The sequence below is a fragment of the Microbulbifer sp. ABM4_008 genome (genome assembly GCF_056311705.1).
This window is the reverse complement of record NZ_CM149970.1, coordinates 4,515,344-5,190,000: the sequence shown is the minus strand read 5'-3', so window position 1 is coordinate 5,190,000 and position 674,657 is coordinate 4,515,344. Positions and strand designations below refer to the sequence as shown.

Sequence of the window (674,657 nt, the reverse complement as noted above, 5' to 3'; positions counted from 1 at the left end):
CGCAATAATAGTTATCGCAATAACTTTATCTGGCGTCCAAGCTGACGCGCTGTTTAGAAGCTGACTTAGAAATCCGGACTACTACCCCCAGCTCAATAAATCCAGCGGGAAAAGGACTGGACTCCATTCCAGGCGGCTTCTGACAGACAAACACACATCAATGAGGACAGGTTAATGCAAACAGTTTACACCGCAGTAGCAACCGCAAATGGCGGCCGTGATGGCGAAGCTCAATCATCAGATGGAAAGTTAAGCGTCAAGCTCAGTATTCCCAAAGAGCTTGGCGGCCCCGGTGGCGATGGCACCAACCCAGAGCAACTGTTTGCTGCGGGTTACTCTGCCTGCTTTATTGGCGCTCTTAAGTTTGTCGCCGGTAAAGAGAAAGTAAAAGTCCCGGAAGAAACCACTGTGCGCGCTGAAGTTGGAATCGGTCCCCAGGGTAAGGGGTTCGGTCTGGATATTGACCTCTACATCGATCTTCCTGGCCTGGATCAGGCGACGGCAGAAAAAATTGCCAACACCGCTCACGATGAGGTTTGCCCTTATTCCAATGCAACCCGAGGCAATGTTGATGTGCGCCTGCACATATCCGCTTAAGCAACCGGTAGAGAATTGAAGGTATCCGTTATGAATGGCTTAAAAATTTCCAAGCTGGCACTACCCCTTTTCTTTACTCTTGGTATGACTTCTGCGTCCGCTTCTATTTCCCCAGGTGTTGAGAGAAATACCCAGGGGTTCCTTCAAGCACTGGCGCAAGGTGGCGGCAAACCCATTGAGCAACTATCACCAAAAGATGCCCGCGCCGTCCTGGTCGGAGCCCAAGAGGGTGCGCAACTGCCGCCCGCTGAAGTCAGCAAGAAAACCATTACGGTTAATGGCGAAAAGCTGGAACTGACTATCGTTAAACCGAAAAACACCCGGGGCCAGATTCCCGCCTTTATGTATTTCCACGGCGGAGGCTGGGTCTTGGGTGACTACTCAACTCACGAACGCTTGATCCGCGATCTGGTTCAACGCTCCGGCGCCGCTGCAGTGTATGTAGATTACACCCCATCTCCAGAGGCCAAGTACCCGACTGCAATTAACCAGGCTTATGCGGCTACCCTGTGGGTCGCGGAGAATGGCGAAAAGATCGGTGTCGACGGCTCCCGTCTTGCCGTGGCCGGTAACAGTGTCGGTGGCAATATGGCAGCCGTGGTTGCCTTGATGGCGAAAGAGAAAGGAACACCGGATCTGCAATTCCAACTGCTGCTCTGGCCGGTTACCGATGCCAACTTCAACAACGCTTCTTATAAGCAGTTCGCCCAGGATCACTTCCTGACACGGGATATGATGAAGTGGTTCTGGGATAACTACACTACCGACCCCAAACAGCGCAACGAGATCTATGCTTCACCTCTGCGCGCAAGCAAATCCCAGTTGGTCGGCTTGCCTCCCGCTCTGGTGCAGACTGCTGAGATGGATGTGCTGAGAGATGAAGGCGAAGCTTACGCCCGCAAACTTAACGAAGCTGGTGTGACCGTAACCGCTGTTCGCTATAACGGCATGATTCACGACTACGGCCTACTAAATGCCCTGAATGATGTGCCCGCAGTGCAGGATGCTCTTGATCAAGCAGGCTCCGAGCTTAGGGAACACCTCAAGTAAAACTTAAAAGCCCTGCAGTGCGGGGCTTTTTTATTCAGGTACTTAAAGCAGCGTTTTAGCCACTGCCTCAATTTCTATCAATGTCTCTGGCGACGCCAAGGATGTGACTCCCACTCCTGTGATTGCCGGGCGAGTAGTGCCCAAATATTTAGATAGCACGGGGACTATTTCCCCCAGATGCTCACTAACTTCTCCAAGCACATAGATACGTAACTGCAAAAGATTCTCTACCGACGATCCGGCCTCATCCAATACTGTCAATAAGTTTTGCATGGCGCTTTCTGCCTGAGCACCAACCCCTATGTTTTTAACTTCACAATTACTATCCCAATCCACCTGACCCGATACAAATACCAAGCCTGTTTTGGTATCGACTCGGGCGTGGGATAGGCAGGAAGAGCTGCCATCGTAAAGTGAAGAAGGATTAATATTCAGAATACTCATAACAGACCTGTACGCTTTCTAGCTTTTGAAAAAATCATAGTAGAAAGGCTGCTTTGCCAAAGCTATGGAGTAAAGCTTGTTACGGATACAATCAGGAAGCCATTGACTTAGAAAACCGTTGGTGCAGATCATTGAGAATCCAACTTACCAATGGATCATTTTCCACTCGGGGATGAAAGGCGGCTACAACTTCGTAGCCAGGTGGATACTTGTCCAAGGTAATTTCAACCAAGCCCTCACAAGGCATCAACCTAGAGGGAATAAAGGCCAGGGTATTCTTCCTTTTCAAGAACTCCTGGGCTATATAAAAAGAGGGCGCCGAAACAACAATCTCTCTTTTTAGACCTTGCCCCTCTAGCCAACGATCGGCTGAACCGCGCAAGCCTCCAACCCCTGGCGATGTAATCACAAAATCAGATTGCATCAACTGATCAATAGGGACCAACTCATCTAAACTATACATAGGATTAGCCGATACACAGACATAACGCTCATTAAAGAGCACCTGTGTATTAATTCCATCAGGCACATACCCCGTTGATGTGAAAGCTAAGTCAATTTCTCCCTGATGCATTTTCTGGGTGAGCGAGACGCTTTCAATATTAGTGACAATAAATTTCACTTTCGGCGCATATTGCCTGACCCTTTGGATCAACTCGGCAACAACCACTTTTTGCGCGTAATCTGTAGCAGAGATCACCAGGGTCCGGGAAGTCTGGCTTGAATCAAGAGAACCCGGAGCGGGAATTTCACTGAGTAACATCAGCACCTGTCGAATCTGTGGCTCTATAAATTTTGCATAACTGGTGGGAGCCATCCCATGCCCAGTGCGCACAAATAGATCATCCCCAACTATTTTTCTAATCTTCTTCAGCTGCAAACTGACAGCTTGCTGCGAAACCTGCAGATGCTCTGCGGCAAGGGAGATACTTTCAACCCTGAATAGTATTTCCAGGGTTTTTAAGTGATTAATTTCAAGATCTTTGATCATATCAACTACAAACGCGGAGCTTTCTGCCAGTCACTTACGGCTGTAGATAAAGATTAAAATAGTGGTTTCTAATACTGAAGTTAACGCGACCTCCAAAGCCATAGTGGCCGCGCTGTATTATTAAAAATACTCAGGGGATTTTTCTGGCCGCACGATTTGCAATTTGAAATCCCAGGCGGGCCGCGGTACGCGCACCATGATCCTCAATATCAAAATAGGGATTAAATTCAGCGATATCCGCCAAACAAACTTTATTGGATTCCAAAACGGTATCCAGCAAGACTTCCAGAAACTCCATGGAAACCCCCCTGCCAGAGGGGGCACTCACCGCTGGCATAACTGCTGCCGGCAATACATCCAGACATACCGTCAGATAGACAAAATCCACCTTCTCAATAAAGTCGCGGATTCGCGCCTGAACCGTATTCAGATTCCAGCTACTGATTTCACGATCCCGAATAACCTGGGCACCCAGCTCATCAGCTCTCTGGTAGAGAGCAGGTGTGTTGGCGTTATCCGCCGCACCCACACAGAGATAATTAAATTCGCGACCATTTATCCTGCACTGCTCCGCAATCTGGAAAAATGGCGTACCCGATGACCCCTTTGGCGCAGGTGTGCGTAAATCCAAATGCGCATCAAAATTGATAATACCCAGGCTGCTCTCGCGGTGATGCTCGCGCATCCAGCGGGCAATCCCCTGATAACTGCCAAAAGCAATTTCATGGCCGCCTCCCAATACCAGTGGAAAGTGACCGGCACCGAGCAACTCATTGATACGGGCACCCAATAGCGATTGGGCAGACTCCAAGTCTTCCCGCTCTACTCTGACATTGCCCGCATCGTATAAGGGCGCATCGAAAGTGGCCGGCAGGTTAGCCATGGCCAAACGCAATATTCTCGGTCCCTTGGCCGCGCCAATTCGCCCTTTATTTCGACGCACACCCTCATCAGAAGCGAAGCCTAGAATAGTCAGGCCGGGAGGGTCATCCAATTGCAAAGGAGAAATCCGCTGGTGCCAGCGCTCACCTGCACGTCCATCCTCAGAGTCGGTGCGACCACTCCATAACTGCATATCAGCAAGTTGTAACATCAATACCTCCGAGGAAGATCTTTATTGGCTTCAAGCCCCCACTTTGTAGGCAAGTTGAACCGGAATATCCATTGGCCGTGCGCAATATGCGCGCGCAAACCTTCGCACAGTGGGCTGTGGGAACTGTAAAGCCCCAACGCGAGAGCTGCCGATACTTTTGGAAGTAGACGATCAAGCAATGCCCTCTGCGAGTACCTTAAAATATGTCACGAAAAAGAAGCATTTAAGTTGCGCTTCTACAACACTAACGTGCCGCATTTTTCAACAGCACGTGTTGCATGTCGGTACTATACCGCAGACGCTGCAGGCTGCTCCATAGCTTTCCCTTTATGGGAACGGAAATTAACCCAAGCTCGAGTCCCAAAATGAGAAAGCAGGAGTACGATAAACATTGCTATTAACGTACTGGCCATACCAAGCTGCTGGGAACCAACTAACATTAATCCCCATCCAATTATCAACCACTGAGCGATATAGAACGGAGTTATGTTTTTACCCCAAAACACCATTACGTCAATGAGCCTTCTGTTCTTTACTTTGTTTAAGAGGAAATTACTAATCCAAAGCCAAAGGAAAGTATAGCCAATAAGCAGAATAATTAGACCTGGGCCACCTCTCATGTTTTCGGCAAAAAAGTATTGCGTATTCAACATGATTAAAAGGCCACCTATGCTCATTAGGGCTAAGCCAATCCATATGCTGTGTGAGAACAATGCATCTATATTTTTTGTATTTTTAAACCAGCAGCCAACTGCCATGCCTGCGAGGGGATAGGCAAGCCAGGAAAATAACGGGAACATTACCCCTTCGCGCTTATTGCCAAAAAACAACTGTAAAATTTCGTCAATAACAACGGAGTTACTGCCGATATCCCAGACGAGTGAGGAGCCGAATGCTACGATAGCTGCCGCAGCTAGCCAGTATATAGGATGAGGCAAGAAGTGCCTGACTAGTGCACAAATAGCGAGCGCAAGGCCAGCAAACTGAAAAATATCTACCATAAGAAATTCACTCAGCGGTGTGTATTCTCCCAGTTGTTCTTGTGTGACAAGCCCAAACTGTAAAGAAAGCCACATAGGCACTGTGCCACGGGCAAAATTAAGTAAATACCCTATTGCAAAAAGACCAGCAGCACGAAACAAATCCTGTTTCAGGCTCGGCTTCGAACTATAGCCAATGAAAATACCCATAATCAGCATAAATGCTGAAGCAGCCGGAGTTCCCGCAGATACCTGGATAGCAATACCAATAGCACTGTCTGCCACGTCTGTTCGTCCATAATGATATAAGACGTGAATAGCAATCATAAATAGTACGGCAATGCCTCGGGTCAGATCAAAGGCCAAAATACGAGGATTTTCTTGCGGGAGCACCACTGCTCCTGAAAGACTGGAATTACTCATTTTCAAGAGTTCCTAGCTTTAGAGTAATGAATTTAGTGTGCATTAACTGATATAGAGATATTGCAAAGGCAAGATGCACTTCCTGTGAAAATGTAAGGTATACAAAAATCCTTATTACTTATTTATCGGTTACAGCCCCCTGATCATTAATATTAAGAGGGGACCGTTTATTTATTCCGATTGTAAATACAAAGCGGCACTCATGAACTAAAAATAAAGCCCACGATAGATGCTAAACAAAGATCAACATTCCAATTCTCAGATAATAATGGGCGCAAAAACCTTATAAAAATTGTTGATAATATTGTTGCTCATTTAGCACCAACTTATCCTTATTTCCGATGTACATCCACCCTAAGAATCAACTTACCCGATTCTCAGTTGCATATCAGCAAGCTGTAACATCGCGCCCCTCCAGGAAAATTCTTGCAGGCTTTAAAGCGCCAACTTCATAAGCGAGCTGATCCGGGGTATCCAGCGGCCAAAGAACAATATCTGCTCGCAGCCCCTCGCGCAGTACACCGCGAGAACAGCACAAACCCAATGCCCGAGCGGCTGCACGGGTAACACCTGCGAGAGCTTCTGCCGGAGTTAAGCCAAACAGCTGACAACCCATATTCATCATCAAACGTAGGGAAGCGATTGGACAACTCCCGGGATTAAGGTCTGTAGCCAATGCCATACAAACCCCCACCTCGCGTAATTTTTCAATGGGCGGAACCTGGGTTTCGTGCAGCGTATAAAAAGCACCCGGCAGGAGGACGGCCACGGTGCCGCTTTCCGCCATGACCCGGACATCCGCATCGCTGATGTATTCAATATGATCTACCGATAATGCCCCGGACTTTGCCGCCATTTCAGTAGCTCCTGTACGCGCCAACTGCTCGGCGTGCACTTTTACTGGCAGGTCCAGTTTTTTCGCTGCATCGATAACTCTCTGGCACTGATCGACAGTAAATCCAATCGTCTCGCAAAACATATCCACGGCATCGGCCAACTGCTCGCGGGCTACAGCGGGCAATATCTGCTCGCAGATAAGGTCGATATATTCATCGGCACGACCGTCGTATTCCGGTGGCAGAGCGTGAGCTGCCAGACAGGTCGTTACTATTTCCACTGAGTTGTGTTGCGCCAGGCGTCTCGCGGTGCGCAGTTGCTTTAGTTCAGTATCCAGGTCCAGGCCATAACCGGATTTAATTTCCACGGTTGTAACGCCTTCGGCCATCAGGGCATGCAGACGGGGCTCAGCCAACTTATACAGGTTCTCGGCACTGGCACCCCGTGTCGCCCGCACGGTAGAAATAATACCCCCGCCAGAGCGAGCCACTTCTTCGTAACTCTCTCCCCCCAGGCGACGGGCAAACTCCCCTGCGCGATGGCCTCCATATACGAGATGCGTGTGGCAATCGATCAGGCCCGGAGTTGCCCATTGACCTTCGCCATCAACAATGCGGTCTGGGGTGCACTCGGGCAGATCCCGGCGGGGACCAATCCAAACGATCCGACCTTTGGTTACCGCAATTGCAGCATCCTCGATAACACCGTAACCACCGGCAATGGATGGGTCCATTGTGGCGGCATTCAAATTGGTAATCAGCAAATCACAGCGTTCTGACATAAGCTTTTAGCGGCACGCTTTTCCTTTTAAACCATAGATGCTCGGCCCGATGACCGACAAACCAGTAACGGGCAGGATACAGCTCCCCTCTTCGACTTGACAGCCCGCAGCAGGGAAACCATAGTAGCCGTAACTACTCTTGTATATACAACAATATACAAGCCACGGAAGCACTGTACCTGAGTCTATGAATACTGCAAGTGAACCCCGATACGCGGCCATCAAGCGCCATATCCGCCAACAAATTGAGTCTGGCGAGTGGCCAATTCACTCCCAGGTGCCCTCGGAGAACCAACTGGCACAGCAATTCAGTGTGAGCCGGATGACCGCGAGGCGGGCACTCACCGAGTTAACCGATGAACGCGTTCTGATGCGCTCCCAGGGGCTGGGTACTTTTGTCGCCGAGCCGGTGCCCGCCAGCTCACTGTTGGAAGTGCGCAATATCGCCGACGAGATCTCGGCCCGGGGGCACAGTTACAGCAACCGCATTCTGTTAGCTCAGCCCTGTGTCGCCAGCGCCGATGTAGCCCTGGCACTGGAAGTGCCCGAACAGGCAAAAGTGTTTCACTCCATTATTGTGCACTGTGACAACGGCTTGCCGGTGCAGTGGGAAGAGCGGTTTACCAATCCAGCCTTGGCTCCAGATTACCTGGACCAGGACTTCGCCCACACCACCCCCAACGCCTATCTTTCCAAAGTCGCACCGCTGACCGAGGCCGATACAACCGTCGAGGCCATAGCTGCGGAAGCCGCTATCGCCCACGCTCTGGAAATTGCCCCCGGAGATGCGTGCCTCCAGGTTTGGCGGCGCACTAAATGCAGTGCCGGCACCGTGAGCTTCGCGCGCCTGGTTCACCCAGGCAATCGATACCGCCTCGGTGCACAACTGAGATTCTAGTTATTGATTTATCCCGCGCGCCCTGGGAAAAGAAACAATCAAATCCGGGACGTGTGAATTTTTTTACGAGAAAAATTGACGAGGAAGCTATGTCTACCGACAAACGCCACGATCCCAGCCGCAAAATCCGCGCGCCTCGCGGCAGTGAGCTCAATGCCAAAAGCTGGCTCACCGAAGCTCCCCTGCGCATGTTGATGAACAACCTGGACGCCGAGGTAGCTGAACGCCCGGAGGACCTGGTAGTGTACGGTGGTATCGGCCGCGCCGCGCGGGATTGGGAGTGCTACGACAAGATTGTCGAGGTACTGAAGCGCCTGGAAGACGACGAAACCCTGCTGGTGCAGTCCGGCAAGCCTGTCGGAGTCTTTAAAACCCACGCCGATGCACCCCGGGTATTAATTGCCAACTCCAACCTGGTACCCCACTGGGCCAACTGGGAACACTTTAACGAGCTGGATAAAAAAGGCCTGGCCATGTACGGCCAGATGACTGCCGGCTCTTGGATTTATATCGGCTCCCAAGGCATCGTCCAGGGTACCTATGAAACCTTTGCCGCCGTCGCACGCAAACACTTTAATGGCGAAGCGAAAGGCAAATGGATTCTTACCGGTGGCCTCGGCGGCATGGGTGGGGCTCAGCCACTGGCGGCGACCATGGCCGGTTTCAGCATGATCGCAGTAGAGTGCGACGAAACCCGTATCGATTTCCGTCTGCGCACTGGCTATGTAGACAAAAAAGCCACCAGCCTCGACGAAGCCCTGCAAATGATTGAAGCCGCAATGGAAAAAGGCGAAGCCATTTCCGTTGGCCTGCTGGGCAACGCAGCAGATATTTTCCCGGAAATTGTAAAACGCAATATTCTGCCAGATTCGGTTACCGACCAGACTTCCGCTCACGATCCTTTAAATGGCTACCTGCCCCAGGGCTGGACCATGGAATACGCAGCGGAGATGCGCAAGAAAGATGAAGCCGCAGTAGTAAAGGCAGCCAAACAGTCTATGGCGGTTCAGGTTGAAGCCATGCTGGAGCTGCAAAAGCGCGGAGCCGCAACCCTCGACTACGGCAACAATATTCGTCAGATGGCTCTCGAGGAAGGTGTGGAAAATGCCTTCGATTTCCCCGGCTTTGTACCCGCTTATATTCGCCCGCTGTTCTGCGAAGGTGTCGGTCCTTTCCGCTGGGCGGCCCTGTCCGGCAACCCGGAAGATATCTACAAGACCGATGCCAAGGTTAAGGAACTGATTCCCGACAATCCGCAGCTGCACAACTGGCTCGATATGGCCCGCGAGCGGATTCACTTCCAGGGACTGCCCGCACGTATCTGCTGGGTGGGCCTGAAAGATCGCGCGCGTCTGGCACTGGCATTTAACGAAATGGTAGCCAACGGTGAATTGGAAGCACCGGTAGTGATCGGCCGCGACCACCTCGACAGCGGCTCTGTAGCCAGCCCCAACCGCGAAACTGAAGCCATGATAGATGGTTCCGACGCTGTCTCCGACTGGCCGCTGATGAATGCCCTGCTGAACACTGCCTCCGGCGCTACCTGGGTATCCCTGCATCACGGTGGTGGCGTAGGCATGGGCTTCTCCCAGCACTCTGGTGTGGTCATTGTCTGTGACGGTACCGAAGCTGCGCGCAAACGTATTGAGCGGGTTCTCTGGAATGATCCCGCCACCGGCGTAATGCGCCACGCCGATGCCGGTTACGAGATTGCAAAAAAATGTGCAAAAGAGCAGGGCCTGGACCTGCCCATGCTGAACGACTGATTTTTTACCGCAATAAAAATACCGCCGGCGGAAATCTTTTACAGCCCGAATAACTTTGATCGGGCTGCGCCGCCGGCGCCTAACAGGGTGTTGAAAAAGCCAACAAGCAACTTTTTCAAGCCACCTTTGCGGCAGGCGCTTTCGCACCGCCCGCGCAGGCTGTTTTTCAACAGCCTGCTAAGCAGTAAATATTTTTTGGTGAATGAATTTATGTATCAATTGGAAATCGATCCCGGTCAATTGAGCCTTGCGCAACTGCGCCGCGTAGCCCGCGAGTCGGTGCAGCTGTCCCTGGCGAAAAGCGCCTATCCCGCTATTGAAGCCTCTGCCCACACCGTTGCCCAAGTTATTACCGAAGGGCGAACGGTATACGGAATTAATACCGGTTTTGGTTTATTGGCCAACACCCGTATTGAAAAGCACGACCTGGAAAACCTGCAACGCGCTATCGTACTGAGCCATGCCGCCGGTACCGGCAACTTTATGAGTGAAGCCACCGTGCGTCTGCTGATGGTGTTGAAAATCAACTCGCTCGCGCGCGGCTTCTCCGGCGTGCGCCCGCAGGTTATCGAAGCTTTAATGCAACTGGTCAATGCCGGTGTCTACCCCGCTATCCCTGAGAAAGGCTCTGTCGGCGCTTCTGGCGATTTGGCGCCGCTGGCTCATATGAGCGTGGTACTTCTCGGTGAAGGGGAAGTATTTATCAAGGGCGAGCGCAAGAGTGCTCACGAAGGCCTCAAAGCTGCGGGGCTAGAGCCCATTACCCTGGCCCCCAAAGAGGGCCTCGCCCTGCTAAATGGCACCCAGGCTTCTACCGCCTTTGCCCTGCTCGGCCTGTTCGCCAGTGAAGACCTGTTCGCTGGCGCCCTGGTAACCGGTGCCATTACCCTGGAAGCCGCCAAGGGCTCACGCCGCCCCTTCGATGATCGTATTCACAACGCCCGCGGCCAACAGGCTCAGCGCGACGTAGCGGCAATTTATCGGGACCTGCTCGGTGAAACCAGCCAGATCGGTGATTCCCACCAGTTCTGTGAAAAAGTGCAGGACCCCTACTCCCTGCGCTGTCAGCCCCAGGTCATGGGTGCCTGTTTGCAGCAGATGCGCTTCGCTGCCGAAGTATTGTTGGCCGAGGCAAATGGTGTTTCCGATAACCCGCTGGTATTTACCGATGAGGAAAATCCGGATAACTCCGACATTATTTCCGGTGGTAACTTCCACGCAGAGCCTGTTGCTATGGTCGCCGACAACCTGGCGCTGGCATTGGCAGAAATCGGCTCTCTATCCGAGCGTCGCATGGCGCTGCTGATCGACAGTAACCTATCGGGCCTGCCTCCCTTCCTGGTGGAAAATGGCGGGGTGAACTCCGGCTTTATGATCGCCCAGGTCACCTCAGCGGCGCTTGCCAGTGAGAACAAATCCATGGCGCACCCAGCCTGCGTGGACTCACTGCCCACCTCCGCCAATCAGGAAGACCATGTATCCATGGCCACCTTTGCCGGCCGTCGCCTGCGGGATATGGCCGACAATACCTGTGGCATCCTGGCGGTGGAGATACTCGCTGCCTGCCAGGGACTGGATTTCCGCGCGCCATTAAAATCCACGGAAAAACTGGAGGCCGCCAAGGCAAAACTGCGCGCCCGAGTACCTTTCTATGACAAGGACCGCTACTTTGCCCCGGATATTGAAGAGGCGAAACAATTACTGAGCAGCGGCGCCTACTTAGAGTCAATAAACCCCAATCTCCTGCCCAGCAGTCACTAGGTTAAAAAACCTTCATGGCTTGATTCGCGCATTGCGAGAGAACCATTTTTCTCACAATGTGCGAATTTTTAGTGGTTTCACCCGCCTGCCGACCTTACCTTTTTTGACTCCGAACAAGTGGGTCTATCAAATTGAAACTGAAGAGTTTCCATCAACCAACACAGACCTGCCTCGGTATTCAGCTTTGCTAGAACATTTACTCTGCCCCGTGATGATTCACGCGCCAAAAATGCTAGGCTGAATGTAGAAGTGTTACCCGCCAATAGGTGTGGAGGTCTTGATGAAACCGCTGCCCACTAGATTGCTGCGAGGCTCAGGTTGTGCGCTCGCCATCGCAGCAGGACTGGCTCTATCGGCCTGTAATGGAACATCCGGCTATCCCTGCGGAGGCAACGATTGTTCCGCCAGTTATTACGGATACAGCCCTTATTACAACAAGACGTATTACAACCTGCGTGGCCGCTATGCCCACTGCCACCCGGATGGCACCTGTCACAATATGCAGCACTGTAACTTCTACTGGGACGGCAACTTTTATCGCCTGAGACCGCCTGCGGTTGTAAATACCCAGTATCAAATTGTCGATCCACCGCCGCGCGCAAGACCTTACTAAACCTGAGATTCTGTGCTCGCCTAGTTGGCGCGCCTAGGGGCTTGGCCCCTGCCGGGCCTCTCCGGGGGGAAATTCCACTTACCGGAGAAAGCACTATGAATAGAGCTGTTAAAACGGTGATTCTCACCGCCACGGTGTGCACAGCCCTAGCCCTGGGTGCCTGTGCCACCGATGGTTACTACACCACCTACACCAGTTACGGTGGCCCAAGTGGAGGGCAAGTCGCTTACACCTCCTCCTACGCTTATCCCTATGCCACGCCCAACTATTACGCTTCGAGTAATGTCTATTTAACTTCCTACAGGACACCGGTTTACCAAACCGTTGGTTTCACACCGGTGAATACCTATTATTACCGCGGTGGCTACGCCAGTTACCGATCCGCATCATTCCGCGGCCACCCTCGCTACCGGGCTCGCTATTACTATCGCGGAATGCCCTACTACAACCGTTTCTATTACCCTCGGTCGCCCCATGCCCGCTACCGGGCCCATCACCGAGGCTATAGAAGTTATCACCGCGGCGGTTATCGCGGCTACCGGGGCCATAGAGGCCACTATCGTGTTCGCGGTGGACACCATCGCGGTAGACGCTAACTCCAAGCTTTATTAGGTAACTAACCCCGCTGTAGCAAACCATCAAAAGACGCAGCGGGGTAAGTTAATCGCCAACCTCAGTGCAACCGCCCACTTAAATAGCCTCACCATCCAAGCTCACTGTCGCCACTTTTAACAAATTGGCGCGTTATACATCTCAATGACAGCTATTACCTCTACCCTGAATAAACAAGTTATTCGGGGATGCGTCACTCACACTACTCAAAGAGGTAACTGCGGTGCAGAAAATACTACTTATTCTGCTTGCCGTGGCCCTGGCGACAGGAGTTGCCGGTTGTTCGACAACCGCGCCCCAGGGAAGCCCAAAGTCATTAACCCTTGACGGTCAGAAGTTTCGCTGTGTTGAGCAGGAATTGGAGACCAAGGTACTGGTTAGATGTGTTCGTGCGGGGTAAGTTATTTGCACTGTGAGAATTTGTAATTTAATCGTTTGTATCAGGGCACGCGGACAATACGCAGGGTATCGGTGTGACCACCAATATCCTGTTGATAGCCCCGGGATATCAAAACGAAGTCCCCTGAAATTAGCAGTTCCTGATCCAGCAAATAAGAAATTGCTTTTTGATCTCGCCGCGGGCCGTCCATATTGGAGACATCCATTAATACAGGGTCAACGCCACTGTAGAGGGCTACACGATTGCAGCACTTCTGGTGCCGACAAAAAGCGTAAATAGGAATTAATGCACATACTCTCGACATCAATAACGCAGTATTTCCAGTTTCAGTCTGGCAAATAATGGCTTTAATTTCTCGGCAATGATTCGCGATGATCATGGCGGCCATGGCGATACACGCATCACCCGCAGGGTAATCGCCGCGAAGGCTTTCCGGCGTGGAATAAATTTTACGGTGTTTTTCTGCCCCAAGAATCACTTCAGCCATATGCTTAACGGTTTCAATAGGATATTCACCTGCCGCTGTCTCAGCAGATAACATTACCGCATCAGTACCATCCAGTACTGCATTGGCCACATCGCAGACTTCTGCTCGAGTAGGTACCGGACTCGAAATCATCGACTCCATCATTTGTGTCGCAGTAATAACGACCCGATTGAGATAGCGGGCATAGCTGATTAAATGTTTTTGTACTCCCATTAATTCTGCATCACCAATCTCCACGGCGAGATCACCGCGCGCTACCATAATGGCATCACTGGCCAAGATGAGCTTCTCAAGGCGAGCATCATTGGATACCGCCTCAGCCCTTTCGATTTTGGCAATAATATGTGCGGTGCCACCCGCCTCTCTGAGTAACTTTCTCGCTTTGTGAATATCGCGAGCATCGCGAGGGAAAGAAACGGCTAAATAATCTACCTGTAACTCGGCGGCAACTTTGATATCCCGATGGTCTTTTTCTGTCAGTGCCGGCGCAGTCAGGCCACCTCCCTGCTTATTTATTCCCTTTCTATCAGATAACCAGCCACCATTTTCAACCTCGGTTTTTAATGACAGACCAATAATTTTTTTGATGCGCAAACTCAATCGGCCGTCATCCAGTAACAGGCAGTCTCCCTCATTACAGTCTTCTGCGAGTGCTTCATAATCAACCCAAACACCTTCAGGACTGCCACTTTCTTTATCCCAATCAGGGTCCAAAATAAATTCTTCACCTTTGCGCAGATATATACGCCCATCAGTGAATTTTCCGACACGAATTTTGGGCCCCTGTAAATCTCCCAGCAGGGCAATATGTCTGCACTGACGCTCGGCTTCTTCACGGACAAATTTTGCCCGGCGCCGGTGATCATCAATTTTTCCATGAGAGAAGTTAAGGCGAACCATATCCACACCGGCCTTGATTAATTGCCGAAGTGTTTCTTCTTTATCGGTAGCTGGACCCAGGGTGGCAACAATTTTGGTGCGCCTGATCATATCGACGACCGTCCTTTAATCGATGGCCAAGTACTATTTTTTTACATCAGTGCAAGCATAGCTTGTCACTGCTGTCGTCTCGTCACGGCAGCCAACAACTAAGCTTTTGTGAAAGCCGAAAAGTGGCTGGCTTGGGTGTGGGCTGGAGAAGGGTTTGTGTTTGGGAGTTATTCGTCGATGAGTAGGTTGGTACAAATATGGCTTCTGGGAGCCCTATTAGTTGTCGGCGGATGTCTAACAAACCGAATAGAAGAAGCCCAAGTTGTTCAATCCTCAGGCAGTATGGGAGCAGTCTGTGGTAAGAAGTGGCAGCTGGTGCGCCTGCGCGTCAATGGTGGGGTGGTCGACATCCAGAGGCCTGCGGACTTTACCTTTGTCTGTAATCTCCAAGGCAATGTCATGGGGAGAAGTGGCATAAACACCTATCGGGGAGAGGTGCAGGTAACCGATAACGGGCAGTTACTTTGGGATACCTCCAGCTTTGTCTCTACCAAGATGGGCGGCCCCGAACCCTTGCTGCGGCAAGAGCATGCCTACCTCGGTGCCCTCGCCGCCACTCGCCAGGCATTTACCAAATCGCGCGGGAATCGTTTGATACTTCGTGACCCCTCCGGTGATATCTATATAGAATACGTAAAGGCCGGACCTTGAACGCCGCCACAGAAGACCTGTAAATTTTTAGGTTAAATGTCGCAAAATCAATGAGAACGACATCATGCCACGTCGTGCTTTTTACTTACTACTGACTATTATCGTATGCAACCTGGTGCTTGCAGGCTGCAGCACCCCCAGTCCCCCTATTCCCCAACTCCAACGATCGGCTTGGTCTGCCTGCGAGCACGAGTGGGTGCTATCGAGCTTGTATTACTCCGGGCGCACTTATGACTCAACCCTGAGCTGGAGCAGGTTTTGGCGGGATAGACCCTTTTTCAAATGCGATCAATTTGGTTACGTTAGGGGCAACAGTGGCACCAATCCGTACCTGGGGCGATTTTCTCTCACTAGCAGCGGTGCTTTCACCTGGGAGCGGATTCCCGCTATTGCGCGCATGGGGGGAGCACACCCCAGCGATGAACTGGAGATCGATTACCTCAATGCCCTGAGAAAGTCTGATTTGATTGTTATCGTGGGTAACAAGATGATGATCAGCAATACCGATGGCAGTGCCTATATTGAGTTTGAACAAGTAGACCGCAGCTACCGCCAGGCCCAACCCTATAAAAAAGGCGACCCATTGGGTCGCCAGAATGACAATCAAGAAGAATCAAAAAGATGAGCTTTAGGAGTCTAAAAAAGCACTCTTGAGGGGAAAGCCTCAGCGGCGCATCTTAATTTGCATAAGTGACAGAAAAGTTACAAAAGAACCTTAACGGCGTCTTTGATGTATCTCCAGATTCTCCTGCCGCTTGCGTTCACTCTTTCTCAGCAGCAGATAAGTCGCTCCCAAGCCCCCGTGTTGGGGTTGCGCACTGTGAAAAGCCAGTACTTCATGCAGCTGCGGCAACCAGTGATTGATACAGCTTTTCAATAACGCCGGCTGCTTACGCCCCTCACCCTTACCGTGGGTAATCAGGGCACAGCGCACATCCGCTTCAACACAATCACGGATAAATTCCATCACGGCCCTGCGCGCCATCTCCACAGAGTGGCGATGTAAATCCAGGCGCGCATCTATGCTGTATTTGCCCAGGCGCAAATTGCGATAGACCCCGTTTTGCACACCATCGCGCTTGAATTCCAACGGATCCCATGGCTCTACCAGATCAATATATTCACCGGACAGGGGGTTCATTTCCCGCTCTGTCAGGCGCGTGGCAGCGGCGCGGCGCTCCCGCAACATAGACTCAGATTGCTTCGGCTCCTTGCGCAAATTGACGCGGCGCTCCTGCGCCAGCGGTTTAACGTCTCCCATTTCACCGAGAGCGTCTTTAAATAATTTGCTGTCGCTGCTCACAAATACCCCCTGCCAGCGTCAGTCGAGAAATAAATCCTTGGTTAAATTGTCTGCATTGGCTGGATTGTGGGCATAACCGGTGAAATCCTTCACACCGCGCTCTGCCAACAGCTCTTCATCGATTAGCTGGCGACCGCTCAAGGCGACATCTTTAGTCGTCAGTATCTCGTAGGCCGCATCGGCCATAATTGAGGGCTTGCGGCTCTGCTCAAACATATCACGACTACCCACCGCAAACTCAATCGCAGCGGTGGCCACCAGCGTGCGCGGCCACAAGGTGTTCACGCTGATCCCCGCCTCACGCAGCTCTTCCGCCAAGCCCAGGCTGAGAATGGTCATACCAAATTTTGACAGGGCGTAAGGAGCGAAGGGCCCCAACCACTTGGGCTGGATATTCAGCGGTGGGCACAGGCTGAGGATATGGGCGTTGTCAGCTTTTTTCAGGTAGGGAGTCGCCAAGTGGGCGGTGAGATACACCGCGCGACTGTTGATACTCTGCATCAGGTCGTAGCGCTTGGGTGGTGTCGACTCAACATTGGTCAGGTTGATCGCGCCCGCATTATTAATCACAGCGTCGATGCCGCCAAATTTTTCGGCAGCCTCCGACATAGCCTGCTCTACTCGCTGCTCATCGCGCACATCCACCTGTAGGGCCAGGGCATTGCCGCCGGCTTTCTCCACTTCCTCCGCCACCGAGAAGATGGTTCCCGGAAGCTTGGGATGTGGTTCTGCCGACTTAGCGGCAATCACAATATTGGCACCATCCGCCGCGCATTTGAGGGCAATCGCCCGGCCGATGCCACGACTGGCACCAGTGATAAAGATAGTCTTGTCCTTAAGCGCCCCTGAATTGTTGGTCAGGGATACAAACTCTTCACTCATTTTTTTCAGCCTCCGGGGCAGTCACTGCCGGACTGTAAATTTCCTTGAAGATCGCCGGCATACGTTTTGGCTTGCCAGTGGAAAGCTCAATGCACACCATCCGCCATTCGGCCCGCAATACCAATGCCTTATCGGCGGCGCGAAACACCTGAAAGCGGCGAGTCATATTCAGACGCCCGTCCACCTCAGTGAGCCAGGTGCCAAACAGCAATTCCTCCCCCTCTCTGGCCGCCAGTATATAGTCATACTCGCCATGACGAATTGCCATTCCCCGGTCAAGCTGCTGATAATTCGTGACATCCAAACCCAGGGCTGCGCTGTGCGCCCAGGCGGTGGCCTCACACCAGCGCACATATTCCGCATTGTTGGCATGACTCAGACCATCCACATGTTCGGCGCCAACCGTCACTTTGGTGATAAATGGGTTTGGCAGATCCCACTGCATAAGCGGCTCCAGGTTTGTGCTGCGGTTGCGGAGGGATAGTCAGTAAAATGGACGCTATCCCCGGGGAGATTACAGATATAAAAAAAGGCCCCGCTAAGGGACCTTTTTATCGTGCCAGCTGGGCTAAAACGAATTAAGCGTTCGCTTGAGCGCCCTCTGCTTCTTTCTGTGCCTTATCGAGGGCAGCAGCGAACAGAGCGTCGAAGTTCACCGGCGGCAACATCAGTGCCGGGAAAGAACCTTTAACTACAGCGTTATCGATCACTTCGCGAGCGTAGGGGAACAGAATTTGCGGGCAGGCAGTATTCAGGGCCTGGGCCAGCTGTTGACCTTCAAGGCCTTTGATACCGAACAGGCCAGCTTGTTTTACTTCCACCAGGAAAGCGGTGTCTTCTTCCAGCTTTACGGTGATAGTCAGGGTCAGAGCCACTTCGTACAGATCGTCCTCGATCTTCGCAGTCTTGGTGTTCAGCTCCTGATTAACCTGGGGCTTCCACTGCTTTTTGAAGACCTCGGCACCCATCGGGGTTTCGAAGGAGAGGTCTTTCAGGTAGATGCGTTGCATCGCAAATTGTACTTGTGGAGCCTCTGCGTTTGCCGCTGCGCCATTTAATTCTTCAGCCATGTTACAGCCTGTTCATTATAAAAAGTTTATTGATGCCTTCCGTGAGAAAGACTCCGGTAATAACTCAACAGTTGGGGCCTCGATAAAACGTTTCAAGGCCCAGACCGGATAAATAGCAAAAACTGGGGACCGCATGTTGGCGGCCGCGTCAGTTTTCCGCTTATCCCGCTGCTTTCAGCAATTTGTCGAGTCGGCCACCGCGCTCCAACGCCATCAGGTCGTCGCAACCACCTACATGCTTATCGCCAATCCAAATCTGCGGCACAGAGCGGCGCCCCGCCTTGTCAGCCATTTCTGCGCGCAAGCCGGGATTATTGTCCACAGGGATTTCGCGATAAGCGACACCCTTGCTATCCAGTAGCTGCTTGGCGCGAATACAGTAGGGGCAGAAACGGGTGGTATAAATGACAACATTCTGCATGACAAAACTCCGTCAAACTTATACTTCAGGTTAACCTTTGCCTTTAACGACAGGCAGGTTCTGGTTAGCCCACTCGCTCATTCCGCCCTGCAGGCGACGCACTTGGAAACCTTTCTGTTTCAGCATGCGCCCCACCGGACCTGCGTGCTGCCCCATCTTGTCAGCGACAATAATGGTCTTGTCTTTAAACGGTTCCAGCTCGGCAATGCGCTCAGCCACATCCCCGTGGGGAATATGCAGGGAGTCGACAATATGACCGGCAGTGAACTCGCTGCGATCGCGAATATCCAGCACCTTGGCCCCGTCGCTATTGATCAGCTTGGTCACTTCATGAAGTGATGCCGGCTCGCCAGACTTGAATCGCTCAGTCAAAACAAATGCGTAAAGCAATGCCACAAGCAGGCCGACCAACAGCCACTGCTCAGCTAAAAAGTCGAGAAAATCCACTTCGCCCCCAAAATCCTCAAGTGGTAATCAATAGGGCGCTACGGCGCCCAATGCCGGCGGGAGTATACACGATCATGGCGAAATTCTAATCAACCAAATCCCTCCGCCCCAGCCTCTTTGTAATCCGGCTTAAGCTAAATAACATGGTGAAATACCAGCCCCACAGGTTAAAATCCGCGTCCGCAATTTAACCCTTGGAAGAGGAATACTGTCGCTATGGCCGCTACGCAAGCCCCGCAAAAACGCCCCCTGGTCCTGCTGATTCTGGACGGCTTCGGCCACAGCGACAATCCCGAGCACAATGCGATTCACGCAGCCAAGTCTCCGGTTTGGGACAATATCTGGTCGACCCGCCCAAAAACCCTGATCCAGACGTCCGGGATGGCGGTGGGCCTGCCCGATGGACAAATGGGCAACTCGGAAGTCGGCCATATGACACTGGGTGCCGGTCGAGTGGTCTACCAGAACTTTACCCGGATCAACAAAGCCATCCAGGACGGCGACTTCTTCCGCAATACCGCTTACACCACTGCGGTCGATAAGGCTATCGCCAATAACGGCGCCGTCCATATTATGGGACTCCTATCCGAAGGCGGCGTACACAGCCACGAAGACCATATTGTCGCCATGATAACCCTGGCGGCACAGCGCGGCGCCCGCGCTATTTATGTACACGCATTTCTCGATGGCCGCGACACCCCACCGCGCAGTGCCGAACCATCCCTGGCGCGCCTGATGCAGGTGTGTGACTCCGTCGGCAATGCCCATATGGCTACCCTGGCCGGGCGCTACTTCGCCATGGATCGCGACCAGCGCTGGGAGCGCACCGAGTCCGTTTACGACATGCTGACCCTGGGTACAGCAGAGCACAGTGCCAGTGACGCCCTGGCAGGACTGGCCTCGGCCTATGAGCGCGGTGAAAACGATGAATTTGTCGCGCCAACGGTGATTGGCGAGCCCGCTCCGATCCAGGACGGCGATGCCCTTATCTTTATGAATTTCCGCCCGGATCGCGCGCGCCAGTTAACCCGCGCTTTTACCGAGCAGGACTTCAGCGGCTTCGAGCGCAAAGCCAAGCCGCAGCTGGCGGACTTTGTCATGACGACCGAATACGCTGCCGATATCCACGCCAGCTGTGCCTTCCCGCCAGAAAACCTAGTCAACTCCCTCGGCGAGTACTTGTCTGCAGAGGGCAAAACCCAGCTGCGCATCGCCGAGACAGAGAAGTATGCCCACGTTACCTTCTTCTTTAGCGGCGGCCGCGAAGAGCCCTACAACGGCGAAACCCGTGAATTGATCAAGTCACCGGATGTGGCCACCTACGACCTGCAACCGGAAATGAATGCGCCAATCGTCACTGACAAACTGGTAGCGGCGATTGAGAGCGGCGAGTACGACGCCATTATCTGCAACTACGCCAACGGCGATATGGTCGGCCATACCGGTGTTTTCGAGGCGGCGGTAAAAGCCGTCGAAGCCCTGGACCAGTGTGTAGAGCGCGTCGTAAACGCCGCTCTGACTGCCGGCGGCGAGGTGCTGATTACTGCCGACCACGGCAATGTGGAAGAGATGTTCGACGCCAACTCCGGCCAAGTCAGCACCCAGCACTCCACTCTGCCGGTGCCTTTTGTTTATATCGGCGAGCGCAATGTGCAAATGTGTGACGGAGGTAGTCTGGCGGATGTAGCACCAACCATGTTAGCGTTGATGGATCTGCCACAACCGGCGGAAATGACCGGCCAAAGTTTGGTAAAAATGGACTGATGAAAACTCTCGTACTCTTCCTGATCGCCCTGATTTCCCTGCCCGCCTGGAGCCAGGCAGAGGGAGATGAGCAGGCGCGCCTGGCGCAAATCAAGCAACGCATTGAGTCCCTGCAACAGGAACTCAACCAGGTGCGGGGCCAGCGCGACCAATTGCTCAAGGATTTGGAAGAGAACGAGAAAGATATTTCTGGGCTGCACCAGCGCATAGACAAGATCAAACAGGATATGCGCAGCCGCTCGGACAAGCTGCGCGAACTCCAGCAGGAACAACAGCAACTGCAAGAGTCGCGACGAAGTATGCAGCGGCGGGTCGAGCAGGAGATCGCCGCCGCATACCGACTAGGCCGACAGGAGCAGATCAAGCTCCTGCTCAACCAGCAAGATCCACAGAACGTCGCCCGCCATCTCCGCTACCACGATTACTTCCTCCAAGAACGCAGCCGCATCATAGACACTTACCTTGAAACCCTCACCTCACTGGAAACCGTATCCGCCTCCATTGAGCGCGAGCGCGAGACCCTGAAAGCGGAGCGAGAGCAACTGCAGAAACGCCAGAGCAAACTGCGCGTCGCACAGCAGAATCGCAAGGACACGCTGGATAAACTTGCGGCGCGGCTCTCCGATGGCAGCGGTGAACTCAAGCAGCTCCAAGGGGATCGCACACGCCTGCAAAAATTGATCGACGAAGTAGGCCGCGCCATCGCCTCACTGGTAAACCCCAGCGAGCAAAAACCCTTTGCGCGCCAGCGGGGCAAGATGCAGTGGCCTGTTGATGGCCGCCGCGCCAATGCCTATGGACAGCGCCGCGCCAATGGCATCACTTGGAAAGGTGTCACCTTGCGCGCCAATGAAGGGGAGCCGGTGCGGGCGATCCACCGCGGCCGCGTGGTTTTCTCCGATTACCTGCGCGGCCACGGCATGCTGGTTATCCTGGATCATGGAGAGGAGTACATGAGTCTCTACGCCCACAACCAGTCCCTCACCCGCAATATTGGCGAGTGGGTGGAAAGTGGTGACACCATCGCTCGGGTTGGCAATAGCGGTGGACTCAGCCATAGCGGTGTTTACTTCGAAATTCGCCACCGGGGTAAAGCGCAGGACCCTACAGTTTGGTGCCGCTCCTGATCGGAGCTGGCACAGAGGGCATAATACGAGGCGTAAAATCCCGGGCATTTTCCACGCACCCGTTATAGAGCCCCCTCGCAAATCACAGCGATCGGGATTACACACCCGCCTAATGCTCTCCACTTCATCTCACGACTCCCGCCGCTGTGCTAATTAAATGAGAAAGCACCACGACGAAAAGCTGCGGAGTAGCGGCTTTTTTATCGCCAAAAGAGAATAAGAGCGGGAGCCAACCCAGGTGTAAGACCCCTGGGCTTATGACGACTAAGATCGTGACACTGTAGAATTTGGCGTCCGCTTAGAATCCCTGCCAATCTCTGCGGTCTACACTTTCGCAAAGCAGCGAAGAAATAAGGCAGAGGTCACAACAACATGTTTATCCCCAAGGCGCTGACAACCTTGATCGGCGCAGCCGCTCTGACAGCCCTGCCTTTAATGGGTTTGACCGACGGCGATAGCCATTCCCAGGTGGCTGCAGACACTGAAGCCCGCCTGCCGCTGGAAGATCTGCGCAGCTTTGCCAAAGTTTTCGAGCAAATTCGCCAGGGCTATATCGAGGAAGTGGACGACCGCACCCTGCTGGAATACGCCATCAAGGGCATGCTGCAAGGCCTAGACCCGCACTCCTCCTACCTTGATCGCCGATCCTTTGACGATTTACAAGCCAACACCACCGGTGAGTTTGCCGGCCTCGGGATCGAGGTGGGCATCGAAAACGACCATATCACCGTCGTCACCCCCATGGACGACACCCCCGCCTCCCGCGCTGGCCTCAAGGCCGGCGATGTCATACTGCGCTTGTCGGGCAAATCCATGAAGGGCGTGAGCCTGGATGAAGCGGTGGAGTGGATGCGTGGGCCCAAGGGCAGCAGTGTCACCCTGACCATCGCTCGCAAAGGTTTTAAAGAACCTTTCGATGTAACTCTCAAGCGGGACACCGTGCGCGTGCGCAGTGTGCGCAGCAAAGTCCTCGATGATGGCTACGGTTATCTGCGCATCAGCCAGTTCCAGCTGGACACCGGCGCCGATGTGGCCGACGAGCTGATCAAGTTGCAGAAGAAAGGCGCACTGAAAGGGCTAGTTATCGACCTGCGCAACAACCCCGGTGGCGTGCTGCAATCCTCGGTGGAAGTAGCGGATGCATTTTTGGAAGAGGGCCTGGTGGTCTACACCGAAGGTCGCAATGAAGCCGCCAACCTGAGCTATTCCGCCGAGCCGGGCGATTTAACCGAAGGCGCTCCGCTGGTTGTATTAATCAACGCGGGCTCCGCCTCTGCAGCGGAAATTGTCGCCGGCGCCCTACAGGACCACCGCCGCGCAGTGGTGATGGGCACCGACAGCTTCGGCAAGGGCTCGGTCCAAACGGTGATCCCTATCAATAATGAGCGCGCCATCAAGCTGACAACTGCGCTCTACTTCACTCCCAATGGCCGCTCAATACAGGCCCAGGGCATCACACCAGATATCGTGGTAGAGCGGGTGAAAGTTACCCGCTTGGACGACTCTCCCAGACCCACTGAAGCGGATTTGGCCGGGCATCTGGACAACGGTAACGGTGGTGCCGACCGGACTTCTGAAGACCGCTCGAGAGAACAGGAAGAACGGGAAGACTGGATGGATCGCGACAACCAAATCTTCGAAGCCCTCAATGTACTCAAGGGCCTCAATCTCTACGCTCACAGGGACAGGGGTTTGCGCGAGCGCCTTGCCCGCGCAGACGAACAGCAGTAAGCAGAGTGCGGCGGGCCCTGGGCCCGCCGTGCAAGACCTACACCTACCTACAAGCGCATTTCAATCCCTGCGCTGTGCATAAACGCTTTCGCTTCGGCAATGGTGTATTCGCCGAAGTGAAAAATACTCGCAGCCAATACCGCATCCGCACCGCCGTGCAATACGCCATCCGCCAGGTGCTGTAGATCTCCCACACCACCGGAAGCAATGACTGGCACTTGAACCGCCTCAGTAACTGCCCGGGTCAGGGCCAGGTCAAAACCGTTCTTGGTGCCGTCGCGATCCATACTGGTCAGCAGGATTTCGCCGGCACCGTATTCGGCCATCTGCCGGGCCCAGGCCACAGCATCGATGCCAGTGGGCTGGCGCCCGCCATGGGTGAAGATCTCCCAGCGGCCCTCTCCCACCTGCTTGGCATCAATGGCCACCACAATACACTGGCTGCCAAAGCGCTCGGCGGCCTCGCGTACAAACTCGGGATTTTTCACCGCCGCTGAATTGATTGCAGTCTTGTCCGCACCGGCATTCAGCAGATTGCGGATATCTTGCAAGGTGCGCACACCGCCGCCGACAGTGAGGGGGATAAACACCTCATGGGCCATTTTCTCCACCGTGTGCAGGATGGTATCGCGCTGCTCATGGGTGGCGGTGATATCGAGGAAAGTGACTTCATCCGCGCCCGCTTCGTTGTAGCGGCGGGCAATTTCCACCGGGTCGCCGGCATCGCGGATATCGACAAAGTTAACGCCCTTCACCACGCGGCCGTTGTCCACATCCAGACAGGGAATAATACGTTTCGCCAGAGCCATTATTTGTTCCGTTGGTCGCAAAGCTGCTGCGCTTCGCGCAGGTTCAACTTGTCTTCATAGATCGCCCGGCCGGTAATCGCACCGTAGATTTCACCGGCATCCAACAGCTGTTCAATGTCCTCAATGCTGCTGACACCGCCGGAGGCAATAATAGGCACCTGCACTGCGCGGGCCATTTCCAGAGTCGCCTCAATATTGACGCCTTGCATCATCCCGTCGTGGGCAATATCTGTATAAACAATAGAGCTGACGCCACAATCGGCAAAGCGCTTGGCCAGTTCTGTCGCCTTCAGCTCGGAGACCTCAGCCCAGCCCTCAGTAGCCACCAAGCCATCTTTGGCATCGAGCCCGACAATAATATGGCCCTCAAACTCGCGACACGCCTCTTCCACCAGCTTGGGATTTTTTACCGCCGCAGTGCCGATAATCCCCCACTGCACACCGGCATCCAGATAGCGCTCGATAGTGTGCAAATCGCGAATGCCTCCGCCAATTTGCACCGGTAAATCGGGAAACTGTTTGGCGATAGCAGTTACCGCTTCACCGTTCACCGGGTTGCCGGCGAAGGCGCCGTTCAAGTCCACCAGGTGCAGGCGCTTAGCCCCCTCGTTCACCCAGTGCTGGGCTGTCGCCAGGGGATCATCGGAAAATACAGTGGCGTCATCCATCTCGCCCTGGCGCAGGCGCACGCATTGGCCGTCTTTTAAATCTATCGCGGGAATTACAATCATGTCTTTTCTTACGTCGGCAGTAATTTCAGTGTGATCGGTGAGCTGGGTCTATTGAGCCCGGCCGTTCCAGTGGACAAAGTTCTTTAACAGCTGCAAGCCAGCCTCGGCACTCTTCTCCGGGTGGAACTGGGTGGCGAAGATATTCTCCCTGGCAACTGCGGCAGCCAGAGGGACACCGTATTCAGTTTGCCCGGCAATATCCGGGTTTTCAGCAGCCGGCACATAGTAACTGTGGACAAAGTAGAAACGGCTGCCATCGGCAATATCGGCCCACAGGGGGTGCGGCTGCCGCTGCTGAACACTGTTCCAGCCCATATGGGGCACCTTGAGCCGTTCAGCACTCTGCGCCGGGGGAATGTTGTCGCCGAAGAATTTCACCGGCTCCGGGAAAATCCCCAGGCAATCAACGCCATTATTCTCCTCGCTGTGGTGCATCATGATCTGCATACCCACACAGATACCCAGCACCGGGGTACCCACACTGATGGCCTCGCGAAGCAGCGGCGAAAAACCCGCATCGACAAACCCTGCCATACAATCCCGAATGGCACCCACACCGGGCACCACCAGGCGCTCTGCGCCCTCGGCCTGCTCCGGAGTTTGTGCCAGCTCCACCTCGGCCTCCGGCGCCACCTTGTTCAGGGCGCTGGCCACCGAGTGCAGGTTGCCCATACCGTAATCGAGTACCGCAATCTTACCCATCACAAGACTCCTTTGGTGGAGGGCATGGTGCCGGCCATACGGGGGTCCGGGGTCAACGCCATACGCAGGGCGCGGCCAAAGGCTTTAAATACAGTTTCCACCTGATGGTGAGCGTTGTGGCCACGCAGGCAGTCAATATGTACTGTTACCAGCGCGTGATTGACGAAGCCCTGGAAGAACTCAAAAAACAGTTCGGTATCAAAGTTGCCGATCCGCTTCTGGGTGAAAGGCACATCCATAACCAGGCCGGGCCGCCCGGAGAAGTCGATTACGACCCGGGAAAGCGCCTCATCCAATGGGACATAGCTGTGGCCGTAACGGGTCATCCCCTTTTTATCTCCCAGCGCTTCGGTAATGGCTTTGCCCAGGGTAATGCCGATATCTTCCACCGTATGATGGTCATCGATATGAATATCGCCATCGCAGCTAATGTCCATGTCGATCATGCCGTGGCGGGCAATTTGATCGAGCATATGCTCCAGGAAAGGAACCCCAGTCGCGAACTTGCCATGACCTTGGCCGTCCAGGTTAACGCTGACTTGAATCTTGGTTTCCAGGGTGTCACGGGTGACGCTAGCTGTACGCATCGAAAGCGATCCTTATTTGCACGATAAGACAGAGGGCGCAAATTATAGGATGAATGACATCCCCTGTGGCTCTCTAGTGTCAGATGAAACTTGATTCGTAATTGTTTAGCCCTATCATGCTCCGCATGGTTACTCTAAAGCGCCGAAAATCCCATTACTGGGCCAGCCTGTTCCTGTTACTCGCCGTAGTAGCAGCTCAGCCGCTGTGGGCGGAGCACTTTCACCTGGGCAATACCCAGGTAGAGATGTGTGACCTGTGTTGCATGCATTCACCTGCAGCACTCGGCAGCGAGCCATTGCTCGTACAGGCTGAGCCCCAAAGTCACTATGAACGGCCCTCTGCGCCAACCGCGCGCGATCGCCAGCCAGAGCGCCAGAGTGCGCGCGCCCCTCCCTTCTTCCTGTCACTCAGCTAACACCCAAAAACCGATATTTTTTAGTGAATGCCCGCGCTGGAGCGCGTATGGCATTGTCCGCCTGTGACAGGAATTAAAAACAATGACTAAGTTCAATACTTTGGCCCTGGCTATTGCCAGCTTGGCCGTGTCCGCTATTTGCGCCGCAGAAGACAGCAACAAACTGGAAGAAGTTAACGTCACCGTATCTCCCCTGGATAAGCCCGCCGACGCAGTAGCTGCGCCGGTATCGGTGCTCTCCGGCGAGACCCTGCGCAAAGCCGCTTCCGCCACCCTGGGCGAAACCCTGAAGAACCAGCCGGGAGTGGCCAACGCCTCCTTTGGCAGTGGCGTGGGCCTACCGGTTATTCGCGGCCAGAGCGCCAACCGGGTGAAGATCCTGAACGACAATCTGGATGTCTCTGACGCCTCCAACACCAGCGCCGATCACGCCGCCAGTATCGAACCTCTACTGGCGGAGCGCATCGAGATACTGCGCGGACCGGCGGCACTACGCTACGGCAGCGGCGCTATCGGTGGGGTGGTAAATATTATCGACGGTCGCATCCCCACTGACGTACCCGAGAAAGTTGAAGGCGCGGTTGAGATGCGCCACGACACTGCCAACAACCAGGATGCCTCGGTATTCCGCTTTACCGGCGGTGCCGGGCAGCTGGCCTGGTACTTCGACGGTGTCTACCGCGAAAATGACGACACGGAAATTCCCGGCCTCGCTATTGTCGAGCACGAGGAACACGAAGAACACGACGAGGACGAAGGCGAGCACGAGGAAGAATTCAACACCGACGGCTACGTCGGCAACACCAACGCCCGCGCCCACAGCTACAGCGGTGGAGTTTCCTGGATTACTGAAAGTGGCTATATCGGTCTGTCAGTAAACAAGCTTGAGAACAACTACGGCATTCCTCTCGGCACTCACGAGCACCACCACGATGATGAGGAGCACGACGAGGACGATCACGAGGAACACGAAGAGCATGAGGAGGAGAGCGAAGTCGAAGCTGTGCGTATCGATATGGCGCAGACTCGCTACGACCTCAAAGGCGAGCACCGCTTCAACAGCAACTATTGGGACAAGTTACGCCTGCGTATCGGCTATAACGACTACGAGCACGTAGAGTTGGAAGAGGACGCAGCCGGTACCCGCTATGCCAACGAAGCCTGGGAAGGGCGCTTGGAAATCACCCACGACAGCGGTAGCGAGTGGCGTGGCGCCTATGGCCTGCAGTTATCCGATAAAGACTTTACCTCTGACGAAGGGGCATTTATCCAGCCCTCCCGCACCCGCAGCGCCGGCCTCTTCACCATGAAGGAACGCGAATGGGGCAACTGGCACCTGGACCTGGGCGCGCGTATTGAGCGTGTCGATGTCGATCCTGAGTACGAAGAAGACCGTGACTTCAACCTGTTCAGCACCAGCGCTACCCTGCAGTACTTCCTGCAAGAGCACCAGCATATCAGCGTCGGTGCCACCCGCTCCGAACGCGCCCCGGTAGCCGAAGAGCTGTTTGCCGACGGCGAGCACCTAGCCGAGGGCACATACTTAATTGGCAACAGTGAACTGGACAAAGAGCGATCCATTAATCTGGAGTTGGGCTATCACCACCACAACGAAGCGGCCAGTGGCTGGCATGCAGCGCAGATTGAAGCCAGCGTCTTCTACAACCGCATCGGCGATTACATCTACGCGCAAAACACCAATGAGTTGTTTGAAGAAGAGCTGCCCATCTACGCCTATGGCAACCGCGATGCCACCTTCTACGGTGCTGAAGCCTCGGTGAAATTTCCCCTGCGCAGCAACTTCTACCTGACTCTGTTTGGCGATGTTGTGCGCGCGAGCTTCGACGAAGATATCGCCGGTGAGAGTTCCGATGTGCCGCGCATGCCTCCCCTGCGCCTGGGTCTCGCCCTGGGAGCAGAGTACGACCAGTGGGGTTGGGAATGGCGCACAGTCGAAGCTGCGGACCAGGATCGCGCCGGCGCCTACGAAGAAGAAACCGACGGCTATACCCGTATGGACCTGAGTGCCCACTACAACTTCAACATCGGCAGCAGCGACGCGGTGATCTTCGCCAGCGCCCGCAACCTGCTCGACGAAGAAATTCGCAACTCCACCTCACTACTGCGCGACTACGCTCCTGAAGCTGGTCGCAGCGTCGAAGCCGGTGTGCGGTTTATTTTCTAATAAACACCTGCTTCAATGGCCCCGCAGTGCTTTCCCAGCCTCGCGGGGCTGCATCTCCTACAATTCCGGCATAACCTATTTGTAGAAGTGCGCGGGAACATCGAGCCGCGCTGCGGCGTCATATGCGTGACACCACACGACAAATACACAGGGACAATGCTCTCCATGGCCTGGATAAAGCGCACTTTTATCGCACTTTTAATCGTTTTCCTGCTACTCGCTGGCGCCGTCGCCTGGCTGTTAGCAGGACTCGACATCAACCAATACAAACCCCAGTTAGAAAAACTCGCTGCCAAACAGGGCATCTCCCTGCAACTGGAAGGTGATATCGGCTGGCAGCTGTGGCCCAAGCTCGGCCTGCAACTTGAAGATGTACAGCTGGCACCATTAAAGCTGCCAAAACAAACTCTGGTGAAAGCAGAAAAAATTGCCATTGGCGTGGCCCTCAAGCCACTACTGCAACGCAAAGTAGAGGCTGAGGAGATAGTCCTGGTAGCTCCGCAAATTGAGCTCACCGTCGACAAAGAAGGGCGCGGCAACTGGGAGCTGATTAGCGAGGCCCTGGAAGCTCAGAGCAAGCAACCTCCCAAACTCTCTATCCCCAAGGAACAGGAAGAGCCATCACAACAACAGGTCGACCTGAGCCTGCAAAAGCTGCGTATCGAGAAGGGCGTGGTGCTCTACAGCGATGCCCAGACTAACAAAGAGTACAAAGTCCAAGACCTGCAGGTAAGCGTTATTAACCTGGTACCGGGTGGCGAACCGGGCAAACTCACTGCCGCAGCAGACCTTACCGGCAGCGACCTCAAACACCCGCTGAAGCTAAAAATTGATAGTACCCTCGCCCTGGACGAGGGCCTCAATGGGCTGCGCCTGCAACCGCTACAAGTAGACCTCACCTCTGAGAACAGCGCCAAGGCCAGCCTGCATATGCGCGGCTACCTGCGCAGGGACAGCAACACCCAACCCTGGCGTATACAACTAAACGTTAACGCCAATGCCGACCCTCTGCGCCCCTGGTTTGAACTGACGGGCACGGAAATCGATACCCGCGATAAAGCGGCACTGCAAAAGCTGAGTATCGAAGCGAGCGTGGAAGGTACCGAGCAAAAACTCGACCTGACACCACTGCAATTGAAACTGGACGACGTCACCTTTAGCGGCAACGCCCAGTTGCGCAACGCAGAAATGCCCGGGCTGGACCTGAACCTGCGCGGCGGCGCCTTTAACCTGGATAACTACCTGCCCCCTTCGAACGAAGATGAGGCTGGAGCCGCTTCGGCGGAACAAACCGAGGGAGTGGAAGCACAGAGTGCGCAGGCTCCCGCCGCTGAAAGCAAAAAGCAGGGAGAGCAGGCGGCACAGAGCGATCAAACTGAAACCGCAGAAAAACCAAAGAGAACAGTAGCTGCCAAACCGCCCGCAGCAGAACCCCTGCCACTGAGCGACCTGCGCGGCTTCAATGCCAATATCAACCTGGCACTGGACCAACTGCAAGCCGCTGACCTGCAAATGGACAGCCCAGAAATCCAACTCACTGTGGATAACGGCCTCTACCGACTGCAAAAATTGAGCGCCGATATCTATGGTGGCCAGCTGAACACGAATGGCCAGCTCAACGCTCGCGCCCAGTCCGCCGAGGCGCAGATGCGCGGCGGTCTCACCAATGTGGATATCGGCAAGGTCCAAGCTGCCCTCTTCCCCAGTGAAGAAGTCCAGCTGGCTGGGGAAGCCAGCGTTAACTGGAGTGCCAGCACCAAAGGTAAAACATCCACAGCTTTAGAGAAAAACCTGCGCGCCTCCGTTGAGGTTTCCAGCAAGGAAATGTCGATTTCTCCATTCAATCTGGAGAAAAACATGTGCCAGCTGTTCAGCTACGCGGAAAATACCGAAATGCCCACCCGGGACTGGCCCAACAGCACCGGACTGCAGGACCTTCGCGCCACCATCGCGGTGAAAGGCGACCAGGTGGATGTGAGCGAAATTCTCGCCGGTATCGAAAATATCGCCCTGACCGGTGACGGAGAGGTGGACCTGAAGAAACAGGACTTCGACTTCAAGCTCGGCCTGGCCCTGGTGGGCGAGAGCACCTCCGCCGACGGCTGTACCGTGCGCAACAAGCGCTGGCGCAACCGCCCGCTGCCGCTGCGCTGCAAGGGCGACTTCGACGATGTGAACATCAGCACTTGTAAACCCGACAGCCGCCGCCTCGACGACTTGCTGCGGGAAGAACTGAAGCACAAAGCCGAAAAGAAATATGGCGATAAAGTTGAAGAAAAGGTCGACGAACTGAAAGAAAAATTGAAAAATCTCTTCGGCCGCTAAGGCCCCGCTAAAGTGCACCGGGGCCCGCCCGGTGCACAACTCCAGCGTTCAACCACAGATTCCAGCCCGCAGTATCCCCATGACCCCAAAGCAGTTCCAAAATGCCGTCCTGAAATGGTTCGACAAACACGGGCGCAAAGACCTGCCCTGGCAGCAAGACATCAACCCCTATCGGGTTTGGGTGTCCGAAATCATGCTGCAACAGACCCAGGTCACCACGGTTATTCCCTACTTTGAGCGCTTTATGCAGAGCTTCCCCACCCTAGAAAGTCTCGCCCGCGCTCCCCAGGACAAAGTCCTGGCTCACTGGAGCGGCCTCGGCTACTACGCCCGCGCCCGCAACCTGCACAAATGCGCCCAGACGGTGCTGGAGGAATATGGCGGGGAGTTTCCCCAGGACGTAGAGGAACTGACCGAATTGAGTGGCATAGGCCGCTCCACCGCTGGCGCTATTGCCAGTATCAGTATGGGACTCAGGGCGCCGATCCTCGACGGCAACGTCAAACGGGTGCTGGCCCGTTTTCACGCAGTGGAGGGCTGGCCCGGACAGACCGCAGTTGCCAATCAACTGTGGCAACTGGCCGAGACCTATACCCCAAACCAACGCGTTAACAACTACACCCAGGTGATGATGGACCTGGGTGCCACCCTGTGCACCCGCTCGAAACCACGCTGCGAGGAGTGCCCGGTGAAAAAATCCTGTGTGGCTCACTCCCAGGGCAACCCACAGGATTACCCCGGCAAGAAACCGCGCAAGGAAAAGCCGGTGCGCAGTGCCACCCTGCTCTTGCTTGAACACAAAGGTGAAATCTATCTGGAACAGCGTCCGCCCAGCGGTATCTGGGGAGGACTCTGGAGCCCACCTGAAGCCGACAATACCAGCGACTGGCTCAAGGCAAAGCGCTGGCGTGCCAGTGACGTCCAAACCCTGCCGACCCTGCGACACACCTTCACTCACTTTCACCTGGATATTTCCCCGGTGTGGGTACAACTGAGCAAAGTCCCAGCACAGGTGGCGGAGAGCGGCGCTGGCTGGTATAAACTGCGGCGTTTAAACCGCCCTCGTGCGGCCCAGGAACTGGGGCTACCCGCCCCTATCGTCAAGCTGGCAAAACAACTACTGGCGCTGCAGGCTCCCCTGCTCACGCCGACCACTGCCGACTAAAACCAGGAGGAGTCCATGTCCAGAACCGTATTCTGCCGCAAGTACCAAGAGGAATTGGAAGGTCTGGATGCACCGCCCTTTCCCGGCCCCAAAGGCATGGATATCTTCGAGAACGTTTCCAAAAAAGCCTGGCTGGAGTGGATGTCCCACCAGACCATGCTGATTAACGAAAAGCACCTGAACATGATGGAACCCTCAAGCCGCGCCTACTTGAGCGAGCAGATGATGAAGTTCTTGAGCGGCGAGGAATACGACGCAGCCGACGGTTACGTTCCGCCGGAACAGCAGTAACACAAGGCCCCGAAGCTTCCCCGGCAAAGAAAAAAAACTTTTTTATAATCAAGGGGTTGACTCTGACCCGGGGAAGGGCTTTAATACGCGCCTCGCGACGCAGGGGAAGCCCAGCAAGATCGCAAAGCCCGGATAGCTCAGTCGGTAGAGCAGGGGATTGAAAATCCCCGTGTCGGTGGTTCGATTCCGCCTCCGGGCACCATATTAAAAAGCCTCATCCGCAAGGATGGGGCTTTTTTTATGCCTTTAAACTGCCTCCCCATCACCGCCACAGCGGTGCAACTGCCACTAGCAAAGCTCACAGATAAAACTCACGGTAGGGGCCAGCAGAAAAAGTAGGTCAATAATCAGAGCAACTTAAAAACACTAAAAGAAAGCGGTTCCCTGAATACAGTTTTGAATAGTACTTCCCCAGCTAGCGCCCTTGCCTTCAAATCACATTAGCGGCAACTTTCCGGCAATCAATTCCAGACAAATTTATTCTTTGCATTCAAGGATTTTGAGCAACAAAAAACATACCTGGCTTGAGCGGCCCAGGGAGGATCGAGGAGATAACATTGAAAACCCTCCTTTTATCATTTTTAATGAGGACGTTTTTTTTTGAATGATCTGAAAACCTATAATCAAAATGGTTTTCATATCTAAACTTTAGTAGATTAAAGCCGGCCCCCACCAAATAAGAACTTAACTCTTTTTTGGTATATTCGCGAATATGTCCTGGCCTATTATAATTCTCTCGAATCAACTCATATGGATTTCTACCAAATATAACCTGTAGCCTTTTATGTAAAGCTACGGCATTAGGTGTTTGAATTATAATAACCCCTCCCTTATTTAGCCGAGTCTTGAGAAAACTCAAAACCTGACTTGGAGAAGTACATAAATGCTCAATAACCTCAGAAAATATTATTATATCATATTTAGGAATGTCTGTTCTCCATAAAGATCTATCCCTACAATCATTTAAATTAAAATTAAAATGACGGGAAGTAGAGTTGGCATTTTCTCGCTCAAAACCCAATGTATCCACATTTTGAAATTTACTTTTCAGAGCTTCAGTAAAGCCAGACCTACCAATATCTAAGATACGAAATCCATCTTTATGATAATGGCTGACTGTATCAAATAGAATTTCAAACCTGGGAAAATGATACTTAAAATACCCACTATTAGCCCTCTTTTCGAGAAGGCTACTTAATTCTTTAGCCATAAAGATCCATTTTAATTTCAATACAACAATTGACATAGTACCAGATTACTGACATCAAAAAAGCTAACACTTCTTTATTGGTGAGAGTTTTTATTGATTACAAGTGGTGCTATCGTTTCACTTGACGGCATATCCCTACCACTTTCTCTACCCCACGATTGAGGCTTTCTTTAATCTATACTATCGAGCTCAATGCTACTCCATCTTCTATATGATCACAGTCAAACAAAAGCACAGTGGAGAATAACCTACGTCGATTACAGAAGACCTATCCCAGCATTCAAACCAGAAACTGGTAGATATATTTATTCAGATTTAAACGACGAAAATAATATTATACACTCCAAAAAAATAGAACTAATATAAAGTAAATTTTATAGGCTAGTCTTCTTCTGCACCTAATCAATAAAACTAATGGACACATTATTTTCAACTTGGATTTACAATACACCAATCAATCTTGACTCCAAAAATAATAATCACCTACATCTGACAAGTTAAAATTACACATCTATACTTACACACATTAAATATCAAGCCAATTTAAAAAAATGACATATCATAAAGCAATTCTTAACATATTTATTTGAACCAAAATAAAAATTTAAAATAAAGTTACTTACCTAAAAATTTGTTTTTAAGAAAAGTCAGCATCCTCTGGTAAACATTGCCGAATTAGATCCTTAGAATTTCTATTGATCCTCATATCCAAGAGAAGAATGCAGGTGAAAAATTCCAAATTCTAAGATCCGTAAATTTATGCTTACCCAGGACTACCCCCTAAAAGTCAGTATTGCGTTGCAACTCTCAACTGATTGTTGAGGGATGCCGCCCCAACAATTATGTTATTTTTCTGAGAATATTCGGGTTTTTTGAGGTTATAAATTTTGTATTACTAGCTTTACGCAGTTGATAACAGATCCCCCCTTTTGGTCGATAGGAACTCCGGTCCTACCAGCTGTAGTCTTCCCTTACTAATTACGCTTATTAACCAAACTCAAGAAAAACAAATAAATAAATATCTACATCAAGACAGTTGAATTTTTATGTTTCTTACAATTACTGCCAGCCTGTACTTAAAACAGATGCAATACTCAAAGGAACGTCCTTACTCGACATTTTTTTAATTTTTAATACATCCAATGCCTGGCCAACTGGAAGCTGTGAACTTCCCCAAAATTGTCTTGACACATCATTAACATCGAAGGTTTTTAATAATCTATATAAAACCCCATCACGTGCCTCAACATAATAGTGCATCCAAAAATCAAACTTGTTCCCTGTTGGAGCAAATATCCCAATCACATTTACATCCAATTCACATAAATTGCTATTTTCTGGGTCAGCTGAATTTGGCTTGAAATTTCCATAATATATTTTATCCAGTTCCCACAACATACATGCTGTCATAACCGCATTAAATGTATTCACCGTTTCAAATCCAACATAAACTCCACACCAAGGGATTGTGAAGGCACCTTCCGGTTCAATAATGAAGGTAACATCATCATGGAATGTGCTTCTCCATCCATCATGATCTTTAGCGAGCCAAGTCTCGTAGTTCTTCGTCATGACTTGTCGTGCAACTGAGTCGTACTCGGACTTTGTCATCTCATATTTCTCCTTTGAGGTAATTTGCAGAAAATCCATTCATAAACACAAATAGACTTTCCTCAATTACAAATATTTCTTCATTTTACCTTCACTTTCCTTGGAATAAATTAATAGCTGTTTTGTAAAATTATTCCATCAAAAAACTAGGTGCAAAAATATAGACTGAGCACTCTCCAGGTAATGCCACCTTAATAAAGGTACGTTATATTTATAATACTGTTATTACTTATTTTCCTTATAGCACAGAAGTATCCATTGACTTCCGTCGCAATTTTCGTCTGTGTGCTTACTGATCCTGCCCTTGCTGAGATTATGATGAATATCCATTAATTGGTGGAAGTTCAGCCGTCAGGCAGTTCATCCTCTCGCATTCATCCTTATTACTGCTAACCTTGAGCCTGCTAAGGAATAAGAATAAGGAGATTCAAAACATGGCCCAACCATTTCACCTTGAGCGTTTTGTGACGGCGCAAGAAAGCTCTTATGAAAGTGCCCTGAGTGAGTTGCATAGCGGCCTTAAGCGCTCCCACTGGATGTGGTATATATTCCCCCAGATCTCCGGCCTGGGGCACAGCGCGACATCCGAACATTTTGCAATTAAAAACCTGGATGAAGCCCGGGCTTACCTGGAGCACCCTGTGCTCGGCCCCAGGCTCAAAGAGTGCTGCAAGGAGTTATTGCAACTGAATAATTACTCCGCTTACCAGATATTCGGCTCACCGGATGATGTAAAACTTAAGTCATCCATGACGCTATTTTCTATCGCCGATCCCAAAGACAAGCTATTTGAAGAGGTGCTGGAAAAATACTATGAAGGACAGAAGGACCTTCGTACTTTCGAGATACTGAAAGTTCCTGTCCAACATTAGTTACCCGCAAGGGTGGAGCTTTTTTATGATCGGAAGGCTGGATGGCAATCATAATCTGAACCATTATATTGGCGTACAAACTGTAGTATCCATACTCACAGAATCTACCACTCTACCCGTATTAAATTTTCCCCACCATTTTAAGCCAAGCCGATCAGCACCTCTTCCCCCCTCCAAAGAAACTGTAAATCTACAGCCCACCTTAGAACTCTCTCCATTCGATTTCTAATTGTTTTTTAACAAGGCTATTCCTACTCCAGCCTTGGACTCTCAACTTTTCGAAATCAAGATTTGATACTAATGCATACAACTTGGACCTAGTCGATGTCTATAATGGTAACGGTAAATAAAATCCAAAGTTCAGCCAAATTAGTGACTTTCTATGGCACGAAGAGTCCCCAAAAAAATTGTCTTTATTGGCTCCAGTTCTATCTATGGAAAAGGTGATACAGAACTAGGCGGATTTGTTCAACGATTCCGGTTTCGGTTCGAAACTTTAGATCCCCATAATATAGTTTACGCTCTGGGAATATTCGGAGAGAACGCGAACTCTTTAGCCATAAGACTTTCCCGAGAACTGCCTCCAAGAAGGCCACACTTAATCGGGATATATCCTGGTTTCAATGATATTTGCCGTATCGGGGGACCAAAGGCTGAGAACTCTGTATCGCTGGACTCTTTCCGTCAAACAGTGCGACAGCTGTTACAAACGTCTAAAACCATCGCGCCGTCCTTCCTAATGACAGGCATTCCGTTCGATGAGCAACGAACTACTCCCTTTCGGAATAGTGATAGCTATTTCTATCAGGCTGATGCGGACCTTTATAACCAAGCTATGAGAGAATCTGCCACTACCGAAATGATCCCCATACTGGAGTTTGGCAATTTATGGCGAGCTCAGGAATTTATTACCCTTCTCTCAGAGGATGGCCTCCATGCAAATCCCAAGGGACATCAATTACTGTATGAACAGATTTGGGATTTTATCTCTAAAAATTACTTTTAGTATTTATACATATTTTTCAATCAAATATATTATAAAAATATAAAGACTGGAACGATATTAAATAATTTATATTTGTTTTTTCATATTATAAAGATCACCCATACTTTACATATGCCACTTTTTTCTATTTCAAGCTTCCTTTAGATACACTATAAGTAATTAAGATTTTAAGATGCAATCTTCTATGGCCTTATTCCCATTGGTAGAAGAGGGCAGAACTTTATTTGATGCAGTCCTGGAGAAATACTACGAAGGTCAAAAAGACCCTCGTACTCTGGAAATTCTAGTTATGCCGCAATAGAAACCGGGAACCCTCATTCAAGCCATCACTTTGACAGTCAGGCCGTTTGGGCAGCTTCCTCCTCCAGGTTGTCGCTGCCCAACAAGCGGTCCATCACCAGACAGGCTGTCAGATCCCCGGTCACATTGACTGCTGTACGACACATATCGAGAATCCGATCCACCCCCAGAATCAACGCAATACCTTCCGGCGGTACTCCAATACCGGCCAGAATTGTCGCCAGGATTACGATACCGACGCCCGGCGTACTGGGAGAGCCAATTGAAGCGCCAACGGTAGTTACGGTCAGCCCCACTAGCTGCGCGGTTGTCAGGTCAATGCCATATACCTGGGTTAGGAACACCGCAGCGATTACCTGATAGAGCGCCGTGCCATCCATATTCACAGTAGCGCCCAGGGGCACAATAAATTTGGCGATGGGTGGTTTTACTCCCAGGGGACTTTCTGCAACTTTCATTGACAGCGGCATTACCGCGGCAGAGCTGGATGTGGAGAATGCCAGCAGCTGCACTCCGCTAATTCTCTGCAAAAATGTGATCGGGCCGACGGAGGTCACCAGGGAAACAATTATCAGGTAAAAACTGAGAAGAATAAGTAGTCCCAAAATCACGGTGCCCACATACACAGACATTCCCAGAATTGCAGTGAGACCCACGCGAATAGCAATATCTGCCAGGAGGCCAAATACGGCCAGGGGCGCAAACAGCATGGCCCAGCCAACCACTTTAAGTGCCACCTCCTGAATAATGCCAAAAGCGTATACCGCGGTTTCCCGCTGCTTTTGCGGCAACAGCATCACTGCAACACCAATAAAAATCGCGTAGACCACCAGCTGCAACATATTGCGCATGGCGATACTTTCGTTGAGGTTGGCGGGAATCAATTCAGCAATACGCTCGGGAAGCGGTTTGGACTCCATCACCTGGGGGGCGCTCGCAACCTGTAACTCAGTGGCGGCGCTGAGCAGGGACTCATCGATATAGTCACCGGGTTGGATCAACTGGACCAGGATAATGCCGATAATCACCGCAACAGTGGTAGTGCCGACAAAGTAGGGAGCGATGCGCAGTCCGACACGTTTAAGCTGACTGACGTTCCCGCTGCCACTGAGCCCCAGGATGATTGAGGACATAATCAGCGGTATCACCACCATCTGGATCATATTCAGAAAGATGGAGCCCGGCAGCTTAAACCAGCTGGCCAATGCCGTACTGAGATCCTGGCTCACCAGCGCGGCCCCTTCAGGAGATAGCAGCAGGCCGACAGTTAGCCCCAGGATCATGGCGACCACTATCTGCATCCACAGGCGAGTGCGCACCAGCACACCGAGGGATTCCACCATTCGGATCAGATAGAAATTTGTACCATTGCTCATTGTTGGTATTCCGGATTACCTGAAATAGTTAGAGGCATTATCTCCCAGGGCCATTAAGGAAACCTGACGGTCAGATCAAGTCCTGGGCTTATAAGACAGTTATTCGACGCCATTTATTGATATCAATACCAAAAAGAGCGCTGAGGCTCTCTTCGTCTTTCACTATTTGAAGCAGCAATCGGGCCTGAGTTAACGCCTGGGTGGTCCGGGAGGTCCCCGATGGGAGAAATCGCACTGGCTTTGATTGCCGGCCAGGGCACAACCTCTCTCCCCTTTTAGGCAATGCAGAATATCGTTTTCTGCAGCGAGGTTGGCGTGGTAGTGGTAGCCCAGGTCGGCAAACTCATGGCCACGGCATTCGTCCAGGTCATCGGGCTCGCGGCCATCGGCATTCTCCCGCGCATAGATCAGGTAGCCATCTATGGCGACACCGACAATCGCTGCATGGCTTGCGGCAGACGGGTAGGCTTGGCTGCAACCCAGGGCAGCGTGGTAGTGATAGCCCACATGGGGGTTTACATGACCACCACAGGCATCCACTGGCGCTAAGGTGTGTGCACCTAAAATTGCGCCGATAGGCGCGGCGATATCAAATTTAACCCCATTAAAAGCGACTCCATAACCGGAAAAACCATCGGGATTCTGCTTTGACTTGGCCTTCTCAGGCTGTACGGGGATCAGGTAGCGGGTATGAAAATCCGGGCCCATATAGCTGGCCAGGCACTCCACGCAGTAATTGTTGTATTGCGGTGCCACATCAGGCCGCGCGGCCATCTCGCAGGCTTGCTTCGAATCGGTAACCTTTATCGCCCCGGTTTTGGGATCGTATAGGCTCCATTTTGGATCAGAGAAAAAGGTCGCGGCATTTTTAACGAAAGGTCCATCAATCGGCACTATCTGCTGCTTGATAAACATCATGCCGCCAGACGTAATTGGGTCGACAACATTGCGTGGACACCAGGGCCCCATTTTATGTTTGGGTTCTGCCTTTACCACAATCATCCAGCATTGGGTCTTGCGTCCCTCGGAGAGGGTGCAATCCACCTTTTTAATTTCCTCAACCAGTGCGTCCTTGGCAAATAAGTGGGGGATGCCCATTTGCTCGGTAAAATCGGAATGAGCGTAAACAGAAGAGTTCAAAAATATCAGCAGAAAAAATGCTACACGCATGGCGACCACTACCTGAACACTTGGAATGCTCAAGTTTAGCAGCGCTACCTCCCTCGCTAAGGAGCCTCTGAACAACTCCGTAATGCCTCTGCGGGTCTTGAAGGCTGCAGATGTTAGGCGCAGCTTGCTGCGAATGGCTCTAGCCCTTTGCAAGGGCTGCAACGCAGCAGCTGTGGCCTTCAAGGCTCGCCCTTCGGGGCTTGCAGAGCGATTCACACTCCGCGTTGCGACTTCTTGAAAGGTCTAGACATTCCTGCGAAGCCGCGCCTTGATTGTGAACCGCTCTGCATGCCAGAGGTATCACGAAGTTATTCAGAGGCTCCTTAATTACTGGGAAATTGTTGTGCTAACAGGGCGCGAATCCACTTGTGCAAAGGGTCCTGACTGCTGCGGGTATGCCAGGCGGCAATCACATCAAACCCCGGGGGCTGTTCGACAATAGGCAGTGTTTTTAGTCGGGGATCAGGCAACAGTCGCGAGGGCAAAAAGGCAACGGTATTGGTAGAGGCAATGCACTCGGCTGCAGCAGCAAAAGAGGGGACAGACAGCACCACATTGCGCTCCAAACCAAACTGCTCAAACCAACTATCCGCCATGCCCCGCAGATCTCCCCTGGAAGGTGATACCACCAGCTGTGGCAAAGCCGCCAACTCTTCCATTTCCAAAGGCTGATTGGCGCTGTGCAGCATATCGGTGTGCTGACAACATACACAGACGTAGTGCTCTCGATACAACAACATGCTGGGACTGTTATCCGGCACAAATCCCGGCGTGCTAAACACCAGATCCACTTCACCGGTTTGCAGTTGCTGGGCCATGCGATCAATTTCCAGCTTAAGCACCACGACTTTTATATCTGGAGCCTGCTGACGCAATTGCTTGAGGAGAACCGGCAGTACCACCCGCTGCTCAAAGTCCGTTGCACTAATGGTAAAGATGCCCCGATGCTGTGCCGGATCAAATTCATCCGTACGCAGCAGCGCCGCGACATTATTCAGGATCTCATCCAATTTGGGAGCCAGGCGCTCGGCCAGGGGGGTGGGAATAACACCGTTGCTGGTGCGAATAAACAGCCGGTCATCGAAGATTTCCCGCAGGCGTTTCAATTGTTCACTGACCGTTTGCTGGCTCACACCCAGCTGGTCAGCCACCCGGGATAAGTTCAGTTCCCGCAAGATAGCGTTCATTAAGCGAAGTTGACGTAACTCCAGCCTCTCCAGTGGGTTCGCCCGATGATTTCTGCTCAAACCTGTATCACTCACAACTGTTACTTGGTTTTCATTGTATCCACGTAACCCTAGCATTGTGAGTAGATTGGCCCGTATGGCATCCACTTCGGTGGGGGGAGAGTTCACTATGCAAACCGCAGCCCGATCCTCCTTTCAGGATCAATTAGTTACAGCAATTATTCACTACGCTGATCCCAGTAGCGATCTGGTGTACGACAAGCGTTCAGAGGGCCCCGGGCCCGCCAATCTGGTCGAGAATGTTATTTCCCAGCAGGTTCACATCTACGATGGTCGCGCCCTGAAAACCGCCGGGGAGCGTTTTCGTCTCGATACCCAGGGATTTGAGCTTGTACGCCCTATGCTCGGCATAAACCTGCGCCAGCTGGATGATGCGCTACACGCGCTGGACCAACCCTCAGGGAGTAGCCCCAGCCCTGAGGAGCGCGACCAGTTGATTCGCACCCAATGGTATCCAGCTATTGAATCCTGGATAGGCGCTCACCTGGGTGCAGCAAAGGTACTGACCTTTGACCACACGTTACGAGCCCAACCATCGACTGATGCGGCACCGGAGCTGAGTCGCAGTCGCCGATCCCCGGTGAAATTGGTGCACAACGACTACACACCCTGGTCCGCAGAGCGCCAGCTAAAGGAAACCCTGGAGGCCCGGGGGTACAAGCCATCAGATTATCCGCGCTACCAGTTTATTAATCTCTGGCTGCCCCTATTGCGCCCGGTGCAGGAGTCACCGTTGGCAATGGTGGACCTGCGCACTGTCGCCGCCAGTGATTTCCACAATATGCGATTAATTTACCCAGAGCGAAAAGGGCAGATTTCGGTGTTGAGTTTCAACCCGGTTCACCGCTGGATTTGGTTTAGCGATATGCAGCCCGGCGAAGGCATTTTACTGCGGGTCTTCGATAGCCAGCACCGAGGCGATGTAACTGGTGTTCCCCACTGCGCTTTCGACCTGCCGGGAAGTGCAGGGGCACCACGCAGAACCAGCCTGGAAATTCGCACTATTGTCCTGTTTGACCAATAACACCAACGCTTTTAAGAAAACACCCGGCCACTCAATAAAGTGGCCGGATTGAGTGGGACCTCATTATGGAAAATATACTTCAATCGATTGATCCACTAACCGGAGAGGCCATCGGATCGCTACCTGTCAGCAAGCCCCAAGATATTCAGGACATGGTGGAGAAAGCCCACAAAGCGCAGCGAGTGTGGTCGAGTAAATCTCTTCAGGAGCGGGTACAACTACTTCAGCAGGCTTACACAAAACTGAATGCGGAAGAGAGAGAGCTGACACAACTTATCAGCCGTGAAATGGGCAAAGATGCCCGGCGTGCACAGTATGAAGCCGGCGGCGTAGTCCAAGGCGGTGCCTGGTTAGCGGGGGATGCCGGAGAGGCCCTGCGGGCAAAACGCAGTGGCGGTAGCGAAATTCAATATCGACCACTGGGCGTTGTTGCGGTTATCTCCCCCTGGAATTATCCACTTGCCATGGCCAATAACCTGGTTGTTCCCGCCCTGGTCGCCGGCAACGCTGTGATTTTAAAACCTTCAGAAGAATCGCCATTGGTCGCTGACTTATTGGTGAAAACACTCAATCAAACCTTGCCCCAGGACATTTTACAAATTGCTCACGGCGATGGCGCAACCGGTGAAGCCCTGGTGAAATCCCCCATCAATATGGTCGCCTTTACTGGATCGCGAACAACGGGCCAAAAAATTATGGCCAATGCCGCTCCGGCATTGAAACGCCTGGTTATGGAGTTGGGTGGCAATGACCCAATGATCGTGTTGCAGAGCGCCAATATTCCCCAGGCGGCACAATTTGCCGTTGGCTCCAGTTTTGAGAATTCAGGCCAGATGTGTACCTCCACAGAGCGTATTTATGTGGACGAAAAAATTGCCGATAAATTCGAGAATGCCGTGGTGGCATTGGCGAAGCAGTATCGTGTCGGCGGGTGGCAGGAGCCACAGGTGGATATCGGCCCCTTGGTTAATCACCGCCAACATCAAAAGGTAGTGGAGCATATCCACGATGCCCTGAATAAAGGCGCAAAGCTTCTTCTAGGGGAGCACGATCCACAGGTGCCGTTTATTCCGCCCACAGTTATCAGCGGTATTCGACCGGGCATGCTGGTGGAAGATGATGAGACTTTTGGGCCTATCGTAGCCATCGACCGCTTTAGCTCAGTAGACGATGTGGTCGAGCGGGCCAATAACTCTGTTTACGGTCTTGGTGCGGTTGTGTTTGGTGAAAGCAAACAGGCCGAGCAAGTCGCCAGCCAGCTGCAAGCGGGAATGATTGGCATCAACCAGGGCGCCGGCGGCTCACCTTGGGTGGGCGCCAAGCAAAGTGGCTTTGGCTTCCACGGTGGAGCTGAAGGGCACCGGCAGTTTGCCCAAATTACCGTTTTAAACCGCTAAGTTTTTGAAAAATTTTCCAATAGAAGTACAGCAGATGTCCACGACTGAAAGTATTGATACTGTCACCCACTTGGATGACTTCTTTGTTATCGCTCGCGAACCCGGAGCAGAACACCCGGCTCTACCCACCTGGGCTACACGCAGTAAAAACCCGGCGGCCCTGGCCGAACAAGCACCGCAACCGGTTTCACGACGAGATATCGCCGAGGTACCCGGAGCCTTCCAATTGCTCAATGTCTTTTCCAAAGACGAATGCCAAGGGCTGATTGATATCACTGAAGCGGTGGGTTATTTACCGGATGCAGCCGTCTCCCTGCCCCGGGAGGTCCGCCATAACGACAACCTGACCTGGGTGGTTGACGAGGTTACAGAGCGGCAGATCTGGCAGCGATGCCGAGACCTGGCGCAGGACTTAAATGGTTACTTTGGTGGAAGAGAGGCTGTTGGCATAAATCGGCGTTTTCGCTTTTATCGCTATGGTGAGGGAGATTTCTTCCAGTTCCACACCGATGGCGCCTGGCCCGGTAGCCGCATTGACAACAACCAGTTGATCACCAATGGCTACCCCGATCGCTATAGTGAAATGACGTTTTTAGTACTGCTGAGTGAAGATTTTGAAGGTGGTGCAACCCGATTCAGGGTGAATGCAGATGACCCCCTAAAACAACCCAGTCGGGACTCTTTATTAGACATCGATGTCCGCACACCTGCCGGAGCCGTACTGTGCTTCCCCCATGGAATGCATCCCTTACACAGAATTCACAGCTCTACTCCAATCACCCGAGGAATCAAATATATTATTAGAACGGATATTCTCTTCCTGCAGGAATAAATTCTCCAAGACTTGTTAAAAGGGAAAAGATGCTTCGGCTCACATCGAAGTATTAAGTGCTCCAGGCGCTAGAATTCCATTCGATTTCTACCTTGGAGCACATTCAGTGAAATTGCTTAATTATCTGGATAAACACTTCCTGACCAAAGAACAGCTTATTCAGGCTACTCAAATCAGCGAACTACAATTGCAGCGCTACCAGGATGAGGGTGTTATGCCAAAGCCCTCTTATAAGCTTAATATTCAATGGGACTGTGAATCCTTTTTTGGACCCCACTCCGAAAAACAGGCAGTTGAGTACTTTGCAAAAGGCTACGCCAGCTGGATTGGTATCATAGAGGCTAAGCAAGACTTTAACTCTATTTATCAATGCTTTGCTAATCGATATATGGCTAAAATAGCTCAATTGCAAAATTTAAGATACGAATCAAGAAACCCAAAATTTTCATCCGGAATTTCTCAACATATCGAAGAGGAATGGCAACACTTTATTGAGGGGACTTATGGATTATGTACTCGCAGTGGCCTGCCAGAAGATATAGCAGCAAAGGAGCTGGCTAGCACAGAAATCAATGCACTTCTTGCTCAAGATAATTTAAACCAAAAACAAATACATCGGCTTAATCGCTTTGTAGATCTTCTAGATGAAACCAGCGCATATTTTGCACCTCACGAAAGAAGTACAAGCTCAAGAACGAAGCTAATTGATATACCACACCAGGAGTACAATTTAGGTTGTGCAATATAAATTTTTCTATACACCAATATCCCAGGGCAAATAATTATTCAATTACGGGGATAGGGTCCCCGATATACTCCGTAGAAGTTGCCCTCAGCAAAGGATGAGCTGTAAGTATTTTCCCCGAATACTCAACGGACGGTTTCAGGAATGGGCCAAAATCTTCTGTCAACTCCGTACAATTTAACCAGGACTCTACAAAATCTGGGCGATTGGGCGCAATCATGGGAAGTGACTTTTCATGGTAGCGCTTAGTGGCTGGGTGGGAGTCCAAAGTAATGATTGAGCAACTGAGTAAATTTCCCCAGATTTTATACAAACCACAAAAGAAAAAAGGTTCACCATAACTGAATTCTACCGGGTACTTGCCACCTTGGCTTTCCACCCAGGCGGTAGCGGGTATTAAGCAACGGGACTTGCGATATTCCGGTCTGGAGTCCAGTTTCTTCCAATTACTGTTGATGGACCAGTATTTTTTATGGGGCCGCCAAGTATCACCATGCCTTTCAAGATAGAGATGCCAAATGGCATTTTCTATTTCAGCAGAACCCTTCCGAGTAGTTACAATAGACACCTGCTGGGTGGGCCTCCGGCGTCTACCGTAAATCATATGTCCGGCACCCCGAATGTCATAGGTATCGAGAAAACGCTCCATACCCGCATGATCACTGACATCAAAGACACTACACACCCAGAGCCTCCCACTTATCCCGCTGAACTGGTTTTTTCAGTATATTCGGACAGCCACCTTAAATTACTCTCGATCCCTCTCATCTGGCACAAGGTTAACTCCAATTCCTTGCGCAAATCCACTCCCACAGCAACAGAAAACCGACGTACGTACTTTTCATAGTTCAAAATACTAATCGCGTACATAGGGCGATTGTCATAACTGGACCTATAGCGGCAGATACGAATCGGTTCACTATCAAAAACTATAACTCTGGGGCGCATAATTAAACACCTACAATACTGTACAAAAATACAGTATATCTTCATTTGACGTGAACCTGTCAAGGAAACAGAAGACTGAAGTCACTGTCACCATTACACGAACGCAATACTTTCCTTAGGAATTCGACATAAATAATTGGCGCGCCAGCCACCAAACAAAAAAATAAATAAATCTAAAATTCTGATATAAAACAGAAAATAGATTCCAATTATATATTACAAAATTGGGATTAATTCCTATAAATTCGCAATTGGAACATAACGAATGTCATAGGAATACTCTCCACTTAAAAGGTACACATAATGAAAATACGTAACATTTACGCAACAGTTTTATTTTCAGGATTATTGAGTCCATTTTCTGTTTGGGCTATTGACTGTGGAGATATTATTACAACACCAACCACTCTGGATAGGGATTTGCTCTGTGTGATAACGGAACAAAATGAAGTCGCTTTAACCATAGAGGGTCCTAGTGGAAGCCTGAATATGGACGGCTTTCAGCTTACCTGTGATGATGAAGAGGCAACGGGGCAGGCCGGAATACTGTTAACTGGTATTGGAGCCCAGGTATATGGTGGGATCATTGCGGCCTGTCGAGACGGGGTCAATGCGGAAGGGGAAGGCTCACACAGTATTTATTCTATGGAAATCATTGATACGATATTCGATGCCATCTACATAGAATCCAATAACAGTATTGCCAGGGATAATATTATCACCAACAGCGATCGCGGCGATGGCATAGAATTAAATGGTAACACTAATACCGTAACTCGAAATACCATAACGGGTATTGATAACTCGGGCATTGAATTAAGAGGATCCTTTAACAATATTAGTTTTAATGAGATAAGTGGAAGTGGCAATCAGGGAATCGAAGTAAATGGGCAATTTACCAATGTCTTCTCTAATATAGTGACCAACGGATTAAATGATGGTATTGCCGTAGGGGAAGGAGATGAATCTGACAATGCTGATTTTTCTACCATCTCACTAAATAACGTCTCAGGAAATTCTGGTTTAGGTATTCCGATTAGGCTTTCCTCAAATACTCTAGTAACTCAAAATACCGTAGAGAGTAATGGCGAAGGAGGTATCGGTATCTTTGTTGAGGGTAGTGAATTTAACAAGATTGTTCGAAATACCTCTCTCAATAACTCACCTTACGATTTGGAAGATGATACCGATCCGGGCGATTGCAGCGGCACCAATACTTGGGTCTTTAACACGTTTACCGCAGCAGAACCTGCATGCCTGGATTAAAATATCTATTGAAAACAGTGGGTAGCGAAAATGTAAAGTGTCTCGCTACCCATTGCTATCTACCTAACGATCACTAATTGGCCGCTATTTAATCTTAGAAGATCGCTCTTCATCCCTAAGCGTTAACACTTCATAGCCGTCACCGGTTACCAAAATCGTATGCTCCCATTGAGCCGATAGCTTTTTATCCTTAGTTACTACAGTCCAGCCATCTTTCTTAAGTTTAGTTTTACGATTTCCCTGATTGATCATGGGCTCAATGGTAAATGTCATTCCCTCCTGCAAAACTTCACCGGAACCAGGCCGCCCAAAGTGAAGAACCTGCGGGGCCTCGTGCATTTCCCGGCCAATACCATGACCACAATATTCCCGTACGACACTGAATCCGTTGCGCTCGGTATGGCGCTGGATTGCATTGCCGATATCACCAAAAGTAACTCCCGGCTTTACCGTGGCAATACCGGCCCACATAGCTTCATAGCAGGTGGTTACCAGTTTTCTGGCAATAGGGGTCACGGTACCGATGCTATACATTTTGCTGGAATCCGCAATATAGCCAGATTTCTCCAGGGTAATATCCACATTGATGATATCTCCCTCCCGCAGTAGCTGCTTATCGCTCGGCATGCCGTGACAGACTACTTCATTGACTGAGGTGTTCAGGGCGTAGGGATAATCATATTGCCCCTTGCTGGCGGGGCGAGCATTGAGTTCATTGACAATAAATTCTTCTACCCGCTCATTAATTTGCATTGTCGAGACCCCCGGTTCAATAAAGGAGTCCAGCATGGCAAATACACGGCTCAACAATTGACCCGATTGGCGCATTAACTCCTGCTCATCAGGAGTCTTTATTTTTATTTCACTCACGTGTCAGCTCTTCCAGGGTTAATGCCTGATTGCGCAGCAACTTCTTACACAAGTCGCTGTAGCTTAATTCCGGGTTCAGCTCCGCCAGCATCCCAATCTTGATCCAGTACTCCGCCTGGGAATTAATTGAACGGGCCATCACCGTACTGGCCTTGCGAATCTCATCGTGTAGCTCATCGGATATCTTGACGATGCCCATAACTATTACCTTGATATGCTTTATATGCAAATTGTATACGCGATATATAAAGGTGCACAATAGATATACAGAATATTAATATGCAACTTATTGCATAGCTCGATAGGGGGCGCTATGGTTGAGGAATAAAAACAATAGTGGCGAGGCCATCATGACAGAGACCCCTGAGAAGAAGCGCAGTGCCCCAAAACCAAGCCGGCTGCGTATTGGTCGGCGCTATCGCCCGAGCCGCCTAGAAGGCAATTACGACGCCATTATCATTGGCTCAGGCATTGGCGGTCTGACTTGTGCTGCGATGCTCAGTGCCATGGGCAAGAAAGCACTTGTCCTTGAGCAACACTACACTGCCGGGGGATACACCCACGCCTATGACCGCAATGGTTATGAGTGGGATGTCGGCGTCCACTATATCGGCGATGTGGGCGAACACCCCACCATGACCCGCAAGATCTTCGACTTTATTTCCAATAACCAGTTGCACTGGGCGCCAATGGACAGCACCTATGACCGCATCTGTATTGGCGATAAACAATACGACCTGAAAGCCGGCCGCCAGCAATTTATCGATGAGTTGGTCAGCCACTTCCCCGATGAGCGCGCGAATATCGAGGAGTACCTGCAACGGCTGAATGTGGTTGCCAAAGCCATGCAGCGACTGGCAATGGAAAAAATGCTGCCCTCCTGGTGTGGGCCTTTTATTCGCCTGTGGAGAAAGCTGCGCGAACCCGCCTGGCTCAATAAAACCACCCGCGAAGTTCTCAGTGGAATCACCAGCAATGAAAAGCTGATCTCTGTACTGACAGGGCAGTGGGGTGATAATGGCATGACCCCATCCGAGGGCAGCTTTATTATTCACGCCCTGATCGCCAAGCATTATCTCTATGGCGGTTACTATCCTGTCGGCGGCGCCAGCAAAATCTCCGAAACGATTATTCCCCAAATCCAGGCCAGTGGTGGAGATGTATTTACCTATGCCAAGGTGGAAACCATCCTGATGAATGGGGATCAGGTTCGCGGTGTAAGAATGTCCGACGGACATGAAATCGAAGCGCCATTAGTTGTCTCCGGCGCAGGGGTATTTAATACCTTCGAGAAGCTGTTACCGCGCAGCACCAGTGAGCGCATGGGATATATCCGCGACCTGGACACCGTCAACCGCTCCATGTCTCACCTGTGTCTGTATATTGGCTTGGAAAAAACTGCGGAAGAATTAAACCTGCCCAAGACTAATTACTGGATCTATTCCAGCGATCAGTACGAAGAGGATATGCAGGCCTTTATCGACGATCAGGATAAGGAAATACCGTTAGTCTATATTTCGTTCCCGTCTGCGAAAGACCCCACCTTTACCCAGCGCTACCCGGGCCGCGCCACTATCGAAATTGTGGCACCGGCCAACTACGATTGGTTTGCCCAGTGGCACGACAAGCCTTGGGGCAAGCGGGGAGATGATTACGAGGACCTGAAGGAGGCATTTAGCCAGCGCCTGCTGGAGCATTTGTATAAGCACATGCCGCAGTTGCGTGGGGAAATCGATTACTACGAGCTTTCAACCCCGTTATCCACGGATTATTTCTGCTTCTATCCACGGGGAGAGATCTACGGACTGGATCACGATCCCAACCGCTTTGAGCAATCCTGGCTGAGACCCAAAAGCCGGGTCAAAGGGCTCTACCTTACCGGGCAGGATGTGATGAGCTGCGGCGTAGCCGGTGCAATGATCTCCGGTATGCTCACAGCGCAGAGTATTATTGGATTGCGTCAAACTGGAAAATTAATGAAGAAAATATTTTCCAACCAAGCCCCAAAGGCGCCGGTAAATTCCAGTGAGGAATTGGGTAATGCCTCTAGCTGAGACACTATCCTAAGCTAGCTCTTCACCTGCAAGCTGTTCGGGGTTAGCGCCTCGGCAGTTTGCTGGGTACACGATCAAAATTTAGTACCCGGATCATCAGGCGGCGGTTCTCCCGCTTGCCTTTCTCTGTCTCATTATCCGCAATCGGATCGGTATCGCCGTAGCCCTGGGCTTCCATACGGTCAGCGGAGACGCCCCGCTCTATCAGGAAATGCTTTACCCAATCCGCTCTGCGCTGGGACAGGCTGAGATTCTTCTTCGCATCGCCGCCACTGTCTGTATGCCCCTCAATGGAGATTCGCATCTCTGAAAAATCGCGCATGATCACCAGCAAGGCTTCCAGATCGGCAATAGTTTCTATGCGGGGGGCAAAACCGCCGGGATCGAACTCCAGGCGCAGGCGGAACGTGTCTCCGATGGACCGGTTATTTCCCCGTAAAAACCTCACCAGCTCATCGGCAAAGGGGGCCGCTTCTCGGGCAGTCTTCTCACTGTCACCTGACTGTATTCCATCGACAGGCTCGAGCGTATATTTCTTTGGGGATTCGGACTGGTCACAGCCCACCAGAGTAAAGGCCAATAAGAATAGGCAACTGGCAGACAAGAATTTACCCGCCATAGGTACAGCTTCCGGTTTCTCGACGTCAAATTCAGTGTAGAACAGCGAAAGCGCTGATCAACCGGAAGTCTCGGCCACTGAGGCCATTAAATAAAATTTAGAACTGCCATCATGTCAGTGACTACCCGGGCACCCTGCTGTTCCAGCTGGGGGCCCCGCACTGGGTGAGCGCTGTAGCCAACCACGCGCATACCTGCAGAGACCGCCGCAGAGACACCGGCAATGGAGTCCTCCACTACCAGACAGCGCTCCGGCGCCACCCCCATAGCATCTGCCGCGTGCAGGAACAGCTCTGGCCAGGGCTTGCCCCGGGATACATCGTCGGCACTAAAAATCCGCCCGTCGAAATAATCGTACAAACCGGTCTTATTCAGTGTCAGCTGCATTTTCTGGTGAGAGCCCGAGGAGGCCACGCAGCTGCGCAGACCCAGCTGTTGCAGTTGGTCGAGCAGGCCTTCAATACCCACAACCGGCTGTAATTCCTGCTGGAACGCCTCGCGGATACGCCGCTCCGTATTGCCAAAATAATTATCCGGTAGTGGTCCGCCAAAGCGCTTCTCGATTTCCACCAAGCAGTCCCTGGCCGGGCGACCGCTGAATTGCTCGTCCAGTTCCTCGGCGGTGGTCTGCAAGCCCAGGCGATTCATTTCCTCTGCCAATATGCGACAGACGATGCTCTCGCTGTCTACCAGCACACCATCACAGTCAAAAATAATTAAATCGGTAGAAGACATGGGAACCTACATCGTTAACGCGCAGAGAGCAGCATCAGGCCGAGGATGACACCGATGACGCCGCTAATACGCAGGAAATTTTCATTGCCACGGGAAATTTTAACCGCTAATTCTTTGCCCCGCTCAAAACCAATTTGCAGCATATAGGCACCACTCAATAGCACCAGTACGCCGAGGGCATTGAACAAAATATACCAGTGGCGAGTGTCTGCAATTAGTAAAAGGATCAGGCCAATAATAATTCGCGCCCAGGCGGAGAGGGCATAGCCGGTTTCGTTAAGCCGTTCGCTGAGGCTTTGTGCCAGTTTCGGCTTGGCAATAATCGCCAGTGATAACACAACGATGACAATGCCCAACAACCAGATAAATGCTTTTATCATGCTCTTCTCTCCCTGAATACTCTCGAGTCCAATCCTTCAGTGACTTACAAATCACCCCATTGAAATTGCAATACCGACAATGCCGCTATCGGCGCTGTCTCAGTACGCATCACCCTTGGTCCCAAACGCAGAGGCATAAAATCCTGCGCCAGTGCCGCATCGATTTCCACCTGCGATAGCCCGCCTTCTGGACCTACCAGTAGCAGGGCGGATTCCGGTGTACCGCGCTCCGCCTGCCATTGGCGCAGATCCAGCTCGGTGCGGTGATGCAGTACCAACTTGGCTTGGGGCTCAGCTTCAGCAGATTCATTCTGTAAATACTGCGCCAGCTTTATTGGTTCGGCAATCTCCGGCACCCGGTTGCGCTCACACTGCTCACAGGCACTGATAGCAATCTGGCGCCAGTGACCCAGTTTTTTCTGTAAGCGGTCCCCGGACAGCTTCACTTCACAACGTTCGGTAAACAGCGGCTGTATCGCCGCCACTCCCAGCTCAGTAGCTTTCTGTATCACCCAATCGAAGCGATCGCCACGGGAAATACCGATCGCCAGAGTCAGTGCCAACGGTGACTGGCGATCCCCTGCACAGTACTCTCCCGTGTGCGCGCGCGCCCGTTTGCCGGTCTCGATCAACTCCGCCGTGTACTCACCGCCATTGCCGTCAAAAAGAACTAAAGGGTGGCCCGCATTCAAGCGAAGTACTTTTACCAGGTGACGGGAAGCCAGCTCATCCAGGTCTACTTCTTGATCGGAAGCCAGAGGCTGCTTGGAAAAAATACGCGGGATGCGCATGGGAGAATCCTATTCAAACACCATAAAAAAGCCGACAGGAATGTCGGCATTTTGCTGGCAGTTAGTTTAGGCATTTATACCCCAAAGGCGCAATGGTGAAGGCGATCCACCATTGCGCCCGGATACCTGCTCTACACAGTCTCCAATGAGACTGGGGTATCGTCTTCTACTGCAACTTTGTGCTTCGGGCGTAACCTCTCAATAACTTTGTACAGGTTGGGGACCAAGATCAAAGTCACTGCCGTTGCAAACAGAACGCCGAATGCCAGGCTGATTACCATCGGGATCAGGAACTGGGCCTGGATTGAACGCTCGAACATAATCGGTACCAGACCGATAAAGGTAGTAATCGAGGTCAGGATAATCGGGCGGAAACGATCCCGGCCCGCGTGTACTACCGCATCCATCACCGCCATACCCTGAGCGCGCAGCTGATTAATGCGATCCATCAATACCAGGTTGTCGTTCACAACCACACCCGCCGCTGCGAGGAAGCCGAGCATCGACATAATGCTGATGTTGTGCCCCATCAACAGGTGGCCAACTAGGGCACCGAAGAACCCAAACGGCACAGCAGTAAGGATCAGCAACGGCTGAGAGTAGGAGCGGAAAGCAATCGCCAGCAGCGCATAAATGCCGAACAGGGACAATACGAAGAAGGCCAGGATAGCACCGTTAAACTCTTCCTCTTCCTGCATTTCCCCAGCGGTTCTCAGGGAGAAACCGGGGAACTGGCGCTCCAGCTCAGGTACCAGGGTCTCGCGCATATCCTTAAGGATATCCTGCGCGCTGGAAGTATTCGGCGTTATTTCGGCAAATACCCGCACGGTGCGCTCGCGATCGTTGCGGCGAATCGTGGTATAGCCCGGCACGTAAACTGCCTCGGCCACCGCTGAGAAAGGTACTTCCCCGTCGTTGGTGCGAATGCGGATGCGGTCCATCTGCTCTTCGCTGGCGCGCTCCTCCATGGGGTAGCGAACCATTACGCGAACATCCTCACGACCACGTGGGATACGTTGAACCTCCTCACCGTAGAAACCCTGACGAACCTGCCTGGCCACGTCTGCCAAGTTAATACCCATCGTAGTGGCATAGGGTTTCAGCTGGATCTCAATATCGCGACGGGCACTGGTCAGGTTATCCCGCACATCATAAACACCGACATAACTATCCAGTTTTTCCTTAACCAAATCAGCAGCAGCGCGCAGTTCACCCATATCCCCTGAGGCAGTGCTCAGGTTCAGGCTCATACCATTACTGCTATTGTTGATGCTCGCATCAATATTCATGTCCTCGACGCTAGCCGGCAGCTCGCCAATCAATTCGCGCCAACGCAACGCTAAAGACTCGGAGGTGACATCACGCATCTCTCCATCGGTAAGCTGCAAGGTTACATAAATATTGCCACGCCAATTGAAAACCAGGGAGTTCTGCAAGAAAGACTCGCCCTTGTTCTGCTCCAGCATTCCCTCATCGGTTTCCAACTTATCAGCGGCGGTGAGTACCTGCTCCATTACCCGTTCAGCTTCACTGAAGGGTTCACCTGAGGCCATAGAAATTCGCAATTGCAATAAATCGGAGGGGACCTGGGGTGAGAATGAAGAGCCCACATAACCACTCTGGAAAACAGCGATCGACAAACCCAGTGCCAACATAAAGCTCATCACTGTGGTGCGGCTATTGCTAAGGGACTTTTCCAGCAAAGGTAGGTAGTACTTATCTCCGGCCGTCTTCATCGCACCGGCAAAACTTCTACGTACGTTTTGTAATTTAATTCCCAAAGTCGATCTGGCAGGTTTCTCTGGCTTCATGCCCACCAAGTGAGCCGGCAGGATCAACAGGGATTCCACCAGGGAGAAGACCAGACACAGCAGTACCACCACCGGCAAGGCCAGCATCATCTGTGCAGTAATGCCGGGTAGAAACAGCATGGGGATAAAGAACACCATGGTGGAGGTCACGGCGAAAATTACCGGGGAAGCTACCTGCTTCACCCCTTGCTCAGCTGCAGCTAAGCCAGATTCACCTCTATCGTGGGCAGCATGCACTGCCTCCCCCACAATGATGGCATCGTCCACCACAATCCCGAGTATTAACAGGAAGGCGAACAATGACAGCATATTTAGGCTGACGCCGGTCACCGGCAACAGCCAGAAAGCACCCAGGAAAGCGACAACAATGCCCACGGTTACCCACATGGCCAGAGCCGGGCGCAGGAACAGCATCAGCATGACAAACACCATGGCAAAACCGCTCAGGGCATTGGTAGTCAGCAGATTCATGCGGCCTTCAAATGCCTTGGAGAAGTCGAACCAGACATCCAGTTCCATGCCCGGTGGCAATTGCTCGCGAGTCTCCTCCAGGAACGCTTTTATTCGCTCAGCGGTTTTCACCACATCCAGGGGCTCGCCCTGAATAATGCGAAGGTTCATGGCGGGATTGCCATTAAAGCGAATAACGTTGTTGTATTCCTCAAAGCCATCGCGCACTGTCGCTACATCGCGCAGCAACAATACAGAGCCATCGGCACGGCTAACTACGGGGATACGCTCGAAGTCTTCAGCGGTATAGGCCTGGCCACGAGTTTGCACCTGTATATCACCGCGATCCGAGCGCACCATGCCGGCAGGCAAATCCAGGGAGGAGCGGCGCACTGCGTCGGCAACCTGGTTAAAGCTCAAGTTGTAACGGCGTAAATCCAGCTCGGAAACTTCAATGGATAACTCGTCTGGTCGATCACCCCAAACATCAACTCTGCGCACACCGGAAATCAGGTTGAGTTTATCGCGCAAATCCAGGGTGGTTTCCTTGAGCTGACGCTCAGAAACTGGCCCACCAATGGCGATCATCATTAACTCGGCGTTGGCTTCAATCAAGCGAATAACGGGACGCTCAATACCGTCGGGAAAGGTGTTGATACTATCCACCTGAACCTTAATATCGTTGAGCAATCGCAGCTCGTCGTAGCCATCCATCGCCTGGATTTCAATAGAGGCACTACCCCGTCGGGAAGCAGAATTTACCTCCTTAATACCCTTTACTTCGGAGATAGCCTCCTCAACCCGAACGGTTACCTGCTGCTCCACCTCTGCCGGACCGGCGCCGGGGTAAGAGATATTAACCTCTACAATCCCCAGCTGCAGCGTGGGAAACACCTCCCGGTCGATACTCATAAGGCCAAAGATTCCGCCGATGATTATCATAATCATCAGCAGGTTTGCGGCTTTGCTATTGCGCGCAAACCACGGGATGATTCCGCTCATCACTTGCCTCCCTGGGAAGCATTGCTAACACCACCGGCATCACCAGCAGCGGATACTGTAGAGGGATCTGCTGAATCCTCAGGAAGACTCCCCAGGCCCGCTGGCCGCTCATTGAGGGGGTTAGCGGTAAGTACCATACCCTCACGGGAGTAGCCCAAGCTTGAAACAATCACTCGGTCACCCATAGCAATATCCCCGCGGAGCCAGATTCTGTCACCGATGGTTTGTAACAGCTCAACAGTTTTGTAGATCAGCTGGCTCTCGTCATTCAGAACCAACAAGTGATCTCCTTCATGTAGTGCCTGACGGGGCAGCTCCACAACATCATCAAAGGTTCTACCGGCAATATCTGCCTCAACAAACAGGCCATTCATCAGCGGTACATCCCCTGCATAGGGCTTCTGCACCTGGGCAACAGCAAAAATAAAGCGGCTGTTAGGATCAATACTCGCTTCGGTTCGCACCAATTGCGCACGCCACTCGTGTTCACGTCCAGCCACAACAGCTTTCAGACGCACAGCGGGGCCATTCTCAATAGTTTTACCCAGGGGAAGATCGAGCAACGCCAGTTGCTGGTCGGTCAGAGGGAGGCGGACTTCAGCGATACCGGTGCTGTGAATTTTTGCCAGAGGGGTGCCGGGGGTAATGTACTGTCCCAGGTCGACAAAAGTCTCAACTACACGACCTGCAAAGGGGGCTTTGAGTGATGTGCGCTCCAAATCCAGCTTTGCCTGGTCGCGGTCAGCTCTCGCGGCTTCCACTGCAGCCTGGGCAGCTTCGAGATGGGGTTTGCGCAGGAACAGTGCATTGGCCGCTTCAGACCCCAGGTCACGCCACTCGCGCTTAGCTTGCTTGGCATGGCCCTGCTCCTGAGCCAGGGCGGACTTGGCATTTGCCAGTTGCGATTCTGCGCGAGTGACCTGGTAGCGATAGTCTGCTTGCTCAAGCTGTAATAAACGGGCGTCTTTATTGAAGAAGCCACCGGGAACAAATGCCTCATCCACGCTTTCGATCACACCGCCGACTCGCGCGATCACATCAATTTCATGGCGGGCATGAACGGTTCCCTGGCTGGGTACCAATAGTGTCTGGCGACGGGGTTCTATATAGAGAACATCGGCCATTGGCGGTACCACCACCTCTGGCGGTTTTTCCTCCGGCTTCGGTTTCAATACAACCACCGCAGCAATAACAGCCACCCCGACTAACAATACAATGAATAACAGCTTGTTTTTACTCGAGACTTTCACAGGTACCCTCTACCCCGTTCCCTGACCTGAATTGGTCAAATTTTAGTTAGTACGCATTCTACTGGAGTTCGACGCACATAAGAGGCAATTTGGATGCAGACTGCCGCACAAGTTTGTGCCCTGCCGCAAACCTTCCTCGCTGCGCTCGGGTAACGCATAATGCCGACCCAAAATTACTCCTGTAAGGGCCCTCTCGTTTACCCGCCAAATACCACGGAAACTGAAAGGCTACTTACTGGTCCAACATCGCCCTTAACGGTACGAAATTTCCCGGAAAACGGATGTAAACATCAAATGCTGGATATCAACGTTCGCATCGCCGAAGAACTCAATGTCAGACCACAACAGGTTACCGCCGCAGTATCCCTGCTCGATGAAGGAGCCACAGTCCCATTTATTGCGCGCTACCGGAAAGAGGTGACAGGGGCCCTGGACGACACCCAGCTGCGCACCCTGGAAGATCGGCTGCGCTATCTGCGTGAACTGGAAGAGCGCCGCGCTGCCATCCTGAAAAGTATCGATGAGCAGGGCAAGCTTACTCCGGAGTTGTCACAACAAATCAACAGTGCTGACACCAAGAACCGCCTCGAAGACCTCTACCTCCCCTACAAACCCAAGCGCCGCACCAAAGGACAAATCGCCATCGAGGCTGGACTGGAGCCACTGGCCGATGCACTGACCAACAACCCCTCCCTCGACCCTGCAGCTGAAGCAGAGCAATACCTCAATACCGACAACGAAGACGCCTCCCTTCACATCAAAGACATCAAAGCCGCTCTGGATGGAGCCAAATTTATCCTGATGGAACGTTTTGCCGAAGACGCCGAGCTGCTGGGCAAGCTGCGTGAATTCCTCAAGCGCGACGGACAGGTGAAATCCAAACTGCTCGAAGGCAAAGAAGAGGAAGGGGCCAAGTTCCGCGACTATTTTGAATACGCCGAAGACTGGTCCAAGGTGCCCTCCCACCGCGCCCTGGCTATTTTCCGCGGCCGCAACGAAGGCGTACTCGCCATCAGCGTGGGCCTCGCCGAAGAAGAAGGGGCTTCCCCAACCGCCAGCCACCCCTGCGAAGCCATGATTGCCCGCCATGTGGATATCACCGATGAAGGTCGTCCTGCAGACAAATGGCTCGGCGAAGTGGTGCGCTGGACCTGGCGAATCAAGCTGCTGACCGCACTGGAAACTGACCTGATGGGTGAGCTGCGCGAGAAAGCAGAAGAGGAGGCCATCAAGGTATTCTCCCGCAACCTGAAAGACCTGCTGCTAGCAGCTCCGGCCGGGCAAAAAGCCACCATCGGCCTGGACCCGGGCCTGCGCACCGGGGTCAAGGTCGCCGTGGTCGATGCCACTGGCAAGATACTCGATCACACCGCCATATTCCCCAACCCGCCACAGAATCGTCACCAGGAGTCTGCAGCAGTTATTGCCGCCCTGTGTAATAAATACAATGTGGGCCTGATCGCCATCGGTAACGGCACCGCCAGCCGTGAGACCGACAAATTTGTCGGGGAAACCATTAAACAATACAAGCTGACGGCTCAAAAAGTTGTGGTTAACGAAGCCGGTGCTTCCGTTTACTCCGCCTCTGAATTTGCTGCGCGGGAATTCCCAGATCTTGACGTGACTATCCGTGGAGCTATCTCCATCGCCCGCCGTCTGCAGGACCCGTTGGCAGAATTGGTGAAAATCGAGCCCAAATCCATTGGTGTTGGCCAGTATCAGCACGACGTTTCCCAGACTCAACTGGCTCGCTCATTGGATGCCGTGGTTGAGGACTGTGTAAACGGTGTCGGCGCTGAGCTGAACTCCGCCTCTGCACCGCTGCTGGCTCGGGTTTCCGGCCTGACTGCATCTATTGCCAACAATATTGTCAGCTACCGCGACCAGAACGGCGCTTTCAAAAATCGCAAGCAACTGATGGAAGTTCCGCGTTTAGGACCCAAGGCATTTGAACAGGCCGCCGGCTTCCTGCGTATTAATAACGGTGAAAATCCGCTGGACAAATCCGGTGTACACCCCGAGTCCTATATCGTGGTTAAACGCATTGCCGAAAAAAATAGCCGTGAAATTAACAGCCTTATCGGCGACTCCGGCTTTCTGCGCCGGCTGAATCCGGCAGACTATACCGACGAAAAATTCGGTGTACCTACCGTTACCGATATTATCGCCGAACTGGAAAAACCTGGCCGAGACCCGCGCCCGGAATTCCGCACGGCAAAATTTGAAGAGGGCGTAGAAGAAATAAAAGACCTACGCCCAGCAATGGTACTCGAGGGGACTGTCACCAACGTCACCAACTTCGGTGCTTTTGTGGATATCGGTGTTCACCAGGATGGCTTGGTACATATCTCTGCACTTTCAGAGAAGTTCGTTAAAGACCCTCACGAAGTCGTAAAAGCCGGTGATATTGTCAAAGTTAAAGTGATGGAAGTGGACGTTGCCCGCAAACGTATCGGCCTTTCCATGCGTTTATCTGACGAGCCCGGTGAGCAGGGTAGTGGCGGTATTAAAAAGGGTGACCAGCGCGAAAACCGCCAAGCCCAGCGCTACAACAAGCAGCAGGGCAACCGCTCCCAGAAAGGGGGCCAAGGCAATGGCCGTGGCAGCATGGGTGATATTTTGATGGCGGCGATGAAGAATAAAAAATAACCGATAGAAAGGGCGGCCAAATGGCCGCCCTTTTTATATCTCTCTGACAGCCCCTCTTGCCATATTATTCAATTAAAAACTCTCCGGGCAACTCGCTAGTAAAATACAAAGCTTCTCCACTTACAGGGTGAGAAAATTTCAGCTCGCTAGCATGTAACAGTAGCCTCGAAGCCCCCTTCAACGCACCAGGGTGGGCATAAAAGGGGTCCCCCAATATTGGATGTCCTATTGCCTGCATATGCACCCGGAGTTGGTGAGAGCGCCCAGTAACTGGCATAAGTCGAATCAAGCTACTGTTTTCAGAGCTGGAGACTTTCTCCCAGCGGGTTAGAGATGGCTTGCCCTCGGCAAAATCTACTTTTTGCCTCGGCCTATTTGGCCAGTCACAAATAAGCGGCAAATCCACTTCACCACTTACATTTTCAGGCACACCCCATACCCGCGCATAGTAGGCTTTCTCGACTTCACGATTTTGAAATAAAGTACTCAGTGCCTTATGTACCTCAACACTGCGTGCCATTACGATTAGTCCTGAAGTATCCATATCCAATCGATGGACAGTTAATGCATCTGGATATAGTGATTGCGCTCGACCAGCTAAACTGTCTTTATGATCAGCGCTTCTTCCCGGAACACTAAGAAGCCCACTGGGTTTTTCTAAGATGAGTAGTGCTTCATCCTCATATAGTATTGAGAGGAATGGTTTCAGGGGGGGATTATAATTCCGCACTTATACCAACCTACCGGAATTTAAAAATATTTCAGATGGCCCAGAAAAGATACTAAATTTCCAGCCAGTAAACTCTGAACAAACGATATGAAAATTTCAGTCAATGTTTCATAAACAGAAAACTCGAAAGCAATAGCTTTCGAGTTTTCAATTAAAGCTTGAGGTTTTTCAAAATCTTAGTAACGATTGCATCCTGATTCATTGTGTAAAAATGTAAACCTGGTGCCCCCCCTTCTAATAAGGTCTCGCAGAGGTCGGTAACAACCTCTAATCCAAGCTTTCGAACGTCTTCAGGATTACGGAAGCTTTCCATGCGTTTAACCAACCACCTCGGAATTTCTGCACCACAATTGCGAGAGAAACGCACAAGGTTGGCAAAATTAGCTATCGGCATAATGCCTGGATAAATGGGCGCATCGATACCCGCCTTTTCACACTGATCAATAAAGTAGAAATAGGAATCCGGGTTATAGAAATATTGAGTCAGAGCGCTATTAGCACCTGCCTCAAATTTACCTTTTAAATAGCGAATATCATCATCATAGCTGTTCGACTCCGGGTGGATCTCTGGATAAGCAGCTACTTCAAGATGAAATTGATCACCGGTATGTCGGCGAATAAAGGCGACTAATTCATTCGCATAAACCAGTTGCGCCACTGCACCCATGCCCGACGGCATATCACCACGCAGTGCAACTATTCGATTAATTCCCGCCTCTTTATAATCATTTAACAAACCCAGTATTGTCTCTTCATTATCACCACCAAACGACAAATGAGGAGCAATTGAAATACCATCTCGCCGCATATTGGTCACAATACTCGACGTTGTCTCTCTTGTGGTACCACCGGCACCATAAGTTACAGAGAAGAATTCAGGGTTAAATGCCTGCAGCGCTTCACGAGTTTTGTATAGTTTCTCGCGACCCTCTGGCGTTTTGGGAGGGAAAAATTCGAAACTTATGCGAATGGAGTCTTTCATTATATTTCTCCAACCCCGCACAATTCAGGTGCCGGCGATACCGGCACCTTTTAGTTAGGGGTGATTAGTACTTATAACTTTCAGGTTTGAACGGACCTTCAACTGAAACACCGATATAGTTAGCTTGTTGCTCGGTCATACGGGTAATAACACCACTAAAACCCTCAACCATATAGCGTGCAACTTCTTCATCCAGGTGCTTGGGCAGTACTTTTACATACAGCGCTGAAGTTTTTTGATCTGCCGGTAAGTCGGCAAACTTTTCTTTGAACAAATGGATCTGGGCGAGAACCTGGTTGGCAAAAGAGCCATCCATGATGCGACTCGGATGGCCAGTAGCGTTGCCAAGGTTTACCAGGCGGCCTTCAGACAGCAGCAGCAAGTGATCATTGGTTTCGCTATTGCGAACCACCTTATGTACCTGAGGCTTAACTTCCTGCCACTCCCAGTTTTCACGCATAAAGGCGGTGTCGATTTCATTATCGAAGTGACCAATATTACAAACCACCGCACCACTCTTCAGGGCGGAAAGCATGTGGGCATCGCAAACGTTTACGTTGCCAGTTGTAGTAACAATCAGGTCTGTATTGGCCAGCAGCTGCTTGTTAATCCCCTCAGCGGTACCGGTATTAACGCCGTCGATGTAGGGGGAAACCAGCTCAAAGCCGTCCATACAAGCCTGCATTGCACAGATCGGGTCCACTTCAGAAACCCGTACGATCATGCCTTCCTGGCGCAGGGATGCTGCGGAACCTTTACCTACGTCGCCGTAACCAATAACCAGCGCTCGCTTACCAGAGAGCAAGTGGTCAGTGGCGCGCTTGATGGCGTCGTTGAGACTGTGGCGACAGCCATATTTGTTGTCGTTCTTGCTCTTGGTCACAGCGTCATTGACGTTGATCGCAGGAATCTTCAAGGTGCCTTCGCGCAGCATATCCTGCAGGCGGTGTACGCCAGTGGTGGTCTCTTCACTCACACCGTGGCAAGCATCGAGAAGTTGCGGGTATTCGCGGTGCAGCAACTCAGTGAGGTCGCCACCGTCATCCAAAATAATATTGGGTTGCCAGCCGGCAACATCGGCACCAATAGTGCGCTCAAGGCACCACTCATACTCTTCTTCAGTTTCACCTTTCCACGCAAATACGGGGATTCCGCGCGCAGCAATGGCAGCAGCAGCGTGGTCCTGGGTGGAGAAAATATTACAAGAGGACCAGCGAACTTCAGCGCCCAGCGCGACCAGAGTTTCGATCAGCACTGCAGTCTGGATTGTCATGTGGATACAGCCCATGATACGGGCACCCGCCAGCGGCTGCTCTGCGCGGTATTTCTCACGCAGGGTCATCAGTGCCGGCATTTCACCTTCTGCAATTTCAATTTCACGGCGCCCCCACTCGGCCAGGGAAATGTCCGCGATTTTGTAATCTTTAAATTCAGTGCTCATTTGATTCATCGTTTTTGAGTCCAAAAATTATCTGCTTGCCGAGTGGTACCCAGCATATTTTGTGTGCCCGCGCTTTTGGCGCAGGCATGAATATTTATTTCTGAAACTTAGAGGCCGGCTTGGGAGCGAAGCGCATCCGCCTTGTCGGTTTTTTCCCATGGGAAAGCAGTAAAGCTCTCACTGCGTTCCTGGCCATTGCTGTCAATCCAATTGTAAGTGTGGGTAAACGGATCGCGACCAAAGTGACCATAAGCTGCGGTCAACTGATACATCGGGTGCAGCAGGTCGAGGGATTTGGAGATGGCGTAAGGGCGCAGGTCAAAGTTTTCGCGCACCAGCTCTACCAGCTTATCCTCTGCTACCAAACCGGTTCCAAAAGTATTAATTGCTACGGAAGTCGGCTCGGCGACACCGATGGCGTAGGAAACCTGAATCTCACAGCGCTTGGCCAAGCCTGCAGCGACAATGTTCTTAGCCACATAGCGACCTGCGTAAGCGGCAGAGCGGTCAACCTTGGAGGGGTCCTTACCGGAAAACGCACCGCCGCCATGGCGAGCGGAGCCACCGTAAGTATCGACGATAATCTTGCGCCCGGTGAGACCGCAGTCCCCAACTGGCCCGCCAATAACAAAGTTACCCGTCGGGTTGATATGGAACTTGGTGTCTTTATGCAGCCATTCCAGCGGCAAGGTGTTGTGAACAATCAGCTCCATCACTGCATCGCGCAGATCTTTTTGGCTGACATCCGGGTTGTGCTGGGTTGAAAGAACAACCGCATCAATCGCGCAGGGGCGGCCCTGTTCGTCGTAACGGAAGGTCAGCTGGCTTTTTGCATCAGGACGCAACCAAGGGAGCAGACCGGATTTACGCACTTCAGCCTGGCGCTCAACCAGACGGTGGGAATAGTAGATCGGCGCAGGCATAAAGGTGGGGGTTTCGTTGGTCGCATAACCAAACATTAACCCCTGGTCCCCAGCACCCTGGTCTTCCGGCTTAGCGCGGTCTACACCCTGTGCGATATCCACAGATTGTTTACCGATCACATTGATAACACCACAGGTCTCACCGTCATAACCCACGTCAGAGGAGGTGTAGCCGATATCGGTGATAACTTTACGCACCAGCTCTTCCAGGTCTACCCAGGCAGAAGTGGAAATCTCACCGGCAATAACAGCAATACCGGTTTTCACCAGGGTTTCACAGGCAACCCGCGCCTGCTTGTCACGGGCCAGTAGAGCATCCAATACAGCATCGGAAATCTGATCGGCAATTTTATCCGGGTGCCCCTCAGATACGGATTCTGAGGTAAACAGTCTGTATTCACTCATTTTGAGGTCTCCATTGTCCCGCCGCAGCGGTTGAATATCTTTTAACTTCAGGCTGTGCCTGACAAACCCCCGTCAGGGCTTAATAAACTCTCTTATCTGGATCTGAAAGCCATTGCGCAGGGCGCTATAAATACTGCGCCCATCTTGCAAGCCGGCAGTCGCGGCCCAGTCACTCAACTGCTCTGGAGCAAAGCCCAGCCATAAATCTCCGCAGGCCTCTCTGGCCCAGTCCTGGCTGTGTTCTTGCAATTCTGCAATTAAAAGCTGCCCGCCCTTTTTTAGGGCGCCGTGCAAATCGTGAAATATCTGTGCCGGGTCAGGAGTGTGGTGCAGCACCATGTTCACCACGATGGTATCGGCACTGGCCGGCCGTGCCGCAGCAGCGCGAGTATCGCTACAGACAAACTCGATATTTTTAATACCCTGTTCATCGGCAAAAGATTGGGCCCGCTCCAACATTGCAGAAGACAGATCCAGTGCTGTCACTGTCGCGAAACGCTGAGCCAACTCCTGTAGAAATTCACCTTCTCCAGGCCCAACTTCCAAGGCATGGCGACCAGGTTTGAGCAGCTGAGCCACTTGTGGTCCGTATACGTCATAGCTGGCGATCAATTCCTGCTGCTCGCGAAAGCGGTTGCCGTAATCGGCAAAGAAACGTCGCGATGCTTCCGCTCTCTCCTCAGAAATCCGGGATACCGCCTGCACCCGCACATCGGCCAGAGGCAAATGATCCAGGTTTGTAAATAGCTGTGCCAGCAGTGGAGTAGCTGCAGTGCGCCGGTAGAAAAGGTTATTACCTTCGCGGTGCTTGTTTACCAGACCTGCCTGAGCGAGCACTTTCAAGTGATGACTCAGGGCCGGTTGGCGCAAATCAAAGATTCGGCACAGCTCTAACACACTGTAAGAATCCTGGCTAAGCAGGCGCAAAATTTCGAGCCGCAGGGGATCTCCGGCGGCTTTCAGGGTCAAGGCCAGCTGAGGAATTGCCTCGGCTGGGCTCAGTTCGGGTGCTGGCTCATTTTCAGACATGGAGCGAAGTCTAGCAGGGGAGCACATCTATATCAAAATGTTTTGATATAGCTTCATTAAATATTTTTGATATAGATGTTAATGGCGCCGCCTGATGCATAGAATTGGAAGTTTGTTGCTGCACTCAACAACAAATCCCCCACCAAGGCTTTGCGCAGGGCCGCCCTTTACGGGAAAATACGCCACCATTTTCGTTGTTGCGGGAATCTGCCGGCAGAGCAGCGCCGCACCCTAGCTAAGAAACCAGAGAGCTCTTCTTATGTCTTCTACTCCCTCTCGCACTGAAAAGGCCAACGCCATTCGCGCCCTGTCTATGGACGCGGTCCAAAAAGCCAAAAGCGGCCACCCCGGTGCGCCCATGGGTATGGCGGATATCGCCGAGGTGCTGTGGAATGACTACTTAAAGCACAACCCGGCCAACCCCAGCTGGGCCGATCGCGACCGCTTTGTACTGTCCAACGGTCACGGCTCCATGCTGCTTTATTCCCTGCTGCACCTGTCCGGCTATGACCTGCCGATAGAAGAGCTGCAGAACTTCCGCCAACTGCATTCCAAAACTCCGGGCCATCCCGAATACGGTTATGCCCCTGGTGTAGAAACCACCACCGGCCCACTGGGCCAGGGCATCACCAACGCTGTTGGTATGGCAATGGCAGAAAAGATCATGGGTGCCCAGTTCAATCGCCCCGGCTACGAGCTGGTAGACCATCACACCTATGTATTCCTGGGCGATGGCTGCCTGATGGAAGGTATCTCCCACGAAGCCTGCTCCCTGGCCGGCACTCTGGGCCTGGGTAAGCTGGTCGCCTTCTATGACGACAACGGCATCTCCATCGATGGTGAAGTGGAAGGCTGGTTCACCGACGACACGCCCAAGCGCTTTGAATCCTACGGCTGGCACGTAATCCCCAATGTGGATGGCCACGATTCCGCCGCTATCAAAGCCGCTATTGAAGAAGCTCGCTCTGTTACCGATAAGCCCACCATTATTTGCTGCAAAACCGTGATCGGCTTCGGCTCCCCGAACAAACAAGGGCGCGAAGAGTGTCACGGAGCACCGCTGGGTGACGAAGAGATCGCCCTGGTTCGCGAAACCCTCGGTTGGGCCCACGGCCCATTTGAAATCCCCGAAGATATCTACGCTGGCTGGGATGCCAAAGCCAAAGGTGAAGCCCAGGAAGACGAGTGGAAAGATATCCTCGCCGATTACCGCGAAGAATTCCCGGAGCTGGCAGCCGAATTTGAGCGCCGCATGAGCGGTGAACTGCCCGCAGACTTCCTCAGCAAAGCAGATGAGTACATCAAAGCCTGCCAGGAAAGTGCAGAAAAGATTGCCTCTCGTAAAGCCAGCCAAAACGCTCTGAACGCCTACGGCCCGCTGCTGCCGGAATTCCTCGGCGGCTCCGCCGACCTGGCCGGCTCTAACCTCACTATCTGGTCAGGCTCCAAAGGCGTCAGCGCCGAAGATGCCTCCGGCAACTACATCTATTACGGTGTGCGCGAATTCGGTATGAGCGCCATTATGAATGGTATCGCTCTGCACGGTGGTTTCGTGCCCTACGGCGCTACCTTCCTGATGTTTATGGAATACGCCCGCAACGCTGTGCGCATGGCCGCACTGATGAAGCAACGTGTGGTCTTTGTCTATACCCATGACTCTATTGGCCTGGGCGAAGACGGCCCGACTCACCAGCCGGTAGAACAGCTCAGCGCCTTGCGCGCCACTCCGAACCTGCACACTTGGCGCCCCTGTGACGCCACTGAATCCGCAGTGAGCTGGAAAATGGCAATAGCGCGCAAAGAAGGCCCCAGCACCATGGTATTTAGTCGCCAGGGCCTGGCCCCTCAAGATCGCGACAGCGCACAGCTGGCTCAGATTGAGCGCGGTGGGTACGTACTGTCCGACTGCGAGGGTACTCCTGAAGCCATTATTATTGCCACTGGCTCCGAGGTAGAGCTGGCAATGGCGGCCCAGGAAAAACTGGTCGGCAAGAAAGTTCGCGTTGTTTCCATGCCCTGTGCCGAGTTGTTTATGGAGCAGGAAGAAGCTTATCGCGAATCCGTACTGCCTTCTTCTGTACGTGCGCGAGTAGCGGTAGAAGCGAGCCACAAAGACTACTGGTATAAGTTTGTCGGTTTCGATGGCGCTATTATCGGTATGGAAACCTTTGGCGAATCGGCCCCTGCCGGCGACTTGATGCGCTACTTTGGTTTCACTGTGGACAATGTGGCTGAAGCGGTAGAAAAACTGCTGAAATAATACTGTTCTCTCCACTGAATATCATTTAGGTATCAACCCCGCGCGGCACTGCCTCAGCGCCGCGCGGGGACGCTGAGCTGACATTTTTTCTCCTGCCTAAAGTTGTGCTATGACCACTAGAATTGCCATCAATGGCTACGGCCGTATCGGCCGCTCCGTTTTACGCGCACTCTATGAGTCTGGCGCCCGCGATAGCTTACAAATAGTCGCCATCAATGAACTGGCTGACTGCGACACCATTGCACATCTGACAAAGTACGACTCTGTCCACGGCCGCTTCTCAGGCGAAGTTTCCGTGCATGAGGATATCCTTGTAGTTAATGGAGATTCTATTGCCGTTACTCATTGCGAACGGTTAGAAGATCTGAATTGGCGACGGGACCGGGTAGATATCGTACTGGAATGTACCGGTAGCTTTAAGCAGCGACAAGGCGCGGAGTTGCACCTTGCCGCAGGAGCCAAGAAAGTACTATTTTCCCAACCTGCCAGCCGGGATGTCGATGCCACGATTGTTTACGGGGTGAACGACCATATTTTGATGGGCAAGGAACGGGTAATTTCGGCAGCCTCCTGCACAACTAATTGCAGTGTTCCAGTTATCGCCGCCCTGGATAAAGCCTTCGGCATTGAGGCCGGGGTCATTACCACTATTCATTCTGCGATGAACGATCAACCGGTAAGTGATGCCTATCACCATACTGATTTGAGAAAAACGCGTTCGGCGATAACCTCTGTTATCCCGGTTGATACCGCTTTGGCACGCGGTATTGAGAGAATACTACCCAATCTGGCAGGTAAATTTGAAGCCCAGGCCCTACGCGTTCCCACAGTCAATGTTTCTGCTATCGACTTATCAGTCTCACTACAAAGAGAAGTAAGTCGGGAAGATATTAATGCTTTATTAAAATCAGCTTCTGAGTCTGAGTTTAATGGTGTACTTGGCTTCACCCAAGAACCCCTCGCATCCTGTGATTTTAATCACGACCCGCGTTCGGGGATTATTGATGCAGGCCAAACTCGTGTAGCAGGGAATCGCTTAGCCAAGATTTTGATTTGGTTTGATAATGAGTGGGGATTTGCGAATCGGATGCTGGATTTAGTAAAAATAATCTAAAAAACATCTATACCTCATCATCTGGAAAGTTACTGATACAACATTTTAAGCTGGAAATATATTCCGGGAGTAATGTTTATGGCGCAAACTTAACAACTAGATAAATAACGATAAATAACGATAAATAACGATAAATAGTATGGCGTTTGAACTCATACATCAGGTGTCGGCCGCACCTCTAAGCGATTTATAATCTGCGAATTTAAATATCAGTCTAATCTGAGACAATTAAAGCTTATGCTACAGCATAAACTCTGGCAATATCAAAGCAACCTCCTCAAAATAGAATATTCGATAAAAAGATATACAGTAAACTACCTATCTAATTTTTGGATCAACACAAAAAATGGCGACACAAGGTGTCGCCAGAAAATAAAAATTCAGTTAAATCTGGAAACCATATCTTTAGAATTTAAAATGGTCTTTCAGACAATTTAATCAAGCCAGAATGGTAAACTCTATTAGTACCTAAAACATGTTCATCCGCATCTATATCTTCACCATAAAGGCTAAGATAAACATCTTGAAAATATTTTACATTGTATTGAAACCAATACTTATCATCACTGTCTACTTGATGAATATCCCATTCACGCTCCTGGAATAAAGCACACTCTGCATCAACCTCTGGGTCCCAAGAATCTGATATACAGGGCTCAGCCACAGACTCAGACTCAGACCTGTAAAATCTGATAGACAGATTACCATTGGCCTTTAATTCCCATAGCCCAGAAAGCTCCTGACGTTCACTATCTTCAATGGTACCATCATTATCTAAATCATTGAGAGATACCGTTGAAATAGTACCATCTGCAGAAATATCAAAATAGAATCTATGAAGTGGCTCGAAGAAATTTTTTGGATAAATATAAACACCTTCAATTTCGTTATCAGCCCAGCTTTCAATATCCTTTGAAAAAATAGTTGATATTGCAGAGGAGTGCAGCCCATCTGGAGACACTCTTTCTACAAACGAAGTAAGAATTTCTCCATTCTGCAAACTTAAAAGAGAGAAATATAATTTCTCATTATCAGAAAAGCTAACTACGAGGCGATCTAAATCATCGACAATCCAGGTAGCAGAAGCATCACTCTCAATTATCTCTCCATTTCCGGAAGCAACTGGAATTTTAACATTCACATTGCCACCACTCTCGAAATCACCTAAGAAACTCATTTTTAATGAATTAAGTGTAGAAATAGGCTGGAAATTCTCAATATAGTTCACTACCTCTCCATCTCTATCAGGAGTCGGCATACTATATGAATTACCAATAACTAGTATATCTTTCGGACTCAAAAGATCAGATTGGCGAGCACTGTTTGCAGCAATATAATTTGTCTCAAATATATCATCCACCTCAGCCCAATCAGGGAATTTAAGAGTATCGGAAGTTTCTAAAACTACCATTCCTTGATTTTTAGAATCCAACATCCAGAACAATCGGTCGAACTGTCTTTCCCTCACAGCGGAAAGATAATACTCACCAACTTCCATAGGAATACGCTCTACAAGGGGCTCTACAGACTCCAAAGATATCCCTTCAGGCCCTTGAGTCCAAGTCAATTCAACTAACCCACTGCCATTGAGATATTCACCTGTTCCATTTGTATTTAATGTAATTCTTCCGCCTTCAGATGGAAGGTAATATGTTCCCTCAATAGGGTTTAAATTATTGCTAGAAGTGCCTAACAGGCCAGGTTCTTGGGCCATAGCAACCTTAACTTCTTTAAATAAACCCTCCATCTGATTCATAAACATAGATACATATTGAGATGAAAGATCAAAATCTGAAGCAAACTGATAGGTATCTTCTACTTCTTCAGGTATTGATATACCTCTCTCTGAGTAATCTATAAATATTTTTATTGCTGCAGCGACAGAAAAGGCTCTTTCAGCATCAACTTTTTTAAATACCTCATCCCACTCATCAGAAGACTCAATAACTGAGTCACTTTTCGATTCTAATATTGCTGAAATAGCGGTAGATACGCTGCTAATATTTACAGCATGACTTTCCGATTGTTCAAGAACACCATCATCTCCAGCGATTTCGACTAAATAACTAAAAGTTCCTAGAGTGCTCGCAAATTTAATCTTGCTGTCTTCTTGAGAAGTGGCAAAAATTTTAACAACTTCATCTGATTCAGATTCATCCAACTCGATTTCAGCCGTATAGCCACCATCGCTACTGGAAAGTGAGGAAACTAATGAATCACCTATGAATATTTCAATATCAGCGTTTGTAGTTGGCCCATCTATCAAGGTGCCATGAATAGAAAGCGAAACTCCCTCCTCACCACTTCCACCACTTCCACCACTTCCACCACTTCCACCACTTCCACCACTTCCACCACTTCCACCACTGCAGCCTACTATTAAGCTAACAACGCAAGCCCCTAAAAGCTTCGATAATCCGTATCTGTTCATTCTACCAAACTCTTCCTTTACACAACTTAACAAAGAGCAGCACTATAATTTTTCTAGCAGGGAAAATCTATCGACAAAAAGTCAATCCTGACAAAACCTAATCTGTACGAAAGTGCAGCAACATTGGAAGGGAGATTCTTAAGTACTTACTATAAGCATAGATAGTTAATTGGACTGAATGGATAGCCCTAAAAAATAATAACTATGTAAACATCTATTAACCTATCACATCAAATAAGATCAGATAAATATATCCAAAGCTTGAACAAAGACGCTTACAAAAATATAAAAGTGTATAACTTAAAAATATGGAGTGACTCCTTGAAATGATGGCCCGGCAACTAGTGTTATTCTCCAAAGATAAAATTAAACATGGCTATTTTTTTACTAAATAAAGCGTATCGACAATCATGCATTTGCCATTTCGCGACACCCAAAATTCAACATGGAGATAAAAATACAGATTGTTATATAATGGAAATACTCAGCCCCATTTAAGAAATCAATTCCCATTATGAATACAGGCTATTACATCACTATCAATACTCTGCTTTGATATATTATTTTCTCGTTTGTACTCGCTAGCCAGCTGCAACAAACTCTGCTCTCTATCTTCCTTATCGAGCTCACCCAATCTTTCAGCTGCATTATAAAAATCCTCCCAACCATTACTATCAATATAAAGCTGACGAAAAGCTGGAACCAAAGATTCATATTCTGCCGCCAACGCCAAAGTAGCATTATTGGTTTTCTCTATATAAGCCTGGTAGCGCGCGGGGTAAGACCACTCTGCTGCCATACGCCAATAGCAACGCCTCAATCGACTCAGAATTTCCTCCTTTTCTTGGCGCTTTTCCTCGTCTGGCAAGTTGGATTGGTAAACTGGTTGAAGCTCTTTACGCGTCGCTGTCATTAACTGTCGTACCGCCAGTGCCTGAGCCTTAGTCTCCTCAGCAGAACTCGAGAGACCTTGGCTACGAAGCCAATCAGGTAGGGCAATTTCGGACACTGCTGTAGCAAAGCTCTCATTAAAGCGGGTATCACCCGGCACATAAACTCTTCTGTGGGCCAACTCATGAAATAAGAGTCCGGCTAGTCTCTCCGGTGTCCAATTCACAAAGCTTGATAACACAGGGTCATTAAACCAACCCAGGGTGCTGTAGGCCGGCACGGCTCCCAGGTAGACATCGTAACCCTGGTTCCGCAGGCTATTTGCTTTGGCCATAGCCGCTGATTTGCGGAAGTAGCCCCTATAGCTAGCGCAACCAGCTATGGGGTAACACCATCGTTTGGGGCTCAGGGAAAACTCTGGTGCGGCCAATACATTCCATATGGGGTACTCATCATCGAGCTGAACATAGGAGCTATAGGCTTGCCCCACTGGTAGTTTTAACTCCTGTGCTGCATAGGCACGGATTTCCTGAACGAGCTGTAATTGCTTCTGGAGTTGATCACTGGCATTGCCGTCTTGAACCAGCTCTTCAATCGGCTGCCGGGCAGAGAGTATCCGCAATTGACCGCTTGCAGCCTGAAAGTAATAGCCCGCAGTCTCGCACCCGTAGAGCCCTAACAATACTAATACGAGCAGCCAAACTCTGGGGCGCGCTAAAAACCTAAGATCAGAAATACTGATATACACTCTTTTTCCTATTAGTATTTTTCTTAGAGAAACCCACCAGTCAAACGATTCCATGTGCAAAAGGTTATTCCATGTCACCAGTGGCAGCCGTCTTAACAGTATTTGCCCTGGTTTTAGGTGCTGTTGCCTGGTTGCGACTGCTATTTATTGGTTTTAGTCGCGACCCCTTGTCGGGGCTGATAGCACTATTTATGCCACCTTTGGCGCTTTTGCTGCTTCTGCCTGACAGGCGAGAAAATAGCGATCTTTATTCTTTATGTGGCACGTCCTTACTCTGCCTGCTAGCAGCCCTGACCCTGCGTTGACCAACCCGTCGTTCTTACAATAAGTCGATCCAGCTTGATTTAGGTCAAGAGATTTCCATTACAGCTCCCTAGACTGCATAGGTGAAGCATTAGCCTATTTGGAGAGAAAAATGGATGCTTTAATTGACCTGTTTACCAGCTTTTCTGGCCTTCTCAGCTTGGCCGTTATTGCCTTTATATTCCTGATGGCAGCGTTTTTCGTTCGCTTGGTTCGCAACAATGTTGAAAAAGCTGTTGCCGAGCAAGAACGCATCGCAGCACAAGCAACCGGTTCCAATAAATAGCTAGGCTTCCATCGTTGTTGTAGGCAACCAAGCACAAGGTAGTTTAGCGTTTATCTCTCGGTCTGGTATCTAATAGCGGGCTTTCTACAGCCGGTAGGGTGGTCAATCTCCCTGCAGCTGGGAAATAACCGTGTAATCAAGCTTCTTGTCATGGAAGAGGTGGAGTTGATGCTACTGAGAAGAGAGTGCGGCGTTGTGCCTGTATAGCTAGCGCTCTCAGGTGAGTAACCCTATCGAGAGCGCAATTGCAACACCTCAAGCGCTGCGCTTGTGAAGCTAACCGCTGAAAGCCCAGTGGTGACTTTTTTATATCTCAGGTAGCAGGCTTATCTTTGGGTGAAGACTTCATCCAACGCCCAAATAAAATGCCAATCTCAAACAATAGCCACATGGGGAAGGCCAATAAGGATTGGGAAATTATATCCGGCGGTGTCAGTAGCATCCCAATTAAAAAGCATCCCACAATCACATAAGGGCGCTTACTTGCCAGGGTCTTGGCATCCACTACCCCACTCCAGATCAGTAGGACTGTCGCGATAGGGATTTCAAAAGCAAAACCAAAAGCAAAGAAAAGCTTCAGCACCAGATCCAGATAACTGCGCATATCTGGCATTACCTTAATATCTTCTGGAGCAGTTCCAACAAAGAAATCAAACAGAAGGGGAAAGACCACAAAATACGCAAATGCAATGCCGATATAAAAAAGTGCGACGCTACTAATTAATAATGGAATAGCAATACGTTTTTCATTTTTATATAACCCCGGGGCAATAAATGACCAAACTTGGTAAAGCACAAATGGGATTGCAATAAAAAAAGAAACTATAAAAGTCGTTTTGAACGGGGTAAGGAACGTGGAAGTCACCTCTGTAGCGATCATTCCAACATCACCCGCCAAACGCTCCTGTAGTGGGTGGGCAATAAAATTATAAATTTCAGACGCAAACGGCATCAAGCAGACAAATAAGACCAATACGACTAAGAGGATTCGCAATAGGCGATCACGCAGTTCGATCAGGTGGTCGATAAAAGGCTGATGTTTATCTTGGGACTGATCGCTCATGACTGGCTATCTTTTTTCTGTTGCGATGTTTTCTTCTCGCCTTGTTTTTCTTCTTCATCTTCATCGATGTTTTCAGGATGGTCCGGGTTTAAATCCGGGTCCCCAAAGTCATGCCAATGCTCCGGGTATTCCGGATCCTGTAACTCCTCGGCAGTTTCATCCTGTTCTGGCAAATAATCCTCCTGCTCTGCACGAGGATGAGCAGGTTCCTCTATCGCCTTTTCAGGCTTTGGTGCCTCAGGATGGTTGACTCCAGCTGCCTGTTTTTCTACTGGTGTCCCTGCAACTTGTGGTTTTTCAGGCTGATTAAGTGCGTCGTGAACTTCCTTATTGGCTTCGCTAAAGGTTTGCTCCATCTCACGACGACTCTCCTCAATCTCACGCATAATGCGCTCGTTGTGAAGTTCACGCCGTATATCATCGGCTCCAACCTCTCGCTCCAATTCTTCGCGAGCACTATGTAAGGTCCGCTTCAAACCAGACCACCAGCGGGAAGTGGTACGCACCGCATCGGGCAGTCGCTCAGGGCCAACCACCAACAGGGCCACGGCAGCAACTACCAATAGTTCTAAAAAGCCGATATCAAACACAGAGTGACACTCGCCTTAGTCGTTGCCGATTATTTGTCCTGAGACTGTTTATCTTTATTTTTGACAGTACTGTCTTGGCCTGGCTTCTCTTCCTCATCGTGCTTGAGACGCTCGACATCTTTGTCTTCATCAGCATCCTTGGATTTGTCTTCATCCTTAACCGCTTTTCGGAAACCCTTAATTGCGCCACCCAGATCGCCTCCGAGGTTTTTCAAACGCTTGGTTCCGAACAGTAGTAAGACTATGACCAGGACAATCAACAACTGCCAGATACTAATTCCACCGAATCCCATAATTGTCTCCATTACATTCAATAGGATGGCTTGAGTTTCTTACCGGGCACTCCCGCCATCAGGGGTGGTGCCACAAGTGATTCAAATTTTACTTAGTTCGCGCAGCTTTCTCTTCCAGGCCAGAAAGACCAAATCGGCGCCCAAGCTCTCGAACCACGTCCTGAGAATCAGCGCCCAAGTGAGATAGCATGACCAGCGAGTGAAACCATAGGTCCGCTGTCTCGGCAACCAGGTCTCGATTATCGCCACTACTCTGTGCGTCTTTTGCTGCAAGAATAGCTTCAGTGGCTTCTTCACCGACTTTTTCCAAAATCTTGTTCAGGCCTTTGCTATGTAGACTGGCCACATAGGATTCAGAAGCATCACTGCTATTTTTACGGCTTTCCAACACCGCATCGAGCTGTTGCAGCACATCTTTCATAATTGTTTCACTTATAAATGGACTTCGGGTCCTGAATCACCGGCTGATTCACCTGCCACTCTTCATCTTGAAGGAGGTGATAGAAACAACTACTGCGTCCGGTATGACAGGCGATTCCACCTTCCTGCTCGACCAACATTAATACGGTGTCCCCGTCACAATCCAGACGCAATTCACGCACCTTCTGCAGGAAGCCGGAGGTTTCTCCTTTGCGCCACAGGCCCTTGCGGGATCGGGACCAATAGACTGCGTAACCCTCACTGGCAGTGAGCGCCAGCGATTCCCGGTTCATCCAGGCCATCATCAACACCCGCCCGGTTTTGAAATCCTGCGCAATCGCAGGAACCAGGCCATCACTGTTCCAGCTGACTTTATCGAGAAAACCGGCCTTTGCTTGAATTTGAGTCAATGTCTAACAATCCTTGGAAGTTCCAGTGTAGGCCGAAGCGCCCTAGGGCCACAGCAGTAGCACTAGTGCAGCAACGCCCAGTACCCAACCAGTCGGCGGCAACTGAGCCAGCCATTCCGGCTTACTGACAGCGATGGCGCCAATGCCCAACACAACTCCGGCGACCCGCCGAATATATTGGCGCAAGCCTCGGCGTTGCGAGCCCGCCAACTGCTCGCCAATTACCTCTAACTGGGGCGCCAGTTCCCGCGACTGCTCCAGAGCTGAGTACACCAGCTGTGGCATCTGCGGGAATTTCTCAAGCCACTCTGGACCGTAGCGCTTTATCTCACCCACAATTGTTTTGGGGTGGATTCGATCGCGCATCCAACGCTCTAAAAATGGATGAGCAGTCTTCCACAGATCCAGCTGCGGATAAAGCTGTCGACCCAAACCTTCGATATTCAACAGGGTCTTTTGTAACAGTACCAGCTGCGGCTGTACCGCCATATCGAATCGGCGCGCAGTCTGGAACAGACTGATCAACACCCGAGCGAAGGAAATCTCTCCCAGGGGTTTTTCAAAAATGGGCTCACAGACCGAGCGAATAGCGGACTCAAAGGCATTGATCGGCGTGTCGGAGCGAACCCAACCACTTTGCACGTGCAGCTCCGCCACCATACGGTAATCGCGGCGGAACATCGCCAGGAGATTGCGCGCCAAATAGTACTGGTCTTCCCGTGTCAGGCTACCGACGATTGCGGTATCAATCGCAATATATTGCGGGCGTTGCGGGTGCTCCCTGGAAACGAAAATGTTGCCCGGGTGCATATCCGCATGGAAGAAGTTGTACTCGAATACCTGCTTAAAGAAGATCTCAACACCGCGCTCAGCTAGCAGCTGCATATTGGTGTCCTGGGCGCGAAGCTGGGCCAGGTCGGTGACGGGGATACCGTCGATACGCTCCAACACCAGGACATTTTCGCGGGTGTAATCCCAGTGCACTTCGGGGATATACAACAGCGGGGAGTTGGTAAAGTTGCGGCGGAGCTGGGTGCCGTTGGCCGCTTCACGAGTTAGGTCCAATTCACCTTCAATCGTGTGCCGATAGTCCTCAACCACCTCCACCGGGCGCATGCGGCGCCCTTCGGGCACAAAGCGTTCAATTCCACGGGCGATCACCCCCAGGAGTTTCAAATCTTCCTGGATTACCTCATCAATGCCCGGGCGCAGTACTTTGACAACCACTGATTCGCCGCTCTTTAATTCAGCCGCATGCACCTGTGCAACTGAAGCCGCTGCCAGTGGCTGCTGATCAAATTTAGCGAAGACCTCATCCACCTTGGCACCAAGGGCTTCTTCGATCAGAGCCGTGCACTGGTCACTGGGGAAGGGCGGCACCTTGTCCTGTAAATAATCTAATTGCTCGACAATATCTGGTGGTAGCAGGTCGGGACGAGTGGAGAGAAGTTGGCCGAATTTAACGAAAATGGGCCCCAGCTCTTCCAAGGCTCGGCGCAGCCTTTCGCCCCGTGGCATCTTGGACTGCGGCAGCAACTTCACTGGAAGTAGCAACCCCCGCAACCACAGTGGGCGCTCCTCGGCTGGCAATAATTGATCGAGACGATAGCGCAGAAAAACCCGCGCAATTGTGAGACTTCGACGAACTGGCAAAACTACTCGGCCTCCCTGCGGGAAAATTGTTCTTCCAACAAGCGTACGCGCGCCTCGAGCCGTTCAGCAGCTAGAGAGGCCTCGGCCAGGTCTTCGACAAATGCTTCGAACTGGGCCTGGGGTGGAGTCAGCTGCCACTCCTCACTAATAGCCTCCACCGCCACTTCAGGCGCTCGATTCAGGTTGCCTCCCAACCAGCGGGCAACATCGCGCAGGACATTGCCAATTGAGTGGGCGGGAATATCGCCAACCACTTGCGCCAACGGCGCTTCCCAATCGATATCCAGGTCACTCAAGATCCATTGCAGTTCTGCCAGCAGGGCACTTGAGCCGCTCACAGACACCCCCAGTCCGGCAGGAGTTGCATCCGGGTCTTTGATCAGGCGTACAAAAGACAGCGCTGAGCCGCTCAATTGGGTGGTAACTTCCCCCTCCCAGTGCTGGCGCACCCGCACCTGGTCACCCTCGATACACAGGCAAAACTGTAGCTGCGGGGCGGTTAAATCCAGCGCCATGGTCTTTCCATCCAGTGCGGAAAGGCGCTCGCGTGTCGCCGGGTCATACTGGAGGGCAGCATTAATTGTGGTTTCCAGCGCGGCATCAAAGCCCGCGCGAAAAGTGGGGTCGCTCATGGCGGTTTACGGCCTCGTGCCTGCGCTCAGAGAAAAAATAGGCTTATGCAGTTTTTCAGGGCTTGATGCCCCGGTGCAAAGCGACAATTCCGCCGGTCATATTGTGGAATTCACAATCGACAAAACCGGCATCCGCCATCATCCCCTTGAGGGTTTCCTGATCTGGATGCATGCGGATACTCTCCGCCAGGTAGCGATAGCTGTCCGCATCATTGGCAACCAGTTTGCCCATAAATGGCAACAGGCGGAAAGAGTACTGATCGTAGACTTTCTCCAACAGCTTCGACTGGGGCTTGGAAAACTCCAGCACTAACAATCGGCCACCGGGTTTCAACACGCGCAACATGGAGCGCAGTGCCAGGTCCTTATCGGTGACATTGCGCAGGCCGAAAGCGATCGTGATGCAATCAAAGGTATTGTCCGGGAAGGGCAGGTACTGGGCATCCGCCTGCACCGGCACCACGTTGCCGGCGATTCCCCGGTCGAGCAGGCGATCGCGACCCACTCGCAACATCGATTCATTGATGTCCGCCAATACTACCTGGCCGCTGGCACCCACAATACGGGAGAAGCGCGCGGTGAGGTCACCGGTACCCCCGGCGATATCGAGAATACTTTGGCCCCGTCGGGCCCCGGACAATTCGATGGTGAAGCGCTTCCAGAGGCGGTGAACACCTCCAGACATCAAGTCGTTCATTACATCGTAACGGGCTGCTACAGAGTGGAACACTTCTGCCACACGACCGGCCTTTTCTTCCACCGGCACTTCCTGGTAGCCGAAGTGGGTGGTCTTGCGATCCTTCATGCTATGCCTGCTGAGCGAAAACTTTAAAAGGCCATTGTACATTGCCGGAGCCAGTGGGGCACCGCTTGAAATCAAGCAGAGCGGAAACCACTAAAATTTAGTGGGATCACCCGGGACTGTTCTATGAGCTATCAATTCCAATGTGACTCTCCTTTTCCCGAGCAAATCAAATCTATCGCCCAGGCAGAAGTAACGGCGGCAAACGGATACTTGCTCCGCAACGGAGGGGAAACTGCCGTCCACGAACTGCGCAAACGCTGCAAGAAAATTCGCGCGCTACTGCGCCTGGTCCGCCCACAAATCAGTAGCACTTTTCAGCGTGAAAATACCCACTACAGAAAATTGGCAAACACTCTCGCCCACACCCGCGACCTCACAGCACTGCGCATCGCTTTACTGGGATTGGCACCGCCACATCACTTTCACCGGTTACACCATCTCCTCGACGAACTGATCCAGGCAGAGCAAAACCACTCAGCGGTTCAAGCGGCATTGAAACTCCTCGATAAAGGTCAAATAAGAATTCCATCGTGGCCGCTTGAACAGCTCGGCTGGCACGATGCGGAAGCCGGTTACCTGCACGGCTACCGAAAAGCCGCAAGCGCATGGCGTAAAGTGCGCAGGCACAAAAATGCAAACCGCCTGCATCTATTGCGTAAAAGAGCCAAGGATCACTGGTACCAGAGCCGCTTATTGAGGAAGCGTTATCCGCTCACTGTGGGCGAGCGCTGTAAGTCACTAAAGGAGTTGGGAGAAGTTCTGGGTGACTGGCGTGATCTCCATTTGCTGGCACGGCTGGTAATCACTCAGGGAGACAAGCTGCAAAGTGAGTTTGGCACGGTGCTAAAAATTATCCGGCACCGACAAAGCCTACTCATGAAAAAGACCGAAGCACTCTGTGGGGCGCTTTTCTCCAAGCCTCAATTCAAGATCTGACCGGGGAAAGTGTCGGTGTGGATGAACATGTCTTCCACACCGACAGCTGATGGAATTACTGTTCCAATAATCCGCCAGCGCGCGCCATTACGTGAAACAGGAAGTTTTGTTCGTTGGTGCCGCTCACCAGGTGCGCACCCGGTCCGCGCGCCCAAACACCCACATCCTCACCCGCGTGGGATTCACTGCTCATGGGAATCAGGGCATCCTGCTGGTAATCCAGGGCAGCAGTATCTGTGCTGACCAGGCTCGGACGCGCTCCGCTATCACCGGCACTGTAGCCCGGGCCATTGGCATAGCTCAGAGTCGTGTAGGGCAGGCCATCTTCCGCCAGGGCATGAGAGGTTTCCGCTTCGCCATGGCCGTCATTGCCAATCACTTTACCGAGAATCGGGTTACCGCGAGTGGGGTAGCCGGCGATAGTCATCACGTGGCTGTGGTCCGCAGTAACAACAATCAGGGTGTCTTCTGCACTGGTATTCTCCATGGCGTACTGAATCGCCTCGGCAAATTCCACCGCATCGGTCAGGGCGCGATAGGCGTTGCCGGCGTGGTGACCGTGGTCGATACGACCGGATTCCACCATCAGGAAGTAGCCGTCCTCATTTTTCTGCAGCATCTCGAGACCTTTGGCGGTCATCTCTGACAGGGAGGGCTCACCGGCTTTATCGTCCTCGCGAACGGCTTCATATTCCATGTGTGAGGAATTAAACAGACCGAACAGCTTGTCGGTTGCGGAGGCATCTACGGCTTCAAAAGCAGTGGTGTCTTCAACGTAGGCAATATTGTTTACACCATCGTCGTAACGGGCCTTCCATTCATCCACCAGGTTGCGCCCATCTTCACGGCGCCCCGCTTCACCTTCGATATCGGTAATATCACTGGGCAGGAAGTTGCGACGACCTCCGCCCATTACCACATCGATACCATCACCGGCCTCAAACTCAATCAGTTGAGCGGCGATATCGGTGCAGCCATCCGGGGCTGCTTCTTCCCAGCCGCGCTCAGGTACCTTGGCATAAGTAGCCGCCGGAGTGGCGTGGGTGATACGCGCGGTGCTGATAATACCGGTGCTCTTGCCCAGGTCTTCGGCCAGTTCAATAGCCGTCGTCAGCGGGTACTCGAGGCTGGCGGCACAATCGCCGCGCGCAACATTTTCAGCAACACTCAATACACCGGCCTTGGTTTTAACACCGGTTACCAGTGCGGTCATGGTGCCGGCAGAATCCGGGGTCTGCTGGTTGGTGTTGTAGGTTTTGACCAGGCCGGCAAACGGCATTTTCTCAAAGCTCAGCTGGTGTTCCTCACCATCGAGGCCCTGCTGCTGACCTGCCAGGATACGGGCGGCGGTCACTGTGGAGATACCCATACCATCGCCAACGAACAGGATAATGTTCTTGGCGGCACCGGGGGTGTTGTTGATTTCTACAGCGCTCGCTTCTTCGATCGCCTGCTGGGCTTCCTGGAACCAGCTGCTGTTGCTCTGCGCAGAGGAAACACCGACATGCTCCTCTTCGGGTAATTCCACTACGTCGTCAGAGTTTGAGTTGTCGTCGCTACAGGCGGTGGCCAGTAGGGCGACAGAGAAAGCCAGTACTGTTTTCTTAAAATGTCTCATGGTGAATTACCCCCAGTTATTCTTCTGTCAGCGACAGGTCGGTCGCAGCAGTCATCACGTGGAAGACTGCGCTCTGCTCCAGGCTACCTTGTACCCGCTCGGCGCCGGCACCGATAGCGTGCAAGCTGATGTCCTCGCCCGCATGGCTCTCAGACTCCAGGTGCACCATTGCTTCCTGGTGGAAGCCCGGCGCTTCGGTATCCACGCCGGAGAGATCCTTGCGTCCGGTATCGGCGGCGATATCGTAGCGCTCATCCGCGTCGGTATTTTCACCTAAATCGGCATAACCCAGGCCATTGGCATAGCTCAGGGTGGTGTAAGGTTTACCGTCCGCAGCAAGACCTTCTTCCGCTTCTGCGGCACCGCTGCTGTCATTCTCGACCACTTTACCGAGTATCGGGTTACCGCGAGTCGGATAGCCGGCGATAGTCATCACATGGCTGTGGTCGGCGGTCACCAGGATCAAGGTGTCTTCAAGATCCACTTTATCCAAAGCAACCTGTACCGCATCCGCAAAGGCGATGGCATCGTGCAAGGCGTTATAGGCATTACCGGCATGGTGGCCGTGGTCGATACGCCCGGACTCTACCATCAGGAAGTAGCCATCGCTGTCTTTTTCCAACAGCTCGATGGCGGTATCGGTCATCTCGGCAATGCTCGGCTCATCGCTGTCCTTGGCGATGCGGTCCGCATCGTAACTCATGTGGCTGCTGGTGAAGAGCCCCAATAACTTATCGGTGGAGGCAATATCGACGCCTTCCAGCTCGGAGCCACTCTCCACGTACACAGCAGTCTGCTCACCGTCATAGCGCTCCAGCCATTCACTGGTCAGGTCGCGGCCGTCTTCACGCCTACCGTCGTTGTCGGTGGTAACAAAGTTGCGGCGGCCACCACCGAGCATGACATCGATACCGTCGCCGGCAGACACCTCAACCATCTGCGAGGCGATATCGGAACAATCACCCTCGGCGGAATACTCCCAGTTGCGCTCCGGGCTGCGCGAGTAAGTGGCTGCGGGCGTGGCGTGGGTCAGGCGCGCAGTGGAAACAATGCCGGTGGCCTTGCCACGGCTCTCCACCATTTCCAGGAAGGTGTTTAATTCCTTACCCTCAGTGCTGGCGCAATCAGCTCGCAGTGCATCGCCGTCGATATTAATTACACCGGCGCGGGTTTTTACACCGGTCATCATGGCGGTCATGGTACCGGCAGAATCCGGAGTCTGCTGATTGGTGTTGTAGGTTTTGATCAGTGCGGTATACGGAAACTCTTCGAAGGAGAGCGCATTTTCTTCGCCGCTCTCACCGACTAGCTGGCCTTCAAGGATACGGGCGGCGGTTAGTGTGGAAATGCCCATTCCATCGCCGACGAACAGAATTACATTCTTCGCAGTTTTTGCCTCTCGGGAAAGCGAAGCGCGCTCTTCCAATCGGTCAGCACTTTCCGTGTACCAGGCACTATTGGTTTGGTAGTCGGGCAGGGTTGCCGCTGAAACAGCGGAAGCGAGAGGAATCAGACAAAAGGCGCTCAGTGCGCGGACAATTGTTTTTGCCATGGGGGCCTCCGAAACTCGTTAATTTGGCGAGCATTAGAGTTCCAAAATGTGACAAAAGAATTACGCGCCGGTTACGTTGTTAATATCTTTGCTCTGAAAATCAATGAATATCAGAGAATTACGTAAACTTGGTAATATTTGGCAAAGACGTACCAAAAATTAATTATTTCGGTAATAAATTATTGAGAAGAGTGGGGAGATATTGAGAGAGAGAAGGGGGAACCGCCCCCTGGGGAGCGGTTGTCATTACCGATCAATTTGCCACTAGCCGATAAACTTCACCACACTCTCATCCGGGTCGCGGCCCTGGCCGGCATCGCGCAGACGCTGTAGGTAAGCCTCCCAGTTGGACGAATAGTTTTCAGCTAGTTCATGCAAATACTCCCAGGTAAAAATACCGGTGTCGTGGCCATCGTCGAAATCGATTTTTAGCGCATAGCGGCCAGCCGCCTCCACCGTGTCGATACCCACATGCATTTTGCCACTGACCAGCACCGGTTCGCTGGCACCGTGGCCACGCACCTCGGCGCTGGGGGAGTAGACGCGTAGGTACTCTGCCGGCAAGGTAAATTCAGCATCGCCAAATACCAGGTGCAGGCTTTTCTCTACGCGATTTAATCGGATTTTTTGCGGTTTCATTGGCTTACAAAATAAAACGCAACAGGTCTTCGTTCTGGCTCAACTCGCCCAGATGGCTGTCCACATAGGCGGCATCAATGTTCAGCGAAGTATTGCCATCGCCCGCATCAAAGGAAATTTCCTCCAGCAAGCGCTCCAATACCGTATGCAGACGACGTGCACCGATATTCTCGGTGCGCTCATTCACCTCGAAGGCCACTTCCGCGATGCGGCGAATACCGTCTTCACTAAATTGCAGTTCCAGCCCCTCAGTGGCCAGCAATGCTTTTTGCTGCTCGGTAAGGGAAGCGGACGGCTCGGTGAGGATGCGCTCGAAATCTGCGGAGCTCAGCGAATTCAATTCCACGCGAATGGGCAGACGACCCTGCAACTCGGGAATCAGGTCCGAGGGCTTGGACAGGTGGAAGGCGCCAGAGGCTATAAACAGGATGTGATCGGTTTTGATCATGCCGTACTTGGTATTAACCGTGCTGCCTTCAATCAGTGGCAGCAGGTCGCGCTGTACCCCTTCGCGGGAAACATCCGCACCGCCGCTCTCCTGACGCTTGGCGACTTTATCGATCTCATCGATAAATACGATGCCATTCTGTTCGGCAGCGCGGATCGCACGGGTCTTAACATCTTCGTCATTGACCAGCTTGGCCGCTTCCTCGTCGGTGAGCTGCTTGAGGGCCTGTTTCACCGGCAGCTTGCTCTTGCGGGTCTTGCCCTGGGACATATTGGAGAACATGCCCTGGAGCTGGTTGGTCATCTCCTCCATACCGGGAGGAGCCATAATTTCTACGCCCATGGGCGCAGCGGCCAGATCCACCTCAACCTCTTTGTCATCGAGATCACCTTCGCGCAACTTCTTGCGGAACAGCTGGCGAGTACTGGAATCCTTATCGGTGGGCTCGGTGGAGCGCGCCGGCGGCAGCAGGGCATCGAGGATACGCTCTTCTGCGGCGTCCATGGCGCGCTGCTCAACACCAGCCATGGCTTGCTCGCGTTCCTGCTTCACCGCCATCTCAACAAGATCGCGGACAATCGACTCTACATCCCGACCGACATAGCCCACTTCGGTAAATTTAGTCGCCTCTACCTTGATAAAGGGCGCGTTCGCCAGTTTGGCCAGGCGGCGGGCAATTTCCGTCTTGCCCACGCCGGTAGGGCCGATCATCAAAATATTTTTCGGCGTGATCTCGGCGCGCAGGTCTTCACTAACCTGCATACGGCGCCAGCGGTTGCGCAGCGCAATGGCTACCGCACGCTTGGCCTCCTGCTGGCCGACAATATGGCGGTCGAGTTCGTGGACAATTTCTCTGGGTGTCATCTGGGACATACAAATTCCTGCAAAAATTCTTACGGGGGCCTAAACAGCCCGCCAGCCGGTCACTCTAGGGTGTACCCGGTAATCAATAAGCCAGTTCTTCGATGGTGTGGTTCTGGTTGGTGTAAACACAGATATCGCCGGCGATCTTCAGCCCCTGCTCCACAATAGAGCGGGCATCCATATCGGTATTGTCCAGCAGCGCGCGGGCCGCCGACTGGGCGAAGGGGCCACCGGAACCGATAGCAATCAGGTCGTCTTCCGGCTGAATCACGTCGCCATTACCGGTCACAATCAAACTGGCAGTGGAATCAGCAACCGCCAGCAGGGCCTCCAAGCGGCGCAGGGCGCGGTCGGTACGCCAATCTTTGGCCAACTCCACAGCGGCGCGGGTCAGCTGGCCACCGTGGGCCTCAAGCTTGGCTTCAAAACGTTCGAACAGGGTGAAAGCGTCTGCAGTACCACCGGCAAAACCGGCAATAACCTTATCTTTGTACAGGCGACGCACCTTGCGCGCATTGCCTTTCATGACGGTGTTGCCCATGGACACCTGGCCGTCGCCGCCAATCACAACTTTGCCGTTGCGGCGACAGGATAAAATAGTAGTTCCGCGATACTGTTCCAATGGAGACCTCTCGGATTGCGCGTGTACTCTGGCAGCGGGCATCGAAGTGCCCGCGCCGGGGAATTATCTTCAGACTAGGTAAGTGAGGACGGTTCGCGCCGATTTCAATAAGAGAGGTCACAATTACTGAGTGGGGCAACATACCTTAATAAACGGAATTGATGGTCACTGGGTCGCCGGGCGTTTTAGCACCAGCGGCATCAGGCGATGCTCAGCCAGTGTCTGGCGCGCTTTGGCCATCCGAGAGCGATTGCTGTAAGGGCCCACCAATACCCGGTGCCAGGTACCCCGGTTATCGGTGGCCGATTCCACTTTGACATCCAGGTTGGCCAGGGTCAGCTCAACGCGCAGGCGCTCCGCTTCAGAAGCATCGCGAAACGACGCCGCCTGCAGGATATATACCTGTGCCGGGGTGCTGCGATCGGGTTCCGATGAGCTACTGCTCTGGGAATTGTTGGTGGAGTCACTGCGGCGCGCCGGTTGTGCCACTTTGGGCGGGGGTACCGTGACTTCGTTTTCTTTTAATTTTGTATAAAAATCAAAACGCGGTTGAGGCGATGTTTCCTCTCGCTGCTGCACCGCCTTTGGCTTAATGCTGCTTATTCCCCGGCTGTCCTTGTCCATGCCCTGAAGAAACAGTACGGCCACCGCAAAGCCACCGACAAAATTCCCCAGGACAAACCAAACCCATGCGGGTTTGCCTGCGGCTTTTTTACTGCGGCGATTACTGGTGCGACGGCTCATCGAAAATTTCTTCCCTGCAAAGTTTTAGCGGTTTGTGAATTGTACCGCCAATTTAGTGCCGGGCGCGTAACCCAGCGCATATTCACGATAATTCTTGCGCATCCATATCCACAGCCCAGCGCAGGCGGCGATTTTTATTGCCCTCCGCCCAGGCACACACTCGCGCCAGCAGCGGCTGTAAGTGGGCTCGGTTTTGTGCGGTGACCTGAATATAAAATCGGAAGCGCCCGGATTTGCGTTCCAGTAGTGCCGGCACCGGCCCCAGATATTGGATCTGCGGCGAGGGGGGTGCCAGGGACTGCATAAAGAGTCGCGCATTTTGTAGAAACTCTTCGGCCCAACCAGGCTCTTCACACTCCGCTCTCACCAGTGCCATAGCACTCGCGGGAGGCAACTGTGCAACCGTGCGATCCCTCAGCAACTGGCGCGCAAAAGCGCCATAGCCTTTTTCCAGCAGCAATTGTAAAAGCGGGTGCTCGGGGAAGCGGCTCTGAACCAATACCCGCCCACTGAGACTGCCGCGCCCCGCACGACCCGCCACCTGTTCCAATAACTGGCCGGTACGCTCTGGCGCGCGGAAATCTGCGCTGAACAGGCCGCCATCGGCATCTTGGATCACTACCAAAGTGACCTTGGGCAAATGGTGCCCCTTGGCCAGCATCTGGGTTCCTAACAACAGGCAGGGCTCGCCCTCTCGCGCCGGTGCTAACAATTTATCCAGCGCCTGTTTGCTCGCCGTGGTATCCCGGTCCACACGTATCACCGGGTAGTCGGCAAAGCGACGGGCCAACAGTTCCTCGCTGCGTTCCGTGCCGGCACCCAGGGCCGAAATCGAACGGCTGTGACATTGTGGGCAGCTATCAACCAGCGGGCGGCGGTAATCGCAGTGGTGGCAGCGCAACTGGCGTTGCCGCCGGTGCATAGTCAGCTTGCTCGAGCAGTGTGGGCAATCCGCCAGCCAGCCGCAATCATCACAAGTCAGCGCGGGGGCAAAGCCGCGCCGATTGATAAACACCAGGGCCTGCTCACCCCGCGCGAGCGTATCGCCGATATGGCGCAGCACCTGGGAAGAAAACCCCTCTTCCAGAGGCTCCCGCAGTGTCGGCACTACGTGAATTTGCGGTGGCTTGGCATCACCGGCGCGATAGCGCATATGCAGGTGTTGATAGCGCCCATTCAAAGCGTTGTGCAAGGTCTCCAGAGAGGGCGTGGCCGAACCCAAAACCACCGGCACATTATTATTGCGCCCCAAAACCACGGCCAAGTCCCGGGCCGAATAGCGCACCCCGTCCTGCTGTTTAAAAGAGGCATCGTGCTCTTCATCGACAATCACAACGCCGAGCCTGGGCAGGGGGGTCATAATGGCTGAGCGGGTGCCGATCACAATATCTGCCTGCCCACCCGCTGCCGCCAACCAGGATTGAGCGCGCTCGCCGTCAGCCAAGCCTGAGTGCAACGCCGCAATACTGTGCTTGGGAAATCGTGCAGCAATACGCCTCAACGTTTGCGGCGTAAGCCCAATCTCCGGCACCAGTAACAATGCCTGGCGGCCGCTATCCAGGACCCGCTGCATCAGGCGCAGATAAACTTCGGTCTTGCCACTGCCGGTGGTGCCCTCCAGCAGTGAGGCAGAGAAGCGGCTGCAATCGATACTGTCGAGCACCTGTTGCTGTTCGCTATTCAGCTCCGGAGCCGATGTGCTCTCTGCTGCGGGTAGCGGCGCAGGTACGGTAGGGCCTGGAATCCACTCCACCAGGCCGCGATCCTGCAGGGCGCGGATCACGGGGGTATTGTGGCCGAGGGTCTTAAGGTGGGTTCGGCTCTGCTTGCCATCACTCAACAGCAACTGGAACAGAGCCTGCTGCTTGGGGGCGCGCGCCAGTGCAGTTTTCGGCAAGCCCTTTCCCTCTGTCGTGAGCTGAAGCCACTGCTCCGCCCAATGATCAGACGGCTTACCTTTGCGCAGTGCCACGGGCAGGGCAGCGGCGTAGACCTCGCCGAGGGGCGCCTGGTAATAGTCGGCAATCCAGGCCAGCAGCTTGCGGCTGCCATCACCAAACAGAACCTCCGAATCCACCAGTTCCAGCGCTGGCTTCAAACTGCTGTGTGGCGACTCCTGCACGATATCCAACAGTACTGCCACTAACTTGCGCCCGGCAAAGGGCACCCAGAGGCGCTGGCCGGGCCGCAGTGACTCCGGCGACAGCCCCTCTGGCGGCAAATAGTCAAACAAGCGCCTCAGGGGCACGGGCACTGCCAGCCTTAAAATGACTCTTTGTTGGACTGACTCCTGCACCTGGCCCCCACTCACTCAAACAAAAGGCGCTAGTGTAATGGCAGATGTGGCAAGTTGCAGGGCTTCGTCGGGGATAATGACTGTTAAGGCCGAATTGGCGACTTAGGCGTCACAGAGGAATTAATGAGGTCAATTGTTATCAAAGCTGTTGTGCAATGCTAACAAGTGGCCATCCTCAGTTATTTCGCCACCCAATTGTGCTTGAACCGCGACATTAATCTGATAGTATGCGCCGACTTTTTAAACAGCCTGGAACCATACTGGTTCCTGCACCAATGACGATGCCGTGCTCGGCAAAAGATCGAGTGGCGGTTTCGAAAAGAGGCAATCATGAAAGCAGATATCCATCCTAACTACACCGACATCTCCGCTACCTGTTCCTGCGGCAATGTTGTAAAAACCCGTTCCACTCTGGGCAAAGACCTGCAAATCGACGTTTGCTCCCAGTGCCACCCTTTCTACACTGGCAAGCAAAAGCAGGCTACCACTGGTGGTCGTGTTGACCGTTTCAAGAAGCGTTTCGGCAGCCGTATCGGCAAATAATCCGGGCTCTTCGCTCGAGTGGGCCCGCCGCTTGCGGCAGGGTCCATTCCAAAAAGGCACCTCGCACTGCGATGGTGCCTTTTTTGTATCTATTCATTCCCCATCATACCCAACAGCCGTAAGCGTCTGTGTACAAAATCAAAATCGACTTGAATCGCTTAACCTTACCGCTATTGGCGACCATTTTATCCTTATAAATCAAAATATTGCGGCTATTTATCCCGAAAATCGTCGACAAGCACGATAAAAATAGAAGTCCGTACCATATATTGCAGATTTTCACGCTTGTAGCGCCAAGCTTCCCTCGGTTATTCTCTGGCCCCCGCAGTAACCGGGATAACACTTAAGTGTTGTCCACAGTATTCGAGAGAAAAGCCCCCAAATGACGGATTCATTGCGCCAGGCAGCGCTCGATTACCACGCGCTCCCCAGTCCCGGCAAACTTTCAGTAGAACTGACGACCCCTGCCGAAACCCAGGAAGACCTGTCCCTGGCTTACAGTCCCGGCGTCGCCGAACCGGTGCGAGAAATCGCCAAGGACCCAGAAGCAGCCTATCGATACACCGGCAAAGGTAATCTGGTAGCAGTCATTTCCAATGGCAGTGCCATTCTCGGTCTCGGCAATCTGGGCCCGCTGGCCTCAAAACCCGTGATGGAAGGCAAGTCACTGCTGTTTAAACGCTTTGCCGATATCAACTCAGTAGATATCGAAGTTGATGCCAGCAGCCCGGAGCAGTTTATTCAGACCGTGGCCTCAATCGCCAACACCTTCGGCGGTATCAACCTCGAAGATATTAAGGCGCCAGAGTGTTTCCATATTGAAGAGACCCTGATCGAGCGCTGCCCGGTACCGGTTTTTCACGACGATCAGCACGGCACCGCCATTGTGACCGTTGCCGGTATGCTCAATGCTCTGGAGATTCAGGGTAAGAAAATCAGTGAAGTGCATATGGTCTGCCTGGGCGCAGGTGCCGCTGCGACCGCCTGCTGCAAACTGCTGCTGGCTGCCGGAGCGCGCAAAGAGCAGATCACCATGCTCGACAGCCGTGGGGTTATCCACTCGGGTCGAACGGATATCAACGCCTACAAAGGTGAGTGGGCACGGGATACCGATATGCGCACCCTCGACGATGCCATCGCCGGTGCGGATGTATTCCTCGGGGTATCCGGCCCGGACCTGCTCTCCGCCGAGCAGCTACAGCGCATGGCCCCAAAACCGGTGGTCTTCGCCTGCTCTAACCCCACCCCGGAGATTAAGCCCGAGTTGGCTCACAGTGTGCGCGACGACCTGATTATGGCCACAGGCCGTTCCGACTACCCAAACCAGGTTAACAACGTCCTCTGCTTCCCGTTTATTTTCCGGGGTGCCCTGGATGTTCGTGCTGCGCGCATTAATGAAGAGATGAAGCTGGCAGCGATCGAGGCGATCCGCAAAATTGCCCACCTGCCGGTACCGGATTCAGTGCGCGAAGGTTATGGCGGTATCGAACTCAGCTTCGGGCCCAACTATATCCTGCCCAAGCCAACCGACCCGCGTTTACTGCCTGAGGTGGCTTCGGCCGTAGCTCGAGCCGCCGTAGACAGTGGCTGTGCGCGCCTGCCCTACCCGGACAACTATCCCCTGGAAACCCTGTAAAGATCACAGATTTCCTCACTTAACCCGTTAGAGCAGGCATTTACCGCTTTCGCTCTAACGGAGTTCTTGAGCCATAAAGCCCCCGTCGCTAAACTGCCTTTCTGTCACAGCATCAAAGTTGCCCAACATAATGAGTCATGTGTACGTGCTGACCAATCAGCACCAGCAGTTCCTGAGTAAAAGCGGCGAATGGACCGATGGCCGCGAGCCGAACAAACTGTTTCGCAGCGAGCATAAAGACGTCGCTATCAACCAGATGTTCGAGGCTAACACTCGCAATGTGAGCCTACGCATTGAATTGCTACTGTGCGAACTCAGCATTAAGGGGCACCCCCAGATCCCCGAGGAAGCTCTGGCACCGGTATCCAGTGATGTGAGTCAGGGTGACCCTGAAATCACCCCCTCAACACCTGAGGAACTGCCAGAGCAGGCCAACCCGGAGATAGAACCCCAGCCTGCGCCTGAAGCCGCACCGGAAGAAGCGCCTGAGGTTGCCCCGGAACCAGCGCCCGCTGAAACGCCCGCACAGCCTGACGAAAACAAATCTGAATCCGCCGCCTGAGCGCCAGAACATTCAGCACCGGCACAGAGAGTCGCCCGAGATGGCAGCGATAAAGAAGCGTTCCGGTAGTACCAAGGAGATTCGAGTGCCCATTTCCCACCTGGCCGCGCTATCGCAAGCCAAACCAGCCCAACTGCTCAAAGGCATCCTCCGCGGTGTCGAGAAAGAGAGCCTGCGTGTCGCTCCCGATGGCGCCCTTGCGCAAACGCCGCATACCACAGCACTGGGCTCCGCACTTACCCATGAAAGTATTACTACCGACTTCTCTGAGGCCCTACTGGAATTTATTACGCCGCCAGTAGCGACCCCAGAGGAAGCGTTACAGGTCTTGGACCGTATCCACCGCTACACCTACAACCAGATCGGTGACGAGCGCCTGTGGGTTAACAGCATGCCCTGTGCGATTGGCGAAGATAAAGATATTCCCGTTGCCCGCTACGGCAGCTCTCACAGCGGCACAATGAAAACTATTTACCGGCTAGGCCTGGGGTTGCGCTACGGCCGCGCCATGCAGACTATCGCCGGTATCCACTACAACTTTTCGCTTCCTGAAGAGTTCTGGCTGTGGCTGCATGAAATCGAAGGCAGCAGTGAGGATTTAAAAAGTTTTAAAACCCGTCGCTACTTCGATCTAATTCGTAATTTCCGCCGCAATTACTGGTTGCTGATTTACCTGTTTGGCGCCGCACCTGCGGTATGCGCTTCTTTTGTCGATGGCCGCGAGCACAGTCTTGAGCCCTTCAATGGGGATGACCACACTCTGCACGTGCCCCACGCTACGTCCCTGCGTATGGGCGACCTGGGCTACAACAGCAACGTGCAGCAGTCACTGGTGGTTTGCTACAACGACCTGCGCAGCTATTTATCCACGCTCTGTTCAGCGATCAGCAGTTCCTACGGCCCCTACCAGGAAATGGGGGTTAAAAATAAAGGCGGCGACTACCAGCAATTGTCCACAGGCATACTGCAAATCGAGAATGAGTTTTACTCACCGATCCGTCCCAAAAACCCCGCCAAACGCGGCGAAACAGCGCTGTCTGCCCTGGATAATCGCGGTGTTGAATATGTTGAAGTGCGCTGTCTCGACCTGAACCCCTTCGCCCCCCTGGGAATTGACGCCCAGCAGATGCGCTTTCTCGATAGCTTCCTGCTGCACTGCCTGCTCACTGACAGCCCCAAAACCAGTGATGCCGATTACCGCAGTACCCAGGAGAACCAACAGCGTATCGTCTACCGGGGTCACGAACCGGAACTAACACTGCTGGATAACGGTGGCGAGCGTAAACTGAGCGACTGGGCCACCCAATTATTGGAAGAGGTCGACTCAGTGGCAGAACTGCTGGATAACGCCTGGGGCGGCTCGCAATACCGCGGCTCAGTGGGCGTGCAGAAGGCCAAGGTGAAAGGGGATATCCTCACACCGGCACAGCAGATACTGGCAGAGATGCGCGAACAAAACATTACCTTTTCCCAGTGGGCTATGGATAAAGCCGAACAGCACCGCCGCTACTTCCTGGAGCGCCCTCTGGACAGCGACTATCTGCAAGACTTCTTACAACAGGCAGAAACCTCACTGCTCAAGCAAAAAGAAATTGAAGCGCAGGATAGCGGTACTTTTGAAACATTCCTGAGCCGTTACTATGCCCAATACAACTGCTGCCAGGACTAGCGGCTGATACAGTGCCGCAGCCTGAGCGAGGCTTATGAACTATCTGGCACACCTGTTACTGTCCGGGCCCAATCCGCGCTGGCGACTGGGCGGGCTCCTGGGGGACTTTGTTAAAGGTCCCCTGGATGACAGTTGGCCAACGGATATTGAGCATGGTATTCGCCTGCACCGTCGCATCGATGCCATCACCGATGCTCACCCGGCCTACCGGGATGCCCTGTCACAACTGGACCCGCGCTGGCGTCGCTATGCCGGTATCGCACTGGATATATGGTTTGATCACCTGTTGGCAGAAAACTGGCAGCAGTGGCACTCTGAAGCGCTGGATGAGTTTTGCCGGCGCTGTTGGAGAGACTTTCATTTCGACAGCCGGTATATTCCGCCACGCGCAATGGCATTTATTGAGCGCGCCGAGCAAATTAAACTGCTGCAAAGTTACCGCGAGGAGCGGGTAATCGAGCTGACCCTGGAGCGGGTTGGACAGCGGTTGCGCCGCCCGGTAGCACTGCAGGAGCTACTGCCTGAACTTATCGCCGGGCGGAACAAACTGGAAAGCAATTTCAATAAACTATTAACCGACTTGAATCTCGAAGCGAACCGCTTTCGACAGCACTATTCAGGACCCGAATTATCATGACCTTACCCAACCCGCGCATCACTTTTCTTCTGGTCTTCCTAATGGTGGCCTTTTTACTCGGCTCCGCCTTTTATCTCGAGTACGTGCAGGGGCTGGAGCCTTGCAAATTGTGTATTACCCAGCGGGTAATGCTATTGGGTGTTGGTGTAGTTTCGTTGATCGCATTCCTGCACAACCCTGCCACCATTGGCCGTCGTGTCTACGGCCTGCTGGTATCCCTGTGGGCAATGGGCGGTCTCTACTTTGCCGGTCGCCAACTGTGGCTGCAAAGCCTGCCGGAAGACCAAGTGCCGGCCTGTGGTCCAAGCGTCAGCTATATGATTGAAGTTTTCCCGATGGCCGATGTGCTCAAGGCGCTGCTGAGCGGCGATGGCAATTGTGCTGAAGTACAGTGGACCATGATGGGCCTGAGTATCCCCGGTTGGGCCGCTATCGGTTTTGCCGGTCTGATCCTGTTCGGTGGCTGGCAAGCATTCCGCAGAGCTTAACAATCTCCGGCGGCTTTACCGGCCGCCATCTCCTACATGTCAAAATCCACGCTGCACAACATACTCCGCTGGCTGGGGGGAGCTGCCATTCTGGTTGCCTGTACCTGGCTGGGCAATTTCACCAGCTCAAGCCTGTCACTACCCATTCCGGGATCTGTCATAGGGATGCTGATGCTACTGGTGATTCTCGTGTTCAATGGTGGGGCTCCCGCAGGCCTTGCCAAAGTCAGCTCACAACTGCTTTACCTATTGCCGCTGTTATTGCTACCGGCGGCTGTCGGGGTATTTTTTTTCCAGGGCCTGACTCTATCCGACTGGCTAGCCTTAATCGCCGCTATTGTGATTGGCACACTGATCAGTATCGCTATTTGCGCACAGCTACTAAAGAAATTGCTGATTCGCTCTGGGGGTAATAGAGAGTGAATGAATTTCTGGCGAGCCCAATCTTTGTATTGCCCTTGAATGTCATCGCTTTTCTTGCCGGCGTTACCCTTTACCGGCGCTACAAGACTGTTCTGCTGCACCCTATCATCAGCGCTAGCATTTTGACCGCAATAACATTGAGTGTTTTCCATATCCCCTATGAGAGTTACCAGGGCTCCAGTGCATTACTGTACAGCTTGTTAGGGCCAGCAGTTGTTGCCCTGGCTGTCCCTCTCAAACAAAATCTAGTGATTATCCGCAGAGCCGGCTGGCCGCTACTTGTCACTATTTTTGTGGGCGCGATTTTGGCCCCGGTTATAGCGGTATTAATCGCCTTGGTATTCGGCGCGGGCAAGTCAGTACTACTGGCGTTGAGCGGCAAATCTATTACCACACCCATCGCATTGGCCCTGGCGGAAACAATCCACGCTTCTCTCAGCCTCACTGCAGCTATTGTGGTCTTGACCGGGGTGGTCGGTGCTATCGCTGGTCCAGCTCTAATGAGCAGGCTCAATATTCACGATGAGCGCATTGTCGGTATCGTACTCGGCATCAATGCCCACGCGGTGGGGACCGCGCGGGCATTAGAAATCAGCGCCCTGTGCGGCGCCTGTGCAGCGTTGGCGATGGGTACCTGCGGTGCGCTCACAGCGCTGATTTTGCCGCTCATTATCAGTGGATAAAACACCCTAGATTTGCTCCACCGAAGATCGCCGCAGGCATCGTTGTATTCTGGCGTAGATCACACTCTGCGCCTTGCCGTCGGCGGGGGAATCTCCTATCTTCTTAGGGCCTTCGGGATCAGCAATAAAGCTGGCTATCACGGCAACAGTAACCAAAGGATTCTTGGAGATGCTGGAAAATTGTAAATCTGCGCGCGAGCGCTGGGGTGGCGTCAGTGAAATCATTGACCGCTGGCTACAGTCCCGACAAATCCTGCTGGTAAGTTACTACCATCTATCTGAGAAGAAAGAGTTTAACGATGGGGATTCGGAGACCGAGAACGGTGTTCGTCATCTTTGCCAGTTGCTGGTGGACTACGTCTCTGCGGGACACTTTGAGGTATACGAACAGCTCATACTGGAAGGCCAGGCTTTTGATGATAAACAGGGGCTGCAACAAGCGCGGGAACTCTATCGGGATATTGATGTGACCACTGATGTCGCTGTCGATTTCAATGATAAGTACCAGGAAACCGACGATCTATCCAGCCTGAACCCAGATTTGTCACAGCTGGGGGAAGCACTGGAAACCCGCTTTAGTTCCGAGGATCGAATGATCGCACTTTTGCACACAGCCCATAAAAACCAGCTGGTCTAAAAAACTGAATTCATCGCTGTAAAGGCGATGGGAAGCCGGCGCCTTTAATCGAATATTTTTGCTGTTGATTTTTCAAGGTAAAAAATAAAGGCGCCCATTGGGCGCCTTTATTGAATCCAAAGTAGTAAATTTAATTACTCGCTTTTGGGCTCTTCTTTTTTCTCTTCTTTTTTCTCGGCGCCATCTTCCTTGCCAACATTGGCTTTGTGCAGCTCCACTTCAAAAATCAGCGTTGCGTTAGGGCCGATTTTACCGCCTGCACCACCCGGGCCATATGCCAGCTCGGAGGGGATGTAAAGCTCCCACTTGGAGCCCTCTTTCATCAGTTGCAACGCTTCGGTCCAACCCTTGATAACACCATTAACCGGGAACTGGACAGGCTCACCACGGGCGTAAGAGCTATCAAACTCTTCACCATTAATCAGGGTACCCTTGTAGTCCACTTCAACAGTGCTGTTCTCACTGGGCTGGCCGCCGGAACCCTCAGTAATCACTTTGTACTGCAGGCCGGAATCAGTGGTAACAACACCATCTTTCTTGGCATTCTCTTCGAGGAAAGCCTTTCCTTCCTGCAGGTTTTTATCAGCAGTCTCTTTGAATTCTTTCTCTTGCTGAGCCAGCATTTCCTGCTGCTTCTTCTGCATTTGCTCTTGGAAGGCAGCGATAGTTTGCTGCTTTTCTTCTTCAGTCAAACGGGATTCATGGCCGCTGGAAACATCCTTAAGAGCCATCATCACCACTTGGGGATCTAATTTCACATCCTGAGCTTCAAGGCGCTTCGCCATATCTTCGGCAATGATGTAGCTGACCTTCTTCTCCTGGGTGTCCAGGGCAACTTCTTTTTCCTGCTTAGATCCCTGTTCGTTACAGCCGGTCAGCGCCAGGCCAAGGGCAATTGCTGCAGCCAAAGGGTATTTATTCATGGGTGTTGTCTCTTTGTCCGTATTGCGTTGAATGATTCGCGCTTGACCCTGGGTCAATGCCTGCGGCGGCTTATCAAGTAATCCTGATTCGGCCCTTAGCCTCCAGGCGCACCTTTTCCGCCAGTCCGCTCAAGTCTAACCTAAGGCGACTGCAAGTGCATACCGATGACGCGCACACTGTGCAGGACACCACATTCCACCTCAAGGTTCCAGGGACCAGCGAGAAAAAAATACATTTACAGCACTATTTTCGCTGCTTACGGCATACATTTTTTTTAAAAACAGCGCTATTATCGACCAGTCGCCGGTTATTGTTCCGGACTGTTTGAGGTGCTTTTCAGTTTCAGAACAATTTACAGTGTTCAGATCCCCGATTTAAATATGTCTATTTCATATAGATCTGATCCGTACACTGTCCGGATGTTCCAATTGATAATAAACGTCAGGACATTTACTCATGGCTGCCAAACAAAGAGCTGTCAATTCAGTCGCAGAACTGGAAGCACAAATTTCCAAGCTAACCGTCAAGCTGGACAAAGCCCGCAACAAGAAAGTTACCGATGCCGGCAAAAGTGTTTTAAAAGCCGGAAAAGCACTGACTTCCGCAAAAGAAAAATTAGCTAAAGCGAAAACCAAACTAGTAGACGCTAGAACTGCAGCCAAGACACGAAAGACAGCTGCCACACAAAAGCGTGTAGAAACCGCCAAGGCCAATGTAGAAAAGCATAACGAAGTACTCCAGCAAGCAAAGGCATCACACGCCGAAGCAAAGGGTACTGAGTCCCAGGCAAAAGCCGAGCTGAAAGCTGCCGAAGCTGTACGTAAGGCCGGTGTAAAAGCAGAAAAACTGCTGAACAAATCCAAGCCAAAAGCCCGTAAAGCTACCACCTCAAAAAAAGTAGCCGCTCCTAAAGCAACCGCAGCAAAGAGCCGCACTAAAGCAAGCACTACCAGCACCACCAAAACAGCGAAAAAGACAGTGGCAAAAAAAGCCACAGAAAAGAAAACTAGTGCCAAGAAAGCGCCGGCAAAAACCGCCGCTGCCACTAAAGCGGTAAAGAAAACTCCCGCAAAGAAAGCCTCCACTACTGCGAAAAAAGCGCCAGCCAAGAAAGCTTCTACTGCCGAGAAAAAAACTCCAGCGAAGAAAGCTCCAGCTAAAACTGCTGCTGCCAAAAAACCATCGGCGAGCAAACCCTCTACGGAAGCCAAGCCTGCAACAGTCAAGCCAAGCGCAGAAACTCCGAAGGTGAAGACTGCCAGCAAGCCAGAAACCGTAGAGAAGCCCAAAGACGATTCAAAAACCATGGCTCCAGCTGAGCAGCAGAAACCGGTGGATACTCCGCGCCCAGCAGCAACGATTACTCCTAGCACTCCGGCAAACAGCCTGTTTTCTTCAGAGCAACCCAGCGGCGAGTAGTCTTGGGACTCCTCGCAGCCAAATATAGTGCTGCTTAATTGAGCACTGTACTTTTCACGACTGTATTACCGGCGACCCCAGAAAAGTACAGTGCCCAGAGGGGTGTAACAGTGGTTTAACCCGCTGCCCCCCTGTGAGCCAAGTAGCTTTCGATCAGGCCCGCCCAGCGGGCCTGATCTTTTTGCTGCAAACCATATTGCTGGGATGCTAGCTCCAGTGCAGAACGATCCCCCGGCCAGTCCTCAACATAAATTTTCCACAGCGCAGCCAACTGTAACTGCTCCAGCTTCAATTCATAGCGTTTACACAGTGCGTAGGCCCGCTGGGAATGGGGGCGCAAACTCCCCAACCAACGACGCAGGTGTCGCACACTGCGAATCATTCGCCTGCGCGGCGCAACGCCTCGATCTGCGACTCTCCATCCCTCTTCACTGATTTCCTTGCCACAAACGGCTGTATAGCTCGCCCACAGCAGAAGACACACGTCAGCGCCATTTCTGTCTTGGCAGTCGAGTAGGAACTTCTCAACATCCTGATAGGCATAAAAGTCCAAGCTGAACTGCCAGAGGGGGTTTTCCTTGGGGGAAGATGGAGGTGAAGTATTTGTCACGTTAAAATCCCGACCCTTTGCTGATCGGCATAGTGCCCCAGTCTCTGTGGAGTCCGGGTCTGTTCAATAGCCTAGCATTCATCGGCCTATTCATATGAGGTTTTTCCAGTGATCAATTTACAAGGGGTTTCTCTGCACCGAGGTGAGCGCGACTTGCTTGACAGCGCAGATTGCAGAATCTTCCCCGGCCACAAAGTCGGAATTATCGGTGCCAACGGCTGTGGCAAGTCAACTCTGTTCAAACTGCTGCTTGGACAACTGGAAACCGATGCAGGGCGGGTAGACCTCCCCAGCACCTGGCGTATCTCCCATATGGCTCAAGAGGTAGAAGCTAGTGAGCAGTCAGCACTGGATTACGTTTTAGACGGCGATAGCGAGTTGCGGCTATTGCAAAAGCAACTGGCAGAGGCCGAAGCGAGCGGCGATACCGACGGTCACAAACTGGCAGAACTGCACGAGCGCATGGCCAGTATTGATGGCTATAGTGGCCCGGCGCGCGCCGCGCAACTTCTCGACGGGCTCGGCTTTTCCCACGAAGAGCAACAGCGCCCCGTTCGCAGCTTCTCAGGTGGCTGGCGTATTCGCCTCAATTTGGGCCGTGCCCTGATGTGCCCCGCAGATCTTATGCTATTGGACGAGCCCACCAACCACTTGGATCTGGATGCCACCCTTTGGCTGGAACAGTGGCTGCAACGCTTCCCCGGTACCCTGCTGATTATTTCCCACGACCGCGACTTTCTCGATGCAGTGGTCGACGGCATTGTCAGTTTTGAACAGCAAAAACTGGTCTTGTACAGCGGCAATTACAGTGCCTTCGAGCGCGCTCGCGCTGAGCGCCTGGCCCAGCAGCAAATACAGTTTGAAAAACAGCAAGCCGAACGCGCACATATGGAAGACTTTGTGCGGCGCTTTCGCGCCAAAGCGAGCAAGGCCAAGCAGGCACAAAGCCGCCTGAAAGCCCTGGACCGGATGGCTCTGATTGCCCCAGCCCATGTGGATTCCCCTTTTCATTTTACTTTGCCATCCTCAGAGAAAACCTCTAATCCGTTAATCGACCTGCGCGAGGCGGATATTGGCTATGCCGAAAAAATAGTGGTGAAGAACGTTCAGCTGGGCATTCAACCGGGACGCCGTATCGGCCTGCTCGGCCCCAATGGTGCGGGCAAGTCCTCTCTAATCAAAACCCTGGCTGGCACACTCGCCCCCCTCAGAGGCGAGCGCCAATGTGGCGAACACTTGGCCATCGGCTACTTCGCCCAGCATCAGCTGGAAGCACTGGATAGCAACGGTTCCCCGTTGCTGCACCTGCAAAGGCTGAGCCCCGATGCCTCGGAGCAATCGCTGCGGGATTTTCTCGGCGGCTACGGTTTTATCGGCGATCGGGTTTTCGAAACGGTAGGGGGCTTTTCCGGCGGTGAAAAAGCCCGTTTAGCCCTGGCACTACTGGCCTGGCAAAAACCTAACCTGTTGCTTCTCGATGAACCGACAAACCACCTTGATTTGGAAATGCGCCACGCCCTGACCCTGGCGCTGGCGGAGTTTCCCGGTGCCGTCATATTGGTTTCCCACGATCGTCATCTACTGGCCAATACTGCCGACGAATTTATTCTGGTGGCCAATGGCCGCGCCGAACCCTATAGCGGTGACCTTGATGACTACAAACAGTGGCTGCTCGGCTTTAACCGGGAAAAGAAACGCAAAGAAGAGAGCGCCTCCACTGTTACAAGCACAGAGGAAAAAGCCCCTGAGGATAAGAAGGCCCAAAGGCGCGCCGCCGCCGCTCTACGCGAACAACTGAAACCCCTGACCAACAAACTCAAGAATATTGAGCGACAGATGGCTTCGGCAGAAAAGGCATTGGTCGCAGTACAGGAAAAACTTGCCGATGAAGCGCTATATAGCGGTGGCCAGCAGGAGGAAATAGCTCGACTTAATAAAGAGCAGTCGGAGCAGCAGGAATTAATGGAAGAACTGGAAATGGAATGGCTGGAAATTTCTGAGAAGCTCGAAGAAATTCGCAGCGAGTAATTTTATAGAAAATCATTTTAAACAATATCTTCAGCGGGCTTCAGAACTTTTCTGCCGCCCGCTGAAGAAATCGATTTTAGTTGCCCTTAACGAATACAACCGTATTCATTCACTGCAATACCAATCGGTGTATTTGGGCATTGATCGATATAGCTGGGTACACCATCAAAATCTGTATCCAGCGGGCAGCCATCTAATTGCACATCGATTCCCACTGGGGTCTGCGGACATTGATCAGTGGCATCAATAACACCATCGGCATCTTCGTCATACCAAAAATCCGGATATTCAAGCCATTGATAGCCGACCGCCAAGCTGGCAAAACCATCGACACCACCTTCTTCGACCCCCTGGAAAAGACGTATATCTGCGCGGGCCTGCCAACGGGGCCCCAGGTGATATTTAATTCCCATTCCCACATTCACCATATTTTGCCGGTCATGCCAGTCACAATGGTAAGGCGGGTAGGGATAATGGTGGCCGTCTGGCCGATCCTCAGGGACATAGAATTTCTTACGACAATCCCAAGGATAGGGATAGTATGGGTCGTAGGGATGATCCGGATCATAGACATACTTTGGGTCATCTGGATGCCAGTGTTTTTTACGGTAACGCCGGTCGTAATTAATACGCATTTCACCCAGGCCAAACGCGACATAGGGCTGCCAACAAAAATTACCGCAGAACTGCCCTCCAAATTGATATAGGAGATCTATGCGGTAGTTATACACATCTACTTTCTCGGGCGTATCCGCAACACTCACGACGAAATAGTCGACAACCCCTTCCATCGCCCAATGATTTGTCATGTTAAAGCCAAAACCGGCACCGACACCTGAGGTATCTCGCATTTCAAAACCGCGAAATGGTGTGCCTTGTAGGCGGTCGCCATCAAACCAATGCTTACCCCCATTAACATAGAGGTTTAAAGTTCCAACAAAATCAGCACGGACTTCAGAAACTGTAAAGAGTAAGATAAACGGCAGGCTATAGAGAAATGAAAGCAGAGGGTCACGCCTTCTCATTAGAAACACCAAGATTCCTTCCTTGATCAACCCCCCAAATTATTATTAACATCAATATCCACTAATAAAAATAATTCGATTTTGTTTTCGCGATGCTTCCTGAATCCGGTTCTTATTGGAAATAAAATTCGATAATCACAGCACCACTAGAAGCATAGACGGCTAGTGGCGAAAAACAGTAATAAAGACAGGAGAGTTAACCCTTGCTGGCACCCAATATCGATAACTATGTTAGGAACTTGGTTCACCCACAAAACATACAAACCACCTGCTATGTCCCCAAAAGTATCCGTGAGTACGCACAGGACTTCCAAAATAATTCCAATAGCAACAGTAAGTGGTATCACAAGCGCAGTAGTGATGGACTAACCCGGATCGACCAATTAGTAAGCCAGGCAGTACAAATTCAAACAAATGATTATGGAAGGATTACCCGTGTCGCCAAAGTACTAGTGGAAACCCTATATACCTGGCTTACTGGATTTGATCCCTCCACACCCACCAAGCTACTCGATAGCGATGGAATAACACGCCGTAAAGATGCCGTTTTGGCTTTACTCGGTGGAGCCTACTGCTGGTATCGACAAGCCAGTGAAGCTTTCAGCTCTGAGAGGAGAGCAATATCCAACATCGAAGCCCATTTGGACGTCCCTTTCTCACTATTTAATTACCGATTTAGCCGCAGTGGTTTTAATCTACACACAGTGACAACGCTGTTATACCGTGGCGATACCCGTCCACCACAGAAGCTGTGGCAAGCCGGGGGATTCTTTCCCTGGATGAATCAAAATGGCCGCTTTGATCCGCACCTGGGTACCGGAGCATCTAACCAAGTCATCTCAACCACTACCAATGCAAATATTGTTGCGCGCTTTGCCTGGCACAACAAAACTTATTGCCCAAAAAGGTATTATTTTGTGCATGGAACAAATGAGGGTGACTTAGCCACTACCGGTTTTATCTATGAGCTCGATAAAAGAAACCACCAATGCGTAGAGGTTTCCACTGTCACCCAGGGACGTGAAGTTGCCTTTATGGCTATTCCCAACCAATTTATTCGCCGCTTTCGCATGCGTTATTTTGCGGGCACCCAAAATAATATTGAACTGTCGGACTGGATGTCCTATGACAGTAACACCATCCGCAACCTGAATGTTGTCGAAGACAAGCGCCGATGGGAAGCGGCCAAGAAAAACTGGAATGAGTTTTTCTAACAATAGAGGTGGGCTGTTGCATGCCACTGGTGCCATGTTAGCACCGGTGGCAAACATCGATCGTCAGTGCGAATTATTCGCCTTTGGACTCTTCAACAGTTGACGCATCTACGTCAGTGGTAGTTAGCGGCGGCGCTTCACCAGGTAACCTGCGGTATACCAGATCCCAAACACCGTGCCCCAGTCTCTGCCCTCGACGCTCAAACTTGGTCTCTGGGCGCCATTCTGGCCGGGCAACATAATCACCCTCACCGGCGGTATTTTCTAGCAGGTTTTCACCCTGCAATACTTCCAGCATATGCTCGGCATAATTCTCCCAATCTGTCGCCATATGCATAAGGCCGCCGGTTTTTAACTTGCTGCAAATCAGGCGAACAAATTCCGGCTGCACTATCCGGCGCTTGTGGTGCTTCTTCTTGTGCCAGGGGTCAGGGAAGTACAGCTGGAAACGATCCAGGCTCCCATCGGCAATACAATCGTTTAGGACATCGACCGCATCGGCCATGTAAACACGCAGGTTTTTGATACCTGCCTTGCCGGCATTATTGATCAACCGGCCAACCCCCGGCGGGTGTACTTCAATACCAATAAAATCCTTATCTGGTTCGGCTTCAGCCATGGCCAACAGGGAATCCCCCATACCGAAACCGATCTCTAACGCCAGTGGCGCCTCGCGGCCAAAGACCTGTTGGCGATCCAGAGGTCCATCAAATAGGGAGAGTCCATACTGCCCCCAATAATTGTCAAAGGCATTGCGCTGCCCCTCTGTCATTCGCCCCGCGCGAATCACATAGCTGCGGATAGATTTCTTCTTAAATTCTGTGCGGTAGGGAAAATCTTCCGCAGATTCGTCTTGCATTATTCGCGACCTCTTATGCGAAACGGTTTATATCTTGATGTTTTGTTCGGGCTCGGTATCTGAGTGTAAGCCCAGTAAAAGTGGCTACTTAGAGAAATTAAATGCGGCAAAAAACAGGGCTACCCAACCGGCAATCATCATCAGCCCACCGAGAGGAGTGATTGGACCTAACCATCGGGGGCCTCCCAGTGCCAAGACATAGAGACTGCCGGAGAAGAAGATAATACCGAAAGTAAAAAGAGCACCGCTCAGGGTCAGCGATAATCGGTTTCCCCAGTTTTGCATTAGCAGTACCACACCAAACAGCGCCAGGGCATGGATCATCTGGTACTGGACTCCGGTTTTATAGGCCTCTAACAGGTTCTCTGCCACTTTACCGCGCAGGCCGTGAGCCCCAAACGCCCCCAGAGCCACACCACTAGCGCCAAAGAATGCACACAGCAGCAGATAGAGTTTGGCCATTACCTTCCCTTTTTGTTTTACCCAGTGGTGACAGGTATGCCTGTAACAGGCGGGACAAAAAAAACCGCGCTACTGCGCGGTTTTTTACCCGTGTACCAGAATGCCGATTTAGGCTTCCATAGCAGCACGCACTTTCTTCATGGCATTTTTTTCCAGCTGGCGAATTCGCTCAGCGGAAACACCATACTTATCAGCCAACTCATGCAATGTGGATTTCTCCTCACTGAGCCAGCGGGCCTGAATAATATCGCGGCTGCGATCATCCAGTTGTGCCATAGCACTGGCGAGGCTGGTCAAGTTGGTTTCCTGCCAGTTATCCCGCTCAAGCTGGGCGGCCGGATCAAAACTGCGGTCTTCCAGGTAGTGAGCCGGTGCCTGCCAGGCGGTATCGTCATCGTCATCGACACCCGCATCAAAAGCCGCATCGTGTGCAGCCAGGCGGCCTTCCATTTCATGGACCTGGGTAACATCCACATTCAGGTCTTTGGCGACGGCTTTAGCTTCTGCATTGGTCAACCAGGCGAGTTTTTTCTTCTGACCGCGCAGGTTGAAGAATAATTTGCGCTGCGCCTTGGTGGTGGCAATTTTGACAATACGCCAGTTGCGCAGGATAAATTCGTGGATTTCAGCTTTAATCCAATGTACCGCAAAGGATACCAGGCGCACTCCCTTTTCGGGATTGAAGCGTTTGACGGCCTTCATCAAACCGACATTACCTTCCTGAATCAGGTCGGCTTCATTGAGCCCGTAGCCGGAATAAGATTTGGCGATATGCACTACAAAGCGCAGGTGTGACATGACCAGCTGGCGTGCAGCATCGAGATTTTCGCGGTAATAGAGGTCTTCTGCCAGGTGCTTTTCCTGTTCAGCGGTCAGTACGTCAAAACCACTGACGGTCTGGATATAAGCTCCCAGGTTGGCGCCCGGAGACAGCGTATGCACTGGCTGTAGGCTGGTTCCCATTCAGGTCTCTCCTGTCATTATTAGTCGGCCGATCTTACCGGCCGCTGCCGGCGGATACTGTATCCGGCGACAAGCTGGACTCAGTGTAGCACTTGCACGGGCAGATAAGAAAGCCCGCCAACAACTACCGTATTCTGTTGTATTTCGCGGAATTAGAGGGGCTTTTTACGCCTCAGGTTCCCTTTGCCAGAACACTTTACCCTTCTTGATCAGACTCGCTGGTCAGCGGGGTTCTATCTTGCGAGTGTGTCGCGCTACCGCAAGCCAAGCCCCTAATAGGCCCAGCGAGGAGGCCCCCAAAGTTAATTGAAAGAAGTAACTGGCGCCTGGCCCTCTCAGTTCGAAGCTGCTGCCATAACTTGATGACAGACTCTCAACTGGCCCAGACAACATAGCCACACCACCTGCAAGCAACAGCCACGCCAACAGCCCGCCAAATAATCCATAGCAAATGCCACTGTAAAGGAACGGCCGCCGCACAAACGCGTTAGTGCCGCCGACGAGCTTTACTACCAGGATCTCCTCCCGGCGACTTTCGATATGCAGCCGTATCGTATTGGTCACCACCAATACCACCCCCAGCGCCAATAACAGGGCTAGACCTGCGGAGAGACGCTGTCCCAGTTCGGTGATCTGGGCGAGGCGCTGGACCCAGGCAAGATCCAAGACCACTGAATCCGTCAGTGCCTGGGCTCTCAGATTCTCCACCAAAGCCTGAAGTTTATCGCCGTCCTTCGCATCCCTTGGCCGCAGCAACAGCACTGCCGGCAGGGGGTTGGCATCCAGGCCAACCAATACATCCCCAAGCCCCGAGGCCTGTTCAAACTCTGCCAGGGCATCTTCCGGGGAGACATAAGTTACCTCCGCGATAGCGGGGTCACTGCGCAATTTGTCGGCCAGGGAATTAACTGCAGCCTGTCTCGCATCTTTGTGTAGAAAAACAGAAATTTGTGGCTGCCCATCCCAACCGGCCACCGCGCGCTGGAAATTCAACAATCCCAATTGCAATGCCGCCGGCAGGGCCAGGGCAATAGCAATCACCAGCGCCGTCATTGCACTGGCCATGGGTGCGCTAAAAAATCGACTGACTGAGTCGGCAGCCATCTCACGGTGGTGCCCCAACCAGCTATTCCATCGATCGCCCAGCCCTGTTTGCGCAACAACAGCGCCGGTGCTGCGCACACGCTTGTCTGCGACAGGGTTGGCCTGCCGTTGCGCTTTAGCTTGGGTGTACTTCACGGCTCGGAACTCCGTCGTAAATCAATTGGCCAGCCTGTAGGGTCAATACCCGTCGGCGCATCCGTGCAATCAGCTCCAAGTCGTGGCTCGCCACCAGCACCGTAACTCCCACTGCGTTAAAGTCGGCGAATAACTGCATGATTTCCTGCGAGAGTGTTGGGTCCAGGTTGCCGGTGGGCTCATCGGCAACCAATATCGCGGGCTTGTTAACGACTGCGCGGGCAATCCCAACCCGCTGCTGCTCACCACCAGACAACATAATGGGATTTTGCTTTTCCTTGTGCAGCAAGCCGACCTTATCCAGGGCTGCGCGAACCCGACGCCCCACCTCGCGCTTATTGCAACCAGCAACAGACAAGGGCAGGGCAATATTGTCAAAAACGCTGCGGTCAAATAGCAGCTGGTGATTCTGGAAGACAATACCCAGATTGCGGCGGTAGTAGGGGATCTGGCCATTGCGCAGGCGGTTGAGATTCTGTCCGGCGACAAGAATACTGCCCTTAGTAGGGCGCTCAATCGCGGTCAGGAGTCTCAGTAAAGTACTTTTACCCGCACCGGAGTGACCGGTGAGAAATACCATATCGCCACGGGGGATTTCCAGGCTGACTCGCACCAGGGCATCCTGCCCCGATACGTAACGCTTGTTCACATTATCGAAAGTGATCACGGCTTCTGTTGTTCTTGTTATTTCCTAGGCGAATTATCAGGCCTTATCGCGGCCAAACAGGGCGGATACGAACTCACGAGCGCGGAATGGCTGTAGATCTTCCGCCTGCTCACCCACACCGATAAAACGCACCGGGATACCGAAACGACGAGCCAGGGCAAAGATAACGCCGCCTTTGGCAGTACCATCCAATTTGGTCAGCACCAAGCCAGTAACGCCGGCCGCCTCACGGAACTGAGAGGCCTGGTTAATCGCATTTTGGCCAGTGCCAGCATCCAGTACCAACAGCACCTCGTGGGGCGCACTGGGGTCCAATTTGCCCATCACCCGGCGCACCTTGGACAACTCCTCCATCAAGTTGGATTTGGTGTGCAGGCGCCCGGCGGTATCGGCAATTACCACATCGACGCCGCGCGCCTGGGCAGACTGAACCGCATCGAAAATAACTGACGCACTGTCAGCACCGGTATGCTGCGCTACAACCGGTACATCGTGGCGCTGCCCCCAAACCTGCAGCTGCTCAACTGCTGCGGCACGGAATGTATCACCGGCAGCCAACATCACCGACTTGCCTTCACCGAGAAAGCGGTGGGCCAGCTTGCCGATTGTTGTGGTTTTACCCACACCGTTTACGCCCACTACCAGAATGACGTAAGGCTTCTTGCTGATATCGATTTCCAGGGGAGCATCAACACTATCGAGTAAGTCAGCCAGCTCCTGCTGCAGTGCCTTGTAAAGTGCATCGCCATCGGCCAATTCCCGACGGGATACCCGTTCGGTCAGGCGCTCGACGATCTCGCTGGTGGCCTCAACTCCTACATCTGCCATTAACAGCTGTGTTTCAAGTTCTTCCAGCAGATCTTCATCGATTTCCTTGGCCCCGAGGAACAGGTTTCCCATCCCCTCGACAAACTGGTTGCTGGTGCGGCTGAGGCCGCGACGAATACGCGCAAAGAAACCCTCTTTCTTTTTGGCTTCCGGTTTCGGCTGCTCTTTGGCTCTGGGTTTTGGAGCTGGCTCGGGCTGAATCGGGGCTGGCTTTTCGGCTTCCTCTTTTACAGGCTCTGCTGCTACAGCCACCTGGGGGGCTTCGACAACGGCCTCCGGCTCGCCCGCCGCATCAGCATGCTGCGCCCAGCCGGCACTTTCCTCTTGGGGGACAGAAGCTGGGGCAGTGGGTTCATCGATAGGGGCCTTTGCCTCCTCCAGAGCGGAGGTTTCTCCCTGGGCAGACGACTTTTCCTCTATGTCTGAGGGCATTTTGTCCAGCGCCGAGGGCTCTTTATCTAGAGCTGAAGGCTCTTTCTCTAGCGCTGAAGGCTCTGGGCTCTGCGCCGATGATTCCTCTTCAGACGCAGCAGTGACCTCCGCCTGGGATTGCTGGGGCTCACTTTGTTCGGGCTTGCGCTTCTTCTTTTTGCGCAGGAAGTCAAAAATCATTCGTATGTCCGGATGTACCGCTTGCAGAAAGACGCTAATCTTAGCATCGCTAAGCCCCCAGTAGAGAGTTACCTTGGCCAGAAGTTCATCCCGAAAGCAAAGCCCGCAAAACCTTTCACAGTTACGCATCATTGGCGGACAGTGGCGCGGGCGAAAATTACAGTTTGCCCCAGTGGAGGGCTTGAGACCTACCGGCGACCGACTGCGGGAGGTTCTGTTTAACTGGCTGCAGTTCTACCTGCCCGACGCCCGCTGCCTGGACCTCTTTGCCGGTTCAGGAGCCCTGGGTCTGGAGGCGCTATCCCGAGGCGCCGGTTCGGTAGATTTTGTCGAGCTGAATACTCGCGCTGCGCGAACCCTGGCGGAACAGTTAAAACAGTTAAACGCCCGGGAAGCCAAAGTCCATAACTGTAGTGCAGAAGAGTTCCTCGGAAGTAATGGAAGTAAATACGACCTCGTATTTATCGATCCCCCTTTTGCTGACAATCTTTGGCAGGCAACTCTAGGCGCCCTGTCCGGCCATCTTTCGCAGGATGCATTAATCTATGTGGAAACACCGCGAGACACAGTGGTTGCATCCGTACCTGGCTGGGAACAGGAAAAAGAAAAACGTGCAGGACAGGTGTGTATGCGCTTGTTTCGCCGCGCCGGCCCATCGGTTTAGGGAAGAATAAAAAGATTCGGTTTTGACCTTAGCCGTAAATTGTTTACCATTCGCATCCCATTCGGCCCGCATTTAAGCCCTGGCGTATGAAAAAAGTCGTCTATCCCGGAACCTTCGATCCCATCACCAATGGTCACTTGGACTTGGTGGAGCGCGCATGCCGCTTGTTTGACCACGTTATCGTGGCTGTGGCTGCCAGCAACCGCAAAAACCCCCTGTTCACCTTAGAGGAGCGGGTAGAACTTTCACAAAAAGTTCTCGGCCACCTGCCCAATGTCGAAGTCATTGGATTCGATATCCTGCTCGCCGACCTGGTGCGCCAGGTAGATGCTTATGGCGTACTGCGCGGTCTGCGCGCGGTGTCCGACTTTGAATACGAGTTCCAGCTGGCCAATATGAACCGCCAGTTAGCGCCCAATATGGAAAGCCTGTTTCTGACACCGGCAGAACATTTGTCCTACATTTCATCCTCTTTAGTGCGTGAAATTGCCTCCCTGGGCGGCGATGTCACCAAGTTTGTTCCGGCTGCTGTACAGAGCGCGCTGGAAGAGAAATTTCGTTAAGCCGGAATCTGGCTATTTCTGATACACTCGAGCGGATTTATCCACAATCCGCGGAGTGTTACGTGCGCAACTTTCTCGCCGCCTTTGCACTGGTTCTGAGTCCCGCTTTCGCTTTTGCCGATGAACCTCAACCAGAGTTTGATACCGGTCGCACAGCCGTTAAGTCCTCAACGGCCAACTTCTATATGGCAGTCACTGCCAACCCCCACGCCAGCCGGGCTGCCGAGCAGATTCTCGCCCGGGGCGGCAGCGCTGTGGATGCCGCCATTGCCGCTCAGATGGTATTGGGATTGGTAGAACCACAATCCTCCGGGATTGGTGGCGGAGCATTTATGCTCAGCTATGACGCTGCGGCAAAGAAGCTCAAGTACTACGACGGGCGCGAGACAGCCCCCTCTCAGGTAGACGAAAATTACTTTATCCGCGACAACAAGCCGCGTTCATTTTTTGAGTCTGTAATCGGCGGCTACTCGGTCGGCGTTCCCGGTGTTGTGCGAATGCTGGAAATGGCTCACGAGCGCGATGGCAAGTTACCCTGGGAGCAGTTATTTCAGCCGGCCATACACCTGGCCAAATCCGGCTTTCAGATATCACCGCGCCTTCACCAGCTGTTACTGCGCATGCCGAAGGTGGCTGCTCGACCGGAAATTGCCAGCTACTTCTTCAACAGTAACGGCAAGCCCCTTCCGGTGGGTCACAACTTGAAGAATCCAGCTTACGCGGAAACCCTGGAGGCCATTGCCCAGGGCGGTGCGGATGCCTTCTATCACGGCGACATTGCCAAGGCTATCGTCAAAGCTGTGCGCTATGACAGTGCCAACCCAGGGCTCCTGAGCCTCGAAGATATGGTTAGCTACCGGGCCAAGGAGCGCCAGCCCCTGTGTTCGGAGTTTCTCGAATATCGTGTGTGCGGTGCGGATGCCCCGTCGTCCGGAGGTACCACAGTAGGCGGCATTCTGGGCATGCTGCAACAATTTCCACTGGAGCGCTTCGAGCCTGGCAGTGATCTGCTCACCCACTTATTTATCGAAGCTTCGGAACTGGCATTTGCCGATCGCAACACCTACTCCGGTGATTCCGACTTTGTCCAAGTACCCAGTAAATCACTGGTGTCCAGGGATTATTTGGCTCGCCGCGCGCAGTTAATCGACCCGGACTCCGCCACAGCTGCGACTCCGGGTACCCCAGCCGAACTCGGGGTGAAGCGGGTGATGGCCCAGTCGCCAGAGTTGCCCAACACCAGTCATTTAGTGATTGTCGACCGCTACGGTAATGGTGTCAGTATGACGACCAGTATTGAAACCGGCTTCGGGTCGCGCCTGATGGTGAAGGGCTTCCTGCTCAACAACCAGCTCACCGATTTTTCCTTCACTCCAAAAAACAGTAGTGGGGAGCGGGTGGCCAACCGCATTCAAGCGCGCAAGAGACCACGCTCTTCCATGTCCCCCACCATCGTTTTCAACAAAGATGGCAGCATGCGCCTTCTGGTGGGTTCCCCCGGCGGTTCACGAATTATTGACTACACCGCGCGCACCATTCTCTACCATCTGGGCTTGAATATGCCGATTGCCGAAGCGATTTCTGCGGGAAATATCGGCGCTATCGGTAAGAGGGTCGAATTGGAGCCCGGCTTTTTCAGCCCCGATACTATCGAGAAACTCGAAGCCCGTGGACACGAGGTTGTCGAAAGGGGCCTCAACAGTGGTATCCATGCCATCGCTTTGCAAAATAACAAGCTGTATGGGGGAGCCGACCCCCGCCGCGAGGGCAGCGCAGTGGGCCGCTAAATGGCCCACCCTCGTGGTGATTAGCCTGCCCACTCACGCTCTCAAGCAAAAACCATTGATCCCCCGCCATTAACCGAGCTCACCTTAGTCCATACTTCTTTTGGCTTAATCGAGTAAGGGAGCTTGGCAAGTGAAAAAACCAAAAACCGAGTTGGGGGGACTCAGACTCCTACACAACCCGATAACCAACAAAGGCACAGCCTTTACTGCAGCAGAACGACAAAAATTTGGTCTCACAGGCTTAATTCCAGATGCGGTTGAAACCATAGAAACCCAAGTAGAACGGGTAATGATGCAGCTGAGTCACAAGCATTCAGACATTGATCGCTTTGTTTACCTCACTGGGCTATTGGACACCAATGAAACGCTTTTCTACCGCGTGGTTATGTCCGACCCAGAGCGCTTTTTACCTATTATTTATGACCCTACCATCGGTGAAGCTTGCGTTAAATTTAGCCATATCATACGCCGGGTTAGGGGCGTTTACCTTTGCACCAACCACCGGGGCAAAGTCGCCGAATACCTGCACCATTGGCCGGATCAGGAAATCCGTTTTATCTGCGTAACTAACGGTGGACGAATTCTAGGACTGGGCGATATCGGAGCCAATGGCATGGCCATTCCCATTGGAAAATTACAGCTATATACCGTGGCGGCAGCTATACCACCAGAACATTTACTGCCGCTCTTTTTAGATGCGGGGACGAATAACGAGGCTATTCTCAGTGACCCCTTATATATCGGCTTACGAGAAAAACGTCCCACCAGTGAAGTCCTATATCCCTTTGTCGATGAGTTTGTTGCTGCTGTTCAGGAGCAATATCCCAACTGTTGTTTGCACTTCGAGGACTGGACTGGCAGTGATGCTGTACACCTGCTGAAACGCTACCGGGACAAAGCTTGCTGTTATAACGATGATATTCAGGGAACCGCCGGAATAGTTCTCGCAGGCATGCTCAATGCACTGAAAATCAAAGGTAGTACGCTAAAAAATGAGCGAATATTTTTTGCCGGAGCAGGGTCGGCAGGCATAGGTATAGCTGACTTACTCGTCAGTAAAATGATCGAGGATGGGCTAAATGAAAAAGATGCCCGAGCTAGAATTATTATGTTTGACCAAAATGGCCTATTGGTTAAAGGTCGGACAGATTTATATGATTTTCAGCAACCCTATGCCCATGATTTACCCCCTACCAATGACCTGTTTACCGCTGTAAATACACATAAACCAACTACTCTTATCGGCGTCAGTACTGTTGGGCAGCTATTTACGCGACAAGTAGTAGAGACTATGGCAAAACTTAATCAAAAACCAATAATTTTTGCCTTATCCAATCCAACCGAGCACGCTGAATGTACAGCGGAGCAAGCTTATCAGTGGTCTCAAGGCACAGCTATTTACGCTGCTGGAGTTCAGTTTCCAAATTACAACTTTAATGGGAAAAATTATTTACCTGGACAGGCAAATAATTTCTACATCTTCCCTGCAGTTGCTCTTGCAATCTATGCGACCAAAGCAAAAAGAATCCCAGATGAGCTATTTATAGAGGCGGCTATTGGTGTTGCAGAACAGGTCGCAAACGAACTTCTTGATCAAGGCTGCTTATTTCCACCACAAGCGCACATACTTAAAGTGTCATTGCACACTGCTGTCAGGGTAAGTGAAAAAATATTCAAGCTTGGTCTGGCCGAAATACAAGAGCCCAAGAATCTATATAAATTCATTGAAGAGTTAAGTTATAAAGCAGAATATAGGACACTCACATAAGCTTCATATTTTACTCTAAAGTGCAACCACCAATTTATTAATGGATTTTTTAGTATACCAGCCTACCTTTATAGTAGGTATTTAACACTCTAACTTTATCAATTTCGGCTGATTTTATTTTCAATAAATTTCCATCCAGAACGATAAAATCAGCCCACTTTCCCACCTCTAAACTTCCTACTTCATTCTCCAGATGAATAGCATAAGCCCCCCTAATTGTGAGCAACCTTATCATAAGGTCAACTGGAACCTTATGCTTAGCTCCTGTGTGTATAATGGAAATCGGATCTCGTATCACATTTAGGCTATTCATCTGCCCTTCTAGCTTCCCATCACCTGCAAAAAATAAAATTTTACCCCCCATATAAGAACCTGTGCCTTCTGTTAATTTATCGACATTAAAGGTTGGCAACTTACCCTCATAAACAATTGCTGCCGCATTATTTTTCTCCAACAAATCAACCAGTAAGAATTCTGGAATATTTGATACGATATTACGGACCCCCTGATACTCCGCATTAATTAACTTTTCAACTTGGCCCCTTAATATGCCACTTTCATAACTCCCTTCAGGAAGGCTAAAATGCACCTGAAACTTATATAAATTTGCCTGATGAAAAAGATCGACAAGCCATGCAGAAGTATCTTTTACACTTTCTCCCAGCTCGTCTTGAATTAGATAATTATAATTTGAAATAGAGTCTGGAATTACGAAACTAATAGCAATCACTTTAAAATCATCTGAAGAAATTTTATCCGCATAATTCCTAAGGGATATAAATCGATCAGAAGGCATGTTCATAGGAACCGTTAAAAACGCTCTAATACGAACATCACGTTTTTCCAAAGAATTTGATTTTTTAAATTTTTCAGCTTTATTTTCACTTTCAAAAAAAGGAATATGAAATGAATGTAAAGTTGTGACCCCCATGGAAAGGGCTACATCCTTTAGCTCACTGAGATTATGAAACTCTTTGCTCACCTTGCCTTCAGGAATTAGACTACTAAAAACACTTACTGCTCCCCTACCTTGAAATAGGCCAATAGGAATTCCATCATCACTTCTTTTAATAAAATTCTCAGTCGAACTTTTGGTGCTCATATCTATTCCAGCCGCCGCTATAGCTTCAGAATTAGTCCACACATATGAATGATCCGCTGAGAACATAATAATTGGTACTAGATCATTAATCTGATCAAGCATTGCTTTATGGGGCTCGTCGTCACCAAATACTTCCATTTTCCAGCCACGGCCGACGACAATTTGGGCCTCAGGATTATTGAGAATGTAATCTTGAATCTTATTTTGATAGGCTTCAACTGATTGAAACAGAGACAAATCCAGACCGCTATAATCGGTATTGTTTGAAATTGACTGGATGAAACCGGGAAGTACTAACCTTCCTTTCAAATCATTAACCTGAGTGTGAACTCCGACATACCTATTCACTCCATTTTCATTCCCCAAATAGACTATGCGCCCATCGCGAATTGCCATTGCCGAGGCAATACTACGGGCCGGGTCGACGGTATAGATATACGCATTCCTTAAAACGTGCTGGGCGGGTTCAACACCGGCGGCCGGCAAGGGGGATTCAGCTCGTTCACAAGCAATTAACAATAGTGAAATGAGCAGGCAGGCCAGACGCATAGGGACTCCTCACAGTTTTCCGTAATTCCCCGGGACTCGGGTCTTATCAGGAAAAGTGTAGAAAGCTCGGACACATTTGTGTGCCTAACCTCGAGACCACAACCAGTGATACCCAAATGACCCACTGGTGCAGGGACCCAGACCGCACTCGAGGAGAACCGCGACTAAATTGGCCAACACGACAGTGAAGAAAGAGATGGCAATGCACTTTTCAATCAAAGTTAACTCTCTAGTGGCAAAACTTCGTCGCTTAAAGCCAAACATTAATGCAACGCCACAGTAGATCAGTAAGACAAAGAAAATCAGTGCAGACCAAGTGTATAAATGCAAGCCCAAGACTGGGCTGCCAAACCCTGGATCGCCAGGGGTGATATGCAGCAATACCTGCCTTACAGCAGCAGCCAGACCGGCTAGACACGAAAGAATAACAACGCCGTAATGCTCTGCACGAATACTAAAGCGCAGGTTCAACATCAATCCCATGCCAATCATGGCAAAGGCAACACGTTGTAAGAGACAGAGAGGGCAGGGGTGTTGGTGGGATGCCAACTCCATGATCAAGGCAATCCATAGGATTATGCTTACCGCTAACAGCGCCAAGCTATCCAGCCTTCTGACCATAAACACCATCATGGGCACGGCCCCTAGAAAGACAGCGACAGTGCTCGCGTCATATGATATCCACACCACATAATGAAGATCAGCAAGGTCAACAACCACCAGCCCATTGCAGAGCGGCGACGACCATTCCAAACGGCCCAAATCGACAGGGTGACCGTAAGAAAAGGCAATATCATGACCACTAAGCAGCTCCTTATCGACAATACGATGATATTAGTATTGTCTAAAGCTGCCAGAAGGATGCGATTTAACGTTGGCAGCTAGAGCAGAAAAAGGTATTTCTCTGGCCCAAAACCATATCTTTGACTGCTCGGCCGCAAGAGGGACAGGACTCACCCGCACGGCCATAAACATTTAGCTGTTGGGCGAAATAGCCAGGTTTTCCATCACCGCCAATAAAGTCCCGCAAGGTAGTCCCACCTTGGGCGATTGCCTGACTGAGAACCTGCTTTATGGACTCAGCCAAGCGCTGGTGTCGGGCTTTGGAAATAGAACCGGCCTGTCGATCTGGGCGAATGCCCGCCAGAAAAAGAGATTCACTGGCGTAAATATTACCCACCCCCACAACGATACGGCCATCCATGATGAAGGTTTTGACCGATTGCTTACGTTTGCGCGAGGTTTCAAACAGATACTCACCACTAAATTCTTCCGAGAGAGGCTCTGGGCCCAGATGGCTGAGTAAGTCGTGGGCCAGTGGGTCCGCCACTGTCCACAGTAGGGCACCAAAGCGGCGCGGGTCGCGGTAACGCAGTGTGAGACCACTATCCAGGCGCCAGTCGATATGATCATGCTTTTCCGGTGCCTGTGCAGCCTCGACCATACGCAGGCTGCCAGACATTCCCAGGTGCCAAATAGCGCAGCCCTTGTCAGTATGTACCAGTAGGTATTTAGCCCGACGCTCCAGTTTCAGTATCCGGGCATTGCGGACACGGCGCTCAAAGTCTGCTTCCACGGGCCAGCGCAACTGATGCTGGCGCACTTTTGCGGAGCGAATTTTATGCCCCTCCAGGTGAGGTTGCAGGCCTCTGAGAGTGGTTTCTACTTCTGGGAGCTCTGGCATCGTCTGGAGTTACCCTGTGTAAACTGGCTGCTCAATTTCCAATACGCACAAAAAAGCCCGGTTAAAACCGGGCTTTCTGTACAGTAGCGGTAGGCAATTACTTAATTTTGCCTTCCTTGTACATTACATGCTTGCGTACAACGGGATCGTACTTTTTGATCTCCATTTTCTCAGGCATGTTGCGCTTGTTTTTGGTAGTGGTGTAGAAGTGGCCAGTACCGGCGCTGGAATTCAGACGAATCTTCTCACGCATTGCTCTATCTCCAATCTATTAGCTGGGCTACAGCCGTTACACTTTTTCGCCGCGGGCGCGCAGCTCAGTCAGGACAGCGTCGATACCTTTCTTATCGATAACGCGCATGCCTTTCGCGGAAACACGCAGCTTCACAAAACGCTTCTCGGATTCAACCCAGAAACGGTGGCTGTGCAGGTTCGGCACGAAGCGACGCTTGGTGCGGTTCTTAGCGTGGGATACATTGTTTCCGGTGACCGGACGCTTACCGGTTACCTGACATACCTTGGACATCTGTTGGCCTCTTCAAAACGCTTGTGCCCGCATGGCGCCAATCCTGAAGAGGAAAAGGTAGTGCGGGAACATAAAAATCGGGATTCTAATCCGGTTCCTGGATGGCGGCGGAACCTGTGCAGAATCTGGCCCGGCCGCAAAGAGCGGCGTTTTATACCAAAAGAGCCCGTAGGGAGCAAGTTTTGTACAACATTTCAACGCCGGGAACGACACCTTTACATCAATCCCTGCTCTGCAAAGGATAGCGCCTTGCCCTCACCGACGATCAAATGGTCCAGAACCTTGATATCCACCAGCTCTAGTGCCTGGGTCAACCGCTCGGTAATCCAGATATCTGCCTGGCTGGGCTCACTGACACCAGAAGGGTGGTTGTGCGCCAAAATAACCGCCGCAGCCCCCTTCAACAGCGCTTGCTGTACTACTTCGCGCGGGTAGACATTCGCTGCATTCAGAGTCCCCTCGAACAGCTCCTCAAAAGCGATCACCCGGTGTTGATTATCCAGGTAGAGGCAGCAGAACACTTCCCTGCGCCGGTGCCTGAGCTGGATTGCCAGGTAATCCCTGACCGCCCCGGGACTGCACAGTGCGCTGCCGTGCTGTATCGTCTCCGCCAAGTGCCGCTTGGCCATTTCCAGCGCCGCTTGCAACTGAGCAAACTTGGCGTCGCCGAGCCCTCGCGCGCGGCAAAAGTCATCTCGCTCGGCCTCTAATAGGGGGCGCAAGCCACCAAAGTCATTGAGTAGTCCCCTGGCCAGATCCACTGCTGAGAGGCCAGGTAGCCCCACGCGCAGAAAAATTGCCAACAACTCTGCATCCGACAGGGCTTCAGCCCCTCTCTCCAACAGCTTTTCCCGAGGCCTCTCACCTGCCGGCCAGTCCTTTATTTTCATTTGTAGCCCAGTTAGTCAGTGTCTTATCTATCGCACATCTACTGAACACCTTTTCCATGCTGCCCTTGTGAGGCGCTACTGCAGTCTTATAAGAAACGACACAGAAATGCTAATCTTACCGGCTCGCACCAAATCGGAAACAGCATTTATGTCCTCTCTGGCCGACAAACGCATACTTTTAGGTATCAGCGGTGGAATTGCCGCCTATAAGAGTGCCGACCTGGTTCGCCGGCTCAAAGAGCGCGGTGCCGATGTCCGAGTGGTAATGAGCGCCGGAGCACAGGAGTTTGTGCAGCCACTGACCTTTCAGGCGCTATCCGGTAATCCGGTGCATACAGACTTGCTGGATCCCTCGGCAGAAGCCGCCATGGGTCATATCGAACTGGCGAAATGGGCTGACCTTATCCTGATTGCTCCAGCCAGTGCCCAGGTAATGGCAAAGTTGGCTGCCGGTATGGCTGATGACCTCCTAACTACCCTTTGTTTGGCCAGCGAAGCCCCCCTGGCCCTGGCACCAGCCATGAACCAGGCCATGTGGCGCCACGCAGCTACCTCAGCCAATGCTCAGACCCTAAAGGAGCACGGAGTCATATTCTGGGGCCCGGGCGCTGGTAGCCAGGCCTGTGGCGACGTGGGCCCCGGCCGTATGTTGGAACCAGAAAACCTGGCGGAACACACTGAGTCCCTGTTTCGCACAAGCCACTCACTGCAGGGCCGCAAAGTAGTAATCACTGCCGGCCCTACCAGGGAAGCCATCGACCCGGTGAGATTCCTCAGCAACCACAGCTCTGGAAAAATGGGCTTCGCCCTGGCCGCGGCGGCGCAGAGTGCCGGTGCCGAAGTGACGTTGATTGCCGGCCCCGTAAATTTGGATACGCCGCCAAAGGTCAATCGTATCGATGTTATCAGCGCCCAGGATATGTATGAGGCCGCCAAAAGTGCCGCCGATCACTGCGATATCTTTATCAGTGCAGCAGCCGTTGCTGATTTCCGTCCGGCCCAAGTCGCTGAGCAGAAAATCAAAAAGAAAGACGGGCAAGATGATGATGCAATTGCCCTCATCAAAAATCCCGATATTGTTGCAGCCATAGCCACGCGTACTGAGCTGCGGCCGTTCACTATCGGGTTCGCCGCAGAGACAGAACAGGTTCTCGCCCACGCCCAGAGCAAGCTGCAGCGGAAAAACCTCGATATGATCATTGCCAACGATGTGAGCCAACCGGACTCGGGATTTAACAGCGATCACAACGCTGTCACTGTGATAGATGCGGATGGTCAGAGCCGACTGGCTCCCGCATTGAAGACCGACCTAGCCCGACAACTCATTGAACTCATCGCCTCCAAGGCTCAGTGACAAAATTTACGCTCAAATCAGGGATATCTGTGGGCTCCAACAACAAAAAGAAACCAGGCGGTACCATGCAGAAAGGGTTATTTTTACCGTTATTATTAGTAGTTGTCGCTTGGCTGGGCGGTGCCTATCTGTTAATCCAGTATCTTGTAATACCCCACAATTACTCGCAGATTGAGCTAGCCGCCAAGCAAAAAACTGCCGAACTAGCTGAAGTCGTGCAGTCTTACGTCGCAGACTATTCGAAGCGCCTGCAGGCCCTTGGATCAAGGAAGCTCCCTGCAGCAACACTGATTGAATCTACCAAATTACCTGAGCAGGTATCCCTCCAGGCCTTTTCTTCCGAACAGGTTCGAGTGGGCTCAGGGCAAAATCCCTCCCTGAACTTTGCCTTGGTCGATCTCTTAAAGCGCAGTCAGGAAACACCTGAGCAACCGATGGAAGTACTGCGTACAGGTGTGGAAAATAGCTGGCAACTTCATAGTGTTATCAACCTGGAAAATGAACAACTACTGGCTACCCAACCCTTTTCCGTGCTGGAAAACATTTTAAAAAGTCTGGGCGGTGGTCATGGACAAGTTCAGTTAATGCAGAAGTTTCCCGATGCCCACCGACAAACTCTGTGGCGCGCAGGCACAGGAAAAGGCCACAACACTATAGAGCAACTTGAGGACAGCTATTTAAGCCTCCACTTCAGTCCCTCCGAAACCTTTGTCGAACAGCACAGTCTGCCCACATCCTGGATTTATATCGGAGCCGGCATTGGAATATTGGTGAGCCTATTCGCCCTACTGAAATTCCTACCTCGCGATTCGAGAGCCCCATGGGAAAGAAGTAAGGATGCTAGTGGCAGCGAGCTTAATAAGGCGCACCCACAAGCCTCTGATGGAGGAACTACACAGGCTCCCAATACAGATTTTCTGCCGCAGAGCTTGGCCTCAGCACCCAGTATCTCGGACTCTGATTCAGAGAACTCAGAGTCCGAAGAAAAAGAAAATAGTTCAAAGGACTTGCCAGAAAGTGACGATGACAAGCCCGAGCTGCCTCTGACCTCTGAGTATCCCCAGCATGTTTTCCGCGCCTACGATATCCGTGGAATCGCCGGGCAGGAAATCAACGAACCTTTTGCCTATCAACTAGGCAGAGCGCTCGGCACCCTGGCACAGCACGCTGGAGAACATCTCTTACTAGTTGGCCGAGATGGACGCAATAGCAGTGAGACACTTAGCCAGTGCCTGATTGAGGGAATTCTAGATAGTGGCTGCAACTCTATTAATCTCGGCCTGATTCCATCACCACTTCTCTATTACGCTTGTGCGAAAGGAAAAAATACCAGTAGTGGGGTCATTGTTACCGCAAGCCACAACCCTGCGGAATACAACGGCTTTAAGATCGTACTGAAAGGTCGCGCCCTGGCGGAAGACAAACTGCAGGGGCTCTACCAGTTGATGAAAAAAGGCCCATTCAAAAGTGGGGAAGGCGCCAATCGGGAGCAAGAAATCACCGATAAATATATCGATGAAGTTTTCAATAATGTCGCCCTCGCCGGGCAACCGCACTTGGTTATCGATGCTGGCAATGGCGCCACCTCTAACCTGGCTCCCCGCCTCTTTGAGCAGCTCGGCTGTGCTGTAACACCGATCTATTGTGAGGTGGATGGCAACTTCCCCAATCACGCACCGGACCCCTCCAGACCAGAAAACCTCGAAGCCTTGACTGAAAAGGTTCTGGCTACAGGAGCAGATCTGGGCGTGGCCCTGGATGGTGATGGTGATCGTGTTACCCTGATTTCAAGCAGCGGCCGTATCGCTTGGGCAGACCAACTGGTTATGTTGCTGGCAAGGGATATCCTTGCGCGCAATCCAGGAGAAAATATTGTCTTCGACGTTAAGAGCAGTCGCAGTTTATCCCAGCTAATCAGCCAGTATGGGGGCCGCCCCATTATGTGGAAGACCGGACACTCGCCCATGAAAGCCAAGATGTTGGAGACCAAAGCCATTTTGGGCGGCGAGCTTTCTGGACATATCTTTATTAAGGACCGCTGGTTTGGTTTCGACGATGGTATCTACGCTGCTGCGCGGGTACTAGAAATTATGGCACTACGCGAACAAAGTCTTGATGAACTCCTCGACACCTTGCCGAAAATGCACAGCACCCCTGAGATCCTGCTCCCAGTAGAAGAAGCTGAGAAGTTTTCACTGATAGACCAGCTGCGCGATAAGGGAAATTTTGGCAATGCCGATATCAATACTATCGACGGCCTGCGCATAGAGTTTCCCGATGGCTGGGGGCTTGTACGTGCCTCCAATACCACTAGCGCACTAACCCTGCGCTTTGAGGCTGAAAATGAACAGGCCCTGGAGCGCATCCGTAATGAGGTGATGGGACAGCTCAGAAAGATTGCTCCCACAATTACTGTACCCGATTGGCAACTGCTCAATTAAGATAAGATGGCGGAATAGACTGCGCCGCCATCGGGCCACTGCCCCTATTGCTTAGAAAACAATCCACCACATTTGCTTTAAATCGTTGGCGACTCAAATCAGGACCCCAAACCTGATTCCCTTTCGCCCTGTGTAAGGAACTGCCCATGTCCCTAGATCTAAACTCTGCGCTGAAAAGTGCTCAGGTCCTCAATGAAGCACTGCCCTATATCCAGCGCTTTACGGGCAAAACTATTGTGGTCAAGTTCGGTGGCAACGCCATGGTGGATGAGCAACTACAAAACAGTTTCGCGCGAGACATTATCCTGATGAAGCTGGTAGGTATGAACCCAGTGGTGGTGCACGGTGGCGGACCTCAAATCGGGCAGCTGCTAAACAAGCTCAGTATTGAGTCCCGCTTCGTAGACGGAATGAGAGTCACCGATAGCGAAACCATGGATGTTGTGGAGATGGTGTTAGGGGGCACCGTCAACAAACAGATCGTCAATTTGATTAACAAAAATGGGGGCCGCGCGGTAGGTATCACCGGTAAAGACGGATTACTGGTTAAAGCGCGAAAGTTGACCCGAAAAAATGAGAGCGCGGGACTACATGCCTCTGAAATCATTGATATTGGCCAGGTTGGGGAAGTCGAGAAAGTTAATATTGATGTGATCAATATGCTGGTCCACAGTGACTTTATCCCGGTTATCGCGCCGATCGGAGTCGACGGCAATGGGGTTTCTTACAATATTAATGCCGATCTCGTCGCTGGGAAAATCGCCGAAGAATTGAAAGCAGAAAAACTGATGTTACTCACCAATGTCGCCGGCCTGCAGGATAAGGAGGGAGAGGTTCTCACCGGACTGACTACCAATGAAGTAGAGGGCTTAATTCAGGATGGCACCATCTATGGCGGCATGCTGCCAAAAATCACCTGCGCTCTGGACGCTGTTCAGGATGGGGTAAATTCCGCTCACATCATCGACGGCCGTGTGCCCCACGCCATATTGCTCGAAATATTTACAGATCGAGGCGTGGGTACCCTGATTACCAACATCGAAGCGCAAACTGTGGACCACTAGCCCCTTGGCAATTGAAGACAGCCCGGCGAATCGGTAGGATTCCGCCGCCGTCAAAATAAGACGACAAGAGCAAAACTAAATTCCGCCCCCCAAGCGGACCAAAGGCAGTCAATGAGCAGCGAAAAAATCAATCGGCGTCAACAAATCCTGGAAGCTCTAGCACATATGCTGGAAGTCAGTCCCGGCGCACGTATTACAACAGCAGCACTGGCCAAGGAAGTTGGTTTCTCTGAAGCCGCGCTATATCGTCACTTCCCCAGTAAATCCAAGATGTTTGAAGGGCTGATCGAATTTATTGAGGAGACCATTTTCAGCCGTATCGCAATGATCCTGCAGGAGGAGCCCTCGGCTCTCAATCGCTGCCAGAAAATTCTGCAGCTCCTGCTAGCTTTCTGTGAGCGCAACCCAGGAATCACTCGCCTACTCACAGGCGACGCGCTTACCGGTGAAACTGAAAGGCTACATGGACGAATCCTGCAGTTGTTTGATCGACTGGAAACTCAAATTAGACAGATCTTGCGCGAAGCCGAGTTGCGCGAACACCTGCGCCCGACTCTTCCTCTCGGTGGTGCTGCCAACCTGCTTTTGGCGAGCGCGGAGGGGCGTATCGTCCAATACGTGCGCAGCGGTTTTAAGCGTAAGCCTACAGAGTACTGGGCAGAACAGTGGCCCGTATTAACGGCTGGTTTCTTCCGTGAGACAGTGGCTGCAGCCAGATAACCATTTCCTCATGAGGGCTGTTTAGCGGTAGCCCTCCGAAATTATTCAGGCATTGAGAAATTAGCTAGCTCTCAGCATTAAGTTCGGTATAGCGGGCTACCGCCTTATCAAAATCAACCCCTATGGTATCCGCTTCAGCCGCACGCCGGCTGAGGCGCTCCTCAAGCACTTCCATTTCTTTTTGTAGATCTGCAATTCTCTGCAACAATTCGGGAGCCACCTCACGGCCGCCCCGCTGCGTGCGCGCAGCAGAGGCTTCTTCCTGGGCAATTTGCCGGCGTAGACTGCTGATATTTGACCGCATGATAGCCATATCCTGCTCTACGACAGCCAACTTGCGCGACCGAGCACTCTCAATATCCGCAATACTGTTATAGCGCTTGAGCAACTTACGATCCGCCTCACGCTGGGCCTCCAACTTAAGCTGGGCCTGGTACTCTTCAGGACTGAGCTGCGGTGCGATTACTTCAACTACACGACCGGTAAGAGTGAGAATCTCATATCCATTTGGAACAAATTCCGGTGGAATAGCATCGTTGATCACCAGGACTCCCTGGTGATCAGTGTATCGATACAAAACCCGGCTATTGTTACCATAAGCCTCTACAGCCAACATCAAAAGGGTGCTGACCAATAGAGGTACTAAAGGGGCGATTCGCATCGCTCTTCTCTCTGAATTAACCGGCCCACAGCTAGGGGGGGCAATATTTATTGACCCGCGACACCGTAGCGCTGCCGGTAGTCCACAATTTTCTGCAGAGTATCGCTATCATTCGACTCCTGCTCGAGAAAGCTGATCACATCGTCTAACTGCACGATGCCGACCACAGGAATATTGTACTGTCTCTCAACTTGCTGAATAGCGGAGAATTCACAATCTTCACTAGCCTTTTCCTGGCGGTTGAGACCAATCACAACTCCCGCCGCTTCTGCGCCATGAGATTCGATAATTTGCATCACTTCGCGCACGGCTGTGCCCGCAGTAATAACATCATCGATAATCAAAACCTTGCCATTAAGCGGCGCACCCACTAAGGTTCCGCCTTCACCGTGATCCTTGGCTTCTTTTCGGTTGTAACAGAAAGGCTTATCGATCCCCTTTTGGGCTAGAGCCACAGCAGTCACCGCACCCAGCGGGATACCTTTGTAGGCCGGCCCAAAAATGACATCGAACTCCACTCCCGAAGCGATTATCGCCTCGGCATAGGCCTGCCCCAGCGCTGCCAGTGCAGCACCGGTGTGGAAACGGCCGGCATTGAAAAAGTAGGGGCTTTGACGGCCCGACTTCAATGTGAAGTCGCCGAAACACAAAACCTGATGATCCAGGGCAAGTTGGATAAAATCGCGCTGATATTGCTGCATGGAAAATTGTTAACTATTGGCTAAGGTGAAGGGAGACCTCCCCGTAGCATTCCCGGGGGTAGGCATGCATATAATGTTTCTAATGATACACAGTCCGCTGGTAAGGGGCTAATAATGCGAATAGTAAGCTTGTCGGTAGACGGCGTTCATCAGGCCGCCCAACGCGGTCTCTACGATTGGTTGGCGGAGCAGGACGCAGATATTATCTGCCTTCAGGATCTGCGCTCTCTCGAGCCTGAATTGGACCACCCAATATTTCACCCCGACGGTTATTACAGTTACTTTTTCGACTCGGGAACCCCCCACGAAAATGGTGTGGCTATCTACACCCGCAGCCAGCCCAAAGCCATCATATTCGGCATGGGCTTCGCCAATGGTGAAGATATGTACGGCCGCTATCTACAGGCGGATTTCGAGCGACTGAGCGTTGGCTCTCTGCTCGCGCCAGTCGCCTCCGATGAGACGTCGTTAGAGAAAAAAGTCCAATTCTTTGAGGACATGCAGGCGCACTTGCTAAAAATAAGCCGCAAACGCCGCGACTTTATTTTCTGTGGTAACTGGGGCATGGCTCACCGTCGTGCAGACGTACAGAATTGGCAGGATCATCAGGATTCTCCCGGCTTTATGCGTCACGAACAGCGCTGGCTGGACCAACTGTTTAATGATGTTGGCTATGTCGATGCTTTTCGCCGTGTAGTAAAAGATACCGACGAATTTAGCTGGTGGCCCAGCGGTACTGTCGGAGAAGGAGATGGCTGGCGTACTGATATGCAGATCGTCTCTCACGGTCTAAAAAATCGCATTGAGTACGGTGCAATCAATAAGAATGTGAAATTCTCCAGCCACTTGCCGGTCATCATGGACTACGAAATCGAAGTCTGAATCACACGGAGTTCCGGCCCCTTCCCTATTGAGAGAGGGCCGGATACAAACCAAGGGGCGGCAGCTTTACTCGTCCAGCGCCCGCTTTTGCAAAGCGATCAATTCATCGATACCCGCCTTGCCCAACCCCAGCATCTGCGCAAACTGCTTTTCAGTAAATGGCTCACCCTCTGCAGTGCCTTGAACCTCGATCATGCCGCCATCTTCGGCCATCACCAAATTCATATCGGTATCCGCTGAACTGTCTTCCGGGTAATCCAGGTCCAGTAGCGGCTCCCCCTCATAAATTCCCACTGATACCGCTGCTACCATATTCTTGAGCGGATCATCGGCAATGATTTTTTCTCTCTGCATATGACGTAAGGCATCAACCAACGCCACACAGGCACCTGTGATTGCTGCGGTCCGGGTACCGCCATCGGCCTGGATAACATCGCAATCGACGGTGATTTGATTCTCACCTAGCTTCTCCAAGTCTACCGCTGCCCGCAGTGAGCGCCCGATCAAGCGCTGAATTTCCACGGTGCGCCCACTCTGCTTGCCCTTGGCCGCTTCCCTGGGCATACGAGAGCCTGTGGAGCGTGGCAGCATGCCGTACTCTGCAGTAATCCAACCGCTGCCCTGGCCGCGTAAAAACCTTGGGACTTCACTGGAGAGAGAGGCATTACACAAAACCTTAGTATCACCAAACTCCACCAACACAGACCCCTCCGCATGACGGGTATAGTTGCGGGTAATTTTTACCGGGCGCAATTGCGCAGGGGCGCGGCCACTGGGACGCTGCATAGTCCACCTCAAATATTGAATGAAAGCCCCGCATTATATACCCCAGCATGGCGATCCAAACGCTGTGTTATTATGCCGGGCCGATTAATACGCCTGTAGGGGATCAGCTATGGCCAGTCAACGGGAACAGAACAAAGTGCGCAGCATGACAGCCTTTGGACGCGCCGAGGCCAATTACGCAAACGGCACTGCTATCTGGGAACTGCGCTCGGTCAACCATCGCTACCTGGAACCACATTTCCGTTTGCCCGAAGCGGCTCGCGCCATGGAAACACAACTGCGTGATACGCTGCGCAAGACGCTGTCCCGCGGCAAAATTGAACTGACCCTGAGCCTGAAGACCAATAGCGCCGAAGATACTGGGCTGGAAATCAATCAACCCCTCGCCCAGGCGCTGATTCAAGCAGCAAAACAAGTAGCGGGTGGCGAGGATGTTCAACCACTCAATCCCTTGCAAATTCTCCAGTGGCCCGGTGTTATCAGTGAACCTGAAGCAGATACCGATAAACAGACGGCAACGATATTAGAGGCTTTTCGCGAGGCACTGGGACAGCTGCGCGCAAACCGTGAACGCGAAGGCGCTGAGCTAGCCAAGTTTATTGAGGCCCGACTCAAGGGAATCGAAGAGCAGGTAGCCAATGTTCGAGAACTGCTTCCCCAGATTCTTGAAGCACAGCGAGACAAGCTGCGCAGCCGCCTGGAAGAATTGCAAGTGGAGCTGGACAAGGACCGGCTCGAACAGGAGATCGTCCTGTTGGCCCAGAAAGCAGATGTGGATGAAGAGCTCGACCGCCTCAGTGCGCACACTTCTGAAACACGTCGGGTTTTAGCCGGCGGTGGATCAATCGGCCGTCGGCTTGATTTCCTGATGCAGGAATTTAACCGTGAAGCCAACACCCTTTCCTCAAAGTCTGTGGTTACTGACACAACCCAGGCTGCGGTAGAGCTCAAAGTATTGATCGAGCAGATGCGCGAGCAAGTACAAAACATCGAATAACCCTCTGGGGCATTCTCACCGAGACTGTGGATGCCCCTTTGCCACCAGAGAGGGGGATTTGTGATAGCTCACCCTTTAAGGAATATTTATGCGACACAACCTGAAGTGGGTCGGCGCTATTTTTTTAGTGCTTGCTGCAATTGAGATTATTAATATTCTGAGCGGCCGATCGCTTAATTACTTTGGTATTGTTCCCCGCTCAATCAACCACCTCCCCCATATTTTTTCTGCACCATTACTGCATGGAAATAGCTGGCATTTCTTCTCGAACATATTCACTCTGTGCATCTTCAGTTTTTTAGTGTTGCAGTACGGGGTAAAAACTTACCTTAAAGTGACCCTATTCGTTGTGATCACCACCGGACTGGCCGTTTGGCTTTTTGCAGGCAGGGGCAATCATTTGGGAGCTAGCTCAGTTATCTATGGCTATTTCGGCTTTTTGCTTCTTGCGGGATTTATCAGCAGGAAATTTAGCCGTTTATTAATATCTATTGTGGTAGCCATCCTTTATGGAGGGCTTATTTTCGGTGTCTTGCCACGGGGTGGTTTTATCTCCTGGGAGTCCCACCTATTTGGATTTATCTTTGGATTGCTGGCTGCAAAGCTGTGGGCCAAAGTTCCCAGTTATAGCAAGGCCAGATAAACACAAGTCCTAACACCAACCTTTCAACCTCAAACCCCAGTGGTAGCCAGCAAAGGTTTTCATTACTGGGGTACCCTCAGGAAACAGGCCCCAAAGCCAAGCTACGTAAATGCTACGTACACGTCACTAAGAAGCGTTTAGCGATTCATCTTTTCTACGCACGATAATTCTTTTATCTGAAAATATTCGCTTATTATCCAGTTTCCCCCCTGTGAACCCCTCCACATCTCTCCCGTAGATAAATTCTCACTATCAGATTTTTTTCCCAAAATTTATAAATTTGTCGCCAAAAGCCACACAAATTTAAAGGCTTAAGCTGAGGATAATAATTTCACGAACGTTATAAAGAAGTACCATTTTGAAACTTTGGTACCAATTTTGGTCAAACTGACTTACCGACTGTGAGAAAGACAGTTTCAAGGCCTATCCGTTAAGCAAATTTATTTTGTTAGTGCGGAGTTTTTCAGGAGTCTCCGGCCTATCGGAATACTGATAGCCGGATTTAAAATATCTCGGAGATATAACAATAATGAAATCATCATTGAAAAGTCTTTTGCAAAAGACGACTCTGGCGAGTGCGTTTTCGTTACTGTGTGCTACCTCTTTCGCTACTCACGCAGCGGACGCGGAAAAAACACTGCTAACCGACCGCATCATCGTAAAGTACAAGGAGAGCGCTAAAGTTGGGAAGGCGGCCACCATGGCCACAGAGACGGTCGAAAAAGCTTCCCGTCGCGCCGGCCACAAGATGCGCCACCTCCGCCGTATGGCCACTGGCGCCCAGGTAATGCGCCTGGAAGGCCGTAAAAGTAGAGCTGAAGTAAACGCGATCATCGATCGCCTGAAACAGGATCCGGATGTGGAATACGCAGAGCCGGACCTGATTATGAAAGCGATGGCCGAGCCCAATGACCCGAGCTATCTCAGCCAGTGGCATTACTACGAGTCCACCGGCGGCTTGAACCTGCCCTCAGCTTGGGACGTTACCCAGGGCGATGGCGTAGTGGTTGCCGTACTCGATACCGGTTATCTCCCCCACGCCGATCTGGTAGACAATATCCTGCCGGGCTACGATATGATTTCTGACACTTTCGTCTCCGTAGATGGAGATGGACGTGATGACGATCCCACTGACCCAGGGGATTGGTATACAGATAAAGCCTGCGGTGACGATCCGAGCATCCCCTCCGAGAGCGATAGCAGCTGGCACGGCACCCATGTAGCCGGCACCATTGCCGGGGTTACTAACAACAACATGGGTATCGCCGGTGTAGCCTATGATGCGAAGATAGTGCCCGTTCGTGTGCTTGGACGCTGTGGTGGCTATACCTCTGATATTGCCGACGGCATTATCTGGGGTGCCGGTGGTTCTGTCAGCGGATTACCAAGCAACCAAAACCCAGCCCAAGTATTGAACCTGAGCCTCGGCGGTGGCGGTAGCTGTGACACTACCACGCAAAGCGCTATCGACACTGCGCGCAGCCTCGGCGCTACCGTGGTTGTCGCCGCTGGTAACAGTGGTGCCAACGCAAGCCAATACTCGCCTGCCAGCTGTGATGGGGTTATTACCGTTGCGGCAACTGACCGTACCGGCGGCCGCTCTTATTACTCCAACTATGGCAATGTGGTTGATGTCGCTGCACCCGGTGGCGCACAGAGCTTCGCAAACGATTCCGACGGTATCCTTTCCACCTACAACAACGGCTCTACCGATGCGGGCAGCGATAGCTACTATTACAGCCAGGGCACCAGTATGGCAGCCCCCCATGTCGCCGGCGCAGCAGCGCTGATTTATTCGGTTAACCCCGACGTTACTCCGGATGAAGTTGAGTCGATCCTCACCAGCACCGCTCGCAGCTTCCCCTCTTCTTGCAACAACTGCGGCTCCGGTATTGTGGACGCGGCAGCAGCTGTAGCTATGGCGAGCGGCGACGATAGTGGTAATGGCGACGACGATGACGACAGTGGCAGCAATGGTTCAGGTTGGACCGAAACTAACCTTTCTGGCAGCCAGGGCAGCTGGAATGACTTCACCATTGATGTTGAGTCTGGGACTTCCACCCTTACTATAGAGATGTCCGGTGGCTCCGGCGAAGTTGATCTCTACGTGCGCCACGGTAACTATCCTACTCTGCGTCGATATGACTGTCGTCCATACCTCTGGGGTAACGAGGAGAGCTGCACCATTAGTAACCCGGATTCCGGCACCTGGTACATCAGTGTCTATGGGTATGAATCCTACAGCGGTGTGACTTTGGAAGCGGAAGCTAGCGAGTAAATAGCGACCCGTTCAGAGTAAAAAAAGACCGGCATTTGCCGGTCTTTCTATTTATAAACTCCAAAGAAAATCCTTTCACGAAGAAAACCATGACTAAACATCGAAAGTCGCACCTAGCCGTGGTACCAATTCGACGTATCGCATGCTCTTGCCAATCTTTTGGTTAGTGCCAATCAGGCACCACTTTTGTAAACCTGAAAGTTAATTACGTCAAAATCCCTTCAGCGAATACTGACTGATTTCAGAATCCATACATCACTGGCATATGCGGCCCAGTAGCCGTGTGGCAGAGTTCAATAGATACGCTATCTAATAATAAAAATATGGGGTTTCTGTGGACCTGCTTACTTTCTCTATTCCATTTTTTCTGACCGCCATGCTTATGGAGTTCGCCCTGGATCGCTGGAAAGGCTGGGGGCTCTACAGGCTGAATGACACTATTGGCAATCTCAGCACGGGGATTCTCAATCGTATTATCGGGCTTACCTATAAAAGCTTATTCCTCGTTATCTATATCCCGCTGTTTACGTTGCTACAACCCTACTATCAATGGGTTGGTTTCAACTGGTCTATCGACAATGTCTGGCACCTGGCCCTGGCGGTTCTCGCATACGACTTCTGCTACTACTGGAAGCACCGTATCTGTCACGAGGTAAACATCTTTTGGGCAGAACACCTGGTGCACCACCAGAGTGAGGACTACAACCTGAGCACAGCATTGCGCCAGTCTTCGGGGGGGCTACAGCTGGATTGGATATTTTATCTACCACTTCTATTGATTGGTTTGCCGGCAGAAATTGTTATTGTCGCCGGCGCAATTGATCTTATTTACCAGTTTTGGGTTCACACACAAAAAATACCCAAGATCCGCTGGTTGGAGTGGTTTGTCATTACCCCCTCGAATCACCGGGTACACCACGCCCAGAACGCTGTCTACGTAGATAAAAACTACGGCGGAATATTAATACTTTGGGATCGCTTATTTGGCACCTACCAGCAGGAACTCGAAACTGAGCCCTGTCTTTACGGTGTGCGTAAGCCCCTGAATACCTTTGATCCTGTAGCAGCCAATTTACAACACTTAAAGCGCATGGCAATTGATGCCTGGCATACGAAAAGCTGGTGGGACAAGTGCACTCTTTGGTTCCGCCCCACCGGCTACAGGCCCGCAGATGTAGAAAAATCCATGCCAGTAGCCTCTACCGATCTGACAAACTTTAAACGTTTCAACCCTGAAATTAGCCCTGGTTTGCGCAACTACGCATTCGCACAACACCTCTGTTACACCGCCACAACCTTATCTCTCCTCTGGTTCACCAGCGTATTGAGTTTCTGGCAACTTATGGGCTCGGTTATTGCCTTGATTATTTGCCTGGCAATTAATGGTAGGATACTGGATGGTCATCCTATTTCAGGGCGCCTCGAAACTTTGAGACTCGCAGCACTCATCTGCGCTATTCCGCTACTAAACAATACATATGTACCACTCTTCATATCCTACTTGCTCGCAAGCTCTTTGGTATGGTGGTGGTTGGCAACCCGGCGCAAAGAGGATAGAGTCACTTTCGTTAGCGATTAACAACAGGGAGGTCCCCTTAATCACAGGTGGTTGGCGGTGATTGAGAAACTCCCGCGAGGCTATCCCGGCCGGGCCCAGGCGCGCAGGTGGTAACGCGCCCTGAATCTCCCAACAGATACCCCCACTCCGGTCGGGGGCTAGCCTTGTCCCTTCATGACACTCTTTCATCTCCAGACGCAAGCTTCGGTTATAATGGGCTCTTTGCTCGCGAACAGGATCAGTTGTGCAAACAGGAACCCTCTACACCGTCTCCGCTCCCTCCGGTGCAGGAAAAACCAGCTTGGTCAAAGCGCTGGTAGACAGCGACAGCCAGGTTACCGTATCGGTTTCCCATACCACTCGTGCCATGCGCCCAGGCGAAACTCACGGCGTTGACTATCACTTTGTCGAGCGAGAAGAATTTTTGGCAATGTTGGAGCGTGATGCTTTTTTTGAGCACGCCCAAGTTTATGGCGATAATTATTACGGCACCGCCAAAGCTGAGATCGAAGAGACTCTTGCCAGTGGTCGCGATGTTATCCTGGAAATCGATTGGCAGGGGGCCGAACAGGTTCGTCGCCTGCGCCCTGATGCAGTGGGTATTTTTATTTTGCCTCCGTCCCAGGAAGCCCTGCGCGAGCGCCTCACCGGACGCGGTCAGGACGATCAAGCGGTCATTGATCGCCGTATGGACCAGGCCATCGACGAAATGACCCATTATGTCGCCGCAGATTACCTGGTAATCAACGATAACTTCGAGCAAGCGTTAACAGAGCTGCGTGCGATTATCGTTGCCCAGCGACAGCGCTTAGAGCTGCAGCAACTGCGCCACGGCGATCTACTTCAGGCACTGTTGCGCCACTGAACCAATTGATCGAATTGCATACATTTCCCGGTCCGGTAAAATAGCCGGTCCCCTGTACAGAATTTGCCTTCGGGCACAGCAAATGGAAACGAAAGTTTATGGCACGTATTACCGTTGAAGATTGCCTTGAGCATGTGGACAACCGCTTCGAGCTCGTTATCGTCGGCAGCAAACGCGCCCGTCAGATCGCTACAGGCGGCAGGGATCCATTGGTTCCCGAAGAAAACGATAAGCCCACGGTAATTGCCCTGCGCGAAATCGAAGAGGGCCTGGTGGATGCCGCCATCCTCGACGAGCCGGAACGCGAAGAGGCACCTGCTCCTATCGTTGCCCCCAACTACCTAACAGATCAGCAAGTCTGATCAGGTCTCTTACTAGGTACTTTTTGAGTTTTACGAGAGGCGCGCGCGGCATTGCACACCATAGATAGTTTGGCCCACCGCCTCTCCTCATACCTTCCTCCCGACCAGATCCAAATCGTCCGCCGCGCCTATTTTTACGCGGAGCAGGCTCACGATGGTCAGCAGCGCCGTTCCGGCGAGCCCTATGTCACCCACCCGCTGGCAGTTGCAACTATTCTCGCGGGCATGCATATGGATCACGAGAGCCTGGCGGCAGCCATGTTGCACGATGTGATCGAGGATACGGGTATCCCCAAGGCAGCTCTGGCTGAGCAGTTTGGTGGAGAGGTTGCCGACCTGGTCGATGGGGTCTCGAAACTAACCCAGTTCGAGACCGACAGCCCGGCAGAGAAGCAGGCGGAAAACTTCCAGAAGATGGCGCTAGCCATGGCCCGCGATATCCGCGTGATTCTGGTCAAACTGGCCGACCGCCTGCACAACATGCGCACTCTCGGCGCACTGAAACCGCAGAAGCGTGCCCGTATTGCCCGCGAGACGCTGGAGATCTACGCACCCATCGCCCACCGACTGGGTATGAACGACGTTCGTATCGAGTTCGAGGATCGCGCTTTTTTTGCCATCTACCCACTGCGTGCCAGCCGCTTGCGCGCCGCCCTGGTCGCCGCCCGCGGCAATCGCAAAGAGCTGCTGGAACAAATTCAGAATGCTATAGAACTGCGCTTGCAGCGGGAGGGCATCAGCTCTCTGGTGATTGGCCGGGAAAAGCACCTATTTAGCATCTACCAAAAGATGCGCACCAAGAAGAAGTCCTTCAAGGAGATAATGGATGTCTACGCTTTCCGCATCATTGTGGACAGTGTGGATACCTGTTACCGGGTTCTAGGTGTTATGCACAGCCTGTACAAACCGGTAATCTCCGAGTTTAAAGATTACGTCGCTATCCCCAAATCCAATGGCTACCAGTCACTGCACACAGTACTGCTGGGTATGCACGGGGTGCCCATTGAAGTTCAGGTCCGCACCAAGGAAATGGATGAAATGGCCAACAGTGGCATTGCCGCCCACTGGCTGTACAAAGCCTCCGGCGATGAGGTGATCAATACCGGTGGCACCAGCCAAGTGCGTGCACGGCGCTGGGTCCAGGGACTGCTGGAGATGCAGCAGCGCGCCGGCGACTCGTTAGAGTTTATTGAAAACGTAAAAATTGACCTATTCCCGGATGAAGTTTACGTCTTTACCCCTAAAGGGCAGATCGTCGACCTCCCCGCAGGAGCCACTGCCGTGGACTTCGCCTATTCCGTACACACGGATATCGGCAACTCCTGTGTTGCCGTGCGTATCAATCAGCGCCTGGCCCCTTTGTCCCAACCTCTGGAAAGCGGGCAAAAAGTCGAGATTCTCACGCGCAAAACTGCACAGCCAAACCCTAACTGGCTCAATTTTGTAGTAACCGCCAAAGCGCGCAGTGCTATCCGTCACTTCCTCAAGCACCAGCGTCACCACGATTCCATTACCCTGGGCCGGCGCCTACTGGAAAAAGCACTCAGTAAGTTCGACACGAGCCTAGACGCGCTATCACCAGAGCAATTAGAAGCGGGCCTCAAAGAAGCGAAATGCGCAACTTTGGACAAGCTGCTGGAAGAGATAGGTATGGGCAGTAAAGTGGCCTTCTCTGCCGCTAAATTACTCGCGCCCGTCACCAGTGAAGAGACTGAAGCCAGCAATATCTCTTCTCCCTTAACGATCGATGCCCAAGAGGGCATGATGATCAGTTTTGCCCGCTGTTGCCGTCCTATTCCCGGGGATGCCATTATCGGCCATATCAGCTCGGGCAAAGGCGTAGTAGTACACCGCGACACCTGCCGCAATACCGGTGATTTTCGCGAGCATCCGGAAAACATCATGCTGGTGAACTGGTCGCCGGATGTGACAGGGGAGTTCCTTGGTGATGTGCGGGTAGAAGTCGAGTCAGAGAGAGGGATTATTGCCCGACTGGCTACTCGTATTACGGAAGAGGGCGCCAGCATCGAGCAGATCAATGTGGATGAGAAGGATGCTCACAACAGCGTGATCTCCCTGACCCTGGAAGTCAGTGGCCGTGTACATTTGGCACGGGTTATGAAGCGCCTGCGCAACCTCCCTTCTGTCATACGCATCGCCCGCCCTTGAGGAACACAAGGGAATCCCATTGGGAACTGCCATTAGGCTTCAAAGCGCGATATATTTAACCGACTTCTGAAAGCCCCGCAAATAAGTAAGGGATTAATCGGAAGTTCCGTATAGGTCTTCCTTTTCAACAATATTGATAAGTAATGGAGTACCCCATGCCCAATCGAGCCGTTATTAAAACCGACCGGGCACCCGCCGCAGCTGGTACCTATTCCCAGGCAGTAAAAGTGGATAATACTGTTTACCTGTCGGGACAAATCGCTCTGGACCCAGAGACACAACAGATGATTAGCGGAGGTTTTAGCGATGAAGTCCACCAGGTCTTTCGCAACCTCAGCGCAGTCTGTGAGGCCTCTGACGGATCGCTTCAGCATATTGTGAAACTCAATCTCTACATTACCGACAGCAGCAACTTTGCCGCTGTAAATGAGATAATGGCAAAGTTTTTCGAAGAGCCTTATCCCGCCAGGGCAACCGTCGTCGTCAAGGAGTTGCCGCGGGGAGCCCTTTTTGAAGCCGAAGCGATTATGGTGACCTGAGGCAAGAAGTTCTCGCCGATGCTGTGGCAATAATTGAGGAGGGCAGCTCAGCCCTCCGACTCCAACAGAGCGCTATAGCCCACCTTGTAATCTGGATATTTCAATTCGTAACCACTGGACAGCATCAACTGATTGCTGAGCTTTTTCGAGCGGCGCTCGCTCGTTTGCACAATCTCGCGTAGGTGGGCACTGGTATATCCCATCGCTTTTACCAACCACTGTTGCAGCTCGTACATCGGCACAGGCTGGCTATCGGCGCCTATATAAAGAGGCTCCGGGACCCACCCATGTTTGTGCCTTTCAATAAGGTGCAATAAAAAACCAATACAATCATCGACATGGATGCGATTGCTATATTGCGGTGGCTGGGGAGGAGCGCAGCGACCAGCGCGAACCTGCGACAACAAGCGATCTCGACCAGGCCCATAAATTCCCGCAAAGCGCACAATGCAACTGTTGGGAATTGCGTTGCGAATGATCTCTTCAGCTGCCAGCAAACTATCTCCCTGAAAACCACTGGGCAGGGGTAAGGTTTGCTCATCGATAAAGTCATCACCGCTTTGGCCATAAACACGAGTAGATGAAACCCAAATAACCAAGCGCGGTGGGGATGGAAGGTGCGGAACAACTTCAGCGACTGCCTTTGCCGTTTCCACATAAGCGCGGTGATAGCCGGTTGGTGTGTGCTCAGTGGGGGTAAATGTCGCGAGAATGACATCCGCCCCCGTAGACAACAAGCGTTCAATATCCTCTTTCTTAGTGGCATCCCCCCGGCGCCAATTCACCACATCTGCCCTGCGCTTACTCGCCAGAGCTACCAGGGGATTGCGCCGCATTCCATAAACCGCGTATTGCTTTCGGTCTATATGCAGTGCCAGTCTCGCCCCGAGGTCACCACACCCAAGGATCCAAAGCTTTTCTTGTTGTGTCATATAGTTCCCGGTGAACAATCTTTGCTGTCCACCTTATTCCCTTGATTCAGTGCTATTCAGTCCTAAGGTGCTGGGGTCATTTGGGCAAATATCAAATTCGGAATGCTTATAGTTCGCCGCCGAGGCTCTCCCCAAAGGCGGACTAGTTGCCACGCCTTTTGAACATGCGATAGATCGCAAGAAAAATTATTGCACCAATCGTAGCCGTTATTATGTCGCCTATTCCGAAACCAGTCACTGGGCCACCGAACCCGATCAGGGCACCGAGCCAGCCTCCAATAAAGGCACCGACAATGCCGATGACCATAGTGACTATCCAACCACCAGGATCTCTCCCGGGCATAATCCACTTTGCCAAAGCGCCGGCAATCAACCCGAGAATGACCCAGGACAGAACTCCCATGACGTATCTCCGTTCGGTGTGCCCCTTACAGATATAGCAAAATTTTGCGCCTCAATCCCACCTGAATTCCCAAAACTAGTAAATTTTCCCAATATTCGCTCTCAGCTTACAGATTGAGACAGGGTATTGGCTAGCGGCGATTATTTATGAATAATTACTATTACTAATGGCCATCTAATTGCCTCGACCATGACTCTCAATGAACTGCGCTATATCGTAACTCTCGCCCAGGAACAGCATTTTGGCCGTGCCGCCGAGCGCTGTTACGTCAGCCAACCGACACTCTCTATCGCAGTAAAGAAACTGGAGAAAGAGCTCGGTGTCGCCCTGTTTGAGCGCTCAAAAACTCGAGTGCAGGCAACACCATTGGGCGAGAGAATTGTCGCCCAGGCCCAGCTGGTTCTGGAACAATCAGCAGCCATCAAAGACATTGCCAGCGCCGGCAAGGACCAGCTGGCTAGCCCCCTGTCTGTTGGCGCCATCTTTACTATTGGGCCCTACCTGTTCCCACACTTTATTCCCCAACTACAGCATTTGGCACCAGAAATGCCACTCTATGTTGAGGAGGGATATACCGCCACGCTGAGACAGAGGCTGCGCAAGGGCGAGCTGGATGCCATCATTATTGCTCTCCCCTTTACCGAGCCCGACGTTGTCACCCAACCCCTGTACGACGAGCCATTTGTTGTATTGATGCCCGCAGGCCATCCACTTACAAAGCAGGAGGTTATCTCCCCGGATCAACTCACTGAAGACAATGTGCTTCTGCTGGGTGAGGGCCACTGCTTCCGTGATCAGGTACTGGAAGCTTGTCCGCACCTGCAACTAACCATGGAAAAAGAAGCGGGCGGCGGCAGCATACGCACAGCCGCAGATGGCAGCTCACTGGAAACACTCCGCCATATGGTGGCCTCAGGGCTTGGAATTACCGTATTGCCACTCTCAGCCGCCACCGCATCACAGTACGCCAGTGGCCTGCTGGAGACCCGCCCCTTTACCGCACCGGGCCCACGCCGCACCGTAGCACTGGCCTGGCGGGCAAGCTTCCCCCGACACCGCGCAATCGACATACTGCGAGAGGCCATCAGCCAGTGTCACCTGACCGTGGGATAGATAACAACCTGGCCGAGCTGCCCGTTACCACCCTCAAAGGCGTGGGGGATAAATTTGCCCAGGTGTTGGCCAAACTCCATATCAACTCCCTACAGGATTTGGTTTTCCACTTGCCCCTACGCTATCAAGACCGCACCCGGGTGGTGCCTATTGCCGGCCTCACCGCCGGTATGGATGTGGTAATCGAAGGAGAGGTCAGTGCCGCCGATGTCGTATTCGGCCGCCGCCGCAGCCTGGTGGTCAGATTACAGGATGGCAGCGGCACCTTAACCCTGCGCTTTTTTCATTTTTCTGCCGCACAGAAAAGCCGCTTTGCCCGAGGAACCCGAATACGCTGCTTTGGGGAGGCCCGTCGCGGAGCCAACGGCCTGGAGCTCTACCACCCGGAAACGGAAATCGTCGGTATCGAAAACGCGGAGACCGCAGATACCCTTACGCCGGTTTACCCGCTAACAGAAGGTGTGAGCCAGGCCCGCATGCGAGGATTGGTGGAACAGGCACTGGTTCTACTGAAAAACGGCGCTGTTACCGAGTTCTTGCCGGCAGAGCTGTTACCCAAATCTCTGCGCTACCCCCTCAGAGACGCCTTGCTTTATTTGCACGCCCCTCCGGCTGGCACCCAGCTAGATCAACTGGCATCAGGTACTCACCCCGCCCAGCAGCGTCTGGCCCTGGAAGAGTTACTGGCACACCATCTGAGTCTGCTGGAGTTGAGGCGCAATAGCGCTAGGGTAGCGGCACCACCTCTGTCCGTTAACCGATCCCTGGAGCGAGACTTTTTATCGCGCCTGCCATTTTCCCTCACCGGCGCACAGCAGAGAGTTTGCGAGGAAATCGCTGAGGATCTGGCTCAGCAAACCCCGATGATGCGCTTATTGCAGGGAGATGTGGGCGCGGGAAAAACCCTGGTCGCCGCTATGGCTGCCCTAAAGGGCATTGGGACCGGTGCTCAAGTAGCAGTCATGGCACCGACAGAAATCCTGGCAGAGCAGCACCGGATCAATTTTTGTAATTGGCTGGAACCTTTGGGTATTGAAGTTGCTCAGCTAACGGGCAGCTTAAAGGCTGCCGAGCGGCGTAAACAGCTGGGCAAGATCGCCAGTGGCGATGCCCAGTTAGTAGTGGGCACCCACGCACTTTTTCAGGAAGAGGTGGCTTTCCACAACCTGGTGTTAGTGATTATCGACGAGCAACACCGCTTTGGCGTACAGCAACGTCTGGAGCTGCGTGAGAAAGGGGCGGCAAGTGGAGCTACCGGCAGGCTGCAACCCCACCAGCTGATTATGACCGCTACACCGATTCCCCGCACCTTGGCGATGTCCGCCTTCGCTGACCTGGATTGCTCGATCATCGATGAGCTGCCGCCGGGGCGCCAACCCATCAACACCGTTGCCATTGCCAATGATCGGCGCGACCAGGTTATGGAACGGGTGCAAAGCGCCATCGCCGAGGGTCGCCAGGCCTACTGGGTTTGCACCCTTATCGAGGAGTCGGAGAGCCTGCAGGCCCAGGCGGCAGAATCCACCGCCGAAGAGCTCGCCGAAATGCTCGAAGGCGTTCGCGTAGCCTTGGTACACGGCCGCCTGAAGCCAGAGCAAAAAGAGCAGGTGATGAGCGCCTTCAAGGCCGGGGAAGTGGATTTGCTGGTAGCCACCACGGTCATTGAAGTGGGCGTCGACGTGCCCAATGCCAGCCTGATGATTATCGAAAACCCCGAACGCCTGGGCCTGGCCCAATTGCACCAGTTGCGCGGCAGGGTCGGTCGCGGCTCTATTGCCAGCCACTGCGTGCTGCTGTACGGCACACCGCTATCGCAGAATGGCCGCGCCCGCTTGCAAGCGCTGCGTCAACACAGCGATGGTTTTGCTATTGCAGAGGAAAACCTGCGTCTGCGAGGTCCCGGGGAAATCCTCGGCACCCGCCAGACAGGGGAGATCCAGCACCGTATCGCAGACTTGCAGAGGGATGCTGAGCTGCTGCCGCAAGTGCAAAAAATTGCTATTTCCCCTCAATTGACAGAGGGCATGCGACAACAGCTGATTAAACGCTGGTTACAGAACAAGCCCCGATTTGCCGAGGCTTGAGGAAAGCGCCCTAGTGGGCTCCTACTGTGTTGTTGTCGTTAATGCTGACACTTTTGTAATTGGCATCGTAGTAAGTCTCTTCGTCCAGGGCACCTTCACTCTTCGCCACCACACTACTTACTACCGCATCACCGGTAATATTGACCGCCGTGCGCACCATATCTAGCAGGCGGTCTACGCCGATCACAATGGCAATCCCCTCGAGCGGCAGACCCACCTGCTGCAATACCATACCCAACATAATCAGGCCGACGCCGGGCACCCCAGCAGTACCGATAGACGCCAGGGTCGCAGTCAGGATCACTGTCAGAAAGCCAGTCAGGCCGATCTCAATACCAAAGAATTGGGCAATAAAGACCGTAGCCACACCCTGCATAATCGCAGTGCCATCCATATTGATAGTCGCGCCTAAGGGAACTGTGAATGCAGCAATTTTATTATCCACACCCAGGCGCTTCTCTACCGTCGACAAAGTCACCGGGATAGTGGCAGCAGAGGAAGCGGTACTGAAGGCGAAAACCATGGTCGACCACATTTTCTTCAGTAGCTCTAAGGGATTGAGCCCACTCAGCAGCTTCAGAATCACCGAGTAAGTCCCCAATGCATGCAGAAGTAGGGCACAGAGCACGACCAGGAAATACTTTCCGAGTTGTACCAAACCTCCGAACCCAAGGTCGGCAAAGGTTTTCGCCAATAGCGCAAAAACGCCATAGGGGGCAAATACCATCAATACACCAACCATGCGCAATACAACGGAATTGAGGTCATTAAAGAAAGCGGCGATACGCTGGCCCGGTTCGCCACAGCGGGAAATCGCATAGCCCATCAACAGGGCAAATACGATAATCTGCAGCATATTTCCCTCAGCCATAGCGGCTACAGGATTGGTCGGGAATATATTAACCAGCACCTCGGAAAGCGGTGGGGACTCCTTCGGCACAAATGTTGAAGCGGCTTCAGCTGCAGTCTCATTAACACCAACTCCGGGCTGGAAGATCAATGCCAGACACAGTGCCAGAGTAATGGCGATGGCCGTTGTCACCATATAAAGAAGGACGGTTTTACCCGCCAGCGGCCCAATTCGGCTGCCTTCCGACAGGGCACAGGCTCCGCTGATCAGCGATACCAGCACCAGAGGTACCACCATCAACTTCAGCGAAGCGATAAAGATACGGCCGATAACATCGAACAGGCCTTCAGTCAGATAGAGATTAATAGCACTGTTCACACCAGCACCGAACAGCTGGCTCATATTCAAGTAATTAAATAAACACCCCACGGCAATGCCCGCAAGCATTCCCACTAAGATTTTGGTAGTAAGCCCCATAACAAGCTTCTCTTTATGAATCGTTGTTTTCATTGCAGTGAGCACTATATCCATTGCCGTGCTGGGGAGCAAAAATGCAACAGGGAGAGACCTGCTGCACCGGCCGGGATACAATGGGGCCTTTATCCAGACTGCGGAGTTATCGTTGCACCAATCACCATTTGTGCCCTCTGGCGATTGGCAGAGTTTGCCTCTTGAAACCCAGCAGCAACCACCCAAAAATCTGGTGCCCTGGCTGACCTATTCCGGATCACTCACCGCCGCTCTCAAGCAGCAAAGTGACGGGGACTTTTATGTTCGCGTGCTGTATCAGGGTTGGCAGACACCCCGCCCTGAAGAATGCCTTGTACTGGGATTGCACAATGGTAACCGGGCCCTGATTCGGGAAGTTTTGCTCTACGGTTGCGGACAGCCCTGGGTGTATGCCCGCAGCGTTTTACCCGAGCGCAGCCTGCAAGGAAAATCTCGCAATCTGCGCAGCCTGGATACCCGCCCGCTGGGGGAGTTGCTGTTTAGTGAGCCGGGCATTCGCAGGGGGGAGATCGCCCTAAATTTGCTGCAGAAATCCCCTGGCTGCGCCGATCGTGAACTTGGGGAAAAGGATTCTGAAGTCTGGGGTCGCCGCTCGGTATTCTGGCTGCGGGACAAGCCTTTACTGGTGTCAGAGGCTTTTCTTCCCAACTTCACACCGACAGGTGACCCCATAGCGCAAGAAGCAGCCAAAACTATCGCAACTGAGGATTCACTGTGATCAGCCAACAGATCGCACAACGCTGGCCCACCGCGCTGCCCTACTGGCAATTAGCGAGGATGGACAAACCCATAGGTTCACTGCTGTTACTCTGGCCCACTTGGTGCGCACTATGGCTAGCCGCTGAGGGGTGGCCGGGCTTCCACTTGTTTATCGTATTTACACTCGGTGTGATCCTGATGCGAGCGGCTGGCTGCGCAGTCAATGATTTCGCCGATCGCAAAATTGACGCCCATGTAAAGCGCACTGCGGAGCGTCCTCTGGCCACCGGCGCACTGACGCCAAAGTCTGCATTGGCGCTTTTCGCCGGCCTCAGCGCTGCCGCCTTCCTTCTGGTACTCACCACCAACACACTCACGATTCTCCTCTCGTTTTTAGCTCTGGCTCTGGCATTCGGCTATCCCTTTGCAAAGCGCCACACACACCTACCCCAGATGGTCCTGGGCGCCGCCTTTAGTATGGGAATCCCCATGTCTTTTGCAGCGTTTACAGGAGAAGTACCAGCAGAGGCCTGGTTGCTCTATACCGCCAACCTGGTTTGGACCCTGTGCTATGACACTTTCTATGCGATGGTGGACCGCGATGACGATCTTCAGATCGGCGTTAAATCCACCGCCATTTTGTTTGGGGAAATGGACAAGGTGGTCACCGGAACCTTACAACTTTTAGTTCTAATTGCCCTACTGCTTATTGGATCAAGGTTCTCACTCGGTATTTTTTACTACTTGGCGCTATTGCCGGTTTGCAGTTTATTCGTTTATCAGCAGTGGCTAATTCGGGACCGAGGGCGAGAGGGCTGTTTTCAGGCTTTTATCAACAATAATTGGGTAGGGTTTGCCATTTTCGCCGGCATATCGCTGCATTTTCTGCTGAATTGAAAGATGAGTGGGCCCCAGAAGTGGAGCGTCATATATTTGTCATATAAATCCCGTTTAATCCTCGGCCATAACTGGGGAAACCCTGACAACAGAGCGGGTATGGCAGGCAAATGCACAGTAAAACGATCCTGATTGTCGATGACGAATCCGCAGTGCGCGATATGCTGCGGGTCGCACTGGAAATGGCAGATTACCGCTGCCTTGAGGCGGAAAACGCCCAGGAAGCTCACGCCTTGATTATCGACGAGAAGCCCGACTTAGTGCTGCTCGACTGGATGCTGCCGGATGTTTCCGGGGTAGAGCTGGCAAGGCGCCTCAAGCGCGATGAACTCACCACCTCGTTGCCGATCATCATGCTCACGGCAAAAGGTGAAGAAGACAATAAAATCAAAGGGTTAGAGACCGGGGCCGACGATTACATCACCAAGCCTTTCTCCCCCCGGGAGCTGGTTGCTCGCTTAAAGGCCGTACTGCGCCGCGCGGGCCCGGCGACCCCAGAGGAACCCCTCAGCGCCGGCGCACTGATATTGGACCCATTGAGTCACCGGGTCACTATCAAAGGGCAGCCAGTGGATATGGGGCCAACAGAATTTCGCCTGCTCACCTTCTTCCTCTCCCACCAGGAGCGCGCCTATACACGCACCCAACTCCTCGATCATGTATGGGGCGGGAATGTCTATGTGGAGGAACGCACCGTGGATGTCCATATCCGCCGTCTGCGCAAAGCCTTGGCCATTGATGGCCACGACCGCTATATCCAGACAGTTCGCGGCACCGGGTATCGGTTTTCTGTGCAAACCGCAGAAAAAGTGTGACAATCCTCTCTGGATCGGTACCGATCCCTGCAGAATCAAACCTCCGCACTTAACGGGTGCGGGCCTGGTTCCATGAGGTATTGAATGCGGGCGGAAGAGGCTGTGCCACTGCCGCCATCTATCAGGCAACACGGCAACTCTATGTTGGATCGCAGTATTGGCGAGTTCTCGCGTTTCGTAATTATCGCCCTGGGGTGCACCATTCTCGGTGTCACCTCCGGCAGCTGGTCTCTCGCCCTGATTGCGGGATTGGCCAGCTACCTGATCTCAGTGCTGTGGCAACAGCAACGTTTCAACCGCTGGCTGGCAAACGGCAGACGCGGCCCAGCCCCAACCGCCTTTGGTATTTGGGGTGAAATCTACGACGACTTTTACCGTATGCAGCGGCGCCACCGCCGCGAAAAGCAGAAGCTGCACGTGATGTTGCGCCGGGTACAGGACAGTACCAGCGCATTGCGCGAAGGAATTGTTGCCCTGGAAGACGGCGATAACCTGGCCTGGTGGAACCCTGCTGCCGGTGAACTGCTCGGATTACAGGCCAGTGACTCCGGCCAGTCATTAGTCAACTTTGTCCGCGATCCTGGCTTTGTCAGCTATATGCACGGTGACAACAACGGGGAACCCCTCACTCTGCCCGCACCTGGCAATGAAGCCCGTATGTTACAGCTGGAAGTCACCCGCTACGGTAAAGATGAGGCTTTGGTCATTGTTCGCGACATCACCCGTTTACATAATCTCGAGCAGATGCGCCGAGATTTTGTCGCCAATGTTTCCCATGAGCTGCGCACCCCCCTCACGGTAATTGCCGGCTACCTGGAAACACTGCAAAGCAGTGATATGGCACCGCCTCCCTGGAGGAAACCCCTGGCTCAAATGGAGGAGCAGACTGGCCGCATGAGTACGCTGGTCAATGACCTGCTGCTATTGGCTCGCTTGGAGACCTCAGAACGCAAAAGCGGGGATATGGCTGTAGCCGTACCAGAACTGATTGAGAGGGTGGCCCAGGAAGCGCGCAGCTTCAGTGGCGATCGGCATCATCATATCGAAGTTGATTGCAAAGGGGATTGCTACCTCAATGGAGACCCCGGCGAATTACACAGTGCTTTTGCCAACTTAGTTTTAAATGCCGTGAAATACACTCCCGAAGAAGGCGAGATTCAATTGCGCTGGTGGCAGGATGACAAAGGCGGGCACTTTTCCGTAGAGGACAACGGTATCGGTATCGATTCGATCCATATTCCCCGCCTGACTGAGCGCTTCTATCGAGTTGATCCAGGCCGCTCACGGGATAGTGGCGGCACAGGTCTCGGACTGGCGATCGTTAAGCATGTGTTGCTGCGACACAATGGAGAAATGAGTGTAGAAAGTACGCCCGGGCAGGGCAGTCTCTTCACGCTTCACTTTCCGCCAGCAAAGCTGGCTCAAAAACCAGCATCCAGGTTGAGTTCTGAAGCCGCTAATTAAAGCGGCTTTCGATTACTCCAGTTCCTGCAGTTCTACTTCTTTACCGTCTTTGACATAGCTGGCCGTGGCCTCTTTACCCAGAGCGTTTGCTTCCCGGCGCAAAACCAAATGGTGCAACTGCAAATCCCCATCGCGCAGCAGTAGGTGCTCATTGCCCTCATCATCGGTAGGCAGGGCCTTAACACCAATGAGGGCATCTCGCAGAGCGCGCAGCTTGGGCACATCGCGATAGCGATTCAAGTCATTCGACAAACGGGCTTTCATGCGCTCACTCTCATGCAGTGCCGCCGCTGTCTCTCGGTATTTGGCAAAAAAGAATACCGCTCCAATGGCAAAAGCCACGATCACCACTATTTCCAACCACTCGGGCATGGTTACTCCTTATTATCGCTTTTGCGCCAGACCATTAATTGGTTATTGGCTGGCAAGTAATTTAGTTCTACGCGACTGAACCCCGCACTCTCCGCCAGCTGATCGAGCCATTCGAGATCGCGAATCCCCCGCTTGGGGTCACGCTCCTTCAACTCAATATCAAAATCAGCATTAGTAGGGCCAAGAAACTCTCCTGCAATTTTCACGGGACCATAAACGATCAACAAACCTTCCGGCTCCAAAACATCGGCACTATGCAGAAAGAACTTTTGTACCAGTTCAGTCGACATAATATGCAAGGTGTTTGCAGTGAAAATAGCATCAGCCGAAATCTCGGGCCAAGAATCACCAACATCGAGCGCCAGCGGTTGCGGCAGGTTGCTATTGGGTATCTCCGCCAGCCAGGACTTTACTGCCTCCAGCTGTTGCGATCGCTCTGAAGTTTGCCATTCAAGATGCGGTAAATGCGGAGCAAAATATACTGCGTGCTGACCGGTACCACTGCCAACCTCAAGCACTTTACGACTTGAAGCCAGCAGGCGAGTCAGTTGCTGGATAATCGGCTCGCGATTGCGCCCGCAGGAGGGCGCATTGGGCAATTCAGTGCTGCTCACTGCGGCTCATCCCGGGTAAATACCCAATCCCACTCAGTGGACAATCCTGGGTTATAACCATAACCAGCCACATCAAAACCTTTCAGCTCTTCCGCCTTCTTTACCCTCTGATCAATCGCCCAGCGACTCATCATGCCTCTGGCTTTCTTAGCAAAGAAACTAATCATCTTATACTGACCATTTTTCAGGTCCTTAAAATGCGGGGTGATCACCTGAGCATCAAGCTGCTTGGTTTTGACTGATTTGAAATATTCATTGGATGCCAGGTTTACCAACTCGCGATCCTTCACGCCCTGCAACTGCGCATTCAATGCTTCGGTAATCTTATCTCCCCAAAATTCATAGAGATTCTTACCCTTGGCATTTTCAAATTTAGTGCCCATCTCGAGGCGATAGGGTTGCATCAAGTCCAAAGGGCGCAGCAAACCATAAAGGCCAGAGAGCATACGTAAGTGCTTTTGCGCATAGGCAAAGTCCCGCTTACCCATAGTCTCCGCCTCCAATCCAGTATAAACATCACCTTTAAAGGCGAGCAGGGCGGGGCGGGCGTTGTTATCGGTAAACGGGCGCTTCCAAGTGTGGAAGCGATCGTAATTTAAGACTCCCAACTTATCTGAAATCTTCATCAGGCTGGAAACCTGCTGCGGGCTCAGTTCACGCAACTCTTTGATCAGGGCTGCTGACTCTTTCAAAAAGTCCGGCTGGGTGGTTTCCAGTGAGGGAATATCACTTTCATAGTCCAGGGTTTTCGCCGGTGAAATAACTATTAACATCGGGTGCCTTCTCAATTCGCTATCGCCTCAACCACACACTACCAAGCTATTGTGGCTGGCCCAAATATATCGCGGATGTTTACTCCGGCTTTAGGACGTCCTGCCACCAATTGAGTGGGGTCTGCCCGTCTTTAGGGTCATAAACATTGCCGTAATACCAAACGCTATTAGCCCCATCGCAAGCACTGTTGAGGATCTCCTCAATCTTATCGAACCCACAGCTGACATGAATGCTGTAGACCAATACGCGCGGTGCCTCCAGATCCAACTCGCCCCCGAGCTTCTCCAGCTGTGGGGTCAACTTATCAGACAGTTCCGTGCTATCGCCGCGACAAAAAATACGCACTGCCAAATTGCCCGAGCGCTTTACCAACTCAAATTGCTGGGTGTCTTTATCGACCTTAACGTAATCCCCACTGGCGATTCCCTTAATAAAGACAGGGGATCGCACCAATTGGCAGCTATCATCCTCGCTCACACGAACCTGTAGCCGTTCCACCACGGGCTCACCTTCGGGGTTGTTGCCCGCAAATAACTCAATGACTTGAAGTGCCGTCATAAACCTCAGTTCCCGTACTGTGTACAATGAGTAACCATTCTAATGACTCAACATTATACAGGGAGGGAGGCAATGATCTCGCGTACCCAAGCGCTTACGGCATGTGTCGCGTTTTGGACGACCACGATTCTCGGAGGATGCGTTGTCAATCCAGTCACCGGTGAGAAACAGGTTTCGCTGATATCTCCGCAGCAGGAAATTCAACTGGGGCAACAGCACTACACTGCCAACCAACAACAGCAGGGCGGCCAATACACCATTGATCCGGCCCTGCAAAACTACGTCAGCCAGGTTGGCCAAAAGCTGGCACGGGTCTCTGACCGCCCCCAGCTACCTTACGAGTTTGTGGTTCTGAACAACTCGGTTCCCAACGCCTGGGCCCTGCCCGGCGGCAAAATCGCCATCAATCGAGGCCTACTGGTGTTACTCGATGACGAAGCTGAGCTCGCCGCCGTACTGAGCCATGAGATAGTTCACGCCGCTGCGCGCCACTCCGCAACTGCGATGTCCCAACAACAATTATTGGGCGCAGGCCTGGCAATCGTGGGAGCTGCCACCCAAGACTCTGGGTACTCTGACTTGATCGCCACCGGGACTCAACTGGGGGGCTCCGCCTATATTGCCCGCTACAGTCGCGGCAATGAGTTAGAGTCAGATCAGTACGGCATGAAATATATGGCCGCTGCGGGATATGATCCCCAGGGGGCCGTACGCCTACAAAGAAAATTTGTTGAACTGTCGGAGGGGCGGCAAACTGGTGGACTGGAAGCGCTCTTTGCCAGCCATCCCCCTTCCCAATCTCGTGTCAGCGCTAATATCAAGCACAGTCAATCTCTACCCAAAGGGGGAATCACCAACCGGGCCTCTTACCAAAAAGCCATAGCGCAATTAAAGCGCGATGCCGATGCTTACAAGAATTACGACAATGCGGTTGCCGCAGCCAATAATAAAAAGTTTGACTCTGCACTAAAGCTGGTGAGAAAAGCTCAAAAACAGCAACCCAAAGAAGCTGCCTTTTTTGCGCTAGAAGGCGATTTATTCAGTCAAAAGAAACAATATAAAAATGCTCGAAAGGCATACGATAGCGCCATTCAAAAGAATCCGGCGCTATTTTCGTATTGGCTAAAGCGGGGAATCACTAATATCCAATTAAAAAATTATAGCTCTGCAGAGGGCGACCTAACCAGATCACTACGCTATCTGGATACCGCTTACGCTCACTACTACCTCGGCCAGACCTATGAGAGACAGGGAAATAAGCAAAGTGCTTACAAGCACTATCAGGAAGCTGCTGGGGCTGGAGGGGAAATTGGCACCATGGCACAAAACCGAATAAAAGCCATCACCAACAAAGGGTAAATAAATTCGATTTATAAATAAAAAGGGCCGTCTCAGACAGCCCTTTTTTAATTTTGCTTATAACTGAAAAATTACGCTAAGTTCGAACTTCTCTACATCAAGTTCAATAAAGGGAGTCAAAAAGCTAAGCACGGTATCATTTTCAAGATCCGGTATAACATCAAGCGTTGAGGTAGATCCTGCACGATAGGTATCACTACCAAAGCTGCGAATATTAATATTATCATCTGCCTCCATAGTGCTATAAGCAGCTTCTAAGGCAATATTCCGACTAAAGAAGTGGGTGAAAGCCAGCTTCATATCGTCTTTCTCGTCCAGTTTCATACCAAACGAACTGCGTTGGGTAAAGAAATATTCTGCACCGATCTGCCAATAATCGTCATCACCTTCATAGTCGGCATAGGAAAGTTCAGTGGTCAAATACCTTCCCCCTCCCAGGTTTGTGAAATATTTGGAGGAAAAGACAGCCACATCGAATCCATCGTCACTGACAAAATCAAAACCAATATAATCAGCACCGCTCAACAGATGATTGTATCGAAACTCAACATAAGTCTCTTCATCAGACTCAAAATCAGTATGGGAAAGTTCTAATAAAAAGTTCGAGGTGAATAAATAGCCAAGAGCAACCGTGTCAATATTGCGATCATTAACTTCGGTCAAATCTAAACCAAAAATCAAACCATTTTGAGAAAAATATTCTCCGGTCACAGCGTAATTATCGGCATTATTACTATCTACCTCATTGTGGAAAAAGGCAGCCGACACATTGCTTACTTTGTTAATATATTCAAACTCTTTTAAGGGGCCTAGAGTTTCTTTTCCAGAAAAGTAATAAGTAGTTTCAGCCAAAAACTGATTACCATCTAAATCGAACTCACCACCCAAAACATCTAGATCATAATCCAAGCTAGAATAGCCAGCTGTAGTAATTGAATTATATTTCTCAGCGTCAGCTGTTACAGAGAGAAGTAACAGGGGAAGAATAGCGAGACTGAATCTCATTTCCAAAACCTTTCGTTAACGTAATGACGTAAATTGTGGTGCGAATTCTAGCAAGAATTTTTTACTGCGCAACAAATACTATTTGTATGAGATAAAAGCAGAATCCACATATAAATGGACTATTCGGTAAATATGCTATTATCACCAAACCTTGATAATTCAATTCACACAACAGATTCTTTGTGCTTCCAATGCTCATATAGCTCTACCGAACTGACAAGCAACCTTTCGCCTGGAAATATCTATCGATGAAAGTTATTCACCCACAGGTTTTTACGAAACATTCGAATCGACAAGCTTTCATTTAGTAAGCCCGCACAAGAATTAAGCTAAATTTCGGAAGGATTATTTCGCAATAGCAAGAGATTTAGAAAGGTTTCAGACTTATTTAGAGGTCGGATATAAAAAGAAAAATCAGCAAAGTACTCCAACCATTACATAAAACAGCTGGATATAAAAGAAAATTGGCACTAGGGTGCCAAACAGGATTGAAGCAGTGCAGCTAAGTTGCTTTGAACTTAGCTGCGCTTATAAAGTAAAGGGCTATCATTGATAGCCCTTTATTTAAGCTAGCTTACAATTGAACAGTTAAGCCCAGCTGATAGATATCAAGGTCACCCTCAATATCATTGTTAGAGAGATAAGCTGCTTCAACAGCAATATTGCGGTTAAAGAAGTGGGTCATCCCCAGCTTATAATCTTCTTGTTCGTTATAATCAAACTCAACAGAAGTGCGCTGATTGAAGAAAAATTCAGTACCCAGCGTCCAGAAGTCATCGTATTCGTTGATGCTATTGTAAGCTAACTCTGCGGTTAGGTACTGCTCTCCACTCAGATGAACGAAATACTTAGAAGACAGGATGCGATTATCAGACTCCTCATCCACATAAATATTAAAACCAACATAATCAGTTGAATTTAACTGGTGGTTATAGCGAGCTTCAACCGAAAACTCATTATCACTATCGTTATCAACATGGTTCAACTTAACCAGAAAATCTGGAGAAAAGAGATATCCGATAGACTGATAATCTACATTAGACTCCCAAAGGTCATATATACCGGCACCGATAACCAACCCATTGGATGCAAAGTATTCACCACCCAAATTGAAAGTATCTATATCTTCACTACCGAAATTAGAGTGAGAGAAACCGGCAGAAACATTACTTACCTTATTGATATATTCGAACTCTTTCAATGGACCAAGAGTTTCTTTACCACCAAAAAAGTAAGTAGTACCAAGGTCAAAATCATCTTCATCAGAGCTAAAACTAAAACCATCACCCTTATAATCATACTCAGTATTAAAGTATGTAGCATTAGTAAAAGAATTATATTCCTCAGCACCGGCAGTTGCGGCAACGAGCATTAGGGGCAGAGCAGCAAGCTTGAATCTCATTTGATAAATCCTTCGTTAACGTAGCGATCCAAATTGGGCTGCGGATTGTAGCAAAAGTTTTTTGGCGCGCAACAACAGCAAATTACACGATAAGCAATTTGAGCCAAATTTGCGGTAAAGCGAATATTTTTTTTCGATAAAAAAACATATCAACCAGAAAAAACAAACGCTGTAATTAGCTGTAATGCACCAAACAAATAAATTCCAGCTAAAAATAATAAAATAAAAAGTTTTATTTTGTTATTCGCACACATATTTATTCAGGCTGTGTTCAGGTTCAATTGATTAACATCAATCGCTATTAATATTTACAACCCATTGCGGGTCATAAAACTCCCCTATTAGATTAATTTTTACAAAAGGGGCCACACTGGCAATGATTTCATCAATTTCTTTACTGTGCTCAGTTTGCATAGCATCCCGATCTTTTTTACATCGCCAGCTAGCAATGGCTATCAACACATTGGGGTCATCAATTTTTCGATGAAGCTCTGTGCCCATCGCTCCCGGGGAGCGCTGGATAATCTCAGAAGCGCGCATCCAGGCATCGGCATAATCCTCAGCTTTAAACCCATTTTGTAGATGAACTTCGAAGATAAATTTCATGCTCTGTATTACCTAACGACTAACAAATAGTTTTCCGTAAAAAAAAAGGCCGCACTAGGCGACCTTTTTAAGTTAGCAAAGCCCTTTAGGACTTGCGTAGATTTTCCTGGTGTCCGTGCCGGATATCAGCACCCTCCACCAAGTAAACAACCTGCTCACAAATATTCTTCGCATGGTCACCGATCCGCTCCAGTGAGCGCAGGGTCCACAACACATTAATGACCCGGGAAATACTGCGCGGGTCCTCCATCATGTAAGTTACCAGTTCACGTACGGCCGTACGATAATCCATATCAACCTGCTGGTCCTCAGCAAGAGTTTGCAGAGCCGACTGCACATCGAAACGAGTATAGGCATCCAGCGCGTCATTGAGCATTTTGCGCACAGCATTGGCAATATGACGGATTTCGGTATACCCGCGCGGCAACGTACCTTCATCTGTCAGTGCTATGGCCATCTTGGCAATCTTGCTCGCCTCATCCCCAATGCGCTCCAGGTCGCGGGCAATTCGAATGACAGACAGCACCATACGGAGGTCGGATGCTGCCGGTTGGCGCTTGGCAATAATTAGCGTGGCATGCTCATCCAGGGCCATCTCACTTTTATCGATGACTTCTTCAATACGCAGCACTTCCTCGGCCAGCTCACTGTCCGCATTGGCCAGGGCATCAACCGCATCGGCAACCTGGCGGGCGACCATACCGCCCATTTCCAGCATCTCTGTCTTTAAGCTTTCCAGGTCTTCATTAAATTGGCGTGAGATATGTTGATCGAAATGCATTTCCATAGTTTTCCCTCCGAGCAGGAACCTTAGCCGAAGCGGCCGGTGATATAGGCTTCAGTGAGTTCGTGCTCGGGGTTGGTGAACACCGTTTCAGTATCGTTAACTTCCACCAAATGCCCCAAATGGAAGTAAGCCGTACGCTGACTCACCCGCGCAGCCTGCTGCATCGAGTGAGTAACGATTGCGATAGTGTAGTTCTGGCGCAGCTCATCGATCAGCTCTTCGATTCGCGCCGTTGCAATCGGGTCCAGGGCAGAGCAGGGCTCATCCATTAGGATTACTTCCGGACTCACCGCAATAGCGCGGGCGATACACAGACGCTGCTGCTGACCACCGGACAGACCCGTGCCCGGCTTGTCCAAACGATCTTTAACCTCATTCCACAGACCGGCGCGGCGCAGGCTGTTCTCTACGATCTCATCCAGATCGGCACGGCGGCTGGCAATGCCGTGGATTTTTGGGCCGTAGGCCACATTCTCGTATATGGACTTGGGAAAAGGGTTTGGTTTCTGGAATACCATACCGACGCGGGCGCGCAGGGGTACCACATCCACTTTGGGGCCATAGATGGGGTCACCATCCAGACTTAACTCGCCCTCGACGCGACAACCTTCAATGGTGTCATTCATGCGGTTGAGGCAACGCAAAAACGTCGACTTGCCACAGCCCGAAGGGCCGATCATGGCAACCACTTCATTTTTTCCAATATCGAGGCCGACCGAGTGGATCGCCTGGGTTTCACCATAGAAAACATTCACATTGCGCATACGCAACTTGGCGGTGTCACAGAAGGGTTGGCCAACTGTTTCTCTAACATCAGCCCGATCATTCATCATTTGCCTACCCGCAACATCGGATTGCGCCGCATCAGTTTGGCTGGCGGCATCCAGGGTCATGGTACTCATATAATATCCCGCTTTCTGATAATCCGCGCTCTGTTACCAGCGGCGCTCAAGTTTCTTGCGCAGCAATACCGCGCTGGTATTCATCACAATCAACACACTCAGCAACACCATAATGGCTGCGGAGGTGCGCTCGACAAAGGCGCGCTCCGGGCTGTCTGCCCACAGGAAAATCTGCACAGGCAGCACGGTGGCCGGGTCGGTTACCCCAGCAGGTACGTCGACAATAAAAGCGACCATACCAATCATCAATAGGGGCGCCGTCTCACCGAGGGCCTGGGCCATACCGATAATCGCGCCGGTCAACATACCCGGCATCGCCAGGGGCAGCACATGGTGGAAAACCACCTGCATACGCGAAGCCCCCATACCCATTGCCGCCTCGCGAATTGAGGGTGGCACCGCCTTCAAAGCCGCGCGGCTGGAAATAATAATCGTGGGCAAGGTCATCAGTGTCAGTACCAAGCCCCCTACCAGGGGTGCCGAACGCGGCAACTCAAAGAAATTAATAAATATCGCCAGGCCCAAAAGACCGAAAACAATAGAAGGCACTGCCGCGAGGTTGTTTATATTCACCTCAATCAAATCGGTCCAACGGTTTTTGGGCGCATACTCTTCCAAGTAAATCGCCGCCGCCACACCGATAGGGAATGACAGTGCCAGAGTTACCAACAGGGTAAACAGGGAGCCCATCAAGGCTGCGCGGATGCCCGCCTGCTCTGGTTCACGGGAGTCGCCATTGGTAAAGAAGATGGTATTGAATCGCTTCTTCAGTTCACCGCTGTCCAGCAGCTGTTCAATCCAACCGGCCTTCTGGTCCGAGGTGCGACCACGGAATCCCTCTTTGGAGTCCTTCAGGCTTTTGACGAAAGTATCCACATCGTCATCGACTGACAGCCAGACTTTCTCGGATTTACCCAACAGTTCCGGATTCGCAGCTAAGCGATCGCGCAGGGTAAACGGTGCTCCGGAGGAGACCAGGCTGTAGAGCTCGCGCTTGTCACTGCGACCAGTCACAGTGGGAAAGCGTTCGCGCAGGGACTGACGAATAACACCGGTGAAGTTTGCCCAGGTCAGACTTTCATCATCGACCTTATCGATGCCCAGAACCTGCTCGTCGTAGTGCACCTCCAGTTGGATAGCTGTCTGCACAAAGGCACCACTGCCTTTGCTGATAATGTCAGTGAACAAAATCAGTACGGCGAGTACACCAAAGGCAATACTGCCGATACCCAACCCACGAAACAGCTTTTCTTTGCGATGACGGCTGGCGAGGCTTTTTTCTATGCGCTCGCGAACCTGCGCCTGAGTAAGATCAGTCATACTGCTCCCGGTATTTTTTCACTACGTGCAAGGCAATAAAGTTCAGCACCAAAGTGGAGATAAACAACATCAGGCCCAAAGCAAAAGCGGCGAGGGTCTTGGGACTGTCAAATTCCTGGTCGCCAACCAACAGAGTCACAATCTGCACCGTCACAGTCGTGACCGATTCGAGCGGGTTTGCGGTGAGGTTCGCCGCGAGTCCGGCGGCCATCACCACAATCATGGTTTCACCAATTGCGCGGGAAACCGCCAGTAATACACCGCCGACGATGCCAGGCAGTGCCGCAGGAATCACAACTTTGCGCACCGTCTCGGACTGGGTGGAACCCAAACCCAGGGCGCCATCGCGCAGGGACTGGGGCACCGCGTTGATCACGTCATCGGACAGAGAGGAAACAAAGGGAATGATCATGATTCCCATCACCAGGCCAGCGGCCAGTGCACTTTCACTGGAGGCCTGTAGGCCCATAGAAGTGGCCAACTCGCGAATAAATGGAGCAACGGTTAAGGCAGCAAAAAATCCGTATACCACGGTGGGTACACCGGCGAGAATTTCGAGTACCGGCTTGGCCAGAGAACGCACGCGCTTACTGGCGTACTCGGCCAGATAAATAGCCGCCATCAATCCCACAGGTACCGCCACAAACATGGCGATCGCGGACACCATCAGGGTTCCGGTAAACAGCGGGACAGCACCAAAAGCACCGCTCGATCCCACCTGGTCTGCGCGCAGGGCCATCTGTGGGCTCCAGTGCAATCCAAACAGGAATTCACTCACCGGCACGGACTGGAAGAAACGCAGGGATTCAAACAATACCGATAACAAAATACCGACAGTGGTTAGAATCGCGGCGCTGGCACAGGCAATCAGCACCGTGCGCAGCACTTTTTCAACTTTTTCGCGAGCGCGCAGCTTGGGAGAAAAGCGCAGCAGTGCAAAAGCGGCAAGGCCGCTGGCCAACACCAAACTCAGGAAAGCCTGTAAATTATTGGAGCTGGAACGCAACTGACTGAGGTAGTCCGCAGCACTCTGCAATTGTGGCGACTTTTCACCTATCAGGTGGCCCGCCGCGAGATTCTGGATCTGCGCGTAGAGAAGGTTCTGCCCGGAGATGCTCTCCGGCTTATCGGCAATACTATTCATGACCATCGCACGGATGATCGAATCGTCAAACACCAACCAGCCACAGAGTAATATCAGTGCTGGCAAACCACACCAAAGGGCGGTGAGTAATCCGTAGTAACTGGGCAGGGCGGCCAGATTGCGAACGCCGCCAAGACTGCGAGCAGCGTTCACTGCACGGCGAAAGCCAGTGCCGTAGGCCACTAATATCAGGAGCAGCAAAAGTGCGAACAGTGTGGGGGTTTGCATTGAATTACCGTACTAAAAATATCGTCGCTGGCATTATCCAGACTTTATCCCCGCGTTCCATCACAGGGGGGCGACAATTTGTGAGTCTTCTTATAAAGAACGGCCAAGCCCTTTCGAGCTTGGCCGTCAATTCCCTTTGACAGTACAACTCCAGAATTTTTTTACTTGGCTGCGAGATTACTCAGTGCGTTCAGCTTGCGCACATCAGTAGCAATCTTTTGACGCTTCTCGGTGGGCAGAGGAATCATACCTTTGTCAGCCAGGTAGCCATCTTCACCCCAAGCGCGCTCATTGGTGAATTCAGCCAGGAACTGCTTAACACCAGGAACCACGTCAGCGTGCTGCTTCTTGACGTAGATAAACAGCGGACGGGAAACCGGGTAGCTCTGGTCAGCGATGGAGTCGAAAGTAGGGGCCTGATCTTCGATCAGGGAGCCCTGTACCTTGTCAGCATTCTGGTCGAGGAAACTAAAGCCGAAGATACCTAGGGCGTTGGGGTTGGCAACCAGCTTGTTCACGATCAGGTTGTCGTTCTCACCGGCTTCAACATAAGCACCGTCTTCGCGAACGTTGTGACAGATCGCTTTATAAGCGCTTTTGTCTGTTTTCTTCATGGCTTTGATCCAGCCAAACTTCTTACAGCCACCTTCCATTGCCAGCTCGGCAAAAGCATCGCGAGTACCGGAAGTGGGGGGCGGACCCAAAACTTCGATTTTGGTGTTGGGCAGAGCTGGGTTTACGTCCTTCCAGGTCTTGTAGGGGTTGGCTACCAGAGTTTCAGAACCGTCTGGGTTAGGTACTTCCTTAGCCAGGGCCAGGAAGATGTCCTTACGAGTCAGCTTAAAGGGAGCTGCTTTCTTAGCATTCGCAAGAACGATGCCGTCGTAACCGATTTGCACTTCAACAACATCAACACCGTTGCTGTTACACATTTCCAATTCGGATTGCTTGATGCGACGGGAGGCACCGGTGATATCCGCAGTGCTTTCTCCAACACCCTGGCAGAACAACTTCATGCCACCACCAGTACCAGTGGACTCAACGACTGGAGTTTTAAACTGGGTTGCGCGGCTAAAACGCTCCGCCACAGTCGTAGTAAACGGGTAAACAGTAGAGGAACCTACAACACTAATGTAATCGCGCGCTGCCATAGCAACCTGTGAAGTTGCCAGGGTCAGGGCTGCCAGAGAAGTCGCCAGAATTTGCTTGTTCATTGTGTAACTCCGATGAGTGTTTTTATTTCACGCGGCGATGCTAGGAACAACGGGTGACGATTCTATGAATAAAAGATTACAAAAAGGTTACAGCTGTATTTTTACCCTGCTGGCATGAGAGCGGGCAAAGGGTTAACCTTCGAGCAACATAAATAACAATAAGATGTAAAGAGAGAAGCCCCCATGCGTTTTCTGCTGTGCAGCGCGCAGGCACTCGAGCGCCTGACCAGTCATACCGGGCAACTGCTGTCCTGGTTCACCTGGGCCATGGTTCTGTTACAAAGCTGTGTTGTGGTGATGCGCCACGGCTTCAATACCGGTTCTATCGCCCTACAGGAATCCGTGATTTACCTGCACGGTGCCGCCTTTATGCTGGGGCTGGCCTATGCGTTGCAGACCGATGCCCATGTGCGAGTGGATGTCTTCTACCGCAGGATGAGCGCCAGGGCCAAAGCCTGGATCAATGCAATTGGCTATCTGATATTCCTCTTACCGCTTTGCGTCTTTCTATTTGTAAGCAGCTGGCACTTTGTACTGAATAGCTGGTCAGTTTTTGAAGACAGTGCGAACGCCGGCGGCCTGCCTGGGGTATTTTTACTGAAGAGCCTGATTCCTCTGTCTGCGGTCACCTTGGCTCTGGCGGGGCTGGCTCAGTTTATTCGCGCGCTGGTGCAATTGATGCTGCCCCAACAACAATCCATTCCAATGTCGTCGTCAAAAGCAGTACTGAAGCAGGTAGAAGGGGCCGAAGTGTGATTGAGCTAATCCCCTTTCTGATGTTTGCAGCCGTCTGCGCTCTGCTTATGTTCGGCTACCCAGTAGCTTTTACCCTCGCGGGTACCGCCCTGCTATCAGCGGGCCTGGGTATTGTGTATGGCGTATTTGATGCTGAGTTGCTGCGCGCCTTCCCCGATCGCCTCTACGGCATTATGCAAAACGGCACTCTGGTTGCCGTTCCGCTATTTGTGCTGATGGGGGTAATACTGGAGCGAGCCAAGATTGCCGAAGATTTGCTGGTTAATCTGAGCAAAGCCTTTATGGGGGCTCCCTCAGGACTCGCCATTTCCGTGGTAGTAGTGGGCGCGCTGCTCGCCGCCAGCACTGGTATTGTCGGTGCAACTGTAGTCACCATGGGGTTGATGTCACTGCCCACCATGCTAAAAAATGGCTACTCCCCCAAACTGGCCACCGGCACTATCTGCGCCACCGGTACCCTCGGGCAAATTATCCCTCCCTCTATTGCCTTGGTTCTGTTGGGTGACACCCTCTCCAATGCCTATCAACAGGCACAACTATCTGCAGGCATTTTCAATCCCAAGCCAGTCAGCGTAGGGGATCTGTTTGTAGGGGCAATTATTCCCGGCTTACTGCTGGTGGCCGCCTATATCATTTATCTATTATTTATTGCCCGTCGCCCCAAACCCACAGAGAGCAGCGAGCCTCCAGAAGTGGATAAGGCCCAGCTGCTTCGCAGTCTTTTACCCCCGATTGCCTTAATGCTGATTGTGCTCGGATCAATCACCGTTGGCGCTGCCACCCCTACAGAAGCGGCCGCCGTCGGCGCACTGGGGGCGGCGTTACTGGCGTCCAGTCGCGGAGCACTGAGCTTTAAGCGCGCCGGGGAAATAGGCCGCAGTACACTTCAGGTCTCGGCCATGGTTTTCGCCATATTGATTGGCGCCTCATTGTTTTCTCTGGTATTTCGCGGTTACAACGGCGAAGAGCTGGTGACAGGATTTTTCCACAGCCTGCCCGGAGGGGTAATCGGCGCGACCCTGTTGGTGATGCTGGTAATATTCCTGCTGGGCTTTATCCTCGACTTTATCGAGATCACCTTTGTAGTGATACCAATTGTGGGCCCGGTACTGCTGGCAATGGGCGTCGATCCGGTGTGGCTCGGCATTATGATTGCCATCAATTTGCAAACCTCTTTCCTAACGCCTCCTTTTGGGTTTGCCCTCTTTTACCTGCGCGGGGTGGCCCCCAGTTCTGTGGCCACATCGGCCATCTATCGCGGGGTAGCACCTTTTATTGCCATTCAACTTTTACTGCTCTGCCTGCTGGCGATATTGCCGGCCCTGGCCACTTGGTTGCCGGGGGTGGTTCAGCAATAGTGATCTGCGTCATGTAGAGAGCCGTCCAGGCTGAGAGGCATCACCAACGGCCAAAAACGCGTCTACGGTCGACTAAAGGCCGAAATTTATTCTGGTCAATTACTGGCCAAATTGTGCTAGAATGCGCCACCATTCCAGTAGTGGAAACCAATAACTCTAACAATCTGTGAGTACCCGATGTCCGCACTGTCAGCTCTCGATGAAGATCCACAACCCACAGGCACGCTAACTCTGCAAACCCTGGCTATGCCCCGCGATACCAATCCGCAGGGGGATGTTTTTGCCGGTTGGCTGATGTCGCAGATGGACCTCGCTGGCGCCATTCTCGCGCAAACCATGGCGCGCGGCCGTGTCACAACCGTTGCGGTGGGCAGCATGGTTTTCCTGCGCCCGGTTCCGGTTGGCTCAACAGTCAGCTGCTATGCGGAAGCCATTGAAGAAGGGCGCTCCTCAATTCGTACCATGGTTGAGGTTTGGCTGACCCGGGTGGATTCAGGTGAGCAGGTCAAGGTCACCGAGGGTGAGTTTGTATTTGTCGCTATCGACGACGCCGGCCGTACCAGGCCGTTGCCCTGATTGTAGGTTTCGAGTTCGCCGGCTGTAGAGCAACACAGCCGGCAATATCATCGGCCCAGTAGTTGGGCGCTAATCTTCCTTTAACTCTCTCGCCTGGTAGTAAGCCTCTTCACTGATCTCGTGGTAGGGCTTCACATCCCGTTCAAATTCTTTAAAGGCTTTGTAAACACGGGCAAACTCCGGGTCCTGCTGCGCCGTCTCCTGCATAATTTCGTTATTGATCTTCTTCAGGTGAGACAGAACATCCTCCGGCAAGCGCTCCACTTTTACCCCGTGCTCTTCTACCAGCTCCTTGAGGGCCCGGTTATTGCGTGCCGTGTATTCGTCCAGCATATCCTGGTTAGCTTCACGGGCGGCAACTCGCACTATTTCCTGCAAATCAGCAGGCAGTTTTTCGAACGCTTTTTTATTAACGATAAATTCCAGGATAGAGCCCGGCTCATGCCACCCGGGGTAGTAGTAATACTCAGCGACCTGGTGGAAACCAAATGCGAGATCGTTGTAGGGCCCCACCCATTCGGTAGCATCGATCACTCCAGTCTGGAGGGCGGTGTAGAGTTCTCCACCGGGAATGGTCACCGCAGTGCCGCCTGCGCGGTTTAAAACCTCACCACCCAGGCCGGGAATACGCATCTTTAGGCCCTTTAAATCCTTCACCGACTCAATCGGTTTGTTAAACCAGCCCGCCATCTGCACGCCGGTGGAGCCCCCCGCAAGTGGAATCAGGTTAAAGGGCTCGTAGATCTCCTCCCAGAGTTCGAGACCACCGCCGTGATGCAACCAGCCATTCATTTCCTGGGCATTCAAGCCAAAAGGCACCGCAGTAAAAAACTGGGCAGCGGGCACCTTGCCTTTCCAGTAATAGGCAGCACCGTGTCCCATCTGCGCGGCGCCTTCCGATACAGCACCAAATACGCCCAGGGCAGGTACCAACTCACCGGCACCGTACACTTTGATCCTGAGACGCCCGGCTGACATCGCCTCGACTTTCTTGGCAAAACGCTCCGGCGCACTGCCGAGGCCAGGGAAATTCTTGGGCCAGGTAGTAACTAATTTCCACTCGAACAGCTCTTTATTGCCCTCTGTGGAAAAGTGTTGGGCAGGGCCCATTGCTGCACGGGAAGCTACCAGGGCGGCGAAGGTAATGGCGAGCAGGGCTAAGAGCCCGAGAATGATGGCCGGGTACCAATTGAGTTTTTTCATTGCTACTAATTTATCGTTATTTTTGTATTGTACAAATTATCGGCAGACGCTTTGGTCGCCAACTTAGGTCTTCAGGGGAAGTCCTCTGTGATCTGCCCCTGGTATTTTGGATGGATTCCCGCTATCGCTGGAATCCATTCACCACTATCTAACTTTCAATTCTGCATGCCTCGCAGTACCGATATGCTCCGGCACTCAGTATTTAATGCTTAGTCCCAGCTCAAGCCATCACTTAAAGCGGCTGCAACTTGGCCATTGAAAGTATCAGCCTCTTGTCGCCAACATCGTCAAAATTAACCAACACCCGCATTCGAGGACCCGTTCCCTCAAACTCAATGACAGTTCCTTCACCAAACTTGGCATGGTCCACTCGCCCGCCCAGGACCAGCGGGGGCAAATCATCGAAGTCTGGCGCCGGGTCGGAAAACTGGCCTACCTTACCGTAGTCCGCCTGATAGAGAGGACGGGAAATTTCGGTCTTCAGGCGCACTTCTTGCACCAAATTAGGTGGAATTTCGCCGATAAAGCGGGAAGGGCTGTTATAGGTTTCGCTGCCAAACAGACGCCGGTTTTCCGCGTAGGTAATGTATAGCTTGCGCATGGCGCGGGTGATACCCACGTAGCAGAGGCGTCTCTCCTCCTCCATGCGGCCGGGCTCCTGCGCCGACATCTTGTGGGGGAACAGGTTTTCCTCCACACCCGCCATAAATACCAGGGGAAACTCCAAGCCTTTGGCGGAGTGCAGGGTCATCAGCTGGACGGCATCCTCAAACTCATCCGCCTGACCTTCACCGGCATCGAGGGCAGCGCTGTCGAGGAACTGGTTAAGAAGCGGGATTTCCTCCTCATCTTCCTCTCCCTCGGGCAGGCCTGCACCGGTAAAGCCGCGACAGGCAGTGACCAGTTCCTGCAAGTTCTCCACCCGTGTTTGGCCTTTCTCGCCTTTCTCTTTGCCGTGAAACTCCAACAAACCGCTGTTTTCAATCACATCCTCAGCAATAGCATCCAACTCTTTATCTTCTGCATTCGCTGCCAGCTGGTTAATCAGGTCCAGGAAGCTCTGCAGGGCATTGCCGGCGCGAGCAGCCAATACCCGTTGCTGCAACATCAGCTTGGCCGCCTGCCACAGGGAGCAACCCTGCTCCCGGGCATAAGAACGCACCATCTCTACAGTGCGCGCACCGATGCCACGGGTGGGCGTATTCACTACCCGTTCAAACGCGGTGTCATCATCGCGGTTGGTAATCAGGCGTAAATAAGACAGGGCGTTCTTGATTTCCAGGCGCTCGTAGAAGCGCTGGCCGCCATAGATACGGTAGGGAACCAGCTCGCGCAAAAGCCCCTCTTCAAGTACCCGGGATTGGGCATTGGAGCGGTAGAGGATGGCGATGCTGTCGCGGCGATTGCCGTCGCGCACCCAGTCATTGATACGTTCGACAATAAAGCGCGATTCATCCTGTTCGTTGTAGGCCGCGTAGACGGCGATGGGCTCACCCTCTTCACCCTTGGTCCACAACTCCTTACCCAAGCGACCACTGTTATTAGCGATCACCGCATTAGCCGCGTTCAGAATGGTGGAGGTGGATCTGTAGTTCTGCTCCAGTCGCACCGTCTGCACTTCTCGTAAGTCTGTGGAAAAGTGCTGGATATTCTCGATCTTAGCACCCCGCCAACCGTAGATAGACTGGTCATCGTCACCCACGGCGGTGATATGGCACTGCTCACCGGCAAGTAAGCGCAACCAGGCATATTGAATCGTGTTGGTGTCCTGGAACTCATCCACCAGGATATGGGGGAAGCGCCGGCGGTAGTGGGCCAGAATAGCATCGTTATTCAGCCAGAGCTCGTGGGCGCGCAACAGCAGCTCGCCGAAATCAACCAATCCACCGCGCTGACAGGCCTCTTCATAGGCGAAGTCGATTCGCACCATGGTCTGCAACCAGGGATCGGCGCCGGCATTGATATATTGCGGGCGCAGGCCTTCATCTTTCTGCGCGCCAATCCACCACTGGGTTTCACGCGGTGACCACTTTTTATCATCCAGACCCAGATCTGCCTGTACCCGCTTGATTAGGCGAAGCTGGTCGTCGGAATCCAGGATCTGGAAGTTCTGCGGCAACTTGGCTTCTTGCCAGTGAGCCTTGAGCAGGCGGTGAGCCAGGCCGTGGAAGGTGCCCACCCACATGCCAAAAGTGTTCACCCCCAGCAGCTCTTCGATACGGGCGCGCATCTCGCGGGCCGCCTTGTTGGTAAAGGTTACCGCCATAATGGAGTAGGGCGAGGCGCCCTCCACCTGCATCAGCCAGGCGATGCGGTGTACCAGCACCCGGGTCTTGCCCGAGCCGGCACCGGCCAGAACCAATTGATTGCCGGGCGCGGCAGCTACTGCTTCGCGCTGGGCCTCGTTGAGGGGGTCTAAAATCTGAGATACGTCCATGGGCGAAGATTGTACCAGAGCTGATGCACAAGACCTGTGTAAATAAACAGGATTTTGTCCCGCCTGACAATGTAATGTGATGTCGCTCGCCAGCGGAGGGCACAGCGGCTAAACTGCGCCATCTGGCATAGAGAAGGAAGTCCTGTGAAACCGGCGGAAGTAACGCAACGAATCAGTGAACAACTGTCATCCATGCGCAAATCAGAGCGCAAGGTGGCGGAGTATATTCTCGCCAACCCCGATGAAATCATTCATATGCGCATCGTCGACCTGGCCACTGAAGCCCAGGTTAGTGAACCGACCGTGGTACGCTTTTGCCGCGCCGTGGGCTGCTCCGGATTCCAGGAGTTCAAGCTGAACCTGGCGCAGCAGCTGGCATCCAGCCCCAGCTTCGGCCAGATTGCGGTTACGGAAACGGATACCATTGCCGAGTACAAGCGCAAGGTTTTCGACTCCACGGTGGATACCCTGCTGAAAGTCCGCGATAGAATTGACGACCGTGCCCTCGAGGCCGCTGTCACTGCGATGGCCGCTTCCAAGCGGGTGGAATTCTTCGGTTTTGGTGCCTCCGGTGCCGTCGCCGCCGATGCCCAGCACAAGTTCTTCCGCCTACAGTTGGCCACCGCTGCTCACTCAGACCACCACATCCAGAATATGTCGGCCATGTCCATGCAAGCGGGGGATGTAGTAGTAGCTATCTCCCAGAGCGGTCGCACCAAGGCGTTACTTCGCTCCATGAGCATGGCAAAAGAGCAGGGCGCTCTGGTGGTTGGTTTGGCACCCAGCGGCTCGCCGGTGGCACAACAAGCCAGCATCCCACTGGAAGTGGATGTGGAAGAGGATATTGAGATCTATACGCCGCTGTCCTCGCGCATCGCCCACCTGGTGGTAATCGATGTCCTCGCTATCGGCGTAGCCCAGCGCAAAGGTCCTCAGCTACAGGAGCACCTGTTGAAACTGAAACAGGGACTGTACACATTGCGGGAAGACAAGCACTAAACTCCCTGATATCCAAAGCGGGCAAGGGACAATGTGCCCGCCCGTTTCTACCAAAGCCATTTCCCGCCAATTGGGCTTTGCCGGGAAGATCCTTCCAGGCTGTACCTGAGCAACATAATGACATCCATCGCTTCTAACCCGGACGAGAAAGCCCCGCGCTGGCTAGTGGTGTGGCTGGCCGCACTCGTTTCCCTGACACCTTTTTCCATCGACAGCTACCTGCCGGCCATTCCGGCGATGGCGGCGGCCCTGGATACAGAAGTCGAGCGGATGCAGTACTCAGTGTCCAGTTTTCTGCTGGGCTTTGCCCTCGGGCAGCTGTTTGGCGGACCATTATCAGATCGCTGGGGACGGCGCCTTGTAGGAACTATCGGCCTCAGTATCTATATAGCCAGCTCCCTGTTAGTCCTGTTTACCGACCATGTAGACCAACTGATTATCCTGCGCTTCTGCCAGGCAGTTGGCGGCGGCTTTGCCACAGTAATCTGTGCTGCAATTGTGCGCGACCTACACAGTGGCCGTGAGGCGGCAAAAATTATTTCCCTGATTAGCACCATCATGCTGATTGCACCGCTGATCGCCCCGGTGATCGGCTCCGCACTGCTAGCCGTAGGCGGCTGGCAGAGTATTTTCGTCTTTTTGTTACTGTACGCTCTTGCAATGCTCGTACTAGTACAGCTGCTGCTACCGGAGACTGTCTCCCGCTTTACCCGCGCACGCCGCCAGATGATGCCGCTGAAGTCTCTCGTGGGCAGCTACGGCCAGGTTTTGCGCAATCCCCGCGCTATTGGGTTCCTGATTGCACAGGCCTGTGTCAGCGGTTCGATGTTTATCTACATCACCACCGCGCCCTTTGTGTTTATGGATTACTTCGGTGTTAGCGCGAATCAGTTCCCACTGTTTTTTGGTATCTGCGTGCTCGGGCTAATTTGCATGGTTCAGGTGAATATCCGCTTACTGAACTTTTTTGAGCCGCGCAATATCCTGCTGGCGGGTATTGTGTTGCAGCTATTGGGTTGCGGCCTGCTGCTGCTGGGAACTATGACAGGTGTCAAAGAACTGACCCTGTGGATGATTCCCCTGGTACTGGTGATGAGCTGTATCGGTATTACCGGCCCCAATGCCGCCGCCTGTTATTTGGAGTTCTTCCCCAAAATCAGCGGTAGTGCCAACGCGCTATACGGCGCCGCTCTGTTTATTACCGGGGGGATACTGGGTGGACTGGCGAGCAGCCTGCACACCGGAACCCTGACACCTATTGCAGGATCTATGGCGGGCTGTGCTTTTGTGGCACTACTCTCTGCACTATTTGTCGCGAAGGTTCGCCAACCGATCGAGTCCGATATCCCTGCGACCCGGCGCTTTACCCCGCGTTAACGACAGCTCTTTACACCGGCTCTAAACTTTCCTCCTGAAGCGCCCGCTGCACTGCGGGCCTTTCTTCCATTCTCTTTTGGAATGCTTGAAGCCGGGGCCACCGGGGCATATCAAACTGCTGATGTTTCAGCCAGCGAGAGAGAACATACAGGTAGGCATCGGCAACCGTGAAACCGTCTCCCATTAAGTAGTCTTTATCAAGCTGTCCTTCGATATAGTCAAACCAGCGGATAAGCCTAACCCGGGAATCCTCCTGTTCTTCTTCTGTACCATGCCAAAACAGTGGTTTGAATAGCTTGTGGACTTCAGCACTGAGGAAGTTGAGCCATTCGAGAAGCCGGTAATGGGCCAGGGTGCCAACTGGTGGCGCCAGTTGCGCGTCGGGCTTTTGCTCCGCCAAAAACTGGACGATTGCCGGACCTTCTGTCAGTACTTCTCCGCCTTCCAGTTGCAGTGCCGGCACGTACCCCTTTGGGTTAATCCTTGTAAAATCATCGCCGTTTTCCAGCTCGTGGGTTTTCAGATTAACCTTATGCAGGCCCAGGTTGATCCCGGCTTCACAAGCGACAATATGAGGTGAGAGAGAGCAAACACCCGGAGCATAAAAAAGCTTCATGGTAATCCTGTAGAGTCATTACCTATATCCCAGCAGTATAGGCCCGGCTTATTTCTCCCCAATGAAGCACGATTGAAACTGGCTTGAATTCCTCTCTACAACTGTTGCTGAAATCTACTTACCGCGTATCCACTGGTCCAGGCTAAAGCGACCGGCACCGGCACAGGTCAGAATCAGGAAGCCACCGGCAATCGTGATATTTTTCATAAAGCTGGTCATTTCTGTTGCATCACCAGGGGACAGGTGTACCAGGAAGGCCGAAGCGAGACAGAACAGGAAAAGGACAAAAGCAGAAATTCGAGTGAATATCCCCAGTAACACCGCGAGTCCTCCCACCAACTCTATAACGATGACCAGGGGCAAAATGAAGCCGGGTATCCCCATGGAAACCATAAAGGCCTCTGTCATTTCGTAGCCGCCAATTTTATTCCAGCCGGCAAATATAAAGATCAGCGACATCAGCACCCGACCGATCAGCTTTGAGGTGTCGCACAACATCGAATGCTTCACTACTACTTCCTCAATTGCGCATTTATGGGTATGGACTATCTACCAGTGTAGACACTGTCGTGAAAATTCATGAGATAGTCGGTAGCTGCCTTTACTCAAGAGGGATAAAAACCACTAGATTGGCGTGACAATCATCCTTTTTATTTTCAATAGCCAGTAGGAATCTACTAATTGGCAGTTAGAAAGTAATGAAGTAATGTTTAAAAAGCTAAGGCATTAATGAATTTTAGTGGGTAAGGGAAGTCGATCCGTTTGAGCGCAAAACTGAAAAATGCAGTTGTGTGGCGCCCTAGAGCCGCTACAATTGCGCGCCCATATAAAAGGGAGTTGGCCGCTTGTGCCTGCGCGGCCCGCCCCGGTGTAATCCTGTTGCCCTAGATCCACTCCAAGGGAAATCGAGCAGCCTCTGCACGACTACAATAACGGCACACTCACCATCATATAAATTGCCGCCGGGGCGCTCCCCAAAATGGCATTAAACCATCCGAGAATATTTCAGCGCTGGAGTCCACACACGGCATGGAAGTTTATTACACCTTTTGTTTTCTTGCCGCCGTATCAGTTTTTCTGGGCTTCTTGAACCAATACGTATTGCGCGCCCAAACCACAATCGCTATTACCGCCGGTGCCCTGGCTCTATCACTATTGGTCACGGCCCTGGGCAAGTTGGGGGTGGTGGAGTTGCGCACCTGGGCAGATCAGCTTCTGCCGCTGCTCAACCTTGAGGATATTCTGCTCAAGGGAATGCTCGGGTTTCTGCTTTTTGCCGGCAGTTTGCATATCGATCTGTTGGAGCTGCGCAACCAGAAACTGGAGATCGGTCTTCTCGCCATTGTCGGTACCCTCATTTCCACCTTTGTGGTCGGGGCCCTTCTTTACTGGTTCCTGATGCTGATCAATATGCCGGTGGCTTTTGTTTACTGCCTGTTATTTGGTGCATTGATCTCTCCCACCGACCCTATCGCCGTACTGGCAATTATGAAAAACCTGAAGGCCCCGGAGCAGGTTTCCATTCAGGTGGAAGGTGAGTCCCTGTTCAACGATGGCTTCGGTATCGTGATCTTCGCGGTGATTTATGCACTCGCTTTCGAAGGCGGCCAACCTACAGTACCGGCAGTGGCAGAGCTATTCGCCATCGAGGCACTGGGGGGCATATTGCTGGGACTGATCATTGGTGGCGTTTTCCACTGGGCTATTTGTTGTACCAATGATCACAGCCTGGAATTGATGCTAACCATGGTTATTCCCACTGCCGGTTTTTCCCTGGCCAATGTACTCGGGGTCTCCGGCGCCCTGGCAATGGTGGTGAGTGGCATTATTATTGGCAACTTTACCCGAGAGCGCGGCTTTTCCCGGGTGAGCCAACACGAGCTGGATAATTTCTGGAGTATCACCGAGGACTTCCTCAACGGTTTGCTCTTCCTGCTGGTGGGCCTATTCCTGATTACAATCGACCTGCGCCCCTCCGACTACCTGCTGATGGCAGTGGGCATTGTCATTGTTCTTACCGCCCGGGTTTTCGCTGTCGGCATCCCCTTCCTGTATTTAAAAAGTCGTCGCAAGTACCACCCCTATACCAACCGGATTTTGATCTGGGGAGGGCTGAAAGGTGGTCTGGCATTAGCGCTGGCGATGTCTATTCCCGCCGGCAGTGCCTTCGTCCAGGGACAGGACCTTCGCTACCTGTGGGTGGTCATGACCTATGGAGTGGTGCTCTTTTCTATCGTCGTACAGGGCTCTACCATAGCGCCATTGATTCGTCGCAGCCGGGAGTTTTCTGAGCCCGAACGCGACGAGCCCCAGCAACCGACAGCCAAATAGCGATAACGATTAAATGGAACACTCCGGCTTCCTTATTGAGGCAGTAATTTTCATGGCTGCTGCAGTGATTGCGGTACCCATTGCCACCCGCCTGGGCCTGGGCTCAGTCCTCGGTTACTTACTCGCCGGTGTGGCCATTGGCCCAAGTGCCCTAGGCCTGGTCGGCGATGCCAGCGATGAAATGCACGTTGCCGAGTTTGGTGTTGCACTCATGCTGTTCCTGATCGGCCTGGAACTGCAGCCGAAGAAGTTGTGGAAAATGCGCGGTGCTATCCTAGGCACCGGTAGTGCCCAACTACTGTTTTCCGCTGCGGCCATCGCTGGGTTGGTTCTCGCCTTTTCCGAGATGGATTGGCGCTCTTCGGTGGCTATCGGGCTGATCCTGGCACTGTCCTCAACTGCGATCGTATTGCAATCCCTCAGTGAAAAGGGCCTGCTGAAAAGCCAGGGCGGGCGCGCTGCATTTGCGGTACTTTTGTTCCAGGATATCGCTGTTATTCCCATCCTCGCGCTATTGCCACTGCTGGCAGGTACCGCTGCCAGCCCCCATGAAAGTGGCTTGAGTGGTTGGTATTACGCATCGGCGGTTATCGGCACCATGCTGGCTTTTATTTTCGCCGGACGTTACCTGCTCGGTCCCTTACTGCGTCTAATGGCAGGCAGCCAAGTTCGCGAACTGTTTACCGTGAGCGCGCTACTGATCGTATTTGCCGCAGCTGCGGTAATGACCTGGCTGGACCTATCGCCGGCACTGGGTACTTTCCTCGCCGGGGTACTGCTGGCCGAGAGCGAGTTCCGCCATGAGCTGGAAGCGGATATACAGCCTTTTAAGGGCCTGCTGTTGGGTCTCTTCTTTATCGCCGTGGGTGCCAGCCTGAATTTCTCCCTGATCGCGGACAACCCGCTGGTGCTAATCGGATTAGCATTGGCGTTGGTGCTAGTAAAATTTACCGTGCTGTTTGCCCTGGCGCGCACCTTGCGAATGTCAAAGGGCGAGGATTGGTTGTTCGCTCTGTCATTGGCGCAAGCCGGTGAATTCGGTTTTGTATTGGTAGCGTTCTCTACCCAGCTTCAGGTCCTGAGTGCGGACATCGGCAATCTGTTAGTAGCTCAAATTGCTCTGACCATGGCCCTGACACCAGTGCTGCTGCTGATCTACGAACAGTTTATCCAGCCGCGGTTTGTCACCGGCCCAGAGGTTCCCGCCAACATAGATACATCACCGCCTGTGGATTCCGGCTCACCGGTAATCATTATTGGCTACGGGCGCTTCGGGCAGATCGCCGGGCGACTTCTAAATGCCTGCGGTTTCAATACCACTTTACTCGAACGCAATGCAGAACAACTGGATCTGGTGCGCCGCTATGGTATCAAGGCTTACTACGGGGATGCCTCGCGAGAGGATCTGCTGCGCGCCGCCGGAGCCCAAAATGCAAAGCTGGTTATCCTGACCTTGAGCGACCAGGCCGCCTGTTTAGAAATTGTGGCCCAGCTGCAAAAACACTTCCCCAATGTGACCATCCTCGCCCGGGCCCGCAACCGTATGCACCAATATGCTTTGATGGAAGCCGGGGTCCGCTATATCTTCCGCGAGACTGTGGACTCGGCCCTGACCATCGGCGAAAAGGCGCTGGAACTATTGGGACTCAGTCCCATACAGGCGCGCCGCGCCGCCTTGAAATTCAAGCAGCACGACCAACGTATGCTGGAGGCACTTTTCCCCTACTGGCGCGATGAGTCCCAGCATATTGCGCAAAGCCGAATCTATCGCGAGCAGCTTTTGCAGGCGTTACAACAAGACCGCCGCGATAAGGACCTGCATCTGGATCATTACTGGGAAGAAGCCAGGCCCGAGATGGAAAAACAGTAAGCCGGTTATTGGCCCTAGGGGTTGTCATTAAGCACGACAATGGCAGCCCTGCCCGGACTCAGACTCTCGCTGATATGCCCCTCTCCGTGTACATCATTGGCTAATAAGATATCTCCGGGAGCAAAGGTATATTGTTCACCGGAGCTGGTTGTGAGCTTCACCCTGCCTTCAAGATAAAGAATAAACTGCGCCTGCGGGGCACAGTGCCAATCAAAACGCTGCCCCTCGCTAAACTCCCGGAACTGCACCTGCTTAGCGGGATAGGGGATTGAGTAATTACCCAGGGGCTCGCGCTGGGGACTGTCTATTTTTCTTTTCTGAAAAAGGGAAACCCCATTAACTGAACACAGCTCTACAAACTCCATATCAAGTTTTCACCAATTTAAGCGTGTCTATTACAAAAGAAAATTTATTCTTTGTTAATTAAGCTCGCCTCTACCAGATCGACCTCCAAAACCAATTTTCGGTGGAGTTCATCATCAATCTTCCTGGAGACACGCAATTCCAACAGCTGTTCACGCTCAGCAGAAAGTGCGGCAAGGTGGTAATGACGCTCAACCCTGGAACGCATCCAGATAATATCCTCGCTTTCATCTTCTCCTAGGGTTATGCGCCGCCGATAAATAGCCAAAAGGTGATCCACCGCCTCAAAAGCAAGATCGCGATCTTTTTCGCCTCGATCAATATCATGACGCATATTCATTAGCTGATTCACTGCCGCTGTGGCAGCAGATATTCGCGCACCTTTTTCATCACCGATAGCGGCAAAATTGGGGGCTTCGGGTAAACGGCGCAGTAGAACAGGCAATAAAAAACTTGCCAGCAATAAGGAAAGCAAGATAACGCCCATTGCAATAATCAGGGCTAAATCACGGCCGGGCAAAGGCTTTCCATCTGTCATAGCGAGGGGAAGGGAAAAGGCTCCCGCCAATGTAATCGCCCCTCTTACCCCGGCGATGGTCAACACGCTAACCAATAAAAAATGGGTACCAAAAGATTCTACTTTCTGCCCAAAACGTGAGAGATATAGGGAGACCCATACCCACACAAATCTCAGGAGAAGTAGTACAACAAATATTGCCAGGACATAAAAAATAATTGTTAAGTCACCAGTGTGGCGCGCGCCGGAGAAATCCGCTCCGGTAATTCGAACCAATTGCTCTCCCAACAAAACAAAAATAATACCGTCAAGAACGGCTTGTACTGTTTTCCATACTGCACGGCGGTCCATCCGTGTAGTCGACATTTCCGCGCCGTGTAAGGTGGTATAGTGAGTCGCAATTCCAGCACTGGCAGCTGCCAAAATACCCGATACCTGTAAAGTATGGGCAGCGATATATGCCGCAAAGGGCACTAATAAGCTCACTAGAACTTGTACAGTAGTGTCCTCACCGCCAATTCTGACCAGCAGACGCAAAATATATCCACAGGCAAATGCCGCTCCAGCACCAATAACCACACCGCCGATAGCGACCCAGAAAAAACCAGCCAGTGCGTGGGGAAATGAAAAGGTCCCGGTGAGGGCAGCAATCACTGCAAAACGGAAAATATCCAATCCCGAGGCATCATTAAACAGGGACTCTCCGGCGAGGATATGCTCCAGCCGTGGTGGCATAGACGTTCCACCGTGGACCACCGATACCGCCACGGGATCGGTCGGTGCCAAAATTGCCGCTACTGCAAAAGCCACCGCCAGTGGCATGACAGGCACCAACCAGGAAATAAAATATCCCATACCCACAACGGTAAAAAGCACCAAGCCAATAGCCAAGGTAACAATGGCACCGATATCACGAAACAGGGCGCCTTTCGGTATTCGCCAACCGGCAATAAACAATAAGGGCGGAACAAACAGCAGGAAAAAAATTTCTGGCTCGAGGGGTATTTCTATTCCCAAAAAGCTACCCAGTATTGCTCCCGCAGCAATTTGCAATAGAGGCAGTGGAATAGGTAAAGGCAACAGGCGCGCAATAACCAGGGTAATGGCCACAACTAACAACAGCACCAGCGCAATAACCAGATAGTGCATTACTCGCTACAGTTCCCTGTGACGCCTTATTGAAATAGATCTCTATCGAGCAACTATTGCTGCTCACTCAATATCAGGAAGTTTATGCGAGAATAGAAAACAGGGAATAAATTCTGAGAAAAAGTGCCGGCGCTTTGCAGCGCTCCAAAAAATTACTCTGCAAATTTGGCAGAGTTTTTGGAGTTTCTTTACTCAAACATATCCGGCTGTTCTTTTGCAATTACATTGTAAAGAGGCTGAAAGCTAAATAATCCCGCCAGTTCAGTTCCCACAACCGCCCGGGTTCGTATTGCCACCTCTGGATCGATCAAAATAGGCTGCCCAGCTGCTTCCGCCAGTAACTGAGCCTGGCAGCTTTTTTCCATAGTGATATACCACCAGGCAGCTTCATCGACGGATTTACCCACCGTTAGTAATCCGTGATTCTGCAATATCAGTGCTTTGTGGTTACCCAAGGCTTTAGCAAGGGCTGCGCCTTCTCCCATTTCCAATACCACGCCGGAAAAAGTATCCAGCAAACCGTGATCCCGATAAAAGGCACAAGCATCCTGGGTAATGGGATCTAGAAGGCGTCCGAGAGTAGACCAACTTTTCCCATAAAGGGAATGAGCGTGCGCAGCGGCTACCACATCCGGGCGGGTTTTATGGATGTGAGAATGAATAGTAAAGGCTGCGCCATTAAGGTAACCATCCCCCTCAACCACCTCTCCTTGATGATTGACCAGCAATAGTTGTGACATCGTCATCTGTTTAAAGGAAACCCCCATGGGGTTGACCCAAAAATGATCGTCATATTCCGGGTCACGGACAGTGATATGACCGGCTACACCTTCATCAAATCCAAATTTTCCAAACAGGCGAAAAGCCGCCGTCAGCTTCCTCTTGCGCTCTTCACGAACTTGTTCTGGCGGCTGGGTTGGCTCGCCAAGCAACATATTGATGTCGCCATTCATAACAGCAGCATCAATACCGGTTTTTGTTTTATTTTTTTCTGTTGTAGCCACCTAGCGGCCCTCTCATCTTTGGAAAATGCCGAGGCATGGTTATAGCATGACTTTTATTTTCTATGCGAGGATTAATAACTTAATAAAATGGTGACTGTTTAATGCGGAAAAATATAAAAGTGACTTTGATGTCTTTTCTATCAGTTTATTTTCGCCCGGTAGAAATATAAGCAAAAATTTACTGCCAAATAATGAAAAATAAGTATCTTGCACTTAGTTTTTTTTATCAAATAGTTAGGACTGCTTACTCAAAGTAAATTCCCACCCAGATGTCATAGATATGACTCTGAGTAGGAGAGAGTTTACTCTATCAAAAACCTTCCAGAACTATCTTTCCTTTTGCAGCCTGGGATTCGATAAGCTGATGCGCTTTTAAAAGGTTATTTGCATTTATTTTCCCAAAATTCTGCCCCATAGTGGTTTTAATTAATCCCTGGTCAATTAATTCCGCAAGTTCATTCAACAAAACATGCTGGGCAACCATATCCTCGGTAGAAAACAGCGCGCGAGTAAACATAAACTCCCAGTGAAGAGACACACTCTTCTGCTTCAGTGCCATAACATCCAAGGAGGCGGGGTCGTCAATCAAACCAAACTTCCCTTGAGGTCTGATACTTTTGATAATTTCCGCCAAGTGCTCTTCGGTATTAGTGAGGCTAACGACATAGTCGACGCCATCGATGCCTTCGCGGCTTAACTGCTCGCTAAGAGACTCACGATGATTGATCACATGGTGGCTTCCAAGCTCCTCAAGCCAGCTTTTGGTTTCGGGGCGGGAGGCAGTACCTATCACAGTCAAATTGGTCAGACGACGGGCCAACTGGACCATAATCGAACCCACGCCACCAGCGGCACCAATGATCAGCAGTGTCTTGTTGTTTGCCCCTTTACCCACCGCAACTTGCAGGCGGTCGAAAAGCATTTCCCAAGCGGTAATCGCAGTGAGAGGCAGCGCCGCCGCCTCGGCACAGCCAACCGTCTTGGGGGCAGTACCAACGATTCTCTCATCCACCAGCTGGTACTGGGCATTGCTGCCGGAACGGGAGATATCGCCCGCATACCAAACCCGATCGCCAACCTTAAAGAGTCCCGCTTCCGAGCCTACCGCTTTCACTATGCCCACAGCATCCCAGCCAAGTACCTTCCACTGACCGGTATCCGGGCTGGCCCGCTGCCTCACTTTAGTATCTACCGGGTTAACTGAAATGGCCTGTACTTCTACCAGCAGATCCCGGCCGGAGACTTGCGGTATGGGGAGGGTTATATCCTGTAGCGCTTCTTTATCACTGCTTGGCAGAGACTGTTGATAACCGACGGCCTTCATCATCAGTTTTATCCTTTTCCAATGGGGTAACTAGTGTGAAGGTATCTTAAAAAGGAATATCCACAGGAAAAAATGCCTTCTCGCAGAAGCTGTTTCAATTATTTTTTTAAATACCAGTAACTATGAATAACTCTATCCACAGTTATCCACAAAGCTAAACTAGGGCACGGGGAAATGGCTACCTGTGGAAAACTTGAGAAGAAATTTACTCACCAAGGCATTAAATCTTTGCGCTGCTTCCAGAAACAGGAAATGGCTTCCTCCTTCCGCCACATCAAAGATCTCAAGCCTGGAACCCGCAACTTGCTGGTGAATCCACTGCTGGCACTCTATTGGGTGTGGACTGGCACGACCGAAAGCCACTAGCGTCGGCTTATCAATCCTGGGGATAAAATCCCGCCAGTCCTTTGTTACGTTATCCACAAAAAGCTTTGCAGCCCAGCGACGGGGACACTGCAGATTAACCGCAACCAGCTCATCCCGTTGGGTTTTCCCCATTAAAGGCGTGACCATAGACATAAGAATTTGGCGGGTGGCCTCAACACCTTTTTTTCCAACCAAGTTATCCACAAACTGGAAGAGGCTCTCCGGGGTCAGTATGCCTCCAGCGGCCAATCGCTCCGCTTCACTCCAGGCGGGATCAGCCAGTAGACAGGGGGGTTCATCGATTAGCACTAGTGCACTGACCCTATCCCCACCAAACATTTCCAGGTAGCTCCATATCACCGAGCAACCGGCGGAGTGGCCGAGTAAATGAAGGGGTTCCTGTTGCAGACTTGAGATCAGCTCCTGCAAGTCCTTGGCGAGGCGGGAAATTCGATAGCCATGATTGGGCTTGTCAGACTGACCGTGACCACGCATATCCAGCGCGATCACACGAAACTGATCGCTGAGCCCAGCGAGCTGATGTTTATACAACACCGCCCCCTGGGACCAGCCGTGTAGCATCAATAATATGGGGCCATTGCCGGCCTCCAGATAGCGCAGGGTGACGCTATCAGAGGTAGTAAATTCACACAGCTTTGCTCGCTTGTGCATAAACTTTTTGCGTCAGGTAAACGGTTATTCAACCGTGACTGATTTAGCCAGGTTTCTGGGTTGGTCCACATCAGTACCTTTTAGCAGCGCCACATGGTAGCTCAATAGCTGCAGCGGCACGGTGTAGAGAATCGGCGCCAGACTCTCTGGGGAATCTGGAACTTCCACCACGGTAACACCTTCTTCACTGGTAAATCCGGCCTTGGGGCTAGCGAAAACAAACAGTTGCCCACCCCGCGCACGCACTTCCTGTAAATTGGATTTGAGTTTTTCCAGCAGCTCATCATTGGGGGCAACGACAACCACGGGCATATCGCCGTCCACCAGTGCCAGGGGGCCGTGCTTCAATTCACCGGCAGGATAGGCCTCTGCGTGGATATAGGAAATTTCCTTCAATTTTAGAGCGCCTTCCAGAGCAATGGGGAATTCGACACCACGCCCCAAGAAAAGCGCGTGGTTCTTCTCTGCAAAGGCCTTGCTGGTGTTTTTAACCACCTTATCCAGACCGGTAAAACTCTCCATTAGCTCAGGTAACTGGTGCAAGGCGCTGACCAGTTCAGCTTCACGCTCCGCCGACAGGCCGTTGACCTTGGCGAGGGCGATACAGAACAGTTGTAATGCTACCAATTGGGTCGTAAAGGCCTTGGTTGAGGCCACACCAATCTCAGGGCCCGCCTCAGTCATTAGCGATAGCTCAGATTCTCGCACCAATGAGCTATTGGGCACATTGCAGATGGTCATGGAGGCCAGGTAGCCCAGGTCCTTGCCCTGGCGCAGGGCGGCGAGGGTATCGGCCGTTTCCCCGGATTGGGAAATACTCACAAACAGGGTTCCCGGGCGCACCACTTTCTTGCGGTAGCGCAGTTCACTGGCCACCTCCACCGAGCAGGGAATACCGGCCCAGTCCTCCAGCCAATAGCGGGCTACCATTCCCGCATGGTAACTGGTGCCACAGGCTACTATCTGTACCTGCTGCACCTTGGGCAAAATCTCCTGGGCGCGGGCACCAAGGGCCTGGGCCAACACCGAGCGCTCACCGATACGGCCCGCCAGAGTGGCTGCGACCACCTGGGGCTGCTCGAAAATCTCTTTCTGCATAAAGTGGCGGTAGCGCCCTTTATCGGTAGCTTCATGACCGCCGGTCAGCTTGTGCACCGGGCGACTGACTTCCTCTCCCAACTTGTCTCGAACTGCGATGCCACCGCGATGCACTTCCGCCACATCGCCCTCTTCGAGGAATATAAAGCGATCAGTCACCTGGCGCAGGGCCATAGGGTCAGAGGCAATAAAGTTCTCTTCAATACCCACCCCCAGGACCAGGGGACTACCAGAGCGGGCACAGGCCAAAACTTCTGGCTCTTCATGACTAACAACCGCGAGGGCGTAAGCACCTTCCAGAATATGCGTGGCTTCAGTCACAGAGTCGACCAAGCTGCGGCCCTCAGAACTTAATGAGTGAATAAGGTGAACCACAACTTCAGTATCGGTTTCAGACTCAAACTCATAGCCTTTTCCCTGAAGCTCTGAACGCAATTCCTGATGGTTTTCGATAATGCCGTTGTGAACCAGAGCGATATGGCCTGACAGATGGGGATGAGCATTTTCATCGGAGGGAACACCGTGGGTAGCCCAACGGGTATGGGCAATGCCAATATGGCCCTCGGCGCTTTCCTCACTTAATTTGGCTTCCAAATCTGCGACCTTGCCCAGGCTTTTGCGCAATTGCAGCTGGCCATCTCCACTACTTAAGCAGACTCCGGCTGAGTCGTAACCGCGGTACTCCAAGCGGCGCAGCCCTTCCAGAAGAATCCCCGTCACATTGCGCTGTGCCAGCGCACCTACGATTCCGCACATAATTATTTCCTCATTAACCCGGGAGTCTCGCCGCCCATTAACATTTCAGGCTGAGCGCCTCCGCTCCTGTCTTCAGCGGCACAAATGAGCTGGATACCCAGCTGCTCCAGTTTTTGGCCCACGGCGTCCGCCAGGCCATCATCAGTTACCAGGATATCGATCTGCTCCCATGACAATTCCAGATTGGGAATCCGCTTCCCCACTTTACTGGACTCCGCCAGTACAACCACTTCCCGCGCAACTTCCGCCATTACGCGGGAGAGGCCAATTTGCTCATTAAATGTACAGGTACCGCGTTGCAAATCGATTCCATCGGCACCAATAAAAGCGCGATCGAAGTCGTATCCCCTCAGTACCTGTTCTGCAACCTGCCCCTGGAAGGCCTCAAAGTGTGGGTCCCAGGTGCCTCCGGTCATCAACAGCGTCGGTTCGTTTTCAAGTTCGCGCAGTGCATTGGCCACATGCAGCGAGTTAGTCATCACCACTAGGCCGCGCTTGCTTTCAAGCTCAGGAATCATTGCCGCCGTGGTGCGACCGTAATCGATCACAATTCGATGGTGATCCGGTATCAGCTCAGCAGCGGCTCGGCCAATGGCCCGCTTGCTCCCTGAGGGCCCTTCTTCATTGACCAACTCCCTCGGCACTGGGATAGCACCACCGTGGCGACGCAGCAACAAGCCGTGATTTTCCATTGCCGTCAGATCCTTTCGAATCGTAACTTCCGAAGTTCCGAACTGCCGCGCCAATTGCTCGACAGTGGTCTCTCCTACTTCATTTAGCAAGTGGAGAATACCGTGGCGGCGCTGTTGGGTGTTGCGTTTGGACATAGGCAGATAACTTTCATTTCGAAACTTAAAGATAGCAAAACGAAACTAAAGTTCCCACAACTTTTATCAACAACCACTACTCAACAGATTAGATACCGGTATAGGACTCACTCAGACTGTCTGCTAGAGAGACAAAGTTTCCAACATTGTCTGAAGAAAGCGCGCCAACTCTCCACCGGTAACGGCCCGGTGATCGGCACTGATAGAGAGAGGGAGTAGGGGACGAAGTGCCGGCCATCGATTGACCACCACAACTCCCTGGCACACCCGCCCGGCACCGACAATGGCAACAGTGGGCGGCATGACTACCGGAGTGGCATAACGACCGGCTATGGAGCCGAAGTTGGAGAGAAGTATGCTTGCCCCCTGGAGGTCTCGCTGGGCGATCCCGGTCTCGCGGGCCTGGTGTTTAAAGTCCGCCACCTGCTGGAGCAGATCTTCATCAGTACGCTGGGCAACATCCCTGAGTACCGGCACATAGAGCCCTCGCGGAGAGTCCACTGCCAAGCCAATATTGATACTGCCCTGCGGCGCCAGCTTATCATCCTGATACAGGGCATTGAGGGTAGGTTCCGCCTCACAAGCTTCCTGTACTGCACGAATCAATCGCAGCAGCGCCGGAGCACTACCCCACCAGTTGGAAATATCCGCATCGTCACACAGCGTTATCTGCTTTACCTCATCCCGCGCTCGGCTCATGGACAAACCCATTGCGCGACGTGCAGGCGTCATGACTTCAGACTCAGAGTCGAATTGGGGTGCAACGGCTGTAGTTTGTTCGGCAGAAGCGCGGGCAGGTGATGGATGCTGCCCCTTCGCCACAGTTTTGGCCTTTGCTCCCGGCCCCGCCGCAGTGCGTACCTGAGCCTCCGTTACCATTGCACCCGCAGGTGATATTGACTGTAAATCTACCCCCAAACGCCTGGCCAGGGCCCGTACTCTCGGGGTGGCCAGTCGCTTCAAGCCCACCTCCGGCCCCCGCTCAGCCCCCAACACACCTTGCCCTTGCTCTATTTTTCCCACCACCGTGCCGCTGTCAGCCCGAGGACTAATCTCTTGTTCCGATTCTTCAGCTTTAGTGGGCGGGCTTTCAACTGCGACTTCTCCCTCGGCCATAAATCCCACCAGGGGATCGCCAACATTCACAGTCTCATCCACTGCCGCAAATAGCTTCTCAATAGTGCCACCCCAAGGAGCCGGCACTTCCACCAAGGCCTTAGCGGTTTCCACTGTCACCAGAGTTTCATGGGCGGCTATGGTGTCTCCCTCTTTGACATGCCACTCCCGCACTACCGCATCGGGCAGACCTTCGCCGAGATCCGGAAGGGTAAAAGTCTTCATTGTGGCCCTCCGTTGGCGTAGTCCAGCACTTCCTGTACGGCCGACAAAATACGCGGCACTCCGGGTAGATACTCATCCTCCAGTTGATAGTAGGGCATCACCGTATCGAAACCGGTCACCCTCTGTACCGGTGCCTTTAAAAGATCGAAGGCATACTCATTAATCTGTGCGACCAACTCGGCACCCAGGCCACAGAACCTGGCCGCCTCGTGCACAACGACACAGCACCCGGTTTTCTCCAGGGAGTCTATTACCGTGTGGATATCCAGGGGTTTCAGAGTGGCCGGGTCGATAACCTCAGCCTCTACCCCTTCCTCTGCGAGCTGCTCTGCGGCTTGCAGGGTCTCTTTGAGGGAAGCGCCCCAGGCAATAAGCGTAATATCGCAGCCCTCCCGCAACACAAAGGCGCGATCCAGCGGTAGAGCTTCACCAGAGTCGGGCACTTCCTGACGAACTGCTCGGTAAATACGTTTAGGCTCCAGGAAAATTACCGGGTCTGGGTCTCTAATCGCCGCCAATAGTAAACCGTAGGCCCGTGCAGGAGAGGAGGGCACCACAAGGCGCAGACCTGGAATATGGGCGAACAGGGCCTCGGTGCTCTCAGAGTGATGCTCCGGTGCATGGATTCCACCTCCATAGGGGGCCCGGTAGACAATCGGACAGGAGAGGCGGCCGCGAGTGCGATTGCGATAGCGCGAGGCGTGGCTGAGGATCTGATCGAGACCGGGATAGATAAAACCCATAAACTGGAATTCGGCCACCGGTCGCAGGCCCTGCACCGCCATACCGACAGCCATTCCGGCAATCATGGTCTCGGCTAAGGGGGTATCCATCACCCGGTCCCGGCCAAACCTGGCCTGCAACCCCTCGGTAGAGCGAAATACGCCACCGTTCAGACCAACATCTTCACCAAATAGAACCACCATCGGGTCTGCTTGCATCTCGTAAGCCAGAGCCTGGGTGACAGCTTCGACCAAAGTTATCTCAGCCATTAGCTATCTCCCTGCAACTGTTGATACTGCTCCAGAAAAGGCTCCGGCAACTTTGCATAGAGGTGATCGAATATTGCCGTGGCGGCATCTCTGGGGGTTTCCCGGTAGATATGGACCGCTCTCTCCAGCTTCTGGGTCAGCTCCCGTTGCAGCTCTTCTTCCTGCGCATCATCCCAGGCACCGCAGTTTTCCAGGTAGGATCGCAGGCGCCGCAGAGGCTCTCGGGACCAGGCTTCACTGACATCTTTTTTGGGCTGGTAGCGACTGGCATCATCGGCGGTGGTGTGGTCACACAGGCGATAGCTGATCGCTTCGATCAGAGCTGGGCCAGCACCACTGCGCGCCCGCTCCACGGCATCACCCACCGCCTCACGAACGGCAATCACATCGTTGCCGTCTACCTGCAAGCCGGGTATTCCGGCGGCAATAGCCTTCTGTGCCAAGGTCTTACAGGCAGTTTGCTCATCTCGCGGTAGGGAAATAGCCCATTGATTGTTGTTGATAACGATCACCAAAGGCAGGTGCCAATCCCCAGCCAGGTTTATCGCCTCGTAAAAGTCTCCCCGCGAAGTAGATCCATCGCCCCCGGTCGAGACAGCGACGCGCATGGGTTCACCGAAATGCTCATGTTTATATTTCAGGGCAAAGGCTACACCGGCACCGTGCAGCATCTGGGTGGCTATAGGCACACTCAAGGGCAAGTCTTCGCGGCTATGGCGAAAGTTCTGCCCCCGCTCATCGCCCCCCCAGATTGCGTAGATCTCCTCGATAGTGACGCCTCGCTCCAGAAGAGCACCTGTCTCTCGGTAATTGGGGCAGTAGATATCCTCTTTGGCCATGGCGGCTGCGAGACCAACACCAATAGCTTCCTGGCCGAGGCTGGAGGGATAGGTGCCAAGTTGACCGGTACGCTGCATTTTTACCGCGCGATCATCCACCATACGAGCCAACGTCATCTGGCGGTAGTAAGCAATCAGGGTATCCGGGGTGGCAAATTCCGGTAGGGCTTGGGTCGTCTGTCCCTGTTCATCCAAATATTGCAGCGAAGCAATATCAAAACTGGCAAGCAGCTGTAATCTGGGCTTGTGCATCGGGCCATTCCTTTTGTTCCCGAAGCGCAAGTTTAATGGATAGGGTGGCTATCAACAGTTGTAGAGAGGGAATGCCCGCCGGAATTATAGTTTCCGAAGGGCAACCCAATTACGGTAAGGGTTATTTAGCTTTTCTTGGTCGGACGCTGCCAGCCGTTAATATTGCGCTGCTTGCTACGCGCTACCGCCAACTCTTTGCTCCCCACAGCCTGGGTAATGGTGGAGCCAGCACCCACTGTGGCTCCGGCGCCCACAGTTACCGGGGCTACCAGAGCTGTGTTAGAACCTATAAAGGCATTGTCGCCGATCTCGGTCAGGGACTTGTTCACACCGTCGTAATTACAGGTAATGGTGCCAGCACCGATATTGACCGCTTCGCCCACCAGGGCATCACCGACATAAGAGAGATGATTAACCTTACTGCCCTCACCAATTTTGGCTTTTTTGGTTTCGACAAAGTTACCCACCTTGGCACCAGTGGCCAGCTCTGTGCCCGGACGCAAACGTGCAAAGGGACCAATAGTGCAAGCCTCACCAATCTCAGCGCCTTCGATAATGGAATTGGCCTCTACCTTGGTGCCATCTGCCAGGCGACAGTTTTTTAGCAGGCAATTAGGTCCAATTTGTACCCCCTTACCCAGTGAAACTGTCCCTTCGAAAATGCAGTTAATATCGATAGAGACATCGGTATCGCACTCCAGGCTGCCGCGAACATCTATACGCATGGGGTCCAATAAAGTCACCCCCGCATTCATAAGACTGGTCGCATGGTTATGCTGCAAAGCGCGCTCCATCTGTGCCTGCTGCGCACGGCTATTTACTCCCGCCACTTCCAGCGGATCACTGGCAATTACTCCCGTTACAGGAATCCCCTCACTGACCGAACGACCGATAATATCGGTCAGGTAGTATTCACCTTGAGCATTGTCACAGGACAACTCCGGTAACCAGCGAGCCAACAGTGCTCCAGGAGTCGCCAAAATGCCGGTATTGACCTCACGGATAGCCAGGGTATCCGCATCGGCATCCTTTTCCTCAACGATCGACTGCACACAGCCGCTGTTATCCCTCACAATACGCCCGTAACCGGCGGGATTGGCCATTTCAACTGACAGCAGGGCAGGTCCGTGATCCGCTGCCGATAGCAGTGATTGCAAACTGCCGGCCCTGACCAGAGGCACATCACCATAGAGCACCAAAACGGTGGCTCCTTCGCGGAAATAGGGCACCGCCTGGGCCACGGCATGCCCGGTACCCAATTGCTGTTCCTGCTCCACAAACCTGACACCACGATCAGCAAAGCGGTCACGTATCAGGTCTGCGCCATGCCCGATTACCACGGTAATCTGTACCTCTCCCAACAACATGGCGGTATCAATTACCCGCTCAAGCATGGGAATACCGCCAATAGGATGCAGCACTTTAGGTAGGTCAGAGTGCATGCGGGTGCCTTTTCCAGCGGCCAAAATCACAACATCGATAGTCATAACGGGTCGATATTCCAATCGTCTACAAAATTTGAGTGCATTGTGGCCACTAGACCCGGTTTACTCAAGCGAACAACAGTTCGCCCCGGGGCCCTGGTATTCAACGCATTAAGATTGCTGCGCCGCTTTGATCCCGGTAATTTACCCCCTGTGAAATCAACCGGTTACTCAACCCAACAAAACAAATATAGCCGCCAAACACAGAATCGGGCGGAGGGATATTTCAATGAACACCACCAAGCAGAACAAGCCGCGCCACCATTTGTTGGCTCTGGCTGTCCTGGCACTGACCCTGCCGATGGGTGCTGCGGCAGAAGCCGAAAGCGCTCTCGAAGCTACCAAAGAAAAGGAAGTAGAAAAGGCGGAAGCCCAATCCTGGGATATCAACAAGCCACCCTACGAATTCAAACCGATCCAGTTGGACACCCGCGAGACCACCTGGAGCAACCTGGATATCAGCCCAGATGGCAAAACCATCCTGTTCGATATGCTCGGCGATATCTACACAGTGCCGGTAGCAGGCGGCGAGGCGGTAGCCCTGACCAATGAAATCGCCTGGAATATGCAGCCGCGCTTCAGCCCGGATGGCAAGACCATCGTGTTTATCAGCGACCGTGACGGCGCCGACAACATTTGGTTGATGGATCGCAATGGCGACAACCTTCGCCAGCTCACGACAGAGAAGGAAAACTTGCTGCACTCGCCCAACTGGAGCCCCGATGGCCAGTACCTGGTAGCGCGTAAAGGCTTTATGTCTGGCCGCAGTATCCCCGCCGGTGAAATCTGGATGTATCACTACGGTGGGGGTGAAGGTCGCCAACTGAAAGAGCGCATCGGTGGCGATATCGCCCAGAAAAATATTGCCGATCCAGCTTTCTCCCCAGATGGACGCTATGTCTATTACTCCATCGATACCACCCCCGGCACCGTGTGGAAGTACAACAAAAACTCCACCCAGGAAATTTTTGCCATCAACCGCTATGACCTCCAGGATGGTGAAGAGGAGACCTTTGTCTCCGGTCCCGGTGGCGCAGTAGCACCTGTACCCTCCCCGGATGGCAGTAAACTGGCCTTTATTCGCCGCCAGGACAACCAGACCTCCCTGTTCCTGAAAGATTTGGATACAGGACTGGAAACACCGGTTTACTCCGGCCTCGAACGCGACCTGCAGGAAATCTTTGGCCCTCATGGCAACTACGTTCAATACGACTGGATGCCCGATGGCGAGTCATTGGTCGTTTGGACTGGCGGTAAATTCCTGCGCATCTCCATCAACGGCGACAGCGTCGCACCGATTGCGGCCCATGTGAAAGTTGAGAAACAGGTAGCGGATGCGGTGCGCTTCCCGGTAGACGTAGCGCCGGAAACCTTCGATGTGAAGATGATTCGCTGGGCGCAGAAATCCCCCAACGGCAAACAGGTCGCTTTCCAGGCATTGGGCAAGATTTATATTCAGGATATCGCCAGTGGTGAGCGCCGTCGTCTGACCCGCCAGGACGACTACTTTGAGTTCTATCCCAGCTGGTCCCGCGATGGTCGCGAGATCACCTATGTCTCTTGGGACGACCAAAACCTGGGCCATGTGAGGGTAGTTTCCGCTCGCAACGGTCGCGGTAAAAACATCACCAAGCAGCCGGGCCTATACGTTGAGCCAAGCTTTTCTCCAAGCGGTGACACAGTAGCCTACCGCCGCTTTACCGGCGGCTATCTGCTCAGCCCCGAGTACTCCCTGGAACCGGGCATTTACCTGGCAGACGCCGACGGCGACTGGCAGCGCCGGGTCGTGAAGTCTGGCTATGAGCCTCATTTCGGCGCCAGCGAAGATCGTATCTACTTCTCCGAGTACCAAAACGCAGACGGCGGAAAGCGCGTGCTGAAGAGCACCAACCTGGAAGGCAAAGATGAGCGCGAGCACCTGCACGGCGCTGAGATTACTTCCTTCCGCCTGTCTCCAGACGGCAAGTGGGTTGCCTTCACCCAGGACTTCAAAGCCTTTGTCGCGCCCTTTATGCATACTGGCAAATCCGAGGTTATCGGCCCCGATAGCAAAGCAGTCAAAGTCACCCAGGTATCCAAGCGCGCCGGTGAAAACCTGCATTGGTCTGCCGATAGCAATACTTTGGGCTGGGCACACGGCCCCAAACTGTTCGAGCGTGAACTGAAGGACGCCTTCGAATTTGTCGCCGGTGCTCCGGAGGAACTGCCAGAGCCAGTTTCTGAAGGCATCGACCTCAGCTTTGAACAGTCCTTCGACAATCGTGCAGGTCTCGTTGCCCTCACCGGCGGCAAGGTTGTCACTATGCGCGATGCGGAAAACACCCGTGAAATTATCGACAATGGTGTGGTTCTGTTCCGGGGCAACCGCATTGTCGCCGTGGGACCCGCAGCGGAAGTGGAGATTCCCACCGAAGCGAAGCGTATCGATATCACCGGCAAAACCGTTTTACCGGGGCTTATTGACGCTCATGCCCACGGTGCTCAGGGTCGCGAAGAAATTATCCCGCAGCAGAACTGGAACCTGTTCTCCAGCCTGGCATTTGGAGTGACTACTATTCACGACCCCTCCAATGACAGCAGCGAGATCTTCTCCGCCGCTGAAATGCAAAAGGCCGGCCTGATTACTGGGCCGCGTATTTTCTCCACCGGCACCATCCTCTATGGCGCCAAAGGTCCAGGCTACAAAGCCAAGATCAACTCCCTGGAGGACGCTCAGTTCCACGTGAACCGCCTCAAGGAAATGGGGGCCATCTCGGTGAAGAGCTACAACCAGCCCCGCCGCGACCAGCGCCAGCAAGTGCTACAGGCAGCCCGCGAAGCCGGCATTATGGTAGTACCCGAGGGCGGCGGTAAGTACCAGCACAATATGAACATGATTGTGGACGGGCACACCGGTATCGAACACTCACTGCCGATCGCCAATGTCTACGGCGATGTGGAGCAACTGTGGAGCCAAACCCAAGTGGGTTATACACCGACCTTCGTCGTGGCCTACGGCGGTCTATGGGGTGAAGAGTACTGGTATGACCGCACCGAGGTATGGAAGAACGAGCGCCTGACCCGCTTTACCCCCGATTTTATCGTTAACCCCCGCTCTATCCGTCGCCCCACTGCGCCGGATGCCCACTACAACCACTTTAATGTGGCCCGTCAGGCCAAGCAGCTGCGCGACGAAGGTGTCACCGTACATATCGGCGCCCACGGCCAGCGCGAAGGGCTTGGAGCCCACTGGGAAATGTGGATGATGGAGCAGGGCGGCTTTACTCCCTGGGAAGCCTTCCGCGCCGGTACCATCGATGGTGCCCGCTACCTGGGTATGGACGGTGATATCGGCAGCATTGAGGCTGGTAAGCTGGCTGACCTGATCGTGGTTGACGGCAACCCCTTGGATAACCTGCGCCTGTCAGAGAACATTACCTACACGGTAATTAATGGCCGTGTGTTTGAGGCGGAAACCATGAACGAAGTAGGGGCTGGCGAACGCTTGGCATTCTTCCACGAACGCCTGCCTATCAGTGCTATGCCCGCTCCTACGGCGGAAGCGGTACAGGAGAAGATGGAACGACACCACTGGGTACACTAACCTCAGGCACAAACTGAGATGCAAACAAAAGGCCGGGGACAAACCTCCCCGGCCTTTTTTGTATAAAGCCCTACCTGGTCCGGCGACGTCCTCCCAGCTTATGCCAGAGAATGGCGCGATAGATTGCGACAGGCAGTCTAAAGATTCCCGTAACCAGCCACCAAAATGACTCATAGATGGCAATCGTCTGATCCACTAATGGATGATCCTGGTCGAGCCTTTCTGGATAGTGATCGTGTCGCAATATGCCCCGATGAAACAGAAATCTGCGTAAAGGCCGGCTCAGTCGCCAACTAAAAGACTTGGTTATACGGTTTAAGTTATCGGCGAGAAAGCTCTCCGAGGCTATCTTTTGCTGTGTGAGCAGTTCGAAATAGTGGCTTTTGGACTTATTTTCATTCTGCCAATCAGTATCAAAATCCATCTTTGTTAGCCAATCGCTTTCCCCGAATCCATCTATCTTGCGCAGATCCGATGTGTATTGCGGGATAGTTATCTGATTTTTAATGATGGCCTTGGAAATGCGATATACATCAGCATTCATCCGGTCAGGGTTCTGCAATTCCCGACTAAGCCTTTGCTGAAAGCCGGACCGGAATTTGAAATGGAGAAGATGAGCGCAATTTTTACTGAGAGGAACCGGCGTACATGAGTGGGTTGAACGTAAATATTGAAAACCCGTCCGCCAATAAACCAACGGAATTTTATAAGATTTAACAAAATAATCAGAAATGCCAGATATTTGCGCTCTGGCTTTGGAGCGAATTTCAAAAAAAGGAAAAGCTAATATGCTTTTTTTCTTAAAGTTTTTATAAGATACATAGTTAGGCGTTGATTCCATTAACTCAGAAAGATTTCTTATGTCATATGCATTCCCTTGAAGGTTGTCACTAAAGAAATCTATTAGTGGAGTATATAGAGCAAAAGCTAATTCACTCTGCATAAGTTGAGTCGTAACCTTCAGTGAAGCTTTACCTAAAATTTCAGGTAACCAGAGAAATTCATCAGCATCTACCACAAGAGTCCATTTTCCCTGACAGTAGTCCCGGGCAACTCTGTTAACCCAATCTACACCTGCGTTTGCCTGGGGGTAGCCACAATCAACTTCGTATAGCTGGACATCATTCTGCTTCAGTAGATAGCTTACCGAGTTATCGCTACTTCCCGTATCCACCAGGTGGAAACATGTCACACCTAAAGACCGGTAGTGGTCGAGAAAAGCCGGGAGAATATCCAATTCATCACGGAAGATACAAATAAGGGGGAAGCGTGTTTCACTAGCACTTTCAATGTACTTAACTACTTTCAAACTTTCACCCTAGCGAATTTACGCAGCTTTCGAATCGTTCGCTTTAAAAACCCTGGCTTATATTTTTCCCCTTTATTTTTTTTGGCATCTTTTTGCTGTTTTCTTAGTAGTAGAAGGCTTTTCTCTTCCGAGTCGAGCCCTTCAAGGTAAGGACTTATTTGCCTGAAATCCCCTTCTTCTTGAAGGTGATTTCTGGATTTCATAGAGTTGTCACCGGTGCGATAGTAATATAAAGGATCAGGATAATAGGATACATTTTCCTTTGCTAAAATTAGCTTGCTATAGAATTCAATATCATCCTTACCTGTTCTATATCTCTCTGTATAACCTCCGTGATCTCTAAACTTAGAAGCTTTTATCAGACACGTCGCATCACCGACTATATTTACTTTCGTTGCCCAAGCTCTAGCTGGCCCCATAAAACGAATTTGAGTTCCGAGCTTACCTTCTGGAGTATTAGGTGCCCCCTTGCCGCTGAATCGGATAGAGCTACAAGTCAGGCAATCAATATCTGCAAAAGTTGCCGCGCTTACCAACTTATCTACCATTTCCGGCATCATGACATTGTCATCGTCAAAAAAAAGTAGATAATCTCCACTTGCATTTTGTGCTGCAGTATTTCTAGCAGCCCCTACATATCGGTTTTCCTGGTATACAAACTGCCATCCATTCTTCTGATAGTGACTTTCTATAATTTCCAGCGCGTGTAGCGCTTCTTGTGAATGGCTACCATCATCAACCACAATAACTTCTATGTTCTTATAAGTCTGATCTTTAATGCTTTTTAACGCTTGATAGAGAAAGTCTGGACGCTCAAAATGAGTTACGCATATAGAAACCAAGGGATCATGTCTATTGGAAGATCGGGCGTTTTTAATAATTGAATGCTCTTGGCCATGCCATTTATTCCATACATCTAACGACTTCTTAAGCCTCTGGTGTTTTATACCCGGCGCAGGCAGTTTCTTTGCATGTAATTCTAACTTTCTCGCTAAAGCAATATGATTTGGCTTAAAGAGGATTTTTTTTCCATTTTCGTCATCAAGTAACTCTCGAGTACCACCAGTATCAGCAGCAATAAATGGTACTTTAGTTGCAAGGCATTCGTAGACAGAAATCGGGGAATTCTCTAACAAAGCTGGGATCACAGCCAAACGTCCTTCTCCACTCAAATACTCTACAGCCTGTATAGCATTACAATCACTTATAAATGAGACTTCTGTACTCCAATGCTTCTGGTTTTCCTCTATGAATTTTCGCGCATCAAATCGATAAGAGTGTCCTCCCAAAAAAGTAATCGATGGTAATCTAACCCCTCTTTTAGCAAGAGTGTTTAATGCATTCACAAAAAGAATAATCCCCTTACGAGGTTCAAGACGCCCGAAAAACACCCATTCTTTTGTCTCTAAGTTACTATTTTTTATGGCTTCATTATCAGGTAATAGATCGTCCAAAAATACATTTGGCCAATAGTAACTGCGCTCAGGCAGGCGGTATTTATTATTTTTCATCCAGCAGACTAAATGCTGACTCCCACAGATCAGAGTATCTGCCATCTCAGCACTTCTACGCTCCATAAATACCCACCCCAATTGCCGTTCCTCTTTAAGGAATTGTTGATTACCTTCGGCAGACCAGAGTGTTGGGGAAGAACCTTTAACAGCAAAATGTATATCTTGGAATGCAATACCAAGACTCTTGGCAAGTAATGCTATATAACCCATTCCACGCCATTCTGAAACATGGACAATATCAAAGCGATCATTTCTCTTGAGCCACTCATAGGCTGCATAGGGCATTGCCATAGTGCGAGCCATTGTCGTTTTAGCTAGTGCCTGCGGTGCAACACCATGAAATTCAACATTAAGTTTTGCAAAAAAATTTTTTGTGATTTTCATTTTCACAGGATTTTTTGCTAGACCATTAACGAAACAGATGGTGACTTTGTGACCAGATCTCTGTAGAAAAACAGCCAAATGAAAGTAAGCCGTTCCAATGCCACCATTTTTTATTGGACCAAACATATCCTCCGTTAGGATGCATATACGTTTAGGTTTCTGAACAGCTTCAAGGCGTAAATCCTCGTGAAGCTCTTTCATTATTCAAGCCACCTTAGATCGCAACTAGCATTTGTTTAAGATAACGCAATCGACCATTTCGTAAGACAAGTCCATTTTCCTTAACACGTACGGTAATCTCTGAGTTTTCCTGCTTTATTTCAGGTGTTAATGAGAACCGGAATCCATACCAAGCTAGTTTCGGGTTTCGAGTACCGAAACGTTCCACATAACGATTCGCCGTGGCTTCAGCTACAATGTTTCCGTTTACCTCTAAGACAATCACTAAATTTTTAGCTATATTGCTTCTATCCCATGCCCATCCCTCAAGAACCCGTGGATCGAGTGCAAAAAGCTCTCGTGGTGGAATTGACCCCTTAATAGGTGAGCCAGTATATCCCTTAAATATACGTTGCAAGGTAGTACCTGATTTTTGAATCACAGCCTGAAAACTAAACTTGGGTTTAAATTCAGTTTCATTGATTTTTCCCTGCTCATGGATAATTTTTGAAATATCATGTTCAGGCTCATCCTTACCTTCTACTGTATAATCCTTGTCTACAAACTCTCCTACCTCTGCGTGATCTTGCCCATATAAAGTGGTATCTTCGGTATCTATCCCTTGAATGTTTTCAGGTGTGTTATTTTCTGTTTTAGAGAAGAAACTCCAGGTATATTTTTGGTTAAATATCTCCTCAACAGCTACCTCATTAAGTATTGGACTTCCAGAGATAGCTGCAAATACATTTTTAGATAGTTTTATAACCCGTATAAAACGGGTGTAAGTAATTTCTTGATCTTCTAACAGAAACTTAATATTAAATTTTTCACCTTCTTCCCATTTATCTGGAATTGGGAATCTATGTAAAGTAAGTTCATTATCTTGTAGCTCCAAAGAAATTGATTGGGGCTCGCCATTAACAATTAATTGCCTATTTCCCGGACCTTTGGCTACACAGAGCAAATGGGAATTTCTCTCGTCCAAACCAACAACTACCCTCGGATTACGATTTTTCATTTTACGAGGCCGGTCGGCATGTAAAAGCCACACAGGTTCCTCATCCAAACGATTCTTATCCCGATAAAGTGCTGGTCTTAATTTAGCTCCAATAGGCTGAGCTGAAGGAAGAAGGGCTAGTTTACGATAGGCAATATTATCATTTTCAATCAACGACATTGAGCGAAGGTAGACAGAGTTAGCGTTATTTCGAGATTCTTCCAATTCCTCTAAATAGTAATCACTACGAAGATGGCACTCAGGAATAACCATCAATTCAAACCCAAATTCTTTGTTCGCCCTTAAAATATATTCTTGTACCAAACCGTAGCGAATATCATAAGGGAGTATTGACCCCACCTTGCTTGATACCAGTTTTGGGATACAAATAATATTTGTGCCTATTGCATTTCCAAAGCTGATCTCAGAGACGATATCTCCACCTATCGGCATTACCACCTTGTTTTCAGGTAGAGATAAAAAGCTAGTGATTATGAATTCATGATTTATTTGAAGAGTTTTGCGTAACTCACCACAAAATTTTCCACCTAATCGAGAGGATGTACCATCACAGAGAATGCAAGCATCTAGAGTACTTTCAGAAAGACTTTTTGCCAGTGCAATCCCTGCTGGAAATCCAATAAAATCCACCAAACTACAATCGAGACCGGCTTCCAATAGAAAGTTAGAAGCTCTCTCAGCAATATTTTCAAGATAGGGATCAATTAATAAAAATTTGATGGAGTCGGGTCTATCAACTAAAAGTGCCTCAGAAAACTCCATAACACTCTCAGTATCCCGCAATAGAACAACCACTTCTAGGGTCGGTAGCTCCATCTCATTAGAAGCTGTTAAGGTGGGAGAGCCTGTAATCTTGGTGATCGCTTCAGCGCCACTATACTGCTTAAAAAGATCTGCTAAGTAGGCATGAAAACCATACCAAACTTGAAGGTTATAATTGTTATCAAAACTGGAATGCGCAATCTTATGCCCATTCTTCAGTACCTCTGCTAGCCTTTTCGCAAGCTCAAATGCGTAGGGTGCGATAAGACAACTTTCATGGTCTTCTTTTGCGATAAGCTCTGGAGTTCCCCCTACTCGCGTTGCAATAAAAGGAATATTATTCTCTAGTGTTTCATATACTGCCATGGTGGAGTTTTCAATCAGGGAGGGCATTACCGCTATCATATCCCTGGAACATAAAAACGAGAGAGCTTCCGGCTGGTTATAATCTGTGATGCAATTGACTTCAAAACTCCAAGTAGATGCTTTTCGCTCAATATAGTCCGCAACCTTCTCATTGTTTTGATTAGGTAAGGCTTCACCATATTTACCTAGGAAATTAACTCTGGTAGGACAAGTCCCCGTCCGCTCAAGTAAATCCAGAGCGGTACAAAAGAGCTCCAATCCCTTCCGCATTTCCAAACGACCAAAGAAGGTCAATTCGTTAGTGCGAACTACATCACCAGGCTGTCGATTAATGCGTTTATCATCAACGGGAACTTCAGAAAAATCGAGAATATTTGGCTGAACATAAGTTGATGTTGGCAGCTTATAGCCGACATAGCGCATAAAGCAAAGTAGATGTGCGCTACCACCAATTACCATATCGGCAAATTCAACACATTTCTGCTCAGCAAAACTCGCTGGTAACAGCTCCCTTTTTACCAATGGCTGCATTTGATAATGGCGATTCCAGAGGTGCGGGGACGATGTCTTTACAATAAATAATGTATCTTTAAACGCCAATCCCAACTTCTTAACCATCAACGCATAAATTAATCCACCTCGCCATTCGGAAGTGTGGATAACATCAAAACGTCTCTGTTCAATTAACCAGCGGTATGCCGCACTATATCGTCGCTGCCAACCCTGTGAGGGGCCAATTATTGTTTCATCCGTGTGCACCAAATAGTGCAGTGAAACACCAAAATTGGAATATTCCTCAACCCAATACTCAGGTGTTTCATTCTCAACTGTTTCACCTTTTAAGTAGAGCACATGTACTTCATGCCCATGTGCTGCCAGTCCTTTCGCTAGGTGATAGTAGGTTGAAGCAATCCCTCCATTTCTCACCGGACCTAGGATTTCTTCTGTGGCTATACAAACTCTGAGCTTCTGGTCCGACTCAAAACCTGCATAAGCATTTAAATCAGGGAATGATTCTACTGAAAATTTGTCAATCTGCATTCTGTAGGGCCCTCTGCGAGAGGCTAGGCTTCAGAACATCCTCCTTATTGACAAAGTAATCCCATGTAATTTGAATACCGTCCCTTAATGATACCTCCGGCCTAAAGCCCAAGTACTGTTTTGCTTTAGTAATATCCGTATAGTTATGGCGCACTTCACCTGCCCTGAAAGGGTGGTTAGCTATTTCAAGATCTTCATGGCAGCCCGAGACATCCCTTAGTAAACTAATTACTTCGTTAATTGACGTCGGCTGGCCGCTACCCAGCTGAAATACCCCATTTTCTCTCTTTTCCAGAGCCCTAATTATTCCCTGGCAGAGATCGCCTACAAAAATAAAGTCTCTAGTCTGATAGCCATCTCCGTAGACATCACAGACCTGTCCTTTCAGAATATTTTTAATAAAGGCTGTTATCACACTTCCTTTGTGAAAGGAAAGCGGACCATAAACATTAGAGAATCGTAAAGAAGTTATTGATAATCCATAACTTTGAGAATATGCAGAACAGTAGGCCTCTGCTGCAGCCTTAGACGCACCATAAGCCGATGCGGGATTCACTGGCATTAATTCGTGTACTGGTGGATCAGCTTCTCCAATGATCGCCCCACCTGTAGAAGCATTAATGAGATGTTTAACCTCATACCTTCGCATCGCTTCCAGAAGATTGACTGTCCCTTGTACATTTACTTCAAAGTTATAGACTGGATTATTTATTGAATTAATAACACGTGTATCTGCAGCTAAGTGTATAACAGCATCAGCATGCTTTACTGCCTCATCTACATCCCGCTGATTTCTAACATCTCCTCTGATAAATTGATGAGGTATTCCGGCTAATGCTGCAGTAGTGCCAGTGACCTCATTATCTAAAACTAAAATTTCGTCATATAAACTCAAAGCATTGAGATATTTGACTAAATTTGAACCTATAAATCCACATCCACCAGTAATAAGGATTCGCGTAGACATAGCTAAAGCTACCCACTAAGAAATGGTTTCTGTAACTTCACTAGTTTTTTCCCGATAGGAAATATCGGCTAGTTTATTACCTTGTGTCCAATAGGAAACGCAAGGTATTTTTGTATGATCAGCCCGATCTTGATATTGCATTGTTATATCTGTAATTTCTTGCAGAAGGCTATCTTTAATAAGAATCGGCTGCCATCCAAATGAACGAAGTAAATCATTTTTTACATTGAGATCATTTCTCTCTGCCTCCTTCCTAGGGTTTGGCAGATAACTTATTTCACAGTCTGTCAGTGATTGAACTAATTGTGCAAGATCGGAAAGTGTTTGCGTTTCCGCCATCTGATTGAGAATCAGTGGCCGTTCACCGAGTTCCGGTGGATGTAAAAGTGCCCGCTCAATACATTTGCAAGTATCAGAGATATGGATAAATGCACGAGTTTGACCACCTGTGCCATGAACAGTCAGTGGGAAACCGACAGTCGCTTGCATTAGAAATCTATTTAGGACTGTGCCGTAGTCCCCGTCATAATCAAAACGATTTATCAGACGCTCATCCAGACTAGAGAGTTCAGTCTGCGTTCCCCAAACAATCCCCTGGTGAAGATCGGTAATACGAAGCCTGTCATTTTTCGCATAATACTGGAACATCTGCGAATCCATCGTCTTGGTCATATGGTAAATGGAGCCGGGATTAGGCGGGTAAACGATGGAGTCTGAAATTTGACGATTATCAACTGTCTCTATTTTTACATCCAAGTAACCTTCAGGTATTGGTATGGGCTCCTCATGGCCGTAACCATACACTCCCATTGTACCGAGGTGAACCAAGTGAATATCAAGCTGCGTCTCTACAATCGCATTGAGAATATTATGAGTACCACAAATATTATTAGCGATCGTATAATTTTTAGTAGCGCTGCTTTTCATCGAATAGGGCGCAGCGCGCTGCTCACCAAAATGAACTATACTATCTGGCTTTTCCTCCTCTAGGAGATTTACAAGATCGTTAAATTTCTGGGAAACATCCAACTCGACAAAGCGAATAGCCTTTCCCGTTAATTCAAACCAGGTATCAATACGCTCTTTCAGTTCTCGAATCGGTGTCAATGATTCTACATTGAGCTCACTATCAATTTTTCTTCTAGAAAAATTGTCAATAATAATAATTTCATGACCTAAATTACTCAGATGTAATGAGGTTGGCCATCCACAAAAGCCATCGCCACCGACTATTATCAGTTTCAAAGAGCCACCTCCACAAGTTTTGCCAACCAGGCCGTTGGCAGATCAATTTATTCAGGATTGAGGTGTTATCGTCTGCTGCTTAATTGGATAACGTGAATCTTACAAAATCCAATTTATAACACAGGCTTTCCAGCTTTACCGATTATACGAGTTAGCATCCGCGCCAACTTTTATAGATTGCACCTTGAATAGTTTTCTCAGAGAAAATAAATTTATTATTTGACAGCTCCAACTTTCACATTTATGAATATTTTCATAGCTTAAGAAAATCAGTGCTAGCTGCGAGCATGTACTCAATAATAAGCAATCTTATTATATTTGATTTAAATCGAGCGCAACTGCACCTATTTGCAGCATGCAAGTCAATATCCACGCCAAAAAACCTGGTTACCATTACTTGGAAAATTAAATGTCTACTTTAGAAATCAATCAGCTGGATAACTTTGAACAAGGGAAGCAAGCTGCATTAGCTGGAGAAATAGACCTGGCGAGAGAGTTATTGCGTCCAATTGCCGATCTCAACCCTTTTCATCCGGCTACTTATTTTCTGTGCTATGCCGAATCAAAAAATGGTTCGATTCTAAATTGTGATAAGTATGCGCTGACCTTCATCTCAAGACATCCACACCATGTAGGCATGAGAATAATCTCCGCTATGCTAAATATAGCTAAAGGAGACATAGATCAAGCTGAAAAAGATATTAAAATAGCAATCAAGTGCAACCCAGAACATAAACGAGCTCTGAAAGTCTTTGACCAAGTCAAACTGATACGAATCGAAAATAACGCCAGGGAAGCGATTGAAATTTTAGACACTTCCCGTTCTCACCCTGCATTTTCAAAACTTTCCCGCTCAAAGGCAGCAAAACAACTGAAGAAAATAGAACCTTTAGAAGATTGGGACAATCATGAATTACAGGCTAAAATCGCATTTTTCCACAACTGCACTAATATACGCCACGCACTGAAGAATTTTGATTCGGATCTCATCACTAGTGCCGTTGAACTCGGCTACTGCTCATGGCCAAGAAAATTACATAAATATGTACAAGGGTGCAATGTTTTAGATGTCGGTTGTGGTTTTGGCGGCTATGCCATGGGCTACCTCTGTGCTGGAGCAAACAGTTATACCGGTGTAGACCCAGCAATGTCTTTAGACTCCAGGAGGGTTCGCAATAAAAGGATAAGAAAGTGGGTTAACGCTCCAATGTCCGGCCAGGACATCATGGATTTGATCCCGGATATTGATCTACGCCAGTGCTCTACCCGCGATCTCGTCGGTATAAAGACCTTTGATACGGTTTGCCTTCACAATGTCACTGAGCACCTATTGGAAATTGAGGGTGTATTCGAGGATATTGCGGGGCTGTTAACCAAAGGAGGGAAAATTATATTTCTGCATCACAACTTTTATGGCTGGAGTGGGCACCATATGCCTCCTCATAATCCATCAGTTTTGGATGAAGGGAATCCAGATCATCTTAAGTTTTGTGATTGGAACCATATTAATATTGTCCGCCATTTGCCACATGACCACTATTTACACACACATCTAAATCGCATTCGAATCGATGAATTACGCGCATTAACACGTAAGTATTTTAATATCGAAACCTGGGAACTACAGCCTTCCCATAGTAATGTTTTAGAGCGTTTAACTCCGGAAATAGAGACCAGGGTAAGAGAAGAAATTCCTGATATTACACTGGATGAAATGAAGACAAATGTTGTTTTTTGTGTAGCTTACGCTAAGTAATCAATTATTTCCGGAGCAAAATAATGTACGAAATTGATGATGCGGAAATTGCAAGGGGTTGTTATGTACACCCAGAAATTTCATTCTCTAAAACTGAAGTCCCCCAGAGCGTATTTGAGACACCAGGGATGGTTTCGATTGCGGAACGTAAATTACTCTATTCATTGGCGTCAAAAAACTTTCAGCAAAAAGGGTATATTGTTGATGCCGGAAGCTTTATGGGAGCATCTGTGGTTTCTCTCGCACATGGGTTGATGAGTAACTCAGATTTTTCAAACAACAGAAACTCAAATATATTGGATAGTAAACCTATTAGTAGTTATGAATTGGGTTTTCTACCTAAACCTGCAAATGGTTCGGATCGTGTTTGGGAGTGTGACTCACTAACCTATAAGTTTGGTGAATCTTTTGTTCCAATACTAGAAAATAGTATTTCTCCATTTCAATCATTGATTGAACTAAATATCGGTGATTTTAATGAGTTTTCCTGGCCTGATAATCCAATTGAAATTTGTTTTATTGATGTATGTAAAACTCAGGACCTAAATAAACATGTTTCAGCAGAGTTTATGCCAAAGCTTATTGAGGGCGAATCATTTTTCATTAATCAAGATTTTTTCTTTGATCGTTTACCATGGATTAAAGTAACCATGGGATATCTTGAAGATTATTTCGACTGGTATGGGCAAGTATTCTCAAGTTCAATCTATAAGTGTAAAAAACCAATTCCTAAGGAAGTAGCTGAATACGACCCATTCACCGAAGCTAGCCTAGAGGAATGCTTGAAGCTCCACGATAATCATCCTAAAGAACATCTAACAGATGCTCACAAATTAAGAATGTGCTTGTCTCGCTCATATCTTATTGCAATGAAGGGGGATAAAGATGAAGCACTAGATTATCTCAAAGTAGTTGAAAGTGATTATGAGCATATGATGGATGAAAATACTTCTATAGACAGAAATGATCGTTTTCGATTCAACAGAGCTGTTCGGCAAATAAAAAGCGGAATTTTTAGTTGAAAACTAGTATTTGGGATAAATTAGAAAGGTCAGAAGTATAATTTCTGACCTTTTAGTTCAAACTATACTTAAATTTAAGCGGGACTTATATTCATGTCTTTTTCCAAAGCTGCATCAAGTTCATGAGCTCGTTGAAATGCTTTACGCTGAGATAAACGAGTTACATACTCCTGATACTCTTCACGCTTATCTATAGTTCCAAACTGTAACCCCCACCCCAGCTGTGCACCAATATATACATCTGCTGCTGTAAAACGTTCTCCAACAATATACGGGTTTGATTTAATTGCACTAGAAAGCGTATCTAGTGCCAATTTATAATTACCGTAACCCAACATTTTCTGTTTATCTTTAGCCACATCTTCATCAAAGATATATTTATTCACAATGGCGGACTCCAGAGGTCCAGCCGAATAAAACATCCATCGGTAATAATTGGCACGCTCTTCGTTATTTATCGGAGACAAACCTGAATCGGAAAATACATCTGCCAAGTAGACACATATTGCTGCTGCTTCAGTTATTATTTTGTTGTCGTGCACTAGTGTTGGAACTTTCCCCATGGGATTCAAAGCAAGATACTCTTGCGATTTCATGTCTTCGCCATATTCAAGTACTTTGGTTTGATAGGGTACTGATATCTCCTCTAACATCCATCGAACAATACAGCCTCTCGACTGAGGATTCGTATAAAAGATGATTTCATTTGCCATGTCAATATCTCGAAATTATGTGGAGACATAAATTTTAGCTAGGCAAGTATCATTTCTTCGAGAGATTTACATGTCAAGTTATTAAGTAAAAGTACTATCTATTTACTTGGATAATTCACTCGGCTAATTCAACAGTTATATTCTCAGGCCCCAAGAGAAAAGCTAATTTTTTATCTTGATACTCCAATATTCCGCTTCTTGTACTAATTCCTTGCTTCGATAAATACTCTAAAGCTTCATTCAAATTATCTACCTTTAAACACAGATGGTTATAACCGGGCCTTGCCAAGTCAATTAGTGATGGATTAGTTTTAACCACTGGATTTCGGTAGTGAAGTAGCTGTATCTCAAATTTCGGAGATGACTGCTTTAGTACCATCGTAAAGTGATCTGCTTCTACATTATCCACCTGGAGATACCGTGACGCTTTCTCGCCAGTTAGATAATTTTTGAGTAGAAGCTCAAAACCCAGCAATTCAAAAAAACTGACACTTTCCTCTAATTTCGTAACAACTACTGTTACGTGATCTGGATGTTTAAACATGGATTGAGAGCCTTCAATCTGGATTTAAGTACAAGTTTAGATGTAATTACTTAAGTTTTTTCCAAATACAAAATATACAAATCAAATTTTTGTATTTTCAAGCAGGTTATTACTCAATATATAAGTTAATTTGTTGTTTTGTATTCCAGTTCTTCTAGAGAGTACCGAAATAAATTTGTCACATTATCTTTCAAATGCTAAATATATAGGTTTGCTTATTGTTTTAACGGAGTGAAATGGTGGTCGAAACTTTATCCCTAAGCAGCAGTATAAAGTCCAACATAGTTAAATTATTTTTATTACTCTCAGCTTCTAGCAACTTTGTTTATGCAGAGACAACTATATTTCAAGGTGACATACTTCATTTTACAGCCGACCCGGCGAAGACCAATAAAGCTTATGAATATATTGAGGATGGCGGATTAATTGTCAAAGATGGAATAATTGCAGGGATAATTTCTGAACAACAAATTTCGGAAAAACAAAAAGAAGCAGAGATTGTAGATTATCGCGGCAAGTTAATACTTCCCGGTTTTATTGATTCTCATATTCACTATCCACAGACGGGGATGATTGCGGCTCATGGCGAGCAATTATTAGAGTGGCTTAAAGAATACACCTTTCCAACTGAAAGTAAATTTTCCGACAAAGAACACGCGAAGGAAGTTGCAGAGTTCTTTATTAGTCAGTTACTAAAGAATGGCACAACATCAGCACTTGTCTTTGGTACCGTTCATCCAGAGTCTGTAGATGCTCTCTTTGAAGTTGCTCAACGGGAGAACATGCGACTAATTGCAGGTAAGGTGCTGATGGATCGCAATGCGCCAGAATACCTGCAAGATACACCTGAAAGTGCCTATTCCGATAGCAAGAAGCTGATCGAACGTTGGCATAATAAGGATCGATTGAGCTATGCCATTACTCCAAGATTTGCCCCAACAAGTACTCCAGAACAGCTTAAGCAGGCAGCTAAGTTACTAGATGAATATCCCGATGTGTATATGCATACCCATGTTTCCGAAAATAAGGATGAAATTAATTGGGTAAAATCATTGTTTCCAGAAGCAAATAGTTATCTTGATGTTTATAACATATATGGATTAAATCGCGACCACTCAGTGTTTGCTCATGGTATATACCTGGATGACCAAGAGATGGAAAGTATGGCTTCAGTCGGCAGCGCTATTGCTTTTTGCCCAACGTCTAATCTTTTTCTGGGGAGCGGATTATTCCCGCTTAATAGAGCTGAAGAAATCAATGTTAGCCTCGGCCTGGGAACTGATGTGGGAGCCGGCACCAGTTTCTCGATGTTAGAGACTATGGATGAGGCCTATAAGGTAGTTCAGCTACAGAAGTCGATTGAAGATGCCAGTGGTATAAAGACACTCTCTCCACTTAAAGCTTTCTATCTTGCGACCTTAGGATCTGCACAAGCACTGGATATCGATGAAAGAGTTGGAAATTTTGAAAAAGGAAAGGAGGCAGATTTTATTGTTATTGATTTAGAGTCAACTGATTTAATGAAGTTTAGAATGAAGTCTGTAAAGACACTTGAAGAAAAGCTATTTGCTCTTCAGGTTCTTGGTGATGACAGATCTATATACAGCACTTATATAATGGGTGATAAAAAATAGTTTATCTGGAATTTGATATCGCATGACCTATTTTTCGATATTCATCTTGCACTCGATTTAAGTTATCAACCCCAAGGTAGTACTCTTCACCATCGCCAAACATACTTTCCCAAACAAAAGGATAAATAGCGATAACCTTGGGGTTTGCTATCGCAAAATTGTAGGCTTGCTTTGCCTGATTAATTAATTGTGATTCTGAAATGCTACCGAAAGCTCTATTCGATGTTTTAAATGCCCTTGGTATTAAGTAATATTCAACATCTAAATGTGATGTTTTGGCCATTAGCTTTTCTACCAGTTGTCGTTGAAAACTCTCTCCTACATAGTAATTTACAGCAAACAAATTATATTTTTTTGGGATGATTTTTTTGAAGCTTGACTTCCTAACTGTTTCATTCATAAATGTAATTGCTCTTTTTGCTTTAGGAAAGCTTTCTTTTACTAATTGAGCAATCTCTTCAAGATATAGCTTTAGCGTTTGATTAGTTAATTTTGATCGATGGAAGGGTTCATCTAATGGGTCAAACGCTATAATTATATCACTAAATGGTTCTAATCGTTTCTTTGCTAGCTCCCACCGCTCCAAATAATCAGCTCGCTTCCTATAGGTCGGATAACCATCAAAAAATATCGGAGCTATTTGTATCCATACCTTTAGTCCATGGCTCCTTGCAGCCTTCATAATATCTATTTCATTGTAATAGACGTCAACAAAAGTTGTAAATTGCGACACCTCACTGATTTCATCTATGGTCCACCCAGAGTGAAAGAACCCAAATTCTGTTAAATGCTCTGGAACTTTAATGTCATTATATATTAACGAGGGAGTAACAATATTTCCATGTAAGAAAACGTGTCTCGGATGTTTTAAATCTTCAGCTAATGTGGCTTTACTACTGGATTTTATAATACCAATGGCGTAAGAGTTTTCAGGCAAGAAAATTAGAGTAATAAAAAAGGAGATCAATACGCCAGCCACTAAACACTTCATCGTATAAAACTTCTTAAACAAAGAAATAAGTCATCTCTAGTGATTATTGTAGCAACCGCCATTATTAAGTAGTAACTTATTCAATTGTCTAAAATAGATTCATGGCAGTGAAGTTGCCAATTCATACAATTAGGTATCGGCTTTCAAGGCCGATACCTAATTGAGATATTACTGTGATATCATCAAATATTGTTTTGTTTCGACATCAAAAATAGCTACACCACGATTGGGCATCGATATATAGAGAAGATCATTAGCCTGATCCACTGCAGGCGTAAGGGCCATCTGTTCATACTCCTGCTCAAATAAACTCAAGAGCTGGATCCTATTACCCGTTTCTATGTCTACAACCAACAGCTCAACGTTAATTGGATCATCTTCATTAGCTCTATCATTATAATCCTCTACAAAAAGTCGATTATTTTTTCTATCGACCGCAATATGGGTAGGTTCGTTTAGCTCTGGTCCACTACCCACTTCATCGCTGGATACAATTCTCGCTACTTCTGTCTCTAAATCAAACTCTACGATGCCTTTAAAAAGGTCGACAATGTAGACTTTTGAAGATTCGTTATTTATTGTGGTATAAGTAGCTAATGATAAAGATCCAATATCTGGGAATGAAGTAATTGTATTTCGGTCTCCAGACTGTAAATTTACTGAGATTAACGAACTACTAGAGATAGCTAGTATCCTATCTTTCATGGTATCTACAGAGAGTCCACTTAAGCCGTTAAAATCATCTCCTGTGCCCGTACAATCACCAGACACAATAGTTCTATTTCCCGTTATAGGGTCAATTCTAATTATCGTATCCGATTCAAGCTCTTTAACATAGATATGTCCATCACGGTTATCAATCGCCATATAGCGCAAGTACCCTTGCACTATACCCCCTCCGTTATTGGGCCCGGATATAATTTCTCGATCTCCACTTACTGGATCTATTGCTATTATTTGATGGACTTTATCAAACTCAGAGTTATAGTCTCTAGAATCTGTATAGATATCATTAAGTATAACTGTTTGTTTGCGGAATTCATCATATACTAATTCGGAAGTGGTCGAGAGTAGGGGACCTTTTCCTCTTGTTTTCTTTGATATTAGTGCTCGACTACCATCTCTTTTATTGATTAATAATGTATGCCCAGTTAAAAAAGACGAGTTCACAATTAGCGACTCACCCACGTCGATAATTCCACTTAGTGCAGTGGAAAAAATCAAATTTTCATTATCGGATTCTAATCCTGACGATATTGATTTTCGATCACCACTTACCAAGTTGATCTCAAACACCTTACTATGAATATCAGTGGTATAAGCTAAATTATTAATTAAATCGATACTCAGCCCCGCTAAGCGTATAAAATCATCTCCTGAGCCGATGTTACTTCCCGATATTTCTGTTGCAAGCCATGTGTCTGGATTTAACTCGAGTAATCCGTCATCACTTACTAGAAAAAAGCGCCCATCAACAATTTCAATTCCTCCAATAAAATTCCCTACGGAACTTCCATCTTCATAGGTAATTGAGGATATTTTTTCTCGTTCTCCAGTAGCGGGATCGACCTTAATCAGATAATTTTTGTAGTAGCTTTGAACATAGATATCTCTCGTCCCATAATCTATCGAAATATGGGGTCGACGTCCAAAAGAAAGGGATTGATCCTCTGTTGCGGAAATTACCTCTATGGTATTAAATTCACGATCTACTGAGAGTAATTCATCATTTTTGATTAAATAAAAATTACCAGAACCCTGATCAAATTTAGCTCCTTCCACGTCGGATAGTTCAGAATCTACATGACGTTCCTGCATCGTCTCAAGATTTAACTCTCTGGTGGGATTAAAGGTGTAGGCCAAGTTTCTGTCGGAATCGAATGCCAACGGAGTGTAGAGTCTATAACTATAGAAATCGTCATAGCTGTTAACGCCGATTGAGGCTGCATTTGCAGACGTATTTCCATTTACATCAGTAACCTCAACATTTATTGCGGTCGTGCTACCCTCCTCAAGGGTAATTTTAGCCTGCCATGTTTCGAAATCGTTGTCCGACGACGCCTCAATCCCATTAACCCGGACACTTACAACCTTAATATTGTCACTTGCGCTACCGCGTACAGTGAGCTGCTCTTTGTCGCTCCATAGCCCGTTACTCGAAGGAAAGGTTATATTTGCGGTGGGAAATTCATTATCGATTTCCTCCTCAGTTGTTGGAGCATCATCGCTCCCTGAAGATGCCCCACCTCCACATCCGGTCAGTAAACACAGCAGGATAAGTAGTAATAAATAGTTTCTAGATGGGGTTTTCAATGTAATTACCTCTTACACGGGATGGGGTGGGCTGTACTGATATGCTCGTAAGACGTTTTCAACTATATGGGTAAGGGCGGCTTTAGAAATGGTATAAAAAAAGCAGCCGAAGCTGCTTTTTTGTCGCCTGGAAACAGGCCTTACGAAGGCAAGAACTGTTTACTTACCGGCCGCCTTACGAATTGCCTGCAGGGTACGCAGGCGCGCTTCGGCTTCGGCCAGCTGGGCTGAGATGCGCGCGTAGTCGACTTCAGACGGTGCCTTGTGCAGGGCGTGTTCCGCTTCTTCGCGGGCCTTCTGCGCGGCGTCTTCATCGATCTCACGTTCGGCTACATCAGCGAGGATAGTCACCATATTAGGTTGTACCTCGGCGTAGCCACCGCTGACGAACAGTACTTCCTCTTCACCACCGGGCTTGATGATGCGCACCGGACCGGCTTTCAGAGCGGTGAGCAACTGGGCGTGACCGTAGGAGAGCCCCAGCTCACCTTCGATACCGCTCACAATCACCATCTCTACCAGCCCGGAGAAGAGAGACTGCTCGGCGCTGACAATGTCACAATGTACTGTCATGGCCATAGTATATGCCTCTCTCGATTAGCCCTTGGCTTTGTTGGCTTTTTCCACAGCTTCGTCGATGGTTCCCACCATGTAGAAGGCCTGTTCCGGCATGTGGTCATATTCACCGTTCAGGATGCCCTGGAAGCCACGGATGGTTTCTTTCAGGGAAACGTATTTACCTGGTGCACCGGTGAAGATTTCCGCAACGTGGAACGGCTGGGACAGGAAGCGCTCGATCTTACGGGCGCGGGCTACGGTCTGCTTGTCTTCTTCAGACAGCTCGTCCATACCCAGGATCGCGATGATGTCCTTCAGCTCTTTGTAGCGCTGCAGTACAGACTGTACGCCGCGAGCCACTTCGTAGTGCTCCTGACCAATCACCTGTGGGTCCAGCTGACGAGAGGTGGAGTCCAGCGGATCAACAGCCGGGTAGATACCTTTAGCGGCGATATCACGGCTCAGTACTACAGTGGAGTCCAAGTGCGCGAAGGTGGTCGCCGGAGATGGGTCAGTCAAGTCATCCGCCGGTACGTATACCGCCTGGATAGAGGTGATAGAGCCAGTCTTGGTGGAGGTAATACGCTCCTGCAGAACGCCCATCTCTTCCGCCAGGGTCGGCTGGTAACCTACCGCAGAAGGCATACGGCCCAGCAGTGCGGATACTTCGGTACCGGCCAGGGTGTAGCGGTAGATGTTGTCGACGAACAACAGTACGTCTTTGCCTTCATCACGGAATTTCTCCGCCATGGTCAGACCGGTCAGGGCTACACGCAGACGGTTGCCGGGCGGCTCATTCATCTGGCCGTAAACCATCGCCACTTTGGAGTTGGCTTTGTTTTCCAGGTCAACAACGCCGGATTCAGCCATCTCGTAGTAGAAGTCGTTACCTTCACGGGTACGCTCACCAACACCTGCGAACACGGACAGACCGGAGTGCTCGGTAGCGATGTTGTTGATCAGTTCCATCATGTTTACGGTTTTACCTACACCGGCACCACCGAACAGACCAACCTTACCACCCTTGGCGAACGGGCAAACCAGGTCGATTACCTTGATGCCGGTTTCCAGCAGCTCGGTAGAGCTGGACTGCTCTTCGTAGGTCGGTGCAGCGCGGTGGATAGAGGAGCGCTCTTTCTCACCGATAGGGCCACACTCGTCAATCGGGTTGCCGAGCACGTCCATGATGCGACCGAGGGTTTCCAGGCCAACCGGTACAGAAACCGGAGCGCCGGTATTGCGCACGGACAGACCGCGGCTGACACCTTCGGATGAACCCATGGCAATAGCGCGTACCACGCCGTCACCCAACTGCTGCTGCACTTCCATGGTGAGGTTCTTGTCCTCAACCACCAGTGCGTCGTATACATTCGGAACAGAATCGCGTGGGAATTCCACGTCGATGACCGCTCCGATCACTTGCACAATTTGCCCGTTACTCATTTCCGGATCCTCAGCTTTAAATTCTTTCTAGGCTGACCATTACTGGCAGCGGATTAAACCGCCGCCGCACCGCCGACAATTTCGGACAGTTCCTGGGTAATGGCCGCCTGGCGCGCCTTGTTGTAGACAAGCTGCAACTGATCGATCAGCTCACCGGCGTTATCGGTGGCGCTCTTCATCGCGATCATACGCGCTGCCTGTTCACAGGCTTTGTTTTCAACTACTGCCTGGTATACCTGGGACTCGATGTAGCGAGCCAGCAATCCATCCAGCAATTCAACCGGATCCGGCTCGTAGAGGTAGTCCCACTCGTGCATGAGTTTTTCATCTTCGTCCTTCGGCAGCGGCAGCAATTGCTCAACCTGCGGCTTCTGGGACATGGTGTTGATAAACTCATTGGATACCAGGAACAGGCGATCGATATCGCCTTCTGCGTAACGGTCCAGCATTACCTTAACTGAGCCAATCAGCTGGTTGGCCTGGGGCGCATCGCCCAGATCGCGTACCGCTGCGACAACCTTGCTGCCGATGGCATTAAAGAAACTGGCCGCCTTGTTACCTACCGCACAGACTTCGACGTCGACACCCTTCTCGGACCACGCCTGCATCTCGCGAATAGCGGCTTTGAACATATTGACGTTCAAGCCACCACAGAGTCCGCGGTCAGTGGATACCAGGATAAAACCGACCCGCTTGGCCTCGCGCTCTTGCAGGTAAATATGCTGGTACTCGGCCGAAGCGTTGGCGACGTGGCCGATCACTGCGCGTATGCGCTGGGCGTAGGGACGCCCCAGTGCCATGCGATCCTGAGCTCTGCGCATCTTACTGGCTGCAACCATTTCCATTGCGGCAGTAATTTTCTGCGTGCTCTTGATGCTGGCAATTTTTGTGCGTACTTCTTTTCCGCCTGCCATAGTGATTTACCTTGTTCGCTGGAAGTTAGATTCCGAAAGAGCGGACACGCCGCTCTCTCGCGCTCTCCAGGGAGTTCTTACCAGCTGCTAGTAGCGACGAACTTCTCGATAGCGGCTTTGAAAGCTGCGTCGATTTCGTCGTTGTAGTTACCAGTGCTGTTCACTTTCTCCATCAGCTCTGCGTGTTCGCTGTTCATATAAGCGAGCAGGGCGGCTTCGAAATCGAGAACCTTGGCAACTTCTACTTCTTTCAGGTAACCCTTGTCGGCGGCATAAACGGAAACAGCCATGTCCGCAATAGACAGCGGAGAGTACTGTTTCTGCTTCATCAGCTCGGTTACGCGCTCACCGTGATCCAGCTGGGCTTTGGTAGCTTCGTCCAGGTCAGAGGCAAACTGGGAGAATGCCGCCAGTTCGCGGTACTGAGCCAGAGCGGTACGGATACCACCGGACAGCTTCTTGATCACCTTGGTCTGCGCCGCACCACCTACACGGGATACAGAGATACCCGGGTTGATCGCTGGGCGGATACCGGAGTTGAACAGATCCGTCTCGAGGAAGATCTGGCCGTCGGTAATGGAAATCACATTGGTCGGTACGAACGCGGATACGTCACCGGCCTGGGTTTCGATGATCGGCAGGGCGGTCAGAGAGCCGGTCTTGCCTTTCACTTCACCATTGGTGAACTTCTCTACGTAGTCGGCGTTAACACGCGCGGCGCGCTCCAGCAGACGGGAGTGCAAGTAGAAAACGTCACCGGGGTAGGCTTCACGTCCAGGCGGACGCTTCAGCAACAGGGAGATCTGACGGTAGGCCCAAGCCTGCTTGGTCAGGTCATCGTATACGATCAGGGCGTCTTCACCGCGGTCGCGGAAGTACTCACCCATGGTACAGCCGACGTAGGGAGCCAGGAACTGCATCGCTGCCGGATCGGCGGCGCCAGCGGCTACTACGATGGTGTGATCCATAGCGCCGTGCTCTTCGAGCTTGCGCACTACGTTGGCAATAGAGGACTGCTTCTGGCCCACGGCAACGTAGACACACTTAACGCCGGTGCCTTTCTGGTTGATGATGGCGTCGATCGCCACAGCAGTCTTACCGATCTGACGGTCACCGATGATCAGCTCGCGCTGGCCACGGCCAATCGGGATCATGGTATCAACCGCTTTCAAACCGGTTTGTACAGGCTGGTCAACGGACTGACGAGCAATAACGCCAGGCGCTACTTTTTCTACCGCGTCGGTCAGCTTGTTGTTCAGCGGGCCCTTGCCGTCAATCGGGTTACCCAGCGCGTCTACAACGCGGCCGAGCAGTTCCGGACCAACCGGGGTTTCCAGGATACGGCCGGTGCAACGGCACTTCTGGCCTTCAGCCAGCGCCTTGTAGTCGCCCAGGATTACAGCACCAACGGAGTCGCGCTCCAGGTTCAGCGCCATACCGTAAACGCCGCCTTCGAACTCGATCATCTCGCCGTACATCACATCGGCCAGGCCGTGGATGCGGATGATGCCGTCGGATACGGAAACAATGGTGCCCTCATTTTGGGCTTCAGTGCTCACATCGAGATTTTCGATGCGGCTCTTGATGATTTCACTGATCTCAGAGGGATTCAGTTGCTGCATGCTCTGTTCCTCAAGTCCCCGCCGGCTAACGCCAACGGGGAGAGTAATTTAGGAGTTCATCGCCTCGGCGAGCTTGGCCAGACGGCCGCGTACGGTACCGTCGATGACTGTATCACCGGCGCGGATGATCGCGCCGCCCAGCAGGCTCTCGTCCACCGAGCTGTGCAGATGTATTTCGCGTTCAAACTTCGCGCTGAGCTTTTGGCCCAGTGCTTGCGCCTGTGCATCGCTCAAGGCGTGCGCGGAAACAACTTCCACCTCAAGGGTGGCTTCCGCTTGCGCTTTCAGCTCTTCGAACAGTTCGGAAATTTCCGGCAGCAGCTGCAGGCGGTTGTTTTCCGCCAGCAACCGGATGAAGTTCCTTCCGTGCTCGCCGAGTTCGTCTGAACAGATCGACAGGAATTTATCTGCGCGCTCTTCACTGGTGAGCTGGGGATTATCCAGCAGCTCACGCACTTTTTCGTTCTGGCTGACCGCTGCCGCAGTGCTCAGCGCAGTGCTCCAACCACCTAAGTGGGAGGCTTCCTGCGCATAAGAGAATGCAGCTTTAGCGTAGGGCCGGGCCAGTGTGCTGAGTTCCGCCATTGGGTTCCTCGCTTACAGCTCGGCTGCCAGTTTATCGATCAGGTCGTCGTGCGCCTTAGCGTCGATATTGACCGCGAGAATCTTCTCCGCACCCAGGACAGACAGGTCTGCCACACGGCTGCGCAGTTGCTCTTTAGCGCGATTCACTTCCTGGTCGATCTCAGCTTTGGCCGCAGTTTTCAGGCGATCGCCTTCAGACTGAGCCGCTTGCTTGGCTTCATCGAGAATCTGGTTGGCGCGCTTGTTGGCACCATCAATAATCTCGTTAGCCTGATCTTTGGCTTCCTTCAACTGCTCGGCAGCTTTGCGCTTGGCCAGTTCCAGATCTTTCTGTGCGTGTTCAGCGTCAGCGAGACCATCTGCGATCTTCTGCTCACGCTCTTTCATCACGCCCAAAAGCGGCGGCCAAACAAACTTCCAGCAAAACCAGACGAAAAACAGGAAAGTAATCGACTGGCCGATTAGAGTCAGGTTGATATTCACTCCGACACCTCTTGCTCTTTAAATAGGGTTAAGGGCAATTGGAACGGCGTAATTAAACCAGACCAGGAGCTACGGCGAAGATCAGGTACATAGCGATACCAACACCGATCATCGGAACCGCGTCAAGCAGACCAGCCATCAGGAACATCTTGCCCTGCAGAGCCGGAGCCTGTTCAGGCTGACGAGCGGAACCTTCCAGCAGCTTGCCACCCAGAGTACCGAAACCGATTGCGGTGCCCAGGGCGCCCAGACCGATCAGCAGTGCACTTGCGATGTAAACCAGACCTAATGCTTCCATTGTGTTCTCCAAATCAAAGTTAAAGAGTTGTTGTAAAGGTCGAAAAAAGGGTTAAAAACTTATTGATCGTGCTCGTGCTCATCGTCGCGATGGTGTGCCATCGCCATGTACACGGTGCTCAATACCATAAATACGAACGCCTGCAGCACGATTACCAGTACGTGGAAGATCGCCCAGCCCATGTGCAGGAGGCCCGCACCAATAAAGCCGAGAACGCCAACGCCAAAGACAATTGCGATCAGGATAAAGATCATTTCACCGGCGTAGAGGTTTCCGAACAGACGCAGGCCCAGGGAGATCGGCTTGGCGATCAGGGATACTGCTTCCAGCAGGAAGTTCACCGGGATCAGCAGGATGTCAAAGAACAACTTGCCGGTATGGAAAGGGTGCAGAGTCAGCTCTTTAAGGAAGCCGATGGCACCTTTTTCGCGAATACTGAAGAAAATCATCAGCGCAAACACCGCCAGGGCCATACCCAGAGTGGCGTTCGGGTCGGTGGTTGGGACCACTTTAAAGAAGAGGTGATCGTTGCCGGAGATCTTGGCGGCAGCCATCGGCAGCCAGTCCACCGGTACCAGGTCCATCAGGTTCATCAGGAACACCCACACAAAGATGGTCAGAGCCATCGGGGCAACCATAGTGTTGCGGTGGGGGAAGGTTTCCTTAACCAGCTTGTCGATAAAGTCGGTAACCAGCTCCACAAAGCTCTGGAAGCCTGTGGGCTTGTCCACACTGGCCTTCTTGGCTGCGCGGGCAAACAGGAAGCAAAAAATCAGACCGAGGCCGATAGACCAGCCCAGGGTATCTACGTGCAGGGCCCAAAAGCCCATATCCGCAGCTTCCTGGGAGGAATGCGCCATAGTCCAAGTAGACTCATTCAGCACAGTACCGTCGGCGCGGGTATACCCGGCCGGCAGCTTGCCATAAGTCATGTTTTGCAGGTGGTGTTGGATATACCCCGTCGCGGTTTGAGCTTCGCCTGCCATAGTTCCTCAACAATCGTAAAAGTAAGAATTCTTTTTTCTTATCCACCGGCTAGCGGACCATGCGCGCTACCAAGATCCACTGCACGATTACACAGAGGACGTAGCTGATAAAAAGCGCCGCGGCATTCAGTGGCTTGACGGTGGCAAACACCGCTGCAAAACCTGCCATGGTCAATATAAATTTGCCGGTTTCCGCGCGGTAGAAATTGCCTACCACGCGATGGGCCGCGCGCGCACCGCTATCGCGAAAGGCGCGCCTGCCAAAATATGCTCCGGGCAGTGCACACAGGGCACCGCCGATAAATACGGAGAGCGCAGTCACCGGTTTACCGCTCAAGTGCAGTGCCGCACTGGCCACCGATATCAGCAGAAGCTGTACCGCGGCTATTCGTAATACCGGGGGTTTTGTCATAGACGGGATAAGCCGACTTTTTTTGCGCTGTCCGCCCAAAATTTGGGCGTGCGAATTATGCGGCAACAGCATCGCCGATTCAACCGGCAAATGTCGTCAACTTATTTGATTTTCAGGAGGTTTTGCACGGAATTACTCGCCGCAGTGAGTATTTGCCAACAGTTATTGCGCGCGCCACTAGGACGCGCATTTCCCTGTGGCCTCAGTCCTCGGCGTAACCCAGGTGGGCCAGGATTCCATCCAGCTCTTCCAGAGTGGTGTATTTGAGTACCAGGCGGCCATTGCCTTTATCGTTGTGATCGATAGATACGGGCACTCCGACTTTTTCTGCCAGGCGCTCAGTCAGGCGACGGATATTGGGGTCGAGCTTCGGTTTTTCCGGTGCGGGGGCAGCCGGCTGTTGTAAACGGCGCACCAGCGCCTCTGTCTGGCGCACGGTAAGGCTGCGCTCGACCACTTGGCGCGCAGCAGAGCGCTGGGTGGCACCGGATAGACCGAGTAGGGCTTTGGCGTGCCCCAACTCCAGATCGCCACGCTCCAGGAAAGTCCGTACCTCTTCACTCAGACTCAACAGTCGCAAAAGGTTGGTTACTGCGGTACGGGATTTGCCCACCGCATCGGCCACTTCCTGCTGGGTCAGCTTGAACTCATCCTGTAAACGCTTGAGGGCTACAGCTTCCTCTACCGGATTCAGGTCTTCACGCTGGATATTTTCAATCAGCGCCATAGCGATGGCAGCTTCATCGGAAACGCTGCGCACCAGTGCCGGCACTTTCTCCAGTCCCGCCAATTGGGCCGCGCGCCAGCGCCGTTCACCGGCGATGATTTCATAGCTCTGCTCACCGATACCGCGCACGACGATCGGCTGCATAATGCCCTGGGCGCGTATCGAGTCCGCCAGCTCCTGCAAGGATTCCTGTGGAAAATCCCGGCGTGGCTGGTAGCGGCCGCGCTGCAAAAACTCTATCGGCAACTCCTTCAGCTCACCGTCGACCACGGCGGTTTCGGTTTCAGCTTCACCGGTAGCCTCGGCGATCGCGGTGCTGCTTTTATTGCTGATCAGGTGGGATAAACCCCGGCCCAGTCCTTTGCGTTTGGCGGCCATAGTAATTACCCCTTATACGGCTTCCGCCACAGGGCGGCTTTTCTTATTGGAAGATTGATTGGCGGGATGGCGGCGATTGATTTCGCAAGCCAGTGCCAGATAGGCAATAGCCCCTTTCGAATGGCGGTCGTAATCCAGCGCCGGCTTGCCGAAGCTGGGAGCCTCTGCCAAACGGACATTGCGCGGGATACAGGTTCGATACAGGCGATCGCCGAAAAACTCCTGCAACTGCGCCGACACTTCGCTGGTGAGGCTGTTGCGCGGATCGTACATGGTGCGCAAGATACCCTCGATTTTCAGGTCCGGATTGGCGGCCTGCTGGATCTGGGTGATGGTGTCCACCAGTGCTGACAACCCCTCCAGGGCATAGTATTCACACTGCATGGGAATCAATACGCCGTGAGCTGCACAGAGGGCGTTTACGGTCAGCATATTCAACGATGGCGGACAGTCGATAATCACGTAGTCGTAACGATTACTCACCGCAGCCAGGGCGCGGCGCAGGCGGGATTCGCGGCCCTCCAGATTCAGCAACTCCACCTCTGCCGCAGACAGGTCACCGTTGCCCGGGATCAAATCAAAACCGCTCTCTGTGGATACAATGGCCTGCTCAACGGGTAATTCAGCGGCCAGCACATCGTAACCGGACACCTCAAGGTCACTTTTATCCACACCGCTGCCCATGGTGGCATTGCCCTGGGGGTCCAGATCGATCAGCAATACGCGCCGCTTGTTGGCAACCAAAGATGCGGCCAGGTTGACGCAGGTAGTGGTCTTGCCAACCCCGCCTTTCTGGTTGGCCACAGCAAATATCTTGCTCAAGATTCTTGTCCTTTGTTGTTTCCGGGTGCGTTTGCCCCGACGCCGGCTCGGCTTCGGGCGGCGGCTGTTGTGCCCCACGATAGGGGAGCAGGATTGGGCGGGCGACAAACCCGCCAAACTATCATCTTACTCTGTGCGACAGAGCTGAATCATATGTCGCTCACCGTCGCAGCCGGGCACCGACAACCGGTGCACCTGCTCGACCTTAATGCCTTTTGGCAGAGCGCTCAACTCATCCTCAGGCAGCTTGCCCTTCATGGCATAAAAACGACCCCAGGGTGCCAACATGTGCTCACTGCCATTGACCATATCTTCGATGGAGGCAAAGGCGCGGGACACCACACCGGCAAAAGGCTGTTCTGGCACAAAGGCTTCTACCCGCTCATTGACTACCGTGATATTGGGCAGGGGCAGGGTGCTGGCGACTTGGAACAGGAAGCGGGTCTTCTTGCCATTGCTGTCGAGCAGGGTGATGGCGCGCTCCGGATGCACAATTGCCAGGGGAATCCCTGGCAGGCCGCCACCGCTACCCACATCGATTAAAGAACCTTCGCCACAGAGATTTACCACACTGAGGCTGTCGATAATATGGCGCTCCAGCATCTGCTCCGGGTCGCGTATGGCGGACAGGTTGTAGGCACTGTTCCAGCGGGCGAAAAGCGCCAGGTATTCCAGTAGCTGATCCTGCTGCCGGTCACTGAGTACCACCGACATCTGTGCCGCCGCCTCTAACAGGCGCGGACGAAACTGTTCCATTGAGTGAGAAATGGGTCTATCCCCCAGTAGTCCCGCGAAATTCAAACCCCGCAGGGCCTCGCGGGATACCCTGTGGAAAACCGATTTATACCGCTTTTTTGCGCTTCAGCAGCCCGCGCTTTTTCAACTGGATCAACAGCAGGGATATGGATGCGGGCGTCACGCCCGGTATTCGCGAGGCCCGCGCCAGGGTATCTGGGCGGGTCTCTCCCAGCTTTTGCTTAACCTCATTGGACAGACCAGAAATATCGCTGTAGTCGAAGTCCGCCGGGATCGGGGTATCTTCGTAGGCCTGCAAACGCTCAATTTCCTCGCGCTGGCGATCGATATAACCGGCGTACTTGGCCGAAATTTCCACCTGTTCGGCAACCTGCTCGTCGGTTACCGCTTCCCCTTTGAGGCCCGCCACATCCTGATAGCCCAGTTCCGGACGGCGCAACAGGTCCATCAGGCTATATTCCCGCGCCAATGGCTGCGGCAATTTGGTTTCTACAGAGGCGGCCTGGGGCGTCTTTGGGTGCACCCAGGTATCTTGTAGTCGCTGGGTCTCCCGAGCGATCTCCTCGCGCTTTTCACTGAACGCTGCCCAGCGGGTATCGTCGACCAGGCCCAATTCGCGACCTTTTTCGGTCAGGCGCAGGTCAGCATTGTCCTCACGGAGCAGCAAGCGATATTCCGCGCGGCTGGTAAACATGCGGTAGGGCTCTTTAGTGCCGCTGGTGATCAAATCATCCACAAGCACGCCCAGGTAGGCTTCATCCCGACGCGGGGCCCAGGCTTCGCGCTCCTGGGCCTGTAGGGCGGCATTGGCGCCAGCCAGGAGTCCCTGGGCAGCCGCTTCCTCGTAGCCGGTGGTGCCATTGATCTGGCCGGCAAAGTAGAGCCCCTGGATAAATTTGGTTTGCAGGGACGGCAAAAGGTCGCGCGGGTCGAAGAAATCGTACTCAATTGCATAGCCAGGGCGGGTGATATGCGCCTTTTCAAAGCCTTTGATGGAGTGCACCAGCTCAATCTGTACATCGAAGGGCAGGCTGGTGGAAATACCATTGGGGTACAGCTCGTTGGTGGTCAACCCTTCAGGCTCGATAAACACCTGGTGGCTATCTTTGTCCGCAAAGCGGTGCACCTTGTCTTCGATGGAGGGACAGTAGCGCGGGCCAATCCCTTCAATCACGCCGGAATACATGGGCGAGCGATCGAGCCCCCCCTGGATAATTTCATGGGTGCGGGCATTGGTGTGGGTAATCCAGCAGCAGACCTGGCGCGGGTGCTGATCGCGGCTGCCCAAATAGGACATCACCGGTGTGGGGCTATCTCCCCACTGTTCCTCCAGCTCGCTGAAATCTACCGAGCGGGCATCAATACGGGGAGGGGTGCCAGTTTTGAGGCGATCGACGCGGAAAGGCAGTTCGCGCAGACGATCTGCAAGGGCAATCGAGGGCGGGTCTCCAGCGCGGCCGCCGGCGTGGTTATCCAAGCCGATATGTATACGCCCACCGAGGAAAGTCCCGGCGGTCAGTACCACTGTCTTGGCGCGAAAGCGCACCCCCGCATTGGTGACAACGCCCACAACCTGTTCACCTTCGACAATCAGGTCATCCGCCGCTTGTTGGAAGATCTCCAGGTTTTCCTGTGCTTCCAGGATTGAACGGATAGCGGCGCGATACAGGGCTCTATCGGCCTGGGCACGAGTTGCCCTTACTGCGGGGCCTTTGCGGGCATTGAGGACCCGGAACTGAATTCCGCCCAAGTCTGTTGCCGTTGCCATAGCGCCACCGAGGGCATCGACTTCCTTCACGAGATGACTCTTGCCGATACCGCCGATCGCCGGGTTGCAGGACATTTGTCCAAGGGTCTCGATATTGTGGGTCAGCAGCAGAGTGGAAGCTCCCATACGTGCCGCTGCCAGTGAGGCTTCGGTACCTGCGTGGCCTCCGCCGATCACGATCACATCATAGGTCTTAGGGAATTCCATAGTGGCTGCTACTGGTTACAACTGGGGGCGCACATTTTATAGGCAGTAGGTGTGAGTCAGCAATTGGCTACAAGCATATTCCTGCACTCTAGTTGGTAGACGCTTGTAGAGCTGTAAAAACTGAGACTATCCAGTTCCATGCTATTGGGACTCTCTCTCCAATGAAACTTTCTAGAGCTAGCTTTAGAGCAAATTATTTTTTGGCTCTCTTAAGTTTATATAAATGAATAAATGTATTTCTTAGAGGGAGGTTTTTGATTTAGTTGTTTTTATTAGTGTCCGGCAAATCATGTATAAGCAAAAAAAAGTCTTATAAATCAACAGGTTACACTGATGAAAACATGGGCAATAACCCCTTGGCTGAAGGGGGAGCAACCCCGGTAGACGATTGTGGAAAGCCGGGACAACTTTGCGCGCCTCGTGCTGGCGGGAAAGTTATCATCATAGCATTCGTTGCTTACGCAGGTGTTTATCCCCTTTTTTACTCACACCTGGCAATTTCAGGTTTTAGCTTGTGCGTAGAGGGTGATAAGACTTGGGGGTTAATTGTGCGTAAGAGTGAATATTGTATAAGTCTGTGAGTTTTGTTGCTGTATCTATGTGATTTATAGGTGATTGAAGCAAGTGAAAAGATATCCACGGGAAATCCCCGTGGACATGTATAACTCGATCGGCGCCATATCTTATTTTGCAGAGTTTTTTGCCAGATTTTTTCGCGAATCTATTTAATAAGATCGGGAAAAATTGGGGATTTAATTTACCCGCCCTGAAAGTCGGGGTTAAGCCTGTGTAAAAGAAGTGAGAAATATGTTGGGAAGCTGGAAGTAGAGAAGCGGGGGAGGATAAAGTAGCCTCCCCCTTGGGATAACTTGGAAGTTGGGATGGGGCGTTTACTTACCGATACAAAAACTGCCGAAGATCTTGCCGAGTAATTCATCGGCACTGACGGTGCCAGTAATTTCTCCCAGAGCCTGCTGGGCTTGGCGTAAGTCTTCGGCGAGCAGTTCGCCTGCACCGCTAGTGTGAAGTTGCCGCTGGCCCTGATGTATAAAAGCTTGTGCCCGGCCCAGTGCGTCCAGGTGTCGGCGCCTGGCACTGAATGTTCCCTCTCCAGCGCCGCTGAAACCAATACTCTGTTTTAAATGTTCTTTTAACGCATCGAGCCCGGCACCTGTTTTTGCACTGATGGCAATCACTGGCACGCCTTCAGTGTGTGCCTGAAGGCCAGCGCTGTAGTCGGTGAGGTCAATCTTATTCAGTACTAATGTCAGTTTGTTGAGATCTTTTAGCTGACTGGTAAATTCTGGCCAAACTTGTGTGGGGTCCAGGGAGTGGAGCTGCTCTGCATCCATGACAAGAAGTACCCTATCTGCGCCGTGGATTTCCTCCCAGGCGCGTTCGATACCAATTTGCTCGACTCTATCCGGGGCATCCCTTAATCCCGCAGTATCGGCAAACTGGAGGGGCATACCGTCGATATGAATATGTTCGCGCAGGATATCCCGAGTGGTACCGGCGATATCGGTGACAATAGCGGCGTCGTGTCCGGCCAGTGTGTTGAGCAGGCTGGATTTCCCTGCATTGGGGCGTCCTGCGATAGCAACTCGCATTCCTTCGCGCATTATCGCGCCCTGACGCGCCTGGGTTTCCACACCCACCATTTGTGCCAGTAGGGTTTCTATATCAGCTGCCACTTTGCCATCGGCGAGGAAGTCGATTTCCTCTTCGGGGAAATCAATGGCGGCCTCCACGTAGATACGCAGATGGGTAAGGTTTTCCACCAAGTCTTCGATTTTCTCGGAAAACGCGCCCTGCAGTGAACGCATGGCATTACGCGCTGCCTGGGCACTGCCGGCGTCGATTAAATCGGCGATCGCTTCGGCCTGAGTTAAATCCATTTTGTCGTTGAGGAAAGCCCTCTCGGAAAATTCTCCGGGTCGGGCTTGTCGAGCGCCCAACTCGATAGTTGCTTGAAGTAACTGATCGAGAATCACTGGGCCGCCGTGTCCCTGGAGTTCCACCACATCCTCCCCGGTAAAGGAGTTGGGGGCGGGGAAAAAGAGTGCCAATCCCTGATCGATTAACTGCTCTTTGTGGGTAAAGTTCCGGTAGTGGGCAGAACGGGGCTGGAGGGAATTTTCCCCGCAGATTTGTTGGGCAATTTGCAGGGCTCTTGCGCCCGACAGTCGGATAACGCCGATGCCGCCGCGCCCGGGCGCGGTGGCAACAGCGGCAATAGTGTCGCGATTGAGGCTTTCTTGTGTCATCGGCTGAGTTTACTCGACAGAACGGAAAAGGGCCGCATTAGCGGCCCTTGTTTATTGTGTTGCTGCAGATCGGTACTGGTTAGTACTTACCGGCATCCACCTGTTTATTGATATACCAGGTTTGCGCAATGGTAATCAGGTTGTTGGCGATCCAGTACAGAACCAGACCCGCTGGGAACCACAGGAAGAACACTGTCATCATTACCGGCATCAGCTGCATGATGCGGGCTTGGGTTGGATCGGTGGGAGCCGGGTTAAGCTTTTGCATAAACCACATAGACAGGCCCATCAGTACCGGCAGGATAAAGTAGGGGTCCTTCGCCGACAGATCGTGAATCCAGAAGATCCAGGGCGCGTGGCGCAGCTCAACGGTTTCGGTGAGCATCCAGTAGAGCGCGATAAATACCGGCATCTGCAGCAGGATCGGCAGGCAGCCACCCATCGGATTGATCTTCTCGCGGCGGTAGAGCTTCATGGTCTCTTCCGCCAGCTTTTGCCGGTTATCCTTGTACTGCTCCTGCAGCTTTTTCATCTGCGGCGCAAACTTGCGCATACGCGCCATGGACTTGGTGCCAGCGGCGGACAGTGGCAGAAGCAGCGTCTTGATAAATACGGTGAGCAGGATGATCGCCCAGCCCCAGTTGCTGACAATATGCTCCTGGATAAAGTGCAGGACACCGAACAGCGGTTTGGCGATCCACCAGAGCCAGCCGTAGTCGACGGTCAGGTCGAGGCCGGGGGAGATTTCTTCCAGACGGTAGACATCTTTCGGGCCAGCGTAGAAAGATGCGCTCAGCTCGCCTTGGGTGGCAGCGGGGATTTGCACTTGAGGTGCGGTAAAGCCCATACGGAAGAGGCCGTTGGATAGCTCCTTCAATTCAAAAGTATTGCGCTCGTTCTGGGGGGGAATCCAGGCACTGATAAAGTAGTGCTGAACCATAGCTACCCAACCACCTTCGATGGTTTCGCGGGTGGGGCTTTCAGCAATCTCCTCGAAGTCCTGCTTGAAGTAGTTCTTTTCGTTGGTGCGGATGGCAGCGCCGAGGAAAGGCGACATGCCGAAACCGGTGTCGGTTGCGGGTTCACTAGCATCGCGCTTAATCTGACCAAACATGGCCGCGGACCAGGGTTTGTCACTGGTGTTATCCACCAGGTAGGCCACTTGGATCAGGTAGTCTCCACGCTTGAAGGTGAAGCGCTTGGTGATATTGGCGCCTTCCTGTTGCAGAGTCAGGTCTACTATCAGGGTATCGTCGCCCTCAACCATCGCATATTCGGTTTTTGCCACCTTGAAAACCGGGCGGCCAGCGGCGCTGTCGGTCCCGTTTTTACCGATAAGGCCACTTTGGGCAATATAGGTATGGTTGCGGGTCTGGTTCAACAGGATCAGGGGTTGGTCCGGGGTATCCAACTTCTCTTGTTGTTTGCGCAGCGCCACTTTGACGATATCGCCGCCACGAGGATTGATGAGCAGATCAAAAACGTCGGTGGTGACACTGATCAGCTTGCTCTCAGTACTGCTGCCCTCATCGGAAGCGGGCACCTGGGAGCGAAGTTGGGGAACATCACTGTCGCCGGTGCTCGCGGGTGTTTCGGCGGGTATTTGGCTGACAGTGTCGCCGCCAGTCTGCACGACGGTTTCGCGGTCGAGTTCAGGAGTGTGTTGCTCTTGAAATGCGTTCCACTGGAAGATAAGTGCCAGGAGAACCGCGAGAATTCCGCCGAGCAGCGTATAGCGTTGCCAATCCATCTTGTTACCTAGAGCGTGTTCTTGTGTCTGGTGGGGGGAACCGGGTCCAATCCACCAGGGTGCCAGGGGTGGCATTTTATAAGGCGGCGCAGAGTTAAATAACCCCCTTTTATCGCTCCATGAGTTTCAATGGCCTCTTCAGAGTACCGGGAGCAGGTTGGGTAGAAGCGACATTGGTTGCCTACCCAGGGGCTGGCCAGGTAGCGGTATACATGGATCAGCTTGATCAGTATCCACTTCATGGTCGGGGTTGCGGCTGTCGAGCCCGCTTGGCCAGTTTACGCCAGAGTTTATTCAGTAGTTTCGCCAACTCGGCCTTATCCAGATCTGCGACCCCAGGGCGCGCGAGCACCACGGCATCCAGCGGCGGCAAATCGTATTGCTGCAGACGGAAGGTTTCCCGGGTTATACGCTTGATTTGGTTGCGGTCGGAGGCGTTGCGTACATGCTTTTTAGCAATAACAAGACCGAGACGCGGGTGTTCCAAGGAGTTTGGACGGGCGAGGATCAACAGATGAGGGTGTGCGGCGCGCACCTGGTTTTCATTGAATACCAAGCGATACTGCGCCGCATTGAGCAGGCGCAGCGTCTTGGCAAATCCGAAGCTGCTGCGCACCTGCTGCATAAAGAGATATCTCTAAAAGGGAAGAGATCTTATGCAGACAGTACTTTGCGGCCTTTAGCGCGACGGCGGGCCAGAATCTTACGGCCGTTTTTGGTTGCCATGCGAGCGCGGAAACCGTGAGTGCGCTTGCGCTTCAAGTTGCTTGGTTGAAATGTGCGTTTCATAGTCTTGCTACCTGAGACTTTGTGTTCAAAATTTCTCGGGACCTTTCCCGGCCGCGGCCTGGACTCCGGTCCGGCACAAAGCCGGTGCAGACGGAGCTACGCGCTGCGAAGGCCGCGGATTGTATAGAAAGCCAGCAGCGAAAGCAACGCGCTAATCAGGGAAATTCTTTTTATTGGTGCGCGAGTTTACTGTAATTTTTTACGCCAACTAGACAAGTCGTTGAGTCATCAGGGGTATCTCTGAATGCCCACTGATTGACCCCAAGATACCCACAGCCTTCTGTGGATAACTTTCGAAGGGTTTCCACATCAATTGTCTAATTGTTGTGCAAATCCTTGATTGTGTGGATCTTTTTGCGCAGTTTTTTCAACAGATGCAGTCTTTCTTGTGGATAACCTAAAGGTGGAAAGGTATACTGCGCCGATCTTATTTGATGGCCCCGGGTGATTCCTAATCCGGCCTTGCCGTCTCTCCTTGGTCTTACCATTTTGGGGTTTTTTGGGGGGTTTCTTGACTGAATCCGTATGGAAGCAGTGCGCGAGCTGTTTACAGGACGAGCTGCCGTCTCAGCAGTTCAATACCTGGATCAGACCGTTGCGCGTCAATCCCGTCAGTGCGGAGGGCGAGTTGCGCCTGATCGCACCGAACCGCTTTGTACTGGACTGGGTTGGCAATAAATTCCTGAACCGCATTCGCGAGTTGGTGCAACAGTTTGCACCGGGACGCCCTCTGCAAGTGGCGCTCGAGATTACCGCTCGCCGGCCGGCTCGCTTCCAGCGCGGCCATGTAACAAATAATGCCCCTCCGACACCGGTACCGACACCCGCGCCATCGGCGCCAACTCCGCCACCACCTCCAGTCCAGCCGGCAGTAGTACCGCCACAGGTATCTGTACCACCTGTTGCCACTGCGCCACCTCCGGTGACTTCACCGCTGGGGTCTGGGTTTGGTGCCAGCAGGCCGGTGCCTCATCCCGCGATGGCTGAGGAGGTTACTGCCGAGCAAATGACGACAGGCGAACTGGCCCTGACAGATCTGCGACCACCGGCTATGAATGGTATGGCTCGCCCCGTACCGGAGCAGCCGGCCAGGCAGGTTGAGGTGGAGGGGGCCATCAAGCACGGTAGCTCACTCAATCGCAACTTTACTTTCAAATCCTTTGTTGAAGGTAAGTCCAACCAGCTGGGCCTCGCTGCGGCACAACAGATTTCTGACAATCCGGGCGGCGCCTACAATCCCCTCTTTATATATGGGGGCGTGGGTCTGGGGAAAACTCACTTGATGCACGCGGTTGGCAACGCACTGCTGGAGCGCAACCCCAATGCTAAGGTGGTGTATTTGCACTCCGAGCGCTTTGTTGCAGATATGGTGAAAGCGCTACAGCTGAATGCCATCAGCGACTTTAAGCGCTATTACCGGTCTGTTGACGCCCTTTTGATTGATGATATCCAGTTTTTTGCCGGTAAGGAGCGCTCTCAGGAGGAGTTTTTCCATACCTTCAATGCCCTGCTGGAGGGTGGTCAACAGATTATCCTAACCTGTGATCGCTATCCGAAAGAGATCGACGGCTTGGAAGAGCGCTTGAAATCCCGCTTTGGCTGGGGATTAACGGTGGCTGTAGAGCCTCCGGAGCTCGAGACCCGGGTAGCTATTTTGATGAAGAAGGCCGAGCAGGTGGGTGTGGATTTACCTCACGACTCCGCTTTCTTTATTGCGCAGCGTATTCGCTCCAATGTGCGGGAGCTCGAGGGTGCACTGCGCCGCGTAATTGCCAATTCGCAATTTACCGGCCGCGCTATTGACGATGTCCTTGTGCGCGAAGCACTAAAAGACCTGTTGGCCCTACAGGATCGACTGGTCAGTGTGGATAATATCCAGCGGGTTGTCGCTGAATATTACAAAATTAAGGTGGCGGATTTGCTCTCCAAGCGGCGCAGTCGCTCGGTGGCCCGTCCCCGCCAAGTCGCTATGTCCCTGGCCAAGGAGCTGACCAATCACAGCTTGCCGGAGATCGGCGATGCCTTCGGTGGTCGCGACCACACAACAGTACTGCATGCCTGCCGCAAAATACGTGAGTTGCAGGAGTCCGACGCGGATATTCGCGAGGACGTTAAGTTGCTGACACGGTCGCTGACCACTTAATCGAATAACTGACAAAACAAGGCGAAACTACCGATGAAATTCAATGTGAGCCGGGACGCCCTTCTGAAGCCGTTACAACTGGTGGCCGGTGTTGTTGAGAAACGCCAAACACTGCCAGTCCTGGCCAATGTGTTGATGCAGTTACAGGGCCAGGAACTCTCCCTGACCGGTACTGACCTGGAAGTGGAAATTGTCGGCCGTCTCGGTGTAGACGGTGTAGAAATGGAAGGTGAGGTGACCGTTCCCGCACGCAAGCTGCTGGATATCTGTCGCTCTCTGCCCGATGGTGCTGAACTAAAGTTTGAGCGCGATGGTGAGCGCCTGATACTGCGCAGTGGCCGCAGCCGTTTTCAGCTGTCGACTCTGCCCGCAGCGGACTTCCCGAATCAGGAAGAGGCCAGTGCACAGACCCGTTTCGATATCTCCCAGCGCGAGATCCGCCGCCTGATAGAAGCCACTAGTTTTGCTATGGCTCAGCAGGATGTGCGCTATTACCTGAATGGTTTACTGCTTGAATGCCGCCCGCAGCAGCTGCGCGCGGTTGCTACTGATGGCCACCGCTTGGCACTCTGCGATCGCGATGCCCCCGGCCTGGATGTCTCCACGCCTATCCAGGCTATTGTGCCGCGCAAAGGCGTACTCGAGCTGGGTCGTTTGCTTGAGGACAGCGATGCACAGGCACAGGTGGTGCTGGGTAACAACCATATTCGTGTGGTTAGTGGTCAGTTTACTTTCACCTCTAAATTGGTAGACGGCAAATTCCCTGACTATGAGCGCGTGTTGCCGCGAGGCGCGGGCAATGTGGTTTATGCGGATCGCCAGGGATTGCGCCAGGCCTTCTCCCGAGCGGCGATTCTCTCCAACGAGAAATACCGCGGGGTGCGTCTTCAGGTTTCTGAGGGGCTGCTGCAGATTGTTGCCAACAACCCGGAGCAAGAAGAGGCGGAAGAGCAGATGATGGTGGATTACGTGGGTGAGCCAATGGAGATTGGCTTTAACGTTTCCTATCTGCTGGATGTCACTGGTGCTATTCACAGTGACCAGATCCGTATCAGTCTGGCGGATGCCAATAGCAGTGCTCTGCTGCAGCAACCTGAAGAAGGTGATGCACTGTACGTGATTATGCCTATGCGCCTGTAAGGCAGCCCACCCATTGCTCTTTTCTGAATGGATTGAGGCTACCTCCCCGCTCGGTGGGGTAGCCGATAAACAAACCGATGCCTGTGCATCGCGCTCTTCACTCTGGGGGAGGTGTCTGTGGCGCTGACACGTCTTCTGTTATCTAATTTTCGAAATATCTGCTCTGCGGATCTCAAGCTGGGTCCTGGCGTTAATGTGTTTTGTGGTGCGAATGGCAGTGGCAAGACTTCACTGTTAGAGGCGGTACATATGCTGGCAACCGGTCGTTCCTTTCGCTCTCGCCTGCATAAGTCGGTTATTCAGCATGATACTGGTGGGCTTACGGTTTTTGCCCAGCTCGATACAGGTTTTAACTTGGGGGTAGAGCGCCTCGCAGATGGCTCTGGCAGAATCAGGGTAAACCAGGCTCCAGCGGAATCCAGCTCACAGCTTGCTAGTTGCCTGCCCCTTCAACTGATAAACAGTGAAAGTTTTTCTGCACTTGATGGTGGCCCCGGCGTTCGGCGTCGGTTACTGGATTGGACAGTGTTCCACGTGGAACATTTATTTGCCCAAGAGTGGAAAAATTATCAAATCGCACTGCGGCAGCGAAATGCTCTCCTGCGTCGTGGTAAAATCGATGAGGCCAGCATCGGCGTATGGGAAGAGCAGTTGGCCCTTAGTGGCGAGCGTGTAAACGATCTGCGATTAGCTCAGTTTTCTCAATTACAGACCGCTGTTTCACAACTTCTCGATGAGTTACCACAGAGCTTATTGAGCCGTGTTGATATGAGTTACCGTCGTGGCTGGCGTAAAGAAGTTGACCTGCGTGGTGCTCTATCTGAATCACGGGAATCAGATGTTTCACAGGGGCATACGCGTATTGGTCCCCATAGGGCGGATATTCGTTTTACCGTAGCCGGTGAGTCGGCCCACAATATCCTATCTCGAGGCCAACAGAAGATGTTGGTGTGTGCGGTGCGCACGGCCATGGCGGAGGTAGTCTGTAGGCAGGGGGATATGCCAGTATTCCTGGTAGATGACTTGCCGGCAGAGCTGGATGACAGTAACCAACAGATTTTTGCGCATTGGGTTGGGCGTTGTGCCAGCCAGGTGCTTGTAACCGGAATTGAGGAGGGCACTACAAGCCGCCCCTGGCGGCAACTAGATGCCCCTTGGAATTGCCCGAAAGTGTTCCACGTGGAACATGGGAAGATCAGTGCCGAAGCTTCGGCCGCACAATAAGTTTAATGGAGCGAATAAATGTCAGAGCAGCAAAGCTATGACTCAAGCAGTATCAAGGTATTAAAAGGCCTGGATGCGGTGCGCAAGCGCCCCGGAATGTATATTGGTGATACCGACGATGGCACCGGTCTGCACCACATGGTATTCGAGGTGGTCGACAACTCCATCGATGAAGCGCTGGCCGGCCACTGTGATGAGATCCGTGTAACCATCCACCCGGATGAGTCCATTTCCGTATCGGACAATGGCCGTGGTATCCCTACAGAGATTCACCCGGAAGAGGGGGTTTCTGCAGCAGAAGTGATTATGACCGTCCTTCACGCGGGCGGTAAATTTGATGACAACACCTACAAGGTCTCCGGCGGTCTGCACGGGGTAGGGGTATCGGTGGTAAACGCTCTGTCCAAGGAGCTGAAGCTGACTATCCGTCGCGGTGGCAAGATCCACGAGCAGACCTACCACCACGGTGTGCCCCAGGCACCCCTGGAAGTTGTGGGTGACAGCGATACCACCGGCACCACAGTGCACTTCAAACCCTCAGAGGACACCTTCAACAATATCGAATTCCATTTCGATGTGCTGGCCAAGCGCCTGCGCGAGCTGTCCTTCCTGAACTCCGGTGTGCGTATTGTCTTGAAGGACGAGCGCAGTGGTAAAGAAGAGGTCTATGAATACGAAGGTGGTTTGAGTGCCTTTGTGGAGTTCCTCAACCAGAACAAAACCCCGATTAATAAGGTTCTGCACTTCCAGAGCCAGCGCGAAGATGGCATTGCAGTAGAGGTGGCATTACAGTGGAACGATAGCTTCCAGGAAAGCATCTTCTGCTACACCAACAATATTCCCCAGCGCGACGGCGGCACCCACCTGGCGGGCTTCCGTGCAGCCCTGACCCGTGGCCTGAACAGCTATATCGAACGGGAAGGCCTGGGCAAGAAAGATAAGGTGAACACCACTGGCGATGACGCCAGGGAAGGTCTCACCGCGATTATCTCTGTGAAGGTTCCGGACCCGAAATTCTCTTCCCAGACCAAGGACAAGCTGGTTTCATCCGAAGTGAAACCAGCTGTAGAGCAGGAGATGGGCCACCACTTCACAGACTATCTGATGGAGAACCCACAGGAAGCCAAATCTGTCGTCACCAAGATGATCGACGCGGCCAAAGCTCGTGAGGCAGCCCGCAAAGCCCGTGAAATGACTCGCCGCAAGGGTGCACTGGATATTGCCGGCCTGCCTGGAAAACTAGCTGATTGCCAGCAAAAAGATCCGGCGCTATCTGAAATTTACCTAGTGGAGGGTGACTCCGCCGGTGGTTCTGCCAAGCAGGGACGTGATCGCCGCACCCAGGCGATCCTGCCGTTGAAAGGTAAGATCCTCAATGTGGAAAAAGCGCGCTTCGACAAAATGCTCTCCAGTGCCGAAGTGGGTACCCTGATTACCGCACTGGGCTGTGGCATCGGCAAGAGCGAGTTCAACCCGGACAAACTGCGTTACCACAGCATCATCATCATGACCGATGCTGACGTGGATGGAGCCCATATCCGTACCCTGTTGCTCACCTTCTTCTTCCGTCAGATGCCGGAGCTGATCGAGCGGGGTCACATCTACATCGCCCAGCCGCCGCTGTATAAGATCTCCAAAGGCAAACAGGAACAGTACCTGAAGGATGAGGGCGCTCTAACCCAGTTTCTCACCAACGCCGCCCTGGAAGGCGCCACTCTGTTTGTGAACCCGGATGCCCCTGGGCTTTCTGGTGCCTCCCTGGAGAGCCTGGTAGGCGAATACCGCAGCGTACTGGCGACAATCGACCGCCTTTCGCGTCTGTACCCCGAGGAAGTGCTGCGCAGCATGATCTACCTGCCCAACTTGTCTCAGGAAGACCTGCAGTCCCAGGAGAAAGTCGCAGCTTGGAGTGAGAAGCTTCAGGAGAAACTCGGTGACGAAGAGAGTGGTGGAACCCGTCGCCACGAAGTGACGGTTCAGGAGAACACCGAGCGCGGCCTATTCCTGCCCCATATCCATATCGTGGCCCACGGTGTCGGCAGTGACTACCTGATTAACCACGAGTTCTTCGACTCTGCGGAGTATGCGTCTATCTGCGCTCTGGGCGAGAAGATGGTGGGTTTGTTAGAAGAGGGCGCCTTTATTCAGCGCGGTGAGAAGCAGCACCCTGTTGGCAGCTTCCCTGAAGTGATGGACTGGCTGATGGGCGAGAGCCGCAGAGGCTACGGTATCCAGCGCTATAAAGGACTGGGAGAAATGAACCCTGAGCAGCTTTGGGAAACCACCATGGACCCGGAGAGTCGCCGTATGCTGCAGGTAACCGTTGAAGATGCCATTGCCGCGGACCAGATCTTTACAACTCTGATGGGTGATCAGGTAGAGCCACGCCGTGACTTTATCGAGAGCAACGCCTTGGCAGTAGAAAACCTCGACGTCTAATTGCCATTTTTCTGAAAATCCCACAGTAATTCCCCAAAAGGGGAATTACTGTGGATATTTTTTCCGCTTAAAAATAACTTGCAACAAATTCGGTCTTTTTTCTCCCCTATCAAAAGCGTCACGCCGATTGGGCACCTACCCTTCCTTTAAAGCTTAAAATTACTGACAAACCATTAAAGTAAACAGTAAAATTTTTAGTAAATTCTGGCCAAGCAATAATTTTGTTGTATTTTTAAAAAGAAAAAAATTATAGGTAACCTTTCTACTTATCTATTTCTACGAAAAAATAAAACTAAACGGACCATAAGGCTTATGGGGAACCTAATCTCTTCTATTCTCGGCGATGCTCGTCGTTTGATAGTTACTAGTGGTGTGATTGCACTGGCTTTATACGGTTGCACAAGCACGCAGAAATTAGTGAATTCCGAATGGTATGAGATCGAAACCGAGCATTTTCGGATCGTTACCAATGACAACCCCAAGCAAGTTGAAAAGCTGGCAATAGACTTGGAACGATTTCGAATTTTCGCAAAACGATACATCAGGTATTCAGCAGATCAACAAAAGTTGACGATATACGCCCTGGATGATCGGCTCAGCTTTAAAGGAGTCAGCGGTAGTGAGTCGTCTAGAACTGTCATTGGACAATTCCATAATACTGCGTATGGGAGTTTTGCATTATTAAACCTAAACGGAAATCGCGTCCTTCCTGATAACCCGGCCCGTCAGACGTTGTTTCATGAATATACGCATTTTCTGACCTACAGCGGAAGCCAGCATCTCTACCCCTACTGGTTTAGTGAAGGTATTGCTGAAGTATTTTCTACGGTAGATTTTGAGGAAAATAAAAAGTACAGCTTCGGAAAAATACCTGTTGATCGAGCGATTAGTCTTACTCGAGCGAGAGAGTTACCACTGGATAAGCTGCTTTCAGCCACTCCTGGTTCACTGAATTCAAGGGATACCGGGGCACTTTATGCCAGTGGATGGATGTTAGCTCACTGGATGATTTTCGATAAAGGTAGAAATAAAGCCTTAAATGAATATTTGGAGGCTTTCAACGCCGGCGATGATCCAATTGCGGGCCTACCTGAAGCTCTGGGAATGACTTTTGACGAGCTCAATGAGCAGTATAAGAAATTGCCGAAAAGTCATTTCAATTATTACGAGGGAGAGCTTTCCGGTAATGGTGTTGTTGAGTCCCCCACCGTTAACCTGATGGAAAGTAGTACCGCAGTCGCAGAACTGGCCTACTTTATGGCAATTTCAGAGCAGGGTTCCGAAGCACTAGAGAGATATATTGCCTATGCAGATAAAAAGCAGGCTTCTAGCCCACCGTTAAAGTCCGCACTGGCCATTGCTTTGACAGGTGAAGGAAACTATTCCCGCGCTGAGGAAGTCTTGAACTCTATTCCGGCGCAGTACCAGGGAGAAACCTGGTATCTTGAAGCCCAGGCAAAAAATGATTTATCGGCAGCCTTGGCGGAGGAGGGACACCCCAGTCCCAGAAACATGAAACGTATCCGGGATAAATATGTTCAATTGGTAAATGCCAATGGGGAAGTACCGGCGTACTGGCATGAACTGGCGATCACAATGCAAGTTTTGGGGTATCCCCGCCAGAAGTATACGGAAATGTTGGAGCAGGCGTATCTACGCGCACCGAGAGAAACAGGAATTGCTTGGTGGTATGTGCTGGAGCTTTATCTGGACCGAAATAAAGATCTTTTCGCAAAAGTCTCCCAACCGCTATTCATGCAAATTGCAGAAGAGGGCTCGCGGGCACAGTTGCAGTCGATGCTGAATGAGTTGGAGGAGGAAGAGGGATTGGAGTTCGAGCCTGAGATCAGTGGTTTGGGCCAACTAATGTCAACTTACAGGAAGTACTCAGGAAACAAGGCCCTGGCAATGGCTGTGGACTATCGTGGCGCATTTGTGGCCGGTTTTAACGAAGATGGTGGAAGCACCCAAGCTGAGGCGAGTCAAAGTGCTCTTCAGGCCTGTGAGGAACAGCGAAAGCAGTACCAGATAAGGGATCGCTGTGAACTCTACGCGGAAGGTGAAGTATTGGTGAATTCAACTACGAGGATGTAATTATCCAGTGGGCGTTAGGTAAGGCGCAAAGTAGGCTGTAATAGAGCTTGCTTTGCGACAATATTAAGCTTGGTGATGAGAGTGGATGAGCCGATTACCCCATTACCCCATTACCCCATTACCCCATTACCCCATTACCCCATTACCAAGTATCCACTCTGACAATCAGCTCCCAGAAAATTGGGTATTGGTCGGCAAAAATTATGGCCAAAAAGCGTGTAAATCAGTATTGAGTTATCACTAAAGTCACAATACATCCCATCACTTTTAGAAAAATATCAGTCGATGCAGTTAAGCCTTGCCTATTAACTTATCATTCAGGCGGCTAAACAACTCCACGATAAACTCCCTAAAAACCTTAAAACGCAAAACATTGCGGTGCTCTGGGTTGGAGACTAGCCACAGTTCATGCAGGCTGGATGGGGCTGCCCCAGGGACCCGAATGACTCCTTCAGCACCATCTGCAAGAAAGCAGGGCAGCCTGGCCAGCCCCAGTCCACTCTTAACTGCCTCTAGCTGTATCAAGCCGTGATTAATCTGGTGCTGATAAGGCATCTGTGGATAGGGCGTGTCTTTGGCCCAATTCAATGTGGCGTCATCGCCACTCCAGCCGAGCCAGTGGCCATCGTCAGGTACAGATTTCTCGATATACCTCAGAGAACCGTAACAGCAACTGGGTAGGTCGGCGAGCTTGCGAGCAACAAGTCGATCCGAAATATCGACGTCGCCTTTGGGGAGAATACGAAGTGCTATGTCGGCTTGGTGACTTTCCAAATCGAGAACGTGGCTAGTAACCAGTAGCTGTACGTTGATCTCTGGATACGTACGTGAGAAGTCATTTAGGTAGGGGATAATTAAGTGCGATGCGACTACATCCGGCATAGTGATGCGAACTTCCCCGGACAGCTGGTTACTCCCCCCCTGTAAATGCTTCTGCGCGGCATTTAGATACTGCTCTGCCGATTGGGCGTAGTCGAGCATCGCCTTGCCATCCTCCGTCAGCTGATAGCCTTTGGAGCTGCGATAAAACAGCTTGGCCTGGAGTTTTTCCTCCAGGGCATCAATACGGCGAGAAACTGTGGAATGGCTGACTTTAAAGTCGTCAGCAACGCTGCGAGCGCTCTTACTCCTGGCTACCGCGATAAAGAACTGGATATCTCCCCAATCGATGGACTCTTTATGCAACACATTGTCCTATTTTGCTGTATTCCGTTGCATATAGTGTCCAGTTAATCTGTCTCCCGTCAATAGTACTCCGTAGAGAAACCCAGGAGATCAGAGATGAAAGAAGCCCAAGTAAACCGAGAAATCGCAATTAACCGCCCAATTGATGAGGTCTGGAAAGTCCTCGCCGTTGATTTTGATACAGCTTACGAGTGGATGACGTTAATCCCTCACTCCTTCGCTAAGGAGGGAAAACCTGTTGAAAATGCGAGTGTAGAAGGCCGGGTTTGTGTGCTGACAAATAAGGGACCGTCGGGTCTTGTCGCAGATGAAACTATTACAAGGTTTGATGAGAAAAACTATGAACTGGATGTCTCGGTTGAAACAAAAAATTCGCCACCGGGATTCCCCGTTAAAAAGAGTTTATCTCAATTTAAATTAAGCCCCTCTGTTGGTGGAGGCACAACAGTGAATTTCACTGCAAATATGGAGTTAAATGCTTTAGGAGGCGTGTTGAGTCCTGTGGTGAAGAAGATGACTGGCTCTCAATTTGAGCAAATGCTGAAGGACCTGAAAATTTACATGGAAAAAGGAGGTCATCTTGCAAAAGGGGCAGTTGCCTAGCCTATCGCATGATAAGTAATTTAAAGACTCTTCTGGATTTACGCGGAAGTAAATAGAAGAGTCTCCTTTTTGAAAAAATACAGCGAGTCGAGGCTCGCCTTTTGTAATAGATTTTATTATTCGGTAAATACGCAAAAAATATTCACTTTATAAACGGCTGGGATAGAAGGCCTTGTTAAAGAAATAGGCGAAGTACGCTAGTCCTCGCCGAGTATTCCACTCTATTTTTCCAACAGCAATCCGCACTCCCGGTGCTCCTCACCTTTAGTTGGATCAAAGTAAATATCGTTATCGGGGAGGTCATTCTCATAAACATACTCTTCCACATCGATTTCCTTGAGGTGGAACATCGGTGCCACTCGAATAGTACCGTGGTTGCCCTGGGTGAAAATATCCAGGTTTTTGCGGTGCGAATTCTGATCGTGGCGGATACCGTTTAGCCATACATCCGGTTGCAATTCCTGCATAGCGCGGTTAAACGGCTCCAATTTAACGGTCCTGGAGAAGAAGTCATGCTCAGGGGTATCCAGCTGTGGGATTCCCCCGTATACAGCGTTGTAGTGGGCCGCGGACATCTTCGGTGAGTAGGTGCGCAGGTTCAAATCGAGAGATTTGACCACGTTTTCAATATGGCGATAGGTTTCCGGGGTGTTATAGCCGTGATCCACCCAAATTACCGGGATATCCGGTTTGGCGCGCGTAACCAAGTGAAGAAAAGCTATCGCCAATGGGCGGAAATTAGTAAAAACCACCGGGTTCTGAGCGTGTTCCATGGTGAACTGCATAATTTCGCTTGGCTTGGCGCCAGCGAAACGCAGGTTCATGGACTCCAGATCCGCATCGTGATGAAAGGTGCGTTTTGGAATAGGCTGTAAAGTTTGGCTGGAAGCGTTGCGTCCCATAAAAATTCAGCGCTCAGGAAAATTATGATGGGAGGCATGCTACCCGGTTCAAGAGTCGCGTAGAAACAATAAAAAGAAGTGATTCAATAAGCTTCAGTTATAAGGGAAAGACTATTCAATGGGCATAGTGCGGCAAATTTTATCTTGCAGATGCCCTGGGGCACTGCATGGAGATTGAATGCTGGCCATACTCCACGTTATAGCTGCGCTCCACCTCCACAAAACCATGCTTTTGTAGAAAGTATCGAGTGCGAAGATTCTCACGAAGTACTTCAGCCTTTAGTGGGTAACGCCGGTCACGAATTGAAGAAATGAGGTTAGTGCCGATTCCACAACCGCTAAATAAAGGACTGACACAGAGGTGGGTGACGATACCGTCACCAAGCAGTGTGATAAAGGCTTCCGCGACAGCATTGTTGCGATCGGTATAAACCAGGCATTGAGTGGCATTACGGCAGTCTCTACGAAATTGAGCTATACGGTCCACCCAAAACTGGCGGGGTATGGAGGGGTGGGAGTTCGCTGATGCATGTAGCCAAAGTTGCTCCAACCTGTCCAGCTCTTTGAGTTTTGCCTTTCTAATCATGGGCACACCCGAAGCGGATACGTGAGCCCAATGCTAGTCAGATCGAAGAGTAGATCCTAGAAAACATCTGCTTATAAGCAAAACCTTAAAGTTGCAGGCACACCAGCGAAGTTCGTGACGCTAAACAGCAAAAAGAAGAGTGTAAATAAAGTGTAATGGGAATGTTAAAATACAATCATTCGTATTTATAAAAACAATGACTCAAGGTTACTAATAATCCTTGGAGGGTTCATGAAGCACATTCCATTTACACCCCTGGCCTTTACGATAGCCACTCTTATTGCTGCGCCGGCTTTAGCCGAGCAACAGCTGGAGAGCGTAACAGTAATCGGCGACTCCTCATCTATTTCCAAATTGCCTGGCTCTGCACACTTGGTTGATGCTGATGAGTTAGCCGAGTTCGAGTTTGTAGATATCAATCGTATGATGCGCTCAGTTCCTGGGGTCTACATTCTTGAAGAAGATGGCTACGGATTGCGTCCGAATATCGGGATTCGCGGTGCCCAAGGGGGACGCTCCGCCAAAATTTCCTTGATGGAAGATGGAGTGTTAGTGGCTCCGGCTCCTTACTCTGCACCAGAAGCTTATTATTTCCCCAGTGCGGGCCGTATGAATGCAATTGAGGTGTTGAAAGGCCCCGGATCTCTGCAATATGGCCCATTCACCGTGGGTGGTGCAGTCAATATGTTGAGCACACCTATTCCCACTGCCAGTGAAGGTATGGTGCAACTAGAGGCTGGAGAATTCGGTGAGACCCGTTTGCATGCTCATTATGGCGCCAGTACAGAAAATACTGGCTGGTTGTTGGAAACACAGCAGCAGTATGCAGATGGATTCAGACAAATCGATAGTGCCGGCAGCGCAGATATTGCTAAAGAAGACTATCTATTAAAGGGTCGTATCAGTTCCGATAGAGACGCAACTAATCGCCAGCAGTTGGATATCAAGCTTCAGTACTCCGAAGAGGAGTCTGGCATGAGTTATCTGGGCCTAACGGATGCCGACTTTAAGAAAGATCCGAACCGTCGATACGGTATCAGCGCCCTGGATGAAATGCAGAATCGCCACAGCACTATCCAGCTGAACCACAGTATCGAACTGAGTGACAGTTTTACCCTGCACACCCAGGTTTACTACAACAAGTTTAAACGCGACTGGTTTAAGGTCAGCGAGGGTGACTTGATAGATGCTGTTAATACCGGCGGCAGTGTTGATGGAGTTTTAGACCCTCAAGCGGTTTTGGATGGCACTGAAGATTACACCTTCGGTGTTAAGCACAACAATCGTGAGTACGAGGCTAAGGGCCTGCAGATCAGTGCCGATTGGCGCTTTAATACTGCTTCTGTTAGTCATGAGCTGTCCTTTGGAGTGCGCCAGCATCAAGACGAAGTGGATAGATTCCAGCCTGTGGAAAACTATGAGCAGGTTGATGGCAAATTGGTGTATCTGAGCACAGATATTCCCGATACCGCTGAAGAAAGCAGCAATAACCGTGTTGAAGAAGCGGATGCAACTTCGTTCTTTATCTACGACGATATCCAGCTGAACGATAAGCTGACTCTCACCGCTGTTCTTCGCTACGAGGATATAGAGACCGAGCAGCAGCGTTATAACGACGCTGAGCGTACAGAGAAGGGCAGCTATCGCTCCAATCAGGTGGATGAATGGCTGCCAGGCTTGGGACTTGTTTACCAGGCAAGCGAACAGTGGAGCCTGCTGGCAGGTGTGCACCGTGGCTTCGCCCCTCCCGGCGCAGGTGCAGCCGATGGCCAGGGGCCGGAGTTATCCACAAACTATGAATGGGGTGCTCGCTTCGATAACGGAAGCCTGAATGCTGAATTGATCGCCTTCTACAGTGACTATGAAAATGCTGTGCAAAACTGCTCGGTGGCGGTGAAATGTCCCAATGGTGCCGAGAGTGGTACCTACCAGTTGGGTGAAGCAGAAATCAAAGGGCTGGAAGCTACGCTTGTAAGTGAGTGGGTGCTCACAAACGGTTGGATACTACCGGTGCGGGCAACCTATACCTTTACTGATGCAGAAATCAGTGAAGATAGTGATGGTAATGACCTGCTTGCCGGCGACAACCTCGAATACCTCCCAGAAAATGTCTTTGCGATATCTGCGGGTCTGGATAGCGGCGCTGCTTGGCGTTTGAACCTGACTGCAGCCTATCAGGACGAGATGTGTGTTAATACCCAATGCAACCGGGGAGATACCGACCAATTTGATTATACCGAGTCACTTTGGGTTGTAGATGCTGCTGCGCATTATGATTTCATGGCTGACCTGACCGGTTACCTGAAAGTGGATAATCTGTTGGATGAGCAGGTTATTATTAGTCGCAGTCCAGATGGCGCCCGAGCAAACAGACCCCGCACTGCCACTTTAGGCATGAAGTATGTCTTTTGACCTGAAGTAGGCTCATCGATCTGAGAACAAGGCCCCGGTCATTACCGGGGCCTTGTGGGGTTCATGAGCACCTACTTATTGGTGTTTCCCCCGAGATGTACAAAATGAGCTTTTAGGTAGTTGGTTTCCGGAATTGCTGGATGCACAGGGTGATCAGCCCCTTGACCACCACTGGCCAGAATTGAGGCTGGGCGCCCCAAGCGGTGAGCGGCGCCACGGATACAGTCGAGAAGCTCATCAGATTGCAGATGCATAGAGCAGGAAGCGCTTACTAACAGCCCATCCTTCGCCAACAAACGCATTGCGAGTTCATTGATATGGCGATAGGCCGCCAAGCCGGCTTTATGATCTTTCCTCCGCTTAATAAAAGCGGGTGGGTCGAGCACAATCGCATCAAACCTCTCCCCCTCTGCGACCAACCCTTTGAGGACATCCAGTGCTTTACCCTGGATGGTTTTGAGCTTGTCGGCGAATCCATTGTGATCCGCATTGAGCAAACACCAGTCCAAGGCCTGCTGAGAGGCGTCTACGCACACTACCTCTGCCGCACCATTGGCCAGTGCCTGAATACCCCAACCGCCCGCGCAGGAAAACAGATCTAATACTTTTTTGCCGTTGACCCAGCGATTCAACAGCCTGCGGTTTTCCCGGTGATCGTAAAACCAACCGGTTTTCTGCCCCTGGTGTACCGGGGCCAGAAGTGGAACGCCGTTCTCCTCGAACGGGACCATCTCGGGTACATCTCCAAAGGCTACGGTGTGTACCAGCGGCATATCTTCAACTGCGCGACCCTGATGATCATTGCGCAGCAGGATGCCTTTGGGGTTAACCATCTCCACCAACTTATCCACAATCGTTTGTTGGTAGCGCTCCATTCCCCAATTGCTGACCTGGACTACTAAATAATCCCCAAACCTATCCACTACCAAGCCCGGAAGCCAGTCAGAGTCCCCGTATACCATCCGGTAGCTGGGGTGGGAAAAGTACCGTTGGCGCTGTTCAAATGCAGTTTGTATGCGCTCACAAACAGTATCTGTGGAAAAGTCAGAATTACGGCTGACTATTCGTCCACAAATAAGTTGGCTCGGATTTACAAAGGCTGTGCCGAGCAGCTTGCCCTGGCTATCGTGAACTTGGCACTGACTACCCGCATCAATTCCCTTTAATGGAGAGCGCTTAGTGTCCACCTCATTGCTGTAAATCCATAGGTGGCCACGCTTGAGTCGGCGCTCTGCGCCTCGATTCAGTATTAACTCCACCAAAAGGGGATCTCCGTTGATGTGTACAAATTAGGGGCCAATTGTGCGGACAGCTAAGTGAAGGTCAAGCCTCAAGCTGATGTATGGCTCGTTCGGAGCTTTAAGAACCAATAGTCACCCGAGGGTTACTCATATCCGTCAAAGTTTATACGTCAGTACCGGAGAAAATGACTATCAATTTGGGGTAACAGGGTGTCTAAGCTGGTTATAACTGGCAGAATCTGGCGCCTGTAAATCATTCTTATCCCCAGCCGTTGTGGAAAACTGCCGAGATGAATAAGCACCAACAAACACAAAATGGAGCTAGGAAAGTCGCCATGGTGGTCTGCCCGGGTGCAACTAGCCTGGATATCACAGGTCCCCTAGAGGTTTTTGCCTTGGCAAATGATCAGTTGCGCAAACAAGGGCGTTCCAACCAGGATTTCTATGATATTCAGTTGGTGGGACTTGAGTCTGGTCCGGTTACGACTTCGACAGGGGTTAAGGTTTTTATAGACCTCCCGTTTCATGAAGCTGAGGGGATTCATACCCTGTTAGTGAGCGGCATGCCACCGGACTCCTGTCAGCGAGCTTGTGCCAATAGTTCTGTTCTGGAGTGGCTGGCTGAGCAGCAGAAAAAAGTTGCTCGTATTGGTTCAATCTGTAGTGGGGCCTTGATGCTCGCCAACGCAGGCATTCTCAATGGGCGGCGTGCTACGACGCATTGGGCGGATGTTCCTGAGTTGCAGGGATTCTCCCAGGTAGAAGTGGATCCGGATGCCATCTTTGTCCGCGACGGTAATGTTTATACGTCGGCCGGAATTACTGCTGGAATTGATTTGGCTCTATCGATGATTGAGGAGGACCATGGGAGGGGCTTGGCACTCAACCTGGCTCGAATTCTTGTTCTCTACTTAAAGAGAGATGGAGGACAGCAGCAATTTAGTGTGCGATTGGAAAATCAGATAAACAGCGATCGTTTTGCAACTTTAATTGAATGGATGTACCAGAATATTAGGAAACCTTTAACGGTGGAGAGGCTGGCTCAGGAAGCCGCTATGAGCCCACGGAATTTTGCCCGGAGCTTTGTGCGAGAACTTGGTGTAACACCTGCTCGTTTTCTAGAGCAGATAAGAGTGGAACGAGCTTGCCAATTATTTTCCGAACAAAATCAGTCACAGGATAAAGTGGCAAAACTCTGTGGCTTTCAATCCCAAGAGCAATTGAGAAGAGCCTTTAAAAAGCACAAGGGTATTTTGCCGAGTGAATATCGAAAGCGTTTTCACTAAAAATATAATTATTAATTACTTGCAGCCAATTGTTAATATTTAAATTGGAAGATTTATATTTAGCCTAGTTAAAAAGTAAATGATTCTTTAAATCTCTCCCAAACGGCATTTTTAATAATTGTTTATTGAAGGTTAGTTTTCAACTTTAGAGAAAATTTACTGAGTTGGAGGTAAACCTATGAATACCCTAATGGCGCTAGAGTTTATTAGTTTGCGAATAAAATACTTCTTTATGGAAAAATCTAAAAATAAATTTCGATATTGTTCACCGCTTAGGAAACGTGGGAATAGAATAAAACTTGAGACCTAGGGCCGATCTAAAATCGTGTCGGAATTGGTCGTAAATGTGTCTCCTGCGACACTTTTAATTGTGTCAAGCTTGCTTTTAAATCGGGCAACAGACCTAAAGCTTAATTCGGAGGGGGTATGAGACGTAAGCTCATATTGATGAGCGTGGCCACACTTCTGTGTGGTTTTACTTATATGTTGTGGCCAGTTTATCAATTCTATGCCTGGTCACTAAATACAGTGCCGTTAAGTCCATTGGGGTGGCAGGCTCTACCTACAAAGGCGCCGTCCACTCAAGAGCTCTCCGATAGTGGATTGCAGCTTGCCGCAGGGCAATCGCTTAAAGCAATTGAAAATCATCGTGAGAAAATCGGTGCTCCGGCAATTTCTGCGGCAGTATCTGCTTGTGGTGCAGTAGTTTGGGCTGGGGCTGCCGGCTGGGCTGATTTAGAGGAGCAAGTACCTGTTTCTACAGAGACACGCTTTCGTATTGGTAGCACCTCTAAGGCTTTAACAGGAACTGCATTGGCGCGTTTGGTACAGAGGGGGGCTATTGATCTGGATAAACCTATCTCAAATTATCTGGAACCCTTACCAAACCCCGATTGGGCGTCAATGACCCCGCGCCAATTGGCTTCCCATATGTCTGGCTTGCCACATTATAAAAAGAACTCCGATTGGCTGGGGTTGTATCAAACTCTGGCACTGGATGTTCATTACGAGGATATGTATCGGGCTCTGGGAATTTTTGATGCTAGTGAATTACTTTTCGAACCGGGTACCGATTTTTATTACAGTACTTTGGGCACAGTTCTTCTGGGAGCCGTTTTGGCTGGTGCTGAGGACAAACCTTATCTGGAAGTGATGCATGATGAGGTATTTACGCTTAGCGGAATGAACAGCACAGAGGTATCGCCACTGAATGGTGATATAGAACGTAATATTGCTCGTTTCTACAAAAGTAATGGCTTGTCTGGCAGTGCCCTTCGCCTGCGGGAATGGCGTCCAGTGGATTTAAGTCATCGCCTGCCGGGGGGAGGCTTTATTTCCACACCCAGTGACTTGGTGAGACTGGGTGCTCAGTTCCTGAAAGCAGACTACTTGTCCCCAGGAGTCCGGGAGATATTTTGGGCGCCACAAAAATTGGCCAATGGTGAAGTGAATGAACAAAACTATGCCTTGGGTTGGCGGGTGACTGAAGTAGAAATCCCTGAGGTAGGATTAACAAAAGTGGCCAATCACGGCGGAGTTAGTCGTGGCAGTCAGAGTTGGTTAATGATATTACCGGAATATCAGCTTTCTGTTGCTGTGAATATCAATCGAAAGACAAAAGATTTTTGGGACTTTGGTCGAGTATCCCTAGACATAGCGAGCGCTTTTATTCATCAGCAGAATACACTCAATTGCGAATAAAAAACCGGCCAAACTCCGGCCGGTTTTGACTTTCACTTCTTACCATCAATTATTAGCGTGTGAGGCCTATTGAGTATTAATCATGACCTGAGTTTCGGAAAATTCTTTTTCTCCGTCACCATGAGCCAAAATACCAAGATGGCGGGTATTGGGAGTAATGTTCATCCACTCCAAAGAAACTACCCCAGTTCCGCCAATCTGTGCTTGAGCCGGCGCATCCACTGCGGTATTTCCATTGTCCCCGTTCAGATTAAAATTGAATAAGCTGAAATTGGTGGGGCCGGCGGATGTCGCATAATCGACAACAACGGCTGCATATTGACCGGGAGAGGGGTTAGCCAGGGAAACTGACTCTGCGGAAGTGGCGCTGCCGCTGGTACCGACTTCGGGGTAGTTTGGCGCTGGGCCATAAACTTCCAGGTCCAGGTCGTCACTTCCGCTACCGTCGCCCACATCGGCATCATACATAGCGATATGCGCAAGCTCTGTTCCTTCAGGTATATCAAAGAAAATTACTTGAACATCGCCATCTTCAACAGTGGTTGTAGTGGCCTCACCCTCCGCTAGGCCAGTGACATTCACCTGGAAATCACCGTTGTAGCCGAAGCCCACATTGAGTTCGAGGTTGCCATCGGTGCCGCTGCCAGTTAATTGCTGTGGTGCAGCTAGAGGAACAGGCCGAATAGCAATTGGGCTGCGCACACTGATCTGGGAGCCTACGGATTGCCAGGTGAGGTCACCAAAGACCCAAGTATTCATTTCGGCGGACTCTGTGGCGGTGAAGGTCACCTCAAACTCAGCACTCTCTCCCTCCCTGAGGCGTAGCACTTTCGGGTTGATATCTACATCGATACCGAGTGGCGCGTTGATGGATGCCCAATACCAACGCTGGCCGGGGGCGACGCTAGTAACCCGGCGTTTGATGGTCTGGCTGCCGAGGAGGTCGGCGACCCCCATAGAAGCGAGGTTCAGGTCGCTGGAATCGCTAGAGTATCCCAGGGACGTCAAAGCATCACAGGTTGTGCTATCGACCATCTCGGGCTGGAGTTCAGCGCCACATAGGAAGGCGAGATAATCATTGAAGCCCGCATCGTAAACCAGCCCCGGTTTAAAGGCGTCACGGGGCACTATGGCACCGGCACCAATATCAAATGGTGTTGCATCCGCTAGTCCGTAAGACTTGCGCAGGTCATTGCGTGCACTCGTCATCAATGCGGACTTGGCCATTGCCGGGCTCCAGTGGGGGTTGGCCTGTTTCAGCATGGCCATTACACCGGCGACATGAGGACTGGCCATAGAAGTTCCACTGAGGGCTCCGAATAGTTCTCCTCCGCTTAACACTGGAGAAATCCCCGCGATAATGCCAACCCCCGGGGCACTGATATCCGGCTTGATAATATCCGGAGCTCCGCCGTTCTGGCCGCGAGATGAAAAGTTTGCGACGCGGTCTTCCCTGGGGATCAATTGAGATGGATCGATAACCCCAGAAACTTCGCTACTGGCTGCGAGAGTTTCGCCCTCGTAGTACGAGATCATCATTCCGGGGATACGGGTATCAGGGGCTGACATGGAAATCGGGTTGATGCGATCGTCTGCAGTACCATCGTTGTAAACGACGATAGCCAAGGCTCCGGCATCGGCAGCATTGTTATATTTATCGGTAAAGGAGCAACCCCCACGTCTTACCAGAGCAATACCGCCCTCCAAAGACTCGCTATTAGTGACTTCGCTACAAGCTTCTAACGGCTCGCTGAGAACAACCTCAGCAGAGACTGCACCAACCTCTTCCAGACTTACTGTGCCGTTACCCTCGCGCCCTTCGTATGTGCCGGAAACCGACTCCGGTGAGGATACTTGTAGGGCTAAGCCGAAACTCTGGTCATCTTCAGAGGCGCCGACCGCAGTTATCCAAGGAACCCCTGAAGGGGTTCCCATGGTCTCTGGGCCTGGCCCGTTATTACCGGCAGATGTGGCGACGAAAACGCCGGCATCGGCGGCAAATAAAAATGCGATGTCATCGGCACCACTAAAGGTGGTGCTGGCGCCACCTATCGAGAAGTTAATAACATCCACACCATCGGCCACGGCTTCATCAATAGCCGCCATGGAGTCGGCGGACGAGCAACCACTATCATCGGGGTCTGGAGCATCCCAGCACACTTTATACACCGCGATGCGGGCTCGTGGCGCCATGCCGGTAAGGGTTTTTCCATCCGGGGTGGTAACGCCATAGTTACCGGCGGCAGTAGTCGCCGTGTGGGTACCGTGCCCGTCTGCATCCCTGGCTGACAGGAATTCGTAATCTGCCAATTCGTTGTTGGTCAGGAAGGCATCGGAAAATGACTTGGCCTTAATCAGCTTATTGTTACAAGTAAACGCAGCGTCGTTGGGGTTGTGGTCGCTGTTGCCGAAATCACAGCCGTCGCCGGTAAAGGATTCTGGAATAGAGCCGTAGGGCACATGGGGTCCCAGGTTGCCCTGAAAAGGTGTAGCTATGTCGGCGACACTCTGGTGCTCTGGATGGATTCCCGAGTCGATAATGCCCACCACTATATCCTCACCGGTAATTCCCCAGAGCCAAGGGCTGGGCATATCTGTGATGCCGAGGAAGTTCGCTGTGGAATCGGTATGGGGCTTCAGTAATTCATCTTCCCAAACACCTTTAACGTCGGCGCGACCGCGCAGAGCAGCCGCCTCTTTTTCGCTCATTACGGCCGCGAAGCCATTAAAAGCGGTGTCGTATTCATGAACTGCGCGTGCGCTGGGAACTGTGGATAGAACTTGTTCACGACGCGACCTAAGGAAATCGGAGTAGTGACGATAGCTGCTGCTTTGGGGATCAAGTTTGCCACGGCTGGTCGGTTTGGTGGCTGACAAGCCGGGGATGGTACCGCTGTAGGAAGACAGAGGTTCGCTATCTAATTGAACAATATAAACTTTCTTTTGTTTTTCTTGACTGGGGGCGAACTTTTCCGCTGCTGACGCAGAAAATACGATGCTCGATAGCAACACTCCCGCTGTCAGGGCAGAAAAAATTTTTCTTTTCATTGGAATATCCCTTTTGTTATTTTGCGCAGGCGGCAACAAAAGGCCTAAAAGAGCTCGTCTCTCAGGGGCAATACTCCGTTTCCCCAGTAGAACTTCTCAGAGCTTCATTCAAGTCTTACCCATCCATGGCCTAGCACGAATCATTAATACAACAATGGGCTCACCTTCCCGCTAGTTGCTTTTATAGGAATGTGTCGTGCAACTCAATAACTTGGCGTGTAGCTAAACGTGTTGTGTCGAATATAGTGCGTGAAGCTCGGGATATGACGTCTTTTTGATTTTGTGGGGCTACATCTAAGAGTTGACTACTGGGTGAGAAAAAAATTAGAAAAGTGTGCCAGATCTGTGAAAACTGAAGTGGCGGTTAGGCGAGGATCCGGCTGCTCGATTAGGTGCTGCAAAGTCTGATCACCTGCACCAGTTTTTACTAGAACGGGTTTACACCCCTTCTCCAACGCCAGATAAAGGTCTGCCAGCTTGTCTCCGACCAAATAACAGTCGTGCAGGCTGGTATCAAATTCAGCCTCGATGGCATCCAGCAGACCCGCCAGGGGTTTGCGGCAGCGGCAATTATCTTCAGGGCCGTGGGGACAGTAGAAAATAGCGGCGATTTCGCCACCGGCATCTTCCACCTGAGCACGCATTTTAGCGTGCATTTCTTCCAGGTCATCCAGATCAAATTGGCCCAGCGCCAGGCCGCTCTGATTGGTGGCTATCACCAGTTGATGGCCGGCCTGACTGAGCGCTGCCAGCGCTTCAATACTGCCGGGCAGGGGTTGCCATTCGTCGGCGGATTTGACGAATTTATCGGGATTTTCGTTGATCACCCCGTCGCGGCCGAGAATGATAATTGCCATATTCGTATCTCCCTGATTTGCGAGGCGGGGGTTTAACACCCCGCCTCTGCAAGTCATTACTTGGCAGGAACCAGCAGGGAAATATCGGCAACTTCGAGGAACAGTGCGCGCAGCTGGGCTAATAGGGCCAGGCGGTTGTTGCGCAGTTGCTCGTCGTCACTCATTACCATTACATGGTCGAAGAAGCTGTCTACGGTTTCACGCAGGCCAGCCAGACCGGCGAGGCCCTCGGCGAAGAGCGCATCGCTATACAGGGGCTCGACTTCTGTGCGGGCAACCTGTACTGCGACGAAGAGAGCCTTTTCCGCCTCTTCCTGCAACAGAGCTTCATCAACACTGCTGGGTACAGCACTGTCTAACTTGGCGAGGATATTGGAAACGCGCTTGTTGGCGGCGGCCAAAGCACCGGACTCCGGCAGCTGGCTAAACGCGTTGACCGCGTGCACGCGGTTGTCGATATCCAGCGGGCGCGACAGCTTGCGCGCGGCAACGGACATAAATACTTCGGTGGCGATACCCTGATCTTCGTAACGGGCGCGGAAGCGCTCCAGTACATACTGCAGAGTTTGCTCCACCACCTTGTCATATTCACCCAGGGCGGTGCGCGGGTAGTTGTCGCGGGCCAATTCCAGCAATTCGCGCAGGTCCAGGTCGAGACGCTTCTCTACGAGAATACGGATGATCCCCAGGCTGGCGCGGCGCAGGGCGAAGGGGTCGCGAGAGCCGCTGGGGGGTTGGCCTATGCCGAAGATGCCGACCAAAGTATCCAGGCGATCCGCCAGGGCGATTACAGTGCCGGTGTCGCTGGCGGGCAGCTCGTCACCGGCAAACTTGGGCATATACTGCTCGTACATGGCCTTGGCCACATCCAACGGCTCGCCGTCATTTTCGGCGTAGTAGTAGCCGGCGATGCCCTGCATATCGGCAAACTCGAACACCATCTCGGTAACCAGGTCCGACTTGCACAGGCGGCCGGCGCGCTCGGCCCAGTCGCCGTTGCTTCCGGTTTTCTCAGCGATGGTGCGGGCGAGGGCGGCTACCCGTTCAGTCTTGTCGTAGACGCTACCCAGGTGCTGCTGGAACACGATTTGGCGCAGTTTCTCGCGGCGTGATTCCAGGCTGGTCTTTTTGTCGGTCTCAAAGAAGAAGGCGGCATCCGCCAGGCGCGGACGGATTACGCGCTCATTGCCGTGGATAACCTGAGCGGCATCCTGGCTCTCGATATTGGACACGGTGATAAAGAAAGGCAGCAATTGGCCATCTTCATCTACCACATGGAAATATTTCTGGTGCTCCTTCATGGAGGAGATCAGGGCTTCAGCGGGTACTTCCAGGAAGCGCTCTTCGAAGCGACCGGTGAGGGCTACAGGCCATTCAACCAGTGCAGTCACTTCGTCGAGCAGATCGTCATCGATGACCGCTTCACCATTGACGTTGTTGGCTTCGGCGATCACCTGGGCGCGAATAGCTTCGCGGCGCTCGGCGAAGTCAGCCATTACGTATCCGGGTTCGCGCAGAACCTGTGCATAGTCGTAGGCGGAGTGGATCTCCAGCTCGCGATTGCAGTGGAAGCGATGACCACGGCTGGTGTTACCGGCTTTTAAGCCGAGTACTTCACCGTTGACTACCTTGTTGCCAAACAGCATGACGAGCCAGTGCACCGGGCGCACGAACTCCTCGCGGCGTGCCCCCCAGCGCATACGCTTGGGAATTGGCAGTTGAGCCAATGCTTTCTCGACAATGCCCGCTAACAGGGATTCGGTTTCAGCGCCTTTTTGCTCGCTGATAAAGGCCAGGCGCTCACCTTTGTCGGTCTCTTTGCGTCCCAGCTCTTCAACAGTTACACCGTTGCTGCGGGCGAACCCCTCAGCGGCTTTACTGGGCTTACCCTCTTTATCAAAAGCGGCTTTGACAGCCGGGCCCAGCTTTTCAATTTGTTTGTCTTGCTGCTTATCTGCCAAACCGAATACTGCTACGGCCAGGCGACGGGGGGCTGCGTAGGCTTTAACTTCGCCAAAAGACAACTCGGCGCCTTTGAGGCCCTGGGTAATACCATCGGCGAAAGCGCTCATTAATTTGTGTAACGCCTTGGGCGGCAGCTCTTCGGTGCCCAGCTCTACCAGAAAATCCTGAGCCATTACTGCTTCTCCTCTTGCTCGATGTCTTCCGCCAAAATATCTGCCCGCAGTGCTTCATCTGCCATGGGGAAGCCTAAGGCGCGGCGCGCATCGTAGTAAGCCTGTGCCACGGCGCGGGCCAGGGTTCGTACGCGCAGGATATAGCGCTGGCGCTCAGTCACTGAGATGGCGTGGCGCGCATCCAGAAGGTTGAAGGCGTGGGAGGCCTTCATAACTTGCTCGTAAGCGGGGAGCGGCAGGCCCAGCTCAATCAGGCGTGTGCTCTCGCGCTCGCAGTGATCGAAGGTCGCGAACAGGAACTCCACATCGGCGTGTTCAAAGTTGTAGTGGGACATTTCCACTTCGTTCTGATGGAAAACGTCGCCGTAGGTGACGGGGCTGCCATCCGGGTTGCGGGTCCACACTAAATCGTAGATAGACTCGACACCTTGCAGATACATGGCGATACGCTCAAGACCGTAGGTGATCTCGCCGGTAACTGGGTAGCACTCGAGGCCGCCAACCTGCTGGAAGTAGGTGAACTGGGTAACTTCCATACCATTCAGCCAAACTTCCCAGCCGAGGCCCCAGGCGCCCAGGGTTGGGGATTCCCAGTTGTCCTCAACAAAGCGAATATCGTGGACAGCGGGATCTACGCCCATGGCGCGAAGGCTATCGAGGTACAATTCCTGGATATTGTCCGGGGATGGTTTCATTACTACCTGGTATTGGTAGTAGTGCTGAAGGCGGTTGGGGTTCTCACCGTAGCGGCCATCGGTAGGGCGGCGGCAGGGCTGTACATAGGCCGCATTCCAGTTTTCCGGGCCTATGGCACGGAGGAAGGTCGCTGGATGAAAGGTGCCGGCGCCCACTTCCATATCCAGAGGCTGTAGAATGACGCACCCTTGGCGCGCCCAATAATCCTGCAGGGCAAAAATGAGTCCCTGAAAGGTACTGAGATCGTATTGCTTGGACACCGCTATCTCCGGATCAGTATCTGCTGTGGGCAAAGGGACGCAATTATAGCGGCAGCGGCTCCTGTGCTTAAAGCGCTATAGCCGCTTCGGAGGTGTCAATGTTCATTCTCGAACTAGATAGCCGTCTCAAAATGGCTTTTGTGGATAGGAAGTAATTCAGTGGATATTAAAGGGCGCCTTGCAGTAGGGGCACTGAAAATCATTGGCAAACTGCCGTTGTCTTGGTCGCGACGCCTCGGTTTACTCGTTGGCAAAATTGCTGTGTGGACGCGCTCTGAGGGGCTGCGTCTGAGCCGTATAAACCTGGAGTTGTGCTATCCGGCCATGGACCCAAAGCAGCGCGAACGGCTCGCCAGAGAGAGCGTGATCAGTACTGCAATGACCGGCTTTGAGATGGCGGCCCTATGGAACACCCCCTGGGCCAAAAGTAAGAATGCGATTGTGGGAGTGCGCAACCAGCACTTGCTCGACGGGAGTGAAGAAGGCAGGACCGGCACAATTGTACTGATGCCGCATACGGGCAATTGGGAAATTTTTGGCTTGCATGTAGGCACCCTGGCTCCCTGCACAGTGCTATACCAGCCTCCCAAAATTGAAGCCTTGGACCCGGTTATTCGCAATGGGCGGGAAGTGACCGGTGGCAAGATGGTTCCCACCAACGTACATGGGGTTCGCTCGCTACTTAAGGCTCTCAAAGCCGGTAATTTTGCCCTGATACTTCCCGATCAGGAGCCGGATATGGGCGGTGATTTTGCTCCTTTCTTTGGCCGCCCGGCCCTGACGATGACCCTCGCCCACAACTTGATTCAGCGCACCAACTGCCATGTGGTGTTTGGTTTCGGCAAGCGCGTTGAAGGTGGATTTGAGCTGGTATTTGTTCCTGCGGAAAAGGCCATTTATAGCGATGAGCAGAAAGTTTCCCTGGCGGCGATGAATCGGGGAGTGGAGGCCTGTATTGCCCAGGCACCAGAGCAGTATCAGTGGGAATACAAGCGCTTCAGGAAACAGCCGGAAGGCAAGAGTAAAATTTACCGCAAGAAAAAGTAGGGGCTCTTCATAGAAGCCCCCCCATAAAATTATTTAAGTCGCGTGCCGGAAAGCGACCACAACCGGCATGCGTGCCGCGCGCCAGGCTGGGAAGAAGCCGCTGATAAAACCGATCACCAGCGCCAATACGGCGCCCTGCACAAACAGGTCTGGGGACATCTCAAAACTGAACACCACCTGGGTAAAACTGCCTCCCAGAGTTGAGGTGTTGAGACCGTCGAAAAACAGGTAAGCAGCTAGGGAACCCAAAAGCCCGCCGGCAACGGCTAAAACCATTGCCTCAGCAATAGTGCCGCAGAACGCGGAGAAGTTGCTGAATCCCAACGCGCGCAGCGTGGCGATTTCACGAGCCCGGTCCGCTACCGAGGTATACATGGTGTTGAGAGCTCCGGCCAGTGCGCCTAGCGCCATCACAGAGCTGATGATCCAGCCAAAAGTAGCGATATATTGCAGCTGTTTACCCTGGCTGGCGAAGTACTCCTGTTCGGTTTGCGCTTCCAGGTTTAGGCGGGGCTCGCGTTTGATGGTTTCCTGAATGGGCTTGAGATCGCCGTCATTCTCCAATTGCAAACGGATTGACTGGTAGCTGTTGCCGCGGTTGTAGTGACTTTGGATAATTTTGATATCTGCCCACAGCTCGCTCTCAAATATATTACCCCCTGTGGAAAAGACCCCAACAACTGTCCACAGGTTTTTGCCAAAGCGCACTTCTTTACCGATTTCGAAACCATTAAATTCACGCAATACCCCTTCACCAACAATCATTTCGTTAGTGCCGGGAGTAAACATACGCCCCTCCACCATACGCATGTTATTGCGCATGGCCATGCCGGTTTCATTGAGGCCGCGCAAGGGGATATTGGCTTCGGTGCCGGTGGATTTCTTCAGGCCATCGACAATAACGTAGAGCTCCGGTGATACCAGCGGGCCGTTCGTATCCCTGGCAACACCGGCCGATTCCGCAATCAGGTTGACCTGGTCCTGCAGGATTACAGAGTTGATTTCACTGGCAGACCCCTCTCGCATCAGGATTGCGATCTGGCTGGAGCCGGCCCCACTCATGGTCGCCTCAAATCCCTTGGCCATAGCGAGAAACGCCAGCAGGATTGCGACGACAACTGCCGAGGCAAATACCATGGCCAGTGACATCCACAGGCGCCGGCGCAGGCTGCCCAGATTCATCAGGGTTACCGAAACAATTTGTGCAATAAGAGAACCCATAATTTCTTCTCCTTTAAGGTTTCCCCAGTGAAAACCATTGTGTAGTTTCAGTGGGGCACCAGTTTATTGTTGTCGGTTAAATGCAGTTACTATGTTAAGTCGCAGAGCCTGAAAGGCTGGCATCAGCCCGGTAATCAGACCCAACAACAACATAAATAGAATGGCTTGCAGGGCGATATCCCCATCCAAAATCAAGTTGGGCAAAAAGCGGGCAAGGAAGGTTTTTACCCCTTCGACCAGCAGCCAGGCTGCGGCCAGGCCGGAAAGGCCGCCGACAAAGGCAATTAACAGGGACTCCGACAGCACCATTCGGAAAATACGAGTGCTGGAAAAACCCAAGGTTTTTAATACGGCGATCTCCCCGGTGCGCTCGCGAATAGCCAGTGCCATAGTGTTGCCAACCACTACCAATATGGTGAAAAAGGCAGTAAACACCACAGAAAAAATAATTAAGCCAATATTTCCGATTTGTTCAATAAAGGCTTTATTAAAGGCTTTCTCGGTACTGGTATCGGTTTCATTTTGCGAGTTGGCAAAATTGTCATCGATAGTTTTTGCGACGTTTTCATTGATGGCAGGGTCATCGGTTGTTAGTGCCATCCAGCCAATCCAGTCACCACCGAAAGTCTGTGTCTCCATAAAATATTTATAATGAAACAATAATTGGCGTGTATCGTACTGTTCCGTATCCCCTTTAAAAATCCCGGAAATCACAAATTCCCAGGTGTAGCCACCATCTTTATGCGAAAAAATATTGGAGGATAAAGGAATCCTATCGCCCACTTTCCAGCCGTAAATCTGCGCGAGTTTTTCCCCAACCAAGGCCCCTTGCCTATTGTTAAACCAAGCCTGCTTTTGTTCCTCGGGAATAACAATTTCTTCATAGACTTTTAAATAGGATTCTGGATCTACAGCCATTGAAACGACCTGCCGGCTGGGTTCCTGAAAATAACCGCCAAACCAGTTGAGATGAGTTACATGTTTCACTCCCTCGACGGCTGCAACCTTTTGCACATAGGCAATGGGTAGTGACTGGGTAAAGTTAATTCTATTGAATACCACCAGACGATTATCAGCGGATAATTCCACGCTGGAATTTAATGCGGACTTGAGGCTGGTAACCGAACCGAAAATCAAGAAGGCGATAAAAATAGCAAAGCAGGTAAGGAATAGCCGCAAGGGCTTCCTTGTCATATTTTTAAAAACCAAATAAAAATCACTCATGCCACTATTTCCCTCTGCACAAATTGTCCTTTATCCAGATGTAGGGTGCGCTTGGCGTATCTTGCAGCCGCGGGATCATGGGTAACCATCACGATGGTTTTGCCGTGGTCGCGGTTTAACAATTGCAGCATTTCCAGTATTTCATCTGCTGTGGCCCGATCCAGGTCACCAGTGGGCTCATCACACAGAATCAGTTTTGGATCGGAAACGATGGCGCGAGCGATGGCAACACGCTGTTGTTGCCCGCCGGACATTTCACTGGGCATATGTTTTGCCCGATCACTTAATCCTACCAGGGCCAGTGCGGTTTCCACATTGTGGCGGCGTTGAGATTTGGAGAGATTTGTCAGCAGTAGCGGCAGCTCTACATTGCGCTGGGCATTGAGCATCGGCATTAAATTGTAAAATTGGAAAATGAAACCAATATTTCTCGCTCGCCAGCGGGTTAGGGCGCCTTCATTGAGGGAGTCAATGCGCTCGCTGTCAAACCATATCTCTCCACCGCTGGGTTGATCGACGCCGCCCAACATATTTAACAGCGTTGTTTTACCGGAGCCCGAAGGCCCCATAATGGCAACGAAATCACCGCGATCAATTTCCATATTCAGGGATTCAAAAATGGAAATGGTCTCTTTGCCCTTGGTAAAACTTTTGCTGACATCCTTCAGCTGAAACAACACTTCCTCTGACATCTCAAATTCCCTCTTATAAATACTGTTGTGTTTTTATTGGTGTTTGCTAAGGAGCTGCGGCCTCGCCTGCGAGGAAGCCCACCTTAACGCCCATATCCGGCAGGATTCGAGCATCTTTGTCGTCGATAGCTATTCGCACTCGAACAGTTGCCTTGGCTCGATCGGCCGTTGGAATGATAGCGATAACGGTAGCTGGAATGTCCCAGTTCGGGTAGGCATCCAGGTTGGCGTTAACTTTCTGTCCCTTGGCAACCCGGCCGATAAAGGCTTCGTTCACATCCACTTCGATTTCGAGTGAATTCATATCCACGATGGTACAGATTCCAGTGCGGGTAAAACCTCCGCCGGCAGAGCTCGGGGCAACTATCTCGCCAGGTTGTGCATTTTTTGTCGTGACTACGCCGGCAAAAGGCGCGCGGATAATATGATCTGCCAGGCGTTCTCGCTGCCTCTCAGCTTCAAGAATGGCGACTTGAATATTGGCGCGGGCACTTTTTAAGTCTGCCCGTAACCCCTCTACCGAGGATTCACTTTGGGTGAGCTGCGCTTTGCTGGAATAATTTTTGTCTCGAAGTCCGGCAAAACGCCGATATTGGCGTTCAGCCTCTTTTAACTTCGCGTGAATACTCGCTTCCTTGGCTTGAAGCACTTGAATTTGTGCCTGGGCAAAATCCAGCGCGACCCGCGCTTTGGCATCATCCAAGCGGGCCAGAACCTGTCCCTCCTCGACCTGCATTCCCTCTTCGACATCCACACTACTGATCAGGCCCATTACTTCAGCAGAGACTGTAGCCATGCGCCTCGGTGTGATATAGCCGGAAGCATTAAGAATGGTCTCGTGAAATTTTTCCTCCCTGGGAATCAAGCTGAGAGTCTTGGCTTGAGGTTCGCTACTTTGGGGGAGCACTGGTGTACTGTCTTCTGCAAATAGAGAAGCGCCGGCAAGGCCTATAACTATGCCAGTAACTAGGCCGACAGATGCCGCCAATATAACTTTGCGCGATGGGGAACTGGGTTCGGGCGCTGTTTCCCGATCAATTTTGAGTTGACCGAGCAGCGCACTAGTATCTCTGCTCATACAGCCTGTTTTTATTAGTTACTTCCTGTAAACAGCAACTGTGGCAGAAATTAAAAAATATTGCCACGCGTTAGCGTGGCCATGACATTTTGTGTCGTTAGTGGCGCCAAAAAGCTGGGGTAAGTAGTACTAGCAGGGTAAATATTTCCAAGCGTCCCATCAGCATCGCCAGGATAAGAAACCATTTGGCGACTTCATTAACCGCGCCATAGTGGGCAGCGGCTTCGCCGAGGGCGGGGCCGATATTACTCAGGCAGGAGGCTACTGTCGTAACGGAGGTGACAAAGTCCTCACCGGTGGCGATGACGATAATGGCGAGGATAAAAAAGGATGAAACATAGACCGCAAAGAAGCCCCACACAGCGTCGGTAACTCGATCGGGGACAATTTTGCGGTTGATCTTGATAGGGATAACTGCATTGGGGTGTACCAGGCGATTCAGCTCGCGCATACCGGACTTCATAATCAGCATACCGCGCACCGCCTTAATGCCCCCCGAGGTTGAGCCGGCGCAGGCACCGAGAATACCTAACAGCAAGAGGACGTAGGGTAAGAATACTGGCCAGGCTGAGAAATTTTCCGAGGCGAAGCCGGCAGTGGTGCTGATCGAGACCACCTGGAAGAAACCGTGTAGCAGGCTGTTACCGGGGGAGAAGATATTCAATATCCACAGGTAACAGCTGATCAACAGGCCGGCACCGAGAATCAGCATAACGTAGAAGCGGAATTCTGAGTCGCGCCAATAGTGGCTGAGGGTCCTGTTGCGAAATGCGAAGAAATGCAGACCGAAGTTAATGGCAGCAGTAAACATAAACACGATACAAATAATCATGATCGCGCGGTTGTGGGCGTAGAACCCCATACTGGCATCGTGGGTGGAGAAGCCTCCATTGGCCACAGTGGAAAACGCATGGCCAACGGCGTCGAATACCGTCATGCCGGCCCACCAATAGCCGATGCCGCAGAGGATTGTAAGAATTACATAAATAACAATTAGTGCCCGCGCTGTCTCGGCAATACGCGGAGTCAATTTGGTATCTTTTACCGGGCCGGGAATTTCTGCTTTATACAGCTGCATACCACCGATACCCAGCATCGGCAGGATGGCCAGGGCGATAACAATTACGCCGATACCGCCAAACCACTGCAACTGCTGGCGGTAGTAGAGAATGGCAGGAGGCAGTGAGTCCAACCCGGTAATCACCGTGGCGCCGGTGGTTGTTAGCCCTGAGATGGATTCAAAAATAGAGTCGGTGATACTCAAGTCAGGCTGTGGGCTGATAATAAAGGGCAGGGCACCGAAGCTGCCCAGTACCAGCCAGAACAAAGATGTCACTACGAACCCGTCCCGGGTGCGCAGGTCTTCGCGCAAATCGTGCACTGGCAGCCACATGAACAGGCCGGTGATCAGAGTGATGATGAAAGCTGCGACAAATGCGCTGTGAGTACCATCTTCATACCAAAGGGATACGCCAATCGGCGGCAGCAGAGTCAGGCTGAACACCGTCAAGAGAATTCCAAAAACTCGCGCAATTACCGCAATTCGCATTGGCGCCTATCAGCCTATCGTTATTTGTTGCAATGTTATCTGGACGGCGGAGACCGTTATCGCCGGAAAACGAAAATATTATTTGCTCAGAAAAAGCCAAAACCAACTTGGAACAGTTGTTCAACATGGCGAGTCTGGCGGCGGTCGATAAGGAAGACAATCACGTGGTCATCGCTCTGCACAATGACATCATCGTGTGCCATCAAAACTTCGCTGCCATTTTCCGTTTCCCGTACTATGGCGCCAATCGAGGCGCCCTCGGGTAAGTCGATATCTTCGATCTTGCGCCCCACCACCTTGGAAGTGCGCTCGTCACCGTGGGCGATAACTTCAATGGCTTCAGCTGCACCTCGACGCAGGGAGTGGACGTTGACCATATCTCCTCGGCGCACATGGGTGAGCAGGCTGCCAATCGTATTTTGCTGCGGTGAAATAGCAATATCGATTTCACCGCCCTGTACTAGGTCCACATAAGCGCGGTTATTGATCAGGGTCATCACTTTGCGTGCGCCCAGACGTTTGGCCAATAGTGACGACATGATATTAGCCTCGTCGTCATTGGTAAGGGCAAGAAAAACATCGGTATCTTCGATGCTCTCTTCCAGCAGCAACTCCTGATCGGAGGCGCTGCCGTGCAGGATAATGGTGTGAGACAGCTCCTCGGATAAAAATACACAGCGCTCGTGGCTCTGCTCAATAATTTTTACCGAATAGCGATTCTCAAGCCGAGTGGCCAGGCGCAAACCAATATTGCCACCGCCGGCGATCACTACTCGTTTATAACCGTGTTCCAGTCGACGCAGTTCGCTCATTACCGCGCGAATATCTGCTCGCGCGGCGATAAAGAACACTTCATCGCCGGCTTCAATCACCGTATCACCCTGGGGAATAATTGGCCGGTTGCGACGATAAATCGCAGCAACCCGGGTATCTACCTTGGGCATATGCTCGCGCAAATAGCGCAGTTGGTGCCCAACAAGAGGCCCGCCCTGAACGGCTAAAACCGTTACCAGCTGTACGCGACCGCCGGCAAAATCTAACACCTGCAAGGCACCGGGATGTTCCATCAGGCGGGAGATATACTCTGAAACCAGTTGCTCCGGGCTGATCAGTACATCGATAGGGATGGCCTGGGTATCGAATAATTCCGGGTATTGCAGGTAGGAGGAGGCCCGTACCCGGGCGATTTTGGTGGGTACGCGAAACAGAGAGTGCGCAATTTGGCAGGCCGCCATATTGGTCTCATCGTTATTGGTGACTGCAACCAGGATATCCGCATCCTCAATCCCGGCTTCCATCAGAATATCCGGGTGAGAGGCGTGGCCCAGTACCACGCCGATATCGATGCGGTCGCGCAGTTCGCGCAGGGTTTTCTCGTCGCTGTCCACCAGGACAATATCATTGCGCTCGGAGGCCAGGGCCTCCGCCAGAGAGCCGCCCACCTGGCCGGCGCCGAGAATGACAATTTTCATATCGGATGAGACTCGCGACTAGCGACGCCGTTATTCAGCTTTGCTCAGCAGAGCGTAGTAGAAACCGTCACCGCCGCCGGTTTGGGGTAGAAGCTGCATACCGGCAACTTGTTTCTCACCCCAGGGCTTATCGTTTAGCAGTTCGGGGGTATTGTCGCTCGCATCCTCAGTCTCCGCAATGAACGCTGCGACGACTTCACTGTTTTCCGCCGGAAGGCTGGAACAGGTGGCGTAGAGCAACTGCCCGCCCGGTTTAACCAGGGGCCACAGAGCGCGCAGGATCTTGCCCTGCAAAGCGACTAACTCGGCAATGTCTTCTTCCCGGCGCAATAGTTTGATATCTGGGTTGCGGCGAATGACCCCGGTTGCCGAACAGGGGGCGTCCAGAAGTATCTGGTCGTACTGCTGCCCGTCCCACCACTCATTCGGAGACGTGGCATCGGCACAGATAAGCTCGGCACTCTGCCCGTTGCGCTCGAGGTTTTCCTCGACCCGCACCAGGCGGTCCTCCTCAATATCCAGCGCGCTCAACTGAATGCTGGGTTCCTGCTCCAATAAATGGCAACTCTTGCCGCCGGGTGCCGCACACGCGTCCAACACCCGGGCATTTTCCTGTGGCTGTAACAGCAGAGCCGCTAGTTGCGCGGATTCATCTTGCACACTGGCCAAGCCCTCGGCAAAGCCCGGGAGCACTGTGACTGAAACCGGCTCAACCAGGGTGATACCGACCGGGGAAATAGTACAGGGCTCGGCGGAGAGGCCGGTTTCATCGAGCTGTTGTAAATAGTCCGCGCGCGAGGTCTTGGCAGTATTTACCCGCAAGGTCATGGGTGGGTTGGCATTGTTGGCGCGGAAGATGTCTGACGCCTTCTCAGGCCAGGCGGCTTTAATCCGCTGCTGTAACCAGGCCGGGTGTATAGAGCTGAACTGTGGATTGCCGGACAGTTTGCGCTGGAGCTGCTCACTGTTGCGCAGGGCATTGCGCAGCACCCCGTTGATCAGCCCGGTCGCTCTGTCCAGACCGAGGCTGCGCGCGGCATTGACGGTTGCAGATATGGCGGCATGATCGGGGATGCGAGTGTACTCGAGCTGGTAGATGCCCAGCAGGATTAGTGCATTGATCTCAATATCCGAGACTTTTTTACGCAGTAACTTAGCGGCGATCAATTGCAGGCGCGGTGCCGTGCGGGCACTGCCGTAACAGAGCTCCCGTAACAGGGGGCGGTCACGCTCCTCGACTTTGTCCTCGGCGGCAGGCAGAAGTCTTGCCAACGAGCCACGTTCTTCCAGCAGTGAGGCGATAACTCGGGCGGCCTCGGCGCGTACATCTCTGCTCATAATTATCCCAGTTTGGTACCCGGGGCGAACTGCTCCCGGTAGCCTTTCAAAATTTCTGCTGCGGGAAGCGCTTTTTTACCCGGTAGCTGTATTAATTGGAGGCGCAGGGCCTCGCGGCCGCAGGCCACTAAAATACCTTCGTCGTCACTGGAGAGAATGGTACCGGGCTGATTACTGTGGCAGCCCTGTTCGATGGCGGCGCTATAGATGCGCAGGCGCTGCTCGCCCTTCTTGTCCTGATAAGTGCTCCAGCACACCGGGAAGGGGTTAAAAGCGCGTATCAATCGATGCAGTTCAGCAGCGGTGCGCTGCCAGTCGATCTGCGCCTCTTCCTTGGTGATTTTGTTGGCGTAGTTAGCCTGGGTATCGTCTTGTACCTGAGGGTTGGCACTGCCACTTTCCAGTAGAGCCAAGGCCTGGAGGAGGGATGGGCCGCCGAGTTCCACCAGCTTGTCGTGCAAACTGCCACCGGTATCGGATTCGGTAATGGCACAGCGGTTTTCCACCAAAACTGGGCCGGTATCCAGGCCCGCCTCCATTTGCATAATGGCGACGCCACTTTCATTGTCACCCGCTTCCACCGCGCGTTGGATCGGTGCGGCACCGCGCCAGCGCGGCAACAGGGAGGCGTGCACATTGATACAGCCCAAACGTGGGGTATCCAGCACCACTTGCGGCAGTATCAGGCCGTAGGCCACCACCACCATAATGTCCGCTTCAAGAGCTGCGAGCTCTGCCTGGGCCGTCTCATCGCGCAGGCTCAGGGGTTGGTACACCGGGATATTGTGGGAGAGTGCCAGCTGTTTCACCGGGCTGGCGAGCAATCTCTTACCGCGCCCAGCCGGCCTGTCCGGTTGGGTGTAAACGGCAATGACATTGTGCTCGCTGTCGAGCAGCGCTTGCAGGTGCACAGTGGCAAAGTCCGGCGTGCCGGCAAAAATAATATTCACTGACTTGCTCTCAGGTAATGGGGGTGGGAGAGCTGCCGTAAGGCGGCAGCTCCAGGCTCCTGCGGCTGGCGCAGATCAGGCGCGGCGGCGCTGGGATTTTTCCAGCTTGGAGCGGATGCGGTTGCGCTTCAGCGGGGAGATATAATCCACGAACAGCTTACCATCCAAATGATCGACTTCATGTTGGATACAGACCGCCAGCAATCCCTCGGCCTCCAGGGCAAAAGGTTCGCCATTGCGGTCTAGGGCCTTTACACGCACTTTGCGCGGGCGCTCCACCGTTTCGTAGAAACCGGGCACTGACAAGCAGCCCTCGTCGTACTGGTGGATCTCCGGGTCCAGCACTTCGATTTCGGGATTGATAAACCCGTAAGGTTCATTGCCGTCTTCGGATATATCCACTACCACAATACGCTCTTGCGCATTGACTTGGATAGCGGCGAGGCCGATACCGGGCGCGGCGTACATGGTTTCAAACATGTCGTCGAGCAATTGGCGGTGGGCGTCGGTCACTTCAGCGACGGGTTTAGCGATCTCGCGCAGGCGCGGATCGGGAAATTCCAGTATCTCGAGTTTAGCCATAACACCTGTGACAAACTTCTAGTATTCGTTGAACGTGCGCTGATAACATTATGATCGCGCTCAAAATTTACCGAGTGGACCCCTGTTTTTGCTGGCGCTATGCGCCCGGGTCCGGTATCGCTCCCTTCACGGGAGTGGCCCGGCGCTGAGAATTATAGCGATAAAGAGCATAGGAATGCTTCCATGAAAAAAATTATCCTGGCCGCGATCTCGATGTTAGCGGTTGCCCTTGGTGTCGAAGCACAGGACCAGGTTCGCCTGAACCCCAGTCACCCCGACGCTTATGTGGTGCAAAAGGGCGATACGCTCTGGGATATTTCCAGTCAGTTCCTGGTGCAACCCTGGTACTGGCCGGAGATTTGGCAAGTGAACCCACAGGTGGAAAACCCCCACTTGATTTATCCGGGAGATAGCCTGCGCCTCGTTTATGTCGACGGTCAACCACAGCTACAGCTGCAACGCGGCCCTCGAGCCTATCAACTGTCCCCGGGCGTTGATGGCAACCGCCTGTCGCCCTCGATCCGCCGCCAGGCAGTTGAGGATGCAATTCCGGCGATTCCGCTGGATGCAATTAATGCCTTTTTATCGCGTACTCGTATAGTCGAGCCCGTTGCTTTTGAAGGTACTCCTTATGTGGTTTCTGGCTCAGATAATCACATCTTGATGGGAGCTGGGGACATTCTCTACGCTCGCGGTGACTTTGCTGCGCCATTACCTTCGTACGGGCTTTATCGTCCCGGCCCCGTTTATACCGACCCAGTATCTGGTGAAATCCTTGGGCGCCAGGCACTTGGCATAGGTACTCTAGATCTGTTACAGCTGGACCCAGATAGCAACCCGGATAACAACTTAAACTTGTCTATAGCGACAATGGGCGTGCGTAACACTTCCCGTGAGATTCGCCTTGAAGACCGCTTGATGCCCGTAGAAGAGCGCTCAATTGATGCGCTGTTTCATCCCAGCGCACCGAGTGTCACGGTTGATGGGTTGATAGTAGGTGTTGATGAAGGGGTAAGCCAAATTGGTAAATTTGACGTTGTAATCTTGAACTCAGGAGATAGAGACGGTTTACAGCCCGGTAATGTACTGGCGATATACAAAACTGGTTCAGCAGTACGCGACCGTATTGCCGGTGACGTGGTGAAGCTTCCAAATACTCGCGCTGGTGAGTTGATGGTATTCCGCACCTTTGAAAAAATGAGCCTCGCTCTGGTACTGGACGCCCGTCGTCCGCTGGCAGTGATGGATATGGTGCGCAACCCCTAAGCCGCTCCAGGAAATCTCGCGGCAGGTGTTGCTGTTTGCCCTGCTGCACAACCTTCAAAACAGAAAATGGTAAGTCGCATGGATGCATTGACCGCTACTATGGCGTTGCTGCGTCTCGAGGGAATTGGCCCGGCTCGCTACTGGCAATTACTGGAGCACTTTGCCACTGCCGAAGAGGCTCTCCAGCAGTTTCCTCAATCTCTTCTGCAAAAGTTATCACCGCGGGCCCAAAACCAGTGGCGGGAATTTTCCAGCCGATCTGCCGCCAGTGAGCTCGCTGATTGGGTTGAGCGGGAGCGAGTCCGCTGCGCAGACCTGGGCGTGCAGCTGATTTGTCATAGCGATCCCGGTTATCCCGCCCTGTTATCGGAGACTTCACGCCCCCCGCCTGTGCTCTATATTCGTGGTGAAAGAAGCGCTTTGAATCTACCGCAGGTAGCGATGGTGGGTGCCCGTCGGGCCACTGTGGCGGGCCTGGATAATGCCCGGGCCTTCGCCGCGGAATTGGCAGGTTCCGGATTTGCTATCACTTCCGGGCTGGCTCTGGGCGTAGATGCCGCAGCTCACCGAGGGGCGCTGCAGGGAGCCGGCTCCACGATCGCAGTTTTGGGTAGTGGAGTTGACCGTATTTATCCAAAACACAATCGCCCCCTAGCGGAGGACATTCTCTCTGCAGGCGGTGCTCTAATAAGCGAATTGCCTCTTGGCAGCAGTGCTGAGGCAAAGAATTTTCCTCGGAGGAACCGGATTATCAGTGGCCTTTCAATGGGGGTATTACTGGTAGAAGCAGCGATGCGCTCAGGTTCTCTGATTACGGCGCGTTTGGCACTGGAGCAGAATCGTGAGGTTTTTGCGATTCCAGGTTCTATCCACAACCCAATGGCCAGGGGTTGCCACCACTTGATTAAGGAAGGTGCGACACTGGTCGAAACCAGTGCAGATGTAGCTAGCCAGCTTGGCGGTTTACTGGCAGAGCCCACACCCACTGATCTTCCTCCCGCTAAACCACTGCCAGAGCTTCAGCAACAAGTCATCAGGGCGCTTGCCGGTGGGCCTCGAAGTATCGAACTTTTGTCGCGGGATACCGGAGTTGAGCCGGGTGATTTAATGGCTGTATTGATGGAATTGGAGTTAGAGGACTTGGTGGAGCAACTCACAGGGTCTTACCAGCTAACTCTGAAGGGCAGCCGTTACACGAATGGGGAAAAACTGGCTAAAACTTGTGAGGAGTTAGTGAGTCTCTAAAGGTCTTACTGGGAAGTTACGAAGAGAATTAATCAGAAACTCCTTGTTGATGGTGTAGCCGCCGATCAATTCGCGCAGTTCCGGGGCAGCGTTAATACTCAGTGGATTCCAAAAGTGGAGTCTTATTATGGCGGATAAACCCAAACTCACCACTGATGCCGGCGCTCCGGTTCCCGATAATCAAAACAGCCTTACAGCGGGGCCAGATGGCCCACTATTGATTCAAGATTATCAGCTTATCGAAAAACTGGCGCATCAAAATCGTGAGCGTATACCCGAGCGGGCGGTACATGCCAAAGGTTGGGGCGCCTATGGGGTTTTGAGGGTAACCGGTGATATTTCTAACTACACCTGTGCCCGGGTGCTGCAGCCTGGAGCAGAGACCCCACTGTTGGCTCGATTTTCAACTGTGGCCGGCGAGTTAGGTGCAGCTGATGCGGAACGGGATGTTCGTGGTTTTGCACTGAAGTTTTATACGGAGGAGGGCAATTGGGATTTGGTCGGCAACAATACGCCGGTCTTTTTTGTACGAGACCCCTACAAGTTCCCGGATTTTATCCACACACAAAAACGCCACCCCCGCACTCACTTGCGCTCCCCTACGGCCATGTGGGATTTCTGGTCGCTGAGCCCCGAGAGTCTTCACCAGGTGACCATACTGTTCTCCGATCGCGGTTTGCCCATATCCCCGTTGCATATGAATGGTTATGGCTCCCATACCTTCTCACTGTGGAATCACAATGGAGAGCGCTTCTGGGTCAAATTTCATTTTAAGACTCAGCAGGGACATAGGTACTTCACCAATACGGAAGCTGAAGCTGTGATTGGATGCTCGAGGGAGAGTTACCAGGAGGCGATGTACAGCGCGATAGAAAATGGGGAATGTCCGAAGTGGACATTCCAAATTCAGGTCATGCCCGAGGCAGACCTTGGCAAAACAAGCTACAACCCCTTTGACCTCACCAAGGTTTGGCCCCACGGTGATTACCCACCTATCGAGGTGGGAACCATGGAGTTGAATCGCAACCCGCAAGACTATTTTGCAGAAATCGAGCAGGCAGCTTTCTCTCCATCCAATATCGTACCGGGTATCAGTTTCTCGCCGGATAAGATGCTGCAGGCGCGTATATTCTCTTATGCCGATGCACATCGTCACCGCTTGGGAACTCACTATGAGAGTCTTCCAGTGAATGCACCGCGTTGTCCTGTCCATAATTATTATCGGGATGGTGAAATGAATAGTACGGGTATCCGCAGTGGCAATCCGGATGCCTTTTATGAGCCCAATAGTTTTTCTGGGCCAGAGGAGGACCCAAAAGCGAAAGAACCCCCGTTACCAATATCCGATGCTGCAGATAGATATGACCACCGCAAAGGTAATGACGATTACAGTCAGGTTCGAGCGCTCTTTGATTTGTTCGACGATGAACAAAAACAGCGCTTATATAACAATATTGCAGAAGCGATGGCGGGTGTACCGGATGAAATAATTCAGCGACAATTGGCACACTTTTCCAAGGTGCACCCGGACTATGCCGCGGGCGTCAAGTTAGCGATGGTCAGCAACTGAATCTGGTGTTTTGATACGTAATTCATTTGCTTGCCTTTTGTGTTAAAAATATATCCTGCTGGATTGGTATTTAATACTGTATTAAAGGCATGCTTATGAAAAAGATCAAAGTAGCTTTATTCCTTATTTTTCTAGTTTTGGGAGGCTGCTCTACACAAATAAAAAAAACAGATATATCTATTTCTCAAGAATTTTCAGATGAACAGTTGCTTAGTGGTATATATTTTTGGAGTTCCCCTATAAATAACTCTGATTTGCCTGATATTGATATCCTGGCATTGAATAATGATATGAGGTTGTTTTTAAAATCGATAAGTACCAGAAAAAAAAGTGATAGGTTGGATGCTCTGATAAATAAATTGCAGAGCCAATATTTTTCAATTCTTTACGATGCAGATGCCACTCTTAATGCTGCGCAGGTATTTGAACAGCATAGAGGGAATTGTATGGCCTTTAGTGCCTTTTTAGTTGCAATGAGCCGTGAACTTGGGGTCGATGCCAAGTTTAATGAGGTTTTTGTTCCAGAAATAAGGTATTTGGAGAACCAGCAGACATTTGTTTATCAACACATTAATGTTGTTGCTGATATTGGCAGTGGACAGCGTATATTGGATTTTAATTTCATTGATTACATCCCTGAATATCGACAGGAAGTACTAGAAGATAACGAGGCTTTTGCAAAATTCTATAGTAACTTGGCAATGGATTTTCTTGCAGATCGAAATTTTAAGAAGGCATTTCTTTATATTCGAAAGTCGCTATTGCTGGCTCCGAAGGACGCAGATCTTTGGAATAATTTAGGGGCTATTTATCGTTCAGCTGGTTTTGTGAAACAAGCAATTAGTACTTACGCTATTGCACTGAAGCTTGATGGAACAAACTTAGTTACATTGAGCAATTTGGAGAAAGTTCTTCGAGCCCATGGAGATGTTCAAATGGCAGATGCTCTGTCAGCGCAACTACATGATTACAGAGAGAAAGATCCTTACTACTGGTACGGCCAGGCGCTTACGGCTTACGAAGGTGAACTCTATGAGCTGGCGGCTAATAGGGTTGAAGATGCAATTTCTATAAAGAAAGAAGATCACCGTTTTCATTTTTTACTGGGGATGGCGCTTCTAAAGTCTGGGGCTAAAAGTTATCAGCGTAGTTTTCAGAGGGCTTTGGCGCTATCTGAGAATAGTCGCGATCAAGCCCAATACCAGAAGAAGCTAAAATCTTTAGGTATACCTCAGTTGGAGAGGGCACGACTCCCAGAGCGACGGCCTTTAATCATGCAGGGAAACTGGTGGTGGTCGAACTGAAGATTAAGCGTCAATACCCCATTAAGAGCAATGAAATGCTTACACTTAGAATCGGCCGTTTGGAGATTTTTTGAGCAATTTGTCTAGGTCATGGGGCAATATCTTGTGCCCGGCTGTGCAATCCGCTAGATTGCCGCGTTCCCCGCTTTAAGAGCAATGAGAGTTGAAATGAGTAAGCCTTTTAGCGACTCTGATGGGCTCCGACTCCGGCCCGTCAGTAATGGAAGCCGCAGACTCTCAGTTGCAGCGAGACCTGCAACAGTGTAAAGCTCAATAAGGTCAGTGTTGCAATGAAGTACTCACCGCTTTCCGTAAGACAGGCTGCCCGCGCCCTGGCAGCGGGTGGTGTTATTGCCCATCCCACTGAATCTGTATGGGGCCTGGCTTGCGACCCCAATAACCTGCAGGCTGTCAGGCGCCTGCTACAACTCAAGCATCGCCCGCTTGAGAAGGGTTTGATCCTGGTCTCTGGTGATAGAAAGCATTTTGACCCGCTCCTTAGAAACCTTAGTGATCAGCAGCAGGAACAGCTGGATTGCAGCTGGCCGGGACCGGTGACATGGCTCGTACCCCATCGGGGCTTAATTCCTGCCTGGGTCTGTGGAGTACATAAATCTGTGGCCCTGCGCTGCACCGATCACCCGTTTACAGCTGCGTTAACACGCGCCTTTGGCGGTGCTATCGTATCCACGTCAGCAAACCCGGCCGGGTCTCAGCCCGCCCGTAATAAATACCAGGTACTGCGCTATTTCGGCCGCGATCTCGACTTTGTCGGCGGCGGCTCGACCGGCGGCCGCAGCGCCCCCAGTGAAATTCGCGATCTGCAAAGCGGCCGTGTGCTGAGGGCGGGTGCCTAACCTCAAACAGAGACGTAGTTTTCGCCTATGAGTGATATCGATACCAAGGAAGTAAAGGCCTATCTACTCGGCCTACAAGACCGTATTTGCAATGCCCTGAGCGAAGAAGACGGCCAGTCATTTCGTGAGGACAACTGGGACAGGCCCGGTGGTGGCGGTGGTCGAACTCGAGTGCTGGAAGAGGGGAATCTGATCGAAAAAGGCGGAGTGAACTTTTCCCATGTTTATGGGGATGGACTCCCGCCTTCGGCCACGGCTAATCGCCCCGAACTGGCCGGTTGTTCTTTTGAAGCAATGGGCGTCTCCTTGGTCATTCACCCGCGCAACCCTTACGTACCCACTAGCCATGCAAACGTGCGTCTATTTGTGGCGAAAAAGCCAGGAGCTGAGCCCATCTGGTGGTTTGGTGGTGGCTATGATTTGACCCCGTATTACGGCTATCACGAGGATGTCGTACATTGGCACCAAACGGCCAAGCAGGCCTGTGAGCCCTTTGGCAGGGAGGTATACCCTCGCTTTAAGCAGTGGTGTGACAAATATTTCTACTTGAAGCATCGGGATGAAGCTCGGGGAGTCGGCGGACTCTTTTTCGATGATTTTAACGAAGGTGGCTACGACAATGCTTTTGCGCTTATGCGCGCTGTTGGCGATAGTTACTTGGAGGCTTATCTACCCATTGTGCAGAAGCGCAAAGAGGCTGCTTACGGTGAGCGCGAGCGTGAATTCCAACTCTACCGCCGTGGGCGCTATGTGGAATTCAACCTGGTCTTTGATCGTGGCACTCTGTTCGGATTGCAAAGTGGTGGGCGTACAGAATCCATTCTGATGTCCTTGCCGTCACTGGTGAGCTGGAAGTATGACTGGCAACCAGAGCCGGGATCTGCAGAAGAGAAGCTATACACTGATTTTCTGCCACACAGAGACTGGGTATAGCCAAGCAATTTGTCACAATGGAGGTTTGTTGTGCACCCATCGCGATTGGAAGGAATCAACTCCCTGTTTCTCGATTACAGGCGGCATTTTGAAACGGGAGATGTTGAGCAGATTGCTGACTTTTATCGTTTCCCACTGCACTACTACCGGGAAGATGGCGTAAAGCTCACCGTAGAACGGGATGAGTTTATCCAGCAGGTGGTTAAGCTCCTCAATGCTTATCGACGCCTTGGTGTCTGTCAGATTCTCGGCACTGTTACCGAGGTGATAGAGCTGAATAATTACAGCACCCTTGCGAGCTTGCGCTGGACCTTGTTACACCCGCAGGGGGAAGAAAAGGCGGTAGAGCTGTACAGCTCACAAACCCGCTATTTAGTCACCGAAGCTGCCGACGGCCTCAAAATTGACGGTTTAATAATTGTCGATGAAAGTGCCAAGATTCGTGAGGCAGCGAGAGAGCGCAAAAGGGCGGAATCATGAGTGACCGCTATGCGGTGGTGGGTAACCCTATAGAGCACTCCCTCTCACCGGAGATACACCGAGCCTTTGTCACGCAAACAGGCGAGGATATCGATTATAGTAAACTGCTTGCCCCCCTGGATGGCTTTGTTAATTACGCGCGAACTTTTTTTGCTGAGGGTGGTTGTGGCCTTAATGTGACGGTGCCCTTCAAGCTGCAAGCATTTGAGATGGCGGATAACCTGACCGAGCGGGCTGCGTCAGTGGGAGCGGTGAATACCTTGGCACTGACTGAAGGTGGAAAGATTCTCGGCGATAACACCGACGGGGCCGGCCTAGTATTTGATATTTGCACCAACTTGGGCTGGAAAATCAAGGATCGGAAAGTTCTCTTGCTGGGAGCTGGCGGAGCCGCCCGGGGAGCATTGCTGCCAATCCTTGCGGAAAAACCAGCACATTTACATATTGCCAACCGCACCGCAGAAAAAGCGGTACAGCTTGCGGCAGAATTTTCCCAGTTGGGAGAATTAAGTGGTGGCGGCCTGGAGGAATTGAGAGGCTGCTACGACCTGATTATCAATGCGAGTTCCGCAAGCCTTGGCGGTGTGCTGCCGCCGCTTCCTGAAGGCTGTGTCGCCAGTCATGGTAAAGCTTACGACATGATGTACGCCGCTGAGCCAACGCCTTTTTTACAATGGGCGCGTGGACAGGGCGCAGAGAGTGCTGATGGCCTTGGGATGTTGGTAGAGCAGGCCGCTGAGTCATTTTTACTGTGGCGCGGTGTACGTCCTGAAACAGCGCCGATCATGGCCAAGTTGCGCAGGAACCTCAATCAGACAACCGAAAATTAAAAGAGAGAAAGCGTTGTGCGTGACATTGTGCGAAACCTGTCGATTTGTTTTGCTGTGGGGTGTTTCGGTGGGCTCTGCTATGCCGTGGGGCTATGGGCCATGGGGCGGTATGGCTTCACCCAGTTTCTAGGGGTAGATTTGGCGCCATCCCTGAGCAATGCCTACCTGTACCAGCGCGTAGTTTGGGGTGGAGTTTTCGGGTTGCTGTTTTTGTTGCCTTTGCGCAACGCCTGGTTAATACGGGGCTTCCTCTTATCCCTGGTGCCGGCAGGGTTGATGTTGTTGTATCTTCTGCCGCAGAGAGGTTATGACTACGGTGCTCTGGTACTGGGACAAATGACGCCCCTGGTTATCGTTTTGGCTTGTGCCATTGGCGGCATAGGTGCATCGGCACTGCTGCGTCTACAGGGTAAATAGTGAGGAGGCCTTGGTTGCCAAGGCCTACCACATCACTGTTTAAATTCGATCTCAACCAAGCTGCAGCTTTGGGTATATCCCATAGCCCGCTTGATCGTGGGGAAGACCGACGCGGTAGCGACGCTGACCCCCAGCTCGATTCTCTGTCGGTTATCCAGTTGTGCACCTATCCGTTCATTGAGAACAGGATCGATCGTTTTGTAGCTGGCCACGGCTGTTGCAAAATCAAAAATGTCCTGCAAGTTCTCAGGCAGGCCGCTGCCGCCTTGGATACAAGCTTTCACCAAGTGGGGTTCAACACCAGCCTCTAGGGCCATACGCACATTCAGTTGCAGGCACATGCCGCAATCAGCTACTTGCATTGCCGCTATCTTACTCACCCAAAAAACATCAATAGGTAAAAACTCCCTGTGCATGGCTAGGGGCTGAAAATTTCTAAATTTTTCAAAGCCTTCAGGGGAGCCCTGAAGAAACTCGCGCAAGTAGTCCATGTCATAGCGGTACTTTTGGGAGAAGGCCTCCATTTCTTGGAGATATTGCTGTTTGGACATAGTTTGGCTCCTAATCAAGTCGGATTGAGTCACAGACCATCGGCCTACAACGCCAAGTCTTATGTAAAAGCCTGATAGGTAAAAATTAGTTTCTATCGGATATTTCGATAGGTGGGCTGTAAAAGTTACCGTAGAGTCGCCGGGCCTCTCGGGCAAACCATTGCGCAGCTAAGCCTTGTGGCGTCTGCTTGGACCAGAGCAGATCCACACCGAGGCTCCAGGTATTGAGAGAACCGGTTAAGTTGAGCTCAACCAACCTGCCGCTTTTTAAAAAGGGCCGGGCCAGTTCGTAGGGCGCATTGACCCACCCAACCCCCTTACATGCCAGATCCAGGGCCTGTAGCAGAGAATCACTCCGCCAAGTCTGTGCAGAGAGCTGCCAACGGTACCTTTGGGATTCTGGTGCTGTGGTGATCTGTCGGTGCTGGGCCGCTTCATTCAATGAGGATTGTTTTTTCTGGGCAAGGGGATGTTCCGGGCAGGCCAGGCTAAGTACCCGCTGTTGTCCCAGGTTACTGGTATCCAGCGAGCTGGGATAGGAATCCCTTGAGGTGACAAAGGCAAAATCGGCTTCACCCAGTGTCACCTGCTGGACTGCTTCCTCCCCAGTAACACTGCCGAGCTGAAGCTCAGTATGCGGAAAGCGCTCGCTGAAAGTTACCAGCATATCGTTGAGTCGATCTGGCATTACCAGCTCTTCAAATAATATATTGAGCTGGGGCTCCTCTCCCCGCTGGAAGGAAATTGCCGCCTGTTGGAAGCGCTGCAACTGCCCCAACGATTGACGTGCTAATGGTAGTAATGCCAAAGCGGCGGCGGTGGGTTGGGGATATTTCCCTTCGCGGTTAAAGAGAGTCAGCCCCAGGTCGAGTTCAAGATTTTGAATCAAGCTGCTTACAGAAGACTGAGCCCGGCCCACTTCGCGAGCAACCGCCGAAAAAGATCCGACTTCACAGGAGCGCACAAAAATATGCAGCTGGTCCATATTCAGGTTAAGCATAGCGGGGAGCCGGCTGTGACTATGGTTGCTGCTTAAGGAGATACTGATCTTTCAGTTTCACGTAGTTTTCAGCGGAATACTTAAAGAAAGCCTTTTCCTTGTCAGACAGGGGGCGCGCCTTTTTGCAGGGGGCGCCTACGTAGAGATAACCACTCTCCAGGGTTTTACCGGGCGGAACCAGTGCTCCGGCTGCCAGTACGACATAGTCCTCAATAATGGCTCCGTCGAGAACAATAGATCCGATACCAATTAAGATCCGGTTGCCGATGGTACAACCGTGCAGGCAGGCTTTATGACCGATAGTGACATCTTCGCCAATGGTCAGCGGCCAACCGTCGGCGTTGAATGGTCCCGCATGGGTGATATGGAGAACAGCCCCATCCTGTACACTGGTTCGCGCGCCGATGCGGATCTTATGCATATCACCGCGCACAACGGCCATGGGCCATACGGAGCAATCATCCCCCAGGGTAACGTCACCAATGACTGCGGATTGCGGATCGATATATACGCTGTCGCCAAGTTCTGGAAACTTCTCGCCGTGGGAATCATCGTGGCTGCGCAGTGGGGACATAAATAAGCTCCTGTACAATGAATCCTCTATCATAGCTTTATCCTAATTCGAGCACAGAGTCTTATATGTCCAATCCACTGTTGAATATCCCGCTGCTGCCGCCTTTTGATAATCTCGAGCCCGAGCAGGTGGAACCCGCCATCGCCGAACTGATTAAAACGTGTGAGCAAACCCTTCAACAGGGATTGGAGACCCCCAGCTGGGATAATACGCTGGTGCCTCTGGAGCAGGCGGAAGACCAGCTAAATCGAGCCTTCTCCCCAGTCAGTCACCTGAATAGCGTTCTAAGTGGCCCCTGGCGGGCGCCCTATGAGGCCGCTTTAGCCAAAGTGACGGCTTACTGGACAAAGCAGGGGCAAAATCGTGAACTTTACGACCTATACCTCCAATTAATGCAGTCGCCCGAGTTTGTAAACTGGCCACAGGCACGCAAGAAGTCTTTGGAGCTGGGAGTCAGAGACTTTGAACTCGGTGGTGTAGGCCTTGAAGGAGAGGCCCGTGAAAAGTTTGCCGTTAACAGTCAGCGTTTGGCGGAGTTATCCAGCCAATTTGCCAACAATGTCCTCGATGCAACCAATGCCTGGACCTGGCATACAAATGATGAAGCTCAGCTTCAGGGGCTTCCTCAAACTGCTCTCGCCGCTGCACGGAATGCAGCTGAGGCAAAAGGCCTCGATGGGTGGCTGATTACCTTAGAGGGGCCCAGCTTTCTCGCTGTTATGACCCACGCTGAAAATAGATCTCTGCGTCGGGATGTCCATTTGGCTTTTGTTAGTCGCGCATCCGAAGTTGGTCCCCAGGCAGGCGAATACGATAACTCCGAAGTGATGGAGGCAATTCTCGCATTGCGCGCTGAACAGGCCAGTTTACTGGGAATGAACAGCTATGCGGAGTTGTCATTGGCCAGCAAAATGGCTCCAAATACAGAGCGGGTTTTGGAATTTCTACAGGATCTGGCAGAACGAGCCAGGCCAGCTGCCCAACGAGAAATGGCTGAGCTGAAAGCGTTTGCTGCAGACCAACTCAGTATTGAAGAGTTGCAACCATGGGATGTGGCCTGGGCCGCAGAAAAGCTCAAACAGCAGCGATACGCCATCAGCCAAGAGGAATTGAGGCCCTATTTCCCTTACGCCAAAGTCGTTGACGGCCTCTTTACTGTGGTGGATAAATTATTCGGAATCACAGTTGAAGAAGATACCAGCGTTGCTACTTGGCATGCCGACGTGCAGTTCTTTTGGCTGCTGAGAGATGGCGAAAAGATAGCTGGTTTCTATTTGGATGCGTTCGCGCGTGAGAAAAAGCGTGGCGGGGCCTGGATGGATACAGTAAGTAGTCGTCGCCACACGCTCAACGGACTCCAGTTGCCTATAGCTTATCTAGTATGTAATTTCAGTCCGGCTGCAGGTGATATCCCCTCACTTTTAACCCACACGGAAGTAACCACTTTATTCCATGAATTCGGCCATGGCCTCCACCATATGCTGACACAGATTGATGTGGCAGCAGTTTCTGGTATTAATGGTGTTGCTTGGGATGCGGTGGAAATGCCCAGCCAATTTCTGGAAAATTGGTGTTGGCAACCCCAGGCTATTTCCATAATTTCTGCACATTTCGAAACTGGAGAGGCCCTTCCCGAAGCTTTACTGAATAAAATGCTGGCAGCGAAAAATTTCCAGTCTGCCATGTTTACAGTACGCCAGTTGGAGTTTGCACTTTTTGATTTTCGCCTCCATGCCAGCGAAGAGGCATTGACCGCCGATAAAGTTCAGGTTTTACTGGATCAGGTACGAGCAGAGATTGCTGTTGTGCCTATCGCCGCAGAAAACCGCTTCCAAAATGCTTTTAGCCATATTTTTGCTGGTGGTTATGCCGCAGGATATTACAGCTATAAATGGGCAGAAGTGCTTTCGGCAGATGCTTTTTCTCTATTTGAGGAAGATGGTATCTTTAATAGAGAGACGGGAAATAAATTTCTGCACAGTATTTTGGAACAGGGTGGTAGCCGTGATGCGTTGGAGCTGTTTGTTCAATTCCGTGGACGAGAGCCGCAAATTGATGCCCTATTGCGTCACTCTGGTATCGAGCAGCAAGAGCTGAATATCAGTCCTGTGTAACGGATAAGTCAGTCATGAAATATTGAGTAGTAGTCATGATGAAGAAAGAAGATTCGGCTGAGTCTGGTAAGATCGTTAAAAAACGCTTTATTGCAGGGGCTGTGTGCCCCCGCTGTAGCGAAATGGATAAAATTATTAACTATCACAAGGATGGGAAAAATTATAGGGAATGTGTTGCCTGTGGGTTTAAGGATGAAATTCGATTGCAGTCAGCGCCAACAGAACTGTCTACTCGTGTTAACCAAGATACAGAGAAAGATATTCACGAGGAGCCAGTGAAACTTATCCAACCCACAAGTAGCCGTAAAAAGTGAAAAAAATATTTTTTATACTGGTGGTTTTTATTACGGTTGCGATCATAGGTCTCTATGGCCTTGATCGCCATCGAAAAAATACAGAACGGCAGAGAGAACAAGTTGCCTATCTACTAACGAGCTGTGTGAATCAGGGGATACTTACGTTATTCCGTTTACAGGCTAATGACTGGAAAGCCCATCCAGATTTTTACATTGAAGAGGAAAATAGGTTGGGAGTGGCTGTAAAAGCTTTACCTGATCAAATCCTTAAAGGAGAATCTTTTGAAAAGTGGAGACATGCAATAAAGATTTGTGACAAGCTCACAAGGAATAGCAATTTGCAACATGTCACTATTTTTCGCCCCCTGGGCGATTTCTCCGAAAAGGAAATCTCCAATATATATACCTTGAAAGATCGCGGTGCTCTGCGGAAGCGGGAAAAGACTATTCACGCACTATATGAATCAGCAGAAGCTGCTGCTCGCTATATGAAAGACCTAAAGCGTGATATCAACACGCAATTAAAAGCCTTTCGTTTTTCAGATAAAGAGCGCGAATTAACTCTTCAAAGAATCAGTTCTCAGGTTTTAGATAATTACCAACAAGGTAATTTTTCCAAAAAGCAGGCAGATACCTATCTGGAAAGGGTATCCCTTTTTTACAAAACCATGGCCGAGAACCCAAAGTCCTACAGTGTCCGAAACGGCAGCCTATATTTTTATAGCCAAGAATTAAAGCAGAAGGTTGAAGACTTATATAATGCTGTCATCCAGGGAGAAGGAGCGTTTTATGGAAATTTTAAGCAAATTTTAGTGCAAAAACAGGTGCGGTCTTCAAGCTATTAAAAATGTGAGCGGGCTTTATTATTTGTTGCTTTGCCCGCTCATTATTTACCAACCTGAGATTATAGCTTTAAATGTGTTTGTAGCATCATAAGAGATTTACTATTTTGATAGTGAGTAATCCTGACTGAAATAGTTAATTTCTCAATCTCAAAATTTGTCATATTCTGTTATTTATACATTAAAAAATAACTCTAAATATCCTGCCACAGTTTTACTGTAATTTACGTATCCAGGAATTGGTTACAGTGTAGTATTGAAAATATACTATGAGTCCTAAAGATCGTGCTCCGATCCACAAAAACAAGCTGAACCATATGCCTGTATTCCCCCAATCCCTTGTAAACCACCAGGCGGGAAAGAAAACCAGTACTGAGGCTATAAACATAGTATTACGCATATCGCGACTTTTCCCAGCACCGATAAAAACACCATCGAGCTGATAACTCCAAACCGCTAATAAAGGTAGTGCACAGAGCCACCAATATACCTGTTCCGCTTGGTGGATTACTGGTTTGATATCTGTAAATAAGGATAGAATCAAGGGTTTCCCTGAAACTAGTACCAGCGTAATCAGGACAGCGCTTCCCAGGGCCCACAAACCTGCACTGCGAACGGTATTTCTGAATAGAGCCGTTGATCTCTTTGCCATGGATTCCCCAACCAAGGCCTCGGTAGCATGAGCAAAACCATCCAGGGCATAGGAAGTCATCATTAATAACTGTATAAGAATAGCATTTGCAGCAAGTACATTATCACCTTGGGCTGCCCCTTGTGCAGTAAAAAAAGTGAGTGTTAGCAAGAGCAAACAGGTTCTTATAAATAAGTCTGTATTTATCTTTAAAAGATTGATCCATGGGGATGAATCGATCCAGGGGAGAAGTTTCTTCTGCCCAATTTCTTTGTGTACATAAGACCAGATATCAACATGAACCCTGGTAAGAAGATATAGACCCAGTAGAAATGCAAAAATATCAGCGAGTACGGTTGCCGCTGCTGCACCTTTTGCCCCTAGGCCCAGGCCAAGAATAAATAGGAAATCGAGGGCTATGTTCAGTAGATTGGCAGCGAAAAGTATATATAGAGGCGCACGGCTATCTTGTCGACCAATAAAAAAACCCAGAATGGCAAAGTTTGCCAGAGCCAGTGGGGCAGATAACAGACGTATTTGTAGGTAGGCCAGTGCGTGGGGTTGTGCTTCCTGACTGGCATTCATCCACTCAACGATATAGTAGATTAAAGGAGAGGCAACAATAAACAGAATGATTCCCAACCCCATGGCTAATACTAGTGCACGTACTAACCATTGAATCCCAAGATCTGTACTCCGAGCCACCAGTCCGGTAGTACCCATGCGCAGAAACCCAAATGCCCATAAAAGCATCGACATTACGCTAGCCCCGATAGCTACACCGGATAGGTACTCTGCAGATGGGAGGTGACCAAGAATTGCGGTATCTACTATCCCGAGTAAGGGCACTGAAATATTACTCAGTATCATTGGCCAAGCCAGATTCCAGACGCGAGACATGGGTTGGGATTCAAGTTTTGTAGAAGAAGGCATAAGTCATAACAACTAACGGATAGATTGGCTTCTAGCCGAAATCGGAAAAAGAAAAGCTGTGCAGGCGGATTCTACCAATGGTAACAGTACAGAGCTGATAAGATCCTTTTCCTAAATCGGTCTCCAAATACTGCTATTAGCAATTCATTTGGTAACGCTTACAAAATCGAAACGAAATATTTGGCGGAAAAATCATTTTGATTGAGTGTAGATAGTACAGGATTCTGTATTGATCTGCCTGATAATCCTCAAGCTTATTGAAACTAATCTGCCTTGGTTGTGTGAAGCAGTCAGAATTTAGTATTAGAGATTAAAAATCGTTGTCAACCTGTGTAAAAGCAATCAGGGGCACTTGAACCCGAGGATTTATACTTCTCTTGGCAGCATTATTAATGCTTGATTAGTTGTCATCTTTCACCAAATAAATTGCCATGTCTCTATTTGGAGCGACTTTTTTCTGCTTGTGAAAAAGTATCCTATCAAAGTGGTTAAATTTATTTGTTAATCACCGAATTTTTTCACAAAGCGACAACGTTATTCAAAAATGATCCCGATTGACTTTTTCGTGTCGATGTGTTCCTTTTGTACCTGCAGTAGTTGCGACAAATAAAGAAACTGGTTGTTGGTTGTACCTTTCCGGACGACGGCATCTGGAGTAAAAAATCTTTTACTAAGAATAACAAGTTGCACTGACGGCAGTAACGCGAGGTGGTCTCCTCGCCCAGTGTATGTAGTCTTGTGTTACTACAGTATGTCCACAAATTTTGTGTGGAATTAATCCTGTTAGGCAGTTGATACAGGTAAAATTCGCTTATCCGTGAAGGCCAGTGGCCAAAATAAAAATTACGGGTTTCCCTGAGAGACCCGCAACCACGGAGATCTGTAGGCGATGTTGAAAGGCTTTGATCGGCTGTTCGCCTTGCTGGCTACTTCGCTATCTGCACAAGCGGTGTTAGCGAATGAGCAGGACGTTGAGCGCTGGGGGGTTAATATGCCCCAGGGGGTGACAGAAGTCGCCCAGACCACCTACGAGTTACACATGCTGATCTTTTGGATTTGTGTGGCTATAGGGGCATTGGTGTTCAGCATCATGTTCTACAGCATGTGGCGTCACCGCAAAAGTAAGGGATACCAAGCGGCCCAATTTCATGAGAGCACGGTTGTGGAATTGGTGTGGACTATTATTCCCACCGTCATCCTGATTCTGATGGCGATACCGGCCACCAAAACGCTCTATGATATTTACGATACTGAGGAAGAAGATCTCAATATCGTAATCACCGGTTATCAGTGGAAGTGGAAATATGAATATCGGGGCACTGATGTTTCATTCTTTTCCAGCTTGTCCACTCCCAAAGCTCAAATTGATAACCTCCAGCCTAAGGGTGCTAACTACCTCCTAGAAGTCGATGAGCCCCTGGTTGTTCCTATCAAGAAAAAAATCCGCTTCCTGATTACTGCCAATGATGTGATACATGCGTGGTGGGTCCCAGATCTAGCCGTTAAAAAAGATGCTATCCCCGGTTTTATCAATGATGCCTGGACGCGTATTGAGGAGCCGGGAATATATCGCGGGCAGTGTGCTGAATTGTGCGGAAAAGACCATGGATTTATGCCTATTGTTGTGAAAGCAGTACCACAGGCTGAATACGATGCCTGGTTGAGTTCTCGTGCAGCAGAAGCCATAAAAATGCGTGAACTTACAGCGAAGACATTTACCTTCGAAGAGCTTTTTGCTCAGGGTGAAAAAGTCTATACACGCACATGTGCCGCCTGCCACCAGCCGAACGGGCAGGGAGTACCCGGAGTATTCCCGGCAATTGCTGGCTCAAAAATTGCTACCGGTCCCCTCAATGGCCACTTAGATATCGTTATCGATGGTTCTACGGTAAACCCCGCAATGCAGGCTTTTGGTGAGCAGCTATCAGAAGTGGATCTGGCTGCGGTAATTACTTACCAGCGAAACGCTTTCGGCAATGAGATGGGTGATACCGTCCAACCCGTAGATATCCTCAACTTTAAGAATAAGCAGTAAGCGCCCGGAGGAATTTAAGAATGGCACATGGTCCTCAGCCCGGTATAAAGCGTTGGCTCTATACGACCAACCACAAAGATATAGGCTCTATGTATTTGTGGTTTAGTTTTGCGATGTTCCTGCTCGGCGGATGTATGGCATTGGTTATACGCGCTGAATTATTCGAGCCCGGTTTGCAAATTGTACAGCCGGAATTTTTCAATCAAATGACCACTATGCATGGTCTGATCATGGTATTTGGTGCCGTAATGCCGGCTTTTGTGGGGTTGGCTAATTGGATGATACCAATGATGATTGGTGCGCCAGATATGGCACTGCCAAGAATGAATAACTGGAGTTTTTGGATTTTGCCCTTTGCTTTCGCAATGTTGGCATCGACCTTATTTATGGAAGGGGGAGCGCCTAATTTCGGTTGGACATTTTATGCACCACTTTCAACGGAATATGCGCCACCCAGCGTAACCTTCTTCATTTTTGCCATTCATATTATGGGTGCCTCGTCCATCATGGGTGCGATCAACATTATCGCTACCATTTTGAATATGCGTGCTCCTGGTATGACCTTGATGAAAATGCCGTTGTTTGTATGGACCTGGCTGATCACTGCTTACCTTTTGATTGCTGTAATGCCGGTGTTAGCCGGAGTAGTGACCATGATGTTGATGGACATTCATTTTGGCACAAGTTTCTTCAGTGCAGCCGGTGGCGGTGATCCGGTGCTATTCCAGCATGTGTTCTGGTTCTTCGGACACCCGGAAGTTTACATCATGATTTTGCCGGCCTTTGGCATTATCTCTGCAATTATCCCCACCTTCGCTCGTAAGCCTCTTTTTGGATACAGCTCCATGGTATATGCCACCGCAGCAATTGCATTCCTGAGCTTTATCGTATGGGCGCACCATATGTTTACTGTGGGAATGCCGATTGCAGGTGAACTGTTCTTTATGTACGCCACAATGCTGATCGCTGTACCTACAGGAGTGAAAATCTTTAACTGGGTTTCCACCATGTTCCGGGGATCCATGACATTTGAAACCCCGATGCTTTTTGCAATTGCATTCATCATCCTTTTCGCCATCGGTGGATTCTCTGGTCTGATGCTAGCGATTGCGCCTGCAGACTTCCAATATCACGATACATACTTTGTGGTTGCCCATTTCCACTATGTGCTGGTTCCTGGTGCAATCTTCTCAATTACTGCTGGTGTTTACTATTGGTTGCCCAAATGGACTGGCCATATGTATAGCGAAGTTATGGGCAAGGTACATTTCTGGCTGGCATTTATTGGTCTCAATGTAACTTTCTTCCCAATGCACTTTGTTGGCCTGGCTGGTATGCCACGTCGGATACCTGATTACGCACTGCAATTTGCGGATTTCAATCAAATATCCAGTATCGGTGCCTTCCTGTTTGGCGCCGCACAAATAGTATTTTTGTTTAATGTGGTACGAACTGTAATGGGCGGGAAACAAGCATCCGATCAGGTTTGGGATGATCCTGAGGGACTGGAATGGACGGTTGCTTCCCCGGCCCCATATCACACGTTTAGTACGCCACCGGTTGTACGTTGACCTATGAAAGTTGGAGCAAATGCAAAGGTAACTATCAAGCTGCTGGCCGTGGCGACCAGCATGCTGGTATTTGCAATCTTCATTATGCCGCCTATTTACGATGTCTTCTGTGAAATCACAGGACTTAATGGTAAAACCGGTGGTCGTTATGAAGCTGTGCCAGCTGCGGTTGATAAAAATAGGCTGGTCACGGTGCAATTTGTGGCAAACAATAATGAAAATATGCCATGGGAATTTCGCCCGAGTGTAATGTCTTTGAAAGTACACCCTGGAGAAATTAAAGATACTGTTTTTATTGCAGAAAATAAGACATCTAGGGATATGGTTGGTCAGGCAATTCCCAGTATGGTTCCTTTCAAGGCTGCTGAGTACTTTCATAAAACAGAGTGTTTTTGCTTCAACCAGCAAGAATTAAAAGCGGGAGAGAGTGCAGAATTACCACTACGTTTTATTGTGGATCCAGATCTTCCCGCAAGTGTGAATACTGTAACGCTTTCCTATACGTTGTTTGATGTAACGGAAAGGTTTGCCAATAAAACCGATAAGAATGATATCGACCCCGAGCGAGAGGGATAAAAATTATGGCTAGTGAAAGCAGTTATTACGTGCCCGAACAATCCAGGCTGCCAATTTTTGCGACGATAGGTCTATTCCTAATAGCGTTCGGCGCAGCAAATTGGATTAATGGAGGAGGCTCCTATATTTTCTTCACCGGTGCGTTAGCGATGGCCGCAGTTTTGTGGTTTTGGTTTGCTGCCGTAATCAAGGAGAATATGGCAGGGCTCAATAGTGAACAGTTAAAGAGATCATATGTTTGGGGGATGGGCTGGTTTATATTTTCTGAGGTGATGTTTTTTGCTGCATTCTTTGGAGCACTATATTACATACGCAATTTTACAGTTCCCTGGCTAGGTGGTGAAGGTGATCGTGGAATTTCCAATATGCTTTGGGAGGGATTCGAAAGTAGCTGGCCCCTATATGTGACTCCTGACGCGGCAGCAAACGGAGAAACGGCAAAATTTATGGGGCCTAAAGATGTAATAGACCCATGGCACTTGCCACTATGGAACACCATCATACTTCTCACTTCCAGTGTAACTGTACACTTCGCACATGTTTTCCTGAAAAAGAATCAAAGAAAAAATTTCAATATATTACTGGCAATCACTGTGGCATTGGGTGGGGCGTTTATTTTTTTACAAGGTAAAGAATACTACGAAGCCTATCAACACTTGGGGTTAACACTTGAGTCAGGAATCTATGGTACAACATTCTTTATGCTGACCGGATTTCATGGTGCCCATGTCACACTCGGTACAATTATGTTGTTGATCATGTTGTTAAGGTCTGTGATAGCCAATCATTTTAGACCTGATGATCATTTTGGCTTTGAAGCAGCAAGTTGGTATTGGCATTTTGTCGATGTAGTTTGGGTCGGGCTGTTTATATTTGTATATGTTCTAGGTGCTTAATGTGGGCAAGGCTTTCTATCGTATTAATAGAAAGCCTTTGTTTTCTTAATATTTATCAGCCCAAGGTGCCGTTTTTGCCAAAATGCCACTTTCAAAGCCGTACCAAATGGCAAGAAGTAAGAGTGACGCTAGGAGTATTCTAATACCTAATGCGTAGAGTGTGCGCTTGGATTGAGGTGTTCCCATATCTCTAAGTAGAAAAAAAAGTGCACTTGAAAGACTTGCAAGTACGGAAAGGAATAGGACAACAATAACAATCTTTAGCCACATTTTATTATTTTCCATTATTTATGTAGTTGCGCATGATAGTAGATATTCCATCAGCTTCTGCGAAAGATATCAGTTTACCACTGATTCGCAATTGGCCCATCACGATATTTTCTCTGGGTGCATTCATCCTTTTTATCTTTTTAGGATTGTGGCAGCTTGATAGGGCAAAGCAGAAAGTCGAACTTATACAAAAGGTAGAGAGTAGGCTCTCTCTGCAACCGCAGGAAATCTCAAATCTAAGTTCTTATCAAGAGTATGCGTCTGTAACTTTAGTGGGAGTTTTCCAGAAGGAAATATATTTTCTGGATAACAGAACAAGAAACGGTCGTGTTGGCTATGAAGTACTACAAGTATTCTCAACAGAAAGTACTGATTGGCTTATCAATAGAGGTTGGATTCCCTCTACTGGCGACCGAGATAGCTTACCTGAAGTAACAGCTTCACTTGATGTGAAATCACTTCAGGGCTACTTATACCCTATCGATACTGAAACCTCCTCGAGTGTTAGTCTAGACCCGGTTTTTAATAATAGAATTCAACAAATAAATTCAAATTTCATTGAGACTATAGGCTTAGTTAACAATGGATGGTCGATCCGTTTGTTTGCAGATTCAGGTGCAGCTTTAATTACTGATTGGAATTTTTTCAATAGTGGCCCTGAAAAACATCAAGCGTATGCTTTCCAGTGGTTCACGATGGCAATAGCTGTCTGGCTTTTATGGGCTTATTCAGCCACAAATATTATTTTTAGATTACGTCGTAGATTGAGTAGAAGTTTGAAAAAGGAGTTTTAAAATGAAATCAAATAGTCAGCCAGTTTCACCTGAAAGAAATATGAGCAAAAGGAAGCCAGCGAATAAAATCATTCAAGGACTCTCAGTGCTAGCATCCGTCGTACTCCCAATTACAGCTGCCTATGTCGTTTACTATACGGGCTTAGGCATGCCTAAAGAGACAATTAATCAAGGTGAATTATTGCAGCCCCCATTTGATATCACTGAAATAAAAATCACCTTTCAAGGACAACAGCAATCCCTGGCACAAGAGGGAGAATCAAAATGGCGCTATCTAATATTAAGTGACAGTGATTGTGGTAAAGATTGTGAAGATCTCTTGTATATAAGTAGGCAGGTTCATATTCGGCTGGGGGAAAAAGCTCATAGGGTTGAGAGGCTACTGGTGGTTGGTGATAGTTTGGATGAAAAACGACAAGAACAAATACAAACTGAGCATCCGAAACTAAAAATAGTTAATTTGGATGATGAAAACTTTAAGCAGTTGGTACAGAAAACTGATCATGACGGTGTGACTTCAACCAAGGCATTGCTGGTTGATCAGGAGGGTTATGCAATGATGGCCTATGATCGGCAGCATAGCGGAAACCAATTACTTAAAGATATAAAAAGATTATTGAAGTACTCCTACGAGCAATAAGATTAGTATTCGGAGATTTTCAGTAGTGTCTAAACAAGAAACCCCTAAGAATTGGCGACATATCATTACCTGGGCGGCCTGTATTCTAGCTGTCGTAGTTGTTGTTCTAGGTGCATTTACTAGGTTGGTGGATGCCGGTTTGGGCTGTCCAGACTGGCCTGGTTGTTATGGTCATCTCACCTGGCCGAATGATATAAAAGAAATTAAAACGGCCAATATGATTTTTCCGGACTCTCCGGTAGATGTTAGTAAAACTTGGCCGGAAATGGTTCATCGATACTTTGCAGGAACTTTACTTTTATTCGTTGTATTACTCACTTATCTTGCTTGGAGAGATCGGCAAGCCCCAACCTTTAAGCAAACACATATTCTTTTAATTATTATTATACTGCAAGCTGCTTTTGGGATGTGGACGGTAACCTTGAAGCTTTGGCCGCAGGTAGTTACTGCTCATCTATTAGGTGGAATGGCAACATTATCTATGTTGTGGATTCTCTGTGAAAGGTTGGCTGATAAACCTAGACAATTACATGGGAGGTATTTGCCGGGAATAAGGCGATTACGGCTACTTGCTCTGACTGCAGTTGCAATAGTAATTCTACAGATTGGACTCGGTGGTTGGACCAGCTCTAATTACGCAGCTTTAGCTTGTCCAGATTTTCCAACTTGTCATAACCAATGGTGGCCACAGGCAAACTTTGTAGAAGGCTTTAATATTTTTCAACAAATTGGCCCAAATTATTTAGGTGGTGCATTAGAGAGTGATGCACGTACGGCAATACATCTTGCCCATCGTATTGGAGCACTGATTACAACAGCAATTGTACTCATTCTTTCAGTTTTAGCTTGGAGGTCTGGGTTGAGAGGTTGGTCATTATGGCTTAACGGGGTACTACTTCTTCAAGTCAGCTTGGGAATAGCAAATGTTGTTATGTCTCTACCATTAGGGATTGCTGTGGCACACAATGCTGGTGCAGCTCTTCTACTTCTTAGTCTGCTAACTTTTTGTTACCGAATATACACAATGAATGCTGTCATTATAAATAAACAAGAGGTAGTCGATGTGGAAGTAATAGAGCGGGGAGAAGGTTTAACTACCGTATCCAATCTTAATTAGATATTAAGCGTATATAAATATAAAAATAGGTGCGAATATGGCCATAAATTCCACGGGAATGCATCAAATTCAATGGCGGGACTACTATGAGCTTACTAAGCCTCGAGTAGTTATGCTTATGCTGTTAACTTCTGTTATTGGAATGTTTTTAGCTGTTCCAGGAATGGTGCCGCTAGATATTTTAGTATTTGGTAATTTGGGAATTGCATTTTGTGCGGGTAGTGCTGCGGCAGTAAATCATTTAGTTGATCGTCATATTGATACAAAAATGACTCGTACTAGCAATCGCCCGATTGCGAAAGGACGGGTTGAGCCAACTAAAGCTATTGCTTTTGCTCTTAGCTTGGGCGTGACGGGGATGTTTATCCTATTGGTTTTTGTAAATGCCCTTACCGCTTGGCTAACCTTAATATCTCTTCTCGGATATGCGGTGATTTACACCATGTTTCTGAAACGCGCCACACCACAAAACATTGTTATAGGTGGGCTTGCAGGAGCCGCTCCGCCCTTACTGGGATGGACTGCGGTTACTGGGGAAGTGCATGGGCATGCATTGTTGTTAGTATTGATTATTTTTGCTTGGACTCCTCCACATTTTTGGGCCCTTGCCGTACATAGAAAAGAAGAGTATGCAAAAGCTGATATTCCTATGTTGCCGGTTACGCATGGAATACCCTATACAAACCTAAATATAGTTTTGTATACCTTTATTTTACTGGCCGTTAGCCTATTGCCCTTTGCTACCGCGATGTTTGGGTGGTTATATTTACTGGGTGCTGTCGTACTTGGGTTTGGTTTTGTTTATTGGAGCTTTGTAATGCTCATTGGAAAAAACCCCAATGCTGGTATGGAGACTTTCAAATATTCGATAATTTATTTAATGGCACTATTTTTTATCATGCTATTAGATCATTATTTAATTGAAGTGTGAGGGAAAAGTGGAAAATCAATATTCTGCCATCGATAAACAGAAACGTGGAATTAGAATTACCGTTATTGTTCTTTTAGTATTGATTCTTGCTGTGCTTGCAGGATTCATACATAAGCTCGGACAGCCTCGTATTATTACTGATGAGGAGCTTAGAATTAATGGCACTGTAAAACTGCAGAGACCAAGAATCATAGAAGATATACAATTATTGTCTGATGACAGTAGAGATTTCTATACCAAAGACTTTCAAGGTAAGTGGACTCTGATATTTTTTGGGTTTACCCACTGTCCAGATATCTGTCCAACAACTCTATCTACACTTAATAATTTTTATAAAACTTTAGACGAAAGTACCAGAGCATCTACAGACGTAGTACTCGTATCGGTTGACCCAAGCAGGGACAAGCCGGAGCAGTTAGGGCAGTATGTCCGTTATTTTAATTCTGAATTCCGTGGTATTACCGGTGATTTTTTTAAGCTGAAGAAATTTGCCACTCAGCTAAATGTACCTTTTAATAAAGTTTCTCTTGCTGAGGGCGGTTATACTATCGATCATGGGTCTCAAGTTGTATTAATTAATCCTAGAGGGCATTATCACGCTTTTTTTAAGGCACCTTTAGATCCTGCAAAAATGAAGTTGACCTATCGTTCAATACGAGCGACCTTTAATGGATAGTGAAGGAATCGCATGAGCTATTGTTATCAAATAATATATTAATTCTGGGTCAATCGATGCAAAATGAAGTTGCTGCCTTAAGGAGAAGAGGAGATCAGACACCATCTGGTATGGTGAGTCCTTGGGCTGCACCTATCTTGCTATCACTTTGTATAATTCCTTTTGGCTGGAGTGGGCTTATAGCCCCTTTAATCTGGATTTTCCTGCGAGCAATTGAGTCTACCAGCAGTTGGCCGAGAGCGCTGTCTTTTCTTTCTGTAGCAGTTTTAATGCTGGTATCGGGGTTAAATTTGCTTCCCGGTAGTGAACATATCCAGGTGTTGCCACCCTATACAGATGCAAGTGGTAATCTTATCTATGCCAGCATAAACAGCGGTAAAGCAGTTATTGCTATTGCTTTATTGGCTTTTATGTTGCGCATGAAGCAGACCTTCCGTTTTACGGACTTACCCTATCTTTTATTGGCTATATTTACTCCCGTTGCATTGGGTCTACTCCTATGTACGCCTTCGATAAAATTTACTGGCACTATCGCCGTTGCGGTAATGATAAACTTAGTAATTGTTTGCATTTCTGAAGAGGGGTTCTTCCGGTGGATATTACAGCGGGGTACCGAAGAACTATTAGGGCGCTGGCGCTGGTTATCCGTACCAGTTGTAGCTACGGTGTTTGTGCTTCTACATGGAGGGTGGTCAACAGATATCTCCGCAGTTCTATTATTGATAGTTGCCTCAATCTGTTATGCATTGATTTGGACATTGCGGCAGAATTTTTGGATATGCGTAATGACGCATTGGGGGGTAAATCTTTTGCATATGATCTTGTTGCCTTACCCGTTACCCGGCTAGGCCATATATCAACTGCTTTGGATCATTGTTTTATTGTTACCCCTAAGATTCAGCCAATCTGCAGTTAAAAGAAAGACAACGATTTAATCTTTGTAGATTAACAAATCAAAGTAATGTATTTAAGAAATGTGGTTCTAGATGAGCACCATCTACGGTAAATTTTCTAGATTTATTCATATAAATAGGGAGATTGTCATTTGAAAAATTATTTTTTAGTTGGGACATTATGTGCACTAACTTGCACCCCTGTATTTGCAGATGAAGGTAAAAGTCTGGCCCAAGAGCTGGTTCAAGAGTATTTGATTGTTGATGGACATGTAGATGTTCCCTATCGTCTCGAACAAGGTGAAGAAGATGTTGGACTTAGCACGGATAAGGGAGACTTTGATTACCCTCGAGCTAAAGCAGGTGGACTAAATGCGCCCTTTATGTCTATTTATGTCCCTGCAGAAAAGGAGGACCAGGGTATTGCCAAATCGTATGCAGATACTTTGATTGATAAAGTGGAGGCAATGGTCAAACAGCACCCGGATAAATTTGCAATACCTAAGTCAATAAATGATCTACAAAAGCAAGTCGATGCCGGCTTAATTTCCTTACCTTTGGGTATAGAGAACGGAGCTCCTATTGAGGGAGATCTTGCCAATTTAAAGTATTTCTCTGATAGAGGGGTGAAGTACATTACCTTAGCCCACTCAAAGAGCAATCATATCTCTGATTCCTCGTATGATAAAAACAGGCCCTGGGAAGGCTTGAGTGCATTCGGAAAGCGCTTGGTACGAGAGATGAATCGGATGGGAATAATGATCGATATTTCCCACGTATCAGATGCAGCTTTTTGGCAAGTTGTTGATTTATCTGCTGTTCCTGTTATCGCTTCACATTCTTCGGCAAGGCATTTTACGCCGGGATTTGAACGAAATATGAATGATGAAATGATAAATGCGTTGGCTGACAATGGCGGCATTATCATGGTGAATTTTGGCTCTACTTTTATTAGTGGTGAATCACTGAATTCATATCGTGAAATAACTGATCAGGTTGAGAAATTTGCTAAAAAAAAGGATTTACCCAAAGATAGTAAGGAAGTTGAGGAGTACTCCGATAAGCTTTCAACTGAGAAGTTCATTTTTGCAGATTTGGAAGATGTTCTTGATCATTTCGACCATATTCGTGATTTAGTGGGAGTGGATCATATAGGCATTGGATCGGATTTTGACGGTGTCGGAGATAGCTTGCCCGTCGGCTTAAAAGACGTCTCTCAATATCCTAATTTGGTTGAAGGCCTGCTGAAGCGTGGGTATAGCAAGCAGGATATTAAAAAAATTCTAGGCGGAAATTTAGTTAGAGTTTGGCAAGCTAATGAAGATTACGCCAAGCGCAATAAAGGATGAGACTCACACTCCTCTAACCATCTGAGGCTGCACTATTCTGTCAATAATGTTAAAACGGGCAAAGCCCGTTTGTTTTGTATTATTAATGCAGAAAATACTTTTGGCCGGTTATTTTCGATCTAAGAAAGTACGATTGATAGTGGGTTGGACTGGACTGTCGATTGCCGGTATTTTCTTTTTATGGGGAATTTTAGGATTTCTTTCATTTATTCCCTCAATGCTGGACGTTTTTGGCGTATTGTGGATGCGGATTCCAGCTGGTATTACAGTTTTTGGTTTGCTGATGGCGGCAATTGGATTCTGGGAATTTGATGAAGATTAGAGGATATGGTGCGTGCTCAAAGTATCAGATTTCTTTATCTTACTGGCAGTTTTAATCTCTTTGATATTATCCGCGAGTTTGTGGTTTAGCGGTTATAAGGAGCAAGGAATTTTTACCGCACTTTGGGTTCCCACTATTCTGACACTGGGCATCTATTTCAAAGTGACGGCTTTGCTAGCTCGCAGGAGATAGTTGTGCCTGAAATTTATCTGTTATTGATTGGAGTGGCGGTTTCGCTTTTTGAGTTAATAGGAATTCTACTGGGCATTCGTGAGTTTCGAAAGGCAGGGCAAGAATTGACTAAACAGCGTATTTCTTTGGAGTCGGCAGCAATAAGAGTGCGGAAGAATGGCGTAGAAAAATGATTGTCGTCCTTAACTACTCTTAGTTAGGAATTACAAAGGGGAAGCCTAATGCTTCCCCTTTGTAATTTTTATGGTTTACAAAAAACTTAGAAGCTATAAGTCATCTTGCCGTAGATAAAGCGACCACGGGGATCGTGTTGTGACTGTACATAACCATAGAGGTCTCCGTCGCCATCCCCGATAGCGAAGGGCGGTTCTTCATCGAAGACATTATCCGCACCCAGGCTCAACACCATATTCTCGAAGCCGGTATAACGGGCCTGCATATTCATGGTCAGGAAAGAGTCTACGGTGCGGGAGTTATTGCTGTCATAGTCGAGTGTCCCGTCGAAATCGATATCCGGAGTATCCTCGAACTCACCAATGTAGCTGAGCCCGGCACTAAATCCGAAGGTGTCAAAGGTCCAGTCAGCGGTAGCGTTCCAACGGTGTTGTGGATACTCATATTCACCGGCCAGATCGCGGGTGATAAATGCGTCGCCGCTGGAATTCAGTTCAACACGCTCAAATTCTGCCAGGTAAGAGTAATCCAGGCGCAGGCCAAGCTCTCCGCCCACTAGCTCAAATCCGCTGTAGACAATACTTAGGTCGACGCCCGATACGTCCTGTTCACCAATATTGGTGAAGCTGCTGTCGATAGATTGCAGGGCGCCAAGGGTTTCACCATCAATCGGGGTATCGCGGCGGCACACGGTGCTGTCTTGATCCCAGCAATAGAGACTGTAGATATAGCCGAAGGGGACCTCGTCAATCTTACCTTCCTGGGTGATATTCCAATAATCCAGAGATAGTCGCAGGTCTTCTATGGGCTCGTAAACAGCGCCGATGTTGAAGGATTCTGACTCCTCTGCATCCAGATCCGGGTTGCCGGAGAAGACAATGGTGTAGTCGGTCTTTGCACAGTAGGCATCGTTAACTTCACAGCCATAGGTATCAGCGAAGAATAAGGACTCTTGTGACGGGCCTAAGCCGACCTGCGCCAGGGAAGGCGCGCGGAAACCGGTACCCCAAGAGGTTCGGAAGGATAGCTGGTCGGTTACTGTCCACAGCAGATTTGCCATTGGATTGGTGGTGCTGCCAAAGTCGCTGTAATCATCGTAACGGGCGGCCACAGTCAGATCGAACCTGGCAGGAAGGGGGATAGCAACTTCCACATAAGCTGAGGAGATATCCCGGCTGGCACTGGCGGATACGGATTCGGTACCGAAGATCAAACCGCGCTGGAACTGGTCATCAGGGATATCGGAAGCCTTTTCCTCCCGGTATTCCAGGCCTGCGGCCATAGCGATGGTGCCACTGGCGGTATCGACTAAATCTCCATTGACTGAGAAGTTATAGCTGGTGAGGTCGGACTTACCTTGGCGGACCAGGCTGGTGGTGATGGCATCAATGACCGAGTCCGGGTTCTGAACCCCGCCAAACGGATTGTAGTTACCGGCATTAATCTGCTCCTGTAACAGGTCCGTACGCACCCAGCCCTGGGAGCGGTCACCGGTCTGGGTGGTTTCACTGCGGGAGCGCTGCACAGAAGCCTCCCAGTCCCAGTCGGCGACAGAGCCGCGCAGGCCGAAGACACCGCGCAAGTTATCGGTTTCGATATCCCACTGGCGGGCGCCTGCATCCACGGTGCGATAGCGGTAAATATCCACATCTTCGCCGAATGGGTTATTTGGATGATCTGCCAGTACATAGAGACCCGCGTCGCCATCGAGGGGGGTGGGTGCACCCTGGGCTACGGAGGTATTGTGCTGAACAGCGACCTCGCTAAAGAACTCCACGCCTTCGGCCAACTGGGTATGGCCAAGCATTAATAGGCCAGTGCGTTCGGCTTCGGGTGTGATCAAAGTCCAGGGGCCGTAATCATAGACACAGACTTCACCGGTATCGCGCTCTTCGGGACAGTTGGGGTCGGAAACAAAGGTACCGCCCACATTGAAGCTACCGGGATAGCCCCTGGAGGAGCGGAAGTCCATACCGCCACGGCTGGATTGGTTAGCGGTATCCAAACCACTGCGTTCGGTGCTGGATAGGCGGCTGTTTTTATGGTGGTCAAAAATAACAGTCAGGTTTGAGTCATCCCCATTGATGCCCCAGACGGCGGACATGGATTGCTCGTCATAGCCATCGGCACCGCCGTAATCTACGGATACCTCAGTACCTTCAAAGTCTCTACGCAATACCAGATTGACTACACCAGCAACGGCATCGGAACCGTAAATTGCGGAGGCGCCATCCTTTAGGACTTCGACCCGCTCAATCGCCGCAAGGGGCACACTGTTGATATCCACAAAGTTGGTAGTAATGCTCTCGGCAAATGCGCTGATAGCCACCCGGCGACCATTTACCAATACTAGAGTGGCGTCGGCACCCATACCGCGCAGGCTCACAGCGGCAGCCCCGTTTGCGGTAGAGTCCTGGTTGTTACCCCGGGTTGAGAAGGTGCCATTACCTGCGGCGGGGTTTTTCTCAAAAAGTTGCTGCAGATTGGTGTAACCGGACTTTTCGATGGCATCGCGATCCATTACCTGGATCGGGGTAGCTGTTTCAAATTCAGCGTTTCGACTAATACGGGAACCCACAACTGCAACTTCTTCCATCGCCTGATCCTCGGCGGCAAAGAGTGTTTGTGGGCTAGTGGCAGCGGTTGCCGCCACTATGGCTGTAGTTAATACCTTGCGACGAAGAGAGAACTTTTCCATATCGTTGTGAGTCCATTTTTTTGTCATTATTGGTGACCGGCCTAATACGGCTGGTCGTCGGGCAACACTAGCAACGACGGAAAATTGACACAATTAGCTAGCGGCTAACCATCTGCTTATTGCGATAAACGGTGACAGGTATCTCACCAATGGGTAGATTTAGGCGACAATGTGCGACAAATAACGAAATAAAATAAGAAATTAGGATGAGATTAACCGGCAGGCCACCTTTAGCTGGCTCGCAGTTGTGAAGTGAGGAAAAACAGTGCTGCGGCCAGAACAATGGAGGGGCCCGCCGGTGTATTCCACAGGATGGAGGCAAGAAGGCCGAGTACTACAGCTAAGCATCCCATCAATGAGGCCAGCACCGCCATACGCTCTGGAGTGTGCGACAGTTTTCGCGCGGTAGCTGCGGGAATAATCAGCAGGGCGGTAATTAACAGAACCCCGACAACTTTCATTGCGATCGCGATCAGTATTGCCAGCATCAACATCAGAGCGATTCGCAATCGCTCGATGGGGACACCTTCTACTGAAGCCAATTCCTCGTGCAGGGTGAAAGCCAGTAACTGTTCCCACAGGAAATAAAGCAGTCCCAGGATTGTGGCGGCGGCAATGGCCATTAGTACCAGATCCTGGCCACTGACTGCGAGTAAATCTCCCAGCAACAGAGATAAGAGGTCCACCTTTATCTTGAAGAAACTGACGGTGACAATCCCCAGTGCCAGCATGGAGTGGGACAATATGCCCAGCAGGGTATCTACGGCGAGCTTTTGGCGTTGCTGTAAATACATCAGTAGCAGTGCCAGTACACAGCAAGTAATGCCGACGGCCACCGTTGGCATAATTTGAAGTACAAAACCCAGCGTCACTCCGAGAAGGGCTGAGTGAGCCAGGGTGTCGCCGAAATAGGCCATACGTCTCCACACGGCGAAGCAGCCCAAAGGACCGCTGACAACAGCGACCATAAGGCCGGCGGCGAGGGCGTACCAGAGAAATTGGCTATGCAGTAATTCGCCGAAATCGACCACTTATTTTTGCTCTTTGTTTTTTGTATTTGTGTGAGTGTGTTGATGATTGCAGCTGCTTGCGGGCGCAATATCTCCACTTAATTTATGTTGGTGGTTATGTTGATGGGTATAGGGGGCGACCTTGTCCCCAAATAATTCCAGATAGGCAGGGTGGCGACTTACTTGCTCCGGATGTCCGTGACAGCAGATATGCTGGTTCAAACAAAGGACCCGGTCGGTTGCAGCCATAACTAAATGAAGGTCGTGGGAAACCAGTAACACACCGCAGCCGAGCTCGTCGCGCAGAGTGGCAATTAACTGGTACAACTCACTTTGACCACCGATATCGACTCCCTGCGTGGGTTCATCCAGGACAAGCAGCTGAGGTTTGCGCGATGCGGCACGGGCGAGTAAGACCCGCTGCATTTCTCCACCGGATAGATTTGCCAGAGAGGCGCCTCTAAGCTGCCCTGCGCCCACCCTGTCCAATGCCGACTGCGCTTGCTCGGGCTTCATGGCCGGTTGGCCAAGCTGCAAGAAGCGTTCAACTGACATGGGCATTGAGCTATCGATATGAAGCCGTTGGGGCATATAGCCAATACGCAACCCAGTTTGTCGCCACACGCGGCCCTGGGTCGGCTGGCTGAGCCCCAGCAGAAGGCGAAGGAGAGTGGTTTTGCCGGCTCCATTAGGGCCTATTAAGGTGACAATCTCCCCCTGGGACAATTCGACTGTAATATCTTTAAGTAACTGCCTGCCGCCCACTTGAAGGGCGATATTGTCAGCTGTGATAAGCGGCTGGGGTGGATTCAGAATTCAATCTCCGCAGGGAAGTCTTTAAGATGTTTGCTTCCATACCTTCTTTACCGGATATGGACAACCAGGCTGGCAGCTTGGCGCTGGTTGTGATTATATCGCAATTTTTCGCCGCCTAATGTCTCTGATGTATCCCTTCAAACGTCTTTTTACAATCTCCACGGTGCTTCTATTCGGGCTCTTTCTCCCGGCTTGTAGCAAACCGGAATCCGACAGTGGTGGAGAGCTGGTCGTCAGCGTGCGCCCTTTAGCCCTGATCGCCCGGGAAATAACCGGTGAGGATATTCCTGTTCGGGTGCTGGTTGAGGGAGCAGATCCTCACCATTATGCCCCTACGGTTTCCGATCGGGCTGCACTTGAGCGCGCCTTACTATTGGTGTGGCTGGGGCCGCAAATGGAGGGGGTGTTGGCAAAACAGGCAGCGCTGTTACCAGCGGGCCGGCAAATGCAGCTGCTGGATATAGAGACCCTTGAATATGAGGGAGCCAGTGCTACCGACCCCCACCTCTGGTTGCGTCCCCGCAATGCGGCAATAGCTGCGGCGCAGATCGCTGAGCGCCTGGCGCAATTACAGCCACAGCAGGCGGAATTGTTTATGGGGCGTGCACGGCAGTTTTCCAGTTCGATGGCCAACTTGCAGAAAGTGCTCGATCGGGCCTTGTACGGGTATCGTGAAGTTCCCATCGTTGTTACGCACGATGCCTATGGTCACTTTTTTGGTTCTGCAGGAGTTAAAACCCACGCCCTGGGCGACGGCAGTGGCGGGGGCTATGGTGCCAAGGCAATGCTGGATTTGTCACAGATTGGCGACGGCTGTCTATTTGGAGATATGCCGGCTAATGAACGAGATCAACAGTTGGCAGAAAATTTGGGGTTGCGTTACGCCGCTTTGGATCTGCTGGGAGATCAGTTGAATGAAAATGCTGATTACAGGGAATTAATAGAGTCCCTCTTGTCTCAAGCCCGCACTTGCTTGAGTCAGGTTCCCGACCGCAGCAAGGATAAATCAGAGGCTCCTTGAGGGCACCAAGTATCCCGCCTTCCCAGGGAGGGCGGCGGGACTTGGTAGGGTGGTTTCTAGGAACGATTGGTTATTTGCTGTAGTTTCTCTACCCGGGCAGCATCTCTTTCCGCTTGTTTTTGCAGTTTCTCCAGCTGCTGTTTTTGTCTCTCCAGCAAATCATTTTCTCTCTCTCGGATAGCCTGCCTGAGTATTAACTCATGGCCTTCTACCTCAGACTGCTGTGAGTGTATTTCATCAGTCGCCTCGGCTTCAGCGGTATGCTCTCCACTGCAATCCGAGCCGGCACTTGCCGAAATGGCAAAAATACTTGCGGCAAACAACAGGGTGGCACGCATCACTCCTCTCATCTTTCGAATCCTTCCTTCAACATCGGGTGGCACAGTTTTTTGGAAATAAAAGATCCCTGACTGCCTGGGGGCAGCCTGTGACAATTTGATTTCCGGGGAGTAGCGAACGCATAAGGTCGCTACCGGCAAGACTAGCCAAGCCTGGAGATTTGGTGAGATCGATGCGCCGATAGTTTTAATCGGCGGGGTAAGTCGAGTGGGCTTTTGTGCAGAGGTTACCTACGGTGTCTGGCGGGAAAGAATCAGTAAGCGGAAAAACAGAGCGAAGGGCGTTATCCTATCGGCCTGCCGCGCGTCCTGAACGCCAAACTAAGCAAGCAAGAATTCATCGTCTATGAGTAAACAAAACACCTCAGCCGCCCCGTTGATTTTGGTGGATGGTTCCTCCTACCTTTATCGCGCTTTTCACGCGCTGCCGCCATTGACCACCAGCCAGGGTAAGCCTACTGGTGCGGTGCGCGGTGTAATCAGTATGCTGCGTCGCCACCTCAAGGAGCACCCAGGCAGTCCTGTAGTGGTTGTTTTTGATGCCAAGGGCAAGACTTTTCGCGATGAGATGTTTGCCGAATACAAATCCCATCGCCCTCCTATGCCAGATGACTTGCGTGAGCAGATTCAGCCCATTCACGACATCATCGACGCTATGGGATTGCCGCGCTTGGTGGTCGACGGTGTTGAAGCTGATGATGTGATTGGCACCCTGGCGCTGGAGGCCCAGAGTCAGGGGCAGCAAGTCATAATCTCCACCGGCGACAAAGACATGGCACAGCTGGTGCGTCCGGGCGTTACCTTGGTTAACACCATGTCCAATACCGAAATGGACAGCGAGGGCGTGACTAAGAAATTTGGTGTAGGTCCAGAACTGATTATCGATTTTCTCGCCCTGATGGGAGATAAATCAGACAATATCCCCGGAGTTCCTGGTGTGGGCGAGAAAACCGCTCTGGCACTGTTACAGAATCTGGGAGGCTTGGAGACCATTTATTCCGACCTGGATGCCATTGCACCGCTGGGGTTCCGTGGCTCAAAAACCCTCGGCAAAAAGATGGCTGAGCACCGCGAGGCGGCAGAACTCTCCTATAAGCTCGCCACTATCAAAACCGACGTGGAGATGCCTTATCACCCCCAGGAACTGCACAATTCAGAGCCCAATACAGAGGCACTGGTTGAGCTATTCACGCAGAATGAATTTCGCGGCTGGTTAGAAGAGCTAACCAGTGAAGAGGCTGAAGAAGCCATGGCGGAAGCCGTTGAGCGCGATTACGTCATCGTCACAGAAATGGCGGAGTTCGATGCCTGGCTGGAACAACTGAAGAGTTCAGACATCTTTGCCTTCGACACGGAAACCACCAGCCTCAATTATATGCAGGCAAAATTAGTGGGGGTGTCCTTCGCGGTGGAGCTCTATCGTGCAGCCTATGTTCCCCTGGCCCACGACTATATGGGTGCACCAGAGCAGCTGCCGTTTGACGAGGTGCTGGCCAAACTCAAACCCCTGCTGGAAGATCCACAGCACAAGAAGGTGGGGCAGAACCTAAAGTACGACAGTCATATCCTGGCCAACTACGATATTGAATTGCGCGGCATCGCACGGGATACCATGTTGGAGTCCTATGTTCTGGACAGCACTGGCAGCCGTCACGATATGGACAGTCTCGCACTCAAGTACCTGGGGGAGAACACGGTTCACTTCGAGGATATTGCCGGTAAAGGCGCCAAACAGCTGACGTTTAACCAGATCGAGCTGGACAAAGCGGGCCCCTATGCGGCTGAAGATGCAGATATCACCCTGCGTCTTCACAATGAGTTGAGTGCGCGTCTGGAGCGAGAGCCAACTCTGGTAAAGGTACTCGATGAAATTGAGATGCCCCTGCTACCAGTTTTGGCACGTATGGAGCGTAACGGTGCTTATATCGATGCCAAGATGTTGGCGGAGCAGAGTGCTGAACTTGAGCAGCGAATGCGAGAGCTGGAACAGCAGGCTTACGAAGTAGCCGGCGAAGAGTTCAATCTGGGCTCCACCAAACAGCTGGGAGTGATCCTATTTGAAAAGCTGCAGATTCCAGTGATCAAGAAGACCCCCAAAGGTGCGCCCTCTACCGCTGAAGCTGTATTGCAGGAATTGGCCCACAACCACGAGCTGCCCGCACTGATAATGCAGTATCGCGGCCTGGCCAAACTGAAGAATACCTACACCGATAAACTGCCAAAGATGATCGACCCGGGGAGCGGTCGTGTACATACTTCTTATCACCAGGCAGTAGCGGCTACCGGGCGCCTGTCCTCCAGTGACCCTAACTTACAGAACATTCCGATTCGTACAGAGGAGGGGCGCCGTATTCGTCGGGCCTTCACCGTTGACCCAAGAATCAATGGTGGCAGTGAGATCATCGCTGCGGACTACTCCCAAATTGAGCTGCGTATTATGGCTCACCTGTCTGGGGACAAAGGGTTGGTGGATGCATTTGCTCAAGGCGCAGATATTCACCGCGCGACGGCGGCAGAAGTCTTTGAAGTAGCTCAGGATAAGGTGACTGATGAGCAGCGCCGGCGGGCCAAAGCGATCAACTTTGGTTTGATTTACGGCATGTCGGCTTTTGGCCTGGCCAAGCAGCTGGATATCCCCCGGGCTGACGCCCAAACTTATATCGACCGTTACTTTGAGCGCTACCCGGGTGTATTGCGCTATATGGAAGATACCCGTGCACAGGCCGCAGAAAAGGGCTATGTGGAAACCCTGTTTGGACGCCGTCTCTATCTGCCGGAAATTAACTCACGCAATGGCATGCAGCGCCAAGCAGCAGAGCGGACCGCAATTAATGCGCCAATGCAGGGTACTGCCGCCGATATTATCAAGCGGGCCATGATCGCTGTAGACAGCTGGCTCAGGGAGAAGAAGCTGGCGACCCGGATGATTATGCAAGTACACGATGAATTGGTTCTTGAAGTACCCAAGGATGAGGTCGAAGTTGTGGCCGATGGCATTATTGAATTGATGCAAGGCGCGGCAGAACTCCACGTTCCCCTGATTGTGGATCTGGGACAGGGCCGAGATTGGGATCAGGCGCACTAATTTGACTGAAGAAACCATCTAAGAATTGAGGGTAGGGCGCGCTGCTCGGAATGATTTGGCGCGCTCTTGTTGGTATGGATGAATAAAATGCCAATTTTTGTGTTTTGTTAGGCGTTTTTACAATCTTTTTGAAATTCCGTGGAACTGTTCCGGCGACAGCCCCTCTAAAAAGGCAAGATCGTTGGAATGCGTCATCATCCCCCAAGGAAGTCAGATGTTTGCCCCGGTACTCCCCCAAGTCCGGGGCATTTTTTTGCCTGTTTTTTAGCCCTGACTCTCCCTATCTACGCAAGCCGCAACAACTGCAACACCCGCAATACTCCAGATCCTAAATTCCACTGTCCATACTTCAATTAAAACGTGGGCAAGGCGCCTAGCGAGTGAGAGGCGCCAGGCAGGGTACTGAGCTTATGAGCCGCATTAAGTTATTCAGTCTCGATGTGGGAGCAGACTTCGCTGGACGTGTCGCCGCGAGTCTCGGTGAACCGGTATCTCGCCATGAAGAGCGTCAATTCGATGATGGCGAACACAAAGTTCGGCCACTGGATGATGTGGAAGGGGCGGATGTTTTTCTGGTCCAATCCCTTTACACCGATACCAGCAGCTGTGTTGACCAGAAACTTATGCGCTGCCTGTTTTTCATTGGGGCGCTTCGCGATGCCGGTGCCGCGAGAGTGACTGCGGTCATCCCCTACCTTTGCTATGCACGAAAAGAGCGGCGAACCAAATTGCGCGACCCCCTGCCGAGTCGCTATCTGGCCAGTTTTCTGGAAGCCGCCGGAGTGGATGTAGTCGTGACTATGGATGTTCACTCCCTGGCGGCCTTTGAGAACGCATTCCGCTGTCGCACCGTTCACCTGGTTTCCAACCCCCTGTTGATTGAAGTGGCGCGAATGCGTCTGTCCGGAGACCCCGGTCCCCTGGTTGTTTTGTCTCCAGATGAAGGAGGGATAAAGCGTGCGGAAAAATTCCGTTTGGCCCTTGGGGATCAGTTGGGGGTGCCGGTGTCTAGCGCATTTGTGGAGAAGTATCGCAGCGGTGCTCTGTTGAGTGGGGGAACTTTGATTGGGGAAGTTAAGGATGCCACGGTCATTATCGTCGATGACTTACTTGCTACTGGCCACACAGTTACACGGGCAGTGGACGCGGTGATAAAAGCGGGAGCGAGGCGGATTTTGGTGTTTTGTGTCCACGGACAATTTAGTCGCGATGCCCATACAGCAATGGCGCGCTTGCCGGTGGAATCAATTGTGGTGACTAATTCTCTTCCCCAGTCGCAGCTGCGAGGAAACTGTGAGTGGATAGATTGTGCGCCGTTGATTGCAGATTGTATTCGCCGCCTGCACAGCAATGGGCCAGTGGCTGAGTTATCAATTTGATAAAAATTGACCGCCTTTACTTAGAAGAACGTATGAGGCGCCAAAACACGTATTTTGTTTACACTTATTTACCAAAGGAGCGGGAACCATCGGGCTTGAGAGCCTATCCAAGTAATCAGTTCATTGTTGCTCCCTAACCCCAAAGCGTTTAGCTTTTTCTACCCCGGATGGTCCCCAACTCCGGGGTTTTTTTATGTCTTTCGTGAATTTCTGTAATTTCATTCATCGGGGCACCTGTCCTTTCCTTTTTGAATTAAGCGCTTAAATCGTTTGGTGAGCCGCTCAGCCACTTTTAGTTTTCGTATGTGGCGAGCAGGCCCTTAGATTGGCTTTCCCCAAGACTCCCGCAGAGGTTTTTCACAGTTACCTCTAGGTCCCACGGTTACATTGCCTGTTATCCACTTCCGGCATAATCGATTTTGGGGGCATGGCGTAGGGCTAACCCAAAGGCTCAAACATGCGCTTGGGAAGCATGAAATTTCAGCCTAATATCGAAATAGGTAAAGAAATATTGGGATGAAAAGAACCCTCAGGCGTACCCGTCCCCCTGGGTGCGTCTGACAAGTGCCCCACCCCAAGGGCACTGTCCCCTAGCCGGCAGCCCCCATCTGCCGGCTTTTTTTATTTCAGTAAATGACGCCATCACAGCAGAAAGCAAAAGTTGCTCGTGAATGCGCTTGCAAATGATAATAGTTCGCATTATCTTTAAGTTAAATCAAATATGGGGGGTTATCGGTGAATTTACGTTACTTGTGTGCCAACCATCGCCAATGGTTGACCGCTGACACGGATCGTGCGGAAAAGGCGTGGCTCGATTGGATCGAGCGCGGCAAGCTTTTGCTCGAAGAGTGCAATTACGCCGAAGCAATCCCTTATTTGGGATGCGCCTTCGATCTGGCCAGCTTTCTTCTGGAAAAGCAGTGGCCAACTTATGCCATTTCGGCAACGCGTTTTAGTGAAAGCGCTATCTGGTTAATGGCTGCCTACCGGGAGCTGGGTGATGAAAAACTTCGAAACTACATACTTGCCGGCGCCAGCTCAGTACTCGCCCGCGAGTTGGGCGATAGCCATAAGCAAAGGGTTGCGGCGGATTGCATCAGCTCACTCTACCCCGGAGAGACACAGCAGCAGGTACGCGAGTTCTCCACAGCCAGAATATCCGCCTGTATCAATGGCGGAAACAGAGTGCACTGAGGGGAATGAAAAGATGAATGCCGATGGCAATTCCCGTCTGCTGACGATTGCCATACACGAAGAAACCCTTGCCGCTCTTCTCGCGCAGAGGTACTTACATGCAGAGGAATTGCATTGTTTAACTCCGGGGGCACGCCGACGGCTGCACCGGGTACTGCTTCGCTCCCTGATCCCCGAACAGAAGCGCAAAGCAGCGGCAACTGGTGTGCCCGGAGTTCACTTTTAGGAATTTTCTCCGGTGTGAGATAAATTGAAGTGCTTGTGTTGCTCGGGGGGCGCTGCCCCCGGGCTCCCAGCTCGTTCAATCTTCAGTGGGGGCGGCTTCCTCTGGGATTTCCAGCCACTCATTGAGCTTGCGCTCGAGTTTGTCCAGGCCTGTTTTTTTGGTTGATGAGAAGATCTGCAGAGTGACCCCGTGATTGAGTCCCTGCTCCTTGAGGGTCTTCTCTACTGCAAAGCGAGTGTTGTTGGCTGGACCGTTCTTCAACTTGTCGGCCTTGGTTAGCAGGATGTGCACTGGGAGCTCGGCCTCTACTGCCCAGGTGAGCATATGCAGATCGAACTCCTTGAGGGGTTGGCGAATGTCCATTAGTAATACGAGTCCACGCAGGCAATCTCGCTTCTCAAGGTAGGTGGCCAGATGGCGCTGCCACTCATCTTTCATACTTCGGGCGACCTTGGCAAAGCCATAGCCGGGCAGATCCACCAGGCGCTGCTGGTCGGAGAGGCGAAAGAAGTTGATCAACTGGGTGCGTCCCGGTGTTTTAGAGGTACGCGCCAACTTGTTGTTTTCCGTGAGCGCATTGATGGCACTGGACTTCCCCGCATTGGAGCGACCGGCAAAGGCCACCTCGGCACCAAAGTCCTCCGGACACTCAGTCAGGGTGGGGGCACTGGTGAGAAATTGTATGGAACGGTAGTTCAGTTTTGGTGGTTGGGCTTTAAATTCTGAATTTGACATCGTATAAGTCTGTTTATTCGGTACACTCGCTTGGCGCGCAAGTATATAATGCCGCCGTTTTCGCGTCGCAGGACTATCGGGGGCGGTGCGAAACGCCATCTCTCAGCGCGCAACGGGACGACGTATGAACAGCATTATCAAGAACACTGCTCTGGCACTCGGTTTAGTTTTCGGCTTGGGCGCCGTGCCCTTGGCGCTGGCTGCGGGTGACGCTGCTGCGGGCAAGGCAAAGGCCGCTCAATGTGCAGCCTGCCACGGTGCAGACGGTAACAGTATTGCTCCGGCTTTTCCAAAGATTGCCGGACTCGGTGAAAAATACCTGTTTAAGCAGTTACAGGATATCCAAAGCAAAACCCGCGATGTGCCGCAAATGATCGGTCAGTTGGACAGCTTCAACGATCAGGACCTGCAGGATATCGCCGCTTACTTTGCCTCGCAGCCAATGCAGCTGACCGGATCTGAGGCTATTTCCGTGATGCTAAACAACGGTGAGAACGTCGACGGCCTGAAGCTTGGACGTAAAATCTACCGTGGTGGCAATATGGAGACTGGTGTTCCCGCATGTATGGGATGCCACTCACCTGCTGGACTGGGCAATGCACCGGCCGGTTACCCTCGTCTGGGCGGTCAGTATCCAGAGTATATCGAAGCCCAGCTGAAAGCATTCCGTGCGGGTACCCGCAACAATGACGGTGAAGTTCGCACTATGCGCACCGTGGCCAAGCAACTCTCCGATGCAGAGATCAAGGCGCTGGCCAACTATATCGCAGGCCTGACTGACTAATAGTCACAGGGTTTGAGTACACTGAGGCCGGTCTGCAACCGGCCTTTTTTGTGCCTGTCGCCTGAGCATAAAGCCGCTTTCCATAGACGTACTAGGCAGTTTTTGCAGTGTTTCCTTGCACGAGGGTCCGGGAACTTAAATAATCTGCGTTGTCTATTGTGTCCTCAGTGGCTCGACAGCCCGCCGCTAGATGGCGTTCGCACCACTAAATAAAAGTTGGAGAAGACTTATGAGAGCATTTCTCGCCCCGATCACGATGGTTTTTGCTGTAATGTTCAGCCTCGTTGCCTGCGCCCAGGAAAGTGGCGAGTTCAAAGCGGGCCAGCACTATGAAGTATTGCCGCAGGCTGTACCACAAAAGAGCAACGACAAGATCGAAGTGACTGAGATGTTCTGGTACGGCTGTGCCCACTGCTTCACTTTTGAGCCAACTCTGGAGCGCTGGAAAGAAAAGATGCCCAGCGATGTTGCGCTGCTGAAATTGCCAGCAATTTGGCAGCCGGTTATGGATGTACACGCTCGTCTTTACTACGTAGCAGATTCCATGGGTGTTCTGGAAAAGATGCACACGCCTATCTTTAACACCATCTACACTCAGCGCCAGATGCTGGCTGTCCGCGAAGGTCGCAACTGGGTGCCTGACTTAAAGGCTATCGAGGCTCTGTTTAACAAGCATGGTGAAGATGGTGCCAAAGCTGCGAAGCTGATGAATTCCTTCGCTATCAACAGCAAAGTTAAGCAAGGTATGGCCAATCAGCGCGCTTACAAAATGACTGGTACCCCGGAAGTTGTTGTTGCGGGCAAATACCGCATCAGTTCCTCTTTCCCCGGATATAAAGGTAAGAGCAATGGCCAGGAGCTGATGCTGCAAGTGGCGGATTACCTGATTGCCAAAGAGCGAGCGGATCGCGGCTAAGCTTTCCGATTGAAGAAACCCCGCCTCGAGCGGGGTTTTTTATTTCTACCCTAAGAAAGGTGCCCCGCAATCTGTCGAGAGGCTCCTAACATCGATCAACCTTGCCCGATCCGGAAGCCACTAATGGGATTCAAATGGATTTTACTGTTTACCCTCCTAGCTGGCTTAATCGCACCTGTTTCAGCCCAGGATACTTCAAGCAGCAATACTGTGGCCGCTCAGGCCAGCAATCTTCTCTCCTATATAGCGGTAGACTACGACGATGCTGTAGAGAACGGGCAGCGACTGGACACTCCTCTGTATGAACTACAGAAGCAACAGGTAGAAGAAGTACTGCGCCTGGTCACTCAGCTCCCCGATCGGCCTGGTCGGCAGGGGTTGCAGAAAAGCCTCTCGGACTTGCGTAAGGCGATTGAGAATAAGGATTCCGGCGCAGAGGTGCGCCGTCGAGCCAATGCAATCGCCGACCGCCTTGCTGCTTTGTATCAGCTGCAGCGGTCACCCAGTTACTCTTTGCCCTCGCCGGGTTTTATGATGCCTGTTTATCAGCAGCGGTGTGCCATCTGCCACGGTGTCGACGGTGAGGGTAGTAATGAAGGCCCAGCCCTCAATGATCTCGAGAGAATGGCGGGGTTCAGTCTCTATGATCTTCATAACACCCTGGACCCAGAAACTGACTCTATTCACACAGTCGACATTGATGGAGACTTGACCGGCCTACAGCGCTGGGCATTAGCGGTGACTGTCGCTGCTTTTCCAGTGGCAAATCAGTTGCCACCCTCTTCCGACTTGGCGACCCGTTACCCCGGCTTACTGGGACTGCCGGGAATGGCGACCACTAAACCGGCGGAACTTGATCCAACTCTGCAACAAGCATTGATGTGGTGGCGCGGAAACCCCCACCTTGTACGCACTCTGATCCCCCCTCTTATCAGCGCAATTGGCTTGCTGCAGCTGGCGGAGACGGACTATCGAGGAGGAGATATAACAGCGGCATACGGTAAGTTAATGCTGGCTTATCGTGATGGGTATAGGCCGTTACGACAGGAGCTGCTGATTCGTGACAGGGTACTGGTGGAGCAGCTTCAGGTCCAATGGCAGCAATTACGGGGTGGCTTGATTGGTGGTGCCAGTTCTACAGAAGTTATTGCCGCGTTTCAAAATCTGCGGGCGGATCTCAATCTGGCCCACTCCAAGTTGGAGCCACCTGCGATGGGGGAGGAGCGATACCTATGGACTGCCGCTCTGTTTGCTTTGGCAATTGGTTTGGGGGCGCTGCTCTGGTGGGGACTGCGAAGACAAAAGCGAACTAGACTTTAAAAAGTTTTGTCCGCCATTTCCCGGCGCAGTAGTGAGGCCATACCATGTCAAAATTAGTTGCCACTGCCTTCATGTTGTTACTGGCCCTGGATTGCCACGGTTCTGAGCCTCTGGATGCATTTCCAGAGGAGGTTGATGGCAAGTTACGTCACGTTATCAAGCTGCCCAAGGTTGTCGATGAAAGTCGCTTTAGGGTTGAGTTGATACCGGGAAAAAGCCAAGTCGCGGAATGCAACTTGCAAAGCTTTAGCGCCCCATTGCGTAAGGACATACTCCCAGGCTGGGGTTACCCCTTCTATGTCCTGTCCGACTTGACCCCGACCACAGATACGCAAAAGGTCTGTGCCCAAGGCAGTGAATCCCGGCGATTTATCACCGTGCGCGGTGATGGCTTGATGCTGCCTTATAGCAGTAAGTTGCCAATGGTTATATATCTGCCACAGGGCGTGCAGTTAAAGTATCGGGTGTGGAGAGCAGACAAGAATTTTTCCGAAGCAAAATCCAGATAGTTGGACTACCGGTAAAAATGACTTGGCATTCTTTTTGTGAATTTGTCGTAAATTTGAATATTTTTAACGTTTAACCTGCCACCGTTGTAAATTGCGTCTAGCCTTACTTTTCGAGGGATGTGAAAAATAGCGCCGAAGCGTTTTTTCATGCCGATAAGTGAGGCTTTAGCCCCGTAATCGGAAAGGAAAATTGGCGACTTCCCCAGTCGTCTTTTGAATAACCCGCCCCCTGTAATGCACTGGGGCCGATACCGTAGGGCAGCGCATGAAGTTTTTGCGTCTTTTACCAAAGCGGCATTTTATCAAGCCGGTTGTTCCATTTGTCACAGCAATTTTCCTAGCGATACCAATGTGGGCCTCGGCGGAGTCCGCCCAGCAAAAGTGGGCGGGAAATTGGCTGGTTGTGAGTGAAGGCGATGATCAATTAGTGTGGCAACTGCATGCCGATGGCTCCGGATATGCCTATGGATTTAATGCCAAAGGCCTATTGACCCATGGTTTTGCCATTAACTGGCAATTGGATGGTGACCGGGTGCGAGTTAAAACTGGAACCTCGGTGCGCTGTAAGGGCGGGGTTGTATCTGTCGCATTTCGAGATTGGAGCCGTGCCACCCTCCTATTTGCAGTGATTGATGGCCGTCATTGGCTGCAGGCGGGCGGCGGACTTCTGAGCTTTCAGCGTCGGTTAGCTGATTGGCGAACCCCCAAGGCCGGTGCAAGTTGCCCGGATATTGTCAGTCGCTAGCAGCTTACTTCCGTGCGAACGCTATTTAATCCGTGCGTGGAAAAGATGAGTAGTGGGTGGGAATGGATAAAATTCTATCTCTTCCTGCCACTGCTAATTTTTGTCGTAAGTGCAAATGCCAGTGAAGGGAAACGAAAAACACTCAATGAAGGCTGGCATGCAAAATCACGCTACGATGCCAGTCAATGGGTTGGGGCCTGGCTGATTTCCCGCGATGGTGAAGCGCGGCATGTCTGGAGTCTCAAGCCCGATGGCACTGGGAGATCCTACGCTTTTTTAAGGCAAAATGGAGAGATGCAATTCGTATTTGGATACGATATTAATTGGTATTTTGATCCATTTACTCAAATGGCCAATATAAAGACCGGACGCAGAATTATTTGTAAGCGAGGGAAGATTTATCCTTATTTTCTCACTTTAAAATCCTACGAAAGCGACTATGCGGTGAGGGGAAAGTTTGCCTGGCAAACAACATGGACAGAAGTGAGTATTGGACGAAATCGCCTGCATAAATCCTATGTAGTTTTTGTAGCCCCCCTATCTGCATGGCATGATCCAGATAGAGATTCACCCTGCCCCAAATTTCCCCGTGTGCGCCTGGAAAAGGATATTGACGCGGTGCTGAAGAGCTGGGAGGTTGAACAGGATTCGTCGGAAGTGGATACAACTCCCGCGCCCAATGAACCGGAATTTGATGGTGAAGAGCTGAGAAATCCGTAACTTCTCACAGTCATTGGGTCAACTTCTCTCAATAAGAATTAACCCCATCAATATATTTTTAACTTTCCACCAGCTAAAACCCGACTTCTCGAAGCTTCAGGAAAATTCTTAAAAATATTTAGTTATTAAACTGCCAGCTCTGTTAGGAAAATAATTCTAAAAAAATGCGTGATCTTATTTTTTCCAAATTAAAATATGCTGCCGGGTAATAGAGAGCCCACAAAAAGTAGTTTTAGAGTTGGACTATTTTCACCTGAAGACAGGTATTAATCAGAAAGATTGATCCAAAAGCAGTGCGACCGTGTAGAAACCGGTCGTATTAATCAGGTTGGAGAAAACTTCCAGACGGCAAAGAAAGCATGAAAGCTGATCTATCCGTAGTGAGAGCATTGAGAACTTTGTATCCCAAGCTGCACGATGAAATCTATGTGTTTTGTCAGGTTTCAGATAGTCGGTTTACAGATATTTTGTCAGAGAGTTTGTGTTTCTTCCGAGAAGGTGAGGGAATGAGTGTGATACTGCCTCAACGTTCGGCTCGGCAATTAGATATTGCCGCAAGCGCCCCCTTTCGCCAAATCACTTTGCAGATCCTGGCTGGTCTTGATGCGGTGCGGGTTATTCCTGTGGTCGCCCAGGAATTAATGGAGGCTGGAATAGATACCAGCGTGGTATCCACACTACACCGTGACCACATTTTTGTCCCTGATGAGCGCGCGGAATTTGCAGTAAAAATTCTGCGCGGTATTCGAAATCGAGTTCAATATAGCTGATATGTAGCCTGCCAGTGCGTATCAACTATCCCCCCACAGAGCCCCACGGCGAGATTCGCCAACTGTTGCCTAATTTTTTTTATGTTCCCGGAACTATCAAACTAGCGCCGGGGGTCACTATCAATCGCAATATGGGAATCGCTCGCTGGCAGGATCACCTTACCTTGATTAATCCCATCAGATTGCGTCCACAGCAGGAGGAAAAGTTAAAAGATCTCGGGCGTGTGAGTCACGCGATACGGCTCGGCTATCACCATGGGCGTGATGATCTCTACTACAGAGACCACTTTGATCTTACCTTTTGGACACAGCGCGGCTCCGATTTTTATCCGCCAAAAGCAGATAAGGTGTTGCGACAGGAGGATGTTTGTCCAATACCGGGGGGGCGCTTTATTGTCTTTTCCCAAAGTCAGTTTCCAGAGGCCGTATTGTGGCTCCCGTTTAGTGGCGGACTACTGGTCAGTTGTGATGCCCTGCAGTACTGGCAGTCATGGAATGGATGTACCTGGTTTGGGAAAAACCTGCTGAGGTTTTCTGGTATCCGCCGAGGTATGCAGATTGCTCCCTCCTGGAGGGCAAGGGTGACACCAAGTGATAAAAATCCCGGGCTGTGGTTGAAGTACGACTTCGAACAAATCCTAAGGCAGCCGTTTTTGCACTTTCTTGCGGCTCATGGAGATTTTTGTGCGGATAATGCCTACGAGAAAGTAGCTTATGCGGTTGGACAAGCGTTCCCCGGTTTGGGGAAGGCTGCATAGATGAGTTTAGCGAGCACAGTCAGGGCGCAGCTCACTGGGCCTCAGCTTAGATTGCCCTAAATCGTGGTAAGATGGGCAATTGCTCGACGGTCCACAAGCACCTGTAGTGGTGCGATTTCAAATGACCTGTCCGTATCAACAATCACGCTTTGTATTCCTGAGAAGTAGCACTCCCCATGAGAGTTAAAAGTCTATTGGGTGCCCTGGCTATGGCACTATTGGTGGCTTGTACCACCTCCAGCATTAACAGCACTGGCCCCATTGCAGATAGTGATTACATCCGTAGAGATATCAATTTCCTCGCATCAGCGGAACTAGAGGGTCGCGATACCGGTAGCGAGGGTTATCGCCAAGCGGCACAGTATGTGGCTGGCCAATTTAAAAAGATGGGGCTGATTCCAGCAGGGGAGCAAGGTTACTTCCAGGAAGTGCCTTTTCGCAGTGCCAGTTGGGATGGGAGTGATCCTGAATTTGTCTTAGAGGGCCAGAACGATGAAATCGCCATGCAATTTGGCGAGGACTTTCTAGCATCGCCCTCCGCACTGAGTGAGCGCTCGCAGATCAATGCCGAGTTGGTATTTGTCGGTTACGGTATTGAGGCTCCGGATTTTGGCATTAATGACTATCACGGCCTGGATGTACAGGGAAAGATTGTCGTTGTGTTAGCAGGCCGGCCGCAGAGCTTGCCCAGTGAAGTGGGGGCTCACCACTCCTCTCCTCGCACCAAACGCCAGGTTGCCGCAAAACATGGCGCTGTGGGTTTTGTTCGCCTGTATACGCCTGAGCGGGAGAAACGCCGCCCATTTGACTACTATGCGAAGCACCGTTTTGACGACACTTTTGACTGGGTGAAAAAGACTGGTATGCCCGGTAGTGCAATCCCGGGGATGCACCCGGGAGTTATGTTGAGCATCACTGCAGGCGGCAAGCTGTTTGATGGCGCTGAGCGCAGTCTTGAAAGTATTTTTGCCGATATCGAGCAGGGAAAAACTCCAGAAGGCTTCCCCCTTAGTTACCGTGCAAAAATGAGCAGCAGCTCTAACCACAAGCGCGTAACCAGCCCGAATGTAGTGGCCGTTTTACCGGGAAGTGATCCACTCCTGAAAGCTGAATATGTTGTTTTTTCCGCACACCTGGATCATGTTGGAAAGAAAGAGGACGGCGAGATTTACTACGGAGCCCAGGATAACGCTGCCGGTATCGCGGTGATGTTGGAAACCGCACGTCTTTTTGTTGAATCTGGGCAAAATCCTCGAAGATCACTGCTGTTCGTTGCTGTTACCGCAGAGGAAAAAGGTTTGCTGGGATCGGATTATTTTGCCGAGTACCCCACGGTGCCACTGGAATCGATCGTAGCCAATATCAACCTTGATATGCCCATGCTGCTCTATCCATTCCGCGATATTATTGCTTTCGGTGCTGAACATTCATCTTTGGGGCGAGTTGCGGAGGAGGCTGCAAACCGTTCCGGGCTTAAACTCAGTCCCGATCCTATGCCGGAGGAAGTTATCTTCGTGCGCAGTGACCACTACAATTTTGTCCGTCGCGGAGTGCCCTCAATCTACTTGATTACCGGAAGGGAGGCAAAAGACCCCAGTGTGGATGGTACTGCTGCACAGATGGCTTTCTTCCGCGAGCGCTACCACAAGCCAGGGGATGCTGCGGACGAGCAGATTAATTATGAGGCGGCTGAGCAATTTACCCAGGTAAATTACCTGATTGCCCGGCAAGTTGCCGATGCCGACAGTCAACCATATTGGTACGAAGGTGATTTCTTTGGGGATTTATTTTCCAGGGATTGAGCGGTTTGAACACCCTGGGAGCAACCCTAACTGAAACCATTGATTGGCTTCAGGATAGTACTATCGCTTGTTCTCCCGCAGTGGCTAGCTCTAAATGTGCCTATTGGGTTTACGACAGAGGTGGCTTGATTGTGTTTAACCGCAAGGCTTAGGTAGGCTCCAGGCTTCGGCTGTCCTGTCCACAATAGGTAATTCTTGTACGGATGGTTCAATTGCTGAGGTCGGTTAATTACAGGAGCTGAGGCCAGCAGCTGCCCCAAATCGACACCAGAACATTTAGCTAATGCTTCTTTGGCGGTCCATTTAGTGAGGAAACAAGCAGCTACTTGCGATGTTGGGAGCGAGTTTAGTTCGGTTATCTCCGCCTTGTGGAAGTATTGCTTAGCCATGGCCAACCAATTCCTTTGGTGGGACTCATTTTCGCAATCAATACCTACTGGAGTTTCCGCTATTGCTACGGCAACAAAGTCATCGGAATGGCTTATGGAAATATGACAAAGGGGTTTTCCTCTAACCATAGCAATGGTCGGTGCTTCAGCCTCAACTGTAATTTCCCAAGGTGAATACTCGTATTGCTCCGCAATTAAAGTGCGCAGTAATATTCGCCCGGCCAGGAACTGGGCTCGGCGTTTAATACTGTGTATTTTCTCCAGCCGTGAGAGCTCAGTGCTTCCCAGCAGGTGAATGGAATCTCCCTGCCAGTTTCCTGACCAGCTATTGAAGGAAGAGCAGGTAAAGTAAGGCATTTGATAACCCCTAAGAATTTGTTCCCTTTGGAAGCGATGGAATCTGGTCGACTTAAAAAACCTTCACTTTAACGGCTGGGGGGCTGTGCAATACAAGTTTCCCATGGCAAATGTGTACCATAGTACGAGAGAATAAGTGGCCGGAAAAGCCCGTGTATTTCACTGTAATCTAAGGCCGCGCATCGACCTATAATTCAGCGCTTTTACTGGCGGCTATTGGTCATTTTGTGTACCATTCCCGCCCTGTCTCTGGTCGCGCAATACCTATTAGCCAACTAAAAATAATGGTGGGAAAGGCCAGCTTCAGCTTTTTGATTTTGGGGGATGGAGCTCTGCTCCAGAATTAATGTTTGGTTATGGAATTTGTTGTCAGTAATTGGCGAGCATGGTGCTCGGGAATATCAGATCAATCGGATTGGCAGGGTTGGCGTAGAGGAGAAAAGCAGCTTGGTGGAAATAGCCAGGCGGATGTGTCTTTTCTTCCTGCAATGCAGCGCCGTCGGTTGAGTCCGCTGGCTAAAGCCGTTTTTAATACCGCTTTTCCGCTATTAGAGCAGGAAGATATTCCTTTACTGCTTTGCTCAGTGCATGGCGAAGCAATGAGGACTTATTCCTTGTTACAAGGCGTTGCAGCAAGTGAAGACCTATCGCCAACTGCATTTGGACTTTCTGTACACAACGCAATTGCAGGACAGTTCTCTATTGCCTGTAAAACCAGGTCTCCAGCACTTGCTTTAGCTGGGGGGGATTTTCCTATGCAGTCGGGTTTTATAGAGGCTGCTGGTCTACTCCAAGAGGGTGCTGAGGAATTGCTTTTAGTGTTCTGTGAAGAAACACTACCTGAGATTTACTATCCCAGCGCTGAGAGCTCAACATATATTTGCGCAACGGCTATGCGCTTGGCGAAACATAAATCTAGTGATACAGATATAAAACTATCGTTAACTGCCAGTGAATGTGCGGGAGCTGAGTCAGTATTTGCAGAGCCTGATTACCAGCTTCCGTTGATTAGATCTTTGATTGATCGCGAGGGGCGTATACCTGTTTCAGAGAGATGGGAGCTACAGATCAATGCCAGTTAACTTATTGCCGGCAAAGAAAAAAGACAAGTATTGGCTAAGGTTGGTCGCTACGGCGATAGCATTTAGCCTGTTCGGTATCGGTGGATTGATACTGCGGTTTGTTCTGTTCCCACCATTAAAGGTGATCTATCGGGACGCAGAAGTTCGAAAATGCAAGGCTCGTTTGTGTATCCACAACGCTTTTCGATTGTTTATTGGCTTTATGCATATCACGGGAATCTACACCTATCAATTTCGTGATGAACAAAAGTTAGCTAAACCAGGCCAATTGATATTGGCAAATCATCCATCGCTTATTGATGTGGTATTTCTAATATCCCGAATACCGAATGCCAACTGTATTGTAAAAGCCAGTTTATTTAGAAACCCGTTTATGCGCGGCGCAGTAATGACTGCAGGCTATATACCTAATGATGACCCGGAACAGATTATCGAACTGGCTTCGAAATCACTACAAAAAGGGGAATCAGTAGTTCTCTTTCCAGAGGGAACTCGCTCTGTACCAGGACAACCGTTTAGGTTTCAGCGTGGGGCAGCCTACATGGCGTTACGCTCCGGGGTGACCCCAACTCTGGTAACAATACGGTGTAATCCACCGATGCTGATGAAAAATATTCCTTGGTACAGTATTCCTCTGAGTCGACCACATTTTCAATTCGATGTGAATGAATCAGAGAGTTTTATTCAAGTAAAAGAAAAAGATGAAACACCACAAGTAGCCCGAGAGGTTACTCAAGAATTAAAAGCATTTTTTACCGAGGAGTGTGCTGCGTGAAAGAGTTAGTTGAAGAGCTTAAAGTTCTGATTATTGATGTATTAAATCTGGAAGATATTACTCCAGAAGAAATCGTAGCAGATGAGCCCCTTTTTGGAGAGGGCTTGGGGCTGGATTCTATTGATGCACTAGAGTTAGGTCTTGCTCTGCAAAAAAAATACAACATATCAATAGATGCAGAAAGCGAAGATACAAAATCGCATTTTGCTAATGTGAATAGCCTGGCAAATTTTGTCAGCAGCCGCCGCGCATAATAGAGGTATTTATGTTGAATAGCAGAGAAGAAATTTTACCAAAATTGACCGAAATTCTGGTTGAGATGTTTGAGGTCGATGAGGCAGATGTAAAAGAAGAAGCCCACCTCTCTGATGATCTTGATATAGATAGTATTGATGCTGTGGACCTAATTGTTCGCTTGAAAGAAGTAACAGGAAAGAAAATTGCACCTGAAGAGTTCAAAAGTGTAAGAACTGTTGGAGATGTAGTTGGTGCAATTGAAAAGGTAATGGCAGAGAAGTGAGTCGATTCGCGCAGCTAATATTGGTCATTATTCTGACACTGTACCCTATGGCAATTTACTTTGGCATAGAATACTTGTCTTTAAGTAGTATTCTGTTACTGCTGTTGATAGTTGCGGTTTTAAGGGTATTGTTTGGCGGCGCGAATAAGGCGATTGGCACCAAGTTAATGGCTGTGGCCTTGGCTTTTGTTGTTGGGGTTTCCTGGTTAAGGGGCGACTCAAACGGACTTCTTTGGTATCCAGTACTTTGTAATCTGATTCTATTTTCACTGTTTTTTTACAGTTTGAGTCAACCGCAAACATTAGTAGAACGGCTTGCTCGCCTTACGACTCCAGATTTACCAGCTGAAGGTGTCCTATATACACGAAAGGTTACCAAGGCATGGTGTCTATTCTTTTTAATTAATGGAAGCCTCGCACTGGCAACTGTTTTAAACGGCGATATGAAAGTCTGGACTCTTTACAATGGCCTTGTTTCATATGTGCTAATGGGAATTATGATGGGTGGTGAATGGCTACTGCGTCGTCGCGTCCAAAATAAGGTGTGAGTTAAGGTCGTGGACAAAGTACAGTTTGAACAGGTATTTGGTTACTCGAATGACCAAGCAGTAGTTAGCTATTCAAGTCGTGGGGAAATTTCATTCGCACAATTTAAGCGTGAATTGGCATTTGTTGAGCGAAAGCTAAAAAAATCCCTAAACGAAGCTGGGATCAAAAAAGCTGCCATTTTCTGTGAAGATAGTTACGAGTTTAGTTTACTTTTTTTTGCCGCTATGTCTTGTTGTGAAGTTGTTGTTATTCCGGCAAATAACAAGCGATTTACTCAGCAAAAACTGGGTGAGCAAACCCTATTACTGGGCAGCTGGGAAGACAGCTCGGCATTTACTATAAATATTCCGGATCAATATAGCGAAGAGCTATCTGTTCCCAGTTATTTTGATGCTGGTATTCAATTATTCACATCAGGAACCAGTGGTGAACCACAAACCGTTGATAAAACCTTATATCAATTGCTCAATGAGGTTAAGGCCCATAATCTGAAGTGGTCATCCCGGGTGGTTAATACAACTACTTTGGCAACAGTAAGCCACCAGCATATATATGGCTTACTGTTTAAATTACTGTGGCCGCTAGCCAGCGGGCGTCGATTCGTTAGTAAGACTTATGTGGATATTGTGGGATTACTCCAAGACGCCCAGAAATGGGGGCCTGCCGTGTGGGTTGCAAGCCCTGCACAGTTAAGCCGCCGTATTTCTTCCTGGCCATGGGAGTTAGGAAAGTCCTTAGTGGATATCTTTTCTTCTGGGGGGCCTTTACTGGAAGGAGATGCAAAGGCGATTGATCAGTTGTGTGGAATCCAGCCCATAGAGGTCTATGGAAGCACTGAAACCGGGGGGATTGCCTGGCGTAATCAATTGCGTCAGAAAAGTTGGAGTCCACTAAAAGGAGTGAACATTGCAAAAAACAGCGATGGGTTACTCAAAGTCTCTTCTCCGTGGTTACCCAAGGAGTTTATTTGTCAGGACAAAGTACAAATAAATACAAACGGTATGTTCGAACTTAAGGGGCGGGCTGATCGCATTATTAAGATTGAAGAGAAAAGAATTTCTCTTACACAAGTTGAGTCCCTACTAGTTGGTAGCTCATATATTGTAAAAGCCAATGCACTTGTCCTGGAGCGTAAAAGAAAAATAGTTGCCGCTGTTGCCACACTAACGGAATCCGGGAAAGAACTATTGCAAAAGAAAGGAAAGGCTTCTCTTGTTCGTAAACTTAGAGAAACCCTGGCCAAGGATCTTGATGGCGTGGCTGTGCCACGTTCTTGGCGTTTTGTTGATGAAATTCCCACTAACTTACAGGGAAAAATAACGAGAGACCTGCTAATGCAACTTTTTGATGAAATTCCGGCAGCAATGGTGCCACAGATTATTAGCAGCGAAATATTAGATAATACTTGTCAAGTGAATTTTACGGTTAATGACGATTTGCCTTGCTTGGATGGTCATTTTGAAGGCTCACCGGTAGTGCCGGGGGTGGTACAGCTGGATTGGGCTATGCATTTTGGCCGCCCACTTGTAAAAGCCGGCAGTACGTTTACCCAAATGGAAGTGATTAAATTTAAGCAGTTAATGATGCCCGGTGATGCTGTCACTTTATCTTTGGAGTTCAGCCAGGAAAAGAACAAATTAAATTATTCTTTTCGGAACACTCAAGATGGCAATATAGAATATAGCAGTGGTAGGTTGTGCTTCAGCCATGTCTAACTTTTGTTTTGTAATACCCGTTTATAATCATGAGGGGGCGATCGCAGAGACGCTGGCATCTCTGGATGACTTTAACCTGCCTTACATTCTGGTAGATGATGGCTGTGATGAACCCTGTAGAAATGAACTACAACGCTTAGAGCAGAGCTACGGTTCCCGGGTTCACTTGGTTGTTCGCCAGGCTAATGGTGGAAAAGGTGCCGCGGTAAAAAGTGGTCTGCGAGCTGCGAAAGAGCTTGGATATAGTCATGGAATTCAAGTCGATGCCGATGGTCAACACAGCCCCGCTGACATACCTCAATTCCTAGAGAAAAGCAGAAAGTGCCCTGATTCACTGATTTGTGGCTATCCGCAATACGATAAATCAGTACCTAAAGTTCGTTTGTGGGGACGCTATCTAACTCATGTATGGATCTGGATTAATACTCTTTCTCTGGAGATTAAGGATTCCATGTGTGGGCTGCGTTGTTATCCCTTATCTCGAACTGTAGATTTGTTAGATAACGAATATACCGGTGATCGTATGGATTTTGATCCAGAGATCTTGGTACGGTGGTATTGGAGCAAAGGCGGTCTCTGCCAGGTACCTGTTAATGTGAGCTACCCAATAGATGGCGTTTCCCATTTCCGGGGATTTGAGGATAACTTCCTTATATCGGCAATGCACACCCGTCTATTTTTTGGCATGTTAGCCAGAACTCTGCGTATTTCGACAGTAGGGCGAAAAGCGTGAGTAATTTACACTGGTCAAAATACCGGGAACAAGGCTTTTTCCTGGGTATCAAGTTCTTATTCTGGTTGCATCACTGGTTGGGTCCGATTGCCTTTAAAGTTGCGGTATACCCGGTAGTTTTATGCTATTACCTAAAAAATCAGAGTGGCCGCAATTCGATCCGTGAGTACTTGGAATTATTCGCCAAACGCTACCCATCTAGCGGTATAGAACCGAATTGGAAAACCGGATTTAGAATTTTCCTTAATTTTGCTAACAGCGCTAGAGAAAAGCTTGAAGCCTGGTTTGTGGGTATCCCGGATAGTCAGGTAAATTTCCCAAAAAGAGCGGGTCTTCACCAGTTGGCGGCTAGTGGCCAAGGTGGATTAATAATTGGCTCTCATCTCGGGAACCTGGAGGTTTGCAGAGCGCTTGGCAGCCTGACAAAGGTACGGGTAAACGTGTTAGTGCATACAAAGCATGCGGTGAAATTTAATCGCATGATGAAGATGCTCAATCCCTTGAGTCAAGTACGGCTTATCCAGGTAACAGAAGTGACTCCCGCTCTAGCGATGCGACTCTCCGAGGCTGTTGAGGCTGGGGAGCTGGTTGTTATTGTCGGTGATAGAACACCTATTAACTCTATGGGGCGCACCTGCGAGGCAGAATTCCTAGGGCGAAAAGCGCCTTTTCCCCAGGGGCCATATATTCTTGCTGCGCTGCTCAAATGCCCGGTGTACACGCTTTTCTGTCTGCGCAGTACTTCCGGATACGATATTTATATGGAAAAACTCTGCGATCGCGTTGTGATGAAACGCGGTGACAGAGAGGGGCATATTCGCTCTCTTGTCGAGGAGTTTGCACGACGGTTGGAACGCTATTGTCATATAGCACCCTTGCAATGGTATAACTTTTACCCGTTCTGGGATCAGCAAAAATGAATTCAGCAGTACTACAACGAACCCAAATAGTCTTTGATGGCACAGATCTATCTATTGATCAGGTAAACACCATTGCAGCTGGCCGTGGCGATATCTCTCTATCTGATGAAGACGGCTTTGTCGCAAGGATAAATCGCGGTGCCGAGTTCCTGGATAGCCTTTGGCAGAAGGAAGGTGTGATCTACGGAGTAACCACTGGATATGGTGATTCCTGTACCGAAAGTATTCCAGCAGACCTGGTGGAAGAGTTACCTCATCGATTATTTACCTTCCATGGTTGTGGAATGGGGGAAGTCTTTACTCTTGAGCAGAGTAGAGCGATTGTTGCTGCCCGGATTGCCAGCCTCGCAAAGGGCAGTTCAGGGGTCCGATATCGGCTGTTGCAGCAATTGGTTCTGTTACTTCAGAAAGACATTATTCCGGTAATTCCCCAAGAGGGTTCTGTGGGAGCCAGTGGCGACTTGACCCCACTGTCTTATGTTGCTGCGGTTTTGTGCGGGGAGCGCAAAGTTTGGTACCGAGGCCACCAGAGAGATACTGCTGAGGTATTCGATGAATTGCAGATTGAGCCATTAAAGCTATACCCAAAAGAGGGTTTGGCGATAATGAATGGCACCGCCGCAATGACTGGCTTGGCGTGCTTAGCCTACAAACGGGCAGAGTATCTAGCACAGCTGAGTGCTCGTATTACCTCCATGATGAGCGTTGCGTTGGATGGCAATGCCTATCATTTTGATAGCGCGCTTTTTGCTGTGAAGCCTCACCCCGGTCAAAACCAGATTGCAAAGTGGATTCATGACGATCTCAATGTTGGTGCCGCTCCAAGACAAAATAGCCGATTGCAGGATCGCTATTCACTTCGGTGCGCTCCCCATGTAGTGGGTGTATTACAGGACTCTCTGCCCTGGCTCCAGCAGTTTATTCATAGCGAACTAAACAGTGCCAATGATAACCCGATCATCGATGGTGAAAACGAGAGGGTACTTCATGGTGGGCACTTCTATGGTGGGCATATAGCCTTCGCCATGGATAGCCTGAAGAATGCGGTAGCAAACCTCTCTGACTTACTGGATCGACAAATAGCCCAACTGGTAGACGTTAAGTTCAATAATGGACTCCCGGCAAACCTATCAGGTGTAACCGGGCCTCGAAGATCGATTAACCATGGCTTTAAGGCTGTTCAAATTGGTGCGAGTGCCTGGACTGCTGAAGCACTAAAGCAGACCATGCCCGCAAGTGTTTTTTCCAGATCAACGGAGTGTCATAACCAGGATAAGGTCAGTATGGGCACCATTGCTGCCAGGGACTGTATTAGGGTATTACAGTTAACGGAGCAAACAACCGCAGCGGCACTGATGGTTGCTTGGCAGGGTATTCAGCTTCGAGTTCGTAGTGGAGGAGTGGATTTGGAAAAATTATCTACCGCTCTTAATACCACAATCAGGCAGATAGGAGATGAATTTTCTTTTCTGGAGGAAGATAGAGAGCTTGAACAGCCATTGAGAAAATTCGTTTCGTTAATTCAGCAAAGACATTGGCGCTTATATGAAAACTAATAAACCTATGCGCCCTGAAAAATGGACGGCACAAGTTGAACTACAAATTCCTTTCCACGATGTGGATATGATGGAGATAGCTTGGCATGGGCATTATGCAAAGTACTTTGAAATAGCCCGATGTGCATTGTTTGATCAGTTGGAATATAACTTCCAACAAATGAAGGAATCAGGTTTTGCCTGGCCGGTCATAGATTTGCGCGTACGATATGCAAAGCCTTTACGATTTCAGCAGTGGATTGTTATTCGCGCTGAGGTTTCAGAATATGAAAATCGATTTAAGATCAATTATACAATAACAGATAGAGATACCGGTGTACGCTTAACAAAAGGACATACCGTACAGGTAGCTGTCGAAATAAGCAGTGCCGAAATGCTGTTTGCATCGCCTCCAATTTTGCTGGAAAAATTGGGGGTAAATTAGTGATGACTGCCAAGCGTTTGGTTTTATTTTTTATTTGCTTTCTATTTTCCACAGTAACTTCTGCTTTGACTTCAGAGCAGCAGGCAGTTTTGCGGGAGATAGAGAAAAATATTGTGTCATCTCCACAGATGCTTGGCACTTTTTCCCAGACAAAGAGGCTGCCCCAGTTGCCCAGGCCTCTGGTTTCTTCAGGCATCCTGGCTATTTCTGAAGAGTTAGGATTAAGCTGGCGAATAGAGAATCCAATAGAATCCCATCGAATATTTAAGCTAGATGATGCTGATTCTGGGAATCGGGTCAATAGCAATATTGTAGGAAATCATGTGGCTGATCCTCTATTAAAGATTATCAGTGGTGATTTTAGCGAACTGGATCAGACTTTTACGGTGGGACCACAGATTGTAGAAGAGCAATGGAGAATTAACTTAATTCCCAAGCAAGAGGCTTTTAGAAAGGTTATTGAATCGATAGAGGTCGTGGGAGACAAAAAGATTCGGAAAATAGTACTAGCTGAAGCCAACATGGCAATTACTGAAATAGATATTTTAAATTTACATTCAGTTGAAGCTAATAACAGTCAACTGCTGAGTGAATTCTCAGAAGATAACCAGAAATAATCTCATGTCACGTCGAGTTGTTATTTGGCTTTCCTTTGTTAGTGTAATTATTGGGATAACTGTATTACGCTATCAATCCAGCTGGCTACAAACAGATATTTTGTTATTAGCTGATAATAACTCCGACTCGGTAAGTAGTGCTGGCATCCAGAAAAAAGTCAGTCAGCAATTACAGGGAAGTTTAATTTGGGTTTTAGTTTCTGAAGGAAAAGAATCACAACGTCTGGCCATGCATACCCAAGAGTTGGCGCAGAAACTAAAGGCCGCTAAATCTTTAGAGTCTGTTGAATATCGTTGGGCCGATTCTGAAAGCTATAAAGAGGAGTGGGAGCTGCTCTTTCCTCTGCGCCAACAGCTACTCAGCCCTGAAGATAGGGCGTTATTAGACGTTACGCCAGAGGAACTTATACAGCGTCAATTGAGTAAATTATACGGGCCTGACGGCGCTGGAATTGATTTGGAGAAAGATACTTTCTCAACTTTTCGCAATTACTTTACCGCAGATATTGGAATTACTCCACAAGTCTTTGATGGAATTCCGGTACATACAGAAGGACATAAAGTTTTTACCCTGCTTTATACGCTGGCCGCACCAGTTGATTTGACTGGAGAGAGCGATATATCACTTCTTTCTTTACAGTCAGAATTAAAGCAATGGGCTCAAAAAAATGGTTATTCGCTGCTGGTAGCTGGAGCCCCCCTGCATACAGAGTATGCTGCTGCTATGGCACAGGATGAAATACGCCTGATTGGCTCCCTTTCGATCCTTGCTATTTGCTGTCTATGTATTGTTGTCTTTCGCTCATTAAAACCTCTACTAGCCTGTACATTCGCAATTCTATGTGGCGTGGCCAGTGGTATATCTGGTGTTATTATTATTTTGGGCCAAATTCATATACTGGCTTTTGTATTTGGTACAACGGTTTCTGGATTGGCGATTGACTACGCATTTCACTTTATTTGTAATAGATTGAGGCTGGGCAAGCCAAAAGATAAGGATATATTACCTGGGCTATTGCTGGGCTTGATATCAAGCTGCTTGGCATTTTTCTCTCTTGCATTAACACCTTTTCCGCTTTTACAACAAATAGGGGTTTTTGTCGGCTGTGGTTTAATAGGGGCTTGGTTGACTGTGATCCTGCTATTCCCACGCTGGATTAATATTAAGCATAGGCCTTTATCGTTTTCCAGTCAGTTTCCTAAACTCAATATTAGGTACTACCTGTTTCCATTGGTTGGGCTGTTGATGTTTGGATCTGCGGCGCTTCAGAAAATTCAATTTAATGATGACCTAAAACTGTTTTACCAGCCTCCAGAATTTCTTACACAAGATGAAATAGAGCTAAATTCTCTGATTAAATCCCGGCCAGACTCCCGTTATTTTTTGGTTTTTGGTGAAGATGAACAACAGGTATTAACACGAGAATGGGAACTTAGAAATCAACTAGGCTATTTAGTAGAAAAGGAAATTATTAGTGGTTTTCAGGGGGTAACTAACCGGATACCTCCAAAAGAGGTTCAAGAAGCTGACTGGAAGTTATTGTCGAAGTTTTACAGTGGGGATGCTGTCAGGTCTTTTTATCAGCAATTGGGTTATCCTGAACAAGATATTAACCAGCAGTTAAGTTCTAAAATACAGCCATTCAATACCTTTAATTTCTCTGAATGGTTGCCAGTTGCAGGTCGGCAATATAAAGGATTATGGCTGGGTTGTGAAAATAATCACTGCTATTCTGTGGTACGTATTTATGGCTTAAAAGAAGATTTGTCATCTTTAGAGTTACTGCCTGGAGTAACCTATGTTGATACTACCAGAAGTATCTCTAATGTTATGTCACAACAGCGTGATCTGTTGCTGCAATTACTGCCATTAATATTCATTGTTGTATTTCTGGTAACTGCAACTAAAACAGGAATAAAACAAGCCTTAAGTATAGTTGCACTTCCATCCAGCGCAGTACTAGGCACCCTGGCGATAGTGATTTTACAGGGATCAGCAATTAATTTATTTCATGTTGCGGCTTTATTACTTGTCTTTGGTATTGGTATAGATTACGCAATATTTAGCCATACAAGCAGGAAAGCTGAGCAGCATTATACCCTGCTGGCGATAGCTATGGCTGGGTTAACAACTTTTTTAGGGTTTGGTTTGTTAGCATTGTCTGGCACACCGGCGATAGCAAATTTTGGGTTAGTCCTGGCTGTGGGCACAGTATTAACTTTGTTGTTGGCATTTTTATTTTTTTGTACACGGGGTAAGGGATATTAGCCAATGAAAGAAATTAAGTCTGACGTTGTTATTATTGGTGCCGGTCCTGCCGGAGCTATCGCAGGTGCGTTATTGGCTAAAAAAGGTTGGCAAGTTTCGATAGTTGAGCGGGAAGAATTTCCTCGCTTTTCTATTGGTGAAAGCCTACTGGCTCAATGTATCGAGTATCTTGAAAAAGCAGATATGTTAGAAGCTGTGAAATCAGCGGGCTTTCAATATAAAAATGGTGCTGCTTTTGAGTGGGATGGTGCTCGTACATCATTTGATTTCCGGGAGAAGTTCTCCCCTGGGCATGGCACCACCTTCCAGGTACAGCGAGCTAAGTTTGATAAAATCCTGGCTGATGAAGCAGAGCGCCAGGGTGTTAAGGTCTATTATCGCCATTCTGTAGTGTCAGTTGATATTGCTGAGAATAACGCAAAGTTAATTGCCGAGAATGACGGCGAAAACCTGGTTTTCCAGGCGCGCTTTGTATTGGATGCCAGTGGCTTTGGCAGAGTTTTACCGCGATTACTTGATCTCGATCGTCCGTCAGAGTTTCCTGTTCGAGAATCCGTATTTACACATGTTGAAGACAATATTGATGATAGCCATTTTGACCGGGATAAAATCTTAATCACTGTGCATCCCAGTGAGCGGGATATTTGGTACTGGTTGATTCCCTTTGCAGATGGAAGAGCTTCTATTGGGGTTGTAGGTGAGAAAGAAAAGATTTCGACCTGGGGGCAGGATCCGGAACAGATATTGAAAGGGGCTATTGCCTCCGCCCCCGAGTTGGCAAAAACTCTGCGCAATGCCAAATTCGATACAGAAATACAACGTATTCGCGGATATTCCAGTGATGTGACCAAACTGGCCGGCCCTGGTTTTGCGCTTTTGGGGAATGCCGGTGAATTTCTAGACCCGGTATTTTCATCCGGTGTTACCATTGCAATGAAATCTTCAGAGTTAGCAGTTGAGTGCCTGCATCGCCAGCTCTCAGGGGAAGCGGTTGATTGGGATGAAGAGTTTATTGAACCCCTGAAGCACGGTGTGGAAGTTTTTAAAACCTATGTCAAAGCTTGGTATGACGGTCGTTTCCAGGATGTAATTTTTTATCAAACCGACCAAAAAGAAATAAAAGGCATGATTTGCTCAATCTTGGCTGGTTATGCATGGGATAAAAAAAATCCGTTTGTTGCCGCTGCTGAGCGTCGATTGAATACGCTGGTAGAAATATGTTCCGCCAAGTAATACTGTTTTTGAGCTTTCTTACTCTGGTGGGGTGTATGTCCACAGGGGGGAGGAAAGAAGAGCTGCAAAGTTGGCCTTTGGCCCCGTTATTGAGCGAGGGACCGCGCCAGCTCAATCAACATTTACGCATTGTCTATCAAGGCGATGAGTATGAATTGATGGCGGCTACTTTCCACACTATGGAGAGTTTAAAGCTATCTCTTCTCAGCCCTGAAGGGATAAGCCTGCTGGATGTTACATACGATGGTAATGAGGTCAGCACCCATTACCACATGAGTAGAGCAGAGAGAGTGCCACCAGAGAAATTGCTGGCAGATATCCAGTTTGTATACTGGCCAATTGCCCAGCTTCGTGAAGTATTGCCCGTAGGCTGGAATTTGGACGAGGCTATTGTCGAGGGAATTTACACGCGAAAACTCTCACGCAATGGTGAAGTGAATTCAGTGGCTCGCTATAGCAGTAAAGATATTTGGAGGGCCCAAATTGAGCTGGAGCACAAACTACTGGGTTATAGGTTAAGCATTAGGAATTTCTAAGTATGAAAAATTTCTATCTTAATCATATGGGGATCATCTGCACCCTGGGAAATACTGCTGAGGCAGTAGCTAATTCCTTGTTCGGTGATGAGAGTTCTCATATGCAGGTCGATGAAACCTATTTGCCACAATACAGAGGGAATCTGGGTATTGTACAGGGGAAGCTGCCTGATTTACCGAGTTCGTTGCAAGATTACCACTGCCGCAATAACCAGCTGGCTATGGCTGTGCTGACTCAAATTGAAAGTGCAGTCGCTGAACTAATAGAAAAACATGGTGCGGGCCGAATTGGCGTTGTGATGGGAACCTCAACCTCGGGAATAGACTCAGGTGAGGCCTACTTAAGTGGTGAGAAAGAGACCGGATATAATTATCGGCTTCAACAGCAAATGGCTGGTTTAAGTACCTTTGTTGCGAAGTACCTGGGAATCCAAGGCGTTCAGCTCACCGTCTCCACAGCTTGCTCGTCCAGTGCCAATGCTTTTGCCTGTGCCCGGCGCCTTATCTCAACCGGTACTTGTGATGCCGTTGTTGTTGGCGGTGTGGACTCCCTCTGTGGCATGACAGTCCGGGGTTTTCATAGCCTGGGGGCACTTAGTGCCGGCCAGACCAATCCTTTCAGCGTTAATCGGGATGGTATTAACCTCGGTGAAGCTGGAGCAATGTTTGTGCTTAGCAAAGAGCCTGGTCCTGTGGTTCTATCCGGTGTTGCTGCCACGTCTGATGCCCACCATATGTCGGCCCCAGACCCAGAAGGACGTGGTGCGGAAGCCTGTATGCGCGGGGCTCTGGAGAATGCTGGCTTGGATACCGCCGACATTGATTACCTGAATCTTCATGGTACGGGAACGCCACATAACGACTCTATGGAGGCTCTAGCCGTTGAAAGAGTGTTTGGAAGCAAGCTACCGTGTTCTTCCACAAAACCTCTCACCGGGCACACACTCGGTGCTGCAGGCGCTCTTGAAGCGGCTTTTTGTTGGCTTGCCTTACAATATGATCAATTTCCCCGCCATCAGTATGATGGCCACTATGATCCGGAGATAGTGCGACTGAACCTGTATCAAGGCCACGAGGCTCCTGGAAAATTGCGCTATGTAATGAGTAACTCTTTTGCCTTTGGTGGGAGTAATTGCTCGGTAATCTTGGGCAGTCAGAGGTAAAATAGATGCACAAATATACTGCTGAAGAACTGGTTCCACACAGTGGAAATATGTCACTCCTCGATGAAGTGATCTCTGTAGGCGAGGAGCAGCTACAGGCAAAGTTGCGAGTTCGTGATGATGGAATATTTTCCCGCAACGGTCGTGTTCCCGCTTACGTGGGCATTGAATATATGGCCCAATCCATCGCAGCCTTCTCCGGATATCATGCAAAAGAACAGGGTAAAGACGTTCGCCTGGGTTTTTTACTGGGTACTCGCAAGTTCCTGTCAAATATCGAGAGTTATCGCTGCGGGGAAGAATTAACAATTGATGTCCAGCGCATTCTCCAGGCTGAAAATGGCATGGCGACATTTGAGTGTGTGATAACCGGCTCATCTATCGAGCAGAGCGCGCGGCTTAATGTTTATCAGCCGGATAACGTAGAACAGTATTTGAAGGAAAGAAACTAAATGTCAGAGTGGGTTTTAGTTACCGGTTCCAGTCGTGGTATTGGCCGGGCGATTGCACTTCAGTTAGCTGAAGATGGCTACGATATTGTTTTACATTGCCGCAGCCGCCGTGATCAAGCAGAGGAAACAGCAGAAGAGATTGCTAAGTTAGGGCGAAAAAGCAGAATTTTGCAGTTTGATATTGCCGACCGGGAGCAAGCACGGGATGTCTTATTGGAAGATGTCGAGAGTAATGGCTGCTACTACGGCATTGTGTGCAATGCTGGTGTTACTGCTGACAATGCTTTCCCTGCGATGCCTGCAGAAGATTGGGATTCTGTTGTACACACCAATCTGGATGGTTTCTACAATGTTTTACACCCCTTAACCATGCCAATGGTCAGGCGCCGTGCGCCCGGCCGTATTGTCGTGATGACTTCTGTATCCGGCATTGCTGGAAATCGCGGCCAGGTAAATTACTCCGCATCCAAAGCGGGTTTGATCGGTGCGAGTAAGGCATTGGCGTTGGAGTTAGCCAAGCGAAAGATTACCGTGAATTGTGTTGCTCCGGGCCTCATTGACACCGATATGTTGGATGAAGACTTGCCCGTTGAAGAAATTTTAAAAATGGTGCCTGCCCGCAGAATGGGTAAACCAGAAGAAGTGGCGGCAACTGTAGCGTTCCTGATGCACGAACGTGCCGCTTACATCACCCGTCAAGTTATCTCAGTAAATGGTGGTCTCTGCTAATGAAGCGCGTGGTTGTTACAGGAATGGCCGGAATATCCCCTATCGGCCAGGGTTGGGACTCGGTTAGTCAGGCTTTACAGAGCGGTCTTTCAGGCATTTCCTACATGGAAGACTGGGATAAGTATGAGGGGCTTGAAACCCGACTGGGCGCGCCGGTAAAGGACTTCGAAAAACCGGCGCACTACAACCGTAAACGTGTGCGTAGCATGGGGCGCGTTTCATTAATGGCGGTTCGCGCCAGTGAGATTGCGCTTGAGGATGCGGGATTGTTGGATGACCCCATTCTCAAAAGTGGTGCTGTCGGAGTCTCCTATGGCTCGTCAGCAGGCACTCCGTCAGCAGTGGCTGATTTCGGCAATATGTTGATAAATCACCGCACCGACGGCCTCAATGCGACCAGTTATATAAAAATGATGTCCCATACGGCGGCGGTCAATATTGGGGTATTTTTCGGTTTGTGTGGACGGGTTTATACCACAAGTTCCGCTTGTACCTCTGGAAGCCAGGGGATTGGGTATGCCTATGAGGCAATTCGCAATGGTAGCCAAACCATTATGGTGGCCGGTGGTGCAGAGGAGTTGTGTGCAACTGAGGCTGCGGTCTTTGACACCTTATATGCGACTTCAACAAAGAACGACACCCCTGAATTGTCTCCTCGTCCCTTCGACCGCAACCGGGATGGATTAGTTATCGGCGAGGGCGCCGGTACACTTATCTTGGAAGAGTATGAGCACGCGATTGCCCGTGGAGCCAGGATTTATGCAGAGGTCGTAGGGTTTGGAACCAACTCTGATGGCAGCCACGTTACCCAACCTCAATCGGCAACTATGCAGGTGGCATTGCAGCAGGCAATAGCACAGGCTGGGGTAGAGACTAGCGAAATAGGTTATGTCAGTGCGCATGGCACAGCTACGGACCGAGGCGATATTGCGGAAAGCCACGCAACCCGTAATGCATTTGGGCGTGCAGTACCCATAAGCTCACTTAAGAGCTATACCGGTCATACATTGGGTGCCTGTGGCGCATTGGAGGCTTGGATAAGCATTCAGATGATGCGTAACGGTTGGTTCCATCCCACGATTAATTTGGCAGAGGTTGATTCTGACTGTGCGGAATTGGATTATATCCAGGGCAGTGGAAAGCACATCGATACTGAGTATGTGATGAGTAATAATTTTGCCTTTGGCGGAATCAATACATCTTTAATATTTAAAAGACGTATTTAATTTTTCTCTTAGAGAGCTTTAACCTAGGGATAGCATATGAAGTGGGTACTGGCTGTAGTTTCGACAATTCTTTTGGCTCAGCCAGTTACTGCTGATGAACTCTTAGTGAGTTTTGGCGGTGGCCCGCAACCTGATTCAAGTCAGAATAATAAAACCTACGGGATAGATTATTCCTTTAAAACATTTAAAAAGAGTTACCGTCAGCATATTGATATAGGTGTTAGCTATACTGAGCTAACTACTGATGCTGATGAAAATAAACGTATAAGAGCGTTTTCCATCTATCCTCAATTGAATCTATATCCCAGGCAAAGAAGTTGGGGGCAACCTTATTTCTTTGTTAGAGCGTTGGGTCCTAGCTATATTTCCAGCAACCAATTGGGAAACCGTCGTCAGGATAATAACTTTTCTTTCCAGGCACAGGTTGGATATGCTGCGCGAATTAACTGGAGAGGGAAAGAAGATCTGGTGCTAATGGTTTCCTGGAAACACTTCTCCAACGCCAACCTGTTCAGTGACAATGATGGAATAGATATTCCGTTTGTTATTAATTTGGGCATGAAAATCTGATTTCCAGTTAAGATAGTTCCCCAGTAGTCACAGCTACTGGGGATATAAAAGCTATCAAATGGACAGTTCTTTTATAATTGCGTCATTCAAATTTCTAACCCAGCGATTGTAGTTTCTGTGAATGGTGTAATATTTTTCACTATAGTCAAGCATATCGCTGTCTTTATAGGTGATACTATAACTATTAAGGTTATATATAATATCTGCTTCAGCATGATGCTTGCGAACGTTAATGGTGGCTAATATTTTCCCAGGAGCAACTTGTTGACAAGTCCAGTTTCTCGCGATACATCCTGCAATAATTGATGTTTTAATTGAATCTTGAGTTTGAGCTGACCCGTCAAGACGATCGGGAATTAATCTACTTTCAATATTCATAACCGGATTACTTGTACAGCCAGATACTATTAATGCAAAGGCTGCAATAGATATAAATTTAATAATATAATTCATGAAATTTCCTTATTGGGGTGAAGCTAAATTTTATGGTTTCTAGAGATCCACTTGGCTACATCATTACCAAGGGTGTGAACACAACGTTCGAGAACACTGCAGGAGCTTTTGAATTTATAAAATAAACCTCCACTTGAATTTCTGGTGGTCTTGAGAGTATCTATTAAGTCGCCGTTTTTGTAGAGTTCAGCCTCAATTGAGACTGATTTTTGATGGCTACCTGAAATATATCTTCCGCTATATGCATTGAGAATTGTTAATTTAAGACTGTATCCCTCTGATTGAATATCCAACTCTGGGTCTAGTGAACTGGCAACTCCATGTTTACCAAGAAATTTCTTGGTTGAGCTAGAAAATTGATAACCAAGGTTATTACACTCTTTAACTATATTGGATGCAATTAATTCTTCGTCGTGATATTCGGCTTTTTTATTGATGGAAATCAGGCCATTTCCGTAAGCGGATAGTGAGAGGCCGAAAACAGCACCAAACAATAAAATTCCTTTAATCTTCATATAATCTCTTTGTAAGTAAGGAGCAGACCACTTAAATAATCATAGATAAAACTATAAGTTGGGGAGGTCGTCTTAGGTTGCGTAATTTACCAAAATAAGTAGATGGGTAGTAGATCTTGAATTGATGATGGACATGGATGAGAACTCATCATATGCAAAATTCAGGGTTAGCCCATATGGCTTATAGGCTGAAATGGTGTAATTCTACTGATTTTAAGCAAGCTAGATAACTCTATGATTTAAATACAAATTTTCTCAAATAATTAATCTTTTTTTATCCTGCTGAGTCACATAATTCCATCCATCGCTTAATTCCCGCGCTTCTGTATTTTTGTCGATGCAGGACAAAATAAAACTCTCGATGAAAGTCTCTATGTGGTACGGGTAGCTCAATAAGTGAGCCGCGCTTTAAAGCATCAGTTAATGAAACACGGGAAAGGCAGCTGATTCCCAATCCCGCTTCTACGGCTCGCTTGATCGCTTCTGTATGCTGCAATTCCAATAGGATATGTAGTTGTGGCAATAGCCCTGCCATGGCTCTTTCAAAAGTCTGTCGCGTTCCAGAGCCCGATTCCCGGGTGATCCAGGTCGCACCGATCAGGTCTTTATCGGCGAGGCGCTTGCGGCCTGCCAAAGGGTGGTTTGGTGCACAGAAAACAACCAGCTCATCATGGCGCCAGGGGATGATTTCCAGATCCGGGTGATTGATCTCTCCTTCAATTAATCCCAGGTCCAATTCAAAATTGAGCACCCTCTCGGCAATCGCTGCGGTATTGGCAACTTCCAGTTGTACTTGAGTACCGGGCTGCTCTTCCATATAACGAGCCATCACGCTGGCAGTCAGGTAGTTGCCAATGGTCAGGGTGGCTCCGATCTTCAGGCTTCCCAGTTCCCGGTGAGTAGCCAGTGTCTGCTCAAGTTCCTGGGCTCGCTCCAGGAGTTCTTCCGCCCTTGGCCACAATTGCCGTCCCAGTTCATTGAGGCGCAATCGCTTACCGGTGCGCTCGAACAGGCGCAACTCAAACTGCTGTTCAAACTCTTTCAGCGCTGTGGAGGCTGCGGACTGGGACATACTCAGGCTCTCCGCAGCACGACTGACATTTTCGTGATGGGCACAGGCAAGGAACACCTCTAACTGGCGGAGCGTGTAGCGCAAAGGGATATCTCCAGTTGATCGTTAAAATAGATAAGGAATATCGAAATATCCCACTTTGCCAATAGATCTTCTAGGGCTAAAATTCAACTATCAAGAGACTCGTGGAATAACCGGTTTTAAGTTTATGTCCAAATTGAATATAGAGAAGGTGTTGGAAGTCCATCACTGGAACGACACACTGTTTAGCTTCAAGACCACCCGGGATTCGGGTTTTCGCTTTGAGAACGGACATTTCACGATGATCGGTTTGCAGCAGGACAATGGCCGTCCACTGCTGCGCGCCTACTCTATTGCTAGTGCCAACTACGAAGACGAGTTGGAATTCTTCAGTATCAAGGTTCCCGATGGCCCCCTGACCTCCCGCCTGCAGAAGATTGTGCCGGGCGATGAGATCTACGTGAGCCAAAAACCCACCGGTACTCTGGTGGCGGACCACCTGCTGCCGGGCAAACGCCTGTGGTTGCTGTCCACGGGTACTGGCTTGGCACCTTTCATGAGCATCATCAAAGATCCCACGGTCTACGAGCGTTTTGACCAGGTAATCCTTACTCACGGTGTTCGCTATGTTTCTGAGCTGGCTTACCAGGAGCAGATCGAGAACGAATTGCCGGAACACGAGTACTTTGGCGAGATGGTACGCGAGCAACTGCTTTACTACCCAACCGTCACCCGTGAGCCCTATCGGAATACTGGCCGCCTGACTGATCTCATGCTGTCCGGAAAGCTTTTCACCGATCTGGGTGTGCCCAAGCCGAGTGTTGAGGAAGATCGCTTTATGCTGTGCGGCAGCCCGGCAATGCTGAAGGATCTCACCAATATCCTCGATGACTGGGGATTCAAGGAGACCCGCGCAGGTGTACCTCACGAGTATGTGATTGAGCGCGCTTTCGTCGAAAAATAAGTTGGCCAGTCCAGCGATAAAAAAACCACCCTCGCGGTGGTTTTTTTATGGGTGAAATACAGATTCCCGAAACTATCCTGATCTTGTGAAACCCCTGCCTTCTATTCTGACTTGAGGGGAGCTTGCTGGGAGTGGCTAGATGAAGCTGTTTTCACTGGGTGTATTACTGATTTCCTTTTTCTGGCTGGGTGCCTGTACCCGGGTGCCGGAGGGGGTTGAGCCTGTCCAAAACTTCCAGCTTCAGCGATATTTAGGTCACTGGTATGAGATTGCTCGATTGGATCACTCATTCGAGCGCGGCCTGACCCAGGTAACTGCCGACTACAGTCTCAACCATGATGGTTCTGTCGCGGTGATTAATACCGGCTATTCAAAAGCGCGTGATGCCTGGCAAATGGCGGAGGGGAGGGCCGAGTTTGTCGGCCCGAAAAATGTGGGCCATTTGAAAGTCTCTTTTCTTGGCCCCTTTTACTCATCCTATATCGTGATTGCTCTATCGGATGACTACCAATACGCGATGGTATCTGGCTACGATAAATCCTATCTGTGGATATTGTCCCGCACCCCAACCATGCCCAAGGATGTGTTGGAGCAGTTTTTACAGAAGGCCAAAGCTTTGGGGTATCCCGTCGACCAGATGATATTTCCCAAGCAAGAGGCTAAGCCCGGAAATAAGCCCTCGGTGCAGCCCTCAGGGTCGTGATCTGTTCAAAAGCCTGCGTTCCCGCCACCAGCTTATACACACTAGCAACAGCAATATAAGGGCCGGCCATTGGCGCCCCAACAAAACCCTGTTTGCCTGATTATTTGCTTCTGGCCCCAAACGTGCGGCAGCCATTAGTTGGGTTTCCCTGGCATTCAGGGACTGCTGCCATAGAGGCCAGTCCTCTTTGGCAAAGATATAGAAGTCTAGTACCGACTCCCCTTCCAATTCAGTCCAAAGCTGGTGCCAACCTGAATTTTGGGGCCAGAAGCTGTAGCACTGACCCTGGGAACTTCTGCTTGCGGCGATTCCTTTGGTAGAGCGGGAGCTATCTTGAAACTCTGATAAGAATGGACTCTGATCAGAAAAAAGTGGGCTGCATAGGGTGATGCGTTCTTGTGTACGCGGTAACTCATTGGAGAGGATTACTGGCTGCTGACTACCCAAATGCTTGAGTTGGTAATCAATAATGGACTTCCACAGGCTGGCGAATTCAGTAGTAAAGCCACTGGTTAGCCAGCGATGGCTGTCACTAAATAGGATAAACCCCAGGTGTTGTGTCTCAGTCGAACGCCCCCAGAAATGTGGGGACTCTCCATTGCCCAGTAAAAAGTCGTAGGAGCCGGGCTGTGTGACTTTGAAGCCAAGATTACGCAGTGGGGGAATCTCTGGATTGTCCGCTTTTTGGTAGCCAAAGCCGGAATGTAAGTGGGTGGCTTCTTCCTTTTGTAGAGGCATGGATTGGGCAGCAGCGTACTGGAGAAACTCTTCAGAGCTATCGCTAGTGACTAACCACAACAGTGACTTTGTAGTGGCCAGCTCGTTGAGCTGACGCTTTTGCAGAGCAGAAAATTGTGGCCACAAACTGCTGTCGAGTATCACTAAATCGAAGGGACTTTCATTCGTGAATAAATCTGCAGACCCGGTAAGTGGAAGGCCGTTGAGAGTTTCTTTTCTTATGATTTCAGGTGCCAACTGGGTCATCACTTGTGCTGTTACACCGGATTGGCGCAGCCAGCGAGAGAGGGCTGCCGTCTCAAAAGAGGGGCGTGCCAGCCACAGTAATAATTTGGGTTGGAGCGGTTCTCGCACCAGGATGGGTAAAGGATCTGTATGGGTTTCGCCGGCTTCGCTTTCCGTCCGTACCCGGTATAGCTGGGGGCCCGCGAGTTTTGGAGTGGCAGTGAGTTGTGCCTGAATTGTTTCTCCCACTTTCAGCTCAAGACTGTCTTCAATATGGCCGTAGGGATTGAGCAGGCTAATTTTTACGTTTTCAGTCAGTGGCTGGTTGTTGTGAACCTTTAACTTTAAAGAATCACCAAAGGTAATTTGCCGCTGCCAGTCCAATTCCCAGCGGCCATCAGATTCCAGGATCTTCGATAACTCCAGACGCACCGGTGCCAGGTCCCGAAGTTTGTCGCGGCCGAGTGGCTCCCCATTGAGAGAGATATTTTCCACACCATTGAGATTTATTGGATGTGAGCTCGCCAGCTGTTTGCTGTTGATAGAGATATTGCGCTCGGTGGGAATGATCGCCGGCGGCTGCCAGAGCATCCAGGCACTCAGCCAAATCGCCAATTGCAAGCCATAGTCGAACGGCTTGGTACCTCGGCGGCGCAACAGTACGAGTGATGTTAAACAGGCCAACAGGCACAGGCCGGGTATCAAGAAATCAATCACAATGATTTCTCCCCTTGCTGGTGTAGCCAACGGCTGAAATGGCCGTCGGCCTCAGTTTGCAAAGGCAGTGAAGGCGCAGACTCCGGTGCTGGCAGTAGCTGATAGAGCAGCTGATTCAGGGAGTTCGTGCAATCGATGCAATTCGGTTGCTGGTGGCGCTGCTGGTATAAACGCAGCTGTTTGGACAGTTCCAGGCCGAGATCTATTGATTGCTCTGCAGCTAGCTCATTTATCTGCACCAGCAGATCGGTATCGAGTTCGGCGCCAGAGTCTACTTGGGCCATTAGGGCGAGTACCTGTGCTCTTTGTTTTTGTTCAAAGGCACTGTCGACAGTTCCTGGCGTTACGTCTTCCCGTTCACCGCTAAGCCGGCGGCTTTCGTCTATGGGGGGCGCCTCGAACCCGACTCTTTGTAAGTAAATACGCGAAGCCTGCTGTACCTCCTTGATAAAGCGCAGAGCCCGGTGCTGGTGGGGCAGGGAGGCTTGGGGCTCTATAACCGACAGGTCGCGCCAGGAACTCCACATGGCATTCAGCGCGTTGCGCAGTAGCTCCTTGGTTTGGGGATCGAACAGGGTGGCATGCTCTGAGCTGTCATGCCGGTGTCCGGCAGAAGCAGCTATGCGCTCTGCCTGTTGGAAATGGGAGTCTCGCTGTGCAAAGGGAGTGGCATTTTCTTCGCCATGTGATTGGTGCTCACCTTGTTCTGTATGATCGTGGCTATGGCCGTGTTCGGATTCTTCTTTATCATCGTGCTTCTCGCTCTCTGCGCCAGAATGCTCCGCTTCCGAATCCTCTTTGCCGAGAAAGCGGCCGTAGCGCATGCGCAGCAAATTCTGTTCATAGGCTAAACCCTCGGAGCGTTTGCGAAACTCCTGTGGATGCAGCTGCTCTCGCTCGGCTAGTAGGGCCTCGGTGTCAATAATCAGCTGGCGTTGGCTGCGGAAGTACTCCGGTAATATCTTAATCGCCATCCCCTCGCTGTCACTCAGCCCGAAAATCTCTTCTTGCGGCCAGCGCAAGATAAAGTGTTGGCTCTTGGCAACGTTGGCGCTGGGCTCGCGGTTATCCCTGGCCTCCAAATACCAGTAAAGTTCATCTCCCGCTTCCATGGAAAACTGGTGGATGGGCAGGAGGAAATCGTAGCGAGCTGCTTTCTTATCTTCCGAGGAGTTTGTTAATAAAGCAGTGGGTTGCAAACTGGTGAGAGCAATACGCTCTTCGCGAAAGCGTAAATTTTCCCCGGTGCCGCTGGCGAGGGTGACCAATAAATCCGCAGAACTCACCTGGTAATCATCATTAATGATTACTTTCACGGGAATACTTTGAGCGCTGCCTTGAATCGTATCGACGCGCAAGCTGGGTGCCTCAAAGGTAAACTCCGGAGCATTGTCTTTTTGCACCCGAATATTATGAATTTCCGGCAATAGCATTTGGCTCTCCGCGAGTTGCACTGAGAGCTGGTAAAAGTCTGCTTTAGCGATTGTGCGTTGTAATTGCCATTTTTTACTGGGTAGATCACCTAGTGGAGAAAAGGCGAAGCGCTCAGTTTCGGCCAGCATTTCCAGCCCTTGCACCGGTTGATTCAATTCAAGTTGCCACTCGACCGCAGACTGCTCCGGCACGTCGACTTGTAGGGATTGGCTGTCGGCTGCGAGCCCAGTGTAGGCGGGCGGCTGGATATGGGTTGCCGCGCGGGTTATGGCGAGCTTTTCGGCAACGGGAATAGCCGTATTTTGTTGCGTGGTCTCAGTTTTATCCCCGGTGAAGTGAGAATCGCTCAGTACAAATAACAATAGTCCCAGGCAGGCACCAAAAGCATTTGTCAGGGTACTGCGGAGTTTTTTTGGACCGAAAAACGACCGGTCGCCACTTTCCAGCAGTTGTTGCAGCTCTGTTTCGATACGCGTGCGCTGTAATTGCTGCAATGGACTTAGGTTGGTTTTCTGTTGGCTAAGCAACTGGCTGCTGTCTTGCAGCTGTGGATATTGTCCATCCAATTGTCGACATAGGCTTTCAGGGCTTGGGCGCCAGCTGCGATCCAATAGAATTGCTACAACAATAATTCCGAGCCAGGCGAGCAATAGCCACTGTGGCCAGCCGAATACAAAAATGCCCAAGCCCGCCAGAAGGCTGAGGCCAGTGGCAAGCCAGAGATAGGGCCACAGGGCTGTCAGTTGCCAGCGCCTGCGCACAGCGTTAAGGGTGGACTGGTGCTTATGCATGGTCGGCCTCCCTATTACTATCGATTGCCATGATGGCTGGGGGACGAGATAGGGCAATTAGGCGTTCAAAAGCCAGAAGTAACAGTAGGGCGGCTATTAACCAGGGTTGCAGTTGTTCAATACGGCGGTTTTCTACCTCGCTGTCTTCTACAGGAAGGCCTGCCCCAGCTATGTCTGCCACTACTTTATTGGCAGACCAGTGGCCACGATTTTGGTGTTGCAGAGCCCAGTCTTGCCCAGACCAGTGCTGCCATAAATGTTCAGGTAAATCTGCGCGGCGATAAAAGGCCTCGCTGTACCAGTCACTTTCGTAGCGCAGCCAACTTCCCCGTCCCACTGAGGCCGCTTGAGCTGACTGGCTGTTATCCACAGCAACGAAGTTGAGATTATCGGCAGGGGGGATGCTGTTGTCGGTGATTAACAGGCTGCCATCTGAAACAAATTCCAGCACGGCTTGTGGCAGGGGAGCGGGGCCCGTGTAGATCAACCAATCTGCCTGCTCGGCATTGGGTGTCTCTTCTTGTTTCTGAATATGCACCGATAGTCCCGGCATATTGCTTTGCCAGTCTTCCAGCACTGGCGCCCACCAGCTGGGTGGTTTGCCCATTAAAGCGATACTCGGTAATGCCGGGCTCGGAGCTGTGGATATTTTGTCGAGGCCGTGCCACTGCCAATGGGGGCTGACTCTTAGTGCCTGGTGGGATGCTGGAACCCCGTTGTTTATCAACAGGATATGAGCCCTGAGCAAATCCGCCCGGCGTGATAGTACTGATAGAGTTTTCCACAGGTCCACATTTTGTGGTGGGGGTGAGGTTACGGAAGGTGTTTCTGGGGATAACCACAGTACTTTATAACCTTCCCCGACAACCTGCGGCAGTGAATTGTGGATAAATGTATTCGCTTCGCCCGCCCCAATTCTGGGGTCTACCAGTATCACGTCCTCTTGGGGATAAATTTCCGGTTTAATCAGCGGCTGTGCCAATAAACCTGCCAGCAGGGCGACGATTAGCAGGCGCAATAGCAGCAACCACTTGTTATCCACAATAGGGCGGCGCGCGCGACTCTGTGAATATCTTTGTACCCATTGCAGCGCAGCAAAGGAGATCTGCTGTGGATTACTTCGGCGCAGCAAATGAATGGCGACAGGGATAATCAGGGCTGTGAATAGCCATAGCCATTGTGGGGATTGAAATAAGTTATTTATCCACAACATCTCAGCACAACCTGCCGTGCAGACGAATAAATTGCCGCAGTGACTTTTCCACAGGCTGCTCGATAAGGTCGGTCTGTAGTGAACACTCCTGTGTGGCAAAGCGTGCTTTTAACTCCCTCTGTGCTTGAGCAAAAGCATCCAGGTAAGACTGGCGTTGCCGCTCGGCGTCCACTTCTAAAGTAGCGGGAGTACTGGCGCTTACTTCTGGATTGAGCAGCTTTAGCTCTCCGACAAAAGGAAAAGTCTGCTCGGCTTCAACTAACAACTGCAGTGGCAGGCAGGGGCGGCCGGCGGCATGCAAGCGTGCGGCAAAATCGCCGATCTCATTGCCCTGTTGAAAAAAATCACTCAGCAACACCACCTGACAAGGGCGTTCAAAGTATTGCCACAGCGGCGCCAGTAGAGTGTGACCTGGCCAGTGGTCGCTGGCGTCGAGTTGTTGTAACTGAAGAGCGATTTGACGCTGGTGGCTCTCGCCCTGGCCTTCGGGCACATAAACCGTTCTGCTACTGTTAAACGCCAATAGGGAAAAGCTGTCTCCCTGGGCGTTGAGCAGCCAGCACAGGCTGGCGATCCAGCACTTGGCGTAATGCAGTTTATTCAGGCTGGGCTCGATAAAACTTGCCTGGCCCAGGGAGGCGCTGCTATCGAGTACAAAGCACACGTGCATACGGCTCTCCTGCTCGGTCTCGCGCACATAGTAGCGATCGCTGCGGGCGAACAGTTTCCAGTCGATATGGCGGATGGAATCACCCGCTTGATAACCTCGGTATTGGTGAAATTCCAGGCCGGTGCCACGGCGCTGGCTGTGTTGCACACCGAGCATTACGCCCTCGGCGATATGCCGCGACAGCCATACCAGATCGCGACAACTGGCCAGGGTTTTGGGGGACAGGTATTCCACGCTGATCAGTCCCGGCCCGGTTCCGGCACCGCCGTCAGTAATTCATCAATCAGCTGTGGCATCTGCACGCCATCGGCCTGGGCCTGGAAGCTGAGCAGCACCCGGTGGCGCAGCACTGGCAGTAACAGGCTGCGGATATCCTCGCGGGTGATGGCGAGGCGTCGTTGCAAAAGGGCGCGGGCCTTGGCGGCGAGAATCAGAGCCTGCCCCGCGCGGGGGCCGGCGCCCCACTTGATCCACTGTTGCAGGGTATCGCTGCCGCTGGTTTCCATACGGGTAGCGCGCACTAGTGCCGCCACGTAGCAGTACAAATCGTCGCTAACATGAATTTCCCGCACCAGTTGCTGCATTTCGCGCAATTGCTCTGCATCCAGGCTGGGGCTGGGTTTGACCCTGCTGGCACCGGTGGTGGAGCGCAGGATTTCAACTTCATCCCGCTCATCGGGATAGTCGATATGAATATTTAACAGAAAGCGGTCCAGCTGAGCTTCCGGCAGTGGATAGGTACCAGCCTGCTCGATGGGATTTTGTGTGGCCAGTACGAAATAGGGATCGGGCAACTTCAATGTTTTACCGCCCACCGTTACCGAGCCTTCCTGCATGGACTCCAATAGGGCTGCCTGGGTTTTCGGCGGCGTGCGGTTAATTTCATCGGCGAGCAGGATATTGGTGAAAACCGGGCCCTGCTGGAATTTAAAAAAGCGCTTGCCGGTGCTGTGATCCTCCTCGAGGATCTCACTGCCGAGAATATCTCCGGGCATTAAATCCGGGGTGAACTGTACCCGCTTAAAATCCAGCGCACTGGCATCGGCGAGGGTTTTTACCAGCAGGGTCTTACCCAGCCCCGGCACCCCTTCGAGTAGGGCGTGGCCGCCGGCCAATAGGCAGATCAACATCTGCTCCACCACGGGTTTCTGGCCGACAATCACTCGCGCAATCTCTTGTTGGAGATTGTCGAGGCTGTGCAGTTGTTCTTCGATACTATTTTCCAGGGTGGTCAGCATAATCAGCTCGTCAGTGCGTAAATAACAATGTTCACCGCAAATTTTGTGTTATCGATGGCGAGCCAGCGTTTGTTGCGGTAGTCGTAGTCCCATTCGCAGCCGAAATCTTTGTTGCTGTAGAGCACGGCGATACGGCCGTTTACAACAATGGCTTTCAGGTAGTCGTGTACCAGATCATCACCCCAGCCATTTAATTCAAAGCTGGTTACCGGCAATTCATCGAATTGAAAGAAACAGCGGTAGAGGTCGTGATTGTCCGGGAGTTTTTGCAGGCAGTCTTCGCCAAACAGCTCGGCCATTTGCGCTTCGAAGGATTTGGCAAAGAGACCGTCGATATCGTGGTTGCAGTCGTCGACAAATACAAAGCCACCGCGATTGACGTAATCGCGAAAATTCTTTGCCTCTTCCGTAGTGAATTGCACCAGCTTGTGTCCGGCCAGGTAGCAGAAAGGCGCCAGCAGCATTTTCTTATCGGCCAGCGGCACTATGTGCTCTTTGGGATCAACCCTGAGATTGGTGTATTCCACCAGTGAATTGAGCAGGTTGGAAGGCATGCGCTGATCCACATCCCAGTCACCGGATTCGTACATCAAGCGGGTGAAATAAAAATCGTAGTGCTCCTGTGCACTACCCGGTGCTGTATTTTGTGCGCGTGTGCCCAGAGGCAGCGCTGCGGCGCAGCTACCCAGGATCAGGCGCTGAAGAAAAGCCTTGCGGGTGAGGGACACGAGATAACTCTGTTACTGCGTTGGTTTTTATTGTTGAGAGCAAAGGAAAGAAGGTGCTCCGTTCGAGACATGCTGTAAATACATCCCTGTACGCTCGTAATCGGCATCCATGCCTCATTCGGTCTCGAACGGAGCACCTTCTTTCCTTCTACCCATTTATTTTCAATGCTGGGAGCTGACTGGTTTGCTGGCCAGCTCCCGCCTGGATCAATGGCTAGCCCAGCTTGCGCTTGGTGTTAATCACATTGATACCGTCGAAGCGCGCAGTGGAACTACCGTGGGATACCGCACTGGTTTGCATCGGCTGTCCCTTACCGTCAAAGAAGGAACCACCCAGGCGGTAATCATTCTGGTCGCAGACCTGCGAACAGGCATTCCAGAATTCCTGGGTGTTGGACTGGTAGGCGACATCCTCCACCATGCCGGTAATCTTGCCGTCTTCAATCTCGTAGAACAGCTGTCCACCAAACTGGAAGTTGTAGCGCTGCTGGTCGATGGAGAAGGAACCGGCACCCACAATATAAATGCCTTTCTCCACATCCTTGATCATATCGTCGACGCTCAGCTCCTCCTTGCCAGGCAACAGCGAAACGTTGGACATGCGCTGGAATTGCACGCTGGACCAGCTGTCGGCGTAGCAGCAGCCGTGGGATTCCTTTTGCCCCAGCATATGTACCTGGTCGCGGGTGGCCTGGTAGTTCACCAGCACACCGTCTTTTACCAGATCCCAGTTGCGGGTCTTCACGCCTTCATCGTCGTAGCCGACGGCGCCGAGAGAGCCGGGCTGTACCTTATCGGCAAACAGGTTGACCTTGTCGCTGCCGTATTGGAATTTGCCGCTGCGCCATTTATCGATAGTGGCGAAAGAGGTACCGGCAAAATTGGCCTCGTAGCCGAGCACGCGGTCCAGCTCCAGTGGGTGGCCGACGGATTCGTGGATGGTGAGCCAGAGGTGGCTTGGGTCCAGCACCAGGTCGTACTTGCCCGGTTTGACCGATTTAGCCGTGAGCTTTTCCTTGGCTTGTTGCGCCGCCAGGCGTGCGTCTTCGGCCATATCGTAGGAGTCGCGGTAGAGCACTGTCTGCGCTTGGATCTTGTCTTCGGCGCGGCCATCCAGGTATTCAAAGCCGCGTCCTACCGGCTGGCTGAGGCCCTGGCGGGTACGGAAGCCGCCAGTTTTCTTGTCCACTGCGGTGACCGAGAAGGGCGCCCACAAACGGTGGACATCCTGGTCGATATAGGAGCCGTCGGTAGAGGCAAAATACTTTTGTTCATTCACCAGGTACAACATGGAATTGATATAGCTGGCGCCGGCATCCATAGCGGACTTGTTCACGTCCATTAACAGGTCCACCTTGTCGGCCAGGGGGATCTGCATAGCGTTTTTCTGGATCGGTGTCTGCCAGCTCACCTCGCCGTGGCCTTTTACCGGAGCCAGCTGTACTGGCTCCTGCTGGTACTTGGAGTTGGCCTTGGCGGTAGCTACTGCCTGGCGGGTGGCGCGAGCGACGCCATCGGCTGTCAGGTCATTGGTGGCAGCAAAGCCCCAGGTGCCGTTGGCAATAACCCGAATCCCCATGCCGATAGATTCGGTGTTCACCACGTCCTGCACTTTCATCTCGCGGGTGATCACGTATTGGTTCAGGTAGCGACCAATACGCACATCGGCATAAGTGGCGCCGAGTTTAGTGGCGGTATTCAGGGCGACATCGACAAATTCTTTTTTTACAGAGAGATCAATACCGCTTTGTGTCAGTTTGCTCTCGGCGACCAGATTGCCGGACAGCGGCAACATGGAAACACCCAGGCCGGCACCGCTGAGCTGGAGAAATTTTCTTCTTTCCATTTCGTTATCCTCGATGGGTGCTGGCTGTTATACGGCGTCGGAAAGGCTGCTGAAGGTGAAGTCGCGCACTTTCAACGCGGGAATCATGGCGGACATGCCCCACATACCCACTCGCTGGGGGACGCCCATATCTTCGATATTGTTGAGCATGATTACCGGGCTCTCGTTGAAGCGGAAGTTCTTCACCGGGTATTTGATCTTGCCGTTTTCGATATAGAAGGTGCCGTCGCGGGTGAGGCCGGTGAGCAGCATGGACTGTGGATCGACCATACGGATATACCAGGTGCGGGATACCAAAATACCGCGGCGGGTATTTTTGATCAGTTCTTCGGTGGTTTTATCGCCGCCGATCATAATCAGGTTGTTGGGCTCGGGGACCACTTCGCCTTTGCTTTGCTCGGCCCAGTAGCGGCTGCGCGCCAGGTTTTTCACTACGCCGTCTTTCACCCATTCGGTGCGTCCCAGCTGCATAAAGTCACCGTCGGTCCAGGGTTGAGCCGGCACATCGAGACTGGTGGGGTCGGAGTAGAAATTTACGCGCTTGTCGAACATCTTCTCGCCGGTCCGGTTGCCGCCGCCCTTTTTGCTCATAAAGCTGCGGCCCTCGTCGGCACTGCGCGCATCGAAGCCGCTCATCATGTAACCCACCAGGCCGGACACCGCATTGGGCTCCAGGATCACGGTGTACTTGCCCGGTTCCAGGGCACGGGCTTCCTGGGACAGGACCGCTTTGTCGATGGCGACAGAGGAGGTGCTGCCGGTATTCATTGCACCGAAATCGGTAACGTCACTTTCGGCCCAACCAGAACCCAGGCCATTCTCGGTGCGCATAGTTACAGTGAAATTGGCAGAGGTAGAAGCGTGGTAGCCGAACAAGCGTTTACTGGTGGCGACTGCAGCAAAAGAGCGCTGGTCTTCCAGGTAACCTGCGGCAACCACTTTCTTTTCCTTGGCTGCAATAATGGAATCTGCCGCAGCCTTGGCGCGCTGGTCTGGAGTGATATCTGCAGTGGACTTGGCGAAGCCGTCTACGCTGACATATTTCTGCGGTCCCAGCATCGGCATGGCTTCCGGGTTTTCCGGAGATAGCTTGGCCAACTCTTCGGCGCGACGCATCACTTTTTCCAGGGAGGCATCACTGAATTCATTGATAGTGGCCACACCGGATTTCTTGCCGAAACGGGCTTCTACGGCCAGCTCGATATCATTGACGATACCACTGGTGGAAACGCTGTTGCGCGCGTAGCGAATATTGCCGGTTTCGCTGCCGGCCAGCTGCGCGCTGGCTTCATCAGCGCGGCTGTATTTTAAAACCTTGTCGAGAATACGCTTTGCTTCACTTCTACTCAGAATGGCCATTGCCTTTTCTCCAATTACTTATTCTTGTGCGCCGCTCAGGAAATCTTGCGCTTGGTATTGATTACATTAATTTGGTCAAAACGAGTGGTGGAACAGCCGTGGGAGACTGCACTCACCTGGCTCGGCTGGCCCTTGCCATCGAAGAAGGTTCCGCCCAAGCGGTAATCGCTGCTGTCGCAAATCGCCGAGCAGGAATTCCAGAATTCCTGGGTATTGGACTGGTAGGCGACGTCCTCAACCTGGCCGACGATCTCGCCGTTTTTGATCTCGTAGAACAGCTGCCCGCCGAATTGGAAGTTGTAGCGCTGCTGATCGATGGAATAAGAGCCGCGTCCGACAATGTAAATGCCTTTTTCCACATCGCGGATCATGGATTTTGCCGAGTATTCTTTTTCGCTTGGCGCCAAAGAGACATTGGGCATGCGCTGGAACTGCACACTGGACCAGCTATCGCCATAGCTACAACCGTGGGATTCCTTTTGGTCGATCATATGCACCTGATCGCGGGTAGCCTGGTAGTTCACCAGGATGCCATCTTTTACCAAGTCCCAACGCTTGGTTTTTACCCCCTCGTCGTCATAGGCGACGGCACCGAGGGAGCCCGGTTGCACCTTGTCGGCAAACAGGGTGACCTTATCGCTGCCGTACTGGAATTTACCGCTGCGCCACTTATCCAGGGTGGCGAAGGAAGTTCCCGCATAGTTGGCCTCGTAACCCAGCACGCGGTCCAGCTCAAGAGGATGGCCCACAGATTCGTGGATGGTCAGGCACAGATGTGAGGGTTCCAGTACCAAATCGTACTTGCCCGGATCGATGGACTTGGCTGACAGCTTGGCTTGGGCTTGCTCGGCTGCGAGCACTGCATCCTCGGCCATATCATAGGAAGCTTTGTAGAGCGTGGTCTGACCGCGAATCTTGTCTTTGTCGTGACCGGCCAGGTATTCATAGCCTCTCCCCACTGGGTCACTGAGACCGTTGCGAGTCTTGAAAGCACCGCTCTGCTTATCAACAGCGGTCACCTGCATAGGTGCCCATAGGCGATGGACATCCTGGTCAATATAGGAGCCGTCGCTAGAAGCAAAGTACTTTTGCTCATTCACCAAATACAGGGAAGAGCGGATATAGCTGGCCCCAGCTTTGAGTGCCCCATTGTTAACATCCATCAGGAAATCGACTTTTTCACTGATGGGGACCTGCAGGGCATTTTGTTCGATGGGTGTCTGCCAGGAAACCTCGCCCACGCCTTTTACCGGTGCCAAACGCACGGGCTCGGTTTGGTACTTGGCATTGGCCTTAGCTACGGCAACTGCTTGGCGCGCGGCAAGGGCGACGCCATCCGCTGTAAGGTCGTTGGTGGCGGCGAAGCCCCAGGTACCATTGGCGATCACACGAATACCAGCGCCAAGGGATTCTGTGTTGACGATATTCTCCACGTTGGTTTCGCGGGTCATAACGTACTGGTTCAGATAGCGGCCGATACGCACATCGGTATAACTGGCCCCGGCTTTGCGCGCGGTATTCAGGACTACATCAGCCAGGTGTCTTTTATGGGAGCTGTGCATGCCCTCATTGAGCAGCTGCTCCGCGCTGACCTGAATGCCCTGTAGAGGCAACAAAATACCACTGGAGCCGACGCCGGCGATCTTGAGGAATTTTCTTCTTTCCATTGGCTACCTTTACCCCACGAGAGCACGAGCACTCTCTCGGGTACTTATTGTTATTACGACTGACGCTGGAGGCCTTGTGTGCACGGAGGTCAGACTTTGGATACGCACAACTAACAGGACCAACCTAAAGTTGTAAAGTACTCGCTCGGTAAAGTGAAGTTTCGTAGGGGTAAGACGTTGTGAGGGTGGAACGGGAATCAGAGGGCAGCATTTCTTCGAACTTTGTCGAAAGTAATGTCCTTAAGCAGAATACCGTTGCGGTAAACCGGCCTCAGCAGGTTAGCTTCTGATTTTAGATCGCTCTGTGCAATAGTTCGAAGTGCACCATCATCGCCGCGAATCAAGGCAAGGCGGCCACCCTTGGACCTTTTCTCGGGCCCGGTTCTCGGATTCTTAAAAATATCGTACCAACTGCCATTGATACAGATAGCGCTGGCCTTCATTGCAAACCCCATCATATCGCGGTCAACTTTTTGTAGTAATCCTCCACCCATACCAAAGGTCAGATTTTCTGTGCTTTGATTGTTTTCTTTCATTGCTTGGAGAATTTTCGGGATTACAAAGCGGGTGATACCATCTCCTTGTATAACTCGAATAAAGGGGGGTAGTAATCGATACCCTTTTTTATTCTTCTGCGAGCCAAATATTCGCATCAACCTTTCTATTGCTTCTATCACGACTTTCTCTGGGTTGCCGGAGTCAGGCCTTATTACTAATGTGCCGCCACTTTGAGTAACTTTATCCTTTAATTTTTTCCCCCAGATATTCTCTATAGCATTCCACAAATCGTAGCTATCGCTGACAACAGCCACAGTTTTTCCTTCCCCAGAAAATTGCTCAAGTATATTACGGTAAGCATCTTCCTCATGCTGCTGTCCCCAAGCGATAATTGTGCTGTGTTCAGCGGCGGGAATGGAAGCTCCAGGTACAGCGGCGTTGTAAAATCTTTTTGCGGCTAATATTCCGGATATCGTATCAGTCCCCTTAAAATTAACTAAGTGAGCCATGCCTCCCAGCATGGCTGTTTCGAGACTGCTGGCTCCCCGAGCCCCGAAATCATGTAAACGAAATTCCAGCGTATCCAGATTTTCCGCTGTTTCAAATAAATACTGTGAGATAATTTTCTTTATTTCGCGGCTCTGGGTAGCTACGGTTGATGGATACCAGATACTCCGTAAAAGTGCAGTTTCAATATAAGTGGTGAGCCAAAAGCAGGAGGGGCAGGTATTAACAACCTGAGCTAAAACATTGGTTACTGGAATAACTTGTCCTTCTTCTATCGCTGTAATTTCAAGGGGCATTAAACCATTGTGGTCGTTTAAAATATGATTCCATCCATCACGGTTAAATGGCAGTCCATGGGGTTTTAAAATATTTTCAGCTTCATTAATTTGATGAAAACTGATGGGGGTGTTTAGGTATTGCTTGATAAACGCCTGCAAGCCAAAGAATACCGTCGACGCAAATTCACCGCCACGACACTCTACATAACTACTAATATGTGATGTTCCTGGGGGGTACTGCAGATAATGACTAGTTTTATAGCTATCGACATTGAGAATAGGATTTCCCAAGCACTTAAAGGATGAATTAGAGCCGGGCGCGTTCATATTTTCAAAACCATAAGTTGGCGTTGATTTTATGTCACTATTTGCCTGCTGTTATAGCGTGTAATTGATTTTTGAATTGTATACCAACCACAATGTTCAGTTTTACAGCGCTAATAGCTGCTACTTAAGCAAAGCATAAAAGCAAGCGACCCACGTTTAAAAACTTGTCATCCACTCATTTTACCTCCTATTGATTGACCTACTCTATTGGTATGTGTACATTTATATGCATGTGAGGCAAAGGAACGTCATGCTCAATGAACTCCAGTAAATTTCGGCGTGTTTACCGGCGGATGACTATGCCTACCATGGTGTCGATCGATCACAGTAGCGCTGTCACACAAAGTAAAAAATGCGTAAATTGGTTGCTGTAGAGAGAGGTTCGGCAGAGCAAAAAAATCTGCCCGGTCATAACTTTCCTGTGTAGAAGCGTTCCTTCCATTAATGACTTATTGTTTGGGAAAAAGTCATCGCAGTTTACTAATTTGAATGATATTGGAATTGCTCGTAGAGAATACGGCATTGATATAATTTAGTATTGATTCCAATCCTATTGCGCTACTTATAAAAACTCTGCTGCAGACTCGTAATACTTTGCGGAAAAATTGTCTTGCCATCATAGCAGGAAAGCATAAACAGTATCTTTGGTGAGAGATTGGACACTGTTTCGACATCATTTGAAGTTTGTAGCCAATAATAAGGTGGATTTTTCTATTTGGGAGCAGGAGATAAGTTATGAGTGAAGGGTTTATAAAGCGCATATCACGTTTAATCTCCGTGTCCGCCAATGCCGTCGTGGACTCGGTTGAAGCCGCTGCACCAGAGTCAGTGATGGAGCAGGCAATTCGGGAGGTGGATGATGCAATTGCAGATGTGCGAGATCAGCTAGGGAAGGTGGAGGCATCCAAGTATCTAAACAGTAGAGCGTTAAGCGATGAAAATGCTCGTCATAAGCGTTTAGCTGAACAAATTGATATTGCTATAAATGAAGGTCGTGATGATTTGGCTGAAGTCGCCATTGCCAAACAAATGGATATTGAGGCGCAACTTCCAATTTTAGAAAAAGCGATCAATGAAAATGAGATAGAAATAAAGGAACTAGGTTCCTATATTCTTGCCCTGCAAGGTAAGAAACGTGAAATGCGTGAACAGTTACAAGATTTTATTGCAGTCAATAAAAAGGTAAGTAGTAGAGTTACTGCGGATGAATATGGCAGGGATAGAAAGCCAAAAGCCCAGGTAGAACAAGCTACCGATGCATTTAATCGAGCAGTAGGTAATACAGCTATATCGACATTTGACTCTGGGATAGATGCCAGCAAATTAGCAGAACTTGAGGAGTTCGCGCGAAATAATCGTGTGAAAGAACGTTTAGCCAAGATTAAATCGGGGGGCTGATGATATTTTTATTGCAAGACCAAAACCTGATCTTTACCGGTGCGCTGATTTTAATGTTTATGATAGCGCTTCTTGAAGGCATCATGACATTGATTGGTGTTGGTATTTCAGATTTACTGGATAATTTATTACCAGATTTTGATGTTGACGTGCCAGATACAGGGTTGTCTGGGGGGATGACTAAGCTGCTTGGGTGGTTGCGCTTCGGTGAAGTTCCTGCACTTATACTGTTAGTAACTTTTCTGGTTAGCTTTGGAGTGACCGGCCTAGTAGCCCAAATGCTCATAGAGTCTCTTGTTGGATATTTATTGCCAGGCGGTTTACTTGCTGTGGCAGTCTTTTTTCTTGCGCTACCTCAGGTACGTTTTGTTGGCAACATTATGCGGCGCTTTGCTGTGGGTGATGAATCCGAGGCAGTTGAGAGAAATTCCTTTATTGGCCGTGTAGCTATTATTACGATCGGTAAAGCAGAAATCGGTTCACCAGCAGAAGCACGTTTTAGTGATGAATACGGAACCACACACTATGTAATGGTGGAACCGGATGAAAGTGAAACATTTAATCAGGGGGATAAGGTGTTACTGGTTGAAGAGCTGGGAGCACATTTTCGAGTAACACGCCCCAGCAGTATACATCTTATGGAGAATAACTAAATGGAGAATCTAGAAGTGATAGGAAACCTACCGGTTATGGTATTTATTGCCGGGGCTGTACTAGTGGCCTTAATTGTTATTGGAACTATTTTTGCGCGCCTGTATACAAGAGCCTCAAAAGAGCGCTCATTTGTGCGTACTGGTATGGGTGGTCAAAAAGTCATAATGAATGGAGGTGCATTGGTACTACCGGTTCTACATGAAATTATTCCTGTAAACATGAATACTTTGCGCCTGGCGGTTTCCCGTAAAGAGCACCAAGCACTTATTACCAAGGATCGTATGCGTGTTGATGTACTTGCTGAATTTTATCTGCGTGTAAAACCGGATGTAGATGCGATAGCCAATGCTGCACAGACTTTGGGGCTGCGTACTTTAGACCCCGAAGCATTAAAAGAAATGATCGAGGGTAAATTTGTTGATGCGTTACGCTCGGTAGCAGCTGAAATGGAAATGGCTGAATTGCATGAGCAGCGCAGTCAATTTGTACAAAAAGTTCAGCAGGTAGTTTCCGAAGATCTATTAAAAAATGGATTGGAACTCGAGGCTGTATCTTTGACCGGTTTGGATCAAACCCATAAAGAATTCTTCAATCAGGATAATGTGTTTGATGCTGAGGGCCTCGCCAGCATGACCCGCTCTATTGAGACGCGTCGTAAAGAGGTCAATGATGTCGAGCAAGAAACTATGGTACAGATCGAGAAGAAAAACCTCGAAGCTGAACGCCAAAAGTTAGAAATTGATAAAGAAAAACGTTACGCACATCTGGAGCAGCAGCGCGAGCTGGAAAATCGTGAAGCTGCTCAGAAGGCGGATATTGCCCGTGAACAAGCAGAGCAGGAACGCGCAGCACGCAAGGCTGAAATTGAAGCCCAGCGTGAAGTGAGTCAATCCCAAATTGCTGCGGAACAGGCAACTAAGTTGCTGGAAATCGAGAAAGAGCGTCGCTTGAAAGAACAAGAGATTGAAGGTGAGCGTATTCTTGATGAGCAGCGTATTTCCAAAGAGAAATCAGTGGAAATTGCCAAGCAGGAACGTGCAATTGCTGTTGCAGAAAAGTCCAAAGAGCAATCTCTTGCGGACCAACAGGCCAACGTAGCTCGAGCTGAAGCAGTAAAAGCCGAAGAGCAAGTTCGCACGGCTCAGGATGTTGAAGTTGCAGAGCGTGATAAGCGCATTGAAATTATCGAAGCTCAAAAAGTAGCGGAGCGTCAGGCCACGGGTATTAAGGTAATGGCCGATGCAGAGAAAGCAGCTGCAGAGGATAAGGCTGAAGCATTGCGCTTGCAGGCTGCAGCTGAAGCTGAGGCTATTCGTATTAAAGTTGAAGCTGATCGTGAAAAATATGCGGTGGATGCTGAGGGGCAGCGCCTGATGAATGAGGCTTTCAATAGCCTTAATGAGGCCCAGATCGCACTTAAGAAGGTGCTCAGTCTGCACGAAAATCTTCCCAATATTATCCGTGAAAGCGTTAAGCCGATGGAAAGTATTGAGGGAATGAAAATTATCTCTGTTGAAGGCTTAAATGGTGTTGATGGTAGAGCAAGCAGCGGCATTTTAGATGGCGAGACTGAATCCAAAGGACAAAGCTTGCCTGAGGCTCTGGTGGGTAGTGCTCTAAAACATCGGGCTATGGCGCCACTAGTCGATTCGTTGTTAAAAGAAGCTGGTGTAGCTGATTTCAGTGCTTCAAGAGAGATAGAAGCTTAATAACTTGGTCAATCTTTAATTAAATAATAAAGAGAGAGTATTCTCTCTTTATTATTCTAAGTATTAGCTAAATTGTGATTAGCCTTTGAGCCACATTTTTGTGACATAGTTATCATCACTGTCCTTTATCCTATCTATTAATAAAAACTCTTTTTATAATTATACCTTGCATAGATTTTAATTGCGGAAACTATAGGTACATTTATGAAAAGGAAGTTATATATTATTCTTTCTGTTCTTTATTTTTTTTCATGTTCTGTAAATATTTCAGCCAATGATTTTTCTGATAATAGAACTAAAGTACTTGATGTATCCCTCGCAAGGGTAGATTATTTTGAAGCAGAAATTACTCTGGATATATGGGTAAGTGAAAATATAGGGCATGCAAATTTAGGCTACGACATCTCTGAAATAACTGGGGGGTATGCGCCTCTGAGAGTTAATCCAGGATTTAATAGATTAAAGTTGTATATACAGCGACAAAGGAATAAGTTTTCTGCTATAAAAACCGCTCAAATCGAATTGCATATATATAGTCAAGAGGAAACTTTTTTGAAGGAAATTGCTCCTCTGCAGATTACGTGGCCTGGTCCAGAATATGCTGACAAGATTCTAAAATCTAGAATTGTCAATAAGTTAGAATATGCAGGCGTGGAAAAATTAAATGTAAATAGAAACCTCTCATATTCTGAAAGTTTAATAGATAATTTGTTGCTTAACGGGTTCCCAATTGAAAAACTTTATACATTTAGGCCTGCACATAATTTTTCTAAAAATAATTTAACATTAAGCCGTTTTTTGGATGTCAATACGATTAAAAACATAAGTAGAGTTTTTGCGATATCTACAAACGGTACACCTTTAATTAAAGTGAAAAATAATGAGGTGAAAGCTGGGGAAGTTTATATAGGGTCTGGCGAGTATATATCAGACGATAACTTAATTAAAACTGAAGAATTAACCGCGCTAAAGCAAAATAATTTAACTGTCGATAGTCTTTCTCGAATTCTTAATTTTGACGTTCCAAACGGTAGTGACGTCGAAGATAGAATGTACAAGGAAGCATATAATTTAATTAATACAGGTTATAGGGATAACATATATAGAGCTAAAGCAATTTTGGATGAATTATTAAGTTTGAATTCAGAGTACTATAGGGCGTACTTAGAGTTGGCTAGATTTCATATGAAAACGAACTGGCCAGCTGGTGTAAAAAAAGCTGAAAAATTAATTCTTATTGCCAATGATCTTGAACCTGAATTTGCTGATACTCATGTCCTATTGGGATATGTATATACACATCAGGGAAAATATTCTGCTGCAAATGATGAATATATCCTTGCTGAAAAACTTGGAACTGATAATTTATGGTTGTATGCAAATTGGGGTTTGAACTATGAAATGCAAGGCGAAAAAACTAAATCTATTAATCAATATTTGATGGCAATTGATAAGTCTTCAGATGTATCTCGTAATCAGAGGCCAATTTATTGGATTCTAAGAAATAGCAAGTTATTTGAATTCTTAATTTCCGAAGGTGAATTAAAAAAAGCTGATGATTTGTACTCATTTTCTGCTGATAAAATTCACTCTGAAAAATGTTTTTTACAGCAGCAGGCAAAGCTAAGGCTTCATTATATGCAATGGTATGATGGGGCAATAGATAGTTCCATTAAAGCTAAAAAAGCCGGCTGTAAAGTGAATAGTCCAGTTCTGGCTGTTTCGTATTATATGAAGTGGGTACATCAGCTAGACAATAATTTTAACAGAAAACAAGCAGAATCAAATTTAAGACGGGCGGAGGCTGCTGCTGATTCAGACGGCTATCTATTTTTTGAACTTTCTGATAGTGATCAAGCATCAAAAATAATTCCTAAGATAATTGATTTAGGGAAAGATATAGATCATGAACTTGATGGTGGTAAAACAGCTTTATTGTTGGCGATAGAGAGCGGTGATATAAATAGGGTAAGTCGCCTTTTAACTAATGGTGCCAATGTAAACAAGAGCACTATAAATAATTATTATCGCCCGTTAACATACGCGGTTTACTTAAAAGATTTTGAAATGGTTAGCCTGTTGTTAAGTTTTGGAGCAAATGCAAATTTCTATGTAGAAGAAGGCATTTCCCTTTATGACTTCTCTAAGGAAGTAGGGGGGGAGAAAATTTCTAATATGTTAAGTGCTGATTTGAAAACCTAAAACAACATCTATTGAACTTGAAAGGGCCGTCCTGGCGGCCTTCCTTATAAAGCACATAGAAGCTGAGTATTAAATAGGAAGTTAAATTAAGTGTGTTTAATCTCAGTTGATTAAATTGTCTGTAAGATGGTTTAGTTTGTGTGATATTTATTCTTAATTAGGAAATTATATTTTAGAGTTTAATATGCATAATTGTACCAGCTGTAAAGATGGCGTTCTTAAACCAGGATCTATCGAAGAGTTATTTCGTGGATATACTTGTTCTTCCTGTGAGGGTAACTGGATTCTTATTGAAGATTACTTAAGCTGGAAAAGACAAAATCCTGAATACAAATTTCCAGAAGATATTAGTAATCTGAATGATGTGGTCGCCGAAGATACTAAACGAGCTATCTTGTGCCCGGTGTCTGGCTCCATAATGCAAAAGATAAAAATTATTGCTAGTAGTGAGCACCGTATTGATTACAGCACTGTTGTCGGTGGAGTTTGGTTAGATAAAGGCGAGTGGGATTTACTAAAAGCTGAAGGGCTTGCTGGGTCACTTAACTTTTTAGTTACTCATGAATGGCAGAAAAAGATCAGGGAAAACAAGGCCCAAGAGACTTTTTCTGAAATGTATCGGAGTAAATTTGGCGATGACTTATATGATCAAGCTAAAGAAGTTCGCAAGTGGCTGAATTCAACCGAACAGAAAGCAGATGTTTTGGCCTATTTAAATGCGGAAGATCCCTACTCTGCTGAACGTTAACGCCATAATCAATATGGCCTGTTTCAGGGGGCTGACTAACGAGGCTTCCCTGAAATATTAGCTCCATTGTACTCTCATGTAAAAACAGATTTATTTTCAATCGATCATATCCGTAAAAATTACAGATTTAATTTGATTACATTGCTTTTTTGAATTAATGAAATTTAATTGTCTTGATTTGATAACTGGTTAGCTTATTTTTCTGGCGTATTTTTGGGGTCGTATAGGAAGCCCAACTATTCAATGATAACCTCAATTTCGTTGTTTACTTAAAAAAATAATAGAGACATTTAAATTTAAGGTTAGGTATATGGATATCAAAAAATTATTACTGGCAAGTTTACTATTAGTGGGTGCATCTATTTCTTTGCCTGCGCTATCTGCTAATCTTGTGTGTCAGCTCAATGTAAAGTCTGGAGGTCAAGTTTTTGGCAATGGCACCTCTAGCTGCACGGGGATAGACTTTAGTTTTGGAAATTCCACCTCTGGTAAATGGACTATTACGAATATAACCAAGTCTATTGATCGAATAAATTGGATAAAAGGTTGTAGTTCAGGCCTTTCATGCAATGTGACAGTAAGAGCCTATTCAACAAATCAAGGCCAAGCATATATTCACTATGTTGATGGCAGTATTGAGTATGTGAGTGCTGATATGTGGTATGAAACAGGTCATTAATCTGTGGTATTTGGCGCCGAATTTAATTCGGCGTCAAATATAATATATGTATTGCGGTATGCCTGCTGGACTTAAAGTATAAATGCGCCATATTGAAGTTTAATAATTATCCTCAGTGTCTTCACCTAAATGCTGTTTGTTCCGCATCCTAATAACTCTTAAATTAGGTTGGCAGATTCACTCATCACTGACATATTCTTCTGCTAATTAATTAAATTATGCATGGCAAAATGCACTATCTTTGGCTTTTATTAAAGCCATGGAATACAAGGACTATTACAAAATACTCGGCCTGGATCGAAGTGCGGATCAGGCACAGATTAAGCGTGCCTATCGAAAATTAGCACGTAAATATCATCCGGATGTCAGTAAAGAGGAGGGCGCCGAAGAACACTTTAAGGAAGTAAATGAGGCCTATGAAGTATTGAAGGACCCAGAGAAGCGAGCTGCTTACGATCAGCTCGGCAGTGGTTTTCAGTCTGGCCAGGATTTCCGACCACCCCCCAATTGGGACCAGGGTTTTGAGTTTCACGGTGGTGGATATACCGAAGCTGATCCTGAAGCTTTTAGTGACTTCTTTGAAAGCTTGTTTGGCCGCGACGGGTTTCGTCAGGCTTATGGGCAAGGGCAGCGCCGCTCTTACAGTGCCCAGGGTGAAAATACCTATGCCCGCATCACAGTAGATCTCGAAGATAGTTATCGTGGCGGTACACGCCAAGTAACCTTAAAGCACTCGGTATTGGGTGCAGATGGGCGACCGCAACTGCGTGAGCGCACTCTTAATATAAAAATTCCCAAGGGGATCACTGAAGGGCAACAGATTCGCTTGGCTGGACAGGGTGAGCCTGGCATTGGAGAAGGTAAGCCTGGTGATCTCTACCTGGAAATTGCTTTCAACTCTCATCCCCTTTTCCATACAGAAGGTAAAACGGTTTACCTGGATTTGCCTTTGGCTCCCTGGGAGATAACGCTTGGAGCCAAGGTTCAGGTACCCACTCCCGATGGTCACATTAAAGTGACCATTCCAGCAAACAGCACCAATGGTAAAAAACTGCGCCTCAAGGGCCGCGGTATCCCGGCAAAGCAGCCGGGGGATATGTATATAGTGATGCAAACTGTTACGCCGCCAGCCACTACTGATAATGAACGCGAGGCATACCGTCAGTTTGGCGACGCATTCAACTTCAATCCCCGCCAGTCCATGGGAGGATAATTGTGATGCCTAAAAAGGTTGAGCAGCTTAGCGGTGTTCTCCTGGATGAAGAGAGTGAGTTAACTTTGAGTGAACTGTGTCGGGCTTGTGGTGTACCGGCGGAGCGCATTATTGCCTTGGTTGAGGAGGGAATTATTGAGCCGCGTAGCAGGGAAGTGCAGTGGCGCTTTAGCGGAATTTGTGTGCGCCGTGTGCGCCGGGTTTACAGCCTGGAGCGAGATCTGGGGGTAAATCTTGCCGGCGCTGCATTAGCGATAGAGCTGCTGGAAGAAATAGAGCGTCTTCAGGCGCATCTGGCACGGCTGGAGAAAGGTCGAAAACGCTAAGGTTATCTATTGTCTTGATTTTAGATATGGGCCAATCAGCTCGATCTTCTCAATCCAAATAGCTCCGCTATATCCCTCGGGTAGAAAACTGAGCTCTTCCGGTGTGTAAATACCGGGCAAGCCCCGCTTGCCATTTTTATGGTCCACTGCCATCACCAAGCTATTGGCTTTAGCCACTCGTTCAAAGTAGCGATTGGGCCAACCCCACAAAGCCCATCGCCAGGTATTGGGTGCAACAACAATACTGTTCCGGCAAGACTCGGGAAAGTAGCCACTCCAACCGAACAGTGCATATTGCAAAGCACATTGTTTGGCGCTTGTCTTGCTGAAGGCCAATGCATTTGACCGCAACTGCCGTATCCTTTTAATTGGGCGATCGCCACCGTAGACCATGAGCCGGGAATTAATAGGCAATTGGTGTTGCCGAAGATAGTTATCCAATCGTTCTGCTTCTGTTGGATCATTACTCTTAATATTGATCAGAAACTGCTTGCCGGGAAAGTGCAGCAAGACCTCTTTTAAAGTGGGAAGTAAACCCACCCCCTGGCCACGAAAGGGAAATGTCTTGCCGCCATCAAAGGTATAGCCGTAACCAATATCCAGCTTCTTTAAGCCCTTTATGGACTGTTCCCGGGTGACACCTGTTCCATCCGTGCGGCAGTCTATGGTCCAGTCGTGAAATACCGCGAAGTCGCCATCAGTGGTGGGATGGATATCGATTTCGACAATGTCCGCGCCATGAGAAAAGGCAGCTTCCATAGAGGGAATAGTGTTTTCCAGATAGCGGTGTTCCGGGGTATAGATACGGACTGCGGTGCATTCGTCACGGGTCAAATTATCCCGGTTGTAAGTTTGGTAGACGCCGCGATGGGCAATCAGGATCGGTTCCCCTTGCTGGGCTGTCGCCAGCCAAGAGGCATTGAGTAGGTAAATTGCACCGAGTCCAAATAGGGCTGTTAGCGCTACGGTTTTGCCAATGGTGCTTCTCTTCATCAAGCTGCTCTGCACTTTTCCTTGGTAGGTGTTGCAGATATTAGTCAGTTTTTGGGAAGAGAAATGGGCGCAGAGGTGGCGAATTATGGTGAATTCAGGCAGTAACTATGGGGTGGTGCGGCACCACCCCGAATATTATCAGAGTGCAGCTTTGGTAATGGTTCCTACCAGGTAGCCGGTATATACGAGGTAAGCCATTAGCAGCGCGGAGCCTTCCCAGCGATTGATCCGGCCCTGGCCTTTGAAGCCGTAGGCAAAAATAAACAGGGCAATTGTGAGGCCGAGAACCATCGGCCAGTCCCGGGACAGCACCTCGTGGGGTACGTTGTTCATGGGAGCAATGGTGCCGGCAATGCCAACCACCGCCAGCAGATTGAACATATTGGAGCCGACAACGTTACCGATGGCGATATCGTGCTCACCTTTTCGTGCGGCCACTAAAGTTGCGGCCAGTTCCGGCAGTGAGGTTCCCAGGGCAACAATAGTCAGGCCTATCACCAGGTCACTGACCCCCAAAGATTCGGCAATGGTTACTGCTCCCCATACGAGGATTCGGGAACTGACAATCAATAGCACCAGTCCTGCTACCAACCAAAATATGGCAGTTCCGAGTGGCATAGGGTTGTCTTCCAGCTCAGTTTCTACTTCTCCCTCAAGCTGGTCACCTTTATTGCGCATGGCAGAAAAGATACTCCAGCCGATCAAGGCGAAGAAACCGAATAACAGAACAATACCCTCCCAGCGCTCCAAGCGATCATTCCACAGGAAGGCACCACTGAGCAGGGTGATTGCCAGCAGCAGTGGCAGCTCTTTACGCACAATCTTTGAGTGTACCGATAGTGGGATCAGCAGGGCACTGAAGCCGAGAATCAAACCGGTATTGGCAATATTGGAACCGTAGGCATTACCCAGGGCGAGTCCGGGGTTGCCATTCAAGGCGGCAATGGCTGAGACCACCATCTCCGGAGCGGAAGTACCGAAGCCGACAATCACCATGCCTATTAACAGTGTGGGCATGCCGCAATGTTTAGCAGTGGCGGCAGCTCCATCCACAAAACGATCGGCACTCCAGACCAGCACAATAAAGCCAGCAATGATGGCAGCAGCGGCGAGAAGCATAGGGGGTCCTCAATAAATACATTCAGGCGGGGTTTTTACCCGACAAACGGGGGCCGATTGTACCGGCTCTGGCAAATACAAAAAGGTATTCAGTTATTTGGATGGGCTGTCAGGGGCAAATTAACGTAAATGTCCTGTCAGTCAGATGGTTTCGCTGCCAGTGTGGGCTACAGTCAATGCATGGCCCGGTAAATCTGCAGGGTAATAATGGGATGGCGCGCCTAATCGCAAAATCCCTGAGCTGGTGGAGATGTCGGGTAAATCTACGCGGGTCGCACAAAGCAATGCGCGGCAGATTCCGCGATATCCATGTCACCGGCCGCTAAGCCGGGTATTTAGGAGGCCTTTATGAGACTCAAAGCTTCAATTGGGATACTGGCCGCGGCGATGGTTTTGACCCTGTCTGCCTGCGAACAGCGCAAGAAAGATGAAGGGATGGACGGCAATAAAGGAATGGGCACCGCTGAAACCGGTTGCTGCCAGCATGCCGAAAATGCCTGTGCTGGAGATGTGAGCAAATCCCAGTGCGACCAGATGACCGGCAAGTTTCACAAGGATCATATGTGTCGTACCGATACCGGTAAATGCACGCGTAAGTAAGGTCGGCTGTGCACGGGTGTGGCGCAACCACTGTGTCGCACCCGGCTCCCGATTACTCTCCCGATCCTGTCCAAGGACCCGTTGCCAGCTGGTTATTCTCCCAGGCGCTAGCTTTGGAGGCTGGTGACTAAAAACACTCTTCTAGTACTCATTTTTTAGCTGATCCAGAGTTCCTTGACATTAGTTACATCTGCAACTAACTTCGTTTGCGCTTTAAATCCACAATCCGCAGCCCCGCTTTGAAGTGCTGCGATGATAAGAAATGGAGGACCGCATGGCCGACTTATTTGAAAACCCGATGGGACTTAACGGCTTCGAATTCGTAGAGTTTACAGCGCCGGAAAAAGGCATCCTTGAAACCGTTTTTACCGCCATGGGCTTTGAGAAAATCGCCCGTCACCGCTCCAAGGCAGTGGAGTTGTGGCGCCAGGGTGATATCAACTTCATCACCAACTACGAGCCCGACAGCCACGCCTATTACTACGCCCAGGAGCACGGTCCCTCCGCTTGTGGCCTTGCCTTCCGCGTAAAAGATGCCAAGTTCGCCTACGAAGAGGCCCTGCGCAAAGGTGCACAGCCTATTCATGTGAATACTGGCCCGATGGAACTGCACCTGCCGGCAATCAAAGGTATTGGCGGTGCGACCCTGTACATGATTGATCGCTACGAAGATGGTGAGTCCATCTACGATATCGACTTTATCTGGGAAGAGGGCGTAGAGCGTCGCCCTGAAGGTTGTGGTTTCCACACTCTGGATCATCTTACCCACAACGTGTATCGCGGCCGTATGGATTACTGGGCCAAGTATTACGAAGACCTGTTCAACTTCCGCGAGATTCGTTACTTCGATATCAAAGGCGAATACACCGGCCTGCTGTCCAAGGCGATGACTGCACCGGATGGCAAGATCCGTATTCCGCTGAACGAAGAAGCAGCTGGTGGCGGCGGCCAGATCGAAGAGTTCCTGATGAAGTACAACGGCGAAGGTATCCAGCATATCGCCTTTGCTTGTGATGACTTAATTGCCTGTTGGGATCGCCTGAAAGAGCGCGGCATGGAGTTTATGACCCCGCCGCCGGACACCTACTACGAAATGCTGGAAGAGCGCCTGCCTGGGCACGGTGAACCTACTGAAGAATTCCAGAGCCGTGGCATCCTGCTGGATGGCACCACCGAGGGCGGCCAACCGCGCCTGCTGTTGCAGATTTTCTCCGCTAATATGCTCGGCCCGGTATTCTTTGAGTTTATCCAGCGCAAGGAAGATGAAGGGTTTGGTGAGGGTAACTTTAAGGCCCTGTTCGAATCCATTGAGCGCGACCAGCTCAAGCGTGGCGTCATTAAAGAAAAGGAATAATAACGGAGGCTTCAATGGGCATTAAGCGCATTCACCACGTGGCGTATCGCTGTAGGGACGCCAAGGAGACAGTGGAATTCTACCGCGATCTTCTCGGCATGGACTTCCAGCTGGCCATTGCCGAAAACGAGGTACCCTCAACCGGTGAGCCGGACCCTTACATGCACGTCTTTATGGATGCGGGTATGGGGAATGTGCTTGCCTTCTTCGAAATCCCCAACTCCCCGGAGATGGGGCGCGATGAGAACACACCCAAATGGGTACAGCATATCGCTTTCGAAGTGGAGTCCATGGAAGAAATGCTTGAGACCAAAGCGCGACTGGAAGCGGCCGGGGTCGACGTACTCGGCCCTACCAATCACACTATCTTCCAGTCGATCTACTTCTTCGACCCCAACGGCCATCGTATCGAGCTGGCTGCCAATACCGCCAAGCCCGGTATGCATAAAGAGCTGAAGCGGGTTGCTGAGGATATGTTGGAAGAGTGGTCACGTACTAAAAAAGCCCCAAGGCACGCCGCCTGGATGCATGGGGAAGAAGAATTTGTGGAAAAAACTGAAGGGGAGGCACAGTGAAGTTAGCCAGCCTTAAATCCGGCCGCGATGGCCAATTGGTTGTTGTTAGCGACGATCTTACCCGTATGGTGCCAGCTGGGGATATTGCCCCCACCATGCAGAGTGCGTTGGACAATTGGGCATCGGTCAGCAGCGAGTTGGAGAAGCTACACGAGCGCCTGCAAAATGGTGAGATTCAAGGGGAAGCCTTTGACCAAACTCTGTGTGCTTCGCCTTTACCGCGCGCATATCACTGGGCCGACGGTAGTGCTTACGTGAATCATGTTGAGCTGGTGCGCAAAGCCCGCGGTGCTGAGGTGCCGGAGAGCTTCTACAGCGATCCGCTCATGTATCAAGGTGGTTCCGATACCTTCCTGGATCCACGCGAGCCGGTAAAGATGCCGCAAAGCAATGGCTTTGGCATCGACTTCGAGGCAGAAATTGCCGTGATCACCGACGATGTTCCTATGGGGGTGTCCGCTGAGGATGCACTGTCCCATATCAAGTTGGTAATGTTGGTCAATGATGTATCCCTGCGCGGATTGATACCTGCGGAACTGGCCAAAGGATTTGGTTTCTACCAGTCCAAACCCTCTAGTGCTTTCTCCCCTGTTTGCGTAACCCCTGAACAATTGGGTGAAAACTGGAGCGAGGGTAAATTGCATCTGCCACTGGTTTCCCATTTGAATGGTGAGAAGTTTGGAGAGCCCAATGCCGGTGTGGATATGACCTTCCACTTCGGGCAACTGGTCGCCCACGCGGCCAGAACTCGTCCACTTTGCGCAGGCACCATTATTGGCTCTGGAACGGTGTCCAATAAGTTGGATGGCGGCCCCGGTAAGCCTGTAGCTGAAGGCGGTGTTGGTTACAGCTGTATTGCCGAGATTCGCATGATTGAGACCATCCAGAATGGCTCTGCAAGCACGCCATTTATGGACTTTGGAAATACCATTTCCATTGAAATGCTCGATGATCAAGGGCAATCTATCTTTGGACGTATTGAGCAGACTGTAGAGCAGGTTTAACACCGTTTAGCCAAACCTCGACCGAATTTTATCCCCTGGAGTTAACGACCTAGGGACAGAATTTGGTCGAGGCATCTTACTTACCACTTTGCTGTTGAATCATTCCTGCCTAAATATTTCACAACCAACTTAGTAGTGCTGTATTGAGTGGCTAAAAGTGTGCTGGCAAAGAGACCTGCACAGGCGTTGTTGCTTAGTTTTTTATGCAATTTATTGCATAGCTTTTTACTTGCACACCTACTCTAGCAGTTTGATGTTACAAGCCACTTTTTTAAACTGATGAGTTTTGTAAAAGTGTACTTTCTATAAATTGCTATGTGTCCTATTTGAGATTAAGAATGATAAATATTTATAAGTAAAAATATCTTCTTATCTCTATTTTGTCTTCGTAGTTAGAAACGTCTAAATATTGTCTGTTGCCAGATTATTTTTGGCTAATAGATTTCAGCAAAGTAGGATTCAGGCAAGATTAACGCTAGATGAAAAAATAGTGCCAGAGTCGATTTAAAAAGCGCTTTTATACTCTGTTGGCCCTGGAACTTTTCTGGTTCAATGCCCGCCCAATTCACAGGCGCTACAAATTTTCAGTTTTTAAAAAAGGATTTGTGCAGCGTTTTTATCTCATAAAATGAGGGATCGAATATGCCTATTTGGGTCGATAAAACCGTTCTCGCTGTAACTGGAACACGCGTAAACCCCGTACAACAATCTGTAGCCAATCATCGGGGTCAACTGACATACAACTTCAGCCAGTGTAAGGATCCGGTAAAAGCACAAATCACTATTCACGAAGATACTTCCGGTGGTGTTTGTGAAGCGCTTTCCGCTTTTTGGATCAAGTATCACTCTGATGGAGGGAGCTTGTGGGATTGGTTAATGCCGGCGGGTGCACTGGATGAACAGCACTTATTTCACGTAATGACCCTGCAACAGGCGGGCACACAGAATAACCAAGACGCAACTACAGAAGCCTGGCTCAGCACACAGAATATTTTTCCCACCAGTCAAAATGTATTTGGTGGTGCTTTCCCGAATGGCCGGGGAGGAAATACTATTCGGGGTATTCATCATTCCCGTAGAGCGCAAGGCCAGAGTGGCGTTTTCTCTCCCAATGCTTTGGCAAGGGAGATTATTTTGGATCAGACGGGCGGTGCTGGTTGCTATAAGAAGATAGGTCTTGATGGCACTTTTGCAGGTCATGCAATGGCTGCCTGGGTTGCGCAGGACATTACTTTTTTTGACCCCAACTTTGGTGAATTCTGGTTCGAATCCAGAAATTCATTCTTCAATTGGTTTACCCAATCATTTTGGCATAACTCTATGTATTCAGTAGGGCTAAGCGGTGGCTATGAAGTTCGCTCTTACGCTCGCCGCACATAAATTGGGAGTAACTGTTTTAAGTGGTTCCATTAGTAGTAGCAATCCACTACCAATTTTTTCCTCTTAGCCCTTCCCCCATGGGCGCTCGGCAGCCGGGTTCACCCGGCTGCCTTTTTTAGTTATTACCACTTCTACCTATTTCACTTCTTATCATTGACTCATTTTCAAGTCGTAATTATCTGGAGGTAATAAGCTCTATCTCTGGAAAGATAAAATCAATTGTCGCCAACTACAAAAAAATATTTCCATTTAGATAGTTTCCATGTCATAGGTCAATTTTTTTGCACCAAAAATAGTACCAGAGTCGAATTAAAGGACCTGTGTAATCTGACTGGCAAGTGTAGTTGGGTCTGTTCTAGCATGGAATTAATCGTAAATAGCCGTGATATTCTTACCCATAAAAAATAGTGCCAGAGTCAAATAAATACTTGCGCCTCAATCTATTTCGAACTGCTATCTTTGGCCTGAGAAAAGAGTGCCAGAGTCGATTTTAAAAAAAAATGGACACCTATCTGCCCTGTAATTTTTCTGTTTCAATCTAATGCATATACCGGAAAGCACTTCTCAGAAGTAGTTAACTAATCGCTGAATAAGTGTTTCTACATTGTGAATACAGGGGAGATGGACATGCCGATTTGGTTTGATAAAACAGTACTTGCACTTACCGGGACAAGGGTTGGTCCTGTTCAGAGATCTGTGGCCCAGCACGGTGGCACACTTCAATATAATTTCAGTCAATGTTTGGATCCGGTGAAGGCACAGATCACCATACACCAGGATACTGCTGGCGGAGTCTGTGAATCCCTGAGTGCCCACTGGATCAAATTTCACGCAGAGGATGGAAGCCTTTGGAATTGGCTCTTCCCCAATAATACATTGAGTGAGCAGCATCTTTTCCATGTGATGACCTTGCACCAGATTGGTGGAAATGCACCAAACCAGGATCAGGTCTCAGAGACGTGGCTGCAATCTCACAATATTCTGCCTCTTCAGAATAATGGCGGTGTGGGTATCGCTGGGCCAAATGGTCAGCGCCAAATTCACGTGGTCACAGGCCCTCGGTTAGATCGTGGACAAACTACTATGCGCAACTCTGCAGCGCTTGCTGATGAAATTATTAGGGAGCCGACGAGAAGCGCCGGCTCTTACAAGAAAATCGGTATTTCAGGTAAGGTGGGTGCCCACGCCATGGCAGCTTGGGTTGCGGAAGATGTGTTGTTTTTCGACCCAAATTTTGGAGAATTCTGGTTCCCAACCAAGAACGCATTCCGCAACTGGTTTGTAAACTCTTTCTGGAATACATCTATGTATGCCATTGGTCTGAGTGGGAGCTATGACGTGCGCTGTTATGCGCATGCCACCTAAGTTACCAGCCAACTGTTTGACCACTTGGTGGAGGAAATTATACTCCTCCACCTCACTTGTGGCGGTATGTTTATTCCGCTGAGTCACTATTATCCATCCTTCGTGTATAGTGCTGGTACAAGCTTGCCACGCCTACTCTGTAGGGTAACTAAAAGAGCAAGCTCTGTTGTTCTTTTTAGATACCAACAGCACTACGGAGCCAAGGGTGAAATTCAAGAAATCACTTACTTACTACCTCAAGTCCCTAACAGGACCGCTTATTGCCACTAGCCTATTGATGCCCTCAGCCTGGGCAGCAACTGCTACAGAAGAACTTCAAAGTGTTCTTAAGGATCACTGGCAATACACGCTGAGGGAAGACCCGATTACTGCAGGGCGAGTTGGCGTTTCCGATTACAATCGAGAATTGCCCGGGGTGACTGCAGAGGATCGTCAACGTCGGATAAAGGCTGAGCAGGCCTTTATCCGGCGCCTTGAGGCTATCGATCAAAGTAAGTTAAGTGCTTCAGACCGCGTCAATAGTGAGCTTCTCTCTTGGGTTCTTGCCAGCTCAGTTGAGGAAGAGGAACTGTTTCTCGACCGAATTCCCCTAAACACCTTCTCAAGTTTTTACGCAAGTGCGCTTGAGGCAAATAGTGGTTTGGCGATGAGGGATATCGCCGATTACGAGGACTATATTGCCCGTATCGGTGAATTTGGTCGCTACTTCGATGAGAACATTGCCAATATGCGCGAAGGTATTCGCTCTGGCTTTGTGTTGCCCAAAATCGTTGTAGAAGGTATAGCGCCAACGGTACGCGCTCAAGTATATAAAGATCCCAGTAAAAGCAGCTTGTATAAGCCTTTTGCTGAGATGCCGCAAACCATCGCGCCCGATGAGCAGAAGCGTCTGCGAGAGCAGGGTTTAGCTGTGATTAAGCAAGTAGCTATTCCCGCATTTGGACGGGTAGCGGATTTCCTTGAGGGCGACTACCTAAAGGCGGCCACAAAGACTTTGGGTGCTGAACAGATGCCTGGTGGTAGCGACTACTATCGCCACAACATTCGCTACTACGTGACCCTGGATCTGGACCCTGCGGAGATTCATCGCACGGGCCTTGCCGAAGTGAAGAGAATCCGCGCGGAAATGAAAGCTCTGATCAAGGAGTCAGGCTTTAAGGGCAGCTTTACAGAATTCACCCAATTCCTGCGCACAGACCCACAGTTTTACGCTAAAACGCCGGAACAGCTGCTCAAGGAAACGGCCTATATATCCAAGCGGATTGACTATGTATTGCCGGAGTTCTTTAATTTATTGCCGCGTACTCCCTATGGCGTGGTACCAGTTCCCAGTGAAATAGCTCCTAACTACACTACGGCCTCCTATAATCCAGCCGCCATTGGCGGTACTCGCGGTGGTGCCTACTGGTTGAATACTCACGGGCTGGACCAGCGTCCCTTGTATGAGCTACCTGCTCTTACCTTGCATGAAGCAGTACCGGGGCATCATTTACAAAATGCTCTCTCGCAAGAGCTTGAGAATGTACCGGACTTTCGTCGCAACCTTTACTTGAGCGCTTATGGAGAAGGTTGGGCCCTTTATTCTGAACGACTGGGTAAAGAGATGGGACTGTACACCACTCCCTACGAACACTTTGGGCGACTCAGCTATGAAATGTGGCGTGCCGCACGCCTTGTGATTGATACTGGAATTCATTCTCAGGGGTGGTCACGACAGCAAGCATTAAACTTTCTTTCCAATAATACATCCCTCTCTCCGGCTAATGTACGTGCAGAAGTAGATCGCTATATATCCTGGCCGGGGCAGGCGCTATCTTACAAGATGGGGGAAATTAAAATTCGACAGCTGCGAGCTCTTGCGGAAAAAGAGCTTGGCGATAAGTTTGATTTGCGATCGTTTCACGATGCACTGCTAAGTAATGGTGCTTTGCCTCTTTCGATGCTGGAAGAGCAGATGCAGCGGTTTATTGAAGAGCAGAAGTCTGCCTAAGTCTACCTGAATCCCATTCACAACCTGTGGGTGGGATTTAATCTTTTTAAGATATCCTCTGTCGTAAGCAAAACTTTCTTTTAGACAGCTGAAAACACAAGTCGCTTTGTTGGCATAAAATGCATTGTTTTTGTCTCATATTCGGAGTGGAGGTTGTGTAGGTAATAAAGGTCTAATAATCACACAATAAGCATTCTTTTTAGATTAAATACCTGATTATTCTTTTCTTTTACATTTTTGCGAGAGGTAAGATGAATATCTTTAAGTGGGTGATTTTTTTAGGCTTGTCATTGATAAGCCTTACGGCTTTTTCCTCAGCGAAAGTAACAGATAAAATAACAATTGATTTTGAGAGTGCTGATAGATTGGTTGATATTTTATCTGGAGACAAAGTATCTGATGATCAATTAGATAAGCTGATGAGTTTGCAGGGTATACAAGCAACGATCCATCAAACCTCAAGATTTGACAATACAGCCAATGCAGAGTCATTTCGGTCTAGTTTGATCGATGTTGTTGAAGGTAATCCAGTTAAAAATGATCCATTTAGGTTTCAACAATTAAATGAACGGTTGTCCGAAGTTGAAGATATACTCAAGATAATAAAGAGCAATCCTCAGCAATACTTAAATAGTGTAAAGAGGGGAATTGGTGATTATTCTCCTAAAGATATTTTCTTTGATACCAATATTTTTATGGTAGTCGGGGGAACTTCTGACGGTTGGGCCAAAGATGATAACTTTTATATTGCGCTGCAGTATTTTAAAGGAGATTATGAAGGTTTACTGACACTTTCAACGCATGAGTTATATCATGTTGCTCAGTCCAATTTTTATGGAAAGGGAGAAAATCCAGATTCTAATTGTGAGAAAATCTTAAATCAAACCCGTCTGGAGGGGATAGCCTCTATTGTGGGTTCTCCATTAAGTGTTACAGAGGGAAAAGAGTACACAGAATGGTTTAAGAAAAAATTTAAAAGAAATTTACAACGAATAGATAGTAACTTTGTATTATTTGAAGCAATGCTTTTTCGTGCATGCCGTGATTCAAGTTTAGACTTCGACAAAATCTATCATTTGGGTTTTTCTGCAGTATGGGATAGTCCGTTGTATTTTGTAGGTTTCTATATCGGCAATAGAATCGAAGAGTTAAAGGGTAGGGATTATCTGATTTCACTTTTGCAGGAATCACCTTCAGCTATGTATAAAGCTTATATCAAGCTTTATAAGGATGAGAAAAATAAAGATTTAATAAAATTTGATAAGCCGATTGAAGACATTATTCTTGCCATATAGCACCTAATCAAAACTCTAAGAATTGGTTCTGGTAAATCTAGGCGCCTTGAGTAGGCGTCTAATTCTTTTACTGTATACCTTAGCCTTCCCGAAATCATCTAGCTTAAGCAAATCATCGATCAATAAGTTTGAAAAAAGGTGTATAGCTGTCTACTTTAAGTGGTACAGCCTTTATCAGACTTGATTATATTCAAATTAATTTACTTATTGAATTTACATTTAACTCTGCTGCTTTGGGATAATTGAGAGAATTATAAAGAGAATTTGTATGCCTAACAGTAAAGTTGGGGTGGTGATACCAACATATAATGAAAACAATAATATTGTTAATACGTTGAACTCTATTGTTCATAATAATTCGACTGATGTAAAAATTTATTTATCTGACGATAATTCCTCAGATACCACGGTTGGGTTGGCCGCTGATTTTCTTCAGAAAAATAGAATTCCATATAAAATTATTTTAAACGATGGTAACAATGGGGCAGGCTATTGTAGGAATAGTGCTCTCGATCAAATAGCTGAGCCACTGACTTTATTTTTTGATGCCGATGATTTAATCCTCCCAAATATGTTGGATCGAGCTGTTTCAATTGCTACAAAAGTTAATAGTGATATTTTGTTGATGGCCTATCAGTGTAGATTTCCAGGAAGCACTATTAATCTTGGTATGGCAGGTGATGACAATTCCATTTTCTACAGAGCGCTTAGAGCCTTTGGTAACAGGACTTTCTCCGCTTTTGATCTTGATAGCATTCTATGTTTAACACCCTTTCCTTGGAATAGATTGATTAAAACCAGTTATGCTAAAAGAGTTTCCCTTAGATTTTCACAAACGCCTGTACATAATGATGTATTAGCACATTGGAATTTGCTCACAAATGCTAAAGATATTGCATTATTTGAATCCCCTTTCTGTATTCATAATGTCGACTCCACAGGAAATAGGTTGTCAAATATATCAGATGCACGGCGTATATCTGTATTACAGGTTTTTGATGAGATTGAAGACTTCTTTAATAAGAATATTAATCTTAGAGATAGGTTTTACCACTTGTATGTCAAAAGCAAGTTAGCATTGTTTAACTGGTGCTGGCGTAATCTTGACGAAGAGTATAGGGGGAGCTTTCAATCTCAGTTTACAAGATCTTTTCTATCATTGAGTAATGCGGATTTGAGAATACTCTTTGATAAAGATCCAGATACTGCTAATTCAGTATTAGATTACCGAACTTCAGTGGTATGCGCATGATTTCGATTGTCGTTATTTCAAAGTCTAGCGGTGTCTATCTCAATACCTGTCTGCAGAGTATTATTCGACAGCAATACAAGGACATAGAGATTCTTGTTCTTCATTTTTGCGAAAATGATGAGCGCAATCGAATTAATAAATTTACAGGTTCAATGCCCAGAATTCGAAGTATTCATATTCCGAGTACTTCACAGATTGATGACCAGCTAATTTTTGAATTTGGGATAAAAAATACTTTTGGCGAGTATGTTGGATTTATCGATGAGGGAGATTGTTGGTACCCTACCTTGATCCCTAAATTACAGGATATAGTCAATAGCGATAATCCGGATATAGTATTTTTTAGCCATAATAAACCCTTACAAAAATTTTCAGAATCAATTGATGATAAATTCAGGTTTGTTTTAAAAATAAATTCTATAAATGTCAGGAGGTTTTATCGCAGGGACTTTGTTTGTGGAAATAAAATATCCGAATTTATTTTGGGTTCCTGCGTTAATGGTCACTCTCTACATTGGATAACAACCGTCAAGGCTAAATCAATATTAGTTTTGCCAGAAATTGGGTCGTATAGTTTAGTCAATATGGATGAAAAGGAAAGTGATCTAATGGTTCAGCGATTGTTAAATCAATATCATTTTGTATTTGACTACTTAGCAAAAAATTCTAGTGATACGGATTATAAGAATGATCTTCTTGGGTGTTGGTTGCTGCATTTGATAGAATTACGACCGCTTTATGGTGATAAAAAAGTAATTTCTCTATTAATTAAGTCAAAATTAATAGAGAAATATACAGAAAGAGAATTTAATGAAGCTTTAGGCGCTCTGAAGTTAGACAGAGATAAGCAGAGTTTGGTGAGAGAGTGGTATTCCGATTGCAATAAGTTGGATAAATATTTAAATCTATTTTATAGGTTACTACCATCAAAGCTATCTAGCTATATACGACATAATGGTATTAGATACTCCATAAGCAGAGGGTTTCAAAATACTTATTATCGACTGCCTGACTGGGTAAAGTCACTGATAAAATTTACCAGGAAAAGAGCCAAGAGAAGAGTTTCCAATGATGAATTACTAGAGAGATTAGAATATCTAATAAAACAGAGCCGGTTTGAGCAGTATATGTCGATAATCAATGAAGATTTTGAGAGCAAGCTATCGAATCAAATCACCGAGATCAAGAAGGAGTTGATGGAGCTTAAAAAAGAAGTTCATTAAAGATCTTTTTAGATACTCCATAAAACAATCCAAAGTCTTAATATTTAATCTGATTTTTCTGAGTTCCAGCCACCTCCATACCTTTCAGAAGATATAATCTATCCATCCCATAGAGTGGATATATTTTATTAACATTCCACCACACATAAGAACTACCATTCCCCGTAAATAACCAGGATTAATTTTAAATAGAAAATGAGATCCCAGCCAGGCACCTATAACTTGTCCAATCATCATTAAGATTCCAGCAGCCCATAAAATTTGACCGGCAAATAAGAATACGATTAAAGATGCGATATTAGTGGAAAAATTGAGAGGTTTTGCATTGGCCGTGGAGGTTAGTAAATCCTGTCCCCTACAGGCAACGCCTGATAAGGCAAAAAATGATCCAGTTCCGGGGCCAAACATACCATCATAGTAACCAATAAATGGGATTACGCCATATTGGTATTTCTTTCTTGAGACCTTGGGTTTAGTACTACTATGAGTAAGGGATGGAGAAACTATAAAATAAATAGCGATAAATAAAAGAATAGCAGGAATAATAAATGACAAAACATCAGTATTGATGAACTGTACTGCTATTGTGCCCATGGCTGCGCCAATAAAGGCAAATAGCATTAGATTTTTAATCCCATCCCAACTGATCCTGTTATTTCTAAGCATCATGTAGGTAGCAGTTGCAGTACCAATACTGCCTTGTAGTTTATTGGTGCCCAAGGCAGCTAGTGGTGGGACGCCACTAAGAATAAGGGCCGGTACAGTTATCAGGCCGCCCCCACCTGCTAGTGTATCAAGTAGGCCCGCAATAACGGCGACGAAAAACAAAATAAACAATAACTCTACAGAGAGGCTAGCGAACTCCAAGAAGGTATCTCCTTTCGCTTGGTATTATGGTAGATAGTGATTAGTACCAAAAATAATTTTTTAGTCGGTTTGTACCGGAATTCCAAAATTAATAAATCGATTTTTTTCCATGCCACCACATTAGGAAATTCTCTCCCACTGAATATTGGGGCAGGGAGTGGCGGCTTCTTTTAATCCCCTGTTCCTGTTCCATCTCGGTTACTTTTAACTTGGCGGCTTCAAACCATGTCTCAGGATTATTCACTCCCTGATTGAGGGCTTCACCGTAAAGTGCGGAACTAAACCAGGTGCGCTCGGAATCATCGCTACATCCAAAGGAGCTGCGATCCGCAGCGGCCGAAGTAAAGATGACCCGATTGGGGCTATGTAGGGCTTCTACCCATTGACCGGAAAAGCAGGCTGAAACAACGATCCACTGGTACTGGGCGTTAATATTGTCCAGCAATCGTTGCCCATCTTTCAGTGAGAAGTCATTTAGGGGAATCTCCCCCTCGGCAATTTTGAAATCTCCATTTCGAGCACCATGGCTGACCAGGTGTATGAGAAGTAAATCTTCTTTGGGGTCCATTAATTGATCAATAGCATTGAGGCTTTCCTGGATACTGGTGCGGGTAGCCAGGGGGAAACCATATCCACCGCCGTTACTGAGGCGCAGCATACGTTGGTCAATGTTAAAGGCTTCGTCGAGGCGCTCTGCCACCCAGTCCAGCTCCCTTGCGAATACCGGAGAGGTGCCATCACCACCTATCAGTAGGGCGTAAGTATCGCGTACGCCAGGTCTCTGTGAGGGGAGGGCTTCTATAGCATTATGTAAACGCTCACTTTCGCTATAGAGGCGGGTTTCTGCCTGGGCACCGGGAATATCCGTCTGTGCGCGCCAGGCGTCTTCGCTGGGGTAATAGGTACCCCCGGAGAAATAGGCAGACTCCTCGACAGTGTTTCCTTCAGCATTCGTACTTATTCGTACGCCTTCTCCTTCTGCTTCTCCATAGCGAAAAGTGGCACGGATAATCGTGCCGTCAGGCTGGGTGAGTTCACCTTCGCCGGAATAGGAGCCGTACTCGAAGCTGCCGGTATAGCGATAGCCATCGCTATCCGAGTAGCTACCTTGTATTAAAAAACCGTTTTCAAAGCTGCCATGATAAAAGCTGCCATCTTCTGCAGTGAGTTTGCCTTCGCCGTGGGGATCAAAGTTTAAAAACTCACCATGATAACTCCCACCTTCATCCCAATTTAAAGTACCGCTTTGCAGCTCCCCTTTATGGAATTCTCCCGCCCACTCAGTTTCATCGCAGCTATAGCGACCTTTGCCGTGGGGCTCTCCGTTGAGGAATTCCCCTTCATAGCTACAGCCATCACTTCCAGTTAACTCACCTTCACCTGTCATGCGACCTTTTCGAAAGTCGCCACGATAAAGGCTGCCATTGGGCCATTCGAGCTGACCCTGCCCATGAAACAGACCGTTAAGCATCTCGCCTTTGTAAACAGAGCCATCTGGCAAGGCGGTACCACCTGCGAACTGGGTTGGCTCACAGGCGCTGAGTAAGAAAATAAACGGCGTTAAATAGGTGTATCTCATTCCATGATCCAGTGTCCGGCTTTTGGAATCAGACTAACAAAAAAAGCTGCCAGAGGGCCTCTATGTTTTATTCAACTGGTCGAATTTAAGACCGTATTTATCTAAAAGTTGGCGTACCCGGTGTGAGTCGTTGTTGGATTTTTTTGAGGTGCGGCTCACTTGAAATAATTTGCGTCCGGCCTCTGCCATCGAATTGGACTCTGCACAAACCTGAATTAGCCCAGCTAGTTTGATTTGCTCGTAGTAATCCATCTGCTCGATGTGGTCTAGCGCCAACAGTGTTTCGATACGGGCAAGGGGTAGCGATGAATCTGTTAGTGGGTTTTGCCATTTAATTCGCAACCTATGGATTTCCTCTTCCACTACCTGAGTCGTGATACGCCCACCGTCGGCGAGGGTACCCATACGCAGGATACTGGCGTTAAGGTCGCGAAAGTTCGCAGACCAGCTGGCCTCGCGGGAGCGCCCAAAACTCAGGTACTTTTCCCGTGCTGATCTATTAAAGCTGACAAGATGCCCGGATTTCCTGGAGAAAGCCTCCAGCTCAAAATCTATATTGGGTTCCAGGTCTTCAATACGCTCTCGTAGAGAGGGCAGTCGGTAGGTCCACAGATCGATACGGGCGAGCAGGTCCGCGCGAAATTTACCTTCTTGGCAGAGCTGTACGAGATCCCGGTTGGTACCGGCGATCAGCTGGAAGTGACTGCTTACCTCCTTATCAGAGCCGAAAGGCATAAAGCGTTTGTGCTCAATCGCACGCAATAACATGGCCTGCTCATCCAATCCCAACTCACCGATTTCATCGAGAAACAGCAGGCCCTTATCTGCTTCCATTAGCAAGCCTGGCCGGTGGGTGGTGGCACCGGTATAGGCGCCTTTACGGTGGCCGAACAGGGCGGACATGGCATTCTCGCCGCGCAGGGTGGCGCAGTTAACGGCTACCAGGCCACCCTCCAGCTTGCCCCGCTGCTTGCGTAGTTCAAAGACACGCTGGGCCAGCTGGGATTTACCTGCCCCTGTGGGACCGGTAATTAGTATGGGGGCGTCGGAGCGAATCGATACCTGCTCCAGCTGCTCGATCATCTGGTTAAAAGCGAGATTGTTGGTCTCGATTCCCCCCTTCAGATAGGTGGTGCCCTCCTGGTGTTCCCTCTGGAAGCGCGAGGCAATCTGGTCGTATTTGGACAGGTCCAAATCGATGATTTGGTATTCGCCCGGCAAGCTACTGTTCTTTCGCGCCGGGGAAGTTTGCAGCAGACGTCCGGGGAAATACCCCGCCTCTGTTAACAGGTACAAGCAGATCTGCGCTACATGAGTACCGGTGGTGATATGCACCAGGTACTGCTCGTCATCCGGCTTGAAGCTATAGGCGCGGGCGAAATCCAGCAGATTGCTATACACGCTCTCGAAATCCCAAGGGTCATTGAAGTTCACCCGGTGGTGGACCACTTCGGTCTCTGGAGACACCCGCGCAATATCTTCTGTGACCTGGTCAGCCAGGTTTTTTGAGTGGTTGTCGAAAAGGAGCTCCAGCCTATCGATCAATAAGTCATCGTGCTGGCACATGGAAATGTTTGGGCGCCACTTATCCCAGCGCTTGTCGCCTTTGCCGCGCCGGTCCTTACTAGTACCGAGAATACTGATAGCGATTGTCTTCATGCTATCTAAAATATGATTTAACTATCAAAAAAGATAGATATTTATGAATCCCTTGTCTCAAGAAATCTAGTAAAAAACCCTGAGATAAAAAATAAATCGTTAAAAAACAATAGGTTACAAGTATTTTTCAGTTGTCTGCAAAAGTTGGCACCCAATTCGCTATATCAATAACTAAATGAAATACATGAATACCAAGCGCGGTTTCAAAAGGAGTGGAAGATGAAACCAATGCCATATGAAGTAATGCAGGCAGGTGGGGTACCGATTAAGTCCTGGACCCTGGGTGTGCCTTTTGAAGATGAAGCCAAAGCGCAGCTCAAAAATATCTCGCAGATGCCATTCATCCATAAATGGGTCGCGGCGATGCCTGATGTACATCTGGGCAAAGGCGCCACTATTGGAAGTGTGGTCCCAACTCTGGGGGCAGTAATTCCCGCTGCCGTAGGGGTGGATATTGGTTGCGGCATGATGGCGGTTCGCACCAGCCTGACGGCGGCGCAACTGCCGGACAACCTGGCTGGAGTGCGCAGCGCCATCGAACGCGCCGTGCCCCACGGCCGTACTGGCCGGCACCGGGGGAGAGGGCGGGACAAGGGGGCCTGGGAGAATCCACCGGACGATGCACTTGCCGGTTGGGCGCCTCTAGCCGCCCAGTTTGAACTGCTCAAAGAGAGGCATCCGGTATTAAAGAATACTAATAATATCAATCACTTGGGAACACTTGGTACAGGCAATCACTTTATCGAGATGTGCCTGGATGAACAGGGTAGCGTGTGGTTGATGTTGCATAGTGGCTCTCGGGGAGTGGGAAATCGAATAGGCACTTACTTTATTGAGAAAGCCAAGCGGGATATGGAGCGCTGGCATATCCACTTACCGGACAGTGACCTGGCCTATTTCCCGGAAGGTACAGAGCACTTTGATGACTATGTGCAGGCGGTGGAGTGGGCGCAGGAGTTTGCCCGTATCAATCGTGAAGTAATGATGGTGCGAACTATTAGCGCGGTGAAGCAGGCCCTGGGGATGGATTTTGAGGCACGGATGGAAGCGGTGAATTGTCACCACAATTACGTTTCCCGCGAGCATCATTACGGCAAAGATGTATTGGTGACCCGGAAAGGCGCTGTAAGAGCGCGTGCCGGCGAAATGGGCATTATTCCCGGTAGTATGGGGGCCAAGTCTTTTATTGTGCGGGGGCTGGGTAATGAAGAAAGCTTCTGTAGCTGTAGCCATGGGGCCGGACGAGTGATGTCCCGTACCAAGGCCAAAAAGCTGGTCTCCCTGGAAGAGCATCGCGCGGCCACCGCCGATGTGGAATGTCGAAAAGACGAGGGCGTGATCGATGAAACCCCATCGGCCTACAAACCTATAGAAAAGGTTATGGCAGCACAGAAAGACCTGGTGGAAATCGTCTACACCCTCAAGCAAGTGGTTTGCGTCAAAGGCTGACGCGTTTTAGGCCAGGGATCGGCCGAACTAAGGCAATTGCTAAAGTATGCAGGCCGCCGGGCGAATTCGCCGGGTTGCCGCAACCGAGTTTGAGGCCTTTAGCCCGTCAGCGGAGCCGGTTCTGAATCCCGGCCCGGCACCACCGCCTATGGCGGCAGGTGTACCTACGGGATAGAAGTTCAAACGCCTACTTTGTAGCTCATTTGGTAGAGCAGTCGATAACTTATCGATTTGTAGCAGGTTCGATTCCTGCCAAAGTCCTATCGTTATCCAAACGACCTGGAAAGAGGCGAGAGCCTGGGGTTCGACTCCCCATTAAAAATCTACCTGGGGTCCGATAGCCTCTCGATACGGTAAATAGGGTTTAGCGATTTACTGCGGAGGCACTCTGGCAACCGTGTCGTTAATTGTGGGTCTGCCCTGTGCGATCCAGCGGCAAGATTTACGGTTGTGTCTCCTGGCCAAGGATTTTGGCTGCAGGCTCAGGGGGAGCCATGTGGGGAAAATCGTAATTCCTCTGCCGCTGGGCCCCGCTCGGCACAAACGGTTTACCACCTGTCGCTGGACGGGCCCCACCCTTGCGGCCCATTGGGGTAGCGCAGTATGAAAATGGAATAAAAGATAAGAACCATGATATCTCTGTTCAAAATATGGAAGAACGTGGATGTTGCGGATAGCGAGCGAGTGTTGCTATTTCGCCGCAACCGTTTTGAAGGGGTGCTGCCACCTGGCAGCCATCGTATATCCCTATTGTCCGGTGATGTACGGGCAGAAACTTATGATATTACCGATGTGGTATTCGGTGAAATCAAAGCCAAATTTTTGTTAAACACCTATGGTGAGATCCTTGGTGAATACCTGCAATCCTATGAATTGTCAGACCATCAGGTGGGATTGTTTTACCGGGATAATCATTTGATCGATATTTTGCCACCGGGTACTTTTCGCGCTGTGTGGAAGGGCGGTGAATCCGTGCGGGTGGAAATCGTGGATATCTCTGAGGAATACGCCATCGATAAAAAAGTCCTGGGCTTACTGGGGCGAGGTGTACGTGCTGGTCAAATGCGCACCGCCCTTCAGGCGGTAAGCTACAACGAAATTCCCGATGAGCACGTGGGCCTGTTAATGGTCAACGGTAAGTTGGAAAAGGTGTTACAGCCCGGCTGTTATGGCTACTGGAAATACAACCGCTCTATCGAGGTTAAGGTACTGGACTTGCGGTTGAAAACCATCGAAGTCAGTGGTCAGGAAATTCTGACCAAGGATAGGGTCAGCCTGCGTATCAACTTGACTGGTGCTTACAAAATTGCCGATGCAAAAAAAGTAGCGCTAAAGCTCAGCGATAGTACAGGCTTTATTTATCGCGAATTGCAGCTGCACTTGCGCGAGGCCGTGGGTACTCAAACCCTGGATAGCCTTCTGGCTGATAAGGACAGGTTGAATATTGTGATTGCGACCGGCATCCGCGACAAGCTGGCGAAATATGGTATCGAGCTTACCAGTGTCGGGGTCAAGGATATTATTTTGCCCGGCGATATGAAGATGATCCTCAATCAGGTTGTAGAAGCGCAGAAGGAATCTGAGGCAAACCTGATTAAGCGCCGGGAAGAAACCCAAGCTATGCGATCTCTGCACAATACCGCCAAGCTGATGGATAACAACCCGGTACTGTTGCGCTTGAAAGAACTGGAAGCTTTGGAGCGGGTCAGCACCCGCATCGATAAGATTTCCGTATATGGCGGTCTCGATGGGGTGATGAACGAGTTGGTGAAGTTGCGCCCTACGGCTTAAAGACGCCACTCACCAAAAAAAGATGTAAATTTTAAGGAATTAAACAGTGATTGAGATAGACGGCGCCCAGGGGGAGGGCGGCGGACAGATTTTGCGGACATCCCTCACCTTGTCTGTTTGTTTGGGAGTACCGGTTCGAATTAAGAATATTCGAGCAGGTCGTAAAAAACCCGGTTTGTTGCGTCAGCACCTAGCCTGCTTGCGAGCAGCTAAAGCGATTAGCCATGCCGAAGTCAGCGGCGAACAATTGGGTGCTTCGGAAATAACTTTTGCACCGGGAAAAGTGCGTCCCGGTAAATACCACTTTCCTATTGGCTCGGCCGGTAGTACCAGTTTGGTGTTTCAAACCGTGTTGCTACCGCTGTTATTGGCCGATGGGGACAGTCAGCTGTGCTTTGAAGGCGGCACTCACAATACAAGTGCTCCCAGTTTTGATTTTATTGCTCAGGCCTATTTGCCTCTATTGGCTCGTATGGGCGCCGGTATAGAGTTGGCTCTGGATAATCATGGCTTCTATCCAGCCGGAGGCGGCTCCTGGAGGGCTAGAGTTCAGCCCGCCTCGCAATTGTCAAAACTGGAGCTGACAGAGCGTGGTGAAATAGTGGATTGCGAAGCAGTGGCTACCTTTGCCCATATTCCCGCCCATGTAGCCCAGCGGGAGTTAGCGCAGGTGCGCAAGAAGTGCGATTGGCAACCGGATCGCCTGTACCAAAAGCGGGTGAAATCTCAGGGGCCGGGTAATTTATTGTCGTTGCGGTTGCAATTTGAAAATGTCACAGAAGTTTTTGAGTCTGTGGGGGAGCTTGGGCTGAGTGCCGAGCGGGTTGCTCAGCGCGGAATCTCACAGATGCAGGGATATTTAAATTCTGGTGTGCCGGTTGGTGAATATCTGGCTGATCAGTTGTTGCTACCGATGGTCCTCGGGGCGGGTGGCCGTTTTCGAACATTAAATCCTAGCCAACACCTGCTGACCAATATTCAGGTAATCCGAAATATCACCGGTACGGAAATACAAATAATGGAATTTGGTGACAATGACTGGGAGGTTTTAGTTGATTGTAATTAAGGGGTTTCAAAGAAAAAATTAAGTTATCAAATAAAAATATACTTAGGTTATTATAGCCCCCCTTCATAGAAGCTTTTGCTTACTCATATTACAAGGAAAATAAAGGAGATTTCTGCAAGTTGTAGTGGTGCTTCGGTACTAACTTTGGCGTCAATACTCAGGCTTGCGAATATCTTTTTTGATTTCTCTTTCTGCAACATTTTTTCTTGATGAACTTTTAATAAACTTATAAAAGGAATTTATAGGAATGAGTACTAATCTCCTAAAGCTAGCAGTTCCACTGCTAGCCCTGATAACAACGGCATGTGGTGGTGGCGGATCATCAACATCTGAAGCGAATCAGGCACCAGTAGCCAGCTTTACTTTATCTCCTGAGTCTGGGCTCTCGCCGGCGGTTGTTACATTTGATGCGTCTGCGTCCAGTGATAATGATGGCAGTATTAATAGCTACCACTGGGATTTTGGCGATGGCAGTAGCGCGAGCGGGAAGGATGTCGAGCATACTTTCTATGCAGATGACGATACCGATCAGGAGTACACAATTAAGCTGACTGTAACTGATAATGATGGAGCTACGGATTCAGCCGAGAAAACGTTTACAGCACTAAAAAATTCACGGCCTGTTGCAAAGTTTTCGTACAGTCAACCAGATGCAAAATCTCGTTCAATTAAGTTTGACGCATCAGATAGTACAGATGTGGAAAGTAGCGAATTACTTTACACGTGGGATTTTGGTGATGGTAACACAGGTGAGGGTGTACAGGCCGAGCATGAATATCAGGAAAACGGAGAATATGAAGTTCATCTTCTGGTGGACGATCAAACAGGATTGACTGATGAACAGTCTATTAGCGTAATCGTCAGCAATGGAGAATTTCTTATCTCAGGCCAGCTGTCGCTTTTGCAGGGTGTATTTGTTGATAGCGATACCAATGATTCAAACACCGAGCACGTGTCTAATAACTACATGAAAGATGCACAGGCGATTTCAAGTATTAGCGAAGTGTCTGGTTTTGTAAGCCGATTAGATAGTAGCTCCGAGGAAAATCGATACGATTTTTATCTCGCTACCCTAAAACAGAATCAGGAAGTATTCCTCCACATGCAGGAGTGGGATGACGGTAGAGCAGATATTGACCTGTCTCTCATCGATGAATCTGGAAATTGGGTAGATGGTTCATATGGTGTTGAAGATGAGGAGTCTGTGCTGGTACCTGAAGACGGTACTTATTACGTAGTTGCGTATGCTTTCGGGGGTGCCTCAGCATACCGAATGCGATTGTCTTCAGTTCCGACGGTTGCCGGTGCAAGAAAAGGAATCCGGGCTAGTGACAATTTTGTGGCCAATCAGCTAGTAGCTCGTCTTAAGCCCAGTGTTAAAGCTGCTGGTATTCAAGCGCTGGACTCAGTGGGTGCGATTAAGGGAAGTTCTGGAGCGCATCGACCGATGCTATTAGATGCTAATCAGGCTGCAATCGGGTTTGGTAAGGCTAAGGCAACTGGCACTGTTACAGATTTAAGCCGCACTGGAATAAAAGTTCCTAGTGAAGTGCAGTTCAAGTTGGAGACCATTGATGCACTTAAGGGCCTTCATGCCAGCGGTCAGTTTGAGTATGTGGAATTAAACCGTATTCGCAAAAATCAGTCAGTTGACGACCCACTTTACCCCAGAATGTGGCACTACTCGCAAATTGCTGTATCAGATGCATGGACAACTTCTACGGGTGAAGGGGCAATTGTCGCGGTATTGGATACGGGTATTTTATCCGGGCACCCGGATATGCAGGGGCAACTGGTTGCTGGTTACGATATGATCAGTGACAGTAATATGGCGGTGGACGGGGATGGTATTGACCCTAATCCAGAAGATCCGGGAGATGATCCATATGGTACTTCTGACTCCTGGCATGGGACCCATGTGGCGGGCACTATCGCAGCAGCGACCAATAACGGCGTCGGTATTGCAGGGGTTGCTTATAACGCCAAGATTATGCCTGTGCGGGTACTCGGCTACGGCGGCGGGAGTGATTATGATATCGCACAAGGCATATATTTTGCGGCTGGCATTGCGAATGATTCCGGTACAGTCCCTGATCGCAAAGCAGATGTCATCAATATGAGCCTCGGTGGGTGGGGCTATTCCCAGACTATGCAGGATGCGGTAAGTGCAGCTCGTGCAGCTGGTGTCATAGTGGTTGCGGCAGCGGGAAATGCTGGGTCTGATGCCACTAACTATTCTCCAGCTGGTCTGGACGGGGTTGTGACGGTAGCTGCGACTCGAGAGGGGGGCGAGTCTGCGTGGTACTCCAATTACGGGTCCGTTGTTGATTTGACTGCGCCGGGGGGAGAAACAGGACAGTTCAATGCCGACGGTGGTGTGATTAGCACGGTCGGGCAAGAAACCGAAAGTGGGGAAATAGAATTTACCTATACAGGGATGCAGGGCACTTCCATGGCCGCACCTCATGTGGCTGGTGTTATTGCTCTTATGAAAGAGGAGTGGGAGTCAATGACTCCCGACGACTTTGATGGGTTAGTCACAGACTTCAAGGTTTCATACGGCGAGACACCGGATGCCTTTTACGGATATGGTGAAATTGATGCGGAGCTCGCTGTTGCCTCGGCAAGAGCCCAGGCCACTGGCTCGGCTATGGCTGGTCGCCTTTATGTCGAGAATGGCCACCAGCGAGAGTTGTGGACCCAGACCGAGCTGGATATTGAGCTGCTCGCCGATACATCGGGAGTTTCGGTGGCTGAAGTTAGCGTGTCAGACTCTTGGTTAAGTGCCACTTACCTGGATGAGGAATCAAGCGGACTTGGTAGTTATCGAGTTACTGTAGATACCGATTCCATGCAAGCCGGACGCTATACCGGCACCGTGAGTTTTACAGCATCTACAGATACCCGATTTGATCTGTGGGTGTCGGTACAGGTTGTCAGTGAGGAGGTTGCTTCAGATTCATATGCTGGTGCTATATATGTGGAGTTTGTAGATGTTGAAACGGGCGAAGCTGTTGGTCGGGTGATGGCAACTTATGATCCTGAACTGGGAAGCTATAGCTACACGTCGCCACCATTAGATGCGACCTCGGAATCTGGCTTTGGAGTGATGGCTGGTACTGATGTCGATAATGATGGTGTTATTTGTGAGATAGATGAACTCTGCCAGCGATTAGAAGGTGAGGATGGCTGGGATCCGGTGATTGCGGGACCATCTCATATGGACGTGAAAAACGTAGATATGGAGTTGGGTGTGCTGTCGGAAACCCTTGAGGAGTTATAAGCTCAGGTATGCTTGATTAAGTTTGGCAATCCCCATCCTTGATGGGGATTGCTGCAAGTTTAAGCACTTATCTACTTAATAATGCATAGCATGGATTTGTAAATACCGTTTAAGTTGTCAAATCCGTGTAAAATTCCATAGTTTTTACAATTGTCAAAATCAATAACTGACTATTGGATTTCGTAGTTATTGATCTCTTCTTTTGTTACGGTCAGGTTAGCTCAGATATCAATACGTAAACGGCGTCACGTATTCAGCCCCGCAATATCAATAACTATTTGGCCTGCCATCACCACTTTCCAGGAAGTCCCTCAAGCTGCCGAGTAGATAGTGGTCCCAACCACTCTTACACATATCCCAGCATTTAATGTCAGGGGATAGGCCAATGTGAGTGAATATGATTTCGGTTCCATTGTTGGCACTGCTAAATTCAAAACGTAGTGTGGTTCCTTCCCACTCTTTGGGATCATCAACATATTCTGAGATCATAAAAGACTGTATACATTCGAGCTCTATCAGCTGCATAGGTATTAATCTTTTGGCGCGAAATATCCAATATGATTTCCCTTTAAACCCAGTTTTGGCGACATCATCAACGGCCAAGAATGGAGCGCTTGTGGGAGTCCACCACTTGGGCATTTGTTCAGTTACTGCCAGATAAGCTCTTTCTTGTGTAACTGGGCTTAAGAAAGATACGGTGTAGTCAGACATAACTCTCTCCCACTTGGGTTTTTTCTTTGGATAGATTTTCAATATTAGTTTTAGCTTTGAATACTATTCTTGCAAGTGCTCAAGTTGAAATTATTTGGTTTATTGAGTCGGCCTAATGGTATTACTCTTTTATTTTACTCATAGTAAATGTCGTTTATTATGATTTTTTAATGCCTATATTAGTTAAATTTATTCAAAATGTTCCATTAAGCTGTTTTTTCCTGTTTTATTTAGCTATGGAAAATCTTATTTCAAGTGGTTGATGTGTCTCAGTTAAATTAAATTTTAAAAGAGCTGAATATATTTAGAAGAAGACAATTTCACTGATTTATATCAATAGCTAAGTTGCTACTTGAACTGCATAATGCCCTCGCACCTGGGATGGCTGCTGAATATTGGAATTATTTTATGGAATGAATCCTGTTTCAGCGGTTGCCTTCTACTTAATCTTTTGCAAAGGAACGGCGAATGAAACAACAGAAATTATCCACCGTAATCGCGGCCATCATCCTTGGCATTTCCGGCTCTCAGGGAATTGCAGCAGAGAATGAAAGCGCCACACTCACTGATGCCCTGACTTCAGGGCAGGCGGGGGTAAATCTTCGCTACCGGATAGAAAATGTTGATCAGGACAATATGGACGATGTTGCTATCGCCTCAACCTTGAGAACCCGCCTGAATTGGACCAGTGGCAGTTACCGTGGTTTTGATGCGTTTTTTGAAGTGGATAACATTAGTGAAATTGGCAACGACAATTACAATTCCACCGTGAATGGCAATACCGAGCACCCCGTGGTTGCCGACCCCCAGGGCACAGAGGTTAATCAAGCTTACTTAAAGTACAGTGGTTTTAACTCTATGGTGATTGCTGGTCGACAGCGAATTAACCTGGATGATCAGCGCTTTATCGGTGGCGTGGGTTGGCGCCAGAATGAACAGACGTATGACGGCCTGCGTTACCAATTTGGCGGGGAAGGGGAGTTACAGCTGGATTACAGCTATATCTACAACGTAAACCGTATTTTTGGTGAAGACAGTGACTTATCGGACCTGGATGGGGATATTCAACTGTTTCATGCCAGCTATCCATTGGTAGAAGCGCATAAGTTAACTGCCTTCTTCTACAACTTGGACCTGGATAACGCTGAGAGCTTCTCATCCCGTACTTTCGGTGCCGCTTACCGGGGAGATTTTGGCCTGTTTGAAACTCAGCTGAGTTATGCCCGCCAGGAGGATATCGGCAATAATCCCAGTAATTTTGCAGCCGACTATTACCTTGCTGAAGTTGCCGCTCCATTAGGGCCAGTAAAAGGCAAATTGGGTTATGAAGTTCTGGGTTCTGACGACGGTGTGGGTTTTAGCACACCACTGGCGACACTACACAAATTCCAAGGCTACACAGATAGGTTCATTGAAACTCCAGCAGATGGTGTTGAAGATTTATATCTCGGTGCCAGCCTGGCGCTTTCCGGGGGAGATTTGGGAATTACTTACCACAGTTTTGAGGCCAATGAAGGTTCAGCAGATTACGGGACTGAATGGAATATCAGTTATGGTCATGAGTTTAATGAATATTTCTCAGCGTTAATAAAATACGCCGCTTACGATGCAGATGACTACAGTGAGGATACCGATAAGCTCTGGTTGATGCTTACAGCAAAATTCTGATTTTTGTTAATTAACAATTTTCAGGTAGATATAAAAAAGCTGGGTTCCATAAATAAGGAAGCCCAGCTTTTTCTTGTCTCAGCAGTAAATTTGCAATCTACTTATCCATTGTTAGCAGGCCGGAAACCTCACCTTTGGGGTCCAGCTGGGTATGCAAGTTAACAAAGACCTTCCCATCCATTAGCGCCTTGCGATAGGGCTCCTCCACCATCCACTTGCCCATGATATATCCACTGGTGCCTTCAGCACATTTTTTTGCCAGGCCGTGCTTGCCCTTGTCAGTTTTAGTCTCGGGCCAGTCGGGAACCATTCCCGGGTGATTGGGCATTCCGCAGATAGTTTGAATAATTGGGCCACTGGGTTTACCCGGCTTGCAAATAGGAGGCTCTTTGCCATCGCCTGCACATTGCATATGGAAGTGCGACATTGCCACCCCGCCCTTTGATAGATCGCTGTAGCCCACCATAAAGTGCAGCATATGTGACTGTTTGTCGTAGGCGCCAATAAAGAAGCCATCGGCATCTTTGGGGGTTTGCGGATTCACCTTCTTGCCGAGCATATTCTCATTAGCGGTGGTTAAGTCAGATTTAAAGATGGTGAACATCTTGTCATTGCCCGCTTTGGACCAGGCTTTCTCACCACCAGCCCCATGCTTGGCAGCTGATGGATCTTTCTCTTTTTTGTTATGGCTATCGGAAACCGTGAATGCAGAATAAGCCAGCAGAAATACTGCCAACATTAAGAAAGTGGCTCTGGGCAATGAACTCAGTTTCATAAACCTCTCCTCTCTATTAAATCGATATAGTCATTGCTTAATGGAATGGTTGGGTGCCAGGCCATCGAGGGGGCTGATATTCACCAATGTAATTGGTGTGAATCACGGGATAGGCTAGCGATAAGTACTTGTAGCATATGGGCTCGCTATTGGCCCTTGGGGGTCAATTTAAGAGTCAGTATTTTTGACGATAGCTACTTGGGTGTCGGAGAAGCTTCAGGATGGGAGAGCGCTTGGATAGGTAATAAGGTCGTTGAAGATAGTTACTACTGGGGTGGAAGGAAAGAATACACCGCACTCGAGACACGCAGTGAATACATCCCTGCAAGCTCCTAATCGGCATCCCTGCAAGCTCCTAATCGGCATCCATGCCTCATAGGGTCCCGAGCGCGGTGTATTCTCTCCTTCTCCCTTTTTAGTAATAAAGATACTGGCGGATTTCGAATGATAGGGGCGGCACTAATGTGTTCGTTCCGAGTGACCTTTCATAAAGGTAGAGAGTTATCACCCCACGTCTTTCCACACCAATTCCCGCTCGCGGGCGTAGAGGGGAATAAAGTTGAAGCGCACTTCGGTGCCCCCTTCGTCGCGGCGGCGGATATTCAGATTGCCATTCAGGTTGCTGGCGCGCTCTTGCATGATCGACATACCGAAGTGATTGCGTTTCTCCGGCGCGTTGCTGATACCGATGCCGTTGTCGAGGATGCGTACATTGAGGGAGTGGTTGTCGGCTTGGGTCAGGCTGATCTGCACCATATCGCCCTGGGAGTGGTACACAGCATTTTGCGAGGCCTCGCGCACCAGTTGTAACAGGTGAATTTCCTCGTGGGGAGTTAGGGGTACCTCGTCCAGATGGTAGTCCAGCAGGACGTTAATCTGCGGGTGCTGCTCCCGGTAAGCGAGGATAGATTGCTCCAGGATACTGCGCAGGCCGCCGGGACCTATTTGCAGTCGGAAGGTGGTGAGCAGTTCGCGCAGCTGGCGGTAAGAGGAATCCAGGCCCTCTTTCAGCTCGGTAATAATCTCCTCTACCTTGGACTTGTCCACCTGCTCACTGCGATTGGCGCGGTTGAGTCGGGTAACCTGAATTTTCAGATAGGACAGGGATTGGGCCAGGGAATCGTGTAGCTCCCGGGCGATGATCGCGCGCTCGTCCAGTAGGGCAACACGGCGCTCCTGAGCCTCTCGCTCATTAATGGCGATGGCCGCAGTGACACTGTCGGCAAAGGTAGCCAAGCGTTGCTGCTGTTCTTCATCAAGGCTCTCACCTCGGGGTAGGGTGCAGGTGAGTACACCGTAATTGCGTTTGTCCACTTCCAGTGGGAATCGGTACACGCGCTGTTGGTCTTCATCAGAGGGGCCGCAGGTGTTTACGCAGATATGGCATTCACTGCCTGTGCACTGGGCATTACCGAGTCCTTGAACCAAATGTTCATAGGGCGCCTCCCCCTCCGGTGTCATCAGACATAGGTCGAGGTTATTCAAGCTGGCGACATTGGCGAACTCTCCCAGCCACTGGCCCAATTCTGCTCCCGAGAGCGGCCCCTCGCTTATCCGTCGAGCCAGGCGGTACTGGAAGTCCAATGCCTCATGGCTCTTCTGTAACTGTGAGGTTTTCAACTCCACGCGATGGGCAAGATCCCGGTGAGTCGCGTGAATTTCATCGCTCATATAATTAATGGTGCGCGCTAAAACCCCCAGCTCGTCCTCGCTGTTAATCTCCAGGCGGTTTTGGTTGAAGTCTCCCTGGGCGATGCTCAGGGAGCGGTTGGTCAGCTGCTTGAGAGGCTGCTCCACAGAGCGGTGAAGAATGCACAAAGAGAGATAAACCAGGGTCACAATGGCAAATAGTGACCCCACCTGCACCAAACGCAGCAGGCTTATTTTTTCCTCGGCGATGGTCTGATAATCAAACACCAGTGTGTCCACATCACTGATAAAGGGCTCCAGACGGTTGGCTAACTGCAAGGAGTCCATAGAAGTGCGCCCGGCGGCAATGGACTCCAGCAGTGGGCGGATTTCTCCCTCCCAGCTTTCGATTACCTTGCGGTAATTGCGCGCTGCGGGCAGGTTATCGCTGGCAGTGAAGTCGGAGATGCTGAGCACCCGGGTCAGGCGTGCGGTCACCTCGTCTGCCAACTCAGCTGTGGCCTCGACATCCCCAGAGGGTGCGGTGGCCGCAAGTCGGTAGCTCATAGCCCGCAATGAGCCGGCCAGGTTAACGGCGGCGGCATCGTTTTCGGCGGCATCGGAGATAATATAGGACGCCACCATAGAGCTCAGTGCTACTAGCACAGTGAGCAGCATCAGGGTCCCGATGCGGTAGACGATGGACTGTCGAATTCGGTTCAGCATATCGGATTCACTTCGCCCTGGGGCGGTTGTGGATGGCTGATCTCTATTGTGCCGTCCATTGGCGCACAAAGTTGTGGGTACCACTAAAGATCGCCAGTTTTGCACATAATTTAACCTGGCGCCTGTTTTTTACACAGAGGCCCTGTTATTGCTGGGATAGGGCTCCACCATAACGGCCCACTGATGCCGTTTCCCTACCTATTCGGGGGTATTTCGTCCCTTTTCTACCCCTTTTTGGTCAGGTGATCCTGCCGTCCCTCCCTTTTATATTCCCGTTAAACCGATGCTTTAACCGCATGCCGATGCCCTGGGAGTACCGCATGAGCCATTTCCTGGACCGACTGAAATATCTGAAGAAACAAAAAGAGCCCTTTTCCGGAGGACACGGGGAAAAGACGAATGACGACCGCAGCTGGGAAGATGGCTACCGTCGTCGCTGGCAGTTCGACAAGATTGTGCGCTCCACCCACGGGGTGAACTGTACCGGCTCTTGCAGCTGGAAGATCTACGTCAAAGACGGCCTGGTCACATGGGAAACCCAGCAGACCGACTACCCGCGCACCCGCCCGGACCTGCCCAACCACGAGCCTCGTGGCTGCCCCCGTGGTGCCAGCTACTCCTGGTATATGTACTCGGCTAACCGCCTCAAGTACCCGAAAATCCGCAAACGTCTGGTAAAACTCTGGCGCGAAGCCAAGTTGAGACACAGTGATCCGGTGGAGGCCTGGGCCAGTATTGTCGAAGACCCGGCCAAGGCGCAGTCCTACAAAGAGCGTCGCGGTATGGGCGGCTTTGTGCGGATCAAGTGGGATGAAGTTAACGAGCTGATTGCCGCTTCCAACGTCTACACCACCAAGAAATACGGTCCCGACCGGGTGACCGGCTTCTCGCCGATTCCCGCCATGTCCATGGTTTCCTACGCCGCTGGTGCTCGTTATCTGTCTCTGATCGGCGGCAACTGTCTGAGTTTCTACGATTGGTATTGTGACCTGCCGCCCGCCTCACCGCAGGTCTGGGGTGAGCAAACCGACGTGCCGGAGTCCGCCGACTGGTACAACTCCAACTACCTGATCGTATGGGGCTCCAATGTGCCTCAAACCCGTACTCCGGATGCGCATTTCCTCAGTGAAGTGCGTTACAAGGGCGCCAAAACCTGTGTGGTCACCCCTGATTACTCAGAGTGCTCCAAGTTTGGCGACACCTGGCTGGCACCGCGCCAGGGTACCGATGCGGCCCTGGCGATGGCCTTTGGCCATGTGATCCTGAAAGAATTCCACGTCGACAAACCCAGCGCCTACTTCACCGAGTATGTGCGCACCACCACCGATATGCCGATGTTGGTGACCCTGGAAGAGCGCGACGGCAAGCTGGTACAGGGCCGATTCCTTCGCGCTTCTGACCTGGCGGACAACCTCGGCCAGGATAACAACCCGGAATGGAAAACTATCGGTGTTAATCACGATGGCCAGCTGGTTTCCCCTCAAGGCTCCATGGGTTATCGCTGGGGAGAGCCCTCAGCGAAAGAAGGCCGTGGCAAGTGGAATATTGAACAGCGCGATGGTCGCAGTGGCGAAGAGTTGGAGCTGAAGCTCAGCCTCAAAGACTGCGCCGATGAAATCGCCCAGGTCGCCTTCCCCTATTTCGGTGGCCAGACCCACGAGCACAACTACTTCCAGCATACCGAACACGATGAAGTGATCGACTACAAGGTGCCGGTGAAGCTTGTTCAAAACAAAGATGGCGAGATTCTAAAAGTAGCCAGCGTCTACGACCTGACCCTGGCGAACTACGGTGTCGAGCACGGCCTCGACGACCCCAACTGTGCTCAGAGCTACGACGAAGACAAGCCCTACACACCCGCCTGGCAGGAAAAGGTGACCGGTTGTCGTCGTGAGAATGTCATCCAGGTTGCCCGTGAGTTTGCCAACACCGCCGACAAGACCCGTGGACGCTCCATGGTAATTCTGGGTGCCGGACTCAACCACTGGTACCACATGGATATGAACTACCGCGGGATCATCAATATGCTGATGATGTGCGGTTGTATCGGCCAGAGCGGCGGTGGTTGGGCCCACTATGTGGGGCAGGAAAAACTGCGTCCGCAGACCGGCTGGACCCCACTCGCGTTCGGTCTCGACTGGCAGCGTCCACCGCGCCATATGAACGGTACCTCCTTCTTCTATAACCACGCCAGCCAATGGCGCTATGAGAAGCTGGAGATGGATGAAGTGGTTTCGCCGCTGGCCGACAAGAGCAAGTGGCAGGCTTCCATCATCGACTACAACAGCCGCGCCGAGCGCATGGGCTGGTTGCCCTCCGCGCCGCAGCTGGGGATCAACCCCCTGCAACTGACTAAAGATGCCGCCGCCGCCGGTATGTCTGCCAAAGACTACACGGTGCAGCAGCTCAAGCGCGGTGCGCTCAAATTCGCCAACCAGGACCCGGATAACCCGCAGAACTTCCCGCGCAATATGTTTATCTGGCGCTCCAACCTGCTCGGCTCCTCAGGTAAGGGCCACGAGTACATGTTGCGCCATCTGCTCGGTACCAAGCATGGTTTGATGGGCAAAGACCTGGGTGAAGAAGGCGGCAAAAAACCAGAAGACGTGGCCTGGCATGACGCCCCCAGCGAGGGCAAAGTGGATCTGCTGGTGACACTGGACTTCCGTATGTCTACCACCTGTCTTTACTCCGACATCGTATTGCCGACGGCCACCTGGTATGAGAAGGACGACCTCAACACCTCAGACATGCACCCCTTTATTCACCCGCTCACCAAGGCGGTGGACCCGGCCTGGGAAGCGCGAAGTGACTGGGAAATTTTCAAAGGCATAGCGAAGGAATTCTCCAACCTGACCGATGGCCACCTGGGGGTGGAAAAGGATCTGGTGACTCTGCCGATCCACCATGATACCCCCGGAGAAATCGCCCAGCCGTTCGGTGTACAGGCTTGGTGGAAAGGCGAGTGCGACCTGATCCCCGGCGTTACCGCGCCGAGCATGATTGAGGTGGAGCGCGACTACCCCAATACCTACAACCGCTTTACCTCTATCGGCCCATTGCTGGAAAAACTCGGCAACGGCGGTAAGGGCATCAGCTGGAATACTGATGACGAGGTGGACTTCCTCAAAAAGCTCAATCGCACTTGGAAGGACGAAACTGCTCGCGATGGCCGCGCTCGTATCGACAGTGCGGTAGATGCTGCGGAGATGATCCTGTCACTGGCCCCTGAAACCAACGGCCAGGTAGCCGTGAAGGCCTGGGAAGCCCTCGGTGAGATTACCGGTCGCGATCACACCCATTTGGCCAAGCCCAAGGAAGACGAAAAAATTCGCTTCGCCGATATCGTGGCGCAGCCCCGCAAGATTATCTCCTCGCCCACCTGGTCTGGCCTGGAAGATGAGCATGTGAGCTACAACGCCGGCTACACCAATGTGCACGAGTTGATCCCCTGGCGCACCATCACCGGCCGCCAGCAGTTCTACCAGGATCACGAGTGGATGCGTGACTTCGGCGAGAACATGTGTGTGTACAAGCCGCCCATCAACCTGAAAACCGTGCAACCGGTGTTGAACCAGAAGCCGAACGGTAACAAGGAGATCCTGCTGAACTGGATCACCCCGCACCAAAAGTGGGGCATTCACAGCACCTACTCCGACAACCTGCTGATGCTCACCCTGTCCCGTGGTGGACCCATCGTGTGGATGAGTGAGTACGACGCCAAGTTGGCAGGTATTGAAGACAACGACTGGATCGAAATCTTCAACGTCAACGGCGCCATTGCTGCCCGCGCAGTGGTATCTCAACGAGTGCCCGACGGTATGGCCATGATGTATCACGCCCAGGAGCGCATCGTGAATACACCGGGAGCGGAAACTACCGGCACCCGGGGCGGTATCCACAACTCCGTAACCCGCGCGGTGATGAAACCCACCCATATGATCGGTGGCTACGCCCAGCAGTCCTACGGCTTCAACTACTACGGCACTGTGGGCTGTAACCGGGATGAATTTGTGGTGGTCAGGAAAATGAACAAGGTCGATTGGCTGGATGGCGAAGACGTCAAAGAGCCGACGCGAGAGGAGGTGTAGCAATGAAAGTTAGAGCCCAGATAGGCATGGTGCTGAACCTCGATAAATGTATCGGCTGTCACACCTGCTCGGTGACCTGTAAAAATGTGTGGACCTCCCGCGAGGGGGTTGAATACGCCTGGTTCAATAACGTCGAAACCAAACCCGGTGTTGGCTACCCCAAAGAGTGGGAGAACCAGGACAAATGGAACGGCGGCTGGACCCGCAAGAAGAACGGTAAATTGCAGCCGAAGATTGGTGGCAAGCACCGCGTACTAGCCAACCTGTTTGGCAACCCGGATATGCCGGAGATCGACGACTACTACGAGCCGTTCGACTTCGACTATCAGAACCTGCACAAGGCACCGGAGCAGAAACACCAACCGGTAGCCCGTCCGCGCTCGCTGATTACTGGCGAGCGCATGGAAAAAATCGAATGGGGCCCCAACTGGGAAGAGATTCTCGGCACCGAATTCGAGAAGCGTAAAAAGGACAAAAACTTCGAGCAGGTGCAGGCCGACATTTACGGTGAATTTGAAAACACCTTCATGATGTACCTGCCGCGCCTGTGCGAACACTGCCTCAACCCGGCCTGTGTTTCTGCATGCCCCAGCGGCGCCATCTACAAGCGCGAAGAGGACGGCATTGTTCTGATCGATCAGGATAAATGTCGCGGCTGGCGCATGTGCGTATCCGCCTGCCCCTACAAGAAGATTTACTACAACTGGAAAACCGGTAAATCTGAGAAGTGTATCTTCTGTTACCCACGTATCGAGGCGGGTCAGCCAACCATCTGCTCCGAGACCTGTGTGGGCCGTATCCGCTACCTGGGCGTACTGCTCTATGACGCAGACCGTATCGAGGAAGCCGCTTCTGTAGAAGACGAAAAAGCGCTCTACCAGGCCCAGTGCGATATCTTCCTCGACCCCAGCGATCCCAAGGTCCAGGAAGCTGCCCGCGCCGAAGGTATCCCCGAAGCCTGGCTCGAAGCTGCGCAGAAATCCCCGGTGTACAAGATGGCTATCGACTGGCAGATCGCACTGCCGCTGCACCCGGAATACCGCACCTTGCCCATGGTTTGGTACGTGCCACCCCTGTCTCCGATCCAGAACGCAGTACAGGCCGGCCAAGTGGAAACTGTCACCGTGGGTCGCGGCGCCGAGATCCCCGATCTCTCCACCCTGCGTATCCCGCTGCAATACCTGGCCAACCTGCTCACCGCCGGCGACGAGAAGCCAGTGGCCCGTGCCCTGGAACGCATGATTGTGATGCGCGCCTATATGCGTGGCATCCATGTGGACGGCATTCAGGAGCGCGAATTGCTGGAAGAGGCTGGCCTGACCGTAGCCCAGGTAGAAGAGATGTATCGCTACATGGCACTGGCCAATTACGAGGATCGCTTCGTGGTTCCCTCAAGCCATAAGGCCTACGCCGAAAACGCCTACGACATGAAGTCCTCTTGTGGTTTCAGCTTCGGCAACGGCTGTAGCACCGGCAACGACAGCACCAATATTTTCGGTGGCAAGCAACAAGCGGTGCGCGAAGTAATACCCGCCAAAGTAGTCGACTAAGGTCGAGCGGAGAATACCGATGAAAGTACTAAACCTGATCGCCCGCCTGCTGGATTACCCGTCCGATGAGCTGGTGGCGCACCTGGATGAGCTGACCAGCTGGTTGGCTGAATCCGAGGATCTGGATGCTCCGTTGCGCGACAAGCTGCTGGCATTTATCTCCCATTACGAGCGTATGGATGCGCTCGATTGGCAGAGCGAATACGACGGTCTGTTCGAGCGCGGCCGCGCTGTATCCCTGCATATCTTCGAGCATATCCACGGCGAATCCCGTGATCGTGGCCAAGCCATGGTAGACCTGACCGCGCGCTATCGCAGCGCCGGCCTTGAGCTGAATGAGCGCGAACTACCGGATTACCTGCCCACCTACTTAGAGTTCTGTGCCACCCAGGGGGAAGCAGCCTACGGCTGGGTTCACGATATTACCCATGTGATTGCCCTGTTGAGCGCGCGCCTGTCCAAGCGTGAGAGTCCCTACCACCTGTTGATGGATGCGCTCTTGCAGATGGCAGGGGTATATGTCGATCTGACAGCACTCAAGGAAGAAGTCGCCAACGAAGAACGTGACGATACCCCCGAGGCGCTGGACAAGATCTGGGAGGAAGAGGCCGTTAGCTTTAGCGGCGCCAACAATTGCGACCAGTCAATAACGCGGCCCAGCAATGCGCAGCTGCGCGACGGCCAGCCCCTCAACTGGGCCAACGCCGCGCAGAATTCTGCCCAGCCCGCACCACAGGAGTAACAAGATGAACTATCTGAATACGCTGCTCTTCGCCATTTATCCCTTTGTCGCCCTCACGGTATTTCTGGTGGGTAGCCTGATCCGCTACGACCGGGATCAGTACACCTGGCGTACCGGCTCCAGTCAGTTGTTGGAGCGCAAGCAATTGCGCATCGGCAGTTACCTGTTCCATATCGGGGTGATCGCCATTCTCGCGGGCCACTTTGTCGGCCTACTCACACCCAAAGCGGTGTGGCACTTCCTCGGCATTGAAGCTTCCACCAAGCAGATGATGGCAATGGGGATCGGTGGTTTCTTCGGGGTGATCTGTTTTATCGGTCTCACTATTCTGGTTAAGCGCCGCCTCACCAACAAGCGCGTACGCGCCACCACTTCCAAAATGGACTTGGCCATACTGCTGATGCTCTACGCGCAATTGATCCTCGGCCTGATCAGTATTGTGGTATCTGCTGGCCATATGGACGGTGCTGAAATGCTCAAACTGATGGCTTGGGCTCAGTCCATTGTCACGCTAGATGGTGCCGGTGCAGCTGCTGCAATCAGCGGAGTGAACATCATTTACAAGCTGCATATTTTCCTCGGCATGACCCTGTTCCTGCTGTTCCCCTTCAGCCGCCTGGTACACGTATGGAGTGTTCCGGTGCAGTACTTCCGCCGCAATTACCAGGTAGTTCGCGCCAAAGCCGCGCGCTAATCCCTGTAACTATTAAATGGCCCGCCATGAGCGGGCCCAGTGTGGAGTTGAGTCATGAATACATTACTGGCCACTGATGCTGCAGGCGGCGAATTTGAGATGGCCGAGGTAGTGGCCGTTAACGGAACTGAAATCCCCGCCGACCTGATCTACCAAGAAATGCAGTACCAGCCTGCCGATTCTCCGCGTCAGGCGATCTACTGCGCCGCACGTGCTCTGGTTATCGGCTGGCTGTTACGAGATCGAGCTGCAGAGCAGGGTCTCTGCGCTGCCGACGAAGACTTGCACAGTGAGGCTTTCGATCGCGCAGTCTCAGATCTATTAAAAGGCGAGCTACAGGTGAACCCGGCAACCGACGCTGAGTGCCGCGCTTACTTCGAAGCCCACCCGTATAAGTTCCGCTCCGATCCCCTCGCAGAAGTACGCCATATCCTGATCCCGGCCGCACCGGATGACTCCGAGGCCTGCGCCAAGGCTCGCACCGCTGCCGAGAATATGCTGGAACAGATTCGCGCCGACTCCAATCCGCTGCAATCTTTCGCTCGTTTGGCCCAATCCCACTCAGCCTGCTCCTCCTCCGAAGCCGGTGGTAGCCTCGGCCAAGTAGGGCGCGGTGATACCGTCGCCTCCTTTGAGCGCGCAGTGTTCGAGCAGGGCACCGGATTGGTAGCGGAACCCGTGGAGACTCCATACGGTGTGCACCTGATTTATGTGGAGCAATGCGAACCGGGCCGCCCACTGGAATACGAATATGTCTCGGAGCGTATCGAGGAATACCTGACCGAAAAACGCCGCCGCCAAATGACCAGCGACTACCTGCAAAAAATGGTGCAGGCCGCGCAAATATCCGGTCTGGACTTATCGGGGGAGGCCCACTGAGGTGGCAGAGATTCGCCAACTGTTCGCGCATAATCGCGCTTGGGCGGAAGATAGGACGGCACAGGACCCGGAGTTTTTCCAACGCCTGAGCCGCCTGCAAGTACCCAAGTATTTATGGATCGGCTGCTCCGATTCCCGCGTGCCCGCCAACGAGATTGTGGGCATGGCACCGGGGGAGCTGTTCGTTCACCGCAGTATCGCCAACGTGGTGGTACACACAGACTTTAATTGCCTCTCGGTACTGCAATACGCCGTAGAAGTACTCAAGGTGGAACACGTGGTGGTGTGTGGCCATTACGGTTGTGGCGGCGTACAGGCCGCCATGGGCCACAGCGAATGTGGCCTGGTGGATAACTGGTTGCGCCATATCAAGGATGTCTACGCCCGCCACAGGCAAGAGCTGGAATCCCTCGATAAAGAATCACGCTCAGCGCGCCTTTGTGAATTAAATGTGATGGCACAGGTACAAAACCTGGCCATGACCAAAATAGTCCAGCATGCCTGGGACCGGGGCCAGCGCCTCAGCTTGCATGGCTGGATATACGATATTCGTGACGGTCTGATTCGGGACCTGGGTATGCGGATGGATGATCGAGGCCAGGTGCCGGAGATTTATCATGTTTATGGTGAGGTTCAGGAGGAGGGATAAGGTTATAGTTTTTGCTTCATCCCATTAACTTTAAAGAGGTTTCAAGTTTAACGACTCCCCCGGTAAGTTATTTCTCCCTCGTTTATACCTAGATCTGTGCGCATTGCATTCAACAGTTTGTCTGCCATGTTGCGCATTCCGGCCCAGTTCAAGTCATTAAGCTTACCTTCATACACAATTGGCATTAGGTAGTCGACTAACTCATTGTACTTATCCATTACTTCTTGATTGGATACAAGAGAAAGATATCCATATGCTTTATGTCTATTTGTTGAGAAACAACGTTCAGCATCATTGTTGACTGATTTTTGTATCCCCAATGCAACTCCTTCGAGTTCTTTCAAAATTTCAGAAACTATCTGTATCACCTCTCGATAGACATTCAATTTGTCATTATGGCGAGTTACTCCCTTGTGTTTTATTAACTCAAGTTCTGACTTTATGCTTTCTAGTTTTTCCGAATGAAGTGCTCTCTCATCTTGCAGCATCCGAGTGGCCCAGATACCACCTAACCAACTTGAAAACTTAGCGACAATCAATGCTCCGCCGCCTATAGAGCCTATTACTGAGGCAGCAAATACAGCAATTTCAGAGTAATTCATAAAGCTCCATGCAAAAAAATAAACCTATATAGAAGCCTTTTCTATAAAAAGCCGCTTCAGGATCTCATATTTCTATTGAGGATATAAAGTAATTTTCCTCAAAATTTTTCGGTAGGGCAGAATAGTTGCAACCTATAACTTATGAAAGAAAGAGTTCCTGATAAATATAATCAAGTTAGTGTCCAGTTTGGTTGAGCTTGTTATCCGTTAAAGCAGTGTCGAAATTAAATGTGGTTGTTTATACAACGGTATTTAAAATCCCAAACTTTATTAGATTAGTGGGCTAGCAGTGAGTATGGTCTTGTCTAAAGTAAATAGATAATGTCGAAATAACACTAACACTCTAATAATTAAAACTTTTTGAGTTTAAATTCTGGCGTTTGTTTTTACTCTGACAGATATTTTTCCAGGTAATCTTGTTCTATAAAAAAGCATATCGGTCTATTTGGTGAATTTTAATACATGTTCTATATGGCTGTATGTATTGCTCATTAAATAATTTTTTGGGGAAATTATATCTGCTTAATTGTTTAGCGCCATTCAGGTTTTGGATTCTTATGCTCTGATTTGGTGCATATTTTCATTACTTATTCATCATTAAGGTATTAATCTAATCTTTTTAAGGAAATTTAATACAGTAATTTCTTGACTCCTGGAGGATTAATCTGAATTAAAAGTACTTTTATACCATCGTCAACCAATAGAGACAGAACAATGAAATTTATCACCACATTAATTGCTGCGGTAATTTATATATTACAGGCAACTATCCAAGATTATAAAATCAGAGAGCGAGAGTATTCCGTCCCACTTTCAACTATGCCAGATAACGTACAGGCACTTGCAGATGAAATGTTTGAAGAAGCAACTAAAGATAAGCAGCTTACTGCAGAGCAAGCTCAACAGATTGAAGCTGGTATTTGGAAGATGTTAGGTGAGGGCGCTGTACTTCAGAGAAATCATGAGCTGAAAAAAACAAGAGAAAAAATATCTTACTTAGGGCAGCTCTTATCTTGGTTTATGAAGGCAAAAGGGCTGACCTATGCACAGATTGAAGAAAAATATAGAAGCGAATTTACTGAATCTGAAAAGGAGCTACATAGAGCAATTGTAGAATCTGCCTCTCGTTCCAATCAGGATCTAGTCGGCAAACTTTGGAAGTCAATCTGCAAAACCTTTTGGGGGCAGGCAAAGCTATAATCAGAAATTTGCCATGTAAATTTACTTAACTGACAATCTTATTAAGTCCCTAAAATATTAGGGGCTTTACCGGTCAAGCACTTTTAATCTGACTAAACTATGGCTCTTATAAAGAGCGACAATACCAGAGAAATTAGATTCTTATTCTATTTGGTAATTGCGAGCCAAAATGTTGACCTCTTTCGGTGCGCTGAACGGTACGCACACTGAGCCATGTAATCTGTGCTAATCGCTCCTGAGTCATGTCATGTTGCAACCTTAACTTTCGTATCAGCAATACATTGTACTTTTATCTCAAGTGCTCTGTAGAACCGTATGACATAAAAAATTCAGTGTACTTGAGGGCCATTAATGAAGTGTTGATGAATTTATCTATAACAATTAGATCTCTCTATCTATGGATAGAGGATACCGGCCTTTTATAAAAAAGACCGTAACCTAAACCGCTAGTGGTTCCAAAAAGGAGGCCTACTGTAAGTACATGCTTTAGGTAAATTAACCAACCCCAAAGCGTTGGATAGCCATTAATTGCTTTGATCACATCTATGCCCATTAAAGTATCTTCAACCTTACCAATGTAACTTCCATCAGGATACGGCCAAGCATTAACTCCAGGGTATAGTGAGCCAACAATTAGGCCTAGACAAATACATTTGAATAGATTTAACCCAAAGTATCTTTCTATGATTAATGCAAGTGGTACATAAATAATCATGTGTGCTAGTGATATAGAGATTGAAAAAATAAAAATAAATGCTGGGCCGGCTGAATTTATTTTAGAAAATCCTAACGTTCCGGCCATTAACAAAAGTACTATCGAAGGAATAAGAATTGCAGCAATTATTGATGGTATATGTCGCACAGGAATTAAATTTTAAATAAATTATAAACTACTATTGTGTGCTGAAGCTATGTCGTTTATTGGTGCACTATATCCATATAACATTTTCGTGCCAATGGGTCGAATGATACCTATATGCGTTAGTGTGACTGTCTTCGCAAAGACCACAGAGAAGCAATTATTACTAATCCACAAAAACCCAAATATATTATTTTACCGCTTAAATCTTCAACATTAACACATTTCCAGTTTTCACACTGACGGACTATGAAAACATTTCTCTGATCAATCCAGAAAATTATACTTGCCGTTAGTGCGGAAAATATAACTGGATAGGATCTTACTTTGGGGATAACTTCTACCAAGAAGGCCGCAAGCCAAAAAGCGAAGAGTGTGGCTAAGTATAGCTTTAAGTAGCTCTCACCAGAGAAAATCAAGCTGGCGATTGTACTGAAAAAAGTACATAGCCCGATAAAGAAGCGGAGTCCACTCAATCTAGATAGCCCGCCATCATCTTTGGCGAATTTGTAGCCGTATCTTTTCATAATTTATATAACTTACTTGTAAGTGACTTAATCATAAAATGGTCAGCCACTAAATACGAAGCTAATCTTAGTCTTATACTTACACCAGCTACCCGACCAGTCGAACTTCCAACTTCTTACAGCTTTTAAAACAGATCTATCAAAAAAATTATCTGGCACTGATTCTACAATGTCGATCTCTTCTAACCCCCCATCCGGATTAAGGCGAGCGGTTAGAACTACCCAGCCATCTACAGGTTGTCGGCTCTCTCGGATTGGATAACTCGGGTCATATCCTTCAATTCGTTGAAGTTGTGGGGGGCAATTGGTAATCTCTTCAGAATAGCTAAATGTAGCGAAAAAAAGCAATATAAATAATGTGGCTATTCTCATAACGTATTGATTCCTTCTTGCCTTATCGGAATGAAACCGTCCTGCTTCAGTATGGCGAAAAGAGTGTACACAATCGGATACAGGAACTCGCTATGCTACCGAACTTCGAAAATATATGGTTTTTTAGGCTCGCCTTCAATTGGGACCCAAATTTCTTTCACGCCCTTAAAATCCAATACTAAATCTGCTTCTTCTAGAATCTTTTGAGCATATAGGGAATCGTCCCAGTAAACTCCACCGCATGCATAGTAATTGGGTGCTTCTTTTTCCGGTATATTTACGCTGAATTCGCCACTATTTGGCCTGCTAATTTCTAATTCATACTCTTTAAATACATTTGCAGAAATGAAATTTTTACCTTCAATATTCATGATCTTCGGTAACAAAATTTCTCTCGGCTCTTGAGAAGCACAGCCGCAAATGGTAAGAAAGATAAGAATCAGGAGTAGATATTTCAATTTTCTTCTTCTTTAGTTTAAGGCTGATGTTACTAATTGATTAATATCGCCACGTTCAGCTGCGGACAGTTTTGGACGCTTTATGCACGATAATGGGAGCGCAGCGACTGGGTAAAAATGCACAAAATTGGCCTTTGCTATACAGCGCATTGTTATGCATTAGAGCCTGCTATATAGATAACTGCTGGGGTATATGTTGCCACTGTAAGAACCCAAAAAATCAAAAAATTGGTTTTACTAACCCTATTGGGAGTTTCTACGCGATAGCATGTATACGTGATATACCAGTAGGCCATAGGACAAATCATCATCAAGCCAATCAATGTAAACCCTACTGTATTAGAAACATTATCAGCTGACACAATAAAGTTAAAAGGAATGACTAAGAATATCAGCACCGACCACAAGAACGTATGAACAGATAGGCGGTACCAAATACTTAAAATGTATTCAAAACCACAATCTGGGCAGCGCGACTTAGAAAAACTAAAGGGGAATACTTCATCTACATTTTTCGACTTGCACTCAGGGCATTTTATTGCCATTCATTTCTTCCTACTTGATACATAACTAGCTGTTCAATAGTGCCAGTTTTTTGGAATTTCTATTAATCGCGTTCATTGAAGTCCCACCATGTCACTTTAGTGCCGGCGACAACAACAAACTTTATGTGTTGATTGTCTGATCTATAAAGAAAACTTGCTTGGCAACTGTTATCAGGATTATCCATTGGAATCAGATATTTTATTGGCCAACCTTTAGATTCAATATGTTTTACAACAAGGGACTTTTGAAACTCGTAATCTGTGCTGCAAGCTATGGGGGGTGAAAAGAGAAACGCCCCTCCAGCTGACAAAACTGTAAAGCAACTAACAAACGTTGATATTTTAAGCAGCTTTTTCATTGATACATATGACCTTTTACTTGCCTGCCCCTAGTAAGGAGCAACTCTCTTATAGCTTAGCGAAAAGGGCAAAGCAAGCAGGAATGTAAACTGTCAGATATCAGATCAGCATGCTACCTACGAACTAGCGTATTAAGCTGGATAGCAAACTAGAAAAGATATTGTGCTCCAAGAGCGGCTGAGTAGGATGAATCAGCGGGGTCATTTAGAAGTCCTTTTATCATAAATCGTGTAGAAGTATTTTTGCTGAGATTGTATTATCGATTTATAAACTGTAAGTAAATTAACAATATTTTTACCTTGGTGATCTTATTCATCTCCCTGTGATATTCAAAATCATCTCTCCTACTTACTGTGATATAAATTTTGTATTTCTTCTATTTCTGACCAAATTTTGTCACAGAGGTTTGGCCGATAGGCTGATCGACGAAAGACTTCATATTCTCCTCGATACATATTAAGAAAAGCTTTATCACCTGATCGAAGACAAGCTCTCATGTTGGCTAGGCGGTCAGCGGCCTTTACTAGTAAAGCAAGCTCTTCTGATCCCGATACCTTGGCCATTTTTTGATATGTTGCAGATTTTCTTATTTTCCTGGTTTCTCCCGGCTCATCACTGAGTATGCACACACACCTGGATACCAGCTCGCCAAATATATCTTCAATCTCTTTAGCTGTTACATCGGTATCCTCAATTACATCGTGAAGATATGCTACCACTTCGGCCTCTTCACCATACTCGCTAGCGATTTTAGCTACTTCATCAAGGTGAACCGAGTATGGGAAGCTACCATACCGCTGGTCCCCATGTGCCTGAATAGCAAAACTACGCGCTTTATTTCTCATATTCACCTTATCGCTCAATGAAATATATCTCCTAAAACTGGTTACGTTAAAATCAAATTTACAGAAGATTCTGATGATTCTGTCTTATCTCTTGGATAATGTACCCAACCATTAGAAACTTGTGATGGTCTAGAAATAGAGCTGATCTTAAATCGGAGGAATATAGTCTGGCTATGACGAATAGAGTAGCTATCCAAATTCCATAGAAAGTAGTAATGCAAACGACAAATCTATGGGGCTCTGGGTTGCTACTCTAAATTATATAGCTATTTATTTTCATTGCTTAGGTCGATAACTTCTATTCTTACCCCTTTATCAACCATCTCGGATAAATGGAATTTGCCATTAGGTTGTTTCACTATGGATTTTTCAATATCACCAGATACAAATTCCCATAGCTCAGGGTTCAGTGCATTTGGCTTTGGTTTGTAAACTTCCGCAGTGAAACCACGTTTTGGCTCATTTTCACGTAAAATAACGATATCACCCTTGTAATCTGGAGCTGTTATTATCGTTAATGTAGTTGTTTCAATCTTATCGCCGAATCCTTTTTTGTTCCACTCTCGTAAAACAACATCAACCTGAGCTTTGTCCAGTTTAACATAATCCGTTTCCGTGCTGGCACAGGTGAAGGATGATAATGTCATTAAAAATAGTAGTAGGATTTTTATAGGTTTTAGCATAAATATAATTACTTACAGTTGGTGGAAGTAATAGTTAAAAGGTTGTGCGTGTCTGGCGGTACGACAATAATTCCTGAGAGCCAGGGAAACATTTTTAATTGTGTCTTAGTATATAATCCATCGCCAGCTTCTTTTTCCCAGTGTGATTCGTACACAAACTCCTTTGAATAAAGCCATACATGCCTACCGCCACTTGACATTCCCAGTCCAAATGGAATATTTGAAAATGTGTTGTAATCTGCGTCTTGTTTCTTGGTTAAATCCAAATAGGTGGTCACTTTATTTTTGCTCGGCTTATAGTTTATAACAGTATTGCTGATCGGCACACGACCAACACTATAAGTACAGTTTTTCTTTACCTGATTGTAGTAGCTCGCAATATGTTCACCAAGACCATCACTAGGGTGCTTAACGTCAGGATTATAATATACGCCTTTCCAGTTATGAGTATTAATCAAGTATTTTGCTAACTCGGTACCTTTTTCTCCAAGTCCACCCACTCGCTTGCTGGAATTAAGCTTTCCAAGCTTCTCAAAACTATATTTAAGAACCCAAATTGCCATTGTTATACAATCGCTAGAAATATGATTTTTATATTTTGTGGGGTTACCTATTTTAAGCTGGCTACCAACATGATTGCTGTGATCATTCATAATAGAATTAATCTTTTCTACAGCATGCTGTGAAAATGTCTTTGCCATATATAACTTCCCAGTTGTTATTATTGTGGAATTTCCTTATCGAGAACGATTTGATTAGATGACAATAGCCAATTAGGGTCAAGGAAGTGAAAATAGAGATCCTGTACTTCTGAGTTTGTTATAGTGTATTTTTGGCTGATAATATCGCTCTAAAAACGGAGCTATTTCACATCTTCTATTTTTGATATTTATCAATCACAGACATAAATCATTAAGAATCAGAAAGTTAGTACGGTGTATAGTAGGTATGCACTTGGAAGCCTTTGAACCTTGATGCTACTAACGCAAGAAATAACATAGCATTACACTGAGTATAAGAAATAAAAAAATGGGGTGTGATAGATAATCTTCGCCCAAAGTTTTCTGTTAAATCAGAGCGCGTTATCCATATTTGGAGCTTCATTTCAGAAAAGCGGACTATCGTACCGGGTATGCCTGGTATTAAGTGTTGGAGTAAACAGTCCTGCTATCTAAACCTTGTAATATAATCTTGATGGCTTGCTGGATACTTAGATAATTAAATAATCTATGGGTGTTGTGTTGAAGAGAATTGTTCCGTAATTGCAGGGGCTTTAATACCTTCAGACTCCAATCTTATGCTCAATAATTTCTTTGCTAATGGATGTAAACTTGCTGTATCAATCTCTTTGAGTCTGCGCTTACCTAAACGCTTATCCAGTGTGGCTAGGGATTGAATCAATGGGTTCTCGGAGTTTAGAGCTTCATCAATTTTGAGGGTATGAACGAATTCCCAGCAGGCTTGATAGGCATCTTGCCGAGATAACTCTCCATATTCCATCTCACCATAGGATAGTTTCTGCTTTTCACTTATATGCTCAGGTACATTGGAATCAGTAACCCAGCGATTATCTTTTCTATAGCAATTACCACTCGCTCTATTCCAAAAGGCCCTTGTACAGAAGTTTGCTATGACCTCCCTATCAAAAGTCAACCAGGCATGTCCACATGAACAGTTTCCATAACTGGTACTGTTGATAGAGATACGGCCATCCAAGGATGGAGAAAATTTTTCTTCAACTAGAGATTTAAGCTTGCTCCATTTCATTGAGGGGTATTCCTAATTACACATAATTCTATTAGTTCACTGTATTTATTTTTGCTGTAAACAATATTCAAAGTTAAAAATACTTATTATACAAGGTAGGTTATAGCCTTGGTAAATCGTCTTCACCCCACGCCTCGCCAGTCGGATCACCAGCACCTCCACCTTCAGAAGTAAGGTGGTCATAAGGGAGCTCGTCTCCCGTGCCCCTCTCTTAAGCATCATTGGCCATGTGCATGAAACCCTCGGCTTCGGAGCCTTATATTTTTGGATACCACTAACACTTAAATTAGTAACTATCCTTAGTCCTTCAGCTTATGAGGATCAAAGATTACATCAGATTCTCCGTATACCCCATTTTAATTTTAAAATTACTTCTCACATGATAAAGCAGGTCAGACATTAAAAATCTCTATGAAAGCAGGGGTAGAGGTTGATTTATTTTCTAATAAAACCTATGAAGTATTAAGTCAAAACCTTTTATTGAAAATTTTGCTCTTTCCATGTCCTCTGTATATTTGCCGAGGTTATTTCCATCAAGATCCCAGACATTTTCTTTAGCTAACCACGTATTTAATTCGTGGTCATGACATCTGAACTGGCTTTGTGGGACTACCTTACCGTTTTTCATGGTCGGCCCAAAATTCCTACATTCTGTGCCCCACCTCCACCACTTTATATCTGGCATATTTACCATGCCTTCTCTGAGGGGAACACTAAAAACTGTGATTTCGGATTCATAGTTTTTATAAATTATGTATCTATAGCCCCACTTCCCTCCCCCCTCATAATTTACATCCTGAGTAAGTAATTCACCCGGCTCTAGATCAGCTATATCAATACTAGAAGATTGCTCACCAGCATTTGCTGGAGGCTTAAGAGCGCTGCCAAACATACCAAGTATGAATCCGACTCCAATTAAAGAGACAGTAAGAAGGCTGAACCAAAGTAATTTCTTGCGCTTTTTCATTTGAAGTTCACAGAGTATTCAAACTAAGCATATCATATCACTTACTAGCAAATATCAAGAGTTTAGAAGCTGCCTGAATAGTGCGATATTGATTGTCATACTAGATAATTTGTACCAAATATAAGAGGTATTCATGTAGCTAAGCATTTACTGGTATATGGTTATCCAGTAATGTTTCCATACTTGGAAGATATTTGTATAATCGAGCAGTCTATGAGTGTACTAGATTGTTCTCAAATCTGTGTGCTAACTTACTTCTTGAAATTTTAAACCTGTAAAAGAGTTCGCCTCATATGCAGTTTTAAATTCTTCAGTTACAAAACTAAAAGTCAGTTTATTTGTATAAGATTTAAATATACAGTGCCCCTCTAATTCTGAGTCAATGAACTTAACAGAATCTTGCCCCATGTGAATTCCTGAGTTCACTACTTCATTAGTATTAGTTGAGTCAACATACTTCTCTGGAATCACATATAGTGTATTAAATATGTAATATGTTTCATCACCAATTAGAAGTGGTAAGAACTCACCAGATGAATTTAGAATATCTTTTAGGGCTGAAAATGCTCTGGGGTTTAGAACTATATTTCCTAAAGCCCATGTAGTAATGTCTGGTATAGATTCTTCTTTACCTGTGTAATTATCACTAGCGTAGAAGTGCGCTTTGGGAGCTATCCATTTATCTAGCCTCGGTTTTGCACGAAATCGCTGACTATAGGATGGCATTTTCTCTGCAAGGTCTGAGACATCTAGCGCAAGTGAATAATACTTTTCAAAATCACTATCAACTAAATGACTCATAACTCATAACTCATAACTCATAACTCATAACTCATAACTCATAACTCATAACTCATAACTCATAACTCATAACTCATAACTCATAACTCATAACTAATGACTAATGACTAATGACTCCATTTTGAAAGTGTATTATCTATGCGGTACAAGCGTGCAAGAATCAGCCTGATTTTTTCACCGAATTCTATACATATCTGATACTTCTAGTTTCACACTATTCTAATAATGATATTTTTGATAATTGGGTCTCATATCGAGCTTACTAAGCTATTAAGTCCCTGGAATCACTTGTCGTGTCCATCGACAATTTAGCCATAGTTAAAACCACCTTACCGAGAAGACTGATGGAATACGACCACGGTAGACGTGTGACTCCCCATGTTTGGGAGCTCTCCCCACTAGACCTTTGCATTCAACAATATGAGAATCGTTGTAAGAACTATCACTATCGTAAGCTGAAAGTGGCGGGTGAAACCGAAGAGCAGCGGAGGGAGCGCTTGGCAAGTCTCAAGGTGGAAATGGAACAATTAAAGCATGAACGCCGAACCATCATGTCAATGGTTTCGGTTCAGAGTCAGCTTCAGCAGTACCGAGACGAGTTTCGGGGTATAGAGGACGATGAAGAGCGTATAGAAGCCTATGAGCAGGAGAGGCACCACCCTACTGAAGTTCTTGAAACAAACCTACGTCTAGTTGGTAGGGCCAAGCCTAGTAAAGAGTACACAGCTCACCATATTGTTGAAGGGAAAGGCAAGCTACCTGCTACCGCCGATGTCCGACTGACACTTTTCATGCACGATGTTAGGATAAATGATCCTGATAACGGTGTGTGGATGCCGCGCTCAAGCGAGCAGAACGGTCATTGGGCAATGCCTAAAGCAACTCCTCATAGTAAGATCCACACGCACAATTATGAACGTTGGGTTACGGCCAAATCAATAACCTTAATAGTGAATCTGAAATACGCGCTAAGTTGACCATTATTCGTACACACCTGAAGAATGGTACTCAACCGGAGAAGGTGACAGCGCCTTCTGATAAGAATTGGAATGGGCAATGACTTATAGGATCAGTTTTAACCACGAAGACTTTTTGAATCTCAGTATTGACCTCAAGAAGCTAATGTTCACCGTGGGTAAACGTATGGGCGGTATGAAAGCCTTTAAGAATTATCCTTGGGACAATAAGTCTATCAAGGATATTTGGGAGGATCATGGAGGGGCTTTTATCCAGGTAGAAGGTTTAGATCAGAGCGTTAAACCTGATATCACTACTTGGAATGGAGCACACTTGGTGCTCTCATCCAAAGCCCACTCGGTGCTTTCTAAAGAGCTTGCGCCGTACGGGGAGTTCCTGCCTATTACCCTGGATGGTGAGCCCTATGTAATCTTTAACTGCTTGAATGCGGTTTCCGCCGACAAGTCCGTAAGTGAGGCTGATATTCAAGATGATCTTTGGATGGGAATTAAAAATATCGGCTTCACCGATGAAGATGTTGCTTCAAATTTAATTTTCAAGACTCGATTTGACCGCTGTGCGAATCTCTATTGTGGAGACCGCTTCAAGTCTCTTGTAGAAGAGGCTGAGCTGAAAGGGTTGAACTTCTCGGAGAATCTCGTAGCAGCATTCTAACTTAGGTTAAAACGACGTTTCTCTTTTATAGCAATATAACCTAGTGGGGCTAATAAGAAGCCCCACAATATCTTTGGTTACAGGGAGTCTCCTAAATTTGGGAAGTCTTATAATTAACGCTTTATCCCGAAGGTGTTTCTATTAGAATAGAAGAGTGCTAAATAAGTGTTAGTAAATACTAGTTTTTGGAGCTAAAATTTGGCTTCATACTTTTATTAAGTTTTTGTGATTTCAATGTTAAACGAACCATTATCATAATCCAGCCATTGCCCATTTATAAACCTAATTGACCACTCAGGATACTTCTTATCTGTCATAAATGTCAGTAACCAAAGGTCTTTGCTCAAGGATATTTCTAACTCGGGTATTCGGCCAAAGAGTTTAATCGTTTCTATCTTTCTCCCGACTAATAATGCTGGAAGCTGGTTAATTTCAGTCTGATCACTCCAACTCCCCAGTACTATTGATTGCTTGTCTTCTAGTCTCCATGACCATTCGATCATTATTGTTTGTTCACCGGAAGGGTTATTCCCTCGTTTCGGTGGTGTGAGCTCTCCCAATTCTAAAAAGATCGCACTTCCATGTCCTATCCAGGCATGAGATATCTTTGCTTCCTGAAGTTCTGCTAACCTTGCTTTTGCTTGCTGTTCAGATATCGGGATGATTTTCTTCATTTAATTACTTCTATGGTTGATTCGAGAGGATCATGCTTACCCTACAACCAATTCAGTTGAAGCTTGTTACAGAAAGGGAGATTGGGTAGTGAAGCGCCCCATTTATAAGTCTTGTATGCGTTTGGTTTAAACCTTTTTGTATGAATTGCATATTTCGTATACTAATTCAGGCTCAACAGGTGTGTTGGGGTGCCTTAACTTTTTCCAGTCACTTATGCCAAACACTGGATTATCATAGTAGCGTGTAGTAACTACCTTTCCAGTATCTTTTTCACAGTTAATCCATAGCTCGTTTATTTGGCCATAAAACCCATTTTGGTCGGGATCAACAAAAATTACTTTCAACCAGGTGGAAATTTGAGGCCAGTTAATGTTGCTGTGCTGAAAACTTATACTTGTTGTACTGTCTTGGACTAGGCTTTCTATAGCTTCCCACTTAATTTCATCTTCTTTTGTCTCAAACAAGTTCAGAATCAATTCCAATATACCGTTTGATTCTAGTGAGTCGGTATAATAGTAATCATGAAATGATACCGTGTAGAATTTACTGCCCAGATGTATTCCTTTGCTATATAGCCTCATTTCATTCTTTAGGTCTATACCATCAAGCTCGTAATAAGCATTGCCGTTTTTTTCATAACTCTGCTCTTTTTGAAAGTCAAAAAGATACCCCGGCCTTGAATATTTTCCAGACTTAAGATGCTTAATCTCTTCGTTGCCCCAGGTTATGCCGGGTGCAGATGCTGAGGCGGTATAAACCGTGATATAGAGCGCATATTGACCTTCTGGAGATGTGGCGATGATCATCCCCTCACTATCCTCATGGCTCCACTTGCCTGGCAGTGAGACGCTCCAGTATTCATGATCAAGGTGTGTTCTTGCTTCTAAACCACTTAATTTTTCTACCGGTATATTTGTAGCGCAGGCAGATACAAATATTAACGCTAATAACCCGAAGTACTTATACACTTTTACACCCTACCGAAGGTAAATCAGAATACTCAAAAGAAATTGCATCATATCATTTGGTCCACTGATTCCAAAAATCGGAAGCTTTTCTATCCAGAAAAAACTATCTACCGAAAGGATCGTCCGGGTTGGAAAAATTACTTATGAGTAGAAAGGGACTAACTTACCGGGTATTCAGCCTTGAAGTACTTAATGGATAGGGCATCGCCATTAAAAATATAGGCACAAAAATGATCTTATTGGATTTTATTCAGTTTGTTTTAGTGTCAAAGCTGCGTAAAATCGATTGATATTTATTGGTATTTTGGCCGGAATTGAGTGGCCTTATGAAGGCCGATGACCAAGGGCCAAAGGGATTCGAGAGAATCAAGACCTCTAAGAGTTTTCTAAAGAACCATCTTTTCACAGGAGAACGGTAGCGTGACGTAAGAGACATTAAAAGGCGCTGACCCAAGGTGCAGCAACACCAGGGGCCAGCTAACCAAATTGATACACAGACTATCAAAGTGGCTACATGCATAGTACGCTAGAAACCCGCTCGTCTTCAATAAACTGGAGAACATTCAGCGGCTTGGAGCGATTCCCCAAGCTCCGGGAGCGTTGTGCCTGCCTTTTCTTCTTCTATGCCTACCGTTCCCGCGCACCTCCCCGTATTTACTCAAAGCGTTACTTTCTCAGTCTTCCATCAAGGAAGGTCTAACTATGGTTTGAGTATCAGTAGGAATTTATTATGTTGATCTTAAAGCGCCGGACTGGTGAAAACTTAAGGATTGGGGCTAATGTTTCAGTCACTGTATTGGAAGTTAAGGGAAATCAGGTGAAGATCGGAATACGTGCCCCAAAATCTCTATCGATCCACCGTGAAGAAATATATATACGTATTAAAAAAGAACGGACCACTGGAAAGTAGACGCCTTTGAGATAAGTTTCAAATTTAAAATTTTTAAAATAGCGACGCGTGTCAGCGCGTCCAGTCTGGAGGAAAGAACTGCGTTTATTTACTGACAGATTAACTTCGTAAAGTTACTAATGGCAATTGGTTAGTTTTAAGTCTAGATCACATAATTTAACTTTTTCCTATATCTTTTGTATCCACATTCTGGGTTGATTGCCACGCAATAAACAAGTTTGCCTTGTGTGCCAGTTGCCCTACATGTAATACTTTCCACTGTGCTTTAGCATCTATCTCCAAAATTAAGGAAATAGTCAATTCTTTTTCCGAATTGATGGGCTACGACTAATAAAGACAGCTTTCGCAAGTATTAAAAAGTTCACTATTGGCGATTAAATAACTTATAAATACTGAATTAATGACTGTAGGAGCTATACATATTGCAATGTCCAATAATATTTCTATCGACTGAAACGTGGGATCAGTTCAGTTCCTAAGAAACTGAGATTAGAATGGCTAAACATAAATACAAAAGAAATTTATTAATAAGGCCTGATAGAATGTAACTAAGTTTAGTGACTTGCTAGCTATTACTCGACTACTGCGAGAGAGTCTATTCTTTCTCGGATTTTTTCGCAGCAATTGTCAATCGCATTTAGAATTTTTTCATTATTCTCTCTACTATTCTCCCAATATTCCTTGCTCCAGTTTGGGTCTTTATACTGATATTCAATAGACTCTTCATAACATAGGCCAAAAACACAGTTAAGAGCTTCATAAACAACATGGGTATAAAATGGTTTGTTATTTTCGATGCTGTCCCGAAATGCATAAAATGATACACCGAACTCTTTAAGACGCCGCTTAATTCTTTCATCTTCACTTTCATTTGGATCAAAACTATCCATAACAGGACGAAGTGATAAGGTTTTGGATCGCAACTCTACAAGTAAAATCCATATTTCTTGATAAATAGTAAATTCTTTGTCAAATTGTATTTTTGATATATGAGCAGATGTATCTGTGAGGCTTTTTATTATTGTATTTGCCGACTGTAAGTCAGACTTATATTTCTCTAATCTCAAGTTTCCAAAATATGCAAAAAGTCCAGTTAAGACTGCAGATACACCTCCCAGTGACCCCATTATTACTGCGAAAACTTCCATATATTTTCCTTTATAGTTTTATTAAAGTGGTTATCACTGCTTATTGGTGGCAGTTTTTGCTAAATATCTATTTCAACAAATAAGAACACCAGTCTATAATGGTTTAAAATTATTGAATAAACAATTCGTGGAAAAAGGTTAGGTTTTAAGCGAATATAATTGATAGAAATATTGCGAACTTAAATTTTTCCTCTAAATCGATTATATCATTTAACTCATTAAAAACTTGCGCAGCTTTGCTGCGCTAGAGTAATTTACTTGTCAATATTCTTTTTGCAAAGAAGATAACCTGTTAATAAACCTATCTAATGCCTCTTTGCGAACACCACGTAATTCTAATTTTGCCAATGATATAGCCTTGCCGCAATCACCTGACATGGCGATATATATTGATTTAAATCTAATATAGCTTCTATATGTTTGCGAATTTTTAGATTCTTGAGCATCTAGCAGAGAAATCGCCTGTTTAAGCCTATCAATATTCTTAAATTGTATAGCCAGACTTGCTAAGGTCAAGATAGGGTAAGTCACTTCTGGAAAGTTATGTATTGTTTTTTCAAGAAGCTCATATGCACCGTCAACATTATGATCAAAATGAGCAAGTATTTTTGCTCGCGCACTGTTATACATTTCCTGAGCCCTATCTGAAGGATCTGATTCCAGCCTTCCTACAATCTCTTCTATTAAGGATCTTTCAGCTTGGGCTTTATCTTTATGTAAAATACATGAAAGGTAATTATTTGCATTTATTGGGTTGTTAGGAGCTCGTTTATAGATTTGCTTTGCCAGTTCATAAGCTAGTTCATGATCGTCGCTTTGCATATAAATAAGAACTAATTCACTTTTAGCTCTCAAATCATTTGGTCGCTTTTTTAGTACTCGGTTGTAGCTACTAATAGCTCTTTCTTGGTCACCTTGAATTCGATAGTAAAACCCGTGTAAGAATGAGCTTTCCGGCTCAGAAACCAGCTTCACAACACCAAAAAAATCTGGGTTTCTGAGGCGGGCAAGTGCCTGGCATTTTAAGAAGTAAATATTTGCGAGAACATTCTCATGTAAATACGCGGAATTAAGCAAAACTCTATCGGAAAGTCTTAATACTTCCTTGTAGTTAGTATTACCTCCTTTTTCATATATAGTTCTTATTGTTTTAATAAAATACGAAGGTATTAAAAGCCTATCTGAAATATCCTCTCCTGAAATTAAGGCCTGCTGAATAGAGAAGATATAATCAGAAATGTCTCTATTGTCATCTGACCCGCTGTTAATAAATTCCTTTACGTGGCTTTTAAGCTTTTCTTTAAATACCATAGGAAGGCCAAAGCGGCTTCGATCAATATAATCCTTTATAACCTCGTTAACTCTAATATAGTCTCCGGTTGCACCTAGTCGCTCACAAACTGAACGTAATAAAAAGTCACTTAATATAGGAAAATATGTGTTCTCATCTACTAGCTGAAATAGAAAGTCAAAACTTATAAACTCAAATTTTGATAAAAAGTATAGAAAATTAAGTGATTTTTGATCATCTTTTAACGAGTCAACAACTAGTTTTGCTTTATCAGTTGCATATTCCTGAATAAGATGAGAATTTTTTTTAACTTCAAAAACGCTACTTTCAGCAATCATATCCACAGCATGAATAACTTGCTCAGGATAACCGGTAAGGATATCTGAAAAAAAACTGAGTTCGTCACGAGATAGATCTAAATTGCGAAATTTGGAGTATCGAGATAATAGCCCATTACGTTCGGATCTTTCTAGTTCAGGGATTTCTTCCATATAGAATGCTGGATTTTGGTATTTTATATATCTTTTGGCTCTAAATTTACTAGAAATGCAGAATGTTAGGTGCTCTCTATCTTTTATTTTACTTATGATATTTGAAAACCAATCAACTATTTCACCATCGAATTGAATAATTGAGCCTTTATCTTCTATTAGTACACGTTCTTTCTCAGATACCATGTCGTTAACAAGGGTTGATGCGATTGCAACCTTTTCTTCCAAGCTGGTTTTAAGGAAGTCTTCGGTTTGTATTTCATCTGTAAATCCAAGATCATTTATTTTTAAAATAAAGTCCTCTATGCTATCGCTTTCTTCCATCGATATCTGAGGGAATTCATATGAATCTCTAATTATGTTTGATTTCTTAAGTGAATGTTTGATGAATGACTTTCTTCCTATCGAATTGAGGCCTGACGCAATAAATACTATCGGGCTATCATTTTCGTAATCATCAAATCTTTCTTCCACTTGTTGGATTTTTGCATTTCTTCCTACAAATATTTTTTCTCTTTCTCTTAATGTCGGATGATTTTTCCAGGCTAGCTCACGTAATCGAGAATTTATCTTTCGTGCAGCAACTTTTGGCTGGCGAATATGCTGAATATTAAATCCTTCTCTCATCCAGTTAGGTATTCTGCTATCTTCGAAAGTTATCCCTTCATCTATAATTATTGGATATATTCTGTCAATTTTGCCTTCGTCAACCTTCTCTTTTGCCATTAACACTTCATTTTTGACCCACTTCGATTCTAAGGCTGATTCAGATATAAAAATCACAAAAAGAGAGGTTTTATCCAATCCATTTATAATTTCTTCACTTGGAGACATGCCGGCTTCGAAGGTATCTTCGTCATAGATTGTCGATTCCTTTCTAAGCAAGTTTCTAACAATTGCCACATATTGTTTTTTATCGCTAGAGCTATGAGATAAAAAGCATTTAATCATCTAATTCCCTTTAACTTGTTATTTTGACACTGGCAATCTATTTAAAAGAATTTTGCATCATGTCAATTATAAACTTGCAAGCCGCTTAATCAACAAAAGCATTCAGCATGTTATGCAATATCAGAAAAATATTTTTATGTAGATATTGCGGTTGCTCATAATTTTCGGTTATGACAGCATAAGTAATTATCAAATGCCGCTTTGTATATGAAATAGAAAGAAAGTATTGTAAATAATATCGGCCAAACACTCAGTAAAGCCAGAGGTTTTATAAATATTTTAGGTCTGATTATTAGTAAATGAACACTACCGTTCCAGGTGGATTAAATCTTAGGCGCTAGACGAAAACAACGCCGCCACCGCCAACAAAGTAGCCACCCAAATCCCACAAAGAATCTTCCAAAAAAGGGAAGCATCCCCTTTCTCAGTAGGATCTTCCCTTAGGTAATCCGGGTTAGGGTTGGCCAGGTCGCGCATAAATTCCGTTAGGGTGGAGTAGCGCTGTTCCAGGTCGATACTACATCCGCGCTCCAGGGCGCGGTCGAACCAGATGGGGACTACCGGGTTGAACTGGCTGGCGGTGCGGTAGCGCAGGCGTTCGAAGTCGGCGTGGGAGCGGCAGTTTTCAATTTCCTCGCCGTAGGGCAGTTCTCCGGTAAACATTTCGTAGGCAATGGTGGCGAGAGCATAGACATCGCCGCGAATACCGCTGTTGTGCCCGAGGATATAGTGGGGGTCGGAGTAGCTGGCGGTGCCCAGCGCTTCCGGGTGCTCCAGGGGGCGGAAAATCTCGGCACTGCCGGCTACATACACTGAACCGAAGTCGATAATTTTTACCCGCCCGTTGCCGTCGATCATGATATTGGCTGGGCGCAAATCCTGATGGATGGTTTCCTGATCGTGGAAGGCCTGTAGTCCGATGGCAATCTCCTTCAGGATACGAAACGCTTCCGTCGGTTTGGGAAAGCGGTTGTTGGTGATCCACTGCTCCAGGGTGCTGCCCTGCACATACTCCATCAGGTAATAGAGCGCGGTGCGCGGGCGGGTCTGGCGGTGCAGGCGCACTACTTGGGGGCTGCGAATACGCAGGCCTATCCACTCCTCTTGAATAAAGCGGTCGATATAGTGGATATCGTCCTCGTAATTTACCGAGGGAGTTTTCATTACCAGGATTTCCCCGGTGGCACTGTCGCGCACCAGGTACAGCTGGCTGCGCTGGGAGGAGAACAGCTCCCGCTCCACCTGGTAACCATCCAATACCATGCCCGGTTCCAACTCCGGCGGGAAGGGCAGGCGGGTAAGCTGGCGGCTGTAGTCGTCCAGGGTGGTTTGTGGCAATGCTTTTACCTTTACCACTAATGCGGAGAGGTTATCGTCACTGCCGTTTTCCTCGGCGAGGCGCACCAGGGTTTCTGCTGTTTCCTGTTCGCTTGTTTGGGTATCTGCCAGCAGCTCCCGCAGCAGATCCTGATTGATAAAGTCGTGCACGCCGTCGCTGGTAATCAGCAGCACATCGTCTTTAGCCAGGCTGAGCTGGCCGTAATCCACTTGCAGGCCGGTATCCATGCCCAGCGCGCGGGATAGCATCTGCTGGCGGTGGGCCAGGGTGATGTTGTGGTCCCGGGTGAGGCATTTAAGGTTGTCACCGCGCAGGTGATAGATACGGCTGTCGCCAATATGGAAATAGTGGGCAGTGCGGGATTTAAAAATCAGGGCAGAGAAGGTGCAGAGGAAGCCCTTTTCCTGTTGGGGAAAGTCGTGGCTCTTGCGGTATAGCTTGCTGTTAATGGAGGCGAGGATTTTCTGTCCGGCGTGGGCCACAGACCAGGTATCCGGCACCTTGTAATAGTCCCGCACAAACTGCTCGGTGGCGGTGTGGCTGGCTTGGGCGCCAGCTTCGGCAGAGCTGACTCCATCGGCCAGTGCGGCGACTGCGCCCAGGTATTCCTGTAAGTGCGGGCTGGCTGGCCAGTGATAGATTGCCGCGTCTTCGTTCTGCGGTTTGATGCCGGCACTGGTGCAGAGGCCGTGGCTCAATCGCGGTGTCTGGGCTTCGGGGTTTGCCTCGGTTTCTGTTTGCACCCCGGAATTGGTTTCGCTCACAGCTTTCTCCTATCTCGTTTCGTCCCCTCAGACCAACGGCGAAAAACAAAGAAGGGCCATTGGCCCTCCTTTGCGTTTGTTGCTGGATAATTGCTTTCCGATCACTCCACGCTGATCAGCTGCACTGTGCCATCCGGTAGCACTTCGGCGATATTGCCTTTGGGCTCTTCCAGGAACAGGCAGGCGAAGAAGATCACCGCTGCTGCGCCGCAGATAATCAGGAAGAACTGGCTGTAGCTGACATAAGACAGGGCGGTAAGGAAAGTAACCGCACCCACGTTGCCGTAGGCTCCGGCCATACCGGCGATCTGCCCGGTCATGCGACGCTTCACCAGGGGTACGACGGCGAATACGGCACCCTCACCGGCCTGCACGAAGAAAGAGCAGCACATGGTGGCAACTACCGCAGCGGGTATCCACCAGCCGCCGTTGATCTGGCTCAGTACAAAGTAACCCACTGCGAGGCCGCCGATCAGGAACATCAGGCTGCGGCGGCGTCCCAGTTTGTCAGAGAAGTATCCACCGGTTGGGCGGGCCACCAGGTTCATAAAGGCGAAGCCAGAGGCGAGCAGGCCGGCCTTCACCGGGCTCAATCCTTCAAAGGTTTCCAGGAAGAACAGCGGCAGCATAGAAACCACGGCCAGCTCTGAGCCGAAGGTGACGAAGTAGGCCAGGTCGAGGATGGCTACCTGCTTGAAGTTGTATTTCTCCAGCTCGGGCACGCCTTCGCGCAGGTGGTCTTTGTTTACATTCCAGATCATGCGGGTCTGGAAGGCAAACAGTACTACCAGTAGTCCCCACATCACGTAGGTGGCATTCTGGCTCAGTAGGGCTACGCCGCTGGGAGACAGTTTGTAAGCCAGCGCTGCCAGTGCCAGGTACATGGGCACATTCATCAGCAGGTAGAAGTAGAAATCCCGCTTGCTGGTCACTTCCAGGCCGCCGCTCTTTTTCGGTTTGAAGTAAGTGGAACCTTTAGGAGTGTTCCGGGCAACGCGGTAGTAGATGATGCCGTACAGGCCGGCGATGATGCCGGTGAGGCCCAGGGCATAGCGCCAGCCGTCTTCACCGCCGAACAGCAGGGCGATGGTGGGTAGGGTCATGGCACCGGCAGCAGAACCGAAATTCCCCCAGCCGCCGTAAACACCTTCTGCCAGGCCAACTTGTTTGGCTGGGAACCATTCACCCACCATGCGGATACCAATTACAAAGCCGGCACCCACAAATCCCAGCAGGAAGCGGAACAGGGCCAGGGATTCATAACTGTCTGCGGTGGCGAAGCCCAAACAGATTAAAGATGAGGTCATCAGCAGCCCGCTATACACCAGGCGCGGCCCCAATTTATCCACCAGCATACCGATAATGATACGGGCGGGGATGGTGAGTGCCACGTTGAGGATTAACAGGGCTTTTACTTGCTGGCTGGTGAGGTCGAACGCTTCCTTGATAAAGACCATCAGCGGAGCGTGGGAGAACCACACCACGAAAGTCAGGAAAAACGCAAACCAAGTAACGTGCAGCGTCTTTATTTTGGGATCGCCCCAATTAAATAAATTGAGGCCGCTGGATTGACTCATGACTATTTTCTCCGGCTTCTCAGAAATTTTTAGAGGTGGATAGGGTCATGACCGATAGTATTTGAGCAGCGCCAGAGGGAAAGCGCGCAAAAGGGGTAAGTGGAAGGGAAATGGATTTGTATATGGAAGGGAGTAACCCCTTGGGGTTAGTAGCTCGGAGTGGGTAGGGGCGGTTTTTAGTGCGTTTCTACCCCAGTGGGGGTAGTTGGCGGAAATTGATAATGATTAAAGAGGGTTTTTGGGAGTAATTGTCGCTAGCCGATTTTTTGTGCATCTTGCCAATAGCTTGCCTCTGTAGATTTCTCGCCCCCGCTGTAATTCTGTGATCACTTTTCTGGGGAGGGGGCTCAATGCGGTGAATAACCGGGGTGGCAATTAATTTTCGACAGCCAATATTTTGGAGATGCCTGCCGTGCAATATACACAGCAACTCGCCGGGCGCGCGCTGATATTTGCCTCGGCCATGTTCGCCGCTAACTTTTCTGTTTGGACGCTCTATGCAGTATTGGGGGTAGAGATACGCGGGCAGTTGGATCTGTCTGCAACTGAATACGGGGTTCTACTGGCTGCGCCGATTCTGAGCGGGGCGCTGCTGCGTTTTCCGGCGGGATTTCTGGTGGAATATTTTTCTGCGAAAAAGCTGATTTTATTGCAGATGCTGTTGTTGCTGCCGGTGCTATTTTTGTTGCCCTTTATCGATAGCTATGGGGCCCACTTGTTGGCGGGGTTGTGGCTGGGTATTTCCGGGGTGTCTTTTGTTTTGGGGATTCGCTATATCAGCCCGTGGTTCGAAAGAGGGCGGCAGGGTACTGCGATGGGCATTTTTGGTGCAGGAAATGCCGGAGCTGCAATTACCCTGGCATTGGCTCCGGCCATTCAAAATTGGTTTGGGCGCGAGTGGATAGGGCCGGCTTATGGAGCCGGGATTATCCTGATGATGGTTTTATTCGAATTTTTTGCACCAGAGGAAACCCGCTATATGCGCAGCCGGGGAAAACCGGATCTGCGCAGTCATTTAAAGCCGCTAACGCAAATCCGGGTTTGGCGTTATGGGCTCTACTATTACTTTGTTTTTGGCAGTTTTCTCGCGCTTTTATTGTGGTTGCCGAATTACTATCTGTCGGTGTACCAAGTCAGCACGCCGGTGGCAATGGCACTTACCCTGTTGTTTGTGGCCCTTTCCAGTTCACTGCGCGCTTTGGGGGGCTGGTTTGCCGATCGCTATGGTGCGCGCACCGTCAATTGGAGTGTTTTCTGGACCTGCCTGGTCTGTCTTTTCTTCCTCAGTTACCCGCCCACCAGCATGACAATTCACGGGGTGGAACGGGATGTGCATTTAAATATTGAAGTGGGTATTGAGCTGTTCACTTTACTGCTACTGGTTATCGGTATCGCCCAGGGATTTGGCCGCGCTTCTGTTTACAAAGCGCTGCACGATAATTTCCCCGCGCATATGGGGAGTGTTGGCGGTACCGTAGCCACTATTGGTGCCCTCGGTGGTTTTACCCTGCCTGTTCTTTTTGGTATCGCTCAGGACTTAGTAGGTATCCACAGTGCGGCCTTTATGCTGCTCTACGGTGTGCTCGCTATTTGTATGTTGGTTATGTATTTGGCGATTCAAAGAGAAAATTATATGCAGCGTTTACAGTACGCACAGCAAAATAATTTCCTGCTTGAGGAAACCAGCGAAACCGAGGCTTTGCCGGATAGGTAGTGCCCACTACCAATAAGGGATTACGCCTGAGTAAAGGCTAGGGAGTAAAGATTAATTAGGCAGGAAAAAATCTATGGTTTCAGTCGAGTCTGAAAAATTGTAATTTGTCACTGTTCACTCCGTTGTTGCAAAGGAAAAGCGTCATGACCGTTTCCAAATTCCCAAAAATTCTCGGTGCCTTACTGTTGGGGGCATGCAGCACTGTTGCATTGCAGGCCGCTGCGCAGGAAAGTGAAAATGCCACTCTGGTGGATGCGTTGAAATCCGGTGAAGTCGGATTGAATCTGCGTTACCGCGTAGAGACTGTTGATCAGGATGGTATTGATGATGAAGCAGTTGCATCCACTTTAAGAACCCGCCTTAACTGGCGCAGTGGCAGCTACCGTGGCTTTACCAGCTTCCTGGAAATGGATGATGTTACGGCGGTTGGCAATGACAGCTACAACTCCACCATTAATGGTAAAACTGACTACCCGACTGTAGTTGATCCGGAAGGAACTGAAATTAACCAGGCCTACATTCGCTACAATGGTGACAACTCCATAATTACCGCCGGTCGCCAGCGCATTAACCTGGACGGGCAGCGATTTGTCGGCGGTGTTGGCTGGAGACAAAACGAGCAGACCTACGATGGTGTTCGTTATCAGTACGGCAGTGCCGATAGCTTCCAGCTGGATTACAGCTACGTCTACAACGTTAATCGTATTTTCGGTGAAGACAGTGCTGGTTCCGATATGGGCGGCGATATCCAACTGCTACACGCGATTTATCCAGTAGCTGAAAACCATAAAATCAGCGCTTTTGTTTACAATCTGGATCTGGAAGATCTCACCGATAATGCCAGCCGCACTTATGGGGTAGATTACAAAGGTAAATTTGGTCCGGTAAAAGCTAACCTGAGTTATGCGCACCAGTCAGATATTGGTGACAACCAGTATGACTATAGTGCTAATTATTACCTGGCAGAGCTTGGTGCTGATCTGGGTCCAGTTGCGGCAAAACTCGGTTATGAAGTTTTGGGTTCCGACAATGACGTTGGTTTTAAAACCCCGCTGGCAACCTTGCATAAATTCCAGGGCTTCACCGATAAATTCCTGGGAACTCCCGCTGACGGTGTCGAAGATCTGTATGTTGGCGGTTCTATGAAAGTGGCCGGTGGCAAGCTGGGCTTGACCTATCACAACTTTGAAGCGGCCGAGGGCTCCGTTAGTTACGGTGATGAGTGGAACCTGAGCTACGGGCACAAAATCACCGATGACATTTCTGCACTCGTTAAGTACGCAACTTATCGTGCTGATGAGTACAGCACTGACACCGACAAGCTTTGGATCATGGTAACCGCTAATTTCTAAGCGGCTGAAAGAACTCCTTAGCGAGGCCCCCGGCTTCGGCCGGGGTTTTCCCCGCACCTTGAAGCTGTTTTTATAATTTATAAATTTTAATCGACTGAAGCTCCACGTTTTGATGTCTCCCCGAGGAGCATCAGTTCGAGCACCAAGGGAGTACCACCTTTGCCCCAAGCATAAATTAACCAGCTTGATACACTGACATCAGTTTAAACACCGAGTCCCGCTACCTAAACCGCGTCGTTTTTTATTGACGTTGCAAGGTGCCGGGACCGTGGCCGTACCGGCCACCAGGGTCTAGCGGGAAACTGCGCGGCCTCCCGAAATTGGAAAGGCGTTTAATGTTACAAGACAATTTTGGCCGTAGGTTTTACTACCTGCGCCTGTCCGTGACGGACATCTGCAACTACCGCTGCAACTACTGCCTGCCCGAGGGCATCGGTTGCGGACGTTCCCTGGAAGGGGAAAATCCTCTCTCAGTCGCTGAGGTGGGCACATTAGTGCGCGCTTTCGCTTCACTGGGTACGGAAAAGGTACGCCTTACTGGCGGAGAGCCCTCCCTGCGCAAAGACCTGGTGCCGCTGCTCGAAGCCGTGCGCGCTAGCGATAAGATTCGCCGCTTAGCCATTACCACCAACGGTTACCGCCTGCCCAGTCAGATAGACGACTGGCACCGCGCGGGCTTGGATCAGGTGAATGTTAGTATCGACAGCCTCGACCCGGCTCAATTCCACCATATCACCGGCCACAACCGCCTGGATAAAGCCTTAGCAGGCCTGGATCGCGCCCTGGCTTTGGGTATCGATACCAAGGTCAACGCAGTGCTGATGCGCCAGTACAACCTGGCCGAACTGGATAATTTCCTCGCCTGGGTTCGCGAGACTCCGGTGACCCTGCGCTTTATTGAATTGATGCGCACCGGCGATAACCGCGAGTTCTTCGCCAGCAACCATGTCTCCGGTGGCGATATAGAAACCCTGCTGCTGCGGGAAGGCTGGGAGCAGGTTATTCGCACCCGCGATGCCGGTCCGGCGCGGGAGTATTTCCACCCGGATTACGCCGGTCGTATCGGCCTGATTACCCCTTACGGCAAAGACTTTTGTGCAAGCTGCAACCGCCTGCGGGTATCGGCCCAGGGCAAGCTGCACCTGTGCCTGTTCGCCGACCAGGGCTTTGATATGCGCGAAATCATCGCCGATGGCGATAGCGAGGCGCTGGCGGCCCATATCCGCGAGTTGATTGTGGATAAGACCGCAGGCCACCAGCTGCATGAAGGTTTCACCGGCGCTACCCGCAACCTGGCGATGCTGGGGGGCTAGGGTTATGGCCAGAGCTCTTGTTAGTAAATCGACAATCGGCGTGGTGCTGGCCGGCGGCCGCTCCAGCCGGATGGGCCGAGATAAGGCCTTGCTGGCCCACCCCCAACGGGGCAATTTTTTACAGCATGCTGAGGCATTGCTGAGTGAGCTTCCGCTGGAAAAAGTCGTCACCAGCGGCGCCCGCCCCGGAGCGATTGAAGACCTGGTGCCGGAGCGGGGTCCACTGGGCGGCCTTTATTCGGTAGCCCTGGCAACCGGTGCTGATGCGGCCCTGGTGATCCCGGTAGATATGCCCTTGCTCGGGCGGAAGCACCTCGCAGAGTTATTGGCAGAGGGGCAGGCAAGTGGCCGGCCCTGTTATTTTGAAAACTTCTTTTTTCCCCTGTGGTTGCCTTTAAATGGCGATTGCCTGGATTATTTGCGCCGTGCCGTCGAAGGCAGTGCGCGCAATTCTGTCGGCGCGCTGCTGCGTCACCTGGGGGCCAAATCCATACCCATAAAAAGTGCTGGCGATTGGCATCGTAATATCAATACGCCGGCAGATTATCTCGGCTTGAGTACGCCGGATAAAACCCCAGAAAACAGTTTTTTGAGAGACCACTGATTATGTCCGCACACGCTAGCAAAGAATTTGTACCGCTCAATATCGCGGTACTTACCGTATCCGATACCCGCAACGAGCAGACTGATACCTCTGGCCAGTACCTGGTGGAAGCCCTCAAAACTGCCGGCCATCAGCTCGCAGATAAACGCATTACCCCGGACGATGTTTACCAGATGCGCGCGGTGGTCTCCGCCTGGATTGCCGATCCCAAAGTACAGGTGGTATTGGTGACCGGCGGTACTGGTTTTACCGATCGCGACTCCACGCCGGAGGCCCTGAGCCCGCTGTTCGACAAAACCGTCGACGGCTTTGGCGAGCTGTTTCGCCATATTTCCCTGGGGGATATCGGCAGCTCCACCGTGCAATCCCGCGCGCTTGCCGGCCTCGCGAATCGTACACTGATATGTTGTATGCCCGGTTCCACCGGAGCCTGTCGCACAGCTTGGGAAGGCATATTGCTGGAGCAGCTGGATGCCCGCCACAAGCCCTGTAACTTTATTCCCCATGTGCGCTTTGCCAGCGCGCCCTGCGAGAGCCGGGGGTAATTTGTGAGCCAATTAACCCATTTAAACCAGCGCGGCGAAGCCAGCATGGTGGATGTTACCGAGAAGGACATCACTGACCGCAGTGCCCTGGCCGAGAGTAGTATCAGTATGAGTGCAGAGGCTTTTGCACTGCTGAGCCAAGGGGCGCACAAAAAAGGCAATGTGCTTTCTGTAGCTCGTATCGCCGGCATCCAGGCCGCGAAGAAAACCTCGGATTTAATTCCCCTGTGCCATCCGCTGGCGTTGACCAAAGTAGCGGTGGATTTCGAATTACAGCCGGAAAAGCACAGTGTGCATATCACCGCTTTCTGCCGCCTGGCCGGGCGCACCGGAGTAGAGATGGAAGCGTTAACCGCAGCTTCGGTAGCGGCGCTGACCATTTACGATATGTGCAAAGCCGTGGACCCGGCGATGGAAATCGGTCCGACCCGCCTGCTGCAAAAAACCGGCGGTAAGCGCGGCCACTGGCGCGGCGATGCTGCGGACAAGGCGTAAAAATTTCAGAGGTGTAAAGCGATGGTAAAGGTTCTGTTTTTCGCGCGTCTGCGCCAGCAATTGGGCATGGGCGAGATTACCCTGAAGGATTTTTCCGGCAGTCTCAGCGAGTTGCGCAAAACCCTATGTGAACAGCACCCGGATTGGAGCTCGCATCTGCAAAGAGGCGATATTCGTATGGCCCTGAACCAGGAGCTGGCAGAAACCGGAGCCCAGGTGAAGGCTGGGGATGAAGTTGCATTTTTCCCGCCGGTTACCGGCGGTTAGTGGTGCCAATATGACAGCTGTTGATCGTATTGAAGTCTGTAAAACGCCCCTCGACGTAGCGGCTGAATATACTGCGCTGCAAGGCAACAGTGGTGATGGTGCCTGCGCCCTGTTTGTGGGTTCGGTGCGGGACTTCAATGCCGGTAGTGATGTCTGCGGCCTGGCCCTGGAACACTATCCGGGCATGACTGAAAAAAGCCTGCAACGGATTATCAATGATGCCCGCGATCGCTGGTCCCTGGGGCGTGTGACTATCGTCCACCGGGTTGGCCCCATGCAGATCAACGATGAAATTGTTTTTGTCGGTGTTACCAGCCCCCACCGTCAAGCTGCCTTTGCTGCCTGCCAATACATCATGGATCGCCTCAAAACGGAGGCGCCTTTCTGGAAGCGCGAAGCGGTTGCGGATGAGTCCGGTAAGCCTTCAGAGCGCTGGGTCGAAGCCCGGGCCAGTGATGCTGCGGAGATGGAAAAGTGGTCCGCCGGCTGAGCCTGCTGCTATCCGCTTTACTGGTGGCCATCGCGCTGCCGGTTAACGCGGATAACTGCACCTTGCGGGTGGCGGTAGCGGCCAGCTTCCGCCCGGCACTGGAAGAGGTACTGCCGGAATTTGAGCGTCGCCATGCTTGTGTGGTGCAAATCAGCAGTGGCAGCTCCGGGGTGCTTTACCAACAAATAGCGCACCGCGCGCCCTTCGATTTATTCCTGTCTGCCGATCGCGAGCGACCCGAACTGTTGGAAAAGCAGGGTGGGGCACTGGCCAACAGTCGTCAGACTTACGCCCTGGGTTTACTGGCCCTCTGGCACCCAAAATCGGAATCGAATATCGAGCAGTTACTGCAAACCTGGCCCGATAAAATTGTATTAGCCGATCCGAAAGTAGCGCCGTTCGGCAGTGCCGCCCGGCAAGCGCTGCAAAGCCTGGGTTTGTGGAAGAAAAAACAAACTCAATTGGCCCGGGCCCACAATGCAGGCCAAGCCTACTTAATGTTGGATTCCGGCAATGCGCAGTTGGGCTTTGTCGCCGCCAGCCAGATGCAAGCAGCCGGCCGCGATAACTACTGGTTGCTGCCGCAGCATTTGTATAAACCCATTGAACAGCAGCTGCTGATTCCCACCCAGAGTCGCCGACCTAAAGAGGCACAATCCCTCGCTAACTATTTGCGTTCAGGGGAAGTGCAGGCGCAGTTATACCACTTGGGTTACGGTGTTTTGCCAACTCAAGATCGAAGTAGAGATGGAGGGAGTGGCTTATGAATATCGCCACTGCCGACTGGCAGGCCTTGTGGCTAACTTTAAAATTGGCCGGATTAACCACCTTACTCCTGTTTATTATCGGTGTTCCCCTGGCCTGGAAATTGAGCCAATGGCAGAGTCGCTGGCGCCACGGTATCGAGGTATTAATTACCCTGCCGCTGGTACTGCCACCCACGGTGTTGGGTTTTTATTTACTGCTTTTATTTTCCCCCAACTATGCCCCCGGGCAGTGGCTGTCACAACTTTTTGATGGCCCTTTGGTGTTTTCCTTTACCGGCCTGGTGTTTGCGTCAGTGATTTATTCTCTGCCGTTTATGGTGCAGCCGCTGCTAGCCGCGTTTAATGCCAATGGTCAGCGTTTGACCCAGGCTGCCGCAGCGCTGGGTATACCGCCCTGGGCGGCACTGTTAAAAGTTCTTTTGCCGGCGAGTCGCGCCGCTATTGTGAGTGCCTGCGCTTTAACGTTTGCCCATACCCTGGGTGAGTTCGGGGTAGTGCTGATGATTGGTGGCTCTATTCCCGGTGAGACCCAGGTGGTTTCTATCGCTCTTTATCAACATGTGGAGGCGATGGAATACGGTGCGGCGCACCGGCTGGCTTTGATGTTGATGGGAATTACTACGGTACTGCTACTCGCTGCCCGTTGGCTGGGGCATAGTTTGGCCCCGCGCGGATCAAACAACGAACAGGCTAAACCGGTAATGGGGGTGCTGGGCTAATGGAAATCACCTTACCCCTTTTCGGTACTGCGTCTACCACTTCTGATTCCAGCGGATTGAGTGTTACAGGGCTGGTGACTCCGCTTAACGCTACGACTCCCTGGCAATTAGAGCTGCCTGCCTCTGGAGTTTTTGGCCTTACCGGCCCCTCCGGCAGCGGCAAGAGCACATTACTGGCTGCTTTGGCTGGCCAGCGCCATTGCCGTGGCAATATCACTTTTGCCAATACGGTTTGGCAGCGCGGACGCCGCGCCCTGGCTACCCACAAAAGAACGCTTTCTTTGGGCTTTCAGGATAGCCGCTTGTTTGCCGGCCAGTCGGTGGCGGATAACCTGGCACTGGCCCGCCGTTACAGCCGCAGGCCACTGTCCGAGGAAGAGTGTGGTCGGCTGCTAGAGGCTTTTGGTATTGAACCGCTACTCCATCAGCCGGTGGAGCTATTGTCTGGTGGAGAAGCCCAGCGAGTGGCTGTATTACGCCAGCTTTATAACAACGCGCCGCTGCAATTATTTGATGAGCCGCTTTCAGCGGTTGACCGCGCCCAGGTACTGCGGCGCCTATTGCCGACCCTACGGGATTTCTGGGCCCGATATCCGGCGCTGGTAATCTGGACCAGTCACGACTTTGATGAAATCCAGCTGCTGGCCCAGCGTTGTTTATGGATGGATTCTGCCAACTTGTCAGCACCACTTCCTTTACCTGAAGTTGCCCAGCGCCTGGATAACCACGGCGTAGGGGATAGCTGCCGCAGCCGGATTGAAGCGCGAGTGGAATCCCTAAACAATGGTCTGCTGACTTTGGATTTAGGGGGGGGTTCTATCTTTGCAGATAGGGTGGCAGGCCATTATCGCAAAGGCGATACCGCAGCTTTTCTGCTGGAAGCTGGAGATATTAGCCTCAGTGTAGAGAAGCCGGGCTTGTCCAGTATCCTCAATTGCCTGCCGGTAACTTTAGTTGCTAAGCAGAACCTTACCGACGGCCGCATTCGTTTACAGTTAGCCGCTGCTGATCAGGTGTTCTACGCAGATATTTCCCGTCTCTCCTGCGAGCGCCTAGAACTGCGTGAAGGCACTACCTACTTTGCCCAGTTTAAGGCCGGTAGTCTTGCCGGTTTGTAGGTAGTTCCAGGGCAATTTCTGAAAGTGCATTGCTTCGATCCCTAAAACCCCAGCAATTTTTTTGCTAAGTTTGAACATCAGCTAACTTAGTGGTGCTCCTATGGGCGTTGTGTTGGGAATTTCTCTCTTTAACGAGGGCGATAAGTTTTACCGGGAAAAAGCACAGGTCGAGGGCTTACCTGTAGCGAAAGCCGTGACCATTGAGGATCTACACCCAGTACTTACTCGTTGCATAGAAGAAGGCGGGCACAACTATCGAGTAAGCCGCCTGGAATCGGGTGAGCTGGAAATTGCCGAGCTACTTGAGGATTGTGAGCCCTACCGGATCGATACTTTCCGCTATCAGCTTCGCCGAAAGGGCGACGCTATCGTTATCCGCTCTACTTACAAAGACGATGCCTTGTACTTTCATTTGGCTTGCCGCGCAGCCAGTGGGCAGAGAGTTAAGATAGATTTCCACGGCAAGCACCCGTTTTATAACTATGACTCCATAGCGGAATACCAGGGTGGTGGTAACTATCATCTGGCTAATCTCTTCGACCTTCAATATCTGCCCGGTTATATCGAAGAGCACTGCCGGCGATTTATTCACTGCCCGGAGTACTGGTCCTTTACCTTTTTTATCCCGTATTTGGGCAAGGTAGAGCTGAATAACCACACTTCCGATCCAGAACAGCCTCTCTACCACCTCGATTTCTATTGCCCGGAGCGCAAGCTAAAAATCTTCCAGTCGGCGCTTGAGAGAGAAGGCTCTTACTATTTTCGCGACGCTATCTCGGCAGAAAAGCTGGTGCAATTGCTAGAAGATATGGCGACAGAACTGCTGCCAGAGCTGCAAGAAGCGGGTGTTAAGTCTTGCTTGAGCTGCTTTGAAGCTATCCATCAAGCCTACAGTGAAATTGAGAGCACCATTGAGACGGATGACAGTCTTGCCTCAGTTGCGGAGGATCTTGTTGGGTACCAACAGAGTATCTGCGGCAGACCTGTCCAATACGAAGTCACTGAAAATGCAGATGGGTCTATTACTGTGCAGGCCTACTATTTTCAGCCGCCCATAGGTTACAACTATACGATTAGTGCTGAAGATATCGCAGGGTGCCATATCTATCTGGATAAGCTGCACGATTTAGATTTTTATGAGCAGATGTGTATGGCTATTGCCAGGCATCTATGCCCGACGATGCCAACCGTTGAAGACTTGGATGAAGTGACGATCTACTATCGCAGGGATACCGATAGACAGCTGATTTCCAGCCTGCTTGAAGGTTCGGATATAACGCCGATATTGATTCAGGTGAAATAAAAAAGGGGAGGTTAAACCTCCCCGCAACAGCGGTTCCCCGCCCGTGAGACCAAATTATGGATTGTAGAATTCACCGTTTTTACGCAGGTAGAACCAGTAGTTAACTACCAGGCAAACCGCGTAGAAGATAGCAATGCCTGCCAGAGCGTACTCCGGAGTGGTGGCTTTGATCTGCTCGCCGAAGACCTTGGGGATATAGAAGGCACCGTAGGCGGCAACTGCTGAGGTCCATCCCAATACCGGGCCTGCCTGTTCTTTCGGGAACACCATGGCGATGGTGCGGAAGGTAGAGCCATTGCCGATACCGGTAGCGGCGAACAGCACCAGGAACAGCAGGAAGAAGGGCAGGAAGAACTCTTCCGGAGTGGCTGAGCCGTAGGCGGCCTTCATGTAGTAAGCCACACCCAGGGCACTACCCACCATGATTGCTGCACAGATTTGGGTAACCAGGGCTCCGCCGATGCGGTCGGAGATCCAACCACCTACCGGGCGAATCAGGGCGCCGATAAACGGACCCATCCAGGCGTACATCAGGGCGCTGGGGCCATTGTTGTTGATGGTATCGTGAGTCATAACCCCGTCCACCATCACGTGGCTGTATCCGAAGATCACCTTGATAGCCAGGGGGAAGGCCGCTGCGAAACCGATAAAGCTGCCGAAGGTCATGGTGTAAATGACACTCATCACCCAGGTGTGCTTGTTGTTGAAGATACGGTACTGACGCTGCAAGCTGGTTTTAATCTCACCGGGCAGCAGCTTCAAGCCGAACACGGTAGCGGCGATTACCAGTACCAGAACGATTTCCTTGGGCACACCCCAGCCTGAACCGTTAGCCGCTTCGGGAAGCAACAGCCACAAACCTGTGATTGCGGTGAAGAGGCCGATTCCCAACATCATGGTCATCTTCAACATCGCGCCGATAGAGCTGCCCACATCCGGGGTGACTTCGTCGGTGCGCAGGTTGTTCATACCGAACCAACCTACAAAGGCCAGTGGAATCAGGAACAGCAGCCATACAAAACCAGCATTTTGAATCCACGCTTCAGAACCGGCTGGTACTTTGCCAATCAGGGAGCCAGAGCTGCTCACCAGGGTCATGGGATCGCCGCCGGCAGCGCCGAAGGCACCGAAGGTCATAAACAGCGGTACCAGGATCTGCATGGTGGTAACACCGAAGTTACCCAGGCCCGCATTCAGGCCAAGTGCCAACCCTTGTTTTTCCTTGGGGAAAAAGAAGCTGATATTGGACATGGAAGAGGCGAAGTTACCACCGCCAATACCTGACAGCAGAGCCAGCAACTGGAATACCCACAATGGGGTCTCAGGATTTTGCAAGGCGATACCCGTGCCTAGGGCAGGTATCATCAATAGGGCCGTGGTAAAGACAATGGTGTTGCGCCCACCGAACAATCGAATAAAGAAACTACTGGGTATTCGAAGGGTGGCGCCGGTGAGGCCGGCAATTGCCATCAGGGTAAACAGATCGGCTTTGGCAATGGGGAAGCCAAGGTTGAGCATTTGAACGGTAATAATGCCCCAGTAGAGCCACACGGCGAAGCCGCACAGCAAACTGGGAATGGATATCCACAAATTCCGGTTTGCGATTTTTTTGCCCTTGGACTGCCAGAACTTGCTGTCCTCTGGGGCCCACTCGTAGATGTCAGACACGGCGGCCACTCCTCCTCGAAATGATTCGTCCGGCCACTATGGGCCGGGGCTTATCCCTGCTCAATTACCAACAGTAAGTAACCCCTTTGCCCCCGCGCGTAATAGCTACCCATTTGGGGGTAAGCGCAGGCACTGAGCCCTGTGTTAAAGTCACTGTTCAGAATTAGTACAACTTACAGCAATGAAGCAGGACACCCCATGACTTCTTCTGCCACGGTAATGATGGTTGATGACCATCCTCTGTTTCGTAAAGGTCTCAAGCAATTGTTTGCTATGGAGCCCAGCCTGGAGTTGGTAGCCGAGGCCAGTAGCGGGGAGGAAGCGCTGGAGCTGGCCAAACAGCACGAGCCGGACCTTATTCTGTTGGACCTGAATATGCGCGGTATGGACGGGCTGGATACCCTGCGGGCAATGCGTGCAGCCGATGTAGCCTCACGTATCGTGATACTCACGGTTTCCGATAACAACGCGGACGTAGTTTCCTGTATCCGCGCCGGTGCCGATGGTTACCTGCTCAAGGATATGGAGCCGGAAGATATTCTCGATCAGGTTATCCAGGCCACACACGGCAAGCTCGCTATCAGCCAGCGCCTTACCGAGATCCTCGCTTCCGCTCTGCGCAAGCCTGACAATTCCGGTGCGGATACCCTGTCGACGCTCACCAGTCGCGAATACCAGATCTTGCAATTGATCGCCGATGGCCTCAGTAACAAGTTAATCGCCCGTGAATTGGATATCAGTGATGCCACTGTAAAGGTTCACGTTAAACACTTATTGAAAAAGTTGGGCATGCGCTCCCGGGTGGAAGCTGCCGTGTGGATGGTTAATCAGAAGCGACCGGAATCCCAAAACCGCAGCCACTAGTTTGTCCCAACCGCAAAGGAATGAAGTAAGAGATATTGTCCATGCCCACTATCGACTGCTGTAGCCAACCGGGCCTGATGCCCATCGAAAGCGCCCGCGAAAAACTTCTTGAGGCACTGAGCCCAATCAGTGGCACTGAGACTTTGCCCCTGGCACAAGCCGCCGGTCGGGTATTGGCTGAGGATGTTATCTCCACAGTAAACTTACCGCCCTGCGACAACTCCGCAATGGACGGTTACGCCCTGCGCTTTGAAGACCTGGCCAGTGGCTTGCCGCTGGAACTGATCGGCAAATCTTTTGCCGGTGCACCTTTTGACGGTGTGGTGAACCCCGGCACCTGCGTGCGCATTATGACAGGAGCCGCAGTACCCGCCGGTGCAGATACGGTAGTGATGCAGGAAAATGTCGATGCCCAGGGGGAGTCAATACGAATAAATTGTGAAGTTCGCGCTGGCGACCATGTTCGCCGCTGTGGTGAAGACGTGGCTGAAGGAGCTAGCCTGCTTAAGGCCGGAGAGCGCATCAGCGTTCCACATATTGCCCTGCTCGCTGCTGCCGGTGTGGGCACAGTGACTGTAGTGCGTAAACCGGTAATCGCACTTTTCTCCACCGGCGATGAATTGCGCCAGCCTGGCGAAGCCCTGGGTAAGGGCGATATCTACGATAGCAATCGCATTGCCCTGTTATCCGCCCTGGAACAGCTGGACCTGGACGTTTTGGATTTGGGTATATTGCCCGATAACAAACAGGCTATTACCAATGCCTTGCAGCGCGCTTCCGAAGAGGCCGATGCTATTATCACCTCCGGTGGAGTCTCCGTTGGCGAAGCGGATTACACCCGTGAAGTGTTGGAAGAGCTGGGAGAGATCGGCTTCTGGAAAGTGGCGATGAAGCCCGGCAAACCTTTTGCATTTGGTTTCCTACAGGGAACGCCCTTCTTCGGCCTACCCGGCAACCCGGTTTCCGCCCTGGTAACTTTCTACCAGCTGGCCGTCCCCGCCCTGAGTGTGATGAAAGGCGATCAGTGGACTGGCCCGCAGACCTTACAGGCAAAACTGTTAAAACCGTTGAATAAAAAGCCCGGCCGTACCGATTTCCAGCGGGGTGTATATCGCAGTGATGAAAACGGGATGTTGGTAGTAGAACCGGTTGGTACCCAGGGGAGCCATATTCTTTCCGGTCTGGCTGCTGCTAACTGCTTTATCGTTTTGGCGCGAGAGAGTGGCAGTGTAGAGGCTGGGGAGCAGGTGGTGATTGAGCCTTTGAGAGTGCCGTTGGGGTAGGGTTTTTTATAGCTGCTTTCGTATTGGCTATGGGCTCGTATAAGTTATATCCAAATTAATTTGATTGAAGTTAATAAAGGCGGGGAGGGTTTGCTTCGCCCTTTGGGGTGCTGCTCTGCGGCAGCTTTGCTGCCTCCGAGTCGAACCTGAGTTCGAACAAAACCCTGGGAGTTAGCCATATACAAAAAAGCCCGCTTATGCGGGCTTTTTTGTATATGGCCCGCCCGAGAGGATTCGAACCTCTGACCTTCGCCTCCGGAGGGCGACGCTCTATCCAGCTGAGCTACGGGCGGTTTAATTGGCTATCTGTGCCAATGGGAGGCGGATTATACAGAAGCTGGGGGGTGGGTTAAAGGACATTCTGTTGGCTTATATAGTCTTTGGCAGGTGGCGGCGCAGTGCTTATAATGCGCGGCGTAGGAGTTTGCGACGATATTTTGAACGTTTGTGGGCCAACTCACTTCGGTCCTTTTGGGGGAATATGATGAAGCGTATTTTGGGTATTGTGGCGGCATTGGCCGTCAGTGCGGCTACGGCAGTGGCCCAGCAGTCTGTTGATGAAGAAATCGCAGAGCGAATTGCTCCGGCAGGTGAAACCTGCATGAAAGGTGAAGAGTGCGCAGCAGCAGTAGCGGCAGCTCCTGAGGGCGCTAGCGGCGGCGCTGCTCGCAGTGGTCAGGATATCTACAACGCAAGCTGCCAGACCTGTCACGCAATGGGTGTTGCAGGTGCGCCAAAATTTGGTGATGCCGCAGCTTGGGCGCCCCGTATTGCCAAGGGCATGGACACTCTTTATAACAATGCCATTAACGGTATCAATGCCATGCCGGCCAAAGGCCTGTGTATGGACTGTAGCGATGACGAGATCAAAGCTGCTGTGAATTACATGGTGGATAACAGCAAGTAAGCTGTTTCACTATTGGAAAAAGGCCGCTCATTGAGCGGCCTTTTTTGTTTCTCTTCGGTAAAAGTACATTTTCAATCAATTGATTATACGGTTTGGGATTTTAATTAATTCCAGAGTTTTTCTTTTGTATTGAGTGTCATGCAAGGGCAAATTACTTTTCTGCCTAAACTGACTATATGTAAAACTTTTTACTGGATATCTTCTAATCAAATACGTAATAAGCCGTAATCAGGCATTACATCCCTCCTACTTTGAAAATTCTGTATTATCCGCGCTTGCTCGAAAAATAGATTTATATGACAACACAAGGATATTGGGCATGAAGTTGGGGAAGCTTCTTTCATTTATCATTATTTCATCTTTTTTGACTGCCTGTGGTGGAGGTGGGGGAAGTGGTGACTCAGACACTAAGATTGAAGTCTCCGACACGACACCTGATGCATTCTCCTTTGTAGATGTTGCTAATGCTAAAACAAATACGCTTGTTGTTTCAGAGGCGATCGTTGTTGAGGGTATTAATAGCGAAACTTCAATTGAAATAGAGGGCGGGGAGTATTCAATTAATAATGGAGGGTTTACGGCTGCAGCAGGAAAAATCTCCCCTGAAGATGAATTTCGGGTTCGTATTTTATCATCGTCTGATTTGAGCGCAGAGACGTCCGCAGAGCTAACAATAGGTGGTGTCAGTGATAGTTTTGAGGTCACTACCCGAGCGGATGAGGTTGCCCCTAGTGCAAAAATTGAATTTCCAAAATTACAAGATACATGGGTATATGAGCCATTATTAATAATTCGTGGAACTGCTACAGATAATCGGGGTGTTGAGGCTGTATATGTAAATGGAGTACTTGCGGAAACATCTGATGACTTTCAAAATTGGCAATTACCAGTATCTATCACTGAAAAAAATACAGAATTTTCAGTGACAGTAGTTGATGTTGATGGCAATGAAACAGAGTTGGACTCTCTAGTTGTTAATGCACATCAGGGGAATTCTCAGCGAGCATTTCGTGCTTTATCTATTGATATAAACGGTGGCAATTTATTCGCAGGGCCAAGGCTTACCAAAATAGATAACACTGAATTTGAATTTGAATTGTATCCTAATTTAGATTTGGTGATTACTCACTTGGTATTTGATCCGGAGAGGGGGAGATTATATGGAATGGCTAACGATAATTTAGTTGAATTTTCCCCGCAGACTGGAGAGGTAGTGCAACAGTTTGATGCTGGAGGACCCTCTACATATGCTCTTGATGTTGATCAGCAATCTGGAAAGCTTTACTGGGCAGATGGTCGTATAAACTCGTTTGATCCAAGTACAGGAATTTCAGAAACTGTATCTAGCTTCGACAGAGGTACTGGCCCTGATTTAAACCCTGATGCATTGGTTGTGGTAAGTGATCAGGCAATTTATGCAGTTTCGGGTTCTGACTTAATTCAAGTAAATGAGGATACTGGAAACCGTACGGTGATTGCAGACTTGTACGAGTCTGATGAGAAGATCACGGAGATTATAACGGTTGACTCCGATCCTAGAGAATCAAGATTGTACCTAATAGCTAAGTCAGAACTATCTTCTGAGGGAGCTGAAAATCTATATAGCTTTGATTTATCTCGCCAGGAAATCGAGAAAGTTTTTGACCTAGTAGAAGCAGAAGATGTTTCCGCAGATTTCCTATTTTCTAGCTTGCAAGTTGATCAAGATAATGGTTTTGCATATGTGCTATCCCATAGTTCTAGCCATTTGTATCGTATTGACTTAGAGGAAAAGTCACTTGAGCAAGTGTCTTCTGGATTTCGTGGCCAGGGACCAGCTATTTCGGGTAGTAGTGTTGATAAAAATATTAAATACGATACAAATTTAAACCGCTTGGTTGTTCTTGCCTCTTCGGTTTGGTCTGATTTTGGTGGGAAATTACTTTCTATTGATGTTGATAGTGGAGATCGAGAAATACTTTCTGGGCCGAACACGGGGTCTGGTCCTGAATTTTCTAACTTGAGGGATATATCTATCACAGATGGTGGCAGAATTTTTGTGGCTGATTACGGCGATGATTCGTTCAAAGAAGTTGATGCTACAACTGGGGATAGAAAAATTTTTATTAGTTCAGACGTTGGATGTTGCAATGTAATTGAGTTATCAAATGCGATTGATGTTGATCCTGCAGGCGTAACGGCTGTCGTTATTAATGATATGGATTATTTGCTCAAAGTTGATGTTAATACTGGCACAAAATCTATCTTATCTAGTGAATTTCTGGGTGCAGGTTCTGGTCCTGGTTGGAATGGGCTAAGTGATATTGAAACAGATTTTGAAGCGGGAATTGTTTATGCTTTAGGATACCAAACTGGAGCAATTACAACTTTATATGGAGTTGACTTAAGTACAGGTGATAGGGAAATTCTAACCAGTGAGGATCAGTGGTCAGATGTTCCATCTATCAATCGTATTTTCTTAGATAAAGACACAGAGCGGTTATTGCTTATCCCTAGAGATGAATATTCGGGGTATTTTGAATTTAACTTGAGCACTAAGCAGCTAGTGAAGAAGCCATATGCCGGAACTGATGCATCGATTAGGATATTAGGTTTCGCTAAGTATGAAGACCGTTTGTTTGGAATAACAACTATTCCGAATAGTGTAGTGGAAATCGATGAACAAACGGGCTCAATGGTGATTATTTCCCAATAGTACTTTGAGCCATCGAAATTGAGGCTGCATTTGCAGCCTCAATCAAACATACTCAGCAAAGACCCTAAAGTTTCCTCTCCCTTCGCCTGATTCTGCTCCGGCGTCGCCTTACCAAATCCTTCCAACAACACATCTTCTTCCGGCAATTCGTCAATAAAGCGGCTGGGTGTTGTGTCCTGGGTTTCGCCGAACTGTTTGCGCTTGCCTGCCAAAGTCATGGTGAGGGTGCGCTGGGCGCGAGTGATACCCACGTAGGTGAGGCGGCGCTCCTCTTCGATGTTGTCGTCTTCAATACTGTTGCGGTGGGGAAGTAAGTTCTCTTCCATACCGATCATAAACACGTGGGGGAATTCCAGGCCCTTGGCGGCGTGCAGGGTCATAAGGCTGACCTTATCGGTGGCTTCCTCTTCTTCCTGGCGCTCCAGCATATCCCGCAGGATCAGTTTGGAGATGGCCTGTTCCAGGCGAATATCCTGCTCCAGCTCGTCGTCGGTGCCCTCCATAATTTTGTTGAGGCTTTCCAACAGCCAATACACATTCTCCATGCGCTTCTCGGCCACTTTCTCGCTGCTGGCGTTTTGCGATAGCCAGCCGGCGTAGTCGATATCTTCCAGCATCTCGCGCAGGGCGCCATTGGCAGTGGTATCGCGACAGTTGCGCTGTACCCCTTCGAGCCACAGGGCAAAGCGATTCAGGCGTTCGTAGCCCTGCTCGTTGATATGCTCCTTAAAGCCCAATTCCGAGCAGGCTTTGAACATGGAGATCTCGCGGCCCTTGGCGTAGTTGCCCAAGGCTTCCAGGCTGCTGGTACCTATTTGGCGACGCGGGGTATTGATAATGCGCAGGAATGCGTTGTCATCATCCGGGTTTACCAACAGGCGCAGATAGGCCATCACGTCCTTGATTTCGGCGCGGGCGAAGAAGGAAGTACCGCCGGACATCTGGTAGGGAACCTGGTGCTCCTGCAATTTCATTTCGATCAGGCGCGCTTGGTGGTTGCCGCGATAGAGCACGGCAAAATCCATAAACTTGCAGCCGCGACGGCTCTTTTGCAGAAAAATCTCGTTGGCGACCCGCTCCGCTTCCTCGTTTTCATTGGCCACTTTGAGCACGCGGATCTCCTCACCCAGACCGCGATCGGACCATAATGCTTTGTCGAATTCGTGAGGATTGTGGGCGATCAGGTGGTTGGCCACTTTGAGGATGCGGCTGGTGGAGCGGTAGTTCTGCTCCAGTTTGATCAGACGCAGATTGGGGAAGTCGGTCTTCAGCGCACTCATATTCTCCGGGCGCGCGCCGCGCCAGGCGTAGATAGACTGGTCATCGTCTCCCACCACTGTGAGGCCGCCACGCCCGCCCACCAGCAGCTTCACCAGCAGGTACTGGGAGTTGTTGGTGTCCTGATATTCGTCCACCAGCAGGTAGCGAATCTTTTTGCGCCAGCGTTGCAGCAACTCTGGATCTTTGTCGAACAACTGCACCGGCAGCAGGATCAGGTCGTCGAAGTCGACGGCATTGTAGGCCTTGAGGGCTTCACAGTAGCGATCGTAGGCAACCGCGATGGCCTGCTCACCGGGGCTCTGTGCCTGCTCCAGGGCACGGCGCGGGGTGAGCATATCGTTCTTCCAATTGGAGATCTGGTTCTGTACTCGATCCAACAGGTCTGTATCCAGGTCGCCATCCCTGAGCATCAGCTCCTTGATCAGGGCGCGGGCGTCTTCCGCATCGAAGATGGAGAAACCGGGCTTAAAGCCGGCGGCGCGGTATTCCTTACGCAGGATATTCAGCCCAAGGTTGTGAAAGGTGGATACAGTGAGACCGTGACTCGCCTTGGACCGCTTGCCATCCGGGCCTGCCAGCAGTTTGCTGACCCGCTCTTTCATCTCCCGTGCCGCCTTGTTGGTGAAGGTGAGGGCGGCGATATTGCGTGCGGCGTAGCCACACTGCTCGATCAGGTAGGCGATCTTGCGGGTGATTACGCTGGTCTTGCCGGAGCCGGCGCCGGCCAGTACCAGGCAGGGGCCATCGACATACTTCACGGCTTCGGATTGGCGGGGGTTGAGCTGGGTCATAGATGGGGCTGCATCTTCGCGTCGCGGAAAAGCGGGAGATTCTAGCAGTCTTGGCTCGAATCATCCCAGTACCAGTGCGAACCACCGGCCACACGTATACTTTGCCCTTGGGATTGGCTATAACTGCGCCTTATTCCCTGCTTGTGTAACCCCATGCAACAACCCATCGCCGGCTACCACCTGGATGAAGAGAATCACTGGGTGGCGGAGCTCGCCTGTGGCCACTTCCAACATGTACGCCACAATCCTCCTTGGACCAACCGGCCCTGGGTGATCACTGAACAAGGGCGCGAGTCTATGCTGGGTTTCCAACTCAATTGCAAGAAATGCGATGAGGGCGCACCGCCCGATACGCTCGATAAGGTTGTATAGCCATGACAAAACTCTGGGTCGATGCCGACGCCTGCCCGGTCGCCATCAAGGAAATCCTGTTTCGCGCTGCTGAGCGCACAGCCACAGAACTGACTTTGGTGGCCAACCAAGCGGTGCGGGTGCCGCCGTCGCGCTATATTCGCTCCGTGCAAGTGACAGCGGGTTTTGATGTGGCGGATAACGAGATAGTGCAGCGCTGCGAGGCGGGGGATCTGATTATTACCAGCGATATCCCCCTGGCAGCAGAGGTGATCGACAAGGGTGCTGAAGCCCTTAATCCCCGTGGGGAGCGCTATACCAAAGCCAATATCCGCGCGCGTCTGAATATGCGGGACTTTATGGATACTCTGCGCTCCAGCGGCGTGCATACCGGCGGACCACCGGCCCTTAGCCAGGCGGACCGCAAAGCTTTTGCCGATCAGTTAGATAGATGGCTGGCAAAGAGTCGCAAGTAACTTTAAGGAGAATTGCCGTGGAGAACTTGAGACTGAAGCCAATGGAAGAGTGGCAATTCCCAACATTGATGTCCTGGCTACCTGATAGGGAGCAGTGCCAACAGTGGGGTGGTCCTGATTTCAGGTTTCCGTTCGAGGGGAGGTCCTTCTTGGAGGATTGTCGTTGGCCGGAGTTGCCCAGCTACGCGCTTCAGGATAGCAGCGGTGACGTGCTGGCTTTTGGACAGTATTACCAACACCTGGGCCGCTGCCACCTAAGTCGCTTAATTGTCTCGCCTAATCATCGCGGAGCCGGATTAGGGCGTTCGCTGGTAGTACAGCTTGCGCAAACAGGAGCCAGAGCCCTGGATGCAATCGAGTGCTCTTTATTTGTCCTGCGTACTAATCTAGCGGCACGGACTCTCTACCAGAAATTGGGCTTTGAGGAAGCGGCTTACCCAGGGCAGCGAAAATGGCTGGATCAGTGCGATTTTATGGTCGCACCGTCTGTAGATCTTCAGCAGAAACAAAATATTGAATAGCGCGAATATTTCATGCCTGAATTAATACAACCCACGACCGAACGCTTGCAGCTACGTCAGTGGCGAGAGGAAGATAAGCCTGTATTTGCCGAAATGAATGCCGACACAAGAGTGATGGAGTTCTTCCCCTCATTGCTGACGCGACAGCAGAGTGATGCCGGTGTGGATCGCAGTATTGCGCATATTGAGAAATACGGCTGGGGCTTTTGGGCCTTGGAGCTGAGAGACACCAACGAGTTTCTCGGATTTGTCGGTATGAAAAATGTGACCGAAGATTTGCCCTTCACTCCAGCGGTAGAGATTGGCTGGCGCTTGGCCTTTCCCCACTGGGGAAAAGGCTATGCCAGTGAAGCTGCACAAGCATCTTTGGATGTAGCTTTTAATACCCTGAATCTCAGCGAAGTCGTTTCCTTTACTGCACTACAAAACCTTCGTTCCCAGCGGGTGATGGAGCGGCTGGGTATGCGGCGGGATTCTCTCGTCTTTGAACATCCACTTGTCCCCAGCGAAAGCCATCTGCAGCGGCACTGCCTTTATCGCTTAAGTGCTGATGATTGGAAAAAATCTTGATGTGATTAGCTTCAGTTAGCTCGGGAACCATTACTTTTTCTTGGGTTCGGAGAGGGGGTGAATATGAGGTTCACCCCCCCTCTTCAACAATAACCAAGCAAATATAGCCCCACCATTAATTTCAGATGAGGGCAGGGAGTTCTCGCTATGGGTTGTGTTAAATCGGCGTTTATAACGGCAACAGGTTTTCTGCTAGCGACTTTGCATATCGGCGTGTCCGCCGAACCTCTACTTAAAGTCAGTAAACGCCCAGATGGATCAACGCTTTACTGGTCTTTAGAGCAACCATCGGCTAACCGGAAGTATGGCTTGTTTTTGATAGCCCAGGGGTCTGGCTGCTTACCTGCTGTTAAAAATACTACTATCCAACAGGCTAAAGAGTTAGCGACAGGATATGCTGTTTTGCTGGTAGAAAAATATGGTGTAACTCACTCTGACAGCCCGGAAGAGCAATTTAAAGATTGCTCAAAAGCGTATGTAGCTAACCATACAGTTGAGCAGCGTGCGGTAGATGTAGAGCAAATTGTCGACGAACTGCGCGGGGCTGATTGGTGGAATGGTAAACTGGTTTTGTTCGGCGGTTCCGAGGGTGGTGATCTTGTTGCACGACTGGCGCCGAGGCTAAATCCCGATGCGGCAGTGGTCTTTTCAAGTGGATTGGGGGAATCCTTTGCTCAAGTGCTAAAGAGTTTGGTTCCGCCCCACGTAGCTAAAGAGGTAGATGCCAAACTCGCCTATGCCGGAGCTAACCCAGAAAGCGCGGAAGTCTGGGGTGGAAACTCTATGCGTTGGTGGGCCGATGTCGTCGATCGGGTACCGGTCAACGATTTATTGAACAGCCATGCCCCCGTATTATTGATCCAGGGTACAGAAGATAAATCTGCCCCGGTCAGTTCCGGCCGAGCAGCACGAGATGCCTACGCATCAGCCGGACGTTGTGAGCTGACTTATTGGGAGTACCCCGGTTACGATCACTATATGATAGATAGGGACGGCGTAAATCACCGGAGAGAAGTCTTTAAAAGAATTGCTGGATGGATTAATAATGCTGCACTAAATGGAGCTCCCGGGTGTATTCCTGATGCCGGTAAAAGTTGAGACTGATCAATGAATGTAAGAATCCAATTAGCCGCAATAGTGATGGCCGCTTATTCCAGTTTTTCGGCAGCGGAAAACTATGCTGTCTTACCACAACTGGAAACCTACAAGGTACCAGAATCCTGGCGTCAGCCAGTAGCGCCTCTAAAGATTGCAGGTAACACGTGGCAAATAGGTACCGAGGGAATTACCTCACTGTTATTAAAAGGCAAAGAGGGATCGATTCTAATTGATGGTGGCATGGAGCAGACGGCTGAGCATTTATTGGAGAATATGCGCAGGTTGGGAGTCGCCCCCTCGGATCTCAAATTAATCTTGCATAGTCAGGCCCATGCAGACCACATAGGTTCCTTAGCGGAGCTAAAACGCGTAACTGGTGCACAGGTGGTAACTAATGCCGAGTCAGCGGTGTTAATGGCTCGCGGTGGTGCCAATGATATTCATTTTGCCGACGAACTTTTATATCCTCCAATAAAGGCGGATCGTATCCTGCACGATGGCGAGCAAGTGGTTCTAGGGGATTTGCGTCTACGCGTACATTTTATCCCAGGCCATACACCAGGCAGTATGGCCTGGACCTGGGAAGACAAAGTTGATGGTAAAACTAAAGATATAGCTTATGTGGATAGCCTTACAGCGCCCGGTTATCAACTGATTGATAACCGCCGCTACCCCAATATCGTAGAGGACTTCCGCACAAGCTTTGCCCGTGTGCGGGATTTACCTTGTGATTTACTACTTACCCCTCATGCACCTGCCAGCGGCTGGGAGTTTAAAAACAAAGCTATACAGAAAAAATCAGTAAGCTGTCATCAATATGCAGAGAAAGCGGAAGAAAAATTAAGTGAAAAGCTGGAAGCTGAGAAAGATCCAGCTGACTAGATATTTGCGCTACAAAACATGGCTCGACATATTAATGCCGGGCTCAAAATTGATGCACCTTTGGCACAAGATAGAAATACATTAGTGGGACCAGAATAGCGGTCATTATTAGCGCTTTTAAACCAATTGCAATTTGCAATTCCAGTGCCTGCATCCCTAGAAGTAATAGAGTAACAATAGGGCAAACCAATGCCCAGATGCACAGAGCATTTAGTATCGGTTTCTTCATTTGTTCAATTCCTCCATAAATTTAGAAATTGTCTTAAAATATCCGGGCAAGATTTTCTGTAGAAATTGTTTTCCATTCTCAGTAAGTGCTACACATTTTGCCCTGCCATCGCTGGAGTCTGCTTCCATAACGATGAGCTCATCTTCCACCATGCTTTTCAGGGTTCGTGTCATTACCGGGCGAGAAACATCGATGCGCTCTGCGATTTCTGAAGCGAGTAAACTATCTCTTTGAGGCTCCCGGTCGATAACGATCATTACCAGGAAGCGCAGCTGGGAGGTTCCGTGTTCAGAAAAGTAACCCTCCAGCTCCCGCAATAGGAGGCTCGCATCCCGCATCATGGTGAGGGCGCCCTGAATGGCAGTGGGGTCTTTTACAGAAAATCGCTTGGAATATCCCTCAACCATCTGTTGTGAGGGAAGTTCTTTGAGAAAAAACATAAGGATATTAAGCTAACCTCTCCAGTTTATTGATCTCCACAGGCTCTTTTAGCCACTCTTTATAGGCTTCGAATATCGGGGTGATGTAGGGCATAGTGTAATGCTTATCGAGATCTTCCTGACTGCGCCACTCCTCGTATAAAAACAAGTTTTCCCCGTCCTCGTGTACTGCAAACTTCAGGCAGCCCTCTTCCTCCAATGTATTAGCCACTATGGACAGGATGGCCTGCTTGGCTTGTATGAAGAATTCAGCCTTGGGGGAAATCTTGGCAATAATGAATAGATGCTTGTTCATACATATAGTGCCTTTACATAGCGATGATTACCATGGTAACTATTTGGGTGATTATGTCAACTGATCGCCATGTCAATAATTGCAATGATTAATGGGAATGAATACAGGCCTATTTTAAGCGGGCTGGGTTTATAAAATACTGAAATCACTAGGGGGAGAAGTAGCAAGAAAAATCAAAAATACAGTAAAGCCTCACTGTAGGATGAAGGTTAATTATTCATGTACATGCAATCGGACGAAAAGTTGTCGACAAATTGGGTTGTAACAATTTGTTGAATGATGATCGAAGCTTTTACTGGGTGAGGATAAATATGCCTTTATGGATGAATAGAACTGCAAGAGATACTCGCAGAATTATAGAAAGAGTTATCTTAGCAGCAAGAGCTCGGGGTTGTATTAGAGTTGTTGAGTTTTCACAATCCCCTGGAAGTAAAATTCACACTGTGCTCACTAAAAGGGGAGTTGGAGATGGTATATGTATAGCACTAGCACTTTATTGGCTTGAGGGGCAAATTAAAAACAGGGACTATCTAGGCCCTATGGTCGGGCAGAATAAGAGAGTTATTGCTGATGCTCTTTCACCGGCAATAGAATTATTTAATGCCACAAAAGCTGCGAATACTCAGATGAAGGATGCCCATTTGTGGATGAATACTCACGGTTTCGTAGGAAATATGCCCCGAAAAGAATATGTCAATAGACTTAGAAATTGGGTTGGTGATTACTGCTGTCAGGGGCCAGATATAAATCAATTTCGAATAATTTCCACTCGAAGTTTTCATTCGCATACTATGGCCTTGGATCTTGAAAATTTGATATTTTTTGATCCAAATATTGGGACTTTCCAATTTAATTATCTGGCGCACCTGAGGAATTTTTTAAGCGATGTGATCTTTCCTTATGGGGTTGGGGGACGTGAACAAGGTGCACAATATTTGGGGCGTAAAGTGCTCCATGTTTTGGAAATGGGGTCTTATAGTCGGGATCCTAATTTAAATTACTTCATGAGCTGATATTGAGTATCCACCTCAGCTTACGAATAAAGGTATCGAGACCGGTATAGATTCCTCGGGATGTGTAAGTGTTCATATAGGCAAGTTATGCCGTAGCCGTTTGGCGCCTGTCCAGATTGCGGTACGCCAAAGCTTCAGCAATTTGAGTTGTGCTTATACGTTCAGAATTAGCAAGGTCTGCCAAGGTTCGGGCTACTTTAAGGACCCGATGGTAACTACGCGCGGATAGCCCCAGTTTTTCCACCGACTGTCGTAAGAGGTGCTTTTCCTTTTCCCCCAAGGCACAGTGCTTTTCCAGCTCTGCGCCTTTTAACAGGTTATTTGTCTTACCTTGCCGCTGTATTTGTTGCTGGCGTGCGGCACAAACTCTCTCTCTCACGGCATCGGAAGTTTCTCCGGGAGCTGAGTCCTGTAATTGCACAGCATTCATAGCGCCCACCTCTACCTGCATATCGATACGATCCAGCAGAGGGCCAGAGAGTTTGTTGCGATATCGATCTATCTGGTCTGGGGTACAGCGACAGCGGGGTTCGCCTAAATAGCCACAAGGGCAAGGGTTCATAGCCCCGACCAGCTGAAAGTGGGCGGGGTAGGTGACTTGGGCTCGGGCGCGGGAGATTCGCACTTCACCATTCTCCAGAGGTTCCCGCAGTATCTCCAGAGCGTGCCTGGGAAATTCGGGCATCTCATCAAGGAATAGGACTCCCCGGTGCGCGAGGGATATCTCACCGGGCCGTGGAGTACTGCCCCCACCGACCAGCGCTGTTGGGGAGGCGCTGTGGTGTGGGGCCCTGAAAGGGCGCAGGCTCTGGTGAGGTAGGCCTGCGCTGGAGTAAACGCTCGCTACCTCTAGTGACTCTTCAGTTGTCAGCGGGGGCAATATTCCTGGCAGGCGGCTGGCCAGCATGGTTTTGCCGGTGCCGGGCGGACCGTAAAAAAGCAGATTGTGGCTCCCGGCTGCTGCCACTTCGAGAGCGCGGCGGGCTTTTAGTTGGCCGCGCACATCGGCCAAGTCTGCGCACAGGTGCGCTTCGGCAATAGGCTCTGCAACAGCTTTGGGCATAGATTCACGCCCATGAAGTTCGGCGCAAACTTCCAGTAGGGAGTTGGCAATGCTGACTTCGCCGGTTGCCAGCGCGGCTTCCGCACCGTTCTCGGTAGGCACAACGAGTTTACGGTCTTCATTGGTGCAGGCCACGGCTGCCGGTAAGCTACCACTTACTTCCCGCAAGGCGCCGGTGAGTGCTAGCTCGCCAATAAATTCATAGCGTTCCAGAGCTTCGGTGGGAACCTGTCCCGAGGCACTGAGAATACCGATGGCGATGGCCAGATCGTAGCGGCCACCTTCCTTGGGTAAGTCGGCGGGGGCGAGGTTGACGGTAATACGGCGCTGGGGGAAGTCGAAATGGCTGTTGATTAGGGCGCTGCGCACACGGTCGCGGCTCTCCCGCACCGCCGCTTCCGGTAAACCCACAATATGAAAAGCAGGGAGTCCATTTGCCAGGTGGGTTTCTACGGTAACCAGAGGTGCAGAGACCCCGAGCTGAGCTCGGGAGTAGGTGACTGAGAGGCTCACGATTTCATCCTTGAAGTGGCTCCCTGGGCTTAGTCCTTGGCGGCGCTGTCTCTCTGCGCCAGGGCCTGCTCCAGCATTTCGACCTTATCCTCGAGTCGTGCCAGCTTTTCCCGGGTCCGGCGCAGTATCTCCACCTGAGTGTCGAACTCACGCTGGGAGACCAATGGCAATTTATCCAGTGATACTTCCAGAGCACTGCGCAAGTCACTGGTCACCACGGCGCCCTGTTGTTGTAGCTCTTTCAGCAGCTGTTGCAGTTTATCTGCTGCCACGGGCATTTCCTCGCTAAATAAGATGGATATGAATAGCACGGGATTGTAACCCAGTGCATTTTTTGGAAAAAGCAGCCTAACAGCGCACCGTTCTGAGCGCACCTTAATCTTTACCTCCCCACTTCAGTGCAAAGGAAGAAAGGCAGTTCCATGTTGGTGCAGCACTTTGCCTCCGAGTTTCTATTCGTACGAATTTTACTAATTCAATTACTCCTAACTTATTGATTTTGCTTGCGGTTGCAGTGTTGGCATCAAGTCTGCAAACAATCTGTGCAGGTGTCCCATTAACGATCATTGGGAGTCTGGGAAAGTAGCAGTTCACGAGACGCAAGCGACCCTCTGTCACACCCGACAGTGAAGGACTGATTGCAGGCGGCGCCATAAAAGCACTCGAAAAAACAGCTTCAAAAGCCTTGGAGGATTAAAGTGGAAAATAAAATGTATAAAGTTGCCACTCTCGTCACCGGTGCCGTTCTCGCACTGGGCGCTGCAAATTTATCGATGGCTGCCGAGGGCGGTCCCAGCATTAGTGCCAATGTGGGTCTTGTTTCTGACTATAGATTCCGTGGTATTAGCCAGACTGATGGAGGCCCCGCATTACAGGGTGGTGTCGATGTCGATTTTGGAAACGGCATTTATATTGGTACCTGGGCATCCCAAGTGGATTTTGATTACGACACTGATCAAACCGACTACGAACAGGATTTTTACGGCGGTTACAGTGCGGATATCAATGACAGCGTTAGCTTTGATGTTGGCTACATTTATTACGCCTATCACGGCGGAAGTGAAGATGAAGATTATCAGGAAATATACGGCAGCCTGAGTTTTTCAGATTTAACGTTGGGGTTTGCCTATTCCGATGATTATTGGGCGGATACCGGTGAGTTTTATTACCCTTATGCGGAATATAGTTTCGCTCTTCCCTCAGATCTTTCTCTCGATCTACACCTGGGATTAAACCTTTTTGAAGAAGAAGGTTTTCTCGATGGATCTGATTCCTATATCGATTACTCCGTTTCCCTCAGTAAAGAATTTGGTGGCTTGAGCCTGAGCGCTTCTTTCGTGGGCACTGATGTCAGCGATAAAGAGTGCTACGAGACCGACTGGTGCGAACCTACATTGCTCGCTGGCGCGACTTATACCTGGTAATACAAAAGGGCCTTCGCTAATACGAGGGCCCGTTTTTCTTTAGGGGAATACCATGAAATTAATCACTGCAATCATTAAACCCTTCAAGCTGGATGCTGTGAGAGATGCCCTGCGGGAGTCGGGGGTTAATGGTGTAACGGTTACTGAAGTGAAGGGCTTTGGTCGCCAAAAAGGGCATACGGAATTGTATCGTGGTGCAGAGTATGTGGTGGATTTTCTTCCGAAAACCATGCTGCAAATAGCGGTGGCAGATTCGCAACTGGATGCGGTTATCGAAGCAATTGGTTCCAGCGCGCAGAGTGGCAAGATCGGTGACGGAAAAATATTTGTCGCAGAGCTTGAGCAGGTCGTGCGCATACGTACCGGAGAAACCGGTAATGCAGCAATTTAATTAAAAACCGAAAACATAATTTTAATAAATATCCAGATTTGAACGGAGAGGAATATGGAGAACCAAATTTTTCAATTGCAGTATGCAATTGATACTTTTTACTTTCTGATGTGCGGCGCCTTGGTAATGTGGATGGCCGCCGGCTTTTCTATGCTGGAAGCCGGCTTGGTGCGTTCCAAAAACACTACGGAAATTCTCACCAAGAATGTGGCCCTGTTTGCGATTGCCTGCATTATGTATCTGCTGACTGGCTACGCCATTATGTACGATGGTGGCTGGGCATTGTCCGGTATTGAGGCGTTTAGTCTGGAAGGCGTCCTCAGCGATTCTGCAGAAAATGGTTTTGAAGGTGACTCCGTTTATTCCGGAGCTTCAGACTTTTTCTTCCAGGTGGTTTTTGTAGCTACCGCCATGTCCATTGTGTCCGGTGCGGTTGCCGAGCGTATGAAGCTGTGGAGCTTCCTGGCCTTTGCAGTAGTTTTGACCGGTTTCATCTATCCACTGGAAGGTGCCTGGACTTGGGGCGGCAAAGAGGTTTTCGGCCTGTACAACTTGGGCGATCTCGGTTTCTCTGATTTTGCCGGTTCCGGTATCGTGCATATGGCGGGTGCAGCGGCTGCGCTTGCTGGTGTTCTGCTACTGGGCGCGCGCAAAGGCAAATACGGCCCCAACGGCCAAGTGTATGCCATTCCCGGTGCTAACTTGCCGTTGGCAACCCTGGGTACCTTTATCCTGTGGATGGGCTGGTTTGGCTTCAATGGCGGCTCCGTACTGAAGCTGGGCGATGCTGCCAGTGCGCACTCCGTCGCCATGGTCTTTGTGAATACCAATACCGCTGCTGCCGGTGGTGCTATTGCTGCACTGATCACCGCCCGTATCCTGTTCGGTAAAGCTGATCTGACCATGCTGCTCAATGGCGCCCTGGCTGGTCTGGTAGCAATTACTGCGGAGCCATCGACCCCGACTGCATTGCAGGCAACCCTCTTCGGTATGATCGCCGGTGTGTTGGTGGTCTTCTCTATCATCACCCTGGATAAGCTGAAAATTGATGATCCGGTGGGCGCTATCTCTGTACACGGTGTTGTCGGCTTGCTCGGTTTGCTATTGGTACCTGTGACTAACAATGATTCCAGTTTCAGCGGGCAATTGATTGGTGCACTGACCATCTTTGGATGGGTATTCGTCAGTTCATTTGCAGTGTGGTACCTGCTCAAGCTCGTCACTGGTATCCGTGTGAGCGAAGATGAGGAGCAAGAGGGTGTTGACTTGACCGAATGCGGAATGGAAGCTTACCCGGAATTTATGAACAAGTAAGTTAACAGTGTCGGTGCTGCCCCATAGGCGGGGCAGTGGCCTGGGTAAGGTTCTCTCGACGAGGACGAATCAGGGGAAATACTCAAGATGAAATTGATTACGGCTGTAGTAAAGCCCTTCAAATTGGATGATGTACGCACTGCCCTGTCTGAAGTGGGCGTGCAAGGAATGACCGTCACCGAGGTAAAAGGTTTTGGGCGTCAAAAGGGCCATACAGAACTTTATCGTGGCGCTGAATATGTGGTGGACTTCCTACCGAAAGTAAAATTGGAACTCGCTGTTGATGATGAGATGGTGGACTCCGCTGTTGAGGCAATCACCAAGGCGGCGCAAACCGGCAAAATCGGTGACGGCAAAATCTTTATCATGGCTCTCGAAGAAGTCATTCGTATCCGTACCGGTGAAACCGGTAGCGAAGCTGTGTAACCTGTTTGATAACTCTTTCATAACGTAGCGATTGAGTATCATAAGCCCCGCAAGGGGCTTTATATGCACTTCTGATAAGTCCCGCTATCTCGCCTTCGACCTTTGTTATCTATTTTGCTTGAAATACCTGCTACCGGTGCAGGCGCAAAAATCTGCATAACTAACTGAAATATTCCCATTTCATTTCCCAACAAAAAACTCTACAGCCTCCTCCTTGTGTTACTGGCACGGGGGTGGGGAACTGCCTATAAATTAATCGCCGCTATTGACGCGGTAGGGGATCGCCACTGGAAAGTGGTTGTCAGTTTTGTAGATGCCGCGGGAAAGGGGCGGCACAGAGGTACTCCCTCTGTAACAGGAGTAAAGGTTACAGGGTTTTAGCTATGAAAGATGGTTATGAAGATCAGGGTAAGAACTCTCGCAGCAAGGACTCCGAGGAATTTGCAGAAGAACGCAGTATCACCTCTCGCCAGCGTGCCAGAAGCCAGTTAAGTTCCGATGTAGAGGAGTTTCTCGCCGGTGGCGGCGCGATTAGTGAAGTTGATCCAGAAGTTACCGCCGACCCCCCGCGCAAACCGCAGCCAAAATACGGCAGCCGCCCTATCTAATCTCTCTGGTCGCTGTTGCTCCTCCAGCAGGAGGAGTGACAGTTGGCCAAACCCCTCTCAGAGCTTTTATCGATTGAGCAGTTTCGGTAGCAGGCGCTCCAGGACTTCGCCGATATAGGATAGGAATAAAGTACCCAGGCTAGACCGGTAGTACTGGGGATCAGCAGAGCCTACCGCTAGAGTGCCAAGTTGATTGCCCAAAGGAACTACGGCAGCTGAAGCGATATATTGCGCTTTTTCTGCAAATAGGAATTCTTTTTCCCGCTGGCGCAAAACACCACAGATGGGGCGGCCGTTACGAATTATTCCGCCAATTGCCGTCTCGGCATCGGAAAATGTGCTGGTCTGAACTTGTCCCAGGCTTTGGCGGGGAGCAGATAATGGCTCGAACAGAGTCAGGCTGGTGAACTCAACATTGAAGTCAGCGGCGAAACTGGCATAGAGAGCTTCTGTGACTTCACCGATATTTTCAGCTTCCAGCAGTGCCAGGATAAGTCGGCGGCTATTGAAAAATAACTGGTCGTTGTCCCGGGCGTTGTGCAAGAGCTGGTCGAGGCGCTGGCGCATTTCGATATTGCGCTCACGCAGCAAATTCGTTTGGTGGGTCATCAGCGACACGGTCTTGCCATTTTCCCGCGGCAACTTGATGGTTTCCAGCAGTTCCATGCGCTCTTCAAAGAACTCCGGGTTTTGAATCAGGTAGCGAGCTACCTGCCGTGCCAGCAGTTTATCGTCACGCTGGGTTTCCTTGTGAGTGTCGCCGGCAATCTCTTCGGGGGGCTGATTGGCGTCTGTGTGTTCCATTGTGTTTGCTTTTTCTGGCACGGGGATGGGGCATCGGACAACTGATGTGGCGAAGCGTTCTGCTCTCTGAGTTATCCCGTACCCGCTTGTGGCGGGTTTACTGCCAAATACCCGGACAATTGTTTAGAGAATAATCTGCCCGTGAAAAACCGTGGTTGCGGGCCCGGTCATAGTAACTGGCTGGCCGGGTCCGCTCCAGTGAATTGTCAGTGTGCCGCCGGGGAGCTGAATTTGGACTTTGTCATCCACCAGGTTTCGCAGGCGAGCGTATACCATGGCAGCACAGGCGCCGGTACCACAGGCACGAGTTTCGCCAACGCCGCGCTCAAATACCCTGAGCCGGGCTTCGGTGCGTGTATCCACTTGCAGAAAGCCAGCGTTGACCTTTTGTGGGAACCGCGGGTGGCGTTCAATTAGGGGCCCGAGTCTTTCTACCGGTGCGGAAGCGATATCTTCCACCAGCAGAACCGCGTGGGGGTTTCCCATGGATACAGCACCAATGGTGAAGGTCTCCCCGTCCACTTCCAGGGGATAGGACTCTGCACGGCGATCGGCGGAAAAAGGTACTTTTTGGGGCTCAAGGACTGGTGCTCCCATATCGACACTAACCTGATCCCCGTCCAGCACTCTAAGGTGCAGTAAACCGGCGGCAGTTTCTACTTGGATATTTTTCTTACCGGTAAGGCGGCGTTCACGTACAAAGCGGGCAAAGCAGCGGGCGCCATTGCCGCAATTTTCCACTTCGCTGCCATCGGCGTTAAATATGCGATAGCGAAAATCCGCCTCGGGTGTGCGGGGCGGCTCCACCAGCAGTACCTGGTCGCAGCCCACGCCGAGGCAGCGGTCTGCCAGGCGACGAGTTTTTTCCGGGGTCAGTTTAATTTTTTGGCTGACGCCGTCGAGCATCACGAAATCGTTGCCGAGCCCATGCATCTTGCTGAATTTAACGCGCATTCCATTTCTCTGTTCGTACTGATTTTCCGCGGCGTTAGCTGCGGTTTGGGGCCCGGGCTGAAAAATGGACCCCACTGCGATGCAAGTAGCTGATCAGGCTTTTTTGGGGACAGTGGTCTCACCGCGAACCAAGTCGGCAAAAGTCTCCCGCTCACGCACCAGGTAAGTTTTGTCGCCATCCACAAGTACTTCAGCAGCGCGACAGCGGCTGTTGTAATTGGAACTCATGGTGAAACCGTAAGCACCGGTCGACAACATGGCTAACAGTTGCCCCTCTCGCAGAGATTGGGAGCGGTTTTTACCCAGGAAGTCGCCCGTTTCGCATACCGGACCAACAATATCCCACAGGGTACTTTCACTCTCGTCCGGTGTCACTGGCACAATATCCTGCCATGCCTGGTAAAGGGCCGGACGCAGGTTGTCATTCATGGCGGCATCGACGATAGCAAAGTTGTGCTCTTCGGTACGCTTCAGGTATTCGACCCGGGTCAGCAGGGCGCCGCCGTTGGCGGCAATGGAGCGGCCGGGTTCGAGAATCAGGGATAAATTGCGTTCGCCGATACGCTTGTGGACCTCCGCCAGGTAATCCCCGACAGGGGGTGGTTCCTCACCCCGATAGCGCACTCCGAGGCCTCCGCCCAGATCCAGGTGTTCCAGAGTAATTCCCAGCTCGGCGAGCTGATCGATAAGGACCAGCAGGCGATCGAGTGCATCCAGGAAGGGGGCGACTTCGGTGAGCTGGGAACCGATATGGCAATCCACACCGGTAATTTTCAGGTGCTCGGAATCCGCCGCGTGCTGATAAACCTCGATCGCCTTGTCTATGGCGATGCCAAATTTATTTTCTTTGAGACCGGTAGAAATATAGGGGTGGGTTTGTGCATCCACATCGGGATTGACCCTGATGGAAATTGGGGCGGTCTTGCCACACTCTGCGGCCACGCGCTCAAGGCGGTCAATTTCCGCTTCTGATTCAATATTGAAGCAGTGCACTCCAACCTCCAGAGCGCGCCGCATTTCCTCTGAGGTTTTACCCACTCCGGAAAATACGATTCGCGATGGGTTGCCGCCGGCGAGCAGCACTCGCTCAAGTTCCCCGCCGGAAACAATATCAAAGCCCGCCCCCAGCTGTGCCAGCACTGACAGAATGCCCAGGTTACTGTTGGCTTTCACTGCGTAGCAGATTAGGCCGGGACGATTGCCGAGGGCCTCGGCGTAATCCCGATATTGCCGTTCAAAGTGCGCGCGGCTGTAGACATAAGTGGGGGTGCCGAAATTCTCAGCTATTTGTTCCAGTGAAACCTGCTCAGCCCACAGGCTACCGTCGCGATAACTAAACTCTCTCATATGACCGGTTCTTACTCTTCTAAATCTTCCTCGACATTGGAGTCATCCGCTGTGCCCGATTCGTCGTCGACTTCGATAGTCGGGCCGGTCTCAATGGTGTCATCGATATCAAAGTCGGGCCCATAGCCGTCTTCAGATTCAATTTCATCAACGGTTTCCACCGCTTGCTCTGCTGCAGAGCCGGGCTCGCCGGGTTGTGCTGCACCACTGGTGGGTACTGTCTCCGGCGGGCCACCTGGAATATTGGAGGCGGGCATGGCGGGGTCCTGTGGAAGATAGAGAGGACCTTTTTGGCCACAGCCCAGTAACAGTGCGGTGGCACCGATGGTGATGGTTAATAGAGAGAGTCGTTTTTTGAGCATCGATAACATCCTGAGAGTCGGAGATTCGCAGCGGCAACCGGCAAAAGCCTGATAGTATAGCGGCCCACCTGATTCAACACATTACACGGTAACAGAAGTAACCAAAGATGAGCCAAGCGGAATATGATGCGGCTGTGGAGCAGACTCTAATCGGTATTGAGGATGCACTCGATCACTGCGATTGGGATATTGACTACGAACGCAGTGATGCGGTACTGACCCTGACCCTGGAAGACAATGGCAGCCAGGTAATTCTCTCGCGCCAGTCCGCCAACCGGGAGTTGTGGGTCGCGGCCAAATCCGGTGGCTACCACCTTTCTTTTGAAAACCCCGGTTGGAAGTGCACCACGACCGGTGAGGACCTGCCGACTTTACTCGACCGCGTATTGAGCGAGCAGCAAGGCGAACAGGTTTCCCTCGAATTATCCGCTTAAACAGCAGCGCTTAAGCGCGCTGCGAAATCTCTTCCCGTGCGCGCTTACAGGCCGCGCGCACTTGGTTTGGTGCGGTACCGCCAATATGATCGCGAGCTGCAACCGAGCCCTCTAAAGTCAGTACCTCAAATACATCTTCGCCAATTTCTGTTGAGAACTGTTGTAGTTGGGCCAGGCTGAGCTCGGATAAGTCTTTATCCTGTTCAATAGCAAAGGATACGGACTGCCCGACAATCTCGTGAGCATCGCGGAAGGCCACTCCTTTGCGTACCAGGTAATCGGCCAGATCCGTTGCGGTGGAGAAGCCCTTGGCCGCAGCTTCCAGCATATTTTCTTTTTTTGCCTTCAGTGCTGGCGCCATATCGGCAAACGCGCGCAGACAATCCAGTGCGGTATCGGCGGCATCGAATAGCGGCTCTTTATCTTCCTGGTTGTCCTTGTTGTAGGCCAGCGGTTGGCTCTTCATCAGTGTGAGCAGCGCAATCAGGTGGCCGTTAACCCGGCCGGTTTTTCCGCGCACCAGCTCCGGAACATCGGGGTTTTTCTTTTGCGGCATAATTGAGGAGCCGGTGCAGAAGCGATCGGGCAGGTCAATAAAGTCGAACTGGCTGGAAGTCCACAGCACCAGTTCCTCACTGGCCCGGGATAGATGGGTGAGCAGCAGCGCGGCGAAAGCACAAAATTCGATAGCGAAATCCCGGTCGCTGACGGAGTCGAGGGAGTTTTCTGTGGGGGCATCGAAGCCCAGCAACTCCGCTGTGCGTGCGCGATTGATCGGATAGCTGGTGCCGGCCAGTGCTGCGGCTCCCAACGGCGAGCGGTTAACCCGTTTGCGGCAATCCATGAGGCGCTCGAAATCCCGGCTCAGCATGGCATTCCAGGCCAGTAAGTGGTGGCCAAAGGTCACTGGTTGCGCGCTCTGTAAGTGAGTAAAGCCGGGCATAATGGTATCGGCTTCGCGCTCGGCTAAATCGACCAAGCCATTTTGCAGGCGGGTCAGTTCGGCAGCAATCAGATCGATGCGCCCACGCAGCCACAGGCGGATGTCGGTCGCCACCTGGTCGTTGCGCGAGCGGCCGGTATGCAGTTTCTTTCCAGTGGCACCAATGCGTTGGGTCAGGCGCGCTTCGATATTCATATGGACATCTTCGAGCTGCACAGACCAGGGAAATTCTCCCGCTTTTATCTCTTCGGCGATGCCTTTCAGGCCGTCGGCTATCTTGTGATATTCATCAGCACTTAATACCCCCACTTCTGACAACATCTGCGCGTGGGCAAGTGATCCCTGGATGTCTTCCATGGCCATGCGCTGGTCAAAAGTCACCGAGGCGGTAAATCGCTCGACAAAGGCATCGGTGGCTTCACTAAAGCGGCCGCCCCAGAGTTTGGCGGCAGGATTGTTGGCGGACTCGGAGGGGGATTTTTCGTTACTCATGGTTTTCCTGGCTGCAGTGAGATGAAAGGCTGGGGAGCTTGGTGATATCTTGCGCTTGGAACTTTGGGACAATCAAGAATAACAACTGCATGTCATTCCCCTGGCCGTCGGGCATTATAACGCAGAAAATTCGAAAATATCGCACAGGAAATAAGGATTCTGCGCTATCTGGGCAGCTTCCGTTTCTGCCAGACCTCTGTAGTGTCACCTCTCTAGCGGTACTGGTGTTGATGGGGGAATTGCTGGCATTGGTGCTGGTCCTGGCCCTGGACGGTTTACCGGGATTCAGTTGGCAGCGCCTGGGGCTGATCTCTCTGGTGATCCAATGGGTGATATTGCCCTCGGCCGCGCTACTTTGCCGGCTTCGGCCGAGCCTGGCGAAAATGCCCCACAAACTCGCTGGCGGCTTGAGTTTTATTGCAGTGCTGTCGGTGCTCATATTGGTGATGGCAGTGCAGCGCTCCCTGCGCGCGGTGTTGTTGCAGACCAGCTTTGATAGCTGGGGGTTTGCGGGCGACTGCCTGCTTGGGGCTATTTGTGCGGGGGTGGTATTGCGCTACGCCTATCTTCAGCAGCAACTCTACAACCAGCAGCAGGCGGAACTCGGTGCCCGAATCGAGGCACTTCAATCCCGGATTCGCCCCCACTTCCTTTTCAACAGTATGAACAGCCTGGCTAGTTTGATCGCTGTTGATCCTGATCGCGCGGAGCGGTTGGTAGAGGATTTATGTGCATTATTTCGTGCAAGCCTCGCCGATCCAAAGCTGGTGTCTTTAGCGCAAGAGATTACTCTAGCCCAACGCTATTTGGAGATTGAAGCCCTGCGTCTGGGGGAGCGTTTGCGCCAGAGTTGGCGGCTAGACACGGGCCTGGATAAGGTTCAGCTGCCCAGTATGTTGCTTCAACCCCTATTGGAGAATGCGGTGTTACACGGTGTGGCACAGTTGCGGGCAGGCGGAGAGATCAGTGTACAACTCTCGCAAGAGGGGGGCATGTTCAAAGTTGTTATTGAAAACCCATTGCCACAGGATAGTGCAGTTCCTGCGAAGACTGGTAATGGCATGGCGACAGAGAATATTCGCCAGCGTCTCACCGCCTACTACGGCGATCGCTTCAAATTTACCGCCCGTCGGGAGGAGGGCCGGTACCGGGTCATACTACAGCTACCCTTATCTCCCCGGGAAGTGGACCGGCGGGAAACAGAGACCACCATAAAATCCAAGAAAACTATCGAGGTGATGGAGTGACCCAATTGCGCGTACTGATTATTGATGACGAGCCTTTGGCTCGTGCCCGTCTGCACCGGCAGTTGGAGAAGATTGATAATTGTATTGCTGTGGGAGAAGTGGCAGATATTGAAGTTGGATTATCACAGATCCGCGAACTCGACCCGGACCTTGTGCTATTGGATATTGAAATGCCCGGTGGTAGCGGCCTGGAATTGGCTCAGCAGTTATCCAGCTTCGTGTGTCCGCCGGCAATAATTTTCTGCACTGCTCACGATGAGTTTGCTTTGCCCGCTTTTGCCACCTCAGCGGTTGGTTATCTATTAAAACCTGTGAATGTCGAACAGCTGCGCGAGGCAGTTTCCAAAGCGCAGCGTCTGAGTAAGCTGCAGCAGCAGTTGTTAACCAAGCAGGATCTGGAGGAGCCCAGTGGCCGCAGCCGCATTAAGGCGATAAGCCGCCTGGGGGTGGAGCTGCTGGATGTAGATTCTATCCGCTGTCTGGTTGCGGACAGCAAGTATGTTGTAGCCCATCACTCCGCTGGAGAGACCATTCTGGATGAGTCTCTAAAAGAGCTTGAAAGTGAGTTTGGACAGCGTTTCGTGCGTATTCACCGCAGCGCACTGGTGGCTGTGCAATATATTGTTGGGTTGCGCAGGGACGGTACAAATTACCGGGTAGAGCTGGATGGCGTAACAGCAGCGCCGCTGGTGAGCCGGCGCATGCTGCATTCGGTAAAAGGATTGATTGCAGAGATGTGTTAGAGCTTAAATGCTTCCGCGGATAAAAACAGCGAGTACGGCTGCCACCATTAATACCGCAAAACATACCCTGATTATTCGCGCCTGCCTGGGTTTATGAAAAACCGGCCGCAGGCTTCCTCCTAAGCACAACCAGATAAAATCCACCGCAGTGGCTACCAGTAAACAGACCAACCCTGTGGCTAAATAGCTCAGGCCACTCTCTTCAATCGGTAGTAAGAATTGGGAGAATATGGCAAGGAAGGCGGCATAAGCCTTGGGGTTCAATAAGTTAAAAATAAACCCATCCAACAGCGACGGAGGCTGAGCTTCCGCCGATGCGCCCTGCTCCAGTACCGGGGCCGTGGCAATTTTGATCGCGATATAGCCAATATATAAGGCACCGCAAAGCTGAACCGCCAAGCGCGCTTCTGGCCAGGCTGCCAGCAGTGCGGCGATGCCGGCGGTTGCCCCGACAATGGCGACACTCAGGCCGAGCAGGATGCCGATAAGGAAACCGCCGCTTTTTCTCACTCCAAATGTCGCTCCCGATGCGGCCAGGGCAAGTGGTGCTGGACCAGGGGAGCCGAGCAATAGAGCGGTTGCTGCAATTAGTGAAAAGAGTGCTTCTAACATATTTTTTGGTCCTACTTCCCGCCTGCAACGTCAATAAATGAACCGGTAGTAAAGGTGGATTCATCACCGAGTAGCCAAGCCACAGCTTTAGCCACTTCCTCTGCTCGTCCCCCACGCTTGAGTGGAATCGCAGACTTTACTCGCTCAATTCTGTCTGCTTCGCCACCATCAGCGTGCATTTCTGTATAAATAAAGCCAGGCCTAACACCATTTACGCGAATCCCTTCATCGGCAACTTCCTGGCTGAGCCCGATGGTCAGCGTATCGACAGCGCCCTTACTCGCTGCATAGTCGATGTACTCGTTAGGTGATCCCGAACGGCTGGCAGCAGAGGAAATATTCACGATGGTTCCTCCAGTGCCCCCATTTTTGATAGACATTCTTTTGATTGCTTCCCGGCAGCAGAGCAGGGTGCCGGTGATGTTGGTACGCAGGATTTCATTGATGCGCTCAGCGTCCATCGTTTCGACGCGCATTTGCGGTTTAATGATTGCCGCGTTGTTAACCAGGCAGCTAATTGGGCCTAGTTGCTCGTAGACCGTATTGAATAGCTGAACAATATCTTTCTCTGAGGAGACATCGGCGTGAACGGCTATTGCTAAAACACCAAAAGATCGAAGTTCGACGATCAGTTCTTCCGCTTGCTGCTTGCGCTGCCGGTAGCTAATGGCAATCTGGTACCCCCTGTGGGCAAGTAATTTGGCTGTCGCGGCACCAATGCCCCGGTTGCCACCAGTGATCAAGGCGACTTTTTAATTCATATTGATTGGTCACTCTTTTAACGGGATATTGCGCAGGAGAATAGAGGATTATTGAAAGGCTATTTTCTTCCAATAAAAATGCTGCAGAAAAGAGCCCGCGAGATCATTCAATCATTGGGCGGGATCAGCTTTTGCATCGCGGAAATATCCGCAGCGGATTATACCGGGGGAAAACCGTTTACAGGCTGGGGACCTTTGATATGTCTGTAAACGGTTTTGATCTGGCTGGATCGGGGGCTAGTAGAGCTGAGGACCACCGTCTCCGTACTCTGAATCATTTTGTAGACTCAACTCGCCAGCGGCACTATTTAAGTACTCGGCATCGGATTCGGATTTGAGCTTAATCATCAGGCGCAAATCATTGGCGGAGTCGGCGTGGGAGAGGGCATCCTCATAGGTAATTTCTCCCCCATCGTAGAGCTCGTAGAGTGCCTGGTCGAAGGTCTGCATTCCCTGCTCACCAGAGCGCTTCATCAACTCCTTGATCTTATCCACTTCGCCTTTGCGGATCAGGTCCGACATCAGCGGGGTATTGATCATGATCTCAAGGCAGGCACGGCGGCCATCGCCATCGGGGGTCGGTACCAGCTGCTGGGCCACCATCGCCTTCAGGTTGAGGGACAGGTCCATAAACAACTGTTTGTGGCGGTCTGCCGGGAAGAAATGAATGATCCGATCGAGGGCCTGGTTAGCATTGTTGGCGTGGAGGGTGCACAGACACAAATGGCCGGTCTCGGCGAAAGCGATGGCGTGGTCCATGGTTTCGCGGGAGCGGACCTCACCGATCAGAATAACATCTGGTGCCTGACGCAGAGTGTTTTTCAGGGCTACATCAAAAGACTCGGTATCCAGGCCCACTTCGCGCTGGGTCACAATACAGCCGCGATGCTGGTGGATAAATTCGATCGGGTCCTCAATGGTGATGATATGGCCCTTGGTGTTCTCATTGCGGTGGCCGATCATGGAGGCGAGGGATGTGGACTTACCGGTACCGGTGGCGCCCACAAAAATAATCAGCCCGCGTTTGGTCATGGCCAGGTCTTTGAGTACGTCGGGTAGTCCGAGTCCATCGATAGTGGGGATTTTGGTTTCGATGCGACGCAGCACCATACCCACCAGATTGCGCTGGAAGAAGGCCGATACCCGGAAACGCCCCACGTTGCGCACTGCAATCGCGAAGTTCAATTCCTTTTGCTCGGCAAACTCGCGCCGCTGTTTCTCGTTCATGGTTCCCACCACCAGCTCGCGCGCTTTCTCTGGCGTGAGCGCGGTGCTGCTACAGGGCACAACTCGGCCGTGCAGTTTGATGGAGGGCGGGACGCCCGCCGTGATAAATAAATCCGAAGCGCCCTTCTCTACAACCAGTTGTAGAAGTCTTTCAATATCCATGGTGATTACCGCGTTTTATCTCGACTTTTCTTCCCCAGATTGGGGGCGGGTTTTGGCCGTTTAGAAGTTCTCCGGCATCTTGGCTTTTTCGCGAGCCACTTCGCGGCTGATGATGCGGCGTGCCACCAGGTCTTCCAGGCATTGGTCCATGGTCTGCATGCCGACGCTGGCTCCGGTCTGGATGGCCGAGTACATCTGCGCGATTTTGTCTTCGCGGATCAGGTTACGGATGGCTGGGGTACCGCGCATAATTTCGTGGGCAGCGACCCGGCCACCGCCGTTTTTCTTCATTAGCGTCTGGGAGATAACGGCCTGCAGGGATTCCGACAGCATTGAACGCACCATGGCTTTCTCCTGCGCCGGGAATACATCCACCACACGGTCAATGGTTTTGGCGGCGGAAGTGGTGTGCAGGGTGCCGAATACCAAGTGACCGGTCTCTGCCGCAGTCAGCGCCAGGCGAATGGTCTCCAGGTCCCGCATCTCACCCACGAGAATGATATCCGGGTCTTCACGCAGTGCAGAGCGCAGCGCTTCGGCAAAGCCGTGGGTATCCCGGTGCACCTCACGCTGGTTCACCAGGCACTTCTTGGATTCGTGCACAAATTCGATCGGGTCCTCGATGGTGAGGATATGCTCGTATTTATTGTCGTTGATGTAGTCCATCATCGCCGCCAGGGTGGTGGACTTACCGGAACCCGTGGGCCCGGTCACCAGTACCAAGCCACGGGGAGTATCTGAGATCTGTTTAAACACCTGACCCATTCCCAGGTCTTCCATAGTGAGAACCTTGGAGGGAATGGTCCGGAATACGGCGCCGGCACCCCGGTTGTGGTTAAAGGCGTTTACACGAAAGCGGGCGACACCGGGGACTTCAAAAGAGAAGTCTGTTTCCAGTAGTTCTTCGTAATCCTTGCGCTGCTTATCGTTCATGATCTCGTAGATCAGGCCGTGTACCTGCTTGTGCTCCATTGAGGGCAGGTTGATACGGCGCACGTCGCCGTCGACACGGATCATCGGCGGCAGGCCCGCCGAGAGGTGTAAGTCCGAGGCGTTTTGCTTGGCGCTAAAGGCGAGGAGTTCAGTGATATCCATACTGCTACCTTATGGTTCTTGTTTGGGCTCAGGTAAAATCGCCGCTCAAATCGGTAAGGGCATCAGTATATGCGCAAAGAGACAATCGTCGAAAACCTGAATGCAGTAGGTGAGCGGATTGTGACATGCTGCAACAACTGCGATCGCAACCCCGCAGAAATTACCTTGTTGGCGGTTTCCAAAACACGACCGGCGGAAGACCTGCGGATTGCTTTTGCTGCTGGCCAGCATCACTTTGGCGAAAATTATTTACAGGAAGCCCTGCAAAAACAGGATGCCCTGTCCGACCTGGATATTCACTGGCATTTTATTGGACCGCTTCAATCGAACAAAAGCCGCGCTGTGGCAGAGCGATTCCAATGGATGCACACGGTGGATCGCTTAAAAATCGCCCAACGTCTGTCGGCACAGCGTCCCAGTAATATGGCACCACTCAATATCTGCTTGCAGGTGAATATCGATGGCGAGCAGAGCAAGTCTGGCATAGCTCCACAGGATTTGGTGGCTCTGGCGCGTGAAGTGATGACATTGCCGGGGCTATGCCTGCGTGGCTTGATGGCGATTCCCGCTGCTCGTGACAATGTATTTGAGCAGGAAAAACCATTTATCCAGTTGGCAGGGTTGCTGCAAAGTCTTCGTGAAGAATTTCCTGAGCAGACCTTCGATACTCTATCCATGGGGATGTCTAAAGATATGGAGGCTGCTATTGCCTGCGGCGCCACTATTGTGCGTATCGGCACAGATATTTTTGGGGCACGAAACTATTCTGCATGACAGAATTAGTACGCAAGTAGATTTTTTTGGGATACGGGATGACAAAATCTGGGACTGTAGATGTATTGCTGCTGCTTTTGTCAGTGAGCGCGGTGCTATCTCTGTCTGTAACAAATAGTGTACTGGTGACTTGGGTGGCGCTTGAGTGGTTGGCTTTTATCTGCCTGATTGCATTTGTTTCTCCCAAAATCTCATTGGTTACCGGTTTTTTGAATTCGGCAGTTATTGGGATATTCGGAGATAAGAGCCGCTACTGGCTTTGGATATTGGCGATTGTTCTGAACTTGATCGCGATTGTGGAAACATTTCCTTTTTTGTTTAGTTAATCAGGGGCTCCTTACATAGTTAAGTTCTAAAAAGAAAACGGCCCTAAAGGCCGTTTTCTTTCTCTGGGAACAAATAATTATTGTTCATTCAAGCTGAGCTGCTTTTTTTGATCTTCACTCAGCAGGTGTTGGGCAAAAAAGAGCGCTGTTGCCTGGGTAAAGGCATCACTGTTCTCTTTCTTGCGGTAACCGTGCCCTTCATTGAGTGCGTTCATATACCAGACTCGATTGCCATTCTCGCGAAGTGCAGCCACGATTTGCTCAGCTTCGGTGACAGGTACCCGAGGGTCATTTTGTCCCTGCACTACGAGCATTGGCACCTGGATCTTGTCTACATTGTTGTTGGGGCTGATTTTTTCCAGGAAAGCGCGCATCTGCGGATCCCGCTCATCACCGTATTCGACTCGACGAAGGTCGCGACGATAGCTCTTGGTATTGGTGAGGAAGGTGACAAAGTTAGAGATGCCGACGATATCCACTGCTGCTTTTAAACGATCTGAGTAGTAAACACTACTGGCCAGCACCATATAACCACCGTAGCTGCCGCCAAACACAGCAACGCGTTCCGGATCCAGATCAGGCTGGGTAGCAATCCAATCCAGAAGAGCACCGATATCCCTAACTGAGTCCTCGCGCTTGTAGCCGTTATCCATGGCTAGGTAGCTCTTACCATAACCAGCGGACCCGCGTACATTTGGAGCAATTACAGCAACGCCAAGTTTTTCTAGCCACAGCTGGTATGTGCTGGAAAACATGGGACGGTACTGTCCTTCAGGGCCACCGTGGATTGAAATAACCACAGGTACGGGGCCTTTGGCATTGCGCGGCTTATAGACGAATGCGGGAATTTCACGCGGCTTTCCATCCACCTCGTCGAAAGTGGGATAGTGCACCAGTTCGGGTTCGACAAAGCTTTCGCTGTCGAGACCACCGACTTCACTAAATGTCCATCGGGTAAGGTCACCACTGGATAGCGGGCGGCGGCCAAGGTCCATTACAAAGGAATCGGAGGGAGTTTTAGGCGTGTTTAGGGTTAGGGCCAGCTTATCACCTTCGGGGTTAAATTCTATTCCACCGATAAGACCGATCGGCAGCGAGTCGACCTTGCGGTAGCGGTCATTGCGTGGATCGTATAGATAGAGGGAGGACATACCATTTTCGTTGGCGACAAAAGCGCCGCGGCGACCGTCTTTACTGAGGATAAAGCTGCTGATATCCCAGGGGATATCGGAGGTAATTATCTTTTCATCGCCACTCTCCAGGTCTTTGCGGATCAGTTGGGTAAATTCGCGCCCTTTGTCAGAGATGATATAAACCGAGCGATTGTCATAACTGAAACCCGCTGGGAAATTGCGGGAATCAGCCTCTTCATCGCCCGTACCGGCGAGTAGTGAGACTTCGCCGCTGTCGAGATCCAGCAAATGGACATTAGATCGAGTGGAGGAGATATATTGCATGACCAAAATTTGGCTGCCGGATTGTGAGAAATCACTGGGACCCCACCAACTGCCATCCTCAGACTTAAGGATCAAGCGGTCTTCTTTTTTGTCACCGTCGAAAGTGGTTAGCCATATATCATTGGCCCTGCCATCTCGGCGAGTACTCTGGTAAGAGATAGCGGAGCCCTGCTTATTCCAGAGAATACTGCCATTGCGAGACTCACCATCGGTAATCATCTCGCTAGTGCCATTTTCTGTATCAAACAGGAAAATCTGGGCGTATTCATTGCCGCCGGCATCCATGGTGAATGCCAGTTGGCGGTGCTCCGGGCGGGTAGAGATGCCACCTATAGGTTCTTCGAAAAAGGTTAGCTGTCGGCGAGCGCCACCTGCATTCTCTACCTTGTGTAATTGAGAAACTTCGCCGAAGCGGGTACTGACATAGATACCGTTACCGTCAAGGTCCCAGCCCCGGAAGCTAGCTGAGCGTACGTTCTGATAACGATTGAGCTCATTGATGATAGTTTGGGGAATGTTTGGCACATCTTCGAGTACCAATTGGCCGTTGTTTAGCGTACGAGTTTCTACTGCACCAGCGGCACTGGTCGCAGTGATCAGTGTCGCTATAAGCAGTGAACGCCATCCTTTTTGCATACTGTCCTCCGTTAGGAGCCACTTGGTATGGCTCTCTTGTTATTTGAATCTGGCGGCCACATATTAACGGAGTGCCCCGAACGGGGAAAAGCAACAAAATTTTTGTAACCGCCCAAGGTGATATGAGTGAGTACAGCGATCCCTAAGATGGTTTTTATTGGTGGCGCCGGCAATATGGCGGGGGCAGTGATCGGTGGTTTGGTGGTCTCCGGTTATCCGGCGGACCGGATCACTGCTACAGGCCGTGATCGGGACAAACTTAATGCTTTTGCCGAGAGCCATGGGGTAGCTATTAGTGACGATAATGTTGCCGCTATTGTTGATGCCGATGTAATTGTACTGTCGGTGAAACCGCAAGTTATGCGAGAACTTTGTGAGGGACTGAAACCTCATTTGGTGGATCGCTCGCCCTTGATTATCACTTTTGCTGCGGGAATTCCGCTCGCGGCTTACCACCGTTGGATGGGAATGCACCTCCCTATTGTCAGGGCTATGCCTAATACCCCGGCCCTGGTGCAAACCGGAGTTACCGGTCTTTATGCCGATAGCAAGGTTACGGGCGAACAGAAGGAACTTGCCGGGCGCATCGTCGATGCGGTAGGTATCTCATATTGGGTTGAGGAAGAGCGCGGCATCGATCAGGTGATTGCGGTAGCGGGATCGGCACCGGCTTACTTTTTCCAGTTTATGGAGGCCATGATTGATGCGGCTTCCGCCGGTGGCCTTGCCCGTGCGGATGCGGAGCGCCTTGTGTTGCAAACTGCCCTGGGCGCCGCCAAACTGGCGGTCGCCAGCGATGTTGACGTCGCCCAGTTGAAGCGCAATGTGATGTCACCAGGTGGAACCACTGAGCGCGCTGTTCAACGGTTCGAGAAGGGTGGGTTGCCGCAGTTAGTGGCCGATGCCATGCGCGATTGCGAGGAGCGGGCGACGGAAATGGCAAAGGAATTGGATCGGTAACAGGTTCCGGTCCAATTGGGTAGGTGCAGCGGTGGCTGCTGAAAATCTTTTTGTTTAGGGTTTATCCATGGTCAATACCTTCAGCGATATCGGCGTTTATGTCGTGGGCATACTGGGCATTTTGTTCCTTTTCGCCGTGTTATTGCGTTTCCTATTGCAGTTGGGCCGTGCGGATTTTTACAACCCCATATCTCAGGGCGTTGTGAAGGTTACCAACCCTTTGTTGCTGCCGCTGCGCAAAGTGGTGCCAGGACTTTTTGGCGTCGATATGGCCTCAGTAGTACTGGCGTTGATAGTCGGTTGGGCGATGATTATGGCTTGCGCCATGATCGCAGGTTACGGCCTGGTTAACCCCCTCAGTGCCCTGCTGTGGTCGTTGATCGGCTGTGTCTCCACTGTGATAGCGATGGTGTTTGTCGGCTTATTGGTCTCCATCGTTGCCAGTTGGATTGCGCCGAATAGCGGCCATCCAATTCTAATTTTACTGCACCAACTCCTGGAGCCATTTTGCGGGCCTGTGCGACGCTTGATCCCGCCGTTGGGGGTGATTGATATCAGCCCGATATTTGTCTTTATCCTGCTCACTGTGATTAACAGGCTGCTTATTGGTTTTGCCCAAATGGCCAACATGCCGGCTTTCGTGTACAGCCTGTTTTGGCATATCCCCGGCTTTTAACCGGACTCTGATCACCCCAAAATATCCCCTGCACCTTTCAAGCCCCGCCCTCTGGGGCTTGCGCAGTTGTTCGAAGGTTTCTTAAATTGTGACCGGCTGAACATTTCTTCACCTGTGCGCACTAGATCGTATTTGGCGCGGTGTTAGACTCTTATACTATCGACTGACGGCTCTTTCTCTTGTCTTAGTAGGGGCCGGTAGTTCCGGGTCTCAATAACAAGAACACCGTGAAATGGAAGACGCACTTTTACGCCAGCATATTTCTGACTACGACCGTTGGAAAAAGAATCTCGATCGCCAGTTTGCCCACTTCAGCCAATGGCTTGAACAGCACTTCTCTAATTCTGCTGGTGCCTGCCAGGTTGTACAGCAGGCCCGCGCCCTACTTGCAGATGATCAGTTCACCCTGGTTTTAGTTGGGGAGTTTTCACGGGGGAAAACTGAACTGCTCAATGCCCTGTTGTCGCAAACTTACGGACAGCGTCTACTGCCCTCAAGACCGGGGCGCACCACTATGTGTCCCACGGAAATTTTCAGTGATGGCGGCGAGCGCGCCAGTTTGCGGCTGCTTCCGATTGAGACCCTGGCGACGAATACCAGCCTGGAGAGCTTCCGTCGAATTCCGCAAAAGTGGGTAACTCACGAGTTTGATGCCAATGATCCCGAGGCGACCCGAGAGACTTTATTGAAGGTTGCCTCGACCAAGTCAGTAATGCCGGAAGAGGCCGCTCGCTATGGCTTCGATCGGCGCCACTTGGATGGCAAAGGGAATCTAGTTGAGATCCCCGCCTGGCGTTTTGCTTTGATTTGTCTGCCGCACCCATTGCTGGATCAGGGGTTGCGTATTATTGATACCCCGGGACTGAACGCCCTCGGCAATGAGCCGGAGCTCACATTGAGTACACTGCCCGGGGCCCAGGCGGTTGCCTTTCTGCTGGCTGCCGATGCTGGGGTAAGTGGTACCGATATGAGCATGTGGGAGACTCACCTGGCGCCACTGCAAGAGCATCGCGGAACATCCGTGATGGCCCTGCTCAACAAGATGGATGTGCTTTGGGATGATCCGGAGGAGGATGCTGAGCTGCTGTTGCGACGCATGCGCAGCGAAGTGGCCGGTCTCTTGTCTCTGCCTCAGGAAAATGTTGCCGGAGTCTCTGCAAAAATGGCTCTGTTGGGGCGCCAGCAGCGGGATGCGGATTTGGTGCGAAGCAGCCGCTTCGGTGAGTTTGAAAGGATGCTGGTTCAGCGCCTGTTGGAGCACCGGCATAAAATGGCCGAGCACCGCTCACTGCATCAAGCTCTCACCCTGATGGCTGATACCCGCGATCTACTCAAGCGTCGTTTGAATAGTGGCCGGGCAGCGTTGGCTCACCTGCAGCGCAATAGTGGCAACACCTCAGAGCAATTGGCAGAGTTGGAACAGTTGCAGACGACCGTGCGCGAGCAGCATAAGATTTGTCATCAGGAATTGCTGACGCTCAAATCCAGCCAGAGAATGCTTACACGACAAAGCACTTCTCTGTTGGCGCCGATATCCAGACAGCAGTTGCAGGCGCTGATTGACGATACCCTGGCTACTCTCAATCGCCGTTGGACGCCCATGGGCATGGCCAGGGCTATCGATACTTTTATGGAAGGGGTAGACCATCAGATGTCTAACCTCGAGCGGGAAGTGGATCAGGCTAATCGCTTGCTCGACGCTGTATTTGAGCGCTCCAGCTTGAAGAAAGTCGATGATGCTGAGCAGTATTTTACTATCCGCAAATTTCGCTTCGCGTTGCGTGGACTGCATCGCCAGGCCGCTCAGCTGAGGCGATCCCCGCAGCTGTTATTGGCGCGCCGCAGCCGTCTCAGCGAGCGCTTTATTACCACGCTTGCCAGTGAAGTGGGTCGGCTTTACGACGATATGGGTAACAAAGCGGAAAATTGGTTAGAGCAGGCTCTTGAGCCTCTTAAACAGCATGCGCAGTATCAGAAACAATTACTCAATCGCCATTTGATTAAGCTCACCGAGTTGAAACAGAAAACTCGCAGTCGTCGCACGGATCTTCGAACTCTCGAGGATGAGGTTCAGCGCAATGATAAGGCGCTGGTGGCGTTAGAGGATTTACTGCGGCACAACAGCTCTGCACCACAGCCGGTTGCGCCGGCGCCGCGCGCGCACAACGTAACCCCCTTGAAGGCCTCGCATACCACCTGAATTGGGTGCTAATTGATATTGGTTCTGACTGGCATTTGTTATAAGTTGCAGTGATCTTATTCACTGACTGCTTCGGCAATTTGCCAGGCAGCACCTATCAACCTGACAGATACAGTGCCTTGTCAACGGAAAATCCTATCGCTTCTGCGGAAGCCCAAACTGCAACTACCGGTGACCCAGGCTCCGTGGGCCTTGTTGAGCCTAAAAGTCATAACTTTAGTGAACCGCTGGAATTGGCCTGTGGCCGAGTGCTGAAAAATTACACTCTGGTTTATGAGACTTACGGTGAACTCAATAGGGAAAAGACTAACGCAGTTCTGATCTGTCATGCTCTGTCTGGGCATCATCACGCTGCGGGGCGACACAGTATCGATGATAAGCGCCCGGGGTGGTGGGACCACTATATCGGTCCGGGTAAGCCGATAGATACTAATCATTTCTATGTGGTGTCCGTTAATAATCTCGGCGGTTGCCACGGATCTACCGGCCCCGTATCCATCAACCCGGATACCGGCACTACCTGGGGGCCGGATTTTCCATCACTGCGTGTCCGCGACTGGGTCCACAGTCAAGCGCGTCTGGCGGATATGCTAGGTATTCGACAATGGGCGGCGGTTGTTGGCGGCAGTCTCGGTGGAATGCAGGCGATGCGCTGGTCACTGGAATACCCTGAGCGCCTGCGTAATTGTGTGGTGATTGCCTCTGCCATGAAGTTATCTGCACAGAATATCGCGTTTAATGAGACCGCACGCCAAGCGATAACATCCGATCCAGACTTTTGTGATGGGCACTACCTCCAACAGGATAAGTTACCCCGTAGAGGCCTGGCCGTTGCGCGTATGATCGGGCACATCACTTATCTGTCTGACGATGGATTGGGGCGCAAGTTTGGTCGAGAATTGCGCAGTGGCAGCTTTCAACAAGGATCGGATGAAGAAGTGGAGTTTCAGATACAAAGTTATCTGCGCTACCAGGGAGCCAGTTTTTCCACCACCTTCGATCCCAATACTTACATTCTGATGACTCGAGCGCTGGATTTCTTCGACTTAGCTCGGGAATACGGGGATGACCCGGTAGAGGCCTTCTCCCATGCCAAGTGCCGGTTTTTATTGGTGTCATTTACTTCTGATTGGCGCTTTGCGCCGGAGCGCTCGAGGGAAATCGCCGATGCCCTGATGCACGCGGATATTCCAGTCAGCTATGCCGAAGTAGAGTCAGTAATGGGACACGATGCCTTCCTGCTGCCCAATGGTCGTTATGAAGGTGTATTTCGTGCCTATATGCAGAGAGTTGCGGCAGAAATTGCTGAGGAGGTGTACTGATGCGGATAGATTTGGATGTGATCCAGGAATGGATCGCTCCCAACAGCCGGGTTCTCGACCTCGGCTGTGGCGATGGTGCACTGCTCGATCAGCTGGGGAGAAATAAAAATGTGAAAGGCTATGGCCTGGAGATTGATCCCGAGCAAATAGAGCGATGTGTGGCTCGTGGGGTCAATGTTGTCGAGCAAAATCTGAATACAGGGCTGGGAAATTTTGCTGATGGTAGCTTTGATGCTGTGGTGATGACCCAGGCACTGCAAACCTTGAGTCAGCCTCATTTAGTGGTAGAGGAAATGCTCCGGGTTGGGCGGGATTGCATTATTACGTTTCCCAATTTTGGGCAGTGGAAGGCCCGCTGGCACCTCGCATTCTCCGGGCGCATGCCAGTATCCGACTTATTGCCATACGAATGGTATGACACTCCCAATATTCACTTTTGTACTTTTACAGACTTTGAGGTGTTATGCCGAGAAAATGGCTGGGCGATTCTGCATCGGCAAGTGGTTTCTGAGTCCACGGTTGGGCGGGCATTCAAAGACTTTTTACCAAATTTGTTTGGTGAGACAGCCATCTATCATCTAACTCGCTAAACTAAGATTTGCGCCAGCTCTTTTGTGGAGGACTTTGGCGCGATAAATAGATCGAGAGAGGCACTCCTGAGGGGGCCTGACTGGAATTGACCACCAAACCTACCGGGAGAGGTGGCGCCTATAACAACTGGAGGTGGAGCGTGAAACGCATCCTTACCCTGGCTGCTTCTGTGGCCTTGCTATTTTTATCTGTCGGCGCTGCCGCGCAAGAAGCGCGTACGATTAAGAACTACGCTGATTTTGGCGACTATCGAGTAGTCTATTCAGTGTTCAATAGCGATTTTATCCAGCCGGATATCGCCCGTCAGTACCAGTTGGCTCGAGCAAAAGATCGGGCGTATGTAAATGTCTCTGTCGTCAAGAAAGAGGGCGGAACCCATGGCCTCAGCGCTGAGATGTCTGGCACAGCTACCAACCTGATCCAGCAGTCAAGACCACTTAAGTTCAAAGAAATTCGGGAAGGAGATGCTGTTTACTATCTCGCACCCCTGCGCTTTGAGGATGAGGAGACCCTTACCTTTAACGTAGATATCAAGCTGCCCAATGGTAAAAGTGAGACGATCACTTTCCGTCGCAGATTGAACCGATAGACATCTGCCAAGGTTCCGCTGGCTGAGAGCTGGTCGAAACCCCTTCTTTAAGATTCACCGCGGGCCGAGGCCCGCTTTTTGTTTGAAGCAATATGGTAAATAAAATTGTTCTTGCCAGCGGTAATGCCGGCAAACTTCGCGAATTTTCACAGCTGTTCGCCTCATGGGATATACAGGTTCTTCCTCAGTCTGACTTTGGGGTAAGTGACGCTGATGAGACCGGATTGAGCTTTATTGAGAATGCTTTGATTAAGGCCCGCCACGCCAGCCGTATCAGTGGCCTGCCTGCATTAGCCGATGACTCCGGGCTGTCGGTAGATGCATTGAGTGGTGCGCCGGGAATTTACTCTGCACGCTACTCAGGTGCCGGGGCGACTGATGAAAAAAACAATGCGAAGTTATTGGAGGCCATGGTTGATGTTGAATCTAAGCATCGCACTGCCAGTTTCCACTGCGCACTGGCTTTTGTGCGGCAATGGGATGACCCGGTGCCTTTGGTATCTAGTGCAAAGTGGAGTGGGACAATTTTGCGGGAGCCGGCGGGAGAGCAGGGTTTTGGTTATGACCCGCTGTTCTTTGTTGAATCTGAGGGAATGACCTCCGCTGAACTGCCGAGAGACTTGAAGAATCGACTGAGCCACAGGGCCCAGGCTATGTCTCAATTTGAGCTTTTATGGCAGCAAAATATGCAGGGTGCCGACCTTGCCTGATCAGATTGCTGAATTACAGCTGCCACCGCTGAGCCTGTATATCCATATCCCCTGGTGTGTGCGCAAATGTCCCTACTGTGATTTCAACTCCCACCAGGCTGATAGAGACCGGGCTAATTCGGACTACGCCCTACCGGAATCCGAGTATGTGGCGCAGTTGCGCCTGGATCTTATCAGCCAGTTGCCCTGGGTGCAGGGGCGAAAATTGCAGTCCATCTTTTTTGGTGGCGGCACGCCGAGTCTGTTCTCCCCCCAAGCAATTGGGCAGATCCTGGAGGCTGCTGAGCAGGTGGTGGGTTTTGCTGAGGGGGTCGAGATAACCCTGGAGGCCAACCCCGGCACTTTTGAACAAGCCAAGTTCACTGGCTATCGATCTGCTGGAGTTAATCGTCTTTCTATTGGAGTGCAAAGCTTCGATTCCAATCAGCTACAACAGTTGGGACGTATTCACAGCGGAGAAGAGGCCGAAGGTGCCCTGGCAATGGCGCGTCGCGCGGGCTTTGACAATATTAACCTCGACCTGATGCACGGATTGCCCAATCAGACCGAGGTGGAAGCCCTTGGCGATTTGCGCCGAGCAATTTCCTTGGCTCCAGAGCATATTTCCTGGTACCAATTAACGATTGAGCCAAATACTGCATTCTACAGTGCGCCACCAGTCACCCCCGGCTCCCAGCTGATCGCCAGTATGCAGGGCAGCGGACGCGAACTACTGGCGTCCGAGGGCTATCGTCGTTACGAGGTGTCGGCTTATAGCAAACCCGAACTTGAATCCCGCCATAATATTAATTATTGGTCATTCGGAGATTATCTGGGGATTGGTGCCGGTGCTCATGGCAAGGTAACCCTAGCTGAAACTGGGCAAATTCTGCGCAGTCGTCGCACACGCACTCCGAGGGACTACTTATCTATCGCCAGGCAAGATCCCGAGCTGCTGCATAGTGCCTTGTCTGAACCCCATACTGACAGGGTTGAGAATGAGGATTTGCCACTGGAGTTTCTTATGAATGCCCTTCGCCTGGCGGATGGTGTTCCCAGTGATACTTTTACCCGCTACACCGGGCTGCCGATGTCCGAGCTGCAAAAACAATGGCCTACCCTGATGGCAATGGAGCTTGTAGAGTGTCTCGATAAGCGGATTGCTGCCACGGCTTTTGGCTTTGACTATATCGATGAGATTTTGCAGCGCTTCCTGGAGCAGGCGTAAGTCTGTGGCAGGAAAGACTTGAAATCCCATTTTGCGCCCCAATTTTGAGGGCAATGGTGCATCGCAGCTGTATAACCACTGCTGTGACCGTGAGAAGATGCGTTGGCGGTGCCCACGCATCGAGTAACTAAAGAACAGGAATGCAATATGAGCGAGCACTCAATCGTCAACGTATCTGACGCTGAATTCGAAGCAGAAGTTCTCAAAGCTGAAGGCCCGGTGTTGGTAGATTTTTGGGCACAGTGGTGCGGTCCGTGCAAGATGATCGCTCCAGTGCTGGAAGACCTGGCAGGCCACTACGGCGATAAGTTGAAGATCGTAAAAGTAGACGTTGATGCGAATAAAGAGAGCCCGGCCAAATACAATGTCCGTGGTATCCCCACGCTGCTGCTGTTCAAAGGCGGCAATGTCGAAGGTACTAAAGTCGGCGCACTGTCCCGCGCGCAGCTGACTGAGTTTATCGACGGTCAGCTGTAAGACTGTCGTTTCCATCCTGCAAAGGGGGTAAATTTCTTTGCAGGATTGGAAACACCCGTTATACTGGCTGTAATTCTGAAATAGTTCAGCGGTCTTGAATTAAATGAGACGAGCTGACAAAACGCCCCTCCACAGGGTCCCTGACCATCCCCGGCGCGTATACTCCTCGAGTTGAACTTGTTCTGATAATGCTCCATAAATTGATTATGGAGAGCAAAAGTTTACTGAGTACTGTGGTCTTGGTAGGAAAAGGTACCTAGGTGTATCGGGTAAATAAACGAGCTAATCTCTAATATCAAACCCCTCCTCAAAATTTCAGGCGTGTCCGCGCCATATGACAACAGAAACATTAATAAGCAATTGGTATGAATCTCTCCGAATTAAAAACCAAACCCATTGAAGAGTTGATTGAAATAGCCAAAGGCATGGGCCTTGAAAACCTGGCCCGTTCGCGCAAGCAGGATATTATTTTCAATATCCTCAAGCGCCACGCCAAAAGCGGTGAAGATATTTATGGCGACGGCGTATTAGAAATCCTTCAAGATGGTTTTGGATTTTTGCGTTCTGCTGACTCCTCTTATCTTGCGGGACCGGATGATATATATGTATCTCCAAGTCAGATTCGCCGATTTAATTTACGTACGGGTGACTCAATTTCCGGAAAGATTCGCCCACCGAAAGAAGGTGAAAGATATTTTGCCTTATTAAAAGTTAACGAAATTAATTTTGACAAACCGGAAAACGCACGTAACAAAATTCTTTTCGAAAACCTCACTCCTCTTTTCCCCAACGATCGCCTCACCCTCGAGTGCGGAAACGGCTCCTCCGAAGACCTGATTGGTCGTATTATTGATCTTGTAGCTCCAATCGGGAAAGGCCAGCGCGGCTTGATTGTTGCGCCGCCGAAGGCCGGTAAAACGATTATGTTGCAAAATATGGCACAGGCCATTACGCGCAATAATCCAGAGTGCCATTTGATCGTACTGCTGATAGACGAGCGTCCTGAGGAAGTGACAGAAATGCAGCGCTCCGTGCGCGGTGAAGTTGTTGCCTCTACTTTTGATGAGCCGCCGGCACGTCACGTACAAGTTGCGGAAATGGTAATTGAAAAAGCCAAGCGCCTGGTTGAGCACAAGAAAGATGTGGTGATCTTGCTCGACTCTATCACCCGCCTGGCTCGCGCTTACAACACAACAGTTCCTAGCTCCGGTAAAGTATTAACCGGTGGTGTTGATGCTCACGCCTTAGAGCGCCCGAAGCGCTTCTTTGGGGCAGCGCGAAATATTGAAGAAGGCGGAAGTCTGTCTATTATTGCTACTGCACTTATCGATACCGGCTCGAAAATGGACGAAGTGATTTTCGAGGAATTTAAAGGTACCGGTAATATGGAATTGCAGCTGGATCGCAAAATTGCTGAAAAACGCGTATATCCGGCCATTAATGTGCGCAGATCCGGCACTCGCCGGGAAGAGCTGTTAATGCCTGAGGGCGAGCTGCAGCGAGTGTGGATTTTGCGTAAGCTGTTACACGATATGGAAGATGTTGCATCGACTGAATTCCTAGTGGATAAATTGAAAGATTTCAAGACAAATGACGAATTCTTCCTATCCATGAAACGGAAATAATTTTTGTATATAAAGTAGCGCCTAAAAAGGCGCTCTTTATTTATTAGGAGCAGAATAAGACGATTAATTGCGTCTATTACTGTTGAAAAGGCGAGCCATTAGGCATATAAAGTTCCACATTGTGGCGCTTGATATGGATTTTAGGCAACGCGCCTTACTGAATTGGCCCAGGGGTTTATTTCTCCGCAAAGGGCCAATCTCAAATGGTTAATCTGGTGGAGCTGGTTATCCATTTGTGACTGCACGACAGCCCACACACCTAGTGAGAACCTTTTGTGAATATCTATATTGGAAATCTGGCCTACGCGGTAACCTCTGACGACCTGCACGAAGCTTTTGGTGCATTCGGAGAGATCTCTCGGGCTACTGTTATCACCGACCGTGAGACTGGCCGCTCTAAAGGCTTCGGTTTCGTAGAAATGCCTAACGACGATGAAGCGCGCAAAGCTATCGAAGAGATGAACGACCAACCGCTGTCTGGCCGTAACATCCGCGTTAACGAAGCTAAGCCTCGCGAAGATCGTCCGCGTCGCCCCCGCTTCTAAGCTGTAAAAAGCTTATTATTTCCGCGGCTCGCAGCCTAGGCTTGCGAGCCGCGACTCCCTCCCGCCTCTCTCTTCATTCCAATTGGTGTGTTGTTACCCATCCTGCGCCTTCTGTTTTACACTGCGCTCTGGTTTATAGTCACGCCTTGTTAGCCCATGAAATATAAAGATCTACGCGACTTTATTAAGTTGCTGGAAAAGCGCGGTCTACTAAAACGAATCAAGCACCCTGTTGACCCCATTTTGGAAATGACAGAAATTTCCGATCGCGTATTGCGAGCTGAGGGGCCTGCATTGTTGTTTGAGAACCCGGTAGGCTTTGAGACCCCAGTTCTTGCCAATCTTTTCGGAACACCAGAGCGAGTCGCCCTGGGGATGGGAAGAGAGAGTGTTGCCGAACTGCGTGAAGTGGGAGAACTGCTGGCTTTCCTCAAGGAGCCGCAGCCACCGGAAAATCTCCGCGATGCCTGGGAGAAGTTGCCGGTCTTTAAGCAGGTCCTGAATATGGGGCCAAAAGTCGTAAAGGGTGCAGTTTGCCAACAGATAGTCCTTGAGAGGGATCAGGTTGATCTGCATCAGCTGCCAATCCAAACCTGCTGGCCGGGAGATGCCGCTCCGCTGGTCACTTGGCCCTTAGTAATTACCCGAGGGCCTGAGAAGAAACGGCAAAATCTGGGCATATACCGGATGCAATTAATCGGAAAGAACCGCCTAATTATGCGTTGGCTCAGTCATCGCGGGGGGGCGCTGGATTATCGGGACTGGTGCAAGAAGCATCCCGGTGAACCCTATCCGGTAGCTGTTGCCCTGGGTGCCGATCCCGCCACAATTCTGGGGGCCGTTACCCCAGTGCCGGATACTTTGTCTGAGTATGCCTTTGCCGGCCTGCTGCGGGGGGATAAGACAGAAGTGACCGATGCCTTACTCAGTGATCTTCAGGTGCCTGCCAGTGCCGAATATGTTCTGGAAGGGTTTATCTATCCCAATGATATGGCTGATGAGGGTCCCTATGGGGACCACACCGGTTACTATAACGAAGTGGACAGCTTCCCTGTGTTTACGGTAGAGAAGGTTACGCACCGTAAAAACCCCATTTACCACAGCACCTATACCGGGCGCCCACCGGATGAACCTGCGATTTTAGGCGAGGCTTTAAACGAGGTTTTTGTGCCAATCCTACAAAAGCAATTTCCTGAAATTGTCGACTTCTATTTGCCGCCGGAGGGATGCTCTTACCGTCTCGCTGTGGTCACTATGAAGAAGCAGTATGCGGGTCATGCCAAGCGGGTAATGATGGGTGTCTGGTCTTTCCTGCGTCAGTTTATGTACACCAAGTTTGTTATTGTCGCTGACGAAGACGTCAATGCCAGGGATTGGAAAGATGTAATCTGGGCGATGACCACGCGTATGGACCCGGCGCGGGATACGGTGATGGTAGAAAATACTCCGATTGATTATTTGGATTTTGCTTCTCCGGTCTCCGGTTTAGGCTCAAAAATAGGTTTTGATGCGACAAATAAATGGGAAGGTGAAACTAGTCGTGAGTGGGGTGTACCTATTGAGCGCGACCCGAATGTGGTTAAAAAGATTGATGAAATATGGTCTAAATTGGGTCTCGAATAAGCACGGCGTTATATTCTCAGTACTCCCGTCCGAATAAGCGCCTCTGGTGGCGCTCAGTACAGTGACCGCTTAGCGGTCACTCTTTATTTTTCCTCTTTCTCTACATATATAATTTTTATTGCTGGCGTCGCAGTTAGGTATGGGCTCGACCGTGGCTCTGAATTAACTATAAGGAATGCTTTAATGAGGAGAATTTATTTAGTACGCATGATAGAGATAGTTGTTTTCGTATTTTGGTATTAGTACCAAGTGAGCAGGAATAAAATACTGGAAATAATAATATCGAAGAGTTTATATCTGTAGTTATTTGGTATGCAGCCATACCTTGAATAGCCATTGCCAGAATAAAAGTGTGGGGGCTAATCCGAGCGTATTTGTCGCCATTTATTTTTGAATTGGAAATTAAATATAATTTATCTTCTTGATGAGCAGAGATATGGATATTATGTCGGCCAATGCGATGAAGCGTATTGCTATTCGTATCATGAAAATATAAAAAAACAACTGTGGAATAACCACTCCTGAAATTTCTATTTTGAGGGGGCTTGTTGTGTATTTTTCTAAGGTTGGACGGGAATATGATAGGAAATTTATCAAAACTAGTAGTTCTATTTTTGGGGATAGCAATATTTCAGCCTGTGATTGCCAGCCAGGATAATGATGCAGAGGCAATTTTTGAGAAGATCAAAGGGCTAGCTGGAGAGTGGAGAGAGGAAGGGACGGAAAATGACGATTTTGTTATTAGTTTTACTGATACAGCTGGGGGAAGTGTGGTACTGGAAAGTTGGCTCTATAACGGGCACCAACATTCCCTGACGGCCTACCACTTGGATAACGACAATTTAATAGTGACGCACTATTGCCCCCAGGGTAATCAGCCCAGGTTAAGCTGGCAAAAAAATAGTGCTGAAGATACTTTGGCATTCTCTTTCAAGGATGTAACTAATTTTACTTTGGACAGTAAGAGTCGTCTGGATAGCCTCACTTTTACTTGGTTAGGTAACGGCAAGTTACAACGGGAAGAGACTTACTTGAAGAACGGGGAGCAGTTACCCTCATCCTTGACTCTGGTACGTAAATAAGCTGCCAAATCGTTATTAACTGATAGTTTAGATGTATTATTTCTCAAAGCTGGAGAGAAATTCGCGCCAGCTTTTTTATTTGTGAACTTTATTGTGGTTTTGGTTTATATAAGTATGATTCGCGACTGGATTTGCATGCTGCTGCCAGTTTATTGGCATGGGGTGACAGTGCAGGCTGTGCCCGGGTTGTGTTTTTGCTTATGGCGACATGCTGCATTGAAAACAAGTGGATATCTAATTCCTGGGGTTGGGAAACGGTAGAAGTTGGAAGTGAGTAAATAACTAAAATTAAATGGAGAGGTAACAAATGGAATTAATTATTTTTGTAATTATTATGGTGGCAGTTCTTGTTCTGCCTCTGAAGTTGGCAGCTGCTATGTTGGGGGCGAAAAATACGGGTGTTTTTTATTGTCTTTTCGCTTTGCTGTTGGCCCTAATTATTCAAAGAATTGTTGGCGGCATGTTGCCGGGGGTGACGGATAGCGCTGGGATTTTAATGACAATTCCCCTGGCTGCTATTGCCTATATGCTGGTACTTGGTACGGGTTTTTTAAAGGCTATTCTAATCGCCCTTTTACAAGGGGTAATTACTTATTTTGCCATGCTACTCTTTGTGGGATTGCCCTGGGCTGTTTAAAAACGAAATAAATTCTCGTAGAAAATCTGCAAGCGGCGACTTATTGAATGTTAAATCGCCATTTGCACTATCATTGATTACTAATAGTTTCCTTGCGTACAAGCTATAACTTTCTGAAAAATGGACGCTCTACACATCAGTCTCTGTGCCAATGATGTGTTTCCTAGATAGGGTTTCTACTGGGCAGTCTGTAGGTCCTACTTTCCAATAGGAGCCGCAAGAAATTTACTTAAAACATCAATATAAGTTGGAAAGGCTTCGAACTGGGGTAAATGTCCAACCCCCTCCATCTCAACTAATTCGGCTTTGGGGATTTCTGCTGCTGTACGCTTGCCTAATTGATCGTACCGGCCTAATTTTTCTTGTACAGCTTCAGGCGCACGGGCGCGGCCAATAGCTGTTCGATCTCGGGTACCTATAATCAGTAGGGTGGGCACCTTGATATTGGCAAACTCATAAAGTACCGGTTGAGTGAATACCATTTCGGAGGTTAGGGCATCCACGGTTGCCATATGAGCCGCATCGGGTCCCAGGGTCCAGCCAGCTTGAATATCCAGTAGCGGGTTATATTCTTCGCGCCACTGCTCAGAAAAGTAGGCTTTACTCATGTAGCGTTTGATAGATTCTGGAGTTTGTTTTTTCTCGCGAGCAATGGCTTTGTCCAAAGGTTCATAGGGAACCCATCGCTTCCAGTCTTCAAGGCCTATAGGATTTACAAGTGCTAACTTTTTGACTCGCTCCGGGTACATCAGGGTAAACCGGGTAGCCAGCATACCTCCCATAGAGTGCCCAACTACAATAACCTCTCTTATTTTCAATTTATCCAATAAAACCTTGGTATTGTTGCTAAGCCCCTGAAAAGTATATTGGGTAAGCGGTTTACTGGATTTTCCGAAACCGATCTGGTCAGGTGCTATAACCCGGTACCCTAGCTGACTGAGTTGGGAGATAGTCTCCTTCCAGTAGGCCGCCGAAAAATTCTTTCCGTGCAACAGGAGTACCGTTCCTCTTGCATTTTTACCCTCTACAGGCGGTACATCCATAAAGGTCATTGCCAGTGGCTGCCCCTGTTGTTCGAAATGAAAGTGATGAACTGGATAGGGATATTCGTAATCAGTTAAGGCTTTATCTTGAGGCGTTATTGAATATTCAGCAGATGCATGGCCGGTAAAAAACACACTGGCGGTAAAAAGTAAGGCAACTATGTAGCGCACAAAGAGGGTCACAGCCGTGTCCTTATTGGTAAACGGGAGTTCACTATAGGCGCAATTGGGGGGTAGCTGAAAGGCCCGTCGGCCTTTCAGGGGGGATGACTCAGGCGTGTGCGCCCAGTAGGGGAGTGCCTTGGCTGGGCATAGGCAACTGGGGCAAGTCCTTGACTGCTTGTAGCAAACCTTCCTCATAGAGTTTTGCTGCTTTGTCTTTTTCCCCAAGGGATTGAAATAGGCGAGCCAGTTCAGCGGAGGTAGCGGGGTCTTGGCGCAACAACAGGCTTTTCTCAAAATATTGCTGAGCTTTGCCCCAAAGTTCATTGCGCATTGAGAGGCGCCCGAGACAGGTTAGCAATGCAGCACTTTCCCCATACTCTTTCAGCCAGCCTTCAGCTGCAGATATTTGTGCCGCAGGGGCGGCCCCCACCAGGCAGCCGTAGAGTTCGGCAAGCTTGGGGTCCCAAGCTCGATTGAGTAGCCAGCGCAAATGCTTCTCTGCCTCTGTATCTTCGCCAATCCGATGCAGTTGCTGCGCATAGAGACTGCGCAGGGCTTCGTTGCGTTGCCAGCGGCCACTCAGGCTTTGCCAGGTATCGTGTAATTTATCGATATCTTTGCGATTAGCTGCTTCGGTCAGCTGATGTTGATACACCTTGAGTTCAAGCTGGTGCAGCTCAGCTTCGGGCATGTTCGCATGTTTCTCCAGCTCGGGCAGTAATGCGCGAAGACGGCTCCAGTCACCCAGAAGGTAATAAGCCTGCTTGAGAAGTTGTAACAGGGCAGGATGTTTCGGCTCGAGCTGCTTGGCGCGCTCCAGGCTGGCAATACACTGCTCGTAATGTTTATCGAGGAGCTGCATACGAGCTTGGCTTAGGGCTACAGCCAGGCGGGTATCTTCACCACAGGCCTCCGCCTTGGCGAGTAATTCATTGGCCTCCTCACGAAAGCCCAGCTCAAAGGCGCTGCGCGCTGCCGCCAAATAATTGATCAGCGGGGCTTCAGATCGAGGGGCGCTCTTCAGCAGCTGACGACGGGCCCGGGACCAGTTGCCCTCCATAAATTCCACCAAGCCGCTGGTCAGGCGTCGGCGCGCTACACGCTGGCGACCAAATCTCAGCCGGTCGACACTACCTCGGAATCCGCGAAAGATACTGCGAGCCAGCCAAATGGCAAAGAAGAGGATAATTAGAGCTGCTGCCAGCGAGAAAATTGCGAACCAGAGGTTCATCTCGTAGCCTTTATTCAGCTCACCGCCAATACCGATTACCAGGTAGCCGGGATAATTGTTAATAGCCTCCGGTAGAAAAGCGCCGAGCAGCAGTAGTACCAGAGCGGTGAAGAACAGTTTTTTCACTGGCTCTCCTCCTGTTGCGAGGCAGTTGGTGTGGTGGTGCCGGATGTTTTGTGTAAACGCTCAATATAATTGCGCAGGGCAAGCTGGGAGGCGCTGAGGTCAGGCATTTCGACCTGGATACGTTGTTTGCTAAGTTCCGTTAGTTGTTGGGCCAGCGCATCGCGCTGCGGACTGGCAGTGCCATAACTGAGTAGTAGCGACCGCGCACTATCCAGAGCGTCCCTGTAAACCGTGGTATCGCCGCGAAGCAATGCCAGTTGGGCCTGCTCCATATAAAGGCGCAGAGTCTGGCGAAAGCGAGCTTCACTCTGAGGGGACAGCATTACCGGGTTGATGTCTCCATCAATGGGGCGCACCGATTCGCGCATGAAGCGGGTGAAGTTGTGCCACTCCCGCTTCCACAGGGGGGCACTCTCCTCAATGCTGGGCTGCTCTTCACTGGGTTGTTCTGCCGAAGCCATATCGAATTGTGGTTGGATATTTGTGCGGATTAGCTGTTCTTCCAAGGCGCTGAGACGGAGGTATAAACCCTGGCGATCGATGTTTTGGACCAGCTTCAGTGAGGTGATGTCACGGGCAAGCTGTTGGCGTACCCCGTACAGATCCGGTAAGTCCACATTGCGCAATATCTCGTCCACGCGTTCGACCAGCCCCAGCGCAGCGCGACTATCGTCTTCGAGAAGCAGGCGCTGGTTGGCTAGACGCAACAGATAATCTGCCTCAGCCAATTGCCAATCGTCGCGGCTTACATTTCCCAGCTGACCCAAGCGGTTTCCCTGTGCGGTGACACTGCGCTGCATGGAAGCCAGTTGCTGCTGCAGTTGGGCGATAGTGCGATTTTGTCGCTCCAGTTGATTACGTAAATTGGCATCGGCCTGCTCCAGCTGATTGAACTCCCCGGAATAATCGGGGGTTTGGGGTTCAGTTGGGGCAGGGGTAGCAGCTGGGGTTTCCGAAGTGGTATTGGAGGTCGGCGCTTGGGTGGTGTTTTCAGCGGCAACCGGCACTTCCGTTGCAGGGGTAATAGTGGTGGTGCTCTCCGGGGCTGCCGTTTTTCCGGGTAGATAGTTGAGGTAAGCGCCAAGGTGTTCGCGCAGCTGAGGAGAGTTGAACCAGGCCAGTGAGGCCACAGCAATCAAAATGAGGATGAACAGTAGCCACCACCACAGCCCATTGGATCTACTGGCCGCAGCACCGCCGCTGGCTTTACCAGTAGAGGCTTTTTCCTCTGAGGCTTTGGCGAAATTACTTTTGCCTTTTACAGGCTTTGTGTTTTCCGGGGGCTCATTGGTCGCGGCTATATTTTGATCTTTTTTATCGGTCATGGGTATGGCGGCGCAGGTGGAAAATGTCGTCAGATTATAACGAGTGGCGCGAGCCTTAATAGCGGGCTAAACGCCGTTTTAAGATTTTTAGCGCAAAGCGGTCGAGAATTCGATAGCAAATCAGCCGAGGGCTTTACGCAGTGTTTCCAGCATAGCGTTATCGCCGGCATTTAGCGCGCTATAGCAATGGGCAAAACCAAGCTCATTTGCCCGAGTGGCAACTCGTATACTCGGGCAGATAAGAGCGGTTTCAAAGAGTGTATTGCGGTTTATCTGGCGGATACAGGTAACCAGGTTATCGAGTGTTTCACCGCTGTGCACACTGATAATATCGGGTTGGAATTTATACTCAGCCAGGGAGGTTGCAGCCTCCGGTGGCAGCACTCTCCGATAGAGTTCGCAATAAGTTACTCGCGCACCCCTATCACTCAAGGTGTCGCCGATAAGAGGGCGGCCACCGGAGCCGCGAAAAATAAGGACTCTTTTCCCGTCCAACTGCTGTAACCAGGGTAGGCGCAGCAACTCCTCGGAGTTCATTGTATTGCCACTTTGCTCACAGGGTATACCGCGCTTCTCCAGGGCGCTTGCGGTTGCTGCGCCGATCGCCAAAAAGCGAGGACCCTGGGGAAACTGTGGCCAATAATCTTCAAGCCAGTCTACGCCGTAGTGCACGGCGTTCTGGGAAACAAAGATCGCGACATCCGTTTGATCGAAGTCGAGGATTGAGTTTTTTAAGGCCTGTATGGCAGCTTGATCCTCAATTAGCTCTATGCCGAGCATGGGGATGTTATCTACTTGGGCCCCCAGGCTGCGCAGTAGCGCACACCAGTTATCAGCCTGCTGCGTTGGCCGCGTACTGAGAATACGTTTGCCCTGCAGCAGGTTGGAGGTGAGATCGCTCATATCAGAAAGCGGCGAGGATTTTATCGGCACCATCGGCCAGTAACTGTTCCGCGAGCTCAGTACCCAGGCGCTCTCCCTCAGCGGCAGGGCCACGATTGTCGGCATGTATTATGGTTTTGCCATCGGGACTGCCAACGAGTCCGCGCAACCACAGGGTGTCACCATCCAGCTCGGCGTAGCAGCCGATAGGCACTTGGCAGCCGCCGTTGAGGCGCTTAACCAGGGCGCGCTCCGCACTGAGTCGGGCTGCAGTTTCCGGACAGTGGAGCGGTTGGATCAAGGCTTCCAGTTCGCTATCGCGGCGCGACTCGATACCCACTGCGCCCTGTCCACCAGCGGGGAGCAGGATGTCTGTTGCCAGGAAGCTGCGGATGCGTTCCGGCATCTCAAGTCGCAGCAGTCCGGCCGCAGCGAGGATGATTGCATCGTAATCGCCGGCATCCAGCTTGGCCAGTCGGGTATTCACATTGCCCCGTAAAAAGGTGACTTTGAGGTCCGGGCGACGGGTAAGTAATTGGCACTGTCGGCGCAAGCTGGAAGTGCCGACTACTGCGCCCTGGGGCAGGTCATCAAGGCTGTCATAAAGATTACTGACAAAGGCATCGCGGGGATCTTCACGCTCACAAATAATCGGCAGGTGAAGTCCTTCGGGGAATTCCATGGGGACATCTTTCATCGAGTGAACTGCGATGTCCGCACGGCCTTCGAGCATCGCCACTTCCAGTTCTTTAACGAACAGGCCTTTGCCGCCCACTTTGGTTAGTGGGATGTCCAAAACCTGGTCACCCCGGCTGGTGAGGGGCAGTAACTCGATAAGAAGTTCGGGATGCGCCTGTTGCAGGCGGTCTTTGACATAGTTGGCCTGCCACAGGGCCAAAGCACTCTGTCGGGTGGCAATGCGAATACGATCTATAGACATGCGGCTCAATCACTTATTGGTTGAAGCGGCCATTCTAACAGAGTCGCAATGCAGTGAGGCTCTCTGTAGCCGAGGGGCTAGCCCCTGGTGCGCAGCCAGTCTTCGAGAATTATCCGTGCGGCTATTGAGTCCACTGGGTCTTGTGCGTAGTTGCCACGATGTCCGCGTTCGTTGGCCTCTTCCTTGGCGGCTCGAGTGCTTAAACGCTCGTCGATCAGCTCTACCGGTAGTCCATAGCGACCGTGCAGGCGCTGGCTGAATTTTCGCGCACGCACGCCAAATTCACTTTCGCTGCCATCCATATTGAGGGGGAGGCCAACCAGTAAAAGGTGGGGCTGCCACTCTTTGATCAGGCCTTCGACGGAGTCCCAATTGGGCTTGCCATCTTTGGCGGGTAGTGGGGCCAGTTCCCGTGCTCCACCGGTAAGGCTCTGGCCGTAAGCTACGCCAATAGAGCGGGTTCCAAAGTCAAAAGCTAGCGCTGTGACGGGTTTATTCATAGGGGTCAGTAATTTTTCTGTTAGGCGTGGCCAGCTTGGGAGCCGAGGCCGGAAAGATCGATGCCGTGGCGGGCGGCGGCGCTTTGCCAGCGTTTTTCGACCGGTGTGGCGAATAGGGTTTCGGGCTCTGCCGGCAGTGTCAGCCAGGCGTTTTCTGTCAGCTCCTGCTCCAACTGACCGGGCCCCCAGCCCGCGTAGCCGAGGGCGAGTAGTACATCGTCAGGGCCGCGCCCTGCGGCGAGGGATTCGAGGATGTCCTTGGAGGCAGTCAGGCTGATATCTGAATTGATTTCGGTGGTAGAGTCGAAGTGCATGCCGGTGCCGTGCAGTACAAATCCCTGCTCTGGTGACATGGGACCGCCCAGTAGAACTGGTTCGTCACCGCGCAAGCTGAGATCCTCCAGAGACAGCTGCTCGAATACCTCGTGCCAGTGCACTTTACTGGGCATATTGATCACTATGCCCATGGCACCGTCGCTATTGTGCTCAACAATCAGTGCGATAGCGTGTTTGAAGCGCGGGTCCTCCATACCGGGCATAGCCAGAAGGAACTGGCCGCGCAGGTTTCCGTGAGTCAGGTCGCTATCGATATTCGAATTAGGCATAGATCAGTAATAAACCGCCAGTTGAAAGCCCATTTTAGCCTCGGCTGGGCAGATCCCCCGCAGAAGTAGTAAGTCCCCCGGTTCTTTCGAATTGCCAGGTACGGATAATTTCTAGTCGATCAACCTCGTTCTTGATCTCTACTGGGAAGGGAGCGAAGGGAGCAGCCAGACGCACAATTTGTTGGGCCGCATCATCGAGAATGCGCTCCCCGGAGGATTGAAGAATAACAACCTTCTCGACGGCTCCGGTGGGAAGCAACCGCACCATCATGCGTAACTCGCCACTAATTTGTTTTTCCAAGGCCTCTTCGGGAAAGTTATCACTGCCAACAGCTTCTATCTTCTGGCGCCATTCATGTAAATAAGCGGCATCGGCTGAGGCTCTGGTAGCTACAGATGTCAATCTGCGTACTCGGGGGCGCTCGGCAATAGTTTGGCGAATTTTATCGAGACGCGCCTCTAGGCTAGCTATTTTAGGGTTGCTCAATGGCAGGTCATTGGGTGCGTCGCCGCGCTTTTCCTCGGATAACTTATCTTCTGCCGAAAGTTCAGGAGCCTGAACCGGGCTCTCACCAACTGTGGTAATTAACAGGCGGCGCTGCTCTGCTGGCCGCGCAGATTGTTGTTGTGGCAAAGGCGTCACGCGATGAATTTGCGTATCGGCAAACTCGGCACGGCGCTTAGTGGATAACTCTTTCCGAGAGTCTGCGGTACCACTGGCTAATTGGTTGTGCTGTGCAAAGTAGTCAGCATCCTCTGGGGCCTGAGCGGAATTTTGCAAAGAAAGTGTGACTTCAAGTGTCGGTGGCGCCTGTGCACCTTTCGGAGCAGCAAAAGCCACTCCGAAAACAATTAGCGCATGTAACGCGGCGGCTAGAAATAATGAGAACACAAAGCGTTCACGCTGCATTGCATGAAACTGTGTTGCGTTGGCAGAGGAATTCATTATCTATTATCAACTACTACTTATTCGGGCGTGCGTTTCACACAGCCTTGTTCTCAGTGGTAAACCGCCCTGAGAGTTATCAAACGCCCAGTTTACCTTTTTTGTGCCAGCAGGTGTGTGATGCCGCTCATTAGTCGCGCGCCTATGTCCGTATTGTAAGCGGCATCAATTTCCCGTACACAAGTGGGACTGGTAACGTTAATTTCTGTTAGGTAGTCACCAATAACGTCCAGCCCGACAAATAACAGACCTTTTTCCTTCAAAGTGGGAGCGACTTGCTCAACGATCCAACGATCTCTATCGGTCAGGGGGCGTGCTTCGCCGCGCCCGCCGGCTGCAAGATTGCCGCGAGTCTCGCCCGCTTCCGGAATTCGCGCCAAGCAATAGGGAATCGCTTCACCGTTAACGACCAGGATACGCTTGTCACCGTCTTTGATTTCGGGGATGTAACGCTGCGCCATAATCTGCTGGCGGCCGTGGTCGGTAAGCATTTCCAGAATTGCTCCCAAGTTGGCGCCGTCCGGTTTGCAATGAAAGATGCCCGCACCGCCCATACCGTCTAGAGGTTTAAAAATGACATCTTGATGAGTTCGGTGAAATTCCCGCAGCTTGGCCATATCGCGACTGACTAGAACCGGTGGGCAGCACTGGGGGAAACTTGTCGCAAAAATTTTCTCATTACAGTCGCGTAGTGCCTGGGGCTTGTTGACTACCGTCGCACCTTCGCGCTCTGCGGCTTCGAGAATATAAGTGGAATAAATATATTCATTATCAAAGGGGGGATCGACGCGCATCAGGATTACATCCAGCTCGCCGAGTGGCATTTCTCTGGATTCTTCCAGAGAAAACCAACGATTTGCATCGTCAAAAACCTGCATAGGGCAGCCGCGCCCAGTTGCGCGTCCATTCTCCAGGTAAAGATGGCTCTGCTCGAAATAAAATAGCTGGAAACCACAATCTTGTGCGGCTTGTAACAGTGCAAGCGTCGTATCTTTTTTAAAATTGATCTGGGCGATGGGGTCCATCACCACACCGAGGGAATAATTCATACGGGTTTCCAAATCGTTGGGTATTTCTATCCCAGTTATCACTGGTTCTGCTCCCAAATTTGTGGCCGCTACCAGCGTTGTTGGATAGATAAGGTAAGAGCAGCTTTGCGAAGGTGCAACCTTCTTAACGCAATACCTTCAATGAATGTATAAGTGGTGATAATTTGAACTGCGTCGCCTGCAGTGTGTCGACTCAGCTAGATTCGCCTGGGGTTCTGTGATAAAAGTTCGTCTCAGCGTGCGACCTTCGCCAGGCTAGGCGCCCGGACCCCGCAAGCGGTTTGAAAAAAGGGCGCAACTAAAGTTTTCGCGTGCCCGAAAATAAGTAAACAGGGGATTCAAAAAAGACTATGGAGCTTAACTGGGAAAGTCTGACTGTCATGGTGATCGACGACAGTAAGACAATTCGCCGCACTGCGGAGACGTTGCTGCAAAAGGCGGGCTGTACCGTGGTCACCGCGACAGACGGTTTTGATGCGTTAGCAAAAATCGCGGACTCCCGTCCGGATGTCATTTTTGTCGATATTATGATGCCGCGCCTGGATGGCTATCAAACATGTGCGTTAATAAAAAATAACAGCGAATTCCGCTCCACCCCTGTTGTAATGTTGTCGAGTAAGGACGGTTTGTTCGATAAGGCAAAAGGGCGTGTTGTTGGTTGCGATCAATATCTGACCAAACCTTTTAGTAAGAGCGAGCTGCTGGGTGCTATTTCCGCTCATGCCAAGCCGCACCATGCCGCATAAGTGGCCTACAGAAAAAGAAAATATAGATAACGGACTCCATTGTGGGCATTGTGCCCACAAGCTCGGTACCAAAATTTAATTTGAGTACAGATTTTCCGGTTGTTACATACCGGTTGATTTTTGTACCCACACTATCGGTAGTCATAGTGCATCTCGGCACATGCTAGCGAGGATAATCACAACAAAAACCGCCGAGCGCAGTAGTTGTTGCCGAAAAGATGTCATGGGGGAAATGATGGCAAGAGTACTAATAGTTGATGACTCTCCTACAGAAACACATAAGCTGACAACCATTCTTGAAAAAAATGGCCACGCAGTAATCACCGCTCCCAACGGTGAAAGCGGAGTTGAAGTAGCCCGCGCCGAACGCCCCGATCTGATCCTGATGGATATTGTGATGCCGGGTCTCAACGGTTTCCAGGCCACCCGCCAATTGAGCAAAGACAGCAATACCGGTGAAATTCCGATCATTATGGTAACTACCAAAGATCAGGATACAGACCGTGTCTGGGGTATGCGCCAGGGAGCCAGGGCTTACCTGACCAAACCTGTCGATGAGAGCAAATTGCTGGATGCGATCGGGGAGGTGTTGGCCTAATAGCCAGCTGCGAAAAGTGCAGTCACAAACACCTTATTTAGCTCTGGTTGATATTGCACGGCGCGCCAAAGCGCAGGCCACTGGCCTGCCTGGCCGCCGGGAAATCAAACCCTACTGGACCGGTATCGGTTTCTCTCTTCTGGATAACCACTTTGTCGCCTCCATGGATGACGTTGTGGAATTGCTCGAAGTGCCACAGCACACCTTTATTCCGGGCGTTCAGCCTTGGGTAAAAGGCGTCTCTAATGTTCGTGGTCGCCTGCTTCCCCTTATTGATCTCGCAGCTTTTTATGGCGGCTACCTCTCAGGTCCGCGCCAGCAACGTCGTGTTTTGGTGCTCGAGAGGGATAAGACCTACGTGGGGCTTATCGTGGATAAATTGTTTGGGATGCAGCACTTGGCGTTTGAGTATGCCCGTGAGGCACCGACAGATTTGAGTGAACCATTTGCGCCAATGGTGCACGGCCAGTTTGTTTTACAGCAGCATCGTTGGCTCGTTCTCGATATGCGGGCACTGATCAAGGATGCGCGTTTTATGGATGCAGCTTTACGCTGACTAATCCAGTTCTTTCTTTCCGGTAGCCGAGGGTGGTCGACCGGATGGCCCGCAATTAGTGCAGGGATGTACAGCACTGACTGAGGGGTCTTGTCATTAAAGCGTTAAAACTAAAGTGGTATTAAACCGGCCTAATGCAATGGCCCGCTAGGAGTAAATTATGAAACCAGGCTCCCAGAGTTCCTTTTCCGCGCTGCGCAGTAACCCTGCCGCGCTGGTATTAGGTCTACTGGTACTCGCCACGCTGGCGGGGCTTATTGTCAGTATTTATTTGGTACAGACTCGAGACGAGCAGGATAAAGAGTACCTGCAGCAAGTCGCCGAGTTGCGGGCCCTTTCCTATCAGGTAGTTTCCTATGCGCCGGCGGCAACCGCAGGCGATAGTGAGGCCTTTACCGAGCTGGAAAATGTTACCGAAGAAATGGCTAATGCCTGGAACCAGCTTCAGCGAATGGATGACAATAGTCGCCGCGCCCTGGGTGCTCAGCTGTCTGCTTACGATCAGGTTTGGCGCAGCTTGCGCGAGCAGGTCGATACGATTATCGGCAACCAGGAAACCATCGTATTTCTTAACGATATCGCTTCAACGCTGAGTGACTCGCTTCCGGAATTACAGGCTGAGCACAACAATATTGTAGAAATTCTGCTGGCTAACAACGCCCCGGCAAATCAGGTGGAACAGGCCCAGTTGCAGGTTTGGCGTGCGGAGCGTATTGGTCGAAATATCGATAAAATGCTCCAAGGTGGCGATGATGCCGAAGCCGCCGCTGACCAGTTTAATACCGACGCCAGTCTTTTCGGTAAGGTGGTTGACGGTATGAAGAGCGGCGATGTGGTGATGGGGATTTCCCGTATCACCGATGAAGAGGCTCGCCACTCATTGGATGAAATTACTGAGCTGTTCGGCTTTGTAAGCACCTCCGTACGAGATATCTTCGAAGCAACTCCAGCCCTGTTTGCTACCCGCCAGGCCTCTGACGGCATTATCGCGTCATCTCCCCAGCTGATCGAAGCATTGAGTACGCTGAATGACCGAATCGTAAACCTTTCAGATGATCGCCAGCCCAACAACTTGACCATTGCTGCACTGGCTTTGGTCTTCGTTTTGTTGATCTTCGGTATGATGGCGATGGCATTCTCCGGTACCCGCCGAAACCTGAAAAAAGAGGAAGATACCAACGAGCGTAACCAGCACGCGATTATGCAGTTGCTGGACGAGCTGGCCGACCTCGCCGACGGTGACTTGACCACCTCTGCAACGGTAACCGAAGCCTTTACTGGTGCGATTGCCGACTCCATTAACTTTACTATTGACCAGCTGCGTGTGCTGGTATCGCGGATTAATGGCGCTGCACAGGAAGTATCTGGCTTGTCCCAGGAAACTCAGCAGACTGCACTGCACTTGGCCGAGGCCTCTGAGCACCAGGCACAGGAAATTGCCGGAGCTTCTGCCGCGGTTAACGAAATGGCGGTCACCATTGACCAGGTATCTGCCAACGCCTCCGAATCTGCCCAGGTAGCCGAGCGCTCAGTACATATCGCAAGTAATGGCGCCAAGGTGGTACAGAACACCATTAAAGGCATGGATAACATCCGCGAGCAGATTCAGGATACCTCCAAGCGAATTAAGCGCCTGGGTGAATCCTCCCAGGAAATTGGCGATATCGTAAGTTTGATTAACGACATTGCCGACCAGACCAACATTCTTGCATTGAATGCCGCGATCCAGGCGAGCATGGCCGGTGATGCCGGTCGAGGCTTCGCGGTGGTTGCGGATGAGGTACAGCGACTTGCGGAGCGCTCTGCAGCTGCAACCAAGCAGATCGAAGGTCTGGTAAAAGCGATTCAGTCCGATACCAACGAGGCGGTAATCTCCATGGAACAAACCACCAGTGAGGTGGTACGTGGAGCTCGTCTGGCCCAGGATGCGGGTGTTGCACTGGAAGAAATTGAAAGTGTATCCAACAACCTGGCATCGTTGATTCAGAACATTTCTAACGCTGCCCGTCAGCAGGCTTCGTCTGCAGGCCACATTTCCAACACGATGAACGTGATTCAGGAAATTACCTCGCAGACTTCTGCGGGTACCCAAGCTACCGCCCAGTCCATTGGTAACCTGGCGCAGACCGCGAGTGCACTGCGCGAATCCGTTGCCGGCTTCAAACTTCCGCAAGAGGAAAGTGTTGAAAGCAACAGCGAGCTGTATGACGTGGAGTTGCCGGAAATGGATACAGATACTTTCGCTATTGAAGGTGAAGATACTCATTCATTGGAGTCCCGCGAAGACCGGGCCCTGGCCTAACCCACACAATAATGCCCGGCCATTATGAAAGTTGGCCGGGCGCAAAAGGGGCGCACGGAATTGCTTCCGATAAATCCGCGAGTTTTTCTCGCAGAAAACTGTAGCGCTTGAGTACTGAATAAATTATTGGGGACTTGGCGTGAGTCACGACAATCCGAACTTCATGGCCTTGGATTGGCTGATCGGTGAAATTAACGAGACTTTGGCACAAGCGCGCCAATTTCTTGAGACGTTCGCTGTAGAACCCGATGCGGGTGCCTCTCTTCTGCAAAACAGCTTGTCGCTGGTGCACCAGGTGCACGGTAGCTTACATATGGCACAGCTAAGTGGTGCCGCGATGTTAGCAGAAGAGATGGAGCAACTTATCCAGGCCCTCGCCACTGGTGCGGTTGAAAATACCGACGAGACGCGCGAATTTTTGATGCGCGCATTGCTGGAGTTGCCCCTTTACCTCGAAAAGGTTTCTTTTCAGCGTCGTGACAATGCCGTTCTCTTACTTCCCCTGATGAATGACTTGCGCGCAGTGCGCCGCGAGCGATTGATCAGTGAAGGAGCGCTTTTCTCGCCAGAACTGTCTTCATTGGCAACGGTGATTGGAAAGCGCCAGCCCCTCGTCGCCGATAGCGCCCGCTTAAATGACCTGGTCACCAAGTTGCGCAAGATGTATCACGTAGCGGCTGCGGGTCTGATCCGGGATGTAAACAGCGGCGAAAGCCTGGCTTACCTCACCAAGATTATTGAAAAAATGCAGCTGCTTTACAGTGGTAGCTGCCGCCAATCCCTGTGGGAAGTACTGTTCGGTATTTTGGAGGCGCTCGGCGAACACCGTATTAATGTGCAGCCCGCACTGCGCCATTTACTGCGCAAGGTGGATATTGAATTCAGGTTGTTGCAGGGGCGTGGCGCAAAGGTATTGGACGCGCGCCTGGATCAGGACTTTCTGCGCAACCTACTTTTTTATGTCTACCTCGCCGGTCCGAATGGGCCGCACTGCGAGAAACTCTACCAGCGCTTCGCACTAGATAAGGCGGTTCCCGGTACGCCTCGCCCGGATACTGAAGATGTATTGGCGATGGGGCCAGAAGCCCTGGGCAGTGCAATTGCTGCAGTGCGCGATGAACTGCAATTGGTGCGTGAAGCACTGGAGCCCAGTACAACCGATACAGAGCAACCCTCGCTGTCAGATACGGCCGCTGTGGCCAAGCGCCTCGCGGATACACTCGGTATTTTGGGATTGGAAGCGCAGCGGGTTCGCGCTCGCAGTGTCTACGAAGACCTTCGCGATGCTTCCCGTGGTACTGACGTTGAAGAGTACCTGATGCGTGCCGCCGGGGAATTGGTTCAGCTTGATTCAGCGCTTGCCGCCACCGTCGATCGCAATAAAAAAGTCGACGATGAGCAGCCCATTATGGGCGACGCCACTGACTCTGTATTACGCGAGGCCAGACTCGGTCTGGAAGCGGTAAAAGAAGCGGTCATGGAGTATGTGGCCAGCCATTGGGATATCAGTTACCTGAGTCGTGTGCCACAGCGTTTACAGGAAGTCTGTGGTGGTCTCGAAATGGTGGGTTACCAGCGAGCGGGTGAAATCATCTCCGCTTGCAACCGCTATATTGGCAGCTCCCTGATTGAGGCTGGAGAACAGCCCGAATGGACAATGCTGGATACTCTGGCAGATGCCATTACCAGTGTTGAATACTACCTGGAGCGTCGTGCGGAAGGTCTGGCTGATGCAGAAATGCTTTTGGCACTGGCTGAAGATAGCGTAGAGGCTTTGGGCGTTTCGCTGAAGATCGTCGACGAGAGTGAGGCCGACGCCAGTCTGGAAGCGCCCCCGATATCAGAACCCGAACTGCCAGATCTTATTGATTACGATTTAATCCCCGATGACGAAGCCACTGCGGTTTCTGACGAATCTCTGGACTCTCAAGCTGAAATAAATGCGGAAGAGTCATCTGCCATAACTTTGCAGCTGCCTGTCGATGAAGCAGATTCTGTTGTGGAGTCCGAGCTGGAAATCGATGGAGAGTCTGTTCCGGAGGAGTCTTGGTTCTCTGATGGGGCTCCTCAGGTTGAAGCTGCTCCGGTACTTGAAGTTGAAACTGGGATAGAGGCTCCTGAAGCTGAGGAAGCGCCTGCTGAGATTGCTGACTTCATTGAAGCTGCACCGATGGTAGAGTCTGCTGAGGTTGAGCCGGTTGCTGCGGTTGCAGAGGTCGCGGATACGACGGAGGAACTCGGTGATGACACTGAGAGCCTGATTGACGATGAAATTATCGAGATCTTCCTGGAAGAAGCCGGGGAAGTTCTTGCGCATATCAGTTGTTACTTCCCGGAGTGGGCTGCCAATTTTGCCAATCAGGATGCCTTGGTAGAGTTTCGTCGGGGCTTCCATACCCTGAAGGGGTCGGGCCGTATGGTCGAGGCCCTGGATATTGGTGAACTGGCCTGGTCTGTGGAGAATATGCTCAACCGGGTTATCGATGGCAGCGTGAAACCCGGGCCTGCCCATGTATACCTGATTGAGCAGGTGTATCAGAAGTTCCCCTCAATGATTGAGGCGTTTAAACACGGACAGAGCGACCCCGATCAGCAGCTTACCCTGCAGTTACAAGCTTGGGCTGAGCAGCTGAGTGCGGGAGAGATGCCCGCTGATCTGGAAGCCCAAAGTGCAGGCGGTGTCGCGGCAGTTGACGTTGTTGAGGACACCGGAGAAGACCTGGCTCAACTCTGGGAAATTTTTGCCCAGGAGGCAGAGACGCACCTCAATGTCGTAGATGAGTATTTGCAGGATATGCAGGCTGCCGCGCCTTTGTATGGTGTTCCCAGCGATCCAATGCACCGGGCACTCCACACACTTAAAGGCTCCGCACATATGGCGGAAGTCAAAGTGGTTGCCGAAATTATGGCGCCACTGGAGCGCTTCGCTAAAGAGCTGCGTATTTATCAGGTGCCTATCGATGCGGATATTTTTGATCTGATCAATGATAGCGCCACCTATGTGCGTGACGTGCTGGAACAGATTCGCTCTTCAGAGCCTCTCGCAATAGAGAAATCGGAACAGTTCCTTGCTCGCGTTGCTGAATTGCAGGAGCGCTCTGTAGGCCACTTGATTCGCGAGCGTGAGGCGAATGAACCTCGCGCGGTCGATCCCCAGCTTCTCGAAGTCTTGATGGCTGATGGCATGCGGGTGCTGCTTGATGCAGACCAAATGCTGACTGAGTGGCGTGCCGACCCGGCAGATAAAAGTCGTGTTGTATTGGTCGCTGATGAGCTCAATGTTCTGCAGGAGGCGGCCAGCCGAGCGCAGTTGCCGATCCTGGCTGAGCTCGCTGAGCTGTTGCTGAATGTTTATCGCAAAGTCCTTGCTGGTGACCTTGAGCAGGAGCCCGCACTATGGGCCTCTCTTGAGCAGGGACACAACGAGTTGCTCGATTTAATCGATGCAGTAGCAGCAGCACAAGACCTCCCTGAAGTCAGCGAAGCTGTGGAAGAGGCGCTTCGCTACCTGGCTCAGGGTGAGGAAACCAGTTCTTCAGCAGAAGATGACTACGACCTCGATGAACTGGGAATCGATAGCGAAGCACTGGCTATTGCCGAGCCTGAAGAGCAGGCGCCGGAGCCCACGGGAGTAACCGAGCTCCTGGTTTCAGAAGCATCCCCTGATGAGTGGATTGAGCCACCTGTATTACAGGTGTCGCACGATGGGGGATCTCTCGATGGCGAGGCTGAGGATTCGGAAATTCCTCAATTGCAGGCCATAGAAGTTGAGGCCGCCGTTGAGGACGTTTCTCAATTTGAAGAACCCTTCTCTGCACCTGAAGTTGAACCTGCTGGCGACCTGGCTATCGAGCAACCGGGTAGCGAGGTGTCATCACAGGATTCCGCTCAATCAGTCGATTTACAGAAGTTGTTGGCAGACATTGACCCGGATGTTGTCGATGTCTTTATGGAGGAGGCGGGAGATCTTACCGATGAGCTGGAGGAACTGATCCAGAGTTGGGAAGAGGAGCCGGAAGGCCGCGAGCAAGGTGAGGCCCTGAAGCGTGTATTGCACACCTTTAAAGGTGGTGCACGTATGGCTGGCCTAATGGGGTTGGGTGAAGTAGCTCACCGTTTTGAAACGGTGATCGAAGGCATGCGCGACAACGATCGGCCCTCCGCAGATTTCTTCGCCAATGCCCATGGTATCCACGATCGTCTCGCCGATGGAGTAGAGACAGTTCACGCCTGGATGGCTGGTGAACAGCTTGATGCTTTTGTACAGCTGGTCAGCACCGATTGGGCGGATCAGAAGCCGGCTAACTCGGCAGCTGCAGAAGCAGTTATTGAATCTGAAGTTTCAGACGAACAACCTCAAGAAACTGTTCTCGTAGCGGATGCGGAACAAGGTGATGAAGTCATTGCGGCCGAGAGTACTCAGCCGGATGCTGATGTAGTTGCTACGCAGCTGCCCGAGATCGCTGTAGGTCAGGAAGGCGATAACGTTTTGCCGTTTATCCGCAAGGCCGGTAATGCAGAGCAGGAGGTAGCGGCACCGACCCGGAACCAGCCCCAGGAGATGGTGCGTGTAGCTGCTGAACTTCTGGAGGAGTTGGTAAACCTCGCCGGTGAGACTGCAATTTCCCGTGGTCGTCTTGAAGAGCAGATGAGTGAGTTCGGTCTCGCCCTAGACGAGATGGATGTGACGCTGGTGCGTCTCAACGAACAGCTGCGCCGCCTGGACCGCGAGACCGAGGCTCAGATCCTGTTCCGCCAGGAGCAGTTGGCAGAACAGGACGGCGACTTCGATCCGCTGGAAATGGACCGTTACTCGTCTATTCAGCAGTTATCCCGCTCCCTGCTGGAGTCCACATCTGACTTGATGGAGCTGCGCTCCACTCTGAATAACAAGGCGCGGGATACAGAGACCCTGTTGCTCCAGCAGTCCCGAGTAAATACCGAATTGCAGGAAGGTCTGATGCGCAGCCGCATGGTACCTTTCTCCCGTCTGGTACCGCGCCTGCGTCGCATCGTGCGCCAAGTAAGTGCTGAGCTGGGCAAGCAGGTCGAGTTGGGATTCTCCAACGTTGAAGGCGAGCTGGACCGGTCCATGTTGGAGCGTATGGTTGCGCCACTGGAGCATATGCTGCGCAACGCTGTGGACCACGGCATTGAAATGCCAGAGGAGCGTTTGGCTGCCGGCAAGTCTGAGCGTGGGCGTATCGATGTGGCGCTGAAAAGGGAGGGCAGTGAAGTTGTCCTCACCATCCGCGATGATGGTGCCGGTGTCAATTTGATCCGAGTACGTGAAAAGGCCGTGGAAAATGGCCTGATGAGGCCGGATGCTGAGCTCTCGAATAATGAGATTCTTCAGTTCATTCTGCAGGCTGGTTTTACCACTGCAGAAAAAGTTACCCAGATCTCTGGCCGGGGTGTGGGCATGGACGTTGTATCCGCCGAGCTGAAGCAGATCGGTGGCAGCGTCCATATCAACTCAGAGGCAGGCGCAGGAACAGAATTTGTCGTTCGTCTGCCGTTCACAGTTTCGGTTAACCGCGCTTTGATGGTGCGAATTGGCGATGACCTGTTTGCACTGCCGCTGAATACTATCGAAGGTATTGTGCGCCTCAGCCCATTTGAGCTGGAGCACTACTATCGCTCAGATGATGCGCGTTTCGAATACGCCGGAGAACTCTATCAGGTTAGCTATTTCGGTACTCTGCTGAAGTCTGGTGCTCAACCCAAGCTCAGTGTCGATGATATGCAACTGCCCGTTTTGTTGGTGCGCTCTGAAGGGCACGCTATGGCATTACAGGTGGATGCCATTAAGGGCAGCCGCGAGATTGTAGTGAAAAGCCTCGGCCCGCAGTTCTCCGGGGTTCAAGGGGTATCAGGTGCAACGGTAACTGGTGATGGTAGCGTCGTGGTGATTCTCGACGCTCACGCCCTGCTGCGCCGCCAGGCCACCCAGCTGGCAAGGCCGGAAGTGCCACAGCTTCAAATTCAGGAAGAGCCTGAAGTGCAGTCCGAGCAGGAGGCGCGCCAGCAGACCGTTATGGTTGTGGACGACTCGGTTACGGTACGCAAGGTAACGACGCGCTTCCTGGAGCGAGAGGGCTATCTGGTTAGCACTGCAAAGGATGGTCAGGATGCGGTTATCCAGCTGCAGGATAAGATCCCGGATCTGATCTTGCTGGATATTGAGATGCCGCGTATGGATGGCTTCGAGGTTGCCCGCCATATTCGCTCCAGCAGCCGCCTGCGCGATATTCCTATCGTAATGATTACTTCGCGTACCGGTAATAAGCACCGCGATCACGCTATGTCCCTGGGAGTTAACCACTACCTGGGTAAGCCTTACCAGGAAGATGTACTGCTGGCGGCTATTCGTGAGTACGCGGATGCCGAAGCTGTCGGAAGCTGAGACGGCAAATATCAGGAATAATATAGAGATAGGCAATGAGTGAAGTTGAAGCGCTGCCGGTAGATGTCCCCCAGGAAGTGAGTAGCCTGTTATTGCCCCTTGAGCAGGGGCAGCTGCTGGTGCCGGTGGACAGCCTCTCAGAGGTTGTTGCAATGCAGACGCCGATGGCAGTTCAAGATGTACCCGAGTGGTATTTGGGAGATCTGATCTGGCGGGAACAGCGCCTGCCGGTGGTATCTTTTGAAGTGATGCGTGGTGGTGCCTTGGGAGCAGTTGCAGAAGAGGGGCGTATTGCGGTGCTGAGTACGGGAAATCCCGATGGTGAGCTGCCGTATTTTGCATTGCTCTTGCGCGGCACTCCGCGCCTGGTACGGGTTACCCCTGAGGAGTTGGCACTGCGAGAGCAGCCGCTAAGCCCTGGAGAGTTAATGCATGTGGCGCTTTCTGGTGAGGAGGCGGTTATTCCCGACCTGCAGGGATTAGAGCGGGCCTGCCTGCGCTATCGCAGTGACTGAGTTGTTTTGCGATGTATCACCAAAAAAGGGGCCTGAGGCCCCTTTTTTGATTGGGCTGTTCGCTTAGAACAGCTCTTCCGGTAAAGAATCCTCCCGGCCATCCTGGCTGGGCATATCCATATCTTCATCGGTGTAGCGATTGCGATATGGGTTATACACTTCGCGGCCGGGCACCCGGTTGGTCCTGAATATCTCAAACATGCCCCCGTAAGAGGTGCGCAAGCCATTTTGAGGGTTGATGCGTACCGTAACTATGCCATCTGGTTGAGCCAGGTGGCGCTCGGGAAGACCTTCGAGGGCACTGCTCATAAAATCGATCCAGATAGGTAGAGCGGCCGAGCCACCGTATTCATTTTTACCCAGTTCGCCATAGGAATCGAAGCCAACCCAGGCACTGGTAGCCAGGTAGGGGCTGTAACCTGAGAACCACGCATCCCGTGGACCATTGGTGGTACCGGTCTTTCCGGCAATATCACCGCGTTTCATCGCCAGAGCGCGGCGCCCGGTACCCTTTTTGATAACATCTTTAAGCATCGAATCCATTATGTATGCCGTCTCTGCGGACATGGCTCGCGGAGCGCGAGGACGCGCTTGGCTCTTGCTCGGGTCGAGGGGGCCAACGGGCAGTACGTGTAGTTCCGCTGGCTCTTCACCTTGATCGACCCCTTGTCCTTCCAGCTGTAATTCCGCGAGATCGACGGGTTCAGCGGACAGAGTTTCAGAGCCTGTGCCCGGCTCAGGACAGTTATCGCATACAGTGAGAGGCAGTGCCTGATACAGGACTTCGCCATTAACATCCAATACCCGGTCAACCAGGTAGGGCTCCACTCGGTAGCCACCATTGGCGAAGGCGGCATAGCCGCGCACCATCTCCAGGGGCGTGAGAGCGGAGCTACCCAGAGCAATGGTCAGGTTGCGGGCGAGCTTGCTGCGCTCAAACCCAAAGCCTTCGACAAAGCCCAGGGCGTAGTCCAGTCCTAGGGATTGCAGCAACCGGATTGAGACCATATTGCGGGACTTGTACAACGCCATACGCAGGCGGGTTGGGCCGAGGAAGGTCCCCCCGTCATTTTCAGGCCGCCATACATCTTGCAGGTTGGTTTCCTCAAAGATAATCGGGGCATCATTGATAATGCTGGCCGCTGTATATCCGCGCTCGATCGCCGAGGCGTAAATAAAGGGCTTGAAACTGGAGCCGGGTTGCCGGGCGGCCTGAGTGGCCCGATTGAAATGGCTCTGGCGGAAGTCGTAACCACCGACAAGGGCGCGGATAGCCCCATCTTCGGGCTCAATAGATACCAGGGCGCCCTGTGCTTCCGGGACCTGGGCTAGAACCCACTCTTCAGTCACCTGGGGTTCAGCAGGCTTGGTATCACCGCTCTCGGGATCCGCAAACGGATCGGCCTGAAGGGGCTCATCTACAGCGGTGGCGATCATCTCGCTACTGGAGTTGCTCTCTTTCTTTTCCTTAACGACCTTGCGTAATCGAATAACATCTCCGGGAGCAAACATTTTTTCAGCGGACTGAAGGCGTGCGCCCCGGGCGCTCTCAGAAATATAGGGCCTGATAGAACTGAGTCCATTGCTCCAAGGCAATTCAATTACGCGCCGATCTCTCAGTTGAACCTGAAGTTTCTTGGGTTCTACTGCGGTGACAACGCCGGGTTCCAAACCGCCGAGAATCGGAATCTCGTTGAGTAAATCGATAAGTTGGTCGCTATCTTGCAGCAATTCCGGTGCAAGACGCTGTTCTGGGCCGCGATAGCCGTGGCGCGCATCATAGGTTTCCAGACCGTGCTGAAGCGCATTGCGAGCCGACTCCTGCAGGCGACTGTCTACCGTTGTTATGACCTGGTAGCCGTCGGTATAAGCGTTGTCGCCAAAGAGGTCTACTGCCTCCTTCCGTGCCATCTCGGCGATATAGGGTGCATCCAGGTCGAGATCGCGGCTGTGATAGCTGGCTGTTACCGGCGCAGTAATAGACTGGTTATATTGATCCTGGTTGATATAGCCAAGGTCGAGCATCCGCATCAGGATCCAGTTGCGGCGTACCAGGGCTCGGGAGGGGTTCGCGAGAGGGTTGAAGGTTGATGGCGCTTTGGGGAGTCCCGCCATCATAGCCCACTGGGCCAGATTCAGATCCTTGATATCTTTGCCGTAATAGACCTGAGCTGCAGCCTGGAAACCGTAGGCGCGGTTTCCGAGGAAGATCTTATTGATGTATAGGGCGAGGATCTCGTCCTTGGTCAGCTCTTGCTCAATTTGCAGTGATAGCAAAATTTCATTGAACTTGCGCACAAAACGCTGTTCCCGGCTGAGAAAGAAGTTGCGCGCCACCTGCATTGTCAGTGTACTACCACCAGACTGGATAGAACCGGTCTTAATCAGCTGCGAGGCGGCCCGCATCAAACCTTTGATGGAGACACCATTGTGGGAGTAAAAGCTGGCATCCTCAGCGGCAAGTATCGCTTTGATAAAGGGTTCTGGCGTTTGCTCGATCGTGATAGGGTTGCGCCGCTTTTCACCGAACTCACCGATCAGTTTCATATCCCGTGAGTAGACCCTAAGAGGGGTCTGTAAGCGGATATCGCGGAGGCTCTCCACTGAGGGCAACCCCGGTTTGAGGTAGAGGTAGATACTGGCTAGGGCCATTGCTGTAGCGGCCACACCGGCAAGGCCGAGCCAAAGCAGTGCGAGCAGACGATTGCGGGCTTTTACGGTCATGAAACTGCTTCTGTGTACTTCATCAAAGTGATTAGGTGAATAATTATACGAATATTGTGCGCTATTACCTATGCAAATGCAGGTTGAAGCGTTAATTTAAAGTGCTATAACATCAAACCCTCATAACCCACGGAAAAGATAAGAAAAAATGGGAATTTTCCCTTTTCTGAGCAAAGGCCCCAAGGCCATGTTGGGACTCGATATTAGCTCTACTGCGGTCAAGTTGCTGGAGCTAAGTCGCAACGGCGACAAATATCGTGTCGAAAGTTACGCCGTGGAACCTCTCCCACCCAATGCCGTAGTTGATAAGAATATCAATGATGTGGGGGCGACGGCTGAGGCTATCCGCAAAGTTGTGCGACGCTCCAAAACCCGCCTGCGGGACGCTGCCGTTGCCGTGTCTGGATCAGCGGTGATCACCAAGACGCTCGAAATGCCAGCGGACCTTACTGACGAGGCATTGGAAGCCCAGATCGCAATCGAGGCTGACCAGTATATTCCCTATCCGCTTGAAGAAGTCAGCCTGGACTTTGAGGTGCAGGGGCCCTCTGAAAAGGGGGATGGGCAAGTGGAAGTCCTGCTTGCAGCCTGCCGAACGGAGAATATTGAGCAGCGGATTTCTGCACTCGGAGAAGCAGATCTTGTGCCCGGTATCGTTGATGTAGAAGCGTACGCTGTAGAGAGAGCTTACTCACTGTTAACAGGCCAACTACCCCCACAAGAGCAATTGGTCGTCGCTGTTATCGATATTGGTGCGACAATGAGTGCTCTGTCCGTTCTTGTAGATGGCAAGACGGTGTACACACGTGAACAGCTTTTTGGGGGGCGTCAGCTCACCGATGAAATCCAGCGCCGCTATGGCCTTTCCGCTGAAGAGGCCGGTTTAGCTAAGCGTCAGGGCGGGAGTGGATTGCCAGATGACTATTTTGCTGAAGTTCTGGAACCCTTCCGGGATGCTGTTGTGCAACAGGTAACCCGATCACTGCAATTCTTCTACTCCTCCACATCCTACAGTGATGTTGATTTTATCCTGCTCGGTGGCGGGGTTGCCGCTATGGAAGGAATCGGTGATTTGATTGGCGAAAAGTTGGGTAGGCCCACTCTAACTGCGAATCCATTTTTACGGATGAGTGTTTCCTCAAAGGTAAATCAGCAGGCTCTAGCTAGTGAAGCTCCATCCTTGATGATCGCCACTGGTTTGGCTATGAGGGAAAAGGACTACTGAGATGGCAAAAATAAACCTCCTTCCCTGGCGCCAGGAGTATCGTGCACAAAAACAAAAAGAATTCCAGCAATTGGCTCTGGTAGTCTTTGTTGCTGCAGCGCTAGCGGCGTTTTTGTGGATGAAAACGGTTGATCAACAGGTTATTAGTCAAAGCGAAAAAAACCAGATCCTTCAAGTTAAAATCAATGAGCTTGACGTTCAGGTGCGGGAAATAAAAGACCTAAAAAAGCGTCGCCAAGAGCTCATTGACCGCATGCGTGTTATTCAAGAGTTACAAGGTAACCGTCCTCTGGCGGTGCGTTATTTTGATGAAATAGTACAGGCAACTCCTGAAGGATTATGGCTGAATGAAGTGAAAAGGGAAGGCGATCAGCTAGACCTGTTTGGAGTGGCCGAGTCTAATAACCGCGTTTCTTCTTTTATGCGAAATCTGGATCAGTCAGATTGGTATGAGGCCCCCCAATTAACAGGTGTAACAGCAACCCCCCAGTACGGAGAACAAGCCAGTGAGTTTCAGCTTACTGTGAAGGTCAGTGGGCGCAACCAAGAAGATGATGAAGAAAGCGCGAAATAGTAAAGGATTTCAGTCATGTCACTGGCAGATACTGTAAGACAGCTCAACGAGCTCGATATCAATGATATCGATTTATCCCGGATAGGTGTTTGGCCCTTATCTGGGCGAATAGCTGTGCTCATACTTATTGCGGCACTAATTATTGGCGCTGGCTATTATTTTCAGATTAAAGATATTTACTCCAGGCTTGATTTAGCACAAAAACAAGAAAACGAACTTTTTATCCAATTCGAAGCAAAGCAGTTTGAGGCTGCGAACCTTCAGGCTTATCGGGATCAGTTAGCTGAGATGGAAGAAACTTTTGGCACCTTGTTGAAGCAACTGCCAAAAGACACTGAAGTACCGGGCTTACTTGATGATATCGACGAATACGGCCGGGGAAGTGGCCTCATCATTAATAAGGTTGATTTGGAGCAAGAGCGTATAGGTGAATTTTATGTAGAGCTACCTATCCGAATAGAAGTTCAAGGTGGCTATCATGAGTTTGGATCATTCGTCAGTGGAATTGCGGGTATGCCTAGGATTGTAACGCTCCATGACTTTGAAATCTCTACTGAGCGTGACGATGGGGGGGTGCTTAATATGACCATTAATGCAAAAACCTACCGATATAAGGATCAGAGTGAAGAGGGATGATTAAATACCTGCCTTTTTTGTTTGCTCTGGGTTTCCTGTCCGGTTGCGATTTGAACGACGATCATAGTGATTTACGTAAAAGGATGGCTGAAATTGAGCGTAAGCCGAAAGGACAAATAGAGCCTATCCCAACTTTTACACCTTATAGTCCTTATGTATACACTGCCGCTGCGAGACGCAGTCCCTTCACTCGCCCAGTATTGGAGTCAGAGCAGCGAATAGTTGGGCGAAAATTAGATATTGCTCCAGACATGACTAGACAGCGTGAAATACTGGAAGGGATTAATATAGATCTCTTATCGATGGTAGGAAGCTTGGCTCGCGATGGTCAGATTTGGGCACTGATTAATGATGGTGCAGGTGGGATTCACCGAATTACTGTGGGCAATTACCTGGGTAAAAATCATGGCCGTGTCGTGAATGCAACAAGCACCCAGCTAGATATTCTTGAAATTATACCGGATGGTACCGGTGGCTGGATTGAAAGGCCTCGGGCACTGGCGTTGGAAGAGAGGGACAACGGATAATGAACAATAAATGGTTCGCCTTTTTTATGGCTCGGTTCCAACTGTTGCTACTTGGTCTATTACTGCTTCCTGTAAATTCCAGTGCCCAGGTAAACCAGCTAAATGATATACAGTTTGCCGAGTTGCCCGGCAGTCGAGTACAGCTGCGTTTAACTTTCAGTGATGTACCTCCAGAGCCTACTGGATACACGATAGAGCAACCGGCCAGAATTGTTTTGGACTTTGCTGGTGTAGAAAGCGTGCTGCCACAGAAAAAATATTCCTTAGGTATTGGCACAGCCAGAAGTGCTGTGATCGTTTCTAGTGAAGACCGTACACGCCTTATTGTAAATCTTGATCAGCTTCCTGTTTACTCCAGTGAGCGGCAAGGCAACCAATTGGTGATGGAAATAGGCTCTGAGTCTTCTGATAGCGCCTCTCCAGCTCTAAATACTGTCGAGCACGATGGGGGTTTAAATCTTGGTGGTGAAAAGCAATTTCAGACTTCTGGAAACATTGCAGTAAATAATGTGGATTTTCGCCGAGGAGATGAAGGCGAGGGTAAGGTCATTGTTAGCCTAACTGACCCAGCAGTGAACATCGATGTTGAGCGTACCAATGGTAAAATATATTTAACTTTTCTTGGGGCTGAATTACCTGAAGCGTTGCGCCAAAGGCTGGATGTCACTGATTTCGCAACACCGGTAAATAATATCACTGTGGATTATGATGGACGTAATACTGTTATTGCTGTAGATCCAAGTGATGTTGAATATGATTACTTGGCTTATCAAGCAGATACCGAGTATGTACTAAGTGTTAAGCCCTTATCAGCACAAGAGATTCGTGAGAAAGAGAAAGAATTTCAATTCAATGGGAAGAAATTATCGCTGAATTTCCAGGATATTGAAGTCCGATCTGTTTTACAGGTGATTGCTGACTTTACTGATCTTAATTTGGTGGCAAGTGATACCGTACAAGGTCGAATAACATTGCGCCTTGATGGAGTTCCGTGGGACCAGGCTTTGGCCCTTATTTTAAAGGCGAAAGGGCTGGATAAGCGCCAAGAAGGCAGTGTAATTATGGTTGCGCCAGCAGCCGAGATTGCAGAAAGAGAGCGGCAGGAACTTGAAACTCGTAAGCAGTTGGAAGAATTGGCTCCTTTGCGTACAGAGTTTATTAGTGTTCGTTACGCAGATGCTGGCGAGCTTTTTAACCTTTTTTCTGGGCAAGGGGGAGCGGATGGAATTGCTGGAGGTAGTGGCGGCACGGCTAATCAGCAGATGAGCATCCTTTCTCCTCGCGGCAGCGCTATTGTTGATGAGAGAACTAACACCATTATTCTTACTGATACAGAAGACAAGATTGCTCAGTTTAGGGAATTAATAGAAGTTATTGATATTCCAATTCGCCAAGTGATGATCGAGGCGCGAATTGTTACGGCTAACAGCGATTTCCAGCGTGAGCTTGGTGTGCAATGGGATTTTGTTGACGGTACAGAGATCAATGACAGTACCTATGGTGTTGGCTCAGGTGATGTTTCTCTAGATGATGGCACTGCTCTTGGTAATCTAACCGGGGATTTTGATCCACTTCTGGTTGACCTTGGGGTCAGTAACCCTGCGGGTAGCCTCGCTTACGCTATTTTAAAAGATGATTTTTACCTGAGCCTTGAGTTGTCAGCACTTGAGGATGTGGGGATAGCTGAAATTGTTTCACAACCAAAAGTTGTTACCGGCGATAAACAGGAAGCTATGATCCAATCGGGTATTGAAATCCCCTACCAAGAGGCGACCTCTTCGGGGGCTACCTCTATTACATTCCGAGAAGCAGTTTTGGAGTTGAATGTAACCCCTCAGATCACTCCAGATAACAATATTATTATGTCTCTGAATATTGAGCAGAATAGTGTTGGTGAGTATGTCACTGTGGGGGGCGGCCAAGTCCCTTCTATTAACGTAAATACACTGGAAACTAAGGTTCTGGTTCGTAATGGTGAGACAATCGTTCTAGGCGGTGTTTTTGAAAGCAGTGTACTTGAGGGGGAAACAAAAATTCCCCTTCTAGGGGACATTCCATATATTGGCAACCTATTCAAAAAGACTATACGCACGGACGATAAACGTGAGATCCTGATGTTTATCACACCGCGTATTCTTGAAGATGAGGCTTTTTACTCTAAGTGATCACCCGCTCTATTTTCCTGGTCGGCCCCATGGGGGCCGGCAAGTCTACTATCGGCAGGTTGTTGGCAGCTCAATTGCAGCTGCCTTTTGCCGATACCGACAAAGTGCTCGAAGAGCGCACTGGTGCGGATATTCCCTGGATTTTTGATGTGGAAGGCGAAGCGGGATTTCGCCGTCGTGAGACTGAAATATTGGAAGAGCTCTGCCAGGGTGAGTGCCAGGTTATTGGTACCGGTGGCGGAATAGTTTTGCTCGAGGAGAATCGACGCCAGCTACAAAAATATGGCCATGTAGTTTATTTGCAGGCCAATATCGATCAGCTTCTGGAGCGCACTTCAAAGAATACCAATCGCCCGTTGCTTCGTGTACCCAACCCCCGTCAGCGTATTGCGGAAATTTTGCAGGAACGCGAGCCTCTGTATCGTGAGGTTGCAGATATTATTTGCGACACCAATGACCTCTCCCCCAAACAAGCATCCCTCCTGGTCGCAGAACACTTAGGCAGCCTGCTGTCCGATTAGTCCCAAGCGTCTGTGCTAAAGTGCGTCTCACTTCTGTTGAGATAAGCACTAGGGGATTGAGAGCAGTATGCAAAGCCTTAACGTAGAACTCGGCGAGCGTAGTTATCCGATAATTATTGGTTCAGGTTTGCTCGGTGACCCGCAATATATCCTCCCTTACATTAAAGGCCGGCAAGTTTGCATTGTTACCAATGAAACTATTGCTCCTCTTTATTTGGCGACATTATTGGAAGGGCTAAAAGGGCTCGATAAAGTGGATGTTGTCGAGCTCCCCGATGGTGAAGCTTTCAAATCACTCGACACAGTGAATCGAATTTTTGATGTGCTGTTGGAAAAGCGTCACAACCGCACTACGACACTAATCGCGTTGGGCGGTGGTGTCGTTGGAGATATGTGCGGTTTTGCTGCAGCCTGTTATCAGCGCGGGGTTAACTTTATCCAGGTACCGACTACCCTGCTGTCTTTGGTTGACTCCTCTGTTGGGGGAAAGACCGGCGTTAACCATCCCCTTGGTAAAAATATGATTGGCGCCTTCCACCAGCCCCGCCTTGTCCTTGCGGATACCGGTACCCTTGCCACATTGCCTGCACGTGAATTTTCAGCAGGCCTCGCCGAGGTCATTAAATACGGATTGATCTGTGACAGCCCATTCTTCGAATGGATCGAGGAGAATTTACAAAAGTTATTAACGAGGGAGCCCGCAGCACTGGCTTACGCTATTGAGCGCTGTTGCGCCGACAAGGCGGATGTTGTTGCCAGTGATGAGCGCGAGAGTGGTCGTAGGGCGATACTGAATCTTGGCCATACCTTCGGCCACGCTATTGAGGCAGTCCAGGGGTATGGCAGTTGGTTACATGGTGAGGCCGTTGCCGCCGGCATGGTTATGGCGCTGGAGTTATCCAGGTTGCGCGGAGATATCAATGCAGAGCTGGTGGAGCGGTTGCGAGCGATGCTAGAGGCGGCTGATTTGCCGCAGCAGGCACCGCAGGGCATGACAACCGATGAATTCCTCCAAGTAATGCAGGTGGATAAGAAGGTGCTGGACGGAAAATTGCGTTTGGTGCTGCTAAAGGCACTGGGAGAAGCAATTATTGTCGATGATACCCCCAGAAAAATGATTATAAATGCACTGAAAAACTGTGGTGCTGAGTGATAACCCTGCTCTTATTGTCTTAAAAATAGGACTGAGTACCAGAAAGGGTAGCTGCTAGAAGATAAGTTTGGTTTTGTTTGATTTGACAGACTAATACACTGCTAAAAGTTGAAAATGTAGTGTTGGGCAAGTAATATTGCGCCCCCCCGAAAGGAAAGGCGGGGCAAAAAACCGCCAATAACAACAAAAAAAGCCCCAGCAGAGGGCTTTTTTTATCTCGGGATTTTTTTCCAAGGGACCGCAGGAGAGCGTAGCGCGAAGCTTAAAGTGACATTCGCCCATAACAGGCACTTATTTTTTTTAAGCGCCAGTGGTCCCCCAATCGATAGCGACGAGGAATTCTATGGGTAGCAGTCTGTATCAGTTGGATGAGTTTAAGGACAACTGCGGTTTTGGTCTGATCGCTCATTTGCACGGTGTGGCAAGTCACAAGTTAGTGCAGACGGCCATTGAATCCCTCACTTGCATGACCCACCGGGGTGGTATTGCCGCCGATGGTAAAACCGGTGATGGTTGCGGTCTTTTGCTGCAAAAGCCGGATGCTTTCCTCCGCGCAGAAGCCAAGACCCTGTTTGGTGCTGAGCTGACAGCATCCTACGCAGTGGGATCAATCATGCTCCCACTGGATCAAGCCGAAGCCGATAAAGCCCGCAAAATTCTCGAAACTGAGTTGCAAGCTCAGGGCCTAAAGACCGTCGGCTGGCGCACCGTACCGACTAACCCGGAATGCCTGGGCCCTATTGCCCGGGATTGCCTGCCACACTTTGAGCAGTTGCTGATCAACAATGCAGACGAGCCCCTCGGCGAGGCGAAATTCAATGCCCGTCTCTATGTGGCCCGTCGCAAAGCCGAGTTGCGCTTAAGTAGCGAAGTCTATATTGCCAGCCTTTCAACCAGTGTCCTCTCCTACAAAGGCCTGATGATTCCGGCTGATCTGCCCAAGTTTTTCCCAGAACTGGCCGACCCGCGCCTGGAAACCGCGATCTGTGTTTTCCACCAGCGCTTCTCTACCAACACCATGCCCCGCTGGCCCCTGGCTCAGCCATTCCGCTTGCTGGCGCACAATGGTGAGATCAACACTATTACCGGCAACCGTAACTGGTCTGTTGCTCGCACCAGTAAATTTGCCACTGACCTGATTCCAGAGCTGAATGAGCTGGTGCCCCTGGTTAACCGTGAGGGTTCCGACTCCTCCAGCCTGGACAACATGCTGGAGATGCTGTTGGCGGGCGGCATGGAGCTGCACCGGGCCGTGCGCATGCTAGTGCCGCCGGCCTGGCAAAATGTTGAAGGAATGGATGCAGACCTGCGAGCCTTTTACGAATATATCTCCATGCATATGGAGCCCTGGGATGGGCCGGCTGGATTGGTGATGACGGATGGCCGCTATGCGGTATGTACCCTGGACCGCAACGGCTTGCGCCCCTCGCGCTGGGTGATTACCAAGGATGACCTGATCACTGTGGCCTCCGAAGTGGGCGTGTATGATTACGCCCCTGAAGATGTTGTGGCTAAGGGCCGCCTCGGACCGGGGCAGATGCTGTCGGTGGACACCCAGGAGGGTAAGCTCTACCACACCGCTGACATCGATAATATGCTCAAGCGGGCACAGCCCTATAAGCGTTGGCTCAAGGATAAAGCGCGCCGTATCCGCTCTACTCTGGTTACCGCGCCGGTGGATAACAACTTCTCCCACCAGCAATTCAAGGTTTACCAAAAACTGTTCAGCTCCTCCCTGGAAGAGCGCGATAAAGTCGTCCGGCCTATGGCTGAGGCGGGCCAGGAAGCGGTCGGTTCAATGGGCGATGATACGCCGATGGCGGTTTTGTCCCGCTACAATCGCTCGCTCTACGACTACTTCCGCCAGCAGTTTGCCCAGGTAACCAACCCGCCAATTGACCCCCTGCGGGAAACCGTGGTGATGTCTCTGGAGACCTGCCTGGGTCGAGAGAAATCCGTGTTTGAGGAAACCCCCGAGCACGCGGATCGGGTGATCCTGTCTTCGCCAGTACTTTCCCATATGAAGTACACGGCACTGTTATCACTTGATCGCCCGGGCTTCGAAGCGGAGATCTTCGACCTGAACTACGATCCCGCTGAACAGGATCTCAAGTCGGCGATTGAACAGCTCTGCGTCAAAGTTGAGGCCTCAGTGAGGGCGGGGGCTGTGATTGTAGTGCTGTCCGATCGCGATATTCGCGAGGGGCACCTGCCCATCGATGCTTTGCTGGCGACAGGCGCGGTGCACCACCACCTGGTACATGCGGGCTTGCGCTGTGATTCCAATGTTGTGGTGGATACCGCCAGCGCCCGCGATGCACATCAGTTGGCCTGTTTGGTCGGCGTCGGTGCCACTGCAGTACACCCGTATTTCTCCTACAGCATTATCAATCACCTGATCGATACCGGTGAATTGCTGCTGGATGCCGCTGAGGCGCAGAAAAATTACCGTAACGGCATTATCAAGGGCCTGTTAAAGATCCTGTCCAAGATGGGCATTTCCACCGTTGCCTCTTATCGCGGCGCACTGCTATTCGAGCTGGTGGGTATTTCCAAGGATGTGGTGGACCTGTGTTTCCCCGGAGCGCCCACTCGCATTGAAGGTGCCGGCTTCCCTGAGCTGCAAGCCGATATGGCGGCCCGCTCTGAAATTGCCTGGAAAGCCCGCAAACCGGTTTCCCCCGGCGGTCTGCACAAGTTTGTTTACGGCCAGGAGTATCACGCTTTTAACCCGGATGTGGTGACTACCCTGCGGCGCGCTGCCAGCACCGGTGATTATGCCGCGTGGCGGGACTATGCGGAGCTGGTTAACCAGCGCCCCGTGGCGACATTGCGGGATATGCTGGACTTCAAGGAGAACATCGAACCGGTAGCTCTGGAAGATGTGGAGCCGGCAGAGCAGATTTTGCGTCGCTTTGATACGGCGGCCATGTCACTGGGGGCCCTGTCCCCCGAAGCCCATGAGTCTTTGGCCCAAGCGATGAATCGCCTGGGTGGGCGTTCAAACAGTGGCGAGGGCGGTGAAGATCCAGCCCGTTTTGGCACTGATAAAGTCTCCAAGATTAAGCAAATTGCCTCCGGTCGTTTTGGCGTAACACCGCACTACCTGGTAAATGCCGAGGTATTGCAAATTAAGGTAGCCCAGGGCGCCAAGCCCGGTGAAGGCGGTCAGCTGCCCGGTGGCAAGGTCAACGAACTGATCGCGCGGCTGCGCTATTCGGTGCCCGGTGTGACCCTGATTTCCCCGCCGCCGCATCACGATATCTATTCCATCGAAGACTTGGCGCAGCTGATCTACGACCTCAAACAGGTCAATCCCGATGCCTTGGTCTCGGTAAAACTGGTATCGCGGCCCGGGGTTGGCACCATTGCTGCGGGTGTTGCCAAAGCCTATGCGGATTTGATCACCATCTCCGGCTACGACGGCGGCACAGCAGCCAGCCCAATTACCTCGATTCGCTATGCCGGGTCGCCCTGGGAGCTGGGATTGGCGGAAACCCACCAGACCCTGCGTGCCAATGATCTGCGCGGCAAGGTTCGGGTACAAACCGATGGGGGGCTGAAAACCGGCCTCGATGTGATCAAGGCGGCAATTCTCGGTGCAGAGAGCTTCGGCTTTGGAACTGCACCCATGGTGGCGATCGGCTGTAAGTATCTGCGCATCTGTCATCTGAATAACTGTGCCACCGGTATCGCCACCCAGAAGAAGGACCTGCGTGACGAGCACTATATCGGCACCGCAGAAATGGCGATGAACTTCTTCCGTTTTGTCGCCGAGGAGACCCGCGAGTGGATGGCCAAGCTCGGGGTGCGCAGCCTGGAAGAGTTGGTGGGGCGTGTGGACTTGCTGCGCGTACTGGATGGCGAAACTGACAAACAGAAAAAGCTGGATCTCGCGCCTCTATTACATACGGATGAGCTGTTGGACAGCAAGCCGCAAACCTGTCAGTCCGCGACGAATGATCCGTGGGATAAGGGCGAACTGGCGGAGCGGATGGTGGCGGATATCCTGCCTACCATCGAAGGCTTTAAAGGTGGCGAGTTCAGCTACGACGTGACCAACTGTGACCGATCCTTAGGTGCGCGTCTGTCTGGTGAGATCGCCAAGCGCTACGGTAACCAGGGCATGGTTGAAGCTCCGGTGAAACTGCGCCTCAAAGGGGTCGCCGGCCAGTCATTCGGCGTGTGGAATGCCGGTGGTCTGGAAATGTACCTGGATGGCGATGCCAACGACTATGTGGGTAAAGGTATGGCTGGCGGCAAGCTGGTTATACGACCGCCGCAAGGTAGCTCGTTCGCCTCCCAGGAAACCAGTATTGTCGGCAATACCTGTCTCTACGGCGCCACGGGTGGCAAGTTATTTGCGGCGGGCTGTGCCGGTGAGCGCTTCGCTGTGCGCAACTCCGGTGCCTTTGCGGTAGTCGAAGGGGCGGGAGATCACTGCTGTGAATATATGACCGGGGGTATGGTCGCGGTTCTCGGGCGCACCGGATTTAACTTCGGCGCCGGTATGACCGGTGGCTTCGCCTATGTCCTGGATATGGAGCGGGATTTCTTTGATCGCTGCAACCATGAGTTGATCGAGCTGCGCCGAATCAGCAGCGAAATTCTCGAGCCACACCAGAGTCACCTGCGCGAAGTTATCGAAGAGTATGCGGCGGAGACCCAGAGCACCTGGGGCGCCGAGTTATTGGATAACTTCGATGATTACTTGAGCCGTTTCTGGCTGGTTAAACCAAAGGCGGCGAGCCTTGCAGATCTTCTTTCCGACGTGCGCAAGCGCGGCGAATAAAGGCGGGGTGGAGAAACAGTATGAAAGACAGACTGAACAATGACTTCCAGTTTATCGACGTAAGTCGCATCGATCCGCCGAAGAAGGACATCATCACCCGCACCGGCGAGTTTGTTGAAATTTATGAGCCGTTCAGTGAGCGGCAGGTGGCCAGCCAGGCGCACCGCTGCCTGGATTGTGGCAACCCCTATTGCGAATGGAAGTGCCCGGTACACAACTACATTCCCAACTGGTTGAAGCTGATCAGCGAGGGCAATGTTATTGAGGCAGCCGAACTCTGCCACGAAACCAATACCCTGCCGGAAGTCTGTGGCCGGGTTTGTCCTCAGGACCGTCTCTGTGAGGGCGCATGTACCCTCAATGATGGCTTTGGTGCGGTCACCATCGGCAATGCGGAAAAGTACATTACTGATACAGCCTTCGCCCTGGGTTGGCGTCCAGACTTAAGTCATGTTGAGAAAACGGGCAAGCGAGTGGCGGTGATTGGTGCCGGCCCGGCGGGTCTGGGCTGCGCTGATATTTTGGTGCGCAACGGCGTGCAGCCGGTGGTGTTCGACAAGCACCCGGAAATTGGCGGCCTGATTACCTTTGGTATTCCCGAGTTCAAGCTGGAGAAGTCGGTAATGCAGCAGCGCCGGGAAGTGTTTACTGAGATGGGCGTTGAGTTCTGTCTCAATACTGAGGTGGGTAAGGACATCAGTTTTGAGCAGCTGCTCAATGACTACGATGCTGTCTTTATGGGGATGGGCACTTACAACTACATGAGAGGTGGCTTCCCCGGTGAAGATTTGCCCGGTGTTCACGATGCTTTGCCATTCCTGATTGCCAACGTAAATCGCAATATGGGCTGGGAGCGCGATGCTTCCGAATTTGTTTCGGTTGAGGGCAAGCGCGTGGTGGTTCTCGGTGGTGGTGATACCGCCATGGACTGTAACCGTAGCTCGATTCGATTGGGCGCTAAGAGCGTAACCTGTGCCTACCGCCGCGATGAGGAAAATATGCCTGGCTCGCGTCGGGAAGTGGCCAATGCAAAGGAAGAGGGCGTACAGTTCCTGTTCAATCGCCAGCCGGTTGAGATCGTTGGGGATGGCAAGGTGGCCGGGGTTAAAGTGGTCACTACGGAGCTCGGTGAGCCCGATGAAAACGGCCGCCGTCGCCCTCAGGTGGTGCCCGGTTCTGAAGAAATTATCCCGGCGGATATCGTTCTGGTGGCCTTTGGCTTCCGTCCCAGCCCGGCAGAGTGGTTTCCGCAGCACAATATTGAAGTTGCCGACTGGGGTGGTGTCGTCGCTCCAGAAAAACAAAAATACAAATTCCAGACCTCCAATGAGAAGGTTTTTGCCGGCGGCGATATGGTGCGCGGCTCGGACCTGGTAGTGACAGCTATCTGGGAAGGGCGCCAAGCCGGTGAAGGTATTCTCGATTACCTGGATATTTAGTCGTTTCTGATTTGCAGTGGGGGCAGGGTCCCTCACTGCCCAATTATTCCGTGCACATTTGTGCCAGTCCCAATAGGCACCTCGCAATATCTTTGCCACCCTGTGTATAGCGGCCAAGCCCCTGTACAATGCCCGTTTTTTTAGCCCGCTCGGTGTGCCTATGTCTGATACCAAACCGTCCGAATTGAAAAACGACCGCTTTCTTCGCGCCCTGCTGCGCCAGCCAGTGGATCGAACGCCTGTGTGGATGATGCGACAGGCGGGGCGCTACCTGCCGGAATATCGAGCCAGCCGCGCCGAAGCGGGCAGCTTTATGGATTTGTGCCGCAATACCGAACTGGCCTGTGAGGTAACGCTGCAACCCCTGGAGCGCTACCCGCTAGACGCCGCCATTCTGTTTTCCGATATCCTGACTATTCCCGATGCCATGGGCCTGGGCCTCTACTTCTCTGAAGGAGAGGGCCCGAAGTTCCACAAGCCCCTGCGCACGGCGGCCGATATCGAAGCCCTGGAAGTGGTGAACAGCGAAAAGGATTTGGACTATGTGATGAATGCCGTGTCCACCATCCGCCGCGAGTTGAATGGTCGCGTGCCGCTAATCGGCTTCTCCGGCAGCCCCTGGACGCTGGCGACTTATATGGTTGAAGGTGGCTCCAGCAAGGATTTTGCCCGCTGTAAGGAAATGCTTTACAACCGCCCTGAGCTGATGCACCAGTTACTCACGGTGCTGGCCGACTCTGTTACCGATTACCTGAACGCCCAGATTCGCGCTGGAGCCCAGGCCGTACAGATCTTTGATACCTGGGGCGGGGCACTCAGCCACAGTGCTTACCGTGAATTCTCCCTGAAATATATGCAGAGAATTCTCCAGGGGCTAATTAAAGAAGTCGACGGTCGTCGAGTGCCGGCCATCCTGTTCACTAAGGGAGGCGGTCAGTGGTTGGAAGCAATGGCTGATACTGGCGCTGACGCCCTGGGCTTGGATTGGACGACAGACATTGGCAGCGCCCGCGCCCGAGTGGGAGACAAGGTGGCCCTGCAAGGCAACTTGGACCCGGCTGTTCTCTATGCGAGTCCCGAACGAATTCGCACAGAAGTGGCGGCTGTTTTGAAGTCTTTTGGTCAGGGTAGTGGCCACGTTTTCAATTTAGGTCACGGAATTACCCCGAAGGTAGACCCCAAACATGCCGGAGCCATGATTGAAGCTGTGGTAGAACTGTCAGCCCAATATCACGCCTAAACTGGCCACTGATCTCTGAGTCTGTGAATACAGTCTCACTTTGGGCGGGTGAACCTTAATATCTCTCCATGATATAAAGGTGAGCTTGCCCAGAGGACCGAGGATCTTACGCCACGGGGTCTTTCTGGGCAGCGTTTTAGCGTTAACTACAGTTGTCGGCACCTTCCCCAGTGGCAATCGAACAAGCAAAAATTTCTGTCGGTGATTTACAGCGCGGCATGTTTGTCTCCAAGCTTGACCGGCCTTGGACGCGAACCCCATTTGCGCTGCAGGGTTTTTATATCCGCGATTTGGAAGAAATCCGTCAACTACAGAAATACTGCCGGTTTGTTTATGTCGATATCCACAAAACTGTCGGTAGTGCCGGTGTTACCCTGCGCCGATTGCTCGGAGGCAGCGACACTTCCGCAAGAGGTCGTTCTTCTGGCCGCACAGCGGTCACTATCCCTTGTAAGCCTGTCACTGTTTCCCATAAAAAATACCCCCCTCCGCAGCCGGCGCAGCGAGAAGCCAGTAATGCGCGTAAGCTTCACGGCCAGATCCTCTATGGTATGAGTGAAGTGATGGGGCTTGTCGCTAACAACAGGCCCATACCGGTACAGCAGGTCAACCAAGTCGTTGAGGATTTAGTAGAAAGTGTGCTGCGCAGTCCCGATGCGTTTGCCTGGCTGGCTCGTGTACGAGATAAGGATGAGCACACTTATAGTCACTCGGTACGTGCCAGTATTTGGGCGGTGCTATTCGGCCGCCATATCGGTCTTTCACGAAGTGATTTACTAAAGCTCGGGGTGGCTACCCTGCTGAAGGATGTAGGCAAGCTGGCTATCGACGGGGAAGTGCTGCAGATGAAGCAGCGCGACCCGCGCAGTGAATTGGAGTATCGAAAGTTTGTGCAGCACAGCGTCAAGATGCTGTCGGCAGACCCACAAATAGATCCCAAGGTTATCGAAGTCATTAGTGCCCACTGCGAGCGCCACGATGGTAGTGGTTACCCTGAGGGCTTGCGCGGTGACAGGATTTCAGTGTTGGCGCGCATGTGCGGCATAGTGACTTTCTATGATGAAGCCACTAACCCTAGAGGTTCCAGTGAGCCGGTGGCGCCATCCCGGGCAGTTGCCAAGTTATATGACCTGCGGGGTATTGCCTACCAAGAACAGTTGGTAGTGGAGTTCATTCAGGCTATTGGCCTCTATCCCACAGGTACCCAGGTAGAGTTGTCCACCGGAGAAGTCGGCGTGGTGGTGGAACAGACCTACGACCGGCGCTTGCGACCAAAGATAATGATCGTTCTCGATGGGCAAAAACAGACGCTCAGCAAGCCTCGCCTGTGTGACTTAGCTGAAGTTGAGGATCGAGAACAGAAGCTTATTGAGCGTGGCAAGATGAGCGTCGAGGAAAAGGTCAGTATCCTCAGGGATATAGAACCTGGAGCTTACCCCCAGGTGGATGCGGCGAATATTCGCGACAATTATTTATTCCGCGGTGGCCGACTGGGGCAGCTGCTGACGCGCCTGACAAAATAAACGTTCTCTTTTTCAGAGGCGGCAGTTAAAACTGCCGCTGTCCCTTACTAATATCAGTCCTTGCTGGATAGTAAATTACCGAAATGCTCACCCATGCGCACGGGCAACTCGGCTTCAAGTTGGTCGAGCCAGCTCACCTGGTCTGCGCCAAATAGCATTATGACGGTAGAGCCCAGCTTAAAGCGTCCCATCTCCTCACCTTTCTCCAGGTAGATGGGTGCCTTATCCAGATAATCTGTATTGATGACTTTGCGCTGGATAGGAGCGACTTGTCCGGCCCATACGGTTTCGATACCGGCGACGATCATTGCACCCACCAGGATCATTGCCATAGGGCCGGCTTCCGTATCGAATACGCAGACCAGACGCTCGTTGCGCGCGAACAGGCGCGGCACGTTTTCTGCAGTTACCGTATTTACAGAGAAGAGTTGTCCGGGCACATAGGTCATGCTGCGCAGGGTGCCGGCCATGGGCATATGCACACGGTGATAATCCTTCGGTGACAGATACACAGTAGCGAAGTGTCCGTCATTAAATTGCGCCGCTACCTTGGGATCACCGCCCACCAGTTCAACCAGGCTGTAGTCGTGACCTTTAGCCTGGAAAATACGGCCGTTATGGATCTGGCCCAGCTGGCTGATGGCGCCGTCGGCAGGGCTGGCGAGGGCGTGTTGCCCTTCGACAATGGGGCGGGCTCCGTCCACCAGTTCGCGGGTAAAGAATTCATTGAAGGTGCGGTAGGCAGTGCAGTCGCTCTCTTTGGCCTCCTGCATATCTACACCGTACTTATCCACAAACCAGCGGGTGAAAGGATCTTTGATCCACTTGAGTTCTGTATTCGCCAACCAGCCGGCAGCGCGGGAGAGTGCGTGTTGCGGCGTTAGGTATTGCAGGGCGGCAAAAAGTTTAGGGTTCATAAATCTACGTCTTTTCTCAATGTATCTACTGCTGTACCGGCGTATTGGGCAAATTGCCCCACTCACTCCAGGAGCCTGGATAAGCGCGAATATCCAATCCCAGGGACTTGCCCACTAACCAGGTAAAAGCGGAGCGGTGATGGCTCTGGCAGTGGGTGACAATTTTGTGTGAGCTATCAATTCCCAGTGCAGCGAGGAATTCGCGGGCATCCGCACGAATACGCAAGTCTTTTTGCGGGTCCATCAATTGGGTCCACTCGCAATTGATTGCTCCCGGGATATGACCGCCCTTCATGGCCAGGACCCGCTCACCGCGATATTCCTGGGGTGAGCGAGCATCCCAAACAAGGAATTCATCATTGCCCAGTTGATCTTGGATTTGCTGGGCGTCCATCGCAGCTGTGCTGTTGACGGTGATTTGAATATCACTCGGCTCGATATCCGGTGCCTCGGTAGTGAGAGGAAGGCCGGCGCCTCGCCAGGCCAACATGCCACCATTCAAGTAGCTGTAATTGCGGTGGCCTATCATTTCCAAGGTCCACAAAAAGCGCCCAGCCCAACCACCGCCTTCGTCGTCACAGGCGACCACATGTTGTTCCGGCTTTAAGCCGATAGCTTGAAACACCTGGGTCAGCTGTTCGATGCCGGGCAGTTTGCCCGGTGCGGGCGCGGTGCCAGCCATCAGCGCCTGGAACGGCAGGTGAACGGCCCCTGGGATATGGCCGTTGAGGTAATTGTGGGGTGAGCTGAGGTCTACAATCAGCAGTTCTTCGCGCTCAAGCTGAGTCGCGAGCTCATCCGCTTCGATGATCAGTTTCAAAACTTGTTCTCCGATTCCAGGCTGTTGCGCAAGTGCAGAAAACTATTCATGCGACGCTCGCTAATTTTTCCATCGGTCAGTGCCTTCTGGATAGCGCAACCGGGTTCGCCCTGGTGGCGGCAGTCGCGAAAGCGGCAGTGCCCTATAAACGGTCGGAATTCGACAAAACCTTCCAATAGGGCGGACTCCTCCATATGCCAGAGTCCAAACTCCCGAATCCCGGGGGAGTCTATCAGATCACCCCCACTGGGCAGGTGAAACAGTTCCGCCGCAGTGGTGGTGTGAGTCCCCTTTTGGGTGGCCTCTGACAGAGCACCGGTGCGGGCGCCCGCACTGGGAAGCAGTGCGTTGACCAGGGATGACTTGCCCACCCCGGACTGCCCTACAAAAACGCTACATCCCTGCGCAAGGGTTTCCAGCAGTTCCGGCAGGCCCTCGCCAGTTTTGGTGGATAACCGTAAAACCGGGTAGCCGAGCTCCGGGTAGGGGGCGAGTAGCTCCTCCAGTGAATCGCGATTGCGCTCATCGATCAGGTCGGTTTTATTGAGCAGCAGCATGGGTGCTATGCCGGTGGTCTCTGCGGCTACCAGGTAGCGGTCTATGGCATTGGCAAAAGGTTCGGGGTAAGGGGCGATAACGATCAATATGCGATCGATATTGGCTGCAACAGTTTTCAGGTCGCCGTAGCGATCGGGTCTTTGCAGCTCGGAATTGCGCGGCAGGCGCGCGCCGATAACACCAATGCCCCCATCGCTGTCTTCGCTGGCAGGGTGCCAGGCAACGCGATCGCCGGTCACCAGGGTTTCGATATTGGCGCGCAAATGGCAGCGCTGGCGCAGGCTCGGATCACTCTCGCTCTCCACTAAAACCTGTGTGCCATAGTTGGCGATAACCAGGCCGATCTGTTCCTGCCCCAGTTGCCCCTCTTCCAGGGCCTCTTCGGCAGATTGCTCGCGCTTGCGGGCGCGGGCTTCGCGTTCCTGCTGGATTTTGTTGATACGCCACTGTTGGCGGCGATTTAATTTGCGTTTACTCATGCACTAGCACCTGGAGACTAGCGGCGGATTATAGCTATTGCAGGGTAGTTGCGGTAACTTGCGCGGAAAGTTTGAGGAGACCCGTTGTGGATCAGAACAACCTGATCTGGATTGACCTGGAGATGACAGGCCTGAATCCGGACAAAGAGCGCATTATTGAAATTGCCACAATCGTGACGGATTCACGCCTGGAGATTCTCGCCGAGGGTCCCTCAATGGTCATCCACCAGAGCGATGCCTTGCTAGATGCAATGGATGAATGGAATACCGAACAGCACGGTGGTTCCGGGCTGGTAACGCGGGTTAAAGAGTCCAGTATTTCCGAAAGGGACGCGGAAAGGGAGACCCTGGAGTTCTTGCGACACTGGGTCCCTGAGGGAGCATCTCCCATGTGTGGCAACTCTATCGGCCAGGACCGCCGCTTCCTGGTGAAATATATGCCGGAGTTGGAATCCTATTTCCACTACCGAAACCTGGATGTCAGCTCGGTGAAGGAATTGGCTCGCCGCTGGCGCCCAGAGGTTTTGGACGGGGTTAAAAAACACAGCAGCCATTTGGCGCTCGACGATATCCGCGATTCTATCGAGGAATTACGCCACTACCGCGAGACTTTTTTCCGCCTCTGACGACCACCCCTGATTAGCCAGCGGGCTTGCGTTTGATTTTACGCTTGCGCCTGCGCCCGCTGCGCAACCGCTCCAGCGCCCAATCGATATGCTCCAGAACCAGGGGCGTGGCGTCGGCGCGGGCACTCTCCAGGGTATCGATGACTTCGGGCGTGGCCTCCCCATTGCCTAAGGCAACAGCCAGGTTGCGCAGCCAGCGCTCGTGGCCGATTCGGCGAATCGCCGAACCCTCAGTCTTGCGCAGGAACTCCTCTTCGCTCCAGGTAAACAACTTCAGCAGCTCGCCATTGTCCAGTCCATGTCGTGGATGAAAATCTTTTTCCTTGGTGGGTTTGGCGAATTTATTCCAAGGGCACACTATTTGGCAGTCGTCGCAGCCGTATATCCGGTTGCCGATGGGCTCGCGAAATTCCTCAGGGATTGGGCCTTTGTTTTCAATAGTGAGGTAGGAGATGCAGCGCCGCGCATCCAGGGTGCGGTCATCGATAAAGGCATCGGTGGGGCAAACCCTGAGGCAGGCGACACAGTCGCCACACTGATCATGCTCCTCGCTGATATCTATGGGGAGTGGCAGGTTGGTGTAGATTTCGCCGAGGAAAAAGTAAGAGCCGGCGGTCGAATTCAGTACCAGCGTATTTTTACCAATCCAGCCCAGGCCGGCCTTGGCTGCCAGGGCCTTCTCCATTACCGGGGCGCTGTCGGTAAAAGCCCGACCTTTCGATTCAATGCCCCGCTCGGCGCAATAGGTATCAATTTGCTTTGATAGATTGGCCAGGCGTTTGCGGATCAACTTATGGTAATCGCGGCCATTCGCATAGCGGGATACATAGGCCTTACTCGAATCCTTCAACACTTTAATCGGCTGGGTGTCCGGCGGCAGGTAGTCCAGACGCACGCTGATTACCCGCAGTGTTCCCGGCTCCAATAATTCGGGGCGCCAGCGTTTCTCACCGTGAGCGCCCATCCAGTCCATATCAGCGTGATAGCCCGCATCAATCCAGGCGCGCAGGCGTTCCCCTTCCTCCTCCAGCTGGCAATCGGTAATACCCACTTGTTGGAAGCCCAGTTCTCTGCCCCAAATTTTGATCTGTTGGGCTAAGTCGGCGAGCAGTGATTCGGTCATAGATAAAGCGGCTCGATATTCCCTGCAAGCACAATGCCTGGCCGGGGCGGTATACTTTGCGGTTGGCGCAAACGATGGCGATGTAATTGCCTATTTTGCCACAGATGAATTCTTGACCACATCGCGGGAGCTGCATGGACACGCCTCAACCTCTATACAGTGCCGAGTCGGTACGTGAGCTGGATCGACAGACGATTGCTGCACTGGAAATCCCCTCCATTCAACTGATGAAGCGCGCCGGTCGCGCGGCTTTTTCACATCTACGCAGGCACTGGCCGGAGATCGGCCGCCTCCAGGTTTTCTGCGGTGGTGGGAACAACGGTGGGGATGGCTATGTGATTGCCGCCCTCGCCGCGCAAAAGAAAATCCCGGTCACCGTCTATGCGTGTACCGATCCTCAGCACCTGAGGGGCGATGCCCGGGAGGCCTATCAGTACGCCTGCAGGGAAGGTGTCCAGGTGGTGAACTCTCTCGCAGAACTGGATACGGCGGATGCCAATACACTGATTGTGGATGCATTGCTGGGAACGGGCTTTAGCGGTGAGCTGCGCTCCGGCGTGGCGCATGCGGTTGAGCGAATCCGCAAAAGCCCTGGCCCGGTGTTGGCTGTGGATATCCCCTCCGGTCTGAGTGCCGATACCGGCAGTGCCGGCGAGGCGGTCAGTGCCGATATAACGGTGACTTTTATCGGCCGCAAAATGGGGCTCTACTGCGGTCGCGGCCCGGCGCTCTGCGGAGAGGTAATTTTCGAAGGCTTGGGGGCACCTGAGGCTGCCTACCGAGCAGTTGAGCCTTTGGCTATGCGTTACGAGGCTGATGCCATCCGTCGCCTGCCAGCGCGTGCCGCCGATAGCTTTAAAAACCAGTTTGGCCATATTTTGGTTGTCGGCGGTGATACCGGATTTGGCGGTGCTGCATTGATGGCTGCGCAATCCTCAGCGCGCTGTGGAGCCGGGCTGATTTCCCTGGCGACCCGCCCTGAGCATTTGTCCGCAGCGTTAACTCGCAGTCCAGAAGTGATGGCCCATCCGGTGATTTCCGGGCAGGAGCTGGAACCGCTGCTCGAAGGCCCCAGCGTAATTGCAGTGGGCCCCGGTTTGGGACGCTCCCCCTGGAGTGAGCAGCTGCTGGCGCGAGCCGGCCGAGCTGAGGCGCCCTTGGTCGTAGATGCCGATGCATTGAATATTCTCGCCGAGGGCCGGGTTCTGGCCGGGGTCCGGCGGGATGACTGGGTGTTGACCCCACATGTGGGGGAGGCGGCCCGCCTCCTGGGTTGTGATACCGCCGAGGTGCTCGCCGATCCGCGCGCAGCTGCTATTGCAGTTCAGCAAAAATTCAGTGGCGTGGTGATATTAAAAGGCGCCGGCACCCTGATTGCACATGATGATGGTGTTGACCTTATCAACAGCGGTAACCCGGGTATGGCTTCCGGTGGTATGGGAGACCTTCTCACCGGTATTGTTGCAGCATTGATTGGCCAGCACTTGCCGCTGGTGGAGGCTGCCCGACTGGCGGTGTGGTTACATGGAGAGGCGGGTAATCGCGCTGCCGAAGAGGGTATGCGGGGATTACTCGCTACGGATTTATTGCCCTGGATTAGACGTTTGGTAGATTGATGGCGAGTGAATTGAAATTACATTTGGCCGATGAAGCAGCCACCGTATCCGGCGGCAGCTCGCTCGGGCAGGCCTGTCTTGCGGCGGGCCTGCAACAGGGGCTGACGCTGTATTTAAATGGCCAGCTGGGCGCGGGAAAGACAACTTTTTGTCGGGGGGTACTGAGGGCCTTTGGGCACGAGGGTGCGGTAAAGAGCCCCACCTACACCTTGGTGGAACCCTACGAACTCGAGGCTCACCGGGTTTACCACTTCGATCTTTATCGTCTGGGTGACCCGGAAGAGTTGGAGTTTATGGGGGTGCGGGATTATTTCTCTGCGCAGAGCTTGAGCCTTGTAGAGTGGCCTGAGCGGGGCGAGGGCATATTGCCCGCTCCAGACTTGGAAGTTGAGTTGGAAGTGCCGGAAAGTGGTCGCCAGCTCAGGTTAATTGCGCACTCGCCCCAGGGGGAGCGCGTAATAGACCTGCTGCAAAAGCTGCTGCGAGCATCCTGAAAACGCCTGAACACAGGGAAATACTGATACCAATAAGCAAAGGGGCTGGGAAGTAATGAGTTTTATGTGGCGGTCTCTGTTCGTTGTCGCGCTGTGGCTGGCAGTTTTCCTGCCAGCTTCTGCGACGCAAGTGGAAGGTGTGCGCGTCTGGCGAGCACCCGACCATACGCGTCTGGTTTTAGATTTGAGCGGCCCGGCAGAGCACAAGTTATTCACCCTCAAGAGTCCCCACCGGGTGGTTGTCGACCTCTCTGATACCGAGTTGAAGGCCGAGCTGGACAAGTTGGACCTGGAGAAGACGCCGATCGCCCGGGTGCGCCACGCCCGTCAGAATAAAAAAGATCTACGGGTTGTATTGGACCTTAAGCAGCAGGCCAATCCGCGCAGCTTTGCTTTGCGGCGCCATGAAAACCTGCCGGATCGATTGGTGATCGATCTTTACGACGAGGTTAAAGGCAGCGAGAAGACGCTGGAGCAGGTCAGTAGTGAACGCAATATCATTGTCGCTATTGATGCAGGGCACGGCGGGGAAGACCCCGGGGCTTCCGGTCCCGGTCGCTTGCGGGAAAAGGATGTGGTGCTGGCGATTGCCAAACAGCTGCACAAAAAGATAAACGGTGAGAAGGGCTTTACCGCCAAACTGGTGCGCACCGGGGATTACTATATTCCTCTGCGGGAACGGGTAAAAATTGGGCGCAATATGCGTGCGGACCTTTTTGTGTCGATCCACGCCGATGCCTTTACCCGTAAAGATGCCCGTGGCGCTGGGGTCTATGCGGTCTCTTCCCGAGGCGCAACCAGTGAAACCGCCCGCTTTTTGGCCGCGCGGGAAAACGAATCCGATCTTATCGGTGGTGCCGGCAGTTTGAGCCTGGGCGATAAGGATGACACCCTTGCCGGCGTATTGCTCGACCTCTCCATGACTGCCACCATGAATGCCAGCCTGGATATCGGCGCCAGTGTGCTGTCACAGATTGGCACCGTCACTCACCTGCATAAAAAACAGGTGGAGCAGGCCAATTTCTCGGTGCTGCGTTCGCCGGATGTGCCTTCAATTTTGGTGGAGACGGGTTTTATTACTAATCCCCAGGAAGCGAAACGCCTGCGCGATCCCAGTTTCCAGCGCAAGCTGGCGCAAAAGCTCAGTGACGGTATAGTGGCGCACTTTAAGAGTCGCCCCCCGGCGGATACCTGGCTCGCCGCCAACCAGAGCGATAAGTCTCGCAACCACGTTATCGCCCGCGGGGAGACCCTTTCGGGTATCGCGGCGCGATATAATATTTCCGTCGCCGCCCTGATGAGAGCGAATGGCATCAAGAACTCCGTGATTCGAGTGGGGCAGACCCTGAGCATTCCTTCCGGCTGAGACCTCAGTGTCGAGCGGTCCTTGCAGCATTAACAGGCCAGATTCATGCACGATAAAATCCAGCAACTCTCTCCCCGCCTTGCCAACCAGATCGCGGCTGGTGAAGTCGTTGAGCGCCCGGCATCAGTAATCAAGGAGTTGCTGGAAAACAGCCTTGATGCGGGCGCTACACGACTTGAGGTCGATGTGGACGGCGGGGGTAGCAAGCGCATGAAAGTGCGCGATAACGGCAAGGGCATAGAGCGGGAAGACCTGCCAATGGCCCTGGCCCGCCATGCGACTTCCAAGATTCACGCTTTGGAGGATCTGGAGGCGGTGGCCACCCTGGGCTTTCGCGGTGAGGCCCTCGCCAGTATTTCCTCGGTGGCGCGTCTGGCACTGACCAGCAGCCGCGATGAAAGCGGCAAGGGGTGGCAGGTAAGTGCGGAGGGCCGCGACATGCAGGCACAGCTCGCGCCCTCGGCTCACCCCCGTGGCACCACGGTGGATGTGCGCGACCTGTTCTTCAATACGCCCGCTCGGCGGAAATTCCTGCGCACAGAAAAAACAGAATTCAATCGCATTGACGAGACGATTAAGCGCTTGGCGCTGTCCCGATTTGATGTCTCTATCAGCCTGCGCCACAACGGCAAGGGTGTGCATAATCTGCGCGCGGGCACCGGGCGGGTGGAAATGGAGCGCCGTGTCGCCCAGGTGTGTGGGCCGGCGTTTATGCAGAATGCGCTGCATATCGACGTGGAGCGCAGCGGCCTGCGCCTGTGGGGGTGGGTTGCGGAGCCCGCATTCTCGCGCTCCCAGGCCGACTTACAATTCTTTTATGTCAATGGCCGGGCTATTCGCGACAAAGTGGTCAGCCACGCGGTGCGCCGGGCGTTCGCCGATGTTTTGTACCACGGTCGACATCCGGCATTTGTACTTTACCTGGAGCTGGACCCGGCTTCCGTCGATGTGAATGTGCACCCGACCAAACACGAAGTGCGTTTTCGCGATAGTCGCCTGGTACACGACTTCCTGTTTGGCAGTTTGCATCGGGCCCTGGCGGATGTGCGCCCGGGGCAGAAAGAGGAAACAGAAAGCGAGCCGGAGCAGGAACGCCAGGAACAGGTCACGGGTTTGCAGGCCGGTGAATTTGCCGGGCAGCATAAAATGCCACTCAGCAATCGCCCCTCGCCCTCAAATTTGCGCGAGCAGATGAATGCTTACGGCGCTCTGCACCAACCGTATGAGGACTCATCTCCGGCGACACAACAGCTGCAGGATGCCCCTAGCAGCCGGCCAGTGTCTGTGCCCCAAGCGTCTTCCGGGGCTACCATAGGGGCCGGTGCGAGCATTGAAAGCGAATCAGAAGTGCCGCCGCTGGGCTTTGCCCTGGCGCAGTTGCACGGAATCTATATTCTCGCGCAAAACGAGCACGGGATGGTTGTTGTCGATATGCACGCTGCCCATGAGCGCATTGTCTATGAGCAGATGAAAGTGGCTTATGCGGCCGGTGGAATCCAGGCTCAGCCCCTTCTGGTTCCTGTAAGCCTGGCCGTCAGCCAGCGGGAAGCGGACTGCTTCGAGGAGCGCAGCGAGGTGTTTACCGCGCTTGGTTTCGTATTGCAGCGGGCCGGCCCGGAGACTTTGCTGGTGCGCCAGGTACCCACAATGCTACACGGCGCGGAAGTGGAACAGCTGGTGCGCGATGTACTCTCGGACCTGCTCGGCGAAGGCGACAGCGCCCGTATTGGTGAGCGTATCAACGAAGTGCTGGGGACAATGGCTTGTCACGGTTCTGTTCGCGCAAATCGACGCCTGACAATCCCGGAAATGAATGCTCTGTTGCGGGACATGGAACGCACGGAGCGCAGTGGCCAGTGTAACCACGGTCGCCCGACCTGGACCCAGGTTAAACTGGCAGATATGGATAAGTGGTTTATGCGCGGCCAATAGGTACGCGGCAGAAGTGGGTGGTAGTTTGAATAACAGCTTGCCGGGTGATAAGCCCCGTGTAATTTTCTTGATGGGTCCAACGGCCTCCGGCAAAACGGATCTGGCCATGGCGCTCGCCGATCGTTTGCCCGTGGAATTAATCAGTGTTGATTCCGCTCTCGTATATCGAGGCCTTGATATCGGCTCGGCCAAGCCCTCAGTAGAAGAGCTAGCAGCATACCCTCACCGTTTGATCGATATCTGTGACCCGTCTGAGTCCTATTCGGCAGGTCGTTTCCGCAAAGATGCGCTGGAAGCTATGGCAGAAATTAGCGCTGCTGGTAAAGTGCCATTACTGGTTGGCGGAACTATGTTGTATTTCCGTGCTCTGTTGGAAGGCATGGCAAAATTGCCTGAGGCGGACGCAGCGGTGAGAGCAGAAATAGAAGCTCGCGCAGAGCGTGAAGGGTGGCCCGCATTGCATGCAGAGCTGGCCCAGGTGGACCCGCAGTTGGCGGCAGAGCTACATCCCAACCATTCGGTGCGTATCGAAAGGGGGCTGGAAGTTTACCGCCTCACCGGTGTTCCGCTTTCGCAGTTGCGTCGCGAGCAGGAAGCTGGGGGAATACAGGAGCAGTACCAGGTGTGCCAGATGGCCATTATGCCCCGCGATCGCTCCCTGCTTCACCAGCGCATCGAACTGCGTTTTCGCAAGATGCTAGCGGCGGGCTTTATTGATGAAGTCAAGGGTCTGCTGGACCGAGGAGACCTGCACGAGGACTTACCGGCAATTCGCGCGGTGGGATATCGACAAGTTTGGCAACACTTGCAAGGCCAAACCGATTACGATGATATGGTGGCCGCTGGAATTGCGGCGACGAGGCAGCTTGCCAAGCGCCAGTTAACCTGGCTGCGGCGCTGGCCAGACCTGCTAACTTTGTACACTCAGGATGAGCAAGGTGGGGTGCGTGAGAATGACGAAATATTGGCTGAAGCCTTGAAATTTCTCGCTTAAGCATCCATAACGTGGTTGGGCTATTAAACGACAAGCCCGTTCAGTCAGTTTTCACAGAGTCCGGCCTTTTCCGGCTCGCTACTACACTACTTATACGCGTATTCAACCTCAGTCGTTTTTTGATCCGCGCTCTTCGCGGGTGCGATTGCGGCCTGCATACCGCATTCAGCTTTTTGACAAGGAGAAAAAAGATGTCAAAAGGGCACAGCTTACAAGACCCTTACCTCAACGTATTGCGCAAAGAGCGTATTCCGGTTTCTATCTATCTGGTAAACGGCATCAAGCTCCAAGGGCAAATTGAATCCTTCGACCAGTTCGTGGTGTTACTCAAAAATACTGTGAGCCAAATGGTGTATAAGCACGCCATTTCTACGGTTGTTCCGTCGCGTGCAGTGCGCGTACCGCTATTGAATCCCGCAGCCCAGCACGGCGGCGAGGGTAATGGTGAAGGCGGTGAGCGCGAATCCTTTAGCTAAAAGATCCGTATCAATTTCACCTGCACCCCGTTTTGCCGGGGCGCCAGCAGCTCGGTGAGCCCCTTGCAGGGCTTGCCGGTTGTCACCTCAGTCAGGGCTTATCGCGCCCTTTTCGCAATAGAGAATTCCCATTGTTTTTCGATCGACCGGAATCCGGTGAGCTCGCAGTACTGGTACACCTAGAACTCTCCGCCATCGACAGTCCCGACGACCCTCGTGAATTTGAGGAGTTGGCCCTATCTGCCGGAGCAGATCCTGTCAGTTTTATTTTCGGCCAGCGCGCCACTCCAGACCCAAAGACCTTTGTTGGCCGAGGTAAGTTGGAGGAGATTCGCCAGGTGGTCAAAGATCAGGAAGCCGCCTTGGTTATCTTTGATCACATCCTGTCTCCGAGTCAGGAGCGCAATATTGAGCGCGAATTAAAGTGCCGGGTGCTGGATCGCACAGGACTTATTCTGGATATTTTTGCCCAGCGTGCGCGAACTCACGAGGGTAAGCTTCAGGTGGAATTGGCCCAGCTGCGCCATATGGCAACGCGGCTGGTGCGAGGTTGGACCCACCTGGAGAGGCAAAAGGGTGGTATCGGCTTGCGTGGGCCCGGAGAAACCCAGTTGGAGACAGACCGGCGATTGCTGCGCGCGCGCATAGACTCCATCGAGAAGCGGCTGGAAAAGGTACGCCGCCAGCGGGAGCAGGGGCGCCGCGCGCGTTCCCGGGCAGAAATGGCCACCGTATCTCTGGTTGGCTACACCAATGCGGGCAAGTCGACCCTGTTTAATCGCCTGACCGATGCAGATGTCTATGTCAGGGACCAATTGTTTGCCACCCTCAACCCGACCATGCGCAGGGTTGAATTACCCAATGTTGGCGCCATGGTATTGGCTGATACGGTGGGATTTGTCTCTCACTTGCCGCATAAACTGGTAGAGGCATTCCGGGCAACCCTGGAAGAAGCCGCCAGTGCAACGTTGCTTCTACATGTGGTGGACGCTGCGGCAGATGATCGGTTACACCTGATGGAAGAGGTGCAAACGGTTCTGGAGGAAATTGATGCTTCAGAACTGCCGCAACTGGTGGTTTATAACAAAATTGACCTGCTGGCAGATTTTGAACCGCGTATAGACCGGGATGATCAGGGTGTACCCCGGGCAGTTTGGCTCTCTGCGGTAACAGGCGCGGGTTGTGAACTTTTAATTGAGGCTATTGCCGAGCGCCTGGGCGAGCAAATGGTGCGCGGGCAACTGGTAGTGAAGCCTCATCAGTCCAGACTGCGAGCGCAGCTATTTGAAATTAATGCGGTACAGTCGGAAGTCTATCGCGACAATGGTGACTGCGAATTGCAAATATTATTGCCGCGTAGTGATTTCCAGCGTCTGCTGGCGCCACATATTGCTGGCAATGACGCGCCGGAATGGGTTTTGGAAGAACCCATTGCTGAGTAGTTGTCGTATAAACATTGATTTTAAAATTCAGGTCATATTGCGACCTTTAGTCGAACTTGTTCGGGGTTGGTCTCCGCAGACTGCCCACTTGCCTCAGGCTAGGGCCTGTCGGCAATATTTTGTCGGCAATGGATGCTAGAATCCGCCGAAGTAAAAGATTAAGTGATCATAGTTGGAGTAAGTTAAATGGCCTGGAATGAGCCGGGTGGTAACAATAAAGACCCCTGGGGTGGTGGCGGTAACCGCAATAACGGAGGCCCGCCCGATCTCGATGAACTACTGCGAAAAATTCAGCAGAAACTAGGTGGCCTGTTTGGTGGTGGTGGCAGCCCAAGTGGCGACTCTGTCAAATTTCCCTGGGTACTGGTTATTGGTCTCGCCGTATTGATTTATGGCGGCCTGGGGATTTACCAGGTCAACGCCAACGAACAGGCGGTTGTTTTGCGCCTGGGCAAATACCACTCCACGGAATCTGCTGGCCTGCACTGGAATCCGCCGCTTATCGATAACGTCACCAAGGTCAATATGACTGAGGTGCGTACCGAGCGCACTACCGGTCAGATGCTGACCGAAGACGCCAATATCGTAGAAGTGGTACTCACTGTGCAGTGGCAGGTTGGGGATGCTGAGTCTTTTGTACTGCGTGTTCGCGATCCGGTGAAGAGCTTGCAGGAAGCCACCGACAGCGCCCTTCGTCACGTGGTGGGCTCTCTCACTTTAAACGGTGTGATTTCCCAGAACCGGACCCAAGTATCTGCCGATACGCAGGAACGATTACAGGAATATCTGGACCTGTACCAGACCGGTATACGCATTGATGTGGTTAACCTGACTGATGCTAAGGCGCCGCGCGAAGTGCAGGATGCGTTTGACGATGTAACCAAAGCCCGTGAGGACGAGGTGCGTCTGCAAAATGAAGCTCAGGCTGATGCTAACCAGATAATCCCGGTTGCCCGCGGTCAGGCTCAGCGCATTATCGAAGAGGCCGAGGCATACAAAGCCCGCGTCATCGAGAGTGCCCGAGGTGAAGCTGTGCGCTTTGAGAAACTGCTGGCTGAATATGAGCGTGCCCCGGAAGTTACCCGCGAGCGTCTCTACCTGGATGCGGTACAGGACGTGATGGCCAACACCTCCAAGGTGATGGTGGATGTCGAGGGCGGCAATAACATGATGTACCTGCCACTAGATAAATTGGCACAAGGCGGCGCTGGAGCAGCGCGAGCAGCCCAAAGCCAGGACACCTCGCCTGTAATGATTGAGGAAGTCTATCAGCGTGTTATTGAGCGCCTTCGTCGGGATGACGCCAGCACCCGTCGCAGTCAGACTATTCGCTAGGAGGGGATGATATGAATAACAAAACACTGGGTATCATTGTTGTCATCCTGGTTGGAGTACTGGTACTTTCTTCCAGCGCCTTTGTAGTGAAAGAGACTGAAAAAGCCGTGTTACTGCGCTTTGGTGAGCTGGTGCGCACCTACACCGAGCCGGGTCTCTACTTCAAAATCCCTTTTGCGGAAAGGTTGCGCAAGTTTGATGCGCGTATTCAGACGGTGGATTCCAGCCCCGTTCGTATGCTCAACAGTGAAAACAAATTCATGATGGTTGATTCGTATGCCAAATATCGAATCTCTGATGTGGATAAGTTTTATATCGCCACTCGTGGTGACGATCGCAATGCGGTGCGCCTGCTGTCGGAGCGGATCAATGATCAGCTCCGGAACGAGTTTGGTGTGCGCGATCTGCATGAGGTAGTCAGTGGCGAGCGCGATGAGTTGATGGCGGAGATCACCAAGAACCTGAATAAGGTGGCTCAGGATGACCTGGGAGTGCATGTGATTGATGTGCGCGTCAAGCGGATTGACCTGCCACCGGAAGTCTCCGAGTCTGTGTTCCAGCGTATGCGCGCTGGCCGTGAGCTGGAGGCGCGGGATCATCGCGCCAAGGGTCAGGAGGCCAGTGAGCGTATCAAGGCTAATGCCAATCGCCAAAGAGTGGTGATTGAGTCTGAGGCCTACCGCCAGGCGGAAGAGTTACGCGGTGCGGGTGATGCAGAGGCGGCAGCTATTTACGCTGCGGCCTACAGCAAGAATCCGGAGTTTTACCGCTTTACCCGCAGTCTGCAGGCTTATAAGGAGTCCTTCCGGAGCAAGTCAGATATGCTGCTGGTCGATCCAGATAGCGAATTCTTCCGCTACCTGAAAGACCCGAAAGGAGAGTAGGGCTGAAAATGCTGTGTAGCACTGGGCAACTGGTGCTATAGGCGCCGGGTTAGATTCGATAACCCTACCTTCCTGTTAGCACTTGATGCTAAAATCACGCAAACCGGGCCCAGCCCGGTTTTTTTGTGGGAAGTGCTGCGGCTCGTTTGTGGCAAGCGCTGTGGCACCGCAATTTCTTCGCTGACGAATTCATTTCATCATGACTCAAGCCGATCGCTGGATGTTACCGGATGGCATTGCAGAAATTCTGCCTGCGGATGCCGTGCAATTGGAGACTCTGCGCCGCCAACTACTGGACCTCTACCACTGTTGGGGGTACGAGTTGGTGATACCGCCGATGTTGGAATTCACCGAGTCCCTCCTGATTGGGATGGGCCATGATGTAGATCTGAGCACCTTTAAGGTCACCGACCAGATATCTGGTCGCACTTTGGGTATACGCGCGGATATGACTCCGCAGACTGCCCGGATCGATGCCCACAGCTTTCCCCGCAGAGGCGCTAACCGCCTCTGCTATGCCGGTCAGGTGGTGTACACCAAGCCGCGAACCCCGATGGGTTCGCGAGCGCCGATACAGGTTGGTGCCGAACTGTTTGGTGTGGACAACCTCGGTGCAGACCTCGAGGTGATCTCGCTGATGCTGCAAAGCCTTCAGGTAGCGGGTGTCAGCCAAGTGCACCTGGACCTGGGCCACGTCGCGATTTACCAGAGTCTGGTTGAAGCGGCGGGCCTCAATGACGAGCAGCGCAGCGCCCTGTTGGCAATGTTACAGAGCAAGGCGACTGCTGATCTGTGCGAGTGGGTCGAGGAGAATGTTGGCGACCAGAAGGCTGCCGAGTGGCTGAAGGCACTCCCGGGGCTGGTTGGGGGACGGGAATGCCTGGATAAGGCTCGTGAACTCTTTTCTGGAGCCCCGCAAAATTTGTTGGCGGCAGTCTCCGATTTGAGGCAGGTAGCTGAGGCTCTGAATGAGCGTTATCCAGAGGTGACACTGTTCTTCGATTTGAGTGAAGTACGCGGCTACGACTATGAAACAGGTCTGGTATTCGCCGCCTACACACCGGGCCACGGCCAGGCATTGGCCAACGGTGGACGCTACAACGGTATCGGAGCCGTGTTTGGGCGCGATCGCCCAGCAACAGGCTTCAGTAGTGACCTGGTGGCATTGAGTAATCTGGGCAGCGCCGCCGTTGAAGAGGGCGCTGCGATACTGGCGCCAGATGTCAGAGGCTCCCAGGGCGCTGAACTGTGGAAGGCGATTCACGAGCTGCGGGCTCAAGGCGAAGTGGTCATCACAGCTCTCGCTGGTGGTGCCGATAGTGAACTGGATTCCCGCTGTGACCGCGAGTTGGTTGCTGAGGGTGATTCGTGGGTAGTAAAACCACGAGACTGATTTTTCGGGCGCAGTGGATGTGCCTATTATCGCGCGGGCCTACCCGCAGACATCCATTTATGTGGGGCCCCGGCTCCCGCAGAGAAAAACCTGAGTTTAGAGATTTATACAGATGGGCAAGAACGTAGTAGTACTGGGTACCCAGTGGGGCGATGAGGGCAAGGGCAAGATTGTCGATTTGCTAACCGAGAAGGTCTCGCTAGTAGTGCGTTTCCAGGGTGGTCACAATGCGGGCCACACCCTGGTTATCGATGGCGAAAAAACCGTACTGCACCTGATTCCCTCCGGTATCCTGCGCCCCAGCGTAACCTGCTTGATCGGTAATGGTGTGGTGCTCTCCCCGGAGGCGCTGCTGAAAGAGATGGCTGAGCTGGAAGAGCGCGAAGTTCCTGTGCGCGAGCGCCTGCGTCTTTCCCCGGCGTGTCCGCTGATCTTGCCTGTGCATGTTGCCCTCGACCAGGCCCGTGAAAAAGCACGCGGCGCCAAAGCGATCGGTACTACAGGTCGCGGTATTGGTCCCGCTTACGAAGATAAAGTTGCTCGTCGCGGTCTTCGTCTGGGTGATCTGTGCAACTGGGATAACTTCTGCCACCAGCTGAAAGAGCTGATTGATTACCACAACTTCGCCCTGACTGAATACTACAAAGTTGACCCGGTCAGTTATGAGGACACCGTTGAGCAGGCCAAGATCTGGCGTGAGCAACTGGTGCCGATGATCACCGACGTTGCCGACCACCTGCACAAAGCGCGCGAGAACGGAGAGCATATCCTGTTCGAAGGCGCCCAGGGTTCCCTGCTGGATATTGACCACGGTACCTACCCGTTCGTAACCTCCTCTAATACCACTGCTGGCGGTACCGCTACTGGTTCTGGTTTTGGTCCTCTGTACCTGGATTATGTATTGGGCATTACCAAGGCCTACACCACCCGCGTTGGCGGTGGCCCATTCCCTACCGAGCTGGACTGCGAAGTTGGTCGTCACCTGGGTGAAAAAGGTCACGAGTTTGGCGCTACTACTGGCCGCCAGCGCCGCACCGGTTGGTTTGACGCTGTTGCTGTGCGCCACGCGATCCGAATCAACAGTATTTCTGGCCTGTGCCTGACCAAACTGGATGTTCTCGATGGCCTCAAGGAGGTAAAGGTTTGTGTGGGCTACCGCAACAGCGCTGGTGAAGAAGTCCCAGTACCATTTGATGCGGCAGGTTGGGAAGGTGTCGAGCCGGTTTATGAGTCTATGCCCGGTTGGACAGAGAACACTGTCGGTGTGCGTCGTGAAGCGGATTTGCCGGCCAATGCACGCGCCTATATTGCTCGAATCGAAGAGCTGGTGGGCGCTCCGGTAGACATTGTTTCTACAGGCCCCGATCGCAACGAAACTATTGTTCGCGAATCTTCCGCTTTGTGCGAAATGGGTATTCACAACGCTAGCGTTTAAGCCCTGACCGCCCGGTTGTGAATGTGCAGTCTGGTGATGGCCTTGCTATTTTAAGTGAGGCCTCTGATCATTAGACCTGTTCCAAGTTATTGGTCGTGCACTACACGCAGGCTTATGACCTGAATTTAACCGGGCTAATTTATGTCATCTTCCGTTTCCGTTGCCAGTCGTTACAGTTTTGCTGAAGAGATCGCCAATAGTGTGACACATGGTGTTGGAGCTCTTCTGGCGATTGCCGGTCTGGGTGTATTGACCGGATTTGCTGCCCTGCGCGGGGACGCCTGGCATATTGTCAGCTCCAGCGTCTATGCCTCCACCCTGATACTCTGTTTCCTAGCCTCCACGCTGTACCACGCAGTCAGCCATATCGGCGCCAAAGCGATACTGCGGACCCTGGACCACTCGTCAATCTTTCTATTGATTGCTGGAACCTATACTCCCTTCACCCTGGTTACCCTGAGGGGCCCTTGGGGTTGGTGGCTGTTCGGTATTATTTGGGGGCTCGCGCTGATCGGATTGATTATTCAGTTCACTCCGCTGAAGAAGATTCGAGCTCTGTCTATCACTCTCAGTGCCTTGATGGGATGGGTCGTGGTGGCTGCTATCAAGCCGCTGTCGGATAGCCTAGAAACTGGCGGTTTGTGGCTGTTAGTTCTCGGTGGTCTCTGCTACACCGGCGGAATCGCTTTTTACCTCTGGCGCAGCCTGCGCTTCCACCATGCAATTTGGCATCTCTTTGTGCTGGCGGGCGGTATATTGCACTTCTTTGCGGTGCTGTTTTACGTCATTCCCTAATCTTCCCGTTTTGCGGCGGAGCTCACCCTAAAGGTGAGCAGCACGAACTTCCCTCTCATGTGACTGTCCAGTTTAATAGTGGGTGGGAAGTTCAACGGTTACCGGCCAATCCACCTTTCGGATAAGAGTGGCTCGTTCTACCCTTGAGCGAGCAAAAGTTGTGTCGAAGGTAACTCCATGCCCAAATTGCAATGGTTTCAATATCTGTCTGCCATCCTCGTGATAAGCGCAGTTCTCCTGGCTTCCAATACCCATGCACAAGAGAAAGCCGATCCGGCCTTCGAACAATGGGTAAAGGAGTTCCGCAAAACCGCGATTAAGAGTGGAATCTCTGCGGAGGTTTACGACCAAGCTTTTAAAGGAATCACTTCTCCAGACCAATGGGTTCTGGATCGTGCAGCCTATCAGCCTGAATTCAAAGCGCCGGTGTGGCAATACTTTGATAACCGGGTGCAAAAGAGAGCGATTGAGCGAGGCAAGCGGGAAAAGGAGAAAATGAAGCCCTGGCTGGATAAGATCCAGAAACGCTTTGGGGTGGACCCCAATATCCTGCTGGCGATCTGGTCTGTGGAGTCCAGCTTTGGAGGCATCCTCGGCAACGATAAGGTAATGCGCAGTGTCATTCGCTCCCTGGCAACACTGGCCTATGCGGATCCCCAGCGCAAAAAGTTTGGCCGACAGCAGTTGCTGGCTGCACTAAAAATCTTGCAGGCCGGTGATATTGAGGGCCAGCACCTATTGGGCTCGTGGGCCGGAGCTATGGGGCATACTCAATTTATCCCTACCAGCTACCAAGCCTATGCGGTGGATATCGATGGTGATGGTAAACGGGATATTTGGAATTCTATTCCGGATGCACTCGCTACCGCTGCCAATTTGCTATCCAGTAATGGCTGGCAGCGAGGTAAACCCTGGGGGTATGAGGTCAATATACCCGCTCGTAAAATGCCTGCAGGGAAAATGTCGGTAGCCGAATGGGAGAAGCTCGGTGTCACACGCGCCAATGGGGAGCCCTTTCCCAGCAAGAAAGCCATTGCCGAATTAAAGTTACCAGACGGCCGCAATGGCCCGGCATTTTTAGTGTTCAAGAACTTCTTTGTTCTCAAGCGTTACAACAATTCAGATCGCTATGCGATAGCTATAGGCCTGTTGGCAGACCGGATTGGCGGCGGTGCGCCTTTGGTAAATGATTGGAAGCGCCCATTTACTCCACTGGATAGTGTTCAAGTGGAAGAGTTGCAGAAGTTTCTCAAACAAAAAGGGTTTTACACCGGAGAAATTGATGGCAAGGCAGGTCCGGGTACCCGCAAAGCGGTGAGTGAATTTGAAAAGAGTGCCGGCGTTGAAGTTCAGGGTTACCCGAGCAAGGAAGTCCTGGAGTTGTTGAAGAAACAATAGAGACTCCCTAAAAGTTCTCATCCGGTAGGAGCGTATCCTGGAGTAGCTCCAGATTCTCGACAACACCCTCGGGTTCACGGAAGTAGGCGATGTGATACATCGCCTCGCCTTCCTGGACCAGAGGGATATTCTGTCGCCCAATAATGATTCCATCCTCATTGCAGATCAGTTGGTCCAGTTCCTGGCCGTATGGATCTGCAATGGTCGCCAATAGGTCGCCCCGGTAGACCTGATCCCCGAGTGCCTTAAGATGATTGGCGATGCCGCTATCCCCCGCGCGAAGCCAACCGCTGCGTCGAGCAACAAATGGCTCTATCACATTTGTCTTCCGGGTTTGCGGCAACATCTCCAAGTGCTTCATCATATTGATCACACCTTTAACACCGGCGCGGATACTGAGTTCATCAAAGCGCAGGGCTTCACCAGCTTCATAAAGTAATACTCTTACCCCGAGATCCGCGGCTGCTTGGCGCAGGGATCCATCGCGAATAGAAGCGTTGAGTAGCACGGGAACACCAAAGGCCTTGGCGAGTTTTCGGGTTTGCTCATCGTCCAAGTTAGCGCGAATTTGGGGGAGGTTACTGCGATGTACGGCTCCTGTGTGTAAGTCGATGCCATAGTCGCATTTGGTGACTATTTCCTTGAGGAAGACGTGAGCCATACGTGCGGCGAGAGACCCCTTTGCCGAACCTGGGAATGAGCGGTTTAGGTCGCGCCTGTCAGGTAGATAGCGGGTGTGCTGCAGTACCCCGTAAACATTAACCATTGGAACTGCAACCAGGGTCCCGCGCAATGACTTCAGGCGGCCGCTTTGGATAAGCCGGCTTATTATTTCAATACCGTTGAGTTCGTCACCGTGTATGGCGGCACAAACGAACATCTTGGGACCATCTTTTTTACCGCGCTGCACATAAACTGGGATTGCCATTTCTGTGCTTGTGTAAAGCCGCACAACGGGCAGATCAATATGGCAGGACTCGCCCCTGGCGACATGGACCCCGCCGATCTCAAAATCCGAGCGCTCTTCCATAACACTCATAGGCAAATAGATATACCCATAGTGTATAGGCAGATAAGAGTTGACCCGGGCAGCAAATGTTGATGCAGCTGCCCGAGTACTTCGCTACAGCTGCCCGATTGATTGGGCAGAAGTCGCCAGGTTATGAGAGCGGTCCCCATTTAGCCAGATACCGAGGGCAGGGCTCCAGTAGCCTGAGGGGTGGTACCACAGCCCAGTCTCTACATCCGCGAGCAAGTTAGTTCCCCGCCAGGCACTCGGCCCTTGATTGTGGGGGTCTTTTCCTTTCTCTCCAGCCTCCCCACCTTGTGACCACTGAGCGGCACCTTGGGTATCAAAAATCGCGAGTGGCTTGCCGTCGGGGTTGGAAAGGTAATGCTCGATATTGTCGGCAGTCCATTGGCAGAGAATGGCATTGGTTTGAGGTTGGTGAATCCAATGGCTTAAACCTCGGGACTTGCCGTCAATATTGTGAATTTCCCCCCAGATACCCAGGCTGCTCCAAATAGTGACAACGCGGCGCTGGCGGGTTGATTTTCGGTGGGTACATGTCTTGCTTAACCGCCGACCGAAGGGGTCGTAGCGGAAATAGGTTTTAAATTCCCCGCACTCCGCGTGGCTCATCAGGCCCCAGCCGTCGTACTGGTATTGATAATCCTTGCGGCCTGGTATGTTGCTTTCACTAATAATATTGCCGCGCTTGTCACTTTCTGTTTGAGGTTGAGTCGGACTTTGCTGTGCCCGCAGCGGGTTGGTCATTTGCAGGGGAGGGGATTTATCGAAGTGCCAGGAAAGTGCTTGACCTGACTCCATACCTACCAGGCGCCCAAATAAATATTTGTGATTACTGCGAACCTCCCCTTGAACCTGAAGGATATCTTGGCCTTTGGATTCGGTGCGAACAATGGCTTCACCATTGGCATCGATACCATACAGGGCTCCACAAGGGGCGAATGTATAAGACAAGTCGAGATTGTCGGAGCTGGCACTCTTTAACCAGCCGCGTTTGTCATATTGATACTGAAGGCTGAAATCCCGGATATCGGCGCTGTCGTGATGCTCTGCGGTTACCCGACCGCGGCTGTCGTATTTAAAGCGCACTGAGGAAAGGGCATTATCTGCCTGTACCAGCCTGTTGTGTTGGTCGTAGTGGAACTCACTATTTTGGCCACTGTTATTGCGAATACCGGTTAATACACCGCTGTTGTTATAATTGAAGTACCAGCGAGAGTCATTATCACAATATTCATGCAGGCTGCCGTCTATATTGTAATGCCAACGCCAAGTTCGATCCTGTGGTGCCTTGTGGCTGACTAATTGCCCGTAGTGATCATATTCCCAGTAGTAATTCCCTACGGGGCTCTCCAGGCAGGTGAGTTCATCCCTTGGGCTGTAGATTAATTCCCAGTTGTTACCATCAGCGAAATTGATATGGCACGGGCGGCCCGCGTTGTCATAATCACAAAGAATACTCTGTCCACTGTCTCCGTGGATGGCATTGGGCAGGCCGCGTTCAGAGTAGTCCAGACCGTACTGGTGAATACCCAGGTGGGCTTCACGCAATTCACCCGCATTGCCATAACTCCACTCACGCCATACTTCGCCATTCATCTTAAGCGAAGTGATTCGTTGCCAGTGGTCGTACTCAAAGCTCAGGACTTTATCGTCTCTACGAACGGACTGCAGCTGGCCTTGCCCATCCCAGCTGAAGTCCACTTTGCCTCCCTCTGGGTCCTGAATCTGTGTGATCTGCCCCCTATCTGTATAGAGAAACAGCCAAACATGTTTTGCCGGGTCGACAATACGTTCTGGGCGTCCCTTCTCGTTAAACTTGTATTGCCATAGGGTCTCTCCATTGATAACTGCCGCTTGTAAATAGCCGCGATCGTCATAGAGATATCGATTACTAATATTGTGAGAGGTGGATCGGACAAGCCGGCCGAATTCATCGTGACGGAAGAAAAGCCTATGGCCGTTGGCCTGAATTTCTTCACTGAGATTACCGTAGGAATCAAAAAGCCAGCTAAGGCTACGAGATTGCTGCTGTTCAGAAATTCTCTGGCCGAACTTGTTAAAGCGTATATAAATGGGACCGGACAGCTCTGACTCGATCGTGCAGGTATTATGACTTGCGTGCCAGTTAAGACTGGTGATTAATTCATTGGACTGTATTAGCTGGCACCGGTCGTGTGTATCGTAGGTAAATTGATGAATTCCAGATTGGCTATTATTTAACTGTACCAACTGTGTATTGTTATATTGGTATCTTTCTCTTTTAAGGCCGCTACAACTTTCGAGTAGTTGACCATCTTGATAATTGTAGTTGCAGAGGTCGCTTTGACCTTCGGCAGCGTGGCTATTTATTAAATTATGGATATGACCGTTCTGGCAGTTAAATTCAACAACACGACCCCAGGAGCTGACCATTTTCTTAGGCAGGCCCTCCTGATAGTCGATTGTTAAGGCGTTACCAAATTGATCCCTGATTTCTACAAGTGGTAGAGCGCTATTTACACCATCAGCGCGAAATATTTTGTGATGCTGATTGAATGTCGTCAATCGATAACTGTGCAGGCTTTGCCTGAATAACATCAACCGCTCAAAGCGGTTATAGCACCCGTGACCAATGGCGGGTAATTTGAATTTTACAGACCTCCCTTCGGCAGTAACCAGCTTTACAACGTTATCGTGTACAACAAGCTTTTCACTGAGAGAGTGCCGCCAGCCAACACCAATGCCAGTATCCTCATTGAGAGAGGAGCGAAAATATCGTTTCCATTCAAACGGTAGCGGTCCAGGAATAAGTACGTCTGTTCGCTCGAAAGCGACTTCCCCTGTTGCGGTAACGACGTGCCCGTTAATTCGATGGCAACGATCTAAAGCTGGTATCACCTCGTTCTCGGGGTTAATACCAGGGGTATTGGTGAATTGCGTGGGGTTGTCTTCAGCTTCATACAGGAGGGGTAATATTGGTGCTGAATCGATACTAAAGCGATTAGACGTGATACTTGGCAGCTTTGGCCAAAAGCCCTCACTCACTGGAGTGGATGATATGTTTTTTAAAGTATGTTCGACCTGAGAGAGCCAGTGTACAGCCGATGCAGGGCTCTCATGAGAAAGAGTAATTGTCGGAGGGGTAAGCGTATTGAGTAAGTTAGGTATTAGCTGGGTTAGACGTTCCGGTGTCATATTACAGTATCCGGTAAATCAAATTAGCGGTGTAACTTTCTAATTGTTACGTCAGGAGAACTGGGACGTTCGGTAACACTTTGTTCGTGGGGGAGTATTTGACGCAATGATTGTGAAGAATATTCCAATATTCCTGCAGTAATATTGTCGCGCCCACCTAGGCGATTAGCATCGTCAATAAAACGATATACACACTCTAATGCCGGACGATGAGTGGCCAGTACGCGCTCTATCGCATGATCATCAAGATATTCAGTGAGCCCGTCGCTACATAACAAAAGGAGTGCGTTTTGCGTGAGTTTCCAGCTATTTATATCCGCCTCTACACTGCTGGAAACCCCCAAGGCACGGGTAATATGGTTGCGGACATTGGACTCTTTGGCTTGCTCGGGGGTTAATTGACCTGAGTCAATCATCTCCTGTACAACGCTGTGATCTCGTGTAAGGCGCTGCAATCCATAATTGTTCCACAGGTATGCGCGAGAATCGCCAATATGTGCAACGATTAAAAAGTCGCGCCACATGACCGCGGCAACCAAAGTTGTTCCCATATTGGAAAACTGGGGGTTCAGGTTTTTGGTATTGATTAGAGCTGTATTTGCGCTGTTGACTGCGTCGATAAGGGTGGCGCGCAATATAAGCTGTTGCTGTTCAGACGTGCAGGAGAAAAAAGTGTGTTTCAGCAGGTCATCGAGATGGGCTTGAACCGTCTCAGCTGCAATTTTACTGGCGGTGGCGCCACCGGTGTAACCGCCCATCCCGTCGGCTACCACAATATAGGCAAAAGGCTGCTCCGCCGACGCGTACCAGCGAATGCTATCTTCGTTTTCCTCACGAACCTGACCAATGTCAGTGCGCCCGTTGACCGCCAGACTAATTTGATCCATGTCTGGTGCAACTCCCCTTTAATAAAAAGCAATACAATGCGGCGTAATATTATTACAACCGATCACCGAGGCTAATGTTAACTTGCTCGCATACCAAGTTTGAAATACTTTTCACTGATTTGCGATAATAAGAGCCTTACCTCTCTACAGAAAAGGCTTTAAGCCAGCTAAAAAAGGACCCATAGGCAAAATGCCCCGTTTGCCCAGGCTCAATTTGATAAATGTTCCCCAGCATATTGTGCAGGTAGGCCACAACAATCTGCCCTGCTTCTTTGATGAGGAGGATTATCAATATTATTTGATTAGTTTGCGTAACGCGTCAGACCAATATGGCGTTGATGTTCACGCATATGTTTTATTGCCCAATATGATCCAGATCATAGCTACGCCCACGATACCGGATGGGATATCATCTATGATGCAATCCCTTGGGCGTCGCTATGTGCAGTTTGTCAATCACCGTTACAAGCGCTCCGGAACACTATGGCGAGGACGCTATAAGTCCAGCTTGATTGATTCTGATGCGTATTTGTTGACCTGTTACAGATACGTAGAGTTGCGCCCACTGTATTTGGGATTGTCAGACTCCCTTGAGGATTACGAGTGGTCAAGTTTTAACCATCACGCAAACATTAAGAAAGATAATTTGATCAAGGATCACCGCTTGTATCTATCTCTTGGGGATACAGTGGTGGAGAGAGCGCAATCTTACAGGAAGTTATTTCAGTATAGCTTTGATCGAAAGTTGCTCGACTATATCGCTGAAACGATTAAGTTAGGTCATGTGCTCGGCGGGGATGCGTTTAAAGAGAAAATTGAGCAGATTGTTAACCAAAGAGTACGACCGCTTAAGCGTGGTCGTCCTAAAAAAGCAAATAAAGTCGAAAAAGAACCAAAAGAAACTGCCTAGCTAAAACCTAATGTCGGGTTGAGGGCATTAAAAGGCCATAAGAAGTAGGGTAATTAAGCCCTGTCAGCAGGTGACAAATTGTGAGTAGGCCCAGCATTTCAACGGGATTTCAGATCCTTGGCGATAACAATAAGGAAAAACCAGTTATGGATTTTGGCACTGATAGATTGAAAGTTGCGATCCTGGGTGATTTCAGCGGGAGAGCGAGTCGCCGCCAGTGTGAACCCGAAACGATTTCCAGTCGAAGGGTATACCTGTTGAACCGCGATACTTTTGAGGGCGTTTTTGCTGATCTAGGTGTGAGTTTGCAGTTGCCCGTACTGGATCGCCCTCTGGGATTACCATGCTTTGATGATTTACACCCAGATTACCTTTATAGCCGTTTGCCACTGTTTAAGAAGTTTATTGAGCTGGAGCGCAGGCTGCTCGATCCACGTCAGTTCCAGCAGGCTGCTGAGGAAATTCAACAGTGGAAACCAGAGTTAGCCACTCAGCAGGGCTTGGGTCAGCGCGATAGCGAGCAGTCGATATTGGATGAAATCCTGGCTGCAGGTCGAGAGCGTAATGCAAAGGAAGGTCAAAATACTTTCCAGGTTGACCAGCTAATCAAAGATATTGTCGCTCCTTACGTGCAGAAAAGTGAGGACCCTCGCCAGGGTGAATATCTAAATGCCCTGGCTGAAGCTACGTCTGATGCGATGCGTAAACTGATGCATCACAGTGATTTTCGTCAGTTAGAGGCTAGTTGGCTGAGTCTGCAACTTTTGCTGAGACGTGTCGAAGAGCACGGGAACCTGGATTTTTACTTAATAGACGTTAGTAAGGAAGAGCTTCTAGCTGATTTTGCTGAAGCCGAAAGCGACTTGGAAAAGTCGCAGACATTTAAGTTACTGGTTGAGCGTGAAACAGCTTCTGGGAATATGCCCTATAACCTGGTCATAGGGGATTACTTTGTTACTGATGAGGAGCGAGATCTTCACCTGCTGATAGATTTATCCACGATTGCAGAGGCTGCGGGAAGTGCACTTTTATTGGGTGGGGATCCAAAATTAGCAGGCTGTCCAAACTTGTCAGGTTCAGTAGATCCTGATGATTGGTACTATCCGTTGAGCGATCAGTTTGCGGAAAGTTGGCAGGCGGTCCGTGAATACTCTGCTAGTGAGCATGTTGCGTTGGCAGCTCCCAGATTTATGCTGAGACTCCCCTTTGGGAAAAATACTTCTACAACAGAGTATTTTAATTTTGAAGAATTAACCCCAGAGCAGGGTCATGAATATTATCTTTGGGGGAATAGTGTTTATTTATTGGGGTTAGCGGTTTGCCAAGGTTTTTCTCAAACTGGCAAATTACAGCCCCCTTCGTCTGCAAGCTATGAAGACTTACCCCTTCATTTACGCAAGTTACCTAATGGCGAATTATTGACGCCTTGTGCAGAAGCGCTCCTGACAGATAGGGCAGCTGCAAAATTTATGCAGGCTGGTATTAGTACTATGCGTTCGGTGCAAGGGCGGGATCAAGTCATTCTTCCGAGCTTTAGCTCTCTGGGTGGCGGTACCCTCAAAGGCCCTTGGGTGTAAGTGTAGGGATTGGATCTTTACAGGTATACGCAGGCAAAAATCTACCTGAAGACTATGAATAAACCACTATTGTGAGTCAGGAATAAATGGATCTAATTCTATCAGTATTGGCCGACCCTTCTGGCGCCAATATGCTTAAACATACAAAACTGTTCACGAAAGCTGGTGGCAGTTTGGGTCGCTCTGCCGATAATTATTGGGTTTTACCCGATCCAGATCGAGTGGTTTCCTCAAAACACGCACAGATTTCCTTTACCGATAATCAGTTTTTTCTGATAGATACTAGTACTAATGGAACCTATTACAATGATTCAGAAAATCCGTTAGGAAAGGGAAATCAAGTCCCATTAAAAGAGGGCGACATGATCGTTCTCGGGGAATATAAATTGAAAGTTTCACTGCGACAGCCTAAGGAAGAGGGAGATCTTCCCAAAGGTCTGGGAAGTGCAGATTTTCTCGATACCTCGGATCGAACAACATTCAGCGCGGATGCCATGGCAAAAATGCAAAGCCAGGCAGAAGCGAAAGAATTGGATAGTTGGCTTGAGCCGGGTTCCAGCCCGCAGTCAGATGTGGCTCAAACTGGGGAGTGGGGCTCGATTGGGCTGGGTAATCAGGCTAATACCCCAACTAGCGATAGTCTTCTCACCTCGGAATCGGGCCCTCTGGACCCACTTGCTGCCTTTGGCCAATCTGACCCGTCTGGTCTTGTTGGTGGTGTTCCTGAGATGTCACCCGTCGGTGGCTTAGTGGGGTCTACGGGTCAGCAGCAATCCAGTAATCAATGGTCTGATGATGAGTGGTGGAAAGATGGTAGTGACGATGATCATGTGCCAGCTGACCAGCACTCAATGCAAATAAATCCCCAGCCGGTACCGGAACCCGTCGTTGAGACGGTTGCGGTGCCTGAATCTCAAGTGGTATCTCCGCAGCCGCAAGTTCCTATGGGTGGTTTCCAGGGGATTTCACAGCAACCTGTCGCAACTCCGATACCACAACCTCAGGCTATGCAGCCACAGCCACAGCCACAGGCAATGCAATCTCAGCCCTTAGGGCAGCCCCAAGGGTTTAATCAGCAGCCAATTTCTCCGCCTGCTCAAGATAACCCCTTTGCAGACTCTTTCGCTGCTATGCAGGGGCAACAAGTTGATGGCGCTCCAGGGTTTGGTTCCGGGCAATCGTCCTCGCAACCGCAACCGCAACCGCAACCGCAACCGCAACCGCAACCGCAACCGCAACCGCAACCGCAACCGCAACCGCAACCGCAACCGCAACCGCAACTACAGCCAAAACCAAATCCACAGCCGGATTTGGCTGCCCAAGCTCAGCAGTTTTCGCATTTACAGCAATCCCCAGTAACTCAGCCCACAGGTTCTTCAGGGGGGAGCGTTTTTGCATCTACTCTCGGCCTGAATATGAACCCGGTCCAGTTGCAACAGGCGGACCAGCAAGCAGCTGAAATTGTCCGGGAAACAGTAGCTCGTCTTATTGACCTTTTGCGCGCAAGAAACAGCATTAAGAATGAGCTGCGTGTGCAGCGAACCATGATTCAAACGGAAGCTAATAATCCGCTGAAATTTAGTGCTACGGAACGGGATGCATTGGAAGCCATGTTTGCGGGTACCGGTGCTTTTATGAACCCCGCTGAGGCAGTGAAGGATAGTTTTGATGATTTGTCGGATCATCAAGTTGCGGTTTTGGCTGGAATGAGAGCAGGTTACAACGCCATGCTCAAATTCTTTAGCCCGGAAAATATTGAGCGCAGACTGGGGAATACTTCCGGCGTTTTTGGAAACAAAAATGCAAAAAAGTGGGAAGGATTTACTGCAATTTACAGGGAGCTAGTTGGTGATCCGGATAATTGCTATCGCAAGTTGTTTGGTGATGAATTTGCAGTTACTTATGAAAATCAATTATCAGAGTTAAAAAATGCGCGAAGCATTAAAAATTAATAAGTTGACGGAAAAGAGGGAATTGCTTGTGTCGATAAAAAAATTATTTCAGGTCAGTTTAATCGCTGTTTTGGCAGTTGCAGTTGTTGGTTGCCAAACAACGAGGCGGACTCTAAATCTGGATACTAGTCTCGAGTTGGTTGTAGAGACACAGAATGACGTGAACCCAGATGATGATGGCCGAGCTTCTCCCGTTGTTATACGAGTGTTTATGCTCGCGGACGAGCGCCAGTTTGCCCGTGAAGATTTTCTTAACCTTTACGAGAATGCTCAATCCCGCCTCGGCAAGGATTTGATTGATACTGTAATCCTTAAAGAGTTTGCTCCAGGGGAACAGCGTATAGAAGAGCTGGCTTTAACGCCGGACGTAAAATATATCGGGCTTCTAGCTGAGTTTGTACAGTATCAGGATGCAGAGGCACTAATGGTGCTGCCAATTACAGACCACAAAAAAAATGAATATGAAGTATCGCTGGCTGATGTACGAATTGGTTCGCCAGATGATATTGCCAAGCGTCGTCGAGCAAAATTGACTACTCGTGGCAGTGAAGATGATAGTGGGGAAACAGTAACAATCTCCAAAGAAGATTATGAAAGAATGAAAAAAACGCTCCCTGATATGCAGCGGTCTCAATAGGGCAGAAATTATTGCCCGGGCAATAAAAATTGCTGCCCTGGAAATATTACGAGAGCTTTTTAAGGAACATTTATGTCGGCAAACAATAAAGTGATCTGGAGCGAGGGCATGTTTTTACGCCCTCAGCATTTTCAACAGCAGGATCGCTATCTCGAACAGCTTGTCGAAGCGCGCACAGCTCCGCTCGGGCCTTATACCTGGGGGATTGTAGAGCTGGCGATCGATAGTGAGCCATTATCGATGGGAAAAATTTCTCTATCGAGAGTGAAAGCTGTTTTTCCCGATGGTACCCCGATACTTGCCCCTGAAAATGAGCATTTGCCGGATGTTCTGGATGTTCCGGTTAATACTCGTGATGAAATAGTCTACTTATGTGTGCCGATGAAGCGCCCAGGTAGTCAGGAGTCGATTCGAGATCAAGAGGACTTCCCGCAGGCACGTTATCAGGCTTCGAACTTTGATGCCCGTAATAGTGCGGCGTCTTCTGGTGAGTCCGCGCGTATCCAAGTCGGAAAGTTAAGAGCTTGTCTCAAATTAGGTAGTGATGATCTGAGTGGCTATGCTGCGGTTGGGGTTGCCCGAATTAAAGAGCGCCAACCAGAAAAGCCGGTAGAGCTTGATTCTGACTATATCCCACCGCTGTTAAATGCGGAGACTTCTGCGGTTATCAATGCATATATTGAAGAAGTAAAAGGATTGCTCGACCATCGAGGCTCGGCTCTGGGTCATCGTTTGAGCGACAGTGGAAGAAGCGGATCTGCAGAAATTGCTGATTATTTGTTGCTGCAGGTTATTAACCGCTTTGAACCCTTATTAAAGCAGATAACGGCTCAGCCCCGATTACATCCGCACAACTTATTTCTTGAATTATTGCAGTTGGCAGGCGAACTTTCGACGTTTACTGCTCCGTCTAAGCGCCCTCCAGAAATTCCAGTGTATGCACATGAAGATCTGCAAGTAAGCTTTGCCGGGCTGTTTTCAGCACTTAGGCAGTCGCTCTCCACAGTACTGGAGCAAACTGCAATTGCTATGGAATTGGTGCAGCGCAAATTTGGGATATATGTTGCGCCGGTTACTGATCCTTCATTATTAAAATCAGCCAGTTTTATTATGGCCGCAAAAGCGGATATGCCTGGCGATCTATTGCGCAGCCGCTTCCCCACGCAGGCAAAAGTTGCCCCTGTCGAGGCGATTAGAGAACTTATCTCAGCGCAGTTACCCGGCTTGACTCTGCGCCCTCTTCCCGTGGCTCCTCGACAAATTCCCTATCACGCAGGGTTCACTTACTTTGAGGTGGAGCGCAGTGGAGAGTTATGGCAGGCCATGACTCGCTCGGGTGGTTTTGCAGTGCATCTGGGCGCAGAGTTCCCTGGATTAAGTATGGAACTCTGGGCCATAAGGAATAATTAATATGAGTAATGACAGCTTTACTCCTCCACGGGCCCCTAATGCTGGGGATAGAACGGTTTTGATACCGACACCCGGAGCCGCAGCGGCACCGGCAGCAGCTCAGGCTCAGCCACAATTCTTTGCCAGCCAAGATGCCCCGGTCGAGGCTCAGGTCCGCAACAGTCTTAATCCATTGGTGTCTGCGGCTTCAAAATTGTTAGGCGTAATTATCAAATTGCGCACAACGATGAACCACGCCAACGTACCAGATCTGCACAAGCGACTTACTACGGAAATCCAAAGCTTCGAGCGTGAGGCAAAGCAGCTGGCTTTAACACCTGAATCAGTGCTAACAGCCCGTTACTTGCTATGTACTGTCGTGGACGAGGTTGTTTTGACCACGCCTTGGGGTACAGCTAGCGGTTGGAGCCAGCACTCTCTACTTAGCCTATTTCACAAAGAGACTTTTGGAGGGGAGAAGTGTTTTGTCATTTTGCAGCGCATGCTGGAAACTCCCGCAAGTCATTTGGAACTCCTTGAGCTTTTTTATCTGTGTTTGAGCTTGGGCTTTCAGGGTAAATATCGGCTCGTACAGCGTGGACACGAACAAATAGAACAGATTCGTGATGAGCTCTACAGAACAATTGAACAGCATAAGCAGCCAATGGACCGAGATCTTTCGCCGCGTTGGCAAGGATGCGTAGAGCGAAAATCCCGGCTGATTCACTATATACCCCTCTGGGTGATTATGAGTGTTGTCCTGGGATTGCTACTTGCAACTTATAGTGGTTATCGCTGGTGGCTCTATGAAACGACGACACCGGTCGCAGACCAGATTTTAGATTTGTCCAAAAGTGATGATGAGTCTCCGCAAGGAGAAGGGTAACACTCGGGCTGATATTGATCCTGGGTATGGTCGATACCCTGGAAGACGGAGCAATTCATGAAACGCTTGCGTAACTTTTTTACCAATAAGTGGGTGTTGGGGCTCATAGGGCTCTCAGCTCTTTCCCTCCTCATTTGGTTTGTGGCTGATTACATTAAGTTTGGTAGTGATAATGCCACGCTTTCTCACTCTGTCCGACTAACTATTATTGTTTTTATTTTTGCTATTTGGCTTGTGTGGAATATCAGCCAATGGTTGGTAGAGAGACGCCAAAACCAGGCTTTAATAAAAGGCATTGAGGAATCACAAGAAGCCGATTCTACAGATCCAGACGAAGAACGCTCGCTGGAAGAGTTGAATGCTCTTTCTGGTCGCTTCCGTGAAGCGATGGGTGTATTACGTAGTGCTCGGTTTAAATCTGACAAGGGACAAGTTTCCCTTTATCAGCTTCCCTGGTACATCATTATTGGGCCTCCCGGTTGTGGTAAAACAACAGCCCTGGTGAACTCCGGGTTGGAATTTCCTCTGGCGCAGAGTCATGGGAAGGAAGCCCTGGGTGGGGTAGGGGGCACCCGTAACTGTGATTGGTGGTTTACCAATGATGCAGTTTTAATTGATACCGCAGGGCGTTATACGACTCAGGACAGTCACCGGGTTTACGATAATAGCGCTTGGAAAGCTTTTCTGAGCTTATTGAAAAGATACCGCCGCCGCCGCCCGATCAATGGTGCTCTGGTTGCAATTAGCTTGCAAGATTTAATGGTGCAAACTGAAGAGCAGCGCCAACACCAGGCAAAAATTATCCGCCAGCGTGTAAATGAACTGCAACAAGAGTTGGGTATTCGCTTCCCGATTTATCTCACTTTCACAAAATGTGACTTAGTTGCAGGGTTTACAGAGTTTTTCGACAACCTCTCTCAAGCTGAGCGTGAGCAAGTTTGGGGAATGAGTTTTCCCCGTGAAGCTAACGCCACTGTAGGGGCCCCCCTCGATAATTTCAAAGCAGAATTTGAGCAGCTGATAGAGCGTTTGAACCAACGCGTATTGTGGCGTGTTCATCAGGAGAGGAATGTAGAGAAGCGGGCGTTGTTGCAAGGTTTTCCTGCCCGAATGGAAAGCCTTACAGATATTTTGACAGATTTTGTAAAGCAGACTTTCGGTCCAAATCGTTACGAAACCGTCCCTATGGTCAGAGGGGTCTACTTTACTAGTGGCACTCAGGAGGGCAGTCCTGTTGACCGTATGATGTCCTCCGTAACTGCTGATTTTGGACTAGAGCGTAGCGTCGGGCCAAAATTCCAGGGTGTTGGTAAGAGCTTTTTCTTGCATCGACTATTGAAGGATGTCGTTTTCCCCGAGGCTGAATTAGTGGGCGTTAATCGCCGGATTGAGTCAGCTAACCTTTGGTTACGCCGGGGAGTTTTTGCTACTTTGGCGGGAGGCTTTGTCGGAGCTATTTTCTTATGGAGTGGCAGTCTCGCACAGAATAAATTATCCATGGGAGAGGTTAGCGATAATCTCAGCGCGTACCAAGGTGCAGAGAGTGAGCTGAAAGGCAAAAATATTACGCCCATCAGTGCCTTAAATTTGTTAGAGCCTTTGAAGCGGGCTAGTGCGGTCTACGATCGTGAGGAACATCCGTGGATTGGCAATTTGGGACTTTATGACACCAGAATTGATACCGCGGCAAATGATCTCTATCGCCATAAATTAGAAACTATTTATCTTCCCGCTTTACTTCGCGATATAGAGAGTGACTTAAGTCGTCTCGGAAGTAATGATCCCGCTTTGGTAAGTACTCTCAAAACCTATTTGATGTTTTTTAATCCAGATAAAATGGATTTGAAAACCATAGAGGCTTACTACACTGCTCGCTGGGAGCGTCAGCTACCCGGTGAAGCTGGGAGGCAGGAAGAACTGCGCTACCACCTGGATCAACTATTTATTCAGCCTCTACCCAATTCAATTGAAGAGAATGAGAGGGTGGTAGCTCGCGCGCGACAACAACTGCGTCGTATCCCTGTGCCTCAGCGGTTATTTGCTCAACTACAAAATAGTGACTTCGGATTGACCCCTGTAGATCTCTACCAGGAAATTGGTGGAGACACTCAGCAAATTTTTGGTATGGGAGCCAATAATCCAAACTTCACGATTCCCTTCCTCTATACAAAGGCGGGTTATAAAGAACTGGACTTTGGAGCAGACTCTCAGCTGATGACAAATATGGCTGAAGAACGCTGGATTTATGGAGGAGATCTGAGTGGTGAGGACTTTACCGAAGCCGACCGTGAAAAGCTTGGTGAGGAAGTAAAACGAATCTATCTTGGGGAGTACTTACAGCGTTGGCAGGGCTTCCTTGGCGGGTTCAAAATACAGAGGTTTGGTAGCACTTCACAGGCATTGGATGTGTTGTCAAAGTTGTCTGATCCTATTTATTCACCCCTGCTTGCGATTACCGAGATAACTTCAGATAACACTCGTCTGACCCTTCGTCCTGAAGTGCCAGTCGATGCTTCTGGGGTACCGCTACCTGTATCCAGTACTACTCGAAAGCTGGGACAAGCCGCACTGGGTAGTGCAACCAGTGCCTTGCAGGATCATTACAAGCCAAACATTGTTGATGTTAGGTTTGAGGAGGTCCAGCGAATCACTCAGAGTGAGAAGGGGCGGCCAGCGCGTATCCAAGAATACCTGGATACTATTAATAAAATTCAGGAATACCTCACTGAGATCGACAGCGCTCCCGATTCGAATCAAGCGGCCTTTGGACGTGCCAAAGCGCGTTTTGCCGGCGGTAGCGATGCGATTAAACAGTTAAGGGTTAAGGCTGCCAATGCGCCAGCACCTTTTGACCAGTGGCTGACAGATATTGCTGATAGCGCTTGGGGGCTGGTAATGGCCAAGACTAAGGCGCATATCAACCGTGTCTGGCGTGAAGAGGTGTATCAAAGCTATAGCAATAGCCTGGCAAACCGGTACCCACTGCGTAGCGACCGTGATCAGGAAGTGCCGGTGATGGAGTTTAACCAGTACTTCAAGCCAGGTGGTATTGAGGAGAAATTTGTCAATCAGTATCTGAAGCCATTTGTGGATACCAGAAACTGGAAAATCAAATACGTTGAAGGGCAGGGTATTAGCCTTTCAAGGGAAGCCCTTTCCCAGTTGCGTCGAGCTGAACGTATTCGAAAAACTTTCTTCAGTGCCGGCGAAGGAGCTTCTTACTCTTTCCGTATTGAGCCCACGAAACTGGATTCCAGTGTTCGTTTGTTTGAACTTGAACTTGGAGAGCAACGAGTTCCTTACTCCCATGGCCCTAAAACCACTAAAAAGCTGACTTGGCGTGGTGGTGAAAGTAATCGCGTCCGCATTATCTTTGAAGATCTGAATGAGACTGTTCATCGCAAGCATTTTGAAGGGGACTGGGCATGGTACAGGCTGTTAGCGAGCTCAGATTTGGAAGCCGGGCGAAGTAACGCAGAACACTTTGTTACTTTCTCTGAGGAAGGGCGAAAGGCTCAATTTAAATTGATTGCATCTAATGTAAACAATCCGTTCGACCGCAGTTTACTGCGCGGATATCGATGCCCTGAGACCCTGTAGACGGAGTAGATGATTTGCAAAATACAGTTGGTATTTTTGGTAAGTTGCCGGGTCACGGGGACTTTGTTCAGCGGCAGCTGCCGGGTAGTTTTGTCACTGTATGGGATGGCTGGTTACAACGAGCGGTATTTGGATCTCGTGAACTCGTTGGTCAAGAGTGGTTGGACTACTACTTGACCAGTCCTGTTTGGAGGTTTGTCCACAGCAAAGGCATCATTGATGCCAATGCGTGGGCCGGAATTTTAGTACCTAGTGTGGATAGTGTTGGGCGCTATTTTCCGTTGACATTTGCTGCTCCGCTATCCCCGGTAGTGGATGCATTTGCTTTTATGTCTGATGCTAAGAGCTGGTTCCAGAGCTTGTCTGAATTAGCAATTACATCGCTGCAAAATATGCTACATGCAGACCAGTTATGTGAGGCATTTAGTGCTCCCCCTGACAGGGCGGGCATTATCTCTCTGCCTCCAGCACAGGGAGACTTTGTCGTCTCCACAGGTCAATCGAATACTCTGGAAAGAGGTTTTGCAGGTCTATTAGGGCAGATGAGCAAAAGTAGCTACTCCGCATATAGTCTGTGGTGGAGTGAGGGGTCTCAACACTTGGCCCCGACAACCTTGCTGTGCCCATCATTGCCAAGCCCTGAGCTCTATAGCTCAATGCTTGGTGTGCAGTTACAGAAGAATATAAGTTAGGATTGAGGGCACAGCGTGAGACAGCTGGTTATCTTGGATAAGAAGAAGCATTGCAATTGCAAATTAATCAAAAGTGATCTTTCCCACAGTAAGAATTCGCATATTTGTCCAATCTTATTGCCTGAATTCATACCGGTGGCGCGTGCCTGTCCTATTATATTTGCTCGATCAAAAGAGACGGGAAAGCTTGAGAGCTGTGCATTACTTGGCGTAACACCTGGAGAAAACCTTTTTTGGCAAGAGGGACAATGGCAGGGTGATTATATTCCCGCATCTATTCGCTCTTATCCCTTCTATTTAAAATATAAAGAAGGTGACTCTTCCAATGCATTTGTTTGCGTTGAATCGTCTCTATTATCTGAAGACGGAAATAGTTCTTTAGGTGTTAGGTTGTTTGAAGAGAATGGGAATCCAAGTGGTCACTTATTGGAAGCGCAGCGCCGCTTAGAGGATATCCATCTTAAAAAGACGCAGGTTTGGAAGTTTGTCGGTATTTTGCAGCGGAATAATTTGCTGGTAGAAAAAGAAATAAATATAGACTTGCCAGGTGATGTTAAGCATAAATTAACAGGTGTTTATTGTATTTCAGAGAAGAGATTGGGAGAGCTTGATTCTGCAGCTTTCCTGGAATTGCGTGAATCAGGTTGTTTACCTTTTATTTATGCACATCTTTTCTCCTTGCAGAAGTCGACAGCTTTAAGTGCGCTGCATAAAAAATTTCATGCGAAAATTCTTCACTGATATTAAGAGTGGATTTTTGCTTTTTACCTATGGATTTGTTGATCAGAACGTTAATTTAAGAAAACCTATAAAGTTTGATTGAATTGAGATAATTGTATTAGAGGTTCTGGTTGTAAAGTGAGTATCAGAGCAGGAAGCTAAGGTTACTGATATGTCTTACAGAATAATTTTTACTGGGGAGATAAGAGGTTCTGTAGAGCGGCGCTATGCAATTGCTGCATTGGGGCGTGAATTTGGTTTGGGCTTTAGTCAGATAAAAGGACTGCTGACCGGGGCAAAATCTCAAATCAAAGCTACGGAAGATAGAAGGGAAGCCTGCCAGCTAATGAAAAAGTTCTGGGAGGCGGGATGGCACACACAGCTCTGTTTGGGTGATCAATTAATACACTGTACTGAAAAGTCTAGTAATTGTGGTGACCCTCCGTTACCTCCCGCCCTGGAGTTTTTGGAAAGTACTGATGGAACAGCTTCTATTGGTATTCCAGCCGGTTGGCAGGGGTTTGACAATCTGAATAAGGAAGCTGTGATTCAGGCCGGAAGTTCAGAGTTAAGTCGCTATTTGATAGTACTAAAGCAAGATCGATCCCTGCTTCCCCACGATTTGTCGATTGAGCATTTTGGTAAAGCACAAATACAGCAGTGTCTGACTAGAGTGGAAAATGGCGTTATTATATCTGGGCCTGAACCACTGATAAGTAACAGTCAAAATAGCCATATTTATGAAATGTCTGCTGAGGTTGTAAAAACACCAGTTCGCTATTTGGTCACTTTCTTTCAGAGCCCGGATAGTTTCTATTCTGTGTTTTTGTGGTCATCTCTTGAGAACTTTGAAAAGAGTAGGTCTGAGTTTTTGCATATTTTTGCCACATTTAAACTTGTGACTAGTATGGGGAGTTGCGATTCAACAGCAGTTCCTATGTAATGGCTTGGAATAAGAAGCCAAAATCTAACAAAAATAAATAGCGTAAAATTGTCAACTGAACATGTTTTTTAAAGTAATAGGTACCAAGCGCATTATTTGCCTTGATTAGATATCTACAACGTGTACTCTTCTCAGAATTCTGATTAAAGGATTTGATTCGGTATAAGGGCCTTTTTTGATGGCATTCCCAAACACGATAAATATCGATGAATTAGTTGCTCCAATCTCAGAGGATAATCCCGTAGGGGAAGATATCCGAGAAGATCGTTCGCCAACTTCTGATTATTACTCGATCAAAGATGCTCGCAACAGTGCAAGAGCTGCTGAACGCTCCGCAATGTTCGATGATGCAGACACAGACCTACTCGCACCTTGGAGGGATGTAGCAAAAGCTGCAGAAAATATCCTAGGGAAAAAGAGTAAGGACTTGGAGGTTGCCAGCTGGTATACCGAGGCCTTGATTCGCTTACATGGCTTTATTGGCTTGAGAGATGGCTTGCAGGTGATCGACTCGTTAGTAGAGCAATATTGGGAAGGTCTGTATCCCTTACCAGACGAAGATGGCCTTGAGACAAAAGTAGCACCCCTGACAGGTTTGAATGGTGATGGTGGTGATGGCACCTTGCTAATGCCTATTCGCAGTGCCGGTATTACTCCCGAAGGGGATTATGGGGACTATTCATTCTTCCAATTCCAACAGGCTCGGGATGCTGACAGAATTGCAGATGACGATGCCAAGGCTGCTCGAATAGAAACGCTGGGTTACAACCTTGAGCAGATTGATCAATGTGTAAACAGTGCGAGCGGTGAATGGGCTCAAAACCTCGTTCAGACAATCGAGGCAGCGCTGGGGCACTTTAAGACAATAAATGATAGCCTGCGACAAAGCTGCGGTCATGATGCCCCCCCATCCACGAATATTTCATCTCTATTGGATGAGGTGTTGCGGACAAGCCGTTTTATTTATAAGACGCACTTGGAGTCTATGGAGCAGACTCAAGAAGATGTGGCGCCTGAATCGTCAGAAGAGCCTGCTGGGGAAGTTCAGGCTGGAAACGCAGCTGTAGCAGCGGTTACTTCTGTGGCTGCCTCTGCTGTAGCTGTCCCTACCGGTCCGGTAGTGTCCAGAGAAGATGCTTTAAAATTGCTTGAGCAGGCGGCAAAGTATTTTCGTACCTATGAGCCGCATACGCCGCTGGCGCCCGGCCTGGAGAGGCTGATAGGCTGGGGACGAATGACCGTTTCACAATTGATGTCTGAATTGCTACCTGATGACCAGTCGAAAGCGCTTTACTCCCAGTTGACGGGAGTTCGTCTCGATGGCACGGATACACAAAAATATATAACCCCACCAGTGACTACAAGTGGCACGTCATCAGCTCCTGCGGTTGCCGCAGATACGCCTACTGAAAGTGTATCCGCGCCAGTCTCTGATGAAGGTTGGGGTGAGCAACCGCAAGAAGAAGCCAGCACTGGTTGGTAATTAACTGAGAACAGCAGTCCCTAAAGTCGGAAAGGAGACCTTAGATGTCTGAAAGCATCCACAACAAACTTAAGCGCGTGCGTAAGCCGCGTGTACATATCACTTACGATGTTGAAACTAACGGAGCCGAAGTCAAAAAGGAGCTTCCTTTTGTGGCGGGTGTTATGGGTGATTACTCTGGTGATAATGCCGAGAATCGCAAGGCACTGAAAGATCGTAAGTTTATCCAAATTGACCGCGATAACTTCAACGACGTAATGGGTAAAGTAAACCCAAAGTTGAACTTGCAGGTGGAAAACACCCTGACTGGTGACGGTAGCAAGATGGCTGTTGATCTCGACTTCAACAACATGGACGCCTTCTCGCCGGAGCAGATTGTTGAGCAGGTTGAGCCACTAAAGCAATTGCTTGAAGCCCGTAGCAAGCTGCGTGATCTGCTGAGTAAAGCTGATCGCTCTGAGGAGCTTGAAAAAGTACTTGAGGATATTCTCAAGAGCACAGAAAACGTCAGCGCTATCTCTGACCAGTTGGGCTTGAATGAGGATAAAGGAGAGGACTCAGAATGAGCACTGAAGTAGAAAATGTTGCAGGTAGTGAAGCCGAAGAGCAATCGGCGAGTCTCCTAGACCAGGCGATTGCGGCAACTAAACAAACTGAGCCTCAAGAAGCACAAGACTTGCTTGCGAATTTGACAGAGCAAGTAATGAAAGGAACGGTCACCTGGGATCGTAACCTGACCCAGACCATCAAGAAAGCTGTTAGCGCGATTGATAAGGCCATGTCCCAGCAGCTGTCTGCGATTTTACATGACGAGAAATTTCAGAAGCTGGAAGGATCCTGGCGCGGTCTGAATCACCTGGTTATGAACTCGGAAACTGGCGCTACCATGAAAATCCGCATGCTCAATCTGAGCAAGCGCGAGCTCTTCCGCGACCTGGATAAGGCAGTTGAGTTCGACCAGAGCCAGACCTTCAAAAAGATCTATGAAGAAGAGTTTGGTACTGCGGGTGGTGAGCCATACGGCGTAATGATTGGGGATTTCGAGTTCACCAGTCACCCTGAGGATATCGAACTGCTGAGCAAGATGTCTAATGTTGCTGCAGCTGGCTTCTGTCCGTTTGTTGCAGCAGCCGGTGCTGGCATGTTCGGTTTTGATGACTACACGGAGCTTTCCAAGCCGAGAGATCTGGGTGGTATTTTTGAATCCGCCGAGTACATCAAGTGGCGCAGTTTCCGTGATAGTGACGACTCCCGTTTTGTTACCTTGGTAATGCCGCGTACCCTGGCCCGTACCCCTTATGGTGCTAACACCAAGCCAATTGAAGCTTTTGACTTTGAAGAGTTTGAAGTGGATGAAGACGGCGTTTCCCGTCCAGCAGAGCACGATCAATACTGCTGGATGAATGCTTCTTATGTTATGGGTACCACCATGACAAAAGCATTCGCTGAGAACTCCTGGTGTACTGCAATTCGCGGTGCTGAGGGTGGTGGTAAAGTAGAAGGGTTGCCATCTCACGTGTTCAAGAGTGACGATGGAGATCTCGATCAGAAATGCCCCACAGAGATTGGTATTACCGATCGCCGTGAAGCTGAGTTAAGCGCTCAAGGCTTCTTGCCTCTATGTCACTACAAGAATACGGATTACTCTGTATTCTTTGGTGCTCAAAGTGCGCAAAAGGCAAAGGCATACGATGACCCTGACGCCACTGCTAACGCAGCCATATCTGCTCGCTTGCCTTATTTGATGGCGACCTCTCGTATTGCACATTACCTCAAGGTAATGGCGCGCGATAAAGTAGGCTCCTTTATGGAAGCCGGTGATTGTGAGCGCTGGTTGAACAAGTGGATCTCCCAGTACACTAACTCCAACCCCGACGCGAGCCCTGAAATGAAAGCGAAGTACCCGCTTTCTGAGGCGCGTGTAGAAGTAAAAGAGATTCCGGGTCAGCCTGGATGTTACAGTGCGATTGCCTATCTGAGACCCTGGTTACAGATGGAAGAATTGACGACGTCCTTGCGTATGGTGGCAAATATCCCATCTGCGGGATAAGGCTCCGGGCCCGCCCTTAGGGGCGGGTTCTCTCTTCACATGGCCTTGTTCAAGGCCTGCGTTTTACCATTATTTATTCAAATAATAATTCTTGTTGGAGTATACCGGTGCCCCGTGCAGCACATGACCAAATATCGGAAGATCAACCAGATGTTCTACCGGAGAAATTGGCGAGAGGGCAGCAGAGAGAGCTACAAAAATTTCTGCAGGAACCGGATGACCTTTTTGCATTTGAATATTGGCTCACAGAATTATGCCCTTGTACAAATAGGGATAATTATTCCGTTCGCCATTATCTGAGTCGAATTATCGCCGAGTTGGATGAGCTGATCTGTGACCAGTTGAATTGTATAATTCATCACCAGAAGTTTCAGAGACTTGAAGCGAGCTGGCGGGGGATATCCTTATTGGTGTTTGATACACCCCACGCTGAAAATATTAAAATCAAACTCTTGGATGCCAGCTGGAAAGACCTCGCGAAGGATATAGAGCGGGCCCCGGATTTTGACCAATCTGGGCTGTTTCATCTTATATATAATGAAGAGTTTGGTACTCCAGGCGGCGAGCCATTTGGTTTGTTACTTGGAGATTACTATGTATCCCATCGGCCGCTGCCTGACCACCCTTATGATGATGTATTTACTTTGCAGGGCATCGCGCATACTGCAGCCGCAGCCTTTGCCCCGTTTGTTTGTGCATCAGCACCGCAACTTTTTGGTGTAGACAACTTTTCGGATCTAGCAAAGCCTATCAATTTTTCAGAAGTGTTCCGTCAAAAAGAATACATTCGGTGGAATGGCCTTCGGGATCTGGAAGACAGCCGATTTATCGCTTTGACACTTCCTCAAGTTTTGATGAGAGAACCTTATAATCAGGAATTTTCATCCTATCGTGGTTTGAGGTTTCAGGAGCAGGTACGGGCATCCCATAACCAGAATTATTTATGGGGGAATGCCTGCTTTGCATTGGGTGCCGTACTGTTAAGAGAGTTTAGTGAAGTTGGCTGGTTTTCACATATTAGAGGGGTTGCACGTGACCATCTGGGCGGAGGGCTGGTAACCCAGCTTCCAATGGTGCCTTATAGGCCAGATAGTACTCCTGGCATGATCCGAATGGCCACTTCAATTTTGGTAACTGATTTTGCTGAGCGGGATTTAAGTGACTTAGGGTATGTATGCTTGAGTCATTGTTACGATACTCCTTACAGCGCCTTTAATAGTGTTCCATCACTTCAAAGGCCGAAGCAATACACATCTAAAGCAGCCACGGCTAATGCGCGTATTAGCTCTATGTTACAACAAATACTTTGCGCATCCCGATTTGCTCATTATATCAAGGTAATGATAAGGGATAAGGTGGGTGCCTATATGAATGCTGCAGATTGCGAACGGCAGTTGCAGCATTGGTTGGATGAATACACAACGGGAAGGGATGACCTTTCCTGGGAAATGCAGGCTCGATACCCTCTACGGGAGTCTCGGGTGCAAGTAACGGATGAACCAGGCAAGGCGGGTAGCTATCAAAGTGTGATTCATCTCAAGAGTCATTACACCGTTGACCATCTTGTATCCGAGCTAAAACTTACAACCGCATTGGCAACAATCGGCGTCGGAGCTACCTAATTAATATGGTTAGAGAGAAGCGATTATTGGCCCCGGTATTGGATCGATTATTACAATCATCTAGTAAATTGGATGTACATCAATCCCATCAAGTGTTGAGGCAGTTGCGTGAAGGGGTGCGTCGTGATTTGGAATACTTGTTCAATACAAGATTTAAATGTATTTCCGCACCTTCAACTCATGAAAGTTTAGAGCAGTCAAATATTAACTACGGGTTACCAGACCTATCAACAGTCAATCTTTCCTCTGCCGCTAGCCGAAAACAGTTTTGTCGAGATATTGAAAAAACAATTTTAAATTTTGAGCCCAGAATACGTTCGGTAAAAGTAACCACCCAAGACAAAGTGGATGTCGAAGATCCTAGTATACGCTTTCGTGTTGAAGCTGTATTACATGTAAATCCAGCGTCGGAAGTTATTGTATTTGATTCGGCACTCAACCCAGTTACCCAGCTGGTGGATGTCTCTGAGATTATGTGATGAGTGAAAAATTAATAGATCTCTACGAGCGAGAGCTCGCATTCATTCAGCAAACTTCTGCTGAATTTGCAAAGATGCACCCAGCTGCCGCATCCCGACTTCAGCTGGATGCAGACACAGTTGATGATCCTTTAGTAGGGCGACTGTTGTCCGGCTTCGCTTACATGAATGCTCGGGTGCAGCAAAAGCTGAGTGATGATTTTCCGGAGTTAACGGATGCAATGCTGGAAACTCTGTATCCTCATTATCTTCGTCCAATTCCTTCTTGTGCCATTGTTCAGTTTGAACCGGAAAAGGATTTGGATGCGATAACCCGGGTAGAAACGAAGACGTTACTCGAAAGTGACAGCTTTCAAGGGCAAACCTGCCGCTTTACAACTTGTTATCCAGCAGAAATTTGCCCATTTCAGGCGGTGAGTGCCACCCTGATGCCAAGGCCATTTATCGCTCCGGGCTGTAATGACATTCAGGGCGCTAATGCAGTTTTAAAATTATCCCTTAAAACTTTTAGCCCAAGCATAAAATTTTCTGAGCTAAACCCTGAGAGTCTCCGCTTTTTCCTTCGTGGCCAACCATCTCATATCTATAGTTTATATGACTTGCTACTAAGTAAGTGTGTAAGGTTGGTTGTTGCCAATGGGGAGAGTGATCCAAAGCCAACTTTTCTCTCTCCGGATGAAATATGTCAAGTGGGGCTAAGTCCAGATGAGGGTTTATTGCCATATCCTGATACCGCATTCGTAGGATATCGACTCCTAACTGAATATTTTGCTTTTCCAGAAAAGTTCCTTTTCTTGGATATGTTGAACATTGGTGAGGCGTTAAACGAGAGCTTTGACGACACGTTAAATCTGTATTTTTATTTATCCGAAACTCATGAGGAGTTGGAAAAACAGATTTCTCCAAGCATGTTTGCTTTGGGCTGTGCTCCGGTTGTTAATTTATTTAAACAAAGTGCAGATCCTATTCCACTTAATCACTCGCAGTATAGTTACCATGTGGTCCCTGATGCCCGCAGGAGTGATGGCTTAGAAATATACTCAGTGGATGAAGTTGCGGCAACTAATGGTGATGGAGAGACAACCAGTTACCGGCCTTTCTATGGAATTCGACACAGTCAACATCATGCTGATCAATCTGCATTTTGGTTTAGTCGTCGCAGAGATGTGATCGAAGGAGAGCATCGGAATGAACAAGCATCTGAGATTGATATAAGCTTAGTCGATCTGGACTTTAATCCGCATAGAATTAGTGATCAGACATTAGATATTAAGTTAACCTGCTGTAATCGAAATCTAGCCAAAAAATTACCTAGTGGTAGCGCCCAGCCTTATTTAGAGGTTGTTGACGGTGATTTGCCAGTTAGCCGAATTAGTTGTGTGGTTTCCCCAACGGCAACTATACGACCGCCTCGACGAGAGCGAGGGTATTGGAGGTTAATTTCTCACCTTAACTTAAATCATCTTTCTCTATCAGGTGCAGAGGGATGTAATGCGTTAAAAGAAATTTTTAGGCTTTATGACTTCCGTGACTCTGCTAGTACGCGTAATTTAATCGAGTCATTGTTAAAGCTTAATACTAAACCGGTTACTGCTCCGATTCAGATTGATCAAAGTGTAGTTTTATGTCGCGGCACAGAAGTTGAGATTGAACTTGATTCCATGATGTTAACAGGAACAAGTCCATTGTTATTTGCTAGCATCATAGAGCGTTTCCTGGGCTTATACTGTTCAATTAATTCATTTACAAAACTGATTGCCACTATGAGTGGTCGAGATGGGGAGTTGAAGCGATGGCCACCTCGCGCCGGCGAAAAAGCTTTACTGTAATTGAGCGTTTACGCCGAGAGCCTTATAACTTTGATTTTTTTCAAGCGGTAAGGCTGGTAGAGCGTGCAGTACATCTGGCAGGTACAGGTTTCAGTAAAGAACCTATAGCTAGCGCTGCCCCTCCGACTAAAGAGCTGATTCGGTTTAGTGCTCAATCTGGGTTGTCTTTTGTCAGCTCAGATGTTTTACGTCTAGAGAAGAAAAGCGTTGAACATGAAGAGCCCGATGAAAATGAGACTCATCAGTGGCATATGGAGGTGGGTTTTACAGGGTTAATCGGTAGTCAGGGGGTGATGCCCTATTACCTGACAGAGTTAGTGCAGAGGGAGCTTAGGGAGAACAATACGGCGCTGCGTGATTTTCTGGATATGTTTAATCACCGAAGTATTTCCCTTTTTTATCAAGCTTGGCATAAATACCAGTTGCCTGTGAATTATGAGCGGCAACGCCTGCAGAATTCTCGAGAGCCAGACAAGTTTACCCAGGCTCTTGCGTCCCTTGCAGGGCTTGGTACAAATGAAATGCGCTATCGAATGCCGATACCGGATGAAGCACTAGTTGGAATGGGAGGACACCTTTCCAGTGGACGTTGTTCCGCTACCGCTTTATCCAGCATGATCAAGCATTATTTTGATTTAACGGTAAGTATTGAACAATTCCAGGGACAGTGGGATGAGTTACCGGATGATATCTTGTGCCGACTGCCCAGTGCTCAGGTGCCGAAGGGTATTAATAATTGCTTGGGAGTAAATACCATTCTGGGTACGCACTGCTTCCAAGCCCAGAATAAATTTCAGGTAATTATTGAGTCAATGCCTTATGAGCAATTTATGACTATTGCTCCGGGTACGAAAAAGTTGGAATCGCTTAAGGAGTTTATTCGCTTTAGTGCTGGTATCGAATTGGATTTTGAGTTGTCGGTGACACTTTCAACCAGCCAGGTGGCACCTATCCAGCTAAATAGAAAAGCTGAGAATGAACCTTTACTGGGATGGAATACTCACATGGCTAGTGAACAAGATGGTGAAAGGTTAGTACAAATAACCTTAAGTGCAGACAATATTTCACCTGATGAAGCTTTACCTGCTGCATAAGTAAAATTAACAACATTATTATTTAGGAAAGGATATTCAACGTGATCAATATCGATTTGAAGCGATTGGTTGATACCATGACTCCGCATATGCGTGACTCACTAGAGGGCGCTGCTGGGCTTTGTCTGTCACAGAACCAGTACAATGTTGAATTAGAGCATTGGTTACTGAAACTTTTGGATCAGTCTGATACTGACCTTTACCATCTGTTGGAAAAACACGACTGTAATCCAGCAAATTTTGCCAAGCAGCTGGCTACAGCGATTGCTGGATTTCGGGCCGGCAGCAGCCGTCCACCAGCCCTGTCCCCAACTATCGTAGAAGCAGCGAAGAATGCTTGGATGCTGGCTTCTATTGATTATGGACATAGAGCAATCAGTTCCGGACACTTTTTGGCTGCGCTTTTACTGGAAGAAACTTCTCGTCGCCAGATTTTAGAATCCTGCCCAGAACTGAAAGAGATAGCTCCAGAATCGATTCGCGAAACCGCTCGTGCAATGTTTGGACAAAGTGGAGAGTCTAGCCATATTAGCGCTACGGCGGATATGGATGATGGCGCAGCTGCAGTTGCTGCAGCTGCTTCTAAAGCTCCAGCTTTGGACAAATATACAATCAACCTAACTGAAAGAGCGAAGAAGGGAGAGATTGACCCTGTACTTGGTCGTGATGAGGAAATACGCCAATGTATCGATATCTTAACTCGCCGGCGTCAAAATAATCCGATCCTGACTGGTGAAGCAGGTGTTGGTAAAACTGCCGTCGTTGAAGGCTTTGCTCTTCGAATAGCTAGTGGTGATGTACCTGAGCCATTGCGCGGTGTAGCCGTACGCACGCTTGACTTGGGACTTCTTCAGGCTGGCGCCAGTGTAAAAGGTGAGTTTGAAAACCGCTTGAAGTCTGTAATTTCAGAAGTGCGAGCATCTGCAACGCCAATTATTCTATTTATTGATGAAGCGCACACCATGATTGGCGCGGGCGGTAAAGAGGGGCAGGGGGATGCGGCTAATCTCCTGAAACCTGCACTGGCTCGTGGTGAATTGCGTACTTTAGCTGCCACAACCTGGGCGGAATATAAGAAGTATTTTGAACGCGATCCTGCTTTGACCCGTAGATTCCAGGTAGTAAAAGTGGAAGAGCCTGATGAGAGCAACGCGATTGATATGATGCGTGGTATCGCAACCTCGCTGGAGGAGCACCATAAAGTACGCATTCTGGATGAAGCTATCATAGCTTCGGTCAAGTTATCTCATCGTTATATTCCCGGGCGCCAATTGCCAGATAAGTCTGTTAGCTTACTGGATACGGCCTGCGCGCGCGTCGCTCTTAGCCAGTCTGCTACTCCTGGGGCGATTGAAGATGCTCGTATCAATATTGATCGCACTAATACTACCCTGGCTAAACTTGAGCGTGAAAACGCAGCAATGGGTGAGCATGAGGAGCAACTGGCAGAGCTAAAAGAGTTTAAAGCTTCCGAAGAAAAGCGTTTGGAAGTGCTCGAACAGCAATTACTTAAAGAAAATGAACTAATCGGACAGATTCAACAACTCCGCGATCAGATCGATGTAGAGTTTATGAAGGCCCAAGGTGGTGAAGGTGAAGATACACCCGACGAGGCCTTATTAGCCGACTATCAGCAACAGCTCAAAACATTAACTGCGGACTTGGAGGTTATCCAGGGGGATACCCCGTTAATGCAGCCAGCTGTTGATGAACAGGCTATTGCCGCAGTAGTTGCCAACTGGACTGGAATTCCTGTCGGCAAGATGGTTAGCGATGAAATTATTGCTGTGAAAACTTTGTCAGAGCGCCTGAATAAACGTGTTATTGGTCAGCCCCATGCTATCGAGGCTGTAGCTCAGGCAATTCGCACTTCTCGAGCAGGCTTGACAGACCCGCGTAAACCGGTGGGTGTGTTTATGTTCTGTGGTACTAGCGGTGTAGGTAAAACAGAGACTGCCCTTGCCTTGGCTGATGAGCTGTTTGGTGGTGAGCAAAATATCACGACCATCAATATGGCTGAATTCAAGGAAGAGCATAAAGTATCTATGCTGTTGGGCTCTCCTCCCGGCTATGTAGGCTACGGAGAGGGCGGTGTTCTTACCGAAGCTGCACGCCGTAAGCCTTATTCGGTAATCTTATTGGATGAGATGGAAAAAGCTCACCCAGGTGTACAAGATGTTTTCTATAACCTGTTTGACAAGGGGACCATTAAAGACGGTGAAGGAAGGGATATCGACTTCAAGAACACCGTAATAATTATGACCTCCAATGCAGGGGAGGATGCAATTAGAGCTATCTTCAGTCAGGTAGAAGAAAAGCCTGAGCCAGACGTATTGATGGATAATATCCGCCCACATCTGCTACAAAAATTCAAGCCTGCTTTCCTCGGTCGAGCAAATGTGATTGCTTATTACCCTCTCGATGATGAGAATCTGGTAGAGATTTGCAGAATCAATATGCGTAAGATTGAAAAGCGCGTTCACGAGCATTACGGAGCTTCCTTTAGCTATGACGAGGATGTTTTGATTAACATCGTTGCTCGTTGTCACGAAGCTGATACAGGTGCTCGTAATATTGAAGTTATTCTGAACAAAACATTATTGCCGGAGTTGGCTAGTGAATGTTTGGATAAAATGGCGCGCGGTGAAGAAGTGAAAGCAATTAAAGTATCCGCAACGGAAGAAGGGGACTTTAGTTACACTGTAGAATAGAGAATTGTATATAAGCCCGGCAGTGATATTAATAAAAAATCATTGCTGGGCTTGGTACCACTAATAACCATATAGATACAACTGGTTTTAAGAAATAATTACTGGTTTGGTCTTCCTGCCCTCATTACTAAGTCAGAAACAGCGCGGTGCATACGTAGAAATACCATGCGAATAAAGGAAACCGTGATATCCGTACCTTCGACAATAGCCAATCCGATCAGTTGTGCCAGCCTACGGATAAGTCGCAAAATCCAAAAAGAGATATCTTTACTAATCTGATACGCTTTGTGCAGGAATATCGCAAGTCTGTCGAGAAGTGTAAAAGTCGTGCCACCGGCAACCACCAAAGAAATTCCTGCAAGGTGAGTGATTTTCTTAAGCACCCAGAGCAGTGCCTCTCCAGCGATCCATGCTGTATTCATGGTAAGGGAAAGTACACCGTCAGATCTTAACCATGCCTCGACGCTCTTTTCTAAATTTCCTTTAGGTTTTTGTAATTTAACGGTATCCCAATCTAAGCTGGTTCCATTAGGGGATACAGATTTAACATAGGTTTGACTGCTATGGCTTATTTTTGGGTTAAGACTCGGTGTAGGTAGCTCAAAGTCTCCAGTTCCACCATTCGGGACATGAATAAATGGCCACGTAGGTACCATAGGAACAGGATCTGCACGATGATATACGCGATAAATATTTTCAGATTTAAGTTTACGTTTACAGCTGTTAGCGAAGTGATCAAGCCCAACTCTTGGGCTGCCAAACGTATATAGTTTTATAGATTTTCCTGTGTTTGAGGAAAGCCAATCAGCAGCAAGCGTGGCTAACGCCCCACCAAGGCTGTGGCCAAGGCAGTGAATAGTATGAACATCATTGGGTAGGTTTTGCGCAAACTGTTCAAGTTGAGGTAGTAGAGACTCAAAAGTATAATAAAAACCTTGATGTACTGCTCCGCCAGTATGAAATCGCTTAACTCCAGCATTTAGGTCTGTTAACACATCATATAGGCTATCAGTTCCCAAAATACTAAAAAAAGCGCTACCTTTGTGTTGCCCTTTCCCTAAAGTTGCTATTCCTCTTGTGTCTGTACTTTTTAGGAAAATAAGAGCACCGGCTTCCGCATCTACTTTGTCTGTGATTTTTTCGTCAATATCAAAGTCATCTTTATACATTTCATAAAATATTTTCCTTGTCCTACTTTCTTTTACTAAGTAAGTGTCCGCAGCAAGTTTAGCGGTGTATTTAGGACTTAGCATAATTGATCTTTCCTTTTATTTTAGTGTTAATTAAATTGGCATGATGTTAATAAGGCTGAATCGAATATTTCTTCTAACCTGGTTTCATCTGTTAGCTCACATGTGAGGTTAAGCGGCTTTCCCATTTCGGAGTTCTCACCCGGGCTTCTTTTAGCGTAAACCCAAACTTCATAGTTTTTATTTTCGTAACTAACATCGATGGCCTGGGAGACTACAAACTCAACTGGTAATACCTGTGTTAAAGAGTTTGAAAATTTAGCTGGGAGGACTGCGATTCCGTCTTCATCAGATGTAAATGTATCGATCCATTCCTTTTGCCATTGTATTGAGCGTGTGATCTTAGCCCCTGATACAGGCTCGCCATTTAGTGTTAACTTGATTTTCATTTCTGAAAATGTACAAGCTTTAAAGGGGTTGAATGAGGCCATAGCGTTAGTCCCTCCAGGTGATATGGCAATTAATAAAAAAGATATTAGAAATAATTTAAATTTATATTTCTTGTGCATGCTAAACATCCTCCGGCCGTTTTGGCTAAAGTGATTGTCTCTGGTTGGTTGTACTCTTTAGTTAAATTTTGGCCTTAGACTATGTTGTCTAGTAAAGGCTTTCTGAAAATATTCAAATATCTTTAGTTAATATTTGCTGTATGAAATATTTTAATTATTTGGTTGTGGGTTATACAAACATATTATTTATATTTGGGTGGTAAATTTGTGCTATTTTTAGCTGAATAAAATCGTTTAATATTCCCGGATTTTAGGTTGGTTTTTCTAGGTTCGTGCAAGTCACGCGTTAATATGCGAGTAACGATTTTTGGATTTAAAATAATTGTGCTAGATAGCTAGCTTTACCATTGCGGTCGGCTAAATATCCTAATAAAAGAGGGCGTCACTTTTAGTACACAGAAATATTGTCTTGTGTACTAGGGCCTATATTTTAAGCCGTTATCTTTATTCAGCAGATATGGTGTGGCAGAGAGATGCCCACTCGATAAGAGGGGACTTGTGTGAGTACTCTTAAGCATAGATATGGGATGATCTTAATTGGATAACACCAGTTTCCAATTTTATCTATGCCGACACACCGTACTTAGTTAGTACGCGGGATGGACCTATTTTATCCGCCTATCAATACTGTAGGGCAACCAATAACTATTTTTCCACCATGCCCTGTGGTGTCTCCCATTCTTGCCGCAGGTTTCTTTTGCAGCATTACCGTTGTACTTCCCATGGCGACCGTATCGGGCGGTCCAACACAGGTACAAGTGCTACCAACGGTTGCTGAAGGCATCCCACCGATGATAACGGTGGGTGCTCCTGGGCTTACTACTGGGCCACCCACATGAGGTACTGTGCCGGTGACCATTGGGCATACGTGCATATCACCAATACGGGAAGCTGGCTTACCCATAGTTTATCCCTCAACCCTACCGTTTCCGCCTCGTGCTAGATCGAGACCTTGCTCCATATAGTGCATGAACCTTTTGTTTGGATCGACTGGGTCAGATAGCACGGCAGCAAGGGTAACACTGCCTGCGACTGCATGAGCATAAAGGTGTTCTGGCGGCTCTACTACCGGCTCACCTTCGGCTGCTAAGCTGCCATGACACCAACTCGCTGCAGTAGCCGCCCAGCTCGCTGGAGTTTTATGTTTTGTTTTATCGCCGAATAGTTTGCAGCGTAAGCGGGCTTCTTCACTGGGCTTTTTGGCCCAAGTCTCTGCTGCATTAAGCGCATTCACATTGTCATCGTCAGTTTGAGGGCCTTGGATATCTCGGGCCGCGAGGCAAGCCCACCACACGGCTTCCCGCTTTGGTAGGCCATGAGCAAGCAACTTGATCGCGTCTGGAAATAGGCCGGCTTCCACAAGGCGGTTTATGCTGACTTCTGGTGCTGTATCCGGTACCAGATGATCTTCTGCCTCGTCACTAACTTCAAAATTCTTAAGTAGCTCATCTGCGGTGAGAGCTTCTACTTTAATGAGGTCTGTCATTGGTATATCCCCATCAGTTAATCATGGTTACGCCGCCTTTCAGGGTCAGCATCCCGCCACCTTTAACTTCTGCAGTAGCGTCGCCCTTACAGGAAAGCATTGTTCCTTTGATGGTGATACCAGCTGGAGTCAGTTTAATACTGCTACCGCCGACTTTTAATTCAATGGATGCTTTGGAGGAAATCTTAATTGCACCCATTGCATCAGTAGTTTGAGAACCTTTACTGACCTTGAGTGTGTGATTTCCTGACCCGATAGTTACAACTTGATTGCCTTTACTGACATTGAGTTTCTGATCACCTTTTGAGATGGTGACAACTTCACTGCCATCGGTAACCGTAATAGTCCGGTCTTGCTTAACCTCAAGGGTTTGTTTGTTCTCTATCTTACCTGTTTGGTCATTATGGACGACAAAGTTATGGTCTTTGCCGGCTTCCATATAAAGCTCTTCGCTTCCGCCTTTGTCATCAAACCGAAGTTCGTTAAAGGCGCTACCTTCATACTCAGTTTTCCAGCCACTTTGGGTCGCAGTATAATTGGGGCCCGGATTATCACCGTTATATACGGCTCCGGTTATAAGCGGTCTGTCTGGATCACCATTAATATAAGTAACAATAACTTCTTGATTGACTCTGGGGACAAAGTTGGCGCCCCAGTTTTTTCCGGCAAATGACTGCATCACCCGTACCCAACAGCTGTTCTGCTGTGAATTCCATGGGAACTTGACTTTGATTTGGGTGTAGGGGTCTTGTGAACTGTCAGAAGTGGTGGCCTTAACTTCAAGAACGCGTGCGACTTGCGGAGAGTGTACTTTCTTCGCAAAAATATTTGGCTCAGGTCTTGGAGTTACTGATGACGGAATACAACTGAAAGTATTGTGGAAATGTGTTTCCGCACTATTGCCGTCTGTAGCAGAGATATGGACGGAAGTAATCAGGTACTTCCCTTTCTCTGACGATATTGTGTGGTCAAAATTAAAACGGCCGCCCGCTGTGAATGAGGGGCAGTCACTGCGCCCATGGCTCACATCAAATAAAGCTTCTTGCGCTTCCATTGAACGCTCGGCGAGCGCCTTATGGTAGCTATCTGTGAATTTGTGCTTATTTTCACCGTCAGCCTGGAAATGGTTTAGCCCATAAAGGCCGCGCATGTAATTACTGACATCATTCAGTTGGCTGGTAGTTTTAACTTGCTGTTTATTATCTTTTGTTGCGGTGAACTCACAATAATCTTTCAGTTCAAATCCGCCACCATGATAATTGAAATTTCGCTGCCAGCTACTTACAGTATTTTTTGTCGGATGACTGCCGCTCCCATCGTACTCTATCTGTTCGCTTTCACAGTCATAGAAATCCTGGCTATCATCACAAAGTACAAGTTCGTGTTGCCCATTTGAGTGCTTGAAGTAATAGGAGATACCCTCTTCAGCCATAAGGCGATTGATGAATTCAAAATCGCTTTCATCAAACTGCACGCAATATTCACGAGTTATGTATTCAGCATTTAATTTAACGCTTAGCTTTATAACTTTGCTGTACTCGCCCAAAACTTCTTCAAGAATCTGTTTAGCAGATTTCTTTTCAAAAATTCTGTTGGAGCCCCCAAGGCTGGTAAACCAAAGGCCAGGTTGAATTGTGGCGCTATAACTTCGCACTCCCTCAGCGTTAACATCGCGCAGAGACAGTTGAGTAACGTAACCATTGATATAGCGAGGAGTTTCTGAGTGGTGCACAGAAACGGTAACAGCCTTGCCGACGATATCTTTCTGGCTTATTGCATGGTCATCGGATAGGAGCTGAAGTTCATAGCGGAAGAGTTTGGATATATGCTCTTCGCCTTGCAGGCTGGTAGCGATTACCGCATCCGTGCCGAGCGGGCTGTCGACTTTAATCAGTCTTCTATCTTGATTTAATGTAGTCATGGGCAGCCCCTACTATCCCTACGGTGCCTTGGAGAATAGTACTAGTTATTATACATTCAGTTATTTAGCTGAAAACTCAATAAGCGCTCAGCTAAATAACTGCTAAATAATGGTCTGCAGAATTTCCTGCAGACCATTGTATATGCAGATCAGATTCTGCTGGCTTACAGCGGCTTGGCTGTTTCCAGGTCGTATCCAACACGCATATTCTTGGGGTTCTTGTTGGTCTTGTCTGCGTGGTTGAGGTCCGCTTCGATTTTAGCGTAGCTCAGGGATACAGACTCAGCCGGAGCGCCACCAGCGGAAGCACCGATGCTATAGGAGGAAATCAGGGTGTTTTCCAGTTTGTAAACAGCGTACTTCTCTACAGAGTTAGCACCGGTTTGTACTACGTGGATCTCAACGGTAACACCTTCGTCACCAGTTACAGAAGATTTGAACAGACCGCCGGAAGCAGCGTCGATGCGCTTGGTGAAGCTTACTTCGCTCAGGCTTGGGCGAGAAGCTTCGCGGTTTGACATGGCGCCAGCTTCCATGGTAATGCCGCGGCCAACACCGAAGTTGAAGCTGTCAATTTCGATCCAGTCCTCGTAGCCGGAAGCAGTAACATTGCCTTTGATGGCTTTGTTGTTGTAGTTCATGTAGATAGCCATGGGATGTCCCTCATTAGTTGGCGTGTGATGTTGGTGGTTAATCCCTTACCACCGCGATTCGCAGTAGTTCAGGTGGTCGTCGCGGTGGCAACTGTGATGATTTAAACAAAGAGAAAGCTAAAAACAAACTAATTTTCGAGTTATTTAATCGACTCTGGCACTAATTTCGAGAGGCAATTTTATGCTGTTACGATTTATGCCCGTTTGCCCTAATTGACTCTGACACTAATTTAATATTGCTAAAAAGTAACAAACCTCTAATGGGGATAAATAAGTGGTTTGAGTCATGGATATTGATTGACAGTCAAATATCTATTTGAAAGCATTTACTGGTATTTTTTTGATAAGCTTGCTTTGTAATAATATGTAATTCAGCCATATAGCGAAGTGATACTCAGTGTTTTCGGGGGCTGGATCAAAATAATAGTTTGATGGCGTGTTAAGGCAAATTTATTTGAATATTGATTCATTGTTGCCACATAGGCTGTTCGATATACTTCGCACCCTACTTTATTGCCTTGCCCATTAGATCAATAACAAAGTTTTTGCGGATTTGGATGTGTCGTAATGGTTTCCCATGGAGGCGGAATTGAACGATAAGACGCGTATTGTTCGGCCGAGTGACACTCCGCCGGGCTCAGGCCAATCAACCAGCGGGCTGACAGAAGATGGTGATATCACCGTTGTTGTGCAGCAGGATAAGACTGGAGCAAATGATCACCCCCCGGTTAAAGGTGCCCAACCGGTAATCCCTTCGGCTGCTGCCAGCTTTAGCTCAGATGCTACTGTCTTTGCGCCTTCCCCTAATCCTAATCGGATGGGAAGTGGGGCTGGGGCCAATGAAGTTTTGGGTGGGGTTTCTGCCGATTCGGCAGTAATACCTGAACCCTTTGAAGCTTCCGGCTCAAATGCAGTGACCAAAACTGTAATCAAAGGTCGATTTGAGCTTGACAAACTCCTGGGTGTTGGGGGAATGGGGGCAGTTTACAAAGCCCTTGACCGCCGTAAATTAGAAGCCAGTGACAGCGAGCCCTATGTCGCTATCAAGCTGCTTAATGATGATTTCCAAAAGCACCCCGATGCTTTTATTTCCCTCCAGCGGGAAGCGCGCAAGTCACAAACGCTTGCACACCCTAATATCGTAACGGTATACGATTTTGACCGCGATGGAGATCGCGTATTTATGACAATGGAGTTCCTTGAGGGTGCTCCATTGGACAAGTTGTTGCGTGACCATGCCGATGTTGGGTTGGAGCCCGAGCGTGCCCGCTCGGTATTTTGGGATATCTCCCAAGCCCTGATATATGCCCACTCCCATAAAATTGTTCACTCGGACTTTAAGCCAGGCAATATTTTTGTCACCAATAAGAAAGGTGCAAAAGTATTTGACTTCGGTATTGCCCGAGCTGTTTCTGAAGGGGGAATCGCAAATAAAGCTGGCGAAACGACAGTATTTGACGCTGGCACTCTTGGAGCCCTAACTCCGGCATATGCGAGCCTTGAGATGCTCAAGGGAGCTGAACCGGCACCGAGTGATGATGTATTTGCGTTGGGTTGTGTTGCCTACGAACTATTCTGCGGGCGCCACCCTTATGACAAGACACCTGCCGATAAGGCCATGGAGCAGGGCCTGCGGCCCAAGCGGATCAAAGGGCTTAATCGCAGGCAGTGGCGCGCACTTGAGTCAGCACTCGAACTAAAGCGCGAAAACCGCACTAGTACCGTAGAGAAGTTTGTACAGGCGTTCTTTGTTAGCCATGCCTGGAAGTGGGTACTAGGCAGTGCGTTTGTCATGGTGTTGGGCGGTGCTGTAGTGGGTTATGGCCATCTGCAGCAGCAAAATGCTGTAGAGCAAGAGCGAGTCAGAATCGAGCTCGAACGCAAGCACGAACAGGAGCTATTGGCCAGGCGTATTGCTGATAAGAAAGAGGCCATCACTCGCTTGATTGGCCTGAGTATTTTGACCCCAGCCTGGGAGCGAGACCTTCAGCTGGAGTTAGAGGAGTACTCTGAGCTGAACCCTGCGGATAAAGAGTTCCTGGATTCTTCTCGTCGCCAGGTATCAGAGCTTTTCCTGGCTGCTGCAACCGGTCAGTTAAACCTGGGTAACCTCGATCAGGCCGATGTCATGCTGGCGGGGGTTGCCAACTGGTATGGTGAGTCTAAAGAAGCTGAGGCTATCAAAACTCAACTGGCGAATGATAGAGAGAATCTGCGCGCTCGCCTTGAAGCGGAGCGGATTGCTGAAGAGCGTGAAGCCGAGCGTATCCGCCTGGCGGAAGAGCGGGCAGAGCGTCGCCGCCTGGCTGCGCAAAAGCAGCAGCAGATTGATGTTGTGCTCGATGATATGGAAGTAGCACTCACCTGCAGCTTTTCCATGAGTGCCACTGCAATAGGTTCACAGTTGTCCAGCCTGGCAAGGCTGGACAGTGCAAAAGCCTTGAAGATCCGTCCAGTGGTAGGCGAAGAGTTGGTAAATTGCGCATCCAATCTCGGAACCAAGGATCCGATTCAGACGGAAGCCCTGGTTGATCAATTCAGGGCTCTACTGCCCGCATACCAACCATTGAAAGACTTTAAGCTCGATTTTTGTGGGCACCTGGTTCCGGGCAGCGGTCGGCGTGGTGATCGTTACACCTGTCGTGATCGTCTTGCGGATGGCAGCAAGGGGCCTGCAATGGTGGTGATTAAAGGTTTGAGTGGCCGGCCACTGGCTGTGGGTAAATATGAGGTTAGCAGCACTGAGTTGGCTCAATTCTGCCGTATTGCTGGTCAGTGCGGAGAGCAGACTCCAGAAGCAACGGACTTGCCGGTAAATAACTTATCCCTGGCAATTGCAGAGGCTTATTTAAGCTGGCTCAGTGATGAGACCGGCTATCGCTACCGCCTACCTTCTGAGCAGGAGTGGTTTGCTGCTGCAAGTGCCAGGGGGGAAGATGAAGTAGCAGATCGAAACTGTCATTTGAAGTATGGCGGTATTGAAAAAGGTGCTGAGTTGGTACCTGCCCGGGCTGGCTCCTCTAATGGGTTTGGGTTGCTTAATGCTGTAGGTAATGTCCAGGAGTGGGGATTAGGCACAGAGGGCGAATTGCTCGCTTTGGGAGGTAGCCGCATTGATCCAATGAGCCGTTGTCTGGCAACAACCAAGAAGCTTCATAATGGCCAGCCCGATGAGTTTACCGGTTTTCGTGTCGTTAGAGATGTTAACTAGATTAAACAATTACCAGCGAATATCGATACGATAGTTGAGTTGGTTAGATTAAAGATTAAGAGATTAAAACTGGGGGAAATATGCTTGGGCTAGGAAAAAGTAAGTTGGCATTATTTATAGGTGCTGGCTTTCTTGTATCGCAAGTGCCGGCTTTTGCCCAGGAAGATGGATCTAATTTTCGCAACCGAGTGCGGGAAGCCTTTAATCAGGATACGTCTACTATTAATGAAGTGGATGTAACCCAAGACTTTCTCCAGCGTACTTATGAAGCTGAAGACCCCAACTTAAATACAGAAATTCCTGAAATCTCCCAGAGAAATCAGGGGCCGCGGATTACTGTAAAAGAATTTAAGTTTCATCGTTTAGAAGAATATCCCGAGTTTGGTATTTCCCGAGAAACCGTAGAGGAAATGGCAGAGGAACTTCGGGCAAAATTCATGAAAGAGGATCAAATCCTCGCTAGCGGTTATACCGTAGACAACCTGGAAGAGCTGGCAATATTACTGGGTAATATGAATGCTCAATTTAATCCTGGTGGCTTGGGGCCTGCTGAGCTTAAGAAGCTGGTAAGTGTAATTGAAAAACAAAATAAAGAGAGGGGCTTAAGTTATGGCGATCTCGAAGAGATTGCTGCTGAACTGACAAGCTTCTATCGTCGCCAAGGGCTGTTTTTGGCCCAAGTGCAAATTCCCGCTCAAGATGTGGAAAATGGAGTGGTCACTCTTACGGTACAAGAGGGGCTTCTCGGGCAGGTTGTTGCTGAAGATAATGAAGAGTACACAGACGAAAAACTGGCAGAACCCTTTGAAGACCAGCGTGGCCATCTGGTAAATCATGAGAATATCGAGGAAGGATTATATTTACTTAATGACCTGCCAGGCTTAAACGTTACAGGCTACTTTAGTGCGGGTGACAACCCCGGTGAAACCAAGCTTAATTTAAAAGTACGTGAGTCGGATTCCTGGCGTGCTTCATTTAGAGCTGATAATCACGGTTCTCTCTATACCGGTAGTGAAAGGATTTATGCGACTGTTGACTGGTTGAACCCCCTGGGGATCGGTGATGCTTTAACGCTGGGTTATTTGAAATCCAACCCTGAATCAGATGAGGATTATGGTTCTGATCTCGGGCAGTTCAGATACAGCTTCCCTCTATTTGGCCCTCGCACCCGTCTGGAAATATCAGCAGATCACAATGAATTTAGTCTCTTTAACGAAGAAGATGATGGTGACGTAGTTAATTTGCTGGAAATTTCAGGCGTAAACAAAAGTTACGCGCTGTCTATAGATCATAAGTTCCGACGCTCAAGGGATTTCAACCTCACCGGATCCTTCGGCCTGACAGAAAAAAAATCAGACCTGGATGGCATCATCGAGTTTACCAGTGACCACGTTTATGGCGGGGAAGTTGGTATCTATATGGATAGCCTTTCTAACGGCTTCCTTTCAATGCTGAATATAGTAAGTGCTACCGCACAGTACGGTGAGCATCAAAATACGGTTGAAGAGGGTAGGGGAGATGACTTCAATAAGCTGGCCATTAGCACCAGTTCTCTGATCTTCCTGCCTATGCCTTTTACCGATGACCACTCAAGGCTGATAGTAAAAGGAAGAGCCCAATATAGTGAGAGCAACCTGCCTGGATTTGAGCAGTTGTCACTGGGTGGAGCCAATGGTGTGCGTGCTTTCTCTGCGAGAGATTTTTCTGCAGATATGGGTGCAGTTGTTTCCGCAGAGTGGTATGTAAACTTCCCCGAATTTATGAACCCCATCCTGTTTAATCAGCGTTTAAATGACATTTTCCAAGTAGCACTGATTGCCGATGTTGGATATGGCTATGTGAATAACTATGAGGATACCGTAGAGGACGATTGGGCCCGATTCTCCGGTGGCGGAATGCTGTTTAAGATGAATTGGAGTGACAGTTTCTCGAGTAAAGTCTCTGTTGCCTGGCCAATTATGTCGAGCTCCTCGATAGTAAATACAGGAGTTGGTGAAGACGAGCCCACCGTCTACGCTGACTTTTCGATTTTTTATAACTGAATAATTACTGTTTCCTGAATACTTAAAAGTAGCAAGGTTCCTCTTCGCAAGGTGCTGGTATGAAAGCCAAAAATAAAAAGCTTGAGTTAAGAAAATTAGCAAGTGCCATTAAAGTGTCAAGTTTTGCCTATGCCGGCCTGTTTGCAGGGCTGATTAGTCCCATGGTTCATGCTGGACCTGAAGGCGGAGTGGTAACCGGCGGTAGCGGCACTATTGATGTTGACGGGGCTACAACCACAGTCGACCAGGTAACAGACCTGTTATCAATCGACTGGGATTCTTTTAATTTAAGTGAAGAAGAGCTGGTCCAATTCCTGCAGCCAGACTCGTCTTCTATCGTGCTTAACCGAATCCTGGACCAGGATGTCACCACCATCCAAGGTGCGATAGAGGCCAATGGCCACGTTATCCTGGTGAACCCGCGAGGAGTTCTTTTTACTGAGACAGCCACGGTTAATGTCGGCGCCATAACAGCGTCCGGGCTCGATATGAGTCCAGAAGACTTTATGAATGGTGATTTTGCCTTTAAGGGTGAGTCGGGTTCTTCTGGTGTTGTTGTTAACCGAGGTGTGATTAATGCATCCAGCGCGGTTCTGGTAGGTAAGCAGGTTACAAATGCTTCTACCGGTTTAATCAGTGCTGAACTCGTCAGCCTGGCAGCAGCCGATGAAGCCTTATTAACTTTTGATGCCGATGGAATGATTGGTGTCAAGGTCACTAAAGAGGTTATGGAAAATGACCTCGGCCTAGATAGTGCTGTGCTAAATGAAGGGGCCATCGAAGGCGCTCAGGTTTTAATGGAAGCCAGCGTTTCCGGTGACTTGTTTACTGCCGCAGTAAATAATGAAGGCACAGTAACCGCACGTGGTATTGATACCAGCGGGGGCAAAATCCGCCTGTTTGGCTCGGGCTCCGGAGTTGTGAATAGCGGAACTCTGGATGCATCCGGCAGTGCCGGTGGTGAGGTTGTCCTGGAGGGCGATTTTGCCAAGCACAGCGGAGATATTTCAGTAGCAGCTGACTCTGGCAGTGGCGGTTACGTTGCTGTTTTGGGTGATGAAGTTGTTGTCAGCGGGAATATTGATGCCCGTGGCACTTCCTCCGGTGGTGAAGTCCTTATTGGCGGCGACTACCAGGGGAATAACGAAGATGTTCGCAATGCCGAAACCACCACGGTTACGGCGGAATCTACAATCGATGCCAGTGGTGTCGGCGATTCTGATGGCGGTACTGTTATTGTTTGGGCCGATGACACCACCAATTTTGGCGGTACGATTTTCGCCGAGTCAGGGGAAGACGGCGGTGATGGCGGCCTGGTAGAAACCTCCGGCAAGATTTACCTGAATCTGGATGAAGACAATATGTTTGTCTCTACCCTGAGCCATGGGGATGGGGAGACGGGCCTTTGGCTGTTGGACCCGGGTTGGATGGAGATTTTCGATAGCTGTGATGATAGTGCTGGTAATTGTGTTTCAACAGGATCTATTGAAGCTGCTCTTGGTTTTAACTCCGTAACTATCCAAGTAACGGATGCTGGTAATGGGTTATTCGATGATGGTGATCCTCTAACTGATGATAGAGCTCTAGAACCAGGCTCCGGTGACGATTCGGATGCTTTTTCCTATGGGATTAGAGTTGCTAGTAACCTTGATTGGAATACTGGTCACACTCTTTTATTACAGTCATTTGCCGATGTTTCTATCGCTGATGGTGTCAGTATTACAGCCACAGGTGGAAATTTTAATATTGAAGCCGGTGGATCGTTTGCCAACGCTGGAAGTATCAACGTTAATAATTTTAACCTCGCTGTTGGTTTCGGCACAGCATCTGATACCACTAATACATTGGGTGATATTACGGCTAACACAGCTACTGTCACCGGTGGAAGCGGCACTGATATTTTCATCTTGTCAGATAATGATGATGCAATCACTATCGATGACGATAATGATTTTACACTGGTCACCACTCCTTCTGGTGCTACCGATTCTAGTGCCACCATTTCCTTCACGGGTATAGAAGAGGTCGATCTTGGAGGTGGGGATAATAGCATTGCAGCTCTGGCTCTTGGCACAACGATCTTAAACGGAATCGATAACGAAGCTGAAACCAGTTCAATTGAATTTAGTAATATCACTAGCGTTGCAGGCGGTAGTCTGGAAGGTTCCGATAATGCAGATACGTTTGAGGTGATTAGTGGTACCAGTGTAACGGCCAACGGCATTAACTTTAGCAGCCTCACCGGTGATATTGATGCGAAAGGTGGTACAGATACTGTCACCGGGGCTGATGGTCAGGATTGGACACTTACCGGAAATGATTACGAAGCTGAAAATAGTGGCATTACTTTTAGTAATGTAGATGTACTCACAGCGGTTAATGCGAATCTGGTTGGTACGACCGGTGATGATTCTTTCGAGTTGTTGTCCGATGCAGATGTCAAAGTTAACGAAATAACCTTCTCCGGTTTGTCAGCGGTGGATGGCAATGGCAGTGATATTGGCAGTGGGGGTACAGGCGACCATCTAAATGCCAGTGCCTATAGCGATGGTTTGGCCCTTACTGGAACAGATAATCAAGTTACCGCAGAATCTGGCGCCCTGACTTTTAATAATATTGATACTGCAGAAAGTACTGAGGTAACTGGTAGTACCGGTGACGATACCTTTACCGTAACTGATACCGGGGATGTCACTAGTTACGATATCGATTTTACAAGTGTAACCACAATTAGTGATGCTGGTGGAAGTGATACTGTCAATGGCGAGAGCGGTGAAGACTGGGAATTAACTACCAATAGTAATGAAGTTGAAAGCAGCGGCATTACGTTTACCGATATAGAGAATATTAATATAAGTAGTGCCGATCTTTTAGGTACCACTAGTACAGAGAGTTTCAAATTACTTTCTAGTGGTGATGTCGACGTTAATGGCATGATCTTTTCTGGCATGAACCGGGTCCTTGGTGATGGTGGGGGCAGCACTATGACTGGGGGCGATAGCCTGGACGCCAGTGAATATACGGATGGTTTGACACTTACTAATACGACGGGAAAAGTTGAAACCGATTCGCTGGTTTTCAGAAATATCGCTACTGCGAAAGCCGCTAAATTAACCGGGCGCAGTAACACAGATACCTTCACAATTACCGGCACGAAAGCTCTAGATCACGCTGAGTCGGGTATCAGTTTTAGTGAGGTGGACACAGTAATCGCAGACTCTGGTGATGATACTGTATCCGTTATTGATAGTGTGACTCTAACCGGTACTGATTACGAAGCAACTTCTTCTGATATTAATTTCAGTGAAATTGAAATTATCAATTATGCCGGCAGTGGCGGCGGCAAATTTAGCCTTGTAGGTTCTGCGGTTGATGATAATTTTACGGTAGTTTCGGGTACCGAACTTACCGCCAATGGCATCAGTGTTACAGGGTTTAGCAGCAATATTGATGCCGGAGGTAGCGACGATACGGATAGCGTTACTGGTGCCGATGATGAAGATTGGACCTTAACCGGCAACAACAACGAAGCTGAAAATTACGGTATTACTTTTAGCAATGTAGAAGAGCTTACAGCCGTTAATGCGAACCTGGTTGGTACGTCCAGTGATGATTCTTTTGAGTTGTTGTCCGATGCGGATGTCAAAGTCTATGAGATGACTTTCTCCGGCATGTCCGCTGTTAAAGGCAGTGGCGGCACTGACAGCCTGGATGCCAGCGCTTACGGCGATGGCCTGGCCCTGACAGGAATCGATAATCAGGTGACCGCTGAATCTGGCAACCTGACCTTCGATGATATTGCCAGCGCAGTAACCTCCACTTTAGCTGGTACCAGCAGTGCGGATAGCTTTACCGTTAATGGTGATAACGAAGTTACCAGTTATGAGATTGCTTTCACCGGTGTTAGTACGGTCGATGCAGGTAACGGTGAAGATAGCGTTACCGGTGCTAGCGGCGCAGATTGGACCCTGACCGGAACTAACGAAGAAGCGACCAGTAGCGGTATTACTTTTAGTGCGGTCGAAGAGATCACTGTAGTGAGTGGCGACTTGGTTGGTACAACCGGTGACGATGACTTCGTACTGCACGCCGATGCAGATGTTGAAGTCTATGACATGATCATTTCCGGGATGTCTGCAGTCGATGGCAATGGCGGAGTTGACAGCTTGGATGCCAGCGCCTACGGCGATGGCCTGGCCCTGACAGGTACTAACAACCAAGTGACGGCTGAATCCGGTACTTTGACGTTTGACGGTATTGTGAGCGCGGTAACCTCCGCGCTGACCGGTAGTAGCGGTGCGGATAGCTTTGTTGTGAATGGTGACAACGCCGTAACCAGCTATGACATTGCCTTTACCAGTGTGAGTACTGTCGACGGTGACGGCGATAGTGACAGTGTTACCGGTGCTAATGGCGAAGACTGGACCCTGACCGGCACGGATTACCAAGCCACCGCCAGCGGTATGACCTTTAACCGTGTTGAGGCTCTGACTGCCACCAACGCCGACTTGATCGGCACAACAGGTAATGATGCCTTTGTACTGCAATCTGACGCAGACGTTGCCATCTACAACATGACCATCTCCGGCATGTCTGCTGTTGAAGGCAACGGCGGCACTGACAGCCTGGATGCCAGCGCTTACAGCGATGGCCTGGCCCTGACAGGAACCGATAATCAGGTGACCGCTGAATCTGGCAACCTGACCTTCAACGATATTACCAGCGCCATAACCTCCGTTCTTACCGGTACCAGCAGTGCGGATAGCTTCACGGTTAATGGTGATAATGAAGTTACCAGTTATGAGATTGCCTTCACCGGTGTGAATACAGTGGATGCAGGTTCTGGCGGTGGCAGTGTTGCTGCACAGAGTGTTGTGACCTTGACCGGTACGGATAACGAAGCCACAACCAACTCAATCGCCTTCAGTAATATCGATAGCGTGACCGGCGGCAGTCTGGAAGGCTCTGATAATACAGACACCTTTGTGGTAACCAGCAGTACCAGTGTGACTGCCAACAGCATCAACTTCAGCGGTTTTTCCGGTGATATCGACGCTAAAGGTGGTACGGATAGCGTCACTGGTGCCGATGGTGAAGATTGGGCTTTAACCGGCACTAATTACGAAGCCACGAACAATGGCATCACTTTTAGCAATGTAGAATTCCTAACCGCAGTTAATGCAGATTTGATCGGCACGACCGGTGCGGACGCCTTTGTACTGCAATCTGACGCAGACATTGCCATCTACAACATGACCATCGCTGGCATGTCTGCTGTTGAAGGCAACGGTGGTACTGACAGCCTGGATGCCAGGGCTTACGGCGATGGCCTGGCTTTGACAGGAACCGACAACCAGGTAACGGCTGAATCCGGCGATTTGACCTTTAACGATATTGCCAGCGCCATAACCTCCGTTCTTACCGGTACCAGCGGCGCGGATAGCTTCACGGTGAATGGTGATAACGAAGTTACCAGTTATGACATTGCCTTCACCGGTGTTAGTACGGTCGATGGCGGTAACGGCACCGACAGCGTAACGGCCCTTAGTGTTGTCACCCTCACCGGCGTAGATAACCAAGCCTCAACGAACTCAATTCTGTTTAGCAATATCGATAGTGTCAGTGGGGGCAGCCTGCAAGCTTCCTCCGGTAATGATTCGTTTGAAGTTACCGGTGCCAATGCACTGACAGCGAATGAAATCGCATTTAACAGCATCAGCAGTGTGGATGCGTTGGGTGGTGACGACAGTGTTACCGGTGCCGATGGGGAAGACTGGACCTTAACCGGCAACAATTACGAAGCCACGAACAATGGCATTACCTTTAACAATGTAGAATTCCTAACCGCAGTTAATGCAGATTTGATCGGCACGACCGGTGCAGACGCCTTTGTACTGGAGTCTGATGCCGACGTTGCCATCTACAACATGACCATCTCCGGCATGTCAGCGGTAGAAGGTAATGGCGGTACTGACAGCCTGGATGCCAGTGCTTACAGTGCTGGCCTGGCCCTAACGGGAACCGATAATCAGGTGACCGCTGAATCTGGCAATCTGACCTTCAACGATATTACCAGTGCCATAACCTCCGTTCTAACTGGTACCAGTAGTGCGGATAGCTTTACCGTTAATGGTGATAACGAAGTTACCAGTTATGAGATTGCTTTCACCGGTGTGAATACAGTGGATGCAGGTTCTGGCGGTGGCAGTGTTGCTGCACAGAGTGTTGTGACCTTGACCGGTACGGATAACGAAGCCACAACCAACTCAATTGCCTTCAGTAATATCGATAGCGTGACCGGCGGCAGTCTGGAAGGCTCTGATAATACAGACACCTTTTTGGTAACCAGCAGCACCAGTGTGACTGCCAACAGCATCGGCTTCAGCGGTTTTTCCGGTGATATCGATGCTAAAGGTGGTACGGATAGCGTCACTGGTGCCGATGGTGAAGATTGGGCTTTAACCGGCACTAATTACGAAGCTACGAACAATGGCATCACTTTTAGCAATGTAGAAACCCTAGCGGCGGTCAATGCAGATTTGATCGGCACGACTGGTGCGGACGCCTTTGTACTGGAGTCTGACGCCGATGTTGCCATCTACAACATGACCATCTCCGGCATGTCGGCGGTAGAAGGCAACGGCGGTACTGACAGCCTGGATGCCAGCGCTTACGGCGATGGCCTGGCCCTGACAGGAACTGACAACCAGGTAACGGCTGAATCCGGCGATTTGACCTTTAACGATATTACCAGCGCCATAACCTCCGTTCTTACTGGTACCAGCAGTGCGGATAGCTTTACGGTTGATGGTGATAACGAAGTTACCAGTTATGAAATTGCTTTCACCGGTATTAGTACGGTCGATGGCGGTAACGGTGCAGATAGCGTTACCGGTGCCACCGGCGCAGATTGGACCCTGACTGGAACTAGCGAAGAAGCGACCAGCAGCAGTATTACGTTTAGTGAGATCGAGGCGATCACCGTAGTGAGTGGCGACTTGGTCGGTACAACCGGTGACGATGACTTCGTACTGCAAGCCGATGCAGATGTTGAAGTCTATGACATGACCATTTCCGGAATGTCTGCAGTCGATGGCAATGGCGGAGATGACAGCTTGGATGCCAGCGCCTACGGCGATGGCCTGGCCCTGACAGGTACTGACAACCAAGTGACGGCTGAATCCAGTACTTTGACGTTTGACGGTATTGTGAGCGCGGTAACCTCGGCGCTGACCGGTAGTAGCGGTGCGGATAGCTTTGTTGTGAATGGTGACAATGCTGTAACCAGCTATGACATCGCCTTTACCAATGTGAACACTGTCGACGGTGACGGCGATAGTGACAGTGTTACCGGTGCTAATGGCGAAGACTGGACCCTGACCGGCACAGATTACCAAGCCACCGCCAGCGGTATGACCTTTAGCAGCGTTGAGGCTCTGACTGCCACCAACGCCGACTTGATTGGCACAACGGGTAACGATGCCTTTGTACTGCAATCTGACGCAGACGTTGCCATCTACAACATGACCGTCTCCGGCATGTCTGCTGTTGAAGGCAACGGCGGCACTGACAGCCTGGATGCCAGCGCTTACAGCGATGGCCTGGCCCTAACGGGAACCGATAATCAGGTGACCGCTGAAACCGGCAGCCTGACCTTCAACGACATTACCAGCGCCATAACCTCCGTTCTTACCGGTACCAGCAGTGCGGATAGCTTCACGGTTAATGGTGATAATGAAGTTACCAGTTATGACATTGCCTTCACCGGTGTTAGTACGGTCGATGGCGGTAACGGCACCGACAGCGTAACGGCCCTTAGTGTTGTCACCCTCACCGGCGTAGATAACCAAGCCTCAACGAACTCAATTCTGTTTAGCAATATCGATAGTGTCAGTGGGGGCAGCCTGCAAGCTTCCTCCGGTAATGATTCGTTTGAAGTTACCGGTGCCAATGCACTGACAGCGAATGAAATCGCATTTAGCAGCATCAGCAGCGTGGATGCGCGGGGCGGTGACGACAGCGTTACCGGTGCCGATGGAGAAGACTGGACCTTAACCGGCACTAATTACGAAGCCACGAACAATGGCATCACTTTTAGCAATGTAGAATTCCTAACCGCAGTTAATGCAGATTTGATCGGCACGACCGGTGCAGACGCCTTTGTACTGGAGTCTGATGCCGACGTTGCCATCTACAACATGACCATCTCCGGCATGTCAGCGGTAGAAGGTAATGGCGGTACTGACAGCCTGGATGCCAGTGCTTACAGTGCTGGCCTGGCCCTAACGGGAACCGATAATCAGGTGACCGCTGAATCTGGCAGCCTGACCTTCAACGATATTGCCAGCGCCATAACCTCCGTTCTAACTGGTACCAGCAGTGCGGATAGCTTTACCGTTAATGGTGATAACGAAGTTACCAGTTATGAGATTGCCTTCACCGGTGTGAATACAGTGGATGCAGGTTCTGGCGGTGGCAGTGTTGCTGCACAGAGTGTTGTGACCTTGACCGGTACGGATAACGAAGCCACAACCAACTCAATTGCCTTCAGTAATATCGATAGCGTGACCGGCGGCAGTCTGGAAGGCTCTGATAATACAGACACCTTTGTGGTAACCAGCAGCACCAGTGTGATTGCCAACAGCATCAGCTTCAGCGGCTTTTCCGGCGATATCGATGCTAAAGGTGGTACGGATAGCGTCACTGGTGCCGATGGTGAAGATTGGGCTTTAACCGGCACTAATTACGAAGCCACGAATAATGGCATCACTTTTAGTAATGTAGAAACCCTAGCGGCGGTCAATGCAGATCTGATCGGCACCAGTGGTAACGATACCTTTGTACTGGAGTCTGATGCCGATGTTGCCATCTACAACATGACCATCTCCGGCATGTCGGCGGTCGAAGGCAACGGTGGTACTGACAGCCTGGATGCCAGTGCTTACAGTGCTGGCCTGGCCCTGACGGGAACCGATAATCAGGTGACCGCTGAATCTGGCAGCCTGACCTTCAACGATATTACCAGCGCCATAACCTCCGTTCTTACTGGTACCAGCAGTGCGGATAGCTTCACGGTAAATGGTGATAACGAAGTTACCAGTTATGAGATTGCTTTCACCGGTGTTAGTACGGTCGATGGCGGCAACGGCACCGACAGCGTAACGGCCCTTAGTGTTGTCACGCTCACCGGCGTAGATAACCAAGCCTCAACGAACTCGATTCTATTTAGCAATATCGATAACGTCAGTGGGGGCAGCCTGCAAGCTTCCTCCGGTAATGACTCGTTTGAAGTTACCGGTGCCAATGCACTGACAGCGAATGAAATCGCATTTAGCAGTATCAGCAGCGTGGATGCGCGGGGCGGTGACGACAGCGTTACCGGTGCCGATGGAGAAGACTGGACCTTAACCGGCACTAATTACGAAGCCACAAACAATGGCATCACTTTTAGCAATGTAGAATTCCTAACCGCAGTTAATGCAGATTTGATCGGCACGACCGGTGCAGACGCCTTTGTACTGGAGTCTGACGCCGATGTTGCCATCTATAACATGACCATCTCCGGCATGTCTGCTGTTGAAGGCAACGGTGGTACTGACAGCCTGGATGCCAGTGCTTACAGTGCTGGCCTGTCCCTGACAGGAACCGATAATCAGGTGACAGCAGAATCTGGCAGCCTGACCTTCAACGATATTACCAGCGCCATAACCTCCGTTCTAACCGGTACCAGCAGTGCGGATAGCTTCACGGTAAATGGTGATAACGAAGTTACCAGTTATGAAATTGCTTTCACCGGTGTTAGTACGGTCGATGCAGGTAGCGGTGCAGATAGTGTTACCGGTGCCAGCGGCGCAGATTGGACCCTGACTGGAACTAGCGAAGAAGCGACCAGCAGCAGTATTACGTTTAGTGAGATCGAGGCGATCACCGTAGTGAGTGGCGACTTGGTCGGTACAACCGGTGACGATGACTTCGTATTGCAAGCCGATGCAGGTGTTGAAGTCTATGACATGACCATTTCCGGAATGTCTGCAGTCGATGGCAATGGCGGAGATGACAGCTTGGATGCCAGCGCCTACGGCGATGGCCTGGCCCTGACAGGTACTGACAACCAAGTGACGGCTGAATCCGGTACTTTGACGTTTGACGGTATTGTGAGCGCGGTAACCTCCACGCTGACCGGTAGTAGCGGTGCGGATAGCTTTGTTGTGAATGGCGACAACGCCGTAACCAGCTATGATATCGCCTTTACCAGTGTGAGTACTGTCGACGGTGACGGGGATAGTGACAGTGTTACCGGTGCCAATGGCGAAGACTGGACCCTGACCGGCACGGATTACCAAGCCACCGCCAGCGGTATGACCTTTAACCGTGTTGAGGCTCTGACTGCCACCAACGCCGACTTGATTGGCACAACGGGTAACGATGCCTTTGTACTGCAATCTGACGCAGACGTTGCCATCTACAACATGACCGTCTCCGGCATGTCAGCGGTCGAAGGTAATGGCGGTACTGACAGCCTGGATGCCAGCGCTTACAGCGATGGTTTGGCCCTAACGGGAACCGACAATCAGGTGGCCGCTGAAACCGGCAACCTGACCTTCAATGATATTGCCAGCGCAGTAGCCTCCACTTTAACTGGTACCACTGGCGCGGATAGCTTCACGGTGAATGGTGATAACGCAGTTACCAGTTATGACATTGCCTTCACCGGTGTTAGTACGGTCGATGGCGGTAACGGCACCGACAGCGTAACGGCCCTTAGTGTTGTCACGCTCACCGGCGTAGATAACCAAGCCTCAACGAACTCAATTCTGTTTAGCAATATCGATAACGTCAGTGGGGGCAGCCTGCAAGCTTCCTCCGGCAATGACTCGTTTGAAGTTACCGGTGCCAATGCACTGACAGCGAATGAAATCGCATTTAGCAGTATCAGCAGCGTGGATGCGCGGGGCGGTGACGACAGCGTTACCGGTGCCGATGGAGAAGACTGGACCTTAACCGGCACTAATTACGAAGCCACGAACAATGGCATCACTTTTAGCAATGTAGAATTCCTAACCGCAGTTAATGCAGATTTGATCGGCACGACCGGTGCAGACGCCTTTGTACTGGAGTCTGATGCTGATGTTGCCATCTACAACATGACCATCTCCGGCATGTCAGCGGTCGAAGGCAACGGTGGTACTGACAGCTTGGATGCCAGTGCTTACAGTGCTGGTTTGGCCCTGACAGGAACCGATAATCAGGTGACCGCTGAATCTGGCAGCCTGACCTTCAACGATATTGCCAGCGCCATAACCTCCGTTCTAACCGGTACCAGCAGTGCGGATAGCTTCACGGTAAATGGTGATAACGAAGTTACCAGTTATGAGATTGCTTTCACCGGTGTTAGTACGGTCGATGCAGGTAACGGTGCAGATAGCGTTACCGGTGCCAGCGGCGCAGATTGGACCCTGACTGGAACTAGCGAAGAAGCGACCAGCAGCAGTATTACGTTTAGTGAGATCGAGACGATCACCGTAGTGAATGGCGACTTGGTCGGTACAACCGGTGACGATGACTTCGTACTGCAAGCCGATGCAGATGTTGAAGTCTATGACATGACCATTTCCGGAATGTCTGCAGTCGATGGCAATGGCGGAGATGACAGCTTGGATGCCAGCGCCTACGGCGATGGCCTGGCCCTGACAGGTACTGACAACCAAGTGACGGCTGAATCCGGTACTTTGACGTTTGACGGTATTGTGAGCGCGGTAACCTCCACGCTGACCGGTAGTAGCGGTGCGGATAGCTTTGTTGTGAATGGTGACAACGCCGTAACCAGCTATGACATCGCCTTTACCAGTGTGAGTACTATCGACGGTGACGGCGATAGTGACAGTGTCACCGGTGCCAATGGCGAAGACTGGACCCTGACCGGCACGGATTACCAAGCCACCGCTAGCGGTATGACCTTTAACCGTGTTGAGGCTCTGACTGCCACCAACGCCGACTTGATCGGCACAACAGGTAATGATGCCTTTGTACTGCAATCTGATGCCGATGTTGCCATCTACAACATGACCATTTCCGGCATGTCAGCTGTTGAAGGTAATGGCGGCACTGACAGCCTGGATGCCAGCGCTTACAGCGATGGCTTGGCCCTAACGGGAACCGACAATCAGGTGACAGCAGAATCTGGAAGCCTGACCTTCAACGATATTACCAGCGCCATCACCTCCGTTCTTACCGGTACCAGCAGTGCGGATAGCTTCACGGTGAATGGTGATAACGCAGTTACCAGTTATGACATTGCCTTCACCGGTGTTAGCACAGTTGATGCTGGAAATAGCACTGATAGCGTAACTGGCGCAGATGGTGCTAGCTGGACCCTGACCGGTACAGATAATGAGGCAACTAATAGCAGTATTACTTTCAATAACGTGGATGTCATTGTTGCTACCAATGCAGACCTTTTAGGTAGCACCGGTGCAGATGAATTTGTATTGCAGTCTGATGCCGATATTGAAGTCTATAGCATGACAATTTCCGGTATGTCGTCGGTAGACGGCAATGGCGGTACTGACAGCCTGGACGCCAGCGCTTACAGCGATGGCCTGGCCCTAACGGGGACAGATAACCAGGTAACGGCCGAATCCGGCAGTCTGACATTTAATGATATTGCCAGCGCAATAACCTCCACTTTAACTGGTACTAGCGGTGCGGACAGCTTTACCGTCGATGGTGATAACGAAGTTACCAGTTATGACATTGCCTTCACCGGCGTTAGTACGGTCGATGCGGGTAATGGCACTGACAGCGTAACGGCTATTGATGTTGTTACCCTCACCGGCATAGATAACCAAGCCTCAACCAGCTCAATTCTGTTCAGCAATATCGACAGCGCGAGTGGAGGTCGCCTTCGAGCTTCTGCCGGTGATGACTCGTTTGAAGTTACCGGTGCCAATGAGCTGACTGCGAATGAAATTGAATTTAGCAGAATCAGCAGTGTGGATGGGCGAGGTGGTGATGACAGTGTTACTGGAGCCGATGGTGAAGACTGGACCTTAACCGGCAATGATTACGAAGCCACGAATAACGGCATTACTTTTAGCAGTGTAGAAATCCTAACGGCGGTCAATGCAGACCTGGTCGGCACGAGCGGTAACGATGCCTTTGTGCTGCAATCTGACGCCGATGTTGCTATCTACAACATGACCATCTCTGGCATGTCTGCTGTTGAAGGCAACGGCGGCACTGACAGCCTGGATGCCAGTGCTTACAGTGCTGGCCTGGCCCTGACGGGAACCGATAATCAGGTGACCGCTGAATCCGGCAATCTGACCTTCAACGATATTACCAGCGCCATAACCTCCGTTCTAACCGGTACCAGCAGTGCGGATAGCTTTACCGTTGATGGTGATAACGAAGTTACCAGTTATGAGATTGCTTTCACCGGTGTTAGTACGGTCGATGCAGGTGATGATACAGACAGTGTTATTGGTGCTGACGGAGAAGACTGGACTCTGACTGGCGCGGATTATGAAGCGACAGGCAGCGGTATTACATTCAGTAGTGTGGAGGCTCTAACTGCTACCAATGCAGGTTTGATCGGGACGAGCGGTGCCGACGCCTTTATTCTGCAATCTGATGCCGATGTTGAAATCTACAGTATGACCATATCCGGCATGTCTTCTGTTGATGGCAATGGCGGTACTGACAGCCTGGATGCCAGCGCCTACAGCGATGGCTTGGCTCTAACAGGTGCAAATAATCAAGTCTCTGTAGAGTCTGGCACCCTGACCTTTGATGGCATCAGTAGTGCTGTTACTTCAGCATTAACAGGCACCAGCAGTGCTGATAGCTTTGTAGTGAATGGAGACAATGCGCTCTCCAGCTACAGCATTGCCTTCACTGGGGTTAGCACTGTCGATGCAGCTAATGGCACAGATGACATTACCGGTGCAAGCGGTTCTGACTGGACTCTAACCGGTAATAACAATGAAGTAATTGGCAGCGGAATCACCTTTAGTGATGCAGAAACTCTTGTCACCGTAAGTGCGAATCTGGTGGGTACTACCGGTGACGATGATTTTGTTTTGCAGTCTGATGCAGATGTCGAAGTTTATGGCATGACGGTTTCCGGCATGTCTGCTGTGGAAGGCAATGGTGGTGATGACAGTTTGGATGCCAGCGCTTATAGCGATGGATTAACCCTAACGGGTACCAGCAAACAGGTTACCGCAGAGTCTGGCGCTCTTACCTTCGACGGTATTGTCAGCGCCGTTACTGCAACGCTTACTGCCACTAGTGGCTCAGATAGCTTTACGGTAGATGGCGCTAATGCCGCCACAGTTTATGACATCGCCTTTACGGGCCTGAGCACCATCGATGCGGGAGAGGGGGCAGACAATGTTACTGGTGCAAGTGGTGCTGATTGGACTTTAACTGGCAATGATTATGAGGCCACTAACAGCAGTATTACTTTCAGCAGTGTAGAAACTATTACTGCTGTAAATGCCGACCTCGTGGGCACGGCTAATGCTGATGCCTTTGTGTTGCAGTCCGCTGGCGATATCGAAGTTTACGGTATGACCGTCTCCGGTATGTCTGCCGTGGATGGCAGCGGGGGTGATGACAGCTTGGATGCCAGTGCCTATAGCGACGGGCTGGCACTGACAGGCAGCGACGGCCAGGTAACCGCCGGCTCTCTGCTCTTCAGCGGTCTTGCGAGTGCTGCAACATCATCGCTAACCGGTACCAGTGGTGCCGATAGCTTCACGGTGGATGGCGATAATGCTGTCTCTAGCTACGATATTGCCTTTACCGGTGTAAGCACCTTAGATGCAGATGGCGGCACAGACAGTGTGACAGGCGCAGATGGTGCCGACTGGACCTTGAGCGGCACCGACAATCAGTCTTCGAGCAGTGGAATCACCTTTAGCAATGTAGAAAGTCTGACTATTGTGAATGCGGACTTGGTCGGTACGACAAGTGCAGATGCCTTCGTGTTGCAGTCCGGTGGTGATATCGAAGTTTACGATATGACTTTCTCTGGCATGTCCGCAGTTGACGGTAATGGCGGCGGGGATAGTTTAGACGCCAGCTCCTACAGTGATGGATTGACACTCACTGGTACCTCTAATCAAGTAGCGGCAGGCTCCCTGACTTTTGATGGCATTGTAAGCGCGGTAACTTCGATACTGACCGGTACGAGCGGTGCAGATAGTATTACTGTGGATGGTGACAATGCCGTCACCAGTTACGACATTGCCTTTACCGGAGTAAGCACCATTGATGCCGGTACTGGTACCGACAGTGTTACCGGTGTTGATGGTGAAGATTGGACTCTAACGGGCTCGGATAACCAGGCCACTGGCAGCGGTATCACCTTTAGCAATGTGGATAGCCTCACCACCGTGAATGCAGATCTGATCGGCACTACAGGTGCTGATGACTTTGTTCTGCAATCAGATGCCGATGTTGAAGCTTATGGCATAACAGTTTCTGGCATGTCTTCGGTCGAGGGCAATGGCGGTAATGACAGCCTGGATGCCAGTGCTTACAGTGATGGCTTAGCCCTGACAGGAACAGATAACCAGGTTACCGCAGAATCTGGCGCCCTGACCTTCAACGGCATCTACAGTGCAGTGAGTTCAACCTTAACTGCGACTAGTGGCTCGGATAATTTCACCGTAGATAGCGATAACGCCACTACCATCTATGACATCGCCTTCACTGGCGTGAGCAGCATTGATGCAGCTGGTGGTACAGATACTGTGACAGGAGCTGATGGTGCCGATTGGACCCTGACCGGTAATGATTATGAGGCAACGAATAGTGGAATTACTTTTAGCAGCGTAGATACACTTATTGCTACCAATGCCGACCTGCTGGGAAGCAGCGGTGCTGATGCCTTTGCTCTGCAATCGACTGGAGATATTGACGTCTACAGTATGACGGTCTCAGGTATGTCGGCAGTCTATGGCCAGGGTGGTAATGATAGCCTGGATGCCAGCGCTTATAGTGATGGCCTGACGCTCACTGGCACTGACAATCAAGTGACGGCGGGTAGCCTGACTTTTGATGGCATCGTCAGCGCTGTAACTTCGGCGTTAACAGGCACTAGTGGAGCGGATAGCTTTACTATAGACGGGGATAATGCAGCGACCAGCTACGATATCGCCTTTACCGGATTGAGCACTATTAATGCTCTAGATGGTAACGATACTGCTACCGGTGCAGATGGTGCTGATTGGAGCCTGACGGGATCTGACAACGAAGCTGCTAACAGCAGTATCACTTTTAGCAATATCGAGAACCTTACTGCCGTAAATGCCGATTTGGTTGCTACAACTGGCGATGACGCATTTGTGCTGCAGTCTGATGCAGATGTGGAAGTTTACGGCATGACCGTATCCGGCATGTCTGCAGTCGATGGTAATGGCGGTGACGACAGCTTGGATGCCAGTGCCTACAGCAATGGGCTTTCTTTAACTGGTGCTGATAATCAAGTAGATGCCGGCTCACTGTCTTTCTATAGCATTTTCAGTGCGGCCACTTCTATCCTGACAAACACCCATGATTCTGCTCAGTTCGAATTGCAGGGTGACCAGGCATTAGCAACGGCAGGTATCAGTTTTACTGGCCTTGAAGAAGTGAATACTTCGGGCAGTAATGACACCTTGGTGGCTACAGACAGTGACGATAACTTTACCCTCAACTCCGATGGCGATATCAGCGTTGCAGGCATCGACTTCAGTGGGCTGGAAACTGTGGATGGCGCAGGTGGTAGCGACACGGTTAGTGCAGATGGAGCTACCTGGACCTCCACCAGCTCCGGTAACTCCCTTGTTGAAGGCAGTGTGGAGGCTGAAGTTAATGGCCTGACCGTCTACTTTGATAACCTCGAACTCGTAGAGGGGGCGGGAAGTTATACTGGCCAGGATATCGATGGTGAATATGAGTTTAGTGCTCTGGATACCATGACGATTGGCGGAGTCACCTTTGCCGACCTGGATAGTGTTACTGCGGGTTCTGGCACAGATACCGTTTATGGTGCAGATATTGATGCTGTCTGGGATATCAATGACTCTGAACACACTGTTTCCAGTGGTGGAGCATCACTCACGATTACTGGTATCGAGTCTATTACTGCCGGTTCAGGTGCTGACGAGTTTAATTTAAATGGTGGTGAGCTCGCAGGGATTGATACTGGAGCTGGCAGCGATACCGTCACCTTCTCCGGCACTGTGATTGACAGTATTTCCCTTGGTGCTGGCAATGATTTCTTGACGGTAGAAACTGATATTGGCCAGGAGGTAGAGCTTGCTGGTGGTGGCGGATCTGATGATTTCCAATACAACTTGTCCGGTGCGACCTGGGAGCTTTATAGCAGTGGCAATCAGGTAGGTAACTTCAGTTTTGCTGGTTTCGAATACCTGGACAACACCTCTGACAGTATTACCGTCCTGACCGATCTGGCATTTGATTTTGAAGATGGTGGAAGTAGATCTGAAAGCTTCAATAAAAATGGTGCCGGGCTCCAGTTCAGCGATATGCGGCTGGGCTACGATGGCGAGGGCGATATTTATGTTACCAGCAGCTCAACAGATACTATCGGTGGCAGCCTGACCGCTGATCGTGCCGAACTGGTTGTTGGTGGCGATGTAGATATTGAGACAGATGTGAGTGTCCTGGCTGTTGCCACCTCGGGTGCGGATATCAATATCAGTGTGCAGGCTGCAGGGGATCTCGTTATCGATGAGATCGATGCAGGGCGGGGCACAGTTTCCCTGGCCAGCTCCAGCTTTGGCACCCTGACTGCTGAAACTTATGGAGATACCCATATCACAGCATCCGCTGTGACCTTGGGAACGGAAACTGAGTTGTGGACCATCATTGGTGAGGCGACTAACCCTCTCCGCATGGATGTCACCAATACAGTGGATATCTATTCCGTCAGTTACTATGAGCCTGACTTTATTGGCCAGATCCCGACGGTTACCAGCACTGGTGACGAGCTGCAGTCAGTTGCCGGTGCCCAGGCATCCCAGGGCCTCAAGTCAGCAGTTCAAAATGCAGTAGAAGACTTCAGTCATGTAGACCCTGCGATCTTTAGCGCTGTGAAGCCCTACAGTAGTGGTGTCGATGCGGTGAACTCCCCTGAGATGCGTCTCAGGTCCGGGGAATTGAGTCCGGCTGTAGCTTCTGCTGCTGAGGAGGTCGAAACTGCACCTAAGTTTGACGCTGAACTCGAACTGGGCACCAGCGACGCGCCCAGCGACATTACTGTAGATTTTGGGGAGTTTAATGGAGGTAGTGCAGGGCACTAAAGTAAACACCCCTCTGCAAAAAAGCCGGTCTTTAGTGGCCGGCTTTTTTTATGTCTGAAATTTTTCTGGCTGAGTTTTAGAAGGGAGGAGTTAAAAGCGAAGGTTGGAAAATTAAATCGCCCAAACGAAAAAAGGCCGACTCTTTCGAGTCAGCCTTTTTGGAATTGGTGCCCAGGAGAGGACTTGAACCTCCACGACCGTTAGGTCACTAGCACCTGAAGCTAGCGCGTCTACCAATTCCGCCACCTGGGCAAATCAACGTGTGCTCCGTTGAGGACGCGAACTATAGAGATCTGCCCCCCCTGTGTCAACGGCTGCGTTGCGCTTTTTTCATCATTTTTTTCTTAGGTCGGGAAAATTGGCGAAATCGCTTATAATGCGTGCAATAGCGGCGAATTATTGACCAGGAATCCACCACCAACGCCGCCTTTCTTTATGGCCGGATAATCTCCGGAGGTTGCCAAACCCAGGCAACTGCCCAACAACGGATGCTGTTTTGACTCAAAAAAATACCTCAGACCCCTTCAATATTGACCCTCATGCCCAGCGCGAGGCGGAGAAATATGAAAAGCCCGTGCCCAGTCGGGAGTACTTGTTACAAGTTCTTGAGAATCAGGCGGAACCTGTGCCCTGGGAAGCGGTGGCCGATTTACTGGAAATAACCGATGAGGATCGTCGCGAAGGGGTAAGGCGCCGTTTGATCGCCATGTCCCGGGATGGGCAGATTGCAAGCAACCGCGCCGGTGATTTTGGTGTACTGGATAAAATGAGCCTGATACGCGGCCGGGTTATGGGGCACCGGGATGGCTTTGGTTTTGTTATCCCCAGTGATGGTGGCACCGATCTATTTTTATCCCATCGACAGATGCGTAAAGTCTTTGATGGTGACGAGGTATTAGTGCGGGAAACCCCCGGAGGTTTTCGCGGTAAACGCGAGGGCGCTGTTGTTAGGGTGATCAAGCACAATACCGAGCAGCTGGCCGGGCGTTTGTACCGGGAAAACGGCATTTGTTTTGTGCGCCCGGATAATCCGCGCATTAACCTGGATATTATGGTGGCCTCTGAGGATACCGCCGGAGCTGATCACGGCCAGTATGTTGTAGTAAAAATAGTTACCCAACCGGGCCGGGATAAAGTGCCGCAAGGTAAGGTCAGCGAAATTCTCGGTGACCACCTTGCTCCGGGTATGGAGATCGATGTTGCTATTCGCAACTACGGAATTCCCCACACTTGGCCCAGTGCACTGACGGCGGAGGTCAATGAAATCGCCGATGAAGTGCTTGAGGATCACAAAAAATCCCGGGTGGATCTTCGCCAGCTGCCGCTGGTTACTATTGATGGTGAAGACGCGCGGGATTTTGATGATGCGGTCTACTGCGAACTTTTACCCGATGGCAATTGGAAATTGCTGGTAGCCATTGCCGACGTTTCCCACTATGTACGCCCGGGCAGTGCGTTGGATGAGGAAGCGCACGGCCGTGGAAACTCGGTTTATTTTCCGGATTTTGTTGTACCCATGCTGCCGGAGAAATTGTCCAACGGCCTTTGCTCCCTAAACCCCGATGTCGATCGGCTGTGTATGGTGTGCGAAATGCACATCAACCGAAGCGGTGAAATTCAGGATTACCGTTTCTTTGAGGCGGTTATGCGCAGCCACGCGCGCCTGACTTACACCCAGGTAGGGCAAATACTCGATGAGCGGGATAACCGCGATAGTGGTGCCCGCAAGCAATTTGCGACCCTGACTCCGCACCTGGATAACCTGCACGATCTTTACCTGGCGTTGCGCGAAGCGCGGGAGCGCCGGGGTGCTATTGACTTTGAGACGACTGAGACCCGGATAATATTTGACGCCCAGCGAAAAATTGAGCGAATTATTCCGGTGGTGCGCAACGATGCTCACAAGCTGATCGAAGAGTGTATGCTCGCGGCCAATGTCTGCGCGGCGAGTCTGATGGAGCTATCGGAACTACCCGCACTCTACCGGGTACACGATGCGCCCAAAGAGGAAAAACTCAGTAATTTGCGCGAGTACCTGGGTGAATTGGGATTGCGCCTTCCCGGTGGTGGTGAGCCCCAGCCCAAAGACTTCCAGGACCTGATGGAGCAGATTGAGGGCCGTGCAGATGCGCATATTATTCAGGTGATGCTGCTGCGCTCTATGAACCAAGCGGTTTACCAGCCGGAGAATCGCGGACACTTCGGTTTGGATTACCCGGCCTATGCCCATTTCACCTCCCCGATTCGCCGCTATCCGGATTTGCTCCTGCACCGGGCGCTGCGCTGGTTGATACGCAACGGCAGCGCCAACCAAGCTGCGGTGGCAAAAAAAGTTTACTCGGTGCCCGGCGCCAAACCGATTGCTCGCGAGCAGATTTTGCCCTACGACATGCCGGCCATGTTGCAACTTGGGGAGCAGTGTTCCCTGACCGAGCGGCGCGCCGACGATGCGACCCGGGATGTGCTCAGCTGGCTTAAATGTGAATACCTGCAGGATCATGTGGGCGAAACCTATTCCGGCGTTATCAGTGCGGTCACAGGCTTTGGATTATTTGTGGAGTTGGATGATCTCTACGTGGAGGGACTGATTCATGTCACCGCCCTACCCAAAGACTATTATCGCTTTGAGCAGGCGCACCAGCGTCTTATCGGGGAGCGCAGTGGCAAACGTTACCATTTGGGCGACTCTGTCACCGTGCAGGTTGCACGGGTAGATCTCGAAGAGCGCAAGGTGGATTTCACCTTGAATGAACTGGTCCCACGCGCCAAGCGTGAGTCGAAGAAAAAGAAAGAGAGTACGCGGGTGAGTGCCCGCGCTATGGAAATGGCAGTAGAACATCAGTTGGAACGCGAGCGCCGGGGCCGCGATAAAAAAGAAAAGCCCAGCAATACCAGTGCTAACCCCTGGGCCAAGCATACCGAGACCACAGCCAAGCCCTCGCCTTTCCGCAAGCGCAAGGTAGGCTCAGATGAGGCTGTGCCAGTAGAGGCCAGTGTTGAAGCCCCTGTAGCAAAGCCGGAAAAAGAGCCTGCCAATAGGAGAGGGGAAGGCGGGCAAAGTGATGATGCCCAACCCAAGCGCAAGATTAAAAAACGTACCCCGACACGCAAGGGTGGAAAGCGACCTGCAGTGGCGGCTCGTAAAGCCGCGCAAAAGGCTGAAAACGCCAAAACCCGTTCGGGTAAATTAAAAAAGAAGAAAAAGGTTTCTTCTAGCAGTAAAAAGAAAAAGTGATCGAGGAATAAATTGAGTCAGGAAGTTATCTATGGCCTGCACGCAGTGCAGGCCCTTCTAAAAGGTTCTCCGCAGAATGTATCGGAGCTTCTGTTACTGCGTGGCCGCAAGGATCAGCGCCTGCAAAAAATAATCCAGCAGGCGGAAAAAAATGATATTGCCGTGCGCTTTATTGACCGGAGAGCGCTGGATGAAAAGGTTGAGGATGGTGCTAACCACCAGGGTGTTGTTGCCATCTGTTCTGGCAAAACAAAGGTACACGATGAAAAATTCCTGTTCGACCTGCTAAAACAACTGGATCAGCGCGGGGAAGTGCCTTTCTTATTGGTGCTGGATGGCGTGACGGACCCCCACAATCTGGGAGCCTGCCTGCGCTCGGCAGAGGCTGCCGGAGTCCATGCAGTAATTGCACCAAAAGACAAATCTGCCGGGCTGACGCCAACAGCTCGCAAAGTGGCCTGTGGTGCAGCTGAAGTATTGCCCTTTGTTACCGTGACTAACCTGGCTCGCGCATTACAGCAGCTGCAACAGGCGGGAGTGTGGATATATGGCGCAGCCGGTGAGGCGACACAGGATGTATACCAAAGCCAATTAACCGGCCCTCTGGCGTTGGTTATGGGGGCTGAGGGCAGCGGCTTGCGGCGCCTGACTAGGGAACATTGCGATCATTTGATCAAGATTCCTATGGCGGGAGAGGTAAGCAGCTTGAATGTTTCTGTTGCCACGGGTGTTTGCCTGTTTGAGGCCGTGCGTCAGCGCAACGGCTAAGGGGCCTGTATGACCTGTACTGGCTGGGGAGAATTTATCTCTGGGCGTACAGGTCGGTGCTTATAATATCCATAACGTTATTTCCAGATAGCCTCTGGTGATCTATCGATAAATTCCCCTAATTCTTCCTGTCACTAAATCGAATTGCAAAAAGCAAGGTTTTTGCAACGTTGCTGCGATAATAGCTTCCGCTATATTTTTAATCTGCAGTAATAATATGGTTTTAGTGTGGATCATCGGGTTTTGGTTTATTCTCATATTCGATGGCTTTGTTTAATCAAAGCAACCATAAAGCCAGTCGCAGTTAACTTGTTGCCGTTAAAGTGCGGTAAATCATTGGGCCTAAAGCCCACTTGATCTGCTGGCGCGAATGATCATTTAAGTTTTATCGGTTTTGTAAAGTAACCGCTCTTTTGTAGTGTTTAGAACGATGAGAATTTAAATATAAGTAATTGGAAATGTTGCAGTTGTTGATGATAAAAATCCCTAGCAGAGCTATAAATTCAAAAGTGGATTTAAGGGTGTCTGCTGAGTGCAAAGATAAGTATAGCTTCACCGAGTTTTAGGTCTGGTTCCTTTTAATTAGTACTCATGTATCTAAATATTTTGTTCGTTTTTATTTGAATAATAATATTAGGTCTTATTCGTTGGTGAATCGTATTTTAATACCTTTATAGATTTGGAGTCGGCTGAAATATTTGTAATTTGAAGGCCATTTGAATTGCTATATGGCACTTGGCTTTTTATTATGTCGGCTTTACTGGAGGGGGTTTATATGAACGGAGTTACGGGCCAATATCAATCTTGGCATTTGCACATTTTGCACATTTTACGTTTCGGGTTATTCACACTCACTATTGGCCTGCTCAGTGCTTGTGGCGGAGGGGGTAGCAGTAGTAATAACAGCAACAGTGATGGCGATGGGAGCGGTGATGGCAGTGGTAGTGGTGGGACAGATACCGTAACGCTGGAAAGTGTAGGGCTGGAACAAGATAGCAACAATGAATACCAGTATTTCCTAACGGCCTATTACAGTGATGACTCTTCTGTCGATGTTACTGGGGATGCGGACTGGTCTGTGAGTGACGATAGCCTGGCAACGGTTGAGGCAGGACTGCTCACGCCTTTGCACAGTGGTTCATTCACTTTGAGTGCCTCTTATGAGGGGGTTGATGCGCAGGTTGATGTTGAGTTGGCTCCAATGCTGCAGGGGCTGCAGTTGGATAGGGATGCCTCTAATTTTGATCAATACTACCTCACGGCTAACTATGATGATGACACCTCAGTGGATGTTACTGAAGAGGCCGAGTGGTCGATCAGTGATACCAGTTTGGCAACCGTAGAGCTTGGCCTTATCACCGCCCTGCAGAGTGGCTCAGCGACTCTGAGCGCTTCCTTTGAAGGTGAGACTGCGGATCTGGAGATTGAGCACCTTGTCTATGTACGTGAGATTGTTGGCAGCTACAAGGAATTTGCCGCATTAAAAAATAATGGTTCGGTTGTTTCATGGCCTGATGCTGATTACTTTGGAGTAAATATTCAGTTTAGTGAAGTCAGTGCCAGCCTAACCAGTAATGTAGTGGAGATCTATGCTACAGATTCTGCTTTTGCAGCATTAAAGTCCGATGGTTCTGTTATTACCTGGGGGGAGGACAGATATGGTGGTATTAGCAGTGATGTGAGTGCAAGCTTGGCTGACAATGTGGTTCAGATTTATCCAGCGAAATATGCCTTTGCAGCATTAAAGTCCGACGGTTCCGTTGTGACTTGGGGGCAAGATAGTACTGGTGGTGATAGCAGTGACGTTAGTGATGAGTTGAGCAGCGGCGTTGAGGAAGTTTATACAAAAAATGGGGAGTCTTTTGCCGCCCACAAAGCGGATGGCTCCGTAGTAACCTGGGGGAGAGATCTTACAGGTGGTGATAGCAGCGCGGTAAGTGATGAAATCGCCAGTGATGTAGTGACGATTTTTCCATCAAGAAGTGCTTTTGCTGCGCTTAAATCCGATGGCTCCCTTGTAACGTGGGGATATGTCGATGGGGGTGGCGATAGCAGTGCGGTGAGCACAGAGATTTCCAGCGATATAGTCACTGTTTTTTCAACATATGAAGCTTTTGCTGCGCTCAAGTCAGACGGTTCTGTTGTGACTTGGGGGCATGCTGGTTTTGGTGGCGATAGCAGTGCGGTAAGCGCAGAACTTTCCAGTGATGTAGTCACTGTTTTTTCGACAGGTTATGCGTTTGCCGCACTCAAGTCAGATGGCTCTGTTGTTACATGGGGATACGTTGACCGCGGTGGTGATAGTAGCAGTGTGAGTGATCAGCTGTTGGGCGATGTCGTAACAATCTCGGCATCCATTAATGCTTTTGCTGCTCTTAAATCCAATGGCTCAGTTGTCACTTGGGGGCATAGTAATGCTGGAGGTGATAGCAGTGAAGTCAGCTCTGAGTTGACTGGAGCAGTGGAAGAGATTCAGGCCTCTCCGAATGGTTTTGCGGCAATAGCGGGTAATGGGGCTGCAACTATCTGGGGTTCTTGTCTCACTGATAGCAGTAGTATTAGTGACCAACTGGCGAATGGTGTAATGACATTTGTCGCAACTAGTTATGGCGGGTGCGCGGTGCTAAAAGACGATAAATCTGTTGTGATCTGGGGGGATACTACTTACGGTGGTGATAGCAGTGCTATCGACTTTTATTAAGTGGTAAGTATATCGACAAGAGCGAAAATATTTATCCATCGCTGATGGAAATACCACTTGTTGTCCTGGTGGATACTGCAGCGTAGGTAAATCTTGAGCCGACAATCAAAGCTAGTCTTGGTTGTCGGCTCTTACCTTAATAAATGCGTGGATTTTCCAATACTCACCTTTTGTATGAAGTACACTCCAGCACTACTACTTTACAATTTAACGCCCATGTAATTGTTTTATGTTTCTTTATTGGATATTCCAGTGTTAGCTATTTAAGTAATAGTGGTTTTTCCTTGTTTTTTTATAAGAGTCACTCAAAAGGTTTGCCTGCGGAACTTTCGTAGATGGCAATAAATCGAACATCGATATGCCCCGGCTATATTGCCTCTCTCTACGCCTCTTTAATAAAGGCAGAGTTCAGTGTGCCGTAGTCCAACGCCTTGCTAAACAAATTAGCGTCACTTTTAACCGCTGCCAGCTGTTTTAAAGATTCGCTTAAATGGCCATAGACAGATTGGAATAAAGCTGGCCCGGTACTAAAGCGTTTTATACCTGCGGCAGAAAATTCCGATAGAGGGGCCATATCCGGAAGCAGCATAATATTGATTGGCAGGTCGATACCCGCTGCCAAACTCCTTGCCTCCTCAATTGAAGAGAGCCCAGGCACAAAGCTGCAGTCAGCACCGGCACTCTTATAAAGCTCTAACCTCTCTATGCACATATTTACCGCTTTATCACCGCTTGCGAGTGCATTGAGATAAACATCGGTACGGGCATTAATAAAAAGTGGGCGGCCGTTCAGTGCTTGGCGAATAGCGCTGATTTTTTCGCCGAGACATTCGGGGGTGTCGTTACCATCTTCAATATTGATGCCTGCGACTCCCAGCGCAACCATTTTACAGGCCAGCTCAGCTACCTGTTTGGGGTTTTGGGAATATCCATCTTCAATATCCACACTCAGAGGTAATGAGGTCACCCGGGCAATCCGCGCGATAGCATTTAGGTGTTCCTCAACCGGCAGGGCACCACCATCGGCATAACCCAACGACCAGGCGACGGCGGCACTGCTGGTACCTACCGCTTGGGCGCCTGTGTTTTGGCAGATTAAAGCGCTGGCAGCATCCCAGGCATTTGGCAGGATCAGTGGGGCGTCAGTTTGGTGCAACTTGGTGAAGGTATTGAATGGGCTGTTGTTCATGGGGATAACCTACTTGAGCGATGTCGTTTGAGTGGTGAATTTACCGCTCAAGAGATTGATTCACTGGCCACAATCGGAACTGAACCGTGAAAACCGGAAAGACAATTAAGATTGTTGGCTGCGATGTGTGAGGGAGGTGGAGCGGGCAGTTTTTATTAATACATGGCCAAGAAAGCTGTGAATTGCTTTCTTGGCCATGCAGGAAAGACAGAAAAAGGAAAATCAGTTGAGAGCGGGATCTTTATGTAGCCACTGCTGTACCGCCTCAACTACGGGGGCGGGATTCTTGATCCAGCTGAGGTGAGGGTTGCCCTTGGGATAAGTGGGTTTCATCTCCCGGGTTTCACCGCCGACGATCGCCGCTAATTTACGGGCGGCCTGAATAGGGGCGAAGGGGTCGCCGTCCAGCGCAATATGCAGGGTGGGCTGTCTTGTCTTTTCCATTTGCCCAAAGCGATCCTCCGGTGCAAAGCGGCCACTAAATATGGATCGGGCCCAGTCTTTCATTAGCCTGCGCGCTTCGCGCCAGCCGAATCCCATGCGCGCACCGGGGAAATAACCCAGCAGGCTTGAGGTCACACTGGCAATTGAGGCGAAGAGCAGGATGGCGTACTTGTGCAGGCCACTCCAGCTGCGGTGGTCCACATGGCCGGAGGCGATGCTGACAACCTTGGCGTTACCGGTGAGGCCGGCGCGGGCTGCCAGGGTGCTGGTTTGGCCGCCGATACTGTGGCCGAGAATCAGTGCTGGCCCCTGGGGGAATTGCTGTTCCAGCAGTTGGATTAACTGTGGAATAAACGAAAATACCAGATCGTTGTAGCCGTAGTCGGCATTTCGGTGGGGGCGCGGCAGGCTCTCCCCGGTGCCGGGCAATTCGCTGATGGCGGTGCTGTAACCGAGCTTTTGCAGTTCTTCCAAGAGCAGGCGGTAGCGGTTGGCCGGTACGCCCATCGCGGGAAGCACCAATACCAGGGGGCCTTCGCCGTTGTGTACTGTGGTTACTGGTACCTGGAAGGCGCCAAATTCTAATTGGTGGGTTTGTTGGGGCATGGTACTTCTCCCTTTAACAGTCCGGCATCATAGGCGAAGCCAGCTTGCCAAACCCATGACCAGACCGCGCAGTGCTGTGTCCCAATCCGCCAATCCCAGAGACAAGGCGAGTGGCAGGGTAGTCATTTTGATCAGCTTGCAACCGGGTGGGCGAAGGCACAGGGCATGATGCAACTGGTTAACTTGCAACCGGGTTAGCGAAGGCATTGGGCTGAAGTAATTGATCAACTTGCAACCAACCCCACAACTGCCTAGAATACGCCGCCCGCAATGGGCCCGGTTTATCCGTGCCCGTTGTACTCCTTGCCTCATCGGACTGTCCGAGAGGCTGATTAACCCGTAAGGAGCTAAAATGCGTCATTACGAAATTGTATTCCTGGTTCACCCGGACCAGAGCGAGCAGGTACCTGGCATGGTGGAGCGCTACACTGCGTCCATCAAGGAGAGCGGTGGACAGGTTCACCGTCTGGAAGACTGGGGCCGTCGCCGTCTGGCTTACCCGATCAACAAGATCCACAAGGCTCACTACATTCTGATGAACGTAGAATGTTCTGAAGAAGCCCTTGAGGAACTGACTACCAACTTCCGTTACAACGATGCGGTTATCCGTAATCTGGTAATTCGTGAAGACGAGGCGATCACTGAAGAGAGCCCGATCATGAAAGCGGAAAAAGAAAGCCGTGAGCGCAAAGCTGCCCGTGCAGAGCGCACCGAGCGTCGCGAGCGCGCCGGAGAAGAGAAAGCTTCTTCCGACGCTGCAGAAGCTTCTTCCGATAACGCTGAAAGCGAAGAGTAAGGGGATTATCAGATGGCACGTTTTTTCCGTCGTCGCAAGTTCTGCCGTTTCACCGCTGAAGGTGTTAAGCGTATCGACTACAAAGATCTCGATACCCTGAAAGCCTACATCTCCGAGACTGGCAAAATTGTTCCTAGCCGTATTACCGGTACCAAAGCCAAGTATCAGCGTCAGCTGGCCTCTGCGGTCAAGCGCGCTCGCTACCTGGCCCTGCTGCCGTACACGGACAGCCACGAAGCCTAAGCCGCAGTTTGCTTAGACTCATTAATAGAGAAGCTATCTAGATATGCGCGCCGTAGCTGAATTTATTATGCGCGGACGCGTCAGGGCGGTAATCCTCACCATGTTGGGGATTCCGCTGATAAGCCCGGCAATTCTCGCTCTGGTGAGTTTGCGCCGAGGCAGCAGTGACGGCCTGATGGTTTTGGCCTGGGCTCTGTTGCCGATTGTCGTTATGGGTATGAGTGGTCATGTACCACCACTGGTGACTGGTATATCCGCAGGCCATTTTGTTGCAGTTTTTTGCGGCGCCATGGCATTGCGCAGCAGTCGCTCCTGGGCCGCTGGCCTGGTGGCTGTAACGGCGGTATCGGCAGCAGGCATATTGCTGACCTCTCTCTTCAGTGGAGGACTGATGCAAGGGTTCTTGCAGGCAGTCGAGAATGCAGCGGAACAGCCCAATACTGTTCCAATGGATGAACTGAAGCAGATATTTTCGGGTGAATTGCAAATTACCGGTTACCTGGGCCTGATATCGGCGATGAGCGCCACACTGGCTCTGGTACTGGGGCGTTACTGGCAGGCCCTGCTGTACAACCCCGGCGGTTTCCGCCAGGAGTTCCACCAGCTGCGCCTGCCCCTGTGGCTGTCAGCGACAAGCATGTTGTTGTGGGTAGTCAGCTTGGTAACCCCAGGCTACGCATTTTGGGGAGCGGTGATTGCGTTCCCGATGGTGGTAGCTGGTATTGCCCTGGTCCACTGGCTGGTTGCCAGTCGCGGTTGGGGGGTAGGTCCCCTGGTGGCGATGTACATCATGCTGGTGATTGGAGGGCTGCCCCTGGCGGGCTTCCTCTGCGGCCTGGCCCTGGTAGATAGCTGGATAGATATTCGCGGACGCTCTTCCAAATAAGCGCGTCCGCACAATACAGAAATTGAGGAAACCGAGATGGAAGTTATTCTGCTCGATAAAGTAGGCAAACTGGGCAACGTGGGTGACCGCGTTGATGTTAAAGCCGGTTTTGGCCGCAATTTCCTGCTGCCGACTGGTAAGGCAATTGCTGCTACCGCCGCTAACATTGCTGAGTTCGAAGCTAAGCGCGCTGAACTGGAAGCCGCTGCTGCCGCTAAGCTGGCTGAAGCTGAGAGCCGCGCTACCAAGCTGGCCGACCTGGTTGTTACCATCGCTGCTAACGCTGGCGACGAAGGCAAGCTGTTCGGTTCTATCGGCACTCGCGACATCGCTGAAGCGATCTCTGCTGGTGGCGTTGAAGTAGCTAAAGCTGAAGTTAAGCTGCCGGAAGGCGCGCTGCGCGAAGTGGGCGAGTACGACGTAGACGTACAGCTGCACTCCGACGTAATTGCTGCAGTTAAAGTCGTTATCGAAGCCGAGTAAGGTTTTGTTGACGAACGGTTGGTGCTTCGGGCGCCAGCCGCGCTACAATCGGGCGCTGCACCCTATCGGGTCCAGCGCCTGTTTTGTTTTTACTATCCAGTAAAGTTCCATGATCGACGAATACGCCGCCCCTGAAGAAGAGATCCACAGCGAAGAGAGTTCACCCCTGCCGCATTCGGTAGAGGCGGAGCAGTCTGTGCTCGGCGGCCTGATGCTGGACCCGGGCCGTATTGATGCCGTTGCCGAACAGCTGAGTGAAGAGGATTTCTTCAGCGCCTGTCACCGCAAGATCTTTGCGGTTATGGGCGAGCTGAGTAATGGCGAACAGCCCCTGGATATCGTTACCCTCGCCGAAGGCCTCGCCAGTCGCGACCTGCTCGGTGAAGTGGGTGGCCCCGCCTACCTGGCGGAATTGGCCGAAAACACTCCCTCCGCAGCGAATATCGTCGCCTACGCCAAGATCGTGCGTGAGCGCTCCATGCTGCGCCAGTTGATCGCCGCCGCCGGTGAGATCAGCCGCACCAGTTTTAATCCCGGCGGCCTTGCCTCCGCCGACCTGCTGCAGATGGCCGAGCGCCGCGTGGCGGAAATCGCCGAGGGGCGCGCCAAAGAGGGCGGCTTTGTCGGCGTGGATACCCTGCTGAAAAAGACCGTCGAGCGCATCGATGAGCTGTTCAAGACCGAGGGTGATATCACCGGTATCAGCACCGGTCTTACCGAGCTGGACCAGCGCACCTCCGGCTGGCAGCCGGGCGAACTGGTTATTCTCGCCGCGCGTCCCTCCATGGGTAAGACCGCACTGGCATTGAATTTTATCGAGAGCGCCATGCTCTGCCAGGAGAGCCCGACGCTGGTCTTCAGTATGGAGATGCCCTCGGACAGCCTGGTGATGCGGATGTTGTCCTCTATTGGTCGTATCGACCAGGGGCGCATCAGGAACGGCAAACTGCAGGAAGAGGATTGGCCCAAGCTGTCCAGCGCCGTGCAGAAGATGAAAGGCAAGTCCCTGTATATCGACGATACGCCGGCACTGAGTCCCAGCGAGGTGCGCGCCCGTACCAAGCGCACGGTGCGCGATCACATCAACAAATTGATGCGCGAGAACCCCAAGTTAAGCCGCGAAGACGCCGAGGCCAAGAGTATGCCCGCCATGATTATGGTGGACTACCTGCAGCTGATGCAGGTGAAGGGGTCTACCGAGGGCCGTACCCAGGAGATCTCCGAAATCTCCCGCTCTCTCAAGGCGCTGGCGAAAGAATACGAATGCCCGGTGATTGCCCTGTCGCAGCTCAACCGGGGAGTAGAGCAGCGCCCCAACAAACGGCCGATGAACTCGGACCTGCGGGAATCCGGGGCGATCGAGCAGGACGCTGACGTGATTCTGTTTATCTACCGCGATGAATACTACAACGAGGACAGCCCGGATAAAGGGATGGCCGAGTTGATTATCGGCAAGCAGCGTAACGGTGAGATCGGCACCTGCCGCGCAGCCTTTGTGGGCAAATACACTCGCTTCGATAATCTGGCGCCGGAATACTACCAGGGCGAATAAGCCTTTCTGCTAGGTTTGCGGCTGTCGAATATCCGAGCCTAGGGGAGCCACTTCTTGTTATCCGAGCAAAAGATCCGCGTACTGGTGCTGCAACGCCAATTTATCCACAGCTCTTGGACTGAAGGATTGTCGGGGTTGTTGCAACATCTTGGCGCCCTACAGTTGGATGCCATCCAGCGAATTACCCGGGCCCACCACCACCAGCTCTACAATCGCCTGCCCCGTTACCGCGAGTCACACCTGGCTGAAGCTGAAGAGCGCCGCGAAATTTTCGAGTACTGGTCCCACGCCGCTGCCTACCTGCCAATGGCCCACTACCCCTATGCGCGGGTGCGTATGGATCGTATCCGCGCCGGTCAGCGCCACTGGTTTGAAAAGAATGCCAAGCTGTGTCGCTATGTTCTCGATCGTGTGCGAGAGGAGGGCGCCCTGCGGGCCAGTGATTTTGTGCGCACCAAGAGTGGATGGTGGGAGTGGTCCGATGAAAAGAAAGCCCTGGAGCAATTGTTTCATGAAGGTGAGCTGATGGTCAGCCACCGGGAGGGCTTTCAAAAAGTCTTCGATCTCCCGGAGCGGATACTGCCAGCAAAAATCTCGACCAATGCCGCCTCGGAAATTGAGTATGGTAGCCATCTGGTGCGCACTTTTCTGGGGTGCCAGGGGATCGGCCGAGCGGAGGAAATTGCTTACCTGCGCAGGGACGACAAACCCCTTATCCAGCTGGCAATTAAGCGCATGTTGGCAGCCGGTGAGCTTACTCCGTGGGGGAAAGAGCTGATGCTCACCGAGCATCTGGACTGGGAGCCGGTACGACCATCGCGCAAAGTGCGCCTGTTATCCCCATTCGACCCAGTGATATTACAGCGCAAACGCCTGCGCCGGCTGTTTGATTTTGAATATCAATTGGAGTGCTATGTACCGGCGGCCAAGCGCCGCTATGGCTATTTTTGCCTGCCGATTTTATATGGCGATCAATTCGTGGGGCAGGTGGATTTGAAGGCTGATCGGGATGCGGGTGTATTGCGGGTAGAGGCCCTGCACTGGGACAAGAAACCCGGTGTCTCGCTGGAGGCGAGTTACCACCGGGCTCTGGGGCAGTTTGCCCGCTTTCACGGGCTGGAAAGCGAAGCCGCGCTTACAGCTTGACGACTACGTAGACTTCCTGGCCATCGCGCTGGGTCGGCATAAAGTAATTGCCGCCATAGCGGTAGTACTGGATGCCATTGATAATTTCAGCGGCATAGCCATTGGGTAGGGTTTCCACCACTTGTCCGGGCTGGAAGCCCTGCGGGCCAGGGTCCGGGGTTGCAGGCACAGTAGCGGGAGCTGCTGCCGTTGCAACAGGAACGGCTACAGCCGGCGCAGGCGCTGGAACAACGGCTACGGGTGCTGGAGCTACAGCCACTGCAGGTGGTGCTACCACGACATAAGTTCGGGTAGCCGGGTGCCACTGATAGTAGGCATCGGCGTACTGGTAATAAGTAATTCCGCCCACATGGACTCTGACAGCACTAGTTGGCAGGGTGACTACCGAGGCGCCCAGAGGGGCAGCGACAACGACGTAACCACGGGGACCGTGGCGGTAGAAGTGCCCGCCATGGTAGTAAAAAGGACGTCCGCCAACTGCCACACGCACATGGCCAACGGGTAGTACGGGCGCAACAAATCCGATCGAAACACGTGGTCCGCGATAAACACCGCCACGGTGGTGGTGGCGATGATCTCCCCCGCGCTCATAACCGCGCGCATCGGCCGGTGGGCTAAAGGCAAAAGCGGCCAGCGCCAGGAACGCACTGGCGCCAATTACGACATTCAGTTTATTCACAGTCTCTCCAGCGAAGTGATTACTCACATTTGACATACTAACCCTTATCCTGACATTAAAGACAGGTTAATTGGTTAAGAATTGTCAAAGTGCCGGAGGCTGGATCAGTGGTCAGCGGTTGCGCTGGATGATTCCCATCAGCTTGTACATCAGCTGTGCGGCGGCAAAGTCATAGGCGTGAAAGCCCTCGATCGGCGCAAATTCCAGCAGATCGAAGCCAATTATCTCTCTTTGTCGCGCAACAGATTCGAATAAGTTGAGGGTCTGGTACCAACCGAGACCGCCGGGTACCGGGGTGCCGGTGGAAGGGAAGACCGATGGATCCATACCGTCCACATCCAGTGTAAAGAAGACTTTCTTGGGGAAATTCTCCGGTAACTGGAATTCCTGCACGTTGTTGGGCACCAGTTGGTGGGCATCCAGATAGCCCACGTTGTGGTCCTTGCGGGCCTGCACTTCCTCTTCGCAATAGGCGCGGATACCCAGCTGGAACAGGGGGACACCGGCTTCTACCACTAGACGCATCACGCTGGCGTGGCTGTGTTTGTGGCCCTCATAGCGATCGCGAAGGTCGGCGTGGGCATCGATCTGCACCACGCCAAAATCGGTTTCACCGGCGTCCAGTAGCCCTTTGATAATACCCCAGGTCACCGAATGCTCACCGCCGATACCCACCGGCATCTTGCCAAGCGCCAACACTTCTTTGGTGGCGGCGGCGATATTCTCCATCACCTGTTCTGCAGGGCCGGAAACCGAGACCGGCGAGCGGGTGTAGATGCCCAGGTCACAGGGGTTGGAGAAGTTGTCAAAAGTTTCCAGTTGCCAGGATGCTTCCAGGATGGAGGCCGGGCCCTTGCCGGTGCCGCCACCGTAGGAGACGGTTTCCTCATAGGGGATGGGGATAATGTGAAAGAGGGCGTCTTCCGGCTTCGGCTGCTCGATTTCGGAGCCGAGAAAAATGGGGTATTCGTTTTCTGACAACATCTACTGGTCCTCTGGCGGAGGCAATAACTCATTGCCTGCCGCATCTATCTCTATCGGCACTGTTTAGGAGAGGCGTTCCTTAAAATCTTCGTAGCCGAAAGTTTTGATCATCTTCAGGTCGTCGGTATCCGAATTCCACAGGGCGATAGCCGGTAGGGGGATACCGTTAAAAGTATTGGTTTTCACCATGGTGTAGTAGGCCATTTCCTCAAATACCAGTCGCTCGCCAATCCGCAGTGGTTGACTGAAGCTGTATTCGCCGATGCTGTCGCCGGCCAGGCAACTCTGTCCGCCCAGGCGATAGGTGTGGGGTAAGTCACCGGGGCGAGCGGCACCGGTAATTTCCGGTCGGTAGGGCATTTCCAGCACATCGGGCATATGGCAGGTGGCAGAGGCGTCGAGGATGGCTTGGTTTTCACCATTCCAGGCGATATCCACTACCTCAGCCACAAGGACTCCGGCGAACAGGGAGATGGCCTCACCGGGTTCCAGGTAGACCTGTACATTGTGCTTGTCGGAAAAGCTGCGCACCGCTTCGACCAGCTCATCCACCTGGTAATCCCGGCGAGTAATATGGTGGCCGCCGCCGAAATTAATCCACTCCATTTGTGGTATCAGATCGCCAAACTTCTCCTCCACGGCAGCGATTGTGCGCTGCAGAGGTTTGAAATCCTGTTCGCATAACGTGTGGAAGTGCAGGCCGCTGATGCCCTCGAGGGACTCCCCTTCAAACAGCGAGCGCACGATGCCCAGGCGCGAACAAGGGGCGCAGGGGTCGTAGAGATCGGTGTGGCCCTCGGAGTGCTCGGGGTTGATACGCAGGCCAAAACGCAGCTCTGGCCGCTGCTGTTGCATATCCAGGCACAACTCCCGAAAACGCTTCCACTGGGAGAAGGAATTGAAAATTACATGGTGGGCAAATTGCAGTATTTTCCGCAGTTCCTCATCCTTGTAAGCCGCACTGAAGACATGAACTTCCTTGCCTTTGTCGCGACCGCCGTACTCTTCGAACCCCAGTTTGGCTTCGTGCAGGCCACTGGCACAGGTCCCGGATAGATATTCAGCCACGATGGGCCCGGTGCTGAACATGGAAAAGGCCTTGAGCGCTGCCAGTACCTTGGCACCGCTGCGTTCCTGTACATCGGCGAGCAATGCCAAATTATTGCGCAGGGCAATTTCATCGATCACAAAACAGGGAGAGGGAACGCGGTAGGGATCGAAGCTGCCGAAATAGTCAACGGGGGGAGTGAGGTCCATGGTGCGTTATATCCTGGTGCGGCGGGGCGGGCACTGGAGTCCGCCCCGCTAGGTCGGGAAAGAAGCGATTTACTGGAAGGGCTTATCCAACCAGGTTTCCTGCCAGGGCAGGCCGTACTTGTTCAGGTCATCCATAAAGGGATCTGGATCCATCTGCTCCATATTCCAAACGCCGGGCTTCATCCACTTGCCTTCCAGCATCATCTTGGCACCGATCATGGCCGGGACACCGGTGGTGTAGGAGATCGCCTGGGATTGAACTTCCTGGTAGCAGTCCTGGTGGTCGCAGGTGTTGTAGACGTAGTAGATTTTCTCTTCGCCGTCTTTGGTGCCACGGATAATGTTGCCGATGCAGGTCTTGCCCTTGGTCAGCGGGCCGAGGCTGGCGGGGTCTGGCAGCAGCTCTTTAAGGAACTGGATAGGTACAATTTGCTGGCCCTGGAATTCCACCGGCTCAATGCCAGTCATGCCGACGTTCTGCAGAACTTCCAGGTGTTTCAGGTAGCTCTCGCCAAAGGTCATCCAGAAACGCGCGCGCTCAATTTCCGGGAAGTGCTTGGACAGGGATTCCAACTCTTCGTGGTAGAGCAGGTAGATATCCTTATCGCCAATGCCTTCGGGGAAGTTGAACACGCGTTTCTCTTCCATCGGCTTGGTGGTAACCCACTGGCCATCTTCCCAGTAGCGACCGTTGGCGGTGATCTCGCGGATATTAATTTCCGGGTTGAAGTTGGTGGCGAACGGCAGGCCGTGGTCGCCGGCATTACAGTCGAGGATATCCAGGGTGTGGATACGATCGAAGTGGTGCTTCTTGGCGTAGGCGGTAAATACGCTGGTGACGCCGGGATCGAAGCCGCTGCCCAGCAGTGCCATCAGGCCGGCTTTCTCAAATTTCTCCTGGTAAGCCCATTGCCACTTGTACTCGAACTTGGCCTCTTCCGGCGGCTCGTAATTGGCAGTATCCAGGTAGTGCACGCCGGTTTCCAGGCAGGCATCCATAATGTGCAGATCCTGGTAGGGCAGGGCCACATTGATGACCAGGTCAGGCTTCACTTTTTCGATCAGCTTTACCAATTCAGGCACATTGTCCGCATCTACTTCAGCGGTGTCGATTTTGCGCGGCAGCATAGCGGCAATCTTGTCGCACTTGCTTTTGGTGCGGCTTGCCAGGGTGATATTTTCAAATACCTCAGCAACCTGTGCGCACTTGTGCGCAACCACCTGGCCGACACCGCCGGCGCCGATGATCAGTACGTTGGCCATAAAGATCTCCTTAAATCTGCGGCTAATGTTACCGCTATATTCTCAAAGGCGTTGGCGCCTCATTTTTAAAATTTATTTTTCAAAGTAGGTGTAACCGCTCATGCTGGCGGTATAGGTTTGCAAAATCTGTTTGCGTTGGGCAGCGGTAATCAACCCTTGCTTGACGGCGCGTTCTGCCAGGCGGCGGAAGCGCTCAAACAGCGCCTTGGGCTGGTATTCCACGTAGCTTAACACGTCAGAAATACTGTCACCGTGAATCTCGTGGCTGAAGTCTATGCTGCCGTCTTCCTGGATGCGCACACTCACGACATTGGTGTCCCCAAACAGGTTGTGCAGGTCACCCAGGGTTTCCTGGTAGGCGCCAATTAAGAAGGTGCCGAGAATATAGTCCTCGCCATCCTTTAGCTCGTGTAAAGGCAGGGTTTTCTGCTCTTTTTCCCGGCCAATAAAGCGGTCGATCTTACCATCACAGTCACAGGTGATGTCGGCGATGATGGCGGAGCGCGTCGGGGCTTCGTCCAGGCGGTGGATCGGCAGCAGTGGGAATACCTGATCGATAGCCCAGATGTCCGGTACCGATTGGAATACGCTCACATTGGCGTAGTAGATATCCGACAGTACCTCCGGCAGAGCTTGCAGATCTGCGGGAATCTCTTCGGCCTCATCGAGTAATTTGCGAATATCCTGGGCGCTCTGCAGGAACAGGTTTTCCGCATTGGCGCGTTCGCGCAGGCTCACCTGGCCGTGCAGATACAGAGAGCGCACTTCATCGCGGTAGTAGAGCGCGTCGTTGTAACTCTCTTGCAGGTTTTTGGGGGTGATACTGCGCACTGCGTCCTGCAGGTTGAGCAGCATCTGATGGTCGCCTTCGCTGATCTTGGTGTGCTCCAGCTCCACCGGCTCGAAACGGGTAGTGTCGAGAATATCGAATAGCAGTACAGAGGAGTAGGCTACAGTGGCGCGGCCGGATTCGGTGATAATCACCGGATGTTCGACTCCCTCGCTATCGAGGGTGCCCATAATGGCTTCCACTACATCGACACAGTACTCGTCCAGGGAGTAATTCTTTGAGTGGGTGTAATTGGTCTTGCTGCCATCGTAATCCACCGCCAAGCCACCGCCCAGATCCAGGTAGCCCATGGGTGCGCCTTCTTCTACCAGATCGGCGTAGTAGCGGCAGGCTTCCAAAACTCCGGTGCGGATGTCGCGGATATTCGGTACCTGCGAGCCCAGGTGATAATGCAGCAACTTGAGACAGTCGAGCATATCGTGGTTGCGCAGTTGATCGACCATGGCGATCAGGTCGTTACTGCCCAGACCGAAAATACTGCGGTCGCCACTGGTCGCATTCCAGTAGCCGCCCACCTTGGAGGCGAGTTTTACCCGTGCGCCGATATTGGGGCGCACCTGCTCGCGCTCGGCGCAGCGGATAATGGTCTCCACTTCCGAGGGCGTTTCCACGACGAAGAAAACCTGTACGCCCAGGCGTTGGGCCTGCAGTCCGAGGTTGATAAATTCCTCGTCCTTATAGCCGTTGCAAACGATCAGGGATTCGGTGTTATCCAGAATGGACAGGGCAGCGATAAGTTCTGCTTTACTGCCCGCCTCCAGGCCGTGGTTAAAGCGGCGGCCGGCATTGGCAATTTCTTCAATGACCTGACACTGCTGGTTCACCTTAATGGGGAACACGCCGCGAAAAACGTTGCCGTAGCCGCAATCGTCGATAGCGCGGGCAAAGGATTCGTTAATCCGGGCGATCTGCGCTTCGAGTAAATTCTCAATACGCAATAGCAGGGGCATACCCAGGCCGCGCTCAGTGGCACCTCGGGCAATGTCCATCAGCGAAACACTGTGTGTTACCCCATTGGGGCCGTCGACTTGCAGTGAAATTTCACCATTTTCGTTCAAATCGAAATATCCGGCGCCCCAATTGCGGATGCCGTAGAGCTCGGCCGAATCTTCGCAAGTCCAGTCTTTTACTTGTTGCTTTTTCATGGCGCCTTTCTGTTGATATTGGCGGGCGCGAATCTTGGGCCCAGCAGGGCCGGAAAGCAATAACTATAGATAAAAAAACGCTAATTTTTGCGCACTGAAAAGTAAATGGGGAGCGAGTGGGTGGCCAGCTCTTTTGCACTCTGCGACAGGGGGCTGAAGAAGGTGATTGATCTGCGCAAATTTGAGTAAAAAAAGGCGGCCCGAGGGCCGCAGGGAGGGGGGGATTGGGTAATCAGTAATAGGTCGGCTTGGGGACAACCCGGTAGCCGCGGTGGCTATGGTCCCACAGGTAGTAGGTGTCATAAGCCACGTAGTAATTGTGTCCACCGGCTACCACGGTCAGTGCTGATGCTGGCAGGCTGTGCACGATGGCGCCGTGGGGGGCCTGGGCTACTACGTAGCCGTGAGAAGCCGGGCGATAAAAAATTCCATCGCTATAGTAGAAGCCCGCTGTACCGATACTGATACTGACGAAATTACGCGGCAGGTGGCGCCAGCGGTAGCCATAACCGTAGTGCGAGGGGCGGTAGTGGGGGCGGTGGCCGCGATAACCGTGGCGGTAAACCGGTCTGTGTGCCGCGCGGTATTCGTGGCGGTGGCCCTGCTTGTGGCCTTTTCTATGCCCTTTGTTATAGCCTTTGTTGTAGCCCTCTTTATAGGCGTGGCGAACTTCGCGGCGGTGCTGGCGCTCCTCTCTGCGTTCACGTCTGCGCTCTTCTTTCTTGCGCTCTTGTCTGCGGCGTTTCTTTTCCTGCTGGCGGTCGTGATGCTTGTCGTGCTGTTTCTTTAAGTGGCGCTGCTCGCGTTCGGCTCTTCCATATTTGTGGTGGTCGTCCATGGCGCGCTGGTGCCCGCGATGTGACTCGGATAGGGCGGGTGCTGCGATCAGCAGCAGACTTAGGGTGGCGATGGCAGTAGTGAGGTGTTTCATAACATCTCTCCCGAGCGTGGGGCTCTTTTCTTTCAGATCAGGTCTTTTGTGTATCTTGGCGTGAAGTTTGCCCTGGCGGGTCTGAACACTTCCTGAACTGAATGGGGTAAAATTCGGCGGCAATCGACGGCGTAGATTGTGACTAATAGTTCAGATATGGGCAGAGATTGTCTGGCGGGGCCACAGGCTGGATTCTGCGGCGAAATCTTATTGAGAGCGGCAATTTTGCTATGTTGAGACACCTGGTCTCAGCGAGTATGATGCCGCGCTGATTCATAGTGAGCGGTAGCAAGATGCAAGTCTTCCACCACGTAGCAAGTCTGCGCGAGGCGCTGGCCCAGGCCCGCAAAGACGGCAAGACCGTCGGCTTTGTGCCAACCATGGGCAATCTGCACGATGCCCATATAGAACTGGTCAAAATCGCCCAGCAACACTGCGATCTGGTTGTGGTATCCATCTTCGTCAACCGACTGCAATTCGGTTTGAATGAGGATTGGGATAAGTATCCGCGCACTATGGAGCGGGATATGGCCAGCCTGCGAGAAGCGGACTGTGACTTCCTGTTCCATCCGGATGAGAGTGAGATTTACCCCAACGGCATGGACCAGCAGACCCGCGTGGTTTGTCCGGCGATGACCGATGTCCTGTGCGGCGCCAGCCGACCGGGTCACTTTGAAGGGGTCACCACCGTAGTTTCGAAGCTTTTCAACATTGTGCAGCCGGATAAGGCTATTTTCGGGATTAAGGATTTCCAGCAGTTAGCAGTGATCCGCCGTATGGTGGAAGACCTGTGTATGCCGGTGGAAATTGTGGCGGCGCCGGTGCACCGTGAGGAAGATGGCTTGGCAATGAGCTCTCGCAATGGTTATATCACTGCGGAAGAGCGACCGAAGGTTGCTGTACTCAACCAGTTACTTAACTGGGCTAAGGATGAAATTGTGGCTGGACGCCGGGATTTCGCCGACCTCGAGACAGAGGCGCGCAAGCGAATTGAAGAGAGTGGCTTTCGAGTTGACTACTTCTCCATCTGTTACAGCAAGGATTTACAGCCAGCGGCAGATGACGATAAAGAAATCACGATCCTGGGAGCTATGTACACCAGTGCAGCGCGCCTGATCGACAATGTTTCCCTGGAACTCTGAGGGGCATCCAACTATGCAAATTGAAATGTTGAAGTGCAAGTTGCACATGGCCGCAGTGACTCAGGCCGAACTCTGGTATGACGGTTCCTGTGCAATTGATGAGGACCTGGTAGAACTGGCTGGCCTGCGCGAATTCGAGAAGATCGATATTTACAATGTGAGCAATGGTGAGCGCTTCCACACCTATGTGATCCTCGCCGAGCGCGGTTCCGGTATTATCTCCATGAACGGCGCCGCTGCACGCAGAGTGCAGGTGGGTGACCGCATTATTATCGCTTCCTATGCGCAGATGACAGAGGGCGAAGCCGATAACCACAAGCCCAAGTTGGTCTACCTGGATGAGAATAACAAGGTAGAGCGCAGCACTAATACTATTCCGGTTCAGCTAGCCGAAGCCTGATTCTTTTCGCTACAGGGCGTTGTGCCCTGTAGCATCCCCGCCGCTTATTGATCAGACATTAATAACACTTCCTGATTAAACCTCTTTTCCAGGTAGGACTCGTCCAGGGTGTAATGCCAGAGATTTTTCTTTTGTCCTTTAGCTAGAGCGATTTCGCCGATTCTTCCAGGGTTATATTTAATCGGTTGGGCGTGTTGGTATTTGGCGATAGGGTCCCGATAGGCCTCCTCTAAAGGAATTATCTCCCAGCCTTCCTTCCTCAGTCTTTCAGCCAGATCACCAATAAACAGGGCTGAAATATCCATTTCATGCAACAGTATGACGTGCTTTGGGGAGCGCCCGAGATATTTAATTGCCATATCGTCGTAGTACTTAATGCTCGCCATAAGAACGTCGACATAAAAGTTGGAGAGTCTTTCCATATCAACTGCTTTCCCATCTTTTACTGCCGTTTGGAAAAGTTCTTCGATATGCCAGTCGTAGTTATTTAAGGTGATATAGGCGTTTTGATAGTTATTTTTCTGTAGTAGATCCCGGATACCATCGCGCTTTTCGACAGTTTCGCCCTCGCGCAGATAGGGAAAGCGAAAATAGGTTTTAAAGTTGTCAAATTGCTGAAGCAGCTGGTGGGCCTGCAAAAAATCCGCTTGATAAGTGGATAGCCCTGTTTCCAGAAAATTGGGATGGCTGTGGGTGTGATTGCCAATAATATGCCCAGCCCTATCGTAGCGGTGCATCCGCTCCAACCCTTCCTTATCGAAGGATTGAGTATTGGAAAAGAAGGCTACTTTGCCAACTTTATATTCTTCTATGTTTTCAATTAATGTTTTGGCCCGGGTTGGTCCATCAAAATAACCATCGGCTTTACGGGGGGCATCATCGAAAGTAATTGCCAGTTGTTTGGCGTTAGCGACTGGGATTGCCAACAAGTAAATTATCAATAATATGAATGAACGCTGCATGGTTTATTACTCTAATGAGTTTATTTACGAGCTGTTCGTCAGGCTAGGATTTAGTTGTCCTTCTATTCAGGTTTTCTGTCTTAATTTACTTGTCAGATAACCTGCGTTGTCCAGTAGCCTAGGCTCAGTTGCGGTAGAGTACGGTTTCCTATTGTGTCCACTATAGCTTCAGATGTATATGGCCAAAATACTTGTTAGCTCCTGCCTTTTGAACTGCGCCGTGCGCTATGACGGTAGTAGTGTTGAGGCCAATAGCGATGATTTTGAGTGGCTTGTGGATACTCAGGAAATTGTTTCCTTGTGTCCGGAAGTGGCAGCGGGATTGCCTATTCCGAGGGTGCCGGCTGAGATCTGTGGCGCAAATGGAACAGAGGTATTAGATGGAACTGCCTGGGTTATAGGTAGCGATAGTACAGATCTAACTGAGCAATTTATGCTGGGGGCCAAACTGGCTCTGGAATTATGCAGGAAACACAATATCCAGTATGCAGTAATTACGGAAAATAGTCCCTCTTGCGGAAGTAATTATATTTACAATGGCAGTTTTTCAGGAACAAAGATAATGGGTTCTGGTGTTGTATCTGCGCTTCTTCAACGGGCGGGAATAATAGTTTTTAGTCAACATACTGTTGGGCAACTTAGAGAATTGATAAGTGCATCCAGAGCTAACTAAGTTGTTAGCATCAATAAAATTAGATCGGTAAAAAGGGCATTGGTCATAGTTAGGCCCTGTAGGTTGATTAATGCCGGCGAAGCCGGTGGTTCCCAGGTGTCAGTACGATTAGCGCAATGTCCCTGAAAATTCTCCTTTTGTGACGCAGCACCCAGCCTGTTAGGTTTTGTCATTTTTAGGGTCCAGATTGGCAGTGACTGCTGTGGCAATAAACAGGTAAGACTGAATACCCTGTCGGCTATTTAAATGGCTGCAGGAGGCAGTGGTGGAAGGCAAGTTTTTTAAAGCCGATAGCAAGTTTATCAAAGCCGCATTGGTACTGGCGATCAGTTTCGCGTTTTATGGCTGCAGCGGTGGCAGCGGTGGTGGTGAAGATCCTGCGCCTGTGGATACCACTCCGCCGAGCCTGACACTGACTCCCGCCAGCGGGGCCTCTATTGCAGCAACCGACACCCTACTGCTGGATTTTAGCGAAGCGGTGGCATTGGAGGATGTGTCCTTAAGTGGCGCCATGCAGGAAATGGGAGAGCTCTCTCAAGTCGATCAGGACACCCTGATCTTAACCCCGATAGCGGAGTGGGCAAAGGGGCTAGAACTCTCCCTGACAATTGCCGCGCAGGATGCGGCCGGCAACCAGATGGCAGAGGTTGATGCTCACTATACCGTGGATGAAATTGCCCCTTCCGTAGTCAGTGTATCCCCAGCACAGGAGCGTTTGGAGAAGGATGGCGCAATCACGATACAGTTTTCCGAGTCGATAGATCGCGACAGCCTGCAAATTAGCGGTTCCTTGCTGGATGATGAATACACTCTGACCTGGTCCCAGTCGCGCTTTAATGACGACACCTTGGTGATAGCTCCCAAGAGCCGCTGGCTGTCCGGGCAGGATCGCAGCCTGCACCTTGAAGCCAAAGACCCCGCTGGTCTGGATCTCCCCGCTGAACAGCACAATTTTACTGTGCCATTGTACTTTGAGAATTTTGACAGCGCGCAGGTCGTGATCGGCCAGGATGATTTTTCCAGTGCTTTGACCGCCATCAATGCAAAGAGTCTTGGCGAGGGCCCCCGGGGTTCCGCTGCCGTTACTGATGAGGTGAAGTTGTTCGTACCCGATTTTACAAATAATCGGGTGTTAATTTTTAATTCGATCCCCGCAAGTAATGGAGCACCGGCCAATGCAGCGCTCAATGAAGATAGTCTCGACGAAAGCAGCGTGGGAGATTTTGGTCGCGGGCCCACAAATATCAGTTTTGATAGCGGAAAACTTTTAATAAATTATTTTTTGGGTCCCGAATACCACAGTATTTATGTTTACGATACTATTCCCGAAGATGGTCGGGCACTGCCTAGTGCCAAACTATCGAAGGATAACTGCCAGGGTAACCACTCCATATATACCAGTGCGATGATTGCGGAGGGGCGCGTATTCGCGGCCTCGTGGTCTAAGGCTCGAGTGGTGGTATGGGATGACTTGCCCTCAATGGAAGATGCGGCACCGGATTGGCTGCTGGGCCAGTCCACACTGGATAATTGCACCCCTAACGACCATGAGCAAGATGGCTCGATTGAGCAGGTCAGTGCTCGCACATTGGCTGCGCCCGGAGATGTGTGGAGCGATGGAGAAAAGTTAGCCATCATCGACTCGGGTAATAACCGGATACTCCTGTGGAACTCAATGCCTACTAGTAGCTTTGCTCAGGCGGATATAGTTCTGGGGCAAGCAGATTTTGTCAGCAATGAAAGTCTGCCCCCGAGTCGACAAACCCTGAGTTTATTCAGACGGGGTATCTGGTCGAACGGTATTCAGCTATTTGTGGCGGACAGTGATAATAACCGAGTGTTGATCTGGAACCAGTGGCCACAGGAAAATTTCGCTCCGGCAGATATTGTCTTGGGGCAGGAAGATTTTGATCGCAGTGCCTTCAACGACAGCAACCAAAATGGGGTTGCTGACGAGGGGGAGTTGCCAAGTGCAGCTACGCTGAAATGGCCCGACGGTATTACCGCTTATGAAGATAAGTTGATTATCAACGACTCGGGTAATAACCGCTTTCTTATTTTCCAATCTCGTTAGTTTTCTCTGTTAAATGTACCGGGCTGGTAACCCGGTACAGGCAAACTTAAGTTGATTTGTTTTCTGAGGTTGCAGCCGGACTGCCTGTTCCCAGGGTTCCGGCTGAGATTAGCGGCGGTAGAGGTGCAGAGGTTTTAGCGGGCTCAGCCAAAGTTTTAGGGATAAATAAAGAAGACTTAACTGAGCAATTTATACGGGGAGCTAAACGGGCATTACAGCTATGTCTGCAGCACAATATTAAATACGCAGTACTTACGGAAAATAGCCCATCATGTGGTAGTGATTATATTTACGATGGTAGTTTTTCTGGTGCGAAAATAGTTGGTTCTAGCGTTGTGTCTGCACTACTTAGGAGGGAGGGTATACAGGTATTTAACCAGAATATTGTGGGCAGGCTTAGGAAGCTTTTGGAAGTATCCAGAGATAACTGAGCTTTCCAGATATATAGTCATATTAAAGGTAGGTATAAAAGTGAATTCTAAAGTTATCAATTTTAAAGAAAAATTGAACCTGTTCTCGGAGCACTGGTCCCCTAAAGTGATTGCCGAGATGAACGATTACCAGTTTAAATTGGTTAAGATCCAGGGTGAATTTACCTGGCATGATCATCCCGATACCGATGAGGTGTTTGTTGTAGTTTCCGGGCATATGCAGATCGAGTTTCGCGATAGTGTCATATCCCTTGGACCTGGTGAGATGACGGTAGTACCAAAGGGTGTGGAGCATAAACCCAGAGCTGAACAGGAATGTGAAGTACTATTGATTGAGCCTAAAGGGGTCGTTAATACGGGCGATGCCGGTGGAGATCTAACTGCGAAAAATGATGTCTGGATTTAAGTGATTGAGCTATTAATCAACTTTCTTTTACTGTTTGCTTGTCTGATTAACTTGCGCCTTTCAGGGCCTGCGTTGGATTGTCTTCGCCCCATGCCAAATTTTGAGATGAGGGACTGTTTCGCAGCGGCTATGTTATAAAGTGACAAGAATAAAGCTCTAATAAACTCAGATTTCTCTAGGCTAGCCATGCCACGCTAATAATAAAGGAGAAGATGATGTCTGAAGTACATACCCGCCCAGTCTCCCCCGGTTTTGCTGCCAATGCGCTTATTAGCGCTGAAGACTACGAGACAATGTACCGCCAGTCGGTGGAAAGCCCAGAGGCGTTTTGGGCACAACAGGCCAAGGACTTTTTGCAGTGGGACAAGCCGTTCACTCAGGTTCTTGAGGAGGATCTGCACAAAGGTCATACCGCCTGGTTCTCCGATGGCCAGTTGAACGTAACCGTAAACTGCATCGATCGGCACCTGGCAAGCCGTGGCGAGCAGACTGCGATTCTGTGGGAGGGAGATGATCCCGCTGATAGTAAGGCAATCAGCTATCAGAGCCTTTATGAAAATGTGTGCCGCTTGGCCAACCTGCTGAAATCCCGGGGAGTTAAAAAGGGAGATCGGGTGTGTATTTATATGCCGATGATCCCGGAGGCGGCCTACGCCATGCTCGCCTGTGCCCGTATCGGCGCTGTGCACTCGGTAGTATTTGGTGGTTTCTCCCCGGTGTCCCTGAAAGACCGTATTCTCGATTCCGATTGTCGTCTGGTGATCACTGCTGATGAAGCAGTTCGCGGCGGTAAGCGAGTACCGCTAAAAGCCAATGTGGATAAAGCACTGGTGGACTGCCCCAATGTGCATACGACAATTGTGGTTAAACACACGGGCACACCGGTAGACTGGGATAGCAAGCGGGATATCTGGTATGGCGAATCCATAGGTGAGATGGAGCCGGACTGCGCGCCTGAAGTGATGGGAGCGGAGGACCCGCTGTTTATCCTTTATACCTCGGGCTCTACCGGTAAACCCAAAGGGGTCCTGCATACCACTGCCGGCTATCTGCTGATGGCCACCATGACCTTCAAATATACCTTTGATTATCGCGAGGGAGAGATTTTCTGGTGTACTGCCGATGTGGGCTGGATCACTGGGCACAGCTATATCGTCTATGGGCCATTGTGTGCCGGGGCCACCAGCCTGATGTTTGAGGGAGTGCCCACTTACCCGGATGCTTCACGCTTTTGGCAGGTTGTGGATAAGCACCAGGTCAATATTTTCTACACTGCGCCGACAGCGATTCGGGCGTTGATGGGAGCGGGTGACAAGTTTGTAAAAGCCGCCGAGCGCAGCTCCCTGCGACTTTTAGGCACCGTGGGTGAGCCCATAAACCCGGAGGCCTGGGAGTGGTATTACAGCGTAGTGGGCGATGAGCGCTGCCCGATTGTGGACACCTGGTGGCAGACTGAAACCGGTGCGCAGATGATCACGCCACTGCCCGGTGCCATGGCTCTGAAACCCGGGTCGGCAACCCGGCCCTTCTTTGGGGTACAGCCCGCGCTGCTGGATAGTGAAGGCCGGGAGATTGAAGGGGAGGGCGAGGGCTCTCTGGTGATTAAAAAGAGTTGGCCCTCGATGATTCGGGATGTGTACGGCAATCGCCAGAGAATGCTGGATACTTATTTTTCTGCATTCCCCGGTTATTACTTTACCGGCGATGGCGCCCGCCGCGATAGTGACGGTTATTACTGGATTACTGGGCGCATTGACGATGTGTTAAATGTCTCTGGACACCGCCTGGGAACAGCGGAGATTGAGAGCGCCCTGGTACTGCACAATGATACGGCGGAGGCAGCGGTGGTAGGTTATCCCCACGATATCAAAGGGCAGGGGATTTATGCCTTTGTAATGCTCAAATCTGGCCATAAGCCCAGTGATGAGCTGAAGGCTGAATTAATTGAGCTCTGCCGCAAGGAGATAGGGCCAATTGCCAAGCCTGACTTTATCCAATGGGCGCCTGCACTGCCAAAAACCCGTTCCGGCAAAATCATGCGGCGTATCCTGAGGAAGATTGCCTGCAATGAGCTGGATAATCTGGGAGATGTTTCCACTCTTGCCGATCCCACTGTGGTTGACGCATTGATTGATCACCGCGAAAATCGCTGACCATAGGTGTGGCGCGTGAAGGTTTTATTGGCCGGGCATAGCCCGGCCTTTTCATTGGGGCAAGAGGTTAAATTCCTCCCCGATTTTTGCGCCATTTTCAGCTAAATAGACAAGTAAATGCCTGCTGCTTTGCACAGTTAGTAACCCTCTAACTCCGGATATTGTTTTAAGGGTATTTACAGTTAAGGAGATTCCGTTTGGAACAGGGACAGTACCTCTGCGATCACTACCGCTTCGCCGCCGATCAGCGCCTCAAGGTTTTTAATTTTTTTGTTGTGTTAACCATGTTTGTTGAGGGCGGGATTTTCACTGCCATGGAGAAAGACTTCCACCCTCTAATCCTGGCGTTGCTGGGAGGGTTTGTGGTCATACTGGTCACTGTATTTTGGCTGATGGACATTCGCAGCCGCCAGCTTCTCAAGCTTGCAGTTCCGGCACTGAAAACCCTGGAAATGGGATTCCCGGAGGAAGCGAGAATTTTTTCCAACGATGCCATTCGCCGAGGTGACTTGGCCCGTTACACTTTCGCTTTCAGGGTTTTGTTGGTGGGGCAGCTGTTCTTTGGTCTGGGCGTCGCTTCTTACGGTATTTATCACTGGTATATCTCCCCCTAATCCCAACCTTGCAGTGGCGGGTATGATTGCATGAAGTGAACCACCTGCCACAACCTCCTCTTTGTCTCGTACGTTTTAAAGTCGGCGCTGCCGGCCTCTCTAGGCTATCTTGCAGAAGTATCCGCTTCTCTCCCGAGGTTTATACGATGCTTGATCATATTCGCCTTTATGTGCACAGCTATGAACGCAGTAAGGACTTCTATCAGCAGGCGCTGATGCCACTGGGATACCAGTTGGTGATGGAGTTTGACGATTGGGCGGGCTTTGGCTGGGCAGATAAAGCGGAATTCTGGATTCGTGGCGGGACCAGCACCACTCCACAATTGCATATTGCCTTTCGCGCTGAAGAGCGGCAAGTGGTCAGGGAGTTCTATTGCTTGGCCCTGGAGGCCGGGGGTAAAGACAATGGCGCACCGGCTGTCTACGAACAATATCACCCGGATTATTATGCCGCCTACGTGCTTGATCCCGATGGGCATAACCTGGAAGTGGTGTGTCATTTACCGGGGGACTTACAGGAATAAGTCGATCGAGATTTGGGAGTAAATTATGAATGAGACAGCCCGGGCGAAATGCCTGCCAATAGCGTTGGTCGTTGTAGGAGTGCTTTTTATTCTGGCGATTTACCCGATGATGATGTGGATTTGGCCGGAAGGGTGGGGCTGGACCCCACGGCAGCCTGAGTATGAGCAAATGATTGTCGGTATTTATGTCACCTTGGGGGTGTTTTTAATACGCGCTGCAAAAAATCCCGCCGCAAATGCCAGTTTAATTTGGTTCACTATATGGTCCAGCCTTGTACACGCCGTCATTATGTTGGTGCAGGCATTGGTGGATAAAACAGAGCGAATCAATTTGATGGGAGATATTCCCGCACTTTTTTTGATTGCCGCTGTGCTTTGGTACCTTATGCCCAGGCGAAAAAAATCTGATTGAGCATTTACTTTATTTTGATTCGCTAAAAAATCTGAATTGCTCTTTCTGACTCACCGTTATTGATCCCTGCTATAAGAGCGATAACAAGGTCTAATTTCCCGCTTATTGTTCTCCCCTATAAGCTCTACTCCTGTAATAGAGATGGCAGTAGAGATAAATAATCCTATGAAATACTTACCCTTATTTGCATTAACTATCGGTCTGATAGGCGGTGCCAATGCAGAGACATTGACTCGCGATAATGGCGCCCCTGTCGGAGACAACCAAAACGCACAAACCGCCGGAGAAAATGGCGGTAATTTGCTGCAAGATGTTCAACTGATTCAAAAATTGCAGCGTTTTGCCCGTGAACGTATTCCCGAGCGTGTAGTTCATGCTCGTGGAACTGGTGTTCACGGTGAATTTGTTGCGACGGCTGACCTCAGTGATTTAACCCGCGCAGCGGTGTTTGAGCGCGGTAGTAAAACGCCAGTGTTTGTGCGTTTTTCAACAGTAATCCACTCAAAAGGTTCCCCGGAAACCCTGCGCGATCCCCGTGGATTTGCCACCAAGTTTTATACGGAAGAAGGCAACTGGGATTTAGTGGGTAACAACCTGCCGGTATTTTTTATCCGCGACGCGATTAAATTCCCGGATATGGTTCACTCCCTAAAGCCCTCCCCGGTGACTAATCAACAGGACCCCAACCGTTTCTTTGATTTCTTTAGCCATGTGCCGGAATCCACCCATATGCTGAGCTGGGTCTATTCCGATTACGGTACACCGGCTAACCTGCGCCAGATGGATGGCTGGGGTGTTCACGCCTATAAATTTATCAATGACAAGGGTGAAGTGAACTATGTGAAATTCCACTGGAAAACCCGTCAGGGAATCAAGAACCTGACTGCGGAAGAGGCAGCAGAAATTCAGAGCAAGGACTTCAGCCACGCAACTCGCGATATGTATGCCGCGATTGAAAAAGGCGAGTACCCCCAGTGGGATCTGTTTATTAAAGTACTGAAGCCCTCCCAGCTTAACAGCTTTAATTACAACCCCTTGGACGCCACCAAAATGTGGTTGGACGTGAAGGAAACTAAAGTGGGCACCATGACACTTAACCGTGTACCCACTAACTTCTTCCAGGAAACTGAGCAATCCGCGTTTGCGCCGGCCAATATTGTTCCGGGTATTGAGCCTTCGGAAGACCGCTTATTACAGGGCCGCGTATTCTCATACTCCGATACGCAAATGTATCGCCTGGGGGCCAACCACCAGCAATTGCCTATCAACCGTCCCCGTGTTGCAGTAAGTAACTGGAACCAGGATGGGGCGGGTAATTACGGCCAACAGACTTCAGGTGTGAACTATCAGCCGAGCCGTATCGATGCGCGCACCGAGGACCCCAAAGGTCTTTATAGCAACAAGGCGTTGAATGGCAGCACCCAGCAAAAGGCCATTGAAAAGAAACTGCCTTTTGCCCAGGCGGGTGCTTTCTACCGCAGCCTGAGTCCTGAAGAGCGCCAGAATCTGATTGAAAACCTCGCTGGTGATCTGGGTAAAGTGAGTGATGAAAACACTAAGCACATTATGCTGAGCCACTTCTATCAAGCGGACAAGGACTACGGACAGCGCTTAACCAAAGCGGTTGGTGGCGATCTGGATCGCGTGAAAAAACTGGCCCGGTAATTTTTACCCAAGTGCGGGCGACCTCTGTCGCCCGCTAAATTTATACAGGTGAAATTATGAGATCATTTTTATTCGCACTACTGTTTCTCACCTTGGGGGTTCAGGCAGGGGAGCCGGAAAAAACGGAATCTGATTTTACCGAACTCTCTCAGTATTATTTTGCCGCAGCCAGGATTGGTGATACCGAGGTGCTGCGTGAATTTTCGCAAGCGGGTTTCCCCCTGGATGTACGCAACCCGAAAGGTTACACCGCACTGATGATTGCCACTTACAACGGCAAGGGGGAAGCTGTGGATTACCTGTTGCAGAGAGGTGCAGATGCCTGTGCCCAGGATCGCCGTGGCAATACTGCCCTGATGGCAGCGATTTTTCGCGGTGAGTTCGTCCTTGCACGAACCCTGCTAAAGCAGGATTGCGATTCGCAGCAGGTGAATAAGGCCGGCCACTCCGCAGAGGATTTTGCCGAAGTTTTTGGTCGTGACCAAATGGTTCAGCTATTGCAGCAACAGCGGGCAAATGGCGACTAAGACAGTTTTTTGTGCGGTTGGCATTGGGTGGTGTCACCGCTCCTGTCCTGCGTGAACTCCTCTTGAGTTGGCCGCTTTAGCTTGCGGCACATTTCTCAGTTTGTCCCGGCCCCCGCGACCGCGTTAGCATAGCCAGCTGCAATCCAGTTGGTACCCACTATGACCTCGAATCATCATCCCTATGAAGCCCTCACGCCGGACGTGGTGATCGACTGTGTCGAGACTACCGGACTGATTTCCGATGCGCGTATTTTCCCTCTAAACAGTTATGAAAACCGCGTCTATCAGGTGGGTATTGAGGATGCCGAGCCGTTGATTGCCAAGTTCTATCGCCCGGGGCGCTGGAGTGATGAGCAGATATTAGAGGAGCACCAGTTCACCCTGGAGCTGGCAGAGGCCGAAATTCCTGTGGTGGCACCGATACAGTTTGATGGGCGCACCCTGATGGAGTCCGCTGGATTCCGTTTTGCGCTTTTCCCCCGACGGGGCGGTCGCCAGTTGGAGCTGGATAACTTTGATCACCTGGAGCAGGTGGGGACCATGTTGGGTCGCATTCATGCGGCCGGCAGCGCCAAACCTTTCAGCTATCGCCCATCCCTCACTTTGCAGCGATTCGCAATTGATAGCCGGGAATTTATCCTGAATGGAGATTTCCTGCCACGTGAGAACCGCGAGGCCTACGCTTCAGTCACGGGCCACATTATCGAACAGATAGCCCCGCTGTTTGAGCGGGACTGGGATATGCTGCGCTTGCACGGTGATTGTCACAGTGGCAACTTCCTGTGGCGGGATGAGACTCCCTGGTTTGTGGACTTGGACGACTGCCTGATGGGGCCGGCGATCCAGGATATCTGGATGTTGATTTCCGGCAATCGCGCAGAGCAAACCGCTTACCTGGATGCAGTGTTGGAAGGCTATGAAACCTTCTATAGTTTTGATCCCCAGCAGTTGCAGCTGGTGGAGCCTCTGCGCTGCCTGCGGCAGATGCACCACGCCGCCTGGTTGGCGCGACGCTGGCAGGACCCGGCTTTTCCCCAGGCATTTCCCTGGTTTAATACTGCCCGTTACTGGGCAGAGCATATACTGGCATTGCGCGAGCAGCAGTCTGCGCTGCTAGAGCCCCCGTTGACCCTGGGGGCTGTGTAACATGGAGAAAGCAATAATGGATGCGACATGCACCGAGGCTGAGGCGGATCTGATCTGGGAGAAGATTCGTATAGAGGTGGCGCAGCAGGTAGAGCGGGAGCCGATCCTGGCCAGCTTTCTACACGCGACCATCCTGAACCACAATTCCCTGGAGGCGGCGCTCAGCTTTCACCTGGCCAACAAGCTGGACAATGCGGTGGCACCGGCGCTGTTAATTCGCGAGGTTATCGATGAGGCGCTACAAGCTGACCCTTCCATAGGGCATGCGGCGCGAGCGGATTTGAACGCAATTTACCTGCGGGATTCCGCCTGCCACTCCCTGCACGAGCCCTTCCTGTACTTTAAGGGCTTTCACGCCTTGCAGGTTCACCGTGTGGCCCACTGGCTGTGGCAGCAGCAGCGCCGCTCCCTGGCTATGTTCTTACAGCACCGTGTCTCTGTCGTATTCAGTGTGGATATCCACCCGGCTGCGCGTATGGGTGACGGTATATTGCTGGATCACGCGACCGGTATCGTTATAGGCGAGACCGCTGTGGTGGAAAACAATGTTTCCATCATGCAGTCCGTTACACTGGGCGGCACTGGCAAAGAGAGCGGGGACCGCCACCCGAAAATCCGCCACGGGGTTTTAATCGGTGCGGGCAGCAAGGTGCTGGGCAATATTGAAATTGGCGAGTGCGCCCAAATTGCTTCCGGAAGTGTGGTTCTTAAAACGGTACCGGCAAAGGTGTTAGTGGCCGGAGTGCCGGCAAAAGTTGTCGGGGCAGCCACCTGTGCTGAACCGGCATTATCCATGGATCAGTGTGCCCTGTCGCAAGTACAGAAATAAGGCTTGTCGCCCCGTAGCGAACACCGGCTGCGGGGCTGGGATCACTGGGGAAATGATGCAACGGCACTGTTCTTGGCACTATCCTTTGACCCATGAAATATAGTCTCAGCGCGAAAAATCTTACCTGCCGAAATTTGGAGGCTTATGCGGACTACCGCGCGAGCCAGGTAACTCCAGATTGCACCAAGGAAATTACGGGCATTGTCCGCAGTGATAGCGGCCTGCCTTCCATTGGGCTCAATCAGGTGATTTCCAATATGGTAATGCCGCCGCGCATTATTCAGCGTTTTGCGCTGGATTATTTTGCCGAGCGGCACAGCCCCTTCACCCTTTGGCACAGTGCCTCCAAACCCCTGGACAATGACGCTTTGGATGAGCTTGGGCTAAAGCGGCGCCAGTCCCTGGTAGCTATGGCCGCCGAGATACCCCGACTCAGCGTTGCCGAGGTTTCGGTAGTGGAACAGCTGACTATTAGTGCGGTGAAAAAGGAGGCCTTGCCTGATTACGGCGCGGTGCAGGCAGCGGCGGCAGGGGAGCAGGAGGGGGCGCAGTTGGCGCACTTCTATCAGGGCCTGCAAGAAATCCCCGAGCAGCGACGCGGGCGACTGAAATTATTTCTCGGTAAGTTGGATGGTGTGCCGGTGGCCGCCGGTTGCCTGTTTGCGGCAGCGGATGCACTGGGGCTCTATGACCTGGTGACACTTCCGGATTACCGGGGTCGCGGGATTGGTCGGGCCCTGTTCAAGCATCTGCTAACCGCTGCCCAGGGTAGCCACCATAAAAATCTTGTAGCTTTAGTGCCGGCGGATCGTCAGCAGCTACTGCTCGATAGTGGCTTTTTTGCAGTTGGCGAGGTTGCCCGCTATCAATACACTCCGGCGCCGGCGGCCGCTAAGCCCGACTGAAAGGGAAGGCGATAACTTCATCAATCGATTGGTAACCGGCTTTTAACATCAGCAGTCGGTCGACTCCCAGCGCGACCCCGGCGCACTCGGGCATGCCTTGATCCAGGGCCGCAACCAGACGTTCTTCAAAGGGGTGTGCAGGGCGCTGGTTAGCACGGCGGTATTCCAGATCCTTTTCAAAGCGGCGCTGCTGTTCCACGCTGTCGGTCAGCTCCCAATAGCCATTGGCCAGTTCCAATCCACCGACATAGGCTTCGAAGCGCCTGGCGACGGGGGTCCCCTGTTCGTCCGCTACGACTTTTGCCAGTGCCGCTTGCTCTGCGGGGAAGTCGTAGAGCAGGGTGATGCCCTCCCTCATGGTGGGTTCCAGGCGGTGGCTCATCAGCAGGTCCAGGCACTCACTGCGTTCACGGGGTACAAAAGACAATTCCATTTCCCGCTTAACGCAGGAAATCAGCTCGGCTTCGCTGGCACTGTGGGGGTCCAGTTGCAGCTCTTGTAAAAACAATTCCCGGTAACTGAGGGACTGAACCTGGTCCGTCGCCAAAATACCGCAGAGCAGCTTGGCGACCTCCTCCATCAGTTGGTGATCGTCCCAACCGCAGCGGTACCACTCCAACATGGTGAACTCGGGGTTGTGTCGACCGCCGGATTCGCCCTGGCGAAAAGCCTTACCCAAGTAGTAGCAATCTCCGAGTCCTGCGGCGAGCAAACGCTTTAAACCAAATTCCGGGCTGGTGGCCAGGTAGGCGCTTTCGCCCCGGCATTCGGTGGTGATGGACTCGATATGGGGGTCGCTGGTGGCGCGCTGGGATAGCACCGGAACTTCGGCTTCTACAACATTTCGCTCAGCAAAAAATGTGCGTATTTCAGCGAGTAGCGCAGCGCGTTGGCGCAGGGCTGCAATAGTGGCGGTGGGACGCCAGGTATCTGTGCTCATGGGGGGTAGCTCTGGAGGTGAGCGGCCGTAGGCCGCTCGAGGAGAGGAGGTGCTCAGTCTTCCTTGGCACGGCCCAGGTATTCGGCGGTGCGGGTGTCTACCTTGATGGTTTCACCGATTTCCAGGAACAGAGGAACCTTCACAACAGCGCCGGTAGCCAAAGTGGCCGGCTTGGTGCCGCCCTGGGCGGTGTCTCCGCGCAGGCCCGGATCGGTATCGGTAATTTCCAGGATAACGTGGTTGGGCGGAGTAACTGCCAGCGGAGAGCCGTTGTACAGGGTTACAGTGCAGATATCCTGCTCTTTGAGCCATTTTGAAGCATCGCCCACAGCATCGCTGCTGGCTTGGTGCTGCTCAAAAGTCTCGGGCTCCATGAAATGGTAAAACTCGCCATCGTTGTACAAGTATTCCATTTCGCGATCCATCACATCCGCAGCTTCCAGGCTTTCACCGGAGCGGAAGGTGCGTTCCCATACGCGACCGGTTTTCAGGTTGCGAAGCTTCACGCGGTTGAACGCCTGGCCCTTACCAGGTTTGACGAATTCGTTTTCCACGATTGAGCAGGGGTCGCCGTCCAGCATCACCTTGAGGCCGCCCTTGAATTCGTTAGTGGAGTAACTAGCCATAGCAAATAGAGCCCTTTAAGTCATTTATCTATATGATTTTTAACGAGTTTTTTGTTTCTAGCCGATTCCGGCCAAGGCTGGGCTAACGCCCTCCGCTTCCGCCACAAATGGTAGCCGCAGGTAACTCGTCTGGCTGGGGAAAAGAGACTTCACCGCCAGCCCTGCATGATGGAGCGGGATTATACAGGAGGGTGGGAGCTTGAACGAATAGCCAGAGAGAAATGGAGGGGAGGCGCTTCGGTTGTTATAGCCAAGCTGCAATTATTGGGGCAGCCGGCAGTGCAATGGGCCTTGGCCCATTGCACAAAAGCACTTAACTTAATGGGTCGTCCCCGCCGCCATAACCTTTTCTCTGCATGCGGCGCACAAAGTAAGCAAAAGTCGCTTGCGTGCGTTTTTCCTGGAGAATCCAGTCGTGGGCTTCGCGGCCCAGTTCGGGATCAATATCCTGGATGGTGCCGGCGGATTCAGCCAGTATTTGCAGTTTGGCAGCGCGCTCGCACTGAACCGCCATTACACAGGCTTCCTCTACAGAGCGACAGGCCATAATCAGGCCGTGGTGTCCCAGTAGGATTGCGCGCTTGTCCCCAATAGCGGCGGAAATCAGCTCGCCCTCGCTGTTACCCACGGGTACACCCGGCCAGTCTTTGAGGAAGGCAATATCCTCATACAACATGCAGGCGTCCATATGGGAAATCTTTAGCGGGCGTTCCAGCATGGAAAGTGCACATACGTGCATGGGGTGGGTATGCACAATACAGTTCACATCGGGGCGCGCCCGGTAGATCCAGGAGTGAAAGCGGTTGGCCGGATTGGCCATGCCCTCTCCGGACAGTACTTCGAGGTCTTCGTTGACCTCCAATAAGTTGGATGAGGTAATTTCATCGAAGCCGAGGCCCAGGCGTTGGGTGTAATAAGTACCGGGTTTTTCCGCGCGGGCGGTAATTTGCCCAGCCAGGCCGGAGTCGTGACCATCGTTAAATAAAATTCGGCAAGTCAGCGCAAGCTTTTCTCTCAGAGACCACTCGGGGGTGCTGAGGTGCTGTTTCATTGCTTCACTGGCTCGTTCAACCAGTTCGTTTTTTGCCAGTGATAGTGTTTCAGCCATTGTTATCTCCAATTCTCACAGCAAGTCATATTAATTCTGCGATATTTAATAAATTTTCCTTTTTTATTTTCTTATCGCAGAATAATTTTTAAAAACCTAACTCAAAATGATTCGATCTCTGTCGAATTTATGTTGGTGGCATTTCCCTATGCCCGTGCTTTCTCCAACAACACCTGTGAGTGGGTTGATAAGTGCTTGCTCATTAAGCTGTAACAGCTTCAACTTTTTTATGTTTAGTGGAGTGGTAGGCGGTTTCAATAGAATCGAAGAATTGTAAGCGGGCCTCTACAAGGTGGCGCCCGGCTTCAAGCATTATGTCCAGTTGGCTGGGATCCTTGGAGCCAATATCTACCATAATATCGCGAATGGTTTCTGCATGGCCGTCATCACATTCAATATGCAGCAGGAAAAATTGCATTTCTTCATCGGTTACGCCGCAAGAGCGGAATCCGGCAACAATATCTGTATATAAATCGGGTACCAGGGCTTCGGCTCCCAGGCATAGGGCGCCCAATCCTGCACTGGCCCTGAGGTCCCGGCAGTTTTTGAACATGGTATCGATCAGGTGCTGAGTGCCTGGTAAAACTTCTGCGTTTTCCAGGGTCAAACCAAAATGCTCGAGGGTTTCGCGATAGATTTCTGCGTGGGGTTTGGGGCTGTCTGGTTCCAGGCCCAGCTCTTCCATTAGATTTTCGGCAAGCTCCAGGACTTCGTGGTTACTCGGGAGGTTTGCCATCATTGCACAGAGATATCTAACAAAAAATCCACTGTAAATACCTTGTTGAACCAAAAATATTTTTAATTCGTCCAGCGTAATGGAGCCTTCACGGCAACGCTTCAAGAAAGGATGTGCGCGAGTTTGCTCAATCAGTAGGTCTTTATTGGCTTCAAGCAATTCAAGCTGCATTTCCATTGGGTAATTCCTTTTTGTAATTCTAAACTTACTGTTTGAACACCTTTTAGGTGTTTTATTTATTTCTTGATAGTGTCCGCCTTTGGCGGGGTCGGCAAAATGGTTTTTCTTTGCCGGCGTTTAAATTAACACCGAATTATCCCTATTGTGAATAAGGGAATTATGAATTTTTTGATATTTGTTGATGGTTTTTGGAAGATGTTTTTTCTAGTGATAAAAATTTTATTAATAAATAATTTTTGCTTTGCTTTATCCTTGCCGAATTTTTCAAGGAAAATGTTTTTTGCTTCCTGAATTCACTGTGGAAATGTCGACTGTGTAGGTTTTCTTTATTGCAGTGGAGTGTTTTGTAGGGTAGGGGTTTTTATTGGTAGGTAGAGTGAATACTTGCTTCGCCGATAATGAGTCTACTCCTAAATTCAGGTAAAGAAGAGTTAAGGAGCCTCTAAATAACTCCATGATACCTCTGGCATGCAGAGCGGTTCACAATCAAGGCGCGGCTTTGCAGGAATGTCTAGACCTTTCAAGAAGTCGCAACGCGGAGTGTGAATCGCTCTGCAAGCCCCGAAGGGCGAGCCTTGAAGGCCACAGCTGCTGCGTTGCAGCTCTTGCAAAGGGCTACGGCCATTCGCGGCGAGCTGCGCCTAACATCTGCAGCCTTCAAGACCCGCAGAGGCATTACGGAGTTATTTAGAGGCTCCTTAAGGCTCTGGCTGCTTAAAGATACAGTCCAACTATCCGATATTTTTCCACAGAAGATTGGTGAATATTTTTTGATTATGTATATGGGTTTCTGCAAAAATAAATTCAGTTTATGTAATTACCCTAGGGAATCGATTTGAGGGTTCAACTAACTCACTAGATAGGATCTGAAACAGATGCCATTTCTCTAATGGGTTTGTGCGAATTCCCATGTCTACCTGGTCACGGCACCCTTTGTGGGGCATCACTGTCAGTGGTGGCGGGAGATTGCAGTGGGAGATCTGATACAATCTCTTATTTTGTAGTGTATCTCCATGATGGCGTCATCATCGGCCCCCGGTATAGAGCTTATCGACACACAGGAATCCCGCTGCTGGCGGGATGAGTTGTCTGATCTGGTAACTGATCCGGCAGAGTTGATTCAATTACTACAGCTAGACCCGCGTAAGCTCCCCAAGGCCTTGCAAGCAGCTTCTGGCTTTTCCCTGCGCGTGCCGCGCCCCTTTGTCCGGCGCATGCGTTGCGGCGATCCCGAAGACCCATTGTTGTTACAGGTTTTACCCGGTGCGGATGAGTTGAAGAAAGTGCCGGGATTTAGTGCAGACCCCCTTGAAGAGGCAGAAGCTAACCCTCTGCCTGGAGTCGTTCACAAATACCACGGGCGTCTACTGCTGATCACTGCGGGCCAGTGTGCGGTTAATTGTCGTTACTGTTTCCGACGTGAATTCCCCTACGGCGACAACCACCTAACTCGCAGACAGAGCCTGGCAGCTCTAGACTACATTCGCGCGCGCACTGAGCTGCGCGAAGTGATTTTGAGCGGCGGTGATCCTTTGGTAATGAGTGACCGTCAACTGGCCTGGCTCACCGAAGAGCTGGCCGAGATTCCCCATGTGGATAAGCTGCGAATTCACAGCCGCCTCCCGATAGTTGCTCCCAGCCGGGTAAACCAGAAAATGTTGGATTGGTTTACCGGTTCCCGCTTGAAGCCCGTGCTGGTGTTGCACTGCAACCACGCCAATGAAATTGATAGTGAGGTGCGAGAGTCTCTGCAAAAGTTGCGAAGCGCAGGGGTCACCCTGCTCAACCAAGCGGTGCTATTAAAAGGCGTCAATGATAGTCGCGAGGCGCTGGGTGCGTTGAGCGAATCCCTCTTTGCAGCAGGAGTACTTCCGTACTATTTGCATCAGCTGGACCGAGTAAATGGTGCCGCACATTTTGAAGTCTCTGACGCGAAAGCGCTGGAGCTAATCGAACATCTCCGCCAGCAGTTACCCGGTTATCTGGTACCAAAACTGGTGCGTGAAATCCCCGGCGTCCCATCAAAATCCCCGATAGTTGCTGAACATAGCTAAACCTCAGCTGATAGCTGTATGGGTTATCTTTGTGTATTCGACAGGGATTTTCATAAAGAGAGATAGGTTGGACGAATAAATACCGCCAAATTGATCTAGGCTAACCCCGTAACGCCAGTGCCAGATATAGTTGTCCGGTCGACCTATTCAGCAGCTGCTATTTCGCTTTATAGCGCTGTATCCAGGGGCTTCTTAGGTTGGGAAAGTTTGATTAGCGGCTGTGGTTTCGCAAATGGGAAAGGTGGAAGCTTTTGTAGGGGGTGTTGTGTGATTTAGATCACAGGTACCAGTTTGATCTACCCTTGTATGCCATCCTTGACGCCCCCTAAAATTACCGCCAGCGGTAGCTGTGTGCCGCCATTAAAAAAATAGAGCAAATAATGAGTAGCAACGACACAATACGACTTCTCCTGATTCACGATACCCCGTCGGAAGCCCAGCGCCTTGTGAGTATGCTGCACAACGCAGGCCGTCCCAACCGAGCACAGCATGTGGCCAGCGAGGCTGTGTTTAACCGCCTGCTCCAGGATAAAACCTGGGATTTAGTGATCGCGGCTGAAAGCAGTACTCAGGTGCCCCCCTCAGTGGCGTTGCGCACCATCAGCAAGCTGCAAAAAGATGTTCCGGTAATTATGCTGACCGAGCGCACCGGTGCCCAACCCGTGGTGGAAGGTTTGAAGCTCGGAGCCCGCGATGTTGTAGTGGTGGATGAAGACCAACACCTTCTCTTTGTGATACAGCGGGAGCTAGGGGCGCTCGCCAATCGCCGTCAGGCTCGCCTACACGACCGCCGCTATCACGCGACCCTTAACCGTGCCAAGGAGCTACTCGATAGCTCCAAAGATGCCATCGCTTATATATCTGATGGCTTGATCGTCTACGCCAATGACTCCCTTGCAGAGCGCTTTGGTTACGACTCTGGCGAGGACATCGAATACCAGCCACTGATTGATATGCTGGCTGAAAATGAGCAGGAAGCGGGGCGTGAATTCCTCAAAAGCTGCGCTATCGACAACAATGAGCTGGAGGCGAAAGAGTGGAAATTTACCGCTAAGACCGCCTCTGGCGAATCTCTGCCCACTCGCGCAGAAGTACTCAGTACCACCTACGACGATGAGCGCTGTCTGCAGGTGCGTATTGCCTCGCGCCGGGGTGATACGGAGCAATTGGAAGCGCAGCTCAGCGATATCAAGAATCGCGATCCGCTGACCGGGCTTTTCAACCGTCAGCACTTCCTGCAGGTACTGGATTCCAGCATCAAATCTGCAGCGGACTCCCACAATACTGGCGGTCTGATGCTGATAGAAGTGGATCGCTTTGAAGATGAAGTGTTGAAAGTTGTTGGAGTGGCAGGTGCCGACGCCCTGCAAAAAGGCATGGCGGAATTACTCAAGTCCTGCCAACGCAGTGGCGATACCCTGGCCCGGTACAGTGAAGATGCCTTCTGCCTGCTCAGCCCGAATACAACTCCGGACAGCATCGAGCAACGCGCGCAGGATATATTGAAGAAGATTTCCGATACCATCTTCGATGCAGATGGCAAAACCCTGCAAATTACTGCCTCTATCGGTATTTCCCTGATGAGTGAGGCCTCCAGCGGTGCGCAACAGGTGCTGGACCAAGCGCTATCTGCTCACAAGCAGGCCTTGGGTGAAGAGAAGAAAGGTGGGAATTTTGCGCTCTACGAGCCGGATACTGAAGGTGGTGCCGACGCCGATACCTACCACCGTGCACGGGTGGTACAAGCGCTGGAAGCTGGCAGTCTGAAGTTGCTCTACCAGCCAATCCTCAGTTTGCAGGGAACTGGCGAGCAGCTGTACGAAGTATTGGTGCGTATGCTCGATGATAAGGAAGAGCTGGCGCCGCTGGCCTTCCTGCAGGAACTCGGCGATGCGGGACTGTCGGCGAAAATGGATCGCTGGGTAATTATTACCGCGATCAAGGCCGCCGCAGCCGCCAGGGCTGAGGGTAAGAATATTTCTTTGATGCTGCATATCACCACTGCTTCACTGGTGGACAGCAGCTTACCCGGTTGGCTGGGGGTTGCCTTCAAAGCTGCCAAGGTTGCGCCGGGAACGGTGATCTTCCAGTTGCGTCAGGAGGATATCAACAGCAACCTGCACGCGGCCCGGGACTTTACCACTCAGGTCCAGCAATTGGGTTGTCGCGTTTCGGTCTGTCATTTCGGCACCGGGCTCAATCCGTTCAAGGCTCTTGAGCATGTGAAAGTGGATATCGCCAAGATCGATCCCTCCTTCGTGCGCGAGGTCCAGGATGAAGGCGAGAGCAGTGACTCCCTGGCAGGATTGGTACAGCGCTTGGGTGAGGCGGATACCAAGGTGATAGTGCCCCATATTGAGCAGGCCAGTATGCTGCCGACTTTGTGGCAGACCGGTACTGATTATATTCAGGGGTACTATGTGCAGGCGCCGGCGGAGGATATGAACTTCGATTTCAGTCTCGAATAATTTCTCTCTGTAAGCTTTTAAAAAAACCGCACCGCCTTAACAGGGGTGCGGTTTTTTATTGCCTGCAAATCAGACGTTGTAGCGGCTGCGTAGGGCGGCGATGGTATTGCGCGCCAGGGCGCCGTACTGCGGTGCCGGTGCCGGTACCAACTCATCAGCTGTGCTTTCACTCCAGGCACGCTGGATATGGTTCTGCCCCGTTTCCTGCTTATAAATCCTTGCCAGGCTGGCGTTGTAATTCTGACTGGTGACTGTATCCACGTGATACCAGTGGGCCTTGGCGCGGGAGTGGGAAACATCCATCAATAGGTAACCGCGCTGGGTGATCTCCACCCACTTGAGGTGTGGTATTAACCCGTCCATAGCAATCGCTGCAACATCCGTCAGGTGGGATTTGTCCAGGAAGCTGGAGGTTACTCCGGGGGTGACAAATTCTCCGCCGAGGGCTCCGCGCCCGGTCAGGCGCCCGTATTTCAAAATACTGAAAGGATTGCTGGCCAGGTCCCAGGCCCAGGAGCTGTGGATATCTCCAGTGAGGACGACAAAATTGTCGATATTATTGTCGGCAATGTGGTCGAACAGGCGCTCGCGGGATGCGGTGTAACCATCCCACTGGTCCATATTCACAGACAAATCCCGAGCCAGGGTGAGTTGCGCCATCATTACTTGTTGCCCTAATACCCGCCAGCGTACGCCATCCGACTGGGACTGGGTCAGGCTACTGTGCAGCCATTGTTCCTGCTGGGTACCGAGGATGCTGCGCTCCGGGTCGTCGGCGGTCTGCTGATCGAACCAGTTGGCCTGCTCGGAGCGCGCGGCGATGCGGGTATCCAGCATCATCAGGTCCATCAGATTGCCGAAGCGGAAGCTGCGGTAGATGGCCCTGTCACCAAATAGATCAAAGATGCCGTTATCGCGGATGGGCATCCACTCGAAGTAGGCCTGGTTGGCTACCGAGCGGCGTACAAACCAGTCGCCCTCGCCATCTTGGACATTGTGGTTCTCAGCACCGCCAGCCCATGCGTTGTTAGTGGTTTCATGGTCGTCCCAGACACAGATAAACGGGTGTTGGCGGTGTACTTCCTGTAAATCCGGGTCGGAGCGGTATTGGGCGTAGCGCAGGCGGTAATCCTGGATATCCACCATTTCCTTGGCGGGGATTGGCTCTCGCCCCAGGCCCGTGCCGGTACCGTAGCCACCGGGTCCGTACTCGTAAATGTAATCCCCCAGGTGCAGCACCACATCCAGGTCTGCACGCAGGGCAATTTCCCGGTAAACATTGAAATAACCCATGGGATAGTTGGAGCAGCTGGTCACCGCAAAGCGCAGCTTATCCACATGGCCGATGGGCAGTGTGCGGGTGCGGCCTATGGGCGAGTCGATACCGTTAGAGTAGAAGCGGTAATAGTAACTGGTGCCGGGTTGCAGACCGCTGGCATCCACTTTGATGGTGTAGTCCACATCGGGCCCGGTAATACCGCTGCCGCTATTGACCACCATGGCCATTTCCGGGTCTAGAGCGACCTGCCAGGTGTAGGGCACCATGGACTGGAATTCTGGATCTGCAGACGGAGTGATACGAGTCCAGAGAATTACGCGATCTGCCAGGGGGTCACCGCTGGCTACGCCGTGCTGGAAGGGCTCCTGGCCGGAACCGTAGGCTTTCAGTAGGGGCAGGGCCGCCAGGCTTGCGCCGGAAAATTGTAAAAACCGCCTCCGGGACAGAGACATGGGGTTCTCCTTATAGTGCTTGTTATAAAAGAACCGCAGTCTGAATCTTGAAAGTGAACGATGTATTAATTCACGGTCAGTATTTTTCTTCCCTTGCTGCTATTAGTCATGAAATTCGTCCTAAGGCGAGGAAACTGAGACATTAATCTGGTTTATTGGCAAAACGCGGCATGACCGTCGGTACCCGTGGCTCGAGCGGGTAATCGGTGTGTCCCCTTACGGCGAGTGCAGAGTCCCCTGTCGTTTCTCATCTGCGCTCTGTCAGGTATCCTGTGGCGCAAATTGAAAAGCTGAACTCAGGGAGTAGACCCATGTTGCCCCGTTTACTGTGTACCAGTCTGATCGTTGGCGGCCTTGCCGTTGCCGGTGGCTGTTCCAAGTCGGAGCCTTCCAAGGCCGAATTAGACAGTGCGAGCGCGCCGATGAAGGCGTCCGCTGTGATCGAGAAGAAGCCGGGTGTTGAAAAAGCGCCCCAGTCCGGAGTGGATTACCACTCTTTTGCCAACAGCAATGATTACCAGGTTCAGCACCTGGATCTGGACCTGACTGTCGACTTCTCCCGCAAGGTTCTTGAAGGTGAAGCCAAGTTGGACTTCAAGCGTCTCAACGACAAGAACCTGCCGATGGTACTGGATACCCGCGAACTGGAAGTGGTTTCTGTATCCGCTAATGGCGCGCCAGTAAAATTCTCCATGGGCGAGAAAGACAGTCACCTGGGTACTCCGCTGAACATTGAGCTGCCGGAAGATGCCGATAGCATTACTATCCGCTACCGTACAGCGCCGGGCGCCTCCGGCGTTCAGTGGCTGGAGCCCCAGCAGACTGCGGGTAAAAAGCATCCGTTCCTGTTTACCCAGGCCCAGGCGATTCACGCGCGCAGCTTTATTCCACTGCAGGACTCCCCGAAAGTTCGCATCACTTACAACGCCACTGTACGCACTCCGAAAGAACTGCGCGCAGTCATGAGTGCGAACAATGACCCGCAGGCGGCCAAAGATGGCGTCTACGAGTTTGAAATGCCCCAGCGCATTCCCTCCTACCTGATTGCCCTGGCGGTTGGTGACCTGAAGTTCAAGCCCATGGGCGAGCGCACTGGTGTCTATGCCGAGCCTTCCATGCTGGAATCTGCAGCGGCGGAGTTTGCCGATACCGAATCCATGCTGGAAGTGACTGAAAAGGCTTATGGCCCCTACCACTGGGATCGTTATGACCTGCTAATTCTGCCTCCCAGCTTCCCCTTCGGTGGTATGGAAAACCCGCGCCTTAGCTTTATCACTCCGACGGTGATCGCCGGCGATAAGAGCCTGGTAGCCCTGATTGCCCACGAACTGGCCCACTCCTGGTCCGGCAACCTGGTGACCAATGCCAGCTGGCGCGACCTTTGGCTGAATGAAGGTTTCACTACCTACCTGACTAACCGCATTATGCAGTTCGTCTACGGTGATGAGCGCTACCAGATGGAAATGGCCCTGGGCTATGACGACCTGCAAGCGGATCTGGCTGATAAAGAGCCCCGCGATGAGATTATGGCGATCGACCTACGCGGACGTGACCCCGATGAAGTCTTCTCCAATATTCCCTACGAGAAAGGCTCCCTATTCCTGTATGAGCTGGAGCAGAAAGTAGGTCGCGAAGCGTTTGACCGCTTCCTGATGGAGTACTTCAACCACTTCTCCTTCCAGAGCATCACCACCGAGGACTTCGTTAAGTATCTAGACAAAACCCTGTTGGTTGAGCACGCCGATAAGCTGGACCGCGATCGCATCCTTCAGTGGATCTTCGATCCGGGTATTCCCGAAGGTGCGCCGCATCCGAAGTCCGATGCCTTCACTAAATTGGATCCAGTACGTCAACAGTGGCTGGACGGCAAATTGGTGGCGAAGGATATCGATACCAAAGGCTGGACTTTCCACCAGTGGAAGTACTTCCTCGATGGTATGCCGGAGAAACTGACGGAAGCGCAGTTGAAGGAATTGGACGGCGCCTTTGGCCTGACCGAATCCCGCAATAACGAAGTGGCTTTCAGCTGGCTGATGATCGCAGTGCGCAACGACTATGAGCCGGCCTTCGAGCGCCTTGAGAATTTCCTCACCAGTATCGGCCGCAACAAGTTCCTGCGCCCGCTATATCGCAATATGGTTGAGACTGGTAAAAAAGACGTGGCTGCACGCATTTTTGAGCGCGCCAAGGTGGGTTATCACCCGCTGACGGTAAAAGTAAATAGCCTGGTTATTTACGGTAAAAAAGAGAGTTAATCGCTCTCTTTTCCCAGTTGTCGCAATTCCCATAGATTAATATGAGAGTTGCGGCAACTCTCCCCTTTCTTTTTCCCTTCCACTTTGGCTAATGCTAAAGTTTGCTCCACAAAATATTTTTTATGGGCATTCTTTCAGTTTGTTTTTATAGCTAAGTGAACTGGTACGATAGCGTGATTAATACGCCAGATTTCTGGCATAAAAATCATTAAACGGCTGTTCAAATGGATTGCCTTTGCGTACTCTGCTGCCCAGAGATTTTACTCAGGAAGGGAGGCACCTATGTATAAACGGGCTTTACTAATAGTCGTCCTGGGGCTTTTTCTTGCCAGTTGTGGGCAGAAACCCGGGCCCAGTGCTTGCACGGATCACAACAAGCGGCCGAGTTTCCCTTTTCCTCACGCGATGCTTTAAGAGCTAAGCCGGGTTATCCCCCGAGCTTGGCAATTTGTTGGTCATTGAGACCAAATAAGTAGAGGGCGGCGTCCAGGCCAAACAGATTGATGGCCTGGGGGGCCTGTAGCCTAACCTTGGGCTTGGGGTGAATGGCGATACCCATTTCCCCTAAATTCAACATGGGAATATCGTTGGCGCCGTCACCCATAGCGACCACACTTTCCAGCGCCAAATCTAAGCTTCCGGCAATTTCCTGCAGTAACTTGCGTTTGCGATCGCCATCAATAATGGGTTCCACTACTTCGCCGGTGAGGGCCCCTTCGGCAAATGTCAGTTGATTGGCATGGATATAATCCAGGGGCAGGCGCTCTCGCTGCAGGAATTTCGCGAAGTAGGTAAAGCCGCCAGAAAGCAGTGCCGTTTTGCAGCCCAGTGCGCGCAAGGCTGCCAGCAATTCATAGGCCCCTTCTTTTAACGGCAATTCCTGGGCAATTTCTGCCAAACGCTGCTCGGAAAAACCTTTTAGCAGGGCCATTCGCCGTTTAAAACTCTCGCAGAAATCTATGTCCCCGGCCATGGCAGATTGGGTGATGGCGGCAACCTGATCACCGATACCAGTAATTTTTGCCAGCTCGTCAATGACTTCAGCATCAATCAGGGTTGAATCCATATCAAAGCCCGCCAGCTTTGGCACTCTCTGGGTAACAGAAGCCTGGATTGTTAGGTCTACTCCCAACTCATCGGCCACTCCAAGGCAGGCTAGGCGCGCGCTGTCAAAATCTAGATCGCCATCAATTTGGAAGCGGATAACGGTGCGATCGCGTCTTTGTGCCAAAGTATCAGCGGCGAATAGGCTCCACTGTTGTTCATCAAAAAATCGCAGAAGGTATTGGAGTTGGGCCAGGGAGACAGAGGGGCTTAGCAGGGTGACACACCAAATGGCTTCAAGTGCACTCGGTTCTTCGGGGGACGAGGTAAAGTCCGTAGCCTCACCGGGAAAAGGGGCTGCACCGGAATACTCCAGGCCGAGCTTGGCGACTTGATCTCGGAAGCTCAGGTAGCGCAGGGTGCCACTTCCTGAAGCCTGGGAAATCTGTTTCAGGGAGAGGTGGAATTCCTGTGAATTTATTTGATCACCCATAAGCTCTGTCCCGATTGAATTAAATGTCCGGCGCATTATAGCTCTTATGAGATTCTTCGCTAAAATTGCCGGGCTTTAATTTCATTGATTGCCGGTCAGCAGGGTTTTAATGGGCTCAGTTCGAATGGTGAGTAAAATTCCTTTTCGAATTGTGCGAGTTGAATTGAACTATTTCGTCGTCTGCTTTACCAATCGCTCAGGAATTAATTGGGTATGCACAATTTTGGTGCCTACCGTTAAAATGCTCGCTGCTCCAAAACAGCTGGGGCAATAGTAAAAAAACAATACGCAAGATGTCTGCCGCCGTTTATGTCAGTTTCCATTGTATCTATTCTTCGCAAAATACCGGCTCAATTAGCACAGTTGTCCAAACGCGCCCGCCAGCGTTTATTGGCACTGGTTATCTGGCTAACACTGGCAATATTCTGTGCGGCGGCACTGGGGCATTTTTATGGTCAGCAGCGCACCGGCCAGATAGAGCGGGACAGAGTTACCGCGAAGGCGGCTGCGACTATTCTCGCGGGGCAGAGCCTGGAGAGTATTGTGGCCGGGGATCGTATCAGCTTACAGCTGATCGCTCGCCAGCTGCTGGAGCTTCCAGTGGTTTCCGGCATTTTAATTGAGGATGTGGAATCGAATTCCCTGGCCGAAGTGGGTGACCTGAAAGAGGGGGAGACGATCACCGAGCCAGTGGTCCTGCACGATAGTATTGCCGGCAATATTACCGTAGCGTTTGAGCCTGGTAATTCCGTTGCCTTCCCTTGGGCCAGCTTGTTGCTGACCCTCGTTTTTGCCCTGCCATTTAGTGCAGCTGCGGCCCTGCTTACCGGTAGCTTGTCCCGGGAGCGCAAATTGCCCGCACAAGTTACTGAGTCTGCTCAAGCTGTAGCTGAAGTTACCGAGCCCAGCGTTGGGCTTTATCTTCGCCCCCTTAACTGGGCGCAGTTGGGCAACCAGTTAAGTCGCAGCGCCCTGGAGGGTTTGCAGCGGGAGCTAGATGGACGTATGCGTTTGCTGCAGCGCATATACGGTGCCACCCCCCTGGGTTGCGCCGGGCCACAGATCGGCCTGGATTTCTCTGGAACTGATGCGGCCTTCCGCGCAGTCTGCTGTGGTTTATTGCTGCGGGAGATGCAGAGCGTTAGCCGTGCGACCGGTTTGAAGCTGGCTCTGGCGGTAGTCCCATCCCAGCCACAGAGTCCGGATTTCTGTGCCGATCAGCTACTCAACCAGTCCCGCGGCTTGTTTTTGCACCCAGAGCTTCTTGAAGACAGTTCCCTGGTGGGGCGAATTGAGCACCACGGTGCCGGTTGGGCATTGGAGGTGACTGGCCTAACCCCTTCCTATCAAAAACTTCTCAACAATCAGCTACAACAGCTGCTCGGCGCTGAGGCTACTCCCCACAGGACCCCCGTGGGCTAAGTGACTAGAAGTGCCTTAGGGTTCTTTTTTGGCGCGTGCTTTACGTTTACGTTAACGTAAACTCTTGCTAGGCTTGATGGCATCTTGAGGAAGTCGTTATGAAAGCAGAAGCAAGCCAAATGGAGCCCCATAGTTACAGCATTTCCGAGCTGGCGCGGGAGTTCGATATCACTACTCGCGCCATCCGCTTCTATGAGGACAAGGGCCTGCTCAATCCGGAGCGTCGCGGCCAGACCCGCGTCTATAGTCCCGAAGAGCGTGTGCGCCTAAAGCTGATCCTGCGCGGAAAGCGGCTGGGATTCTCCCTGGATGAGAGCCGCGAAATTATCGATATGTACGACCCGGCCCACGGCAATGTAGAGCAGTTGCACCGTCTATTGGAGCGCATCGCGCAAAAGCGACTGCAGTTACAACAGCAACTGCGGGATATCGAAAGCCTGATGGAAGAGTTGGATGAAGCTGAATCCAGGGCCCGTGAGTCCCTGGCGCAAAGCGATGACAGCAGCGTTTCCTAAACAGATTTCGGCACTGTGCCAAGAGTGGCGCAGTTGCCTCATGTGGTATTGAACAGCCGCCAAGGCGGTTATTTGAATTAAAGACATTTTTAAATATCAGTGGAGCCGTTATGAACACCTCCTACCCAACCCTGAATTTCGGTCTCGGTGAAGACATCGATATGCTCCGTGACATGGTTTACAAGTTCTGCCAGGCGGAGCTGGCCCCGCGCGCGGCGCAGATTGATGAAGAGAACCTGTTTCCTGCGGATATGTGGAAAAAGTTTGGCGAGCTGGGTCTGCTGGGCATGACCGTGGAAGAGGAGTTCGGCGGTTCCAATATGGGTTACCTGGCACACGCTGTGGCCATGGAAGAGATTTCCCGCGCCTCTGCTTCTGTGGGCTTGTCCTACGGTGCCCACTCCAACCTGTGCGTAAACCAGATCCGTAAAAATGGTACCCGCGAGCAGAAGTTCAAATACCTGCCCAAGCTGTGTTCCGGTGAACATGTAGGCGCCTTGGCCATGAGTGAACCCAACTCCGGTTCCGACGTGGTAAGTCTGCAACTGCGCGCCGAGAAGCGCGGTGATCGCTTTATTTTGAACGGCAATAAAATGTGGATCACCAACGGTCCCGATGCCGATACCTATGTGATCTACGCTCGCACTGAGCCGGGCATCAGCTCCGGTGGTATCACTGCATTTATCGTTGAGCGCGGTTTCGCCGGCTTCTCCCAGGCGCAAAAGCTCGACAAGCTGGGCATGCGCGGTTCCAACACCTGTGAGCTGGTGTTCGAAGACTGTGAAGTGCCGGAAGAAAATATCCTCGGTGAACTGAACGGCGGTGTACGCGTATTGATGAGCGGTCTCGACTACGAGCGCACGATTCTCTCTGGAGGCCCTGTCGGAATTATGCAGGCCTGCCTGGATGTGGTGGTTCCCTATATTCACGAGCGCAAGCAGTTTGGCAAGGCCATCGGTGAGTTCCAGCTGATGCAGGGCAAGATCGCCGATATGTACGCTGACCTGAATGCCAGCCGCTCTTACCTGTACGCTGTGGCCCGGGCTTGTGATCGCGGTGAGGACTCGCGCAAGGACGCCGCCGCTGTAATCCTGTTTACTGCGGAGCGCGCAACACAGATGGCCCTGCAGGCTATCCAGACACTGGGCGGCAATGGCTACATCAACGAGTACGCCACTGGTCGTCTGCTGCGCGATGCCAAGCTCTACGAAATCGGCGCGGGCACTTCTGAAGTGCGCCGTATGCTGATTGGTCGCGAGCTGTTTAAAGAGACCCGCTAAGGCTGGGCATTTCTTCTCGCCGCCGGCGCCTGCCGGCGGCAGCTGTCTCCAGCCGGGCACTGCGGCAATAAGCTGCGCCCTGTGGAGGTCTTTTCTCCGGGAAAGTGAATCGGACTTTATGAATCAGTTGCAGAGCAAAATAAACACGCGCGATACCGCCTTTGGCGAAAACCGCGAGCAGATGCAGGCGCTGGTGGCAGACCTGCGCGAGAAAGTGGAAGCCATCGCCCAGGGCGGCGGCGAGCGCGCAAGGGAAAAACACCTGGCGCGAGGAAAATTATTGCCACGGGACCGTATCGATGCGCTGCTCGATCCGGGTAGCCCTTTTATGGAATTTTCCCAGCTGGCCGCTCACGAGGTTTACGGTGAGGATGTTCCGGCCGCGGGTATTATTACCGGCATCGGCACCGTTTCCGGTCAGCCCTGTGTGATAGTGGCTAACGATGCCACTGTAAAAGGTGGAACCTATTATCCCCTCACAGTAAAAAAACACCTGCGCGCGCAGACCATCGCCGAGCAGAACAATCTGCCGTGCATTTACCTGGTGGATTCCGGTGGTGCCAATTTGCCGCGCCAAGATGACGTTTTCCCAGACCGTGAGCACTTCGGTCGCATCTTCTTTAACCAAGCCAATCTCTCTGCACAGAATATTCCGCAGATCGCGGTGGTTATGGGTAGCTGCACCGCCGGTGGAGCCTATGTGCCGGCCATGGCAGACGAATCCATTATGGTGAAAGAGCAGGCCACCATCTTCCTGGCGGGCCCGCCCCTGGTGAAAGCAGCCACCGGTGAAGAAGTTTCCGCCGAGGAACTCGGCGGTGCCGAGGTGCACTGTCGCACTTCCGGGGTTTCCGATCACTACGCCAATAACGACGTACATGCGTTGCAGTTAGCGCGCCGCTCTGTAGCTCGCCTGAACCGTATCAAAAATCCAGGCCTGGATATCCAAAAGCCTGTGGAGCCGATTTATCCACCGGAAGACATTTACGGCGTGGTGCCCAAAGATTCGCGCCAGCCGTTTGACGTGCGCGAGATTATCGCGCGGGTTGTGGACGGATCTGAGTTCGATGAATTTAAAGCGTTGTACGGCACCACCCTGGTAACCGGTTTTGCCCGTATTCAGGGCTACCCGGTGGGAATTGTTGCCAATAACGGCATCCTGTTTGCGGAGAGTGCGCAGAAGGGCGCGCACTTTATTGAGTTGTGCGCGCAGCGCAAGATTCCATTGGTTTTCCTGCAAAATATCACTGGTTTCATGGTGGGCAAACAGTACGAGGCGGGCGGCATCGCCAAACACGGCGCCAAGATGGTGACCGCTGTCGCTACCGCCAAGGTGCCCAAAATTACCATCCTTATCGGCGGCTCTTTCGGCGCCGGTAACTACGGTATGTGTGGCCGCGCCTACGATCCCAACTTCCTGTTTATGTGGCCCAATGCGCGCATCTCGGTTATGGGAGGGGAACAGGCTGCTGGCGTATTGGCCCAGGTGAAGCGCGACCAGATGGCCACCCGGGGTGAATCCTGGAGCGAAGAGGAAGAGCGCCAGTTTAAGCAGCCGATTGTGGATAACTACGAACACCAGGGGCACCCTTACTACGCCTCCGCGCGCTTGTGGGATGACGGCGTTATCGATCCGGCGGATACCCGCTGCGTGCTCGGTCTGTGCCTGGCGGCGGCCAGCCACAAGGAACCGGAAGAGACCAAGTTCGGCGTGTTCCGCATGTAAGGAACCGTGGTTGCGGCGCCAGCGAAATATTCCGGTGCCGCTTTTGATAGACGCCCCAATCGAGGAATTACAATGAGCGATAAATTGCTGTGCGAAGTGGATAGCGAGGGCGTGGCCACGGTCACCCTGAACCGGCCGGAAATCCACAACGCTTTTGATGATGAACTGATCCACGAGCTGGCCACCACCTTTGACACCCTGGCGCAAAACCCCGCTGTACGTGTGTTGGTACTGGCCTCCAATGGCAAGAGCTTTTCTGCCGGAGCCGACCTCAACTGGATGAAGCGCATGGCGACTTATTCAGAAGAGGAAAACCGCCGCGACGCAGCTGCGCTCGCCGCCATGCTGTACAAGCTCGACACTTTTCCTGCGCCCACTATTGCGCGAGTACAGGGCGCCGCTTTTGGCGGGGCCGTGGGCCTGGTGAGCTGCTGCGATATGGCCGTGGCCTCTGAGCGTGCCAGCTTCTGTTTGTCCGAAGTCAAAATCGGGTTGCTGCCCGCCACCATCAGTCCCTATGTCATCAATGCTATCGGCACTCGCCATGCGCGTCGTTACTTTGTCACAGCGGAACGTTTCCCCGCTGAACGCGCGGAACAGATCGGTTTGGTATCCGAAGTCTGTGCCGAGGCTGATCTGGACCTGCATGTGCAGAAATTAGTGAATGCCATTGCCGACAATGGCCCCAAGGCAGTCGCCATGGCCAAGCAACTGGCTATGTCCATGTCCAACCGGGTTATCAACGATGAATTGCAGGGCCAGACCAGCGCGCTGATCGCTGCCGTGCGTGTGTCGCCGGAAGGACAGGAAGGGTTGAGTGCGTTTTTGGAAAAGCGTGCACCCAGTTGGATGAATGGTAGCGAAGGGTAATTTTTATGATTCGCAAACTGTTAATAGCTAATCGCGGCGAAATTGCCTGTCGCATTATCAAGACCGCGCGCCGCCTGGGGGTGGCCACTGTCGCCGTTTATTCCGATGCGGATGCCGACGCCCTGCATGTGCAGATGGCGGACGAAGCGGTGCACCTGGGTCCGGCCCCGGCCAGGGATTCGTATCTGGATATCGACAAAGTATTGGGTGCTGCCAAGCAGACTGGTGCTGATGCCATCCATCCGGGTTATGGCTTCCTGTCGGAAAACGCAGAGTTTTGCCGCGCCTGCGATAGCGCCGGCATTATTTTTGTCGGCCCACCCACCGGCGCGATTGAGGCGATGGGCTCCAAGTCCGCAGCCAAGCGTATTATGGAAGAGGCCAATGTGCCCCTGGTGCCCGGTTACCACGGCACCAATCAAAATGAAGAGCTGTTGGAAGGCCATGCCAATCGCATCGGTTACCCGGTATTGCTGAAAGCTGCTGCCGGCGGCGGTGGTAAGGGCATGCGCCGTGTCGACAGTGCCGATGAATTCCACGAAGCTCTGGCCGCTGCCAAGCGTGAGGCCATGAATGCCTTTGGCGACGACATTATGTTGCTAGAGCGCTATGTGGTGAGTCCCCGCCATGTGGAAATCCAGGTGTTCTGTGATCAGCAGGGCAATGGCGTCTACCTGTTTGAACGGGATTGCTCGGTGCAGCGCCGCCACCAAAAAGTAGTGGAAGAAGCTCCCGCACCGGGCATGACTCCGGAGCTGCGCGCCCGCATGGGTGAAGCGGCCCTGCGCGCGGCCCACGCGATTGGTTACGTGGGGGCCGGCACGGTGGAATTCCTGCTAGATGCCAGCGGCGCCTTCTACTTTATGGAAATGAATACCCGCCTGCAGGTGGAGCACCCGGTGACGGAAATGATCACTGACCAGGACCTGGTGGCCTGGCAGCTGTCAGTTGCCGCCGGCGATACCCTGCCCATGAGCCAGGATGAGCTGCAGATCAACGGCCACGCCATGGAAGTGCGGATCTACGCCGAAGACCCGGACAATGATTTCCTGCCGGCAACGGGCGTGTTGGTGCGCCACCAGCCCCCGGCGGAAGGCGAGGGTGTGCGAGTGGATACCGGTGTGCAGACCGACGATGAAATCAGCGTGCATTACGACCCGATGATCGCCAAATTAATCTGCCACGGCCGCACCCGCAAAGAAGCCCTGGCCAAATTGGATCGCGCACTGCGTGATTATCAAATTGCCGGTGTGCGCCACAATATCGAATTCCTGCGCCGAGTGATCAATCACCAGGCATTTGCCAGCGGTTGTATTTCGACGCACTTTATCGAGGACTACGAGGCGGAAGTACTGCACCAGGAGCAGACACTGACGCGGCTGAAATGTGCTGCTATTGCCGGTTATTTGCAGCAGCGTGAAGAGCGCGATCTGCGCAATAGCGCACCTCCGCGGGATCCTTTTTCCCCTTGGCACAATGGCGATAACTGGCGCAATGCTCTGGCTGGCAGTCGCACCCAGACGGTGGACTACCGTGGCCAGCACGCTCAAATTCGCTTTGTTGCGGAGGGCGATAGCCTGCGCTGGACTTGCGATGCCTTGCCTGAGGAACAAAACAGCGGTGAGATTCGCCTGCTCCCGGGACGTGACTTGATGTTGGTGGATGGCCGCCGCATGAGTTTCTCCGCCGTGGATACCCGCGATGGCGGTGCTGTATTTATCGATGGCACTCAGGTGGAATTCAAGCTGTTGCCACCGGATATCGGTGAGAGCAATGACCAGGCCCACGGCCTCGATGCCCCCATGAACGGCACCATAATTTCGCTGCTGGTTGAGCCCGGCTCTACGGTGGAAAAAGACCAGCCGCTACTGGTAATGGAAGCCATGAAAATGGAACACACCCTGCGGGCTCCAGCCGCCGGCACCGTACAGCAGTTCTTCTGTGCCGAAGGTGAATTAGTGGATGGCGGTAGTCTGCTGGTGGATTTTGCCGGGGAGGAGCAATAATGACTTTGCCCAAACAGGTCAAAATCGTTGAAGTGGGCCCCCGCGATGGGCTGCAAAATGAAAAGCAGCCTATCTCTGTGGAGACCCGAATCGCTCTGGTGGACAAGCTCAGCGCCAGTGGGCTGTCGGTTATTGAAGCCGGCAGTTTTGTCAGCCCCAAGTGGGTACCGCAAATGGCCGCCAGCGAGGAAGTGCTGGCGGGTATCCAGCGCAAAGACGGAGTTATCTACAGCGCGCTCACGCCAAACTTAAAAGGCTATGAGCGTGCAGTGGAAGCCAAAGCGGATGAGGTCGCCGTATTCGGCGCGGCCTCAGAAGCCTTCACCCAGAAAAATATTAATTGCAGTATTGCTGAGAGTCTTGAGCGCTTCCGTCCACTGGTGGAAAAAGCGAAGCAAGACGGTATACCCGTGCGCGGATACGTATCCTGCGTACTTGGTTGCCCCTATGAAGGCGATATTGATCCGGCCAAAGTGGCAGAAGTTAGTGCCGCTCTATTGGAAATGGGTTGCTACGAAATTTCCCTCGGCGACACCATCGGTGTCGGCACCCCGGAATCCGCCAAGCATATGCTGGAGCAGGTAATGACCCGCGTGCCTGTGGAAAAACTTGCGGTGCATTTCCACGATACCTACGGCCAGGCACTGGCCAATATCTACGCGGCCTTACAAATTGGTGTCGCAGTAGTAGATTCCGCCGTAGCCGGCCTGGGCGGCTGCCCCTATGCCCGTGGCGCTTCCGGTAATGTTGCCAGTGAGGATGTACTTTATATGCTCAATGGCATGGGTATTGAAACCGGCGTGGATTTACAGTTGCTGGCAGAGGCTGGGAACTTTATTTCTGAACAGCTGGGGCGGGAGACGAATTCTCGGGTGGCTAAGGCTTTGGTGCCCTGCTGAGTGAGTAGTGGGGTCTCTCCAGAGAGTGTTTTTTCTGGAGAGAACCTTTTAGATAATTTTAGAATCATTTTTGTCAGAGCTAAAATAAACAGGGTTGCCTGTTCTAAGATATTTTGCCTCACCCCTTCTCAGTTAATTCTTAAATTTCAATCCTTAAGCGTCTGCTCAGCTTCCCGCTTAGAGAAATAATATCCCCTCTTGGTTGTTGATTTTTATTGACAGAAATTAACGACATGTAGAGTGATAGATTGAGAGACATGTATAGAGCTCTATAATCAAACATTTCATTAAATTCCTATTTCCAGTATTCAATAATCCTAGAAATCTGATCACCCTCAAATTCAAATACTGTTAAGTGGTTAGAGGTAACGCCTTGATAGGTTTGTTGCCGCTCAAGTGAGACTGCTTTGTAACCAGCGATGATTGATATAATTTTATATCTAGCGCCAGTCATTTGATATTCTCCCTCCTTTAAATACTTTATGGAGTTGTTGTATAGGTGCTCTCTGGTGTAGGTGCCGCCATAAACTTCATGGATATAGATAAAGTCGTCTGTGTAGTGAGAAAATAGTTTGTCGATATCTTCGACTGTCGATCCCTTCATCAGCATTTTGTTTTGTAGCTCATTGATAAGGACAGCTTTTTTCTTCAATTTTTCCTTTGTTAATTCCGGTATTTCAGTGGCAATTGCCCCTGATGCCAGTGTAAAAAATAATAATATTATTAGTTTTTTCATCGTAATTACTTATTTTGTACAGATCAATTCCGAGTTATTGTTGGTTTTCTTGGATGATTGTAACCATTGATAATGTTGTTTGGTTCTATTCTTTTTCTTGCTGTCTTATTTATTGTTCGGCTTATCGATTAGTTTTTAGGTGTTTACTCTTTATCTGAGATTAGAGGTTAATAGATTACTGGTTGTTTATTGGCTTTGGCGCCAACACCCTAAACGGCCTCATCATATCGTAATCCTCATGGGAGAGTAGATGGCAGTGCCATACATAGAGACCTTCGCGGTCAAAGCGCGCAATTACCCGGGTTACTTGGCCGGGTAGGGCAATCACCGTATCCTTAGGGCCGCTTTCTTCTGGCTGTGGTGGCAGGGGTTTTCCCAGTAGGGATTCAATTTCCAGTCGTGCTCCCTGAAATGTCTTATTGGTATGCATGAATTTCTGCGGCTTGGGGATCAGTTTGCCTCTAAACGGCTGGCGGTCAAGCACCTGGAATTCAACCAGATGAATATGGATAGGGTGAGCCGATACTGTAGGGTTGTATATCTCCCATATTTCCACGGCGTTATGTTGGATTATTTCTGTAGTAGGGTCTTCAAAAAATAGGGAGCCCTCCTTTACTGGACCTAACATGAGCAGATTGCGGCCGTAGGGATCGTCCAACCGGTAGGTGGCAAGTTGTCGTGTACGGCTGGCTTGGTTAAGCCTATTAAGTGGGGCGCGCAAGGGAGTATTTAGGCTGAGTTTTAAATCTCCAATGGAATTTTTAATCTCTGATTTCTGCTTATTAGAAGGGGTCTTTATCGGTGTTGAAGCAATATGGAATTGTAGGATCTGGCCTGTAGTATTTGGATCGGTAGCTGGTGTGATGCCGCCGCGCCCATCGCTTAATACGTGTTTACCATCCGGGTTATAGACAAGTGGAATTGAACTCTTTGGATCATTGGCCTCTACAAATCCTTTAAAAGGGACATCCGGCCCAAAGTTCCGCAGTGTCAGTTCACGCTCTTCATAACCACTGAAATCTACTAAAACATCTGCTCGCTCTGCGGGTGCCAATATCAACTCGTTCAATTTTACAGGGTAATCGAGAAATCCGCCGTCACCGCCGACTTGTACAAAGGGTGTATTTTCATCGATCCTGAGTATCAGTGTGCGGGTATCAGATGCGTTGAGTAACCGAAATCGATAGACGTGTGGAGTGACACTGACTTTGGGCCAGGTCATGCCGTTTACCAGAATAATATTGCCAAAAGATTCGTCGAGATGGGACGGATTGGGCCAATTGGCCTTAACCACCTCATGGGAAACCGGTGATGGAGGCTGGTCCCTCCAGCCAGGAAAATACAGCTGCCCATCGGAGCTAAACAAGCTGTCTGTAATAGCGGCTACAAAAGTGCGCTCTTCTGCAGGGAGCAGCTTCTCCTGTATCAGGCGGTCTTCATTGTCATCGCCAACCAGGTAAAAACCGAATAGACCTGCATAAACATTAAGGCGCGTCATGCCCAGGGTGTGGTCGTGATACCAGATAGTGGCGGCATCCTGGGAGTTGTCGTATTCGTAAATCCTTTTCTCAAATAATGGTCCCGTCTCACGATAATTGCGGGTGTACCAAGCGAGGGGATTGCCGTCACTTTTCCACTCTGTATGCCCGCCGTGAAGGTGGATAACCATAGGTACAGCTTTTGGATCTTTTACGTCGGCGAGGTGAATGGATCGATCCACAGGAAATAGATGCGGACCCGGTAGCTCATTGGCCCAGTTTACAAATACCGGTTGGCCTTCTCGGGCGCGAATAGTAGGGCCAGGAGAGTGGATGCGACCTGCATATTCAAAACCCCAGGCGTTAGTCATTATGCGTTTGCCATCCTTATCCTGTAGCCCCATCCAAATTTGAGTGGGGCGGGCGGGTAGCTTAATCGGGGCTGAGCCCTGGGGGCGGATTTCTACGGGTATCGGCAGTTCATTGACGAACTTATCCACAGTTGCTGGATCCAGCAGCCGCAGGGGAGTGGCTTTAGCTACATCTTCAGCAGCAGTCAGGGCAAGGGGAATTAACAACAGCAGGGAAAAGATTACCCGAAACATTGGCTGTTTTTAGCAGTAAGTAGTTAACAGTCAAGTATAGGTAAACAAGCGGTATCGGTGGCGTTAACTTGGGGGCAGGGAAGGGTGTACAGGGCCCTTCCCTGATGCGACCCTTCATTAGATAAAGCGATTGATCGCCGTTTTGGCATTGTCTTGATAGGTAGGATTGTCCAGGTCCGGGAAAAGCTTCCACTGTTCACCAAGAGGTCCAGTCAATCCGCGTTCACTGCCGTAAAAAATACCTGTGCGGAAGGATCTTGTATCCAGTAGGGCATCGATATAGCGCTTGGCTCCTATTTCTACTTTGTGGACTTTGCCAAGTAGCAGCATAATCTGCATCATGCCTTTCATCATATATTGCTTGAATAACGACAGTGTATTGAAGCCCTCTGTGCCTACCGTAGCCCCGGGACTCATGGTTACGAAGCGGATATGGGGGAATTCCCGCGCCATGGAAGACATCCATAGGGCGCCCATATACTTTATCGGACCATAGGGTACCGTAGCGTCTTTGGTACTGGCATAGAGCTTTCCTTCACAGATCTGCATAAATTCCTCCACAGAGGCGCTTTTCAGGTCTGGTCGCTTCATACCCATCTCTTCTACGCCGCGAGCGGCCTCGGAGCCGGCATAGATAGCAGTCTGGGTTAATTTATTGGCTTTCAGTAACTCGTTAGTCAGTAGAGCATGCCCAAGCAGGTTGACGGCGAAAATTTGTGTGACTCCTTCGGGGGTCTTGTTGTAAAACTCTTTCCCCCCGGTACCGCCAGCATTCATAACCAGCGCATCAACTGGGGAGCCTAGGTTGTTAACTGCCTCTTTCACGGATTGTTGATCCGCGACATCGATCAGCAATACTTCGAAGATATTCCTGCCTGTTTCCGACACCAGCTCGGCCTGGGCTTCCTTGGCTTTGTGCAGATTGCGGCAGCCGAGATAGATCTTGTTAATCTGCTGGTATTCCGCCAGTTGCTTGGCGCATTCCCTGCCTAAGCCTGCATTCGCTCCGGTAATCAAAACACTCTTAATCATCTTTCTGTCTCTGTGGATATTGGGAACTGGTGCCCGGATATGGATATACCCGGCTGTTGGAGAGAAAGATAAGCGGTTAATCGCCTCGTCTTTTGACATTTCTTGCCGTCTTAGTGGGATACCAAGACCGCAAGAAATATCAAAAATAGGGCCTTACTGGCCAATATGATTAGGTCATCACTCCAAATACGGCAAACTAAGGTGACACTATGAATCAGGCGAGTTCTATAGAAAGAAAAATTTTCCAATTGTTAGTGGTAGCGCTAGCGGTGATCTGTTTTGTACCCGGTGGTATCAGTGCATTTGGAGGGCTGAATGGCAGTGCTGCTCTGAGTGGTGGTGCTATGATTTTTGGCCCGGATAGCCCCTTGAGAGGATTTGGGGATAATCAATATCGATTTGCCTTTGGTGTTTTCTTTGCCCAGGGGTTGGTTCTACTGTATTTCCTGAGCAATATCGAAAAACATAAAGCATTGTTTTACTTCGTGGCTTTATCCCTCTTTATTGGCGGTCTGGGCCGCTTAAGCAATATTCTGGAATTTGGATTGGTGGATGATCAGGTCTTACCCCCTACGATTATTGAGCTTGCGATAGTTCCACTTCTGGTTTTTTGGCATAGGCGAGTAGCCTCTCAAGGTTAGTCATTAGAAGCTATTAGTTAAGCAACTAAAAGTTATTTACGCTTAAGAGGTTATTGCTTTGTTACCAGTATTTTTACATATAGAGTCTTCACCAAACCTGAAAGAATCGCAGGCATTTGATCAGTATATAGGTCTGGCACCGCAATTAATGCAACAGTATGGAGGAGTGCCTATTGCCTCTTATGATGTGGAAGAGGTCTTGGACGGAGGTCGGTCACCAAAGGCATTTGTTGTGGTATCTTTTCCGGATCGGGAGGCGATCTATGCATTCTTTAATGATCCAGCCTACCAGGCAATTATTCCTTTGAGGCACAAGGCATTTACCCATTTACGCTTTTTTATCACTAGTGAGCGAATTTGATTTAAAGGCAAGCTAATGCGGGAAGGTGTTGCTCGAAAATCTCACCGTCCCAACGTAAACAGGCAGTAAAGGAGCCTCTCATGCAGCGATTTTTTAAAAGTATCAACTTCGTAGAGCAGCATCTATACGACAAAATTTCTGTTCATGAAATTGCCGCGGCCTCTCATTACTCAACCTATCACTTCAGTCGTATTTTTAAAGCATTAGTGGGGGACTCACCGAAAGAGTACTTGCGTAAGCGCCGATTGACCGTCGCCGCAAAGAGGTTGTTGAGTGAAGATATTGGTATTCTTGAGCTTGCCATGGAGTGCCAATTTGATTCCCAAGAAGCCTTCACTCGCGCGTTTAAAGCTTTATTTAATGTAACCCCGGCGCAGTATCGAAAGCAGCAGGATCCTTTCCGGTTGCTATATAAAGATCAATTTAGCCCTCATATGCTGCACTTTTTGCAAAATGAGCTATCCATGGAGCCACAAATTATTTCTCGGCCTGCGATGCAATTGGTGGGGGTAGCGCAGGAATATGATCATGAAAATCTCAGCTTGCCAAAGCTCTGGTCTGCATTTCGGCCCTACAGGGATAAAATCCCCAATCGTATCAGCGATGAATCTTTTGGTATTTATGAGTGTTATGAGGAAGCGGGTGATGAAATTCAGTTTAAGTATGTCTGCTGTGCGCCGGTTGCCGACCTGACTCAGGTACCCGAGGGTATGGTGGCGCGGGAACTACCGGAGCAGCTATATGCAAAATTTGTTCACCGTGGATCTATTACGACCCTGGAACAGACATTGAAGTATATTTGGGGAAGCTGGTTGCCAAAGTCCAATTACGACTATATTGAGAGGCCAGACTTTGAGCTGTACCCACCCAGATATCAGGTTACCAGCCCGACAGCGGAAATGTTTCTCCATATCCCGGTCAAAGAAAGGCCGTAATCGCTTGGCAATAGCGTAGTTTTTTCGCTACTCAATCTTTTCGGTTGCTTGGCCGGCGTTGTATCGGTAATGCCCGGTAATTTTAAAGGAAAACAACATATCTTCCAGCACGGGTCCAGCCCCGATATTGTGTGCGACCAAGTACCGGTTGGTTTTTTGAGAGCGTTTCGCAGTCACAATACCGATATGCGGTAAATTACCGGGCAGCATCCAGGTAACGATGTCCCCCGGTAGATAATCCTCTGCCTTGTCACTTATTGAGAGTGATTGCCCTTTGCGAGTAAAAAAAGCCTGTAGATTGGGTACTCGCCGGTGATCAATATTTTTATCTGGCCTGGAAAGTCCCCATATGCGTTTAGACGGGTAGGCTTGAAAATGGCCCGATATATCCTCGTGAACTTCTTTTTGCAAATCGATCCCCAGCTTCCTATATGATCGAATCACTACATCGGTACAAACACCGGTATCAGCCGGCACATCTCCATTTGGATAGGGAATAGACACATAAGCAGGATCGTAGCGTACCTTATGATAGGTTCGCTCCAGAGCAGCTTCGGCCAAAGTTATATTTTGTGCATAACTAGTGGCAGAAATCAGGGTACCCAAAAATAGAAATATCCGTTTCACTAGGGCTCCAGTTTTTTTGAGTCTAGGCTGAAATCCTATACTATCGTTTATTTACCCTGCAACACATCAATAACTATTTTACCTTTGGCTCTTCCCTTATTTAGGTAGTCGATTGCGGCTTGAGTTTCATGTATGGGGTAGACCCGATCAATAACAGGTTTCAAAAATCCTTTCTCAAGTAATGAAGCAAGTTCTGCGAGAGTAGTGCCACTTGGCCATGAATAGACTAGTTGGAGGCGCTGCCTCATCTTTTCAATTAAGGTATCTGACCCTTTAGCTTTGACGGAGACTGATACTAATAGACCATGTTTGTTAAGAACTTTGGCAGACCTTTCTAATACTTCTCCGCCTAAAGAGTCGAGTACAAGGTCATAATCCTTGAGTAATTCCTCAAATTTTTCGGTTTTATAATTGATAACAGTGTCGGCACCGAGTCGTTTGACTAATGTAAAGTTGGCATCACTGGTGGTTGTGGCTACGAAGGCGCCAATATATTTGGCTATTTGTATAGCGATAGTACCGACTCCGCCGGAGCCGGCGTGGATAAGAACTCTTTGCCCTTTCTGTAATTTTCCCACTTCAATGAGAGATTGCCAGGCTGTTAAACCCACGAGAGGGAAAGCGGCACACTCATTGTTGGAAAGATTGCAGGGGCGGATAGCTGCGTCCATTGCTTTGATTGAAGTGTATTCGGCAATCGTACCCGCTTGATTTGTATCGGGGCGTGCAAATATCAGATCGCCAATTTTAAAATTTCTGACAGCGCTGCCAATTTCTACTACTTTCCCAGCAACATCGTACCCGACAATATGCGGCATTTTTACAGGCATTACATTTTGTAAAGCCCCCGATATTGCCCAGTTATCGAGGGGGTTGATACTGGCCGATTGTACCTTTACTAAAATACTATTTTTATCCGGTGAAGGTTTAGGCATCTCTGCAATTTCGATGGGGCTGCCATAAGACCTGATAATAGCGGCTTGCATATTTCACAGCTCTAAAATTAGAGGATTGATAGCTTTAGTGTGTTGAAAGACTTGTTAGTTTAGTAACTGTACAAAAATAACGATTGAAAAAAGGGGCCCGAAGGCCCCTTGTAGCAGTAAATATAGCCACAATGGCTAGCGCAAGTTACTGATACAGCGGTTATATTCGCGAATATAAATCTTACCACCTACCGCAGGGTTAGCATTTGCCATATCTGCAGCGGCATTCATACAGCCTTCTACCTGGTCTCTAGTCAGACCCCAAGTTTGGGGGCGAGGTTGTGAGCCGCGGATATACATATCCCGGGGATTCTCATAACTACGAATAGAGGTGGGGGGCTGTACTCTGTAGAAATAACGGCCCTGCTCATTAAAGGCATAGAAAGTATTACCACTTTGATAATAAGTCTTGCCGAGAATTTGCACGGGTTCAGCGTTGGATGGGAGGCGCGTCATGCGGTCATCTGCATAACTGAAACCTGCGAGAGAACACAAGAGCACCATTGAAACAAGATATCGCATAACGTCTTCTCCTTCTCCTAGTTTGGCCACAAGTCTACTCAAACTGGGGGAGTGTCCCAACGTGCGGTAATGGAAGTTTCGGTTGTTGTAAAGGTATCTTTTAAGATCCGATCGAGATAACGGTTATGAATTCAATAATTATTTTTTACATGAATAGGTAAAAAACAAAAAATTTCCTAGATAGCGGTTTTCTTATAGTAATCAGGACCTTTATTTTGTTGAGGTATTTGTAAGAAAGCTAAATCGTGGAGATAAGAATCTGGGTTAGATTGAAATACAAGAAAAATAGATTGTTACCTACCATTTTAAATTGCTCTGATTAAGGGGAAGTTAAAGGGTGGTTTAAAAAATTACATTGTTGTTTAAAACTGTCAACGAGCCATAAAGTTACTCAGGCGTGCCACAGGAGATCAAGAGACTTGTGAGCTGATCTCCAGCATAATGGTCAATTTCAATTTATGGCCGCTTACAAACCCCTCTTCTTAGGCTTGATCAGAGCTTTTGAAATATAGATTTACTAATTTACAAGCCGAGATTCTGCTCTTTAGAAATGGGTCGTAGGTCCTTATGCCGTGGTTGATGAATGTTCAGCACTCGTACCAAGTAACGAGGCTCTTGTCGCACTAATAGCTGCATAATCTGATACCATCGGCGCAAACCCCTTCGCTAGATGATTTTTTATGAAACTACTGCGTTCACTTCTATTTATTGTGCTTGCCCTAATGGTGATATCTGCGCTGGCTGCGCCGGGTTTTATCGGCCCCAAAGTAGAGGAAATTTGGAAGCAGCAGTTGGGCCGCTTGCAGGGGGGGAATTCCACGGGTTACGAACGCGGATGGTTTGGTGCTGAAACCAATACTGAAGTGGCATTGCCGGATGGCACTACCCAGCTCAATACAGAGATCCATCATGGGCCGGTGTTGCTTACCTCTAAGGGGCCGCGCCTGGGTGTGGTTTATACCGAGACCCGGCTGGAGCTGGATCAACTACAGCCTGAATTGCGCGCTCAATTGGAGTCCATTTATGGCGCTTTACAGGCGAGTCCGGTAGTTCTGGAGACCCTGGTTACCGCCGACAACCGGGTGCTGAATACCCTCCGCTTAGACCCTTTCAAAAATACTGGCCCACTCGGGGAGCTGGAGTTTGACGGTGGGGAGATTGCCGTATCTACGGATTACACCGGAGCTGTGCTGAACGGTGTCGTGGAGCTGGGAAGCTTGCGCCATATTCGCGAAGGTATCGAAGTACTGTTTACCGAGCCCCTTGAAGGCGAGTTTGAATATATGCCCGGCGAGGGCGGTAATGCGGAGCTGCGCTTGTCGTTGCTGAGGGCAGAATCAGATTCCGGGCCGGTTCAATTGCGCGATGTTACCCTGGACCTGACCTTGGAAGAATTGGCGGCACAGACCCTGAAAGTTATCAGTGACCTGAAGCTCCCCACCGTGGACTCGGCAACACCGATTACCTCTGTGCGCCAGCAGATGACTTTGCCGAGAATTAAGACTGCGGATCTGGGGCACTACCTGCGCGTATTGTTGCCGGCCCCTGAGCGGAATTGGGCCCGTGAAATGAGCCGCCCGCTGCGCCTGGAGCAACAGCTGGCGATTCAATCTCGCAATGGCCCGGTGTTAGTAGATGCTGATATCGATTGGCGGGGTATGCGCAAATCCTCCCGCCGAGGTGCCAGTGAGATCGATCAGTGGCTCAAACCGCTGGTAGGTAGTATGACCGTTAGCGCTGCAGAGCAGGCGCTCTTGCAGTCCCCCCTGGTAGGTCAGGCAATGCTTCTGCGAGATTATGGCCTGCTGATCGAAGACAAGGGTGAGCTGCAAATGTACCTCAAGGTCAATCGTGGCCAGTTGGAGGTGAATGGAGAGCAGTTGCCGGCAGACCTGTTCGTGATGGCACTTACCGGCAGGTTCTGATTGCTTGGGGGCCTGCTATTGTGAAAAGAGCAGGCCTCAAATCCCTGTATCAGGGTCTTTTAACCCGTATTGCGCATGCCCGCTGCAATCCCCGCGATAGTGACCATCAGCGCACTTTCCAATACTGCATCACTTTCCCGTTCGCGCAAACGTGCCATCAGCTCGGCCTGCAATAGGTGCAAGGGGTCAGTGTAGGGATCGCGCACGCGGATGGACCAGCGCATTACGGGATTGTTGTCCAACAAGCTCTCCCGCCCGGTAAGCTGTTTTAGGGCCTCTACGGTGTGAGCCAGTCGCTCTCTCAAACTGACACCCAGTTGGATTAGGTCTGCATCCTGGGTGAGTCGTTCTTCGTACCAGGAGGCAACGCGGGGATCGGCCTTGGCCAGTACCATTTCTAGCATATCCACAACGCCTTGGAAAAAGGGCCACTGACGGCTCATATCCCGCAGAATATCGGTTTCATCTGCGTGCTTAAGGGCATTCTCCAAGGCGGCGCCAGTGCCCAGCCAGGCCGGTAACATCAGTCGTATCTGGGTCCAGGCAAACACCCACGGAATCGCCCGCAGTGATTCGACACCGCCACCGGGTTTACGCCTTGCCGGGCGACTGCCCAGGGCCAGGCGGCTCAGCTCGGTTTCCGGGGTGACAGTGCGCAAGTAAGCCACCAGGGCTGGGTCATCCTGCACGACTTCCCGATAGTTGCCGACGGAGACTTCCGTGAGCCGGTCCATCTCCGCGCGCCACTCCGAACGCGGCTCTGCCGGGGGCATCAGTGTCGCCTCCAGAGTTGCGGCGACATACTGCTCCAGGTTGTAGGCGGCTACAGAGGGACGGCCGTATTTGAAGCGAATCATTTCTCCCTGTTCGGTAACGCGAATACGCCCGGCTATTGATCCCGGTGGTTGCGACAGCAGGGCCATACGAGTAGGCGAGCCGCCCCGGGATATGGAGCCGCCCCGGCCGTGAAACAGAGTTAGGGGGATACCGTGGTTGCGGAATATTCCGGTGAGAGCTTCCTGTGTGCGGTACTGTGCCCAGGCGGCGCCCAGGAAGCCAGCATCCTTGGCGGAGTCCGAGTAGCCGATCATCACTTCCTGGCCATCGAGCACACGCTGCTTGTAGAGGGGGATATTCAGCAGGGTACTCATAGTGGTAGCTGCACCATCAAGATCGTCGAGGGTTTCAAACAGGGGAACCACTCGCATTGGCACCAGCACCCCGGCAATTTTTTGCAGCAGCATTACAGCGAGAACATCGGAAGGTGTGGTCGCCATTGAGATAACGTAGGCACCTAATCCCTCGGGACCCTGTTCGGCAATGACCTTGCAGGTCTGTAAGACTTCACTTACCTCTTCGTCACAGAAATCACTGCGGTAAAAGCTCTCGTCCACCAGTGGGCGGCGGCTGTCCAGCTCAGAGACCAGGAACTCCTGCTTCTCCTCTTCGCTCCAACTGCTGTAATTGCCCATACCCAGGTAGCGGGTAATGGCATCCAGGGTGTCAGCGTGGCGGGTGGATTCCTGTCGTATATCCAAACGCAATAGAGTGATGCCGAAGCAGTTGAGTCGCCTCAGGGTATCTTTAAGTTGGCCATCGGCGATGGCTGAGAGGCCCACAGCGCGCAGGGAGCGGTCGATCAGTCGCAGCTCGTCGGCCAGCTGCTCGCTGCTGGTAAACGCGAGGCCAGAAGGCTCTGCGCGTCGACCAATGCGGGCCTCCATTTTTTCCCGGGTTATTTTGAGACGGTCGCGAACCTGGCGCAGCACCAGGCGATAGGGCTCGTGGCTGGGGCCAGTGCGCTGTAATAGTTCTTCGCTGGCGCGATGCATGGACAAATCTGCGAGCAGGTTTTCCACATCGCGCAGATAGAGGTCGGCGGCCATCCAGCGGGCTAGGTGCAGGACTTCCCGGGTGACGCTGGCGGTGACATTGGGGTTGCCGTCCCGATCTCCCCCCATCCAAGAGGCAAAGTGGATGGGAACCCAATCAACCGGTAATGGGGGCAGCTTGGCCAGGGCCAATTCACTGTCTATTTCCCGCATGCTTCTGGGAACTGCCTGCCACAGGGATTGTTCGATGGTGGCAAAGCCCCACCTGGCTTCATCAACCGGGGTGGGCCTGGAGCGGCGGATCTCGTCGGTGCTCCAGGCAGAAAGAATCTGCTCTTGAAGGTGGCGACGTAAATCCTGGGATTCTTCTGGGGTCAGGTCGGGCCTGTCCAGTGTGTTGAGTAGGTCTGCAACTCGATCGTATTTGCGAATTAGGGTACGGCGTGTCACTTCGGTGGGATGAGCGGTTAGGACCAGTTCTACGGATAACTCTTTAAGTGTCCCGTGGATTTCCTCGGGAGACTTACCCGCTTTGCTTAGCTCTGCCAGTACCTGTCGCAGGCCGCGGTCTGTATCGGGATCTCCGGGAAAGCGCTGGTGCTGGCGGTGCAGTCTCTCGCGATGGCGCTGTTCGGCAATATTGGCAAGGTTTAGAAACTGGCTGAATGCCCGGGCAACTTCCAATAGGGTCGCATCATCCAGGGGGTCGAGTAGCTCTCGCAAGTGATCGGCCTGCATCGCCCCTTTGCTGCGGCTTTCAACGGCCGCCTGACGAATATTCTCAACGGTATCAAATAGTGGCTCGCCAACTTGGTTTCGCAATACTGCGCCGAGCTCTTCACCCAGCAGGCGTACATCTTCCCGCAAGGGGGCATTCTGGTCCTGGTTCACGAATCTATTTCTCCCTGTTAACAACGCGGTGAAAGTCAATCGGATAGGCATATTCGCACACTTTGTGATGAAGCATGCAATGTTGCAGCTGCAACTTCTGGCGAATAAGGGCTTGAGAAAGTAAATGAGGAAAAGTTGGTACAGCCTTTTGGCTAGTCAATCTGCTTTTGTCTTTTACGAGGTGTGAAAGTCGGTAATTTCAGTCAGGGAATCTTGGATTCATTTCTTACTGAGAAGTAGATGGGTCCAAGATACTGGGCCCATCTAATAGAATATTTGCCATTAATAAGCTGGGCGCCGGTCAACAAGTGTCAGCCAGCCGCGAATAACCCGATAGATTACCCATACCCAGTTAATTGCCAGAATCAGGTAGCCCAGCCCCAGTACCCAAATGGTTAGGGAGCCAACAATGGTCCACAGCAGCCAAAACCAGAAGGTGCGAATCTGCCAGCGGAAATGGGACTCGGCCAGGGTGCCGCGAACATCGCTGCGCTTAAAGTAGTTGATTAATACCCCGATAAAAAATGGTACTGCGGTAAATAAGCTGATCGCCTGGATCAGGTAAACCATGATGGCCAGGTCGCGCCCACTTTGTTCTCGGGCTTCCTGACTGCGTTCGGGATACTGCTCTGACATAACTTGTTCTCTCTACTATTCACTCCAATATAGTGTGGTGCAAATAGTGCATTTCAACTTAGCTGCGCTGGGATGTGTTATTTGCGCGGTGGATTGCAGACGCCTTTTCCGCCCCATTATTTCCCAGTAAGAGTACTGTGGCTCGAAATCGGAGCACAGTAGGGTAGTCTATTTTAATGCCCACTCAGTGTGAACATTGCGCTCGCGCCAGGCCTTTAGCTGGCGCACAGATTCGCGCATAAGCTGTAAAAGCTCTGTGCGCTGTTGGCGACAATGTTCTCTTTCACTATCGATAGAGAGGTTTGCGGCCAGGGTACGCAAGCGAGAAGCTATTGTTTCGAGGCCGACCTCAATAGCTGAGCGAGCCAGTCTTTGTGCCTGCTGTTCTGCATCAAGCCAGTGGCGTCCAGTAATAGCGCTGGTTAATGACGTTATTTGTTTTGGCAGGGTAGCGGTGCGCTCGCTGAGTAATTCGGCAAACGTATGGTGGTCCAATGTATCCCGCAGGCGAAATAGGGTATTGGTATTCAGCAGTCGAGTGGGCTTTGCTCCCTGGGGGCCTGCAATGCCCTGGCTTCGGCGAACAGCCCAGCTCAATAATTGCATCAGCTGTCGGTCGCCGATCGGGTGGGTCAATACCCCGGTAAAGCCTCTGGCCTGGTAGCGCTCCTTATCGCCAGAGCTGGCATTTTGTAAAAGGGCAAAAATAGGTAGTTCAGCACCTCTCTCCCTGCGGATTTCCCGCACTGCTTCAACGCCATCCATCAACGGAAGATGGGTATCTGCCAAAATAAGATCGAAGTTTTTTTGCAGTGCAGCGCTGCTACCATCGATCCCATTGCACTCCCGCTGTACGTTATGGCCCATGGTTTCCAGGGTGGGTTGAAGGGAGTCATGCTTACTGTTTTCAACGAGTAAAACAGAGAGCTGTTTGCCGGGCGCACGATGGCTTTCAGTGGGGAGTTTTAATTCTACTGTCTCAACATTACCGCACTGATGTAAGTTCTCCAGGGATTTAAGGGCGCTGTTTAATTGTCTTTTCCCGATTTCTACCAGGGCGCGCGTATTGTTGTCTTCGCTGCGAGCTAATAAATTCAAAGTGCCGAGAAGTGTATCCAGCGGATGCTGTAAATGGTGCCGGGTTATGGTGAGGAGATCAGATTTCTCCTGGCGCAATTGTTCCAGCTCACTGAGAGCATCAGCAAGTTGTTTTTCCAGTGCGATAAATTCGCTGTTACGACTGTGTACCTGTTGGAAAAGATTGCTATTTTCCTTGCTCAAATTTTTAAGCCGGGCATTGGTATCGAGGGTTAATTGGCGTAATTTAACTTGCCTATTTATTGCAAACGCACAAATTAGCAGTAGAAGCACAGCAGGTATTCCCATCCAAAAGAGCGGGACCTGACTTTTTAGTGTGGTAATAACATCGGCCTGTGCAGTACTCGATAAAAATACCGAACCCGAGACCAATAGGCCGAGGCATATGGCACGCAAGAATACGCGACGAGAGGGAATTCCCCCAGACAAAGTGGTTTCTATCATCCTTGTAACCAACGTTATTTAAATTGGACTAAATCCTGCAGTCCAAAAAGGTTTTAATACGACTTGTTGTAATGGATACCCAGGCACATCGGAGATTTTTGATACTGCAATAAGCCCGCTTTTGGTACAAGAAAAATTTTACTTCTGCTGTGGGGGCAGCAGAGGCGCTTCAGTGAACGTACCAATAGAGAAGTAGCCCGCCAGCCCCGTCTGCCCTGCCCTTGGATCGGGTAGCCGGGTTGTTGGCAGGGAGTTAATCCACAGATTGCATCTGATTACATAGAGGGATCTAGCAGCAATTTACTAGGTTGAATGGGTAGTTTAGCGACAGCTTCAGAACAAATTACGCCGGAGCTGTCGCGAGGAAATAGTATTCAGGCAGCCTGGGGAATGCGCTCTTGCAGCAATTGCAACATACGCTCTGAGGGAAGGAAAAGGCGAATGCCATCGCAGTGTGCGAGCAGTTCCCGATAAAAATAATCGAAATGGGTGCAGCCCAAAATCAGGATCTGTACGCCGCTTTTCACCAGTGCCGCGACCAAGTCATCAAGGGCATGTTGGCGAACAATCATTTCTGCGGCGAGGCCGTCCTCGATATCTTCCACAATTTGCAAGTTGCCAATACCGATGACTTTGGCGGTTGTATTGCGCTCGAGTATTTCCCGCTCGATATTGGCGCAGCTCTGGCAGTTGGCGGCCAGCAGTCCAAAGTTGCGATAGCGCTGGGTAAGCTCAGCGTAGACCTCGAGAGGGGATACCACCTCAATGGGGGAGGCAGCTTTTACCGCCGTCATATCCACAGCACCGGAAAGTGAGTTGCAATAGATCATGGCCGCTTCTGCACCGGCCTGGTACAGCTGCTCAATGGCTTCGATCAATTGTTGGGTAAGGGCGTCGCGCTCCAGCGCCTGCAATTGAGTCTGGGCCTGGGGAGAGGAAGATAGGGACAGGCCCACGCCACGAAGTTGGCGCGCGGCGAGGAAGTTCAATCCGAAGCGGGTATCTGTGGGGGTGCCGGCGACCACGCCAACGGTCATGGAACTGTTTTCAATGGCGTTATCGGTCAACACAGTCATGTTCCTCTCTCGTAATGCCTAATCGAGTATCGGTGACCCCTCAGGCAGCGCGTTTGCTCCACAGGGGGACAAGCGTATTAATCCACACTCGGCGCACCCAGTCGAGATAAATTCCGTAGGGGCGGCCAAGAGCTCCCGCGATGAGCATAAAAGTAATACTGGCGGTGGCAATTTCGTCCCAGCTGGCCCCACCGAGGCGCATATTGGCCATATATAGCGGGAACTGGAAGCTGAGGAATACAAAGGTGTCTACCAGATAGGCATTGATAAAGCCGCCACCCCCAAAACGGTTCACAATCCAGTTGCGATACATACTGAATGGACGGGCGATAAGGGTATTGAATACCAGGGCCATCAGGCGAACTTTCAGGTGTTCGTTCCAACTCATACCCGCCAGAATCAGCTCGATGGGGATCGCTACAGCCCAAGAGAAGCTATTCATGGCGAAGATGTCCAGCATAAAGTCCCAGCGGCGCGCACCAGATGCCTTTTCATCTGGGGCATCTGGACTGGATGGGGATAGTGCGGGCGCGGACATTGGGCAAACAACCTCGTAGACAGTGGCCGCCTAAACGACTTTGGCGACAGACCGGCGATTATATCTACAATTTGCATAAAAGCTAGCCTTACATCTCGACTGATAGTTTCTAACGATACATTTGTCCTATTTTTTAATTATTTATTAATCTAATTATCTTGTTGTGAAAATCTGGCAGCTGGTCACGAATGGCTGGCACCGGTTAATATGCAACTCTTTGCATAAGATGAGTTGGAGTTTTCATGTCCCTGCGCTTTGCCGTTCTCACCTTGCTGGATATTGAGCCCGGCAGTGGTTATGACCTTAAGCGGCGCTTTGAGCGCAGCGTCTCCCACTTCTGGAGTGCCAGCCATCAACAAATGTATCGCGAGCTGCACAAGTTACATGAGGAGGGCCTGCTGGACTGTGAGGAGCAAGCCCAAGAAGGCAAGCCGGACAAGAAGGTCTATAGCCTCACGGATCTAGGTCGCGCCGAGCTGCGTGACTGGGTTACTCAGCCCAGTGCGCCGCAGAAGATTCGCGAGCCTTTCCTGGTGCGTATGTTCGCCGGTCACAACCTGAGCAAGGATGAAATGCGAGATGCTCTGGAGGCCCAACTGCGCCAACATCGCAGCTCTCTGGAAAGTTACCAGGAGCAAAATGAGCGGGTATTAAAGAGTGATACAGCGCTCCAGGAGCGCTACTGGTTGGCACATCAAACCCTGCTTTTGGGGATTGAGGCGGAAAAGACCTGGATTAGTTGGGCGGAAGGTCTGCTGAGTGAGCTTGAAGAGTCCGTAAAAAAATAACCGCTACTCGCTTGGAATGACGTGCCCGAATCTGGCCAGCGATGCCGTTTGGTGTTCAGTAACCTCGCTCTTTTAGCAAGTGGGGTGACCTTAGCCATGACTTTTACCGTAACACCTATCCGCGAAGATTTTTTAGAAAAGGTTCGTCAAGCAGGTCTAGATGATCTAGGGCAGCCGGTACGGCAGCTGAGCGCCAAGGGCGGTGAGCCATGTCGTGATGTGCGACGGCGCGCACGGCCGGGGGAGAAAATCCTCCTGGCGAGCTACTGCCCTTTCTCTTTTGCCGGTCCTTATCGGGAATACGGGCCTGTATTTGTACTGGCGCAGCCGGGGCCGGAACAAGACTTCAGAGCACAGAACAGCTTCCCCCCGCTAAATAATAATGCGGAAGATTATTTCAAGAGTGGTGTGCCACTAGTGCTTCGCGCCTATAGCGCTGAAGAGCATATCGTGTCTGCGAAATTGGTGGGTCCCGAACAAATAAAAACAGAAGTGAGTGAATATTTTATGCAGGGTGAGATTGATTTCGCTCTGCTGCGCTTCGCTGCTTATGGTTGCTACGCGCTGCGGCTGGATCGCGCATAGTTTTAATAGATATTTGTGAAGGCCAGGTCGCCGGTTAATAAAATCCTGATGTCAGTGGTAGTGAGAACCACGGGTCTTTTTGGTGGTTGTTTCGGAGTTCAGTATTTATTCCCGAACTCCGAAAATATTTCAAAATTAAATGGAGATTTTTTCCAATACCAAGCTGCCAATAGAATAGCCTGCGCCAAAGGAACAGATAATTCCCCGGTCGCCGACCTGCAAGTCATCGCTGTGCAAATTAAACGCGATAACTGAACCGGCACTTGCCGTGTTGGCGTAGCGGTCCAGAACGATGGGCGCGCGTTCAACGCTTGCATTGTCACCCATTAGCTTCTTGGCGATCAGGTTGTTCATATTGATATTGGCCTGATGGAGCCAGTAGCGGCGCACGCTGTGAGGATCGGTGTCCGTCTCTTGCAGATGGGCTTCAATATGAGATGCCGCCATGGGGCAAACTTCTTTAAATACCTTTCGGCCATTCTGGCGGAACAACTTACCGGGACCAAAAGGGTCCACATCGGCGGCGCGAGCGGTGTAGCCAAAGTTCGAACGGATATTGTTGGAGAAAACGGTTTTCGCTTTGGTGCCGAGAATTTCCCAGGCGCTTTCGACAGTACAGGTTTCTCTGCGCTCGATAATGCTGGCTACGGCTACATCGCCAAAGATAAAGTGGCTGTCTCGGTCGGTGTAATCCACTTGTGGTGAGGCCAGCTCGGCATTGATGACCAGTACAGTTTTGGCTGAGCCTGAGCAGATCGCATCCACCGCACGCTGAAGTGAGAAGGTAGCTGAGGAGCAGGCTACTTCCATATCAAAGGCAAAACCATCGATACCCAGTGCACCTTGGATTTCAATAGCAATAGCGGGGTAGGCGCGCTGCATATAGGAGGCACCGACAATGACCAAATCAATGTCAGACGCCTGCTTATCGGCTTTCTCCAGGGCTAGTCTGGCGGCCTTTAAGCCCATTTCGGCTTGAACACTTAGCTCGTCATCTGCACGCTCGGGAATAAGGGGGCGCATGCGCTTCGGATCAAGGATGCCATCGCGAGTCACCACATAGCGGCTCTTGATGCCCGAGGCCTTCTCGATAAATTCTGCAGAAGAGAAAGGTTTTGCCGCGCGCTCACCGGCCTCAATCTCTTGAGCATGCTCAAGATTGTACTGCTCGGCATGGGTGTTATAGGCATCTACCAACTCTTCATTGCTAATAGATTCCGGTGGGGTCCACAGGCCTGTGCCGCTGATGACAATGCCCCGTGGCAACTTGTATTCACTCATCGCTGAATTCCTGGCCCGCGACAACAGAAATGCGGGCAATTTAGTCGCTGTTAGAACCTTAGCAGTGCTGGCAGATGAGGGACTGAGGCGCCAGAACGGCAAGGTAAGCTATTGTGACGTTGGGGTGACTATGGGTCTATTTGTAGTCGCGCCGAACAGTCATGGCGTTCTGGCCAAAACGAAGGCGCTGACCTGTTTTGCCCCGGCTGTGAGTAGCTGGCGAGTGATGATTTCAAGGGTCGCTCCCGTGGTTACAACATCGTCTACCAGGCCGATATGGGCACCCGATATTTCTCCGCGCACGGCAAAGCTGTCAGACAGGTTTTTCAGCCGTTGGTTGCGGCTGAGTTGAGACTGGGTTTTGGTGGATGTTGTTTTGCGCAGTAGTTGCAGATCTACTGGCAGGCACCAGTATTGCCCCAGCCCACTGGCAATAAGTTGAGCCTGGTTGTAACCGCGTTGCCAATAGCGACGCCAGTGCAGAGGAACCGGGGTAAGTATGTCAGGCATATCCTCTGGAGGCCCCAATTGGCGGGCAGCTAGCTGTATAAGGCTGTGTCCGGCGGCCAGGTCCCGGTGGTATTTGAAATGTTGGATTAAGTGGTTGATCGGGTAAGCGTATTGCCAGGCAGCGCTGATCTTCTTTAAGGCGGGTGGCCTCTGTAAACAGGCCGCGCAAATATTATCTTTTGCCGCCGCCAAGGGTAGGGCGCAGTAGCGGCAGCTACGGCCTAGCGCCGGTAGTTCCTGAGTGCAGGCAGAACAGATTCCAACCTCTCCCGATGCTCCGCCGCACAGCAGGCAGCGGGCCAGACTTTGGGCAAGTTTTCTACTGAAAAGCTTGTAAACCATATCGTCTCTTCCGAGTTGACAGCGGTTTGGCCGTGGCTAAACTGGCCAGTCTGGTGGATTGAACGGCAGGCGCTGAATTAGAGCTCGCTGATCGATGCCGCTAGAGCCTGCTAACAGGCTGTGAGTATCCGATTTTAATAAGCAACAGAGAGAGTACGCCCTGTGACTGCCGCCCAGCAAATGCCCGCCGCAGAGATCCGCCACGACTGGACCCGCCAGCAGGTACTGGACCTCTTCGCCATGCCGTTTAGCGACTTGATGTTTACCGCGCAGCAAGTGCACAGAGCTTATTTTGACGCCAATCGGGTACAGGTCAGTACCCTTTGCTCTATCAAGACCGGTGCTTGCCCTGAGGACTGTGCCTACTGTCCCCAAAGTGCCCGCTATGACACCGGGCTGGAGCGGGAAAAACTGATGAAGGTTGAAAAGGTGTTGCAGGAGGCAAGGGCAGCTAAGGCCGGCGGTGCTACCCGCTTCTGTATGGGGGCCGCCTGGCGCTCCCCCAAGAAAAAAGACATGCCTTACGTGACCCAGATGGTACGTGAAGTAAAGGCGTTGGGTATGGAAACCTGTATGACCCTGGGCATGTTAAATGATGATCAGGCCCAGGAGTTGGCGGATGCAGGCCTCGATTACTACAACCACAATTTGGATACTTCGCCGGAATATTACGGTGAGATTATTACCACTCGCACTTACCAGGATCGCCTGGAAACCTTGGGGCGAGTGCGCTCAGCGGGAATGAAGGTCTGTGCTGGTGGCATTGTGGGAATGGGTGAAGGCGATAAAGATCGCGCCGGGTTATTGATGCAATTGGCGAACCTGCCGGAGCACCCCGAATCAGTGCCCATCAATATGCTGGTAAAAGTCGCAGGTACCCCGCTGGAAGAACAAAAGGACCTGGACCCCTTCGAATTTATTCGCTGTATTGCTGTGGCCCGTATCATGATGCCGAAATCCCATGTGCGCCTATCCGCCGGTCGCGAGCAGATGAGCGATGAGATGCAGGCAATGGCTTTCCTCGCCGGCGCCAACTCTATTTTCTACGGTGAAAAACTGCTGACGACCGCGAATCCGGAAGCTAACGAAGATATGCAGTTGTTCAGTCGCCTGGGTATTAAGCCAGAAGAGTATCAGCAGTACGCCGATGAGGCTGAAGTGGAAGCGGAATTGAACGCGCAGATCACCGAACAGCAAAATGATGCCCTCTTCTACGACGCGGCCAAATGACCCTGAATGAAGTCCTGCAACAGCGCCTCGCCGAGCGCCGCCAGCAGAATCTGTACCGGGAGCTAAAAACCCTCGATCGTGCACCCGGGCCGCGAGCCCGGGTCGATGGGCGGGAGCTACTGGTATTTAGCAGTAACGACTACTTGGGGCTTGCCAGCCGCGAGGAAGTCA

Annotated in this window: 588 protein-coding genes, 4 tRNA genes and 1 riboswitch (1 of these 593 cut by a window edge); of the genes, 326 read left to right on the top strand and 266 right to left on the bottom strand. The window is 50.6% G+C overall.

Going from position 1 to position 674,657, the window contains the following annotated elements:
• Nucleotides 1-174 precede the first annotated feature (174 nt).
• Both ACYX4J_RS22640 and ACYX4J_RS22635 read left to right on the top strand, forming a co-directional pair.
• Nucleotides 175-597, top strand: coding sequence for an organic hydroperoxide resistance protein (locus ACYX4J_RS22640; protein WP_444906921.1), 423 nt, complete (start codon nt 175-177; stop codon nt 595-597).
• A 30-nt stretch (nt 598-627) separates the two neighbouring features.
• On the top strand, nt 628-1,647 hold the full coding sequence (locus tag ACYX4J_RS22635) for an alpha/beta hydrolase (RefSeq protein ID WP_476177596.1): 1,020 nt from the start codon (nt 628-630) through the stop codon (nt 1,645-1,647).
• A gap of 42 nt (nt 1,648-1,689) precedes the next feature.
• On the opposite strand, the gene ACYX4J_RS22630 is transcribed toward ACYX4J_RS22635, so the two are convergent.
• The 5 genes from ACYX4J_RS22630 to hutI form a co-directional block, all read right to left on the bottom strand.
• On the bottom strand, nt 1,690-2,091 hold the full coding sequence (locus tag ACYX4J_RS22630; protein WP_476177595.1) for a RidA family protein: 402 nt from the start codon (nt 2,089-2,091) through the stop codon (nt 1,690-1,692).
• Nucleotides 2,092-2,182: 91 nt separating this feature from the next.
• Nucleotides 2,183-3,082 carry a LysR family transcriptional regulator gene (locus ACYX4J_RS22625; RefSeq protein ID WP_476177594.1) on the bottom strand — a complete coding sequence of 300 codons (900 nt, stop codon included), beginning with the start codon at nt 3,080-3,082 and terminating at the stop codon, nt 2,183-2,185.
• A 130-nt stretch (nt 3,083-3,212) separates the two neighbouring features.
• Nucleotides 3,213-4,175: a formimidoylglutamase gene (gene hutG / locus ACYX4J_RS22620; protein ID WP_108734921.1), complete on the bottom strand. Its 963-nt coding sequence runs from the start codon at nt 4,173-4,175 to the stop codon at nt 3,213-3,215.
• Between the two features lie 287 nt (nt 4,176-4,462).
• The gene (locus ACYX4J_RS22615; RefSeq protein ID WP_476177593.1) at nt 4,463-5,578 is read right to left on the bottom strand and encodes a heparan-alpha-glucosaminide N-acetyltransferase domain-containing protein; all 1,116 of its coding nucleotides are present in this window, start codon (nt 5,576-5,578) and stop codon (nt 4,463-4,465) included.
• A 388-nt stretch (nt 5,579-5,966) separates the two neighbouring features.
• Nucleotides 5,967-7,196, bottom strand: a complete 1,230-nt coding sequence (hutI, locus tag ACYX4J_RS22610) for an imidazolonepropionase (RefSeq protein WP_476177592.1) — start codon at nt 7,194-7,196, stop codon at nt 5,967-5,969.
• A gap of 187 nt (nt 7,197-7,383) precedes the next feature.
• Here hutI and hutC point away from each other — a divergent pair, with 187 nt between their 5' ends.
• The 6 genes from hutC (at nt 7,384) to ACYX4J_RS22580 (ending at nt 13,246) form a co-directional block, all read left to right on the top strand.
• On the top strand, nt 7,384-8,094 hold the full coding sequence (gene hutC, locus ACYX4J_RS22605) for a histidine utilization repressor (protein ID WP_282930784.1): 711 nt from the start codon (nt 7,384-7,386) through the stop codon (nt 8,092-8,094).
• 89 nt (nt 8,095-8,183) lie between these two features.
• Nucleotides 8,184-9,860 (top strand): urocanate hydratase, encoded by a 1,677-nt coding sequence (gene hutU / locus ACYX4J_RS22600; RefSeq protein WP_413663745.1) that lies wholly within the window; start codon nt 8,184-8,186, stop codon nt 9,858-9,860.
• A 210-nt stretch (nt 9,861-10,070) separates the two neighbouring features.
• Nucleotides 10,071-11,621: a histidine ammonia-lyase gene (hutH, locus tag ACYX4J_RS22595; RefSeq protein WP_476177591.1), complete on the top strand. Its 1,551-nt coding sequence runs from the start codon at nt 10,071-10,073 to the stop codon at nt 11,619-11,621.
• A gap of 280 nt (nt 11,622-11,901) precedes the next feature.
• A complete protein-coding gene (locus tag ACYX4J_RS22590; RefSeq protein WP_282930781.1) occupies nt 11,902-12,234 on the top strand; it encodes a hypothetical protein in 333 nt (110 codons plus the stop codon).
• A gap of 95 nt (nt 12,235-12,329) precedes the next feature.
• Complete coding sequence (locus ACYX4J_RS22585; protein WP_282930780.1) at nt 12,330-12,830, top strand: hypothetical protein; 501 nt, start codon at nt 12,330-12,332, stop codon at nt 12,828-12,830.
• Between the two features lie 239 nt (nt 12,831-13,069).
• A complete protein-coding gene (locus ACYX4J_RS22580; protein WP_413663747.1) occupies nt 13,070-13,246 on the top strand; it encodes a hypothetical protein in 177 nt (58 codons plus the stop codon).
• Nucleotides 13,247-13,286: 40 nt separating this feature from the next.
• Here ACYX4J_RS22580 and pyk read toward each other — a convergent pair whose 3' ends face one another.
• Nucleotides 13,287-14,723: a pyruvate kinase gene (pyk, locus tag ACYX4J_RS22575; protein ID WP_476177590.1), complete on the bottom strand. Its 1,437-nt coding sequence runs from the start codon at nt 14,721-14,723 to the stop codon at nt 13,287-13,289.
• 177 nt (nt 14,724-14,900) lie between these two features.
• On the opposite strand from pyk, the gene ACYX4J_RS22570 reads away from it, so the two are divergent.
• On the top strand, nt 14,901-15,374 hold the full coding sequence (locus ACYX4J_RS22570) for an META domain-containing protein (RefSeq protein ID WP_413663749.1): 474 nt from the start codon (nt 14,901-14,903) through the stop codon (nt 15,372-15,374).
• 64 nt (nt 15,375-15,438) lie between these two features.
• Nucleotides 15,439-15,999: an META domain-containing protein gene (locus ACYX4J_RS22565; RefSeq protein ID WP_444934451.1), complete on the top strand. Its 561-nt coding sequence runs from the start codon at nt 15,439-15,441 to the stop codon at nt 15,997-15,999.
• A gap of 90 nt (nt 16,000-16,089) precedes the next feature.
• On the opposite strand, the gene smrA is transcribed toward ACYX4J_RS22565, so the two are convergent.
• The 6 genes from smrA to ACYX4J_RS22535 all read right to left on the bottom strand — a co-directional run bounded on the left by smrA (nt 16,090) and on the right by ACYX4J_RS22535 (nt 19,497).
• Nucleotides 16,090-16,677: a DNA endonuclease SmrA gene (gene smrA / locus ACYX4J_RS22560; RefSeq protein ID WP_282930775.1), complete on the bottom strand. Its 588-nt coding sequence runs from the start codon at nt 16,675-16,677 to the stop codon at nt 16,090-16,092.
• 18 nt (nt 16,678-16,695) lie between these two features.
• Nucleotides 16,696-17,559: an SDR family oxidoreductase gene (locus ACYX4J_RS22555; protein WP_282930774.1), complete on the bottom strand. Its 864-nt coding sequence runs from the start codon at nt 17,557-17,559 to the stop codon at nt 16,696-16,698.
• Complete coding sequence (locus ACYX4J_RS22550) at nt 17,552-18,004, bottom strand: acyl-CoA thioesterase (RefSeq protein WP_282930773.1); 453 nt, start codon at nt 18,002-18,004, stop codon at nt 17,552-17,554. The genes ACYX4J_RS22555 and ACYX4J_RS22550 overlap by 8 nt, the downstream gene beginning before the upstream one ends.
• Nucleotides 18,005-18,137: 133 nt before the next feature.
• Entirely contained in the window at nt 18,138-18,629 is a 492-nt protein-coding gene (gene secB / locus ACYX4J_RS22545) for a protein-export chaperone SecB (RefSeq protein ID WP_282930772.1), read from the bottom strand.
• 160 nt (nt 18,630-18,789) lie between these two features.
• Complete coding sequence (grxC, locus tag ACYX4J_RS22540) at nt 18,790-19,050, bottom strand: glutaredoxin 3 (protein ID WP_282930771.1); 261 nt, start codon at nt 19,048-19,050, stop codon at nt 18,790-18,792.
• 30 nt (nt 19,051-19,080) lie between these two features.
• Nucleotides 19,081-19,497, bottom strand: a complete 417-nt coding sequence (locus ACYX4J_RS22535; protein WP_282930770.1) for a rhodanese-like domain-containing protein — start codon at nt 19,495-19,497, stop codon at nt 19,081-19,083.
• Nucleotides 19,498-19,713: 216 nt separating this feature from the next.
• On the opposite strand from ACYX4J_RS22535, the gene gpmI reads away from it, so the two are divergent.
• The 3 genes from gpmI (at nt 19,714) to ACYX4J_RS22520 (ending at nt 24,119) form a co-directional block, all read left to right on the top strand.
• Nucleotides 19,714-21,261 carry a 2,3-bisphosphoglycerate-independent phosphoglycerate mutase gene (gpmI, locus tag ACYX4J_RS22530; protein ID WP_476177589.1) on the top strand — a complete coding sequence of 516 codons (1,548 nt, stop codon included), beginning with the start codon at nt 19,714-19,716 and terminating at the stop codon, nt 21,259-21,261.
• Complete coding sequence (locus ACYX4J_RS22525) at nt 21,261-22,388, top strand: murein hydrolase activator EnvC family protein (protein WP_475709153.1); 1,128 nt, start codon at nt 21,261-21,263, stop codon at nt 22,386-22,388. The genes gpmI and ACYX4J_RS22525 overlap by 1 nt, the downstream gene beginning before the upstream one ends.
• A gap of 372 nt (nt 22,389-22,760) precedes the next feature.
• The gene (locus tag ACYX4J_RS22520; RefSeq protein WP_413663753.1) at nt 22,761-24,119 is read left to right on the top strand and encodes a S41 family peptidase; all 1,359 of its coding nucleotides are present in this window, start codon (nt 22,761-22,763) and stop codon (nt 24,117-24,119) included.
• Nucleotides 24,120-24,166: 47 nt separating this feature from the next.
• Here ACYX4J_RS22520 and hisF read toward each other — a convergent pair whose 3' ends face one another.
• Genes hisF through hisB form a run of 4 tightly spaced genes read right to left on the bottom strand, consistent with a single transcriptional unit; the run spans nt 24,167 to nt 26,948 of the window.
• A complete protein-coding gene (gene hisF / locus ACYX4J_RS22515) occupies nt 24,167-24,928 on the bottom strand; it encodes an imidazole glycerol phosphate synthase subunit HisF (protein WP_282930766.1) in 762 nt (253 codons plus the stop codon).
• Entirely contained in the window at nt 24,928-25,659 is a 732-nt protein-coding gene (gene hisA / locus ACYX4J_RS22510) for a 1-(5-phosphoribosyl)-5-[(5-phosphoribosylamino)methylideneamino]imidazole-4-carboxamide isomerase (RefSeq protein WP_476177588.1), read from the bottom strand. Before hisA ends, hisF begins: the two co-directional genes overlap by 1 nt.
• Nucleotides 25,660-25,707: 48 nt before the next feature.
• The gene (hisH, locus tag ACYX4J_RS22505) at nt 25,708-26,361 is read right to left on the bottom strand and encodes an imidazole glycerol phosphate synthase subunit HisH (protein ID WP_476177587.1); all 654 of its coding nucleotides are present in this window, start codon (nt 26,359-26,361) and stop codon (nt 25,708-25,710) included.
• Nucleotides 26,361-26,948 (bottom strand): imidazoleglycerol-phosphate dehydratase HisB, encoded by a 588-nt coding sequence (gene hisB / locus ACYX4J_RS22500; RefSeq protein ID WP_282930763.1) that lies wholly within the window; start codon nt 26,946-26,948, stop codon nt 26,361-26,363. The genes hisH and hisB overlap by 1 nt, the downstream gene beginning before the upstream one ends.
• A gap of 125 nt (nt 26,949-27,073) precedes the next feature.
• Between hisB and ACYX4J_RS22495 the strand changes: the two genes are divergently transcribed.
• From ACYX4J_RS22495 to ACYX4J_RS22470, 6 genes are all read left to right on the top strand, one after another.
• Entirely contained in the window at nt 27,074-27,364 is a 291-nt protein-coding gene (locus tag ACYX4J_RS22495; RefSeq protein ID WP_476177586.1) for a hypothetical protein, read from the top strand.
• Nucleotides 27,365-27,446: 82 nt separating this feature from the next.
• Nucleotides 27,447-29,549, top strand: coding sequence for a TonB-dependent receptor (locus tag ACYX4J_RS22490; RefSeq protein WP_476177585.1), 2,103 nt, complete (start codon nt 27,447-27,449; stop codon nt 29,547-29,549).
• Nucleotides 29,550-29,714: 165 nt separating this feature from the next.
• Nucleotides 29,715-31,874, top strand: coding sequence for an AsmA family protein (locus ACYX4J_RS22485; protein ID WP_444940437.1), 2,160 nt, complete (start codon nt 29,715-29,717; stop codon nt 31,872-31,874).
• Between the two features lie 79 nt (nt 31,875-31,953).
• Nucleotides 31,954-33,039, top strand: coding sequence for an A/G-specific adenine glycosylase (gene mutY, locus ACYX4J_RS22480; protein WP_444898274.1), 1,086 nt, complete (start codon nt 31,954-31,956; stop codon nt 33,037-33,039).
• A gap of 15 nt (nt 33,040-33,054) precedes the next feature.
• On the top strand, nt 33,055-33,330 hold the full coding sequence (locus tag ACYX4J_RS22475) for an oxidative damage protection protein (RefSeq protein ID WP_282930759.1): 276 nt from the start codon (nt 33,055-33,057) through the stop codon (nt 33,328-33,330).
• Between the two features lie 126 nt (nt 33,331-33,456).
• Nucleotides 33,457-33,532: transfer RNA gene (locus ACYX4J_RS22470), tRNA-Phe, on the top strand.
• Nucleotides 33,533-33,820: 288 nt separating this feature from the next.
• On the opposite strand, the gene ACYX4J_RS22465 is transcribed toward ACYX4J_RS22470, so the two are convergent.
• Both ACYX4J_RS22465 and ACYX4J_RS22460 read right to left on the bottom strand, forming a co-directional pair.
• Entirely contained in the window at nt 33,821-34,540 is a 720-nt protein-coding gene (locus ACYX4J_RS22465; protein ID WP_475709150.1) for a methyltransferase domain-containing protein, read from the bottom strand.
• A gap of 1,059 nt (nt 34,541-35,599) precedes the next feature.
• Nucleotides 35,600-36,151: a nuclear transport factor 2 family protein gene (locus ACYX4J_RS22460; RefSeq protein ID WP_475709149.1), complete on the bottom strand. Its 552-nt coding sequence runs from the start codon at nt 36,149-36,151 to the stop codon at nt 35,600-35,602.
• A gap of 434 nt (nt 36,152-36,585) precedes the next feature.
• Between ACYX4J_RS22460 and ACYX4J_RS22455 the strand changes: the two genes are divergently transcribed.
• From ACYX4J_RS22455 to ACYX4J_RS22445, 3 genes are all read left to right on the top strand, one after another.
• Nucleotides 36,586-37,023, top strand: a complete 438-nt coding sequence (locus ACYX4J_RS22455) for a DUF1810 domain-containing protein (protein WP_476177584.1) — start codon at nt 36,586-36,588, stop codon at nt 37,021-37,023.
• A gap of 382 nt (nt 37,024-37,405) precedes the next feature.
• Nucleotides 37,406-38,029 carry a GDSL-type esterase/lipase family protein gene (locus ACYX4J_RS22450; RefSeq protein ID WP_445359182.1) on the top strand — a complete coding sequence of 208 codons (624 nt, stop codon included), beginning with the start codon at nt 37,406-37,408 and terminating at the stop codon, nt 38,027-38,029.
• 172 nt (nt 38,030-38,201) lie between these two features.
• Nucleotides 38,202-38,330: a DUF1810 family protein gene (locus ACYX4J_RS22445; protein WP_476177583.1), complete on the top strand. Its 129-nt coding sequence runs from the start codon at nt 38,202-38,204 to the stop codon at nt 38,328-38,330.
• Between the two features lie 37 nt (nt 38,331-38,367).
• On the opposite strand, the gene ACYX4J_RS22440 is transcribed toward ACYX4J_RS22445, so the two are convergent.
• From ACYX4J_RS22440 to ACYX4J_RS22430, 3 genes are all read right to left on the bottom strand, one after another.
• Nucleotides 38,368-39,705, bottom strand: coding sequence for a dicarboxylate/amino acid:cation symporter (locus tag ACYX4J_RS22440; protein ID WP_445359183.1), 1,338 nt, complete (start codon nt 39,703-39,705; stop codon nt 38,368-38,370).
• A 189-nt stretch (nt 39,706-39,894) separates the two neighbouring features.
• On the bottom strand, nt 39,895-41,091 hold the full coding sequence (locus ACYX4J_RS22435) for a YHYH protein (RefSeq protein ID WP_445359184.1): 1,197 nt from the start codon (nt 41,089-41,091) through the stop codon (nt 39,895-39,897).
• Between the two features lie 107 nt (nt 41,092-41,198).
• Entirely contained in the window at nt 41,199-42,230 is a 1,032-nt protein-coding gene (locus ACYX4J_RS22430; protein WP_444895714.1) for a LysR family transcriptional regulator, read from the bottom strand.
• A gap of 1 nt (nt 42,231) precedes the next feature.
• On the opposite strand from ACYX4J_RS22430, the gene ACYX4J_RS22425 reads away from it, so the two are divergent.
• The 4 genes from ACYX4J_RS22425 (at nt 42,232) to ACYX4J_RS22410 (ending at nt 46,123) form a co-directional block, all read left to right on the top strand.
• The gene (locus tag ACYX4J_RS22425; protein ID WP_444895713.1) at nt 42,232-43,146 is read left to right on the top strand and encodes a CmcJ/NvfI family oxidoreductase; all 915 of its coding nucleotides are present in this window, start codon (nt 42,232-42,234) and stop codon (nt 43,144-43,146) included.
• A gap of 65 nt (nt 43,147-43,211) precedes the next feature.
• On the top strand, nt 43,212-44,543 hold the full coding sequence (locus tag ACYX4J_RS22420) for an aldehyde dehydrogenase family protein (protein ID WP_476177582.1): 1,332 nt from the start codon (nt 43,212-43,214) through the stop codon (nt 44,541-44,543).
• Between the two features lie 34 nt (nt 44,544-44,577).
• A complete protein-coding gene (locus tag ACYX4J_RS22415; RefSeq protein WP_444895711.1) occupies nt 44,578-45,375 on the top strand; it encodes a prolyl hydroxylase family protein in 798 nt (265 codons plus the stop codon).
• Between the two features lie 106 nt (nt 45,376-45,481).
• Nucleotides 45,482-46,123 carry a DUF6058 family natural product biosynthesis protein gene (locus tag ACYX4J_RS22410; protein ID WP_476177581.1) on the top strand — a complete coding sequence of 214 codons (642 nt, stop codon included), beginning with the start codon at nt 45,482-45,484 and terminating at the stop codon, nt 46,121-46,123.
• Between the two features lie 34 nt (nt 46,124-46,157).
• Here the strand turns inward: ACYX4J_RS22410 and ACYX4J_RS22405 are convergent, their stop codons facing one another.
• Nucleotides 46,158-46,805, bottom strand: coding sequence for an SOS response-associated peptidase family protein (locus ACYX4J_RS22405; protein WP_444895709.1), 648 nt, complete (start codon nt 46,803-46,805; stop codon nt 46,158-46,160).
• Nucleotides 46,806-46,819: 14 nt separating this feature from the next.
• Entirely contained in the window at nt 46,820-47,068 is a 249-nt protein-coding gene (locus tag ACYX4J_RS22400; protein ID WP_413663771.1) for a hypothetical protein, read from the bottom strand.
• Nucleotides 47,069-47,371: 303 nt separating this feature from the next.
• On the opposite strand from ACYX4J_RS22400, the gene ACYX4J_RS22395 reads away from it, so the two are divergent.
• Nucleotides 47,372-48,334: a right-handed parallel beta-helix repeat-containing protein gene (locus tag ACYX4J_RS22395; RefSeq protein WP_444895708.1), complete on the top strand. Its 963-nt coding sequence runs from the start codon at nt 47,372-47,374 to the stop codon at nt 48,332-48,334.
• Between the two features lie 84 nt (nt 48,335-48,418).
• Here the strand turns inward: ACYX4J_RS22395 and map are convergent, their stop codons facing one another.
• Both map and ACYX4J_RS22385 read right to left on the bottom strand, forming a co-directional pair.
• Nucleotides 48,419-49,204 carry a type I methionyl aminopeptidase gene (gene map, locus ACYX4J_RS22390; protein ID WP_444892341.1) on the bottom strand — a complete coding sequence of 262 codons (786 nt, stop codon included), beginning with the start codon at nt 49,202-49,204 and terminating at the stop codon, nt 48,419-48,421.
• Nucleotides 49,197-49,403 (bottom strand): ParD-like family protein, encoded by a 207-nt coding sequence (locus ACYX4J_RS22385; RefSeq protein ID WP_413663773.1) that lies wholly within the window; start codon nt 49,401-49,403, stop codon nt 49,197-49,199. The genes map and ACYX4J_RS22385 overlap by 8 nt, the downstream gene beginning before the upstream one ends.
• Nucleotides 49,404-49,554: 151 nt before the next feature.
• On the opposite strand from ACYX4J_RS22385, the gene ACYX4J_RS22380 reads away from it, so the two are divergent.
• Entirely contained in the window at nt 49,555-51,258 is a 1,704-nt protein-coding gene (locus ACYX4J_RS22380) for a phytoene desaturase family protein (RefSeq protein ID WP_413663774.1), read from the top strand.
• A 43-nt stretch (nt 51,259-51,301) separates the two neighbouring features.
• On the opposite strand, the gene ACYX4J_RS22375 is transcribed toward ACYX4J_RS22380, so the two are convergent.
• From ACYX4J_RS22375 to ACYX4J_RS22350, 6 genes are all read right to left on the bottom strand, one after another.
• Nucleotides 51,302-51,877, bottom strand: coding sequence for an OmpA family protein (locus ACYX4J_RS22375; protein WP_444895706.1), 576 nt, complete (start codon nt 51,875-51,877; stop codon nt 51,302-51,304).
• Nucleotides 51,878-51,963: 86 nt separating this feature from the next.
• On the bottom strand, nt 51,964-52,611 hold the full coding sequence (locus ACYX4J_RS22370) for an HAD family hydrolase (protein ID WP_282930693.1): 648 nt from the start codon (nt 52,609-52,611) through the stop codon (nt 51,964-51,966).
• A 14-nt stretch (nt 52,612-52,625) separates the two neighbouring features.
• The gene (locus tag ACYX4J_RS22365; protein WP_282930692.1) at nt 52,626-52,991 is read right to left on the bottom strand and encodes a hypothetical protein; all 366 of its coding nucleotides are present in this window, start codon (nt 52,989-52,991) and stop codon (nt 52,626-52,628) included.
• Between the two features lie 44 nt (nt 52,992-53,035).
• Entirely contained in the window at nt 53,036-53,782 is a 747-nt protein-coding gene (locus tag ACYX4J_RS22360; protein ID WP_476177580.1) for a 16S rRNA (uracil(1498)-N(3))-methyltransferase, read from the bottom strand.
• A 131-nt stretch (nt 53,783-53,913) separates the two neighbouring features.
• On the bottom strand, nt 53,914-57,045 hold the full coding sequence (locus ACYX4J_RS22355; RefSeq protein WP_444895704.1) for an efflux RND transporter permease subunit: 3,132 nt from the start codon (nt 57,043-57,045) through the stop codon (nt 53,914-53,916).
• Nucleotides 57,045-58,295 carry an efflux RND transporter periplasmic adaptor subunit gene (locus tag ACYX4J_RS22350; protein WP_444895703.1) on the bottom strand — a complete coding sequence of 417 codons (1,251 nt, stop codon included), beginning with the start codon at nt 58,293-58,295 and terminating at the stop codon, nt 57,045-57,047. Before ACYX4J_RS22350 ends, ACYX4J_RS22355 begins: the two co-directional genes overlap by 1 nt.
• A 294-nt stretch (nt 58,296-58,589) precedes the next feature.
• Between ACYX4J_RS22350 and ACYX4J_RS22345 the strand changes: the two genes are divergently transcribed.
• Nucleotides 58,590-60,944, top strand: coding sequence for a Tex family protein (locus tag ACYX4J_RS22345; protein ID WP_444895702.1), 2,355 nt, complete (start codon nt 58,590-58,592; stop codon nt 60,942-60,944).
• 64 nt (nt 60,945-61,008) lie between these two features.
• Here ACYX4J_RS22345 and ACYX4J_RS22340 read toward each other — a convergent pair whose 3' ends face one another.
• The 5 genes from ACYX4J_RS22340 to ACYX4J_RS22320 form a co-directional block, all read right to left on the bottom strand.
• Nucleotides 61,009-61,674, bottom strand: a complete 666-nt coding sequence (locus ACYX4J_RS22340; protein ID WP_475709135.1) for a pseudouridine synthase — start codon at nt 61,672-61,674, stop codon at nt 61,009-61,011.
• A 151-nt stretch (nt 61,675-61,825) separates the two neighbouring features.
• Nucleotides 61,826-62,656, bottom strand: coding sequence for a methylenetetrahydrofolate reductase [NAD(P)H] (metF, locus tag ACYX4J_RS22335; RefSeq protein WP_475709134.1), 831 nt, complete (start codon nt 62,654-62,656; stop codon nt 61,826-61,828).
• A gap of 64 nt (nt 62,657-62,720) precedes the next feature.
• Nucleotides 62,721-64,097 carry an adenosylhomocysteinase gene (gene ahcY, locus ACYX4J_RS22330; protein WP_369974263.1) on the bottom strand — a complete coding sequence of 459 codons (1,377 nt, stop codon included), beginning with the start codon at nt 64,095-64,097 and terminating at the stop codon, nt 62,721-62,723.
• A gap of 107 nt (nt 64,098-64,204) precedes the next feature.
• Nucleotides 64,205-65,425, bottom strand: coding sequence for a methionine adenosyltransferase (gene metK, locus ACYX4J_RS22325; RefSeq protein ID WP_475709133.1), 1,221 nt, complete (start codon nt 65,423-65,425; stop codon nt 64,205-64,207).
• Nucleotides 65,426-65,497: 72 nt separating this feature from the next.
• Complete coding sequence (locus ACYX4J_RS22320) at nt 65,498-66,454, bottom strand: metalloregulator ArsR/SmtB family transcription factor (protein WP_108734975.1); 957 nt, start codon at nt 66,452-66,454, stop codon at nt 65,498-65,500.
• Between the two features lie 259 nt (nt 66,455-66,713).
• On the opposite strand from ACYX4J_RS22320, the gene tkt reads away from it, so the two are divergent.
• Both tkt and gap read left to right on the top strand, forming a co-directional pair.
• On the top strand, nt 66,714-68,714 hold the full coding sequence (tkt, locus tag ACYX4J_RS22315) for a transketolase (RefSeq protein WP_475709132.1): 2,001 nt from the start codon (nt 66,714-66,716) through the stop codon (nt 68,712-68,714).
• 109 nt (nt 68,715-68,823) lie between these two features.
• The gene (gene gap, locus ACYX4J_RS22310; RefSeq protein ID WP_476177579.1) at nt 68,824-69,828 is read left to right on the top strand and encodes a type I glyceraldehyde-3-phosphate dehydrogenase; all 1,005 of its coding nucleotides are present in this window, start codon (nt 68,824-68,826) and stop codon (nt 69,826-69,828) included.
• 412 nt (nt 69,829-70,240) lie between these two features.
• Here gap and ACYX4J_RS22305 read toward each other — a convergent pair whose 3' ends face one another.
• Both ACYX4J_RS22305 and ACYX4J_RS22300 read right to left on the bottom strand, forming a co-directional pair.
• Nucleotides 70,241-72,259 carry a hypothetical protein gene (locus ACYX4J_RS22305; RefSeq protein WP_476177578.1) on the bottom strand — a complete coding sequence of 673 codons (2,019 nt, stop codon included), beginning with the start codon at nt 72,257-72,259 and terminating at the stop codon, nt 70,241-70,243.
• 502 nt (nt 72,260-72,761) lie between these two features.
• Complete coding sequence (locus ACYX4J_RS22300) at nt 72,762-73,898, bottom strand: aminopeptidase (protein WP_475709129.1); 1,137 nt, start codon at nt 73,896-73,898, stop codon at nt 72,762-72,764.
• 71 nt (nt 73,899-73,969) lie between these two features.
• Between ACYX4J_RS22300 and ACYX4J_RS22295 the strand changes: the two genes are divergently transcribed.
• On the top strand, nt 73,970-74,203 hold the full coding sequence (locus ACYX4J_RS22295) for a hypothetical protein (RefSeq protein WP_444918578.1): 234 nt from the start codon (nt 73,970-73,972) through the stop codon (nt 74,201-74,203).
• A gap of 110 nt (nt 74,204-74,313) precedes the next feature.
• Nucleotides 74,314-74,487: a DUF3149 domain-containing protein gene (locus ACYX4J_RS22290; RefSeq protein ID WP_282930681.1), complete on the top strand. Its 174-nt coding sequence runs from the start codon at nt 74,314-74,316 to the stop codon at nt 74,485-74,487.
• A gap of 313 nt (nt 74,488-74,800) precedes the next feature.
• Here the strand turns inward: ACYX4J_RS22290 and tatC are convergent, their stop codons facing one another.
• From tatC to ubiE, 8 genes are all read right to left on the bottom strand, one after another.
• The gene (tatC, locus tag ACYX4J_RS22285; protein ID WP_413663789.1) at nt 74,801-75,550 is read right to left on the bottom strand and encodes a twin-arginine translocase subunit TatC; all 750 of its coding nucleotides are present in this window, start codon (nt 75,548-75,550) and stop codon (nt 74,801-74,803) included.
• Nucleotides 75,547-76,140, bottom strand: coding sequence for a Sec-independent protein translocase protein TatB (gene tatB, locus ACYX4J_RS22280; RefSeq protein ID WP_476177577.1), 594 nt, complete (start codon nt 76,138-76,140; stop codon nt 75,547-75,549). Before tatB ends, tatC begins: the two co-directional genes overlap by 4 nt.
• A 29-nt stretch (nt 76,141-76,169) precedes the next feature.
• A complete protein-coding gene (gene tatA, locus ACYX4J_RS22275; protein WP_444892350.1) occupies nt 76,170-76,433 on the bottom strand; it encodes a Sec-independent protein translocase subunit TatA in 264 nt (87 codons plus the stop codon).
• An 88-nt stretch (nt 76,434-76,521) separates the two neighbouring features.
• On the bottom strand, nt 76,522-76,854 hold the full coding sequence (locus tag ACYX4J_RS22270; RefSeq protein WP_282930677.1) for a phosphoribosyl-ATP diphosphatase: 333 nt from the start codon (nt 76,852-76,854) through the stop codon (nt 76,522-76,524).
• Between the two features lie 7 nt (nt 76,855-76,861).
• A complete protein-coding gene (hisI, locus tag ACYX4J_RS22265; RefSeq protein ID WP_282934621.1) occupies nt 76,862-77,254 on the bottom strand; it encodes a phosphoribosyl-AMP cyclohydrolase in 393 nt (130 codons plus the stop codon).
• A gap of 51 nt (nt 77,255-77,305) precedes the next feature.
• Nucleotides 77,306-78,916, bottom strand: a complete 1,611-nt coding sequence (ubiB, locus tag ACYX4J_RS22260) for a ubiquinone biosynthesis regulatory protein kinase UbiB (protein WP_476177576.1) — start codon at nt 78,914-78,916, stop codon at nt 77,306-77,308.
• 2 nt (nt 78,917-78,918) lie between these two features.
• A complete protein-coding gene (locus ACYX4J_RS22255; protein ID WP_476177575.1) occupies nt 78,919-79,548 on the bottom strand; it encodes a ubiquinone biosynthesis accessory factor UbiJ in 630 nt (209 codons plus the stop codon).
• Nucleotides 79,549-79,603: 55 nt separating this feature from the next.
• Nucleotides 79,604-80,353: a bifunctional demethylmenaquinone methyltransferase/2-methoxy-6-polyprenyl-1,4-benzoquinol methylase UbiE gene (ubiE, locus tag ACYX4J_RS22250; protein ID WP_108734987.1), complete on the bottom strand. Its 750-nt coding sequence runs from the start codon at nt 80,351-80,353 to the stop codon at nt 79,604-79,606.
• Between the two features lie 123 nt (nt 80,354-80,476).
• Here ubiE and ACYX4J_RS22245 point away from each other — a divergent pair, with 123 nt between their 5' ends.
• Complete coding sequence (locus ACYX4J_RS22245) at nt 80,477-81,289, top strand: CHAD domain-containing protein (protein WP_476177574.1); 813 nt, start codon at nt 80,477-80,479, stop codon at nt 81,287-81,289.
• A 55-nt stretch (nt 81,290-81,344) separates the two neighbouring features.
• Here the strand turns inward: ACYX4J_RS22245 and ACYX4J_RS22240 are convergent, their stop codons facing one another.
• From ACYX4J_RS22240 to ACYX4J_RS22210, 7 genes are all read right to left on the bottom strand, one after another.
• Nucleotides 81,345-82,907 carry an alkaline phosphatase gene (locus ACYX4J_RS22240; RefSeq protein WP_476177573.1) on the bottom strand — a complete coding sequence of 521 codons (1,563 nt, stop codon included), beginning with the start codon at nt 82,905-82,907 and terminating at the stop codon, nt 81,345-81,347.
• 16 nt (nt 82,908-82,923) lie between these two features.
• Nucleotides 82,924-84,459, bottom strand: coding sequence for an alkaline phosphatase (locus tag ACYX4J_RS22235; protein WP_444918582.1), 1,536 nt, complete (start codon nt 84,457-84,459; stop codon nt 82,924-82,926).
• A 264-nt stretch (nt 84,460-84,723) separates the two neighbouring features.
• The gene (locus ACYX4J_RS22230; protein ID WP_444934483.1) at nt 84,724-85,098 is read right to left on the bottom strand and encodes a gamma-butyrobetaine hydroxylase family protein; all 375 of its coding nucleotides are present in this window, start codon (nt 85,096-85,098) and stop codon (nt 84,724-84,726) included.
• A gap of 4 nt (nt 85,099-85,102) precedes the next feature.
• Entirely contained in the window at nt 85,103-86,419 is a 1,317-nt protein-coding gene (gene hslU, locus ACYX4J_RS22225) for an ATP-dependent protease ATPase subunit HslU (protein WP_476177572.1), read from the bottom strand.
• Nucleotides 86,420-86,492: 73 nt separating this feature from the next.
• Nucleotides 86,493-87,032, bottom strand: a complete 540-nt coding sequence (hslV, locus tag ACYX4J_RS22220; RefSeq protein WP_108734993.1) for an ATP-dependent protease subunit HslV — start codon at nt 87,030-87,032, stop codon at nt 86,493-86,495.
• A gap of 165 nt (nt 87,033-87,197) precedes the next feature.
• Nucleotides 87,198-87,776 (bottom strand): SPOR domain-containing protein, encoded by a 579-nt coding sequence (locus tag ACYX4J_RS22215; RefSeq protein WP_445355394.1) that lies wholly within the window; start codon nt 87,774-87,776, stop codon nt 87,198-87,200.
• Between the two features lie 82 nt (nt 87,777-87,858).
• On the bottom strand, nt 87,859-90,072 hold the full coding sequence (locus ACYX4J_RS22210; RefSeq protein ID WP_445355393.1) for a primosomal protein N': 2,214 nt from the start codon (nt 90,070-90,072) through the stop codon (nt 87,859-87,861).
• A 330-nt stretch (nt 90,073-90,402) separates the two neighbouring features.
• Here ACYX4J_RS22210 and rpmE point away from each other — a divergent pair, with 330 nt between their 5' ends.
• The 9 genes from rpmE to rsd all read left to right on the top strand — a co-directional run bounded on the left by rpmE (nt 90,403) and on the right by rsd (nt 97,350).
• On the top strand, nt 90,403-90,615 hold the full coding sequence (gene rpmE / locus ACYX4J_RS22205; protein WP_108734996.1) for a 50S ribosomal protein L31: 213 nt from the start codon (nt 90,403-90,405) through the stop codon (nt 90,613-90,615).
• A 382-nt stretch (nt 90,616-90,997) separates the two neighbouring features.
• The gene (locus tag ACYX4J_RS22200) at nt 90,998-92,251 is read left to right on the top strand and encodes a malic enzyme-like NAD(P)-binding protein (RefSeq protein WP_445355392.1); all 1,254 of its coding nucleotides are present in this window, start codon (nt 90,998-91,000) and stop codon (nt 92,249-92,251) included.
• Between the two features lie 130 nt (nt 92,252-92,381).
• A complete protein-coding gene (locus tag ACYX4J_RS22195; protein WP_445355391.1) occupies nt 92,382-92,813 on the top strand; it encodes a hypothetical protein in 432 nt (143 codons plus the stop codon).
• A 40-nt stretch (nt 92,814-92,853) separates the two neighbouring features.
• Nucleotides 92,854-94,482 carry a glutamate--cysteine ligase gene (gene gshA / locus ACYX4J_RS22190; RefSeq protein WP_444926266.1) on the top strand — a complete coding sequence of 543 codons (1,629 nt, stop codon included), beginning with the start codon at nt 92,854-92,856 and terminating at the stop codon, nt 94,480-94,482.
• A 34-nt stretch (nt 94,483-94,516) separates the two neighbouring features.
• A complete protein-coding gene (locus tag ACYX4J_RS22185) occupies nt 94,517-95,119 on the top strand; it encodes an acyl carrier protein phosphodiesterase (RefSeq protein ID WP_444906866.1) in 603 nt (200 codons plus the stop codon).
• Nucleotides 95,116-95,607: a disulfide bond formation protein B gene (locus ACYX4J_RS22180; RefSeq protein WP_282930663.1), complete on the top strand. Its 492-nt coding sequence runs from the start codon at nt 95,116-95,118 to the stop codon at nt 95,605-95,607. Before ACYX4J_RS22185 ends, ACYX4J_RS22180 begins: the two co-directional genes overlap by 4 nt.
• 36 nt (nt 95,608-95,643) lie before the next feature.
• Nucleotides 95,644-96,030 (top strand): CidA/LrgA family protein, encoded by a 387-nt coding sequence (locus ACYX4J_RS22175; RefSeq protein WP_413663802.1) that lies wholly within the window; start codon nt 95,644-95,646, stop codon nt 96,028-96,030.
• Entirely contained in the window at nt 96,027-96,713 is a 687-nt protein-coding gene (locus ACYX4J_RS22170) for an LrgB family protein (protein ID WP_444906865.1), read from the top strand. Before ACYX4J_RS22175 ends, ACYX4J_RS22170 begins: the two co-directional genes overlap by 4 nt.
• Before the next feature lie 169 nt (nt 96,714-96,882).
• Nucleotides 96,883-97,350: a sigma D regulator gene (rsd, locus tag ACYX4J_RS22165; RefSeq protein WP_413663804.1), complete on the top strand. Its 468-nt coding sequence runs from the start codon at nt 96,883-96,885 to the stop codon at nt 97,348-97,350.
• A gap of 134 nt (nt 97,351-97,484) precedes the next feature.
• Here rsd and ACYX4J_RS22160 read toward each other — a convergent pair whose 3' ends face one another.
• Nucleotides 97,485-98,273, bottom strand: a complete 789-nt coding sequence (locus tag ACYX4J_RS22160) for an FKBP-type peptidyl-prolyl cis-trans isomerase (protein ID WP_444906864.1) — start codon at nt 98,271-98,273, stop codon at nt 97,485-97,487.
• A gap of 457 nt (nt 98,274-98,730) precedes the next feature.
• Here ACYX4J_RS22160 and ACYX4J_RS22155 point away from each other — a divergent pair, with 457 nt between their 5' ends.
• A complete protein-coding gene (locus tag ACYX4J_RS22155) occupies nt 98,731-99,693 on the top strand; it encodes a histidine kinase (RefSeq protein ID WP_444906863.1) in 963 nt (320 codons plus the stop codon).
• Nucleotides 99,694-99,808: 115 nt separating this feature from the next.
• On the opposite strand, the gene ACYX4J_RS22150 is transcribed toward ACYX4J_RS22155, so the two are convergent.
• On the bottom strand, nt 99,809-100,303 hold the full coding sequence (locus tag ACYX4J_RS22150) for a TIGR02444 family protein (RefSeq protein ID WP_444906862.1): 495 nt from the start codon (nt 100,301-100,303) through the stop codon (nt 99,809-99,811).
• A 108-nt stretch (nt 100,304-100,411) separates the two neighbouring features.
• Here ACYX4J_RS22150 and ACYX4J_RS22145 point away from each other — a divergent pair, with 108 nt between their 5' ends.
• Complete coding sequence (locus ACYX4J_RS22145; protein ID WP_444906861.1) at nt 100,412-102,331, top strand: ABC-F family ATP-binding cassette domain-containing protein; 1,920 nt, start codon at nt 100,412-100,414, stop codon at nt 102,329-102,331.
• 86 nt (nt 102,332-102,417) lie between these two features.
• Here the strand turns inward: ACYX4J_RS22145 and ACYX4J_RS22140 are convergent, their stop codons facing one another.
• The gene (locus tag ACYX4J_RS22140; protein WP_476177571.1) at nt 102,418-103,356 is read right to left on the bottom strand and encodes an outer membrane beta-barrel protein; all 939 of its coding nucleotides are present in this window, start codon (nt 103,354-103,356) and stop codon (nt 102,418-102,420) included.
• A gap of 203 nt (nt 103,357-103,559) precedes the next feature.
• Between ACYX4J_RS22140 and ACYX4J_RS22135 the strand changes: the two genes are divergently transcribed.
• Nucleotides 103,560-104,570: a hypothetical protein gene (locus ACYX4J_RS22135; RefSeq protein ID WP_413663809.1), complete on the top strand. Its 1,011-nt coding sequence runs from the start codon at nt 103,560-103,562 to the stop codon at nt 104,568-104,570.
• A 73-nt stretch (nt 104,571-104,643) separates the two neighbouring features.
• Here the strand turns inward: ACYX4J_RS22135 and trmB are convergent, their stop codons facing one another.
• The 6 genes from trmB to ftsY all read right to left on the bottom strand — a co-directional run bounded on the left by trmB (nt 104,644) and on the right by ftsY (nt 109,840).
• The gene (trmB, locus tag ACYX4J_RS22130) at nt 104,644-105,429 is read right to left on the bottom strand and encodes a tRNA (guanosine(46)-N7)-methyltransferase TrmB (RefSeq protein WP_476177570.1); all 786 of its coding nucleotides are present in this window, start codon (nt 105,427-105,429) and stop codon (nt 104,644-104,646) included.
• 84 nt (nt 105,430-105,513) lie between these two features.
• Nucleotides 105,514-105,891: a DUF423 domain-containing protein gene (locus tag ACYX4J_RS22125; RefSeq protein WP_444934491.1), complete on the bottom strand. Its 378-nt coding sequence runs from the start codon at nt 105,889-105,891 to the stop codon at nt 105,514-105,516.
• A 108-nt stretch (nt 105,892-105,999) separates the two neighbouring features.
• Entirely contained in the window at nt 106,000-106,854 is an 855-nt protein-coding gene (gene rpoH / locus ACYX4J_RS22120) for an RNA polymerase sigma factor RpoH (protein WP_282930650.1), read from the bottom strand.
• Between the two features lie 222 nt (nt 106,855-107,076).
• Complete coding sequence (gene ftsX, locus ACYX4J_RS22115; protein ID WP_476177569.1) at nt 107,077-108,093, bottom strand: permease-like cell division protein FtsX; 1,017 nt, start codon at nt 108,091-108,093, stop codon at nt 107,077-107,079.
• Nucleotides 108,074-108,760, bottom strand: coding sequence for a cell division ATP-binding protein FtsE (gene ftsE / locus ACYX4J_RS22110; RefSeq protein ID WP_444895668.1), 687 nt, complete (start codon nt 108,758-108,760; stop codon nt 108,074-108,076). The genes ftsX and ftsE overlap by 20 nt, the downstream gene beginning before the upstream one ends.
• 36 nt (nt 108,761-108,796) lie before the next feature.
• Complete coding sequence (gene ftsY / locus ACYX4J_RS22105) at nt 108,797-109,840, bottom strand: signal recognition particle-docking protein FtsY (protein WP_444898273.1); 1,044 nt, start codon at nt 109,838-109,840, stop codon at nt 108,797-108,799.
• A gap of 433 nt (nt 109,841-110,273) precedes the next feature.
• Here ftsY and rsmD point away from each other — a divergent pair, with 433 nt between their 5' ends.
• The 4 genes from rsmD (at nt 110,274) to ACYX4J_RS22085 (ending at nt 114,982) form a co-directional block, all read left to right on the top strand.
• Nucleotides 110,274-110,864: a 16S rRNA (guanine(966)-N(2))-methyltransferase RsmD gene (gene rsmD / locus ACYX4J_RS22100; RefSeq protein ID WP_444895667.1), complete on the top strand. Its 591-nt coding sequence runs from the start codon at nt 110,274-110,276 to the stop codon at nt 110,862-110,864.
• Nucleotides 110,865-110,950: 86 nt separating this feature from the next.
• Nucleotides 110,951-111,427 (top strand): pantetheine-phosphate adenylyltransferase, encoded by a 477-nt coding sequence (gene coaD / locus ACYX4J_RS22095; RefSeq protein ID WP_282930647.1) that lies wholly within the window; start codon nt 110,951-110,953, stop codon nt 111,425-111,427.
• A gap of 62 nt (nt 111,428-111,489) precedes the next feature.
• The gene (gene ggt, locus ACYX4J_RS22090) at nt 111,490-113,214 is read left to right on the top strand and encodes a gamma-glutamyltransferase (RefSeq protein ID WP_476177568.1); all 1,725 of its coding nucleotides are present in this window, start codon (nt 111,490-111,492) and stop codon (nt 113,212-113,214) included.
• A 130-nt stretch (nt 113,215-113,344) separates the two neighbouring features.
• A complete protein-coding gene (locus ACYX4J_RS22085) occupies nt 113,345-114,982 on the top strand; it encodes an NAD-dependent malic enzyme (protein ID WP_476177567.1) in 1,638 nt (545 codons plus the stop codon).
• Nucleotides 114,983-115,031: 49 nt separating this feature from the next.
• On the opposite strand, the gene ACYX4J_RS22080 is transcribed toward ACYX4J_RS22085, so the two are convergent.
• From ACYX4J_RS22080 to radC, 7 genes are all read right to left on the bottom strand, one after another.
• On the bottom strand, nt 115,032-116,633 hold the full coding sequence (locus ACYX4J_RS22080; RefSeq protein ID WP_476177566.1) for an amidohydrolase family protein: 1,602 nt from the start codon (nt 116,631-116,633) through the stop codon (nt 115,032-115,034).
• Between the two features lie 84 nt (nt 116,634-116,717).
• On the bottom strand, nt 116,718-117,266 hold the full coding sequence (locus tag ACYX4J_RS22075) for a disulfide bond formation protein B (RefSeq protein ID WP_444906853.1): 549 nt from the start codon (nt 117,264-117,266) through the stop codon (nt 116,718-116,720).
• Nucleotides 117,267-117,277: 11 nt separating this feature from the next.
• Nucleotides 117,278-117,430 (bottom strand): DUF5993 family protein, encoded by a 153-nt coding sequence (locus ACYX4J_RS22070; RefSeq protein WP_282934619.1) that lies wholly within the window; start codon nt 117,428-117,430, stop codon nt 117,278-117,280.
• Between the two features lie 71 nt (nt 117,431-117,501).
• A complete protein-coding gene (gene mutM, locus ACYX4J_RS22065; protein WP_444934497.1) occupies nt 117,502-118,317 on the bottom strand; it encodes a bifunctional DNA-formamidopyrimidine glycosylase/DNA-(apurinic or apyrimidinic site) lyase in 816 nt (271 codons plus the stop codon).
• A 97-nt stretch (nt 118,318-118,414) separates the two neighbouring features.
• Nucleotides 118,415-118,570, bottom strand: a complete 156-nt coding sequence (gene rpmG, locus ACYX4J_RS22060; protein ID WP_020413983.1) for a 50S ribosomal protein L33 — start codon at nt 118,568-118,570, stop codon at nt 118,415-118,417.
• A 36-nt stretch (nt 118,571-118,606) separates the two neighbouring features.
• On the bottom strand, nt 118,607-118,843 hold the full coding sequence (gene rpmB / locus ACYX4J_RS22055; RefSeq protein ID WP_020413982.1) for a 50S ribosomal protein L28: 237 nt from the start codon (nt 118,841-118,843) through the stop codon (nt 118,607-118,609).
• 215 nt (nt 118,844-119,058) lie between these two features.
• Nucleotides 119,059-119,733 (bottom strand): RadC family protein, encoded by a 675-nt coding sequence (gene radC, locus ACYX4J_RS22050; protein WP_444892377.1) that lies wholly within the window; start codon nt 119,731-119,733, stop codon nt 119,059-119,061.
• Nucleotides 119,734-119,881: 148 nt separating this feature from the next.
• Here radC and coaBC point away from each other — a divergent pair, with 148 nt between their 5' ends.
• The 4 genes from coaBC to slmA all read left to right on the top strand — a co-directional run bounded on the left by coaBC (nt 119,882) and on the right by slmA (nt 125,312).
• Nucleotides 119,882-121,087, top strand: a complete 1,206-nt coding sequence (coaBC, locus tag ACYX4J_RS22045; RefSeq protein ID WP_476177565.1) for a bifunctional phosphopantothenoylcysteine decarboxylase/phosphopantothenate--cysteine ligase CoaBC — start codon at nt 119,882-119,884, stop codon at nt 121,085-121,087.
• A 65-nt stretch (nt 121,088-121,152) separates the two neighbouring features.
• Complete coding sequence (locus ACYX4J_RS22040) at nt 121,153-123,528, top strand: phosphomannomutase/phosphoglucomutase (protein ID WP_476177564.1); 2,376 nt, start codon at nt 121,153-121,155, stop codon at nt 123,526-123,528.
• A gap of 146 nt (nt 123,529-123,674) precedes the next feature.
• Nucleotides 123,675-124,592 carry an acetylglutamate kinase gene (argB, locus tag ACYX4J_RS22035; RefSeq protein WP_444915165.1) on the top strand — a complete coding sequence of 306 codons (918 nt, stop codon included), beginning with the start codon at nt 123,675-123,677 and terminating at the stop codon, nt 124,590-124,592.
• Between the two features lie 111 nt (nt 124,593-124,703).
• Nucleotides 124,704-125,312 carry a nucleoid occlusion factor SlmA gene (gene slmA / locus ACYX4J_RS22030; protein ID WP_108735025.1) on the top strand — a complete coding sequence of 203 codons (609 nt, stop codon included), beginning with the start codon at nt 124,704-124,706 and terminating at the stop codon, nt 125,310-125,312.
• Between the two features lie 64 nt (nt 125,313-125,376).
• Here the strand turns inward: slmA and ACYX4J_RS22025 are convergent, their stop codons facing one another.
• Nucleotides 125,377-125,973 (bottom strand): hypothetical protein, encoded by a 597-nt coding sequence (locus tag ACYX4J_RS22025; RefSeq protein ID WP_475709114.1) that lies wholly within the window; start codon nt 125,971-125,973, stop codon nt 125,377-125,379.
• 47 nt (nt 125,974-126,020) lie between these two features.
• A complete protein-coding gene (gene pyrE, locus ACYX4J_RS22020; RefSeq protein WP_413663822.1) occupies nt 126,021-126,674 on the bottom strand; it encodes an orotate phosphoribosyltransferase in 654 nt (217 codons plus the stop codon).
• 114 nt (nt 126,675-126,788) lie between these two features.
• Between pyrE and ACYX4J_RS22015 the strand changes: the two genes are divergently transcribed.
• Nucleotides 126,789-127,556 carry an exodeoxyribonuclease III gene (locus ACYX4J_RS22015; protein ID WP_413663823.1) on the top strand — a complete coding sequence of 256 codons (768 nt, stop codon included), beginning with the start codon at nt 126,789-126,791 and terminating at the stop codon, nt 127,554-127,556.
• A 66-nt stretch (nt 127,557-127,622) separates the two neighbouring features.
• Here the strand turns inward: ACYX4J_RS22015 and rph are convergent, their stop codons facing one another.
• Entirely contained in the window at nt 127,623-128,342 is a 720-nt protein-coding gene (rph, locus tag ACYX4J_RS22010) for a ribonuclease PH (RefSeq protein ID WP_444895659.1), read from the bottom strand.
• A gap of 109 nt (nt 128,343-128,451) precedes the next feature.
• Between rph and ACYX4J_RS22005 the strand changes: the two genes are divergently transcribed.
• The 8 genes from ACYX4J_RS22005 (at nt 128,452) to ACYX4J_RS21970 (ending at nt 137,753) form a co-directional block, all read left to right on the top strand.
• Nucleotides 128,452-129,339, top strand: a complete 888-nt coding sequence (locus ACYX4J_RS22005) for a YicC/YloC family endoribonuclease (RefSeq protein ID WP_475709113.1) — start codon at nt 128,452-128,454, stop codon at nt 129,337-129,339.
• A gap of 88 nt (nt 129,340-129,427) precedes the next feature.
• Nucleotides 129,428-129,982 (top strand): rhomboid family intramembrane serine protease, encoded by a 555-nt coding sequence (locus ACYX4J_RS22000; protein WP_445362841.1) that lies wholly within the window; start codon nt 129,428-129,430, stop codon nt 129,980-129,982.
• 529 nt (nt 129,983-130,511) lie between these two features.
• Nucleotides 130,512-132,260, top strand: coding sequence for a S8 family peptidase (locus ACYX4J_RS21995; RefSeq protein ID WP_476177563.1), 1,749 nt, complete (start codon nt 130,512-130,514; stop codon nt 132,258-132,260).
• A 334-nt stretch (nt 132,261-132,594) separates the two neighbouring features.
• Entirely contained in the window at nt 132,595-133,839 is a 1,245-nt protein-coding gene (locus tag ACYX4J_RS21990) for a sterol desaturase family protein (RefSeq protein ID WP_445355379.1), read from the top strand.
• A 223-nt stretch (nt 133,840-134,062) separates the two neighbouring features.
• The gene (gmk, locus tag ACYX4J_RS21985) at nt 134,063-134,683 is read left to right on the top strand and encodes a guanylate kinase (RefSeq protein ID WP_444906844.1); all 621 of its coding nucleotides are present in this window, start codon (nt 134,063-134,065) and stop codon (nt 134,681-134,683) included.
• Nucleotides 134,684-134,781: 98 nt separating this feature from the next.
• A complete protein-coding gene (rpoZ, locus tag ACYX4J_RS21980) occupies nt 134,782-135,045 on the top strand; it encodes a DNA-directed RNA polymerase subunit omega (RefSeq protein ID WP_413663830.1) in 264 nt (87 codons plus the stop codon).
• A gap of 51 nt (nt 135,046-135,096) precedes the next feature.
• Nucleotides 135,097-137,214 (top strand): bifunctional GTP diphosphokinase/guanosine-3',5'-bis pyrophosphate 3'-pyrophosphohydrolase, encoded by a 2,118-nt coding sequence (gene spoT / locus ACYX4J_RS21975; RefSeq protein WP_476177562.1) that lies wholly within the window; start codon nt 135,097-135,099, stop codon nt 137,212-137,214.
• Between the two features lie 155 nt (nt 137,215-137,369).
• Nucleotides 137,370-137,753, top strand: coding sequence for a Rid family detoxifying hydrolase (locus ACYX4J_RS21970; RefSeq protein WP_476177561.1), 384 nt, complete (start codon nt 137,370-137,372; stop codon nt 137,751-137,753).
• Nucleotides 137,754-137,800: 47 nt separating this feature from the next.
• On the opposite strand, the gene ACYX4J_RS21965 is transcribed toward ACYX4J_RS21970, so the two are convergent.
• Both ACYX4J_RS21965 and ACYX4J_RS21960 read right to left on the bottom strand, forming a co-directional pair.
• Nucleotides 137,801-138,685: a sugar nucleotide-binding protein gene (locus tag ACYX4J_RS21965; RefSeq protein ID WP_476177560.1), complete on the bottom strand. Its 885-nt coding sequence runs from the start codon at nt 138,683-138,685 to the stop codon at nt 137,801-137,803.
• A 142-nt stretch (nt 138,686-138,827) separates the two neighbouring features.
• The gene (locus tag ACYX4J_RS21960) at nt 138,828-139,088 is read right to left on the bottom strand and encodes a GlsB/YeaQ/YmgE family stress response membrane protein (protein ID WP_108735039.1); all 261 of its coding nucleotides are present in this window, start codon (nt 139,086-139,088) and stop codon (nt 138,828-138,830) included.
• A gap of 189 nt (nt 139,089-139,277) precedes the next feature.
• On the opposite strand from ACYX4J_RS21960, the gene ACYX4J_RS21955 reads away from it, so the two are divergent.
• Both ACYX4J_RS21955 and recG read left to right on the top strand, forming a co-directional pair.
• The gene (locus ACYX4J_RS21955; RefSeq protein ID WP_282930624.1) at nt 139,278-140,201 is read left to right on the top strand and encodes a hydrogen peroxide-inducible genes activator; all 924 of its coding nucleotides are present in this window, start codon (nt 139,278-139,280) and stop codon (nt 140,199-140,201) included.
• Nucleotides 140,180-142,285 carry an ATP-dependent DNA helicase RecG gene (gene recG, locus ACYX4J_RS21950; protein ID WP_476177559.1) on the top strand — a complete coding sequence of 702 codons (2,106 nt, stop codon included), beginning with the start codon at nt 140,180-140,182 and terminating at the stop codon, nt 142,283-142,285. The genes ACYX4J_RS21955 and recG overlap by 22 nt, the downstream gene beginning before the upstream one ends.
• A gap of 10 nt (nt 142,286-142,295) precedes the next feature.
• Here recG and ACYX4J_RS21945 read toward each other — a convergent pair whose 3' ends face one another.
• A complete protein-coding gene (locus ACYX4J_RS21945; protein WP_475713468.1) occupies nt 142,296-143,612 on the bottom strand; it encodes a dicarboxylate/amino acid:cation symporter in 1,317 nt (438 codons plus the stop codon).
• Nucleotides 143,613-143,649: 37 nt separating this feature from the next.
• Between ACYX4J_RS21945 and ACYX4J_RS21940 the strand changes: the two genes are divergently transcribed.
• From ACYX4J_RS21940 to phoR, 4 genes are all read left to right on the top strand, one after another.
• The gene (locus ACYX4J_RS21940) at nt 143,650-144,363 is read left to right on the top strand and encodes a chorismate--pyruvate lyase family protein (RefSeq protein WP_476177558.1); all 714 of its coding nucleotides are present in this window, start codon (nt 143,650-143,652) and stop codon (nt 144,361-144,363) included.
• On the top strand, nt 144,360-145,241 hold the full coding sequence (gene ubiA, locus ACYX4J_RS21935; RefSeq protein WP_476177557.1) for a 4-hydroxybenzoate octaprenyltransferase: 882 nt from the start codon (nt 144,360-144,362) through the stop codon (nt 145,239-145,241). Before ACYX4J_RS21940 ends, ubiA begins: the two co-directional genes overlap by 4 nt.
• A 110-nt stretch (nt 145,242-145,351) precedes the next feature.
• Nucleotides 145,352-146,056, top strand: coding sequence for a phosphate regulon transcriptional regulator PhoB (gene phoB / locus ACYX4J_RS21930; protein ID WP_108735044.1), 705 nt, complete (start codon nt 145,352-145,354; stop codon nt 146,054-146,056).
• 84 nt (nt 146,057-146,140) lie between these two features.
• A complete protein-coding gene (gene phoR, locus ACYX4J_RS21925; protein WP_476177556.1) occupies nt 146,141-147,520 on the top strand; it encodes a phosphate regulon sensor histidine kinase PhoR in 1,380 nt (459 codons plus the stop codon).
• A 12-nt stretch (nt 147,521-147,532) separates the two neighbouring features.
• Here the strand turns inward: phoR and ACYX4J_RS21920 are convergent, their stop codons facing one another.
• The 4 genes from ACYX4J_RS21920 to ACYX4J_RS21905 form a co-directional block, all read right to left on the bottom strand.
• Nucleotides 147,533-147,892 (bottom strand): hypothetical protein, encoded by a 360-nt coding sequence (locus ACYX4J_RS21920; protein WP_444915156.1) that lies wholly within the window; start codon nt 147,890-147,892, stop codon nt 147,533-147,535.
• Nucleotides 147,893-147,894: 2 nt separating this feature from the next.
• Nucleotides 147,895-148,506, bottom strand: coding sequence for a DUF938 domain-containing protein (locus tag ACYX4J_RS21915; protein ID WP_476177555.1), 612 nt, complete (start codon nt 148,504-148,506; stop codon nt 147,895-147,897).
• Complete coding sequence (gene yaaA, locus ACYX4J_RS21910) at nt 148,503-149,279, bottom strand: peroxide stress protein YaaA (RefSeq protein ID WP_445362850.1); 777 nt, start codon at nt 149,277-149,279, stop codon at nt 148,503-148,505. The genes ACYX4J_RS21915 and yaaA overlap by 4 nt, the downstream gene beginning before the upstream one ends.
• Nucleotides 149,280-149,358: 79 nt before the next feature.
• Entirely contained in the window at nt 149,359-149,838 is a 480-nt protein-coding gene (locus tag ACYX4J_RS21905; protein ID WP_476177554.1) for a DUF4265 domain-containing protein, read from the bottom strand.
• A gap of 72 nt (nt 149,839-149,910) precedes the next feature.
• On the opposite strand from ACYX4J_RS21905, the gene ACYX4J_RS21900 reads away from it, so the two are divergent.
• On the top strand, nt 149,911-151,197 hold the full coding sequence (locus ACYX4J_RS21900; protein ID WP_476177553.1) for a M48 family metalloprotease: 1,287 nt from the start codon (nt 149,911-149,913) through the stop codon (nt 151,195-151,197).
• Between the two features lie 57 nt (nt 151,198-151,254).
• Here ACYX4J_RS21900 and ACYX4J_RS21895 read toward each other — a convergent pair whose 3' ends face one another.
• The 8 genes from ACYX4J_RS21895 to ACYX4J_RS21860 all read right to left on the bottom strand — a co-directional run bounded on the left by ACYX4J_RS21895 (nt 151,255) and on the right by ACYX4J_RS21860 (nt 159,805).
• The gene (locus ACYX4J_RS21895; RefSeq protein ID WP_476177552.1) at nt 151,255-152,202 is read right to left on the bottom strand and encodes a putative porin; all 948 of its coding nucleotides are present in this window, start codon (nt 152,200-152,202) and stop codon (nt 151,255-151,257) included.
• A 574-nt stretch (nt 152,203-152,776) separates the two neighbouring features.
• Nucleotides 152,777-153,604, bottom strand: coding sequence for a putative porin (locus ACYX4J_RS21890; protein ID WP_476177551.1), 828 nt, complete (start codon nt 153,602-153,604; stop codon nt 152,777-152,779).
• A gap of 291 nt (nt 153,605-153,895) precedes the next feature.
• The gene (locus tag ACYX4J_RS21885) at nt 153,896-154,210 is read right to left on the bottom strand and encodes an antibiotic biosynthesis monooxygenase family protein (protein WP_476177550.1); all 315 of its coding nucleotides are present in this window, start codon (nt 154,208-154,210) and stop codon (nt 153,896-153,898) included.
• An 85-nt stretch (nt 154,211-154,295) separates the two neighbouring features.
• A complete protein-coding gene (phoU, locus tag ACYX4J_RS21880; protein WP_476177549.1) occupies nt 154,296-154,997 on the bottom strand; it encodes a phosphate signaling complex protein PhoU in 702 nt (233 codons plus the stop codon).
• Between the two features lie 23 nt (nt 154,998-155,020).
• Entirely contained in the window at nt 155,021-155,830 is an 810-nt protein-coding gene (pstB, locus tag ACYX4J_RS21875; protein ID WP_282934617.1) for a phosphate ABC transporter ATP-binding protein PstB, read from the bottom strand.
• 102 nt (nt 155,831-155,932) lie between these two features.
• On the bottom strand, nt 155,933-157,219 hold the full coding sequence (gene pstA, locus ACYX4J_RS21870; protein ID WP_282930609.1) for a phosphate ABC transporter permease PstA: 1,287 nt from the start codon (nt 157,217-157,219) through the stop codon (nt 155,933-155,935).
• Nucleotides 157,212-158,591 carry a phosphate ABC transporter permease subunit PstC gene (pstC, locus tag ACYX4J_RS21865; protein ID WP_444892394.1) on the bottom strand — a complete coding sequence of 460 codons (1,380 nt, stop codon included), beginning with the start codon at nt 158,589-158,591 and terminating at the stop codon, nt 157,212-157,214. Before pstC ends, pstA begins: the two co-directional genes overlap by 8 nt.
• A 161-nt stretch (nt 158,592-158,752) precedes the next feature.
• Complete coding sequence (locus tag ACYX4J_RS21860; RefSeq protein ID WP_282930607.1) at nt 158,753-159,805, bottom strand: PstS family phosphate ABC transporter substrate-binding protein; 1,053 nt, start codon at nt 159,803-159,805, stop codon at nt 158,753-158,755.
• Between the two features lie 183 nt (nt 159,806-159,988).
• Here ACYX4J_RS21860 and ACYX4J_RS21855 point away from each other — a divergent pair, with 183 nt between their 5' ends.
• The 3 genes from ACYX4J_RS21855 to ACYX4J_RS21845 all read left to right on the top strand — a co-directional run bounded on the left by ACYX4J_RS21855 (nt 159,989) and on the right by ACYX4J_RS21845 (nt 162,495).
• Nucleotides 159,989-160,561 carry a TRAP transporter small permease subunit gene (locus ACYX4J_RS21855; RefSeq protein ID WP_475709099.1) on the top strand — a complete coding sequence of 191 codons (573 nt, stop codon included), beginning with the start codon at nt 159,989-159,991 and terminating at the stop codon, nt 160,559-160,561.
• The gene (locus tag ACYX4J_RS21850; RefSeq protein ID WP_476177548.1) at nt 160,558-161,919 is read left to right on the top strand and encodes a TRAP transporter large permease; all 1,362 of its coding nucleotides are present in this window, start codon (nt 160,558-160,560) and stop codon (nt 161,917-161,919) included. The genes ACYX4J_RS21855 and ACYX4J_RS21850 overlap by 4 nt, the downstream gene beginning before the upstream one ends.
• A 186-nt stretch (nt 161,920-162,105) precedes the next feature.
• On the top strand, nt 162,106-162,495 hold the full coding sequence (locus tag ACYX4J_RS21845; RefSeq protein WP_108735392.1) for an acyl-CoA thioesterase: 390 nt from the start codon (nt 162,106-162,108) through the stop codon (nt 162,493-162,495).
• 69 nt (nt 162,496-162,564) lie between these two features.
• Here ACYX4J_RS21845 and ACYX4J_RS21840 read toward each other — a convergent pair whose 3' ends face one another.
• Together ACYX4J_RS21840 and uvrD are read right to left on the bottom strand one after the other, a co-directional pair.
• A complete protein-coding gene (locus ACYX4J_RS21840) occupies nt 162,565-163,698 on the bottom strand; it encodes a TRAP transporter substrate-binding protein (protein WP_444906829.1) in 1,134 nt (377 codons plus the stop codon).
• 232 nt (nt 163,699-163,930) lie between these two features.
• Nucleotides 163,931-166,135: a DNA helicase II gene (gene uvrD, locus ACYX4J_RS21835; protein ID WP_476177547.1), complete on the bottom strand. Its 2,205-nt coding sequence runs from the start codon at nt 166,133-166,135 to the stop codon at nt 163,931-163,933.
• Between the two features lie 144 nt (nt 166,136-166,279).
• Between uvrD and hexR the strand changes: the two genes are divergently transcribed.
• Nucleotides 166,280-167,134, top strand: a complete 855-nt coding sequence (gene hexR / locus ACYX4J_RS21830; RefSeq protein WP_282930602.1) for a transcriptional regulator HexR — start codon at nt 166,280-166,282, stop codon at nt 167,132-167,134.
• A gap of 117 nt (nt 167,135-167,251) precedes the next feature.
• On the top strand, nt 167,252-168,511 hold the full coding sequence (locus ACYX4J_RS21825; protein WP_282930601.1) for a multidrug effflux MFS transporter: 1,260 nt from the start codon (nt 167,252-167,254) through the stop codon (nt 168,509-168,511).
• A gap of 10 nt (nt 168,512-168,521) precedes the next feature.
• On the opposite strand, the gene gstA is transcribed toward ACYX4J_RS21825, so the two are convergent.
• On the bottom strand, nt 168,522-169,127 hold the full coding sequence (gene gstA, locus ACYX4J_RS21820; protein ID WP_476177546.1) for a glutathione transferase GstA: 606 nt from the start codon (nt 169,125-169,127) through the stop codon (nt 168,522-168,524).
• A 114-nt stretch (nt 169,128-169,241) separates the two neighbouring features.
• The gene (locus ACYX4J_RS21815; protein WP_476177545.1) at nt 169,242-169,637 is read right to left on the bottom strand and encodes a DoxX family protein; all 396 of its coding nucleotides are present in this window, start codon (nt 169,635-169,637) and stop codon (nt 169,242-169,244) included.
• A 519-nt stretch (nt 169,638-170,156) separates the two neighbouring features.
• Between ACYX4J_RS21815 and ACYX4J_RS21810 the strand changes: the two genes are divergently transcribed.
• Nucleotides 170,157-171,458: a cation:proton antiporter gene (locus ACYX4J_RS21810; RefSeq protein WP_282930598.1), complete on the top strand. Its 1,302-nt coding sequence runs from the start codon at nt 170,157-170,159 to the stop codon at nt 171,456-171,458.
• Nucleotides 171,459-171,510: 52 nt separating this feature from the next.
• Nucleotides 171,511-173,328, top strand: coding sequence for a monovalent cation:proton antiporter-2 (CPA2) family protein (locus tag ACYX4J_RS21805; protein WP_476177544.1), 1,818 nt, complete (start codon nt 171,511-171,513; stop codon nt 173,326-173,328).
• 14 nt (nt 173,329-173,342) lie between these two features.
• On the opposite strand, the gene ACYX4J_RS21800 is transcribed toward ACYX4J_RS21805, so the two are convergent.
• The 11 genes from ACYX4J_RS21800 to glmU form a co-directional block, all read right to left on the bottom strand.
• Nucleotides 173,343-173,693, bottom strand: coding sequence for an AraC family ligand binding domain-containing protein (locus ACYX4J_RS21800; RefSeq protein WP_476177543.1), 351 nt, complete (start codon nt 173,691-173,693; stop codon nt 173,343-173,345).
• A 44-nt stretch (nt 173,694-173,737) separates the two neighbouring features.
• Nucleotides 173,738-175,357, bottom strand: a complete 1,620-nt coding sequence (locus ACYX4J_RS21795) for a Na+/H+ antiporter (RefSeq protein WP_413663851.1) — start codon at nt 175,355-175,357, stop codon at nt 173,738-173,740.
• 188 nt (nt 175,358-175,545) lie between these two features.
• Nucleotides 175,546-176,361, bottom strand: a complete 816-nt coding sequence (locus ACYX4J_RS21790) for a class II aldolase/adducin family protein (RefSeq protein WP_444936952.1) — start codon at nt 176,359-176,361, stop codon at nt 175,546-175,548.
• A 310-nt stretch (nt 176,362-176,671) separates the two neighbouring features.
• Nucleotides 176,672-177,688 carry a zinc-binding alcohol dehydrogenase family protein gene (locus ACYX4J_RS21785; RefSeq protein WP_476177542.1) on the bottom strand — a complete coding sequence of 339 codons (1,017 nt, stop codon included), beginning with the start codon at nt 177,686-177,688 and terminating at the stop codon, nt 176,672-176,674.
• A gap of 156 nt (nt 177,689-177,844) precedes the next feature.
• Nucleotides 177,845-178,723: an alpha/beta fold hydrolase gene (locus tag ACYX4J_RS21780; RefSeq protein ID WP_476177541.1), complete on the bottom strand. Its 879-nt coding sequence runs from the start codon at nt 178,721-178,723 to the stop codon at nt 177,845-177,847.
• A 24-nt stretch (nt 178,724-178,747) separates the two neighbouring features.
• Complete coding sequence (glmS, locus tag ACYX4J_RS21775; RefSeq protein ID WP_476177540.1) at nt 178,748-180,577, bottom strand: glutamine--fructose-6-phosphate transaminase (isomerizing); 1,830 nt, start codon at nt 180,575-180,577, stop codon at nt 178,748-178,750.
• A 2-nt stretch (nt 180,578-180,579) separates the two neighbouring features.
• Nucleotides 180,580-181,404 (bottom strand): DeoR/GlpR family DNA-binding transcription regulator, encoded by an 825-nt coding sequence (locus ACYX4J_RS21770; RefSeq protein ID WP_444916181.1) that lies wholly within the window; start codon nt 181,402-181,404, stop codon nt 180,580-180,582.
• A gap of 123 nt (nt 181,405-181,527) precedes the next feature.
• A complete protein-coding gene (locus ACYX4J_RS21765) occupies nt 181,528-182,745 on the bottom strand; it encodes a dihydrolipoamide acetyltransferase family protein (protein WP_413663856.1) in 1,218 nt (405 codons plus the stop codon).
• Nucleotides 182,742-183,737 carry an alpha-ketoacid dehydrogenase subunit beta gene (locus ACYX4J_RS21760; protein WP_444918629.1) on the bottom strand — a complete coding sequence of 332 codons (996 nt, stop codon included), beginning with the start codon at nt 183,735-183,737 and terminating at the stop codon, nt 182,742-182,744. The genes ACYX4J_RS21765 and ACYX4J_RS21760 overlap by 4 nt, the downstream gene beginning before the upstream one ends.
• Nucleotides 183,737-184,828, bottom strand: a complete 1,092-nt coding sequence (gene pdhA / locus ACYX4J_RS21755) for a pyruvate dehydrogenase (acetyl-transferring) E1 component subunit alpha (protein ID WP_445359217.1) — start codon at nt 184,826-184,828, stop codon at nt 183,737-183,739. The genes ACYX4J_RS21760 and pdhA overlap by 1 nt, the downstream gene beginning before the upstream one ends.
• Before the next feature lie 125 nt (nt 184,829-184,953).
• Nucleotides 184,954-186,315 carry a bifunctional UDP-N-acetylglucosamine diphosphorylase/glucosamine-1-phosphate N-acetyltransferase GlmU gene (gene glmU, locus ACYX4J_RS21750; protein ID WP_413663859.1) on the bottom strand — a complete coding sequence of 454 codons (1,362 nt, stop codon included), beginning with the start codon at nt 186,313-186,315 and terminating at the stop codon, nt 184,954-184,956.
• Between the two features lie 226 nt (nt 186,316-186,541).
• On the opposite strand from glmU, the gene ACYX4J_RS21745 reads away from it, so the two are divergent.
• Complete coding sequence (locus ACYX4J_RS21745; RefSeq protein ID WP_476177539.1) at nt 186,542-189,895, top strand: amidohydrolase family protein; 3,354 nt, start codon at nt 186,542-186,544, stop codon at nt 189,893-189,895.
• A gap of 70 nt (nt 189,896-189,965) precedes the next feature.
• Here ACYX4J_RS21745 and ACYX4J_RS21740 read toward each other — a convergent pair whose 3' ends face one another.
• From ACYX4J_RS21740 to ACYX4J_RS21720, 5 genes are read right to left on the bottom strand one after another with little or no spacing between them, the layout of a single operon-like run.
• Nucleotides 189,966-191,204, bottom strand: a complete 1,239-nt coding sequence (locus ACYX4J_RS21740; RefSeq protein ID WP_444934524.1) for a glycosyltransferase family 2 protein — start codon at nt 191,202-191,204, stop codon at nt 189,966-189,968.
• On the bottom strand, nt 191,201-193,303 hold the full coding sequence (locus ACYX4J_RS21735) for a glycosyltransferase (RefSeq protein WP_445355357.1): 2,103 nt from the start codon (nt 193,301-193,303) through the stop codon (nt 191,201-191,203). The genes ACYX4J_RS21740 and ACYX4J_RS21735 overlap by 4 nt, the downstream gene beginning before the upstream one ends.
• 13 nt (nt 193,304-193,316) lie before the next feature.
• Nucleotides 193,317-196,448: a glycosyltransferase family 4 protein gene (locus ACYX4J_RS21730; protein ID WP_476177538.1), complete on the bottom strand. Its 3,132-nt coding sequence runs from the start codon at nt 196,446-196,448 to the stop codon at nt 193,317-193,319.
• Entirely contained in the window at nt 196,438-197,415 is a 978-nt protein-coding gene (locus tag ACYX4J_RS21725) for an NAD-dependent epimerase/dehydratase family protein (protein ID WP_444906812.1), read from the bottom strand. The genes ACYX4J_RS21730 and ACYX4J_RS21725 overlap by 11 nt, the downstream gene beginning before the upstream one ends.
• A gap of 15 nt (nt 197,416-197,430) precedes the next feature.
• Nucleotides 197,431-198,660 (bottom strand): NAD-dependent epimerase/dehydratase family protein, encoded by a 1,230-nt coding sequence (locus ACYX4J_RS21720; protein WP_444906811.1) that lies wholly within the window; start codon nt 198,658-198,660, stop codon nt 197,431-197,433.
• A 409-nt stretch (nt 198,661-199,069) separates the two neighbouring features.
• Between ACYX4J_RS21720 and ACYX4J_RS21715 the strand changes: the two genes are divergently transcribed.
• Together ACYX4J_RS21715 and ACYX4J_RS21710 are read left to right on the top strand one after the other, a co-directional pair.
• The gene (locus ACYX4J_RS21715; RefSeq protein WP_413663866.1) at nt 199,070-200,416 is read left to right on the top strand and encodes a methyltransferase; all 1,347 of its coding nucleotides are present in this window, start codon (nt 199,070-199,072) and stop codon (nt 200,414-200,416) included.
• A gap of 23 nt (nt 200,417-200,439) precedes the next feature.
• Complete coding sequence (locus ACYX4J_RS21710) at nt 200,440-201,438, top strand: hypothetical protein (protein ID WP_413663867.1); 999 nt, start codon at nt 200,440-200,442, stop codon at nt 201,436-201,438.
• 74 nt (nt 201,439-201,512) lie between these two features.
• On the opposite strand, the gene ACYX4J_RS21705 is transcribed toward ACYX4J_RS21710, so the two are convergent.
• Together ACYX4J_RS21705 and ACYX4J_RS21700 are read right to left on the bottom strand one after the other, a co-directional pair.
• The gene (locus ACYX4J_RS21705; RefSeq protein ID WP_476177537.1) at nt 201,513-202,151 is read right to left on the bottom strand and encodes a glutathione S-transferase family protein; all 639 of its coding nucleotides are present in this window, start codon (nt 202,149-202,151) and stop codon (nt 201,513-201,515) included.
• Nucleotides 202,152-202,266: 115 nt separating this feature from the next.
• Nucleotides 202,267-202,695 (bottom strand): VOC family protein, encoded by a 429-nt coding sequence (locus ACYX4J_RS21700; RefSeq protein WP_444895617.1) that lies wholly within the window; start codon nt 202,693-202,695, stop codon nt 202,267-202,269.
• A 236-nt stretch (nt 202,696-202,931) separates the two neighbouring features.
• Here ACYX4J_RS21700 and guaD point away from each other — a divergent pair, with 236 nt between their 5' ends.
• The gene (gene guaD / locus ACYX4J_RS21695; protein WP_476177536.1) at nt 202,932-204,329 is read left to right on the top strand and encodes a guanine deaminase; all 1,398 of its coding nucleotides are present in this window, start codon (nt 202,932-202,934) and stop codon (nt 204,327-204,329) included.
• Nucleotide 204,330: 1 nt separating this feature from the next.
• On the opposite strand, the gene ACYX4J_RS21690 is transcribed toward guaD, so the two are convergent.
• The 20 genes from ACYX4J_RS21690 to rpmH form a co-directional block, all read right to left on the bottom strand.
• Nucleotides 204,331-205,308, bottom strand: a complete 978-nt coding sequence (locus ACYX4J_RS21690; protein WP_475709082.1) for a hypothetical protein — start codon at nt 205,306-205,308, stop codon at nt 204,331-204,333.
• 180 nt (nt 205,309-205,488) lie between these two features.
• Nucleotides 205,489-207,633 carry an NHL repeat-containing protein gene (locus ACYX4J_RS21685; protein ID WP_476177535.1) on the bottom strand — a complete coding sequence of 715 codons (2,145 nt, stop codon included), beginning with the start codon at nt 207,631-207,633 and terminating at the stop codon, nt 205,489-205,491.
• A 159-nt stretch (nt 207,634-207,792) separates the two neighbouring features.
• Nucleotides 207,793-208,212, bottom strand: coding sequence for a F0F1 ATP synthase subunit epsilon (locus tag ACYX4J_RS21680; RefSeq protein WP_108735087.1), 420 nt, complete (start codon nt 208,210-208,212; stop codon nt 207,793-207,795).
• 18 nt (nt 208,213-208,230) lie between these two features.
• Nucleotides 208,231-209,634, bottom strand: a complete 1,404-nt coding sequence (gene atpD, locus ACYX4J_RS21675; RefSeq protein ID WP_282930574.1) for a F0F1 ATP synthase subunit beta — start codon at nt 209,632-209,634, stop codon at nt 208,231-208,233.
• 53 nt (nt 209,635-209,687) lie between these two features.
• Nucleotides 209,688-210,548 (bottom strand): F0F1 ATP synthase subunit gamma, encoded by an 861-nt coding sequence (gene atpG / locus ACYX4J_RS21670; RefSeq protein ID WP_282930573.1) that lies wholly within the window; start codon nt 210,546-210,548, stop codon nt 209,688-209,690.
• A gap of 77 nt (nt 210,549-210,625) precedes the next feature.
• Nucleotides 210,626-212,170 (bottom strand): F0F1 ATP synthase subunit alpha, encoded by a 1,545-nt coding sequence (atpA, locus tag ACYX4J_RS21665; protein ID WP_108735090.1) that lies wholly within the window; start codon nt 212,168-212,170, stop codon nt 210,626-210,628.
• A 48-nt stretch (nt 212,171-212,218) separates the two neighbouring features.
• Entirely contained in the window at nt 212,219-212,755 is a 537-nt protein-coding gene (locus ACYX4J_RS21660; RefSeq protein WP_108735091.1) for a F0F1 ATP synthase subunit delta, read from the bottom strand.
• Between the two features lie 12 nt (nt 212,756-212,767).
• Complete coding sequence (locus ACYX4J_RS21655; protein WP_282930571.1) at nt 212,768-213,238, bottom strand: F0F1 ATP synthase subunit B; 471 nt, start codon at nt 213,236-213,238, stop codon at nt 212,768-212,770.
• Between the two features lie 52 nt (nt 213,239-213,290).
• Nucleotides 213,291-213,536, bottom strand: a complete 246-nt coding sequence (gene atpE / locus ACYX4J_RS21650) for a F0F1 ATP synthase subunit C (RefSeq protein ID WP_020413895.1) — start codon at nt 213,534-213,536, stop codon at nt 213,291-213,293.
• 59 nt (nt 213,537-213,595) lie between these two features.
• Nucleotides 213,596-214,522: a F0F1 ATP synthase subunit A gene (atpB, locus tag ACYX4J_RS21645; RefSeq protein WP_282930570.1), complete on the bottom strand. Its 927-nt coding sequence runs from the start codon at nt 214,520-214,522 to the stop codon at nt 213,596-213,598.
• A 49-nt stretch (nt 214,523-214,571) separates the two neighbouring features.
• Complete coding sequence (locus ACYX4J_RS21640) at nt 214,572-214,934, bottom strand: ATP synthase subunit I (RefSeq protein WP_282930569.1); 363 nt, start codon at nt 214,932-214,934, stop codon at nt 214,572-214,574.
• A 202-nt stretch (nt 214,935-215,136) separates the two neighbouring features.
• On the bottom strand, nt 215,137-216,039 hold the full coding sequence (locus tag ACYX4J_RS21635; protein ID WP_476177534.1) for a ParB/RepB/Spo0J family partition protein: 903 nt from the start codon (nt 216,037-216,039) through the stop codon (nt 215,137-215,139).
• A gap of 12 nt (nt 216,040-216,051) precedes the next feature.
• Nucleotides 216,052-216,861: a ParA family protein gene (locus ACYX4J_RS21630; RefSeq protein ID WP_020413891.1), complete on the bottom strand. Its 810-nt coding sequence runs from the start codon at nt 216,859-216,861 to the stop codon at nt 216,052-216,054.
• Nucleotides 216,862-216,987: 126 nt separating this feature from the next.
• Nucleotides 216,988-217,617, bottom strand: a complete 630-nt coding sequence (gene rsmG, locus ACYX4J_RS21625) for a 16S rRNA (guanine(527)-N(7))-methyltransferase RsmG (RefSeq protein WP_444915122.1) — start codon at nt 217,615-217,617, stop codon at nt 216,988-216,990.
• An 85-nt stretch (nt 217,618-217,702) separates the two neighbouring features.
• The gene (mnmG, locus tag ACYX4J_RS21620; protein WP_475709078.1) at nt 217,703-219,592 is read right to left on the bottom strand and encodes a tRNA uridine-5-carboxymethylaminomethyl(34) synthesis enzyme MnmG; all 1,890 of its coding nucleotides are present in this window, start codon (nt 219,590-219,592) and stop codon (nt 217,703-217,705) included.
• An 890-nt stretch (nt 219,593-220,482) separates the two neighbouring features.
• Nucleotides 220,483-221,859 carry a tRNA uridine-5-carboxymethylaminomethyl(34) synthesis GTPase MnmE gene (gene mnmE, locus ACYX4J_RS21615; RefSeq protein ID WP_476177533.1) on the bottom strand — a complete coding sequence of 459 codons (1,377 nt, stop codon included), beginning with the start codon at nt 221,857-221,859 and terminating at the stop codon, nt 220,483-220,485.
• 79 nt (nt 221,860-221,938) lie between these two features.
• Complete coding sequence (yidC, locus tag ACYX4J_RS21610) at nt 221,939-223,609, bottom strand: membrane protein insertase YidC (RefSeq protein ID WP_476177532.1); 1,671 nt, start codon at nt 223,607-223,609, stop codon at nt 221,939-221,941.
• 8 nt (nt 223,610-223,617) lie between these two features.
• Nucleotides 223,618-223,851, bottom strand: coding sequence for a membrane protein insertion efficiency factor YidD (yidD, locus tag ACYX4J_RS21605; protein WP_108735100.1), 234 nt, complete (start codon nt 223,849-223,851; stop codon nt 223,618-223,620).
• Entirely contained in the window at nt 223,848-224,234 is a 387-nt protein-coding gene (gene rnpA, locus ACYX4J_RS21600; RefSeq protein WP_413663877.1) for a ribonuclease P protein component, read from the bottom strand. Before rnpA ends, yidD begins: the two co-directional genes overlap by 4 nt.
• Nucleotides 224,235-224,263: 29 nt before the next feature.
• Nucleotides 224,264-224,398, bottom strand: a complete 135-nt coding sequence (rpmH, locus tag ACYX4J_RS21595; protein ID WP_020413885.1) for a 50S ribosomal protein L34 — start codon at nt 224,396-224,398, stop codon at nt 224,264-224,266.
• Between the two features lie 511 nt (nt 224,399-224,909).
• Here rpmH and dnaA point away from each other — a divergent pair.
• The 5 genes from dnaA to ACYX4J_RS21570 all read left to right on the top strand — a co-directional run bounded on the left by dnaA (nt 224,910) and on the right by ACYX4J_RS21570 (nt 233,438).
• Nucleotides 224,910-226,541, top strand: a complete 1,632-nt coding sequence (dnaA, locus tag ACYX4J_RS21590) for a chromosomal replication initiator protein DnaA (RefSeq protein WP_444959008.1) — start codon at nt 224,910-224,912, stop codon at nt 226,539-226,541.
• A 33-nt stretch (nt 226,542-226,574) separates the two neighbouring features.
• Nucleotides 226,575-227,681 (top strand): DNA polymerase III subunit beta, encoded by a 1,107-nt coding sequence (dnaN, locus tag ACYX4J_RS21585; RefSeq protein WP_444895604.1) that lies wholly within the window; start codon nt 226,575-226,577, stop codon nt 227,679-227,681.
• Nucleotides 227,682-227,798: 117 nt separating this feature from the next.
• Entirely contained in the window at nt 227,799-228,905 is a 1,107-nt protein-coding gene (gene recF, locus ACYX4J_RS21580; protein ID WP_476177531.1) for a DNA replication/repair protein RecF, read from the top strand.
• A gap of 18 nt (nt 228,906-228,923) precedes the next feature.
• The gene (gene gyrB, locus ACYX4J_RS21575) at nt 228,924-231,344 is read left to right on the top strand and encodes a DNA topoisomerase (ATP-hydrolyzing) subunit B (RefSeq protein ID WP_476177530.1); all 2,421 of its coding nucleotides are present in this window, start codon (nt 228,924-228,926) and stop codon (nt 231,342-231,344) included.
• A gap of 312 nt (nt 231,345-231,656) precedes the next feature.
• Nucleotides 231,657-233,438, top strand: a complete 1,782-nt coding sequence (locus ACYX4J_RS21570) for a hypothetical protein (protein WP_476177529.1) — start codon at nt 231,657-231,659, stop codon at nt 233,436-233,438.
• Nucleotides 233,439-233,729: 291 nt separating this feature from the next.
• Here ACYX4J_RS21570 and ACYX4J_RS21565 read toward each other — a convergent pair whose 3' ends face one another.
• Nucleotides 233,730-234,623, bottom strand: coding sequence for a LysR family transcriptional regulator (locus ACYX4J_RS21565; protein WP_476177528.1), 894 nt, complete (start codon nt 234,621-234,623; stop codon nt 233,730-233,732).
• Between the two features lie 96 nt (nt 234,624-234,719).
• Between ACYX4J_RS21565 and ACYX4J_RS21560 the strand changes: the two genes are divergently transcribed.
• Entirely contained in the window at nt 234,720-235,226 is a 507-nt protein-coding gene (locus ACYX4J_RS21560; protein WP_475709073.1) for an SRPBCC family protein, read from the top strand.
• Nucleotides 235,227-235,447: 221 nt separating this feature from the next.
• Here the strand turns inward: ACYX4J_RS21560 and ACYX4J_RS21555 are convergent, their stop codons facing one another.
• Nucleotides 235,448-236,128 (bottom strand): phosphoadenosine phosphosulfate reductase domain-containing protein, encoded by a 681-nt coding sequence (locus tag ACYX4J_RS21555; protein WP_476177527.1) that lies wholly within the window; start codon nt 236,126-236,128, stop codon nt 235,448-235,450.
• A gap of 139 nt (nt 236,129-236,267) precedes the next feature.
• A complete protein-coding gene (locus tag ACYX4J_RS21550) occupies nt 236,268-236,714 on the bottom strand; it encodes a GNAT family N-acetyltransferase (protein ID WP_476177526.1) in 447 nt (148 codons plus the stop codon).
• 231 nt (nt 236,715-236,945) lie between these two features.
• Between ACYX4J_RS21550 and ACYX4J_RS21545 the strand changes: the two genes are divergently transcribed.
• Nucleotides 236,946-239,126 carry a TonB-dependent receptor family protein gene (locus tag ACYX4J_RS21545; protein ID WP_476177525.1) on the top strand — a complete coding sequence of 727 codons (2,181 nt, stop codon included), beginning with the start codon at nt 236,946-236,948 and terminating at the stop codon, nt 239,124-239,126.
• Between the two features lie 71 nt (nt 239,127-239,197).
• Here the strand turns inward: ACYX4J_RS21545 and ACYX4J_RS21540 are convergent, their stop codons facing one another.
• Nucleotides 239,198-240,385 (bottom strand): class I SAM-dependent rRNA methyltransferase, encoded by a 1,188-nt coding sequence (locus ACYX4J_RS21540; protein ID WP_476177524.1) that lies wholly within the window; start codon nt 240,383-240,385, stop codon nt 239,198-239,200.
• Nucleotides 240,386-240,657: 272 nt separating this feature from the next.
• Between ACYX4J_RS21540 and ACYX4J_RS21535 the strand changes: the two genes are divergently transcribed.
• Complete coding sequence (locus ACYX4J_RS21535; protein WP_475709068.1) at nt 240,658-241,653, top strand: GlxA family transcriptional regulator; 996 nt, start codon at nt 240,658-240,660, stop codon at nt 241,651-241,653.
• A gap of 426 nt (nt 241,654-242,079) precedes the next feature.
• Nucleotides 242,080-243,354 carry a serine hydrolase domain-containing protein gene (locus ACYX4J_RS21530; protein WP_476177523.1) on the top strand — a complete coding sequence of 425 codons (1,275 nt, stop codon included), beginning with the start codon at nt 242,080-242,082 and terminating at the stop codon, nt 243,352-243,354.
• A 66-nt stretch (nt 243,355-243,420) separates the two neighbouring features.
• Here the strand turns inward: ACYX4J_RS21530 and ACYX4J_RS21525 are convergent, their stop codons facing one another.
• The 4 genes from ACYX4J_RS21525 to glyQ form a co-directional block, all read right to left on the bottom strand.
• Nucleotides 243,421-246,402: a S8 family serine peptidase gene (locus tag ACYX4J_RS21525; protein WP_476177522.1), complete on the bottom strand. Its 2,982-nt coding sequence runs from the start codon at nt 246,400-246,402 to the stop codon at nt 243,421-243,423.
• Nucleotides 246,403-246,707: 305 nt separating this feature from the next.
• Nucleotides 246,708-247,259 (bottom strand): D-glycero-beta-D-manno-heptose 1,7-bisphosphate 7-phosphatase, encoded by a 552-nt coding sequence (gene gmhB / locus ACYX4J_RS21520; protein ID WP_475709062.1) that lies wholly within the window; start codon nt 247,257-247,259, stop codon nt 246,708-246,710.
• A gap of 56 nt (nt 247,260-247,315) precedes the next feature.
• Nucleotides 247,316-249,397: a glycine--tRNA ligase subunit beta gene (glyS, locus tag ACYX4J_RS21515; RefSeq protein WP_476177521.1), complete on the bottom strand. Its 2,082-nt coding sequence runs from the start codon at nt 249,395-249,397 to the stop codon at nt 247,316-247,318.
• Nucleotides 249,397-250,353, bottom strand: a complete 957-nt coding sequence (gene glyQ / locus ACYX4J_RS21510) for a glycine--tRNA ligase subunit alpha (protein WP_282930551.1) — start codon at nt 250,351-250,353, stop codon at nt 249,397-249,399. The genes glyS and glyQ overlap by 1 nt, the downstream gene beginning before the upstream one ends.
• A gap of 159 nt (nt 250,354-250,512) precedes the next feature.
• Between glyQ and ACYX4J_RS21505 the strand changes: the two genes are divergently transcribed.
• Complete coding sequence (locus ACYX4J_RS21505) at nt 250,513-251,400, top strand: lysophospholipid acyltransferase family protein (RefSeq protein ID WP_444895588.1); 888 nt, start codon at nt 250,513-250,515, stop codon at nt 251,398-251,400.
• Between the two features lie 33 nt (nt 251,401-251,433).
• Here ACYX4J_RS21505 and ACYX4J_RS21500 read toward each other — a convergent pair whose 3' ends face one another.
• From ACYX4J_RS21500 to def, 9 genes are all read right to left on the bottom strand, one after another.
• Nucleotides 251,434-252,621: an ABC transporter permease gene (locus tag ACYX4J_RS21500; RefSeq protein ID WP_444895587.1), complete on the bottom strand. Its 1,188-nt coding sequence runs from the start codon at nt 252,619-252,621 to the stop codon at nt 251,434-251,436.
• A 63-nt stretch (nt 252,622-252,684) separates the two neighbouring features.
• Entirely contained in the window at nt 252,685-253,845 is a 1,161-nt protein-coding gene (locus ACYX4J_RS21495; RefSeq protein ID WP_444915105.1) for an ABC transporter permease, read from the bottom strand.
• Nucleotides 253,842-254,537 (bottom strand): ABC transporter ATP-binding protein, encoded by a 696-nt coding sequence (locus ACYX4J_RS21490; RefSeq protein WP_282930547.1) that lies wholly within the window; start codon nt 254,535-254,537, stop codon nt 253,842-253,844. The genes ACYX4J_RS21495 and ACYX4J_RS21490 overlap by 4 nt, the downstream gene beginning before the upstream one ends.
• A gap of 46 nt (nt 254,538-254,583) precedes the next feature.
• A complete protein-coding gene (locus tag ACYX4J_RS21485; protein WP_108731210.1) occupies nt 254,584-255,615 on the bottom strand; it encodes an efflux RND transporter periplasmic adaptor subunit in 1,032 nt (343 codons plus the stop codon).
• A 97-nt stretch (nt 255,616-255,712) separates the two neighbouring features.
• The gene (locus tag ACYX4J_RS21480) at nt 255,713-257,164 is read right to left on the bottom strand and encodes a TrkH family potassium uptake protein (RefSeq protein ID WP_444892443.1); all 1,452 of its coding nucleotides are present in this window, start codon (nt 257,162-257,164) and stop codon (nt 255,713-255,715) included.
• Nucleotides 257,165-257,250: 86 nt separating this feature from the next.
• The gene (trkA, locus tag ACYX4J_RS21475; RefSeq protein WP_282930545.1) at nt 257,251-258,636 is read right to left on the bottom strand and encodes a Trk system potassium transporter TrkA; all 1,386 of its coding nucleotides are present in this window, start codon (nt 258,634-258,636) and stop codon (nt 257,251-257,253) included.
• A 30-nt stretch (nt 258,637-258,666) separates the two neighbouring features.
• The gene (gene rsmB / locus ACYX4J_RS21470) at nt 258,667-259,974 is read right to left on the bottom strand and encodes a 16S rRNA (cytosine(967)-C(5))-methyltransferase RsmB (RefSeq protein WP_476177520.1); all 1,308 of its coding nucleotides are present in this window, start codon (nt 259,972-259,974) and stop codon (nt 258,667-258,669) included.
• 2 nt (nt 259,975-259,976) lie between these two features.
• Nucleotides 259,977-260,924: a methionyl-tRNA formyltransferase gene (fmt, locus tag ACYX4J_RS21465; protein ID WP_476177519.1), complete on the bottom strand. Its 948-nt coding sequence runs from the start codon at nt 260,922-260,924 to the stop codon at nt 259,977-259,979.
• A gap of 75 nt (nt 260,925-260,999) precedes the next feature.
• A complete protein-coding gene (def, locus tag ACYX4J_RS21460; RefSeq protein ID WP_444895582.1) occupies nt 261,000-261,506 on the bottom strand; it encodes a peptide deformylase in 507 nt (168 codons plus the stop codon).
• Between the two features lie 183 nt (nt 261,507-261,689).
• On the opposite strand from def, the gene ACYX4J_RS21455 reads away from it, so the two are divergent.
• From ACYX4J_RS21455 to ACYX4J_RS21415, 9 genes are all read left to right on the top strand, one after another.
• A complete protein-coding gene (locus ACYX4J_RS21455) occupies nt 261,690-262,772 on the top strand; it encodes a LysM peptidoglycan-binding domain-containing protein (protein ID WP_476177518.1) in 1,083 nt (360 codons plus the stop codon).
• Nucleotides 262,773-262,850: 78 nt separating this feature from the next.
• Nucleotides 262,851-264,017, top strand: coding sequence for a DNA-processing protein DprA (gene dprA, locus ACYX4J_RS21450; protein ID WP_476177517.1), 1,167 nt, complete (start codon nt 262,851-262,853; stop codon nt 264,015-264,017).
• Nucleotides 264,018-264,144: 127 nt separating this feature from the next.
• Nucleotides 264,145-265,587 carry a catalase gene (locus ACYX4J_RS21445; RefSeq protein WP_476177516.1) on the top strand — a complete coding sequence of 481 codons (1,443 nt, stop codon included), beginning with the start codon at nt 264,145-264,147 and terminating at the stop codon, nt 265,585-265,587.
• A gap of 95 nt (nt 265,588-265,682) precedes the next feature.
• Nucleotides 265,683-266,891 carry a transglutaminase domain-containing protein gene (locus ACYX4J_RS21440; RefSeq protein ID WP_476177515.1) on the top strand — a complete coding sequence of 403 codons (1,209 nt, stop codon included), beginning with the start codon at nt 265,683-265,685 and terminating at the stop codon, nt 266,889-266,891.
• Nucleotides 266,892-267,181: 290 nt separating this feature from the next.
• Nucleotides 267,182-267,748 carry an L-threonylcarbamoyladenylate synthase type 1 TsaC gene (gene tsaC, locus ACYX4J_RS21435; RefSeq protein ID WP_476177514.1) on the top strand — a complete coding sequence of 189 codons (567 nt, stop codon included), beginning with the start codon at nt 267,182-267,184 and terminating at the stop codon, nt 267,746-267,748.
• A 27-nt stretch (nt 267,749-267,775) separates the two neighbouring features.
• On the top strand, nt 267,776-268,681 hold the full coding sequence (hemF, locus tag ACYX4J_RS21430) for an oxygen-dependent coproporphyrinogen oxidase (RefSeq protein ID WP_476177513.1): 906 nt from the start codon (nt 267,776-267,778) through the stop codon (nt 268,679-268,681).
• A 30-nt stretch (nt 268,682-268,711) separates the two neighbouring features.
• Nucleotides 268,712-269,161 (top strand): hypothetical protein, encoded by a 450-nt coding sequence (locus ACYX4J_RS21425; protein WP_413663901.1) that lies wholly within the window; start codon nt 268,712-268,714, stop codon nt 269,159-269,161.
• A complete protein-coding gene (aroE, locus tag ACYX4J_RS21420) occupies nt 269,158-269,991 on the top strand; it encodes a shikimate dehydrogenase (protein WP_476177512.1) in 834 nt (277 codons plus the stop codon). The genes ACYX4J_RS21425 and aroE overlap by 4 nt, the downstream gene beginning before the upstream one ends.
• 15 nt (nt 269,992-270,006) lie before the next feature.
• Nucleotides 270,007-270,408: a hypothetical protein gene (locus ACYX4J_RS21415; RefSeq protein WP_282930533.1), complete on the top strand. Its 402-nt coding sequence runs from the start codon at nt 270,007-270,009 to the stop codon at nt 270,406-270,408.
• A 32-nt stretch (nt 270,409-270,440) separates the two neighbouring features.
• Here ACYX4J_RS21415 and ACYX4J_RS21410 read toward each other — a convergent pair whose 3' ends face one another.
• The 3 genes from ACYX4J_RS21410 to ACYX4J_RS21400 all read right to left on the bottom strand — a co-directional run bounded on the left by ACYX4J_RS21410 (nt 270,441) and on the right by ACYX4J_RS21400 (nt 272,533).
• Nucleotides 270,441-270,959: a carboxymuconolactone decarboxylase family protein gene (locus tag ACYX4J_RS21410; protein WP_476177511.1), complete on the bottom strand. Its 519-nt coding sequence runs from the start codon at nt 270,957-270,959 to the stop codon at nt 270,441-270,443.
• Nucleotides 270,960-271,044: 85 nt separating this feature from the next.
• Nucleotides 271,045-271,959, bottom strand: a complete 915-nt coding sequence (locus ACYX4J_RS21405) for a LysR family transcriptional regulator (protein ID WP_444915095.1) — start codon at nt 271,957-271,959, stop codon at nt 271,045-271,047.
• Nucleotides 271,960-271,978: 19 nt separating this feature from the next.
• On the bottom strand, nt 271,979-272,533 hold the full coding sequence (locus tag ACYX4J_RS21400; RefSeq protein ID WP_476177510.1) for a gamma carbonic anhydrase family protein: 555 nt from the start codon (nt 272,531-272,533) through the stop codon (nt 271,979-271,981).
• 65 nt (nt 272,534-272,598) lie between these two features.
• Here ACYX4J_RS21400 and ACYX4J_RS21395 point away from each other — a divergent pair, with 65 nt between their 5' ends.
• Genes ACYX4J_RS21395 through ACYX4J_RS21385 form a run of 3 tightly spaced genes read left to right on the top strand, consistent with a single transcriptional unit; the run spans nt 272,599 to nt 275,788 of the window.
• Nucleotides 272,599-274,647, top strand: a complete 2,049-nt coding sequence (locus tag ACYX4J_RS21395; RefSeq protein ID WP_475709049.1) for a M3 family metallopeptidase — start codon at nt 272,599-272,601, stop codon at nt 274,645-274,647.
• A gap of 35 nt (nt 274,648-274,682) precedes the next feature.
• Nucleotides 274,683-274,961, top strand: a complete 279-nt coding sequence (locus tag ACYX4J_RS21390) for a YheV family putative zinc ribbon protein (RefSeq protein WP_282930528.1) — start codon at nt 274,683-274,685, stop codon at nt 274,959-274,961.
• Nucleotides 274,958-275,788 carry a hypothetical protein gene (locus tag ACYX4J_RS21385; protein ID WP_476177509.1) on the top strand — a complete coding sequence of 277 codons (831 nt, stop codon included), beginning with the start codon at nt 274,958-274,960 and terminating at the stop codon, nt 275,786-275,788. The genes ACYX4J_RS21390 and ACYX4J_RS21385 overlap by 4 nt, the downstream gene beginning before the upstream one ends.
• Before the next feature lie 211 nt (nt 275,789-275,999).
• On the opposite strand, the gene ACYX4J_RS21380 is transcribed toward ACYX4J_RS21385, so the two are convergent.
• Nucleotides 276,000-277,286 carry an MATE family efflux transporter gene (locus ACYX4J_RS21380; protein WP_476177508.1) on the bottom strand — a complete coding sequence of 429 codons (1,287 nt, stop codon included), beginning with the start codon at nt 277,284-277,286 and terminating at the stop codon, nt 276,000-276,002.
• Nucleotides 277,287-278,238: 952 nt separating this feature from the next.
• Between ACYX4J_RS21380 and coxB the strand changes: the two genes are divergently transcribed.
• The 4 genes from coxB to ACYX4J_RS21360 are packed head-to-tail and all read left to right on the top strand — an operon-like array spanning nt 278,239 to nt 282,427.
• The gene (coxB, locus tag ACYX4J_RS21375; RefSeq protein WP_413663910.1) at nt 278,239-279,384 is read left to right on the top strand and encodes a cytochrome c oxidase subunit II; all 1,146 of its coding nucleotides are present in this window, start codon (nt 278,239-278,241) and stop codon (nt 279,382-279,384) included.
• A gap of 20 nt (nt 279,385-279,404) precedes the next feature.
• Entirely contained in the window at nt 279,405-280,955 is a 1,551-nt protein-coding gene (gene ctaD, locus ACYX4J_RS21370) for a cytochrome c oxidase subunit I (RefSeq protein ID WP_475709047.1), read from the top strand.
• Nucleotides 280,956-280,958: 3 nt separating this feature from the next.
• Nucleotides 280,959-281,531, top strand: coding sequence for a cytochrome c oxidase assembly protein (locus ACYX4J_RS21365; protein ID WP_475709046.1), 573 nt, complete (start codon nt 280,959-280,961; stop codon nt 281,529-281,531).
• Nucleotides 281,532-281,536: 5 nt separating this feature from the next.
• Nucleotides 281,537-282,427 (top strand): cytochrome c oxidase subunit 3, encoded by an 891-nt coding sequence (locus ACYX4J_RS21360; protein ID WP_476177507.1) that lies wholly within the window; start codon nt 281,537-281,539, stop codon nt 282,425-282,427.
• Nucleotides 282,428-282,472: 45 nt separating this feature from the next.
• Here ACYX4J_RS21360 and ACYX4J_RS21355 read toward each other — a convergent pair whose 3' ends face one another.
• On the bottom strand, nt 282,473-282,697 hold the full coding sequence (locus ACYX4J_RS21355; protein WP_413663912.1) for a DUF2909 domain-containing protein: 225 nt from the start codon (nt 282,695-282,697) through the stop codon (nt 282,473-282,475).
• Between the two features lie 32 nt (nt 282,698-282,729).
• On the opposite strand from ACYX4J_RS21355, the gene ACYX4J_RS21350 reads away from it, so the two are divergent.
• From ACYX4J_RS21350 to ACYX4J_RS21310, 9 genes are all read left to right on the top strand, one after another.
• A complete protein-coding gene (locus ACYX4J_RS21350) occupies nt 282,730-283,491 on the top strand; it encodes an SURF1 family protein (protein ID WP_445360783.1) in 762 nt (253 codons plus the stop codon).
• 1 nt (nt 283,492) lies between these two features.
• On the top strand, nt 283,493-284,131 hold the full coding sequence (locus ACYX4J_RS21345) for a hypothetical protein (protein ID WP_476177506.1): 639 nt from the start codon (nt 283,493-283,495) through the stop codon (nt 284,129-284,131).
• A gap of 25 nt (nt 284,132-284,156) precedes the next feature.
• The gene (locus tag ACYX4J_RS21340; RefSeq protein ID WP_444892462.1) at nt 284,157-285,248 is read left to right on the top strand and encodes a COX15/CtaA family protein; all 1,092 of its coding nucleotides are present in this window, start codon (nt 284,157-284,159) and stop codon (nt 285,246-285,248) included.
• Between the two features lie 37 nt (nt 285,249-285,285).
• Complete coding sequence (gene cyoE / locus ACYX4J_RS21335) at nt 285,286-286,179, top strand: heme o synthase (protein ID WP_476177505.1); 894 nt, start codon at nt 285,286-285,288, stop codon at nt 286,177-286,179.
• A 7-nt stretch (nt 286,180-286,186) separates the two neighbouring features.
• Complete coding sequence (locus ACYX4J_RS21330; protein ID WP_476177504.1) at nt 286,187-286,855, top strand: SCO family protein; 669 nt, start codon at nt 286,187-286,189, stop codon at nt 286,853-286,855.
• Nucleotides 286,856-286,911: 56 nt separating this feature from the next.
• Nucleotides 286,912-287,703, top strand: a complete 792-nt coding sequence (locus ACYX4J_RS21325) for a lysostaphin resistance A-like protein (protein WP_476177503.1) — start codon at nt 286,912-286,914, stop codon at nt 287,701-287,703.
• 197 nt (nt 287,704-287,900) lie between these two features.
• Nucleotides 287,901-289,097 (top strand): dipeptidase, encoded by a 1,197-nt coding sequence (locus tag ACYX4J_RS21320; protein ID WP_476177502.1) that lies wholly within the window; start codon nt 287,901-287,903, stop codon nt 289,095-289,097.
• Between the two features lie 85 nt (nt 289,098-289,182).
• Nucleotides 289,183-289,419: a hypothetical protein gene (locus ACYX4J_RS21315; RefSeq protein ID WP_444906761.1), complete on the top strand. Its 237-nt coding sequence runs from the start codon at nt 289,183-289,185 to the stop codon at nt 289,417-289,419.
• 194 nt (nt 289,420-289,613) lie between these two features.
• Nucleotides 289,614-289,784, top strand: coding sequence for a hypothetical protein (locus tag ACYX4J_RS21310; RefSeq protein WP_444906760.1), 171 nt, complete (start codon nt 289,614-289,616; stop codon nt 289,782-289,784).
• Nucleotides 289,785-289,870: 86 nt separating this feature from the next.
• Here ACYX4J_RS21310 and ACYX4J_RS21305 read toward each other — a convergent pair whose 3' ends face one another.
• The 3 genes from ACYX4J_RS21305 to znuC form a co-directional block, all read right to left on the bottom strand.
• A complete protein-coding gene (locus tag ACYX4J_RS21305; protein WP_476177501.1) occupies nt 289,871-292,510 on the bottom strand; it encodes a TonB-dependent receptor in 2,640 nt (879 codons plus the stop codon).
• Between the two features lie 203 nt (nt 292,511-292,713).
• Complete coding sequence (locus ACYX4J_RS21300; RefSeq protein ID WP_475709041.1) at nt 292,714-293,514, bottom strand: iron chelate uptake ABC transporter family permease subunit; 801 nt, start codon at nt 293,512-293,514, stop codon at nt 292,714-292,716.
• Nucleotides 293,515-294,306 (bottom strand): zinc ABC transporter ATP-binding protein ZnuC, encoded by a 792-nt coding sequence (znuC, locus tag ACYX4J_RS21295; protein ID WP_413665908.1) that lies wholly within the window; start codon nt 294,304-294,306, stop codon nt 293,515-293,517.
• Nucleotides 294,307-294,427: 121 nt separating this feature from the next.
• On the opposite strand from znuC, the gene ACYX4J_RS21290 reads away from it, so the two are divergent.
• Nucleotides 294,428-295,330 carry a metal ABC transporter substrate-binding protein gene (locus ACYX4J_RS21290; RefSeq protein WP_476177500.1) on the top strand — a complete coding sequence of 301 codons (903 nt, stop codon included), beginning with the start codon at nt 294,428-294,430 and terminating at the stop codon, nt 295,328-295,330.
• Nucleotides 295,331-295,386: 56 nt separating this feature from the next.
• Here ACYX4J_RS21290 and ACYX4J_RS21285 read toward each other — a convergent pair whose 3' ends face one another.
• Nucleotides 295,387-295,680 carry a hypothetical protein gene (locus ACYX4J_RS21285; protein WP_413663925.1) on the bottom strand — a complete coding sequence of 98 codons (294 nt, stop codon included), beginning with the start codon at nt 295,678-295,680 and terminating at the stop codon, nt 295,387-295,389.
• Nucleotides 295,681-296,014: 334 nt separating this feature from the next.
• On the opposite strand from ACYX4J_RS21285, the gene polA reads away from it, so the two are divergent.
• The 4 genes from polA to ACYX4J_RS21265 all read left to right on the top strand — a co-directional run bounded on the left by polA (nt 296,015) and on the right by ACYX4J_RS21265 (nt 301,552).
• Nucleotides 296,015-298,753: a DNA polymerase I gene (gene polA / locus ACYX4J_RS21280; RefSeq protein WP_476177499.1), complete on the top strand. Its 2,739-nt coding sequence runs from the start codon at nt 296,015-296,017 to the stop codon at nt 298,751-298,753.
• 410 nt (nt 298,754-299,163) lie between these two features.
• Nucleotides 299,164-300,132 (top strand): ribose-phosphate diphosphokinase, encoded by a 969-nt coding sequence (locus tag ACYX4J_RS21275; RefSeq protein ID WP_444915081.1) that lies wholly within the window; start codon nt 299,164-299,166, stop codon nt 300,130-300,132.
• Nucleotides 300,133-300,867: 735 nt separating this feature from the next.
• Nucleotides 300,868-301,326 (top strand): hypothetical protein, encoded by a 459-nt coding sequence (locus tag ACYX4J_RS21270; RefSeq protein ID WP_413663928.1) that lies wholly within the window; start codon nt 300,868-300,870, stop codon nt 301,324-301,326.
• A gap of 13 nt (nt 301,327-301,339) precedes the next feature.
• Entirely contained in the window at nt 301,340-301,552 is a 213-nt protein-coding gene (locus ACYX4J_RS21265) for a hypothetical protein (protein ID WP_444895557.1), read from the top strand.
• Between the two features lie 75 nt (nt 301,553-301,627).
• Here the strand turns inward: ACYX4J_RS21265 and yihA are convergent, their stop codons facing one another.
• A complete protein-coding gene (gene yihA / locus ACYX4J_RS21260) occupies nt 301,628-302,287 on the bottom strand; it encodes a ribosome biogenesis GTP-binding protein YihA/YsxC (protein ID WP_476177498.1) in 660 nt (219 codons plus the stop codon).
• 124 nt (nt 302,288-302,411) lie between these two features.
• On the opposite strand from yihA, the gene ACYX4J_RS21255 reads away from it, so the two are divergent.
• The 9 genes from ACYX4J_RS21255 (at nt 302,412) to ACYX4J_RS21215 (ending at nt 310,611) form a co-directional block, all read left to right on the top strand.
• Nucleotides 302,412-303,071: a c-type cytochrome gene (locus ACYX4J_RS21255; protein WP_476177497.1), complete on the top strand. Its 660-nt coding sequence runs from the start codon at nt 302,412-302,414 to the stop codon at nt 303,069-303,071.
• Nucleotides 303,072-303,300: 229 nt separating this feature from the next.
• Complete coding sequence (locus tag ACYX4J_RS21250; RefSeq protein ID WP_413663932.1) at nt 303,301-303,987, top strand: thiol:disulfide interchange protein DsbA/DsbL; 687 nt, start codon at nt 303,301-303,303, stop codon at nt 303,985-303,987.
• Nucleotides 303,988-304,110: 123 nt separating this feature from the next.
• Entirely contained in the window at nt 304,111-305,307 is a 1,197-nt protein-coding gene (locus ACYX4J_RS21245) for a hypothetical protein (RefSeq protein ID WP_476177496.1), read from the top strand.
• Between the two features lie 44 nt (nt 305,308-305,351).
• Nucleotides 305,352-305,816 (top strand): ecotin family protein, encoded by a 465-nt coding sequence (locus ACYX4J_RS21240; protein ID WP_444940312.1) that lies wholly within the window; start codon nt 305,352-305,354, stop codon nt 305,814-305,816.
• A 265-nt stretch (nt 305,817-306,081) separates the two neighbouring features.
• Nucleotides 306,082-306,561 carry a hypothetical protein gene (locus ACYX4J_RS21235; protein WP_282930498.1) on the top strand — a complete coding sequence of 160 codons (480 nt, stop codon included), beginning with the start codon at nt 306,082-306,084 and terminating at the stop codon, nt 306,559-306,561.
• A gap of 45 nt (nt 306,562-306,606) precedes the next feature.
• On the top strand, nt 306,607-307,281 hold the full coding sequence (locus tag ACYX4J_RS21230; RefSeq protein ID WP_444940311.1) for a hypothetical protein: 675 nt from the start codon (nt 306,607-306,609) through the stop codon (nt 307,279-307,281).
• A 359-nt stretch (nt 307,282-307,640) separates the two neighbouring features.
• A complete protein-coding gene (locus tag ACYX4J_RS21225) occupies nt 307,641-308,051 on the top strand; it encodes an ACT domain-containing protein (RefSeq protein WP_444911866.1) in 411 nt (136 codons plus the stop codon).
• A gap of 14 nt (nt 308,052-308,065) precedes the next feature.
• Complete coding sequence (locus ACYX4J_RS21220; protein ID WP_476177495.1) at nt 308,066-308,809, top strand: hypothetical protein; 744 nt, start codon at nt 308,066-308,068, stop codon at nt 308,807-308,809.
• Nucleotides 308,810-308,985: 176 nt separating this feature from the next.
• The gene (locus ACYX4J_RS21215) at nt 308,986-310,611 is read left to right on the top strand and encodes a M28 family metallopeptidase (RefSeq protein ID WP_444940310.1); all 1,626 of its coding nucleotides are present in this window, start codon (nt 308,986-308,988) and stop codon (nt 310,609-310,611) included.
• A 26-nt stretch (nt 310,612-310,637) separates the two neighbouring features.
• On the opposite strand, the gene ACYX4J_RS21210 is transcribed toward ACYX4J_RS21215, so the two are convergent.
• On the bottom strand, nt 310,638-311,357 hold the full coding sequence (locus ACYX4J_RS21210) for a 4'-phosphopantetheinyl transferase family protein (RefSeq protein WP_444906746.1): 720 nt from the start codon (nt 311,355-311,357) through the stop codon (nt 310,638-310,640).
• 356 nt (nt 311,358-311,713) lie between these two features.
• On the opposite strand from ACYX4J_RS21210, the gene ACYX4J_RS21205 reads away from it, so the two are divergent.
• The 19 genes from ACYX4J_RS21205 to ACYX4J_RS21115 all read left to right on the top strand — a co-directional run bounded on the left by ACYX4J_RS21205 (nt 311,714) and on the right by ACYX4J_RS21115 (nt 328,426).
• The gene (locus ACYX4J_RS21205) at nt 311,714-312,439 is read left to right on the top strand and encodes a beta-ketoacyl synthase chain length factor (RefSeq protein WP_444906745.1); all 726 of its coding nucleotides are present in this window, start codon (nt 311,714-311,716) and stop codon (nt 312,437-312,439) included.
• A gap of 4 nt (nt 312,440-312,443) precedes the next feature.
• On the top strand, nt 312,444-313,214 hold the full coding sequence (locus ACYX4J_RS21200) for a lysophospholipid acyltransferase family protein (protein ID WP_444918691.1): 771 nt from the start codon (nt 312,444-312,446) through the stop codon (nt 313,212-313,214).
• Nucleotides 313,211-313,468 carry a phosphopantetheine-binding protein gene (locus ACYX4J_RS21195; protein ID WP_444906743.1) on the top strand — a complete coding sequence of 86 codons (258 nt, stop codon included), beginning with the start codon at nt 313,211-313,213 and terminating at the stop codon, nt 313,466-313,468. The genes ACYX4J_RS21200 and ACYX4J_RS21195 overlap by 4 nt, the downstream gene beginning before the upstream one ends.
• 11 nt (nt 313,469-313,479) lie before the next feature.
• Nucleotides 313,480-313,734 (top strand): acyl carrier protein, encoded by a 255-nt coding sequence (locus ACYX4J_RS21190; protein ID WP_413663941.1) that lies wholly within the window; start codon nt 313,480-313,482, stop codon nt 313,732-313,734.
• Nucleotides 313,735-313,781: 47 nt separating this feature from the next.
• On the top strand, nt 313,782-314,282 hold the full coding sequence (locus ACYX4J_RS21185; protein ID WP_476177494.1) for a COG4648 family protein: 501 nt from the start codon (nt 313,782-313,784) through the stop codon (nt 314,280-314,282).
• A gap of 9 nt (nt 314,283-314,291) precedes the next feature.
• On the top strand, nt 314,292-315,998 hold the full coding sequence (locus tag ACYX4J_RS21180; RefSeq protein ID WP_476177493.1) for an ApeI family dehydratase: 1,707 nt from the start codon (nt 314,292-314,294) through the stop codon (nt 315,996-315,998).
• Nucleotides 315,991-316,731 carry a glycosyltransferase family 2 protein gene (locus tag ACYX4J_RS21175; protein ID WP_444906740.1) on the top strand — a complete coding sequence of 247 codons (741 nt, stop codon included), beginning with the start codon at nt 315,991-315,993 and terminating at the stop codon, nt 316,729-316,731. Before ACYX4J_RS21180 ends, ACYX4J_RS21175 begins: the two co-directional genes overlap by 8 nt.
• Complete coding sequence (locus tag ACYX4J_RS21170) at nt 316,728-317,651, top strand: LpxL/LpxP family acyltransferase (protein WP_157953838.1); 924 nt, start codon at nt 316,728-316,730, stop codon at nt 317,649-317,651. Before ACYX4J_RS21175 ends, ACYX4J_RS21170 begins: the two co-directional genes overlap by 4 nt.
• Complete coding sequence (locus tag ACYX4J_RS21165; RefSeq protein WP_476177492.1) at nt 317,648-319,207, top strand: HAL/PAL/TAL family ammonia-lyase; 1,560 nt, start codon at nt 317,648-317,650, stop codon at nt 319,205-319,207. The genes ACYX4J_RS21170 and ACYX4J_RS21165 overlap by 4 nt, the downstream gene beginning before the upstream one ends.
• A complete protein-coding gene (locus ACYX4J_RS21160; RefSeq protein ID WP_444906738.1) occupies nt 319,197-319,631 on the top strand; it encodes an acyl-CoA thioesterase in 435 nt (144 codons plus the stop codon). Before ACYX4J_RS21165 ends, ACYX4J_RS21160 begins: the two co-directional genes overlap by 11 nt.
• Before the next feature lie 89 nt (nt 319,632-319,720).
• Entirely contained in the window at nt 319,721-320,248 is a 528-nt protein-coding gene (locus ACYX4J_RS21155) for an outer membrane lipoprotein carrier protein LolA (protein WP_476177491.1), read from the top strand.
• A gap of 4 nt (nt 320,249-320,252) precedes the next feature.
• Nucleotides 320,253-322,517, top strand: a complete 2,265-nt coding sequence (locus ACYX4J_RS21150) for an MMPL family transporter (RefSeq protein WP_476177490.1) — start codon at nt 320,253-320,255, stop codon at nt 322,515-322,517.
• A gap of 3 nt (nt 322,518-322,520) precedes the next feature.
• Nucleotides 322,521-323,750 (top strand): NAD(P)/FAD-dependent oxidoreductase, encoded by a 1,230-nt coding sequence (locus ACYX4J_RS21145; RefSeq protein WP_444940303.1) that lies wholly within the window; start codon nt 322,521-322,523, stop codon nt 323,748-323,750.
• 35 nt (nt 323,751-323,785) lie between these two features.
• Complete coding sequence (locus ACYX4J_RS21140) at nt 323,786-324,286, top strand: DUF3261 domain-containing protein (RefSeq protein ID WP_444906734.1); 501 nt, start codon at nt 323,786-323,788, stop codon at nt 324,284-324,286.
• Nucleotides 324,287-324,288: 2 nt separating this feature from the next.
• Nucleotides 324,289-325,449, top strand: coding sequence for a beta-ketoacyl-ACP synthase (locus ACYX4J_RS21135; protein ID WP_444940302.1), 1,161 nt, complete (start codon nt 324,289-324,291; stop codon nt 325,447-325,449).
• A gap of 5 nt (nt 325,450-325,454) precedes the next feature.
• Nucleotides 325,455-325,901 (top strand): hotdog family protein, encoded by a 447-nt coding sequence (locus tag ACYX4J_RS21130; RefSeq protein WP_413663951.1) that lies wholly within the window; start codon nt 325,455-325,457, stop codon nt 325,899-325,901.
• Nucleotides 325,902-326,630 (top strand): 3-oxoacyl-ACP reductase FabG, encoded by a 729-nt coding sequence (gene fabG, locus ACYX4J_RS21125; protein WP_282930472.1) that lies wholly within the window; start codon nt 325,902-325,904, stop codon nt 326,628-326,630. It abuts the gene before it with no gap.
• Nucleotides 326,630-327,856, top strand: coding sequence for a beta-ketoacyl-ACP synthase (locus tag ACYX4J_RS21120; protein ID WP_444906732.1), 1,227 nt, complete (start codon nt 326,630-326,632; stop codon nt 327,854-327,856). Before fabG ends, ACYX4J_RS21120 begins: the two co-directional genes overlap by 1 nt.
• A gap of 36 nt (nt 327,857-327,892) precedes the next feature.
• The gene (locus ACYX4J_RS21115) at nt 327,893-328,426 is read left to right on the top strand and encodes an acyloxyacyl hydrolase (protein WP_444906731.1); all 534 of its coding nucleotides are present in this window, start codon (nt 327,893-327,895) and stop codon (nt 328,424-328,426) included.
• A gap of 54 nt (nt 328,427-328,480) precedes the next feature.
• Here ACYX4J_RS21115 and ACYX4J_RS21110 read toward each other — a convergent pair whose 3' ends face one another.
• From ACYX4J_RS21110 to ACYX4J_RS21100, 3 genes are all read right to left on the bottom strand, one after another.
• Nucleotides 328,481-328,879, bottom strand: coding sequence for a hypothetical protein (locus ACYX4J_RS21110; protein WP_476177489.1), 399 nt, complete (start codon nt 328,877-328,879; stop codon nt 328,481-328,483).
• 23 nt (nt 328,880-328,902) lie between these two features.
• Nucleotides 328,903-329,394 (bottom strand): hypothetical protein, encoded by a 492-nt coding sequence (locus tag ACYX4J_RS21105; protein ID WP_444906730.1) that lies wholly within the window; start codon nt 329,392-329,394, stop codon nt 328,903-328,905.
• 274 nt (nt 329,395-329,668) lie between these two features.
• Nucleotides 329,669-330,550: a LysR family transcriptional regulator gene (locus tag ACYX4J_RS21100; protein WP_413663956.1), complete on the bottom strand. Its 882-nt coding sequence runs from the start codon at nt 330,548-330,550 to the stop codon at nt 329,669-329,671.
• Nucleotides 330,551-330,674: 124 nt separating this feature from the next.
• Here ACYX4J_RS21100 and ACYX4J_RS21095 point away from each other — a divergent pair, with 124 nt between their 5' ends.
• Nucleotides 330,675-331,451 (top strand): ferredoxin--NADP reductase, encoded by a 777-nt coding sequence (locus ACYX4J_RS21095; RefSeq protein WP_282930466.1) that lies wholly within the window; start codon nt 330,675-330,677, stop codon nt 331,449-331,451.
• A gap of 139 nt (nt 331,452-331,590) precedes the next feature.
• On the top strand, nt 331,591-332,154 hold the full coding sequence (locus ACYX4J_RS21090) for a lipocalin family protein (RefSeq protein WP_444906728.1): 564 nt from the start codon (nt 331,591-331,593) through the stop codon (nt 332,152-332,154).
• Here ACYX4J_RS21090 and ACYX4J_RS21085 read toward each other — a convergent pair.
• From ACYX4J_RS21085 to ACYX4J_RS21040, 10 genes are all read right to left on the bottom strand, one after another.
• Nucleotides 332,143-333,834, bottom strand: coding sequence for a hypothetical protein (locus ACYX4J_RS21085; RefSeq protein ID WP_444915075.1), 1,692 nt, complete (start codon nt 333,832-333,834; stop codon nt 332,143-332,145). The genes ACYX4J_RS21090 and ACYX4J_RS21085 overlap by 12 nt on opposite strands.
• Nucleotides 333,831-336,059: a hypothetical protein gene (locus tag ACYX4J_RS21080; RefSeq protein WP_476177488.1), complete on the bottom strand. Its 2,229-nt coding sequence runs from the start codon at nt 336,057-336,059 to the stop codon at nt 333,831-333,833. The genes ACYX4J_RS21085 and ACYX4J_RS21080 overlap by 4 nt, the downstream gene beginning before the upstream one ends.
• Entirely contained in the window at nt 336,052-337,272 is a 1,221-nt protein-coding gene (locus ACYX4J_RS21075; RefSeq protein ID WP_476177487.1) for a BatA domain-containing protein, read from the bottom strand. The genes ACYX4J_RS21080 and ACYX4J_RS21075 overlap by 8 nt, the downstream gene beginning before the upstream one ends.
• Nucleotide 337,273: 1 nt before the next feature.
• The gene (locus ACYX4J_RS21070; protein WP_476177486.1) at nt 337,274-338,176 is read right to left on the bottom strand and encodes a DUF58 domain-containing protein; all 903 of its coding nucleotides are present in this window, start codon (nt 338,174-338,176) and stop codon (nt 337,274-337,276) included.
• A 5-nt stretch (nt 338,177-338,181) separates the two neighbouring features.
• A complete protein-coding gene (locus ACYX4J_RS21065) occupies nt 338,182-339,180 on the bottom strand; it encodes an AAA family ATPase (RefSeq protein ID WP_282930460.1) in 999 nt (332 codons plus the stop codon).
• A 2-nt stretch (nt 339,181-339,182) separates the two neighbouring features.
• Entirely contained in the window at nt 339,183-339,908 is a 726-nt protein-coding gene (locus ACYX4J_RS21060) for a DUF4159 domain-containing protein (RefSeq protein ID WP_282930459.1), read from the bottom strand.
• A gap of 214 nt (nt 339,909-340,122) precedes the next feature.
• On the bottom strand, nt 340,123-341,754 hold the full coding sequence (locus tag ACYX4J_RS21055) for a TldD/PmbA family protein (RefSeq protein WP_476177485.1): 1,632 nt from the start codon (nt 341,752-341,754) through the stop codon (nt 340,123-340,125).
• A 27-nt stretch (nt 341,755-341,781) separates the two neighbouring features.
• Nucleotides 341,782-343,113: a TldD/PmbA family protein gene (locus ACYX4J_RS21050; RefSeq protein ID WP_444895545.1), complete on the bottom strand. Its 1,332-nt coding sequence runs from the start codon at nt 343,111-343,113 to the stop codon at nt 341,782-341,784.
• Between the two features lie 35 nt (nt 343,114-343,148).
• On the bottom strand, nt 343,149-344,780 hold the full coding sequence (locus ACYX4J_RS21045; protein ID WP_444892495.1) for a TldD/PmbA family protein: 1,632 nt from the start codon (nt 344,778-344,780) through the stop codon (nt 343,149-343,151).
• Between the two features lie 197 nt (nt 344,781-344,977).
• Nucleotides 344,978-346,390: a nicotinate phosphoribosyltransferase gene (locus ACYX4J_RS21040; RefSeq protein ID WP_476177484.1), complete on the bottom strand. Its 1,413-nt coding sequence runs from the start codon at nt 346,388-346,390 to the stop codon at nt 344,978-344,980.
• 735 nt (nt 346,391-347,125) lie between these two features.
• Here ACYX4J_RS21040 and ACYX4J_RS21035 point away from each other — a divergent pair.
• The 8 genes from ACYX4J_RS21035 (at nt 347,126) to ACYX4J_RS21000 (ending at nt 355,319) form a co-directional block, all read left to right on the top strand.
• The gene (locus ACYX4J_RS21035) at nt 347,126-347,788 is read left to right on the top strand and encodes a PspA/IM30 family protein (RefSeq protein ID WP_444915067.1); all 663 of its coding nucleotides are present in this window, start codon (nt 347,126-347,128) and stop codon (nt 347,786-347,788) included.
• Nucleotides 347,788-348,441 (top strand): YqiJ family protein, encoded by a 654-nt coding sequence (locus tag ACYX4J_RS21030; protein WP_445355307.1) that lies wholly within the window; start codon nt 347,788-347,790, stop codon nt 348,439-348,441. The genes ACYX4J_RS21035 and ACYX4J_RS21030 overlap by 1 nt, the downstream gene beginning before the upstream one ends.
• A complete protein-coding gene (locus ACYX4J_RS21025) occupies nt 348,442-350,151 on the top strand; it encodes a flotillin family protein (protein WP_476177483.1) in 1,710 nt (569 codons plus the stop codon).
• Nucleotides 350,152-350,355: 204 nt separating this feature from the next.
• Nucleotides 350,356-352,353: an ankyrin repeat domain-containing protein gene (locus ACYX4J_RS21020; RefSeq protein WP_476177482.1), complete on the top strand. Its 1,998-nt coding sequence runs from the start codon at nt 350,356-350,358 to the stop codon at nt 352,351-352,353.
• 184 nt (nt 352,354-352,537) lie between these two features.
• On the top strand, nt 352,538-353,101 hold the full coding sequence (locus ACYX4J_RS21015; protein WP_476177481.1) for a TFIIB-type zinc ribbon-containing protein: 564 nt from the start codon (nt 352,538-352,540) through the stop codon (nt 353,099-353,101).
• 310 nt (nt 353,102-353,411) lie between these two features.
• Complete coding sequence (locus ACYX4J_RS21010; protein WP_282930449.1) at nt 353,412-353,780, top strand: hypothetical protein; 369 nt, start codon at nt 353,412-353,414, stop codon at nt 353,778-353,780.
• Between the two features lie 259 nt (nt 353,781-354,039).
• Nucleotides 354,040-354,993 carry a DnaJ C-terminal domain-containing protein gene (locus ACYX4J_RS21005; RefSeq protein ID WP_476177480.1) on the top strand — a complete coding sequence of 318 codons (954 nt, stop codon included), beginning with the start codon at nt 354,040-354,042 and terminating at the stop codon, nt 354,991-354,993.
• A gap of 5 nt (nt 354,994-354,998) precedes the next feature.
• Nucleotides 354,999-355,319, top strand: coding sequence for a chaperone modulator CbpM (locus tag ACYX4J_RS21000; RefSeq protein WP_413665909.1), 321 nt, complete (start codon nt 354,999-355,001; stop codon nt 355,317-355,319).
• 6 nt (nt 355,320-355,325) lie between these two features.
• Here ACYX4J_RS21000 and ACYX4J_RS20995 read toward each other — a convergent pair whose 3' ends face one another.
• Nucleotides 355,326-356,312, bottom strand: coding sequence for a glycerophosphodiester phosphodiesterase family protein (locus ACYX4J_RS20995; RefSeq protein WP_476177479.1), 987 nt, complete (start codon nt 356,310-356,312; stop codon nt 355,326-355,328).
• Nucleotides 356,313-356,450: 138 nt separating this feature from the next.
• Nucleotides 356,451-357,431 (bottom strand): calcium/sodium antiporter, encoded by a 981-nt coding sequence (locus tag ACYX4J_RS20990; RefSeq protein WP_413663970.1) that lies wholly within the window; start codon nt 357,429-357,431, stop codon nt 356,451-356,453.
• A gap of 348 nt (nt 357,432-357,779) precedes the next feature.
• Between ACYX4J_RS20990 and ACYX4J_RS20985 the strand changes: the two genes are divergently transcribed.
• The 10 genes from ACYX4J_RS20985 (at nt 357,780) to ACYX4J_RS20940 (ending at nt 369,469) form a co-directional block, all read left to right on the top strand.
• Nucleotides 357,780-358,031, top strand: coding sequence for a hypothetical protein (locus ACYX4J_RS20985; protein ID WP_413663971.1), 252 nt, complete (start codon nt 357,780-357,782; stop codon nt 358,029-358,031).
• A gap of 274 nt (nt 358,032-358,305) precedes the next feature.
• Complete coding sequence (gene hppD / locus ACYX4J_RS20980) at nt 358,306-359,385, top strand: 4-hydroxyphenylpyruvate dioxygenase (protein ID WP_476177478.1); 1,080 nt, start codon at nt 358,306-358,308, stop codon at nt 359,383-359,385.
• A gap of 14 nt (nt 359,386-359,399) precedes the next feature.
• Complete coding sequence (locus ACYX4J_RS20975; RefSeq protein ID WP_252084079.1) at nt 359,400-359,960, top strand: VOC family protein; 561 nt, start codon at nt 359,400-359,402, stop codon at nt 359,958-359,960.
• Nucleotides 359,957-360,964, top strand: coding sequence for a fumarylacetoacetate hydrolase family protein (locus ACYX4J_RS20970; protein ID WP_444895534.1), 1,008 nt, complete (start codon nt 359,957-359,959; stop codon nt 360,962-360,964). The genes ACYX4J_RS20975 and ACYX4J_RS20970 overlap by 4 nt, the downstream gene beginning before the upstream one ends.
• 642 nt (nt 360,965-361,606) lie before the next feature.
• A complete protein-coding gene (locus tag ACYX4J_RS20965; protein ID WP_413663974.1) occupies nt 361,607-362,344 on the top strand; it encodes a YopT-type cysteine protease domain-containing protein in 738 nt (245 codons plus the stop codon).
• 627 nt (nt 362,345-362,971) lie between these two features.
• The gene (locus ACYX4J_RS20960; RefSeq protein WP_413663975.1) at nt 362,972-363,709 is read left to right on the top strand and encodes a YopT-type cysteine protease domain-containing protein; all 738 of its coding nucleotides are present in this window, start codon (nt 362,972-362,974) and stop codon (nt 363,707-363,709) included.
• 205 nt (nt 363,710-363,914) lie between these two features.
• Nucleotides 363,915-365,699: a DUF885 domain-containing protein gene (locus tag ACYX4J_RS20955; RefSeq protein WP_445359258.1), complete on the top strand. Its 1,785-nt coding sequence runs from the start codon at nt 363,915-363,917 to the stop codon at nt 365,697-365,699.
• Between the two features lie 251 nt (nt 365,700-365,950).
• Complete coding sequence (locus ACYX4J_RS20950) at nt 365,951-366,994, top strand: DUF5700 domain-containing putative Zn-dependent protease (RefSeq protein ID WP_476177477.1); 1,044 nt, start codon at nt 365,951-365,953, stop codon at nt 366,992-366,994.
• Nucleotides 366,995-367,262: 268 nt separating this feature from the next.
• Complete coding sequence (locus ACYX4J_RS20945) at nt 367,263-368,246, top strand: glycosyltransferase family 2 protein (RefSeq protein WP_476177476.1); 984 nt, start codon at nt 367,263-367,265, stop codon at nt 368,244-368,246.
• Entirely contained in the window at nt 368,243-369,469 is a 1,227-nt protein-coding gene (locus ACYX4J_RS20940) for a glycosyltransferase family 2 protein (RefSeq protein ID WP_476177475.1), read from the top strand. The genes ACYX4J_RS20945 and ACYX4J_RS20940 overlap by 4 nt, the downstream gene beginning before the upstream one ends.
• 84 nt (nt 369,470-369,553) lie before the next feature.
• On the opposite strand, the gene ACYX4J_RS20935 is transcribed toward ACYX4J_RS20940, so the two are convergent.
• From ACYX4J_RS20935 to rtcR, 3 genes are all read right to left on the bottom strand, one after another.
• Complete coding sequence (locus ACYX4J_RS20935; RefSeq protein WP_476177474.1) at nt 369,554-370,336, bottom strand: TSUP family transporter; 783 nt, start codon at nt 370,334-370,336, stop codon at nt 369,554-369,556.
• A gap of 88 nt (nt 370,337-370,424) precedes the next feature.
• Complete coding sequence (locus ACYX4J_RS20930; RefSeq protein WP_476177473.1) at nt 370,425-371,915, bottom strand: C13 family peptidase; 1,491 nt, start codon at nt 371,913-371,915, stop codon at nt 370,425-370,427.
• A 60-nt stretch (nt 371,916-371,975) separates the two neighbouring features.
• Nucleotides 371,976-373,574, bottom strand: coding sequence for an RNA repair transcriptional activator RtcR (gene rtcR, locus ACYX4J_RS20925; RefSeq protein ID WP_476177472.1), 1,599 nt, complete (start codon nt 373,572-373,574; stop codon nt 371,976-371,978).
• A 219-nt stretch (nt 373,575-373,793) separates the two neighbouring features.
• On the opposite strand from rtcR, the gene ACYX4J_RS20920 reads away from it, so the two are divergent.
• The 5 genes from ACYX4J_RS20920 (at nt 373,794) to ACYX4J_RS20900 (ending at nt 381,163) form a co-directional block, all read left to right on the top strand.
• Nucleotides 373,794-375,023, top strand: a complete 1,230-nt coding sequence (locus tag ACYX4J_RS20920; protein WP_476177471.1) for an RtcB family protein — start codon at nt 373,794-373,796, stop codon at nt 375,021-375,023.
• 189 nt (nt 375,024-375,212) lie between these two features.
• A tRNA-Ser gene (locus ACYX4J_RS20915) sits at nt 375,213-375,284 on the top strand.
• A 369-nt stretch (nt 375,285-375,653) separates the two neighbouring features.
• Nucleotides 375,654-376,814: a slipin family protein gene (locus ACYX4J_RS20910; RefSeq protein ID WP_476177470.1), complete on the top strand. Its 1,161-nt coding sequence runs from the start codon at nt 375,654-375,656 to the stop codon at nt 376,812-376,814.
• 46 nt (nt 376,815-376,860) lie between these two features.
• Complete coding sequence (gene rtcA / locus ACYX4J_RS20905; protein WP_476177469.1) at nt 376,861-377,880, top strand: RNA 3'-terminal phosphate cyclase; 1,020 nt, start codon at nt 376,861-376,863, stop codon at nt 377,878-377,880.
• 247 nt (nt 377,881-378,127) lie between these two features.
• Complete coding sequence (locus ACYX4J_RS20900) at nt 378,128-381,163, top strand: S8 family serine peptidase (protein ID WP_476177468.1); 3,036 nt, start codon at nt 378,128-378,130, stop codon at nt 381,161-381,163.
• A 267-nt stretch (nt 381,164-381,430) separates the two neighbouring features.
• Here ACYX4J_RS20900 and ACYX4J_RS20895 read toward each other — a convergent pair whose 3' ends face one another.
• The gene (locus tag ACYX4J_RS20895; RefSeq protein WP_476177467.1) at nt 381,431-381,874 is read right to left on the bottom strand and encodes an SRPBCC family protein; all 444 of its coding nucleotides are present in this window, start codon (nt 381,872-381,874) and stop codon (nt 381,431-381,433) included.
• Between the two features lie 468 nt (nt 381,875-382,342).
• Here ACYX4J_RS20895 and ACYX4J_RS20890 point away from each other — a divergent pair, with 468 nt between their 5' ends.
• Entirely contained in the window at nt 382,343-383,542 is a 1,200-nt protein-coding gene (locus ACYX4J_RS20890; protein WP_444915045.1) for an alginate export family protein, read from the top strand.
• A gap of 97 nt (nt 383,543-383,639) precedes the next feature.
• Here the strand turns inward: ACYX4J_RS20890 and ACYX4J_RS20885 are convergent, their stop codons facing one another.
• Nucleotides 383,640-384,317, bottom strand: a complete 678-nt coding sequence (locus ACYX4J_RS20885) for a CHRD domain-containing protein (RefSeq protein ID WP_444892519.1) — start codon at nt 384,315-384,317, stop codon at nt 383,640-383,642.
• 504 nt (nt 384,318-384,821) lie between these two features.
• Nucleotides 384,822-386,672: a histidine kinase gene (locus ACYX4J_RS20880; protein ID WP_476177466.1), complete on the bottom strand. Its 1,851-nt coding sequence runs from the start codon at nt 386,670-386,672 to the stop codon at nt 384,822-384,824.
• A 320-nt stretch (nt 386,673-386,992) separates the two neighbouring features.
• Here ACYX4J_RS20880 and ACYX4J_RS20875 point away from each other — a divergent pair, with 320 nt between their 5' ends.
• From ACYX4J_RS20875 to can, 6 genes are read left to right on the top strand one after another with little or no spacing between them, the layout of a single operon-like run.
• Nucleotides 386,993-390,763 (top strand): nitrate reductase subunit alpha, encoded by a 3,771-nt coding sequence (locus ACYX4J_RS20875; RefSeq protein ID WP_444892521.1) that lies wholly within the window; start codon nt 386,993-386,995, stop codon nt 390,761-390,763.
• Nucleotides 390,764-390,765: 2 nt separating this feature from the next.
• A complete protein-coding gene (narH, locus tag ACYX4J_RS20870; protein WP_444918740.1) occupies nt 390,766-392,313 on the top strand; it encodes a nitrate reductase subunit beta in 1,548 nt (515 codons plus the stop codon).
• A gap of 19 nt (nt 392,314-392,332) precedes the next feature.
• On the top strand, nt 392,333-393,055 hold the full coding sequence (gene narJ, locus ACYX4J_RS20865; RefSeq protein WP_282930423.1) for a nitrate reductase molybdenum cofactor assembly chaperone: 723 nt from the start codon (nt 392,333-392,335) through the stop codon (nt 393,053-393,055).
• 4 nt (nt 393,056-393,059) lie between these two features.
• Nucleotides 393,060-393,749, top strand: a complete 690-nt coding sequence (gene narI / locus ACYX4J_RS20860) for a respiratory nitrate reductase subunit gamma (protein ID WP_282930422.1) — start codon at nt 393,060-393,062, stop codon at nt 393,747-393,749.
• A gap of 54 nt (nt 393,750-393,803) precedes the next feature.
• Nucleotides 393,804-394,628, top strand: coding sequence for a peptidylprolyl isomerase (locus ACYX4J_RS20855; protein ID WP_476177465.1), 825 nt, complete (start codon nt 393,804-393,806; stop codon nt 394,626-394,628).
• A 1-nt stretch (nt 394,629) separates the two neighbouring features.
• Nucleotides 394,630-395,277 carry a carbonate dehydratase gene (can, locus tag ACYX4J_RS20850; protein ID WP_476177464.1) on the top strand — a complete coding sequence of 216 codons (648 nt, stop codon included), beginning with the start codon at nt 394,630-394,632 and terminating at the stop codon, nt 395,275-395,277.
• Between the two features lie 47 nt (nt 395,278-395,324).
• Here can and ACYX4J_RS20845 read toward each other — a convergent pair whose 3' ends face one another.
• Nucleotides 395,325-395,879, bottom strand: coding sequence for a hypothetical protein (locus ACYX4J_RS20845; protein WP_476177463.1), 555 nt, complete (start codon nt 395,877-395,879; stop codon nt 395,325-395,327).
• Nucleotides 395,880-396,593: 714 nt separating this feature from the next.
• On the opposite strand from ACYX4J_RS20845, the gene ACYX4J_RS20840 reads away from it, so the two are divergent.
• Nucleotides 396,594-397,079 carry a hypothetical protein gene (locus tag ACYX4J_RS20840; protein ID WP_444895515.1) on the top strand — a complete coding sequence of 162 codons (486 nt, stop codon included), beginning with the start codon at nt 396,594-396,596 and terminating at the stop codon, nt 397,077-397,079.
• Between the two features lie 133 nt (nt 397,080-397,212).
• Here the strand turns inward: ACYX4J_RS20840 and ACYX4J_RS20835 are convergent, their stop codons facing one another.
• From ACYX4J_RS20835 to ACYX4J_RS20785, 11 genes are all read right to left on the bottom strand, one after another.
• Entirely contained in the window at nt 397,213-397,356 is a 144-nt protein-coding gene (locus tag ACYX4J_RS20835; protein ID WP_476177462.1) for a helix-turn-helix domain-containing protein, read from the bottom strand.
• A gap of 114 nt (nt 397,357-397,470) precedes the next feature.
• Nucleotides 397,471-397,881, bottom strand: coding sequence for a hypothetical protein (locus ACYX4J_RS20830; RefSeq protein ID WP_444915038.1), 411 nt, complete (start codon nt 397,879-397,881; stop codon nt 397,471-397,473).
• 626 nt (nt 397,882-398,507) lie between these two features.
• The gene (locus ACYX4J_RS20825) at nt 398,508-398,837 is read right to left on the bottom strand and encodes an energy transducer TonB (RefSeq protein WP_444915037.1); all 330 of its coding nucleotides are present in this window, start codon (nt 398,835-398,837) and stop codon (nt 398,508-398,510) included.
• A 95-nt stretch (nt 398,838-398,932) separates the two neighbouring features.
• The gene (locus ACYX4J_RS20820) at nt 398,933-399,295 is read right to left on the bottom strand and encodes a hypothetical protein (RefSeq protein ID WP_444915036.1); all 363 of its coding nucleotides are present in this window, start codon (nt 399,293-399,295) and stop codon (nt 398,933-398,935) included.
• 607 nt (nt 399,296-399,902) lie between these two features.
• Complete coding sequence (locus ACYX4J_RS20815) at nt 399,903-400,199, bottom strand: hypothetical protein (protein WP_444915035.1); 297 nt, start codon at nt 400,197-400,199, stop codon at nt 399,903-399,905.
• Between the two features lie 345 nt (nt 400,200-400,544).
• On the bottom strand, nt 400,545-401,063 hold the full coding sequence (locus ACYX4J_RS20810; RefSeq protein ID WP_444934620.1) for an HD domain-containing protein: 519 nt from the start codon (nt 401,061-401,063) through the stop codon (nt 400,545-400,547).
• A 248-nt stretch (nt 401,064-401,311) separates the two neighbouring features.
• Nucleotides 401,312-401,728 (bottom strand): hypothetical protein, encoded by a 417-nt coding sequence (locus ACYX4J_RS20805; RefSeq protein ID WP_445359272.1) that lies wholly within the window; start codon nt 401,726-401,728, stop codon nt 401,312-401,314.
• A gap of 8 nt (nt 401,729-401,736) precedes the next feature.
• Nucleotides 401,737-402,429: a hypothetical protein gene (locus tag ACYX4J_RS20800; protein ID WP_476177461.1), complete on the bottom strand. Its 693-nt coding sequence runs from the start codon at nt 402,427-402,429 to the stop codon at nt 401,737-401,739.
• A 526-nt stretch (nt 402,430-402,955) separates the two neighbouring features.
• Nucleotides 402,956-403,495 (bottom strand): SF0329 family protein, encoded by a 540-nt coding sequence (locus ACYX4J_RS20795; protein WP_476177460.1) that lies wholly within the window; start codon nt 403,493-403,495, stop codon nt 402,956-402,958.
• Between the two features lie 442 nt (nt 403,496-403,937).
• Nucleotides 403,938-404,462, bottom strand: a complete 525-nt coding sequence (locus ACYX4J_RS20790; protein WP_476177459.1) for a hypothetical protein — start codon at nt 404,460-404,462, stop codon at nt 403,938-403,940.
• Between the two features lie 246 nt (nt 404,463-404,708).
• Nucleotides 404,709-405,263 carry a hypothetical protein gene (locus ACYX4J_RS20785; RefSeq protein ID WP_476177458.1) on the bottom strand — a complete coding sequence of 185 codons (555 nt, stop codon included), beginning with the start codon at nt 405,261-405,263 and terminating at the stop codon, nt 404,709-404,711.
• Between the two features lie 293 nt (nt 405,264-405,556).
• Between ACYX4J_RS20785 and ACYX4J_RS20780 the strand changes: the two genes are divergently transcribed.
• Both ACYX4J_RS20780 and ACYX4J_RS20775 read left to right on the top strand, forming a co-directional pair.
• A complete protein-coding gene (locus ACYX4J_RS20780) occupies nt 405,557-406,240 on the top strand; it encodes an AHH domain-containing protein (RefSeq protein ID WP_476177457.1) in 684 nt (227 codons plus the stop codon).
• A gap of 79 nt (nt 406,241-406,319) precedes the next feature.
• A complete protein-coding gene (locus ACYX4J_RS20775) occupies nt 406,320-406,895 on the top strand; it encodes a hypothetical protein (RefSeq protein WP_444915026.1) in 576 nt (191 codons plus the stop codon).
• A 215-nt stretch (nt 406,896-407,110) separates the two neighbouring features.
• Here the strand turns inward: ACYX4J_RS20775 and ACYX4J_RS20770 are convergent, their stop codons facing one another.
• Together ACYX4J_RS20770 and ACYX4J_RS20765 are read right to left on the bottom strand one after the other, a co-directional pair.
• Nucleotides 407,111-407,569 (bottom strand): hypothetical protein, encoded by a 459-nt coding sequence (locus ACYX4J_RS20770; protein ID WP_445362958.1) that lies wholly within the window; start codon nt 407,567-407,569, stop codon nt 407,111-407,113.
• A 126-nt stretch (nt 407,570-407,695) separates the two neighbouring features.
• A complete protein-coding gene (locus ACYX4J_RS20765) occupies nt 407,696-408,538 on the bottom strand; it encodes a hypothetical protein (protein WP_476177456.1) in 843 nt (280 codons plus the stop codon).
• Nucleotides 408,539-409,268: 730 nt separating this feature from the next.
• Between ACYX4J_RS20765 and csrA the strand changes: the two genes are divergently transcribed.
• Nucleotides 409,269-409,448: a carbon storage regulator CsrA gene (gene csrA, locus ACYX4J_RS20760; RefSeq protein ID WP_476177455.1), complete on the top strand. Its 180-nt coding sequence runs from the start codon at nt 409,269-409,271 to the stop codon at nt 409,446-409,448.
• Nucleotides 409,449-410,020: 572 nt separating this feature from the next.
• Here csrA and ACYX4J_RS20755 read toward each other — a convergent pair.
• From ACYX4J_RS20755 to ACYX4J_RS20740, 4 genes are all read right to left on the bottom strand, one after another.
• Complete coding sequence (locus tag ACYX4J_RS20755; RefSeq protein WP_476177454.1) at nt 410,021-410,596, bottom strand: hypothetical protein; 576 nt, start codon at nt 410,594-410,596, stop codon at nt 410,021-410,023.
• A gap of 261 nt (nt 410,597-410,857) precedes the next feature.
• Nucleotides 410,858-413,329, bottom strand: a complete 2,472-nt coding sequence (locus tag ACYX4J_RS20750) for a TIR domain-containing protein (RefSeq protein ID WP_476177453.1) — start codon at nt 413,327-413,329, stop codon at nt 410,858-410,860.
• A gap of 330 nt (nt 413,330-413,659) precedes the next feature.
• Nucleotides 413,660-415,432: a bifunctional protein-serine/threonine kinase/phosphatase gene (locus ACYX4J_RS20745; RefSeq protein WP_476177452.1), complete on the bottom strand. Its 1,773-nt coding sequence runs from the start codon at nt 415,430-415,432 to the stop codon at nt 413,660-413,662.
• A gap of 101 nt (nt 415,433-415,533) precedes the next feature.
• Entirely contained in the window at nt 415,534-417,009 is a 1,476-nt protein-coding gene (locus ACYX4J_RS20740; protein WP_444903609.1) for a NarK family nitrate/nitrite MFS transporter, read from the bottom strand.
• A gap of 412 nt (nt 417,010-417,421) precedes the next feature.
• On the opposite strand from ACYX4J_RS20740, the gene ACYX4J_RS20735 reads away from it, so the two are divergent.
• The 12 genes from ACYX4J_RS20735 (at nt 417,422) to ACYX4J_RS20680 (ending at nt 427,696) form a co-directional block, all read left to right on the top strand.
• On the top strand, nt 417,422-418,723 hold the full coding sequence (locus tag ACYX4J_RS20735) for an MFS transporter (RefSeq protein WP_475708985.1): 1,302 nt from the start codon (nt 417,422-417,424) through the stop codon (nt 418,721-418,723).
• 143 nt (nt 418,724-418,866) lie between these two features.
• Entirely contained in the window at nt 418,867-420,075 is a 1,209-nt protein-coding gene (locus ACYX4J_RS20730) for an alginate export family protein (RefSeq protein WP_444906677.1), read from the top strand.
• Between the two features lie 196 nt (nt 420,076-420,271).
• Nucleotides 420,272-420,422: riboswitch (molybdenum cofactor riboswitch) on the top strand.
• A complete protein-coding gene (gene moaA, locus ACYX4J_RS20725) occupies nt 420,411-421,388 on the top strand; it encodes a GTP 3',8-cyclase MoaA (protein WP_413664021.1) in 978 nt (325 codons plus the stop codon). Its footprint overlaps the riboswitch before it by 12 nt.
• A gap of 4 nt (nt 421,389-421,392) precedes the next feature.
• Nucleotides 421,393-421,992, top strand: coding sequence for a molybdenum cofactor guanylyltransferase (mobA, locus tag ACYX4J_RS20720; protein ID WP_476177451.1), 600 nt, complete (start codon nt 421,393-421,395; stop codon nt 421,990-421,992).
• Nucleotides 421,993-421,994: 2 nt separating this feature from the next.
• Nucleotides 421,995-422,537: a molybdenum cofactor biosynthesis protein B gene (gene moaB, locus ACYX4J_RS20715; RefSeq protein ID WP_108731355.1), complete on the top strand. Its 543-nt coding sequence runs from the start codon at nt 421,995-421,997 to the stop codon at nt 422,535-422,537.
• A 3-nt stretch (nt 422,538-422,540) separates the two neighbouring features.
• Nucleotides 422,541-423,032: a cyclic pyranopterin monophosphate synthase MoaC gene (gene moaC, locus ACYX4J_RS20710; protein ID WP_476177450.1), complete on the top strand. Its 492-nt coding sequence runs from the start codon at nt 422,541-422,543 to the stop codon at nt 423,030-423,032.
• A 21-nt stretch (nt 423,033-423,053) separates the two neighbouring features.
• Nucleotides 423,054-423,299 (top strand): molybdopterin converting factor subunit 1, encoded by a 246-nt coding sequence (gene moaD / locus ACYX4J_RS20705; RefSeq protein ID WP_475708982.1) that lies wholly within the window; start codon nt 423,054-423,056, stop codon nt 423,297-423,299.
• A 10-nt stretch (nt 423,300-423,309) separates the two neighbouring features.
• Complete coding sequence (gene moaE / locus ACYX4J_RS20700) at nt 423,310-423,789, top strand: molybdopterin synthase catalytic subunit MoaE (protein ID WP_475710375.1); 480 nt, start codon at nt 423,310-423,312, stop codon at nt 423,787-423,789.
• A complete protein-coding gene (gene modA / locus ACYX4J_RS20695) occupies nt 423,774-424,556 on the top strand; it encodes a molybdate ABC transporter substrate-binding protein (RefSeq protein ID WP_476177449.1) in 783 nt (260 codons plus the stop codon). The genes moaE and modA overlap by 16 nt, the downstream gene beginning before the upstream one ends.
• Nucleotides 424,553-425,275 (top strand): molybdate ABC transporter permease subunit, encoded by a 723-nt coding sequence (gene modB, locus ACYX4J_RS20690; protein ID WP_476177448.1) that lies wholly within the window; start codon nt 424,553-424,555, stop codon nt 425,273-425,275. The genes modA and modB overlap by 4 nt, the downstream gene beginning before the upstream one ends.
• The gene (locus ACYX4J_RS20685) at nt 425,275-426,393 is read left to right on the top strand and encodes an ATP-binding cassette domain-containing protein (protein WP_476177447.1); all 1,119 of its coding nucleotides are present in this window, start codon (nt 425,275-425,277) and stop codon (nt 426,391-426,393) included. The genes modB and ACYX4J_RS20685 overlap by 1 nt, the downstream gene beginning before the upstream one ends.
• 100 nt (nt 426,394-426,493) lie before the next feature.
• Complete coding sequence (locus tag ACYX4J_RS20680) at nt 426,494-427,696, top strand: hypothetical protein (protein ID WP_476177446.1); 1,203 nt, start codon at nt 426,494-426,496, stop codon at nt 427,694-427,696.
• Nucleotides 427,697-427,750: 54 nt separating this feature from the next.
• Here the strand turns inward: ACYX4J_RS20680 and ACYX4J_RS20675 are convergent, their stop codons facing one another.
• Nucleotides 427,751-429,364 (bottom strand): MFS transporter, encoded by a 1,614-nt coding sequence (locus ACYX4J_RS20675; RefSeq protein WP_444906669.1) that lies wholly within the window; start codon nt 429,362-429,364, stop codon nt 427,751-427,753.
• Nucleotides 429,365-429,562: 198 nt separating this feature from the next.
• On the opposite strand from ACYX4J_RS20675, the gene narL reads away from it, so the two are divergent.
• Nucleotides 429,563-430,228, top strand: coding sequence for a two-component system response regulator NarL (gene narL / locus ACYX4J_RS20670; RefSeq protein ID WP_108731363.1), 666 nt, complete (start codon nt 429,563-429,565; stop codon nt 430,226-430,228).
• A 41-nt stretch (nt 430,229-430,269) separates the two neighbouring features.
• Nucleotides 430,270-431,511: a molybdopterin molybdotransferase MoeA gene (moeA, locus tag ACYX4J_RS20665; RefSeq protein WP_476177445.1), complete on the top strand. Its 1,242-nt coding sequence runs from the start codon at nt 430,270-430,272 to the stop codon at nt 431,509-431,511.
• A gap of 216 nt (nt 431,512-431,727) precedes the next feature.
• Here the strand turns inward: moeA and ACYX4J_RS20660 are convergent.
• Nucleotides 431,728-431,804, bottom strand: a tRNA-Arg gene (locus ACYX4J_RS20660).
• Between the two features lie 191 nt (nt 431,805-431,995).
• Between ACYX4J_RS20660 and ACYX4J_RS20655 the strand changes: the two genes are divergently transcribed.
• Nucleotides 431,996-432,418, top strand: a complete 423-nt coding sequence (locus ACYX4J_RS20655; protein WP_444935148.1) for a c-type cytochrome — start codon at nt 431,996-431,998, stop codon at nt 432,416-432,418.
• Between the two features lie 319 nt (nt 432,419-432,737).
• A complete protein-coding gene (locus tag ACYX4J_RS20650; protein WP_476177444.1) occupies nt 432,738-435,113 on the top strand; it encodes an NHL repeat-containing protein in 2,376 nt (791 codons plus the stop codon).
• A 38-nt stretch (nt 435,114-435,151) separates the two neighbouring features.
• Here the strand turns inward: ACYX4J_RS20650 and rep are convergent, their stop codons facing one another.
• On the bottom strand, nt 435,152-437,185 hold the full coding sequence (gene rep / locus ACYX4J_RS20645) for a DNA helicase Rep (protein WP_252084133.1): 2,034 nt from the start codon (nt 437,183-437,185) through the stop codon (nt 435,152-435,154).
• 153 nt (nt 437,186-437,338) lie between these two features.
• Between rep and ACYX4J_RS20640 the strand changes: the two genes are divergently transcribed.
• The 6 genes from ACYX4J_RS20640 to bla all read left to right on the top strand — a co-directional run bounded on the left by ACYX4J_RS20640 (nt 437,339) and on the right by bla (nt 441,083).
• Nucleotides 437,339-437,557, top strand: coding sequence for a DUF3565 domain-containing protein (locus tag ACYX4J_RS20640; protein ID WP_282930362.1), 219 nt, complete (start codon nt 437,339-437,341; stop codon nt 437,555-437,557).
• 2 nt (nt 437,558-437,559) lie between these two features.
• The gene (locus tag ACYX4J_RS20635) at nt 437,560-438,012 is read left to right on the top strand and encodes a YaiI/YqxD family protein (RefSeq protein WP_152450565.1); all 453 of its coding nucleotides are present in this window, start codon (nt 437,560-437,562) and stop codon (nt 438,010-438,012) included.
• A 17-nt stretch (nt 438,013-438,029) separates the two neighbouring features.
• Nucleotides 438,030-438,533, top strand: a complete 504-nt coding sequence (locus ACYX4J_RS20630) for a GNAT family N-acetyltransferase (RefSeq protein ID WP_444934648.1) — start codon at nt 438,030-438,032, stop codon at nt 438,531-438,533.
• 12 nt (nt 438,534-438,545) lie between these two features.
• A complete protein-coding gene (locus ACYX4J_RS20625) occupies nt 438,546-439,103 on the top strand; it encodes a GNAT family N-acetyltransferase (protein ID WP_476177443.1) in 558 nt (185 codons plus the stop codon).
• A gap of 147 nt (nt 439,104-439,250) precedes the next feature.
• Entirely contained in the window at nt 439,251-440,201 is a 951-nt protein-coding gene (locus ACYX4J_RS20620; RefSeq protein ID WP_476177442.1) for an alpha/beta hydrolase family protein, read from the top strand.
• Nucleotides 440,202-440,210: 9 nt separating this feature from the next.
• Complete coding sequence (bla, locus tag ACYX4J_RS20615) at nt 440,211-441,083, top strand: subclass B3 metallo-beta-lactamase (RefSeq protein WP_444895485.1); 873 nt, start codon at nt 440,211-440,213, stop codon at nt 441,081-441,083.
• 43 nt (nt 441,084-441,126) lie between these two features.
• On the opposite strand, the gene ACYX4J_RS20610 is transcribed toward bla, so the two are convergent.
• The 3 genes from ACYX4J_RS20610 to ACYX4J_RS20600 are packed head-to-tail and all read right to left on the bottom strand — an operon-like array spanning nt 441,127 to nt 442,047.
• Complete coding sequence (locus ACYX4J_RS20610) at nt 441,127-441,312, bottom strand: hypothetical protein (RefSeq protein ID WP_476177441.1); 186 nt, start codon at nt 441,310-441,312, stop codon at nt 441,127-441,129.
• Nucleotides 441,309-441,752: a MarR family winged helix-turn-helix transcriptional regulator gene (locus ACYX4J_RS20605; RefSeq protein WP_413664038.1), complete on the bottom strand. Its 444-nt coding sequence runs from the start codon at nt 441,750-441,752 to the stop codon at nt 441,309-441,311. Before ACYX4J_RS20605 ends, ACYX4J_RS20610 begins: the two co-directional genes overlap by 4 nt.
• A gap of 7 nt (nt 441,753-441,759) precedes the next feature.
• Nucleotides 441,760-442,047 (bottom strand): putative quinol monooxygenase, encoded by a 288-nt coding sequence (locus tag ACYX4J_RS20600; RefSeq protein ID WP_444906658.1) that lies wholly within the window; start codon nt 442,045-442,047, stop codon nt 441,760-441,762.
• 269 nt (nt 442,048-442,316) lie between these two features.
• Between ACYX4J_RS20600 and ACYX4J_RS20595 the strand changes: the two genes are divergently transcribed.
• Nucleotides 442,317-443,060 carry a YopT-type cysteine protease domain-containing protein gene (locus ACYX4J_RS20595; RefSeq protein WP_476177440.1) on the top strand — a complete coding sequence of 248 codons (744 nt, stop codon included), beginning with the start codon at nt 442,317-442,319 and terminating at the stop codon, nt 443,058-443,060.
• A gap of 85 nt (nt 443,061-443,145) precedes the next feature.
• On the opposite strand, the gene ACYX4J_RS20590 is transcribed toward ACYX4J_RS20595, so the two are convergent.
• On the bottom strand, nt 443,146-444,636 hold the full coding sequence (locus ACYX4J_RS20590; protein WP_476177439.1) for a YifB family Mg chelatase-like AAA ATPase: 1,491 nt from the start codon (nt 444,634-444,636) through the stop codon (nt 443,146-443,148).
• A gap of 29 nt (nt 444,637-444,665) precedes the next feature.
• Nucleotides 444,666-444,914, bottom strand: a complete 249-nt coding sequence (locus ACYX4J_RS20585; protein ID WP_282930338.1) for an accessory factor UbiK family protein — start codon at nt 444,912-444,914, stop codon at nt 444,666-444,668.
• Nucleotides 444,915-445,334: 420 nt separating this feature from the next.
• Here ACYX4J_RS20585 and ACYX4J_RS20580 point away from each other — a divergent pair, with 420 nt between their 5' ends.
• The 5 genes from ACYX4J_RS20580 to ACYX4J_RS20560 all read left to right on the top strand — a co-directional run bounded on the left by ACYX4J_RS20580 (nt 445,335) and on the right by ACYX4J_RS20560 (nt 448,799).
• Complete coding sequence (locus ACYX4J_RS20580; RefSeq protein WP_476177438.1) at nt 445,335-446,060, top strand: TorF family putative porin; 726 nt, start codon at nt 445,335-445,337, stop codon at nt 446,058-446,060.
• A 52-nt stretch (nt 446,061-446,112) separates the two neighbouring features.
• Nucleotides 446,113-446,451: a P-II family nitrogen regulator gene (locus ACYX4J_RS20575; protein WP_282930336.1), complete on the top strand. Its 339-nt coding sequence runs from the start codon at nt 446,113-446,115 to the stop codon at nt 446,449-446,451.
• Between the two features lie 54 nt (nt 446,452-446,505).
• Nucleotides 446,506-447,765 (top strand): ammonium transporter, encoded by a 1,260-nt coding sequence (locus ACYX4J_RS20570; protein WP_413664044.1) that lies wholly within the window; start codon nt 446,506-446,508, stop codon nt 447,763-447,765.
• Between the two features lie 87 nt (nt 447,766-447,852).
• Nucleotides 447,853-448,191 carry a P-II family nitrogen regulator gene (locus ACYX4J_RS20565; protein WP_476177437.1) on the top strand — a complete coding sequence of 113 codons (339 nt, stop codon included), beginning with the start codon at nt 447,853-447,855 and terminating at the stop codon, nt 448,189-448,191.
• A 383-nt stretch (nt 448,192-448,574) separates the two neighbouring features.
• Nucleotides 448,575-448,799: a hypothetical protein gene (locus ACYX4J_RS20560; protein ID WP_108731384.1), complete on the top strand. Its 225-nt coding sequence runs from the start codon at nt 448,575-448,577 to the stop codon at nt 448,797-448,799.
• 66 nt (nt 448,800-448,865) lie between these two features.
• On the opposite strand, the gene ACYX4J_RS20555 is transcribed toward ACYX4J_RS20560, so the two are convergent.
• The 4 genes from ACYX4J_RS20555 to lptM form a co-directional block, all read right to left on the bottom strand.
• Nucleotides 448,866-449,603: a DUF484 family protein gene (locus ACYX4J_RS20555; protein ID WP_444895478.1), complete on the bottom strand. Its 738-nt coding sequence runs from the start codon at nt 449,601-449,603 to the stop codon at nt 448,866-448,868.
• Between the two features lie 123 nt (nt 449,604-449,726).
• A complete protein-coding gene (gene dapF, locus ACYX4J_RS20550) occupies nt 449,727-450,557 on the bottom strand; it encodes a diaminopimelate epimerase (RefSeq protein WP_413664046.1) in 831 nt (276 codons plus the stop codon).
• Nucleotides 450,558-450,650: 93 nt separating this feature from the next.
• Nucleotides 450,651-451,904 (bottom strand): diaminopimelate decarboxylase, encoded by a 1,254-nt coding sequence (lysA, locus tag ACYX4J_RS20545; protein ID WP_413664047.1) that lies wholly within the window; start codon nt 451,902-451,904, stop codon nt 450,651-450,653.
• A gap of 11 nt (nt 451,905-451,915) precedes the next feature.
• The gene (gene lptM / locus ACYX4J_RS20540; RefSeq protein WP_282930330.1) at nt 451,916-452,266 is read right to left on the bottom strand and encodes an LPS translocon maturation chaperone LptM; all 351 of its coding nucleotides are present in this window, start codon (nt 452,264-452,266) and stop codon (nt 451,916-451,918) included.
• 107 nt (nt 452,267-452,373) lie between these two features.
• Here lptM and cyaY point away from each other — a divergent pair, with 107 nt between their 5' ends.
• A complete protein-coding gene (gene cyaY / locus ACYX4J_RS20535; protein ID WP_444906653.1) occupies nt 452,374-452,700 on the top strand; it encodes an iron donor protein CyaY in 327 nt (108 codons plus the stop codon).
• Between the two features lie 10 nt (nt 452,701-452,710).
• On the opposite strand, the gene argH is transcribed toward cyaY, so the two are convergent.
• A complete protein-coding gene (gene argH / locus ACYX4J_RS20530; protein WP_444906652.1) occupies nt 452,711-454,135 on the bottom strand; it encodes an argininosuccinate lyase in 1,425 nt (474 codons plus the stop codon).
• Nucleotides 454,136-454,224: 89 nt separating this feature from the next.
• Between argH and ACYX4J_RS20525 the strand changes: the two genes are divergently transcribed.
• Nucleotides 454,225-455,382: a sensor histidine kinase gene (locus tag ACYX4J_RS20525; RefSeq protein ID WP_476177436.1), complete on the top strand. Its 1,158-nt coding sequence runs from the start codon at nt 454,225-454,227 to the stop codon at nt 455,380-455,382.
• Nucleotides 455,379-456,125, top strand: a complete 747-nt coding sequence (locus tag ACYX4J_RS20520; RefSeq protein WP_476177435.1) for a LytR/AlgR family response regulator transcription factor — start codon at nt 455,379-455,381, stop codon at nt 456,123-456,125. Before ACYX4J_RS20525 ends, ACYX4J_RS20520 begins: the two co-directional genes overlap by 4 nt.
• 3 nt (nt 456,126-456,128) lie before the next feature.
• Here the strand turns inward: ACYX4J_RS20520 and ACYX4J_RS20515 are convergent, their stop codons facing one another.
• From ACYX4J_RS20515 to ACYX4J_RS20500, 4 genes are all read right to left on the bottom strand, one after another.
• Nucleotides 456,129-456,737 carry a LysE family translocator gene (locus tag ACYX4J_RS20515; protein WP_476177434.1) on the bottom strand — a complete coding sequence of 203 codons (609 nt, stop codon included), beginning with the start codon at nt 456,735-456,737 and terminating at the stop codon, nt 456,129-456,131.
• Between the two features lie 11 nt (nt 456,738-456,748).
• Nucleotides 456,749-457,480 carry an SDR family oxidoreductase gene (locus ACYX4J_RS20510; RefSeq protein WP_475708959.1) on the bottom strand — a complete coding sequence of 244 codons (732 nt, stop codon included), beginning with the start codon at nt 457,478-457,480 and terminating at the stop codon, nt 456,749-456,751.
• A gap of 255 nt (nt 457,481-457,735) precedes the next feature.
• Complete coding sequence (locus ACYX4J_RS20505) at nt 457,736-458,887, bottom strand: PilT/PilU family type 4a pilus ATPase (protein WP_108731394.1); 1,152 nt, start codon at nt 458,885-458,887, stop codon at nt 457,736-457,738.
• Between the two features lie 60 nt (nt 458,888-458,947).
• Nucleotides 458,948-459,982, bottom strand: coding sequence for a type IV pilus twitching motility protein PilT (locus ACYX4J_RS20500; protein WP_108731395.1), 1,035 nt, complete (start codon nt 459,980-459,982; stop codon nt 458,948-458,950).
• A gap of 69 nt (nt 459,983-460,051) precedes the next feature.
• Here ACYX4J_RS20500 and ACYX4J_RS20495 point away from each other — a divergent pair, with 69 nt between their 5' ends.
• The gene (locus tag ACYX4J_RS20495) at nt 460,052-460,756 is read left to right on the top strand and encodes a YggS family pyridoxal phosphate-dependent enzyme (RefSeq protein ID WP_413664053.1); all 705 of its coding nucleotides are present in this window, start codon (nt 460,052-460,054) and stop codon (nt 460,754-460,756) included.
• Nucleotides 460,757-460,794: 38 nt separating this feature from the next.
• Nucleotides 460,795-461,082, top strand: a complete 288-nt coding sequence (locus ACYX4J_RS20490) for a hypothetical protein (RefSeq protein ID WP_413664054.1) — start codon at nt 460,795-460,797, stop codon at nt 461,080-461,082.
• A gap of 77 nt (nt 461,083-461,159) precedes the next feature.
• Here the strand turns inward: ACYX4J_RS20490 and ACYX4J_RS20485 are convergent, their stop codons facing one another.
• Nucleotides 461,160-463,175 carry an alpha/beta hydrolase family protein gene (locus ACYX4J_RS20485; RefSeq protein WP_445355252.1) on the bottom strand — a complete coding sequence of 672 codons (2,016 nt, stop codon included), beginning with the start codon at nt 463,173-463,175 and terminating at the stop codon, nt 461,160-461,162.
• 126 nt (nt 463,176-463,301) lie between these two features.
• On the opposite strand from ACYX4J_RS20485, the gene proC reads away from it, so the two are divergent.
• The 14 genes from proC to ACYX4J_RS20415 all read left to right on the top strand — a co-directional run bounded on the left by proC (nt 463,302) and on the right by ACYX4J_RS20415 (nt 477,419).
• Nucleotides 463,302-464,135: a pyrroline-5-carboxylate reductase gene (proC, locus tag ACYX4J_RS20480; protein WP_476177433.1), complete on the top strand. Its 834-nt coding sequence runs from the start codon at nt 463,302-463,304 to the stop codon at nt 464,133-464,135.
• A gap of 67 nt (nt 464,136-464,202) precedes the next feature.
• Complete coding sequence (locus tag ACYX4J_RS20475) at nt 464,203-464,811, top strand: YggT family protein (RefSeq protein WP_413664057.1); 609 nt, start codon at nt 464,203-464,205, stop codon at nt 464,809-464,811.
• 232 nt (nt 464,812-465,043) lie between these two features.
• Nucleotides 465,044-467,011 (top strand): dynamin family protein, encoded by a 1,968-nt coding sequence (locus ACYX4J_RS20470; RefSeq protein WP_475708957.1) that lies wholly within the window; start codon nt 465,044-465,046, stop codon nt 467,009-467,011.
• Nucleotides 467,012-467,148: 137 nt separating this feature from the next.
• On the top strand, nt 467,149-468,333 hold the full coding sequence (gene metX / locus ACYX4J_RS20465; RefSeq protein ID WP_476178674.1) for a homoserine O-succinyltransferase MetX: 1,185 nt from the start codon (nt 467,149-467,151) through the stop codon (nt 468,331-468,333).
• Nucleotides 468,333-468,923, top strand: a complete 591-nt coding sequence (gene metW, locus ACYX4J_RS20460; protein WP_413664059.1) for a methionine biosynthesis protein MetW — start codon at nt 468,333-468,335, stop codon at nt 468,921-468,923. Before metX ends, metW begins: the two co-directional genes overlap by 1 nt.
• A 140-nt stretch (nt 468,924-469,063) precedes the next feature.
• Nucleotides 469,064-469,513: a DUF4426 domain-containing protein gene (locus ACYX4J_RS20455; protein ID WP_413664060.1), complete on the top strand. Its 450-nt coding sequence runs from the start codon at nt 469,064-469,066 to the stop codon at nt 469,511-469,513.
• A gap of 92 nt (nt 469,514-469,605) precedes the next feature.
• Complete coding sequence (rdgB, locus tag ACYX4J_RS20450; protein WP_444906642.1) at nt 469,606-470,223, top strand: RdgB/HAM1 family non-canonical purine NTP pyrophosphatase; 618 nt, start codon at nt 469,606-469,608, stop codon at nt 470,221-470,223.
• Nucleotides 470,216-471,430 (top strand): radical SAM family heme chaperone HemW, encoded by a 1,215-nt coding sequence (hemW, locus tag ACYX4J_RS20445; RefSeq protein ID WP_444959126.1) that lies wholly within the window; start codon nt 470,216-470,218, stop codon nt 471,428-471,430. Before rdgB ends, hemW begins: the two co-directional genes overlap by 8 nt.
• A 147-nt stretch (nt 471,431-471,577) precedes the next feature.
• The gene (gene trxA / locus ACYX4J_RS20440) at nt 471,578-471,907 is read left to right on the top strand and encodes a thioredoxin TrxA (RefSeq protein WP_282930316.1); all 330 of its coding nucleotides are present in this window, start codon (nt 471,578-471,580) and stop codon (nt 471,905-471,907) included.
• 365 nt (nt 471,908-472,272) lie between these two features.
• Entirely contained in the window at nt 472,273-473,532 is a 1,260-nt protein-coding gene (gene rho, locus ACYX4J_RS20435) for a transcription termination factor Rho (protein WP_108731406.1), read from the top strand.
• A 275-nt stretch (nt 473,533-473,807) separates the two neighbouring features.
• Nucleotides 473,808-474,077: an RNA recognition motif domain-containing protein gene (locus ACYX4J_RS20430; RefSeq protein ID WP_020413665.1), complete on the top strand. Its 270-nt coding sequence runs from the start codon at nt 473,808-473,810 to the stop codon at nt 474,075-474,077.
• 156 nt (nt 474,078-474,233) lie between these two features.
• Nucleotides 474,234-475,700, top strand: a complete 1,467-nt coding sequence (ubiD, locus tag ACYX4J_RS20425) for a 4-hydroxy-3-polyprenylbenzoate decarboxylase (RefSeq protein WP_413664063.1) — start codon at nt 474,234-474,236, stop codon at nt 475,698-475,700.
• 578 nt (nt 475,701-476,278) lie between these two features.
• Nucleotides 476,279-476,782, top strand: a complete 504-nt coding sequence (locus ACYX4J_RS20420; protein WP_444940233.1) for a hypothetical protein — start codon at nt 476,279-476,281, stop codon at nt 476,780-476,782.
• A 307-nt stretch (nt 476,783-477,089) separates the two neighbouring features.
• Nucleotides 477,090-477,419, top strand: a complete 330-nt coding sequence (locus tag ACYX4J_RS20415; protein ID WP_413664065.1) for a hypothetical protein — start codon at nt 477,090-477,092, stop codon at nt 477,417-477,419.
• Nucleotides 477,420-477,616: 197 nt separating this feature from the next.
• Here ACYX4J_RS20415 and ACYX4J_RS20410 read toward each other — a convergent pair whose 3' ends face one another.
• The 9 genes from ACYX4J_RS20410 to gshB all read right to left on the bottom strand — a co-directional run bounded on the left by ACYX4J_RS20410 (nt 477,617) and on the right by gshB (nt 486,231).
• Nucleotides 477,617-478,645 carry an alpha/beta fold hydrolase gene (locus tag ACYX4J_RS20410; RefSeq protein WP_445360691.1) on the bottom strand — a complete coding sequence of 343 codons (1,029 nt, stop codon included), beginning with the start codon at nt 478,643-478,645 and terminating at the stop codon, nt 477,617-477,619.
• Between the two features lie 88 nt (nt 478,646-478,733).
• Nucleotides 478,734-479,984: a heme biosynthesis HemY N-terminal domain-containing protein gene (locus ACYX4J_RS20405; RefSeq protein WP_445360690.1), complete on the bottom strand. Its 1,251-nt coding sequence runs from the start codon at nt 479,982-479,984 to the stop codon at nt 478,734-478,736.
• Nucleotides 479,981-481,309, bottom strand: coding sequence for a uroporphyrinogen-III C-methyltransferase (locus ACYX4J_RS20400; RefSeq protein ID WP_445355244.1), 1,329 nt, complete (start codon nt 481,307-481,309; stop codon nt 479,981-479,983). The genes ACYX4J_RS20405 and ACYX4J_RS20400 overlap by 4 nt, the downstream gene beginning before the upstream one ends.
• Before the next feature lie 120 nt (nt 481,310-481,429).
• Nucleotides 481,430-482,212, bottom strand: coding sequence for a uroporphyrinogen-III synthase (locus ACYX4J_RS20395; RefSeq protein WP_476177432.1), 783 nt, complete (start codon nt 482,210-482,212; stop codon nt 481,430-481,432).
• 1 nt (nt 482,213) lies between these two features.
• Complete coding sequence (gene hemC / locus ACYX4J_RS20390) at nt 482,214-483,131, bottom strand: hydroxymethylbilane synthase (RefSeq protein WP_476177431.1); 918 nt, start codon at nt 483,129-483,131, stop codon at nt 482,214-482,216.
• Between the two features lie 77 nt (nt 483,132-483,208).
• Nucleotides 483,209-483,631: a Holliday junction resolvase RuvX gene (ruvX, locus tag ACYX4J_RS20385; protein ID WP_413664071.1), complete on the bottom strand. Its 423-nt coding sequence runs from the start codon at nt 483,629-483,631 to the stop codon at nt 483,209-483,211.
• Between the two features lie 20 nt (nt 483,632-483,651).
• The gene (locus tag ACYX4J_RS20380) at nt 483,652-484,236 is read right to left on the bottom strand and encodes a YqgE/AlgH family protein (RefSeq protein ID WP_282930307.1); all 585 of its coding nucleotides are present in this window, start codon (nt 484,234-484,236) and stop codon (nt 483,652-483,654) included.
• Nucleotides 484,237-484,270: 34 nt separating this feature from the next.
• Nucleotides 484,271-485,182: an energy transducer TonB gene (locus ACYX4J_RS20375; RefSeq protein WP_475708949.1), complete on the bottom strand. Its 912-nt coding sequence runs from the start codon at nt 485,180-485,182 to the stop codon at nt 484,271-484,273.
• 92 nt (nt 485,183-485,274) lie between these two features.
• Nucleotides 485,275-486,231: a glutathione synthase gene (gene gshB / locus ACYX4J_RS20370; protein ID WP_476177430.1), complete on the bottom strand. Its 957-nt coding sequence runs from the start codon at nt 486,229-486,231 to the stop codon at nt 485,275-485,277.
• Between the two features lie 350 nt (nt 486,232-486,581).
• Between gshB and pilG the strand changes: the two genes are divergently transcribed.
• The 6 genes from pilG to ACYX4J_RS20340 all read left to right on the top strand — a co-directional run bounded on the left by pilG (nt 486,582) and on the right by ACYX4J_RS20340 (nt 497,354).
• On the top strand, nt 486,582-486,977 hold the full coding sequence (pilG, locus tag ACYX4J_RS20365; RefSeq protein ID WP_020413651.1) for a twitching motility response regulator PilG: 396 nt from the start codon (nt 486,582-486,584) through the stop codon (nt 486,975-486,977).
• A gap of 235 nt (nt 486,978-487,212) precedes the next feature.
• Nucleotides 487,213-487,575, top strand: a complete 363-nt coding sequence (pilH, locus tag ACYX4J_RS20360) for a twitching motility response regulator PilH (protein ID WP_108731421.1) — start codon at nt 487,213-487,215, stop codon at nt 487,573-487,575.
• Nucleotides 487,576-487,591: 16 nt separating this feature from the next.
• A complete protein-coding gene (locus ACYX4J_RS20355) occupies nt 487,592-488,131 on the top strand; it encodes a chemotaxis protein CheW (protein ID WP_413664074.1) in 540 nt (179 codons plus the stop codon).
• A gap of 160 nt (nt 488,132-488,291) precedes the next feature.
• Nucleotides 488,292-490,433: a methyl-accepting chemotaxis protein gene (locus ACYX4J_RS20350; protein WP_413664075.1), complete on the top strand. Its 2,142-nt coding sequence runs from the start codon at nt 488,292-488,294 to the stop codon at nt 490,431-490,433.
• Nucleotides 490,434-490,572: 139 nt separating this feature from the next.
• Nucleotides 490,573-496,839, top strand: a complete 6,267-nt coding sequence (locus ACYX4J_RS20345; protein ID WP_476177429.1) for a hybrid sensor histidine kinase/response regulator — start codon at nt 490,573-490,575, stop codon at nt 496,837-496,839.
• A gap of 35 nt (nt 496,840-496,874) precedes the next feature.
• Nucleotides 496,875-497,354, top strand: coding sequence for a chemotaxis protein CheW (locus ACYX4J_RS20340; RefSeq protein ID WP_282930302.1), 480 nt, complete (start codon nt 496,875-496,877; stop codon nt 497,352-497,354).
• A gap of 63 nt (nt 497,355-497,417) precedes the next feature.
• Here the strand turns inward: ACYX4J_RS20340 and ACYX4J_RS20335 are convergent, their stop codons facing one another.
• Nucleotides 497,418-500,078: a penicillin-binding protein 1A gene (locus ACYX4J_RS20335; RefSeq protein ID WP_444892583.1), complete on the bottom strand. Its 2,661-nt coding sequence runs from the start codon at nt 500,076-500,078 to the stop codon at nt 497,418-497,420.
• Between the two features lie 148 nt (nt 500,079-500,226).
• On the opposite strand from ACYX4J_RS20335, the gene ACYX4J_RS20330 reads away from it, so the two are divergent.
• From ACYX4J_RS20330 to ACYX4J_RS20280, 11 genes are all read left to right on the top strand, one after another.
• Nucleotides 500,227-501,303: a pilus assembly protein PilM gene (locus tag ACYX4J_RS20330; RefSeq protein WP_476177428.1), complete on the top strand. Its 1,077-nt coding sequence runs from the start codon at nt 500,227-500,229 to the stop codon at nt 501,301-501,303.
• Between the two features lies 1 nt (nt 501,304).
• Nucleotides 501,305-501,877, top strand: coding sequence for a PilN domain-containing protein (locus ACYX4J_RS20325; RefSeq protein WP_476177427.1), 573 nt, complete (start codon nt 501,305-501,307; stop codon nt 501,875-501,877).
• A gap of 15 nt (nt 501,878-501,892) precedes the next feature.
• The gene (locus ACYX4J_RS20320; protein ID WP_476177426.1) at nt 501,893-502,513 is read left to right on the top strand and encodes a type IV pilus inner membrane component PilO; all 621 of its coding nucleotides are present in this window, start codon (nt 501,893-501,895) and stop codon (nt 502,511-502,513) included.
• On the top strand, nt 502,510-503,040 hold the full coding sequence (locus ACYX4J_RS20315) for a pilus assembly protein PilP (protein WP_476177425.1): 531 nt from the start codon (nt 502,510-502,512) through the stop codon (nt 503,038-503,040). The genes ACYX4J_RS20320 and ACYX4J_RS20315 overlap by 4 nt, the downstream gene beginning before the upstream one ends.
• A gap of 26 nt (nt 503,041-503,066) precedes the next feature.
• Nucleotides 503,067-505,205: a type IV pilus secretin PilQ gene (locus ACYX4J_RS20310; RefSeq protein WP_476178673.1), complete on the top strand. Its 2,139-nt coding sequence runs from the start codon at nt 503,067-503,069 to the stop codon at nt 505,203-505,205.
• Entirely contained in the window at nt 505,205-505,726 is a 522-nt protein-coding gene (aroK, locus tag ACYX4J_RS20305) for a shikimate kinase AroK (protein WP_413665828.1), read from the top strand. The genes ACYX4J_RS20310 and aroK overlap by 1 nt, the downstream gene beginning before the upstream one ends.
• Nucleotides 505,727-505,793: 67 nt before the next feature.
• Nucleotides 505,794-506,879 (top strand): 3-dehydroquinate synthase, encoded by a 1,086-nt coding sequence (gene aroB, locus ACYX4J_RS20300; RefSeq protein WP_476177424.1) that lies wholly within the window; start codon nt 505,794-505,796, stop codon nt 506,877-506,879.
• 343 nt (nt 506,880-507,222) lie between these two features.
• Nucleotides 507,223-511,671 (top strand): glutamate synthase large subunit, encoded by a 4,449-nt coding sequence (gene gltB, locus ACYX4J_RS20295; protein ID WP_476177423.1) that lies wholly within the window; start codon nt 507,223-507,225, stop codon nt 511,669-511,671.
• A 20-nt stretch (nt 511,672-511,691) separates the two neighbouring features.
• Nucleotides 511,692-513,110: an FAD-dependent oxidoreductase gene (locus ACYX4J_RS20290; RefSeq protein ID WP_282930294.1), complete on the top strand. Its 1,419-nt coding sequence runs from the start codon at nt 511,692-511,694 to the stop codon at nt 513,108-513,110.
• Between the two features lie 160 nt (nt 513,111-513,270).
• A complete protein-coding gene (gene hemE, locus ACYX4J_RS20285) occupies nt 513,271-514,350 on the top strand; it encodes a uroporphyrinogen decarboxylase (protein ID WP_108731435.1) in 1,080 nt (359 codons plus the stop codon).
• Between the two features lie 170 nt (nt 514,351-514,520).
• Nucleotides 514,521-515,873, top strand: a complete 1,353-nt coding sequence (locus tag ACYX4J_RS20280; protein ID WP_444918810.1) for an HD-GYP domain-containing protein — start codon at nt 514,521-514,523, stop codon at nt 515,871-515,873.
• Nucleotides 515,874-515,926: 53 nt separating this feature from the next.
• Here the strand turns inward: ACYX4J_RS20280 and asd are convergent, their stop codons facing one another.
• Genes asd through rsgA form a run of 3 tightly spaced genes read right to left on the bottom strand, consistent with a single transcriptional unit; the run spans nt 515,927 to nt 518,647 of the window.
• Nucleotides 515,927-516,790: an archaetidylserine decarboxylase gene (gene asd, locus ACYX4J_RS20275; protein WP_476177422.1), complete on the bottom strand. Its 864-nt coding sequence runs from the start codon at nt 516,788-516,790 to the stop codon at nt 515,927-515,929.
• A gap of 25 nt (nt 516,791-516,815) precedes the next feature.
• On the bottom strand, nt 516,816-517,610 hold the full coding sequence (locus ACYX4J_RS20270; protein WP_282930290.1) for a sulfurtransferase: 795 nt from the start codon (nt 517,608-517,610) through the stop codon (nt 516,816-516,818).
• Nucleotides 517,607-518,647 (bottom strand): small ribosomal subunit biogenesis GTPase RsgA, encoded by a 1,041-nt coding sequence (gene rsgA, locus ACYX4J_RS20265; protein ID WP_476177421.1) that lies wholly within the window; start codon nt 518,645-518,647, stop codon nt 517,607-517,609. Before rsgA ends, ACYX4J_RS20270 begins: the two co-directional genes overlap by 4 nt.
• An 86-nt stretch (nt 518,648-518,733) precedes the next feature.
• On the opposite strand from rsgA, the gene orn reads away from it, so the two are divergent.
• A complete protein-coding gene (gene orn / locus ACYX4J_RS20260; protein WP_476177420.1) occupies nt 518,734-519,273 on the top strand; it encodes an oligoribonuclease in 540 nt (179 codons plus the stop codon).
• Nucleotides 519,274-519,286: 13 nt separating this feature from the next.
• On the opposite strand, the gene queG is transcribed toward orn, so the two are convergent.
• Nucleotides 519,287-520,396, bottom strand: coding sequence for a tRNA epoxyqueuosine(34) reductase QueG (queG, locus tag ACYX4J_RS20255; protein WP_475708939.1), 1,110 nt, complete (start codon nt 520,394-520,396; stop codon nt 519,287-519,289).
• Between the two features lie 134 nt (nt 520,397-520,530).
• Between queG and ACYX4J_RS20250 the strand changes: the two genes are divergently transcribed.
• The 13 genes from ACYX4J_RS20250 (at nt 520,531) to ACYX4J_RS20190 (ending at nt 535,956) form a co-directional block, all read left to right on the top strand.
• Entirely contained in the window at nt 520,531-522,012 is a 1,482-nt protein-coding gene (locus ACYX4J_RS20250; RefSeq protein ID WP_476177419.1) for an NAD(P)H-hydrate dehydratase, read from the top strand.
• Nucleotides 522,012-522,506 carry a tRNA (adenosine(37)-N6)-threonylcarbamoyltransferase complex ATPase subunit type 1 TsaE gene (gene tsaE / locus ACYX4J_RS20245; protein WP_108731443.1) on the top strand — a complete coding sequence of 165 codons (495 nt, stop codon included), beginning with the start codon at nt 522,012-522,014 and terminating at the stop codon, nt 522,504-522,506. The genes ACYX4J_RS20250 and tsaE overlap by 1 nt, the downstream gene beginning before the upstream one ends.
• Nucleotides 522,507-522,561: 55 nt before the next feature.
• The gene (locus tag ACYX4J_RS20240; protein ID WP_444906617.1) at nt 522,562-523,872 is read left to right on the top strand and encodes an N-acetylmuramoyl-L-alanine amidase; all 1,311 of its coding nucleotides are present in this window, start codon (nt 522,562-522,564) and stop codon (nt 523,870-523,872) included.
• A gap of 45 nt (nt 523,873-523,917) precedes the next feature.
• Nucleotides 523,918-525,804 carry a DNA mismatch repair endonuclease MutL gene (gene mutL, locus ACYX4J_RS20235; RefSeq protein ID WP_444934689.1) on the top strand — a complete coding sequence of 629 codons (1,887 nt, stop codon included), beginning with the start codon at nt 523,918-523,920 and terminating at the stop codon, nt 525,802-525,804.
• A gap of 70 nt (nt 525,805-525,874) precedes the next feature.
• Nucleotides 525,875-526,798, top strand: a complete 924-nt coding sequence (miaA, locus tag ACYX4J_RS20230; protein WP_444935152.1) for a tRNA (adenosine(37)-N6)-dimethylallyltransferase MiaA — start codon at nt 525,875-525,877, stop codon at nt 526,796-526,798.
• A gap of 191 nt (nt 526,799-526,989) precedes the next feature.
• On the top strand, nt 526,990-527,274 hold the full coding sequence (gene hfq, locus ACYX4J_RS20225) for an RNA chaperone Hfq (protein WP_020413623.1): 285 nt from the start codon (nt 526,990-526,992) through the stop codon (nt 527,272-527,274).
• A gap of 131 nt (nt 527,275-527,405) precedes the next feature.
• Nucleotides 527,406-528,716: a ribosome rescue GTPase HflX gene (gene hflX / locus ACYX4J_RS20220; RefSeq protein WP_476177418.1), complete on the top strand. Its 1,311-nt coding sequence runs from the start codon at nt 527,406-527,408 to the stop codon at nt 528,714-528,716.
• A gap of 186 nt (nt 528,717-528,902) precedes the next feature.
• Nucleotides 528,903-530,051 (top strand): FtsH protease activity modulator HflK, encoded by a 1,149-nt coding sequence (gene hflK / locus ACYX4J_RS20215; RefSeq protein ID WP_476177417.1) that lies wholly within the window; start codon nt 528,903-528,905, stop codon nt 530,049-530,051.
• Nucleotides 530,052-530,062: 11 nt separating this feature from the next.
• Nucleotides 530,063-530,935, top strand: a complete 873-nt coding sequence (gene hflC, locus ACYX4J_RS20210; protein WP_282930281.1) for a protease modulator HflC — start codon at nt 530,063-530,065, stop codon at nt 530,933-530,935.
• 199 nt (nt 530,936-531,134) lie between these two features.
• A complete protein-coding gene (locus ACYX4J_RS20205; protein WP_413664099.1) occupies nt 531,135-532,328 on the top strand; it encodes an ATP phosphoribosyltransferase regulatory subunit in 1,194 nt (397 codons plus the stop codon).
• Between the two features lie 112 nt (nt 532,329-532,440).
• Nucleotides 532,441-533,763: an adenylosuccinate synthase gene (locus ACYX4J_RS20200; RefSeq protein WP_475708937.1), complete on the top strand. Its 1,323-nt coding sequence runs from the start codon at nt 532,441-532,443 to the stop codon at nt 533,761-533,763.
• A gap of 141 nt (nt 533,764-533,904) precedes the next feature.
• Nucleotides 533,905-534,558 carry a PAQR family membrane homeostasis protein TrhA gene (trhA, locus tag ACYX4J_RS20195; protein ID WP_282930278.1) on the top strand — a complete coding sequence of 218 codons (654 nt, stop codon included), beginning with the start codon at nt 533,905-533,907 and terminating at the stop codon, nt 534,556-534,558.
• 177 nt (nt 534,559-534,735) lie between these two features.
• Nucleotides 534,736-535,956, top strand: coding sequence for a lytic murein transglycosylase (locus ACYX4J_RS20190; protein ID WP_475708936.1), 1,221 nt, complete (start codon nt 534,736-534,738; stop codon nt 535,954-535,956).
• 7 nt (nt 535,957-535,963) lie between these two features.
• Here the strand turns inward: ACYX4J_RS20190 and ACYX4J_RS20185 are convergent, their stop codons facing one another.
• The 3 genes from ACYX4J_RS20185 to ACYX4J_RS20175 form a co-directional block, all read right to left on the bottom strand.
• Nucleotides 535,964-536,986, bottom strand: a complete 1,023-nt coding sequence (locus ACYX4J_RS20185) for a succinylglutamate desuccinylase/aspartoacylase family protein (RefSeq protein ID WP_445359322.1) — start codon at nt 536,984-536,986, stop codon at nt 535,964-535,966.
• Between the two features lie 93 nt (nt 536,987-537,079).
• Nucleotides 537,080-540,163, bottom strand: a complete 3,084-nt coding sequence (locus ACYX4J_RS20180; RefSeq protein ID WP_476177416.1) for a DUF6531 domain-containing protein — start codon at nt 540,161-540,163, stop codon at nt 537,080-537,082.
• Nucleotides 540,164-540,186: 23 nt separating this feature from the next.
• Complete coding sequence (locus tag ACYX4J_RS20175) at nt 540,187-541,050, bottom strand: Stp1/IreP family PP2C-type Ser/Thr phosphatase (protein ID WP_444906614.1); 864 nt, start codon at nt 541,048-541,050, stop codon at nt 540,187-540,189.
• A 190-nt stretch (nt 541,051-541,240) separates the two neighbouring features.
• Here ACYX4J_RS20175 and ACYX4J_RS20170 point away from each other — a divergent pair, with 190 nt between their 5' ends.
• The 18 genes from ACYX4J_RS20170 (at nt 541,241) to tssH (ending at nt 565,624) form a co-directional block, all read left to right on the top strand.
• The gene (locus tag ACYX4J_RS20170; RefSeq protein ID WP_413664104.1) at nt 541,241-541,960 is read left to right on the top strand and encodes a transposase; all 720 of its coding nucleotides are present in this window, start codon (nt 541,241-541,243) and stop codon (nt 541,958-541,960) included.
• 80 nt (nt 541,961-542,040) lie between these two features.
• Nucleotides 542,041-543,537, top strand: a complete 1,497-nt coding sequence (locus tag ACYX4J_RS20165; RefSeq protein WP_444914960.1) for a type VI secretion system contractile sheath domain-containing protein — start codon at nt 542,041-542,043, stop codon at nt 543,535-543,537.
• A gap of 86 nt (nt 543,538-543,623) precedes the next feature.
• A complete protein-coding gene (gene tagH / locus ACYX4J_RS20160; protein WP_476177415.1) occupies nt 543,624-545,489 on the top strand; it encodes a type VI secretion system-associated FHA domain protein TagH in 1,866 nt (621 codons plus the stop codon).
• Complete coding sequence (tssJ, locus tag ACYX4J_RS20155; RefSeq protein WP_413664107.1) at nt 545,467-546,126, top strand: type VI secretion system lipoprotein TssJ; 660 nt, start codon at nt 545,467-545,469, stop codon at nt 546,124-546,126. The genes tagH and tssJ overlap by 23 nt, the downstream gene beginning before the upstream one ends.
• A 72-nt stretch (nt 546,127-546,198) precedes the next feature.
• Nucleotides 546,199-547,536, top strand: a complete 1,338-nt coding sequence (gene tssK / locus ACYX4J_RS20150) for a type VI secretion system baseplate subunit TssK (protein ID WP_476177414.1) — start codon at nt 546,199-546,201, stop codon at nt 547,534-547,536.
• A 1-nt stretch (nt 547,537) separates the two neighbouring features.
• Nucleotides 547,538-548,401: a type IVB secretion system protein IcmH/DotU gene (gene icmH, locus ACYX4J_RS20145; protein WP_413664109.1), complete on the top strand. Its 864-nt coding sequence runs from the start codon at nt 547,538-547,540 to the stop codon at nt 548,399-548,401.
• A gap of 57 nt (nt 548,402-548,458) precedes the next feature.
• Nucleotides 548,459-552,001 (top strand): type VI secretion system membrane subunit TssM, encoded by a 3,543-nt coding sequence (gene tssM / locus ACYX4J_RS20140; protein ID WP_476177413.1) that lies wholly within the window; start codon nt 548,459-548,461, stop codon nt 551,999-552,001.
• A gap of 14 nt (nt 552,002-552,015) precedes the next feature.
• Nucleotides 552,016-552,693, top strand: coding sequence for a type VI secretion system-associated protein TagF (tagF, locus tag ACYX4J_RS20135; protein ID WP_444914957.1), 678 nt, complete (start codon nt 552,016-552,018; stop codon nt 552,691-552,693).
• A 33-nt stretch (nt 552,694-552,726) separates the two neighbouring features.
• Nucleotides 552,727-553,434, top strand: a complete 708-nt coding sequence (locus ACYX4J_RS20130) for a SapC family protein (protein WP_476177412.1) — start codon at nt 552,727-552,729, stop codon at nt 553,432-553,434.
• A 151-nt stretch (nt 553,435-553,585) separates the two neighbouring features.
• Entirely contained in the window at nt 553,586-554,356 is a 771-nt protein-coding gene (locus tag ACYX4J_RS20125) for a hypothetical protein (protein WP_476177411.1), read from the top strand.
• Nucleotides 554,357-554,534: 178 nt separating this feature from the next.
• Nucleotides 554,535-555,839: a type VI secretion system protein TssA gene (gene tssA / locus ACYX4J_RS20120; RefSeq protein ID WP_476177410.1), complete on the top strand. Its 1,305-nt coding sequence runs from the start codon at nt 554,535-554,537 to the stop codon at nt 555,837-555,839.
• Nucleotides 555,840-555,883: 44 nt separating this feature from the next.
• The gene (gene tssB, locus ACYX4J_RS20115) at nt 555,884-556,405 is read left to right on the top strand and encodes a type VI secretion system contractile sheath small subunit (protein ID WP_413664115.1); all 522 of its coding nucleotides are present in this window, start codon (nt 555,884-555,886) and stop codon (nt 556,403-556,405) included.
• Nucleotides 556,402-557,889 carry a type VI secretion system contractile sheath large subunit gene (gene tssC / locus ACYX4J_RS20110; protein WP_444914955.1) on the top strand — a complete coding sequence of 496 codons (1,488 nt, stop codon included), beginning with the start codon at nt 556,402-556,404 and terminating at the stop codon, nt 557,887-557,889. Before tssB ends, tssC (ACYX4J_RS20110) begins: the two co-directional genes overlap by 4 nt.
• A gap of 107 nt (nt 557,890-557,996) precedes the next feature.
• A complete protein-coding gene (gene tssC / locus ACYX4J_RS20105) occupies nt 557,997-559,511 on the top strand; it encodes a type VI secretion system contractile sheath large subunit (protein WP_476177409.1) in 1,515 nt (504 codons plus the stop codon).
• Between the two features lie 5 nt (nt 559,512-559,516).
• The gene (gene tssE / locus ACYX4J_RS20100; RefSeq protein ID WP_444895421.1) at nt 559,517-559,990 is read left to right on the top strand and encodes a type VI secretion system baseplate subunit TssE; all 474 of its coding nucleotides are present in this window, start codon (nt 559,517-559,519) and stop codon (nt 559,988-559,990) included.
• Complete coding sequence (tssF, locus tag ACYX4J_RS20095) at nt 559,990-561,819, top strand: type VI secretion system baseplate subunit TssF (RefSeq protein WP_444906604.1); 1,830 nt, start codon at nt 559,990-559,992, stop codon at nt 561,817-561,819. The genes tssE and tssF overlap by 1 nt, the downstream gene beginning before the upstream one ends.
• On the top strand, nt 561,783-562,913 hold the full coding sequence (gene tssG / locus ACYX4J_RS20090) for a type VI secretion system baseplate subunit TssG (RefSeq protein ID WP_444906603.1): 1,131 nt from the start codon (nt 561,783-561,785) through the stop codon (nt 562,911-562,913). The genes tssF and tssG overlap by 37 nt, the downstream gene beginning before the upstream one ends.
• A gap of 41 nt (nt 562,914-562,954) precedes the next feature.
• Entirely contained in the window at nt 562,955-565,624 is a 2,670-nt protein-coding gene (gene tssH, locus ACYX4J_RS20085; protein WP_475708928.1) for a type VI secretion system ATPase TssH, read from the top strand.
• A gap of 98 nt (nt 565,625-565,722) precedes the next feature.
• Here tssH and ACYX4J_RS20080 read toward each other — a convergent pair whose 3' ends face one another.
• The 6 genes from ACYX4J_RS20080 to ACYX4J_RS20055 form a co-directional block, all read right to left on the bottom strand.
• Nucleotides 565,723-566,877: a lipase family protein gene (locus tag ACYX4J_RS20080; RefSeq protein WP_444914952.1), complete on the bottom strand. Its 1,155-nt coding sequence runs from the start codon at nt 566,875-566,877 to the stop codon at nt 565,723-565,725.
• Between the two features lie 26 nt (nt 566,878-566,903).
• On the bottom strand, nt 566,904-567,383 hold the full coding sequence (locus ACYX4J_RS20075; RefSeq protein ID WP_476177408.1) for a DUF6795 domain-containing protein: 480 nt from the start codon (nt 567,381-567,383) through the stop codon (nt 566,904-566,906).
• 610 nt (nt 567,384-567,993) lie between these two features.
• Complete coding sequence (locus ACYX4J_RS20070) at nt 567,994-568,287, bottom strand: PAAR domain-containing protein (protein ID WP_413664124.1); 294 nt, start codon at nt 568,285-568,287, stop codon at nt 567,994-567,996.
• Between the two features lie 3 nt (nt 568,288-568,290).
• Nucleotides 568,291-568,869 carry a DUF6931 family protein gene (locus tag ACYX4J_RS20065; protein WP_476177407.1) on the bottom strand — a complete coding sequence of 193 codons (579 nt, stop codon included), beginning with the start codon at nt 568,867-568,869 and terminating at the stop codon, nt 568,291-568,293.
• 13 nt (nt 568,870-568,882) lie between these two features.
• Nucleotides 568,883-570,790 (bottom strand): type VI secretion system Vgr family protein, encoded by a 1,908-nt coding sequence (locus ACYX4J_RS20060; protein WP_444906600.1) that lies wholly within the window; start codon nt 570,788-570,790, stop codon nt 568,883-568,885.
• A gap of 164 nt (nt 570,791-570,954) precedes the next feature.
• Nucleotides 570,955-571,443 carry an Hcp family type VI secretion system effector gene (locus tag ACYX4J_RS20055; protein WP_413664127.1) on the bottom strand — a complete coding sequence of 163 codons (489 nt, stop codon included), beginning with the start codon at nt 571,441-571,443 and terminating at the stop codon, nt 570,955-570,957.
• A gap of 589 nt (nt 571,444-572,032) precedes the next feature.
• Between ACYX4J_RS20055 and ACYX4J_RS20050 the strand changes: the two genes are divergently transcribed.
• From ACYX4J_RS20050 to ACYX4J_RS20040, 3 genes are all read left to right on the top strand, one after another.
• Nucleotides 572,033-574,654: a bifunctional serine/threonine-protein kinase/formylglycine-generating enzyme family protein gene (locus ACYX4J_RS20050; protein WP_476177406.1), complete on the top strand. Its 2,622-nt coding sequence runs from the start codon at nt 572,033-572,035 to the stop codon at nt 574,652-574,654.
• 104 nt (nt 574,655-574,758) lie between these two features.
• Complete coding sequence (locus ACYX4J_RS20045; protein WP_476177405.1) at nt 574,759-576,696, top strand: ShlB/FhaC/HecB family hemolysin secretion/activation protein; 1,938 nt, start codon at nt 574,759-574,761, stop codon at nt 576,694-576,696.
• Nucleotides 576,697-576,755: 59 nt separating this feature from the next.
• Complete coding sequence (locus ACYX4J_RS20040; RefSeq protein WP_476177404.1) at nt 576,756-595,013, top strand: filamentous hemagglutinin N-terminal domain-containing protein; 18,258 nt, start codon at nt 576,756-576,758, stop codon at nt 595,011-595,013.
• A 165-nt stretch (nt 595,014-595,178) separates the two neighbouring features.
• On the opposite strand, the gene ACYX4J_RS20035 is transcribed toward ACYX4J_RS20040, so the two are convergent.
• Nucleotides 595,179-595,265: transfer RNA gene (locus ACYX4J_RS20035), tRNA-Leu, on the bottom strand.
• A gap of 244 nt (nt 595,266-595,509) precedes the next feature.
• On the opposite strand from ACYX4J_RS20035, the gene rnr reads away from it, so the two are divergent.
• From rnr to ACYX4J_RS20020, 3 genes are all read left to right on the top strand, one after another.
• Nucleotides 595,510-598,248: a ribonuclease R gene (gene rnr / locus ACYX4J_RS20030; protein ID WP_476177403.1), complete on the top strand. Its 2,739-nt coding sequence runs from the start codon at nt 595,510-595,512 to the stop codon at nt 598,246-598,248.
• Between the two features lie 12 nt (nt 598,249-598,260).
• Entirely contained in the window at nt 598,261-599,016 is a 756-nt protein-coding gene (gene rlmB / locus ACYX4J_RS20025; RefSeq protein ID WP_444914946.1) for a 23S rRNA (guanosine(2251)-2'-O)-methyltransferase RlmB, read from the top strand.
• Nucleotides 599,017-599,791: 775 nt separating this feature from the next.
• Nucleotides 599,792-601,717: an RCC1 domain-containing protein gene (locus ACYX4J_RS20020; protein WP_476177402.1), complete on the top strand. Its 1,926-nt coding sequence runs from the start codon at nt 599,792-599,794 to the stop codon at nt 601,715-601,717.
• A gap of 382 nt (nt 601,718-602,099) precedes the next feature.
• On the opposite strand, the gene ACYX4J_RS20015 is transcribed toward ACYX4J_RS20020, so the two are convergent.
• Together ACYX4J_RS20015 and ACYX4J_RS20010 are read right to left on the bottom strand one after the other, a co-directional pair.
• Entirely contained in the window at nt 602,100-602,906 is an 807-nt protein-coding gene (locus ACYX4J_RS20015; protein ID WP_476177401.1) for an isocitrate lyase/PEP mutase family protein, read from the bottom strand.
• Between the two features lie 222 nt (nt 602,907-603,128).
• Nucleotides 603,129-603,956, bottom strand: a complete 828-nt coding sequence (locus ACYX4J_RS20010; protein ID WP_444934714.1) for an alpha/beta fold hydrolase — start codon at nt 603,954-603,956, stop codon at nt 603,129-603,131.
• Nucleotides 603,957-604,308: 352 nt separating this feature from the next.
• Here ACYX4J_RS20010 and rpsF point away from each other — a divergent pair, with 352 nt between their 5' ends.
• From rpsF to ACYX4J_RS19980, 6 genes are all read left to right on the top strand, one after another.
• Nucleotides 604,309-604,752 carry a 30S ribosomal protein S6 gene (gene rpsF, locus ACYX4J_RS20005; RefSeq protein ID WP_282930240.1) on the top strand — a complete coding sequence of 148 codons (444 nt, stop codon included), beginning with the start codon at nt 604,309-604,311 and terminating at the stop codon, nt 604,750-604,752.
• Between the two features lie 12 nt (nt 604,753-604,764).
• The gene (gene rpsR / locus ACYX4J_RS20000; protein WP_108731487.1) at nt 604,765-604,995 is read left to right on the top strand and encodes a 30S ribosomal protein S18; all 231 of its coding nucleotides are present in this window, start codon (nt 604,765-604,767) and stop codon (nt 604,993-604,995) included.
• Nucleotides 604,996-605,038: 43 nt separating this feature from the next.
• Nucleotides 605,039-605,881, top strand: a complete 843-nt coding sequence (locus tag ACYX4J_RS19995) for a YybS family protein (RefSeq protein ID WP_476177400.1) — start codon at nt 605,039-605,041, stop codon at nt 605,879-605,881.
• Nucleotides 605,882-605,917: 36 nt separating this feature from the next.
• The gene (gene rplI, locus ACYX4J_RS19990; RefSeq protein WP_282930238.1) at nt 605,918-606,364 is read left to right on the top strand and encodes a 50S ribosomal protein L9; all 447 of its coding nucleotides are present in this window, start codon (nt 605,918-605,920) and stop codon (nt 606,362-606,364) included.
• A gap of 109 nt (nt 606,365-606,473) precedes the next feature.
• Complete coding sequence (gene dnaB, locus ACYX4J_RS19985; RefSeq protein WP_476177399.1) at nt 606,474-607,916, top strand: replicative DNA helicase; 1,443 nt, start codon at nt 606,474-606,476, stop codon at nt 607,914-607,916.
• Between the two features lie 54 nt (nt 607,917-607,970).
• Complete coding sequence (locus tag ACYX4J_RS19980; protein WP_476177398.1) at nt 607,971-609,062, top strand: winged helix-turn-helix domain-containing protein; 1,092 nt, start codon at nt 607,971-607,973, stop codon at nt 609,060-609,062.
• Here ACYX4J_RS19980 and ACYX4J_RS19975 read toward each other — a convergent pair.
• The 6 genes from ACYX4J_RS19975 to ACYX4J_RS19950 all read right to left on the bottom strand — a co-directional run bounded on the left by ACYX4J_RS19975 (nt 609,052) and on the right by ACYX4J_RS19950 (nt 616,171).
• Entirely contained in the window at nt 609,052-609,741 is a 690-nt protein-coding gene (locus ACYX4J_RS19975; RefSeq protein ID WP_108735126.1) for a DUF6515 family protein, read from the bottom strand. The genes ACYX4J_RS19980 and ACYX4J_RS19975 overlap by 11 nt on opposite strands.
• Before the next feature lie 111 nt (nt 609,742-609,852).
• The gene (gene speB, locus ACYX4J_RS19970; protein ID WP_413664138.1) at nt 609,853-610,725 is read right to left on the bottom strand and encodes an agmatinase; all 873 of its coding nucleotides are present in this window, start codon (nt 610,723-610,725) and stop codon (nt 609,853-609,855) included.
• A 63-nt stretch (nt 610,726-610,788) separates the two neighbouring features.
• A complete protein-coding gene (gene nspC / locus ACYX4J_RS19965) occupies nt 610,789-611,982 on the bottom strand; it encodes a carboxynorspermidine decarboxylase (protein WP_444918843.1) in 1,194 nt (397 codons plus the stop codon).
• A gap of 69 nt (nt 611,983-612,051) precedes the next feature.
• Nucleotides 612,052-613,245: a saccharopine dehydrogenase family protein gene (locus ACYX4J_RS19960; protein ID WP_476177397.1), complete on the bottom strand. Its 1,194-nt coding sequence runs from the start codon at nt 613,243-613,245 to the stop codon at nt 612,052-612,054.
• A 72-nt stretch (nt 613,246-613,317) separates the two neighbouring features.
• A complete protein-coding gene (gene speA, locus ACYX4J_RS19955) occupies nt 613,318-615,240 on the bottom strand; it encodes a biosynthetic arginine decarboxylase (protein WP_476177396.1) in 1,923 nt (640 codons plus the stop codon).
• 232 nt (nt 615,241-615,472) lie between these two features.
• On the bottom strand, nt 615,473-616,171 hold the full coding sequence (locus ACYX4J_RS19950) for a DUF6515 family protein (RefSeq protein ID WP_413664141.1): 699 nt from the start codon (nt 616,169-616,171) through the stop codon (nt 615,473-615,475).
• Nucleotides 616,172-616,464: 293 nt separating this feature from the next.
• Between ACYX4J_RS19950 and panC the strand changes: the two genes are divergently transcribed.
• Both panC and panD read left to right on the top strand, forming a co-directional pair.
• The gene (gene panC / locus ACYX4J_RS19945) at nt 616,465-617,313 is read left to right on the top strand and encodes a pantoate--beta-alanine ligase (RefSeq protein ID WP_444895400.1); all 849 of its coding nucleotides are present in this window, start codon (nt 616,465-616,467) and stop codon (nt 617,311-617,313) included.
• A gap of 13 nt (nt 617,314-617,326) precedes the next feature.
• Nucleotides 617,327-617,713 carry an aspartate 1-decarboxylase gene (gene panD / locus ACYX4J_RS19940; RefSeq protein WP_413664143.1) on the top strand — a complete coding sequence of 129 codons (387 nt, stop codon included), beginning with the start codon at nt 617,327-617,329 and terminating at the stop codon, nt 617,711-617,713.
• A 44-nt stretch (nt 617,714-617,757) separates the two neighbouring features.
• Here the strand turns inward: panD and ACYX4J_RS19935 are convergent, their stop codons facing one another.
• Complete coding sequence (locus ACYX4J_RS19935) at nt 617,758-618,675, bottom strand: polysaccharide deacetylase family protein (protein ID WP_476177395.1); 918 nt, start codon at nt 618,673-618,675, stop codon at nt 617,758-617,760.
• Between the two features lie 178 nt (nt 618,676-618,853).
• Here ACYX4J_RS19935 and ACYX4J_RS19930 point away from each other — a divergent pair, with 178 nt between their 5' ends.
• From ACYX4J_RS19930 to ACYX4J_RS19870, 13 genes are all read left to right on the top strand, one after another.
• Complete coding sequence (locus ACYX4J_RS19930; protein WP_476177394.1) at nt 618,854-619,348, top strand: 2-thiouracil desulfurase family protein; 495 nt, start codon at nt 618,854-618,856, stop codon at nt 619,346-619,348.
• Between the two features lie 265 nt (nt 619,349-619,613).
• Nucleotides 619,614-621,422, top strand: a complete 1,809-nt coding sequence (locus ACYX4J_RS19925) for an Ig-like domain-containing protein (protein WP_476177393.1) — start codon at nt 619,614-619,616, stop codon at nt 621,420-621,422.
• A gap of 56 nt (nt 621,423-621,478) precedes the next feature.
• Nucleotides 621,479-621,853 (top strand): 2-thiouracil desulfurase family protein, encoded by a 375-nt coding sequence (locus tag ACYX4J_RS19920; protein ID WP_476177392.1) that lies wholly within the window; start codon nt 621,479-621,481, stop codon nt 621,851-621,853.
• Between the two features lie 40 nt (nt 621,854-621,893).
• Nucleotides 621,894-622,259: a cupin domain-containing protein gene (locus ACYX4J_RS19915; RefSeq protein WP_413664150.1), complete on the top strand. Its 366-nt coding sequence runs from the start codon at nt 621,894-621,896 to the stop codon at nt 622,257-622,259.
• A gap of 215 nt (nt 622,260-622,474) precedes the next feature.
• Complete coding sequence (acs, locus tag ACYX4J_RS19910; protein WP_444940181.1) at nt 622,475-624,412, top strand: acetate--CoA ligase; 1,938 nt, start codon at nt 622,475-622,477, stop codon at nt 624,410-624,412.
• Nucleotides 624,413-624,609: 197 nt separating this feature from the next.
• Complete coding sequence (locus ACYX4J_RS19905; protein WP_444906581.1) at nt 624,610-625,026, top strand: hypothetical protein; 417 nt, start codon at nt 624,610-624,612, stop codon at nt 625,024-625,026.
• Nucleotides 625,027-625,172: 146 nt separating this feature from the next.
• The gene (locus ACYX4J_RS19900) at nt 625,173-625,550 is read left to right on the top strand and encodes a VOC family protein (protein WP_476177391.1); all 378 of its coding nucleotides are present in this window, start codon (nt 625,173-625,175) and stop codon (nt 625,548-625,550) included.
• 25 nt (nt 625,551-625,575) lie between these two features.
• Entirely contained in the window at nt 625,576-625,962 is a 387-nt protein-coding gene (locus ACYX4J_RS19895; protein WP_476177390.1) for a DUF6632 domain-containing protein, read from the top strand.
• 165 nt (nt 625,963-626,127) lie between these two features.
• A complete protein-coding gene (locus tag ACYX4J_RS19890) occupies nt 626,128-627,627 on the top strand; it encodes a catalase (protein WP_476177389.1) in 1,500 nt (499 codons plus the stop codon).
• A gap of 56 nt (nt 627,628-627,683) precedes the next feature.
• Nucleotides 627,684-628,154, top strand: coding sequence for an ankyrin repeat domain-containing protein (locus ACYX4J_RS19885; RefSeq protein WP_444906578.1), 471 nt, complete (start codon nt 627,684-627,686; stop codon nt 628,152-628,154).
• 159 nt (nt 628,155-628,313) lie between these two features.
• Entirely contained in the window at nt 628,314-629,300 is a 987-nt protein-coding gene (locus ACYX4J_RS19880) for a serine/threonine protein kinase (protein WP_444892629.1), read from the top strand.
• Nucleotide 629,301: 1 nt separating this feature from the next.
• Nucleotides 629,302-630,129, top strand: a complete 828-nt coding sequence (gene cysE, locus ACYX4J_RS19875) for a serine O-acetyltransferase (protein ID WP_413664156.1) — start codon at nt 629,302-629,304, stop codon at nt 630,127-630,129.
• A 92-nt stretch (nt 630,130-630,221) separates the two neighbouring features.
• Nucleotides 630,222-631,034 (top strand): GNAT family N-acetyltransferase, encoded by an 813-nt coding sequence (locus ACYX4J_RS19870; RefSeq protein ID WP_476177388.1) that lies wholly within the window; start codon nt 630,222-630,224, stop codon nt 631,032-631,034.
• Here ACYX4J_RS19870 and epmA read toward each other — a convergent pair.
• From epmA to ACYX4J_RS19850, 4 genes are all read right to left on the bottom strand, one after another.
• Entirely contained in the window at nt 631,021-631,974 is a 954-nt protein-coding gene (gene epmA, locus ACYX4J_RS19865; protein WP_476177387.1) for an EF-P lysine aminoacylase EpmA, read from the bottom strand. The genes ACYX4J_RS19870 and epmA overlap by 14 nt on opposite strands.
• A 53-nt stretch (nt 631,975-632,027) precedes the next feature.
• Complete coding sequence (efp, locus tag ACYX4J_RS19860) at nt 632,028-632,600, bottom strand: elongation factor P (RefSeq protein ID WP_108731510.1); 573 nt, start codon at nt 632,598-632,600, stop codon at nt 632,028-632,030.
• 313 nt (nt 632,601-632,913) lie between these two features.
• The gene (locus ACYX4J_RS19855) at nt 632,914-633,708 is read right to left on the bottom strand and encodes an aldolase (RefSeq protein ID WP_444911975.1); all 795 of its coding nucleotides are present in this window, start codon (nt 633,706-633,708) and stop codon (nt 632,914-632,916) included.
• A 202-nt stretch (nt 633,709-633,910) separates the two neighbouring features.
• Nucleotides 633,911-634,621, bottom strand: coding sequence for a TenA family transcriptional regulator (locus ACYX4J_RS19850; protein ID WP_476177386.1), 711 nt, complete (start codon nt 634,619-634,621; stop codon nt 633,911-633,913).
• 1,016 nt (nt 634,622-635,637) lie between these two features.
• Between ACYX4J_RS19850 and epmB the strand changes: the two genes are divergently transcribed.
• Together epmB and ACYX4J_RS19840 are read left to right on the top strand one after the other, a co-directional pair.
• Nucleotides 635,638-636,678 carry an EF-P beta-lysylation protein EpmB gene (gene epmB / locus ACYX4J_RS19845; protein WP_476177385.1) on the top strand — a complete coding sequence of 347 codons (1,041 nt, stop codon included), beginning with the start codon at nt 635,638-635,640 and terminating at the stop codon, nt 636,676-636,678.
• Nucleotides 636,679-637,058: 380 nt separating this feature from the next.
• Nucleotides 637,059-639,146, top strand: a complete 2,088-nt coding sequence (locus ACYX4J_RS19840) for a GGDEF/EAL domain-containing response regulator (RefSeq protein WP_444906573.1) — start codon at nt 637,059-637,061, stop codon at nt 639,144-639,146.
• A gap of 69 nt (nt 639,147-639,215) precedes the next feature.
• On the opposite strand, the gene ACYX4J_RS19835 is transcribed toward ACYX4J_RS19840, so the two are convergent.
• Nucleotides 639,216-640,877: an alkaline phosphatase D family protein gene (locus tag ACYX4J_RS19835; RefSeq protein ID WP_476177384.1), complete on the bottom strand. Its 1,662-nt coding sequence runs from the start codon at nt 640,875-640,877 to the stop codon at nt 639,216-639,218.
• 311 nt (nt 640,878-641,188) lie between these two features.
• Between ACYX4J_RS19835 and ACYX4J_RS19830 the strand changes: the two genes are divergently transcribed.
• Nucleotides 641,189-643,132, top strand: a complete 1,944-nt coding sequence (locus ACYX4J_RS19830) for a M1 family metallopeptidase (RefSeq protein ID WP_476177383.1) — start codon at nt 641,189-641,191, stop codon at nt 643,130-643,132.
• Between the two features lie 427 nt (nt 643,133-643,559).
• On the opposite strand, the gene serB is transcribed toward ACYX4J_RS19830, so the two are convergent.
• Nucleotides 643,560-644,669, bottom strand: a complete 1,110-nt coding sequence (gene serB / locus ACYX4J_RS19825) for a phosphoserine phosphatase SerB (RefSeq protein ID WP_476177382.1) — start codon at nt 644,667-644,669, stop codon at nt 643,560-643,562.
• A 309-nt stretch (nt 644,670-644,978) separates the two neighbouring features.
• Between serB and ACYX4J_RS19820 the strand changes: the two genes are divergently transcribed.
• The 7 genes from ACYX4J_RS19820 (at nt 644,979) to ACYX4J_RS19790 (ending at nt 653,387) form a co-directional block, all read left to right on the top strand.
• The gene (locus ACYX4J_RS19820) at nt 644,979-646,091 is read left to right on the top strand and encodes a hypothetical protein (RefSeq protein ID WP_476177381.1); all 1,113 of its coding nucleotides are present in this window, start codon (nt 644,979-644,981) and stop codon (nt 646,089-646,091) included.
• A gap of 98 nt (nt 646,092-646,189) precedes the next feature.
• Nucleotides 646,190-646,606, top strand: a complete 417-nt coding sequence (locus tag ACYX4J_RS19815) for a MerR family transcriptional regulator (protein ID WP_444911985.1) — start codon at nt 646,190-646,192, stop codon at nt 646,604-646,606.
• Between the two features lie 110 nt (nt 646,607-646,716).
• Nucleotides 646,717-647,886, top strand: a complete 1,170-nt coding sequence (locus ACYX4J_RS19810; RefSeq protein ID WP_444914919.1) for an isovaleryl-CoA dehydrogenase — start codon at nt 646,717-646,719, stop codon at nt 647,884-647,886.
• Nucleotides 647,887-648,004: 118 nt separating this feature from the next.
• Nucleotides 648,005-649,612 (top strand): carboxyl transferase domain-containing protein, encoded by a 1,608-nt coding sequence (locus tag ACYX4J_RS19805; RefSeq protein ID WP_476177380.1) that lies wholly within the window; start codon nt 648,005-648,007, stop codon nt 649,610-649,612.
• Between the two features lie 72 nt (nt 649,613-649,684).
• Nucleotides 649,685-650,482, top strand: coding sequence for an enoyl-CoA hydratase/isomerase family protein (locus ACYX4J_RS19800; protein ID WP_282934596.1), 798 nt, complete (start codon nt 649,685-649,687; stop codon nt 650,480-650,482).
• A 5-nt stretch (nt 650,483-650,487) separates the two neighbouring features.
• The gene (locus ACYX4J_RS19795; protein ID WP_476177379.1) at nt 650,488-652,488 is read left to right on the top strand and encodes an acetyl/propionyl/methylcrotonyl-CoA carboxylase subunit alpha; all 2,001 of its coding nucleotides are present in this window, start codon (nt 650,488-650,490) and stop codon (nt 652,486-652,488) included.
• Entirely contained in the window at nt 652,488-653,387 is a 900-nt protein-coding gene (locus ACYX4J_RS19790) for a hydroxymethylglutaryl-CoA lyase (protein WP_476177378.1), read from the top strand. Before ACYX4J_RS19795 ends, ACYX4J_RS19790 begins: the two co-directional genes overlap by 1 nt.
• A gap of 295 nt (nt 653,388-653,682) precedes the next feature.
• On the opposite strand, the gene ACYX4J_RS19785 is transcribed toward ACYX4J_RS19790, so the two are convergent.
• The 3 genes from ACYX4J_RS19785 to ACYX4J_RS19775 all read right to left on the bottom strand — a co-directional run bounded on the left by ACYX4J_RS19785 (nt 653,683) and on the right by ACYX4J_RS19775 (nt 657,238).
• A complete protein-coding gene (locus tag ACYX4J_RS19785) occupies nt 653,683-654,123 on the bottom strand; it encodes a nuclear transport factor 2-like protein (RefSeq protein ID WP_475711052.1) in 441 nt (146 codons plus the stop codon).
• Between the two features lie 175 nt (nt 654,124-654,298).
• Nucleotides 654,299-656,206, bottom strand: coding sequence for a multicopper oxidase family protein (locus ACYX4J_RS19780; RefSeq protein WP_476177377.1), 1,908 nt, complete (start codon nt 656,204-656,206; stop codon nt 654,299-654,301).
• A gap of 117 nt (nt 656,207-656,323) precedes the next feature.
• A complete protein-coding gene (locus ACYX4J_RS19775) occupies nt 656,324-657,238 on the bottom strand; it encodes an SDR family NAD(P)-dependent oxidoreductase (RefSeq protein WP_476177376.1) in 915 nt (304 codons plus the stop codon).
• Between the two features lie 209 nt (nt 657,239-657,447).
• Between ACYX4J_RS19775 and ACYX4J_RS19770 the strand changes: the two genes are divergently transcribed.
• The 3 genes from ACYX4J_RS19770 to ACYX4J_RS19760 all read left to right on the top strand — a co-directional run bounded on the left by ACYX4J_RS19770 (nt 657,448) and on the right by ACYX4J_RS19760 (nt 659,175).
• Entirely contained in the window at nt 657,448-657,879 is a 432-nt protein-coding gene (locus ACYX4J_RS19770) for a DUF4345 domain-containing protein (protein WP_476177375.1), read from the top strand.
• Between the two features lie 58 nt (nt 657,880-657,937).
• A complete protein-coding gene (locus ACYX4J_RS19765; RefSeq protein ID WP_444906562.1) occupies nt 657,938-658,240 on the top strand; it encodes a DUF1330 domain-containing protein in 303 nt (100 codons plus the stop codon).
• A gap of 80 nt (nt 658,241-658,320) precedes the next feature.
• Nucleotides 658,321-659,175, top strand: a complete 855-nt coding sequence (locus tag ACYX4J_RS19760) for an AraC family transcriptional regulator (protein ID WP_413664174.1) — start codon at nt 658,321-658,323, stop codon at nt 659,173-659,175.
• 27 nt (nt 659,176-659,202) lie between these two features.
• Here ACYX4J_RS19760 and ACYX4J_RS19755 read toward each other — a convergent pair whose 3' ends face one another.
• From ACYX4J_RS19755 to ACYX4J_RS19745, 3 genes are all read right to left on the bottom strand, one after another.
• Nucleotides 659,203-659,802 carry a DUF1287 domain-containing protein gene (locus tag ACYX4J_RS19755; protein ID WP_476177374.1) on the bottom strand — a complete coding sequence of 200 codons (600 nt, stop codon included), beginning with the start codon at nt 659,800-659,802 and terminating at the stop codon, nt 659,203-659,205.
• A 47-nt stretch (nt 659,803-659,849) separates the two neighbouring features.
• The gene (locus ACYX4J_RS19750; RefSeq protein ID WP_476177373.1) at nt 659,850-660,788 is read right to left on the bottom strand and encodes an NADP-dependent oxidoreductase; all 939 of its coding nucleotides are present in this window, start codon (nt 660,786-660,788) and stop codon (nt 659,850-659,852) included.
• A gap of 135 nt (nt 660,789-660,923) precedes the next feature.
• The gene (locus ACYX4J_RS19745; RefSeq protein WP_282934530.1) at nt 660,924-661,310 is read right to left on the bottom strand and encodes a hypothetical protein; all 387 of its coding nucleotides are present in this window, start codon (nt 661,308-661,310) and stop codon (nt 660,924-660,926) included.
• Between the two features lie 680 nt (nt 661,311-661,990).
• Here ACYX4J_RS19745 and ACYX4J_RS19740 point away from each other — a divergent pair.
• On the top strand, nt 661,991-663,235 hold the full coding sequence (locus ACYX4J_RS19740; protein ID WP_476177372.1) for a DUF945 family protein: 1,245 nt from the start codon (nt 661,991-661,993) through the stop codon (nt 663,233-663,235).
• Between the two features lie 59 nt (nt 663,236-663,294).
• On the opposite strand, the gene ppc is transcribed toward ACYX4J_RS19740, so the two are convergent.
• From ppc to alaE, 5 genes are all read right to left on the bottom strand, one after another.
• Nucleotides 663,295-665,958, bottom strand: coding sequence for a phosphoenolpyruvate carboxylase (ppc, locus tag ACYX4J_RS19735; RefSeq protein ID WP_476177371.1), 2,664 nt, complete (start codon nt 665,956-665,958; stop codon nt 663,295-663,297).
• 282 nt (nt 665,959-666,240) lie between these two features.
• Entirely contained in the window at nt 666,241-666,594 is a 354-nt protein-coding gene (locus ACYX4J_RS19730; RefSeq protein ID WP_444906559.1) for a DUF4870 family protein, read from the bottom strand.
• Between the two features lie 168 nt (nt 666,595-666,762).
• Nucleotides 666,763-668,136: a response regulator gene (locus ACYX4J_RS19725; RefSeq protein WP_476177370.1), complete on the bottom strand. Its 1,374-nt coding sequence runs from the start codon at nt 668,134-668,136 to the stop codon at nt 666,763-666,765.
• A 374-nt stretch (nt 668,137-668,510) separates the two neighbouring features.
• The gene (locus ACYX4J_RS19720; protein ID WP_476177369.1) at nt 668,511-669,212 is read right to left on the bottom strand and encodes an aspartate/glutamate racemase family protein; all 702 of its coding nucleotides are present in this window, start codon (nt 669,210-669,212) and stop codon (nt 668,511-668,513) included.
• A gap of 40 nt (nt 669,213-669,252) precedes the next feature.
• Nucleotides 669,253-669,750 carry an L-alanine exporter AlaE gene (gene alaE / locus ACYX4J_RS19715; protein ID WP_444895361.1) on the bottom strand — a complete coding sequence of 166 codons (498 nt, stop codon included), beginning with the start codon at nt 669,748-669,750 and terminating at the stop codon, nt 669,253-669,255.
• 242 nt (nt 669,751-669,992) lie between these two features.
• On the opposite strand from alaE, the gene ACYX4J_RS19710 reads away from it, so the two are divergent.
• The gene (locus ACYX4J_RS19710) at nt 669,993-670,538 is read left to right on the top strand and encodes a PadR family transcriptional regulator (protein WP_413664186.1); all 546 of its coding nucleotides are present in this window, start codon (nt 669,993-669,995) and stop codon (nt 670,536-670,538) included.
• Between the two features lie 96 nt (nt 670,539-670,634).
• Nucleotides 670,635-671,123 (top strand): DUF1203 domain-containing protein, encoded by a 489-nt coding sequence (locus ACYX4J_RS19705; protein ID WP_476177368.1) that lies wholly within the window; start codon nt 670,635-670,637, stop codon nt 671,121-671,123.
• Nucleotides 671,124-671,258: 135 nt separating this feature from the next.
• Here ACYX4J_RS19705 and ACYX4J_RS19700 read toward each other — a convergent pair whose 3' ends face one another.
• Both ACYX4J_RS19700 and ACYX4J_RS19695 read right to left on the bottom strand, forming a co-directional pair.
• Entirely contained in the window at nt 671,259-672,404 is a 1,146-nt protein-coding gene (locus ACYX4J_RS19700; RefSeq protein WP_476177367.1) for a beta-ketoacyl-ACP synthase III, read from the bottom strand.
• A 159-nt stretch (nt 672,405-672,563) separates the two neighbouring features.
• Nucleotides 672,564-673,256: a ComF family protein gene (locus ACYX4J_RS19695; RefSeq protein ID WP_476177366.1), complete on the bottom strand. Its 693-nt coding sequence runs from the start codon at nt 673,254-673,256 to the stop codon at nt 672,564-672,566.
• Between the two features lie 180 nt (nt 673,257-673,436).
• On the opposite strand from ACYX4J_RS19695, the gene bioB reads away from it, so the two are divergent.
• Together bioB and bioF are read left to right on the top strand one after the other, a co-directional pair.
• On the top strand, nt 673,437-674,486 hold the full coding sequence (bioB, locus tag ACYX4J_RS19690) for a biotin synthase BioB (RefSeq protein ID WP_476178672.1): 1,050 nt from the start codon (nt 673,437-673,439) through the stop codon (nt 674,484-674,486).
• Nucleotides 674,483-674,657, top strand: the beginning of a protein-coding gene (gene bioF / locus ACYX4J_RS19685; protein ID WP_476177365.1) for an 8-amino-7-oxononanoate synthase. The gene runs 1,019 nt beyond the window's last position; 175 of the gene's 1,194 nt are visible here — the first part of the coding sequence; its start codon is at nt 674,483-674,485; the stop codon falls past the right edge of the window. Before bioB ends, bioF begins: the two co-directional genes overlap by 4 nt.

What these genes read in the sequence shown, in the direction of transcription:
- ACYX4J_RS22195 (WP_445355391.1), top strand. Translation starts at nt 92,382, where the DNA reads ATGAGTCATGTGTACGTGCTGACCAATCAGCACCAGCAGTTCCTGAGT.
- guaD (WP_476177536.1), top strand. Translation starts at nt 202,932, where the DNA reads ATGGTGGTCGAAACTTTATCCCTAAGCAGCAGTATAAAGTCCAACATA.
- aroE (WP_476177512.1), top strand. Translation starts at nt 269,158, where the DNA reads ATGAGTGACCGCTATGCGGTGGTGGGTAACCCTATAGAGCACTCCCTC.
- moaD (WP_475708982.1), top strand. Translation starts at nt 423,054, where the DNA reads ATGGTAAAGGTTCTGTTTTTCGCGCGTCTGCGCCAGCAATTGGGCATG.
- ACYX4J_RS22215 (WP_445355394.1), bottom strand. Translation starts at nt 87,776, where the DNA reads ATGAGCCGTCGCACCAGTAATCGCCGCAGTAAAAAAGCCGCAGGCAAA.
- ACYX4J_RS20070 (WP_413664124.1), bottom strand. Translation starts at nt 568,287, where the DNA reads ATGGGTAAGCCAGCTTCCCGTATTGGTGATATGCACGTATGCCCAATG.
- ACYX4J_RS19800 (WP_282934596.1), top strand. Translation starts at nt 649,685, where the DNA reads ATGAGCGATAAATTGCTGTGCGAAGTGGATAGCGAGGGCGTGGCCACG.
- ACYX4J_RS21005 (WP_476177480.1), top strand. Translation starts at nt 354,040, where the DNA reads ATGGAATACAAGGACTATTACAAAATACTCGGCCTGGATCGAAGTGCG.
- ACYX4J_RS19725 (WP_476177370.1), bottom strand. Translation starts at nt 668,136, where the DNA reads ATGATAGAAACCACTTTGTCTGGGGGAATTCCCTCTCGTCGCGTATTC.
- ACYX4J_RS21900 (WP_476177553.1), top strand. Translation starts at nt 149,911, where the DNA reads ATGATCTCGCGTACCCAAGCGCTTACGGCATGTGTCGCGTTTTGGACG.
- ACYX4J_RS21770 (WP_444916181.1), bottom strand. Translation starts at nt 181,404, where the DNA reads ATGTCCAAACGCAACACCCAACAGCGCCGCCACGGTATTCTCCACTTG.
- ACYX4J_RS20930 (WP_476177473.1), bottom strand. Translation starts at nt 371,915, where the DNA reads ATGAGATACACCTATTTAACGCCGTTTATTTTCTTACTCAGCGCCTGT.
- ACYX4J_RS19895 (WP_476177390.1), top strand. Translation starts at nt 625,576, where the DNA reads ATGAATGAGACAGCCCGGGCGAAATGCCTGCCAATAGCGTTGGTCGTT.
- tssF (WP_444906604.1), top strand. Translation starts at nt 559,990, where the DNA reads ATGAGTGAAAAATTAATAGATCTCTACGAGCGAGAGCTCGCATTCATT.
- ACYX4J_RS20995 (WP_476177479.1), bottom strand. Translation starts at nt 356,312, where the DNA reads ATGAAGAGAAGCACCATTGGCAAAACCGTAGCGCTAACAGCCCTATTT.
- ACYX4J_RS19890 (WP_476177389.1), top strand. Translation starts at nt 626,128, where the DNA reads ATGAAATACTTACCCTTATTTGCATTAACTATCGGTCTGATAGGCGGT.
- ACYX4J_RS21055 (WP_476177485.1), bottom strand. Translation starts at nt 341,754, where the DNA reads ATGGAAAGAAGAAAATTTCTCCAGCTCAGCGGTGCCGGCCTGGGTGTT.
- ACYX4J_RS21015 (WP_476177481.1), top strand. Translation starts at nt 352,538, where the DNA reads ATGCATAATTGTACCAGCTGTAAAGATGGCGTTCTTAAACCAGGATCT.
- cyoE (WP_476177505.1), top strand. Translation starts at nt 285,286, where the DNA reads ATGGCCATAAATTCCACGGGAATGCATCAAATTCAATGGCGGGACTAC.
- ACYX4J_RS20965 (WP_413663974.1), top strand. Translation starts at nt 361,607, where the DNA reads ATGCCTATTTGGGTCGATAAAACCGTTCTCGCTGTAACTGGAACACGC.
- ACYX4J_RS21785 (WP_476177542.1), bottom strand. Translation starts at nt 177,688, where the DNA reads ATGATGAAGGCCGTCGGTTATCAACAGTCTCTGCCAAGCAGTGATAAA.
- ACYX4J_RS20950 (WP_476177477.1), top strand. Translation starts at nt 365,951, where the DNA reads ATGAATATCTTTAAGTGGGTGATTTTTTTAGGCTTGTCATTGATAAGC.
- ACYX4J_RS21075 (WP_476177487.1), bottom strand. Translation starts at nt 337,272, where the DNA reads ATGTTGTGGATAAATAACTTATTTCAATCCCCACAATGGCTATGGCTA.
- rep (WP_252084133.1), bottom strand. Translation starts at nt 437,185, where the DNA reads ATGACCCAGCTCAACCCCCGCCAATCCGAAGCCGTGAAGTATGTCGAT.
- ACYX4J_RS22440 (WP_445359183.1), bottom strand. Translation starts at nt 39,705, where the DNA reads ATGAGCAATGGTACAAATTTCTATCTGATCCGAATGGTGGAATCCCTC.
- rplI (WP_282930238.1), top strand. Translation starts at nt 605,918, where the DNA reads ATGGAAGTTATTCTGCTCGATAAAGTAGGCAAACTGGGCAACGTGGGT.
- hutH (WP_476177591.1), top strand. Translation starts at nt 10,071, where the DNA reads ATGTATCAATTGGAAATCGATCCCGGTCAATTGAGCCTTGCGCAACTG.
- ACYX4J_RS20775 (WP_444915026.1), top strand. Translation starts at nt 406,320, where the DNA reads ATGACTTATAGGATCAGTTTTAACCACGAAGACTTTTTGAATCTCAGT.
- ACYX4J_RS21965 (WP_476177560.1), bottom strand. Translation starts at nt 138,685, where the DNA reads ATGACACAACAAGAAAAGCTTTGGATCCTTGGGTGTGGTGACCTCGGG.
- ACYX4J_RS19995 (WP_476177400.1), top strand. Translation starts at nt 605,039, where the DNA reads ATGCGCGCCGTAGCTGAATTTATTATGCGCGGACGCGTCAGGGCGGTA.
- ACYX4J_RS21570 (WP_476177529.1), top strand. Translation starts at nt 231,657, where the DNA reads ATGGGGAACCTAATCTCTTCTATTCTCGGCGATGCTCGTCGTTTGATA.
- ACYX4J_RS22175 (WP_413663802.1), top strand. Translation starts at nt 95,644, where the DNA reads ATGTCAAAATCCACGCTGCACAACATACTCCGCTGGCTGGGGGGAGCT.
- rsgA (WP_476177421.1), bottom strand. Translation starts at nt 518,647, where the DNA reads ATGAGTAAACGCAAATTAAATCGCCGCCAACAGTGGCGTATCAACAAA.
- ACYX4J_RS19830 (WP_476177383.1), top strand. Translation starts at nt 641,189, where the DNA reads ATGTTGCCCCGTTTACTGTGTACCAGTCTGATCGTTGGCGGCCTTGCC.
- ACYX4J_RS21150 (WP_476177490.1), top strand. Translation starts at nt 320,253, where the DNA reads ATGTCACGTCGAGTTGTTATTTGGCTTTCCTTTGTTAGTGTAATTATT.
- ACYX4J_RS20855 (WP_476177465.1), top strand. Translation starts at nt 393,804, where the DNA reads ATGAATACATTACTGGCCACTGATGCTGCAGGCGGCGAATTTGAGATG.
- ACYX4J_RS21210 (WP_444906746.1), bottom strand. Translation starts at nt 311,357, where the DNA reads ATGCCTTACTTTACCTGCTCTTCCTTCAATAGCTGGTCAGGAAACTGG.
- ACYX4J_RS22635 (WP_476177596.1), top strand. Translation starts at nt 628, where the DNA reads ATGAATGGCTTAAAAATTTCCAAGCTGGCACTACCCCTTTTCTTTACT.
- ACYX4J_RS22495 (WP_476177586.1), top strand. Translation starts at nt 27,074, where the DNA reads ATGGTTACTCTAAAGCGCCGAAAATCCCATTACTGGGCCAGCCTGTTC.
- ACYX4J_RS21130 (WP_413663951.1), top strand. Translation starts at nt 325,455, where the DNA reads ATGCACAAATATACTGCTGAAGAACTGGTTCCACACAGTGGAAATATG.
- pdhA (WP_445359217.1), bottom strand. Translation starts at nt 184,828, where the DNA reads ATGCACAAGCCCAGATTACAGCTGCTTGCCAGTTTTGATATTGCTTCG.
- atpE (WP_020413895.1), bottom strand. Translation starts at nt 213,536, where the DNA reads ATGGAAGCATTAGGTCTGGTTTACATCGCAAGTGCACTGCTGATCGGT.
- ACYX4J_RS19930 (WP_476177394.1), top strand. Translation starts at nt 618,854, where the DNA reads ATGGCCAAAATACTTGTTAGCTCCTGCCTTTTGAACTGCGCCGTGCGC.
- ACYX4J_RS19840 (WP_444906573.1), top strand. Translation starts at nt 637,059, where the DNA reads ATGAGTAGCAACGACACAATACGACTTCTCCTGATTCACGATACCCCG.
- hutU (WP_413663745.1), top strand. Translation starts at nt 8,184, where the DNA reads ATGTCTACCGACAAACGCCACGATCCCAGCCGCAAAATCCGCGCGCCT.
- rpsF (WP_282930240.1), top strand. Translation starts at nt 604,309, where the DNA reads ATGCGTCATTACGAAATTGTATTCCTGGTTCACCCGGACCAGAGCGAG.
- ACYX4J_RS22305 (WP_476177578.1), bottom strand. Translation starts at nt 72,259, where the DNA reads ATGAACAGATACGGATTATCGAAGCTTTTAGGGGCTTGCGTTGTTAGC.
- ACYX4J_RS21355 (WP_413663912.1), bottom strand. Translation starts at nt 282,697, where the DNA reads ATGTGGCTAAAGATTGTTATTGTTGTCCTATTCCTTTCCGTACTTGCA.
- rpmB (WP_020413982.1), bottom strand. Translation starts at nt 118,843, where the DNA reads ATGTCCAAGGTATGTCAGGTAACCGGTAAGCGTCCGGTCACCGGAAAC.
- hutC (WP_282930784.1), top strand. Translation starts at nt 7,384, where the DNA reads ATGAATACTGCAAGTGAACCCCGATACGCGGCCATCAAGCGCCATATC.
- ACYX4J_RS20975 (WP_252084079.1), top strand. Translation starts at nt 359,400, where the DNA reads ATGGGCATTAAGCGCATTCACCACGTGGCGTATCGCTGTAGGGACGCC.
- ACYX4J_RS21535 (WP_475709068.1), top strand. Translation starts at nt 240,658, where the DNA reads ATGAATAAGCACCAACAAACACAAAATGGAGCTAGGAAAGTCGCCATG.
- ACYX4J_RS19900 (WP_476177391.1), top strand. Translation starts at nt 625,173, where the DNA reads ATGCTTGATCATATTCGCCTTTATGTGCACAGCTATGAACGCAGTAAG.
- ACYX4J_RS20655 (WP_444935148.1), top strand. Translation starts at nt 431,996, where the DNA reads ATGAAGCGTATTTTGGGTATTGTGGCGGCATTGGCCGTCAGTGCGGCT.
- hfq (WP_020413623.1), top strand. Translation starts at nt 526,990, where the DNA reads ATGTCAAAAGGGCACAGCTTACAAGACCCTTACCTCAACGTATTGCGC.
- ACYX4J_RS21660 (WP_108735091.1), bottom strand. Translation starts at nt 212,755, where the DNA reads ATGGCGGAACTCAGCACACTGGCCCGGCCCTACGCTAAAGCTGCATTC.
- ACYX4J_RS21920 (WP_444915156.1), bottom strand. Translation starts at nt 147,892, where the DNA reads ATGCCCGAGTGGTTGGAAATAGTGGTGATCGTGGCTTTTGCCATTGGA.
- ACYX4J_RS20610 (WP_476177441.1), bottom strand. Translation starts at nt 441,312, where the DNA reads ATGAAGAAACCGATACTAAATGCTCTGTGCATCTGGGCATTGGTTTGC.
- ACYX4J_RS21710 (WP_413663867.1), top strand. Translation starts at nt 200,440, where the DNA reads ATGTACGAAATTGATGATGCGGAAATTGCAAGGGGTTGTTATGTACAC.
- ACYX4J_RS21010 (WP_282930449.1), top strand. Translation starts at nt 353,412, where the DNA reads ATGGATATCAAAAAATTATTACTGGCAAGTTTACTATTAGTGGGTGCA.
- ACYX4J_RS19850 (WP_476177386.1), bottom strand. Translation starts at nt 634,621, where the DNA reads ATGGAAATGCAGCTTGAATTGCTTGAAGCCAATAAAGACCTACTGATT.
- ACYX4J_RS21245 (WP_476177496.1), top strand. Translation starts at nt 304,111, where the DNA reads ATGGGATTCAAATGGATTTTACTGTTTACCCTCCTAGCTGGCTTAATC.
- ACYX4J_RS21780 (WP_476177541.1), bottom strand. Translation starts at nt 178,723, where the DNA reads ATGCACAAGCGAGCAAAGCTGTGTGAATTTACTACCTCTGATAGCGTC.
- ACYX4J_RS21525 (WP_476177522.1), bottom strand. Translation starts at nt 246,402, where the DNA reads ATGAAAAGAAAAATTTTTTCTGCCCTGACAGCGGGAGTGTTGCTATCG.
- metW (WP_413664059.1), top strand. Translation starts at nt 468,333, where the DNA reads ATGCGGATAGATTTGGATGTGATCCAGGAATGGATCGCTCCCAACAGC.
- yihA (WP_476177498.1), bottom strand. Translation starts at nt 302,287, where the DNA reads ATGTCAAATTCAGAATTTAAAGCCCAACCACCAAAACTGAACTACCGT.
- ACYX4J_RS19795 (WP_476177379.1), top strand. Translation starts at nt 650,488, where the DNA reads ATGATTCGCAAACTGTTAATAGCTAATCGCGGCGAAATTGCCTGTCGC.
- ACYX4J_RS21960 (WP_108735039.1), bottom strand. Translation starts at nt 139,088, where the DNA reads ATGGGAGTTCTGTCCTGGGTCATTCTCGGGTTGATTGCCGGCGCTTTG.
- rpmG (WP_020413983.1), bottom strand. Translation starts at nt 118,570, where the DNA reads ATGCGTGAGAAGATTCGTCTGAATTCCAGCGCCGGTACTGGCCACTTC.
- ACYX4J_RS19880 (WP_444892629.1), top strand. Translation starts at nt 628,314, where the DNA reads ATGACCTCGAATCATCATCCCTATGAAGCCCTCACGCCGGACGTGGTG.
- panC (WP_444895400.1), top strand. Translation starts at nt 616,465, where the DNA reads ATGCAAGTCTTCCACCACGTAGCAAGTCTGCGCGAGGCGCTGGCCCAG.
- ACYX4J_RS19780 (WP_476177377.1), bottom strand. Translation starts at nt 656,206, where the DNA reads ATGTTTCGGGTAATCTTTTCCCTGCTGTTGTTAATTCCCCTTGCCCTG.
- ACYX4J_RS22040 (WP_476177564.1), top strand. Translation starts at nt 121,153, where the DNA reads ATGCAGAAAGGGTTATTTTTACCGTTATTATTAGTAGTTGTCGCTTGG.
- ACYX4J_RS20515 (WP_476177434.1), bottom strand. Translation starts at nt 456,737, where the DNA reads ATGTTAGAAGCACTCTTTTCACTAATTGCAGCAACCGCTCTATTGCTC.
- secB (WP_282930772.1), bottom strand. Translation starts at nt 18,629, where the DNA reads ATGGCTGAAGAATTAAATGGCGCAGCGGCAAACGCAGAGGCTCCACAA.
- ACYX4J_RS19760 (WP_413664174.1), top strand. Translation starts at nt 658,321, where the DNA reads ATGCAGCGATTTTTTAAAAGTATCAACTTCGTAGAGCAGCATCTATAC.
- ACYX4J_RS22200 (WP_445355392.1), top strand. Translation starts at nt 90,998, where the DNA reads ATGACGGATTCATTGCGCCAGGCAGCGCTCGATTACCACGCGCTCCCC.
- ACYX4J_RS20640 (WP_282930362.1), top strand. Translation starts at nt 437,339, where the DNA reads ATGCAACAACCCATCGCCGGCTACCACCTGGATGAAGAGAATCACTGG.
- ACYX4J_RS21380 (WP_476177508.1), bottom strand. Translation starts at nt 277,286, where the DNA reads ATGATACTGAGTAATATTTCAGTGCCCTTACTCGGGATAGTAGATACC.
- ACYX4J_RS22490 (WP_476177585.1), top strand. Translation starts at nt 27,447, where the DNA reads ATGACTAAGTTCAATACTTTGGCCCTGGCTATTGCCAGCTTGGCCGTG.
- ACYX4J_RS20605 (WP_413664038.1), bottom strand. Translation starts at nt 441,752, where the DNA reads ATGTTTTTTCTCAAAGAACTTCCCTCACAACAGATGGTTGAGGGATAT.
- ACYX4J_RS20625 (WP_476177443.1), top strand. Translation starts at nt 438,546, where the DNA reads ATGCCTGAATTAATACAACCCACGACCGAACGCTTGCAGCTACGTCAG.
- ACYX4J_RS20205 (WP_413664099.1), top strand. Translation starts at nt 531,135, where the DNA reads ATGACTCAAGCCGATCGCTGGATGTTACCGGATGGCATTGCAGAAATT.
- ACYX4J_RS21135 (WP_444940302.1), top strand. Translation starts at nt 324,289, where the DNA reads ATGAAAAATTTCTATCTTAATCATATGGGGATCATCTGCACCCTGGGA.
- ACYX4J_RS19810 (WP_444914919.1), top strand. Translation starts at nt 646,717, where the DNA reads ATGAACACCTCCTACCCAACCCTGAATTTCGGTCTCGGTGAAGACATC.
- speB (WP_413664138.1), bottom strand. Translation starts at nt 610,725, where the DNA reads ATGTTGTCAGAAAACGAATACCCCATTTTTCTCGGCTCCGAAATCGAG.
- ACYX4J_RS20770 (WP_445362958.1), bottom strand. Translation starts at nt 407,569, where the DNA reads ATGAAGAAAATCATCCCGATATCTGAACAGCAAGCAAAAGCAAGGTTA.
- ACYX4J_RS21240 (WP_444940312.1), top strand. Translation starts at nt 305,352, where the DNA reads ATGTCAAAATTAGTTGCCACTGCCTTCATGTTGTTACTGGCCCTGGAT.
- atpB (WP_282930570.1), bottom strand. Translation starts at nt 214,522, where the DNA reads ATGGCAGGCGAAGCTCAAACCGCGACGGGGTATATCCAACACCACCTG.
- ACYX4J_RS19820 (WP_476177381.1), top strand. Translation starts at nt 644,979, where the DNA reads ATGTCAGTTTCCATTGTATCTATTCTTCGCAAAATACCGGCTCAATTA.
- mnmG (WP_475709078.1), bottom strand. Translation starts at nt 219,592, where the DNA reads ATGGAATTCCCTAAGACCTATGATGTGATCGTGATCGGCGGAGGCCAC.
- glmU (WP_413663859.1), bottom strand. Translation starts at nt 186,315, where the DNA reads ATGACTATCGATGTTGTGATTTTGGCCGCTGGAAAAGGCACCCGCATG.
- ACYX4J_RS19695 (WP_476177366.1), bottom strand. Translation starts at nt 673,256, where the DNA reads ATGGTTTACAAGCTTTTCAGTAGAAAACTTGCCCAAAGTCTGGCCCGC.
- ACYX4J_RS22550 (WP_282930773.1), bottom strand. Translation starts at nt 18,004, where the DNA reads ATGCAGTGGGATCTGCCAAACCCATTTATCACCAAAGTGACGGTTGGC.
- polA (WP_476177499.1), top strand. Translation starts at nt 296,015, where the DNA reads ATGAGTAAACAAAACACCTCAGCCGCCCCGTTGATTTTGGTGGATGGT.
- efp (WP_108731510.1), bottom strand. Translation starts at nt 632,600, where the DNA reads ATGGCTAGTTACTCCACTAACGAATTCAAGGGCGGCCTCAAGGTGATG.
- ACYX4J_RS20200 (WP_475708937.1), top strand. Translation starts at nt 532,441, where the DNA reads ATGGGCAAGAACGTAGTAGTACTGGGTACCCAGTGGGGCGATGAGGGC.
- atpD (WP_282930574.1), bottom strand. Translation starts at nt 209,634, where the DNA reads ATGAGTAACGGGCAAATTGTGCAAGTGATCGGAGCGGTCATCGACGTG.
- ACYX4J_RS22140 (WP_476177571.1), bottom strand. Translation starts at nt 103,356, where the DNA reads ATGAGAAGGCGTGACCCTCTGCTTTCATTTCTCTATAGCCTGCCGTTT.
- rho (WP_108731406.1), top strand. Translation starts at nt 472,273, where the DNA reads ATGAATCTCTCCGAATTAAAAACCAAACCCATTGAAGAGTTGATTGAA.
- metF (WP_475709134.1), bottom strand. Translation starts at nt 62,656, where the DNA reads ATGAAAGACTCCATTCGCATAAGTTTCGAATTTTTCCCTCCCAAAACG.
- trmB (WP_476177570.1), bottom strand. Translation starts at nt 105,429, where the DNA reads ATGCAAGACGAATCTGCGGAAGATTTTCCCTACCGCACAGAATTTAAG.
- hemE (WP_108731435.1), top strand. Translation starts at nt 513,271, where the DNA reads ATGTCTGATACCAAACCGTCCGAATTGAAAAACGACCGCTTTCTTCGC.
- dapF (WP_413664046.1), bottom strand. Translation starts at nt 450,557, where the DNA reads ATGCGCGTTAAATTCAGCAAGATGCATGGGCTCGGCAACGATTTCGTG.
- ACYX4J_RS19960 (WP_476177397.1), bottom strand. Translation starts at nt 613,245, where the DNA reads ATGGCCAACGTACTGATCATCGGCGCCGGCGGTGTCGGCCAGGTGGTT.
- ACYX4J_RS20420 (WP_444940233.1), top strand. Translation starts at nt 476,279, where the DNA reads ATGATAGGAAATTTATCAAAACTAGTAGTTCTATTTTTGGGGATAGCA.
- ubiD (WP_413664063.1), top strand. Translation starts at nt 474,234, where the DNA reads ATGAAATATAAAGATCTACGCGACTTTATTAAGTTGCTGGAAAAGCGC.
- ACYX4J_RS20875 (WP_444892521.1), top strand. Translation starts at nt 386,993, where the DNA reads ATGAGCCATTTCCTGGACCGACTGAAATATCTGAAGAAACAAAAAGAG.
- dprA (WP_476177517.1), top strand. Translation starts at nt 262,851, where the DNA reads ATGGATGCATTGACCGCTACTATGGCGTTGCTGCGTCTCGAGGGAATT.
- ACYX4J_RS20020 (WP_476177402.1), top strand. Translation starts at nt 599,792, where the DNA reads ATGAACGGAGTTACGGGCCAATATCAATCTTGGCATTTGCACATTTTG.
- ACYX4J_RS21860 (WP_282930607.1), bottom strand. Translation starts at nt 159,805, where the DNA reads ATGAACAAGCAAATTCTGGCGACTTCTCTGGCAGCCCTGACCCTGGCA.
- ACYX4J_RS20785 (WP_476177458.1), bottom strand. Translation starts at nt 405,263, where the DNA reads ATGAGTCATTTAGTTGATAGTGATTTTGAAAAGTATTATTCACTTGCG.
- ACYX4J_RS22345 (WP_444895702.1), top strand. Translation starts at nt 58,590, where the DNA reads ATGCTGGATATCAACGTTCGCATCGCCGAAGAACTCAATGTCAGACCA.
- hslU (WP_476177572.1), bottom strand. Translation starts at nt 86,419, where the DNA reads ATGTCCCAGATGACACCCAGAGAAATTGTCCACGAACTCGACCGCCAT.
- ACYX4J_RS19815 (WP_444911985.1), top strand. Translation starts at nt 646,190, where the DNA reads ATGAAAGCAGAAGCAAGCCAAATGGAGCCCCATAGTTACAGCATTTCC.
- ACYX4J_RS22395 (WP_444895708.1), top strand. Translation starts at nt 47,372, where the DNA reads ATGAAAATACGTAACATTTACGCAACAGTTTTATTTTCAGGATTATTG.
- ACYX4J_RS21115 (WP_444906731.1), top strand. Translation starts at nt 327,893, where the DNA reads ATGAAGTGGGTACTGGCTGTAGTTTCGACAATTCTTTTGGCTCAGCCA.
- ACYX4J_RS19785 (WP_475711052.1), bottom strand. Translation starts at nt 654,123, where the DNA reads ATGAAAAAACTAATAATATTATTATTTTTTACACTGGCATCAGGGGCA.
- ACYX4J_RS21305 (WP_476177501.1), bottom strand. Translation starts at nt 292,510, where the DNA reads ATGACAAAAAAATGGACTCACAACGATATGGAAAAGTTCTCTCTTCGT.
- ACYX4J_RS20470 (WP_475708957.1), top strand. Translation starts at nt 465,044, where the DNA reads ATGGAAGACGCACTTTTACGCCAGCATATTTCTGACTACGACCGTTGG.
- ACYX4J_RS21855 (WP_475709099.1), top strand. Translation starts at nt 159,989, where the DNA reads ATGCGTTTTCTGCTGTGCAGCGCGCAGGCACTCGAGCGCCTGACCAGT.
- ACYX4J_RS21560 (WP_475709073.1), top strand. Translation starts at nt 234,720, where the DNA reads ATGAAAGAAGCCCAAGTAAACCGAGAAATCGCAATTAACCGCCCAATT.
- ACYX4J_RS20750 (WP_476177453.1), bottom strand. Translation starts at nt 413,329, where the DNA reads ATGATTAAATGCTTTTTATCTCATAGCTCTAGCGATAAAAAACAATAT.
- hemF (WP_476177513.1), top strand. Translation starts at nt 267,776, where the DNA reads ATGAGTGATATCGATACCAAGGAAGTAAAGGCCTATCTACTCGGCCTA.
- ACYX4J_RS21255 (WP_476177497.1), top strand. Translation starts at nt 302,412, where the DNA reads ATGAACAGCATTATCAAGAACACTGCTCTGGCACTCGGTTTAGTTTTC.
- ACYX4J_RS22570 (WP_413663749.1), top strand. Translation starts at nt 14,901, where the DNA reads ATGAGTAGGTTGGTACAAATATGGCTTCTGGGAGCCCTATTAGTTGTC.
- ACYX4J_RS20335 (WP_444892583.1), bottom strand. Translation starts at nt 500,078, where the DNA reads ATGACCGTAAAAGCCCGCAATCGTCTGCTCGCACTGCTTTGGCTCGGC.
- ACYX4J_RS19805 (WP_476177380.1), top strand. Translation starts at nt 648,005, where the DNA reads ATGAATCAGTTGCAGAGCAAAATAAACACGCGCGATACCGCCTTTGGC.
- epmA (WP_476177387.1), bottom strand. Translation starts at nt 631,974, where the DNA reads ATGAGCACAGATACCTGGCGTCCCACCGCCACTATTGCAGCCCTGCGC.
- ACYX4J_RS19790 (WP_476177378.1), top strand. Translation starts at nt 652,488, where the DNA reads ATGACTTTGCCCAAACAGGTCAAAATCGTTGAAGTGGGCCCCCGCGAT.
- rpsR (WP_108731487.1), top strand. Translation starts at nt 604,765, where the DNA reads ATGGCACGTTTTTTCCGTCGTCGCAAGTTCTGCCGTTTCACCGCTGAA.
- radC (WP_444892377.1), bottom strand. Translation starts at nt 119,733, where the DNA reads ATGAAAATAAAGGACTGGCCGGCAGGTGAGAGGCCTCGGGAAAAGCTG.
- ACYX4J_RS19740 (WP_476177372.1), top strand. Translation starts at nt 661,991, where the DNA reads ATGAAACTACTGCGTTCACTTCTATTTATTGTGCTTGCCCTAATGGTG.
- tssB (WP_413664115.1), top strand. Translation starts at nt 555,884, where the DNA reads ATGTCTGAAAGCATCCACAACAAACTTAAGCGCGTGCGTAAGCCGCGT.
- ACYX4J_RS20400 (WP_445355244.1), bottom strand. Translation starts at nt 481,309, where the DNA reads ATGACCGATAAAAAAGATCAAAATATAGCCGCGACCAATGAGCCCCCG.
- ACYX4J_RS21445 (WP_476177516.1), top strand. Translation starts at nt 264,145, where the DNA reads ATGGCGGATAAACCCAAACTCACCACTGATGCCGGCGCTCCGGTTCCC.
- rdgB (WP_444906642.1), top strand. Translation starts at nt 469,606, where the DNA reads ATGGTAAATAAAATTGTTCTTGCCAGCGGTAATGCCGGCAAACTTCGC.
- ACYX4J_RS21040 (WP_476177484.1), bottom strand. Translation starts at nt 346,390, where the DNA reads ATGAACGCGCCCGGCTCTAATTCATCCTTTAAGTGCTTGGGAAATCCT.
- phoU (WP_476177549.1), bottom strand. Translation starts at nt 154,997, where the DNA reads ATGGAAATGCATTTCGATCAACATATCTCACGCCAATTTAATGAAGAC.
- ACYX4J_RS19730 (WP_444906559.1), bottom strand. Translation starts at nt 666,594, where the DNA reads ATGTCAGAGCAGTATCCCGAACGCAGTCAGGAAGCCCGAGAACAAAGT.
- uvrD (WP_476177547.1), bottom strand. Translation starts at nt 166,135, where the DNA reads ATGGACGTATCTCAGATTTTAGACCCCCTCAACGAGGCCCAGCGCGAA.
- ACYX4J_RS20840 (WP_444895515.1), top strand. Translation starts at nt 396,594, where the DNA reads ATGAAATTTATCACCACATTAATTGCTGCGGTAATTTATATATTACAG.
- dnaN (WP_444895604.1), top strand. Translation starts at nt 226,575, where the DNA reads ATGAAATTCAATGTGAGCCGGGACGCCCTTCTGAAGCCGTTACAACTG.
- ACYX4J_RS22400 (WP_413663771.1), bottom strand. Translation starts at nt 47,068, where the DNA reads ATGCGCCCCAGAGTTATAGTTTTTGATAGTGAACCGATTCGTATCTGC.
- moeA (WP_476177445.1), top strand. Translation starts at nt 430,270, where the DNA reads ATGCCCACTATCGACTGCTGTAGCCAACCGGGCCTGATGCCCATCGAA.
- ACYX4J_RS21410 (WP_476177511.1), bottom strand. Translation starts at nt 270,959, where the DNA reads ATGTCCAAACAGCAATATCTCCAAGAAATGGAGGCCTTCTCCCAAAAG.
- pstC (WP_444892394.1), bottom strand. Translation starts at nt 158,591, where the DNA reads ATGCAAACCCCCACACTGTTCGCACTTTTGCTGCTCCTGATATTAGTG.
- coaBC (WP_476177565.1), top strand. Translation starts at nt 119,882, where the DNA reads ATGTCCTCTCTGGCCGACAAACGCATACTTTTAGGTATCAGCGGTGGA.
- ACYX4J_RS21905 (WP_476177554.1), bottom strand. Translation starts at nt 149,838, where the DNA reads ATGACGGCACTTCAAGTCATTGAGTTATTTGCGGGCAACAACCCCGAA.
- ACYX4J_RS20575 (WP_282930336.1), top strand. Translation starts at nt 446,113, where the DNA reads ATGAAATTAATCACTGCAATCATTAAACCCTTCAAGCTGGATGCTGTG.
- rpoZ (WP_413663830.1), top strand. Translation starts at nt 134,782, where the DNA reads ATGGCACGTATTACCGTTGAAGATTGCCTTGAGCATGTGGACAACCGC.
- rnpA (WP_413663877.1), bottom strand. Translation starts at nt 224,234, where the DNA reads ATGCAGCAGGTGCGCAGCAGCTTCGGATTTGCCAAGACGCTGCGCCTG.
- cysE (WP_413664156.1), top strand. Translation starts at nt 629,302, where the DNA reads ATGGAGAAAGCAATAATGGATGCGACATGCACCGAGGCTGAGGCGGAT.
- tsaE (WP_108731443.1), top strand. Translation starts at nt 522,012, where the DNA reads ATGGCGAGTGAATTGAAATTACATTTGGCCGATGAAGCAGCCACCGTA.
- ACYX4J_RS22565 (WP_444934451.1), top strand. Translation starts at nt 15,439, where the DNA reads ATGCCACGTCGTGCTTTTTACTTACTACTGACTATTATCGTATGCAAC.
- mnmE (WP_476177533.1), bottom strand. Translation starts at nt 221,859, where the DNA reads ATGACACAAGAAAGCCTCAATCGCGACACTATTGCCGCTGTTGCCACC.
- ACYX4J_RS19885 (WP_444906578.1), top strand. Translation starts at nt 627,684, where the DNA reads ATGAGATCATTTTTATTCGCACTACTGTTTCTCACCTTGGGGGTTCAG.
- ACYX4J_RS21140 (WP_444906734.1), top strand. Translation starts at nt 323,786, where the DNA reads ATGTCCACAGGGGGGAGGAAAGAAGAGCTGCAAAGTTGGCCTTTGGCC.
- pilH (WP_108731421.1), top strand. Translation starts at nt 487,213, where the DNA reads ATGGCAAGAGTACTAATAGTTGATGACTCTCCTACAGAAACACATAAG.
- ACYX4J_RS20380 (WP_282930307.1), bottom strand. Translation starts at nt 484,236, where the DNA reads ATGCCTAATTCGAATATCGATAGCGACCTGACTCACGGAAACCTGCGC.
- ACYX4J_RS21345 (WP_476177506.1), top strand. Translation starts at nt 283,493, where the DNA reads ATGAAATCAAATAGTCAGCCAGTTTCACCTGAAAGAAATATGAGCAAA.
- ACYX4J_RS22080 (WP_476177566.1), bottom strand. Translation starts at nt 116,633, where the DNA reads ATGCGTCTGGCCTGCCTGCTCATTTCACTATTGTTAATTGCTTGTGAA.
- ACYX4J_RS21795 (WP_413663851.1), bottom strand. Translation starts at nt 175,357, where the DNA reads ATGCACTATCTGGTTATTGCGCTGGTGCTGTTGTTAGTTGTGGCCATT.
- ACYX4J_RS21455 (WP_476177518.1), top strand. Translation starts at nt 261,690, where the DNA reads ATGAAAAAAATTATCCTGGCCGCGATCTCGATGTTAGCGGTTGCCCTT.
- icmH (WP_413664109.1), top strand. Translation starts at nt 547,538, where the DNA reads ATGAGTAATGACAGCTTTACTCCTCCACGGGCCCCTAATGCTGGGGAT.
- ACYX4J_RS20880 (WP_476177466.1), bottom strand. Translation starts at nt 386,672, where the DNA reads ATGCTGAACCGAATTCGACAGTCCATCGTCTACCGCATCGGGACCCTG.
- ACYX4J_RS20620 (WP_476177442.1), top strand. Translation starts at nt 439,251, where the DNA reads ATGGGTTGTGTTAAATCGGCGTTTATAACGGCAACAGGTTTTCTGCTA.
- trhA (WP_282930278.1), top strand. Translation starts at nt 533,905, where the DNA reads ATGTCATCTTCCGTTTCCGTTGCCAGTCGTTACAGTTTTGCTGAAGAG.
- ACYX4J_RS21495 (WP_444915105.1), bottom strand. Translation starts at nt 253,845, where the DNA reads ATGAGTGATTTTTATTTGGTTTTTAAAAATATGACAAGGAAGCCCTTG.
- ACYX4J_RS22465 (WP_475709150.1), bottom strand. Translation starts at nt 34,540, where the DNA reads ATGGCTAAAGAATTAAGTAGCCTTCTCGAAAAGAGGGCTAATAGTGGG.
- ACYX4J_RS22125 (WP_444934491.1), bottom strand. Translation starts at nt 105,891, where the DNA reads ATGGCCAAACTCTATCTGCTGCTGTGTGCATTCTTTGGCGCTAGTGGT.
- narJ (WP_282930423.1), top strand. Translation starts at nt 392,333, where the DNA reads ATGAAAGTACTAAACCTGATCGCCCGCCTGCTGGATTACCCGTCCGAT.
- ACYX4J_RS21020 (WP_476177482.1), top strand. Translation starts at nt 350,356, where the DNA reads ATGAAAAGGAAGTTATATATTATTCTTTCTGTTCTTTATTTTTTTTCA.
- ACYX4J_RS20250 (WP_476177419.1), top strand. Translation starts at nt 520,531, where the DNA reads ATGGACACGCCTCAACCTCTATACAGTGCCGAGTCGGTACGTGAGCTG.
- ACYX4J_RS20185 (WP_445359322.1), bottom strand. Translation starts at nt 536,986, where the DNA reads ATGGAAGAGCGCTCGGATTTTGAGATCGGCGGGGTCCATGTCGCCAGG.
- narH (WP_444918740.1), top strand. Translation starts at nt 390,766, where the DNA reads ATGAAAGTTAGAGCCCAGATAGGCATGGTGCTGAACCTCGATAAATGT.
- ACYX4J_RS20010 (WP_444934714.1), bottom strand. Translation starts at nt 603,956, where the DNA reads ATGCCCCAACAAACCCACCAATTAGAATTTGGCGCCTTCCAGGTACCA.
- ACYX4J_RS22015 (WP_413663823.1), top strand. Translation starts at nt 126,789, where the DNA reads ATGCGAATAGTAAGCTTGTCGGTAGACGGCGTTCATCAGGCCGCCCAA.
- ACYX4J_RS21230 (WP_444940311.1), top strand. Translation starts at nt 306,607, where the DNA reads ATGAGTAGTGGGTGGGAATGGATAAAATTCTATCTCTTCCTGCCACTG.
- ACYX4J_RS22155 (WP_444906863.1), top strand. Translation starts at nt 98,731, where the DNA reads ATGGCTGCCAAACAAAGAGCTGTCAATTCAGTCGCAGAACTGGAAGCA.
- ACYX4J_RS21635 (WP_476177534.1), bottom strand. Translation starts at nt 216,039, where the DNA reads ATGGCCGCCAAACGCAAAGGACTGGGCCGGGGTTTATCCCACCTGATC.
- ACYX4J_RS22355 (WP_444895704.1), bottom strand. Translation starts at nt 57,045, where the DNA reads ATGAGCGGAATCATCCCGTGGTTTGCGCGCAATAGCAAAGCCGCAAAC.
- ACYX4J_RS22240 (WP_476177573.1), bottom strand. Translation starts at nt 82,907, where the DNA reads ATGAGACATTTTAAGAAAACAGTACTGGCTTTCTCTGTCGCCCTACTG.
- rph (WP_444895659.1), bottom strand. Translation starts at nt 128,342, where the DNA reads ATGCAGCGTCCCAGTGGCCGCGCCCCTGCGCAATTGCGCCCGGTAAAA.
- ACYX4J_RS22235 (WP_444918582.1), bottom strand. Translation starts at nt 84,459, where the DNA reads ATGGCAAAAACAATTGTCCGCGCACTGAGCGCCTTTTGTCTGATTCCT.
- ACYX4J_RS20685 (WP_476177447.1), top strand. Translation starts at nt 425,275, where the DNA reads ATGGAAATCACCTTACCCCTTTTCGGTACTGCGTCTACCACTTCTGAT.
- tatA (WP_444892350.1), bottom strand. Translation starts at nt 76,433, where the DNA reads ATGGGATTCGGTGGAATTAGTATCTGGCAGTTGTTGATTGTCCTGGTC.
- hflK (WP_476177417.1), top strand. Translation starts at nt 528,903, where the DNA reads ATGGCCTGGAATGAGCCGGGTGGTAACAATAAAGACCCCTGGGGTGGT.
- ACYX4J_RS22425 (WP_444895713.1), top strand. Translation starts at nt 42,232, where the DNA reads ATGCAAACCGCAGCCCGATCCTCCTTTCAGGATCAATTAGTTACAGCA.
- slmA (WP_108735025.1), top strand. Translation starts at nt 124,704, where the DNA reads ATGAGCAGCGAAAAAATCAATCGGCGTCAACAAATCCTGGAAGCTCTA.
- ACYX4J_RS20910 (WP_476177470.1), top strand. Translation starts at nt 375,654, where the DNA reads ATGATATCTCTGTTCAAAATATGGAAGAACGTGGATGTTGCGGATAGC.
- ACYX4J_RS20375 (WP_475708949.1), bottom strand. Translation starts at nt 485,182, where the DNA reads ATGAATTCCTCTGCCAACGCAACACAGTTTCATGCAATGCAGCGTGAA.
- ACYX4J_RS22160 (WP_444906864.1), bottom strand. Translation starts at nt 98,273, where the DNA reads ATGAATAAATACCCTTTGGCTGCAGCAATTGCCCTTGGCCTGGCGCTG.
- ACYX4J_RS22370 (WP_282930693.1), bottom strand. Translation starts at nt 52,611, where the DNA reads ATGTCTTCTACCGATTTAATTATTTTTGACTGTGATGGTGTGCTGGTA.
- ACYX4J_RS22255 (WP_476177575.1), bottom strand. Translation starts at nt 79,548, where the DNA reads ATGAGCGACCCCACTTTTCGCGCGGGCTTTGATGCCGCGCTGGAAACC.
- rsmB (WP_476177520.1), bottom strand. Translation starts at nt 259,974, where the DNA reads ATGAGCAGAGATGTACGCGCCGAGGCCGCCCGAGTTATCGCCTCACTG.
- atpG (WP_282930573.1), bottom strand. Translation starts at nt 210,548, where the DNA reads ATGGCAGGCGGAAAAGAAGTACGCACAAAAATTGCCAGCATCAAGAGC.
- ACYX4J_RS22295 (WP_444918578.1), top strand. Translation starts at nt 73,970, where the DNA reads ATGTCACCAGTGGCAGCCGTCTTAACAGTATTTGCCCTGGTTTTAGGT.
- rsd (WP_413663804.1), top strand. Translation starts at nt 96,883, where the DNA reads ATGCTGGAAAATTGTAAATCTGCGCGCGAGCGCTGGGGTGGCGTCAGT.
- ACYX4J_RS21440 (WP_476177515.1), top strand. Translation starts at nt 265,683, where the DNA reads ATGAAAAAGATCAAAGTAGCTTTATTCCTTATTTTTCTAGTTTTGGGA.
- ACYX4J_RS22485 (WP_444940437.1), top strand. Translation starts at nt 29,715, where the DNA reads ATGGCCTGGATAAAGCGCACTTTTATCGCACTTTTAATCGTTTTCCTG.
- mutY (WP_444898274.1), top strand. Translation starts at nt 31,954, where the DNA reads ATGACCCCAAAGCAGTTCCAAAATGCCGTCCTGAAATGGTTCGACAAA.
- ACYX4J_RS20920 (WP_476177471.1), top strand. Translation starts at nt 373,794, where the DNA reads ATGAAACCAATGCCATATGAAGTAATGCAGGCAGGTGGGGTACCGATT.
- ACYX4J_RS20635 (WP_152450565.1), top strand. Translation starts at nt 437,560, where the DNA reads ATGACAAAACTCTGGGTCGATGCCGACGCCTGCCCGGTCGCCATCAAG.
- ACYX4J_RS20680 (WP_476177446.1), top strand. Translation starts at nt 426,494, where the DNA reads ATGGGCGTTGTGTTGGGAATTTCTCTCTTTAACGAGGGCGATAAGTTT.
- ACYX4J_RS21995 (WP_476177563.1), top strand. Translation starts at nt 130,512, where the DNA reads ATGAAATCATCATTGAAAAGTCTTTTGCAAAAGACGACTCTGGCGAGT.
- ACYX4J_RS21050 (WP_444895545.1), bottom strand. Translation starts at nt 343,113, where the DNA reads ATGGCCATTCTGAGTAGAAGTGAAGCAAAGCGTATTCTCGACAAGGTT.
- ACYX4J_RS21680 (WP_108735087.1), bottom strand. Translation starts at nt 208,212, where the DNA reads ATGGCCATGACAGTACATTGTGACATTGTCAGCGCCGAGCAGTCTCTC.
- ACYX4J_RS21360 (WP_476177507.1), top strand. Translation starts at nt 281,537, where the DNA reads ATGGCTAGTGAAAGCAGTTATTACGTGCCCGAACAATCCAGGCTGCCA.
- ACYX4J_RS20330 (WP_476177428.1), top strand. Translation starts at nt 500,227, where the DNA reads ATGGGAATTTTCCCTTTTCTGAGCAAAGGCCCCAAGGCCATGTTGGGA.
- rtcR (WP_476177472.1), bottom strand. Translation starts at nt 373,574, where the DNA reads ATGAAGACAATCGCTATCAGTATTCTCGGTACTAGTAAGGACCGGCGC.
- ACYX4J_RS20485 (WP_445355252.1), bottom strand. Translation starts at nt 463,175, where the DNA reads ATGCAAAAAGGATGGCGTTCACTGCTTATAGCGACACTGATCACTGCG.
- hisB (WP_282930763.1), bottom strand. Translation starts at nt 26,948, where the DNA reads ATGCGTACAGCTAGCGTCACCCGTGACACCCTGGAAACCAAGATTCAA.
- ACYX4J_RS20415 (WP_413664065.1), top strand. Translation starts at nt 477,090, where the DNA reads ATGGAATTAATTATTTTTGTAATTATTATGGTGGCAGTTCTTGTTCTG.
- tsaC (WP_476177514.1), top strand. Translation starts at nt 267,182, where the DNA reads ATGAAGTACTCACCGCTTTCCGTAAGACAGGCTGCCCGCGCCCTGGCA.
- ACYX4J_RS21250 (WP_413663932.1), top strand. Translation starts at nt 303,301, where the DNA reads ATGAGAGCATTTCTCGCCCCGATCACGATGGTTTTTGCTGTAATGTTC.
- ACYX4J_RS20320 (WP_476177426.1), top strand. Translation starts at nt 501,893, where the DNA reads ATGTCACTGGCAGATACTGTAAGACAGCTCAACGAGCTCGATATCAAT.
- ACYX4J_RS21105 (WP_444906730.1), bottom strand. Translation starts at nt 329,394, where the DNA reads ATGAAGATTAAAGGAATTTTATTGTTTGGTGCTGTTTTCGGCCTCTCA.
- tatC (WP_413663789.1), bottom strand. Translation starts at nt 75,550, where the DNA reads ATGAGCGATCAGTCCCAAGATAAACATCAGCCTTTTATCGACCACCTG.
- ACYX4J_RS20585 (WP_282930338.1), bottom strand. Translation starts at nt 444,914, where the DNA reads ATGCCCGTGGCAGCAGATAAACTGCAACAGCTGCTGAAAGAGCTACAA.
- ACYX4J_RS20555 (WP_444895478.1), bottom strand. Translation starts at nt 449,603, where the DNA reads ATGGAACACACAGACGCCAATCAGCCCCCCGAAGAGATTGCCGGCGAC.
- moaA (WP_413664021.1), top strand. Translation starts at nt 420,411, where the DNA reads ATGTTACAAGACAATTTTGGCCGTAGGTTTTACTACCTGCGCCTGTCC.
- ACYX4J_RS22385 (WP_413663773.1), bottom strand. Translation starts at nt 49,403, where the DNA reads ATGGGCATCGTCAAGATATCCGATGAGCTACACGATGAGATTCGCAAG.
- ACYX4J_RS20795 (WP_476177460.1), bottom strand. Translation starts at nt 403,495, where the DNA reads ATGAAATGGAGCAAGCTTAAATCTCTAGTTGAAGAAAAATTTTCTCCA.
- ACYX4J_RS19775 (WP_476177376.1), bottom strand. Translation starts at nt 657,238, where the DNA reads ATGATTAAGAGTGTTTTGATTACCGGAGCGAATGCAGGCTTAGGCAGG.
- ACYX4J_RS21700 (WP_444895617.1), bottom strand. Translation starts at nt 202,695, where the DNA reads ATGTTTAAACATCCAGATCACGTAACAGTAGTTGTTACGAAATTAGAG.
- ACYX4J_RS20350 (WP_413664075.1), top strand. Translation starts at nt 488,292, where the DNA reads ATGAAACCAGGCTCCCAGAGTTCCTTTTCCGCGCTGCGCAGTAACCCT.
- ACYX4J_RS21760 (WP_444918629.1), bottom strand. Translation starts at nt 183,737, where the DNA reads ATGGCTGAGATAACTTTGGTCGAAGCTGTCACCCAGGCTCTGGCTTAC.
- ACYX4J_RS21895 (WP_476177552.1), bottom strand. Translation starts at nt 152,202, where the DNA reads ATGAGATTCAGTCTCGCTATTCTTCCCCTGTTACTTCTCTCTGTAACA.
- ACYX4J_RS21025 (WP_476177483.1), top strand. Translation starts at nt 348,442, where the DNA reads ATGGAGAATCTAGAAGTGATAGGAAACCTACCGGTTATGGTATTTATT.
- ACYX4J_RS21185 (WP_476177494.1), top strand. Translation starts at nt 313,782, where the DNA reads ATGGCAATTTACTTTGGCATAGAATACTTGTCTTTAAGTAGTATTCTG.
- ACYX4J_RS22000 (WP_445362841.1), top strand. Translation starts at nt 129,428, where the DNA reads ATGCGACACAACCTGAAGTGGGTCGGCGCTATTTTTTTAGTGCTTGCT.
- ACYX4J_RS21365 (WP_475709046.1), top strand. Translation starts at nt 280,959, where the DNA reads ATGAAAGTTGGAGCAAATGCAAAGGTAACTATCAAGCTGCTGGCCGTG.
- ACYX4J_RS21825 (WP_282930601.1), top strand. Translation starts at nt 167,252, where the DNA reads ATGACATCCATCGCTTCTAACCCGGACGAGAAAGCCCCGCGCTGGCTA.
- hisA (WP_476177588.1), bottom strand. Translation starts at nt 25,659, where the DNA reads ATGATTGTAATTCCCGCGATAGATTTAAAAGACGGCCAATGCGTGCGC.
- speA (WP_476177396.1), bottom strand. Translation starts at nt 615,240, where the DNA reads ATGAAAAAGCAACAAGTAAAAGACTGGACTTGCGAAGATTCGGCCGAG.
- ACYX4J_RS21265 (WP_444895557.1), top strand. Translation starts at nt 301,340, where the DNA reads ATGAATGCCGATGGCAATTCCCGTCTGCTGACGATTGCCATACACGAA.
- ACYX4J_RS21735 (WP_445355357.1), bottom strand. Translation starts at nt 193,303, where the DNA reads ATGAAAGAGCTTCACGAGGATTTACGCCTTGAAGCTGTTCAGAAACCT.
- phoR (WP_476177556.1), top strand. Translation starts at nt 146,141, where the DNA reads ATGCGGGCGGAAGAGGCTGTGCCACTGCCGCCATCTATCAGGCAACAC.
- atpA (WP_108735090.1), bottom strand. Translation starts at nt 212,170, where the DNA reads ATGCAGCAACTGAATCCCTCTGAGATCAGTGAAATCATCAAGAGCCGC.
- ACYX4J_RS20180 (WP_476177416.1), bottom strand. Translation starts at nt 540,163, where the DNA reads ATGACACCGGAACGTCTAACCCAGCTAATACCTAACTTACTCAATACG.
- yidD (WP_108735100.1), bottom strand. Translation starts at nt 223,851, where the DNA reads ATGAAGTGGATACTGATCAAGCTGATCCATGTATACCGCTACCTGGCC.
- ACYX4J_RS21350 (WP_445360783.1), top strand. Translation starts at nt 282,730, where the DNA reads ATGATAGTAGATATTCCATCAGCTTCTGCGAAAGATATCAGTTTACCA.
- asd (WP_476177422.1), bottom strand. Translation starts at nt 516,790, where the DNA reads ATGAACCCTAAACTTTTTGCCGCCCTGCAATACCTAACGCCGCAACAC.
- ACYX4J_RS20650 (WP_476177444.1), top strand. Translation starts at nt 432,738, where the DNA reads ATGAAGTTGGGGAAGCTTCTTTCATTTATCATTATTTCATCTTTTTTG.
- ACYX4J_RS22245 (WP_476177574.1), top strand. Translation starts at nt 80,477, where the DNA reads ATGAGCTATCAATTCCAATGTGACTCTCCTTTTCCCGAGCAAATCAAA.
- panD (WP_413664143.1), top strand. Translation starts at nt 617,327, where the DNA reads ATGCAAATTGAAATGTTGAAGTGCAAGTTGCACATGGCCGCAGTGACT.
- ACYX4J_RS22070 (WP_282934619.1), bottom strand. Translation starts at nt 117,430, where the DNA reads ATGATATTGCCTTTTCTTACGGTCACCCTGTCGATTTGGGCCGTTTGG.
- ACYX4J_RS21215 (WP_444940310.1), top strand. Translation starts at nt 308,986, where the DNA reads ATGAGAGTTAAAAGTCTATTGGGTGCCCTGGCTATGGCACTATTGGTG.
- ACYX4J_RS21000 (WP_413665909.1), top strand. Translation starts at nt 354,999, where the DNA reads ATGCCTAAAAAGGTTGAGCAGCTTAGCGGTGTTCTCCTGGATGAAGAG.
- ACYX4J_RS20890 (WP_444915045.1), top strand. Translation starts at nt 382,343, where the DNA reads ATGAAACAACAGAAATTATCCACCGTAATCGCGGCCATCATCCTTGGC.
- ACYX4J_RS20080 (WP_444914952.1), bottom strand. Translation starts at nt 566,877, where the DNA reads ATGCTAAGTCCTAAATACACCGCTAAACTTGCTGCGGACACTTACTTA.
- ACYX4J_RS22075 (WP_444906853.1), bottom strand. Translation starts at nt 117,266, where the DNA reads ATGATGGTGTTTATGGTCAGAAGGCTGGATAGCTTGGCGCTGTTAGCG.
- ACYX4J_RS20310 (WP_476178673.1), top strand. Translation starts at nt 503,067, where the DNA reads ATGGCTCGGTTCCAACTGTTGCTACTTGGTCTATTACTGCTTCCTGTA.
- ACYX4J_RS21550 (WP_476177526.1), bottom strand. Translation starts at nt 236,714, where the DNA reads ATGATTAGAAAGGCAAAACTCAAAGAGCTGGACAGGTTGGAGCAACTT.
- ubiE (WP_108734987.1), bottom strand. Translation starts at nt 80,353, where the DNA reads ATGAAGGATCGCAAGACCACCCACTTCGGCTACCAGGAAGTGCCGGTG.
- bioB (WP_476178672.1), top strand. Translation starts at nt 673,437, where the DNA reads ATGCCCGCCGCAGAGATCCGCCACGACTGGACCCGCCAGCAGGTACTG.
- grxC (WP_282930771.1), bottom strand. Translation starts at nt 19,050, where the DNA reads ATGCAGAATGTTGTCATTTATACCACCCGTTTCTGCCCCTACTGTATT.
- coaD (WP_282930647.1), top strand. Translation starts at nt 110,951, where the DNA reads ATGAAAAAAGTCGTCTATCCCGGAACCTTCGATCCCATCACCAATGGT.
- ACYX4J_RS22475 (WP_282930759.1), top strand. Translation starts at nt 33,055, where the DNA reads ATGTCCAGAACCGTATTCTGCCGCAAGTACCAAGAGGAATTGGAAGGT.
- gshB (WP_476177430.1), bottom strand. Translation starts at nt 486,231, where the DNA reads ATGAATTATTCCCTCGGTGTGGTGATGGACCCCATCGCCCAGATCAAT.
- yaaA (WP_445362850.1), bottom strand. Translation starts at nt 149,279, where the DNA reads ATGTTAATAGTTATTTCACCGGCGAAAACCCTGGACTATGAAAGTGAT.
- rsmG (WP_444915122.1), bottom strand. Translation starts at nt 217,617, where the DNA reads ATGGAACAGTTTCGTCCGCGCCTGTTAGAGGCGGCGGCACAGATGTCG.
- gpmI (WP_476177589.1), top strand. Translation starts at nt 19,714, where the DNA reads ATGGCCGCTACGCAAGCCCCGCAAAAACGCCCCCTGGTCCTGCTGATT.
- ACYX4J_RS21325 (WP_476177503.1), top strand. Translation starts at nt 286,912, where the DNA reads ATGCAAAATGAAGTTGCTGCCTTAAGGAGAAGAGGAGATCAGACACCA.
- alaE (WP_444895361.1), bottom strand. Translation starts at nt 669,750, where the DNA reads ATGTCCGCGCCCGCACTATCCCCATCCAGTCCAGATGCCCCAGATGAA.
- ACYX4J_RS22025 (WP_475709114.1), bottom strand. Translation starts at nt 125,973, where the DNA reads ATGCGAATCGCCCCTTTAGTACCTCTATTGGTCAGCACCCTTTTGATG.
- ACYX4J_RS20055 (WP_413664127.1), bottom strand. Translation starts at nt 571,443, where the DNA reads ATGGCTATCTACATGAACTACAACAACAAAGCCATCAAAGGCAATGTT.
- gstA (WP_476177546.1), bottom strand. Translation starts at nt 169,127, where the DNA reads ATGAAGCTTTTTTATGCTCCGGGTGTTTGCTCTCTCTCACCTCATATT.
- hisF (WP_282930766.1), bottom strand. Translation starts at nt 24,928, where the DNA reads ATGGCTCTGGCGAAACGTATTATTCCCTGTCTGGATGTGGACAACGGC.
- ACYX4J_RS22380 (WP_413663774.1), top strand. Translation starts at nt 49,555, where the DNA reads ATGACAGAGACCCCTGAGAAGAAGCGCAGTGCCCCAAAACCAAGCCGG.
- rpmE (WP_108734996.1), top strand. Translation starts at nt 90,403, where the DNA reads ATGAAAGCAGATATCCATCCTAACTACACCGACATCTCCGCTACCTGT.
- bla (WP_444895485.1), top strand. Translation starts at nt 440,211, where the DNA reads ATGAATGTAAGAATCCAATTAGCCGCAATAGTGATGGCCGCTTATTCC.
- ACYX4J_RS21030 (WP_445355307.1), top strand. Translation starts at nt 347,788, where the DNA reads ATGATATTTTTATTGCAAGACCAAAACCTGATCTTTACCGGTGCGCTG.
- ACYX4J_RS21095 (WP_282930466.1), top strand. Translation starts at nt 330,675, where the DNA reads ATGTCCAAATTGAATATAGAGAAGGTGTTGGAAGTCCATCACTGGAAC.
- ACYX4J_RS20500 (WP_108731395.1), bottom strand. Translation starts at nt 459,982, where the DNA reads ATGGATATCACTGAACTCCTCGCCTTTAGCGCCAAGCAAAACGCCTCG.
- ACYX4J_RS21145 (WP_444940303.1), top strand. Translation starts at nt 322,521, where the DNA reads ATGAAAGAAATTAAGTCTGACGTTGTTATTATTGGTGCCGGTCCTGCC.
- ACYX4J_RS20825 (WP_444915037.1), bottom strand. Translation starts at nt 398,837, where the DNA reads ATGAGAATAGCCACATTATTTATATTGCTTTTTTTCGCTACATTTAGC.
- ACYX4J_RS22555 (WP_282930774.1), bottom strand. Translation starts at nt 17,559, where the DNA reads ATGAGTGAAGAGTTTGTATCCCTGACCAACAATTCAGGGGCGCTTAAG.
- ACYX4J_RS20495 (WP_413664053.1), top strand. Translation starts at nt 460,052, where the DNA reads ATGCGCAAAGAGACAATCGTCGAAAACCTGAATGCAGTAGGTGAGCGG.
- ACYX4J_RS19700 (WP_476177367.1), bottom strand. Translation starts at nt 672,404, where the DNA reads ATGAGTGAATACAAGTTGCCACGGGGCATTGTCATCAGCGGCACAGGC.
- queG (WP_475708939.1), bottom strand. Translation starts at nt 520,396, where the DNA reads ATGACCGAATCACTGCTCGCCGACTTAGCCCAACAGATCAAAATTTGG.
- ACYX4J_RS19745 (WP_282934530.1), bottom strand. Translation starts at nt 661,310, where the DNA reads ATGCGATATCTTGTTTCAATGGTGCTCTTGTGTTCTCTCGCAGGTTTC.
- ACYX4J_RS22585 (WP_282930780.1), top strand. Translation starts at nt 12,330, where the DNA reads ATGAATAGAGCTGTTAAAACGGTGATTCTCACCGCCACGGTGTGCACA.
- glyS (WP_476177521.1), bottom strand. Translation starts at nt 249,397, where the DNA reads ATGGCTCAGGATTTTCTGGTAGAGCTGGGCACCGAAGAGCTGCCGCCC.
- ACYX4J_RS21970 (WP_476177561.1), top strand. Translation starts at nt 137,370, where the DNA reads ATGCCCAATCGAGCCGTTATTAAAACCGACCGGGCACCCGCCGCAGCT.
- ACYX4J_RS22625 (WP_476177594.1), bottom strand. Translation starts at nt 3,082, where the DNA reads ATGATCAAAGATCTTGAAATTAATCACTTAAAAACCCTGGAAATACTA.
- tssA (WP_476177410.1), top strand. Translation starts at nt 554,535, where the DNA reads ATGGCATTCCCAAACACGATAAATATCGATGAATTAGTTGCTCCAATC.
- ACYX4J_RS20060 (WP_444906600.1), bottom strand. Translation starts at nt 570,790, where the DNA reads ATGACTACATTAAATCAAGATAGAAGACTGATTAAAGTCGACAGCCCG.
- ACYX4J_RS21400 (WP_476177510.1), bottom strand. Translation starts at nt 272,533, where the DNA reads ATGTCCCCACTGCGCAGCCACGATGATTCCCACGGCGAGAAGTTTCCA.
- hutG (WP_108734921.1), bottom strand. Translation starts at nt 4,175, where the DNA reads ATGTTACAACTTGCTGATATGCAGTTATGGAGTGGTCGCACCGACTCT.
- ACYX4J_RS19855 (WP_444911975.1), bottom strand. Translation starts at nt 633,708, where the DNA reads ATGGCTGAAACACTATCACTGGCAAAAAACGAACTGGTTGAACGAGCC.
- ACYX4J_RS19710 (WP_413664186.1), top strand. Translation starts at nt 669,993, where the DNA reads ATGTCCCTGCGCTTTGCCGTTCTCACCTTGCTGGATATTGAGCCCGGC.
- ACYX4J_RS21175 (WP_444906740.1), top strand. Translation starts at nt 315,991, where the DNA reads ATGTCTAACTTTTGTTTTGTAATACCCGTTTATAATCATGAGGGGGCG.
- ACYX4J_RS21065 (WP_282930460.1), bottom strand. Translation starts at nt 339,180, where the DNA reads ATGCTGACCACCCTGGAAAATAGTATCGAAGAACAACTGCACAGCCTC.
- lptM (WP_282930330.1), bottom strand. Translation starts at nt 452,266, where the DNA reads ATGCTCAAAAAACGACTCTCTCTATTAACCATCACCATCGGTGCCACC.
- ACYX4J_RS22180 (WP_282930663.1), top strand. Translation starts at nt 95,116, where the DNA reads ATGACCTTACCCAACCCGCGCATCACTTTTCTTCTGGTCTTCCTAATG.
- phoB (WP_108735044.1), top strand. Translation starts at nt 145,352, where the DNA reads ATGCACAGTAAAACGATCCTGATTGTCGATGACGAATCCGCAGTGCGC.
- serB (WP_476177382.1), bottom strand. Translation starts at nt 644,669, where the DNA reads ATGGGTGATCAAATAAATTCACAGGAATTCCACCTCTCCCTGAAACAG.
- ACYX4J_RS21225 (WP_444911866.1), top strand. Translation starts at nt 307,641, where the DNA reads ATGAAAGCTGATCTATCCGTAGTGAGAGCATTGAGAACTTTGTATCCC.
- ACYX4J_RS21545 (WP_476177525.1), top strand. Translation starts at nt 236,946, where the DNA reads ATGAAGCACATTCCATTTACACCCCTGGCCTTTACGATAGCCACTCTT.
- ACYX4J_RS20800 (WP_476177461.1), bottom strand. Translation starts at nt 402,429, where the DNA reads ATGGCAAAGACATTTTCACAGCATGCTGTAGAAAAGATTAATTCTATT.
- ACYX4J_RS20175 (WP_444906614.1), bottom strand. Translation starts at nt 541,050, where the DNA reads ATGGATCAAATTAGTCTGGCGGTCAACGGGCGCACTGACATTGGTCAG.
- ACYX4J_RS21160 (WP_444906738.1), top strand. Translation starts at nt 319,197, where the DNA reads ATGAAAACTAATAAACCTATGCGCCCTGAAAAATGGACGGCACAAGTT.
- mutL (WP_444934689.1), top strand. Translation starts at nt 523,918, where the DNA reads ATGCACGATAAAATCCAGCAACTCTCTCCCCGCCTTGCCAACCAGATC.
- ACYX4J_RS20075 (WP_476177408.1), bottom strand. Translation starts at nt 567,383, where the DNA reads ATGCACAAGAAATATAAATTTAAATTATTTCTAATATCTTTTTTATTA.
- ACYX4J_RS20315 (WP_476177425.1), top strand. Translation starts at nt 502,510, where the DNA reads ATGATTAAATACCTGCCTTTTTTGTTTGCTCTGGGTTTCCTGTCCGGT.
- trxA (WP_282930316.1), top strand. Translation starts at nt 471,578, where the DNA reads ATGAGCGAGCACTCAATCGTCAACGTATCTGACGCTGAATTCGAAGCA.
- rpmH (WP_020413885.1), bottom strand. Translation starts at nt 224,398, where the DNA reads ATGAAACGCACATTTCAACCAAGCAACTTGAAGCGCAAGCGCACTCAC.
- ACYX4J_RS21640 (WP_282930569.1), bottom strand. Translation starts at nt 214,934, where the DNA reads ATGACAAAACCCCCGGTATTACGAATAGCCGCGGTACAGCTTCTGCTG.
- ACYX4J_RS20490 (WP_413664054.1), top strand. Translation starts at nt 460,795, where the DNA reads ATGACAAAATCTGGGACTGTAGATGTATTGCTGCTGCTTTTGTCAGTG.
- ACYX4J_RS21235 (WP_282930498.1), top strand. Translation starts at nt 306,082, where the DNA reads ATGAAGTTTTTGCGTCTTTTACCAAAGCGGCATTTTATCAAGCCGGTT.
- epmB (WP_476177385.1), top strand. Translation starts at nt 635,638, where the DNA reads ATGATGGCGTCATCATCGGCCCCCGGTATAGAGCTTATCGACACACAG.
- tssJ (WP_413664107.1), top strand. Translation starts at nt 545,467, where the DNA reads ATGCGCGAAGCATTAAAAATTAATAAGTTGACGGAAAAGAGGGAATTG.
- ACYX4J_RS22320 (WP_108734975.1), bottom strand. Translation starts at nt 66,454, where the DNA reads ATGTCTGAAAATGAGCCAGCACCCGAACTGAGCCCAGCCGAGGCAATT.
- ACYX4J_RS22375 (WP_444895706.1), bottom strand. Translation starts at nt 51,877, where the DNA reads ATGGCGGGTAAATTCTTGTCTGCCAGTTGCCTATTCTTATTGGCCTTT.
- ACYX4J_RS20730 (WP_444906677.1), top strand. Translation starts at nt 418,867, where the DNA reads ATGACCGTTTCCAAATTCCCAAAAATTCTCGGTGCCTTACTGTTGGGG.
- ACYX4J_RS21490 (WP_282930547.1), bottom strand. Translation starts at nt 254,537, where the DNA reads ATGTCAGAGGAAGTGTTGTTTCAGCTGAAGGATGTCAGCAAAAGTTTT.
- hemC (WP_476177431.1), bottom strand. Translation starts at nt 483,131, where the DNA reads ATGTCTATAGATCGTATTCGCATTGCCACCCGACAGAGTGCTTTGGCC.
- pstA (WP_282930609.1), bottom strand. Translation starts at nt 157,219, where the DNA reads ATGACTGATCTTACTCAGGCGCAGGTTCGCGAGCGCATAGAAAAAAGC.
- ACYX4J_RS21800 (WP_476177543.1), bottom strand. Translation starts at nt 173,693, where the DNA reads ATGGAGTTTGTAGAGCTGTGTTCAGTTAATGGGGTTTCCCTTTTTCAG.
- argH (WP_444906652.1), bottom strand. Translation starts at nt 454,135, where the DNA reads ATGAGTAACGAAAAATCCCCCTCCGAGTCCGCCAACAATCCTGCCGCC.
- ACYX4J_RS19770 (WP_476177375.1), top strand. Translation starts at nt 657,448, where the DNA reads ATGAATCAGGCGAGTTCTATAGAAAGAAAAATTTTCCAATTGTTAGTG.
- ACYX4J_RS21315 (WP_444906761.1), top strand. Translation starts at nt 289,183, where the DNA reads ATGCAGAAAATACTTTTGGCCGGTTATTTTCGATCTAAGAAAGTACGA.
- ACYX4J_RS21805 (WP_476177544.1), top strand. Translation starts at nt 171,511, where the DNA reads ATGGCTGCTGCAGTGATTGCGGTACCCATTGCCACCCGCCTGGGCCTG.
- aroB (WP_476177424.1), top strand. Translation starts at nt 505,794, where the DNA reads ATGCAAAGCCTTAACGTAGAACTCGGCGAGCGTAGTTATCCGATAATT.
- ACYX4J_RS20290 (WP_282930294.1), top strand. Translation starts at nt 511,692, where the DNA reads ATGAAAGACAGACTGAACAATGACTTCCAGTTTATCGACGTAAGTCGC.
- hppD (WP_476177478.1), top strand. Translation starts at nt 358,306, where the DNA reads ATGGCCGACTTATTTGAAAACCCGATGGGACTTAACGGCTTCGAATTC.
- gyrB (WP_476177530.1), top strand. Translation starts at nt 228,924, where the DNA reads ATGTCAGAGCAGCAAAGCTATGACTCAAGCAGTATCAAGGTATTAAAA.
- ACYX4J_RS22290 (WP_282930681.1), top strand. Translation starts at nt 74,314, where the DNA reads ATGGATGCTTTAATTGACCTGTTTACCAGCTTTTCTGGCCTTCTCAGC.
- coxB (WP_413663910.1), top strand. Translation starts at nt 278,239, where the DNA reads ATGTTGAAAGGCTTTGATCGGCTGTTCGCCTTGCTGGCTACTTCGCTA.
- ACYX4J_RS20895 (WP_476177467.1), bottom strand. Translation starts at nt 381,874, where the DNA reads ATGTCTGACTACACCGTATCTTTCTTAAGCCCAGTTACACAAGAAAGA.
- ACYX4J_RS20740 (WP_444903609.1), bottom strand. Translation starts at nt 417,009, where the DNA reads ATGAGTCAATCCAGCGGCCTCAATTTATTTAATTGGGGCGATCCCAAA.
- ACYX4J_RS21080 (WP_476177488.1), bottom strand. Translation starts at nt 336,059, where the DNA reads ATGCATAAGCACCAGTCCACCCTTAACGCTGTGCGCAGGCGCTGGCAA.
- ACYX4J_RS20940 (WP_476177475.1), top strand. Translation starts at nt 368,243, where the DNA reads ATGATTTCGATTGTCGTTATTTCAAAGTCTAGCGGTGTCTATCTCAAT.
- miaA (WP_444935152.1), top strand. Translation starts at nt 525,875, where the DNA reads ATGGGTCCAACGGCCTCCGGCAAAACGGATCTGGCCATGGCGCTCGCC.
- lysA (WP_413664047.1), bottom strand. Translation starts at nt 451,904, where the DNA reads ATGAGAGAGTTTAGTTATCGCGACGGTAGCCTGTGGGCTGAGCAGGTT.
- ACYX4J_RS20755 (WP_476177454.1), bottom strand. Translation starts at nt 410,596, where the DNA reads ATGGAAGTTTTCGCAGTAATAATGGGGTCACTGGGAGGTGTATCTGCA.
- ACYX4J_RS21705 (WP_476177537.1), bottom strand. Translation starts at nt 202,151, where the DNA reads ATGGCAAATGAAATCATCTTTTATACGAATCCTCAGTCGAGAGGCTGT.
- rpoH (WP_282930650.1), bottom strand. Translation starts at nt 106,854, where the DNA reads ATGGGAACCAGCCTACAGCCAGTGCATACGCTGTCTCCGGGCGCCAAC.
- ACYX4J_RS21890 (WP_476177551.1), bottom strand. Translation starts at nt 153,604, where the DNA reads ATGAGATTCAAGCTTGCTGCTCTGCCCCTAATGCTCGTTGCCGCAACT.
- ACYX4J_RS22640 (WP_444906921.1), top strand. Translation starts at nt 175, where the DNA reads ATGCAAACAGTTTACACCGCAGTAGCAACCGCAAATGGCGGCCGTGAT.
- hutI (WP_476177592.1), bottom strand. Translation starts at nt 7,196, where the DNA reads ATGTCAGAACGCTGTGATTTGCTGATTACCAATTTGAATGCCGCCACA.
- ACYX4J_RS20885 (WP_444892519.1), bottom strand. Translation starts at nt 384,317, where the DNA reads ATGAAACTGAGTTCATTGCCCAGAGCCACTTTCTTAATGTTGGCAGTA.
- ACYX4J_RS21275 (WP_444915081.1), top strand. Translation starts at nt 299,164, where the DNA reads ATGAGCCGCATTAAGTTATTCAGTCTCGATGTGGGAGCAGACTTCGCT.
- ahcY (WP_369974263.1), bottom strand. Translation starts at nt 64,097, where the DNA reads ATGAGCACTGAATTTAAAGATTACAAAATCGCGGACATTTCCCTGGCC.
- argB (WP_444915165.1), top strand. Translation starts at nt 123,675, where the DNA reads ATGTCCCTAGATCTAAACTCTGCGCTGAAAAGTGCTCAGGTCCTCAAT.
- ACYX4J_RS21500 (WP_444895587.1), bottom strand. Translation starts at nt 252,621, where the DNA reads ATGGGTTCTCTTATTGCACAAATTGTTTCGGTAACCCTGATGAATCTG.
- ACYX4J_RS21840 (WP_444906829.1), bottom strand. Translation starts at nt 163,698, where the DNA reads ATGAAAAAACTCAATTGGTACCCGGCCATCATTCTCGGGCTCTTAGCC.
- ACYX4J_RS20525 (WP_476177436.1), top strand. Translation starts at nt 454,225, where the DNA reads ATGTCATTCCCCTGGCCGTCGGGCATTATAACGCAGAAAATTCGAAAA.
- ACYX4J_RS19720 (WP_476177369.1), bottom strand. Translation starts at nt 669,212, where the DNA reads ATGACTGTGTTGACCGATAACGCCATTGAAAACAGTTCCATGACCGTT.
- ACYX4J_RS21730 (WP_476177538.1), bottom strand. Translation starts at nt 196,448, where the DNA reads ATGCAGATTGACAAATTTTCAGTAGAATCATTCCCTGATTTAAATGCT.
- narI (WP_282930422.1), top strand. Translation starts at nt 393,060, where the DNA reads ATGAACTATCTGAATACGCTGCTCTTCGCCATTTATCCCTTTGTCGCC.
- ACYX4J_RS19935 (WP_476177395.1), bottom strand. Translation starts at nt 618,675, where the DNA reads ATGCAGCGTTCATTCATATTATTGATAATTTACTTGTTGGCAATCCCA.
- ACYX4J_RS20570 (WP_413664044.1), top strand. Translation starts at nt 446,506, where the DNA reads ATGGAGAACCAAATTTTTCAATTGCAGTATGCAATTGATACTTTTTAC.
- ACYX4J_RS21745 (WP_476177539.1), top strand. Translation starts at nt 186,542, where the DNA reads ATGAACACCACCAAGCAGAACAAGCCGCGCCACCATTTGTTGGCTCTG.
- ACYX4J_RS22525 (WP_475709153.1), top strand. Translation starts at nt 21,261, where the DNA reads ATGAAAACTCTCGTACTCTTCCTGATCGCCCTGATTTCCCTGCCCGCC.
- ACYX4J_RS21205 (WP_444906745.1), top strand. Translation starts at nt 311,714, where the DNA reads ATGGAATTTGTTGTCAGTAATTGGCGAGCATGGTGCTCGGGAATATCA.
- ACYX4J_RS22415 (WP_444895711.1), top strand. Translation starts at nt 44,578, where the DNA reads ATGTCCACGACTGAAAGTATTGATACTGTCACCCACTTGGATGACTTC.
- ACYX4J_RS20960 (WP_413663975.1), top strand. Translation starts at nt 362,972, where the DNA reads ATGCCGATTTGGTTTGATAAAACAGTACTTGCACTTACCGGGACAAGG.
- pyrE (WP_413663822.1), bottom strand. Translation starts at nt 126,674, where the DNA reads ATGCAGCAATATCAGCGCGATTTTATCCAACTTGCCCTGGATCATCAG.
- ACYX4J_RS20170 (WP_413664104.1), top strand. Translation starts at nt 541,241, where the DNA reads ATGCCCCGTTTGCCCAGGCTCAATTTGATAAATGTTCCCCAGCATATT.
- ACYX4J_RS21190 (WP_413663941.1), top strand. Translation starts at nt 313,480, where the DNA reads ATGTTGAATAGCAGAGAAGAAATTTTACCAAAATTGACCGAAATTCTG.
- fabG (WP_282930472.1), top strand. Translation starts at nt 325,902, where the DNA reads ATGTCAGAGTGGGTTTTAGTTACCGGTTCCAGTCGTGGTATTGGCCGG.
- ACYX4J_RS20815 (WP_444915035.1), bottom strand. Translation starts at nt 400,199, where the DNA reads ATGAAAAAGCTGCTTAAAATATCAACGTTTGTTAGTTGCTTTACAGTT.
- ACYX4J_RS21480 (WP_444892443.1), bottom strand. Translation starts at nt 257,164, where the DNA reads ATGCGAATTGCGGTAATTGCGCGAGTTTTTGGAATTCTCTTGACGGTG.
- gmhB (WP_475709062.1), bottom strand. Translation starts at nt 247,259, where the DNA reads ATGGCAATTATCATTCTCGGCCGCGACGGGGTGATCAACGAAAATCCC.
- ACYX4J_RS21045 (WP_444892495.1), bottom strand. Translation starts at nt 344,780, where the DNA reads ATGGAAAGAAGAAAATTCCTCAAGATCGCCGGCGTCGGCTCCAGTGGT.
- ACYX4J_RS21725 (WP_444906812.1), bottom strand. Translation starts at nt 197,415, where the DNA reads ATGTCTACGCGAATCCTTATTACTGGTGGATGTGGATTTATAGGTTCA.
- ACYX4J_RS20325 (WP_476177427.1), top strand. Translation starts at nt 501,305, where the DNA reads ATGGCAAAAATAAACCTCCTTCCCTGGCGCCAGGAGTATCGTGCACAA.
- cyaY (WP_444906653.1), top strand. Translation starts at nt 452,374, where the DNA reads ATGAGCCAAGCGGAATATGATGCGGCTGTGGAGCAGACTCTAATCGGT.
- pilG (WP_020413651.1), top strand. Translation starts at nt 486,582, where the DNA reads ATGGAGCTTAACTGGGAAAGTCTGACTGTCATGGTGATCGACGACAGT.
- moaE (WP_475710375.1), top strand. Translation starts at nt 423,310, where the DNA reads ATGACAGCTGTTGATCGTATTGAAGTCTGTAAAACGCCCCTCGACGTA.
- tssC (WP_444914955.1), top strand. Translation starts at nt 556,402, where the DNA reads ATGAGCACTGAAGTAGAAAATGTTGCAGGTAGTGAAGCCGAAGAGCAA.
- tkt (WP_475709132.1), top strand. Translation starts at nt 66,714, where the DNA reads ATGTCTTCTACTCCCTCTCGCACTGAAAAGGCCAACGCCATTCGCGCC.
- ACYX4J_RS22005 (WP_475709113.1), top strand. Translation starts at nt 128,452, where the DNA reads ATGGCCAGTCAACGGGAACAGAACAAAGTGCGCAGCATGACAGCCTTT.
- ACYX4J_RS22230 (WP_444934483.1), bottom strand. Translation starts at nt 85,098, where the DNA reads ATGAAACCGCAAAAAATCCGATTAAATCGCGTAGAGAAAAGCCTGCAC.
- glmS (WP_476177540.1), bottom strand. Translation starts at nt 180,577, where the DNA reads ATGTGCGGAATCGTAGGTGCGCTGGCACAGCGCAATGTGACGGGGATT.
- ACYX4J_RS22630 (WP_476177595.1), bottom strand. Translation starts at nt 2,091, where the DNA reads ATGAGTATTCTGAATATTAATCCTTCTTCACTTTACGATGGCAGCTCT.
- gap (WP_476177579.1), top strand. Translation starts at nt 68,824, where the DNA reads ATGACCACTAGAATTGCCATCAATGGCTACGGCCGTATCGGCCGCTCC.
- tagH (WP_476177415.1), top strand. Translation starts at nt 543,624, where the DNA reads ATGGATCTAATTCTATCAGTATTGGCCGACCCTTCTGGCGCCAATATG.
- def (WP_444895582.1), bottom strand. Translation starts at nt 261,506, where the DNA reads ATGGCTAAACTCGAGATACTGGAATTTCCCGATCCGCGCCTGCGCGAG.
- ACYX4J_RS21555 (WP_476177527.1), bottom strand. Translation starts at nt 236,128, where the DNA reads ATGGGACGCAACGCTTCCAGCCAAACTTTACAGCCTATTCCAAAACGC.
- ACYX4J_RS20505 (WP_108731394.1), bottom strand. Translation starts at nt 458,887, where the DNA reads ATGGATATTGAAAGACTTCTACAACTGGTTGTAGAGAAGGGCGCTTCG.
- ACYX4J_RS21405 (WP_444915095.1), bottom strand. Translation starts at nt 271,959, where the DNA reads ATGCTTAACCTGAATATGGACCAGCTGCATATTTTTGTGCGCTCCTGT.
- ACYX4J_RS20945 (WP_476177476.1), top strand. Translation starts at nt 367,263, where the DNA reads ATGCCTAACAGTAAAGTTGGGGTGGTGATACCAACATATAATGAAAAC.
- dnaB (WP_476177399.1), top strand. Translation starts at nt 606,474, where the DNA reads ATGATCGACGAATACGCCGCCCCTGAAGAAGAGATCCACAGCGAAGAG.
- moaB (WP_108731355.1), top strand. Translation starts at nt 421,995, where the DNA reads ATGTCCGCACACGCTAGCAAAGAATTTGTACCGCTCAATATCGCGGTA.
- ACYX4J_RS20125 (WP_476177411.1), top strand. Translation starts at nt 553,586, where the DNA reads ATGTCTTACAGAATAATTTTTACTGGGGAGATAAGAGGTTCTGTAGAG.
- nspC (WP_444918843.1), bottom strand. Translation starts at nt 611,982, where the DNA reads ATGGACCTCACTCCCCCCGTTGACTATTTCGGCAGCTTCGATCCCTAC.
- ACYX4J_RS19750 (WP_476177373.1), bottom strand. Translation starts at nt 660,788, where the DNA reads ATGCAAGCCGCTATTATCAGGTCTTATGGCAGCCCCATCGAAATTGCA.
- ACYX4J_RS19870 (WP_476177388.1), top strand. Translation starts at nt 630,222, where the DNA reads ATGAAATATAGTCTCAGCGCGAAAAATCTTACCTGCCGAAATTTGGAG.
- ACYX4J_RS22455 (WP_476177584.1), top strand. Translation starts at nt 36,586, where the DNA reads ATGGCCCAACCATTTCACCTTGAGCGTTTTGTGACGGCGCAAGAAAGC.
- hisH (WP_476177587.1), bottom strand. Translation starts at nt 26,361, where the DNA reads ATGGGTAAGATTGCGGTACTCGATTACGGTATGGGCAACCTGCACTCG.
- ACYX4J_RS21390 (WP_282930528.1), top strand. Translation starts at nt 274,683, where the DNA reads ATGATGAAGAAAGAAGATTCGGCTGAGTCTGGTAAGATCGTTAAAAAA.
- ACYX4J_RS22420 (WP_476177582.1), top strand. Translation starts at nt 43,212, where the DNA reads ATGGAAAATATACTTCAATCGATTGATCCACTAACCGGAGAGGCCATC.
- metK (WP_475709133.1), bottom strand. Translation starts at nt 65,425, where the DNA reads ATGAGTGAATACAGACTGTTTACCTCAGAATCCGTATCTGAGGGGCAC.
- ACYX4J_RS20240 (WP_444906617.1), top strand. Translation starts at nt 522,562, where the DNA reads ATGAGTTTTATGTGGCGGTCTCTGTTCGTTGTCGCGCTGTGGCTGGCA.
- ACYX4J_RS21120 (WP_444906732.1), top strand. Translation starts at nt 326,630, where the DNA reads ATGAAGCGCGTGGTTGTTACAGGAATGGCCGGAATATCCCCTATCGGC.
- ACYX4J_RS21285 (WP_413663925.1), bottom strand. Translation starts at nt 295,680, where the DNA reads ATGAGAGGAGTGATGCGTGCCACCCTGTTGTTTGCCGCAAGTATTTTT.
- ACYX4J_RS20830 (WP_444915038.1), bottom strand. Translation starts at nt 397,881, where the DNA reads ATGGCCGGAACGTTAGGATTTTCTAAAATAAATTCAGCCGGCCCAGCA.
- ACYX4J_RS21885 (WP_476177550.1), bottom strand. Translation starts at nt 154,210, where the DNA reads ATGAAATTTATCTTCGAAGTTCATCTACAAAATGGGTTTAAAGCTGAG.
- ACYX4J_RS21765 (WP_413663856.1), bottom strand. Translation starts at nt 182,745, where the DNA reads ATGAAGACTTTTACCCTTCCGGATCTCGGCGAAGGTCTGCCCGATGCG.
- ACYX4J_RS20790 (WP_476177459.1), bottom strand. Translation starts at nt 404,462, where the DNA reads ATGAAAAAGCGCAAGAAATTACTTTGGTTCAGCCTTCTTACTGTCTCT.
- tssG (WP_444906603.1), top strand. Translation starts at nt 561,783, where the DNA reads ATGGCCACCTCGCGCCGGCGAAAAAGCTTTACTGTAATTGAGCGTTTA.
- ACYX4J_RS22520 (WP_413663753.1), top strand. Translation starts at nt 22,761, where the DNA reads ATGTTTATCCCCAAGGCGCTGACAACCTTGATCGGCGCAGCCGCTCTG.
- ACYX4J_RS22590 (WP_282930781.1), top strand. Translation starts at nt 11,902, where the DNA reads ATGAAACCGCTGCCCACTAGATTGCTGCGAGGCTCAGGTTGTGCGCTC.
- ACYX4J_RS21110 (WP_476177489.1), bottom strand. Translation starts at nt 328,879, where the DNA reads ATGAATTATATTATTAAATTTATATCTATTGCAGCCTTTGCATTAATA.
- ACYX4J_RS20845 (WP_476177463.1), bottom strand. Translation starts at nt 395,879, where the DNA reads ATGAATTACTCTGAAATTGCTGTATTTGCTGCCTCAGTAATAGGCTCT.
- ACYX4J_RS21810 (WP_282930598.1), top strand. Translation starts at nt 170,157, where the DNA reads ATGGAAGTTTATTACACCTTTTGTTTTCTTGCCGCCGTATCAGTTTTT.
- ruvX (WP_413664071.1), bottom strand. Translation starts at nt 483,631, where the DNA reads ATGAATAAACCCGTCACAGCGCTAGCTTTTGACTTTGGAACCCGCTCT.
- tssK (WP_476177414.1), top strand. Translation starts at nt 546,199, where the DNA reads ATGTCGGCAAACAATAAAGTGATCTGGAGCGAGGGCATGTTTTTACGC.
- ACYX4J_RS21035 (WP_444915067.1), top strand. Translation starts at nt 347,126, where the DNA reads ATGAGTGAAGGGTTTATAAAGCGCATATCACGTTTAATCTCCGTGTCC.
- hflC (WP_282930281.1), top strand. Translation starts at nt 530,063, where the DNA reads ATGAATAACAAAACACTGGGTATCATTGTTGTCATCCTGGTTGGAGTA.
- trkA (WP_282930545.1), bottom strand. Translation starts at nt 258,636, where the DNA reads ATGAAAATTGTCATTCTCGGCGCCGGCCAGGTGGGCGGCTCTCTGGCG.
- ACYX4J_RS20805 (WP_445359272.1), bottom strand. Translation starts at nt 401,728, where the DNA reads ATGCTAAAACCTATAAAAATCCTACTACTATTTTTAATGACATTATCA.
- ACYX4J_RS20600 (WP_444906658.1), bottom strand. Translation starts at nt 442,047, where the DNA reads ATGAACAAGCATCTATTCATTATTGCCAAGATTTCCCCCAAGGCTGAA.
- acs (WP_444940181.1), top strand. Translation starts at nt 622,475, where the DNA reads ATGTCTGAAGTACATACCCGCCCAGTCTCCCCCGGTTTTGCTGCCAAT.
- ACYX4J_RS22445 (WP_476177583.1), top strand. Translation starts at nt 38,202, where the DNA reads ATGCAATCTTCTATGGCCTTATTCCCATTGGTAGAAGAGGGCAGAACT.
- ACYX4J_RS21165 (WP_476177492.1), top strand. Translation starts at nt 317,648, where the DNA reads ATGAATTCAGCAGTACTACAACGAACCCAAATAGTCTTTGATGGCACA.
- ACYX4J_RS20560 (WP_108731384.1), top strand. Translation starts at nt 448,575, where the DNA reads ATGAAAGATGGTTATGAAGATCAGGGTAAGAACTCTCGCAGCAAGGAC.
- ACYX4J_RS20475 (WP_413664057.1), top strand. Translation starts at nt 464,203, where the DNA reads ATGGTCAATACCTTCAGCGATATCGGCGTTTATGTCGTGGGCATACTG.
- ACYX4J_RS20040 (WP_476177404.1), top strand. Translation starts at nt 576,756, where the DNA reads ATGAAAGCCAAAAATAAAAAGCTTGAGTTAAGAAAATTAGCAAGTGCC.
- yidC (WP_476177532.1), bottom strand. Translation starts at nt 223,609, where the DNA reads ATGGATTGGCAACGCTATACGCTGCTCGGCGGAATTCTCGCGGTTCTC.
- ACYX4J_RS21715 (WP_413663866.1), top strand. Translation starts at nt 199,070, where the DNA reads ATGTCTACTTTAGAAATCAATCAGCTGGATAACTTTGAACAAGGGAAG.
- ACYX4J_RS20340 (WP_282930302.1), top strand. Translation starts at nt 496,875, where the DNA reads ATGAGTGAAGTTGAAGCGCTGCCGGTAGATGTCCCCCAGGAAGTGAGT.
- ACYX4J_RS19835 (WP_476177384.1), bottom strand. Translation starts at nt 640,877, where the DNA reads ATGTCTCTGTCCCGGAGGCGGTTTTTACAATTTTCCGGCGCAAGCCTG.
- ACYX4J_RS20065 (WP_476177407.1), bottom strand. Translation starts at nt 568,869, where the DNA reads ATGACAGACCTCATTAAAGTAGAAGCTCTCACCGCAGATGAGCTACTT.
- ACYX4J_RS21485 (WP_108731210.1), bottom strand. Translation starts at nt 255,615, where the DNA reads ATGAGCAGAGATACTAGTGCGCTGCTCGGTCAACTCAAAATTGATCGG.
- ACYX4J_RS21530 (WP_476177523.1), top strand. Translation starts at nt 242,080, where the DNA reads ATGAGACGTAAGCTCATATTGATGAGCGTGGCCACACTTCTGTGTGGT.
- ACYX4J_RS20190 (WP_475708936.1), top strand. Translation starts at nt 534,736, where the DNA reads ATGCCCAAATTGCAATGGTTTCAATATCTGTCTGCCATCCTCGTGATA.
- ACYX4J_RS22185 (WP_444906866.1), top strand. Translation starts at nt 94,517, where the DNA reads ATGAACTATCTGGCACACCTGTTACTGTCCGGGCCCAATCCGCGCTGG.
- pstB (WP_282934617.1), bottom strand. Translation starts at nt 155,830, where the DNA reads ATGATGAATGATCGGGCTGATGTTAGAGAAACAGTTGGCCAACCCTTC.
- ACYX4J_RS19950 (WP_413664141.1), bottom strand. Translation starts at nt 616,171, where the DNA reads ATGAAACACCTCACTACTGCCATCGCCACCCTAAGTCTGCTGCTGATC.
- ACYX4J_RS20395 (WP_476177432.1), bottom strand. Translation starts at nt 482,212, where the DNA reads ATGAGCGATCTCACCTCCAACCTGCTGCAGGGCAAACGTATTCTCAGT.
- pyk (WP_476177590.1), bottom strand. Translation starts at nt 14,723, where the DNA reads ATGATCAGGCGCACCAAAATTGTTGCCACCCTGGGTCCAGCTACCGAT.
- ACYX4J_RS20990 (WP_413663970.1), bottom strand. Translation starts at nt 357,431, where the DNA reads ATGCTTCTCGCCGCTGCTGCCATCATTGCTGGCTTTATTGTGCTGGTC.
- ACYX4J_RS22450 (WP_445359182.1), top strand. Translation starts at nt 37,406, where the DNA reads ATGGCACGAAGAGTCCCCAAAAAAATTGTCTTTATTGGCTCCAGTTCT.
- ACYX4J_RS21090 (WP_444906728.1), top strand. Translation starts at nt 331,591, where the DNA reads ATGAAGCTGTTTTCACTGGGTGTATTACTGATTTCCTTTTTCTGGCTG.
- ACYX4J_RS21945 (WP_475713468.1), bottom strand. Translation starts at nt 143,612, where the DNA reads ATGGGGCTTACTACCAAAATCTTAGTGGGAATGCTTGCGGGCATTGCC.
- modB (WP_476177448.1), top strand. Translation starts at nt 424,553, where the DNA reads ATGAATATCGCCACTGCCGACTGGCAGGCCTTGTGGCTAACTTTAAAA.
- ACYX4J_RS21290 (WP_476177500.1), top strand. Translation starts at nt 294,428, where the DNA reads ATGTCTCTGATGTATCCCTTCAAACGTCTTTTTACAATCTCCACGGTG.
- ACYX4J_RS20900 (WP_476177468.1), top strand. Translation starts at nt 378,128, where the DNA reads ATGAGTACTAATCTCCTAAAGCTAGCAGTTCCACTGCTAGCCCTGATA.
- ctaD (WP_475709047.1), top strand. Translation starts at nt 279,405, where the DNA reads ATGGCACATGGTCCTCAGCCCGGTATAAAGCGTTGGCTCTATACGACC.
- ACYX4J_RS21395 (WP_475709049.1), top strand. Translation starts at nt 272,599, where the DNA reads ATGTCCAATCCACTGTTGAATATCCCGCTGCTGCCGCCTTTTGATAAT.
- tssE (WP_444895421.1), top strand. Translation starts at nt 559,517, where the DNA reads ATGGTTAGAGAGAAGCGATTATTGGCCCCGGTATTGGATCGATTATTA.
- ACYX4J_RS22615 (WP_476177593.1), bottom strand. Translation starts at nt 5,578, where the DNA reads ATGAGTAATTCCAGTCTTTCAGGAGCAGTGGTGCTCCCGCAAGAAAAT.
- ACYX4J_RS22360 (WP_476177580.1), bottom strand. Translation starts at nt 53,782, where the DNA reads ATGCGCATCCCGCGTATTTTTTCCAAGCAGCCTCTGGCTTCCGATCAA.
- ACYX4J_RS20985 (WP_413663971.1), top strand. Translation starts at nt 357,780, where the DNA reads ATGAGACTCAAAGCTTCAATTGGGATACTGGCCGCGGCGATGGTTTTG.
- csrA (WP_476177455.1), top strand. Translation starts at nt 409,269, where the DNA reads ATGTTGATCTTAAAGCGCCGGACTGGTGAAAACTTAAGGATTGGGGCT.
- ACYX4J_RS19705 (WP_476177368.1), top strand. Translation starts at nt 670,635, where the DNA reads ATGACTTTTACCGTAACACCTATCCGCGAAGATTTTTTAGAAAAGGTT.
- ACYX4J_RS22365 (WP_282930692.1), bottom strand. Translation starts at nt 52,991, where the DNA reads ATGATAAAAGCATTTATCTGGTTGTTGGGCATTGTCATCGTTGTGTTA.
- ACYX4J_RS22270 (WP_282930677.1), bottom strand. Translation starts at nt 76,854, where the DNA reads ATGAAAGATGTGCTGCAACAGCTCGATGCGGTGTTGGAAAGCCGTAAA.
- gshA (WP_444926266.1), top strand. Translation starts at nt 92,854, where the DNA reads ATGGCAGCGATAAAGAAGCGTTCCGGTAGTACCAAGGAGATTCGAGTG.
- ACYX4J_RS20015 (WP_476177401.1), bottom strand. Translation starts at nt 602,906, where the DNA reads ATGAACAACAGCCCATTCAATACCTTCACCAAGTTGCACCAAACTGAC.
- gltB (WP_476177423.1), top strand. Translation starts at nt 507,223, where the DNA reads ATGGGTAGCAGTCTGTATCAGTTGGATGAGTTTAAGGACAACTGCGGT.
- tssM (WP_476177413.1), top strand. Translation starts at nt 548,459, where the DNA reads ATGAAACGCTTGCGTAACTTTTTTACCAATAAGTGGGTGTTGGGGCTC.
- mobA (WP_476177451.1), top strand. Translation starts at nt 421,393, where the DNA reads ATGGCCAGAGCTCTTGTTAGTAAATCGACAATCGGCGTGGTGCTGGCC.
- mutM (WP_444934497.1), bottom strand. Translation starts at nt 118,317, where the DNA reads ATGCCAGAGCTCCCAGAAGTAGAAACCACTCTCAGAGGCCTGCAACCT.
- ACYX4J_RS22460 (WP_475709149.1), bottom strand. Translation starts at nt 36,151, where the DNA reads ATGACAAAGTCCGAGTACGACTCAGTTGCACGACAAGTCATGACGAAG.
- ACYX4J_RS21955 (WP_282930624.1), top strand. Translation starts at nt 139,278, where the DNA reads ATGACTCTCAATGAACTGCGCTATATCGTAACTCTCGCCCAGGAACAG.
- ACYX4J_RS20565 (WP_476177437.1), top strand. Translation starts at nt 447,853, where the DNA reads ATGAAATTGATTACGGCTGTAGTAAAGCCCTTCAAATTGGATGATGTA.
- narL (WP_108731363.1), top strand. Translation starts at nt 429,563, where the DNA reads ATGACTTCTTCTGCCACGGTAATGATGGTTGATGACCATCCTCTGTTT.